Here is a 727,534-nt window from a genome sequence, read left to right as displayed (position 1 = left end):
CATCGGAGGATAAATCTCCTCCATCAAAATTTATTTTAATTTGTCTATTGCTTTCTAGTGATAAGGTGTTTACAATACTCATAAAGGGCTCCTTTGTTGGTATTTATTTTGATTAGACACCTTAATTTTACCACAAATGGATGCTCTTTTTTCATTCACTTGATAGGTGAAAAGCAATATTCAGTTAAAATACAGTAACTATGTGGCTTTCAGCCACATTCGTGGCAAAGTCGTGAATAATTCAGGTTAAATGTACTCTTTTCGCCCGCTGGCGTCTAAAATTCCTTCCTCTTCCCTGTATTTTGCAACGGTTCTCCTGGAGATGGTGATACCCTGGGAAGCCAGTTTTTCGCTTAGAAGGCGGTCGCTGTAGGGCTTTTTGGGGTCTTCTCCGGCTATGATTTTCCTGAGAGCCAGTTTGATGGCTGCGGCATTGATGCCATGAGAGGCGGAGTTTAAACCATTTTCACTGCGGGAAACGGAGCGCGAAAAGAAAAAGCTCAGGGGATATACACCCCAGGAGCACTGGAGATATTTATGGCTGACGGCTCTGCTGACCGTAGACTCATGTATCCCCAGCCGGTCTGCGATATCAGTCATGCGCAGCGGGACAAGGTGATTGGAACCCTTTGAGAAAAATGCTTCCTGATGCTCCAGAATAGCCTTGGACACATCCATCAAGGTGAGGCTTCTCTGTGCGATGCACTGGCGGATCCATTCTGCCTGACGAAGCTTATTTCCCAGATATTCTTTTACCTCCTCAGACTCAGGTTCCTGGCTCATTTTGCGGTAATAGCTGCTGATTTCAATGGCCGGATACATGGCTTCATTTAAGAGGATGTCAAAATGGTCTTTAAATTTGACAATGGTTACATCCGGAATAATATAGCGGAGCTGTTCCCGGCTGGAAAAGGACATTCCGGGTTTGGGATTCAGGGAGCGGATGATCTGGCAGCAGTCTGCGGCTTCCGCAGGGGACAGACGAAGCTTTCTGGCAATGGCTGGTATCTGATTTTTGGCAATCATTTCCAGGCACTGACAGGTTAATGTTTTCATCACAGGTGTAAGGAGGCCGCGGCGTTCCAGCTGAAGATTTAAACACTCTTCCAGATTTCGGGCAAAAACTCCTGCAGGGTCCAGTTTCTGGAGCTGCGCAAGAAGCTTAAGGATATGTGCTTCGTCTGTTTTAAGATCTGCCGCAATATCTCCGGGAGATTCGGTGAGATAGCCTCTGTCATCTAACGATTCCAGCATGTAGTGAATAATCTGTGTATCATCGGCAGAAAGCTCCTCTGAGATCAGCTGGGACCAGAGATAGTCTTCCAGCGTCTCGCCGTCATCCGTATCAATGTTCCAGGAATCCTTAAAATCGTAGTCATCATCGTTGTTCTGCCGCTGGTAGAGGTAATAGTTTTCTTCATTAAAGGAATTAAGCCACTGCTGCTGTTCAATGGATTCCCGATCCGGCCCTCCGGAAGAAGAATCAGATATTTCCATCACGGGATTTTCCAGTGCCGTCTCATTGATATATGTGTTTAATTCCTGGGCAGTCATCTGCAGGATCTCAGCAGATTGTATCATGCGTTGGGATAGGGTCTGAGTCTGTCGGGTCTGAAGCTTCAGATCCATGGGAAGCACCTTCTTTCGTAAGATATGATTGGTTTAAGTATATCACAGATCGTTCTGTTTTTGAATGCAAAAAGAGCGCCCCGCTTAACATAAAGATAAAGGAGGCGCTGGAAATTCCAGATCAGCTTGCCAGAAAGCCTTTTCCTACGATCTCGCTGGAATTGGAGATGAGCATAAAGGCAGTGGGTTCAATTTTTCTTATATAGTTGCGCAGCTTTAAGGCCTGACTGCGTTTCATGGTAGTCATGATCACGGTCTTGTCATTGTGGGAAAATGCTCCCTCCGCGTGGTAGACTGTGGCGCTGCGGTTTAAGGTATGGATGATGTAATCACAGATGGGATCGGGATTGTCGCAGATGATATTAAAACATTTGCAGAGATTGATATTTTCGATCACATCATCGATCACAAGGGATTTAGCTGCAAGGCCGATGGTGGAGAACAGTCCTGTTTCCGCATCAAAGATGAAAAAGGAAGTCAGAACGGATGCCACATCTACCAGCATCAGTACGGTGCCTATATTCATGCTGGTGTGCTTTTTCATGATCATGGCAATGATATCCGTACCGCCGCTGGATGCTCCGATATTGAATAAAATAGCGGTTCCGATGGCAGGCAGGAAAATTGCAAACATCAGTTCCAGAAGCGGCTCTGAGGTCAGAGGCTTTGTCAATGGGCAGATACGCTCCAGGAGGGAAAGACTGACGGACATAACAACGGTGGCATAAACGGTTTTCAGTCCAAAGCTTCTTCCAAGAAAGATAAAGCCAAGAACCAGAAGGGACATATTTGTAATGAATGTAAAATCACTGGCCGACCATTGGGTCATCTCACTGATAACGGTGGAAAAGCCGGTGATCCCGCCAAAGGCAAAGTGGTTTGGGAATTTGAAAAAATAGATTCCTATAACCATGATCCAGATACTGATTGTGATAGTTCCATATTCAGCGGCTGTGCGCCAGAATGGATTTTTGATTTCTTTCATGATGAAAGAATAAACCTCCTTTTTAATACTCTTGTTCATTCAAAATATGCATTTTGATTCAACCATATAATAAGCGTGTTTTACTACAAGCGCAACCACCTTTTTTACTAAAATAGGTACAACGAAAAGGCTGTGATGAATGTCCGCGGTATGTGGACATTTGCAGACGGTATGTTCACTGTTCTGGAAAGGTGGTTTGTAGTAAAGGAAGAATCTGCCAGCGGTCTTGTATTACCGGAAAAGGAAGCCTATAATAGCAGTATTGGAACAAGAATGGGAGGAGGCAGGATATGAAGGTATTTGAAAATGATGCGGACTGGGAGGAGCGGGCCTGGGAGCTGGCAAAAAAGCTGGTGTCCATAGACAGCTCAGATCCGGGCGCTTATGAAGGCGAGATCGGGGAACGGCTTTATGAGTATTTAAGCCGGTGCTGTGAACGGTGTGGCGGTTCTCTGGCAGACCAGATCCAAATCGCACGGGAGGAGGTACTTCCGGGCCGGTTTAATGTGATGGCGCGGATACCGGGAAAGACGAATGGACCGGGACTGATCTATATCTGCCACATGGATACGGTTATGCTGGGAGATGGCTGGGATGAAACGACGCCGCCTCTGGGAGCGGTGGTCCGGGAAACAGAGGAGCAGGGAAAAACGGTGGTGCGCCTGTATGGAAGAGGAGCCTGTGATATGAAGTCGGGGTTAGCCTGTGCCCTTGCTGCCTTTGAGGCTCAGGTACGGGAGACCGGAAAAAGGGGAGAGCTTCCTAACCGGTCATTTTCCATAATCTGTACCGTGGATGAAGAGGATTTTATGCGGGGAGTGGAGCATGCCATCCGTTCCGGCTGGATCACGAAGGAGGACTGGGTTTTGGATACAGAGCCTACAGACGGACAGATTCAGGTGGCTCACAAGGGCCGCACCTGGTTTGAACTGACCGTTACGGGCATCACCGCCCACGCCAGCAATCCATGGAAGGGAGCAGACGCCATTGCAGCTATGGCGGAGGTGATCAGCAGCATACGAAAGGAGATTGCAGCCTGTCCGCCCCACCATGATCTGGGGATTTCTACCGTTACTTTTGGCCAGATCCAGGGAGGCTACAGGCCTTATGTAGTGCCGGACAGCTGTAAAGTATGGATTGATATGCGTCTGGCGCCCCCAGTGGATACGGCGGCTGCCTGCGCGATGGTTGAAGGGGCGATAAAAAAGGCAGAGAAGGAGATCGCAGGAGTTAAGGGAAGCTATGTGCTTACAGGAGACAGACCCTATGTAGAAAAGGACCCGGATTCACCGCTGTTGTCCCGTTTAAAAGAGGCTGTAAAGGCCGTTGTGGGAGAGGAAGCGGCGGTAGGAACCTTTAACGGCTACACAGATACGGCGGTAGCAGCAGGGATGCTGGGAAATCATAACTGTATGTCATATGGCCCCGGCAGCCTGGAGCTGGCTCATAAGCCTAATGAATCCGTACCTTATGAGGATGTGAAACGGGTCCAGGGGGTGCTTACAGAGCTGGCCGGGAATATTTTGTGGAGGAAACCCATGTAGAAGTATCAGGGAAAATACCATTTCCATCAATAAGGATTTTGTAGTATAATAGTGGCACCTTAAAAGGAGGAAACAAGATTATGAAGGAAACAGCATTAGTAATTATGGCGGCTGGAATCGGCAGCCGGTTTGGGGGCGGAATCAAGCAGCTGGCTCCTGTTGGGCCAAATGGAGAGATTATTATGGATTATTCTATCCATGACGCCATTGAGGCCGGATTTAACAAAGTCGTATTTATTATCCGTAAAGATCTGGAAAAGGATTTTAAGGAGATTATCGGAGGCCGCATTGCCAAGCAGATCCCGGTTATTTATGCCTATCAGGAGCTGGACGCTCTTCCAGAGGGCTATTTTGTGCCTGAGGGCCGCAAAAAACCCTGGGGAACCGGTCAGGCTGTTCTGATGATAAAGGGGCTGATTGACTGTCCGTTCCTGGTGATCAATGCAGACGATTACTATGGAAAAGAGGGCTTTAAGCGGATCCACGATTACATGGTAAATGAGATGAAGGATGATGCAGATGTTTATGATATCTGCATGGGCGGATTTGTGCTTGAAAATACCTTAAGCGACAACGGAAGCGTTACCAGAGGCGTGTGTCATGTGGAAAACGGATTCCTTAAAAACGTAACGGAAACCTATGACATCCGCAGAAGCGGGGACGGACTGGCAGCAGCAGATGAGGCGGGAAATCCTGTATCTGTACAGGCAGACCAGCCGGTTTCCATGAATATGTGGGGTCTTCCAGTGCGTTTCTTAGAGGAGCTGGAACATGGGTTCCCGAAGTTTTTAGACGGCTTAAAGCCTGAGGATATTAAGGCAGAATACCTGCTCCCGAAGATTATTGACGATCTGGTACAGGAGGGGAAGGCGAAAGTCCGCGTACTGGATACACCGGATAAATGGTTCGGTGTGACCTATCAGGAGGATAAGCAGGCGGTGGTAGACGCGATCCGGGGACTGATCCGGGACGGCGTGTACAAAGAAAAGCTGTTCGGTTAAAAAGCCATGCATATTTCCCATTTTCAGGGTCTATACTATAAAAAACGGTGAAAATAGTTCAGCCTCCGTGGATAAGGAGACAGTACAGACATGAAATTGTGGAAAACATTCGGTATTTCCAGCCGGGAAGATATATCATACTATGATACAGCGGGAGAGTTTGAGGCAGAACGTTTTGCCGTGAACCTGAACCGTATGATCATGGACGAAATGGAAGAAAAAGGAAAAGAAGGCGTCATGTTCCTCTGTATCGGCACAGACCGCTCTACAGGGGACAGCCTGGGGCCTTTGGTTGGACACAAGCTGAGAAGGCAGCGTTTAAAGGGAGCCGCTGTGATCGGAACTCTGGATAAGCCGGTACATGCCATGAATCTGGAGCTTTATATCCGATATATCCAGGCCCATTATTCCCGGTATGTGGTGGTAGCGATTGACGCTTCGGTAGGCAGCCTGGATCATGTGGGCTATGCTACTTTGGGGCGGGGAGCGCTGCAGCCGGGGCTTGGGGTATCAAAGGAGTTAGAGGCAGTAGGAGATATCTCGATCACCGGGATCGTAGGGGGCGCAGGCAGCCGTGATCCTGTGATGCTTCAAAGTGTCCGGCTGTCCATGGTGATGAAAATGGCGGACTGCATCTGCGAAAGTATTTCCCTTGTCGAACGATTTTGGGAAAATGCAGCCATAATATGACAAACTTTGCGCAAAATACCTGTTATACTGAGACATACCTGGATTTTTCAGGTATGTTTTTTGTTGTGGCGACGAGGAAAATGGCTGTCACGCCTGCGTGTGCAGACATTTGACGGCCGCTGATCAGAGGCGAAACGCGCTTTATAGGTTTCGCATCGGTATAAAGGGGTGAGCAGATGGGAGAATTATATGAACTGTTCCCGAAGCTGCCGAAAAATATACGGCAGATCGGAGAACGTGACCAGGTTTTAAAGCTGTATGTAGAGGATTATGTCAATACATATTTAAAGCAGTTAAGGCCCGCAAAAGGGGCGGATCTGCGGGTGGGGCTTCTTCTGGGAAACAGGGAGATCCATGAGGATGTGCCGTATGTATTTGTAGACGGAGCTTTGGAAATGGAAACGGTTGCAAAGGATGGGGAGAAGGTAGTCTTTACAGAGGATGCATGGCAAAAGGCCTATCAGGAAGTGGAAAACCGGTTTCCCAAACGAACGGTACAGGGGTGGTTTTTATGCGGGAATCCGGGCTGCAGTTTAAATCCATTAAACTACTGGCAGGAACACAGCCATTATTTTACAGGAAAAAATCAGCTGATGTATTTAAACAGCGGCCTGGAGGGTGAGGAAGCGGTCTATATTACGTCCTCAGACGGATTTTATAAACTCAGGGGCTACAGTATTTACTATGAGCGCAATCAGATGATGCAGGATTATATGATTTCCCGAAAGGATATTTCCAGAGTGGAAACAGGGGTAAATGACCGCGCTATCCAGGATTTTCGCCAAAAAATGGAAGAGCACAGAGGAGAAGCAATCCGCCGCCAGAGTACGGTGGGTACGCTTTCGGCTGTGTGCACAGCTTTGGCTGTAACTGTTTTGGCAGGCGGTGTAGCGATGTTTAATAACTATAAAAAGATGCATGAAATGGAAAGTGTGATTGCATCGGTGCTCCCGGAGGGAAGGATCAAGGAAGCAAAAGCAGGGGTCTGGCCTATAGAGGAAAAATTTCCTAAGGTTACGGTGGGGGAAAAGCCTTCTTTTGTGACTCCTGAAACGATGAGAGAAGCTGCGGAGACTGAAACTGCAGTCATTTCCAGTGAAGCTCCGGAGAATGTCCCGGAGGAAACAGCACTCATGGAAACGGAGGAAGCTGATGCTCCTGCTTATAAGGTTTATACCGTTGGGGAGGGCGAAACACTTTATGGCATCTGTTTTAAGGTTTACCAAAATGTAAATAAGCTGGACGAGATCTGCCGGATCAACGAATTGAGGGATCAGAACAGCATCTATGCAGGCCAGAAGCTTCTTATGCCGTGAAAATATTAGTGCGTAACCTCCGAAAATGTTGTATACTTAACAGGTATATCAAACATTCAGGAGTACAAAATGGGCAGCAACCGTTCAATGAGCCGTGAAAATAAAAAAAAGCAGCTGAGAAGCCAGATGGTTTCTCCCTCCGTTTCTTCGCCGGAGGATGAGGACAGCGAAGAGCTGATAAAGAAAGCCCATCAGAAAAGCGTAAAACGCCGGGTCCGCATTGGAGCAGTGATCGGGGTTCTGATTTTGGCCGCTGTGGGCGGATTTATATATTATGACCGATATATGTCATTTGCAGACTATGAGCTTGTCTGGGAGACGGATTTTAATCAGGGAGAGCCGGGCGAAGCTGCTGCCGGAGAAGGGAATTTTTCCGGATTTGCAGATTTTGCCGACGGTGTGATCAAGTATACCAAGGATGGAGCCTCCTATCTGGATTCCAGGGGAAAGGCCGTATGGATTTTAAGCTATGAGATGAAACATCCCATGATTACGGTCAACGGTGATTTTGCCGCCATTGGAGACCGTCAGGGAAATTCCATTTATATCTGTGATAAAAATGGAATTCAGGGTCAGGCGACAACTTCTCTGCCGGTTTTAGAGCTTTCTGTTTCAGCAAAGGGCGTTACTGCGGCTGTGGAGGAGGATTCTAAAGCCAGCTACATTTACCTTTATAAAAAGGACGGAAATCCTCTTGATATCTATGTGAAATCGCTTCTGTCCGGCGACGGTTATCCGGTTGATGTAAGCCTGTCTCCCGGAGGAACCCAGTGGATCACCTCTTTTATGTATTTAGAAGATGGCATGATTAAAAATAAGGTTGTATTTTACAACTTTGGTCTGGGAAAAAATGATCCCAAGCGTGTAGTCGGCGTATTTATGCCCCAGGATCTTTCAGACGCCATGGCAGGCCGGGTGCGGTTTATGGATGACAGCCATGCGGTGATTTTTACGGACAAGGGACTGCAGTTTTTTTCGACCCGTATTGAAACGTCTCCGGAATCCACGGCTCAGATCCTGTTAGACGAAAATATCCGCAGTATCAGTTATACCGATCAGTATGCGGCTGTGGTCACAGATAATTCCGAGGGTTCAGAGCCTTATCGGCTTCATGTGTACCGGGCAGACGGCAGTCAGGTGTTTGAGACTGCATTCTCGTTCCAGTATTCGGGTTTTGATATAGATGAGGATCTGGTTCTGCTTTATAATGACAACTCCTGCCTGGTTTATAATATGGCGGGAACAGAGAAATTTAAAGGAAGTTTTGATTTTCCTGTATCCAAGGTTTCGGCCGGAAATATGCCGGGTACTCTTTTAGTCATGGGACCTCAGAAGATGCAGGAGATCAGGCTGCGGTAACAGCTGCAAAAATCAGACAGAAAGGAAGAAGATACTATGGGGATGAAATGCATCGGTGTAGACGTAGGAGGAACCAGCGTAAAGATGGGAATCTTTGAGACAACCGGAGAATTGCTGGATAAGTGGGAGGTAAAAACAAGAAAGGAAGAAAATGGAAAATATATTCTTCCGGATGTCGCTGCTTCCATCCGTGAAAAAGTATCAGCCATGGGGCTGGATCTGAAAACGGATATTGCAGGAGCCGGACTGGGAGTGCCGGGGCCGGTGATGCCGGACGGAAGCGTAGAGGTCTGCGTAAATCTGGGATGGAAAAATGTAAATCCCCAGAAGGAGCTCAGTGCCCTGCTGGATGGCATTCCTGTAAAGAGTGGAAATGACGCCAATGTAGCTGCCCTTGGCGAGATGTGGCAGGGAGGCGGAAAAGGCTATGATAACCTTGTGATGATTACTCTCGGTACCGGAGTAGGCGGAGGAGTGATCCTGGATCAGAAAATTGTGGCCGGACGTCACGGTCTGGCCGGAGAGATCGGACATATCCATGTAAGGGACGAGGAAAAGGAATACTGTAACTGCGGCGGTCAGGGATGTCTGGAGCAGATCTGCTCCGCTACGGGCATTGCAAGAGAAGCCAGAAGAAAGATGGCTGCCAGCGAGACGGCTTCCGTTCTCCGCCAGTACGGTGACAATGTAAGTGCGAAAAACGTGCTGGATGCGGCCAAGGAGGGAGACGAACTGGCATTGGAGGTTATGGCTGTGGTAAGCCATTATCTGGGTCTGGCGCTGTCCCAGGCTGCTCTGATCGCAGATCCTGATATTTTCGTGATCGGCGGCGGCGTATCAAAAGCAGGCCAGTTCCTTATTGATATGGTCCAGAAGGACTATGATCATTTTATGACGATTTCCAAAAATAAAGCCAGGCTGGGTCTGGCAACTCTGGGAAATGACGCAGGAATCTATGGGGCAGCAAGACTGATTTTGCAGTGAGGGGAAATTTAAGAGGGAAAGATAAATGGCATTTACATGAATAGATGTAGGTGTCATTTTTTTATTTTGATAAAACTGTCCCAATATTGACAAAACTGTCCCAAAATGATATAACAAGGATATATAACGAGGATGGGAGTACGTATCATGAAGAAAAAAAATATAATAAGCCTGATTAAATATTATGTGGAAAAGAATGATGCGGGCTTTCGCAATGAAGCTTATGAAATCGCCAGGGAGTTTGACGCTTCTGGGGATTATCAGCTTTCAGAGTATATTATGTCACTGCTGTCTAATGTAAATACCTTTGTTCCACAGGTATCAGAGAATGTGTCTTCTTTCTTTGAAAAAATTGAAAAAAAGGAAGATATGCTGCTGCTTCCTGAGGAAATTACCGGTGATTTGTTAGGGGTAGTAAATGCAATTGAACATCATATTGGAATTAATAAGTTTTTGTTCCAGGGGGCTCCCGGAACAGGGAAGACGGAAGCTGTTAAACAGCTTGCGCGAATATTGAACAGAGAAATTTTTATGGTGGATTTTTCAGCAGTGATTGACAGTAAATTGGGGCAGACGCAAAAAAATTTGTCTATGCTTTTTAAAGAGATAAACAGCTTTGTCCAGCCTAATAGGGTAATTGTTTTATTTGATGAAATTGATGCTCTGGCTTTGGATCGAACGAATCAGAATGATCTGCGGGAAATGGGGCGGGCAACATCAGCTATGCTGAAGGAATTTGATCGGATGAATGAAGATATTGTTTTAGTGGCGACCACCAATCTTTATCAATATTTTGATAAAGCACTGATCAGACGATTTGATTCCGTAATTGATTTTGACAGATATTCACAGGAAGATCTTCTTTCGATTGCAGAAAAGATGTTAGACCGTTATCTTGATAAGTTAAAGCTGGCAAACAGGGATATACGCCTGTTTCGTAAAATAATGAAATTGATGCCTCAGATACCATATCCTGGTGAATTGAAAAATCTCATTAAGACATCTGTTGCATTCAGTAATCCACATGATGGTATGGATTATTTCAGAAGACTTTATTATGCAGTCTGCAATGAAAAACCGGAAGATTTAAAAAAGCTTCAGAATCAGAAATTTACTGTCAGAGAGATCGAGATATTGGTTGGAAGATCAAAAAGCAGTATTGCAAGAGATCTGAGGGAGATATAATAGATGAATAACATTTTGCAATTAAAAGGGAGATTCGAACAAAGGCCTAATAATTTCAGACAGGGTGCACTGAAGCTTCCGAAAGGTAAATATGTTTCGGCGCTGCATCTTAGAGAATTATCTGAGCAGTTGAAAAGAATTCTGAATTACTGGGAAACTAACAGGGATATCAATGGTGCTTTAGTCAGTGTACATTATAAACATATTGTTGCAAAGAGTAATAGATTGAAGATCTTACTGTCTGAGAACAGTAAATCTCCTGCGGAATCAATCAAAGGAGTTAAGTTTATCTGGGAACCGGATGAGAATGGAAACGAGATCCAGAAACACGTATTCACCCATTATGTTTCTCTTAAAGCGATCGAAAAAGCAATCGAGGTTTTGAACAGGACAAGCTCTGTTATTGAAACGTATTTTAATGGGGTTATTAACAGTGAAGGAACGGAACAGGCGGCTGAGGCCTCAGCGTGTAGTTTCAATGAAATTTCCAAAACCAGCTTTTTAAAAGCAGTAATAGATGGGTTTTATGTTGAAAGCTTTGATATTGATCGTGCGGAAGAAGAGATAACAGAAGAGTCTATTATAACGATTTATCAGACCGGAATTGAAACAAAGAAATTGTTGTCAAAGTTCGGAATTTATATTGTCGATGAGCGTATTATTGATGGAACCACATTGATGCTTAACCCGGATGAAGCAAAGCTGTTATATAACAATGCATCCTATCTGATTGCTATGAGTGTTACTGATTTTTCGCAGCTTACGAGAGATGAGATATTAGACGATCATGAAGAAACTTATTATGGGGAAAGCCTAATTCCCCATCCTGCAAATGAACCTGTAATAGGTGTTATTGATACACAGTTTAATGAGAATGTGTATTTTCATGAATGGGTGGAATATACAAATCTGCTGGATCCCAATATTCCACTGACTGCCAGGGATTATGAGCATGGAACTGAAGTGAGCTATATTATTGTTGATGGACCGAGTGGAAATCCGGCGCTTGACGATGGATGCGGGAGATTTCGGGTACGTCATTTTGGTGTTGCTACACATAGAGGATTCAGTTCCTTTACCGTATTAAAAATGATAAGAAATATTGTTGCTTCAAATAGAGATATTAAGGTCTGGAATTTATCATTGGGTTCTAAACTTGAAATCAAGCCCAACTTTATTTCTCCGGAAGCTGCAGAACTCGACCGTATACAGAGTGAATATGATGTTATTTTTGTAGTTGCAGGGACAAATGTTCCGGATGGTGAAACAAAAAAGAATATGAAAATTGGTTCACCGGCAGATTCGCTTAATTCTCTGGTAGTCAACGCTGTAGATTTCAGAGGGAAGTCGGCATCCTATACAAGAGTTGGCCCTGTATTATCCTTTTTTCATAAGCCGGATATCAGCTATTATGGCGGTGATGGCCCCGGTTATATGGACAAAATGGTTGTATGTCGTGATGATATGGGAGCAGCCTATGTAAGTGGAACTTCATTTGCAGCACCATGGATTTCGAGAAAACTGGCATATCTGATCCACATTATGGGATTAAGCAGAGAAGTTGCAAAAGCATTATTGATTGATTCTGCCGCCGGATGGAACAGGAGAGATGATATTTCACATAGTATTGGCTATGGAGTTGTTCCAAAACATATTGACGATATTATAAAATCACAGAATGATGAGATACGTTTTATTATGACCGGAGCGTCAGAGGAATATGAGACATATACATATAATCTGCCGGTACCTGTCGTAGATCATGCACATCCATTCTATGCAAGGGCAACTTTGGTATATTTTCCGCAATGTGATCGTAATCAGGGGGTTGATTACACAAGTACAGAAATGGATATACATTTTGGCAGGGTTGTTATTGAAAAAGGAAAAGTGAAAATAAGGCCGATTGATAACAATCAGCAGTCGGAAGATAAACTGATTACTCTTTATGAAGAAGATGCAAGAAAAATGTATCGAAAATGGGATAATATCAAACACATTAGTGAAGAGATTAAAGAAAAAAGAATACCGAGAAAGGCATATGAGTCTGGCCTCTGGGGACTTAAGATCAATACGAAGGAACGCCTGAAGAAAAGAAAAGAACCCCTTCCATTTGGAGTTGTTGTAACATTAAAGGAAATGAATGGCGTAAATCGTATTGATGATTTTATCAAGATGTGTATGGCGCGTGGCTGGCTGGTTAATAAGCTGGATATTGAAAATCAGATAGATATTTATGAAAAGGCAGAGGAAGAGATTATATTTAATTAAAACAAGGGGGCTGTCGGTATTAACCGACAGCCCCTTTTCGACTGATTTTGATTATAAAATTGTCTTTTTTGATTTTTCGGCTGGAGAATTATGGAATCCAAACTCCATTTGCATCCACCCAGAAGTTATCCGGCGTATAGCAGTTTGCATACATTGCGCCGGAGGAGGAATCCAGATAGTAGTACAGGCCGTTTACCTGTACCCAGCCGGTTGCCATGTAGCCGTCTGCGTCAAAATAATACCACTGGCCGTTTACATCCTTCCACTGGGATGCAGGATAGGTTCCGTCTGCGTTCTGCCACCACCAGCGCACATGGTCGGCTGCCTGTTTCCAGCCTTCGGAGACAGAATTTCCGGCTGTCTGTTCAGGGGAAGTTTTCCAGCTGCTCTTGGCATTGTTGCTGGCTTTTACAGAACGCACTTTAAATGTGTAGGTTCCATTTTCCGTCATCCAGTCCGTAAAGTCATAGAAGGTATTATATACGGACAAAGTGGAGTTTCCGCCGTCAGGAGGCGTTACGAGGGAGCCATTCCGATATAACTGAACCTGGAAATATTTAGAAGATTCAACGTCATCCCATACAGCGACCTTTGGATTGTCAGAATCCCAGGACAGGTTTCCGGGGGCAGGCGCGTCGCTCATATCGGCGTCTTCGTCAAAAACCAGCTTTACAGTCAGGATGACAGTAGCTCCGCCGTCTGTTTTTCGGGCGTCTACGAATTTGATCTTGTCAAAGCGGGCTTTGATGGAGCTGTCCAGAGTGAGCTTGAAGCTGCTGGAGGAGGTTCCGGAAAAGGCGTATTCTTCCTCGTCCTCCAGACCAAGGGTAATATCTACCTCAGGAGGATTGGATTTGGACCAGTCGTCCCCTTCATCATTGACAACTTCAACGGCATCTACATAGTACAGATCCGTGTTGTCTCCTGTGGGTGTTACATCTACTTCACCGCCACTGCTGCCGGCTCGGATATCGCTGTCGACGGTCAGGCAGATCTTTCCTACCTTTGTTTTGTTGTCAGCCAGGGCTGCGGGAGCAAAGGCAGAAGAGAGAAGGGCTGCGGTCATAAAAAAAGCGGCTGCCTGTTTGATTCGGGTCATAGTCATCCATCCTTTCCTGTCAGAGTTTATGCATTTAAAACTCTGGTATTTACAAATAATGATACCATCAGTATACCATAAAATGGGTGGTCTGGAAAGTCTACAGAACCGTTGACCGGGGCAGTGAGAAGATAAATTCTGTCCCCACGCCTTCGGTGCTGATCACATCAATATTTTCTCCATGGGACTGGAGGATTTCCTTTACGATGGAAAGGCCAAGTCCGGTCCCTTTTTTGTCTTTTCCGCGGGAAAGATCGGTTTTGTAAAAGCGTTCCCATATTTTTTTCAGGCTGTCCTTTGGAATGCCGATACCGGTATCCTTTACGGAAACGAAAACCTTTTCATACTGTCCTACCGCCTGGATATAGATCACAGAATCATTGTGGCTGAACTTGATGGCATTGTCGATCAGGTTGTACATTACCTGCTGTATTTTTTCCATATCAGCATAGACCATCTGGATATTATCGGAAAAAGTCAGATCAAAGCTGATATTTTTTTTGCCGCAGGTACCTTCAAAGGAGGCTGCGGTATCCTTGATGACACGGTTAATATCAAAGTTCGTCCGCGTCAGGTATCCTCTGGCATCCAGTGAATTTAAGGTCAGCATACTTTCCGTCAGCTTGTGAAGCCGTTCTGTCTCGGAAATAACTCTGGAAATATATTTTTCATACAGCTCCGGCGGAATGGTTCCGTCCAGGATTGCTTCCAGATAGCCTTTGATGGAGGTTAAGGGGGAACGGAAATCGTGGGAAACATTTGCGATAAAATTCCTCTGATATTCCTCCATTTTATCCAGTTCATCTGACATATAGTTTAAGGTATCGGACAGGTATCCCATTTCATCATGGGTCTTTACCTGGATCCGGTAATCCAGATGGCCGGCTGCATATTCCTTGGCTCCTACTGTGATTTTTCGCAGGGGAAGATATACGGTCTGGGTAAAGACCAGAAGGATAATGAGGGACAGTCCGAAAATGGCCGCAGAGGTGATGTAGAGAATGTCCAGAATTTCACTCTGGGAATGGGCAATCTGGCTGACCGGCAGATGAAGGATCACATAGCCGTAGGTAGTGTAATTTCCAATCACCGGAGCAGATACGGTGAGAACGTCCTCATTAAAAAGGCCATAATAATTCCCAATGGTGTAGGAGCGGCTTCCTGAGGCAGTGGGGTCGAAATCTGGGATTACAGTCTGTGTCCGGCTGCCGTCCCGGCTGTCCATAAAAATGGCCCCTTGATTGTCCGCCACCCATATTTCTGCGCGCAGATAGGCGCCCAGACTTTTTAACTGGGAGGAAAAGGCAGCCAGATCCGGCCGTTTTCCGTCGTACATCTGACTGCAGGAGGCTGCAATATCATTTGCCTCATCATAAAGAGCCTCCGACCGCTCCCGCATCAGATAATCTCTGGTCATGCGGGAGGAAAAGGTGGCAATGGTGGTGAAGCCCAGAAGGCCGAAGATCAGATAGCCCAGGATAAATTTGGAGTAGAGTGAACGGGTCATGGTATTACCTCTTTACCTCGAATTTGTAGCCGATGCCCCATACCGTGGTAATGGACCAGTTGGCGTGATCCTTGATTTTTTCCCGCAGACGCTTGATATGTACGTCTACGGTCCGGGTATCTCCGATGTATTCGTAGCCCCAGATGTGATCCAGGAGCTGCTCTCTTGTAAAGACCTGATTCGGCGAGGAGGCCAGAAAGTAGAGAAGCTCCAGCTCTTTGGGAGGCATTTCCACCGAATGGCCTTTGTAGAGTACAGAGTAGTTTGTCAGGTTTACGATCAGATCCGGGTACTCCACATATTCTCCCTGCTGCTTTGGTTCTGTAGAAATGGAGGCAGGGGCTGCCTGATAACGGCGGAGAACTGCTTTTACACGGGCGACCAGCTCTTTGGAATCAAAGGGTTTGATCATATAGTCATCTGCTCCCAGCTCCAGCCCCAGAACCTTGTCAAAGATTTCACCCTTGGCTGACAGCATGATGATGGGAACCTGAGATGAGGTGCGCAGCTCCCGGCAGACCTGATAGCCGTCTATGCCCGGAAGCATCAGGTCAAGAAGGATCAGGTTGGGTTTAAATTCGGGGAATACCTTAAGGGCTTCCTCGCCGTCTCCTACGATCATTGTTTCATAACATTCTTTCATTAAATACAGGGAAATAAGTTCTGCAATATTTGCATCATCATCTACGATCAGAATCTTCTGTTTTTCAGCCATTGGTGAAAATCCTCCTTATGTCATTACTTAAAAGTCACGATGGTAACGCCGGTTCCGCCTTCTCCAAACTCACCCAGGCGGAAATCCTTTACATACTTTAATTGACGCAGCCGCTTGTGACAGGCATTTTTCAGCGCTCCCGTACCGCGTCCGTGAACAACCCGCACACTCGGCATATGGGCCAGATATGCATCGTCCAGATATTTTTCCATAGCAGGCACGGCCTCGTCTGTAGTCATGCCGATGAGATTGACCTCTGTTCCCACGGAAAATGATTTAGACATCCGGATCTGGCCACTTCCGCTGCCATTTCCCTTTGCCTGTGAAAATGTTTTCTTTGCCTTGGAGCCTGCCGCCGTGCCGCCGTAGGTGCGTGAGGAACCGTCTCCAAGGGTGGCGCTTATGTCGTCTTCACGGATCAGCTCCAGATCACGGATATTGACTCTGGAACGGAGAATGCCCATCTGGACAAAGAGATCGCCCTTTGCATCCGGCAGGGTGCTGACGGTGCCCTTCAGGTTCATGGAAAGCACCTTTACGCCGTCTCCGATTTTTAGTTTCTTTGGGGAAATGGGCTGGCTGGGGCCTTTGGCCTTTACTGCCAGCTTATCGTCGGTCTTTTTAATCTGCTCCCGCAGTTTGGCTCTCTGAGCCTCCAGTTCTTTTCCTACGCCGGATTCAGAAGCCAGGCGGTTGATCTCGCGGATGGTCTGGTCTGCCGTCTCCTTGGCTTCTCTTAAAATCCTCTGGGCTTCCTCAGAGGCATTGCGGATCAACTTATCCTTGCGCTCGTCCAGACGTTCTTCCTTCTGGGTCAGGCGGGATTTTAGCTGGGCAATCTCCTCCTTATAGGAGCGGATTTCCTCCTGCTCCTTTTCAATGGTGACGCGGCTGGTTTCCAGGCTGGCAAGAAGATCTTCAAAGGATTCGTCCTTGGCTTCCAGATGGCTTTTTGCATCTTCGATAATGAAATCGGGAAGGCCCAGCTTTTTGGAAATGGCAAAGGCGTTACTTTTGCCGGGAATGCCGATTAACAGGCGGTAGGTGGGCTGGAGCGTTTCCACGCTGAATTCGCAGCAGGCATTTTCCACACCGGGAGTGGTGAGGGCAAAGACCTTTAATTCGCTGTAGTGGGTAGTTGCCATGGTGCGGCACTTCATGTTGTGGAGGAAGGACAGCACAGCAATGGCAAGAGCCGCGCCCTCGGTGGGATCTGTTCCTGCGCCAAGCTCGTCAAAGAGGCATAAGGAACGGGAGTCTGCCTGCTGTAAAATAGATACGATATTTGTCATGTGGGCGGAGAAGGTACTGAGGCTCTGCTCAATGCTCTGTTCGTCCCCGATATCTGCAAATACTTCGTCAAAAACAGCCAGCTCCGAGCCTTCCCATGCAGGGATGTGAAGGCCGGCCTGTCCCATCAGGGTAAACAGTCCCACGGTTTTTAAGGAAACGGTCTTGCCTCCGGTATTGGGGCCGGTGACGATCAAAAGATCAAAATCCTTTCCCAGCCAGATGTTGATAGGGACTACTTTCTGGGGATCTAAGAGCGGGTGGCGTCCGTCTTTGATGTGAATGCGGCCTTTGTCATTAAATACAGGCGCACTGCACCGGTACTGGCGGGACAGGGCGGCTTTGGCAAAGATAAAGTCAAGCTGGGCCAAAAGCTCCATATTCAGGCGCAGCTCTTCTATATGGGGAGCCGCTTCATTGCTTAAAGAGGCCAAAACAGCTTCAATTTCCTTCTGCTCCTGGATTTCCAACTCCCGGATCTCATTGTTCAGCTTCACGATAGCCATGGGTTCGATGAAAAGGGTAGAGCCGGTGGCAGACTGATCGTGGACCATACCGGAAACCTGGTTTTTATATTCAGCCTTTACAGGGAGGCAGTAGCGTCCGTCCCTCATGGTGATCACCGCATCCTGAAGATAGGTGCGGTGGGAATTTAAAATGGAATTTAACTGGGTGTGGATCCGGTCCGCCGCAGCCTTGATGGAACGGCGCACCCTGGAAAGACCGGGGCTGGCTTCATCTGCAATTTCATCTTCTGAGAGGATACAGCGTTTGATTTCATTATTTAAAGGGGTTAAAGGCTCGATGGACTGAAATAAGGGATCCAGGGAGTCAGGCACATATTCAGCCACTTCAGCCTGCTTCGGCGGCTTCTGTCCGGGAAAACGGGGGGTGAAAACGGGGAGGTCCTCTGTATCTCTGCGTCCGTAAGCCTTGGCTCTTGAAGCCACGGTAAGAACCGAGCTGATAGAGAGAAGCTCAGGGATGCTAAGAGAGCTTCCGATTTCCAGGCGCTTTAAGGAACCGCCGATTTCCCGAAGGCCGGAAAAGGAAACAGAGCCCTTTAAACGCACACGGTTCACAGCGTCTGTGGTCTGGGCCTGGCGGGTGCGGATCTCTTCCAGATCAGAAGAAGGGGACAGCTCCCGGCAGAGGGCCTTTCCCAAGGGGGAAGCAGCATGGCTTTCCAGCTGGGTGATTATCTTCGTATATTCCAGGGTTTTTAATGCTTTTTGGTTCATTTTCTATCAATAACCTCCTGAGAGTGGTACAAAATATCCTGTTTACACGGACAAGTATACCACATCCCCCGATATTTACGATAGGGGAAAATTCCGAACGAACAAAAACTTGCATATTAAGCGTGAGAACCGTATAATAAGAGGTGAGATTCTTCGTAAGGAGGAGCGAAATGGCGGATAAGCGTGAAGACAAGGGAACGGACGAAGGCCAGGAAAAACAGAAACCGTTTATCAGGGAGAAGATCGTTCGCCAGCCACCTTCCGGGCGGCAGATCATGAGAAAAATTTTGCTGGTAGGAGTCTGCGCAGTTGTGTTCGGAACAGCAGCTGCGGTATGCTTTTCGGCTGTAAAGCCGATCGCAGACAGAGCCTTCGGCCCGGAGGAGACAGAGCAGGAGCCGATCACCATTGCAAAGGATGAGCCGGAAGCGCAGCAGCCTGTACAGACAGAGTGTGCGCCAGTGCCTGAGGAAACAGAGCCGGTGGAGGATATGGTGCGGTCAGAGATGGAGAAGTATCCGTATTCTATGGATGATCTGAACCGTCTCTACGGAAATTTGAATACGCTGGTTGAAGAGAATGAGGGCTGTGTGGCTTCTGTTCACTCGATTCAGAGGGAAACGGACTGGTTTGATAATCCCATTGAAACTACAGGCCAGTATTCAGGCGTGGTGATTTCCTGCACAAGAGGAGAAATCCTTGTTCTGGTGCCGGATGAGGCGGTAGATACGGCGGATTCCATTGAAGTATCATTTTCAGGCGGAACCATTCTTCCGGGTACTGTAAAACAAAAGGATTCTGTGGCAGATATGGCTCTTGTAAGCGTAAATGCCGCAGAGCTGGAGGACAGGCAGTATGAGCGCATAAAAGAGCTTCCGCTGGGAAATTCTTACGGTGTCAGGCAGGGAGATCTGGTGGTTGCCATCGGTTCCCCGGCCGGTGTGACCGGTTCCAGTGGATACGGCGCTATTTCCTATGTAGTGCGCAGCACAAAAGCAGTAGACGGAAGTACCAGGATCTTTTATACGGATACAGCGGCAGATTCCCAGGCGGGAACTTTCCTTATTAATACGGATGGAGAACTGATCGGCTGGGCGGTGGATGATTATGGGCAGGAGGATCATTCTTCCATGACAGCCGTTATGTCCGTATCGGATTATAAGGGGGCCTTGGAACTTATGAGCAACGGTCTTCCTGTGCCTTACTTTGGTATACTGGGACAGGAGATCACGGCAGCCATGGCCCAGAAGGGAATGCCTAAGGGCATCTATATTTCAGAAGCCGTTATGGACAGTCCGGCTTATAATGCAGGCCTTCAGCCGGGGGATATTCTCACAAAGCTGGGAGATATGCCGGTGACAAATCTGAAGGAATTTCAGGGGCAGGTGGAAAAGCTCCAGGCAGGAACGAAGATCATTGTAAACGTACAGCGCAGCAATGGCAAAGACGAATACAGGGAAATCCCCTTTGAGATAACCGTTGGAACCAGATAAGTGCGGTGTGGGAGTCCGAACGAAGCGGACTCCCTTTTCAGTAAAAGAGAGATGAGGTATGAAAATGAGATATATTGAGACATTCCATGAAGGAAATCATATTTCCGATATTTATTTATGCAAGACAAAACAGATTCAGCTTACAAAAACAGGAAAAGAATATGGAAATCTGATCCTTCAGGATAAGACAGGCACCATTGAGGCAAAGATCTGGGATCTTTCTTCTCCGGGAGTAGGGGAATTTGACGCAATGGACTATGTGCACATTGAGGCAGATGTGACGCTGTTTCAGAATGCAAACCAGCTGAATGTGCGCCGGATCCGCACAGCCAGAGAGGGAGAGTATGTGGAGGCGGATTATCTGCCTGTTTCTAAAAAAGAGATTGGAAAGATGTATGAGGAGCTGCTGGGATTTGTGCGCAGTGTGAAGAATCCATGGCTGAATCAGCTTTTGTCAGGGTATTTTGTGGAAGATAAGGAATTTGCCAAGGCGTTCCAGTTCCATTCCGCGGCAAAGACCGTTCATCATGGATTCGTAGGAGGACTCTTAGAGCATACCTTAAGTGTGGTAAAGCTCTGCGACTACTATGCAGGGTATTATAAGACATTAAACAGGGACCTGCTTCTCACCGCAGCCATGTTCCACGATATCGGAAAGATGCAGGAGCTGTCACGTTTCCCTGAAAATGATTATACCGACGACGGCCAGCTTCTGGGCCATATTATGATCGGCACGGAGATGATTTCCGAGCGGATCCGCCAGATTCCGGATTTCCCGCCCAGACTGGCGTCTGAGTTAAAACACTGTATTCTGGCCCATCACGGAGAGCTGGAATATGGTTCACCCAAGAAACCGGCTCTTTTGGAAGCGCTGGCACTGAATTTTGCAGACAATACAGATGCCAAGATGGAGACAATGATCGAGGCTCTGGCAGCAGGCGGAACGAATAAGGGCTGGCTGGGCTATAACAGGCTTTTAGAAACCAACATCAGAAAGACAACGGAGTAAGGAAAGTGGAAAAAAATCAGGAATTTACAGTTACCATTGAAGATATGAGCGAGGACGGCTCCGGTATCGGAAAGCTTGACGGCTACATCTGGTTTATCAAGGATACGGTCATCGGCGACCAGGTGCGGGCGAAAGCCATGAAGATGAAAAAATCCTATGGTTTTGCCCGTCTGATGGAGGTGATCACTTCTTCTGCTTTTCGGACAGAGCCAAGATGCCCTGCGGCCCGTCCCTGCGGGGGCTGCCAGCTCCAGGCCATGAAATATGAGGAGCAGCTGGCATTTAAAGAGCGAAAGATTAAAAATAACCTTATGCGGATCGGCGGTTTTAAAGAGGAAGAAATCCCCATGTTTCCAATTATTGGAATGGAGGAGCCCTGGCGGTACCGCAACAAGGCTCAGTTTCCTTTTGGAATGAATAAAAACGGAGAAATTATAACCGGATTTTATGCGGGCCGCACCCATGATATCATTGAAAATGCGGACTGCCTGCTGGGGGTACAGGAAAACAGGGGAATACTGGAAATTATCAAGGCATTTATGAAGGAATATAGGATCAGGCCCTATGATGAGAAAAGCCATCAGGGTCTGGTTCGCCATGCCCTGATCCGAAAAGGGTTTAAGAGCGGTGAGATCATGGTCTGTCTGGTGATCAACGGAAAGCGCCTGCCCCACGGGGAAGAGCTGGTAAAGCGGCTGTCGGCTGTTTCAGGAATGACCAGCATTTCTTACAGTATCAATGAGGAAAAGACCAATGTGATCATGGGAAAAGAGATTGTAAATCTTTATGGTCCAGGGTATATTACAGATTCCATTTCGGATGTAACATATCAGATCTCCCCCCTGTCTTTTTATCAGGTTAATCCGGTGCAGACAGAAAAGCTGTATGGAACAGCCCTGGAATATGCGGGCCTTACGGGAAAAGAAACGGTATGGGATCTGTACTGCGGCATTGGAACTATTTCCCTGTTCCTGGCCCAGAAGGCGAAAAAGGTATATGGCGTGGAGATTGTCCCCCAGGCCATTGAAGATGCCAGAAGAAATGCCCGGTTGAATGGAATGGAAAATGTGGAGTTCTTTGTAGGAAAGGCAGAGGAGGTGCTGCCGGAGCAGTATGAAAAGAACCAGATCTATGCCGATGTGATCGTGGTAGATCCCCCAAGAAAGGGCTGCGACCAGATGTGCCTGGATACGATCCTGAAAATGCGGCCCGAACGGGTCGTTTATGTCAGCTGCGATTCCGCTACCCTGGCAAGAGATCTGAGATACCTTGTGGATGGGGGGTATGAGGTGAAGAAGGTTAGAGGGTGTGATATGTTTCCGCAGGGGGGACACTGCGAAACGGTTGTAAAATTGGAGCGGGTAAAAAGAAAATAGGAGAATTGTGAGGCGAGAAAATTGGAAAATCGAAATCGGATGGGAAAGAATAAAGAGGGTGTAATTTTCCCTGTTGCTCCAAATCTTTCTGACATGAGTGGTGCCTATTTGGAATTTATAGAAGAAATTAAAAAAGAGATTCAACATCAGCGACTAACTGTTGTATTGAATGCGAATTCAAGTATGATTTGTCTTTATTGGCACATAGGAAAAGAAATTCTGCAAAAACAGGAAAAGGAAGGCTGGGGAGCGAAAATTATAGACCGTATGTCAAAAGATTTGAAAGAAGCATTTCCAGATATGTCCGGTTTTTCGCCAAGAAATATCAAGTATATGAGAAAATTTGCGGCCTGTTGGCCTGATTTTGAAAAGGTGCAGCAGGTTGTTGCACAAATACCATGGCGAACAAATTTAAAATTGCTTGATAAACTGAGTACACAGGAAGAACGAATTTGGTATGCTCATAAGACTATTGAAAACGGTTGGAGCAGTAATGTATTGGATTTTCAGATACAGAACAGATTACTTGAGCGTACTGGGAAAAGTGTGAACAACTTTCCGGCCGCATTACCGCCGGCAGATTCGGATATGGCAAACCAGATTTTCAAAGATCCATATTTATTTGATTTTTTAGGTACCGATATGCCAAGACGTGAAGTTGAAATTGAGCGTCAATTGGTAGAACATATTCAGAAATTTTTATTGGAACTGGGGCAGGGTTTTGCGTTTGTAGGCAGACAGGTACATTTGGAAGTGGGAGGACAGGATTTTTATATTGATTTGCTGTTTTATCATTTGAAACTTCGTTGTTATGTTGTGATTGAATTAAAGGCCTGTGATTTTGAACCAGGATTTATCAGTCAGCTTAATATGTATCAGAATATCGTAAATGATATTTTATGCCATCCAGATGATAAGCCAACGATTGGTTTGTTATTGGTGAAAGGGAAGAATAAGACGGTTGTTGAGTATTCTTTGACAGGATATCAAAATCCGATCGGTGTTGCAGAATGGCAAAATCAAATAGAAAAGGAATTACCGGAAGAATTAAAGAGTAGTTTACCGTCTATTGCAGAAATCGAAAGGGAACTGGCGTAATTGTGCAACAGGTTGTTGCATAATTTGGATGATGTAACTATCCGGAAATTTCGACAGGTTCGAAAAGAATGAAGGGGCATTTGGAGTTTTGAAAAACGATTATGAATTTCAATGATTTTTACTTCGAGGAAAAACCAAGGTAAAACAGGAGATTCTTTTGCTCTGTAGGGGGTATAACATTAATAAACTGCATGCAAAAATCCAAAAAGAACGCACAGAAAGTTAGCTTTTCCCAGTAAAAGAAACAGCCTGAACAGCCAAAAAAATGGAGGCTTTTTTAAAGTACGCCAAAAATCCGGAAGAATTTCCAAATGAAAAGAATTCTTTCCGGATTTTTTCATATATAGAGCGAGGGCATCGCTCAATCATCTAATTTGATGATTTTGCGACACCCTCATAATAAATAGCTTTTAATTATTGAGAAGTTCCTCCCTTTCAATTCAACGGCTCAATCACAGGCATTGTTTTCGAAGCGGGAGCGGATTCTGCCGGTTTGGATTCCTGAGTGGCTTTGGAAGCCTCTGCCGCTTTGGTGGCCTCTGCGGGTTTGGAAGCTTCTGTTGCTTTCGCAGCAGATGTAGCTTTGGAGGTTTCTGTATTTTTGGAAGCTTTTGTCTCAGATTTTGCAGCTTCCGAGCTCTTGGACGTCTGAGCAGTTTTTGAGGTTTCTGTGTTCTTTGCAGCTTTGGTAGATTTTGTGGCCTCTGTACTCTTAGGAGCCTTCGTGGATTTTGTAGCTTCCGTGCTCTTTGCGGCCTTTGCATTCTTAGCGGTTTCCGTACTCTTAGACGCCTTGGTAGACTTAGACGCCTCTGTATTCTTGGAAGTTTTGGAAGACTTTGCGGCTTCCGTGCTCTTGGACGTCTTTTCCTTATCGGAATTGGAGGTTTTCTTGTCCTCCTCCTTTTTACTTCCGTTTGTTCCGTTTTCTCCGTCTTCCGGGAAATCTGTTTCCCGGCTGTCTGTGTCAATGCCGGAGGTGCTTAAGGAAAAAGCGGACTGATTTGCATTTCCGGCCATATCTTCCAGATATACGGTCAGGGAACCTTTCTCCAGATCAAAGGTAATGCGGCCGGTTTCCTTGTCATAGCTGACAGGAGCTGTCCGTTTTCCAGCATCATCCGTAGCATAAACAGCCTCATAATTGATTCCGGAAATATTGTCCTCTGCGATCAGCTCCAGTTTACCGTCTTCCATGACCACAGTTTCTTCATCGATCGAGGGAGCTGTGTCATCTAAGACTGCGATATGCTCGTTTTGACGGGCAGGCATACCGTTCCAGCCCTCCACATAGATTTCCAGAGCGCCGTTATTTGTTAAGGCAGCATGGTAAACGCCGCCTTCTTTTTTGAATTCAATATCCTGGGATTCCAGGGTTGTGGTAAGTTTCCGGATAGGAATCAGTGACTTTACCTTAAGGGAAACATCTACGGTTTTGTAATCAGTGGTGTCCCCTACAGTCAGCTCGATTCGGGGGGAAGCGGTCACCAGAAAGAGCAGAAGAAGATTGAAAACAATAAACGGCAGCACATACCATAAAAGATTGTGAAGGAACCGGTTTTCATTTCCGGAACGGCCGTTATTGCTGGTTTTGGGGCTGCGCCGTGAGCCGCGTGAGGCCGGTGAACGGTCGCTGCGGGGCGCTGTATAGGATGAATGGCGGTCCATTGCCTTTGTCCTCCTTTGAAGTTTGGTCAAAATACCACTATAGCATAGCAGAAATTGTCTGGTCTTACAAGGAAAAATTGCTCTTGTAAGAGTGTTGTAAGAAAGTCTGTGGGGAAAAGGGATGAAAACAGGAGCAGAATATGATATGATGAAAATGATACTACATATGCCAAAATATTCCCGGAACGGGAAGGGCACAGGATGATCCTCAGGGGTCTAGCGAGAAAAGGGGCAGAGCCATGATAGAAGAAGCAGCAGCATTTGCGGCGCAGGCGCACCATGGAACATTCAGAAAAGGGACACAGATCCCGTATATTACACACCCGATGGAGGCAGCTCTGATCGTATCCGGGTTTACGGATGATCCGGAGATGATCGCGGCAGCGCTTTTGCATGATGTGGTTGAGGATACGGGCGTGACAGAAGAGGAGATTAGGGAGCGCTTCGGTTCAAGAGTAGCCTGTCTGGTGGCAAATGAGACAGAGGATAAAACAAAATGCTGGAGGGAACGGAAGGGAGCTACCATACAGCATCTGAAAAGTGCTCCAAGAGAGATTAAGATCCTGGCTCTTGGGGATAAGCTCAGCAATATGCGCTGTACGGCAAAGGATTATCTGGTTCTTGGGGATGAAATCTGGCAGCGGTTTAATGAAAAGGATAAGGCCATGCACGCCTGGTATTACTGGGGGATTGCAGATGCATTGGATGATTTAAAGGAACATCTTTATTACAAAGAATATATTATGCTCTGCCGGACTGTATTCGGAGCGGGGACATGAGGTCAATGAAGCAGGAAGTCCATTGGCTTTAGGCGATGGACGGTCTACTGGAAGCGGCAGACAGTAAGGAGAATGAAAGAATGAGCAATTTAAAACGAAACGGCAGGATTTTGGCGCTGCTTGTCATAATGGGAATCCTGTTTGGAACCCAGGGAATGACGGCACTTGCAGGAACCATGGGAGTAGGGGCGGCGGCAGGTCCGGCCGGCGGGCCGGGCATGGAAGCAGCGGGCCCATCAGATCAGAACGATGAGCAGGAAAAGCCGTCTGAAACAGATGGGGTACAGAGTGCGGAAGGTCAGCTGGCCGGCGGATCCGAAGCCCAGGGGGAATCCGGACAGTCCGCTACCGGATCCGAAATTCAGGATACAGCGGATCATTCAACAGCCTCATCTGACCTCCCTCTTCAGGTAAACTACAGTATTTACTCCCCGGTCCAGGGATGGAGCGGTACGGCTGCGGATAATCAGGCATTGCAGGCTCCTTATGGAAGCTGGGTGGCAGCTATGAGGGCGAATCTGATCAATATTCCGGCAGATGCCCAGGTAGGCATCCGCTATCAGGTAAATTTAAGCGGGACCGGCTGGCTGGATCCGGCAGAGGATGGAGCGGAGGCGGGAAATGCGTCTGCTGAGGCGCCGCTGGAAGCGATCTGCATGGAGCTGTATGGAGCGTCTGCAGCATCATATGATCTGTATTATAAGGTTTATCAGAATGGTACATGGACGGATTGGGCATTAAATGGAGCTGTGGCAGGTACGGAGGGAGCTGGCCTGAGGATCGATGGAATCAGGGCTGCGATCACGGCAAAGGACGCCGGAGCGCCTCAGGCAGCCATGAACGCAGTCGATCCCTCCAGACCTATGATCGCCCTGACCTTTGATGACGGCCCGCGGACTTCGGTTACCAGCCGGATCCTTGACAGCTTGCAGCAGAATGGGGGACGGGCTACATTCTTTATGGTAGGTACCAATGTGGACTCCAATGCCGCAGTGATCCGCCGTATGGCCGAACAGGGCTGTGAGGTCGCAAACCACACCAATGACCATAAATATCTTACAAAAATTGGGGCGGAAGGCATTCGCAGCCAGGTAGGTTCTGTGAATCAGAAGATTGCTTCTGCCTGCGGTGTGTCTCCGGTACTGATGCGTCCGCCAGGAGGATATGTGGACGGCGCATCACTGTCTGTATTAGGCTCTATGGGTATGCCGGCAATTATGTGGTCTATTGATACGAGAGACTGGCAGCACCGTAATGCTCAAAGAACCATTGATACGGTTCTGGATCAGGTAAAGGATGGAGACATCATTTTGATGCATGATATTTATGAGCCAACGGCACAGGCGGCAGAAGTTCTGATTCCTGAACTGACAGCCAGAGGTTATCAGCTGGTAACAGTCAGCGAACTGGCTTCGTTTAGGGGCGGTATCCAGCCCGGACATAAATACAGCCAGTTCCGTTAAAAATACTTGCAATTTGAAGCATACATATTTATAATGTCTTTACCGGGCGGAGTTCCCTCCGTCCGGATCTATTTTCTAAAGTCTTCAGCGTTTTATACATCAGATTCATTCATTTCTTAAATTTCCAAAGGTCTCCCACACCAGGATATTTGATTTGAAAACAAAACCGCACATTGGCAATTAGATAAAAGCAGAATACACTGCAAAAGGCGGAAAGCCAAACAGGTATTTTATGTAAATCAGATAAACCAAAACGGGGGAACAAATATGAACGAATACAAAAACAGAAGGCAGCTTTTATGTCTGGCGGTCACGGTGGGAATGATGTTTACTGCTGTCAATGTATCATCCAAAACGGTCTGGGCCGCTGCAGAGCAGGTGATCGAGTATGATCCGAATCAGGAGGAAAAGACACATCCGGGCTCCATTATTTTAAAACAGAATTTGAAGGAGGAAGACTTACCGTCGTTGAAACAGCCGGAAGCTTCCTATACAGATGAAAATGGGATTCATTACCGCCTGGCGGACTGGGAGGTGCGTGAGCTGCCGCCGGAAGCTTCCCGGAGCCGTATGCTTGAAAAAACGGAAGTGTACCGGGAGGTAGAAGGAGCAGAGACGCTTCCACCCTATGTGGACAGCAGGCAGGAGGAAAATGGCGCAAAGATATCAGGACGGCTGTATATGCAGGAGAGTCGGGTACTGGGGGAGGAGTGGAGAGAGGATTTTCAGGCGCCTGTGACATTTTATTCCTATGGAGCAGATGAATATGAATTGGGTGGAATAAAAATTTCCGGGGAAGATATCCTGGATTCAGCTTTGGCAGAACAGGAGCTTCTTTTAGGAGAAATGGGGCTTTCGTCCGAGGCTTACCATATCACATCTATGGATTGGGATGGGGAAAGCTTTATGGATGAAACGGGCCAGGTCTGCCGCAGGGCGTCGGCAAGGGGAGAGAGGCTGCTGCGTGATTACGAGGCTGTATACAGAGGACAGGTTCAGGTTGTGGAGCCGGTTTCCTATGAGGTGTCCGCTGTGTATGAACCTGCGGAACTGGGGAATATTTCTAATTCAGAAAAAGAGCAGGAAGAGGCATTGGTTTTAGAGCCGGAAGCGACAGAAGAGCCGGATCCATTTTTACGCTGGATCCGAACCGGAGTGACTGTTACGGCTGCATTGGGAGTTTCAGGCATATTGTTGGGGATTGTTCTGTATTTTACAGGGAAAAACAGGCGTAAAAGCCAGGAAGAGGAGCTGAAATATAATTAGGGCTTAATGATTTTTTTATAGAATTCTAAAGAAAATTTCAAAGAAAATACATAGTAAAAACACAGATTGCGTAGTAATATGTATCGTGTATACAGAAATGTATGGAGAGGAGAGTTCATTTATGAAAAGAAAATATTTTATGATCGCAGTGATGGCAGCTGCCCTTGGAATGACTGCCTGTTCATCTCAGAAAACAGAGACTGAGGCAGCAACGGCTACGACAGCCGCGTCTTCGGCAGCAGAGACAACCACGGCAGAGGCTTCTTCCGAGGAAGAGGAGGCAGAGACGGAGAACTTTTACGGTATTGTAAAGACAGTAGAGGATACGGTTATTACAGTAACAGACGATGCCGGAACAGAAGCCGGATTTGACGTGTCCGGAGCAGAGCTTACCGGAGCAGAGGCCATCGGTGAAGGCGATGAGGTAGATGTTTACTACACAGGAGCGCTGGGAGAAACGCCGGCAAAGGCCGTAGAGGTTGATATTGTGATTTCCGCAGCAGAGGAAGCCGAGGAGGAAGCTGCTGAGGAGGATGATCTGACAATCACGGGAACCATTGAAAGCACAGAAGATGGAAGCCTTGTTTTAAAGACGGAGGACGGTTCCTATACCTTAAATACCCTCATTGCCCAGACGGTCACAAAGGACGGCGTCAAGGCCGGAACAGAGGCAGATATTACATATTATGGAGATCTGGAAGATGAGGAAGTTCCCGCAGTCGCCACAAAAATTGTGACTGCAGACGCCAGAGATACAGAGGACGCGGGAATTAAGACCCTTACCGGTACCGTAGCAGAGGCAGAGAGCAATCATGTGGTTCTGGATACAGAGGATCCGGAAAATACCTTCTTTTCATTTGTGGGAGAAGATGGGATGTTTGACGGCTTAAAGACCGGAGATACGGCTACTGTGATCTATGAGGGTACATTAACAGCCAAGACCATTAAAGCATTAGGACTTAAAAAGTAAATAATTTCTTTTGCACCCGCCTGTTGGAATCGTTCCGGCCGACGGGTGTCTGCATATAAAGGATTCTGTAAAAAAATTAGCACTCGACTCTTGACACTGCTAATAATGTGTGTTATAGTACGCATAGAACAAAGAACAGAAACACGATTCCGCAGCAGAAAGGGGAATGGCGTATGAATATCAATAAATTTACACAAAAGTCCATGGAGGCGGTGCAGGGCTGTGAAAAGCTGGCGTATGAGTACGGCAATCAGCAGATCGATCAGCCGCATCTGCTTTATAGTCTCCTGACCTTGGATGACAGCCTGATCATGAAGCTGGTTACGAAAATGGGAATCCAGGGAGATATGTTTAAAAATGAGGCCAAACAGGCCATTGAGAAGCTTACAAAGGTAAGCGGCGGCGGCCAGCTTTACATCAGCAATGATTTAAACAAGGTACTGATTAACGCTGAGGATGAAGCAAAGGCTATGGGAGACGAGTACGTTTCGGTGGAGCATTTGTTTTTAGCACTTTTAAAGCAGCCCGGACGGGAAATGAAGGAGCTGTTTAAGACTTATGGAATCACCAGAGAACGGTTTTTGCAGGCGTTGTCCACCGTCCGGGGCAATCAGAGGGTAGTCAGCGACAACCCGGAGGCGACCTATGATACACTGGAAAAATATGGTTATGACCTGGTAGAGCGGGCCAGAAACCAGAAGCTGGATCCGGTGATCGGCCGCGACAGTGAAATCCGCAACGTAGTCCGTATTCTGTCCAGAAAGACAAAAAATAATCCGGTGCTGATTGGTGAGCCCGGCGTAGGTAAGACAGCCGTTGTAGAAGGTCTGGCTCAGAGAATCGTCCGGGGCGATGTGCCGGAGGGCTTAAAGGATAAAAAGCTCTTTGCCCTTGATATGGGAGCCTTAGTGGCAGGAGCCAAGTATAGAGGCGAATTTGAGGAGCGTTTAAAAGCAGTTCTGGAAGAGGTAAAAAAGAGCGAAGGCCAGATCATCCTCTTTATTGATGAGCTTCATACCATTGTGGGAGCAGGAAAGACAGAGGGATCCATGGATGCGGGCAATATGTTAAAGCCCATGCTGGCAAGAGGCGAGTTGCACTGCATCGGCGCTACTACCTTAAATGAATACCGCCAGTACATTGAAAAGGATGCGGCCTTAGAGCGCCGGTTCCAGCCGGTTATGGTGGCAGAGCCTACGGTTGAGGACACCATTTCCATTCTCAGAGGACTGAAGGAGCGGTATGAGGTTTACCATGGCGTAAAGATCACAGATTCCGCTCTGGTAAGCGCAGCCATGCTGTCCGACCGCTATATTTCCGACCGTTTTCTGCCCGATAAGGCCATTGACCTGGTAGATGAGGCCTGTGCAATGATCAAAACTGAAATGGACAGTATGCCCGCAGAATTAGACGAGCTGTCCCGCAGGCTGATGCAGATGGAAATCGAGGAAGCAGCATTAAAAAAGGAAACAGACCGCTTAAGCCAGGATCGTCTGGCAGATTTACAGAAGGAGCTGGCAGAGCTGCATGATGAATTTACAGCAAAAAAGGCTCAGTGGGAAAATGAAAAATCCAGCGTAGACCGCCTCTCTGCTCTCCGTGAAGAGATTGAGGCTGTAAACCGCCAGATCCAGGATGCCCAGCAGAAATACGATCTGAACAAGGCGGCAGAGCTTCAGTATGGAAAGCTGCCCCAGCTGCAGAAGGAGCTGGAGGCAGAGGAAGAGAAGGTTAAAAAGGAAGATCTGAGCCTGGTTCATGAGAGTGTGACAGAGGATGAGATTGCAAGAATTGTGTCCAAATGGACCGGCATTCCTGTGGCAAAGCTTACAGAGAGCGAGCGCAGCAAGACCCTTCATCTGGATCAGGTGCTCCATAAGAGAGTCGTAGGACAGGACGAGGGCGTTGAGAAGGTCACAGAGGCCATTATCCGGTCAAAGGCAGGAATTAAAGATCCTACGAAGCCCATTGGTTCCTTCCTGTTTTTAGGCCCCACCGGCGTAGGTAAAACAGAGCTTGCCAAGGCTCTTGCAGAGTCACTGTTTGATGATGAATCCAATATGGTGCGCATTGATATGAGCGAATATATGGAGAAGCATTCTGTGGCACGTCTCATTGGAGCGCCTCCAGGATATGTGGGCTATGATGAGGGCGGACAGCTTACAGAGGCTGTGCGCCGCAAGCCCTACAGCGTAGTGCTGTTTGATGAGGTGGAAAAGGCCCATCCGGATGTATTTAATGTGCTGCTGCAGGTACTGGATGACGGACGGATCACAGATTCTCAGGGACGCACGGTGGATTTTAAAAACACCATTATCATTCTTACTTCCAACATCGGCTCCCAGTATCTTTTAGAGGGGATTGATGAGAATGGCTCCATCCGCCCGGAGGCTAAAGAGGCTGTGATGAATGACCTGAGAACTCATTTCCGTCCGGAGTTTTTGAACCGTCTGGATGAAATGATTCTCTTTAAGCCTCTGACAAAGGAAAATATTGGAAGTATTGTGGATTTATGCATTGCGGACTTAAACCGCCGTCTGGCAGACCGGGAGTTAAAGCTGGAGCTTACAGAGACAGCGAAGGCCTTTATCACAGAAAACGGCTATGATCCCGTATATGGCGCCCGTCCTTTAAAGCGGTATCTGCAAAAGAATGTAGAAACCCTGGCAGCAAAGCTGATTTTAGGAGGAGGGCTGCGGGAAGGCGCTGTAATCGTGATCGATGTATCGGAGGATGGAAGCAGGCTTATCGCTTATACGGAATAAAAAGAAAGGAAGGTCATAAGGTGAATAAGATTCCAAAGGATCCCATGATCCTGTTCAGCTTTGTGAATACACAGCTTAGAGACCGTTTCAGTTCATTGGAAGAGATGTGCAGAGAAATGGAGCTGGATCAGTCTTATATAGAAGAAACTCTGGAAGGTGCAGGGTTTTCCTATGATCCCAAACGGAACTGCTTCCGCTGATGGTTGGCAGCAAAAGCCGGCTTTATCTGATGTCTGGTCAGATAGGGCCGGCTTTTTTGAGGTGGTGCGAAAGGGCGAAGGCTGGAAATAAATAACAGGATGTGGTAGACTGGACAAAAGATCATTCACGGAATAGGGATGTATATTGTGATGGGGGATCTGTTAAGCTATAGTAGGAATACCCGATAGAGGATGAACAAAGCAGGAGGAGATATATGGGAGTGATATTCAATGAGGCAGAGGCTGTCTGGGAATGGCTTATGACGCATCTTATCGTAATCAATCTCTTGTTTTCCATTATTATTATTTTTTTCCAGCGCAGAGATCCCAGATCGGTATGGACCTGGCTGTTTGCTCTGAACTTTATTCCGGTGTTCGGAATTATATTTTATCTTCTTTTCGGCCAGGATTTAAAAAAGAGCCGGATGTTTAAGGTAAAGGGAATCAGCGATCGGCTGAATATGCCGGTTAAAAGCCAGGAAGAGATTATCCGCTCAAGCGATATTCCGGAGGAAATGATGGATCCCCTCATAAGGGATTTCCGCAGCCTGATCCTCTATAACCTGGAAACTTCCGGAGCTGTGCTTACGACCGACAATCAGGTGAAGATCTACACAGACGGCCAGGCGAAATTTGAAGGCCTTCGGACCGCTCTGCGCCGTGCCAGCCGATTTATCCACATTCAGTATTATATTATTAAAAATGACGAGGTATTTGATTCGATCGTGCCGATTCTGGAGGATAAGGTGCGTGAAGGCGTAGAGGTGCGGATTCTTTATGACGGCATGGGGGGTCGCTTTATGCCGAAACGCCGGTGGGAGGAACTGCGCCGCGCCGGGATTTTAGTCGGTGTATTTTTCCCTCCTATTTTAGGCTGGCTGAACCTGCGTGTAAATTACAGAAATCATAGAAAAATCGTTGTGATAGACGGGAATGTGGGATTTGTAGGCGGTTTTAATATTGGACGTGAATATATTTCAAAGGATCCCGGATTCGGTTATTGGAGAGATACCCATCTGCGGATCACCGGTGAAGCAGTGATGAGCCTGCAGATCCGCTTTGCACTGGACTGGAATTATGCTACGGGAGAGAATCTCTTTAAAAATGAGGCCTATTTCCGGACAGATCTGAAAAAGAAGACGGACGTCCGAAGGGATAAAGAAAGACCGGCCTGGCCTGATCCTGAACTGGAGGGAAGCCAGGTGGGAATGCAGATCATTGCCAGCGGTCCGGATACCAGAGAACCCCATATCCGAAACAACTATCTGGAACTGTTTCACAAGGCAAAGCACCATATTTATATTCAGACGCCTTATTTTGTGCCGGACGACGCCATTTTTTCGGCGCTTAAGATGGCTGCTTTGTCCGGGGTCGATGTGCGTCTGATGATTCCCTGTAAGCCGGATCATCCGTTTGTGTACCGGGCAACCTGTTCTTATGCAGGAGAACTTTTGGATTATGGTGCAAAGGTCTATATCTATACTAATGGTTTTCTCCATTCCAAGGGGATTATGGTTGACGGCCGGGTCTGCTGCTATGGCACTGCCAATATGGATATCCGGAGCTTTGAACTGAATTTTGAGGTAAACGCTACGATTTATGATGAGGCGGTCACGGCAGAACTGGAGCAGGCATTTATGAATGACCTGCCTCACTGCCGCCAGATAACAAGAGAGGATTATAAAAAAAGAGGCCTTCTGACCAGGATCAGGGAGCAGGGAAGCCGTCTTTTGTCTCCGCTTTTATAGGAAGAATAATTTTCAGTTCTGCTGTCCATACTAGCCCTATGAAGAGACAGTATAATGGAAAATTAAAAGAATCGCTCCGCAATTTCTGCCGCTGCGGGATTGCGGGCTGGTGTCTGGAGGTCATTTTCACTTCATCGGAATCCTGGATGCGGGGAGATATGCGGCTCATGGGGCGCACCTCGCTCTGGATGTTTCCCATCTATGGCATGGGAGTCCTTCTGCCGGGGATCGTAAATACGGCAGACCGTTGGCTCACCGGCCTGTCTGCATTCCCGGAGGCGGGAACCGATCGTATTTCACCACCAGCCAGACTGGTGCGCCACGGACTTATGGATATGGTTCTGATTTTTACGGCAGAGTATGTGACAGGAACGATTTTAAAGTATTTTAATGTGTGCCCATGGGATTATTCCATGTGGCCCGATCATATCGGCGGGGTGATCCGGCTGGCTTTTGGGCCCCTGTGGTTTTGCACCGGGCTTCTCTTTGAGATGCTTCAGACCCCCGGCAGACTTGAAAACTCAAACTAACAAAGAGTTGTATTTCCGATGTTTTCTGGTATATAATGGATACCATCAGCGGGCAGGAGAGCATCCCTTTATCCGCTGATGGCAGTAAATATTTTGAACAGAAGGAGAGTTACATATGATACGCTTATTGCTGGCAGCCATCGCCATTGTGCTGTATTTGGTACTTACTTTTCCGGTTTTGTGTTTTCTGGAGAAAAAGGCAAAAAAGAACCCGGAGGAGGCAGGCTGGAAGAGCTTTTCCATGGTGCGGTGGATTTTTAAAAAAATCAGCCGGATCGCCGGGATCACATACGAGGTGCGGGGGCTGGAAAATATTCCCACCGACCGGGCGGTGCTTTATGTGGGAAACCACAGAAGTTATTTTGATATTGTCATGGGCTATATGACCGTTCCTGGACTGACCGGTTTTATTGCCAAAAAGGAAATGATAAAGATCCCGCTGCTAAACCGCTGGATGGATCGGATGAACTGCTTATTTTTGGATCGTTCGAATATTAAAGAAGGTTTAAAAACTATTTTGGCAGGAATTGAAAAGATCAAGGGAGGAATTTCCATGTGGATTTTCCCCGAAGGAACCAGAAATCCCGGTGAGAATCCGGAAAAACTGATGGAGTTCCATGAGGGAAGTTTAAAGATTGCAGAAAAGAGCGGCTGTCCGGTGATCCCTGTTGCCATGGTGGGGACGGCAGAGGTATTTGAGCGTCATTTCCCATGGATCCGGCCCAGCCATGTGATCATCGAATACGGAAAACCCATTTATTTAAAGGAACTTCCGGCAGAAAACCGCAAGTTCCCCGGAGCCTACACAAGAGAGATCATTTGCTCCATGATAAAAGAGCTGGAGGAACAGAGATGAAGGAACTGAACTTACAGGAGATCCGGCAGCAGCTGGATGTGATTGACGCCAGCCTGACAGAGCTGTTTGAGACACGTATGGAGCTGTGCAGAGAGGTGGCTGAGTATAAGATACAGACCGGAAAGCCTGTTTATGACAGGGAGAGGGAGCAGCAGAAGCTTAAGGCGGTTACAGCTCTGGCTCACAGTGATTTTACGCGCAAAGGTACATATGAACTGTTTTCGCAGATCATGACCATCAGCCGCAGGCTTCAGTATGGTCTTCTGGCTTCCCACGGGCAGGAGATGGACACCGGGTTTTCCATGATCGAGGATTTAAAAAGGGAAAATGTGCGGATCGTATATCAGGGTGTGGAGGGCTCCTATGGACACGGTGCGGCCCGCCGGTATTTCGGCCCGGATGCGGATATGTACCATGTAAAGACCATGGAGGATGCCATGACAGAGGTGGAGGAGGGCCGGGCAGATTATGCGGTGCTCCCTATTGAAAACTCCTCCGCTGGGGCAGTAAGCGACAACTATGATCTCTTAGTAAAGCATAATGTGTACATCGCAGCGGAAACGGAGCTTCCGATTAACCATGCGCTGCTGGGCCGGGAAGATGCGGATATTAAGGATATCCGGACAGTTTATTCCCATCCGCAGGCTCTGATGCAGACCTCCCAGTATCTGAATGCCCACAGGGACTGGAAACAGATCAGCACGGTCAATACGGCGGTAGCGGCTAAAAAAGTGGCAGAGGAAAACGATCGTTCCCAGGCGGCGGTAGCCAGTGAGATTGCGGGAGAGCTTTATGGCTTAAAGGTGCTGGAGCGCTCCATTAACCACAATAAAAATAATGTGACCCGTTTTATTATCCTGTCAAAGGATCCTGTATACAGAAAGGGCGCTAATAAGGTGAGCATCTGTTTTGAGGGCGTCCACAGAAGCGGCTCTCTTTACAATATGCTTGGAAATCTGATTTACAATGACATCAATATGCTGATGATCGAATCGCGCCCCATTCCCGGGAGAAGCTGGGAATACCGTTTTTTTGTAGATGTGGAAGGGTCTTTATCCGATGCAAAGATCCGCAATGCTTTAAAGGGGATTTCTGAGGAAGCCGTATCCTTAAGGATCCTGGGAAACTACTGAGCCGAATCGGTTGGAGCGTGGATTCCCTTATCCGCTGATGGTAAGGGAAATATGGATACAAAGAAGAAACGAGGAAAGAGATATGGATATCAGAGAACTTGTGATCTACCGCAATTTAAAACATCAAACGTTGTTTGAGCAGATGGCAGGACTTATGGGAATGTCAGAAGAAAAGGAGAGTACAGATTCTTTTGCCTGTGCGGGACAGCTGATCGAACTGGCTGCAAAGTACGGCTTTGAAGGAAACCTGTGGCACTGTTTTCTGGCGCTCTGCCTGGCAGATAATGAAAATGCATATACAACTGCCTGTGAGGTCAAAGGGCCTGCAGGCGGTACTTTGGATCTTCTGGCGAAAGAAGACTTTGCCATTTTCAAGGCACTGTTTGATTTTGATCTTTCTTCTCTTGCGCCCTCTTCTTTGTGGAGCCTGCTTGCGGACTACCGCCCGGCACTTCAGGAGAGCCGGGTTTTTAACCGCAGGATCAGGGACAGGATCGTGGAGCTGGCAGAGGCCCTGGAGCAGGCATCTGACCTGGAAGGATTTCAGCAGACTATGGTGGAATTTTACAGGGGATACGGGGCGGGAACTTTTGGACTGAATAAGGCTTTCCGGATTCTGGAAAAAGAGGCCGGAGGGCTGACGGTGATCGATCCCATTGTAAATGTGGAGCATATTTATTTTAAGGATATTGTGGGATATGAGCTTCAGAAGCATAAGCTGATTGAAAATACGGAGGCTTTTGTAAATGGAAAAGAGGCCAATAACGTACTTTTATTCGGTGATGCGGGAACGGGAAAATCCTCCAGCGTAAAGGCGGTTTTGAACGAATATTACAGCAGGGGCCTGCGTATGATTGAGGTATACAAGCACCAGTTTAAGGATCTTTCAGATGTTCTGGAGCAGATCAAGGACCGCAATTACAAGTTTATCATTTACATGGATGATCTGTCCTTTGAGGATTACGAGCTGGAATATAAGTATTTGAAGGCTATTTTGGAAGGAGGACTGGGAAAACGTCCGGATAATGTGTTGATCTATGCGACCTCCAACCGCCGCCATCTCATCCGGGAGAAATTCAGCGACAAGAGGGAGCTGGATGACGATCTTCACAATAATGATACGGTTCAGGAGAAGCTTTCTCTGGCAGCCCGGTTCGGCGTTACGATTTACTACGGTTCACCGGATAAACGGCAGTTTCAGTCCATAGTCAAAGCGCTGGCTAAGAGGCATCAGCTGGATATACCGGAGGAGGAACTGCTTTTGGAAGCCAATAAATGGGAATTGAGCCACGGAGGACTTTCCGGGCGTACGGCTTCCCAGTTCATTACCCATCTGCTGGGATGCGATTTTACATAAAATATACAGAAATTTTACATCATAAGGAAGAAAGAAGATGAGTCCGGGATTATAATAGCAGTCATACAGTCCCGGGCTTAGGCCATACAGGGGATCGGGCAGCGCGCCCCAAAAGGAGGAAGAACGTGGCAGTAAGAATGTTTGCAGCGATAGAGATCGGCTCATTTGCTCTGGAACTGGGAATTTATGAGATTTCTGAAAAGACGGGGATCCGTTGCGTAGATCACATCCGCCATGTGATCGCTCTGGGAAGCGATACCTTCAGCGAAGGAAAAATCAGCTACGGTCTGGCGGATGAGATGTGCTCTGTTCTGGAGGATTTTACGGGGATTATGAAAACCTACCGGGTGCGGGAGTACCGGGCTTACGGAACCACAGCCATGCGCGAGGCGAAAAACAGCCAGATCATCCTGGATCAGATCTGTGTAAGAACCGGACTTAAGGTGCGAATTATCAGCAATTCAGAGCAGCGTTTTATTAGCTATAAGGCAGTGGCGGCAAAGACAGGAGAATTTAACCGGATCATCCAGAAGGGAACGGCGATTGTAGATGTGGGCTTTGGAAGCGCCCAGATTTCTCTGTTTGATAAGGATACTCTGGTAACGACCCAGAGCCTGCCTCTTGGTACTCTGCGGATCCGCAGCCAGCTGGCTAAAATCCCAGCCAGTGTAAGGTCGCATTGTCTTCACATTGAGGAGCTGGTAGATAATGAGCTGATAACCTTTCGGAAAATGTATTTAAAAGACAGAAAGATTGATAATCTGATCGGGATCGGAACCAATATTACCTATCTGATGCGCCAGCTTGGATTAAACACAGCGTCAGACCGTGTGGACGCCAAAGAGATGGAGCTTTTTTATGAGCGCCTTTCTCAGATGACCCTGGATCAGATTGAGGAGCGTTTTAATGTGAACAGTGAGTATGCATCCCTGCTCCTTCCGGCAGCGGTTGTATACCGCAGAGCGATGGAGGTTACGGGAGCGGGACAGTTCTGGATTCCTGATATCGGCCTTTGTGACGGCATTGCGGCAGAATATGCCGATGACTGCCGTCTGTTCCGATTCAGCCACAGCTTTGAGAATGATATTCTGGCAGCGGCCAGAAATATGGCAAAGCGGTATAAATGCCATGCGGGCCATAATCAGATGCTGGAGCAGTATGCGTTATCTATCTTTGACGCTGCGCGGAAATTTCATGGTATGGGAGCAAGGGAGCGGCTCCTGCTCCAGATCGCAGTGACTCTGCATGGCTGCGGCAAGTTTATCAGCATCCGAAATTCCAATGAAAGCAGTTATAACCTGATCATGTCTACGGAGATTATCGGACTGAGCCATCTGGAACGTGAGATTATCGCAAATGTAGTCCGCTACAATATCCGTGATTTTGATTACGATACCATTCAGCTGGAAACGCAGATTGGAGAGGATGGAAGCGGTAATCTAAACCGAAGCGCCATTACCATTCGTATAGCCAAGCTGACGGCAATCCTGCGCCTTGCAAATTCCATGGACAAGACCCACAAGTCCAAGCTGGCAGACTGCCGGATGGCGATTCGGGAGGGAGAGTTAGTCATTACCACAGGATACACGGGAGATCTGGCTCTGGAGCGGGCGTCCTTTGAACAGAAGGCGGATTTTTTTGAGGAAATATTTGGAATAAGGCCGGTGTTAAAGCAGAAAAGGAGGGCATGACATGGCAGAAAAAGAAAAAAATACCACAGATTTTGGAGCAGATCCCTCCAATTTTGTTAATCGGGAACTGAGCTGGCTGGAATTTAATTACCGGGTTCTCAGCGAAGCCAGAGATAAGAGCCTGCCCTTGTTTGAGCGACTGAAATTTTTAAGCATTACAGCCTCCAATCTGGATGAATTTTATATGGTCCGTGTGGCTTCCCTAAAGGATATGGTACACGCGAAATATATGAAGCAGGATATTGCAGGAATGACGGCTCAGGAGCAGTTAGACGCTATCAGCATAAAGACCCATCAGCTGGTGGAGCTGCAGTATTCCACCTATATCCGTTCCCTGGTGCCGTCTTTGCGCCAGAACGGCCTGCGGATCATCATGGAGCATGAGGATCTTACAAAGGAGGAAGCGGCCTGTGCGGACTCCTATTTCCAGACCAATGTATACCCGGTGCTTACCCCCATGGCCTTTGATTCCTCACGGCCCTTCCCGCTGATCCGCAACAAAACCCTGAATATTGCGGCTCTGTTAAAGAAAAAGAACGGGGATGGAGAACTGGAATTTGCCATGGTGCAGGTGCCCTCTGTGCTGCCAAGAATCGTAGAGCTTCCCAGAGAGACAATGGAGGATGGCACAGGGCAGAGGGTGGTGATCCTTTTAGAGGAGATCATTGAGCGGAATATGCCCTCCCTGTTCTTAAATTATGATATTGTGGCCTCTCATCCCTTCCGCATCATGCGGAATGCAGATCTTTCCATTGATGAGGAGGAGGCGGTGGATCTTCTGGAGGAGATCCAGAAGCAGCTGAAAAAGCGCCAGTGGGGCGAGGCAATCCGGCTGGAGATTGAATCCAATGTAGATAAGCGGCTTCTTAAAATCCTGAAAAAGGAGCTTTCCATCAGCAGTCAGGATATCTTCCGCATCCCTGGGCCATTAGATCTGACCTTCCTTATGAAAATGTATGGTCTGGAAGGCTTTGAAGCCTTTAAGGCTCCCAAGTACATCCCGCAGCCGGTACCGGCCCTGATGAATGAGGATGATATTTTCACCAACATCCGAAAGGGCGATATCCTGCTCCATCACCCATATCAGAGCTTTGATCCGGTGGTGGACTTTGTGCGCAGCGCAGCCAGAGATCCGGAGGTTTTAGCCATCAAACAGACCCTTTACCGTGTGAGCGGAAATTCCCCCATCATTGCGGCTTTGGCAGAGGCGGCGGAGAATGGAAAGCAGGTATCCGTACTGGTGGAATTAAAGGCCCGTTTTGATGAGGAAAATAATATCAACTGGGCAAAAATGCTGGAAAAGGCCGGCTGCCATGTGATCTACGGCCTGGTGGGACTTAAGACCCACAGCAAGATCACTCTGGCAGTCCGCATGGAGGAGGACGGAATCCGCCGCTACGTCCATCTGGGTACGGGAAATTACAATGATTCCACTGCAAAGCTTTATACGGACTGCGGCATTTTAACCTGCGATCCCCAGATCGGCGAGGACGCCACGGCAGTCTTTAACATGCTGTCCGGATATTCGGAGCCAAAGGCCTGGAATAAGCTTTCTGTCGCGCCTCTGTGGCTGAGAAACCGGTTTCTGCGAATGATCCGCCGGGAGACAGCCCACGCAAAGGAAGGACGCAGAGGCCATATTATGGCAAAGATGAACTCCCTTTGCGACAAAGAAATCATCAAAGCTCTCTATGAGGCCTCCTGTGCCGGAGTGGAAATTGAGCTTGTGATCCGCGGGATCTGCTGTCTGCGTGCCGGAGTGCCAGGGTTAAGCGAGCATATCCATGTGCGTTCCATTGTGGGAAATTTCCTGGAGCACAGCCGGATTTTTTATTTCCTCAATGACGGAAGTCCTGAGGTTTATATGGGAAGTGCAGACTGGATGCCGCGGAATCTGGACCGCCGGGTGGAGATTCTGTTCCCGGTAGAGGATGAAGCTTTAAAGGAGCAGGTCATCCATATTCTGAAGGTAGAACTGGAAGATAATGTAAAAGCCCACATTTTACAGCCGGACGGCACCTACGAAAAGGAGGATAAGCGGGGAAAGGTCTTAATAAATTCTCAGGAGCAGTTCTGCCTGGAGGCGGTGCAGCGGGTAAAGGAATACAGGGGAGAGGACGACCCGGCAGTGACCCGGATCTTTAAACCCATAGAAAGCGGAAATATATAAATTCAATAAAAAGAGCGGTTCTGCTGATGCAGGGCTGCTTTTTTTATCCGTAACATATTTTCCCATAATTTTTCAAGAAAAAAGTAAGGAAAACCATTGGTTAATATGGTATGATAATCATAAATATACTTTACAAAGAAATGATAACGTATGAGGAGGGGAATCATATGCCCGATATCAACATTCTGGTAGTAGACGATGAAAAGGAGATCGCAGATCTTATAGAGATTTATCTGGTAAGTGATGGATATAAGGTTTTTAAGGCGGAAAATGCCTTAAAGGGCCTTGAGATCCTGGAAAAAGAGGAGATCCATCTGGTGCTCCTTGATATCATGATGCCGGGGATGAACGGCCTTGAGATGTGTAAAAAGATCCGTGAAACCAACAATATCCCGATCATTATGCTCAGCGCCAAGTCAACCGACCTTGACAAGATCCTGGGACTGGGGACCGGAGCGGATGACTATGTGGTAAAGCCCTTTAATCCATTAGAACTGACGGCACGGGTAAAATCCCAGCTTCGCCGCTATACCCAGCTAAATCCCAACAGCATGGCAAAGGAAGCGGTAAGCAGCGAAATCACCATCAAGGGAATGAGCATCAACAAGGACAATCACAAGGTGGTGGTAGACGGCGAGGAGATCAAGCTGACTCCCATTGAATTTGATATCCTGTACCTCTTAGCCTCCAATCCTGGAAAGGTGTTCAGCACAGATGAGATTTTCGAGCGCGTATGGAATGAAAAGGTATATGAGGCCAATAATACGGTCATGGTACATATCAGACGCTTAAGAGGAAAGATGAAGGAAGATACCAGGCAGAGCAAGATTATTACAACTGTGTGGGGAGTAGGCTACAAGATTGAAAAATAGTATGGGAAGCAGTTACCGGTTCCGTGTGCTGACCCATATCGTGTACAGCGCCATTATTACCTGCCTGGTAGAAGTATTTCTCATTACAAATCTTTCCATGGTGGCGCGCTACATACAGCAGAGCGGGAAGGTATCGGCTCTGGTCCATTTTATTTTAGGACAGCATCTGGCAGTGGTCATTTTGTATGTGCTTTTGGGGATCGTGATCTTTTCCGTGACCTTTATGATTTTGGAGGAGCCTGGGATCCGCTATCTGGGAAGGATTTCGGATGCGGTTCAGAGCATTTCCCAGGGCAATTTAAATACGGAAGTGGATGTGACCGGGGACGACGAATTTTCCGCCATGGCGGCAAATTTAAACAAGATGTCCTCAGATATCCGAAAGCTTATGGATAAGGAGAGAGAAGCGGAACGCACGAAAAATGAACTGATTACAAATGTGGCTCACGATTTAAGAACGCCCCTTACCTCCATCATCGGCTATCTGGAGCTTTTGGCCGGGAATACGCAGATCCCCCAGGAAATGCAGCACAAGTACATAGAAATTGCCTACAGCAAATCCAGACGGCTGGAAAAGCTGATTGAAGACCTTTTCGGTTTTACGAAGCTGAATTACGGAAAAATCGCCATGCACATAGGACAGATCGATATTGTAAAGCTTTTAGAGCAGCTCTTAGAGGAAGCCTATCCCAACTTTGAGGAAAAAAATCTGTCCTATGACCTTCAGAGCAATGTGCCTGCAAAGATCATAAGTGCTGACGGAAACCTTCTGGCCCGTCTGTTTGACAATCTGATTGGAAATGCCATTAAGTACGGAGCTGATGGAAAGCGGGTTCTGGTAAAGATCCACGGAGAGGAGGACACGGTTACGGTTTCCGTGACGAATTTTGGCCGTGTGATCCCTGCAGATGAGCTGCCTCTTTTATTTAACAAGTTTTACCGTGTGGAGCAGTCGCGTTCTGCCACAACCGGAGGCACCGGCCTTGGTCTTGCGATTGCAAAGGAAATTGTGGATATGCACGGAGGCACCATCCGGGTTGCCAGCGATTTAAATGGTACAGTATTTACGGTAAAGCTTCAGGTACATTTTGATATTGAGAAAGAACAGTTCGGATCATGACGGTGATCCGGCCATAAAAAGAGAGGAAAATACAGATGTACAGATATACACGGGTGCTGAAAGGCGCCCTTTTTGCCCTTTTGTTTTCTCTTTCCGCCCTGCTCCCTTCCTATGCTGCAATTACGGCAGACGGTCCGGGAAGCGGTGTGGCAGGCCCCAGAGAGACTGTGCCGGAAGAAGGCGCACAGACAGAGGCGCTTTGGCAGGATCCGGCTTCACCCCATCCATTGGAGATGGAAGTGGTGTACGGCTATGATAACACAGCCAGAAGCGGCCGTATCCTTCCGATGACCATCCGGGTTACAAATTCTACAAAGGAGGACTTTACGGGAACGCTTCGGGCTGCAACTCTTGAACCGGAATACAGTCCTTATGGAAATAGTTCTCTTTCAGAGTACGGTACTTACCGGTATGAATACCCCATTGAGGTAAAGGCAGGGGAAACGGTTGAAAAAAAGATTCAGATTTCCCTCAGCATTCAGGTAGATCAGGTACTGCTGTCTTTAGTAGATCAGGAAGGAAAGGAGACAGCCGGACGCCGGATCAGGCTGGATCTGAACCTGGATACAGCGGAGCTGTATGTGGGGGTTTTGAGCGACCATCCGGAACGCCTTTCCTATATGGATCATATGGGGATCAATTACAGTACACTCCGCACCCGTCTTATTGAGCTGGATCAGGATACGATGCCAAAATCCCGGCAGGAGCTGGATCAGCTGGATGTGCTTTTGATCAATGATTTTGATACCGGGTCTCTGGACGGCCGGCAGCTTGAGGCTGTATGGGAGTGGACCCAGAGCGGAGGTACCCTTCTGTTCGGAACAGGGGAGCATGCAAATGAAACGCTGGGAGCCTTTTCCAAGGCGCTCTTAGCCAGCCCACTTCCTCAGGCTGTAGAATTTGAACTGGATATGGAAAGCAGCCAGGAATCCTCAGAATATGGGGACAGCCGGATTGTTCTGAACTGCACAGAGGTGGACTTAAAGGGAAGTACGGAGGTCATGACAAAGGGGCAGATGGAAATTATTTCCAGCACACCGGTGGGCAGAGGAATGGCGGCAGCGGCAATTTATGATTTTGGAGATCTGAAAGAATACGGGACTGATAATCCCTCCTATGTAGACCGCCTGTTTACAGAACTTATAGGAGAAAACCGTCTGAATCTTTTAAGCAGCGGAAACGGAGGCTCCTCCGCAGGCCGTTACTGGGAGGTACAGAGCCTGATCAATACGGGGAATGTAAACCGTCTTCCCAAAGTAGGGCTTTACGTTACGCTGGCAGTTGCCTACGTGGCTCTTGCGGGGCCGGGGCTTTACTTCTTTTTAAAGCAGAGGGAGCTGCGCCAGTATTATCAGCCTGCAGTAGCCATTTTGTCCCTGTGCTGTACCGGTATGGTGCTTTTGATGGGGATACCCACGCGGTTTAACGGCCCGTTTTTTACCTATGCCTCCATTCAGGATGCAGGAGAAGAGGATATATCAGAAACGTTGTTTATCAATATGCGCTCTCCCTATAATCACAGCTATGGGGTATCTCTGGATCCTTCGTACCGTCTGTTCCCTGTCTGCGATTCCTCGTACTACAATCCGGGTACGGTTCCGGCCCTGGTGGATTCTGAGGATCCGGATATGGTGATCCGGTATAAGGAGGATGAAACGTATATTGAAGCGAGAGATACAGGCGCTTTCAATCCCAGTTATTTCCAGATGGAGCGTAACCTGCCAAATGAAACAGGGCAGGGATTTTCCGGGGAGATACGGGCCTTTGAGGGAACGATCACAGGGACGATAACGAATAATTACCCGTGGACCGTAGAAAATGCGGCGCTGCTTTTATATAACCAGATGGTAATGATCGGAACCATAGAGCCTGGACAGACGATTTCCCTGGATGGACGCGAGCTGATATACTGCGCAACGGATTTAGGATATGCTATGGCCGCTCAGATTACCGGAGCTTCACGGTACGGCCAGAAGGTAAATATAGAGGATCCGGATTATGTAAGGGCGCTGGAGCGGACCAATCTCCTTTCCTTCTATGTGGAAAATTATTTTTCCGGATATCATACCCAGGCACGGGTGGTAGCCTTCAGCCAGGAGCAGAAGGAAACGGGATTTTTGAGAAATCCGGGAACAGAAACCTATGGCTGCACGCTTTTAACTTCGGAGTTGGATGTAAATTATGAACAGGATGGCCTTGTAAGCCGTTCGGCGATGCAGAAGCAGCCGCATGTGCTGGCAGGAGAGTACGATGCGGCGCGCAACACCATCTACGGGATAAATCCGGTGGTTCTGGAATATTATCTTGGAAATGAGCTGGAAGTAGATACGCTTCATTTTCATCGTCTCAGCGAAGGGGTGGTTGCAAATTTAAGATATTATTATACCGTACCGTTTGAAGGAAATATGTATTTTTACAACTATAATACAGGCTCTTATGATCGGATGGACAGTGCGGTAAGCCAGTATAACAGGGAGGAACTGGATTCCTATTTGTCACCTGGAAATACGATCACTGTGAAATATGTGTATGATACAGCCGGAGAGTATACATGGAATATCATGCTCCCGGTTCTTACAGTTACAGGAAGGAGACAGCCCTGATGCTTACAGTAAGAAATCTTCACAAAATATATGGAAAATACCATGCCTTAAGCGGCCTGGATATGAATGTAGGCGATGGCGCACTTTACGGCTTTGTAGGACCCAACGGCGCAGGAAAGACAACGACATTAAAAATTATGACAGGGCTTTTGGGCGCAGAAGAAGGAAGTGTGACCATTAATGGAAAGGATGCACTCAGGGATCTGGGGGAATTAAAGGGGATGATCGGTTATGTACCGGATTTCTTTGGGGTATACGATAACCTGACTGTGGCAGAATACATGAGTTTTTTTGCCTCCTGTTATCAGCTTGACGGCCTGATGGCAAGAAAACGGTATACGGCTCTTCTGGAGCAGGTAGGACTGGAGGATAAGCTGGATTTCTATGTGGACGGACTTTCACGCGGAATGAAGCAGCGGCTCTGTCTTGCAAGGGCTCTGATCCACGATCCGGCGATCCTCATCCTGGATGAGCCTACCTCAGGCCTGGATCCGAGAACCAGGTTTGAATTTAAAGAAATACTCAGTGAATTAAGGAGTACGGGAAAAACCATTATTATCAGTTCACATGTACTGTCAGAGCTGTCGGAGATGTGTACGGATATCGGGATCATCGATCAGGGACGGATGGTGCTGGAGGGAAACATAACGGCGATCCTGTCGCGGGTCAACGCCTCAAATCCTCTGGTAATTTCCGTATACAGCAATATGGAGCAAGCCATGGCGGTCCTGCGCCGCCATCCCTGTGTCCAGACTATTTCCATGCGGGAAAAGGATATCTGCGTCCGCTTTGCCGGAGATGGCGCCGATGAGGCGATGCTCCTTCAGCAGCTGATCGATGCTGGCGTCCTGGTAAATGGCTTTGTCCGTGAGAAGGGCAGTCTGGAGTCCGTCTTTATGCAGCTGACAGATCATGAAGAAGAAAGGGTGGTGACGTCTTATGAGGCAGAATCCGGTTTACAGCCGTGAGATGAAGGTCAGCGCCAGAAGTCCCAGATTTCCTTTGATCCTTTCCCTTTTTAACGGGATTCTGTGTCTGGCAGCTCTGATCAATATGTACTCGGTGGTTCTGCGGGTCCGTACCAATGCCACGATTCAGTACAGCAGTTTTATGGATATCTACGAATTTGTCACAGCCATTGAGTTTATCCTTCTGATGTTCATTGTGCCTGCCGTCACGGCAGCCAGCATCAGCGGCGAACGGGAGAGGCAGACATTAGATCTGATGCTTACCACCCAGATGACAGCGGCTCAGATTGTGACAGGTAAGCTGATGGGTGCTTTAAGCTCCTTGTTTGTGCTGATCCTGTCCAGTTTTCCTGCGGTAGCCATGGTTTTTGTCTATGGCGGCATTACCTGGTGGGATGCTCTGTCACTGATCTTCTGCTATGTGGCAGTGGCTTTTATGGCGGGAAGTCTTGGGATCTTCTTTTCATCCGTATTCCGAAGATCCACGGTTTCTACGGCTGTAACATACGGCACTCTGATCGCTTTTGTGGCAGGAACGTATTTTATCAACCGTTTTGCCCTCTCGATGTCTGCTGCGAATCTAGACCAGACCATAGCGGCATATGCGATGGAGGCGCCTGCCATCCGTGCTTCTTCCGGAGGCGCTTTTTATCTCTTTTTGATGAATCCGGCCTTTACCTTTATGGCAGTCATTGGAAATCAGGCCGGGCGCAGCACCTCCTTTGCCAGCGTATGCAGCTATTTTGGAATGGAGAATACAGGCTTTGTGATGGAGCACTGGGTTCTTTTAAGCGTTCTTCTACAGCTTGCCGCAGGAGCGCTTCTTCTCTGGGAGGCAGTGCAGTTTCTGGAGCCTGTGAAGAAGAAAGGAAAAAGAAAAAAATAAGAGGATGAGGCACACATTTTAAAAACAGGCGTATACTGATCGTATAAAGAATGTCTGGCGCATCCAGCTGGTGCTTTATCATAGATACAGACCTTTTTAGGTCCGGGCGGTGACGGCGCGTTTTGCGCAATCGCCGTTTACATAGAAAACGGATGAACCGATATGAATGAGAATTATACCTATATCCTGCGGTGTGCGGACGGAACGTATTACTGTGGCTGGACCAATAACCTGGACAGGCGTTTAAAGGCCCACAATGAAGGGAAGGGTGCCAAATACACACGTTCCCGAAGACCGGTGGCCCTTGTCTATTATGAGGCCTTTTCTACAAAAGAGGAGGCTATGAGACGGGAATATGAAATAAAACAGCTCCCCCGAAAGAAAAAGGAGGAGCTGATTTTTAAGCAACAAACTGATACATCATCATGTAATGGCAGAGACTTCCGCCCATGACAAAGAGATGGAAAATTTCATGGGAACCGAAATATTGGTGTCTCGCATTGAAAATAGGCAGTTTCAGGGCGTAGATGACGCCGCCCAGGGTGTAAATGATGCCTCCGGCCAGAAGCCACAGAAAGCCTGCTTTTGGCAGCGCTGCCAGTATCTTTGAAAAGGCCAGGATGCAGACCCAGCCCATGGCAATGTAGATCATGGAAGAAAACCATTTGGGACAGGTGATCCAGAAGGCGTTGATAAAGATCCCAAGGACAGCGATGATCCAGACCAGTGCCAGAAGAGCCCATCCCGTCTGATCTCCCAGTACGATCAGGCATACGGGCGTGTAGGTTCCTGCAATGAGCACAAAGATCATCATGTGGTCGATCTTTCGCAGCAGCTGGTTGATTTTTGGGGAAATATCCAGCGTGTGGTAGATGGTGCTGGCTCCATAGAGGCCGATCATGCTTAAAATAAAAACAGCCAGAGCCGCCAGATGAAACTGTTCAGGAGACCGGGAACCCTTAATAAGAAGAGGAACTGCTGCGGCTGCTGCCAGAACCATGGCGATAAAATGGGTCATGGCGCTGCCCGGATCCTTTATCTTTCGTAAATTGTGTTTTATTTTCTGTGTCATGAATGATACCTCCTTTAAAAATATGACAAGGCTGATATAACTATGATATATAGTATTCAAAACTACATTATGATGTAATATATACTATACACGGAATGGACGGAATATGCAATACATTTGAAAAAATTATTTGATTATCAAAGTAAATGGGAAGAAAGGGGATAAGATATGCTTTCTGTATTATATGAAGATTCGGATATTCTGGTAGCGGTAAAGCCTGCAGGAGTGGAATCGCAGTCAGCCAGGGGCTTTGCAAAGGATATGGTCAGCGAGATCCGCAGATATCTCACTATTCAGGCCAGAAATCCACAAAATATCCACAAATTAACCACATTATCCTCAAAAGGGCAGGGGAAAAATCAGCCGCCTTATGTGGGAGTTATCCACAGATTGGACCGGCCTGTGTCGGGAATTATGGTGTATGCCAGAAATCAAAAGGCTGCAGCTTCTCTTAGTTCCATGATGCAGCAGGGAAAAATGGAAAAATGGTATAAGGCAGTGGTATGTGGAAAACCTGTGGATAATCATGGTGTATATGTGGATTATCTCAGACAGAATCAGGGAGAGAACCGGTCTGAAATTGTGGATAAATCGGCAGCAGGAAGTAAACGGGCAGAGCTTTCATATACGGCAGAGGCATCGACAGAGCGCTGTGACGCGGGGGAGAGCAGGGAATACAGTCTGGTGAGGGTACGTCTGCTTACAGGCCGCCACCACCAGATCCGGGTACAATTTTCCGGCCATGGAACGCCCCTTTATGGGGATGATAAATACGGAGAAAAGACAGCTCCCGGACAACCTGACCTATTGGCTCTGTGCGCCTTCCGTCTGTCCTTCCCTCATCCTGTAACGGGAAAGCGGATGGAGTTTGAAATGGAGCCGTCCGGAGGCGCTTTTGAGTGGTTTAAGGAAAATCCATCTTAAAAGTGAAGAAAAAATGGTACTTTTGCAGAATGACGTTGCAACTATTTTTTGTTATAATGGTTTGGATCGATCAAAAGGCAGGTAAGGGGAAAATGGAACGGATATCAGAATCAGGGCTTGGACGGCTCCTCCATTATAATATGACTTGTATAGGCGGTTTTATGGGAACCTTTGCAGTCTGCGGGTTTGGAGGGAATTTTGCCTCGGCCCATACGGGAAACATCATGAGTCTTACAAAGGATCTGGCGGGGTGCGATCTCATACAGGCAGGAATCCGGCTGGGGGCTCTGGTCTTATTCAGTCTTTCCATTGCGGCAGCCTATCTGATAAACCGTATGGTAAAGCCTGATATGGAACGGCTCTGTCTGATCGTGGATGTGGGAGGGTTCCTTTTGTGCCTGCTTCTTCCAAAGGGACTTCCCGATCTGGTCCGGCTTTACCCTATTTTTATTGCGTCAAGCTTTCAGTGGGGAACATTTTCCGGAACAGACGGCTATAACAGCTCGACTATCTTTACAACCAATAATTTAAAGCAGTGTGTTTTGAGCTGGACTCAGTATCTCTTAGACCATGAGGAAACCATGCGCCGCCGCGCCTGGTTTTATACCATAACCGTAGGGGCCTTCACCGTGGGGGCGCTCATTGGCTGCATGGCTGTGCTGAGGATGGGTGGTCGCGGCGTTGTGTGGGGACTGGGGCTTATTTTGGCGGCAGGAGTTTTGAGCTTCCTGAAAAAGCGGCAGATTGAAAAAGGCGAGAGTTCCAAAGACAGGACTGCTTCTCCGGCAAAAGATAAAAAGGTTCATGCTCCAGCGGTATAAAACTGTGGGTTCTCAAAAACAAGAAAACAGGCATATCAGCCCTGACAAGGTGCATTTACACCAGGTTGGGGCTGATATGCCTGTTTTTTAACGTGATGTTATGCCGGACGATGTCCCGCCGGCTTTATAATTATGACAGCCGAAGCGCCCAGTCTCTGCAGTCCCAGATATCCGTAGCCAGTCCCTCATAGAACTCCGGTTCATGGCAGATTAAAAGGATGCTTCCTTTGTATTCCTTTAATGCACGTTTCAGCTCCGCCTTTGCATCCACATCCAGATGGTTGGTAGGCTCGTCTAAAAGCAGCACATTGGATTCACGGTTGATCAGTTTGCATAGACGCACCTTGGCCTGCTCGCCTCCGCTTAAAACACGCACCTGGCTTTCGATATGCTTGGTTGTGAGGCCGCATTTTGCCAGGGCAGACCGAACCTGATACTGGGTATAGGAAGGAAATTCCTTCCAGATCTCATCCAGACAGGTGTTGGTATTGCCGGGAGCCATTTCCTGTTCAAAATATCCGATGGACAGGTAATCTCCCAGCTCTACGGAACCGGACAAGGCAGGAGTCAGTCCCAGGATGCTCTTTAAAAGGGTCGTCTTTCCGATGCCGTTGGCCCCTACCAGCACAGCCTTCTGTCCCCGCTCCATCACCAGGTTTAAAGGCCGGGAAAGAGGCTCATCATAGCCGATCACAAGATCCTTTGTCTCAAAAATGTATTTTCCTGCGGTACGGGCTTCCAGGAAATGGAATTCAGGCTTTGGCTTCTCCTTTGCCAGCTCAATGACTTCCATTTTATCCAGCTTCTTCTGCCGGGACATGGCCATATTCCGGGTTGCTACACGGGCCTTGTTGCGGGCCACAAAGTCTTCCAGCTCTGCGATTTCCTGCTGCTGGCGCTTGTAGGCAGCCTCCAGCTGTGCCTTCTTTACCGCATAGACCTCCTGGAATTTGTCGTAATCGCCCACATAACGGTCCAGTCTCTGGTTTTCCATATGGTACACCAGATTGATAACGCTGTTTAAAAACGGGATATCATGGGAAATGAGGATAAATGCATTTTCATAATCCAGAAGATATCGCTTCAGCCATTCGATATGCTGTACATCCAGATAGTTGGTAGGCTCGTCCAAAAGCAGGATATCGGGCTTCTGCAGCAGCAGTTTTCCCAACAGCACCTTGGTTCTCTGGCCTCCGGAAAGCTCTGTTACATCCCGCTCCATGCCGATCTCATCTAAGCCCAGAGCCCGGCCTACCTCGTCTACCTTGGAATCGATGATATAGAAATCATGAGCCATCAGCAGATCCTGTATGGTTCCCAGCTCCTCCATCATCTCATTCATTTCTTCTTCACTTGCTTCGCCCATGCGGTCGCAGATGGCATTCATGTTTGCTTCCATTTCAAAGAGGGGCCCAAAGGCGCTCTTTAAGACTTCCCGGATCGTCATTCCCTTTTCCAATACCGTGTGCTGGTCCAGATAGCCCACATTTACATTTTTCGCCCATTCTACCTTGCCTTCGTCAGGCATCAGCTTTCCGGTGATAATGTTCATAAAGGTGGACTTTCCCTCGCCGTTTGCTCCTACCAGGCCGATATGCTCGCCTTTTAAGAGACGGAAGGATACGTCCTGAAAAATAGCTCTGTCTCCAAAGCCATGGCTTAAATGCTCTACGTTTAAAATACTCATATTTCCTTTAAACTCCTTATATCTGCTTGCTGAGTGTCCTGTATATTCCAGTCGATTGTACATGAGAACCGGGGCTGTGGCAAGAGGTTTGAAGGCTTTCTGTTAAAAATCATCTTGAAAAAATTCTTTAAACTGATTAAACTGGTACTATGGACTTATTATATAGAAAAACACCGGAAGGAATCTGTTTGGAGCGCTGTTATACCCTGGACGGCGCTCCCGTTCTTCCGGAGCGTATGGATGGAATGCCGGTGACAGAACTGGATCGGTATTTTTTTTCGCAGACTGTAAGAGGACGGGAGGTTCCTCCGGAAGAGCTTAATGGAGAGCCTGAGCTTTGCGGATCAGGGCTTGATGAGCTGACTCTTCCGGAGTATCTTAGAAAAATAGGCCCTTATGCCTTTTACAACTGCTTTCATTTGAAAACCCTGTCCTTCTGGAGTACGGTGGAGGACTGGGGAGCCGGTGTATTTACCGGCTGCACAGGGATAAAGCATCTGAAGATCCGGGTGGTACCGGGCAGAAAGTCCTGTTTTAAGGAGGTTCTTTCCGAGCTGCGCCAGGAACTTATGGCTGATTATCTGGACCCGGAGGGAAGGCTTCTTGCCAGACTGGTATTTCCTGAGTTTTTTGAGGAATCGGTGGAAAATACCCCGGCTCGGATCATTATGAGAGAAATGCACGGTTGCGGCCATATGTACCGGTATTGCTTTGAGGATACGCAGTTTCAGTTCCGGGAGTATGACCATCTGTTTCCTAATACCGTGATCCAGGAACGGCCCGGTCTGGCAGCTCAGATGGCAGTGTACCGTCTGTACTGGCCCTGGGGTCTGACCGATGAATTTAAAGACCAATACTGGGGATTTTTAAAGCAGCATCCAAGAGAAACGGCATCAGGGCTGACGGACAGGCGGGAAACAGTGATTTTGAAATGGCTGTCCTGGCAGACAGAGGCAGATCAGGCCTTTCTGGAGGGGCTGTTAAATGGGATTGAAGATCAGAGAGATCCCCAGGCTGCGTCTGTTTTGCTGGATGCGGTACACAGCCGGTTTGGCGGGCAGGTAAAAGAAAAAAAGACCACCCGCATCTTTAAATTGTAGATTAACTTACAGGAGGAATATATAAGATGTCAAAGAAAAATGAAGCACAGAAATTACAGGAGGAGCTGACCTGGTCCGCACTCCATATTGCCAAGGAAGCGCCGGAGCAGAAGGAAAAGGCATTTAAGTACTGCGAGGGCTATAAGGAATTTCTGAACAAAGGAAAGACCGAAAGAGAGTGCGTAAAGGAAGCGGTAAAGATGCTTAAAAAAGCAGGCTATAAGCCCTTTGACCGCAAGGCTTCTTATGTACCCGGCGATAAGGTATACGTTGTAAATCGGGAAAAGGCAGTGATCGCCACAACCTTTGGAAAGAAGCCTTTAAAGGATGGACTGCGCATCAACGGAGCCCATATCGACGCGCCCAGACTGGATTTAAAGCCGAATCCGCTCTATGAAAAGGAAGATATCGCTTATTTTAAGACCCATTACTACGGCGGCATCCGCAAATATCAGTGGGGAACCGTGCCTCTGGCGATCCACGGCGTTGTAGCAAAAAAGAACGGAGAGCTGATCGAGGTCTGCATCGGTGAAAAAGAGGATGAGCCTGCATTCTGCATTACAGATCTTCTGCCTCATCTGGCCGGAAAGCAGAATGAGCGTCCTTTAAGAGAAGGTCTTAAGGGAGAAGAACTGAATGTGATCATTGGATCCATCCCCTACGAGGGCGAGGAGATTAAGGAAGCCGTAAAGCTGATGGTTTTATCTCTTCTCCATGAGAAATACGGCATTAAGGAAAAAGACTTCTTCCGCGCAGAGTTTGAATTGGTTCCTGCCGCAAAGGCAAGAGATATCGGACTGGACAGAAGCCTTGTGGGCGCCTATGGACAGGATGACCGGGTATGCGCTTATACAGCCCTTACCGCAGAGATTGAGACAAAGAAACCGGCCCATACCACAGTAACCATTCTTACAGATAAGGAAGAAATCGGCTCTGAAGGAAATACGGGTCTTAATTCCGACTATGTGCTTCACTATATCGAAGATCTGGCAGAGCTGGAGCATACGCCGGTACGGGATATTTTAAGAGCCTCCCTGTGCCTTTCTTCTGATGTAAATGCCGCTTATGACCCAACCTTTGCAGATGTATTTGAAAGCCGCAATGCAAGCTACATCAACAAAGGCTGTGTTTTGACAAAATATACAGGTGCAAGAGGCAAATCCGCTTCCAATGACGCAAGTGCAGAGACTATGGCAAAAGTGATCGCTACTATGGAGGAGGCAGGCGTATTCTGGCAGGCAGGAGAGTTAGGAGCCGTTGATGTGGGAGGCGGCGGCACCATTGCAAAGTATGTAGCCCATATGGATGTGGATACCGTAGACCTGGGTGTGCCGATCCTTTCCATGCATTCACCCTTTGAGTTGGCTTCCAAGCTGGATGTGTACAATACCTACAAGGCATTTAAGGCATTTTATGCATAAAAGGCTTTTTTTTCAACGTCTTGTATGGTATAACTATGTACAGCGCCTGCCTGAGAGCAGGCCAAAATAGTATGATAGAAAAGGGAAACCATTATGAGAAAAATCGCATTATTTTGTCTGTGCGGCCTTATGGCAGCTTCTATTCTGACTGGCTGCTCCGGCAGTGCAGACGGCAACGTAAATTTGGGAACCGTTACACTTTCCGAGTACAAGGGAGTTACTGTTAATATTGAGGCTCCTGAGGTTACGGATGAGGAAGTGGATACAAAGGTAGAGACTATCCTGGCACAGAACCCCAACGAGGTAGAGGTAGATCGGGCCGCCAAGGAGGGCGATATTGTAAATATCGACTTCAAGGGAACAAAGGACGGAGAAGCCTTTGAAGGCGGTTCTGCAGAGGATCAGGATCTGGAGCTGGGTTCCGGTAAGATGATCGAGGGCTTTGAGAGCGGCCTGATCGGTGCAAAGAAGGGCGAGACAAAGACATTAAATCTTACCTTCCCGGAGGACTACAGAGAGGAATCCCTGGCAGGACAGCCGGTTGTATTTGAGGTAACTGTAAATTCCGTAAAGGAGGAGCAGGAGGCAGAGCTGAACGATGATTTCGTAAAGAGAGTGTCAAAGGAAGAGTATCAGACCGTAGACGCTTATAAGGAAAGCATCCGTGAGGATCTGCTGGATCAGAAGCAGTCCGCAGCAGAGCTGGACATGGAAGAAGGAGCCCTTCAGAGCGTAATCAACAGTTCAGAATTTAAGCTTTCCAGAAACGGCCTTTCTGTCCGCTACAATCAGATGGTAAAAGAATACACCAATCAGGCTAAGATGTACGGAATGAGCTTTTCACAGATGGCTCAGGCCAACGGCATGAACGAGCCGGCCATGAAGGAGTATATCTACGATTCCGTAGAGGAAGCTGCCAAGAGAGAACTGACTGTAGAAGCCATCGCAGCAAACGAGGGAATGGATCAGATCACAGATGAGGACAGAGAACTCTTTGCTCAGGAAAACGGTATGTCAAAGGATACCCTGATCAATATGTACGGACAGGAGCAGGCAGACGAGTATGTGCTTCAGGATAAGGTACTCTACTATCTGGCTTCCAATGCTGTCAATGAGGCAGAAAATCCGGCAAAGGTTTCTGAGCGGGTTCTGGAGGAGACTGAGGCTTCCCCAGAGGCAGAATAAAAAGGAATAAGAGAAGCGTCGGGAGCGTTTCATAGGTTATACCACAGAAAAAGGAGGACTATGCATGCAGATCTTAAAAGACAGGATCCGTAAAGACGGAAAAATCAAGGGCGGTAATGTTCTGAAGGTAGACAGTTTTTTAAATCATCAGATGGATATCAAGCTTTTTGGCGAAATCGGAAAGGAATTTAAGCGCAGATTTGCGGATGCTGAGGTAAATAAGATCCTCACCATCGAGGCATCCGGTATTGGAATTGCATGTATCGTAGCCCAGTATTTTGATGTGCCGGTGGTATTTGCAAAGAAAAACCAGACCAAAAATATCGCAGGAGAGGTTCACACCACCAAGGTAGAGTCTTTTACCCATGGTAGGGTGTACGATATCATTGTGGCAAAGGAATTTTTAGGAAAAGGCGATAAGGTTCTTATTATCGATGATTTCCTGGCAAATGGAAAGGCGCTGGAGGGACTGATCGCACTGGTAAGAGATTCCGGAGCCGAGTTGGTAGGAGCCGGTATTGTAATCGAAAAGGGCTTCCAGGTAGGCGGAGATCTGATCCGTTCCGAGGGGATCCGTCTGGAGTCCCTTGCGATCGTAGACAGCATGGACGAGGAAACAAATACCATTGTATTCAGGGATGATGAATAAAATGAAGGCATTATTTTTTGACATAGACGGAACCCTTCTTTCTGAAAAGACGCGGCAGGTTCCTGAGAGCGCAAAGGAAGCCCTTAAGGAAGCCAGACGCAGAGGCCATCTTGTATTTATCAATACGGGCCGCGTGTACTGCCACCTGTCTCAGATCCGCTCTGAGGTAGAGGCAGACGGCTTTCTCTGCGGCTGCGGCACCTGTGTGGTAGTTCAGGATCAGATTCTCTACCGCCACGCGATTCCCTATGAACGGGGGCTTCAGATGAAGAGCGATATTGATGCGTGCGGCCTGGACGGCATCCTGGAGGGAACAGAAGGGTGCTATATGCATAAAACGCCTTCCCGCATCCCAAGAGTTGAGGAGCTTAAGAATGCGATCCGGGCAGGCGGCTGTGTCATTCCCCATGACTGGGAGGATGAAGGCTATGTGTTTGACAAGATTTATCTTGGATCCGATGAAAACAGCCGTCCCAAAGAACTTTTTGGACGAATGAAGGACATGGAGATCATTGACCGGGGAAATGGCTTTTATGAATGTGTGCCAAGAGGTCATTCAAAGGCAACCGCTATTGACCAGGTGTTAAAGCACTGCGGCATTTCCCTGGAAGACGCCTATGTGTTCGGAGACAGCAGCAATGACCTGTCCATGTTCCGATATGCTTCCAACTGTGTCCTTATGGGCCATCACAGCCCGGTGCTGGAGCCCTATGCTTCCTTTGTTACAAAGACAGTAGAGGAGGACGGGATTGCGTATGCCATGAAGGAGCTGGGGATTATTTAGCCCCGGTTCGGAAATGGAAAGCAGGATATAACGGATGAAACAGAAAACCTGGATCATAAGTGCCCTGATGTGTGCCATGGTTATCATGGTATGCCTCGGGGTACTGCACCTTTTAAAGGAAATGACAGAAAACAATGCACCCTCAGGGACTGTGGCTGAGGAAAGCACAGACCATACAGAACCGGAAACCGATTTTGCAGAGGAAGAGGAAACGAAAGAGGACATAGCAGAGACGGGTCCGGAGGAAGAGGAAAGCGATGTTCCCATAGAGAGGGAAGAAGGATACTATGGATGGAAGCAGGAGCTTCCCCAGATTTTTCCTTCTGTTCCGGAGGAGGTTCCCTATGAGCCGCCCAGGCTGATCCTTGCGACCGATCTTCACTATCAGAGCGCCCAGGCAGATGACGGCGGAGCCGCCTTTCAGCTTTTTGTGGAGCGGGGAGACGGCAAGGTGGTGGAATATCTGCCGGAGCTTTTAGAAGCATTTATGGATCAGGTCATAGAGGAACATCCCTCGGCTCTGGTTTTAAGCGGCGATATCACCATGAATGGGGAAAAGATAAACCATGAGGAGCTGGCCAGAGGGCTTATGCGGGTACGGGACGCCGGGATTCCGGTACTTATTGTTCCCGGAAACCATGATATCAACAATCCCCATGCAGCCGTGTATTTCGGTGAGGAAAAGGCAGAGACAGATCCGGTGACGCCGGAAGAATTTTACAATATTTACCATATGTACGGCTACGACCAGGCTATCAGCCGGGATGATGCTTCTTTGAGCTATGTCTATCAGCTGGATGAGAGAAATCGTCTCCTGATGCTGGATACCTGCCAGTATGAGCCTAAGAATATGGTAGAAGGGCAGCTTAAGGTGGAAACCTTCCAGTGGGCAGATGAACAGCTTAAAAAGGCAAAGAAAGATGGGATAAACGTTCTTCCCATCGGCCACCACAATCTTCTGGCTCAGAGCCGGATGTACACGACCCAGTGTGCCATGAACAACAATGGCGATGTGATCGAGCTGTTCCAGAAGTATGAACTGCCGCTGTACTTAAGCGGCCACCTTCATGTTCAGCGGATCCGCAAGCATAAGGCAGAACCGGGAGCGGCAGATGATTCATACGGAATCATGGAGATTGTCACGGACGCACTCAGCATACCGCCCTGTCAGTATGCACTTCTGGAATGGAAGCGGGACGGCAGTATGGAATACAGTACAAAGGCAGTGGATGTATCGGCCTGGGCGGCGCGTACCGGAAGCCAGAATCCGGATCTTCTGGATTTTGAGGGTTGGTCGGAGCTCTATATCCAGAAGCTGATCATTGACCAGATCCGGGGTGTTGTAAAGAATCTGGGAAATGACGTGGAGCACTCCATGGCAGAGGTGTATGCTTCCGTTTATATTGATTATTATGCCGGACGCCGCATCGATGCAAAGGGTATAAGAAGTTCCAAGGGCTACCGCTGGTGGGAGAGAAATATGCCGGACAGTTATCTGTTAAAGGAGCTGGACGCCATGATCGACGACTCGGACCGCGACAACAATTACATGCTGCTGCCGGAGGTAAATGCCGCGGCAGAGGAATAAGACAACAGGGGAGCCTGTATACAGGCTGAGAGGAAATTGTAATTTCGACCCATAACCTGATTTGGATAATGCCAACGTAGGGAAATACAGAGTATATGAATGCTTTTGGCCTCTGTCCTGCGGGATGGAGGCCTTTTAACATATAAGGAGGATAAGATTGAACATGAAGCAGGTAAGCAGCCGGATGGCTCCGGCAGGTTATATTCTGGTGATTTTACTCCTGTGGGAGCTGGCGGTAAGGCTGTTTCATATCCCTCTCTATATTCTTCCCGCACCTACAGCCATAGCTGCTGCTTTGGGAGAAGAATGGCCGGTTCTGGTTTCCCATGGGGCCGTGACGGTATTGGAGGCACTGGCCGGTATTCTGATCTCTCTGATTTTGGCACTGGCCCTGGGAATCCTTATGGACCGGTTTCCGGCAGTGCAAAGAGGCATATACCCTCTTTTGGTCGTTACTCAGACCGTACCCATGATCGTACTTGCCCCGATTTTGATTATCTACATGGGCTTTGGTCCCGGCCCGAAGATTCTTACCGTGGTTTTGATGTGCTTTTTTCCTGTGGCGGTGAGCTTTTCAGACGGCCTGTCCCGTGTGGATGAGGAATACGTTCACCTGGTACGTTCCTATGGTGCGGGAAAATGGGGAGCGTACCGTCTGGTAAAAATTCCTGCTGCCCTTCCTGCGCTGCTGTCCGGTCTTAAGGTGGCTGCAACTTACAGTATCAGCGGGGCTGTGGTAGGAGAGTGGATCGGTTCCCAGCAGGGACTTGGATATTACCTGCTGCGGGTAAAAAACGGATATATGCTGGACAAGGTTTTTGCCTGTGTGGCTGTGATCATTGGTCTCAGCCTGTGCGTGAATGGGGCTGTGCGCCTGCTTGGGCGGATCTGCCTTCCCTATGAAAGAAAGAGGAGGAAATAAGAGATGGGAAACTATGGAATATTTGTGAGAAAGATAGCGGTAGGGATTTTGGCTGCAGCAGTTGCAGCAGGATTGTCCGGCTGTGCAGACACTGCTTCTGAGAAGGCGGCAGAAGGAGAGAGCCCCGAGAATGTTACGGTAATTCTGGATTATGTTGCCAATACCAACCACACAGGAATGTATGTGGCTCTGGATCAGGGGTATTACAAAGAGGCCGGAATGGATGTGAGTATCGTGGAGCCTACAGAGGGAGCCACAGCTACGCTGATTGCCGTGGGAAAGGGAGATTTCGGCATCAGCTATCAGGAGGATGTGACCATAGCCCGAACCTCGGCCGATCCTCTTCCGGTTAAAGCGGTTGCAGCTTTGATCCAGCACAATACCTCAGGCTTTGTGACCTATGGGGATAAGGATATCCATTCTCCGAAGGATTTTGAGGGAAAAACCTATGCAGGCTGGGGCGGTCCGGGAGAGGAGGCCGTGTTAAAGGCAGTGATGGCAAAGGACGGAGGGAATTTTTCAAAGCTGAATATGGTGATTTCAGACGGCTCCGGCTTTGAGGCGCTGAAGGATAAGGTTGACGTTATGTGGTTTTTTGAGGGATGGGACAATATAAAATGCCGGCTGAATGATTTTCCTATCAACTATATGGAGCTGCGTCAGCTGGACGAGCGTCTGGATTACTATACCCCTGTTATTATCGCCAGTGAGGATACGCTGAAAAATAAGCCGGAAATGACGAAGAAATTCCTGGAGGCTACTGCAAAGGGGTATCGGTATGCAATCGAACATCCGAAGGAAAGCGCAGAGATCCTTCATAAATATGCACCAGATTATTCTCTGGAAATGCTTACCATGTCACAGGAATATCTGGCAGGCAAATACATGGAGGATACAAAACGTTGGGGCGAAATGAAGGATTCTGTATGGGATAATTACACGGATTTTCTGGTGGAATATGGCGTAATTGAAGAGGATATCCCGGCAGATCAGTGTTATACCAATGAATTTCTTCCCCAATAAAAATGCGGCGGATGATAAAACAGGACAGATCATAAAAAGGAGGGGCAGGAGCATTTCCCTGCAGATACAATGAAATTAGAGATTTCCGGTCTTACATTCAGCTATGAAAACAAAAAAATATTTGACAGTCTGGAATTTTCCATCCGGGAAGGAGAGTTTGTAAGCCTTTTAGGGCCCTCCGGCTGCGGCAAATCTACCCTTTTAAAGCTTCTTACCGGGGTGATCGCTCCTGAAAAAGGCCATATCCTGACAGATGGACAGGAAATCCGGGGGATTACGGAGCATTTTGCGTATATGCCCCAGAACGACCTTTTATTTCCATGGAAAACCATTTTGGAAAATGTGTGTCTTTACGGCAGGATCCATGGAGGGCAGGAGCAGGTAAAAAAAGAAGCCCTGTCACAGATGGGAGCCTTTGGTCTGGAAGGCTATGAAAATGAATACCCCTCTGCCCTGTCCGGGGGAATGCGCCAGAGAGCTGCATTTTTAAGAACCCTTTTGTGCCGTGCGGATATCCTGCTTCTGGACGAACCATTTGGGGCGCTGGATGTGATCACCAGAGGAGAGATGCAGGACTGGCTTCTGGGAGTCCGAGCCAGATTAAACCGCACCGTTCTTCTGGTGACTCACGATATGGACGAGGCCATCTATCTATCCGATCGGATCCTGATCTTAGATCCCGGCAGAGGCAGGATCGGAAGCGAGATAGAGATTGCAGAAAAGAACCGGAGCCGGGACTGGCTTTACAGTCAGGGGGAACTGCGCCGCAGGATTTACAGAGAGATTATGGGAGACAGAACGTGAAAATAGGAGAAAACAGCACAGCAGAACAATATGTGGCAGAGGCAGGCAGGTTTTGGGAAGAAGGGGATGGCCTGATCGATGCCCACGCTCATATAGGGACAGAGGAGGAAATCCGGGAACGCATCCGGGATGGAATCCCTTCTGTGATATGTGCGGGAAGCCCAAAAGAGGCGGAGCAATTAAAACGGCTGTTCAATCGTTTTGAGGTGCATCCGGTCATCATTCCCGCCGCAGGGCTTCATCCGTGGAACAGCGATAAGTATCGGGCAGAGGAAATGTTTCCCTTTATGGAAGAATGGCCGGTCATGGGGGAAATCGGTCTGGACTCGTTATGGTGTGACGTACCTCTTAACGTACAGAAAGAAGCGTTTGAATGCCAGCTGGATTTTGCTGTGAAAAAACGCAAACCGGTAGTTCTTCACACCAAAGAGCAGGAGGCTGAGATTGCCGGAATCCTGCGAAGATATCCTAACCGTTATCTGGCTCACTGGTATTCCTGCGGACAGCATTTGGAGGAGTATCTGGATCAGGACTGCTATGTCTCTATCGGGCCGGATGTGGTGTGGAATCCGGCGGTTCAGGAGGCAGCCAGACAGGTGCCTGAGGATCGGCTTCTCATAGAAACAGATGGTCTTGGGGCTGTGAAATGGGCCTGGGAGGAAGGAGAAAAGCATGGTATAATGGAGTCACAGTTCCATACAGCTCTGCCTGAACTTACAGTCCGCAGTTCTCTGGAGCAGACCTTACGGGAAGTATCCCGGCTCCGGGGAGTGGAGATGAATGTGCTTGCAAAAGCAATTAAGCGGAATTTCCGCAGATTTGTATGGGGAGACAATACCGGACAAAAGGAGGAGAACAGATGAAGTACGATTTTACAAGCATTATGGAACGTCATGGAAAAGATGCCATTGCAGTTGACGGACTTGGCACAATGCCGGGGTTCGCACCGGATCCTCCAAAAGAAGGCTTTGATATCATCCCCATGTGGGTAGCGGATATGAATTTTCCTACTGTACCTACAGTCCAGGAGGCTATGGCTGAACGCATCGGACATCCGGCGTTTGGATACTTTTCTCCGTCCGATGATTATTTTAATGCAATTATCCGGTGGCAGGAAAGGAGAAACGGGGTAAGGGATCTGGAAAAGAAGCATATTGGATATGAAAACGGTGTTCTGGGCGGCCTTCTCAGCGCCTTAAATGTATTTTGCTCCAAAGGGGATCATGTGCTTTTAAATTCTCCTACCTATATCGGCTTTACCAAATCTCTTGCCAATAACGGATACCGCGCTGTCCACTCTCCCCTGTATCTGGATGAGGAAAATGTATGGCGCATGGATTATGAGGACATGGAGAAAAAGATTGTGGAATATAAGATCCATGCAGCTGTTTTCTGTTCCCCCTATAATCCGGTCGGACGGGTGTGGACACGGGATGAGATCGAACGTGCTATGGAGATTTTTAAGAGGCACAATGTATTTGTTGTATCAGATGAAATCTGGTCGGATATCATCACTCTGGGCCATAAGCATATCCCCACACAGAGCGTCAGCGAGGATGCCCGCCAGCGGACCGTGGCTCTCTATGCGCCCAGCAAGACTTTTAATCTGGCAGGCCTGGTCGGAAGCTACCATATTATTTACAATGACTGGATCCGCGACCGGGTAGAGAAGGAGTCCTCCCTGTCCCACTACAATGAGATGAATGTGCTGTCCATGCACGCCCTGATCGGTGCTTACAGGCCGGAGGGATATGAGTGGGTGGACGAGCTGTGCGCGACCATTACGGGAAATATTGATTATGCGGCAGATTATATCGAAACTCATTTTGAAGGAGTAAAGGTTTCACGCCCGGAAGGCACCTATATGCTGTTTATTGATGTGGAGGAATGGTGCAGGAAACATGGAAAGACACTAGAGGAAGTGGAAAAAGCCGGCTGGGATGTGGGCGTGGCATGGCAGGACGGAAAGATGTTTTTCGGTCCCTGGAGCATCCGCATGAACCTGGCCCTTCCCTTAAGCCGTGTAAAGGAGGCCTTTGAACGGCTGAGAAGGTATGTATTTCAGGGGTAAGTCCGGGACGGTACATATTTATTAAGGAGAAACCAACATGCTTACATCCCTGTCATTTATTTTTCTGCTGGGGCTGGCTATGGCGGCTGTGTGTCAGCGGCTTAAGCTGCCCCGCATCATCGGTATGCTCTTAACGGGCATCCTTTTGGGGCCTTATGCGCTGAATCTGCTGGATCCTTCCATATTGGCTGTATCGGCAGACCTGCGCCAGATGGCTCTGATCATTATTTTGCTAAAGGCCGGATTGTCGCTTAATTTGGCAGATTTAAAACGGGTGGGCCGTCCGGCCGTTATGATGGCCTGCGTTCCCGCCAGCTTTGAGATTTTGGGATTTCTTATTTTTGCACCCCATATTTTGGGAGTTACAAGGGTAGAAGCCGCTGTCATGGGCGCTGTACTGAGCGCTGTTTCGCCTGCGGTGGTAATCCCAAGGATGGTTCAGCTCATGGAGGAGAGGTACGGTACAGATAAAAGCATCCCTCAGATGATCATGGCAGGAGCATCCTGTGATGATATTTTCGTCATTGTTCTTTTCTCCACCTTTGTCACCATGGCCCAGGGCGGAGCGGTTCATGGAACGGATCTGCTGAATGTGCCTGTTTCGATTATCCTTGGGGTTGCTTTGGGTGTGGGAACCGGGTACGCCTTAAGCCTGTTTTTTGAAAAAGCCTATGTCTGCGGCCGTTATGTGAGAAACAGCACAAAGGTTATTATTCTTCTGGGAGTATCCTTTCTGCTGATGGCAGTGGAAACATGGCTGAAGGAAATCGTATCCATATCCGGTCTTCTGGCTGTAGTAAGTACAGCTTGCGTGCTGAAAATAAGGAGCATTCCAGATGTAGCATCCCGTCTTTCGGAAAAATTTGGAAAACTGTGGATCGCGGCAGAGGTTATTCTTTTTGTTCTGGTTGGAGCCGCTGTAGATATCCGCTATACGCTTGAAGCCGGACTTCCGGCACTGGCCATGATTGCTGCAGCCCTTGTGTTCCGTTCTCTGGGCACCATGTTCTGCCTGTTCGGAACCGCTTTGAATTTGAAGGAGCGCCTGTTCTGCATCATCGCTTATCTGCCTAAGGCCACGGTTCAGGCTGCCATCGGTTCCGTGCCCCTGGCCCTGGGGCTTCCCTGCGGAGCACTGGTGCTGTCCGTAGCAGTTCTGGCGATTGTTATCACAGCTCCTCTGGGAGCATTGGGAATGGATCTTACCTATAAGAAGTTTCTCAAAAAGAACGGTAGTATACCAGCATAAGATCCACCATCCGCCCATAGCTTTTGACCCCGTCGGTCTGGCTGTGGGCTTTTAAATAGGTGTCATTTACTTTCGTGGATACCTCTGCCACCGTTCCTTCAAACTGGTCCCAGAACCGGTTGTTTTCTCCTAAGTCCTCTATTGCTTGAGGATCTAATTGTTCATACAGGCGGCAGTAGCCCTCAAAATCCGCGTTTGCCAGGGCATTTCCCGCATAAACCCATCCGGTCAGATATCCGCTGTATTGAAACGCCTCTGCATCGGATCCGATACAGGCCAGATATCCGATAAAATTTGCCTCATCTTCTCTCATATACCCTTTTAGATGAGAAAGTTCATGGCAGATCGTATGGGGAATATTGTAAAATGGCATCTCGCTGTTGTAATTTGCTTCAATGGTAAAGGGAGAGTAGATTCCTGTAAGCTGTTGTACAGATAGAAGCCGGGGATTCAGTAATGGCTTGGGATAAGGATACCAGCCCCCAAGCTGGGGAAAATTATCCCCTAAATTTGCCATAGCATCCTGTCCCAATTCCCCCATAGAACGGAAAAAGGAAGCATTGCGTTTGGGAGAGTTTTCCCATGGCACAGTTTCATTTACCTGCTTTACCAGATATTCGCAGAGTGAATAAAGCTCCGCAGCCGTACTGCCTTTTTTTAATTCTTCAGAAAATCCGGCCTCTTCGGAAAAGGGCTTTCTGTAATAATTGATTCCGCAGTTTATTGTATAGATAAAAAATAAAAGCGAGGCAAGAAAAAAGGCATTTTTAAAAAGCAGGAGAGGGCGTTTTAAGCTGCAAAATATCCAATACAGGCAGAAAGCCAGAAGAAGGTAAAGTCCTGCCTCAGACAACGAAAATGGAAAAAGAGCGGAAAACCGCGCGATGGTATTTTTAAGACCGGCATAAATGGTTACGGAGTACCACTGGGCAAATACAGGAAATGTTCTGGCACAGCCCAAGAGTAGAACGGATAAAAGGGCCAGAATGAGACTTGATGTCATTTTTTTGTCCGTTTTTTTTATAAAGGAAAATGGGGTTGTATTCCTATCATTTAGTTTCATATACACATTTGTTCTCTTTCGTATTTTTTCCATTATAATTGCTGGGAAAATGGGAGTCAAGGGGAGGGAAAGGCAAAGGGGGAATGAAGCATCTTGACTCAGCTGGCGGTATCCCCTATACTTAGTAGAAAATAAGTCCCCAAAGGTCTGCTCTCTGGGACTGGAATGGGCAGCAAACAATCAGGAGTGAACAACTATGGCATATCAGGATGATTATGTAATGCGTACGATTACCGACCTTGTTCGGGCCATTGCCGGACTGGCACTGGGGAAAAATGAAATTGATTATGACCTTCCTCTCTCAGAGGCGGCTTACACGCCCGTGGATCGGGCTTACCGCCGTTTAAAGGATCTTGCAGATGCAGGAGACATTAACGGGGCTGAGAATGAGCTGTATGAATGTCTGGATACCAGTGACAGGGCGTATTTGGAAATGGCTCTGGCATTTTATATGTATTTAAACCAGCTGGATGATGATGCTCTTTATACCGCCAATTTTTCCAGAGAGGAAATTGCAGAAGGGATTAACAGTGTCAGCGCTCAGTTTGGCATCTCCGGTTTTGAGAATTTCGTAGACACTACTATGGTATAAGCATGTCTGAAAGAGAGCGGTTAATGGAAATAAGAAATGAATGCGCCGTCTGTCTGGCCGACTGCTATAAGGAACTGTTTTTTGGTCCGTCCAACAGACGCTGCCGGGCCATGACAGGGGCAGAGCTGCGAAATCGTCTGTCCCGGTTAAATGATGCGTGTCTGGAAAAAATTATAAAACCAAACGAATTAAGCGATATACACGCCATGCTGGCAAAAGTCTGTGCGTTCCTGATGCATAAAGAGGGACGCATAAAGCCCGGTCCTCAGCTTACCCGGTGGGAGGAGAATTGCCGGTGTATGGAGAAATTCTGTGAGCATCTGGCAAAAAAGGATCTGGAATTTCTGCCGGAACTTACGCAGGAGGAGCTGGAGCACGTATTAAAAATGCAGGGGATCCGCAGATATCTTCTAACGAATTCACTGGAACGGGCTTATCAGCTTTTCTATATCCCCAAAACCATTAAAAAGGGGATCAGGGAGTCGGTCAAGCGCCGTCCGGAGGATGAATACCCGGAGACACGGGCCATGAAGCGCCGTTTTATCCTTCATATCGGCCCTACTAACAGCGGAAAAACACATGACGCACTGGAGCGGTTAAAACAGGCAGAGCACGGAGCCTATTTCGGCCCCCTTCGCCTTTTGGCGCTGGAGGTTTACGACCGTTTAAACAGTGAACATGTACCCTGCTCCATGATTACCGGAGAGGAGACGCTGGAGGTTCCCGGAGCGGTCTGTCAGGCCTGTACGGTGGAAATGTTAAATGATCACGAATACTTTGACGTAGCCGTGGTAGATGAATGTCAGATGGCAGCAGATCCTTACCGGGGCCATAACTGGACCCGTGCTGTGCTGGGGCTGCGTGCGGAGGAGATCCACCTGTGCATGGCTCCTGAGGCAGAAGATATCATGGTGCAGATGATCAAGCGCTGCGGGGATTCCTTTCAGATCGTGCGCCACAAAAGAAGTACGCGCCTTACCCTTGAGAAGAAGCCCTACTCCCTGAAGCGGGATCTGAAAAAGGGAGACGCTCTGATCGTATTTTCAAAGAAGTCCGTTCTGGCTCTGGCCGCCCATCTGGAAAATCAGGGGGTGCGCTGCAGTGTGATCTACGGAAGCCTGCCGCCTGCTACCCGGAGGGAGCAGGTGCGCCGTTTTCTGGAGCGTGAGACGGAGGTGGTGGTAAGCACAGACGCCATTGGGATGGGATTAAATCTTCCCATCCGCCGGATCGTGTTTGTGGAAACAAGAAAATTTGACGGCACGGCCAGACGCAGTCTTCTGCCGGAGGAAATCCGTCAGATCGCAGGACGGGCGGGCCGCTTTGGCCTCTATGACGAGGGCTTTGTGACGGCCATTGACGATATAGAAACCATTGAGGACGGCTTATCCGCCCGCCCTCTTCCCATTATGAAAGCCTATGTGGGTTTTCCTGAGCAGCTTTTGAACCTGCCTGCAGAGATTGACACTTTGGTAAAGATCTGGGCCGGTATGGAGGCGCCTGCCATTTATGAAAAAATGGAGGTGGATGAGCTGTTATCTCTCTACATGAGCTTTGAGCGGATCCACGGAGATCATCTGGAAGAATTTACCAAACAGGAGATCTATAAGCTTATTACCTGCTCGGTAGACATTGATAACCGTCTGGTGATGGATCTGTGGAAGGATTACTGCCGGGAATACAGAGAAGTGGATGAACTGGAATTTCCCTACAGTCCGGGAACGGATCTTTACGATATGGAAAGCTATTATAAAATGCTGGATCTTTATTTTCAGTTTTCACGGAAGACAGGACTTCCTGTCCAGGAAGAAAACCTGTTCCATGAAAGGCGGAGCACAGAGGAGGAGATCAGCCGTATCCTGCGCACAGAATGCGGCAGCTATACCCGGAAATGTTCCATCTGCGGCAGAGAGCTTTCCTGGGATCATCCATTTTCCATCTGTGAGCGCTGCTTTGAGCGGGGCCGTTCATCGCAGAAGCGCTCTCGTTTTCACGATCAGCGGTATAACCATTAAAACCCATACAACAGGCTCTGCCACGATGATTCCCCAGTACTTAAAAATATCCGCCAGAAGGAAGGCGGCAATGATTTTTCCAGCCAGTTCGATCATGCTGGAGCATATGGGAGTCACATGATCGCCCATGCCCTGAAGGCTGTTTCTCAAGATAGAAATAGCAGCTGGAGCAAAATAAAACAGGGTGTTGACCTTCAGATACAGAGCTGCGGTATTGAGAACCGTCTCGTTTTGGGAGCCTGTAACCATAGAAGCCAGCCGGGGAGAAATGGTCCAGCTTAAAAGGATCATTCCTACGGCCCAGATCCAGGTCAGAAGAAGGGACTGGCGGATTCCCGTCCGGATGCGGTCCATGCGGCCGGCTCCCGTATTCTGCCCGCAGTAATTTGCCATGGTTACGCCCATGACGCTGAAGGGAAGCATACAAAATTCCGTAATTTTCCGGGCGGCTGTATGGGCTACGATGATATCCTGGCCAAAGGTATTGATGGCGCACTGGAGCGACAGGGTGCCAAAAAATACAAGGGACATCATGGCAGCCATAGAGAGGCCGGAGGCGTAGAGTTTTTTGACCTGTTCTCCGGATATTTTAAAATCAGCCGGGCAGAAGCGGAAGATCCGGTATCTGCAGAACATATAGATCAGGCTTAAGCAGGCCGCCACCCCCTGGGACAGAACCGTAGCAAAGGCGGCGCCTTCTATGCCCCAGCCAAAGTACATGATAAAAACCAGATCTAAAACCACATTTAGTACAGCTGCAAAAATCAGAAACAGCAGAGGGGCTGTTGTATCGCCTACAGCCCGCAGGACAGAGGCGCAGGCATTGTACAGCATGGTGACAAACAGTCCGGACAGAATGACGCGGATATAGCTGTCTGATTGGATAAGAAGCTCCTGGGGCACGTTTAAAAGTCCGAGGATCCATGGGAGGCCTGCGAGACAGGCCAGTGTGAGGGCCAGGGCAGTCACAGCTCCAAGGAGCAGGCTGCCTGCGGCAAAGCGTTTTACTCCTTCTTCGTTTCCTGCGCCGAATTCTCTGGCGATCAGCAGAGAAAAGCCGTTTGTAAGGCCGGACAGAAAGCCGATAAAAAGAGTGCTGATGGAGGCGGTGGCCCCCACAGCTGCCAGAGCAGTTTCTCCCAGGGCGCTTCCTACTACGCGGGTGTCAGCCAGACTGTAGCACAGCTGAAACATATTTCCAAGGGCTACGGGAACAGCAAAGCTGATCATGATCCGGGCCGGTGTGCCTTTTGTAAGATCCTTCATATGTAAATCCTTTCGTGTTTTAAGTGTTTTTCCGTACCAGAATTTCACGGGTGGTCCGCTGGCGGATCCCAACGACCCGTTTATGAAGACGATATGCCGACAAGCCTGCCGTTTTGCTTTTAAAAATACAGGTTACCGGCTCTCCGAAGCGAAAGCCCAGGCGGCTCAGACGGCGCTCCATGGCAGGTTCGGATATGATCCAGGCTACCTGGGCTGTTTCTCCGGCTTTCAGATCGCATAAGGGAAATACCATGTTTTATCCATCCTTTTGACCCTGATACCATAGTATATGATAACAGGACTTAAGAGAGACTGATTTTTACCTCTCTGCGGATTTTCATGGAAGCTTCCTCTACCTCACAGTCATAGGCCAGAATATGCAGTCCGGCTCTGGCTCCTGCCCGCAGGGCGTCTCCAAAGGCTTTGTGTGTTTCATCATTGGGACGAAATTCCCTTACTCCTTCCATCTGTATGACAAAGAGCACAAAGGCCTCAAAGCCTTCGGCAACAGCTTCGGACAGGCCCTGAAGGTGCTTTACACCCCGCTCTGTGGGAGCATCGGGAAAGCGGACGATTCCATTTTCTTCCAGGGTTACGCCCTTTATCTCCATGAAGGCAGGTTTTAAGGCTCCGGTCTGCTGGTTTTCCAGCATAAATGCCAGATCGAACCGGGAATCTTTGTGAACTACCTCCCGCCGGATCTTACGGGGCAGCCAGATGCTCCCGGATGGATCAAAGGGCTGGAGCATCCGGAGCGCGTTGTCGTTTGGCTCCTTTTGGGAGAGGTTCTCCATCCATTCCAGGGCAGCCCGGTTGGGCGCCTGGGAATCCATATTGATCAGAAGGTTTCCCTTATAGACCGCGATTAGGTCAAATTCTGTTTTCCTTCCCATTTCCCTGGCGTGGGGGTGAAATTCCAGCACCACGGTACAGCCGGAGGTAAGCAGTTCTCTGCAGCGTCCTGTATTTTTTACATGGCAGATAACACGCTGGCCGTTTACATCCACATAGGCGATAAAGCGATTGGGACGTTCCAGAAAACGTCCCTTCACTGTATGTTCATATCTCATGTCAACCTCATTTTTCCGAAAAAAGCCGGTTTTCGTTTCGGCTATCATAATAAGGCAAATTTTGGGTTCACGCAAGTGGTTCCTGCAGCCGTTACCTCCTTTTGCAACAGTAATTTCAAGAAAAATTCCCGTTCCTGCCCCTTAACAGTTGCACCTCTCATTAAAATATGCTAAACTTTCTGCAAATAAGGGTCCGGGGCTGTGCGTTCAGACTGGCAGTCCCTCAAAGTATACATCGCATAAAGAAAGGAAATTGATTATGGCATTATCTTACCAGAGTACCAGAGGCGGACAGGCCGGGGTCACAGCATCCCAGGCCGTCCTTCAGGGTCTGGCTGCCGACGGCGGCCTGTTTATGCCCACTGAAATTCCGAAGCTGGATGTTTCTATTGAAAAGCTGGCCGGAATGACCTATCAGGAGACCGCATATGAGGTGATGAAGCTTTTCCTCACAGATTATACGGAAGAGGAATTGAAGTCCTGTATTGCGAAAGCCTATGACAGCAAATTTGACACAGAGGAGATCGCTCCGTTAGCAAAGGCCGATGGCGCTTATTATCTGGAACTTTACCATGGGAGCACCATTGCGTTTAAGGATATGGCATTATCTATTCTGCCTCATCTGATGACCACTGCGGCAAAGAAGAACCATGCAGATAAGGAAATCGTGATCTTAACGGCTACTTCCGGCGATACCGGAAAGGCAGCTATGGCAGGCTTTGCGGATGTACCCGGCACCCGTATCATCGTATTTTATCCCAAAGGCGGCGTAAGTCCGGTGCAGGAGCGCCAGATGCGCACCCAGAAGGGGGAGAACACGGCAGTTGTCGCCATCCACGGCAATTTTGACGACGCCCAGACCGGAGTAAAGAATCTTTTCAATAACAAGGAGCTGGCAAAGGAGCTGGCAGAGAAGGGATTCCAGTTTTCCTCCGCCAATTCCATTAACATTGGCCGTCTGGTGCCTCAGGTTGTGTACTATGTATACGCCTATGCAAAGCTTCTGGCAAATGAGGAGATCGCTGCCGGGGAGGAGATCAATGTGGTGGTTCCCACAGGCAATTTCGGCAACATTCTCGCAGCCTATTTTGCCAAGAAAATGGGGCTTCCCATCCGTACTCTGATCTGTGCCTCTAATGATAATAAGGTGCTGTACGATTTCTTCACCACAGGCACTTATGACCGCAGAAGGGAGTTTATTCTTACCAATTCTCCGTCCATGGATATTTTGATCTCCAGCAATCTGGAGCGCCTGATCTATTTAAGTACAGGCCCGGATCCGAAAGCAAACGCCGCTCTGATGAAGGAGCTGGCAGAGGATGGCCATTATACCATTACGGATGAGATGCGGGCCTTTATGGCTGATTTTAAGGGCGGTTTTGCCACAGAGGAGGAAAATGAAGCTGCGATACGGACCATTTTCCAGGATACAGGCTATCTCATCGACACACATACAGGCGTGGCAGCGGCCGTATACGGACAGTATAAAAAGGAAACAGGCGATCAGACAAAGACGGTTATTGCGTCCACGGCCAGTCCCTTTAAGTTCTCACGCAGTGTAATGGATGCTGTAAAGGGTAAAGCGGCCACAGAGGGAAAGGATGAGTTTGATGTGGCCGATGAGCTGGCTGCAGCTGCCGGCCTTGTGCTTCCAAAAGCGGTAGAGGAGATACGTACTGCGCCCATCCGCCATGACAGAGAGTGCGCTGTGGATGAGATGGAGGAAACCGTTAAGAATATCCTTGGGATTTCATAAAAGTTCTTCCATTTTTGGATGGTATGGTTTATAATGAATGCGAAACTGTTAAAAACATAACAAAGTAGAACTGCGTTCCAGGGCTGTTATCCGGGTTCCGGGTTCATGCAGCTGGGGGAGCGCCCAAGTATAAGGAGGAAATATTATGTTAGTATCAGCAAAAGATATGCTTGAAAAAGCAAGAGCAGGCAAATATGCAGTAGGTCACTTCAATATCAATAATCTGGAGTGGGCAAAAGCAGTTCTTCTGACTGCAGAAGAGCTTCAGTCCCCGGTTATCCTGGGTGTATCCGAGGGCGCAGGCAAGTACATGACCGGATTTAAGACCGTAGCAGCTATGGTTTCTGCTATGCTTGAGGAATTAAATATTACCGTACCGGTGGCACTTCACTTAGACCACGGCTCCTACGAGGGCTGCTATAAGTGCATTAAGGCCGGATTCTCCTCTATTATGTTTGACGGCTCTCATTATCCGATCGAAGAGAATGTGGAGAAGACAAAAGAGCTGGTTAAGATCGCTCATACAATGGGCCTGTCCTTAGAGGCTGAGGTAGGCTCTATCGGCGGCGAGGAAGACGGCGTGGTAGGCGCAGGCGAGTGTGCAGATCCTGCAGAGTGCAAGGCTATCGCTGATCTGGGTGTTGACTTCCTTGCAGCAGGTATCGGAAATATCCACGGCAAGTATCCGGAGAACTGGCAGGGCTTAAACTTCGACGTACTGGAGAAGGTTAAGGAAGCAACCGGCGATATGCCGTTAGTTCTTCACGGCGGTACAGGTATTCCCGAGGATATGATCAAGAAGGCTATCAGCCTGGGCGTTGCAAAGATCAACGTAAATACAGAGTGCCAGCTTTCCTTCGCAGAGGCTACCAGAAAGTACATCGAGGCAGGAAAGGATCAGCAGGGCAAGGGCTTTGACCCAAGAAAGCTGTTAGCTCCCGGCGCAGAGGCAATCCGCGCAACTGTAAAAGAGAAGATGGAGCTGTTTGGTTCTGTTGGAAAGGCAAATGCATAAGCTCTGTGAATTAAAACTTATTAGAATAAACTGATTCTGTTTTTGGAAAAACCGCTTGCATTTTCACGGGAAATGGTTTATTTTATAACAAAAGAACGAGGGCGTTCTCTTTTTGAAAAAGGAGAGAACGCCTTTTGCTGTACAAAACCGCCTTTTGGGGTGCATTGGGGAAAGGGGACACCATGAAAAGAGAGGATGGAGAATCTATGAGCAAAGTAATAAGTGTTACAGAGATGTTTGGCAAGGATGTGTTTAATGATGCCGTGATGAGAGACCGTCTGCCTAAAAGCGTATATAAGAAGCTGAAAAAGACCATTGAGGATGGCGCAGAGCTGGATCCCAGTATTGCAGATGTGGTAGCTCATGCTATGAAAGACTGGGCGATTGACCATGGTGCAACCCATTTTACTCACTGGTTCCAGCCTCTTACAGGCGTTACGGCTGAGAAGCACGATTCCTTTGTTTCCGCTCCCGTTGAAGGCCGTGTGATCATGGAGTTTTCTGGAAAAGAACTCATAAAGGGTGAACCGGATGCTTCCTCCTTCCCCTCCGGCGGCCTGCGCGCAACCTTTGAGGCCAGAGGCTATACGGTATGGGACTGTACCTCTCCGGCTTTCTTAAAAGAGGACGCTATCGGCGTGACCCTCTGTATTCCTACCTCCTTCTGTTCCTATAAGGGTGAGGCTCTGGATAAAAAGACCCCTCTGCTGCGCTCCATGCAGGCCATCAATGAGCAGTCCCTGCGGATCTTGCGCTTGTTTGGAAACACCACTGCAAAACGGGTCAATCCTTCCGTGGGACCGGAGCAGGAGTATTTCCTGGTTGACCGCCAGAAGTATCTGCAGAGAAAGGATTTAATTTATACCGGCCGCACCTTATTCGGCGCTATGCCGCCAAAGGGGCAGGAGATGGACGACCACTATTTCGGCATCATCAGAGAGCGGATCGGCGCCTATATGAACGATGTAAATAAGGAACTGTGGAAGCTGGGAGTGCCTGCCAAGACCCAGCACAACGAGGCAGCCCCGGCCCAGCATGAGCTGGCTCCCATCTATGAGGGCGTGAACCAGGCCGTAGACCACAATCAGCTGGTGATGGAGACATTAAAAAAGGTAGCCGGACGCCACGGCATGGCCTGCCTTCTCCATGAAAAGCCTTTCTATGGGGTAAATGGCTCCGGTAAGCACAACAACTGGTCCCTGACTGCCGACGACGGCACCAACCTGATGAACCCCGGCGATACGCCCCATGAGAATATCCAGTTCCTTCTGGTTTTAGCCTGCATCATCAAGGCCGTAGACCGCCATGCAGATCTGCTCCGTGAATCTGCCTCTGATGTGGGAAATGATCACAGACTGGGAGCAGACGAGGCTCCGCCGGCAATTATTTCCATTTTCCTTGGAGAGCAGCTGGAGGATGTGATCGACCAGCTCTGCGACACCGGAGAAGCGACCCATTCCAAGAAGGGCGGAACTCTGCGCACCGGCGTAAATATCTTGCCGGATCTGGACAAGGATGCCACCGACCGGAACCGCACCTCACCCTTTGCTTTTACAGGCAATAAATTTGAGTTCCGTATGGTAGGTTCCTCTGATTCCGTAGCATCTGCCAATACGGTGTTAAATACCATTGTGGCAGAAGCCTTTAAGGAAGCGGCTGATCAGTTGGAGCAGGCCGAGGACTTTGATATGGCAGTCCATGACCTCATTAAAGAGCTTCTGGCAGCTCACAGAAGAGTTATCTTCAATGGAAACGGCTATTCTGAGGAGTGGGTAAAGGAAGCCGAACAGAGAGGGCTTCCCAACCTTCGCTCTATGGTAGACGCGATCCCGGCTCTTGTGACAGACAAGGCGGTAAAGCTGTTTGAGGAGTTCGGCGTATTCACTAGAGCCGAGCTGGAGTCCAGAGCCGAGGTAGAGTACGAAAGCTATGCAAAGAGCATTAACATTGAGGCAAAGACCATGATCGATATGGCAGGAAAGCAGATCATTCCTGCAGTGATCCGCTACACCACCCAGCTGGCAGGTTCCATTTCCGCGGTTAGAAATGCCTGCCCGGAGGCAGACGTGAGCACACAGACAGAGCTTTTGCTGGAATCATCAGACCTTCTGGCTGAGACAAAAACAGCCCTGTCTGCCTTGGAAGATGCAACGGCTCGCTGCGCAGCCATGGAAAGCGGAAAGGATCAGGCACTGGCATACCACAGTGAGGTCGTTCCTGCCATGGAGGCCTTAAGGACTCCTGTAGACCGTCTGGAGATGCTGGTGGACAAGGATCTGTGGCCCATGCCAAGCTACGGCGATCTGATTTTTGAAGTGTAATACGACAATTGTTTAACTGGTCATTTTAGAAGACAGAGCCTGCGGCTGCCCGGAAGGGGATAGCTGTAGGCTGTTTTCTTTGGCCGCTTTGCTGTATAATAGGGATATTATCAGTAAGTAAGGGGATGTATATGAAAATTCTGATCATAGAGGATGAGCGGTTGCTGGCCGGTTCTATAAAAGATCTTTTAGAGATCCAGGGTTTTGAGGCCGAGGCTGTATATGACGGAGAAACCGGTTTTACATATGCAGGCACCGGGATTTATGATCTGATCATACTGGATGTGATGATGCCGGGAAAAAGCGGCTATGAGGTGGCAAGGGAGCTTCGGGCCAGCCGTCTGGGAACGCCCATTCTAATGCTTACGGCTCGTTCTGCTCTGGAGGATCGGATCGCAGGACTGGATGCCGGGGCAGATTATTATCTGACAAAGCCCTTTGACGCCAGAGAGCTTACTGCCTGCGTCCGCGCCCTGCTTCGCCGCCAGGGAGGACAGGTGGATGAGGTAGGGATGGGAAAGACCTGTTTGGATCTTTCGACAGCTGTTTTAAGCTGCGGGGACAGACAGATCCGGCTTTCTGCGAAAGAGTTTGATATTATGCGCCTTTTATTTCAGTCCGGTGCAGGAAACCTCTCCAAGGAAATGATCCTGGAAAAGGTGTGGGGCTATGATTCAGATGCAGTGGAAAACCATGTAGAGGTTTATATTGGTTTTTTGAGGAAAAAGCTGTTAAGCATTGGGTCAGATGTACGTATTGAGTCCATCCGGCGAATGGGATATCATCTGGAGGTGGCAGAACATGATTTATAGGCTGAGAGTGAAGTTTGTAGTTATCAACATGACGATAGTGGTTCTGATGATGAGCGTGGTATTCGGCCTGGTGTACCATTTTACAAGAGCAGATCTGGAAGAAAAGAGCATCCGCATGATGGAAAAGATTGCAAACCGACCCTTTCAGATTGAGATGCCCGGAGAACAGAGCGAGCAGATCCGTCTTCCTTTTTTTATCCTGTATCTGGGAACCGGGGGAGAACTGATCGCCAGCAGCGGCGGCTATTTTGATCTGTCTGATCAGGAATTCCTCATGGATCTCATTGTAAGGGCACGTTCCTCCCATCAAAAGGTAGGAGTGATAAAGGAATACAGCTTTCGGTACTATAAGACCAATACGCCCTACAGGTATAGCCTGGTATTTGCGGATATTTCCAGTGAAACGGCGGCGCTAAAGGGGCTGGTGAGAACCTGCGCCCTGATCGCGGGTCTGAGTTTTATCCTATTTTTAGCCATCAGCATCTGGCTTTCCGGCTGGGCGGTGCGGCCGGTGGAAAAGGCCTGGAAACAGCAGCGCCAGTTTGTGGCCGACGCCTCCCACGAGTTAAAAACGCCTTTGACTGTAATTATGACCAATGCGGAGCTTCTGCAGTCCTCCGGCTGTGGGGAAGAAAAGCAGAGACGTTTTTCCGAAGCCATCCTTACCATGTCCCGGCAGATGCGGGGGCTGATCGAACAGATGCTGGATCTGGCCCGTGCAGACAGCGGACAGGCAGAAGCGGCCTTTGAGCAGGTAGATTTAAGCCGGATTGCAGAAGATGGAATCCTTCTCTTTGAACCTCTTTATTTTGAACAGGGATTAACGCTTTATACAGAGATAGAAGAAGGTATTCTGATCTGGGGCTTAAAGGACAGGCTGGGTCAGCTTTTAGACATCCTTTTAGACAATGCCTGCAAATATTCAAGCCAGGGAGGAACCACCTGGGTAAAGCTTAAAAAGCAGGGAAAAAGCCACTGTGTGCTCAGTGTAGAAAACCAGGGCCCGCCGATTGCTCCCGAAGACTTAAACCAGCTTTTCAAACGCTTCTACCGCGCCGATCCCGCCCACAATACTTCCGGAAGCTACGGCCTGGGCCTTTCCATTGCAGAACAGACCGTACAGCTTCACCGAGGAAAAATACACGCTGAAAGCAGGGATGGGATCAACCGGTTCTGGGCAGAGCTGCCCTGTGTTCTGGGGTCTGGTGTGCAGGGCTACGGTTTCCGGCTATAAAGTCGGATGATTCCCTCTTGCATCCATATATTTCCAGTGCTATACTGAAGCCATACTTCAGATTTTTAAAGGAGAGGCCAGATGTTAATTTGATCCATTTATTTTGACGCATGAAGATTTGTCTGTGCAGGCGCAGTACCGTGAAAGCGTCCTGTTATTTCATGCTACCAAAAATGGAGCGGATATCAGGTTCTCTCTTTTTATGCCGTATATTATACCGCACACGCCAGCCGCCCATCTTTCAATGGGCTGCTGGCTGCTGGGCCAGGCCCTATCTAAAAGAGAAGATACTATGCAGAGATCCTTTGGCAGCAGAGGGTCTCTGTTTTTTTATTTCACAGGAAAGTGCGGTCTGACACAGGTGGAAAAGCATATAGCAGCATATATTTTAAGAGGATAATTAGAAATGAAAACAATATTTGAGAAAATGTTCGGCCAGTACAGAGGTATGAGAAGAGAATTATATATTCTTTTCTGGGGAAAGGCAGCAACAAATATGGGAGCTATGATATGGCCCATGCTGACGCTGATTTTAAGCAATAAGCTGGGAATGAATGCACAGGAGATCGCCAAGATCACTATAGCTATGGGAGTGGTACAGTTTCCTGCAAACCTGCTGGGAGGAAAGCTGGCAGACTGCTGCAATAAGAAAAAGCTCATCATTATCTGCGATTTGGTAACGGTCATCTGTTACCTGACAGCAGCGGTTCTTCCTGTATCCATGGCACAGATCCTGCTGTTTTTTTCAGCAGGAATCTTTCAGACAATGGAAAATCCGTCCTATGACGCGCTGGTAGCAGATCTGAGCACCGCCGAAAACAGGGAAAAGGCCTACAGCCTTATGTATCTGGGACTCAATCTGGGGATTATTCTGTCCCCAACCATAGGAGGAATCCTGTTTGAGAACCATCTGGGCCTTGCTTACGCCATTGACGGGCTCACGACCCTGTCGTCCACCATTTTGATCCTTCTTTTTATAAAGGACATCACCCCGGTAAAGGAAAAACAAACCATTTATGAAGAGGCAAAAGAAACCCAGTCCACATGGAAAATCCTCAGGGAGCAGACGGGAGGCGGTGTATTCCATAAATTTTCAGCCCCATTTCAGCATAAATTGTTATAATGCCAGAAAAACAAAAATCCAATCAGGAGGTTAACCATGATACAGGTAGAGCATTTAACAAAATGCTATGGGGATGTGACAGCGGTAGATGATCTGTCCTTTGAGATAGAAGGCGGCCATGTATACGGCTTTTTGGGTCCAAACGGCGCAGGAAAATCCACCACCATGAACATCATGACAGGATGTCTGTCAGCCACAAAGGGAAGCGTAAAGATTGACGGCTTCGACATTTTTGAAGAACCGGCCCAGGCAAAGAAACGGATCGGCTATCTTCCGGAGCAGCCGCCCCTTTATATGAACGAGACACCGGCAGAGTATCTGCGCTTTGTAGGAGAAGCAAAGGGGCTTAAGGGAAAAGAGCTGCACAGCCAGATTGACAGTGTGATCGGGAGGACAGGTCTAGACCATGTGCGAAACCGCAGGATCAGCGCCCTGTCTAAAGGATATAAACAGAGAGTTGGGATCGCTCAGGCCCTTCTGGGGGACCCGAAAGTAATCATACTGGATGAGCCGACAGTAGGACTGGATCCCTTACAGATCATAGAAATCCGCGATTTGATCAAAGATCTGGGAAGAGAGCATACGGTCATTTTCAGCTCCCACATTCTTTCCGAGGTTCAGACTATCTGTGAGAAAATCCTTATTATTGCCAGAGGAAAGCTCATCGCCTTTGACGAGCCGGAAAACCTTGAAAAACGCCTCCTTTCACCGGGAGAGATTACTCTGGTAGCAGAGGCGGACGCCAGGGAAACAGAAGAACTTCTCTCCGGTATGGAGCACATTACAGAACAGACCATAGAAGAAAAGGAGATAGGACGGACCGCAGCTACCCTCCATTCGGACTGCGAGGATATCTATGAGGTGTCAAAAGCCCTGTTTAAGCGTTTTTCAGCCGCCGGCAAACCCCTTCTTGAAATGAATGTGAAAAAGGCGGATCTGGAGGAAATATTTATTGAGCTGACAGAGAGCGCCCAAACAGAAGATATTAAAACCGAGGAATCCGAAGCAGGAGAGGAGGAAATGGCATGACCGCCGTATTAAAGCATGAGCTCCGCAATTATTTCCATACCCTGACCGCCTATGTATTCGGCGCATTTTTGCTGGCCTTTATCGGTCTGGGAGCCACCTTATATAATCTTCAGGCAGCAGTAAGCAATTTTGAGTTTGTATTAAGCTTCGGCAGCCTGGTATTTGTAGTAATTGTACCTATTTTAACCATGCGCGTCATTGCAGAGGAGAAGAAGCAGAGAACAGACCAGCTGTTATACTCCCTTCCCATTACCACCACAGAGGTTGTACTGGGAAAATATCTGGCGCTTCTTGTTGTATATCTGATCCCCTTGGCGGTTGTTTCCGTATATCCGCTGATATTTGCCCGCTATGGAGATGTATACCTTTTAACCTCCTACGGCTCTATCTTTGCCTTTTTTGTTTTGGGCGCAGCCTTGATCGCTCTGGGAGTATTCATTTCCTCCCTGACAGACAATCAGGGCTTTGCGGCAGGAATCGGCATTGCGGTGATCCTGCTCAACTACTACAGCGCCAGTCTGTCCGAGTATGTATCTTCCACTCCAGCAGGTGCCCTGATCGCAGCCTTTGCCCTGGTGATCGTCCTGGGAGTGGTAATACGCCATTTAACAAAAAATGAACATCTGGCTTATGGATTTTATTTCCCGGCCGGCGGCGCAGTGCTTATTTTATATCTGGCAGATTCGGAAGCTTTTTCCGGGCTTTTGCCGTCCGTTATGAAAACGCTTTCCCTGTTTGAACGTTTTTATGTGTTTGTAAACGGAGTTTTTGATCTCACTGCGATTGTATATTTTGTGACCTTTGCCGCATTTTTCCTGTTTTTATCGGTGCAGTCACTGGAAAAAAGGAGGTATAACTGATGAAGCAGAACCGTAATGCATTTCACGGCGGAGCTTATTCCCTGATTCTTTCCGCAGTGGTTCTTACAATCCTTATTGTGGTCAATATACTGGTAAACGCCCTGCCGGAGAATCTGACAAAATACGATATCAGTGCGGCAAAGCTCTATTCCATTACCAGCAATACGAAGGCAGTGGTAAACGGGCTGGATGAGGATATAACCATTTACTGGATCGTACAGGCAGACAAAGAGGATGCGGTTATTGAAAACCTGTTAAATAAATACGACAGCCTTTCAGATCATATCCAGATCGTAAAGAAAAATCCGGATGTATATCCTACCTTTGCAGAGCAGTACACAGATGAAGAGGCCGCCAACAACAGCCTGGTTGTAGAATGCGGCGAACGCAGCCGTTTTATCGGTTATGATGATATTTATGTTCAGGAGGCAGATATCTACTCCTATTCCTACAATACCTCCTTTGACGGAGAGGGAGCCATTACTTCTGCCATTGACTATGTGGTAAATGAAGAGCAGCCCAAAGTATATCTTTTAGAGGGACATGGGGAAAGAGAACTTCCCGCCTCCTTCAAGGAGCAGATTGAAAAGGAAAATATCCAGTTAGAGCAGCTGTCTCTTCTGAATGTAGATTCCATTCCTGAGGATGCAGCCGGAATTATGATCTATGCGCCCTCCAGCGACATTTCCGGAGAAGAACAGACCATGCTTGCAGATTACACCAAAAAGGGAGGAAAGCTTTTTGCGGCAGCAGGGCCTGTAAAGGAAGGAAATCTTGACAACCTTCACGGCCTTTTAGAGGAATACGGCGTTACCGCACAGGACGGAATCGTAGTAGAGGGAGACAGAGAGCGCTATGCTCTTCAGACGCCTTACGCCCTTCTTCCTCAGATGGAGAGCAGCGATATTACAGACGCTCTCATTGAAGAGCACTATTATCCCATTCTTCCCATTGTCCAGGGTTTAAAGGTAGATGAAACGAAAGCCGCAGGCCGGGTGACACCCCTTCTGTCAACCACAGACCAGGCCTTCAGCAAGATGGCAGGCTATGAGCTTTCCACCTATGAACGGGAGGAAGGAGACGTTGATGGCCCCTTTGCGGCAGCTGTGTCGATTTCCTGTGAAAATGAAGGACGGATCCTCTGGTTTGGCTCCTCAGACTTTTTAGAGGATATGTATAATGCCCTTTCCTCTGGTGCAAACGGGGATCTGGGAATGAATGGTCTTTCTTCCATGATCGGAGAGAGCGAGGCTATGGCGATCCGGAGCAAATCCCTAAACTATAATTATCTTACCATCAGCGAATCTGCTTCTGCCATGCTTCAGGCGGTAATGATCGGTGTTTTCCCGCTTGCATACCTGGGAATTGGCATTTGTGTGGTAATGAGAAGGAGGAGAATGCAGAATGAAGCGGGCTAAACGGTTATATATCCTTCTGGGAGTTCTGGCGGTGCTGTCCGTGGCGGCCATCGCGGTGATCCAGAGGGAGGAGCATAAGGAAAAGATCAAAGACAGCGGTGAAACCATCCTTCAGATTCCCTATGAGGGTGTCACGGCCCTTTCGTGGGAAAATGAGTCGGAAAGCCTTTCGTTCCATAAGGGAGAGGACGGAGTCTGGACCTATGACGAGGATGAAAAATTTCCTGTGAGCGAAGAAAAGATAAAAGAACTCTTAGAGCCCTTTGAGGAATTTGCAGCAGCCTTTGTGATCGAAGAGGTAGAGGATTACAGTCAGTACGGTCTGGATGATCCTGTCTGCACCATCCATGTGGAAAATGGAGAACAGGAGCTTGAAATAAAGCTGGGCAATTTCAGCAATATGGATTCCCAGCGCTATGTGTCCATCGGAGACGGAAAAGCTTATCTGGTAAAGGACGATCCCCTGAATTATTTTGACGCGGTGTTAAAGGATATGCTGAAGCAGGATGAGATCCCTGAGCTTGAGACAGTAAGCAGCCTGCGGTTTACAGGGCCGGAGACCTATGAAGCAGTCCGCATAGAGGACAGCGGGGCTTCCTACAGCAGCGAGGATGTTTATTTTAAGAAGGATGAGGAAAACCTGCTTCCCTTAGATCCGGTGCAGGTGAATGAATATATCAGAACCCTCCAGAATTTGGATCTGTCTGACTACGCTTCCTACTATGTTTCAGAGGAAGAGTGGAGCACCTATGGACTGGATGCGCCGGAGCTGTCCTTAGAGGCCGATTATACCTTTGAAAATGAGGACAAAGAGAACGTATCCGGTACGCTTACCGTAAGCGTAAGCCGTGATCCGAAGGAAAAAGAAAAGGCAGAGAAGAAGGAGAACTCTGAGGAAAACAGCGGGGAAGAGGAAGAAATTACCGCATACGCAAGAGTAAATAATTCCCAGATCGCCTATAAGCTGACTGCCGAGGATTACAAAGGCCTGATGGCCATGAAATATGATGACCTGCGCCATAAAGAAGTATTCTGGGGCGATACAGAGGAGATCACAGGAATTGACATTTCCTTAGAGGGAGCTGACTACAGCCTTACTTCCAAAGGCAAAAAGGATGACCGCACCTGGACGTATCAGGAGGAGGAAATAGAGACAGATGAACTGTTCTCTGCTCTGAAAGGCTTAAAAGCAGATTGCTTTACAGAAGAGGAACCGGGACAAAAGGAGGAAATCCACCTGACCCTCCATCTGGATAATGAAGTTTCTCCCCAGGTAACGATCGTCCTTTACCGTTATGACGGAAGCAGCTGTCTGGCAGAGGCAGATGGAAAGACAGTCTCTCTGATTCCCAGATCTCAGGCAGTGGATCTCATCGAGGCAGTAAATACCATTGTTTTGGGAAATACAGAGGATTAGCTCTTGCATTTCCCTGCGTCCGTGCTATAATGTTCATATAAAATAAAAATATAATACAAATGAACAAAAATGTCAGTGGACAGGGGAACAAAGATTCCTCTATCCGCTGACAGTGCATATACAGGATGAAGAATGGAGGATCATATGGACAGATTGGGGTTGATATGCAGAAACATTTTGGAGGAGCCATATATTACTCAGCGGGAGCTGGCAAAGAGAATGGAGCTATCTTTAGGGACCATTAACGGGCTGATAAAAGAATGTGCAGAAAAAGGCTATATCAGAGAAGATGAGGATCAGAGAGGAAAACGGCTTGCTCTTACAGAAACGGGACAGGCTGTTTTAGCGCCCTATAAGGTAGACGGAGCTCTGATCATTGCCGCAGGCTTTGGCTCCCGTTTTGTCCCTCTTACCTTTGAAACGCCCAAGGGGCTTTTAGAGGTATTTGGAGAGCGTATGATCGAACGCCAGATCCGCCAGCTCCATGAGGCCGGAGTATATGATATTACCATTGCAGTCGGGTATCTGAAAGAGAAATTTGAATATCTGATCGACAAATATGATGTAAAGCTTCTCTACAATCCGGAGTATTCCTGCAAAAATACCCTGGCTACGGTTTACAGAGCCAGACATCTGTTAAAGGGCCGCAATATGTACATTTTATCCTCTGATAACTGGCTGCGGGACAATATGTACCACGCCTATGAGTGCGGAGCCTGGTACAGCGCTTCCTTCCAGAAGGGGGATACCAAGGAGTGGTGCTTTACCTTTACTAAAAAGGGAAGGATTACAGATGTAAATGTAGGCGGAAGGGATCAGTGGGTGATGTACGGCCCGGTCTATCTGTCCAGAGAATTTTCAGCCCGGTTCCTTCCGGTATTAGAAGCCTACTATGAAGCTCCGGGAACGGAACAGTTTTACTGGGAGCAGCCCTTTGTAGATATGCTCAAGGGAGAGGCAAAGCGCCGTCTGGAGGCAGAAGGGGGAACGCTTCTTGCCCGCGCAGAAGAGGCTTCCGGCTGGAAGGCGTCTCAGTGGGATCAGATTGAGATGGATGTAAACCGTCAGCCTGAAAACCAGGTGTATGAATTTGAAAATCTGGAGGAGCTGCGCCTGTTTGATGAACGCTATCAGAATCATTCGGATAATGCGGCAATGGATCTGGTATCCAGGGTATTTAAGGTGCCTGAGTCCCATATTACAGATATCCGCTGCCTGAAAGCCGGAATGACAAATAAATCCTTCTTGTTCCGGGTGGATGGCGCTCACTGCATCTGCAGGATTCCGGGGCCGGGGACAGAGCTTTTAATCAACCGCAGGGAGGAAAAAGAGGTTTATGATACCGTAGCCTCTCTGGGGATTACGGAAGAAGTGCTGTACATGAACCCGGATACCGGCTATAAGATTGCACGGTACTATGAAAACGCCCGGAATGCAGCGGCAGATAACTGGAAAGATATGGAAATCTGTATGGGTATTGTAAGAAAGCTTCACCAGTCCGGTCTTACTGTCGGCCATTCCTTTGATATTCGGGAACGGATTGATTTTTATGAAAGGCTCTGCCTGCAGCATGGAGGAATCCCTTTTGAAGATTATGAGAAGGTCAGAGGCTGGATGAATGAGCTGATGGATCATTTGGATCAGATGGATCGTCCACAATGTCTCTGCCATATTGACGCAAATGTGGATAACTTCCTGATGTTTGAAGACGGCAGTGCAAAACTGCTGGATTGGGAATATGCGGGAATGTGCGATCCCATTATGGACATTTCCATGTCGGCGATCTATTCGTACTATGACGCAGAACAGACAGAAAAGCTTCTGGAGATTTATTTAGAGAGAAAGCCTTCGGAAGAAGAATATTATTCCGTATTTGCAAATGCGGCCCTGGGCGGTTTCCTCTGGTGTTTGTGGGCTGTATACAAGGCAGCTTTAGGAGAGGAATTTGGAGAATATACTATCATCATGTACCGGTATGCAAAGGGCTATTATAAAAAATTAAAGGCTCTGTAGCAGGTATGAAAATTTACGGAAATTGTAATAAAATTGTTACCTTCCTTACAGATAATCTGTGCTATAATTAAAAGGATGAAAACCCGAAACAGACAAAGGGGCTTATATACAGAAGAATGAGGAGGAAAAGGCATGAAACGTAAGAAATGTCTGGCGGCTTTGACCGCAGCCGGCGTGATCAGCGCCATGGCCCTGGGAATGGCGGTTACATCCTATGCGGCAGACGGCTGGACCAAGACAAACGATCACTGGACCTATATTAACCAGGGAAAGACCCACACAGGCTGGCTTCAGACCAGCGAGGGTTATTACTATATGGATCTTTCTACCGGCTATATGACCACTGGTTTTAAGCAGATTGATGGAAAATGGTATTTCTTCCGTCCGGGCGGCCTGATGGCAAAGGGCTGGATCAATCCGGAATACGGCAAATGGTACTATATGCTGGAGGACGGCACCATGGTTACGGGCTGGCTGCGTATTGGCGATGATTACTATTTTATGCGCGGCGACGGCAGCATGGGAACCGGCTGGCGTGAGATGGACGGAGCCTGGTATTATTTCCAGGAAAACGGCAAGTGTGTTGTGAACGCATGGGCTCAGATTCAGGACAACTGGTATCTGTTCGGCACAGACGGAAAGATGATGACCGGCTGGGCAAAGGTAGACCAGGATTACTTCTATCTGAATACAGACGGACGTATGCTCATCGGCTGGCTCAGCGATAGCGAGGGCAGCAAGTACTATATGGATATGACAAACGGAAAGATGTCTGTAGGCTGGAAGCAGATCGACGGCAAGTGGTACTACTTCAACAGCAACGGTCACCTGATGACAGGCTGGATCCTGGTCGACAGCAAGTATTATTACTTAAATCCGGCAGACGGCGGCGTGATGACAGCAGGAACTACCTTAAATATCAACGGTACCTCCTACAATTTTGACGCATCCGGCGTATGCCAGAATGCAAACGGCGTATCTGCACAGACGCCGGCTGCAGGAAACCAGTCTTCCGGAGGCGGCGTAACCGGTGAAAACGGCGGCCCCGGCGTATCAAAAACTTCTGGCAGTTCCAGCTCATCTGGTCCAGGTTCCACCAGCTCCAGCGGTCCTTCCAGCAGCGGCTCTCTGGAAGCCGGACGCACAGATGGACCAGGCTGATAAGAGAAATCCGATATGGAAACATGTGACAAGGACAAGTTGATAAAGGGGGATGCTGCGGCGGGACTGGCTGACAGCATCCTCCGTTTTTGCTATCAGTACGATATAAGGAGAGGAAAATGAAAAAGAGACAGGAGATGAGAAAGCGCTGCCAGGCACTTGTCCTGGCTGGAATTCTGGGCGCAGGAACCCTTGGGTCTGCGTATACGGCCTACGCTGCAGGGCCGGGAGAAATGCCGGCGTCTGTTGGAGCGTCTGCTGCAGGAGGCCCGGGAGAAACAGGAGGATCTGGAGGAACCGGCAATGTGCCTTCTGCCTCCAGCACTTCTGAGAATGCAAAAGGAGCAGACCAGACCAATCCAAATGCATGGAAAAAGGTAAACGGCGTCTATCAGATGCCGGACGGAAGTGCCATTCAAAATGTGCTTGCCAGAGGAATTGACGTATCCAGATGGCAGGGGGAGATCAACTGGAGCCAGGTCGCAGCAGATGACGTGTCCTTCGTGATGCTGGGAACCCGTTCCAAGGGAGTGGTAGATCCCTATTTTCACCGGAATATCCAGCAGGCCAGCGCCGCCGGCGTGAAGGTGGGCGTGTATATTTACTCATTGGCGGTAACGGTGGAAATGGCAGAGGCAGAGGCCGATTTTGTGCTGGATCTGATCCATGATTATCCTGTTTCTTATCCTGTAGCTTTCGATATGGAGGATTCTACTCAGGGAAACCTTTCAAAAGAGGAGCTGGCAGCGATCGCAAATGCGTTCTGCAAAAAGATATCCGATTCCGGATATTATCCGATTGTCTATGCAAATGAAAACTGGCTGAAAAATAAGCTGGATATGAGCCTGATGGATTATCCCGTATGGGTAGCCCGTTATTCTGCCCGTCCCAGCTACCAGAACCCTGTTATGTGGCAGGCGACCAGCACCGGTTCTGTAAAGGGAATCAATGGAAATGTGGATATTGATTTCCAATTTAAGGATTTCTCCGGCCAGATTCCGGCCAATACCTGGCGTACCATTAACGGGAAACGGTATTATTACAGCAACTATGCCAAACAGAAAAACGCCTGGGCTCAGGATAGTTCAGACTGGTATTATATGGACAGCGAAGGCCTTGCGTCCACGGGCTGGATCACGGTATCCGGCAGCCGTTATTATCTGGACGAGACCACGGGAAAGATGCAGACTGGCTGGCGTCAGGATCAGGGAAAATGGTACTATCTGGGAAGCTCAGGAGCTGTTAAAAAAGGCTGGATAGAGGACAATGGAGCCTGGTATTATACAGACTCCAACGGTATCATGCAGACCGGCTGGCTGGATGCAGACGGAAAGCGGTATTATATGGAGTCTTCCGGAAAAATGGCGGTTGGATGGACAAACCAAAACGGCAAATGGTACTATCTGGACGCATCAGGTGCCCTGGCAAAGGGCTGGATCCAGGATAATGGCTCCTGGTATTGCTCAGATACAAACGGCGTGATGCAGACCGGCTGGCTGAGTGAAGGCGGAAAGCGGTATTATCTGAAGGGCTCCGGCGTGATGGCGACCGGCTGGCGTGAGATGGATGGAGCCTGGTATTATTTTGACGGAAGCGGAGCGATGACCACGGGCATGATCGAGGTAAACGGTCTCCATTATTATATGGATCCCTCCACAGGACGCATGGCTGCAGGACAGACGCTGGAGATCGGCGGCGCTGTTTATGAGGCAGCAGCAGACGGCCATCTGATTCCTCAGGGGCAGGAGGAAAGCGGTTCCACAAACCAGGAGAGCGCGTCCGACAGTGCAGGAACGGCTTCCGGCAGCTCCGGCACATCCTCTAACCCCATTATTATCCCGTCAAACGGAAGCGGAAACAGCTCTTCCTCCCAAAACGTTCCAGAGCCCTCAGCTCCTGTTACAGGAATCAACGGCGGCCCCGGTGTCAGCTCTGCTCCCTCCCAGGGGCAGGTAGCGGCGGGGGAGAAGCCGGGAGTGTAGAAGGGGCATATGCAAAAAATTTACTCGACCGATCTTATTATACTATGGATTGCGGACTCTTCGGAGTCCGTTTTCTGTTTTTAGGACATAAAAATGGAGCTGCTACTCCAGTAGATTATTTATCTGCTTTTGCAGCAGACAGCCCCTTTTTCTATGTATTTTTTAATAAGATAATGTTATACTTTCTTATAGGAAAAACGGTAGATGTGCATTAGATGCTAATATACACGAAAAAGCAGATGGATTGGAGATAAAAGAATGGCGGTTCAAACAAAAGGATTTTGTAAGTATTGTGGAAAAGAGTATACAAAAAGCGGTATGCTGCGCCATTTGCAGGCGTGCAAAAAGAGAAGCGCAAAGCTTGCTGAAGAAAAAAGAAAAAGAATATGTCAATATTTTCAGGTTGTTATTACTGGAAAATATCAAAAAGATTATTGGTTAATCGTAGAAGCAAGCGAGAATACTACGCTAAAAGAACTGGATGTGTTTATCCGTGACATATGGGTAGAATGCTGCGGACATCTGAGCGCATTCACGATTCATGGAGAACAATATGAAAGCAATCCGGATACGGATCCTTTTTGGGGAAAACCTTCCAGAAATATGAATTATCGATTAAAAGACGTTGTGGATGTCGGCGATAACTTTTTATATGAATATGATTTTGGTTCAACCACAGAATTGGTATTAAGTATACATAGCTGTCGCGATGGAGAAAAAAAGAATAATGAAATTGTAATTTTATCAAGAAATAATCCTCCTAAAATTCTTTGCAGTAACTGCGAACAAAACGAGGCGAAATGGGTTAATCCAGAAGGATATTATGAAGGAGAGCCTTTTTGGTGTGATGAGTGTTTAAAGGCGGAAAGTGATGAAGAGGGAGAATATTATAAACCGGAATTTTTGCTGCCTGTTTGTAATTCTCCTAGGATGAGGGTGTGCGGATATGGGGGAAGTGACAGTTATCCAGATCAATTTGAGCCAGATGAACAATAAAATCTTTGAGATGAGGTGACATAGTGCAGGATATTATTTGTGAATTACAGGATATGAAACATCTGGACTGGGCGGCAAAAAAAATGTCACCGGGAACTCCAGGGTGCTTTTTGAAGGCGTATGAAGAAGTGAATGGGAAAAGATTATATTATAAATTATCGAATTATGATAGTTATCGTGGGGTATTTGGTCATGAGTGTGTCAATGAATTGATTGTAAGCCGGGTGATGGATGTTTTGAGAATTCCGCATGTAAAGTATAAACTGATACATGCAAGGATTGTTATTGATGGTAAAGAACAAGAAACATGGGTTTCTGTTTCAGAAAATTTTCGTAAGGACAATGAAGAAAAGCTGGCGTATGATTTGTATTATGATTTGCAAAAAGAAGGTAATGAATCTCCGTTAGAGTTTGCAATAAGAAACGGTTGGGGATTATATATGTACCAGATGTTCTGTATTGATTATTTGATTGCTAATAGAGATCGGCACGGAAGCAATCTGGAAGTGTTAAGAAATGATGAAGAAGACAGTGTGAGAATGGCACCTTTGTTTGATCAGGGAGTATCGTTATTGTTTTCAACATATGGTGATGAAAAACTTCTGAAAGAAATAGACGTGATGAGAGATTTTCCAGTTAATAATTATATCGGCTCAAAATCTCTAGAGTATAATCTGTTATTGATACCAAAAGAATACGATTTACAGATTTGGAAACTGAAAATAGAAGATCAGGATTATATTTTCAATGGTATAGATCATGTTTTATCAGAGGTTCATAGGAATAAAATCTGGGAAATGATTTGGAAAAGGTGGTGTTTTTTTGAACAGGTACGCAATCAAGAGAAATAATAGAAATAAAATCGTCGGAATATTAAATTATGATGAAAGAACAAAGAAATACACAATAGATATTCCAGAAAATGTTACTCCTAAGGAAACTCCGTTTATGATGTCGCTATTTTTAAAAAAAGGTATCCGGACCATGAATTCAGACTGGAGTATGCGTTGGGTACAGAGTAGAATTATTCCAAGTAGCAGACAGAATATAGGAGAAATACTTCGGGTGAATGGAATGCGTTCCTATGACGAGCATAAATTACTATTAAAAAATGAAGGGAGAAGTTGTCAGGATGAATTTTATATTGAACACATGTAGTTTCGAGGTGTTCTGAGGAGTAATGAGAAGCCAAGCGTTCTCAGTTCAGCAAACGTTAATCTTGTCCCGGCAGTGTCAGCTGTCTGGTGTTATATGGAACGGGGCTGTTGCAAAAGCAGATAAATAATCTACTGGAGCAGCAGCTTCATTTTTATGAAAAAACAGGGCCTCAAATTATTTGAAGCGATCCGTCTATTTCTACATTCTCCCTCATATAAATAAATCAATCTACCAATCTGCCCGGAGGCCTGAATGTGAAGTGGAAACACAGGGTCCATCTGTTGTCGGCTGTTTTGTCCGCCGATTTTATCCTTCTGGCATATCTGATCTGCCTTTTGGCTGCTCCGGTTACGGTCAGGGAGGCATCAGCACCTGAGGGTACGTTTGAGCCGGAAAAATATCTCGCTCTTACTTTTGATGACGGCCCCCATCCCGTCCATACGCCGGTTCTTTTAGATGGTTTAAAGGAACGGGGAGTACCTGCTACCTTTTTTCTCATGGGAAGCTGTATACCGGGAAACGAGGCTCTGGTAAAACGGATGCAGGAAGAAGGCCACCTGATCGGAAATCACAGCTATAATCATGTGCGCCTTACAAAAGCGGGTCCTGCGGCTGTCTGTGAGGCGGTAGACCGCACCAGCGGGATGATCGAGGACATTACGGGCTCCCGACCTCAATATATGCGTCCGCCCTACGGAGACTGGAACGAGGAGCTGGAGTGTCAGTCCGGCATGACGACAGTCCTCTGGTCTGTGGATTCCCTGGACTGGAAGCTCAGAAACCAGAAGCGTATCGTAAAGAAGGTCTTGAAAGAAGCTGAGGATGGGGATATTATATTGATGCATGATATATTTGATACATCTGTGTCAGCGGCTCTGGAGCTGATCGATATCCTCCAGAGAGAAGGATATACCTTTGTTACAGCCGATGAACTGATGATTGACTGAAAGAGAGATAAAGATGAATCTGTTTGATTATATGAGAGAAAATACAATGGAAAAGGAAGCGCCTCTCGCTTCCCGTCTCCGCCCAAGGACGTTGGATGAGGTGGTGGGGCAGCAGCATATCATTGGAAAGGACAAGCTCCTTTACCGCGCCATCAAAGCGGACAAACTTGGATCTCTTATTTTCTACGGCCCGCCAGGGACCGGAAAAACCACGCTGGCAAAGGTTATTGCCAACACCACCAGCGCTGAATTTAAGCAGATCAACGCCACAGTGGCCGGAAAAAAGGATATGGAGGAGATTGTGGCCGCCGCAAAGGACAGCAGGGGAATGTACGGCAAAAGAACCATTTTGTTTGTAGACGAGATCCACCGCTTTAACAAGGGACAGCAGGATTATCTTCTTCCCTTTGTAGAGGACGGCACCTTGATCCTTATCGGCGCTACGACGGAAAATCCTTATTTCGAGGTCAACAGCGCTCTTATCTCCAGATCCCGCATTTTTGAGCTGAAGCCTCTGGAAACGCAGGATATTCTGGAACTGATCCAAAGAGCCATTACGGATGTGGAACGGGGGATGGGTACATATGATGCAGTGATCGAGCCGGATGCAGCCCGGTTCCTGGCAGATGCGGCCAATGGAGATGCCAGAGCTGCCTTAAATGCAGTCGAGCTGGGTGTACTTACTACAGACCGAAGCCCGGACGGGAAGATCCACATTGATCTGGCAGCGGCTCAGGAATGCATCCAAAAGCGGGCTGTGCGCTACGATAAGGACGGAGACAGCCATTATGATACCATTTCCGCTTTTATAAAAAGTATGAGGGGCTCTGATCCGGATGCAGCTGTGTACTATCTGGCGCGGATGATTTATGCAGGTGAAGATATTAAGTTTATTTCCCGCCGGATTATGATCTGCGCTGCAGAAGATGTGGGAAATGCGGATCCCCAGGCATTGACAGTAGCGGTAAGCGCCGCTCAGGCCGCAGAGCGCATCGGTCTGCCGGAGGCTCAGATCATCCTTTCGCAGGCTGTGACCTATGTGGCCTGTGCACCCAAGAGCAATGCGGCCTGCTGCGCTATTCAGGATGCCATGGAGGCGGTAAAGACGGAGCGTGCCATGCCTGTTCCCGTGCATCTTCAGGACAGGCATTATAAGGGCGCAGGAGCCTTAGGACATGGAGACGGCTATCTCTACGCCCATGATTATCCCAAGCATTATGTACGCCAGCAGTATCTGCCTGATGGCATGGAGGGCCGTATCTTTTACAGGCCGTCGGACAATGGATATGAAACACAGATGAAAGCCCATATGGAATGGCTTAAAAATTAAACTTTACAATCACAGGGGAGAGCGTTTATAATGTCTGTATAAGCAATCAGGGCGCTTTCCCCGCATATTCCAGGGGCTTTCTGTCTGAGATATCAGCGCCCGGACTCATTCACGGTCAGAACCGTTCCGGTTTTGTACCATTCCCACTTTTGATTACATTTAGATAATTCAGGATCAATACAACTGTTCGTAAAATTAAGGAGAATCATATGCGAGAAAAATTACAGACCCTTCCTTTAGCGGAGCTCAAGGAATTGGCGAAATCTCAGGGGCTTAAAGGCATCAGCACCCTCAGAAAAGCTGAGATCATAGAACTTTTGTGCCGGGAAAATGAGGCGGCCGCACAGTCTGAAGCTGTTTTGCAGCCGGATTCCGGTTCCAGTGAAGGCCGTGAGGCACAAAGCAGCCGTGAACCCCAAAGCAGCAAAGAAAACGGTGAGCCGCGGGACAGCGAAAAGTCACGGGACAGCGGAAAGCCGCGCGATGGACGCCCACAGCGTGACTCCTCACGTCAAACCCGTTTTGTCAGACAGCCCCGGACTTCATACGGGCAGCAAAATTCCAGAGAAGCTTCCAGGGATTCAGCAGAAAGCAGGGAGCCAAAGGAGAGCCGGGAATCCAGAGACAACAGGGAGTCAAGAGAGAGCCGGGAATCCAGGGAAACAGGAGACATTCGTGACACCAGAGAGACACGGGCAGACGTCCGCGAATCCCGTCCAGAGCCTCGCAGTGACGCTTCCGGCATTGCCGGTCAGGATATGGCAGAGCTTGACAGCGGAATTGAGGCAAACGGTATTCTGGAAGTTATGCCAGATGGCTTTGGCTTTATCCGCTGCGAAAATTTCCTTCCGGGAGAAAATGACGTTTATGTGGCTCCCTCACAGATCCGCCGGTTCAATTTAAAAACAGGTGATATCATTGTAGGAAACAGAAGGATCAAAGCAGTAACGGAGAAATTCGCTGCTCTTCTTTATATCAAAACAGTGAACGGATATCCCTTAAGCGCCACAGAACGCCGTCCGAATTTTGAAGATCTTACTCCCATTTTCCCAAATGAGCGTCTTCATATGGAAACACGGGGAGAGCGTAACTCTGTAGCAATGCGTGTGCTGGATCTTTTATCGCCCATTGGAAAGGGCCAGAGAGGCATGATCGTTTCTCCGCCCAAGGCAGGAAAAACCACCCTTTTAAAGCAGGTCGCCAGAGCAATTACTGTAAATCATCCGGATATGCACCTGATGATCCTTTTGATTGATGAACGGCCAGAGGAGGTAACGGACATCCGAGAGGCGATCGTAGGGCCAAACGTAGAGGTTATCTATTCCACCTTTGACGAGCAGCCGGACCGTCATAAGCGTGTATCAGAAATGGTGATCGAAAGGGCAAAGCGCCTGGTAGAACACGGGAGAGATGTGATTATCCTTTTAGACAGTATTACCCGTCTTGCAAGGGCTTATAACCTTACCGTAGCTCCCAGCGGCCGTACCTTATCAGGAGGCCTTGACCCGGCTGCTCTTTATATGCCGAAGCGTTTCTTCGGAGCCGCCAGAAATATGCGTGAGGGCGGCAGCCTTACCATTCTGGCTACGGCTCTGGTAGATACAGGAAGCCGTATGGATGATGTAGTATATGAGGAATTTAAGGGAACCGGAAACATGGAGCTGGTTTTAGACCGCCGCCTGTCAGAAAAGCGGATTTTCCCGGCCATTGACATTTTAAAATCCGGTACCCGAAGGGATGACCTTCTTCTTAACCGGCAGGAAGCAGAGGCCGTAGACATAGTGCGGAAAGCCACCAATTCCCTGAAGCCCGATGAAGCCGTAGAGCGTATCCTGGATCTTTTCTCCAAGACAAGAAATAACTATGAATTCTGCGAAATGGTAAAGAAGATACGCCTGCTGTAAGGGAAGTTTTACTTGGCATCTACTTCCCTTTTTTTTCCTGGTGTAGTATAATCAAAAGCATAAAAATGCAGGTATTACGATGCATGGGAAATCAGGAGGGAGTATAGAAATGAAAGATTACATGAAGATCTATCAGGAATGGCTGTCCAATCCGTATTTTGATGAAGCCACCAAAGCCGAGTTAAAGGCCATTGAAGGCGATGAGAACGAGATCAAAGAGCGTTTTTATATGGATCTGGAGTTCGGAACCGCAGGCCTTAGGGGGATCATCGGAGCAGGAATCAACCGTATGAATATTTATGTAGTAAGACGGGCCACACAGGGACTGGCAAACTACATTATCAAGCAGGGCGCTGCAGACAAGGGCGTAGCCATTGCCTATGACTCCCGCAATATGTCTCCTGAATTTGCCATGGAGGCGGCTATGACTCTGGCAGCCAACGGAATTAAGGCATACAAGTTTGAATCCCTGCGCCCCACACCGGAGCTGTCCTTTGCTGTCCGCGAGCTGGGCTGCGTGGCAGGCATTAACATCACTGCCAGCCATAATCCGCCGGAGTACAACGGCTACAAGGTATACTGGGAGGACGGCGCACAGTTTACACCGCCTCACGACAAGGGCGTGACAGAGGAGGTTCTTGCCATCGAGGATCTGTCCAGCGTAAAGACCACAGACGAGGCTTCTGCCATCGCAGCGGGCAAGTATGAGGTTATCGGAAAAGAGATCGATGACAAGTACATCGCTCAGGTAAAGGCTCAGGTTGTAAACCAGAAGGCCATTGATGAGATGCAGGATCAGATCCGCATTGTATATACCCCTCTTCACGGCACTGGAAATATTCCTGCCAGAAGAGTGATGAAGGAGATCGGCTTTACTCACGTATATGTAGTTCCCGAGCAGGAGCTTCCGGACGGAAATTTCCCTACTGTAAGCTACCCAAACCCTGAGGCCAAAGAAGCCTTTGAACTGGGCTTAAAGCTGGCTAAGGAAAAGGACGCCGACCTTGTACTTGCCACAGACCCGGATGCCGACCGCCTGGGCGTATATGTAAAGGATGCAAAGTCCGGCGAATACATTCCTCTGACCGGAAATATGTCCGGTTCCCTGCTGTGCGAATATGTATTAAGCCAGAAGCAGGCTGAGGGCAAAATCCCGACAGACGGACAGGTTGTAAAGTCCATCGTATCCACCAATCTGATCGACGCGGTAGCCAAAGCCTACGGTGCAGAGCTGATCGAGGTGCTTACAGGCTTTAAGTGGATCGGAAAGCAGATCCTTAAAAATGAAACCACAGGAACAGGAACCTATCTCTTTGGCATGGAAGAGAGCTATGGCTGCCTGATCGGCACCTATGCCCGTGATAAGGACGCTATTTCCGCTACGGCCGCTCTCTGCGAGGCAGCTGCCTACTATAAGCAGAAGGGAATGACCCTGTGGGATGCCATGGTAGCCATGTATGAGAAATACGGCTATTACAAGGATTCTGTCAAGTCTATCGGTTTATCCGGCATCGAAGGTCTGGCAAAGATCCAGTCCATCATGGAAACTCTGAGAAATAATACCCCTGCAGAGGTAGGCGGTTACAAGGTAGTATCAGCAAGAGACTACAAGCTGGATACGATCAGGGACATGGAGACAGGAGCGGTAAAGCCAACCGGACTTCCGGCCTCCAATGTACTGTACTATGACCTGGAGGACGGCGCATGGATCTGCGTAAGACCTTCCGGTACAGAGCCGAAGATCAAGTTCTACTTTGGCGTAAAGGGAACCTCCTTAGAGGATGCAGACCAGAAGGAAGCAGACCTTGGAGCAGCTGTTATGGCTATGGTAGATAAGATGATGTAATATAAAAGCAGTATAAAGATCAGCCGCCGGGCAGTACGCACTTCCCGGCGGCTGATCGACGTTTATTTGTGAAGCTGTTTTTCTGCAATCTCCCGCAGTTCTTTAAATGCGGTTTCGAACCGTGTGGAACGGGCTCCCGGATTACGCTTCAGGATCCCTCTCTGGTATAAATCTATGTGGAGGGCCATATGCTGTCTCTGATGCGCCAGCTCAGACATCCTCCTGGTAAGAGAGCGGATCTGCTCTTCTTTGGAAGTCCTGTAAAGTGCAGCCTCGGCTTTTGCGGCAGCCAGCTTATGGGAAGCCTCTTCCTGGATATTGGCAAGTTTCTGGTTTGTTTCTGCTTTGAGCAGGGCTAACTGCACCTGTATATCTTCCAGTTCTGCCAGCATATGGGTCATGGAATCCAGTACCTTTGCCAGATTGAGGGCAGCCTGTACTGATTGTATGGTATCAAGGATGAAAAATACGGATATAAACAGAACCCAGAGTAAAAGCAGAGCTTGTGAGGTGTTTACGATCCAGAATTCCACCGGCTTATGGATTACCTCTGTCAGAAGCAGGGTAAGAACCCCCCAGGCAATAGAAGAAGAAAGGCAGATATATCCGTGTAAATTAAAAGCCTGGCTGCTGTAGTCCCAGTAGCGTACCCGGAACAGCTGTTCCATGCACCAGCCGGTTATATATTCAAGAGCAGTAGAAGCGGTCATGCCAGCCAGAAAGACCAAAAGGAGATGCTCTCTCAGAGGGAGGGATACCCACAGCATCATCACAGCTCCCGTACCATACAGAGGGAGCAGAGGCAGCCGCAGAAATCCCCGGTTTACAGGACGCCTTTCTTTTAGAGAAACATAGGATGATTCAAAGATCCACCCTAAAAAACAGTATAGATAGAAAATAAACAGCCATTGATACCAGGTGTATTGATACATATAATTATCCTCCATTAATGGTTGTATTATATTACCAGGTTACTACCCGGTCAATCACCTTTTGCTGTTCCTGTGAGGAACGGGTCAGATAGATGCGCGTGGTTTCGATGCTGTCATGTCCCATAAGGTCTGCCAGCAGGGAAATATCATTGAATTTTTCAAGAAAATTCTTTGCATACCGATGGCGGAAGGAATGGGGATATACCGTTTCAGGCCGGATCCGGTATCGTTTTGCAAGCACTTTAAGCTGTAAGCCGATCCCTCTGGGAGTAATGGGCTTTCCGCAGCGGCTGGTAAATATATATCCGGATGACAGTTCTCTCTGTTTTAGCCACACAGCCATTTCCCTGCAAAGCTGTCTGGGAAAATAAATACGGCGCATTTTTCCCCCTTTCGTGTACAGATCCATACAGCCTACGGCAATGTGTTCTGCCTTGATCTGAACCAATTCGCTTACTCTGGCTCCTGTAGCGCCCAGGAACCGCACTACAAAGTACCAGAATAGATCCTGATCCTTCAAAAGTCCCTTTTTCAGTTTTTCATAATCCCGTTTTGAGATTATATTGTTGAGAAATGGTTTCTGCTGGCACCGCACAGGAGGAAGCCGGAAATCTTCCGGAATTCCACTGTTTTTTTTGGTACTTCACATATTGGTTGATCCCATAGATCCGTGTATTTACTGTTGCAGGCCGGTATTTTTTCAAAAGCTCTCTTTTATAGTCCTGTAATTCGTCTACGGTCAGCTCCTGATGATTTTTATAAAATTCCCGCACAGACGCCGCATATACCCTTACCGTATTTTCCGACGCTCCATTTTCTGAAAGCATGCTTTTAAATTCTTTGATCCGATCCTCCGGGAGCAGGGAGTTTCCATTGTTCACATTCATCCCATATGTCTCCTTTCACCAGTCTACTACCTTATTTACGATCCTGTATTGCTCCGCGCTGCTTCTGCGCAGATAAATCCGCGTAGTTTCAATGCTCTCATGTCCCAAAAGATCTGCCAGCAGAGAAATATCCCCGCAGGCTTCAATAAAGTTTTTGGCGAACCGGTGGCGGAAAGAGTGGGGGTACATTACCTCCGGATCCAATCCATACCGTGCGGCAAAGGTTTTCAACCGCGAGCGTATGCCGGAGGGAGTAATAGGAGCTCCAAAGCGGTTTAAAAACAGGGCTCCATCTGTACGGGCTGTAAAGTCATCCCATTTAAAAAAGGCTTTTCGAAGATTTGAAGGAATATAAATCCTCCTCATCTTATCCCCTTTGGAATACAGATCCTTAAAACCGCAGTGTACATCCCCTACCTGAAAGGTTACAAGCTCGCTGACCCTGACTCCGGTAGCTGCCATAAGACGAACGAGGAAATAATAGACCATTTCCTCATCCTCTAAAAGCCTCTGTTTCAGATATTCATAATCGGCCTGACTGATAATCTTATCCAGCCAGGTTTTCTGCTGGATCCGTATCATGGGGGCAGGAGAAGACCGGAGCTTTTTATCTTCTATAAAACAGTTTATTGCCCTGAGTCTTAAGTTTACAGTCTGGGGCTTATAATGCTCAAGCAGATAAACCTTGTAAAGCTGCAGATTTCTGGAAGTAAGCTGGGGATAAAGCCTGTAAAACTGCTCCACAGCATAGCGGTAAACGCAGATGGTATTATCGGACATATTTTTTTCCTGAAGGTGCTCCAGGAAAACCTCCAATCCCCGGACAGATGATGATTTTGTAATCGCATTCATAATGAATTCTCCTTTTTTCATCCATCCTAGACCGATTTTTTAGAAATTATAAGTGTGGGGGCTGGATAGCTACCAGGTTACGATAGAATCAATGATCTCACGCTGTTCCTGGGAAGATTTTGTCAGATAGATCCGCGTGGTTTCAATACTTTCATGTCCCATCAGATCCGCAAGCAGAGCAATATCATTGCAGCGGGACAGGAAATTTTTAGCGAACCGGTGGCGGAAGGAGTGTGGATATACCGTTTCCTCCGGAATACCATACTGTCTGGCACGAAGCTTAAGCTGGCTGTTGATCCAGCGGGGAGAAACGGCTCCGCCTTTTCGGTTGCGGAATAGAAAACCGGATCCCATGTTCTGCGAGTCCATCCACCCGGAAGCTTCTGAACAGAGATAGTCGGGGAAATAAATCCTGCGCACCTTTCCGCCTTTTGTATACAGATCCATATATCCAAGCTGTATATGCTCCCGTTTGATCTGGATCAGCTCACTGACTCTGGCTCCAGTACAGGCCAGGAACCGCACTGCAAAATACCATTTCATATCCCGGTCTTTTTTCAGATTGTCTCTAAGCTTTTCATAATCCTTTTCTGAAATAATATTATCCAGAAATGGAGGATTCTGGCTGCGGATTACGCCAAGGCGGAAATTTTTTTCCGGAAGTGCCCATTTCCCACTTGTTTCATAAGAGTTTTTACACTCAGAACAGTAAGCCAGAAAGCGGTTTATACCATAGATCCGGCTGTTTACGGTAGAAATTTTATAGTGCTCCATCAGATACCGTCTGAATGCATCCAGATTCTCTGCGCTGATTTCTCCATAGAGCCTGAAAAAGAGCCGGAGAGCAGCCAGACAGCTGTCAACGGTGTGTTCTGATGCCCCATGCTCCTTCAGATACAGGATAAATTCCTCCTCCGGCTCCTTCGGTTTTTTTCGTTGTCCCATGATACATCCTGCCTCCTACCAGTTTACGACCTGATTGAAAATCCGCGCCTGCTCAGTGCTGGTCCGCCGCAGATAAATTCGGGTAGTTTCAATGCTTTCATGTCCAAGAAGATCGGATAAAAAAGAAATATCTCCGCCGCTTTCAATAAAATTTTTGGCAAACCTGTGGCGCAGTGAATGGGGATATACAACTCTTGGGTCAAGTCCATAGCGGCATCCAAGTACCTTTAACTGTTTGCGTACTCCTGAGACAGACATACGGCATCCGCTGTGATTCAAAAAAAGAGACCCCTTTTTTCGGCCTTCATTGGAAAGCCAGTCCTTCAGCCTGATTTGCAGTCCTGACGGAATATATACACGCCTTATTTTATTGCCTTTTGAAATGATGTTCCGGTATCCGTGGGCGACGTCTTCGCAGTTAAATTCCACCAGTTCGCTGACCCGTACGCCTGTGGCTGCGATCAGACGCACGATATAGTAAAAGGTCAATTGTTCATCCTCCAGAAGCCGTTGCTTCAGATACTCATAGTCTCCTTGGCTGATCACATATTCGGTATATTTTTTTTGTTGAATTTTTAAAAGCCGCGTATTCATATTTTCTTTTTGCTGGAATCTGAGAAATGAATTCAGAGCACGTATTCTGGCATTTACAGTCTGCGGACGGTAGTGATCGATAAGATAGGCTTTGTAAAGGCTGATATGTTCCGGGGTGATCTCGCCGTACCGTTCAAGAAAATCCCTGGCTCCGAACATGTAAGAGGAAATTGTATTTGGGGACATATCACGGTTTTGAAGAAAGATTTGAAAGGCGGTCAGCGTTTCCGCCATGGCGTCTTTCCCTGTGACATTAGATGGCAGCTGTTTCATGCTGTGCCTCCTTAAAATAAATTTTGAAAATGATAATATCACAGATACAATTGAAAATGAAATAGTCAAATTGTTAATAAAGTACAAAAAATATATAAAAATAGTATATTTGTCATCTGTTTTATGAAAATTTAACAAAGATAGACAGAAATAAATAAAACTGTCATCTTATGTGCCTGAAAAAAGGCATGAGAACGATTCGCCCATGCCTTTCTATTTTGTCGGTATTTGATTTTGTTTTATTCAGCTGTCTCAGGAGCAGCTGCATCCTGCTGCCATACACCGTTTTCATCTACATAGAAGCCGTCCGGCGTAGTAGTATCCTTTAACATCCAGCCGTCCTCGTTGAGATAATACCATTTTCCGTCCGGATCCTGTTTCCAGCTGTTGGTGAGATAAGAGCCGTCAGACTGCCTGAATTTCCAGCCGATATCGACAGGCTCCCAGCCGGTTGCGACGCCGGGCCCCAGATTTACGGTTTCTTTTACAACCGTAGAAGCATTCCCGTCCCATACGCCGTTTTCATCTACATGATATCCGTCCGGAGTATCTGTATTTACAGCCATCAGGGCCGCCATATTGAAGTAATAGTATTTTCCGTCTGTATCCTGGAACCAGGAGTTTGCCAGATAATAGCCGTTCTTCTGGATGTAGCGCCAGCCGTCCGTATCCTGGAACCAACCTGGCATATAGGACACGCGCTTGCCTTCCGGCGTTACATAATGGCCGTCCGGCGTAACGGTATCCTTAAGCATTACTCCGCGTTCATCCATGTAATACTGCTCATCTTCCAGAGTAAGCCAGCCATTTGTAATATAGGTTCCATCGGGCTTTAAGTATTTTTTCGAGCCGTCTGCTTCTGTCTGCCATCCGGGAGTAACCGTACCATTGTAAGCGCCGGCATCGGAACCGTCTACATTGATGAGGTATTTGCGTACCTCCGGCGGGAGAGAAGAGGTGTCAGTGCCGTTGGGAAGATGGACTACATTGATATAGCGTTTATCCGTATCCAGATTTTTATTATTAGTTTTAAGGATGATCTGGAGCACCGGCTGAGTGCCTTCCGGCAGACTTCCCCAGTTTTCAGGAATCGCCCAGACTCCATCGGTATTTACCAGATCCGGCACAGTACCCCATGGTCTTGCATAGGTCATGGGGTCAAAGGTATAGGCATAATCATAGCCTCTGTTTAAGATCACATTGCTTTCAGTAATGGTATTTCCGCCTACAAGAATTGCAAAATAATTTCCATTTCCGCAGTCAATGGGACGCCATTCAAAGAGATAAGCGCCGCAGTTTTCCATAGATGTACTGGAAAGGGATGTATTTATGGCAGCAAAAGCCGGAAGAGAAGAGGACGCAGCCATCACAGCGGCCAGTCCAAAGCATAATAAACGTTTTCTGATCATGACGAGCCTCCTTTTTGTATCATTTTGAAGGGTATATTGAAATATAAAAAGAAGCGCTACAGCTAACATATCTCTATATCAGCTATAACGCTTCCCCCTTATGTCATATTAAATCTGACTGAATGTTGATCCGAAGATTAGTCCTCAACGTAGATAGCAACAATGCTGTTCTCGCCGTTAGCCTTCTTCTCGGTTACATAGTAGTAATCGCTGCCGTCCTTGTTCTTGCCCTTGCCATCAACGATCTTACCAGAGGTATTTACAAGGATGTACTCTTTCTTGTCGCCCTTAGCGTCCTTATCCTTGTATGTGATGGAGTAAGCCTCAGACAGATCCTCAGCCTTCTTGGTATTGCCATTTCCGATATTTACAGCGTCGTTACCATTCTTGCCGTCTAACTCATCCTTAACCTGTACGCCGTCAGCGTTCATAAATTCTTTAGCGTCATCCAGCTTGCGGTAGGTAGTATACTTAACCTTATCACCCTCATAGTGACTTGTCTTCTCAACAACGATGTACTTGTCATCGGAATCAGCCTTTAACAGCATACCGGACTGGTACAGTTTGTCATCTTCCTCACCGGTTACACCAGCACCCTTGTGGCCGCCGGACTTCTCGAAGTAGAAGTTGTGGTTCTCGCCGTCAATCTCAACGTTGGTCTTGTTGGTTCTCATAGCGCCGTCGTCTCCGTCACCGAAGTAGAAGCACTTGTAGCCGTTTGGCTCGTAGAACTCAGCTGCATGATCAAGGAAGTCATCCTCGTTATCGAAGTTGTAGGTATCATGATCATCAGCGTATACACTCAGGCTCTGATTAGCTTCATCTTCCTTGATGAACTTCAGACCGTTCAGCATACGGCCGTCATCACGGAATGCATACTTCTTGCCCTTGATGGTCTTGAACTCGCCTGCGTACAGGTTGCCGCTGCCATCTGCATAGTACCAGAAGTCCTCGTCATCATTGTACTTATCTTCGTTCAGGTACTCAGCAGGAACTACCTTGAACCAGCCCTTGCTTACGCGGGCACCATCTTCAACACTATTGAAGTACTTCCAGGACTCGGTATACTTGGAATCGAATGCCTTACCGGTAATTACCTCTGCAGAAGAAGCTACATTGGAAGTGAATGCGTTAGGATTGGTACCCAGATCATCCTCATCCAGAGACCACTCAGCTACCATTGCGCCGTACTGGTCGAAAGCGTACTTCTTACCATTGATAGTCTTATCCTTGGTTCTGTCGCCGTCCTCAGCGAAGATCTTCTTACCATTGGATTTGAAGTAGAACCAACGTGTCTGATCCTCATCATCGTTGAATGCAGCAGCGGTGTACTTGTAGTCATCGTTGGTTGCTTCATCGTATGTGATATCCAGCTGTAACCAGCCAGTGGTCATTGCACCGTCATCTTCGCCGCCGAAGTAGTAAACGCCTTCCTTGAAGCCGTCACTGTCTGTATCGTCAACGCGCTCTGCGCTGTCCTCGTCAACCCAGCCGTACAGCATCTTGCCTTCGTCATCGAAAGCGTACTTCTTGCCATTGATGGTCTTTAAGGAAACCTTATCGTTGTCACCATTGGTTAAAGCCTTGCCGTTTGCCTGGAAGTAATACCAGTAGTGCTCTGGCTCGTCATCCTCGCCAGCATCCTCATTCTCAATAGCAACCCACTGGTTGGAAGCCATTACACCGTTGATATCTACGTAGTAGTAGTTATCACCGTCCTCGATGAGCTGGTCTACTGCCATCTCACCGTCGCTGTCTAAGTAATACCAGTTGTTTCCGGACTTCTTCCAGGAATCGGTTGCTCTCTCGCCGTCACGGTTGTAGTATACCCATGTTCCGTCTTCCTCTGCCCAGCCAGTAGCTGCGAAAGAAGTCATGGAAGCGCCGATAGCGAGAAGTGCTGCTGTTGAAAGTACAGCAACTAACTTTGTCTGCTTCTTCATAATGAATGCACTCTCCTTTTTGTTTTTGAAATACTTTTTGAAATTCCTTAATTGCATTACGAGTAGATTATACTTCCGATAAGGAAAAATATAGGGAGTGCACCAAAAAACCGCCCTCCGGTGTTGGCGTACCGGAGGGCGGTTCTGCCTGACAAATGTCATGCAATGGAATGGTAGGTATAATAAAAAAGAAAATGTTAAAAAAGGGGGGACCGGACGGATCGCTCCGTCCGGGTATGAGTATGAAAAAGCTTGTAACTAATTCTTCTATAGTATGCCCTAAAAATGTGATAAAAATATGGACGTTCTATAAAAAAAAGATGAAATTCCTTATAAAATTATTACGGGAAAATTACAACGCAAAACTGCAGTGAAGCACAATATAAAAATCCCGTCCGGACTTGCCGAACGGGATACATTCATAAATAGGGGGATGTTATTTTAGGGGGGCCGGACGGATCACTCCGTCCGGTATGAGTATGAAAAAGCTTTGTGATTTCAAGTAATCACTTGAAACAAAGGCCTGTCCACCTCTCGGTGAACAGTGTTCATCATAAACAATAATTATGTCTAAAAGATGTACACACTATTAAAAAATCATAAATAAAATAAATAAAGAAAAAAAGTCTTTGAAAACTGGACAATATTGTATATAATAGGTACTATCAATTAAAACGTAACTATCCACAGCCTTTTGCACAGATGAAAACTGAGCCGGGCTGTTTTTGCCTGCCCTGCGGAATGCTTCCGCACTGCACCTGGAGATAATGAGGAGGAAATATTCATATGTTTTCAATGATGTCAAATGACATTGGAATCGACTTAGGAACCGCCAGTATCCTTGTATATATCAAGGGTAAGGGCGTTGTATTAAAAGAGCCGTCAGTAGTTGCCATTGACCGGGATACCAATAAGATCATGGCGATCGGCGAGGAAGCCCGTCTTATGATCGGACGTACTCCCGGCAATATTGTAGCAGTCCGTCCTCTGCGTCAGGGCGTTATTTCCGATTACACGATTACGGAAAAGATGATGAAGTATTTCATTAACAAGGCAGTTGGCAAGCGTACCTTAAGGAAGCCCCGCATCAGCGTATGTATTCCCAGCGGCGCGACTGAGGTAGAGAAAAAGGCAGTAGAGGATGCAACCTACCAAGCAGGCGCTCGTGAGGTTGCCATCATTGAGGAACCCGTAGCCGCAGCTATCGGAGCAGGCATTGACATTGGAAAGGCCTGCGGAAATATGATCGTTGACATCGGAGGCGGTACCGCAGATATCGCTGTGATTTCTCTGGGAGGCCCGGTTGTAAGCACCTCCATCAAAATTGCCGGTGATGACTTTGACGAGGCCCTGGTTCGCTATATGAGAAAGAAACACAATCTTCTGATCGGTGAGCGTACTGCTGAGGAGATCAAGATCAATATTGGTGCGGCCTCCCGCCGTCCGGAGGTTCTGACCATGGAGGTCAGAGGCCGGAACCTGGTGACAGGCCTTCCAAAAACCATTGTAGTTTCCTCTGAGGAGACACTGGAAGCGCTCAGAGAGCCGGCTCTTCAGATTGTAGACGCGGTACACAATGTATTAGAGCGTACTCCGCCGGAGCTGGCAGCGGATATTTTCGACCGCGGTATTGTTATGACAGGCGGCGGCTCCCTTTTAAGCGGTCTGGATGCGCTGATTGAAGAAAAGACAGGCATTACCACTGTGATCGCTGAGGATCCTTTGACAGCCGTAGCCATCGGAACCGGTAAATTCATCGAATTTGCTCATGGTATGACTTCTGCTCTGGAGGCTTCCATGGGAATCGGCGGCGGCAAAGAGCGGGATGATTATTAAAGCTTTATAAACCATAGAAGAACCCGGATTTCAGCCGGGTTCTTTTTATCACCGGTTCCCATCCGAGGGAAGAATCCATACAGAAGCAAAAGGCGGTATCCTTACTATGGCAACCATCACAGGATTTATTGAAAAAATAAAATTTCGGAATGAAGAAAACGGTTACACCATTATGACTGTCATCGATCAGAGCGACGGAGACGAAGTTGTGATGGTGGGAACGGTTTCCTATGCCGCAGAAGGCGATATGATCCAGGCCACAGGCCGTATGACAGAGCACCCTGTTTACGGTGAACAGCTTCAGATTGAAAGTTATGAGCTGAAAAACCCCGAAGATGCCGCTTCTATGGAGCGCTATCTGGGTTCCGGAGCCATCAAGGGGGTAGGCGCAGCTCTGGCAGCCCGGATCGTGCGCCGTTTTAAGGCAGATACCTTCCGGATCATGGAGGAAGAACCCGAACGCCTGTCAGAGATTAAGGGCATCAGCGAAAAAATGGCTATGGCTATCGGAGAACAGGTTCAGGAAAAGCGGGATATGCGTCAGGCCATGATGTTTCTTCAAAACTACGGCATCACCCTGAATCTGGCTGCTAAAATTTATCAGGAATATGGCCCGAAGCTGTACAGCATTATCAAGGAAAATCCCTATCGTCTGGCGGACGATATCCCCGGCGTTGGCTTTAAAATGGCAGACGAAATCGCCCGGAAAGTGGGAATTTTCACAGATTCCGATTACCGGATAAAAGCAGGTATCCTGTATGTGCTCCTGCAGGCGTCTGCAAACGGTCATACCTATCTGCCAAAGAGCCGGCTGTTTGAACAGGCGTCGGAGCTTTTAAAGGTGGCGCCCGAAACCATGGACAAGCACCTGATGGATATGCAGATCGACCGGAAACTGGTAGTAAAAATGCCCTTTTGCGAAGAAGGCCAGACCGCTGATCCGCTGATCTACTCCTCCCATTATTACTATCTGGAATTAAATACTGCCCGTATGCTTCACGACTTAAACATCCGGGGCGATATCCCGGAAACAGAGATTAAAACCAACCTTTTGAAAATCCAGAAGCAGGAAAAGATCCACCTGGACGAGCTTCAGGAACAGGCGGTTTACGAGGCAGTGAACAGCGGGCTTTTAGTCATCACCGGCGGTCCCGGTACGGGAAAAACCACCACGATCAACGCGATCATCCGTTATTTTGAGGCTGAGGGCATGGAAATCCTTCTGGGAGCGCCTACCGGCCGCGCAGCCAAGCGCATGACCGAAGCTACCGGCTGGGAGGCCAGAACCATTCACCGCATGCTGGAGCTGGTTCCCATCGGGATAACCGGTTCTGGAAATAACGCATCCTCCGGCAATTCCACAGCGGGTATGCGTTTTGACCGGAATGAAGAAAATCCCCTGGATGCAGACGTGATCATTATCGATGAAATGTCTATGGTGGATATCAGCCTGATGCACTCCCTTTTGAGAGCCGTCAACGTGGGAACCCGGCTGATTCTGGTAGGTGATGTGGATCAGCTTCCCAGTGTGGGCCCCGGAAATGTTTTAAAAGATATCATAGGCTCCGGCTGTTTTAATGTAGTAAAGTTGACGCGTATCTTCCGTCAGGCAGCTCAGAGCGATATCATTGTAAATGCTCACCGCATCAACGAAGGCGAGACGGTAGATCTGTCCAAGCGAAGCCGGGATTTTCTTTTCATCCGCCGCGACAATCCTGATGCTGTCATAAGTGCCGCCATTACTCTGATCCAGAAAAAGCTTCCCGGCTACGTCCAGGCACAGGAAAATGAAATTCAGGTAATGACGCCTATGCGGAAAGGCGCTCTGGGGGTAGAACGGCTGAACCAGATCCTGCAGAACCATTTGAATCCCCCTTCGCCGGAGAAAAAGGAAAAAGAGGCCGGAGGGATTATTTACCGCACCGGAGACAAGGTCATGCAGATCCGCAACAACTATCAGCTGGAGTGGGGAGTCCGCAGCCGTTACGGTATCCCTATTGACAAGGGCTCCGGTGTTTTCAACGGCGATATGGGTGTGATACGGGAAATCAACGAGTATGCAGAGCTCCTTACCGTGGAATTTGACGAAGGGAAACTGGTGGAATACAGCTTTAAGCAGCTGGAGGAGCTGGAATTAGCCTACGCCATTACCATCCACAAATCCCAGGGAAGCGAGTATCCGGCTGTCATTATCCCCATGTATTCCGGCCCTCGGATGCTTATGACCCGAAATCTCCTCTATACCGCCGTCACCAGAGCCCGTTCCTGTGTCTGTCTGGTAGGACGGCCCGATGCATTTTATACCATGGCCTCAAATGCAATGGAACAGGAACGCTGTTCCGGCTTAAAGGCGCGAATCGAAGAAATCTATAAGGAGGAATCATGCCCCCAATAATGCCCCTGTCCCGTCTGTATGCCGGCTTTCTGGATCTTCTCTATCCCCGCCGGTGCCCTGTGTGCTCTGAAATTGTCATGCCGAAAGGAAATCTGATCTGCCCGGACTGTATGGAAAAGCTGGCCTTTGTCCGCCGTCCTGTGTGCAAATGCTGCGGCAAAGAGATTATAAGCCCTGAGGCCGAATACTGCTTTGACTGTACCAGACATCCCCATTCCTTTGATTCAGGGATGGCGTTGATCAATTACAATGATACAGCCAGCCGTTCCATGGCCCTGATCAAATACCACGGACGCAGGGAATATCTGGATTTTTATTCCGAGGCCATGTTCCGGCGCTTTGGCCCGGCGATCCGCCGCCTTTCTCCTGACTGCATTATCCCTGTGCCCGTCCATAAAAGCCGCCTGAAAAAGCGGGGATTTAATCAGGCTCAGGAGCTGGGGATCCGCCTTTCAGCAAAGACCGGGATTCCCATGAGAACTGAATTTCTGAAACGTACAAAAAAGACTCTGCCCCAAAAGGAACTGGATGCGGGAGCACGCCTCAAAAATCTGGAACAGGCCTTTGTATGCGGCAGGCTCCCGTCCGGAATACGCACCGTACTTCTGGTGGATGATATCTACACCACCGGAAGCACCATGGAAGCCTGCTCCAGAGCCTTAAAGAATGCCGGGGCAGAGCGGATTATCCCTGCGGTCATCTGTATCGGCTCAGGCCGTTAAAAACTCTTCATAAAAAAGACCGTCCTTCCTCTTGACGAACGCCGGATTTTTGTGTTATATTATACGGGCGAATGGAAGACAGGTCTTTTTTTTATGCTCAAAATTAAGACCTGAAGCAACTCAATGATTTACGATAAATTAAATGGAGGTGGAAGTCGTGCGCACAAAGATCACACTGGCATGTACAGAATGCAAGCAGCGTAACTACAACATGACGAAGGATAAGAAGACTCATCCGGACCGCATGGAGACCAAGAAGTACTGCAGATTCTGCAAGAGACATACGTTACACAAGGAAACAAAGTAATCCTGTTCAGTAAAGGACGTGAAATTATGGAAGAAAATACAGTGAATACTGCTGTAGAAACCACCGAAAAAGCGGCCAGGGCTGACAAGAAAACGGCTAAGCACGAGAAAAAGCCAAGCTTTTTCAAGGGCCTGAAAAAAGAGTACAAAAAGATCGTCTTTGCTGATAAGGAAACCGTAGCCAAGCAGACAGTTGCAGTGGTGATCATGTCCATTTTCATCGGTGTACTGATCGGCGTACTGGACATGGTTATGAAATTCGGTTTAAGTTTTATTCTTTAATTCAAAGGCGAGGGTGATTGTATGTCAGAAGCACATTGGTATGTAGTCCATACCTACTCAGGTTATGAGAACAAAGTCAAAGTCGATATCGAGAAGACCATTGAAAACAGAAATCTTCAGGATCAGATCCTTGAAGTGTCTGTGCCCATGCTCCCTGTAGTAGAGCTGAAAAACGGCGTGGAGAAGAAAGCCGACAAAAAGATGTTCCCGGGTTATGTACTGATCAACATGGTCATGAATGATGACACATGGTACGTAGTACGCAATACCCGAGGCGTTACAGGCTTTGTTGGTCCGGGCTCCAAACCGGTTCCTCTGACAGAAGAAGAGATGGCAAGTCTGGGCTTCGTAAAGACAGATGTCTTAGTCGATTTTGAAGTGGGAGATATGATAACCGTTATCTCCGGTGCATGGAAGGATACTGTAGGCGCCATTAAGGCTGTCAATGACAGTAAACAGACCATCACCATCAATGTAGAAATGTTCGGCCGCGAGACACCGGTCGAGCTGGGATTTGCTGAAGTCAAGAAGATGTAAGCAGATCTGTGGAACAGACAAAAAGATCAGCTTTTGCGGGTGCGAAGGCTGGTGGGAGGGACATTCCCGACAATACCACATGATTTTAGGAGGTGCCTAAGATGGCAAAGAAAGTAACAGGATATATCAAATTACAGATTCCAGCAGGCAAGGCTACACCAGCTCCGCCAGTTGGTCCGGCTCTTGGTCAGCACGGTGTAAACATCGTACAGTTCACCAAAGAGTTCAACGCTAGAACAGCAGATCAGGGCGACATGATCATCCCTGTAGTTATTACCGTATACGCTGACAGAAGCTTCAGCTTCATCACCAAGACTCCGCCAGCAGCCGTTCTGATCAAGAAGGCATGCAGCATTAAGAGCGGTTCCGGCGTTCCTAACAAGACCAAGGTTGCTGTATTAAAGAAGGCTGATCTGCAGAAGATTGCAGAGACAAAGATGCCAGACTTAAACGCTGCAAGCCTGGAAGCTGCTATGAGCATGGTAGCCGGTACAGCAAGAAGTATGGGCGTTACCATCGAGGAGTAATTAGGAATACCCGTTGTATTTGCAACAGAGAACGTGGGAGGGAGATTCCCCGTCAATACCACTAGGAGGTTATTTTAAATGAAATCAGGAAAAAGATATGCAGAGGCTATGAAGAACGTAGACCGCGCTGCACTTTATGACGTAGCAGACGCTATCTCTATCGTTAAGAAGAACGCTTCTGCAAAATTTGACGAGACTGTAGAGCTTCATATCAGAACAGGATGTGACGGACGTCACGCTGATCAGCAGATCCGCGGCGCTGTTGTACTTCCTCACGGAACCGGTAAGACCGTTCGTATTCTGGTATTCGCAAAGGGACCAAAGGCTGACGAGGCACAGGCAGCAGGAGCTGACTATGTAGGAGCTGAGGAGCTGATCCCGAAGATCCAGAACGAAGGATGGCTGGATTTCGACGTTGTAGTAGCAACTCCTGACATGATGGGCGTTGTTGGTCGTCTGGGCCGTGTACTTGGACCTAAGGGCTTAATGCCAAACCCAAAGGCTGGTACCGTAACCATGGATGTAACCAAGGCTATCAACGATATCAAAGCTGGTAAGATCGAATACAGACTTGACAAGACAAACATTATCCATGTGCCAGTAGGAAAAGCTTCCTTCACTGAGGAGCAGTTAGCGGACAACTTCCAGACGCTTATGGACGCTATCTTAAAGGCAAAGCCAAGCACTGTAAAGGGCGCATACTTAAAGAGCGTAGCTCTTACCTCTACTATGGGCCCCGGCTTAAAGCTGAACGTAGCAAAGCTTTCCAACTAATTTGGAGTCCAGAATATAGAATTACAGCGGGCAGCGCAGTTTTGCGGGTCCGCTGTTTTTGCATATCCGGGGAAATGTCCCCGGCCCAGCCGTTTATATATCCGGGGAAATGTTCCCGGCCGTTTGCCGTAAAAGTGCCGTAAAAGTGCCGGAAAAATCCGGCTCAAAAATTGAAAAAACCAGTTGACATTTCAAGGCAAATGTGCTATCTTAATACAAGTGTTGAATGCCCGAAGACAGCAGGTACCATCTGGTGTAAGTTTTAACGCCTGCCGAGGAACATACAAAACTCTGATTGAGATTTTGCGTCCTCTCTGTCCGTGTGGCAGGGAGGTTTTTTATATCCGTTCCCATGCTATGGTTTTCAATGCACAAATACTATAAGGAGGTAAACCATTCATGGCAAAAGTTGAATTAAAGCAGCCAATCGTTGACGAGATCAAGGCTATGCTGGACGGCGCATGCGGCGCAGTTGTTGTTGACTACCGCGGCCTGACAGTTGAGCAGGATACAAGACTGCGTAAGCAGTTAAGAGAAGCTGGCGTGTCTTACAAGGTATACAAGAATACCCTGATCAAGCGTGCCGCAGAAGGAACAGAGTTCGCAGCTCTGGATCCACATCTGGAAGGACCTACTGCTCTTGCAGTATCCAAGGATGATGCTACTGCACCTGCAAGAATCCTTGCTGAGTTCGCAAAGACAGCTCCAAATCTGGAACTGAAGGGCTCAGTAGTAGAAGGAACCTACTACGATCAGGCTGGTACTCAGGTGATCGCTACAATCCCGTCCAGAGAGGTACTTCTTGGCAAGCTGCTTGGAAGCATCCAGTCCCCAATCACCAATCTGGCACGCGTTCTCAACCAGATCGCAGAAAAGAACGGTGGCGCAGCAGAAGCATAAGCTTCAATGCAAAATTTGGCCGCCCGCAGCCGCTTAGACCGGCATGGGCCGCATAAGATGAAAGACCATATTATCGAAAGTAAATAATAAACAGGAGGAAATTAAAATGGCAAAGTTAACAACCGCTGAGTTTATCGAAGCTATCAAGGAATTATCCGTATTAGAACTGAACGAGTTAGTAAAGGCATGTGAGGAAGAGTTTGGCGTATCTGCAGCAGCAGGCGTTGTAGTTGCAGCAGCAGGTGCTGGCGCAGCAGCAGCTGAGGAGAAGACTGAGTTCGACGTAGAGCTGACTGAGGTTGGTCCTAACAAGGTTAAGGTTATCAAGGTTGTTCGTGAAGCTACCGGTCTTGGCCTGAAGGAAGCTAAGGACGTAGTTGACGGCGCACCAAAGGTATTAAAGCAGGGCGCTTCCAAGGAAGAGGCAGAGGATATCAAGACAAAGTTAGAGGCAGAGGGAGCAAAGGTTACTCTGAAGTAATCAGGCTTTTCGCTGATAACGTCCTGAGATATCATTTCTGTATCAACGGATATAATAAGAACCGCAGATCTGTGAAAATGGATCCTGCGGTTCTTTTTTATACTAAGGAATATATACACCGTTTACATCTACACGGTACTGGCCGACCATGGTATCCTTTGCCATACTGCAGTCGGAATCATTAAAGAAATACCATTTTTCTCCCAGTTCTTTCCATCCTCTGGCAGCAGCGCCGGTTTCTGTGAGATAATACCATTTTCCTGCATAATCCAGCCAGGTGTTGGTCATCATCCGTCCGTCGCCTCCCATATAATACCAGGAGCCGCCGTCCTCAACCCAGATATTGCTGGCCTGAGCACCCTGGGCATTTACCCAGTACCACTGGCCTTCGGTATAGACCCATTTCTGCTTTGACATTTCCCCGTCTTCCTGCATCCAGTAGCGGTTGTTTCCGTCCTGAATCCACTGATTCTTTACCGGATTTCCATTTGCGTCAAAATAATACCAGTGATTCTGCACATCTACCCATCCTGTTTTTCTGGAAGTGGCAACCGGTTTTACAGAAGTGGTTACATCTGCAAGTCCTGTAAAAGCAGAGCCTGCACCCATCACAGCCGCCAACCCCAAAGCAGCCATTGTCTTTGTGAAACGTTTCATAACTCTTCTCCTTTCATACAATCGTCTGAAAACAGACTTTGGATAGTTTTATAGTATATCTATTGGAGGGTTATGTCAAATAGAAAATGCAATAAAAAAGTCCGTCGCCTCTCCATTATATTCGGTTAATCTGGCATGATTCTGTAATTTTTAATTTAAACAGTTTCCTCTGGAATTCATCCGGAGACCGGCTGCACTTTTCGGCTGCCTGCTTTAAGGTCAGAGTCCCGTCAGAAATAAGATCGTAGTAGGTTTTGTATTTGCCGGTTTCAAGGCCTATTTTCTCTCCCATGTCCAACATAAACTGGCTGTAGGTACACATCTTAGCCGCCTCTTCGTTAAATTCTTTGGTTCTGGGAATGCCGTATTCCATCTCAGGCTTTTTTAACCGCTCCTCAGGTCATAGTTTTTTTGGGATATCAATTTCCTTATAAATATCCTGTTTTGTTGCAGCAAATCCTGTAATGGACTGCTGTATATCTTATGGGATAATTTCTTTTAATACAGTTGCCAGAACCCACCGTGATTATAAAACTGTTTTGATTATAGCATCCGGCTATTTGGGAAGCAAGGCGAATGGAAAACGATTTCTTTTCGTTAAAATTGTGCCAGTATACACAGATAAATACTACAACAAAATGTAATAAAAAAGCCCGACAGATGCAGCAGGAAATCGATCCCGCCGAGTCTGCCGAACTTGTTTTAAGCACCTCTCCATCATGCCCGGTTAATCTGGTGTGTTGTCTTATTCGACGATGCTACTGCAACCCATTCCCCCGTCTTACAGGTTGAAAATTCATTCTGTGTCATTATACTGAAAGTGAATGAAACAGTACACTAGCATGATTCTGTAATTTTTAATTCAATCAGCTTCTTCTGGAATTCATCCGGAGACAGGCTGCACTTTTCGGCTGCCTGTTTTAAGGTAAGAGTTCCATCGGAAATGAGATCGTAGTAGGTTTTGTATTTTCCGGTTTCAAGTCCTTTTTTTAGTCCCTCTTTCTCTCCCCTGTCCAACATAAACTGGCTGTAGGTACACATTTTAGCCACCTCCTCGTTAAATTCTTTGGTTCTGGGAATACCGTATTCCATCTCAAGTTTATTCAGCCGCTCCTCAGGCGGTGCATCATCTGTGAAAATGGTCTGCAGCATTCCAATCAGACGTTCATCTGTTTCGCCATGTCCCAGCCGTATGAAAACAGCGCTCATCAGATCATAGTTTTTCTTAGGGACATCTATTTTCCTATAAATATCCTCTTTGGCTATGGTAAACCCTGTAATAGACTGCTGCATATTTTTAGGGATATCATCTCCCATACAGATCCATATGCTGTAGACCTTTTGAATCACATTATAATTGGTATCTCTTGAAACCGTTTGAAGCTGATTTGAAATCATACGGGACATATAATAAATGACTCTCTTTTCAAGCGGATATCCAAGACGACTTTCACGTGCAGCATTCTGGGCTTCCACATCAATATACAAATACACCTGAGTTTTCGTACGGTTTGGCAGCAGTGCCCGCAGCCGGACATCATAGTATACCGTGGTTTGTAAATAAGCAGTATCTTCCTTGTCGAGTCCCTTAATCTGTTCCGGGAAACCATTTACCGGCAGATAAAGTTCTATCTGATCTGGTTCGATATAGGTTTCGGCAATTTCATGGACTGGTGTATCCGCATATTCAGAAATAACACCTTTCAGTATATTTGCCAAAACCCATCGTGACTTCAAAACGGCCTTGCATACATAATCTGTTTTCTGGGCGTCAGGATCCGCCGAAAGAATTGTATTAGCCGTATATGTGTTTTGTAAATTCATGCCGTCCTTTCCCACGCACTCCTGTTTTGATTATAGCATCCGGCTATTTAAGACGCAAGAGCAACGGAAACCGTTTTCTTTTCATTAAATTTACATACATGTACACAGATAAATACAATAATACACTTATTCAATACTTTTGTAATAATTACGTAAGAAAATGCACAGGTAAAAGTTATGGCTTTTTTTCGGAATTTATAATATACTATGTCATGTGATGGAGCTGGTTATTCATCCGGGAAATATCAATATTCCTAAAAATAAGCAGTTTTTGCAAAAAATGCAAAAAAAGTATTGATAATTTTCCTTATCGGAAGTATAATCTACTCGTAATGCAATTAAGGAATTTCAAAAAGTATTTCAAAAACAAAAAGGAGAGTGCATTCATTATGAAGAAGCAGACAAAGTTAGTTGCTGTACTTTCAACAGCAGCACTGCTCGCTATCGGCGCTTCCATGACTTCTTTCGCAGCTACTGGCTGGGCAGAGGAAGACGGAACATGGGTATACTACAACCGTGACGGCGAGAGAGCAACCGATTCCTGGAAGAAGTCCGGAAACAACTGGTATTACTTAGACAGCGACGGTGAGATGGCAGTAGACCAGCTCATCGAGGACGGTGATAACTACTACTACGTAGATATCAACGGTGTAATGGCTTCCAACCAGTGGGTTGCTATTGAGAATGAGGATGCTGGCGACGACAACGAGCCAGAGCACTACTGGTATTACTTCCAGGCTAATGGTAAGGCTCTTACCAATGGCGACAACAGCAATATCGCTCTGAAGACCATCAACGGCAAGAAGTATGCTTTCGACGAGGAAGGTAAGATGCTGTACGGTTGGGTTGCAGAAGACAACGCAGAGCGCATTGACAATACAGACGGTGACGGCTTCAAGGACGGAGATTACTACTTCGGCGGTGAGGACGATGGTGCAATGACCACTGGCTGGCTGCAGATGGATATTACATATGACGAGGCAACAAACGACTACGAGATTGCTCCTGTATTCAACGAGGACGAGGATCAGAGCCGTTGGTTCTACTTCCAGTCTAATGGTAAGAAGGTAAAGGCTAAAGACGGCGATGTTCAGAAGAGCAAGACCATCAACGGCAAGAAGTACGAGTTCGATCAGCACGGTGCTATGACAGCAGAGTGGTCTCTGGATGTAGAGAAGGCTTCCAAGGACGGCGTAAGAAGCGGCAACAGTTCTTCTTCTACCAACAGTGTAGCAGCTCAGTACGCTAAGGAGTGGAGATACTTCAATAGCGTTGAGGACGGTGCTCGCGTAAGCAGAGGATGGTTCAAGGTAGTTGCAGCTGAGTACCTGAACTATGACAAATACAACGATGATGAGGATGCATGGTACTACGCAGATGGTAGCGGCAACCTGTACGCAGGTGAGTTCAAGACCATCAAGGGTAAGAAGTATGCATTCCGTAACGATGGCCGTATGGTTAATGGCCTGAAATTTATCAAGGGCGAGGGTACAGGCAGCTTAACTGTTGTGGCTGATGACGATTTGGATGATCATTTATTTGATGATGAGGATCGTTTCGATCAGAATGCTCCGTGGTTTGAGGCTAATGGATATCATTGCTATTACTTTGGTGACGGCGATGACGGTGCTATGAGAACCAACAAGACTAGCGTAGCTATCGACGGTGACAACTACAACTTCTACTTCGAGAAGTCCGGCGGCAACAAGGGTGCTGGTAAGACTGGTGAGAAGGATGACAAGTACTATCAGTCTGGTAAGCTTGTAAGAGCTGGTTCTGACGAGAAGTATCAAGTAGTTCAGTATGTAAACGTTGCAAATACTGCTGAGGGTTACTTCAAGTTGGATGATGCAGATGATTTCATCGCAGCTCTGCCGTCTTCATATCATGTAGATACAGATATTAAGCAGGCAAATCTGGATGCTCTTGGCATCAACAAGAAGCTTGACGATATTCAGGAGATTGCTGTTATTACCAGAGATGTAAGAAATACCGATGGTACTATCGAAGTTAAGAATGGTACTGATACAGACGAGTTCTTCTTAGTAAACACTTCCGGTAAGGTAATCGACAGCAAGTCCAAGAACAAGGACGGCAATGATTATCAGTTCGTAGTTGCTAAGGGCGGCGCTATCCTTGGTTACTACGTTGAGGACTGATCCTAGATCAGAAGCTGACAATTAAAAATTAAGGGGGAGAGCGTTGTGGCTGATGTTTATTAGTCGCGGCGCTCTTCTTTTATATTCCAGAAGGAGGGATAACTGAATGATCAAAAGAAAACTGAAAGCCATTATGCTGGCGGCAGCCCTTTCCGTTTCAGCTGCATTTACCGCATTTGCAGCCAATACAACTACCATGGAAAACAGCGGCGCCTATCTCTTTGAATGGCGTCCGGTGGACTGCGGAAACGGCCATTCCTTTGCTGTTTTAGTAGGAGGAAACACCATCAATGAAAGTGATGTGATTCTCAGAAGAGGATACGACTATGCTTATACCTTTAATCCAATGGCATATCCCCGTCCCTGGGGACAGGTTCCGGATCTGGTAAATATCGACGGCGTATGGGGAATTCCGGAAAACTGGTCTTCTCTTCCCGAAGGAGCACAGCCTGTCGCACGCATTACCCTCGTAACGAATAACAAAAACCTTAATACCAATGAACGCTATGTAGATGTAGTCCATCTTCCGGGAAATGTGGATTCTTCCACCCTTCCTCCAGAAGTACGCAAATATCTGATCAACGTAGATGGTTCTGATGCGGGAGCATATGAGGGAACCATTACCGGCGGCTGGTTTATCGATGAAACAGGAAAGAAAAAATACCGCAAGCCAGACGGTACGTTTATTACCAATACATGGCTGAATGCGGATGATGAAACCTATTACATGGATGAAAATGGCTATATGCTGACAGATACGATTACGCCAGACGGAAAGTATGTGAATATCAATGGTGAAAAAACCAACTATATCCCCGGCTGGTATCAGGACGCAGGAGGCTGGCATTATATCATGAAAAATGGCCGCTATGCAGGGGCTACATGGATTCAGGATACAGACGGAAAATGGTACTATATTAACATCGGAACCTATATGGAAACAGATGATATTACCCCGGACGGCTACTATGTAGATGCCAACGGCGTATGGGATGGAAATGCAAGCACTGTAAATAATAAAGTAAATCTCGGACCGGGCGTGGCAGACGGTTGGGAGCCAATTGATACAGGCTGGAAATTCAAGCAGGAGGACGGAACCTACCTTACCAATTCATGGAAGCAGAACCCAGACGGCAAGTGGTACTACTTAAATGAGGATGGCTGGATGTTAAAGGACACTACTACTCCTGACGGCTACTACGTAGATGCCAACGGTATCTGGAATGGCTCTGCATCTTCTGAAGAACCTGTACAGTAAATCTTATTACAGCAGTTAATATAAAACAGGGTAAAGTTCTATTTCTTTTATAACAGAAATAGTCTTTACCCTGTTTTTATATGCCGTTATTTACTGTCAATTGGCTGCATTTTCATCCCAGACACCATCTGCGTCTACATAGAATCCATCCGGTGTAGTTGTATCTTTCAGCATCCATCCGTCTTCATTGAGGTAGTACCACTTTCCGTCCTGTCCCTGCTTCCAGCTGTTAGTGAGATAAGTTCCATCTTCCTGCTTGAATTTCCAGCCCGTGTCAACAGGTTCCCAACCTTTGGAAACACCGGGGCCAAGATTTACAGTCTCTTTTATTTGTGTGGAAGCATTTCCATCCCAAACACCGTTCTCATCTACATGATATCCATCAGGTGTATCATCATTTACAGTCATTAAAGCAGCCATATTGAAGTAGTAATATTTTCCGTCCGTATCCTGAAACCAGCTGTTAGCCATATAGTAGCCGTTCTTCTGGATATAACGCCAGCCATCCTTATCCTGGAACCAGCCCGGCATATATGACACTCGCTTTCCTTCTGCGGTTACATAATGTCCATCCGGTGTAATTGTATCCTTAAGCATTACCCCATTCTCATCCATGTAATACTGATCCTCATCCAGAGTAAGCCATCCGGTAATATAGGTTCCGTCCGGTTTTAAATACTTCTGGGTTCCATCAGCCTCAGTCTGCCATCCGGGAGTTACGGTGCCGTTGTAGGCACCTGCATCAGAGGTGTCCACATTGATCAGGTACTTGCGAACTTCGGCCGGAAGAGATGAGGGATCGACATTTCCCGGAAGATGAACAACATTTACATAGCGTTTATCTGTATTCAGATTTTTGTTATTGGTTTTCAGGACAATCTGAAGAACCGGCTGTGTGTTTTCAGGAAGAGACGCCCAGTTTTCCGGAATTGCCCATACACCATCTACATTTACCAGATCCGGCACAGTACCCCATGGCCTTGCGTAGTTCATGGGATCAAAGGTATAAGCATAGTCGTAGCCCCGGTTCAGGATTACATTGCTTTCAGCAATTGTATTTCCGCCTACCAGAATCGCAAAATAATTTCCGTTTCCGCAGTCAATGGGACGCCACTCGAAAAGATAAGCGCCACAGTTTTCCATGGTGGTACTAGTGAGAGAGGAATTAACCGCTGCAAAAGCAGGATAAGAAGAAGCAGTTGCCATTACAGCAGCCAATCCTAAGCATAATAAGTGTTTTTTGAACATAGAAAACCTCCTTATATAATATGGTTTTATTAGTAAAAAAGAAAGAAGCGCTACAGCTAACATATCTCTATATCAGCTATAACGCTTCCCCCTTATGTCATATTAAATAAATTGACGTTGTTTAATAGAAGATTAGTCTTCTACATAGATGTTGGTGATCTTACCACTGTTGTCCGTTACATAATAGTAATCACTGCCATCTTTATTTTTGCCTCTGTTGTCGATAACTTTACCAGAAGTATTTACAAGGAAATACTCATGTGTTGTCATATCGCTGCTTCCATACGCTTTATATCCGATAGTGTAAGCTTCACTTATATCCTCAGCCTTTTTCTTGTTGTTATTGCCAAGATCGATCTTACCATCAGCATCTACTGGTGTATTTGACTCAAGTACATCATCCTGTGCCATAAATTCCTTAGCATCATCCAACTTGTTATAGGTTACATAATCAAGAACCTTCTCACCAGCAGCATTGGTTGTGTACTTTGTAGTCTTATCAACAACAACGTACTTGTCATCGGAGTCAGCCTTTAACAGCATACCTGACTGATACAGCTTGTCATCCTTCTCGCCAGTTACGCCAGCACCCTTCTTGCTTCCGGATTTCTCGAAGTAGAAGTTGTGATTCTCACCATCAATTTCAACAGTGGTCTTATTAGTTCTCATAGCACCATCATCTCCACCGCCGAAGTAGTAGCACTTGTAACCACCTGACTCATAAAAAGCTACGGCATTATCAAGGAAATCGTCCTCATTATCAAAGTTGTATGTACCATCATCATCAGCATATACTGTAAGATTATCGTTATCGTCATCCTCCAAGATGAATTTCAGACCAGTCAGCATACGACCGTCATTACGGAATGCATACTTCTTGCCCTTGATAGTCTTGAACTCACCAGCATACAGATTGCCGCTGCCATCTGCATAGTACCAGAAATCCTCATCGTCATCGTACTTACCCTCATTCAGGTACTCAGCAGGAACTACCTTAAACCAGCCCTTGCTTACACGAGCGCCATCTTCAACGCTGTTGAAGTACTTCCATGCTTTACTATACTGAGCATAGTTGCCCTTACCCTGCCAAGCTTCGCTGACACTTGCTACAGTCTGGTTGGTAGATGCTGCATAATGACCTACATTGTCAGAAGCTTCCTTCTCATCATCAGAATCCAGAGACCACTCAGCTACCATTGCACCATACTGGTCAAATGCATACTTCTTACCGTTGATGGTCTTATCCTTAGTTCTGTCTCCTTCGTCAGATTTAATCATCTTACCATTGGACTTGAAGTAGAACCAACGTGTCTGATCCTCATCATCATTGAATGCAGCAGCAGTATACTTATAGTCATCATTGATAGCTTCATCGTAAGTAATATCAATCTGCAGCCAGCCGGTGGTCATTGCACCGTCATCTTCGCCACCGAAGTAGTAATCGGCATCCTTGAAACCGTCACCATCCGTATTGTCGAGGCGCTCTGCAGAAGTATCCTCAACCCAGCCGTACAGCATCTTACCTTCGTCATCGAAAGCGTACTTCTTGCCGTTGATGGTCTTTAAGGAAACCTTATCGTTGTCACCATTGGTTAAAGCCTTGCCGTTTGCCTGGAAGTAATACCAGTAGTGCTCTGGCTCGTCATCCTCGCCAGCATCCTCATTCTCAATAGCAACCCACTGGTTGGAAGCCATTACACCGTTGATATCTACGTAGTAGTAGTTATCGCCGTCCTCGATGAGCTGATCGATTGCCATCTCACCGTCGCTGTCCAGGTAATACCAGTTGTTTCCGGATTTCTTCCAGGAATCGGTTGCTCTCTCGCCGTCACGGTTGTAGTATACCCATGTTCCGTCTTCCTCTGCCCAGCCTGTAGCTGCGAAAGAAGTCATGGAAGCGCCGATAGCGAGAAGTGCTGCTGTTGAAAGTACAGCAACTAACTTTGTCTGCTTCTTCATAATGAATGCACTCTCCTTTTTCTTTTTGAAATACTTTTTGAAATTCCTTAATTGCATTACGAGTAGATTATACTTCCGATAAGGAAAATTATCGTTACATGGTGGGGGAGGGAGGATAAAAGGCTTTTGGAGTACAGAAAAGCAGAAGAATTACAAGGAGAATCACAAGAAGAAAACACCATATACATTGCGTATTTAAGGGCAAGATGGTATACTGTAGAGCGTGAAAATCAATATACTACATAGAAGTAAAATCGAAAAGAGGTTGAAAATGGATCAAAATCAAAGCTCATATTCCATAGAAGCTCAGATCAGCCAGTTCAGGGATGAATGGCGCGGGACAAACAGCAGGATTGTAGGCGCATTTACCCTTCTGATTTTGGCTGGGCTTCCGCTTGTATATCAGGATTATTATTTTAATATTCTTGTTGCGAAATATTATTATTACTGTGCCATGGTGATCGGAATGGCGGCATCTGCAGCTGCTGCAGCATTTGTTTATGTTTGCAGGGACAGACTTCTTTATGGCGGTGAAGTAATGAAGGCGATGCGCAGTGAGATAAAAATATCATCTCTCACGATTGTAGACTGGGCCATGATTGCGTTTACGCTGTCAGCAGTCATTTCTACCCTGCAGTCAGAATATCTTTACGAGTCTTTTTGGGGAAATGAAGGGCGGTACTGCGGACTATTTTTGATTTTATTATATACAATATGCTACTTTCTTGTAACCCGGTGTCTGGAATTTAAAAGATGGTATATGGATGTATTCTTAGGAGCCGGATTGATCGTTTGCCTTTTGGGAATTCTGCATTTTTTTAATCTGGATCCCCTGGGATTTAAGAAAGAAATATCGCCGGAAGATTATAGTATTTTTGTATCCACGATTGGAAATATTAACACATATACAGCATATCTTGCACTTCCTATGGGGGCAAGTGCCGTTATGTTTGCAGCAGAGAAGGATATAAAGCGCAAAATATGGTATTATATTTGCATGACATTTGCATTTATGGCGCTGATCATGGGAGTCAGTGATAATGCATATTTGACATTGTTTGCATTGTTAGGTTTTCTGCCGCTGTATCTTTTCAGAAGCAGAAAGGGAGTCTATTCATATACAGCAATTCTTGCTACGTTTGTGACGGTTCTCTTAGGGATTGACTGGATTGAGCATACGTTTGGCGAGCGTGTTCAGGAAATCAGCGGTATTTTCAATTTATTTACCCGTATACCTGGTTTATGGGGGATTGCTCTGTTTCTATGGGCGTTGACTGCCGGGGTGTATATCTATAACAGCAGAACAGAGAAGCAGGGACAGAAGAGAGCAGAAAGCCGTATTTTATGGTATTTGTGGCTTGGACTGGTAGTTCTTGGGGCATTGGGGATTGTATTTGTACTGTATGATGCGAACATAGCCGGAAACAGCGAGAGATATGGTTCTATTGCAAATTATGTAGTAATGAATGACTCCTGGGGAACAGAAAGAGGGTATGTATGGAGAATTGCAAGGGAGATTTATCGTGATTTTCCGCTGAGTCATAAATTGTTTGGCCATGGTCCGGATACATTTGGCGTAATTACAGTTCAGAATTTCTGGGATGATATGCTGAATACTACGAGCCAGAAATATGAAAATGTTCATAATGAGTATCTGCAGTATCTTGTGACCATTGGCGCTGTGGGACTGACTGCGTATCTGGCATTCCTTGGAACTTCTTTTGTGAAAATGATTCGGGAAGGTTTCAAAAAGCCTGTTGTAATGGCTATGACCTTTGCGGCAATTTGTTACTGCGTACAGGCAGTTGTTAATATCAGTGTGCCTATTGTAACGCCTATCATGTTCTTGATGATTATGATGGGAATGGCAGTGCTCAGAAAAAAACAGAATCATTAAGAGAATTTAAAGATTGGTACCTTAGCTGAGTTAAAGGTGCCAATCTTATTTTGTTATGGCAATGAGGACAATGGCTGTTGATCAGTGGGAGAATATGGCTCTTTTAATAAAATATTAAAGGTTTTCCAGGGTTTTTCGGTTATTGTAAAGTTGCGAAAAAGGATATTAGATGCTATACTGTACAGAGATTTATTGTCCTTTATTATATAAAAATCTCCTATGTGATATGGGGGAAGAATTGAGTGAATTATGAGAAACAGTAGGATAAGAGAACGATATAAACGTCTGATAAAATTGAGCTTTGCAGTTATCATGCTTTTAGGGTTGTGTCTGCTTTATGCAGTTGTATGGAGCGGCTATTATAATGAAACTATACTTCAGGCTCCATTTTATCGACGTGGTAATTGGATGATGGTACTGATATATGGAATTCTCCTTGCGTTTTTTATGAGTACATATGGTGGTTTTGAAATCGGTTATTTAAAAAACGGAAACCTTATCTATTCACAGGTCATATCCGTTTTGTTTACTAATATTGTAACGTATCTTCAAATTGCAGTAATTGACAGACGTCTGGTAAATCCGATTTATTTGCTTCCAATGACATTGGCTGAAATAGCTTTTATTATAATTTGGACAATGCTTTTTCAAACAGTTTATCGTAATATGTTTCCTCCAAGAAAAATGCTTTTCGTGGAAGGCGATAGGAAAGATTATCACCTCAGGGATAAAATGAATGCCAGAGATGATAAATACCAGATTTGTGAAGTGATTTCCTACAAAAGCAGAATGGAAGATATAAAAAAGAAAATAGACCAATATGATGCAGTTGTGTTGGGGGATATGCCATCTCATGAAAGGAATTTGCTTCTGAAATATTGTTATATGTCAGAAATTCGCACTTATAGTGTTCCCAAAATTTCAGATGTATTATTGAGGAGTTCAGATGAACTAAATATATTTGATACACCTCTTATGCTTTCGAGAAATATAGGATTAAGTATTGAGCAGGAGTGGATAAAACGGGCAGAGGATGTGTTGATTGCATCATTGATGTTCGTTTTGTTCTCGCCTATATTTTTGATTGCGGCAATTGGAATAAAGTGTACAGACAACGGTCCTGTGTTTTACAAACAGGAACGTCTTACAAAAAATGGAAAAAAGTTTATGATTTATAAATTTCGTACAATGATAGTCGATGCAGAGAAAACATCTGGCCCAGTATTGGCAACAGATAAAGATCCTAGAGTTTTACCGATAGGAAAAGTTTTGCGGGCTACTCGACTAGATGAACTTCCCCAAATCGTAAACATCTTAAAGGGAGAGATGTCTGTAGTAGGTCCAAGACCAGAACGTCCAGATATTGCTGCTGAAATTGAGAAGGATGTACCAGAGTTCAGTTATCGTTTAAAAGTAAAGTCCGGATTAACTGGTTACGCACAAGTATACGGAAAATATAATACTACATTTTATGATAAGTTGAAGCTAGATTTGATGTATATCAGAAAATATTCACTTCTTCTAGATCTGAAGTTGATTCTGATGACGCCTAAAATTATGTTTTTGAAGGAGAGTACAGAAGGTGTTGTAGAAGGTAAAAATAGTATTTTATAGAAATTATTATTGAAGTATGGTATAAAAACGTAAGTTGCATATTATCGGCTGTAATGATATACTATACAAAATATTTGAAGCGATTTATTAAATTCTATAAAATTAAATAAGCGTAATTATTATGAATAGAAAATACTCTGTGCTTATGTCAGTTTACTATAAAGATTCTCCGGTATATTTGCGTGCAGCAATAGAAAGTATGTTGCTTCAAACAGAAAAAGCAGATGAAATTATTCTTGTCTGTGATGGTCCTTTAACTGATGAGCAGGATAAAATAATAGAAAAATATATAGATAACATAAAGTTGCTCCGATTAGAGAAAAATCAGGGGCTTGGAGTTGCATTGTCTAAAGGAATTGGTATATGCAAGAATGAATGGATTGCCCGCATGGATAGTGATGATGTTTCGGTATCCACACGATGTGAACTTCAATTAGATTATTTTGAGACACATCCGGATGTGGATGTATTAAGTGGTACTTTGGCTGAGTTTATAGGAGAAGCAACAACAGAAAAAGAAGCGTTGCAATTTGTTACATCTTATAAGCGTTTACCAGAAACCCATACTGAATTGAAAAATTATATACGGAGTAGAAATCCAATTAATCATCCATGCGTTATGTTTCGGAAATCTAAGGCTATGGAAGCTGGAGGATATCAGTCATGTTATTTATTTGAAGATTATGATTTATGGGTTAGAATGTTTCAAAATGGAGCTAAATTTGCTAATATGCCACAGGTACTTTTATATATGAGAAGCAATCATATATATGAGCGACGAGGAGGGGCATTATATGCTTGGGCAATTCTTAAGTTTCTTGAGAAAATATATAAATTGAAAATGATCAATATGTCACAATTTATAATTTTCGGATCTATACGTATATTGATTAGTCTTGTTCCAGCGAAAATTCGTCGATATATATATATGACAAGATTGAGAAACTAATTAGAATATAGTTAAAGGGTTGATTTTAAAATAACAAATAAATGCTGTGAAAGATAAGATTATGGGAAGGAGTCATATTAAGGTGGATGAAAAAACTTTCAAAAAAATATTGACAGTTGTGGTGCCGGCGTATAACGCAGAAAAATATTTGAAAGATAATTTAGAGTCGTTCTGTATCCCAGAATTATTATCTGATTTGGAAGTAATTATTGTTAATGATGGATCAACAGATAATTCAGCTGATATTGCAGAAGAATTTGTAAAGTATTATCCAAATACATTTAAGTTGATTACAAAAGAAAATGGAGGACATGGTTCAGGAATTAATATAGGAATTTTAAATGCATCGGGTAAATATTTTAAGGTAGTGGATGCAGATGATTGGGTAGAAAGGGGGGCTTTTATTAAATTGCTTAACACTTTAAGGAAAAGTGATTCGGACATCATAGCTTCGGGTTTTTATTGGGTTTATGACGAAGGTCAGAGAAATAAAGAGGATTTTGTTCGAAAAGCAGAGATGAAGATTCCTTTTGTAGGGGTAGATTATAATAAAGAATATATATTTGATGAAATTGCAGATCGTATTTATATCAAAATGCATCATATGACGATTAAAACTGAAACTTTGAAAAGAAATAATATTAAGATTGATGAACGGTGTTATTATGTAGATTCTGAATATATTATATACCCTATTCCGTATGTAAGAACTATAAAATTTGTAGACGCATTTGTCTATATGTATCGTTTAGGAAGGCAGGGGCAAAGTGTTAGCATAGAAAAAATGCAAGTAAATGAAAAAAATTATGATAAAGTAATTGAGTCCTTATTGGTATTTTATGATAGATTAAATAAGAATATAATGTGCAGTCAAGAAAAACAGCGGTATATAGAAAAAATTATTGCACGTATCATAGCAGGAAAAATGAAAATAATGCTGAGTTATCCCCCGACAAATACTAAGAAAAAGTCTATACAGGGATTTGAAAAAAGACTACGTCAAAATTATCCAGCAATATATAACAGCAATATTAATAAAGCATTAAAAATTCTTAGATGGACAAATTATTTGTTTTATAGGGAAGCCAGCATGTTAGTAAGGCGTAAATATTGTATGGGAAAATAAAAATAAAGAAAGGGCGTGTTAAAATATGGGGCATATGATTGATAGAGTCAATACATTTAAGCAATACAGACCATTATTGGAACAGTTAGTTTGTAAAGATATAAAGTTAAAATATAGAAGATCGTTTTTGGGATATTTATGGAGCATTTTGAATCCATTGATGATCATGGTTATTATGGTGATCGTTTTTTCTAATATGTTCCGTTTTGATATTGTTAATTATCCGGTATATTTGATAATAGGGCAAACCTTGTTTGGATTTGTTTCGGAAGCTACGAATCAGGCGATGTGGTCTATTACGGGGAATGCAGCTTTGCTGAAAAAAACCTATGTTCCTAAATATATATTTACTTTATCTAAAGTAACCAGTTCTTTTGTTAATATGGTTTTTTCATTGGGAGCCATGTTGATTGTGTTTGTGATATGTAAAGTTCGTCCTAATATAAATATGCTGTTTATTCCAGTGATTCTTTTACAAATGTATATTTTTTGTACTGGATTGGGTATGATACTGGCGCAGGGGACTGTATTTTTTAGGGATATTCAGTATATTTACTCTGCTTTTATTACTGCTTGGATGTATTTGACACCTATTTTTTATCCAATACAGCAATTACCGATTGATCTTCAAAAGTTTATTAATCATTTTAATCCATTATATTCATACATTACTCAATTTAGAATGATAGTTTTAGATGGATGTTTTCCAGACTTAAGGCTTATAGTATATGGTTTTGTTGTTGCTTTTATCATGTTGATCGTTGGTACTTTTATATTCTTTAAAAATCAAGATAAATTTATATTATATATATAAGAGAGGGTTTATGAAAAACGAAGATTATGCGATTCTTATTGACCATGCAACGGTACGGTTTAATATGGCATCTGAGCGAATTGACAATTTAAAGGAATATTTTGTTAAGCTTGTAAAGAAGGAACTAATGTTTAAAGAATTTTTAGCACTGAAAGATATTTCTTTAAAAGTGAGGAAAGGGGAGTCATGGGGGATCGTTGGTACAAACGGTTCGGGGAAATCTACGCTTTTAAAATTGATTTGCGGCATTTTGAAGCCATATAAAGGAGTTATCACAATTAATGGTTCAATCGCCCCGTTGATTGAGTTGGGAGCAGGTTTTGACCCTGACCTTACTGCTAGAGAAAATATTTTTTTGAATGGGGCTGTACTTGGCCATGACAAACATTTTATGCAGGAGCACTTTGAAGAAATTGTTGAGTTTGCGGAATTGCAGAATTTTTTGGATATGCCTATAAAGAATTATAGCTCTGGTATGGCGGCTAGATTAGGATTTGCAGTAGCAACCGTGATTAGACCAGATATCTTAATCTGTGATGAAGTTCTGTCTGTTGGGGACTATGCGTTCCAGCAGAAATGTGAGAGAAGAATGCAGTATATGAGAGAATGTGGAACAACATTATTGTATGTTTCTCATTCCGCAGAATCAGTTAAAACGGTATGCGAAAAAGCTTTATGGTTAAGAAAAGGCGAAAGTGTCATGACAGGTGATGCAGAGACTGTTATGGAGCAGTATATTAAATCTTTGGAGTGATAAATGCAAATTTTGGATCATTTTTTTATTTCTATAAGAAGATTCGTGGAGAACAAACCTTTTTTTAGATGTTGCTTAAAATTTATATACAGATTACCCCAGAAGGAATTCCAAGAGTACATAGCAAGATATGTGCCAACAAAGTATGTTAATGGCGGTTCGATAAGAACTAGAAATATATCTGTAGTAACACTTGGTTCCCAAAACCCCAATAAGACGATTCTTCTAACAGAAAGGGATTCTGGATCGGGAGGATTTTGTGCGGAATGGATCTATTGGTTAAATCGCCTCTATTTTTCTGATCAGATGGGATTTTTACATTGTTTTAATTGGATAGACAGTCAATTTTTTGTGGAGAAATCTATAGAAAATAAGAATATATTTGAATATTATTTTGAACAGCCTTACGGATTAACAGTTCAGGATGTAAAAAAGAGTAAGAACGTGATTATTGATAAGAATAGTATTGATTATGGCTATTATGATGTATTTGCACCTGGACGCAATGATGATTATATAGTAACAGAGGAGGATTTCGATAAGCTGGCTCAAATGCAGAGAAAGTATATACATATCGAATCTGGATTAAAAAAAGAAATAGAGAGAGAGATTGAACAATTACTTGGCGCAGACAAGGTACTTGCGGTTCATGCAAGAGGCGCGGATGCAAAGATCCATTACGCAAATCATCCTATACCCATTGAAATAGATAAATATATTGAGGAGACAGAGAAAAGTTTAAAGATAATAGGCGCTGATAAAGTGTTTTTAGCTACAGACGATAATAACATATTAAAAGCATTTATGAATAAATATCAGGAAAAGCTTATTTATTATAAGGATGTAGAACGCTCAGATGGGGTCAGGATGAGCTGCTATGGGGAGGTAAGGCGTGAACAACATCATTATAGGTTGGGAAAAGAAATTATAAAAGATGTGTATACGCTTGCCGCATGTTCAGGAATTGTATGCAGTGCCTCGTATGTAAGTTATATGGCAAGAATCGTAAAAAAAGCTTCGGGGGAAAATTTTCAAATTGTTAACAGCATTAGTTCTTCTAAAAGAAAAAAGGGAATGAACCTTACAGACCCGCTGGCAATAAAAAAAGTAGAAGCATTGTGGAATCAGGAATTAAAAGACGCCAAAAAAGGAGATAGAAAATGAAAAAAGCATTAATTACAGGAATAACAGGGCAGGATGGAAGTTTTTTAGCAGAATTTTTAATAGAAAAAGGATATGATGTTCACGGAATTATACGTAGAGCTTCTATATCAAACACTGCGCGTATTGATCACTTGATTGAAAGCCAAAGTATTACAGTTCATGAAGGTGATTTGACAGATACCAGCAGTTTAGTTCGTATAATTGGTATTGTCCAACCAGATGAAATATATAATTTGGCAGCTCAGAGTCATGTTCAAAGTAGTTTTGATGTTCCGGAATATTCAGGAGAAGTTGATGCAATGGGGGTTTTGAGGCTTTTAGAGGCTGTGAGGATCCTTGGATTAACAACAAAGTGTAAGATATACCAGGCTTCTACATCAGAACTTTTTGGAAAAGTTGAAGAGATCCCCCAAAAGGAGACAACTCCGTTTCACCCATATAGCCCATATGCAGTGGCAAAACAATATGGTTTTTGGATTGTTAAAGAATATAGAGAAGCATATGGTATGTTTGCAGTGAATGGAATCTTGTTTAATCATGAATCAGAGCGCAGAGGGGAGAATTTTGTTACAAGAAAAATAACCAGAGCTGTAGCAAGGATTGCTTGCGGATTACAAGAAAAATTGTATTTAGGAAATATGGATTCGTTAAGGGACTGGGGATATGCAAAAGATTATGTTGAGTGTATGTGGCTTATGCTTCAGCAGGAAAAACCAGAAGATTTTGTAATTGCAACAGGAGAACAGCATACAGTTAGAGATTTTGTTGAACGGGCGTTTAAGCGGGCAGGAAAAACCATTATATGGGAAGGATATGGGAAAGATGAAAAAGGAAGAGATAGTGAAAACGGTAAAATTTTAGTGGAAGTGTCTCCAAAATGGTTTAGGCCCACAGATGTTGACAATTTATTAGGAGATCCCACAAAAGCTAAAACAGTTCTTGGGTGGGATCCGCAGAAAACATCATATGAAGAACTTGTTAATATAATGGTAGATCATGATATGAAACTGGCAGAACAGGAAAAAGGGAGTAGATAGTTATGGAATTTAAATTATGTGATAACCCATGGGGATATGAGGAGATAGAAGCAATACAGAGGGTAATAAAGTCCAATATGTATACAATGGGGCAGGAAGTCAAAAGATACGAAGATGATTTTGCTGAAAAATTTGGTGTAAAGCACGCTGTAATGGTTAGTTCGGGGTCAACAGCGAATCTCCTTGCAATAGCGGCATTGGTTTACTCTAAGAGATTACCAAGGGGAAGTGAAGTTATTGTTCCAGCAGTTTCATGGAGTACGACATATGCTCCGTTGGAACAATTTGGTATGAAGGTAGTATTTGTTGATATAGATAAAGATACATTAAATATTGATCTGGATGCTTTGAAAAGAAATATAACAGAAAAGACCAAAATGATATTATTGGTTAATTTATTGGGTAATCCCAATGAATTTGAAGCCATAAAAGCAATGTGCGAGGGTAAAGATATTATAATAATGGAAGATAACTGTGAGTCGTTAGGAGCTACTTATAAGGGCAAACAGGCTGGAACATTTGGTGTGGTTGGAACATACTCTTCTTTCTATTCTCACCATATATGTACTATGGAGGGCGGAGTTGTAGTAACAGATGATCAGGAGCTATATGAATACATGCTGGCTGCCAGAGCGCATGGATGGACTAGAAATCTTCCAGATAATAGCAGTATATATGAAAAAAAGTCAGATCCTTTCTATGAAAGTTTTAACTTTATAATCCCTGGCTTCAATTTAAGACCATTAGAAATGGAAGGGGCAATTGGGCAGGAACAGCTTAAGAAGATGGATAGAATGATAAGTCAAAGAAGGAAAAATGCTGAGTATTTTAAAAGCAAAATGCAAAGATTTGAGGATATAAGGATTCAGAAAGAAATAGGAGAATCTTCTTGGTTTGGATTTGCATTGCTGCTTCAAGGAAAACTGAAAGGCCATAGAGATGAAATTGTCCATGCGCTTAGAGAGAATGGAATTGAGACAAGGCCGATCGTGGCAGGAAATTTCACTAGAAATAAAGTAATTGAATATATGGATTACAGCATACCAGAAAAATTAGCCCATGCTGATGATATTCATTTTAATGGATTTTTTATAGGAAATCATAGTTCTGATAATATAAAAGAAATAGATTATTTTATTGCAGTATTGGAGAAGGCAATAAAAGAAAGTGGAATTTATGAATAGACAGGATAGGATATATGTCGCTGGTCATACAGGTTTAGTTGGAAGCGGGATTGTTAACGAACTAAAGAGGCAGGGATATAATAATTTAATATTGTATACACACGATCAATTGGATTTGACTGTTCAGAGTGAAGTAGAGGATTTTTTTGAAAGAGAAAAGCCTGACTATGTGATAGTAGCAGCGGGACTAGTGGGAGGAATCAAAGCCAATAGTGAAAAGCCAGCAGATTTTTATTATGTCAATATGCAGATTGCTAACAATGTAATCTGGGCAAGTTTTAAATCCAAAGTTAAAAAATTATTGTATCTGGGAAGCGCTTGTATGTATCCAAGAGAGTGCGAACAGCCTATGAAAGAAGAAATGATCCTATCAGGTTATCCAGAGATAACAAATGAGGGATATGCCTTAGCTAAAATTGCTGGCTCGAGATTGTGTTCCTATCTTTACAGGCAATATGGTGTGGATTATATATCTGCAATCCCGGCTAATGCGTATGGGATAGGAGATTGTTTTGACCCAGACAAATCGCATGTTATTCCAGCACTTATTATGAAATATCAAAAAGCAAAAGATTGTAATGCGGATAAAGTTGTTTTATGGGGAACAGGAAGCGCAAAAAGAGAATTTATTAATACAAGAGACATAGCTTCAGCAAGCCTTTTTCTTATGAATTATTATTCAGGAGAGGAACCTATCAATATAGGTACAGGGGAAGAAGTTACAATAAAAGAATTATCAGAAACAGTAAGACAGGTGGTAGGATTTGAAGGGAAAATTGAATGTGACCCGAGCAAGCCGGATGGCATGCCCCGCAGAATTTTAGATTCAACAAGAATGCACAATTTGGGCTGGAAGGCATCAATATCACTTCGCGAAGGGCTTGAAGAACTGTATAGAGATTATATGAAGCAAAAGGATGGATGATATGCTAATACCAGAAGTGGGATTTGGAACTGCCGATCTAGCAGAGGAGGCAGAAGAAGCTGTATATATAGCACTGTCACAGGGATATAAACTAATTGATACAGCCAGAGCTTATGGCAGTGAACGCGCAGTGGGAAAGGCGCTTCAAAGAATTTATAGAGAGGGAATCCACAAAAGAGAAGATTATATCATACAGACAAAGCTATTGCCTGGAATTGTCTGTTATGAAGATGTATTAAGGGATTTTGAGCAATCGCTAAATGATCTAGGAACGGACTATGTGGATGTGTATTTTATACATTGGCCAGTGAACCGGGGAAGTGAAAAAACATATCATGATGAAAATGTCGAGATTTGGAAGGCATTTGAGCATTTATATGCATCTGGAAAAGTCAAAAGACTTGGTGTATGTAATTTTTTAGAGCGGCATCTTTCGGATATTTTGGATCATTGCAAAGTAAAGCCAACAGTCCATCAGCTGGAGATTCATCCGGGTTATCAACAGATAGGGTTGGTAGAGTATTCTCAGAAATTAGGTATGGATATAGAGGCATGGTCCCCTATGGGAAGAGGAGAGTTAAAAAACCAGCCATATATTGACATGGCTAAGCGTTATGGATGCAATATTGGACAGCTTGCATTAAAATGGAGCTTACAAAAGGGGTATATCCCATTGTCTCGATCAAAGACAAAAGAGCATATAACAAACAATCGGATATTAGATTTTACAATCTTGAAAGACGATATGGATGAAATTGATAAGCTCAATACGAATACGAATTATTTGGATATATGGAGTTATAAAAGACAGCAGATGTATTAGTGGTATTATGGTAAAAGGAGATATGTAGCATGAGAGTAGCAGATTACCTTGCAGAAAAGTTAAATAATGTTGGGATAGAGGAAGTGTTTATACTTACTGGAGGAGGATTAATGTTCCTGACTGATGGAATAGCATGTAATCAAGGGATCACACCTATACCATGCCTCCATGAGCAGGCAGCTTCTATGTCTGCTATCGCTTATGCACAGATGAGGGAGGGATATGGCTGCTGTTATGTTACTACTGGTTGCGGCGGTACAAATACGATAACCGGAGTTCTACATGCATGGCAGGATCATGTTCCCGTGATTTTTGTATCAGGCCAGTGTAATCGGCATGAAATGATGACGATTGCAAAGTCTAAAGTTAGGCAGATTGGTCTTCAGGAAGCAGATATAATTTCTATAGTGGCTTCTATAACAAAGTATGCGGTAACAATTATGGAGCCGGATGATGCAGTGTATTGTATAGAAAGGGCGTTATATGAAGCAAAGAATGGGAATCCAGGGCCTGTATGGTTGGACATCCCTATGGATGTCCAGGAAGCAGAAATAAATCCAGCTCAACTCCGACATTTTACACCAGATAAAAATCTAAAAACAGGATGTACGTTAGATGAGATAAGTTACGTAAAGAAGGTTCTAGAGGAAGCGGATAGACCTATTGTAATTGTCGGGCAGGGAGTCAGGCTTTCCGGCGCTGTCAAGGAATTAATTGAGTTTATAGATACTTATCAAATTCCTATGGTTGGAACACGTATGGGATGGGATATATATCCAAGAAATAAGGATCTCAATATAGGATTAGTAGATACAAGAGGAACCAGAGCTGGAAATTTTGCAGTACAGAATGCAGATACAGTAATCTGTATAGGAACTAGATTGTCTATGATGACAACAGGATATAATTATGAATTATTTCTAAGAGAAGCTAAAAATGTTGTTGTTGTTGATATAGATGAAGAAGAACATAAAAAAGGGACTGTACATATAGACAAGGTCATTAATGCAGACGCTAAAGATTTTCTTGTTTGTCTGAAAGATATAAAATTAAGAGACATTGGTGAATGGCGTGACAAATGTTTATATTGGAAAAGAAAGTGGCCTATGATCACTAAAGAACATGAAGATGACAGCAAGGGAATTAGCAAGTTTGCTTTTATAGGGGTATTGAATAAGTTTCTTAAGAAAGACAGTGTAGTCACTACTGATGCGGGTGCCACAACCGAGATTCCTATGCAGGCGCTCAACTTTACAGATAAAGGTCAGAGATATTTAGGTAGCGCGTCCCAATGTGAGATGGGATACTCTATTCCGGCAGCTATTGGCGCTTCCATAGGAAATGGAAGAAATGAGGTGTTATGTATAGTAGGAGATGGAAGCTTACAGCTGAATATACAAGAGCTGCAGACAATAGTGACACAGAGGCTGCCAATTAAAATTTTTGTATGGAACAATGGAGGGTATGGTACAATAAGGGGACATCAGAAAACAATATTTAAAGAGAGGTATGTGGGGGTAGATGCTGAGAGTGGTACAGCGTTACCTGACTTGAATAAGATAGCCGATGCTTATGGGATTGAATATAGATCTGCTGCAACATTAAAGGAATTGGATAAAGTAATGCAGGATATAATCGGAAAGGAAAGTGCTGTTATAGTAGATGTAAAGTGCTGGAAGGAAGAAGTTAACCCTATTGCGAAAGCTCAGGTAAGAATGAAAGATGGTAGCCGAGTTGCGATGCCATTAGAAGATATGGCGCCATTTATGAGCCGAGAAGAATTTAAAAAAGAAATGATTATTAAACCGGTTATATGGTGGGAAGAATAATAAATATGGGGATAAGATCATGAATACAAAAAGAAAAATATTAAACTTTATTCGTATATTTAGACCACTGTATGTTCCCATAAGTAATTTTATACGCAGGAAATTTGGAACACAAGGGTATGTTTTTGCAATATGTAAGTTTATAAGAAGACTTCCAAACGCATATTTTAGGGGGTATGTAAATAATTACAGAAACCCAGTTGAACATGATGAAGATAAGAAACCAAAACATACTATTATGAACATGCAAGTGCATGTTTTAGGAAATAAAAATAAGGGAAAAGTAATTATGCTTTTGGAAAATCAATCTCATCATGCTGGCTTTTGTGCTTTATGGGTATACTTTCTAAACCGACTTTCATTTTCAGATAGACATGGTTTTTATCATGTAATAGATTGGAATGAAAGTGAGTTTTATCAGGAAGATCATCCGGTCAATGGCTCTACAAGTATATTTGAGTATTACTTTGAGCAACCATCAGGAATAAGTCTTGAGGATGCTAGAAAAAGTAGTTTTGTGGTATATGATTGGAATAATCCAGAGTTTGGATATAATGATACATTTCATGTAGGAGATACCAACGATTATAAATTTACTGCAAAAGATATAGAACAGTTTGCTAAAATACAGCGAAAATATATACATCTTCATGCTGATATTGAAAAGAGCATAAAAGAGCAGATTCAGAAGCTGTTCCGCGGCAGCAATAATGTACTTGGGGTTCATGCCAGAGGGGCAGATACTAAGATTGGTTATAAGGGGCATCCCACAATTGTAACATCAGAAGACTATATTGACGAGACTCAAAAAATGATGAATAAAGTGAAGGCGGATTTTATATTTTTAGCTACGGATGATCAGGAGATGTTAGATCAGTTTAAAGCCGCCTTTGGAGATAAACTCATATATTATGATGATGTTATAAGGTCAACAGGAACAGTTATGAACTGTTTTATAGAAAAAGAAAGAGAAAATCATCATTATCTTCTTGGCTTAGAAATAATTAGAGATGTATATACACTTGCAGCATGTAATGGATTTGTCTGCGGAATGAGTTATGTTAGTTTTATTGTCCAGATTTTGAAGAGAGCAAATGGGCAGAAATTTACAAGTTTCTACAGAATATTTAAGGGGATTCAGGAAAATGGAGTAGATTTAAAGGATGCTAATGCCAGAAAAAAGATAAGCGAAAAGTGGAAAAGAGAATTGAAAATGGATAATGATGAACCGTTAACTAGTGACATTCATTCTGAGAAAAAATGAAAGGATAAAAATTAATTTATGAATAGGATACATATTTTAGATTGTACACTAAGAGATGGAGGGTACGTAAATAATTGGGAATTTGACCATGAAGTTGCAAACGGTGTTATTGATGGTTTGTATGAGAGTGGGGTACGCGTTATAGAAATAGGAATTATGGGAATTGGGGGAATAGTAGGGAAGAGTACAAAATTTGCTTCTTTTGCAGAAGCAGAGCCTCTTTTGAAAAATAGAAAAAAGGATTGTAAATATGCTATAATGCTGACTCAGGCAGATGCGAGTAAATTTGATATTCCAACAAGAAGTGAAAAAACAGTAGATATGATAAGGATTGCTTATTTCAAACCGGAACTTAAAGATGCAATCATATTTGCTGAATCCCTAAAACAGAAGGGGTACGAGGTCTTTCTGCAGGCAATGGCAACATTTATGTATTCAGATAAAGAGATGGGTGATATGATTGAAGAAATTAATAATATAAAGCCACAGGCATTTTATATTGTTGATAGCTTTAGTAATTTGTATCCTGAAGACATTAGACAAATGTCAGAGCGAGTGTTGGTAAAGTTGGATAAAGACATAGATTTTGGGTTACATGCCCATAATAATATCCAGATGGCATTTGCGAATGCAATAACATTCATGGACGCTGCGGCTGGAAGAGAAATTTATATTGATGGAAGTATATATGGAATGGGAAGAGGAGCGGGCAATGTGCCAGTAGAGCTTCTTATGGATTATCTCAATAAAAAAGGTCAGAAGTACAACTTGGAAATATTGCTTAAAACATATCAGGACTATATCCAGCCGATATTTGAGCAATATTTTTGGGGGTATACACATCCGTACTATCTGACAGCAAGTAAAGATATGAATTCTGTTTATAGTTGGTTTTTTATGAATCGTGGTATTCGTGATATAGTAAAATTGAATGCAGCTTTGGATATGATTCAAGACAATTCTAAGTATACTTTAATGAAGGTGGAAGCGGAGGAAATTGCAGAGAGAATAAAGGGTGAAATGGATGAATAAAGACATTAAGGCTTTAAGAAAATTCATATTAGATATAGCTTATTATGGAAAAGATGCAAATTTACAAAGCATTTTTTCATCAGTTGAAATATTATGGACCCTTTATTATGAGGTTATGAACTATGATATAGACAATATGAATGACCCAAATCGAGATGTATTTATTTTGAGTAAAGGGCAGTCAACGATGGGAGTTTTAGCTATTCTTGCCCAAAAAGGCTTTTTTGATAAAAAAGAGATTGAGAAAGCTTGCCAGTATAACTCTTTTATTAGTATGCAGGCAGATCGGACAAAAGTACCTGGATTTGAAGTTTCTGCCGGAAGTTTGGGACATGGATTCCCCATTGCATCAGGTGTAGCCTATGGAAAAAAAATACAGAGCTATGATGGGCATGTATATATTCTGGCAGGAGATGGTGAGATGAATGAGGGGACTATGTGGGAATCAGCATTATTCTGCGGCAGTGAAAAATTGAATAACCTCACATTGATCATTGATGATAATCATTCGATAGATGCTATGATAGATATAAGGAGTATGGAAGAAAAGCTAAAAGTTTTTGGATTTGAAGTGCTTTCCGTTCATGGACATGATACAAGTGAGCTTAAGAGAGCGCTGTTATATAGGAAAGATCGTCCGATAGCTGTGATCGCTGAAACAATAAGGGGGTATGGATCTTCTACGATCATGACAGATAATACATGGTTTCATAGAGCTCCGCTAGAAGAAGAATTGATTATACTGAAAAAGGAAATTGATGATTTTGAATAGAATAAATTCACCTTATAAAGTTATTAATTCGGAGGTTCACAATATAGGCAGGGTTACGGTAGTTAAGGATACGTTTTTGATTGATGGAAAGGAGTATCCTTATACTTATGTAATCAATAAGGATAGTGTATGTATTATTCCTGTGATAGAGGATCAAGTTGTGGTTATTGAGCAATACAGATATACATTAGACAAATGGCTTTTAGAATTTCCGGCAGGCGCTGTTGATGATGGTGAATCCAGCGAAGAAGCGGCTAAAAGAGAATTGAAAGAGGAAACAGGTTATATTTCAGAAGAACTTATATATTTAGGCGAATATTATATGAATCAAGGTATATCATCAGCAAAATGTGATCTTTTTTTTGCGAGATGTACGCACAAGGAACAGACAGCGCTGGAGAGAACAGAATTTATAAGAACTAAATTAATATCAGCAGAACAATTTGAAAAGCTGGTATACCATAATGATTTTAAATTGTTGATTGGAATTGTAGGTTGGAATAAGGCAAAATATATGGGATTGGTATAAAGGAGAAACGATAAGTGAGAAGATCAATGAAATCATGCGTTTCGGACATGATTGTTAACCATAGCAATACTATGCTTATACTTATTGATATAGGGGCATTTGGTTTTCGCGATTTTATGGAGAAATATCCAGATAGAGTAAAAAATATCGGTATATTTGAGGATGGTATAGTGGGGGTATCGGCTGGCCTGGCATTATCAGGTATGATACCTACTGTATATGGAATTACACCATTTATAGTCCAGCGTTCCTTGGAGCAGCTGAAATTGGATTATATATATCAAAATGTGGGTGGAAATTTTATAACGACAGGGGCAGCATATGATTTTTCAAAGCTGGGATACTCGCACTATTGTCCTGAAGATGTAGAAACCCTAAAGACTTTGCCGGGAATAGAGATACTTATACCTGGGACACCAAAACAATTTGAAGTTCTCTTTCGCCAATGTTGTATGAATGGAAAATTATCTTATTTTAGGATGGTTGACCATTGTAATAAAACTGAGGTGGATATAGAATACGGTAGGGCAGCAATATTGAAAAAAGGAAGTAAGGGGACAGTAATAGCTTTTGCAGATGTATTAGATGCAGCAATTGCTGCATGCAGCGATTTAGATGTTACTTTGCTTTATTATACAACAGCTGAACCATTTGATCTTGGAACTTTAAAGGATAATATTGAAAATAATAGGATCTTTCTGTGCGAACCATTTTATCAGGGAACATTTATGAAAGATATTTTACCCATTTTGTCAGAACGCAGGATTGCAATCGATGGGGTGGGAATTCCCAGACAAGTTATGCGTACTTATGGGACAAAACAGGATAAAGACAGGGAACTTGGATTAACAGCACAGAATATAAGATATAGATTACAGCAATTTTTGGAGAGAGAGATATGAATATAATTCTTCTATCAGGGGGATCGGGAAAGCGTTTGTGGCCACTGTCAAATGATATTAGGTCAAAACAGTTTATAAAATTGTTCAAAGCGGAAGATGGCGTTTATGAGTCAATGATTCAAAGAATTTACAGGCAGGTAAAACATATTGATTCACAAGCCGACATTACAGTGGCAACAGCAAAGTCTCAGGTATCTTCTATTATAAATCAATTAAGAGAGAATATAGGAATATCAGTAGAACCATGTAGAAGGGACACATTTCCGGCAATCGCACTTGCAGGAATGTATCTCTATGATATAAAACATGTAAATGAGAATGAGACAATAATCGTGTGTCCAGTGGATCCCTATGTAGGAGAGGAATATTTTGAATCATTTAAGGAATTGGATCAGATTGTTCAAAACACAGATACAAATCTGGTTTTGATGGGAATGGAGCCAACTTACCCAAGTGAAAAATATGGTTATATTATTCCAAGGTCAAAAGATAAGTTCAGTGATGTTGAAACATTTAAAGAGAAACCGGATGTGAAAACAGCAAAGAGTTATATAAAAAGAGGCGCTCTTTGGAATGGGGGAGTATTTGCCTTCAAACTCAAGTATATTGTAGATAAGGCTCATCAGTTATTAGATTTCAAAGATTATGAGGATCTTTATAAAAGTTATCATAAGCAAGAAAAAATTAGTTTTGATTATGCAGTAGCAGAAAAAGAACACAATATTAAGGTTATGCGGTATTCTGGAACATGGAAGGATTTGGGAACATGGAATACTTTAACAGAGGAAATGTCCGATCAAGTGATCGGAAAAGGTATTCTTAATGAAGAATGTGAGAATACAAATATTATAAACGAACTTAATGTCCCTATTTTATGCATGGGGCTTGACAATATTGTGGTCGCGGCGAGTAATGAGGGAATATTGGTATCAAAAAAAGAACAGTCCAGTTATATAAAACCTTTTGTGGATACAATTGATCAACAGATAATGTTTGCTGAGAAATCATGGGGATACTATAAAGTTATAGACTACACATCAGACAGCATAACTGTTAAAGTGACGTTAAATAAAAATTGTAATATGAATTATCACAGTCATGAGCATAGGGATGAAGTGTGGACTGTTGTTTCCGGCGAGGGAATTGCTGTTATAAATGAAAAAGAAATTGCATTGAAGTCTGGAATGGTAGTGAATCTTCCCTGTTTTTGCAGACATACTGTGATCGCAAAAACAAAATTGGAGATTGTGGAGATTCAAATGGGGCAAGGTATTACTGTACACGATAAAATAAAGTATGACTTTGATTATAAGAATATAACAGATAGGTGGGAGAGATAGGTTATGCATTAACTATTGATAAGCGTTATTGCGCCAGCATATAATTTGGAAGATTGTTTAGGACGTGCATTGGATTCATCAAGAAAAGGATAGTAGGATTATACCAATTCATATGAATCATCGCTCGAAGCCATCAGGAGTAAGAAAACGTAGTGCTTGAGATAGCGCAGGGAAAAGATATTCATTTTTGTGATGGTGATGATGCTGTTCCGGCAAAGTGTTATGAGACAATGCTTGAAATTGCAGAGTAAGCGCAAAATATTGCTACGCTGCCCATGAATCACGCTTGCACCAAAGTAAGCGCAAAATATTGCTACGCTGCCCATGAATCACGCTTGCACCAAAATGATAGATGCAAGCGTTTTGCTCTATGTTTCGTTTTGACAGTTCGCTTTCGCAGTCTCGCTCCATGGGGCAAGCTGTTCCAGCTGCTCATCTGACATTTTAGCGTCTGGTCGCTGTGATAAGAGGTATGTCAGATATTTGTAGGTATTCAGGTCATTCGCTTTTGCCATCTCAACCATTGTATACACAATAGCGCTAGAGGCAGCTCCCTTCGGACTGGCACTGAACAGCCAGTTTTTCCGCCCAACAGTGAATGGTCTGATTGCATTCTCGCTAAGATTATTGGATAAACTGCAATGACCGTCTTCCAGATAGGTCATCAGGGTGTCTTTCCGATTTTGGGCATAGTTCACCGCTTTCGCCAAACGGGTTCCCTTGTTTGGACGCTGTTGATCCAGCCAATTCCAGAATGCCTCCAGTATCGGCTTCTCCTTTTCAAGACGGAACTGTTTTCTCTGCTCCGCAGTATGATTTTTTGCTTTTGAGTACCGCTCACAATCAAACAGCTTGGAGCAGAATTGTACTCCCTGCACCGCCGGAAGGCTGTAATCATACTCCTTCCCTTTCGGTATGGCATCTGTGAAATAACGTCTCACATGTGCCCAGCAAGAGCAGCGTTTGATATCCGGCAGATTGTTATAACCCTGGTATCCGTCGGTCTCCAGATATCCACGGAACCCATTCAGGAAAGATGCTGCATGGAACTTTGCCCTTGTCTCTGTGTAATGATAGAGCAGGATCGGCGGAAGCCCATCTTCTCCACTGCGGAAGAGCCACATCCAGGAATCTGTTTCAGGATTGCGCTCCGGCTCATTCAGTACCTGAACTCGAGTTTCATCTGCCATCAGATATTTACGCATCCGTAACTGACGGTGAAAATAATCATAAACATGACAGAGGTAATTCTCGGCACAGTAAATGATCCAGTTAGCAAGCGTAGCCCGGCTTAATGGGACACCCAGCTGCGTCCATTCCGATTCTTGCCGGTTTAATGGCAGACCATTCTGGTACTTCTGGTGCATTGCCCATCCTACAACAGATTCCGATGCATAACTTTCCGGGATCAATGGGTCCTGAACAGGCGCTTTGACAAATGTCTGCTCATCCGGGTGTTCCTCTGATATGGCACACTCCGGGCATTTATAGGTTTCACGATAGATATTTACTACTTTCCCTTTGGCAGGGGTAAACCGGAATTCATGGCGGACGAATTCTTTCCCAATACATTCCATCTGCGTTCCGCAGGTTGGACAGTTTCGCTCCTCCTCCGGAAGAGAAATGATCTCGTCGCAGGAAGGGATATTTTTAAAGAGATCCGCATGTGTCCGTCGTGCTTTTCGCTTATGTTCCGGAACAGTGATGTCATCAGGAAGTTCCTGTTTCCATGTCGGATCTGCTTCCTGCTCGGCTTCATCAAAAAGATTCAGCTGACCATCGATATCTTTCCGTTTTTCACTGGAAGTACCAAAGAGCTTCTTCGTGAGATATTCAATCTGCTGACGAAGATTTTCTTTTTCCAGACGGCCTGCTTCCAATGTTTTTTGTAAAGACTGGATCAGTTCTGTCTGTGCGGAAATCGTTTTATTCAGTTGGTTGATCATGTCCTTGTACGCAAGGATTTTTGAATCTTTTGAATTACCAGCCATATGTTTTCTGCTCCTTTTTTACTGCTCTTATTATACCATAAAAAGCAATGAAAAAGAAGCAGGACACCCAGTATTTATAAGGGATTGCAGATATGATACAGGGTGTGGAAAGCTCTCCATTTTTGTTGGTTGGCATAGAGATTTTACACGATCATTCCGTAGGTTTGAATGCTTTTGGTTGTTCGATTTCAAGACCGGACATGAGCCAGTCGAATTGCTGCCAGGTCAGTTGCTTTACTTCCAACTGATTTCTGGGCCAGCGGAATCTGCCCTGGACTTCCATACGTTTATACAGCAACACAAATCCGTCCGATTCCCAGAGCAAAGCTTTGATCCTGTCACAACGTTTTCCACAGAAAAGATAAAGGGCGCTTCGCCTTGGCTCCATATGGAGTTGATCCTCTACAATAGCACACAGCCCGTCAATGGATTTCCGCATATCCGTTCTGCCTGTTACGATATAGATTTCATCGGCGGCTGTGATATCCCCTAACATTCCAACTCCTTCACAATGCGAAGTGTTTGAGCCAGAAGCTGAGGATCTGTTCCATTTGGTATTGTTAGATGAAAACTTCCTACAGACAGTTTCATTGGTTCTGTTACGGAAAGGTTATTTCTTTCCGTAGTTACTGGAATCACATTTAATGGCTGTTCATATGGGAGCGGGTCAGTATCATGAAAATCCACTCTGACAACTTCCTGGCTTTCCGGTGCACGATAGCTGCGTCCGGTTGACGCTGGCAAATCCATACAACCTTTCTGACGCAGCCTTTTTACCCAGTTGTAAAAAGTTCCCGGTTTGATGTCGTGTTCCACACACCATTGATGATCTGTCAATCCACTTTGACGGCATTCCATGATGAGACGGTATTGTTTTTCGGCAGGTATTCTTTTGCTTCTCATGAGCACACCTCCATAAATCGGATAGAATAAAATGCTCGCATCTATCATTTCTAGCAAGAGAAGATGAAGTGAAATGCTTGCATTCTCTAATGATTATTATGGGATAATTTTTAGGGCAACACAATCCGTCGAATTATTTTGCGCTTACGTTATTTCTTTCCGTAGTTACTGGAATCACATTTAATGGCTGTTCATATGGGAGCGGGTCAGTATCATGAAAATCCACTCTGACAACTTCCTGGCTTTCCGGTGCACGATAGCTGCGTCCGGTTGACGCTGGCAAATCCATACAACCTTTCTGACGTAAGCGTAGCAATATTTTGCGCTTACGATTCAACGATTTGTTTAATGGATTCAATAGAGATTTTTGAAGCAATACGTCCAAGATGATATGAGGCATCAGCTGGTTCCAAGATGCCATTCATAAAATTACTGTCGAATGCATCCATTGCTTCTTCAATGTCATAACCATTTGCAACATAGAGTTTGGTAAGCATTTCCATGAACTTAATGTGAATAGGGTTGAAAGAAAAGTCTTTTATGCGAATCTGTAATGCGAAATATTCATTTTTGGTAATTCTCTCGTCAAATAAAAAATCGCAGGGAATAATAGTTGTCTGGCATTTATCACCAACGCCTATAGAGATATATGGGATAATTTTATGATTTACAAGTGTATAAATTAAGGTACTTTTTCCAGAGGAAGTTGGACCAACTACAACAATGGATTGGGCAGACTTAAGTCTTTTGCATGCCTCTATCGGCATAAGTGATGCAATTTTCTGATCGTTCATAAAAAAACTCCTTATCAAAATCAGACATGATTTTAACAAGGAGGTAGGAAAAAATTTGTATGCACAAATAAATAATCTCTTGTCAGGTACTGGATAGAGGTAATGTTCCGCTATCTATGTACTGGGAATGACTTTGGCTCAACGTTTTCGTAGTTCGTCTCTTGCATAGCCATATCTGTATTGGACAGTATATACAAGGGGGGATATCTTGTCAAGTCTTTCGTACATTTGTTTTATTTGGTTTAGTCATCCTTTTCCGTGGTGATATATAATATTTGAGAGCAAGATCTTTTTACAGTCTGTTTCAGCAATATTTCAAAATATTTTGTTTTTATTAGGCAATAGTATATATGATTGGAAAAAAATGAATATCCCCCCAATTTCCCGTCCATACTCCCACTATCAACATGAAAGGACGTACACAAACATGAGGCTTCCAAGACATATCGGGATTATTCCCGACGGCAATCGCCGCTGGGCGGTGAGAGAGGGAATGGATAAGGCAGATGGCTACGATCACGGCATCGCTCCGGGAATGGAGCTGTTTCGGATGTGCCGGGAGCTGGGAGTGGAGGAAATGACGTTTTACGGCTTTACCGTGGACAACACAAAACGCCCTTCTGTCCAGCGCCGTGCATTTACAGCTGCCTGTATAGCAGCAGTAGCGGAGCTCTCAAAGGAGGATGCCAGTCTTTTAGTGCTGGGAAATACGAAGTCATCTGTATTTCCCAGAGAATTTCTGCCCTATACAACCCGCCGCAGCTTCGGAAAGGGAGGTATGAAGATCAATTTCCTTGTAAATTACAGCTGGGAATGGGATTTCGGCTTAAAGGACGGGCTGCTGGGAGAGAAGCTGAAAACCGCTGAAGTGTCCCGGATCGACCTGATTATACGCTGGGGCGGCAGGCGGCGGCTGTCAGGCTTTCTCCCTGTGCAGTCCGTGTATTCGGATATCTATGTAGTAGATGACTACTGGCCGGATTTTAAGCCTTCCCATGTGGAGGAGGCCCTTGAGTGGTATAGCAGGCAGGATGTAACGCTGGGAGGATAGGGAAGTTTCTCCGGCAAAGGAAACTAATACACCTCATACTGTGCCCGATTCGGCTGTTTCGTATCCCCGTTTTCATCCCACACGCCGTCTGTTCCGATCCAGTGATAGAGATCGGAGGATTTTGAACGGACGTAGCATTGGGAAACCATATATCCTGCGCCGTCAAAGAAGTACCATTTTCCATCAATCTGCCTCCAGGCCATCTGTGGGAAAGCGCCGTTTGGATACAGAAAGAGGTGTTTTCCATTTTCTTCCTTCCAGATGCCGTCGCTGTGGAACCAGGCTTCCTCTGGGGTGATGACAAGGGGCTCTGCATCGGAACACCAACCGCTGTTTTTCCTGTCTTTTCTGTTATATGCCCGGACACGGAAGGTATAGGAACCTTCATTGTTGATCCAATTTTCAAAGCTGCAGGAGGCAGCAGAGCTGGTAAGGGTGGTAAGAGTGCGTCTGTCCTTAAGAAGTTGTATTTCATACTGGTCTGCCCCATCTACCTCATCCCAGACGGCTGTATGACCGCTCCAGTCCGCTGTAAGGGGAGCAGGAATGGCCCCGTCGATTCTGGGCAGGCGGACATGAAGGATCAGAGTGCTTCCCTCGTCTTCTGTGCGGGCGCTCTGATACTGGACGCCGTCTCCGGAAAGATGGAAAAGGCTTCTGGCGGCAGTAGGGAAATAATACCCTTCATTTGCAGAAAGTTCCACTTCTCCCACAGGCCATTCTCCGTAGCTCCAGGTATCGTCATCCTTCAGATATCCGGAACCTTCCACGGTGAACTGGCTGCTGCTGGAAACGGCGGTCAGTTCTCCGACTTCTTTTCCGCCTTCAGGACTTTGATCGTAACTGAAAATAAGGGAAACATCGGTGATCCGTTCTTCTCCCATGGCAGTAAAGGACAGGCCCAGGGAAATAAGGGCAGCTGTGCAGAGGGTCTGCAGCGTATGTTTCTTCATAAGAATTCTCCTTTCCGGATATGCATTGCCCGGCACACAGGAAGAGCGCACGCTTTCCCCGCTGCCGGGCAATAACCACAGTATGTCATATTCACGAAGAGATCAGTCAAAAATAGAACCTACCAGCATTTTCAGCATGGATTCAGAGGTGCGGATCTTAAGCTGGTTTGCCCCGCAGCACTGGATGGTGGTAGCCATCAGGGTGTCCTTTAATTCCGGTTCACAGATGCTTACCATGTTGGCGCAGGATTCGATGATGGCGGTTAAACGGCCAGCTTTTTCGATAAAGCGGGAAATGTGCTCCTCTGTAAGCCACAGGGAAAATTCGGCAAGGGGTTCGCCGTTTAATTCATTCCACTCCGTTTTGGAAAATCCATAGGTTTCTTTGAGACTGTTCATCAGTTGATTGATATCCATTTCATACTCCTCATTTGTATAAGATCAGTCCCCTTAAGGGGCAGTATACAATAATATATGACATACGATGGGATATTTCAAGTGAAAACGGGCAAAAATTCAATGATTGTAAAGCTGTTTGATGATTTCTACGGTTCGGTCCATGCCCAGACGGCTTACATTTAAGAGCATCTGGTGGGAATCAATGGAACCCCATTTCTGGTGCGTGTAGTTTTCATAATAATGCTTTCTGCGCTTATCCGTGGAATGGATGGCATTTATGGCATCTTTTTCGGAGAAATGATACCGTTCCATGATCCGGTGGATCCGATCCTCCATATTGGCGCAGATAAACAGGTCGGTGACGTCATTTCTGGAGCGCAGGGCATAATTGCCGCAGCGTCCTACGATGACGCAGGGGCCTTTCCGGGCAAGCGTTTCAATGATGATCGTCTGGGTTACATAGGTACTGTCCGGCAGAGAAAGTCCGTATCCGGTGACGGAATTGGGTTCCCGCGGGACATGGTAATCAGCCAGAAATCCCATCAGGGCCGATTCGTCTACTTTTTCTACGCTTACTGATGCATGGCCCATTTTTTCTGCAGCCATTTCAACCAGCTCCCGGTCATAAAAGGGGATATTTAATTCTTTGGCGGTACGCATCGCAGCTTCCCGTCCGCCGCTTCCAAATTGCCGTGCAATGGTTATGATCTTACCGCTCATAGTACCGCTCCTTTCATTTTACTGCATCTGAAAAGTAAAAATGCACAATACAATGTTCTGTAAGTTCATTATACATTACATAACGTACAAAAGGAAGAGGAATTTTTGCGTCTATGTATGGTTACCATGGCCGGCGGGAACTTTGCAGGAAGCGTTTTCCTGTTTCTGCGCCTTCCGCTGTTCCCGCATCATTTCCCAGATGGTGTCATGCATCCATTTTACGGTATCGCTGAGAATTTTGTTTTCCGTATCTAACCGCATGATTTCCATATTCATTTCTGCAATGACTTCACGGCTGTTGTATTTCTTATGGGGAGCTGTTATGCGCTCCATCAGGGAAGGATTTTGCTTTAGAATTTCATTTCCAAGGTAATCATCGCGCTCCTGACAGCTCATATTCATAAACTCTTTGTAATGCATCCGCACCATATTCATAGTATCCTTTGAATTACATCTGGGACACTGGGGATGACGGGATGTCTGATAATATGCATAATATCCGCATTTGGGACAGTAAAAAGCAGCAAGCTCTCTCATTTATATAATCCTCCTACTACAAACTTGATCAGTCTATAATAAATAACGCATGAGAGCGGAAAATATACCGCTGTTTTTTAAAATATTTCAAAAAAAGCAAAATAAACAAAAAAAATGACGAATTTCTGGAAAATCAGACGTTCTGTTGAATAAGTTTAGCATTTATGGGCGAATTTGTAAAGAGGAGCTTAATGTAAAGGCCATATCAGGGACAGTTTGTATAAAAACTGATCTGATATGGCCTTTAAGGAAATATTTTTATTTTCCGCCCGTCACAGGGTGAACGGATGTGGGTGAGAGGCGGTGGGTTACTGGATGATGCCGCTGGTGTTTACGGTCCAGATGGTGTCATTTTCATCCTTGAAATCCTTATAACCTGCTCCAAGCTCAGGTTTTGCGTTGGATTTGGAGGAGGAGCCGGCTTTCTGGATAGCACCGTTGGTATTGATCAGATAGCGAGTACCGTCCAGATCAGCCGGAACCAGACGCAGGTCGGGATCAGCCTCCTGACGGAGTCCGTGAATGTAGAGGGTGTTATCCTTGATGCCGTGATATCCCTGTCCCTTTTTGGAGCCGTCGGTGTGGAAGTACCAGTTCTGGGTTTCGCCCAGGTCTTCGTCATAGATTGTCTGCTTCCCTGTTTTCATAGCGCCGTCTTCGCCGAAATAGAAGTTGGCAGAGGCGCCGTCGCCGATGTTTACAGACTGCTTTCCGGTCTGCATTTCGCCTTTTGTGTTAAAGGCGTACTTCTTGGAGTCGATGGAGAAGAGCTCCAGGCCGGACTGAGCGTGATGGGGAACGCCGTTTTTAAAGTAAAACTTGTAAACCTCGGCTTCCTCGCTGATGCCTTCAGCGCCTTCAATGGTTCTCCAGCCGGAGGCACGCTTTCCGTCCTCATCATAATACTGATAACCGGAAATAGAGGAGGCGTCGGCTTTGACAGCCTCGGAAGCGGTGGCGGCGTTTTCTGCTGCGGGAAGCTTAAACCAGCCGGTCTGCATCTTTCCGTCTACAAAGGTATAGTAATTGCCGTTTATTTTCTTATCAACCGCATGTTCGATGCGCTTTCCGCTGTTATCGAAGTAGTACCAGGATTCAATGATCTCCGGATCGTCTGTTTCATCTTCTAAAAGCACCCAGCCGGTCTTGCGGCTTCCATCTTCGCCCAGATAGTAATTGAAGCCGTCTACCTGAATGGAGCCGGTTTCCATGATGGAATCCTCGTTGAAATAATACCACTGTCCGTTAATGGAGGCCCAGGTGGAGGTTAAGGCTCTTCCGTCTCTTCCATAATAATAGTAGAGAAACTCCGGCTCATCCTGTTCAGACCAGTAATCTTCATTTTCTACGGAAATCCATTTCATAGTAACGCGTTTTCCGTCTTCATCTACATAGTATTCGTCAATCTGGGAGGATGTGGCTCTGATTCCGTCGGAATCCAGATAGTACCAGTCATCGCCGGATTTTTTCCAGGTGTCTGTAAGGGGCTCCCCATAGGAGTCATAGTAGTACCAGTTTCCGTTTTCCTGTGCCCAGCCAGCATTTTTGGCATATGCAGGAAAAGAAAGGGCTGCAGCAAGAGCTGCGGTGGATAATACAGCCAGAAGCTTTGTCTGTTTTTTCATAATAATAATTCTCTCCTTTTGAAATGTGTGTGTCGGCCGAAAATCCGTTGTTGCATTACGAGGCTCATTATAGCGGGTGAGCGGCCGGATTTCCAGTGAGGCTTACTGGAAGGAATGGAAGGACTTTCCCGGCAGCCGGGAACCCCTGCCAGGGAAAATGGTAGTAGGCTTTTTAATGGTTTTGTGATATACTCACCGTATGATGTTGGGGGCAGATGTGCTGTCCCCTTTGATATCGGATTGCGGTACGGCAAAGGAGAAGATATGAGAATAAAGGTTTCAAATTATATTTCGGAAATGCTTGTAAAGGCGGGAATCCGTCAGGCATTTATGGTAACAGGCGGCGGAGCGATGCATCTGGACGATGCCCTGGGCCATCAGGAAGGGCTTTGCTGCATCTATGATCACCATGAGCAGGCCTGCGCTATAGCGGCAGAGGCCTACGCACGGATTCACAATGAGATTGCCGCTTTGTGCGTTACCACAGGTCCCGGCGGCACCAATGCGATTACAGGCGTATTAGGAGGGTGGCTGGATTCCATTCCCATGCTGGTTCTCTCCGGTCAGGTGCGCTACGATACCACAGCCAGATGGTCCGGTCTGGGAATCCGGGCAATGGGAGATCAGGAGTTTGATATCTGTAAGTCCATTGACTGCATGACAAAGTATTCGGAAATGGTGATCGATCCCATGAGAATCCGGTATTGTCTGGAAAAAGCCCTGTATCTGGCAAAGTCCGGCCGTCCCGGACCCTGCTGGCTGGATATTCCGCTGAATGTCCAGGGGGCTTTTGTGGAAACGGAGGATCTGGAGGGCTTTGATCCGGAGGATTATGAAAATGGCGGAACCGGCTGGGGGACAATGGGAAATATCCATGCTATTCCTGAGGATGAGGCCGGAAAGGGCGAGAAGCGTCAGCTGCTTCCGGGCAAGGTGAGCAGGGAAACGGCTGATCTGATCCTTTCAAAGATCCGGGCTGCAAAGCGTCCGGTGATCAATGCGGGAAACGGCATCCGCATCGCCGGAGCCCATGATGTGTTTATGCGGGTGGCAGAGAAGCTTGGTATTCCCGTGATTACAGGCTGGGACAGTGAGGACTGCATCTGGGATGAGCATCCGCTGTATACAGGACGGGCCGGCAATATGGGCGACCGGGCTGGAAACTTTGCCATTCAGAACAGCGATCTGGTGCTGTCTGTGGGAAGCCGTCTGAGTATCCGGCAGGTGGGCTACAATTATAAGACCTGGGCCAGAGCCGCCTTTGTGATCGCAAATGATATTGACAGTGAAGAATTAAAGAAGCCTTCGGTGCATGCAGATCTGGCGGTTCATGCAGATGCGAAGGATCTTCTGGAGCAGCTGGACGGAGCGTTGGATGAAATTCTGGAAAAAGAAGGAAACCAGCTGGCTGAAAGCCTGAGCAAAAAGGGAGAAAAGCAGCTCTTTGACGGCGGAGAAGGTCTTCCGGGCATGAGCTGGAGCGAGACCTGCAGGATGTGGAAGGAAACCTATCCGGTGGTACAGGAAAAACACTGGAATTTCACCGATCAGGAGCCGGCTAATGTCTATGCGGCCATCCAGGCCATCAGCAGCCGCTTAAAGGAAGACCAGATTACGGTAGTGGGAAATGGTTCTGCCTGCGTGGTAGGCGGTCATGCGTATGTGATCAAGAAGGGACAGCGGTTTATCACCAATTCTGCCGTAGCAGCCATGGGCTATGATCTGCCTGCCGCTATTGGCGCCTGGACTGCCTCCAGAGACAGCCGCTGCTACAGCCAGGGAAGGGATCGTTCCGGAGAGGATCTGATCCTTGTAACGGGTGATGGAAGCATCCAGATGAACCTTCAGGAGCTTCAGACCATCATTCACCATAAAATGGGAATTAAAATATTCTTAATCAATAACGGCGGCTATCATTCCATCCGCCAGACCCAGAAGAATTTCTTCGGAGAGCCTTTGATCGGCATCGGAGTGGACAGCGGGGATTTAAGCTTCCCGAATATGGAAAAACTGGCATGTGCCTACGGATATCCTTATATAAAGGCAGAGCACAACAGTGAGCTTGCAAAAGCAGTGGAGCAGACGCTGGCTGCCGAAGGCCCGGTGATCTGCGAGATCTTTGTATCCATGGATCAGAACTTTGAGCCAAAGTCCTCAGCCAAGAGGCTGCCGGACGGAACTCTGGTATCTCCGCCTTTGGAGGATCTGGCTCCCTTCCTTCCTGAGGAGGAGATGGATCGGAATATGATCATTCCTAGAATCAGGGAATAATTCCCGGTTGGGAGAACCGGCAGAACAACAGACAGAAAAGGAGACAGCCATATGGCAGTGATCGTCACAGGAGCTACCAGCTTTATCGGAAGGGCTGTAGTGGAGGAACTTTTAAAACAGGGACAGAAGGTGTATGCTGTGGCACGGCCCGGTTCAGCGGGCCTGTCCTTTTTAAAGGCGCTGCCTCTTAATGGACAGGAAGGCCGGAGAGAGGGGGCTGTGGGAAGCGTAAGGATTCTGGAATGTAATTTAAACGAGATAGAACGCCTGAAGGAGATGGATATCACAGACGCCTCTGCCTGGCTGCATCTTGGCTGGGAGGGAGCGGGAAGCGCCAACCGGCAGGATCCGGCTCTTCAGGCGAAAAACATCGGCTATGCGCTTTCGGCTGTCAGAACAGCAGGAGCCCTTGGCTGCAGCCGGTTCCTTTTTTCAGGCTCTCAGGCGGAGTACGGGATCTGCGATTCTCCCATGAGGGAGGATCAGCCCTGCCATCCGGTATCTGAGTACGGCAAGGATAAGGTGCTGGTCTGCCGACAGGCCGGGGAACTGGCCGGCCAGCTTCACATGGATTATATCCATACCCGTATTTTCAGCGTCTATGGCCCGGGAGATCACCCATGGTCTTTGATTTCCACCTGCATTGACACCTTTTTAAAGGGAGGCCATATGGAAATGGGACCCTGTACCCAGCAGTGGAATTTCCTCTATGTGACCGAGGCCGCAGAGCTGCTGGTAAAACTTCTTCTTGGCAAAGCACCGGCCGGCGTGTATAATGTGGCGGGGGAAGATACCCGCCCGCTGCGGGATTATATAGAAGAGCTGCACCGGCTCTGCGGCAGTCTGGGAAGCTATCATTTCGGAGACAGGCCGCCCAATGCGGAGGGCATGGTATCGCTGATGCCGGAATTGACGAAATTAAAGGCAGCAGTGGGCTTTACCCAGCAGATTCCTTTTTCGGAGGGGATCCGCCGGATGGTACAGGAGAAAAAAGGAGAAATTTAGATGAAACGTTGTATTGCCTGCGGTGCTCCTTTATGGGAGACGCCGCTTCTTACGCTGGACAATATGCCGGCTTCCGCCCAGCATATGCCGGATAAAGATCATGTAGATGAGGATCAGGGGCTTACTCTGGATCTCTGCCAGTGCATGGGCTGCGGCCTGGTGCAGTTTGACTGCGAGCCGGTGGATTATTACCGGGATGTGATCCGCGCCGGAGGATATTCCACCACTATGGCGGAGCTGCGCAGAAAACAGTACAGGCACCTGATCGAAACTTACCATTTAGAAGGAAAGCGGTTTATCGAGGTAGGCTGCGGACAGGGAGAATTTTTAAAGGTATTAGAGGAATTTCCGGTAGAGGGTCACGGGATTGAGCATGATCCGGCGCTGGTTAAGCTTGCCAGGGCTCAGGGCCTTGCAGTGGAGCAGGGATTTACAGAACATGCGGATACGGTGATCCCAGGCGGCTTTTATGATGTATTTTTATCTTTTAATTTTCTGGAGCATCAGCCGGATCCGGCAGGGATGCTGCGCTGTATTTACAATAATCTGGAAGATGACGGGATGGGACTTCTTACCGTTCCAAGCTTTGAGTATATTATGGATCACAGCAGCTATTATGAGCTGATCCGGGATCACATTGCCTACTATACCTTTGATACGCTGACTTCCCTGCTGGATCGTACGGGCTTTGTGGTAGAGGAAGCAGAGGTGATAAACAGGGATACGCTTGCCGTTATTGTGCGCAAGCGTCCCCAGATGGAAACAGGCAATCTGCTGGACTGCTATGTGAATCTGCGCCGGGAGATGGATACCTATATGAAGTATCTGGATGCCTGGAAGAAAAAAGCAGCCATCTGGGGAGCCAGTCATCAGGGCTTTACGCTGGCAGCTACAACCAGCCTTGGAAAGAAGGCAGAGTATATCATTGATTCCGCTCCCTTTAAACAGGGAAAATTTGCTCCGGCCTCCCATCTTCCCATCGTAGCCCCGTCCTATTTTGAGGAGCATCCGGTGGACGCCGTCATTATCACTGCTCCCGGCTATACGGATGAGATTGCGGCCCTGATCCGGGAGAAATTTGGTCCTGAGGTGGAGATCCGGGCCATGCGTTCCAATCATCTGGAAATGCTCTAGGAGGACAGCTTATGAGAATCGTTATCACAGGGGCAACCGGCTTTATCGGCAGTTACCTTGCGGCCCTGTTTTTGAGAGAAGGGGCAGAGGTTTTTGCCCTGTCCCGTCCGGATTCCCCTAATCTTAAGGCGCTTCCGGTTCACGAAAACCTGCACATCGTTCCCTGGTCCATGGACCGGGCCGGAGACTGTGTTTCACAGATTGGTTCTGCAGACGCATTTTTCCATTTTGCCTGGGGCGGTGTAAACCGTCAGGAGATTGATTCTCCGGAAGTTCAGGCCAAAAATGTGGCAGGTTCTCTGGAATGTATCCGGGCTGCAAAGGCTCTTTCCTGCTCTGTTTTTATGGATGCAGGCTCCCGGGTGGAGTATGGACTTACGGACGGAATCATGTCTGAGGACAGGGAATGCGCCCCCATTAACCAGTATGGAAAGGCCAAGTGGGAATTTTACCAGAAGGCGGCTCCTCTGTGCAAAGAGCTGGGGCTTCACTATTTCCATCTGCGGTTTTTCAGCGTCTACGGCCCCGGGGATCACCCCTGGTCGATCATCTCCACTCTGGTGCGGGAGCTGCCCCAGGGAAAGAGCGTTTCCCTAAGCGCCTGCCTTCATCAGTGGAACTTTATGTATATAGAAGACGCAGTTCAGGCAGTATATGAATTGTACCGCCATCTTCCGTCTGAAAAGGACAGCCCGAAAATCAGCGAGATTGTCAATGTTGCCAGCAGGGATACGCGGGTATTGCGCTCCTTTGTGGAGGAGGTCTGGAAAGAGGCGGGAGGAAGAGGAAGTCTGGAATACGGCTCCTTTGTTCAGGCAAAGGAAGGGGCCCTGTCTGTGCGGCCTTCCGTAGAGAAGCTGGCGGCCTTGACCGGAGGCTTTAAGGAAGCGTATTCCTTTTCCCAGGGCATCCGCCAGATGCTCCCATAAACCATTACAAGATTATTTTAGAAAGAGATGTACATCCAAATGAAAAAGATCAGCATATTGATCCCCTGCTACAATGAGGTCGAAAATGTAGGGCCCATCAGCCAGGCGGTAACAGATATCCTGAAAAATGAACTTCCCCAGTATGATTACGAACTGGTCTTTATTGACAATGATTCGACGGACGGAACGAGGGAGGTGCTGCGGACTCTGTGCAGCAGTGATCCGAAGATCAAGGCGATTTTTAATGCCCGCAATTTCGGACAGTTTAACTCCCCCTACTATGGTATGCTCCAGGTGACAGGAGACTGCGTCATTGAAATGGTGGCAGATTTCCAGGATCCGGTGGAAATGATTCCCAAATACGTCCGTGAGTGGGAAAACGGCTACAAGATCGTAATCGGGATCAAGACCAGCAGTCAGGAGAACAAATTTATGTACTGGCTCCGTACCTGCTACTACAAGACCATCAAAAAGCTGTCAGATGTGGAGCAGATCGAGCATTTTACCGGCTCCGGCCTTTATGACAGGGAGTTTATTGAAATCCTGCGCCGTCTGGATGATCCTACGCCCTTTTTGCGGGGGATTGTGGCAGAGCTTGGCTATAAGCGCAAGGAGATTCCCTACGAGCAGCCAAAGAGAAGGGCAGGAAAGACGCATAATAACTTTTACCGCCTTTACGACGCAGCCATGTTAAGCGTTACTTCCTATACAAAAGAGGGGCTGCGCCTTGCTACGATTTTCGGAGGGGTCTGCGCCGCGGTCAGTATGCTGATCGCTCTTGTTTATCTGGTAATGAAGCTGATCTGGTGGGACCGTTTTCCGGCCGGTATGGCTCCCATGCTGATCGGTATGCTGTTTCTGGGCTCTGTCCAGCTCTTTTTCATCGGTTTTCTGGGCGAATACATTATGAGCATCAATCAGAGAGTCATGAAGCGGCCTCTGGTGATTGAAGCGGAGCGCCTGAATTTTGATGAGAAGCCGGAAGAGAAAGAGGAAGGAAAAAAGGATGAAGTATAAGATAGACATTGTGCGGATCCGTGAAAATTCCATTACATTAAACGGATGGGTTTTGGGAAAATCTCCGGAAAGCAGGGCGACCTTCCGGGTAGAGGATGAACGCCATAACCCGGTGAAATATAAGCTGGTTACGACCAGAAGAGATGATGTGAGCCAGATTTATTTCAAAAAGACGTATGACAGGGACTTTGGCTTTGACATCCAGTTCCCCTATGAGAGAGGAAAGACCTACTGGCTTTTGATCCGCTGTGAGGGACGCCAGGCAAAGATCAAGTATAATGAAGAGCTGATCGCAAAGCGTTCCAGCGTGGCTCATAAGCGGATGGAAAAGATTAAGGACCTGATGAACATGGAGACCGTCCGTGTGGCTGCAGATTTCTGGAAGGAAAATGGACTTAAGGCTCTGATAAAGAAGTCCTGTCACAAGCTTCAGGGCCTTGATAATGACTATGACTACAGCGAGTGGTATGAGCTTACAAAGCCCACAGAGGAGGAGTTAAAGGCCCAGAGGGAAGCGCGTTTTGAATATGAGCCCCTTCTTTCTGTGGTTATACCCGTCTACCGCACCCCGGAGCATTATCTTCGGGAAATGATCGATTCCATCATTGATCAGACCTATACCAACTGGGAGCTGTGCATTGCAGACGGCAGTCCCAGAGGACAGAGCGTGGAACGGGTATTAAAGCGCTACGCCCAGAAGGATCCCAGAGTACGCTATGCGGTGCTGGGCGGAAACAGGGGCATTTCCGGCAATACCAATGCGGCTCTTGAAATGGCTTCCGGCGATTTTGTGATCCTGGCTGATCACGACGATACCCTTCCGGAGCACGCCTTTTATGAGGTGGTAAAGGCAGTCAACGAGCATCCGGACTGTGAAGTCCTTTATTCCGATGAGGATAAGCTGGATATGGATGGAAAGGCGCTGTTTGATCCGCATTTCAAGCCTGATTTTAACCCGGATCTTCTTACCAGTGTCAATTATATCTGCCATCTGTTTGTAGTAAAAAAGAGCCTTTTGGATCAGGTGGGAGGCTTTAGGAAGGAGTTTGACGGTGCTCAGGATTATGATTTTATTTTCCGGTGTACGGAAAAAGCCGCCAAAATCGTTCATATTCCAAAGGTGCTCTACCACTGGCGCTGCCATCAGGGGTCCACAGCCAGCAATCCGGAAAGTAAGATGTACGCTTTCGAGGCAGGCTCCAGAGCGGTTATGGCTCACTATGAGCGAGTGGGAATCCCGGCAGAATCCGTGGAAAAGGGTGTGGATTACGGCATTTACCACACGCATTTTAAGATTCAGGGAGAACCCCTTGTGTCTGTGATCATTCCCAATAAAGACCACAGCCAGGATCTGGATACCTGTATCCGTTCTCTGATGGAGCGTTCCACCTATCAGAATCTGGAATTTATCGTTGTGGAGAACAACAGTACCAGTCCGGAGACCTTTGCATATTATAAAAAGCTTCAGGAGGCTCATTCCAATGTTAAGGTAGTGACATGGAAGGAGGGCTTTAACTATTCAGCCATCAATAATTTCGGAGCATCCTTTGCATCCGGCGAGTATCTTCTTTTGTTAAATAATGATACAGAGCTTTTAGAGCCGGACAGCATAAAGGAGATGCTGGGCTTCTGCCAGCGTGAGGATGTGGGAATCGTGGGAGCAAGACTGCTTTATGCAGATGACACCATCCAGCATGCAGGCGTGGTAGTGGGCTTTGGCGGGATTGCGGGCCATACCTTTATCGGCCTTCACAAGGCTGAGAACAGCTACTTCCACCGTGCCATGTGTGCACAGGACTACAGCGCAGTCACTGCAGCCTGTCTGATGACAAAGAAATCCGTCTTTGAGACTGTGGGAGGCTTAAGCACAGAGCTGGCAGTCGCCTTTAATGATATTGATTACTGTATGAAAGTGCGGGCGCTGGGGAAACTGGTAGTATATGCGCCTTATGCCTGCCTTTACCACTATGAATCCAAGTCCAGGGGATTGGAGGACACGCCGGAAAAGGTGGCCCGCTTTAACCGGGAGGTTGCCATGTTCCATAAAAAGTGGCCGGAGATCCTGGAGCAGGGAGATCCTTACTACAACCCCAATCTCACGCTCCGCAAGTCTAATTTTGCCCTTCGTGATCTCTTGAAGGAGAAGATCGGAGAACCCTATGACCTGTCTGTGTACGATGCCTATGGGCCGGAGGAAAAGGAAGGAAAATGAGCAATCGAATCAAGGTCACTGTGATCATACCCAATTATAACGGATTAAAATTCATGGAACCCTGCTTTAAGGCGCTGGAGCTGCAGATTTACCACAAATTTCAGATCCTGGTGGTGGACAACGGCTCCACGGACGGCAGTGTGGAGTGGCTTAAGGAGCATCAGATCTCCACGATTTTTCTGGATACCAATACCGGTTTTTCCGGGGCGGTTAATGTGGGGATCAGGGCGGCAAAGACGCCCTATGTGCTTCTGTTAAACAATGATACAGAGCCGGACTGCCATTTTATCGGTGAAATGGTTAAGGCCATTGAGAGGTCGCCTAAGATTTTTTCTGTCAGCAGCAAGATGATCCAGATGTATCACAAGGATAAGATGGATGATGCAGGAGATATGTACAGCCTCCTTGGCTGGGCGTATCAGAGGGGCGTAGGACGTTCCTCCGGGGGCTACAGCCACCCCTGCAGAGTCTTTTCCGCCTGCGCCGGAGCTGCCATTTACCGCAGGGAGATCTTTGAAAAAATCGGGTATTTTGACGAGATGCATTTTGCTTATTTAGAGGACATTGACGTAGGCTACCGGGCCAGGATTGCAGGCTATGATAATGTTTACTGTCCTCACGCAGTTGTGTACCATGTGGGCAGCGGCACCAGCGGTTCCAAGTATAATTCCTTTAAGGTGCGGCTGGCGGCCCGGAATAATATTTACCTAAATTATAAAAATATGCCTTTCCTGCAGCTGCTTGTCAACGTCCTGCCCATTGGAGCAGGAATGACTGTGAAATATCTGTTTTTTAAAAAGCGCGGCTTTGGAGCGGATTATCTTGCAGGCGTGAAGGAAGGGTTGGCAACAGCAGGGAAATGTAAAAAGGTAGGATACAGACCGGAGCATTTGAAAAACTATCTGGCAATCGAATGGGAATTATTTACAGGTACTCTTCTGTATTTCTACGAATTTTCCTTAAGGCAGCTGGAAAAAAGGAAGTAAAAAGGCGAATTTTATCATATTTTAAGATAAATGTTATAGAATCTTGAGTTTAAATAAGCTATAATAGGAGCACCCGGCAGAGTGCCTGAAGAAAGGGTTCTGCCGGATGAGACTGAATATCAGGTGATTTTCCATGATAAAAGATAATCAAAAGAAGCTGAACCGGATTCATGTCCTTTTGGATGTGGTTATGACGGTTCTGGCATATTTTCTTGCCTGGCTGATCATAGTCAGCGGAAAAGTGATCCCTCTGGAATACAATGTGAAAACTCTGGAACCGCCCGTTTATTTTGCGGCGCTTATATTTATCATACCGGTGTATCTGGTGTTAAATGCCTGTTTTCACCTTTATGTGCCGAAGCGGATCCAGGGACGCAGATCAGAGTTTGCCAACATCTGCAAGGCCAATGTGATCGGCCTTATGTTCTTTACGCTGATCCTGTTTGGCGGAAGAAATATCATTATCCACCTGGGATATTTCTCCACCAGGATGCTTCTTTGCTTTTTCGTTTTAAATATCCTTTTGCTGGAAGCGGAACGTATGGCGATCCGCCTTTTTCTGCGCTCTCTGCGCACCAACGGCTATAATCAGAAGCACATCCTTTTAGTGGGCTACAGCCGGGCAGCGGAAGGATTTATTGACCGGGTGGCTTTAAATCCTGAGTGGGGATATCATATCCAGGGGATCCTGGATGACGGCAGACCGTCAGGATATGCCTATAAAAATGTCAGGATCCTGGGAACCATAAACCAGCTGGAAAGCGTTCTGGCAGCAAATACGCTGGATGAAATTGCCATTACCCTGAGTATCAATGAGTATTCAAATCTGGAATCAATCGTGGCAGTCTGTGAGAAATCCGGCGTTCATACCAAATTCATTCCGGATTACAATAATATTATACCTACGATTCCCTATATGGAGGATCTTCAGGGACTGCCGGTGATCCATATCCGCCATGTGCCTCTGACGAACGTATTTAACGCTACGGTAAAGCGGATTGTGGACATTGGAGGAGCTCTTTTCGGCCTTCTTTTGTTCTCTCCGGTGATGCTCCTTACGGCAGGGCTCATAAAGCTGACCTCTCCGGGCCCCATTTTCTACAGTCAGGAGCGGATCGGCCTCCACAACAGACCCTTTAAGATGTACAAGTTCCGTTCTATGGAGGTTCAGGATCCGGGAAAGGAAAAAACACGCTGGACTACGCCCCATGACCCAAGGGTAACGCCGGTGGGCCGCTTTATACGAAAGACCAGTATTGACGAGATGCCCCAGTTTTACAATATCCTGATCGGGGATATGAGTCTGGTAGGGCCAAGGCCGGAGCGGCCGCTGTTTGTGGAAAAGTTCAAGGAGGAGATTCCCCGCTATATGATCAAGCATCAGGTGCGGCCCGGGCTGACAGGCTGGGCTCAGGTAAACGGCTATCGGGGGGACACTTCCATTACCAAACGGATCGAACACGATCTGTATTACATCGAAAACTGGAGCCTTGGTTTTGATTTTAAGATTATGTTTTTGACAATCTTTAAAGGCTTTATCAATAAAAATGCATACTGATGCAGTGAGGATGAACATATGAATCGCGATGAATTTGAGTTCGGATTTGATCCGGAGGAAGAACAGGAAGCACGCAGGCCAAAGGCAGGGAACACAGGTCATACCTTTGTCCCTGCCTTCCGTCAGGCTGAGACAGAGGGAAAACGTCCCAGACGAAGCACCGCTTTCCGCAGAGAGCAGGAAGAGGATTCCTATATGGATCTGGACAGTGATTTTGACGAAGAAGAGGAAATAGAGTTTGGGGCGGGAAGCCACAGGGAAAGTACCGGCCGGAGAACCGTTCCAGAGCGCGAAAAAAGCACAGGGTACAGAGCGGGACGAAGTACGGATAAAGTCCGCAGCAGACGGGCAGGCGGCAGAGGCAGCGGCGGGCCAAAGCGGTTTTTTGGCGGACTTACCCTCAGGGGGCTTATCCTTCTGATCGCAGCTCAGATTACGGCTTTTGCAGTTATTGGCTGTGTCTGGTGGGGAAAGCGGATGTGGTCCAATATGCAGACGGATACGGAGTTTAATCAGGCAGATATGACAAATCCCTATATTTCTGTGGAAAAAGAGGAGCAGATGAAGGGGTACTGGACTGTGGCTCTTTTCGGCGTGGACAGCCGGAACAACTCTGTAGGCAAGGGGAATATGTCTGATGTTATCATACTCTGTACAGTCAATCAGGAGACGGGCGCCATCAAGCTGGTGAGCGTATTTAGAGATACCTATCTGAACATAGACGAGAAAAATTCCTATAATAAGATCAATTTAGCTTATTCCAGAGGCGGCCCAAAGCAGGCGGTAGAGGCCTTGAACCGGAATCTGGATTTACAGATTGATGATTATGCGACTTTTAACTGGAAGGCTGTGGCAGATTCCATCAACATTCTGGGCGGTGTGGATGTAGAGCTGAGCAAGGCAGAGTTTTACTATATCAATTCTTATATTACAGAAACGGTAGAATCCACTGGAGTTGGTTCCCATCATTTAAAGAAGGCCGGCCCGAACCATCTGGACGGTGTTCAGGCGGTAGCGTATGCCAGACTGCGCAAGATGGATACGGATTATGCCCGTACAGAGCGCCAGAGAAAGGTGATCGAGCTCAGTTTTGATAAGCTGAAGAAAGCGGACTTTGCAGTTGTAAATAATGTAATGGAAGTGGTATTTCCGCAGATCCTTACCAGTATTACCTTAAATGATATGATTCCTATGGCTAAAAACCTTACCAAATACCACATTGCAGCTACAGCAGGATTCCCAGAGGCCAGAAGTGACGGGATTTTGGGCAAAAAGGGCGCCTGCGTCATTCCACAGACATTGGAGAGCAATGTGATCAAGCTTCATCAGTTCTTATTCGATGATGAGAATTATGTACCAAGTGAAATGGTAAAAAAGATCAGCGCCAAAATTTCAGCTGATACTGGTATGTACAAGGAAGGAAAGCCTATCGAGAGCGTGGGAACAGACGGAGGCTATGTGCCGAAGGCTACTACGGCAGCTCAGACAAAGGAAGAAACGAAAGAAAACGGGACTGAAACCTCCGAGGGCAGCAGCGAGAGCACGAAGCATGGGAATGAGGATGTGATTGACGGTGAATATCCGTGGGGACTGGAGCTTGAGACAGACGAGAACGGAAATGTGATCGATCCGCCGGAGAATTACGGTCCTGGGATGCTCCCGTCTGAGTCCTCCGGCAGCACGCATTCAGGCCAGTCAAAGCCGGGAGCATCGACAGAGTCTTCGGGCAGCCTGAAGCCGACAGTACCCAGCGGGACACTGCCTTCTGCCACGATGGAAGCAGTGACAAAGCCCGCTAAGGGTACAGATGCAGGCTCTGAGGGACCCGGTGCAGTTGAATCGGGAGATGCAGACAGCGGGCCTGGAGCAGCGTCTCAGCCTTCTCAGACAAGTCCGGTCAGTTCCGGAGCAGGACAGTCAAAACCGGGACAGACGGAGTCTTCCGCCTCAGGAGTTATACCCGGAGCAGGAAATGTGATTATTGAAGGAAATCCGGAAAACGATGTAATTATCGGTCCGGGAGCCTGAGAATAAGGGATGATACGGCAGACCGCCGGGGAAAAATGACGATTTCCCCGGCGGTTTGTTTATCAATTATTTATTTGATATTTTTTCTGTTTCATTATAAGATAGTCACATAAGTGAAGGAAGGAGATACAGCAAATGTACGAAGAAGATAAGGATCGTAATTGGAATAGAGAGCCTGAAGAAGAGAGACCTAAAAAGGGAGGCATTTTAAAGAAGGCAGCCTGGATCACAGCGGGGGCGCTGCTGTTTGGTACCATTGCAGGAGGTGTGATGGTGGGAGTACAGATCGCGTCCTCCGGCGTTTTTAAGAATCTGTATGCCATTGTTTCAGGGGAACCGGAAGCAGGGGACTGGAAGGCGCCCGAAGGGCAAAAGCCTCCGGCAGATCCGTTCGCCGGGCCCGAAACTGCGACGCCGTCTTATATCGCTGCTCCGGTTACAGATGTGTCTGTCATCGTGGAGGAAGCAATGCCTTCGGTAGTGGCTATCACAAGCACAGCCGTATATCAGAGCCGTGATTTCGGCTATGACTGGTTTTTCGGCGGCGGACTGGGCGGACAGACCTATGAGGTGCCAAGCAGCGGATCGGGCATTATTATCGGGGAAAATGAGACAGAGCTTCTCATTGTAACGAATAATCATGTGGTGGAGGAAGCCACATCCTTAAAGGTTACATTTATTGATGAGGAAACGGTAGATGCTGTGACAAAGGGAACGGATCCGGAAACGGATCTGGCAGTGATTGCCATTCCTTTAGATCAGATTAAAGAAGAAACCAAAGCGCAGATCCATCCGGCAGTTGTGGGAAACTCGGATGAATTAAAGCCGGGACAGGGTGTGATCGCCATTGGAAATGCCCTTGGCTACGGCCAGTCTGTGACAGTCGGCTATATCAGCGCCATAAACCGGGAAGTGCAGACGGAAGAGGGAAATACCCGCGTACTTCTTCAGACAGATGCGGCGATCAATCCTGGAAACAGCGGCGGCGCTCTTTTAAATATGAAGGGTGAGCTAGTTGGGATTAATGCGGCAAAATATGCTTCTACCGAGGTAGAGGGCATTGGTTATGCCATCCCTATTTCAAAATCCCAGGATATTATTGACCAGCTTACAAAGCGCAGATCAAAGGTTGATATTCCTGAGGCGGAAAGGGGATATCTGGGAATCCAGGGAACGAATGTAGATGAAAATGCGGCAAAGACCTTTGGCATGCCGAGAGGCGCTTATGTATATAAGATCCTGGAGTCCGGCGCAGCAGCCTCCTCTGAGCTGTGGGAGAAGGATATTATTACCAAATTAGATGGCCAGACCGTGCGGAACATGGAGGGCCTTCAGGAGATTTTAGCAGGCTACCGGGCCGGAGAGCAGGTAGAACTGACTGTTCAGAGACAGATCGACGGAGTGTACCAGGAGCTGACGGTTACCGTAACACTGGCAGCAATGCCTGCGGAGGAACAGGCAGCGGCATCCGGGCAGCAATAAGTTTATATTGCCCATGAGAGAGGAGATTTACATTGGAAGAGAAAGAGATAGAGAAAAATGACGTTTCCCGGTCCGAAGGAAAGGATCGGGAGGATGAGGGATATGAAAAGGTCTGCTATATGTGCCGCAGGCCGGAGAGTAAAACGGGCCCCATGATTTCCATGCCGGGAGGTATGAACCTGTGCCATGACTGTATGCAGAAGGCTTTTGATTCTGTGATGAAAAACGGGATGGATCTTTCTCAGATTCCCAATATGCCCTATATGAATCTGAACTTTAATGATCTGTCCCAGATGCCTCCAAAGGCTGAGATCCCCAAAAAACAGAAGCTTAAAAAGAGTAAGGAGCCTCAGCCTCAGCTTACCATGAAGGATATACCTGCGCCTCATGTGATTAAGGAAAAGCTGGATGCCTATGTGATCGGACAGGAAAAGGCTAAAAAGGTTATGGCAGTGGCTGTATATAACCATTATAAGAGAGCATTTCTGGGAAAAGAAGGCTCTGACAGTGACGATATTGTGATTGAAAAGTCCAACATTTTGATGATCGGACCGACGGGCAGCGGAAAGACTTATCTGGTAAAGACGCTTGCAAAGCTTTTAGATGTACCGTTAGCGATCGCAGACGCTACCTCTCTGACAGAGGCCGGATATATTGGCGATGACATCGAAAGTGTGGTATCCAAGCTTCTGGCGGCTGCAGGCAATGATGTGGAGCGGGCCCAGAAGGGGATTATCTTTATTGATGAAATTGATAAGATTGCCAAAAAGAAGCAGACCAATACCAGGGATGTAAGCGGTGAATCTGTTCAGCAGGAGCTTTTAAAGCTTTTGGAAGGAAGCACAGTGGAGGTACCTGTAGGCTCCAATCAGAAAAATGCCATGACCCCCATGGCAACGGTAAATACAGACAACATCCTGTTTATCTGCGGAGGCGCGTTCCCTGACCTTGAGGGGATCATTAAGGAGCGTCTTACGAAGAAGTCCGCCATGGGCTTTGGAGCAGTGCTTAAGGATTCCTTTGATCATGATCCTGACATTTTGAGCCATGTAACCAACGAGGATCTGAGAACCTTCGGCATGATTCCGGAGTTTTTGGGCCGTCTTCCCATAACGGTAACGTTAAAGGGACTGGATAAGGATATGATGATCCGTATTCTGCAGGAGCCGAAAAATGCTATTCTCCGCCAGTATGAGAAGCTTCTGGCACTGGATGAGGTGAAGCTGGTCTTTGAGGAGGATGCTCTGGAGTGGATTGCAGAGGAAGCAATCCGGCGCGGCACCGGAGCCAGAGCGCTGCGGGCAATTTTGGAGGAGTTCATGCTGGATATCATGTATGAGATCCCCAAAGATCCCAATATTGGTTCCGTGGTAGTTACCAGGCCGTATCTGGAAAAAAATGGAGGACCTCTGGTGCAGATGAGAGGTTAGCATTTGGCATACAATATTGCCCTCATGCTGCAGGATGGCTATTCCCGCAGACGAAGAAAGGTTTGAAACAGATCCAGCGTTCCATATCCAAACTCACGGTTCGGGTATGTGAGCGCTGGATTTCTTTGTGCTCCCCGTATAAGGTAGCTTTTTACAGATGCCTCGCTCATGGTAGGATAGTTTCCTTCTACAATGCCCCAGCCTAAAAGATTGGCGGCCGCTCCAGCGGTGATTGCCGCCGCTGCCGAGGTTCCGGTGCGTGTTGTCATGGGCGTATCACTTCCTGGCTTTCTGCCGACGGAAGGGCCAAGGATGTTGACGCCCGGAGCGGCCAGCTCCGGTTTGACGATCTGATTGGGAGTAAAGCCGCGGCTGGAGTGGATGTAGATGCCTCCGGTGGACGTATCATAGGCGCCTACGGTAATGGGAAGCCGGGAGTTGCCGGGAACGGTGATGGTGCTGTAGGGATCAGGCCGCAGAAAGACGGTTTCCTCGGAAATCATTCCCTGTACAGGAAGCCACATATGGAAGGTTCCCTTAAAACGCTGCGTATTGTATACACGCACCGTCCAGATACCGGCTGCGGGCGTCTGGAAGCGCATGAAAATCAGCTGGCTGCCGGATTCGGCCTCAATGAGCTGGTAGTTTACAGTGATAGTTGTAGCGTCTAAAAGAAAAGGGATAGAAGTTTCATTATTGGCGATAATAGGGATACGGCTGATCCGTTCTCCGCTGGGAGAGATAAAGCCTACGGTGTAGGTATCAGCGTCCGCAGCCCACAGCTCCAGCACGAAGCCGCGTTCTGCTTCTTCTTTTCCCACTCTGATTTCCACATCTTCATATTCAGTGCCTGCAGGGATTGAAGCGTAAAAATGATGGGCCGCTCCGGTTTCATTTCCGCCTGCAATAACAGTGATGATGCCAAAAAAACCGCTGTAATTCTGAGTGACCTGGCTTAATGGGGAGGTGCCGATATGGCTCCCGGAGTTTGAACCCATAGCCAGCAGGATCACCAGAGGCTTTTTAAGACGGTCTGCCATCATGCGCAGGTATTTGATCCCCATCATAATATCATTTTCCTGAAAGGCGGGAGCATCCGAAGGGATCAGATAGAAGTCGCGGAGATATTTTTTTGCAGGCTTTAATTTTACAACTGCCAGTTCTGCCTCTGGCGCTGCTCCCGTAAAATCCTCCTGAGGTATGGAGCTGCCTGCAGCCAGTCCGGCGAGAAAGGTGCCGTGTCCTATGGTATCCTGTGTGGAAACCAGGGAGAGGGGATCGTCAGAGGCGAGAGCTTTGTTGATCTGTTCTCTGGTGTATTCTGTGCCGTAGGAGGCTCCTCCCATTGGATAGTAATCCGGCACACCGGCTGGCAGTACATCTTCCTCGATGGGAACCGACTGATCCCAGATTCCGGCAATACGGGTTGTGCCGTCGGGATTTTGAAATAGGGGAGAGCGGTAATCAATTCCTGTGTCTACCAGGCCAATGAGAACGCCCTTTCCCTGGTTGTTAAGTGCAGGGGAGTTAAAGGCTGAGAGGATTCCTGATGCCTCCATGGCATTGTAATCCAAAGGGGAAAACAGCGAGGGAATCATATAGTAGGGGTGTACACGCATGGATACGGCATCAGGAGTGAGAGGCATATGGAGAATGATATAATCGCTGCTCACATAGTCTGCACACAGGGAGGATGTGTTGTTCCAGCGTTCAGATTGCAGAGATCCGAAGCGGTAGATCAGATCGGCTATGTTTTCAGCGGCGGGATTAAAAGGGCAGTCGGGCATGGGAAGGACGGCTCCGGAAGAGGGTTTTGATTAGTATATGCGGGGAGTCCGGTTTCTGTCCTGCCTTCTGAGCTCCGGTTTCCGGCTGTAAGAATGTCTAAGAGGCTGAAATTTTTCTAAAAGCAAGAGCCATATCAAAAACTCGCTGCGCTCGGACAGGTTTGATATGGCTCTTAACGAAAAATTTTATCCTCTAAGTCATTCTAACAGCCTGCAAAGTCGCTCAGAAGGCAGGATAGAAACCTCACTTCTGGCTGGGGGAGGTGGGAGGGTTGAGAAATTGGTGGGGAAATGGGTGGATGTTTTTGGGGAAATATTGTAGAATGAGGATAGAGATTAAATTTGACAGAGGAGGGATTGACATGAAGTATCTGATTTGGCTTGTGGGAGGGATTGCGGCTTTGGATCAGGGGATGAAGAGTGAGATCGAGCAGGAAACGGATGGGGAGTTTCCAAGAGATCTGCCGGGAGCGAAAGGACGGATCCGTATTCACAGGAATCATAATTATGGGTTTCCTTTTGGTTTTTTAAAGGAAAAGCCACAGCTGGTAACAGCGGTTCCTCTGGCTGTTTCCTCTGCTGTGGCCGGCGCGCTTTCCATGCTTTTGGTGAGAAAGGGCTGCGGGATTCAGAAGGTGGGGCTTTCTATGGTTTTGGGAGGCGCGTTAAGCAACCTGTATGACCGTTTTAAACGGGGATATGTGGTGGACTATTTTTCATTTTCACTACCAGGGATTAAGAAGGTGGTATTTAATCTTGGGGATCTGTTTGTATTTTTGGGTACAGCTTTGTTTCTTTTAGGCGAAATGGGAGAGGAGTTTAAAAAGAAAGTAGATTGATTTAGGCAGAAAACATTCCGCCAAGCATCCCTCCCAGGGCGCAGACAGCCATTACGGTGACGGAGCGTTCTGTGTCAAGGGCGGACCAGGGGTTCATGGTCCAGGAGACCGCGAAGAGGATGAGAAAGTAAAAAAGTCCTGACAGCAGTCCCCAGAAGAACCTTCTCTGGCGCAGACGTTTTCCTGCTGCTGCTCCGCCTGCCAGACAGGCGGCCAGATAGACGAGATAGACCATGAGATTTACCTGTCCTTCCTTTAAACGCAGCTTATACAGGGCAAAGGCCAGAGCGCCGAGCAGAAGCCCTGAGAGGACGTAGGAGATCAAAAGGGAGCGGAGCATGGGTTTTACAATGCCGTTTTCCATAGGGATCCCTCCTGGTATGATTGATATGGTGTAAATATATCCCATTGAGAAGACAAATATGACAGGCAGGAGCAAAATCCCATTGCAAGCCCCTGAAAGCTGTGTTATAATTCATACGATAACGGTTTCTGGGGCATATCCTCAGGGACAGAAACAAGGAAAAAAGGAGGTACTCTGATATGAAGCACGTTAAGACTTTGAATACCAATACCTTAAAGGATACGATGAAGAAGGGCGGATGCGGCGAGTGCCAGACTTCCTGCCAGTCTGCATGCAAGACTTCCTGTACAGTTGGAAACCAGAGCTGCGAGAACGCTGACCGCTGATCCGGCGTCCGTTTCCTATGCTGCAAAGCCCCTATGGTCACCGGGATTATAGGGGCTTTCCTTTGCTGTAAAAGATATGGGGCAGACAGCCCTTAGAAAGAGAGAGTATAAATTTTGATTCATCAGTATATTAACAATGGTTATCATATTGTTCTGGACGTAAACAGCGGTTCCGTCCATGTGGTAGATCCGGTTGTCTATGACGCCATCAAGGCGGTGGCAGAGCAGATTCCGGAGCTGGAAAAGCCACAGGCTCTTCCGGCAGAAGTGACTGCAAAGGTTCATGAGACACTGGATGCAGTTTACAGTGAAAAAGAAGTGACAGAGGCGTTGGAGGACATCCAGCAGCTCATTGATGCAGAGCAGCTTTTAACTCAGGACATTTACAAGAATTTTGTAATGGACTTTAAGAAGAGAAAGACAGTGGTAAAGGCTCTCTGCCTGCACATTGCCCATGACTGCAATCTGGCCTGCCGCTACTGCTTTGCAGACGAGGGCGAGTATCACGGCCGCCGTGCTCTTATGAGCTTTGAGGTGGGAAAAAAGGCTCTGGATTTCCTGATTGCCAATTCTGGAAACAGACGGAATCTGGAGGTTGATTTCTTCGGCGGCGAGCCCCTTTTAAACTGGAAGGTAGTAAAGCAGCTGGTAGAGTACGGCCGCTCCCAGGAGGAGGCTCACAATAAGCGTTTCCGTTTTACGCTTACTACTAATGGCGTGCTCCTGAATGATGAGATTATGGAGTTCTGCAACCGCGAGATGAGTAATGTGGTTCTCAGCCTGGACGGACGTCCGGAGGTCAATGATAAGATGCGTCCTTTCCGAAACGGTTCAGGAAGCTATGACCTGATCGTACCAAAGTTCCAGAAGTTTGCTGAGAGCAGAGGCCAGATGGATTACTATGTCCGCGGCACCTTTACCAGAAACAACCTGGATTTTTCAAAGGATGTGCTTCACTATGCAGATCTGGGCTTTAAGCAGATGTCCATGGAGCCGGTTGTTGCAGAACCTGAGATGGACTACGCTATCCGTGAGGAAGATATTCCCCAGATCCTTGAGGAGTATGATAAGCTGGCAGTAGAATACATCAAGCGTAAAAAAGAAGGAAGAGGCTTCAATTTCTTCCACTTTATGATTGACTTAAATGCAGGCCCCTGTGTTGCAAAGCGTATGGCTGGCTGTGGTTCAGGTACAGAGTATCTGGCAGTTACTCCATGGGGTGATCTCTACCCCTGCCATCAGTTTGTAGGAAATGAGGAGTTCCTTCTGGGCAACGTAGATACGGGCATTGTAAATGAGGAAATACGCAATGAGTTTAAGCTTTGCAACGTATATGCAAAGGAAAGCTGCAAGGATTGCTTTGCCAGATTCTACTGCAGCGGCGGCTGCAGTGCCAATTCCTACAATTTCAGCGGTTCCATTAACGGCGCATATGAGATCGGCTGCGAGATGCAGAAAAAACGGATCGAGTGCGCGATCATGATCAAAGCAGCTCTGGCTGACGAGGAATAATTTATGAAATATCAGGTAATTACAAAGGATGGGCGGGCTAAGCGTGCGGTGATGGAAACAGTTCACGGTACAATCCAGACTCCGGTGTTTATGAATGTAGGAACAGTAGGCGCGATCAAGGGTGCTGTATCTACAGACGATCTGCGCCAGATCGGCACTCAGGTAGAGCTGTCCAACACATACCATCTCCATGTACGTACTGGAGATAAGCTGATCCGGGAATTTGGAGGACTGCACAGGTTTATGAACTGGGACAAGCCTATTCTTACAGATTCCGGCGGTTTTCAGGTATTTTCTCTGACAGATCTGAGAAAGATAAAGGAAGAGGGCGTATATTTCAGCTCTCATATTGACGGACATAAGATCTTTATGGGCCCTGAGGAGAGTATGCAGATCCAGTCCAATCTGGGTTCTACCATTGCCATGGCCTTTGACGAATGTCCGCCAAGCCATGCAGATTATGACTATATCAGAAAGTCTGTAGACCGTACAACACGCTGGCTGAAGCGGTGTAAAACAGAGATGACTCGTTTAAATTCTCTTCCGGATACGGTAAACCGGGAACAGCTTCTGTTTGGTATTAACCAGGGCGGTGTGATTGATGAGATCCGTATTGACCATGCCAAAACGATCCGTGAGATGGATCTGGACGGCTATGCCATCGGCGGACTTGCCGTAGGCGAGACTCATGAGGAAATGTACCACATTCTGGATGTAACTGTTCCTCATCTGCCGGAGGAAAAACCGGTTTATCTTATGGGAGTAGGTACTCCCGCCAATATTTTAGAGGCTGTAGACAGAGGGGTTGATTTTTTTGACTGTGTTTATCCGTCCAGAAACGGACGTCATGGTCATGTGTATACCAATCATGGCAAACTGAATCTGTTCAACCAGAAATATGAGCTGGATCACCGGCCGATTGAGGAAGGCTGTCAGTGTCCTGCCTGCCGTTCCTACAGCCGTGCATATATACGCCATCTGTTAAAGGCAAAAGAAATGCTGGGAATGAGATTATGTACCTTGCATAATTTGTATTTTTATAATAAAATGATGGAAGAGATCCGGGAAGCCATTGAAGAACACCGCTACAGCGAGTACAAAGCCGCTAAGCTGGCCGGCATGGCAGGTCAGAAGGATTGATAAAAGAAACTGCTGGGGCAATGTAGCAGCAGGTATGAAGGAGGAAACACCATGGCTGGAATGGGAGGAATTATTCTCTATATTATTTTCCTGGGAGCACTTGTTTATTTTATGGCAATTCGTCCCCAGAAAAAAGAGAGACAGAAACAGCAGGAGCTGCTTGCAAGCGTTGCTGTTGGAGATACCATCCTGACAAGCAGCGGATTTTACGGAGTGATCATCGATATGACTGATGACACAGTGATCGTAGAGTTTGGCAGCAACAAAAACTGCCGTATTCCGATGCAGAAGGTTGCTATCGTTCAGGTTGAAAAGCCGGAGACAAAATAAATGTCACTGAGGGGGATGCCGGAAAGCTTACGGGTTTTCGGCATCCCTTTTTACGTAAATAAGGAGAGGAATCATGATCAAAAATATCGTATTTGATATGGGAAAGGTACTGGTGGAATATGAGGGAGACCGGGTCTGCCACCATTTTTCAGAGGACGAGGCTCTGATCCGCAAGGTCAGCACGGCTGTATTTGTATCTCCGGAATGGCTTATGCTGGATATGGGGATTATTTCCGAGGAAGAAGGTTTAAGCCAGATACTGGCGCGGCTGGATACGGAGGAGGAGAAGGAACTGGCGAGAAAAAGCTTTGCCCACTGGCATGAATACAATATGTACCATAAAGAGGGGATGGAAGAACTTGTTAGGGAATTAAAGGAAGAGGGGTACCGCATCTATCTTTGTTCCAATGCATCGGTGCGCCTTTTGACCTGCTATCATCAGGTAATCCCGGCCATTGACTGCTTTGACGGTATTTTCTTTTCCGCAGAAGTAAAATGCATGAAGCCTCAGAAGGAAATGTATGAGCATTTTTTTGAACGTTTTGGTTTAAAGCCTGAGGAATGTTTCTTTATCGATGATCTGGAACGGAATATTCAGGGTGCAAAAGCCTGTGGCATGGATGGATACTGTTTTGCAGACGGTGACAGAGAGCGGCTGAAAATTCGTCTGGCTTCCCTTAAGAAAGGATAATTAAGATTTTCTTAATAATCTATTCAAAGAACATTCAAACATTTTCAGGGATGGCATGATATACTGAGTACATAAGAAATGCACAAAAGTTTAATAACTATCCTTCAACCCTTTTTGAAAATCCTAAATCCTAAGAAAAAAGCTCCGTACCAGGTGTACGGAGCTTTTTTCTGTTTCAGGGAACAGTGCAGGCTGCACATGGAATGTCTCTGTGGAATAGGCTAACAAAAAAGGAGTATTTAAGATGTGAATCGAGCCAGAGTGGATATTCACTGCGACCAGGTTTATTCCATGGGGATCACAGGACGGGGCATAGGCGTAGCTGTCCTGGATACGGGAATCTTTCTCCATGAGGATTTAAAGGATAGAGTAAAGGGATTTGCGGATTTTGTCCGCAGGAAAGACAGACCCTATGATGACAATGGCCATGGAACCCATGTTGCCGCCATGATCGGAGGGAGCGGGGCTTCCATGGAAGGAAAATACCGGGGAGTGGCTCCTGGCTGCTCTATTATCTCCGTAAAGGTATTAGACCATCGGGGAAATGGATATGCTTCAGATGTGCTTTCCGGACTCCGCTGGATCCGCTCCCACAAAGAGTTTTTGGGAATCCGGATTGTAAATATTTCGGTAGGTTCTCTGTCAAAGAGAGATATGACGGAAAATTCTGCCCTTGTTAAAGGGGTAAACGCGGCCTGGGATGATGGCCTGGTGGTCGTTGTGGCAGCCGGAAATCACGGCCCCGGCCCTATGACAGTCACCACGCCGGGAATCAGCCGAAAAGTCATAACGGTAGGCTGTTCAGACGACCATAAGGAAGTAGAGGTGATGGGAAACAGGATGGTAGATTACTCCGGCCGTGGCCCTACTGCCAGCTGCATTTGCAAGCCGGATATCGTAGCGCCGGGATGCGGGATCGTAAGCTGCGGGAACGAGGCGGGAGCATATTTTGCCAAATCAGGCACCAGTATGTCTACGCCTTTGGTATCAGGAGCCATTGCCCTTTTGCTGGAAAAATACCCAGATATGACCAACCGGGATGTAAAACTCCGCCTCAGAGAACGGGCCATAGATCTGGGTCTTCCCAGAAATCAGCAGGGATGGGGGGCGTTGGATGTGCAGAAGCTGCTGCAGTAGGGGCCGCAGAAGCCATCCCCTCCAGGCGCTGGGGCTACGGGGGTAGTGTGCTGTCTCACTCACATTTCGTATAATGACTTGCCTGAATTTCCATCTGCTGCGTTGTTGTCAATCGACGATGCCACCGCATCGCCTCATTCCTCCGCCTTGCAGGCTGAAAATTCATTCTGCGTCATTATACTGAAAGTAAATGGGACAGTACACTAGTCCTGTCTAGGAGGCCGGGAATGGGTTAAAAACAAGGGGAAGGATGGCAAAACTCGCTTTCGCTCAGACAGTTGCCATCCTTCCCCTTAACACCCATCCCCCCCCCAAGACAGACACGCCCCTCCGCAATGCGCCTGGAGAGGATGGCTTCTGCTTGGGAATACCCTTCGGGAGGGATGGTAATTCCCTTGACTTTCTGAAAAACCTATGCCAGAGAGCACCTTATTACTCTATTCAAGGAGCCACCAGCCGGAAGAAACATATCTCTGGTGAAGGCCGTGGAAAGACGCCGGTACTTAGCGAGGTTTTTTCGAGCTTAGTACCGCTGCGTATTTCCCCGAGCGAGAGCGCGCCTGAACGGAGATATGTTTCTTCCGGCGTTTCTCCAGCATTTCTCCAGCATTTCTCTTACTTCTCCCAGCGTCCGGAAGCTCCGCAGGGGAGAGTGAGTCCGTTTTGGGATACGGGCAGTCCTACTTCGTCGGCTTTGACGGTCCCACCGAATTTCGGTACGATTTCTACGCCCATCATATAGGAAAGAACGGAAGGGGCAAGGCCGGTGGTGTAGGAGTTGATGAGGAAGAAAAGGGGATCTTCGGATAAGAGCTGTACGCACAGCTTTACCAGAGGATGGATCGCATCCTCGATTTTCCAGATTTCTCCTTTTGGACCGCGCCCATAGGAGGGCGGATCCATGATGATGGCGTCGTAGTGGTTCCCTCTGCGGATTTCGCGTTCTACGAATTTAACGCAGTCATCTACGATCCAGCGGATGGGGGCGTCTGCAAGGCCGGAGGAATGGGCGTTTTCCTTGGCCCATGTTACCATGCCCTTGGAAGCGTCTACATGAGTGACGCTGGCTCCGGCCTTGGCGGCTGCCAGGGTAGCGCCTCCGGTGTAGGCAAACAGGTTTAATACCTTGACAGGGCGTCCGGTCCTGCGGATCTTTTCACCAAACCAGTCCCAGTTTGCAGCCTGCTCGGGAAACAGGCCGGTGTGCTTAAAACTGAAGGGTTTTAAATTGAAGGTCAGTTCCTTGTAATTAATGGTCCACTGCTGGGGCAGGTCAAAAAATTCCCATTCGCCTCCGCCTTTGCTGCTGCGGTGGTAATGCCCGTTCATTTTTTTCCATCCGCGGTGAGTTTTTGGCGTATCCCAGATTACCTGGGGGTCGGGACGCACTAAGAGATAGTCCCCCCAGCGCTCCAGCTTTTCGCCCTTAGAGCAGTCGATCACTTCATAATCGTTCCATCCATCTGCAAGCCACATAAATTGATAAACCTCATTTCTTTCAGAATTATATAGTGCCCGTGTCGGCGCACGGCGCTGTTTTTGTGATTGATTCCTAATGAGTATAGTCCAAATAATACTGCATCGTCAAGCGCTGTGCTGTGGGTTTCAAAAGATAAAGAAAAGACAATTGAAAGTTTCTGTATGAATTATTAAAAAAGTATAAAATCAGATTGACTTTTTTATAAAATGTTGATATTATGTCAGTAGAAATGGAAAAATCCAGTGAAAGTTATTGATTAAAAAGAAAATTTTTTCAATGTAAAAAGGCCGTATTTGTTGAGGAATTATAAATGAATTGTTAATTCGTGTCCGTCCATCAGACAAAACGGTTTTTTATTTTCACAAATGGATCATCCATTAGGTCAAGTATGGGAGAGTATTCGAAAAGGAAATTTCCCATAAAAGAAAGGAGTACATAGTATGAAGTATTTACAAAAACTGGGTAAGGCCCTGATGCTTCCTGTAGCATGTCTGCCGATCTGTGGTATCCTGATGGGAATCGGATATTATCTCTGCCCGTCTACCATGCAGGGCGGCGAGGTTGAAGGAATCCTTCAGCAGATTGGTTTCCTTCTGGTAAAGGCAGGCGGCGCTCTGATTGACAATATGGCGATCCTGTTTGTAATCGGTGTGGGTGTTGGGTTATCTGAGGATCATGACGGTACAGGCGGACTTGCAGCTCTGGCTTCCTGGCTGATGATCACCTCTCTTTTATCCACAGGCGTAGTGACTACCCTGATGCCGTCGATCGCTGAGGATCAGCAGACGACTCTGGCATTCAGCAAGATCGCAAACCCATTTATCGGTATTCTTTCCGGTATCATCGGTTCTACCTGCTACAACAAGTTTAAGGGAACACAGCTTCCAGACTGGCTGTCCTTCTTCAGCGGCAAGCGCTGCGTAACCATCATTGCAGGCGTAGTGGCAATTATCACCTCTGTTATCCTGCTTTTCGTATGGCCGGTTCTGTTCGGCGGTCTGGTTGCAATCGGAAACGGTATTGCAGGCATGGGCGCGATCGGCGCAGGTATTTATGCATTCTTAAACCGTCTGCTGATCCCAACCGGTCTGCATCACGCATTAAACAATGTATTCTGGTTTGATACCATTGGTCTGGGCGATCTGTCCCATTTCTGGGCAGGCGAGACATCTGCAGATGTTACATGGAGCCTTGGTATGTATATGTCCGGTTTCTTCCCATGTATGATGTTCGGTATCCCAGGCGCTGCTTTGGCTATGGTTCAGACAGCAAAGAGCACAAAGAAAAAAGTTGCGATCGGTCTGGTTGCTTCTGCAGCCCTCAGCGCATTTGTCTGCGGTGTTACAGAACCCTTTGAGTTTGGATTTATGTTCCTGGCTCCCGGCCTGTATGTAGTTTACGCTCTGCTGTACGGAATTTTCACCACAGTTACAACTATTCTTGGATTCCGCGCAGGCTTCAGCTTCTCCGCGGGCGCAACTGACCTGTTCTTCTCCGCATCCCTTCCGGCAGCTCAGAAGACATGGATGATCCTTCCGCTGGGTATCGCAGCATTCCTGGTATTCTATGTGGTATTCCGCTTTGCTATTGTAAAGTTTGATTTAAAGACTCCGGGCCGCGAGGATGATGATGATCTGGAGGCTGAGAAGTCTGCTGTTTTGGCAAACAACAATTATACAGAGGTTGCTTCTGTGATTCTGGAAGGACTTGGCGGCAAGGAAAATGTAAAATCTCTGGAAAACTGCATCACAAGACTGAGACTGGAGATCAAGGATCAGAGTGTGGTAGATGAGAAGAAGATCAAATCCGCAGGCGTAGCTGGTGTGATCCGCCCAGGCAAGAATTCCATTCAGGTAATTGTGGGTACAAAGGTACAGTTCGTTGCAGATGAGATGAAGAAGATGCTGAAATAATCGAATCGTTCATCAAAGTATTTAATAGAAAATGGGCTGGCTTCCGTCTGGGAGTCCGGCCCGTTTCTTTTTTGAGGGGAATATGTTAAAAACGGACCGCGGGGGAGATTAAAATGCCGCAGACGTTTTTCGTAATAGAATTGAAAGGTAATTCCGGTTGAAAGAACGCAGAACCCCTGATACAATAGAAGGCAGATGAGGGCCTTAAAGAAGCATTTCTTTCAAGAAAGAAGGGCATTTAAGGAGAAAGAGGCGTGTATGAAGAGGAAGATGACGGCAATGTGTCTTGCGGCGGTTCTTCTGTCGGCTGGTACAATCAATCTGACAGCGTGGGCAGAAGGCTGGGCGGAAGCAGAGGGAAACTGGGTCTATTATGACAGCAATGGAAATAAAGTCTACAACGATTGGAAAAAGGGAGCGGATGGGCAGTGGCGTTATCTGGACGGAAACGGGACCATGGCGGTCAACTCCTGGGTGGACGGAGAATACTATGTAGACAGCAACGGTATCATGGTTACAGAAAAATGGCTTCATGTGCCTGAGGATGATGGAGAAGACGAATGGTATTATTTCTCGGCTTCCGGAAAGAAGGTAGAGGATACCTGGAAAAAAATTTCGGACAAGTGGTATCATTTTGACAGCAACGGCGCCATGGAGCGGGGGTGGATCCTGGATGACACCTATTATACCGGTGATGACGGCGTGATGCGTACAGGCTGGCAGAAGCTGATTCCTCCGGATGAATATGATGAAGAGATCAACAAGGTAGTTCCCGGATACGATGCGGGAAATGTGGAGTACGGGGAGGACGGCTGCTACTGGTTCTATTTTGGCACCAATGGAAAGAAATATGTTCCCAGTGATGACAATTCCGGAGATGATTACGGTACCCGCAAGATTGACGGAACGTATTACTGCTTTGACGAGGACGGCATTTTGCAGATCGGCTGGAAGGACGTCCGGGATAATGGGGACGGCGGGATTCAGGATTATATGTATTTTGGCTCTGACGGAAAGGCGCGGATCGGCTGGTATTCCATCGAGCCGCCGGAGAATCTGGACGGATATGACGGCGATGTGGAATGGTTTTATTTTTCCAATAACGGAAAGCCAAAGGCGGCAGATTCGGACCGTCTGGATACACAGGATCTGACGCGTATCAATGGAAAGACTTATTTGTTTAATGAAAAAGGAAATCCGGTGTACGGACTGCGAAAGGTTTATACAGGCTCCGGTGAGGATGACTGGACTGCTTATTATTTTGGAAGCAAGAGCGAGAGCTGCGTGCAGAAGGGAAAGATGAGCGTAGAGGAGGATGACGGAACCAAAGCGGATTACTATTTCAGCGATAACGGACGGGGATATACGGGAGTACGGGACGGCCGTCTCTATTATAAAGGAAAGCTTCAAACGGCCGAGGACGGCCAGAAGTATGTCTGCTATCGGGTGGACGGTGGAAATTATGTAGTCAACGGTTCGGGAAAGCTTATGAAGGGAACCACGGTGAAGAATAGCGACGGAGTAAAGTTTAAGACGGCTTCATCGGGAATCTTAAGTACGGCAGATGATGATCCTGATATTGATTCCTATGTGACAGAGCCTCTCGAACCGCTGTGTCTTGAGGATTGATTTTAAAGAGAACGTATTATTATAGAAGAAACTCCTTTTCTGATAGGACAGAAGATCCGGGATGAAGCTGGGATCCTTCAGAAAGGGAGTTTTTTCAGCTGTTTCCCCGTCTGGGGGAAATTTAAAAAAAATTAAAAAAGTACTTGCATTTCCTGTAAACATATGCTATCCTTGAAAAGCTGTGACATGATAGCAAAGAAGCGAGAGGTTGCTGCCCACCATAAGGCAGGTTTTCCGTGGAGCGAATGTCAAGTTAGGAAACTGGCGACAAGTCACTGTACCAATTAAAGAAACTGCAGCAAAGAGAGCAGAATCAGTGTGGGGTTCCGTGAGGACACACACGGAAACGTGTACAGTCACCGCTTGTCGTACTTGGTTTATAAAGTGCGAAAAGGAGGCGACTTTTTTTATGGCAAGTCAAGTAATGAGAATCACATTAAAAGCTTATGATCATCAGTTAGTAGATCAGTCCGCTGGAAAGATCATCGAGACAGTAAAAAAGACAGGATCTCAGGTGAGCGGACCGGTGCCGTTACCAACTAAGAAAGAGGTTGTAACCATTCTGCGTGCGGTTCATAAGTACAAAGATTCCAGAGAGCAGTTTGAGCAGAGAACTCACAAGAGACTCATCGACATCACTGCTCCAAGCCAGAAGACAGTAGATGCACTGTCCAGACTGGAAATGCCCGCTGGCGTATTCATCGACATCAAGATGAAGACCAAATAATCAACCGGAGCGAGCGAATTAAATTAGTTTATATCCTGAAGGGTTTTATATAAAAGCAACACTACATTCCTGTAGGAATCAACATACCGGAAACGGTTCATAGTGTTCCACCTATATCAGACTGTTCTAGGATGAATGCGAAAGCATTCCGCTGTAGATCAAGAAAACAGGAGGTAAGACAATGAAGAAAGCGATTTTAGCAACAAAAGTCGGAATGACCCAGATCTTCAATGAAAATGGTGCATTAGTTCCGGTAACCGTACTTCAGGCTGGCCCTTGTGTAGTAACACAGGTTAAGACAGAAGAGAATGACGGTTACAAAGCAGTACAGGTTGGTTTTGTTGACAAGAGAGAGAAATTAGTCAGCAAGCCAGTAAAGGGCCACTTTGATAAGGCCGGCGTATCTTACAAGAGATATGTAAGAGAGTTCAGATTAGAGAATGCGGAAGAGTATTCCGTAAAGGATGAGATTAAGGCAGACATCTTCGCAGCAGGCGATAAGATCGATGCAACCGCTATTTCCAAGGGTAAAGGCTTCCAGGGCGCGATCAAGAGACATGGACAGCACAGAGGACCTATGGCTCATGGTTCCAAGTTCCATCGTCATCAGGGTTCCAATGGTTCCGCTACCACCCCAGGCCGCGTATTCAAGGGCAAGGGAATGCCTGGACAGATGGGCAACAAGCAGATCACTGTTCAGAATCTTGAGGTAGTTAAGATTGATGCCGAGAACAACCTGATTCTGGTTAAGGGTGCAGTTCCAGGACCAAAGAAGTGCCTGGTTACTGTAAGGGAAGCCGTTAAGGTTGAAAGGTAAGCTTTTATAGGAAAGGAGGAATTCACAGATGGCAAACGTATCTGTTTACAATATGGAAGGTAAGGAAGTTGGCACATTAGAACTGAACGATGCAGTGTTCGGCGTAGAAGTAAACGAGCACCTGGTACATCTTGCAGTTGTTGCACAGCTTGCTAATAAGCGTCAGGGAACACAGAAGGCAAAGACACGTTCTGAGGTTTCCGGCGGCGGAAGAAAGCCCTGGAGACAGAAGGGAACCGGTCATGCAAGACAGGGATCCACAAGAGCTCCCCAGTGGACAGGCGGCGGCGTAGTATTCGCACCGACACCAAGAGATTACACCATCACCCTGAACAAGAAGGAGAAGAGAGCTGCTCTTAAGTCTGCTCTGACAAGCCGTGTTCAGGCTGGCAAGTTCATCGTAGTTGATGAGTTAAAATTTGACGAGATCAAGACAAAGAACTTCAAGAATGTTATGAACAACTTAAATGTTTCCAAGGCTCTGGTAGTTCTGGCTGACAACGATCAGAACACTGTATTATCCGCTAGAAACATTGCTGATGTAAAGACAGCTCAGGTTGGAACCATCAACGTATACGACATTCTGAAGTACAACACTTTAGTTGCTACTAAGGCAGCTGTTGCATCCATCGAGGAGGTGTACGCATAATGGCAGATATCAAGTACTATGACGTCATTTTAAAGCCGGTTATCACCGAGAAGAGCATGAACGCCATGGGTGAGAAGAAGTACACATTCATGGTACACGTAGACGCTAACAAGTCTATGATCAAAGAAGCTGTTGAGAAGATGTTCCCGGGCACCAAGGTTGCTTCCGTAAACACCATGAACAGCGAAGGTAAGACAAAGAGAAGAGGAATGACTTTCGGAAAGACTGCTGCTACCAAGAAGGCTATCGTTAAGCTGACTGAGGACAGCAAGGAGATCGAGATCTTCCAGGGACTGTAATAAAAAGTCCATCAATATCACCCGCCGGGCCTGCCCCGGCCGGAGAACTTATACGGCTGTTAAAACCGTGAAAAGAATTTGAAAAGGAGTACAATGTCATGGGAATTAAGAAGTATAATGCTTATACACCTTCCAGAAGACATATGACCGGTTCTGATTTCAAGGAAATCACAAAGAAGACTCCAGAGAAGTCTCTGGTAGTATCTCTGGACAAGAACGCTGGTCGTAACAATCAGGGTAAAATCACTGTTCGTCACAGAGGCGGCGGCAGCAGAAGAAAATATAGAATCATCGACTTTAAGAGAAACAGCAAGGATGGAATCCCCGCAACTGTTATCGGCATCGAGTACGATCCTAACAGAAGCGCTAACATCGCACTGATCTGCTATGCAGATGGTACAAAGTCCTATATCCTCGCTCCTCAGGGCTTAACTGACGGAATGAAGGTTATGAGCGGCGACCATGCAGAAGCTAAGGTTGGTAACTGCATGCCTCTGTATCACATTCCTGTAGGTACACAGGTACACAATATTGAGTTATATCCTGGCAAGGGCGGCCAGCTGGTTCGTTCCGCAGGAAATTCCGCACAGCTGATGGCTAAGGAAGGCAAGTACGCAACCTTACGTTTACCTTCCGGTGAAATGAGAATGGTTCCGATCATCTGCCGCGCAACAATCGGTGTTGTTGGCAATGGCGAACACTCCCTGATCAACATTGGTAAAGCTGGTAGAAAACGTCACATGGGTATCAGACCTACCGTTCGCGGTTCCGTAATGAACCCCAACGATCATCCACACGGTGGTGGTGAGGGCAAGACCGGTATCGGCCGTCCAGGTCCATGCACACCATGGGGCAAGCCTGCTCTGGGTCTGAAGACCAGAAAGAAGAACAAGCAGTCTAATAAGTTGATCGTAAGAAGACGTGATGGCAAAACCATCAAATAATTAAGGAGGTTAAGAACACATGGCTCGTTCACTGAAAAAAGGACCATTTGCAGATGCGCATCTGTTAAAGAAAGTAGACGCTATGAATGCAGCAGGACAGAAGCAGGTAATCAAGACCTGGTCCCGCCGTTCAACAATCTTCCCGCAGATGGTTGGTCACACAATCGCCGTTCATGACGGAAGAAAGCACGTTCCGGTATACGTTACTGAGGATATGGTAGGACACAAACTGGGTGAGTTCGTAGCAACCAGAACCTACAGAGGCCACGGTAAAGACGAGAAGAAGTCCGGCGTTAGAAAGTAATCCACGGGTAAGATTGAAAGGAGGTTTTTACCAATGGCAAAAGGACATAGATCCCAAATCAAGAGAGAAAGAAATGCTCAGAAGGACAACAGACCCAGCGCAACACTGTCTTACGCTAGAGTATCTGTCCAGAAGGCTTGCTTTGTATTAGATGCCATTAGAGGCAAAGATTTACAGACCGCACTTGGTATTGTAACATATAATCCCAGATATGCTTCCAGCTTAGTTAAGAAGTTACTGGAATCAGCTGCAGCAAACGCTGAGAACAATAACAACATGGATCCCGCAAAACTGTACGTAGAAGAGTGCTACGCAAACCAGGGACCAACTATGAAGAGAGTTAGACCGAGAGCTCAGGGCCGCGCTTACAGAATCGAGAAGAGAATGAGCCACATCACTGTAGTTCTCAATGAAAGATAGGAGGCAAATATGGGACAGAAAGTTAATCCACACGGCTTAAGAGTCGGTGTTATTAAAGACTGGGATTCCAGATGGTATGCAGAAGCTGATTTTGCAGACTGCCTGGTTGAAGACTATGATATCAGAAAGTTCTTAAAGAACAGATTAAAGAATTCCGGTGTTTCCAAGATCGAAATTGAGCGCGCATCTGATCGTGTAAAGGTTATCATCTACACTGCTAAGCCAGGCGTAGTTATCGGTAAGGGCGGTTCTGAGATTGAGAAGCTGAAGGCAGAAGTTCAGAAGATGACTTCTAAGAAGCTGTTTGTAGACATCAAAGAAATCAAGAGACCGGACAGAGATGCTCAGCTGGTTGCAGAGTCTATTGCACAGCAGCTGGAGAACCGTGTTTCCTTCCGTCGTGCTATGAAGTCCACCATGGGCAGAACCATGAAGGCTGGCGTTAAGGGTATTAAGACTGCTGTTGCAGGCCGTCTGGGCGGCGCTGATATGGCACGTACAGAGTTCTACAGCGAGGGTACTATCCCGCTTCAGACATTAAGAGCAGATATTGACTATGGTTTCGCAGAAGCAGATACCACCTACGGCAAGATTGGCGTTAAGGTATGGATCTACAAAGGCGAGGTACTTCCTACTAAAGGAAACAAGGAAGGGAGCGATAAATAATGTTAATGCCTAAGAGAGTAAAGCGTCGTAAACAGTTCCGTGGATCTATGGCCGGTAAGGCATTAAGAGGTAATACGATCTCTAACGGTGAGTACGGTTTAGTCGCTACTGAACCATGTTGGATCAAGTCAAACCAGATCGAGGCAGCCCGAGTTGCCATGACACGTTACATCAAGCGTGGCGGTAAGGTTTGGATCAAGATCTTCCCCGATAAACCTGTAACAGCAAAGCCAGCAGAAACCCGTATGGGTTCCGGTAAGGGCGCTCTGGAGTACTGGGTAGCAGTTGTAAAGCCAGGCCGCGTATTATTTGAGATCGCTGGTGTACCAGAGGAAACAGCCAGAGAAGCACTTCGTCTTGCTATGCACAAGCTGCCATGCAAGTGTAAGATTGTTTCTAAAGCAGATTTAGAAGGCGGTGATAACAGTGAAAACTAATAAATTTGTAGAAGAGTTAAAGAATAAGTCAGCAAATGAGCTGAATGATGAGTTAGTAGCTGCGAAGAAGGAACTGTTCAATTTAAGATTCCAGAATGCGACCAATCAGTTAGACAACACATCCCGGATCAAGGAAGTACGCAAGAATATTGCACGGATCCAGACTGTTATCACTGAGAAGGCTAATGCTTAATGAAAGGAGAACTTACCGTGGAAAGAAATTTAAGAAAAACCCGTACCGGTAAAGTGGTAAGCAACAAGATGGATAAGACCATCGTTGTAGCAATCGAGGACCACGTAAAACACCCACTGATCGGTAAGATCGTTAAGAAAACCGTTAAGCTGAAGGCTCATGACGAGAACAATGAGTGCGGCATCGGTGATACTGTAAAAGTAATGGAAACAAGACCACTGTCCAAGGATAAGAGATGGAGACTTGTTGAGATTATCGAGAAAGCAAGATAATTCAGGAAGGAGTTAACAGGTATGGTTCAGCAGGAAACAAGACTTAAGGTTGCCGACAATACCGGTGCAAAGGAACTTCTCTGCATCCGCGTTATGGGTGGTTCAACCAGAAGATATGCAAATATCGGCGATATCATCGTTGCTTCCGTTAAAGATGCAACACCAGGCGGTGTTGTAAAGAAGGGCGATGTTGTAAAGGCTGTAGTTGTTCGTTCTGTTAAGGGCGCTCGTCGTAAAGACGGTTCCTACATCAAGTTTGATGAGAACGCTGCAGTAATTATTAAGGATGACAAGACTCCAAGAGGAACTCGTATCTTTGGGCCTGTAGCCAGAGAATTAAGAGACAAGCAGTTCATGAAGATTGTCTCCCTGGCTCCAGAAGTATTATAAGGAGGGTGTCCACTGTGCAGAAAATCAAGAAAGACGATTTAGTAGTTGTAATCGCAGGCAAAGATAAAGACAAACAGGGAAAGGTACTCTCTGTTGATACAAAGAAGAACAAGGTTGTAGTTGAAGGCTGCAATATGATCACAAAGCATACAAAGCAGTCTCCGGCCAACCCACAGGGCGGCATCGTAAACCAGGAAGCTCCCATCGATATCTCCAATGTAATGCTGGTAGTTGACGGCAAGGCAACCAGAGTTGGCTTCGAGGTTAGAGACGGAAAGAAAGTCCGCGTAGCTAAGAAGACTGGCAAGGTTGTTGACTAATTCGGGAGAGGAGGAAAAAAACGTTGGCTAGATTAAAAGAACAGTATCAGAACGAATTCGTAGACGCTCTGATGAAGAAATTTGGATATAAGAACGTTATGCAGGTGCCGAAGCTTGATAAGATCGTTATCAACATGGGCGTAGGCGAAGCTAAGGAAAATGCCAAGGTTCTGGATTCCGCAGTTCGGGATCTGGAGATCATCTCCGGTCAGAAGGCTGTAACAACAAAGGCTAAGAAGTCTGTTGCAAACTTCAAGATCCGTGAAGGCATGGCAATCGGCTGCAAGGTTACTCTTCGCGGCGAGAGAATGTATGAATTCCTGGATCGTCTGATCAACCTGGCACTGCCTCGTGTACGTGACTTCAGAGGTGTTAACCCTAACGCATTTGATGGCAGAGGAAACTATGCTCTTGGTATCAAAGAGCAGCTGATCTTCCCTGAGATTGAATACGATAAAGTTGACAAGGTAAGAGGTATGGATATCATCTTCGTTACCACTGCTAAGACAGACGAGGAAGCTCGTGAACTTTTGACATTATTCAATATGCCTTTTGCAAAATAGTTAGGAGGAAACTTTCATGGCTAAGACTTCAATGAAGATCAAACAGCAGCGTCCTGCTAAATTCTCTACCAGAGAGTACAATCGCTGCAGAATCTGCGGCCGTCCACATGCTTACCTGAGAAAGTACGGCATCTGCAGAATTTGCTTCCGCGAACTGGCTTATAAGGGTCAGATTCCTGGTGTTAAGAAGGCAAGCTGGTAAGCTTTAGAGAATTTAGAAAAGGAGGCACACAACAATGACAATGAGCGATCCGATTGCAGATATGCTTACAAGAATCCGTAATGCAAATACTGCAAAGCACGATACAGTAGATGTACCTTCATCCAAGATGAAATTAGCTATTGCTGACATTCTGGTAAATGAAGGATATATTGCAAAGTACGATATGGTAGAGGACGGCGGTTTCCAGACCATCCGCATCACCTTAAAGTACGGCAAAGACAAGAACGAGAAGATCATTTCCGGTATTAAGAGAATCTCCAAGCCTGGTCTGCGTGTATACGCAAACAAGGAGGAGCTTCCAAGAGTACTTGGCGGTCTTGGTATCGCCATCCTCTCCACCAACCAGGGCGTGATTACCGATAAGGAAGCACGCAGACTTGGTGTAGGCGGCGAAGTTCTGGCTTTCGTTTGGTAAGGAAACTTCGACAGCACTAAGCTCGTTAAAAACCTCGCTAAGTGCTGCGAAGTGCTTTCGCACGTAAGCGCCCACATGACAGGTGCTAAGTGCTCAATGCAACTGAAAACAGAGAGACCGCAAAGGTCTCTCCGAGAATTTAAGTAGGAGGTAATAGGCATGTCACGTATCGGTAGAATGCCAGTTGTGATCCCGGCAGGTGTAACTGTTACGATCGCAGAAGGAAACAAAGTGACCGTAAAGGGTCCAAAGGGAACACTTGAGAGAGACCTTGCTCCAGAGATGACCATCGAGGAGAAGGAAGGTCACATTATCGTAAGCAGACCAAACGATTTAAAGAGAATGAAATCCTTACATGGTCTGACCAGAACTCTGATCAACAACATGATCCACGGTGTAACTGAGGGTTATGAGAAGGTTCTGGAAGTAAATGGTGTTGGTTACAGAGCTGCAAAGCAGGGCAAGAAGCTTACTCTGAACCTGGGATATTCTCATCCTGTAGAGATGGAAGATCCTGAAGGCATCGAGACTGTTCTTGAAGGACAGAACAAGATCATCGTTAAAGGTATCAGTAAAGAAAAAGTTGGCCAGTACGCTGCTGAGATCAGAGACAAGAGAAGACCTGAACCTTACAAGGGCAAGGGTATCAAGTACGCTGATGAGGTTATCAGACGTAAAGTTGGTAAGACTGGTAAGAAATAATTAAGGAGAGTGTAAAAATGGTTAACAAACAGTCAAGAAGCGAAATTCGCGTAAAGAAGCACAACAGAATGCGTAACCGTTTTGCTGGCACAGCAGAGAGACCGCGTCTGGCAGTGTTTAGAAGTAATAATCATATGTATGCTCAAATTATCGACGATACGGTTGGTAACACTCTGGTTGCTGCTTCCACAGTTGAGAAAGAAATCAAGGCTGAACTGGAGAAGACAAACGACAAGGCAGCTGCAGCATACGTTGGTACAGTGATCGCAAAGAGAGCCCTTGAAAAAGGTATCACGGAAGTTGTTTTCGATAGAGGCGGCTTTATATATCAGGGCAAAATTCAGGCATTAGCAGATGCAGCTCGTGAAGCTGGTCTGAATTTCTAATAGAGAGGAGAACAAGCATGAAGCGTACAATTATTGATGCCAGTCAGTTGGAGCTGAATGATAGAGTAGTGGCAATCAAGAGAGTATCCAAGACTGTTAAAGGTGGACGTACCATGAGATTTTCCGCTCTGGTAGTAGTTGGTGACGGAAACGGCCATGTAGGCGTTGGCCTTGGCAAGGCAGGAGAGGTTCCGGAAGCAATCCGTAAGGGTAAAGAGGCTGCTGTTAAGAATCTGGTTGAGATCCCAATGGATGAGAACAACAGTATTCCTCATGACTTCATCGGCAAGTTCGGAAGCGCAAACGTTCTGTTAAAGAGAGCTCCTGAAGGTACCGGTATCATCGCAGGCGGCCCTGCTCGTGCCGTTGTAGAGTTAGCAGGTATCAAGAATATCCGTACCAAGTCCTTAGGTTCCAATAACAAGACCAATGTAGTTCTTGCAACGGTTGCAGGTTTAACTTCTTTAAAGACTCCTGAGGAGATTGCAAAGCTGCGCGGCAAATCTGTTGAAGAAATTTTAGGCTAATAGGAGGAAAGAGACATGGCAGAGAGATTAAAGATCACATTAGTCAAGTCCCCTATCGGTGCGATTCCAAAGCAGAGAGCAACGGTTGAGGCACTTGGACTGAACAAGATGCACAAGACAGTTGAGATGCCGGATAACGGCTCTGTCAGAGGCATGATCCAGTGTGTAAGACACTTAGTTAAAGTAGAAGAGATCTAAATTTTAGATAAAGTAAGGAGGTGCAGTCATGGAGTTATCAAATTTACAGCCTGCTGCAGGTTCAAAGCACAGCGACAATTTTAGAAGAGGCCGCGGCCATGGTTCAGGCAATGGTAAGACTGCTGGTAAGGGCCACAAGGGCCAGAAAGCTCGTTCCGGAGCACCAAGACCAGGCTTTGAAGGCGGACAGATGCCATTATACAGACGTCTGCCAAAGCGCGGATTTACAAATATGAATTCCAAGCACATTGTTGGCATTAACGTAAGCGCTCTTGAGAGATTCGATAACGATACCGTAGTTACAGTAGAGACCCTGCTGGAGGCTGGTGTGGTTAAGAACCCAAGAGATGGTGTTAAGATCCTTGGAAATGGAGAATTAACCAAAAAGCTGACCGTTAAGGTGAATGCATTCAGTGAAGGTGCAAAATCTAAAATCGAGGCTTTAGGTGGAACCTGCGAGGTGATCTAATGTTTAAAACGATTAGAAACGCTTTCAAGGTAAAAGAGCTTCGCGAGAAGATCCTTTATACCCTTATGATGCTGGTGGTCATCCGTTTTGGCTGCCAGCTTCCTATCCCGGGAATTGAGACTACGTTCTTTAAGGACTGGTTTGCAAAACAGACAGCAGATGTATTCGGCTTTTTCAATGCGATGACAGGTGATTCATTTTCAAATATGTCCATCTTTGCTCTGAGCATTACGCCGTACATCACTTCTTCCATTATCATTCAGCTTCTTACCATTGCGATTCCAAAGCTGGAAGAGCTGCAGAAGGATGGAGAAGAAGGAAGAAAGAAAATTCAGGAATACACCCGATATACAACCGTTGCGCTGGCTCTTTTAGAATCCAGTGCCATGGCGATCGGCTTTGGACGTCAGGGCCTTCTTCATGATTTTAATGCATGGAATGTGATCATCGCAGTCATCACCATGACAACGGGCAGCGCCCTGCTCATGTGGATCGGCGAGCAGATCACATCAAAGGGTGTAGGAAACGGTATTTCTATCGTGCTTCTGTTTAATATCCTGTCCAGTATTCCCGATGACATCAAAAGCCTTTACTATCGTTTTATATTCGGTCAGTCCATCCCAGTAATGGCCGGTGCAGCGATTCTGATTGCGTTGGTTATTGTGATGATGGTTGTCTTTGTTGTTGTTTTAAATAACGCGGAGAGAAGGATTCCGGTACAATACTCAAAGAAAATGGTAGGACGCAAGATGGTAGGCGGACAGGCCTCCAACATTCCGTTGAAGATCAACACCGCCGGCGTTATGCCCGTTATCTTCGCATCCTCGATCATGTCCTTCCCGGTTGTGATCGCACAGTTTTTCCCGGTGGATTATAACACCATCGGCGGAAAGATCCTGACCATGCTTAATTCCGGTTCCTGGTGCAGACCATCACAGCCGATCTATTCCATCGGTCTTGTGATCTATATCGTACTGTTATTCGTATTCGCCTACTTCTATACGTCGATTACCTTTAATCCTCTTGAGGTGGCAAACAATATGAAGAAGCAGGGCGGCTTTATCCCAGGTATCCGTCCTGGCAAGCCCACCAGCGATTATCTGAATCATATTTTGAATTATATTGTTTTCATCGGCGCCGTAGGCCTTACAGTAGTTGCGGTAGTTCCGATCCTGGCATCTGGCCTTCTTGATGTAGGTCAGATCTCATTCTCCGGAACGTCCCTGATCATTATTGTAGGTGTTGTGCTGGAGACGATCAAAGCAATAGAATCTCAGATGCTTGTGCGTTATTATAAGGGATTTTTGAACGATTAACATAACAGTTTGATCAGTCAATCTGCCTTTGTGGTATTCCACAAGGGCGGATTGATTGCGTTATAGGAAAGAGGAGAGAAATCTCATGAAGATCATCATGTTAGGCGCTCCAGGCGCAGGAAAAGGTACGCAGGCGAAGAAAATCGCTGCGAAGTACAGCATACCTCATATCTCCACCGGAGATATTTTCCGTGCAAATATTAAGAACGGAACAGAGCTGGGCTTAAAGGCCAAGTCCTATATGGATGCCGGAGGTCTGGTTCCGGATGAGATTACCATCGGAATGCTTTTAGACAGAATCCATCAGGCTGACTGCGAAAATGGTTATGTACTGGACGGTTTTCCAAGAACTATTCCTCAGGCAGAAAGTCTTACAGAAGCTCTGAAAAAGAATGGTGAGGCTATTGATTTTGCGGTGAATGTAGATGTTCCAGATGAGAACATTATTAACCGTATGTCCGGACGCCGTGCCTGCTTAAACTGCGGAGCTACCTATCATATCGTATACAATGCTCCAAAGACAGAAAATGTATGCGACACCTGCGGACAGGAACTGGTGCTCAGGGACGACGATAAGCCGGAAACGGTTAAAAAGCGTCTTGACGTATATCATGATCAGACACAGCCTCTGATTGATTATTATAAGAATGAAGGCGTTCTGGCTGAAGTTGACGGAACCCTGGATATGGAAGACGTATTCCAGGCAATCGTAAAGATTTTAGGAGCATAACCATGGTAACGATTAAATCTCAGCGTGAAATTGAACTGATGCGGGAGGCAGGAAAGATTCTTGCAAAGGTCCATGAGGAGCTTGGCAGGATCGTAAAGCCGGGAATTTCCACCAAGGAGATCGACCGCATCTGTGAAGAGATGATCCGCAGCCATGGATGTATCCCTTCCTTCCTGAATTACGAGGGATATCCCGCTTCCGTGTGCATTTCCATCAATGATGAGGTGGTTCACGGAATTCCCAGCAAACACCGTTATCTCAATGAGGGCGACATAGTCAGCCTGGATACAGGTGTGATCTGGAAAGGGTATCAGTCGGATGCGGCAAGGACTCATATGATCGGAGAGGTAACTCCCCAGGCAAGAAAGCTGGTTGAAGTAACCCAGCAGAGCTTCTTTGAAGGAATAAAGTTTGCAAAAGCCGGCAATCATCTCAATGATATTTCAAAGGCCATTCAGGCATATGCAGAAAGCTTCGGCTTCGGCGTAGTAAGAGATCTGGTTGGCCACGGAATCGGCACAGAGATGCATGAGGAGCCTGAGATACCAAACTTTGCCCAGCGCCGCAAAGGAATCCGCCTGGCGGCCGGTATGACACTTGCTATTGAGCCTATGATCACCGCAGGACGTTATGATGTAGCATGGATGGATGACGGCTGGACCGTTGTAACAGAAGACGGTTCTCTGGCCTCTCATTATGAAAACACCATCCTGATTACGGACGGCGAACCAGAGATCCTGTCTCTGTAACAGAGGTGCAGCATGGCGGAAATGAAAACGGCCTGTCTGGTAAAAAGCCTGGCAGGCCATGATAAAAATGAGTTTTATATCATAATCCGCGTTCAGGGCGAATATGCTTATCTGTCAGACGGCAGAAAGCACCCGCTGGACCGGCCAAAGCGCAAGAACATCAAACATCTGCAGCCCCTTAAGGAATATGATAAGGGACTGAGAGAAAAGCTGATCATGGGCAGCCGCGTAGAGGACGAAGAGATTGCCCGGTGGATCCGCAGCCGCATAAGCAGTAGGAGGGAAAGAAAATGTCAAAAGCAGACGTAATCGAAATTGAAGGAACCGTAGTTGAGAAGCTTCCAAACGCCATGTTCCAGGTAGAGCTGGAAAACGGCCATCAGGTTCTGGCACACATCAGCGGAAAGCTCCGCATGAATTATATCCGTATTCTTCCGGGCGATAAAGTAACCCTGGAGATGTCCCCATACGATCTGTCAAAGGGCAGGATCATCTGGAGAGATAAATAAACACTGAGAAAAATCAAAAATTGGGCCTAAAAATGCTTGCATTTCCAAAAAAACTTTGGTATAATGCTTTAGCAACTTTGTGGTCTATAGAAAGGAGAATTACTGTGAAGGTTAGATCATCCGTAAAGCCGATCTGCGAAAAGTGCAAGATCATCAAGAGAAAAGGCAGTATCAGAGTAATTTGCGAAAATCCAAAGCATAAACAGAGACAAGGTTAATTATTTTTAGGAGGTGTACTACACACATGGCTCGTATTTCAGGTGTTGACTTACCAAGAGAAAAACGTGTTGAGATCGGTCTTACTTACATCTACGGAATTGGTAGAGCAAGCTCCAACCGCATCTTAGCAGACGCTGGCGTAAACCCAGACACTCGCGTTAAGGATTTAACCGATGATGAGGTAAAGAAGCTGGCTAACATCATTGCTGAAACTCAGACTGTGGAAGGTGATCTGCGCAGAGAGATCGCTATGAACATCAAGAGACTTCAGGAAATCGGATGCTACAGAGGAATCCGTCACAGAAAGAGCCTGCCGGTTCGCGGACAGAAGACAAAGACCAACGCAAGAACCTGCAAGGGTCCGAGAAAGACAGTAGCAAACAAGAAGAAATAATTTGTAACACCGTAACCGAATTCGGATTTACATGTTTTAAAAACAGGAAGAACGAATTCATAATCAATGAGAAAGTAGGTTAGTTTAAAATGGCTAAAAAAGTGTCCACTACAGCAAAAAAAGTGACAAAAAAGCGTGTAAAGAAAAACGTTGAACGCGGACAGGCACATATCCAGTCATCTTTTAATAACACGATCGTTACATTAACTGATGCGCAGGGTAACGCTTTATCATGGGCAAGTGCCGGTGGTCTGGGATTTAGAGGTTCAAGGAAATCTACTCCTTATGCAGCTCAGATGGCAGCAGAAACTGCTACAAAGGCAGCCCTTGTACATGGCTTAAAGTCAGTAGACGTTATGGTTAAAGGTCCTGGTTCAGGACGTGAGGCAGCGATCCGTGCCCTTCAGGCATGCGGTCTGGAAGTAACCAGCATTAAGGACGTAACTCCGGTTCCACACAATGGATGCCGTCCGCCAAAGCGCAGAAGAGTCTGATGATTTTAATCTAGGAGGTAATTAAAGTGGCAGTAGATAGAGTTCCTGTTCTTAAAAGATGCAGATCCCTCGGACTGGATCCAATCTATTTAGGAATTGATAAAAAGTCTAACAGAGAATCTAAGAGAGCAAACAAGAAGATCAGCGAGTATGGTCTTCAGTTAAGAGAAAAGCAGAAGGCAAAGTTCATTTACGGCGTATTAGAGAAACCTTTCCGTAACTACTATGCAAAGGCTTCCAAGATGAACGGTATGGTTGGTACCAACCTGATGATCCTTCTGGAGTGCAGACTGGATAACGTATTGTTCCGTATGGGTCTTGGACGTACCCGTAAAGAGGCTAGACAGATCGTTGATCACAAGCACGTTTTAGTAAACGGCAAGCTCGTAAATATCCCATCCTACCAGGTTAAGGCTGGCGATGTGATCGAGATCAAAGAGAAGTTCAAGTCTGCTCAGAGATATAAGGATATCCTGGAAGTAACTGCAGGCCGTATGGTTCCTGCATGGATCGAGGCTGATCAGGAGAACCTGCGCGGCACCGTTAAGGAGCTGCCAACCAGAGATGAGATCGACGTTCCCGTTAACGAGATGCTTATCGTCGAGCTGTACTCCAAATAATCCGCTTGTATATAAAGTATTTAAGGTATGCCTGTCTAAATTTTGGACAGGCGTACTTTGCTGGAATGCACCGGTATGCAGGGGGTGCGCTTAAGGTGTTTTCCCCTGCGTTAAACCCTCGATATTTGACATATACCCAAAAAGGAGGGGCTATTAGTGTTCGATTTTGAAAAACCAAATATTGAAATCGCAGAGATTTCAGAAGACAAAAGATACGGCAAGTTTGTAGTTGAACCACTTGAGAGAGGTTACGGTACTACACTGGGCAATTCCTTAAGAAGGATCATGCTTTCTTCTTTACCCGGAGCCGCAGTGAGTCAGGTAAAAATCGATGGCGTTTTACATGAGTTCAGTTCCATCCCCGGAGTTAAGGAAGATGTAGCTGAGATCATTATGAACATCAAAAGCTTAGCAATTAAGAACAACAGCGATACCGATGAGCCCAAAGTTGCATACATTGAATTTGAAGGCGAGGGCGTGATCACAGCAGCTGACATTCAGGCAGATGCTGATATCGAGATCATGAATCCTGAACAGGTAATCGCAACCTTAAGCGGCGGCGCAGACAGCAAGTTCTATATGGAACTTACGATCACAAAGGGCCGTGGCTATGTAAGCGCAGATAAGAATAAAAACGCAGATCTGCCTATCGGCGTGATCGCGGTTGATTCTATTTATACTCCTGTTGAGCGTGTCAATATGGCAGTTGCCAATACCCGTGTGGGCCAGCAGACTGACTATGACAAGCTGACACTGGAGATTTATACCAACGGCACACTGGCTCCCGATGAGGCTGTCAGCCTTGCTGCAAAGGTATTAAGCGAGCATCTGAATCTGTTTATCGATCTTTCTGAAAATGCCAAGACTGCTGAGATCATGGTAGAGAAGGAAGACAACGAGAAAGAGAAAGTGCTTGAGATGAATATTGACGAACTGGAGCTTTCCGTTCGTTCTTACAACTGTCTGAAGAGAGCCGGAATCAACACCGTAGAGGAACTGTGCAACCGCACATCCGAGGATATGATGAAGGTTCGTAACCTGGGCCGTAAGTCCTTAGAGGAAGTGCTTGCCAAGTTAAAGGAGCTGGGCTTACAGTTAAATCCCAGCGACGAAGCATAAGACAGCTTGATAGACCTTAGCCAGTAAGTCCAAAGAAGCATGGCGTGGGTTGCCACTATAAAATAAAAGAGACGGGAGAAAACGCCGGGATCAGTAAGTCCAAGGAAGCATGATGTAGGTGTTCCGTCAGATATGGAGGAAATGAATAATGGCAGGATACAGAAAATTAGGAAGAACATCCGATCAGAGAAAGGCTATGATCAGAAGCCAGGTTACTGCTCTGTTATATCATGGTCACATCAAGACAACTGAGACTCGTGCAAAGGAGATCCGCAAGGTTGCTGAGGGTCTGATTGCAATGGCAGTAAGAGAGAAGGATAACTTCGAAACTGTTAAGGTTACCGCTAAGGTTGCCCGCAAGGACAAAGACGGTAAGCGCGTAAAGGAAGTTGTAGACGGCAAGAAGGTTACTGTTTATGATGAAGTAGAGAAGGAGATCAAGAAGGATATGCCTTCCAGACTTCATGCAAGAAGACAGATGTTAAAGGTTCTTTACGGAGTAACTGAGGTTCCTGCTCAGGCTGCGGGAAAGAAGAAGAACACCAAGTCTGTTGACCTGGTTGCAAAGTTATTTGATGAAGTTGCTCCAAAGTATGTTGACCGTAACGGTGGTTACACCAGAATCGTAAAGATTGGTCAGCGTAAGGGCGACGCTGCTATGGAAGTTCTGCTTGAGTTAGTTTAATCAGAATATAGTTATGCAGGCGGCTGCAGATACGGTCAAAGGTATCTGCAGCCTTTTTTGTTTTTCGGAGCGCGGAAAGACGGTTTGTGACAGTGAGTGTTAGAATTCAGACAGAATAGTCAGAATATCGTAAGTTGACGCTGGTATGCCGATTGAACTATAATGATAATAAGAAAAGAAAAGCGTTTTTATAAGGAGGTTGCGTTGATGAAGGGATTTAAGGGTTTTGTATGTCTGGCATTGACGGCAGCGGCGCTGACTGTGGCGGTGCCGTTTCCGGCTCAGGCATCATCGGATTATAAATATATCACCAGTATTTCGCTTAAAGTCGAAGTTGAACTGGATGCAGGAGATGAGATTAACAGCGGAGACAGTCTGGGTACGTCTAAAGATGATTCCGGCACCAGAGTTTATACCACATCGGACAAATATGATGTTGCTTCCGCTGAGTGGAGTAATGATAAGGATGTGGGGATTGGAGATACGCCCAAGATTACCGTATGGCTGGAGCCAAATTACTCTTCAAACGGCGAGTATGACTATCGTTTCCGAAGCAGCTACAGCTCTGGAAATGTAAATATCAGCGGAGGCGAGTATGTTTCTGCCAAGAAAAGCGGCAGTGATTTAAAGGTAGTCCTGAGAGTTAAGGGCGTAAAGGGTACGTACGAAGCTCCTGAAAATGCTGAATGGGGCAGCGGAAAAGGCAAAGCAACCTGGGAAGAGCCGGATGATACCTCAGGACATTACGATGTAATTCTGTACAGAGGTTCTACCGTAGTAAAGAAGCTGGAAAAATACAGCGGAACCTCCTACAATTTCTATCCCTATATGACGAAAGAAGGTGATTATACCTTTAAGGTCCGCACTGTTCCCAATTCCGACACAGAGGAACGCTATGGAAAGAAAAGCGACTGGACGGAATCAGACAGCAAATATATAGATGAGGATGAGGTATCTGACGGAACGGGACAGGATAATAGTAATGATGTTCCGGGAGGCAGTACCACACCGGGCGGAGGCACTACAGACGTAGGCTGGCGGCAGGATGGAAATACCTGGTATTTTAAGTATCCGGATGGAAATTATATTAAGGATAACTGGCTGAAATGGAATGACAAATGGTATCTGTTTGATAGTTCAGGAAGGATGCTTACCGGCTGGCAGAAGAAAAATAATTACTGGTATTACTTAGGGGAAAACGGTGATATGAAAAAGGGCTGGCTCCAGTCTGGAAATATATGGTACTATTTGAATCCCAATGACGGTGGTCCGGAAGGAGCAATGGTTACCAATAGCTGGCTTACGATTAACGGAAAGACTTATTTTGTGAATGAATCCGGCATAATGGTAGAGGGCTGGTATCAGATTGAGGGAAACTACTATTACTTTTATCCCGGAGATGGTTCTAAGGCAGTCAGTACCTCCATCAGCGGTTTTGTATTGGATGCAAACGGAGTATGGCAGCATTAAGATATTGCTTATATACAGGATTTTTCAAAGGGAGCGGCAAATGAACGGCCGCTCCTTTTGAGGTTCCGGGTATTGACTTATGGTATGATATAAACTAAAATGTAACAAGCTTAGAGGGCAGGAGGAAGCCTATGGGAATCATAAAGACAGTCCATCTGATATATGAATACATCAGACATGATGAAGAGGAGAAAGTTGCGGAAGTAAAGCGTGCCATTGACGGTGTAGACCTGGAAATCGAAGAAGGCTCATTTACAGCCATTCTGGGTCATAATGGCTCAGGAAAATCCACTCTGGCAAAGCATATCAACGGTCTTTTGCTGCCTACAGAGGGAACTGTATGGGTAGGAGAGATAGATACAAAGGAAGAGGATCGTATCTGGGATGTCCGCAAAACAGCCGGAATGGTCTTTCAAAATCCTGATAATCAGATCATTGGAAATATCGTGGAGGAAGACGTGGGCTTTGGTCCTGAAAATATCGGTGTTCCCACAGATGAGATCTGGAAGCGGGTGGATGAGAGCTTAAAGGCTGTCGGGATGACGGCATACAGGAAGCAGTCGCCAAATAAGCTTTCCGGTGGCCAGAAGCAGCGGGTAGCCATCGCCGGAGTCATGGCTATGCGACCCAGGTGCATTATTCTGGATGAGCCTACGGCCATGCTGGATCCAAACGGCAGAAAAGAGGTAATCCGTACCATCCGCCAGTTAAATCAGGCTGAAGGAATCACTGTGCTTTTGATCACCCATTATATGGAAGAAGCCATTGATGCAGACCGTATTATCGTGATGGACGATGGGAAAATCGTGATGGATGGGAAGCCCAAGGAAATATTTTCCAGAGTAAGAGAGTTAAAGACGTATGGGCTGGATGTTCCCCAGGCTACAGAACTAGCATTTGAATTAAAAGAAGCGGGTATGCCGTTATCAGATGGGATACTGAGCCGTGAGGAACTGGTTAAGGAGCTATTACCCCTTTTATAACGAACAGGTGCGCCGGACGGTTTTACGAGCTGTTTGAGCGCTGTCAGATAACGGTTAGGAGAATAGACCATGTCAATAAAAGCAGTTGACTTAAATTATGTATACGGAGGCGGGACTGCCTTTGAGCAGCACGCACTTTTTGATGTAAACTTTGAAATTAAAGATGGGGAATTTGTGGGGATTATCGGTCACACGGGCTCCGGCAAATCAACGTTGATCCAGCATTTAAACGGGTTGATTCGTGCCAGTTCAGGCGCTCTCTATTACAATGGAGAAAATATTTACGAGGACGGCTATGATATGAAGAAGCTGCGTACTCGGGTAGGTCTGGTGTTTCAGTACCCGGAGCATCAACTTTTTGAAATCGACGTGCTGACCGACGTGTGTTTTGGCCCTCAGAATCAGGGACTTACGAAGGAGGAGGCTCTGATCCGGGCAAAGGAGGCTCTGCGCCTGGCAGGACTGGATGAAAGCTACTATAAGCGATCACCCTTTGAACTCTCCGGCGGTCAGAAGCGCCGGGTGGCTATTGCCGGTGTACTTGCCATGGAGCCGGAGGTGCTGATCCTGGACGAGCCCACAGCAGGTCTGGATCCCAGAGGAAGGGATGAGATTCTGGATCAGATTTCCAGACTTCACAGAGAACGCCATATGACAATTATTCTGGTGTCTCACAGTATGGAGGATGTAGCCCGGTATGCGGATCGTCTTCTTGTTATGAACCATGGCAAGAAGGTCTTTGACGGAACGCCCAGAGAAGTATTTTCCCATTATAAGGAGCTGGAAGCAATGGGACTGGCGGCTCCTCAGGTGACTTATCTTGTTCACGATCTGAAAGCGCAGGGAATTGCCATTGACGAGAGCATTACTACCGTGGAGGAGGCCAGAGAAGCCATTTTGACTCTGTGGAGAAATAAAACGAAAGAGGGGACAGGAAAATGCTGAGAGAACTTACACTGGGACAGTATTATCCTGCGGATTCCATTGTCCACAGGCTGGATCCAAGAACAAAGCTGTTTGCTACTATGGTGTTTATCGCTTCCCTTTTTATTGCAGATAATATCTGGGGATATCTGATAGCCACTTTTGTGCTGGCTGCCATAATCCGTCTTACCCAGGTACCAGTCCGCTTTATCCTTAAAGGCCTAAAGGCCATTGTGATCCTGCTGTTGATCAGCGTCAGCTTTAATTTGTTTCTGACACCGGGAGAAGAGATTTTCCGGTTTTGGATTTTCAAGATTACAAAGGAAGGTGTGCGGCTGGCAGCCTTTATGGCAGTGCGTCTGATCTATCTGGTGATCGGTTCGTCTCTGATGACCCTGACGACCACTCCCAATCAGCTTACAGATGGTCTGGAAAAGGGACTGGGCTGTTTAAAGGCCCTTAAGATCCCAGTGCATGAAATTGCCATGATGATGTCCATTGCCCTTCGCTTTATCCCTATTTTGGTGGAGGAAACCGATAAGATCATGAAGGCCCAGATGGCCAGAGGCGCTGATTTTGAAACCGGTAACATAATTCGGAAGGCAAAGGCTATGGTGCCGCTGTTAGTGCCTCTGTTTATATCTGCCTTCCGCAGGGCCACTGATCTGGCCATGGCCATGGAAGCCAGATGTTATCAGGGCGGTGAGGGACGAACCAAGATGAAGCCCTTGCAGTACAGCCAGAGAGATCATGACGCTTACATGATTTTTGCCCTTTATTTTGTGGTAATGATCGCATCACGGGTCTATCTGTAGGAGGAAAATACTATGACGAAGCGTGTCCGCCTTCGGGTGGCATATGACGGAACCGCTTATCACGGCTGGCAGCTGCAGCCGGGAGCCGTTACCATTGAACAAATATTAAATGAAACACTGACAGAGCTTTTGGGCGAACCCATTCAGGTTATCGGAGCCAGCCGGACCGACTCTGGCGTCCATGCCAGAGGAAATGTGGCTGTTTTTGACACAAGCCACAGGATGCCTGCGGATAAGATCTGCTTTGCCTTAAACCAGCGGCTGCCGGAGGATATACGTGTTCAGTCTTCTGAGACGGTAGCGCCAGACTGGCATCCCAGACGATGCAGCTGTGTAAAGACATATGAATATAAGATCTTAAACAGGAAAATAGAGCTTCCAACAGAACGCCTGTATTCCCATTTCTGTTATTTTGATCTGGATCTTGAAAAAATGCAGCAGGCAGCTGTCCTGTTAGTGGGAGAACATGATTTTAAAAGCTTCTGCAATGTAAGAACCCAGGTAAAGGACACTGTCCGGACCATCTATGAGATCAGCCTAAGCCGTACAGAGGATGGAATGATCACTATCCGCATCTGTGGAAACGGTTTCCTTTACAATATGGTACGCATTATTGCGGGAACACTTATCAGTGTGGGAATGGGACAGATTCCGCCAGATCAGATCGAGGATATCCTAAACGCCAGAGACCGGGCTGCGGCAGGTCCGACTGCTCCGGCCAGAGGACTTACATTGATTGGGATGGAATATGAAGAAAACGCAGGAAAAGCCTGAAAACCGCGGAAAACCTGCAAAAAAGCGGTTGACACAAACATTCAGATATTATATAATAAGAAACTGTGACATTGAGGGTAAATGCTCATCCAAAGCCCCGGAGCGGAGCATTTCATTGATAAATACTTCCCATATTTATCACATATAGCAGGGGTACAAGCACCCCATATATAACAGGTTGAGATTAACAGGAGGTTGACCAATGAAGAGTTTTATGGCTAGTCCAGCGACAATTGAGAGAAAATGGTATGTAGTTGACGCTACAGGATATACATTAGGACGTTTATCATCTGAGATTGCTAAGGTTTTAAGAGGAAAGAACAAGCCGATCTTTACTCCACACATGGACTGCGGCGATTACGTAATTGTTGTAAACGCTGACAAGGTAAAGGTTACAGGCAAGAAGTTAGATCAGAAGATCTACTACAATCACTCTGATTATGTAGGCGGCATGAGAGAGACTACTCTTCGCGAGATGATGGCTAAGAAGCCTGAGAAGGTTGTAGAGTTAGCAGTTAAGGGTATGCTTCCAAAGGGACCTCTGGGAAGAAGCATGATCACAAAGCTTCATGTATATGCAGGCCCGAACCACGAGCAGGCAGCACAGAAACCAGAAGTTTTAACATTTTAATGAGGATTGGAGGAAGAAAGTATCATGGCTAGCGCAAAATTTTACGGAACAGGCAGAAGAAAGAAATCCATCGCCAGAGTATATTTAGTACCAGGTACTGGTAAGATCACTATCAACAAGAGAGATATCGATGAGTATCTTGGTCTTGAGACCTTAAAGCTGATCGTTCGTCAGCCATTAGTAGCTACAGAGACTACTGATAAGTTTGACGTATTAGTAAACGTTCGCGGCGGCGGTACAACCGGACAGGCTGGTGCGATCCGTCACGGCATCTCCAGAGCTCTTCTTCAGGCTGACGCTGATTACAGACCTGTTCTGAAGAAAGCAGGCTACTTAACAAGAGACCCAAGAATGAAGGAAAGAAAGAAATACGGCTTAAAGGCTGCACGTCGCGCTCCTCAGTTCAGCAAGCGATAATCTACAACTTAAAAATGCTAAAAAAGCCCGGAAATACGCTATTTTCCGGGCTTTTTCTATGCCTGAAATCACCTGATTCCGATGGTGAAATTTGAGGAAATTTGACTTCAAATTAGCCCATTTTGATGGGTTTACAGAAGGCCATTTTGGAGGGGAAATTAGCCCCATATCCTTGACAGATTTTTGGTAAAAATCCGGCTGAAATGGAATGAAAAACAGTGTCAGGGTCGTTTGGCGAGTTCTGACGAATTCTGCAAAAAAATAATATCAGGTATCCTGTTACATAGAACCTTGGCTCATTCTTTGAAAACGAGAATGGGTCGAGGCTCTAATTTTTTCGCCCGAAAGCCGGCGAGACAAATTTGAGTAGGAGGTAAACAGGTATGACGGATTTCAATCAGAAGACCCATGACACCGATGTGGGCAGTCATGGCGGACTGTCGAGGCAGATGATGGAGGTGTTTGAGAACCAGGAGTTTGGTTCGATCCGCGTGTTGCAGGAGGCGGGCAAGACATTCTTCTGTGCAAGTGACGTGGCAAAAGCGTTGGGGTATGTGAATCCCTACGCCGCAGTGAAACGCCATTGCAGAGGCCCCCTAACGAAACGCGAGGGGGTCGTTCAGAAGGTGCATCAGTCTGGTATCAGTATTCTCACGCTTAAAAGAAGAATCAAACTGGACACTTGCCGATGCCGAGCCGTACATTGAATCACCCATTGCATTTTATCAGGATCATCATCAAACCACGTTCCGCGTAATGGAAGCGTCTGAGGTCAGAAGATTGCAACGGATACCATGCAGGCAGGTGTTGCAGGAAATCTTTGACGGAAAATTTATTGAACTAAAAAATGGTATGCTGCGGTACAAGTAGTAAGAGAAACGAATAGCCAGCGTATTGTGTGGAATGAATCACATGATACGCTGTCCGTTTTTGTTTTAGATGACTTTGGAAACAGGTTAGAGAGCAGCAACAATCATGTGACTCGTTGGGAAACCAACGGGGTATTTTTTTGCCTCAATCCGGCTGTATAGAACACTGAAAAGTCAAAACGAACCGCAGGTAGTCCTGCAAGGACAACCAAAGTGCGCCTACAAGGCCAACACGAAATCGGAGGATTCTTGTTAAACTTACTTTGTAAGGACAAAAGTCCGGATGTCCCTTGAAAACTGAATACTCATTCTTCAGATACATTCCTGTTTGGTCGAGCTTTCGACTGCACGCCATGAAGCCCTTCGGGGCGATAGCGGTTTCGCAGAAGCAAATGCCGGATTGCAACCGGCGGTGGTGTTAAAACCAGACAGGGACAATGATACTTCCGTAATTCGCGGTCCGGCCATAAGGAAGGCGGGATGGTCAAATTCCAATGGAGCAGTGAAGCACACTTGCCGCCTGTGAGAAATTCTACATCTCTGGGGGGATAAGAAAAAGTACAGATAAACCATATTTTCAGAAAGCACTGCTGGGTGCTGTATCAGTATGATACCTGGCAGGCTTTATCCATATCAGTGTATGGAGATTGGAGAAAACAGCAAATAAAAGAAAACTGGTTTTATCGGCGAGGTGACTTATATCTTGCCAATCTCGGTGTTCCGGTTGGATCAAAGCAGGGCGGTGTTCGTCCTGTTGTGGTTCTTCAGAACGATGTCGGCAATTATTATGCGCCGACGATCACGATTGCTCCGCTGACATCGAAAATTGAGAAGAAGCGAAAGCAGCCAACGCATTTCTTCCTCTGTAAAGCAAAGGGACTGGCAAAATCTTCTATGGTATTGGCAGAACAGCTCGACACCTGCGACAAGGTATGCGTGATCCGCTATCTTGGGCGGGTAAGTAAGGGGCAGATGCGTGGGATTGATGAATCCACAATAATGAAAGCATCAAGAGGGACGGCGGGTTTTTCCTTATATGCAAGAACGAGAGAGGAACTGTACCAGAAACCTGTCTGTTCAGCGTTAGTGATAAATTGTTGTGAATACTTCCTTATCAGCGTAAAATCAAGGGATACAGCGATTTTTTTCTTCTAACAACTGTCAAAGACAGGATTATATAATAAAACAAACCGCCAGAAATCAAAATCGATCTCCAGCGGTTCCTGCATTCATATGATTCATTTTAAGCCGATCAGCGCACTCCAAACTTAGTTCCTCTGCGGATGGCACCATTGCTGTTCCACTCGGTATAAACGTATGGGCCGCCGTCAGTTGTGCCGTTTTCAGTAAACTCATGGTTTACGCCGTTGTAATTGCGTACACCTGTCTGCATTTTACAGCTGTTGTTGTCAAAGTAATATACATTTCCATTGATTTTCATGATGCCGCCCTGAAGCTCGCCGGTATCGGCTGCATAATACCAGGTACCGTCTCTCTGGATCCATCCGGTACGCATCAACTGATCGTTGCCGAAAAAGAACCAGTGGTTTTTGTACTGTACCCAGTTATTAGTGCAGTAGGCTCCGTCGCCCCACTGGTATTTTACACCATCTTTTGTTCCTACAAAACCTGCTGCAAAAGATGTCATGGCGCTGCCTGCTGCAAGGGCAAGAGACAGAGTTACAATAGCGAAACGCTTCTTCATAAAATTCATTCCTCCTGTTTCTTATGATTACAATCTCCGATTTCACATCGGGACTGAGGATTAATTCCTTATGCCAAGAGTTTATACCCTGGAGTAACTCCAAGGTCAATGCATGTAAGCCTTTTGTAAGCTTTTGTAAGGAAAATGAAATAGGAGAAAATGTAAGGCTTCTAAATCCAGCCGCCGTCCAAACCGATTACCTGTCCGGTAAGATAGGAGTCTTTATAGCTGAGATGGTACACCAGGTCAGCTACCTCTTCTGCCCGTCCCAGGCGGCCGGCCGGGATTTCTTCTACCAGGGAAATCAGCTCCTCTTCTTCCAGCCACTGGTTCATCTCTGTGTCAATGGCTCCGCAGGCTACGGCATTGACCTGGATACCGCTGGGGGCCAGCTCCTTGGCGAGCGCCTTTGTAAATGCGTTGACTCCACCTTTTGTAGCTGAGTAGGCGGTTTCGCAGGAAGCCCCTGCAAGACCCCATACAGAAGAAATGTTTACTATTTTACCCTGTTTTTGACGGACCATATAAGGAATTGCCAGTTTACAGCAGTTAAAGACAGAGGTCAGATTGACATGGAGCATTTTTTCCCAGTCCTCTGTACTCATATCCTGAAGGAGACCGATATAGGCGATACCGGCATTGTTGATCAGAATGTCTGCTCCTCCAAACTGTTTTTTTACCTGTTCAAACCATTCTTCACAGCATTTCATATCGCCCATATCTCCCATATAGGCCAGACAGGGCACCTGATAGCTCTGGATTTCCTTTTGCGTCTGCAAAAGACGTTCTTTGCTGTGCACACAGCTTATGGCTACATTATATCCCTTTTTTGCAAATTTGACTGCGATTGCTTTCCCGATGCCACGGGATGCTCCGGTGACCAGTACTGTTTTTCTTGCCATACGCAAAACCATCCTTTCCAAATCTTACCCTATTATATCATATTTTGGCAGGGAAAACCATGTATCCCGTTTTAGTTTCCAATGGGATAACGCCATTTTAACATCATCAGATGCGTGTACAGGAATTGTAAGAAATTTTTTCTGTAACAGATTTGTAATTTGTGTTATAATAATAGGTAATATGTAAAAAAATGTCCAACTGTAGACCAATTAATAAGATAAGGAATAGAAAATATGACTCAATTATACGATCTGATCATCATCGGCTCCGGCCCCGCAGGGCTGGCAGCAGCTGTATACGCGCAGAGAGCACGGCTGAACACATTGATTTTGGAAAAAGCCATGGTAAGCGGTGGGCAGGTGCTTACTACCTATGAAGTAGATAATTATCCCGGCCTTCCCGGAATCGGCGGCTACGATCTGGGACTGAAGTTCAGAGAGCATGCAGACCGCCTGGGAGCTCTGTTTAAGGAGGATGAGGTGATTTCCGTAGAGGATGGCCCGGTTAAAAGAGTAGTCTGCTCTGGCGGCATCTATGAGGCAAGGGCAGTGATATTGGCTACAGGAGCCATTCACAGAAAACTTGGGATTCCCGGAGAGGAGGAGCTTGGAGGAGCGGGCGTATCTTACTGCGCAACCTGTGACGGGGCTTTTTTCCGCAATAAGGTAACAGCAGTTATCGGCGGAGGCGATGTGGCAGTAGAGGACGCTATTTTTCTGGCGCGTATGTGCAGCAAGGTGTATCTCATTCACAGAAGAAATGAACTCAGAGCAGCAAAGAGCCTTCAGGAAAGTTTGTTTGCGCAGGAAAATGTAGAGATCCTCTGGGATACAGTAGCCGATTCCATTGAGGGAGAAGGCTCTGTAGAATGTCTGAAGATAACCAATGTAAAGACCGGAGAGAAGAGCGAGCTTGCCCTTCAGGGTGTATTTATTGCTGTGGGTATTTCACCGGAAAGCCGTGCATTTGAAGGTCTGGTGGACATGGATCACGGTTATATTAAGGCGGGAGAGGACGGAGTTACGTCTGTTCCCGGCATTTTCGCAGCAGGAGATGTGAGAACCAAACTGTTAAGGCAGATCGTCACAGCTGCAGCAGACGGAGCAAACGCGGTGACCAGTGCAGAGCGCTATCTTACGGCGCACTAGGAGGATGTATTCAGATGAAAAAATGGAAGAAGGTACTGATCATCAGCAGCCTGTGTACGCTGGCAGGGGTATTTACCGTCCTTGCCGCACCCAATTATGACAATATTGCGGTATCAAAGGTAAGCGGATCGGTAAATATCCGCACAGAGGCCAATACAACCAGCGCTGTCACGGGAAAGATACAAAATGACTGTGCCGCCGAGATTCTGGAAACGGTAGACGGTGAGGGCGGAAAATGGTATAAGATCCGTTCTGGCTCCGTTACCGGTTATATCAAGGCAGAGTATTTTGTTACCGGCGAGGCCGCAGCTGCCAGGGCAAAGGAAGTGGGACATACCTATGGAATTATAAAAGGCGCTGCTACCGTCCGTCTGCGGGCAACACCGGATTTAAATGGAAAGACCTTAACTCTTCTGGGAGAAGGCGCCAGATGCTCTGTTGTGGGACAGGAGGGAAGCTTTGTAAAGGTGGCAGTGGATACGGATCTGGAAGGCTATGTATCCAGCGAGTACATAGAGACAGAGGTGGAATTTAAGGAAGCTGTTTCTTCGGAGGAAGAAAAGGCCCAGGCAGAGGAAAAGGCCCAGGCTCAGAAAGAAGCGGATGCTGCCATTCAGGCGTTGGAGGAAGCGAAAACAGAGCAGAAGTCCGCACAGTTTGCTTCTGCTTCTAAAAATGGTTCCGGGATCCCGATTATTGAGGCGAATCCGGAAAAGGGAACTCAGCAGAATGTGGCGGCGCCTACGATTGCAAAACCTGAGGAGTCTTCCAATAAAGAACCTGACAGTCCGGGAGAAAAGGACAGTTCCAAGGTCGTATCTGCCTCCCGCAACGCAGTAGTTGCCTATGCCAAGCAGTTTCTTGGAAACCCCTATGTTTATGGCGGTACAAGCCTTACAAACGGTGCAGACTGCTCCGGCTTTGTCATGAGTGTATTTTCTCATTTCGGTATCAATACAGGCAGAAGTTCCAGAGAACAGGCTGGCAAGGGAAAGACGATTCCGGTCGATCAGGTGCAGCCGGGAGATCTTTTGTTCTATGCAAGCGGCGATTATATCAATCATGTGGGGATTTATGTGGGAGATGGAAAGATCATCCATTCCAGCAATCCCGCTACAGGTATCTGCTATGCGTCTGCTAACTACAGAACCCCCTGCAAGGCAGTGAGCTTTTTTGACTGATCCATAGATTTTAAAATTAGACAGGAATATCTTGCAGCATAATAAAAGGCCGATCCTCCGCGTTGGAAGAACCGGCTTTTTATTGCATTTAAAACTCTGGTTCAATCAGGCCATATGTACCATTTTTACGTTTGTACACTACGTTTACCTGATCGGTTTCGGAATTTAAGAAAACATAGAAGTTATGTCCCAGCATTTCCATCTGGAGGCAGGCTTCTTCGGGATTGACAGGTTTTACGGCAAATTTCTTTGTTTTAACAATCTGGATCTCATCGTCATATGGAACTTCCTCTTCTTCTTCAATGAAATTCTGAGAGAAGGACAGGGCCGCCTGCTTTTTGTCAATGAGTTTCTTCCTATATCTGCGGATCTGGCGTTCAATGATCTCCTCTACCAGATCGATGGATACATACATATCAGTGCTGGATTCTTCCGCACGGATGGTATTTCCCTTTACAGGGATAGTGACCTCAATTTTCTGAATATCCTTTTGGGCGCTGAGCGCAACGAACACTTCTGTGTCGGGAGTAAAGAAATGTTCCAGCTTGCCGATCTTCTTTTCAACGGCAGCTTTCAAGCCTGGAGTTACCTCGATGTTTCTTCCTGTAATGGTATAACGCATAAAATCAACTCCTTTTTCTGAGATATGTATATTATAACATATTTGTTGTGAAATTACAATCATAATACGATAAATTGACTAATAATTACTATAAATTTTTTATAAAAATTGTTTTTGGGATTCATAAGCAGAATATTGAATTACTAATAGGGCAGGCTTATAAATGTCAAGAGGAAAAGCAGAAAAAATGTAAAAAACATGTAAATTTATCAGATGTGTACAAAAAAACAGGATCTGAAATGGAAAGAAAATTGGTAAAAGCGGGGACTTATAAACTTGTGGATAATGTGGATAAGTCGGTGCATAAGTAAAAAACAACGAAAATAAAAGGAAAATGAGGTGGGGATAACTTTGGGGGAAATGTTTGTGGATAACTGTGGATAATGTGGATAGAAGAAGGAACGAACGTGTGGTTTGTGCATATTGTTAAAAGGGCAGGAATGTACAGGAACGGAGGGAAAAACAGGATGCTTCGCAGTACCGGGGAGGCTGATTGCCGGGAAATGTAAATTTTTTATGAATGAGTTGAATAAATCAGCGTCTGGTGATACAATATATTGGATTATATCATAGCATACTGCGTGCATTTATCAGGGAATAGAGAGTATTTTCAGACAGATTATAAACAGACAGCAGCTTTCCCGGCACGACAGCCGCAGTTTGGGAGAGTATAGACTTTTATATAAGGAAGAAGTTAGGAGAGTAGACCATGAACGTAATTGAGAAACTGTTCGGGACTCATAGTGAAAGAGAACTTAAGATGATCCGGCCGATCGTTGCCAAGATTGAGGGACTGCGTTCTGAGATGATGGCAAAGTCAGACGAAGAGCTGCGCGACCAGACCCGGATTTTTAAAGAAAGACTGGCAAAGGGCGAAACACTGGATGATCTTCTGCCGGAGGCATTTGCTACTGTGCGGGAGGCTGCAAGAAGAACGCTGAATATGGAGCATTTCCCTGTACAGCTCATCGGTGGTATTGTACTTCATCAGGGCCGTATTGCCGAGATGCGTACAGGAGAGGGAAAGACGCTGGTATCCACCTGTCCTGCTTATTTAAATGCGCTGGCCGGAAAAGGTGTACAGATCGTAACCGTTAATGACTATCTGGCAAAGCGAGATGCAGAGTGGATGGGCCAGGTACATCGTTTCCTGGGACTGAGTGTAGGCGTGGTTTTAAATGACATGAACAGCGCCCAGCGCAAGGAGGCATACGCCTGCGACATTACCTATGTGACAAATAACGAGCTGGGATTTGACTACCTTCGTGACAATATGGCCATTTACAAGGAGCAGCTGGTGCTCCGCGATCTGGACTACTGTATTATCGATGAGGTGGACTCTGTGCTGATCGACGAGGCGAGAACCCCTCTGATCATTTCCGGACAGAGCGGAAAATCCACAAAGCTTTATGAGGTCTGCGATGTACTGGCCCGTCAGCTGGAGCGCGGAACGGTTTCCAAGGAATTTTCCAAGATTGATGCCATTATGGGTGAGGAGATTGAGGAGACCGGCGATTTCGTAGTTGATGAGAAGGATAAGGTAGTAAACCTTACGGAGCAGGGTGTGAAAAAGGTAGAGGAATATTTCCACATTGATAACCTTGCAGATCCGGAAAATCTGGAGATCCAGCACAATATCATTCTGGCTCTGCGCGCCAATAACCTGATGTTCAGAGATAAGGATTACGTGGTAAAGGACGATGAGGTACTGATCGTAGATGAGTTTACAGGACGTATCATGCCGGGCCGCCGCTATTCCGACGGACTTCATCAGGCAATCGAGGCAAAGGAGCATGTAAATGTGCGCCGTGAAAGCCGTACACTGGCTACCATCACCTTCCAGAATTTCTTCAACAAGTTCAATAAGAAGGCAGGTATGACCGGTACTGCTCTTACGGAGGAGAAAGAATTCCGCAATACCTATGGCATGGATGCCATTGCTATTCCAACTAACCGTCCCATTCAGCGTAAGGATCTGGATGATGCGGTATACAAGACAAAGAAGGAAAAATACAAAGCAGTTGTAGATGAGGTGGTAAAAGCCCATGAAAAGGGACAGCCTGTATTGGTTGGTACCATTACCATTGAAACTTCTGAGCTTTTAAGCAAGATGCTCACAAAGAGAGGCATTCCTCATAAAGTTCTTAACGCTAAATTCCATGAGCTTGAGGCCGAGATCGTGGCAGATGCAGGTATCCACGGCTCCGTTACCATTGCTACGAATATGGCTGGCCGTGGTACGGATATTAAGCTGGATGACGAGTCAAAGGCTCTGGGCGGCTTAAAGATCATCGGTACCGAGCGCCATGAGTCCCGCCGTATTGATAATCAGCTCCGCGGCCGTTCCGGCCGTCAGGGCGATCCGGGTGAGTCCAGATTCTATCTGTCTCTGGAGGATGACCTGCTGCGTCTCTTCGGTTCAGACCGTCTGATGCATATGTTTGAGGCCATGGGCGTGCCGGAGGGCGAGCAGATTGAGCACAAGATGCTGTCAAATGCCATTGAGAAGGCACAGATGAAGATCGAGGGCAATAACTACGGTATCCGTGAGCAGCTCTTAAAGTTCGATGAGGTGAACAATGAGCAGCGAGAGGTTATTTATCAGGAGCGCCGTAAGGTGCTGGACGGCGACAATATGCGCGATCTGATTCTTAAGATGATCACAGAGATCGTAGAAAATGCCGTGGATATGTCCATTGCAGATGATCAGACTCCGGATAAGTGGGATTTAAAGGAATTAAACAGCCTTCTTCTCCCTGTGATTCCCTTAAAGCCGGTGATGCTTACGGATGAGCAGAAGAAGTCCATGAAGAAAAATGAATTAAAGCACAGCATCAAGGAAGCTGCCATTAAGCTGTATGAAACAAAGGAGGCAGAGTATCCGGATGCCGAGCAGATCCGTGAGATCGAGCGCGTAGTCCTTTTAAAGGTAATTGACAATAAGTGGATGGCTCATCTGGATGACATGGACGCTCTCCGCGAGGGCATCGGCCTTCAGGCATACGGTCAGAGAGATCCGGTGGTTGAATATAAGATGCAGGGCTATGAAATGTATGAAGCTATGATGGCTTCCATTCAGGAGGAGACCGTTCGCATCCTGTTCCATATCCGCGTAGAGCAGAAGGTAGAGCGCGAGCCTGCTGCCAAGGTGACAGGTACCAATAAGGATGCGGTTCCTGTAGCGCCCCAGAAGAGAGCTGAGCAGAAGATCTATCCGAATGATCCCTGTCCCTGCGGCTCCGGCAAGAAGTATAAGCAGTGCTGCGGACGCATTAAATAGTGCGCAGTCATTTATAAATGATCAAAAGTAACTATTCCTCCGATGGGAGAACTGAATAGTTGCCATTAAAATATAAAAAGAAAGCGGGTGAAGCTGTGGTTGAGTTAGATAATTTCAAATATACGTTATCAACGTATGACAAACCATTAGTGGAAGTGAGGGATTCACTTTGACCTGGATAACAAGGTCAGACGAATCAACGAATTAGACCGGTCGATGGAGGAGCCGGGGTTCTGGGATGATCCCGACCGTTCCACCAGACTGGTGAGAGAAGCAAAGAATTTAAAGGATGAGGTGGGAACCTTCCGCGAGCTGGAGCAGGAGTATGAGGATATTCAGGTTATGATCCAGATGGGGTATGAGGAAAATGACCCTTCTGTGATCCCGGATATCCAGGAGATGCTGGATCATTTTACAGAAACTCTGGAAAAAATGCGGATGAAGCTCCTTCTTTCTGGCGAGTATGACAGCTATGACGCGATCCTGCGTCTGAATGCGGGAGCCGGAGGCACAGAGTCTTGTGACTGGTGCAGTATGCTGTACCGTATGTACTGCCGCTGGGCAGAGAAAAAGGGATTTAAGTTAGAAGTTCTGGATTATCTGGACGGCGATGAGGCGGGCATTAAGTCTGTTACCATCCAGATCAGCGGAGACAATGCCTACGGTTATCTGCGTTCCGAGCACGGAGTCCACCGCCTAGTGCGCATTTCTCCCTTCAATGCGGCGGGAAAACGCCAGACATCCTTTGTATCCTGTGATGTGATGCCGGATATCAAAGAAGATATTGATATTGAGATCAATCCCGATGATATCCGTATCGATACCTACCGTTCCAGCGGTGCCGGCGGACAGCATATCAATAAAACATCTTCAGCTATCCGTATTACTCATTATCCCACCGGAATTGTGGTAACCTGTCAGAATGAGCGTTCCCAGTTCCAGAATAAGGATAAGGCTATGCAGATGTTAAAGGCAAAGCTGTATATGCTGCGCCAGGAGGAGCAGGCAGCTAAGGCTGCAGGTATCCGCGGAGACGTAAAGGACAACGGTTGGGGAAGCCAGATCCGTTCCTATGTGCTCCAGCCTTATACCATGGTAAAGGATCTGCGCACCGGAGAGGAAACGGGCAACGTAGACGCCGTGCTGGACGGTGGACTGGATCCCTTTATCAGTGCTTACCTGCGCTGGATGAGTCTGGGATGTCCAGATCGGAATTCACGCACAGAAGATTAAAAACAGAGAATAATACTGGAAAAGCCGGGCAATAGTCCGGCTTTTTTCTGACTTCATTTAAATTCCGGAGAAAAACAGTTGCATTTCTATGGAAAATATGATACCATCTTCCACGTGGGTACATATGTACATCTGATGCGGACACAAAAAAGGAAGGAAGACAAGAGTACATGGAAGACAAAAGCAAGTATTTTGTGGTGAAGCAGAAAGCTGTTCCTGAGGTACTTTTAAAGGTGGTGGAGGCGAAGAAGCTCCTTGAAAGCGAACGCGCGATTACAGTTCAGGAGGCCACAGACAAGGTGGGGATCAGCCGCAGCTCCTTCTACAAGTACAAGGATGATATTTTTCCTTTTTATGATAATACGAAGGGAAAGACCATCACTCTGGTGGTACAGATGGATGATGAACAGGGGCTTTTAAGCGACCTTCTTCATGTAGTTGCTGTTTACCGGGCCAATATTCTGACAATCCATCAGAGTATTCCTGTAAATGGAGTGGCTACGCTGACGCTTAGTGTAGAGATCCGCGAGAATACGGGAAATGTTTCCGGTATGATCGAGGAGCTTGAAAATCTAAATGGAATCCATTATGTAAAAATATTGGCAAGAGAATAGGCCTGTATTTTCAGGGAGAAGTATAAAAAGGCAGGGAGCAGAGGATTATGATTAAGACAGCAGTAATGGGATATGGAACTATTGGCTCCGGTGTGACGGAGATTCTGGCAGAAAATCGGGATGTGATCGCTGCACAGGCAGGGCAGGAGATAGAGCTGAAGTATGTGCTGGATCTGCGGGAGTTTCCCGACAGCCCCATCGCAGATAAGGTGATCCATGAGTTTAAGCTCATTGAAGAGGATCCGGAGATTCAGATCGTGGTGGAAACCATGGGAGGTCTAAATCCGGCGTATCCGTTTGTAAAGGCCTGCCTGATGGCAGGAAAGCATGTTGTTACTTCCAATAAGGCTCTGGTAGCTGCTCACGGCACAGAACTTCTTGCCATTGCGCGAAAAAAGAAGGTAAATTTCTTTTTTGAGGCCAGCGTGGGAGGCGGAATCCCTATTATCCGTCCTCTGTATCATTGTCTGATGGGAGAACGCATTGAGGAGATTACGGGCATTTTAAACGGTACGACCAACTATATTCTTACAAAGATGGATAAAGAGGGAGATACTTTTGAAAATGCTTTAAGAGAGGCTCAAAATCTGGGATATGCGGAGCGCAATCCGGAGGCGGACGTAGAAGGCTATGACACCTGCCGCAAGATTGCCATTCTTACAGCCATGGCTGCAGGCAAAGAGGTGGATTATCAGGATATCTACACAGAAGGAATTACAAAGATCACAGATGTTGATTTTAAATATGCGGAGAAAATGGGCGTTTCCATAAAGCTGTTCGGCACCAGCCGCATCAGAGACGGAAAGGTAAGTGCCTATGTGGCTCCGGTAATGATAAACAGCAGTCATCCTCTATATGGAGTAAGAGACGTATTTAACGGTATTATGGTCCGCGGAAATATGCTTGGCGTGTCTATGTTTTACGGCAGCGGAGCGGGAAAGCTCCCTACAGCCAGCGCAGTGATTGCAGATATCATTGAGGCTGCTCAGAACCTGAAGAAAAATGTTCCTATGGGATGGGGAAATGAAAAGCAGACCATAGAGCCAATGGAGAATATGCGTTTTCGTTACTTTGTTCGTTTGGCAGGTTCCTTCCGCAATAAGGAACAGGATATCAGGCGTATTTTCGGCCATACGGAGGTCATCGAGCTTTACGGAATGGATGAATTTGCCGTTCTCACCCCGGAGATGGAGGAGGGCGCGTTCCGACAGGCTGTAGCGGCCTATGATGCGCTTGCAGAGGCACACTCGGATTTTGGAATCAAACAGACCATCCGGGCTATGATGTAGAGTTGAATACAGATAATAAAAACTTCTGCCAATGTGAAAACGGCAGAAGTTTTTTTAAACATTTTTAAAAATCAGTGTACCGGAGGCTGTGCCTGTTGGAGCTGTTCCATAAGGCGCTGCTGGAACTGGTAGAGGAACTGATTGATCTGTGGACCCTTCACCGGATCGCGCAGCAGATCATAAAACTGGATCAGCTGAGAGAAAAAGAAAAAGGTCAGCATAATAGCAAAACCGCTTAAAAGGATTCCGGCAATGGCCTTGGGCGGAAGGGTTTTGCGGGGGCTGGGATCTGCATTCCGGGCCATAAGGGCCAGGACAATGCCGCCTGCGCCGCAGATCAGGCCTGCAGGATAATTACCGCCGATTAAAAGAGAAACAGGCAGATAAAACAGGCTTAAGACAACGCCGATGATACCGCAGATCAGAGAGCATACGGCAAATTTCTCCGAGGGAGCAGGTGCATTCTTTTGTTTTTTATAGATATTGTTCATGATATTAAATGCAATAGCCTTTCTTTGAGATAGTGATAGTCAACATGGCTTATTCTAACATGAAAAATTCATCCTGTCCAGTGTCACATCCTGGTGAGTCTTGCATAAGAAGGCAGGATGAATTATAATAAAACAGTTACTGAGAGAATAAAGACAGCGAGGAAAATTAATGGATATTATAAAAACACTGGCCGAAGAATTACAGATCGGCCGCCATCAGGCAGAGGCTGCCGTAAAGCTGATCGATGAAGGAAATACCATTCCGTTTATTGCCAGATACCGCAAGGAGGCCACAGGTTCCTTAAATGATGAGATCCTGCGTGCTCTGGATGAACGTTTAAGATATCTGCGGGGACTGGAAGACCGCAAAAACCAGGTAATCGCCACGATTACAGATCAGGGAAAGATGACGCCTGGACTGGAGCAGCAGATCCGCAGTGCAGCTACCCTGGTAGCAGTGGAGGATTTATACCGCCCCTATAAGCCAAAGCGTCGCACAAGAGCGATGATTGCCCGTGAGAAGGGGCTGGAGCCGTTGGCAGACCTGATTTTTTTACAGGAGGCGAAGGAACCTCTTGAAGAGACAGCGGCTTCCTATGTTTCAGAGGAAAAGGGAGTGGAATCGCCGGAAGCTGCCATTCAGGGTGCCATGGATATTCTGGCGGAGCGGATTTCCGATCATCCGGGGTACCGCACCTGGATCCGTAATATAACGATGAATAAGGGACTTCTTCAGTCCAGTGCAAAGGATGAGAAGGTAAAGTCCGTTTATGAGACCTATTATAATTATGAGGAGCCTGTAAAAAAGGCTGCGGGCCATAGAATTCTGGCGTTAAACCGGGGAGAAAGCGAAAAAATCCTTACAGTAAAGGTGATTCCTCCTGTGGATCAGATCATGGGATATCTGGAAAAGCAGGTGATCGTAAAGAATAATCCATATACTACTCCGGTGTTAAAGGCGGTGGTGAAGGACAGCTATGACCGTCTGACAGGGCCTTCCATAGAGCGTGAAATCCGCAGTGAGATCACAGAAAAGGCAGAGGACGGAGCAATCCGTGTTTTTGGAAAGAATTTAGAGCAGCTTCTGATGCAGCCTCCCATTACAGGCCGTGTGGTTTTAGGCTGGGATCCTGCCTTCCGTACAGGCTGCAAGCTGGCAGTTGTAGACAGCACGGGAAAGGTGCTGGATACCATTGTAATCTATCCCACAGCGCCTCAGAATAAGGTAGAGGAATCAAAGAAGATTTTAAAGGAAATGATCCACAAATACAACATTTCCCTGATATCGGTAGGAAATGGTACAGCTTCCAGAGAATCGGAGCAGGTAATAGTGGAACTGTTAAAGGAAATCAAGGAGCCGGTGAAGTATGTGATCGTAAATGAGGCCGGAGCCTCCGTATATTCTGCGAGCAAACTTGCCACAGAGGAATTTCCGGCATTTGATGTGGGCCAGAGAAGTGCAGTGTCCATTGCCCGCCGCCTGCAGGATCCTCTGGCGGAACTGGTAAAGATCGATCCCAAATCCATTGGCGTAGGCCAGTATCAGCATGATATGAATCAGAAAAAGCTGGGAGCTGCCTTAGAAGGTGTGGTAGAAGACTGTGTAAACAGGGTAGGTGTGGACATAAATACCGCATCTGCCTCCCTTTTGGAATACGTTTCAGGCATCAATAAGACGCTGGCAAAAAACATTGTGGCGTACCGTGAGGAAAACGGCGCATTTAAGAGCAGAAAGCAGCTTTTAAAGGTAGCCAAGCTGGGGCCTAAGGCTTTTGAACAGTGCGCAGGATTTATGCGTATTACAGGAGGAGCGGAACCCTTAGACGGTACCAGTGTCCATCCGGAAAGCTATGGCGCAGCTAAGGCCATTTTACAGAGCCTTGGATACAGGGAAGAGGAACTGGCGCGTGGAGGAATTCCCGGTATCAGCCGAAAAATCCGTGACTATAAGAAAATGGCAGAGGAAGTGGGAGTTGGAGAAATCACGCTCAGAGACATTGCGGGCGAGCTGGAAAAACCGGCCAGAGATCCCAGAGATGAGATGCCAAGGCCGGTTCTGCGCAGCGATATTCTGGAAATGAAGGATTTAAAAGCCGGCATGGTATTAAAGGGAACAGTACGCAATGTAATTGATTTTGGAGCCTTTGTGGATATCGGTGTCCATCAGGATGGGTTGGTGCACATTTCACAGATGACAGACCGCTACATCCGTCACCCTATGGACGCAGTGAGCGTAGGAGATGTGGTTGATGTAAAGATTCTGGCAGTGGATCTGGAGAAAAAACGGATTTCTCTCACCATGAAAGGGGTAAAGGATGGTAATTGAAACATTTGATCCAAAGGAAACCTATGATCTTGGCGTGAAAATGGGAGAGCAGGCCCAGGCAGGGCAGGTGATTTGCTTAAACGGTGACCTGGGTGTGGGAAAAACTGTGTTTACTCAGGGGTTTGCAGCCGGTCTTGGCATCACAGAGCCTGTAAACAGCCCTACATTTACCATTGTGCAGCAGTATGAGGATGGGCGTCTGCCGCTGTATCATTTTGACGTATATCGGATCGGTGATATCAGCGAAATGGATGAGATCGGCTATGAAGACTGCTTTTACGGTCAGGGAGTGACATTGATCGAGTGGTCGGAGCTGATCCGGGAAATCCTGCCGGAACATGTGACGGAAGTGACCATAGAAAAGGATATGGAAAAAGGATTCGACTACAGACGAATCCGTGTGGAGGAGAAAGAATGAGAGTGTTAGGAATCGAAAGTTCATCTCTGGTAGCCAGCGTGGCTCTTGTGACGGATGATATTCTTACAGGAGAATATACGGCCAACTTTAAAAAGACCCATTCTCAGACTCTGCTTCCCATGCTGGATGAGCTGGCAAAGCTTCTGGAGCTGGATCTTAATACCGTTGACGCCATTGCTGTGGCAGGAGGGCCGGGTTCATTTACAGGCTTAAGAATTGGTGCGGCCACTGCCAAGGGCCTTGGACTGGCATTAAAAAAGCCTCTGATCCATGTTCCTACCGTCGATGCTCTGGCATATAATATGTGGGGAGCCTCTGGCCTGATCTGCCCGATTATGGATGCCAGACGCCGTCAGGTCTATACGGGTCTGTATCAGATGGAACAGGGGATTCATATTCAGCTGGAACAGCAGCCTATGGATATGGGAGATCTGGCAGAAGAATTAAACCGCAGGGGAGAACGTGTGATTTTTCTGGGAGACGGAGTTCCGGCCTATAGGGAAATGATACAGGAAATGGTAAAGGTTCCCTTTGAATTTGCTCCGGCCCAGATGAACCGCCAGAGGGCAGCCAGTGTGGCAGCGCTTGGAAGCCTTGCTCTGAAGGAAGAGGGCGACGGCTGCGGATACCATAGTGCGTTTTTAGTGTCTGCCGGAGAATTCAATCCCGATTATCTGAGAAAATCACAGGCAGAACGCCAGAGGGAGGCTGAACTGTCGCCAGAGGGCGCTGCCGGAAAGCTTCCGGGAGATTATTAAAAATATCATTTCTGCTGGCAAAGGAGTCGTTATGAATCAGAATTTGAGGGTACGCCGGATGGAAGCCGGAGACCTTTTACGGGCAGCGGCACTGGAGCAGAGCAGTTTTTCTCAGCCCTGGTCTGAAAAGCTGCTTGCAGAGGGCTTAAACAGTCCTCTGGATACATATTTTGTATGTACCTGTGAAAATGAAATCGCGGGCTACTGCGTTCTGCGTGTCCTGGCAGATGAGGGAGAACTGCAGAGGATTGCGGTGTTTTCAGAATACCGCAGGCAGGGAGTCGGCAGGAAACTGATGGAAGCCATGTTAGCAGCCGCAAGGGAAGAGGGCGCATCCTCTGTTTCCCTGGAGGTCAGAGAAAGTAATGTAGGAGCCATGCGTCTTTACGAAGAATACGGTTTCTGTCAGGAGGCAGTCCGCAAAAAGTATTACCAGGAGCCGGAGGAAGATGCAGTGATCATGTGGAACCGCAGTTTGTGACTGGTCTTTTGGAATTGCGGAGGAAAATATACAGCAATTCCCACTTAAAATTACAGAATCCTGTGTATATAATGGAGAGGAATCGAACATTCCTCTCCGTTTTGCGTATTATGGCCGGAAGAAGGAAGCGAGGATCATGAAAGAGAAAGGCGAGGTATATTGATGAAAAAGTACAATAAGAATGGACAGTTAGAGACACTGATCTGTAACGGCTGCGGGAAGAAACTGGCAGTGAGCCAAGGGATTATACGAGAGGGAGCCATATCCATAGACCATGTGTGGGATTATTTTTCCGAAAAGGACGGGCAGGTTCATCATTTTGATCTGTGTGAGGAATGTTATGACCAGATGATAAATAGGTTTCGGATTCCTGTTTCCATAGAGGAACAGATAGAATATCTGTAAAAGGAAGCCGGACGGGTGTTTTTCTCAGGGCTCTTGATTATTGGGCCGCATCTGTGTTATGATTTGAAAAAGCCGGTTTTGCGGAACGGTGAAAATGTTCCGAAACGGTGCGACTTGACATAGAAAATGAGGAAAATAATATGCTTGATATATGTTTGCTGGGAACGGGGGGGATGATGCCCCTGCCCTATCGATGGCTTACATCCATGATGGCCAGATGCGGCGGCAGTAATCTTCTTATTGACTGCGGAGAGGGAACACAGGTTGCGTTAAAAGAAAAGGGCTGGAGCCCTAAACCCATTGATACTATCTGCTTTACACATTACCATGCGGATCATATCAGTGGTCTTCCGGGTCTGCTTTTAACTATGGGTAACGCAGAGCGTACAGAGCCTCTGACCCTGATTGGCCCCAGAGGACTGGAAAGAGTAGTAAATGCACTGCGTATGATAGCTCCAGAGCTTCCTTTTGAGCTTCGGATGATTGAACTGACAGAAAACAGGCAGCAGCTTACAGCCGGCCCTTATATCATTGATGCATATAAGGTTAACCACAATGTTCTCTGCTATGGGTATACGATTCGCATTCCCAGAAAAGGCCGTTTTGATGTAGAACGTGCAAAGGAGCAGCAGATCCCACAGAAATTCTGGAACCGTCTTCAGAAGGGCGAAGAGATTGAGTGCGAAGGTCGCCTGTTTACACCGGATATGGTTCTGGGGCCCGACCGCAGGGGACTCAAGGTAACGTACTGTACGGATACGCGCCCTGTTCCTGTGATTGCAGAGTACGCCGCCGGTTCAGATCTCTTTATCTGTGAGGGCATGTACGGAGAAAAGGAAAAGGCTTCCAAAGCCAGAGAATATAAGCACATGACCTTTTATGAGGCAGCTGCTCTGGCGAAAGAGGCGAAACCGGGACAGCTCTGGCTGACCCATTACAGCCCGTCTCTTACCCGTCCGGATGATTATATGGACGAGGTCCGCAAGATTTTTCCGCGGGCTAAGGCTGCAAGAGACGGGTGGACCATGGAACTGGAATTTGATGAGGAGTGAAAAATGAACGTGAATCATACAGAAGATGTACTGATACTTGCAATTGAGAGTTCCTGCGATGAAACGGCAGCTTCCGTGGTAAAAAACGGGCGTACAGTGCTGTCCAATGTGATTTCCTCTCAGATAGCAACCCATACGGTATATGGGGGTGTGGTGCCGGAGATTGCCTCCAGAGAACATATTAAGGCAATTAATTATGTGATAGAGCGGGCATTGGCAGAGGCAGAAACAACACTGGATGATATTACAGCAATTGGAGTGACATATGGTCCAGGTCTGGTGGGGGCTCTTTTGGTAGGAGTGGCAGAGGCTAAAGCTATTGCTTATGCAGCCCGAAAGCCACTTATAGGTGTTCACCATATTGAAGGCCATGTATCAGCCAATTTTATTGAAAATAAAGATCTGGAACCACCATTTATCTGTCTGATTGTGTCAGGAGGACATACCCATCTTGTAGTTGTAAAGGATTATGGGGAATTTGAAATTATTGGCCATACCAGAGATGATGCTGCTGGGGAAGCTTTTGATAAAGTGGCCCGTGCAGTGGGACTGGGGTATCCTGGTGGTCCAAAGATTGATAAGGCAGCAAAAGAAGGAAATCCCCATGCTATTGAATTCCCAAGGGGTAAAGTGGCAGATTCACCCTATGATTTTAGCTTCAGTGGTTTAAAGTCGGCCGTTTTGAATCACATCAATCATGCAAAAATGACGGGTGAAGAGATTTGTGTACCGGATCTTGTGGCATCTTTCCAGAATTCGGTAGTGGATTCCCTGGTAAGCCGTGCTATTCATGCGGCAAAGGAATACGGATACAGCAAACTTGCTATTGCAGGAGGAGTGGCATCAAATACAGCACTTCGCGCAGCAATGAAAAAGGCCTGTGAAGAGAATGAAATTGCATTTTATCATCCATCTCCTGTTTTTTGTACAGATAATGCGGCTATGATCGGTGCGGCTGCTTATTATGAATATATTCGAGGAAACAGATCTGGCTGGGATCTTAATGCCGTACCCAATTTGAAACTGGGGGAGAGATAGATGAAAAAATTCTGTACAGCAGTTGTACTGGCGGCAGGAAGAGGCAGCCGAATGGGAACTGCACTGGCGAAGCAGTATCTGACATTGGGAGATAAGCCTGTTGTGGTCTATTCGTTAGAAGCCTTTCAGGCATCTCCTGTTATAGATGAGATTATTCTTATTACTGATAAAGACCATATTGAATATTGCTGGGAAAAATTGGTTCATCCATATGGGATTACCAAGGTAACAGCAGTTGCTCCGGGAGGAAAGGAACGCTATGAAAGCGTATGGAAGGCTCTCTGTCTTCTTTGCGGGAAAAATTCGCGGAATGAAGCTGGGGCTTCGGCCGGAGACGGTTATGTTTTCATTCATGACGGGGCCAGGCCTTTTATTACGGAGGATATAATTGAGAGAGTATATAAGGATACAGAAAAATGGGATGCCTGTGTAGTGGGAATGCCGGTTAAGGATACCATTAAGCAGACGGATGAAAATGGTGTGATTCTGGATACTCCGGATCGCAGCAGAATCTGGCAGGCGCAGACACCTCAGGTTTTTTCGGTTCCCCTTATTATGGAGGCATTTCAGCGGCAGCTGTCCCAGGACTGCAGACGTGTTACGGATGACAGTATGATAGTGGAAAACCAGATGGGTGTTAAGGTGCATATGACTGAAGGCAGCTATACCAATATTAAGATTACAACCCCGGAAGACCTGGCTGTTGCAGAGGCTATTTTGACTCAATATAAAAAATGAAAAATAATTGTAAAAAAAGTGTTGACATCTGTCGAATGGCGTGGTATTATAACTGAGCTGTCGCTGATACGGCAGATGCAACACACAAGAGAAAATAAACTTTTGAAAAAAATCAAAAAAACTCTTGACAAAATGCTTTTAACCTTGTAAAATAGAAAAGCACGTTTGGAGAGATATCGAAGTGGTCATAACGAGGCGGTCTTGAAAACCGTTTGTCCGAAAGGGCGCGTGGGTTCGAATCCCACTCTCTCCGCTTGGGACAAACATTGAGATTTGTCTTGAACAGAATAAAGATTAAAAGATCAACCAAGCAGAAGTACCCAAGTGGTTGAAGGGGCTCCCCTGGAAAGGGAGTAGGTCGTTAGTAGCGGCGCGAGGGTTCAAATCCCTCCTTCTGCGTTGGCAACGCAAGTTGCAAGTACCTTGAGAATTAAAGACTGAATAATACACAAACCCTGAAAATTCTAACAATTCAAAAGGTTTGGTTTAGACCTTAGGATTTGAGAAAAATCAGAACAAAAACCAAGTAAAAGATAACATTAGCCAAGCTAAGTAATCTTGAATAAGAATCAACTTTAAACATGAGAGTTTGATCCTGGCTCAGGATGAACGCTGGCGGCGTGCCTAACACATGCAAGTCGAGCGAAGCGGTTTTAAGGAAGTTTTCGGATGGAATTAAAACTGACTGAGCGGCGGACGGGTGAGTAACGCGTGGGTAACCTGCCTCATACAGGGGGATAACAGTTAGAAATGGCTGCTAATACCGCATAAGCACACAGCTTCGCATGGAGCAGTGTGAAAAACTCCGGTGGTATGAGATGGACCCGCGTCTGATTAGCTAGTTGGTAAGGTAACGGCTTACCAAGGCGACGATCAGTAGCCGACCTGAGAGGGTGACCGGCCACATTGGGACTGAGACACGGCCCAAACTCCTACGGGAGGCAGCAGTGGGGAATATTGCACAATGGGGGAAACCCTGATGCAGCGACGCCGCGTGAGTGAAGAAGTATCTCGGTATGTAAAGCTCTATCAGCAGGGAAGAAAATGACGGTACCTGACTAAGAAGCCCCGGCTAACTACGTGCCAGCAGCCGCGGTAATACGTAGGGGGCAAGCGTTATCCGGATTTACTGGGTGTAAAGGGAGCGTAGACGGCGGAGCAAGTCTGAAGTGAAAGCCCGGGGCTCAACCCCGGGACTGCTTTGGAAACTGTTCTGCTAGAGTGCTGGAGAGGTAAGTGGAATTCCTAGTGTAGCGGTGAAATGCGTAGATATTAGGAGGAACACCAGTGGCGAAGGCGGCTTACTGGACAGTAACTGACGTTGAGGCTCGAAAGCGTGGGGAGCAAACAGGATTAGATACCCTGGTAGTCCACGCCGTAAACGATGAATGCTAGGTGTTGGAGGGCAAAGCCCTTCGGTGCCGCCGCAAACGCAATAAGCATTCCACCTGGGGAGTACGTTCGCAAGAATGAAACTCAAAGGAATTGACGGGGACCCGCACAAGCGGTGGAGCATGTGGTTTAATTCGAAGCAACGCGAAGAACCTTACCAAGTCTTGACATCCCCCTGACCGGACAGTAATGTGTCCTTTCCTTCGGGACAGGGGAGACAGGTGGTGCATGGTTGTCGTCAGCTCGTGTCGTGAGATGTTGGGTTAAGTCCCGCAACGAGCGCAACCCTTATCCTTAGTAGCCAGCAGTAAGATGGGCACTCTAGGGAGACTGCCAGGGATAACCTGGAGGAAGGTGGGGATGACGTCAAATCATCATGCCCCTTATGATTTGGGCTACACACGTGCTACAATGGCGTAAACAAAGAGAAGCGAGCCTGCGAGGGGGAGCGAATCTCAAAAATAACGTCCCAGTTCGGACTGTAGTCTGCAACCCGACTACACGAAGCTGGAATCGCTAGTAATCGCGGATCAGAATGCCGCGGTGAATACGTTCCCGGGTCTTGTACACACCGCCCGTCACACCATGGGAGTCAGCAACGCCCGAAGTCAGTGACTCAACCGCAAGGAGAGAGCTGCCGAAGGCGGGGCAGGTAACTGGGGTGAAGTCGTAACAAGGTAGCCGTATCGGAAGGTGCGGCTGGATCACCTCCTTTCTAAGGAAAGAATGAAGTAAGGGTTTTATATACTGTTTAGTGTTCAACAGGGAGACTTGTTAAGAAAACTGCATTTCTGGTGCTGATGCGCTCGGGGGAAACACCCGTACCCATCCCGAACACGATGGTTAAGACCTGAGCGGCCGANAGTAAGGGTTGTGTATTATTGAGTCTTTAAAACAAGGTATACATTTCCGGTGGCGATGCGCTTAGGGGAAACACCCGTACCCATCCCGAACACGATGGTTAAGACTTAAGCGGCCGATGGTACTATGCTGGAGACGGCATGGGAGAGCAGGTGGCTGCCGGATCACAACCGGGCTTATAGCTCAGCCGGTTAGAGCGCACGCCTGATAAGCGTGAGGTCGGTGGTTCGAGTCCACTTAAGCCCACTGGACAAATGTCCATTAAATAGAATATAGGGATTGCCTTGAAAAAAGGGAAGACCCGCATCCGTGGGGGTGTAGCTCAGTTGGGAGAGCACCTGCCTTGCAAGCAGGGGGTCAAGAGTTCGAATCTCTCCATCTCCACTCGCCAAGCATGAGAGTGCGAGGCGCACATGTACCTTGAAAACCGCATATTGAACAAAAAGAATTGAATATTCAATCGAATATCAAGACATCCGAGGCCATGCAAGAGATTGCATGGAAACAAACAACAAATTTGTAAACCTAGAACCAAAGGATGCAACGCTATGCATCTAAAGATAAGTAGCCCGCACCCGCAGGCGAACATCGTTTGGTCAAGCTATAAAGAGCGCAGGGTGGATGCCTTGGCACTAAGAGCCGATGAAAGACGTGATAAGCTGCGAAAAGCTTCGGGGAGGAGCAAATATCCATTGATCCGGAGATATCTGAATGGGGAAACCCGGCTGAGCAACCCTCAGTCACCGTACAGTGAATCCATAGCTGTGCGGAGGGAACCCGGTGAACTGAAACATCTAAGTAGCCGGAGGAAAAGAAAGAAACATCGATTCCGGGAGTAGCGGCGAGCGAAACCGGAGGAGCCTAAACCAGCGTGCGTGCATGCTGGGGTTACGGACTGCATAAGTGAGCTGATTCGTTAATGGAACGGGCTGGGAAGCCCGGCCAGAGAGAGTGAGAGCCTCGTACATGAAAGCGATAGGCAGCGGCAGGATCCAGAGTACCGCGGGACACGAGAAACCCTGCGGGAAGTCGGAGGGACCACCCTCCAAGGCTAAATACTCCTTAGTGACCGATAGCGCATAGTACTGTGAAGGAAAGGTGAAAAGGACCCCGGGAGGGGAGTGAAAGAGAACCTGAAACCCTGTGTTTACAAGCTGTGGGAGCACGTTAAGGTGCGACCGCGTACTTTTTGTAGAACGGTCCGGCGAGTTGCCGGCGCTGGCAAGGTTAAGCGGTAAAGCCGTGGAGCCGAAGGGAAACCAAGTCTCAAATGGGCGTAAAGTCAGCGCAGGCAGACCCGAAACCGGGTGACCTATCCATGTCCAGGTTGAAGCGGAAGTAAAATTCCGTGGAGGACCGGATCCACATCCGTTGAAAAGGGTGGGAATGAGGTGTGGATAGGGGAGAAATTCCAATCGAACCCGGAGATAGCTGGTTCTCCTCGAAATAGCTTTAGGGCTAGCCTCGTATTAGTTTAGCGGAGGTAGAGCACTGAATTCCTAAGGGGGCGTCAAAGCTTACCAAGGGATATCAAACTCCGAATGCCGCATAAATGATGTACGGGAGTCAGACTGCACGAGATAAGTTGGGCAGTCGAAAGGGAAAGAGCCCAGACCTACAGCTAAGGTCCCAAAGTGTGTGTTAAGTGGAAAAGGATGTGGGATTTCAGAGACAACCAGGATGTTGGCTTAGAAGCAGCCACACATTCAAAGAGTGCGTAATAGCTCACTGGTCGAGAGGTCCTGCGCCGAAAATGTCCGGGGCTGAAACACAACACCGAAGCTTAGGAACGAGAGATCGTTGGTAGAGGAGCATTCTTAAAGGGGCGAAGCAGTACCGGCAAGGAGCTGTGGACTTTTAAGAAGAGAGAATGCCGGAATGAGTAGCGAGATGGAGGTGGGAATCCTCCAGGCCGAATATCCAAGGTTTCCAGAGTAAAGCTGATCTGCTCTGGGTAAGTCGGGGCCTAAGGCGAGGCTGAAAAGCGTAGCCGATGGACAACAGGTTGAGATTCCTGTACCGCGTATCATCAGAACTGTGGGGACACAGAAGGACAGCACATCCCGGGAATGGGAAGACCGGGGCAAGCAGGGTAGGAGTCAGGCAGGCAAATCCGTCTGGCAATCCGAAGCTGTGATGCGGAGCGAACAGAAGTAGCGAAGTGTGCGATTCCGGCTGTCAAGAAAAGCCGCTATTGTGTGATACGTGCCCGTACCGTAAACCGACACAGGTAGATGAGGAGAGAATCCTAAGGCCGGCGGGAGAAGCATTGTTAAGGAACTCGGCAAAATGACCCTGTAACTTCGGGAGAAAGGGTGCCTGGGAAACCAGGCCGCAGAGAATAGGCTCAAGCAACTGTTTAGCAAAAACACAGGTCTATGCAAAACCGTAAGGTGAGGTATATGGGCTGACGCCTGCCCGGTGCTGGAAGGTTAAGAGGAGAGGTTAGAGCAATCGAAGCTTTGAATTGAAGCCCCAGTAAACGGCGGCCGTAACTATAACGGTCCTAAGGTAGCGAAATTCCTTGTCGGGTAAGTTCCGACCCGCACGAAAGGCGTAATGATTTGAGCGCTGTCTCAACAATGCACCCGGTGAAATTGAAATACCAGTGAAGATGCTGGTTACCCGCGCCAGGACGGAAAGACCCCATGGAGCTTTACTCCAGCTTGATACTGGGATTCGGTACTGCATGTACAGGATAGGTGGGAGGCTTTGAATCATGGACGCCAGTCTGTGAGGAGCCGCTGTTGGGATACCACCCTTGCGGTATTGGATTTCTAACCTGCAGCCATGACCTGGCTGGGGGACAATGTCAGGCGGGGAGTTTGACTGGGGCGGTCGCCTCCGAAAGGGTATCGGAGGCGCTCAAAGGTTCCCTCATAATGGTTGGAAACCATTAGAAGAGTGCAAAGGCATAAGGGAGCTTGACTGCGACACCGACGGGTGGAGCAGGTACGAAAGTAGGACTTAGTGATCCGGTGGTATGAAAGTGGGATTGCCATCGCTCAACGGATAAAAGCTACCCTGGGGATAACAGGCTTATCACTCCCAAGAGTTCACATCGACGGAGTGGTTTGGCACCTCGATGTCGGCTCATCGCATCCTGGGGCTGTAGCAGGTCCCAAGGGTTGGGCTGTTCGCCCATTAAAGCGGTACGCGAGCTGGGTTCAGAACGTCGTGAGACAGTTCGGTCCCTATCCGGCGCGGGCGTAGGATATTTGAGAGGAGCTGTCCTTAGTACGAGAGGACCGGGATGGACAGACCGCTGGTGTACCTGTTGGCCTACCAAGGCCATGGCAGGGTAGCCAAGTCTGGACGGGATAAACGCTGAAGGCATCTAAGCGTGAAGCCCCCCTCAAGATGAGATATCCCATCGCAAGAGTAAGACCCCTTGAAGACGACGAGGTAGATAGGTCAGAGGTGGAAGTGCAGCAATGCATGGAGCTGACTGATACTAATCGGTCGAGGGCTTGACCAGAAGGTTTAGGGAAAACGGTTGTGGCTTGGTTGTTCAGTATGTGGTTTTGAAGGTATATGTGAAATGTACTAAATGCGCGAGTGGCTCAGTGGTGGAGCACCACCTTGCCAAGGTGGGGGCCGCGGGTTCGAATCCCGTCTCGCGCTTTTTTTATTGGCTGGAATTGCTTGATTTTTCAAGAATTTCAGCCATTTTGCATTCTCTGAAAATTGGTAGACAGTTGTAGACAGGAAGAAAGGAAGATCGACCATGAAGCTGAAGAACATTCTTCTTGCAGTAAAAGATATCGAAAAATCAAGGCAATTTTATCACGAACTCTTTGGCCTTCAGACCGTGCTTAATAGTGAAGGAAATATGATTTTAACGGAAGGCCTTGTGCTTCAGGATGAAAAAATCTGGAGGGAAGCTCTGGGGAAGGAGATTATTCCTGAAAATAATTTCTGCGAGTTGTATTTTGAAGAGCCGGAGATAGAAGCTTTTATCTGTAAATTGGAAACACAATATCCGTCGATTCAGTATGTCAATCGGCTTACAGAGTACAGTTGGGGACAGAAGATGGTGCGCTTCTATGATTTGGACGGCAATCTGATTGAAGTAAGAACACCCATGTACAAAGGAAAGCTATAGGCATTTGGAAAACAGCTGTCGAGTTCTGCAAGATAATTCTTGACAAAAAATAAAAGTTAGTGTATTCTAATCATGCTCATGTGCATCGACTGCGATACTTTAAAAGGTCAGCAGCAGATACACATTTTATTTTATTCAAAAGTTAGATAGAACTAACTAAAAAAAGGAGGTACTACTATTAATAGTCGATTTTTAACGGTGATTCTGGCCCTGGCTCTTTTATGCCTGTCTGCGGCATCTTTGTTCATTGGAGTAATTGATCTTACGCCATCCCATTTGATTACGGGAGGGGCAGAGCAGCTTGAGATTTTACTGATTTCCCGTCTTCCCCGCCTTCTTGCGATTCTCTGCACAGGTGTGGGAATGAGCGTAGCAGGTCTGATGATGCAGCAGCTTTGTATGAATAAATTTGTATCTCCTACCACAGGAGCTACTATTTCATCAGCGCAGTTTGGCATCCTTCTGGCACTTTTGTTTATGCCAGGTTCTACACTTTGGGGACGGGCGCTGTTTGCATTCGGAGCAGCGTTGGCAGGCACCTGGATTTTTGTCTGGTTTATTCAGAGGATACCGTTCAAGGATGCGGTTATGGTTCCGCTGGTGGGAATTATGTTTAACAATGTGATTTCCGGAATGACCAGCTATCTGGCATATAAATATGAAATGACACAGGCATTATCTTCCTGGCTGGTGGGACATTTTTCCATGGTTTTAAGAGGAAGGTATGAAATCGTTTATCTGACAGTCCCGCTGGTAATCCTGGCATTTCTTTTTGCCAATCACTTCAATATTGTGGGAATGGGACGTGATTTTTCGGAAAATCTCGGTGTGCCCTATCACCTGATCCTGTTTCTGGGGCTTACCATTTCAGCTATGATCACAGCCTCTATTGTAGTGGTGGTCGGTTCCATTTCCTATATCGGCCTTATCGTTCCCAATGTGATTTCCATGATAAAGGGGGACAGGATCAGAGGTACGCTGACAGATACCGCACTGTTTGGAGCCGTGTTTGTTCTGGCCTGTGACATGATTGGGCGAAGCGTGATTGCCCCTTATGAACTTCCAATCGAATTGATTGTAGGGATTGTAGGAAGTATCCTTTTCATTGTCATTATATTTTACAGGCTGAAGTACGGAAAAAAATCCGTTGTATTCAAGCTTCCTCAGATAAAAAATATGAGAGTTATGGAAGCAGGGAAAGGGAGGAAAATACAGTGATGCAGAAGAACGCTCATAAAACTCGGGCCGGGCTGCTCCTTATGGCAGTTCTGGCGCTTGGCGCGGCAGCCCTTTATATGCTTGTAAATGTGGATTTTGAAAATGAGAAGCTGTTTGCATATGCCATGCGTATTCGTGCTCCCAAACTGTTTGCCATGATGATCACAGCATTTGCCATTGGCGGGGCATCTCTGGTATTTCAGTCCGTTATCAATAATACCATTGTGACTCCCTGCCTTTTGGGAATGAATTCCCTCTATATGCTGATTCATACGGCAGTTATCTTTGCAGCAGGATCAGGCAGTATACTGGCTGTTAATGCAAAGGCGGCCTTTGGAGTGGATTTATTGATCATGGGAACCGCTGCAACGGTGATTTACAGCACACTGTTTAGGAAAACCGGCCATAATGTGCTCTATGTACTTCTGATCGGTACTGTGCTCAATTCATTTTTCGGTAGTGTGCAGTCTGCGCTTACGCGGATTATGGATCCCAATGAGTATGACAGCCTTCTTGCAGATCTGGTAGCAAGCTTTGCAAATGTAAATTCTGAAATTATGGTCATTGCGGCTTTAGTGCTGGCGCTTGTGGTGTTTGCTCTGAGGAAGGAGTTAGCACTTCTGGATGTGATCACATTGGGAAAGGATCAGGCAGTTAATCTGGGGATAGATTATGACAGATGCATCCGTCGTCTGCTTCTTGGAGTGGCATTATTTATCGCAGTGGCTACGGCCATGGTAGGATCGGTTTCCTTTTTAGGACTGATTCTTGCGAATCTTTCCCGTCAGCTTCTAAAGACTTACCGCCACAGCCAGTTGATTTTAGGCTCCGTATTTTTTGGGATCATCATCCTGGTGGGCGGGCAGCTGATCGTGGAGCAGGTATTTACCTATACAGTACCGGTAAGTGTTTTTATTACATTTTTTGGCGGCATTTATTTTCTATATCTGCTGCTTACTGAAAGGAGGCGTCGCGGCCTGTGAGAATTAGAGAACTGATTAAAAAATATGATGGAAAAACAGTGGTGGATTCGGTCAGCTTTCAGATCCCCAGGGGAAAGGTAACTTCCTTTATCGGCCCGAACGGAGCAGGCAAATCTACGGTTATGGGAATGATTTCCAGACGGCTTGCAATCCTGACCCAGAGCAACCAGATCCAGATGAAACTTACCGTAGAAGAGCTGGTGGCATTTGGGCGTTTTCCCTATTCCGGAGGCCGTTTGACGGATGAGGATAAACGGATAATTGACCGGGCGATTTCCTATATGGAACTGGAGGCCTTCAGGGAGCGGTTCATAGATGAGCTGTCCGGAGGCCAGCGCCAGAGAGCCTATATTGCCATGGTAATTGCTCAGGATACAGAATATATTCTGTTGGACGAACCCACTAACAACCTGGATATTTACCATGCCACGAATCTGATGAAAATGGTGCGCCGTCTCTGTGATGAGCTGGGAAAAACAGTAGTGCTGGTGCTTCATGAGATTAATTATGCGGCCTTTTACTCTGATTATATCTGCGCATTTGCAGATGGAAAAGTAGAAAAATTTGGAAAAGTAGAAGAGGTTATCACAAAAGAGACTTTGTCAAAACTGTACAGGGTAGAGTTTGAGATTATGGAGATTGAGGGAAAACCTCTTTCAATCTGGTATTAAAAAAAGAAAACAGGAGAAATTGAAAATGAAGAAAACAGGATTATTGATACTTGCTGCGGTTATGGTGCTGGGGCTTTCCGCCTGCTCCGGTTCAAATGAGACAAATCAAAGCCAGACGGAGGCTGTTACAAAGGCAGAACCGTCGGTTGTTACCGTTAAAACCTTAAATGGAGATAAGAAGGAGGTGGATTTGGAGGTTCCCTTTGACCCAAAGAGGGTTGCTGTGATGGATATGGCGGCGCTGGACATTTTAGAACAGCTGGGACTGGAAGAACGGGTAGTGGGCGCTTCCGATACTTCCTTAGATTATCTTGAAAAATATATGGAAAAAGAGCAGGTTGCAGCTCTCGGCACGATTAAGGAGGCGGATATGGAGGCAGTGATGGCCAGTGAGCCGGATGTGATTTTTATAGGCGGCAGACTGGCAAAGTCTTATGATGCTTTAAGCGAGATCGCTCCTGTCGTGTATCTGTCCATAGATACCCAGCTTGGAACATTGGAAAGTGTCCGAAAAAATGCCGGGATCATTGCGTCCATATTTGGATTGGAGGAGCAGGCAGACCAGCTGCTTGAGGGATTTGAGGAACGGCTTGCAGCGCTGGCTGGATTTTCAACGGATAAGGCAGCGATTGTGGGGATGGTTACAAGCGGAGGTTTTAATGTTCTTGGGAATGACGGCAGATGCTCCCTGATCAGCCGGGAAGCCGGATTTGAGAATATTGGAGTTGATGCAGAGATTGACACATCAACTCATGGAAATGAAGCATCCTTTGAGTTTGTTGTGGAAAAGGAGCCGGATTATGTGTTTGTACTGGACCGGGATGCTGCAGTGGGAACAGAGGGCGCGAAGCTTGCACAGGAGATTATGGAAAATGAGCTGATAATGGGAACAGAAGCGTATCGGAATGGAAATCTGATTTATCTGTCCAATCCGGCTGTATGGTATACCGCAGAGGGCGGTATCCGTGCTCTGGATCAGATGATCGGGGATCTGGAATTTGCACTGTTAAAATAAAGTTGTAATAGCCGGTTTTTTGTACTATAATAGGCGGGATACTTAATAGTTAGAAAGGACAGAGCAGATGAATTACAAGATGATTCTGGCCTATGACGGTACCCGGTACAATGGCTGGCAGAAGCAGGGAAATACAGACCGGACCATTCAGGGAAAATTAGAGCAGATTCTTACCAGGATGGCAGGCGGACCCATAGAGGTTTTCGGCTCCGGGCGCACGGACAGGGGTGTTCATGCGGAAGGTCAGACAGCAAATTTCCATTTAAAGCAGACAGAAGAATATGAAGACAAAAGTTTACAGATTCTGGAATATATCAACACCTACCTTCCTGAGGATATTGCGGTTCTTTCCTGTGAGGCAGTACCGGAACGCTTTCACAGCCGTTTAAGCGCAGCGAGAAAGACGTACCGTTACCAGATTGAGATGAGCCCTAAAAAGAACGTATTTCAAAGAGATTATTATTATGGTCTTGGTTGCAGGCTGGATCAGAAAAAAATGGAAGAAGCGGCAGCGTTTCTTATCGGAACCCATGATTTTAAGAGTTTTTGCGGCAACAGCCGGATGAAAAAATCAACCGTCCGCCGGATAGACTCCATTGAATTTGAAGCAGCGGGAGAGAGCCGCCTGCATATCCGCTATACAGGAAATGGCTTTTTGCAGCAGATGGTTCGGATTCTTACAGGAACGCTCATCGAAGCAGGGCTGGGAAAGAGAGAGCCTGAGCAGATGAAGGCCGTTCTGGAAGCCCTGAACCGCCAGGCAGCAGGGTTTACGGCTCCGGCTCAGGGGCTTTTTCTGGAAAAGGTTGAATATGGTGAGGGAAAATGACAGAATTTCTGGTAAAACATTTTGTAAAAGGATATGAAAATACGGAAAAAGATGAGGTGCGGACTTCCTACGGCATTTTAGCGAGTATCGTAGGAATCTTCTGCAATCTTCTTCTCTTTGGAGCCAAGCTTTTTATCGGGCTTCTGGTAAACAGCGTTTCTGTTATGGCAGATGCATTTAACAACCTGTCCGATGCGGCCTCCTCCATCATCGGCTTTATCGGCGTGAAGATGGCAGGTAAGCCGGCCGATGCGGATCACCCCTTTGGACACGGAAGAATTGAATATATTTCTGCTTTTATCGTGGCATTTCTGGTCATCCAGGTGGGCTTTTCTCTGTTTAAAACATCTGTGGGAAAGATCCTTCACCCGGAGCCTATGACCTTTAAATGGATTTCGGTAGTGATTCTGATTTTATCAATCTGCGTGAAATTCTGGCTTTCCGCGTTTAACCGGAAGCTGGGAAAGCGGATCAATTCAAAGGTGATGCTTGCCACAGCTGCAGACGCAATGGGAGATGTGGTCACAACGGGAGCAGCAGCCCTGTCTCTTCTGGTATTTGGCCTCTGGAATGTAAATATTGATGGCATTACAGGTCTTATGGTGTCAGCAGCAGTGCTTTTTGCAGGCTACAATATTGCAAAGGATACGCTGGCGCCTTTGATCGGAGAAGCCATTCCTCCTGAGGTCTATGAGGAAATATCCAGCTTTGTAGAAGGGTTTGACGGTATTTTGGGTACCCATGATCTCATTGTTCACAACTACGGTCCATCCAAAAGCATGGCCTCTATTCACGCAGAGGTTTCAGCGGGCGCGGAAATTGCAGAATCCCATGCGATCGTAGACCGGATTGAGAGGGAAGCCGCCCGGAAAATGGGACTTTTGCTGGTAATCCATATGGATCCGGTAGAAACAGATAATGAGCGGTTAAATACATACAGGAAAATGCTGGAAAATGTTTTGGCAGATGTGGATGTACGTCTGTCCTTCCATGATTTCCGCATGGTAGGGAAGGATAAAAATGTCTGTCTGATTTTTGATCTGGTGATTCCAAGAGAATATAAAGATGGTGCAGTGGGAAAACTGAGAACAAGGATCAGCAATGAAATGCGCCGGAGAGATCCGGACTGCCGTTGTGCTATTACAGTAGAAAACAGCTACCGTTCAGAAGAAGGAGTAAAGTAGGGTTTCATAAAAAGCTGATCCCTGAAAGGGGATACCATTGATGAAAGAGGAATGGATACAGAAGATCGCGGAGGGAGACAGGGATACCTTCCGCGATTTTTATAAAGAGGCTGCGGGGCCGGTATACAGCTTTATCCTGTCTCTCACAAGGGATGTCCATGAGGCAGAGGATCTGATGCAGGATACCTTCTTATGCGTATGGGACAGGGCAGAGGACTATGAACCGCAGGGAAAGCCCCTGGCCTGGGTGTTTACCATAGCCAGACATCTGTGCTACATGAGATTCAGACAGCGCAGGAGGGAAACGGAGCTTTCTGAATGGGATAAAGAGGAAGAGGGGGAGGTATACGCGGCATTGGAACAGGCGCCGGAACGTAAGGTTTTGTCTGATGCTCTGGCTGCCTTAAGGGAAGAGGATCGGCAGATCGTGCTTCTTCATGCGGCAGCAGGCTTAAAACACAGGGAAGTGGCTTCAGCTTTGGGCCTTCCTCTGGCTACAGAGCTGTCAAAATACAACCGCTCCATGAAAAAGCTTCAAAAAATCCTGCAAAAATAAAAAAAATACTTGACGTGACTCTATAGCTGCTATATAATATATAGCGTTGTATTGATGGGCTATCGCCAAATGGTAAGGCAACGGACTCTGACTCCGTCATTTTCAAGGTTCGAATCCTTGTAGCCCAGCTAAAGCATTTTTATAAAAAGTGCTTGACGAAATTTGTTATTCTGTGTATAATAATTTTCGCAGCTGCGGATGCGGCAAAGAATAATGGGCTATCGCCAAATGGTAAGGCAACGGACTCTGACTCCGTCATTTTCAAGGTTCGAATCCTTGTAGCCCAGCTGAGAAGCATATGGCGTCTCTACATAATTAAATAGTGGGCTATCGCCAAATGGTAAGGCAACGGACTCTGACTCCGTCATTTTCAAGGTTCGAATCCTTGTAGCCCAGTTGAAAAGCCTTTAGATGCAGATGCATTTGGAGGCTTTTGTTTTGCCTGAAAGTATGATATACTTACAGAATAGGAGATTTGGCCTGAGGGCCCAAAGCAGAGAGAGGCAGCTATGTATCAGTTTAAGAGCAGGATCCGGTACAGTGAAACAGATGAAACAGGACGGCTGAGCGTACCGGGAATTATCAATTATATGCAGGATTGCAGTACCTTTCAGTCAGAGGATGGCAGAATGGGAATAAGCTATCTGAAGGAGCATCATCGCGCATGGCTTCTTTCAGGCTGGCGGATCGTGATTGACCGTTATCCGAAGCTGGGGGAGGAGATTACTGCGGGAACCTGGCACTGCGGCAGCAAAGGGTTTTACGGGTATCGTGATTTTGTGCTGCTGGATCAGGAAAATAATCCTCTGGTCCGGGCAAATTCTCTCTGGTTTTTCTATGATACAGAAAAAAATATGCCGGTGCGTATCCAGCCAGAAGATATCCTTCCTTACGGAATACCGCAGCCGTCTCAGGATCTGGGAGAAGCACCCAGAAAGATTCTCATTCCGGAGAAATACGAAACAGCAGCAGCTGTAGTGATCGGCCGTCATCATCTTGACACCAATCATCATGTAAATAATTCCCAGTATGTGGAGATTGCAAAGGATGCCATCCCTGTGGGGCTTAAGATCCGTGAAATCCGGGCAGACTATAAAAAGGCAGCTCGTCTGGGCGATACGGTGATTCCCAGAATCACGCCGGCAGGCCAGGGCCAGTGGACTGTGGCCCTTGTAAATGAAACGGGAGAGCTTTATGCAGCGGTATGGCTTGGAGGACAGGAGCAGCCGGGACAGTAAAAGAGGAGCAGACATATGATAGAATTAGGAAAAGTACAGGAGCTTGAGATCGTCAGGACAAAGGAATTCGGCGTATACTTAAGCGAAAAAGCAGGAGATGAGGCAGCAGTCCTTCTTCCGAAGAAACAGGTTCCCCAGGGAGCGCAGATCGGAGATAAGGTGGAGGTTTTTGTATACAAGGATTCCTCGGATCGCTTGATCTCTACCACAGCCAGACCGAAGCTTCAGGTGGGGGAATGTGCCATTTTGGAGGTAAAGGATGTAGGAAAGATAGGAGCATTTTTGGATATGGGACTGGAAAAGGATCTGCTTCTTCCCTTTAAAGAGCAGAGCCATCCGGTGCGTCGGGGAGAAAAATGCCTGGTCTGCCTTTATGTGGACAAGAGCAGCCGTCTGGCAGCTACCATGAAGGTATATTCCCATATGAGCAATCAGTCTCCTTATAAGGCAGAGGATTGGGTGGAAGGTACGATCTATGAGATCAACGAACAGATCGGAGCCTTTGTAGCAGTGGACAACCGGTATTATGGTTTGATCCCCAAAATAGAGATGTACGGCCGTTTCAGAGAAGGCGATCAGATAAAAGCCAGAGTCATGAGGGTTCGTGAGGACGGCAAACTGGATCTGTGCGTAAGGGAAAGAGCCTATGTCCAGATGGGAGCAGATGCAGAGCAGGTTTTAAAGGTCATTGACGAATTTGACGGAGTTCTCCCTTTTAATGACAAGGCGCGTCCTGAAACGATTCTCAGGGAGTTTAACATGAGTAAAAATGCCTTTAAGCGTGCCGTGGGCCGCCTTTTAAAGGAAGGAAAGATAGAGATTACAGAAAAGACCATCCGCCGGATCTGATTGATGTGTGTTTACAGGATACCAGGATCAAACGATCACAGGGTGGAGATTACAGGGCAGTTCTAAAAGGGCTGCTCTTTTTTTACAGAAAGTCCGGACAGAAGGAGGTTTGGTTATGACAGAAAAGAAACAGCAGATCCGGGATTATCTTGCAATTACCGTAGGAACGATCCTTATCGCGTTTGCTATTAAAAATATTTTTGATCCTGTGAGCATGGTAACCGGAGGCGTTTCGGGCGCGGCCATTATTTTAAAAGAACTCTGGCAGGTTCCTCTGTGGCTGACTAATACGGTTTTGAATATCCCACTGTTTTTGGCTGCCTTTCGTATGATGGGCTGGCAGTTTATCGGACGCACTTTGTACTCCACGGCCATGCTGTCTGCGGCTTTGTATGTGCTTCCGGAGATGGGACTTGTGAAGGAAGATATGATTTTATCGGCTCTTTTTGGCGGTGTTCTCAGCGGCGTGGGGACAGGGCTTGTATTCCTTGGAGGCTGTACCACAGGCGGAACGGATATGCTGGCCGTGCTGATCCGGGGAAGGCTGCGCCACTATTCATCGGCACAGATCATGCAGGTTTTGGACGGAGGTATTGTAGCAGCCGGCGCTCTTGTGTTCGGGATCAGGCCTTCTTTATATGCGATGATCGCCATTGTCTGCGTATCCAGAGTTACGGATCGCCTGATCGAAGGAATGAAGTTTTCAAAAGAGGCCTGGATCATTTCAAAACAGGACAAAGAGATTGCGGAAGCGGTGATGGAACGCCTGGGAAGAGGAGTTACCAGCATAAAAGCAGTGGGTATGTATTCAAAAGAAGAGAAAAACCTGCTGTTTTGCGTGGTTTCTCCCAAGGAAATTGTAAAAATCAAGTCAATTGTGCGTGAGTTTGATCCGCATGCGTTTTTTGTTGTCAGCGACGCTCGTGAAGTTTTCGGGGAAGGGTTTATCGAGAAGGAAGACAGGATAACATAATAAACAAAATTTTTTCAGAAAATATTGGAATGTGTTGACAGATTGGATATTTTTTTTATTCGATATACAATTTAGCTAAAACACAAAATTGAACTTTGTGGATTTACAATATGGATTAAAAAGGGACTTTCATGTATGATATAGGCAAGTCGCAAATGAGTTTACAAAAACCCAATTCAGGAGGAAATTATAATATGGCAAGCTTATCCCTTAGAAATGTTACCAAGAAGTACCCCAACGGTTTCGTTGCTGTTAAGGACTTTAACCTTGAGATTGCAGATAAGGAATTTATCATCTTCGTAGGTCCGTCCGGCTGCGGTAAGTCCACTACCCTTCGTATGATCGCAGGTCTGGAGGATATTTCCTCTGGTGAGCTGTACATCGACGGCAAGCTGGTAAATGACGTTGAGCCAAAGGACAGAGATATCGCGATGGTATTCCAGAACTACGCTCTGTATCCTCATATGTCCGTATATGACAACATGGCATTCGGCCTGAAGTTAAGAAAGACTCCAAAGGATGAGATCGATAAGAAGGTTCATGATGCAGCCAAGATCCTGGATCTGGAGCATCTGTTAGACCGTAAGCCAAAGGCTCTGTCCGGCGGTCAGAGACAGCGAGTAGCTATGGGTCGTGCGATTGTCCGCAGTCCTAAGGTATTCCTGATGGATGAGCCTCTGTCCAACCTGGATGCAAAGTTAAGAGGACAGATGCGTGTTGAGATTTCCAAGCTGCATCAGAGACTGGAAACAACGATTATCTACGTTACACATGACCAGACCGAGGCTATGACACTGGGTACCAGAATCGTTGTTATGAAGGACGGCGTGGTACAGCAGGTAGACAGCCCTCAGAATCTGTATGACAGACCATGCAACAAGTTCGTTGCAGGTTTCATCGGCGCTCCTCAGATGAACATGATCGATGCTCAGGTTGCAAAGGCTGGTTCTGACATTACCTTATCCTTCGGCGGTCACACAGTAGCGCTTCCTGCTGCAAAGGGCAAGGGCTTAGAAGAGGGCGGCTACATTGGAAAGACCGTTACTCTGGGTATCCGTCCAGAGGATCTGCATGATGAGGAAGCATTCCTTGAGGCAAATCCAAAGAGCATTTTCCAGGCTGAGATCCGTGTATACGAGATGTTAGGTTCTGAGGTTCTTCTGTACTTCGATATCGATGATGCTAACTTTACTGCAAAGGTAAATCCTCGTACAACTGCAAGACCTGGCGATTCCATCAAGGTTGCTATGGATCTGGATAAGGTACATATCTTCGATAAGGAAACAGAGAAGGTAATCATCAACTAATAGGGCAGCAGATTTCATAAATGAAAAAATCTGATTGTAAAAAAAGGCAGGAGAGGTGACAACTCTCTTGCTTTTTTTGTAATTTTGCATTAAAATATGAAAATAGAGAAAGTGGAAACTTTTGAAATACGTCAAAAAGGAGAGTATGGAATGATTTCAAATCAGATACTCCAGACTACACTGGATGGATTAAAAGCAATCACAAGAATTGATTTAGGTATTTGCGACACAGAAGGAAAGGTGCTGGCATCCACCTTTACAGACGCGGAAGAGTCAGAAAGTTCGATCCTGGTATTTGTGGATTCTCCGGCAGACAGCCAGGTGATCCAGGGATACCAGTTCTTTAAGGTATTTGACGAGCATCAGCTTGAGTATATCCTGCTTGCAAAGGGAGCCAGCGATGATGTATATATGGTAGGAAAGCTGGCTGCATTCCAGATCCAGAACCTTCTGGTGGCCTATAAGGAGCGCTTTGATAAGGACAACTTTATCAAGAACCTGCTCCTTGACAATCTGCTGTTAGTAGATATCTATAACCGTGCCAAGAAGCTTCATATTGAAACAGATGTGAAGCGCGTGGTATTTATCATTGAAACACACAATGAAAAGGATGTAAATGCTCTTGAGACCGTGCGCAGCCTTTTTGCATCCAAGACAAAGGACTTCATTACAGCAGTGGATGAGAAGAATATTATCCTTGTAAAAGAGGTTCGTCAGGGAGAGTCTTACGGAGAGCTGGACAAGACTGCCAACACAATTTTGGATATGATGAATACGGAGGCTATGACAAAGGTTCGCGTATCCTATGGTACGGTGATCAATGATATTAAGGAAGTGTCACGTTCCTACAAGGAGGCCAAGATGGCCCTTGATGTAGGCCGCATCTTCTATGCAAACAAAAATGTAATCGCTTACAGCAATCTGGGTATCGGCCGTCTGATCTATCAGCTTCCCATCCCGCTGTGCAAGATGTTTATCCGCGAGGTATTTGACGGCAAGTCACCGGATGAGTTTGACGAGGAGACCCTGGCTACGATCAACAAGTTCTTTGAGAACAGCCTGAACGTATCCGAGACTTCCAGACAGCTGTATATCCACAGAAATACCCTGGTTTACCGTCTGGATAAGCTGCAGAAGAGCACCGGACTGGATCTTCGCGTATTTGAGGATGCCATTACCTTTAAGATCGCGCTTATGGTAGCCAAATACATGAAGTATATGGAAAGCCTGGATTATTAAAATGAGGTCGGGGAAATGATAGAACTCAGTCATGTGAACAAGGTCTACAGCGAGGGAAACCGGGCTGTGAAGGATCTGAGCCTGACCATAGATGACGGAGAATTTGCCTTTATCGTAGGACGAAGCGGCTCCGGAAAGAGTACGCTTTTAAAGCTCCTTTTAAAGGAGCTTGAGCCTACTTCCGGGCGGATTGTGGTCAATGATATGGATCTGGGGAAGATGCCCCGAAGATATGTTCCGAAATACCGGAGAAAATTAGGTGTGGTCTTTCAGGATTTCCGTCTCCTGAAAGACCTTACTGTCTTTGAAAACGTTGCATTTGCTCAGAGAGTCATCGGCGTGCCGGGAAGGGTGATCCGTGACACCGTGCCCGAGATGCTGCGTCTTGTGGGGCTTTCTGCCAAATACAAGGCATATCCGGCTCAGCTTTCCGGAGGAGAGCAGCAGCGCGTGGCCATTGCAAGGGCATTGATCAACCGGCCGGAGGTTCTTCTGGCAGATGAGCCTACAGGCAATTTAGACAGCTTTAACGCCCATGAAATTATGCATCTGCTGGAGGAGATCAATCAGCGTGGAACCACGATGATCGTGGTGACACACAGCCATGAGATGGTGCAGCAGATGAAAAAACGGGTCATTACCATGGAACGCGGGGCAGTGATTCAGGATGAAGGCGGATCCAGATAAGAAAATGAGGCGCTTAAGCGTCCGGACGGGTCTGCCGGAAAGGCATAATGATTAAAAATGAGTACATTCTGGTATTGCCTGAAACAGGGCATTGCTAATATATGCAGAAATATTTTGTTTTCGCTGGCATCCATAGCGACGATTTCTGCATGTATTTTTTTATTCTGCCTTTTTTTCTCACTGGCAGCCAATGTGATCCATGGCGCCAGGACAGCCCAGGAAACGGTGGGAATCTCTGTCTTTTTCGATGAGGGGATGACAGAGGATGAAATTCTGGCAGCGGGAGAAGAAATAAAAGGCTGGAAAGAGGTGCGTCAGGCAGAGTACACCTCAGCCGAGGAAGCCTGGGATACATTTAAGGCTCAGTACTTTGAGGGAGCCGAAGATTTGGCCGAAGGGTTTGAAAACGATAATCCTCTGGCAAATTCTGCTTCCTTTGAGATTTTTTTAAACGATATTTCCGATCAGGAGTCGGTTGCAGACCGCCTGGAGGCCATGGATGGGGTGCGCCGGGTGCGGTATTCCAGTACCCTGGCAGCAGGATTTACAAGCGTTGGAAAGATGATCGGATTGATTTCGGCTCTGATCATCGGCGTGCTTCTTGCGGTAGCTGTTTTTTTGATCAGCAATACTATTTCTGTGGCAGCGGCATTCCGCAGGCGGGAAAATGAGATCATGCGCTATATAGGAGCCACTAACTTTATGATACGGGCGCCCTTTCTGGTAGAAGGCCTGCTTCTGGGACTTCTGGGAGCTCTTGTGCCTCTTGGGGGCATATGGGTTCTCTATGAAAAAGGAATGTTGTATCTGGAAGAAAATTATTCCATGATCACAGGTCTGGTTGAGCCCCTTGCGCTGGGAACCATATTCCCCTATATGACAGGGGGAGCTTTAATGTTAGGCGTCGGAATCGGACTTTTAGTAAGCTTTGTGACGATCCAGCGCCATCTGAGAGTTTAGGCAGGATAAACGAGGGCATATGAGAAAAAAGAAGATAGCGGTTTTGGCAGCAGCGGCCGCCTTGACCTTGGGAACGGTATTTTCCTCCTATGCCACCAGTAAGGCTATAGAGGATGCGAAGAAAAAGGTTTCTTCCATGGAGGAGGAAAAGAAAAAGGTAGAGTCTACTTTAAAGGAGCTGGAGGGAAAGAAGTCAGATACAGCGGCCTATGTAAAGGAGCTGGATCGAAATCTGTCCGCCCTGGCAGGGGAGCTTACAAAGCTGGAGGGAGATATTTCCCAGAAGGAAGAGCAGATAGAGGAAGCGAAAGTGGAGCTGGAAACAGCCAAAATTACGGAGAACCGCCAGTATGAGGACATGAAGCTGCGGATCCAGTATATGTATGAAAATGGTCAGACTGGCCTGTTGGAGTCCATGATGCAGTCAGAGAGCATTGCAGAGCTTTTAAACCGGGCAGAGTATGCCAGCCAGATTACCTCCTATGACAGGAAAATGCTGGAGGAGTACAGAAAAACCAGGCAGGAGGTGGCTTTAAAGGAGGAAGCTCTTAAGACGGAGCATCAGGAGCTTCTTACCCTTCAGGATTCCACGAAGGCAAAGCAGAGCTCGGTAAAGACACTGATGGCTTCCAAGGAGGCAGAGCTGGCTTCCTATGAGACGAAGATCGCTTCTGCACAGGGAGAGATTGACCAGTATAATGCGGATATCAAAGCCCAGGAGGAGCATATGGCCCGTGTGGAGGCGGAGATACGGAGAAAGGAAGAGGAAGCCAGAAAAGCAGAAGAAGCCAAGAAAAATCAGTCTTCTGCCGGTGGGGATAGTACGGTAAAAAAAGGGAACACTAATTTTATATGGCCCTGTCCTGCAAGCGGACGGATTTCATCCGCGTTTGGGGATCGGAGCTCACCGACCGAGGGAGCTTCTACCAATCATAAGGGAATTGACATTCCGGCGCCGTCCGGTTCCTCTATTGTGGCGGCAGCAGATGGCAAGGTAGTGATCTCTACATACAGCTATTCGGCCGGAAATTATATTATGATCGATCATGGCGGCGGGCTTACTACTGTATATATGCACTGCTCTCAGCTTCTCGTGAAGGAAGGGGAGACTGTAAAACAGGGACAGACTATTGCAAAGGTAGGATCGACAGGATATTCCACAGGGCCTCATCTGCATTTTGGCGTCCGGTCCGGCGGAAGCTATGTAAATCCTTCCGGTTATGTAAGTCCATAAAGGGGCATACAGTGTAACAGGACAGAGAGGCCCCTTAAAGGCCAGATAGGAGACAAAAAGTGGAAGATCAAAGATATGACAGACAAAGCGAGAGAGGAAAGGCGGCAGGAAGCCAGAACCGGTTCTGGATGGGAGTTCTTACGGGAGCTCTCGTCATGGCGTTTGTGGGGCTGATCATCGTAGGTATGTCTGCGGGAATCTACCTGTTCGGACGGCGGGTGATCAGCCGTCAGCCTCAGCCCGGCGCTCCCTCTATTACGGAGGAGCCTGCAAAGAGAGTGGACTTTGAGCAGGTGACCTCAAAGATGGAGATGATTCAGCAGATCATAGACCAGGTATTTCTTTATGACGAGGACGCTCAGAATGTAGAGGATTTTATCTACCGCGGTATGATGGCAGGCCTGGATGATCCCTATTCTGTATATTATTCCGAAGAGGATTATAAGCTGATGCAGGAAAGCACCAGCGGCACCTATTCCGGAATCGGGGCTATGATTAGCCAGAACCGCACTACCGGCCTTTGTACGGTGGTAAAGGTATTTGACGGCTCTCCGGCTCTGGAGGCAGGGATGCGGCCGGGGGATGTGGTCTATAAGGTAGAAGATACGTTAGTAGCAGGGGAAAGCCTGGATGTGATCGTGAGCAATTATGTAAAGGGAGAAGAAGGAACTCCGGTGCAGATTACCGTATACCGGGCAGACGAGGACGCCTATGTGGATCTGACTCTTACCAGAAAGAAAATAGAGGTTCCTACTGTGGAGTCCCGGATGCTGGATGAAACAACAGGTTATGTGGCTGTGAGCGAATTTGATCTGATTACAGTAGATCAGTTTAAAACAGCCATTGATGACCTGACGGCAGAGGGAATGAAGCAGCTGGTGATCGATCTGCGGAATAATCCCGGAGGTATATTAGACAGCGCCGTAGCCATGGTGGACTATCTGATCCCGGATGATATGATGGATTTTAAGAAGGGAGAGGGAAAATCGCTCATTGTTTATACGGCTGACCGAAACGGAGAAGGGGAAACCTATACCGCTTCCGATGGCCATGCAGTGGATCTTCCTATCGCCATTCTGGTAAATGGTGATTCTGCAAGCGCTTCGGAGGTGTTTACAGGTGCGATGAAGGATTATGGAAGAGCAGTCGTGGTAGGAACTACCAGCTACGGAAAGGGAATTGTTCAGAATCTCATTCCTCTGGGAGATGGTTCTGCCATTAAGCTTACGACCGCCCACTATTATACGCCGAGCGGTTTTGACCTTCATGAAAAAGGAATTGTGCCGGATGTGGAGGTTCCTTTGGATGAATCCTTAAGAACGCAGGCAGTGATCCGCCCGGAGGATGACAATCAGCTTAAAAAGGCTGTGGAGGTTTTAAATAACGGGCAGTAGGATGAAAATAAAAACGGCAGTGCCGGACGGACTTGAAAGGAAGTCCTACGGTACTGCCTTTTTTATGTTTTTTGGCGGATGGGTTGCTGTACGGTTTATGCATTCTTTGAGAAATACTCCCGCGTCAGCCGAATTACCGTTCCGGACAGCAGGAAGACAGCAATCAGGTTGGGAATGGACATAAGGCCGTTAAAGGTATCGGCAATGCTCCACAAAAGCCCCAGATCCATAGTAGCTCCGGGAATGGATACCAGAGCGTAGATTACCATAAAGGGCTTTATAAAGGCTGCGGAAAGGAGAAATTCCACACATCTTGCGCCGTAAAGCCCCCAGCCTAAAATGGTGGAGAAGGCAAAGCAGCACATGGCGATCGCGGTAAAAATGGACACCCAGTTTCCGTAGGTAGAGGTAAAGCCCAGGATCGTAAGCTCTGCTCCGGCATCCTGTCCATAGGTTATGGGAATACCGCTGCAGAGAATTACCAGAGCAGTAAGGGTACAGATCACAATGGTATCTGCAAATACCTCAAAAATACCAAACATACCCTGATGGACAGGATCATCTGTATCCGCACAGGCGTGGGCAATAGAGCCTGTACCAAGTCCGGCCTCATTGGAGAAGATGCCTCTGGAAACGCCGCGCTTCATACTGGTAAAGAAGCTTCCTACCACTCCGCCGGTGACAGCAGAAGGAGAGAATGCTCCCTGGATGATTGAGGAAAATACGCCGGGAACATTTTCCAGATGGAAAAATACCACGCCAAAAGACAGAAGAATGTAGAGCAGAGCCATGAAAGGAACCAGCTTTTCCGCTACACTTCCGATGCGCTTGATGCCGCCAAGGAGCACCAGAGCGACAGAGGAAGCCAGAAGGATGCCCATAGCCAGATTAAAGGTACCGACAGCAGAGTCAGGCAGGATGCCGTAGCCTGTGAGGGCAGACCGGACAGCCGTTGTGATGGTGTTGACCTGAGTGGCATTTCCGGTTCCGAATACAGTAAGGATACCGAAAATGGAAAAAAGATAGGCGAGCCACATCCATTTTTTCCCAAGCCCATTTTTGATATAGTACATGGGACCTCCGGCCAGATCGCCGTCCGGATTAGTTTCCCGGAAATGAACCGCCAGAGTAACCTCGGAAAATTTGGTGCACATTCCTAAAAATGCGGAAATCCACATCCAGAATACAGCGCCCGGACCGCCGATGGCAATAGCTCCGGCTACACCGGCGATATTTCCCGTACCCACAGTAGCCGCAAGGGCAGTACAGACTGCCTGGAAGGGGGTAATGGCGCCTTCGGAGGCATCTTTTTTGCTGAACATGCGGCCCAGAGTGGTGCGGATGGCATAGGGAAAGCGGCGGATCTGGATAAAACGGGTGCGAAGGCTTAAGAAAAGTCCTACTCCGATGATGCAGATCATGGCCGGTACTCCCCAGATAAAGCTGTTTACAGCTGTGTTTACGGAAGTAATAAATTCGATCATGATTATCCTTTTTAACCCTTTCTTTTGTACTGCATTTCATTATAATGGTAAAGTTTGCTTTATGTCAAACGATATAAAAGAAAAAGGGATATTTATACAACCTTAATACAGGCATTATGGATACTTATGCCGCTTTTATACAGCACAGGGTATAATAAAATAAAAAAGCAGAAGTAAGGGGATGTGAAGAGGATGAAAGAAATTATTCTGCTGGGTGCTTTGGCTGTACTGTATAAAATAGGCGGCCGTCTGTTTGACAGGCTGGATCATTTCTTCGAAGGACTTATGCCGCCTCGGGAGTCTTCGTATGAGCCTGAGGAAAGAAATCTGGAAGACGGTTGGAAAATAGAAAAAATGAAACATGCATAAAGGATGTATAAAGAAAATCGCTCCGCCGGTTGTTGGCGGAGCGATTTCATGTTACACTAAAAAGGCACGGTTTTGGAAAAGATTCCTGGCCGTAGATCTTTGTACAAAAAGGGGAATTTGATTATGCCAGTGTTTGATTTTAACCATACGCCGGAAACGGAAGATACAAAGGGAGCAGAGTGTACATACAGTATTTTTTATTCGGATGCTCCTCAGGCAGCGCCGGAGCAGCCGATTCTGGTATTAGACACAAAAGGACAGCAGTGGGAGCATCACACCTGCGGTCTCTTTACCAATCCTGTAAGGGGAACTGCTTTTGAGTTTAAGGATGGAGGCGAAACGGTCAGTGGAAATATTTTAAAAATAGACGCCCGGTTTGTAAGCCTGATCCGGTGGCTGGGGGAAAACCATATCAATGTGCGTCTGTCCGGAGAGAACAGGGAGGAAGGCTATTCCGTTTACCGCATCCGTGAAACAGCCTTTGGGGGAGGAACCAAGCTTTCAGCAGAGGACGGCTTTTTGCAGTTTATGATTGAGCGTCTGTTTGCCAGCAGTGCGCCTTCTGAGACAGAGGAGGAAGAGGAAACTGAAGAAGGAGATGATATGAAGCTTACCAGTCTCCAGAGCATTACGGATTTTATGACCTGTGCAGGAAAGACCCTTCCGGATCACATCCGTCTCTGGGCAAGAAGAAACCTGGCAGTGGCAAAGTCACATGAGGTATCCCCGGAGGAGCGCCGCCATGCTCAGAGAGCGCTGTCTATTATGATGAACGTGCGGTGGAAGCATGATTATTTTGAAGCCATTGATCCGGTAGAGGCAAGACGGATTTTAGATGAAGAGCTTTACGGCATGGAGCGGGTAAAGCAGAGGATTATAGAAACCATTATCCAGATCAACCGAACTCACACGCTGCCCGCATACGGCCTTTTGCTGGTGGGGCCTGCGGGTACGGGAAAATCCCAGATCGCTTATGCGGTGGCAAGAATCTTAAAGCTGCCGTGGACAACTCTGGATATGAGCTCCATCAATGACCCGGAGCAGCTGACAGGAAGCTCCAGAGTCTATGCCAACGCAAAGCCGGGAATTATCATGGAGGCATTTTCCATGGCAGGAGAGTCCAATCTTGTATTTATCATCAATGAACTGGACAAAGCGGCTTCCGGAAAAGGAAATGGAAATCCGGCAGATGTGCTTTTAACCCTGCTTGACAATCTGGGCTTTACGGATAACTACATGGAATGTATGGTGCCTACCTCAGGCGTATATCCCATTGCCACAGCTAACAATAAGGAGCAGATCAGCGCACCATTAATGTCCCGTTTTGCGGTGATCGATATTCCGGACTATACATTGGAAGAAAAAAAGATCATTTTCTCAAAATTTGCTCTGCCAAAGATCCTGCGCCGCATGAGCCTGCGCAAAGAGGAGTGTATCCTGACCGAAGAGGCTCTTGATACCGTAGTGGAGCTTTATTCAGATACGAGCGGAATCCGTGATCTGGAGCAGGCTGCGGAGCATATCGCTGCCAATGCCCTGTATCAGATCGAGGTGGATCATCTTGAAAAGGTGGTATTTGACGGAAAAATGATCCGGGAGCTTTTGGGATAATAACCTTTAGTCTGCCTCGTCCTTTTCCGGCTCAAGGAGTTTTAAAAGAGTTTCATTCAGAGCCCGGGCCTGTTCGGCCAGCTCCCGTATGCAGGAGATTTCCGGAACCTCAATATCATGGATCAGGGTATTGCGCATTTTTCTAAGAAATGCAATCTGATTCAGGCTGTCTTTGTCAAAAAGCCCGGTCCGTTTCAGGGCGTTGATATTAAAGACGCTTAAGGAACGGGAGCTGCGCTTGGTGGTGCGGTTTAAAAGCGCTTCCAGGGGAACCCATTGACTGAAAAAGGCGCTGATGGCTTTCAGACGTTCCTCATCCTCTTTAGAGCCGGCTGCCTTTAAGGACTGGTAGGCCAGATACCGCTTTTCATTTCCGCTGATGATCTGGTCAATAATCTGCTGGGAAATGTTCCGTTTGTCCTTTTCAAATTTAACTGCCTTTAAAATAGGGCCCATGTACTTTACGTCCAGCAGCTTCAGGCTGGACAAAAGCCGGAAGAGCAGCTCAATATTTCCCATCCGCAGTTCGATATCCTCCGGGCGGAAATTGCTGCTGAGGTAATTGTAAAGATAGGAAGCCAGCTCGTACTGGTTGTTAAAAACAGCATTTTTGCTGCGGATCCGTTCATTTCCTGCAGCCTGCAGGCGCTCCAGGGCGATTTCTCCTGCAAGGACAAGACCGTTTAACTCGTCTAAGATGGCAAGCTCTTCTTTGGAAAGCGTACCCTGAAGGGGTTTGTAGATCAAGTCATGTTCTACCTCAGACCAGGCGTGCATCAGGACGGACGCTACCTGAATTTCGATTCTGGCCCGGCAGTAGCGTTTTTCTGAGGGTTGTACCAATTCTTCTCTCAGATAGACACGGTAGTGGTTGGCCCAGTAGCCGGAAAAACGCTTATGATAAGTAGGAGGCTTTGACTGCTCCGGGAACTGCTTGCTTTCCAGAATGTGGAACTGATCCCGGATCAGCTGGTCTGCCTGAAGGCGGTCTCCGGGGAAATAGAGGGAAACCCGGACACCGCAGAGATCGGCGATGTCCTCATAGATTTCCTTTATATTCCGGTAAGGAACCGGGCGCTTGGCATTGCGGTGGAGAACCTTGCTTTTTAAGCGTCCCGGATTTTTGGCCCGGTAGGTAACCATGGCCCGGATACCGGAGGAGCGCAGCACAGCCTCCAGCTGACCGGCTGCAAGACGGCCTACAGATTCATAGTAGTTAAATTTCTTTTTGTAGTTGTCAATAAACTGGTTGATCAGGTCCATTGATTTCTCCTTTTTGCGGGCTTTATCGGCGGAAATGCTCTGCTTTAATCAGATGGTTTCATCATATCATAGGAGAAATGGGAGTGCAAGCAGACCGGTTTTTGAGTTTTTGCATTTTGCATTTTATCGTGTCAGCTTCTTTTCCACACAGGCAATGGCCTGATATAAAAGCCAGGACAGCAGGCACAGAATCATGATGGAGGTCATAAGCACCGTCATGGTAAAGGTCTGGGCGGAGTAGGTGATCAGATATCCCAGTCCTGCCCGTGCGGAGAGAAATTCACCAATGATGACGCCGACCAGGCACAGGCCGATATTGACCTTCATGTTATTGATCACCATGGGGAGGGAGCCTGGCAGAAGAACCTTAAGGAGTACGTCTGTTCTGGTTCCTCCAAGGGAACGGATCAGGCGTATTTTGTCTTCATCGGTCTGACAGAAACCATTGTACAGAGTAAGGATCGAGCCAAAGAGAGCCACGGAAACGGCCGCTGTGACAATGGTGGTGGTATTATTTCCCAGCCATACGATTAAAAGCGGAGCCAAAGCGGATTTGGGCAGACTGTTTAAAAGAACTAAGAATGGCTCTAAAACGCTGGCAGCAGAGGGACTGGCCCAGAGAAGAAGGGCACAGACCAGACCGGCTGCGGTACAGACAGCAAAGCTTATAAGCGTCTCCATGAGGGTAACGCCTGTGTGGAGAAAGATGGTTCTGTCGGCAGTCATAGAAATCAGGCATTTGAAGATCAGGCTTGGACTGCTGAAAATAAACCGGTCGATGAGACCTAAGCCGGCTGACAGCTCCCATAAAGACAGAATCAGAATCAGAAGAAGGATGCGCCAGATACGGATTATACTCCGTCGGCGCAGCTGGTCGGCCAGGTATTCCTGCTGGGCTAACGAGGGGGAGAGTAAGGGATTATTCATCTGTTTTCAGCTCCTTCCATACAGCGTTGAAATATCCGGAAAATTCAGGACAGTTACGTCTTTTTAAAGGTGTTGCACAGTCAGCCGGGAAATGGATGGGAAGGGTTTTTTTGATCCGTCCGGGCCGGGGTGTGAGTATGATGATCCGGTCTGCGATGCTGATGGCTTCTGAAAGATCGTGGGTCACAAGAACGGCTGTTTTTTTAGTGCTCCGTAAGATAGAACTGATATCGTCACATACAGAAAGCCGTGTCTGGTAATCCAGAGCAGAAAATGGCTCATCTAAAAGAAGAAGGTCCGGTTCCAGCGCCAGAGTACGGATCAGAGCGGCCCGCTGGCGCATTCCTCCGGAAAGCTCAGAGGGCCGGGCGTGTTCAAAGCCTTCAAGGCCGTAGGCTGAGAGCATTTCCTTTAAGCGGGCAGTTGTCTTTGGGGTAAGGCGGTTCTGGATTTCCAGTCCCAGAGATACATTGGATAAAATATCCCTCCACGGAAAAAGATGATCCTTTTGGAGCATATAGCCGGTAGCAGAGGGAGACTGGCGCAGGGGGTGACCGTCTAAAAGGATCTGCCCCGTATCAGGTTTGGACAAACCGCAGAGAAGAGAAAGAAGGGTGGATTTTCCGCAGCCGGACGGGCCGACCACGGCTGCAAATTCACCGGGAGACAGGGAAAATGATATATCAGAAAGAGCCAGCGTTTCTCCTTCCAGCGTATGGTAGGAAAAGCTGACTCCGTTTACATCCAGTTTGGGTGTCATTTTGTAAAATCTCCTTTCACCTAAGTACGTCTTTGATGTAGTATACGCGAAAGGAGACAGGATGGTTCAGATCTGGTTTACTGGGAAGCAGCGCTTTCGGATGGAACTGTTTCCGGTGCTGCCGGGGCAGAGGCATCTGCGGCCGCTTCATTCTGTGTATAGCTCCAAGTCACGGGAGTGGGCCGTGAGGCATCAAAGATCTGAGAAGCGTCAAAGAGATCGGACAGCCGTTTTTTGGATGGATCCGTCTGGATCATGTCCTCGTAAAGACGGTAGCCGTCCAGATTCCGTCTGGCCATCCGCAGATGGTCGCTTCCCTTTTGGATCCAGGCGGGCTTGCTTGCGTCCACATTGCAGAAATACCGGAAGCCCTTGGAATGGAGATATTTAAAACGGTAATTATTCTCTGTATAGGGCCGCCAGTCTGCCACATCATTGCCGTTGGGATAGATATAGATATCGGTTGGCCCGATAAGAGATTCTACCTCTGCTTCCCACTTGTCCGTATCTGTATAGAAGCGCTCGTCGCTGATCTTGAATGTTTCTCCGGGTACGGAGGAAACGCCCATCCACAGATGGCCCCAGCTGTGGCTTGCAAGCTCCCAGCCATTGTCTTTTAAACACTGGGCTACCTTTGCAGCCTGCTCTCTATCCTGTTCATAGTTCGGACTGTCACTGTAGGAAGCAGCAGTGCGGTAGCCTAAAATTCCTTCATAGCCCGTAAAGGCGATGATCGCTCTGGCACCTTTATAGGAAAAATCGGGGTGTTCTTCGATGAAATCTTCTAAAATCGGGATTAGGTCATAAGGGCCGGTGGAAATGGAGCCGTCTTCCATGACCATTTCAGCAGTGGGTTTTCCGTCCTCTCCGATGACGATCCGGCGTGCAAAGCCGTCCTTTTCCATATAAGGATAATAGCATACGTCATCCTGGGACATGACCAGAGGTTTTTTGCCCTCAGGAAGCAGGATTTCTCCCCAGGAGAAAACGGTATTTCCATTTTCATCTGTAGTCTCAGAGGCAATATCCCGGATGCGTACCAGCACATAACCGTCCTCATAGAAAGCATCCAGCATTTTTAAAAACTCATCCTTTGTAGTCATGACGGAATTGTAGCCGGGAGTCCGGCTGTCGCCGTCAAAGGCTTTGTCAGTGTCCATGATAAGAGAATGGAAAAATACATGGGGAACGTTCTGCACATCAGCTGGTAAGAGAGAAGCCTTTGCTTCCTCATAAGATGTGATCGCTTCCAGGGCAGCCGGATCCTCTGCCAGAGAGGAGTCTTCTTTAATAAGAGCAATGGCACGGTCGTAGTCATAGCCCGCAGCGATATATGCGGCCTGAGCAAGTGTGCCGGAGGCCGGGGAAGAGACAGGCTGTGCCGGATCTTCGGAGGCTGTTTTGGCTGTACTGAAGGAGGCGGAAACAGATGATATGGGCTGTCTGTTTAAGACAAAGCGGGTCAGTGCAAAAACGCCTGATGCCAGGGCTGAAAACGCCAGAAACAGTGCAAGTATAATAGGAAGATGTCGGACAAGCTTTCTTCGCTGTCTTTGGGCCTGCCGGCGTCTGAAATCATTTCGGCTCATAAGTTGTAAATCTCCTGTTTGAATGAAAGTAAAATTGTATCAATTTAATTATAACATAAAATTCAGGAAATGAAAGTGATTGAAATTTGATGGAAGCCGTGGTATGTTTAAAATAGAAATTACCCAAAAGCGGCGGCTGATTTTTGACACAGCAGAGCCGGCTATGAAAAGGAGATAAAATTATGGCAGAAATGGTAAAAGATCCAAATTGCGCATACTGTATGCAGGGAGAGCTGGTAGCAAAATTTGCCTATCCGGTCTGCGAGATGAAGACAGGCTTTCTTTATGTATTTAAGGAGCAGAGTAAAAAGGGAAGAGTGATCCTGGCTCACAAAAAGCATGTCAGCGAGCTGATCGACTTAACAGATGAAGAGAGAAATGATTTCTTTGCAGAGGTGGCTCAGGTGGCAAGAGCCGTACACAAGGTATTTCATCCCGATAAGGTAAACTACGGCGCATACGGCGACACAGGCTGCCACCTTCATTTCCATATCGTTCCCAAATATAAGGGCGGAGAAGAGTGGGGCGGTACCTTTGAGATGAACAGCGGAAGAACCATTCTCACAGACGCTGAGTATGAGGAGATGGCAGAGGCCTTAAGACAGGCTTTAAAGGAAGTATAGGAACACATAGTATAAAATAACCTCTGGCAGCGGCAGAAGCCGCAGCCGGGGGTTTTGTCTTTTTTGATGCGACATAAAGCGTTTGTCCGGTTTCATATATTAGGCAGAGAGCAGCAATGTTTGGAGGAATCGTGTATGAAACGGACAAAAGCAGCAGGCTTTTTGCTTGCGCTTCTTATGACGGCAGGGCAGGTGATGGCAGCATTGGCTTCTGAACCGGAGCTTGCGCTTCCGACCGGGGTGCCGGCCAGAGCGGTAAGCAGAGAAACTGCGCAGATACAGGCAGAAGCGGGAGATGCGGCAGCTTCTCAGACGGCAATCCAGATATCAGCGCCTTCAGCCGTTCTCATGGAGGCATCTACGGGGCAGATCATATATGAAAAAGGGGCGGATGATAAAAGAAGTCCTGCCAGCGTTACAAAGGTCATGACGCTGATCCTGATTTTTGATGCCCTGGCAGAAGGGAAGATCCACCTTTCCGATGAGGTAGTTACCAGCGCTCATGCCAAGTCCATGGGCGGTTCCCAGGTATTTTTGGAGGAAGGGGAAACGCAGACGGTGGAAACACTGATTAAATGCATCGTGATCGCATCAGGAAATGATGCTTCTGTAGCCATGGCGGAGTATATTTCCGGTACAGAGGAGGCCTTTGTACAGCAGATGAATGAACGTGCCGAAGGTCTGGGGATGACGAAAACCCATTTTGTGGACTGCTGCGGTCTTACAGAGGATCCCTCCCATGTGACAACTGCCAGAGATATTGCTCTTATGAGCCGGGAGCTGATCGATCAGTATCCTCAGATCCACAATTATTCAACAATCTGGATGGAAAATATTACTCATGTGACAAAACAGGGGACAAAGGAATTTGGTCTTTCCAACACAAATAAACTTTTGCGGATGGCAACGAATTTTAAGGTTACCGGCTTAAAGACAGGCTCCACCTCTCTGGCAAAATACTGTCTGTCAGCCACGGCAGAGAAGGATGGGGTGCGCCTGATCGCTACGATCATGGCTGCTCCTGATTTCAAAGCACGTTTTGCAGACGCACAGACGCTGCTAAACTATGGCTATGCAAACTGTAAGCTTTATGAGGATAAAGAGGGGATCACACTTCCGGAAATTCCGGTAGAAGGAGGAATTAAAAGCGGGGCAGAGTTGGTTTTGAACGGCACATTCAGATATCTCAGCCTTAAGGGAGAAGATTTTTCATCTGTGGAAAAGAAGCTTGTTCTCTCCGAGTCCCTTCCGGCTCCGGTGGAGCCGGGCCAGAAGGCTGGGGTGCTGGAATATCTGTTAAACGGAGAAAAGATCGGAGAGATGGATGTAGTGACCGCAGAGGCGGTGCGGGAGGCGCAGTATGGAGATTATCTGAAATGGATGATAAAAATATGGAGGCTTGAGAAAGCTTTTGACTTTTAATATGTCTCTAATGGAGGAAGCACGTGATCGGGAAGGGGACAGGTATAATGACCGCCGTTTCTTTTAAGAGTCTCTGTCTTGGCGGCGTCAATGATGTCAGGGCGCTCCATGGTGCGGATCGCAGACAGGGCAATCATCTTTCCGGCCGTCAGGAGTCCTTTATGGGCAATGGGGCTGCAGGTTTGGGCCGTCATCTGCCAGGTGTGCCCCACATTGCCCACACAGCAGGCGGCAACCCGCAGATTTAGAGTAGGAACTGCATAGCCCACATCGCCTACGTCGGTGGAGCCTGCAGTCTGGATGATATGGTTAGGATCGAAAGGATGGATCTCACTGTCTAAAGGTTTGGACAGAATTTCCTCAAGCCGGTCTTCTCCATAGATCTGAATGATTTCGTCACGGATCATTTTCCGGGCAGTATCATCATAAGAATCCAAAAACTGTCTGGCCAGCCGGTAGTCCTCCTCGGTCCATTTTGGTGCGCCTACCTCCTGCATACAGGCGTCTGCGATCTGGGCAAGGGCTTTGTTGGGGAGGTATTCCGTAAAGGCCATAGACAGATCATAATTCATGGAAGTGCCGGTCATAAGGGCGGCACCCTTTGCTACATCAACAACACGGCTGAACAGTTCTGTCAGCTGGCGGACATAAGGGGAACGCACTTCATACCGGACGGTGGAGCGGTCCTGTACCACATTGGGGGCAGTGCCGCCGGCGTCAATGTAGGCATAATGGATCCGGGCTTCCGGAATCATGTGTTCCCGCAGATAATTGCAGCCTACGCTCATCAGCTCTGCGGCGTCCAGGGCGCTTCGGCCCAGATAGGGGGCAGAGCCGGCGTGGGAAGTAAGGCCTTTAAAGTGGAAATTGGCTCCCATAATCGCGTTATTGTGGGAGTTGTCCACCTGATTGATGGAGTCCGGGTGCCAGGTATAAACAAAATCCACCTGATCGAACAGCCCGGCTCTGGCCATGAACTGTTTGGAACCGGCCCCCTCCTCTGCCGGACAGCCAAAATAGATGACTGTGCCGCCTTTTTTGAAGGTTTTCAGATATTCCTTGACGGCAATGGCGGCTGCCAGAGCTCCGGCACCCAGGGCACTGTGTCCACATCCGTGGCCAGGTGCTCCCTGGATGATAGGTTGTCTGGACGGGCAGGCAGCCGCCTGGTTTAAACCGGAAAGGGCGTCATATTCTCCCAGAATACCAACGACCGGTTTTCCGCATCCATAGGAATAAGTTCCCTGAAAACAGGTGGGGATACCGGCCAGACCGGTTTCTACCGTAAAACCTTCATCCTTCAGAAATTGGCAGAGCAGCCCGGCAGACTGATATTCATGATATGCCAGTTCGGCAAATTCCCAGATTTGATCGTTGGCCTCGATGATACGGGTTGATTTTTCTTCGATAATCTTTTCGATAAACTCCAAGGTTTTCATAGGTACTCCTTCCATATACTTATAATATTTTTCCCAGAAATTCTCTGGTTCTGGGGTTTTGCGGATTCAGGAACAGTTCCTCCGGACTTCCCTTTTCCTGAACAATGCCGTCTGCAATGAAGAAGATGCGGTCGCTGACCTCCCGTGCAAAGCCCATTTCATGAGTGACGATGAGGATGGTCATGCCGGAGCTGGCAAGATCCCGGATTACGTTCAGCACCTCTTTTACCATTTCCGGATCCAGGGCGGAGGTGGGTTCGTCAAAGAGCATGATCTCCGGCTCCATCGCCAGAGCACGGACGATGGCCAGCCGCTGTTTCTGGCCCCCGGAGAGCCGGTTGGGATATTCGTCTTTTTTGTCCGAGAGACCTACCCGTTCCAGCAGACGGAGAGCGGCGGCTTTTGCCTGCGTCTTTGGAATCTTTTTTTCCAGCACCGGGGCGAGGGTGACATTGTCTATTACCTTCAGATGGGGGAAAATGTTAAAATGCTGGAAGACCATGCCCAGATGCTGACGATATTGGTCTACGTTGACAGAACGATCCGTGATATTGGAGTTTCGGAACAGGATGGTGCCGGAGTCCGGGGTTTCCAGCAGATTCAGGCAGCGGAGAAAGGTGCTTTTTCCGCCGCCGCTGGGACCAATGATAGAGACTACTTCGCCTTCGTAAATAGTTTCAGAAATCCCTTTCAGGACTTCCAGCTTTCCAAAGGATTTTGTCAGATTGTTTACCTGGATGATGGGCCGGGCTTCGGCACAGATTTTGTTTTCAGCGTTCATTTTGTTTCATCCTCCATTCAGCATAAGCCATAATCCGGCCGAGTATTGTGGTCACCAGCAGATAGATGATGCCGGCAATGATAATGGATTCCACCTGCCGGAAGGTAGCGGAGGCTACGGTTTTGTATGAGGTGGTCAGTTCATTGATAAAGAAGACAGACGCCAGGGAAGCCTGTTTAATCATGGTGATAAATTCATTTCCAAGGGCAGGAAGGATATTTTTAACTGCCTGAGGAAGGATAATTTTAGTCATGGTATTCCGGGCGGTCATCCCCAGGCTGCGGGCTGCCTCCGTCTGTCCGATATCTACGGCCTGGATGCCGGCCCGGATGATTTCCGATACGTAAGAGCTGGCATTGACGATCAGGGCGATGATGATGCAGGTGGAGTCAGGAATTTTAATCCCGGTGGCTCTGGGAAGGAAGATCCAGAAAAAATAGAGCTGCAGAAGGATTGGTGTTCCCCTGAGAACCCAGACATAAAACTGTACGAACCACTGGAAGGGTTTGATGCGGGAACGCCGCATGATGGCCAGGAGGGTGCCCAGTACGGTGCCGCACAGTACGGTGATGGCGGCCAGACACAAGGTTCCCGTCAGTCCCTGTATGTATACATAGCTGTATCGATTCCACATTTTGATGATCGTTGCCCACATATCGGAAGTCACCTTTCTTTCATTTTCTTTATTATGTGTATCCCTGCAGGGAGCAGGATGTCATAATCCCAGAGTTTTTGCATATTCTGTGTATTTCTCATACCATTCGTCATATATGCCTGAGGCTGTGACCTCATCAATGATCTCATTGATCTTGTTTAAAAGAGCTGTTTCGCCTTTGGGGATTCCGATCCGCGTTTCGGAAGTGCTCTCGTCAACGACGAAGGAAAAATCGGGAACAATGACCATACTGCTTTCCGCGTTGGCTGCGATAAAAAGCTCTGCTGTCTTTTTTTCAGTCACAACCGCATCTGCTTTTCCTTCCTGAACCATTAAAAAACCGTCGGTGGTAGCAGATACCCGTTTCAGCTCCCTGCAGGCCGGAATCTGCTCTGTAGCAAAGAACTCCTGCAGGGAGCCGCTCTGGCAGACTACGATTTTATCGGTCAGGTCATCAGCGCTTTTGATCGTGTCCAGATCTCCGCTGCGAATCATCAGACCAAAATTGTTGGCGTTATCCTCATCAAAACGGTAGCCTTTTGACATTTCCATAGCCTCTGCGCGGGCCGGGGTATAGGCAAGAGCCGAAATCGCCAGATCGTATTTGCCTTCGGTAACGCCGGTTAAGACTGCGGAGAATTCCAGAGGAACGATCCGGCACTCTACCCCCAGCTTGTCGGCAATATAACGGGCTAGCTCAACGTCGGCTCCAACGTACTGTTCCTCTCCTTGTCTGGAAGGATCGATAAATTCATTGGGAGCAAAATAAGGCTCCATGGCTACCTCAATATATCCGCGGGCCAGGATATCGTTCAGGCGGCTTCCTCCATTGCTGCCGGTGGTTTCTTCAGAGGCGGCTTTGGCAGCTTCAGAGGAAGCGGATATGGTATCAGGGATTGTTTCTGATGGCAGAGTGGGGGCAGAACCTATGGCAGAGCAGCCGCTTATGGCGGTCAGAGCGGCTGCAGAGGCCAGAACGATTAACATCTGAACTGTTTTTTTCATAATAATCCTCCCTTTTAGCGGTTTTGTAAGGCTTTAGCATAAGGATGATGCTAAAACTTTAGCATAGTAATGTGATACAGTGATAATTAGGGGAATTATATATGAATAGAGAGTATTTGTCAAGGGTGTTATTGAGAATTTTTTGCTGCTTTTTTGGAGAAATCCATTGTCACAAGTTCGTTATAGGGGACTTCTGCCTTTAATTCCCCTGCTTCCTCCAAAATACGTTTTAACAGCGTAAAGCTGTTTTCTTCAAAGACCGTATCCTCCTTCCAGGTATCCTGGGATTTGTAGCGATCTACAATCAGGGCCAGCTTATCCACCGGCGTTTCCTTAAAATGCGGGGAAATGACCTTGGCAATTTCTTCAGAGGAATGGCTGTTTACATAGTCCAGACCTTTCTGGATGGCATTGGTAAAGCTTTGGATTACCTCCGGGTGCTGCTTCAGATAGCTTTTTCTGGCGCTGTAGGCCGTATAGGGTACATAGCCGGATTCTGTTCCGAGAGACGCCACCACCGCACCGCTTCCCTCCATTTCAAGGGTTGTGGCGAAAGGTTCGAATTCGATGGTATAATCCGCAGCACTGCTGGTAAATGCCGCCGCGGTGAGGCCAAAGCTGATGCTCTGGTCGATGGTGAGGTCATTAACAGGATCAAGACCGTTCTTTTTTAAGATATATTCAAATACCATCTGGGGCATACCGCCGGCTCTTCCTCCCAGCACCGTTTTACCCCTCAGATCCTGCCATTTAAAATCTTCCTCCGCCTGCCTTCCTACCAGAAAATTCCCGGCTCTCTGGGTCAGCTGGGCAAAGTTGACGGCAGGATCATCCGAACCTTCCTGATAAACATAGATGCTGGCTTCTGAACCCATAAAACCGATCTGGGCGTCTCCGGAGATTAAGGAGGTCATCACCTTGTCAGCGCCTCCGGCATTTACAAGAGTCAGATCAATGCCCTCCTCTTCAAAATAGCCCAGTTCAATGGCAGCGTACTGGGGGGCGTAGAAGATGGAGTGGGCTACTTCGCTGAGGGTGACGGCAGTCTGTCCGTCTGGGGAGAGGGAGGACTGGCAGCCAGAGAGGGACAGCGCAGCAAGGATTCCGGCTGTGAGAAGAGGCCAGAGTTTTCGGGTATGAGTTGCATACATAATGGAATCTCCTTGGATATGGTTTTATACTGTTATTGTATTGCATGTTTTGCATTAGGGTGAATCCGTTTGAGTTTTCGCATTTTGCACTGCACCCTGGGGTCTGGTGTGCAGGGCTCCGGTTTCCGGTCATAAGAAAGCCTAAGAGTCTGAAATTTTTCTAAAAACAAAAGCCATATCAAAAACTCGCTGCGCTCAAACAGGTTTGATATGGATTTTAACAAAAAATTTAATCCTCTAAGGTTTTCTAATGACCTTCAAAGTCGCCCTGCACACCAGACCCCAGGTCACACTGCAAAAAGCGGAAACTCAAGGGTGAATCCGGGCTTTTCTTACAGATGGTTATCTGGTAAAATAAAACGGATACAGCGGTTTCAACCGGCAGTTTAAATGAAAAATCAGGAGAATTTATAAAATGGAATATAAAATGATCGTCCTGGATCTGGACGGAACCCTCACAAACAGGGATAAAATCATTACTCCCAGAACGAAACAGGCTCTTATGGAAGCCCAGAAAATGGGAAAGATCGTGGTTCTGGCTTCCGGGCGGCCCACAGCAGGGATCAAGCCGCTGGCAGAGGAGCTTGAGCTTGCAGCGTACGGAAGCTATATTTTATCCTATAACGGCGGTATGATCACAAACTGCGGCACCGGGGAAGTGGTATTTTCCTCCCTGCTTCCCGTGGATTCAAATGAGAAAATCATCGGTCTGGCAGAGGAGTACGGAGTGGATATCCTGACCTATGAGGGGGAGGAGATCATCACAAACAACAAGGAATGTCCCTATGCTGTCAAGGAATCTAATATCAATCACCTGCCTCTGCGCCAGGTAGAAGACATGAAAGGCTATGTGTCCTTTCCGGTTCCAAAGTTTCTGATGCTGGATGACGGAGATTATCTGGTAACGGTGGAGCCGCGGGTAAAGGCTGCCATGGGCCGGGATTTCAGCGTCTACCGTTCAGAGCCATTTTTCCTGGAGGTTATGCCAAAGGGAATTGACAAGGCCCAGTCTTTGGGGCGGCTTTTAGAGCGGATCGGCATGAAACGGGAAGAGATGATCGCCTGTGGAGACGGCTATAATGACCTGACTATGATCCAGTATGCCGGTCTGGGAGTGGCCATGGAAAATGCGGTTCTTCCTGTGCGCAATGCAGCGGACTATATCACTGCCTCAAACAATGAGGACGGGGTGGGGCTGGTCGTAGAGAAATTTATGCTGGGAGGTTGAAATGAGGCTGCCGCAATCCCACTGGCTTTAGACGGTGGGGTAAGGCAGCGAGGTCTATGAAGCAGGAAGTTCATTGGCTTCAGACAATAGGTAGTTCACAATGCCCGCAATCTATGGTAAAATTAGGTAGAAGAAATGAAGGAGGTTTTATTACATGGAACAGTATAAGCAGGAATTTATTGAATTTATGGTAGAGAGCAATGTACTTAAGTTTGGAGATTTTACATTAAAGAGCGGACGTAAGTCCCCGTTTTTTATGAATGCAGGAGCATATGTGACAGGAACACAGCTGCGTAAGCTGGGCGAATATTATGCAAAGGCCATCCATGACAATTTTGGCCTGGATTTTGACGTGCTGTTTGGACCGGCTTATAAGGGTATCCCCTTAAGCGTGGCAACCACTATGGCGATCAGTGAGCTTTACGGAAAGGATATCCGTTATTGCTCCAACCGTAAGGAGGTAAAAGATCATGGCGATACAGGTATTCTTTTAGGAAGTCCTATTAAGGACGGAGACCGTGTGATGATCATCGAGGATGTAACCACCTCCGGTAAGTCTATCGAGGAGACCTTCCCCATCTTAAAGGCTCAGGGCGATGTGGAGATCAAGGGTCTGATCGTATCTTTAAACCGTATGGAACGTGGCAAGGGAACAAAGAGTGCTTTAGACGAGATCAAGGATCTCTATGGTTTCCCCACAGCAGCCATTGTTACCATGGCAGATGTGACCGAATACCTGTACAATAAGGAATGCGGTGGAAAAATTGTGATCAATGATACATTAAAGGCAGCCATTGACGCATACTATGCAGAGTATGGAGCGCAGGCGTGACCATTCGCTTAGAATGGAACCTGGCTGTACAAACCATGAAAGGCAGTAAAAATATGGAAAGAGTATATAAGACCATGCGCAATACCGGCGCCGGCTGTATTGCTGTGGGTATCATCATTGCAGTGACAGGACTGGCTGTGGGAATTATTTCAATCGTAAACGGTGCGCTGCTTTTAAAGCGCAAATCCGAGATTGAATTTTAACAGGCGGGCTGTGATGATCCGACATACCACCCCGCGCCAGAAGGCAGGATGGGTACTGTTTATACTGTATCTCTGCCTTCTGGCCTACTTTATGTTTTTTTCAGAATCCTTCGGACGAACGGAAACGGATCGGGAATATGCCTACAATCTGGTGCTTTTTAAAGAAATCGGCCGTTATTTCCGTTATTATGAGGTTCTCGGCTTCGGCCTTTTTATGATCAATATTGTAGGTAATATCGCAGCCTTTATCCCTTTTGGTTTCTTTCTGCCCATTATCAGCAAAAGAAGCCGCCTGTGGTATAATACAGTGATGTTCGGCTTTATATGGAGCCTGATGTTAGAAACCCTTCAGCTGATCCTGCGGGTGGGAAGCTTTGATGTGGACGATATGTTTCTGAATACGCTGGGAGCCGGTATTGGCTTTTATATTCATGGGATCGCTCATTATGTGAGGGTTCTCATCCATTACAGGAGGTGGAAGCGTTGAGACAGGTGGGAAATAAAATATCCTATGTGAGAAATCCCTTTGCAAGACAGAGCTTCTTCTGTCTGGGACTGGGAATCCTGGCACTGGGGCTGGGAACTTTCAGCATTTATCTTTCCTTAAAGGGAGCCGGACAGGGAGGATTAAATACAGGAGCCTACGGGTTTTCCAGCATTGTGGCTGCTGCGGCAGGCCTGTGGTATGGTATCCTTTCATTTACGGAGGATAACTGCAACTATATCCTGGCTAAGATCGGAATCGCCCTGGAGGGCATTCTTATTATTATCTGGGCTGTGATTCTTATCATAGGATTTACAGGACGGTAGAGTAGGAGTTTTCTATGGATTACAGAATATTATTACGGGAAGAAAATGAAGCCGTAAGGGAACGCCTGGAGCTTTCTCTGGATCGTATCCGTTCGATTAAGGAGGAGGACGCTCGTCTGCCATACGGCCTTTATTTTAAACGGACCGCCGGATTCTTAGGCATGATCCGTGAGCTTTTAACTGCCAGGGGAATTGGGGAGAAAGAACTGCCGGAGAGCTGGGAGAAGCTTTCCTTAGAGGAGCTTTCAGACTGGAATCACCGCCTTTATGAGGATATTCTCCCTGAAAATTATGGGGAGAGCTTTGCCAATCCTGATTATGCGGCAGACTGTCTGGGGAAGGAATTTGGCCCTCTTTTATCCTTTCTTTATACAGAACTCAGGGGCTGCATTGTGTATGCCTTTGAAATGCGCCTGGAATATATTGCGATTTTGTGCGAGACCTTTTTAGAGGTTTATAACCTTTTTACCCAGGCATGGGAGGAGGAAAATGAGACTCCCAGGGAGCAGGCGGTACGGGATGCGCTGTACTGGTATGTGAGCGATTATGTAGATCTGCATCTGCCATGGCGGATCAGAGAAGGGCTGGATCCTGCTTTAAGCTTTGCAGCAGATATCATTATGGATTCAGACCTGACAGATCTGCGCTATCTGTATCAGTACGGAGAGTATGTTTCTGATTCAGAGCGTAGGCTGGCAGCGTTTATGGCTTCGCTGCCGGAGGAAACCATTGAAAAAATGGCCCATACCTATACAGAAGGCTACCGCCGCGGCTTTGAGGTAATGGGCAGGGATCTTTCAAAGAAAAAGACAGTGGTAGTGGAATACCAGCTGGGATTTGAGCGCATGATCCGCCGTGCAGTGGAGCAGTTTCGCAGCCTGGGGCTGGAACCGGTCTGCTATCGTGCCGCAGTGGAGTCCTTAAACCGCCGTTCAAACGGCAAAAGGGGATATTACGGTACGTCTGCCAACCGCCAGTATGATTATGACCACCGCTATGACAGCGCCCTGTATATGGGAAATGCTTTTAAGGAGCGCAAGCTGTCTATTTTAAAAACCGCTTATGAGGAATATAAAGACCTGGCAGCTATGTGTGCCGGTCCGGCTGTGGTGGAAACCTTTGGGGAAGAGGAATTTGAGCCGGTAAATAAGAAGACTGCGTTTTCTTTAAATGATCACCAGCAGGAGCTGACTCTTTCCTATGCCACTGCATCCAGGCAGATCGTGAACCAGTATATGCCCGGAGATGAGACCAGTTTTACCATCATCGCATTTCCAAGACCGGAGATCGGGCCTGATTTTGAGGAGATTTTTAAGGAAACTATCCGGATCAATACTTTGGATTACGATACCTACCAGAAAATCCAGCAGACGCTTATTGATGCATTGGATCAGGCGGAGTATGTGCGGATCACAGGACGGGAGGGTAATGAAACCGATCTGACTGTTCATCTGCACACTTTAAATGACCCTTCCAGGGAAACAAACTTTGAAAACTGTGTTTCCGATGTAAATATTCCTCTGGGGGAAGTCTTTACTTCTCCGGTATTAGAGGGAACAAAGGGCCTGCTTCATGTGAAGGAGGTCTATGTGAGGGAGTATCTCTTTAAGGATCTTCGTCTGGAGTTTGAGGATGGAAGGGTGACGGAGTTTTCCTGCGGAAATTTCGATTCAGGAAAAGAACTGGTAAAGCAGGTAATCTTAAACGGTCACAGCTGGCTTCCCTTAGGCGAGTTCGCTATTGGAACCAACACCGCAGCTTATGCCATGGCAAAAAAATACAACATCGGTAGCAAGCTTCCTATCCTGATCGCAGAAAAGACAGGGCCTCACTTTGCAGTGGGAGATACCTGCTACAGCTTTGCCGAGGATTCACCCATGTACAATCCTGACGGAAAAGAAGTGATTGCCAGGGACAATGAGATTTCCCTTTTAAGAAAAGAAGATATGTCCAGAGCCTATTTCAGCTGTCATACAGATATTACCATTCCTTATAATGAACTGGGGGATATCACGGCTGTAAAGGCAGACGGAAGTGAAATTCTGCTGATTCAGGCCGGCCAGTTTGTGCTGCCTGGAACAGAGGAATTAAACCGGGCGCTGTAATGCGCCCTTTTTTAAGCTTCTTTTTTAAAAGAATAGTATTGACGTTGCCAGAGTTTCTTAGTATTATAATTATAAGTAACATTAAGATATAAAAAGATACTTATTAGAAAAGCTAATATTTATTATTAGAAAAGGAGATTGAAACATGGCAAAAGTAGGAATTGTAATGGGCAGCGACTCAGATATGCCGGTTATGGCAAAGGCAGCGGAGATCCTGGATCAGCTGGGAATTGATTATGAGATGACGATTATCTCTGCCCACAGAGAGCCGGATATCTTCTTTCAGTGGGCAAAGAGCGCCGAGGAAAAGGGCTTTAAGGTAATTATCGCAGGAGCTGGAAAGGCAGCCCATCTGCCGGGTATGTGTGCAGCTGTATTCCCCCTTCCCGTGATCGGTATTCCTATGAAGACCTCAGACCTGGGCGGCGTAGATTCCCTTTATTCCATCGTACAGATGCCAAGCGGCATTCCCGTTGCCACTGTAGCCATCAACGGAGGAGCCAATGCAGGCATCCTTGCGGCAAAGATCCTTGCTGCTTCTGATTCAGGGCTTCTTGAAAAGCTTAAATTGTATTCCGAGGGCCTTAAAAATGATGTGGTAAAAAAGGCGGAAAAGCTGGAAAAACTGGGTTATAAAGAATACCTTGCACAGATGTAAAGGAGAGGATGAGATGATGATGGATTATAAGAAAGCCGGAGTAGATATAGAGGCGGGTTACAAGTCCGTAGAGCTGATGAAAGAGCACGTAAAGAAAACCATGCGGCCGGAGGTATTAGGCGGTCTGGGCGGATTTTCAGGGGCGTTTTCCCTGTCAAAGATTAAGGACATGGAGGATCCAGTGCTTTTATCCGGTACAGACGGATGCGGTACCAAGGTGAAGCTGGCGATCATCATGGATAAGCATAACACCATCGGTATTGATGCGGTGGCCATGTGCGTAAACGATATTGCCTGCGCCGGAGGCGAGCCTTTATTTTTCCTGGATTACATTGCCTGCGGAAAGAATTATCCTGAAAAGATTGCCGACATCGTAAAGGGAGTGGCTGAAGGGTGCTTACAGTCTGAGGCTGCCTTGATTGGAGGCGAGACGGCAGAGCATCCGGGACTGATGCCTGAGGATGATTACGATCTGGCAGGCTTTGCAGTCGGTGTCTGCGACCGGAAGGAAATGATCACAGGAGAGAGCTTAAAGGCAGGAGACGTGCTCATCGGTATGGCATCCACCGGCGTACATTCTAATGGTTTTTCACTGGTGCGCAAGGTATTTGAGCAGGAGATGACCGCAGAAGGATTAAATACCTATTATGACTGCCTGGGAAAGACTCTTGGAGAAGCCCTTTTGGCGCCTACCCGTATCTATGTAAAAGCATTAAAGAGTATTAAAAAGGCCGGAGTGGCCGTAAAGGCCTGCAGCCACATTACCGGAGGCGGTTTTTATGAAAATGTGCCCCGTATGTTAAAGGACGGCGTCCGTGCAGTGATTAAAAAGGACAGCTATGAGGTTCCGGCAATCTTTAAGCTTTTACAGGAAAAGGGAAATATTGCGGAAGAAATGATGTACAACACCTTCAATATGGGAATCGGTATGATCGTGGCAGTTGACCCGGCAGATGCAGAGAAGGCTATGGAGGCCATCCGGGCGGCCGGAGATACTCCTTATGTGATCGGCTCCATTGAAGAGGGCGAAAAGGGAGTGGCCTTATGTTAAGAACAGGGATAATGGTATCCGGCGGAGGCACTAATCTGCAGGCAATTCTGGACGCCGTTGACAGCGGGAAGATCACAGACACGGAAATCAGTGTAGTGATCAGCAACAATCCCGGCGCTTATGCCTTAGAGCGGGCCAGAACGCACGGCATTGAGGCTGTATGTATATCTCCGAAGGAGTTTGAGAGCAGGGAAGCCTTTAACAGGGCCTTTCTTGAAAAAGTAGATAAATATAAGCTGGATCTTATCGTGCTGGCGGGCTTTTTGGTAAAAATTCCTGAGGCTATGGTGAAAAAATATGAGGGAAGGATCATCAATATCCATCCGTCCCTGATCCCATCCTTCTGCGGTGTAGGCTATTATGGACTGAAGGTTCATGAGGAAGCGCTGAGAAGAGGCGTAAAGGTCACAGGTGCAACGGTACATTATGTGGACGGCGGTATGGATACGGGGCCGATCATTCTGCAGAAGGCAGTAGAGGTGGAAAAGGGAGATACCCCTGAAATCCTGCAGAGACGGGTCATGGAGCAGGCAGAATGGATTATTCTTCCAAAAGCAATCCAGATGATCGCCCATGGGGAAGTATAGGAGAGGAAGAGTTGATATGAAGATTCTGATCATAGGAGGCGGCGGAAGAGAGCATGCCATTGCATGGAAGCTTTCAAAAAGCCCCAGAGTAGAAAAAATTTACTGTGCTCCCGGAAATGCGGGAATCGCAGAGATTGCAGAATGCGTCAATATCGGCGTGATGGAATTTGACCGGCAGGTGGCCTTTGCAAAGGAGCATGGGATTGACTTAACCGTAGTAGCGCCGGATGATCCTCTGGCAGCAGGAGCCGTAGATGCCTTTGAGGCGGCAGGACTGCGTGCCTTCGGCCCCAGAGCAAATGCAGCGATTCTGGAGGGTTCCAAGGCATTTTCAAAGGATCTGATGAAAAAATACAATATACCCACAGCGGCTTACGAAACCTTCACAGACCCGGAGGAGGCCATCAAATACCTGGAAACTGCCAGAATGCCCATCGTATTAAAGGCAGACGGCCTGGCTCTGGGAAAAGGCGTTTTAATCTGCAGTAATCTGGAAGAAGCAAAGGAAGGGGTACGCACCCTGATGCTGGATAAGCAGTTTGGCTCTGCCGGAGACGAGATCGTAATCGAGGAATTTATGACCGGACGGGAGGTTTCCGTCTTATCCTTTGTGGATGGAAAGACCATCAAAATCATGACTTCTGCTCAGGATCACAAGCGGGCAAAGGATGGGGATCAGGGATTAAATACAGGCGGAATGGGCACATTTTCCCCAAGTCCCTTCTATACCTCCGAGGTAGATGCATTCTGCAGGGAAAAGATCTATCAGCCTACGGTGGATGCCATGAGAGCGGAGGGCAGAGAATTTAAGGGGATCATTTTCTTTGGTCTGATGCTCACTGAAGATGGCCCCAAGGTGCTGGAGTACAACGCCCGCTTCGGTGATCCGGAGACCCAGGTGGTGCTCCCAAGGATGAAAAACGATCTGGCAGATCTTTTTGAAGCCTGCATTGACGGCACTCTGGATCAGGTGGAACTGGAATTTGAGGACAATGCAGCCGTATGCGTAGTCCTGGCATCGGACGGATATCCGGAGCACTATGAAAAGGGCTATCCTATTTCCGGCCTGGAGCGTTTTAAGGATGCAGACGGATATTTTGTATTCCATGCAGGCACAAAATTAAACGATCAGGGCCAGATCGTCACAAACGGCGGCCGGGTGCTGGGCGTCACAGCCACAGGAGGCGATCTCAAAGAGGCCCGTGCCAATGCTTACAAGGCAACCGAGTGGGTGGAATTTGGGAATAAATATATGAGAAATGATATCGGTCATGCCATTGATGAGGTTTGAGGTTCGTTTGGGGGATTTGTTAATTCCCATTTCAATCGGAAACAGGGACATTTTTCGGAAACAGGAGATTTGAAAAATAGCAGTTTTAAGAAGAATTTTCCTATTTCAATCGGAAACAATACGGCAAAAAACTTCGAATCGTAATTCCCATTATATCGGAAATAAAGAGCAAAAATACACATGTCATAGCAAACCGGAAAAGACCACGGACAGTCGGAAAACCCTGACTGGCTGTGGTTTTTTCTCTTTTCTGCAGCAAAAATATATTGTGCCGCAGCAGGTACGAAAAATGGGAAAAGTGTTTTCAAACAGCCGCTTGTTTCTTTTCTAATAGGAAAAGCCAAAAATCCGGAAAACGCCTGTTTCCTTTTGAAATGGAACTGCGATTTTTTCAAAAAATGCGTCTTGTTTCCGTTTGAAATGGGAAAAGGACGAAAATTGACATTTTTGAAGAATTTCCCATTGTACCGGAAACAAGGGTGTAAAATTGCAAAATATTTTCCTATTGCAAAGGAAACAAGAGGTCGAAATCGAAAAAACCCAATTCCCATTATACCGGAAACAAAAGGGTAAAATTGCGATTTTGCAATTCCCATTGTATCGGAAACAGGGAGCGCTTTTTGCAATCATATAGTCACTTTCGAAAAATAAAAAATTTTCAACTTTTGAAAACGGAAGTATTTGAAAGACAATTTAGCTGTGCTTGCTGTGCTCCGCAGCTGAGAGTATTCTTTCCTATTAAAATGTGATATACTGACAGAAAACGGAAGAATTGAAAACAATCTATAATAAGAAGGTGATCAAATGCTTACAATTATTTTGGGAGACATTACAAAAGAATCAGTGGATGCCATTGTGAACGCCGCCAACACCAGTCTTCTGGGAGGAGGCGGCGTGGACGGCGCCATTCATCGGGCTGCAGGGCCGGAACTTCTGGCTGAGTGCCGGACACTCCACGGCTGCGAGACAGGACAGGCGAAAATCACAAAGGGGTACCGACTTCCGGCGAAATATGTGATCCATACGCCTGGACCGATTTGGAGGGGCGGTATCATGGGCGAGGAACAGCTTTTGCAGAGCTGCTACGAAAACTGCCTGAGGCTTGCGGCGGAGAACGGATGCCGGAGCGTGGCATTTCCTTCCATCAGCACTGGGATCTACCGCTTCCCCTTGGAAAAGGCTTCTGAAATTTCCGCAAGGACGATTCTTAAGTTTCTGGAAGCCCATCCGGACATGGAAGTGCGGATGGTGTGTTTTGACGGTGAGACACTTGGGTATTATGAGCGTGCTTTGAAGGAGCAGACTGAGATTTTATAATAGGAGGACATTTTACAATGAGAAAGAATTTTGGAGCAAAACCATGGACTTACCCGCAGCCGGTGCTGATGATCGCAACCTACGGGGAGGATGGCACGCCGGATGTGATGAATGCAGCCTGGGGCGGCATCAGTGACGACACGCAGATTTCCATCTGTGTCAGTGCGGATCATAAAACCACAGAGAATATCCTGGCCAGAAAAGCGTTTACCGTCAGTATGGCAGAGTCTTCCTATGTGAAGGAATGCGACTACGTTGGCATCGTGTCCGGAAACGATGTGCCGGACAAGTTTGAAAAAGTAGGCTTTCATGCAGAAAAATCAGAGTTCGTGGACGCTCCGATCATCAAGGAGCTTCGCATGGCGCTGGAATGCAGACTGGTAAGTTACGATCCGGAAAGCTGCCGGCTGGTAGGGGAGATCATCAATGTCAGTGCGGACGAGAGTGTCCTGGATAAAGATGGAAAGATAGATCCGGACAGACTGCAGCCCATTACCTTTGATCCGGTACATCATGAGTACAGGATTCTTGGAGAACGGGTAGGCAGGGCGTTCCGGGACGGATTGAAGCTGAAATAGCAGAATGCGTCGATCCTTTAACGAGGGACCGTTTGGCAGGAGACTGCCGAACAGGTCTCCTGTTTTTTACCAATAAACACAAAAAGATTTTCATAATTAAAACAGATGGATTGTATATGACTTCAGGTAGCGGTAAGCATTTTTTTATAAATAAGAGGCACACAAGTGATTCGAGAGCAGTTGATGCGTGGAAAGTTCTTTTTGCACCTGCTGGTTGCGTGACTTTCAGCTGAATTACTGGTAAAATAAAGATATATTAAGATTGAACTACAGGTTCATAGAAGTAGCAGTATAAATGTTGTAAAATAAAAACATAAGACACGAAAAAAGGAGGCTGGAAGTCATGAAATATTCATCGGCAGAGGCGGCAAAGCTGCTTCGAAAACTGAACGAGGAAGTGGAAAACCTGGAAGATCAGGAAGTAAAACGTCGTGAATTTAATGCAGCGTTGGGCGAGGACGTCGAAACCGTACGGCCGGCATACGATTATGCGGACACTCAGAGGAAGCTGAAGGAACTGCAGGCAAAAATTCGTACGGTTAAACATGCGCTGAATTGTTTCAACTCTACTACGGAAGTGCCGGGATTCGATATGACCATCGATCAGCTTTTGGTTTATATCCCGCAGCTGAGCAGAAGAAAACAAAAACTGGCTATGATGAGCAGCTGTCTCCCGAAAGAACGGGCGAAGGTGTCCGGTTTAGGAAGCCAGATTATTGATTACCGGTATGCCAATTACGATATTGAAGCTGCAAAAGCTGATTATCAAAGAGTATCCGACGAACTGGCAAAAGCTCAGACGGCGCTGGATCTGGTAAACACAACGATGACCATGGAAATCAAGATCGACTGATCTTTTTCCAGACGGGCGGACGATTCGTTGCTAAAAGCAGTTAAGGTTAAATGTGAAGGTTTTCCGTTATTTGCGTTGTTATCCTGTATACGTTAATGTTCAGAGCATTGGATTGCAGAAAATACATTTTAACGAAGATGTTCGTTTTTTCCGTCCGCGAAAGCCATTATCTGGAACTTATGGGTTCCGGACGGCGGCAATGGCATGGTTTCAGGCCGCATTTGAAGAGAAGTATGAAAAGTATCCTCGTCCATGACGGGGATTTTTCTGTATATTGGTGTTGTATCATAAAAGTTGACACCCTATTCTCAAGGATTTTGATATATAATCATAATCAATACGAGAACGGGAGAAAAACCTATGGCACAGAATCAAAAATCTTATGACAATGAATTTAAAGCACAGGCGGTAAAGCTTGCCCAGGAAATCGGCGGTCATAAAGCTGCTCAGGAATTAGGGATTCCAAAGGGTACTATGTACACTTGGATAAAAGCCTTCAAAGAGGGGCGTCTCAGTGCAAATGAAGCAGTTCATACGCCCAAGAATGCTTTATCCCTCAACGATGAGCTTATTGAACTCAGAAAGCGTGTAAAAGAGCAGGATAAGGAAATTCGTCGCTTAAAAGAAGAAAACGAATTCCTTGAGCAAGCAAGTGCTTTTTTCGCAGCCAGCCGTCGGAAGTCAGCAAAAAACAGAGATTAATGTTTATTGCAATCAAAACGGATGACGGCCGGATTAAGGGTAAAATTTCTTTTTATTGCAAAGTGCTTCATGTTTCAAGGCAGGCATTCAACAAATTCCTAAAAGCAAAAGATACCCCTTGGAAATATCAGGCACTGGCAGATGCAATGCTTGATATTTGCAGCGAAGATGAATGCAATGACACTTATGGAAGAATCCGTATGTATCAGGCCTTACAGCTCAAACAGCCTGAGGGAGTACATATTCCCGGTGAGAGAACTGTTTATCGTGTCATGGCAGAAATTGGTCTTAATCATAAACCAAAACGTAAGCCGAATGGTATTACCAAAGCTGATAGAGAAGCCAGTAAATCCGACGATTTAATCAAGCGTGACTTCGCTGCTGAAAAGCCCCTTGAAAAGTGCATGACCGATATGACTGAAATAAAGGCTTCTGACGGGAAGCTCTATGTTTCAGCTATCTTTGACTGCTATGATTTAGCAGTATTGGGACTTGCTATGGATACAAATATGAGAGCTACCCGATGCGAACAAACCTTAGAGAATGCTTGCAAAGCTTACCCGATGCTCCGTGGAGCTATTCTTCACAGTGACAGGGGAACCCAGTATACCAGTGAGCTATATCGTAAAGCTATCAACAGATATGGCATTGTTCAAAGCATGAACAGTGCCGGTGGCAGATGCCATGATAATGCCAGATGCGAAAGCATGTGGGCACGCTTCAAAGAGGAATTACTTTATGGTCGTTACGATCCTACCTCAATGACCGTAGAGCAGTTAAAGACGCTCATCTGGAGATACTTCATCAGCTACTGGAATAATCGGAGGATCTGCTCTGCTAATGGTGGACTACCTCCAATGGTTAAGCGACAACAATACTATGCTTCGCTACAGGAGGCAGCATAAGGTCGAACATTCTTGAGAAAAAAGTGTAAACCAATATTGACAATATCAGTGATTTCAAATCCGTTGTCGTGCTTACTTCATTTTACAAGAGTAGAAAAGAAGTATTGCGGCAACGGATTTTTTATGTTCTGCATCTGCCGGTTGCATGACTTTTAATAAAACCGTTGATAAAATGAAAGGATGGAAAGGAGGGACGATATGGATAAAAGAAATCGGTATCTTGTCCCGCTTGATCTGGTCATGGATTATCCGGTAAACTGGGAATTCTGGCGGATTCTGCGGGATTTGATCCAGAACTTTTACGACAGCATCGGATACGAAAATTTTCATAAGGAGTTTGATTACAATCATACTGTTGATAAAACAGGTAACATCACGCTTACCATGAAAACGAAGAACCATCCCTTTTCCTATGAATGGCTGACTTATTTCGGAGGAAGTACTAAGACCGGACAGGAAGGGTATGTTGGAAACTACGGAGAGGGATTCAAGCTGTGCGCCTTATGCCTTGTACGGATGGGATGTGATTTTATAATGGAATCCCAGAACTGGAAACTGCGGCCTCAGGTTTATACGAAGAAAATAGATGGTCAGAACACCAGGATGTTGGGGTATCAGGTGGAAGAACGGGAGGATGACGGCGAGACCTGTCTGGTAGTAACCGGTATCGATAAAAGCCGTGAAAGAATAATCCAGGAAGGGCTATTGGAATTTTTTTATCAGGGAAATCCGCTGTTTGGCCGCTGCCTGGCGGATACGGAAGATTATGCAGTGTACGAGCGGTCTGAGATGAGGATTCCTTCGGCATGGTGGGAGAAGGACTATGGGCTTTTGTACTACCGTTACCTTGCCAGAGGAACCCTGCCGTTCCGGTTGGTGGTTCTTGCCAAAACGCAGAAATATGATTCCGAAAAACGGGATCGGAACACGATGTACGGGTTTGAGATTCCTTCTCTGATCTATAAAGTAGCCTGCACCATGACACCGACAGATTCCTACGAAATGCTCCGGCACATGAAAAATCATTGGGCGGAAATGCCGGTTATGACATCACGGTGGCCCTTGGATCTGAATACCTGGTACTATGTGGTTTGCCAGCTTGTGAGAAACATGGCAATGGATGATGGGATACGGGAACGGTTCGTCAAAGATTATCCTGCGTTGCTGTATATGGAGAGAACCGGATCCGACCCGGCTCAAAACCGTAAAATCAGACAGGCAAAGGAATGGCATCGGAGTTCCGGAAAGAAGGAGCAACTGGTAAATCCGATCTTCCGCCTTCTGGGTGTGCCATCGCTTCTGGAAACTTACAGGGAACATGTGGAACAAACGGTCTTTTCCGTTCCGGATGCAAAACAGGAAAGAATGGATGCCATATTGGAAGCAGCCTATGAAACCGTTGTGCAGGCAAATCTGGGGCAGGATGAGATGCCGCCCAAAATTGTGATAGGCAACGATGACAGCAGAAATCCTATGGAGTTTTGCAGCAGAGAATATGGTCAGAAGAGAAAACGAGGAAGGATTTCCAGGAAATACAGAGTGGAAAATATCCTCCTTAAGCCGGAAGATTATAGCGAGGACTGCTTTCCAGAGACATTTATAAAATACTGCAAGGGCCGGTTCCGGGCATTCGGGACGGACCGGAGTGAGCGGATGACCGTACTCTTGACCTATCTCGGCAGTTGGATGTATGAAAACCGGAAGGAGTTAAAGAAAGCAGAAAAACGATGGAAGGAGGCTGCGGATGCAACAGATTGAAAAGCTGAATCTGGTCATGTCTTATCCGGTTAAATGGACAGTTTTCGCGGTCATGCGGGATTATGTTCAGAATTTTTATGACGCCGTTGGACCGGATCGGTTCGGGAAGGATTTTTCCTATGCATACAATGAAGAAACAAAATCGCTCAGGATGCAGACTAACAGGGATTTTTCCATGGACTGGCTTACCTGTATAGGAGCGTCGAGCAAACGAAGTACTCCCACTCCCATGCAGGTGGGAAGATTCGGCGAAGGTTTTAAAATCGCTTCCCTGATTGCCTACCGGGATTATGGCTGGGATATCACAATGGAATCAAGGGAATGGAAAATGCATGTGACGGAAGCAGCGGACAGGATCGACGGTACGGAAGTGAAGGTTCTGGCTTACGAAACCGAGGAACGGGAGTTTCTCGCTGGATCTGTGCTTACACTGAAGAATGTATCCAGACAGGATGCAGATCTTTGTGAAAAGGCTGTGGAGGATTACTTTTACAGAGAAAATCCAAACTTTTTGGAATCAATCGCTGAAACAGACTTCTGTGCTGTTTATCTTCCGAGCAAAGGAAGCCGATTTGAGGAAAGAGGTGCATTGTATGCAGGAGGACTGAACCGGATTTCCCTGGGCGTGCCGCTGATCGTGTGCAACCATACCTACCGTCCCGAAAAAGAAGGAAGGGAACGGGATCATTTTTACGAAAACGATATTAAACGCTGCTCGAAAGAGGTATTTGACCAGATATCACCGAAAGCGGCAGGAAGAATCCTTCGTGTGCTTGAACGGGTATGGAGCCGATCCGCAAAAGCCGGTCGTTGGGATTACGATTGGGAGGAAACCGTCAGCCATCTGATTCGTCGTGTGGCGGAGGACAGTAAGGAAGTGGAAAGATTCCGGAAAGAGTATGGAAGCCGCCTGGTTGCCGACTTTCCGGATGAAGAGTATGGAAACCGGAGGAAACTTGCTTTAGCGTGGTTTGGAAAAAGCGTGGAATTCGGAAACCGAAGGATTGTGTTTAGCGATTTTGAAACATTGAGCATTGATTCACTGGACAGTCTGTGCAGGGAGCATGGAGGTTATGAGCAGCTTCGTGAAGCGAATCTCAAGGAGCAAAGATATCTGGATATCCTGGAACGGATTGCCGCAACTGTTTTTAAGGGATATGTCTGCTACAACCAATTCCCACACTGCAGAATCATTACCAACCGAACGGTAAATGCCGGTTCCGCTTTTTCGGTTGATATGACAGGAGGAGAGAAAAATTCTTTTGGACTAAAAGTTCGCCAAGAGATAAGGACGATTCAGCTTCGTGTGGAACTATTCGCACAGGATCGGTTTTCGGAAGCAGTGGCAGTGTATATGCACGAGCTGATGCACCAGTTTGGTGGGGACGGTTCGGAAGCATTTCGAAAAATGATTACGCTCATGGCCCTGCAGATGCTGCGTGAGGCCAAACAGCTGGAAGAATACGAAAAGGAATGGAAGGCGGTGGAAGGCGATGTTTGAGGATAAATACGACCGCAGCTCATGGGACGAGCAGTATGCTTATTGGCATCAGGAAGGGTATGGGATCGGATATGCAGAATCCTACCTTAGATATTTAATACACTGCATCAGAAATAAAGAAGAAACAGAAGAGGAGAGAAAAGAAAAGCTGTGGACCTTCTTTGAAACGAAATGTGCAGATGGCCAGTACAAAGAGTTTTGTGCGCTAGTTGAGAAGTACCCGAATTTAAGTAAAGAAGCGCTGATCAGGAAAGTGCTGATGGAAACGGAATATTGCTATTTTTAATATATGGAGGAACAGAAATGCGACAGTTAATCATAGCGAGAAAAGATTTAGAGATGTCTGCCGGGAAGCTGGCGGCCCAGTGCTGCCATGCCTCCGAAGCTTTTTTAACCAGCCATTTGCGGGACAGAGCGAATGTAACGGAAGTAACAGATGCGACAGGAAAGCTCTGCTACAGGGCGGAATATATTTTCTCAAAAGATGTGTATGAAGACTGGATCTGTGGGATTTTTACCAAAACAGTCTGCGAGGCCAAGAATCGGAACAATCTGCTGAAAGCGAAGGCGATGGCAGAGGAGCTTGGCCTGGAAGAAGGAAAGGATTTCTTTCTCATACGGGACCGTTGTCTCACGGAGCTGGAGCCGGAGGAAGTGGATGAGGACGGAATCGGCTGGACACTGACGGCCATTGGTTTTCAGCCACTGGACGACGAAATTGCTCACAAAATCAGCAAGAAATATCAGCTTTACAAATAAAAGAAAAGGAAAGCTATGAGAAAGATTAAAAGAAATGTAATTCGATGCAATCACTGTGGGGATGTGATCGAATCACGAAGCTGTCACGACTTCGTTACCTGCCACTGCGGGAAGTGTGCTGTGGACGGCGGCCTGGACTATCTGAGAAGGATGGGGGATGACGGGGATTTTGAGGAACTGGCGGAGTATGAGGAAAAAACTGAATAAGAGTTGGATGAGGAGCTGTCATTGATATGAGAGCTCTTTTTTGTTGCTATGAGTTGTATTGAAAAAGTAAATATATGAAGGATATAGGAAAAAAATGACATAAATTCTTCTATTTAGTTATTGTTATGATATAATATTCTTGAATATTTGTGTTAAAACCAATTATCGCCATAACGGAATCATAATTTGCATATAGGAATTACTGATTCTTAAGAAAAAAGCCGTTATAAACGGTTGGAGGAAAAAATGGGTAGAGGAGACAGATAAAATGCGTATGATAGATTTGTGCTGCGGAATCGGCGGAATAAGGAGAGGTTTTGAATTGGCCGGTGAATTTGAAAATGTCCTGTCAGCGGAAAAAGACGAATATGCCTGTCGGACTTATGAGCATTTGTTTGGCGATAATGCAGAAAATGATGTGACATATGATGAATTCAGAAAGACGGTCTGCAGGACGGATTATGATGTACTCCTTGCCGGATTTCCATGCCAGGCTTTCAGTCGGATCGGTTTACGGGAAGGATTTAAGGATACAACAAAAGGAACAATCTTTTTTTACATCGCTAGAATTATAGAACAAACCATGCCGAAAGTGGTTTTTCTGGAAAATGTTGAAAATCTGGTAAGTCATGACGGGGGAAATACGTTTAAAATCATTTTAAACACACTGGAAAATGAATTGAACTACCATGTGGTAGGTGTTACAAGGGGAGAGGACGGAAGTCTGATATACGATAAGTCTTCCTTTATCAGAAATACAAAGAACTTCGGTCTTCCGCAGAACAGACCAAGAGTATACATAGTTGCATTCAGCAGGGACTATTTCGGAGAACACCTGCAGCTTATTCCGGACAGTACGCCGGTAAGAAACAATAGGGTTATTTTTGGCTCAGTAAGGGACATTCTTGATGAATATGTGCCGGACAGCTTTTTTCTTGCTTCCGGTTTTTTGGAGACATTACAAAATCATAAGGCCAGACAGAGAAAAAATGGAAACGGATTCGGATATCGGATTGTCAATGCCGAAGGTGTCGAAAATCCCATTTCCAGCACTTTACTGGCTACGGGAGGTTCGGGTAAGGAGAGAAATCTGATTTACGATCCGGTTAACGGAAGAAGATGTGCCGGCATGATGGTAGGAAGAAAGCAAACGCCGATTAACAATGAATACATCAGAACAATGACGCCGGAAGAATGGGGACGTCTGCAGGGGTTCATCGGTTATGCATTTTTGGATGAGAACGGAAATGAAGGTTTTTCATTTCCAGAGGGAATATCGAATCAGCAGAAATTTAAACAGTTTGGCAATTCCGTATCAATTCCGCTTATAGAAGAAATGGCACTGTTCATAAAGCAGTGTGTAAAGGACATGACGGATGCTTTTTCGGAAAAAGAGAGAAGGAGATACGCCGTTCCGGGGCCGCAACTTAGAATGTTCATAAATCTTGAGAAGGAATTGAAAGAGGAAGTCAAACCGAAGACCATAGAGAAATGCTGTCGGATTGTTTCCGAAGTGGGAATTTCAAATGAGTTCAGGGTGGAAGATATCCGCAACATTCTCGGCGTGTCTCAGGTTTCCGCATATAATTTTCTTCACAGAATGGAAAGGGCAGGCTGTGTGAGGAAAGAAAGAGACGGATATGAACTTGAAAACAAAAAGGGCGAATTTGCAGTAAATGTTTAACGGAGAGGAGAGGTGATGATATGGATACCGAGGGTCTGAACAGGTGCCTTGAGAAGTGCGACATCTGCCTGGATGGCCGGCTCATTTCCAGGGAACTTATTCTCCGCTCCTTTTTGAAATTTCTGTCAAGGGAGGCTGAAAAAACGGAAAACAGCGGAAGTATTGTGCTTCATCTTGGCTCTCCGTGTTTTGATGCCATTGCGATCGTATGGGCAGCTTTTGCAGTGATCATGGGAAGTAATACGAGCGTTGAAGATATAGTACGAACGATCCCGATTGGAGATAAGGTACTTTACGGGAAAGAACGTGGAGAATTCAAAGGAATAGAAGTTGATTCTGACGGTAAGGAATGGGCTGTAATTGGTCAGGGAAAAGAAAAAACGAAAAGAGTCGGAAGAAGAGGCTGGGCTTTGATTGTTCCGTATCAGGGATTGTCTGAGAGATATGATGGGAGAGGAATCCGCTCACAGAACGGTGCCAGAAAAAGATTTCTGTCGGAAATTTTAAACTGCGAAGAAAAGGATATTCCGGGGATTACGGATACTTCTGTTATTTTTGTAATGGATCGGTACAGGGCGGACAGATACATGAAAGGCCTGACAGTCAGGTACGGTGACAGTGAAATCAGCATTCTGGATTTGATAACGGCATCCTATTTTACGGACGGAAATGAGTATCCTTATGGCGGAAATACAGGAAAAAATGAAGCAATGCTGAAATTTACTTCAAAGATTTCCGTCGGACTCGACATGACATGGAATGCAGAAGGAAATGAGCATATGGGAATATTTGTGTGCGGAAATTCCCTGATTGAACAGGGTAATGAAAGCATGGAAATCAACCAGGCAATGAATCGGGAAACACTTGGTTTTTCTTTCGTGTGCGGAGGCATGGATCTTTCCTGTGGGGAAAGCCTGGTAGCTGAACATGAAGAATCGGGTGTTTTTGCCTGCACGAAGGATTTTCTTCTTGAAAATACGCTCCCACCAACAGAAAAAAACAGCCTGACACTGGAACTGGATCGACAGGCAGGCGCTGTTATTGACAGGGAAATCGTTACACAGGTAATTCCGGGGGAAATCAGCTGGCAGGATTACAGGAATTTTAAAACGGCTGTGGGACTGATAAAAAGGGATGAATTGGATGATGAGGAGAAGAACAGTATTATATTTCCGGCATGGTCCCTTATGAAGCTGTTCATGACGGCGCCGTTTTCATTGGATGAGATGGAAAAGGAAATTACAGAAGGAAAGATTCAGGCTGAAGAACCCATGAAAATGTTGGGAGAACTAGAAGAACGGCTGCAAAACCTGCCGGATAATTTGAAGGGCAGCGGAAAGAAAATTGCGGATATACTTACAAAATTGCTTTTTGTCAGATATGACGGTTCTCCGAAAAGGGAACTTGTAAGAGAGTATGTGGAAATGCGACGGAAAAAGAAGATGGCAATTGTTGTTCCGAATGCATATTATGCGGATATTATGTGGGATTTTGTTCTCCATGATTTTAAGCAGAATGCTTCCGGAATAGATATTGTGCCCGTAAAGCGTTTTGACGGAACCCGTATTTATGACGATATTCTGATTGTCGGCAATATTTCCGGCAGGCGTTTTGATGTCTTTCGCTGTATGGCTGCACCCAAAATCACGGTGCTGCTTTATAAGCCAGAGGAAGCAGTGTTCAAGGCAAAAAGCAGGAAGGGATCCGAACGGGATCGATTGTTTAATTCAAGACAGCAGATAATCGGAGAGGAAAATGATTTGCCGGAGGAGGACGAACTTCTGAAGGAAGTGGAGGAAATTAACAGGGTGGATGAAGAAATCGTCCGATATGCGGAAGAGGTTCTTGCCGTGAAATTTGATGCGGTGGTCAGACAGGGCGGAAGTGATGCTTCGGCACCGCTTTCGGATGTGGCAACACTCGTGCATTTTGAGGATGGAGAAGGTGCAATGCTGACGAAGTATTATGAGGCATATGTCCTGAATGAGGAAAAGAGCGAGGTCGAACAGAGGAAAGCGGATGACCTGAAAGTCGGAGACAGCATGGTATTTCTGAACAGGGACAATGAAACCAGGGACATCGTGGATTACATACTGAATGAACTGATCCGTACCGAAAGGATTAACAAAGAATTTTCGGAAAGATATGCCATGTCCCGGCAGTGGAAAAAAGATCTTTCACAGTATATGGAGCGTACCGGAGAAACACCGAAACGGATTGTGAAGAAAATGATTGCGAACGGAGTCAATGTTCAGCCTGCCACCATTAAAAACTGGCTGAATGAAGACACGCGTACAGTAGGTCCGCAAAAAGTGGAATATCTGGAACAGATTTCGCTTTTGACGGAAAATGCTGAAATGTTTGATCATGCCAACGATTATTTTGAGGCATGCCGTGATGTTAAACGTGTCCGCAGAGTCATACTGCAGGAACTTGGCGCGGCAATCATCGGCAGTCTGGAAGGCGAAAAGTCCGTCAGCGGTATTATTCCGGCAGAAATACGGGAAAGACTTGATACAATGGCTGTGGTACTTCGCATTGAGACAATAGTAAAAACGGATCAGTCCGTGCCGGCTTATATGACAAACCGTCCGATTGATCTTGAAGGAGGAGTATAGCTTATGGGGATTAAGAACGAAATAATCGGTGCAAGGGACGAGTTTATTGTCTTAATAAAAAAAGAATTGCTCGGTCCGGGATCCGAAGTTTCGGTACCGGATGCGGAACACGAGCTTATAACGGCTTCTCCCGAAAAAAGGTATTCCATTGGGATACTTTTCCCGCAAGGAAGAAAAATGAAAGCCGATAACGGGGATGTTGACAGCGGGGAGGAGGAAGAAGAAGGAAAAGAAACGGTGGACGACATATCGGTAACGGAAGAGAAAATTGAAAGCTCTGATTATACCGCCAGGGAAATAAAGGAAGAAAAAAAACAGGAAGAAGAAGATGACGATGATCCTGATTCCGAGGATAACCTTGATGAGGAAGTCAGTCTTGCGGCACAGAACATGCCGTCTTCCTTTGGAATTTCCTTTTTTGTTAAGGGAAATACGGACAGGATCCATGTCTCGCTGAAGTACGGAACTTACAGAGGTTCCAGAATTGAAGACTGCCGTATTCCGTTTGTGCCCATGCTACCGGATGATTACCGTGTCCCAGAAGCTGCTTCGGGATATGTAACATATGATGCTTCCGAAAGAACTCTTAAAATGCTTAGAGGATTTAATCGCAAGGATGTCAGACTCCTGAAGGAATCGGACAGGCTGGACACGGATGACGATCATATTATTGACAACATGTATAAACTTGCGGATCAGCTGAAAAGCGGATATGTCAGGGAACCGCATGAGCTGAAAGACATTGTTATTGCATTTGGGGATTCAAATTATGCGGATTCTGCTGAAAATCTTGATTCCGACCTGGTTGGCATTACCGCACTCAGAAGACGGATGGAAAACGGAAACACGTCCCTGACGGTCATGGTAATAAATAAAAAGAGCGGTCATGCTGCGGGGGAAAGCTGCATATTTCAGCCGGAACTGAAGGTTGAATCCGCCAACAATAATTTTGTGTTTGCGGAATATACGGGCAATGCGGATTTTGATATCCTTGATGCCGAGGAACAGTCCCTGGAACTTCAGTATCGGAACAAGCATGTTTATGGGACAGGGCTCGGAACGGCGGTAAACTGGGATATTGATGAAAAAGGAAACGGAAGTATCAGAAATGACTTTTTCCCGGAATTTGAAGTACCTTCCATGGACTTTAATTTGCCTGGGGATTGCGGCGTAAATCCCAGGACACTGTCCATGAAGTATCTTTCTGATCTTGACGATACGGACAGGAAGGAAAAAATCAGCAATTTAGACAGCCTCGTAGGTGCTTATTCAGTCTGGATTGATGAGCTTGCGAATCGTGCGGATACGCTGGACGGTTGTTTTTCCGCCGCAGCGAAGAAAAATCTTAACGGCTGTCGGGCTGCATGCGAAAGGATGCGTGCCGGAATTAAGATTCTTGAAAGCGACGACCAGGCATGGAACGCTTTTCAGCTTGCCAATCGTGCCATGTTTATGCAGAGAGTCCAGCTGGTTGTTCAGAGAAAATGGCCTGCAACCTTTCCGGAGGACAGGGAGTTATCGAATGTTCTCCAAGGGATTGATTACAGAACAGCGGACATGGAATTCCCAGAGGACAGGTATGCATGGAGACCGTTTCAGCTTGCATTTATGCTTCTTGACATTGTATCCGTAACCGATGAGAAATCCGCGGACAGGGAGTTGGTCGATCTGATCTGGTTTCCTACCGGCGGCGGAAAGACGGAAGCTTATCTGGGACTTACGGCCATGACAATATTCTACAGACGATTCCGCTATCCGAATGAGAGTGGGGGGACGACGGTTATCATGAGATATACGCTCCGTCTTCTGGCCGCACAGCAGTTTACCAGGGCATCGACACTGATTTGTGCCTGTGAGGTCATCAGAAGGGACAGCGAATCAAAAAAACATGATTATCCGGCGTATCCTCTTGGTAAAATGCCGATTACCATCGGGCTTTGGATCGGCGGAGATCATACGCCGAACGATAACAAAGGGGCAGCGCAGAATTTAAAGAATCTGAATTCAAAGGCATCATATAATCTGGAATATGCAAAGGAAAAATATAATAAATTTCAGGTTCTGAAGTGTCCGTGGTGTGGAACCAGGCTTGTTCCGGAGAAGGACGGAAAGAAAAACCGTGGCCAATTCGGATATAAAATGCGAGGGAACCGATTTGCACTTTTCTGCACTCGGCAAAGCTGTCAGTTTGGCGGAGGTCTTCCGGTTCAGGTTGTGGATGAGGAACTGTACAGGGAACCGCCCACACTGCTTTTCGGCACGGTGGACAAGTTCGCAATGCTTCCATGGAATGAACAGATCGGAAATTTCTTTGCCCTTGGAAACGGTAACAGGGCACCGGAACTCATTATTCAGGATGAGCTGCATCTGATTTCCGGTCCGCTTGGAACGATGGTGGGACTGTATGAAAGTACGATTGATGCCCTGTGCCGTAAAAAAGGAAACATTACGAAGATCGTGGCTTCAACCGCCACGATACGAAGAGCGGTCGAGCAGTGTGCCGCACTGTACGACAGAGGTGTCAGCCAGTTTCCTCATCCCGCACTTGATGCGGAAGACTCCTTCTTTGCAAGGGAGTCAAAAATTAATTATGAAAACGGTGTGTTTGGACGGAAATATGTCGGACTCATGCCGTCCGGCAAGACAAAGGCTATGATGGAGATCCGTGCAATGGCTGCAATGCTGCAGAAAGCCAAGGACATGGATCTGTCCGATGAAGTCAGGGACAAGCTTTGGACACTGACTGCCTATTTCAACAGTTTGAAGGATCTGGGCAAGGCGGCCACAATGGTGGATGATGACGTAAAAGACTTTATGAAGCGGATGTGCTACCGACTGAAATCCAGTTCGGAGGTCAGAAGCATCGGAACAGCCGATGAACTGACAAGCCGTGTAACCACGACGGAACTGAACCGCACGCTGGACAAACTGGAAAAAGTCCGTTATTCGGCGGAAGGAATGAAAAATCATGTTTATCCGTGCAATGTGCTTCTCGCAACCAATATGATTTCCGTGGGCATTGACGTGGCGAGACTGAATGTCATGCTTCTTGTCGGACAGCCGAAACTCACAAGTGAGTACATCCAGGCATCAAGCCGTGTCGGGCGTGAATATCCCGGTGTCGCGTTTATTATGTATGACGGTGGGAAAAGCCGTGACCGGTCCCATTACGAGCAGTTCAGGCCTTATCACGAGTCATTCTACAGACATGTGGAACCCACGGGGGCAACGCCGTTTTCGATTCCTGCCAGAAGGAGGGCGCTTCATGCCGTAATCATTGCATATCTGAGGCTTTCCGTAAAATCCCTGAGTGCGGAAGACGGTGCCGCGGGATTCCGAAAAAAAGATTATGAGGAATCAGTGAATGAAATTACGGATTTTATGGTTAAGCGCTGTACGGATGTTAACCGCAGAATCAATCCGAACATGGAAGATGATGCGAATGCAATCCGTTCCGAAATAAAGGAGATTATTGATAAATGGGAAGATCTGGCCGAGAATGCCGAAGAAGGTTTCTGGTACGGTAAGAAATTCATGGTCAATGGACCTGACGGACCAGGGGAACGGCTTTTGAAAACATTCGGTACATTCAGGGAGGATCCGGCTTTTGAAACCATGACCTCCATGAGAAATGTGGATGTCATGGTTCCCGGAAGCATTATTGAATGGAAGGAGGAGAGGGGTTTATGAGCATGAAACAGGTTACAAAAATCAGACTGAATGCCACCTCTCACTCAGTGCGTGCGGCGCAGGCGGTACTCCAGTACGGTGTCGGCGCAATGGTGGATTTTCCCTCGCAGACGCTTATGACTGCGGCTCCGGAATATTGGCAGGATCAGGTTGTGCATATCCATGATGAACGCCTTGAGAAGTCTCTGGGAGTAAGATATTTCGGTATGCCAAAGGGCGGAAAAAACGGTGACGGAATCGCGTATGCCCGTTTTCCCGAATGGTATTTCTGTCCGAAATGCAGAAAATTTCAGCCTCTGTCGCGCTGGATTGCCGAATTCAACAGTAAGGCCAAGGAAAACGAAAAGGTAAATAATCAGAACATGAGCAGGGTACTTCGTTGTCCGACGGATCGTGTGGAACTTGTGGTGGCGAGAATCGTGACGGTATGCCAGTACGGACATATTAATGACTTCCCATGGGTAAAGTGGACTCACGCAAAGAGTTTCGGAGGAGCCAGGGAAGTATGCGGGAATCCACAGCTTAAATTTACTACCAGTCCGGTTGCGTCCGAGGGCCTGGAAGGTCTGAGTGTAAAATGTGAATGCGGCGCATCCGCCACACTTTTGGGAGCGTTTAATGACGGAGAGTTTGAAAGACTGGATGAGAAATACCCTGGAAGATATAATTTTACATGTGAAGGAGGACAGCCTTGGAAGGGGGAACGTGAAAAAAACTGTGGTCTCTATCCAAAGGTGCTGCAGCGGGGAAGCTCGTCCGTATATTTTCCGGTGACGGCAAGTTCGCTCGTGATCCCCCCATTTTCGGACATTATCAACAACAGGATTGAAGACAGCAGTCTGTACGACGAATTCCGAAACGCGGTTAAAACCATACGGGGGCTCAAGGGTATGCCCGCTCAGCTTCAGGAAGAGAATATTCTGTCGGTTGTAAATGATTATTCAGAGCGGATTGCTGCAAATATTGGATGTGATCCGAAGCAGGTCAGGGAGATTCTGGAACGAAAGATGCTTTCCAGAAACGAGAAAAATTATGATACCGGAAGCATTGAATACCGTGCAACGGAATATGATGCCCTTTCCGGAAGGTCGTCCGTGGAGAATACGGATGCATACAGCGATTTTAAACGAACTGAGACGGATATATCTAAATACAATATTCCGTATATAAAGGGAGTGTCGCTGATTGAAAAAATCAGGGAAGTTCAGGTCCTTCTCGGATTTTCAAGAATGGAACCGTTTTCGGCCTCCATGATCAGAACGGGGTCAAACAGATTCGTTTCCGTCAAGGCAGAGGAAACGGACTGGTATCCGGGTTACAATGTATATGGGGAAGGAATCTTTATTGAGTTTGACGGCGACGCGATAGATGCATGGAGAAGCGGGAATGATGATCTTGAAAAGCGCGTGCGTACCCTGCAGGAAAATTATAATAATTCATTCCTTGGAAGTCAGAACCCGAGAACGGTTTCGGGTAAATTTCTCCTCCTTCATACAATTTCCCATCTGTTCATAAAGCAGTTGAGTTTTGAATGCGGGTATAACATATCTTCATTGAAGGAACGAATTTATTGCGGAGATGCTGCCGACGGAAAGGAAATGGCGGGTATTCTGATTTATACGGCCAGCGGTGATTCCGAAGGAACGCTCGGAGGACTTGTGCGTCAGGGAAGATACGATGCGTTCCCCAACATATACAGAAGGGCTGTTGAGTCCGCGGTTACCTGTTCAAATGATCCGGTATGTTCTCTGAGCAAGGGACAGGGACGGGATTCATTAAATCTTGCCGCCTGTTATTCCTGCGGCCTTCTTCCGGAAACCTGCTGTGAGGAGTTCAATGTGTTTCTTGACAGAGGCGTGGTTGTCGGTACATATGAAAATAAAAGGCTCGGATTTTTCCATGAGCAGCTGTACGGAAATGTCGGATGGAAAGCATGCGAAAAAAAGGCTCCGGAAACAAATAAGAAAAAAGAGGAATGCGGGACGGGAAACATTGTCATGATGGCAGGAACGGACATGAGAGGAGAAGACTGGACGGCTGTACTGTCCGACATTCTCCAGTTTGCAGAGACGAAAGGCGAACATGAATTTGCCGGACAGCTTATGGATAACGGACTGTTTGACGGCAGGAGAATGCCCGTCATGGATGTAAAATTCGTGACGCCGGCAGACGGAGGGGAACATCACTGCGATTATTACTGGCCTGATCAGGAAATAATGTATTTTTCTTTCGGACAGGAAAAAAGCAGGGATGTTGCGGAAAAAGCAGGAATAAAATGCATTTACGGACCGGACGGATATACGGAAACGGTAGAGAAAATCATTAAGGGGATGAAGTGAAATGGCTGTAATGATTCCCGAAAAACCATGTCAGTTTCCGGAGGGAAGTCTTGAGGATATCATGTTTGAAGCACTTAAAAAACTTCCAGATGAATACATGGTTTTTCATTCCTTCAGGATTACAAAGGTAAAAAACGGAACTGTCCATGAAAGTGAGACGGATTTTGTGATTTTTCACAGAGAAAAGGGGATCCTTTGTCTTGAAGCAAAAGCAGGAGCCGTTTCATACCGTGACGGCGAGTGGCGTTACGGTAACGGTGTCCCCATGCATAACGGCGGACCTTTTAATCAGGCTTCGGCGAATAAATGGAAGCTTATGGGTTTGATAGGGAACAGCAGTCTTGGCTGGCTGGTCGGACGGATAAAATTTCTGCACGGAGTGTGGTTCCCTTCACTTTCGTCAGGGGAACTGGATTCCATCTCCATGCCGCCCGAAGCGGACCGTATCATGGTAATCGGCAGGGAGGCACTCGAAGATCCGCTTCCGTACATTGAAACTCTGTTTTCATTGGATGTGCGTGCCGGAGTCGTAACGGTTCTTTCCGAGAACGAGGTCAACAGACTTATCAGAGAAATACTCTGTCCTGAGTTTAATGTATTTCCGCCGGCCGGGTTTGACACGGATCTGAAACATATGGTTTTTCACAGGATGCTGGATGAACAGGCCGGAATTCTCAATTTCCTCACGGAACAGAAAACAGCCGTTATTAACGGTGCTGCCGGTACAGGGAAGACCCTGATTGCGGTGGAAAAGGCACGGCGTCATGCATCAGACGGAAGCAGGGTTCTTTTTCTCTGTTACAATTCGGAACTGAGGAAATATCTGGTTTCCCGCCATGAAAGCAGTTTTATTGATTTTATGACACTGGACGGTTATGTATGCAGTCTGTGCAAAACGGATATTCCAGATTATGAAAAAGCCGCCAGAAAACTGAGGGACTATGTTGCGTTTGGAAATTTCCCTTATGAACATGTCATAGTCGATGAAGGACAGGATTTTGGCAGGGATGCAATTGAGAAAACCGAAATTCTTCAACTGCTGCGTGATGCGGTTATGGAAACGGAAAATTCTCAGTCATCGTTTTATGTGTTTTACGACCGGCTCCAGACAGTTCAGTCTGACCGACTTCCTGAATTGATAGAAAAAGCGGACTGCAGACTGACGCTGTACCGTAACTGTCGAAACACGGAGAATGTAAGCAGGGCATCCATGAGCCTGCTTCCGGATTTAGGCAATAAGCTGTTTCTGCACGGTATTGCAGGCAGGATTCCCAGAATGCATTTTTGCGAGACGCAGGAACTGCAAATCAAAGCTCTTGACGGGATCATTGATGAACTGAAAGAATCGGGAATCGATGATATCGTGATACTGACTCTTGAAACTGAGGCAAGAAGCTTTATGAAGAACGCAACAGTTGACGGCAGATACAGAGGATGCCGATTCACGACATGCAGAAAATTCAAGGGACTTGAAGCGGATGCGGTAATACTGGTGGATTTTACGGACAGGACGGTTTTGTCCGATCGATTACTTTTTTATGTCGGGGCATCAAGGGCAAGGATTCGATTGGAAGTGGTAACGGATATGGATAATGATTCCTGCAGAAACCTTATGGAGAAAATAGTCGGGAAACGGGATTTCAGAAGACCGACACGTGATCTTGCTGCGATTCTTAACTGCATGGCGGTCCGGGAACGTTGATCGGAGGAGGAAAATCATGTCGGATTCTGTAAGCGTGGAACGCAGTGAAAATATGCGTCGCATCTGTTCCAAGGACACTAAAATAGAACTTGCACTTCGAAAAGCACTTTGGAACAAAGGGTACAGGTACAGGAAAAATTATGCGGCACTGCCCGGAAAGCCGGACATTGCCCTGACCAAATATAAAATAGCCGTTTTTTGCGACAGTGAGTTTTTTCACGGTAAAGACTGGGAAATTCTGAGGCCGCAATTGGAAAGAGGAAATAACGGTGAATTCTGGGTTGAAAAAATATCCAGAAACAGGGAACGCGATGATGAAATCAACAAGGCATTACTTTTTCGTGGATGGACGGTTATTCGGTTCTGGGGGAAGGATATATTGAAAAATACGGATGAATGTGTCAGGGTAATTGAAGAAGCAGTGTTTGAAGCTTTTTTGAGTGACGATGATTGCTAATGCGACCAAAATAAAAGAGAGTTTTAGAATCCAGGTATAAAACAGGCAGACATCAAAACATAAAGCATAGAGTAATACCAGAGAACCGTCGAAAAGAAATTTTCGACGGTTTTTCTTTTATAAAAAGTGAGTTCCAGTGACCAGTTCATGGGGCTATTGACTTACTGTTATTTGCAGTATACAGTAGCTCTATTTTATAGCTAGAAAAGTGTTTGGATTTACTTAAACAGAATAGTGGGAATCCTACCATTACATTAAATAGGAAAAATAGGAAAATAAAAATGGGAAATAAATCCTATTTTATATTGACCGTTATGATTTTTTATGATATTATGGACTTATAGATGAGGAGGTGAAACAAATGCAATATCAAGAATTAAGTGATTTAGTAAAAAAAGCCCAAGGAAAAAGAACGGCAAAAAAGTATGCAGAAGAAGCAGGCGTGGATTCTTCAACATTGTATCGCACGCTTAAAGGAATCCATCGTCCCGGAATAGATGTTTTACAGAAATTAGCAAACCATGCGGATCCTAATAGTGGAGTAACTATTGAAATGTTGGTTGCAGCCAGAGGAAAGAATGGAAATGTAACTGGAAAAGTAGCAGCTATGACTGCGATGACAATGCTAACAACAATTGCAACAGGACTTCCAGGTCTACTTATTCCGGGCACTATAAAATTGTTTGATATTTTGGAAAGAGAAAATGAAAACTCCAAAAACGAACAATCGGAGAAGGAAGAGACGAGTAAACACGAAGTATCAAACAGTATTTCAACGGAACGCATTCATGCATTACAGAAGAAAAATCAGCAGTTTTCAGCAATTGCCTCTGGCGTTGTTTACAGCCAGCTGGCACAAAAAGGCATTCGTTTCCGCCCCGGTAATAAGGAAAGTCTGGATTACCGTCTCAACGAAGAGGATTCCGTGATTTTTGTGGAAGAGGAGGGAATAGAAGAATGGGTGTTTTCCATCGTCTGCATGTCTGACGAGGACAAGGAATTTAATGGATTCATCAAGAAAACGGCTCCGAATACATTCATAAGATTTTTCTTCCTGCCGGAAAACAAAAAAAGGAAGATTTCCATTGTCGTAAATGACGAGGAATTGTACAAAGTTTTTGCCGGATTTAAGGGAAGTAACTGCTACAGAGGCAATGTCTCCGTTATTCTTGTGGACGAGAAGCAGGTTCGTGTTGTGAAGGAAGAATATATTGCATACTACGACACGGAAAATCCGGAATCAAATTTGACGGTTGTTTAATGGAAAAGCGACATTCAGAGGAAAGGGGACGGTATAGTGGAAGAATATAACAAGGAAAATTCCAAAACAGAAGAAAAGAAATCCTGGTTTCAGAGAACCGGGGATACGCTCAGGGAACACTGGAAGGAAATTGCAGTCGGAGCAGTAGCTATTGGTGTATTGGTAGGCTGTGTATTGCTACATGAAGAGACGGAGCCTGAGCTTTCAATACCGGAAAAACCTACCGAAAAGCTTCCGGAGATACTGGAAGATCACGGTTCGGCAGAGGCCGTAACGAGAAAATCACCGGTGGAGCATACCGTGGATATGTACCGAAGAAGATTGCCGGATGGTCAGATGGCATCCCAGAAAAAGAAAGACCTTGCGGAACAGTTGAACATTCCACTAGGGGAGAATGAAACACTGGTTTCTTCTTATGCAAGAGGAAAAAGTGCGGCATAGGAGGAAAAACGGATGAAAGAAACACAGGAGATCCGTACAAGTGAGCAGAATCTGTTACTTTGCAAGCTGAAATCGGATAAGGAAGACACGGCAAACCTGGAAATTAAGAACGGGAAACGGGTAGACAGCTTGCCTTTGGAGGAGTTTATTGCTCAGGTAAACAGATTTCTGATAAGCAAAGGAAAAAAAATTATATATCGAAACAGTGTAAACTTGGACGAGCTGGTCTGTTGATAAACAAGAAGAAGCCGGAGTTGATAGTGCAATCGAATTGCCTGTCAGCCCCGGCTTATTTTTTAGGAGGAAAACGATGAACAGGGAAGAAAGAATCGAAGAAATTTTGAGAAGCATGAAAAGTTTTGTAAAGCAGAAATACCGGAAGGATGAGCTCCTACAGGAATGTTTCCTGTTGCAGGAAGAGATGGGCGGTCTGACCTACAGAGAGGAGCATGCCAGGCAGGGAAACCTTAAATTATGGGATGTAAGGTACCATCTGGAACGACTCAACGAAGAGCGTGGGCATGTGGTGGATGCGGAACTGGCCAGGTTCAAAGTCGGATGCAGGACTGTGAGCAACCTGATCAAGGCGGAAGTTTCCGGAAACAGAGGGGAGAGGAAGGCCTTCCATGCGTTGAAGTACATAAAGAGTCCGCATTGCACTTTACATAACTTGGAGCTGGAGTCGAGCGGAATCCGTACGGAAATCGACGCACTAATTCTGACACCGAAGGCAGCCTTCATCGTGGAAGTAAAGAACACCAGACGGGATATTTTCATTGATGAATCGGGAGATTATTACAGGACAGGGGAGTATCTGAACAGAGATTCCAATATCGCAGAAAAGCTGGATCGGAAGGAGCAGGTGTTCCTGGAAGTGCTGCATGCTGCGGGAATTGAGACAGATGACATGGAAGTAATCAGGATTGTCGTCTTCACGGACAATCGAATTTCCGTAAGGAACTGCTACAAAGGAGCAAAGACCTGTTTTCTCAGCCAGTTATCCTATATCATAGACGGTTATGAAGGACAGGAGGTGTTTACAGAGGGCGAACTGGAAGAAATGGCGGACATAATTGACGGAGCTGAAAAAATGGAAGCGTATCCGATAGAAGCAATCGATATGAATCAGTTTAAACGGGATTTTGCGGAAACCATGGCTGCATTGGAGTCGGAAGAGCAGATACAGGAATGTGCGGAAATCAGATTTGTTGAAAAGACGGAGGAGGAAACAGAAGAAAATACGGATTCCCAGAGTCCGATATGGCCAACAGTAACCGTGGTTGTTACTGCACTGGCCGCAGCGGCAGCCTGGTATTTTTCAAAAAACAGAAATGGAGGATTAAAGAGATGAGTGAACTGGTAAAAGTACTGTGCATGACAACGGTTTTGGCCTATGTTTTTCTGGCGGAAGACGGAAAAAGAGATTTGCTGGATGACATTCTGCTGGCAGCGATGGGGATTGCCCTGAAAAGACAGACCATGCCCTGTGTCGTGGAACGGAGAAACGAAAAAATCATGTAAAGTGAATGAGGAGGAAAATTGCGATGGAAAAATACAAGGTTCAGATGGTAAATAAATACACGGAGGAGGTAGTCGAGGATCTGGTAGATGACCAGGTTTTCGACCGTGAGGAAGATGCTCAGGATCATGCTTCCTATTTAAACGGCTGTGCGGCCCAGGGAGCAGAGATACTTAAACTGAGCAATCCGTTCGATTATGAGGAAGATTACGGCGATGGGGAGAATTTTGAGTACATAGCGGTTGAAATAGAAGAATAGGAGGAAGATTGGAAATGAGAAAGATAAAAATGGTATTGTGTTCTGCTTTGGCTGTATCGGTTGTTCTTTCCGGATGCGGAAATACAGGGGATGTGGAGAAAACCGGCGAAAGCGGCATGCAGGCAGTGGAAACGACAGCAGAAGCTACAGAGATTTCAGAAGTCTTGAAGCCGGAAGAAAAGGAAACGGGAGAAAGCGGGAAGGAGGAAGTGGTCCCACAGGTGCAGACCGATCTGAAGCCGTCAGAAGGGTTAATGTTTGAGCGTAAAGAGGACGGAACCTGCGTGCTTACCGGAATCGGGATTTGTACGGACACGGAACTGGTTATTCCTGCTTACAGTCCGGATGGGGAGAGGGTGGCTCTCGTTGAGGAAAATGTTTTTATGAGCCTGGAAGATGTGAACAGCGTGACTTTTCTGAACTTTGAGGGAAAGATTGACAAGCGTGCGTTTCAGTACGGGGAGATGACAGAAGTAAGATTTATTGGAGGGGCGCCAGTTGTGGGAGAAAGCGTATTTTCTTCCTGTGAGGATCTGGTTGCTGTATCGTTTGAGGACTGCTTGATCCAGATAGATGAGCATTCGTTCCTAAGTGCCGGAAAGGACATGGAAGTTTCGTTTTTACGCTGCTCCGGTCTGTTGGATGACCGTGCATTTCAGTATGCGGATCTCACGAAGCTTTCCGTGGCGGGATCGGAACTGGAGATGGGAGAGAGTGTTTTTTCTTCCTGTGAAGACTTGTTAAATATGGATTTTTCGGACAGCAGCATCGTGGCAGGAGAGCATACTTTCATGGGAAGCGGGGACGAAGCAGTCGTTCAGATGACGGGCTGCTCCGTGAAACTGGACGATCGGGCATTCCAGTACGCCTCACTGTCCAGTTTGTCGGTAAAGGACAGTACCCTGGAGACAGGAGAAAGTACCTTTTCCAGTTGCGAGGACCTGGTCATAGTTGTTTTGGACGGGGATTCCATTATTCTGGGAGAGAATACATTTTTGAGTTGTGAGGATCTGGTGGATGTAAAGATCTGTGAGGGAAGGGACGAGAGCGCCGTGGAGATTGACGACAGGGCATTTCAATACTGCGAGAAATTGGAGAGCGCAGTGATAGGCGGAGACGAGGTCAGAATCGGTGAGTATGCTTTTTGGGAATGTGCGGAGAATCTTTCTGTTACCATACAGGGAAAGGAATACAGGGCGGAAAATCTTGAGAAGGGCTATGAATAGAAAAAAGTCTTTTTAAAACAAATGATTTTGGGTAAAAATAGCTTTTTGTCCCAATTTCTGCTATACTATGTTTGAGCGAAGAAGGTCGTGGTCGTTCGGCTCACGGCTGGAGCTCCCACCGAGAGTTCGGCTCACTCTCCCGAATAGGCGCCATGCCGAAAAGCGAGCAGCCATTACAAAGAGCGACAATGCTTCTGATTTCGGTCAGAAGCATTGTTACTATATTCCTTTAAATTTAAAAGGAGACTGCAACACCTTGATGCTGCTCGCCTCCCTTAATGACTGATTTTTCCGTTGTCCGCCAACCGTCACGCCCAAAGTCGTGCATCGCTTTCGGGTTTTTCCGTTGCCCGCCAACCGTCCGGCCCAGCGTCCGACACCAACTTTCGGATTTTACGTGTCAGCCACACGAGCGGAATGATGTCCACTTCCTTATTTCTATTATAGGAAATTTTTAAAAAAAATGCAAGGCGATAATGATTTACAGGCGAAAAAAAACCACGCTGGACAACTCTTGTCATCCAGCGCTTCTTTTTCTAAAAGCGGTTTTATGCTGGCTGTCAGCCGCGACATCCTTCCGAACATCTGTATAGCCGCCGGAAATTTAAGTCCCCGGCGCGGACTCACCGTATCTCCCTGGCGGGGGCGCGATACCCTTCCGAGTATCTGAAAGTGTTGGTACTTACCCTCCCCAACTGGAGCCCAGCTTTTACGTGCCGCTACACGGTACAGTTGTGGTACATATCCATTATATTCGTAATTTTCGAAAAACACAAGGTGGAAATTTGACATTTTTAAGGGTTTTGCGTATACTTAAAGTGTAAAACAGGCAACAGCGTGTGCCTGTTAAGCGTTGAAGTAAGGTGTTGTGCCAGAAAGCAGTGCCTTACGGAGCTTTATAAGGGTTCTGTATTTACCACACACTGGCTAGGAGGAAGCTTCCGAAAAGAAAATGCTGCGAGGCTCTGCAACTGCAGGGCCTTTCTTCATACAGAAAGAGGTGATACCTATTGGCAAATTACAGGGATTTAAGTAAATTCATCAGCTTGATTTTACGGCATAAGCCGGAAGTAATCGGGATCAGCCTGGACGACCATGGCTGGGCCAATGTAGATGAGCTGCTTGCCGGCATCAGGCGAACCAGGCCGATCGACACGGAAATGCTGGAAGAAATCGTCCGCACGGACGAGAAGCAGCGATACACATTTAACGAGGATCATGCCCGTATCAGGGCAAATCAGGGACATTCAATCCAGGTAGATGTGGAACTGGAAGAAAAGGAGCCGCCAGAGTACCTGTTTCATGGTACTGGGCGCAAATATGTGGAGTCCATTGATCAGACAGGGTTGATTCCTAAGAGTCGGCTGTATGTCCATCTGTCCGGAGATCAAGAGACGGCTATAAAAGTCGGAAAGCGTCATGGGGAGCCGATTGTGTATCAGGTGGCAGCCGGAGCGATGGCAAGAGACGGACACAAATTCTGGAGATCAGCAAATGATGTGTGGTTGACGAAGCGTGTGCCACCGGAATACCTGGAAAAGATGTAGTGAGAAAATCGAAAGAAAAGGAAAAGTACAAGAAGGATGTGCGAAAAAATGCAGTCCTTCTTTTTTTTGTATGCTTTTTGGGTAATGTACCTATTGGTTGCCTGGTTTCTTAAAGCACGAATCCCCTGCGTTATAAAAATACTAAAACATGGGAAATCCGTTCCATAATTGAGATGCAAAAAAATATGACAGGAGGATGTCAAAATGAAAAGAAGCAAAAAGTGGAGATGGCTGACCGGAACGACAGCCGCATGTGTTCTGGTTGGAGCATTGGGGATCGGAGGCACGATTGCTTACATGACCGACAACGAGAGTGTAACCAACACCTTTACAGTGGGAAAAATCGATGTGGATCTAACCGAACCCAGTTATCCGGGAAACGACAGTCCGGATGTAAAGGATCTGGTTCCCAATCAGGAAGTCCAGAAAGATCCGAAGGTAACGAATGTCGGGGTAAATGACGCGATTGTGTTTATGAGCGTGGAAGTTCCGGTCAAAGATGTAACTTTGGTAAAAGCAGATGGTACCAAGGGTGCTAAGGAAAAGACCGAATTATTTTGGCTTAAGGATGCTTCCGATACCCAGGGGACTTACGCAAATCATTTTTCCGATCAATGGATGGAGTTAACTTCCAAAGGCGAGAAGGACCTGACAGCCGGCGACACCAACACCTATGTATTTGCCTACAAAACCGCAGTTGCTAAAGATGCGGCAACGGACAGTCTGTTTGACAAGATCCAGCTTAAAAATGTGATCGAAGGCGAGGTAACTGCAGGAGAGGCACAGAATGTTGTGGTAAACACTTATGCGATCCAGGCTTCCGAGGTATTGGAAGGCAATACGGATCTGACGGATGCTCTGTCGGAAGAGAATCTCAGCAAGATATACGATATCTACTTTAACCAGAATCCGGAAAAGGAGCAGGGTGGCGGTTCTGAGGATAAACCGGAAATCAAACAGGGAACAGCGACTCTGATCGAGGGTCCGTCTTTTAATGAGGCTATGAAAACTCTTTCCGGAAATTTAGACAAAATCCAGAGCATCAAAAACGCAGATTCAGTTCCAGAAGATGCAGAGACGCAGATCATTTCGGACTCTGGAAGTGAAAAGGAAGCCGTTATGTATTTTGATGCAGCTACGGGTACGATTTACATCGCGACAGATGCCGAGAAAATCCGTTTGAACAAGGAATCTAACGATATGTTTAGCGATTGTGATTCCTTAACTGATATCAACGCTTTGTCAGGTTGGGATACCGGAAACGTGACAAACATGCTATGTTCGGTAACTGTGTATCCCTGGCCGATCTTAGCACCCTGTCAGGTTGGAATACCGGAAATGTGACGGATATGGGTGATATGTTTAGACAATGTACCTTCCTGGCTGATCTTAACGCTCTGTCAAGTTGGAATACCGGAAATGTGACGAATATGGGTGATATGTTTAGACAATGTACCTTCCTGGCCGATCTTAGCGCTCTGTCGGGCTGGGATACCGGAAGCGTGACGGATATGGGCGGTATGTTCAGTTACTGCACTTCCCTGATTGATCTTAGTTCTCTGTCAAGCTGGGATACTGGAAATGTGACGGGCATGGATGAGATGTTCTTAAGCTGTTGCTCCTTAACCGATCTTAACGCTCTGTCAGGTTGGAATATCGGAACCGTGATGGGCATGACTTATATGTTCTCCGATTGCACTTCCCTGACTGACCTTAGTGCTTTGTCAGGCTGGGATACTGGAAATGTGACGGGCATGGGTGGGATGTTCTTAAACTGTCGCTCCTTAACCGATCTTAACGCTCTGTCAGGTTGGAATACAAGACATGTGATGGAAATGACTAGAATGTTCTCCAATTGCACTTCCCTGACTGACCTTAGTGCTCTGTCAGGTTGGAATACTGGAAATGTGACGGATATGAGTGAGATGTTCTATCAATGTTATGTTCTTCAAGACGCATCAGGTATTAATGACTGGAATATCTCTAATGTAACCGATTTTACCGAAATGTTCCGTAATTGTTCATCTCATCCAGAATTTACTAAACGCCCAGGCACATGGGATAGCGATGGAACTTTTACTCCAAGTATCTAATCATATACACGGGTCTTTAACACATCTTCTCTCTAAAAACACCCTGTAAGCCTTTATGCGGTTTACAAGCCATTTCGAGAGAAAAAAGGTGTCAAAGACCCGTGAAAAAGCAAGAAAAAGTTTCACAATAAAAACAGTTTATGATATAATTAGAAAACCAAAATACACATATAAGAGAGGTTTTGCCCATGGATCAGTCATGGAAACAGCCCCCAATTGTTTATAATAGATATAAAAAGCGAATAGTGTCTGTAGAAGAAGCCATATCTAATCTTGGATGGGGATTTCCTCTTGCGGTCTTTTTATGCCTTGTACCAAGCTGTTGTTATTTATAATGACGGTGTGGAATGAGGCTTTTTTGTTATATCAAAGAAAAGAAGCATGCTTTGAGATGTTTTCATAAAGGGGGGAGCGAAATGGATCATGAGAAGATAATGACTTTTTTACAAGAGCATTGGTACATTGCTTCGATATTTACGGGTGTGATACTTTTGGCTGGAGCAATCCGTAACTGGAACTGGCTCTGCGATCCTACAGGTACGTCGGATGCTTACCGCCATAGCAGGGGATACCGGCGGGCGATATTCTTCTTGCTGAGTGTCCTATTGATTGTGGTGAGTATCTGGGGATTTGTGTTGAAATTGAAGAAATAGGAGGAGGATAGCTATGATGACCGAGAAATATCCCACTTGGCTGGAAAATCATGTGAAAGAATGGGCAGAGAAGCGTCTGACCACTGTGACACTCTGTTCTATCACTGGCAGTGAACTGCTGGAGGTTTGGTATTACGGAGATTTGCTCACGGTGAAGGGAGAACCCCAATCCTATATTGTAGATAGCGATGAGTCCCCCAGACTGGTGGCAGCCCGCGACCCAGAGAGCGGCGAGGAGTTCGTCATCTTTGACGGTGGGCGGCATGGCTACGACAATATGTTTTGCGATGAACATGATCCAGCCGAACTGAAGGATCGTCCCCTCAAGCGGTATGAGATTCCCGCCTCCAAGCTGGTGCTGGAACTGGGGTACAGCGTGGACTACGAGGACGAAAAAGAGGACTTTGAACCGGATGAAGCGGATACTGTGGAGCTGATCAACGGCGAGCGTATGCCCTGGGAACAGGTCAAGCGGGACGGCATTGACTATATCGCCCTTTACTATTTGAACGAGAAAGGAAAACCCGTCCAGATTTTGGACGCGGAATTGGCATGAGTATGGTAATTCAATCCTTTGACAATCTGCACGACAACCGAGTCCTGCGCTACTGCGCTGACTTTGAAGCCCACACCCTACACATGGATACCCAGACTGAGGCCGGAGAGAAAGTATCCGTTCACTTTACCGGCCTGCTGGCCCACTGGTTTGAGAATGTGATCCAGGAAAATATCCTCTTTGGCATGGATGAGATTACCGTGGACGATTTTTTTGAACAGTACAAAGATCTGCTGGGCGGTACCATCTCTTACGGCTTTCCCGCCTGTTGCGGTATCAAGGAACTAAGGAAGCGCATAGAACAGGAGCACATCCGGGTATTTGTCATTGACTCTTCCCTTGGGCTGTGTGGATTTATACTGGCTCAGGAGGTGGAATTGCAATGTCCTTAACTGCTTATAAAATTGAAGCCGTCGGTCATGACCGAACTGGCGAAGACTATGGCTATGTGAATATCATGTACCGCTATGGCGACAAGCGCCCCTGTCCCTGGCCGGATCAGTGCGAGAAAATGGAGGTTATGTGGGCGGATGAGAGCGTCTACGGGCCACCTGCTCCCGGCAGCAAGGTGGGTGACTTTATACAGACATGGTTAATGAGCTCCTGTAACTGTGGGGTGTTTACTCACAGAGAGATTGCCCAGTGGCTGATGGATACTTTCACTGGCCTGAAAATCAAGGAACTGGCGTGGTTTGAGAACCCCAGGGAAAAGACTCTGAAAAACGGCAAACCGCGTGCGCGTCGGGCCAAGTGGCTGCCGGAGCGGGAGGTGGATCTGGTGTATCTCTACTCCGACTACTATATTGATGCAAGAGAACCTGCTTCTGCTCAAACTGATTTCTTCACCGTCACAAGGATGGACTTTTGGGGTGTGAGCACTTGGTTCATGTGTACCCCACAGGCCGCCAAAAAGCTGCTCGCCATGGATTATGACAATCTGGTCGTCAAGGAAACCACCATTGTGGGATAGGAGGAATGCGGCATGATTGGGACAGATGAAAACCGGGCGGTGCTCCATGTGGAGGTCATCTTCTGGAGCGGCAAGCGAAAGACTCCCCCCAGCCTGGTCAGCGGAAAGTATTGTCCCCATTTTGTGGTCACAGGAACTACGAAATATCTGGGTGTCTGCTTTCTGGACGGAAGCAAGTGTACATTCGATACCCCAGCCTTGGGAAATGCCCAGCCCCTCTATCCAGATACCATTGACTATGCTCCGCTGGAAAACAATGCGGAGTTCTTAATCTATGAGGGAGCCAATGCCGTTGGTAAGGGCCGGGTGCTGGGCCGGACGATACCCTATCAAGTAAAACAACAACGAAAGTAGGTGCCTTATGTACCAAATTGCATATATTGGCCGCTGGGAAACCCTCCCGGAAACGGCTGCCGCCATCTGTGACCATGACACTCCCAAGCTGGAGGCGCTGCTCCAAGGCGGTCTGGATTTAGATGTTCCCATCCAGCTTAGCGAATACATCAAGCTGATGCCATTGGAGATTGCGGTTTTTCGGAATGATGTGCCCATGATTCACTTCCTACTGGAGCATGGAGCTGATCCCGGTCTGGCAGAGGAACAGTCCCTACTGCTCACCGCTGCCCGCTGTTGTGGGTCAGAGGTAGTGGCGCTCTTTGCTGGACAGGCCGCAAAACTCAGCCCGAAGCAGAAAGAGCGGGCCTTCCAGGAAGTGCGCTGGGGCAAGCGCCCGGAGAATATCCAGGTACTGGAGCAAGCCGGGATCACAGTGGACAAGTTTGGCGGCGAAGCATTCCGGGCCGCTGTGTCCGAAGGCAATACCAAACTTGCCCGACTGTTTCTGGAAAAAGGGGCAGACATCAATTACCACAAGCCGGACATGGTGTTTCCGAACGCCTCCACCGCTGTCACTGAAGCTGTCCGACACAAAAATCTCCCCATGGTGCGCTGGCTCATTGAGCAAGGAGCCGACATCACCATTGCTGACAAATACGGCGACCGACCTTACACCATGGCGATGCAGGACAAAAATCAGGAGTTGGCCGACTACTTAAAAGCCCTGGAACCGGAAGAATGGCACAACGAACAAGAAAAGGTCCGGCAGCTCATGCCCTACAAGCTACCCGTCAAGTTGGTGGAATACTTGAAAACCGGTCCCCTGCGGCTGGAGTTCCCGGAGCAGGAGTGGGTGAAGTGGGCGGAGCTCTACTCCTTCATGGATGTGCAGGAGATGACCTGGAAACGGAAAAAGCTGCTCTCCCTTATGGCGGCCATGGACAATTACAGCGACTATCTGCTGCTGTGGAGCCCCAGGGACAAGAAACTGTGGTATCTGGACATCGAGCATGAGGAATTTCACCCTCTGGCCAAATGGGACGACTTCATCGCAGACCCTGGCCGGTATTTGAACGGAATGATCGAGGGCGAGTTTGAGGAATAAGGAGTAAAGCTATGACAGAAGAAAACAGAACTTACATCACCCATCTCAAAGCTGCCTGCATTGAGGGGTAAGGAGGATACCATGATGAAACTGAACTGTAAACGCATTGATTTACCATATACGCCCGGCGAGGAGATCTTCACCTTTCCCGAGGACACTGGACTGCCCTTTCTTTTCGATGTAGAGGAAGAACTGACTGCTGATCCTGCCGCTATGGATGCGGTGGGAGAAATGCTGGATGAGGCGGAAAAACTGGCAGAAAAGGCCAAAGCCACCATCAAAGCGGCGCTGGCGGACGAGGACAGCCGCTACTATAGCGTTGTGACATTTTTCATGGAGTTCCACCGAGACGAGGTAGGCCCTGATATTGCGGCTGATCTTTTTCCGGGAACCGACTCATCCAAGCTGTCCTTTACTGAGATGGTGGACTTTTTGCGGCTCAAGCGGTTTGGCAGCCTGGTGGATAGCGAGATGAACCAGCAAGTTTTCATTCTGGATCTGTCCTTTAACCCGGAGATTACCGACGAACTGATGGTGATCTACTTTGATTTGAAGAAGGAGATTTTCTGTATCACACATGAGAGCTGAGGAACGAAAAAGAGAAAAATATCTTCCCACGCTTCTGATCCAGCAGATCCGCCTGCAATGGTATAAAGACTGTCGGGGCGGAAACGCCGCCGCACAACGAAACCAGTATCCCAGAGCGATGCGGCTGCCTAAAGACTTCTTCTCTTATTATTCCTTTGGCCTACCTACTCACTTTGCATCTATCGTACAGAGGCCCGATGGATTTCGGATCGGTAGGGACTGTCGCAGGCTGATGGAATGGAAGCCGAATGGCACAATGCGGTTTTACCCTTTTGAACTGATTCAGCAGGAGTCCGGAATCCAGGTGCGTTACCGCTATGATTGGCATATTGGTGCGATGCCGGAGCGATATACCTATGATAAGAGCGGGCAAAAACAGCCCCTCAATGAGCTGGCATTGGATTTGATTCCTGGTGATTATGGTCGAGCTGTCTGCAATGGGCGGTTCCGAGACTGGGACACTGGGATCTGGTATTATGTGCTGGACATTTTGAATGTGATGCCGCTTGCAGAACTCACCGACGCATTGACCAGTTTTACGGACAGAGAACCGAATAAGATATATACCCAGATCGACCGGCTGTGGTGACGAAAAACAGGAGGATACTACCATGATCAAAGAACGCATCCCTATCTCTGGCGATCTGGGCAGCAAGGTTAAGCAGCTGATGGAGTACGCCGGATGGTACGAAGGCCGCAGTGTGGATATTTCCATTGCGGAGAAGTATTACGCCGATCATGGCGTCCCGATGATGAAAACCACCCAACGATTTTACCGCAAGTATTTCGGCCTGTGCTGCGAGTGGTACTTGGCGCAGAAAAAGTTGAAATGGGCGGCTGACTTTGAGTTTGCTTTGTTCCCTTACCTGGTCAATGGGATCAAAAACCATTTGGAGGACGCCTATTTCCGGGATATGTCCGGCTGTGAGCTGGCGGAGATCGAGCAGGCTGCTGGTCAGAAGTGCCAGCCCATCGGTCACATCGGCTACTACTACCCGGCAGAGGTTTGGATCTCGGAGTATGGGAAACTGTATGCGAAATATGAGTACCAGGATGAGATTGAGTGCTTTCCAGATGTGTTTGCCCTGATTGAACGGGAACTACGGCAGTGTAAATTTGATTCCGCTGCCATGAAAACTGTGGAGGCACTGGACGGAAAACTATGAAACAGGACTTTACGATTTGGCGCAATCAAATATTGCAGAATCCGTGGGACATTTCACCGCTGAAATTCGGAATGTCACAGGATGAGATCATGGAGGTATTTGGCAAGCCCGATGCCGTTTCCACCATGAGAAGCGACGGGAACCCTTTGATCCTCAAATACTGTGACATTGAACTGCATTTCGATAGAAAGGCTCCTCATGGACTCTGCTTAGTTTACAGCGACGATGAGATCGAGTTGAGCATCACAGCCGAGCACGGAGAAATGCTCCAACCGCTCACCAACACAGAGCCGGTGGACAACGAATTTTTCCTTCGGGATGGAGCGGTCTATTTCTCCGGCCTATATGAAAACGGTCTACTCAAAGGTGTTGCGCCCAAAGACTTCTGCTGCTGGCGTTACTGGGGCAAATCTTCTACGGCCTGCTTTCTCGGCGGGATTCGCCTTCGTGGAGCAGACCCGGCATCGTTTCGGGTGTTAAACTATGCCTATGAGATGGACAAAACAACCGTCTACACCACCAGCGGGAGAATCCCAGATGCAGAGCTGGCAGCCTTCCAGGTGTTGGACAACGGCCAGAACGATTCGGGTGCGCCCCAGGGCTATGCAAAGGACAGCCGGAAGGTCTACTTCCACAACGGGGATGGCAAGGTGAAGATCATCAAGGGCGCGGAAGTTTCCTCTTTCCGCTCGTTGGGCGATACCTATTTTGCCAGGGATGAGAAACAGATCTATGCCTACGGCAAACAGCTTCCCAAAGCAGAGCTGACTTCCTGGGAACTACTTGGGCACTGGTATTCCCGCGATGCCAAGCGGGTGTACTACATCAACCGAGAGATCAAGGGCGCGGATCGGGACAGATTTACAGTCTGCACTCCTGTGGACGCGGCTCTACTTGCCGATCATCTGGCCCGCGATAAAGACCATTTTTACCAAAACGATGAGATGATCGAAGAAACACAGTGGCTGGAACAGCTGCGCAAAATGACCCAAGAACCGTAAACGGAGGGAAAACGACAATGGATTATTTGAAAATACTGCATGAAAACCCTGATTTGGCGGATGAATTTGATTCGCTGTTTGACTTCTTCCTGCTGGATGAGTTATCCCCGCGGAATGACCCAGAAGGCCGATGCACCTTTTCCCTGCCCGGCATGGCCTTTGCCAGAGATGGCTCCGGCGGAGAATACCACCTGTTGGAAGATGGCTCCATTGGATATTACAGCAGCGAAGGGGAGGCAGGCCGTCTCGCCGAGAGCATGGATGATCTCTTTTCCCTGCTTGTGAGCTGTATCTGCTGGCACGACTGCTGTGACACAAAGCAGTATGTAGATTCCAAAACACTGGAGGAGTATGGACAGAGACAGCGCAACTGTAACTTGGAAGATATGGATATGGACAGCTTGCAACGGGTGTCTGATGCCCTCGGCATCCCTGCCGGTGAGCCGCTGGCTCCGGTTCTGGAGCGGTTCCGCAAAGCAACCCAGCGTGAGCCTCTGTATCAGTGTATATTTCACGAGGACGACGGAAGCCTGACCGAATCATACGGTTTGATGTTTGAATGAGAAAGGAGAAATCACGATGAAAGCATTTGACCCCAATTACAAACTGCTGGACGAGATGTATCAGGACAATTACTATCCCACTTTTCTGGTGGACAAGGTAAAGGATGAACTTCAGAAGGTCATCGATCTGCTGGAGAGCGGCGAAACCGACACCGAAGTGGTGCAGGAGACGCTGGACGAGGCGGTCTGCGGCATCAATGATCTCCAGGAGGAGTTTGACGAGCACGACAGCGAGATCGAAACGGTGGCACGGGAATGTATCGCGGCAACTGTGGCCTACATTCTGGAGTGGTTCAATATCCCTATTGACACCGAGGAGGCCATCCGGGAACGGGACTGGTGATCCCTATGGCAGAAAAAGAACTGGTCGTTTGTGATGAGTGCGGCAGCCTGTTTTTCAAAGGCTCCTCACAGATGATGGGGCTATGCCCGGAATGTGCCCATATTCTCTATGGCTACCCGAATTGTGCCCATCATTTTCATGATGGTCGGTGTGTGAACTGCTATTGGGACGGCTCAAAGAGTGTGTACATCAAGAAACAGAATCAACAGGAGGAAACTGATATGCCTACAACTGAATGGCTGAACAAATACGAAGTAATCAAGAACAAACTGACCTGTAAAGATGACTTGGAGGCCCATTTCACAGAGAAAGTGATTGGGAACATGGCGGTGGATGTACTGGACATCGGCGCCGTCCATTTCCCCACCGGGCAGATCTTCGCCTGTGACCCACTGGTGGAGTTGGAGGACACTCTGCCGTTCCTTCAAACGATCCCCGCCGGAACTTATCCCGTGAAAATCTGCGTGGTGCCCAGCGAACAATACGGCGACCGCTACGCCTGCGTCAAGGTGGCGGTTTCTCAGGAAAAACCTGTCCGCTATGAGCTGGGCATGGTGGGCAACGAGGAGTTGGACGCGGCGCTGGGAGATGACGACTACTTCGGTTTCGGCGTAGACGCCGGGATGGGGTGTATTGCGGACATCCAGACCCAGGCGGCCTTCAAGGCATACTGGGCCAAGCGGCTGGAGGAGGCCCCGGACATTGACCCCTACAACGACCTGTTCTGCGACTTGATGGAGGAAAATGCCAAAGCTCACCCTAAATATCAGGGAAGCGACGGAGACTGGCTCAACTGGACAGTGCCGGACACGGACTGCAACCTGCCCATCTTCTCCTCTGGCTGGGGTGACGGTTACTATCCCGTCTACTTCGGCTACGACGCCAAGGGCGAAGTCTGCGCCGTGTATGTGCGGTTCATTGACATTGAAGCCAGTTATAAGGAGCAGGAATAAGGAGGTACATCATGGAATTACCAAAACGGGCGCGGACAGCGGACTGGGAAAACGGCGTTCTGACCTTGGACGGAGAAAAGAAATTTGAAATTCCGGAACTGACTATGGAACTCATGGAGCGGCTGGCCGGTTACACCCTGGTGGGCTTCCATGTGAAAGATTATCCGGCGACGGATGAACTGCTTATACCCTTTGCCGGACATAAAAGTATGGCTAACTTCGGCGTAGAGAACGGCTCCCTCACTGACGCCTGTTTCCCCATCTTTGACCCCATGCCCAAACTTCGCTATCTGCTGTTGGACGGCAATTCTGCCATTCACGGCAGCGGCCTGTCCGCCTTGCACGGCAGCAAGCTGGACCTTTTGACCCTTAATCGGACCGGGCTGGACGACGCCGGTCTGCTCCAGGCGGCCTCCATCCCCAAGCTCTCCCATATCCAGATCGACCATACCGCCGTTACCTATAATGGCCTGCTGGCCATCGCTGGCAACAACCGCATTGAGCCGGTGGCCCATGTGCAATTCACCAAGGAGCAGATGGAACACTTCTCCCAGCTCCAGCGAGAAAAGGCCAAAAAGCCCGTCCATCTGGATGAGCAGGCGGCGGAGGAATGCCGCAGTGTGTTGTCCGCTTTCTTTGCCGAGATGACAGAATGGGAGCGGTATATGGAGCAGGCCGGGTTTGAGGATGCCGAGGCTGTACCCCGCCTGCTGGCGATCTGGGAGAAGTATGTGAGTGAAAAGCCCCGTATGGGCTTCCGGCCCCTGGGCCTTTCGTACAGCGCCCAGGGCACCTACAACGGGGAAGAATTCCTTGACGCAGAGCAGATCACCAAAAACAAGCTCTACATCTACACCAAAGAGAAAACCACCGACTTTGACCGCCGCTTTCTTATGAAGCGCGTGGGCGAAGGCTGGAAGATTGATGCGGTGCAGGAGCGGCTGAACGGCTGGCAGCGCACGGGATTGTGAGGCATCACATGGCTTGGGAATATGAAACCTTTGGCCCAGACGGCCAATGCAAATTGTTCGGCGTAAATATCTTTGACTACCACTGGCAAACCACTGGCAAGCGGGTAAAAGTCCAAGATCCTGCCTATCACCAAAACCATACCTTTGAGGTCTGGAAGGTGGAAATCGATGGGCAGATCCACCGCTTTGCCGCCGGAGAGTTCTCCAACTGCGTGTGGGGATTTTATTTAGAGAAAGACGGATGAAAGGAGCGTGAACCCATGAAAGCCAGCGCCGGAGAGGTCTATACCGTTTACAATCAATATCTGAAACGCTACACTGCCTGCCAGGTGGCCTACGTTGCGCCGCCGGACTCGGTGAGCAAGGAGCCCTGGGCGGTGATCCTCTCTCTGGATTGGGTAGGCGACGCCCCTTTGACTGCGGAGGAACTGCCTCATCTCCGCCCGCTCTACATAGATTTCATGTACTGGTCCCGTGACCTTCATCTGCTGCGGGTGCCGATGGAGGTCACGCCCCAGTACACGCTGGTGGGTACCCTGCCACCCTTCACCGACCAGCCCTGCCGCTCCTACGGCGGCTGGAGTGACGGCTATGATGTGTATCTCCAGATCCGGTGGCAGGCCATCCCGGAGGAGCGGCGGCGGGCCTTCAAGGAGGCCGCGGAGAGCGACGGGGTGACGGAGATCGGCGGTATCCCGGTGAAGGTCAGCAGCCATCGGATCATGGACCAGTACGAGCCATTCGACTCGGCGCTGGAACTGGCGGCGCTGCCCTGCCTCTCCGACCTCAACTGCCAGCGGTGGCACCCGGATCTGCTGGAATTTCTGAGGGGGAATCCCTTTATCAGTGAGCTAACCCTGCTGAACCACGGTCAGAGGACACTTGATCTGCGGGGCACCAGCATCAGAAAGCTAATGCTGGACATGACCGGACTGGAGGAACTGTGGCTGGGTGAGGATACAGAGCAGCTCCTATTTCAGAACAAGGGGCCGGACGATTGTACCATCCATGCCCCCGAAGATGGCAGCGGTTTGACCCTCCAATTTATCGGGGAATACCGCCCGCACACGGAACTGCCAAACCTTTGGGGGCTGCATGGCATCCAGCTGAAGGACTTTGATCTGACCGCCCTTGTTGACGCCCATCCTCACTTAAAGGAGCTGCGGCTCTGGGGTGCGCCGGGAAACCTTGGGAACTTCTCCGCCGTGCAAGAGTTCCGGGAACTGACGAACCTCTCCACCTTTGATCTGTTCGGCTACGGGGCGGACGACATCCCCACCCCGGAGCAGATGCCGGAACTTCGCTGGTTCTGGATGACCAGCCTGTCGGAAGATACGGCAAAAGCGACAAAGCAGCTCTGGAAAGGCAAGCCGGGAATGGACCTGCGGATCACCAAGCCCCGGAAACCAGAGTGGCTGGCGCAAAACCTGGACAATCCCTTCCGAGGCTGGGACGGCGCGGAGCATATCCCTGCCGCCGCCGCAAAAAAGGCAGCCAGTCAATACCGCAAGACCCGTTCCCAGCTGGTGAAGCTGGCTGCCCAGTCGGACGAGGATGCCCAGGCCCAGGCGCTGGATGCCGTGGCCGCCTACACCCAGACTTTCAACAAGATGGGCTTTATCGAAACCGTGGAGCGGGACGAGATCTACATGGCTCTGCGGGATATTCTGGATGCTCTGCCAGACAGCACGCTTCAAAAAGAAGCCCTGATTGAGAAGTTTGAGGAACTTCGGGATTTTTGAGGATATGAGTTTATGAGCCGAATTGTTGATGAACCCTACTTTACATACAGTGCATACGACGCTCTCACCTCCGGCATTCAGGTGAAATGCCCCAAGTGTCATGGCACGGGCGTGGTGACCGCGGATGAGGATAACGCCTATTTCCGCTGCCTGAGCTGCGGCCATCAGGTGGCCCGTGACCGGACGATCTACCGCTATGATGTCCATAACCAGTGCAAAAACTGCGGCAGGTACTACCGGGTGGATATTGAAGATGAGGAAAGGCAGCACTTTTCCGTTCTCCATGTGGCCTGCCCCTATTGTGGGACGATCATGCCGGGAGAAGTCCATAAAACAGCGGAGGCGTTTTCATATATTGGCGAAATCAGGGATGGACGAGAACCTTATTTCGGGTTGGAACTATGGTTTTTGACTTCATTTCAGGGAAAACCTGTATGGGCACTCAACCGAGAACATCTTGCCTATCTGATCGGCTATCTCAGCGCCGACCTGCGGGAAAAGCCGCCGGGAAGAGCGAAAATGACCCAGGCCGACCATCTCCCCACCTTTATGAAAACCGCAAAGAACCGGGAGCGGATCGTGAAGCTGCTGAAGAAGCTGCAAGAGAAATGAGGAAAACAATATGGCACTACAAGATAAGAAAATCATGCCTCCCCCTTGGCTGGCCCACCGGGAGATCGAGCGATACTCCATTGGCTGGCGCATGGGCCATGGGGAGGATTACATATACCGAGACAGGGTGGCATTGGTTCAAATGAGGGAAATGGAATGATCGAGTACATCAAACTCTTTTGGGAGGATGCGCCGGAGGGAGAGCCGTCGGTAATCCTCTATGAAGTTGATACCGAAAATGAGCGGCTGGCCCTCCGCTCCATAGACATCTCTGCGGATGGCCGCACCCGCAACATACCTGACCTTTACGATGGAGCTATTGAAATTACGCCCATCCCCACCGTGGAGGAATTAAACGCCCATATCTGGGGCGAGGAGTTCCACGCCTGCGTCATAGAGAAAGCGGAATTTGAGGCCATCTGGGAAAGCTGATTTTATAGCGGAGCGTTTTGAAAAGCGAGGAATGACAATGGTTGAGATCAATCGCGTCTGGCTCAATGTGGATACAGACACCAACAAAATCACACTATTCGACCGTCCCCGTGTATCCATCCGTGTGGATGAGTACATTTGGAGTTTGATCGAAGAACATATCGTGAAGCCCCATAAGCTCATGCTCAGCGAAAAGCATAGGTATCTGCTGAAAATTTCGTTTCACCGATTTGATCCGGTGCGGCACCGATATTATCCGCTTTCCCCGTACAACGGGCCGCTTCGGGAAGGCGTCAAGTCGGACAGCGCAAACGGATGGTATCCCCGTGAGGATTTTGCAGACGCCGAGGAACGCACCACCTGGTTCTCTCCCGACAAAATCTGGACAAACTGCGGCAACAAGGTTCTGGATGTCAATATTGACGCTGCCAATGTAAGCGAGAGCATCACCCCCAGAGAATACGCAGACTTGCTGTTCGATGGGATTGGAGCAGCATTGGTGTTTAACTTCAAAAGGCTCAAGCGCGAGGAGTTTGATGGGCTGAAACCCAAGATCGACTGGAGCATGGTAGAAAGCTTCCCCTTCCCTGCATCCTTTGAGGAGCAGCAGTACATTGGGGACGAGGGCAAAATTCATGTGTATTCCTGGGATGGCCAACAGGAAACAACCCTTGTAGGTCCTTATTCTGTGCGGGAGTTATATCTGGACCATTTCGGAAAATCGTGAGGTAAGCGTATGGCAAAGGACATCAGGGAGTGCCTGCTGGAGCAGGCAAGAAAATTTCATCAGTGGCAGGAAATCACTTATCCCGGAAAAACCACCGAGGAGATTGGCGGTGAGTGGGAGGTCGATTACCCTGCGTGGAATGATATATTTGATGCCTTTTGCCATGTGTTGACCCAAATGGATGCAGAAATGGCAGACAGCTTTCTGCTGGATGAGATGGTCTATTTAATTGCCAGAGCCAACGAAGCGGAGGGATTTATACAGGAAACCACTTCCCATCCCAAATGGTTTGAGTGCCTCTGCCGCAGGGCCGCAGCCTCCAATGAGAATGAGGCCAAGTGGCAGTTTGCCGCCTATCTGCCGGAATGCTCATGTAGTCAGAAAGTCAGGGATATAATTCTGGATTTCGCAAAGGACCCCAATGAATATGTGAGCCGTCGGGCGCTTTTGGCGATGCCCGCTCTGCGTCCTGACTGTGTGGAACAGTTCGCTCCGCTGTTTTGGGAACGCAACTGTTACTCTCCTGAACTTCAGGAATACCAGCGGATCGCCGTTCTGGTCTCGCTGGATGCCATCCATTCCGACCTGCTTCCACAATACTTGGAACGGGCCAAGCAGGATGGTCGGAGCTATCTGCTGGAACACGCAAAACGAATCGAAGGAGGACTTTCCATGAACGAAAAACTGTCCCGTCCCCAATTCAATCAAATGGATACCACCGAGAAGCAGGCGCTGATGGAAAGCCTGGCTGCTCGTTATACTATGACCTTTCTCGGTCTACATACCTTTGACCACTGGGGCCAGAGCTGCACCACCGGCATCTTCGAGAAAGATGGTCGGGAGTTCGTCTTTGTCCCCGGCGATACCGTCACCCTGGGCTGGGAGCAGTTTGCCGTGGGACTGAATCAGGAGAGCCGGGAGGAATTGGAGTATCTGTTCCAGGAATGGGAAATGGAGCAGGACCCGACAGAACTCATTGGAGAGAGTATGGCTCCCGTTCGGCAGGCGGCCATTGACCCCATGCTGGTGGGCCGGGAACTGGAGGAAATTAACTGGGAGCCAGTCAAAATGGACGATCCCAGGCTGACTGCCCACCCTGACTGGCTGAAGGAATTCCGTGATTTTGCTTGGAGTGACAGCAGCAGTCTTACCTTGCATCAGTCGGCCCGCATAGAACGGACAGAAGATGGATTTCATACCTGGATCTATCACTGCACAGACTACGATGCACTTCTTGCCGGGCTGGAAAAGCAGGGGCTTTCGCTGCCCACAGCGGACGAGTGGGCCTACCTGTGCGGCGGCGGATGTCGGACCCTGTTCCCATGGGGAGATGGGTTAGACTACTCCATGCGTCTACGCTGGTTTGAGGACATGGATGAGGATGAGAACCGGCCCTATGATATGGAGGAACCCAACTTCTTCGGCCTGTCCATCGCCTACGATCCCTATATGCGGGAAGTGGTGCAGTCTGATAGACTTACCACCTGCGGCGGTGACGGCGGGTGCAATATCTGCGGCGGGCTGGGCCCATTTCTCGGTTTCCTACCCTGTTCGCCCCACTGTAAGCCGGAAGTGCAGGAGGACAAGGAACTAAACGGAGATTATGACTTCTACCGGCCCATTATCCGGGTGGAGAACCATGATTGACAATAGAAGCTTGATACGAAATAAAGAAAGAGAGGTGCCGACATGGGAGCATGGGGTATAAAAGCATTAGAGCGTGACGAAGGGCTGGATGTACTGGACATCCTCAAAAATGAATATGTACCGGAGCATCCGGTAATGGATCTGGGCGAGATGATTGAACTGATGAAAGAGGAAGTCATGCTGGGATCTGACTTTTCACAAATCGACTTCCTCTTTGACAATACTGCGATGGCTCTGGCGGAGCTGTATTTCCAATGGAAGGATAACGGCAAGCTGGACTACGATCATGAAGAAGCTATATGGGATAAAGTCACCGGTTTCACAGCATCCAAAGAAGCCATTGCCTTCCTGCTGCGGCAGCTCACCGACATCAAAAACGAGGTGCCGGACGAGGACGGCATCCGTGAGATTGTGGATCTTTGGAAGAACGAGGATAGCGGTGAGATCGCTCCTGCGTGGTTGGAACACTTGAATCAGCTCATTGATCGACTGGATTCAGAACAGGAGGCGTGACAGATGTATATCAAAAAATACTGGGGCAACTTTATTGGCGGCTCGGATGACAGCCTGAACCTTGTGGCATTTTTGGAGGACCAGAAGCAAGAGGAGATCCCCCTCAGCGAGATTTTCGCCAAGATCGGTCTGGACAAGCAGAACTGGGACTTTCACCAAACCGTGGAGTATCTGGAGTTCACCCACTCCAATGGCGTGGAGATGGACTTCCACTTCGCCAGTGATGTGGTCACCGATTTGGCCGCCATTCTGCTGGAGTGCAGCGTCAGCGGCAGTGTAAACCTTCAGGATCTGGACGAGTACAACACCCCCGCCCGCCGTATCCGCATCACTGCTACGCCGGAGGAGTACGACGCCATGAATAAGGCCATGGCGGACTTTGTCCAAGATCCCCTGTCCTATGACATCAGTGAGATGATGGGTAAGGATGAGATCACAGATATGGCTTATCAGGTGGAGATGCTGCGGAAAGAGCTGTACGAATCCCCCGGCCGTAACCGGAACTACCATGTAAAGGCGGAAGATGTGAAACATCTGCTCCCTGACTGGGAGGGCGCCGATGGCTGCATCGCCACCAACCGCATCACGGTAGAGGGCTGCAAGGTGGGCTACTGCTACCGGGAGGAGCCGGACGGCGGCTGGGACAGCGGCTGGCGCTTTACCGCCGGTGACGAGAGCGAGGCGTACATGGACGCCCCCAACAATGCCGGGATTTACAAACTGAATACGATCTGCAACGACGATCCCGACATCATTCCTCTGCTGCATACACTCGCTCCCTGTGCCTTTGAGCGGGATGAGAATGGTGTGTTTCAGCAGATCAAAGACTGGAAACCGGATGAGGACGAGGAGGAGACTGATATGGACATTTTGAAGCAGTGCCAGAAGTGGCATGAGGAGAGCAAACAACATAAAATTATTGATGCGCTGGAGGCCATCCCCGCCGAGGAGCGTACCCCTGAGATGGACAGCGAGTTGGCCCGCGCCTATAACAATCTGGCAGACCCACATAAGCCAACTTGCAAAGAAATGCTCAAAAAGGCCCTCGCTCTGCTAAAGCCCCATGAGGAATACTTCGAGGACGACTATTACTGGAACTTCCGCATGGGTTACTCTTACTTTTATCTGGATCAAGAGGGCCGGGCTCTGCGATACTTTGAAAAGGCATTGGAGGCCCGCCCTGGTGACGAGGACACCATGGAGCTGATCGACTGGTGCAGGAAGGGCATTTCCCTGCCGCAGTTCTCGGAGTGCTTCCGAGAGCGGACAGAGAACTGGTGGGAAACCTTTGCCGAAATGGAAGCAGAATTGCGCCAGATGATGGACGAGGACAAGGATCACATCCGTGGTGCGGAGATCGTGGCCCAAATGGAGGAAACCCTGAATCTGGTTTTTGATGAGATCTCCTTTGAACTGGGCGTGGGCGGCGAAAAGCATGAGCTGATCCTCACCCCGGAGGGCGACAAAGTCAAATTGTTCGAACTGGTCTATTTCCAGAAACACGCTCCCAAGAAGGTGTTGGAGCACTGGAATATCCTGGTGGGCCGTCAGCCCCTCCAGAATATCGGCCTGCGCACAGAGGATGGCTGGGAGATTTCCGGAGAGGATGTGCAGATCTGGCTGGAGGAGCAGGGTGAAAACAGCTTCGCCATCTCCGCCTACTGCGAAAAGCTGCTGCCTATGCTCAGGGAGGAGGAAGGCCGGGCTTGGTGGCTGCTCACCACCCTTACCGACCAGGTGCTGGGTGAGATCCCCCACATGAGATATATAGACAGCTTTGATGTGCTGGTGGAACCCAAGGCGGAGCCGTCCATTCTTATGTCTCAACTTCCTGATGCTCTGAAGGATCGGGGCCTGGAACTCTCCACCGATCCGGCAGCCTATCTGGACAGTTACATTGGCTACAAAATGGAACCCAACAAGGACCCTGATACCGACTGGCGGCTGGATGTAATTGCTGGTTCCACTAACTGTGTGCCGCTCATCAACGGCTATCTGAATGCCGACAATGATTTTATGGACGATCTCCATGCCGACGGCGCGGTGGCGGGCTTTTTCTGCTATCCCCTGGATACCCTGCGAGAGAAGGAAGGCAGTCAGAAAATCTTCGACTTCCGGGACAAGCTGGAGGAATTGTTTACCATCGGGGACGGTTCGGAAGTGCTTACTCTCACCGGCGGGGCCAGCGGCCTCTACTGCGGCTATGTGGACTTCATCGCCTGGGACATCCGAGAGGCACTGAACATGGCAAAAGAGTTCTTTGAAGGCACGGACATCCCATGGGCCATCTTCCATACCTTCCGCCGTGAAGCAGGATCTGTGCCCCTAAAACAACAAGATGATGGGCCAGAAACTGAGAATCAGGATGACGAGTTGGACGAAACGCTGAATGGTATAGACTATATCCCTTACACCCCGCAAAACGAGGAGGCATTCTTTACACAGCTGGAGCAGTGGAACGACGAGGACGAGTACACCCGCTGCATCCAGGCACTGAATGCCATCCCGGAGGACGGTCGGAACTACCGCATTTCCTACGCGCTGGCGAGGGCACTGGAAAACTACGCCATTATCGGCGATCACGATGAGGGAACCCCCAACTACAAAGGGGATAAGGCTCTGCTTCGCGCCATTGAGGTGCTGGAGTCCGTCAGAGAAGAAGGAGAGGACAAGGCGGAGTGGAATATGCGGATGGCCTACGGCTATCAGTATCTCCACGGCCAGGAGCAAAAAGCTATCCACTATGCCCAGCGGTGGGCAGAACTGGACCCAGAGGATGAAAATGCCACAGCGGTAATCCGGGAATGTAAGGCGGAGATTCGGAAATACCAGCACAGCAGGAACAAGAAGGTAAAATTCGTGCCTGGCGATACCCCTTTCGAGGACTTCGACCTTACCAACTTTTGGGATGATAATTGGTATGCACTAAAAGAGTATGTCAGTGATCTGCCTTCCGATGAACTGATCGCCAGCGTGGAGGAGGAACTGGGCTACAAGCTGCCTGCCTCCTACATCTGGCTGATGAAGCAGCACAACGGCGGCATTCCGGTGAATACCTGCTATCCCTGCGATGAGCCGACCAGTTGGGCGGAAGATCATGTGGCCATTACAGGAATTTTGGGTATTGGACGGGAAAAGAGCTATTCCCTGTGTGGGGAATTGGGCAGCCAGTTTATGATCGATGAGTGGGAATATCCCGCTATCGGTGTGGCCATTTGTGACTGTCCCAGCGCCGGACACGATATGATCTTCCTGGACTACCGGACCTGCGGCCCCCAGGGAGAGCCTGCGGTAGTCCATGTGGATCAGGAAAACGACTATAAAATCACCCATCTGGCAGATAGCTTTGAGGAATTTATCCGTGGACTGGAGCATGAATCCCTCTATGATTCGGATGAAGAGGCAGGGGATCTTGACGAAGAGGATGACGCCGACGAGGAGGAAACTGACTGTAAGGGATCCTTTGCCGGGTCTGTGCTCCTGTCCAAAGCGGAGTGGGACAAGGAACAGTTTATCCGGGATCTGAGGGAAGAATGGGGCATTGTGGATGAAGGATCAGATGGGGCAGATGAAGATGATGAGAACAGCAGCGATGCTGTGGTAATGCAAGTTGGCGGCATGATGCTGGTTGCGACACTCTTTCCTGGTCACATCCCGGATAGCGAAGCAGAGATTAACGCCGAAAATAACTATATGTGGCCAGAAGCCGTAGAAGCGGCTAAAGCGCACAAGGCCCATATCATGGTGGCAGTACTTGGCGAGGAGGAAAAACTGCTGGAACGGGGCAAGCTGTTTACTAAGGCAATGGCAGTGTGCTGTAAGCAGAAATATGTTACCGGCGTTTTTACCAGCGGTGTGGTGTTTGAACCCCGATTCTACGAGGGCTTCGCCAATATGATGAAAGAGGACGAACTGCCCATCTTCAACTGGGTCTGGTTCGGCCTGTACCGGAGCGAGGGCGGATTGAACGGCTACACTTACGGCATGGATGTGTTCGGTAAGGAGGAGATGGAGGTGCTGAACACCGACGCCGAGCCGGAGGATCTGCGGGACTTTTTGGCAAGCCTTGCCTCCTATGTGCTGGCGTGTGATGTGACGCTGAAAGATGGTGAGACCATCGGATTTTCGGCAGACGATAAGCATACCATTACCCGCAGTGCCGGTGTTTCTCTGCCAGAGGAGCAGATGACTTTGAAAATCGGATGGGAACCGTTGGATAGCGAGTCAGATGATAGTAGTGATGACGACTATGTGGTGGAAATGGATGATGCCAACGGGCATCTGGAAACCATTGAGGAAAAGGCTCTTCCAGTGGATGAGATCAACGCCTACAACCACATGGCCATTTACCTGCGCTGGTGCATGGAGCATGACCTGATGGATAAGAAATTCCTTGTGGAGTACGGAGAGGTAGTAGAAAAGGTCAAGGCTGATCCTGACAGCGTGGGTCTAAGGGAATTTATCCGAGATGAACTGGATGGTCAGCTGGTCGGCCCGCTATTCAACAAAATTGGCCGAGCATTTGCTTCCTACTACTATGGGGAGCCGGATAGTCCCTATTTCCCAAGTGACATTGACAACTACGCAATCAGCGTCATCGGGCAGGAACGCAATTACTCTGAGGAGATTCAAGACGAAGCCTATCTGTTCATTCCTTTTGACGAGGATTATTATCAGGCTATGGCAGAGGTAATTGGAGAGCGATTTGAAAACTGGAAAGGACAGAACTTTGATGAGGATACCCTGGAGCCTTCCGAGGTGGCCCAGGCTATTATGGAATATTTGGACTGCGAATGTACTTATTTTCCCGCTATGGCAGATGATGACCCCATTATGGCTGCGTATAGCTATGCTAAGCGGGACAGTTTCCATGATGGCTTTGTTCCTATCCTTATTCGAGCGGATGATGAAACATTGTTGGAGTGTCTGGTAATGAACGCTGACCCGGATCATGATGTGGACTGCTATGAATTTGACCTCAAAACGGTAGAGGAGTATCGAAGGAAGATGATAGAAGCGCCTGTAAAGGATGGGAAGGCCGTTCTGGAAGAATTGACTGGTCAGCGTAAGGAAGAAGCTGAGGACGATGACATGGATTGGAAGGAGGAAGTTCTGGGCGAGATGAAGGATGGATATGAAAACTGCCGCTTTTCCAGCTACTGGGATTCAGATTGTCACATGACTTATCCCATTATTCTGGCTAAAATTCCGGTAAAGAACCCTTGGGAGCTCTTCGCCTATCTACCCTTTGGAAACTGGAATGAGTGTCCGGATACGCCGGAGCTGATGGCAGTGGCAAAATACTGGTTTGAGCAGTATGGCGCCATCCCTGCTGCCATGAGCCACGATGAGTTGGAATTCCTACTCCCGACCCCTGTTCCCAAGGAGAAGGCAATGGAAGTTGCTACAGAACAATATGGTTTCTGCCCGGACATCGTGAACCAGGAGCAGGATGCCCCCACTGTGGGCAATCTGGCGGATGTCCTGTGGCAGTCTACTGCCTGGTATTTCTGGTGGGATTGATGGGAGATTGTGAACATGAACGAATACCTGAAGCAATATATTGAACTACAAAAGCAATTTCGGGAGACAGAAGGAAATCCAGACAGTGTCCGCGCTCTCTATGCTTTCAAGGAGAAACTGGAGCAATCGGAAGACAAGCAGGCAAAGGCGGTGCTGGTGGATGTATATGATCTGCTGGACTTTAAGAAGGATGCTTATGAATTGCTCCGCCAAATTGGAAATCGCTCGAATAAAAAAATGCTCAAGCGGTTGGGAGTCTTGAAAGACTATGCGGAAAACTGGGGCAACCACTACGCCATTCCTAAGCAAAAAATGCTGGAGGAAAAGCAGAAAGAGAAGGAGTGGCAGGCCAAACTGGGCCTGCCCACCTTCCGGTATCACCCGAACCCTTTGGAAACTGGCGCTTTTGAGGAGTCCACAACAGGTGTTGTCTGTGATTGCTGTGGCAAGGAGACTCATATTTTTTATACCAATCCGTTTTTTTCCGTGGAAGATATTGAGTATCTGTGCCCAGAATGCATCGCCAACGGCGAAGCGGCCCGGAAATATGATGGTAGTTTTCAAGATGATTTCTCTCTGGATGATGGTGTAGACGATCTGGAAAAACTGGACGAGCTGATCCACCGCACCCCCGGCTACTCCGGCTGGCAGCAGGAATATTGGCGAGCTCACTGCGGCGACTACTGTGCCTTTTGGGGCTATGTGGGTGCCAGAGAACTGCGGGCACTGGGTGTGCTGGAGGAGGTGCTGGACGATCCCATGTGGGACGAGGAGCAGAAAAATATGATCCGGGAATCCGTCAATGGCGGGCACCTGCAATGCTATCTGTTCCAGTGCCTCCAATGCGGAAAGCACCTGGTCTGGATGGATTTTGATTGAGGTGGCAACATGGAGAAGAAGGATTTTCCCAAGGGAACCAAGCACCGCGAGAGCTTCGTCTATACCTGTGAGCGGATCGCGGAGCCTTTGATCTCGCTGGGCTACAAATACCGCAAGAGCAAAAATGACATCTACAAAAAAGACGGCATCTTTGTGTTCTCCTTTTACTTTTCCCCCTCCATCCGCTTTGGCTCCACCACTTTTACTGCCTTCTTCGATGTGAGTTCCCCGGTAATTGCCAAGTGGCGCAGTGAGCAGGAAGGGACGGAGAAAACCTATGATGGTATCGTGGGCACCTCCATCGCCCGGCTGACCCGCCGGTATGATGACTTCCCCCGCTATGAGGTATCTACTCTGCTGGAGCGGGAACGCTCTATCCAGGAGATTTCCGGGCAGATCCAAGACTATGCACTACCGTTCTTTGCCCGGTTTTCGAATCTGCCCAAGTTGCTGGACGATGTGGAACAGGAAGGGTTCTTCCCACATCGGAAGGGGGTCGATGTCCCTAAGCGGAATCGGGAGTTCATCGAATGCTTCCGGGAGTATCTCAAAAAGACATAATAAATTACAGTAAGAAAACAAAACGGAGGAAATCGGTATGGAAGAAATCAGAAAGTTTTTATCGGAACATGAGGAACATCAGGACGAATTTTGGGAAAGCGATGCTCTGATCTGGGTGGACTGGAGAGATTTTGATGAATCTATCATCGAATACTTCAATAAAAAACTGCCTGATGAAGATAAAATTCAGTTTGAATGTGTGGAAACAGAAAAAGAACGCGGTGTTGATATTTTTATGAAAAAGAATGGTGTCAGCGCACCGATCCCCTACGCAGATGATTGTACCGACCGTGACACTACGCTGAGAAGTATTCAGGAGTATCTGTCGCCGCAGTATCAGCTCCGCTGGTATATGGGCTCGCTCGGTAGCGATACCCTTGCTTTCTGTATTTATCCCACTTCAGAATGGGAGCAGATAGAGCAGGAATTTGGCACAGAAAAAGTTTCCTACTACTTTGCACCGGTGCAGGCAAACAGTGTCATGTTCGAAATGGATATGAATGAAGTTTTTGCTTTGCTGGAGCAAAGAGGAGACGCGTAAGATTAACTTTCAGGAGGAATCACCATGTCACAGATTGCATCCTTTTATCTTCTCAAAGACGGTCAGCGGCAGAAACTGTCCAACGGCGATTGCTCCGGCGTGGTCTATATGGCCATCTGGGACTGGGGAGTTTCCCAAACAAAAGGATATTAAGAAATAACCTGTGTTTACCTGCTTGCAAATTATTGTATTTGGATAAACGAGAAAAAACTTTTTATTGACAGATATAATATCAAATATTATAATTGTTCGTAATTGAATAACTATCTTCAGGGCAGGGTGTAATTCCCTACCGGTGGTATAGCCCACGAGCCGAAAGGCATGATTTGGTGAAATTCCAAAGCCGACAGTATAGTCTGGATGAAAGAAGATGAAAGTAAGTTTATGCTTTTTTTGCGTGCTCTGGAATGATTTTATATTGTTTCAGAGCATTTTCTTTAATCGCATAAATCCTCTTTTGTATGTCTTGGATAGATTTTATTCAAGGCATGTATTTTTTGGGAGGTGTAAAAATGAGCGATACAGAATACATGAAATTAGCAATAAAACTGGCAAAAAAAGGTGCTGGCTATGTCAATCCTAATCCTATGGTTGGGGCAGTAATTGTAAAAGATAATCGAATTATAGGACAGGGATACCATGAAATCTTTGGTGGATTGCATGCAGAGAGAAATGCACTAAAAAATTGTAGGGAGTCACCTGTAGGAGCAACACTTTATGTAACACTTGAACCATGCTGTCACTATGGTAAGACACCACCTTGCACAGAAGCAATTATTAAAAGTGGCATTACGAGAGTAGTCGTCGGAACTTTAGACTGTAATCCTATTGTGTCTGGAAAAGGTGTAAAGGTACTTGAGGAAAACAACATTCAAGTTGTGATAGGAATTTTAGAAATGGAGTGTCAACAGTTAATCAAAGTTTTTAGAAAATATGTTACAAGGCATATTCCTTATGTTTTTATGAAATATGCAATGACAATGGACGGGAAAATAGCAACTTATACAAATCAATCAAAATGGATAAGTGGCGAAAAGGCGAGAAAACAAGTACATCAATTCAGGCATAAGGTTACTGCGATCATGGTAGGAGTGAATACCGTTATTCAAGATGACCCTTTACTGACATGCCGATTAGAAAACGGGAAAAATCCTATTCGTATCGTATGTGATACAGATTTAAGAACACCCATTACATCAAAAATTATCAAAACAGCGAATGACATTAAAACATATATCGCTACTTCTTCTATTGATGAAAGTAAGATTGCTCTTTACAGAAAATGTGGTTGTGAAATTATTTATACGAAGAAAAAAGGTAATCATATTGACTTAATGAATTTAATGCAATGTTTAGGAAATATGCAGATAGACAGTCTACTTTTAGAGGGTGGAAGTGCAATGAATTGGAGTGCTCTTGAGCAACAGATTGTTGATGAGGTGCAAATTTATATAGCACCTAAAATATTTGGTGGGAGTGCAAAAAGCCCTGTAAGTGGTCAAGGTGTTGCTTTTCCTAATGACGCCATTATGCTCAAACCATATGCTTTTTCTCAAGTGGGAAATGATTATTTCATAGAAAGCGAAGTGATTTATCCATGTTTACAGGAATAATAGAAGAAATCGGTAAAGTAGAAAGAATACAGAAAGATACTTGTAACTGTAAACTATCCATTAAAGCTTCAAAAATATTAGAGGATATACATTTAGGCGACAGCATAGCAGTCAATGGTATCTGCCTTACAGTTACTTGTTTCACTCGACAATCTTTTACAGTTGATGTGATGAATGAAACATGGAACAGAACGGCTCTTAGCCTGTTAAGACATGGAAACCTTGTGAATTTAGAAAGAGCTATGCCTATGAATGGCAGGTTGGGCGGTCACATTGTTACGGGGCATATTGATGGGACAGGTAGAATATCGTCTGTGCGTAGAGACAAAAATGCGGTGTGGTATCAAATCAATACGCAAAGAGAAATCTTAAATCTAATTGTTGAAAAAGGTTCGATTGCTATTGACGGTATTAGTCTTACTGTCGCAAAAGTATCGAAAGCAGATTTTTCGGTATCCGTTATCCCTCATACTTTGGAGCAAACAATTCTCAAGAATAAACAAGTCGGGGATATGGTAAACCTTGAAAATGATATATTAGGGAAATATGTGCAGAAACTCATAGACAACAGCAATGAAACAGAGTTGTCGAAAGAGTTGTTATGCCGATACGGATTTTAGCAGAAAGGATAAAGGAATTATGAAATATCAAAAAATAAAAGAGGCATTGCAGGCGTTACAAGAGGGAAAACTTGTTTTGGTTATGGACGATAAAGAGAGAGAAAATGAGGGGGATTTAATTTGTTCGGCACAATTTGCGACAACAGAAAATGTTAATTTTATGGCGACTTATGCAAAAGGCTTAATCTGTATGCCTATGAGTGAAAGTCTGGCTAACAGGCTCATGCTTTCCCCTATGGTTGAAGATAATACAGATAACCATGAAACTGCCTTTACAGTTTCTATTGATTATAAGGATACTACAACAGGTATTTCTGCCGAAGAAAGAGGATTAACGGCTCGTATGTGTGTGACTGAGAATGTAAATCCCTTTGACTTTCGTAGACCGGGGCACATGTTTCCTCTGATTGCAAAGAACGGAGGTGTTTTGGAAAGAAATGGACATACAGAAGCAACGGTTGACCTATTGAGGTTGGCTGGCTTAAAAGAATGTGGCTTATGTTGCGAAATTATGAATGAAAACGGGAAAATGATGAGAACACCTGATTTAATTCAGTTTTCTCAAACGCACCATATACCTACCCTCACAATTAAAGAATTACAGGAATACAGAAAAGTATATGATTTGCTTGTAGAATGTGTTTCGGTTGTAGAAATGCCTACAAAATATGGGAATTTCAAAGCACATTGTTATATCAATAAATTGAATGGAGAACATCATGTTGCATTGGTTATGGGAGATTTGAATAATGGAAACGATGTGCTATGTCGTGTCCACTCAGAGTGCTTAACAGGAGATGTCTTTGGTTCTTTACGCTGTGATTGTGGACAGCAGTTAGATAAAGCAATGAAAATGATTGCAGAAAATGGTTCTGGTGTATTGCTTTATATGCGACAAGAGGGACGAGGTATCGGGCTTGTCAATAAACTAAAAGCCTATCATTTACAGGATAACGGTATGGATACACTTGATGCCAACCTTGCATTAGGATTTCAAGGCGATTTAAGAGAATATTATATCGGTGCACAGATTTTAAGAGATTTGGGAATAAAATCATTGCATTTACTTACAAATAATCCTGATAAAGTTTATCAGTTAGAAGATTATGGAATGAAAATTTCAAGCAGAGTACCGATTGAAATAGAAGCAAATCCTTATGATAGTTTTTATCTAAAGACAAAGAAAGACCGAATGGGACACATTTTGAATATGGAGGAAAAATAAATGAACACTTTTGAAGGAAATTTAGTAGCAGAAAATATAAAAATCGGTATTGTTGTAGCAAGATTTAATGAGTTTATAACTTCTAAGCTGTTAGCAGGTGCATTAGATAATTTGAAAAGAGAAAATGTTGGTGAAAAGGACATAGAGGTAGCTTGGGTTCCGGGAGCATTTGAAATACCTTTGATAGCGTCTAAAATGGCAAAAAGTAAAAAATATGATGCGATTATTTGTTTGGGAGCAGTTATTCGAGGTAGTACAAGCCATTATGATTATGTGTGTAGTGAGGTATCAAAAGGAATTGCTCAAATCAGTTTAAATACCGAAACACCAGTTATGTTTGGTGTTCTTACGACAGATACGATTGAACAGGCGATAGAACGAGCTGGTAGCAAAGCAGGAAATAAAGGCTCTGAATGTGCACAGGGAGCTATTGAAATGGTAAATCTAATTCGTGCATTAGAGGTATAATATGATTGGGGATTAAAAGGTAAAGCGAAAAAGCATAATAGGCGGAGTGATCCAGACACGGCGGTGGGAAAATCTCTTAGATTTTTCCACCGTTTTTAGTGGCTGGTTCACTCCGGCAGTTGAGCGAGCTTGCGAGCGAACAGTAAGCCCCCGTTATCTAACAGGGGGGTACTATTACAAAAGACAAGAGAAAAAATAAATATAAAACTGCTGATATGCAACGATTTACAAGGTTATAAGAACTTATTTCGTAAGCGCAAAATAATTCGACGGATTGTGTTGCCCTAAAAATTATTCCATAATAATCATTAGAGAATGCAAGCATTTCACTTCATCTTCTCTTGCTAGAAATGATAGATGCGAGCATTTTATTCTATCCGATTTATGGAGGTGTGCTCATGAGAAGCAAAAGAATACCTGCCGAAAAACAATACCGTCTCATCATGGAATGCCGTCAAAGTGGATTGACAGATCATCAATGGTGTGTGGAACACGACATCAAACCGGGAACTTTTTACAACTGGGTAAAAAGGCTGCGTCAGAAAGGTTGTATGGATGCAGCTATCGTGCACCGGAAAGCCAGGAAGTTGTCAGAGTGGATTTTCATGATACTGACCCGCTCCCATATGAACAGCCATTAAATGTGATTCCAGTAACTACGGAAAGAAATAACCTTTCCGTAACAGAACCAANGTAAGCGCAAAATAATTCGACGGATTGTGTTGCCCTAAAAATTATTCCATAATAATCATTAGAGAATGCAAGCATTTCACTTCATCTTCTCTTGCTAGAAATGATAGATGCGAGCATTTTATTCTATCCGATTTATGGAGGTGTGCTCATGAGAAGCAAAAGAATACCTGCCGAAAAACAATACCGTCTCATCATGGAATGCCGTCAAAGTGGATTGACAGATCATCAATGGTGTGTGGAACACGACATCAAACCGGGAACTTTTTACAACTGGGTAAAAAGGCTGCGTCAGAAAGGTTGTATGGATGCAGCTATCGTGCACCGGAAAGCCAGGAAGTTGTCAGAGTGGATTTTCATGATACTGACCCGCTCCCATATGAACAGCCATTAAATGTGATTCCAGTAACTACGGAAAGAAATAACCTTTCCGTAACAGAACCAATGAAGCTGTCTGTAGGAAGTTTTCATCTAACAATACCAAATGGAACAGATCCTCAGCTTCTGGCTCAAACACTTCGCATTGTGAAGGAGTTGGAATGTTAGGGGATATCACAGCCGCCGATGAAATCTATATCGTAACAGGCAGAACGGATATGCGGAAATCCATTGACGGGCTGTGTGCTATTGTAGAGGATCAACTCCATATGGAGCCAAGGCGAAGCGCCCTTTATCTTTTCTGTGGAAAACGTTGTGACAGGATCAAAGCTTTGCTCTGGGAATCTGACGGATTTGTGTTGCTGTATAAACGTATGGAAGTCCAGGGCAGATTCCGCTGGCCCAGAAATCAGTTGGAAGTAAAGCAACTGACCTGGCAGCAATTCGACTGGCTCATGTCCGGTCTTGAAATCGAACAACCAAAAGCATTCAAACCTACGGAATGATCGTGTAAAATCTCTATGCCAACCAACAAAAATGGAGAGCTTTCCACACCCTGTATCATATCTGCAATCCCTTATAAATACTGGGTGTCCTGCTTCTTTTTCATTGCTTTTTATGGTATAATAAGAGCAGTAAAAAAGGAGCAGAAAACATATGGCTGGTAATTCAAAAGATTCAAAAATCCTTGCGTACAAGGACATGATCAACCAACTGAATAAAACGATTTCCGCACAGACAGAACTGATCCAGTCTTTACAAAAAACATTGGAAGCAGGCCGTCTGGAAAAAGAAAATCTTCGTCAGCAGATTGAATATCTCACGAAGAAGCTCTTTGGTACTTCCAGTGAAAAACGGAAAGATATCGATGGTCAGCTGAATCTTTTTGATGAAGCCGAGCAGGAAGCAGATCCGACATGGAAACAGGAACTTCCTGATGACATCACTGTTCCGGAACATAAGCGAAAAGCACGACGGACACATGCGGATCTCTTTAAAAATATCCCTTCCTGCGACGAGATCATTTCTCTTCCGGAGGAGGAGCGAAACTGTCCAACCTGCGGAACGCAGATGGAATGTATTGGGAAAGAATTCGTCCGCCATGAATTCCGGTTTACCCCTGCCAAAGGGAAAGTAGTAAATATCTATCGTGAAACCTATAAATGCCCGGAGTGTGCCATATCAGAGGAACACCCGGATGAGCAGACATTTGTCAAAGCGCCTGTTCAGGACCCATTGATCCCGGAAAGTTATGCATCGGAATCTGTTGTAGGATGGGCAATGCACCAGAAGTACCAGAATGGTCTGCCATTAAACCGGCAAGAATCGGAATGGACGCAGCTGGGTGTCCCATTAAGCCGGGCTACGCTTGCTAACTGGATCATTTACTGTGCCGAGAATTACCTCTGTCATGTTTATGATTATTTTCACCGTCAGTTACGGATGCGTAAATATCTGATGGCAGATGAAACTCGAGTTCAGGTACTGAATGAGCCGGAGCGCAATCCTGAAACAGATTCCTGGATGTGGCTCTTCCGCAGTGGAGAAGATGGGCTTCCGCCGATCCTGCTCTATCATTACACAGAGACAAGGGCAAAGTTCCATGCAGCATCTTTCCTGAATGGGTTCCGTGGATATCTGGAGACCGACGGATACCAGGGTTATAACAATCTGCCGGATATCAAACGCTGCTCTTGCTGGGCACATGTGAGACGTTATTTCACAGATGCCATACCGAAAGGGAAGGAGTATGATTACAGCCTTCCGGCGGTGCAGGGAGTACAATTCTGCTCCAAGCTGTTTGATTGTGAGCGGTACTCAAAAGCAAAAAATCATACTGCGGAGCAGAGAAAACAGTTCCGTCTTGAAAAGGAGAAGCCGATACTGGAGGCATTCTGGAATTGGCTGGATCAACAGCGTCCAAACAAGGGAACCCGTTTGGCGAAAGCGGTGAACTATGCCCAAAATCGGAAAGACACCCTGATGACCTATCTGGAAGACGGTCATTGCAGTTTATCCAATAATCTTAGCGAGAATGCAATCAGACCATTCACTGTTGGGCGGAAAAACTGGCTGTTCAGTGCCAGTCCGAAGGGAGCTGCCTCTAGCGCTATTGTGTATACAATGGTTGAGATGGCAAAAGCGAATGACCTGAATACCTACAAATATCTGACATACCTCTTATCACAGCGACCAGACGCTAAAATGTCAGATGAACAGCTGGAACAGCTTGCCCCATGGAGCGAGACTGCGAAAGCGAACTGTCAAAACTAAACATAGAGCAAAACGCTTGCATCTATCATTTTGGTGCAAGCGTGATTCATGGGCAGCGTAGCAATATTTTGCGCTTACCTTATTTCACTTCACACCCTATTTTTTCTACCCGACAGGTCTAAAACAGCATATCAATAGCAAATAATGATAAGATACAAGGTGTATGCTTCTATGAGTATATGCCTTTTTTGATTGGAGGAATAAAACATGAATGATATGAAATTTATTGAAACATTAAAGCAAAAGAGAAAAGCCTGTGATTATTCGCAATCACGACTGGCACAGGAATTGCAAATCAGCAGGCAGAACTTAAATGAAATTGAAAACGGAAAAACAAAAGCCAGTAAAGAAATGAAACATATACTTCTACATTATCTTGATTATTGTAATTGTACTCAGCCTTTCACTTTAACGATTGACTACCTGCGTGTTCGTTTTCCTACCATAGACGCATTGGAAATTATAAAAAATGTACTGGCAATGAAGAGCGAATATTTTATCCATGAAGATTACGGAATGTATGGTTATGAAGAACAGTATGTCTATGGGGATATTAGTATAAATGCTTCTAAAGATAGTTCTATGGGTGTTTTATTGGAATTAAGAGGTATGGGGTGTCGGAACTTGGAATATGTTTTACAGGCAAGAGGGATAGACTGGTATTACTTTTTAAGATGTTGTATAGATTATCAAGGTGTTTTTAAACGCATAGATTTAGCGGTCAATGATATGGGCGGACTGCTGGATATAGAAATTCTAAGGGAACGCTATTATGCCAACAAGGTATGGAAACGTTCAAGAACCCATGAAGCAGTAGACAGCGGGAAATTATCGGGTACACATGGAGATACTGCAAAAACCTTTTATATCGGTTCAAAGAATAGTTCTATTTACTTTTGCCTGTATGAAAAAGAAAAGGAACAAAAAAGCAAAGGCATAAAAACAAACATTAAGAACCGCTTTGAAATTCGTTTGAAAAATGAAAAAGCAGAACAAACGATAGAACAATTTGTTTTTACAAGAAATCCCGAACAGACCATAGCAAGCCTTATCCTCACACAGATAGATTTTCCCGATTATATTTTATGGGATATATTTTTAGATAATGTAACGACCTCACTTCCGTTTATTATGACGCCTGTTGCTGTCAATATGGATAAAACAAAACGCTGGTTAGAAAGACAGGTCATGCCCTCTTTATTGATGATAAAAGAGATTGAAAAGAAAACAGGAGCAAATTATCTGGAAGAAATCGACAGACATACAAGACTAACAGAAAAGCAGGAATTAAAAATTAAACAAATGACAACAGACATAGCAGATATGATTGAGAAAGATACCGCTGTTCCACAAGGGAATGACGGTATTTTTTAATTTCTTCAAAAAATCTGCAACAAAACGGTTACTTGCGTACAGATATGGTGCAAGGAAAGGAAATCTGACTTTTTTTGAAAACAGGTCATTAAATCGGTGGTTGCTGTCCCTATATGATGTGAAAGAAGAAACGATTTTCAATTTCAACTTAACAATCCGTAGTTTCCATTCCCTATATGGAGCAAAGAAAATCTTTCATTCCATAGTTGGTAGTAATAGTGTTGCATGGGTAGTTAGGGTGTGAAAAGAAAATCAGATTTTTTCATCACCAACTTAGCAGAATGACACTTTCTTTCCCTATATGGTGCAGGAAAAGAGAAAAGTTTTGAAGATTGGTTACGCTTCTGCTCTTTTCCAACGCGGTATATAGGAAAGACGATTTTCTTCTTTCGTGTTCTTTGACAACTGAATAAAGCAATTTAATACGTTTGACAGACAGCGAGCCGTTGAAACAGATACGCCATGACCTTTTCCCTGCTAAAGTGAGCGAGCCTTATCTGTGTTCCTGTAAGAAACTTGTCCTTTCCTACCGCCATGACCTGTTCTGTCTGATAATGATACTCCCGTACAGCCACAGCTTGAGCGTTCAGAGCGTCGCACGCAATGGGTACGGCTACATAAGAACTATGCAGAGGTGGAACTCCTGTGGGCTATGACAAAAGCCGTTGAATTGCTTAGAAAAGATTTTTACAGAAAGGGGGTATGTGCTATTGCTGATATTGTAAAAACAAGGCAGGAAAAGACAGATAATAAGCGTGGCATTGGCAACAGAGGAAAAACAAAGATTGTTGTAAAAGAGCATTTTTCCGAAAAGGGAAAGACAATGGAAGAACTTCTGACGGATGTTATGCTGGAAAAAGCAAAGCAGACAATCGCATAAAATCGGTGCAGTTGTAAGAAATAGATTGAATGACAAAAAGTACCCGTGTTATACTTTACTTGCAAGCAGGTATTGTAAACACGGGTTAGTTATAAAGGAGGATAACTGACAATGAAACAACAGATTTACAATACTGCACTTTATCTTAGGTTAAGCCGAGATGATGAATTACAGGGCGAAAGTTCCAGCATTACCACACAAAGAAGTATGTTGCGTCTATATGCAAAAGAACATCATTTGAATGTGATTGATGAGTATATTGATGACGGCTGGTCGGGAACAAATTTTGAAAGACCGAGTTTCCAGAGAATGATTGAAGATATAGAGGCAGGAAAAATCAACTGTGTTGTAACGAAAGACCTTTCCCGACTTGGCAGAAATTATATTATGACAGGACAATATACAGAATTGTATTTTCCCAGCCATAATGTCCGTTACATAGCGATTGACGACGGTGTAGACAGCGAAAAAGGCGAAAGTGAGATTGCACCATTTAAGAATATCATCAATGAATGGGTGGCAAGAGATACAAGCCGTAAAGTGAAATCTGCATTTAAGACAAAATTTGCAGAGGGTGCATATTATGGGGCTTATGCTCCGTTAGGATATAAGAAACACCCCGACATCAAAGGAAAACTGCTGGTTGATGAGGAAACAAAATGGATTGTTGAAAAAATCTTCTCCCTAGCCTATCAAGGTTATGGTAGTGCCAAAATCACAAAGGTACTGCGAGAAGAAAAAGTTCCAACAGCGTCTTGGCTGAATTTTACAAGGTACGGTACTTTTGCACATATCTTTGAGGGAAAGCCCGACAGCAAGCGTTATGAGTGGACGATTGCTCATGTCAAGGCAATCTTAAAAAATGAAGTCTATATCGGAAACAGCGTTCATAATCGACAATCAACAGTTTCATTCAAGAGCAAGAAGAAAGTGCGTAAGCCTGAAAGTGAATGGTTTCGAGTAGAAAATACCCATGAGCCGATTATTGATAAGGAAGTGTTTTATCGTGTGAAGGAACAGATAAAATCAAGGCGTAGACAGACAAAGGAAAAAGCAACGCCGATATTTGCAGGGCTTGTCAAGTGTGCGGATTGTGGCTGGTCTATGCGGTTTGCGACAAATAAGGCAAATAAAACGCCATACAGTTATTATGCTTGCAGTTACTACGGGCAGTTTGGAAAAGGTACTTGCTCTATGCACTATATCCGTTATGATGTGTTGTATCAAGCCGTATTGGAACGATTGCAGTATTGGACTAAGGCAGTACAGCAGGACGAAGAAAAGGTGTTGAATAAGATACAAAAGGCTGGCAATGCAGAGCGAATACGGGCAAAGAAGAAAAAGGCAAGTGCTTTGAAGAAAGCCGAGAGCCGACAAAATGAGATTGACCGCTTGTTTGCGAAAATGTATGAAGATAGAGCCTGTGAGAAGATAACGGAACGAAACTTCATCATGCTGTCGGGGAAATATCAAAAAGAACAGATAGAACTGGAACAGCAGATAACCAACCTAAGAGAAGAATTAAGTAAAATGGAACAGGATATGATAGGTGCTGAAAAGTGGATTGAGTTAATCAAGGAGTATTCCGTACCAAAGGAACTGACAGCACCGTTATTAAATGCAATGATAGAAAAAATCCTTATTCACGAAGCAACAACGAATGAGGACAATGAAAGAATACAGGAAATAGAGATATATTACCGATTTATTGGAAAAGTAGACTGATAATGAGGGTTCATATCTTTAACTAAGGGAAACTGGTGAGGGCGAGCTGGATCTGGATGTCCGTTTTCCTGCTCCCCAGACGGAGGACACCCTGGACTGCACTCTGCTGGAGGGCGAGCTGGCGTCTAAACTGCTGGCAGCTCTGCGGGAGCAGGACCTCTTGGAGCTGGCTGCTGAAATTGCCCCAGGCTGGGATCTGCCCGCCAAGGTGGTGCAAAGCGGACTTGAAACGCTGCGCTCCCATCTGGAACTGGTGCGGGGCAATACAGCCCTGCTGTATGAGATGGTGTAGAAAATGATTTAGGGGATGAATAGCTATGGAGCAAAAACGCCCGGCAGATATATTTCAGGAGCTTCTGGACTACCTATGGAACGGCCTGGATCTGGAGGAAAAGGGCTGGAAGCAGCTGAAAAAAGGCGACTTCAAAAAGAAAATGAAAAACGGGCTGACCTATCAGATCTGCTTTGACCGGAGCCGCTACAACTACATAGACTACGAAATCGGCCATGGAAATGTGGAGGTGGGCTTTACCTGTATCATAAAGCAGGGAGATGATTACCTTTACTCTTTCAAAATAGAACCGACAACAGGCGGTTCATTCTTTCGGATGCTGACAGAGGACCTGTGGCTGGACACCAGGCTGCTGAACACCTTCCTGCCCCTGATTAAAGCCCACTACCTCAATTTTATTGACTGCTTTGAAGCAGACCCAGTAGGGGCGCTCCAGTCGGTCTGCGCCCCCTTTACCCAGCCAGAGGATTACAGCTGGCGCATTCATGTGGATGAGCAGATGGTGGAACGGTACGGAACACCGGAGCAGCTGGCGGAGTACCGCCATCAGGCGGAATTGCGCGGAACGCCTGAACACAAGGCAAAGAACTGGATGGGTTCGATGTTGTTCCACCTCTCCCACGCCAACGATGTGGATCAAGCCTGGGCCTCAAGCCGCACCAGAGAGGAGCTGGACCAGGTGGTGGAACCCTTTGTGCAGGCCAAGCGGCAGACAGGACAGTGGACGCAGGAGGATGAGGCGGGCTATCAGCTCTACCGGCAGGAAACAGATTCGAAAAAGCGCACCTTTCGGGTATGGTATCTCATCGCCAACCCCCGCGGCCTGCCGAAAGAGTTTGTCCAGAAAGAGCTGGAGTTTCGGTGGAAGTTGTTCCCAGAAAAGAAGGAGGAAACCAAATGAGCAATAAAGTTTTCCAGCAAAACCTGGACGACAAAAAAGGTTCCCGGCCCGGTGGTCCCTATCTCATTCAGATGCTGTTCAAAGAGCAGGTAGAAATGCCGGATAAAGAAAAAATGACTGCCGTAATGGAGAAGCACATCGGATCGACAGAGTGCTTCTGTTATGATAAGAAAATGGCCGGCTTTGCCGCACAGGAGCATATTGCAGAGTTCAAGGAGGGAAAATGCCCGGTGCAGCTGATGGTGATGAAATGCGACGAGTTCAAGGGCAAAGGCTTTGATGCCTTCCCGATGAGCCAGATGTGGGACTGCCAGGAGAACCGGGAGCGGATCTTCCGGGAGTGTAAATATCAGGTGGTAGCCACCGATATGCTGGCAGCGGCGCTTCCGGCGCTGGAGCGTGCCAATCTGGATGCCGACTTTTTGGAGGCTCTGGCGGAGCTGTACCCCACCTGTGAGGCATTCTATTTTCAGAACTGCGGCAAGCTGTTTCTGGCAGAGGATGTGCGCTCCCATCAGATTGAGGGCACGGATCGGTTCATCCGCTTTGGTGTCAATGTCCGATTCTTCAACATTGAGGGCACGGAAGATATGCTCATCGACACGGTGGGCATGAGCACCCTGTTCCTGCCTGACCTCCAGTACCACTTCCACGACATGAACCCCAACTGGGTGGTAAACCACGCCTACAATGTGGCATCGTACATATTGGAGCATGATAACCCCATTCAGGATGGGGAAACCATAGACGGCGTGGCGGATGGCCAGATGTGCCGGGAGATTCAGTGGAAGTGCCAGTATGAGGACGCCCTGATCCAGCCACCCAGAGAAGTATTAGATATTTGTATGGGAGAATATGCTGCAGGGAGACGGTAAGAGATGAATGGAATTATAATTGTAATGGGCATTTTGCTGATTTCCATGATGATACATCTGCTTTTGAGAAGAAACTGGCTTGGATTACTTGTATTTTTCTTTGTTCTGTTTCTGATATTTGGTACAGGACATCGTACATGATACCAGAAATGAGACTTTGTTTACATGGCCAGTACCCATTTTCGAAATTTATTCAGGAAGTCTACATTTCGTAGGTTGTTCCCTGTAAGCACTGGGGGGGCTGATGACGACAAGTTCTACGGCATTCAGTCTGATTTTTTCTTGAAGCTTTTTTATGAAACAGGACAATTTTTTCCATGTTTTGTTTTTACAGCCACACACCCATCAAAACCGAATCGTTTTACAACCAAATAATGCAGAAGTCTAAAAATGAACAGTGCCCCTCCTGAAAACCAGGAGAGGCGCTATTTTTAAAAGAAAAATGTGATTATTTCAATCAAACATAAAAATGTCCCAAAACCTAAGAGTGGACGGTATTCCAAAGAATACCACCCCAACTCTTGACAAAGAGCCAAAAAATTAGGACGCCGTCGCAACGCCGCCCATATAAAAACCGTAAAACAGTTTTTTTATACTGTCTATAGTATATGCTGTACTCATGAAAAAGTCAATCCAGAAAGAAATCTCGTTTCTGGCAAATTTCTCCCGTTTTCCGTCGTAGTACTAGGAAATTTCCGTCGTTTTCTTTTTGTCATTTTTTCATTTCTTTTCCTGCATCTCGATTTTTCCTTCATTTACAGCAAATTTTCAATGCCCTTTTGGGGCTTTTTTTATTGAAAAAAATTTTTTTGATATATTATAATAATAGTACTCTATAACACTTTGTTCGGAGGTCGGTTATGGCATACTATTTAAGAAAAGAGAAGAAGAAAAAAGGTACCTATTTGCAGATGTATGAATCTCACTGGGATAAAGAAAAGAAACAGCCGCGTTCAAAAAGTGTCATATAAGAACGGGAAAAAGATAACTCCTGTGATAGGAATTGATAAAGAGAAGGTTAATGAGGATCTGAAGTATGCAGGATACAACCTTATGGTCACCTCAGAGTTGGATATGGAACCGCTCCAAATCTATCAGACCTACCACAGCTTATGGAAGATCGAAGAATCCTTCCGGATCACAAAGTCTTATCTGGATGCACGCCCGGTTTACGTGCACAAAAAAGAAACAATCTATGGGCATTTTTTAATCTGCTACCTTAGCTTGTTTCTTTTAAGAGTGCTTGAGATTAAAGTTTTTAAAAATCAGATTAATTCTTATGATCTGATTGATTTCATACGGGACTTCCGGATTGTCAATAAAGGAGATGGCTCTTATATTAATATTTCTCGAAACCAGACAGTAAACGAAAAAGTTAAAAAAGCTACCAGCCTAACGAATCTTGATGCTTTGTTTCTCACTGAAAAAGAAATCAACAATCTTTTTCAGAACTGTATCCTCCTGGACTCCTGAGTACTATGTTTTGAGAGAAACGACGGAAGTCAGGGTATATGATTTATTCTATTCGATTTTGTATACAGGTCAAGTATTTTTGTGATTTTCCCCCTTGACATCATCCGGATTATGAAGTATAAATAGTAAAAAAGCAGGAACCACATTTCAGACAGGTCTGTCTTTTTCTTATGAATTTCTTTGAAATCAAAATTTTTTCTTTATTTTCAAAATTTCCACTATTTTATTCAATTCAAAATTTTCCATTCATAAAAGTATTCTATTTCCAGGGAGGAGTCTAAAATTGAAAAAAATAATAGCCTTTTTGAAAGGAAATCTGGTATTTCTGATTCTTTTGGCTGCCATTTTGTATGGAAATCAGCGTTTTGACCGCTATCTGATCCGTACGGGTTCCATGGAACCAGAGCTGCAGACAGGGGCAATTGTGGCAGCGGATTCTCGAAGAGCGCCTGAAAAAGGGGAGATTGGCGTTTATTTTTCAAATGGAAACGCAGTGATCCATCGTGTGATTGATATTACGGAGGATGGATATTGGTTTCAGGGAGATGCGAACCCGGAGCCGGACACAGTTTGTATTTTGAAAAAGGATGTAAAGGGAACCGTAGTCTTCCGGATGAATGCAGCGGCTCCGATCCTGAGAGAGGTATTCAGGTTGTCCGAAATAGGATGATAACACAGGTGGCTTCCTCCGGCGTTTCAGGATGCGGTCATCGTTGTTATAAAATATAATAGCCCGGTTGGGCGGAAGGAGATTTTTATGGGATTCAGCAAAAAAACGAAAGCAGCAGTTTTGGCAGGAGCAATGACGCTTGGAGCAGTCAGCGGTGCATATGCGTATTTTTCTGGCACGGCAGAAACAAAGTCCAATGTGTTTAATATTGTGGCAGGCCAGTCGGATCAGAAGGATACGGCAGGTACTATTTTGGAGCTGGGTTGGAATCCGGCAAACGCCGTGGATCTGGAGCCGGGGCAGGAGGTAACAAAGGATCCGTCTTTAAAATCAAATGTGGAATATCAATCATGGGCATTTTTACAGGTGGAGATTCCGGCAGTTACTGCACAGAAGAAGGGAGATCTTTCAGATCAGGTGTATGATGCGGTGGTTTTGAATGGGATTGATGGTGCAAAATGGGAGAAAATCAGGGAAGATATTTCCGGAGAGCCGGGGACGGACAGCGTGTATATCTACGGACTGAAAGATCCCCTGGCCCCAGGAGCGGAAACACCTAAGCTTTTTACCAGCTTTACGGTGCAGGATTTTACGAAATTAGAGGCCGTATCAGATTCTGTCAATGTATCGGGAAGCCTGATCCAGACCACAGGACAGCCTACATTGGATGCGGCTGCAGCAACACTGGGGCTAAAGTAGGAATAGGATGAGAAAGAGAAGGTTGTGTACAGTTTTGGCGATCATGTGCCTTACAGGGGCTTTTCCTGTATACGCCTCCGAAACTTCACAGGTAGCCATTGAGCTGGATGCAGAAACAGATGGGGCAGAGGAATATTTTCCCGGATCAACAGCAGGATACAGGCTGACGCTTAAAAATAAGCTGGGTCCATCCTGGGTACGGGTAAAGTTTCGGTTTTCCAGAAAAGGCCTGAATGCCCCTTTTTCAGATAAAAACCTCATGATCCTTAAAGGCTGGGAAAAACACGGGGAATATTACTATTATACAAAAAAAGCAGAAGCCAGGACGGATATCCCTGTGACAGATGGGATTCTGATCCCGGATGTCCACTTAGTCTTAAAAGGAACGCAGGTAGAAGTGGCTGTTGATGCACAGGCTGTACAGTACAGTGCATTTCGCCCGGATTTTTCCGGAAAAAATCCATGGAAAGGGGCGGAGATTATCCATTCTGCATCCATATCCAAAGGACACGGTGGTTTTAAAGGAGGCTCAAAGTTTTATCCATACCCGTCTCCTCAGGAAAAGGCAGAGTGCTCTATGGGAAAATGGGAACTGGCGGATGAGAGAAAGAGGCAGTGGAAATACGGTGACGGCAGGGGAAATTATATAAGAGATGCCTGGGTTTATACGCCCAATCCCTATGCTCCGGTAAAGAATACGTGCAGCTGGTTTCATTTTGGAAAAGACGGGATCATGACGGTTGGCTGGTATCAGGCGTCAGATGCTCTGTGGTACTATACCAGTGAAGTAAGTGATGGGAATTTGGGAATGCTGATCAAGGGATGGCACAAGGACGGGCAGGACGGCAAGTGGTATTTTCTTGACCGCAGGACAGGAATCATGCTGTCAGGCTGGCAGGAAATAGACGGAAAAAGTTATTATTTTGCCGCAGAAGAGGACATTCCCGGACAGACCTGGTTTTGGAAAACGGGACTGGGAAAATGGATCTATGAAAAGCTGGGATATAAATCATACGGCAGTATGTATATGGACGAAAGGACGCCGGATGGCTGTCTGGTAGATAAAAATGGAGTCTGGGATGGCAAAATGGGGATGGAGAAAATGGATGAGAGCAGATAGGCGATATACATTTTTAAAAAAGCTCAGATTTGGGGCAATTACAGCTCTTTTAGCAGTGCTTATGGTATTTCCGGCATATGGACAGTATGGCGGAAGCTCAGAAAAAATAAGAAATGATTTTTCAATCAGGGGCACGGGATCTTCGATTGAATACAGTCTTAATGGAGGAGCATGGAAAAAAGGATATAGTCCTCCGGTGAAATACGAAAGAGGAGAGACTGTGATTCTGCCTGAAAAGTCAGAACTGGTATATGGAGGATATAGCTTTTCAGGATGGTTTCGATCCCCTGATTTCAGTGGAGAGCCGACTGTACAGATCGGGCCGGATGAATCAGGTGATATTTTACTGTATGCCAGATGGGAGTGTGATCATTCCCAGGGAACCGATATGAAATATGATGGTCAGACACACTGGTTTTACTGCAGAGTATGCGGGAAAATCACAGAATACGGAAATCATAGCTTTTCCTCTTTGCTGATTAAGGAGCCCGACTGCATCACGAATGGAATCCACAGATATTCCTGCCGATGTGGATATGAGTATGATGCGCCGGATGTGTCAGCTCTGGGTCATGCATGGAAAAATGGTCTGGATTATAATGAGACGTATCATGTCCGTTTTTGCAGCAGATGTCGGGCTGAGAGAGAAAAGGCAGACCACAGCCTTTTGTGGCAGGAAAATGGTTCTCAGTGCTGGCAGGGATGCAGCGGCTGCGGATATACCCGGAACAGATATAACATTTCTCTTATGTACAATATTGGAGCAATGGCTGCATCGGACTGGTGGAGCCAGAGCAATCAGATTAAAGTGGAAAGCAGGAGCGTATCCATCCGGCCGGGTACGATGCTGTTGGTTTCAGCAGATTACAGGGTGGACAGCAGTCCGTTTCGGTTTAATGTTGATTTCTATCCCGATGAAGCCGGATGTGAAATTCATTTGTCGGGAGAAACTTACAGACAGCACATAAACTGGTGGACCGGAGCTATGCCCGGATATGCAACGCAGTTCAGATTATTTGATAACTTGAATACCTCCTGTAATCCTTCAAACAGGGCGATTTTGGAAAACTGCAGGATTTATAAAGTGAATACGGCAGCAGGAGTATGGATGCCGGCAAAGAAGGGACTGTATCGTATCCCGGAAGGGATGACAGCAACTCCGTCTCAGGCAGGAAAGAAAACGCCGTCTCAGGCCGGTAGAAAAACACCGTCTCAGGCAGCTAAAAAGACTCCTTCTCAAATCAAAATAAAATCCCCGTCACAGCTTTGCCGCTTCTAACATTCACATTTTCAGCAAAAATCGATTCTTCTCATATTCAATGATCCCATCTCTCTGCATTTTAGAAAGCTCATTGCACATGGTACTGCGGTCCACACCCAGATAGTCTGCCAGCTGCTGGCGGTTATAGGGAATTATGAAGGAACTGCTTCCAAACTGTTTGGCACATTCTGAAAAATAGGACATCAGACGCCCGCGGATGGATTTTGAGGTAGTGTGCTTCATTCTTCGGGAAAGCTGAAGGCTTTTGTCAGCGCATACAGTCAGCAGGTTTCTGGCCAGCCTTGCATGAAAGGGGCAGGTATTGGAGCAGGAGGTCAAGACCCGCCCCACATTCATAAACAGCACGGTTGCGGGCTCGGCGGCAGATACAGTGATCAGCAGAGGTTGTCCCGGAATACAGGCATATACTTCGGCAAATACGCAGCCGGGTGCTGCATTGCCCAGAATACTTGTATTTCCCCAGATATCACCGTAGGAGATAAGGACCATACCGGAGAGTACAACACCGATATTTTCCGTGATCATTCCCTCGGAGAGAATGATTTCTCCCTTTTTATAACTGCGTGTCACAGTATTCAGACAGCTTAAAAGAGATGTGATTTCGTGTTCCTCCAGTCCACGGAACAGCTGTGTATTGGATAAGTTCATTTTTTCTCCTTTTGTTGTAATAACAACAGATTTTCATGTTTGATTATATCATAATAAGTACCGAAGAAGATGATTTAAAGCTGTTTTTTGATTAAATGCGTAATGGATACTGGAACTTTAGGATAAGAGCCGTCTTTTGCGGCTCTTTTGTGTTTGTGTGTCACGGGCGTGCCTTAACTGTAAGCAAATGTTGTGAAAAATTTGACAGTTATAATACATACTCCATCTGACAGTCATATGGCTCCTCTTCGACATGCTTCCGGCTGTATATCCTTGCATCCACACATCCAAGAGCGTCCTTCCAATTCCCATTCTCCGCATATCCTCCGATACAAATCTTTTTAAAGTATTCTGATAAAAAGCACCGCAGACAAAGCCATTGGAGCAGAGCAGGGATTTTAAATGGGAGATCAGCTGCCGATAGTCATCTTCTGACCAGTCATCCGTAAAGGGATCATCCCGGATGATCCAGCTTCCATGCTCTCTACGCCAACATTTTACAACGGTTTGATGGCGGATGAAGTGATCAAATAAGTTTTGGTTCATGTCCTTGGTGTGCAAAATTTTATAAGATATCATAGTTTCGTTCCTTGCTGAATGTTTATTGCCAAGCTGGCTGCATGTATTTTTATGATACCGCATCCAGGTTTGTATTTCAAGCGGTCAGAACCCCTGCCCGTTTTCCAGATTGTGGACAGTGGTTTTTATGACGCCTGTTGTTTTTGGAAAAAAGGAAGACAGCTGCGGAGATTTTGGAGAAGTACAGGATACTCTTCAGATTTTCGGAGGTACAATTACTATAGGAGGTGTGCTGCTGTATTCCTGTGTGGAGAAGAGGCGATGAAAAATAAGATTGAAGTTGTAATATAACAGTGCCGGATATTTCTTGCATACGAGAATAGTTTGTATTAGAATAGACTACATCAGTTATAAAACGGAGGAAGTATTTATGGTGCGTTCCCCATCGCTGGTGGATATGACCAGCGGCTCTATTATAAAAAAGGCTCTTATTTTTGCCATTCCTATTTGTGTGGGAAATATCTTGCAGCAGCTTTACAGTACAGTAGATACGCTGGTTATTGGGAATTACTGTGATGCAGCAGCTTTGGCGGCGGTGGCTACAAGTTCTCAGCCGTTGGAAATTCTGCTTTGCATCTTTCTGGGAATCGGATCGGGGATTTCGATTCTGGTTTCCCAGGCCATGGGAAGAAATGACGGAAAGCGGATGGGGAGGCTTACCTCCACGGCAGTATGGTTTTTGTATCTCTGTGCGGTTCCTCTTTCTGTGGTGGGGGTGCTGGCAGGTCCCTGGCTTTTAAAGCTGATGAAGGTGCCGGCAGACGCTATGGAGGGAGCGGTTGAGTATCTCAGGATCACTACGTTGGGCTGTCTGGGAAATATGGGATACAATTTAAACGCCGGGATATTAAGAGGGCTTGGGAACAGCAGTGCAACCCTGCTTCTTTTGATGATTACCTGCCTGGTAAATATTGTGCTGGATCTGGTTTTTGTGGCTGTATTCGGAATGGGAGTGGCAGGGGCAGCTCTGGCGACAGCCATCGCAATGATAATGTCCTGGCTGTTCAGTATACTGTATATCAGGAAGCATTACAAAGAGCTGGCTATGACGTTTCTGCCCCATAGCTATGACAGGGCAATGGTCAGACAGATTCTGAGCGTGGGGCTTCCTCTCGGATTAAACTCAGCTTTATATTCGGTCGGCCATCTGGTGATGCAGACGTTGTTTAATACCCAGGGTTCTGCTTTTGTGGCAGGTTGTTCTGTTGCGGGAAAGGTGAATGCTATTGCTAATATTGCGATAACTTCCTTTTCCTCTGCGGCAACCATTTTTGCAGGTCAGAATCTTGGGGCAGAGGATTACAGAAGGCTTCGCAGAGGAGCTTTAATAATTCCGGTATTTTCAGGAGCTATTACCCTGGCTGCCGGTCTTTTGCTTACAGCCGGCTGCCGTCCGGTGCTCCGTTTTTTTACAAGGGATGAACAGGTTCTTGAGATGGCAGTTCACTATATTCGCGTGGTTCTGCCATTTACCTGGTGCTATGCGGTATTTAATGGGATTATCTGCTTTGTGAATGGAATTGGAGAGATCCGTTATCCTACCATTGTGAATCTGCTGATGCTGTGGGCAGTCCGGATTCCCGCAGCCTGTCTGATCGGATGGCTGGGATATGGAAGAAACGTAATGGCAGGAATCCCCATAAGCTTTGTAGTCGGTCTTCTGGCCATGCTTCTGTATTTCCGAACAGATAAATGGAAAGAATTGTGCAGGAAGGCAGAGAAGCAGGAAAAAAAATAAAAGAAGGTAACAAAATACGCTCTGATAGAAGAGGAAATGTCTGTCGGGGCGTATTTTTATATAAAAGATTGAAAAATATTACTATATAGGTAACAAATAATAAAATATAATACGATATTCACAATAATTAGAAACTATTTACATATCATTATGAATAAAGTATGATGGATTCATCAAAAAAATCTCACAAATCGAAAAAAAGGAGAAGCGATTATGAAAACATTTAATGTATGTATTGTAGGCGGCGGAAGTACATATACATTGGGATTTTTAAAGTCCTTTGTACGCCTGAGAGAAGAATTTCCACTGAAAAAACTGGTATTGTTTGATATAGATGCGGAGCGTCAGGAGCCGATTGGTAAATATGGCGAAATTTTATTTAAAGAACGTTTTCCGGAACTGGAATTTTCCTATACCACAGATGTGAAGGAAGCATATGAAGGAATGGATTTTATCTTTATGCAGATGCGCGCTGGCGGCTTAAAGATGCGCGCCAAGGATGAGCATATTCCTCTCAGTATGGGACTCATTGGTCAGGAAACCTGCGGAGCCGGCGGAATGGCATATGGACTTCGTTCCTGTGTAGATATGATTAAAGCAGTTCACGATATCCGTACCTATGCGCCCAATGCATGGATTTTAAATTACTCCAATCCGGCAGCAATCGTTGCAGAGGCTCTTCGCAGAGAATTCCCCGATGACAAGAGAATTTTAAATATCTGTGACCAGCCGGAAAATGTAGTCCGTTCCGTAAGCCGCCTGTTAGGATGTAAATGGGAAGATCTGGATCCGGTATATTTTGGCCTGAATCATTATGGCTGGTTTACTCATGTATATGATGCACATACAGGCGAAGATCTTTTGCCAAAGGTTCGTGAAATGGTGAAGGAGAAAGGATTTTTGCCCCAGGATGCGGAGCAGAGAGATCAGTCCTGGCTGGATACCTATGGAATGGTTCAGACGATCATGGCAGATTTCCCGGAGTTTCTTCCAAATACATACGATCAGTATTACCTGTATCCCGATTATAAAGTAAGCCATCTGGATCCCAACTTTACCCGTGCAGATGAGGTTATGGCAGGAAGAGAAAAAAGGGTGTTTACCGAATGTGCAGAGGTAATTAAAGAAGGAAAATTGGGAGATAAATTCCATGCAATATCAGATGCTCATGCAGAGATGATGATAAAGGTGGCAGAGGCGATTGCGTACAATAAAAATGACCGCCATATCCTGATCGTGGAAAATAACGGCGCGATTGCAAATATGCAGGATGATGCAATGGTTGAGGTGGTCTGTGAGCTTGGTATTAACGGACCGAGACCTATGCGCGTGGGTAATATTCCGCAGTTTAATTTAGGACTTCTGGTTAATCAGGTTTCCTGCGAAAAGCTGATCGTAGATGCATATTTTGAAAATTCTTATCAGAAGGCACTGGAGGCATTTACTCTGAACCGTCTGATCAATGATGCAAAGAAAGCAAGAAAAGTTCTGGATGCGCTGATTGAAGCGAATAAGGGGATGTGGCCGGAATTGCGGTAATCATACATAATCAGAGAATATATGTAAAATCGGGGGTTTACAATGAATAAGAATGAAGTTATGGACTTTTTTTCAGCCCTTGGACGGAGCTTACTGATGCCGATTGCAGCTTTAGCTGCCTGCGGCATCGTCCTGGGACTGAGTTCTGCACTGATGAAAGCACAGGTTGTAGAGGCGCTGCCATTTTTACAGCTTCCGGTTCTTCAGTTTGTAATTTTAACTTTGAATAAGGTAGCAGGCGTTGTTTTTACCTTGATCCCGGTGCTGTTTTCTATTTCCATTGCCTTTGGTCTTGCAAAGGAAGAAAAGGAAATAGCGGCATTTGCAGGCTTTATTGGCTACTATACCTTTTTGGTGGCATCGTCCTGTATGATAGGATCCGGGTTCATGGATTTTGGCGCATTGAAGATTTCCGCGATTCTTGGTGTGGAAACACTGGACATGGGAGCGGTAGCAGGTATTATTTCCGGTTTGGTTACTGCAAAGATTCATAACAAATATCATAAAGTACAGTTTCCCGTAGCAATTTCCTTTTATGGAGGAAAACGATTCGTAGCGATTGCCGTAATTATGGCAATGGCAGCAGCCGGTCTGATCGCTCCTCTGGTATGGAAGCCGATTTCTGCAGCCATTGACGGGCTGGGCGGCCTTATTTCCGCAACCGGTCTGGCAGGCGTATTTACCTATGGTTTTTTGGAACGCCTTCTGATTCCGACAGGACTTCACCATGTGCTGAACGGTCTTTTCAGAACCACATCTCTTGGGGGTGTTTATGAGGGCGTAGAAGGCTGTCTGAATATTTTCCTGCAGTTTATTGATAAGGTTGATATCAATGAACTGGCTCCGTTTACGGTATTCCTTGGACAGGGTAAAATGCCGATGATGATGTTTGGACTTTCCGGCGCGGCTCTCGCCATTTACCGTACTTCTCCGGAAGAAAAGAAGGGAAAGGTAAAAGCCCTGATGATCGCAGGCGTGGCAGCCAGCGTTGTTTCCGGTATTACTGAGCCTCTGGAATTTTCATTTATGTTTATTGCACCTGCATTGTTTGTATTTCATGCTGTTATGGGCGGTCTTTCGTTCATGCTGATGGCAGCGCTTCATGTGATTATCGGAAATACTGGAGGCGGATTGATCGACTACCTGATCTGGGGTGTGTTCCAGCCCGGATCCAACTGGTACTGGGTACTTGTAGTAGGACCCGTATTCTTTGTTGTCTACTATCGGGTGTTTAAATGGTATCTGACAAAAAAGAAGCTTTCAATTGATGTGGCAGATGAAGAGGAAACAGATGGGAAGCAGGGTGTTTCCATGGATGAGCAGCAGAAAGCAAAAGCGGTAAAGATTATTGAAGGACTTGGCGGCTTTGGCAACATCGGTGTGGTAAATAACTGTCTGACAAGACTTCGTGTGGATATCAAGGATATGGCTCTTGTTGATGAGGATATTCTCAAGAAGACAGGGGCAATGGGATTTGTACGATCGAGTGATACGCATATTCAGGTTATTTACGGCCCGAAGGTAGAGCGGATCGCATCCGATGTGAGGGAAGTATTAAAATATTGATCAATAAAAAGAGAACTTCTGATTTGAAAACTTGGATCAGGAGTTCTCTTTTATTGTACCCTGTGCTGCCAGTTCAATAATCAGCTGGATCAGGGTGATGATGCCGAGACGGGAGTTGATATCTACATGATGACATTCTTCATTCTGATCATTGCTGCACATCCAGATGGTGCTTAAAGAAAGCAGAGGACTGTTTTTTTCACTGGTAAGGAGAATAGTGGTAATTCCTCTTTTTTTGGCACATTCAAAAATCGGAAGATAGCGCTGAGAATCTCCGTGGGCGGAAATCATAAATAAAACAGAATCCGAGGTGATCTCATGGATCAGTCCAGCCAGAAGGCGGTGCCATTCGATAAGAATCGATGGGTGATCCAATGTATTTAAAACGACCTGAAGATATTTTGCCGGGACAGAGCTTAAATTGGAACCATAGATATATACGGGATTGTCGCCGGTAAGATAGTCGGCAATGCGTTTTAATTTGTCTGCATCGACAGCTTCCATATTATCTCTAAACAGAGCCAGGGAATGGGAAATCAGATCATTAGGAGAAAAAACGGGTTCCTTCATCTGTTTTAACTCATGACGGAGCTGGTATTTAAATTCATTATATCCATTTAAGCCCAGTTTTTGACAAAAACGAACGATGGTAGCGTTTGAGGTATAAAGAGCAGAACTCAGGTCATTTAAATGAGTGTGGACAGAGAGGGGAAGGTTTTTTTCAAAATAATCCAGTATGCTCTTTTCTGTTTCCGTAAGCTGCATACGGTACGCTTTTTCAAATAATGGAATCATGGGTATCTCCTAAACGTTTGTATTCCAGATAGCTGCGGATAATCATGTGTATCACATAAAAGACCGGAAGGCGGGATGTGAATTCCGCACCCTGGTTTTCACGTTGGTTTGTAAAAAAACGGAAATTGATGGTTCCCAGATCAGCAAGGGCATTGCTGGTATAGGGAGAAATGGTCAAAATAGGGATATGATTCATACTGCCTATTTTTCCCATTCGAATGGTTGGTTCAAAGTTTCCAGTAGTACTGATCAGGATCAGAAGACACTTATTTTTCTGGTTTTGCAGGATGTGGGCGGACATTTTGGAGGATTCCAGCAAATATACATTTTGCCTACCGATGGAAAGCAGCAGTTTTTCAAAGTAATTGCTGAGGATAGACGTAAGTCCGCCGGGGGCCCATACATAGATCGGGCAGTCACTGTCAAGATAATGAAAGGTTCTGGAAAGCTGTTCTTCTGAGATCAGGCCGGCAGTGCCGTCAATATTAAAGCACATGGAATCCATCAGCCTCTGAATATCAAAGTCCGGCTTTTTTTCGGGAGAGGACGGAATGTCATGGATCATAGTTTGATGGCGCAGCTGATACTTAAATTCTGCAAATCCGGAATATCCCAGTTTCCGGCAAAAACGTAAGATCGTAGCGGAAGAGTAGGATACCTGGGCAGAAAACTCCCGAATATTCATATCCACGATGGCATCACCGTGTTCGTATACATATTTTAAAATATTCAATTCATTATTGCTTAAAGAATTGATCGTAGAATCACTTAGATGAAGGCTGACCATATATTCTCCCTGATTATGTAAAAATAAACTGAAATAATCATATATCAATCGATGTAAAAATGCAAGATACACCTACAGCTTAATCTCGTTCTGAAAAATCCTTTTCCCAGTCAAAGGGGATATAACAGTCTTCAACGATCAGATTCTGGTTATTTTCAATGGCTGTTTTGAATATTTCAGAGATAATGGGCCACAGATGATCGGTCAGTGATTCATCAGCGCTCATGGGCGTCAGATCCGTATTTTACTGCGGCTCAGCACCATTTTCAGATGATCAACGGATAGATATGGATAGCCGTACCGGACTTCAGCAAAACCTGTTAAAGTGTTTTTGAGGAAAATGGGAAAGCTCTGTGGAAAATCACTCTAGGAAAATGGGTGATTTTGAGGTATAATAATCTGTCAGATAATCAAAAAGACCGGAAGGAGGTGCGAAATGACAATTTATAATAATCAGAGGCCAGCGACTGCAGATGAAATTTATAAGGATATGTGTGAGCGGATCACTAATTTTCAGCTTCAGCCGGGGCAGAAGATCAGTGAAAACCAGATGAGCGAAGATTATGGTGTTTCGCGATCCGTGATACGGACGGTTTTTACCCGGCTAAGTGAGAGAAAGCTGGTTGAGGTGTATCCCCAGAGGGGAACCTATATAAGCAAAATGGATCTGGAATTTATTTCAGACCTGCTGCTTTTGCGTACGGCTATAGAAAAGGAAATCTTATATGAGATATTTGAGGATATGGATGATTCTCAGAGAGAAGATCTTATGAAGCAGCTGCGGGAGAATCTGGATCGGCAGAAAAAATACAGTCAGTCAGAGGATTATGAGGTGGATTTTAAATATCTTGATTCTGAATTTCACAGGATTCTGATTGACAGTGTGCATCGTCATAATCTGATGGAGCTTATGGCAGAGCATATGATCCATATTGCCAGATGGAGAAATTTTGATGTGACATTTGCTCACCGTGTACCCGAATTGATTCAGGAGCATGAAGCCATTTATCAGGCGCTTTTGGACAAGCGGCCGGGAAGGACATTAAGAGCCATGTCTGCCCATTTGGAGACTATTTCCAAAATCTCGGATCAGGCAAAAGCGGAGTATCCGGAGTATTTTGTTTAAGATTTCGTTGTTTTGCCTAAAAAAATCTTTAAAATTAAAAAATACCTATTTACATCTTGCCTGATATTTGATAATATATTATCAATAGTGATTGAGTTGTTCATATTTGTATAAATATGAACAGCTTTTTGGAAAAGCTTGTATGCTAGACTGCAAGACTTTATTTTTTTGAAGTAACTTGTATACTAGAATATAAGTCATATTTTTACCTCATCTTGTATACTAGAGTTCAAGATGAAAAATTTTTTACGGTTAATTGTTAAAAAATAAACGAAGAAGGGCGCAGATATGTATACACTTGGAATTGACATTGGTTCCACCACTTCAAAATGTGTTCTTTTAAAGGATGGAACAGAAATTGTGGGGACATCGATCGTGGTTGCAGGAACGGGAACAGACGGACCACATCAGGCATTGGAGGAAGTACTGAAAACCGCAGGAGTGAAGGAAGAGGATGTAGCATATACCATTGCTACCGGATATGGAAGAAAGCGGTTTGAAGGTGCGGACGGTGAGCTCAGCGAATTGAGCTGTCATGCAAGAGGGGTTCATTTTACATTTCCGGATGTTCGCACAGTCATTGATATCGGCGGACAGGATGCCAAGGTGCTTGCGCTCAATGATAAAGGGCGCATGATGAATTTTGTAATGAATGACAAGTGCGCTGCAGGTACGGGCCGCTTTTTGGACGTAATGGCCACAATTTTGAAGCTGGATATTTCGGATCTGGAGGTAGAGGCAGCCAAGGCGGAAAATCCCGCCAGTATTTCCAGCACCTGTACCGTATTTGCTGAGTCGGAGGTTATTTCCCAGCTTGCAGCAGGGACCAATCTTCCGGATCTTGTGGCAGGGATCTGCCAGTCTGTAGCTACAAGGGTAGCGTCTCTGGCCAGAAGAGCCGGAGTGAAGGAAAAAGTATGCATGAGCGGCGGCGTAGCCAGAAATGCCGGGGTCAGAAACGCAATGGCAAAAGAGCTTGGCGTTGAGATTGTATATAGTGACATGGCCCAACTTATGGGAGCGTTAGGGGCAGCCCTGTACGCTTATGAAAATAGAAAATAATGAATCATATAAGGAGGTTTTCATTATGGGTGAAGAAGTAAAGAAAAGCAGACCTGCACCAGATCCGAATTCAGCAAAATTCAAACTGGGACAAATCGCAGCTAAGGCTTACAGCGATGCCATGGAGGCGAAGGCCCGCGGAGAGATGGTAGGCTGGTGCGCCAGCAATTTCCCGGTTGAGATCCCGGAAACACTGGGACTTTATGTATGCTATCCAGAGAACCAGGCAGCAGCGATCGCAGCCAGAGGCGGCGGCGAAAGAATGTGTAATATCAGTGAGGGCGAGGGCTATTCCAATGATATCTGCGCATATGCCAGAGTATCTCTTGCTTATATGAAGGCAAAAGAGGCACCGGAGCAGGATATGCCCCTTCCGGATTTTGTTCTCTGCTGCAACAATATCTGCAACTGTATGATCAAATGGTACGAAAATATTTCAAAAGAGCTGAATATCCCCATGATTATGATCGATATCCCATTCAATCCGGATTATGAGGTATCAGATGCTGAGGTAGAGTATATCAAAGCTCAGTTCTGGGATGCGATCCATCAGCTGGAAGAGTATACAGGCAAAAAGTGGAGTGATGAGCGCTTCAAAGAGGTAATGGAAATCTCCGGACGTTCCAGCCGTGCATGGATCGAGGCTACGGAGCAGGCAAAATATGTTCCATCTCCATTTAATGGTTTTGACCTGTTAAACCACATGGCAGTTATGGTTACCGCCCGCGGAAAGAAGGAAGCGGCAGATGCCATGGAAACGCTGTTAAAGGAATATAAGGAAAATCACGAAAAGGGCGTTTCCACCTTCCGTGCAGAAGAAAAATACAGAATCATGTTCGAGGGAATTGCCTGCTGGCCATGGCTGCGTGCTACCTCTACCGGCTTAAAGAGCAGAGGCATCAACATGGTAACTACCATTTATGCAGATGCTTTCGGATTTATCTATGAAGACTTTGACGGTATGTGCCGTGCTTATGCGAATGTACCCAATGCAATGAATCTGGAGCATGCAAGAGATAAGAGAATCCGTCTCTGCAAGAATAATCATGTAGAGGGACTTTTAGTACATACAAACCGTTCCTGCAAGCTGTGGTCCGGATTTATGCCGGAAATGAGCCGGCAGATCGGAGAAGCCTGCGATATTCCGGTAGCTTCCTTTGACGGCGATCAGGCAGATCCGAGAAACTTCTCTGAAGCTCAGTATGACACCCGTGTTCAGGGCCTGATGGAAATCATGGAAGCCAACAAAGGAGGTAATTAAAATGGCAGTAAACGAATTATTTGCGCAGCTTCATGAAGTTGCAGCAGCTCCTAAAAAACAGCTGGATAAATACCTGGCAGAAGGAAAAAAAGTGGTAGCAGTAGCACCCGTTTACACTCCTCAGGAGATTATCCATTCTATGGGTCTGGTTCCCATGGGCGTCTGGGGCGCTGACATGGAGATCAATGAAGCAAAGAAATACTATCCTGCATTTATCTGCTCTGTCATGCAGACCATCTTAGAGCTGGGAATCAAGGGCGAATATGACGGTGTTTCTGCCATCGTGATCCCGTCTCTGTGCGATTCCTTAAAGACACTTGGACAAAACTGGAAATACGCAGTAAAGGGAATTCCATTTGTTCCCATGACATATCCCCAGAACAGAAAGCCTGCATACGGAGTGAAGTTTACAAGAGACGGATATTTAAGAGTGATCCGCGATCTGGAAGCTGCAACAGGCGCTCATTTCTCCGAGTTTGCTCTTGCAGAGTCCAATAAGATCTACAATGAGCACAATGCAGTGATGAGAGAGTTTGCTGAGATTGCAGCAGATGCCGAGATTACAGCAGCACAGAGAAGCGATGTGTTTAAGAGTGCATGGTTTATGCTTCCTGAGGAGCACACAGCCATTGTAAAGCAGATCAATGAGGAATTAAAGAAGGGACCAAAGGCAGAAGGAAAGGTAAGAGTTCTGGTAAGCGGCATTCTGGCAGATTCCCCAAGCCTGCTGCAGATTTTTGACGAGAACGGCATCAAGGTTGTATTTGATGATGTGGCTCATGAGTCCAGACAGTACCGTACCGATGTTCCGGATATGGCTAATCCGGTTGATGCGCTGGCTCACAAGTTTGCAGATATGGATAACTGTACACTGCTGTATGACAAAGATAAAAAACGTGTGGATTACATCATTGAGCAGGCAAAGAAGCATGACGCCAAGGGCGTGATTGTTCTTATGACCAAGTTCTGTGACCCGGAAGAGTTTGATTATGTTCCGATTAAGAGGGCCTGCGATGCAGCAGGTTTGATGAATCTGAACATTGAAGTAGACCGCCAGATGGTGAACTACGAACAGGCCAACACGATGATTCAGGCATTTAAGGAAATGTTCTGATAAATAAAAAATGAAAAGGGGAAACAATTATGATTAGTAAAGACAAAATGTCGGTTACGATCGGTGTTGCATTCGTGTGGTTTACCACGCAGTTTGGAGGAGGGTTTGCTTCCGGAAACCAGTTAAGACAGTACTTTGTACAGTTTGGCGTATGGGCATTTGCAACCTGTGTTCTGGCACAGTTTATCGGAGCTTTTTACCAGTGGTACGGACTGCGATATGCAAAGAAACATGATTTATATGACTACAGAAGCTTTAACAACCATTTTTATGGAAAATATGCGTCTATTTTTTCAAACCTGTATGAGCTTGTATATCTTGTAACGATCTGTGTTGCTCCGGCGGCTGCTTTCGCTACAGGAGTCAGTACGATGGAAAGTGCGTTTGGAATCAATCACTGGATTGGAACAATATTTGTAGGCATCTTTATTTTCATTGTAGCAGTTTATGGTACCAATGTAGTGCGCAAGGTGGCAGCTACTCTGTCTGTATTGATTGTAGGCGGTCTTCTGATCGTTTATATTCCGAATATCATTGTTCAGTGGGGCGATATTTCTGCAAATATTGCTGCCAGCGCAGCGAATCCGGCACCTGTAGGAAAAGCATTCTGGACGAGTATTGTATATGCAGCATTCCAGCTTGGTTCGATCGGTCTTCTGTTCCAGCATGCAAAACCATTTGCCAGCCCGGATGATGCAAAAACATCCATGGTTTACGGCTTTTTTGTAAATACTGCAATCTGTCTGATGGCAGTTCTTGGTATGATGGCGATTACCAATGATCCTAACTTTGCAACAGAGAGCATTCCGCTGCTGATCCTGGTAAACAGAGGTGTTGCGCCTTCCTTATTAAGACCGATTATTTCTATCCTGATCGTACTCGGTTCCGTTTCTACCGCAGTAAACATGATCGCAGGTATGTCCAACCGCGTATGTTCTTCCATGGATAAGAATTTTGATCCAACTGCAAAACCTGGAAAGAATGTAATTATTGTTACATTTATCTGCACACTGGTTGCTTTCCTGATTGCTCAGCTTGGACTGAATAAGATCGTATCTGTAGGTTACGCATATCTGGGATACTTAAGCATTCCTGTAATTATGATCCCATATGTAGTACATATGATCGCTACGAAGTTTGATACAAAATAAAGACTTTTACAGCAGAAAGGGGCACAGTTCCCCCTTTCTGCATCTGTGGTATAATGGAACATTGTTGAAACAAATAAACTGGTATACAAGTATACAAAAAAACTGCTGGCGGGAGATGAAATCATGAGTCTTGTATCAAAAACAATTGGAACCCTGTTAAGAGAGAGGGCTGCAGAGACTCCGACGCTTCCAGGCATCGGATACCGTGACAACCGGTATACCTGGAGGGAAGTGGATGAGATTTCAGATTTTCTGGCAGTCCGTTATCTGAACCTGGGAATCCGAAAAGGAAACCATGGGGCCATATGGAGTGTAAACAGTCCAAACTGGTTATTCTGTTTTTTTGCACTCAGCAAGATTGGCGCCGTACCGGTATTGATCAATACCTGTTATAAGGAAAGGGAACTGGAAGAGATTCTGAGGGATAATGATGTGGATTATCTGTTTTACGGTATGGGCTGTAAAAATACAGTATATGAAGAGCTGTTAAACAGAATCCCGGATCAGGCGCTTCCCTGTCTGAAAAAGAGGATTCCTCTGGAGACAGACCCGTCTGATAAATGGTACCGGAGAGATTTATTTCCTGAGACGGTTTCAGACGAAGAGAGAGTACTTCTCTCAGAGGCAGAGGCACTGGTAAAGCCGGAGGATACGGCCTGTATTATGTTTACCTCAGGTACCACCAGCCGGCCAAAGGGCGTTATGCTGTCCCATTTCAGCCTGGTAAACAATTCTGGTGAGATTGCCCGCCGGATGCGCTGGAGCAGTGAGGACTGTCTGTGCATTTCTGTTCCGCTGTTTCACTGCTTTGGAATTACAGCCGGGATTCTGGCCTGTCTGCACAGTGGGGCTCAGGCTCATCTGCTGAAGTATTATAAGACGATTGAGGTACTGGAGCAGGTAGAAAAACACAAATGTACCGTTTTAAATGGTGTTCCTACTATGTTTCTGGCGCTGCTTCATAACCAATGCCGTTCTCAGTACGATATTTCCAGTCTGAAGAGTGGAATTATTGCCGGGTCACCGATTCTGCCTGCTGAGTATGAGGAGATCTGCAGGGAACTGAATATGGAGCATCTCCAGGTGTCCTATGGACAGACGGAAGCGTCCCCCTGTATTGCTATTTCCGATTATGAGGATCCGGTAAAGAAAAAGGCAGTAACAGCCGGACGGCTTATTTCAGATGTAGAGCTTAGCTTCCAAAAGGGAGAGATCCTGGTTCGGGGCTATAATGTGATGCAGGGATATTATAAACGTCTGGAGGAGACCAGGAAGGCAGTTGATCCGGATGGATGGCTGCATACAGGTGATATCGGATATATGGATGAAAAGGGATACCTCCATGTAACCGGGAGACTGAAGGAGATGATCATACGGGCAGGAGAAAATATTTCTCCTGCCGAAATAGAGAACTGCATCAGCGAACTGCCGGAGGTGAACGAAGTAAAAGTGGTAGGAATTCCCGCAAAAGTGCTGCAGGAAGAGATTGCCGCGTGTATTATCCCAAAGGAAGGCACTGTGATCGAGGCAGAAGCGGTAAGAGCCTATGTAAAGAGCCGGCTCTCCGATTATAAAGTGCCAAAATATGTGCTCACATTTGAGAGTTTTCCAATCAACGCCAGCGGAAAGGTTGTTTTAAAGGACCTTCGGGTTCAGGCTGGCGAGATGATAAATATAAAATAAGGAGGAGCAAACATGTATTTTACAGAACAGCATGAGTTAGTAAGGAAATTGGCCAGGGAGTTTGCCGAAACAGAACTGACCAAGGAGATCCTTGATGAAGTGGAAGAAAAAGAGGTGTTCCCGGAGGAAATCCTGGATAAAATGGCAAAGGCCGGATTTTTCGGAATTAAGGTTCCAAAGGAGTATGGAGGACAGGGTGCAGATGCCCGTTCCTACGTCATTGTAATGGAAGAGTTTGCAAGAGTCAGCGGTGTGGCAAGTATTTATGTGTCTTCTCCTAACTCTCTGTCCGGCGGTCCGTTCCTTCTTTCAGGAACAGAGGAGCAGAAGAGAAAATATCTGACACCGGTTGTAAAGGGTGAAAAGAAGGTCTGCTTTGCTCTGACAGAGCCGGGAGCAGGTTCTGATGCAGGCGGTATGACAACGACAGCCGTAAAGGATGGAGATTATTATATTTTAAATGGCCGCAAGACTTTTATTACCATGGCACCTCTGGCTGACTGGGCTGTTATTTATGCAAAAACAGATATGACAAAGGGAACCAAGGGCATTTCCGCATTTGTTGTAGATATGAAGCTTCCGGGTGTTTCCTGCGGTAAGCCGGAGAATAAAATGGGCGTGATCGGCTGTGCTACCAGTGATATTATTCTGGACAATGTAAGAGTACATAAAAGCGATCTGTTAGGCGAAGAAGGAAAAGGCTTTATCAATGCCATGAAGACTCTGGATACAGGACGTCTGGGTGTGGCAGCTCAGTCCATCGGTGTGGCTCAGGGCGCTCTGGATGAGGCGATCAAGTACGCAAAAGAGAGAAAACAGTTTGGCAGAAGAATCGCAGATTTCCAGGCGATCAGCTTTATGATTGCTGATATGGCTACAAAACTGGAAGCAGCTAAAAATCTGGTATACAAGACTGCATACTTAATGGATACTCATCAGGATGCATCTATGGCAGCATCCATGGCGAAATATTATGCAGCTGAGGTCTGCAACGAGATTGCAGGAAAGGCAGTACAGATTCATGGCGGATACGGCTTTATCAAGGATTACAAGGTAGAGAGAATGTACCGTGACTGCCGCGTATTTACAATCTATGAAGGTACCAGCCAGGTACAGCAGATGGTAATCGCAGGAAAATTGCTGAAGAAATAGGAGGAGCTGAGAGAATGAAAATTTTAGTATGTGTAAAACAGGTGCCAGATACCAACGAAGTAAAGATCGATCCGGTTAAGGGAACTCTGATTCGTGACGGTGTGCCCAGCATTTTAAATCCCGACGACGCAAACGCTCTGGAGGCAGCTCTTCAGATCAAGGACCAGAATCCTGATGTTACTGTAGCTGTTCTGACCATGGGACCGCCTCAGGCTACCTACATGTTAAGGGAGTGTCTGGCAATGGGAGCCGACGAGGCATATCTGTTAAGCGACCGTGCATTCGGCGGCGCTGATACCTGTGCAACTTCCACAACCATCGCTGCCGGTATCCGCAAAGTGGGCAATGTAGATGTGATTTTTGCAGGCCGTCAGGCAATTGACGGAGATACAGCTCAGGTTGGTCCTCAGGTAGCACAGAGACTGGGACTGCCGGTTGTAACCTATGTTCAGGATATTAAGTTAGAGGATGGAAAAGCAGTTGTACAGAGACAGTTAGAGGATGGATATGAGATTATCGAGGTACAGATGCCCTGTCTTTTAACAGCAGTGAAGGAACTGAATCAGCCCAGATATATGAGTATCGGAGGCATTGTTGATGCTTATAAAAAGGAGATTACAGTCTGGGATCACAATGCAGTAGAGCTGGATCCAAAGGACTGCGGACTGAATGCATCCCCCACCCAGGTGTTCCGTTCCTTTACACCGCCTCAGAAGGGAAAAGGCGAGATGTTAAGCGGAACCGTTCAGGAAATGAGTGCTGCATTAGTTGGAAAACTGAGAGAGAAACACTATATCTAAAGGGAAAGGATGTATAAAAAATGGCAGTAAATGTAATCAGAGAAAAATGTAAAGGCTGTTCCATCTGCGTAAAGAATTGTCCGTTTGAAGCAATTACCATGGAAAATAAGGTGGCTGTGATCGGGCCTTCCTGTACCGGCTGCGGCGTCTGCGTAGAAAAGTGTCCTTTCAAGGCTATTGAGAAAACAGAAGAAGCGCGTGAAGTAAAGGATTTAAGTGCATATAAGGATGTATGGGTATTTGCAGAGCAGAGAGACGGCGTGATCATGCCGGTTGTTTTTGAATTGTTGGGCGAAGGAAAGAAGCTGGCTGCCGAGGTCGGCTGCAAGCTGTGTGCCGTTCTCTGCGGAAAAGATGTAGAGAGGCTGGCAGATCAGCTGTTTGAGTATGGCGCTGACAAGGTATATGTGGCAGATCACGAGGAGCTTGCAACCTACCGTACAGATGCATATACAAAGGTAATTAATGACGCCATCGAAGCATACAAGCCTGAGATCGTTTTACTGGGCGCTACTCACATTGGCCGTGATCTGGGACCATGTCTGGCAGTAAAGGCAAATACAGGTCTGACGGCTGACTGTACAAGGCTGGAAATCGATCCGGAGGATAAGAAGATCAAGCAGACACGTCCTGCATTTGGCGGAAACTTAATGGCAACCATCGTATGCCCCAACCATCGTCCTCAGATGTCTACCGTAAGACCGGGCGTTATGGAGAAGGCAGCATTTGAAGAAGGACGCAAGGGCGAGCTGATCCGCCTGAATGTAGAGTTTAAAGAGGGCGATATCCGCACCAAGGTTCTGGAAATCGTTAAAACCATGAAGGACAGCGTTTCTCTTACCGATGCAGATATTATCGTATCCGGCGGTATGGGACTTGGAAAGGCAGAGGGTTTTGATCTGTTAAAGCAGCTGGCTGATAAGCTGGGCGGTATCGTAGCTGCCTCAAGAGCAGCTGTAGATGCAGGCTGGATCGATCATGCATACCAGGTAGGCCAGACAGGAACTACTGTAAAGCCAAAGATTTACATTGCCTGCGGTATTTCAGGAGCGATCCAGCATGCAGCAGGTATGCAGAATTCCGAGCAGATCATTGCCATCAATACAAATGAGAATGCACCGATTTTTGAAATCGCTGATTATGGTATTGTAGGCGACCTGTATAAGGTAATCCCGGCTATTATTGAGGAGCTGGACAAATAAAGCAAATAATGTAAAGGAGGATATAACTATGAGCAAGAAGTTATTGGAGGGCGTAAAAGTTATTGAGCTGGCAACATTTATTGCTGCTGCTGGAGCAGGTCGTTTTATGGCAGACCTTGGCGCAGATGTTATTAAAATTGAGTCTGCAAAGGGCGATCCTTTAAGACATACCGCTCCTTCTGAGGGCAGACCTCTGGATATGTATGAGAATACAACCTGGGATCTGGAGAACGGAAACAAGAGATGTATCTCCCTGAATATGAAGACTCCGGAAGGAAAAGAAGCATTCTTTAAGCTTTTGGAGGATGCAGATGTGTTGATCACCAACTGGAGAGTACAGGCGCTCCAGAGAGCCGGACTGGATTATGAAACCCTGAAGGTGAAATTCCCCAAGCTGGTTTATGCGATCGTTACCGGTTACGGCGAGTACGGCCCAGATAAGGATCTGCCGGGCTTTGACTTCACCGCATTCTTTGCAAGAGGCGGATACCTGGATTCCCTGCGCCAGAGAGGTACGGTTCCCTTTAACGTAGTTCCCGGTGTAGGCGATCACAACGTAGCCATGAACCTGGCTGCCGGAATTCTGGCTGCCCTGTACCATGCAAAGATGACAGGAGAGGGCGAGAAGGTTGAAACCAGCTTGTTTGAGACCGCTGTATACAACATGGGTATGATGATCCAGGCTGCAAACTATGACGGAATTGCAAAAGAGTACCCAATCAACATTCGTGAGGGAGCAAACCCATTTAACTCCGCATGGAGAACCGCAGATGACAGATATATCCAGACCTGTATGCCTGACTACAATATGTACTATAAGCAGTTCATGAAGGCTCTGGGCAGAGAAGACCTGATCGATGATGAGAGATACTTCCCGATCCAGAACCTGCAGGCAAAGGGACTTGGAACGGAAATGTATGATATCTGTATGGAAGCTATGGGCAAGAAGACAGCTGCTGAGTGGCAGCCGATCTTAAAGGAAGCAGATGTGGCATTCAGCCTTGCACAGTCCTGGACCGAGATCCTGGAGGATGAGCAGGCATGGGCAAACAACTGTCTGTATAAGATGGAGTATGCCAACGGAAACACAAGAACACTGGTAAGACCTCCTGTTAAATTTGAGGAAATGGGTGTTCCGGAATATAAGGGCGGTCCTTTAATCGGTGAGCAGGGACCAGAAATCTTAAAGGATCTGGGCTATACGGACGAGCAGATTAAAGATTATCTGGATAAGGGAATTCTCTTTGTCTGGAACGATGAAAGAAAAAATAAGTAAAGTGAAGCAGGTTGCAGAAGATATCTATGAAGTGAAGCTGCCTCTGAAAGGCTCGTCCTTAAAGGAACTTAGCAGCTATATCATAAAAGGGCAGGACAGAAGCTGCATCATAGATGTAGGGTTTGAGACAGAGGAGTGTACTCAGATTCTTTTGGATGCAGCAGAGGAACTGGGACTGTGCTGCGGGAACACAGATATTCTTCTTACCCATTCACACCGGGATCACTGCGGCAATCTGCCGAATCTGTACAGACGGTTCGGCAGAATCGTCTGCAGTGTCTGGGACGGTATGGAAATTACCTGGCAGGATCCAAAATCCAGGGATGAGTATATGAGAAACAGCTTTTTAAAATGCGGGATTTCTCTGGGGCTTTTAAAGAAAATGCCCCCTCAGATCGATGTTTCTGTACCGATTCCTTCCCAAAAGGTCTGTACAGTGGCGGAACAGGATGTGCTTTCCTATGGAAAATACCGGTTCCGGGTGATTGACCTGAAAGGCCATATGCCGGGAATGATCGGTTTTTATGACGAGGGAAGCGGAATCTTTTTTCCGGGCGATCATGTGTTGAATAAAATAACCCCTAATATCGGTTATTATGAGGAAGGGGATCATTCCCTGGCCAATTATATTAAAAATCTGGAAAAGATCCGGGATCTTCCCGTAAGCCATGTATTTCCCGCTCATCGGGGTGAAGTCCTTTCTTTACAGACAAGAGTGGATGAGATTTTGGAACATCACAGGGAGCGTCTGGATGAAATCACAGGCGTACTGGCAACAAAGCCCATGTGTGCCTTTGAAGTAGCCGGAAAGGTGAAATGGTACTACAAGGAGGGATGTTTTAAAGATTATCCGCTGGTAATGCAGTGGATGGCAACCTCAGAAATTCTTGCCCATCTGCAGTATCTGTGGGAACGGGGAGAGGTGATCCGTTCCGGAGGGCCGGAAGAAACGTATATTTACAGATATGGAAATTAAAGCTTAAAACAGGCTGGCATGCAGCAGAAAGAGAAATGTTCTTTATTTGCTGTATGCCAGCTGTTTTTATTTTTTAAAGCACTTTATTATTGACATATGCCACAAACAGAGCTATACTGCAAATATAAATGGCATATGTCATAAATAAACCGAAAGAGGTGAAGAGAATGCCAAGGCCTAAAAAGTGCCGGAAGGTATGTCAGATGCCGCGGATCAGGGAATTTTATCCTGCGGGCAGAGCGTGCGGCAATCCGGCAGTGGTTCTGACTGTGGATGAGTATGAAGCGATCCGTCTGATCGACAGACAGGGCTTTTCACAGGAGGAGTGCAGCGCTTATATGAGGGTGGCCAGAACGACGGTTCAGCTGATCTACAATTCTGCCAGAAAAAAGCTGGCAGAGGCTTTGGTGGACGGTCTGCCTCTGCGCATTGAAGGCGGGGATTACCAGCTTTGCGACGGAGAGGAAGCGTACTGCGGCTGCGGAGGCTGCAAAAAGCACCGTCCGGACTGCGCACAAAAGGGAATAAAGGAGGAGAACAGAATGAAAATCGCGGTTCCATTGGACGAAAATAAACAGGATGTATGTATTGTCCTGGCCCGTGCGCCTTATTTTCTGTTCCGTGAAAACGGTACGGACACAATCGTGGAAAATCCTTCGGCTGCGGCCCAGGGAGGTGCAGGGATCCAGGCAGCGCAGTTTTTGGCAGACAGCGGGGCAGACGCCCTGATTACCGTGCGCTGCGGAGAGAATGCGGCGGAAGTGTTTAAGGCTGCTGATATAAAAATCTATCAATCCGTACATAAGGCCGCTGCGGATGATCTGGCTGCTTTGGAGTCGGGAACCCTTGAGGAGCTGACCCATTTCCACGGCGGCTACCATGGAATACAATGAAAATCGCCTGTTTAAGCGGCAAAGGCGGTGCAGGAAAAACACTGGCGGCAGTGAATCTGGCAGCAGCGGCAAAAAGAGCGGTGTACATTGACTGCGATGTAGAGGAGCCGAACGGACGCCTGTTTCTGAAGCCACAGGATATAAAAGAAACAATCGTAAGTTCTCTTTTGCCGGAGTTTGATCCTGACCGCTGTACAGGCTGTAAAAAATGTGTGGAATTCTGCCGCTTCCACGCCCTGATGTACATCAGGAAAAAGCCAATGGTATTTTCAGAGGTCTGCCACAGCTGCGGCGGCTGCAGTCTGGTCTGTCCGGAACATGCCGTTACAGAAAAGGAAAAGCCTATAGGAAAGCTGGAGATTGGGAGGGCCGGGGAGATCAAGACCGTGACCGGAATCTTAAATCCGGGCGAGGCTTCCGGGATTCCCATCATCAGAGAGGCGCTAAAACAGACTGAGGGGCTGACGATTCTTGACGGTCCTCCGGGAAGCGCCTGCAGTGTAATGGAAAGTGTGATGGATGCAGATTACTGCGTTCTGGTGGCAGAGCCTACGGCTTTTGGCTTTCACAATTTCCAGATGGTCTATGAGCTTGTGACCCTTTTGGGAAGAAAATGCGGCGTGCTTATAAATAAGGAAGATACTCCCTATGAACCTTTGGAGCGCTTCTGTCTGGAGCGTGACCTTCCGATTCTGGGACGGATTCCTTATGATCCGAAGATCGGGGCTATGGCGGCAAAGGGAGAGCTTGTTTGCGAAAAGATTCCAGAGCTTCAGGCGCTGTTTTTGGACCTGTTAAAGCAGATAGGAGGTGCCGTATGAAGCGTCTTTTGATCCTCAGCGGAAAGGGCGGTACCGGAAAGACCACCACGGCGGCTGCATTTATCCGCTTTTCTCAGGCAAAGGCCATTGCAGACTGCGACGTAGATGCGCCCAATCTCCATCTGGTGATGACGCCGGAGGTTTCGCCTGTGGTCACTGATTTTTTAGGAGGCGAAAAGGCGGTTATTGATCCGGACAGGTGCATTGGCTGCGGGCTCTGTGAGTCTCACTGCCGGTTTGACGCTCTGAAACGGCAGGGGGAAGTGTACAAGGTAAATGAATATGCCTGCGAGGGCTGCGGGGTATGTGCATATGTATGCCCTCAGAAGGCAGTAAGGCTGACGGAGGACGTGGCCGGCAGAAAAGAGCTGTATCTGGATGAGAGTGTCTTTTCTACAGCCATCCTGAAAATGGGCCGGGGAAATTCCGGAAAGCTGGTAACGGATGTGAAAATGGCTATGCTGAAACACGCCCCTGAGACAGAGCTGGCTGTGATTGACGGCTCTCCCGGAATCGGCTGTCCCGTAATTGCATCTGTAAACGGGATGGATTTGGTACTGATCGTGGCAGAGCCCAGCCAGTCGGGAATCAGCGATTTAAAACGGCTGGTAAAAACTGCCAGAACCTTTCAGGCAAGTTTGGCGGTCTGTGTGAATAAATGGGATGTAAGCCCGGAGCACACGGAAAAGATAAAGATATTCTGCGGGGAAGAGAATATTCCATTTGCAGGAATGATCCCTTATGATAAAAACGCAGCTTTGGCAGTGAATGCAGGAAAAAGTATTGCAGATATAGACTGTCCTGCCAGAGAGGCGTTGAAAAATATATATGAAACTGTAAACCGATTGTTAAAGAAAGAAGAAAAGGAGTAAGAAGATTATGAAAATTGCAGTAGCAGCTATGGGCAGCGAGGTTGCCGGACATTTTGGACATTGTGAGAATTTTATCTTTTTTGATACAGAGGACGGCAAGATCACAGCCGAAAATTCCGTCCCCAATCCGGGCCATCGTCCCGGCTTTCTGCCAAATTTCCTGGCTGATAACGGCGCTCAGGTGATCATCTCCGGCGGAATGGGCGGAGGCGCTGTGGATATTTTTAATGAGAGAGGCGTTGAGATCATCGTAGGCGTTCAGGGTGATGCAAGAACCGCAGTAGAGACCTACCTGAAGGGAGAACTGATTTCCACAGGCTCTGTCTGCCACAACCATGAGCATGTTCATGAGTGCGGCGAGCACCACTAACTTCATGATTTTATCCTCCGCCTATTGACATTTACGGACAAATATTGCAAACTATAATATGTAGTTTTTAAAACCAGATTATAGGGCGGAGGAATTGAATGTGGTACAGATTATAACGGATTCTTCTGTGATGTATACAGAAGATGAGGCGAAGGCAGCAGGGTTTGAAGCGATTCCCCTGTGCATACATATTGGAGAGCTGGAAGGCCGGGATCTGCAGATTGATATGGAGGATTTTTACCGGCGGATTGAGGAAGGGCAGGTGCCAAGATCCTCACAGCCTCCTATCGGGGAGGTGCTGGATGCATATGCCAGATATCCTCAGGATGAGATTATCCATATTTCCATTGCAGACGGCCTGTCGGGTACCCATCACGGTGCATGCAGTGCCAGAGAGATGGCAGATAACAAAGAGAGAATTACGGTGTTTAACAGCAGGACTCTGTGCGGTCCCCACCGGTATCTAGTGGAACGGGCCCAGAGGATGAAGGAAGAGGGAAAAAGTGCTTCTGAAATCCTTACGTGGTTAAAAGAGGCTGCGGAAAAGACGGAATCCTTTCTGATCCCGCAGGATTTTTCTTTTTTGAAACGGGGCGGAAGGCTGACTCCTGTGGCTGCTGCCCTTGGTTCTGTGCTTAAATTAAAACCTGTGATGAAGCTTACAAAAGACGGAACCCGGATTGACAAATTTTTTGTCAAGCGCACCATGTCTGCCGCGGTAAACGGAGTGATGGAATATATGAAGCAGAAGGGGATTGGCGAAGGTCATATCCTGTATATTGTTCACGCCGCTGCAATAAAAGAAGCAGAAAGCATCCGTACCATGTTTGAAACAGCATTTACAGGACTGGAGATTCATATTTTGGAACTGAGCCCTGTATTTGTGGCCCAGAGCGGGCCAAAATGTATTGCCATTCAGTATATTGAACGATAACGGAATGATAAAAACTCCCGGCAGACCATGGATGTTTGGTATGCCGGGAGTTTTTTGATTTACAGATCCAGTTTTAAATCGCCTTCTTTGATCCAGCCCATTTTCCGAAGGGCTTCTCCGAAGATAAAGGTAAGAATGGCAGGAAGTACAAAGCAGACAAGAAGGATTCCAAGCCACATATTGGCGCCGCTGCCCATGGCAGTGTAGATGCCGATGGGGCCCACAAGCCCGCAGGTTCCCATACCGGAGCCGGCAGGGATATTTTCCAGCTTAAATACCATGGTGGCAATGGGGCCGGTGATCATGGAAGCCAGTGTGGGCGGGATCCAGATGCGTGGGTTCAATACAATGTTCCCCATCTGCAGCATACTGGTCCCCAGCCCCTGAGCCATAAGGCCGCCGATTTTATTTTCACGGTAGCTCATAACCGCAAAGCCGATCATCTGGGCACAGCAGCCTGCGGTAGCGGCGCCGCCGGCCAGACCGTCCAAAGAAAGGGCGATACAGATAGCGGCGCTGCTGATGGGAAGCGTAAGGGCAATACCGATCAGAGCGGAGACAAGGATGCCCATGATAAAAGGCTGCATTTCTGTGGCTGTCTTTACAAGATTGCCGAACCAGTTCATAAAGCCCGCAACGCCGGGACCCACAAACTGAGCGACCAGTACGCCAAAGATAATGGTGACGCCCGGAGTAACCAGAATATCCAGCCGAGTTTCCTTAGATACGATTTTACCCAGCTCTGCGGCTATAATGGTGGCAACCAGGGCGCCTACAGGGCCTCCGAGGGCATTTCCGGCGATACCTACAGTTGCGGCGGAAAAAAGCACCAGCTGGGGCGCCTTTAACGCGTGAGCAATGGCAATACCCAAGGCTGCTCCGGTGGCGCTTTTGGCATATTCTGCGATTACATTAAAAATTTCGATGTGGAACTGTTCGCCCAGAGTACCGAAAATGGTGCCGATGAGAAGGGAAGCAAAAAGACCGAAAGCCATTGCTCCAAGGGCATCAATGAGGTATGTCTGGACAGTGATGTTTACATTTTTCCGTTTGAGGAAAGCTTTAATACTGGCTGCTGACATGATAGATCCTCCCTTTTTTCTGCCACAACCCAGACACAGAGCCCTTCGGCCGGGCCTGGGTTTGGCAGGATTCGCTAGGGATTTTATCATATATTTATAAAAATGCAAGGTTTTTGAAGGATTTTCAAAGATATCGTTAAGAAAATAACAATAAAATACCTCCCTGGATCACCAACGGAACAAATCTGTGAACCAGGGAGGTATTTGCGTAATTCAGAAATTCAATTATTCTGCTTTTGAGGATTCGATTTCGATTGCTTCTGTAAGTGTTTCGGCAGGAACCTCTGCGGCTTCTTCCTCTGCCTGAGGAAGCACATCTACACGATTTACTTCCATATAGGTTCCGGGCATAGAGCGAGTCATCATCTCTGTATGGCTTACTACGCACAGATCGCCTTCTTTTACTTCCGTGTCTCCTAAGCTGTCCTTATTGATCATAAACTGAGAACCATCCATACGCTCAAAAAGGATACTTTCTTCCTCAACCGTCATTACTGTGCCCACAGAATCACGGTAGGTATCATCTGTGGTGCGGATGGAATATACCTGAGGAAGCTGGCCTGGGAAAGACATAGCCATAACCATGGAATGGCTTACCACATAGGTTTCACCGTCCTTTAATTCCTCAGGCAAAACGGTGAAATCACTGATGTGGCAGATAAAATCTCCCATCGTATCATTGTGGAATACCAGAGTTCCTTCAGTGGCAAATTCGCTGTCCTTTACATAAACAGCCTCTGTGCGGATCACATCCTCTGCCTGTGCTTCTGTTTCGCCTTCGGTTGTCTCAGGTGCTGTGGTTTCAGGTTCTGTTTCGGCAGAAGAGCTTTCAGTTTCTGTCTGGGCAGCAGAGGTGGTATTAGTCTGGGTGCTGCCGCATCCGTTTAATAACATTGCTGCTGTAATGGCTGCCATTGCTGCTGTGGTAATAAATCTCTTTCTCATAATTAAAATCTCCTTTTGAGTTTGCTTTTCTTTTTTCATATATGATTATAACGGATAGATATTACAAAATCGATGACTTTCTTTTGACTATTTTATAATAATTTCTGACATTTTCGTTAAGATATGTGATAGAATAAGGAATGATTTTGCAAAGGAAGGAGCCAGAAGGTCTTATGACGAGAAAGAGAAATGAGATTCCAGAGGAAGCTGCCTGGAGGCTGGAGGACATGATAGAGAACCAGGAGACCTGGGAACGGCTGTATGAAGAAGTATCCAGGGAAGCAGACCGCTATCAGGAGTTTAAGGGAACACTGGGACAGTCGGCACAACGGCTTTTAGAGGGACTGAAATTTGACGATGATATTTCACAGAAGATAGAACGGCTGTATGTATACGCCAGGATGCGTTCCGATGAAGATACGGCCGGACAGCAGTATCAGGATATGGTTTCAAGGGCTCAGAGCCTTTCCGTTCGGGCTGCAGAACTGTCTTCCTATATGGTGCCGGAGATTCTGGCCATTCCGGATGAGCAGATGGATGCGTTTCGAAAATCGGGAAATGGACTTGTACTCTATGACAGGCTGTTAAGCCAGCTGATCAAGAGAAAGGATCATACGCTGTCAGATGAGATGGAAGCTCTTTTAGCTGCTGCTCAGGATGCCACACAGGGAGGCAGTCAGGTCTTTCGTATGTTCAACAATGCAGATGTACGTTTCCCGTCCATTAGAGGAACGGATGGGAGAGAGATTTCTGTAACCCATGGAACCTATATTTCCCTGATGGAGCATCCGGACCGCAGGATCCGCAGGGAAGCATTTCAAAGTCTGTATGGTGTATACAGGCAATATTCCAACACACTGGCAGCCGCCTTTGGGGCGAATGTAAAGCAGGCTGTATTTTATGCAAAAGCCAGAAAATACAGTTCCAGCCGGGAATATTTTCTCAGTGCAAATGAAGTGCCGGAGGCGGTATATGACCGTCTGATCTCATCTGTAAGGAAGGGACTTCCTGTGCTTCACCGCTATATTTCCCTGCGAAAAAAGCTTCTTAAATTAAACGAGCTTCATATGTATGACGTCTATGTTCCGCTGGTGTCCGAGGCAGATAAACATTATACCTTTGAAGAGGCAAAGAAAATGGTAAAAGAGGGGCTGGCTCCCATGGGAAAGGAGTATCTGTCCCTGCTTGAGGAGGGCTTTGGGAACCGCTGGATCGATGTATATGAAAATGAAGGAAAGAGAAGCGGGGCCTATTCCTGGGGGATTTATGGCTGTCATCCCTATGTGCTCTTAAATTTTCACGGCACCTTAAAGGATGTTTTTACCCTGGCTCATGAGATGGGACATGCCATTCACACCTGGTATTCCAATGAAAGCCAGCCCTACATTTATGCTGGATATAAGATTTTTGTGGCAGAGGTGGCATCCACCTGCAATGAGGCTCTTTTGATCCGCCATCTGCTTGAGAAGTGTACGGACAAGAAGGAACGGGCCTATCTTTTAAATCATTTTCTGGAAAGCTTTCGGACCACTCTGTTCCGCCAGACCATGTTTGCGGAGTTTGAACAGAGGGTTCATGAGATGGGAGCATCAGGAGAGAGCCTGAATTCGGAAGCCCTCTGCGGGATTTACGGGAAATTAAATGAGGACTATTTTGGGCCGGATATGGTTTCAGATCCGGAAATCAGCTATGAGTGGGAGCGTATCCCTCATTTCTACACTCCTTTTTACGTTTATCAGTATGCCACTGGTTTTTCAGCTGCCATTGCCATCAGCCGCCGGATCATGGAAGGAGAGCCGGGGATCTTAGAAGGTTATAAACGGTTTTTAAGCGGCGGCTGCAGTATGGAGCCGGTGGAGCTTTTAAAGCTTTGCGGTGTGGATATGTCCCAGAGCAGGCCCATTGAGCAGGCGCTGGAGTTTTTTGAAGAGCTTTTAGATGAGTTTGAGGTATGCATGAAATGACAAAAGAAGGGAAAAGGACAAAAGACCTGACTGCGGGAGCACCGGGGATCCGGCTGTTTTTCTTTGCTGTCCCTCTGATCCTTGGAAATCTGTTTCAGCAGTTTTACAATATGGCGGATTCCATGATCGTTGGAAATTATCTGGGGCAGGAGGCTCTGGCGGCAGTGGGAGCATCCTATGCTCTTACAAACGTATTTATTATGATTGCCATTGGCGGAGGAAACGGAGCATCGGTTCTGACCTCTCAATATCTGGGAGCCAGGGACTATACCCGGCTGAAAACATCTATTTCTACCGCCTTAATTACATTTTTACTTGTCAGTATCATACTTGGGGGAACGGGCTTTCTTTTAAATGATACCTTTCTGAGGGCGCTGCAGACTCCTGAAAATATTATGGAGCAGGCAAAATTGTACCTGGGGATTTATTTTCTGGGGCTCCCCTTTCTTTTTATGTACAATGTACTGGCAGCTATGTTTAATGCTATGGGGGATTCAAAGACGCCGCTGTATCTGCTGATCTTTTCTTCTCTTCTCAATGTGGGACTGGATATTTTTTCCATTACTGTGTTGGGAATGGGGGTAGACGGAGCGGCAGCGGCTACTGTGTTTTCGCAGGGAGTTTCCGCGCTGATCTCTCTGTGGCTTCTGGTGCGCAAATTAAAGGAATATCCGTCGGATGCATTCAGACGGTATGACACAGGAATGCTGGAAAACGGTACGAAAATTGCCCTTCCGTCTATCCTTCAGCAGTCCATTGTATCCATTGGTATGCTGTTAGTCCAGTCTGTTGTCAATGGATTCGGTTCCGGCGCTCTGGCCGGATATTCTGCAGGAGGGCGCATTGAGTCCATCTGCATCGTGCCTATGATCGCCGTTGGAAATGCGGTAGCTACCTTTACAGCACAGAATATCGGCGCGGGCCGGATGGACCGGGTGAAAATGGGATATCGTTCCGGCTATGGGATGATCGCTGCTTTTGCTGTGATCATCGCAGTCATAGTGAATCTGTGGAACGGGCCGATCATTGCAGCGTTTCTGGGAGGCGATATGACCTCAGAGGCCTATGTGACAGGAACGGGATATCTGTCCTTTATTGGCTGGTTTTTCGCACTGATCGGTTTAAAGGCCTGTACGGACGGCGTTCTGCGCGGTGCAGGAGATATGATCGTATTTACCATTGCCAATCTGGTTAATCTAGGGATCCGTGTATCTGCGGCCTTCCTTTTGGCACCTGTCTGGGGTGTGGCTGCAGTATGGTATGCCGTACCCATGGGCTGGGCGGCCAATTACCTGATTTCCTTTGTCTGGTATTTATCAGGAAAATGGATGGGGAGGAAGGTCATTTAACAGACCGGATCAATTTTAAAACAGGAGGGATGAACGATGTTAGGAACCATTGCCAATGCCGGCGCGATCCTCGCAGGAAGCGTGGCAGGAAGCACCTTAAAAAGGGGGATCGGGGAAAAATATAAAACTGTGATGATGGATTCCATGGGGCTGGCAGCCACGGCTCTGGGGATCAATTCCATTGTAGAAGCTATGCCAAAATCAGAGTATCATGTACTGTTTATTGTAAGTCTGGCCATAGGAGGGCTGATGGGAACAAGGCTGGATCTAGCATCCGCCTTTGACCGGGTGGTGGGAAAGCTTTTCGGCGGCTCCAATCTGTCCCAGGGACTTTCCACCGCGATCCTGCTGTTCTGTGCCGGTACTCTTTCGATTCTTGGCCCCATGCAGAGCGCCCTTCTGGGTGACAATACCTTTTTATATACCAATGCCATTTTGGACGGCATCACCTCTACGGTGCTCAGCTCTACCTTTGGTTTCGGCATCGCCATTGCGGCGGCTGTACTGTTTTGCTGGCAGGGGAGCATCTATCTGCTGGCAGGACTCATTGAGCCCTTTATCACAGATGCGCTGATGACGGAGATCAGCCTGATAGGCGGAATCCTGATCCTAAGCAGCGGTCTGGGGATTTTAGGGATCAAGCAGATCCGTACGCTGAATCTGCTCCCGGCTCTTTTGGTGCCGCCGGTGGTGATTGGTTTTTTGACGGTGACGGGATTTTGGATGCGATGATAGGAGGCTGATAAAATATGATCTGGAACTTTTATTTTTCCGGTATTCTTTATGCAAAATTTCGGGAAGAAAAGGAAACTCTGACGGCTCAAGTCCTGAATATGGAAACAGGGCGTCTTGGTGAAGAAAAGCCATTCGGGGAAAAAGAAAATGAGTTTTTGCAGAAGCTGTGCAGCCGCAGCATTGCTTATCTTTTTGAAAAGAAGGCGGCTTATGAGGAGAAAATAGCACAGAAGCAGGAAACCTTTATTCTGAATGGAGCGCGTTTTACAGACCGCCGGGGAGAAGCCTATATCCAGAGAGATAAAAAATTCCCTACGGACCTTTTCTATGAAAATGGAAAAATCTGGGCCGTTTTAATGAGCGGCCGTGATTATACAGCCGTTCTGGTAAGGGAAGGCATGGAAGAGAGGACCATTCTTAAAGCCTGGGAGGAGGTGTATCCCGACAGAAGGTGTTTTGGCGTCCGCTTTCTGGGAACAGATTTTGTAAAGACCAGAGATGGGGAAAGGCTGGCTTCGGATGTGTATCTGCCCTCAGAGGGACAGCGGTTTCCCACTGTTCTCATCCGCACTCCTTACGGAAAAAAACGGGGAGCAGAAGGGTATTTCCGCTTTGTTCAGAGAGGCTATGCGGTGGTAATTCAGGATGTAAGAGGGCGGGAGGACAGCACTGGAGAATGGATGCCTCAGTATTATGAGATCGAGGACGGTGACGATACCTTAAACTGGATCGCTGCACAGCCCTGGAGCGACGGGAAGGTGGGAATGACCGGAGGCTCCTATCTGGGATACGTCCAGTGGGCAGCGGCTGCCAGCGGAAATCCCCATCTGAAGGCCATGCTTTCTAGCGTGTGTGCAGGAAGTGCTTTTATAGACCTTCCCAGACGGGGCGGCTGCTTTGATTCCGGTATGCTGGCCTGGTGTTTTTCCGTGTCGGAGCAGAGGATGCGGCCGGATCTGATGGTGCAGGATAACTGGGATGAGATTCTGGATATCCGGCCCATTGAGGATATTCCGAAAAGGGCTCTGGGCCGGGAACTGCCTTTTTTGACTGAATGGCTGAAGCATAAAGACCAGGACGCTTTTTGGAAAAAGGGGAACTGGCAGCTGAATTATAAAGGCGGACCGGTTCCGGCTCTGATCATGTCCGGCTGGTTTGATGATAATGGAATGGGTACGACTGAGGCTCTGGAGCTGGTAAAGGACTGGCCGGAGGGCACCTGGAAGGCAGTGCTTGGCCCCTGGAAGCACAGCGGAAATGCAGATTATGACCTTCACGGTGTCCATATGGGCCCGGATGCCCTGCGCTATGATATGGATATCCTCTGCATGAAGTGGTTGGAGCATTTTTTAAAGGATGTGGAAAACGGCATTGAAAAGACCTCGGCTCTGGAATACTATACCGTAGGTGAGAACAGATGGAAGACGGGAGAAAGCTGGCCGCCTGCGGATACAGAGCAGATGTTTCTTTATCTGGGGGGAGAGACGGATGGTGCGGCTGGCGGAACTGGAATTGCCTGCGGCCGGGGAGACCTGTATTTTGAGGCTCCTGAAATCAGGGGGAAGGATTCCTATCTCTATGATCCCAAAGATCCTTCCATCCATGTTATCGATATGTCAGAAAATGAACTGGAGGTTCCGGAGGATTATACGGCGGTGGAACAGCGGGAAGATATGCTTTCCTATACCACAAAGCCATTTGAAGAAGCCTTTACCGTTACAGGAGAACTGGCAGTGAAGCTGTATGTTTCCTGCGACTGTCCGGATACGGATTTTATGGTGCGGATTACGGATGTGGATGAAACCGGCCGCTCCATCAAGCTGGCAGACGGCGTTCTGGGAGCAAAATACAGAAATGGCTTTGAAAAAGCCGAGTATCTGGAGCCGGGCCGGATTTATGATATCACCATTCGCACGACAAAGATATCAAATACCTTCCTTCCGGGGCACAGCCTCCGGCTGACCGTTACATCCAGCGGCAAAAATTTTATTTTCCCCAACAGCAATACAGAGGACGGCTTTGACAGCACCTGTGTGAGACGGGCCCATGTTACGGTGCATCGGGGAGGAGAAACTCCGTCTGCAGTGGTGATGATGAGAGAGAAAAAGTAAGCGCCTCTGCATACGGGTTTCGGGGAAAATGGGTACTGTTCAGACGGTAAAAACTGTGATAGAATTATAACATATCACAAGATAAGAGGAGGATATTATGATCCGTCAGTTAATTGAAAAAATACAGAAAACCAAGGCTCCGATCTGCGTAGGCTTAGACCCTATGCTCTCCTATGTTCCGGAGCATATTCAGGCAGCAGCCTTTGAGCAGTACGGCGAGACCTTAGAGGGAGCGGCAGAGGCGATCTGGCAGTTTAATAAGGAAATCGTAGATCATACCTTTGATCTGATCCCGTCTGTAAAGCCGCAGATTGCCATGTACGAGCAGTTCGGTATTGAGGGCTTAAAGGTTTATAAGAGAACCGTAGATTACTGTAAGGAAAAGGGACTGGTTGTAATCGGCGATGCAAAGAGAGGCGATATCGGCTCTACTTCTGCTGCTTATGCCGCCGGTCATATCGGCAGCGTACAGGTGGGTTCCAAGACCTACAGCGCCTTTGATACAGATTTTCTTACCGTAAATCCATATCTTGGAACAGACGGCGTGAAGCCATTTGTAGATGTATGCAATAGCCATGACAGAGGTCTTTTTGTTCTGGTTAAGACCTCCAATCCTTCCAGCGGCGAGTTCCAGGACCGCCTGATCGATGGCCGTCCGCTGTATGAGTGGGTGGCAGAGAAGGTGGTAGAGTGGGGCAATGCTTCCATGGACGGCGAATACAGCAATGTAGGCGCAGTGGTAGGCGCAACCTATCCGGAGATGAGCCGCATTTTAAGAAACCTGATGCCTCATACCTATTTCCTGGTACCGGGATACGGCGCTCAGGGCGGTACGGCTGAGGACTTAAAGCACTGCTTTAACAAGGACGGCTTAGGAGCTATCGTAAATTCCTCCAGGGGCATTATCGCAGCCTATAAGCAGGAGAAGTATAAGAAGTTCGGCGCTGAGAATTTTGCCGAGGCATCCAGACAGGCTGTGATTGATATGGCAGCTGATATCAACAGCGTACTGTAAGATAAATTCCGGCGTTTGAGCGAAAACAGGAAATAGGAGAAAGTTTCATGGCAAAGTTAAAAATGACAGCCGCAGTTGTTTCACAGGAACAGCTGGCTGAAGGCATTTATGATTTAAGGCTGCAGGCTGATGAGATTGCATCCCAGGCGGCAGCAGGACAGTTCGTGTCCGTTTATTCAAAGGACGGTTCCCGTCTGCTTCCAAGACCCATCAGTCTCTGCGGCATCGATAAAGAGTCTGGACAACTGCGTCTGGTATACAGAGTGGCAGGAGCAGGGACAGAGGAGTTTTCCGCTCTGAAGGCGGGAGATACCGTTGATATCCTGGGCCCTCTGGGAAATGGCTTCCCTCTTCTGGAAGGGAAGAAGGCCTTCCTCATCGGCGGCGGCATTGGTATTCCTCCCATGCTGCAGCTTGCAAAGGAGTTAAGCGCCCTGAACGGCTCTGAGATGGTTCAGTCTGTGATCGGCTATCGTGACAGCCAGCAGTTTTTAAAGGATGAATTTGAGGCTTACGGCCCGGTTTACACGGCTACAGAGGACGGAAGCCGCGGTACAAAGGGAAATGTACTGGACGCCATCCGCGAACATGCACTGACCGCAGATGTGATCTATGCCTGCGGCCCAACTCCCATGCTCCGCGCCTTAAAAACATATGCAGCAGAGCATGGCATCCAGTGCTGGATTTCTCTGGAGGAGAAGATGGCCTGCGGCGTGGGCGCTTGTCTGGCCTGTGTCTGCCAGTCAAAGGAAAAGGACGAGCATTCTCAGGTGCACAATAAGCGTATCTGCAAGGACGGCCCTGTATTCCTGGCAGATGAGATTGAACTGTAAAGGAGGACGGCCCTGTGAATATGAGTGTAAATATCGCCGGAGTGGAATTTAAAAATCCGGTGATGGAAGCCTCCGGAACCTTTGGCTCCGGTATGGAATACAGTGAATTTGTAGATTTAAATCGTCTGGGCGCCGTTGTGACCAAGGGTGTGGCAAATGTACCCTGGCCCGGAAATCCCACTCCCAGAATCGCGGAGACCTACGGCGGTATGATCAATGCCATTGGTCTGCAGAATCCGGGAATTGACGTATTTGCAAAGCGTGATATTCCATTTTTGAAGAAATACGATACAAAAATTATTGTGAATGTCTGCGGCCGTTCCACAGAGGACTACATTGAGGTAGTAGAGCGTCTGGGAGAAGAGCCGGTGGATATGCTGGAGATCAACATTTCCTGCCCCAATGTAAAAGAGGGGGGAATTGCTTTCGGTCAGGACCCAAAGGCGGTTGAGGCGATTACAAAGGCAGTAAAGGCTCATGCAAAGCAGCCGATTATTATGAAGCTCAGTCCCAATGTGACAGATATTACCGTGATGGCAAAGGCTGCTGAGGCAGGCGGTGCAGATGCGATTTCCCTGATCAATACCATAACGGGAATGAAAATTGACGTGGAGCGCCGTACCTTTGCCGTAGCCAACAAAACAGGCGGACTTTCCGGCCCTGCTATCAAGCCGGTGGCAGTGCGCATGGTGTATCAGGCAGCTAATGCGGTTAAGCTCCCTATTATTGGAATGGGCGGTATTGCCAATGCAGCGGATGCTCTGGAGTTTATTCTGGCAGGTGCTACGGCTGTAGCCATTGGAACAGCCAATTTCCACAATCCATATGCAACTGTGGAGACCGTAGACGGTATCCGGGCATATATGGAACGCCACGGAATAGAGGATATAAAAGAACTGATCGGCGCTGTGAAATAAGCAGCCGAAGCAGGGATAGAAACGATGACGAAAGCCCGCGGGAGTCAGAATCCGGCGGGCTTTCACTGACAGACGCTTTTACAGGGGGGAAGCAGCACTCGAAAGGAGAAGGGCATGGACAATCAGAGATATAACGTACTTTTTATACAGACAGATCAATGGTCTCAGAATTTTATGGGGTATAGAGGGTGCAGTGAAATTATGACTCCCACCATTGACCAGCTGGCAAGAGACGGGGTGATTTATACAAACTGCTACAGCACCTGTCCGGTATGTATACCGGCCAGACGGAGTCTGATGACAGGTATGAGCCCCAGAAGCCATGGTGACAGGGTATACAGCGACCGGATGAAGATGCCGGAAGCGAAAACACTGGCCCAGGCATTTTCGGATGCCGGATATCAGACTGTGGCAGTGGGAAAGCTTCATGTGTATCCCCAGAGAAACCGTATTGGTTTTAATGAGGTGATTCTTCAGGAAGAGGGACGCTATGAATTTGGCGTTCTGGACGATTATCAGATATGGCTGGCGGAAAACGGAGCGGTAGGGCAGGAGTTTTCTCATGCTATGGGAAATAATACATATTATACGACTCCATGGCCCCTTGAAAGACGGATGCATCCTACCGTGTGGACTACGGCACAGATGGTGCGGCAGATTCAAAGGAGAGATCCTACACGTCCTTCCTTCTTTTATCTGTCCTATCAGTTTCCACATCCGCCGCTGGTTCCGCTGAAGGAATATCTGGATATGTATAAAGACGAGGATATTACTCTGCCGCCAGCAGGAGACTGGGTTGACGACAGCTTTATCATGAAGGAAATGACAGAATCCGGCAGGCATTACAGCGACAGAGAGATAAAGCTGGCAAAGAAAGCCTATTTTGCCCAGTGTACTCTGATTGATCATCAGATTCGTCTGGTACTGGGAGCGCTGAGGGAAAATGGAATACTGGATAATACACTGATTGTGTTTGCCAGCGACCATGGGGAAATGCTGTTCCAGCATAAGATGGCGGGGAAACGCAGTTTTTATGAAAATTCATCCCATATACCGCTGCTCTTTTCAGGAAAGCCTGTAGCTTCCCTGAGGGGAAAGAAGGATACGCGTCTGGCCTGTCTGGAGGATATTATGCCTACCCTTCTGGAATTCTGCAAAATTCCGGTGCCGGATACGTCAGAAGGGGAAAATCTGTTTGGTGAGAGAAAGCGTCAGGTTCTGTTTGGAGAAATAAGCGAGGGGCCAAGAGCTACGCGCATGATCCATGACGGACGCTTTAAACTCATTTATTATCCATGGGGAAACAGGATTCAGCTCTTTGATCTTGAACAGGACCCAATGGAAATGAAAGATCTGTCAGGGAGGTCTGAGGTAAGGCAGATACAGGAAGCGCTGGAAAAGGAACTGATGCAGCAGCTGTACGGAGAAGATGTAAACTGGATTTCGGACGGAAAACTGACAGGCGTAGAGGCGCCGAAATACAGGGAAAAGGCAGATTATGGTTTTTCCAATCAGAGGGGGCTTCACTGGCCGGTGGTTATGCCTGTTTCAAAGGATTCGGCTGGAAGCTGACAGGAATGATAAAATAAAAATGATCCATACTAGTCATAAACAGGAGGAACCCAACATGAAATTCAGTGAAATGCCCTATGAACGGATTGATTTTGATGCCGCCAAAGAGGAGCTTTCCTCTATTATAAAGGCTTTTCAGGAAGCCGGTACGCCTCAGGAACAGATGGAGGTCCACAGACGCTACTATAAGCTGATGGGCCGCATCAAAACCCAGGCTACTCTGGCGGAAATCCGTCACAGTATTGATACCACAGATCCCTTTTATGAGGAAGAGAAAACGTATTATGACCAGGAAATGCCCGCATTTTCCAATCAGGAGGTGCAGTATAAGAAGCTCCTCTTTGCTTCTCCATACCGCAAGGAGCTGGAGCTGGTCATCGGCGGGCCTGCATTTAAAAATATTGAGCTTGCGGCAAAGTCTGTAAGCGAGGCAGTGATCCCTTTGATGCAGGAAGAAAATGCCCTTGTGACAGAGTACGAAAAACTGCTTGCCGGCGCAAAGATTGACTGGAAGGGAAAACTCCTTAATCTTTCCATGATGACGCCATATTTAAACCATGAGGATCGGGAAATCCGGAAAAAGGCGGCTGCAAAGGTGAATGCGTTTTATGAGGGGATTGCAGACCAGCTGGATGAACTGTATGATAAGCTGGTAAAAAACCGTACGGCGCAGGCAAAGAAGCTCGGCTTTGAGACCTATACAGATCTGGGCTACTGTCGTATGAACCGCAACAGCTACGGAAGAAAAGAGGTAGAGCAGTTCCGGGAGCAGATTAAAAAGGACTGGGTGCCCTTTGCGGAAAAAATGTGGGAAAACCGCAGGAAACGTCTGGGTCTTGACACCTTGTACCACATGGACGAGGGCTTAAGCTTTCCGGAGGGAAGTCCCAAACCAACGGGAACCCCGGAGGAAATCTTAAAGAGCGGGCAGAAAATGTATGAGGAATTATCCCCTGAAACCAGAGAATTTTTCGACTTTATGATGGAAGGGGATCTGTTTGATGTATTTGCCCGTCCCCATAAGCAGGTGGGAGGGTATATGACCTATCTGCCTGATTATCATGCTCCTTTTATTTTCGCCAACTTTAACGGAACCGCCGGGGATGTGGATGTAGTGACCCATGAGTGCGGCCATGCATTTCAGGGGTATATTTCAGGAAAAGATCCTATTATGGAGCATTCCGATATTACGATGGAAACGGCAGAAACCCATTCCATGTCTATGGAGTTTTTTACGAATCCGTGGATGGAGCAGTTCTTTGGCAGCAGGGCCGGGGATTTCTTAAAATCCCAGCTGGAGGATGCGGTAGTATTTATCCCCTATGGCAGTATGGTAGATGAATTTCAGCACATTGTATACGATCATCCGGAAATGACTCCGGCAGAGCGAAAGGATATCTGGAAAAAATTAGAAAAGCAGTACAAGCCCCACCTGACCTATGAGGAAGAATCTTCCTTTTATTCAGAAGGCGGCTTCTGGCAGCGCCAGCACCATATTTACAGCTTCCCATTTTATTACATTGATTATGTAATTGCTCAGACGAATGCCTTTCAGTATAAGATCTGGATGCAGAAGGACTACAGAGCAGCCTGGAAAAGCTATCTGGCGTTTTGCGAAGCCAGTGCTTCAGACTTTTTTACCTGTATGTTAAAGGATGCAGGTCTGGATTCCCCCTTTGAGCCGGGAATCATCCGGCGGATTGCGGCAGAGTTGGAAGAAATTTATAATCAGATGGAAACAGATTATTTATAAGCGGAGTGATTTTGGCAGAAGATTCTGTGGCTAGCGGAATCTTCTGCTTTGCTGTATGCTTTTGGCAGAGTGTTTGTTTTGCAGAAAAGGGAAGGAGAAAAGAAGATTTCACATGAAAGAACGCAGAGAGGTATTAGATTATGGAATGACCTTTCAGGATGTGTATATAGATACGCCGTTTCACGATCCGAACTGGGTACTTCTTAGATATAAAAAGAATCGTAAAGCCTTTGCCTGGACGTATGAGAGAAATGGGACTATGTGGGTGAATGTAAAGGTTGATCCTCAATGGAGAGGATTTTGGAGAAAGGCATACCCTTCCATACAGCCGGGATACCATCAAAATAAGGAGCACTGGAATTCAATCCCTTTAGACGGGAGGATTCCGGATGAAATCATAAAGAGGATGATAGGGGAAAGCTATGATCTGATCGGTGGGGGAAAGAAGCAGTAAAATGATTCGATTTATAGTTAGCTTAAACAAAGCGTGCTTGACAAATGATAAAAATTATCATAAACTAACTTCGCAAGAATACAGATGAACGTCGTTTCAGAGTATGAGAAAGGACAAAGAAAAATGACACTGAAGCATTTGGAAATAGGAAAGAGTGCTGTCATAAAGGCAGTTGGCGGGGAAGGCGCTCTGCGCCAGCATTTTTTGGATATGGGGGTGATACCGGGAGCAGAGGTAACGGCTGTGAAGCTGGCGCCCATGGGAGATCCCATGCAGCTGCAGATCCACGGTTATGAGCTGACTCTGCGCCTGGATGATGCGGATCAGATCGAGATTGAACCCATTGACATCCGTACCCGCAGCCATGAGGGGGCAAAAAATATTAACAACAGTGTTCATCCCGGCCTGGGAGAGGATGGAAAATATCATGTGAAGGGAGAGGGAAATCCCCTTCCTGAGGGTGAAATTCTTACATATGCCCTGGTAGGCAACCAGAACTGCGGTAAAACCACTCTGTTTAACCAGCTTACCGGAGCCAATCAGCATGTGGGGAATTTCCCCGGCGTTACGGTAGACCGCAAGGATGGCCCCATCAGGGGGTATGCCAATACGCGGATTACGGATCTTCCGGGTATTTATTCTATGTCTCCCTATACAAATGAGGAGATCGTATCCAGAAACTTTGTGCTGGAGGACAGGCCGAAGGCGATCATCAATATTGTAGACGCTACCAATATTGAACGCAACCTGTATCTTACCATGCAGCTTCTGGAAATGGATGTTCCCATGGTAATTGCCTTAAATATGATGGATGAGATCACAGGAAACGGAGGCACCATTGATGTAAACGGGATTGAAGCCATGCTGGGAGTTCCGGTAGTACCGATTTCTGCGGCAAAAAATCAGGGTGTGGATGAGCTGGTAAAGCATGCAATTCACATTGCCAGATATCAGGAACGTCCGGGGCGTCAGGATTTTTGTGATGAAAATGAATTTGGCGGAGCCGTGCACAGAGGCATCCATGCGGTCTGCCATCTCATTGAGGATCATGCAAAGAGCGCGGGAATCCCGCTGCGATTTGCAGCCTCTAAGCTGATCGAAGGCGATACGCTGATTTTAAAGCAGTTAAAGCTGGATCAGAACGAAGAGGAAACCTTAGAGCACATCATTTTACAGATGGAAAAGGAACGGGGGCTTGACCGCAGCGCAGCCATGGCGGATATGCGTTTTTCCTTTATTGAACGGATCTGCGAAAAAACCGTGGTAAAGCCAAGAGAGAGCAGGGAGCATATCAGAAGCCGGAGAATTGATCAGGTTCTGACTGGAAAGTATACGGCGATCCCCTGTTTTATCGGAATTATGGCTGCGGTCTTTTACCTGACCTTTAATGTGATCGGAGCATGGCTTCGGGGGATTCTGGAAATAGGCATCACGGCTCTGACAGAGTGGGTGGACGGAGCTCTTACAGCAGCTCATGTAAATACGGTTCTTCACGGCCTTGTGATTGACGGTATCTTTTCCGGAGTAGGTTCTGTGCTTTCCTTCCTTCCGATTATTGTAACGCTGTTCTTTTTCCTGTCCATGATGGAAGACAGCGGATATATTGCAAGAGTTGCCTTCTTTATGGATAAGCTGCTGCGAAAGATCGGCCTTTCCGGCCGGAGCATCGTGCCTATGCTCATCGGTTTTGGCTGTACTGTTCCTGCAGTGATGGCGACCCGGACGCTTCCAAGCGAAAGGGACCGTAAGATGACCATTCTCTTAACACCCTTTATGAGCTGTACGGCAAAGCTTCCGATCTATGCCTTTTTTGTCAGCGCCTTTTTTCCGGGACATGGCGGCCTTATTATGACAGGCCTTTATATTCTGGGAATTCTGGTGGGTATTTTAGCGGCAGTCTTATTTAAGAGCACCCTATTTAAAGGGGAGGCGGTTCCTTTTGTAATGGAGCTTCCCAACTACCGTCTGCCGGGGGTTAAAAATGTAAGCCAGCTTTTATGGGAAAAGGCTAAGGATTTTCTGCAGAGGGCTTTTACCGTAATTCTGGTAGCTACGGTGGCTGTGTGGTTTTTGCAGAGCTTTGACTTCCAGTTTAATCTGGTAGAGGATTCATCGGGAAGTATCCTGGCTGTGATTTCCGGCTGGTTGGCTCCGCTGTTTGCGCCTCTGGGACTGGGGGACTGGCGGATCATTACCTCTCTTGTCAGCGGCTTTATGGCAAAAGAGAGCGTGGTATCTACTCTGGAAGTCCTCTTTGCAGGCGGGGTAGAGACAGCCCTTACCACATTGGCAGCAGCATCCCTTCTGGTGTTCTGCCTGCTCTATACGCCTTGTGTGGCAGCGATTGCCGCTGTGAAGCGTGAACTGGGCGGAAAATGGGCGGTTTTAGTTGTACTGTGGCAGTGCGGGATTGCGTGGATTGCGGCTATGATCGTTAAAATCATTGGAAATCTGATGGGAGTGATGTAAATGAATCCGTGGAATCTGGTAACTGGACTTCTGGTATTTGCTTCTCTTGCAGCTGCGTTGAGGAAGCTATGGAAGGATAAGAAAAATGGAACAGGCGGCTGCTCCGGGAACTGTTCCGGCTGCAGCGGCTGCTGTGGACATTGAGAGAACGTATATGTGGGATCTGGGCTTGCCAGATCCCATTTTTAGACAAAAGACAAGACGGGAGATGATACGACATGATGGGAAAAACACATATGATAGCCGGGATCGGGGCCGCTGTGCTGATCTCGCCCCCTGATACTATCGGCGGCTGCCTTCAGGCTCTTTTAGGAGGAGCTCTGGGTGGACTGATCTGCGATCTGGACGTACAGTCCAGCACTTACTGCCGGGATGCGCGGGTCGTGAGAAATACAGCCCTGCTTTTAGGGGCTGTGATCTTATTTTTAGACTGGAAATGGAGCACCGGAATCTGGGATCATATCGGTTCCCATCTGGGGAGCAGGCAGCTTCTTGGACTTGGGATTTTTCTGGTGATAACCATTGCAGGAAAGCTGTCCTCCCACAGAAGCTTTACCCATTCTTTCCTGGCACTGGGGTTTTTGATGGCTGCGTTTTACTTTCTGTATGCTCCGCTGATCCCCTATGTGGCAGCAGGCTTTCTTTCCCACATGTTTTTGGATCTGTTAAATAAAAAGCCGGTAGAAATTTTTTATCCATATAAAAAAGGTGTTTGCCTGCGGCTGTTTTCTGCGGATGGGCTGGCAAACAGGTTGATCTGCACCGGAAGCCTTGTTTTTGTTGTGGTTCAGATGTGGGATATTATGTGGAAGCTGGTTCTGGGCGCGGCAGGCCGTTTTTAAACTCTGGGCTTATCCATGGATGGTATGATTGTATGAGATTACGGATTTTAATGCGTTAGAAAATAAATTTCGTTTAATTTGATGTGTGACAATGATTCATACCTGTGCTACAATGTCATAACTGAAATCTGTAAGAATGGAAAGGAAATCTGCAATGGAACAGGATATGACAAAAGGAAGCCCTTTTCGGGTTCTGATCATGTTTACACTGCCTCTTGCAATTGGAAATATTTTCCAGCAGCTTTACAACATGGCAGATACCATCATTGTGGGGCGCTATGTGGGTGCGGATGCGCTTGCAGCAGTAGGATCAACGGGAACCGTGATGTTTTTATTAAACGGCTTTGCACAGGGCATTACAGCCGGATTTGCCGTGCTGACCTCCCAGCGCTACGGGGCAAAAAAGATGGACGGGGTAAGACAGAGCGTATCGAACGGTATCCTTCTTTCTCTGATCGGCGCCATTGGCTTTACGGCAGCCAGCCTTTTATTTATGCGTCCCTTGCTGCATCTGATGAATACGCCGGAAAACATTTTTGCGCAGGCTTATGAGTATATTTCCCTTATCAGCCTGGGAATGGTGGCCAATGTATTTTATAACCTGTTTTCTTCCTATCTGAGAGCTGTGGGAAACAGCCGTATGCCTCTTGTTTTTCTGGTGCTGTCGGCCTGTTTAAACGTAGTGCTGGATCTGATCCTGATCATCAACTTTAAAATGGGAGTAGCCGGAGCTGCCTGGGCGACTAACCTGTCTCAGGCAATTTCTGCTGTATTATGTGCAGTCTACATCTATAAAAAGGTGCCGGCCCTGATGCCGGAAAAGCGCCACTGGCGATTCCACAAGGGCGATACCCGCTATCAGCTGGCTACGGGGATTCCCATGGCGCTGCAGTTTGCCATTACCTCCTCGGGAACCATGGTGATGCAGTCAGCGATTAATCTGTTTGGCTCTGAGGCGGTGGCCGCCTACACGGCAGCCGGAAAAATCCATGGCCTGCTGACCCAGGGAATGGTAGCTATGGGGCAGACGATGGCTGTATACAGCGGCCAGAATTACGGAAAAGGTGATGCAGGACGAATTCGCCAGGGTGTCCGTGCGGCTTTGATCATTGAGGTAATCTATTCGGTGGCATCTGCAGTGGTCGTATCGGCAGCTCTGGGGCCAAGTCTGGGTCTGTTCTTCTCAGGGGAGGTAGATCTGGCGGCTATGATGCCCTGGGCCAGAACGTATACAACCATCTGTACCCTGTTTTATGTGCCTTTATGTACTATTTTTATCTTCCGAAATACCATGCAGGGCTGCGGATACGGCTTTCTGCCTATGATGGGCGGAGTGGTAGAGCTGGCAGCCCGTCTGATCGTAGCAGTGATCGCTATGGATATTCACAGCTATTGGCTGGCCTGCGCCTGCGATCCTGCCGCCTGGGTGGGAGCCGGTCTGTTTACAGGCATTTCCTATCTGTATGTAATAAAGAAGATTGAGAAAAATCTGGGGAAGGGGACGGCAGTTCATAAATCATAAAAGTAAGATAACTTTAAGAATATCTGCACCTGCAAAAAACGGACGCGGCGGCTGTGATCACATGGCTGCTGCATCCGTTTTCCAGTTTGAGAGGGACATAGATATATTCACCTTGAACATAACGCCGCAGTTCTTTTGCCGGCGCGTTCGGAAGAATAAGCTGTGCATCACATTGCGAAATGTGCAAAATGACCTTCTGCTGTTTTTGAAGACATATAAAAAAGATAAAACTGATAAAAATAAATGTAAAACACAAGGAAATTCAAAAATAGTTTCGACGAAAGCGATAAAAAATATGCATAAAATTTGTGCACCTCTTACAAAGTTACGCAAAACGTATCGTAAAATAGTCGGATAGTTTCGGATGAAAGGTTATGTTATACTTTATATATGACGAGGGAAATGTTTACGAACGGAGTGAAAAGACAGCCGATGAAGTCAAAAAAAATCACAATCAAAGATGTTGCAAAAGAGGCAGGCGTTTCAGTTGCAACTGTATCCAGAGCGCTTAATGGCTTGGGTGGAATTGGGAAGGAAACCAGAGATCATGTATTGGAAATTTGCGAACGCATGGCCTATGTACCCAGTACACTCGCCAGCGGATTGACGATGCGTCATACAAGAACGCTGGGGATTGTGGTGCCGGATATTACCAGTCCGTTTCATGCACAGCTGATGGTGCTTCTTACCAGCGAGGCACAGCAGTATGGTTATCAGGTGCTTCTCTGCAATAGTTTTCGGGATTATGAAACAGAGATGGAATATTTCAAGCTTCTGATCAGTAATCAGGTGGAGGGGATCCTGTTTTATCCTGTGGGAGATATGAGCTCCAAAAATCTGTATCAGTATATGCGGTACGTTCCGATCGTTTCATTAAATGAAATGCCGGATAACAGCCCGATTCCCTATGTGTGCGGTGATGAGCGCAAGGGTGGAAGTCTGGCAGCCGAACGCCTGATTCGGGGAGGATGTAAAAAAATTCTCTGCATTGGTATCAAGGAAGACCGTCTGGTTCATCGTTACCGGGTGGAAGGGATTATGGATGAGGCTAGACAGTGGGGAGCAGAGATTGAGGTCTACGAGAGTGATAAAAACTATAAAAGCAGTTTTGATCGTGGATATGGACAGGCAAGTGAACTGATACGGGAAAGCCTCAGGCCGGGAGGAGAGCCGCTTCCGGATGGCATCATTGCGGCCAGTGATGCAACAGCCAACGGAGTAATCAAGGCATGTATGGAATATGGAATAGCGATTCCTGACCAGATGTCAGTAATAGGTTTTGATGATATCAACGGTGCGGTTCCTGCAGTGGAACTGACGTCAGTGTCGATTTCACACAAGCTTCATGTGAAGCGTGCAATTAATCTTTTGATCCGTATGAAACGGGAACGTACCCTGAAGGAGCAGGAACGGGGGATAAAACTTCGACCGGCTTTGGTAGAACGAAGTTCCTGTCAGGCGGTCAGAGGCAGTGGCATATATAAACAATAGTTTTTTGGGGAACTGCAGACATACATCACAAGGAGGTACGAGTATATGGTTGATCTGAAACAGAAACCATTCTATCTGTCAGATGAAGATATCCGTTGGGTAGAAGAAACGATTGCATCCATGACGGATGAAGAAAAAATTGGGCAGCTGTTTATTATGCTGGATCGAAAAAAAGATTTTGATGAGACGAAAGAGATTTTTGATCGTTTTCATATCGGAGGATGCCGTTACAGCAATGAGCCGGCAGAAAAGATTTATGAACAGAACCGTTTTTATCAGGAACACAGCAAAATTCCGGTTTTAATCGCGTGCAACTGCGACAACGGCGGTGACGGAGCCTGCGGCGGAGGAACGTATGTAGCCACGGCGGCGGCATGTGGAGCTACGGATGATGACAGTACTGCTTACAGCGTAGGATATGTGAGCGGAAGAGAAGCTGCAGCTGTGGGATGCAACTGGGATTTTGGCCCGGTTTGTGATCTTCTTTATAACTGGCGCAATACGATCGTAAATACCAGAGCATATGGCAAGGATCCTGAACTGGTAATAAAAAATGCAAAGGCATATGTGAGAGGTGTCAGGGAAAGCGGACTTGCTGTCTGCTGCAAACATTTCCCAGGCGATGGAATTGAGGAACTGGATCAGCATCTTGTTATGGGTGTAAATACAATGGAGTGTGATGAGTGGGATTCTACTTTCGGTCATGTTTATAAGGAAATGATCGACAGCGGAATTCAGAGCATTATGGCGGGCCACATTGCACTTCCGGAGTACTCCAGAAAGCTTCGTCCGGGTATAAAGGATGAGGATATTATGCCGGCAACACTGGCGCCGGAACTGATCACGGATCTTCTGAGAGGTAAGCTTGGATTTAATGGACTTGTTCTTACGGATGCCTCCCATATGGCTGGAATGACAGCTGCTATGCCAAGAAGTCAGCAGGTGCCCGGAGCAATTGCAGCAGGCTGTGATATGTTCCTCTTCTTTAATGATATCGAAGAAGATTTTGGCTACATGATGGATGGTTATAGAAATGGAATCATCACAGAAGAACGCCTTACAGATGCGCTGCGCCGTATTCTTGGATTAAAGGCTTCTTTAAAGCTTCACGAAAAGAAGAAGAAGGGTACGCTGATACCTGAAAAGGAGGGGCTTTCTGTTGTGGGATGTGCAGAACATCTTGCTATGGCAGCAGAAGCAGCTAAAAAGAGTATCACTCTTGTAAAAGATACTCAGCACAATCTTCCTGTTACACCAAAAACTCATAAGAGAGCATATGCTTTTGTAATCAGCAGTCCACCTATCTCACGTAAAAACCAGCATGATCCTGTAAAGCAGCTGGTAAAGGAGGAGATGGAGAGGTTTGGTTATGAAACCACCATGCATGAAAGCTATTATGATCTAGTATTGGATGATGGCATTACAAAAGAAACTGAGCTGCGTTCCGTGATAATCGGAAAGGTAGAAGAGTTTAAAAAGAAATACGATGTGGTATTTGTATTTATCAATATGAAGGGATATGCTCAAGCCAATAATGTGCGTCTGGAGTGGTCCATCGGTCATTCTACGGAGATTCCGTGGTATGTAAAAGAACTTCCTACCATATTTATTTCTTTAAATTATACCAACCATTTGTTGGATGTGCCTATGGCTAAAACCTTTATTAATGCTTATGCCCCTACCAGAGAAGTAATTCGTCAGACCATTGAAAAGGCAGCTGGTGAGGCGGCGTTTGAAGGAACCTGCAATGATAACGTATTCTGCGGCCGCTGGGATACTAGGCTGTAGAGAGAAAGGGGGAATTAACCTATGAATACAAAAGGATCAAAGAAAGCGCGCAAGGACTTTTTTACAGGTATGGGATTTATTCTTCCCAGTCTTTTGGGATTTTTGATTTTTACCTTTATTCCTGTAGTAATCTCCCTGTGCCTGAGCTTTACAAGCTGGAACTTTATGGAAGGTATAGAGGGAATCAAATTTAATGGTCTTGCAAACTATATCCGTCTCTTCTCAGATGAGTGGTTCCTTAATTCCTACAAGAACAACATTATATTTACTGCAGTAACAGTGCCTGTTCTGATCGCACTGGGACTTGTAATGGCTACTATTATCAACAAGTACATTTATGGCGGCGGTGTAGTGCGTACCATGATCTTCATTCCTTATATCGCCAGTGTTGTTGCTGTATGTACGGTGTGGATGGTTCTTTTACAGCCCAGTTACGGACCAGTGAATGAATTTTTCCGTTCCATCGGAATCGCAAATCCTCCAGGCTGGCTGGCTGACTTTAAGTGGTCTCTTCCATCGATCATGATCATATATGTATGGCAGCAGGTTGGATACTATTCTATCGTATTCCTGGCAGGTTTAAAGGGACTTCCAGAGGATGTGTATGAAGCTGCAAAGGTAGATGGTGCGTCTTCGATCCGTCAGTTCTTTTCATTGACAGTGCCGCTGATTTCCCCTACAACCTTCTTCCTTACAATTATGGGTATCATCGGTTCCTTCAAGGTATTCGATCAGATCAGTGTACTGACCCAGGGCGGTCCTGGAAGCTCCAGCTCCGTTATGGCTTACTATGTATACCGCACTGCTTTCGATTACTTTGAAATGGGTTATGCCAATACCCTGGCATGGGCGCTTTTCGTACTGGTATTCATTGTTACACTGGTTCAGTGGAAGATGCAGGCAAAGTTTTCAAATGAGTAAGGAGGGGCATACAGGTGAAAAAACTCAATATTACAAAAGTAATCCTGACAGCTATTTTCTGGGCAGTGGGTATTTCCATGGTGCTGCCTCTGATCTGGATGATGTCTACTGCCTGTAAGGTAGAGGCGGATGTATTTAACTTCCCTATTCAGTGGATTCCTCCCCGTTGGAATCTGGTGGAAAATATGAAAGAAGTTTGGGGAGGTACCTATAACTTTGGACTGTATTACTTAAATACCATAAAGGTAACACTGGGAGCAACCTTTCTTCAGGTATTTGTTTCTGCTCTGGGCGCTTATGGCTTTTCTAAGGTAAAATTTAAGGGACGTGACAAAATCTTCCTGGCTTACCTTGCAACCATGATGATCCCGCCTCAGGTTACCATCGTTTCACAGTTCATTATCATGCGTGAGATCGGACTTTACAATTCTCATGCAGGTCTGATCCTTATGCTGGCGTTCAGTGTATACGGCGTGTTCCTGCTTCGTCAGGCAATGCTTGCTATTCCTGAATCCCTGTCTGAGTCAGCCATGATTGATGGTGCAGGTCATGTAACTATCTTTTTCAGGATTATTATGCCTATGATCAAGCCATCTCTGGCTACACTGGCAACCCTGAAATTCGTATGGACATGGAATGATTACCAGGCTCCCTTGGTATTCTTAAACAACCGTGCACTTTATACGATCCAGCTTGGTATGAAGCAGTTTGCTTCTGAATCAGGAAGTTATTATTCTCTGATCATGGCTGCGGCAGTTTCCGCAATTTTGCCATTGATCATTGTGTTCCTGTTCTGTCAGCGGTTTGTAGTAGACGGAATTGCTACAGGAGCAGTAAAGGGTTAACAAATGTATTATATATATAATTTAAGGAGGGTTTTTAAAATGAAAAAAAGCAAACGGTTTTTTGCAGCCATGATGGCAGCAGCCATGACAGCAGGAATGCTGACAGGATGCGGCGGCGGAGCTAAAAAGGAATCAGCAGCTCCTGCAGAGAGTGCTCAGGGCGGCAGCACAGAGGCTGCCAAGGAAGGTGAGCAGGTTAATCTGCGCTTTGTTTCCTGGCAGACAGCTAACAAGGAACTGGATAAGAAGGTAGCAGAGGCTTACACAAAAGAGCATCCTAATGTAACCATTACATATGACTACTATGGTGATATGACTGCAGCAGAGTACTACAAAAAGGTAGATATGATGGTAATGGGCGGCGAGGAAATGGATATCCTGATGGCATCTGCATTCCCGGAGCATGCTCAGAGAGCAGCATCCGGCGCATATCTGCCTCTGGAAGAGTTCTTTGAGAAGGAAGGTGTAAAACCTGAGGACGCATATGCTATCGTACAGAAGGTTGACGGAAAGATGTATGGAATTCCTGGAGATCTGAAGTCATGGTTTGTACTGATTAATAAGAACTATCTGGATGAGGCTGGTCTTCCTGTTCCGGAGCTTGACTGGACATGGGCAGATTATCGTGACTATGCCAACAAGATGACACAGGGTGAAGGCGCAAGTAAGCGCTATGGTTCCTATTTCCATTCCTGGGATCATTATAACTACATGGGAATGTGGTCCAACTATCCGGACAACCCAATGTTCAATGCTGATATGACGGCTGTAAACTTTGATCATCCAATGTTTAAAGAGTGGCTGCAGTTCCGTTACGATATGGAAAATGAAGATAAGTGCCAGGTTCCTTATGCAGACGTTAAGTCTATGAACATGAACTACCGTGATAAGTTCTTCAACGGACAGATCGCAATGCTGCCAATCGGAAGCTTCATGATTCCTGAGCTGGATGACCAGGATAAGTATCCTCACGAGTTTGTAACTACCTTTGCACCAATTCCTGCATGGGAAGATGCAGAGCCAGGAACTACCTATACAGAGTCCCATTTCTACAGCATCAGCAAGACATCCAAGCATCCTCAGGAAGCTTATGACTACATCCGTTTCTATACCACAGAGGGTATGCGTATCCGTGGCATCAGTGTTTCTGCAGAAAAGGGAATCGATAAGATGGAATTCGTTAATATGCAGATCGAAGATCCTAAGTATGTAGATGTAGAAGCATTAAAGAACGTAATTAACAATCCGGCTTGGAAGGATAATCTGTATGCAAATGTTCCTTCTTACAATAAGGAGTTAGCAGCTATGATGACAGATGAAAGTGCTAAATTCTTATTAGGAACAGAAAGCCTTGATAACGTAATTGATTCCATGATGAAAAATGGTACTCAGATGATGAAGGATAAGGCAGGCAAGTAATTAAGCAGAATGAATCGGGGGAGGGGTGGTATGCCCCTTCCCCTTTGCTATTCTAATGAAAGAGAGGAATATTTATGCTGTATCCGAAAATGACAGAAAGCAGAATGGTTTTTGATTTAAATGGAGTATGGGATTTTTGTCTCATGGATGGGGAGGCAAAGGGCGAAATTGTGCCGATGCCGGTACCTTCTTCTTACAATGATATCTATACAGGCCGTGGTTTTGCAGATCATGTAGGGAATCTGTATTACAGAAGAACGTTCACAGTAAGTTCCCGGATGCTGGAAAAACGTCTGTTTCTTCGGTTTGGAAGTGTAACTCATAAGGCAGAGGTATGGCTGAATGGAACCTGTCTCGGAAAACACTCTGGCGGTTTTCTTCCGTTTTCCTTTGAAATTACGGAAACAGCCATAGCCGGAGAAAATGAACTGGAAGTAATTGTAAATAATATAGTAGATGAAACAACGCTGCCGGCAGGCCGTATGGTGCATCAGAAGTTTCCGGGGCTGCCGGAAGAGATTCATAACCTTCCTAATTTTGATTTTTACAATTATTCCGGAATTATGCGTCCTGTCTGCCTTTATACTGCTCCTGAATCATACATTGAAGATATCAGTATTTACGGAAAAATGGACGGAAGCTTTTACTGGGATGTAAAGGCAAATGGAGAGGGAACAGTATCTGTACGTCTTTTGGATGCTGCGGGAAATGAAGTTGCAGCGGGCGAGGGCTTTAAAGGAACAGGACGGATTGATCAGGTACAGCTGTGGGAACCCGGACATCCGGTTTTATACAGTCTGGAGGTTACTCTTACAGGAAGTGACGGAGAAAAGGATACATACACTGAAGTGTTCGGATTCAGGGAGGTATCGATTCGTGACTGCCGGATTCATTTAAACGGTAAGCCGGTATATTTAAAGGGATTTGGAAAACATGAAGATTCACCTGTTCACGGACGCGGCTTTGATATGGCATACAATGTAAAGGATATTGGTTTGTTAAAATGGATCGGTGCCAACTCTTTCCGTACCAGTCATTATCCATATTGCGAAGAGATGCTTCAGCTTTGTGACAGAGAAGGAATTTTAGTCATTGATGAGGCTCCTGCGGTAGGACTGAACGCCGGCTTCACGGCTACAGGACTTCTGGGAGGCAATCCCAACGGAACATGGAAGCTTTTTAAGACGGCTGAGCATCACCGTCAGGTCCTGCGTGATATGGTTCAGAGAGATAAAAATCATCCCTGTGTTATTATCTGGAGTGTTGCAAATGAGCCTGCCAGCCAGGAGGACGGAGCAAAGGAATATTTCGAACCATTGTTAAATCTTGTTCGTGAATTGGATGAACAGAAACGTCCGGCTACACTGGTTACATATGAAGGTTCTAACCCTGTCAGCTGTAAGGTGGCTGAAATCTGTGATCTTTTGATCATCAACCGCTATCGCGGCTGGTATGATACGGAGGGAAATCTCAGAGGAGCAGCAGCTCTTTTAAAGGATGAGCTTGAGGGCTTTCATAAGCGGTGTCCCGATAAACCTATTATGCTGGGAGAATACGGAGCAGATACCATTGCCGGTTTCCATGATATAAATGCCCGTATATTCAGCGAAGAGTATCAGGTTGATTTCCTGCGGGCATATGGTGAGGTTTTTGACAGTCTTCCATATATAACAGGTGAACATGTATGGAACTTTGCAGATTTTGCAACAGCAGAGAATATCAAACGCGTTGGGGGTAATAAAAAGGGAGTGTTTACGCGCGACCGTAGTCCTAAAATGGCAGCCCATTTCCTGAAGGAAAGATGGGAAGGAATATCATAAGGACAGTTGGGATAAGAACTGTCAAATAGAGGTGAGTATGTCAAACATAATAGAAAAATATGTGAAAAAAAAAGAATATCTGGTTTGTGTGGATTCTGACGGCTGTGCTATGGATACAATGGATGTGAAACATTTTCGCTGCTTTGGTCCATGTATGATCCGGGAGTGGAAGCTTGAGCAGTGGAAAGAGGAAACAGAGAAGCGTTGGAATGACGTTAATCTGTATACGATGACCAGAGGAATTAACCGCTTTAAGGCGCTGGAGGCGGTACTGCGCTGGGTGGACGGGCATGTATGTAAAATTGAGGGGCTGGAGGATCTGGCAAAGTGGACAGACACTGCAAAGGAACTTTCACCGGCTAATCTGATGGCAGCCATTGAGGCGGGAGGCGGAGATATCTTAAAAAAGGCATTTGACTGGTCGGCTGCTGTAAACCGGGAGATTGATGCCCTGCCGGAAAGTGAAAAACTGCCCTTTGAGGGAGTAAAAGAAACGCTGGCTATGATTCATGAAAAAGCAGATATTGTTGTTGTCTCTTCCGCTAATGCACAGGCTGTGGCAGAGGAGTGGCAGACCCATGGGCTGGCTGGACATACTGACCTGATGCTTTCTCAGGATGCAGGAAGCAAACAGTTTTGTATCAATGAACTGTTAAAAAAGGGCTATCAGACAGATCACGTTCTGATGGTAGGGGATGCGCCGGGAGACCGTTCGGCAGCCAGAAATAACGGAGTCCTCTATTACCCGATCCTGGTTAAAAAAGAGACGTATTCATGGAAGCGCCTTCAGGAAGAAGGAATGAACCGGTTCCTGACAGGTACTTTTAAGGGAGAATATGAACGGCAGCTGGAGCAGGAATTTGAGGATAACCTGACACCGAAAACCGAGCAGTAAGAAAGGAAGCCGTAACAGGATGAATATTCTTGTAATAGATGTTGGAACCTCCAGTATGAGGGGAATCCTGTTTACACAGGATGGAGAAACATTAACACAAAGGCAGCAGCTCTATCAGGTTACTTACGGGGAAAAGGGCTGGGTCTGGCAGGATGCTTCTGACTGGGAAAATGCCTTATATGGTATTATCAGGGAAATCACTGCGGAGACAGAGGAAAAGGGATGGAGGGTGGATGCCATTGCCATTACCTCCCAGCGCTCTTCGGTTATTCCGGTAGATAAGGAATTTAAGCCTCTGTGTCCGGCTGTTATGTGGCAGGATAAGAGAACCGGTGATATCTGCGACAGTCTCAGAGATAAAAACGACAAGGTATTTTCGCTTTGCGGATCCAGGGTGAATCCGGTATTTTCTGCCAGCAAGATGACCTGGATCCGCCGGGAACTGCCAGAGGTATACAGCAAAACAAGGACATTTATGGTAATTCCGGATTATCTCATATTCTGTATGACAGGTGAAGTATGTACAGATTATACGTATGGAAGCCGGTCTCTGCTTATGAATATACGGAAGCGTCAATGGGATCCGGAACTTCTGGAACTGTTTGAAGTAGACGAGGAAAAGCTGTGCCGCCTCATAGAGCCGGGAAGTATCTGTGGTTATACATCCGGAACATTCCGGGAACGCACCGGATGCCCAGAAGGGGTTCCTGTGATCACTGCAGGTGGAGACCAGCAGTGCGGGGCTATCGGACAGGGAGTAGTAAAAGAAGGAATTTTATCAGTTACAGCAGGAACAGGAGGATTTCTTGTTGCAGCATTAAATGAGGTACCATCCAATCTTGAGCAGGATGTAATCTGCAACGTATCATCTGTAAAGGGTCAGTATATTCTGGAATCCAGTGTTTTGACATGCTGTTCTGCATTTGACTGGTTTAAAAGAGAATTTTACGGAAACTGCAGCTATGACGAGCTGAACCGGGATATAGCATCTGTTCCGCCGGGATCCCATGGCTGTCTGTGTCTTCCATATTTCCAGGGACGTTCTACTCCAGACTGGAACAGTCAGGCCAGAGGTGTATTTTCAAACATAACCCTGGGAACTACACGTGCTGATATGCTTCGAGGCCTTCTGGAAGGAATCTGCTATGAAATTGGCAATGGAATTGAAGCCATGAAAAAATATGTGGAACTGTCGGAAATCTGTGTCAACGGAGGACTTACAAACAGCGAACCATTTAATCAGATCCAGAGCGATGTATATGGAACACCAATCGTGCGCCGTGGAAAATCAGATGCAACGGCAAGAGGTGCATTTATGGTAGCGGCAGCAGAAATGGGAGTATACAGATCTGTGGAAGAGGCATTCAGGATGCTTAAGAAAAACAGTGAAGAACGGATATATGTTCCGTCAGAAGCATATACCGGGCTGTACAGGGAAGCCAGAGAGCAGATGAATCAGATGTACAGACAGATTTACAGCAGATAAAACGGATGACACACCCAATATAAAAAGGAGACGATGCGCAATGAGTAAAGTGAATGAAATCACAAGAGAAAGCTGGATTATGAGCACTTTCCCTGAGTGGGGAACCTGGCTGGTAGAGGATATTGAAAATGAGGTTGTCGAGCCCGGAAATGTAGCTATGTGGTGGCTGGGCTGTACCGGAATCTGGTTTAAAACACCGGGCGGAGCTAATATCACAATTGATTTATGGTGCGGAAACGGTAAGAGAACCCATGGAGACGGTAAGATGAAGCCGGGACATCAGATGGCCAATATGTGCGGCGGCCGTGCTATGCAGCCAAATTTAAGAAACGTTCCTTTTGTAATTGATCCATTTGCATTCAAGCAGGTTGATGTAGTTTTAGCAACACACTATCATCAGGATCATATGTCGGCAGAATGGGCTGCTCATGTGATTCAGAGCGGTATGACAACGACAGATGAAAACGGAAAAGAAATTCCGGTTCCGTTTATTGGCCCTCAGAAATCAGTTGATACCTGGATTGGCTGGGGCGTACCTGCAGAACGGTGTCAGGTAGTACATCCGGGAGATGTAATCAAGATTAAGGATATTGAAATTGTATGTCTGGATTCCTTTGATCGTACCTGTATTGTAACAACTGATAAGACTGGACCGGACAGAGAAGAACTGACAGGAGTATGTCCTACTGATATGGATGAGAAGGCAGTTAACTATCTGGTAAAAACTCCCGGAGGAAATATATATCATTCAGGTGATTCACATTTCTCCATTTATTTTGCAAAGCATGGAAAGGATCATGATATTGATGTGGCTTTTGGATCCTTTGGTGAAAATCCAGTGGGCATGCAGGATAAGATGACTTCAACAGATATTCTGCGTATGGCAGAGAATCTTAAGTGTAAGGTAGTAGTTCCTATTCACTGGGATGTCTGGACAAACTTCCAGGCTGACTGTGAGGAGATCCGTCTTCTTTACGATTTTAAGAAAGACAGAAATGAGTATAAATTCCACCCGTTCTTCTGGCAGGTAGGCGGAAAATATGTATATCCGCAGGATAAGGATAAAATGTATTATCACCATCGCCGTGGCTTTGAGGATTGCTTTGAAGCACCTCAGAATATCCCGTTCCGCTCTTGTCTGTAAGACTTCTTCATTGACACAGCAAACATAATCTGATATAGTAATTCACTGTACGAAGCGAGAGGATGAAAAGCCGAGCGTGGCTGGCAACCTCTCGTTTTGTTGCGATATACACTGATAAATGAAAGAGGAAAACAGCAGTTTATGGATATTGTAAAATTTGAAGAGTTACAGTTAGACGAGCGGATCATCCGCGCTATTACGGAGATGGGCTTTGAGGAGGCTTCTCCCATCCAGGCTCAGGCGATCCCGGTTGTGTTAGAGGGCAGAGATATGATCGGCCAGGCTCAGACGGGTACGGGAAAGACGGCAGCTTTTGGCCTCCCCCTTCTTCAGAAGGTTGATCCAAAGGTGAAGAAACTTCAGGCAATTGTGCTTTTGCCTACCAGAGAGCTTGCAATCCAGGTGGCAGAGGAGCTGCGCCGTTTTGCCAAGTTTATGCACGGCGTTAAGGTTCTGCCTATTTATGGAGGACAGGACATTGTGCGCCAGATCCGGGCTTTAAAAGACGGTACCCAGATCGTAGTGGGAACACCGGGCCGCGTGATGGACCATATGCGCCGCAAAACCGTGAAAACAGACCATGTGCATACCGTTGTACTGGATGAGGCGGACGAGATGTTAAATATGGGCTTTTTAGAGGATATGGAGACAATCTTAAGCCAGCTTCCCGAAGAGCGTCAGACGCTGATGTTTTCAGCAACCATGCCCCAGGCGATTGCAGAAATTGCCAGAAAATTCCAGACTGATCCTGTTACCGTGCGTGTGATCAAAAAGGAACTGACCGTTCCCAAGGTGACCCAGTATTATTATGAAGTAAAGCCGAAAAATAAGGTAGAGGTTATGTGCCGTCTTCTGGATCTTTACGATCCGAAGCTTTCTGTGGTATTCTGTAATACCAAGCGCCAGGTGGATGAGCTGGTTCAGGCCCTTCAGGGAAGAGGATACTTTGCAGAGGGCCTTCATGGAGATTTAAAACAGGTGCAGAGAGACCGTGTCATGGAGAGCTTCCGCAAGGGACGCACCGATATTCTGGTGGCAACCGATGTGGCGGCCAGAGGTATTGACGTAGGAAATGTAGAGGCAGTATTTAATTACGATATCCCTCAGGATGACGAGTATTACGTACACCGCATCGGCCGTACAGGAAGAGCGGGAAGAGAAGGAAAGGCCTTCAGCCTGGTTGTGGGCAGAGAGGTTTACAAGCTCAGAGATATCCAGCGCTACTGCAAGACAAAGATCATCCCTCAGGCGATCCCGTCTTTAAATGATATTACGGAAATCAAGGCGGAGAAGATTTTAGATCAGGTTCAGGAGACTTTAAATGACAGCGATCTGGCAAAAGTGGTAAATATCCTGGAGAAAAAGCTCATTGAGGAGGACTATACGTCCCTGGATGTGGCAGCAGCCCTTCTTAAAATGGCCATGGGCGATGATAATGAGGATATCATTGACAATTATCTTCCTGCCAGATCCTTAGATGATCTGGACAGCTTCGGCAGAGGGCGTGGAAGAGAACGCAGCCGGGGTGGCAGAGGAAACCGCAGAGGCGCTACCGACCGCGCTGCAGTAGATTATGTGATCAATGGCGCCGGGGAGCATATGGCCCGTCTGTTTATCAATATTGGAAAGGCCCAGAGGGTAACTCCGGGAGATATCCTGGGAGCCGTGGCAGGCGAATCCGGCATTCCCGGCCGTCTGGTGGGAAGCATTGATATGTATGACGGCTACACCTTTGTGGATGTTCCGGCAGAATATGCGGAGAATGTTTTAAAGGCCATGAGCCATGCAAAGATTCGGGGCAAAAATATCCATGTGGAAAAGGCAAATTCCAGACGGTAACAGAACGTAAAGAGAGAAGGGATCAGCCGTGAAGGCAAAAAAGGCAGAAGAGACAGTAAAGACAAATGTGATGCGTCTTTTAGAGGCAGCAGGCATTTCATTTGAAACGGGAACCTATGAGGTAGATGAAAATGATCTTTCCGGCAGCCATGCAGCCGATCTCATGGGTGTGGACCATGATACGATGTATAAAACACTGGTGTTAAAAGGCGAGAAAAAAGGATATCTGGTGTGCTGCCTGCCTGTAGATGAGGAGCTGGATCTTAAAAAAGCGGCAAAGGCAGCCGGAGAGAAGAAGGTGGAAATGATCCATGTAAAGGATATGCTTTCTGTGACCGGTTATATCCGGGGCGGCTGTTCACCCATTGGCATGAAAAAGAAATTTCCTACTTATATAGAGGAAACAGCCCAGCTTTACGATAAAATTACAGTCAGCGCCGGTCAGAGGGGTGTTCAGGTTACATTATCTCCGGAAACTTTAAGGGGATATACGGACGCTGTTTTTGCGCCTCTGATCTGAAAACTTTGAAAAATCAGCTTGAAAAACACAGCGCTTTGGGGTATAATAATGCCATGATAAATGAGACAGATTTGTGATTCCTGGGGTGTTCGATTTCTTACCAATTTTGAACCTACATTTGACAAAAGGGATTCCAATATTTTTAAGCGGATGTCACGCCTCCGTACGAGTGGAAGGCAGAAGCTTAAGTGAGGTTGCCCACCTAGCATTGCTAGGCGTCAATATGTAAGAGCCGGCACCTTGGGGTCACAGATGATAAAAGCAGCGGGGGTATTCTCGCTGCTTTATTTTATATCAGGAGAATAATGGGATGAATGGTAAAAATAAGATGATTGCCTGGATTGCCGGTATCATTGGCGTCATTATCCTGCTGATTGTGGTGATCGTACGGATAGAACCGGAAAAGGAAGGCATCACACGGGCAGAGGTTTCCAAAGCCCTGGCTTTGGCGCTTGCAGACCGGAAAGAGTGTGAGGCCGAAGCAAAACAGCGGGAAAAATCCTGGTTTTCGGAGCAGGAACAGGATAACTGGTTTGTGAAATATATGGATCTGCTCTATGAGAGAGGATATTTAAACCCGGAGCTGACCCCGGCAGATCTGGAAAGCGCTCAAAAGGAGTTTACCTATCAGGAGGCAGCTTATACAGCGGCAAAGTTTTCAGGCCGTTTAAAGCGGCAGGTGGGTTTAAAGGATAAAAACAGACAGAAGCCATTTCCGGCAGATCAGTGGTGGGAGCTTTACAGAGAGATTTTAAAAGAGGCAGACCCGGATGAAAATGTAAAAGAAATCACTGCCATTTTATATGGAACTCCATCTAATATACAGAGAGCGCCAAGCTGGACTGCATACACCACAGAGGGGGAGTATGGCTTTCAGGGACTGGCCCTGGATGCCTGGCTGGACCATGAGATCCGGTTTATGATTCGGGGAAATGAGATTGCCGCTGTGACGGCGGTAAAAAACGGCAGTGTGGTCTACCGCAATATATGGCTTTCTGAGGTAAAGGACGGCGTGTTTAAGGCTTATATGGGAGCGGCGTCCAGAGAGTTTAAGGCAGAAGGAAAGCTGGCGGAGGAAGCGAAAAAGACAGAAGGCCGTCTGGCTCCCAATCTGGCCGATCTCTATGTGGAGCATGGCCGTCTCAGCCGGGTAACGGTGAAAAAGGAACGGATTCACGGAAAAATCCTTTCGGTTACAGAAGATACGGTAGAGATTGAAGGATACGGGACCATTCCTCTGGATGAAAATTTTTACGTATATAAGCTGTTCGGGGAATTTAGTGTTCTGGGAGCCGCAGACATTCTGGTAGGTTATGATCTTCAGGAGTTTGTGGCAGCAGATGGAAAGCTTTGCGCAGCCCTTTTAGAGAGGCCTTTTGACGCCAGGACCATTCGAGTCCTTTTGATGGATACGGGCTTTAAAAATCTTTTCCATAAAAAGGCAGAGCTTGAGTTAAACTGTGACGCCAGACTGGTCTGCAAAAATGATGACGGAGACAGCAAGGAGAGTACCCTGAAAAAGGGGGAGGTGCTTACCCTCACGGCGGAGGATGAACGGCTGAAACACGGCCGTATGACCATTATCCCGGAAAAGGAAGAGGGAATTACGATCTGCTCCCTGGAGCGGGCACAGGGACAGCCCGTATACAGCGGTTCGCTGGAAATTAAAAAAGAAGAGGAAGGTCTGGTTTTGATCAATGAGCTGTATCTGGAGGATTATCTTAAAAAGGTAGTTCCCAGCGAAATGCCTGCTTCCTATGAAAAGGAAGCCTTAAAGACCCAGGCAGTCTGTGCCAGAACCTATGCTTACCGTCAGATTCAGGGAAATACATACGGAGCGTACGGTGCTCACGTAGATGACAGCACCAGTTTTCAGGTTTACAATAATACCCAGACCAATGAACGTACCGATCAGGCGGTGGATGAAACATATGGACAGCTGCTTACCTTTGATGGAGAACCCATTGACGCCTTTTACTATTCCACCTCCTGCGGTCATGGGGCGGATGGAAGCGTATGGGGGAATACAGGAGAGAATCTTCCTTATCTCAGATCCATGCAGATTAAAAATGGAGCCAGGGAGCTTACGATGGAGGATAACGATACCTTTGATGCGTATATCCGTTCCAGAAATATTACATCCTATGATGCAGAGTATCCAATGTTCCGCTGGCAGACGGAGATCACGGCAGAACAGATCGCAGCCAAAGCGCCTGAGGCAGGAACGATCCAGGATTTGACAGTGTCCGCAAGAGGATTAGGAGGCATTGCTTCTGAGCTCACTGTAAAGGGAGATCAGGATACGGTTCGGATCAAGGGACAGAGTGCCATTCGTACCTTTCTTGGAAATGAAGAAAATGCCATCCGCAGACAGGATGGTTCTAAGATGAACGCAGCGTCTCTGCCAAGTGCATTTATCTCTGTTGATAAAATAACAGAGGAGGACGGGAGCATATTTTTCCGCATCTATGGAGGAGGCTACGGACATGGAGTGGGGATGAGCCAGAACGGCGCTCAGTCTATGGCAAAATCAGGAAAAACTTATAAGGATATTCTGGACTTCTTTTATCACGGAGCAGAGCTTATGGAAAATTAAATAACAGAAAAAACAGCAGGCTCATCTGGGAGTATTTCTCAGATAAGCCTGCTGTTTTTGTGAGTGAGTGGTCTGATATGGGTTATGCTGCTACCAGAAAAACTTCTGTATTCTGAACGCCGTGATGCTTGGATTCGGAATGTGTATCGTAGAAAATATCGATGTGGTGGCCCCGGACTCCGCCACCTTTGTCTTCTGCGGTATATACGACGCCGTTGATCATGATTTTGGAGCCGTAGGGTACCACAGAAGGGTCGACTGCAATGGTATGCCCGGCAGTAGCCACGGCGCCTGTACTGGTATGACGGCCCCAGCCGCCGGAACAGCTTTTGCAGGGACAGTAGCCAGTGGTCTTAAAGATTCCCAGGGAGCGGACAGAAGAGGAGGCTTTAGAATCAGCTTCTTTCTTTACTGCATCCGGATTTCCATAGGTGTAGGTTCTTGTGTTGGAAAAAGTGCGTCCGTCTACCGTAGCCTCGATGATATAGGAGCCGTCGCCGAAGGAGGGCCAGTCCACATTCAGAGTAAAGCCATGATTTCCGTTGCCTTTATCGTCATCGAGCAGCTCCTGGCGGAATTCTTCGGCCTTTACGGATTGATTTAAGACTTCTTTTCCTGTTTCTTCATTTTTGATCGTAATATTTACATTCAGCGCCTCATCCGGCTCATCGCTGTCATAGGCCCAGCCGGTGATGGTGTGCTCAGTCACTTCTTCAAAGCGGCCCTTTGCAGGAGCTGCCAGAGCAGTGAAGGCAGAGGCAGACATAAAGGAAATCATTATTGCCAGTCCGGTGAGTAAATGTCGTATCTTCATTATAAAATAACCTCCATGCGTTCATAATTGCAATCAATGCTTAACACAATAATAATAATATTTAACACTTTTGTAATATATGAGCAACAAATGCCATTTTAGCATAATTTTTTCGTATGTCAAGGAAAAAAATGGTAATTCATTGGAAAAGAGATAAAAAAGATCGGAAAACAAGATTGGAAATAAAAAAAGTAGTTGCAGTTTTTTAAAAAGTATAGTAATATAATAGAGATGCGTCTGTAGCTCAGTGGATAGAGCAGTGGCCTCCGGAGCCGCGTGCGTAGGTTCGATTCCTATCAGACGCATTTTTGATACCTTATTCTGCATTACACAGAGAAACCAGGGGGCGTGTCCTCCTGGTTTTTCTGTTGCAATTTGAATCCCTTTTTGCTAGAATAGAGCGGAGATACGGCCTTTACGGGGCCTGAAACGGAGGTCAGAGGATGAAGCGCAGGGTTAAATGGAAATCAAGCTATAAAGGGCCCGGAGATGATAAAAGCAGATATGTAAAGCTGGGAGCTGCTGCAGCTGCGGTTTTGGCAGTCCTGGCTGCAGGTTCTCTTATGGTATCCCATTTTGCGGGGAAGGACGGCACACACCAGGATGGCGTAATTGAGATTCTGGGCGAGGATGTGAGTCACGGCACAGAGGAGCAGACCTCTGAGGCAGCAGAGGCGGATGAGCCTTCAGAAGCTTCATTGGCAGAAGAAAACGGCTCAGAAGCAGAGACAGTGACGGATTTTTCTGCGTATGATCTGGAAAAGGATGCCTATCCGCAGGTAAACGAAGTAGTAGGAGCCTATTTTCAGGCAAAGATCGATCAGGATCCGGCTGCGCTCTATCAGGTTTTTGGAAAGGCCGATGACGGAAACATGGACTATTATAAAAAGGCCTTGAAGGAAGAAGCCGTATATGTGCAGGATTATCAGGATGTGACCTGTTATACCAGAAAGGGGCTTACAGAGGATTCCTTTGTGGTTTATGTGACCTATGATGTGAAGTTTAACCGGGTTGATACCCTGGCTCCGGGCATCATGTGGTGCTACGTGGCAAAGGATGAGAGCGGAAGCTATAAAATCCGGGAAAATGTCATTGGCGAGGAAGCCGATTATGTGGCAGAGCAGAACCGGACTGAGGGGGTACGGCTCCTCAATCGGCAGGTAAAGGCAGAATTAAAAGAGGCCATAGAGTCCGATACGCTTTTAGCAGGCGTTTATAAGGGCTTAAGCAACGGCGCGATCGTCACAGGGGATGACAGCGCACAGGAAGGCTCTGACAGCCAGGTACAGATTCTGGAGGGAGGAATTTCCACGGACAGTCCGGAATCTCAGGAAGCAGCGGAAGAAGCCGGATCAGGAGAAGCTGAAGCAGAGGCAGATACACAGAGTTCAGGTGAAGAAACAGCACCGGAGCAGACGGTTCAGGAAAGCCAGAGCGAGTCCGAGGCTTCAGTCAGTATAGAATAAAACACAGGCGCATACTGCGCCGTTTGGAGGAAAAACGATCATGGATGTAAAGGATTTTTATTTTGATCTGCCTCAGGAGCTGATCGCTCAGGATCCCTTAGAGGACAGATCTTCATCAAGGCTTCTGGTGCTGGATAAGAACACAGGGGCGATTGAACACAGAGTATTTAAGGATATTGTAAATTATCTCCGTCCCGGAGACTGTCTGGTGATCAATGACACCAAGGTTATTCCTGCCCGATTGTTTGGCGTAAAGAAGGATACGGGGGCAAAAATAGAACTTCTTCTGTTAAAAAGAAGGGAGAATGATATTTGGGAAACTCTGGTAAAACCGGGGAAGAAGGCAAAGCCGGGAACGGTCATTGACTTTGGAGGCGGGCTTCTTACAGGAACGGTTTTGGAGACTGTAGATGACGGAAACCGCCTGATTCAGTTTTCCTATGAGGGCATTTTTGAGGAAATTTTAGACCAGCTGGGACAGATGCCCCTTCCGCCTTATATCACCCATCAGTTAAAGGATAAAAACCGCTATCAGACGGTATATGCAGTTCACGAGGGTTCTGCGGCGGCTCCCACAGCAGGACTCCATTTTACAAAGGAGTTGTTAAAGCAGATTGAGGATATGGGAGTTAAGATTGCTCATGTGACCCTTCATGTGGGCCTTGGCACCTTCCGTCCGGTTAAGGTGGAAAATGTCCTTGATCACCATATGCATTCTGAGTTTTATGTGGTAGAGGAATCAGAGGCTAAAAAGGTGAATGACACTAAAGCAGCGGGAGGAAGAGTGATCTGCGTGGGCACTACCAGCTGCCGTACCGTGGAATCTGCTTCTACCGAGGACGGCATTTTGCAGGCAAAAACAGGCTGGACCGATATTTTCATTTATCCGGGCTACCGTTTTAAAATCCTGGATGCCCTGATCACCAATTTCCATCTGCCGGAATCTACTTTGGTAATGCTGGTCAGCGCTCTGGCCGGAAGAGAGCATATCCTGAATGCTTATGAGGAGGCCATCCGGGAGCGGTATCGTTTCTTCTCCTTTGGGGATGCGATGTTTATTGTGAATGGTCAGGAGTAAGGAAAAAACGGCCGGGATGAAAGAAAGTTAAGCGAAAAAGCGTCAGGATACGTTTGACCGGACGCTTTTTCGCTTATTGCATTTGCGGGTTTTACGCTATACAGATTCCATGTACAGTACGGTTTTGTTCCCCACATGAAGCGCTCCGTTGTGAAAATGCCCCGGCTGAATCCTTGAAAGCTGCTGCAATACCTGTAGAAAATCTGTTCGCCTAATCCATTTACAAGCATTTTTCGTTCAAAACCGGCTAATTGGATCTGCGCCTGTTTTCTCATATCCTTATTTGGCTCTGCCGCAGGCGGCAAATACAGAAGCAAAGGCCTTTTGTTGCCTGAATGTGGAATTGATGATATACTGATGGAACATATGATAGTTGTGAAAGTTTTGATGAAAAGGGAGGGATGCCTGTGGAAGAACGTTTAAATAAATGGCTGAGCCGCATGGGCGTCTGTTCCAGACGGGAAGCAGATCGTCTGATTGAGGAAGGAAAGATCCTGGTGGACGGAAGACCGGCTGTAACAGGCCAGAAGGTGTCTGAGGGCCAGCGTGTGGTCTGCGGCGGCCGGATTGTGGGAAAAGCAGGGGAAAAGGAAAAAACTCCCAGACAGGTGCTTTTAGCGGTAAATAAGCCCAGAGGGATTGTATGCACTACCTCTGATAAAGACAGGGCACAAAACATTGTGGAATTTCTGGCATATCCGGAGCGAATTTATCCCATCGGCCGTCTGGATAAGGATTCCCAGGGACTTCTGCTGATGACCAATCAGGGGGATCTGGTAAATAAAATCATGCGCTGCAGCAATGGGCATGAAAAGGAGTATGAGGTAACCATAGACCGCCCGGTTACGGAGGAGTTTCTGGAAAAAATGGCGTCCGGCCTGTGGCTGGCTGAGCTGGAACGAAAGACACTGCCCTGTAAGGTAAGGAAAACAGGGGATAAAAGTTTTTCTATCATACTGACTCAGGGCTTAAACCGGCAGATCCGGAGAATGTGTGAGGCCTGCGGCTGCCATGTGCGCACTCTGAAACGGGTGCGGATTATGAATATTCGTCTGGGAAACTTAAAGGAAGGTTCTTTCAGGGAAATAACAGGAGAGGAATACAGGACGCTTCTGGCGCAGCTTGAACAGTCAAACAGTTTGTCCGAAAGAGATTTAAGACTTAAAAATAAATAATGCGAAACAGACAGGAGAAGTGAATGGAAACGAAAATCCAGAGAATGAAGGAATTGATTCCCGTCCTTAAGGAAGCCGGAAAGGCTTACTATCAGGAGAGCCGGGAGATTATGAGCAATTTTGAATATGACAGGCTCTATGATGAGCTGACATCACTGGAAGAGGAAACAGGGGTGATTTTGTCGGGAAGCCCTACCCAGCAGGTAGGCTATGAGGTTTTAAGCGAGCTTCCCAAGGAAACACATGAGGCACCTATGCTGTCGCTTGATAAGACAAAAAGCACAGAGGATTTACAGGAGTGGCTTGGCAGCCAGAAAGGCCTTCTTTCCTGGAAAATGGACGGGCTTACCATTGTACTGACCTATGAAAACGGAAGTTTAATCAAGGCAGTAACCAGAGGAAACGGAGAGATCGGGGAGGTGATCACAGCCAATGCAAGGGCATTTTCCAATATCCCTTTAAGTATTGCCTATAAGGGGCAGCTGGTGCTCAGGGGCGAAGCTGTGATCACATATTCGGATTTTGAAAAGATTAACAGCCAGATCGGGGATGCAGACGCCAAATACAAGAACCCCAGAAATCTGTGCAGCGGCTCCGTACGCCAGCTCAACAGTCAGATTACAGCAGAAAGAAATGTACATTTTGAGGCATTTGCACTGGTGCGCGCTGAGGGAGTTGACTTTAAAAATTCCAGAAAATGCCAGTTTGAATGGCTAAAGAGCCAGGGCTTTGAAGTGGTTCACTATGAGGAAGTGACAGCAGAAAATCTCCCTGAGAAGATCGAGTGGTTTGGGAAGGAGACAGAGCACAATGATATCCCTTCAGACGGCCTGGTTCTTCTCTATGATGATATTGCATACGGAGAGTCACTGGGACGCACGGCGAAATTTCCGCGCAATGCCATCGCATTTAAGTGGCAGGATGAGGTTCGGGAAACCACCCTTTCCTATATCGAGTGGAGCGCCTCCAGAACGGGTCTGATCAATCCGGTGGCTGTGTTTGAACCTGTGGAACTGGAGGGAACTACGGTGAGCAGGGCCAGCGTTCACAATATCAGCATTATGGAGAGCCTTGAGCTGGGAGAAGGGGATAGGATTACCGTCTATAAGGCCAATATGATCATTCCACAGATTGCGGATAATTTGACCCGCAGCGGCGTGAAGCATATTCCGGAGCATTGTCCGGTCTGCGGGGGTCCTACAAAGATCCGGCAGATCAATGATGTAAAGAGTCTGTACTGTACCAATCCGGACTGCCAGGCAAAGAAAATCAAAAGCTTTACCCTGTTTGTAAGCAGGGATGCATTAAATATTGACGGACTTTCAGAGGCGACTCTGGAAAAATTTATCAGCATGGGCTTTATCCACGAATATGCGGATATGTTCCATCTGGAGGCTCACAAAGATGCGATCGTAGAGATGGAGGGCTTTGGACAGAAGTCCTATGACAATTTGATTGCTTCCGTGAAGAAAGCTTCTCAAACGACCCTTCCCAGAGTGATCTACGGATTGGGAATCGCAGGAATCGGCCTGGCAAATGCAAAGATGCTCTGCCGTCATTTCCGATATGATTTTAAAGCCATGCGAAACAGCGGTCTGGAGGAGCTGACGGCTGTGGACGGGATCGGAGAGGTGCTGGCCCGGGCGTGGATGGATTATTTTGCAGATAAGAAAAATAATGATATGGTAGACCGGCTGTTAGAGGAGCTGTCCATAGAAGAGGAGCCGGTGCAGGAGGGAGAAAAGCCCTTTGAAGGGCTTACCTTTGTAATTACCGGATCGGTGGAGCATTTTGCCAACCGCAAGGAGCTCCAGGAGCTGATCGAAAGCAAGGGCGGCAAAGCATCCGGCTCCGTAACCTCCAAAACCGCATATCTCATCAATAATGACACCACATCTAATTCGTCAAAAAATAAAAAGGCAAAAGAGCTGGGGATTCCGATTATTTCAGAAAAAGAATTCCTGAACATGCTCTAGGAGGGAGAGGGTTTATATGCCGATCAAAGTACAGAGGGATCTGCCTGCAAAGGCAATCCTGGAATCAGAAAATATATTTATTATGGATGAAGACAGAGCTATGAGGCAGGATATCCGGCCTTTGGAGATCTTGATTTTAAACCTGATGCCCTTAAAGGAAGAAACGGAAACCCAGCTTCTGAGGGCTCTTTCCAATACTCCCCTGCAGGTGGACTGCACCTTTCTCATGCTGTCCACCCACGTTTCAAAAAATACTTCGGCCAGTCATTTAAATAAATTTTATGTTACCTTTGAAAGCATCCGCAGGAAGAAATTTGACGGAATGATCATCACAGGTGCGCCGGTGGAGAATCTGGAATATGAGGAAGTGAATTACTGGGAGGAGCTGTCTGTTATCATGGAGTGGAGCAAGACTCATGTCACCTCCACCCTTCATATCTGCTGGGGGGCTCAGGCTGGGCTTTATTATCACTATGGGATTCCCAAATACAGCAGGGAGAGCAAGCTGTCAGGGATCTACAGCCATAGAGTTCTGGATCGGAAGGTTCCTCTTGTGAGAAGCTTAAATGACACCTTTTTAGCGCCGCACTCCCGGTATACGGAGGTCCGCAGAGAAGACATAAGGAAGCATCCGGAACTGATGATCCTGGCAGAGTCCGATGAGGCCGGCGTATTCCTGGTTATGAGCCGGGATGGCCGGCAGATTTTTGTCCAGGGCCATCCGGAATATGACCGCATGACGCTGAATAATGAATACCACAGGGATTTGAAGAAAGGGCTGGATCCTGCTCTTCCCTGTAATTACTATGAAAATAATGATCCCTTTTCCATTCCGGCGCTGACCTGGAGAAATACGTCCAATACGCTGTATACGAACTGGCTGAACTTTTATGTGTACCAGATTACGCCGTATTTGCTGGATTGTGAGGAGTAGGAAGATAAGTATAAAAAATGGCACTCGCTGCAATGGCGGGTGTCATTTTTTATCCTAACAAAATCTTAATCCTCCGCCATCTGACCCTTTTACCCTCTTAATCCCTCCCATGCTATGATACATACACAGGACAGGAAAACGTCTTCCTGATCCATGACCGGGAAGGAGGCAGGCATTATGAATACAGGAAGAGGAGCATTTGGCAGAATAGAGGCTGCCTTTGACCGCCGGGCCGAGAAATTTACATTTCGTCATCCCTATCTTACCATACTGATCATGTTTATCGCAGTGCCATTTGGGATGCTGGCAGCCGTATCGGCCCTGACTTTTTTAGCGGCTTTTCCGGCAGCGCTGCTGCTTGGACTGGTATAAAAGCATTTATGGAATCTTAACAGAGAGGGTCGGATGCTTAATGCCTATTTTATTATAACTGTGATAATCTTTTGAATACCGAAAGGAGGAAAGACAATGATGGATGTTTTGGTAATGGATGCTTTAATGATAGGAACTCTGCTGGCAGGTTTTGGACTGCTGAGACTTTTTCTCGGATGGTGTATCGACCAGACAGAGGGAACCGGAAAAAAGAACCAGTAAGCGGAATGGTTTGATCAAATGAAAGACAGGAGGAAGAAAAGCGATGCTGCAGATTATGGCGGCTCTTGTGATCTATATGGTTCTGGTGATTCCCATGGGAACGTACCTGTATCACATAACCACAGGCCGGAAAACATTTGCGGATCCTGTATTTGACAGGATCGACAACGGAATTTACAGAATCTGTAAAATTGATAGACAGGGCATGAACTGGAAACAGTATGCCTTAAGTCTGCTGACAACCAATGCGGTAATGATCTTTGCGGGATATTTGATCCTGCGTCTTCAGGGAAGTTTGTTTTTAAATCCCAATGGGACAGGAGCCATGGAACCGACTCTTGCCTTTAATACGATTATCAGCTTTATGACAAATACAAACCTTCAGCACTATGCCGGAGAGTCGGGACTTTCCTATTTAAGCCAGACGCTGGTAATCATTTTTATGATGTTTACCTCGGCGGCCACGGGATATGCGGCCTGCATGGCCTTTATCCGCGGAATAACCGGAACGGGAAAGGATATGGGAAACTTCTATGAGGATATGATCCGTATCATGACCCGTGTGCTGATCCCCGTTTCCATTGTGATCGCACTGATCCTTGTAAGCCAGGGAACACCGGAAAATTATACAGCCAATCTGACGGTGCAGACGTTAGAGGGGAAAAATCAGGATATCGCCATGGGGCCGATGGCAGCGCTGGTTGCCATTAAGCATCTGGGAACCAACGGAGGCGGCTTTTTGGGGGCCAATTCATCGACTCCTCTGGAGAACCCGACCATTCTTTCCAATATGGTAGAAATGTATGCAATGGCAATTCTGCCCGGAGCCTGCGTGATCGTCTTTGGACGTATGTTCCATGATAAGAATAAAGAAGCGCAGGCAGAAAAGAAGGGCACCCGTCCCATGTTTGGCCGTCAGGCAGGCCCTGTATTCGGAGCCATGGCAATTCTGTTTTTAGTGGGGCTTATGATCTGCTTTTTTGCCGAAAAGGCCGGAAATCCGGTTCTGGAGCAGGCCGGTTTAAGTCAGGCCATGGGAAATATGGAAGGCAAAGAGGTACGGTTTGGAATCAGCCAGTCGGCGCTCTTTACCACCGTTACCACCTCCTTTACAACCGGTACGGTCAACAATATGCATGATTCCCTTACACCCTTAGGCGGTATGGTGCCGCTGCTGCACATGATGCTTAACTGCGTATTCGGCGGCAAGGGCGTCGGATTTATGAACATGATTATGTATGCGATTCTGGCAGTTTTCCTCTGCGGACTTATGATCGGCCGTACGCCGGAATATCTGGGAAAGAAGATTGAAGGCAGGGAAATGAAGCTGATCGTGATCGTACTGATCCTTCATCCTCTTTTAATTCTGGGCTTTTCTGCTCTGGCAGTGGTAAATCAGGCGGGACTTGCAGGAATCACCAATCCGGGCTTTCACGGTTTAAGCCAGGTGCTCTATGAATTTGCCTCTTCGGCGGCAAACAACGGCTCCGGCTTTGAGGGGCTGGCGGACAATACGGGATTCTGGAATATGACAACCGGCATTGTAATGTTTTTAGGGCGTTATATTCCCATTATTGCCCAGATCGCCATTGCAGGAAGCCTTCTTGCAAAGCGCCGCATGAATGAAAGCGTGGGTACGCTGCGCACGGACAATGTGCTCTTTATGCTGATTCTTGTGTTTATCGTATATATTTTTGCGGCTCTGACCTTCTTCCCGGCTCTGGCTCTGGGACCAATCGCAGAGCATCTGATCCTGTGGTACCCCATGTAGGCAGGGAAACAGGTAGAAAGGAATTTCTATGGCAAGAGAGAAACATACTGAATTTATTACAAAGGATATTCTGAAAAGCTCCGTTAAAGGAGCCTTTCAGAAGCTGGATCCCAGATATATGATAAAGAATCCGGTGATGTTTGTGGTGGAGGTCGGATTTTTCATTACCCTGCTGTTAAGCATTTTTCCTTCTATGTTTGGAGATGGCGGTGAGCTTCGGATTTACAATACGATCGTAACGCTGATCCTGTTTGTGACAATCCTGTTTGCAAACTTTGCAGAATCGGTTGCAGAGGGCCGTGGAAAAGCTCAGGCAGAGACGTTAAAAAAGACGAAAAAGGATACCACGGCCCGGATTCTGGATAGGGCAGGGAATGAAACGGTGATCCCGGCTTCCCAGTTAAAGAAGGGAGACGTAGTATTAGTAGAAGCAGGAGAGCTGATCCCCAATGACGGAGAGGTGATTGAAGGAATTGCTTCTGTGGATGAATCGGCTATTACCGGTGAATCTGCCCCTGTAACAAGAGAGGCAGGCGGTGATTTTTCTTCTGTCACAGGCGGAACCACGGTGGTATCAGACTGGTTAAAGATCCGGATTACCTCAGAACCAGGCCAGTCCTTCTTAGATAAGATGATTTCACTTGTAGAGGGCGCGTCCAGACAGAAGACGCCCAATGAGATCGCTTTAAATACCCTTCTTGTAAGCTTAACCATTATTTTCCTCATTGTGGTAGTGACGCTGCACTGCTTTGCAGATTATTCTCAGACCCGGATTCCCATTTCAACCCTGATTGCCCTTCTGGTATGTCTGATCCCAACTACCATCGGCGGCCTTCTTTCTGCTATCGGTATTGCGGGAATGGACCGTGTGACCCGGTTTAATGTAATTGCCATGAGCGGTAAGGCCGTAGAGGCCTGCGGAGACGTAGATACCATGATCCTTGATAAGACGGGAACCATTACATATGGAAACCGTCTGGCTGCGGAGTTTTATCCGGTAAAGGGTGTTTTAAAGGAAGACCTGATCGATTATGCGGTGATGACCTCATTAAAGGATACCACTCCGGAAGGAAAATCGGTAGTAGAACTGGGAAATACCATGGGAACCAGGATCGACCCTTCGGCAGCCAGTCAGATGGAATTTGTGGAGTTTACGGCTCAGACCAAGATGAGCGGCGTTAATCTTTCAAACGGTATGGAGGTAAGAAAGGGCGCCTCCGAGGCCATCAAGGCCAGAGTAAGGGAATTAAATGGAACCATCCCTAAAGATCTGGAAGAAATTGTAACAGGAATTTCCAAGCTGGGCGGTACGCCCTTAGTGGTTTGCGCCGGAAATGTAATTTATGGTGTGATTTACTTAAAGGATACGGTAAAGCCCGGACTGACGGAACGCTTTGAGCGTCTGCGTCAGATCGGAATCAAGACGATCATGTGCACCGGCGATAATCCTCTGACGGCAGCTACCATTGCGAAGGAGGCAGGCGTAGACGGCTTTATCGCAGAGTGCAAGCCGGAGGATAAGATCGACGCTATTAAAAAGGAGCAGGCAGAGGGAAAGATCGTGGCAATGACAGGCGACGGAACGAATGACGCTCCGGCTCTGGCTCAGGCGGATGTGGGGCTGGCAATGAATTCCGGTACGGCTGCGGCAAAAGAGGCTGCCAACATGGTTGATCTGGATTCAGACCCTACAAAGATCCTTGAAGTAGTAGAGATCGGAAAGCAGCTTTTAATTACCAGAGGTTCTCTGACTACCTTCAGTATTGCAAATGACGTGGCAAAGTATTTCGCCATTATCCCAGCCATGTTTATGATGGTGATTCCTCAGATGGGCCGGCTTAATATCATGGGGCTTTCAAGCCCATACAGCGCCATTTTATCCGCACTGATTTTTAATGCGCTGATCATTCCCGGACTGATCCCCATTGCAATGCGCGGCGTTAAATATAAGCCTATGAGCTCGGAGCGTATGCTGCTTAAAAATATGGGAATCTACGGAGCAGGCGGAATTGTAGTACCTTTTATCGGAATCAAGATCATTGACCTGATCATTGCTCCCCTGGTTGGACTGATGGGGCTGTAATACAGCCCCCGGTTTCCGGGCGGTTTATGAGGAGGAGAGGAATATGAAGCAATTTTTAAAGACATTAAAGGGAGCGGTTGTCCTGACCGTGCTTATGGCTGTTTTAAGCTCTGTTATATATCCGGCTGTGACGACGGTACTGGCTCAGACGGTGTTTAAGGAAAAGGCAGATGGAAGCCTGATTTACGCAGACGGAAAGGCGGTAGGCTCTGAGGTGGTGGGACAGCAGTGGAGCGATCCCCGCTTTTTCAAAGGAAGACCTTCTTCGGTCAATTATAATGTGTATACAGATGAGGAAAAGGCAGACGGAACCTATACAGGCGTGGCATCGGGAACCTATAACTATGGTCCATCCAATGAGGCATTAAAGGAAAGGGTGGAAACAGCTGTAACAGAGTTTAAGGCAGAATATAAAAAAGCCACAGGAGAAGAACTGACAGAGGAAATCCCGACAGATCTTTTAACTGCTTCCGGTTCCGGACTGGATCCCCATATCAGCCCGGCATCAGCCAAGATCCAGGTTCCCATTGTGGCAGCCAATACAGGCTTTGAGGAGGAGGAGCTTTACCAGATGGTAGAAGCCCACACAGAGCATAAGGCGCTTGGGATTTTTGGAGAGGAACGGGTCAATGTGCTGAAACTGAATCTGGATCTGGCAAGGAAGCTGGGAGTGACAGCATAAGGAGGCTTAGATGGAAGAGAACAGACCGGACCCGGAGCTTCTTTTAAAAAAGCTCCGTAAAGAGGAAGAAAAGCGGGAGAAGGAGCAGAGGGGAAAGCTTAAGATCTTTCTGGGATATGCGGCCGGCGTGGGAAAGACCTATGCCATGCTGGAAGCAGCCCAGACCCTTCGCGACAGAGGGGAAGAGGTGGTAGCCGGATATATTGAGCCCCATGACCGCCCGGCTACTCTGGCTATGGCAGAGGGGCTGGAAACGCTTCCTCCCTTTATGGTTGAATATAAAGGCATCCGTTTAAGGGAATTTGATCTGGACGGAGCTTTAAAGAGAAAACCAAAGCTGATCTTAGTGGATGAGCTGGCACATACAAATGCTCCCGGACTGCGGCACGAAAAGCGGTATCAGGATGTAAAGGAGCTTTTACAGGCCGGGATCAGCGTATATACCACCTTAAATATCCAGCATCTGGAAAGCCTCAATGACCAGATCGGAAGCATTACGGGAATCCGGGTCAGGGAAAGGATACCCGACGGGATTTTTGATCAGGCAGATCAGGTAGAACTGATCGACATTGAGCCTTCGGATCTGCTTCAGAGACTGAAGGAGGGAAAAATCTATCATGCAGTTCAGGCAGAACGGGCGCTGGATCATTTCTTTGCAGAGGAAAAGCTGATTGCCCTGCGTGAGATTGCATTAAGACGTACGGCGGACAGGGTAAACCGTCTGGCAGTGATGGAGCGGGAAAACAGAGGCGGGGCCGATTACTATACAGGTGAGCATGTGCTGACCTGTATTTCGCCGTCTCCGACTTGCGCAAAGGTAATCCGTACGGCGTCCCGTTTGGCCTATGCATTTCGGGGAGAATTTACAGCCCTTTATGTGGAAACGCCTTCGTTACAGCATGCAGATCCGAAAGTCAGGCAGATGGTAGAGGAAAATATCCATCTGGCGAAAGCTCTGGGAGCCAGAATTGCTACGGTTTTTGGAGAGGATATTGCAGGGCAGATCGCAGAGTATGCCAAGCTTAGCAATGTATCAAAAGTAGTTCTTGGAAGAACGAATCACAAGATTTTATTTGGACAGACAAAGGGAACACTGGCAGATCATGTGGCTCAGTATGCGCCCAAACTGGATATTTACATTATTCCGGATATAGAAAACGGAGGGACGAAAAAGAAAAGAGGTTTTTATGCCGGATACGGCAGAGGAAAAAGAAAGAAGCCGGAGACTTTTATGGAAGGGATCGGGGGAGACTGCGTGAAATGTTTTCTGGCTTTGGCAGTATCTACAGGGTTTGGAATGATGTTTCAGCATTTCCAAATGTCTGAATCCAATATTATCATGCTCTATCTTCTGGGGGTTCTTTTAGCGGCTATGACTGTTTCCAGACGGGGGGCAGTAGTCGTATCTTCTCTGCTCAGCGTGCTTTTGTTTAATTTCTTTTTTGTAGAGCCTCTTTACAGTTTTCAGATGGATGGAAAAGAATATCCGGTTACGATCGCCGTAATGCTGGCGGCTTCCCTTATTACTTCCTCTCTTATGAACCGTGTCCGCAGCCATTCCAGAGAAATGGCAAAAAAGGCATACCGGACGGAGATCCTTTTAGATAACAGCAGAAGGCTGCGGAGAATCCGGGATAAAAAGGAAGCGGTAAAGGAGGTGAGCGGACAGATCAAAAAGCTTCTGGGGCTGCCGGTGCTTTTTTATCTGTATTCCGGAGGCGGACTGGAAGGGCCGTTTTTCTTCCCGGCTGACGGAGAGGGCCATATGCAGGAGGAGGAATTTTTAAATCAGAAAGAACGGGCAGTGGCGATGTGGAGCGCCGCACGGGGAAAGAGGGCCGGAGCATGTACCCATACGCTGCCGGATGCCAAAGCGATTTACCTTCCTGTTAAGAGCGGTGATAGAGTATATGGCGTAGCGGGAATTGCTCTGGAGGAGCGAAGGGAGATCCCCCCGTTTGAATACAGCCTTTTAACCGCCATGTTAAATGAAGCCGGACTGGTATTTGAACGTATGGAAATGATGGCGGCTTCAGATGAAATGAAAGAAAGGAAGGGGGAAATTATATGACTCAGGGAGAGCATATTTTAGTTTGTCTGTCCTCTTCTCCGGCCAATGGAACCATTATCCGGGCTGCTGCCCGGATGGCGGAGGCCTTTAAGGGGGAATTTACAGCGCTGTATGTGGAAACTTCCCAATCCCAGAAAATGGACGAGGAGGACAGGAGCCGGCTTCGGGGGCATATCCGTCTGGCAAAGAAGCTGGGAGCCAAGATCGAAACCACCTGCGGGGACGACATTGCGTTTCAGATATCTGAGTTTGCCAGACTTTCCGGCGTGACAAAGATCGTGATCGGAAGAAGCATGGCGGAGCGCAGGCATCTGTTTGGAAAGCCGCCTCTGACGGAAAAGCTCATTACCAATGCTCCCAATATGGATATCTATATTATTCCCTGTCAGATGGCGGAAAACCGCAAGTTCAGCCGCAAAAACTGGCAGAGCGCTCTTGTATTATCTGTTGGAGATATGATAAAGAGTGTTTTGGGACTGGCAGCGGCAAGTTTCATCGGTATCCTGTTTGAACATTTGGGCTTTGATGAGGCTAATATTATTACTGTTTATGTGCTTGCAGTATTGATTATATCTGTGGTGATCCGCAATCAGATCTACAGCCTGATAGCGTCGATTGTCAGTGTTTTAGTATTTAATTTTCTGTTTACAGATCCCAAATATTCGCTGATGGCTTATGACAGAGGCTATCCAGTGACTTTTTTTGTGATGTTTATTGCGGCTTTCCTTACGGGGACGTTAGCTTCCCGGATGAAAAACGGTTCCAGACAGCTGGCCCATGTGGCTTTTCGGACCCGGGTGCTGTTTGAGACGAACCAGCTTTTACAGCAGAAAAAGACCCGGACTGAGATTGTATCTGCCACGGCCCACCAGCTGATGAAGCTTTTAAACCGGGATATCATTTTTTATCTGGCAAAGGACGGGAAGCTGGGAGAAGCTCAGGTATTCCGGATAGAGGGAACGGACATACCGGAGGATTATGTATCGGAAGAGGAAAAAAAGGCCGCCCAGTGGGCGTTTGACAATAACCGCCATGCGGGTGCCACCACCAGAATCCTGTCCCATGCAAGCTGTCTGTATCTGGCGGTGCGGATTAACGACGCGGTATACGGAGTAGTGGGAATTGTCATAAAGAAGGATCCTCTTGCCATGTTTGAAAACAGTATTCTCCTTTCAATTTTAGGTGAATGTGCCCTTGCGCTTGAAAATGAAAAAAATGCATGGGAGAAGCAGGAGGCTGCCGTCCTGGCAAAAAACGAGCAGCTTCGCTCCCAGCTTTTAAGGGCTATTTCCCATGATCTGCGTACCCCGCTGACCTCGATTTCCGGTAATGCGAGCAATCTTTTATCCAACGGCCCCTCCTTTGACGAGGCCACCAGACAGAGCCTGTATCAGGACATTTATGACGACGCCATGTGGCTGATCAATCTGGTGGAAAACCTTCTTTCCGTCACCCGGCTGGAGGAAGGGAGGCTGAACTTAAATATGTCTGCGGAACTGGTGGACGAGGTGATAAAAGAGGCGCTTAATCATGTGGACCGGAAATGCACGGAGCATATTCTTACGGAACGCTGTGAGGATGAGCTCCTTTTGGCAAAAATGGATGCCAAGCTGATCGTTCAGGTGGTGATTAACCTGGTAAATAACGCCATCAAGTATACAGAGCCCGGTTCCCATATTTCAGTTGAAGCAAAACAGGAGGGAAAATGGGCGGTGATTTCCGTGGCCGATGACGGGCCCGGCGTTCCGGATGAAAACAAAGAAAAGCTCTTTGAAATGTTTTACAGCGGGGCCAACCGGATTGTGGACAGCCGCAGAAGCCTGGGGCTGGGGCTTTCCCTGTGCAAATCCATTGTAAATGCCCATGGAGGCACCATTTCTATACACGACAATGATCCTCATGGGGCCGTGTTTACCTTTACTCTTCCAGTAGAAGAGGTACAGCTGACCGGATAAACCGCAAAATGTGTATTTTTGATGATACAAGGCGATTGTATGTTTAAAAAGGCTTGCAATCGCCTTTATCCATGCCTATAATATGTTTGATAAAAAATAGACAAGTGAGGATACAGAATATGAGAGGAGTAGAGACCAGGATCCAGGAGATCCGTCACAGAATTTTCCGTGAGGTTGCCCGCATGGCTTATCACACCGAATGGCCGGTGGACAAGCGGATCGAGGAGCTTCCCTACAAGATCATTCCCGGCGAGGTTGGGAATTTCCGCAATGATGTATTTTTAGAGCGCGCCATTGTAGGAGAACGCCTTCGTCTTGCCATGGGTCTTCCCAGCCGCAGTGCAGCAGAGCATGCGCCTCTTTCCGATAACATAGAAGCAGCTGATAAGGCGGAGACTTATTATACGCCGCCCCTGATCAATGTGATTAAATTTGCCTGCAATGCCTGCAAGGAAAAGCGTGTTATGGTAACAGACGGCTGTCAGGGCTGTCTGGCCCATCCCTGTGTGGAGGTCTGTCCCAAGGATGCCATTCATTTAGACCGTACCAACGGCCGTTCCCATATTGATGAGGACAAGTGCATTAAGTGCGGCAAGTGTGCAACCGTATGTTCCTATAAGGCGATCATCATTCAGGAGCGCCCCTGCGCCGCTGCCTGCGGAATGGACGCCATCCGCAGCGACGCAAACGGCAAGGCGGACATTGATTACGAAAAGTGCGTGTCATGCGGACAGTGCCTTGTAAACTGCCCCTTTGGAGCCATTGCAGATAAGTCCCAGATCTTTCAGGTCATCCGCTCCATCCAGTCCGGAGAAAAGGTGTATGCTGCCGTTGCTCCGGCCTTTGTAGGCCAGTTTGGTCCGAAGGTAACACCGGGAAAGGTTCGTGCGGCGATGAAGGCCCTGGGCTTTACGGATGTATTTGAGGTAGCGATCGGAGCGGATCTGTGTGCGACCCAGGAGGCCATTGACTTTTTGGAGGAGGTACCAGAAAAGCTTCCGTTTATGGCAACTTCCTGCTGTCCGGCCTGGTCTGTGATGGCAAAGAAGCTGTTCCCGGAGTACGCTAACTGCATTTCCATGGCATTGACCCCTATGGTTCTGACCGCCAGACTGATCAAGAGAGAGCACCCGGATGCCAAGATCGTATTTATCGGCCCCTGCGCGGCAAAGAAGCTGGAAGCGATGAGAAAATCTGTCCGCAGCGAGGTGGATTTTGTCCTGACCTTTGAAGAAATGGATGGAATCTTTGATGCAAAGCATGTGGATATTGAGAATATCGAAGAGGATCCAGAGGGCGTAAATGACGCTTCCACAGACGGAAGAAACTTTGCTGTGGCAGGCGGCGTGGCCAAGTCCGTAGCCGATGTGATCCATGCAAAATATCCGGATAAGGAAGTAAAGATCGCCAATGCAGAAGGCTTAAAGGAATGCCGTCAGCTTCTTAAGATGGCAACTCTTGGAAAGTACAACGGTTATCTGTTAGAGGGTATGGCCTGTCCCGGCGGCTGTGTAGCCGGAGCCGGAACCATGCAGCCTGTGAAAAAATCCCAGGCAGCCGTAAATCTCTACGCATCCAAGGCAAAGCATAAAAACTCAAATGAAACAGAGCATGTAAAAGAGCTGGATAAGCTTGTATATTAAAAAGATAAAATCCCCGGACAGCGGCTGGAGACGGCCTTTTGTCCGGGGATTTTTCTGTTTTTGCCCCCAGGCCGTTGCTTAAAAGAAAAAATTTCGATATAATGGACAGATAAAAGAAAAAATCTGCAAATGGAGAGGATGCTGTTTTGGAAACGGAGAAGAAACAGACCGTGCACACGAACGTTAAATGGAAAATTTTAGCTGCCACCGCTGTTTTCCTTACTTTGATCCTGGCGTTTCCTGGCTATTGTCAGGAGAAAAAACGGATCATCCGGGTGGGAGTATTCTCCATGGAAGGCTATCATATGACGGATGCAGATGGAGTGCGCAGCGGTTACGGCTATGACTTTCTTCAGAAGCTGAGCCGTTATGGAAATGTAGTTTATGAATATAAAACTGCAAACGCTGAGAATGGCGGCGTCCTGAAAATGCTGAAAAACGGAGAAGTTGACCTTGTGACATCGGCGGTAAAACGCGGGCAATGGGAAGAGGATTTTGTGTTTTCAAATCAGCCTGTAGGTACCTGCGGCACCATGCTGACGATAAAGGCGGGAAATGAACAGATCATTCCTCAGGACTATTCTACCTATGACGGGATGAGGGTAGGAATGATCCGTCAAAACATCAGAAATGAAAATTTTAAAAAATTTGCCGAAATGAAGGGCTTTTCCTATGAAAGTGTTTATTATCCAGATGCAGCCGCTCTTTATGACGGACTTCAAAGCGGTGAGGTAGATGCAGCAGTTACTACCAGTTTGCGGGCAGTTAAGAATGAATGGATGCTGGATATTTTTTCCCGGGAACCATTTTATGTTATGGTACGCAAAGAAGATACAAAGCTTTTGCAGTGGGTGGATCAGGCCATCGCGGCTATGGATCAGGACGAACCGGGATGGAGAACGCTGCTTTCCAGTCAATATTATGAAGATCAGCTCCATGGATCGCTTCATCTGAGCCAGAATGAAAAGAAATATCTGGATCAGCTGGAAAAAAATGGAAGTGTTTTTACGGTGGCGGTAAATCCGGACCGCTTTCCCTATTCCTACTATGAAGACGGACAGATGAAGGGAATCCTTCCGGAACTTTTTGCGGATATTGCAGAGCGGGTGGGGATACGGTATCAGATTTTGATCTCCAGGACCAGAGAGGAATATAAAACTCTTTTAGATGGAAAAAGGCCGGATTTGTGCATTGACTGTCATGATAGCTTTTCACGGGCAGAGGATCTGGGCTACAAGCTGACGGATTCCTATGTAAGTGCAGGTATGTCCTGGCTTGAATTTAAGGATTCCAAGGGAGAAAAAGAGAAGATCGCTGTGATCGGAAATTCTGTTTTTCCTGAAAGCCTGCCTGAAACTCTGGGAAAGGACTGCCTGGTATACTGTGATTCCTTTGCAGAATGTTTAAAGGCGATGGAGACGGGAAGAGCAGATGCTTCCTATGCGTATACCTATCAGGTGGAAAAAACTGTGTTTGACGATATAAAGGATAAATATAAGACATCGTTTACATCGCATTATCAGTATTTTAATATTGGTATTTCCGAGGATCTTGACAGTATTCTGGTCCGGATCCTGAATAAGGGTATAAAGAGCATGGATTCTGATTTTGTAGATCAGGTTATCAGCAGGAACACCGATTACGGTACCCCGCCTTTTTCCATTGCCAGAGTGGCCTACCAGTATCCCGGACTTATGATCCTTTTATGCGTTATGATCGCAGCGATCATTGCGGGACTTGTATGGGTCTATGTACAGTATAAGTATCACAGCCGTTTGATGACAGCCCTGGAGGAGGCCAAAAGCGCCAGTAGGGCCAAGTCGGAATTCCTCTCTAATATGTCCCACGATATCCGTACGCCGATTAACGGGATTATGGGAATGCTGGAAATTGCCCGGCGCAGTATAGGGAATCCGGAGCGGATGGAGGATTGTCTGAATAAAATCCAGGGAGCTGCGGGTCATCTGATGGCTCTGATCAACGATGTGCTTGATATGGCAAAGCTGGAAAGCGGAAAAGCAGAAAGCAGCATGGAATCTTTTGAGCTGCAGGAGATCCTGGATGACTGTATTTCCATTACAGAGGGACAGCTTACAGGCAGGAGGATAGAATTTATAAAAGAGACGGATTGCGCCAGAGGGGAGCGGGCAGTGGGAAATCCTCTTCATCTGCGCCGGATCCTTTTAAATCTTTTAAGCAATGCAGTTAAGTATACAGAAGACGGCGGAAGGATTCGCTTTTGCGTTCATAAAGAGGCAGAAGATGAAAACAGCATGCTTTTTGTATTTACAGTGGAAGACACCGGGATCGGCATGAGTCCGGAATATATAGATCATTTATTTGAGGCGTTTACCCAGGAGCATCGACAGGCCAGAACTACCTATCGGGGTACCGGCCTGGGAATGGCAATTACCAAAAAACTGGTCGATCAGCTGGGAGGAGTAATTGAGGCAGAAAGCCATCAGGGAGAAGGAAGTTGCTTTACCGTCAGGCTTTCCTTTGAAAAGGGAGAAGCTTCAGATGTGCATGAGGAAAGGAAAATGACATCTTGCCGGGCTGTTCTGAATGGTCTTAAGATCCTGGTGGCTGACGATAATGAATTGAACCGGGAAATTGCCGTATGCCTTTTGGAAGAAGAAGGTGCGCATGTGACGGCTGCAGAGAATGGAAAACAGGCTGCAGAGGTGTTTGAAAATCATCCGCCAGGCTGCTTTGACGCCATTCTTATGGACATTATGATGCCGGAAATGGATGGGCTGGAGGCTGCAAAAAGGATCCGCTCCTGTAAAGGACGGCCGGATGGAGAGACGGTTCCCATTATCGCCATGACAGCCAATGTGTTCGCAGAGGATATCGCAAAAACGCATGGTGCAGGAATGGATGCCCATCTTATAAAACCCATCGACTTGGATCAGGTATGCAGGGCACTGCACAAGTTGGTTAGAAAAGAGAAGAAGGATGAAGAGTACGGAAATAAGAACAAAACAGAGAATTCTGATCGTAGATGATTCGGAAATGAACCGGGCGATCCTTGCGGATATGCTGGGAGAGGGATACGAAATTTTAGAAGCGGAAAATGGTCTTGAGGCGGTAGCGTATTTAAAAAAGCTTACTACCAATATTGACCTGCTCCTGTTGGATATCATGATGCCTCTGATGAACGGATTTGAGGTTCTGGCTGTGATGAATAAATATCATATGATTTCCGACATTCCTGTGATTATGATTTCTGCAGAAAGCGCTTCCTCTTATGTGGAGCGTGCGTATGAAATGGGAGTTACAGACTATATCAGCCGCCCCTTTAATGCGCTTGTGGTTCAAAAGAGGGTGGAAAATACGCTCATGCTTTATGCTAAACAGAAGCGTCTGGTCCACATGGTGGCAGACCAGATTTATGAGAAGGAAAAGAATAACGATATGATGATCAATATTCTGAGCCATATGGTGGAATTCAGAAATGGAGAAAGCGGACTTCATATTCTTCATATCCATACAATGACAGAAATCCTGCTGCGTCAGTTATGCTCCAAAACAGACCGCTACGGCCTGACAAGAGAGGATATTGAGCGTATCAGCACAGCCTCAGCGCTGCATGACGTGGGAAAAATCAGTGTGCCTGATTCAATTTTAAATAAGCCGGGCCGTCTTACAGATGAAGAATTTCAGATCATGAAAAGCCATTCTGTGATAGGAGCCCAGATGCTTTCCCAGCTTCCTGTTTATAAGGATGAGCCCTTTATCCAGACTGCCTATGAAATCTGCCGATGGCATCATGAGCGCTATGACGGAAAAGGGTATCCGGACGGTTTAAAGGGAGACGAGATCCCGATTTCAGCTCAGATCGTATCTTTGGCGGATGTGTATGACGCCCTTACCAGCGAGCGTTGCTATAAAAAGGCATTTTCCCATCAAAAAGCCATGGAAATGATTTTAAACGGAGAGTGCGGCGCCATAAATCCCTTGCTTCTGGAGTGTCTTGAGGAAGTGCAGGAGCTAATCCGCGAAGAACTGCAGGTTTATTCTCCAGGCACCAGGCATAACCGGCAGATCTATGAGACAGTGGAGCGCAAACTGTATAATAAAGAACTTCGGATGGTGGGATACAATGTAGGCCAGATAGAGATCCAGGAGGAGAAAAAACAGTTTTTTCTTTCAAAAATCCCCATAGTCAGCTTTGAGTACAGCGCAGTGACAGGTATTACAGAGATGTCCGGTTATGCGGCAGAGGTTTTTGGAATGGAACCGAATGTGCTGGATATAAGAGATGAATCCTGGATAAATTCGGCAGGTACAGAGGCTGGGAAAATTGTAAAAATGGTTCGCGAAACAACGCCGGAGGATTCTGAGCGGGAGGATGAAATAGAACTCCTGTTTAATAATGTACTCCATAAGTGCCGTGTGACGGTACGCACTCTGTGGTCGAAAGATCAGAAACCTCAGTATCTGGGTGCGGTAGGAGTGGCTGTAAAAATATGAAAAGGCGTAATAGAGGTGGTATTTATGACAATAAAAGAATGCTATGAACAAATAGGAGCCGATTATGAGGATGTGCGTTCCAGACTGCGCAGCGATCTGTTGATCCGTAAGTTCTTTTTAAAATTTCCCGATGATAAGAGCTTTGGACAGTTAAAGGAGGCGTTAAAATCCGAGGATCGTGAGGGAGCCTTTCGAGGGGCCCACACCTTAAAGGGGGTGGCGCAGAATCTGGGATTTGTTCCGCTTTATGAGGCGGCGGACCGTCTTACAGAGGATCTGCGTCCTGAGGGAAAAGGAGCGGCTTTGGAAGAAGTAAACGATGCTTTTGCGGTGGTAAATGAGGCGTATGAGAAAATTATAAAGACGGCAGAGCAGTTTATAAAAGAAGAATAGAAGAATTAAAAGGAGGACGGAAAAATGAAACTGGTCATCATAGAACCTTTGGGTGTAGAAAAGGAACGGCTGCTTTCCATGGCAGAGGAGGCCCTAAAAGGAAGGGCAGAGATTATTTATTATGATACAAGAGTAACGGATACGCAGGAGCTGATCCGAAGGGGGCAGGATGCGGATGTGATCGTGGTGTCGAATCTGCCTTTAAATGGAGAGGTGATCCGGGGCTGCAGAAATCTGAAGCTTTTATCCGTGGCATTTACAGGGGTCGACCACATTGACATGGAGGCCTGTAAAAAACAGGGGGTAACGGTGTGCAATTGCGCCGGCTATTCTACCTGTGCGGTGGCGGATCTCGTCTTTGGCCTGCTTATCGGCCTGTACCGCAATCTGATCTCCTGCGACAGCGTCTGCCGCAGGGAAGGGACGAAGGACGGCTTGGTGGGCTTTGAACTGGAGGGAAAGACTTTTGGCGTCATCGGAACAGGAGCGATCGGCCTGCGGGTGGCAGAGATCGCAAAGGCATTTGGCTGCCGGGTGCTGGCTTACAGCCGTACCGTAAAGGAACTTCCAGGTATAACCTATGTGGATATGGACAGACTCCTGGAGGAAAGTGATATCATCTCCCTCCATGTGCCATTAAATGACAAAACACGAGGCATGATCGGGGCCAAAGAGCTTGGAAAGATGAAAAAAACAGCCGTACTGATCAATACGGCCAGAGGGCCGATCGTAGATTCGAAAGCTCTTGCAGAGGCATTAAAGGAGGGGCGTCTTGCCGGAGCCGGTGTGGATGTATTTGAACAGGAACCTCCGGTGCCGTCGGATCATCCGCTGTTTTCGGCGCCCAATACGATCGTGACGCCTCATGCTGCCTTTGCTACGAAGGAAGCCATGGTAAAGCGGGCTGTGACTGTATTTGAAAATGTGGATTTCTATTTAAAGGGTACACCACGGAATGTGATGTGAGAAAGGGCCATATAATGAGGAAACAGATCCGCAGACATATTTATTTTTCCGGACGGGTTCAGGAGGTGGGATTCCGCTTTACCGCCTGCCTTCTGGCCCGCCGCCTGGGCCTTACCGGCTGGGTGAAAAACCTGTGGGACGGCCGGGTTGAAATGGAGGTTCAGGGAACAGAGGATGAGATCCGCCGTCTGATCCAGGGGCTGCAGGAAGGACCTTATATACGAATTGAGGGGATGGAAGCAGAGAATCTTCCTTTAAAGGAGAAAGAAAGGGAATTTCGTGAGACCTGGTAAAAAATGGATATTGTATGAAGGGAGAGAAGGATGGTAAAATGGATTGCTGTCGGAAGAGAAATTTACCGGAAGTACAAGGAGGATGAGATGACCGTCTATGCGGCTCAGGTCTCTTTTTTTGTGCTCCTGTCCTTCGTACCCTTTATTATGCTGCTTCTTACTGCGGTCCAGATGATACCGGCCATTTCGCAGGCGGAATTTATGGAACTGGTCGTAGCGTTTACGCCGGAGGATTATAAATCTCTGGCGTTTCGCATGGTAAATGATCTTTCCTTAAAGTCTCCGGCTACGATGGTTTCCCTTACAGCGGTGACGGCGTTATGGTCGGCCGGAAGGGGGATGTTCAGCATGGCAAGAGGGCTGGACCGCGTATGGGGAAAGGAGGAGAAATACTGGTACATTATCAGCCGGCTGATCTGCTGCGGCTACACCATTGTTTTTGTGGCTGTGTGCATCCTTTCTCTGATCCTTCTGGTGTTTGGCCAGCTTCTTCGGGGGTTTTTGAACACACATTTTCCCTTTGTGGGAGCCGTGATCGGCCGGCTGATCGATTTCAGATCCCTGTGGTTTTTTCTGGTTCTGTTTTTCTTTTTCTGGGGGATTTATACCTTTGTGCCGGAAAAGCGCTTAAAGGCGGCAAAGCAGATTCCGGGAGCGCTCTTTTCCGCTTTGGTATGGATGGTTTTTTCTCTGGGCTTTTCCATTTACTTTAACCGGATCGGAGGACGGGGATATTCGTATATGTACGGCAGCCTTGCAGCCATTGTGATCCTCCTTTTGTGGCTGTATTTCTGTATGTGCATTCTTTTTATGGGGGCAGAGCTGAACTGGTTTTTTGTGCGGCTGTGCAGTGGAGAATGGAAAAAATTCGATAGAAACAAGGAGAAACGGCAATGAAACGATTGCTCAGTTATATGAAGGCGTACAGGACAGAAAGCATCCTGGGGCCTCTTTTTAAGATGCTTGAGGCCAGCTTTGAGCTGTTTGTGCCTCTGGTGGTGGCAAGTATGATCGACGTTGGAATAGGGGGGAGGGATACGGGCTATGTGTCTCTTATGGGAGGCCTTCTGGTGCTCCTTGGAATGATCGGCCTGGCCTGCTCCCTCACCGCGCAGTATTTTGCAGCCAAGGCAGCCACCGGAGCAGCTACGGCTCTGCGCAATGATCTGTTTACGCATATTTCAGGCCTGTCTTATAAAGAAATCGACCAGGTGGGAGCATCTGCCCTGATTACCCGCATGACCAGCGATATCAATCAGGTACAGAACGGCATCAATATGACTCTGCGCCTGCTTCTGCGGTCTCCGTTTGTAGTGTTTGGAGCCATGGTAATGGCCTTTATGGTAGACCGGAAGGCGGCCATGGTTTTTGCAGTGACGATCCCTCTTTTATGTATCGTAGTATTTGGGATCATGCTCATCAGTATGCCCCTGTATCAGGCGGTACAAAAAAAGCTGGACCGGGTACTGATGACTACGAGAGAAAATCTCATGGGAATCCGGGTGATCCGTGCCTTTAACCGGCAGGAAAGTGAAAAGAAAACGTTTGAGAAGGAAAATGGCAGCCTGGTGCAGATGCAGGTATTTGTGGGAAAAATTTCTGCTCTTTTAAATCCCGTTACCTATGTGATCGTCAATCTGGCTGCTGTGGCTGTGATCTGGGTGGGGGCAGAACGCACCGATGCAGGCATCATTACTCAGGGACAGGTCATTGCGCTTGTAAACTATATGTCTCAGATCCTCACAGAACTGGTTAAAATGGCCAATCTTATTATCCTGATCTCAAAGGCAGTGGCCTGCATGAAGCGGGTGGACGGAGTATTTGAGCTGGAAAGCAGCCTAAGGGACGGCTCCGATTTGAAGCCTGCCGGGGCAGAAAAACAAAGCGGTCCAATGGTGGAATTTAAGCGCGTAAGCTTCTCCTATGGGGAGACTCAGTCGGAAGTCCTTACAGATCTTTCATTCTGCGCCATGAAGGGGCAGACGGTGGGAGTCATAGGAGGCACCGGTTCCGGCAAATCTACGCTTGTAAATCTGATCCCCCGGTTTTATGATGTGGGAAAGGGAATGGTTCTTGTAGACGGCCGTGATGTGAAGGATTATTCTATGAAAGAGCTCCGTTCCATCATCGGAGTGGTGCCTCAGAAGGCGGTGCTTTTTAAGGGGAGCCTTAAAGACAATATGCGCTGGGGAAAGGCGGATGCCTCGGATGAGGAAATCTGGGAGGCATTAGAAATTGCCCAGGCAAAGGAAGTGGCAGAGAAAAAGGGACAGGGATTGGAGTTTATGATCGATCAGGGAGGCCGAAATCTGTCCGGAGGCCAGAAGCAGCGTCTGACCATTGCCAGGGCTCTGGTGCGCAGGCCGCGGATCCTGATCCTGGATGACAGCGCATCAGCCCTTGATTTTGCCACAGATGCCAGGCTGAGAAGAGCGATCCGGGAAAAAACGGGGGATATGACGGTATTTATCGTATCCCAGAGGGTATCAGCTATCCAAAGTGCAGACTGTATTCTGGTACTGGATGACGGGCATCTGGCCGGTATGGGAACCCATAAAGAGCTTCTTTCTTCCTGTGAGGTTTATCGGGAAATCTGTCTGTCGCAGCTTTCAAACGAGGAGGTGGAACGGGATGAGCAGTAAGGGAAAATTAGATAAAACAAAAAGCATACAGACCCTAAAAAGGATCCTGCTCTATATAAAAGATTACCGTGCGGCAGTGCTTTTGTCCCTTTTTCTGGCAGTGACAACGGTGGCTTCAACTCTCTATATCCCGATCCTTACGGGACAGGCTGTGGATCAGATCGTGGGAAGAGGACAGGTGGACTTTCAGCAGCTGATCCAGATACTGAAACGGATTTTGATCGTTATGGCAGTGACAGCAGTAAGCCAGTGGCTGATGAACCACATCAACAATACCATTACCTACCGTGTTTCCATGGATATACGTACCCGGGCATTCGATCATCTGGAGGTTCTTCCTTTAAGTTACGTTGATTCTCATCCGGCGGGAGATATGATCAGCCGTATTATTACAGATATTGACCAGTTTTCAGAAGGCCTGCTGTTAGGCTTTACCCAGTTATTTACTGGTGCTTTAACGATTTTGGGAACTCTTTTATTTATGCTGTCGATCCAGCCATTTATTACTGCTGCGGTGGTGGTGTTGACGCCAGTATCCTTTTTTGTAGCCAGCTTTATTGCAAAAAAGACTTTTGTGATGTTTAAGCAGCAGTCTGAGGCCAGAGGTGAACTCACAACACTCACAGATGAGATGCTGGGAAATATGAAGGTCGTTCAGGCCTTTGGATATGAGAAGGAGGCTGAAAAACGTTTTCAGGAGATTAACAGCCGGTTGGCCGGATGCAGCCTTAAGGCCACCTTCTTTTCTTCCATTACCAATCCGGCCACCCGTTTTGTTAACAGCATGGTCTATGCGGCGGTTGGGATTACCGGAGCCTGGGGAGTGATCCGTGGGCTTTTAACCATCGGGCAGCTGACCAGCTTTTTAAGCTATGCCAATCAGTATACAAAGCCATTTAATGAAATTTCCGGAGTAGTGACAGAGCTGCAGAATGCGTTGGCCTCTGCTGCCAGAGTTTTTGAACTTATGGATGAACCAGCCATCCCGGAGGATAGACCGGAAGCTGTTGTTTTAAAGGATGTGGATGGAAATGTAGCTTTGGAGCATGTGAGCTTTTCCTATCAGCCGGAGCGTCCTTTGATCGAGGATCTGAACCTGAGCGTCAAACCGGGGCAGAGAGTGGCGATCGTTGGGCCGACGGGCTGCGGAAAGACTACCGTGATCAATCTTCTTATGCGTTTTTATGACGTAAAATCAGGAAGCGTACGGGTAGAAGGAAGAGATATCCGGGATATAACGAGACAGAGTTTAAGAGCCAGCTATGGCATGGTTCTTCAGGAAACCTGGCTGAAGGCCGGAACCATCCGGGAAAATATCGCTTACGGAAGGCCGGAAGCTTCAGAGGAAGAGATCATCCGTGCAGCAAAAGAGGCACACGCCCACAGCTTTATCATGCGTATGCCTCAGGGATATGATACGGTCATAAATGAAGATGGAGGGAATCTGTCTCAGGGACAGAAACAGCTTTTATGCATTGCCAGAGTGATGCTCTGCCTACCGTCTATGCTGATCCTGGATGAGGCCACCTCATCCATTGATACCCGCACAGAAATCCGGGTACAGAAGGCATTTTCACGGATGATGGAGGGAAGAACCAGTTTTATTGTGGCCCACCGTCTTTCTACCATCCGGGAAGCGGATGTGATCCTGGTCATGCGTGATGGCCGTATTGTGGAAAAGGGCCGTCACAAAGAGCTGCTGCGTAAAAACGGCTATTATGCAGAAATCTATAATAGCCAGTTTGCCCCTTCCACGGGGGAATGACCGTTTACTCTTTACATGGAGCGAAGAAGGTCCGGTAGCTCGCTAAGAGCTTTGATCGTATGATCGGGGCGGATTTCTCCGGAAGATTCTTTTAAGTCCTTATTAAACCATATGGTGCGGATCCCTGCACGGATTCCGCCTAAGATATCAGAGGTTAGGCTGTCACCGACCATGACAGCCTCCTCTTTTTTAAAATCAGGGATTGTTGCAAAGCAGCGTTCAAAAAATGAGGTTTCCGGCTTGTTGCAGCCCAGTTCCTCGGAGATGAAGATCTGTTCAAAAAACGGTTCGATCTCTGCACTTTTGAGTCTGCTTTTCTGCACAGATGCTGTGCCGTTTGTTGCCAGATAGAGATGAAAGGAGCCATAAAGCGCCTGAAGCATTTCCACAGCCCCGTCCATAAAGTAATGTCCCTGTCCTAAAAGGCCTTCATAAATACGGGCGGCTTCCTCAGGGGACGCATCCGTTTTAAGCTCGTCAAAGAGAAGCCGGTAGCGGCGCACCTTTACCTGTTCCCTTGTAAGCTTTCCCTGCTCCAAAAGCTTCCACTGTGCCAGATTGAGCTGGCTGTAGCGGCGGATCACCTCTGGAGAATGTGGGACAGACAGGGCGGAAAGGGTCTTTTCCAATGCTATAGCCTCGGCTTTATTAAAATCCAGAATGGTATTATCTACATCAAGAAAAATATGAGTGATCATTTTTACCTCCAAGTATGTATCATTGATGTTACTTTAACACAGTTTTAACGCTTCGTAAATAAAACTTTTAGCTGACAAATTCCTCCTTTTTCAGTATAATGTACCTTATACCATCAAAAAGGAGGAATTTTTTATTATGGAATCCGATCCGCAATCGGCCAGTATCATCACACAGCTTCTGATCCTTCTGGTGCTGACTCTTGTCAATGCATTCTTTTCAGGCTCTGAGATGGCTGTGGTCTCTGTCAACAAAAACAAAATCCACCGTCTGGCGGAGCAGGGCAATAAAAACGCTGCTCTGATCGAACGTCTGATGGAGGACTCTACGGTCTTTCTTTCTACGATCCAGGTCGCGATCACTCTGGCAGGCTTCTTTTCCAGTGCGTCTGCGGCTACCGGTATTGCTCAGGTACTGGCAGTAAAAATGAGCCAGTGGAATGTGCCCTACAGCCAGACGGCAGCAGGAGTGCTTGTTACCATTCTTTTGGCCTATTTTAATCTGGTTTTCGGTGAGCTTGTGCCAAAGAGGATTGCTCTTCAGAAGGCAGAGGGCTTTAGCCTGTTCTGCGTAGGCCCGGTATATTTCATTTCCAGGCTCATGAATCCCTTTATCCATCTGCTCACCTTTTCCACCAGCGGTATTTTAAAGCTTATGGGGATGCACAGTGAAACTCTGGAGACAGACGTATCAGAGGAAGAGATCAAATCCCTTCTGGAAACAGGAAGTGAGACAGGGGTATTTAATGAAATTGAAAAGGAAATGATCACATCCATTTTTTCTTTTGATGACAAGAAGGCCAGAGAGGTCATGGTGCCCAGACAGGAGATGGTGGCGATTGATATTGAAGAACCGTTGGAATCCTATCTGGATGAAATTTTACAGTCTATGCATTCCAAGATTCCGGTTTATGAGGGAGATATGGATAATATCATCGGCATCCTGTCCACCAAGCTTTTAGTGATTCAGGCGAGAGAACGCTCCTTTGAAACACTGGATATCCGCTCCATCCTGCTGCCGCCGTATTTTGTGCCGGAAAATCTCCGCACAGACGCCCTGTTTGAACAGATGCAGGCCAGAAAGGAAAAGATGGCTATTCTGGTGGATGAGTATGGTGGGGTTTCCGGTATGGTGACCCTGGAAGATCTGATCGAGGAGATTGTGGGAGATATCCATGAAAAATATGAGGAGGAAGAGCCGGAAATACAGGAGTTAGAGCCTCACCGGGTTTATCGGATCGCAGGCAGTATTTCTCTTTTTGACCTGAAGGAAAAACTCCATCTTCATATGGACAGCACCTGCGATACGCTTTCCGGCTATCTGATGGAGCTGTTAGGCCATATTCCTGAAGAGGGAGAGCTTCCGCTGACCGCTCAGACGGAGGAGGCGTATTTTGAGATCGAATCTGTGGAGGACAGAGTGATCGATAAGGTAAAGCTTACTTTAAGAGATCTGCCGGATGCGATTGAAGAGGAAGAAATATTGCAGAAAATTAGCAGACAAATGTAAAATAATCAGTTATAATAAGAGCGATGTGCGAAACGGCACAAAAATACCGCAGATGTGTATGGAGAAAAAGAGGGTTTTCTATACACGCGCAAAAGGAGGAGAAACGATGAGTTTTCTTTTGGAGGGAATCCTGGCAGTCACCTGGCAGCAGCTGGTCATGTATGTGGTGGGTATTGTGCTCATATGGCTGGCGGTCAAAAAGGAATATGAGCCTTCGCTGCTGCTGCCGTTAGGATTTGGTGCAATTTTGGTGAATCTTCCCTATTCCGGTGTGATCGACCAGATGGTTCAGGGAAAGGTTCCGGCAGCGGGTATCATCCAGTGGCTTTTTGAGACCGGAATTGAAGCATCAGAGGCTATGCCGATCCTGCTGTTTATCGGTATCGGAGCTATGATTGACTTTGGCCCCCTGCTCAGTCAGCCTGTGCTGTTTCTGTTCGGTGCGGCCGCACAGTTTGGTATCTTTGCTGCAATCCTGATCGCCTGTCTGCTGGGCTTTGATCTTAAAGACGCTGCATCCATCGGCATCATTGGAGCTGCGGACGGCCCTACCTCGATCCTTGTATCTCAGGTGCTTGGTTCTAACTATATGGGACCGATTGCAGTGGCAGCCTATTCCTATATGGCTCTGGTTCCTATTATCCAGCCTTTTGCGATCAGGCTCGTAACTACTCACAAAGAACGCTGTATCCATATGGAGTACAATCCCAAGAGTGTCAATAAAACACTGCGGATCGCATTTCCGATTGCAGTTACGATTATTGTAGGCTTTATTTCGCCTCAGTCTGTCGCTTTGGTCGGCTTTCTGATGTTCGGCAATCTGCTGCGTGAATGTGGTGTGCTTAACAGCTTAAGCCAGACAGCGCAGAATGAACTGGCAAATATCATTACCCTTCTTCTGGGCATTACCATTTCCTTCAGTATGAAGGCAGAGCAGTTTGTAAATCCTGCAACACTGATGATCATGGCCTTAGGCCTGGTTGCTTTTGTGTTTGATACCATAGGCGGCGTGCTTTTCGCAAAGCTGGTTAATGTATTCCTTAAAATGGCAGGCAAAAAGCCTGTAAACCCAATGATCGGCGGCTGCGGCATTTCTGCGTTCCCCATGTCTTCCCGTGTCGTTCAAAGACTGGCGGCAGAAGAGGAGCCGGGAAATATCATTCTCATGCAGGCAGCCGGAACCAATGTATCCGGACAGGTGGCCTCTGTGATTGCAGGCGGCCTGGTGATCAGTATTGTGACACAGTATCTGTAAGGAGGAAGGTTTATGAATAACATGGCAATTGCCCTGGAAATCATGGCAAAGGGAATGGGTGGAATTTTTGTTGCTATTTTTGTGATCATGCTGGCAGTGATCGTTTTGGGAAAGATTACTGGTGGCAAGAAGGACGAATAGAAACTGCTTTTAGAAAAATTAGTGTAAAAAGGCGCCGCTGTAGAGAATGCGGCGCCTTTTTTAGTTTTTAGAGCAGATTGCCGTACGTTTACTGGATCACTGCCCGCATGGTTTTTCCGCACATTCCGTTTACATTAAATTCCAGATAAACAGAGCCGTTTTCAGTACGGATCGTGATACCGTCATCTGCTTCGATCAGTTTGCCGGATATGGGAAGCTCCTGAAGCTTCAGGCAGATCGTTCCTGTATTGAGCATGGTGGGGTCGGACAGGGCGATGGTAAAGGCTCCGTTGTTTTCCTGAACCATCACAGATGCCTGGCTGTCGCAGCTGATCCGGTCTGTCTGTCCGCCTGCTTCATCCCAGAAGTTTACAGCCAAAGTGTTGGTGGAATGATCGTTTACAGCCTGCAGCTTCTCAGAGTTTTCAAGTATTTCCACATCAGGAGACTGGCTGTAGGCTTTCGTTTCTTCGCTGGTCATATCCGGAAGGAGAACATAGCTGTAGGTATCATTTTCCAGTGCAGCGCCGTGGTCAAACCAGCATGTGAAATAGGAGCGCTCAGCGGTTTCCTCCTCTGTCTTTAGATCGCCTTTGATCTGGTGATAGCTTCCGGTTCTGGTACTGCCCATGATGTGAACATCCTGTTTTTCAGGGAAGTAGTAGCCAATATCAGAGCCGGTTTCGGTATTTCCTTTTAAATGAAGCCACTGGGGAGAAATGATCTGCTCCTCAGGCATGATCCATTCTCCTGCATCGGAGCTTATCTGATTGGAACCGCCGCTGTTTAATTTCCGGTTTTCCACAGTGGTGATTACCGGAGCGTCTGAACCGCTGTTTTGGATTCCCGCACCCAGACAGACAATCTCATCATCAAACATGAAGTAGGACTTTTCTGCACGGAAGCTGTCTGCATAGACAGTAGAAGAGGCATTGCTTTGATCCCCATTGGATACTGCAGTGCCGTTTACCTTCATTCCGCTGACTCCGGTCGTTCCGATCGAGGTGCCGCCCACCCAGTTTTCAGGAGAGAGAAAATCGCCGCCCTGATGGAATCCGCTGGAATCAGGCTCGCCGTTGTCGACTTCTTCTGCCACGATGGTTGTTCCCGGCAGTCTCAGGGGATCCACGGTATCCCAGAAGTGATCCGTATACTGCTGCTTATCATCATTATAGAGATAGGTCATTCCGAACCCGGTGAACCAGCCTTTCAGGTTCTCGTCGTTCATGATCTCGCAGTTGCTGATGCGGCTGGAATACATACTGATGCCGAACAGATAATCAGTGGTCCGGTGTATGGTGCGGTCCATGTAAGGATATACCTGGTGCATCGCTGCTTCGGCTGAGGAGGTATCGATGGTATCGTCTGCCATGATTTCTTTCAGGCTTGAAAATACGGAGATATCCTTTACTCCGGCCAGGAACTGCTCTTCACCGGACTGGCTTACCCATGTTTTTACAGCGCCGCGGATCTGTGCGGCAGTTTCCGGAGAAACGATATCAATGGTTTGGACGATCATTTCAATGATCTGCTGTCCGGCAGCCCGGTCAGTCAGATCGGGTCTGGAAATGGCTCTGCCACGGAGCATATCCAGCGCAGCGCCCTGATAGATAGAAGGAAGATAGCCCTTGACTACGTAGGATTCCAGCATTTTGGCGTTTTCCGGAGAAAGAGCCCAGGGGCTGTCTGCCAGCAGAGAGCTTAAGCGCACGGAGCCTTTCAGAAAATCAATGCCGTAGGAAGCCGTGTAGGGTACGGTACCGTGGTCAATGTAGGAGCCGTCTTCATAAAATCCATTTGCATAGACATAGTTTCCGTCTTTCAGTTCCGGTTTCTGAAAGCGTTCCAGGGTAGTGGCAGCTGCCTGCTTTGCAAGAGCCAGATATTCGCTGTCTTCACACACCAGGCCAAGGCCGACGGATGTGTAGGCGCAATCCATCAGGTTTGCGCTGGCGGCAGGCGCATAGCCGGAAGGAAGGGTACTGGCAGTACCTAAAACAGCCAGATGAAATGGATCGGGCATGAAGAATTCCACGCCTTTTACAAATTTGCGGCTTTGCTCTTTGGGAATATCATCATAAATATAGAGGACAGCCGGAAGGACGTTCTTTGGCATTCCGATTTCCCAGTTCCACCAGTTGTCGGTTTCGGAGCGGGGATAGTAGCAGTTATCGGTCAGCCAGTCCAAAATATTGACAATATCCGTTAAGAGGGCTTCATTTTTATAGTAGGAACTGGAAGGGGATGCGTAGGCTTTGGCCATAGCCTCTGCCTTCTGATAACTTTTGCGGAATTTTGCGGCGTCATTTTTGTAGTTTTCTTCATCGCCTCCTGCAAGATCCTCCGCCCAGGGAACGCCTGCGCAGCCGCTGCCTTTATAAAGGTAGCTGTTCCATGCATTGTCACAGGCCTGGTCTGTGGCCTGGATCATAGCAGCGGCAGCGGGAGCGGATATATCTATATTTCCTCCGGTCAGATGCTCTACATAGCGGGTACGGAGTGTCTGAAAATCCTCTTTGGATGTTTCGGGAAGCTGATCCTTTGAAAAAATCCGAACTTCCATAGGAAAGATCCGGCGATTGCCGTTTTTGTCCTCCGCTACTGCAAACAGATGATTGCCTTTTTCAAGAGCAGTAATGGTTCCGTCTGGTTCGATTTTTAAAAGATGTTCTGCAGAGGCATAACCGGCTGTGCGTTCCCCGTCCGTTTCTCCGTCGCTTAGCGGATACTTTTTCTGGCTGCCTCCTACGGTTTTCATGCCGTTTGTGACAGTCCAGCGGATTTCGCCCTTAAAATTGGCCGGGAGCGGCAGCCTGGTGGATTCTCCTTTTACAAGAACCACGGGCTCTGTCCAGGATTCTCCTTCTGCGGGTTCTGCGGTCGGAGCTGCGTTTATGTCCGCGGTAGAATCCGGAATGGTGTCTGTTTTTGTGCTGTTCATCTGGCAGCCGGCTGCGCTGACTGTCATGCAGGAAATCAGGGCAGCGATCAGTGCTTTTTTGTACATTGCATTTCCTCCTTTTTTATGAACGGTATTCATGAACGTTTGATGCGAGCAGAACAAGGTGTTCGCGGTATTGTGAGTTTACTTCAGTTTACCAATATATTTACCAAAGTTTACAAGACATATATACCATTATTTTACCAATAAATCAAGATAAACTGAAAAAAGTTTACAAAAAAATGGGAAAACAGACGAAATAATGATTGATCTGAGCAAAAAAGAAGCTTATAGCTGTTTCGGTGGGGATAGAAAGAAAAAAACCGCCTGCTACCAGATGGTATATCAGGCGGTGATGAAGGAGAATCATAAAACAAGATCGATCTCCCTCTGGCAAAATGATTAAATTATACATTAAAACGGAACAGAACCACATCTCCGTCCTTCATGACGTATTCCTTGCCTTCAGAACGCACAAGTCCCTTTTCTTTTGCGGCATTCATGCTTCCGCAGGCCATAAGATCGTCATAGTTTACAACCTCTGCCCGGATAAAGCCGCGTTCAAAATCGCTGTGGATTTTTCCGGCAGCCTGAGGTGCCTTGGTGCCTACTTTAATGGTCCATGCTCTGGACTCCTGAGGACCTGCAGTCAGATAGCTCATAAGTCCCAGAATACGGTAGCTGGCAGCGATGAGCTTCTCAAGTCCGGACTCTGTTAAGCCCAGATCATCAAGGAACATTTTCTTTTCATCTTCCTCAAGCTCTGCAATTTCCTGCTCGATTTCTGCACAGATCACAAATACCTCACAGTCATTTTCTGCTGCAAACTGGCGTACCTCAGATACATACCGGTTGGAAGCGCCGTCATCTGCCAGATCATCCTCGGAAACATTGGCAGCAAAGATAACAGGCTTCCAGGTCAGCAAATCCAGCGTGTTGATAAATGCGCGGTCATCCTCATCTTCGGGTTCAAAGCTGCGGGCCAGCTTTCCATCCTCCAGATGTGCTTTGATCGCCTTTAAAAGAGCGACCTCCTTTGCCAGCTCCTTATTGTTAAATGCGCCTTTGGACTGCTTTGCGATCCGGCGCTCCAGGATTTCGATATCAGAGAAGATCAGTTCCAGATTGATGGTTTCAATGTCGCGGACCGGATCTACGCTTCCGTCTACATGAATCACATTAGGGTCATCAAAGCAGCGCACCACATGGACGATCGCGTCTACCTCCCGGATATTGGAAAGAAACTGATTTCCCAGACCTTCACCTTTGGAAGCTCCCTTTACCAGACCTGCAATATCTACAAATTCAATCACTGCATGGGTGGTTTTTTCGGAGTTATACATGGCGGTCAGCTTGTCCAGCCTCTCATCGGGAACCGGTACAACGCCTACATTGGGATCGATGGTACAGAAGGGATAATTGGCAGACTCGGCGCCTGCCTTTGTGAGAGAATTAAAAAGTGTACTTTTTCCTACATTCGGAAGTCCGACGATACCTAATTTCATTTTTATCTTTACCTGTTCAGAAACCCTTGATTTATGCGGGTTTCTGCCTTTCTCTATATTTCTTTTATTGTATGTTAAAAAAGTCTGATGCAGATATAAAGTATATCACAGGGATTCCGTTTTTTCAATCACTGAAGTGGAAATACGGGGTGTTTCGCAGCAGTTCAGCCCTGCAAAAAAGATGTTTCTTTTTGGTTTATTTCTGGTAAACTATGTTTATAGGCACACGGGCTGTATTTTAGCCGGTGTAAAGCCCGTGGATCCGGCTGTTAACTGCATGATCCTGCCATATGATGTACACGATTTAAGGATACGTTTTGCAGCTTTGTTGTTTATTATGTTCGTTGACAGCCCATAAGGAAAGGAGGTTTTCCATTGTCCCGTCCACAGCAAGACCGCATGTATATAGCCATTGATTTAAAATCCTTTTACGCCTCCGTAGAGTGTGTGGAGCGGGGGCTGGATCCTTTAAAGACCAATCTGGTAGTTGCGGATATAAGCCGTACGGAAAAAACCATCTGTCTGGCAGTGTCCCCCTCCCTTAAGGCCCATGGCATTTCCGGCCGCGCAAGGCTTTTTGAGGTGGTTCAGAGGACAAAGGAGGTAAATGCCCTTCGCAGATTAAACGCACCGGGAAGGAAGCTTACAGGGGAGTCCTGGAAGGATGATGAATTAAAGGCAGACCCGTCTCTGGCTCTTTCTTACATCATTGCTCCGCCCAGAATGGCGGAATATATGAAATGGAGCGCCAGGATTTACAATATTTATCTGAAATACATTGCGCCGGAGGATATTCATGTCTATTCCATTGACGAGGTGTTTATGGATGTAACCCAGTATCTGGAAATTTATGGTATGACTCCCGCACAGCTGGCTGGAAAAATAATCAGGGATGTGCTGGCACAGACCGGGATAACAGCAGCAGGAGGGATTGCACCGAATCTTTACCTGTGTAAAGCTGCCTTGGACATTGTTGCAAAGCATGTGTCCCCGGATGAGGATGGGGTGCGGATCGCCCAGCTAAATGAGATGTCTTACCGCAGGCTCTTATGGGATCACCGGCCTTTGACGGATTTTTGGAGAGTTGGAAAGGGATACGCCCGAAAACTGGAAGAAAATGGAATCTATACCATGGGAGATGTGGCAAGATGTTCCCTGGGAAAGCAGGGAGAGGCCCACAGCGAGGAACTGTTGTACCGGCTGTTTGGGATCAATGCAGAGCTTTTGATCGATCACGCCTGGGGATGGGAACCCTGCACGATTCAGGATATCAAGTCCTATAAGCCTCAGACGAACAGCCTTTGTTCCGGTCAGGTGCTGCGCGGTCCGTCCTCCTGGGATCAGGCCAGACTGGTGGTGAAGGAAATGGCTGATCAGCTTGCGTTAGATTTGGTAGAAAAAGGGCTGGTTACGGATCAGATCGTGCTTACTGTGGGCTATGACAGGGAAAATCTGACCGATCCGTTGCGCAGAGGCGCCTATGGGGGAGAGATCACCTCCGACCGGTATGGCCGTCCTGTTCCAAAGCATGCACACGGTACCTGGAATCTGGATCAGCCCACCTCCTCAGCCAGAAAGCTCAGGGAAGCGGCGGCAGCTCTTTTTGACCGGATCGCGGATCCGGGGCTTCTGGTTCGCAGGCTTTATGTGACAGCCGGACGGGCCGTGCCGGAGGAAAATATAAAAAAAGAAGAGGTTTATGAACAGCTGGATCTGTTTACCGATTATATGGCGTTAGAGCAGCAGAGAAAGAAGGAAAATGAGGCGCTGGAACGGGAAAAGAAAATGCAACAGGCTATGGTGGATATTCGGAAAAAGTTTGGGAAAAACGCTATTTTAAAGGGAATGAATCTGGAGGAAGGCGCTACGGCCAGAGAACGAAACCGTCAGATCGGAGGTCATAAAGCATGATCGGGAAAAATAACAGGCTTTATACAGGCCCGGATGCAGAATGGGAGCGAAGGGTAAGAGAGAGCATGGAGGCAGGAAAAGAATGGGCTTTTAAAGTTCCGTCCCATGCGTATGATGATATCATTCATCTGCCTCACCATGTATCCTCTGTCCATCCTCCCATGTCTCTTCACGACCGGGCGGCTCAGTTTTCGCCCTTTGCTGCCCTGAGTGGCTTTGAAGGGGAAATAAGGGAAACAGAGAGGCTTACAGAGGGGAAAATAGAACTGGATGAGGAAGAAGCGGGCCGGCTGGACGAAAGGCTCAGACAGATCCGGCAGCATCTTTCCGTCTGCCCCCGTGTTTCTCTTACCTGGTTTTTGCCGGATGAGAGAAAGAACGGAGGCTCCTATGAAAGGGCTGCCGGAAGGGTAAAAAAGCTGGATCCGGTCCAGGGGCTTCTTGTCTTCACGGACGGAAGGAAGATCCCGCTGGAGCAAATTGTCTGGATTGAAGAAGAGACGGGGATATCTGATTTTTAAGAACAGTGTCCGTTGCAGCCGTACTGACATCCCGTAGGCGTTACGGCACAGCCGCCCATGGCAGTTTCCCGAAGTTCGCCGGGAAGTTTTTTGCCTACGGTATACATAGCTTCCAGCATTTCATCAAAGGGAATCAGCTGGGGGATTCCAGCCAAAGCCAGTTCTGCAGCGATCATGGCATTTGCTACACCGGAAGCATTTCTCATCTGGCAGGGATATTCAACCAGACCGCCTACCGGATCGCAGACCAGTCCCAGCATATTCATAAGAACTGTGCTTGCAGCATAGAGACACTGGCGAGGTGAGCCTCCCATAAGTTCTACGGCGGCAGAAGCAGCCATGGCAGAAGCAACGCCTACTTCGGCCTGACAGCCGCCTACTGCGCCTGCTACAGTGGCATTGCGCATGGCCAGATATCCGATTGCTCCGGCATTAAACAAAGCATCAACAGCCTGACTGTCAGAAAAATCATGTTCCTCTTTTAAAGAAAGAACTACTCCGGGGACAATACCTGAGGAGCCTGCAGTGGGGGCAGCTACGATCAGACCCATGGAGGCATTGACCTCCAGTACAGCCATGGCATAGGTAATTCCCCGGCTGACTGCTGTACCGCAGATGTTTTTTTCAGCTTTAAAAAGCTGATTCAGCTGTTTTGCTTCTCCTCCGATGAGGCCGCCGATGGATTTTCCGGGGGAGGAAATAGGGGAGAAGGCTGCCTCTTTCATAATATTCCATGCAGTTTCCATTCGTGTGTATATGGAAGATTCTGTTTTTTCTGTCTGGTCACTTTCGCGTAAAAGCATAGCTCTGGAAATGCTTATTTTTTCTTTTTCACAAAATTCCAACAATTCTTTTCCGTTCTTAAAATCAGTATTCATGATCTGGATTCTCCTTTTGTATATGAAACGTATTCGGAAAATGAGTTACAGATGAACCAGCATTACATTTCGCACAGAAGGATTCTGGCAGATTTTTTCGCTGACAGAATCCGGAAGCTCATCATCAGATTCTACGATAGAGTAAGCAGTCTGTCCTTTTTCTTCACGGAAGAGTTTCATAAAGGCAATATTGATGTTTTCTTCTGCCAGACAGCGTGTAATGTGGGCCACAACACCGGGAGTATCCTGATGGATTACAATAGCAGTGCTGTATTCACCGGTAAAGTCTACGTCTACCTGATTGATACGGCTGATGCGGATTTTTCCGCCGCCTAAAGATTCTCCCCGCACTGTAAGTGTCTGACCGTCTTCATTAACCATGGTAATATCTACAGTATTGGGATGATCTACCTCTTCTGTCTCGTTGATATGAAAATGGTATTCAAGTCCTTTTTCTTCAGCAATGGAGAAAGAGTCAGGGATACGTTTGTCATCAGTCGTAAATCCCATAATACCGCCCAGAAGAGCCCGGTCAGTTCCGTGACCACGGTAGGTTTTGGCAAAAGAGCCGTAGAGGGTAAAATCCACTTTTTTTAAAGGGCCGTTTATCATTTTCTGAGCCAAAAAGGCCAGGGAATCAGCACCTGCGGTATGGGAGCTGGAAGGCCCGATCATGTTGGGGCCTATTACATCAAAAACACTGATAAATGCCATAATGCAGTTCCTTTCTGTTTTCTGGTATTGCCATAGATCTGGAGTATAGTTTTATCCTTGACGTTACTATATATAAAGTATATCATGTAGAATAGGAAGAATCAAATTCATGGATTATATAGATTGATTGAAAAAAATTCATAACAGGATTGAAAAGGAGAGAATGAGGTGGAGATACGTCAGATACAGTCTTTTGTAACCATTACTCAGACAGGAAGCTTTTCCGGAGCAGCCCAGTTACTGGGATATTCCCAGTCAGCAATTACGGTTCAGATTCGTCTTCTGGAGGAAGAACTGGGAGTCAGGCTGTTTGACCGTATGGGTAAAAAGATAGGTCTGACTTCCCAGGGAAAGCGTTTTTTACTTTGCGCAGATGAGATACTAAAGCAGGTACAAATGGCAGGAGAGTTGAAAAATACAGGGGAAGAGCTTAAGGATCCTCTTCATATCGGTACCCTGACATCCATCTGCTTTTCAAAGTTTCCTCCGATTCTGCAGTATTTCAGAGAGCACCATCCCAGGGTTCCTATTCGTATTACCACTGCATCTCCGGGAGAACTGATTGACATGATGGAGCATAATCAGCTGGATCTGGTTTACCTGTTGGATCGTTCACGCTACAGTGATCGATGGGAAAAGGTGATGGAGGTACCGGAACCGGTGATGTTTGTGGCTTCTCCACGGTTTCATTTGGCCGGGCAGAAGGAGATTTATCTGGAGCAGCTTCTGAAAGAGCCTTTTCTTTTGACAGAGAGAAACGAAAACTACCGCAGGGAGCTGGATCAGTTTCTGGAATCCAGAGGAGTAACACTGACTCCGTTTTTGGAAATCAGCAGTACGGAATTTATTATACGTATGGTGTGTGAAAACAGAGGAATTACCTATCTGCCGTATTTTGCCGTGGAGAAGAATATAGAAGAAAAAAATCTTATGGTACTTAATGTGCCTGATTTTAAGCTTCAGATGTATCGTCAGATCTTTTATTATAAAAACAAATGGAAAACTCCGGAAATGGAGGAATTTATCCGTTTAGCCCGTGAACTGCGGTAGCGAAACTTTCGCTCCGCAGTTTTTTGTCTATAAAAATAGGTTTAAAAACAGGATAACAATTCATATATTTTTAAATCACAATGAAATAAAAATAAGCCTTCCATTAAAAAATCACAAATAATTTTCCAAAATCCCCAAAGCCTATTATGGGAAAATTATGCATATTTTATTTTCATAATGTGAAAGTTATCAATTTATAACAATTTCCATATTTGAAATGGGAATATCAGGTGGCTATAATAGCGTCGAAATGAAAAAGAAACCGTTTTGGAGGAAAGGATGGTGAGATAAGTTGGATCAGCTGGTTGAATCATTGATGGAAGAATTGAATTGTAACACTGTATTTACAATTCCCATATTTGGAGGAATTCAGGTCTTTGAATCTGTGGTGGTAACCTGGATAATCATGGCAGTTCTGATGGGGGCTTCCCTGATCCTGACCAGACATTTGAAGGTCAGGAATATAAGTACACGTCAGGCAGCGCTGGAAAGTGGCTTTTCATTTGTTTACAGCTTCTTTTCAGATCTGCTGGGAGAAGAGGGAAAAGAATATATTCCCTATCTGATCACAGTAGCGGTTTATATTGCAATTGCAAACATGATCGGCCTTTTGGGATTTAAATCTCCCACAAAGGATCTGAATGTAACTGCATCACTGGCGGTTATGAGTATTATTTTAGTAGAGGCTGCAGGAATCCGCAGTAAAGGCGTAAAGGGCTGGATCAGAAGTTTTGCGGAGCCAATACCCATTGTTGCGCCGATTAATGTGCTGGAGCTTTTTATCCGTCCGCTGTCACTGTGCATGCGTTTGTTTGGAAATGTATTGGGAGCAATTGTGGTCATGGCTTTAATAAAGTATCTTGTGCCTCTGGTGCTTCCCCTTCCGTTCAGCGGATATTTTGATATATTTGATGGAGTGATACAGGCATACGTGTTTGTTTTTCTTACATCATTATATATAAAAGAGGCAATTGAATAAACAAAAACAAATAAAAGGAGATTGAAAAAATGTCAGGAATTATCGCAATTGGAGCAGCAGTAGCAGTTATTACAGGAATTGGAGCAGGAATTGGAATCGGTATGGCAACTTCTAAAGCAGTTGATGCAATCGCAAGACAGCCTGAGGCAGACGGTAAGATCACAAAGGCTCTTCTGCTGGGATGTGCCCTTGCAGAGGCTACTGCAATTTATGGTTTTGTTATCGGCCTTCTGATTATCCTGTTTTTAAAGTAAGTTGGAATAGAAAGGCATTTTGAATATGTTAAGAATAAGCGTTTGGAATATTGCTTTTACGATCATTAATATTCTGGTGCTGTTTTTCTTCATGAGGCACTTCCTGATGAAACCTGTCATGGAAATTCTGGAGGAAAGAAAGAAGCTGGTGGAAAAGGATCTGGATGAGGCAGACAGATCAAAAATCCAGGCAGCAGAACTCAAAGAGAGGTATGAGGCATCTCTTGCGGCTGCTGAAAAAGAGGCCGACTGTATCGTAGCAAAGGCCAGGCAGCAGGCGCAGAGTGAATATGAACGTATGATGGAACAGGCAGATCAGGATGCCAGGAAAAAACTGCAGGCTTCTGAAAAGACCATGGAACTGGAACGGGAAAAGGTATTAAATGAATTGAGAACCTCTGTAACAGGACTTGCCATGACAGCTGCCGCAAGGCTTTTGACAGAGAAGAACAGCCCGGAATGGAATAAACGGCAGTATGATGTATTTCTGGCAGGTGAAGGTGAGAAGAATGACTGAACAGACACGGATGTACGGAAGGGTTCTTTATGAATTGCATCTTCCTGAAAAAATGGTATGTGAGATGGTAAAGGTTATTCGGGAAAATCCACTGTTGGTTCAGATCCTGTCAGATCCGGTGCTGCCGTCATTTAAAAAGGACAGAATAATTGAAAAAGTGTGGCGGGCCTCTGAGTTTACGGAAATAGTACCTTCCTTTCTGAAAAAGGTATGTGCAGCAGGCTGTATTGGCAGTATGGATTCCATACTGTCAGTATGGGAACAGTGCCTGAGGGATGAAAAAGGAATTATTCAGGCAGAACTTTTTTACGTTACACCGCCAGATGAGGAGGAACTTCAGAAAATCCGCAGATTTTTGTGTGGAAAATATGGAAAAAAAGAGGTTCAGTTTATACTGGCGTCTGCCCCGGAACTGATCGGAGGTTTTCTTCTTCGAACAGAAAATGTGGAATATGACTATAGTCTGAAAAGCCGGTTAGAAGAACTTTTTGGTATATAGGAGAATAGGAGTTATCATTATGAGTACAATCAGTTCTCAGGAAGTTATCTCCATCGTAAAGGGCGAGATTGAGGATTACGATGCTCATGCAGGCAGAATTCGTGAAACCGGATCTGTAATCTGGGTGGGAGATGGAATTGCCATTGTATATGGAATCGATCACGCTATGTATGGAGAGATTGTGATATTTGAAAACGGTGTTCGCGGTATGGTTCAGGACATTCGTAAAAATGAGATTGGCTGTATCCTTTTTGGAAAAGATACAGGAATTATGGAAGGTACAAAGGTAACAAGGACAAGAAAACGGGCTGGAGTTCCTGTGGGAAGCGGATTTTTAGGCCGTGTCGTCAATGCGCTCGGTGATACTATAGACGGTCTTGGTCCTGTAAAAGAAGAGGATTATTATCCGGTAGAGCGGGAGGCTCCCGGAATAGTGGAAAGAAAATCTGTAAGTGTTCCAATGGAAACGGGTATTCTTGCTATTGATTCCATGTTCCCTATTGGCCGGGGGCAGCGAGAGCTGATTATCGGTGACCGTCAGACTGGGAAAACATCCATTGCGCTGGATACTATTATCAATCAGAAAGGAAAGGATGTAATCTGTATCTATGTTGCTATAGGACAGAAGGCATCTACAGTTGCAAAGCTGGTTAATACTCTGAAAAATAAGGATGCACTGGATTATACGGTGGTGATGGCGTCTACAGCCAGCGATCCGGCTCCTCTGCAGTATATTGCCCCCTACGCAGGAACTGCAATGGCGGAATATTTTATGCATCAGGGAAAAGATGTGCTGATCGTCTATGACGATCTGTCCAAGCATGCTGTAGCGTACAGAGCGCTGTCTCTGCTTTTGGAACGCTCCCCGGGCCGTGAAGCATATCCGGGAGATGTATTCTATCTTCATTCCAGACTTTTGGAACGGTCCTGCCGGTTAAATGACCAGTTTGGAGGAGGGTCGATCACAGCTCTCCCTGTTATAGAAACACAGGCGGGAGACGTGTCAGCTTATATTCCCACTAATGTTATTTCTATTACAGACGGACAGATTTTCCTGGAAAGCGATCTGTTTTTTGCAGGTATGCGTCCGGCAGTGAATGTGGGACTTTCCGTATCACGTGTGGGAGGAGCTGCTCAGACCAAGGCCATGAAAAAGGCCAGCGGAAGTATACGAATTGATCTGGCCCAGTATCGCGAGATGGAGGTTTTTACTCAGTTCAGTTCAGATTTGGATGAGGCTACAAAGGAGCAGCTGGCTTACGGAAAACGTCTGATGGAGCTGTTAAAGCAGCCTTTGGGCCGTCCCTTATCTCTTCATGAACAGGTGATTACGCTGTGTGCCGTGACACATAAGGTCATGCTTACGGCAGAGGTCAGACAGATCAAGGAATTCCAGATGGGAATGCTGGAGTGGTTTGACCGGAAACATCCGGAACTTGGAAATGAGATTGAGGAAACGAAGGTCTTAAGCGATGAGCTTGCAGACAGGATCGTGGCTGCGGCGAACGAGTTTAAGGAGGCAGTATGGCAAACGCAAGAGAGATCCAGAGCCGTATAAAAAGTATTAAGGATACACGCAAGATCACAAATGCCATGTATTTGATCTCATCAACCAAGCTGAAAAAAAGCAGAAAGCTTCTGGCAGATACAGAACCTTATTTTTATACTCTGCAGGGAGTAATACGACGTATTCTGCGTCATATGGAGGTTACAGAGCATCCGTTTTTTGACATGAGAGAAGAGATTCCCAACGGTCAGCGTTCCAGAGGGTTGGTTGTGATCACAGGCGATAAGGGGCTTGCAGGTGCGTATAACCACAATATTCTGAAATTGGCAGGTGAGTGGATGGAAGAAAGCGGGAATAATCACCTGTATGTGGTTGGAGAACTGGGAAGACAGTATTTTTCTGCCCGGCATATTCCCATAGAAGAGCAGTTCCATTATACGGTTCAGAATCCATCCATGCACCGGGCAAGAATGATTGCCTCCCGTGTCCTTCAGGATTTTATGGATAAACGTCTGGATGAAGTCTGGGTTATTTATACAGAAATGGTAAATTCCATGAAAATGGAGGCACGGACAGAACAGCTCCTGCCTCTGAAAAAAGAAGATTTTGGAAGTCTTGTGATTCCGGCGGATACTCATCAGGAGGAGATCCAGATGGTTCCTTCTCCTGAAGCAGTACTGGATCATGTAGTACCCAATTATGTAACCGGCTTTGTATTTGGCGCCCTGGTGGAGTCTTTCTGCAGTGAACAGAATTCACGAATGATGGCTATGCAGTCTGCAAGTGATAATGGGGCAAAGCTGCTGAATGAGCTGGCTGTTGAATATAATCGTGTGCGTCAGGCTGCCATTACTCAGGAAATCACTGAGGTAATAGGCGGAGCCAGATCACAGAGAAAGAAACGATAGGAGGAGCCATGAATAAAGGAAAGATCGTGCAGGTTATGGGACCTGTAGTAGATGTGGCATTTGAGAATGGCGCTCTTCCCCATATTCAGGATGCCCTTGTGACATACAACGAAGGAAAACGCTGTGTAATGGAGGTGGCTCAGCATATTGGCGGAGATGTAGTCCGCTGCGTAATGCTGGCTTCCAGCGAGGGCCTGTATAAGGATATGGAGGTTGAGGCGACCGGAAGAGGGATCTGTGTGCCGGTAGGAGAGAAAACACTGGGACGGCTCTTTAATGTTCTGGGTGAAACAATTGACGGCGGAGAAAGTCTGGAAAAAGAGGAAAAGTGGGTTATTCACAGAGATCCGCCATCCTTTGAAGACCAGAGTCCCGTAGTTGAAATGCTGGAAACAGGAATCAAGGTGATTGACCTTCTTGCTCCGTATGCAAAAGGAGGAAAAATCGGACTTTTTGGCGGCGCCGGAGTAGGAAAGACAGTGCTGATCCAGGAGCTGATCACCAACATAGCAATGGAACATGGCGGATACTCCATTTTTACCGGAGTCGGTGAACGTTCCAGAGAGGGAAATGATCTTTGGACAGAAATGGGAGAATCCGGAGTGCTTAAAAAAACAGCGCTGGTATTTGGACAGATGAACGAGCCGCCGGGGGCCCGTATGAGAGTAGCGGAAACAGGGCTTACCATGGCAGAATACTTCCGCGATGTACAGCATCAGGATGTGCTGCTGTTTATTGATAATATTTTCCGTTTTGTTCAGGCAGGCTCGGAGGTCTCGGCTCTTTTGGGACGTATGCCCTCTGCTGTAGGATATCAGCCGACGCTGGCAACCGATGTAGGCGCACTTCAGGAGCGGATCGCATCTACAAAAAACGGATCTGTTACCTCGGTACAGGCAGTTTATGTGCCTGCAGATGATTTGACAGATCCGGCGCCCGCCACAACCTTTGCCCACCTGGATGCAACTACAGTCCTTTCCAGAAAAATTGTAGAACAGGGAATTTATCCGGCAGTGGATCCTCTGGAATCCACATCGCGTATTCTGGAAGAGGATGTAGTAGGTAAAGAGCATTATGAGGTGGCAAATAAGGTGCAGCAGATGCTTCAGAAATACAAGGAGCTGCAGGACATTATCGCCATCCTCGGTATGGAGGAGTTGTCTGAGGAGGATAAGCTTACGGTAGGGCGCGCCAGAAAAATACAGAGATTTTTGTCTCAGCCCTTCCATGTAGCTGAGAATTTTACCGGTGTTCCGGGAAAATATGTACCTGTTAAGGAAACGGTCCGGGGCTTTAAGATGATCATTGACGGAGAAATGGATTCTTATCCGGAAGCAGCCTTCTTTAATGTGGGAACCATTGATGAAGTGATCGAAAAAGCCAGGTCCATGGAGGAAAAGGAGCGGTAATATGTCAACATTCTGGCTTAAGGTCATCGCAAGTGACCATACGTTTTATAATGGAAACTGTGAAATGCTGGTCGTTCCTGCCCATGATGGGGAATTTGGAATTCTTCCACATATGGAGGCAATGATCCTGGCGATCCGGGAAGGCGTATTGAAATTCCGCATTCCCGGATCCAAGGAGATAGAAGAGGCTGTAGTGGGAACAGGGATTGTTCAGGTAGCGAACAACAGAGTCACTGTTGTTACTGACACAGCAGAGCGGCCGGAGGATATTGACCGGATCAGGGCTGAGCAGGCTTTGGAAAGAGCCAGGGAGCAGCTGCGCCAGAAACAGAGCATTGCGGAATACAAAATGTCTCAGGCGGCCCTGGCGCGGGCCCTGAACAGGCTGCAGGTTAGCCAGAAAAAGGGAACTTATTATAACGGCCTGTAGGAAGATTTATAAGCGGTCTGCACAACGCTCAGATCCAGCGGGAATTGCGAACCAGAAAGCTGCAGAAATCGTTTAATACAGATTTATCCACACTTTTAGGGGATCGGGTAAGCGTGATCTGACGGCGGCACACCTGTCCTTCTATAGGGAGAAGCCTGACGGGGGAACTGCTCTGGGAATTCCATTCGGAGGGGAGAGGTCCCCATGAATACTGGGGCCAGAAGCCGATTCCCATTCCGGCGGCAATCAGATTGCGTACAGACTCAGTTGTGTCACTTTCAAAAACAATTCTGGGTGTAAAGCCAGCCTCCATAAAATAACTGTTGGTAATCTGGCGGATGGGTCTTGATCCTGCCAGACAGATATATCCGGCATCTTTTGTATCTGTCAGCCGTATGGAAGTGCGGTGACCATATGGAGAATGGGTGGGAACTGCAAGGTAAAGGTCTTCTTCCAGCATTACAATGGGCTGTTCGCCTGTGGGCGAAGGAATATCTGCCCGTCGGGCGGAAACACAGAGATCATAGTCATCAGACTGATCAGAAGTCTGATACAGCTGGAAATTCACATCCGGACGGAGACTGCGAAAGGCAATAATCCTGTTGGTGATTAAAGCAGACGCAGATAAAAGACGAAGCCGTATGGTATGAATAGCCTGTTCTCTTCCCATCTGCAGCTCTGCTGCCAGCTGGTCCAGGCTGCTTATAATAGGAATCAGCCGTTTTTGCAGGAAGCGCCCGGCGTCATTTAATTCAATAGAGCGGCTTTTGCGTTCAAACAGAGGAACGCCAAGTTCCGCTTCCAGACGGTGGATTGCCTGAGAAAGAGCGGGCTGGGCAATCTGAAGATGTTCAGCAGCCTTTGTTATATGCTGGTATTCGGCTGCTGTGAGAAAATATCGCAATTGAAGAAGTTCCATATGTATCACCTCAAAAAAATATTTATGAAATATAGCATGAAGAAGCAGATATGTCAATGCACGGACTGCTTCTTTTTGTATGTGTTTTACAGTTTAGCTCACCTTTTAAAAGGAAAACGCTTGACGGATAAGCCAGGTACGGCTAAGATGAACATGAGTGCTGTCTCTGTTTTGAAACAGGATCAGATACAGTAAAGATAGAAAGGTGTGTGTAAAATGTACGAACTGTTATTTTTGAAACCGATTTTCAAAGAGGCCGTATGGGGCGGAAACCGGCTGAAGGATCAGTTTGGCTATGAAATCCCAAGCGACCATACCGGTGAGTGCTGGGCTATCAGTGCTCATGAAAATGGAGACTGTGAAGTGGCAGAGGGAGAATATAAGGGACAGCGTTTGTCTGTCTTATGGGCAGAGCATCCGGAATTATTTGGCAATGAGGATGGGTGTCTGGGAGATCGATTCCCTCTTCTTATAAAGATTATTGATGCAAAGGATGATTTAAGCATCCAGGTTCATCCGGATGATGCATATGCCGCAGCCAATGAAAATGGTTCTCTGGGAAAGACAGAATGCTGGTACATTCTGGATTGTGAGCCGGATACTTCTATTGTTATAGGGCACCATGCAAAAGATAAGGAAGAGCTGAAGCAGATGGTGGAGCAGGGAAATTATTCTCAGCTGATCCGTCAGATCCCGGTTCATAAGGGAGATTTCTTCCAGATCGATCCGGGCTGTGTTCATGCTATCAAAGGCGGTACTGTGATTCTGGAGACGCAGCAGTCCAGTGATGTAACGTATCGTGTGTACGATTATGACAGAAAGTGGAACGGAGCGCCCAGAATGCTCCATGTAAAGGAAAGCCTGGACGTGATCAAGACCCCCTTTGTACCTGCAAAGGATCAGAGAAAATCGTACCATACAGAGGCGGCGGATCAGGAGCATCTGGAAACCTGCCCATTTTATACCGTAGAGAAATTCGAGGTTCATGGCTGCTGGCAGCATAAGTTTTCAGATCGTTTTGCCAATGTGAGCGTTCTGGAAGGAGAAGGAACGGTAGATGGAATTCCGGTAAAGAAGGGAACGCACTTTATTGTCCCGGCAGGTCATAATGTCTGTGAATTTAAGGGAAATATGACTCTTATCTGCTCCTGGATCCCGGCAGAGGCAAAGGAGACAAAAGAGGATCAGATTTCTATCCGTGTTTCAGACTGGAAGGGTCATACCAAGGCATTTGCACAGGATCCGGAGGAAAGCATACTGGCATTTAAGGATGTATATGAGCCGGGAGATATCATTCAGTTTCATTTTCCTGAAACAGAAGGGTATTATATGGTACGTGTAGATGATACCATGGATGAAGCTCTGGTATATATGACAAAGAAGGATCTTACGTTTGAGGTACCGTTTGATGAAAAGAAATTCTCCTACAATCCCAAGAGTTTTACTGGTGTGCGTCATTATCTGACCTGCCGTAAGGCTGCTTCATGGGAAACCGGTATTTATCGTAATCTGGCTAAAAATGTGCTTGATCAGCACGGGGACAGAGGCTGCTATCCTCATGCTTCTGCAAATGTGGAAACAAGAGGGGAGTCTGTTTTTGCAGCCCGTAATGCAATTGATGGCGTAACCGCTACTCTGAGTCACGGAAAATGGCCATATGAGTCCTGGGGCATCAACCGCAGAGATGATGCGGAACTTTTGCTGGAGTTTGGCCGTCCGGTGGACATCGATCAGGTGCGTTTGTGGACCAGAGCTGATTTTCCGCATGATAACTGGTGGGTCAGCGCAGTTCTTACCTTTTCAGACGGCACCAGAGAGGTGGTAAATATGGAAAAGAGCGAGAAGGCTCATACCTTTGCCATTACAAAGAAGGGGATTACCTGGGTACGCCTGTCTGATCTGATCAAGGCAGACGATCCATCTCCATTCCCGGCTTTAACCCAGATTGAGGTTTATGGAAAAGAAGCTTAGGAAGAGCTGTTTCCATATATTTTTAACAGATCTATATAATCTTTAACATGTTTTGGCATATACCTCCCGGGCCGGCAGGCTGCAATGGTTGTGGTAAGGACAGGTTTTTCTCCTACACAATAGCAGCCTGGCCGATCTGAACGAAGAGATGCCATATAGTTGAAATAACTTTCTGGTGCAAAGGCAGCTCCCATTCCGTCCATAGCAAGTTTGATGGACATCTGGCTGTTGCGTGTATGCAGAAGTACCGGAGGATTAATTTCATGCCGGGCGAAGAGATCCCTGGCGATGCCGCCGGTGTTCTGATCCGGATATAAAAGAATAAAATTTTCCTGAGAGAGCTTTTTTAAATCCAGCCATGGATGAGAAAAGCCCTCTTTTTTTTCGGCCTCTTTTTCAAGAGGATGGCCTTCCGGCAGTATCAGTACGATTTCCTCTGTGCGGATAACCTGATAATCTAATAATTTTGGAAAAGTATGTACATTATAAATTGTAAGGTCAATAGAGGTATTTTTCAGCGTCTGTTCAGCGACAAAGCTGACTTCCTCCATAATGTTAATTGTCACATGAGGATAGCGCCGGTGGAATTCCATCAGAGTAGGCTGCAGTAAAGTGCTTCCGAGCATGATGGGAATGGCAATATTGAGCCGTCCATGGGCTCTTCGGGTAATATCTTCATATTCCTGATCCCATTCCTGGCCAAAGGCTGCGATCTGTTCGGCATAGTATAGATAGCGTTCTCCCATATAAGTAGGGATGTATCCCTGTTCCAGACGGGAAAAGAGGGGGGAGCCAAGCTGCTGTTCCAGATTCTTGAGGTATTTGCTGAGAGAAGGCTGGGAGATAAACAGGGCTTTTGCTGCTTTTCCGATGCTTTTATAGTGTGCAATAGCCAGAATGTAGCGTGCTTCTTTTAAATCCATGGATTAACCTCCTTTTTAATCAGTATATCATAGCTTTACTGCATAAAAAATATAGAAATTATGTATTGGACGGAATGTATATTACTTTTTATAATAAATTCAGAATTAAAAATTAGTATAATTAATGAATATATTCAGAATGGAGGAAGAACATGAAGAAAAGCAGTACATGGATGATGCTGGCTCCCGGGCTGATCATTTTGCTGTTGTGTCTGGGTCTGCCCCTTATAAGTGTGCTGGCCCCTACATTTACAGCAGGACAATATCCTCTCAGTGCGTATGTGGAGTTTTTTCAGGATGAGTACTACAGAAAAATTCTGTTTCGCACCCTGAAAATTGCAGTTATTACCACAGGGATCTGCATGGCAGGAGGGATTCCCACCGCATATTTTATAAGCCGGTGTGATAAAAAATGGAGAGGTCTTCTTCTGGCAGCATCCATTTTTCCAATGATGACAAATTCTGTGATCCGAAGTTTTGCCTGGATCAATATTTTAGGAAGCAACGGTATAATCAACCGCATTCTGCTGGCTCTCAATGTAGCTGATAAGCCCATGAAGCTTCTTTATACAGATTTTGCTATTATTATCGGTTCTGTGTATCTGTTTCTTCCTCTTATGATCGTTACGGTTACAGGTGTAATGGAGAATATAGATGATGATATGATGGAGGCGGCTCAGAGTCTGGGAGCAGGACGATTTGAGGCTTTTATGAAAGTGATTTTCCCTATGAGTCTTCCGGGAATTATAGTAGGAGGTATCCTTGTTTTCACAGGAACCCTCACTGCATATACAACACCTCAGCTACTTGGAGGAAACAGCAATATGGTTCTGGCAACTCTGATTTATCAGAGAGCCATGTCTGTAGGGGATTGGAACGGGGCTTCTGCAGTAGCGCTGATTATGATCGTAATTACTCTTATAGTAATCAGGGGCTTTAATGCTCTGGCAGCAAGATTGGATAAAAGAGGAGGAAAATAATGAAAAAGAACCGTTGGCTGACAGTTTACGCTGTCCTGGTATTTTTGTTTTTGATGATCCCTCTGGTGATTATTACCGTTACGGCTTTTGGAGGAGGAAGTGCGATTACATTTCCAATTGATTCTTTTTCCCTAAAATGGTTTGGAAATGTTTTTGCTTTGAAGTCTTTCCGGCGTTCCTTTCTGACCAGTCTGGAAGTGGCATTCCTTGCAACCTTTATTGCTCTTTTGGTGGGAATTCCTGCAGCATACGCACTGGCACGGTCAGGAATCCGCGGAAAACAGCTTCTGCAATCCGTATTTTTGTCTCCAACCATTGTTCCTGGGATTGTAGTAGGTTTTATCCTGTATCAGTTCCTGATCCTGACTTTCCGCCTTCCGGTTATGGCAAGTCTTCTGGCAGGCCATTTTCTTGTAACTCTGCCTTATGTAATCCGTGTAGTTGGTTCTGCTATGGAGCAGTTTGATTTTTCTATTGAAGAAGCTGCCTGGAGTCTGGGATGTCCTAAGGGAGCAGCATTTTTTAAAGTGGTTCTCCCCAATGTAACCTCCGGTATTTCATCTGCTTTTATGCTGGCTTTTATCAACTCATTTAATAATATTCCTGTATCCATGTTTTTAACGGGTCCCGGTGTCAGCACCTTCCCGGCAACACTGATGAATTATATTGAATACAATTATGACCCTACGGTGTCCGCTGTTTCTGTGCTTTTAATGGCAGCTACTGTACTTATTATGGTGATCGTGGACAGGACCCTGGGAATTGCTTCACTGGCAAAATAGGAGGATAAGAAAATGGCATTTATGACATTAGAGAAAATCGGCGTCAGCTATGATAAGAAAAAACAGATCTTAAAGGGCCTGGATCTGTCTGTGGAAAAAGGCGAGCTGGTATCACTCCTTGGTCCCAGCGGATGCGGAAAGACTACGACTCTTCGGGTAGTGGCCGGCTTTATTGAACCAGGTGAAGGAACCTTTACACTGGACGGAGAAGATATGACAAAGGTTCCGGTACACAAGCGAAATTTTGGAATAGTATTTCAAAGCTATGCCCTTTTTCCGCATCTGACGGTATATGATAATGTGGCTTTTGGACTGCGTACGCGCAAGATGGATAAGGCACAGATTGACAGAAAGGTAAAAGAGATTCTGGAGGTTTGCGGCCTGACAGAGCTGTCTGGCCGTTTTCCGAGAGAAATGTCCGGTGGACAAAGACAGAGAGTTGCTCTTGCGAGAGCACTGGTAATCGAACCTAAGCTTCTTCTTTTAGATGAGCCCCTGAGTAATCTTGATGCAAAACTTCGCATCAGTATGAGAGTCGAAATTAAGCGCCTTCAGAAAAAACTGGGAATTACTACTTTGTTTGTTACTCACGATCAGGAAGAATGTTTCTCTATTTCTGATAAAGTGGCTGTTATGAATGGAGGGATCATCGAACAGTATGACACACCGGAACAGATTTACAGACAGCCTGCCACAGAGTTTGTAGCCCGGTTTATTGGATTTGAAAATTTCCTGAATATGGAAAGATGTGAGGACGGAAGTTATCTTGCAGGCGGTCAGAGCCGTTTCTGTTCTTTTATGGAATGTCCGGAAGGAGGATTTACAGGAACGATCAGACCGGATGATATCCGTATTGCAGAACCGGATCAGCAGGAAAATGTTATTACCGGAAGAATCGGCGTTCGCACCTTTCTTGGAAAGAGCTATCAGTATGAAGTGGAAACAGCTGCTGGTGTTCTGAAGGTTAACATGAATACGGAATGTATCTATGCTGAGGGGGATCAGATTCGTCTGTATCTTCCTGAGGATAAGCTGGTTCTGGTACGGCGGTAAAAAGCAGAAAATTGAAATTATTATAAAAGGAGAAAAAAGATGAAAAAGAGAGTATTAGCAGCAGTCTGCATGGCAGCTATGGCAGTAACAGCCTGTTCCGGTGGAGCAGAAGGAGAAGGTGCACAGGCAGGTGGAAAGCAGAAACTGGTTCTGTCTACGTATGGTTTGAGTGAGGATATTTCAGCAGAGGAGGTTTATGCTCCTTTTGAAGAGCAGTTTAACTGCCAGATTGTGACAGAAACCGGAGGAACCAATGACAGATATACTAAGCTGAAGGCAGACAGTGAAACTACGATTGATGTAATTGAACTGTCTCAGGCTATGGCTGCCAAGGGTGCAGAGGAAGGTTTGTTTGAGACCATTGATTTAAGTAAAATTGAACATGCCTCTGATCTGATCGCGGCAGCAAAGACGCTGGCTGACAATGGTCAGGGTGTTCCTTATACTATTAACAGTATTGGGATTATGTATAATCCGGAAGCAGTAGGGTTTGAGATTACAGGCTTTGATGATCTGTGGAAGCCGGAACTGGCAGGTATGGTATCTATTCCCGAGATTACTACAACCTTCGGACCGGCTATGGTATATATGGCCAGTGATCATGCAGGAGTTGATATTAAAACCGATAACGGAGAGGCTGCTTTTAAGGCACTGGAGGAGTTAAAGCCAAATCTGGTAAAAACATATGCCAAATCCTCAGACCTGATCAACATGTTTACGTCCGGTGAAGTAGCAGCTGCTGTAGTGGGAGACTTTGGTGTTCCGACGATTAAGGCAGCAAATCCTGATCTTGTATACGTAACTCCGGAAGGAACCTATGCGAATTTTAACACCATCAGTATTACGAAGAATTGCCAGAATAAAGAACTGGCTTATGAGTATTTAAATTACCGTTTAAGTGCAGAGCTTCAGTCTAAGACAGGAAAAGCCTTAAATGAGGCTCCAACGAATAAAACAGTTACGTTTACAGAGGAGGAGTCCCAAAATATGACATACGGTCCGGCAGCAGAAAAAGCAAAAGTTCTGGACTATGGCTTTGTTAATCCTCTTTTAAATCAGTGGATCGATCAGTGGAACAGAATTATCAATAACTAAAGGAGCAGGAACTATGTCCCCGGATTATATTATAAGAAATGTCAATATCTACCAGACTTTCCGTCAGTGTTTTGAACTCCGGGATGCAGCTGTAAAGGACGGCCGTTTTTATGCCGTCCTTCCTGTTAATTCGGGTGTTTATCCCGAAGGCGTTCCCGTCTATGATGCGCAGGGGCGTTATATGATCCCGGGGCTGATTGATATTCATATGCATATAGAAAGCTCCATGACCTGTCCGTCCCGTTTCGGACCGCTGGCTCTGTCTCATGGGACTACAACGATAGTGGCAGATGCACATGAGATTGCCAATGTGTTCGGCATGAAAGGGATTGCGGAATTTCAATCTCAGAAAACAGAAATGGATATTTTCTGGGCTATTCCTTCCAGCGTTCCGGCTACAGATACAGCTTTGGAAACATCTGGAGCCACTATTACACCTGAGGATGCAGCAGCTCTTTTGGAGGACAGAAATATCCTTTGTCTGGGAGAAGTGATGAATTTTAAGCAGCTGGCTCCTGAAGATGACAGAGATACGCCGATTCGGCAGATGATTCGTCTGTGTCGGAAGAAAAGAGGAAGGGATATCCGTTTGGAGGGACATTGCCCCAGAATTTCCGGTGCTGACTTAAACCGGTTTATTTATGAAGGAATTGATGCGGATCATACTCAGCAGACTCCCGAGTCTGTTCTGGAAAAGACAGATCTTGGAATGTTTCTGGAACTGCAGAGAAAATCCCTGACGCCCGAGGTGGTAGAAACGCTGAACCATTATAATCTGTACGAAAATACTGCACTTGTAACGGATGATGTTATGCCGGATCAGCTTTTGAAGGGGCATCTGAATCAGATTGTGCGGACAGCTGTTCTGGCAGGAATGCCGGTGGAAAAGGCAATTTACTGTGCCACTTATACACCGGCCAGAAGAATGCATCTGGATGACAGAGGAATGATTGGTCCGGGAAAACTGGCTGATTTTGTGTTCCTTAAAGATCTGGATACCATGGAACCGGAAGCAGTGGTGAAAGAAGGACGCCTTGCCTGGATTGAGGGAGATTCCCGCTGCGGTATGGAAGAAGAAACGAACTTTCCGGAGCATTTTTATCATTCCGTCCACTGCAGGCCGGCTGTACTGGAGGATTTCATCTTGAAAGCACCGGTGAAATTTGGGCATGTTACAGCCAATGTGATGCAGATTAATACATTCGGAACAGCAACCCGACACATAAAGCGTCAGCTTCCGGTAAAGGATGGAATTGTCTGCTGGCAGGAAGCAGGGCTGAGTCTGGCAGTTCTCTATGAGCGCCACGGAAAAAATGGAAATATAGGTTACGGACTTGTGGAAGGAGCATTTGCAAAGAAGGGAGCTGCAGCTACAACCTGGTGTCATGACAGTCATAATCTGCTGGTTTTAGGAACTTCTCCTGAGGATATGGTTTTGGCTCAGAAACGTATTTTAGAGCTTGAGGGAGGATACTGTATTTTTTCAGACGGCTGTTGTCTGGGGCAGGTACAGCTGAATGTGGCAGGAATTATAAATGAAGGTTCTCTTGAAAAACTTTCCTGTGAACTGGGACAGATAAGAAAGAGCATGGCTTCTCTGGGATATAAAAATAATAATGAAATCATGTCCATGTCTACTCTGGCGCTTCCTGTTTCCCCGGCATTAAAGCTTACAGACAGAGGATTGCTGGATGTAAAAACCCAGAAACAAGTAGAGCTTATCGAGGTATAAAGATGAAAACCATAATCACTAACTCTATTATCATTACAATGAATTCTGATATGGAGGTGTTTCCTGACGGCTATGTGAAAATAGAAGGTACGAAGATTCTGGAGACAGGGCCTTCCTGTGATCTGAAGGAGACAACAGAAGAATTAAGAGCTGCTGGCTGGCAGATAAAAGACGGAAAAAGAGGAATTCTTATGCCTGGTATGGTTAATACACACTGCCATCTGGGAATGATTCCATTTCGGGGACTGGGCGATGACTGTAAAGACCGGCTTCGTGTGTTTCTGCTTCCAATGGAGCAGAAGGCTATGAGCCGGAGAATGGCAGCACTTTCCAGCCGCTATGCAATTTGCGAGCTGCTGCTGTCCGGAGTTACTTCCGTAATGGATATGTATTATTTTGAGGCTGCTGTAGCTCAGGTTATGGATCAGACAGGAATCAGGGGAATTGCCGGACAGACATTAATGGATGAAGGCGGATGTGACGCTTCTGATGCAGATCAGTCTCTGAGTATGGCAAAAGAACTGATAGAAACATACAGAATGCATCCACGTATCAGTGGATGTGCTGCACCTCATGCTACTAATACCTGCAGTCCGCAGATTCTGAAAAAAGCCTGGGAACTTGATACTGCCAATCAGGTACCATTTACTCTTCATGCAGCAGAAATGGATTACGAGATGACCTGGCTGGCACAAACACGGGGCTGTACGCCGGTTGGATACCTGGATCAGCTGGGGGTCCTTTCGGATCAAACGGCTGCAGCTCACTGCATCCATCTGACGGATCGTGACATAGAAATTTTAAGGCAGAGAGGAAGCGGAGTGTGTCACTGTATCGGCTCCAATGCCAAGGCGGCGAAGGGAGTAGCACCGGTGCTTAAGCTGTTAAAGGAAGGTGTTTCGGTAGGCCTTGGAACAGATGGACCGGCCAGCGGCAATACTCTGGATCTCTTTACGCAGATGCGTTTGTGCGCCGGATTTCAGAAAAACGACAGCCATGATAGAAGTGCCATGCCTGCAAAAGATATTGTTTCCATGGCGACCCGTCAGGGAGCCAGGGTTCTGGGACTGGAAGAAAAAACAGGTTCTATTGAACCTGGCAAAGAAGCAGACCTGGTACTGGTGGAAACAGATTCTCCCAATATGTTTCCTGTTTACGATCCCTATTCTGCCCTGGTTTACAGTGCCAATGCATCCAATGTGAGAGATGTATATGTGGCAGGTACCTGCCTGGTTCAGGATAAAAAATTGGTTTATGAGGATTTTGAGTCGATCAGAAGAGAACTTTCAGACTGTATGGGAAGAAGTGCCTTTGGCGAGATGCAGGAGCTGCATCGGCTGTAAAAAAATTGACAGAAAAAATGATTTCCATTAAACTGTAAATACTCATTAAAAACACAACAGGAGAATGAACGAATGAATCTGAAAACAGTATCGGAAATCAAGGGTACAAATCAGAATAAAACAGGAGAACGGGAACTGCTGGCAGTCAGTTTTGGAACCAGCTACAAAAACACAAGAGAAAGAACCATTGAAGCCATAGAAAGAGATATGGAGAGCGCTATGCCGGAATATATCCTGCATCGGGCTTTTACAAGTCAGATTATTATTAACCGGGTAAAACAAAAAGAAAATCTGGTTATTGATAATGTAAGAGATGCTTTAAAGCATGCGGTAGAGAATGGTGTAAAAACACTGATCATTCAGCCTACACATATGATGAAGGGATTTGAATACCAGGATCTGGCTGAAGAAGCATCGGAGTACAGGGCATTATTTGAATACATGGCTGTGGGAGAGCCGCTTTTGACATCAGAGGAAGATTTTGAAACAGTGATCCGCGCTATTACCGAAGATACAAAGGAATATGATGATGGTGAGACAGCTGTTTGCTTTATGGGACACGGTACAGAGGCAGAAGCTAATCAGGTATATAAAAAGCTTCAGAGTATTCTCCTGCAAAAGGGGTTTACGAATTATTATATAGGGACTGTAGAAGCGGAGCCGTCTATTGAAGATGTACTCAGGGAAGTGAAAAAAGGATCCTATAAGAAGGTTGTACTTCAGCCGCTTATGATCGTGGCAGGAGACCATGCAAACAATGATATGGCAGGAGACGAAGAAGGATCCTGGAAAAGGAAATTTGAAAGGGCCGGATATGAAGTCAGCTGTGTTTTAAAAGGACTGGGAGAAATTGAACTGATACGGCATCTGTTTGTCAGTCATGCAAAAGCAGCCGGAGAGCTGTTTTTGCCGGAAACAGGAAAAGAGTAACAAAAATTGATGTATTTCATACATAAACCTGATAGTAAATTTTACATTTCCTTTCTATACTTATATTTATCAGGGAATAGCAGGCCTGAAAACTAAAAGAAGAAGGGAAATGTTATGAAAAAGAAGAGAGTTATGGCCGGAATTCTGGTCGGAGCGTTGGCTGTAGGCGGTCATCAGGTGTGGGCTGCGACTGTCCATTACAATGACTCATCCGTAACCGGAGGGAGTGCAGAATGGCAGGCGTGGACCAGACAGTGGGAGCAGATGGCAAATGACTATACTCAGGTATCCCTTACTCCGGGAGCGGCAGCGTCTCAGCTGAATTTTGCATGGTATAGCGAGGGCGAAAATGCAACTCCGGTGGTATATTTTGGAATGGACGCAGATGACTTAATGGCCTGGGAAGGTCAGGCATCTGGTGTGGATACAAACCTTACAGGTGGAAAAGTTTATTCTTACAATTATGTGACTGTAGACGGACTGAAAGAGAACAGTACATATTACTATTCTGTTGAAAAAAACGGCGTCAGGACTCCGGCAGAGGTTTATAAAACGGGCAGCTTCAGCAATGTAAATATTCTTTACGTCGGCGATCCGCAGGTGGGCGCTTCAAAGGGACAGCCCCAGGGAGAGGGTAAGCTGTCAGCGGATCCAGGCGCAGCGAACACTGCGGCCCGTAATGATGGATTTGGCTGGGATCGTACGCTGGATATTGCCCTGGCAGAAAACCCTGATCTTAATTTTGTGATTTCTGCTGGTGATCAGGTGAATAAAACCGGAAAGCCTAAGGAAGAAGAGTATGCTGCATACCTATCCGCAAGCGCGTTAAAGAGCCTTCCGGTAGCCACTACCATCGGAAACCATGACTCTTTAAATAAAGACTACAGCTATCATTTTAATAATCCCAATCCTACCAATTTAGGCATGACTGAGGCCGGCGGGGATTATTACTATACATATGGCCCGGGTTTGTTTATTGTTTTAAATACGAATAATTACAATGTGGCAGAACATGAGCAGGCCATTAAACAGGCGGTAGAGAATTTCCCTGATACAAAGTGGCGTATTGTTACGATCCATCAGGATATTTACGGATCCGGTCTGGATCATTCCGATACAGACGGTATGATCCTCCGTACTCAGCTGACGCCTGTATTTGACAAATATGATGTAGATGTGGTTTTGCAGGGACATGACCATACATACAGCCGTTCTAAGCTGCTTTATGGGGATGGAAAAACGCATGGCGCGTATGAATTCCGTCTGGATGAAACAGGCAGTGACTATGACTGGGATCACGCCTATAATGTAAATACAGATGAGTCTATTGCGCTGTATCCGGAGGATGAGCCGTCGGCAGCCTTAAAGGAAGCCTTTGCCCAGGATAACCATTGTTATACGATCGAAGGTTCCGGTCAGTCCGTTGTAACAAATCCTAAGGGAACGCTGTATATGACGGCTAACTCTGCATCCGGATCCAAATATTATGAGCTTACAAATACCCAGCAGGATTATATTGAGGTAAGAAGCCAGAACTGGCTCCCCAGCTATTCTGTGATCAATCTTACTTATGATGATTTCAAGATTACCAGTTATCAGATTACGGATAATGGAAAGGTAGAGACAATAGACAATACCTTTACCATTCACAAGACAGGCAGCAGATAACAGGGAAATGAAAGATATAGAAAACTTAGCTGTAAAAAAATTACTGATCCTGGCGGCCGTTGTGCTTCTTAGCGCTCTGGCCGTCGTAAATCTGAACCATATTTCAAAAATCAGACTGGTCAATCGGACAGGGCAGAGCTTTGAAACGGGAGTGGTCGTACGTATCCTGGAGGACAACATTCAGGAAGACGGCATGAGAGTGGGACAGCAGACGGTGGTTGTGCGGATGACAAGCGGCGAAAAAAAAGGACAGGAGCTTATCACAACCAGCAGCGCCGGATATTTATTTGGAGCGGCGTGTACAGTAGGGATGCGTGTGGTGGTCATTCAAAGCATAGCAGGCGATTCTGTGATCACAAGCGTATATTCCAGGGACAGGACAGCCGTAATGATTGGTTTTGCAGTCCTGTATCTGGCGATTTTATGTATTGTAGGCGGTAAAAAGGGGCTGCGCGGAGCCTTAGGGCTGGTTTTTACGTTTGGTGCAATTGTGTATGTTTATCTTCCGGCTGTTTATCTGGGAAATTCACCGTTTTGGACGGCTGTTTTTATCTGCGCAGTGACCACGCTGGTTACGATGTATCTGATCGGCGGAGCGGGAGAAAAGACACTGTGCGCTACTGTTGGGACGTTATCGGGAGTAATTATTGCAGGCTTCACAGCTACTGTTTTTTCACAGCTTTCCGGAATTACCGGATGGAATGTATCAGACATAGAAAGCCTGCTTACTTTATACGAAACAAATGGGATTAAAATAGGAGGGCTGCTTTTTTCCGGCCTTCTGATCAGTTCTCTTGGAGCCGTTATGGATGTGGCAATGTCTATTTCCAGCGCGATGAAAGAACTCTGCGACCAGAATCCGTCAATTACCAGACTGGAGCTGATGAAGTCGGGAATGCGGGTAGGACGGGATATGATGGGAACAGATTCCAATACCCTGATTCTGGCATTTGCAGGAAGCAGTGTATCGATGCTTCTTATGGATTATGCCTATGATCTGCCATTTCTTCAGATCATCAACTCAAATAACATAGGAATTGCAGTTATGCAGGGGCTTTCCGGCAGTTTTGGCATTGTTCTCAGTGTTCCGGTTACTGTGATATTTGCTGCGTTTGTGTATTGTAGAAAAAAATAAAGAGTGCTTTATGGCAGCGGAAGGAATGTTATCCGCTGCCTTTTTGTAATAAAAAAGTAAGGGAGTAAAATATAAAAGCATGCTATAATGGAGATGTACCAAACAAATATGATGTATTGCAGGAGGAAATGCATATGAATATGATTGGAGGACTGTTTGGAATCCTTATGGCACTGACCATCTGGGCCGGTATGATCGCGCTGTTTTTTTATATTGCATACCGTGTGATACGGACCGCAGTTAAGCATGGAATTATGGATGCCTATGATGAAATCCATAAATAAAACTGTCGGAAACGGTACAGCTGTTCTTCTGGTCTTTCTGGCAGCATGGATATTTTTTTGCCGGATTCCCTCTTTGGGACTGCCGGATGAAAAGGAGGCAGAACTTTTCTCCGGCCCGGATACCAGACGAGAGAAACAGACTGTATGTATAAGACAGGGAGAGCAGCTTGCTGAGCTTTCGGAGCTTCCCGTATATGGACAAACGTATGACGGAGACGGGATGCAGAGCTTGATAAGCTTCCGGCAGGAGTCTGGTATGTGGCGGCAGAAACGGACCGGAAGGGCCGTTATATAGAAGAGCTGGAGCAGTGGGAGCATTTCGGAAGCCAGTTTGTATTCTGTATGATAAAGGAGGAAGCGGCATGAAACTTATATTTAAGCAGAGACTGTTTTCATGGTTTGACAGCTATGATATCTATTACGAAGACGGAACCACTGCCTATACTGTAAAAGGACAGCTTTCCTGGGGACACTGCCTGAAAATATACGATGGTCAGGGACGTGAGGCCGGTATGGTGAAGGAACGTATTTTTACCATGCTGCCCAGATTTGAGCTGTATCTGGGACAGAAATATGCAGGCTGCATCAGTAAGGAGCTGACCTTTTTTAAGCCGCGCTACAGCATTGACTGCAATGGCTGGCAGATTGAAGGGGATTTTCTGGAATGGGATTATAAGATCCTGGATCGGAACGGAAGGCTGGCAGCAGCGGTTTCAAAGGAAATCTTCCACATGACAGATACGTACGTAATTGATGTAGAAGATCAGTGGGATGCACTCTGCGCCCTGATGGTGGTGCTTGCCATTGATGCGGAAAAATGTTCCCGGAATTAGGAGAGTATATGAAGGTTTTAGTCAGCGCCTGTCTTCTGGGCGAAAACTGTAAGTATAATGGAAAGAATAACAGAAATGAGGCGGTTCTTCGTTTTGTAGAGGATAAGGAGGTTATTTCCATCTGTCCGGAGCTTTTAACCGGACTGGGTGCGCCTCGTACGCCTGTAGAGCTGTCCGGAGGCCGGGTGGTAGACAGGGAAGGAAAGGACAGAGATGCCCTGTACCGAAAGGGCGTGGAAATGGCTCTGGAACAGATAAAGGATATGGATATTGACCTTGCCATTCTTCAGTCGCGTAGTCCTACCTGCGGAGTACGCCAGATTTATGACGGTACCTTTACAGGGAGAAAGATTGATGGGATGGGAATTTTTGCCCGTGAGCTGAAAGAGCGTGGAATCCCTCTTATGGATGCAGAGGAGTGTGAAGGATGAGCCTGTACGCCATAGGTGATCTCCATTTGTCCTTTACGGCCAACAAGCCTATGGATATATTTGGAAAAGAATGGAAGGATCATGTAAAAAAGATCGAAAAGAACTGGAATAAGATGATTTCTTCCGGGGATACAGTGGTTCTCGCAGGGGATCACTCCTGGGGGAGAAATTTAAAGGAAGCAGAGGCTGATCTGGAATTTATTGCGTCCCTTCCCGGACGCAAGATTCTTCTGCGGGGGAATCACGATATGTTCTGGGATGCAGGAAGGACAAAAAGGCTGAATGAAAAATATAATGGCCGTCTTTTCTTTCTCCAGAACAATTTTTATTCTTATGGAAATACGGCATTGGTAGGAACCAAAGGATATTGCTATGAGGGAAAGGACAGCCCGGAGCATTTTGAAAAGCTGGTAAAGCGGGAGCTGGAGCGCCTGCGGCTGTCCTATGAGCTGGCTGTGGCAGCAGGCTATACCTCTTTTATTCAGTTTCTTCACTATCCGCCTACCAGTATTGGAGAAGAGGAAAGCGGTTTTACCCGGATGGCGCTAGAATATGGGGCAGATCAGGTGATTTACGCTCATTGCCATGGGAAAGACCGCTTTCAGGACAGTTTTCTGGGAAATGTAGACGGGGTGAATTACCGTCTGGTGTCCTCTGATTATCTGAAATTTAAACCGGAACGGATTCTTCCTTAATCAGGTGCCTCTTCTGTCTGTTTCAGGCTCTGCATATACTGATGCATGGATTCGGCCACAATTTTACTGTGGGCTACGGCTTCCACCACTGTCCGCGCACCGTTTACCACATCTCCGGAGGCAAAGATGCCGGGACGGGTGGTATGACCGGTTTCATCTGCCACCAAAAGACCTTTGGCATCAGCAGCCAGTCCCTCAGTGGTGTTGACAATCCGGTTCTGTGGACCCTGACTGATGGAAATAATCACGCTGTCAGCGGGGTAAAGGGTTTCGCTTCCGGGAATTTCGGTGAGACGGCCTTCTTCATCCTCGGCCATATCCTTAAAGATTACTCCTTCATCTGTGATTTCCACAGGAGCCTTGTTGTATTCAAACTGAACTCCCTCCAGCTGGGCATAGCTGAATTCATGGTGGCTGGCTGCCACCTTTTTTGTGATGGAAAAGCAGGTCAGATAGCGTACGCCTTTTCGGATGGCGGTTCTTGCCACATCCATAGCGGCATTCCCCGCTCCGATCACAATAACCCGTTCGCCCAGGCAGTAACTGTCAGGATTATTCAGATAATTGATTCCAAAGTGCACATGTCCCAGCGTTTCGCCTTTGATATGAAGGGCATTGGGCTTCCATACACCGGTTCCTACGAAAATAGCTTTATAGCCGTCGCGGAAGAGGTCGTCAATACCGATTGCCCCTCCGATATGGGTGTTTGGCCGGAATTTGATGCCTTTCAGATCCAGATGGCGGTATTTGAAATCGTCCAGAACAGACTTTGGAAGGCGGAATTCAGGAATGCCGTAGCGCAGTACGCCTCCGATCTGGTCCTTACCCTCAAAGATAGTCACATCATAGCCGTACCGTGCCAAAATCACTGCGATGGTCAGGCCGGCAGGGCCGGAGCCGACGATCGCTGCACGGATGCCGTTTGATGGAGCCGGCCCCTTTGTCATTTTGTTGGCATAGGTGGTGGAAATATAGCTTTCAATGGTTGAAAAATGGACCGGAGCACCCTTGCGTCCCAAAACGCAGTGGCCCTCGCACTGATTTTCATGGTTGCAGACCAGACTGCACACAGTGGTCAGCGGATTATTTTCAAAGAGCATCTGCCCGGCCTCATCTAATTTCCCTTCCTTTAAGAGGCGGATCACCTGGGGAATCGGAGTGCTGATGGGGCAGCCCTTTTGACACTGGGGAACTTTGCAGCCAAGGCAGCGGCTGGCTTCATCCATAACATGTAATGCCATATTGATTTCCTTTCTACTTTTTTTCTATCTTATCATAAAAGAAAATCTGTTGCCAGTGCATAATGGCATGTATCTGATTCTGATACGAATGATAAAAAATGCACAATCTTAAAAGCATGACACAAACGTTTGGGTAAAAGTTTCACAAAGTATCCCCGGTCTGTGTTACTATGAAGACAGAAATAAAAATATAAGAACGGGAGAGGTATCATTATGAGCAGACAGTTATTTTACAATGGACGTGTATACAGGGATCATCGGTTTGAAACGCTCTGTGTTCTTTCTGAAAATGGTGTGATCACCGAGATCGGAGAATGGATTTCTGCTCCTGAGGCAGAGCGCATTGATTTAAAGGGACGCCGTCTGGTGCCGGGATTTTTAGATATCCATACCCATGGTGCCGCTGGGGTGGATGTAAACAGCGCAGACCCTGATGGATATGAGAAGATCAGCCGCTTTATGGCATCTCAGGGTACAACTGGCTGGCTGGGTTCTGTGCTCACAGATACGAGGGAGCAGACACTGACCTGTATTGAAGCATATAAACAGTGGAAGGGCATGGAACACAAAGGCGCCGCCATGATGGGGATCCATCTGGAGGGTCCATTTTTAAGCCCAGAGTATAAGGGCGCTATGCCGGAGCATCTGCTGCAGAGTAAAAATATTCCTCTGATCGAGGAATACCAGAAGGCTGCCCAGGGGGAAATACGTTACATTACGGTTTCGCCTGAGGTAGATGGCATGGTAGAGGATATCCCCAAATTAAAGGCTCTTGGCATCCAGGTAGCCATCGGCCATTCTGGGGCAGATTATGATACGGCCAGAGCGGCCGTTGCAAATGGAGCAATGGCGTCGACCCATACAGGAAATGCAATGAAGCTGCTCCACCAGCATTTTCCTGCCATCTGGGGAGCGGTGCTGGAGGATGACCGTGTTTACTGCGAGGTGATCTGCGACGGCCGCCATCTGCATCCGGGAACGGTGCGCTTGATCTTAAAGACAAAGGGGCTTGAGCGGGTAGTAGCTGTGACTGATTCGATCATGGCTGCGGGTCTGCCGGATGGAGAGTATCGCCTGGGCGTTAATGAGGTTGTGGTCATTGACGGGGATGCAAAACTGAAAGAGAATGGTACACGGGCAGGAAGTACCTTGACTTCGGGAAAAGCACTGAAAAATCTGATCGCCTTTACAGGGCGGCCGGCGGAGGAGCTTATTCCGCTTCTCACAGAAAATCCGGCAAAGCTTCTGGGCATGGATGGCCAGAGGGGATTTATCCGCCAGGGACTTTTCGCAGACTTTGTGGTGTTGGATGAGAATGATGGGGTAGAAGAAACTTATGTACAGGGACGGCGTGTTTTTTAAAATTTCCTGACATTTATTATAATTTCGTCAGAAATGTGTAAGTTGGCAATCCGAAACGCCTGTGCTATACTGTAAATGTGCTCAGACAGAAGGTGCACAGCAGAGATAGGTGAGAGGATGATTCGGATGAATACAGGACGAAAATGGTTTATAAAAGCAGCAGCTCTTGCCTGCGCGGCGATGCTTATGACTCCCCTTACAGCCTTTGCAGGCTGGCAGAAAGAGGGAGATACCTATGCGTATTATGAAGAGGATGGCACCCGGGTGGTCAATGACTTCCGTAGATCAGGCAATCAGTGGTTTTACCTGGATGAAAACGGCCATATTTTAAAGAACTGTCAAAGGGAAATCAACGGAAAGCTTTATACATTCAATGAAAGAGGCGCTATGGACTCAAGTCCTTCCCGCAGATCAGGGGAAGGGAGTAAAAGCAGTGTATCAGGCTCTTCTTTTACAGCTATCAGCAGCCGGCAGCAGTATTTAAACAAAACAGCAAATCCCTATATGAACAATCAGACAGTTCAGTGGTTTAATGCTGCCTGTGCGATTCTTACCCGGCACAATGCCGGCAATATCCGTGCCTTTGGCGGTGGCTTAAAGCTTGCGGGAAAGGAAGAGAACGGCGAGGAGATGGATAGGGCGGCAAAAGATCAGAATCGTCAGATGTTAAAGACCAGCTGGGGGATCACAGACCGTTCTTCGGCAGACCGTGTTTTACAGGAGCTTTTATCGTCGGCATCAGCAGAAAATTCTGCCTATGATTACAGCAGGGCCATGTCCAATCTGGGTTTTTATTATCTGGCGGATTATTATACAGAGACAGAAGCTTTGGATCGGGCGTTAGAGGTGGCAAAGGAAATACAGAAGAGCTTTTCTTCCTGGGAGGAATTTGTAGAGGATTATCTGAAGGGCTATGAAGAGCGTTCCGGTGACAGCTCAAAAGAGAGAAGAGAAATTTATGAAAATCTGAAAGCAAGTCAGTGGAATCCTTATGAGGTGGACTGGAATTTAAAGCTTAAAAAGAGCTGGTAAGAGGCTTTATACAGGATAGGAAAGAGGATCACCCCTCAGGGCGGAATGGAAAGACCAGTCTGAGGGGTGATTTTTAAGCATATGATGTTATACAGTTCTGGATTTTGCGATATATACCGGGAAGGTGTCTGAACCCTTTAATTCCTTATCGGCTGTAACCGTCACGTTCTTATCGGTGATCACATATTCAAGATCAGCGCCTTCTTCGATTACAGTATCCTGCATAAGAACGCAGTTTTTTACCCTTGCGCCCTTTGCGATTTTTACACCGCGGAACAGGATAGAGTTTTCTGCTTCTCCCTCGATTACACAACCGTCCGCTGCCATGATATTATTTGCACGGGAGCCGTTGATGTAGCGGGTGGGGGTGTCATCACGGATCTTTGTATATATGGGACTGGGGGAAAACAGAGCATCCAGATTTTCATCATCCAGCAGCTTCATGTTTTCGTCAAAGTAGCTATTCATATCACAGATCCGGGCGGTATAGCCGTCAAAACGGAAGGATCGGATATCCAGTTTGTCAATCTGCGGCGCTAAAATGTCGCGTTCAAAATATACATAGCCGCGGATAAAGGCTGTATTGATGAGATCGATCAAGAGTTCTCTTGACATAATGCAGATATTTAAGTAGAAATTCTGATTTCCGGTCTCCTTGGCGTTGATATAGATTTTGGAAACCTTGTCGCCAGCCAGGCTTAATGTATAGTACAGTGCAGAACTGTTCACAGGTGATCCCAAGAGACCTGCGGGAAGAGGTTCTTCCTTGTAAGCCATGGTTACGTCGGCTTTGCTGGCTTCATGAGCTTCTATGAGAGCGTTGAAATCAAAGTTTAACGCAATATTGGCATCAGCCAGAACTGCGTATTTTTCCTTCTGATCCTTCAGATAATCAATGATGCTTGCAAGTGCCTCAACACGGCCGTTGTAAACCTTTACGGTTTTCTCCGCATAGGGAGGAACGATATTGAGTCCGCCTTTTTTACGCACCAGATCCCACTCACGGCCGGAACCCAGATGATCCATCAGAGAGTGGTAATTATTTCGGACGATCATGGAAATGTTGTCAATGCCGCAGTTTGCCATGCTGGACAGGATAAAATCAACCATACGGTAACGGCCGGCAAAGGGAATGGAGGCCATCAGACGCTCGCCTACCAGTTCGGGAACCAGAGGATCATAGCTGTTTGGGAAAATGATGCCCAGAGCATCAGAGTTGGAGTTTACCATTGTTCTTCACCGCCTTCTATATTTTTTGTCACCATAGCATTTGGATCGATTTTTGCCTCTGCTCCGATAGTGATTCCGGAGCCGATGGTAGCTACACCATTTCCAGAAGCGTCAGGCATAGAGCCTACAACTGCATGTTCGCCAATTTCTACATTTTCAGCTACAATACAGTGGCGCACCACAGCACCGGAACGGATGACAGTTCCGCCCATTACAACAGCATCCTCTACAACGGCGTCTTTTTCTACCCGCACGCCTGCGAAGAGTACGGAGTGGCGTACGGTGCCTGCAATACGGCAGCCGTCGGTGATCATGGAGTTTTCTACAACGCCTCCGTCTGAAATCTTGTGTCCGGTCATACCGCTGTTACGGCTATAAATCTTCCAGTTTTCGTCAAACAGGTTGATGCCGCTGTGCTCCGGATCCAGAACCTCCATATTGGCCTCCCAGAGAGAAGGGATCGTTCCTACATCCTTCCAGTAGCCGTCAAAGTGGTAGGCGTACATCCTGCGTCCGTCCTTTAAGAGATTAGGGATGATATTGTTGCCGAAATCATTTTCAGAATCCGGATCTTCCTCATCTTCAATGAGATATTTTCTTAAAATATCCCAGTTAAAGATATAGATACCCATAGATGCCAGATTGGATTTAGGATTTTTGGGTTTTTCCTGGAATTCGGTGATGCGGTCGTTTTCATCCGCTACCATCAGGCCAAAGCGGGAAGCATCCTCCCAGGGGACTTCCATGACAGCCACGCTGAATTCCGCATTCTTTTCCTTATGGAAGCGGAGAAAATCGCTGTAATCCTGCTTACAGATCTGATCGCCGGAAAGGATGATCACATACTGGGGATCATAGCGTTCAATAAAGGATATATTCTGATAAATTGCATTGGCTGTACCCTTGTACCAGTCCGAGCCGGAGGCTTTCTGATAGGGCGGAAGCACATGAACTCCGCCGTGAAGGCGGTCCAGATCCCAGGGCTGTCCATTTCCGATATATTCATTCAGTACCAGAGGCTGATACTGGGTCAGGATACCTACTGTGTCAATTCCTGAATTTACGCAGTTTGACAGCGGAAAGTCGATAATACGGTATTTTCCGCCAAAAGGAACGGCAGGTTTTGCCTGCTTTTGAGTCAGGGCATAAAGCCGTGAACCCTGGCCGCCGGCAAGCAGCATTGCGATCATTTCTTTTGCCATTTCAAATTCTCCCCTTGTATAGTAGTGACGCCTCGGTCCGCAGAACACATAAGCCACTCTGCTTACCGGGCAGCATTCCCAACGAAAAACATTTCAGGAATGTTCTGTTAGAATTGTAGCACAAATCGGTAAAAACGGACAGTATTTTGTAAAAAAGAACATGAATACAATATTCAAAAGACAAAGTGCAAAATCATGCATAATAGAAGATGCTTTAAACAGGCATCCGGTGAAGCAGTTCCTGGAAAGGGATAATGGGTTCTGCATGGCCGGAATGGGGGCCAAGCTGTTTTTCCATCCAGATCATACTGTACCAGCGGTCGAATTTATAGCCGCAGTTTTTAAACATTCCTGCCAGTTCATAGCCCAGATGGCGGTGGAAATCAGCGCTGTTTCTGGTAAGATATTCATCTTCCTTATCCGGCCATGCGATGCAGGCGTAAAGATTGAGGATATTCTGGGCAGTAAGTGCGTGCTCCAGAGCTTCATAGAGTTTTTTTCCAATCCCTGTGCCGCGGGCATCAGTCCGTATATAAATGGAAACCTCAGCGCACCAGTCATAGGCTGCCCGTTCATGAAAAGGGCCTGCATAAGCATAGCCTAAAAGCTGTCCGTCTTTTTCTGCTGCCAGATAGGGGTAGCGCTTTAAGGTGTGGCGGATCCGGCGGGTAAATTCCTCCGCAGTGGGAACCTCATATTCAAAGGTAATGGCAGTATGCTCCACATAGGGACGGTAAATATCAAGGAGAGCCTGGCTGTCAGCGGTGGAAACGGGGCGGATGGTGATGGGTGGTGTGAGTGACATAATGTGTACCTCCGGATAAAACATATGATTTTTTAGTATAGGACGAAAAAAAGATTGTATCAAGTGAAATTTGGCCGAAGAAATAAACTTGCAAAAACAGTTGACAGCCAGCGTGAAACCAGCTATGATACTACAAAAAGAGTACGGCAATAGAGGTGCGGATACTATCAGTACCTGTTTGGAGGCAGCGAAGCCAGGGAAGAGCAGGGAAAGGAGGAGCCGCCGAAATGTACTGCTTTCGCAGGCAGTATGTTGGGGTGCAGTCGAACAGGCTGCACACTCTCACCAAACGGTGGAGGCGCTATTGTTTCATGGATGGATGATTTATGGAGCAGTGGGATGCAAAAACCGCTGCTCCTTTTTTGCGGGCAGAGCCCAGGTGGAATAGATTGCTGTACATAAACAAAAGAAAAGGGGGATCATAAAAATGATCGAATTTCTCAACTGGTTAGACGGCGTCCTGTGGGGGCTTCCGTTAATCGTACTGATGATTTCTACCGGTATTTATTTCACAGTCCGTTCCGGATTCTTTCAGTTCAGGCGCTTTGGCTGGATTTTAAAGAATACCGGTGGCACGATTTTAAACAAAAAAAGCCAGAAGCAGGAGGATAATGCAAAGGGAATGTTAAGTTCCTTTGAAGCAATTTCCACAGCAATCGGCGGTACGGTAGGCTTTGGAAATATTGCCGGTGTGGCTACGGCAGTTGCGGCAGGAGGCCCTGGCGCTGTGCTGTGGATGTGGCTGTCTGCCTGTCTTGGAATGATCTTGAAGCAGGTAGAGGTAACGCTGGGCTGCTATTACCGCCATACCAATGAAAAGGGTGAATATTACGGCGGCCCTACCTATTATATGGAGCGGGGACTGGGAGAGGAGCGCCGCTGGGGAAAGCTGTGGCTGATACCGGCAGTTATTTTCGGCGCAGGTATTTTCTCTACATTCTTTGTAACCTCCTCTACGCTGACTGCTTCCCAGGTGGTAGCAGGAGCCTTTAAAATGGATACGGTGAATATCGGAGGCTTTCAGATTGAGGGCGTTATTCTGGTGGGAGCGGCTCTTTGCGTTCTGACCTATATTGTAACGGACGGAGGCACCAAAAAGATTGCGTCTTTGTTCAGCAAGCTGGTCCCCTTAATGAGCGTTTTCTACATTTTAATGGGAATTGGCATGATTCTGGCAAATCTTTCCAGAGTGCCCTCTGTGTTTGCTGCCATTGTAACAAATGCGTTCACTGGTACGGCAGCCATCGGCGGCTTTGCCGGCTGTGCAGTCAGTGAGATGATCCGGGTAGGTATGGCACGTTCCGTATACTCCAATGAGGCCGGCTGGGGTACTTCTCCCATGATCCATTCCTCTGCCAGAACACCCCATCCTGTTGCACAGGGACTTTGGGGTTCCTTTGAAGTATTTTTTGATACCTTTGTAGTCTGCTCCATCACATCTGTTTCTGTGCTTTTAAGCGGAAACTGGACCAACGGCACAGACGGCGGAACTCTGGCATTAAGCGCCTTTTCCCAGAGTTTTGGTACTGTAGGAAGCCTGCTTTTAGCTTTGATCATGGTTATTTTTACTGTCACCACCTCCGGCGGCTGGTTTACCTACTATCTGTCAATCCTGGAGCACCTTTGCAAAAAGGAAGGCCCCATGAAAAAAGTGATGCTGAAGCTGTTTTACGCAGTCCGTGCGCTTCCGGGCCTTATCTGGACGATTTATCTGGTAAAGACAAATAATCAGGGCTTTATCTGGACCGTGGTAGACATTACTTCTGCCATTCCTACTTTTGTGAATGTGGCTGTGATCCTGCTGCTGTCAAAGGACTATTTCCGTCTGTTAAAGGATTATAAGGCACGGTATCTTGGAGAGGGAACAGCAGAGCCGGATGCCTGCCTGTTCTATGAAGAAAAGCACTGACGAAAGGAGAATGTGCCATGAAACATATTTATTTTAATGGAAAGGTTTATACAGGCAGTCTTCCGCTGGCTGAGGCCTTTGCGGTAGAAAATGGTAAATTTATCTTTGCCGGTTCCAGCAAATCCGTTCTAAAACTGGCCGGGGAGGGAGATGTGTGTACCGATCTTAAGGGCCGTTTTGTATGCAGCGGTTTTAATGACAGCCATATGCATCTTTTAGGATACGGAAACAGCCTGTGTTCTGCCCGGCTGGCTGCCCGTACAGAGAGCCTGGCGGATATGCTTCAGTGCCTGAAGGAGTTTTACAGGGAGAATCCCTGCGCAGAGGGCGAATGGCTGATGGGCCGGGGATGGAATCAGGATTATTTTACAGATGCAGACCGGATGCCGGACCGTCATGATCTGGATCAGGTATCAGAGGACGTGCCCGTCTGTGCGGTCCGGGCCTGCGGTCACTGTCTGGTCGTAAATACAAAGGCATTACAGCTGCTTGGCATCACAAAGGATACGCCCCAGCCGGAGGGCGGATGTATCGGTATGGATGAGGAGGGGCCGGACGGCCGTTTCTTTGACAATGCCATGGATCTGGTGTACCATGCAATTCCCGTTCCGGATAAGGAAGGGATCAAAAACAGGATCCGTCTGGCCTGCAGGGCTTTAAATTCCTACGGTGTTACCAGCAGCCAGACGGATGACTACTGCATGTACCGGGATGTGCCGTGGCAGACTGTGAATGAGGCCTACAGGGAGCTGGAGGCAGAGGGAGAGCTTACGGTCCGTGTCTATGAACAGTGTAACTTCACAGAGCTTTCAGAGCTTAAGGCTTTTGTAGAGGCGGGAAATGTCACGGGCAGCGGTACAGAGCTTTTTAAGGTCGGGCCTCTTAAGATGCTGGGAGACGGAGCATTGGGAGCCAGAACTGCGTATCTGAGCCGCCCTTATGCGGATGATCCGTCCACCTGCGGGATCCCTGTATTTTCCCAGGAGGTTTTTGACGAAATGATCGGCTATGCAAATGCGCACGGAATGCAGGCAGCCGTCCATGCCATCGGAGATGCCTGTCTGGACCGTGTTTTAGATGCCTATGAAAAGGCATTAAAGGAGCATCCGAGAGAGGATCACCGCCATGGGATTGTTCACTGCCAGATTACCCGTCCGGATCAGCTTGAACGGATTGCCCGCTTAAAGCTTCATGTGTATGCCCAGAGTATTTTTCTGGATTATGATAATCATATTGTAAAAGACAGAGTGGGAGAGGAACTGGCATCGACCAGCTACAGCTGGAAAACCCTTATGAAACAGGGTGTTTCTGTCAGCAACGGTACGGACTGTCCGGTGGAGCTGCCCGACGCTCTGGCTTCTATGGAGTGTGCCGTGACCCGCACTACCATAAAGGATCATGTAGGACCCTATCTTCCAGATGAAGCTTTTACAGTGCAGGAAGCTCTTGACAGCTATACGATCCGTGGGGCAGAAGGAAGCTTTGAGGAGAAGATAAAAGGAAAGATCTGTCCCGGTATGCTGGCAGACTTTGTGATCCTAGAGCAGTCGCCCTTTGAAACGGCTCCGGAACAGCTTCACACGATACCGGTTCATGCTGCGTATCTGGGAGGAAGAAAGGTATTTGGATAAATATGGAAATGACGAAAAAGGAACTGGCCTTAAAGCTGATCGAGCGTCTGAAGAAAGCCTATCCGGAGGCTTCCTGTACCCTGGATTATAATCAGGCGTGGAAGCTTTTGGTAGGCGTCCGTCTGGCGGCCCAGTGTACGGATGAGCGGGTCAACATTGTAACGGAGAAGCTGTACAAAAAGTTTCCGGATGTGGATGCCCTGGCGGCTGCTTCGCCGGAGGAGATTGAGGAGATCGTAAGGCCCTGCGGCCTGGGACGGAGCAAGGCCAGGGATATAAGCGCCTGTATGCGGATCTTAAAAGAGCAATATAGCGGACAGGTGCCTGAAACCTTTGATGATCTGTTGAAGCTTCCGGGTGTGGGACGTAAAAGCGCCAATCTGATCATGGGTGACGTATTTGGAAAGCCTGCCATTGTAACAGATACCCATTGCATCCGTCTGGTGAACCGTATGGGATTGGTAGAGGGCATAAAAGATCCTAAAAAGGTGGAAATGGCTCTCTGGAAGCTGATTCCTCCAAAGGAAGGCAGTGATTTCTGCCACCGTCTGGTATTCCACGGAAGAGCAGTCTGCAGTGCGAGGACAAAGCCGGACTGCGAACACTGCTGCGTATCAGATCTGTGCGCCAGGAATGGGGTCTGAAAGAAAAGAGGGAAAACTTCCTTTCTGCCTGCATATAGTTTTACAAAAAGCAAAGAGGCAGAAACATGCTGGAAGATGAATGGATTTATGTAGTAGAAGAAGGGGATACAGTGGATGAGATAGCCGCAAAAACCGGAAGGCCGGTTGGAGAACTGATCTGGGCCAACCAGCTGGAATATCCCTACCGCCTGGCAGTGGGCCAGTCTCTTTATGTGGGGGCAGAAGGCAGTATAGGGGCCGGAAGTCCCCTTCTTTATTCCTTTGGATATGCCTATCCTTTTATTGATCGGGATACATTGGATGAAACCCTGCCATTTCTTACAGATATTTACATTTTCTCCTATGGTTTTACAGCAGAGGGGAATCTGGTCTCTCCTCATATCGAGGATACGCCGGTCATCCAGTCCGCCCGGACTGCGGGCGTCCGTCCGGTGATGGTACTCACGCCTCTGGGCCCGGACGGGCGGTTTAATAACCGGCTGATCACAGAGCTTCTTTCGAATGACCGGGCCGTGCGCCGGCTGGTCTGGCAGCTGATGGCTGTGATAGAGCAAAAGGAGTATGAGGGACTGGATATTGATTTTGAATATGTGCCGGCCGGTGACAGGGAGCGGTTTGCGGAGTTTGTCCGCCTCTGTGCAGGGGTGTTTAGGGCATTGGGGATTTTTGTCAGCGCTGCCCTGGCGCCAAAGACCTCCGATGACCAGCCGGGGCTTCTCTATGAAGGGATTGATTACCGGGCCATCGGCGAAGCGGCAGACAGGGTGATGCTTATGACCTATGAGTGGGGATATTCCCAGGGGCCGCCTATGGCAGTGGCGCCCATCCATATGGTCCGTCGGGTGGCGGATTATGCATTAAGCAGGATCCCGGCAGAAAAGATCAGCCTTGGCATTCCAAATTATGGATATGACTGGCCCCTTCCTTATGAGCGGGGACGCACACGGGCAGTTACATTAAATACCCGCCAGGCCATACAGCTGGCCATTGACCATGGCTCTGTGATCTATTTTGATGAGCTGGCACAGTCTCCCTATTTTCATTACTGGCAGTATGGCATCCGCCATGAGGTATGGTTTGAGGATGTGCGAAGCTTAAAGGCCAAGTTTGAACTTATAAGGGAGAAAAAACTCACCGGCGCGGGTTTCTGGCAGCTGATGTATTTTTACCGCCCCGGCTGGCTGCTTCTTATGCGAATGTTTGCGCTTGCAAAGGAAAATTTCATATAGTATACTTTTTACAGCGGCCGGAACGGATATCTGCATCCGGCTAAAAGACCCTAAGAGAAAGGAAGACAAAATTATGAGCATCAGAATCGGAATCCTTGGATACGGAAACCTGGGAAGGGGAGTGGAGTGTGCAGTTAAGCACAATCCGGATATGGAACTGAAGGCAGTGTTTACCCGGAGAGACCCATCGTCCCTTTCTCTCCTGACAGAGGGAGTAAAGGTATATTCAGTTAATGACATTCTCACAATGAAAGATGAGATTGATGTAATGATCATCTGCGGAGGCAGCGCTACGGATCTTCCAAAGCAGACACCGGAAATGGCGAAGTATTTTAATGTGATCGACAGTTTTGATACCCACGCAAAGATTCCGGAGCATTTTGAGGCAGTAGACCGGAGCGCTTTTGAGAGCGGCCATGTGGCAGTGATCTCTGTGGGCTGGGATCCCGGTATGTTTTCCTTAAACCGTCTTTATGCGGATGCGGTCCTTCCGGGAGGAAAGGACTATACCTTCTGGGGCAGAGGCGTAAGCCAGGGACATTCTGATGCCATCCGCCGGATCCCTGGTGTAAGAGATGCGAGACAGTATACGATTCCGGTTGAGAGCGCATTGGAGGCAGTGCGCAGCGGAAGCCAGCCGGAGCTTACTACACGGCAGAAGCACACCAGAGAGTGTTTTGTAGTGGCAGAAGAGGGAGCCGATCAGGATGCAATCCGTGAAGCCATCGTTACTATGCCCAATTATTTTGCAGATTATGACACAACGGTGCATTTTATCAGCCAGGAAGAGCTTTTAAGAGATCATGCGGGAATCCCTCACGGCGGCTTTGTGATCCGCACAGGAACTACAGGCATGAAGAATGAGCATTCCCATGTGATCGAGTACAGCTTAAAGCTGGATTCTAATCCGGAGTTTACTGCTTCCGTCCTTGCCGCCTATGCAAGAGCTGCCTACCGTATGAATAAGGAGGGCGCAAAGGGCTGCAAGACCGTATTTGATATTGCTCCGGCCTACTTAAGCCCAAAGGACGGCGCATATCTGAGGAAGCATATGCTGTAGGAGGAATGGAATGACTGATATCCGCAGGACTACCTGCCCCTATGACTGCCCGGCCTCCTGCGGCCTTTTAGCCACCATAGAGAACGGGCGCGTGGCAGGGGTGGCCGGGGATCCGGAGCATCCGGCCTCAAAAGGATTGATCTGTAAAAAAATGCAGCAGTATCAGCTGTCCGTCAACAGCCCGAACCGGATCCTTTTTCCTATGAGACGGACTGGGAATAAGGGGGAAGGGAAGTTTGAACCTATCACCTGGGAAGAGGCGGTAAGGGAGATCGCAGGACATTTTCGGCAGATCATAAGGGAAAATGGCCCGTTGGCGATCCTTCCGTCCTATTATTCCGGCACTATGGGCGTGATCCAGCGAAAGTGCGGGGATGCCTTTTTTAACCGTCTGGGAGCACGCCCACTTATTTTAAGACTCTGCGCCAATGCAAAAGGAATGGGATATGCCTCTGTCATGGGGCAGACCCCCTGCCTGGAGCCGGAGGAATTAAAAAGCAGTGATCTGATCCTGGTGTGGAGCAGCAATGTAAAGGCCACACGCCTCCATGTGATGCCCATTTTAAAGGAAGCAAGGGCTGCCGGGAAAAAAGTGCTCCTTATTGAAGCCTGCGCCAGAGAAATGGACGCCTACTGTGACGAAACGATTCTGATCCGTCCCGGTACAGATGGAGCACTGGCTCTTGCCATGATGCATGTGCTGGAGGAAAAAGGGCTGGCAGATGATGTGTTTTTAAGAGAACGGTGTGAGGGCTATGAGGCCTTTTTGCCGATTGTGAGAAAAAGCACTCCAAAGTGGGCCGAACAGATCACAGGCATACCTGAAAAAAACATCCGCAGGCTGGCTCTTTTCTTCGGACAGGCCAAAGCTCCGGCGATTCTTTTGGGAAGCGGCTTTTCCAGATATGGAAACGGAGGAATGACCTCCCGCCTGATCACGGTTTTATCTGCATTTACAGGCGCCTGGGGAAAGCCGGGCGGCGGTATCTGCGCAGCGGAGCATAACGGCGGTCCCTTCGTGGATGCGAAACGTGTTACAAGACCGGATTTCAGGAAGGTTTCAGGGCCTGGCGTGAACATCAACTGTCTCGGTTCGGCGCTTACGGCAGAAGGAGAGGATGCAGTGAAGGCCTTTTTCGTCTATGGAGGCAATCCTGTGGGCTCTGTGTGTGATCAGAAGGCGATTCTTAAGGGGCTGATGCGGGAGGATTTATTTACAGTGGTACATGAGCGGTTTCTCACCGATACGGCCCGCTATGCAGATATCCTTCTTCCGGCAGTCTTTTCCGTAGAGCAGACTGACTGTTTCAGGGCATATGGCTATCGGACCTTTAGCGTAGCAAAAAAACTGGTTGAGCCTCAGGGAGAGTGCAAAAGCAACTGGGAGCTCTTTGGACTTCTGGCAGAGGCCATGGGCTTTGAAGAGCCGTTTTTTAAGCGTACCGAGGAAGAAATGTTAGAGGAACTTTTAAGCCATCCTGAAGAGGGGCTTTTGGAACTTACAGAAAAACAGTGGAAGTTTCTGCGGGAAAATGGCACAGTACGTCAGCCCTTTGGGGATCATGGCCATTTTAAAACGCCTTCCGGTAAGCTTCGGATTGTCAATCAGGAGGAAAAGGAACCTGTGCCCTGCTATAAGGAACCTTACGGCGGAGCGTATCCGTTAAGCCTGATCAGCATACCTGATTCCCATACCTTAAATTCTATTTTTCTGGAGCGCAGGGATTTAGTACAAAAGCGGGGGCCGGCTGCCCTGATGCTCCATCCCCTGGATGCCGCAGAACGAAAAGTCCGGGAGAGAGATATGGTTACTGCATGGAACGATCTGGCCGAGGTAGACTTTCGGGCGGTGATCACAGACCGGATTGCAAAGGGAACGGCTGCTGTTTCCGGCATTTACAGCAGTTCTCAGACAGGCTCGGTTCTTTTATTTAATGCTCTGAACCATGAGAGGCTTTCCGATATGGAGGCTACGACACTGAATGATAACCGGATTGATGTAAAAAGGAGGATGGCGTGAAACACCACCTGGAACATTTTCATGAAATGAAAACACTGACCCGGAAGGGAAAATTTCTTATTTTATCCCTGTTTCCACTGTATTTTATTGTGATTGGCCTTGTGGTCCAGCCTTTTCCTGATATCCTTAAGGGGCTCATCCGCATTGTCATAGAACCCGATCTTCTGATCACGGATTACTTTGCCGTAGGCGGAATCGGAGCAGCCATGATCAATGCAGGAATCATCACGCTGATCAGTCTGGCGATGATTTATTTCCTGAAAATGGAAATGAGCGGCCATACGATCACGGCAGTGTTTCTCATGTTCGGCTTTTCGCTGTTCGGAAAGAATATTATGAATATCTGGGCTATTCTGGCAGGTGTATTTCTGTATTCCAGATATCATAAGACATCCTTTCACCGATATCTTTATATCGGCCTTTACGGAACCAGCCTTTCGCCTATTATGACGCAGATTATGCAGATTGGTCATCTGCCGGTATATGCCAGAGTTTTGATCTCTCTGGTGGTGGGGATCAGCATTGGTTTTGTGCTCCCGCCTTTAAGTACCCATGTCCACTATGCGCACAATGGATATTCCCTTTATAACGTAGGTTTTGCAGCAGGGATTATCGCTACGGTGGTCGTATCTCTGGAAAAATCCTTTGGGATCCGGATTGAATCAAGGCTGATCTGGTCCAAGGGCAACCAGGAACTCTTTGCAGTGCTTTTGTCCTTGTTTTTCGGAACTATGATCGCAGCAGCAGTTGCTGTGAGAGGAAAGACGCTGTGGGAATCCTACCGCCGGATCCTGGCAGATCCAGGTTTGGCGGGAGCCGACTTTTTTAAGGCTGAGGGCGGGGCAACTACGGTCTTTAATATGGGGATCAATGGCCTGTTTGCCACCTTTTTTGTGCTCATGGTAGGCGGAGATATGAACGGGCCTACGATCTGCGGTATCCTTACGATCGTGGGCTTCAGCTCTACGGGAAAACATATACGGAATATAGCACCGGTTATGTTTGGCGTATATCTTGCAAGCTTTACCAAAAAATGGAATATCAATGATCCGTCTCCCATTCTGGCCCTTCTTCTTTCGACCACGCTGGCGCCGGTTGCGGGAAAATTCGGAGTCGTGGCGGGACTTATTGCAGGGTATCTCCATTCCTCTGTGGCTTTGCAGGTGGGGATCGTCTATGGAGGCGTGAATCTTTACAATAATGGGTTTGCAGGGGGAATTGTGGCAATTTTCCTGGTGCCTGTGATCCAGTCGATCAGTGACCGCAGAGCAAGAGCAAGGGGAGGACTGTCGCTGTAGGGGAGAAAGCTTAAAGCGAAGGTATCTTGCCGATTAAGCAAGAAATCCGTATAATATTGAGAAAAAGGGAGGAAATCATATGGAAGACAGAAGATACGACGATACGGTGGAAAATCCAAAAGACAGAGGCGGTTTTTTGTGGGGCCTTTTGGGATGCTGCATTCCGGTGGTAGGCCTGGTCTTATTTCTGGTATGGAGAGATGAAAAGCCCAAAACGGCGAAAGCGGCAGGCATCGGAGCACTGGTATCCGTGATCCTTACCATACTCATCTATGTAGGTGTATTCGTTATGTCCATTGCTACGGCAGCGCTGATTGGCGGAATGTAAGGAGTAAAAGAGGATGGGGCGTTTCCTACGGATCTTTTTCGGCTGTCATGCCCGTCCGGATCGTTCCTTTTACTGGAACGGAAAACCGTTTCCTATCTGTGCCCGATGTACGGGGGAGCTGGCCGGCATGATCGCCGGGATACCTCTGATCCTTCTATGGGGAGATATGAAGCTGCGGCTGATGATCCTTTTTATGCTTCCTATGACAGCAGACGGTTTTTTACAGCTTCTTACATCCTATGAAAGCAAAAATGGCAGGCGGTTTGCAACGGGGGTTCTGTTTGGCCTGGCCTTTGACAGCCTGCTCATTCATTTCCACAGAGCCTGTGTGATGGCAGCCGGGTGGATCGTAAAGCTGTTTATAGAGGACAGTGGGGCTGTAGAGAGAGCCATGGAACTGTTTTTGTGATACGGATACCAGAGGGATAAAAAACAGGAGAGGAAGTTTATTCCTCTCCTGTGATCGTTACAGCCATTTTATGGGGTTTACATATGATGGTATCGGTGGAAAGCTGTTTTTTTCCCTGCCGGACACAGTTTTTATCGGGACAGTCGGCCTCCTGACACCAGATCTGTCCGTCTTGGATGATCAAAAGATTTGTTCCGCCGTCTGCTCCCGAAACTCTGTATTCCAGATCCTTATTTAAAGGAAAGGAAGCAGCCTCTTTTCCGTCCACAAAAACATGAGCCGTCTGGCCTTTGGGAGCAGGGAAAAGATACTGATATCCCATAAGGACTGCGGCCAGAAGAAGCAGAACGATTATTAAAAAACAGGTTCTCCTTCCGGCTGCCGAAGTGCGGGCCATCAGGCTGCCGCCTGCTTTAAGCACTCATTGATCCCGTTGATAAAGCCGGATACATTGATGCTTACAGAAGCAATGGCATCTTTGGCATAGCCGTTTTCATCTGCCAGCTGGCTTACCGTCTGATGCTCGATCACATAGGCAGCCAGAGCTTCCGACTGGGCTTTCCATGTGGGGCCGTCCTCGGTCATGATGTACAGACCGTCCAGAGAGAGCTGCTGTTTGCCAATGCCGTCCTCGCCGAAGCAGTCCCAGCTGCAGGCAGTGATGATGCCGTTTTCAACGGTCAGCTCCACATGGTTATAAAAACCCTTGGAGTCAAATTCGCTGTCATAGGAATACTGGCCGTCCTTTAAAGGAAATTCCGGCTGGTTTACAGTAACAGGTCCCCGAAGCAGCTGGTAAATAGATCCAGAAGCAGCTATAAATACCAGAGACAGGGCTGCCATAAGGATGAAGCCTGCCAGGTTATGCTTCATGAGGTGGTTTTGCTTCATAGTCAGATACACTCCTTTTTGCGTGGATGTTAGATTCCCGTTTATTTTATCATACAAACAGAACGGTTGTAAAGGAGGAACTTGCTGTATGAATATACGAACCCGCCGGGTGGCGGTTTATGGACTTTTGATTGCTCTTGCCTTTGTATTCGGCTATATTGAACGTCTTCTTCCCATCTATCTGGGAGCGCCGGGGGTGAAGCTGGGACTTGCAAATCTGGTGACGATCCTGTCCCTTTATGTTTTGGGATTGTGGCCGGCAGTATGGATCAGTCTTGCCCGGATCCTTCTTTCCGGCTTTGCCTTTGGGGGAATGTCCTCCATTCTGTTCAGCCTGGCTGGAGCGGCCCTAAGCCTGCTTGTTATGTGGATCTGCCGCCGTTTTTCTCTTTTTGATATGGTGGGAGTGAGCATACTGGGAGGCGTATTTCACAATATAGGCCAGTTTTTGATGGCGGCTTATGTGGTCAAAACCTTTGGCGTGTTTTCTTATCTTCCCGTGCTGCTGTTTGCAGGAACCGCTGCCGGGGCAGCCATAGGGCTTTTAGGCGGTCTGGTGTTAAAACGGATCGGGAATGTGATAAAAAATCTGTAATCTGATCGGCATTGCATTAAATAAGCAAAAATTGACTCATTAAAACCGAAAAATCCATAAAAATTGTAATATGACAGAAAAAAATGACATTGTCATACCGAAGCGCTCCTTTTATAATAGAGGTATAAAGTCAGGACGGTTTTCTAGTAAAAAAAGCCGTCTTTTCAATAAAAAATCACAGGGAGGTTACAGACATGATCAGTAAAGCAGTCAAAGATCTGGTAAGCTATGGGATGAAAACGGGACTTCTGAAGGAGGAGGATGCGGTTTATGCCAGAAACCAGATCCTGGATGTGCTGAGGATAAATGAATATGAAGAGCCGAAGGCAGAGGGAGAAGAACCGGAGCTGGAGGAAATTTTAAAGACTCTTTTGGATTATGCGGCAGAAAAGGGGCTTTTAGGAGGGAACAGCGTTGTATACAAAGATCTTTTTGATACAAAGCTTATGAACTGTCTGATGCCAAGACCCAGCGAGGTGACGGCAGAGTTCTGGAAACACTATGAAAAATCTCCCCAGGCTGCTACGGATTACTATTATAAGCTGAGTCAGGATTCCGATTATATCCGCAGATACCGCATCGCAAAGGATATGAAATGGACGGCACAAACACGCTACGGCACTCTTGATATTACGATCAATCTGTCAAAGCCTGAAAAGGATCCAAAGGCCATTGCAGCAGCAAGAAAGGCAAAACAGAGCGGTTATCCCAAATGCCAGCTGTGCATGGAAAATGTGGGATATGCAGGACGGGCTGACCATCCGGCCCGCAATAACCACCGTGTGATCCCGATCCGGGTCAATGACAGCCAGTGGGGCTTCCAGTATTCTCCTTATGTGTATTACAATGAACACTGCATCGTGTTTAATGGCGAGCACGTTCCCATGAAGATTGAAAAAGCCACCTTTAAGAAGCTGTTTGATTTTATCCGCCAGTTCCCCCATTACTTTCTGGGTTCCAACGCGGATCTTCCCATTGTGGGCGGCTCTATTTTAAGTCATGACCATTTTCAGGGCGGTCACTATACTTTTGCCATGGCAAAGGCGCCCATTGAGCGGCATTTCACCATGGAAGGCTATGAGGATGTAGAGGCGGGAATCGTATTCTGGCCCATGTCTGTGCTGCGTCTACGGTGTATGGACAGCGACAGGCTCATTGAGTTGGGTGACCATGTGCTGAAGATGTGGCGCAGCTATACCGATGAGGCGGCCTTTGTATTCGCAGAAGCAGAGGGAGAGCCTCACAATACCATTACGCCCATTGCCCGCAAAAACGGGAATATGTATGAGCTGGATCTGGTGCTGCGCAATAACATTACCACAGAGGAATTTCCTCTGGGCGTATATCATCCCCATCAGGAGCTGCACCATATTAAAAAGGAAAATATCGGCCTGATCGAGGTTATGGGTCTGGCAGTGCTGCCTTCCCGATTAAAGAGCGAGCTGGCAGAGCTGGGAGAATACATGGCAGAGGGAAAGGATATCCGTTCTAACGATGCCATAAGCAAGCATGCAGACTGGGTAGAGGAATTTCTTCCCAAGTATGAGAGCCGGGGAATCCGGATCACGGCTGATAATGCAGAGGAGATCCTCAAGGAGGAGGTGGGTCTTGTATTTGCCAGAGTTCTGGAGGATGCGGGCGTATACAAATGCACTGAAGAGGGCAGAGAAGCTTTTGGCCGTTTCTTAAAGGCCGCAGGCTTTAAAGAAGCATAAATAATCATAAAGAATCAGGAGGACTTACAGATGTTGGATGAAAGATGGGTATTTCATGAAAATGCAAAGGCAGAGCCTGCCGGAGAAGGCGTAGTGCGCAGAGTGCTGGCTTATAGCAAGGATCTTATGTGTGTGGAAAACACCTTTGAGACAGGGGCAGAGGGAAAACTTCACCACCACCCCCATACTCAGATCACCTATGTTGTAAGCGGTGTGTTTGAGTTTAATATTGACGGCGAGATAAAGACGGTAAAAGCCGGAGATACCATGTTAAAGTTAAACGGCGTGGAGCACGGCTGTGTCTGCAAAGAGAGCGGCATCCTTTTAGATATCTTTAATCCCATGCGGGAAGATTTCGTATAAAAACGTTTATTTTTCCCTGTGGGGCAGACGTCCGCGGAAGAAACGTTTGCGCAGCTCACTCCAGTGGAAGGGGATCAGAGGATAAATATAGCTCTTTCCCGCGATGGTTCTGTTAAATACGATGGCGCAGATGGTAAATACAATGCCTGCCGCATATCCCCAGAGGTTAAACAGGGCTGTGAGGATCAGGATGATCACACGCATGAACTTCATGGCGTATCCTAATTCAAAGCTGGCCTGGGAATAATTGGCAACGGTTACAAAGGCCATATACAGCATGGTTTCACTGTTAAACCACCCCGATTTTACGGCGTATTCGCCCAGCACGATACCGGCGATCACACTGAGCGGGGTGGTCAGCATGCTGGGGGTATTGACAGCTGCCAGCCGCAGGCCGTCAATGGCAAATTCCAGGATCAGAAGCTGCCAGATTAAAGGCACGTTGTAGGGATCGGACAGACGGATAAAGGCCAGCCAGTCGGGAATCAGCTCCGTATTCTGCATAAACATCAGCCAGGTAGGCGTAAGAAAAAGAGATAACGCGGAAATGGTCATCCGGGTAAGCCTGAGGTACGTTCCGGTAATGGGAGGAAAATAGTAGTCGTCCGCCTCCTCGATGATATCAAAGACAGAGGATGGAAGAATCATGGCGGAGGGAGAGGTATCCACCAGGATTACGATATTCCCCTCTAAAAGAGAGGCTGCAGAGGAATCGGGCCGCTCGGAAAATTTGAATTTGGGAAATGGATTGAACCACTTATAGGGAAAGAGGCATTCTGCCAGACTTTCCTGGTTCATGGTCAGAGCATCGACCTCCAGATCCCGGATTCTTTTTTTTATGGTGGAAAGCAGCTTTTGATCCACCCGGTTTTCCATATAGCAGATGGCGATATCCGTATGGGAGCTTTCACCGGCTGTCATGATTTCAATGGAAAGCTTTGGATCGCGGATCCTTCGGCGGATCAGCGCCGTATTAAATACAAGGGTTTCCACAAATCCGTCTCTGGAACCCCGCATTACCTTATCCTTTTCTGGTTCACTGACCCCTCTTGCCGGATAGGTGCGGCAGTCGATGGTAAGACAGGCGTCATAGCCGTCGATAAAGAGACAGGATACGCCAGAGAGAAGCTGGAGGACCATTTCGCTGCTTTCATGGATCAGGCCTATCTCTCCATAGGGAAGGAACTGCTTGGAAAAGCTGTGTGCATCCTTTGGCATCCGGTCTGCCTGGATGGAGGAAAGCGCCTGGAGGAGCTTTAAAAGCGTATCATCCTTTGTAAAGCCGTCGATAAAATAGAGACAGGCATTTTTTCCTCCGATAGTGAGGACGCGGTACACCACATCAAAGTTTCGATCAGTATGAAGCTCGTTGTTCAGATATTTCATTGTTTCCTGTAAATCCTGAGAAAATTTCATAATAAGGATCCTTTCTGTCTTTGCATATAGCAGTAAGACAGGCAATAGTATGACCTGATTTCTGAAAAATATGTCAATACTGTTTTGGGGAACAGAAAAATAAAATTGTTGAAATAGATATAGAATTTCCGTATTATGGAAAAGCATATGTTAAATTGCACAAAAATAGTTGACAGAAATTGACACAGGTGGTATAGTATCCTTCGTAAGCAGTACAGAGATGTGCCTTACGGGTTTTTGTTTGGTATGGGGATGCCAACACAACTTATAGTGTGACGGTTTTTGAACGTGACTGAGAGCTGCCTTCTGTGGGGGAAGGGCAGCTCTTCTTGTATTTCCGGAAAATACTATTGACATTTTTCCTACAGGAATAGTATGATAAGGGCATGAATCAAATATGGGTTTGGGCATACTGCCAGATGCCCAAACCCAAATAAAAAGAAAAGGACTGTTTTTATATGCTTGTATCCACAAAAGGGCGGTATGCGTTAAGAACGATGATCGATCTGGCTCTTCATGGGAGTGGGGAGCCGGTGAAAATAAAAGATATTGCAAGGCGTCAGGATATTTCAGGAAAGTATCTGGAGCAGATCATATCGATCCTGTCCCGGGCCGGCTGTGTGAGAAGTGTCCGTGGAAATCAGGGAGGCTATTATTTGACCCGGCCGGCCAGCGAGTATACCGTAGGGATGATCCTGCGGATCACAGAAGGAAATCTGGCTCCGGTAGACTGTCTGGCCGGTGAGGACAACCCCTGCCAGCGAAGGGATGACTGCGTCACCCTGCGGCTGTGGCAGGAGCTGGATGATGCAATCCGGGGTGTGGTAGACCAGTATACCATTGAGGATCTGGCCCGGTGGCAGGAGGCTGCAAAGTAGGTTTTGTTAGAGGCCGCAGATATTTCTTACAATTTCTCCGGCGATCATAAGGCCTGCTGCGGGAGGCACAAAGGATATGCTTCCGGGGGTGGAGCGGCGGCTGCCTGTATCTTCCTCGGCAGGCGCGGGCGTCAGAGGCTTTTCCGGGGACCAGCAGACTTTCAGGCTTTGAATGCCTCTTGTCTTCAGCTCCTTGCGCATCACACGGCACAGGGGGCAGACCGAAGTGTCTTTTAAATCAGAGATACGAAACAGTTCGGGGTGAAGCTTGTTCCCTGTCCCCATGGATGAGATCAGTGGGATGGAGTGCTCGTCTGCATAAGCAGCAAGTGCAATCTTGGCGGAAACGGTGTCAATGGCATCTAAAATATAGGTAATGGAAGAAGAGCCGGAGGAAGAAATCTGGCTTTTTTTAATATGTTCTTCTTCTAAAAGGGCATTGATCCGGCAAAAAAGCGTCTCCATTGTATCAGGGAGCACAAATTCTTCAAAGGTATCTGTCCTTGTATCAGGGCAGATATCCCGTATCCGGTCTGCCATTACTCTGGTTTTATACTGGCCCACAGTGCTGTGATAAGCAATGCTTTGGCGGTTTATATTTGTCAGGGAAACCGTATCGCTGTCTATAAGGATCAGATGGCCGATACCAGACCTGGCCAGGGCTTCAATGGCATGAGAGCCTACGCCTCCTGCTCCGAAAACAACCACACAGGATCCTTTTAAGGCATTCAGGGCCTTGGGGCCGATCAGCATTTCCGTGCGTGAAAATTCAGTGATCATGGAAAACCTCCTTTTGGTAAAAAAATAAAGCCCTGGCAAGTGTGGTAGTAGTGGTGCAGGGCTTTATAAAACATACAGAACAGGCGTTCTGAACAGCCTAAGTATACAGCAGATTTTATGAATAGTCAAGGGAAGAACAGAGAAAATTCACTCTGGGATTTTATGCGGATCTATGCTATACTACGGTCAGAAAATTTCTATGCATAAGAGCTGGAGGTCAAGATGAAAGACGGATTTTTAAGGACTGCAGCTGCTACTCCTAAAATCAGGGTAGCAGATCCGCAGTATAATGCAAAACAGATCATAGAGCTGATGGAACAGGGAGAGAGCCGGGGAGTAAAGGTGATGGTATTTCCGGAGCTGTGTCTTACAGGCTACACCTGTTCGGATCTTTTTTTGCAGACTTCCCTTTTGGAATCAGTAAAAAGGGAACTGAAACATATCGTAGAAGCATCAAAGAAGCTGCATATGATCACATTTATAGGCCTTCCCTGGGAGCATGAGGGAAAGCTTTACAATGCGGCAGCTGCCATAAGCGGAGGAAGGATCCTGGGACTGGTTCCCAAAAAGAATCTGCCCAACTATTCGGAATTTTATGAGCTGCGTCATTTCTGTTCCGGACAGGAAACGGTACGCTGGATAAAGATTGACGGGGAAAGGGTTCCTTTTGGCATGAACCTTCTGTTTTCCTGTGAGGATATTCCGGGACTTGTGCTGGCAGCGGAAATCTGCGAGGACGTGTGGGTTCCCTGCCCTCCGAGCATTTCTCATGCTATGGCAGGAGCCACGGTGATCGCAAACTGCTCTGCCAGCGATGAAACCACAGGAAAGGATGCTTACCGCAGGAGCCTGATCTGTGGCCAGTCGGCCCGTCTGGTCTGCGGATATATCTATGCCAATGCAGGAGAAGGGGAATCCACCCAGGATCTGGTATTCGGCGGACAGAATATCCTGGCGGAAAATGGAACCTGCCTGATGGAATCGCGGCGCTTTTCCAATGAATGTATCTGTGCGGATATGGATCTGGAACGGATCGCAGCGGAGCGCCGCAGGATGACAACCTTCCCGGCAGCAGATCCGTATCAGGAAAAAGGCGGCTATGTGACTGTGCCGTTTGAGCTGGAGCGGGGAGCGAAAGAAGCGGAGGGCTCCATTCTGCGCTATGTGGATGCGGCTCCCTTTGTGCCTGCGGATCCTGTCCAGAGAGAACTCCGCTGTGAGGAGATTCTGTCCATTCAGGCTATGGGCTTAAAGAAGCGTCTGGAGCATACGGGCTGTAAAAATGCGGTCATCGGCCTTTCCGGCGGTCTGGATTCCACGCTGGCTCTTTTGGTGACGGTTCGGACCTTTGACCTTTTAAATCTTCCCAGAGAACAGATCCACTGCATTACCATGCCCTGCTTCGGCACTACGGACCGTACCTATACCAACGCCTGCGTGATGGCAAAGAAGGTAGGGGCATCCCTTAAGGAAATCAATATCCGCAAGTCCGTTACAAGCCATTTTGAGGATATTGGACAGGACGTAAACTGCCATGATGTAACCTACGAAAACGGACAGGCCAGAGAGCGTACCCAGATCCTGATGGATATTTCCAATCAGGTAGGAGGGCTTGTGATCGGAACCGGAGATATGTCCGAGCTTGCTTTGGGCTGGGCCACTTATAACGGAGACCACATGTCCATGTACGGGGTCAATGCTTCTGTTCCCAAGACACTGGTCCGCCATCTGGTCCGCTATTATGCAGATACCTGCGGGGAAAAAGAGCTTTCAGATGTGCTCGTGGATGTACTTGATACGCCTGTGAGCCCGGAGCTTCTTCCGCCTGAGGATGGGAAAATATCCCAAAAGACCGAGGATCTGGTAGGCCCTTATGAACTTCACGATTTTTATATGTACTATGTACTGCGTTTCGGCTTTCGTCCGGGTAAAATTTACCGTCTGGCTCTTTGCGCGTTTGAAGGACAGTATGATAGGGAGACTATTTTAAAATGGCTTACCACCTTTTACCGAAGATTTTTCAGCCAGCAGTTTAAGCGCTCCTGTCTGCCGGATGGACCGAAGGTGGGCTCTGTGGCCGTATCTCCCAGAGGAGATCTGCGTATGCCAAGCGATGCCGTAAGCCGTCTGTGGCTGGATGAACTTAAGGAGTTGGAACTGTCCGGGACCGGAAACGGGAAAGGAGCCAGAGCAAAATGATCAACAGCACTTCAAATAAGCAGGTAAAGCGGGTTGTAAATCTTCAGGCAAAGGCAAAAGCCAGGCGGGAAGAGGGCGTCTATGTGGCAGAAGGACTGCGGATGTGCCGGGAATTTACACCAAAAGACGTAGAGGCTCTTTACGTTACGCCGTCCTTTGAGAGCCAGAAGGAAAACAGGGAGTGGCTTCACTCCTATTCCTACGAAATTGTCACCGAAGAAGTTATGAAGGCCATGGCGGATACAAAGACGCCTCAGGGTGTGCTGGCGGTGGCAAGACAGAAGAAATACACCCTGGAGGAGCTTTTAAAGCCAGCATCTTCCGGAACTCCCCTTCTTCTCATGCTCCTTGAGAATATTCAGGATCCCGGCAATCTGGGGACGATCCTTCGGGCCGGAGAGGGGGCAGGAGTAACCGGTGTGATCATGAGCCGTGACACCGTAGATATCTACAGCCCCAAGGTGATCCGCTCTACCATGGGTTCCGTGCTGCGAATGCCCTTCCTTTATACGGAGGATTTTACAGCTGTCTGCAAAAGGCTTGGCAGAGAGGGCGTGCGTCTTTTTGCGGCACATTTGAAGGGAATGAATAATTATGACCGCCAGGATTATACTGGAAATGTGGGCTTTCTCATTGGAAATGAGGCAAACGGTCTTACAGAGGCAGCGGCAGAGGCGGCAGACTGCTGTATCCAGATTCCCATGGCAGGAAAGGTTGAGTCCTTAAATGCGGCGGTAGCAGCCTCTGTGCTGATGTTTGAGGCAGCCAGACAGCGCAGAAATATCTGACAGAGACAGTCTGCGGCGTGGCCTGAGCATGGGAGGCCCCTGAAAGGAGAAAATCCATGACAGGGATTGCAGGCTGGTTTTTTGCATATTTATTCTTTATGGCTGTGGAGCTCTTTTTCCGCAGCCTTATTTCGCTCTGGTTTTGTGCAGGGGCTTTAGGAGCCTGGATAGGGGCTCTTATGGGACGGACGGCAGAGGAGCAGCTTTTTGTGTTTCTTCTTGTGTCTGTTTTTTCACTGTGGATCATCGGAGCGGCCGCAAGGAGGAGAAGGTGAAGCTGCAGTTGGATAAAGGCCGCAGGTACGGTATTGTACTGGAGGGCGGAGGAGCCAGAGGAGCGTATCAGATCGGAGCCTGGAAGGCTTTAAAAGAAGCGGGCATACAGATACAGGGGGCAGCAGGAACCTCTGTGGGAGCTTTAAACGGCGCCCTGATCTGTATGGATGATTTCGAAACGGCGGAGAAAATCTGGGAAAATATCCGCTATTCCCAGGTTATGGATGTAGATGACAAAAGAATGGAAGCTTTGAGGGAGTGGAACTTAAAAAACGGTACAGCCGTAAGACTTTCGGATCTTTTAAACGGAGTAAAACGCCTGTTAAAAGAAGGCGGCTTTGATATCACACCTTTGCGGGAGCTGATCCGTGGGGCGATTGATGAGGAGAAAATACGCACCTCTGACAGGGATTTATATACAGTTACCTATTCCCTGACGGAACATCAACCTCTTGTGGTTGATATAAAGGAAGTACCTCCGGGACAGATCTGCGACATGCTTATGGCAAGTGCGTATCTGATCGGCTTTAAACCGGAAAAGCTGGGAGGAAAGTATTACATGGACGGTGCCAGGGTCAATAATGTGCCTGTAGATGTGCTGATCGACCGGGGGTATGAGGATATTATCGTCCTTCGGATCTACGGCTATGGGGTAGATACGGAACGCCGTCTTCAGGTGCCTGACGGCGTTCGCCTTTATCATGTAGCGCCAAGGCAGGAACTGGGAGGCATTCTGGAATTTGACCGGAAAAAGGCCAGAAGGAATATGCTCCTTGGATATTTTGATGCCATGCGTATGCTCTATGGGCTGGAGGGAAGGATCTATTATCTGGATGCTCCTGAAAGCGAGGAGTATTATTTTAACCGTCTGATGGCTGAAGTTTTGGAGCTTATGGACTGGTGCGGGATGGGTGCGGAACATACAGAAAATAAAGAGGGCGGTTCCCTGCGGATTTATATGGAGGAGCTGTTTCCGCGTCTTGCTGCAAAGCTGGGATTAAAGGAAAAATGGGATTACAGGCAGCTTTATTTTTCCCTTCTGGAAGAAGCTGCAAAGAAATATCGGGTCAGCCGGTTTCGGATCTATACGCCGGATCAGCTTTTAACGGTTTTAAGAAGGCGCAGCTGGAGATAAAAATCCTTGACATCGCATTCTCGTGGTGGTATATTATGCATAAAAGATGCATAAATATAAATTTCTGGCCAAATAAGTCTGGAAAAGATCACGGAGGATGCTATGAATTTAAAGGGAAGAAATTTTTTGACATTGAAAGATTATACACAGGAGGAAATCCTGTATCTGCTGGATCTGGCGGCAGAATTAAAGGACAAGAAGAAAAAAGGGATTCTTACGGATACCTTAAAGGGAAAAAATGTGGCGCTGATCTTTGAAAAGACCAGTACCAGAACCCGCTGTGCCTTTGAGGTGGCAGCCCATGATCTGGGAATGGGTTCCACTTATCTGGATCCATCCGGCTCTCAGATCGGAAAAAAGGAGAGTATTGCAGATACAGCCAGAGTTCTGGGCCGGATGTACGACGGTATTGAGTACAGAGGCTTTGGACAGGAGATTGTAGAGGAACTGGCTCATTATGCAGGAGTTCCTGTATGGAACGGACTTACAAATGAGGATCACCCTACCCAGATGCTGGCGGATCTGCTCACTATCAGAGAACATTTGGGCCGGCTTAAGGGAGTTAAGCTTGTGTATATGGGCGATGCGCGCTATAATATGGGTAATTCCCTTATGATCGCCTGTGCCAAGATGGGAATGCATTTTACTGCCTGTGCGCCGAAAAAGTATTTCCCGGATCCGGCACTGGTAAAAGAATGTGAGGCCTTTGCGGCAGAAAGCGGCGGTACGATCACCCTGACAGAGGATGTGGCAGAGGCTGTAAAGGGCGCAGATGTGATCGATACAGACGTTTGGGTATCCATGGGAGAACCAGACGAGGTATGGGAAGAGAGAATCCGGGAATTAAGCCCCTATAAGGTAACAAAGGAAGTAATGGACGGGGCAGGTCCCCAGGCCATTTTCCTTCACTGCCTGCCTTCCTTCCACGATCTTAAGACAAAGATCGGAAAGGAGATGGGCGAGCGCTTCCATGTGTCAGAACTGGAAGTAACAGACGAAGTATTTGAGTCCAGCCAGTCAGTTGTATTTGACGAGGCTGAGAACCGGATGCACACCATTAAGGCCGTAATGCTTGCAACCCTTGGGGAGTAGGTTCTGGGCCCTGTAAGGTCTGCATCCGGAGAAATGGAGAATGCAGATATGCAGGGCCAGAGAGGAAGAAATGAGCGCCGTGCCGGGGTATTTCTCGACATGGCGCACTTGATCCTTGGGATCGCCATTGTCATATTCGCCGTGCTGTCCTTTATAAGCCCCGAAGGGAACAGGATGCTGTTTCCCCTGGTATTTTTGCTGGCGGCGCTGTTAAATGGGATCAAAGGCATATTTGAGCTTAAGACCTGTGCCAGAGATAAGAAGCGGTTCAGGCTGGGAATCTTCCAGCTGCTTCTTGGAGCAGGTCTTGGGCTTCTTGGCGTGTTAAGCGCCGTAAGTCTATGGTTTCACGGATAGATGATGGGAGAGAAGAATGAAAACAGAAATTTTAAAAATGCTGAAGGAAACACCAGATTTTCTGTCGGGCCAGCAGCTGTGCGAGGGCCTGGGGGTTTCCAGAACAGCTGTATGGAAAGCGATACGCCAGCTGGAGGAGGAGGGCTATGCCATTGAGGCGGTGAGAAACAGAGGATACCGTCTCGTGGCTTCTCCGGATGTGATCACAGCCCCGGAACTTAAAACAGTTCTTTCCACCGTGTGGCTGGGGTCTCAGGTGAACTGCTTTTATGAGACAGATTCCACTAACCGTCAGGCCAGAAAACTGGCGGAGGAGGGTGCACCCCATGGAACTCTTGTTGCAGCAGATAGCCAGAGCGCAGGAAAAGGAAGAAGAGGACGGGCCTGGGCCTCTCCTCGCGGTGTGGGAGTCTGGATGAGTTTTATACTTCGCCCTGAGTTGTCTCCGTCAAAAGCCTCTATGCTGACGCTGGTGGCCGGGATGGCAGTGGTGGCCGGGATCCGGCAGATTTCGGGTCTGTCCCCTCAGATCAAGTGGCCAAATGATGCTGTGGTCGATGGGAAAAAGATTTGCGGCATCTTAACGGAGATGAGCACAGAGGAGGATTCCATCCGCTATGTAGTAGTGGGGATCGGTATCAATGTAAATACAGAAAGCTTTCCACCTGAAATTTCAGACACTGCTACCTCTTTAAAGCTGTCTCTGGGCCATGAGCTTAAACGGGCGCCTTTGATCGGAGCGGTGCTTAAGAGCTTTGAGCAGTATTACAGCCGTTTTATGGAATATGGTGATATGACAGGGCTTATGGATGAGTACAATGAAATGCTTGCAAACCGGAAACGACAGGTTCGCGTGTTAGACCCTCACGGTTCCTATGAGGGTATGGCTCTTGGAATTGATAAAGAAGGCTGTCTTTTGGTGAAGAGAGAGGATGATTCTGTATCAGCAGTTATTTCAGGAGAGGTATCTGTGCGGGGGATATACGGCTATGTGTGACGGAAGGCTGCATTTTTATGACAGGCTCCAGATTCTGGAAGAGAAGGATCGGTCTCTTGAGCAGAGGGAGCGGCTTCGGGCGGTAGAAAAGCCGCTCCTTGCCTGGTACGCCTCCAGAGCCAGAAAGCTGCCCTGGAGAGAAGATCCAAAGCCCTACAGGGTATGGATATCGGAAATTATGCTGCAGCAGACCCGGGTAGAGGCAGTAAAGCCGTATTTCGAGCGGTTTATGGAGGCGTTTCCCGAAATTCGTGATCTGGCGCAGGCAGAGGATGACCGCCTGATGAAACTGTGGGAAGGGCTGGGCTATTACAGCCGGGCCAGAAATCTAAAAGCAGCTGCCATTCAGGTGATGGAGCGCTTTAACGGAGCGCTTCCTGCTTCCTATGAAGCGCTTTTGAGCCTTCCCGGAATCGGCAGTTATACGGCGGGAGCCATTGCTTCGATTGCCTACGGTATCCCCGTTCCGGCTGTGGATGGAAATGTGCTTCGGGTCGTTTCCCGTATTCTGGCAGATTCCTCGGACATCCGAAAAGCCTCTGTAAAAACATCCATGGAGGCTCTTTTAAAGGAAGTGATGCCGAAGGACTGCGCGGGAAGCTATAATCAGGCATTGATTGAGACCGGAGCGCTGGTGTGCATCCCCGGCGGAGAACCCAAATGCAGGGAATGCCCAATGGAATCCGTATGCCTTACGGCCCAAAATGGCCTTTGGAAGAAAATCCCGTGGAAGTCCCCGCCCAAGGAGCGGAAGGTGGAAGAAAGGACGGTATTTATTATTGAATATCAGGAGAAGGCCGCCATCCGCAAAAGGCCTCCAAAGGGGCTTTTGGCCTCTCTTTATGAGCTTCCCAACGCAGAGGGAAAGCTGTCGCCAAAAGAGGCGGAGGCGTATCTGGCAGTGTCTGAGGATGATCTGGTATGTTTGAAACCTCTTCCAGATGCCCGTCATGTGTTTTCTCATATTGAGTGGCGTATGAGCGGATACCATGCTGTCCTTAAAGAACCCTGGAGGGAACTGCCGGACGGTGTTTTTATGGCATCCAGAGAGGAGATAGAAAAACAGTATCCCCTTCCCAATGTATTTTCCGCTTACAGAGAGATCCTGTTTAAAAAGGAGGATGGACAGTGAAGCAAATGCTCTTTGTATTTAATCCGCGCTCCGGAAAGGAACAGATCCGGGGAAGCCTTTTGCGGATCCTGGATATTTTTACAAAGGATGGGTATGATATCCATGTTCATGTAACCCAGAGCCAGGGAGATGCCTCCCGTATCGTAAAAGAGCTGGGAGAGGGCATGGATCTTATCCTGTGCAGCGGAGGAGACGGAACCTTAAATGAAACCATCTGCGGGATGCTGGCTCTTAAGGATCAGCCGCCATTGGGGTATATTCCTGCGGGTTCTACCAATGATTTTGCAGTCAGCCTTCAGATCCCGAAGGATATGGAGCGGGCTGCTCTTAATGTTGTAAACGGGGCGCCTTTTGCAGTGGATGTGGGAAGCTTCTGCGGGGATCGGAATTTTGTATATATTGCCGGTTTCGGCGCTTTTACAGAGGTGGCCTATGCTACCTCCCAGGATCGAAAGAATCTGCTGGGCCATCCGGCCTATATGCTGGAGGCCTTAAAAAGTATTTCTTCTATTAAGCCATACCATATGTTAGTGCAGTGGGAAGAGGGGAAATTAGAGGAGGATTTCGTGTTCGGCATGGTGACGAATACAAGGAGTGTGGGCGGCTTTAAAAATCTGGTAAACCAGACTGTTGCCTTAAATGATGGTGCCTTTGAGGTGCTTTTGATCCGTATGCCAAAAACTCCCGGAGATCTGAGCAATATCATTTCCCATCTGTTTTTAAAGGAAGAACCGAATGAATATGTATACCGTTTTAAGACAGTTTCCATCTGTTTTCAGTCGGCAGCTCCGGTGGACTGGGTTCTGGACGGAGAGTATGGCGGAGCCAGAACCCAGGCTCAGATCGGCTGTTTAAGGGAGAAAATAAGGATTCTTGTCGATAGATGTTGAAATCCCGAAACAAATGGTATATAATGATAAGTTGTGAGAGTTTCCACATTTACCTTTAAATGAAAGGACGTTTATCATTGGAAAAGGACGATTTTTTAAAAAAACTGGAAAAGCTGGTGGAGCATGCCAAATCCAAGCACAATACGCTGGATGCAGGCGAGATCAATGACTTTTTCACAGGGGACAACCTGTCTCCCGAGCAGATGGATCAGATTTACAGTTACCTGGAGAACCGTAATATTGACGTAGTTCCCGTACTGGACGAAGCGATGTTGAATGCAGATCCCGCTCTGGATGACATTGGCCTGGATCTTGATCTGGACGATGACAGTTTCATGAAGGATGCAGAGGAAGAAGAAATCGACCTGGATGCAGTGGATCTTCTGGAGGGCATCGGAACCGAAGACCCGGTTCGTATGTACTTAAAGGAGATTGGTACCGTACCCCTTCTTACGGCAGATGAAGAGCTGGAGCTTGCACAGCGCAAGGCAGACGGAGATGAATCTGCAAAGGAGAGACTGATCGAGGCAAACCTGCGTCTTGTGGTCAGCATTGCAAAGCGCTACACGGGAAGAGGCATGAGCTTCCTTGATCTGGTGCAGGAAGGCAATCTGGGGCTGATCAAAGGCGTTGAGAAATTTGATTATACAAAGGGTTATAAGTTAAGTACATATGCGACCTGGTGGATCCGTCAGTCAGTGACAAGAGCTCTGGCTGATCAGGCGAGAACCATCCGTGTGCCGGTGCATATGGTTGAGACGATCAATAAGATGTCAAAGATGCAGCGTAAGCTGACTTTGGAGCTGGGCTATGAGCCTTCTGTCACCGAGCTGGCAGAAGCTCTCGATATGTCTGAGGACAAGGTGATGGAGATCATGCAGATCGCCCGCGAACCGGCTTCCTTAGAGACGCCCATCGGCGAAGAGGATGATTCCAATCTGGGCGATTTCGTAGCGGACAGCAACGTAGTGACCCCTGAGGGAAATGTAGAGTCTGTGATGTTAAGAGAACATATCGATGCCCTCTTAGGCGACTTAAAAGAGAGAGAGCGCCAGGTCATTGTCCTGCGTTTTGGTCTGGAAGACGGCCATCCCAGAACCCTTGAGGAAGTGGGAAAAGAGTTTAATGTTACCAGAGAGCGTATCCGACAGATCGAGGCCAAGGCTCTGCGCAAGCTGCGCAATCCGGTAAGAAGCAAGCGCATCAGGGATTTCCTGTAAATGAAATAAAATAAAAAGGGCTGCTCACAAAAGCAGCCCTTTTGTGCGTGGCGGGATATTGATGCGTTTGTCCCTGCTGTAAAGGAGGAAATTGTTATGGCTGCACAGCAGCAGAAGCAGAATTATCAGAGAATTTTAGAACACACATTGGAAGAAATTGGAAAAAACGGAGCCGTTCCGACTCTTTTGCTCCACAGCTGCTGCGCTCCCTGCAGCAGCTATGTATTGGAATATCTGTCACAGTATTTTGAGATCACTGTTTTTTATTACAATCCCAATATTTACCCGGAAACAGAATACAGGGAACGGGCCAGGGAGCAGGAACGGCTGATCTGTGAGATGAAGACAGAAAATCCTATTCATTTTTTGGAAGGAACATACGATCCATCCGTTTTTTATGCCATGGCAAGGGGACATGAAAAGGACCTGGAGGGAGGAGAACGCTGCTTTCGCTGCTATGAGCTGCGTCTCCGGGAAGGAGCAGCTGTGGCAAAACAGGGCGGTTTTGACTATTTTACCACTACACTCTCTATCAGCCCTTTAAAGAACGCCCAAAAGCTTAATGAGATCGGGATCCGCCTGGGAGAAGAATACGGCGTTCCCTACCTGCAGTCGGACTTTAAAAAGAAGAACGGCTATAAGCGTTCTACCGAGCTTTCTGCCCAGTACGGCCTTTACCGCCAGAACTACTGTGGCTGTGTATTTTCTCAGGAAAAGGAAAATAAAACTTGGGAAACTCAAACTTGACATAGATAGGCAGATGTAATAAAATTCATATAGAGGACAAGGGAGCGGCGGTTCCCTTCCGAATGCAGAATACACCATAAGGAGAGTATAATTATGATCAGCAAGACTTTAACCGTAGTAAATCCATCCGGCTTACACTTAAGACCAGCAGGCGTTCTGTCTCAGACTGCTATGAAGTTTAAGAGCGATATCACCATCGAGTGCGGTGAGAAGAAGATCGTTGCAAAGAGCGTATTAAACGTAATGGCAGCAGGCATTAAGTGCGGTACAGAGATTACTCTGGTCTGTGACGGAGAGGACGAGCAGGCAGCTATGGATACCTTAAGCCAGGCAATCGAGAGCGGTCTGGGCGAGATGTAATTTTTTTTCAGACGTAAAAGGAGCCGTTCCACCGGATGGGTGGGCGGCTCCTTTTTAGTATCAGCATGTTGTGCGGCGTGTTTGTTTACTGTATTTCCACTACCGTATAGTCCTTATCCTCTACGGCCTTTTTAAGCACCTCATCTGTAACAGCCTCGTTTAAGGTCACGACGGCAGTTCCGTTTTCGTGGCTGACAGCCGCCTCGGCTACCTGAGGAAGAGCCTCCAATGCCTTCTTTACAGCTGCCTCACAGTGGCCGCACATCATTCCTTCGATTTTCATTGTCTTTGTCATAGAAGTATTCTCCTTTTCGTTGTTAATAGTTGTATCAGCAGCAACCGCATCTGCGGTTACAGGATGCTTTAGCGGTTTATCCTTTCTGGCGCTTCTTACCGGAAAAAGATTGAGCCTTAAGGCGTTGGAAACCACGCAGAAGCTGGAAAGGCTCATGGCAGCGGCTCCGAACATAGGATTCAGCTTTAAATGAAAGAGCGGGTACAGTGCGCCGACTGCCAGGGGGATCCCGATCACATTGTAGAAAAAGGCCCAGAACAGATTTTCATGGATATTTTTAAGGGTCGCCCGGCTGAGGCGGATGGCCGCAGGAACGTCTAAGAGGCGGCTTTTCATCAGAACTACATCAGCCGCGTCGATGGCTATATCGGTTCCGGCTCCTATGGCAATTCCCATATCAGCCCTTGTAAGAGCGGGAGCATCGTTGATCCCGTCGCCTACCATGCAGGTTTTGCCCTTTTTCTTTAAGGTGCGGATCACACTTTCCTTCCCTTCGGGGAGAACGCCTGCGATTACCTCGTCCACTCCGGCCTGGCGGCCAATGGCTCTGGCTGTCCGCTCATTGTCTCCTGTGAGCATAACCACATGGATTCCCATGTTTTTAAGCTCCTTGATTGCCTGTGGGCTGTCCTCCTTGATGGTGTCTGCCACGGCAATGATACCTGCAGGACGATCATTTTCCGTAAAGAGAAGCGGTGTTTTGCCCTCCTCAGCCAGCGCTTCGGCCTGCTTTTTCATATTTTGTGAAATGGGCGTACGGCTGCTGATAAAGGAAAGGCTTCCTCCGGTAAGTACATGGTGATCTCTGGTGCGGACAGCAGAAAGCCCGTTTCCGGGAAGTGCCTTAAAGTCTGTTACAGCCTCAGGCTCCATCTGGTTTTCTTCGGCCCGCTTTAACACGGCTTTTGCCAGAGGATGTTCGCTTTTGGCCTCCAGGGCGTGAGCCAGGGAAAGAAGAGAGCCGTCTGTATAGCCGTCTGCGGGAACGATATCCGTTACCTTTGGCTGTCCCTCTGTGATGGTGCCTGTCTTATCCAGGGCAATGATCTGCATCTTTCCTGTTTCTTCCAGAGAAACAGCCGTTTTAAAGAGAATTCCGTTTTTGGCGCCCATTCCGTTTCCGACCATAATGGCTACGGGGGTTGCAAGTCCCAGTGCACAGGGGCAGCTGATGACAAGTACAGAGATTCCTCTTGCCAGTGCAAAACCCAGACCTTGGCCTGCAAGGAGCCATACGATCGTGGTAATAATGGAAACAGTGATAACTGCCGGAACAAAAATGCCGGATACCCGGTCTGCTGCCTTGGCAATGGGAGCTTTGGTGGCAGCAGCATCGCTTACCATCTGTATGATCTGGGAGAGGGTGGTATCTTCTCCTACCCGTATGGCCTGGCAGCGTAAAAAGCCAGACTGGTTGGAGGTAGCGGCAGATACCCGGTCACCCTGTGATTTGTCAACAGGGATGCTTTCTCCTGTAAGAGCAGATTCGTTTACTGCGCTGTTTCCTTCTAATACAATACCATCTACGGGTATATTTTCTCCGGGACGTACAACGAAAATATCCCCGATTTGTACCTGGTCGATGGAGACTTCTGTCTCAGCTCCGTTTTTTATAAGCGTGGCCGTCTTGGGAGCCAGTTTCATAAGGCCTTTTAGGGCGTCGGTGGTGCGCCCCTTGGAGCGTGCCTCCAGCATCTTGCCTACGGTGATCAGGGTGACGATCATAGCGGCGGACTCAAAATAAAATTCATGCATATAGATCATGACGCCGTCCATATCGCCCTGAAGCTGTGCTCCGGTCATGGCAAAAAGGGCATAGGTGCTGTAAACAAAAGCGGCTGTGGAGCCTAAGGCTACCAGGGTATCCATGTTGGGAGAGCCGTGAAACAGGCTTTTAAAGCCGTTGATAAAAAATTTCTGGTTGATTACCATTACAATTCCTGTAAGAAGAAGCTGCAAAATCCCTACTGCAACGTGATTATCTGCAAAAAATGGGGGCACCGGCCAGCCCCACATCATATGGCCCATGGAAAAATACATGAGGACAATGAGAAAGCCTGCGGAACAGAGCAGCCTTTTTTTCAGTATGGGAGTTTCATGGTCAGCCAGCATATCTTCGTTTTCAGATGTCCGGGCAGAAGCATGATCCGATATGCCCTTTTCAGATGCGCCGTATCCTGCCTGCTCTACCGCGGCTATGACAACCTTTGGATCTGCGTTTCCTTCTACGCCCATGGAATTTGTCAAAAGGCTCACGGAACAGGAAGTAACGCCGGGGACGTGATTCACGGCTTTTTCCACCCGGGCGCTGCAGGCCGCGCAGCTCATGCCGGTTACGGAATATTGTTTCATAAGCATCAATGCCTCCTTTATTTCATCAGTTTCTGCAGGGTGTTCATCAGTTCGTCGATTACCTGATCGTTTCCTTCCCTGATATCATTTACAACGCAGGTGTGGATATGGCTGGAAAGAAGGGTGCGGCTGAAGCTGTTGAGAGCAGCGGTAACGGCGGCTGTCTGTATCAGTATATCCGGGCAGTAGGCATTTTTTTCAACCATGCTTTTGATGCCGCGCACCTGTCCTTCGATCCGGTTTAAGCGATGTATAAGATCTTTATATTCTTTTTCGGAACGCTCTTTTGTCTTATGGCAGCTGCATGCTGCTGGATTTTTTGCTTCCATATAAGTCCTCCTGTCTGATACGGGATTGGGATGAGAATATACCCTGGTGGGGTATAGTGATATTATATACCCTGATGGGGTATGTTGCAAGAGGAATATTAAAAAAATATAACAAAAGCTGTCGTTCCTCTTACGATTTTCTCAGGGACATTGAGAGGAAAGAAAAAATATGATATGTTGGGATCAGAAAGGAAAGGAGGAGAAGAGCATGAAAAAAAGATTTGTGGGATTATTGGCGGTGGTGCTTGTCCTGTTTGGGTTTACAGCCTGCGGAGGCACTGCTTCCGGTGCAGCTGCGGATAAAATGGAGATAGCTGAAACGATGGCTGTCAGTCCTCCGGCAGCTGCAGGAGGACATATGCCGGAAGCTCCTGCTTTGGAAGAAACAGAACGGGAAACGGGAGAAACGTTAACATCCCGGTCTCAGACACGAAAGCTGATCCGCACGGTAGAACTTCAGATGGAGACAGGAGAATTTGACGCGTTTCTTCAGGCGGTCGGGGAAAAGACAGAGACTTTTGGGGGATATACGGAGCGGTCAGATGTGATGGGAAAACAGGCAGATTCCGAAGGAAATCCCATTTTGCGTACTGCCAGCCTTACAGTCAGGATCCCGACGGGCCGTCTGGATGAATTCATTACAGACCTGGAAGGAAAAGGAAGTATAGTGAATCGTTCGGAAAACACAGAGGACGTTACCCTTCAGTACAGTGATATTGAGAGCAGGAAAAAGACGTTGGAAATGGAGCAGGACAGGATCTGGGCTCTTTTGGAAAAAGCTGATACTCTGGATGCAGTGATCGCCTTGGAAAAACGGCTGTCTGAGATCCGCTATGATCTGGAATCCATGGAATCCCAGCTGCGCTTGTATGATAATCAGGTGGAATACAGTATTCTGCGTTTGGATCTGTCAGAAGTAACAAATTACAGTCCCACAGAGCCTCAGACCATATGGCAGAGGATCCGCACTGGATTTGTGGAAAATGCCCACAGGGCAGCAGGTTTGTTTTCTTCTCTTTTTGTAGGGATCATAATATCGGTTCCGTTTTGGGTTCCTGCGGCGGCGATTCTTTTTATCTTTTACTTTATAGGCCGAAAATATGCGAAAAAACATGGGGAAAAGAAGTGAATTTGCAGTTTGGACCATTTTACGGTATAATGGACTCCTATTTAATTAAAGGAGGACATGTCTGCCCATGGCATCATTTACGAAATTTGCAATCTTGAAAGTGTTCGGGGATCTGGCAGCTTCCAGACCGGTAGATAAAATTACGGTAAAGGATATTACAGATCAATGCGGTATTTCCAGAAATACGTTTTATTACCATTATCAGGATATTTACCAGGTGCTCAAAGCCTATGTCCAGTATTCGGCTGAGCATGTGATCGAGCTGATGGTAGAGGATGAGGGGGAGGATGGTAAGGCAGGCTTAAAGGAAATCCGGTATCTGGAAGCCAACAGAGAGCTTTTATGCAATCTGTATCGCTCTGCTGCCAACGAGGAGGTCAGAAACTGCCTGCAGTCTGCCAGCCAGATTATTTTTGACCGCCTCATTGAAAGCGTATCTCAGGGAATGGAGGTACAGGCAGAGGATAAAAAGATACTCAGTGCGGTGTGCCAGTATACGGTTCGGGGGATCATGACCAGCTGGATGGAAGAGGATGGAATGCTGAACGGGGAAACACTGGAGCAGGTTTTGGTCCGCCTGGACTATTTGTTTAAAGGGGCCATAAGAGAAGCGTTGATGCGGAGCGCGTCCAGAGAACAGGGGCTTCTGCCAGAAAGCAAAATGTTGTAAAGCAAGTCTGCTGTAAATTGTGAAATAAAAGTAAAAAATAGTACACATATGGGTCAAATGCACAAATTTTGTGCATTTGATTTTATTTTGCCTATTGTCAATTAGACAAAAGTCCATATAATGATTAATGGTAAAGGAGATGAAAAAAATGCCCACAGAGAAATTCATGAATCTGGGTGATTACAAGAAACAGGCAATCCTGGATGCAATGCGCGCAGAATTCATGACTACGCCTTACTCGGAGATCCGGATCAGCAGCCTGATCAAGCGGGCAGGCATATCCAGAGCCAGTTTTTATCTGTATTTCCAGGGCAAGGAAGACCTGTTTACCTGTATGATGCATCAACTGAGAGAACGATTGGTGCAGGGGCTTATAGAAGCCTTTCAGGAACAGAAAAGCTCATTTGATATGTCCATGAGTCGGCTGGTAAACCGCATCATGGAGGATGAGATCTACAGAGACTGCTGGGAGTTCTGCAAGCGGGTGATGGAGGATGGAACCTGCAGAGAGGTGGCAGCCTGCGCAGAGCGGGAATATGACAAAGAAAACCTGCGGGAAAAGACAGAAAAGAAATGTTATGAGGCCATGGATCATTCCGGATATCCAGGGCTTGATACGGAAAAGCTGCGGTATGCCATCGGCATGGGGATGCTGGTGATCCTCAGGATATCCATGCTGTATCTGGATCATGCGGCAGATCCGAAAAGGCTGAAGGAGATGGCAGCCAGACAGTTTGCCATACTTGACAGAGGAATCCGGGATTAAAATCGTGCATAAAAGAAAGGAAGGCAGAAAAAATGAAAAAAAGCAGCAAAAGACTGATCGCAGGAGCGGTAGTCCTTTTAGTGGCAGCAGGGTTTGTATTTAAACTGGTGTCCGGCAAAGAGGAGGCGCCGCAGTATGAAACACGTCCTACGGTAGCCATACAGACACCTGTAACAGGCGATATTACACTTTATACGGAGCTTACAGGAACGGTAGAGCCTGTATCCAGAGCCGTTGTCATGCCTAAGATCAGCGGTGAGATATTAGAGGTAAATTTCCAGGCAGGCGATACAGTGCAGGCCGGTCAGGTGCTGTGTAAAATTGATTCCGATGCATTAAGGACCATGGAGCTTCAGATGCAGTCCGCATCCGTAGCCGCAGATACGGCAGCCAGAGAACTGGCACGTCTGCAGCCCTTGTTTGACGGCGGCTTTGTTTCACAGCAGCAGTTCCAGCAGGCTCAGGATTCGGCGACCAGCGCCCGTCTGGCCTATGAAACGGCAAAGACCCAGTATGATCTTCAGTTGGAATATACCACAGTGACCGCTCCTATCAGCGGTGTGATCGAGAGCAGAGGAATCGAGCTCCATGATCACGTAAGTCCGTCTGCGCCCATCTGTGTGATCTCCGGCGGCGGCCAGCTTCAGGTCAATTTCGGAGTAACCGAGAAGGTAATGAAAAATATGAATGTAGGCGATGCCTTGACAATAGAAAAGAACGGAAGCGCCTATGAGGGAAGTCTGACTGAAATAGGAGCCATGGTAAATGCCTCCGGCTTATACGATGCCAAGGCAGCTGTCAGCCAGGGAGCCAGCCTGACAAACGGTGCCAAGGTGAAGCTGACCGTTGTAATGGATCGTGCAGAAGGCGCGATGACGGTTCCTGTAGATGCAGTTAATTATGATGACGGTCAGGCTTTTGTATACTGCTATGAAGACGGCGCTGCTAAAAAGGTAATGGTAGAGGCCGGTATCTATGATTCACAGAATATGGAAATTATTTCCGGACTGGAAGCAGACAGCCAGGTGATCGTAACCTGGAGCAATGAGCTGGTAGACGGTCAGCAGGTGCTTTTAGATGATGGACAGAAAGAAGAGAGCAGCGAAGGAAATGCGGATCAGGAAACACCTGCCGTAGAGTCAGAGAAAGCAGGTGAATAAGGAATGGTTAATATTACTAAATTTGCGGTACGCAAGCCTGTAACCATTATCATGTGCCTGATCACCATTGCATATTTCGGTCTTCAGGCCCTGATGGGGACAAAGGTAGAGCTGACGCCGGAGATGGAGCTTCCGGTTCTGCTGATCAGTACCGTATATGCAGGCGCCACCCCGGAGGATATCAATGACCTGGTAACAACAAAACAGGAAGATGCCATTACCTCATTGGACGGCGTTAAAAATATATACAGCTTTTCACAGGAGAATGTTTCCATCATTATGGTGGAGTATGAGTTCGGAACCAATATTGATACCGCATACATCAACCTGAAAAAAGCCATTGACGGCACCAAGCGGGATATGCCGGAAGATGTGGAAGAGCCCAATATCCTTGAGATGGATATGAATGCGGCTCCTGTTATGACCCTTGCAGTGGGAGGGCAGGTAGATGGAAATCTCTATACATATGTAGAGAACAATGTGCAGCCGGAACTGGAAAAATTAAGCTCAGTCGGTGAAGTTTCTCTTTCCGGCGGACAGAAGGAATACGTAAGCGTTTGTCTGGATCCGGAAAAAATGGCCCAGTATAATTTAAGTCTTTCTACTGTGGGCCAGCTGGTAGGCGCGGCAGATTTTGCCGTTCCTGCAGGCGATGTAAACGTAGGAAAGCAGGAATTAAATGTCAGTGCAGGCAACGATTATGATGATGCGGAAAGTCTGAATAATATTGCAATCCCTCTGGCAGACGGCAGTGTGATCCATCTGTCAGATATTGCGACTGTTTCCCAGACACTGGAAGAAGAAAATTCCATCGGCCGTTATAATGGAAGGGACGTTGTATCCATTGCCATTAAAAAGCAGCAGAGTTCAACGGCCATTGATGTATCAAAGCAGGTAACAAAGCAGATTGAAAAGCTGAAGGCAGCCAATCCGGGACTGGAATTTACGGTTGTAAATGATTCCAGCGATATGATCAACGAATCCATCGTCAACGTATACCAGACCATGTTCATGGCTGTTATCCTGTCCATGTTTATCCTTTGGCTGTTCTACGGAGACCTGCGCGCTTCCGTTATCGTTGGTACCTCTATTCCTATTTCTATCATGCTGACCTTGATCGCCATGAGCTTTATGGGATTCTCGCTGAACGTTATTTCATTGACTTCTCTGGTTCTGGGCGTAGGTATGATGGTAGATAACTCCATCAACGTACTGGACGGATGTTTCCGCGCAAAGGAAAAGATGAATTTCTACGATGCGGCCATCGAGGGAAGCCGTGTTATGATCAATTCCATCATCGGCGGTACAGCGACCACCTGCGTTGTATTTATCCCGCTTTCCCTGTTGAGCGGTATGTCTGGACAGCTATTCAAACAGCTCGGATTTACCATCGTATTCAGTTTGATCGCATCTTTATTCTCTGCCGTGACCATCGTGCCTCTGTGCTATTATCAGTGGCATCCGATAGAGAAAGAGAAGGCTCCTGTAGCGGGCTTTATCCGCGGCTGTCAGGAGTGGTACCGTGCACATATGCCTTCCATCATTCCAAAGACAGGTATGATCATCGGCGGAAGCCTTCTGCTTTTGGTGGCCTCCTTCGGCCTTGCTTCCCAGCTTAGAATGGAGCTGATGGTAGCGGTAGACGAAGGCATTGTGGATATGGAGATCAAGACAAAACCAGGACTTTCCATTGCTGCAGTAAATGAAGCAGTAGCTGAGGTAGAGCAGCTGGTAGCACAGGACGAGGAGGTAGACCATTATCTTCTGACCTACGGAGCCAGTGGTCTGAGCATGGGAGGAAGCGGCGTTTCTCTGAGTGCGTATTTAAAGGATGACCGTAAGCTTTCCACAGATGAAGTGATTGATAAATGGACCAGAGAGATTGAACATTACACGAATGTATCGGTTACTCTGGAACAGGGAAGTACCAGCGGTTCTTCCAGCAGCAGTACGAACGAGATCGAGGTAGACTTACAGAGTACGGATTATGACGCATTAAAACAGGCGTCAAATGAGCTGGTAACAGAGCTTAGAAAACGCGATGATGTTATGCAGGTACATTCATCCATTGAAAATGCGGCGCCTATTATTAAGGTAAAGGTAGACCCGGTTGCTGCTCAGGCAGAAGGTCTTACCCCTGCATCCATTGGTTCCATGCTTTACAGCAACTTAAGCGGTATAGAGGCAGCTACGATGAGAGTCAACGGCGAGGACATTGACGTAATTGTAGAATTTGCTCCGGACCGGTATGATTCTATTGAAAAGCTCCAGGGAATGATGATCCCAACAGCCACAGGAACGGTTCTTCCGTTGGAAGATCTGGCAGACATTGTGTATGAGGACAGCCCGCAGCAGATCGCGCGTAAATCAAAGCAGTATCAGGTGTCTATTACCATGCAGCCCCAGTCCGGACTTAAGGATGAGGCGAAGGCAGCTGTCAATGAGTTTGTGCGTAACTGGGATATGCCAGAGGGAGTGGAAATGGCTGCCAATGCCACAGATGAGAGCATGGTCGAGGAGATGTCCGCTCTGGGAGGTGCGCTGATTACCGGTATTTTCCTGGTATTCGTAGTAATGGCAATCCAGTTTGAGTCGCCAAAGTTCTCACTTATGATCATGACAACGATCCCGTTCGCTCTGATCGGTTCCTTTGGACTGCTGTTCATCGCAGACAGCCCCATCAGTATGGTATCCATGCTGGGCTTCCTGATGTTAGTCGGTACGGTTGTAAATAATGGTATCTTATATGTAGATACGGTCAACCAGCTTCTTCTGGAAATGCCTCTGGATAAGGCTCTGGTAGAGGCGGGAGCGATCCGTATGCGCCCGATCATGATGACAACCGGAACAACGGTTATTTCCATGCTCCCCAATGCGTTTGCTTATGGTAAGTCAGGTGCCATGATGCAGGGTCTTGCCCTTGTAAACGTAGGCGGTCTGATCGCGGCTACGATCCTGACTCTGGTTCTTCTTCCTACCTATTACAGACTGGTTCACAATATGGGCAGAAAGGCCATGGGAGAAGGCGGACTGGAGATTGCAGACTGATCGATCCATCACTGCAGTTTGAAATGAATTAAATAAAGAAATGATAAAATGAAGCAGCCGTTCCTGCGTGTTCCGATTTGATTCGGGGGCGCGGGGGCGGCTGTGTTTTGCTAAAATGGATGTCGTTAGAGTTATTTTGCTCTTGTATTTTCCGGCAGGCAGTGATAAAATAAAAACAAATTATAAGAATTGTTTTTATTTTGAAGGGAGATGCGGTATGCCAAAGGTGGCCTATTCTGAGGAAGACAGAGAACGCATTCGGGCGAAACTGATCGCAGTTGGACTTGAACTGATGGCAGAGCAGGGAATCCAGCATACAACCGTAGAACAAATCTATAAAAAAGTTGGTATCTCGCGTACGTTTTTCTATTCCTTTTTTGCTGCAAAAGAGGATTTGATCGTTGAGACATTATATCTGCAGCAGCCGAAGATCATTGCATATGTGAAACAGTTAATGGCTGATCCTGCTTTGAGCTGGCGTGATGGGGTCAAGCGCTTTCTTTACACCTGCTGTTATGGAGAGAAAAACGGGATCGCTGTTTTAACGATTGAGGAACAGCAGCTTATTTTCAGGCATTTATCAAAGGAAAGCTATCAGACGTTCCGAAAAAAGCAGCTCCGCCTTTTTGGAGAAATATTGGAAAACTTTGGGATAAAGGCGAATGTAGAAAGAATCCATTTGTTTACAAATCTGAGCTTGACCGTGATGGTTATACGCAGAGCCATTCCCGATACACTTCCTTTCTTTGTTCCGGAAGCTGCGGATGAAACGGTTGATTTTCAGCTGAATGCTATTGTGGATGCCCTGGAAAAATTAAAAGAGGAAACGAACATATAAAAGATTCAGGAGGAAAAAGATTATGGGATTTTTTGGAAAACTGTTTAAAGGCCCTGAGGTTGACATGGAAAAGAGCAATGCAAATGCAAAGAAAATGCGTCTGCTGTTTGACCAGGCCGTAGAGGGAGGAAGCGGTTACAGGTTGATTTTTGGATATACCGAAGATGTAAGCCGCTTTAATTATGGATTCGTTCACGGGAGCAAAACAAAGATCGGAAATTTAATTGTGGGCTGGAATGAGGCAAACCAGACAATCGTGGTCGTTCCGACGGTTCCCGATCTTTCCGGCTGCGGCGATCCGACATACTACCGCCGTTCTGAGATTTTAAAAGCATACAGGAATAAGTATCCCACCGATGCCTTTATCATTTACCCGGACAAAAAGGGCTATATCGGCATCAATGCCTATGACTGGCTGGAAGATGAAAAACTGTATGTTTATGTATCGCAGGCCGATGAACTGGCTGCGTTTACAGACTTTTTTATGAACCGTTTTGCAAAAAAGTGAGGACATTAGATAATAAAGCCAGCCGGCTCCTGTGCGGCCCGAAATGATTCGGAAGCGCAGGGCCGGCTGGCTTTGATATTACTGAAAATCAGATAATTCGATCTGTTTACAGCTTTCTCTTTCAACCAGATAATGAGGGACAATGATTTTCGTGGCCAGAAGGTTGGGATTTTCAATATGGTTGATCATCTGGGAGGCGGCTTCTATGCCAAGCTGGCAGGAATTGATGTCAATGGAAGTCAGCTGGGGAGCTGTCAGCCGTGCAAAAAGCGAGTTGTTAAAGGAGATGATAGAAAGATCCTCCGGAATGGAAATCCCTTTTTCGATACATACACGCTCCAATGCAACAGCCAGGATATCATCGCTTACTACAATGGCAGTGGGGCGGTCTTTCAAATCCAACAGCTCCCGGATGGCGGCTGTGTCCTCCGGTGAAAATGCAGATGCCTCAATGCAGTATTCCGGACGCAGGGGAAGGCCGTGGCGGGAGAGGGCCAGCTGATAGCCGGATCTGCGGTCAGCGGAAAACATCAGGGAATTATCCGCGCCAAGGTAAGCAATTTTCCGATGTCCCAGCTGGTAAAGGTATTCCGCTGCTTCCTGACCGGCCAGCAGATTATCATTGTCAATATAAATGGTCTGATTGGCGAACTGATAGGCTTTTCCTATGAGTACATACAGAAGGCCTTCGTTGTAGAGGTAGTCAATCACAGGATCTTTTTGTTTGGAATACAGCACAATAAAGCCGTCAGCCTGACCGCTGCGGGTCATGGAACGGACAGCCTGCAAAACCTCCTCCTCATCCTGCCCGGTTACTACGGTATTGATATACTGCCGCTGGTTGCAGAACTGGCTGATTCCGCGGATGGCTTCCAGATAGAAGGAATTTTCATAAACCTCTCTGGCAGACACAGGCAGAATGATGCCGATGGTCCGTGTGTTCTGGGAAGCCAGGTTGCTGGCTTGAAAATTGGGTTCATATCCCAGCTGGGCCATGGCTTTACGGACCCTCTCCTTTGTCTCCTCGCTGATGGAAGGATTATTTTTACAGGTTCTGGAAACAGTAGATGGGGACACGCCTGCCAGCGCGGCGACCTCTTTGATGGTTACGGCCATGGAAAAACCTCCTTGTTACTCTCAAATACTATAGTATTATTGTAGGCCGGTGAGCATGAAAAGTCAATGCAAAATAGCGTGCAATTCAATGCAAATCAGTGCAAATAGAACGGGAAGGTTACAAGGATATTATTTATGGGAATTTTGCATAAAAACCATAGCTTCTCTTTGTGACAAATGTAGAAACAACGGAAAAAATAAAAACGCTCTTGCAATTTCAATGCAACAGGATTATATTTAATGCAATCGATTGCGTAAAGTTGTGCAAATGTAATACAGCAAGATTTATTGTAGCCGCAATATCAATCAGATGAAAGGAAAGCAAGGGGGAATTACACAATGGGAAGTAAGAACAGTAAACTTACAGGCAGGATCAATTTTGATTTTCTCCAGAAACTGGGAAAGGTGCTGATGACAGTCATTGCCGTTATGCCGGCAGCAGGACTTATGATCAGTCTGGGTAAGCTGGTGCAGATGGCAGGAGGCGACATAGCCGCCGTGATGACCATAGGAAGCACTATGGAGAATATCGGCTGGGCTGTCATCAACAACCTGCATATTTTATTTGCAGCAGCCATCGGTGGTTCATGGGCGAAGGAAAGGGCCGGCGGAGCATTTGCAGCACTGATTTCATTTATCCTGATTAACCAGATTACAGGATCTATCTTCGGCGTTACCTCTGCGATGTTAAATGATCCGGAGGCAGTGACCCATACGCTGTTTGGACAGGAAATTCTGGTAAATGGTTATTTTACCTCTGTCCTGGGCGCGCCTGCTTTAAATATGGGCGTGTTTGTGGGAATTATTTCCGGTTTTGCCGGCGGTATCATTTACAATAAGTATTATAATTATAGAAAGCTTCCGGATGCGCTGGCATTTTTTAACGGAAAGCGGTTTGTTCCTATGGTGTGCATTGCATGGTCTGTGGTTATTTCTCTGGTGCTGGCCCTTGTGTGGCCGGTGGTTCAGTCCGGAATCAATGCCTTTGGTGTGTGGATTGCCAATTCTTCCTCCACCTCTCCGGTGCTGGCTCCCTTTATCTACGGAACACTGGAGCGTCTGCTGCTGCCCTTCGGCCTGCACCATATGCTGACCATTCCCATGAATTACACCTCTTTTGGCGGAACCTATACCATTGCTACAGGTGTAAATGCAGGAGCGCAGGTGTTCGGGCAGGATCCTTTATGGCTTGCCTGGGCGACCGATTTGATTAACTTTAAGGATGCCGGGGATATGGCTTCCTATACAAATCTTTTAAATACCGTTACTCCGGCCCGGTTTAAGGTAGGACAGATGATCGGTGCTACAGGCCTTCTTCTTGGAATTGCACTTGCCATGTACCGCAGGGTTGAGCCTGATAAAAAGCAGAATTACCGTTCCATGTTTTATTCTACCGTACTGGCTGTATTCCTTACAGGCGTTACAGAGCCTCTGGAATTCATGTTCATGTTCTGTGCATTGCCTTTATATGTAGTTTATGCAGTTCTTCAGGGCTGTGCCTTTGCCATGGCAGGCATCATTGACTTAAGGCTTCATTCCTTTGGAAATCTGGAGTTTATCACCCGGATTCCCATGTCCTTAAAAGCAGGTCTGGGCGGGGATCTGATCCATTTTGTGATCTGTGTAGTTGTATTTTTTGTAATCGGCTACTTTGTGGCTTACTATATGATCGGACGGTTTCATTTTGCCACACCGGGACGTCTGGGGAATTATACAGACGAGGGAGCTGAGGAGGACGGTGCTTCTGCCAAAACAGGAGGAAATCCAGCCGGCAGTGCAGGAACAGGTTCTCAGGCAGAGCGTATTATTGCCCTTTTGGGAGGCCGGGAAAATATTATTCTGGTAGATGCCTGCATGACAAGGCTGCGTGTAACTGTAAAAGACCTGGCACAGGTGGCAGAACTTCCGGAATGGAAGACAGAGGGAGCACTGGGACTGATCCGCAAGGATAATGGTATTCAGGCCATTTACGGACCAAGGGCAGATGTACTTAAATCCGATATCAACGACATACTGTAACAGGAAAGAGGGGGAAGCAGGGTGAAATTACTGACGCTTAATACCCACAGTCTGATCGAACCGGATCAGGAGAGAAAAACAGAAGAATTTGCCAGGCTGATTGCCGGAGAAAAACCGGAAATTTTTGCTCTCCAGGAGGTAAATCAGCTGGCAGGAGAGGAGATTCTGCCGGATCAGAGCTTAAAGGGCTTTGTGCGGTGCCCTGATTTTTCGGGGGCTGTGCGCCGGGGAAACTATGCGGCTGTTCTGGCAGACATTCTGAATCAGATGGGGGTATCCTATACCTGGACCTGGATCGGCGTAAAGCTGGGCTACGACCGGTATGATGAGGGACTGGCGCTTTTTAGCCTCAGCCCTGTTGTGGAGACGGATACCTTCTTTATCAGCCGGACACAGGACTATCATAACTGGAAGACCAGAAAGATTCTGGGAATCCGTACGGCAGCCTATAAAAACAGCTGGTTTTATACCGTACATATGGGCTGGTGGGATGATAAGGAAGAGCCCTTTCAGGCTCAGATGAACCGGCTGGGTGAAAGATTAAAAAAAGAAGGAAAGACAGATAAACAGGTATGGCTCTTAGGCGATTTTAACAGTCCTGCAGACCGTATGGATCAGGGCTATGGCTATGTCTGTGAAAATGGATGGCTGGACAGCTACTGTCTGGCAAAGGAAAAGGATAACGGCATCACGGTAGGAGGACGCATTGACGGCTGGAAGGACAGGCTGGAAAAAGTAGATAGTACGCAGAGCCTTCAGGGGATGCGGCTGGATTATCTTTTTTCCAGCCGGGCTGTGCCTGTGGCTTCCAGCCGGGTGATCTGCAATGGAATTAATGGCCCTGTGGTATCGGACCATTGGGGCGTTATGATAGAAATGGAGGAAGATGAAGGATGAAACGATCCGCAGGTATATTGCTGCCGGTAGCCAGTCTGCCGTCTAAGTATGGAATAGGTTGTTTTTCTAAGAGTGCATATGAATTTGTAGACTGGTTAAGGGAGGCCGGACAGAGCTTCTGGCAGATTCTTCCTTTGGGGCCTACCGGCTATGGGGATTCCCCCTATCAGTCCTTCTCCACCTTTGCGGGGAATCCGTACTTTATCAGCCTGGAGGAGCTGGTTGAGGAAGGCGTTCTGACAGAAGAAGAGTGCGAAAAAGCGGACTTTGGAGCCGATCCGTCCAGTGTGGATTACGAAAAAATATACAAAAGCCGCTACGGGCTGCTGCGAAAAGCCTATGAACGCAGCAATGTCAGTGAAAATGAAAGCTACAGGCGTTTTGTGGAGGAGAATAGCTGGTGGCTTTCTGATTACAGTCTTTTTATGGCTGTAAAGGATCGTTTTGGAGGAATTCCATGGACCGGGTGGTCAGAGGATATCCGCCTGCGCTGGAGCAATGCCATGGACTATTACCGCAGAGAACTGTATTTTGAGATTGAATTTCAGCAGTATATGCAGTATAAATTTTATGAACAGTGGATGAAGCTGAAGGCTTATGCAAATGAAAAAGGAATCCGCCTGATCGGAGACATCCCCATCTATGTTGCCATGGACAGCGCTGATACCTGGTCCCATCCGGAGCTTTTCCAGCTGGATCAGGACAACCGTCCCACTGCAGTAGCAGGGTGTCCGCCGGACGGCTTTTCTGCCACCGGACAGCTCTGGGGCAATCCCCTGTACCGCTGGGAGTATCATAAAAATACAGGTTATGACTGGTGGATTTCCCGTCTGAGCTATGTGTTCCGGCTTTATGACGCAGTGCGGATCGATCATTTCAGAGGGTTTGACGAATACTTTTCCATTCCTGCCGATGCTAAAACGGCTGTGTCCGGACATTGGGAAAAGGGACCCGGAATGGAGCTGTTTCAAAGGATGAAGGAGTGCCTTGGAGAAAAGGAGGTCATAGCAGAAGATCTGGGATATGTGACGGATTCTGTCCGCCAGCTGGTAAACGAAAGCGGTTTTCCAGGCATGAAGGTGCTAGAATTTGCCTTTGATTCCAGGGATTCCGGCTGCGCCAATGATTATCTGCCCCATAATTATACGGAAAATTCGGTGGCATATACAGGAACCCATGACAATGAAACTCTGGCCGGATGGTGGAAAAGCATTACCCAGGAGGAACGGCAGCTTGCCAGAGATTACCTCTGCGACCAGACAACTCCTCAGAAATATCTGGGCCAATCCTTTATCAGTCTGATTATGCGCAGCAGGGCGAAGCTGTGCATCATCCCGATCCAGGATTATATGGGCCTTGGAAATGAATGCCGGATCAACTGTCCTTCCACTGTCGGGATTAACTGGAAATGGCGTCTGACCCGGGCAGATTTGACAGAGGAGCTGGCCGGACAGATCCGGGAAATGGTGCTGCGGTATGGGAGGATGAACTGGGGATAGGAATGGATTGACATTTTTGGGGAAATTTGTTACATTTTTTACAGGAAATATAACAGCTGATGCTTTATCACCGGGTAAAGCGAATTTTAAGGCATATAAAAATCGACCGCAGGTACGGCGCCGAATGGCGTTATAAGGTTGGTTTTTATATGCCTTTATTTTTTAAGGAGGAGAGAAATGAAAACACAGATCTACAGCACACTGCCCCAGGAGGCAAGAAGGATTCGGGAGGAGGTCTTTGTAAGGGAGCAGGGCTTTGAGAATGAATTTGATGAAACAGATCAGAGAGCATTCCATCTGGTTTTGTATGATGGCGAAATACCTGTGGCTGTGTGCCGCTTTTTTCCCCGCGGGCTTTGCGGGGATTATGTGGTCGGCCGGATTGCGGTTATAAAAGAATACCGGGGCCGGAAGCTGGGAGCATGCTTGTTAAGGGAGGCTGAAAAGGAAATACAGGCCGCAGGCGGGAAACGGATCCTTCTCCATGCGCAGTGCAGGGCAGCGGGCTTTTATGAAAAGCAGGGGTATGCCAGCCGGGGAGAAATTGATTTTGATGAAGACTGTCCTCATATATGGATGGGGAAGGAGATTGGGGGAGAAAGGGCATAGCGCTCTTTACCCCCGATACTCCCTGCAGCTTTCCCTTCCTGCAATATAAAACGGAAAGTTGATTTTCATCGGCAGGGTATGGCCGCCTTCGATTCGGTCGATGAGTGTTTTTGCGGCCATTTTTCCCATCTCTTCGATGGGGATGTGGACCGTGGTGAGCATGGGGGTCAGATACTGGGCCGTATCAATATCATCGATACTGATAATGGAGATATCCTCCGGTATCTGAAGTCCGTGCTCCTTTACGGCACGCATGGCTCCAATCGCGGTCATATCGTTAGAACAGAACCAGGCTGTGGCATCGCAGTCTCTGTCGAACAGGATATTGGCTCCCTGGTATCCTCCTTCGGAGGAGAGCTTTACATTGCTGATATATCCCTTTAAAATAGGGATTCCTGCATGTTCGAGAGCCCGGCAGTATCCGTTATAGCGCTCTTCTTTATCTGTTTCGCCGATATAGGCGATTTTTTTATGTCCAAGTTCAATGAGACGGCTGACTGCAGCATAAGCGGCCTGACCGCCGTCGCAGATGATCTGGTCATATTTGGCGTCCAGGCTGTTGAGTCCGGCATACACAACATACTTAAAATACTGTTTTAAAAATTTTAACAGCTCTTTATCGCACCGTCCCAGGACCGCTACGCCGTCTGCCTGATTGTCTTCAATGAGGCGGAAGGTGCTGGGATGATGGATATCAAAGGTGGAAAAGGTATATTTTAATATATAGCCGTGGCGGAACGCCTCTTTTTCGATGCTCCTTGCAAGAGGAGTAAAGAAGCTGTCAGCGGCTCCATCCTCTACTCTGGCAAACAGGCAGGCAAGCGAGCGGGATAAGGGTTCTTTCTCAGTGGAAGAGCCTTTTTTTAGTTCCCTGGCTGTATGATTTGGGGTATAGCCGGTGCGCCGGACGATTTCCCAGATTTTGTCCTGAACCTCTTTCCTGGCCGGAGATTTGCTGCTTTTATTGATTACCCGCGATACGGTGGAAATGGATACGCCTGTCTCGGCAGCGATTTCCTTCAGTGTCATGCGATTTCCTCCTTACCCACTGATGCTATGATGTAAGTATACATGATAAAAACACAAAAAAACAGAGCCAAACGCAAAAATGAAAGAAAAAATGAGGGAAAACAAGGCAAACGTTTGGGTAAATAGGCAGTGACTATTTTGTACAACATGATATACTGAAACCATAAGAAACAGAAATGATTTAGCAAAGACGACAAAAATAAGAGCCAAAAATAAAAAAACAGGAGGAAAAATTATGGCTTCTGATGAAAACAGGAAGAAAGATCATGCGCAGCGGGATATCATCAGCCGTATCCCCAACTGGGGCTGGCTGCTTATTTCCTTTCTTGCAGCGATGCTTCTGTGGAAATGGCTGTCTGTGAATCCGACTACGGCCCGCAGCTTTCCCTTTGCGCCGGAGGTGCTGGCGTCCCTGGGTACCATGATCGAGCGAGGCGTACTGTGGCAGGATTTCAGCAGCAGTATGATTTCCGTGGTGATGGGCTTTGTCCTTGGCTTTGTTACATCGGTTCCGGTAGCCTTTCTCATGGCCTGGTACCGGCCGGTGCGCTACATTGTAGAGCCGTGGATCCAGTTCATCCGTAACATCCCGCCTCTGGCCTATGTTCCGCTGGTGGTTATTTCTGCCGGAGTAGGAAGACGGCCTCAGGTCATCGTGATCTGGCTGGCAACCTTCCTTATTATGACCGTGACGATTTATCAGGGTGTGCGCAACGTAGACGAGACCTTGATCAAAGCTGCAAAGGTGCTGGGCGCAAAGGACAGCGATCTGTTTGTAAAGGTTATTTTCCCGGCCACGACTCCATTTATCATTACCGCAGTCCGCCTGGGCGTATCCGTAGCTCTTACAACCCTGATCGCCGCTGAGTCTACAGGCGCGATCGCAGGTATGGGAATGAGGATCCGTTCTTTAAATAACACCTTTGAAGTGGAGCCTATGCTGCTTTATATTATCATGATCGGCATTATCGGGATCACCAGTGAAAAGATCATTAAATATCTGGAAAGGAGGTTCACCGGATGGCAGGAGACGAGAAACGTGTAAAGGTCAAGATTGACCATGTGGAAAAGATCTACGATGGTCGCAAGGGCCGTATGGTTGCTTTAAACGGCGTGGATCTTGATATTATGGAAAATGAATTTATCTGTGTGGTAGGCCCGTCCGGCTGCGGAAAGTCCACGCTGTTAAATATCATTGCAGGCCTCTTGGAGCCTACCTCCGGAGCAGTATATGTAGATGGAAAGAAGGTAGAGGGAACCGGGACCGAGCGGGGCGTGGTATTTCAGCAGTATGCATTATTTCCATGGCTGACCGTTCTTAAAAATGTCATGTTCGGCCTTAAATTAAAGGGGATGAAGGATGACGAGGCAAGAGAGGTTGCCATGAAGTACATAAAGATGGTACAGCTGGAGGATTTTGTGGATGCTTATCCAAAGGAGCTTTCCGGCGGCATGAAGCAGAGGGTAGCTATTGCTAGAGCCTATGCGGTACAGCCGGAGGTGCTTTTGATGGATGAACCCTTCGGAGCCTTAGACGCCCAAACAAGGACGCAGCTTCAGTCAGAGCTGATCAAAACGTGGCAGGAGGAGAAAAAGACCTGTTTCTTTATTACACATGATGTAGAGGAGGCTGTTATCCTTGCAACCAAGGTTATTATTATGAGTGCAAGGCCGGGCCGTATCAAAAAGATCGTAGATATCAACCTTCCGTATCCGAGAACACAGGAAATGAAGATGGAGCTTCCGTTCCTGGATCTTAAGACGTATATCTGGGGTGAAGTATATAAGGAGTATCTGGAAGTAAGAAAGTAATAGGAGCAAAAGGGTAAGTGTTTCAAAACTATATCATTTATCCTGAATTATTCACGACTTTGCCACGAATGTGGCTGAAAGCCACATAGTTACTGTATTTTAACTGAATATTGCTTTTCACCTATCAAGTGAATGAAAAAAGAGCATCCATTTGTGGTAAAATTAAGGTGTCTAATCAAAATAAATACCAACAAAGGAGCCCTTTATGAGTATTGTAAACACCTTATCACTAGAAAGCAATAGACAAATTAAAATAAATTTTGATGGAGGAGATTTATCCTCCGATGCAGGATTGCTTCTCATCAAAGAATTCGTAAGAAAACTTGGTATTGATAATCTTTTAGGCAAAGTTTTCAAGACCAACGATTCTGCATTATTCAGATATCATACAGATCAGAAAAACCTGCTCCAGATGATATATATGATCATTGCAGGCTACTTTGAAGATGATACTTCCGATGAACTTACAAATGATCCTGTATTCAAGTCTGTACTTGAAAAAGACACCCTTGCATCACAGCCTACGGTATCAAGATTCTTTAACCGTATGGATGAAGATACCTTAAACCAGTTACTTATGATTGGCAGAATACTCCGAAAGAGAGTTTATCGTATTCAGATGCCACAGGCTGTTATTCTGGATCTGGATTCCACTCTTCTTGATGCATACGGCAAACAGGAAGGCAGAGCCTTTAACTTTCATTATCAAAGCAATGGATACCATCCACTTGTCTGTTATGATGGAATGACCGGAGATCTGGTAAAAATCCAGCTTCGTGATGGAACCGAGTATTCCTCTACCGGAGTGGTTGACTTCCTGCAGCCGATACTTGATGAATACCTGAATGATTATCCGGCGATCCGTATTCTGCTTCGTGGTGACAGCGGTTTCGCTACACCTGATCTTTATAAGCAGTGTGAGGAAAACGGCACAAGCTATGTGATCCGGCTGAAGGAGAATGGCATTCTCCGTAAAAAAGCATCCTATCTTGTGAATGAGCTTGATGAGATCACCAAAAATAATAAAGTCGATTATGCAGTAGCCTATGGCGAATTCATGTATAGAGCGAGTTCATGGCCTTATGGAAGGCGTGTGGTATGCAAGGTTGAAAAGCCGGAAAACCAAATGGTTTACATGTACACATTTGTTGTCACAAACATGGATTCCTCACCAGAGTATCTCATCAAATTTTACTGCAAGCGAGGGCTGATGGAAAACTTCATTAAAGAAAGCAAATCCGGTTTTGATTTTGCGTCCGTAAGCAGTCATACCAGAATGGTAAATGCCAATAGACTGCAGGTACATGCTCTTGCGTATAACATATTTAATTGGTTTAGAAGATTGGTGCTATCAGCAAATATGAGAAAGCAACGCATTGATACCGTCCGTTTAAAATTGCTGAAGATTGCTGCAAAAGTAGTTCATTCAGCAGGATATATCACATTCAAACTGTGCAGCAGTTGCCCCTATAAGAATGAATTCTATGAGACACTTTCAAATATCGGCAAGCTGAATGTACAGCTGGAATAGCAACTATTAACGAACATTGACAGCTTAACAACTGCTCTGAACTCTGCCACAGGGATTTTATACCCTTTTGACGGGTTAATTGAGTGATGTTATGGCTGCATGGATCAATTTTCAGATTCATGGTACTGTTATCAATTCAGATACTGTTCCGTGAATAATTCAGGTTTATTTTAAGGAGGATACAAATCTATGAAAAAACGTTTTTTAGCAGCAGCAATGGCATTGTCCGTGACAGCCTGCTCCGGCGGAAGTTCTGCTCCTGAGACAAAGGCTCCGGAGTCTGCGGAGGCATCCAAAGCAGAGGAAACGTCCAAGGCTGAAACTGAAAAGGAGACAAAGGCAGAAGAGGAAAAGACAGAGGCAGCGGCAGAGCCCATTACATTAAATATTGCATATATGCCAAACTATGGAAGCCTTTGGTCTGTGGCGGCAGCACAGGCTCAGGGATTCATGGAAGAAGAAGGAATTAAGCTGAATCTGGTATCCTTTGCAGATGGCCCTACCATCATTGCGGCGATGGAGTCCGGCAGTATTGATATCGGCTATATCGGACAGGGCGCACACAAGCTTTGTGTCAACGGCCAGGCCAAGATTTTTGCATTGTCCCATATTTCCAACGGCGACGCTGTGATCGGCGGACCAAGTGTGAAGACCATGGAAGATTTAAAGGGTAAGAAGGTGGCTTATTCCTCCGGTACATCCAGTGAGGATATTTTAAATAATACACTTACAAAGGCCGGTATGACCATGAGCGATATCCAGGCCGTTGATATGGACGCATCCGGTATTGTTACGGCAATGATTTCAGGTGGCGTAGATGCCTGTGCTACCTGGTCTCCAAACAGCTTAAAGATCATGGAAGAGATTCCGGAGGCAACCAAGCTGGCTGATAATATGACCTTTAAGGATACTACCGTTTCTCTGGCAAGCTGGATCGTAACTCCAAAGTATGCAGAGGAGAATCAGGATACCATCCTTCGCTTTACAAAAGCGCTCTTTAAAGGAATGGATTATGCGGCAGACGATCACTATGAGGAGACTGCAAAGGCAGTTGCCGATATTACAAAGACAGATGAAGCAAGCGTATTTGACCAGAGAGGCGATGCAGACTGGCTGACCGGAAAGGAAGTATCAGAAGGTGCAGCAGACGGAACCGTAGAGAATTACTACAAGATCCAGCAGGAGAATTTCATTGCCGGAGGACAGGTGGAAAAGGAAGTTCCTGTAGCAGATTATGTAATGCTTGACAATATGATCGAAGCAGGTAAGTAAAAATCATTGCAGGGAGCGTCCTGGGGGCCGGTTGGGGCGCCGGACGCTCTCTTTATGGCGGAAAAATGGCAGAAGGGCCTGCGTGACAGGGAAAGGAGCAGTTATGAAACACGACTATTACAGCTATACAAAAGAGCAGCTTTTGGAAAATCCAAAAATGAAGCTGTTTTGCTTGGAGGATAATGCTGCTGTATTTAAACAGATGGCAGAGCAGATGGCAGAAGAGATCAAAGCTCATAATGCAGAGGGAAAGCACACCGTCTTTATCTGTCCGGTAGGGCCGGTGGGACAGTATCCGTATTTTGTGGATCTGGTAAATGAGCAGAATATCAGTCTTAAAAATGTATGGTTTATCAATATGGACGAATATCTGGATGATGAGAAGCGCTGGGTGCCAGAGGATCATCCTCTGAGCTTTCGGGGATTTATGAACCGTACCGTATATGACAGGATACGCCCAGAACTTGTGATGCCCAAAGAACAGCGGGTATTTCCGGATCCTTTTGATACGGAACGGGTCCCAAAACTGATTGAAGAGCTGGGAGGCGTGGATATTGCCTTTGGAGGAATCGGCATTAACGGCCATGTGGCTTTTAATGAAGCAGATGCGTCGCTGGCCAATGAGGAATTTCTGGGTCAGAAGACCCGTGTGCTTGCAATTACCCCTGAAACACGGACGGCCAATGCCATCGGAGATTTTAACGGAGCTCTTGAGGATATGCCTCATTACTGCGTAACCATTGGTATTTATGAGATCGCTCATGCGAGAAAAATCCGTCTGGGCTGCTTTAGAAACTGGCATCGGGCAGTGGTGCGGAGGGCCGCATACGGTGAACCGTCCTCGGATTTTCCCGTAAGCCTACTCCAGAGCCACCCGGATCTTACCCTTACCTTTACGGATTATGTGGCAGCTCTGTCTGACTGAGAAGAAAGGCAGGTTGGTTTATGAGGGACAATGTACTGGTTGTTCATGGAGGAGGGCCTACGGCAGTGCTGAATGCATCGCTGTACGGCGTACTTCTTGAAGCAAGGGAAAGCGGCGCAGTGGGCGCAGTTTACGGAGCCATCGGCGGAAGCGAGGGAATTTTAAAGGAACGGTTTTTAAATCTGTCCCGGTTTCCTGAAGAAGAGCTGAAAAAGCTCCTTACCACGCCGGGAACTGCCATTGGCTCTTCCCGATATGCGCTGGAGGAGGAAGATTATAAGGCAATGGAGGCCATTTTCCGTAAGCACCATATCCGATATGTGCTTTTTAATGGGGGAAACGGCACGATGGACGCCTGCGGAAAGCTGGTGAGGGCTTTAGGTCCAGACTCAGATATCCGGGTGGCAGGAATCCCAAAGACCATTGATAATGATATCGGCATTACAGATCATACTCCGGGCTACGGCAGCGCGGCCCGGTATATAGCCAGAACAACGGCTGAGATAGGGGCGGATGTGAAATCTCTTCCCATTCATGTGTGTATTTTAGAGGCCATGGGGCGCAATGCAGGCTGGATTACAGCGGCCTCGGCTCTGGCGAGGAAAAAACACGGGGATGCGCCGCACCTGATCTATCTTCCGGAGCGTCCTTTCAGGGAAGAGGAATTTCTGGCAGATGTGAAGGAGCTGTATGACAGGCTGGGCGGTGTGGTTGTGGTCGCCAGCGAGGGCTTAAAGGATGAAAGCGGAAAACCTGTCGTGCCTCCCATTTTCCAGACAGGCCGTTCCGTCTACTACGGAGACGTGGGAGCTTATCTGGCAGAGCTGGTGATCAAAAAGCTGGGAATTAAGGCCAGAAGCGAAAAGCCGGGGCTTTGCGGCAGAGCTTCCATTTCCCTTCAGTCCCCGGTGGACCGCGAGGAGGCAGTACTTGCGGGAAGAGAGGCTTTAAAAGCTGCCATGGAGGGCTGTACGGGTATTATGATCGGTTTTGAGCGCAGAAAGCAGGAGGAATATGAGATTCGTCCCATCCGTATTCCGGTCGAACAGGTGATGCTTACAGAGCGGACGCTTCCGGCTTCCTATATCAATGACCGGGGAAATGATGTGACGGATGAATTTGTAAGCTGGTGCCGGCCTCTTACCGGGGAGGAAACGCCGGACTATATTGATTTTCAGGAGATATACAGGGAAAGAAGAGAGGACAGAGAATGAAGCATATCTTTTTAAATCTGAAGCGTTTTGATATTCCGAAGGAGTATGGCGGCGTAAACGCTATTGCTGCCGTGAAGGACTGGGGTTCCTATATTGTGGATCAGACCCAGAAGGAGCTTATGGAGTATGAAACAGAGAATGTGGAATTTGCCATGTTTTTCCCGGAGGCTCATGTGCTCACGGCGGCAGGGGCTCTTTGTGAAGGCAGTCCCGTAAAGGTGGGCTGCCAGGGAGTATTCCGCCAGGATACGGCAGTGGGAGGAAACTTTGGAGCCTTTACCACCAGCCGTACCGCTAATGCGGCCAGGGCTTTGGGATGCAGCTGTGTGCTGATCGGCCACTGTGAGGAACGAAAGGATAAGGCGGGGATCCTTGCCGCGGGAGGAGGAGATCCGTCGGCTGTAAACAAAATTTTAAATCAGGAGATCCGGGAGGCGGTACGGGCCGGTCTGAAGGTGCTTTACTGTATCGGAGAGACCTCAGAGGAGCAGCCCAGATGGCAGGAGGTTTTAAGAACGCAGCTGGAGGAAGGCTTAAAGGATGTGGACAAAGGCTGCGTAACCATTGCATATGAGCCCGTATGGGCCATCGGGCCGGGAAAAACCCCGCCGGATAAGGAGTATATCCAGAAAATCGGCGCATTTGTAAAAGAGATTACCGGAGGCATGGACGTGGTTTACGGAGGCGGATTAAAGCAGGACAATGCCGCGATGCTTGCTTCTGTGCCGGATATGGACGGCGGACTGATTGCGCTGACCCGTTTTTCAGGTGAGATCGGATTTTATCCGGAGGAATATCTGGAAATCGTAAAGCTGTACCTGACAGCAGAAAAAGCTTAAAGCATTTGGGAAGGAGAGTTTTTATATGAAAGTATCATTTGAATACGGGCAGGGCATGGTAGATGCCGTTCTGCCGGATTCTACAGACATTTTTATCCCAGGGGATACGGTGCCGGATCCGCCCTGTATTCCGGAAGATAAATTAGAAGAGGAAACCTTAAAATCCATCCGCAACCCTATGGGAATGCCGCCTTTAACAGAGTTAGCCCACAAGGGTTCCAAGGTGGTCATTATTTTCCCGGATATTGTAAAGGGAGGGCTTCAGCCCACGGCTCACCGGAAGATTTCCATTAAGCTGATCCTTCAAGAACTGTACTCTGTGGGGGTAGAAAAAAAGGATATCCTGCTGATCTGCTCCAACGGCCTTCATCCCAGAAGTACGGAAAAGGAGATCCGCGATATCCTGGGGGAGGAGCTGTTCCACGAATTCTGGTATACCCACCAGATCATCAGCCATGACAGCGAGGATTATGAACACATGGTTGATCTGGGAACGACAGACCGGGGAGACCCTGTTCTTATGAATAAGTATGTGTATGACAGTGATGTGGCGATCCTTATCGGCCATACCCAGGGAAATCCTTACGGCGGCTATTCCGGAGGATATAAGCACTGTTCTACAGGAATTACCCACTGGCGCTCCATTGCATCCCATCATGTGCCTCAGGTTATGCACCGGAAGGATTTTACCCCGGTAAACGGCCACTCCCTTATGCGGACCAAGTTTGATGAGATCGGCCAGCACATGGAAAAATGCATGGGAAAGAAGTTTTTCTGCTGCGACGCGGTTTTGGATACGTATTCCAGACAGATTGAGATCAACAGCGGCTATGCAAAGGTGATGCAGCCACACTCCTGGATTACGGCCGACAAGCGGACCTATATCCCCTGGGCTGAAAAGAAGTATGATGTAATGATTTTCGGCCTTCCGCAGAAGTTCCATTACGGCGACGGCATGGGAACCAATCCTGTTATGATGATGCAGGCCATTTCTGCACAGGTAGTGCGCCATAAACGGGTCATGAGCGATCACTGCGTGATTATCTGCGCTTCCATCTGCAACGGCTATTTCCATGATGAGAGATGGCCCTATATGAGAGAGCTTTACGATATGTTCCAGAAGGATTACATGAATATTCTGCCGGATTTAAACCGCTACGGCGAATATTTTGCCACCAATGAGGAATATATCCGCAAGTACCGCTACTGCAATGCCTTCCATCCGTTCCACGGCTTTTCCATGATGAGTTCGGCCCATATTGCAGAAATGAATACGTCGGCAATTTATGTATGCGGTGCCCAGGAACCCGGCTATGCCAGAGGAATGGGTCTTAAGACCAGAGCCACCATTGAGGAGGCTCTGGAGGACGCAAAGAAAAAATTTGTAGGACCAAACCCAAATATATTGGCTCTGCCAAAGACCTTTAAGCTGGGAGCAGTCCATCTGATGATGAAGGAGGGAGATCCATGTCTTTAATTCCCCTGTGGCCTCTTTTGGAGGCTTCCATGAAATACGGCTTCGGCCAGGGAGCATTTAACGTAAATGCGGTTGCTCAGGCAAAGGCAGCCATAGAGGTTCATGAAATGTTCCGCTCTGCAGCTATCCTGCAGGGGGCGGATCTGGCAAATGGCTTTATGGGAGGAAATACGGATTTTATCCACGCTACTCTGGAGGATAAGAAGATCGGAGCCAGAAATATTGCCGGCGCAGTAAAAAAATATGCTCAGACAGCAGCCATTCCTGTGGTGCTCCATCTGGATCACGGCAGAGACTTTGACTCCTGCGTGGCAGCCATAGAGGGAGGCTATACCTCTGTCATGATCGACGGCTCCTCCCTTCCCTTTGATGAAAATGTGGAGCTGACCAGAGAGGTCGTAAAATACGCTCATACCAGAGGCGTCAGCGTAGAAGGAGAGCTGGGAGTTCTGGCCGGTGTGGAGGATCATGTGTTTGCAGCTTCCTCCACCTATACGAATCCATTGTCCGCAGTGGAATTTTTCCAGAAAACAGGGGTAGATGCACTGGCGATTTCCTATGGAACCATGCATGGAGCCTCAAAGGGGAAAAATGTAAAGCTCCGTAAGGAAATCCCGGTGGCAATCCGTGAGTGTATGAACCATCTGGGGATTTTTGGGGCTCTTGTTTCCCATGGCTCCTCTACCGTTCCCGGATACATTGTAGATGAAATCAACGCTCTGGGAGGGGAGCTTGCAGATACCCACGGTATTTCCATTGAGCAGTTAAAGGCAGCGATCCGCTGCGGCATTAATAAGATCAATGTGGATACGGATATCCGTTTGGCTGTGACGCGCAATATGAAGGAGCTGTTTGCAGCCCAGCCAAAGCTTCGCACCAGTCCCTCGGTAGGAGGAATTTATGAACTTCTGGAGAAAAAGAAGGATCAGTTTGATCCAAGGGTATTCCTTCCTCCTATTATGGACACAGTGATGTACGGTGTTGTAGAGGATGAGGATCGAGCAGCCATTGTGGACTGTATCGAACGGGGTGTGAAAGAGGTTGTGGGGACTCTGATCGTAGAGTTTGGCTCCTTTGGAAAAGCGCCTCTTGTGGAGCAGGTATCTCTGGAAGAAATGGCAGAGCGCTATCGGAAAGCGGGAATTTAAAGGTACAGGTTAAAAGAGCTGATGCTGCGGCAGAGAGAAGCGTTTCTCTCTGCCGTATTTTATACAGCTGAGAGAACAGAAGCGGTTTTTGCGACAATTTTTGCGACACTTCCTTTAAACTGATTGACGTTTTTCGGCTAAAAAGGTATAATTAGATAAGATTTGGAAAATTTAGACACAATAGGCCGGACAGGAGAGAACTTATGATCGCATTAAAGGCCGAGGACGTAAAGTCCTTTACATCCCGACTGTTTATAAAGGAGGATTTTGATTCCTTCTGGGTGCGGGAGGTGAATATCGTTACATACAATAGTTTTACCATGGATGGACATATCAGATCCGGGTATTATACAGAAGAGGAGCGGGAGGAGCAAAGGATCGGGGAGTTTTCTTCCTGGAGACAGCTGCGCCCGTTTTGTTTTTCTCTTATCAAAGGAAAAAAGCTGCCTGAAAGCTTTAAGATCGTACTGCAGCTTCCGGCCGGACAGACAGAGCGTTTTGCTTCGAAAAGCGGCACCGGAATAAGCGGGGATCAGATCCAGGGACTGTATCTGAATATCCGGTATGAAGAAGGGGAATTATACTGTATTACGGGAACCGCACTTAAATTTTTTACTCTGGACAAGGCCCTGGAGGTTCAGTGGGATGAGTCTGTGAGGGAGTTTTTCCGTTCCCGTCAGATTCCGTGCACACAGGAAGGGGTAAATTAGCAGAGCGAAAAATCGAAAGCATATGAGGGACAAGCTCTTAAAACAGGGAAGGGAGCAATATGGATAAGACAAAGCTGATGAAGAAACTGGATGAACTGACTGCTTTGGCAGCGGCTCATGACAAACGTCTTGAGATGACCCAGGTGTTAGACTGCTTTGCAGATGAAGCAGTAACGCCGGAGGAAATGGAAGATGTATATGCCAGACTGGAAAAGCGGGGCGTACAGATTCTGGCAGAAGAGGGAACGGATACGTCTGAGGATGAAGGACTTCTTCTGGAAGAAGATGGGGATGATTCTGAGGATACCGTATCAGAACTGATAAACAGCAAATACCGCTGGAACAGGGAGGATTCCGAGACAGATGATGAGGATTTTTCTCCATCTGCGGACAATGATGAGGAAGATGAGGAAAATTCCCACGAACAGCTGTTAGAGGGCGTAGCCAGTACGGATCCGATCCGGGAATATTTAAAGGAAATCGGCTCCATTCCTCTTCTTACCCAGGAGCAGGAGCAGGAATTGGCAAAACGCAAGGCCTTAGGAGACCTGCATGCAGGCCAGAAGCTGGTAGAGGCCAATCTCAGGCTGGTAGTCAGCATTGCAAAGCGCTATACAGGCCGCGGGATGAGCTTTCTGGATCTGGTCCAGGAGGGAAATATCGGCCTGATGAAAGCGGTGGAAAAGTTTGATTATACAAAGGGCTACCGTCTCAGCACCTACGCTACCTGGTGGGTAAAACAGTCTGTAACAAGAGCGCTGGCGGATCAGTCCAGAACTATCCGTCTTCCTGTTCACATGGTAGAAGCTGTAAACCGGGTGCGCAGGGCTCAGAGGATGCTGGCAGTGCGGCTGGGCCGGGAACCTTCCAATGAGGAGATCGGGAAAGAGATAGGAATGTCGGAAAAGAGGGTCACAGAGCTGATGCAGTCTTCCGGCGACACAGTATCTTTAGAGACGCCGGTGGGTGATGAGGACGGTTCCAATCTGGGAGATTTTGTGGCAGACGATGCTAACGCATCCACAGAGGAAAAGGCTGAGAGCGTATTTTTAAGAGAAGAAATCGATCAGATGCTCCAGGGTCTAAACCCCAGAGAGCGGGAGGTCATTATCCTGCGCTTTGGCCTGGAATCGGGCCATCCCATGACACTGGAGGAAGTGGGAAAGCGGTTTAAGGTTACCAGAGAACGTATCCGCCAGATTGAAACGGCGGCTTTAAGAAAACTGAGAAATCCGTCCAGGAGCAGGAAAATAAGGGATTTTCTTCCCTAGAAGCTAAAGGATTTTGCTAGCACTCATTTCGAATGAGTGCTAATTTTTTGTTGACATTTCTCCAAAGTGGTACTACAATGTAATTTGTGAGCAGATAAAATAAAGGGATATTTCCAGAACCACTTTGGAAGTCCCATACCATATGAGTTTCAGAAAAGAAAAATCAAAAGAAAGAGGCGCATATTATGGCAAAGAAAGGCAGTTTATCTATTACAAGCGAGAACATTTTCCCTGTGATCAAAAAGTGGCTTTATTCCGATCACGATATCTTTTACCGCGAGCTGATCAGCAATGGCTGCGACGCGATCACCAAGCTTAAAAAGCTGGAGCTGATGGGCGAGTACGAAAAGCCTGAGGATGTGGAGTATAAGATCCAGGTCAGCGTAAACCCCAATGAAAAGACCATTACCATCAGGGATAATGGCCTTGGCATGACGGAGGAAGAGATTGACAAATATATTAACCAGATCGCATTTTCCGGCGTTCAGGACTTCATGGAGAAGTACAAGGACAAGGCAAATGAAGACCAGATCATCGGACATTTCGGTCTGGGCTTTTATTCCGCATTTATGGTGGCAGATAAGGTTACCATTGATTCCTTATCCTATCAGAAGGATGCAAAGCCGGTGCACTGGGAGTCTGAAGGCGGCATTGACTATGAGATGACAGAGGGAGAAAAGGCAGAGGTTGGTACGACCATTGTTTTATACCTCAACGAGGACAGCACCGAGTTCTCCAACGAGTACCGTGCAAGAGAGGTTATTGAGAAATACTGTGCTTTCATGCCTGTAAGCATTTTCCTGGAGAATGAGACTGCAGAGCCTCAGTATGATACCATCGAAAAGGACGAACTGACCGAAAAGGATACGGTAGTTGAGACTGTTATCGAGCCTGCAAAGACCGAGGAGAAGGAAAAGGAGGACGGTACCAAGGAAACCGTGGAGATCGAGCCGTCCAGAGAAAAATATAAGATTTTAAGACGTCCTGTAGCGTTAAATGACACCAATCCTCTGTGGAATAAGCATCCCAACGAGTGTACAGAGGAGCAGTATAAGGATTTCTACCGCAAGGTATTCAGAGATTACAAGGAGCCATTATTCTGGATCCACCTGAACATGGATTATCCCTTTAACTTAAAGGGTATTCTGTACTTCCCGAAGATCAACATGGAGTACGAGAGCATCGAGGGAACCATTAAGCTGTACAATAACCAGGTATTTATCGCAGATAATATCAAGGAAGTAATCCCTGAGTTCTTAATGCTGTTAAAGGGTGTGATCGACTGTCCGGATCTTCCGTTAAACGTATCCAGAAGCGCTCTGCAGAACGACGGCTTTGTAAAGAAGATTTCCGATTATATTACAAAGAAGGTAGCGGACAAGCTGTCCGGTATGTGCAAGACAGATCGTGAGACCTATGAGAAATACTGGGATGATATTGCTCCCTTCATCAAGTTCGGCTATATCAAGGATGAGAAGTTTGCAGATAAGATGGGCGACTATATCCTGTATAAGAACCTGGAGGGCAAGTATCTGACCTTACAGGACTGCCTGGATGAGAATAAGGAAAAGCATGAAAATACCATTTTCTATGTAACCGACGAAAAGGAGCAGAGCCAGTATATCAACCTCTTTAAGGAGGAAGGGATCGATGCTGTTATCATGCCGGCTGCCATTGACAATCCGTTTATCAGCCATGTGGAGCAGAAGAAAGAGGGCGTGAAGTTCCTGCGTATTGATACGGACTTAAACGCTTCCTTTAAGGAGGAAGTAAAGGAGGATGACGAGGAATTTAAGAAGTCCTCTGAGGAGCTGACCGAGGAATTTAAGAAGGCTTTAAATAATGATAAGCTGGATATCAAGGTTGAAAAGATGAAGAATGCAGGCATTGCATCCATGATCACCGTATCCGAAGAAACAAGAAGAATGCAGGATATGATGAAGATGTACAACATGGGCGGAATGGATATGGGCATGTTCGGCGGAATGGGAGAAACCCTGGTGCTTAATGCCAACCATCCTCTGGTTAAGTATGTGCTTGAAAATAAAGAAGGAGAACATACTGCCGCCATCTGTGAGCAGCTTTACGATCTGGCAAGTCTTTCCCACGGAGCCCTTTCTCCTGAACGAATGACAAAGTTTGTCAGCCGCAGCAATGAGATTATGATGATTATGGCTGGACAGAAGACAGAATAAAGAGTAAAATAAGAATACGGCAGAGGCTGTGAGAAGCTCTGCAGGGGAAGCCGGTGCAGCGGTCTGCATCGGCTTTTTTGGATTTACGGAGAATACGGGAGGAAAGATCATTGATAAAAAAACGTTTTTTGAAGACAATACAGGGCGTCTGCCTGGGAGCAGCGCTCTCACTTTCTGGTGCGTTTGGGGTATTTGCAGAGCCTTTGGGACTCAGCACCATTGATGGGCAGATCATTACCAGCCGTATGGGTGGTTTTCAGGCCCAGGTTCCGGCTTCCTATCAGGTAGACCGCATGGGAGGCGGCTGGGAAATATCCAGGCAGCTGGTAGCCCAGATGAAAACATTGGATCAGATGCAGATTGATTTTGCTGCATCCATGGTAAATGAGACGGATAAGACTTATATTGTAAATATGGGATTTGTGATGCCGGCAGATGATGGAACGGGGATTCCCTTCAGTGTGGAAACCTTAAAAGCAGAGATGATACAGTCCGGTCTGGATGAGACCATGACCCAGAGCGGTATGATTACCCTGGGAACAAAGGAATATGAATATCTGAAGGTGAATTATGGAAAACTCATGGCCGACTCCATGAAGGATTATATGAATACGGCAGAACTCACAGAGGGGCAGAAGGCAACAGTGCAGAACTACATCAGCCAGATGGAAAAGATGCTGGTAAATGATTTCTACATCCGCCAGGAGGGAGACAGGATTTATGTGATCTGCCAGACGTATTCTGCAGACCAGGCAGCAGAGGCAGCCGCATTTCTTGATTGTCTGCAGCCCTACAGCGGGATCGAGGGCTGGGAGTATTCCGAAGACGGAGGCTGGAAGTATCGTCTTGCAGACGGAAGCTTTGCAAAGGACTGCTGGAAGCAGGATGAGTTTGGACTGACCTATCGTCTGGACGGAGAAGGAAAGATCTTGTACAGCAGCTGGATTAAAGAAGCAGATGGCTGGAAATATGTGGATGAGTACGGTCATATGGTTACTTCTGTAACGAAGAGCATTGACGGGGTGGAGTATACCTTTGGCGCAGACGGTTACATGAAAGAGGGGAGTGAACGGGCTGCTGCAGAATTTACACTGGGAACCTTGGAGGGCAATCATTACCGGAATGAATGGGCAGACCTGGAGCTGACCTTCCCTGAGGCGGCGACGGTTTTAAAGGGCGATGGAAGCAGCAGGACATATGCTCTCGTAGGCGGAGAACATGTAGATGTGGATGATCCGGAATTAAGTTATCGCGTGACACTTGATTTTATAGATGCGGAAGCAGAACTTGACCGGTATATGGAGGCGCTGAGGGAATACGAAAGCACAGGAGGGTATCAGGTGGATCGTTTTGAAACCGTGGAGCTGGGAGGCCATACCTGGCGTTCATGCTTAAGTTCCACCCGGTTTTCTGACGGTACTTCCCATCACTCGGACTGGTATGTGCGCCAGATTGAGGGCAGGTTTGTGATCCTTCACTTTGATTATTATGAGGAACTGAAAAGCCAGGCAGACCAGGTATATCAGAGCATCAGGGCTGCGGGGCGTTAAGGGGATCCGCTCATTCCGCCGTTCTGTGTGTCCGGGTATTGCATTTTGCAGAGTATGCTGTTATAATAAGTAGTAATCAAAACTATGTGTTGAGGAAATGACATAGTATGTTTGGAGGATAGGATTATGACGTATAAGATCATTGGAGACAGCTGTCTGGATCTGACAGAGGAATTAAAAAAGGATCCGGGATTTCAGATGATTCCCCTGACCCTTCAGGTGGGGAATGTTCAGGTGATAGATGACGAAACCTTTGATCAGAGCGCATTCATAGAGATGGTAAAGGCCTGCCCGGAGTGTCCCAAGACGGCCTGCCCTTCGCCGGAGAGCTTTAAAAAGGCATATGAGGAGGCAGATGCGGACGCAGTATTTGTGATCACCCTTTCCAACCATCTGAGCGGCAGCTATAATTCTGCCGTGCTGGCAAAGGAGCTGTATGAGGAGGAAAAGAAGGAAGCCGGTGAGCCGGTGACAAAGAAGATTGCTGTGATCGATTCCCTTTCTGCCTCCTCAGGAGAACTGGATCAGGCGCTTTATATCCGGGATCTGTGTGAACAGGGGCTGGATTTTGAGACAGTTGCAGAAATGGCAGAGGCTTACAGCCACAGGATGAAGACCTACTTCGTACTGGAGACTCTGGATACGCTGCGTAAGAACGGCCGTCTGTCCGGGCTTCAGGCTTTTTTTGCTACGGCTCTTAACATTAAGCCTGTGATGGGAGCAGAAGAAGGCGTGATTATCAAGCTGGATCAGGCAAGAGGAATCAATAAGGCGCTGCAGCGTATGTGCGATATTGCAGTCAAGGAGGCGGGGGATACATCTGGAAAACGGGTTGTGATCTGCCATGTAAACCATCAGGAACGCGCTCTGTATGTAAAGGCAGAGCTGGAAAAACGGGCTTCCTTTAAGGAAATCGTGATTACTCAGGCTGCGGGAGTGGCCACCGTTTATGCAAATGACGGCGGTATTATCTTAGCGATGTAGAATAGGATATATGGATGAATAAAAAAAGATGGATTGGGGCTGCTGCGGTATTCTTTGGACTGCTGTTGGCAGCCCTTGGAGTATTTATTTTAGGCTTTACGGATCGGGCAGATGATGAGAGAGAGATGGAGATAAGGCAGGCAGAAACAGCGGCAAAACCGGAGATTTATATTGAACATGATCCTCTGGCAGAAGAGCAGGAGCCGGGAATGGAGGAAACGGAGGCTTCTGAGGAAGACTCCGCTTCCGGAGATGAACCAGTACGGATGGTATTTGCAGGAGATATCCTTCTTTCTGACCATGTATTAAATGCCTATGAAAAATCAGGCAGTCTGTCTGGAGTGCTGGATCCCGGTTTCCAGTCTGTGATCCATGAAAGTGATATTTTTATGGCAAATCAGGAGTTTCCTTTCAGCAATCGGGGGACAGCGGCAGAGGATAAGCAGTTTACCTTCCGGCTTCCGCCTGAGAGGGTGAGGATTTTCCGGGAACTGGGGCTTGACCTTGTGACCCTGGCAAATAACCATGCGCTTGATTTTGGTACGGACGCCCTTCTGGATACCTGCGATACCCTGGATCAGGCCGGGATTTACCATGTGGGAGCCGGAAGGAATCTGGAAGAGGCCTGCGAACCGGTAATTATTACAGAAAAAGGGGAAAACATAGGCTTTTTAGGTGCTTCCCGTGTAATCCCGGTGGGCTCCTGGAATGCCTCTGCTTCTAAGCCTGGGATGCTTACTACCTATGATCCGTCCCTTCTTTTGGAGCAGATTGACCATTTAAAGGAAACTTGCGATTATGTGGTTGTCTATGTGCACTGGGGCCTTGAGAAAAAGGACCGGCCGGAGGAGTACCAGCACTCTCTTGGAAGGCAGTATATTGATGCCGGGGCGGACCTGGTCATCGGAAGCCATCCCCATGTGCTTCAGGGAATCGAATACTATAAGGGAAAGCCCATTGTATATAGTTTGGGGAATTTCATTTTTGGAAGCAGTATCCCAAAAACAGCCCTGCTTGCAGCAGAGTGGGACGGGGAAACCACCCGGCTTTCCCTGATTCCCGGAATTTCCTCGGAAGGCTATACCAGGATGCTTACGGATGAAAAAGGGAAGGCCGAATTTTATGACTACATGACAGGGCTGTCCTTTGGCGCGGCGGTGGATGAAAACGGACGGGTAAGCGAAATACGTCCGGAGGAGCCATTGCAGCAGGATCCGTCACAGCGGCTGGACGAACCGTAACATGGGGACAGGCTGCATTTGCGCCGTCCCTGCCAGGTTCCCCGCTCCTTAAAACGGCGGGAAAGGGTGTTTAACACACGCTTTTTATCGGCGCTCCATAAGGGTGCGATTAAGAGGTTTTTTGGGCCGTCTCCTGTAAGCCGGTGGACGGTAAGCTCTGGTGGAAGCAGCTCCACACAATCGATTACAAAATCAATATATTCTTCCATGGAGAAGACCGGAAAAGGATCAGACTGGTACATAGCTGCCAGATCGGTTCCTTTTAATACATGCAGGAGCTGGAGCTTGATCCCGTCAATGGGGCGGTCTGCCAGCCAGGCGATGGTTTCGGTCATACGTCCCCTGGATTCTCCGGGAAGTCCTAAAATTACATGGACGATCACCGTAAGTCCTGCGGCTTTCAGTTTTTTTAAAGCTTCTTCAAACACAGAAAGCGCATATCCCCGGCGGATCAGCCGAGCGGTATCTTCGTGGATGGTTTGCAGCCCCAGTTCTACCCAGACAGGCTTTATGCGGTTTAAACTGGATAAAAGAGCGATGGTTTCATCCGGCAGGCAGTCGGGCCGGGTGGCGATGGATAGGGCCGCAATTTCCGGATGGGAAATGGCTCTGGAAAATAGCTGGGACAGATAATCAGTGGAGGCATAGGTGTTGGTAAAGGACTGAAAATAGGCAATGTAATCGGCGCTGCCGTCTGCTGGAGGCATTTTCCTGCGGATCCGTTCCTTTGCAGCTTCAATCTGTTTCCAGACATCGCCTCCTAAAGGCGCGGCAAAGTCTCCGGATCCACCCTCGCTGCAGAAAATGCAGCCCCGGCTGCCGCAGGTGCCGTCCCGGTTGGGGCAGGTCATGCCGCCGTCTAAGGAGAGCTTGTAAAGTTTGCGCCCAAAGGTATGTTTTAATTCATAATCCAGAGAGTGGTATGGCTTTCCATTCCAGTCGGGTATTATCATGGGAGTACATCCTTTCTGTAAAAGTTTGTATCATGGTATTATATCAGAAATACGGAGTGTGTCCAGAAAATTGTATAAATACAGGAAAATATTGTATTGAAGGAGGATGCTTTTTTGTGATACACTGTTTTCATAGGGTTCGGAGCCCTCAGGAGATATGTATTTGAATGAAAGAAGGAGAGGTAAAGCAGGGATGAATGTAAAAGATACCATCAGGCTTTTAAAGAGTGAAAAAGCCTCAGCACTCATGGCAGAGCTTTATGGAAGAGAAGGAGCGGCTGAGAATGAGACCCGCTATGAAAAGGTTCTTACAGGCTTTGAACAGACATTTGGCGACAGGGAAAATATTCTTCTGTTCTCATCACCGGGCCGTACGGAAATCAGCGGAAACCATACAGACCATAACCATGGAAAGGTACTTGCAGGCAGCATTAACCTGGACTGCGTAGGTGCGGCTGCTGTTAATTATTCTAATCTGGTCCATATCATCAGCGAAACCTATGATCAGGATATCACCATTGATTTAAACCAGTTGGAGCCAAGCGCAAAAAAAGCAGGAACTACTGATCTGATCAAGGGTCTGTTAAAAGGGTTTAAGGAAGCAGGCTACAGCATCGGCGGTTTTGACGCCTATGTGACCAGCAATGTGATCAGCGCTGCAGGCGTGAGTTCATCCGCTTCCTTTGAGATGCTTTTATGTTCCATGCTGAATACATTTTTCAACGAGGGCCGCATGGACAGCGTAGCTTATGCCCATATCGGAAAATATTCTGAGAATATTTACTGGGATAAGGCATCCGGACTTTTAGATCAGATGGCCTGCGCCGTGGGCGGTCTGATCACCATTGACTTTACAGAACCTGCGGTTCCTGAGGTAGAAAAGATCAACTTTGACTTTGAATCTCAGGATCACAGCCTGATCATTGTGCAGACTGGAAAGGGCCATGCAGATTTAAGCGCAGATTATTCTTCGGTTCCCAACGAGATGAAAAAGGTGGCTCAGTTCTTCGGGAAAGAGGTACTTTCCCAGGTGACGGAGGAACAGGTGATTGAAAAGCTGAGCGAGGTAAGAAGCTTTGCAGGTGACCGTTCTGTGCTCCGCGCTCTCCATTTCTTTGAAGAAAACAAGAGAGTGGAAGAGGAAGTAAAGGCCTTAAAGGAAGGAAACTTTGAGAAGTTCCTTAAAAATATCACCGCTTCCGGCAATTCTTCCTGGAAATGGCTTCAGAACTGCTTTACAAACAATGCTGTTCAGGAGCAGGGAATTACCATTGCGCTGGCTCTTACAGAGCTTTTTATCGCAGAAAAGCAGAGGGGCGCCTGCAGAGTTCATGGAGGCGGTTTTGCCGGCGTCATTATGGCTATGCTGCCAAATGACCTGACAGATGAGTATATCCGCTATATCGAGGGCTGTCTGGGGGAGGGTTGCGCTTACAGAATGAGTATCCGTCCATACGGAGCAGTCTGCATTAATGAACTGCTGAAATAAGATAATATAAAAACCGGCTTTCTGCCCCATATCAGGCGGTACAGACTGATATGGGGGAAAGCCGGTTTTTATTCATATTTCATCATTTTCTGTGATAAGTATCAAGAAGCTGATTTTTCATATGCCACAGTTCATTGGACAGATCCACATGAACCTTGTGGGGATTTACAAGACGCTTGGACTCGTCCCACAGGGTATCCAGTTCCTTTTTGCAGTAAGCCTGGATGTCCATTACCTTTGGAGTTTCGTATACGCAGGTTCCGTTTAGGAAAACAGGGACAAGGAGCTCACGCATGGTATAGGTTCTGGGAGCGAGGAGTGTTTTTTTCCATGTCTCAATGGGATCAAAGAGAAGGAGCGAATTGTTAGTGTCGAATTTCTCATCCACCAGGCAGATGAGATCAGCGATAATCTTTCCGGTTTCTTTTTCGTAAATCCGCTGGATCGTCTTGTTGCCGGGGTTGGTAATTTTTTCCGCATTCTCAGAGAGCTTGATCTTGGGAATAAATTCGCCGGTGGTTTTGTCCTTTACCGCAGCCAGCTTATAAACGCCTCCGAAGGAAGGGCAGTCCTTTGCGGTGATCAGGTTGGTTCCCACTCCCCAGGAATTGATGGCAGCTCCCTGCATCTTTAGGCTGTCAATGAGATATTCGTCAAGGTCATTGGAAGCAGAGATAACCGCATCCGGAAAGCCGGCTTCATCCAGCATTTTTTTCGCTTTTTTGGAAAGATAGGCCAGATCGCCGCTGTCTAAGCGGATGCCGTAAAAGGTAAGGGGGATTCCTTCTTCCCGCATTTCTTTAAATACCCGGATGGCGTTTGGAATACCGGAATTTAAGGTATCGTAGGTGTCTACCAGAAGGATGCAGGCAGACGGATAGAGCTTTGCATAGGTACGGAAGGCGGTAAGTTCATCCGGGAAGCTCATGATCCAGCTGTGCGCATGGGTGCCCTTTACAGGTACGTCAAACATTTTTCCGCAGAGCACATTGGAGGTGCCGATGCAGCCTGCGATCATGGCGGCTCTTGCCCCATAGGTGCCGGCGTCCGGCCCCTGGGCACGGCGCAGTCCAAATTCCATCACGCCGTCGCCCTTGGCGGCATAGACGATGCGCTCTGTTTTAGTGGCGATCAGGCTCTGGTGATTGATGATATTAAGAAGGGCTGTTTCTACCAGCTGTGCCTGCATGATCGGGGCGGTCACCTTTACAAGAGGTTCTCTGGGGAAAACAACCGTACCTTCAGGAATGGCATAGATATCACCCGTAAAACGGAAGTCCCGGAGATATTCCAGAAAGTCTTCTTCAAAGATTCCTACGCTTCTGAGATATGCGATATCGCTTTTATCGAAATGAAGATCCCTGATATATTCAATCACCTGATCCAGTCCGGCGCAGACGGCAAACCCGTTTCCGTGCGGATTGTTCCGGTAAAACATATCGAAAATGACGGTTTCATTGGCGTCTTTTTCTTTAAAATATCCCTGCATCATGGTAAGTTCATACAGGTCTGTCAGCAGTGTAAGATTTCTGTGATCCATAAGGTTTTCCTCCCTGGTATGTCCCCGTCTTCCCTTAAGGGCCGGCGGAAGGCTGTAAGTTAATTGACAGTAGTATAGCATAAATTTTACAAAAGGAAAACGAAATGTTAAAAATATAACGATTCTGTCCGTATGGTGAAATGGCATATTCTGTGGTACAATTCATAAGAGAATGAAAAGAACTGTAAAAAGGAGGCGGCCTATGAGGTATTCCGGATATGAGCTGTTATGGATGTTTGCGGTCTACTCGGTCGCGGGCTGGTGCCTGGAGGTGTGCGCGGCTGCGGCCGAGCAGAAAAAATTTGTCAACAGAGGCTATTTAAACGGACCCTTCTGTCCGGTCTACGGATTGACGTCTGCGGCCTTTGGGATTGTTCTGCCGGAACTTAAGGAGCATTTGATTTTCCTTTTTCTGGGTGGCATGATCATAGCAGCTTTTGCAGAATACATCTGCGGTTTTCTGCTGGAGCGGATTTCCGGCCAGAAATGGTGGGATTATTCCGGACACAGGTTTTCTGCAAGAGGGTATATCTGTCTGCCGGCCTCTCTTTTCTGGGGAATCTGTGCCGTGCTTTGCATCCGGCTGTTTGACCCGCTTCTGGTAAAGCTTATTTATATGCTTCCCCAAAGGGCCGGAAGGCTTATTCTGACAGCTGTATTGATTGCAGCATTTTTAGATGGCCTGGGTTCTTCGGCAGCTGTCCTGCAGATGCACTATTTTCTGGGACGGGCAGCCTTTGAGGTCAGCGGACGGCTTTATGGGCTGTCATCCTTTCTTGAAAATGCCCTCACAGAGCGGATCAGACGCAGGATGGTAAAAGCGTATCCCAGCCTGAAAGAAAGGAAGAGGGCGGAGAATGGGGGCATAGATGAAAAAACAGCCGTTTTTGCCAGAGGCTGCTGTTTTTACAAGCTGGCAATGCTGTTTTTTATCGGTGCTTTTCTGGGGGATATTACAGAAACGATTTTCTGCTATACCAGAACCGGGATCATCATGAGCCGCAGCAGCGTGGTATACGGCCCTTTCAGTATTGTATGGGGTCTGGGCTGTGTGCTCCTCACTGTGTTTCTTTATCCCTACAGAGAGAAAAATGACCGTTATATCTTTCTTGCGGGAACGATCCTTGGAGGAGCTTACGAATACATATGCAGTGTATTTTCAGAGCTTGTGTTCGGTACGGTATTCTGGGATTACAGCGCCATTCCCTTTAATCTGGGAGGCCGTATCAATCTGCTGTATTGTTTTTTCTGGGGGATCGTGGCGGTGGTCTGGCTAAAGATGCTCTATCCGATACTGTCGGGATGGATTGAGAAGCTTCCGGTTAAATGGGGAAAGCTTCTCAGCAATAGTCTGATCCTTTTTATGGTCTTTGATATGGTTCTCTCCGGCCTTGCTCTGGGGCGGTATTCTGCAAGACAGGATGAAAAGACAGCCGTAAGCCAGACGGTTTCCGGGGAAGAAGGCGGGCTGAATGGCTGGCTGGACCGCCATTTTCCGGATGAACGTATGAAATGTATCTATCCGAATGCTAAATTTGTAGATTAGTATTCTGTATTCGCTTTTTTGAGGACTTTTTTAATCTGCCGTTGACATTTTAAAGCCCAGTCATTATAATAAAGACGTTATAAGGTAAAGGCTGTGAAGGAGACAGTAGCTTTCCCCAGAGACCAAAGAGAGCCGGTGGCGGTGGAAATCCGGTGTCAAAAGGGATGTTTGTGAAGATCACTCCGGAGCCGCCGGCTGAACGTTTTTAGTAGGCACGGCCGTTTTTCCTGCGTTAGAGGAACTCATATGACAGTATGCAGTAACAGGTGGTTAAACGAATCCAAGACTTTCGTCCTTTTACAGGGCGGGAGTCTTTTTTTATTTCATAGGAAAGGGATCCCTATGAAATATTCTTTCCTGTGAGGCATCGAACAAATTCAAATGGAGGTAGAAAAAGATGTACAACAAAGTCCCTACTGACTTAAAGTTTGTAGAACGGGAAAAAGAAGTAGAAAAGTTCTGGGCAGATGAACACATTTTTGAAAAGAGCATCAAGATGCGTGAAGGATGCAAGCCTTATGTGTTTTATGACGGACCGCCAACTGCCAACGGAAAACCTCATATCGGCCATGTTGAGACCCGTGTATTTAAGGATATGATCCCCAGATACAGAACCATGAAGGGATATATGGTTCCAAGAAAGGCCGGCTGGGATACCCACGGACTTCCGGTCGAGCTGGAAGTGGAAAAGAAGCTGGGCCTGGACGGAAAGGATCAGATCGAGAAGTACGGTCTGGAGCCTTTTATCAAGGAGTGTAAGGAAAGTGTCTGGAAGTACAAGGGAATGTGGGAGGATTTCTCCAGCACCGTAGGATTCTGGGCCGACATGGATCATCCATACGTTACTTATGACAATAACTTTATCGAGTCTGAGTGGTGGGCCTTAAAGCAGATTTGGGACAAGGGCCTGTTATATAAGGGCTTTAAGGTAGTACCCTACTGTCCACGCTGCGGAACTCCTCTGTCCTCCCATGAGGTAGCTCAGGGCTATAAGGATGTAAAGGAACGCTCCGCCATTGCCCGGTTTAAGGTAAAGGATGAGGATGCTTACATTCTGGCATGGACCACCACTCCCTGGACTCTTCCAAGCAACGTGGCTCTCTGCGTTAACCCAAATGAGGAATATGTAAAGGTAAAGACCGCAGACGGTTATACCTACTATATGGCTCACGCACTGGTAGAGAAGGTGCTGGGCGAGGATGTGGAAGTCCTTGAAACCTATCAGGGCAAGGAGCTGGAATTTAAGGAGTACGAGCCTCTTTACGACTGCTCTAAGCCGTACTGCGAAAAGCAGCACAAAAAGGGCCATTACGTTGTCTGCGATACCTATGTAACGCTGACAGACGGTACTGGAATCGTACACATCGCTCCTGCTTTCGGTGAGGACGACGCTAATGTGGGCCGTAAATATGACCTGCCCTTCGTACAGCTGGTGGACGCAAAGGGCGACATGACAGAGGACACTCCGTTCGGCGGCAGATTTGTAAAGGATGCGGATCCTCTGGTATTAAAGGATCTGGAGGAGAGAGGGCTGTTATTCTCCGCTCCCAGCTTTGAGCACAGCTATCCTCACTGCTGGCGCTGCGGAACACCTCTGATCTACTATGCAAGAGAGTCATGGTTCATCAAGATGACCGCTGTAAAGGATGATCTGATCCGCAATAACAATACTGTAAACTGGGTGCCTGAGTCCATCGGAAAGGGCCGCTTCGGCGACTGGCTGGAGAATATCCAGGACTGGGGCATTTCCAGAAACAGATACTGGGGTACGCCGCTTAATATCTGGGAGTGCGAGGGCTGCGGCCATCAGCATTCCGTAGGAAGCATCGAGGAGTTAAAGAGCCTTTCTGACAACTGCCCCGATGAGATCGAGCTTCACCGTCCTTATATTGACGCAGTGACCATCAAGTGCCCTCACTGCGGCGGCGTGATGAAGAGAGTGCCTGAGGTAATTGACTGCTGGTTCGATTCAGGAGCCATGCCCTTTGCACAGCATCATTATCCGTTTGAGAATAAAGAGCTTTTTGAGTCTCAGTTCCCGGCTCAGTTCATTTCCGAGGCTGTGGATCAGACTAGAGGCTGGTTCTACTCCCTTCTTGCAGAGTCCACCCTGCTCTTTAACAAGGCGCCTTATGAAAATGTAGTTGTTATGGGTCTTGTATTGGACGAGAACGGACAGAAGATGAGCAAGTCCAAGGGAAATGCCGTTGATCCCTTTGAGGCTCTGGCAACACATGGTGCAGACGCAATCCACTGGTTCTTCTATACCTGCAGCGCGCCCTGGCTTCCAAAGAGATACCAGGATAAGGCTGTAACCGAGGGCCAGAGAAAGTTCATGGGAACGCTGTGGAACACCTACGCATTCTGGGTACTGTATGCCAATATTGACCAGTTTGATGCAACCAAATACAGCCTGGAGTATGACAAGCTGCCCGTTATGGACCGCTGGCTCTTATCCAAGATGAACTCTATGGTAAAGGCCGTTGACAACAGCCTGATGAATTACCAGATCCCTGAGGCAGCAAGAGCCCTTCAGGAGTTTGTAGACGATATGAGCAACTGGTATGTGCGCAGAAGCCGTGAGCGTTTCTGGGCAAAGGGCATGGAGCAGGATAAGATCAATGCGTATATGACACTTTATACCGCTCTTGTAACCGTTGCAAAGGCGGCTGCCCCAATGATCCCCTTCATGACAGAGCAGATCTACCAGAATATTGTAAGAAATATTGATAAGAATGCGCCTGAGAGCATCCATCTGTGCGATTATCCTGAGGTAAAGGAAGAGTGGATCGACCTGGCCTTAGAGTCTGATATGGATGAGGTGCTGGATACGGTTGTTATGGGCCGTGCCGCCAGAAATACAGCCAATATCAAGAACCGTCAGCCTATCGCCCAGATGTACGTAAAGGCAGACCATGAGCTGTCCGAGTTCTATGTAAAGATCATTGAGGAAGAGTTAAATGTTAAAAAGGTAACCTTTACAGAGGATGTACGGGCATTTACCTCCTATACCTTTAAGCCTCAGTTAAAGACCGTAGGGCCAAAGTATGGAAAGCTTCTCGGAAGGATCCGACAGGCTCTGACAGAGCTGGACGGCAGCGCTGCCATGGATACCTTAAATGAATCCGGCGCACTGACCTTTGATTTTGACGGCCAGGAGGTTGTTCTTACAAAGGATGACCTGCTGATCGACGTGGCAAAGAAGGACGGCTATGTAACGGAAGAGGACAATTATGTGACCGTTGTCCTGGATACCAATCTGACTCCTGAACTGATTGAGGAGGGCTTTGTCCGCGAGGTGATCAGCAAGATCCAGACCATGCGTAAGGAAGCCGGTTTTGAAGTTATGGATCATATCGCCGTATACCAGGATGGAAATGAGCGCATCGCAGAGCTTGTAAAGGCAAATGCAGATGAGATCAAAACAGAGGTTATGGCAGACCATATCCACTTAGGCCAGATGAAGGGCTTTGTAAAAGAGTGGAACATCAACGGTGAGAGCGTAATGCTTGGCGTTGAAAAGCTGATGTAGGGAGATAAAAGAGTATAAAAGGCCGATCCGCCCTGAAACGGGAGTTTTCGGGCGGATCTGGAAAGTAAGAAGGAGAATCCGATGAATCCTATGGAATTTGACAAGGCCACCTTTAAAAAATCCGTTATGTACAATGTGAAAAACATGTTCCGCCGCACCATCGACGAGGCCACTCCCCAGCAGGTGTTTCAGGCGGTTGCCTTTGCGGTAAAGGATGTAATCATTGACGAATGGATCGCAACGCATAAGGAATACGAGAAAAAGGATGCAAAGACCGTTTATTACCTTTCCATGGAGTTTTTAATGGGAAGAGCGCTTGGAAACAATATTATCAATATCTGTGCCCGTAAGGAGATCGCAGAGGTTCTTGAGGAGCTGGGCTTTGACTTAAATGTGATTGAGGATCAGGAACCGGATGCAGCTCTTGGAAACGGCGGTCTGGGCCGTCTGGCAGCCTGCTTCCTCGATTCCCTGGCGACCCTGGGATATCCGGCCTATGGCTGCGGCATCCGCTATAAATACGGCATGTTCAAGCAGAAGATTGAAAACGGCTATCAGGTAGAGGTTCCGGACAACTGGCTGAAAAACGGCAATCCCTTTGAGATCCGACGTCCGGAGTACGCGGTAGAGGTAAAATTCGGCGGTTATGTGCGGATTGAAAACAGAGACGGCATGAACCACTTTGTACAGGACGGCTATCAGTCCGTAAGAGCCGTTCCCTATGACCTGCCTGTGATCGGCTACGGTAACAATGTAGTCAATACACTGCGGATCTGGGATGCAGAGCCTATCAATACCTTTAATCTGGATTCCTTTGACCGGGGCGACTACCAGAAGGCAGTGGAGCAGGAAAATCTGGCAAAGACCATTGTTGAAGTGCTTTATCCCAATGACAACCACTATGCAGGCAAGGAACTGCGCTTAAAGCAGCAGTATTTCTTCATCTCTGCCAGCGTTCAAAGAGCGGTATTAAAGTATAAGGAGCTTCACGGCACCATCCATGGATTCCAGGATAAGGTGGTATTCCAGTTAAATGATACCCATCCTACGGTTGCGATCCCTGAGCTGATGCGTATCCTTTTGGATGAAGAGGGACTGACCTGGGAGGAAGCATGGGATATTACCACAAAGACCTGTGCCTACACCAATCATACCATTATGTCCGAGGCTCTGGAGAAGTGGCCCATTGACCTGTTCTCCAGGCTGCTCCCCCGTATCTATCAGATCGTGGAGGAGATCAACCGCCGCTTTGTAAATGAGATCCAGGCCCGCTATCCGGGAGATCAGGAGAAGATCCGCCAGATGGCCGTTGTCTATGACGGACAGGTGCGCATGGCCTATATGGCAATTGTGGCAAGCTTTTCTGTCAACGGCGTTGCAAGGCTTCATACAGAGATCTTAAAGCATCAGGAATTAAAGGATTTCTATGAAATGATGCCGGAGAAGTTCAACAATAAGACAAACGGCATTACTCAGAGGCGCTTCCTGCTTCACGGCAACCCGCTTCTGGCAGACTGGGTAACCTCCAAGATCGGAGACCAGTGGATCACAGATCTGCCCCATATTGCAGAGCTTCTTCCCTGTGCAGAGGACAAGGAATGTCAGAAGGAGTTTATGCAGATCAAGTACGAGAATAAGGTCCGTCTTGCAAAGTACATCAAGGAGCACAACGGCATTGATGTAGATCCAAGATCGATCTTCGATGTGCAGGTAAAGCGTCTCCATGAGTACAAGCGCCAGTTGATGAATATTCTCCATGTAATGTATCTGTATAATCAGTTAAAGGATCATCCGGATATGGATATGGTTCCCAGAACCTTTATCTTCGGCGCAAAGGCAGCGGCAGGCTATAAGAGAGCCAAGCTGACCATTAAGTTGATCAACGCGGTTGCGGATGTGGTGAACAACGATAAGTCCATCGGGGGCAGGATCAAGGTGGTATTTATCGAGGACTACCGCGTATCCAATGCAGAGATCATTTTCGCCGCGGCTGATGTGAGCGAGCAGATTTCCACAGCCAGCAAGGAAGCTTCCGGTACAGGCAACATGAAGTTTATGTTAAATGGCGCCCTGACCCTGGGAACAATGGACGGCGCTAACGTGGAGATCGTAGAAGAGGTTGGAAATGAAAATGCCTTCATTTTCGGTATGTCTTCTGACGAAGTAATTGCCCATGAAAAGAACCGCGATTATCAGCCAATGGATATCTTTAATAACGATCCGGAGATCCGCCGGGTACTGATGCAGCTTGTAAACGGCTTTTATTCACCGGAAAATCCGGAGTTATTCAGAGATATTTATGATTCACTATTAAATACAAAGAGCAGCGACCGTGCAGACACATATTTCATCCTGAAGGATTTCCGTTCCTACGCAGAGGCACATAAGAAGATCGATCAGGCCTACAGAAATTCTTCCTGGTGGGCAAAGGCAGCAATCTTAAATGTAGGACACAGCGGAAAGTTTACCTCTGATCGTACCATCGAGGAATATGTAAGAGATATCTGGCATTTAAAGAAGATTACTGTGGAAGTATAATGACTGCAGTCTGAAACAGTAAATGATCCGGCTCCGGCGTCTGTAACAGGGCGTCGGGGTCTTTTTACAACGGTTTTTGGTATGTGATCCGATCCGCTGTATATCAATCACAAGGGAGGCTATGACATGAAAATCCGTGACATCTTAGCAGAGGGAAAACCAACCCTGTCATTTGAAGTATTTCCGCCCAAAACTCAGGATGCATTTGCATCGGTTGAGAAAGCGGCAGAGGAAATCGCAAGGCTGCATCCGGCCTTTATGAGCGTTACCTACGGCGCAGGAGGCGGCACCAGCGATTATACTGTAAAGATCGCGTCTGATCTGCAGGAAAACTGTGGGGTAACTCCGCTGGCTCATCTGACCTGTGTTTCTTCTACCAGAGAAAAGGTCCAGCAGGTATTGAACGAACTGAAGGAGCATAAGATCGAAAATATCCTTGCTTTAAGAGGTGACATTCCTCAGGATGGACAGACGCCTCAGGTATATCACTATGCCTCCGAACTGATCCGGGAGATCCGGGAGGCAGGAGATTTCTGTATCGGAGCCGCCTGCTACCCTGAAGGCCATGTGGAGTCTGCCAACAAGTCTGTGGATATGGATTATTTAAAGCAGAAGGTGGAGGCCGGCTGCGATTTTGTTACCACCCAGATGTTTTTTGACAACAGTATTCTCTACAGCTATCTGTACCGGATCCGGGAAAAGGGGATTACCGTACCTGTGATCGCGGGGATTATGCCTATTACAAATGTAAAGCAGGTAAAGCGCAGCATCCAGATGTCCGGCTGCCATATGCCGGCCCGCTTTATGTCCCTGGTGGATAAGTTCGGAGATGATCCCGCTGCCATGAAGCAGGCAGGAATCGCCTATGCCACGGATCAGATCATTGACCTGATCGCAAACGGCATCCGCGGAATCCATGTATATACCATGAATAAGCCAGATGTAGCGGCAAAGATCCGGGAAAATCTGTCAGATATTGTAAAATAAAAGATTCCATGCAGCAGGAGGCATATAGATGGACATTTCTTCCGTAAGCAGGAGAGAGGTGCTGCGTTATCTGGGATACAGGGGGCAGGCAGAACCGGATAGGGCAGTTGCAGATGAGATAGAAATGTGTCTGGGGCTTTTGGCAGAGAAGGCAGAGCCCAGGCATCGTGTCCGCTCCTTTTTACTGGAGCTGGGCCCGGAGCATGAGATTCGTTTTGACAGGGTTCATACAAGCAGCAGACAGCTTTCTAAAAATCTGGCAGGCTGCGGTGAAATTCTTGTTTTTGCCGCTACATTGGGGCTGGGGACAGATTATCTGATCCAGAGATATAACCGTCTGCAGATGAGCCGGGCAGTGATCCTGCAGGCTGCGGCTGCGGCCATGATCGAGGAATACTGTGACCGGGTCTGCAGGGAGTTAAAGGCAGCATATGAAGCAAAAGGGCTGTATCTTCGGCCAAGATTCAGTCCGGGTTATGGGGATTTTCCTCTGGAATGCCAGCCGTATCTTTTAGAGTGCGTGGATGGGGGAAAGCAGCTGGGAATCCGTCTTACGGGAGGGTATCTGATGATGCCGTCCAAATCTGTGACAGCGGTGATGGGGCTTGGAAGGACACCCTGCGGCTGTGAGGTAAAAGGCTGTGAGGCCTGTGGAAAAAAGGACTGCGCCTATCGGCGGCAAACAGGAAGCGAGGATTAAGGAATGAACATTTTACAGGAAATGAGACAGCGGCGCCTGTTTTTTGACGGCGGTATGGGAAGCCTTTTGCAGGCTAAGGGATTAAAGGCAGGAGAACTGCCGGAGCGGTGGAACCTGACCCATTCGGAGGAAATCTGCGGGATCCATCGGATGTATCTTCAGGCAGGCTCTGATCTTATAACCACGAATACATTTGGAGCCAACCGCTTAAAATACGGCGAAGAATTGGAAAAAATTGTAAGTGAGGCGGTAAGCCATGCAAAAGAGGCCGTTAGGGCAGAAGGACACGGCTATGTGGCCCTGGATCTGGGTCCTACGGGAAAGCTCCTTAAGCCTCTTGGCGATCTGGAGTTTGAAGATGCGGTTGAGATTTATAAGGAAACCGTATCATATGGAGCCAGAGCGGGAGCCGATCTGGTGCTGATCGAAACCATGAGCGATTGCTATGAACTGAAGGCTGCTGTACTTGCAGCAAAGGAAGCGGGATTTTCTCCTGAAACAGGGGAGCGGCTGCCGATCTTTGCAACAGTCATCTTTGATGAAAAGGGAAAGCTTCTGACCGGCGGCGATGTGTCCTCTACCGTAGCTCTTTTGGAGGGGCTGGGAGTGGATGTGCTGGGAATTAACTGCGGTCTGGGCCCGGTACAGATGAAGGGAATCGTAGAAGAGCTTCTTTCTGTGTCATCAACCCCGGTGTTGGTAAATCCCAATGCAGGCCTTCCAAGAAGCGAGAACGGGGAAACGGTCTATGATATTGACGCAGTCCGGTTCGGCGAGGTTATGGAAGAAATTGTAAAAATGGGAGCTGTGATCGTGGGAGGGTGCTGTGGAACCGGGCCGGAGCATATCCGGGAAACGGTAAAGCGGTGTAAGGATCTTCCTGTGATGTGGCCGGAAAAAAAGAACCGGACCGTGGTTTCCTCCTATTCCCAGGCAGTGGTATTTGACAAAAAGACCGTAATTATCGGCGAGCGGATCAATCCTACGGGAAAGTCAAAATTTAAGCAGGCCCTCAGGGATCATAACCTGGAATATATCCTGCGGGAGGGCGTGACCCAGCAGGACAACGGCGCGGACATTTTGGATGTAAATGTAGGGCTGCCGGAGATTGACGAGCCCTCTATGATGGAGGCAGTGGTAAAGGAACTGCAGGCGGTGATCGATCTGCCACTGCAGATTGACACCTCCAATCCACAGGCCATGGAGCGGGCCCTGCGGATCTATAACGGAAAGGCTTTGATCAATTCTGTAAACGGAAAAAAAGAGGTAATGGATCAGATCTTTCCGCTGGTGGCAAAGTACGGCGGAGTGGTTGTGGGACTCTGTCTGGATGAAGACGGCATACCGGAGACGGCAGAGGGAAGGATTGCTGTGGGGAGAAAGATCATCAAGACAGCGGCCTCTTACGGCATCGGACCGGAGGATATTATCCTAGACGGCCTCTGCATGACAGTCAGCTCGGATAACAAAGGGGCGCTGACTACGTTAGAGACTCTGAGACGGATCCGGGACGAGCTGGGAGGCAAGTCTGTTCTGGGCGTATCCAATATCTCCTTTGGCCTGCCTCAGAGAGAAATCATAAACAGCTCATTTTTTACCATGGCCATGGAGTGCGGCTTAAACGGAGCGATCATCAACCCCAATTCCGAGGCTATGATGCGGGCCTATTACAGCTTCAATGCCTTAATGGACCGGGATCCCCAGTGCAGCCGGTATATTGATATTTATGGCAGTGAAACAGGTGGGCTGGGACAGACCCTTTCCCGGACAAAGGATACGGGAAAGGGAAAAGAAGGCGATTCTCTGGGAATACTGATTGAAAAAGGCCTGAAAGAGGCTGCGGCAGAGACGGTGGCAGCTCTTTTGGAGGAAAAGGATGCTCTGGATATTATTAACGGGGAAATGATCCCGGCTCTGGATCGGGTTGGAAAAGGATTTGAAAAGGGCAGTGTGTTCCTTCCCCAGCTTTTAATGAGCGCTGAGGCGGCAAAGGCGGCCTTTGAGGTGATCAAAGCTAAAATGGAAGGCAGCGGACAGGGACAGGAGAAAAAGGGAACGATTATTCTGGCTACGGTAAAGGGAGATATCCACGATATCGGAAAAAATATTGTCAAAGTGCTCCTGGAAAATTACAGCTACGAGGTTATTGATCTGGGAAAGGATGTGCCGCCGGAGAGAATTGTAGAGGAAGCAGTGAAACGCCATGTTCCTCTGGTAGGTTTAAGCGCCCTGATGACAACCACGGTTCCCAGTATGGAGGAAACCATCCGCCGGCTGAGAAAGGAAGCATCCTGGGTAAAGGTAATGGTGGGAGGCGCAGTGCTTACAAAGGAGTATGCGGATACCATTGGAGCAGATGCCTACTGTCGTGATGCCATGGCTTCGGTCCACTATGCGGAAACAGTAATCGGTTGAGAGATATCAGAAAGGAATCGTATGGGACATAACACAAGGGAAAACACAAAAATCCTTTTAAAGGGCGCCTGGGTAGGAGGTACCATGACCGTACCGGGAGTCAGCGGAGGTACTATGGCAATGGTGCTGGGAATCTATGACCGCCTTATTTCCTCGGTGAGCCGTGTGTTTAAGGAGCCGAAACAATCCATTCCCTTTTTACTGTGGTTTGCACTGGGAGGGGCGGGGGGTATCCTGCTCTTTTCCAGAGGCATCAGCCTGCTTTTATCCTCCCGGTGGGAGGTTCCTGCCCGCTTTTTCTTCCTGGGAGCTGTCGGCGGAGGGATTCCCCTGATTTTTAAAGAAGCGGGAATTAAAAGATTTGGCTCCGGGGACGCTGTTTTTGTGGGAATCGGTATCTTAAGCGCTCTGCTGATCGGCCTGATCCCGGAAGGCCTGTTCACGCCGGGAGCAGGAGGGGTATCCGATATTCTCATACAGGCTTTAGGAGGAGTTATCATCGCAGTGGCCCTGGTCCTTCCCGGGATCAGTGCCTCCCAGATGCTCTATATGCTGGGAATCTATGAAAGCACTTTAAAAGCCGTGGGAAATATGGATATTGCCGCCTTGGTTCCTCTGGCGGCAGGCGGGCTTTTGGGCACCTTTTTTTCTGCAAAAGTGTTGGAAGAGCTGTTGGAAAAACATACCCGGCCCACCTTTCTTCTTATTCTTGGCTTTATGTTTGCTTCTCTGCCGGAGCTGTTTCCGGGAATTCCGGCAGGAGCAGAGTCAGTGTACAGCCTGGTGGCTGTGGGAGCGGGATTTATGCTGCTTTATGGGATTGGGAGAATGAATTAGCTATAGCCATCCCCCATTTTCTGTGATATGATATACCCCTGATAAGCCTGTTTCGGGCGGACAATTGAAAAGGAAGGAAGACGGTTATGTATAAATGCTGTATGTTTGATCTGGACGGTACGCTTGTAAATTCCATTTATGCTTTAAAGCGGTCTGTGGACGGAACACTGGCGCATTTTGGCCTGGGGCCGATCACCTTGGAAGATACAAAGACATTTGTAGGAGACGGGTATAAAAAACTGGTGGAACGGGCTTTAAAGGCGTACGGAGATCCGGAACTGGTTCATTTTGAAGAGGCGCTGAACGTGTATAACCGGGTATTTAAGGAATGTTGCCTTTACCGGGTAGAGGCATACGAGGGAATCCCGGAGCTTCTGGCATTTTTAAAGGAAAATCACATTCTCTGTACCGTTTTATCCAATAAGCCTCATGTAAGAACCATAGAGAATATAAACTATGTATTCGGGCCGGATGTTTTTGACAGGGTATATGGGGAACGGGAATCTGCGGGGATCAAAAAAAAACCGTCTCCAGAGGGGGTAGAAGCGCTGCTTGAGGAGCTTGGGATTTCTAAAGAGGAGTGCCTCTATCTGGGAGATACCAATACAGACATGGAAACAGGAAAAAATGCTCAGGTAGATACGGTGGGCGTACTCTGGGGCTTTCGTTCCAGGGATGAGCTTAAAGTGTATGAGCCTGCGCTTTTAGCGGAGCATCCCATGGATGTAGCGGAATTTATAAAGGGCGTGAATCACATTGAATAGACAGAAAAAAAGAAGTGGAGCATGGACGAAAACAGGCCTTCTGAAAACAGGTATCCTGTTTTTCGCCCTGCTTTTGGGCAGCCTTGCATTTACAGGCTGTGCGAAAAGAGAATCTCCGGGAATCCGGGGAGAGCAGGGCGGGGATGACCGCCTTTTTGTAGTCACTACCATTTTCCCCTACTATGATTTTGTGCGGCAGATCGGAGGAGACCGGGTGCGGTTAAATCTGGTCGTACCGGCCGGGATGGACAGCCATTCCTTTGAACCTACGCCCGCAGATATGATTACCATTCAGAAAGCGGATCTGATGATCTGCAATGGAGGAACCATGGAGCAGTGGGTGGATCAGGTCGCTGCATCCCTTGACACCAGCCGTCTGCGCCGTCTGACTATGATGGACTATGTAGATGTGGTAGAAGAAGAGGTTGTGGAAGGAATGGAGAAAGAGGAGCACGGTCATGAACACAGCTGTGAGGAGGAAGAGGCTGGGGAATTTGATGCCCATGACGGGCAGGAGCTTGATATTGAATACGATGAACATATCTGGACTTCTCCTGTGAATTCCATGAAGATTGTGGAGATTATTTCTGATACCCTGGCGGAAATGGATCCTGCAAACGAAGCCTATTACAGGGAAAATGCCGCCTCATATCTGGAAGAACTTTCTGCACTGGATGAGCAGTTCAGGGAGATTGTATCAAATGGCCGCCACCGGATGATGGTGCTGGCGGATAAATTTCCTCTTCGGTATTTTGCGGATACGTATGGTTTGTCCTACCGGGCTGCATTTTCCGGCTGCAGTACCGATACAGAGCCAAGCGCCAGAACCATCGCATATCTTATTGACCGGGTGCGGGAAAATGATCTGAAAGCTGTATACTATCTGGAGCTTTCCAGTCACCGGACAGCAGATATCATCAGTGAAGAAACGGGGACAGAGCCGCTTTTGTTTCATTCCTGCCACAATGTAAGCCGCAGGGAATTTGACGAGGGCGTGACCTATTTACAGCTTATGCGGCAGAATGCAGAGCACTTGAAGAAGGGACTTGAATAGGAAATGATAGAACCATTGATTAAATGTGAGCATGTGGATTTCGGATATGAAAACCAGGATGCGGTGGTAGATGTAAATATGGAGGTATGCCCCGGAGACTATCTCTGTATTGTAGGTGAAAACGGATCGGGAAAAAGTACGCTGATGAAAGGTCTTTTAGGCCTTTTAAAGCCCTCCGCAGGGGTACTTACGGTATCAGAGGAATTAAAGCACACGGGAATCGGCTATCTGCCCCAGCAGACGGCCGCCCAGAAGGATTTCCCGGCTTCCGTACAGGAGGTTGTCTTAAGCGGCTGCTTAAACCGCAGGGGACGCAGGCCCTTTTATTCCCGTACAGAAAAGGCGGTTGCGGCAGAAAATATGGAGCGCCTTGGGATTACGCCTCTGGCAAAGCAGTGCTACCGGGAGCTTTCCGGCGGGCAGCAGCAGAGAGTTCTGATTGCAAGGGCGTTGTGTGCTACCACCCGGCTTTTGATCCTGGACGAGCCTATTACGGGACTGGATCCCATGGCGATCCAGGACTTTTATGCCATGATAAGAAGGTTAAACCGCGAGGATGGGGTGGCGATCCTTATGGTATCCCATGATCTCAGAAATGCAGTGGAGGAGGCCAATAAGATTCTCCATCTGCAAAAGCAGGTGCTTTTTTACGGCCCTGCCCACGATTATATGAACAGTCAGGCTGCGGGCCATTTCTTCCATGAAAAGGAGCAGGGGCAGTGTATCCCTACGGCAGTCTGCCGGAAAGGAGGCTGCTGCCATGAACATACTAAGTGAAATGCTGTCATATCCCTTTCTGGTACGCGCCCTGGTGGGAGGTATGTTGGTTTCTCTGTGCGCGTCCCTTTTAGGCGTAAGCCTTGTATTAAAACGCTATTCCATGATCGGGGACGGACTGTCCCACGTTTCCTTTGGAGCATTGTCCATCGCCCTGGCAATGGGCTGGTCGCCCCTTAAGGTGTCTATCCCGGTTGTAGTGCTGGCGGCCTTTTTCCTTCTTCGGATCACGGAAAACAGCCGGATCAAAAGCGATGCTGCCATCGCCATGATTTCAGCCAGCGCCCTGGCAATCGGTATTATCGTTACCTCCCTTACTACAGGAATGACCACAGATGTAAGCAGCTATATGTTCGGAAGCATTTTAGCCATGACAAAGGAGGATATGGCTCTGGCTGTAGTACTGAGCCTTGTGGTGCTGGGTCTTTTTGTGATCTGCTACAATCAGATGTTTGCAGTGACCTTTGATGAAAATTTTGCAAGGGCTACAGGCGTCAACGTGGGATTTTACAATATGGTGATTTCTGTCCTTACGGCGGTTACTATTGTGCTGGGAATGCGGATGATGGGAGCCATGCTGATTTCCAGCCTGGTGATTTTCCCCTGTCTTACCTCCATGCGCGTATTTAAAAGCTTCGGAGGAGTGATGATCTCTTCCGGGCTTTTATCCCTTGTGTGCTTTCTGTTGGGAATGATGGCATCCTATCAGTTTTCCACACCTGCCGGAGCCAGCGTGGTGGTGGTAAATCTGGCTGCCTTTATGATCTTTGGCGCATGGCAGATGCTGGGGAGGAGAAAATAAGGGTAACAGTTCAGCCATGCGAAGATTCAGGCAGAAAAAGCGTTGAAAGCTTGCTTTCATAAGAACTTTTCTGCCTGAATCTTCATAGGGCGGACGCCCGATGCTTCTTGTCCGCTGTAAGCGGGCAAGAAGATGCAATGCTGAACTGTTACAAAAAGGAAAAATGGCAGCAGCTGTCTTGACATTCCCGGAGGGATGTGCCACAATATTTAGTTGGTAAGACTGTGACTGCAGTAGAAAGAAGGAAGAAATTAAAATGACAAAGATTGATATTATCTCCGGTTTCCTTGGAGCCGGAAAGACTACATTTATTAAGAAGCTTTTGCAGGAAGCCATTTCCGGCGAACAGGTTGTGCTGATCGAAAATGAGTTCGGAGAGATCGGAATCGATGGCGGATTTTTAAAGGATTCTGGCATTGAGATCCGTGAGATGAATTCCGGCTGTATCTGCTGTTCCCTGGTGGGAGATTTTGGAAAATCTCTGGCAGAGGTGCTGACGACCTATAAGCCGGACCGTATCATCATCGAGCCCTCCGGCGTAGGAAAGCTGTCTGATGTTATGAAAGCTGTAATTGACGTATCTGCAGATATGGATGTGGCCTTAAACAGCGCGGTTACCATTGTGGATGCGGCAAAGTGCAAAATGTATATGAAAAACTTCGGTGAATTTTTCAATAATCAGATTGAAAATGCAGGTACCATTGTTTTGAGCCGTACTGATATCACAGACCCGGCCAAGATCCAGAAGGATGTGGAGCAGATTCGTGAGAAAAATCCAAAGGCAGCCGTTGTGACAACTCCTCTGGGAGAGCTGGGCGGAGACCAGTTATTAGAAATTATTGAGAAGCGCGATACCATGCTGGATGATCTGATGGCAGAGGTGAGAGAGCATCACCATCACGACGAGGAATGCGGCTGCCATGACCATCACCATGACCACGAAGGCCATGAGCACCATCATCACCACGGCGAAGACTGCACCTGCGGCTGCCATGAGCACGATCATGAGGAACATGAGCACCACCATGACCACGAGGAGCATGAGCATCATCACGACGAAGAGTGCGGCTGTCACGACCATCACCATGACCACGAGGGCCATGAGCACCATCATGACCATGGCGGGGACTGCACCTGCGGCTGTCACGATCATGAGCATCATCACCATCATCATGCAGATGAAGTATTTACCAGCTGGGGCATGGAAACGATTGTTCCTGTTACCAGAGATCAGCTGGAGGACATTTTAAAGCGTCTGGCAGATACAAAGGAATTTGGCGATGTACTGCGGGCAAAGGGAATGCTTCCTACGGAAAATCCGGGAGAGTGGCTGTACTTTGATCTGGTTCCCCAGCAGTATGAGATCCGCCAGGGCCGTCCCGATTATACCGGTAAGGTATGTGTCATCGGAGCCAGCTTAAAGGAAGAAGAATTGAACAGCCTGTTTGGAAGAGGCTAAAGAGGTTGATATGATGGGAAATGAAATTGAAGATAATGTAATGCCTCTCTTTTTGATCAATGGGTTTCTGGAAGCCGGAAAGACCCAGTTTCTGGAATTTACCATGGAGCAGGACTATTTTCAGACAGAAGGAAAAACGCTGCTGATTGTCTGCGAAGAGGGAGATACGGAGTATGACGAGAAAAAGCTTAAGAAAAATCGGACGGCCGTTGTTTATGTAGACGATTTTTCCAAGCTGACTCCGGAATACCTGAACGAATTAGAGGTGATCTACCGTCCGGAACGGGTGATCATGGAGTGGAACGGCATGTGGAATCAGGATGAGTTAAAGCTTCCTGAGGACTGGTCCATCTACCAGCAGATCACAATTATTGACGGATCCACCTTTGATCTGTATGTTCAGAACATGAAGCCCCTGTTAGGAGCAATGCTTCGCGGTTCCGAGCTTGTAATCATGAACCGCTGTGATGGGATTTCGGATGAAAAGCTTACCTCTTACCGCCGGACCATCCGAGCCATGAGCCGGGACAGCGAGATCGTGCTGGAGGATGCAGAGGGTGAGATCGAACAGGCCACTCTGGAAGAGGATCTTCCCTATGATATCAATGCGGATGTAATTGAAATCAAGCCGGAGGATTACGGAATCTGGTATATTGACTGCATGGATCAGCCGGAGCGGTATCAGGGAAAAACGGTAGAGTTTACAGCTATGGTATTAAAATCTCCCAAGTTCCCGAAGGGACAGTTCGTTCCGGGCCGTATGGCTATGACCTGCTGTGAGGCCGATATGACATTCCTTGGCTTTATGTGCAAATGGAAGGATGCAGAAAAATACCGCACCAAGCAGTGGATAAAGGTTCGGGCCAAGGTGGGAATCGAATATCAGAAGGATTACCACGGCGAAGGCCCGGTCCTCTATGGTGAAAATGTGGAACCGGCTGCAGAGATTAAGGATATTGTGCAGTTTTAAAAGATTTATAAAGATATCATTTGTGAGGATACTGGCTCAGAAAGGCCGGTATCCTCATATTTTATAGATAAGAACGGCTGCAAAAGGGAAAAGAATGGCAGAAAGGATTGTATATGGCCTGGCCCTTTCCGGAGGAGGAGCCAGAGGAGCATCTCATGCGGGTGTTTTAAAAGCACTGGAAGAGGAGGGAATGATCCCTTCCTGGATCAGCGGAACCAGCGCAGGTGCGCTGGCAGCAGGGCTGTATGCCTGTGGACTGGGTGCCTCCGAATTGGAAGCAGTCGTGAGCCACCTGTCCCGCAGGGGAAGATTTTATCTGGATCCTCAGTACGGAGCTTTGGCATCATTGCTCCCAAGGCTTCTTTCAGGACGCAGACTTACCCTTTCAGGCCTTTTAAAAGGAAACCGGCTTCAGGCATATTTTTACAGTCTGACAGAAGGAAAAAACATGGATGAGGCGTGTCTTCCGCTGGTGATTCCGGCCGTTGACTTAAATTCCGGAGATATCATAGCGTTTACCAATGCAGAGCGCCCACAGAAGGCGTCCCATGTGCAGTGGGAATGGGAAGGCCGGATCAGCCAGGCGATGATGGCAAGTGCCAGCTTTCCCGGGGTTTTTGCACCAAGACGGCAGGGAAGCCGGCTGCTGGTAGACGGGGGAGTGGCGGCCAGCCTTCCGGTGGAGCTTTTAAGAAAGGCCGGTGCAGTCTCTGTGGTGGCGGTAGATGTGGGAAGTGTTTATGAACCGCCTTCAGATGTGTCTCTTCCGGAGATTTTGACCCACTCCTTTTCCATTATGAGCCGCCGTTTAAAGGACTGCGGCTCGCGGGGAGAAACGGTTCTTTTAACGCCGCCCCAGCCTCCCGGAGCAGGGCTTCTTACCTTTGAAACGATGGAAGATTCCGTAAAACTGGCATATGAGTATACGAAAAGAAACATGCCTGCCATCCAAAAAGCACTTCAGACGGCAGGTCATGATGTCAGCGGATGGTAATCACATAATCCTTTCCCCGCATTTCTGTGGAGGCTTCTCTGTGATATTCATGAGCCAGCTTTAAAAGATTATCTCTGGTGTGGGCTGCATCCGACAGAACAGCCAGAGGCTCCTTTGGAGCAGCATCCATTTCATCCATTACAATCAGCACCGGCTCCGGGCAGGAAAGCCCTCTTACATCTATTTCTTTCATAAATTTTATCATCTCCTTTTTAAGAATTATTTTTTTGTTCTTCTCATACAGGAAGCAGCCACAGCAAAGAGCACCGCAATACATACGATACACATGATCCGTCCCGCAGGCGTGGTTCCTGTTCCGCTGGAAGCCAGGCCAAAGTTGTGGCACAGGGCTGCACCAACCAGCATGCCAAGCACATTAACAGCGGCATCCGAAGACCCCTGGCCTGCCAGAATCAGCTGGCGCAGAGGACAGCCTCCGGCTAATACGGCTGCAAAGCCTACGGTATAGGTGCCAAGGATATTCCAGAGAGTTTCTGCATGGGCAATAGGCTGGCCCTCAAATCCCGGTTTAAAATTGCCGGATACCAGGTTGTAAACCAGCATTACGCCAAAAAGTCCGGCAATTACACTTAAAAGATCAAAGTTTTTCATCAGGATCACATCGCGGATACCGCCTGCGAAGCAGGCTCTTGCTTTCTGAGCAGCGGCGCCGAAGATCAGACCGGCTGCCAGGGATACGAGGATGGGAGCATGAAGGCTTCCGGGACCTTCTGTACTTGCTGCAAAAAGAGGAGTAGCGATGCTTAAAACCAGAAGACTCAGGAAAATGGCAGGAATTATGTAGCCGTTTTCTTTTTTCGTATCAAAGGATCGTCCCAGACTGAAGCCCTTTTTCAAAAAGATACAGCCGGTGCCTACACCCAGCACAAAACCAATCAGTCCCATATAGGCATTCAGATCTCCGGCGGCCATACGGATGACCATGCGCAATGGACATCCCAGAAAAACCAGAGCGCCGATCATAGTAATAATTCCCAAAAGAAAGCGGATCATGGGAGAGGAGCCGGCGGTAGAGCGGTATTCCCCGGTGGCCATGGAAATAATGAAAGCTCCGGCTATCAGACCTGCGATTTCAGGGCGCATATATTGTACAATGGGTGCCGTGTGCAGCTTGGCTGCGCCTGCAATGTCGCGGATAAAGCAGGCGATACAAAATGCCATATTTCCGGGATTTCCCATAATAGCCAGCCATACAGCCACGGCTCCCAGCAGGCCGCCCCATACAAGCAGCCCCTTTTTTGAATTAAGTGTTTCTTTCATTTCATTCCCTCCAAACGTTATATTTAAAAAAGAATAACGCAGGCAATAAAAAACGGCCTGACCACTCTGGGACGGTGGCCGAGCCGGCTTTTACTGAAACATTTAGGAAGCTCCAACTGCGTATTCCTTTTTCTGATTAAATTGTAGCATTAACAGAAGGGGAGGTCAACTGGTTTTTGTATAATTTTCCAATTCAGGAAAAATGAGTTGAAGAAAAATTCTCAAAAACTGGACATGCCGCCGGTTTTGTGTTAAACTACCATAGTTGTGAGTAAGACAGATGGCCGCTGCTGCGATACCGAAAGGCCGCAGGAGAGGAAAGTCCGGGCTTCACAGGGCAGGGTGCCAGATAACGTCTGGCGGAGGCGACTCCAGGGACAGTGCAACAGAAATATACCGCCAGCCTGCGAAAGCAGGCAGGTAAGGGTGGAAGGGCAGTGTAAGAGACTACCGCCCGGCTGGTAACAGGCGGGGCACATGTAAACCCCACTCGAAGCAAGACCAAACAGGAAGCATATGGCGGCCCGTCAGCTTCCGGGTAGGTTGCTTGAGACTACTGGCGACAGCAGTTCTAGATAGATGGCCATCCAACGACATAACCCGGCTTATCGTTTTGCTCACACATGAAGAGAGATCATCTAAGCAAAGGACGCATACAGCGGCTTTTGGAGGGGTGGTCTTTTTTGTTGCCTGAAAGGATGGAAAGGGTAGATAAAATAGCCTTGACAAGTAAACAATCGTTCACTTCTGGAGGTCTTACTATGACGGACACAAAAGAAAGTATTTTAAAAGCTGCGCTGGGATTATTTGCCGTAAAGGGCTACGAAGCAGTTTCAGTCAGCCAGATTGCAGGGACTCTGGGCATGACAAAAGGCGCATTATATAAGCATTACAAAAATAAAAGAGATATCTTTGATTCTATTTTTACATATGTCTGTGAACTGGATGCAGAACGCTCCAGAAAAAGCGGCGTCCCTGAAAAGGAGTTTTCCGAAATGCCAGATTCCTTTTCAGATGTATCTCCCAAAAGCCTGAAGGAGTATATGCTTTCCCAGTTTCATTATTGGAGTATGGATGAAACTGCCTGCAATTTTCAGGAAATGCTGACCCTCGAACAGTATAAAATCACAGAAGCAGGCACATTGTATGAAAAGGTTTTAACAGACGGTCCGCTAACTTACATAGAAGATATTTTTCGTGAAATGATAATACATGACAAGCTTATAAAAAAAGAGCCCAGACAGCTGGCAGTTGAGTTTTATGCGCCGTTTTATTTGTTACTAAACATGGCCGACAGGACTGGACGTAAGAAAGATAAAGAAGAGATGGAAGCCGTCTACGAGAAGCAGATGGATGATTTTTTTCGCAAATATTTATTGCCTGAGGAGGAAGCAAGAATGCAGGAAATGATCAATATCAGAAATGAAGAGAAAGCAGACTACGCAATCGTTGAGCAGATCACAAGAGAAGCCTTTTACAATATGTATGTTCCCGGATGCGTCGAGCATTATCTGGTGCATATTATGCGGGAACATGAGGATTTTATACCGGAGCTGGACTTTGTCCTGGAGTTAAATGGAACTGTAATAGGAAATATCATGTACACAAAAGCATGGCTTTTGGATGAAGAAGGAAATAAAAAGGAGATTTTGACCTTTGGCCCGGTCTGCATTAAGCCTGGTTATCAGAGAAGGGGCTATGGCAGAAAGCTGATCGAACATTCCTTTGAAAGGGCTGTTAAGCTTGGATATGACACAGTGGTGATATTTGGAAGCCCGGTCAATTATGTGGGGTGCGGCTTTAAGAGCTGCAAAAAATACAATGTAGGTACGGAAAATGGAAAATATCCTTCTGCAATGATGGTAAGGGAACTGATTCCCGGCGCTCTTGACGGACACAAATGGATTTACCAGGACAGCCCGGTGATGGCAATCAGTGAAGAAGAGGCACAGAAATATGATGGTACTCTGGAAAAGATGGAAAAGAAATATCAGCCTAGCCAGGATGAATTTTATATTATGAGCCATTCGTTTATAGAAGAATAGGATCGAAAATGGGAGGCCCCGTCAAAGGGAACCTCCCATTTTGAATATACGTTTAAATTACTCTACCGTCTTTAAATCAAATCCAAAGTAATTTACAGCATTGTTGTAACAGATACCCTTTACGATGGTCTCTAAGGATTTCATATCTGCCGGATACTCGCCGTTGTCTACCCAGCCGCCGATCAGCTCGCACATAATGCGGCGGAAATATTCATGTCTGGTGTAGGAGAGGAAGCTTCTGGAGTCGGTCAGCATACCGATGAAGTTTCCAAGGCAGCCCAGGTTTCCGAGAGAGGTCATCTGCTCGGTCATGCCGGTCTTGTGATCGTTGAACCACCATGCGGAACCCTGCTGGATCTTGCCGGGGAACTTCTCCTGGAAGCAGCCCAGGATGGTGCCGATGGAAGCATTATCATTTGGATTTAAGGAGTAGATGATGGTCTTTGGAATCTCATTGGTAGCGCTTAATGCATTTAAGAAGTCTGCCATCTGTGCGCTTGGAGCGTAGTTGTTGATACAGTCAAAGCCGGTATCAGGACCAAGCTGCTCAAACATATATGCGTTGTTGTCGCGCTTGCAGCCGTAGTGAAGCTGCATGATCCAGCCCATCCGATTGTATTCTCTTGCAACAAACAGCATGAACGCGGTCTTGTACTTTAACTCTTCTTCGCGGGAAACAGCTTCGCTCTTTAAGCCCTTTGCGATGATGGCGTCCACCTCTGCGTCAGAAGCAGGAGCGTACATTACATACTCAAGAGCATGGTCGGATACACAGCACTTCATGGAATTAAAGAATTCCATACGGTTCTTTAAGGCCTCTTTTAAAGAAGCAAAATCCTTGATCTCAACGCCGCTTACCTCAGAGAGCTGTTTAATATAAGCTGCATAGGTTGGCTTTTCAACGTTCATAGCCTTATCAGGTCTCCATGCGGGAAGAACCTGTACCTCAAAGGAAGTATCCTCAGCCAGCTTCTTGTGGTATTCCAGGGTGTCAACCGGATCATCGGTGGTGCAGATTAAGGTAACATTGGACTGGCGGATCAGGTTGCGTACAGTCATGGAATCCTCCTGCAGCTTTGCGTTGCACAGATTCCATACTTCTTCAGCGGTATCGCCGTTTAAGTAGCCCTCGTAGCCGAAGTATCTTCTTAATTCAAGATGGCTCCAGTGGTACAGGGGGTTGCCGATCAGCTTTGGAAGGGTCTCGGCCCAAGCCTGGAATTTCTCCCTGTCCGTAGCGTCGCCGGTGATATATTTTTCATCAACGCCGTTGGAACGCATCTGACGCCATTTGTAGTGGTCGCCTCCCAGCCATACCTGAGTGATATTCTCAAATTTGCGATCCTCACAGATTTCCTGAGGATTGATATGGCAGTGATAGTCCAGGATAGGCATGGTCTCAGCATAGTCGTGATAAAGCTTCTGAGCCATTTCGGTAGATAATAAGAAATCCTTGTCTAAAAACTGTTTCATTTTAGTAGAGCCTCCTTAAATGTTAAAAGTTTGTGGTGTTTCTTTTTATAAGATCAGAGGCGATCGTAGTCCGGCTGGGCACAGATTCGCCGCTGAAAACTCCCATAAGTGTTTTTACTGTAGTCGTACACAGTGTCTCCACCCGGCTGTCGATAGAGGTGATCTCAGGATCTGTACAGCGGGATAAAAGAGAATTATTATAGCCGATGATACTGAGCTGGTCTGGTACGGAAATCCCTTTTGCATGGGCGTATTTAACCGCTCCTACTGCCAGGGAATCATCCGAGGTTACAACTGCATCGAAGTCAAGCCCCTGTTTCGACAGTCTCAGGAGCAGGTCTCTGGCATCCTCAAGATTTTTGGAACACTGATGGATCAGATCCTCCTGCACGGGAAGTCCGCAGGAAGTAAGAGCTGCCTTATATCCATCCATCTTGTTTAACCCGCTGTAAGAATAGCTGGTATACAGATAAAGAATCCGCCTGCTTCCGGAACGGATCAGCCGGGAAACCGCATCATACACAGCAGAATAATCATCGCAGACTGTGCTGTAGATATTTTCCCCCTCCAGATAACCGTTTACAAGCATGACAGGTATATCATGTGCAGCTTTTAAGATATAATCATTATCCTTGGGGCAAAGCTCCACAAATTTTGAACCGGCCAGAATAATGGCGTCTACACGCTTGGAGCGCAGCAGATTAAAATACTTCTGCTTGACCTTCAGATCATAACCCGTACAGCAGAGAATAGAATCATAGTTATGGCTGCGAAGTTCCCGTTCCAGATAGTAGATGGCACCGGCCAGATAGGGATCGGAGGAATCGGAACACATGATCCCTATGGTCTGCATGGTGTCAAGCCCCAGTCCTCTGGCAAATACATTGGGTGTATAGCCAAGTTCATCCATGACGTGCAGAACCTTTTCACGGGTACGCTCGCTGACATTGGGATTGCCGTTTAATACACGGGAAACCGTGGCAATGGATACTCCGGCATGTTTTGATACATCATATATATTCATGTATGGAACAACCTCACATTCTGTAAGCGCTTACAAGCTAACTTCATTATACATTTTTTCGGAAAATATTGCAAGAGTTTTCTATTTTTTTATTGACTTCTTACGGGAAAATGGATAAAATGAATGTAAGCACTTACATAGACCTGACCGGCATCCCCAAAAGACTGTCAGGCCAGAGAGCACCAAGTAAAGAACAGGAGAATGAAGCGATCATGCAGGATATTGTAAAGATCAATCAGAATGACAATGTTGCCGTTGCACTGCGCCCTTTAAATAAGGGAGAGGTACTGCAGGCGGCAGAAACCGCAGTGACCCTTATGGAAGATATCCCCCAGGGCCACAAGTTTGCGCTGAGGGAAATAAAGAGCGGAGAAGAGGTTGTAAAGTACGGCTTCCGCATCGGTTTTGCCAAGGAGGATATCCAGCCGGGACAGTGGGTTCACGTTCATAATGTGAAGACGGCTCTTGGAGATGTTCTTACTTATGATTATGAGCCGGAAGGCCATCAGGATGTAGAACCCACAGAGCACACATATTTTGAAGGCTACCGCAGAACCGACGGGAAGGCAGGAATCCGCAATGAAATCTGGATCATTCCTACCGTAGGCTGTGTGAACTCCATTGCAAAGGCTCTGGAAACGGCTGCTAAGAAATTTGTGGGAGGCAATGTAGAGGACGTGATCGCATTCCAGCATCCATACGGCTGCTCCCAGATGGGAGACGATCAGGAAAATACCCGTAAGGTTCTGGCAGATATGATCCACCATCCAAATGCAGGCGGCGTGCTTGTTCTGGGACTGGGCTGCGAAAACAGCAATATTCCTGTGCTTATGGACTATATCGGAGCGTATGACGAACAGAGAGTGAAGTTCCTCCAGTGCCAGGATGTAGAGGACGAGATGGAGGAGGCCATGAAGCTGATCGGAGAGCTGGCAGCCTATGCAGGAGCATTTTCCAGAGAGAAAATTGATGCCAGCGAGCTGATTATCGGCATGAAATGCGGCGGCTCCGACGGACTTTCCGGAATCACGGCCAATCCGGTAGTAGGAGCATTTTCCGATCTTTTAGTAAGCAAGGGCGGTACAACGATCCTGACTGAGGTGCCTGAGATGTTCGGCGCTGAGACCCTTCTTATGAACCGCTGTGCAACTCCGGAACTTTTTGACAAGACCGTAGACCTGATCAATAATTTTAAAAATTACTTCACAAGCCATAACCAGACCATTTATGAAAATCCATCCCCCGGCAACAAAAAGGGCGGTATTTCCACTCTGGAGGACAAGTCCTTAGGCTGCACCCAGAAGTCCGGAAGCGCTCTTGTAAAGGGAGTGCTGGAGTACGGCGAACCGGTTAAGGTAAAGGGCTTAAATCTTTTAAGTGCTCCCGGCAATGACCTGGTGGCAGCTACGGCTTTGGCTGTGTCCGGCGCCCATATGGTGCTCTTTACAACCGGCCGCGGCACACCCTTTGCATCCCCGGTTCCTACTGTAAAGATTTCCAGTAATTCCAAGCTTGCAGGCCACAAGAATAACTGGATCGATTTTAACGCAGGCCGTATGGTCGAGGATAAGACAAAGGAAGAACTGGCAGAGGAACTGCTTGGCTATGTGCTGGAGGTTGCTTCCGGCCGCAAGGTAAAATCTGAGGAAGCAGGTTTCCATGATATGGCTATCTTTAAACAGGGCGTGACCCTGTAAAATGAACCGGGCAGGTAGTCCGGACTGCATATAATAAGGAGACACGATGAAATTAAACAGGACGGCACTGCGGACGGTGGATATATTAAAACTGGTGTCAAAAAAGCCGGACGGCATTACGCTGGATCAGATCTGTGAGCAGCTTTCCATCCCAAAGACAAGCGCCTATGATATTCTTACAACTCTGGTGCATACGGGGATGATTCATGTGGCCAGAGAGCAGAAGCAGCGTTATACCATAGGGCTTACCGCCTATCGGGTAGGAATCAATTATACCAACAATATGGATTTTATCGGAACCATAGATCCGGTTTTAAAGGCTTTTTCAAAAGAAGTGGGAAAGACCGTATTCTTCGGCGTCCGAGCGGATGACGAGATCGTATATATCTGTAAATATGAGCCGGAAAATCCCATTATCACAACAGCCACGGTAGGCACTAAAAACCCTATTTACTGCACCTCACTTGGAAAAGCAATCCTGGCTTATTCAGAAGAGGAGGAGCGGCTGGCTCTTACGGAGCGGATCCATTTCAGGGCATTTACAGAACGTACCATCCGGGATAAGGCCTGTTTTCTGGATGAACTGGAAAAAGTAAAGGAAAAGGGCTATGCCCTGGACGCCAGAGAACTGGAGGAGCATATGGAATGTGTCGGCGCTCCGGTTTTTGGCCCGGATGGAACGGTTATGGGAGCGATCAGCGTTTCCAGCCTTTATAAGCCAACAGAGGATTATGAAGCGCTGGGACGAAGAGTCTGTGAAAAGGCCGCCATGCTTTCAAGGCTTTTGGGATATATAGGTAAAAGATAATGGGTGGATTGCGTGTAAAAATGTACATTTTTTCGCTGGTTTCCTGTTGACAAATCATGCGGTAACTATTAGAATTTAATTATAAAAAATCGTAAATATGAAGTATATTCGTATTTACGAACAAAGATGAAAGAAGGAGAAGAGAAATGAAAAAAGAACAAGTTCTGGCAAGACTGAAAGAAGACTGTCTGGTAGCTGTGGTTCGTGCAAAGAACCTGGAGCAGGGCGAGAAGGTGATCGATTCTATCGTAGCCGGCGGCATCAACTTCATCGAGATCTGTATGACCGTTGATGAGGGCAGCCCCATTGATCTGATCGCAAATATGGTAGAGAAATATAAGGATAATGATAAGGTAGTAATCGGCGCAGGTACTGTTCTGGATCCTGAGACTGCAAGAATGGCTATCATGGCAGGTGCTAACTATGTAGTAAGCCCAGGCTTAAACCTTGAGACAATCAAGATGTGCAACCGCTACAGAGTACCTATGCTGCCAGGCGTTATGACTCCAACCGAGGCTATTGCAGCTATGGAGGCAGGATGCGACGTAATCAAGATCTTCCCAGGCAATATCGTAGGACCGGCAGCAATCAGCTCCTTCAAGGGTCCCCTTCCTCAGGGTGAGTTCATGCCATCCGGCGGCGTTGATGTTGATAACGTTGACAAGTGGATCAAGGCAGGCGCATACGCAGTTGGAACCGGAAGCAGCTTAACAAAGGGCGCTAAGACCGGTGATTTCGCAGCTGTTACCGCAAAGGCTAAGGAGTTTGTAGACGCAGTAGCTGCAGCAAGAGCTAAATAAGAAATCATTTCGCTGAGACAAAGAAGCCACCGCCCGGCTGATCCGGGCGGCGCAGATAGAGTAAGAGAATAAGGAGATTATAAAAATGGCAAAGATCGTTACCATGGGCGAGATCATGTTAAGATTATCTACCCCGAATAATGAGAAATTTATCCAGGCAGACGAGTTTGATGTTAACTACGGCGGCGGTGAGGCTAACGTAGCAGTATCTCTGGCTAACTATGGCCATGATGTTGAGTTTGTTACAGCAGTACCGGCAAATCCGATTGGTGACTGTGCAGTAGCAGCTTTAAGAAAGTACAATGTAGGTACAAAGCATATCGCAAGAAGCGGCGAGAGACTGGGTATCTACTTCTTAGAGACCGGTTCTGCAATGAGAGCTTCCAATGTAGTTTATGACCGTGCAAACAGTGCGATCGCTACAGCTACAGCAGATGAGTTCAACTTTGATGAGATTTTCAAGGATGCTGACTGGTTCCATTTCACAGGTATTACTCCAGCTGTCAGCGATGCAGCAATCGAGCTGACAGAGGCAGCTTTAAAGGCAGCTAAGGCTCACGGCGTAACTGTTTCCGTAGACTTAAACTTCCGTAAGAAGCTGTGGTCCTCCGAGAAGGCTCAGAAGGTTATGACTAACCTGATGCAGTATGTAGACGTTTGCATTGGCAACGAAGAGGATGCTGAGAAGGTTCTTGGATTCAAGCCAGGCAACACAGATGTTACTTCCGGCGAGCTGGAGCTGGCAGGCTATGTTGATATCTTCAATCAGATGGCTGATAAGTTTGGCTTCAAGTATATCATCAGCTCTCTGCGTGAAAGCCACAGCGCTTCCGATAATGGCTGGTCTGCATGCATCATGGATGGAAAGACCCGTGAGTTCTATCACTCCAGAAAGTACCATATCACTCCAATCGTTGACCGTGTAGGCGGCGGCGACTCCTTCGCAGGCGGTCTGATCTGCGGTCTGGCTGACGGCAAGGATATGAAGGCAGCTCTGGAGTTTGCAGTAGCAGCTTCCGCATTAAAGCACACCATTCCTGGCGACTTCAACCTGGTTACCCGTGCAGATGTTGATAATCTGGCAGGCGGCGACGGATCTGGCCGTGTTCAGAGATAATCACTTTACGAACACAATATATACTCTGTAAACAGCGGAGCCTGTTTGAAAATTGCGTTTCAAAGATGGATTTTCAGACAGGCTCCCTGTCATTTAATGAAAAATATTTAGGAGGATACAAATATGGCAGAATATACGAGTAGAAGCTTTGATCTTCTGACCCTTGGACAGCTTCTTTTAAGGCTTTCTCCGCCGGATAACGACCGCCTTTCAAGAGGTGATACCTTTGTAAAGCAGGTAGGCGGAGCAGAATTAAACGTGGCGGTAGGTGCTTCCTTGCTGGGACTTCGCACTGGTGTTATCTCCAAGCTTCCCTCCCATGATATTGGAAGCTTTATGAAGGGAAAGATCCGTTCCTTTGGCGTCAGCGATGACTTTTTTATGTATGATGATTCTCCCTCTGCCCGCGTTGGCATTTATTACTATGAAAATGGAGCATATCCCAGAAAACCAAAGGTGATCTATGACCGTATGAACAGTTCCTTTTTCAGCCTCAATATTGACGAGATTCCAAAAGAGGTCTATACTGCCTCCAAATGTTTCCACACCACAGGCATCACCCTTGCTTTAAGCCCGCAGATCCGTGAGACAACCATTGAGATGATCAAGCGTTTTAAAGAAGCAGGAACCCTGGTTTCCTTTGACGTAAACTTCCGCGGCAACTTATGGAGCGGAGATGAGGCCAGAGAGTGTATCCTTAAGATCCTTCCGTATGTTGATATCTTTTTCTGTTCTGAGGATACAGCACGCCTTACCTTCTTAAAGACAGGCACAGCAAAAGAGATGATGAAGAGCTTTACGGAGGAGTATCCGATTTCCATTGTGGCATCCACTCAGCGAATTGTACACAGCCCCAAGAGACATACCTTCGGTTCTGTAATCTATGATGCTGCCAGAGATACCTATTATGAGGAGGAGCCATATAGGGATATCGAGGTGGTAGACCGGATCGGAAGCGGAGACGCTTATATTTCTGGTGCGCTTTACGGGCTTTTAAGCAGCGGCGGCGACTGCTCAAAGGCCATTGCCTTCGGAAATGCTACCGCAGCAGTAAAGAATACCATTCCGGGAGATCTTCCGTCCTCTAATCTGGAAGAGATCCAGACCATCATCAAAGCTCATAACCAGTCCGGTCCTCAGAGCGAGATGGCAAGATAGGAGAGAAGACGGTAGTTTAATTCTTACGTCAGAAATGTTAAGAATTACTTTATTGGATTTTTGGGAAAAATAGTATATACTTCAAAATGTAACCGGCGGGAAACCGTGATTAAAGGAGTGATTACATTGAGAAGATACTATTTTTGCGTAGCAGCAATTTGCGCGGCAGCGGTGATCGGGATCAGCGGCTGCGCCATGAATACAAAAGCAGAAAGTGCCCAGACTCAGGCAGATGCATCTCAGCCAGAGTCTGCTGAGGCCGTCACAGTAGTGGAAGCGGTAACGGGCCCCATTGAAAGCATGGAAGAAACTCCAAACGGGGAGCTGCAGCCTGTACGGATTTACGGTTCGGCATCCCATATGGAGGACGGGCGTCTTTCCATTGATAACCGTTCCGGCGTGAGCGCTGAGGGAGAGATCATCCTAAATATCTCTCAGGAATCCACCCTGATCCTGGATGCAGTTTCTGGTACGCCCCTTACATTAGAGGATATCCAGGATGGGGAGACGATCTATGCGTACATTGGTCCGGCTATGACGATGAGCCTTCCGCCCATGACCAATGCTGCTATCATTTTTGCCAATATTCCTGAGGATTTTAAGGTGCCTGATTATGTGGAGGCAGACTCTGTCATTACAGATGCAGGCAGCTCCCAGACGGTGCTTACGGCTTCAGACGGCACAGAGTACATTCTGGCAGAGGACTGTGACATTTTCCCATATCTTACAAGAAATATTGTAACTCTGGATGATCTGACCCAGGGTAAAAAGGTGGTCGTATGGTCGGGAGATGACAATACAGCCACAAAAATCATGGTATTTGCAGAATAATCCCATAAAAAAGAATCAGGCTTTGCCGGAAATGGCCGGCTGCCTGATTCTTTTTTTACTAATTTCCGCACTCTATGCTGATTTCATTAAATTTTTTCAGAATATCATCAATTCTTGTTTCTTCTTTTTCTGTTCCCGCTTTGTCCATAATGGCTTTGCCCTGATGCATCATCAGCAGGCGGTTTCCGTAGTCCACTGCATAGCGCAGATTATGGGTTACCATAATGGTAGTCAGATTCTTTTCCCTTACAATGCGGTCTGTGAGCTCCATGATGGTTTCTGCGGTTTTTGGGTCCAGTGCAGCCGTGTGCTCATCCAGGATCAGAAATTCGATCGGAGTCATGGTGGACATAAGCAGCGCCATGGCCTGGCGCTGGCCGCCGGAGAGAACGCCTACCTTTACATCCATCTTATCTTCCAGTCCCAGACCCAGTGTGCGGAGGCTTTCACGGTAAAAATCGATCCGCTGTTTATTTTTTCCGGGGCGCAGATTAAAAAATTTGCCCTTATTGTCTGCCAATGCCATGTTTTCTGCAATCGTCATAGAGGGGCAGGTGCCCATAGCCGGATTCTGGTAGACACGGCCGATGCGGCGCTGGCGTTTGTATTCTGCCATTTTAGTAATATCCTCATTGCCGATGCGGATCGTCCCTTCATCTAAAGGGATACTGCCGCAGATGATATTTAAAAGGGAAGTCTTTCCTGAACCATTGCTTCCTACAACGGATACAAATTCGTGATCCCGGATTGTCAGGTTAAAGTCTTCAAACAGGCACATTTCGTTGACCGTACCCGTATTGTAGTATTTATGGATGTGTTTCAGCTCAAGCATGGCTCTTTACCTTCTTTCCGCCCGCAGGGCTTAATACAAGGATGATCAAAAACAGTACGGAGGTGATCAGTTTTAAATCAGAAGCAGTAACCGGGACAGACAAGTTCAGGCCGGCAATCTTCAGATCGCCTACAAGAAGAGCAGCAGAGACACAGGCCTTATAGAGGATAGAGCCGATGATAACGGCTGTGGTGGATTTTACAAAGCCAAACCGCTTAAAAAGCTGTGTTCCGATGATTACATTTGCCAGACCGATCACCATGGTTCCTGTGCCGGCAGAGATTTCAAAAAAGCCTTTCTGCTGGCAGTATACGCAGCCGGCCAGGGCTGCAAAGCCATTGGCAATTGCCAGACCGATGATTTTTACCAGCCCCTTGTCCTTAGCAAGCGAAGTGACTAATGTCTCGTTGTCGCCTACCGCCCGGAGCAGATAGCCGGATCTTGTTTTTAAATAGGCGTCCAGCAGCACCTTGCAGAGCACGGCCAGTACCAGAAGAATCAGTGTGGTGGTATAGGGCTTAAAAGCTTCCGGTACGTTTGCGGAGAGAAATTCATTTGAAAAAATAGTTTCCTTGCTGAAAATCGGAAGATTCGCTTTTCCCGTGATCCTCAGATTGATGGAATAGAGGGCTGTCATGACAATAATGCCGGAGAGAAGATCGCGGACCTTAAGCTTCACATGGATCAGGCCGGTGACGCATCCGGCCAGAGCGCCGGCTAAAAAGGATACGAAAAGGGCGGCCACAGGAGAGAGGAAGCCTCCTGCAATGCCTGCGGCTGTGACGGCAGCTCCCAGAGGAAAGGTGCCGTCAACGGAAAGGTCCGGGAAATCCAGGATCTTATAGGTAATGTAAACGCCCAGGGCCATAATGGCGTAAACCAGGCCTTCTTCAAGAATACCCAAGATGATTGTCATGATCGTCCTCCAAATTATTGTGCAATAGTGTCAAACATTTCAGCGGCAGAGCTGGTGAGCGATTCGGGAAGAGTGATTCCCAGGTTTTCCGCTACTTCTGTGTTGCCGTAAAAAGCTGCTTCCTTGATGGTTTCGTAATTCATTTCACTGGCTTTTGCCTCGCCCTTTAATACCTTTGCAGCCATCTGTCCGGTCTGCTTTCCAAGCTCAATATAGTCCAGTCCCATAGCTGCCAGACAGCCGATCTTTACCTGTTCAATCTCACTTCCGAATACAGGGATATTTTTGGCGGAAGCCTTGCTTAAGATAACGGGAAGGGAAGCAACCACCGTATTGTCTGTCAGATTAGTAATACAGTCCACCTTTCCGATAAGTGTATCGGCAGCAAGCGGGATATCAGCAGAGGAAGAGATACCGGAATCTATGATCTCAAAGCCGTATTTTGGCGCCAGTTCCTTATACTCAGCAATGGCTGATTCGGAATTTACCTCGCTGGTGGTGTACATGATTCCGATGTTCTTTGCATCGGGAAGAATTTCACGGATCATCTGAAGCTGCTGTTCAATGGGGAGCTTATCACTGGTTCCGGTGATTTCTCCTACAGGAGTCCCGTCCGCATTTGCCAGCTCTGCTGCAACGGGATCGGTTACTGCGGTGAAGATAACGGGGATATCTGTTTTCATTGCCAGGCTGTACTGTGCCTGTGCCATGGGCGTTGCAATGCCGCACATTAAATCAACATCTTTCCCTGCAAAGGTATTGGCAATCTGGCTGGCTGTACCGCCGTCTGCCTGAGCATTGCTGTAGAGGATGGTAAGATTGGTTCCTTCCTCAATTCCTGCCTCCGCCAGTCCCTGGATAAAGCCCTCTCGGCAGTTATCAAGAGAGCCGTGCTCTGCAAACTGTCCGATGCCGATGGTGTAGGATGCGTCTGCGCCTTCTTCCGGAGCAGCATCTGCATTTTCTTTGGAAGAGGAGCTGCTTTCCGCGGTTGTTTTTTCTGCCGGGGCAGAGGATGAACTCTGGGAAGAGGAGCCGCAGCCTGCCAACAGGGATGCGCTCATAGCTGCTGTTAAAAGGATTGCCATTGATTTTCTCATAATATTTTCCTCCTTGATCATGAAAATAAAAAAACGTCCCAATTACAACCTGGTTGTAATTGAGACGAATCGAATCCGCGGTGCCACTCAAATTGACTGAAATAGTCCACTCTCACATACTATCATATGCGCTGCATGCATAACGGGTGCAGAATCCGTCAGTCCCTACATCGACTGCCGTAACCGGTATGTCTGTATCGTTCAGGACCGCCCTCGAAAGTCCATTCAGCTGCCAGCCTAGTACCGCGATCCCACCACCCGCGGCTCTCTGTGAAAATGCTTTGGAAGCTTACTCCTCTTTCTCAATGGTTTGGCTTGTTGTTTTGTATACTAATACAGGAACCGCCATTTGTCAACTACTTTTTGTGTTTTTATTTTTATATTCCCCAAGATGTAAATTTGTGGTATTATTATAATACAAAATGAAAGTTTACACACAAGATCATCGGGAGGAGCAGAATCGTGAAGAAACTTTTAGTGGTTGTAGATATGCAGAAGGACTTCATAGACGGAGCATTGGGTACATTGGAAGCACAGCAGATTGTTCCGGCTGTAAGGAAACGGATCTGTGAATACAGGGAAGCAGGGAATGAGGTTGTATTTACCCTGGACACCCATGGCCCGGATTACATGGATACCATGGAGGGGAAAAAGCTTCCTGTTCCCCACTGTCTGAAGGGAACAGAAGGCTGGGAGCTGGATGCAGGCCTCAGGGAGTTTGACGGAAAGCGCTTTGAGAAAGTTACCTTTGGAAGCCCCGAACTGGCAGAGTATGCAGCGGCAGGCGGATATGAAAGAATTGAGCTTCTTGGACTGTGTACCGATATCTGTGTGATCTCAAATGCCCTGCTGATCAAGGCAAAGACGCCAGAGGCGGAAATCTGCGTAAAGGCGGACTGCTGTGCCGGCGTAACTCCACAAAGCCACGAAAATGCTTTAAACGCTATGAAAATGTGTCATATTGATGTGATCTAACCGAAAAAGGAGGCATAAATCTATGAGCAGCAAACATTTTGTAATTACGGTAGAACGTCAGTACGGAAGCGGAGGACGCTTAACCAGCGAACGTCTGGCAAAAGAACTGGGAATCCATTTCTATGATGAAGAAATCTTGAAGATGACCTCAGAGACCAGCGCCATCGGGGAGCAGTATTTCCGTCTGGCAGATGAAAAGGCGGGAAATAACCTGCTGTACCGCATTGTGACTAATATAAAGCCGGAGCTGTCAGAACCCGACCAGAACGGCCATAAAATCACTTCTCCGGAAAATCTGTTCCGTTTCCAGTCCTCTGTCATCCGCAAGCTGGCTGCATCAGAAAACTGCATCATTGTGGGACGCTGCGGCAACTATGTGCTTCAGGATCAGTTAGATGATGTGATCCGTATTTTTGTATATGCGGATACCGTTACCAGAGTCCGCCGCATTATGGATGTAGATAAGGTAGACGAGGCAGAGGCCCTGCGCCGGATGAAGCGTATTGACCGTACCCGTACCGAGTACCACCGCTACTTTACCGGCCGCAACTGGATGGATATGGAAAACTATGACCTGCCCATCAATGCCAGCCGCATTGACTATGACCAGATGATCGTCCTGATCAAGGATTATATGAGGCTTCGGGGATTTTTGGAGTAGACAGCATGATATGATAGACATTGGGAGAATCTGCCTGGAGATGGGCAGATTCTTTTCAATTTGACAGAGAGTATTATAAGGCTAGCAAGATAGGATTATGAAACGATTTTTTGCACTCATTATTGATTTAATTATTGCCCAAATTATTTTTTCTTTATTTACGTTCTTTATGACACCATCTCCATCCGTGGTGGGACAGCTTTTATACAGGCTAAGTGCCATGATGGTATTTCTGGTATACAATTATATCACTGACAGGGAGTATAATGGCGTATCTATTGGGAAAAAGATATTGGGAATTAAGACAGTAATTCCGGCAGATAAAAAAGAGATTTATTGCATAACCCATGGTTTGCTCAGGCTATTTTTTTATATTTTTTCCAATTACAATTATTGAGCAAATTGTTTCATCAGAGTCCAGAGAACAACTTGAAAAATGGTTTTACGCTGTATATGGACCGGAGGTATACCATTCTGATTGGGAACTGGAATATTTTAATAGTTCCTTTGGAACATATCAAAAAGAAGCCCAGATACGGTTAGAAACGGAATGGATGATTACAGATAGAAAATCAGCAATAGAAACCATTGGAGAACTGCTGAATGGTAAATTCCGGATACCATTTCAAAAATTGATATGTGAGTACAAAGCGAAAGGATATATGGAACTGAGTTTGGAAAAGCTGGCTGAAAAAACAAAAGATGAAAGGGAAATCTATGATCTCATTGTGGCGTACAAAGAAAACGGGGATGGAACAATAGATGCTTTTGATTATTGCGCAGCCATGCGTCTTGTGAGAGAATCTTATTATGCCGGATATATTACAGAGCGGAATATGCAGTGTTAGATCAGATGCTTGAAATTGGAAAGTTTCTACAAGGAAAATTTAATTCTTGGGATGAATTAATGGAAAGTTTCTGTCGAGGAGCTGAATATGATACCCCCCCATATGCATATGAGGGATGGCTAACCTTATACCAATGTATAAGGGATCAGACAGATGTATATCAGATTGATTAGGATTTAAAACTTGAGAAGAAGTGGTAAGAAAATCTAACAAAATATGCTATCTGCAGAAGCGGAAGACACCCATCATGGGACCTGCCGTTTCTGCCTTTTAATTTATAATTTGTTATTTTACATACAGTGTGTTGTCTTTCGTAAGCATTTATGATGTATGATCCGGCTCTATAGTTATCCAAAATTTGAGTTTTTGCTTTTGGAATTGCAGTAGTCGTAAAGATTCAAAAGATAATCTGGGCTTTCTCTCCAAATGCCGGTGGCATAGTCGAAAAGGGCTTCATATACCTTTGAACTGGTAAAGCGAAGTAGTGCATCTTCATAGGAAATACCATCACGTAAAGAGAGTACTTCAATTGTATCACGCATAAGATTAACAGCACAGCTTTCTTTTTGCGGATCCGTGAAATTATAGTTTGATGTCTCCATAGCGGTCACTCCTTATAAATTCAAGATGCTCAATGGTTATTTTGTCGGCTTCCGGAGTTCCGGGAATACCGAAATCAACACCGCCGATATAACGCTGTAAGGTGCGGGCTGTCTGGTCATCCGCGATTTTTCCGCTAATGATATCAATGGTACCGTATTTTTTTAACAGCTGTGGGAACAGGTTCTTTTTTCGGTTTGCTGATACGAAATGAAGCCATTCAACCGTCGCTCCCTGAAAGCAGTATGCCAGTATATTCGGATCATAGTGAAACTTGTAAACAGATACCTGGCCATCTGCAGGATTGAAATCTTCTGGAACACTGCCGATGCGCATAGCTTTTCTAACGGAAAGTTGAACATTCAAGTCCCTCAAAGCAGCAATTTAGGTCAATCTCCGATATGTCAATGTAGCTGCCGTGGTAGAGAAACATTCCATCTTGTAGTTCTATCATACGGTTACACCTCGATTTTTTAACAATGTCTCTAAATCATGAAGCACGCAGGAATAACTATTTAAATGAAGAATATCGTAACATTCAGAGATGAATCCAAGGATATCGTACGTTTTGAATAGTTCAGCGCAGTCACTGGATGACATGTTCCATTTTGATTGAGCCATACGAAATACCCAGCACTGCATATCAGCGATGTCTAGCTGCCTTTCACTCATAGAGCATACCTCCTACTACAATTTTCAATTTAAGTATAGCGTTTTTTTCGGTTTATAGCAATGACAGAATGTAAGCACTTCTTAATTTAAGGATGAAATCCAGATGACTTACCGACTCAGGATGGGAATGAGGAGGAGAGCGGTCATCCGGTACGGATGGGATATAATTGCATGGGACAGAGGATTTCCATGGAGAAGTTCACCGCGGCCGCACCGTAAGCCGTCTGATATGGCCGTCAGCAGAGAGCTGCTGGAGGTTTGCGATCGCCATCACATAGCAGCCTCCAAAGGAAGCAATGAACTCTGCCTGGCGGTCATTTAAGATGACCGGGCTTAGGATGGAATACTGGCGGAACAGAAACTTATTCTGAAAAAACATAGTGATTGCTTCTTTTCCGTAGAGATGGTATTCGTGCTGGGACGTTCCGTTGGGGCAGTAGTCGCAGTAATGCCCGTCTGAAGTGAATAAATCCCCCAGTGCTTTAAAATCCTTCGTTTCAAGTGCTTCTATATATCGTTCAATGGCAGAATGTTCCGTCATGGTGTCTGATCCTTCTTTCTTTTATATCTGAATTTCTAATAAACCTTTTCCGTATTCAACAGCGCATCTGTGCCACCGTCCACAAACATGACGATTCCATTGACGCCTCTGGCCTCAGGAGAGATGAGAAATGTGATCACAGAAGCAATTTCTTCCGGATCCATCTGCTTTTTTGTGCCGTACTTTGTGGGGATCGGAAGGGCATTTAAGGCCGCTGCCGTATCCTTTGACCCGGTAGCTGTCATAGGGGTGTTTACATTCCCAGGAGCCACGGCATTGATCCGGACACCGTTTGCAGCATAGGAGGCAGAGTGGCGGCGCATCCAGCGGCAGAGTGCATACTTGGAGGCAGTGTAGATCTGATCTCCGGTACTTAAGTCTGCTCCATCCATCCGGCCGATCACCTCAAGGATCCGATATTCATCGTCTCTGTTGTTGTTTAAAAGGTCTACCAGATCGGTTTTCATATCTTCCCTGGAAATGGCGCTGGAGGCAGAGATGACACAGGCGCCGTTTTTCTGCTTCAGAAGATCATAGGCGCCTTTTATAATGGAAATGGTTCCGAAATAGTTGACGGAAAGGATTAGACGCAGGTCTTTTCGGGAGCCGGGGATGCCGGCACAGAGGATCAGGCCGTCCAGTCCCTGAGGGCAGAGGCTGAAAAGCTCGTCAATGGCCTTCTGCCTCCCTTCGGGAAGAGACAGATCTGCTTCAATATCTCCACGCTTCCAGTCTATATTGATGGTTTCATGGCCTTTTTGCTTTAAAATGGAAATGGTTTTTGCTCCGATTCCGTTAGAACCTCCGGTTACTGCATAGACTCCCATACGATTTCCTCCCTTTACAAATGGCATTACCCCTATTATAATCGAAATTGAACTCTATTTAATACCCAGTTTTAATAAAAAAAAGGATACCAGATAAAAATGCTGCATTATGAATTAGTGAAAAAAAGGGGGTGTCCCCTCTATGAATGTCTTTATGAATGTCTGAGGGAGGACATTCTCAGAGGCCGTCTCCTGCCGGGAACAAAGCTGCCTTCCAGAAGAGAGCTTGCCAGAGATAATGGGATCAGTGTGAAAACCGTGGTGAATGCCTATGAACAGCTCCTGGTGGAGGGTTATCTGATCGCAAAGGAGAAAAAGGGCTATTTTGTAGCAGACGTAGAGACCATGGATCAGTATCATCCTGAGAAAGCAGAATATCCCCAGCTGTACCGGGAGGAGAAGTGGTTTGCAGATTTTACGGCTAACAATACCATATATGAAAAATTCCCCTTTTCCATGTGGCGAAAGGTCATGCGGGAGGTGCTTTCCGAGTACGATATGGAGCTGGTGCAGAGAGCCCATTTTCTGGGAGTCAGGCAGCTGAGAGAGGTTATTGCAGACTATTTATACAGGCTGAGAGGGATTGTGGTATCTCCGGAATGTATTGTCATAGGAGCAGGAATTGAATATCTTTATGGAAAGCTTGTAAAGCTGCTTCCCGGAGACTCTGTTTATGGGGTGGAAAATCCGGGATACAAAAAGATTCCCAGGATCTACGAGGAATATGGTCTATCCTGGAGATATACGGAAATGGATGAAAATGGGATCAGTATGGAAAGCTTAAGAGAAAGCGGGGCAGATGTGATCCATGTGTCACCGGAGCATCATTATCCTCTGGGGACAGTCATGTCTGCCGCAAGAAGACAGGAGCTTTTAAATTGGGCCGTAGAAAAGGAAGGCAGATATGTGATCGAGGATGATTATGACTGCGAGTTCCGCTACCGTTCCCGCTCAATCCCTGCCCTAAAGAGCATGGATCGGAATGGGAGGGTGATCTATATGAATACTTTCAGCAAAACTCTGGCTCCTGCGATCCGGATCAGTTACATGGTACTGCCGGAAGCGCTGATCAGCCGGTATATTGATAATGCCAATTTCTATTCCAACACAGCCTCTGCATGTGAGCAGTATGCTCTGGCAAAGTTTATGGAGAAAGGGTATTTTGAGCGTCATCTGAGCCGCCTTAAGAAATATTATCACACAGAGGGGGAACGGCTGATCCGGATCATCCGCCAGTCCTCCCTGCTCCCGGTAGCAGATGTACGGGGCGGAGAGAGCGGAACCCATTTGCTGGTAAAGCTGGATACGTCTCTCACAGACGGACAGATTCGTGAGAAAGCGAAGCAGCAGGGGATTTTAGTAGCCTGTCTGTCCCAGTTTTGTACCAGGGTGCGTCCGGAGTATGAAAGGGTACTGGTGCTCAATTACAGCGATATGGATGAGGGACGGCTTCGTGAAGCGGTCCGAAGACTTGGAAATGTATTTATGCAATGGTAAAGGATGCTAAACTGGCATCCTTTTATTATTTTGTTTTGGCTGTTTTAAAGAGCGCAGATGGGTGGTAGGATGATGGTGTCACGGGGGTAACGGACCGAAACAGGGGTTATGAAACAGGCGGTCTGATGAAGAGCCTGGGAGGCAAAAAGACACTGATCGTTACGGATGCATTCCTGGAGAAACGGGGAATGGCAGCCATGATCCAGGGAATTTTATCCGAAGCTGGAGTAGAGAGCGTAGTATTTGGGGGCGCAGAGCCAAACCCCAAGGATACCAATGTAGAAGCCGGATTAAGGGTATTTAAGGAAAACGGCTGTGATTCCATTATCTCTTTAGGCGGCGGCTCTTCCCATGACTGTGCAAAGGGGATCGGCCTTGTAGCTTCCAACGGAGGAAATATACGGGATTATGAAGGAATCGACCGTTCCACAAAGAATATGTGTCCCATGGTCGCAATCAATACAACCGCAGGAACGGCGTCTGAGATCACACGCTTCTGTATTATTACAGATACCAGCCGCCATGTAAAGATGGCAATCGTTGACTGGAGAGTGACGCCTCAGATCGCAATCAACGATCCGAAGCTTATGGTGGGAATGCCTCCGTCACTGACTGCTGCAACGGGGATGGATGCGTTGACACACGCTATCGAGGCTTATGTATCAACCAATGCTAACCCGCTGACCGATGCGGCGGCTCTGATGGCCATTACCATGATTACCCAGTATCTGCCAAAGGCAGTAGCAAACGGTACCTATATGAAGGCCAGAAATAAGATGGCTTACGGTCAGTATCTGGCAGGTATTGCTTTTAACAATGCGTCACTTGGCTATGTACACGCCATGGCCCATCAGCTGGGCGGCTTTTATAATCTGCCTCACGGCGTCTGCAACGCGATCCTGCTTCCTCATGTAGAAGAATTTAACCTGATCGGAAATATGAACCGTTTCCGCGATATTGCCAAGGCAATGGGCGAAAATATTGAAGGGCTTTCCGCCACAGAGGCTGCAAAGAAAGCGATTCATGCAATCCGCCAGATCAGCGAGCAGGTAGGAATCCCGAAGGATTTAAGAAGTCTGGGCGTAAAGGAAGAAGATTTTGAGATCATGGCAGAGAATGCAATGAAGGATGTATGCCAGTTAACCAATCCGCGCAAGGCAACCAAGGAGCAGGTAATTGGAATTTATAAAGCTGCGTATTAAAAAGGAGGAAATCATTATGAAGAAGGCAGAGCTTCAGAGTAAATATCAGTTATTGATCGGAGGACAGTGGAAGGACGCTTCAGACGGGAAGCTTTTTAAGACCACCTGTCCTGCAGACGGGAGCTTTCTGGCAGAGTGCGCCGAGGCTACAAGAGAGGATGTAGATGAGGCGGTAGCTGCAGCCTGGAAAGCATTTGAAAGCTGGAAGAATACAACCGTGGCAGAGCGGGCCGCTGTCTTAAATAAGATTGCAGATATCATTGACGCCAATAAGGAGCATCTGGCTATGGTAGAGTCTATGGACAACGGAAAGCCCATCCGTGAGACACTGGCCGTTGACGTGCCTATGGCGGCAGATCATTTCCGCTATTTCGCAGGCTGTATCCTGGCGGAAGAGGGAAGCGCCAATATGCTGGGAAATACGACCTTAAGCCTGATCTTAAGAGAACCCATCGGCGTGGTAGGCCAGATTGTCCCATGGAACTTCCCCTTCCTTATGGCTGCCTGGAAGCTGGCTCCTGTGCTGGCAAGCGGCTGCTGCAGTGTATTTAAGCCATCCAGCACCACTTCCTTAAGCGTACTGGAATTTGCAAGACTGGTGCAGGATGTAATCCCGGCAGGCGTATTCAATGTAATTACAGGCTCCGGCTCCCGTTCCGGCCAGTATATGCTGGAGCACAAGGGCTTTAGAAAGCTGGCATTTACCGGTTCTACCGAGGTAGGACGCAGCGTAGCTATGGCAGCGGCTGAAAAACTGATCCCATCCACGCTGGAACTGGGCGGAAAATCTGCCAATATCTTCTTTGAGGACTGTGACTGGGAGATGGCTATGGACGGCCTGCAGATGGGTATCCTGTTCAACCAGGGCCAGGTCTGCTGCGCAGGCTCCCGCGTGTTCGTCCAGGAGAGCATTTACGACCGCTTCGTAGAGGAGGCTGTCAAGCGCTTTAACCAGGTGAAGGTTGGGCTTCCATGGGAAGAGGATACCCAGATGGGCAGCCAGATCGACCGCCGTCAGATGGAGAAGATCTTAAAATATGTGGAAATCGGTAAAGAAGAGGGCGCAAAGCTGCTCTGCGGCGGTGTTCAGGCCAAAGAGGGCGAGCTGGAAAAGGGCTGTTTCCTTCGTCCTACCCTCTTAGGTGATGTTACCAACCACATGAGAGTGGCTCAGGAGGAAATTTTCGGACCGGTGGCCTGCATCCTGAAGTTTAAGACAGAGGAAGAGGTCATTGCCATGGCAAATGACAGTGAGTACGGACTGGGCGGTGCTGTATGGACCAGAGATATCAATCGTGCCCTGCGCGTGGCAAGAGGCGTGGAAACAGGCCGCATGTGGGTAAATACCTATAATGCAATCCCTGAGGGAGCCCCCTTTGGCGGATATAAGCAGTCCGGCATTGGACGTGAAACCCACAAGGTAATCCTGGATCACTATACCCAGATGAAGAATATCATGATCAATCTGGCAGAGGTTCCCACCGGATTTTATCCTGCAAAATAAAATATAAAAAACATCCCCTGTAATCAGGCGGTCAGAATGATACATTCCGGCTGGCCGGTTACAGGGGATTTCTTTTGGTTACAGCGTGATCCAGTACCGCTGCATCACGGTTCCGTCTTCTTTTTCAATTTCATTTTCAAGGATGCCGCCGTTGTTCATAATGCTTTTGGCAGATCCAGTATTTTCCTTTTTGCAGGTCATAAGGACGCGGGTGATACCCAGTTTTTTACATTCCTCAAGTCCCAGGGCAATCATCCGGGTAGCAATTCCCTTCCGGCGTTCAGAAGGACGTACCCCGTCTCCGATGTGGCCGCCGAATTTTAAAAGATGGTCATTTAAATAATGACGGATATTGATGGCTCCCACCAGGATATTTCTCTCTTTATCCAGACAGAAAAAGGTAGAATCGGGCACCAGGCCGGGAACCGCCTCCGTAAGCTCCAGGCTGTCTAAATAGGCTGGGAAATCATGAATGTCTGCCTGATCAATAGCACTTGGGATGATGGCTTCACCGGAGGCCTTCCATTCACGGAGCATATCCTCGGCCATTTCCCGGTATTCAGGCCCCATTTTTACTAACTGTAAATCCATTAACAAACGCCTCCCTTTTGAATCAGTCCCATCAACTCCTCATAGAAGCGGGGATAGGAGATATTGACACAGTCCGCGCCCTGTATGGTTGTGAGTCCTTCCGCACATTGGGCGGTCACAGCAAAGGTCATGGCGATCCGGTGATCTAAGTGGCTGTTGATCACAGCTCCATGGAGGGGCTTTCCGCCGCGGATGATCATGCCGTCCTCTGTTTCAGTCACATCAGCGCCCATGGCAGTGAGGTTTTCAACCATGACGGCAATGCGGTTGGATTCCTTGACTTTTAATTCCCCTGCATCACAGATCCTTGTTTCCCCTTCTGCCGCAGCCGCCATGGCAGCGATCATGGGAAGCTCGTCAATGAGGGTAGGAATGATGGCACCGCCGACGGTGGTTCCGTGAAGGGCGCTGTGGCGGACCAGGATATCTGCCGTTGGTTCTCCCTCCTGGCCCCGTACATTTAAAAGGGTCAGATCGGCTCCCATGGCGCGGCATACATGGAGAAGCCCGTCTCTGGTAGGGTTGATGCCTACATTTTTGATCAGGATTTCAGAGCCGGGAACCATCAGGCCGGCTGCAATAAAGTAGGCGGCAGAGGAAATATCTCCCGGTACCATGACCTTTTGACCGTAGAGCTGGGAAGCAGGGGAGATGGAGGCGGTTGTCTTTTCGGTGGAAACAGAGGCTCCAAATAGCTTTAGCATCCGTTCGGAATGATTTCTCGATACAAAGGGCTCTGTGACCTGGGTCATGCCGTCTGCATAAAGGCCAGCCAGCAGAATGGCGGATTTTACCTGGGCAGAGGCTACCTTTGAGGTGTAATGAATCCCATGAAGCTTTGTGCCACGGATCAGGAGTGGAGCACAGTCATTTCCCAGGATGCTTGTGATATCGGCTCCCATCCGGGAAAGGGGCTCCATAATCCGCTTCATGGGCCGTTTCTGGATAGAAGCATCTCCTGTGAGAGTAACGTCAAAATCCTGTGCGCTGAGGATGCCTGAGATCAGGCGGGTGGTGGTGCCGCTGTTTCCGCAGTCCAATATAGTTTCCGGTTTTTTTAGGCCGTGAAGGCCGTTTCCATGTACCAGAACCACATCCCCTTTATTTTCAATGGAAACGCCCATTTTTTCAAAACAGGAGATGGTAGAAAGACAGTCGGCGCCCTGAAGAAAGCCGTGGATTTCCGTGGTTCCCTTTGCAAGAGAGCCGAACATAACCGCCCGGTGGGAAATGGATTTATCACCGGGAACTGTGATTTCGCCCCGGAGGGGACCCCATTTTTTCAGTTCCATAAAATATGATTCCTTTCTGTTTTACAGCCGCACCAGCTCAAACTTGTATTTTTCAAGCCGTTCCCAGGCCTCCTTCATGGAAGCCTCGTCATAAAAGGCAATTTTTAAAGCGCCTTCGCCGTGTTCTCTGTTGTTGTTGATGCCGATATTTTTAATACTGATGCCCTTTGCGGCTAAAATAACGGCAATAGTAGAAATGGATCCCACCTCGTCCACCACATCAACTGAAAATTCATAGGAGGGTTCGATAGGGCCTTTTGCCCGGTCTGTAATGGAATCTCGGTAGGTGCGTGATTTTTCAAACAGCCGGTAAATCTCTTTGTCCTTGTGTCCGCGGATCTGATCCAGAATATCCTGAAGGGAGCCGATATACTGCTCCAGCATATCTCCGATGGGCCCGGCGTTTGTCATGCAGATCTGCTCCCACATTTCAGGAGAGCAGGAGGCGATGCGGGTAATGTCCTTAAAGCCGCCTGCTGCGACCCTGCGCATGATGCCTTCCGGGGAATCGCTGTCCTTTACCAGGTTTACCAGGCTGGAGGCCACCAGATGGGGCAGATGGCTGATGGCAGCCGTTACCCGGTCATGCTCCCTGTAATCCAGCACCAGAGGGATTGCTCCCACAGCCTGAGCCACTGCCAGCAGACGGCAGACGTTGTCCGAATAGGATGCAGAGGGCTCTGTCAGGCCTTCTGGCGGGGTCACAATATAATAGGCATTTTCCAAAAGATGATCTGTAGAATGTTCATAGCCTGTTTTTTCGGATCCGGCCATGGGATGGCCTCCCACAAAACAGTGGGAAAGGCCCTGGCGCAGGATTTCTTTATGGATATCTGTTTTGGTGCTCCCTACATCTGTGATCAATGCTCCCGGTTTTAAATAGGGGCGGATGGCAGAGAGATACTGGGCATTATACTCCACAGGAGTACATAGGAAAATGATATCACATTCCAGGAGCTCTTCCCCGATCCCATTTAAGATCACGTCTATAATACCGTCTTTTTTGGCCTGCTCTAATTTGGAGCGGGTCCGCATATAGGCCATAATGCGGATATCTGGACGGGCCCGCTTGAGCCCCCTTGCAAGGGAACCGCCGATCAGTCCCAGACCGATAAAGGCTATAGTGGAGTCCTTGATTGTAAATTGTTCCATAAGATGCAGCCCCCTTTATCTTAAGATTTCCCTTTTACCGTGTGACCGTTCTGCCTGCCAGATCACAGTATGGCTTTAAGTCGGCCATGAGCTTTTCAAAGGCGTCAAAGGTCAGAGACTGGGGGCCGTCAGACAGGGCGCAGGCCGGATTTGGGTGAACCTCGATCATCAATCCGTCTGCTCCTACGGCGATCGCAGCCTTTGCCAGAGGCTCTACATAGGCTCTTACACCGGTGGCATGGCTGGGGTCTACGATAATAGGGAGATGGCTCTTCTGGCGGATCACAGGCACGGCGCTGATGTCCAGAGTGTTGCGGGTAGAGGTCTCATAGGTGCGGATACCGCGCTCGCAGAGTACGATATTTGGATTCCCCTCAGAAATGATGTACTCTGCTGCATTGAGCCATTCATCAATGGTAGCGCACAGGCCTCTCTTTAAGAGAACGGGCATACCGGATTTTCCTGCCTCCTTTAAAAGCTCAAAATTCTGCATATTTCTGGCGCCGATCTGGAGCATATCCACATACTTGGAGGCAGCCTCGATGGCGTGGGCGCTGGTGACCTCGCAGATCACATTTAAACCGGTGGCTTCTCTGGCTTCCTTCATATATTTTAAGCCCTCTTCCTCTAAGCCCTGGAAGGAGTAGGGAGAAGTACGGGGCTTGTAAGCGCCGCCCCGGAGGAAGGTAGCTCCGGCTTTCTTTACTGCAAAGGCGGTTTCCATTAACTGTTCTCTTGACTCAATGGCACAGGGGCCGGCCATAACGGTGAGCGTGCCAGGGCCGATATGGGTATTGCCTACCGAGATCACAGAATCATCCGGATGGAATTTCTTATTTACAAGCTTATAGGATTCAGTGACGGAAACAACCTTGTCTACGCCTTCGCTCATTTCGATGTTGCTTCCCATCAGCTTTGTCTTATCGCCTACCACGCCTACGATGGTTACCTGGGAGCCCTCGGAAAGATGGGGCTGAAGTCCTTTTGCTTCAATCAGATCGGTTACTTTTTTTACAGCCTCTTTGGAGGCGTCTGGCTTCATGATAATGATCATTTGTCTTCTCCTTTTCGTAGGGACACTGCTGTCTGCCCTAACCTCTTTTTTCTGATATCCTTCAGTTTAAAGCCTGTGTCTGAAAATGTCAACACTTTATTACTTTAAAGTTTCACACTTTTATGTACAAAATCATCATGCGGCGCAAAGGTGTGTAAGCAAAAAATGTCAAAGAATTGGAAAAGCCAGTTTAGTTTTATGATCTTTCACGGACATTAAAATAAAAATAAAAATTTCATTGTGCAAATAAGTCAAAAAGCTTGAAAAATTCTGAAAAATTTAGTAGAATAGACACATGGCTTAAATAAATATGCACAGGAGGGAAGTTTATGAACGTATATGGTACTGAACAAATCCGCAACGTTGTATTACTTGGACACGGAGGCGCCGGTAAGACGACCGTTGCGGAGGCTCTGGCATTTATTACAGGTGTAACAAAGCGTATGGGTAAGGTGCCCGACGGCAACACCATCAGTGATTATGACAAAGAAGAGATCAAGAGGCAGTTCTCCATTTCCACCACCCTCATTCCTCTGGAATATGAAGGCGAAAACGGGCCTGTTAAGATCAATCTCCTGGATACTCCCGGATTTTTTGATTTCGTGGGAGAAGCAGAGGAAGCTATCAGCGTAGCAGACGCTGCCATTATCGTTGTAAACTGCAAGGCCGGCATTGAACCCGGCACAGAGAGAGCATGGGAGATGTGCGAAAAGTACAATCTGCCCAGACTGATTTTCGTCACCAATATGGATGATGATCATGCCAGCTATCGTGAGCTGGTGGTAAAGCTGGAAAAGAAGTTCGGACGTAAGATCGCTCCGTTCCAGCTGCCTATTCGTGAAAATGAAAAATTCGTGGGCTTTGTCAACGTGGTTAAGATGGCAGGACGCCGTTTTACTACTTTAAGCGATTATGAGGAGTGCGAGATTCCCGACTATGTTCGGAAGAACCTGACCATCGCAAGGGACGCTCTCATCGAGGCCGTTGCAGAGACCAGTGAGGAATATATGGAACGCTACTTCCTGGGCGAAGAGTTTACGCAGGAAGAAATTTCACAGGCACTCAGAACTCATGTAATCGAGGGCGATATCGTTCCTGTTATGATGGGTTCCGGCATTAACTGCCAGGGATTTAAGGTGCTTTTGCAGGCCATGGACAAATACTTCCCGTCACCGGATCATTTTGAGTGTATTGGAGTAGACGTATCCACAGGCGAACGCTTTACTGCAAAGTACAATGATGATGTATCCCTGTCTGCAAGAGTATTTAAGACCATTGTAGATCCATTTATTGGAAAATATTCTCTGATGAAGATCTGTACCGGTACGTTAAAGGGAGACACAACGGTATATAATGTAAATAAGGATGCTGAGGAGAAGATCGGAAAGCTTTATGTGCTCCGCGGTAAGGACGTGATCGAGGTTTCCGAGTTAAAGGCCGGTGATATCGGAGCAGTGGCAAAGCTTACAGTGACTCAGACTGGAGACACCATGGCAGTGCGCACCGCACCGATCGTATACCACAAGCCTCAGATTTCCACTCCATATACATATATGGCCTACAAGGCAGTAAATAAGGGCGAGGATGACAAGGTATCCACCGCTCTGGCACGTATGATGGAAGAGGATCTGACCCTGATCGTTAAAAATGACGCAGAAAACCGCCAGTCTCTGATCTATGGAATCGGCGACCAGCAGCTGGATGTAGTGGTAAGCAAGCTGCAGTCTCGTTATAAGGTGGCAGTTGAGCTTTCCAAGCCGAAATTTGCCTTCCGCGAGACCTTGCGAAAGAAGGTAAAGGTACAGGGCAAGCACAAAAAGCAGTCCGGCGGCCATGGACAGTACGGCGATGTTATCATGGAGTTTGAGCCCTCCGGCGATCTGGAGACACCGTATGTATTTGAGGAGAAGGTATTCGGCGGTTCCGTACCGAAGAATTACTTCCCCGCAGTTGAGAAGGGTCTTCAGGAGTGCGTACAGAAGGGGCCTCTGGCCGGTTATCCGGTAGTCGGCTTAAAGGCGACTCTGTTAGACGGTTCCTACCATCCGGTAGATTCCTCTGAGATGGCATTTAAGATGGCTACTATTCTGGCTTTTAAGCAGGGCTTCGTGGATGCCAATCCGGTTCTTCTGGAGCCGATTGCTTCTCTGAAGGTAACCGTTCCGGATCGTTTCACCGGTGATGTTATGGGTGACTTAAACCGCAGAAGAGGCCGTGTTCTTGGCATGGAATCCGATCACCATGGCAAACAGGTCATTGAGGCAGATATCCCAATGTCTGAGCTGTTTGGTTACAATACCGATCTTCGTTCCATGACCGGTGGTCTGGGAGACTACTCCTATGAATTCAGTCGTTATGAGCAGGCTCCCGGCGATGTTCAGAAGCGTGAAATCGAAGCAAGAGCCGCAGCAAAAGAAGAATAAATAAAATGATAAATGTTGCATATATCACAGAAAACAGCAGATACTTGTGGTAAGATAACTCTAGATTTACGAAAGGAGATTTTAAATTATGAAGAAATATGTATGTGATCCATGTGGATATATTTATGACCCTGAGTTAGGAGATCCGGACAGCGGTATTGCTCCCGGTACAGCGTTTGAGGATATTCCTGAGGATTGGGTATGCCCGATCTGCGGAGTTGGCAAGGATCTGTTTTCTGTAGTAGAAGAATAGGATTGTTTTGATCTCTGAATAAAAAGACAGCGTCTGAGGAAATTTTCCCAGGCGCTGTCTTTCGTTGTGCCCGTAAAATACCTATACCAGCAGCCGGATTGATTTCCGGTCAATTTCCACCAGTTTTTCATCCTTCATCTTTTTCAGTTCCCGCGTCATGGCGCTGCGGTCAATAGAAAGATAATCAGCCAGATCTACCATGGTAAAGGGAAGCTGGAAGGCAGAAGAGCCAAAATGGACAGCCTGTTGGGAAAAAAAGCACATGAGCTTGTCACGGATAGTACGCTGGGAAAGAACCTCTACCCTGCGGCTTAGATCTCTGACCCGGCAGGAGATCAGATCCATAAGGTTTCTTGTAAGCTGGTGGTGAAAGGCGCAGGCATTTGTGCAGGAAGCACAGATGCGGTCGTATTTAATAAAAAGGACATCACATTCCGTATCGCAGATGACACTCACGCCGGTCTGGTCGCTGCTTTCGTAGGAGAGCATGGAGCCGAAGATGCTCTGGGGAACCAGTTGTTCCAAAATGGTCCTGGCCCCGTTGTATTCGAAACGTACTACAGAAGCTCTTCCCCGGCCTATAATGCCGATTTCCTGAGAGCCTGAGTCATAGCAGCAGATGGTTTCATCCGGCCGGAAGGTTTTTATCCGCCCCTCCATGCAGGAGATCAGATGTTTGTACTCATCTAATGAGATGTTTTTAAATAGGTTTTTCTGAAAAAAGTCTGTCATATGGGAATCCCTTCTTTTAGTAGTTTAGATGTAAACTGTTGTTATTATAAAACATATCTGTTGCATTTGCAACATAAAGCGGGGGTCTGTAAAGAGATTGTAAAGAAAAATCCCTTTGCTTTTATGCATATTTCCTGTATCTTATAATTATAGAAATGAGTGATAAAGGAGAACTATACAATGAAAGAGGAATGTCTGATCTGCCGTCAGCCATTAGAATATCTGGAGGAGGATGTTTTGATGGAATGTGCGGTCTGCCATAAAAAAGAAAGCAGTAAAACACGCTGTATTCAGGGGCATTATGTGTGCAGTGAGTGTCATACCCAGGGGATGGACAGTATAATCGGGCTGTGTCTGCATGAACACAGCAAAAATCCTATTAAGATAATTGACAAAATGATGGCGATGCCTTTTTGCCATATGCATGGACCGGAGCACCATGTAATGGTCGGAGCTGCGCTGCTTACTGCCTATCATAATGCAGGGGGAAAGGTGGAGCTTGGGAAGGCCCTGCCGGAGATGTACCGCCGCGGAAAGGAGGTTCCCGGAGGAGCCTGTGGTTTCTGGGGAGCCTGCGGAGCAGGGATCAGTACGGGGATGTATCTGTCGATTGTTACAAAATCCACTCCTCTGGCAGAAACAGAATGGGGACTGTCCAATCAGATGACAGCAAGGGCGCTTCAAAAGATTGGTGAAGCGGGAGGCCCTCGCTGCTGTAAACGGGATTCCTACCTGTCGATCATAGAGGCGGTAAGGTTCACTGAGGAAAAGCTTGGAGTCCATATGGAAATAAAAGAGTTTTCCTGTACGCGTTCCGACCGGAACAACCAATGTATTCAGAAAGCTTGTCCATTTTATAAGGCCGGGAGATAATTTTTTTAAAGAGGTGGGGGTGTGCTTTTATGGAAAAATTAAAAAAATACGGAAACAGTATCTGGAGAGTTCCGCTGATCGCGGTAATTGCAGACTTTCTCTATGCCCCGATTTATACAAGAATCGTGCTTGGTTTTGGCATAATCCAACCAGGGGTGATTGACAAAAGGGTATCGCTGTTTGCGGACGCGGGAATTACTATGGCAGTTTTGATATTGGGCGGAATGCTTCTCCTCCGGGGACTGTCAAAAAAGGAGATATTTATTTCTGCATTTGTGCTTTCTGCCTATGGAATACTTCTGCTTCTGGTTCAATCACTTCTTGGTGCGGTAACGGGACCTGGAGCTATTGTGTTTATGTACCTGTGGAAGCCGCTGGAATGGACGGGCTTTTTCGTGGATTTTTCTTTCTATTTGAGGGAACGCTTTGGTTTTTCCCTCCCGTTGATCGGTTGGCTGAGATGCTTGGTCCCGTTTCTGTTTGTGCTATTCGGGCGTACGACACATAAATCCGAAAAAATATGAAACGCTGGCAGAAGGGAGTGCTTTTATGGATCATACGGTACAGGACGCCAGACCGTTTTTTGATTCCTGCCCGGATACATATCCGCTGTATGAATGTTTTGTTCAAATGCTGGTTTCACGTTTTCCGGAAACCAGAATAAAGGTGCAGAAATCACAGATTTCTTTTTATAACAGACACCTCTACGACTGTGTGTCATTTCTGAGAGTGAAAAAGAAGGCAGAGCTTCCAGAAAGCTATTTTGTACTGACTCTGGGACTGGCAGAGCCTTTAAATTCGGATCGTGTGGCTGTAAAGACAGAGCCATATCCGGGCAGATGGACCACTCATTTTGTGATCAGTAAGCCCTCTGATCTGGATGAGGAGCTGTTTGGCTGGATTACTCAGGCGTATGATTTTGCGCAGTTAAAATGAGGAGGGTCTGTGAATAAATCATTATCATAAATGACATTAAATGAATTGTGGGAATTGTTTCCGGTTATTCTTTCTGAGCATAAGACGGATTGGAGCGATTGGTATGCACAGGAGAAAAGACGGATCGAAACATTTCTGCAGATGCCCGAGGTGCGGATCAGTCATGTGGGAAGCACCGCGGTTTCTGGTATCTGGGCAAAGCCCATTATTGATATTCTGGTGGAAATACCGAAGACAGCTTCTATGGAATATGTAAAAGAGGTGTTAACCTGCCATGGATATATCTGTATGTCGGAAAGGGATAACAGAAAATCATTCAATAAGGGCTATACAGAGAATGGATTTGCGGAAAAGGTATTTCATTTGCATTTGCGGTATTATGGGGATCATGATGAGCTGTATTTTCGCGATTATTTGAAGGGAAACCCTGCTGCCGCTAAAGAGTACGAGGCGTTAAAGCTGTCATTGTGGAAGAAATACGAACACAACAGGGAGGCTTATACCGACGCCAAGAGCGAATTTGTTAAGGAGTGCACGGAAAAAGCAAAATTGGATCACAGGGGATGTGGACAGGATAAATGATAAAGGTATTATTTGGAGAGAGTGAAGCGGCTTCCATGAAAGCCGCAAAGAACAGGGAGGTAATCTGTCTTGGTTTTATGCTGGATATCGGTTTATGCCATAAAGCTTCCGGAGCATGCGGTAAGAAAAAGAAGCGTCATTTCCTATAGAAACTGGGGCGAGGTTTCGACGGAGGAGTTTGCCGGTTTTCTCTCTCAGGAGAGAAGATTGACGAAGGAGGAGAAGATTGAAAATGAAATTAAACAAATTAACGAACAGAATTTATTTTTTAGAACATGACCCTGAAGCAGACCGGCCTATGTTAGCTTATCTTAAAGGGGATAAATTATCTCTGGCGGTTGACGCCGGGTATTCCGCTGCTCATGTTCAGGATTTTTATGAGGCTGTCGAATCAGAGCATTTTAGAAAACCTGATTTTACTGTAATTACACACTGGCATTATGACCATACGTTTGGTATGCATGCCATCAGCGGAATAAGCATTGCCCATGACAAAACAAATGAGTTTCTCAAAGATCAGCAGGAACAGGCGAGGGACTCCGGGTATATGGAAGATCTGAAAAAAGAAGATGAACATTTTAGAAAAGAGTATTACGGACAGGAGAAATTAAATATTGTGCTGTCAGATATAGCATTTTCAGATAAAATGACGCTGGATTTAGGAGGGCTTACGGCCCGAATCTTTCATACAGTTTCACCGCATTCAGAGGATACGGTCTGTGTTTATGTGCCGGAAGAAGGAGTATTGTTTTTAGGAGATTCCACAAGTGAGGATTTTTTTAATGACGGATATATGGATAAGAATAAGCTGCATTCTTTGATACAGACAATTCAGTCGGTTGATTGTGAATACTGTATATTAAGCCACTGTGAGCCGCTTGGTAAGGAAGAACTGCTTGCGTATTTGTATTCATTAGAAGCATAAGCGTTCAACGGAGGAAATTATGGCTGGATTAAAAAAGAACATTATTTTTTACATTTTATTGTTTATAGATTTTTATATCATTCCCCGGTTTATAAAAGATACAGGAAGTGCAGTGATTGTGATGTTAATGATTATTCCTCTGATATGTTTAATAACATCTGTTTTTTATGGAATCAGGAATGGCTTTGATTTTTGGTATATTTTGATTGCAGCAATTATGTTTACCCCATCTATATTTATGTTTTATAACTCAAGTGCATGGGTATATGTAGTTGGATACGCAGTTATCGCACTATTGGGGAATTTAATAGCATTACCATTAAGAAAAAATAAATCGGTAATCTAAGGAAGTCTGGCTTAATAGGGAGGTGCCGGCAGATGAACTGTCCTAAGTGTGGAAAAGAAATGGGCTCCGGTTTTTTGCAAACTGGAAATATTATTGCTTTTAATAAAACTTTTATAAACATAATGTTCAGTTTGCCAAGATGGAAAGGGTTATATAAAAATTAATTGGTTCGACCAATTTTACTAAAGAGATACCATTGGAAAAGGGAAAATGGCAGTATAATTGCTCAGATATATTTCAAAACGGAGGAAACATAAAGATTGTAGGAACAATCAAATTTGCGGAGGTGAAATAATATGAAGTGCCCATATTGTGGTGAAGAAATGAAAAAAGGATTTTTAATGAGTTCTAGAGATATTACGTTTGCAATTGACAACCCGGATGGTAATATTTTCCGAATTAAAAAACATGGTGATCTGGAATTAAGCAAAGGCTCAGGGGGGATACCTCATTGCGAAGCTTATCAGTGCAGCAGCTGTAAAAAAATTATGATTGATTATGCAAATAGATAAAATCCAAGGTTTACAGTTCACTTTATGGAGGAAGCCGGATGGATATAGAAGCAATTTGGACAGCCATCGGAAAGGATGGGGGAGGAAAATATGGGCCATATTTGACCGATCAGGATGGTAATCCATTGATTCCGGAAATCCGGAACGGTTACTATCGGTTAATCGACAGGCAGATAAAAATGGGTGAAGCATCCGGAGCGGATATTCTTCATAGAAATTCTTTTAATTTTGATCTGGGGTTATATGATGCGGATACCAATACGCTGTATTTCTGCCGGATGGATACGTGAGGAGCAGCGGCTATACTGATTTCCGGCCTTATCCGGCAGAGGATATGTATTGCATAAACAGGAACGGTTGTACTGGGGGTGATTTTAAATGAAGCAAGGTACAAAAATGGTTGTTTGGGGCTTGGGGCTGGGGTTGTCATTGCTGGTTATGAAAATAGGATTTTGTATCCCGAATCATTTTTTCGGAGTTGCAATTATCCTGATGATTTGCGCCGGAGCTTCTGAAATGTCAATGGCTCAGTGGGCATCAGCTTTTGCAGAATCTGCATTAGGATTAACAAAATCCGTTGGCGATTTGGCGGGGCCGTGTTTGTTTGCGATCACAATGGGAATTGCCCGTGTGCTGTACGGCAAATTTGGTGATAAGATAGATTTGACAAAGTTCATGCAGGTATCGGGAGTTCTTTGTGTATTGAGCTATCTTTTTGTTGGTCTGTCTGCAATGCCGATTTTGGGGTTGATTGGATGTATCATATGTGGCTTCTCAGTTGGTATTATGTGGCCCGGAAGTATCAGCATTACTGTTCCGAGGATTCCAAAAGGAGGTACAGCCTTGTTTGCACTGCTGGCTGTAGCCGGAGATATGGGTGGTGCTTTGGGTCCGAGTATGGTGGGATATTTTTCGCAGCAGGCAGGAGATAATCTTCAGACAGGTTTATTGATGGGATGCATATTTCCTTTGATCATGTTGGCCGCTTTGATTGCAATGCGAAAAATGGCAAGAAAGGATAAATACTGCGGTTGCGCTAATGCAATATCACCGCAGGTAAGTTATACAAAGCAGTCTTTATAACCTTATTCGCAAATATTATAGAAGAAACGATACAATTCTATTATGAAAAGCTCAAAGATACATATAAGAATCCGGCTGAACGTCCTCAATACATCCCCAAATTTACAGATGGATCCACCTTTTTCATATTCCGGCATGAGGATAACAGCCGCCGCATACACTGTCAAAAAGCAAAAACAGATATTTTAACGGTGTGAAGTGATAGTAAATAACAGTGATGAGTACAGGAGATTCGGTTTTGCCACAACTAAAAAGCTGTATCAATTACAACTTTTCAACTGGACAAATAAGCATCTGTGTTTTATAGTATAAAAAACAACGAATTCACAGATTTGGAAACAGACAGGAGAATCCGGGAGGTAGAGAGCATGGTATCATTATATGAAGGCGGCGTTTATCTGGTAAATGGAACAGAGCTGGTTCCGGAAAAGGAAGCAGGAAAGGTAGAGGCACTAACTGGAAAAGCGGCAGACCGTGAGACTGCCAAAAAGGGTACGATTGCCTATTCTATTTTAAAGGCGCACAACACAACGGAGGACATGGAGCACTTAAAACTTCGCTTTGACAGTATGGCTTCCCATGATATTACCTTTGTGGGGATCGTTCAGACAGCCAAAGCCTCTGGGATGGAGCAGTTTCCTATTCCCTATGTATTGACGAACTGTCACAACACGCTCTGCGCAGTAGGCGGCACCATCAATGAGGATGATCATATGTTTGGGCTTTCTGCGGCAAAGAAATACGGCGGTATCTATGTACCTCCGCACATTGCGGTGATCCATCAGTACATGAGAGAGCGGATGGCAGGCTGCGGAAAGATGATTTTAGGCTCCGACAGCCATACCCGCTATGGCGCTCTCGGCACCATGGCAGTAGGAGAGGGCGGCGGAGAGCTGGTAAAGCAGCTTCTTAAGGATACCTATGATGTGTCTTATCCCGGCGTAGTTGCCGTATATCTGGACGGAGCGCCAAGACCGGGAACCGGGCCTCAGGATATTGCCCTTGCGATTATCGGGGCTGTATTTAAAAATGGATACGTGAAAAATAAGGTGATGGAATTTGTAGGCCCCGGCGTTTCTTCCATGACAACGGATTTCAGAAACGGCGTAGATGTGATGACCACAGAAACCACCTGTTTAAGCTCCATCTGGCGCACCGATGAGGACACCAGGGACTATCTGGCAAAGCATCACAGAGAAGAGGATTACAGACAGCTGGATCCCGCTGATGTGGCTTACTATGACGGCTGTGTGTATGTGGATCTCTCTACGGTAAAGCCCATGATCGCTCTGCCGTTCCATCCCAGCAATACATATGAGATTGACGAGCTGAAGGAAAATCTGACGGATATTTTGGCTCTGGTGGAAAAGGAAGCTGCAAGGATTTCAGGCGGCCGTGCATCCTTTACCCTGCTTGATAAGGTACAGGGAAAAGATTTGATGGTACAGCAGGCAGTGATTGCAGGCTGCGCCGGCGGAAATTATACAAATGTAATGGAAGCGGCTCAGGCCCTTCGGGGAAGAAACTGCGGCTGCGGCGAGTTCTCCCTGGCAGTCTATCCTTCTTCTCAGCCTGTATTTGCAGATCTGGTAAAGAAGGGAGCTGTTTCGGATCTGATGAACGCGGGAGCCATTGTCCGCACCGCCTTCTGCGGCCCCTGCTTTGGCGCAGGTGATACGCCCTGCAATAATGGCTTAAGTATCCGCCACACTACCAGGAATTTCCCTAACCGGGAAGGCTCCAAGCCTGGAAACGGACAGATGGCAGCAGTAGCGCTGATGGATGCCCGTTCCATTGCGGCAACAGCGGCAAACGGGGGCAGACTGACTTCTGCCTGGGAGATGGACGGCTGGGATCAGGTGCCTGAGTATGAATATGACGATACTTCTTATCGAAACCGGGTATACACAGGCTTTGGAGCAGGTGATGCGTCTGCAGATCTGGTATACGGGCCGAATATCAAAGACTGGCCGGAGATGAGCCCGCTGACAGACAATATTTTATTAAAGGTATGTTCAAAGATTCTGGATCCTGTGACGACTACGGATGAGCTGATCCCCTCCGGCGAGACCTCATCCTACCGCTCCAATCCTCTGGGGCTGGCAGAGTTTACTTTATCCAGAAGGGATCCGGAGTATGTGGGCCGCGCCAAGGAGGCGGGAGTTCTGGAAACAGCCAGAAGAACCAGGGGCACCGGAGCGCAGTTGGAAGCAGAACCGGCTCTTGAAGGTATCTTTGCAGCCATCCGTACCATTTCCGGAAATGAAATGGTAAAAATGGATGATACAGAGCTTGGAAGCATGGTTTATGCTGTAAAACCAGGCGACGGATCTGCCAGAGAGCAGGCGGCCAGCTGCCAGAGAGTGCTGGGCGGTCTTGCAAATATCTGTAAGGAGTATGCGACCAAGCGCTACCGCTCCAATGTAATTAACTGGGGTATGCTTCCCTTCCAGATGGAGGAGGAGCCGGATTTTGAAGTGGGTGATTACATTTATGTACCCGGAATAAAAGCTGCCCTGGAAGGAGATTTAAAGGAAATCCCGGCGTATGTTCTGGGAAAAGACGGAACTGCACCGATAAAAGAAATCAGGCTTTATATGGCAGACATGACGGCTGAAGAACGGCAGATCGTAAAGGCCGGATGTCTGATCAACTATAACAGAAACCGTCATTAAAATCAGAAAGGAGAACCGCCATGACAAGAGAAAGCTATCTTGCACAGTTTTATGGAAAGTCTCAGAATTATACAGATATTCCTAATAAATGGTATAAGGAATACAATGTAAAGAAAGGTCTGAGAAATGAGGATGGCACAGGTGTCCGTGTTGGGCTTACACGGGTTGCAGATGTTGTAGGATACAGTGAGGGAGCGGACGGACAGATCGTGGCGATTCCCGGAGAGCTTTATTACAGAGGCTACAATGTGGTCGATCTGGTAAAGGGAAAGCTGAACAGCCATTTCGGCTATGAGGAGGTATGCTTCCTTCTGCTTTTTGGGTATCTTCCAAAAAGAAAGGAGCTGGATCAGTTCTGTGCAATCTTAAGAGATTGTTATGAGATACCAGATGAATTTGTGGAAATGAACCTGCTGCGGATGCCGGGAAAGAACCTGATGAACAAGCTGCAGGATGCGGTTCTTACCCTGTATAATTATGATGACGATCCAGACAATACAGATGTATATGAAACGCTGGTAAAAGGAATCAACCTGGTGGCAAAGCTGCCGTCCATTGCCTGCTATGCCTATCAGAGTAAGGTTCATTATTATAACAGAGACAGCCTCTTTATCCATTATGCCAATCCGGAATATTCCATTGCAGAAAATTTCCTGAGTGTTCTGAGAAAAGATCAGAAGTTTACGGATAAGGAAGCCAGCCTCTTAGATACGATCCTGATGCTTCATGCGGATCATGGCGGCGGAAATAACTCTACTTTTACCAACGTGGTAATTTCCTCTACAGGGACAGATATTTATTCGACCGTATCTGCCAGCATCGGTTCTTTAAAAGGCCCCAGACACGGAGGCGCCAATATCAAGGTGGCAGAAATGATGGATGCAGTTTTGGATGAAGTCGGAGGCTATACGGCAGATGATAAAAAGCTGCGGGCTGCAGTCCATAAGCTGATGGATGGAAAGCTGTATGACGGTTCTGGTCTGGTATACGGTTTCGGCCATGCGGTTTATACGGTTTCCGATCCCCGTGCAGATATGCTCAGAGCCTGCTGTGCAGAGGTGGCTAAGGAGAAAAAGCAGATGACGGAATTTGACTTCCGCCAGAGGTTTGAAAATGCTGCCCTGGAGGTTATGAAGGAGAGAAAGGGTGTGGCTCTGCCTACCAATGTAGACTATTACAGTGGTTTTGCTTATGGAATGTTAAATATTCCCAGAGACCTGTATACACCATTATTTATGTGCAGCCGTATGGTAGGCTGGGTGGCCCACAATATCGAAAACAAGCTGTATGACGGACGGATCATGCGTCCTGCTACCAAGTATGTAGGGGACAATAAGGGCTATATGCCAATGGAGGAGAGATAAGTCATGGAAACGAATACAATCACAGTATTTAAGGGAGACGGCATTGGACCGGAGATTACAGATGCAGTGCTTGCAATCCTGGATGCGGCAGGTGCAGATCTGGATTATGAGATTTTCCGTGTAGGAGCGGCAGAGTATGAGGAAAATGGTGCTCTGATACCGGAAGCAGGCTTTGCTTCCTTTGAAAAGACCCATGTGCTTTTAAAATCTCCGATCACGACTCCATTAGGAACCGGCTTCCGTTCGCTGAATGTAACGTTGCGCAAAAAATACGATCTTTACGCCAATATGCGCCCTGCAAAGTCTAACGCTGCAGTTAAGACGCCCTTTGAACATGTGGATATTGTAATGTTCAGAGAAAACACAGAGGATCTCTATGCTGGCGTGGAAGAAAAGATTGATGAGAATACGGCCCATTCCATTAAAATCATTACCAGAAAATGCAGTGAGCGCATTGTCCGATCCGCCTTTGACTATGCGGTAAAGAACAAAAGAAAAAAAGTAACCTGCGTCCATAAGGCTAATATCATGAAGCTTTCCGACGGCCTGTTCCGTGATGTTTTTTACGAGATCAGCCGGGAATATCCTGGAATTGAAGCAGAGGATAAGATCGTTGATAATGTAGCCATGCAGCTGGTAATGCATCCGGAAACCTTTGACGTAATAGTGACAGAAAATCTGTATGGAGATATTCTGTCGGATCTTACCAGCGGGCTCATCGGCGGACTGGGTCTTCTGCCCTCCAGCAATATGGGAACGGACTTTGCCATGTTTGAGGCAGTTCACGGCAGCGCCCCCGATATCGCAGGAAAGGGAATTGCCAATCCCACTGCATTTTTGTGGTCCGCCTGCATGATGTTAGAGCATCTGGGAAAGCAGGAGATTTCTGCAAAAATCCGAAGAGCAGTGGATGAGGTATTAAAGGATGGAACGATTCTAACGCCGGATCTGGGCGGATGCGCTGGAACGGAAGCATATACAAAGGCAATTATCGAACGCCTGTAAGTTTTTGGCGGTATAAACAGCCACGGCTTTTTTTGACAGTATATTGACAGCCATTGTCAAATGTGTTAAATTAAGATTCAGTATAAATGCATTGACAGGAAGTAGTACGTATTTATTTTGTCTCACAGAGAGCCGGTAGAGGCTGAGAGCCGGCGGCAGGAGGATACTGAACTGGTCCTGGAGCAGCCTTTCTGAAGGGCATTTGCCAGTCTGAGTAGGAAAAGCCGGAGTGCCCACCGTTACAGGGGCAGATGAGTGCGCATGGGCTTACCATGCGAATCAGAGTGGTACCGCGTGGAACTATGACCGCGTCTCTTGAAGCAATTTAAGAGATGTGGTTTTTTGTTTTACAGGAAAGTGTGTCCAGCTCTGAGCACTAATATTAACGGAGGAATGAATTATGGCATCACAGTACAATCACAGCGCCATTGAAAAGAAGTGGCGTGAGAACTGGGAAAAAAATCCGATCAATGTAAATGACGGAACGAAAGAAAAATACTACTGCCTGGATATGTTCCCGTATCCATCTGGAAGCGGCCTTCATGTAGGTCACTGGAGAGGCTATGTAATCTCTGATGTATGGAGCCGGTATCAGCTGTTAAGAGGCAAATATGTGATCCATCCTATGGGATGGGATGCATTTGGACTTCCGGCAGAAAACTATGCCATCAAGATGGGCGTTCATCCTGCAAAGTCCACAGAGGCCAACATTACCAATATCAAGCGCCAGATCAAGCAGATTGCTGCAATCTATGACTGGGATATGGAAGTAAATACCACAGATCCTGAGTTTTACAAGTGGACGCAATGGATTTTTGTGCAGATGTTTAAAAAGGGACTTGCCTATGAGAAGGAATCCCCTATCAACTGGTGCCCTTCCTGTAAGACCGGCCTTGCAAACGAAGAGGTGGTAAACGGCTGCTGCGAGCGATGCGGAACCCCTGTTACAAAGAAGAACCTCCGTCAGTGGATGTTAAAGATCACGGCCTACGCAGAGCGCCTGTTAAATGATCTTGACAAATTAGACTGGCCGGAAAAGGTTAAGAAGATGCAGGCAGACTGGATCGGCAAATCCTATGGCGCCGAGGTGGAATTCCCCATTGACGGCAGAGAGGAAAAGATTACCGTTTATACTACAAGACCTGATACCCTTCACGGCGCAACCTTTATGGTGCTGGCTCCGGAGCACAAGCTGGCAAAGAGCCTGGCTACCGATGAGACAAGAGAAGCCGTTGAAAAATATATTTTCGATTCCTCCATGCGTTCTAACGTAGACCGTATGCAGGCAAAGGAAAAGACTGGCGTTTTTACAGGCAGCTATGCCATCAACCCCTTAAATGGAGCAAAGACGCCAATCTGGCTGTCCGATTATGTACTGGCTGATTACGGCACAGGTGCCATCATGTGTGTACCTGCCCATGATGACAGAGACTTTGAATTTGCTAAGAAATTCGGCCTTCCTATCGTTCAGGTAATCGCAAAGGACGGCAAGGAAATTGAAAATATGACTGAAGCCTATACAGAGGCAAGTGGAACCATGATCAATTCCGGCGAATGGAACGGCATGGAGTCCTCTGTTCTGAAAAAAGAAGCTCCTCAGATGATCGAAGAAAAGGGCTTTGGACGCAAGACAGTCAACTACAAGCTGCGCGACTGGGTATTCTCCCGTCAGAGATACTGGGGCGAGCCCATTCCGATCATCCACTGTCCAAAGTGCGGCTGCGTGCCTGTTCCGGAGGATCAGCTTCCGCTGCGTCTGCCTGAGGTAGAGAGCTATCAGCCTACCGGTACCGGTGAATCTCCTCTGGCTGCCATTGACGAGTGGGTCAATACTACCTGTCCAGTCTGCGGAGCTGCTGCAAAGAGAGAGACCAATACCATGCCTCAGTGGGCCGGTTCCTCCTGGTACTTCCTGCGCTATGTGGACAGCCACAACAGTGAGGCCCTTGTTTCCAGAGAAAAGGCAGATAAATACCTTCCTGTAGATATGTATATCGGCGGCGTAGAGCATGCGGTGCTTCACCTTCTGTATTCCCGTTTCTACACCAAATTCCTTTGCGATATCGGTGTTGTCGATTTTGATGAGCCCTTTAAGAAGCTCTTTAACCAGGGTATGATCACCGGAAAGAACGGCATCAAGATGAGCAAGTCCAAGGGAAATGTCGTTTCCCCGGATGACCTGGTAAGAGATTACGGCTGTGATTCCCTGCGTCTGTACGAGCTGTTCGTAGGACCGCCGGAGCTGGATGCAGAGTGGGATGACCGAGGGATCGAGGGCGTTTCCCGTTTCTTAAATCGCTTCTGGAACCTGGTCATGGACAGCAAGGATAAGGATATCCAGCCGACAAAGGAAATGATCAAGCTCCGCCATAAGCTGGTATATGATATTGAGCAGAGATTCAACCAGTTCAGCTTAAATACCGTTATTTCCGGCTTTATGGAGTACAACAACAAGTTTATCGAGCTTGCAAAGAAGGAAGGCGGAATCGATAAAGAAACCTTAAAGACCTTCGTTACTCTCCTTGCTCCATTTGCACCTCATATCGGCGAAGAGCTGTGGAGCCAGCTGGGCGGCACAGACAGCGTATTCCATTCCCAGTGGCCGGAGTGCGATGAGGAAGCCATGAAGGACGACGAGATTGAGATCGCTGTTCAGGTAAACGGCAAGACCCGCGCAGTCATCAACGTACCTGCTGATATTGCAAAGGATGATGTGATCGCTCAGGGAAGAGAAGCGGTAAAGGACAAGCTGGCAGGAAATATCGTAAAAGAGATTTACGTTCCTGGAAGAATTGTAAATATTGTCTGCAAATAATTTGAGAAAAAGAGAGGAGATTTTCGTATGTTGCGAAATGTCTCCTCTTTTTTAGGCATATTTCGCCGCACACGGCATATATAGTCTATAAGGAGGCGAAATTATGGATCAGATTCATGTAAAAAAGAGAGATACTGGAATAAAGGCAAAGCGGTTGAGACAGTTGGGGATGGTTCCGGGTAATATTATTGGAAAGTCCCTTCCTGAGTCCATTTCTATTCAGATGGAGGAGGCAGAGGCCCGCAGGCTGGTGCGGCAGTTAAGAGAGGGAAGTAAGATTGCCATTGACTTGGAGGGACAGGCTATTCCGGCGCAGATTAAGGAAAAAAGCCTGAACACGCTGAATAACGAAATCCTTCACCTCAGCTTTCAGGCGCTGGTTGCAGATGAGAAGGTAAACAGTGTAATCCACATTCTGCTTGAGAATGAAGAAAAGGCTGGGAACCAGCTGGAGAAGATGATGATGGAGATCCCATATGCATCTCTCCCGGCGGACATGATCGATACGATTACCATTGACCTGGATGGAATGGCGGTAGGCACAGTGGTAATGGTGAAGGATATTCCTGAGCTTATGAGTGATACGATTGAACTGCGGGTGGATCCGGAGGAAATTGTTCTGCGTATCAGTGATAAAACATATCAGGATTCTCAGGCAGATACAGATGGATCAGAAGAAACATAGAAAACAGAAACAGATCGTCAAAACAGAGGCATACATTCAGGAAACTGTAAGAGATTTTCGGATCAATCTATGGTAGAATGAAATCATCAGAGAGGAGTGTGTGCTTCTATGTTTGGTTTTTCAAAGAAAGAAATATTTATGAATACGGATCCGGAGCTTTTCTTTCGGATAACAGCAGCGCTTAAGGAACATGGAATAAGATATGAAACAAAACATGTAAACGGTACTACTGTAAATTGGATGACTGGTACTGCGGCTTCTGTGGGAGAAACTCTCAGACGCCAGACCTCGTACTATGCCTATGTGGATAAAAAGGATGCGGAAGAAGCTGCCTATATTGTGAAAAAGGCGCTGGAGCGGAGGTAGGAGATATGTACAAAAGAAAAAGGATGGGCACTGCTGTTGGAGTATGCATCTGTGCAGCATTGATGTTTGGGACGGCAACGGCTTTTGCAGCAGGACAGGCTGAGACAGGGGCAATGAGCGGCGGACCCGGTGAGATAAAAACTCATGACGAGAAAAAAACGCAGGATCAGTTTCAGAATACAGATCAGTTGCTCCTTGTTAAAGGAACAGTCGGCTGTGAGGCTGATATTTCCTACTATGTTCATATGCAGAATGGCTGGCAGCATATGTGGACAGAGCCGGGCTATGTGGGAAGCAAAGGGATCACAGAAGATAAAAAGGAAGGAGATAAGGCCACACCGGCTGGAGTTTACAGCTTTGATCTGGCATTCGGCCTTTTGGAGGATCCGGGAAGTGTGCTGCCTTATCACCAGATTGTCCAGGGAGATACCTGGGTGGATGATCCTGCCAGTGCATATTATAACCGCCTTGTAAATACATCTTCTGTATCAAAGGACTGGGTTTCGGGCGAAAACCTCATTCAGGCCTCGCCCTATTATAATTATGCTCTGAATCTGACCTACAATGCAGATTGTGTGCCGGGAGAGGGTTCTGCTATCTTTCTTCACTGTTTTATGGATTCCTCCTATAAAGGTTCTTCAGGCTGCATTTGTCTGCCTCAGGAACGGATGGAGGAGCTGATAAAGAACGTAACATCGGATACGAAGATTGTTATTGTCGGCAGTGACGGATGACGAGTCCGCCTCTGCTGACAAAATATCTGTGTGATTTGGGGCTATTTTCCAGCCATAAGTTTTTGAGAGATCATTTTTAAGAGATCGACCTTCTTTTTTTCCTTGGGCGTCATATGGGCGCTGAGGATATTTATAAGGAGAGCGGTCTCTTTGTCATTAAAATGGATTCCCTGTTTTTGGGATTCTAAGTGAATCGCCATAAGGGTCTGGGGAAGCTCTTCCTTTTTGGATCGGCCTGCCTGTTCGGCAAAGCGGGTCAGAAGCTCCAGTTTTTCTTTGTCCATAGTCTTAAGACGGGGATCATTTTTCCAGCTGTCGTCCATAATTATGTAATCCTTTCCGGGATCTGCATGTACGATTCCCTTTTAGAATGAATGTTTGTACGAAGCACTATGCCATGGCCTGGAAAGCCGTGACCATCATTTGAAGTGTTTCAAAACGGGCCTGCTGTTCCGGAGACAGGAGACGGCACAGCTGTTCCATGGGGGTCTGCCCTTCGATAAAGGCTTTTGCCAGATCGATTAGATCCTGTTCCTGTGGGGTTCCATAAGGCCGTATCGCCTTTAAAAGCTCTTTGACAGAGCCGCGGGACTGAGGTTCTTCCAGAGAACAGATTCCCATGGAAGCTATTTCTTCTGTTTCAAAAAGCTCCAATGTATTTTTTAATTCCTGAGCTTTTACAAATACAGATACAGCTTTTTGTTCCGGTACTTCTAAAAAAGGCAGGGCAGCCTTGATCATCTGAAGGTGGTGGTCACCAATGAGATAGTCCAGATCGGTGAGTTTATAATCACTGCTTTCCCCTGAAGGGTTCGCCATACTGCTTCACCAGCTTTCATGCTTTGGTCTAAACATATGCTGTTTTTGGGAATCTCATGCATATATATAAAATAAGGGAAGGATTGATATTCCCCATTTTCAAAAACGCAAAGTATGGAAAAAGAGGTTAATGTATATGTATGGAAAGCTTGTTATAGATGGAAATGCTGTATATGAAATAGATGAAGCCTGTCTTTTGAGAAAAAGGGACGAAAAAATGGGCGGTCAAAACGGCTGCCAGGGAATGGGATGTCCATTGAAATCTTCTCCGGAAGCAGTTCACAAACCGGGCGAACGGGGATAAGATGGACGGATTGAGAAAGGGCGGCTGAGGGCCGCTTTTTCTTCGGCTTATTTTTTAAAGGACAGGGCCGCAGCCCTTCGGACGCTGTCTGCGCCTGTCGGTCTGCGGCCCTGTGAGGAAGATAAGGGGGTTAAAGCGTTAAGTCTGTGCGCAGGGGAATCAGCAGAAGCTGTTTCCGCCGCAGCAGCACAGGATCAGAAGGATCCAGATGATATCGCATCCGCATCCGAATCCGCCGCCGTGGTTATGTTCACAGCATCCGCCGCCGAAGCTGCCTCCGCCGCAGCAGCACAGGATCAGGATCAGCCAGATGATATTAAAGCCGCCTCCTGACTGGCATCCGCACCCGCAGTCACATCCGCATCCGCAATTTGTTGCTGCTACATCACTCATTTTTGTTCCTCCAGAACTGTTTGATTACAATGTATCATATGAAGGGAAGCTTGCTCATGTTTCTGAAAATACGAAAAAATTTTAGAAAAATTAAATGGAAGAGCCTGACAAAATGTAGTATAATCTGTTACAGTCCTGTCCGTGTATAAAACGGACAGCAGATTATGCGTATGGGACCGGAGGAGAAAAAATGGATCAGAATCGTTTATATTACGGAACACCTTATGTAAAAAGCTTTATGTGTACCGTTTTGTCATGTACACCATCAAAAAAAGGAACATGGGAGGCTGTCTTTGATCAGACCGGCTTTTATCCTGAGGGCGGCGGACAGCCCTATGATACAGGAACAATCAACGGGATTTCTGTATTAAGCGTCCATGAGAGAGCGGGGGAGATTGTTCATGAGCTGGCAGAGCCCATTGAAGCAGGAATCCGGGCCGAGGGAATCATAGACTGGAACAGACGGTATGACCTGATGCAGCAGCATACCGGAGAACACATTTTATCCGGACTGGTGCACCGCCATTTCGGCTATGACAATGTGGGCTTTCACATGGGAGCGGATGAAGTAACGATTGATTTTAACGGTGTTCTCACCCAGGAACAGCTTGAGATGCTGGAGGATGAGGCAAATGAAATTGTATATGCCAATGTGCCGGTAAAGGTGCTTTATCCATCAGATGAGGAATTAAAAAATCTGGAATACAGGAGTAAAAAAGAGCTTACCGGGCAGGTGCGTATTGTGGAAATCCCCGGCGCGGATGTGTGCGCCTGCTGCGGAACCCATGTAGAACGTACGGGAGAAGTGGGTATAATCAAAACAAGGACGATGATCCATTATAAGGGCGGAGTGCGTATTTCCATGCTTTGCGGCCGTCTGGCTCTTTTGGATTACAGAAACCGTTTAAAGGATGAAATCCGCATTTCCAATTTTCTTTCCGCCAAAGTAGCTCAGGTTCCTGAGGCAGTAGAAAAGCTTAAGCAGGAAAGCCAGCAAAAAGACGGGCATATCGGGGAAATGTGGCGTCAGATCTTTCAGTTGAAGCTTGCAGTATGTCCTGAAAGCCATGGACCGGAAGAATTTTTTGAGGAAGGCATGGAGCCGCTTCAGCTCCGCCAGTTTGCTACCCTGCTTTATGAACAGAACAAGGGAAGGATTACAGGTGTATTTTCCGGAAATGATGAAGCTGGTCTGTATCAGTATGCTCTTGGCAGCAGCCAGGCAGATATGAGGACTTTAAGCAAGGCCATGAATGATCGCCTTGAGGGAAGAGGCGGCGGAAGTACGATGATGGCTCAGGGAACCCTTAAGGGAACCAGGGAAGAAATCCGGCTTGTATTTTTAGAAGAAGCAGGAAAATTGTAAAGAAAAGGAAATGAAAATGGAACTGAATCGCGATACCATCAATAAAATAAGGGGCTTGATTCTCTTTACCGTGATTACGGTCATTGTAGGCATCAATTATATAAAGGTGCTGGGACTGCTGGCGGCAGCTGTTAATATGGCTGCCCCATTTATCCTGGGAGCAGCCATCGCTTTTGTACTAAATGTACCTATGCGCAGGATCGAGAGCAGCTTAAGCCACGTGCTGAAAAAGGGCAGCCGTCTGCTGCGCCCTGTGAGTATGGCACTGTCCATCCTCCTGGTGGCAGGTGTGCTGTTTCTTGTTATGTTTGTAGTGGCTCCCCAGCTGGTGCGCACACTATTAGGCCTTCAAAGCAGTATCCCCGTATTTTTCGGAGAAGTCCGTCAGTGGCTTGAGCAGCTGTTTGCAGAAAATCCCCAGATTCTTACCAATATGGAACAGATCCAGATTGACTGGCAGCAGCTTTTCAATGACTCTTTGAAATTTTTGAAAAATGGAGCTGGCTCCATGCTGGATACGACCTTCTCTGCGGCTATATCCATTGTGAATGGAATGTCTACTTTCCTGATCGGCTTTATTTTTTCAATTTATATTCTTCTTCAGAAAGAAAATCTTATCAGGCAGATAAAAAAGCTTCTGGCGGCTTTTCTTCCGGAGAGAACCGTTGAAGGGATTGTGAGGATCGCAGCGCTTACTTCAAGGACATTTTCTAATTTCTTTACCGGCCAGTGTATGGAAGCTGTAATCCTGGGCTCTATGTTTTTTATTGTGCTTGTGGTGCTGCGTCTGCCCTATGCGCTGCTCATCGGTGTTCTGATCGCATTTACAGCGCTGATTCCCGTATTTGGGGCCTTTATCGGCTGGGCGGTAGGAGCTTTTCTCATGCTGATCATTTCCCCTATGGATGCGCTGCTGTTCAGTGTGGTATTTTTCACTCTCCAGCAGATTGAGGGGAATATGATCTATCCCCATGTGGTAGGCAATTCTGTGGGCCTACCGTCTATCTGGGTTTTGGTCGCTGTAACTCTGGGTGGCAGTATGATGGGCGTGGTAGGAATGCTGATTTTTATTCCGTTGTGCTCCGTGCTGTATACACTTTTGCGGGATACGGTGAATGAACGGTTAAAAAGGAGAAAGTTGAGCGTAAAGCCAGATGATTTAAAAAGAGACAGTGCTGAAAATTAAAAAGTATTGTAAAAAGACATTCTGCTACAGCATAAACACTGATACAGAATGTCTTTTTTTGTAAATATAGTGCATTATAATTAAAAAAGTGATATTTGTATTGGAATAAGTCATCAAAATATATAGTTTTAAATGGTAAAATCAGGATAACAAGTTAAAAGTAACAAAGGAGGTTATTATGAGAAGGAGAAAATGGGTGAGTCTGATGTTGGCAGGGACAATGGCAGCATCATTAGCAGGATGTTCAGGCAGCAGTGATGCTGCCAAGGATCAGGAGCCGGCAAAGACAGAAAAGAGTGCAGAGGCTGGGTCCGAAAAAAAGGAGGAGGCAGCAGACTCCGGAGAAAAGACAGTTGTCACAGTATGGACACAGGATCGACATGATTCTGAGTATGTGGAGTCAAAAATCGAGGAATTTAATAATACGAATGATAAGGGAATCGAAATTGCATTAAATGTAATTACAGATGATTATGCAAATATGATGTCATTAGCGTATTCCTCAGGGACCGCGCCGGATATTGCAGGTGTGGGAGCAGCAACCAGTGGATTTGATCTGAAGACATTTGCTGAAGCTGGTATACTGGAGCCCTTAAATGAGTACATAAAGGATACTGAATATGAAAAGGTTACAGAAGCCAGCAAGCTGCAGTTTGAGGGAATAAATGTAATTGATGGTAATGTATACTGGATTCCGACAGGAATGAGAAGCGGTACTAGAATCGAATATAATAAAGAACTGGTGGAAAAAGCAGGATATACGGAATTTCCTGACACACTGGAAGGTGTAGTGGAACTGGCTGACAAGATCACACAGCAGGGAGAAGGAACCACTTATGGCGTAGGTTTTACCCAGTCTGTACCGTTTGAACGATGGCTGGAAGGAGTCGCTGAGACAAGCGGTATTTACCGTTATGACTTTAAAGAAGGAAAGTTTAATTTTGGCGGATATAAACCTTTGATTGAAACAGCATCCAAATTCTTTACAAATAACAGTGTATTCCCGGGATCCATGTCTCAGGGAGTAGATGCGATGAGAGCACAGTTTGTAGAGGGCACGTTTGGTATCTGGGGAAATGCTTCTCAGGAGGCGGGAGTATTTACTTCTCAGTTCCCCATTGATAAGTTTGAGTGGGGCGTTGCAGAGGTACCGTCTTTAGACGGAACCAGAAAGGGAGCCCAGGCAATTAAACCTCAGAAGGGATATATGATGTTTTCCTCCTGTCCTCATAAGGATAAAGCTTGGGAAGTAATCAAATTTTTCAGCAGTGAAGAATTCTTAAAGGGTTATCTGGAGGCTGGATTATATCTTCCGATTTCCGATTATATGGATGGCATTATAGATAAATCTAAGACAGGACGTCTTGCAGATTTCGCGCTGACTGATTATGAAAGCGTATATCCGGCAGTTCCTTCTGTAACGCTGGAAGGAGATCCTTATGGAACTGTAATCTGGAGAGCAATTATGGGTGATATCAGTGCAGATGAAGCCATTGCGGATTTGAATAAGCGCTACAATGAGGCTTTGGAAAATGATATCAAGATAGGAAAAACAAAACGTATTGTCATCAAAGATTTTGATCCCCTGCATCCGGGTGAGGGAACGGTAGAATATACAGAATAGGTGCTGGGTGTAACGATCGGATATGGTTAATGCAGGAGGTGCTGTAAGGTGACTGTCACAGGTCTTGCAGCACCTTCTTACTGTTTTATAACACTTTAATAAAAGAAAAAGGAGGCTGGCTATGAAAAGCAGTAATAAATTATCGTTTCGGGATCGAATTGCTAGGGCTAACTCCAGGGGAGATTTTGCAGCTGTATTCATGATGCTTCCGGCTGTAATCCTGTTAGTGGTAATGTCGATTTATCCGTTCTTCTGGCTGTTTCGATATATTTGTTATGACTATAATGGATTTAATGCTTATTTTACAGGGGCAAGAAATTTCATGCGTATGCTGGAGGATGAAACCTTCTGGCGGAGCGTACTCCATACCTTTGAGTATGCAGGACTGAAGCTTTTATTTGTAATTCCGCTATCCCTTCTTCTGGCAGTGCTTTTAAACCAGAAGCTGACAGGATCCTCGATATACAGGGGAATTTATTTTATGCCTACTGTTATCAGCTCTGCAATCTACAGTTTGATTTTTGGATTTATTTTTGCGGTGTATAATGGTGTTTTAAATGCATCCCTGCAGAAAATGGGGCTCATCCAGGCTCCTATTGACTGGTTGGGGGATCCTTCTATTGTTATGCTTTCGATTGTGATTGTAGCAGTATGGGGTGGTTTTGGCAATTACATGATTTATTTTATATCTGGTATGAGCAGTATTCCGGAGGAAATTTATGAGAGCAGCCGAATTGACGGAGCCAACGGAGTACAGACCTTTTTCCATATTACACTGCCTATGCTGAGCTCGGTTCTGAAGGTTATTTTAATGCTGGCGATCACCACTGCATTTAAGGACTATCAGTCAATTCTGGTACTTACAGACGGAGGTCCAAACAATCGTTCTCATGTTATGTTTTCTTATATTTATAAGCTTATATTCAGTTCCAGTACAACGCCTCAAATTGGATACGCTACAATGTTAAGTGTTGTTGCTGCCCTTATTATAGGTATTGTCACTGCGATTTATATGTTTGTGGCAAGAAAACTGGATGATGTAGTTTAAGAAAGGAGAGGAACATGGAAAAGAATCATAGTGTGTACTCTACAAAAACAAAATGTATCCGTCTGATTTTGACGATATTTCTCATTATTGTAGCAGGATTTACGCTGTATCCATTGATCTATATTGTCTTTGGTTCCTTTAAAGAAAACGCAGAGCTTCTTCGGGGAGGAACAAAGCTTCTTCCTGAAAAATTTGTCCTGGATAATTATAAGGAAGCCTGGGAAAAGGCAAATTTTGCACGCTATACATTAAACAGTGTAATTATAAGTTTGGGCGTCATGCTGGTAACCCTGTTTGCAACCAGTATGTCCGGTTATGTATTTGCCAGGAAAAATTTCCGTGGAAAAGAACTTCTGTACAGTTTGTTTGTAGCATTTATGTTTGTAAATGTAGGAAGCGTTACACTGCGTCCACTGTTTGAATTGGCGGTAAAATTAAAGATGAATCAGTCACTTTTAAGTGTTATACTGATTGCGGCGGGAACTGCGCAGACAACCTATATTTTTCTGGTAAGAGGCTTTGTAAATACAATTCCAAAGGAATTAGATGAAGCGGCCATGATTGACGGATGTACATTTTTCCAGATCTACCATATGGTAATTCTGCCTCTGTTAAAACCTATTTTAGCTACCATAGCACTTTTGTCATTCAGAGGAGGCTGGAATGAATATATTATGCCGCTGGTATTTACGATGTCTAATGAAAAAATGCGTCCCCTGACAGTAGGCGTTACCATGCTCAAAAACAGCGGAGACGGAACGGCTGCCTGGAATCTGATGTTTGCAGGAGCTACTATTTCCATTGTGCCGATTGTGGTAATTTATATTTTTTCCAGTAAACATTTTATGAGCGGAATGACAGCGGGAGCTGTAAAAGGATAAGCAAAAGAGAGGAGAAAATCAGGATGGAAAACAGACTGAATGAGGAAGGTTTTATTATGCAGTATCTGATATCGGGACTGCGGGAAGAGCCGTTTATTGACCATACAGCAGATGAAAATCAACTTCGTTATGAAAAATACCTTCGATCGATTCTTACCAGACCTCAGACAAAGGAGCCGCAGGATCGGGTTAAACTGAATGAAACGGGAAGCCTGGGTCTTCCGTGGAGATATTACTATAACTATGGAAACTGGTTTGTAGACCTAAGCACATTTTATTCTGTACTTACCCGGGTGGAGATGGATGCCTGCACGCAGCTTGAAGCAGAGGAGGATATGCAGGTGAGAGCTGTGGTCTGGTCTTATGCATCGGTTGATCTTTGGTGCAATGGTGAGCATGTCTGCGCTATGGCTCCTCCGGTTTACAAACCCATTCAGAAGCAGAATGTTATGTTTAACCTGAAAAAGGGAATAAACAGATTGTATATTCGTTTGCAGACCCTGGGCGTCAGGGATACGCGTACACTTTTTGGAATTCAGGTTATTGATCATAAAGATGAAATTCGTGTGGTTTTACCGGACGAGGAGCATACAAACTGCGTTTTAAACTGCGCTAAATGGCTGGATCAGCTGATCATACAGGACGGAAAACTTTTCTGCCACACCCCTGCTCCAAAGGGAACAACGTTGGGATATGATTCCATGAGTCCTGATTTTGCTAAGGCAGAGACAAAGGTAGAACGCCATGATATCGGTGGGGCAACAGAGGCGGTTCTTGAAGCTGGCAGACCGTATATTGTTGTAGAATGTACGGCAGAGGGCCAGAAGCTTGCAAGACGGATGGAAGATACGGCGATGATTGTGCCGTCATTCCTGAAAGTAATGGACTATGAGAAAAATAAAGAAGCGATATATCATAGGATTTCCGATGTAGAGTCCTTAAGCCGGGGAGGAAAATTCGGATTTTCCATTTCTAACATTCTGGCACGAAAGGCAACAGGAAGAATTACAGCAAAAGACAGAGAGCTGTTTTTGGAAACTCTTTCGCAGATTGAAAAACGGTTTGACTGTTCCGATTTTCTGGTCTGCGGTCTGGTAAGGTATCTTAAAAATTATGAGTTAGATGATGAATTAAAGAATAGGGTAAAGGAGGTACTACTTAATTACAGATATTGGATGGATCAGGAAGGATCAGATGCCATGTGTTTCTGGAGTGAAAATCACTCCCTGATGTTCTATGTATCTGCAATGAATGCAGGAGAATTTTATCCGGAAGAGTATTTTACCCGTGCGCACATGACAGGCCGTCAGCTGTGGGAAGCAGGAAAAAAAAGAGTAGAACAATGGCTGGATGATGTAGAGGAGAGAGGGTTTGAAGAATTCCTCAGCACAGTATATATGTGTGTGACATTTGCCGGGCTCTTAAATGTGATTGACTATACCCCGAAGGAAATTTCAGACAGAGCAGTCAAAGTTACAGACCGTCTGCTTGAAATGCTGGCTCTTCATACCTATAAAGGTTCCGTGATTGCGCCTATGGGACGTGTGTATCGTCAGGTTATTTATCCGTTCCTTCAGGGAGCGCAGGCTCTGATGAATCTGATTGATCCGGATGTTCCATACTCTTATGGGGAAGGATGGCTGGCCTTTTACGCTACCAGCCGTTACGAAATTCCGGAAGGCCTCAAAAAACTTATGAGAGATCCTGTTCTGACAGAGTATAATACGGGAAATGCGGTGATTCGGCTGGAGAAGAATGAGGCATACTGTATCACATCTGTTCAGTCTCCAAGAAAAGATACAGATTATGACCGATGGGTTAATTTGACACTTTTGGAAGAAAGACAGAATGTAGATAAAACCTCCCACGCTTACACAAAGTCCTTGAATGAGCGGTTCCATGGGACAACCTGTTTTGAACCTGGGGTTTATGGGTATCAGCAGCATATGTGGAGCTGTGCTTTGGACAGTGAAACACAGATTTTTGCCAATCATCCAGGCGGCACCTGTGATTCTAGCCAGATGCGGCCGGGATACTGGTATGGAAATGGTGTAATGCCGGCTGTGCGTCAGGAAAAGGGAATACTGGGAGCTGTGTATCAGATTCCAAAAGAGCATCCGATTCACTTCACTCATGTATACTGGCCTGGTGTAAAGTTTGATCAGAACAAGGTGGAAGATCACTGGTTGTTTGGAAAAAAGGGAAATGGTTATATAGGAATGTGGTGCAGCAAAAAACTGAAGCTCTATCAGGATCAGGTCTTTAACTGTGAATACCGCAGTTATGGAGATGAGATTGCGTACTGTGTTTTCTGTGGGGATCAGAAGGAATATAATACAATGGAAGCCTTTATTGAGAACTGCAAAAAGAGAACTCCGGTTTATGCAGATGGAGAACTGAGAACAGGGGCATTTGAAGTAATGTATAAAAAATACAGGGACGAAACACAGTATATTTAAAAATTAACAGTAAAATGCCGCCGCAGGCTTGATTGCTTCGGCGGCATTTTTTGTGCAGACAATTATTCGAAAAATATGGGGCTTACAAATGCCCACTGCTGATTGGTTTGAGCCACTTCCGTATGATAGAATGCAGGTTCCTCCCATTCGTCAGTAAAAGAGTTTTCCGCAGTATACTGGGAGCAGGAAACGGCAGTATGAACTTTGTATGCCTGTGAATGATATGGCTTCATATGTTCACTGTATCCATATCTGCATAATTCACCGATTGATGTCCGGCGGCAGTGGCCGTTAACTTCGATTTCTACCACAGTATCTCTGCTGCCCTGTATTTCGGCGATTACAGCGCATGTCTGGGGCTGAACGGGAGATGGATTTTTGACTGTAAAGCACTGCCAGGAAACAGAATCATCGCTGATGGACAGGATACGATTATCAATTTCATTTATATTATCCTGGGATACGTCCTGGGAAGCACTGGGAGCCAGAACGCTTCTGCCGCGGAAACAGGGCTCTGCTTCTAAAATTTGTCCGTCGGATACTCTGATCCTTCCCTTCCATGGGAAAAGTTCCTGCTCATTATTTCCCCATCCCATTTCAATCCGAATTTTATAACGGTTATCTTCTGATTTTGGCATCATGGTTAAACCTTCTGCAATATGAATGGGATTTAGATTACGGTAAATGACAATTTTATCTATATTAGCACAGCCTTCTACCCGATAGGAAATTTGATGACGGGGTGAGGTCAGTGGAACAATACTGCCCATCAGATGTCCGTCCACTGAAAAATCGCATTTAATCCGGTCACCTGTTACTGCATAGGTTCTTCTGTTTTTCAGTCCATCCCAGATTGCAGATCTGGTCTTTGATTCTGCCAGAACAGCCAATTTTCCATCGCCATAAGATCCGGGATAGCCGGCGTGATGATCGGTAGAACCTACAAAACCAAAATGAAATCCTCTCTTCAAACCCTCGTATACGGTGCAGCGGCTGTCTCGGGGGCCCATATTGTGATAATACGGATAGGGGGCTGTTTCACTCATACCGCAGCCATGTTTGGAACAAACTTCGATTAAAGGCGTTACTGCAGGATCGTAAAGATCCCAGTTGATTCCGCGATAGCCGGGCGTATAACCAATATGATGTGCAACCGTAATACCGTCACAGCCGCTGTCATGCAGCAGCTGCGCAGGAGAGTCACGGTAAATCAGAGGAAGGCTGTCGTCAGGAGTGACAATATGATGGTCCCCGTACAGAGAGGAATGCATTTCATAAGCCTGAAAGGTGATAAAGTCCTCTGTATTAGCCTCTGCGATGGTGTGCCGTACTTCTTCCCAGTGGTCATACAATTTTTGGAAGCCTCTGCGGTGAAAGTCCACCACAAAAGCGGTTTCTTCATTTCGCTCCGGTATATCCGGCCACATGGCATGTCCGGTGACAGCGCAGAAATCAAGATGGCTTTTCGCACGGTCTAAGGCGTGTTTTAGAGAACCGTAGCCATAAGTGATGCCGCAGTGGTTGTGAAGGTCTCCCCAATATCTGTTCATAGTGTTTTTATCTCCTTTTGATTATTTTTGGCAATTTTATAAGGAATGGTAATGCGGACGACATTCCTGAAATAAGGAATGGTTTCAAAGTGAATTTGAGCAGTTCCGTAGCAGGCTTTTAAGCGGGCGTAGACGTTATTCAGGCCTACATGCTTAGAACAGGGCTGACGCCCATCTCGAGACAGGGCTTCATTTGCCCGTGAAATATCAATACCATGACCGTTATCGATCACCTCAATTGTGAGGATTCCGTTATTTTCAAAAACATTTACAGAAATTTCCGGCATGGGAACCGGAATACAGCCAGATTCATCCAGACTGAATCCGTGCCGTATGGAATTTTCGGCCAGAGGCTGCAGAATGGATTTTAAGATCAGACAGTCTGTAAGCTCTGGAGGAATGGTACTGATCAATTCAATTTTCTGACTGAAACGATAATTCATAATATCTATATATGATTTGACATGGAGCAGTTCTCTGGATAAAGGAATCAGTTCATTTCCGTAATTCAGTCCGATGCGCATAAAATCTCCCAGGCTTGTAATCATGGCAGAGGCTGTTTGTTTTCGGTCGCTCAGGATTTCCATGTTGATGCATTCCAGAGTATTATACAGAAAATGGGGGCTGATCTGGGCAGATAAAAGCTGTATTTCTGCCTGATATTTATCTCTTTCATTTTCGCGTATCTGCTGTATCTGTTCTTGTATCGTTTTGTACATGGAATTGATAGCCATATTCAACTGGCCTATTTCATCCTTATATTTCATCTGGTCAGGAGTATCATAGGTGTTATTTTCTATTCTGTGTACGTTTTGGATCAGCCGGGCCAGAGGCCGGGTGAGAAAACGGGAAAGAATCAGAGAAAGAAAAGCGGTCAGCATCAATCCTGCTAATGATATAAGGAGGAGAAAGGTGCTCATGCGGGCAAGTCTGGTGTGAAGCGATGTTTTTGGCACGATGCTGACAAGGTTAAGACCGCAGAAATCTAACGGAATGGAATAAAGGCTGTACTGGTTTTCATCCAGAACCTGTTTGAAACCTTCTGATTTTGTACAGGAACGGAGACTGTTTTGTACACATTCATCAGAAACCGTCTCATACCAGGAGGAATTCGGAGAAAGACTTAAAGGAGTTCCGAAAGCATCAGCTATGTAAAGGGTACGTTCTGAGTGGGAGGATGCAGCTAAAGCCAAACGTTCTTCTATTTTTTTGGAATCAAGCAAAAGGACAATGTAAATATCCGTATTCTCTGGATTTCGGCAGATATGGAGATAGTGCGTAGAGGGAACCAGAGAAATGGGAAGAACTACAGGGATGATCTGATTGTTTTTTATAAAAGGGCTGGAACGGATGGGGAGCCAGGTAATATCATTTATGGAAAAAAAGTTCCAGTTAAAAGCGTCCCATGGAGTATATCCCTTTTTTAAGGTGTTGGTATACAGGGAATAATATTCTCCGTTTTTGCCAAGGATAGCCAGACTGTCCAGGATGGGGATGGAATCAGTTAAATTGCTCAGAGGTGCCTGCAAGGCTGCTTTGTGCATGACATCCTTTTCATGACGATTCATATGTACATCCCGTACTAAAGCAGAAAAATCTGCAGTAGAAGCAGTATCGATCACATTTTTTAAAAGAAGATTATAAGAGTCCGTCAGTGACTGAGCTCCGATATGGAGAGAATCAGCGGCCTGATTGTAGGCATCTTCCCGATACAGCTGGGAGAAATAGTGGCTGCTGAAAGAAATAAGGAAGGCAGACAGTGTGAGTGAAATGGTAATCATACATAACCATATTTTATGCGAAATATTCAGGTTGGCAATCAAAGTAAGGATTTTTTTCATCAGTGAACAGAATCTCCTCCCCGGCATTTTGTCTGATATTCAGATGGAGTCTGGCCGGTATAATTTTTAAAAGCGCGGTAAAATGAGCGGTAATCGTCATAGCCTACAGCGCAGGATATTTCGCTGATATTAGCGTCAGCGGCCATCAGCAGGTGTTTGGCCTGTTCCATTTTGCGGCTTAACAGGTAATCCCGGAAATTGATTCCTGTTTTGGATTTAAAATAAATGGTAAAATATGAAGGGCTTAAATTTACGGCCTCCGCTATAAGTTCTGCAGAAATCTTACGATTTATATTGTTTTCTATGAAGCGTTTAGCTTTTGCAATGATGCGGTCTTTTCCAAATGATTTATATTCAGAAAGAACCTTCCCATATTGAAGAAACTGGGAAAGACACCAGTCTTTAATCTGTCGGAAAAAAGAAAATTCATTGATTCGGATGTAGGGAGGTTCAAAAACCAGTTCAGGCCAGTCTTCTGTTTGCTTTTTCAGTGTATTTTGGATATCCGTTACCAGATAAATGCACATTCCTCTGATAAAGCTGGGAGACGGCATGGGAACATAAAACAGCGTTCGGATATATTCTGAATACCAGAAAACAATAGCATCTGTGTCGTTGTTCCAAATGGCATCTAAAAGAGGAGCCGGATCAATGTGATTGGCAGAGACAGATGGTGGTATGGTACAGATAACAGAAGGATCAAAGATAAGGTGTTCTGTTTCATACATCTGATAGGATAGGGCTGTGACAGCCATAGCATAGGAGTGCCCTGCCTGGAGCAGGGATTTTTCCGGTGTTCCGATACCGATGGTCAGACGCATACCATGCTCTGAGGTCCAGATTTCTATAATTTTATGCGCAAGAACATGAATTGCCGACAAATTTTCTGAAAGTGCTGGGAAAATAAGCGCTGTTAGCTGGAAGGTTTCGTTATCCCATACTTGAGCATAAAAGCCGGTCATATGGCGTTCAATTGTATGCTTCAGAGCAATAAGGGACTGAGGATCAATGGGAGATCCTGTTCCCAGAGAAAAGATAAGAACCTGACAGAAGCCGGAAGGAAAAGAGAGACCGGATTCTTTTACAGCTGTTTCCAGATCATGTTCATAATGGAATTCATTATGGATCAGTTGATTTAAAAACAACTTTCTGGATAGAGCGGTCATGGTCTCTTCGCTGGGTGCGGCAGAAGAGGAAGAAAGACCACGCTTTTGACGGATTTCATCCAATAGTATCTTAAGCTCTTCTTTTAATTCTTCATTTTTAAAAGGTTTTAAAAGATAGGATTTGGCACCATAGCGGATTGCTGATTGGGCGTAAGTAAAGTCATCAAATCCGCTGAGAATGACAAAGTCAATGTGAAAGCGGGCTTCTTTACATTTTTTCATCAGGTTCAGCCCATCACAGAGAGGCATACGTATATCCGTGATTATAATATCCGGCATATAGGTCTGGATTAGATTCCAAGCTTCCAGCCCGTTTCTGGCAGTTCCAAGAACGCGTATATTCAGATTCATGGATTCCACAGCAGATCGGAGTCCGTTGCGGATTGAAGCTTCATCATCAGCGATGATAACAGAAACAGGGAAATTGGCAGTCATGAAAATGGCTCCTTTCAATCGATTCAAATATCTTTCAATTCTAAAAAATTATACCATAGGCTATATGGGGATTCAATGGAGTTGGACGAATGTGATAAGAAGTGTGATATATTTATTGGAATATGACAACAATATATATAAAAACAGGGCCGGAAATCATGCCGTAAGAGCATGGCTTCTGAACCCTGAAATATGTGGATTAAATATTTTTATTCCCCCTGATACATAAACCGTATCAGCCGTTCAATATCCTCCTTCTCATGGGCCATCAGATCCAGTTCCCGGATATAGCCGTTTGCGAAGATAGAGGCAATGGACACATACTGGGCCAGCTTGGACTTTAAATTGATACGGTCGCCGTCAGGGGATACCAGCTCTACCGTTCCTTTACATTCATCAATCACCTTAAAAAATTTGTCTACATCTGTGACATTCTGGATTTTCATATTCAACATCCTCCTTTTATTTGTTGACAGATTCAGGTTTCCTTTTGGGATTTGGGGCAGACACAGCGCCGGATATCCTCTAAAAGAAGCTCTGATACCCTCAGTCCGCCCCGGCCTGTGCCGATTGAAATATCCGGCTTGCATGAGCCGTGGAAATCAGAGCCTCCTGTAGGAAGAAGCTTAAGGCCGGCAGCCATTTTCTGTAGCTTGCGGCTTTCCAGAGGGTAATTAGAAGAATGGTAGACCTCTAATCCCTGCATTCCGGCCTCAGCCAGCCGGGTAATGAGGGCTTTCGTCTGTTTGTCTCCGAGCTTGTATAAAAAGGGATGGGCCAAAGCTGCAAAAGCCCCGTTTTTAAGCAGGATTTTTACAATGGATTCCGGCTCGGTCTCCTCCTTGGGCGGGCAGTAGCGGCCACCGTATTCCAGATATTTTTTAAAGGCCTGATTCGCAGAAGAACAGAACCCCTTCTGAACCATGGCACGGGCCACATGGGCTCTTGTGATAACGGTCTGGGGATTGGAACCGAACAGCTCTTCATCTGTAAATGAGATTCCGTCTGCTGCCAGACGGCGGAACATCTCCTCATTGCGCCGGTTCCGGCGGCTTCTCATGTCTTTGAGAAATGCTTTAAGCTCCGGATCGTCCGGATTGATAAAAAGTCCTAAAATATGGATTTCATGGCCTTCGTAATTACCGGATACTTCAATGCCGGGGATAACCTCTACTCCCAGCTCTTTTCCGGCATCAACGGCATCGACAATCCCGGCAGTTGTATCATGGTCGGTAAGGGCGATGGCGCAAAGACCGGCCTCCTTTGCCAGATGCACAAGCTGGGCCGGAGTGAAGCTGCCGTCTGATGCATCAGAGTGTGTATGCAGATCAACAAAACCCATGGATATTCACTTCCTTTTTTTGTATATATAGTAGCACAGCAGACGGAATTTTGCTATACTGATATATATTTTCCTGATATAAAGGAGGACATACAGATGACGGAGCAGCAGTGGATTAAACCGCCGGTGGAAATCCGGTATGTAGAGGAACTAAAGGCATTAAAAGAAAATGATACAGGCCCCAGACCCCTAAACTGGCAGCTTTCACCAAAGGCTGTGCGCACCTTTATTCTGGGAAGTTCAAAGGAGATTCCCTATTCGGGCGGCGCGTGCCGGATCCGGAAGAAATATTTTGGAAATGATGCCCTGGTGGAGCGCAGCATCGTTACGCTGGCGGGAAACAGGGGGCTGATGCTGGTGGGAGAGCCGGGAACGGCCAAAACCATGCTGTCGGAGCTTCTCTCTGCGGCTATCAGCGGCGTCAGCACCAATACGATCCAGGGAACAGCCGGAACCACAGAAGATATGATCAAGTATTCATGGAATTATGCGCTGCTGCTGGCAAAGGGGCCGGTGCGCGAGGCTCTGGTGCCGTCGCCTTTGTATACGGGCATGGAAAAGGGAATCCTTACCCGCTTTGAGGAGATCACCCGTACTCCGGCAGAGATTCAGGACAGCCTGATCAGCGTTTTGAGCGATAAGCTTTTAAATATTCCGGAGCTGGGCGATGAGGGTTTTCTCTTTGCCGCTCCCGGATTTAATGTAATCGGAACGGCCAATACACGGGATAAGGGCGTAAATGAGATGAGCAGCGCCTTAAAACGCCGTTTTAACTTTGAAACGGTTCAGCCGGTGCGTGAGGTTTCCATGGAAAAGCAGATCATTCTAAATGAGGTGGAAAGCCTGGCAAAAGAAAGCCATATGGAAATGGAGCTGGATGAGAGTGCGGCAGAGCTGCTGGCTTCTACCTACCATGAACTGCGGGAGGGAGTATCTTCCCTGGGACACCGGATTGACCGGCCGGGAGCGGTTATGAGTACGGCAGAGGCTGTATCTGTGTACTATCAGACCATGATTTCAGGTTATTACTATGGAAATAAAACCATGGATATTGACTGCCTGGTACAAAATCTTACCGGAGCAATTTCAAAGGAAAACAGGGATGATCTGGAAAAGGTAAAGGCCTATTTCGGAACAGTGATCCGTGACAAGAGCAGCAGAGAGGGCGGAATATGGAGCAGATACTACGACGCAAGGAAATGGCTGAAATAATCCTTCTTCCCGTGCGCCATCACAGCCCGGCCTGCGCCTGGCATATTGTGCGGATGATAGAAAAATTAAAGCCTGATGCGGTTCTGATCGAAGGGCCTGAAAACGCAGGCTCCCTGATCTCGGCCATGATCCATGAGGAGACCAAGGCGCCCTTTGCCGTATATTATTCCTATCAGGATCAGGCAGGAGAGATTGGCGGCGGTGAAGAATACTATAAGTGTTATTATCCCTTTCTGGATTATTCGCCGGAGCTGGCAGCCCTGAGGACGTGCAGAGATCTGGGAATCCCAGGTAATTTTATGGATCTGCCTTACAGGGAGATTCTGGCTGCCTGTGAAAAGAGCCGCAGCGAAGGCCTTACAGGGGACCGGCTGCTGTCGGACGGCCGTTTTTTTCAGAAGCTCTGCCAGAAAACCGGTCTGCGCTCCTTTGATGAATTTTGGGAGAAGTACTTTGAAATCCAGGGCCTGTGCATGGAGAGCGAAACCTGGTTTGAAATGCTTCTTGGCTACTGCCGGATGATCCGGGAGGATACCCCGTCGGAGCAGATCTGTTCAGAGGGCTGCGAGGCCAGAGAGCAGTTTATGGCAGGAAGGCTTAAGAAAAAGGCGGCCGAGGTGGGAGAAGAAGGGCTGGTGCTTGGAATCACAGGCGGATTTCATACTCCGGCGCTGGCAGAGTATCTCAGGGAACAGACAAAGCTTAAAGAATGGAAGGAACAGGCAAAAAAGGGGGAGGAGGGCATTTTCCTGATGCCCTATTCCATGGAGGAGACAGACGCCTGGGGCGGTTATGCCAGCGGTATGCCTTTTCCCGGCTTTTACCAGAGAATATGGGAAAAACTGGAAGAAAATAAAGAGAAGGAACAGCCGCAGAAGGGAGTGTATGAAGGAGCAGTCCTTGATTTCCTGATTGAGACCGGAAGGGACGGGAGAAAAAAGGACGGCGTTCCCACCACCTATGATGAGATCTGTGCTCTGGATCAGGCAAGAGGGCTTGCATCCCTTCGGGATAAGAGAGAGCCCGGAGCCTGGGAATTAAAGGATGCGGTGCTTTCCTCCTTTATTAAGGGTGAGTGCTCCTTATCATCGGATAAGCCACTTCGGATTCTCAAAAAGCATATGACAGGAACCCGGTTGGGAAAGCTCTGCAAGCAGGCTGAGGTACCGCCTCTGATTCAGGATTTTGAAAGGCAGTGCGCCAGGTTCGGCATCCGAAGCCGGTCTGCTATGGAGATCAAGCGGGTACTCACCCCATTTTCCAACGAAAAACACAGGGAAGAGAGCAAATTTTTAAACAGGATGGTATTTCTTCAGACAGAGTTTGCCAGAAAGACAAAGGGACCGGATCTGCGTCTGGGAAGAGACCGGAATATGATGCGGGAAACCTGGATCTGCCGCTTCAGACCCTCCGTAGCAGCAGCCCTTATGGACGTATCGGTCCGGGGGGCAGTGATTGAGGAGGCAGTGACAAGCCTTGTAAGAGAGGAACTTAAGACGGAAAGTGATGCCGGGAAAGCCGCCCTTTTGCTTACCTCTGTGTTTGAAATGGGACTGGATCAGGAGATGGAGCCTGTTTATGAAGCGGTCAGCCGGATCATTCTGGAGGATACCCGGTTTTTTGCAGTGGCAGAGGCATTGTCACGCCTGCGGATGCTGAAAGAGCTTCAGGGGCTTTACCGGGTAAATCTTCCTTTTGAATGGCTGATCGCAGGCTGTTATGAAAAGCTGGTGATCCTTCTTCCCTCCATGGCCCGGATTAAGGATGAGGATCTGGAAAGCGCCATGAAGGCCATGAAGCTTCTCTATCAGACCGGAGGGCAGACAGGCTGCAGCAGGGAGGCGTATTTTGAGGCTTTAGAGCGGATGCGGGAGGATGGAAAGCTCCATCCGGGCCTGGAGGGATGTATTCACGGGATCCTGTTTGGCTGCGGCAGGGAAGAGGCGTATGAAGCGGAGGCTGCGGGCCGGGGATACATTACCGGAACCAGAGAGCAGCTTCTTAAAACGGCTGTTTTTCTCAGAGGCCTTTTTTTCACAGCTAGAGATCTCATTTTTATGGGGCAGGGCATGATTCCCATGCTGGATGCGTTTTTCTCCCAGGTGGAGGATGGGGAATTTTTAGAACTTCTGCCCCAGCTTCGTCTGGCCTTTGGCGCATTTACTCCGGGAGAGTTAAAGAGGGTTGGAAATCTGGCGGCCGGGCTTCACCGGGAAAAAAGTCTGGAAAAAGAAACGTCGCCAGTGTTTCCGGGTGTGTTTGCCTATGGGAAAGAACTGGAAAACTTTGTAAAACTATCCATGGAGGGAGAGCCGGATGAGAGATGAAAAAGAGATACTGAACCGCTGGCGTCTGGCTCTGGGCCGGTATGCCGAAGGACCCGTGTATTTTTCAGAGGGCAGTCTGCCCTATGGTGAAATGGATCAGGTGCTGGAGTTCCTTTATTCCAGAGAGTATGGGGAAGAACAGGAGATCCGAAAGGACCGCGGGGGAAGCGGCGATCCCTCCAGCCTTACCGTACCCTCCTGGATTGAGAAACTGCGCCGCCTGTTTCCCAAGTCAACCGCAGAGATCATGGAGCGCCATGCTCTGGAAAAGTACAATATGACGGAGCTTTTAACGGATCCTGAGGTATTAAAGCGCATGGAGCCCAACAGGGAGCTGTTAAAAATGGTGCTGGAACTGAAATCCATGATGAAGGGGCCGGTTCTTGAAATGGCCCGTGAGGTGGTAAAAAAGGTCGCAGAAGAGCTTACAAAGGAGCTGGAGCAGGAGATACGGCCTGCGCTTATAGGCCGCATGGACCGTTTTTCGGGCAGTCCGGTGCGCTCTATGCGGAATCTGGATATAAAGAAGACCATTCGGATGAATTTAAAGCATTATGATGTGGAAAAGAGGCAGCTTCTGCTGGATCAGGTCTATTTTTACGGCAGGCTGAAACGCCACAGCCCATGGAATGTAATCATCTGTGTTGATGAAAGCGGCTCCATGATGGACAGCGTGATCCACAGTGCCGTGATGGCGGGGATTTTTGCCAGGCTTCCGGTGATGGATGTGAAGCTGGTTATTTTTGATACCAGTGTGGTGGATTTAAGCGGATATGTGGAAGACCCGGTCGAAACGCTTATGAGTATCCAGCTGGGCGGCGGCACGGACATCGGAGGAGCTTTAAGGTATTGTGAAACCCTGATCGAAGCTCCGGCCAGAACCATTGTGGTGCTGGTATCCGATCTTTATGAGGGTGTAAGCCAGGCAAATATGTACGGCGCTGTGAAGGATATTGTGGAAAGCGGGGCCAGACTGGTAGCTCTTACAGCTCTGGATCGTCAGGCAGATCCGGTATATGACAGAAATGCAGCAGAAAAGATGGCGCGGCTGGGGGCTCATGTAGGGGCTATGACTCCGGAGCAGCTGGCAGAATGGATGGGGAAAATCATAGCATGACAGATTGGAAAACCATACTGGCCGGTGCGGATGACGAATATCTGGCCGGTCTCAGCAATAAGGGTACGGTAAAGCGGGCCCATAAGGACAGAGAAACTACTCCCTGTGAGATTTTGGATACAGGGGATCGGGGCATAAATGTAAAGCTTGGAGAGGAAGAGCTTCTGATCGCTCCGGTGCTGGCGGAAAGCCGGTGCAGCTGTCCGTCCAGATCCATATGCAGGCATATTGTGCAGGCTATTTTGGTTCTTAAGGATATGTATGAAGCGGGAGAAGGCGGGATAAAAGAGGAGAAGAAAGAAAAATCCGAAGCTCTGCCCTCAGAGGAGCTTTGGCAGGCCGTTCTGGAGATTGGGAACCAGAAGATCATACGGGCATTAGGGATGAAGAAGCTTGGGGAGGTACTGGGGCAGATCCGGGCGGGGAAAAGGGCAGATATCGCTCGTTCCAGCACGGTTTTGGTGGAGCTTCCGGATTCAGAGTTGCAGGTAAAATTTCTGCTTCCGCTGGAATATTCCTCCTGTACCTGCAAAAAGAAGGAATTTTGCGCTCACAGGGCTGCTGCGGCTTTGTGGTGCCGTATGGAGGCGGGAACTCTGCGTTTGGAGGAATTTGAAAAGGAAGAGGAAGAACCGAAAGCGGATCTGAACCGGATACGGGAAAAGGCCGGTGAGATGAAGGCTGCATTAGAGGATATATTAGCTTCCGGCCTTTCGCGCACTGCCAGTCAGAGTGCCGATACCTTAGAACGGCTGGCAGTGATCAGCCACAATGAAGGACTGGCCTCCTTTGAAGATGCGTTCCGGAGCCTTCAAAATGGATATGAAGCGTATTTTAGCCGTTCATCCTCTGTAAATGCCGCAGGGCTGATGGATGAAAGCGCCCGCCTTTATGAACAGATCTGCCGTTTGAGCCGGGTGAAAACAGACGGGGAGCTTAGGAACCTGGGAGGAGTCTTTCACATGGACTATGAACCGGCAGGAGATATGGAACTGATCGGCATTACGGCGGAGGCCTTTCAGAGCAGAAACGGTTATCAGGGAGAAACGGTATATTTTCTGGAAAAGAATACAAAGAAATGGTATACATATACCAGCGCCCGTCCGGTGTACTATGACAGCCGGGGAAGACGGGGGCGGATGGAAAAGGCAGCCGCTCCCTGGGGATTAAATGTATCCTTAGAGGAACTGGCCGGAACAGAGGTCTGCTTAAAACAGGCAAAAGCCGGAAAAACAGGCCGTCTATCATCCAGTCAGGATACAAAAGGCATGATAACAGGAAAACACAGCTTCTGCCCGGAGGACGCGGGAAAATGGCTTTATAAAGACTTTGGAGCGCTTTTTAAAGAACAGTATTTTTTGAAAAACAGCTGGTTGAAACGGGAGGAGGAGACGCTACGGATCGTGTGCGTTCAGGCTGCAGCCTGGGATGCGGCCCGTTTTTCTCAGGCAGAGCAGAAATTTTCCATGGCTGTTTTTGATTCCAATGGGAAAGAACTTTTGACAGAGATGGCATACAGCAGGCGGGAGGACGCGAATATCCGCTATCTGGAGCGGATTGCAGATCAGGTGGAAAAGGGAGAAATTCCCATTCCTGCCATTGCAGGCAAGCTGTACTTAAAAGATGGGAAAATGATCCTTCATCCTCTGGAGATTTTTCAGTGGGGGCAGGAAGCCAGCAAACGGGAAGCGTTTGCAGATGAATGGGTTTCAGATTCACCGCAGGAACGGGAACGGGTACTTAAAATCAATGCCATGGAGCAGATGTACCGCCTTCTGGAAGAGGTCAGCCAGCAGATCGAGGATCTGTACCAGAGCGGGTTTGACGCCGTTCATGACAGCACCCTTGGGATGCTTCGGCAATGGGCGGAACGTGCAGGAGAGAGCGGGCTTGCCTTTCTTGGCATACAGCTTGGGAAGCTGTGCCGGGAGATTGAAGGCTGCCGTCACAGCCTGCATCCCGTTCATGGGGCAGAACTGGAAATTTATGTAAATATAGCGGAATACCTGTGGCTGGCCAGACGAAAGACGGAGTTTGATCTGGCAGAAGCCTACTATACACAGTGATAGACGATACAGCAAAAATCCGGTAAAAAGGAGGAGAAGGCGTATGATACAGCCAAAGAGAACATATGGGGATAAAATAATGGAAACTCTGGAGAAAATCGGTCTGTCTGAACAGGAACGGGAGAAGATTTTTTCCTATGTATCAGGCGAACGGGGAGAGGAAGCCTTACAGGGTTTAACGGCAAGGGACTTTTACCAGCTTGCCGAGACGCAGCTGGAGGCTGCGGCAGCGCTGTTTAGCCATTTCTGCGACCGGCATCCAGAGGAAGCAAAAAAAATGCTCCGGGTGCTTTTTGCACTGGGACAGTCAACCTGCGGCGCGCTGGAACGGGGGAATTATGCATGGCGTTACAGCTTTATGAGAGAGGGGAAGGACTTCTGGGGACTGAAGCCGGAAGAGTGGCTTTCGGTTGTGGCAGAGATCGCGGGCAGAAACAATGATACACGTTTCAGCTATCTGATGGATCAGATGATAAAACAGACTAAGACTCCGGAATACCTGCTGTCAGCCATGAAGTATTGCATCGGGGATATGGCTAATGGCAGGCTGATCCTTCTTTCCCTCTATTTTCTCCGGAAATACCCGGATAAAAAGCTGGAAGAACCCAAAGAGGGGGCTGCGGGTGCAAAGGGTATTTTGAACCGGCTTGTTTCAGCGTTTGGAAATGGAAACGGGCTTTCCGGTGAAGACGCGGAGCTTATGAGGCAATATGAAACGATTGTATGCAACACCATTGAAGACGCGCTGCCGTCCTCTGTTTCCAAGGCGAGCCGGTTTCAGATCGCCCGTGCGCTAAAGGAAGGATCCATGACGGATGAGATCCGTTCTCTGGCAGGTCCTCTGGCCCAGAATAATCTTATTACATGGCTCATATGCGGAACCGCTTTTATGAATATGGCCCTGTCCCCCTGTCTGATGCGCACAGTGGATCTGTATCTGGCTTCTGATATGAACTGCTGCCTTCCTATTATGGAGCAGCTGGATTTCCGCAGGGATCTTCACGAACGGGGAGGAAGCTTTGATGAGCTGTTCCATCTGGACAGCAAGTCCTACATTTCCTGGGCAGCCATCAGAAAGCAGGGGAAGATTCTTTGCAGCCAGCTTAAAAAGAATAAGGAGCTGTATCTGGAATGCCTAAAGGAGGAAGATCTGGAGCAGATGAATTACATGATGAATGTGGTTCGCAGCGCAGATCCTAAGCTTTATAAAACCCTTCAGTCCTCTGCCGGCATGCGCAGAAGAGATGCGGTTATAAAGGTACTGACAGAGGAAAAAGGCCCGGAAACCCAGACGTTAATTGATTACCTGTATGGACGGGTTCCTTTCAGCGCTCTGTATCCATATGAGGAACAGATGGCAAAAAACAGTCATTTTTACAGGGGCTATAGACTGCGTAATCTGCTGGACGGCTTTCCTGCTAAGGATGAGGACCGGGAATTTTTTAACCGTTGCCAGGCCTGTACCTTTCTTCGGCAGGAGGGGTACTTTATGTCCTCGGGAAAAAATCCGTTCTACCAGCCGAAGGAAGAAGCCTTTGCAGGATTTTTTAAAGACATGGAAGAAGCGGGAATGGATGAGGCGCATCTGTTAAAGACCTTTATCCTGAATGTAAAATCCTTATACCTTGATTCGGATAAGGAACGCTGCTTTGAGCTGGCAGCCAGAAGAGTATTTCTGTATAAGCTCAGAGCCAATCCGGAAGCAGTGATGGAAGTATTTCGTGAGTCTGAGGCAGAAGGCCGCCGTCTGGGGCTTATGACCATGGCTCTGATGGCAAAAGAGTACAAAAAAGAAATTCTTTCCTATGCAAAGGATACGGCTAAATCCGTCCGGGAGGAGCTTTTAAAAATTTTAGAGGAGCAGAAGGACTGGAAGGATGATATACTTGTTCTTTTAAGCGATAAAAAGGCAGGCCCCAGGGAAGCTGCGGTATATGTTTTGGCTGCATGGAATGACGTTTCCGACCGCCCGGCTCTTGAGGCAGCTCTTGAAAAGGAAAAAAATGCCAAGGTGCGCCGGCTTTTAACCCAGGTGCTGGGGGTAAAGGAGGAAGAAAATGAAAGCCCCTCCGGCGTTTTAAAGAGGGAGGATCTGGTAAAAGCCCTTCATAAAGGAGGAAAGAGCCGCACGCTGTCCTGGGCCTTTCAGACTCCTTTCCCGGCGGTTCATTTTGAAAACGGGGAGGAGGCGTCCGTTGAATACCTTCAGGCCATTCTCCTGTGCTATGCCGGAGCAGGAACCAGTCCGGGCGTAAATAAGGACGCTGAATTTCTGGCCGGAGACCTTAAGAAAGAGGAGTTTTCTCTTTATGTAAATGAACTTTTTGACCGTTTTATGGAGCAGGGCGCAGAAGCAAAGAAGAAATGGGTTCTTTATGCAGCGTCCATCCACGGAGGCGATCTGATGGTTAAAAAGCTGTACCGTCAGATCCAGGAATGGCCGGCAAATGCCAGAGGCGCCATGGCCTGTGAGGCGGTCAACGCACTGGCCTTAAGCCCTGTTTCAGAGGCGCTTTTAAAGGTAGACGGCATTGCGTCAAAATTCAAGTTCCGTCAGGTGAAGGCTGCGGCTGCCAAAGCGCTGGAATTTGCCGCCGGACAGCTTGGGATTACTAGAGAGGAGCTTTCAGACCGGATTGTGCCGGATCTCGGTTTTAATGAGCGGATGGAGCGTGTTTTTGACTATGGAGCAAGATCCTTTACCGTGTCCATTACCCCGGAGCTTGAAATTCAGGTTCGGGACCAGGAGGGCAGAAAGCTTAAAAATATGCCTGCTCCGGGCAAGCGGGATGAGGAAGATAAGGCGGCAAGGGCTTACGAGGAGTTTAAGGCTATGAAAAAGCAGTTAAAAACCGTGGCTGCCAGCCAGAAGCAGAGGCTGGAGCTGGCCCTGTCATCCGGACGTATGTGGAAGAAGGAGGACTGGGTGGAGCTGTTTACGAAAAAGCCGGTGATGCACCCCTTTGCCATTGGCCTGATCTGGGGTATATATAAGGAAGAAACACTTACAGGCAGCTTCCGGTATATGGAGGACGGCTCCTTTAATACGGTGGATGAAGAGGAGCTGGAGCTGCCTGAGGATGCAGTAATCGGCCTGATCCATCCCATTGAGCTTTCAAAGGAAGAGAGGGACGCATGGAAGGAGCAGCTGGAGGATTATGAAATCATTCAGCCTGTGGAACAGCTGGACCGCACTGCGTACCTCATTTCCGAAGAAGAAGTGGGGCAGAAGGCAGTGGAGCGCTTTGAAGGAGTAATCCTTAACGATCTGTCTCTCATCGGAAAAATGCAGTCTCTTGGCTGGTATACGGGTTCTGTTCAGGATGCGGGCTGTTTTTATACCTTTTACCGGGAAGACGGGAAGCTGGGAGCGGAGCTTCATTTTTCAGGAACCTATATCGGAGGACAGAACGAGGAGGTAACAATAGAAGACGTCCGTTTCTATCCGGCCGGAACCATAGAGAGGGGAAGCTATGTCTATGATGAGGCAGATGATAAAAAGGCGCTTCTTCTGGAGCAGGTTCCGCCCAGATATTTCAGCGAGATCATTTTGCAGCTTTCAAAGGTCACAGCCTCTAAAAAAGAGCAGTGAAATACTTTGGTAATACTTCCATAATATTTCATTTATAATAAGTAACAGTAAATTCACAAATAGAAAAAATCAAAGGAAAAAAATATAAAAAGCGGTTCCATTTTAAATAAAGTATGCTATACTACAAGCTGTAATTAATGCAAAAGTATTTTGAACAAGGTGTGAGAAAAATGAATCAGTTAGAAAACAACAGCAGGAACCGCAGCGCTTCGCCGGGCAGAAGCCGGGCAAAGGGCGCAGACAGAGGACGTAGTGCTTCCGGGAGAGCATCATCCAGAGGTACCTCTTCCAGAAATACAGGACACGGCGGCTCACGCAGCAGTTCCTCTTACCGCTCCGGCCAGGCAGGAAGGATGAACGCCATGCAGAATGTAAGGCGGAACAGCCGCCGCCACAGAAGAAAGGGGCCGGATTATAAATGGATTGCCATTGGAGGCGTGATCCTGATCGTAGTGATTACCTGCATTGCTATGGCGTTAAATGGAAAGAACTCTGATGAGACGGGAGTGCAGGCAACAACAGAGGCAGTGACAGAAACCGAGATGAAAAAAGAGGTGTCCGTAGACGGCATTTCCATCACCGGCCTTTCCAAATCTCAGGCCAGAGAGGTGCTGTTAAAAGAATTTCCATGGAGCATGACCGTTTCTTATGATTCTGAAGTTTATGAGGTAAATGACCTGATGGCCGGAAAAATCGATTCTCTTTTAAATGAGATCTACAGCGGAGAGCCTCAGGAAAGCTACACGCTGGATACGGCCGGATTAGAAGAGCAGATTAAAGCGGAGGCAGCAGCCTGCGCGGCGAAGTGGGATAAGAAGGCAAAAAATGGTTCCATCGACAGCTTTAATGCAGAAACAGGGAAGTTCGTTTTCGCGGGAGAGGAGAATGGCTTTGCCATTGATCAGGAAAAGCTGATCGATGATATCACACAGGCTCTGGCTGCAAAGGACTTTGATGCCAAAATTGAGGCATCCGGCAGCACGGTGGCACCTGAGATTACGGCGGCCAGCGCAAAGGAGCAGTATAAGACCATTGGTTCCTTTACTACAAATACCACATCCAATAAAAACAGAAATACGAATGTCCGTCTGGCGGCAGAAGCTATTAACGGCACCGTTATCAAGCCGGGCCATGAGTTCTCCTTTAACGGAACTGTAGGCCAGCGTACAGAGGCTAAGGGTTATAAGGGTGCGGCTGCCTATAATAACGGTGAGGTTGTTCAGGAAATCGGCGGAGGCGTATGCCAGGTTTCAACTACTCTGTACAATGCAGTATTTAAAGCGGGCTTAAAGATCAGCTATCGCCGTTCCCATACCTTTGAGCCAAATTATGTAACTCCGGGACGAGATGCTACTGTAAGTTATGAGCAGCCTGATTTTAAATTCATCAATACCTCAAGCACAGCGATCGGCCTGCGGGCAAGCTATGCGGATCAGAAGATGACGGTATCTGTATATGGTATCCCGATTCTGGAGGACGGCATCACCTGGGATCTTGAGTCTAAAAAGGTAGAAGACCTTGGTGTGCCGGAACCGGAATATGTAGAAGATCAGACTCTGGATCCGGGAGTGGAAAAGACCACAAGCAAGGGAAGCTCCGGAAGCCGCTGGGAAACCTATAAGGTTGTCTATAAGGACGGCAAGGAGATTTCCAGAGAACTGGATCATAAAACAACGTATAAGGGCCACAAGCCGGTAGTCCACCGCAATACCAGCGGTGTGGTATTAAATCCGGAGGAAACCACCACGCAGGCAACAACGGTTACGCCGACAGTGGACGGAATGCCGGAGGGATATACCGGCCCTGCTGAGACGACCCAGTCCCAGCCTGGGTCAGGTACGGCTTCCTCTGCTCCGGCAGAAGGGCCGGGATCAGCTTCTACAGAGCCGTCTTCCGTACCTGTGGCCCCTGCTCCGTCAGAGGACGCGCCTTCCGGTTCACAGGGCGGGCCGGGAGCCGGAGCCGTGGTTGTTCCCGTAAAGCCGGAATAGCGGTTTGAATTTTTAAAAATTTTAAGAAAGAAGCAGTGCGTAAAATCCCCAAATGGAAATTTTACGGCTGCTTCTTTTTCGCTATTTCTGGCTGTCAGAGGATTTATGCATAAATTATACTGTATACATTGTATTTTTTGCAGTAATAGCAATTAAGCATTTGCAATTTGTTAAAGAATTGTTTATAATAATATACAGGTCAGTCCGCTAAAGGCTATGTGCCGTCGGGCGGACTTACATGTATACTATCATATACATATTTCACTAATTGCAGGAGGAAATCAAAATGGCAAGAAAAATGAAAACCATGGATGGTAACCATGCAGCAGCTCATGCTTCCTATGCATTTACTGATGTAGCGGCTATTTATCCGATTACCCCATCCTCACCTATGGCAGAAGCTACAGATGAATGGGCAACAGACGGAAGAACCAACATCTTCGGTCATGAAGTTCAGATTACAGAGATGCAGTCTGAGGCTGGTGCAGCAGGTGCTGTACACGGTTCTCTGGCAGCAGGTGCGCTGACCACCACCTATACTGCTTCCCAGGGTCTGTTACTGATGATCCCTAACCTTTACAAGATCGCAGGCGAGCAGCTGCCAGGCGTATTTAACGTATCTGCCCGTGCACTGGCAAGCCATGCATTATCTATTTTCGGTGACCATTCCGACGTTTATGCCTGCCGTCAGACAGGATGCGCTATGCTGTGTGAGTCCAGCGTACAGGAAGTTATGGACTTAACTCCAGTTGCTCATCTGGCAGCAATCAAGGGCAAAGTTCCTTTCATCAACTTCTTTGACGGTTTCCGTACATCTCACGAGATCCAGAAGATCGAGACCTGGGATTACGAGGATCTGAAGGATATGGCTGATATGGATGCGATTGCAGCATTCCGTAAGAACGCTCTGAATCCAAATCATCCATGCCAGAGAGGTTCTGCTCAGAACCCTGATATTTTCTTCCAGGCAAGAGAGGCATGTAACCCCTACTACGATGCACTTCCTGCAATTGTTCAGGAGTACATGGACAAGGTTAACGCTAAGATCGGTACAGATTACAAGCTGTTCAACTACTACGGCGCTGCTGATGCAGAGCATGTGATCGTTGCTATGGGTTCTGTAAATGATACCATCGAGGAGACCATTGATTACCTGGTTGCACAGGGCAAGAAGGTTGGTGTTGTTAAAGTTCGTCTGTACAGACCATTCTGCGCACAGGCACTGATCGATACCATTCCTGAGTCTGTAAAGACCATCACTGTATTAGACAGAACAAAAGAGCCAGGCGCTATGGGCGAGCCTCTGTATCTGGATGTTGTTGCAGCTCTTAAGGGTAGCAAGTTTGACCAGATCAAGATCCAGACCGGACGTTACGGCTTAGGTTCCAAGGATACCACACCTGCTCAGATCGTAGCAGTATTTGAGAATGAGACAAAGAGCCCATTCACGATCGGTATCGTGGATGACGTTACAAATCTGTCTCTGGAGATTGGCGCTCCTTTAGTTACTACTCCAGAGGGAACAACCAACTGTAAGTTCTGGGGTCTTGGCGCTGACGGTACGGTAGGTGCTAACAAGAACTCCATCAAGATCATCGGTGATAACACTGATATGTACGCTCAGGCATACTTTGATTACGACTCCAAGAAGTCCGGCGGTGTTACCATGTCTCATCTGCGTTTCGGACACAGCCGCATCAAGTCTACCTACCTGATCCGTCAGGCTAACTTCGTTGCCTGCCACAATCCTTCTTATGTACGCAAGTACAACATGGTTCAGGAGCTGGTTGACGGCGGTACCTTCCTGTTAAACTGCCCATGGGATATGGAAGGTCTTGAGAAGCATCTGCCAGGACAGGTTAAGAAGTTCATCGCTGATCATAAGATCAACTTCTACACCATCGACGGTGTTAAGATCGGTATCGAGACCGGCATGGGCCCGACCCGTATCAATACTATCCTTCAGTCCGCATTCTTCGAGCTGACAGGCATCATTCCTGCTGAGAAGGCAAATGAACTGATGAAGGCAGCTGCAAAGGCAACCTACGGCCGCAAGGGCGAGGACGTTGTTATGAAGAACTGGGCAGCAATCGATGCCGGCGCTAAGGGCGTTCACAAGGTAGAGGTTCCTGCAAGCTGGTCTCAGTGCGAGGACGAAGGCCTTGATTATAAGGTAGTTACCGAGGGCCGCAAGGAAGTTGTTGACTTCGTAAACAACATTCAGACCAAGGTAAGCGCTCAGGAAGGAAACTCCCTGCCTGTATCTGCATTCAAGGATTACGTAGACGGTACTACACCATCTGGTTCTTCCGCATACGAGAAGCGTGGTATTGCAGTAAATGTTCCTGTATGGAATGTTGACAACTGTATCCAGTGTAACTTCTGTTCCTATGTATGTCCTCACGCTGTTATCCGTCCGGTAGCTATGACAGCTGATGAAGCTGCTAACGCTCCTGCAGATATGAAGATGAAGGATATGACCGGTATGCCAGGCTACAAGTTTGCCATGACCATCTCTGCACTTGACTGTACAGGATGTGGCTCCTGTGCAAATGTCTGCCCAGGCATGAAGGGCAACAAGGCTCTGGAGATGAAGCCTCTGGAAGAGAGCCTCAGCGAGCAGGCTATCTTTGACTTTGGCCAGACTGTATCCATCAAGGATGAGGTTGTTGCAAAGTTCAAAGAGAACACTGTTAAGGGAAGCCAGTTCAAGCAGCCTCTGCTTGAGTTCTCCGGCGCATGTGCAGGCTGTGGCGAGACTCCTTACGCTAAGCTGATCACCCAGCTGTTTGGTGATAGAATGTACATTGCAAACGCAACAGGATGTTCCTCTATCTGGGGCAACTCCTCACCTTCTACACCATACACCATGAACGCTAAGGGACAGGGTCCTGCATGGGATAACTCCCTGTTTGAGGACAATGCTGAGTTCGGTTATGGTATGTTACTGGCTCAGAACGCAATCAGAGACGGCTTAAAGGCTAAGGTTGAGAGCGTTATGACAAATGAGAACGCAACTGACGATATCAAGGCAGCCTGCAAGGAGTGGTTAGATACCTATGGCATCGGCGCTCTGAACGGTTCTGCAACCGATCGTCTGGTTGCTGCATTATCCGGCGTTGACTGCCCGGTTTGCAAGGACATCGTAGCTAACAAGGATTTCCTGGCTAAGAAGTCTCAGTGGATCTTCGGCGGTGACGGATGGGCTTACGATATCGGCTTCGGCGGCGTAGACCACGTTCTGGCTTCCGGTAAGGATATTAACATCATGGTATACGATACCGAGGTTTACTCCAATACAGGCGGACAGGCTTCCAAGGCTACCAAGACCGGTGCAGTTGCTCAGTTCGCAGCTGGCGGTAAGGAGACCAAGAAGAAGGATCTGGCTGGCATCGCTATGAGCTACGGCTATGTATACGTTGCACAGATCTGTATGGGCGGCGACATGCAGCAGACCGTTAAGGCACTGGCTGAGGCTGAGGCATATCCGGGACCATCTCTGATCATTGCATATGCTCCATGTATCAACCATGGTATCAAGAAGGGCATGAACAAGGCTCAGACTGAGGAGAAGCTGGCATTAGAGTGTGGCTACTGGAATAACTTCCGTTACAATCCTGCAGCAGAGAAGAAGTTCACTCTGGATTCCAAGGCTCCTAAGATGGAAGGCTATCAGGACTTCTTAAAGGGCGAGGTTCGTTACCTGTCTCTGACCATGAAGAATCCTGAGAGAGCAGCAGAGCTGTTCGCACGCAACGAGCAGGAGGCTAAGGAGCGCTTTGAGCACTTATCCAAGCTGGTTGCTCTGTATGGAAATGAATAATTTCTACAGTGAAAATGTATATTAAATGATAGAAGCTCCCCGGAAGGCGAAAACCTTTCGGGGAGCTTGTGTCTTGGAAACCTTTTGAGAAAAGTTTGGAAAATACTTGATTTATTCTGCCGGATATGGTATTATCAACGAGTCGACGCCAGTTGATATAAATATGTTCCAATGGGGGTATAGCTCAGTTGGGAGAGCGCTTGCATGGCATGCAAGAGGTCATGGGTTCGAATCCCACTATCTCCATTAAAAAAAGTCCTGTAATACAGGACTTTTTTTAATGCGTGCTGCATTTCGTGCTGCATACTCCATTCGGAAAATCGTCTACCACGCCAGTATTTCATATCCATCCTCTGTGATCAGCACCTGGATTTCCCATTGGGCGGAGGGCAGTCCGTCATCCGTATATACCGTCCAGTCGTTGTCCGCATCCACAAATACATCCGGCCGTCCCATATTTACCATGGGTTCAATGGTAAAGCACATTCCGGGAACCATGAGCATTTCTGTACCTTTTTTGGACACATAGCTTACCCAGGGTTCTTCATGGAATTCCAGTCCCACGCCGTGACCGCCGATTTCACGGACAATGCTGCAGCCGTTTTCTTTGGCAAAATTATGGATTGCCTGCCCCATATCACCTAAAAATCCCCAGGGACGTACTTCTGTCAAACCAATCTCCAGACATTGTTTTGCTGTATCTACCAATCGTTTTTTCTCCGGAGAAACCGCTCCGATGCAGAACATACGGGAGGAATCAGAAAAATAACCATTATAGATAGTAGAGACGTCTATGTTTATAATATCGCCTTCTTTCAGAATGTCATTTTCGGATGGAATGCCGTGGCATACCTGGTCATTGACAGAGGTGCAGACGCTTCTGGGAAAGCCGTTATAGCCCAGAGGCGCGGGAATGCCTCCTAAACGGGTGGTCTGTTCATAGACCCACAGATCGATCTGGGCAGTAGTGATGCCGGGGCCGATATGTGCAGCTACATAATCAAGAACTGCTACATTGATCCGGGCACTCTCTTTTATGCCGTGGATCTGTTCGGATGTTTTTAATAAGGCTCTGGTGGGGACGATGGCGCCCTGACGACGGAACTGGGTCAGCTTTTCTTCCAGCTCCATGTGACAGTCTTTGTATTTTTTACCGCTGCCGCACCAGCAGGGATCATTTCTTCCAATCTTCTGCATTACAAAGAAACCTCCTTATACGTTAAGCTTCTTAAAGTATAGCACAGGAAAAAACAGAAGGCTATTGTAAAATGTTCAGAGTTTAACCGTTTAATGTGGTTTATCTTCAGGAGGTATGTACGCGGCAATTTCACCCACCTGGCAGTTCAGAATATGGCACAGATCGTCAATGGTGATTGTGCTTAAGGGTTTATCCTTTCGCAGACGGTCAATGGTAGCACTGGAAATTTGATGTTTATGGATTAGGGTATAGGTGGTTTCGGGTGACTTTTTCAGGGTTTCCCAGAATGGCTTATAAGTAATCATAAATATTCCTCCTTATCAGAAGTATAAAATTAACAGCCTCTACTATATAAAACGGATGAAGAAGAGAAATTCCCCGTCTGTCAGAAAAAAATTTAAAACTTGCATTTTTGCGGAAAAACGGTATAATGTGAGTCGGATCCAGATGTGGTCCTTAGGAGGAAAAGAGGATTATGAAACTGAAAAAAGGATTGGAATGCTTTGCCTGGGTGATTCTGGCAGCAGTGCTGATTCTTGTAAATGCGGCAGCGGCGAATGCAGATGAATTTTCCGGTCAGGAATATTTAGCTGCAGGAAAAGACGCAGCAGCTTCTTTACAGTAAGGAATGCAGAAGCATACCTTTTCAGACCCAGGTGTACGCCCCGCAGCTTTGCAGACAGCATAGCAGCGGGGCGTTTTTATCTGTCCGGACAAAATTCCGTTGATTCTAAAATGAGATATGGTATACTAAAAAGATAAACACAGAGTTCGGCATAGGCCGGGCGGAAATGAGGTAGATGCATTTTGCAGCAGAGAGAGTGTATGCCTGTGCCGGGAGCATTTTACAGGCATTTTAAAAATAAACTGTATCAGGTCATAGCAGTGGCTGTTCATTCAGAAACAGGAGAGCCTATGGTGGTGTATCAGGCACTGTATGGAACATTTGGTATGTATGTCCGCCCTCTGGAGATGTTTATGAGTCCGGTAGACCGGGAAAAATATCCGGATGCGGATCAGGAATACCGTTTTGAGCGTGTATGGCCGGAGAATGATCCTGTAAGAACTGCCTGGCAGGAAAGGGAACAGGGGGAGACGGATAAGGAAGAGGAACTTCCAGGCCCCTGGCTGGAGCGTTTTTTGGATGCGCTGCGCCCTGAGGATAAGTTAGCTGTTTTGAAACAGATGGAAGGAAAGGCAACCAAACGGGAGCTGGATTGTATGTTTATGGCTATGGATTTAAAACCGGAGCCGGAAATGCCTGTGGAGGAGCAGATTCAGGCGCTCCGCCGCTATGTACAGCTTCTGCGCCGCTATGACGGCACACGGCTGCGCTGAACAGGAGGGTTTTGATGTTTGATCTGGAAGAGGAATTAAAAAAACTCCCTGCCAGTCCGGGCGTTTATCTGATGCACAATGACAGGGATGAAATCATCTATGTGGGAAAGGCAGTCAGCTTAAAAAACCGGGTGCGCCAGTATTTTCAGAGCAGCCGGAATAAGACTGCCAAGATCGAACAGATGGTTTCCCATATTGCCTGGTTTGAGTACATTCTAACCGATTCAGAGCTGGAAGCGCTGGTATTGGAATGCAATCTGATCAAGGAGCATCGCCCCAGATACAATACCATGTTAAAGGATGATAAGACATATCCTTACATCAAGGCTACGGTGGGTGAGGATTTCCCAAGACTTTTATTTTCAAGGGATATGAAAAAGGATGGGCGCAGCCGGTATTTTGGCCCATATACCAGCGCCGGGGCAGTCAAGGATACGCTGGATTTGATCCATAAGCTGTACCGGATCCGCACCTGCAGCCGGAATCTGCCGAAGGATACGGGAAAGGAGAGACCCTGCTTAAATTACCACATCAAGCAGTGTGATGCTCCCTGTCAGGGGTATATTTCAAAGGAGGATTATCAGAAGTCCTTTGGACAGGCGCTTGATTTTTTAGGAGGCCATTACGAGCCTCTTCTGCGTTCCCTGAAGGAGAAAATGGAGCAGGCGTCGGAGCAAATGGAGTTTGAAAAGGCCATTGAATACCGGGAGCTGTTAAACAGTGTAAAGCAGGTGGCACAGAAGCAGAAAATTACCAGCAGCAGCATGGAGGACCGTGATATTGTGGCTCTGGCAAGAGACGAAAGGGACGCTGTGGTACAGGTATTTTTTATCAGGGAAGGAAAGCTGATCGGAAGGGATCATTTTCATTTGTCAGCGGGAGCGGCAGAGAGCGAGGAGGAGATTCTGGACGGCTTTGTAAAGCAGTTTTATGCAGGAACGCCGTTTATCCCAAGGGAGCTTTGGCTTCAGTATCCCATTATAGACAGCGAGGTTATCAGCCAGTGGCTGACCGCGAAAAGGGGACAGAAGGTAAGGCTGGTGGTGCCCCAGAAGGGGGAGAAGGAAAGGCTGGTGGAGCTGGCGGCAAGAAATGCGGCTCTGGTTCTGTCTCAGGATAAGGAACGGATCAAAAAGGAAGAACTGCGTACCATAGGAGCCATGAACCAGATTGGAGCGCTCATTGGGATCGGTGCAGTGCGCCGGGTGGAGGCCTTTGACATTTCCAATACAAGCGGCGTGGAGTCGGTAGGTTCTATGGTAGTTTATGAGGACGGAAAGCCAAAGCGCAGTGACTACAGGAAATTTAAGATCCGCACCGTCCAGGGGCCAAATGACTATGCCTCCATGGAAGAGGTTTTAACCAGGCGGTTTTCTCATGGAATGGAGGAGGCAAAGAACCTCAGAGCGGAGGGAAAGGAACTTTCTTTTGGAAGCTTTACCCGTTTTCCGGATCTGATCATGATGGACGGCGGAAGAGGACAGGTCAATATTGCCCTTGGGGTTCTTGAACAGATGGGCCTTTCCATTCCGGTATGCGGCATGGTAAAGGATGATTTTCACCGCACCAGAGGCCTGTATTTCAACAATAAAGAGGTGCCTATTGACCGGCACAGCGAGGGCTTCCGGCTTATTACGCGGATTCAGGATGAAGCCCACCGGTTTGCCATTGAATATCACCGAAGCCTTCGGGGAAAAGGGCAGGTAAGATCGGTACTGGATGAGATCCCGGGCATCGGCCCTGCCAGACGGAAGGCGCTGATGCGCCAGTTTAAGGATATCGAGGCCATAAGAAATGCAGGCATCCAGGAGCTGGCCCAGACGCCTCAGATGAATCAGAAGGCCGCAGAGGCCGTTTACCATTTTTTTCGTAAAACAGGGGGTCATTCGTTCTGCGGCGGAATGTGCGCGGATGTAAAAACACATGACAATCAGTGAAACTTGTGATAGTATATATGTTAACCAGATAGCCTTTCCGCGTCCATGTGCGGAGAGCAGACACAAGGGGGTAATTATACCATGCATGGAGTAACCATCAGTGAGCTTATTGAGAAAATGAAACTGCGCAACACCACACCGGAGATTGATACGGATAAGATCGTACTGACCCATCCAGATGTAAACCGTCCTGCGCTGCAGCTTACCGGATTTTTCGATCACTTTGACAGAGAGCGCGTACAGATCATAGGATACGTGGAGCAGGCATATATCAATACCATGGACAGAGAAGTGAAGCGTCAGATGTATGATAAGCTGACCTCCAGCCAGATTCCCTGCCTTGTATTCAGCCGGGGACAGAATCCTGATGATGATCTGCTGGAATACTGCAATTATTACGGTGTTCCCTGTCTTGTATCAGATAAGACAACTTCCTCTCTGATGGCAGAGGTCATCCGCTGGCTCAATGTGAAGCTGGCTCCCTGCATCAGCATCCACGGAGTGCTTCTTGACGTATTCGGTGAAGGTGTGCTGATCATGGGAGAGAGCGGGATCGGAAAGAGTGAGGCGGCGCTGGAGCTGTTAAAGAGGGGACACCGCCTTGTGACGGATGATGTGGTGGAGATCCGCCGTGTCAGCGACGATACCCTGATCGGAAGCGCGCCGGATATTACCCGGCATTTTATTGAGCTTCGTGGTATCGGGATCATTGATGTAAAGACTCTGTACGGTGTTGAGAGTGTAAAGGATACACAGTCGATCGATATGGTGATCAAGCTAGAGGACTGGAACCGGGATAAGGAGTATGACCGCCTGGGCCTGGAAGATCAGTATACGGAATTTTTGGGCAATCAGGTTGTGTGCCACACCATTCCCATCCGTCCCGGACGAAATCTTGCCATAATCGTAGAGTCGGCGGCTGTAAACCACCGCCAGAAGAAGATGGGCTACAATGCGGCTCAGGAGCTGTATAACCGTGTACAGGCAAATTTAAAAAACGGGATGAATGACTGATATTCAGACCGGAGAAAGGAAACAGATGGAGCTTAAAGAAAAACTGCAGGCTCTTTTGGAGCTGGAGGACTTTCCGTGCCGTTTTATGGAGCCTATGAGCAGCCACACCACTTTTCGGATCGGAGGTCCCGCAGCGGCTTATGTATGTCCGTCCGGAGAGACAGAGCTTAAAACGGTCCTCTCTTTCTGCAGAAGGGAGAAGCTTCCGTTTTTCATTCTGGGAAATGGAAGCAACCTACTGGTCAGTGATGCAGGATATGAGGGAGTGGTTATTTCCACGACAGAGGGGCTGACGCGTCTTGAGGCAGAAGGAGAGAGGATTTTTGCATCATCCGGACAGCTTTTAAGCCGAACGGCGAAAAGAGCTTTAAAGGAGGGGCTTACAGGTCTTGAATTTGCGGCCGGGATTCCGGGAACCATAGGAGGCGCTCTGGTGATGAATGCCGGGGCCTATGGGTCAGAGATAAAGGATGTACTGGAGTATGCCAGAGTTATGACGCCGGAGGGAGAGATTCTTACTCTTGGGCCAAAGGAGCTTAAGATGGATTACCGCACCAGCTGTATCCCTGCTATGGGTTATACCGTGCTGGATGCCTGCTTTCGCCTGAAAAAGGGAAATCGGGATGAGATTGAGGCGTATATGAATGAACTGTCTTTAAAACGCAGGGAAAAGCAGCCTCTTCAGTATCCGAGTGCGGGCAGTACCTTTAAACGGCCAAAAGGGCATTTTGCGGCCAGACTCATTGAGGATGCCGGATTAAAAGGCTTTACCGTCGGCGGCGCGCAGGTATCCCAAAAGCACAGCGGCTTTGTGATTAACAGGGGCGATGCCACAGCGGCAGATGTGATGGAACTCTGCCGTCAGATTCGGGAGCGGGTAAAGACACAGTTTGATGTGGAGCTGGAAATGGAAGTAAAGACACTGGGGAAATTTTAAGGTGGATTACGATAAAGAGTACGAGGTGAACTGACAGATGAAGCTTGTAATTGTCACCGGAATGTCTGGGGCCGGAAAAACCATTGCTTTAAAAATGCTGGAGGATCTGGGGTTTTACTGTGTGGACAATCTGCCTATCTCCCTGGCAGATAAATTCGTGCAGCTGGTATCGGACGGAGGAACTGTGCAGAAGGCGGCTCTGGGGATCGATATCCGCAGCGGGGAGGGTCTAAAAGATCTGGAAGGCGTTATCGAAAAGTGGCGCAGAGAACAGATGGATGTACAGATCCTTTTTCTGGATGCAAGCAATACCGCTTTGATCAAACGCTATAAGGAAACAAGACGTTCCCATCCTCTGGCCGGAAAGGGACGGCTGGAAACAGGCATTGAAAAGGAACGGGCCAGAGTGGCGTTTTTAAAGAAGGGATCGGATTTTATTATTGATACCAGCATGCTTTTGACAAAGGAACTGCGTCAGGAGCTGGAAAAGATATTTTTAAAGGAAGAAAGCTTTAAAAATATGTTTGTTACCGTTATGTCCTTTGGCTTTAAGTATGGTATTCCTGAGGATGCAGATCTGGTCTTTGATGTGCGTTTCCTCCCGAACCCTTATTATGTGGAGGAGCTGCGTCCCCTGACCGGAGAAAACCAGTCTGTGAGGGATTATGTGATGCAGGGGAATACAGCAGAGACGTTTATAGAGAAGCTGAATGACATGATGGATTTCCTTCTTCCCAATTATATCAATGAAGGGAAAAATCAGCTGGTTATCGCTGTCGGATGCACCGGGGGAAAGCACCGGTCTGTCACCATTGCAAAGGCTCTGTATGACCATTTGAAGAGCCACGGAGAATATGGGATCCGCATGGATCACAGAGATATTGATAAGGATAGTAAACGATAACAGGGAAAGTTAAGAGGGAGCAATGTCATTTTCTTCCAAAGTAAAGGAGGAACTGTCCAGACAGTGGTCTCCGGCAAGGCACTGCCAGATCGCAGAAACAGCGGCTGTTTTAAGCCTCTGCGGCCGGGTAAAGATATCGGCCTCCGATCACTATGCCATTGAGATCCATACAGAAAATCTGGCAGTTGCAAGAAAATACTTTACATTATTGAAAAAAACATTTAATATAAATACGGATGTTTTAATCCGCCGGGGTCAGATGCCGGGGCGGAGCCGAACATATATGGTAGCAGTGAGAGAGCATGAGGATGCGCTCCGGGTTCTTCAGGCGTCCAAACTTTTGGATTCTTATGGAGAAATTGCGGAGGATCTGTCGCTGATACATAACGTTGTGGTGCAGAATGTCTGCTGTAAGCGGGCATTTATCCGCGGGGCCTTCCTTTCGGCGGGTTCCATCAGTGATCCGGAAAAGTTCTACCATTTTGAGATCACCTGTGCATCCATGCGGAAGGCAAAGCAGCTTCAGGGGCTGATGGCTTCATTTGATATTGAGGCCAGGATCGTTCTGCGCAAACGCTATTTTGTAGTGTATGTAAAGGAGGGAAGCCAGATCGCAGAGCTGCTTCAGATCATGGAGGCGCCGGTGGCGCTTATGGAGCTGGAAAATATCCGGATCGTAAAGGAGATGCGAAACAGCGTAAACCGTCAGGTAAACTGCGAGACTGCCAATATCAATAAAACGGTTTCGGCAGCCGTAAAGCAAATGGAGGATATCCGGTATATTCAGGATACCATAGGACTTGAGTCCCTTCCGGAGAACCTTCAGGAAATGGCAAGAGTGAGGCTGGAACGGCCGGAGGCGACACTTAAGGAGCTGGGGGAAGCTCTGGAGCCGCCGGTGGGAAAGTCAGGAGTCAATCACCGGCTGAGAAAACTCAGCCTTATGGCGGAGGATTTAAGGGAAAAGTTCCCGGAGCAGTAAGGAAACGCTCCATCCGCAGATATGAGGAGGATAATCATGAAGAAAAAAATAATTACCGTTGAACTGCCCGATGGATTAGAAGCAAGACCGGCCGCTATGCTGGTGCAGGTTGCCAGCCAGTACGACAGCAGAATCTATCTGGAGTCCGGTTCCAAGCGTGTAAATGCAAAGAGTATTATGGGAATGATGACCCTTGGGCTGATTGCCGGCCAGTCCATCACAGTAGAGGCTGACGGTGCGGATGAGGATCAGGCAGTGTCTGAGATTGAGAAGTATCTCATCAATGCATAAGTGTTTCAGAGAGATTAAAAGGATAGTTGGAAACCAGGCAGTGCAGAAGGCTGCCTGGTTTTTTTCATAACAGACAGGAACAGGACGTTGTTCCGGGAAAGGAGAATCAGTATATATGGCGTTTACACATTTGCACGTCCATACAGAATACAGTCTTTTAGACGGCTCATCCAAGATAAAAGAGCTGACCGCCAGGGCAAAGGAGCTGGGAATGGACAGCCTGGCGATCACGGATCATGGCGTAATGTATGGAGTGATTGATTTTTACCGGGCGGCAAAGGAAGTGGGAATTAAACCGATCCTGGGCTGCGAGGTATATGTGGCTCCTGGATCCAGGTTTGACCGGGAAAATACGGGAGGAGAGGATCGGTATTACCATCTGGTTCTTCTGGCAGAAAATGATCAGGGTTATAAAAACCTGATGAAGATCGTATCCAAGGGCTTTGTGGAAGGCTTTTACTATAAGCCCCGTGTAGACTATGAGGTTCTGGAAACGTATCACGAAGGAGTCATTGCCCTCAGCGCCTGTCTGGCCGGAGAAGTGCAGAAATATCTGGCCAGAGGAATGTATGAGGAGGCCATGCGTTCTGCACAGCGGTATGAGGGGATATTTGGGAAAAATAATTTCTTTCTGGAGCTTCAGGATCATGGGCTTCCAGAACAGAAGATGGTAAATCAGGGACTTCTCAGGCTGAGCAGGGACACGGGGATTGAACTGGTCGCCACCAATGATATCCATTATACCTTTGCAGAGGATGAAAAGGCTCACGATATCCTGCTGTGCATCCAGACCGGCAAAAAAGTAGCGGATGAAGACCGGATGCGCTATGCAGGCGGCCAGTATTACTGTAAATCCGAGGAGGAGATGCAGGCCCTTTTCCCATACGCCAGAGAAGCCCTTGAAAATACACATAAAATTGCAGAGCGCTGCAATGTGGAGATTGAATTCGGCGTCACCAAGCTGCCAAAGTATGAGGTGCCGGAGGGCTTTGACTCCTGGACGTATCTGAATCATCTCTGCCGGGAGGGCTTTAAGACCCGATATCCAAAGGATGACGGCACGTTAAGCCGGCGCCTGGACTATGAGCTGGATGTAATCCGTACCATGGGGTATGTGGATTATTTCCTGATCGTATGGGATTTTATCAACTATGCCCGCTCAAAGGATATTATGGTGGGACCGGGACGTGGTTCTGCCGCGGGAAGCATTGTTTCCTATACTCTGGGCATTACCAATATTGACCCGGTGCGCTATAACCTGCTTTTTGAGCGCTTTTTAAACCCGGAGCGAGTTTCCATGCCTGATATTGACGTGGATTTCTGCTACGAGCGCCGCCAGGAGGTCATTGATTATGTGGTGGAGAAATACGGCAAAGACCAGGTGGTTCAGATCGTTACTTTCGGTACTCTGGCAGCCAAGGGTGTGGTCCGTGATGTAGGCCGTGTGCTGGATCTGCCCTACGCCATGTGTGATTCCATTGCAAAGATGATCCCAAATGATCTTGGAATGACACTGGACAAGGCCATAGCGGCAAATCCGGATTTAAGAAAGCTTTATAATGAGGACCCGCAGGTAAAATACCTGATCGATATGTCAAAGCGTCTGGAGGGCCTTCCAAGACATACCTCCATGCACGCGGCGGGAGTGGTGATCGGCAGCCGCTCCATTGACGAATTTGTACCGCTTTCCAAGGCGGCAGACGGCACCATTACCACCCAGTTTACCATGACGACCATTGAGGAGCTGGGGCTTCTTAAAATGGATTTTCTGGGCCTGCGTACACTGACTGTGATCCAGAATGCCGTGCATCTGGCTGAGAAGGATTACGGCATTTCCATTGATATTGACCATATTGATTTTGATGATAAAAGGGTACTTGAATCCATCGGGACTGGAAGAACCGAGGGCGTGTTCCAGCTGGAAAGCGGCGGGATGAAGAGCTTTATGAAGGAGCTTAAGCCGGAGAATCTGGAGGATATTATTGCGGGAATTTCCCTTTACCGTCCCGGCCCCATGGACTTTATTCCCAGATATTTAAAAGGAAAGAATGATAAAAGCTCCATTACCTATGAATGCCCTCAGCTGGAGTCGATTCTGAGCCCGACTTACGGGTGTATTGTATACCAGGAGCAGGTAATGCAGATCGTCCGCGACCTGGCCGGATATACCATGGGACGAAGCGACCTGGTGCGCCGTGCCATGAGTAAGAAAAAGACTGCTGTGATGGAAAAAGAGCGTCAGAATTTCGTTTACGGAAATGAAGCCGAGGGAGTAAAGGGCTGTATTGCAAACGGTATTGATGAAAAGACGGCCAATCATATTTACGATGAAATGATCGACTTTGCAAAGTATGCCTTTAATAAGTCCCACGCGGCAGCTTATGCCGTGGTTTCCTACCAGACCGCTTATCTGAAATACTACTATCCAAAGGAGTTTATGGCGGCCCTTATGTCTTCTGTGATGGAAAATGTGAGCAAGTTTTCCGAATATATTTTAAACTGCCGCCGCATGATGAATATCGCAGTTCTTCCTCCTGATATCAATGAGGGAGAGAGCGGATTTTCCGTGTCCGGCGGAGGAATCCGCTATGGCCTTTCTGCGATTAAAAGCGTGGGAAAGCCGGTGGTAGACGCGATTCTGGAGGAACGGGCGAAGAATGGAAAATTCCGTACCATGGAGGATTTTATCAACCGTATGACCCAGAGAGAGGTAAACCGCCGTACGCTGGAAAATTTCATCAAATCAGGCGCACTGGATTCCCTTCCCGGCACAAGACGGCAGAAGATGGCTGTGGGGCCAGCACTTCTTGAGAATAAGGCCAGAGAGCGGAAGAATGCCTTTGAGGGACAGCTGAGCCTTTTTGATATAGCCGGAGAAGAGGAAAAAAAGGAGTTTGAGGTTGTATTTCCTGATGTGGGGGAATATGCAAAAGAAGAGCTGCTTGCCTTTGAAAAGGATATTTTAGGCGTATACATCAGCGGTCATCCGCTGGATGATTATGAGGCATTGTGGCGGAAAAATATCACTGCTACAGCAGCTGATTTTATCGTGGATGAGGAGACGGAGGAGGCCGTGGTAAAGGACGGCATAAAGGCTGTCATAGGCGGATTGGTAACGGGAAAAACGGTCAAGACTACCCGCACAGGCCAGCTGATGGCCTTTATCACGCTGGAGGATCTGATGGGATCAGTGGAAGTGATCGTATTTCCAAGAGACTATGAAAATAACAGGGATCTTCTAACAGAGGATGAAAAGCTCTTTATCCGGGGACGTGTTTCACTGGGAGATGAACCGGTAGGAAAACTGGTCTGCGAGCAGGTGATCCCCTTTGATGCTGTGTCCCGTCAGCTGTGGCTGCAGTTTGAAGATATGGCCGGGTATCAGGCAGCGGAGGCAGAGCTTATGGAGCTTCTAAAATCCAGTGAGGGAAATGATCAGGTAATCATCTATTTAAAAAAGGAACGGGCGAAAAAAATGCTCCCTCCCAACTGGAACGTAATGGCGGATGCAGGACTTTTAAATCGCCTGTACTGTAAAGTTGGTGAAAAAAATGTCAAAGTCGTAGAAATGACTCTTGATAAATCATGGAAAATGAATTAGAATAGCGTTGTGTGTAAAATAGAAAGAAGAAAACAACAGGCATAGATGGATATGCTTAATATAAGGAGGTAAATTGCTATGGCAAAGGCAGTGAAGACCATTGGAGTATTAACCAGCGGCGGTGACGCACCAGGCATGAACGCAGCAATCCGCGCAGTTGTGCGCGTTGCGATCAATAAAGGACTGAAGGTAAAGGGTATTATGAGAGGCTATGCCGGTCTTCTGGAAGAGGAGATCGTGGACATGGAGTCCACCAGTGTTTCAGACACCATTAACCGCGGCGGAACCATTCTTTATACAGCAAGATGCAAGGAATTTACCACTCCTGAGGGTCAGCAGAGAGGTGCTGAGATCTGCCGCAAGCACGGAATTGACGGCATGGTGGTAATCGGCGGCGACGGTTCCTTTAAGGGAGCAGGAAAGCTGTCCGCCCTGGGGATCAATACCATTGGCCTTCCGGGAACCATTGACCTGGATATTGCATGTACCGATTACACCATCGGCTTTGATACGGCAGTCAATACGGCAATGGAGGCCATTGATAAGATCCGCGATACATCCACTTCCCATGAGCGTTGCAGCATTGTAGAGGTAATGGGACGCAATGCGGGATATATTGCTTTATGGTGCGGTATTGCAAACGGTGCAGAGGATATTCTGCTTCCGGAGCGTTACGACGGAGATGAGCAGGCACTGATCAACCGGATCATTGAGAACCGTAAGAGGGGAAAGAAGCACAACATTATCATCAATGCAGAGGGAATCGGTCATTCCAGCTCTATGGCAAAGCGTATTGAGGCTGCCACAGGCATTGAGACAAGAGCTACCATTCTGGGCCACATGCAGCGCGGCGGAACGCCTACCTGCAAGGACCGTGTGTATGCGTCCATTATGGGAGCCAGAGCGGCAGAGCTTTTGGTAGAAGGAAAGAGCAACCGTCTGGTGGCATACAGAAAGGGCGAATTTGTGGATTTCGATATCCAGGAAGCATTAAATATGAAGAAGGATATCTCAGAAGAACAGTTTAATATTGCAAAGATGCTGGTAAGATAAGAATTGCAGAAAAGAGGTCCGCTGTCTGTATGGGCAGCGGACCTTTGCGGAGATAAGAAGATGATGGATAAAGTGGTGCTCTGTGGAGCCAGCTCCTATGAGCAGAAATATTATTTTAATGAAGAATTTAAGAGCCTTCCCCAGTCGGTACAGGATGAGCTGCATATTATGTGCGTCCTTTTTACAGAGGATGTGGGCGGAGTCCTGACACTGGAATTTGACGACAGGGGACGTCTGGAATTTAAGGTAGTCTCTGAGGAAGGCGACTACCTGTTTGACGAAATTGGAAGTGTCCTTAAGATCAAACAGTATCAGGAAGAGAAAAAGGATCTTCTGGAGGCGCTGGAATTATACTACAGAACCTTCTTTTTAGGGGAGGATGTAGACTGGGAAGAGAGCGGGAGAGATGAGGATGAAGCTTAGGCTGGGAGATAGGGAGCTTAACAGCAATATCATACTGGCCCCCATGGCGGGAGTAACCGATCTGCCTTTCAGGCTTTTGTGCCATGAGCAGGGAGCGGGAATGGCGGTGACGGAAATGGTCAGCGCCAAAGCCATTTTATATAAAAATAAGAATACAAAAGAGCTGATGGCGGTGGACCCGGCAGAGGGGCCTGTGGCAGTGCAGCTTTTTGGCTCGGATCCGGAGATCATGGCTGAGATCGCAGCTCAGATCGAGGACGGTCCTTTTGCGGCTATTGATGTAAATATGGGCTGTCCTGTGCCGAAGATTGTGAATAACGGTGAAGGCTCTGCACTTATGAAGGATATAAAGCTGGCAGAAAAGATATTGACTTCTATGGTAAAGGCAGTGAAGAAGCCTGTGACTGTAAAATTCAGAAAGGGCTTTAACGACCAGTGCCTCAATGCAGTTGAATTTGCGAAAATGGCAGAAAGCAGCGGGGCAGCCTGGGTGGCCGTTCATGGAAGGACCAGGGAGCAGTATTATTCCGGCACGGCAGACTGGGAAGTGATCCGTCAGGTAAAAGAGGCAGTGAAGATACCGGTGATCGGAAACGGCGATATCTTTCATGCTCAGGATGCGGCCCGGATGATGCAGGAAACAGGCTGTGACGGCGTTATGGTTGCAAGAGGCGCCAAGGGAAATCCATGGATCTTCCGGGAGATCCGGCAGTATCTGGAAACAGGGGAGATTCCTCCAAGGCCATCTACGGAGGAAATCCGGGAAATGATCCTGCGCCATGGACGGATGCTTTCAGAATATAAGGGAGAAAATGTGGCTATGCGGGAAATGCGCAGCCATATGGCCTGGTACACCAAAGGGATGAAGCATTCAGCCTCCCTTCGGTGTGAGATCAACCAGGTGGAGACTCTTGAAGGGCTGGCAGCACTTTTGGACGGACGTATGGTTTAGTTTTTGGGCAGGCGCCGGGATAGCTTCCCATACTTGACAATGGGTGCTTTTTCTTATATAATACACAGAATGTCGGGGTATCTTTTTTATACAGACAGAAACAAAAAATACATCATAGATGAGACGTTTTTAAATATCCGGGCAGGACTTTAAGTCTGTCCGGAAATGTGCTGTCTTTAAGGCAATTTAGAATGAAAAAGGAAGGAAGCAGGAGACATGGCAGACAAGAAACACATTTTGACCTATGCCGGATTAAAACAGTATGAGGATGAGCTTCAGAATCTGAAGGTTGTAAAGAGAAAAGAAGTAGCTCAGAAGATCAAAGAGGCCAGAGAGCAGGGCGACTTATCCGAGAATGCAGAGTATGATGCAGCAAAGGATGAGCAGAGAGATATTGAGCTGCGGATTGAAGAACTGGAAAAGCTGTTAAAGAACGCAGAGGTAGTAGTAGAGGACGAGATCGATGTTGATAAGATCAATATTGGATGCAAGGTAAAGCTTCTGGATGTAGAGTATGATGAGGAGATGGAATTTTTCATCGTAGGCTCCACAGAGGCCAACAGCCTTCAGAACAAGATCTCCAATGAGGCTCCCGTAGGCCATGCCCTGATGGGAAAATCCGTAGGAGATGTGGTTGACGTAGAGACACAGGCAGGCGTGATCCAGTACAAGGTGCTGGAGATCCAGAGAGTATCATAAGAAACATTTTACAGTTAAATATTTCACAAAGGAGCAGAAGAAACGTGGGAGAGCAGAAGTCAAATCAGACAGAGCAGGATTTAAATCATGTACTGAAGGCCCGTAGAGATAAGCTGGCAGAGCTTCAGGCAGCAGGAAAGGATCCATTTCAGATCACAAAATATGATGTAACTGCCCACAGCATGGAGATCAAGGATCATTATGATCAGTGGGAGGAGAAGGAAGTAAGCATTGCAGGACGTATGATGTTTAAGCGCGTCATGGGCAAGGCTTCTTTCTGCAACCTTCAGGATCTGCAGGGACGCATTCAGGTATATGTGGCCCGAGACAGTGTGGGGGAAGATGCCTATAAGGAATTTAAAAAGCTGGATATCGGTGATATTGTAGGCGTAAAAGGAACAGTCTTTACTACAAAGACAGGAGAAATTTCCGTACACGCAAGTGAGTTTACCCTTCTTTCCAAGAGCCTTCAGGTTCTTCCTGAGAAGTTCCACGGCCTTACAGATACAGATCTGCGCTACCGCCAGAGATATGTGGATCTGATTATGAATGAGGATGTTAAGGATACATTTATTAAGCGTTCTAAAATCCTTGCTGCTATCCGTAAGTATCTGGGTGGAGAAGGCTTTATGGAGGTAGAAACTCCTATGCTGGTATCCAATGCAGGCGGTGCGGCTGCCCGCCCCTTTGAAACCCATTTCAATGCACTGGATGAGGATCTGAAGCTTCGTATTTCCCTGGAGCTTTACTTAAAGCGTTTGATCGTAGGCGGTCTTGAGAGAGTTTATGAGATTGGCCGTGTATTCCGCAACGAGGGCCTGGATACAAGACACAATCCTGAGTTTACCCTGATGGAGCTGTATCAGGCATATACCGATTACCACGGTATGATGGATCTGACCGAGAACCTGTACCGTTTTGTGGCTCAGGAGGTTCTTGGCACTACAAAGATCGTCTACAACGGCGTGGAAATGGATCTTGGAAAGCCATTTGAGCGCATTACCATGTTAGATGCGGTTAAGAAATACTCCGGTGTGGACTTTAATGAAATCCATACATTGGAAGAAGCAAGAGCTGCTGCAAAGGAAAAGCATGTAGAGTTTGAGGAGCGCCATAAGAAGGGCGATATCTTAAACCTGTTCTTTGAGGCCTTTGTAGAAGAGCATCTGATTCAGCCTACCTTTGTTATGGATCATCCGGTAGAGATTTCTCCGCTGACCAAGAAAAAGCCGGAGAATCCGGAATATACCGAGCGTTTCGAGTTCTTTATGAATGGCTGGGAGATGGCAAACGCCTACTCCGAGCTCAATGACCCGATCGACCAGAGAGAGCGCTTCAAGGCTCAGGAAGAGCAGTTTGCAGCCGGCGATGAGGAAGCAAACCATACAGACGAGGATTTCTTAAATGCACTTGAAATCGGTATGCCGCCTACAGGAGGAATCGGCTTCGGTATCGACAGAATGTGTATGCTGCTGACAGACTCTGCGGCAATCAGAGATGTGCTGCTGTTCCCGACGATGAAGTCGTTAGATAAATAAATCCAGTAAAATCAAGGGTTTCAGCGATTACAAGTTGTGATTTACTACAAATTTACTACAAATTTGCTACGCATAATACGGAATAATACTTAATAATACGTTTTGTGCGACATTCAATTTTATATTTTGTACTTCAAGGACACTTTCCAAGTGAAAATTTGGGAGTGTCCTTTTTGCGTGTTGCAATGAGCCAAGTGCCATGCTTGCATGAGCATTTGGCGAATGCCGCAACAACGAGCAGCTATGCTGCTGGTGTGGTTATGGTCAAAAATAAAGAATTGGAGGAATTAAGCATGAATAGTACAGCGTTAGGAGCAGAAAACACAAAGAAAGAGAGCATTATTTTTATCAGTGAAGCACATGAGAAATTCTACTACGAGAAATTGAAAGAAGTAAGGTATCAGGACGTGTACCACAAGGCACTTTGCTATTGCCTTGGCATTAACGATGATACCAGAAGAAATGCGAACCGCATTTATGATTTTAAAACAGGTTGTGTAAAAACAGAATGTTTGCATGAAGGCTGGCAGACCAGCGGAAGCGTGAAAGTAGTCAGAATGGCATTTAATCTATATTGCAATGCCGCACCAAGCGTGGATGATTACACGGACGCAGAGGAGCAAATTAACGAGTGCAGACAGTACACAGTGGAGGAATTATTCTGCTGTGCCTATGCACCATATTTTTGGCAGGCAATACAAATCCGGTATCCGGAATATGCAACCTATAACCGGAAACTGTATGCCCTGTTTGGAGGAGCAGATTGATGTTAAAGGTTCGATTGATGGGAACAAAGAATGATATTAAATGGTTTGGGAAGATTTTGCAAAGAAATTCCAAAATCGAAGTGACAGAGTTTTCAGATTTATACCCGAATAAAGGGACAAAGAAGTTTTACAGAGCGTATGTAGAAGTGAAAAAGACTAATGTAGCAGAAAGTTAGCAGAGAGTAAAGGAGAATGTATCATGTGTAAAATAATAGCAATCGCAAATCAGAAAGGTGGAGTTGGAAAGACCACCACAACAAGTAATTTGGGAATAGGATTAGCAAAGCAGGGAAAGAGAGTTCTGCTGATAGATGCCGATGCACAGGGCAGTTTGACTGCAAGTTTGGGATTTACAGAGCCGGACAAGCTGGAGGAAACACTTGCGACTGTGATGGCAAATATCATCAATGATGTGGAAATGGAAGATGATTACGGTATTTTAAGGCATGAGGAAGGAATTGACCTTATGCCGGGCAATATCGAATTATCCGGTCTGGAGGTATCCTTGGTAAATGTCATGAGCAGAGAGCTTGTGATGCGTTCCTACATAGAGCAGGTGAAAGAAAGATATGATTATATCCTGATTGACTGTATGCCGTCACTTGGCATGATAACCATAAATGCATTTGCCTGTGCAGACAGTATCTTAATTCCGGTACAGGCGGCATATCTGCCAGTGAAAGGTCTGGAACAGCTTATTAAGACGATTGGTAAGGTGAAGCGTCAGATAAATCCGAAGCTGTCCATTGAGGGTATTTTGCTGACCATGGTTGACTGCAGGACAAATTATGCAAAGGACATCAGTGCATTACTGATTGAGAATTATGGCAGCAAAGTAAGGATATTTGAGAATAGCATTCCGATTTCCGTAAGAGCTGCCGAGATTTCGGCAGAGGGCGTCAGCATCTATCAGCATGACCCAAAGGGAAAAGTAGCAAGTGCCTATCAATCTTTGACGGAGGAGGTGCTTGGCAATGAATAAGGCAGGAAGTGCAGCAAAGGTAAAGCTAAACAGTTTTGATGATTTATTCGGTGCTTCTGATATGTCAGCGGGCACCGATCAGGTGCAGGAGATACCTCTTTCAGAGCTTTATGAGTTCAAAGGACACCCTTTTAAGGTGTTGGATGATGAAAAGATGCAGGAAACAGTGGAGAGCATCCGAAACTATGGTGTGCTTATGCCCGGTATTGCAAGACCAAGAGAAGAGGGCGGTTATGAGATAATCGCCGGACACCGCAGAAAACATGGCTGTGAGCTTGCAGGTCTTTCCTCCATGCCTATGTTTATCAGAGATTACAATGATGATGAAGCTACGGTGATTATGGTAGATACTAATATCCAGAGGGAAGATATTCTCCCAAGTGAAAAGGCTAGAGCCTATTCCATGAAGTATGAAGCCATGAAGCATCAGGGCAAAAAGGGAAATGGAAGCAGTCTTGATGAAGTGGGAGAAGCAGCCGGAGAGAGTGGCAAGACGGTTCAGCGTTATATATGGCTTGCACGGCTGTCAGATGAATTGCTGGATATGGTTGATAAGAAAAAAATCGGTCTGGTACAGGGGGTTGACATATCTTTTCTGACAGAGCAGGCACAGGAATGGGTGCAGTTCATTCTTGAAGAAACGGGTGCAGCTATCTCGACTACCCAATCATCAAAGTTAAAGGAATATGGGAAAAACGGCGAGTTGACTCTGCCAATGGTAAGACTGATATTGACGGAGGAAAAGCCAAAGGAAAGAAAAGTTACAATTAAGGCTGATAAAATCAGCAGATATTTTACGGAGGATTATTCCAGTGAAGATATAGAAAATATTATCTATCAGCTATTGGAAGAATGGAACACCGGAAAGGCGTCGAATAAGCAGTAAAGGAGGCACGGTAAAGTGGGCGATACAATAAACTTTGATTATTACTACGGAATTGAAGCAGAGCAGTTCTCTTTTTATCGTGTTCCCCGACTTTTGATTAAAGACGAGAGATTTAAGGGGCTTAGCAGTGATGCTAAGCTCCTCTATGGGCTGATGCTTGACAGAATGTCATTATCCATGAAAAACGGCTGGTTGGATGATGAAAACAGGGCTTACATCATTTATACGGTGGATGCCATTATGGAAGATTTGGGATGTGCAAAGGCAACCTGCGTTAAGATTATGAAAGAGCTTGATACCGAAAACGGAATCGGTCTGATTGAAAAGAAACGCCGTGGACTTGGAAAGCCGGACATAATTTATGTGAAGAATTTTTCTACAATTACTGATGCACAGACAGAAGAAAAGTCCGATAATGCTGATAAAACCACAGAAGTTCAAAAACTGAACCTCAAGAAGTCTAATATGCATACTTCCAGAAGTTCAGAAATTGAACTTCAAGAGGTTCAGGATTTAGAACACCAGAAGTTCACAATGCAGACTTCAAGAGGTTCAGAAAGTGAACTTGCAGAAGTTCATAAAGCAGACCCTATTTATACTAACTATAATCAAACTAATCAGAGTTATACTGATATAAGTTATACCAATCCTATCAATCAATCTGGTAATGAGAGTAGGTCAGAAAAAAAGATTGATGTGATGGATGATGTTAATGCATACATAGAACTGATTAAGGATAACATCGAATATGAGCATCACATGAAGTATGATGACTGGCAGAACAAGGCTTTGTATGAGGAACTTTTTGAGGTTATCTGTGAGGTTGTATGTGTAAAACGTACAACAATCCGGATTGCAGGAGAGGATTATCCCTATGAGCTTGTAAAATCTAAATTCCTGAAGCTGAACAGTGGACATCTGGAGTATGTGATTGGCTGTATGCATGATACAAATACGAAAATAACCAATATCAAGGCATATATGGTTACTGCTCTTTATAATGCACCCTCAACGATGAATCATTATTATCAGCAGGAAGTGCAGCACGATATGTACGGAGGTGGCTGGCATGAAAAAGGCATTGTTTAAAATAATTATTCAGGTATGTGTTCTTGTTCTGTGGATGATTACCTGTTATCCAGTTTGCAATAAAGCAGATGGGTTTGATTATTTCCTTTATTGGATTTTGGTAGGATGCCCCTACGGTATCAGAAAAATGTGTATGTTTCTTGTGCCGAAGAATTTTGGAATTGCAGGAAGTATGGGAATACTAGCACTGAATTGTATCGTTGGAGGTCTGATTGGTGGTATTATTGTTGTTGTGAGGATTATCGTTATATTTACGGAGATAATAAAAGTAATAGCAGGACACTTCTGGACACAATGTCCAAAGGTGTAAAAGAAAAAAGAGCAACAAAAAAGGCATTGTCAATCAATCATGAACAATGCCTCTACTTGTCATCTGGAACATATTCCATAATATCTTCAATCCGGCAGTCAAGTATCTGACATAGCCTGTTCAGAATAATGGTCTTTACCACCATATTTTGCCGGAGCCGCTGAAGCTGTGCTTTGTCAATGCCATAGTCCTTAATGAGCTGGTACTGACTGATGTTTTTAGCCCTAAGCGTTTGCCAAAGGGGATCGTATTTAATCATACTGGCAACTCCTTTCCTACCTTGTATTTTAATGGCAGGGAACTTATAATAATATGGTGCGTGTATGCACCATAAAGTATGTAAATGGTAAAGACAATAATGGTTTATTTCTGGAGATTGAGGATATAGATGCAGGTAGTGTGGTTTTGAAACAGGAGGATGGTTAATTGTGAAAGAAATATACATTACAGACAGTGAAAGGGAAAAATGCAGAAAGGTTGCAGATGCTTTTGCAGAGCTGTATGAGATTGAGAATATACTTGTCGTGGATGCGGGAAGATACGGTTTTGTTAAATTACAGTATTATAGACCGCCACAGGGTTTTGAAGATGCAATAACCTTTACGGACAGCCGGAGCATGTTTGAGAACTTGTGGGAGGAATGGTTTGACACGCAGCTTTTTCTTCTGGCAAAAGGAACACCGATGGCAGGAATGGGATATCATGAGATATTCCGGTGTCTGCCAAAGGAGAAACAAGAGGAACTTATGAATAGAAAAGCCGGATTTGCAAAAACGGCAGGAATAGAATAATCAGGTAACAGCGTTAGGGCAGTTATGAGTGAAATACTTATAGCTGCTTTTTTTGTGCTTTTGGACACGATGTCCAGAAGCGGGAAGGAGATATATAGATGGAATCAATGAGAGATATTAACAGGGTCATGGAGCGTGAGATAGCGAAGGGGAGCTGCCCTTTGAAGCTGGATCATATTGAATTTGGGGATTATTCGTATCAGGAGATAACATCAAAGGAGAAATTGCTGGAGGTGCTATCCTATTTGTTAAGGATAGGTGATTTCAAGCAGTATGCCGGAAAGACTATCTTAAATAATGTTTATATGGACTTGCGTGGGAAAAAGCCTGTATTTAAGCGAACAAAGACAGCCGTAGAGAGAAATAATATATTTGCAACAATCAGAAGATATGCAAAGAAGCTAAAGCCGCAGTATAATGGAGATGTATATCTGGAAACTGTCAGATGTTATTTCGATATACCGCAAGAAAATCTGGAAAAGTGCCGATATACATATCAGGGGAATGAAACATACGCCTTCCTTATGTCGGATAAATATATCATGGCATTATATACGCATTGTCTGGTGGCGAGGAAAGAGGCTGCTTTGCAGGATATGCAAGTTGAAGGGCTTACAGAAAAAGAGTATGGGATGGTCAAGCTGAAGAATGTGGGTGATGTTCTGTTTCAAGCATTGTTATTTGATGATGTAAGAACTGATGATAAAAATATTTATGCTGATTTTTATAGTATATATGTGGGCTGAATAGATGCCAAAAGGAGAGCAGTTATGTATATAGATACTCATACTAAAAAAGCAATGGAAGAATCTATTTATAAATATCTTGGAATAGATGAAAAGGTACTATGTAATATATTTGATAAAGCATATAACTCTGATTATGATTCTTTGGAGACAATATTCTCAGATTTTATTTACAAGTATATTAAAAAAAATAGTGTGGATGAGATTTTATTTTTTCATTTTTCGCGTAGGTTAAATTCAGAAAATGACGACTTTCGTGGATATAATTTATATGACTTACTACTTAATGATACAGTTGTTTCAAGTTTTTTGAAGAAATATGATATTATTTTCAAAAAGGGTGAAAAGCATTTGGAATTATTTCATAGAGGAAAGTTGGAAACTTTTGAAAATGTCCATGGTGGAAATGAGAGTAATGTAAAGTGGCGGATGGGCTATTATGAAGGAAGAGAAGATTATTGCTTTAATGGATTTGCATTTAAGGACTTATTATATAAAAATTCTTATGCTAGAAGTTTGTATTGGGGACCTGAGTTTTTAAATCAAATGTTGCAAGTTATTGGAAGAGAAGATGTATTGGAGGAATACATAAAGAACAGTAAATATTATTGTTTGGGATATAAAATACCCATTGAGAAAGTGATTTTCGATAGATATGATACTTTATCCTTAGAGGGGAAAAAAAATCGTATTGTATTAGAGGTTTTGAGAAGATTATATGATTATTATGTGACTAATATAAGTTATATGTATGATGAAGAGAACCCTTGCTTGAGGTTGCAGGATGATGATACAATGGATAATAAATATTTGGTTTTCAAAGAGGAAATTTTACCAGAAATGTTAAGATAAATGAAGAGGTGAAATGTGAGATGAGTTACATAAAATCTGAAAACACCAATTTTGCTATATACCGTATTATACTTCAAGAAGCTATAGATGATATAAAACAAAAAATTGGAATAAATGATGATGAGATAGAGTGGGTTATATTTGATGAAAAGGATTATATTGAAAATAGATTTAATGGCAAAATGTTGATGCCTTCATTTGTATATCAAGCTCAGTATAAATATGGATTTTGTTATATTAATACAAAACAAATTTATATCTCTACAGCAGCTATTATGACTAGCAACGTGGGTGATTTTAAAAGAAAGATACCACAGATTGCTCATATACATGAAGGAAAAAGTGTATTTTTGATAAATGTAATATTGGATGAGTTAGCACACATAAAGACCGGAAAAGATCATGGGAATAAAGAGTATGATACTACATTAGAAAAGTATTATAAGGCATATTATAAGAAATCAGATTTATTTTAGATATTGTAAAATATTACAACAGCGTCAGGGCAGTTATAAGTCGAGAGATTTGTAGCTGCCTTTTTTTTATTGCTTTTGGACACGATGTCCAGAAGCGGAAAGGAGAGTTATGAGGTATTTATTACATCGGCTGTATGTTCCACCTTAGCGGAGCATACGCACATGGAAATGCAGATCGGAGGTACTTATGCAAGAGGAAGTAACGCAGAAAACAATCGCTCTTGTAATTAAGACCGCTAAACTGGATGCCAACGTCTTGAAGGCTGCAATGCGGATGTATCTGAACCACCGCAGGCAGAAAGCACAGAAAATGCATGGTAAAACTTCTGTGAAAAAGCTGGTTGGCGAAGGCGTGGGGGTTTCGTCTATCGAAGTGACGGATGGCAATATCAAATCTTTTGAGCGGGTAGCTCGTAAATATAATGTTGATTTCGCCGTCAAGAAAGACAAGACAACAGACCCGCCGAAATATGTGGTATTTTTCAAGGGCAGGGATGCCGATGCGGTAGCACAGGCATTCAAGGAATTTGTTTATGGTAATGAGAAACGAAAGGGCAGGACTTCCGTAAGGGAGAAACTGAAACGCTTCAGGGATGCAGTATCACAGAATAAGAACAGAGAACGGAGCCGGGAAAAGAATAAGGACAGGGGGCAGAGCCTTTGAGTAACATCATTGAAGGCATAACCAAAGACCTGAAAGCTATCCCGAAAAATCTGAAAGCAAAAGCAGGTGGTATGGATACCAAGAAGCTGGTGTTTTTGAATCTGCCCTATATCTTTGCTGGATATTTCTGTGATAAGGTTGCATGGCTGTGGAGAGTATCAGAAGGTACAAATGCTTCTGATAAGATGATGGCAGTCATGAACCGTTTTGATAAGCTGTTTGCCAACCCTTTGCCCAGCTTCCACCCAAGAGATTTACTGATTGGTGTGGCAGGTGGTATAGCACTCCGACTTGTGGTGTATTACAAAGCCAAGAATGCCAAGAAGTTCCGGCAGGGTGTAGAATACGGTTCTGCAAGGTGGGGAAATGCCAAGGACATAGAGCCATATATGGACTCTGTGTTTGAAAATAATGTCCTTCTGACACAGACAGAACGGCTGATGATGTCCGGCAGACCGAAAGAGCCGAAGTATGCAAGAAATAAAAATATTCTTGTTATCGGTGGTTCTGGTTCCGGCAAGACTCGCTTTTTTGTGAAGCCAAACCTGATGCAGATGCACAGCTCCTACGTTGTCACTGATCCGAAAGGAACAGTACTGGTGGAGTGCGGAAAAATGTTAAAAAGGGGCAAGTACAAGATAAAAGTTTTGAATACCATAAACTTTGCTAAATCCATGCATTACAATCCTTTCGCCTACATTCGGAGCGAAAAGGATATTTTGAAACTTGTAAACACGATTATAGTCAACACCAAAGGAGAGGGACAGCAATCCGGTGAGGACTTCTGGGTAAAGGCTGAAAAGCTCTATTATACGGCACTTATCGCTTATATCTGGTATGAAGCTCCGGAAGAGGAGCAGAATTTCGCAATGCTGATTGATATGATTGATGCCAGCGAAGCCAGAGAGGACGATGAGAATTTCAAAAATGCCGTAGATTTATTGTTTGAGGAGCTGGAAGCGGATAAACCCAATCATTTTGCAGTAAGACAGTACAAAAAGTATAAACTTGCTGCCGGAAAGACAGCGAAATCAATCTTGATTAGCTGTGGTGCGAGGTTAGCACCATTTGATATTAAGGAGCTGCGTGACCTTATGGAATATGACGAGCTGGAGCTTGATACTCTGGGAGAGGAAAAGACAGCATTATTCGTTATTATTTCCGATACCGATGCCACATTTAATTTTGTGGTATCAATCATGTATTCACAGCTCTTTAACCTGCTTTGTGATAAAGCAGATGATGTTTATAACGGAAGGCTCCCGGTTCATGTGCGCATGCTCCTTGATGAGTTTGCGAACATTGGGCAGATTCCACAGTTTGAGAAGCTGATCGCTACAATCCGTAGCCGTGAAATATCAGCTTCTATTATTTTGCAGTCAAAATCCCAGCTCAAGGCGATTTACAAGGACAATGCAGATACCATAGAGGGCAATTGTGATACCACATTATTCCTTGGAGGAAAGGAAAAGACCACGTTAAAAGAGTTGGCGGAAGTATTGGGTAAAGAAACGATTGACCTTTATAATACCTCGGATACAAGAGGTACGAGCCAGTCCTATGGTCTGAATTATCAAAAGACCGGAAAAGAGCTTATGAGTCAGGATGAGATAGCGGTCATGGATGGCGGAAAATGTATCATGCAGCTTAGAGGCGTGAGACCTTTCTTCTCAGATAAGTTTGATATAACAAAGCATAGGCGATACAAAGAGCTGTCCGATTTTGACCCGAAAAATGCCTTTGACATTGAGGACTATGTGAAGCATCTGCATCGCATGAAAGTTACGCCAGACACAGAGGTGGATGATGCCTTTGATTGTGGAGAAGTTGAGGGCGATACAACGAAATAGCGACTTTTGGACAGAATGTCTAAAGGTGCAGAACTGACAACTGAATATGGAACCATTAACCTCTGGACATTGTGTCCAGAAGAAAAAAGAGTTTTGTTGTGTATGCTGATACATCTCAAAACTCTTTCTTTTTGAAAAAATTAAGAGAAAGAACGAGGTAGATTAAAATGTCATTTTTTACAACAGCAGTAACAGGATTAAAGACGGTAGTAACCGCAATCGGAGCAGGTGTAGGCGTGTGGGGAGTTATCAATCTTCTGGAGGGCTATGGTAATGATAATCCCGGTGCAAAGTCGCAGGGTATCAAACAGTTCATGGCTAATTAAAGGGAACAAAAAGAAAGGAAAAACCAATCCAGACGGTATCAGCGGCAGGATACAAGAATAAATTGTGATTACACAAGATTGATGTTATAATAAGAGAAAAGTTCCTGCCGGGGCAGCCGCCCCGGCGGTATGGATAGAAAGGCAGGAAAGCAATATGCACATCAGCTATAAACCACTCTGGCACACACTGTTAGAGCGTGATATGAGAAAAGAAGATTTAAGGCTTGCCGCTGGTATGACAACGAATATGATTGCCAACATGAGCAAAGAGGGAAAGCACATCAGCATGGACACATTAGCCCGTATCTGCGAAACGCTGAATTGTGAGATTACCGATGTGATTGAGTTAGTACCAGACGAGCCTGCTTCCACAGGAGGTAAGGAACATGAGCGAATTGAAACCAAGAATAACAGAAAACGGAATTGATTATATCCTTGTCGGAGATTACTACATCCCAGATTTGAAATTGCCGGAGGAACACCGCCCTATCGGAAAGTACGGACGGATGCACCGGGAATATTTAAGGGAAGTCCACCCAGCCAGATTGAATACATTGATACTGACCGGAGAATTGTGGACATATCTTGCAGACCTGAACGAACAGGCACAGGAACGGTTAGACACTATCATGGAGCAGATGAAAGCCACCGAGGGCGTGACAGAGGAATTGAAGCGAACTCAACAAATGGAATGGGTGCAGCGTTGTAATAACATTCACAACCGGGCAGAAGAAATTGTTTTGCATGATATAATTTATTCATACGGGAGTAATTAAATCGGAGGTATATAAGATGATTGAAATTGTATTTGGTGAAAGTGCCTGTGGAAGTTTGAAAATTGCCCAAACTTACGGTAAGGGAAAGTATAGAGGAAGTGCAGTTTCGGTCTTTATGAGGCACGAAGATGGGAGTGTTCCATCTTCAGATGAAATGAAAGAAGCACAAATTCAAGCACAGGAACAAGAACATATTGCTTGGGAGAATGCTATTCCATTGGGAGGCAAGAGCAGTGATGTTTATTGTTTTGATATGGCTCTTAGTGTGGGAGATATTTCTGATAATGGAATTGGCGAACAGCGGAAAAATGTTCTCAAGAAAATGCTGTCTGTCTGGTTTGTAGAGGATTTAGACTATCAGGTTGAAGAAAAAATACAGAAAATTAAAACTACATTGTCTTCGGTTATTGAACGATATGTAGCTGGGGAAGAAGTTCGTATTTGGTATAGCTATAATCCGGATGAACTTTGCGGTATGTACTGGCTTATGAAACAACTTCGACCATTAAACTGTCAGACAACAATTTATTTGGTTAAGTTACCTGCCTGGGAATATGGAAAAGAAAATACTATGACATCCAAAATAGCATGGGGTGAGGTTTCTCCTGGCGAATGGGGAAAATATATAACTCTACAAGAAAAAGCTAAGCCTGTATTTCTTTCAGCTTGTGCTATGAAATGGAATCAACTTCAAAATGAAAATGCACCTTTGCGTGCAATGCTAAATGGTAAATTGCAAAGTGTTTCAGAAGATATATATGATAGTTTCATTCTTCGTGAAATTGCGGAACAGCCAGAGCAATTCAAAATGGCTATTGTTATAGGTAATGTTTTAGGAAAATATCAACTTGGAATTAGTGATGTATGGATTTCTAATCGCATTGATAAAATGCTTGAAGATGGTGTGTTGGAAATTATACAGGACGCACCAAAGGGAGAAACAAATTATCGCCGGATATTAAGAAAACGAATGAAATAATAACCACAGCAAGAACCGCTGCTACATGGAAGGCACCCCAACCATGCAACAGCGGTTTTTTTTACCGTTTTTTCCTCTGGCTGATAGGCGTTCCCATTTTCTTTGATTTTTTGAGAATCCGAATCAGCCAGCGAAATTCTTCGTCTGACAGATTTTTATAGTTGATACCGAGCTGCTTGCAGTAAAGGACAACCAGCTTTTCATCCCGGCTGCCCTTGAAATTTTCGACTGCTTCGAGATTTTCTTTCAATTCATCGGCAACGGTGGTCTGGGGCGCACTCTCACTGTCCTTTTTGTGGGCTTCCCGAATATCCCGGATAATCAGGTTGAGGTCATCCAGAACCATGTGACTGAAATACTCATCATCACTGATATGGGCGGCTTGCAGCACTTTCAAATGCGGGTCATCTTCGCCTGGGCGATACCGTTCAATGATTTCATGCCGGACGGTATCGACAAGTGCATTGAGGTTTTGAATCTGCATGGTAGCAATCCCGTCCACATAAATCTCAATGTCTGCAAGAAACTTGATAAAATCTTTATGTGTAGCAAGCTCACAGAGCAGACGGTTGTTAATCCGACCGCTTTTCAGCAGTGCCACCATCTCATCATTCAAATGCAACTCCGTCAATGGTGTGTTGATCTGCTCCCTGTTCTCTATCCGGCACAGTAGATAATCAACAGAGACCCCATAGAAGTCTGCCAGCGTGATAAGGTTGCCATGATTGATTTCCTTAAAATCCTCTTTTTCATAACTTCCAAGAGCTGATTTGGAAATGCCTGTCAGCTTTGATAGTTCTTCCAGATTTAAGCCTTTGTCCTTGCGGAGTTCCCAAAGGCGTTCCTGTATGCTTGTTGCTCCTTTCATGGGCGCACGCTCCTTTCCAATGGTTTCATTGCTGCCGCTTATCTGGATTATATCACACTTTCCGCAATCGTGGAAATTTCTGATTTTTACCCCTAATTCCTACTTTGTGGACATACGGCACAGGGCACAAAAATGTTCTATGATACAGGTAGTTCATCGATGGATTATTCCAATCGAATGACCAGCCTGTGTGGGATATGCTTCCCCGGCGATGTAGCGCCATGACTTTTGGCAGGGATGTGGAGGAACCCTGACCGAAACGAGCGTACCAAAGGGAGCGATACGCCGCTGTGAGATTCAGGGGAGGAACGACACCGGGGAGAACTGGCGAACTGACACCGAAATGATACCGAAACACGACAATCTGATAGGGGGATAGTCTACCCTATCGCTGATACTTCGGGAGATTTTAATCGGCTCTATGACCGTAATTTTGCCGAAAATCGCCCCGAAACCATACACTAAAACGGGAGGAAATACAATATGCCGAGAATGAGCAAAAAGAGGAAGCATGAGCTTTCCTTTTACCTCAATGACCGGGGGCGTGTCACTTACAACGAATTATGCCGGAAATGCCAGCATGGGTGCAAGCAGAGCTTCCGGGCGGTTGTGATTGACTGCCCCCGTTATTTATCCAAACGATCAAAGAAAAAGGAGGAACACACCGAATGAATTTTGAATTTATGACGATAGACACACCATTGCCGCCCTGTATGCCATTTCCCAGAGCGTTGACAGGATTTCCAGTCAGCAGCACCGCAAAGGTCATGTACTGCCGGATGCTGGACGCTATGCTATCCAAAGGGCAGGAGGACGAGAACGGAATCCTGTTTGTCTGCTTCCCTGTCACAGCCATTGCCGCAGTCCTGTCCCGCAGTCCTATGACGGTCAAGCGTTCTTTGAATGAACTGGAAAACGCAGGACTTATCATGCGGGTGCGTCAGGGCGTTGGAGAGCCGAACAGGATTTATGTGCTGATACCGGGAAAGGAGGACGCTGCCATTGCCTGATACCTCAAAGCTGGAAAAACTCAATCGGGAGTTGGAGAAAAGCGAAAAGAAACTGCGGAAAGCCATCAATGATGAAAAGGCATTGCAGCACCAGTTAAAGCAGCTTACCCGAAAGGAACGGACGCACCGGCTCTGTACTCGTGGCGGTATGCTGGAAAGTTTTCTGCAAGAGCCGGAACGCCTGACAGATGATGATGTCATGCTGTTGTTGAAACTCATTTTTCACAGGCAGGACACGCAGGAACTATTGAAAAAACTGCTGGAACGGGAGAAGCCGGAAACCCCTTAGTTTACTAAGGGCGCAATTATACACCACCCAGAGGTTGGTGCATTGCGTTCTCCGAAGGCTCCTCGCCGGAGGGCTGTGATTTTCCGCAGTCATGGTCTGCTTCAAATCAAACAGGGGACGCTACGCTTCCCCTGCGCTGGCTGCCGCCAGCTACCCTTTTGTGGACTTGCCATCTGGGGACACCTTGCATTGCAAGCTGTTCCCAGCCGACAAGTTTCATAAAATATGCTATCTTTTCGATAGCCAATGAAGTATAATGAAGATGACAACAAATCGGTAGTTGGAGGAAAAATAATGGACTACAAAATAGATGATAAAAACCTTGATGTATCAATGTTTATTTCTTTTGTCAATCAAGTATGGCAAGGTAATTATGATGTGGAACAAACAAGGATGGCATTATCTAAAACATTAAATATGGAAGAAGTTTTAATTGATGATAATATGGTTTTTGATATTGATAATTTAAAAGGATTTCTTAATGATACCAGTTCATTTGGGTTTATAGCTAAAGAAAATAATAAAATTATAGGATTTGCATATTGCTATACACTTTTAAGACCTGATGGAAAAACAATGTTTTATTTACACTCAATAGGAATGTTACCTAACTATCAAGACAAAGGTTATGGTTCAAAATTATTATCTTTTATCAAGGAATATTCTAAAGAGATTGGTTGTTCTGAAATGTTTTTAATAACTGATAAAGGTAATCCTAGAGCTTGCCATGTATATGAAAAATTAGGTGGTAAAAATGATTATAAAGATGAAATAGTATATGTATATGATTATGAAAAAGGTGATAAATAAATGAATATAGTTGAAAATGAAATATGTATAAGAACTTTAATAGATGATGATTTTCCTTTGATGTTAAAATGGTTAACTGATGAAAGAGTATTAGAATTTTATGGTGGTAGAGATAAAAAATATACATTAGAATCATTAAAAAAACATTATACAGAGCCTTGGGAAGATGAAGTTTTTAGAGTAATTATTGAATATAACAATGTTCCTATTGGATATGGACAAATATATAAAATGTATGATGAGTTATATACTGATTATCATTATCCAAAAACTGATGAGATAGTCTATGGTATGGATCAATTTATAGGAGAGCCAAATTATTGGAGTAAAGGAATTGGTACAAGATATATTAAATTGATTTTTGAATTTTTGAAAAAAGAAAGAAATGCTAATGCAGTTATTTTAGACCCTCATAAAAATAATCCAAGAGCAATAAGGGCATACCAAAAATCTGGTTTTAGAATTATTGAAGATTTGCCAGAACATGAATTACACGAGGGCAAAAAAGAAGATTGTTATTTAATGGAATATAGATATGATGATAATGCCACAAATGTTAAGGCAATGAAATATTTAATTGAGCATTACTTTGATAATTTCAAAGTAGATAGTATTGAAATAATCGGTAGTGGTTATGATAGTGTGGCATATTTAGTTAATAATGAATACATTTTTAAAACAAAATTTAGTACTAATAAGAAAAAAGGTTATGCAAAAGAAAAAGCAATATATAATTTTTTAAATACAAATTTAGAAACTAATGTAAAAATTCCTAATATTGAATATTCGTATATTAGTGATGAATTATCTATACTAGGTTATAAAGAAATTAAAGGAACTTTTTTAACACCAGAAATTTATTCTACTATGTCAGAAGAAGAACAAAATTTGTTAAAACGAGATATTGCCAGTTTTTTAAGACAAATGCACGGTTTAGATTATACAGATATTAGTGAATGTACTATTGATAATAAACAAAATGTATTAGAAGAGTATATATTGTTGCGTGAAACTATTTATAATGATTTAACTGATATAGAAAAAGATTATATAGAAAGTTTTATGGAAAGACTAAATGCAACAACAGTTTTTGAGGGTAAAAAGTGTTTATGCCATAATGATTTTAGTTGTAATCATCTATTGTTAGATGGCAATAATAGATTAACTGGAATAATTGATTTTGGAGATTCTGGAATTATAGATGAATATTGTGATTTTATATACTTACTTGAAGATAGTGAAGAAGAAATAGGAACAAATTTTGGAGAAGATATATTAAGAATGTATGGAAATATAGATATTGAGAAAGCAAAAGAATATCAAGATATAGTTGAAGAATATTATCCTATTGAAACTATTGTTTATGGAATTAAAAATATTAAACAGGAATTTATCGAAAATGGTAGAAAAGAAATTTATAAAAGGACTTATAAAGATTGATTATATAATATATGAAAAGCTATTATAAAAGACATTAGTATTAAATAGTTTAAAAAAATGAAAAATAATAAATAAATATAACAGCCTATGACAATAAAAAGCTAGTAGGATGCTTGCGTATTCTTTCCGATGGTTACTATTTTGGAACAATTACAGAGTTACTGGTTCTTCCTCAATATCAAAAACAGGGGATTGGAAGCAAACTTCTTCAACTTGCAAAAGATAATACACCTACAATGTTATATTTCGGCTCTCAACCAGAAGCAGAAAAATTTTATGAAAAGAATGGTTGTCAAAAAAGTTTACAATCTTACATGATAAATAGAAAAGAGTAAGGGACAATTTGAAGTTATAAGTGGATTTTTGCGAAGCTGTATGATACTATTATTTTATAACGATTTGAAAATTCGTGGATTACTTAACAAATTAGAAGGAGGTATTTTATATGTTTAAAAAAGCTTTTTGGGTTCCTTATGAGGATAGTGCCAATTACCCAACTCTTGCAAAAACTATGGAAGCAATTTCAAAGTATTGTGAAGAAAATGGTGAGTCTTATACATTTATTAACGATGACGAAGTGGAGATAAATGGAAAAAGATATGAAATATATAGGGGCTACGAAAATGGTAGTAGGGGAAATTACGGCATAAAATGTAAAGAAAAATAAATCCAATTTGTTATTCTACACACATCGGGTCAACTTGCCCCGAACTTTTACAATTAAATACCCGCCGCCCACATAGCGGCACACCGAGCAGGAAATCTGAAAAAGGTCTCCTGCTTTTTTTCTGCCCAAAATGAGGTGGTAAAACGCCACCCCGTCCACCAATTAGCGAAAGGAGGAACACGAAATGCCCTGTCCACACAACGAAATCACGATTGTTCAGCGCAGCCAGCGGCAGTCTGCGGTTGCCGCCGCTGCTTACCAGAGTGGCGAAAAGCTGTTCTGTGAATACGACCAGCAAGTGAAGCACTACCCGGAAAAGCGTGGTATCGTCCACAATGAAATCCTGCTCCCGGCAAATGCTCCGCCGGAGTATGCAGACCGCAATACCCTATGGAACGCCGCCGAAGCTGTGGAAAAACAATGGAACTCCCAGCTTGCAAGGAGGTGGGTGCTTACCATTCCCAGAGAGATACCGCCTGACCAGTACGCTGTCCTTGTACGGGAGTTTTGTGAGCAGCAGTTTGTTTCCAAAGGCATGATTGCTGATTTTGCAATCCATGACCCCCATCCGCCGGGACACAATCCCCACGCCCATGTCCTGCTCACTATGAGGGCAATGGACGAACATGGGAAATGGCTTCCCAAGAGCCGCAAGGTTTATGACCTTGACGAGAATGGGGAACGGATCAAACTTCCGTCCGGCAGATGGAAAAGCCACAAGGAGGATACGGTTGACTGGAACGACCAGAAGTATTGTGAAATCTGGCGGCATGAATGGGAGGTCATCCAGAACCGCTATCTGGAAGCCAATGACCGCCCGGAGCGTGTGGACTTGCGTTCCTATGCCAGACAGGGGCTTGATATAGTCCCTACTGTCCATGAGGGAGCTGCTGTCCGGCAGATGGAAAAGCGGGGTATCCAGACGAATATCGGAAACCTGAACCGGGAAATCAGAGCTGCCAACAATCTGATGAAGTCCATCCGGCAGCTTATCCAAAACCTCAAAGGCTGGATTACCGAGCTGGGCGAAAAACGGAAAGAGCTGCTTGCACAAAAGGCGGCGGAGGAAGCGACACTTCTTCCCAATCTGCTGATGAAGTATATGGCGATACGAAAGGAAGAACGGAAGGACTGGACAAGGGCTGGACAGAACCGGGGGACTTCACAGGACTTAAAGGCAGTCAGCGAAGCCCTGTCCTATCTCCGGCAAAAGGGGCTTTCCACTGTGGAGGACTTAGAAGCATTTCTGGAATCCTCCGGGAAATCAGCCGCAGATTACCGCAATCAGATGAAGCCAAAGGAAGCCCGAAGCAAAGTGATTGACGGGATTCTTGCCAGCCGGACAGACTGCAAAGAATGTAAGGCTGTCTATGAGAAGTACCAGAAGATATTTTTTAAGAAAACAAAGGAAAAATTCAAACAGGAACACCCGGAGGTTGCCCGGTATGCGAAAGCCACCGCCTACCTTGCCAAGCACCCGGACGATAAGGACAGTACCCAAAAGGAGCTGCAAGAGGAGCAGGAAACGCTTCTCAGCGAAATCGCAGAACTGAAAGTACCGCTGACCGAGGTACAGGAGGATTTGAAGAAGCTGCGGGACATCCGCTACTGGGTACGGAAAGCCACACCCGGCACAGAAGAAAGCAAAGAGCCGCCCAAGAAGCAGCCCCTCAAAGAAGTCTTGCAGGATAAGGCGGACGAGAAAAAAGCACAAAGAACTGCCCCGGTGCAGACAAAACACAAACAACAGGATATGGAACTTTAACAGGCACTTGCCATTTTCAGATTGAGAATGTCAGGTGCTTTTCTTTTTTTCAAGGAGGGATAGATTTGAATGTATTTGAAGCTGTGAAGCAGTCCGTCACAACCAGACAGGCTGCGGAGCATTATGGAATCCATGCAGGGCGGAACGGGATGGCTTGCTGCCCGTTCCATCACGATAAAACCCCAAGCATGAAGCTGGATCGGCGTTACCACTGCTTCGGCTGCGGTGCGGATGGGGATGTGATTGATTTTGCCGCCGCCCTGTATGGGCTGGGAAAGAAAGAAGCCGCCGTACAGCTGGCACAGGACTTCGGGCTTTCCTATGAGGACTGGAAACCGCCGGGAAAGGCAAAAAAGCCCAAGCCCCGGCAGAAATCCCAGGAGGAACAGTTTCAGGAAGCAAAGAGCCGCTGCTTCCGTATTCTTGCCGATTATCTTCACTTGCTTCGGGCATGAAGAAAGGATTATGCCCCGCACTCCCCGGAGGAAGCCTTTCATCCACGGTTTGTGGAAGCCTTACAGAAGCAAGACCAAGTGGAATATCTGCTGGATGTGCTGCTCTTTGGGGAGACAGAGGAAAAAGCAGCTTTGATTACGGACTACGGAAAGGATGTGATACAGCTTGAAAAGCGAATGGCAGAGCTTGCCGCCGCAAACGCAGCAAGAACTAAAAAACACCATGAACGCCATGCAGCCGCCCCAGAGCATTGAGGAAATCAAGGCGGGGCTGGAAACTACCGAGAAAGGCGGTGTCCGTCAGAGCATACGGAACTGCCTGACCGTATTCCAGCGTGACCCGCTGCTTTCCGGGGCTATCGCATACAACATTCTGACCGACCGCAAGGACATCATAAAGCCCATCGGTTTTCACAGGGAAAGCACCGCCCTGAACGATACGGACATGAAGTATCTGCTTCTTTATCTGGAAGAAACCTATGGGCTTACCAATGAGAAAAAGATTGATAACGCCATCGGGATTGTGGCGAATGAAAACAAGTACCATCCCATCCGGGACTATCTCAATACCCTTGTGTGGGACGGGACAGAACGAATCCGTTTCTGTCTGCGGCACTTTCTGGGGGCTGACGCAGATGATTACACCTATGAAGCGTTGAAGCTGTTCCTGCTGGGTGCAATCTCACGAGCCTTTCAGCCAGGGTGCAAATTTGAAATCATGCTCTGTCTGGTAGGCGGTCAGGGGGCTGGCAAGTCCACCTTCTTCCGTCTGCTGGCAGTCCGGGACGAGTGGTTCTCCGATGATTTGCGGAAGCTGGACGATGACAATGTGTACCGCAAGCTGCAAGGTCACTGGATTATCGAAATGTCGGAAATGATGGCAACCGCCAACGCCAAGAGCATTGAGGAAATCAAGTCATTTTTAAGTCGGCAGAAAGAGGTTTACAAGATACCCTATGAAACCCACCCGGCAGACCGCCCCCGTCAGTGCGTATTTGGCGGCACTTCCAATGCCCTTGACTTCCTGCCCCTTGACCGTTCCGGCAACCGCCGCTTTATCCCCGTCATGGTGTACCCGGAGCAAGCCGAGGTTCACATTTTGGAGGACGAAGCTGCTTCCAGAGCCTATATCGAGCAGATGTGGGCGGAAGCGATGGAGATTTACCGAAGCGGCAGGTTCAAGCTGGCTTTCAGCCCCGCCATGCAGCGGTATCTCAAAGAACACCAACGGGATTTTATGCCAGAGGACACCAAAGCCGGGATGATACAGGCGTATCTTGATAAGTACACCGGGAGTATGGTCTGCTCCAAGCAGCTCTACAAGGAAGCCTTGAACCATGCCTTTGACGAGCCGAAGCAATGGGAAATCCGGGAAATCAACGAGATTATGAACCAGTGCATTGACCGCTGGCGGTACTTCCCGAACCCAAGAATGTTTTCCGAGTATGGCAGACAAAAGGGCTGGGAGCGTGAAAACCCGGCAACGGACTCCGGCAACCCGTCTGAAAAAAAGATGGACGGTTTTGTGGAGGTCACAGAACAGATGGAGCTTCCATTCTGAAAATGACAGCCCGTTGCACCCCCTGTTGCTATCCCGTTGCCGAGCCGGTTGCCGGGGAAAATCCCGAAACTATCGGCTTTTCTCCCCTATGACAACCAAAACAACAGAAAAATAAAAGAAAAGTATAAATAGTAACCATCGCCAGATTGAGATTGTTTGCAAGGTCTTTTGAAGCCCGTTGCCGGACTTCGTTGCCGACACCCTCTGTCTGGCTATTTTCATGTATGGAGGATAACTGCCTATGGCAAAAAACAAAACAGAGATTCATGTTACAACGGTGTTTGACGGGGAACTGGACGCAACCGATGTGTTCGTCAGCCTGATTTCCCAGAAATACGGAAAGACAAATACAAAAGAACATCTTGCTAAAAAGAAAGATATAAGCTATAATGAAGATGAGGTTCAAAAGAGCCAGATACCGTCTGGATTGTGTGGGTAAATGGCTATGATGAACGAAATGGAATACAGAACAATCGGAAAGGCACTTGCCGGGGGCTATCGTGCAGCGGTCTATTGCAGGCTGTCAAAGGACGATGACCTGCAAGGCGAAAGTGCCAGTATCGCAAACCAGCGTGATATGCTGGAAAAATACTGCGAAAAGCAGGGATGGGAGGTTGTGGCAGTCTATCAGGACGATGGCTTCACAGGTCTTAACATGGAGCGTCCTGATTTACAGAGAATGTTGAGAGCCATTGAGCGCAGGCAGATCAACCTTGTCATCACGAAAGACCTCAGCCGACTGGGGCGTAACTATCTGCAAACCGGGCATTTGATTGAGGACTTTTTCCCAAGGAACGGTGTCCGCTATATCGCCATGAATGACGGTATCGACACCCTGCGTGATAACAACGATATTGCCCCGTTCAAGAATATCCTGAACGAGATGTACAGCAAGGATATTTCCAAGAAAGTCCATTCCTCTTATCTTCTGAAAGCGCAGAAAGGACAGTTTACCGGGTGTCTTGCCCCGTTTGGGTATCGGAAAGACCCGGAGGACAAAAACCATCTGCTCATTGACGAGGAAACCGCCCCGATTGTGCGGCTGATTTTCGGATATGCCCTAAACGGTCATGGTCCGAACTATATCCGCAGACGGCTGGAGGAAGAAAAAATCCCCTGCCCCACATGGTGGAACCGGGAACGGGGGCTTCGCAATACCCGCACCAAATGGGAAAAGAAAGACCCGGAAAACGGGCGGTATATGTGGGACTTCTCCGTTATCAAAGACCTTTTGATGAATCCCGTCTACACCGGGGCGATTGCTTCCCAGAAAAAGGACTACCGTTTCAAAATCGGCACGATTGGGGAAAAGAAGCCGGAGGACTGGATTGTGGTGGAGGGACAGCATGAACCGCTGATTGACCGCATGAGCTTTGACATTGTGCAGAACAAGCTGAAATCCCGCCAGCGTCCGGGGCAGACCAATGAAATCAGCCTGTTTGCCGGACTGATAAAATGCGGTGAGTGTGGGAAGTCACTGACGATACGCTACACAAACGCAAAACATCCCCAGCAGATTTACTCCTGCAAAACCTACAATGCCTTTGGAAAGAACCACTGCACCCAGCACCGGATTGATTATGACACCCTTTACAGCCATGTGCTGCGGAAAATCCGGGAATGTGCCAGAGCCGCTCTGATGGACGGGGAAGCGGTTGCCGACCGCTTGACCAATACCTGTGAAGCCGAGCAGCGGGAACAGCGGGAAGCAATGGAACGCTCCCTCACAAGGGACGAGGAACGGATTGAGGTTCTGGACAAAATGGTAATGCGGCTTTATGAGGATATGATTGCAGGGCGTATCAGTGAACAGAATTTCAACACCATGCTGGAAAAGACACAGACCGAGCAAGCGGAGCTTAAAGCAAAAGTGTCCGAGGGCAGAAAGCGGCTGTCCGATGAAGTCCAGCTTGCCAATGACGCAAAACAATGGGTGGAAGCCATTCAGGAATACGCCAATATCACAGAGCTGGACGCAGCCACCCTCAACCGCTTAATCAAAGAAATCGTCGTGCATGAGCGCATTGACGAAGATAAAACAAGACACATTTCTATCGAAATTCATTTTAATCTCAAACCCATCCCAGAGGTGGAACAGGTCACTGCCTGACCTGTTCCGCCGGGACGGTTCTCTTAAAAACACCATATAGATTTTTTGTACGCCGCCGCCCGCCATCGAGCAGAGTTTTACACCTAATTGGGTATAAAACAGCTTATGTCCGGAGGCGGTATCATTATCGTAGCACAGACGGTGATCCCACAGCTTTCAACGCTGTTCTCATAATTCATGGGGTCAATCATTGAGAAAATCACTGAATTTATAAAGGAAATGCTGCAAGGATGGGTGCTGGACAATCTTGAAACGATGTTTACTGACGTGAATACGAAAGTAGGAACAATTGCCGGAGAGGTTGGGCAGACACCCAGCTCTTGGAACGCAGGTATTTTTTCCATGATAGACAACCTGTCAGATACAGTCATGGTGCCCATAGCAGGGATGATCATTAGTGCGATTCTCTGCTATGAGCTGATTACCATGGTAATGGATAAGAATAACATGCATGAGATGGGGAGTGAGTTTTTCTTCCGTTATCTTGTGAAAGCATGTATTGCAGTATTGCTTGTCAGCTATACCTCTGACATTACCATGGCAATTTTTGATGTGGGAAACCATATCGTTACAAGTGCGGCAGGAGTTATTACAGGCTCCACGACACTGGATGTGACGAGTACGTTACAGTCCATGTTTAACAGCCAGCTCTCCACCATGGGGATAGGCGAACTGATAGGACTTGGAATAGAGACCATGATTGTCAGCTTATGTATGAAAATCATTTCCCTGCTAATCACCGTCATGCTATATGGGCGAATGATTGAAATATACCTTTATGTTTCAGTGGCTCCGGTTCCGTTTGCGACACTCAGCAACCGGGAATGGGGCGGCATCGGAAGTAATTATATCAAGGGACTTTGTGCTTTGGCATTTCAGGGATTTTTCATCATGGTATGTGTGGCAATCTATGCGGTGCTGGTATCCAGCGTTGCGGTTGCGAGCAATCTACATACGGCTTTGTGGTCAGTGGCAGCATATACCGTTATCCTGTGCTTCAGCTTATTTAAGACAGGTTCCCTTAGCAAATCTATTTTTAATGCACATTAAAGCAGCGTTATATCAGGAAGGAGGCTGTTTATGGCAATATCAGTCGCAGTGCCGAAGAATTTAAGCGGTATCAAGACAAAGGTGGCAATGAATCTGACAAAACGTCAGCTTATCTGTTTTGGTGCGGCAGGTGCGGTTGGAATTCCTTTTTATATCTTTACCAAAGATATCATCGGGACACAGGCATCCGCACTGATCATGGTGGCTGTCATGCTGCCGTTTTTCTTTCTGGCAATGTATGAAAAGGACGGTTTTCCGGCAGAAAAGATTCTGTACTTTGTGATAAGGCAGAAATTCCTGACACCGGGAATACGCCCCTATAAATCAGAAAATCTCTACAATCGGTTAGAGGAACAGGAAAAAATGAAGAAGGAGGTGCGTTACCTTGAAGCAAAAGCCAAAGGCAAGATTACAGGGTAGTCAGAAGAAAACTGCTAAGCCTAAAGCGGGCTTGAGTTTTTCTGAAAAGAAAAGGTTAAAAGAGCTTCAGCGTACTCTTGCAGGAAACCATAAGGAACAGGAGAAACCTACCACGGCACAGAATACCATTACTTTCAAAAAGATGTTCCGTGATGGTATCTGTCAGGTGACATCTGATTTCTACACAAAAATGGTGGAATTTTATGATATAAATTATGACCTTCTGGAAATAGAGGACCAGGGGGAGATTTTAGAGGAGTACAGCAAGCTCATCAATTATTTTGACCCGTCTATCCGGTTTGAACTGTTTTTATTTAACAGGCAGGTCAACGAACAGACGCTGATAGACCAGTTTGACATTCCTTTGCAGGGAGATGATTTTGACGATATCCGTGAGGAATACACGGAAATGTTAAAGAAGCAGGCTGCAAAGGGCAATAACGGTATCATTAAATCAAAATATCTTATTTTTGGTACGGAGTGTAAGGGATATAAGGAAGCGAAATCAAAACTGAATAACATTGAAAAGGATGTTATCAAAAACTTATTAAACCTTGGAACCCACGCCAAAAGCCTTGACGGAAAGGAACGTCTGCGTATCCTGCATGAGTATTTTAATCAGGATACCATGGAGCCTTTCCGTTTTTCATTTAAGGAGCTGGCAGAGTCCGGTAAGAGTGTAAAGGACTACATTGCACCGCCGGGCTTTGACTTCCGTTATCCAAGCCGATTTAAGGCAGGAAAGATGTATGGCAGTGTCCATTATCTGGATATTATTGCACCACGTTTTAATGATGAGTTGTTAAAGAAGCTCCTTGATATTGATGATAACCTGACTATTACCATGCATATGCAGACGATGGACCCGGTGAAGGCAATCAAGATGTTAAAGGGTGCTTTGACCAATATTCAGAAGATGAAGATTGAGGAGCAGAAAAAGGCAGTCCGCAGTGGGTATGACATGGATATTCTTCCTACGGATATTATCACTTATGAAAAGGATACGCTGGAGCTGCTTGACGATCTGAACACCAGTAACCAGAAGATTATTAAAATGACTTTCCTTATTACCTGTTACGGCAGGAGCAAAAGGGAGCTTGAAAATATTACGCAGAGGGTGTCCGGCATTATCCAGCAGGCAAACTGTAACTTAAGATGTTTGCAGTATTTACAGGAACAGGGGCTTATGGCTTCCGCACCGATTGGATGCAATGATACGGGAATTGAGCGTGTGCTTACCACAAAGAGTACCGCTATTCTTGTGCCGTTCTGTACGCAGGAATTATTTATGCCTGCACCGGCAATCTACTATGGTTTAAATGCCCTGTCAAACAACATGATCATGGCAGACAGAAAGCGGCTTCGTACACCAAACGGAGTAATTTTAGGAACACCGGGCAGTGGTAAGTCCTTTAGTGCAAAGAGGGAGATTTTATCCTGCTTTCTTATGACAAGGGATGATGTGATTATCTGTGACCCGGAGGGCGAGTATTTTGCCCTTGTGGGAGCTTTGCATGGGCAGGTGGTAAAGCTGGCAACCAATTCCAAAGATTATCTGAATCCGATGGATATTCAGTTAAGCCATAAGGGAGATAAGGAAGCTCTGAAACTAAAGAGTGATTTTATCATTACCCTGTGTGATTTGATTGCCGGAGGGAAGGACGGTCTGGAGAATGATGAGAAGGGTATCATTGATGAATGTATCCGTCATATCTATGATGCCTATTTTGAAAATCCGGTACCGGAGAATATGCCTATCCTTGAGGATTTGTATAATGCCCTTTTAGATCATAAGAATGCGAAAGCAGAGCGTATTGCCAATTCCCTTGTGTTGTATGTGCATGGTTCGCAGAATTATTTTAATCATCGCACTAACGTGGACAGTAAGAACCGTATCATGTGCTTTGATATCAGGGATTTGGGAAATCAGTTGAAAGAGCTGGGTATGCTCATCGTACAGGATGCCGTATGGAACAGGGTGTCGCAGAACAGGGAGAGAAAAATCGCTACCCGTTATTACTGTGATGAGTTCCACCTTCTTCTAAAGGAGAGGCAGACTGCCATTTATTCGGTGGAAATCTGGAAGCGTTTCAGAAAATGGGGCGGTATTCCGACAGGTCTGACACAGAATGTGGGTGATTTTTTAAAGTCGGAGGAAATCGAGGGTATTCTTGGTAACTCCGATTTTGTTTATCTCTTGAACCAGAATGCAAAGGATCAGGCGATACTTGCAGATAAGCTGGGGCTTTCGGAAAAGCAGCTTTCCCATGTGACCAATTCAGAGCCGGGCTCCGGTCTGATTCTGTTTGATAACGTGGTCATTCCGTTTGTGGATAAATATCCGACAGACACAAAGACCTATGCGATTATGAATACCAAACCAGAAGAAAGTGTGAAACAGGAGGATGTTGATTAGTGGCAGAAAAGAAAAAAGATAAATCAAAAAAACATCAGCCAAGAGATGCGGATAACACCTTTGGACAGAATGTCCAGAAGTCAGGGCTGTCAACAAAACGCAGAAATAAAAAGCAGTATCAGAAGCAGGACACTTTTGGACACAGTGAAAATCCTTCCGCAGAGCAGAAGAATTTGAAGTCTGAGAATACGGATGCGGACAGTAAGAGGAAAAGCGATTTTTCGCAGGAAAACAATACTTTTACGGAGGATGGTGACAGGGAGCAGGAGGAACATCAGCAAAAGGATGATTACCACCGCAGGGATACCTACCACCAATCCGAGAAAAAAGGAAAATACCACAGACGGGAGTATCAGAACAGGGAACGTACAAAACAATCTGATTTTGAACGTGATTTCCAGACGAAGGACAAAACCTTTACGGAAGGGATGGAACCGGAGTTTCATGGAAGCAAAAAATTAGACAGACTGCAAAATAAGGCAGAGAAAGCCGGGAAAAAGACCGAAGCTGCAAGAAAGAAGATACCTAAGAAAAAGGAGTATTCCTTTGAGCGTGTCTTTGATGAAAAGACAGGAAAAGCAAAGTATGTGCTGACTGCTGTGGAAAAAGAAAAGCAATTCAAACCGGATAGTCCGGTAAAAGTGGTTGCAGGCAGGGTAGGTGCAGAATATTCCAATTTTACCCATGGCAAGGTTGCCGAAGTGGAGAAAGAAAATTCTGCCGTGGAAGGAGCACATAAGACGGAGCAGACAGCAGAGGATGTCTATCATTTTGTGAAACGCAACCATAAAAGCGGATTGCAAAGGAAGAAAGAGAAAGTCGCAAAGCTGGAGAAAAAGCAGTTTAAGAAAGAGGTCAATTTCCGGTATCAGAAGTTTTTGGAAGAAAATCCGGATATGCAGGAAAAGACCCTGAAAAAGCAGATGCAGAAACGATTGCAGAAACAGCGGATCAAGCGGGAGTATGCAAAGGCAAGGCGGGCAGGACAGGCAGCAAAGAATACAAAGGAAGCGGCTGCAAAATCAGCCAGTTTTGTTACCAAGGTTGCCAAGAAAATGCAGGAGATAGCCAGCAGGAATGTTTCGCTTCTGGTAACAATCGGTATCTTTGCACTGATTCTGATTATGATCATGACAGCCATATCGTCCTGTGGGGCGATGTTCTCAGATGGTATGAGTACCACACTGGCAGGAAGCTATATGAGTGTTCCGGCGGAGATTGATGCTGCGGACCTGGCGTTTTCCGAGCTGGAAATGGAATTGCAGAAAGAAATCAATAACATAGAAACGGACTATCTGGATTATGACGAATACCGCTACAATCTGGATGCCATAGGGCATGACCCGTTTGTTTTAATCAGTTACCTGTCGGCAGTACATACGGAATTTACGGCAAGTGAAGTGCAAAGTGAGATAGAAAGCCTTTTTGAAGAAATGTATGAGCTGACCTTAAATCCTACGACGGAAACAAGGACAAGGACTGTAACAGATCCGGAAACGGGTGAGGAGACGGAGGAAGAATACACTGTAACCATACTTGAAGTAACACTGACAGCCACCGACCTAGGTGTGGTGGTAGCCGGACACATGAATGAGGAGCAGAAAGAAATCTATGCTCTTTACAATGAAACCCATGGACTGACACAGCAGTTTTATACACCGCTCAATCTGTATTGGTATAGCTATGTGTCGAGTTATTACGGCTACCGTATCAATCCGGTCACAGGGCAGGAACAGTTTCACCGTGGTGTGGATATAGCGGTGCCCACAGGGACAACCGTGCTGGCAGCGATGGATGGAACGGTTACAACAGCAACCTATGATGCTTCTTATGGTAATTATGTTGTGATAGAGGACAGCAATGGTTACTGCACCAAGTATGCACACATGGATACATTAAGTGTCAGTGCCGGACAGACTGTTACACACGGAACAACCATAGGAACAACGGGAAATACGGGAAGCAGTACCGGAAGCCACCTTCATATCGAGTGTTTGTATAACGGGGAGTATTATAACCCGTTATTTTACTTTGATGTGGGTGAGGGAACTCTTTATGGAGAAAGTCCGGGCGGTGGCGGTTCGCCGGGAAATGTCATACCACCTGATTCCTATGATGATGCAACAGTACAGGCACTAATGGAGGAAGCAGCAAGATATCTTGGCTATCCGTATGTTTGGGGCGGTTCTTCTCCGTCCACAAGTTTTGACTGTTCCGGCTTTGTATGCTGGGTATTTACCAACAGCGGCGTACATAACCTGTCAAGAACCACGGCACAGGGCATATATGACCAGTGTACTCCGGTGTCAGCGGCAGATGCCAAGGCTGGGGACATTATATTTTTTACAGGTACTTACAATTCGCCGGGACCTGTCAGCCATGTGGGTATCTATTGCGGAAACGGTGTGATGATACACTGCGGTGACCCAATCAAATATGCTTCTATCAATACACCATACTGGCAGAGCCATTTCTACAGTTTTGGAAGATTAAATTAAAAGCAGGAAGTGAGGATAAATGACAAAGGAAAGAATTGAAAAAGAGCTTCTGAAAGTCCGGGAGCAGCTTGCAGGATTGCAGGCAAGGCAGAAGGACTTAGAGGAGCAGTTACAGATGGCAGAGGATGCGGAGAAGATGAAGTTCATTGAGAAAAATAAAATCTCTCTGGAACGGCTGATTTTACTGAACAAAGTCAGTGAGGAAGAAATTCTGCATCTGTTAAAGAAAAAGGAACAGGAAGAACAGACACAACAATCAGAAAAGGAGGCAGTAAGCCATGAAAAAAATGAAACTATCATCTAAGGCAGTGTTATCGCTTGTTTTATCAGCGGTTTTATTCTGTATGCCCGCTTTGGGATTTGCCATGAACGGGAATTATGCAGTGAGTGTTCATGCGGAGGATACAGAGCCGGAAAGTAGTTCTGAGGAAAACAGAACCGAGAATGATACAGAGCAGGAAACAGAAAGCGGTTCTGAAGAAAACAGCACGGAAGAGCATACGGTATCCGGTGGTGATGTAAAAGAACCGGAGTGTACCTGTGAGGATAAATGTGGTGCGTATGAATACGACCATAATTGCGAAGTATGCGTGAAAGATTATAAGCTCTGTGCATATAAAAAGCCGAATGTCACAATCCAGATCAATCAGCCGGATGGGTGGCATAATGACAAAGCAACCGTGACATTTACGGTTGAGGATGTGGCACACACAGGAAATTTTGAAATTGCCAAGATTCAGGCGAAGGTAGGACAGAATGGAAGCTGGACGGATGTGACAGAGGACAGAAAGCTGGAGGTTTCTGAAAACTGTACGGTGTATGTGCAGGTCACTGACCAGAAGGATCATACCTATGAGAGAAGCCGTGCAATCAAATGTTTTGACACCACAAAGCCTACGCTTAATGCTGCGGTCAGTGACGGACTTTTGAGTGTACAGGTACATGATACGGATTCCGGAGCGAAAGCAGTCTATGTCAACGGATATGAATTTACAGACCTTACAAACGGAACTTTGAATATCCGCCTGCAGCAATTTGATGCGGGGTATGAGTATTTTACCATTTCTGCAATGGACAATGCCGGAAATATGTCGGAGGTCTACAAGACGAAAAATCCATACTACAAAGACCCGGCAGATGAGAGTGATGAAAATCCGGCAGAACAGCTTCCGGTCAATGCAGAAGCTACTAAGCCGGGAAGTGCCACGGGAACCGTAACAGAGCATACAAAGACAGACAGTGATGGAAATACCACTTCACAGACAAGTCCTGCGGAGCAGAAAAAGCAGGCAATGGCGGAAGCGGATGCTTCGGAGAAAGGAGAGAATGAGGATAAGGAGAGTAAGCAGTCCGGGCAGGGCAAGGAATTTTATACCATTCAGACGGCATCGGACAAGGTGTTTTATCTGATTATCGACAGGGATGGTGAGGAAGAAATGGCCTATTTCCTGACAGAGATTACGGAAAATGACTTGCTGAATACCACATCTGATAACAGCGAGACCTTACCGAAAAACTCTGCCGCATTAGAGTCTGCAATCCCGACTTCTGAAAGTACATTGCCGAATAATAATGCAGAACAGGAAAATAAGCAGGAGGAAGCTGCGGAAGATACAGAGGGAACAGAAGAAGATACAGAAAGCACTGAGGAATCGGAAGAAACAGAGGTTAAAGAGCAGGCAAATCCTATGATTTCCTATATCCTGATGGGAGGTCTTGCAGTGGCAGTAATCGGAGGTGCGTATTATTTCAAGGTAGTACGCAAAAAGAAAGAGGACTTCATCGAGGACGAAGATGAGGACGAGGAAGATAACGAAGAATATGAGAACGAAGATGAGGAATCAGAGGGAAGTTCGGATGATGATTTCTTTGAGGAACAGGAGGAAGAATAATGCAGTTAGTGATAGCGGAAAAGCCAAGTGTGGCACAGTCAATTGCCAAGGTGCTTGGTGCAGATGAAAGAAAAGACGGATACATGGAGGGAAACGGTTCTATTGTTTCATGGTGCGTAGGGCATCTGGTTGAGTTGGCACAGCCGGATGCCTATTCTGATGCATGGAAAAAGTGGACATACGACAGCCTGCCTATGATACCGGAGAATTGGAAGCATGAGGTCAAGAAAGACACGGTTGCTCAGTACAGGGTATTAAAGGAGCTGATGCATGATACAAGAGTAGACAGCGTGGTATGTGCCACGGATGCAGGACGGGAAGGAGAGCTTATCTTCCGTCTGGTGTATGAACAGGCGGGATGCAGTAAACCGATGAAACGCTTATGGATTTCATCTATGGAGGAAAGTGCCATAAGGGAAGGCTTTGAGAACTTAAAGCCGGGAAGTGACTATGATCATTTATACCATTCCGCACTTTGCAGACAGGAAGCGGACTGGCTTGTGGGTATCAACGGTACAAGGCTTTTTACCGTTTTATATGGCGGCAAGGTGCTAAAGGTGGGCAGGGTACAGACACCTACCCTTGCAATGCTTGTGGAACGTGAAGCAAAGATTATGAATTTCAAGAAAGAGCAGTATTTTATGGCTCATATCCTTTGCGGCGGCGTGGATGCGGTCACAGAGAGGATTGACAGTAAAACAGAAGCAGAAAATGTTGCAGGAGCTTGTCTGAACGGACAGGCTCTTGTTACGTCTGTGACAAAGGAAGAAAAGACGGTGGCACCGCCGAAGCTCTATGACCTTACCACGCTTCAGAGGGATGCCAACCGCTTATTCGGGTTTACTGCAAAACAGACTTTGGAGTACACCCAGAGTCTTTATGAAAAGAAGCTGTGTACCTATCCGAGAACGGACAGTCAGTATTTGTCTGATGATATGGAGCAGACAGCCGGAAATGTGATTGAAGCAATTTTTGGTTCCATATTGTTTGAGGAAAATAGGATGTTCAATCCGGATATTAAGCGTGTGTTAAACAGCAAAAAGGTCACAGACCACCATGCGATTATCCCTACCATGGAGATTGCAAAAGCTGACCTTGCAGCTCTGCCGGAAACGGAGCGAAAGATTTTATCCCTTGTGGCCAACAGGTTGCTGTGTGCTACAGGGGAGAAACATCTGTATGAAACGGTCAAGGCAGATCTTTCCTGTGGCGGTTACACCTTTACAACTTCCGGCAAGTCGGTCTTAAAAAACGGGTGGAAAGATTTTGAAGATGCCTTTAAGCGTTCTTTTAAGACCACGGAAGAGAAAGAGCAGGAGGATAAGAAGCTTCCAGAGCTTTCCGAGGGGCAGACCTTTGACGGGGTACAGACGAAAATTAGCGAGCATTACACCACACCGCCGAAGCACTTTACGGAAGATTCTCTTTTATCTGCAATGGAGCGAGCCGGAAGTGAAGATATGGGAGATGATGTGGAGCGTAAAGGACTCGGCACACCTGCCACCAGAGCGGACATTATCGAGAAGTTAGTCAAGGATGGTTTTGTGAAGCGTGAGAAAAAGCAGATGATCCCCACAGAGGACGGAATGAAGCTGATTACGGTGCTTCCCGATGTGGTGAAGTCCCCAAAACTTACCGCTGATTGGGAAAATGCCCTTACCCTTGTAGCAAAGGGCGAGTATTCCATGCAGGAATTTATGGATGGAATTGCGGATATGGTAAAGAACCTTGTGCAGACTTATCACAGCATTAGTGACGAACAGAAATCCATGTTTGGAGGAAATCAGAGCGCACAGGAAGCCCTTGGAAAATGCCCGAAATGTGGCGGGGATGTGGTAAAGGGAAAATATGGAGCTTACTGCAAAAGTAAGTGTGGTATGAATGTCGGCAAGGCTATGGGGACTGTACTTTCCGATACGCAGATTAAGAGTATGCTGGAGGGGAAAAAGACTTTCGTCAAGGGTTTAAAGGGAAAGAAAGGCACTTACGATGCTTACCTGATTCCAGAAGGAATTGAGGATTATTCCTATACCAAAGATGGCAAGGAAATCAAAGGCTCACAGTATAAGGTCAAGCTGGAGTTTGCAAAAAGAAGTAAGTAACAGCACAGAAAATGGAGGATACGAACATGAATGAAGTAAATGAAAATGTAACTGTAAACGGAGCCGGAACACAGGATGAGGAGCCTGCGGCAAAGAATAATGAAACCAAAGCGGAGAAGTTCATCCGTCTTGGAGAATACCGCATGAACAAAGCGATTGATGCGATTGGAAGATTGGAACACCTTGCCAACAGGTCCGCCTATGAATATACAGCGGAGCAGGTAGAGGCTATGTTTGGTGCTTTAGAAAATAAGGTAGCAGATGTAAAAGCAAAATTCAGTACAAAGAAACAGGATAATACATCTTTTTCTTTTGGAACACATGCAGAGTAAGGAGGAAACCAGGAATGAAACAGTTAGAAAAAGAAATTGCGGAAGCAAGCAAGCAGAGCATGATGAAGCGTTATCAGTTGTATGGAACGAAAGCATCAAAGCTTGCAGACAAATCACAGAAGAATACCGGGAAGGGAGAGAGAAAGTAATGGAATATAAGGATTTTGTAGAACAGGTAAAAGAGCAGATACAGGACTTTTTACCGGAGAAATTTGCAGATGCAACGGTTTCTGTTCATCAGGTAGTAAAGAATAATGATTGTGTTTTGGATGGTCTGACAATCCGGACGGAAGAAAGCAATATTTCTCCAACCGTATATCTGAATCCGTATTTTGAGCAGATACAGGATGGAGCTGAGATGGATGATGTGCTTGGGCAGATTGCAGCCACATATCAGGCACATTATATTGACCATGATATGGATGTATCTGCGGTTACTGATTTTGATAACGTAAAAGACAAGATTGTGTGCAAGCTCATCAATGAGGAAGCCAACAGGCAGTTCCTTGAGGATAAACCATACACCAAGGTGGAAGATCTGGCGGTTGTGTATCAGATTTTAATGGACAAAAATGCGGAAGGTACTGCAACCATAACGATTACAGATAATCTGATGGACAGATATGGGATTACCCTTGAGAAGTTGCACGAACAGGCTCTTTTGAACATGGATGTTTTGCAACCATACAGCTTCAAGGGAATGAGCGAGACCATTATAGAAATGATGGCTGGGGACATTGCCAGGGATAATGATATGGATATATCAGAGGCAAGAGAAATGGCATCCCAGATGATACCGGATGTTCCTGATACAATGTTTGTCCTGACAAATGACACGAAGGTAAATGGAGCTGCCACTATATTAAATGATGATACCAGACAGGAAATTGCAGACAAGGTTGGAGACTTCTATGTACTGCCCTCATCTGTGCATGAAACGCTGATTATCCCGAAAGATGCCGGAATGGAGTTAAGAGACCTTGAACAGATGGTGCAGGAAGTGAACCAGACACAGGTAGCACCAGAGGAACGACTTTCAGATCATGTGTATGAATATGATGCAAAAGAACATGAGCTGTTTCGCAGTGACCGTGCAGAGGAACGTGCAAAACAGAAAGAGGAAAAGCGTGATGAGAAAAAAGAACGTCCTTCACTAAAAGAGAGACTTACAGAAAAGAAAAATGATGTGATGAAGATGGATGCTGACAGGAAACAACCGACAGCAGATAAAAAGAAAGAAGCGGTGATTTAGCCACTTCATACATAATACACAGGAAGGCAGCCACTTTGGGCTGCTTTTCTGTTATTAGGAGAAATTGAATCGAAAGGAGTATCTATGGCAGGAAAATATCATTATATATCTGCACTGGCAGAAATGACAGCAGGAGATATTGTTAAAAACGAAAATGAATGGACCAGATTTCTGACCACGGCTGCAAGACTGTATAAATATCCCTTTAACGAGCAGATGTTAATATACGCCCAAAGACCGGATGCTACAGCCTGTGCTTCGCTGGAAACGTGGAATGAAAAGATGAATTGCTGGGTCAACCGTGGAGCGAAAGGAATTGCCCTGATTGATACGGACAGCGAACGTCCGAGATTAAAATATGTCTTTGATGTATCAGATGTGCATAAGGCAAGAAGAATCGGGCGTGACCCAAATCTGTGGGAACTTAAGGAGGAACATAAGGCTCCTGTGCTTGCACAGCTTGAAAAGACTTATGGTGGAACCGATGTAAATATGCCTTTTGAAGAGAGGATTATGGAGATAGCTGACAGGATTGCCCAGGATTATTATGAGGAACTTTTACCGGAGCTGAACTATGTGAAAGAGGGCAGTTTCCTTGATGATCTGGATGAACTGAATCTCGGAATCAGGTTGAGGGAAACGCTGGCTTCCAGTATTTCCTTTACCCTGCTATCCCGATGCGGTGCCGATATGGATTTGTGGAAAGATGACATGAATTTTGAATATATCCACGAATTTAATAATACAAAGTCATTAGCTGTCATTGGAAATGCAACTACGGAAATGTGTAAGCCCCTGCTTATGGAAATTGGAAGGACAATAGGGGCATACGAACGCCAGATTGCAAGGCAGAATGCCTCAAATAAGGCAAGAGAAAAAGTGGCTGGGGAGCATATTGGAAGCCATGAAGAAAATGTTGAAAAAGGACTTGCAAATGCACCAGAAGCAGACTATAATGCTTTAAAGCGTGAAAGTAAAACGACAATAGAAAAACCAAAGGAAACTGAAAATCATACAGAAATGGAGGGCATTGCCAATGAAACTGACATACGAAAAGAACGGGGATTATCTGATTCCGAACCTGACAGCGAACGAGGAGCCGGAACAGGCACTGACCAAGTACGGACTGATGAGGAAGAACTTTCTGAAGCAGCACAGGAGAGGGATTTATCAGGGAATGATACTGACAGGGGAACTGAAAGCACATTGTCTGCAGGTACAGGAGCAGGCAGAGCAGAGAATGGAAATGCTGACCGGACAGATGGCGAAGTCGGAGGGAGTGAACGAGGAACTGAAAGCAGCCGATCAGATGCGCTGGGTAGCGAAGATGAACAACATCAGACACTCAGCGGAGGAAATCGTGCTGACAGAACTGATCTACATTTAAGCAGTGAGGAACAAGCGAATATTACCATGCAGGAGCCGGATAGTGACAGCAATTCATTATCCGGTTCTTTTTCGGATAAAACCGAAGATTTCACGGAGCTTCAGAAAGGAATTTTATGTTTTGATAATTACCTTATCCATAAAAGACCGGAGATTGCGGGATATTTCCAGTCAGAGCAGGATGCGGTTTTACAGACGGAGTATCTGAAAAATTCTTTCCGGATGGAGGAATTTACAGAGCTGTATATTGGGGATGTAAGAGCCGGGTATCGAGCTGATGAGGACGGGCTTACCATGTGGAAAGGCAATTATCTGACCCGTGAAGCAGAGAGCAGGTTGTCATGGGAAGATGCAAGATACTGGGTCAATTCTTATATCGAGGATGGTGTCTATTTACTTCCGGGGGAAGTGGCAGAGCAGATTGATACAGACGGGATGTTCAAACAGCTTGATCTTTTTACCATGTTTTCGGAGCAGGTCGGCAACATTGCCATGAAGCAGGCAGAAGAAAAAAGTGTTATGCCGACAGGCTTTGTACTGCTGGAGCAACAGATTGATGATATTTTAAGAAGCGGCGGAGGCAGGGATGACAGCCGCAAGCGTATTTATGCCAAGTACCAGCAGAGAAAGACACCGGAGGAAATGACTGTCTTTCTGAAAAAAGAGTATGGAACCACCGGAAAAGGTTTTGAGTTTGACGGAAAGGAGATAGCCGTATGGTTTGATGAAGGTGGCATGCGTGTTGGATACGGTACATCAGCAACGGAGCATCCGATACTTACGATGGAATGGAAAGATATTGAGCAGAATATCCGCAGGCAGGTAGAGAATGGCACATATATGGGTGCAAATGAAGCTTATCTTGTGGATGAGGTAGAGCGTGGCAGGATTGCAAACCATTTATTTTTCTTTTTCCGTGACGGTATGGGAGAAATGCCGGAAGAACTGGAGCTAAAGGCAGGCAATTACCCGGATGCCCATGCAAGACTGGTGGAACTTCTTTCTACACCGGAAGAGGTGGAGAGGATAGCTGCCCACATGGATCATGCTCTGCATCAGCTTGAAACCGGAGAAAAAAGCCTGCGTTTCCGTTCTGTTATGCCCAAAGAGGAGCTTCGTGCCGAACTCGACAATCTTCTGGTAGACAAGCTGACATTTCCAGCTGCTGAACATGTGGAAATTAAGCACGAGGATTTTATCACGCAGGAGGAGATTGACCATAGGCTTGGCAGGGGGAGCGGTTTTTCACATGGGTCTTTCCGCATTTATGATTATTTTAAGGAAGGGCATGACAGCAAAGAAGCAGCAAATTTCTTAAAGAATGAGTATGGAACAGGCGGTAGTACTCATGCACTTGCCGGAGCTGACCACAGCTATGAGGATCACGATGCAAAAGGAATAAAACTGCAAAAGGGAAATATCGGAAAACCATACGCAGAGGTGCTTTTGTCTTGGAAGGTTGTGGAGAAACGTATCCGAAAGCTCATTGAAGAAGATAAGTATTTATCTCCGGAAGGAAAAGAAGCCTATGCACAGTACAGAGTGGAGCAGGAGCAGAAGGCTTTGGAGCAGGCACAGGCAAAGATGGAGCATGAAACCAAGGTAGCCTGTAAGAATGCCATTGAAAAGGCAATTGCTGAAAAGTTTGACGGGTATCGTCTGCCAAAGGATACAGCGGAGGGAGTCATTCAGGAATATGGCTCGGAACGAGTAAGCTATGTGCTTGCCAATTCTGTCATGCACAAAAGACAGGATGGACGGTTTTCTCCGGAGAATAAGGAGTGGGCAAAAGCCATTGAGCCTTATGCCATGGTGAAAAATGAGGATATGGTTGTGGATTCCCACCCTGCTGTATTAAATGGATTTATCAACCAGACACGACGGTATATCGAGCAGGAGAAAGAGCTTGCAGCACAGGCGGCTGAGAAAATCACGATTGATGGACAGGAGTGCATCAAAGTCGATGAATGGGGGACTGAGGAAGAAACCTATGTGCTTGGAAATTCCGTAACAGATAATCAATTTTTTTATGCAGAGGTAAATGGTGTTGCCTTTGAGTACGATTATCAGCCACAGCGGGGAGAAGTCGAGGAAGATTATCTCAACGAGATGACGAAAAGGGATATAGACCATCACGAAACAGAGGTGTTTACACAGATTGAAGGAAGTGAAGATTATCCTGAAGGTGTTGAGAAACCACCATTAACGGCAGAGGATGTGCAAAATCTGGTTCTGATTAACAGGGAGTATTCTGCAGGAACCAGAACCACGGTTTATGATTTTGAATGTGATATTCGTGGGGAACATGACACTTTGCAATATACCTTAGAGCATCACGATGACGGGGAAGGTTTTACCATTCATACGCAGAAGGATGATATTTGGGAACGGATGTCTGAGCCGGAACTTGAGCGTCTTGAGGATATTATCAGCCGTGAAGCCTTGTATTTTAAATACCATGATAAAATAGCAGGGGCAAAGAGCATAGAGGATATGGAGGAGATTCAGTTCAGTATTATGGAAGATGAGTCTCCTTATTTTTTGGCAGTTTCAGATAGGGTATGGAAAGAATTTAGCCAGAAAGAAAATGAGCTGTCTGGAGAAAATAGGGAAACTTCCGGACAGGATGTCCAAAAGCCGGAGGAAGTGTCAGATACTCCATTAGAGCCGGATATCGAAGTACCCGTGAAGCAGGCAGAACCGCAGATTGATAAGACCGGAGCTGTCAATTTCCGTATCACGGATGATGCTTTAGGAATTGGTACTGCAAAGGAAAAATTCCGCAGAAATGTGGAAGCCATACGCACACTGGAGAAAATAGAAAGTAAGAACCGTATCACAACACCGGAGGAACAGGAGATTTTATCTCAGTATGTTGGCTGGGGTGGGCTTGCGGATGCCTTTGATGAAAGCAAGAGTGCCTGGGCAAATGAATATCAGGAATTAAAGGGACTGTTATCGGAACAGGAGTATGCTTCAGCAAGGGAGAGTACCCTAAATGCCCATTATACAAGTCCTGCCATAATCCGCAGTATCTATGATGCCTTGGATAAAATGGGATTTGAAAAAGGAAATGTGCTGGAGCCGGCAATGGGTATCGGAAATTTCTTCGGAATGCTGCCGGAGAAGATGCAGGAGAGCAGACTTTACGGCGTGGAGCTTGACGGCGTTACGGGAAGGATTGCAAAGCAGCTATATCCGAATGCCGACATTAAAATCACAGGCTTTGAAAAGACAGATTATCCGAACGATTTCTTTGATGTGGCAATCGGAAATGTGCCATTCGGACAGTATAAGGTGGCGGATAAACAGTATGACAAGCAGAATTTTTTAATCCATGACTATTTCTTTGCAAAGACCTTGGATAAGGTTCGCCCCGGCGGTGTAGTTGCCTTTGTTACCAGCAAGGGAACAATGGACAAGAAAAGTCCGGAAGTCAGAAAATACCTTGCCCAGAGAGCAGAGCTTCTGGGTGCGGTCAGACTGCCTAACACGGCATTTAAGGAAAATGCTGGAACAGAGGTTACTTCTGATATTTTGTTCTTAAAGAAGCGTGACCGTGTGATGGATTTGGAGCCGGACTGGGTGCATCTGTCAGAGGATGAGAACGGCATTGCCATGAACAGCTATTTTGCCGAACATCCGGAGATGATTGTGGGAAAAATGGAAATGGTCAGCGGACCGTATGGTATGGAAAGTACCTGTATGCCCGATACCACAAGACCATTTGCACAGCAGCTACAGGAAGCGGTCAGCCATATTGATGGAGAGATAGAAGCGGTGGAGCTGGATGAACTGGCAGATGAGCTTGCGGATACCACCATTCCGGCGGACCCGGATGTTAAGAATTACAGCTACACTCTTGTGGACGATAGGGTGTATTACCGTGAAAATTCCATTATGAAGCCTGTGGATATGTCCGATTCCATGCAGGAACGTATCAAGGGCATGGTGGGTATCCGAAATTGTACGCAGGAGCTTATCAATCTGCAATTAGAAGAATATCCGGATACGGTAATCAAGGAAAAGCAGGCGGAGTTAAACAGTTTATATGATGCTTTTTCCAAGAAACACGGTTTGATCAACTCGCAGACCAACAAAAGAGCATTTAATCAGGACAGCAGCTATTGTCTGTTGTGTTCTCTGGAAAAATTGGACGATGAGGGCAATTTCAAGGGCAAAGCGGATATGTTCACGAAGCGTACCATTAAAAAGGCAGAGGTTGTCACAAGTGTGGATACGGCAAGTGAAGCATTGGCAGTATCCTTGTCGGAAAAAGCAAGGGTTGACCTCGATTACATGGCAGAGCTGACCGGAAAAGATGTGGATACGGTAAAGGAAGAGCTGACAGGAATTATATTCCAGAACCCATTGACGGATCAATGGGAAACAGCGGATGAGTATCTGAGTGGAAATGTCCGTGACAAGCTGGAAACAGCAAAGGTCTATGCAGAGAGCCACCCGGAATACGCCGTGAATGTGCAGGCACTTACACAGGTACAGCCGAAGGAACTGGATGCCAGCGAGATTGAGGTGCGTATCGGTGCCACATGGATTGACCCGAAGTATATTGAGGATTTTATGAGGGAGACCTTTGAAACGCCGCAGCATTTGTTAGACAGGAATGTCGTAGGAGTCCAGTATTCCGATGTGACAGGACAGTGGAACATAAAGGGCAAAAATGCGGACTATGGAAATTCCCTTGTAAATATGACCTATGGTACAAGCCGGAGAAATGCCTATACCATTCTGGAGGATTCCCTTAATTTAAAGGACAGCCGTGTTTACGATACCATAGAGGAGGACGGCAAGGAAAAGAGAGTCCTGAATAAGAAAGAAACCACCATTGCATCACAGAAGCAGGAAGCCATAAGGGAAGCATTTAAGGACTGGGTGTTCCATGATCCGGAACGCAGACAGGTACTTGTGGCAAAATACAACCAGCTTTTCAATTCCACAAGACCAAGGGAATATGACGGTTCACATCTGAAATTCCCCGGCATGACACCGGATATTGAGTTAAAGCCCCACCAGAAAAATGCAGTGGCTCATGTACTTTATGGAGATAATACCCTGCTTGCCCATTGTGTGGGAGCTGGAAAGACTTTTGAAATGACAGCGGCAGCCATGGAGAGCAAACGCCTTGGATTATGTCAAAAGAGCCTGTTTGTGGTTCCGAACCATTTGACGGAGCAATGGGCAAGTGATTTTCTGCGGTTATATCCCGGAGCAAATATCCTTGCTGCAACAAAGAAAGACTTTGAGCCTGCCAACCGTAAGAAATTCTGTTCCAGAATAGCTACGGGAGATTATGATGCGGTTATTATCGGACATAGTCAGTTTGAGAAAATTCCACTTTCGCAGGAAAGACAGGTAGCCATTATTGAAAGGCAGATTGATGAGATAGAGCTTGCCATTGCACAGGCAAAAGCCGACAACGGGGAACGTTACACCATTAAGCAGATGGAGAAATCAAGAAAATCACTTCTTACAAGGCTTGAAAAGCTGAATGATGCATCAAGGAAAGATAATGTAGTGACCTTTGAGCAGCTTGGCGTGGACAGGCTTTTCGTGGATGAGAGCCATAATTACAAAAATCGTGCGAAACGTTGTGCATAAGTCGTAGCAGACAGCTATGACGAAAAGCACCATGCGATAGCACTTGATATATCAAGAAAATATCGTAGAGAACTCAAATCTCAAATTCAGAGGCGAAATTCCTCTGCCGTACAGAATCAATGCCGGAAAGGAGAAATCCCACAGCGGTCTGTCAAACCGCAGGCAGTACGAGAGCCAATACTCCACTGTGCGTTGTCTATCTGTAAATAGACAGGGTACAAAGCGTGGTGAAGTCGTAACCTGAAAACCTAAACCGAAAGGCATGGATAATAATGGTGCGGGCTTCCGAAACCTATGGCTATCCAGTAGTGAAAGCTATGCAGCATCGTAAGAGTGCTTGGCATCCGAAAGGATGAAGATTGGAGAAAGCAGATACGGCTGGTTTTTCCGTATATGCCCCATGAAATGAAATATTCATGCGGAACCACACAACAACTGTGATTCAAAGTGTGGTTAGGTTCTCCCGGTGTAAGGTAGCGGCCTAAGGGTTTCAACGGTCTATTGACCACAAGGATAGAGATTTGGGAACGTTTGAGAGCCTGTATTTGGAGTGTTACAGCACAATGAAGAATACAGGAAGTCAGCCGTGCCATAGTAGTCTGCAATTGGGTAATGCCAATTACACGGGGCTGAAATGCCCCACGGCGAAGGGCACGAGTCAGATTGATTTGTAAATTTCACGAAAGAAAATCCAATAACTCCCTGAAAGACGGGTGACGAACTGCGAGGTGAAAACCTTGTGCATTTAAGCGTCAGATTTTCAACAGAAAAAGAATTGAAACAGTTTCAAGACCTGCTCTATGAAAAATCGGGGCAAGGCGTTTCATTCACGGGACTGTTGGAAGCAATGGTCAGCGAAGTGACTATTGTAACCGCTGTTCATAACATCAAGTCCAACAAGGGCAGCAAAACTGCCGGTGTGGACAGGATGAAAATGGACAAGTATCTGCAAATGCCAAAAGAAGAACTATTTCAGTTGATTCAATCAAATATCTCCAATTACAAGCCGAAGCCAGCCAAACGGAAGTATATCGAAAAGGCAAACGGCAAAAAGCGACCTCTGGGTATTCCCACTGTATTGGATAGGATTATACAGGAATGTATGCGACTGATTCTGGAACCGATATGCGAAGCGAGATTCTATCCGCACAGCTATGGTTTCCGTCCTTACCGGGCGCAGAAGCACGCTATCCGGGATATTGTCAATGTCATCAATGCAAGTGTGAAATCCAAAGACCAGCCGGTATGGGCAGTCGAGGGAGATATAAAGGGCTGTTTTGACAACATCAATCATAGATTGTTGCTGAAAAAGCTATGGCGAATCGGAATCCACGATAAGAGGGTTCTGAAAATCATCAGCCAAATGCTAAAAGCCGGATATATCGATCAGGACTTATACCATGCAACAGAAATGGGAACACCACAGGGCGGTATATTATCTCCGTTGCTGTCCAATGTGTATCTCAATGACTTTGACTGGTATGTGGGGCGCTGCTATATGGAGCCGCACCGTCAATGCAAGCACAAATGCAACGATACCCGAAGGCTGAAATGGTCTGGAATCACCCCGAAATACAATTTTCGCTATGCGGATGATTGGGTGATCCTGACCTCTACGGAACAGGAAGCGTTCCGTATGAAGCATGAACTGACAAAGTATTTTAAGCATCGCATGAAGTTGGAACTGTCACAGGAAAAGACCTATGTAACCGATTTGAGAAAGAATGGTATTCATTTCCTCGGTTACATAGTCAAGGCAGAACGAAAGAGGAAAACACCAGACCCAGCCACATGGTCAGATAATCTGGTAGGAAAGCCATTCCCTGATATGGAACGATTGACGAAGAAAATCCATACCTTGCAAAAAGAAGTTAGGAAAATTGGATTATACACGCAATCCAACACGCAGGCGGCTCAAATCCAGTATGTGAACTCCGTGATTATGGGACTGGCACAGTATTTGCAACCCTCTATCTGTTCTCATGCCTACCATGCCATTGACCGTAGAGTGAATAATACGGCGTTGGCAGTATGGAAAAACCTGTTTCCCAAGCAGTACAACCAAATGCAGGTGCCGTTAAAGGAATTAAGTAATCTGCCACATCGGCACGAAGGTTATGACAGTAAAACCTTCGCAATTCAAATTGATGGGAAATGGTTCGGAATAACCTATGCGTTTATTACACACAGTCGTTATGAAAGCAAACCATTTGACCAGAAAATGACCCCTTATACGGAGGATGGACGCAGGCGGTATGTAAATTATCGTACCAAGCATAAACCGTTGCCCTGTGACCGCCCCTCCATCAATACACCCGAAGATATAGCCTTATCCATCTACGCTAGCGGCAAGGGATGGAAAGCCAATTTCGAGTATTTTATGAATCGGGAATATGCCTACAACCGAGATAAGGGAAAATGCAAATGCTGTGGTAGATATTTCTCTGAACTGATTCCGAAACATTGTCATCATGTAAATCCACGACTTCCGATTGAAAGAATCAACAAAGTTCCAAATTTAGCATGGCTATGTATACCGTGTCACCGCATGGTACACAACAGTCCTATACCGCCAGAGTTGGATGCCAAGGCGGTACGCAAAATCAAGAAATATCGTGAAAAACTCAAAAAGTGAAATTTACAAGTGCGCTGTATTCGTGAGGGTACAGATGCAATGAAATCAGTAGAAAGTAAGTCAATCTGATGGTAGGCCGGGTGCGCTGAAAGGTGCACGCCCGGCGTGAGACGGGGGAAAATCCGGAGGAAACGAATGTGCGGCTTCGCCGCACATCACGTTCAAAGGATTACCTATCGTCATTGTTTCTTTATACCAAGATGCGTAATGTGGCGGGAATCGCACAGTCGGAGGCACAGAAGTCCTCTGATATGTTTGCAAAGTGTCAGTATTTAGATGAGTTGACGGGCGGTAAGGGCGTGACCTTTGCGACAGGTACACCGATTTCGAACAGTATGACGGAGCTTTACACCAATATGCGTTACCTTCAGTATGGTACGCTTCAAAAGCTGGGGTTGGGACATTTTGACAGTTGGGCATCCTCTTTCGGAGAAACGCAGACAGCCATAGAGCTTGCACCTGAGGGAACCGGATACCGGGCAAAGACGAGGTTTGCAAAGTTTTTTAATCTCCCGGAACTGATTGCACTCTTTAAAGAGAGTGCGGACATTCAGACACCGGATATGCTAAATCTTCCTGTGCCGGAAGCAGAGTATGAAAATGTGGTGCTAAAGCCAAGTGAATACCAGCAGGACATGGTGGCATCTTTGGCAGAAAGGGCAGAAGCCGTGCGTGACAGACAGGTACAGCCTTATGAGGACAATATGCTAAAGATTACCAATGACGGAAGAAAGCTGGCATTAGACCAGAGGCTTATCAATGATATGCTGCCGGATGATGAAAATTCAAAGGCAAGCACCTGTGTGGAAAAGGCATTTGAAATATGGGAGCAGACAAAGGAGCAGAAATCAACGCAGCTTATTTTCTGTGACCTGTCAACACCGAAAGGAGATGGTACATTTAATGTTTATGAGGACATCCGAAACAAGCTGATAGAAAAAGGTGTCCCACCGGAAGAAATCGCATTTATACATGAAGCAAATACGGAGCTTAGGAAAGCGGAGCTGTTCGGAAAAGTAAGAAGCGGACAGGTCCGTTTTTTGCTTGGTTCCACACAGAAGATGGGAGCCGGAACCAATGTGCAGGACAGACTTATCGCACTGCACCACCTTGATGTGCCTTGGCGTCCTTCTGACATTGAACAGCAGGAGGGGCGTATTTTACGACAGGGCAATCTTAATCCCAAGGTAAAGATTTTCCGCTATGTGACAGAAGGAACCTTTGACAGTTATTCGTGGCAGCTCATTGAGAACAAGCAGAAATTCATCGGTCAGATCATGACAAGTAAATCACCGGTACGTTCCTGTGAGGATGTGGATGAGGCGGCACTTACTTATGCGGAGGTCAAGGCTCTGGCAACAGGAAATCCTTACATTAAGGAAAAGATGGACCTCGATATTCAGGTTTCAAAACTGAAACTTATGAAAGCAAACCATACCAGTCAGAAATACCGACTGGAGGACAACATTGCAAAGCATTATCCTCAGCAGATCACGATTTTAAAGGAGCGTATCAGCGGGATGCAGGCGGACATTCAGACTGCAAAAGCAAATCTTCCGGTGGACAAAGAGCAGTTTTCCATGAAAGTGGGGGATAAGCTCTATACGGATAAGAAAGAAGCCGGAACAGCCCTTGTGGAGATGTGCAAAGAAATAAAAACAGTCAATGCCCCTGCGGTCATTGGCGAATATGCAGGTTTTAAGATGGCAGTATCCTTTGATGCATTCAACCACAAATTTGTGATGAACCTGAAAGGTCAGCTTTCACACAATCTGGAAGTCGGTTCAGACCCACTCGGCAATATCTCCCGTATCAACCATGCACTGGAGTCCATGCCAAAGCAACTCATGGAAGCACAGACAAAACTTGAAACGGTGGAGCATCAGCTTGAAACCGCAAAGGTGGAAGTAACCAAGCCTTTTGCACAGGAAGCGGAGCTTGCGGAGAAGTTAGAGCGTCTGTCGGCATTAAATGCCCTGCTTAACATGGATGAAAAGGGCAATGATGGGATTGATATGGATGATGAGCCGGAAGCTCCAAAGAGTGAAAAAGAGGTTGCAGACCGTCCGGCGAAGAATATTCCGATTGCAGAGAAAGCAGTGGGTACAGAGCAGGATAAGGGCATCAGGCAGTATGCAGATGCACCTGCAGAAAGAGTGTCTCTGAAGGCGAAGTTGGAGGTGATGAAAGCAAAGGTTGCAGGAGCTGAAAAGCCGGGCAAACAGATGGACAAAGGAAAAGAGGTGACTATATAACTGAAAAGCATACTACAAAAAATTCACAAAAATTTTGTTGCAAAAGCTGGGATAACATCATAAAATATAGTTGAAGAAGTATGAATAAGAGAAGATAAGCCACACTAATAAAGGAGGTGTTTTTATGGCAACTTCAAGTATCACTAAGAATTTTATCATATCCGGTCAGAAACAGGTGGAGATGTTTGCCGATGCGATTGAAGCATCTGCCAACGACAGAACACCTCGTGTACCAATCAATGTTACCTACTTACAGGGAGCAGATGATATCATAAAATTCATGGAGAAAAGGAAGAAAACGGATGCAGCCAGCAAATAATTTTATTGTGCTGAACATTCGTGAGTATTTAGCTAGTGAAGACAAAAGGCTCGGAGAGGACAAATTAGTACAGCTCCTTTCCGAGTTTTCATGTCCATTGAATCCGGATGTTGAGCGTTTCCTAAAGCAACAGGCAATCGAATTTGCAAAGAAACATCAGGCAGTTACATATCTGGTATTATCATTGGAAGATGCAGAGTTATTGGGTTATTTTTCTATTACAATCAAGCCACTTGTTGTAAAGGCTGAGCCTTTCAGCAATACAGTTAAGAGAAAACTTGCAAGGTTTAGTGAGATAGATAAAAATGAGCAGACTTATAATTTAGCTGCTTATCTGATTGCCCAGCTTGGAAAGAATTTTAATGACAAGGTAAAGGAAAGAATAACAGGGCAGGAGTTATTAGAAGCTGCTATCAGACAGACACAGATTTTGCAATATCAGGCTGGAGGTATGGTGGCATTTGTGGAAGCAGATAACAAGGAAAAACTGCTTTCTTTTTATGAAAACTATGGTTTTAAGCGTTTTGATACAAGACAGACAATATCAGATGTAGCAGAGCCACATGAACTTATTCAGTTATTGCGATTACTTTAATATCAATTTTTTGGTAACAATTTAATAGTAACCGGAAAGGTGTATGGAAAAAGAGAAATCAAGTCCATACACCTTTTTTATTTTGGGATACCGTCTTGTGAATTTGCAGGGCGGTATTTTTGCGTTTGAAAAGGAGAAAAATTATGGCAGACGAAAGAACAGAAAAACAAAAAGTACAGGAAATTACAGACAAGCTGGAGGAAGGATTAAAGGAACTTTTTGAGAGTGAAAAGTACAAGACTTATCTTTCCACCATGTCAAAATTTCATAATTACAGCTTTAACAACACTTTACTTATCGCCATGCAAAAGCCGGAAGCAACACTTGTAGCCGGATATAAGGCATGGCAGAAGAATTTTGAAAGACACGTTAACAAAGGAGAAAAGGCAATCCGTATTCTTGCCCCTGCACCTTACAAAATTAAAGAGGAACGGGATAAATTAGACCCTGTCACAGGAGAAATGATGTTTGATGAAAACGGTATGCCTCAAAAGGAACAGGTAGAGGTCACGATTCCAGCATTTCGTGCCGTGTCTGTATTTGATGTATCGCAGACAGACGGAAAGCCAATTCCGGAACTGGAAGCACAGGAACTTTTATCAACAGTGGAGGGATATGAGGACTTTGTGCAGGCACTTATGAATGTTGCCCCGGTTCCTATTGGTTTTGAGGATATTCCCAGCGATTCCAAAGGATATTTCCATACCGAGGAAAAGCGGATTGCAGTGCAGGAGAATATGAGTGAGAGCCAGACATTAAAGACAATGGTGCATGAAGTAGCTCATTCCATGCTGCATAATAAGGAAATCAATCGGGATGATTTGATAGAAGAACCTGCAAAGGACAGAAATACAAAAGAAGTAGAAGCAGAAAGCGTTGCCTATACGGTATGCCAGCATTTTGGCATAGATACCTCGGATTATTCCTTTGGTTATATTGCAGGGTGGAGTAGTGGTAAGGATATGAAGGAACTGAAATCTTCCCTAGATACTATACGAAAGACGGCATCGGAACTTATTACAGGAATTGAGGGAGCATTAAGGGAATTGCAACTAAATCGTGAGATGGAACAGGAACAGAGTAAAGAGTGTATCCTGCTGATACAGAATGAAGATCTGACGGAGTTCAGCCTTGTCAATGTTCGTGGAATGGATAAGCAGGAACTTGTGGCTACTTTATCTAACATGAGTGAGGATGATAAACTCAGCATACAGGCATACTTGGAAAGTAAAGGTGCATGGACTACAGAGCTTGGCAATGAGAAATCAAGAGAATTTGAGGAGTATCATCTTGATGTTCGTTACAATCTTGATACAGATGAGATTATTGATGTGAAAGCAAAAATTGCAGAGCAGATTGACAGTAATCTTTCGGTTATGGAACAGGCAGAGCAGCTTATCAATCAGTTGGAAGCGGAGAAAACCATATTTACATCAGATGAGCGTAACTTGATTGTAAATTATGCTTATAAGCTCGATGATATGAATAAGACAAGGGATCTTGCAGAAAAACTGGCATATCAGCTTGAGTATGCACAGCAGGATGTGGGTCTGACTATCATAGATGCACAGACAGAGATTGAATCACTTCCAGACTTGATGATTGGTTTGTCTGAAATGCGTGAGTACGGTTATACATGGAATGAAATGCTGCCACTGACGCAGGAGAAAGCATTGGAATTATTTGTTCACGATTTGCCCGTGTATCTGTTACACAATGATGGTTCGGAAACCACGGTAGAAGATAGAAAACAGATTACGGAGCATGATGGAATTTTTGGCATTGAAAAAGGTGATTGGGAAAATGAAAGAAAACTTCGTTCCATGCAGGCTGAACTTTCGGACAATCAAATAAATAAAGAAGCACAGCTTTTGTACGGCAGCTCTGACAAGTACGGTATTTATCAATTGAAGCATAATCCGGAGTTGAATCATCTGCGATTTGAGGGTACAGAGTCTTTAAAGCGTATGGGTATTACGAAGGACAATTTTGATGCAATCAAACCGGAAAACTATGAATTAATTTATGTAGGAGAGCTGTCTGAACTGCAAGAGCAGACACAGGGCGAAACACTGGAAGTAATCTATGAGAAATTCAATATAGATCACCCGGAAGATTACAGAGGGCATTCCCTGTCTGTCAGTGATATTGTGATCCTGCATCAGAATGGGGGAAAGAGTGCCCATTTTGTGGATTCCTTTGGATTTACCCGACTTCCTGATTTTATGCAGACTTTGGAGGGAGTAAAAGAGCAGGAAGAGAAGATAGACACCTCTGGACACGATGTCCAGAAGTCAGAGCCAGAGAAACAGGAGAAGGAAACTTCGGACAACACGTTGGAAGATGGGGATGAAATCATTGACCTTGGTGATGAAAAGGAACAGGTGCTTGCAGATATGAAAAAGTCCTTGGAGATTGGGGAAGAAACCGAACTTGCCTTTCAGATTGCAGACCGCTATATCAGTATCCAAGAGGTGGATGGAGGCTATGATTATTCCATTATGGGAGCTGATTATAAGGAGATTGACGGTGGAGTTTATGACAATCCGGATGTGACAATCAGGGAAGCACTGACTGACATCATAAATGATTTGAAAGCTGCTCCAGACCATAACGGGGCAAAAGGGAATATTAAGAACGATGATGAATTGATACCCATTGATTATGATGGATTGATGGAAAAGGTTGAGGAAGCCAATGAAGTTGTACAAAAAAATCAAGAGAGCAACATCATAACGGATTTTAGAGCAAAGACCAATGAACTGTTTCATGACATTAGTGAAATGAATCCGGCAGAAATTGAGGAAACCGTAAAATGCCATGTGCAGGCAAAGATTGATGAGTATGGTATAGATGCCACAATTGTTGATGCTGTTATCATAGGAAGCAGATGCCGAGGTTTGGAACGAGACAGCTCTGATCTTGATGTTGTGGTGGAGTTTTCCACGAATGAAAAAGAGGATGATTTATACAATGCCTTTAATGAGGATGGATTACATATTGGTGATGTAAAAGTTGATATCAACCCGATTACTGCCCAACATACCGGAAAATTGGAGAACTATCTGCCACAGGCTGAGTCGTATCTGGAAAGCATCCGGCAGGAAAGAGAGCAGGAATTGAGTCAACAGATGCGGGCTCATGTTGAAGCAGAAAAAGATGAAGTAGAAGTAACGTTAATGGTATCTGAGTGTAGCGAATTTCACAATATGGGTGAGTTTTATGAGAATATTCCCACAGTAGAAGAAGCAATCGCCATCTGGAAGCAGATACCACCGGAGCGGATGCATGGCATTCATGCAATCGGTATCAATGTTCACAGACCGGGCGAAGAAAGCTATATGGATGATGAAGTTGACCTGTTATCAGGCAACCGGATTGATTTGGAGATATTAGAGCATATTCCAAGCATAACCTGTGAACCGAAGGCTATGGAAGTCATTGCAGAACTTGTGGCAAAACTGCCTGAAATGGATATAGATGGAGTTATGTCTGAAGATATGGAAGCAATGGTGTGGGAGAAGCGTATGCCGGATTTAGAACCTGCAGAACAGCTTGCTGTGGAAATTGACCGTTTCAGCCATGATTATGATATTTATTCCTACCGCAACAACAACCCAAATATGACGGAAAGCGTGTCAGAGATTTCCAAGATGATAGTTCAAGGGAATACGGAGCCTATTACAGACTGGTTGAACGAGGTTATTTCCGAGGGAGCTTTGCCGGACGAAATGCAAAGGGCAAAAGTATTGCTGGAAAAATTGGCTGAATACAAGCCTCTTGCCAAGATTGAAGAAATGGAAGAACAAAATTATAACATGATTGACAATGTGCTGAATAATGGTGCAGAGAAAGCACAGAGGGAAGCAAACAAAAAGGATCAGGAACAACCTGCGGTAAAAGTTTCCTTAAAAGCTCGATTGGCTGAGAAAAAAGCACAGATAGCTGGTTCTGGACAGGAACATGAAGTACAGGAAAATACAAAGAAAAATCAGAGGGAGATATAAGCGATGAATGATAAATTTACAGTAGAAGAAGTCAATTTAATCTGCATTTTTGAGTGTAAAAGCAGGACAAAGGTTATAAGTGATATTAAAAAAGCAATTAAGCATTTGGATGATAGTGAAATGGTAGAATTGTCAAATCGGGTAGTTGCCAAGTTGAATAATATGACAGATAAAGAATTCGCAGTGATGGAGTTTGTAGTAACGGAATAGAAATAGTTTTGCTGGCAGAGCATGGAAATGCATGTGTTTTGCCAGCATAAATTATATTAGCTTGACACAAAAATATTACGGGTGTAATATTTAACACGAGAGAATTTTTTTTAGTTTAAAATCTTACAAGTGTAATATTAAAGGCGAGTAGGAAATATATTTTGTAAAGAACGGAGGTTAGACAAAGGTGAAGCGTAGAGTAAGAAGGAAAAAGAAACAAAGAACGACAATTTGTTTGACGGTATTTGTGTTGGGAATAACGTTTATTGGAGCTATTGTATGTATTGGCATTTTGTATAGAAAGCAAAATACATTGGTTTCTCCAGAAGAACTTTTAGTTGAATATATGAATCATATTCCAAAGCAGGAGTATGAAGAAATGTATGCGATGTTAAATATTGAAGCATCAAGAAATATAAGTCAGGATGTTTTTGTAAAGCGAAATTCGGCTATTTATGAAGGTATTGAAGTGGACAATATGGAGATTGAAGTTACAGCATATGATGAGGAACGAAAAGCAGTAACTTATCAAACTTCTTTTGATACGGTAGCAGGTAATATCAGTTTTGAGAATGAGGCAATTTTTCTGAAGGGGGAAGATGGATATGAGTTGGTATGGGACGATTCACTGATCTTTCCAGAATTAGGTTCAACAGACAAGGTAAAGATTTCTACCACGCAGGCAAATCGAGGGGATATTTTGGATAGAAATGGGCGGGTTCTTGCCGGAAAAGGCGTTGCATCTTCGGTTGGAATTGTACCGGGAAAATTGGAAGATAGAGATGAAGCTATTCAGCAAATAGCAGAGTTGTTGGAAATTGAACCAGAAGTGATTGAAAAGAAACTGTCTGCAAAGTGGGTAAAAGAAGATTCCTTTGTACCAATTAAAACGATTCCTAAAGTGGCAGAAATTGAGTTAATGAAAATCGAGCCGGATGAAGAGGTGTTGAAAGAGAATGAAAGACAAAAAAAATTGCTTGAAATTCCGGGAGTGATGATATCTGACACTGAGGTGCGAGAGTATCCATTAGGTGAGGCAGCTGCGCATTTAGTAGGTTATGTACAGAGTGTTACCGCAGAAGATTTAGAGAACCATGCGGGAGAGGGATATACAGCCAATAGCGTAATGGGTAAAAGCGGAATGGAAGGTTTATTTGAAAAAGAACTGAAAGGACAAAACGGCTGCGACATTTATATTGTAGATTCTGATGGGAACAAGAAAGCGGAACTTGCGAGCATATTTGTACAGGATGGAAAGGACATACAACTAACTATAGATGCTGAACTTCAGAGGTCATTATATGAGCAGTTTAAAGAAGATAAAAGTTGTTCTGTAGCAATGAACCCGTATACAGGAGAAGTTTTGGCTTTGGTCAGTACACCGTCCTATGATAATAATGATTTCATCATGGGGTTATCTAATGAACAGTGGACTGCACTGAACGAGGACGAGAATAAGCCGATGTATAATCGCTTTCGACAGGTATGGTGTCCTGGATCGACTTTCAAACCGATAATTGCAGCAATTGGGTTGGAATCAGAAGCAATTGATCCGATGGAGGACTATGGAAATGAGGGGTTAAGTTGGCAAAAAGATTCTTCATGGGGTTCTTATTGTGTGACTACACTTCATACATATGAACCTGTCATTTTAGAGAATGCATTAATTTATTCAGATAATATTTATTTTGCAAAAGCTGCATTAAAAATTGGTACAGAAGAGATGGAAAGCTCATTGACGGAACTGGGATTTAATGAAGAGATTCCATTTGATATTAAGATGGCAAAATCACAATACTCTAATACAGAAAACATTGAAACGGAAATACAATTAGCAGACAGTGGTTATGGACAAGGACAGGTTTTGGTAAATCCTTTACATATGGCATGTATCTATTCTGCTTTCTGTAATGAGGGAAATATTATAAAACCTTATCTGGTATATCAGGCTGAAGCGACTGTTACGTTTTGGATGCCGAGAGCATTTTCTAAGGAAACAGCAAACCAAGTATTAGAAGGCACAAAAAAAGTTGTGAATGATTCTCATGGAACCGGATATGCAGCTCATCGTGATGATGTTGTTTTGGCAGGAAAAACTGGTACCGCAGAGATTAAGGCATCGAAGGATGATACTTCAGGTACGGAACTGGGATGGTTTGCTATCTATTCGACGGAGGAAACAGTGGAACATCCTATATTGATTATCAGCATGGTTGAAGATGTAAAAGGAAGAGGAGGAAGCGGCTATGTCGTTAAAAAGGACAGTGCAGTATTGGAGGATTGGTTTCATAGCAATTAGTATTATGATGTTGCTTAGCGTTTCTGGGTGTAGTGATACACATTTGGAAGATGAGCAAGTAGTAGAAAGTGAAATTGCAGTACAAGATCAACAACAAAATGTGAAGGACAATGAAGATGAGATTATAGAAATATGTTCGCAGCTGTATAAAAAAGCTTCAGAGGAGAATAAAATAGCAGATTTAGAAACGGTTCGTATTATTGTAAATCAGTTTGGAGAAAATGGGTATCCGGCTGTTGACAGCAGAAATCAGATTGATATGACTGAGGCAGAGCAGGTAGAACGGTTCTGTGAAATGGTGGATACGCAGGAAGAGGCTGAAATAACAATTATTGAGGTCAGTTACTTGGGCGGATTTGTAAAATATGATTTGGAAACAAAAGACGGAAATGTGGATGTGGTCAGAAGCTATTATAAGTACGAAAACGGAAACATGAAACGAGAGGTGACAGGAAGTTATCAGGCGGAGTATTGGAATTATACAGAAGACGGTTATCTTATGTTTTCAGGAGTTTGGTTTTCGGAAGAATTATATGTACTGACATTGAGCGGAGCGGAGGAGCATACCGCATTACGGGTACAGCCTTTGGATGAAACATACAGAGAGTTGAGTCGGAAGTATCTTCTTCCAATCGGCTTTGAACAGAATAATATGTTCATTGTAGATTGGAGTGAGGATGATTTTGGGGATTTGAATTTCTATGATATGTATGATCTTCTTTATCCAAAAGTAAATGGGACATACACCCCTTATGTTGCAGATGATAATTTAGGAGTTGGTGCTGTTTATCGAATTCCCAAGGATGACTTTGAAAGCGTTATCATGGCATATTTCAATATCGATAGTGAAACATTACAGTCCAAAACTATCTATTATGCAGAGGATGAAACCTATGAATATAAACCGAGAGGATTTGAGGAAGTAGAGTATCCGGAATACCCATATTCAGAGGTAGTTGGATTTACAGAAAACAGCGATGGAACACTTACATTGACAGCCAACGTGGTGTTCCCTTATGCGGATAATTCCAAAGTATTTGCCCACGAGGTTGTAGTTCGTCCTTTAGAGAATGGAGGAGTACAGTATGTGTCTAACCGAATTATACCATCCGAGGATAATTGTGAGGAAACATGGCATACACCTCGCCTGACAGCGAAGGAATGGGATGAAATATATGGAGGTAAATGATGGAAGATGTGAAATGGATGTTTAGAAAGTGCGAATTTCCAATTTTGATATTCTTGTTTGTTGTTATAGTTGGTACGGTCTGTTGGGAAAAATTGAAAACGGAGAAACCTCAAAGTGTAGCAGAGGAAGTATGGGAACCTCCTGTAGAAATCGAGAACAGCGAAGAGGTATCGGTAGAGGAAACAGATACGGAATCTTCTATGGAGTCTGTATATTGGTTCGTGCCTCAATCTGAGGAGTGCTTAGTTACAGATGAGGAAAAGAAAGAATTACAAAGTATGGTATTATCAGCAGCCGAATCAGTCAGTGAAATATATGTGGATATAGTAATTTCAGATGCACCAAACTATTCTTCTGGTATTAGTGACTTCACTAGCGAACAGCGAAAAGTTGTTGTAGAACACTTGGGCAGTAAAGGATTGGTGAGTGTAGAAGAAGATACCAATATGCAGAATTATGAAAAAATAGAGACATTCTATGCTGAATATTTGGATGGTCATGATTCAATGGTAACAGTATTTGATGTACATAGAGATGGGTTGTTGGGTGCAGTAACTTTTATCTATCGTAAAAATAAATTGCAGACTTATTACATAGGAGTGCGATGGAAAGAAGGTGGGGTGCCGGAGATACAGGGTACTTCCGTTAGTGATGTGGCGGAGATCAAACTGACAGAAAAGGGTTATTTTATCTATGCGTATGAAGAAGTAATGGCTCATGCAGGTTTACGGGAGTATTGGAGAATAAAACCACTTTCAGATAAATGCAGAGAACTTACGAAAAAGTACATATCAGGATTAAGCTATGTGAATTATAATATGCTTGTTGTAAACTGGGATAGCAGCAATGTGGAAGACATATTGATGCCCTGCATGTTTGAAGATATCTATCGTATTTATACGGGCGAAAATTTGAAAACGCAAGACTGGAGAATTCCGGCAGAAGAATATGAGAAGATTATGACCACCTATTTCCCAGTGTCCGTAGAACAGCTAAGAGAGCATTGTGGATATGATGAGGGAAGCAACAGTTACGAATATGAAATGATTTATGCCAGTCCATATCCACCATTTGGAGAAGTTATTGATTATACAGAAAACTCTGATGGGACGATTACACTGATCGTAGACGGAGTATGGGCGGATTATAATTCAGATTGTGCGTTTACGAATCAAATAGTAGTCCAGCCATTTGAGGATGGAACTTTCAGGTATCTATCCAATTCTATTGAACAAAAGGAATTGGATTTGCCACCAATAGCAAGGACATATCCATGATGTGCCCTAAACGAAAGGATGATGTTCATGAAAAAATGTAGTTTGTTAATTATGATACTGCTGATTGGTTGCTTATTGTGTGCTTGCGAAAAGCATGATGTGGCATCAGATAGACAATTTGCAGAAGGTAAAGAAGAAGTTGCTTCTGCGGAAGAGGCAAAGAGTGAGAAGCAAGAAGCCGCAGAACAGTGGGAAAAGGGCTATGACCTTCCAGTAGATGAGCAGGAAAGGGAAGAAGCTGAGAGTGACTGTAAAAAAGTGATGGGGCTTATTTCTGATATTTATCATCGTGCAGATAAGGGAGATGCCTCCAATGTTGTTCTAAATGACGAAACGATTCATGAGATGCAGGACAGGATAAAAGAAAAAGGATATCCGGTTACAGCAATGGAAACGTATTCAAATATGGAAAATTACGAAAAAGTTGATAATTTTCTTAAGGAGTGTCTGAAAGGAAAAAGTGGATCAGTAGTAGTTTACGAACTTCATTCCGATGGTGGTATTGGGAGAGATAAATTTATTTTTGATGGGGAAAATATGTATCTAATGGGTGCAAGTGCTACATGGAATATGAAAGATGCTCCTGGACTGTCCTATATTTCCTATACCAGAATAAAAGAGTGGAAATATACGGATAAAGGATGGTTTTGTTATGAATTATGTGTTCCAGAACCACCGGAAGTTACGGAGATTGTTGATGGAAGTTGTTTGGTAAGAATAAAACCATTGACTAAGGAACAAAGGGAAATGTCAGAAAAATGCGTACAAGGTCTGGGGTATCAGGGAAATAATCTTTTATGCTCGAATTGGGATACCGACCATATGGAAAAACTGGACTATAATGGAATATATGAATATCTGTATGCCATGAAACATCAGAAAGCGTTTGATGCCGAGGATTATCCAAATGGAATACCAAAAGAAGAATTTGAGAGTTTGATCATGGAATATCTTCCGGTAACAGCAGAGCAAATTCAGGAATATGCGGTATTTGATGAAAAAAATCAGACTTATGTATGGGTACGACTAGGCTGCCTTAACTATGCACCAACTTTTTTTGGAACTTCGTTGCCGGAGGTTATTGATATCAAAGAAAATGAGGATGGAACAGTGACATTAACGGTGGATGCGGTGTGTGATATGGTCATTTGTGATGATGCAGTCATAACCCATGAACTTACAGTAAAGTTTGCTGATGATGGTAGCTTTCAATATTTGGGGAATAAAATCCTTGATGATGGAATTAAGGAGATACCAGCCTATCAGTACCGAATTAAAGAATGATTGATAATATTGGTGGAGTGAGGTGTTTTTATGAGAAAGTTTGTTAGAACGTATTCTCCATTTTTAGTGAGCCTATGAAACTTTTTCTGTAAAATAACCTAAGTAAGGTCCTTCTATGATACAATAAATATCATTAGGAGGGCCTTTTACTATGGCAAAACAAAAGAAACCAGTTCACAGAGTTGAAATGACTGAAGGAAAAAGGAACATCATCCGCCAGCTTCTCGAAGAATACGATATCGAGACCGCAGAAGATATCCAGGATGCACTCAAAGATCTTCTGGGCGGCACCATTAAAGAAATGATGGAGGCTGAAATGGATGACCATCTTGGATATGAGAAATCCCAGCGTTCTGACAATGACGATTATCGTAACGGTTATAAACGCAAGCAGGTAAACAGTCGATATGGCTCTATGGAAATCGAGGTCCCACAGGATCGGAAATCGACCTTTGAACCACAGGTGGTGAAAAAGCGTCAGAAAGATATTTCTGATATTGATCAGAAGATCATCTCTATGTATGCCAAAGGAATGACCACTCGCCAGATCTCGGAAACGATTGAAGATATCTATGGTTTTGAAACATCAGAAAGTTTCATATCCGATGTGACGGATAAGATACTTCCTCAGATTGAAGATTGGCAGAACCGCCCATTGGATGAGGTATATCCAATCCTTTACATCGATGCGATCCACTATTCTGTGCGGGATAATGGAGTCATTCGTAAGCTTGCAGCCTATGTTATTCTTGGCATTAATGCGGAGGGGAAAAAGGAAGTCCTGACGATTACGATTGGTGACAATGAAAGTGCGAAATACTGGCTGTCAGTCCTGAACGAACTGAAAAATCGCGGAGTAAAAGATATCCTGATCATCTGTGCCGATGGCCTTACAGGCATTAAAGAAGCGATTTCAGCTGCGTTTCCCAAAACAGAATACCAGAGGTGTATTGTCCATCAGGTAAGAAACACCCTGAAATACGTTCCGGACAAGGACAGAAAAGCCTTTGCTGCAGATTTAAAAACCATCTATCAGGCCGCTGATGAGCAGAAGGCTCTGGCTACCTTGGAACGTGTAACTGAAAAATGGACTCCGAAATACCCGAATTCCATGAAACGCTGGAAAGACAACTGGGATGCTGTTTCTCCAATTTTTAAATTTTCAACCACTGTCCGGAAGGTCATTTATACAACCAATGCGATCGAATCACTGAACTCCACATACCGGAAGCTGAACCGTCAGAGAAGCGTATTTCCAAGCGATACCGCCCTGTTAAAGGCCTTGTATCTGGCTACTTTTGAGGCTACGAAAAAATGGACTACCACCATCCGTGATTGGGCTCAGGTTTATGGAGAACTGAGCATTATGTACGAGGGACGCTTACCCGAGTAAGCAAAAGAAGGGTTAAGAAGACAGGCGGGAAACCGCCTGCTCTTGACATGCCCGTAAGCAACTGTTATATATAAAACAAGAACGACAAGCCTGATTCACAAGCTTATCGCTCTTAATTATCATAGAAGAATCTTATTTACAGAGATTTTCTCATACTCTCAAAGCACAGTATTATTTCTAGCAGTAGTGCAAATTTATTGCATTGCCATTGGTGTGCAATTTTGGCATAAACTCGTGTAGACACTATCTAGTTAACTATATTTCATTTTGTATTTATTGTAATGTTATTTGAACCAAATCGATTGCTATTTCTTTTGCCAATGTGCTGGATACATTCATACCATCAGTTCTTCCAAGACGCACACAAAAATACACATCTCCTGTTTTACTTTCCGCAACCCCTGTAAACCAAGCGTCAACAACAATACCATCGACTTTTCCCATTCCGGTTTTTCCATATATAGAAATGTCAGTACTATCAACCTCTGATAAAAGCATAACTTGCTTTAATGTATTCTGTGTTTCTTCTGAATAATTCGATTCTTTTCCAAAGATATGCTCCATTACTTCCACTTGTTCTTTGGGTGAAATCATTAAAGAAGATTCAATCCAAAAGCCCGTCAAAGCTCTATTACTATTATTTGTATTTAATCGTCCCTCCCAATCAGAAATATCACAATTACCATATTGGAGCTTATCTAATTCCTTCTGCATTAAATCTTCTCCAATATCATCAATGACCTGTCTGAAATACCATACACAAGAAGTACGAAAAGCTTCTTGAAAATCAATATCTTTATTCCAATCTTCATTCCAAAATATTTCACCACTCCATGTTTTAGTAGAGTTTTCCGTTTCAATAATTCCGTTTTCTAAGGCAATCAAAGAAGAAATAATTTTAAATGTCGAACATGGTGAACTTCTTGTAATTGCAAGATCACGATTATAAATTGTATATTTTTTATTGGATGCATCATATATAACTGCTGTTCCATTCAATCCATTAAAATACTCTGACCAGTCTACCTCTACTATTTCTGGTATTTTCTCTGTGCTTTCATCGGAAAATTCCATACTTTTTTCCATAGAAGTTCTGTTTACTCCATTTTCCAGTGTTTCTTGATTTTCTTTTTGGTTTTCAACCAAGCTTTTTTCCTCTACAGTATACTTACTACCACAGCCAGTTAAAATAATTGCACATATACATGCTGTAAATATCATTTTCAAATAAAATTTATTCTTTGTTATCATTATTATCTTTTCTCCTGTCTTTATATTTTTTTATTTATACCACAAACGTAACATCAACATCACCGTTATTGCAAAGTACTTTTAGTGTTTTTTTACCAATATCTTTATGTTTTGGCAAACTGCTATCACCTTTTTTGACTTCTGATTGAATGACGAAATCCTCATACCTGCCTCCAATCATGCCAGAAATATCCCCATTTTTAACGGTCAAAGTCAAGGTATTTCCTACATCTAAGCTCTCAAAAGTGATGTTTCCGTCGTTAGTCGAAATATCAATGCTTCCCGTAACAGCCAATACTGGAAGTGATATATCTTCATTTGTCGTAGATAGCGTAACAGTATCCAGAAGTGTAGTCGGCATTTGTAATACGATTTTCCGATCTTTGGTAGAGGGTTTTCCCCCGATATAATCCGTCCATTCTTTGTTGTTGGCATTTACCATAGTCAGCACATTTCCATCGGAAACAGAAATATCATAATACTCTTTGCTGTTTTCAGAATATTGGATATGCACCTGTTCGTCGTCAGATAGTGTTACTTCAATTTCTCTGTCCCTCACATCAAGATTTATTTCGTTGACCTTTGTATCCGGCGTAAAACTTTTTTTCTCAAAAGGTTCGCTTTTCCCGAGCAGCCCGCCAAAACAAAGCTACTCATTACAAAACAAAAAGCAAGTGCAAATATTTTTTTCATAGTCATTCCTCCATATTTGATAGATTAGATTTATATTTCTAATTTGTAGTAATATCCAGCTTTATCAATTTCTCCGGTTGAATAAAAAACATAAAAAACGAAAGAAAGATAAAGTTTTTTTGCATTTTAATTGGTGTTATCTATTATCACTATCACTTTTTTAACGACTTGAATTTTTAGACCTCTTAAAATGTGTTTAAAGGCTTTTTCATCAAACCTATTATGCCGAAATCTGTCGTCAAACAAGGTGGAATATTTGAATGCGACCTATAGAAAGCTAAATAAGCAAAGGAGTGTACTTCAAATCAATACTGCCTTGCTAAAGATACTATATTGCTTTACTTTCGAAGCAAGCAAAAGGTAAACTAATACCATTCGGAACTGAGCGCAGAACTATGATAAACTGAGTATTATATATGAAATAGGATTTCAGAGTAAATCAATATCTTGGTTAAAATGTTTGAAAAGCCGCCTGTTATCGATACCCGTTAGATAGATAGTATTTATAACATAAGGTTCAAATCTCTAATTTTAAGTATTCCAAATTGTTATAGAAGCATCCTTATTTATAGACTTTTCTACATATCCTTACAAAAAAGGTGAAATGCTTGAATTCAAGTATTTCACCTATATCGTCATAGAAGAATCTTATCTATGGTTCTTTTTGAGAGTTTCTAAGATAAAACTTTTGTAATTGTATTTTGGTATATTAATTTATTTTTGAGTGAATCAATTTTTATGATATTAAATCAAAGATGATTTTTGTGGCATCTGCTATCAGTTTATTGTCATATTCTGCATCTTGTTCTGCTTTTTTTGAAAGTACAGCTACAAATATAGGTTTTTTATTTGGGGGTGTTACAATAGCGATATCATTTCGTGTTCCGTAAGAACCAGCACCACTTTTATCTGCCACAATCCAATCACTTGGTACACCAGCGCGAATTAATTCATCACCAGTTGCATTATTTGACATCCAATCTATAAAAATCTCTTTTTTATCATCTGACAATATATCTCCAGTTGCATATTCTTTTAAATTTAAAGCCAATTGTTTAGGAGTACTAGTATCTCTTATATCGCCAGGTACAGCATCATTCAATTCAGTTTCTATTCTAGAAGGCTCACTTACAGTATCACCAATTTTACTTAATGATTGTTTAAAACCATTAGGTCCATCAAGAAGAGTAAATTGTAGATTTCCAGCAGTATTATCGCTTTGTCTAACTGCAGCATCACATATTTCTCTAATAGTCATTCCAGTATCTACTTTATCTTTTGCAACTGGTGCATAAGATAAAACATCTTCTTCTTCAAAATATATTACATTATCAAGTTCTTCAATAGAGTATTTTTCTAAAATGGCACCGGCAGCTAAAGCTTTATATGTTGAACAGTATGCAAATCTTTCATCTGCATTATAAGAAATTTCTTTATTAGTTTCTGTATCAAGTGCATAAATTCCTAATGTAGCATCATATTTTTCTTCCAGTTCTTGAAATAGAAAATCATAATCTGCATTAACATTTTCATTGCCATCAGAAATGTTTTCTTGATTATTACTACATCCAACAGATAATAATATGACAAAGATCATTAAAATACTTATGGTAATTTTGTTGTGTTTCATAACTTTATCCTCCTAAAATATAGATTATACATAGAATTTTGAATTTTTGAAGCATTTATATCATTTCATATAGCTAACTTATGCATTTGTAATATATTATCTCCACCTTTCAAGTTTTTCATTGCAAATCCATAATAAAATAGTAGTATTTACATTTTAAAGGATATGAGAGTTGTATTTGTCACAATATATAATTCTTTATTTAGGTTAAATTTAGTAAACCATTCATTTTAGTTGTGCTTACGAACTATAATCCAACATAGTTTATCTTTTCTCAACATATTTGTATTAAGATTTTGAAAATGTTTTGTCACCTCTCTTTATAAATAAAATGAATTCTATATGTATTTGTCAATATAAAATTTTAGTTGAGAAAATATAGCAATAAGTCTATTGTGTGAAGCACGCTTTAAATATTACAATAGTAATATTTAAAAGTCAAGCAAAATTTAAAATAATTTTTCCTATTGTATCTGAGCATAAAAAGTGAACTGAACCAATAAAAACGGACAATGACAAAAAGCCCCCTTATTTAAAATAATAGAATCACATAAGGAGCCTGTGGTTTCAACAAAAAACACTTGATTATATGAGCAGGTTTTGTTATAGCAAAAAGTAAATACACGCATATCAAATAATTGAACCAAAGCTGATTGCTATGTGTAAAGTAGGAAAAACCAATCCGTAAGCTTGTAAAATACTTTTAATTAGAGATTCGACAAATTGAAAACTGAATCAATTACTATAATCGGGAATAGACTCGTCTTATTGCTGGGCTTCTGCTAAAATACAGAGGACGTCCTAAAAAACAGACAGAACCAGCTAGTATCAGAGAATATCAGTAAGAAATTGAGTGCCTGAAGATGAAAAATGAACTTTTACGGAATTTTCTGCGATTAGAAGAACGGATGTGAGAGTACAGGTGCAATATGAGGTTATATACAGACACAGAGTATGCGATACATTATCAATGATGTATCATTTCTTTTAGGTATCTTGCTGTGGATATTATGATTTTCGAAAACAATCATGCAATTTATGAAGAAATATGGATAGAAAGTTGCTGACACAGAAAATGGGTAATAGATATTTCTTATATGTATATATAACAGGATATTTTATATCTGTTAGTCATTTTTTATAACCATAAGTATGTCCAGTTAAAAACAGGAGTGGCATTGCCACTCCTGTTTTTAACTCAAATATTATTATCTTAACAAGAATGTTTTTTATATGCTGTCCACACAATATGGGTAGTTTATCTTTTTGTGTACCATCCTTTTATCAATTTAAAGAATTGTGTTGAACTAAACTGATTGAGTTATGTTGTTTTTTCCTATCTATATGATTGTTACTTTTATAATTTATAAATATTCATATCAGATAATATAGAAAGTGTAATTTCAGATGCAATACTGCCAGTTGCATTATCTATAGCTTGAATATTTGTTGCAAAAAAATATGTATGATTTTTAGATTCCACGAAACCTATAAACCAACCGTTTACATTTTTTTCTTCAATACATCCAGTACCAGTTTTACCATAAATTGTGCAATTAACATCTGAAAATAGCTGGATACTTTCTTTTGTAGTTTGAATGTTTTCTGGCGTAAATCCAAAATCATTAAAGTATAATGACGTTAAAAGTTCTACCTGTTCTATAGGAGAGATTTTTAAGGAGGATTCCATCCAATATGAAGAAAGTTCTCCATTTATGTTTTGATTTCCATATCCAATTTGTTCAATATAAGATTGCAAATTAGATTTACCTAACTTTGCATCCAAAGCTTGAAAATACCAAGTAACAGAAGAATTCATTGCAGAAAACAGAGTTTGGTCTTCATTCCATGATTCAAATGGATAATTCTGTTGAGGACAGGAAATAAAAGAATTTTCTGAAGTAATAATATTTTCTTCTAAAGCAAATAGAGCATCATATATTTTATAAGTAGAGTTGGGAGATATTCGTATAGTTGCCTGTTCTATATCGTATATATTCCAATTATCTTTCTGTAAATCGTAAAGCACAAAACTTCCTTTGTACCCATCAAAATATGATGAGAGATCTACAAGCGTAATCTTTTTTGAGGAAGTATCCCAAGTATAGCATTCCTCCGATGCATATGTGGACAACATAGGAGAGCAACCAAAAAGTAAAATAGCTGTCATTAAAAAAGCAATCAATCCTTTTATTCGTTTCCAATAGGTAGGATTTTCATAAGAAGCAATGTTAAGAATACGGCGTTTAATTTGCTTCATATTTCCGCCAAGTCCAGCTACAAATGGAAATGGAGTGGTAGAAATTTTTTCAGCAAAATTAATCAATGTATTTCCATAGTTAATATAGTCCTTATATTCAAGCATTTTTAATACAGAACTATCACAAGCAATTTCCCTATCATGACACATTTCTTTTAGCGCAACCAATACAATAGGATTAAACCAATAAATAATTCTAATAAGAATCATAAAATAGTTAGTAATATTATCCCTATATTTGTAATGTTGTAACTCGTGTAGCAACATATATCGTAAATCAGAAGTATTATAATCAGAAATCAAATGTATCGGCAAATAAATGCATGGTTTCCAAATACCAACGATGATGGGAGATTTTAAAAAAGCAGTACTGTAAATGGGGATATCCTTTTTTAAATTCATCTCATCTAAACAACTATAATAAATTTTTCGTACTTCAACATTTTGCAAAGATAGAGCGGATTTTTTTAACATATGTAAGCGTAAAACTGATTTTGTAACCAAAATAATCATTGTTAGTACACCTATAATCCAAACAGCTCCTAAAATCAATCCAAATATTGATGATGTATCTTGAGTGATAGAAAGTGTAAAGTCATTCATCCAATTCATATTATTTTCAAAAATTGTTTCATTGGTTGTATGTGATACAATATCATTATTTGGTAATTCTGATTGTGGAATGTTACTAAATAACGCAAATATGGAAAAAAATTTTGTTGGCTTTGATGGTACAAAAGGGATTAACAACAATATAAATAATAAGAACCATAAATTATATTGCATACGGCTAGTTAAAATTTTTTTGAATAATTTTTTAACTACTAAAAGGATTCCAATGATACAGCTAATCCATAAATTACAAATGAGAAAGCGTATCATAAAATCACTCATATTACTTTCCTCCTTTTTGTGACATTTTTGTGAGAATGGAACGGAGTTCCTCTATTTCTGTTGTAGGTAATGCATCATCTTCGAGATAAGAGGATATCATAGCTGTTATTTTACCATTATAATAACGATTTAAAAAAGAATGACGTTTTTGTTGAATATATTCTTTTTAGTATATTTTGTATGTGTGGCTTTGGCTTATTTTCTTTGTTTTTATTTATTTCCCAAATATAATGCGGCCTTAGCCTATTTGGGTTTTTTAATTATATATACATATATTGATATTGGGGTTTTTATTTTAGGTTTTTTTATGGGAAAAATCATTGTCAAACGCAGCATTGACATTAGCTTTTTGCTGTGCCTAATATATGCACTAATTTCTTTCGGGTTGATGCTCTTGATAGGTACTCTGAAATACGTTTTTTATGATTATATGTATAGTAACTTTACGTTTACATTTTCAATCTTCATTGAATCATTAGGTGATAGAGATAGTTTGTTTGTTTCAATTGGGACATTGATATCTTTTTTTATTGGAGAAATTGTAGAATACATCAATAATAAATCTAATTCTTGACGTATAGAACTGGATAGTTGAAACGCTTTTATGCATAAAGTGAAAATAAAAAAAACGGGCAAAGGATTATAACTATGACCTTTACCCGATATTTTTATTTCCAGATATTCATGTCTGACAAGATAGACATGGTTATTTCAGTTGCGTTGCCTCCGGTAGCATCGCTGTCTGCACCAATGTTGGTAGCAAAAAAGTATGTATTATCTGCAGTTTCGATATAGCCTATAAACCAACCGTTCACATCTTGTCCGTTTACTCGTCCGGTTCCGGTCTTTCCGTAGAATGTTCCGGCATCGGAAGAGGAAAGGCAGATGGCATCTTTTACTGCATTGATATTTTCAGGGGCGAAGCCAAGGCTGTTATTCTGCAGCCTGGTTAGAAGTTCGACCTGCTCTATTGGGGAAATCTTCAAGGAAGATTCCATCCAATAAGTGGAGAAATCACCGCTCATGTTCTTATTTCCATATCCGATTTCCTTGATATAATCGTAAACGGAAGTAGTACCAAGTTGTTCGTCCACTGATTGGAAGTACCAGTTCACAGATGAAGCCATAGCAGACTGCAAGGTCTGATCAGCGTTCCATGCTTCAAACGGGTAGTTTTCTCCATTCCATGCAATAAAAGAATCCTGTGGTGTAATGACACCTTCTTCCAATCCAAATAAAGCATCATATATCTTGTAAGTGGAATCCGGTGCAACTCGTAGCGTAGCATGTTCTATATCATGTATGCTCCAGACATCATTTCTAAGATCGTATAAAACAAAGCTTCCTTCGTATTTTCCAAAGTATTTAGAAAAATCTACATATGAAATATTTTCTGAGGAAGATTCCCATTGGTAGCGACTTTCGTCCGCTGCATATGTAGAAATAAAAGGTGTAAGTCCCATTATTAGAACTGTGGTCAGTATAAAAGCAGTCATGCCTTTTAATTTCTTGCAAAACGTTGGTTTCTCATAAGAGGCAATGTTGATAATGCGACGCTTCATTTGTTTCATGTTTCCGCTAAGGTTGGCGGCAAAAGGAAAAGGAGAAAAGGAGACCTTTTCTATAAAGTTAATCAGCGTATTTCCGTAATTCTCATAATCGTCCTCTTCAAGCATTTTTAGAACAGAAGTGTCACAGGCAACTTCTCTGTCGTTACGCATTTCTCTTAGTGCAAACCAGACAAAGGGGTTAAACCAATAAAGCACTCCGGCAAAGTTCATAAGATAATTGGCAATGGCATCCTTATGTCTGTAGTGTTGTAGTTCATGCAATAGCATATATCTCATATCAGATTCATGATAATCTGAGATTAAATGAATTGGCAGATAAATACATGGCTTCAAAAATCCTACGATAATAGGGGATTTCAAAAAAGCGGTACTGTACACAGGAATATTCCTTATTATTTTCATCTCATTCAAGCATCTGTTATACAGTCTGCGAACTTTCGGATTCTGAAGGGGAAGTGCAGATCTCTTTATAGTGCGTAAACGAAGAGAAGATTTGATTACCAATATCATCATCATAAGCATTCCCACAATCCATATACTCAATAAAATGTACCCGGTAACGGATGATGTGTCATGGTTTACAGAAAGGGCAAAGTCATTCATCCAATTTGTAGTACCGGATAAATCGGTATTCATAACATTATTTGTACCAACATCTGCATGAGAAGTGGTGGAGTTTTGTACGCTACTGAGCCATGAGAAAATTTGCGGGAAACAAACTGGACGGAAGGGTATAAAAGGT

Annotated in this window: 660 protein-coding genes, 10 tRNA genes, 3 rRNA genes, 2 other RNA genes, 6 pseudogenes, 3 riboswitches and 3 other annotated features (1 of these 687 running past the window's edge); of the genes and pseudogenes, 566 read left to right on the top strand and 115 right to left on the bottom strand. The window is 46.5% G+C overall.

What is annotated here, in order from left to right; all coding sequences use genetic code 11:
* Nucleotides 1-246 precede the first annotated feature (246 nt).
* Together rpoN and BN3656_RS16370 are read right to left on the bottom strand one after the other, a co-directional pair.
* Complete coding sequence (rpoN, locus tag BN3656_RS16375; RefSeq protein ID WP_066550598.1) at nucleotides 247-1,629, bottom strand: RNA polymerase factor sigma-54; 1,383 nt, start codon at nucleotides 1,627-1,629, stop codon at nucleotides 247-249.
* A 121-nt stretch (nucleotides 1,630-1,750) separates the two neighbouring features.
* The gene (locus tag BN3656_RS16370; protein WP_066550588.1) at nucleotides 1,751-2,614 is read right to left on the bottom strand and encodes a YitT family protein; all 864 of its coding nucleotides are present in this window, start codon (nucleotides 2,612-2,614) and stop codon (nucleotides 1,751-1,753) included.
* 290 nt (nucleotides 2,615-2,904) lie between these two features.
* Between BN3656_RS16370 and BN3656_RS16365 the strand changes: the two genes are divergently transcribed.
* From BN3656_RS16365 to BN3656_RS16330, 8 genes are all read left to right on the top strand, one after another.
* The gene (locus BN3656_RS16365; RefSeq protein ID WP_066550585.1) at nucleotides 2,905-4,158 is read left to right on the top strand and encodes a M20 family metallopeptidase; all 1,254 of its coding nucleotides are present in this window, start codon (nucleotides 2,905-2,907) and stop codon (nucleotides 4,156-4,158) included.
* Nucleotides 4,159-4,238: 80 nt separating this feature from the next.
* Nucleotides 4,239-5,159, top strand: coding sequence for a sugar phosphate nucleotidyltransferase (locus BN3656_RS16360; protein ID WP_066550581.1), 921 nt, complete (start codon nucleotides 4,239-4,241; stop codon nucleotides 5,157-5,159).
* 90 nt (nucleotides 5,160-5,249) lie between these two features.
* Nucleotides 5,250-5,849 carry a spore protease YyaC gene (gene yyaC / locus BN3656_RS16355; protein WP_066550576.1) on the top strand — a complete coding sequence of 200 codons (600 nt, stop codon included), beginning with the start codon at nucleotides 5,250-5,252 and terminating at the stop codon, nucleotides 5,847-5,849.
* 176 nt (nucleotides 5,850-6,025) lie between these two features.
* The gene (locus BN3656_RS16350) at nucleotides 6,026-7,165 is read left to right on the top strand and encodes a LysM peptidoglycan-binding domain-containing protein (protein WP_066550572.1); all 1,140 of its coding nucleotides are present in this window, start codon (nucleotides 6,026-6,028) and stop codon (nucleotides 7,163-7,165) included.
* Nucleotides 7,166-7,234: 69 nt separating this feature from the next.
* A complete protein-coding gene (locus tag BN3656_RS16345) occupies nucleotides 7,235-8,524 on the top strand; it encodes a DUF5711 family protein (RefSeq protein ID WP_066550568.1) in 1,290 nt (429 codons plus the stop codon).
* A gap of 36 nt (nucleotides 8,525-8,560) precedes the next feature.
* Nucleotides 8,561-9,508, top strand: coding sequence for an ROK family glucokinase (locus tag BN3656_RS16340; RefSeq protein ID WP_066550565.1), 948 nt, complete (start codon nucleotides 8,561-8,563; stop codon nucleotides 9,506-9,508).
* A 147-nt stretch (nucleotides 9,509-9,655) separates the two neighbouring features.
* Nucleotides 9,656-10,693: an ATP-binding protein gene (locus BN3656_RS16335; protein ID WP_066551001.1), complete on the top strand. Its 1,038-nt coding sequence runs from the start codon at nucleotides 9,656-9,658 to the stop codon at nucleotides 10,691-10,693.
* Between the two features lie 3 nt (nucleotides 10,694-10,696).
* Nucleotides 10,697-12,964, top strand: a complete 2,268-nt coding sequence (locus tag BN3656_RS16330; RefSeq protein WP_066550562.1) for a S8 family peptidase — start codon at nucleotides 10,697-10,699, stop codon at nucleotides 12,962-12,964.
* An 88-nt stretch (nucleotides 12,965-13,052) separates the two neighbouring features.
* Here the strand turns inward: BN3656_RS16330 and BN3656_RS16325 are convergent, their stop codons facing one another.
* From BN3656_RS16325 to BN3656_RS16310, 4 genes are all read right to left on the bottom strand, one after another.
* Nucleotides 13,053-14,063, bottom strand: coding sequence for a hypothetical protein (locus BN3656_RS16325; RefSeq protein ID WP_066550560.1), 1,011 nt, complete (start codon nucleotides 14,061-14,063; stop codon nucleotides 13,053-13,055).
* Between the two features lie 100 nt (nucleotides 14,064-14,163).
* Nucleotides 14,164-15,570, bottom strand: a complete 1,407-nt coding sequence (locus tag BN3656_RS16320) for a HAMP domain-containing sensor histidine kinase (protein WP_066550557.1) — start codon at nucleotides 15,568-15,570, stop codon at nucleotides 14,164-14,166.
* Between the two features lie 4 nt (nucleotides 15,571-15,574).
* Complete coding sequence (locus BN3656_RS16315; protein ID WP_066550553.1) at nucleotides 15,575-16,285, bottom strand: response regulator transcription factor; 711 nt, start codon at nucleotides 16,283-16,285, stop codon at nucleotides 15,575-15,577.
* A gap of 23 nt (nucleotides 16,286-16,308) precedes the next feature.
* Complete coding sequence (locus tag BN3656_RS16310; RefSeq protein ID WP_066550552.1) at nucleotides 16,309-18,816, bottom strand: endonuclease MutS2; 2,508 nt, start codon at nucleotides 18,814-18,816, stop codon at nucleotides 16,309-16,311.
* Nucleotides 18,817-18,986: 170 nt separating this feature from the next.
* Between BN3656_RS16310 and BN3656_RS16305 the strand changes: the two genes are divergently transcribed.
* The 4 genes from BN3656_RS16305 (at nucleotide 18,987) to BN3656_RS16290 (ending at nucleotide 23,792) form a co-directional block, all read left to right on the top strand.
* Nucleotides 18,987-20,309 carry a trypsin-like peptidase domain-containing protein gene (locus BN3656_RS16305; RefSeq protein ID WP_066550550.1) on the top strand — a complete coding sequence of 441 codons (1,323 nt, stop codon included), beginning with the start codon at nucleotides 18,987-18,989 and terminating at the stop codon, nucleotides 20,307-20,309.
* A 64-nt stretch (nucleotides 20,310-20,373) separates the two neighbouring features.
* A complete protein-coding gene (locus BN3656_RS16300) occupies nucleotides 20,374-21,318 on the top strand; it encodes an HD domain-containing protein (RefSeq protein ID WP_066550998.1) in 945 nt (314 codons plus the stop codon).
* A gap of 5 nt (nucleotides 21,319-21,323) precedes the next feature.
* Nucleotides 21,324-22,694, top strand: coding sequence for a 23S rRNA (uracil(1939)-C(5))-methyltransferase RlmD (gene rlmD / locus BN3656_RS16295; protein ID WP_066550547.1), 1,371 nt, complete (start codon nucleotides 21,324-21,326; stop codon nucleotides 22,692-22,694).
* Nucleotides 22,695-22,733: 39 nt separating this feature from the next.
* Nucleotides 22,734-23,792 carry a PDDEXK nuclease domain-containing protein gene (locus tag BN3656_RS16290; protein WP_066550544.1) on the top strand — a complete coding sequence of 353 codons (1,059 nt, stop codon included), beginning with the start codon at nucleotides 22,734-22,736 and terminating at the stop codon, nucleotides 23,790-23,792.
* A gap of 435 nt (nucleotides 23,793-24,227) precedes the next feature.
* Here BN3656_RS16290 and BN3656_RS16280 read toward each other — a convergent pair whose 3' ends face one another.
* The gene (locus BN3656_RS16280; RefSeq protein WP_066550540.1) at nucleotides 24,228-25,460 is read right to left on the bottom strand and encodes a hypothetical protein; all 1,233 of its coding nucleotides are present in this window, start codon (nucleotides 25,458-25,460) and stop codon (nucleotides 24,228-24,230) included.
* 239 nt (nucleotides 25,461-25,699) lie between these two features.
* Here BN3656_RS16280 and BN3656_RS16275 point away from each other — a divergent pair, with 239 nt between their 5' ends.
* The 19 genes from BN3656_RS16275 to BN3656_RS16185 all read left to right on the top strand — a co-directional run bounded on the left by BN3656_RS16275 (nucleotide 25,700) and on the right by BN3656_RS16185 (nucleotide 49,290).
* Complete coding sequence (locus BN3656_RS16275) at nucleotides 25,700-26,239, top strand: HD domain-containing protein (protein ID WP_066550535.1); 540 nt, start codon at nucleotides 25,700-25,702, stop codon at nucleotides 26,237-26,239.
* Nucleotides 26,240-26,319: 80 nt separating this feature from the next.
* Complete coding sequence (locus BN3656_RS16270; protein WP_066550532.1) at nucleotides 26,320-27,702, top strand: polysaccharide deacetylase family protein; 1,383 nt, start codon at nucleotides 26,320-26,322, stop codon at nucleotides 27,700-27,702.
* Nucleotides 27,703-27,969: 267 nt separating this feature from the next.
* The gene (locus tag BN3656_RS16265) at nucleotides 27,970-28,968 is read left to right on the top strand and encodes a hypothetical protein (RefSeq protein ID WP_066550529.1); all 999 of its coding nucleotides are present in this window, start codon (nucleotides 27,970-27,972) and stop codon (nucleotides 28,966-28,968) included.
* A 121-nt stretch (nucleotides 28,969-29,089) separates the two neighbouring features.
* Nucleotides 29,090-29,938: a hypothetical protein gene (locus BN3656_RS16260; RefSeq protein ID WP_066550526.1), complete on the top strand. Its 849-nt coding sequence runs from the start codon at nucleotides 29,090-29,092 to the stop codon at nucleotides 29,936-29,938.
* Between the two features lie 173 nt (nucleotides 29,939-30,111).
* A complete protein-coding gene (clpB, locus tag BN3656_RS16255; RefSeq protein WP_066550519.1) occupies nucleotides 30,112-32,703 on the top strand; it encodes an ATP-dependent chaperone ClpB in 2,592 nt (863 codons plus the stop codon).
* 20 nt (nucleotides 32,704-32,723) lie between these two features.
* A complete protein-coding gene (locus BN3656_RS16250; RefSeq protein ID WP_066550516.1) occupies nucleotides 32,724-32,903 on the top strand; it encodes a DUF4250 domain-containing protein in 180 nt (59 codons plus the stop codon).
* A 215-nt stretch (nucleotides 32,904-33,118) separates the two neighbouring features.
* A complete protein-coding gene (gene cls, locus BN3656_RS16245; protein ID WP_066550513.1) occupies nucleotides 33,119-34,651 on the top strand; it encodes a cardiolipin synthase in 1,533 nt (510 codons plus the stop codon).
* A 38-nt stretch (nucleotides 34,652-34,689) separates the two neighbouring features.
* Nucleotides 34,690-35,181 (top strand): hypothetical protein, encoded by a 492-nt coding sequence (locus BN3656_RS16240; protein ID WP_066550510.1) that lies wholly within the window; start codon nucleotides 34,690-34,692, stop codon nucleotides 35,179-35,181.
* Between the two features lie 115 nt (nucleotides 35,182-35,296).
* The gene (locus tag BN3656_RS16235) at nucleotides 35,297-36,037 is read left to right on the top strand and encodes a lysophospholipid acyltransferase family protein (protein WP_066550507.1); all 741 of its coding nucleotides are present in this window, start codon (nucleotides 35,297-35,299) and stop codon (nucleotides 36,035-36,037) included.
* A complete protein-coding gene (gene pheA / locus BN3656_RS16230; protein ID WP_066550504.1) occupies nucleotides 36,034-37,170 on the top strand; it encodes a prephenate dehydratase in 1,137 nt (378 codons plus the stop codon). The genes BN3656_RS16235 and pheA overlap by 4 nt, the downstream gene beginning before the upstream one ends.
* An 82-nt stretch (nucleotides 37,171-37,252) precedes the next feature.
* Nucleotides 37,253-38,527 (top strand): ATP-binding protein, encoded by a 1,275-nt coding sequence (locus BN3656_RS16225; protein WP_066550501.1) that lies wholly within the window; start codon nucleotides 37,253-37,255, stop codon nucleotides 38,525-38,527.
* Between the two features lie 125 nt (nucleotides 38,528-38,652).
* Nucleotides 38,653-40,218 (top strand): exopolyphosphatase, encoded by a 1,566-nt coding sequence (locus BN3656_RS16220; protein ID WP_066550498.1) that lies wholly within the window; start codon nucleotides 38,653-38,655, stop codon nucleotides 40,216-40,218.
* A 1-nt stretch (nucleotide 40,219) separates the two neighbouring features.
* Nucleotides 40,220-42,388: an RNA degradosome polyphosphate kinase gene (locus BN3656_RS16215; protein ID WP_066550496.1), complete on the top strand. Its 2,169-nt coding sequence runs from the start codon at nucleotides 40,220-40,222 to the stop codon at nucleotides 42,386-42,388.
* A gap of 167 nt (nucleotides 42,389-42,555) precedes the next feature.
* Nucleotides 42,556-43,260, top strand: coding sequence for a response regulator transcription factor (locus BN3656_RS16210; protein WP_066550494.1), 705 nt, complete (start codon nucleotides 42,556-42,558; stop codon nucleotides 43,258-43,260).
* Nucleotides 43,250-44,380 (top strand): HAMP domain-containing sensor histidine kinase, encoded by a 1,131-nt coding sequence (locus BN3656_RS16205; RefSeq protein WP_081422995.1) that lies wholly within the window; start codon nucleotides 43,250-43,252, stop codon nucleotides 44,378-44,380. Before BN3656_RS16210 ends, BN3656_RS16205 begins: the two co-directional genes overlap by 11 nt.
* A 35-nt stretch (nucleotides 44,381-44,415) precedes the next feature.
* Nucleotides 44,416-46,983, top strand: coding sequence for a hypothetical protein (locus tag BN3656_RS16200; protein ID WP_066550490.1), 2,568 nt, complete (start codon nucleotides 44,416-44,418; stop codon nucleotides 46,981-46,983).
* A complete protein-coding gene (locus BN3656_RS16195) occupies nucleotides 46,983-47,951 on the top strand; it encodes an ABC transporter ATP-binding protein (RefSeq protein ID WP_066550488.1) in 969 nt (322 codons plus the stop codon). The genes BN3656_RS16200 and BN3656_RS16195 overlap by 1 nt, the downstream gene beginning before the upstream one ends.
* Nucleotides 47,923-48,837, top strand: coding sequence for an ABC transporter permease subunit (locus BN3656_RS16190; protein WP_066550485.1), 915 nt, complete (start codon nucleotides 47,923-47,925; stop codon nucleotides 48,835-48,837). The genes BN3656_RS16195 and BN3656_RS16190 overlap by 29 nt, the downstream gene beginning before the upstream one ends.
* A 162-nt stretch (nucleotides 48,838-48,999) precedes the next feature.
* Nucleotides 49,000-49,290: a GIY-YIG nuclease family protein gene (locus tag BN3656_RS16185; RefSeq protein WP_081422994.1), complete on the top strand. Its 291-nt coding sequence runs from the start codon at nucleotides 49,000-49,002 to the stop codon at nucleotides 49,288-49,290.
* On the opposite strand, the gene BN3656_RS16180 is transcribed toward BN3656_RS16185, so the two are convergent.
* Complete coding sequence (locus tag BN3656_RS16180; protein WP_066550482.1) at nucleotides 49,238-49,909, bottom strand: hemolysin III family protein; 672 nt, start codon at nucleotides 49,907-49,909, stop codon at nucleotides 49,238-49,240. The genes BN3656_RS16185 and BN3656_RS16180 overlap by 53 nt on opposite strands.
* 168 nt (nucleotides 49,910-50,077) lie before the next feature.
* Here BN3656_RS16180 and BN3656_RS16175 point away from each other — a divergent pair, with 168 nt between their 5' ends.
* Together BN3656_RS16175 and BN3656_RS16170 are read left to right on the top strand one after the other, a co-directional pair.
* Nucleotides 50,078-50,833, top strand: coding sequence for an RluA family pseudouridine synthase (locus BN3656_RS16175; RefSeq protein WP_066550479.1), 756 nt, complete (start codon nucleotides 50,078-50,080; stop codon nucleotides 50,831-50,833).
* A 92-nt stretch (nucleotides 50,834-50,925) separates the two neighbouring features.
* Nucleotides 50,926-51,654: a YoaK family protein gene (locus BN3656_RS16170; protein ID WP_167544892.1), complete on the top strand. Its 729-nt coding sequence runs from the start codon at nucleotides 50,926-50,928 to the stop codon at nucleotides 51,652-51,654.
* A 130-nt stretch (nucleotides 51,655-51,784) separates the two neighbouring features.
* On the opposite strand, the gene BN3656_RS16165 is transcribed toward BN3656_RS16170, so the two are convergent.
* Entirely contained in the window at nucleotides 51,785-53,341 is a 1,557-nt protein-coding gene (locus tag BN3656_RS16165) for an ABC-F family ATP-binding cassette domain-containing protein (RefSeq protein ID WP_066550475.1), read from the bottom strand.
* 188 nt (nucleotides 53,342-53,529) lie between these two features.
* Here BN3656_RS16165 and BN3656_RS16160 point away from each other — a divergent pair, with 188 nt between their 5' ends.
* The 12 genes from BN3656_RS16160 to BN3656_RS16105 all read left to right on the top strand — a co-directional run bounded on the left by BN3656_RS16160 (nucleotide 53,530) and on the right by BN3656_RS16105 (nucleotide 66,137).
* The gene (locus BN3656_RS16160; protein WP_242963028.1) at nucleotides 53,530-54,441 is read left to right on the top strand and encodes a leucine-rich repeat protein; all 912 of its coding nucleotides are present in this window, start codon (nucleotides 53,530-53,532) and stop codon (nucleotides 54,439-54,441) included.
* Between the two features lie 26 nt (nucleotides 54,442-54,467).
* The gene (locus tag BN3656_RS16155; protein WP_066550470.1) at nucleotides 54,468-55,862 is read left to right on the top strand and encodes an aminopeptidase; all 1,395 of its coding nucleotides are present in this window, start codon (nucleotides 54,468-54,470) and stop codon (nucleotides 55,860-55,862) included.
* A 93-nt stretch (nucleotides 55,863-55,955) separates the two neighbouring features.
* Nucleotides 55,956-57,047 (top strand): trigger factor, encoded by a 1,092-nt coding sequence (gene tig / locus BN3656_RS16150; RefSeq protein ID WP_066550465.1) that lies wholly within the window; start codon nucleotides 55,956-55,958, stop codon nucleotides 57,045-57,047.
* A 64-nt stretch (nucleotides 57,048-57,111) separates the two neighbouring features.
* Nucleotides 57,112-57,696, top strand: a complete 585-nt coding sequence (locus tag BN3656_RS16145; protein ID WP_066550462.1) for a xanthine phosphoribosyltransferase — start codon at nucleotides 57,112-57,114, stop codon at nucleotides 57,694-57,696.
* Nucleotides 57,689-58,480, top strand: coding sequence for an HAD family hydrolase (locus BN3656_RS16140; RefSeq protein WP_347461187.1), 792 nt, complete (start codon nucleotides 57,689-57,691; stop codon nucleotides 58,478-58,480). The genes BN3656_RS16145 and BN3656_RS16140 overlap by 8 nt, the downstream gene beginning before the upstream one ends.
* Nucleotides 58,481-58,514: 34 nt before the next feature.
* The gene (locus BN3656_RS16135) at nucleotides 58,515-60,068 is read left to right on the top strand and encodes a metallophosphoesterase (protein ID WP_066550452.1); all 1,554 of its coding nucleotides are present in this window, start codon (nucleotides 58,515-58,517) and stop codon (nucleotides 60,066-60,068) included.
* A riboswitch (TPP riboswitch) is annotated at nucleotides 60,065-60,168 on the top strand. It overlaps the preceding gene by 4 nt.
* A gap of 63 nt (nucleotides 60,169-60,231) precedes the next feature.
* A complete protein-coding gene (locus tag BN3656_RS16130) occupies nucleotides 60,232-60,990 on the top strand; it encodes an ABC transporter permease (RefSeq protein WP_066550449.1) in 759 nt (252 codons plus the stop codon).
* Nucleotides 60,991-60,993: 3 nt separating this feature from the next.
* The gene (locus BN3656_RS16125) at nucleotides 60,994-62,013 is read left to right on the top strand and encodes an ABC transporter substrate-binding protein (RefSeq protein WP_081422991.1); all 1,020 of its coding nucleotides are present in this window, start codon (nucleotides 60,994-60,996) and stop codon (nucleotides 62,011-62,013) included.
* 69 nt (nucleotides 62,014-62,082) lie between these two features.
* A complete protein-coding gene (locus BN3656_RS16120; RefSeq protein WP_066550444.1) occupies nucleotides 62,083-62,817 on the top strand; it encodes an ABC transporter ATP-binding protein in 735 nt (244 codons plus the stop codon).
* Nucleotides 62,814-63,680, top strand: coding sequence for a TatD family hydrolase (locus tag BN3656_RS16115; RefSeq protein WP_066550440.1), 867 nt, complete (start codon nucleotides 62,814-62,816; stop codon nucleotides 63,678-63,680). The genes BN3656_RS16120 and BN3656_RS16115 overlap by 4 nt, the downstream gene beginning before the upstream one ends.
* Nucleotides 63,677-64,888 (top strand): aminotransferase class I/II-fold pyridoxal phosphate-dependent enzyme, encoded by a 1,212-nt coding sequence (locus BN3656_RS16110; protein WP_066550435.1) that lies wholly within the window; start codon nucleotides 63,677-63,679, stop codon nucleotides 64,886-64,888. The genes BN3656_RS16115 and BN3656_RS16110 overlap by 4 nt, the downstream gene beginning before the upstream one ends.
* A 37-nt stretch (nucleotides 64,889-64,925) precedes the next feature.
* The gene (locus BN3656_RS16105; RefSeq protein ID WP_066550433.1) at nucleotides 64,926-66,137 is read left to right on the top strand and encodes a cation:proton antiporter; all 1,212 of its coding nucleotides are present in this window, start codon (nucleotides 64,926-64,928) and stop codon (nucleotides 66,135-66,137) included.
* On the opposite strand, the gene BN3656_RS16100 is transcribed toward BN3656_RS16105, so the two are convergent.
* Nucleotides 66,109-67,140, bottom strand: a complete 1,032-nt coding sequence (locus BN3656_RS16100; protein WP_066550993.1) for a DUF3810 domain-containing protein — start codon at nucleotides 67,138-67,140, stop codon at nucleotides 66,109-66,111. The genes BN3656_RS16105 and BN3656_RS16100 overlap by 29 nt on opposite strands.
* A gap of 256 nt (nucleotides 67,141-67,396) precedes the next feature.
* Here BN3656_RS16100 and BN3656_RS16095 point away from each other — a divergent pair, with 256 nt between their 5' ends.
* Entirely contained in the window at nucleotides 67,397-67,792 is a 396-nt protein-coding gene (locus BN3656_RS16095; protein ID WP_066550426.1) for a DUF6483 family protein, read from the top strand.
* Between the two features lie 23 nt (nucleotides 67,793-67,815).
* The gene (locus tag BN3656_RS16090) at nucleotides 67,816-69,807 is read left to right on the top strand and encodes a helicase-related protein (protein ID WP_066550424.1); all 1,992 of its coding nucleotides are present in this window, start codon (nucleotides 67,816-67,818) and stop codon (nucleotides 69,805-69,807) included.
* On the opposite strand, the gene BN3656_RS16085 is transcribed toward BN3656_RS16090, so the two are convergent.
* The 3 genes from BN3656_RS16085 to sfsA are packed head-to-tail and all read right to left on the bottom strand — an operon-like array spanning nucleotide 69,760 to nucleotide 72,143.
* On the bottom strand, nucleotides 69,760-71,073 hold the full coding sequence (locus BN3656_RS16085; protein WP_066550421.1) for an MATE family efflux transporter: 1,314 nt from the start codon (nucleotides 71,071-71,073) through the stop codon (nucleotides 69,760-69,762). The genes BN3656_RS16090 and BN3656_RS16085 overlap by 48 nt on opposite strands.
* 19 nt (nucleotides 71,074-71,092) lie before the next feature.
* Complete coding sequence (locus BN3656_RS16080) at nucleotides 71,093-71,326, bottom strand: FeoA family protein (protein WP_066550418.1); 234 nt, start codon at nucleotides 71,324-71,326, stop codon at nucleotides 71,093-71,095.
* Between the two features lie 49 nt (nucleotides 71,327-71,375).
* Nucleotides 71,376-72,143: a DNA/RNA nuclease SfsA gene (gene sfsA / locus BN3656_RS16075; RefSeq protein WP_066550991.1), complete on the bottom strand. Its 768-nt coding sequence runs from the start codon at nucleotides 72,141-72,143 to the stop codon at nucleotides 71,376-71,378.
* A 259-nt stretch (nucleotides 72,144-72,402) separates the two neighbouring features.
* Here sfsA and thrC point away from each other — a divergent pair, with 259 nt between their 5' ends.
* The 20 genes from thrC to BN3656_RS15970 all read left to right on the top strand — a co-directional run bounded on the left by thrC (nucleotide 72,403) and on the right by BN3656_RS15970 (nucleotide 98,465).
* Nucleotides 72,403-73,899 (top strand): threonine synthase, encoded by a 1,497-nt coding sequence (thrC, locus tag BN3656_RS16070; RefSeq protein ID WP_066550416.1) that lies wholly within the window; start codon nucleotides 72,403-72,405, stop codon nucleotides 73,897-73,899.
* Nucleotides 73,900-74,044: 145 nt separating this feature from the next.
* Nucleotides 74,045-74,914, top strand: a complete 870-nt coding sequence (fba, locus tag BN3656_RS16065; protein WP_066550414.1) for a class II fructose-1,6-bisphosphate aldolase — start codon at nucleotides 74,045-74,047, stop codon at nucleotides 74,912-74,914.
* A 206-nt stretch (nucleotides 74,915-75,120) separates the two neighbouring features.
* Complete coding sequence (locus BN3656_RS16060) at nucleotides 75,121-77,235, top strand: glutamine synthetase III (RefSeq protein ID WP_066550989.1); 2,115 nt, start codon at nucleotides 75,121-75,123, stop codon at nucleotides 77,233-77,235.
* Nucleotides 77,236-77,366: 131 nt separating this feature from the next.
* Nucleotides 77,367-78,047 (top strand): response regulator transcription factor, encoded by a 681-nt coding sequence (locus BN3656_RS16055; RefSeq protein WP_066550410.1) that lies wholly within the window; start codon nucleotides 77,367-77,369, stop codon nucleotides 78,045-78,047.
* Complete coding sequence (locus BN3656_RS16050; protein ID WP_066550407.1) at nucleotides 78,037-79,281, top strand: HAMP domain-containing sensor histidine kinase; 1,245 nt, start codon at nucleotides 78,037-78,039, stop codon at nucleotides 79,279-79,281. Before BN3656_RS16055 ends, BN3656_RS16050 begins: the two co-directional genes overlap by 11 nt.
* 406 nt (nucleotides 79,282-79,687) lie before the next feature.
* The gene (locus BN3656_RS16040) at nucleotides 79,688-80,404 is read left to right on the top strand and encodes an MFS transporter (protein WP_066550401.1); all 717 of its coding nucleotides are present in this window, start codon (nucleotides 79,688-79,690) and stop codon (nucleotides 80,402-80,404) included.
* A gap of 36 nt (nucleotides 80,405-80,440) precedes the next feature.
* A complete protein-coding gene (locus tag BN3656_RS16035) occupies nucleotides 80,441-81,433 on the top strand; it encodes an ABC transporter ATP-binding protein (RefSeq protein ID WP_066550396.1) in 993 nt (330 codons plus the stop codon).
* Nucleotides 81,430-82,293, top strand: a complete 864-nt coding sequence (locus BN3656_RS16030) for an ABC transporter permease subunit (protein ID WP_066550393.1) — start codon at nucleotides 81,430-81,432, stop codon at nucleotides 82,291-82,293. Before BN3656_RS16035 ends, BN3656_RS16030 begins: the two co-directional genes overlap by 4 nt.
* Nucleotides 82,293-83,711 carry a GldG family protein gene (locus BN3656_RS16025; protein WP_066550384.1) on the top strand — a complete coding sequence of 473 codons (1,419 nt, stop codon included), beginning with the start codon at nucleotides 82,293-82,295 and terminating at the stop codon, nucleotides 83,709-83,711. The genes BN3656_RS16030 and BN3656_RS16025 overlap by 1 nt, the downstream gene beginning before the upstream one ends.
* Complete coding sequence (locus tag BN3656_RS16020; protein ID WP_066550376.1) at nucleotides 83,698-85,128, top strand: DUF4340 domain-containing protein; 1,431 nt, start codon at nucleotides 83,698-83,700, stop codon at nucleotides 85,126-85,128. Before BN3656_RS16025 ends, BN3656_RS16020 begins: the two co-directional genes overlap by 14 nt.
* Nucleotides 85,129-85,272: 144 nt before the next feature.
* Nucleotides 85,273-87,141, top strand: a complete 1,869-nt coding sequence (locus tag BN3656_RS16015) for a phosphotransferase (protein WP_066550986.1) — start codon at nucleotides 85,273-85,275, stop codon at nucleotides 87,139-87,141.
* Nucleotides 87,142-87,273: 132 nt separating this feature from the next.
* Nucleotides 87,274-88,302 carry a cell wall-binding protein gene (locus tag BN3656_RS16010; RefSeq protein ID WP_066550371.1) on the top strand — a complete coding sequence of 343 codons (1,029 nt, stop codon included), beginning with the start codon at nucleotides 87,274-87,276 and terminating at the stop codon, nucleotides 88,300-88,302.
* Between the two features lie 119 nt (nucleotides 88,303-88,421).
* Nucleotides 88,422-90,284, top strand: a complete 1,863-nt coding sequence (locus tag BN3656_RS16005; protein WP_066550368.1) for a GH25 family lysozyme — start codon at nucleotides 88,422-88,424, stop codon at nucleotides 90,282-90,284.
* Between the two features lie 258 nt (nucleotides 90,285-90,542).
* Nucleotides 90,543-91,280: a hypothetical protein gene (locus tag BN3656_RS16000; RefSeq protein WP_066550360.1), complete on the top strand. Its 738-nt coding sequence runs from the start codon at nucleotides 90,543-90,545 to the stop codon at nucleotides 91,278-91,280.
* Between the two features lie 23 nt (nucleotides 91,281-91,303).
* Nucleotides 91,304-92,131: a hypothetical protein gene (locus BN3656_RS15995; RefSeq protein WP_066550357.1), complete on the top strand. Its 828-nt coding sequence runs from the start codon at nucleotides 91,304-91,306 to the stop codon at nucleotides 92,129-92,131.
* Nucleotides 92,103-92,438: a hypothetical protein gene (locus tag BN3656_RS15990; protein ID WP_066550355.1), complete on the top strand. Its 336-nt coding sequence runs from the start codon at nucleotides 92,103-92,105 to the stop codon at nucleotides 92,436-92,438. The genes BN3656_RS15995 and BN3656_RS15990 overlap by 29 nt, the downstream gene beginning before the upstream one ends.
* Nucleotides 92,439-92,692: 254 nt before the next feature.
* Nucleotides 92,693-93,385 (top strand): polysaccharide deacetylase family protein, encoded by a 693-nt coding sequence (locus tag BN3656_RS15985; RefSeq protein ID WP_066550353.1) that lies wholly within the window; start codon nucleotides 92,693-92,695, stop codon nucleotides 93,383-93,385.
* A gap of 13 nt (nucleotides 93,386-93,398) precedes the next feature.
* Entirely contained in the window at nucleotides 93,399-94,715 is a 1,317-nt protein-coding gene (locus BN3656_RS15980) for a replication-associated recombination protein A (RefSeq protein WP_066550351.1), read from the top strand.
* A gap of 209 nt (nucleotides 94,716-94,924) precedes the next feature.
* The gene (gene rho, locus BN3656_RS15975; RefSeq protein WP_066550349.1) at nucleotides 94,925-96,619 is read left to right on the top strand and encodes a transcription termination factor Rho; all 1,695 of its coding nucleotides are present in this window, start codon (nucleotides 94,925-94,927) and stop codon (nucleotides 96,617-96,619) included.
* 109 nt (nucleotides 96,620-96,728) lie between these two features.
* A complete protein-coding gene (locus tag BN3656_RS15970; protein WP_066550347.1) occupies nucleotides 96,729-98,465 on the top strand; it encodes a phospho-sugar mutase in 1,737 nt (578 codons plus the stop codon).
* 62 nt (nucleotides 98,466-98,527) lie between these two features.
* Here the strand turns inward: BN3656_RS15970 and BN3656_RS15965 are convergent, their stop codons facing one another.
* The 8 genes from BN3656_RS15965 to BN3656_RS15935 all read right to left on the bottom strand — a co-directional run bounded on the left by BN3656_RS15965 (nucleotide 98,528) and on the right by BN3656_RS15935 (nucleotide 106,300).
* Nucleotides 98,528-99,397: a putative ABC transporter permease gene (locus BN3656_RS15965; RefSeq protein ID WP_066550344.1), complete on the bottom strand. Its 870-nt coding sequence runs from the start codon at nucleotides 99,395-99,397 to the stop codon at nucleotides 98,528-98,530.
* Nucleotides 99,398-99,428: 31 nt separating this feature from the next.
* Entirely contained in the window at nucleotides 99,429-99,917 is a 489-nt protein-coding gene (locus BN3656_RS17165; RefSeq protein WP_347461171.1) for a tyrosine-type recombinase/integrase, read from the bottom strand.
* Between the two features lie 19 nt (nucleotides 99,918-99,936).
* Nucleotides 99,937-100,284 (bottom strand): site-specific integrase, encoded by a 348-nt coding sequence (locus BN3656_RS17160; RefSeq protein WP_347461170.1) that lies wholly within the window; start codon nucleotides 100,282-100,284, stop codon nucleotides 99,937-99,939.
* Nucleotides 100,285-100,299: 15 nt separating this feature from the next.
* Nucleotides 100,300-101,064: a tyrosine-type recombinase/integrase gene (locus BN3656_RS15955; protein WP_242963042.1), complete on the bottom strand. Its 765-nt coding sequence runs from the start codon at nucleotides 101,062-101,064 to the stop codon at nucleotides 100,300-100,302.
* A gap of 141 nt (nucleotides 101,065-101,205) precedes the next feature.
* Nucleotides 101,206-102,081, bottom strand: a complete 876-nt coding sequence (locus BN3656_RS15950) for a tyrosine-type recombinase/integrase (RefSeq protein ID WP_066550332.1) — start codon at nucleotides 102,079-102,081, stop codon at nucleotides 101,206-101,208.
* Between the two features lie 15 nt (nucleotides 102,082-102,096).
* The gene (locus BN3656_RS15945; protein WP_081422988.1) at nucleotides 102,097-102,948 is read right to left on the bottom strand and encodes a tyrosine-type recombinase/integrase; all 852 of its coding nucleotides are present in this window, start codon (nucleotides 102,946-102,948) and stop codon (nucleotides 102,097-102,099) included.
* A 239-nt stretch (nucleotides 102,949-103,187) separates the two neighbouring features.
* The gene (locus BN3656_RS15940) at nucleotides 103,188-104,357 is read right to left on the bottom strand and encodes a choline-binding protein (protein WP_066550330.1); all 1,170 of its coding nucleotides are present in this window, start codon (nucleotides 104,355-104,357) and stop codon (nucleotides 103,188-103,190) included.
* Nucleotides 104,358-104,494: 137 nt separating this feature from the next.
* Nucleotides 104,495-106,300: an argininosuccinate lyase gene (locus BN3656_RS15935; protein WP_066550327.1), complete on the bottom strand. Its 1,806-nt coding sequence runs from the start codon at nucleotides 106,298-106,300 to the stop codon at nucleotides 104,495-104,497.
* A 795-nt stretch (nucleotides 106,301-107,095) separates the two neighbouring features.
* On the opposite strand from BN3656_RS15935, the gene mreB reads away from it, so the two are divergent.
* From mreB to rplL, 10 genes are all read left to right on the top strand, one after another.
* Nucleotides 107,096-108,136: a rod shape-determining protein MreB gene (gene mreB / locus BN3656_RS15925; protein WP_347461186.1), complete on the top strand. Its 1,041-nt coding sequence runs from the start codon at nucleotides 107,096-107,098 to the stop codon at nucleotides 108,134-108,136.
* 106 nt (nucleotides 108,137-108,242) lie between these two features.
* Nucleotides 108,243-110,531, top strand: a complete 2,289-nt coding sequence (locus BN3656_RS15920) for an ATP-dependent RecD-like DNA helicase (RefSeq protein WP_066550319.1) — start codon at nucleotides 108,243-108,245, stop codon at nucleotides 110,529-110,531.
* Nucleotides 110,519-111,253: a ComF family protein gene (locus tag BN3656_RS15915; RefSeq protein ID WP_242963027.1), complete on the top strand. Its 735-nt coding sequence runs from the start codon at nucleotides 110,519-110,521 to the stop codon at nucleotides 111,251-111,253. The genes BN3656_RS15920 and BN3656_RS15915 overlap by 13 nt, the downstream gene beginning before the upstream one ends.
* Before the next feature lie 142 nt (nucleotides 111,254-111,395).
* Entirely contained in the window at nucleotides 111,396-111,560 is a 165-nt protein-coding gene (gene rpmG, locus BN3656_RS15910) for a 50S ribosomal protein L33 (RefSeq protein WP_278284752.1), read from the top strand.
* Nucleotides 111,561-111,586: 26 nt separating this feature from the next.
* Complete coding sequence (gene secE / locus BN3656_RS15905; RefSeq protein ID WP_066550307.1) at nucleotides 111,587-111,841, top strand: preprotein translocase subunit SecE; 255 nt, start codon at nucleotides 111,587-111,589, stop codon at nucleotides 111,839-111,841.
* A 21-nt stretch (nucleotides 111,842-111,862) separates the two neighbouring features.
* Nucleotides 111,863-112,378 carry a transcription termination/antitermination protein NusG gene (gene nusG, locus BN3656_RS15900; protein ID WP_066550304.1) on the top strand — a complete coding sequence of 172 codons (516 nt, stop codon included), beginning with the start codon at nucleotides 111,863-111,865 and terminating at the stop codon, nucleotides 112,376-112,378.
* Nucleotides 112,379-112,479: 101 nt separating this feature from the next.
* Nucleotides 112,480-112,905, top strand: a complete 426-nt coding sequence (gene rplK / locus BN3656_RS15895; RefSeq protein ID WP_066550301.1) for a 50S ribosomal protein L11 — start codon at nucleotides 112,480-112,482, stop codon at nucleotides 112,903-112,905.
* Nucleotides 112,906-112,983: 78 nt separating this feature from the next.
* Nucleotides 112,984-113,679: a 50S ribosomal protein L1 gene (gene rplA / locus BN3656_RS15890; RefSeq protein ID WP_066550298.1), complete on the top strand. Its 696-nt coding sequence runs from the start codon at nucleotides 112,984-112,986 to the stop codon at nucleotides 113,677-113,679.
* A 212-nt stretch (nucleotides 113,680-113,891) separates the two neighbouring features.
* Nucleotides 113,892-114,029: a sequence feature (ribosomal protein L10 leader region), on the top strand.
* A 49-nt stretch (nucleotides 114,030-114,078) separates the two neighbouring features.
* Nucleotides 114,079-114,579: a 50S ribosomal protein L10 gene (rplJ, locus tag BN3656_RS15885; RefSeq protein ID WP_066550294.1), complete on the top strand. Its 501-nt coding sequence runs from the start codon at nucleotides 114,079-114,081 to the stop codon at nucleotides 114,577-114,579.
* A 106-nt stretch (nucleotides 114,580-114,685) separates the two neighbouring features.
* The gene (rplL, locus tag BN3656_RS15880) at nucleotides 114,686-115,060 is read left to right on the top strand and encodes a 50S ribosomal protein L7/L12 (protein ID WP_066550292.1); all 375 of its coding nucleotides are present in this window, start codon (nucleotides 114,686-114,688) and stop codon (nucleotides 115,058-115,060) included.
* A 102-nt stretch (nucleotides 115,061-115,162) separates the two neighbouring features.
* On the opposite strand, the gene BN3656_RS15875 is transcribed toward rplL, so the two are convergent.
* The 3 genes from BN3656_RS15875 to BN3656_RS15865 all read right to left on the bottom strand — a co-directional run bounded on the left by BN3656_RS15875 (nucleotide 115,163) and on the right by BN3656_RS15865 (nucleotide 117,541).
* Nucleotides 115,163-115,717 (bottom strand): hypothetical protein, encoded by a 555-nt coding sequence (locus BN3656_RS15875; protein WP_066550289.1) that lies wholly within the window; start codon nucleotides 115,715-115,717, stop codon nucleotides 115,163-115,165.
* Between the two features lie 115 nt (nucleotides 115,718-115,832).
* Nucleotides 115,833-116,090 carry a hypothetical protein gene (locus BN3656_RS15870; protein WP_066550286.1) on the bottom strand — a complete coding sequence of 86 codons (258 nt, stop codon included), beginning with the start codon at nucleotides 116,088-116,090 and terminating at the stop codon, nucleotides 115,833-115,835.
* Nucleotides 116,091-116,554: 464 nt separating this feature from the next.
* A complete protein-coding gene (locus BN3656_RS15865) occupies nucleotides 116,555-117,541 on the bottom strand; it encodes a hypothetical protein (protein ID WP_143331359.1) in 987 nt (328 codons plus the stop codon).
* Between the two features lie 389 nt (nucleotides 117,542-117,930).
* On the opposite strand from BN3656_RS15865, the gene BN3656_RS15860 reads away from it, so the two are divergent.
* Nucleotides 117,931-119,700, top strand: coding sequence for an argininosuccinate lyase (locus BN3656_RS15860; RefSeq protein ID WP_066550281.1), 1,770 nt, complete (start codon nucleotides 117,931-117,933; stop codon nucleotides 119,698-119,700).
* A gap of 106 nt (nucleotides 119,701-119,806) precedes the next feature.
* Nucleotides 119,807-120,958, top strand: a complete 1,152-nt coding sequence (locus BN3656_RS15855; protein ID WP_066550278.1) for a choline-binding protein — start codon at nucleotides 119,807-119,809, stop codon at nucleotides 120,956-120,958.
* A 96-nt stretch (nucleotides 120,959-121,054) separates the two neighbouring features.
* On the opposite strand, the gene BN3656_RS15850 is transcribed toward BN3656_RS15855, so the two are convergent.
* Complete coding sequence (locus BN3656_RS15850; RefSeq protein ID WP_066550275.1) at nucleotides 121,055-122,206, bottom strand: choline-binding protein; 1,152 nt, start codon at nucleotides 122,204-122,206, stop codon at nucleotides 121,055-121,057.
* Between the two features lie 132 nt (nucleotides 122,207-122,338).
* The gene (locus BN3656_RS15845) at nucleotides 122,339-124,165 is read right to left on the bottom strand and encodes an argininosuccinate lyase (RefSeq protein ID WP_066550270.1); all 1,827 of its coding nucleotides are present in this window, start codon (nucleotides 124,163-124,165) and stop codon (nucleotides 122,339-122,341) included.
* A gap of 271 nt (nucleotides 124,166-124,436) precedes the next feature.
* Here BN3656_RS15845 and BN3656_RS15840 point away from each other — a divergent pair, with 271 nt between their 5' ends.
* The 18 genes from BN3656_RS15840 to BN3656_RS15755 all read left to right on the top strand — a co-directional run bounded on the left by BN3656_RS15840 (nucleotide 124,437) and on the right by BN3656_RS15755 (nucleotide 144,120).
* Nucleotides 124,437-126,062, top strand: a complete 1,626-nt coding sequence (locus tag BN3656_RS15840) for an O-antigen ligase family protein (protein WP_066550268.1) — start codon at nucleotides 124,437-124,439, stop codon at nucleotides 126,060-126,062.
* Between the two features lie 249 nt (nucleotides 126,063-126,311).
* Nucleotides 126,312-127,676: an exopolysaccharide biosynthesis polyprenyl glycosylphosphotransferase gene (locus BN3656_RS15835; RefSeq protein ID WP_066550266.1), complete on the top strand. Its 1,365-nt coding sequence runs from the start codon at nucleotides 126,312-126,314 to the stop codon at nucleotides 127,674-127,676.
* A 121-nt stretch (nucleotides 127,677-127,797) separates the two neighbouring features.
* A complete protein-coding gene (locus BN3656_RS15830; protein ID WP_066550264.1) occupies nucleotides 127,798-128,625 on the top strand; it encodes a glycosyltransferase in 828 nt (275 codons plus the stop codon).
* 82 nt (nucleotides 128,626-128,707) lie between these two features.
* The gene (locus BN3656_RS15825) at nucleotides 128,708-129,751 is read left to right on the top strand and encodes a glycosyltransferase (protein ID WP_242963026.1); all 1,044 of its coding nucleotides are present in this window, start codon (nucleotides 128,708-128,710) and stop codon (nucleotides 129,749-129,751) included.
* 25 nt (nucleotides 129,752-129,776) lie between these two features.
* The gene (locus BN3656_RS15820; protein ID WP_066550251.1) at nucleotides 129,777-130,565 is read left to right on the top strand and encodes an ABC transporter permease; all 789 of its coding nucleotides are present in this window, start codon (nucleotides 129,777-129,779) and stop codon (nucleotides 130,563-130,565) included.
* Nucleotides 130,566-130,575: 10 nt separating this feature from the next.
* Nucleotides 130,576-131,319 carry an ABC transporter ATP-binding protein gene (locus BN3656_RS15815; protein ID WP_066550248.1) on the top strand — a complete coding sequence of 248 codons (744 nt, stop codon included), beginning with the start codon at nucleotides 130,576-130,578 and terminating at the stop codon, nucleotides 131,317-131,319.
* A gap of 3 nt (nucleotides 131,320-131,322) precedes the next feature.
* The gene (locus tag BN3656_RS15810) at nucleotides 131,323-132,483 is read left to right on the top strand and encodes a hypothetical protein (RefSeq protein ID WP_066550245.1); all 1,161 of its coding nucleotides are present in this window, start codon (nucleotides 131,323-131,325) and stop codon (nucleotides 132,481-132,483) included.
* Complete coding sequence (gmd, locus tag BN3656_RS15805; RefSeq protein ID WP_066550236.1) at nucleotides 132,480-133,520, top strand: GDP-mannose 4,6-dehydratase; 1,041 nt, start codon at nucleotides 132,480-132,482, stop codon at nucleotides 133,518-133,520. The genes BN3656_RS15810 and gmd overlap by 4 nt, the downstream gene beginning before the upstream one ends.
* Nucleotides 133,521-133,522: 2 nt before the next feature.
* Complete coding sequence (locus BN3656_RS15800) at nucleotides 133,523-134,704, top strand: DegT/DnrJ/EryC1/StrS family aminotransferase (protein WP_066550234.1); 1,182 nt, start codon at nucleotides 133,523-133,525, stop codon at nucleotides 134,702-134,704.
* Nucleotides 134,697-135,629 (top strand): GDP-L-fucose synthase, encoded by a 933-nt coding sequence (locus tag BN3656_RS15795; RefSeq protein WP_066550232.1) that lies wholly within the window; start codon nucleotides 134,697-134,699, stop codon nucleotides 135,627-135,629. The genes BN3656_RS15800 and BN3656_RS15795 overlap by 8 nt, the downstream gene beginning before the upstream one ends.
* A 1-nt stretch (nucleotide 135,630) precedes the next feature.
* Nucleotides 135,631-136,452, top strand: a complete 822-nt coding sequence (locus BN3656_RS15790; RefSeq protein WP_066550228.1) for an aldo/keto reductase — start codon at nucleotides 135,631-135,633, stop codon at nucleotides 136,450-136,452.
* 29 nt (nucleotides 136,453-136,481) lie between these two features.
* Nucleotides 136,482-138,281: a thiamine pyrophosphate-binding protein gene (locus tag BN3656_RS15785; RefSeq protein WP_066550227.1), complete on the top strand. Its 1,800-nt coding sequence runs from the start codon at nucleotides 136,482-136,484 to the stop codon at nucleotides 138,279-138,281.
* Between the two features lie 19 nt (nucleotides 138,282-138,300).
* Nucleotides 138,301-139,545 (top strand): O-fucosyltransferase family protein, encoded by a 1,245-nt coding sequence (locus BN3656_RS15780; RefSeq protein WP_066550226.1) that lies wholly within the window; start codon nucleotides 138,301-138,303, stop codon nucleotides 139,543-139,545.
* Between the two features lie 18 nt (nucleotides 139,546-139,563).
* Nucleotides 139,564-140,577 carry an aldolase catalytic domain-containing protein gene (locus BN3656_RS15775; RefSeq protein ID WP_066550223.1) on the top strand — a complete coding sequence of 338 codons (1,014 nt, stop codon included), beginning with the start codon at nucleotides 139,564-139,566 and terminating at the stop codon, nucleotides 140,575-140,577.
* A complete protein-coding gene (locus BN3656_RS15770) occupies nucleotides 140,570-141,349 on the top strand; it encodes a hypothetical protein (protein WP_066550219.1) in 780 nt (259 codons plus the stop codon). The genes BN3656_RS15775 and BN3656_RS15770 overlap by 8 nt, the downstream gene beginning before the upstream one ends.
* A complete protein-coding gene (locus BN3656_RS15765; RefSeq protein ID WP_167544891.1) occupies nucleotides 141,342-141,878 on the top strand; it encodes an NUDIX hydrolase in 537 nt (178 codons plus the stop codon). Before BN3656_RS15770 ends, BN3656_RS15765 begins: the two co-directional genes overlap by 8 nt.
* A 14-nt stretch (nucleotides 141,879-141,892) precedes the next feature.
* Nucleotides 141,893-142,780 (top strand): alpha-ketoacid dehydrogenase subunit beta, encoded by an 888-nt coding sequence (locus BN3656_RS15760; RefSeq protein ID WP_242963025.1) that lies wholly within the window; start codon nucleotides 141,893-141,895, stop codon nucleotides 142,778-142,780.
* On the top strand, nucleotides 142,777-144,120 hold the full coding sequence (locus BN3656_RS15755) for a sugar phosphate nucleotidyltransferase (RefSeq protein WP_066550213.1): 1,344 nt from the start codon (nucleotides 142,777-142,779) through the stop codon (nucleotides 144,118-144,120). The genes BN3656_RS15760 and BN3656_RS15755 overlap by 4 nt, the downstream gene beginning before the upstream one ends.
* Nucleotides 144,121-144,488: 368 nt before the next feature.
* Here the strand turns inward: BN3656_RS15755 and BN3656_RS15750 are convergent, their stop codons facing one another.
* The 4 genes from BN3656_RS15750 to BN3656_RS15730 form a co-directional block, all read right to left on the bottom strand.
* A complete protein-coding gene (locus tag BN3656_RS15750; protein WP_066550211.1) occupies nucleotides 144,489-146,111 on the bottom strand; it encodes an IS66-like element ISRgn2 family transposase in 1,623 nt (540 codons plus the stop codon).
* A gap of 151 nt (nucleotides 146,112-146,262) precedes the next feature.
* Nucleotides 146,263-146,607: an IS66 family insertion sequence element accessory protein TnpB gene (tnpB, locus tag BN3656_RS15745; protein WP_066546197.1), complete on the bottom strand. Its 345-nt coding sequence runs from the start codon at nucleotides 146,605-146,607 to the stop codon at nucleotides 146,263-146,265.
* Nucleotides 146,601-147,014 (bottom strand): transposase, encoded by a 414-nt coding sequence (locus BN3656_RS15740; RefSeq protein ID WP_179297095.1) that lies wholly within the window; start codon nucleotides 147,012-147,014, stop codon nucleotides 146,601-146,603. Before BN3656_RS15740 ends, tnpB (BN3656_RS15745) begins: the two co-directional genes overlap by 7 nt.
* A 326-nt stretch (nucleotides 147,015-147,340) precedes the next feature.
* Nucleotides 147,341-147,808, bottom strand: a complete 468-nt coding sequence (locus BN3656_RS15730; protein ID WP_066550201.1) for a hypothetical protein — start codon at nucleotides 147,806-147,808, stop codon at nucleotides 147,341-147,343.
* 427 nt (nucleotides 147,809-148,235) lie between these two features.
* On the opposite strand from BN3656_RS15730, the gene BN3656_RS15725 reads away from it, so the two are divergent.
* Nucleotides 148,236-148,859 carry an undecaprenyl diphosphate synthase family protein gene (locus BN3656_RS15725; RefSeq protein ID WP_066550196.1) on the top strand — a complete coding sequence of 208 codons (624 nt, stop codon included), beginning with the start codon at nucleotides 148,236-148,238 and terminating at the stop codon, nucleotides 148,857-148,859.
* A gap of 23 nt (nucleotides 148,860-148,882) precedes the next feature.
* Here BN3656_RS15725 and BN3656_RS15720 read toward each other — a convergent pair whose 3' ends face one another.
* From BN3656_RS15720 to BN3656_RS15700, 5 genes are all read right to left on the bottom strand, one after another.
* Nucleotides 148,883-149,812 (bottom strand): hypothetical protein, encoded by a 930-nt coding sequence (locus tag BN3656_RS15720; RefSeq protein ID WP_066550194.1) that lies wholly within the window; start codon nucleotides 149,810-149,812, stop codon nucleotides 148,883-148,885.
* A gap of 102 nt (nucleotides 149,813-149,914) precedes the next feature.
* Nucleotides 149,915-150,229 carry a hypothetical protein gene (locus BN3656_RS15715; RefSeq protein ID WP_066550191.1) on the bottom strand — a complete coding sequence of 105 codons (315 nt, stop codon included), beginning with the start codon at nucleotides 150,227-150,229 and terminating at the stop codon, nucleotides 149,915-149,917.
* A gap of 99 nt (nucleotides 150,230-150,328) precedes the next feature.
* Complete coding sequence (locus tag BN3656_RS15710; RefSeq protein ID WP_066550188.1) at nucleotides 150,329-150,931, bottom strand: cytidylate kinase-like family protein; 603 nt, start codon at nucleotides 150,929-150,931, stop codon at nucleotides 150,329-150,331.
* A gap of 111 nt (nucleotides 150,932-151,042) precedes the next feature.
* Nucleotides 151,043-151,468: a hypothetical protein gene (locus BN3656_RS15705; RefSeq protein WP_066550185.1), complete on the bottom strand. Its 426-nt coding sequence runs from the start codon at nucleotides 151,466-151,468 to the stop codon at nucleotides 151,043-151,045.
* A 308-nt stretch (nucleotides 151,469-151,776) separates the two neighbouring features.
* Nucleotides 151,777-153,093, bottom strand: a complete 1,317-nt coding sequence (locus BN3656_RS15700) for a cell wall-binding protein (protein ID WP_066550182.1) — start codon at nucleotides 153,091-153,093, stop codon at nucleotides 151,777-151,779.
* A 264-nt stretch (nucleotides 153,094-153,357) separates the two neighbouring features.
* Between BN3656_RS15700 and BN3656_RS15695 the strand changes: the two genes are divergently transcribed.
* The 11 genes from BN3656_RS15695 (at nucleotide 153,358) to clpX (ending at nucleotide 169,145) form a co-directional block, all read left to right on the top strand.
* Nucleotides 153,358-155,364, top strand: a complete 2,007-nt coding sequence (locus tag BN3656_RS15695) for a thiamine pyrophosphate-binding protein (protein ID WP_066550179.1) — start codon at nucleotides 153,358-153,360, stop codon at nucleotides 155,362-155,364.
* Nucleotides 155,365-155,415: 51 nt separating this feature from the next.
* Nucleotides 155,416-156,369 (top strand): NAD(P)-dependent oxidoreductase, encoded by a 954-nt coding sequence (locus BN3656_RS15690; RefSeq protein ID WP_066550177.1) that lies wholly within the window; start codon nucleotides 155,416-155,418, stop codon nucleotides 156,367-156,369.
* A complete protein-coding gene (locus BN3656_RS15685) occupies nucleotides 156,370-157,503 on the top strand; it encodes a class I SAM-dependent methyltransferase (RefSeq protein ID WP_066550174.1) in 1,134 nt (377 codons plus the stop codon).
* 11 nt (nucleotides 157,504-157,514) lie between these two features.
* Nucleotides 157,515-158,432 (top strand): NAD(P)-dependent oxidoreductase, encoded by a 918-nt coding sequence (locus BN3656_RS15680; protein WP_066550171.1) that lies wholly within the window; start codon nucleotides 157,515-157,517, stop codon nucleotides 158,430-158,432.
* Between the two features lie 39 nt (nucleotides 158,433-158,471).
* Complete coding sequence (locus BN3656_RS15675) at nucleotides 158,472-159,449, top strand: glycosyltransferase family 2 protein (RefSeq protein ID WP_066550168.1); 978 nt, start codon at nucleotides 158,472-158,474, stop codon at nucleotides 159,447-159,449.
* Complete coding sequence (locus BN3656_RS15670; protein ID WP_066550166.1) at nucleotides 159,439-161,661, top strand: glycosyltransferase family 2 protein; 2,223 nt, start codon at nucleotides 159,439-159,441, stop codon at nucleotides 161,659-161,661. The genes BN3656_RS15675 and BN3656_RS15670 overlap by 11 nt, the downstream gene beginning before the upstream one ends.
* A complete protein-coding gene (locus tag BN3656_RS15665) occupies nucleotides 161,658-162,647 on the top strand; it encodes a glycosyltransferase family 2 protein (protein ID WP_066550164.1) in 990 nt (329 codons plus the stop codon). The genes BN3656_RS15670 and BN3656_RS15665 overlap by 4 nt, the downstream gene beginning before the upstream one ends.
* A 133-nt stretch (nucleotides 162,648-162,780) precedes the next feature.
* Complete coding sequence (locus BN3656_RS15660; protein ID WP_066550163.1) at nucleotides 162,781-164,205, top strand: undecaprenyl-phosphate glucose phosphotransferase; 1,425 nt, start codon at nucleotides 162,781-162,783, stop codon at nucleotides 164,203-164,205.
* 18 nt (nucleotides 164,206-164,223) lie between these two features.
* The gene (locus tag BN3656_RS15655; RefSeq protein ID WP_081422986.1) at nucleotides 164,224-166,233 is read left to right on the top strand and encodes an LCP family protein; all 2,010 of its coding nucleotides are present in this window, start codon (nucleotides 164,224-164,226) and stop codon (nucleotides 166,231-166,233) included.
* A gap of 135 nt (nucleotides 166,234-166,368) precedes the next feature.
* A complete protein-coding gene (locus BN3656_RS15650) occupies nucleotides 166,369-167,715 on the top strand; it encodes a trypsin-like peptidase domain-containing protein (RefSeq protein ID WP_081422985.1) in 1,347 nt (448 codons plus the stop codon).
* A gap of 32 nt (nucleotides 167,716-167,747) precedes the next feature.
* Complete coding sequence (gene clpX / locus BN3656_RS15645) at nucleotides 167,748-169,145, top strand: ATP-dependent Clp protease ATP-binding subunit ClpX (RefSeq protein WP_066550160.1); 1,398 nt, start codon at nucleotides 167,748-167,750, stop codon at nucleotides 169,143-169,145.
* Nucleotides 169,146-169,183: 38 nt separating this feature from the next.
* Here the strand turns inward: clpX and BN3656_RS15640 are convergent, their stop codons facing one another.
* A complete protein-coding gene (locus tag BN3656_RS15640) occupies nucleotides 169,184-170,932 on the bottom strand; it encodes a S8 family peptidase (RefSeq protein WP_066550157.1) in 1,749 nt (582 codons plus the stop codon).
* Between the two features lie 362 nt (nucleotides 170,933-171,294).
* Between BN3656_RS15640 and BN3656_RS15635 the strand changes: the two genes are divergently transcribed.
* Nucleotides 171,295-171,771: a signal peptidase II gene (locus BN3656_RS15635; RefSeq protein WP_066550154.1), complete on the top strand. Its 477-nt coding sequence runs from the start codon at nucleotides 171,295-171,297 to the stop codon at nucleotides 171,769-171,771.
* Nucleotide 171,772: 1 nt separating this feature from the next.
* On the opposite strand, the gene BN3656_RS15630 is transcribed toward BN3656_RS15635, so the two are convergent.
* On the bottom strand, nucleotides 171,773-172,135 hold the full coding sequence (locus BN3656_RS15630; protein WP_066550152.1) for a TIGR04086 family membrane protein: 363 nt from the start codon (nucleotides 172,133-172,135) through the stop codon (nucleotides 171,773-171,775).
* A 179-nt stretch (nucleotides 172,136-172,314) separates the two neighbouring features.
* Here BN3656_RS15630 and scfA point away from each other — a divergent pair, with 179 nt between their 5' ends.
* From scfA to BN3656_RS15600, 6 genes are all read left to right on the top strand, one after another.
* The gene (gene scfA, locus BN3656_RS15625) at nucleotides 172,315-172,461 is read left to right on the top strand and encodes a six-cysteine ranthipeptide SCIFF (protein WP_066550148.1); all 147 of its coding nucleotides are present in this window, start codon (nucleotides 172,315-172,317) and stop codon (nucleotides 172,459-172,461) included.
* A gap of 114 nt (nucleotides 172,462-172,575) precedes the next feature.
* Nucleotides 172,576-173,973, top strand: coding sequence for a thioether cross-link-forming SCIFF peptide maturase (gene scfB, locus BN3656_RS15620; RefSeq protein ID WP_066550145.1), 1,398 nt, complete (start codon nucleotides 172,576-172,578; stop codon nucleotides 173,971-173,973).
* A 3-nt stretch (nucleotides 173,974-173,976) separates the two neighbouring features.
* Complete coding sequence (gene tgt, locus BN3656_RS15615) at nucleotides 173,977-175,113, top strand: tRNA guanosine(34) transglycosylase Tgt (RefSeq protein ID WP_066550142.1); 1,137 nt, start codon at nucleotides 173,977-173,979, stop codon at nucleotides 175,111-175,113.
* Nucleotides 175,114-175,164: 51 nt separating this feature from the next.
* Nucleotides 175,165-175,443, top strand: coding sequence for a preprotein translocase subunit YajC (yajC, locus tag BN3656_RS15610; RefSeq protein WP_066550140.1), 279 nt, complete (start codon nucleotides 175,165-175,167; stop codon nucleotides 175,441-175,443).
* A gap of 73 nt (nucleotides 175,444-175,516) precedes the next feature.
* The gene (locus BN3656_RS15605; protein WP_066550138.1) at nucleotides 175,517-176,134 is read left to right on the top strand and encodes an HAD family phosphatase; all 618 of its coding nucleotides are present in this window, start codon (nucleotides 175,517-175,519) and stop codon (nucleotides 176,132-176,134) included.
* Nucleotides 176,135-176,380: 246 nt separating this feature from the next.
* The gene (locus tag BN3656_RS15600; protein ID WP_066550135.1) at nucleotides 176,381-177,271 is read left to right on the top strand and encodes a S8 family peptidase; all 891 of its coding nucleotides are present in this window, start codon (nucleotides 176,381-176,383) and stop codon (nucleotides 177,269-177,271) included.
* Between the two features lie 615 nt (nucleotides 177,272-177,886).
* On the opposite strand, the gene BN3656_RS15595 is transcribed toward BN3656_RS15600, so the two are convergent.
* Nucleotides 177,887-178,747, bottom strand: a complete 861-nt coding sequence (locus BN3656_RS15595; RefSeq protein WP_066550133.1) for a class I SAM-dependent methyltransferase — start codon at nucleotides 178,745-178,747, stop codon at nucleotides 177,887-177,889.
* 444 nt (nucleotides 178,748-179,191) lie between these two features.
* Here BN3656_RS15595 and BN3656_RS15590 point away from each other — a divergent pair, with 444 nt between their 5' ends.
* The 43 genes from BN3656_RS15590 to BN3656_RS16940 all read left to right on the top strand — a co-directional run bounded on the left by BN3656_RS15590 (nucleotide 179,192) and on the right by BN3656_RS16940 (nucleotide 207,087).
* Complete coding sequence (locus BN3656_RS15590; RefSeq protein WP_066550127.1) at nucleotides 179,192-180,664, top strand: PTS transporter subunit EIIC; 1,473 nt, start codon at nucleotides 179,192-179,194, stop codon at nucleotides 180,662-180,664.
* Between the two features lie 258 nt (nucleotides 180,665-180,922).
* Nucleotides 180,923-182,293, top strand: a complete 1,371-nt coding sequence (locus BN3656_RS15585; RefSeq protein WP_066550125.1) for a cell wall-binding protein — start codon at nucleotides 180,923-180,925, stop codon at nucleotides 182,291-182,293.
* 409 nt (nucleotides 182,294-182,702) lie between these two features.
* Nucleotides 182,703-183,020, top strand: a complete 318-nt coding sequence (gene rpsJ, locus BN3656_RS15580; protein WP_066550119.1) for a 30S ribosomal protein S10 — start codon at nucleotides 182,703-182,705, stop codon at nucleotides 183,018-183,020.
* A 181-nt stretch (nucleotides 183,021-183,201) separates the two neighbouring features.
* Nucleotides 183,202-183,837, top strand: a complete 636-nt coding sequence (rplC, locus tag BN3656_RS15575) for a 50S ribosomal protein L3 (RefSeq protein ID WP_066550115.1) — start codon at nucleotides 183,202-183,204, stop codon at nucleotides 183,835-183,837.
* Nucleotides 183,838-183,865: 28 nt separating this feature from the next.
* Nucleotides 183,866-184,486: a 50S ribosomal protein L4 gene (gene rplD / locus BN3656_RS15570; RefSeq protein WP_066550111.1), complete on the top strand. Its 621-nt coding sequence runs from the start codon at nucleotides 183,866-183,868 to the stop codon at nucleotides 184,484-184,486.
* On the top strand, nucleotides 184,486-184,785 hold the full coding sequence (rplW, locus tag BN3656_RS15565; RefSeq protein WP_066550109.1) for a 50S ribosomal protein L23: 300 nt from the start codon (nucleotides 184,486-184,488) through the stop codon (nucleotides 184,783-184,785). Before rplD ends, rplW begins: the two co-directional genes overlap by 1 nt.
* 98 nt (nucleotides 184,786-184,883) lie before the next feature.
* On the top strand, nucleotides 184,884-185,729 hold the full coding sequence (rplB, locus tag BN3656_RS15560) for a 50S ribosomal protein L2 (protein WP_066550106.1): 846 nt from the start codon (nucleotides 184,884-184,886) through the stop codon (nucleotides 185,727-185,729).
* A 19-nt stretch (nucleotides 185,730-185,748) separates the two neighbouring features.
* Nucleotides 185,749-186,033: a 30S ribosomal protein S19 gene (rpsS, locus tag BN3656_RS15555; protein WP_002566510.1), complete on the top strand. Its 285-nt coding sequence runs from the start codon at nucleotides 185,749-185,751 to the stop codon at nucleotides 186,031-186,033.
* Nucleotides 186,034-186,066: 33 nt separating this feature from the next.
* Nucleotides 186,067-186,453, top strand: a complete 387-nt coding sequence (rplV, locus tag BN3656_RS15550) for a 50S ribosomal protein L22 (protein ID WP_066550103.1) — start codon at nucleotides 186,067-186,069, stop codon at nucleotides 186,451-186,453.
* 9 nt (nucleotides 186,454-186,462) lie between these two features.
* On the top strand, nucleotides 186,463-187,119 hold the full coding sequence (rpsC, locus tag BN3656_RS15545; protein WP_066550100.1) for a 30S ribosomal protein S3: 657 nt from the start codon (nucleotides 186,463-186,465) through the stop codon (nucleotides 187,117-187,119).
* Nucleotides 187,119-187,556 (top strand): 50S ribosomal protein L16, encoded by a 438-nt coding sequence (gene rplP, locus BN3656_RS15540; protein ID WP_066550097.1) that lies wholly within the window; start codon nucleotides 187,119-187,121, stop codon nucleotides 187,554-187,556. The genes rpsC and rplP overlap by 1 nt, the downstream gene beginning before the upstream one ends.
* Complete coding sequence (gene rpmC, locus BN3656_RS15535) at nucleotides 187,546-187,749, top strand: 50S ribosomal protein L29 (protein ID WP_066550094.1); 204 nt, start codon at nucleotides 187,546-187,548, stop codon at nucleotides 187,747-187,749. Before rplP ends, rpmC begins: the two co-directional genes overlap by 11 nt.
* Entirely contained in the window at nucleotides 187,749-188,021 is a 273-nt protein-coding gene (gene rpsQ / locus BN3656_RS15530; protein WP_066550091.1) for a 30S ribosomal protein S17, read from the top strand. The genes rpmC and rpsQ overlap by 1 nt, the downstream gene beginning before the upstream one ends.
* 21 nt (nucleotides 188,022-188,042) lie before the next feature.
* The gene (gene rplN, locus BN3656_RS15525) at nucleotides 188,043-188,411 is read left to right on the top strand and encodes a 50S ribosomal protein L14 (RefSeq protein ID WP_066550084.1); all 369 of its coding nucleotides are present in this window, start codon (nucleotides 188,043-188,045) and stop codon (nucleotides 188,409-188,411) included.
* Nucleotides 188,412-188,425: 14 nt separating this feature from the next.
* Nucleotides 188,426-188,731, top strand: coding sequence for a 50S ribosomal protein L24 (gene rplX, locus BN3656_RS15520; RefSeq protein WP_066550081.1), 306 nt, complete (start codon nucleotides 188,426-188,428; stop codon nucleotides 188,729-188,731).
* Between the two features lie 23 nt (nucleotides 188,732-188,754).
* Entirely contained in the window at nucleotides 188,755-189,294 is a 540-nt protein-coding gene (gene rplE / locus BN3656_RS15515) for a 50S ribosomal protein L5 (RefSeq protein WP_066550080.1), read from the top strand.
* Nucleotides 189,295-189,310: 16 nt separating this feature from the next.
* Nucleotides 189,311-189,496: a type Z 30S ribosomal protein S14 gene (locus tag BN3656_RS15510; RefSeq protein ID WP_002566501.1), complete on the top strand. Its 186-nt coding sequence runs from the start codon at nucleotides 189,311-189,313 to the stop codon at nucleotides 189,494-189,496.
* Nucleotides 189,497-189,530: 34 nt separating this feature from the next.
* Nucleotides 189,531-189,932, top strand: a complete 402-nt coding sequence (rpsH, locus tag BN3656_RS15505; protein WP_066550073.1) for a 30S ribosomal protein S8 — start codon at nucleotides 189,531-189,533, stop codon at nucleotides 189,930-189,932.
* Nucleotides 189,933-190,091: 159 nt separating this feature from the next.
* The gene (gene rplF / locus BN3656_RS15500; RefSeq protein ID WP_066550070.1) at nucleotides 190,092-190,634 is read left to right on the top strand and encodes a 50S ribosomal protein L6; all 543 of its coding nucleotides are present in this window, start codon (nucleotides 190,092-190,094) and stop codon (nucleotides 190,632-190,634) included.
* 17 nt (nucleotides 190,635-190,651) lie between these two features.
* Nucleotides 190,652-191,020, top strand: a complete 369-nt coding sequence (gene rplR, locus BN3656_RS15495) for a 50S ribosomal protein L18 (RefSeq protein ID WP_066550067.1) — start codon at nucleotides 190,652-190,654, stop codon at nucleotides 191,018-191,020.
* A 17-nt stretch (nucleotides 191,021-191,037) separates the two neighbouring features.
* Nucleotides 191,038-191,547: a 30S ribosomal protein S5 gene (rpsE, locus tag BN3656_RS15490; protein ID WP_066550060.1), complete on the top strand. Its 510-nt coding sequence runs from the start codon at nucleotides 191,038-191,040 to the stop codon at nucleotides 191,545-191,547.
* Between the two features lie 15 nt (nucleotides 191,548-191,562).
* Nucleotides 191,563-191,745 carry a 50S ribosomal protein L30 gene (gene rpmD, locus BN3656_RS15485; RefSeq protein ID WP_066550057.1) on the top strand — a complete coding sequence of 61 codons (183 nt, stop codon included), beginning with the start codon at nucleotides 191,563-191,565 and terminating at the stop codon, nucleotides 191,743-191,745.
* Between the two features lie 28 nt (nucleotides 191,746-191,773).
* A complete protein-coding gene (gene rplO, locus BN3656_RS15480; RefSeq protein WP_066550054.1) occupies nucleotides 191,774-192,214 on the top strand; it encodes a 50S ribosomal protein L15 in 441 nt (146 codons plus the stop codon).
* A complete protein-coding gene (gene secY, locus BN3656_RS15475; RefSeq protein ID WP_066550051.1) occupies nucleotides 192,214-193,530 on the top strand; it encodes a preprotein translocase subunit SecY in 1,317 nt (438 codons plus the stop codon). The genes rplO and secY overlap by 1 nt, the downstream gene beginning before the upstream one ends.
* A gap of 85 nt (nucleotides 193,531-193,615) precedes the next feature.
* Entirely contained in the window at nucleotides 193,616-194,260 is a 645-nt protein-coding gene (locus tag BN3656_RS15470; RefSeq protein ID WP_066550048.1) for an adenylate kinase, read from the top strand.
* A 2-nt stretch (nucleotides 194,261-194,262) separates the two neighbouring features.
* Entirely contained in the window at nucleotides 194,263-195,009 is a 747-nt protein-coding gene (map, locus tag BN3656_RS15465; RefSeq protein ID WP_066550045.1) for a type I methionyl aminopeptidase, read from the top strand.
* 12 nt (nucleotides 195,010-195,021) lie between these two features.
* Nucleotides 195,022-195,318 carry a KOW domain-containing RNA-binding protein gene (locus BN3656_RS15460; protein ID WP_066550042.1) on the top strand — a complete coding sequence of 99 codons (297 nt, stop codon included), beginning with the start codon at nucleotides 195,022-195,024 and terminating at the stop codon, nucleotides 195,316-195,318.
* Nucleotides 195,300-195,518, top strand: coding sequence for a translation initiation factor IF-1 (gene infA / locus BN3656_RS15455; RefSeq protein WP_021869270.1), 219 nt, complete (start codon nucleotides 195,300-195,302; stop codon nucleotides 195,516-195,518). Before BN3656_RS15460 ends, infA begins: the two co-directional genes overlap by 19 nt.
* 104 nt (nucleotides 195,519-195,622) lie before the next feature.
* Complete coding sequence (rpmJ, locus tag BN3656_RS15450; protein ID WP_003497809.1) at nucleotides 195,623-195,736, top strand: 50S ribosomal protein L36; 114 nt, start codon at nucleotides 195,623-195,625, stop codon at nucleotides 195,734-195,736.
* A gap of 26 nt (nucleotides 195,737-195,762) precedes the next feature.
* Complete coding sequence (gene rpsM, locus BN3656_RS15445; protein ID WP_066550040.1) at nucleotides 195,763-196,131, top strand: 30S ribosomal protein S13; 369 nt, start codon at nucleotides 195,763-195,765, stop codon at nucleotides 196,129-196,131.
* Nucleotides 196,132-196,220: 89 nt separating this feature from the next.
* On the top strand, nucleotides 196,221-196,625 hold the full coding sequence (rpsK, locus tag BN3656_RS15440; protein ID WP_002566488.1) for a 30S ribosomal protein S11: 405 nt from the start codon (nucleotides 196,221-196,223) through the stop codon (nucleotides 196,623-196,625).
* A 26-nt stretch (nucleotides 196,626-196,651) separates the two neighbouring features.
* Nucleotides 196,652-197,245 (top strand): 30S ribosomal protein S4, encoded by a 594-nt coding sequence (gene rpsD, locus BN3656_RS15435; RefSeq protein ID WP_066550037.1) that lies wholly within the window; start codon nucleotides 196,652-196,654, stop codon nucleotides 197,243-197,245.
* Nucleotides 197,246-197,401: 156 nt separating this feature from the next.
* Nucleotides 197,402-198,364 (top strand): DNA-directed RNA polymerase subunit alpha, encoded by a 963-nt coding sequence (locus BN3656_RS15430; protein ID WP_066550034.1) that lies wholly within the window; start codon nucleotides 197,402-197,404, stop codon nucleotides 198,362-198,364.
* A 148-nt stretch (nucleotides 198,365-198,512) separates the two neighbouring features.
* Nucleotides 198,513-199,049: a L17 family ribosomal protein gene (locus BN3656_RS15425; protein ID WP_066550032.1), complete on the top strand. Its 537-nt coding sequence runs from the start codon at nucleotides 198,513-198,515 to the stop codon at nucleotides 199,047-199,049.
* A gap of 207 nt (nucleotides 199,050-199,256) precedes the next feature.
* A complete protein-coding gene (locus BN3656_RS15420) occupies nucleotides 199,257-200,519 on the top strand; it encodes an N-acetylmuramoyl-L-alanine amidase family protein (RefSeq protein ID WP_066550030.1) in 1,263 nt (420 codons plus the stop codon).
* A gap of 131 nt (nucleotides 200,520-200,650) precedes the next feature.
* On the top strand, nucleotides 200,651-201,502 hold the full coding sequence (locus BN3656_RS16950; RefSeq protein ID WP_066550028.1) for an energy-coupling factor transporter ATPase: 852 nt from the start codon (nucleotides 200,651-200,653) through the stop codon (nucleotides 201,500-201,502).
* Nucleotides 201,503-201,571: 69 nt separating this feature from the next.
* Nucleotides 201,572-202,447, top strand: a complete 876-nt coding sequence (locus BN3656_RS16945; protein ID WP_066550026.1) for an energy-coupling factor transporter ATPase — start codon at nucleotides 201,572-201,574, stop codon at nucleotides 202,445-202,447.
* Complete coding sequence (locus BN3656_RS15410) at nucleotides 202,441-203,241, top strand: energy-coupling factor transporter transmembrane component T (RefSeq protein WP_066550024.1); 801 nt, start codon at nucleotides 202,441-202,443, stop codon at nucleotides 203,239-203,241. Before BN3656_RS16945 ends, BN3656_RS15410 begins: the two co-directional genes overlap by 7 nt.
* Before the next feature lie 12 nt (nucleotides 203,242-203,253).
* Nucleotides 203,254-204,015 carry a tRNA pseudouridine(38-40) synthase TruA gene (truA, locus tag BN3656_RS15405; protein ID WP_066550021.1) on the top strand — a complete coding sequence of 254 codons (762 nt, stop codon included), beginning with the start codon at nucleotides 203,254-203,256 and terminating at the stop codon, nucleotides 204,013-204,015.
* 202 nt (nucleotides 204,016-204,217) lie between these two features.
* A complete protein-coding gene (rplM, locus tag BN3656_RS15400; RefSeq protein WP_066550019.1) occupies nucleotides 204,218-204,646 on the top strand; it encodes a 50S ribosomal protein L13 in 429 nt (142 codons plus the stop codon).
* Between the two features lie 24 nt (nucleotides 204,647-204,670).
* Nucleotides 204,671-205,063: a 30S ribosomal protein S9 gene (rpsI, locus tag BN3656_RS15395; RefSeq protein ID WP_066550017.1), complete on the top strand. Its 393-nt coding sequence runs from the start codon at nucleotides 204,671-204,673 to the stop codon at nucleotides 205,061-205,063.
* A gap of 383 nt (nucleotides 205,064-205,446) precedes the next feature.
* Nucleotides 205,447-205,770, top strand: a complete 324-nt coding sequence (locus BN3656_RS15390; protein WP_066550014.1) for a BRO family protein — start codon at nucleotides 205,447-205,449, stop codon at nucleotides 205,768-205,770.
* 756 nt (nucleotides 205,771-206,526) lie between these two features.
* Nucleotides 206,527-207,087 (top strand): type II toxin-antitoxin system PemK/MazF family toxin, encoded by a 561-nt coding sequence (locus tag BN3656_RS16940; RefSeq protein WP_242963024.1) that lies wholly within the window; start codon nucleotides 206,527-206,529, stop codon nucleotides 207,085-207,087.
* A gap of 97 nt (nucleotides 207,088-207,184) precedes the next feature.
* Here BN3656_RS16940 and BN3656_RS15375 read toward each other — a convergent pair whose 3' ends face one another.
* Entirely contained in the window at nucleotides 207,185-207,637 is a 453-nt protein-coding gene (locus tag BN3656_RS15375) for a hypothetical protein (RefSeq protein WP_066550012.1), read from the bottom strand.
* A 170-nt stretch (nucleotides 207,638-207,807) separates the two neighbouring features.
* Complete coding sequence (locus BN3656_RS15370; RefSeq protein WP_066550009.1) at nucleotides 207,808-208,539, bottom strand: SDR family oxidoreductase; 732 nt, start codon at nucleotides 208,537-208,539, stop codon at nucleotides 207,808-207,810.
* Between the two features lie 234 nt (nucleotides 208,540-208,773).
* Between BN3656_RS15370 and trxB the strand changes: the two genes are divergently transcribed.
* Both trxB and BN3656_RS15360 read left to right on the top strand, forming a co-directional pair.
* Complete coding sequence (trxB, locus tag BN3656_RS15365; RefSeq protein WP_066550005.1) at nucleotides 208,774-209,688, top strand: thioredoxin-disulfide reductase; 915 nt, start codon at nucleotides 208,774-208,776, stop codon at nucleotides 209,686-209,688.
* Nucleotides 209,689-209,702: 14 nt separating this feature from the next.
* Nucleotides 209,703-210,869, top strand: coding sequence for an NlpC/P60 family protein (locus BN3656_RS15360; protein WP_066549999.1), 1,167 nt, complete (start codon nucleotides 209,703-209,705; stop codon nucleotides 210,867-210,869).
* Nucleotides 210,870-210,957: 88 nt separating this feature from the next.
* On the opposite strand, the gene raiA is transcribed toward BN3656_RS15360, so the two are convergent.
* Entirely contained in the window at nucleotides 210,958-211,491 is a 534-nt protein-coding gene (gene raiA, locus BN3656_RS15355) for a ribosome-associated translation inhibitor RaiA (protein ID WP_066549996.1), read from the bottom strand.
* A 709-nt stretch (nucleotides 211,492-212,200) separates the two neighbouring features.
* Between raiA and secA the strand changes: the two genes are divergently transcribed.
* The 4 genes from secA (at nucleotide 212,201) to BN3656_RS15335 (ending at nucleotide 217,907) form a co-directional block, all read left to right on the top strand.
* Nucleotides 212,201-214,771 (top strand): preprotein translocase subunit SecA, encoded by a 2,571-nt coding sequence (gene secA, locus BN3656_RS15350; protein WP_066549993.1) that lies wholly within the window; start codon nucleotides 212,201-212,203, stop codon nucleotides 214,769-214,771.
* A gap of 95 nt (nucleotides 214,772-214,866) precedes the next feature.
* Nucleotides 214,867-216,004 (top strand): peptide chain release factor 2 gene (prfB, locus tag BN3656_RS15345; protein ID WP_096807437.1). Its coding sequence is split into 2 segments (ribosomal slippage): nucleotides 214,867-214,941 and nucleotides 214,943-216,004, totalling 1,137 coding nucleotides; the frame shifts between segments, so codons are not numbered across the junction.
* A gap of 170 nt (nucleotides 216,005-216,174) precedes the next feature.
* A complete protein-coding gene (locus BN3656_RS15340) occupies nucleotides 216,175-216,618 on the top strand; it encodes an ACT domain-containing protein (RefSeq protein WP_066549988.1) in 444 nt (147 codons plus the stop codon).
* 47 nt (nucleotides 216,619-216,665) lie between these two features.
* Nucleotides 216,666-217,907, top strand: coding sequence for a homoserine dehydrogenase (locus tag BN3656_RS15335; protein WP_066549985.1), 1,242 nt, complete (start codon nucleotides 216,666-216,668; stop codon nucleotides 217,905-217,907).
* Nucleotides 217,908-217,978: 71 nt separating this feature from the next.
* Here the strand turns inward: BN3656_RS15335 and BN3656_RS15330 are convergent, their stop codons facing one another.
* On the bottom strand, nucleotides 217,979-218,398 hold the full coding sequence (locus tag BN3656_RS15330; RefSeq protein ID WP_066549977.1) for a hypothetical protein: 420 nt from the start codon (nucleotides 218,396-218,398) through the stop codon (nucleotides 217,979-217,981).
* A gap of 169 nt (nucleotides 218,399-218,567) precedes the next feature.
* Here BN3656_RS15330 and BN3656_RS15325 point away from each other — a divergent pair, with 169 nt between their 5' ends.
* The 36 genes from BN3656_RS15325 to BN3656_RS15150 all read left to right on the top strand — a co-directional run bounded on the left by BN3656_RS15325 (nucleotide 218,568) and on the right by BN3656_RS15150 (nucleotide 248,309).
* Nucleotides 218,568-220,724 (top strand): Tex family protein, encoded by a 2,157-nt coding sequence (locus BN3656_RS15325; protein WP_066549973.1) that lies wholly within the window; start codon nucleotides 218,568-218,570, stop codon nucleotides 220,722-220,724.
* Complete coding sequence (tsaE, locus tag BN3656_RS15320) at nucleotides 220,714-221,142, top strand: tRNA (adenosine(37)-N6)-threonylcarbamoyltransferase complex ATPase subunit type 1 TsaE (protein WP_066549970.1); 429 nt, start codon at nucleotides 220,714-220,716, stop codon at nucleotides 221,140-221,142. Before BN3656_RS15325 ends, tsaE begins: the two co-directional genes overlap by 11 nt.
* Nucleotides 221,139-221,900, top strand: a complete 762-nt coding sequence (tsaB, locus tag BN3656_RS15315; RefSeq protein WP_066549968.1) for a tRNA (adenosine(37)-N6)-threonylcarbamoyltransferase complex dimerization subunit type 1 TsaB — start codon at nucleotides 221,139-221,141, stop codon at nucleotides 221,898-221,900. Before tsaE ends, tsaB begins: the two co-directional genes overlap by 4 nt.
* Nucleotides 221,901-221,931: 31 nt before the next feature.
* Nucleotides 221,932-222,381, top strand: coding sequence for a ribosomal protein S18-alanine N-acetyltransferase (gene rimI, locus BN3656_RS15310; RefSeq protein ID WP_066549965.1), 450 nt, complete (start codon nucleotides 221,932-221,934; stop codon nucleotides 222,379-222,381).
* Between the two features lie 162 nt (nucleotides 222,382-222,543).
* Nucleotides 222,544-222,786, top strand: coding sequence for a hypothetical protein (locus tag BN3656_RS15305; protein ID WP_066549962.1), 243 nt, complete (start codon nucleotides 222,544-222,546; stop codon nucleotides 222,784-222,786).
* Between the two features lie 140 nt (nucleotides 222,787-222,926).
* Nucleotides 222,927-223,838, top strand: coding sequence for a ribonuclease Z (locus tag BN3656_RS15300; RefSeq protein WP_066549958.1), 912 nt, complete (start codon nucleotides 222,927-222,929; stop codon nucleotides 223,836-223,838).
* 3 nt (nucleotides 223,839-223,841) lie between these two features.
* Nucleotides 223,842-224,876 (top strand): tRNA (adenosine(37)-N6)-threonylcarbamoyltransferase complex transferase subunit TsaD, encoded by a 1,035-nt coding sequence (tsaD, locus tag BN3656_RS15295; RefSeq protein WP_066549955.1) that lies wholly within the window; start codon nucleotides 223,842-223,844, stop codon nucleotides 224,874-224,876.
* Nucleotides 224,877-225,614, top strand: a complete 738-nt coding sequence (ispD, locus tag BN3656_RS15290; RefSeq protein WP_066549953.1) for a 2-C-methyl-D-erythritol 4-phosphate cytidylyltransferase — start codon at nucleotides 224,877-224,879, stop codon at nucleotides 225,612-225,614.
* Nucleotides 225,615-225,781: 167 nt separating this feature from the next.
* Nucleotides 225,782-225,867, top strand: a tRNA-Ser gene (locus BN3656_RS15285).
* Nucleotides 225,868-225,924: 57 nt separating this feature from the next.
* A tRNA-Ser gene (locus BN3656_RS15280) sits at nucleotides 225,925-226,013 on the top strand.
* Between the two features lie 178 nt (nucleotides 226,014-226,191).
* A 16S ribosomal RNA gene (locus BN3656_RS15275) occupies nucleotides 226,192-227,721 on the top strand.
* Nucleotides 227,722-227,914: 193 nt separating this feature from the next.
* A 5S ribosomal RNA gene (rrf, locus tag BN3656_RS15270) occupies nucleotides 227,915-228,032 on the top strand.
* Nucleotides 228,033-228,039: 7 nt separating this feature from the next.
* Nucleotides 228,040-228,113 (top strand) — tRNA-Ile (locus BN3656_RS15265).
* A gap of 65 nt (nucleotides 228,114-228,178) precedes the next feature.
* Nucleotides 228,179-228,251: transfer RNA gene (locus BN3656_RS15260), tRNA-Ala, on the top strand.
* A gap of 210 nt (nucleotides 228,252-228,461) precedes the next feature.
* A 23S ribosomal RNA gene (locus tag BN3656_RS15255) occupies nucleotides 228,462-231,345 on the top strand.
* The 16S, 23S and 5S rRNA genes sit together here with 5 tRNA genes alongside, the layout of an rRNA operon.
* Nucleotides 231,346-231,419: 74 nt before the next feature.
* A tRNA-Gly gene (locus BN3656_RS15250) sits at nucleotides 231,420-231,491 on the top strand.
* 103 nt (nucleotides 231,492-231,594) lie between these two features.
* Entirely contained in the window at nucleotides 231,595-231,972 is a 378-nt protein-coding gene (locus tag BN3656_RS15245) for a VOC family protein (RefSeq protein WP_066549950.1), read from the top strand.
* A 198-nt stretch (nucleotides 231,973-232,170) separates the two neighbouring features.
* Nucleotides 232,171-233,190 carry an iron chelate uptake ABC transporter family permease subunit gene (locus tag BN3656_RS15240; RefSeq protein WP_242963023.1) on the top strand — a complete coding sequence of 340 codons (1,020 nt, stop codon included), beginning with the start codon at nucleotides 232,171-232,173 and terminating at the stop codon, nucleotides 233,188-233,190.
* Nucleotides 233,190-234,173, top strand: coding sequence for an iron chelate uptake ABC transporter family permease subunit (locus BN3656_RS15235; RefSeq protein ID WP_066549947.1), 984 nt, complete (start codon nucleotides 233,190-233,192; stop codon nucleotides 234,171-234,173). Before BN3656_RS15240 ends, BN3656_RS15235 begins: the two co-directional genes overlap by 1 nt.
* Nucleotides 234,170-234,844 (top strand): ATP-binding cassette domain-containing protein, encoded by a 675-nt coding sequence (locus tag BN3656_RS15230; RefSeq protein WP_066549944.1) that lies wholly within the window; start codon nucleotides 234,170-234,172, stop codon nucleotides 234,842-234,844. The genes BN3656_RS15235 and BN3656_RS15230 overlap by 4 nt, the downstream gene beginning before the upstream one ends.
* A gap of 25 nt (nucleotides 234,845-234,869) precedes the next feature.
* Complete coding sequence (locus BN3656_RS15225) at nucleotides 234,870-235,859, top strand: ABC transporter substrate-binding protein (protein ID WP_066549936.1); 990 nt, start codon at nucleotides 234,870-234,872, stop codon at nucleotides 235,857-235,859.
* Between the two features lie 67 nt (nucleotides 235,860-235,926).
* Entirely contained in the window at nucleotides 235,927-236,688 is a 762-nt protein-coding gene (truA, locus tag BN3656_RS15220) for a tRNA pseudouridine(38-40) synthase TruA (RefSeq protein ID WP_066549929.1), read from the top strand.
* Nucleotides 236,685-237,872, top strand: coding sequence for a cation diffusion facilitator family transporter (locus BN3656_RS15215; protein ID WP_066549926.1), 1,188 nt, complete (start codon nucleotides 236,685-236,687; stop codon nucleotides 237,870-237,872). Before truA (BN3656_RS15220) ends, BN3656_RS15215 begins: the two co-directional genes overlap by 4 nt.
* 40 nt (nucleotides 237,873-237,912) lie before the next feature.
* Nucleotides 237,913-238,428: an RNA polymerase sigma factor gene (locus BN3656_RS15210; RefSeq protein ID WP_066549923.1), complete on the top strand. Its 516-nt coding sequence runs from the start codon at nucleotides 237,913-237,915 to the stop codon at nucleotides 238,426-238,428.
* A gap of 55 nt (nucleotides 238,429-238,483) precedes the next feature.
* Nucleotides 238,484-238,556, top strand: a tRNA-Gln gene (locus BN3656_RS15205).
* A gap of 86 nt (nucleotides 238,557-238,642) precedes the next feature.
* Nucleotides 238,643-238,715, top strand: a tRNA-Gln gene (locus tag BN3656_RS15200).
* 36 nt (nucleotides 238,716-238,751) lie between these two features.
* A tRNA-Gln gene (locus tag BN3656_RS15195) sits at nucleotides 238,752-238,824 on the top strand.
* A 113-nt stretch (nucleotides 238,825-238,937) separates the two neighbouring features.
* Nucleotides 238,938-239,666, top strand: coding sequence for an acyl-ACP thioesterase domain-containing protein (locus BN3656_RS15190; protein WP_066549920.1), 729 nt, complete (start codon nucleotides 238,938-238,940; stop codon nucleotides 239,664-239,666).
* 15 nt (nucleotides 239,667-239,681) lie between these two features.
* Complete coding sequence (locus BN3656_RS15185; RefSeq protein WP_066549914.1) at nucleotides 239,682-240,515, top strand: S1-like domain-containing RNA-binding protein; 834 nt, start codon at nucleotides 239,682-239,684, stop codon at nucleotides 240,513-240,515.
* Between the two features lie 115 nt (nucleotides 240,516-240,630).
* Nucleotides 240,631-241,488 carry a YitT family protein gene (locus BN3656_RS15180; RefSeq protein WP_066549907.1) on the top strand — a complete coding sequence of 286 codons (858 nt, stop codon included), beginning with the start codon at nucleotides 240,631-240,633 and terminating at the stop codon, nucleotides 241,486-241,488.
* 194 nt (nucleotides 241,489-241,682) lie between these two features.
* Complete coding sequence (gene ugpC / locus BN3656_RS15175) at nucleotides 241,683-242,795, top strand: sn-glycerol-3-phosphate ABC transporter ATP-binding protein UgpC (protein ID WP_066549900.1); 1,113 nt, start codon at nucleotides 241,683-241,685, stop codon at nucleotides 242,793-242,795.
* Between the two features lie 150 nt (nucleotides 242,796-242,945).
* Nucleotides 242,946-244,034 (top strand): helix-turn-helix domain-containing protein, encoded by a 1,089-nt coding sequence (locus BN3656_RS15170; RefSeq protein WP_066549897.1) that lies wholly within the window; start codon nucleotides 242,946-242,948, stop codon nucleotides 244,032-244,034.
* Between the two features lie 15 nt (nucleotides 244,035-244,049).
* The gene (gene ftsE / locus BN3656_RS15165) at nucleotides 244,050-244,721 is read left to right on the top strand and encodes a cell division ATP-binding protein FtsE (protein ID WP_066549895.1); all 672 of its coding nucleotides are present in this window, start codon (nucleotides 244,050-244,052) and stop codon (nucleotides 244,719-244,721) included.
* A gap of 57 nt (nucleotides 244,722-244,778) precedes the next feature.
* Nucleotides 244,779-245,681, top strand: a complete 903-nt coding sequence (locus tag BN3656_RS15160) for a permease-like cell division protein FtsX (RefSeq protein ID WP_066549893.1) — start codon at nucleotides 244,779-244,781, stop codon at nucleotides 245,679-245,681.
* A gap of 19 nt (nucleotides 245,682-245,700) precedes the next feature.
* Complete coding sequence (locus tag BN3656_RS15155) at nucleotides 245,701-246,915, top strand: M23 family metallopeptidase (protein ID WP_066549888.1); 1,215 nt, start codon at nucleotides 245,701-245,703, stop codon at nucleotides 246,913-246,915.
* 59 nt (nucleotides 246,916-246,974) lie between these two features.
* Nucleotides 246,975-248,309 carry a S41 family peptidase gene (locus tag BN3656_RS15150; RefSeq protein ID WP_066549885.1) on the top strand — a complete coding sequence of 445 codons (1,335 nt, stop codon included), beginning with the start codon at nucleotides 246,975-246,977 and terminating at the stop codon, nucleotides 248,307-248,309.
* Nucleotides 248,310-248,404: 95 nt separating this feature from the next.
* Here BN3656_RS15150 and BN3656_RS15145 read toward each other — a convergent pair whose 3' ends face one another.
* Nucleotides 248,405-249,793 carry a sodium:alanine symporter family protein gene (locus BN3656_RS15145; protein ID WP_066549884.1) on the bottom strand — a complete coding sequence of 463 codons (1,389 nt, stop codon included), beginning with the start codon at nucleotides 249,791-249,793 and terminating at the stop codon, nucleotides 248,405-248,407.
* 192 nt (nucleotides 249,794-249,985) lie between these two features.
* Between BN3656_RS15145 and BN3656_RS16755 the strand changes: the two genes are divergently transcribed.
* Together BN3656_RS16755 and BN3656_RS15140 are read left to right on the top strand one after the other, a co-directional pair.
* Nucleotides 249,986-250,162: a hypothetical protein gene (locus BN3656_RS16755; protein ID WP_167544890.1), complete on the top strand. Its 177-nt coding sequence runs from the start codon at nucleotides 249,986-249,988 to the stop codon at nucleotides 250,160-250,162.
* Between the two features lie 123 nt (nucleotides 250,163-250,285).
* Nucleotides 250,286-251,773 (top strand): AAA family ATPase, encoded by a 1,488-nt coding sequence (locus BN3656_RS15140; RefSeq protein WP_066549881.1) that lies wholly within the window; start codon nucleotides 250,286-250,288, stop codon nucleotides 251,771-251,773.
* Nucleotides 251,774-251,779: 6 nt separating this feature from the next.
* Here BN3656_RS15140 and BN3656_RS15135 read toward each other — a convergent pair whose 3' ends face one another.
* The 4 genes from BN3656_RS15135 to BN3656_RS15120 all read right to left on the bottom strand — a co-directional run bounded on the left by BN3656_RS15135 (nucleotide 251,780) and on the right by BN3656_RS15120 (nucleotide 256,312).
* Nucleotides 251,780-253,036, bottom strand: coding sequence for a RelA/SpoT domain-containing protein (locus tag BN3656_RS15135; RefSeq protein ID WP_066549879.1), 1,257 nt, complete (start codon nucleotides 253,034-253,036; stop codon nucleotides 251,780-251,782).
* A 123-nt stretch (nucleotides 253,037-253,159) separates the two neighbouring features.
* Complete coding sequence (locus tag BN3656_RS15130) at nucleotides 253,160-253,963, bottom strand: ABC transporter permease (protein WP_066549877.1); 804 nt, start codon at nucleotides 253,961-253,963, stop codon at nucleotides 253,160-253,162.
* A complete protein-coding gene (locus tag BN3656_RS15125) occupies nucleotides 253,956-254,723 on the bottom strand; it encodes an ABC transporter ATP-binding protein (protein WP_066549875.1) in 768 nt (255 codons plus the stop codon). Before BN3656_RS15125 ends, BN3656_RS15130 begins: the two co-directional genes overlap by 8 nt.
* A gap of 77 nt (nucleotides 254,724-254,800) precedes the next feature.
* On the bottom strand, nucleotides 254,801-256,312 hold the full coding sequence (locus tag BN3656_RS15120; protein WP_242963022.1) for a polysaccharide deacetylase: 1,512 nt from the start codon (nucleotides 256,310-256,312) through the stop codon (nucleotides 254,801-254,803).
* Nucleotides 256,313-256,494: 182 nt separating this feature from the next.
* On the opposite strand from BN3656_RS15120, the gene BN3656_RS15115 reads away from it, so the two are divergent.
* Together BN3656_RS15115 and BN3656_RS15110 are read left to right on the top strand one after the other, a co-directional pair.
* Nucleotides 256,495-256,935: an HIT family protein gene (locus tag BN3656_RS15115; protein WP_066549871.1), complete on the top strand. Its 441-nt coding sequence runs from the start codon at nucleotides 256,495-256,497 to the stop codon at nucleotides 256,933-256,935.
* A gap of 135 nt (nucleotides 256,936-257,070) precedes the next feature.
* Nucleotides 257,071-258,357 (top strand): D-alanyl-D-alanine carboxypeptidase family protein, encoded by a 1,287-nt coding sequence (locus BN3656_RS15110; RefSeq protein WP_066549869.1) that lies wholly within the window; start codon nucleotides 257,071-257,073, stop codon nucleotides 258,355-258,357.
* Here the strand turns inward: BN3656_RS15110 and BN3656_RS15105 are convergent.
* The 5 genes from BN3656_RS15105 to BN3656_RS15085 all read right to left on the bottom strand — a co-directional run bounded on the left by BN3656_RS15105 (nucleotide 258,354) and on the right by BN3656_RS15085 (nucleotide 263,388).
* Entirely contained in the window at nucleotides 258,354-259,796 is a 1,443-nt protein-coding gene (locus tag BN3656_RS15105; protein ID WP_066549866.1) for an amidohydrolase, read from the bottom strand. The two genes, BN3656_RS15110 and BN3656_RS15105, sit on opposite strands and share 4 nt — an antisense overlap.
* A 19-nt stretch (nucleotides 259,797-259,815) precedes the next feature.
* The gene (locus BN3656_RS15100; protein ID WP_066550957.1) at nucleotides 259,816-260,538 is read right to left on the bottom strand and encodes an amino acid ABC transporter ATP-binding protein; all 723 of its coding nucleotides are present in this window, start codon (nucleotides 260,536-260,538) and stop codon (nucleotides 259,816-259,818) included.
* 28 nt (nucleotides 260,539-260,566) lie between these two features.
* Nucleotides 260,567-261,232: an amino acid ABC transporter permease gene (locus tag BN3656_RS15095; RefSeq protein ID WP_066549861.1), complete on the bottom strand. Its 666-nt coding sequence runs from the start codon at nucleotides 261,230-261,232 to the stop codon at nucleotides 260,567-260,569.
* Between the two features lie 60 nt (nucleotides 261,233-261,292).
* The gene (locus BN3656_RS15090; protein ID WP_066549858.1) at nucleotides 261,293-262,237 is read right to left on the bottom strand and encodes a transporter substrate-binding domain-containing protein; all 945 of its coding nucleotides are present in this window, start codon (nucleotides 262,235-262,237) and stop codon (nucleotides 261,293-261,295) included.
* Nucleotides 262,238-262,365: 128 nt separating this feature from the next.
* Nucleotides 262,366-263,388 (bottom strand): ABC transporter substrate-binding protein, encoded by a 1,023-nt coding sequence (locus BN3656_RS15085; RefSeq protein WP_066549856.1) that lies wholly within the window; start codon nucleotides 263,386-263,388, stop codon nucleotides 262,366-262,368.
* Nucleotides 263,389-263,803: 415 nt separating this feature from the next.
* Here BN3656_RS15085 and BN3656_RS15080 point away from each other — a divergent pair, with 415 nt between their 5' ends.
* The 10 genes from BN3656_RS15080 (at nucleotide 263,804) to purD (ending at nucleotide 272,153) form a co-directional block, all read left to right on the top strand.
* Nucleotides 263,804-264,616 carry a Cof-type HAD-IIB family hydrolase gene (locus BN3656_RS15080; RefSeq protein WP_066549853.1) on the top strand — a complete coding sequence of 271 codons (813 nt, stop codon included), beginning with the start codon at nucleotides 263,804-263,806 and terminating at the stop codon, nucleotides 264,614-264,616.
* Nucleotides 264,617-264,770: 154 nt separating this feature from the next.
* A complete protein-coding gene (gene pyrE / locus BN3656_RS15075) occupies nucleotides 264,771-265,448 on the top strand; it encodes an orotate phosphoribosyltransferase (RefSeq protein ID WP_066549850.1) in 678 nt (225 codons plus the stop codon).
* A gap of 53 nt (nucleotides 265,449-265,501) precedes the next feature.
* A complete protein-coding gene (locus tag BN3656_RS16750) occupies nucleotides 265,502-265,651 on the top strand; it encodes a cytochrome C biosynthesis protein (protein ID WP_066550955.1) in 150 nt (49 codons plus the stop codon).
* Between the two features lie 13 nt (nucleotides 265,652-265,664).
* Nucleotides 265,665-266,138, top strand: a complete 474-nt coding sequence (locus BN3656_RS15065; protein ID WP_066549846.1) for a VanZ family protein — start codon at nucleotides 265,665-265,667, stop codon at nucleotides 266,136-266,138.
* Complete coding sequence (locus BN3656_RS15060) at nucleotides 266,126-266,461, top strand: DUF6142 family protein (protein ID WP_242963021.1); 336 nt, start codon at nucleotides 266,126-266,128, stop codon at nucleotides 266,459-266,461. The genes BN3656_RS15065 and BN3656_RS15060 overlap by 13 nt, the downstream gene beginning before the upstream one ends.
* A gap of 14 nt (nucleotides 266,462-266,475) precedes the next feature.
* Nucleotides 266,476-268,566 carry an aminopeptidase gene (locus BN3656_RS15055; RefSeq protein ID WP_066549833.1) on the top strand — a complete coding sequence of 697 codons (2,091 nt, stop codon included), beginning with the start codon at nucleotides 266,476-266,478 and terminating at the stop codon, nucleotides 268,564-268,566.
* Between the two features lie 145 nt (nucleotides 268,567-268,711).
* Entirely contained in the window at nucleotides 268,712-269,224 is a 513-nt protein-coding gene (purE, locus tag BN3656_RS15050) for a 5-(carboxyamino)imidazole ribonucleotide mutase (RefSeq protein ID WP_066549830.1), read from the top strand.
* A 19-nt stretch (nucleotides 269,225-269,243) separates the two neighbouring features.
* Nucleotides 269,244-270,275: a phosphoribosylformylglycinamidine cyclo-ligase gene (purM, locus tag BN3656_RS15045; RefSeq protein ID WP_066550953.1), complete on the top strand. Its 1,032-nt coding sequence runs from the start codon at nucleotides 269,244-269,246 to the stop codon at nucleotides 270,273-270,275.
* Nucleotides 270,269-270,862 carry a phosphoribosylglycinamide formyltransferase gene (purN, locus tag BN3656_RS15040; protein WP_066549827.1) on the top strand — a complete coding sequence of 198 codons (594 nt, stop codon included), beginning with the start codon at nucleotides 270,269-270,271 and terminating at the stop codon, nucleotides 270,860-270,862. The genes purM and purN overlap by 7 nt, the downstream gene beginning before the upstream one ends.
* A gap of 16 nt (nucleotides 270,863-270,878) precedes the next feature.
* Nucleotides 270,879-272,153: a phosphoribosylamine--glycine ligase gene (gene purD / locus BN3656_RS15035; protein ID WP_066549824.1), complete on the top strand. Its 1,275-nt coding sequence runs from the start codon at nucleotides 270,879-270,881 to the stop codon at nucleotides 272,151-272,153.
* Here the strand turns inward: purD and BN3656_RS15030 are convergent.
* Nucleotides 272,132-272,779 carry a hypothetical protein gene (locus BN3656_RS15030; protein ID WP_066549822.1) on the bottom strand — a complete coding sequence of 216 codons (648 nt, stop codon included), beginning with the start codon at nucleotides 272,777-272,779 and terminating at the stop codon, nucleotides 272,132-272,134. The genes purD and BN3656_RS15030 overlap by 22 nt on opposite strands.
* A 178-nt stretch (nucleotides 272,780-272,957) precedes the next feature.
* Here BN3656_RS15030 and BN3656_RS15025 point away from each other — a divergent pair, with 178 nt between their 5' ends.
* The 72 genes and pseudogenes from BN3656_RS15025 (at nucleotide 272,958) to BN3656_RS14670 (ending at nucleotide 342,507) form a co-directional block, all read left to right on the top strand.
* The gene (locus tag BN3656_RS15025; protein ID WP_066549820.1) at nucleotides 272,958-273,470 is read left to right on the top strand and encodes an O-acetyl-ADP-ribose deacetylase; all 513 of its coding nucleotides are present in this window, start codon (nucleotides 272,958-272,960) and stop codon (nucleotides 273,468-273,470) included.
* Between the two features lie 17 nt (nucleotides 273,471-273,487).
* Complete coding sequence (locus tag BN3656_RS15020) at nucleotides 273,488-274,048, top strand: flavin reductase family protein (protein WP_066549819.1); 561 nt, start codon at nucleotides 273,488-273,490, stop codon at nucleotides 274,046-274,048.
* Nucleotides 274,049-274,391: 343 nt separating this feature from the next.
* Complete coding sequence (locus BN3656_RS15015) at nucleotides 274,392-274,901, top strand: hypothetical protein (RefSeq protein WP_066549818.1); 510 nt, start codon at nucleotides 274,392-274,394, stop codon at nucleotides 274,899-274,901.
* A gap of 360 nt (nucleotides 274,902-275,261) precedes the next feature.
* Entirely contained in the window at nucleotides 275,262-275,603 is a 342-nt protein-coding gene (locus BN3656_RS15010; protein ID WP_066545712.1) for a transposase, read from the top strand.
* Nucleotides 275,603-276,508 (top strand): IS3 family transposase, encoded by a 906-nt coding sequence (locus tag BN3656_RS15005; protein ID WP_066549815.1) that lies wholly within the window; start codon nucleotides 275,603-275,605, stop codon nucleotides 276,506-276,508. Before BN3656_RS15010 ends, BN3656_RS15005 begins: the two co-directional genes overlap by 1 nt.
* A gap of 198 nt (nucleotides 276,509-276,706) precedes the next feature.
* Complete coding sequence (locus tag BN3656_RS15000; protein WP_066549810.1) at nucleotides 276,707-278,266, top strand: hypothetical protein; 1,560 nt, start codon at nucleotides 276,707-276,709, stop codon at nucleotides 278,264-278,266.
* Nucleotides 278,253-279,767: a hypothetical protein gene (locus tag BN3656_RS14995; protein ID WP_066549807.1), complete on the top strand. Its 1,515-nt coding sequence runs from the start codon at nucleotides 278,253-278,255 to the stop codon at nucleotides 279,765-279,767. The genes BN3656_RS15000 and BN3656_RS14995 overlap by 14 nt, the downstream gene beginning before the upstream one ends.
* Nucleotides 279,760-280,053, top strand: coding sequence for a hypothetical protein (locus BN3656_RS14990; protein WP_066549804.1), 294 nt, complete (start codon nucleotides 279,760-279,762; stop codon nucleotides 280,051-280,053). The genes BN3656_RS14995 and BN3656_RS14990 overlap by 8 nt, the downstream gene beginning before the upstream one ends.
* A gap of 17 nt (nucleotides 280,054-280,070) precedes the next feature.
* On the top strand, nucleotides 280,071-280,526 hold the full coding sequence (locus BN3656_RS14985) for an aminoacyl-tRNA hydrolase (protein WP_066549801.1): 456 nt from the start codon (nucleotides 280,071-280,073) through the stop codon (nucleotides 280,524-280,526).
* A 15-nt stretch (nucleotides 280,527-280,541) separates the two neighbouring features.
* Nucleotides 280,542-280,733 (top strand): hypothetical protein, encoded by a 192-nt coding sequence (locus BN3656_RS14980; RefSeq protein WP_081422982.1) that lies wholly within the window; start codon nucleotides 280,542-280,544, stop codon nucleotides 280,731-280,733.
* Between the two features lie 268 nt (nucleotides 280,734-281,001).
* Entirely contained in the window at nucleotides 281,002-282,417 is a 1,416-nt protein-coding gene (gene dcm / locus BN3656_RS14975; RefSeq protein ID WP_066549798.1) for a DNA (cytosine-5-)-methyltransferase, read from the top strand.
* Nucleotides 282,418-282,437: 20 nt separating this feature from the next.
* Nucleotides 282,438-285,035, top strand: coding sequence for a DrmE family protein (locus BN3656_RS14970; RefSeq protein WP_066549796.1), 2,598 nt, complete (start codon nucleotides 282,438-282,440; stop codon nucleotides 285,033-285,035).
* A 177-nt stretch (nucleotides 285,036-285,212) separates the two neighbouring features.
* Nucleotides 285,213-288,725: a helicase-related protein gene (locus BN3656_RS14965; RefSeq protein ID WP_242963020.1), complete on the top strand. Its 3,513-nt coding sequence runs from the start codon at nucleotides 285,213-285,215 to the stop codon at nucleotides 288,723-288,725.
* Nucleotides 288,722-291,064 carry a DUF1998 domain-containing protein gene (locus BN3656_RS14960; protein ID WP_066549789.1) on the top strand — a complete coding sequence of 781 codons (2,343 nt, stop codon included), beginning with the start codon at nucleotides 288,722-288,724 and terminating at the stop codon, nucleotides 291,062-291,064. Before BN3656_RS14965 ends, BN3656_RS14960 begins: the two co-directional genes overlap by 4 nt.
* A gap of 1 nt (nucleotide 291,065) precedes the next feature.
* Nucleotides 291,066-292,766 carry an ATP-binding domain-containing protein gene (locus BN3656_RS14955; protein ID WP_066549786.1) on the top strand — a complete coding sequence of 567 codons (1,701 nt, stop codon included), beginning with the start codon at nucleotides 291,066-291,068 and terminating at the stop codon, nucleotides 292,764-292,766.
* A gap of 16 nt (nucleotides 292,767-292,782) precedes the next feature.
* Nucleotides 292,783-293,223, top strand: coding sequence for a very short patch repair endonuclease (locus tag BN3656_RS14950; protein WP_066549783.1), 441 nt, complete (start codon nucleotides 292,783-292,785; stop codon nucleotides 293,221-293,223).
* A 361-nt stretch (nucleotides 293,224-293,584) separates the two neighbouring features.
* On the top strand, nucleotides 293,585-294,484 hold the full coding sequence (locus BN3656_RS14945) for a helix-turn-helix domain-containing protein (protein WP_066549780.1): 900 nt from the start codon (nucleotides 293,585-293,587) through the stop codon (nucleotides 294,482-294,484).
* Nucleotides 294,485-294,520: 36 nt separating this feature from the next.
* A complete protein-coding gene (locus BN3656_RS14940) occupies nucleotides 294,521-294,925 on the top strand; it encodes a hypothetical protein (RefSeq protein ID WP_066549778.1) in 405 nt (134 codons plus the stop codon).
* A 12-nt stretch (nucleotides 294,926-294,937) separates the two neighbouring features.
* On the top strand, nucleotides 294,938-295,159 hold the full coding sequence (locus tag BN3656_RS14935; RefSeq protein WP_066549773.1) for a hypothetical protein: 222 nt from the start codon (nucleotides 294,938-294,940) through the stop codon (nucleotides 295,157-295,159).
* Between the two features lie 76 nt (nucleotides 295,160-295,235).
* Complete coding sequence (locus BN3656_RS14930) at nucleotides 295,236-296,276, top strand: nuclease-related domain-containing protein (protein WP_066549770.1); 1,041 nt, start codon at nucleotides 295,236-295,238, stop codon at nucleotides 296,274-296,276.
* On the top strand, nucleotides 296,273-296,446 hold the full coding sequence (locus tag BN3656_RS16745; protein ID WP_167544889.1) for a hypothetical protein: 174 nt from the start codon (nucleotides 296,273-296,275) through the stop codon (nucleotides 296,444-296,446). The genes BN3656_RS14930 and BN3656_RS16745 overlap by 4 nt, the downstream gene beginning before the upstream one ends.
* Before the next feature lie 23 nt (nucleotides 296,447-296,469).
* Nucleotides 296,470-296,703: a hypothetical protein gene (locus tag BN3656_RS14925; RefSeq protein WP_066549767.1), complete on the top strand. Its 234-nt coding sequence runs from the start codon at nucleotides 296,470-296,472 to the stop codon at nucleotides 296,701-296,703.
* A gap of 14 nt (nucleotides 296,704-296,717) precedes the next feature.
* Nucleotides 296,718-297,929, top strand: a complete 1,212-nt coding sequence (locus BN3656_RS14920) for a leucine-rich repeat domain-containing protein (RefSeq protein ID WP_066549764.1) — start codon at nucleotides 296,718-296,720, stop codon at nucleotides 297,927-297,929.
* A 1,010-nt stretch (nucleotides 297,930-298,939) separates the two neighbouring features.
* A complete protein-coding gene (locus BN3656_RS14910; protein WP_066549756.1) occupies nucleotides 298,940-299,476 on the top strand; it encodes an RNA 2'-phosphotransferase in 537 nt (178 codons plus the stop codon).
* 204 nt (nucleotides 299,477-299,680) lie between these two features.
* A complete protein-coding gene (locus tag BN3656_RS14905; RefSeq protein ID WP_066549754.1) occupies nucleotides 299,681-300,820 on the top strand; it encodes a TasA family protein in 1,140 nt (379 codons plus the stop codon).
* Complete coding sequence (locus tag BN3656_RS14900) at nucleotides 300,754-301,569, top strand: BspA family leucine-rich repeat surface protein (RefSeq protein WP_081422981.1); 816 nt, start codon at nucleotides 300,754-300,756, stop codon at nucleotides 301,567-301,569. Before BN3656_RS14905 ends, BN3656_RS14900 begins: the two co-directional genes overlap by 67 nt.
* A gap of 416 nt (nucleotides 301,570-301,985) precedes the next feature.
* Nucleotides 301,986-302,222, top strand: a complete 237-nt coding sequence (locus BN3656_RS14895; protein WP_066549750.1) for an immunity 17 family protein — start codon at nucleotides 301,986-301,988, stop codon at nucleotides 302,220-302,222.
* Between the two features lie 13 nt (nucleotides 302,223-302,235).
* On the top strand, nucleotides 302,236-302,778 hold the full coding sequence (locus tag BN3656_RS14890; protein ID WP_066549747.1) for a hypothetical protein: 543 nt from the start codon (nucleotides 302,236-302,238) through the stop codon (nucleotides 302,776-302,778).
* Nucleotides 302,775-303,170, top strand: coding sequence for a hypothetical protein (locus BN3656_RS14885; protein WP_066549745.1), 396 nt, complete (start codon nucleotides 302,775-302,777; stop codon nucleotides 303,168-303,170). Before BN3656_RS14890 ends, BN3656_RS14885 begins: the two co-directional genes overlap by 4 nt.
* Nucleotides 303,161-303,748, top strand: coding sequence for a hypothetical protein (locus tag BN3656_RS14880; protein WP_066549742.1), 588 nt, complete (start codon nucleotides 303,161-303,163; stop codon nucleotides 303,746-303,748). Before BN3656_RS14885 ends, BN3656_RS14880 begins: the two co-directional genes overlap by 10 nt.
* Nucleotides 303,749-303,760: 12 nt before the next feature.
* Entirely contained in the window at nucleotides 303,761-304,102 is a 342-nt protein-coding gene (locus BN3656_RS14875; protein WP_066549739.1) for a hypothetical protein, read from the top strand.
* Nucleotides 304,103-304,109: 7 nt separating this feature from the next.
* Nucleotides 304,110-305,189, top strand: coding sequence for an ankyrin repeat domain-containing protein (locus tag BN3656_RS14870; protein ID WP_066549737.1), 1,080 nt, complete (start codon nucleotides 304,110-304,112; stop codon nucleotides 305,187-305,189).
* 84 nt (nucleotides 305,190-305,273) lie between these two features.
* Nucleotides 305,274-305,777: a DUF2004 domain-containing protein gene (locus tag BN3656_RS14865; RefSeq protein ID WP_066549734.1), complete on the top strand. Its 504-nt coding sequence runs from the start codon at nucleotides 305,274-305,276 to the stop codon at nucleotides 305,775-305,777.
* A complete protein-coding gene (locus BN3656_RS14860; RefSeq protein ID WP_066549732.1) occupies nucleotides 305,767-306,366 on the top strand; it encodes a hypothetical protein in 600 nt (199 codons plus the stop codon). The genes BN3656_RS14865 and BN3656_RS14860 overlap by 11 nt, the downstream gene beginning before the upstream one ends.
* 22 nt (nucleotides 306,367-306,388) lie before the next feature.
* Entirely contained in the window at nucleotides 306,389-306,943 is a 555-nt protein-coding gene (locus BN3656_RS14855; RefSeq protein WP_066549729.1) for an SUKH-3 domain-containing protein, read from the top strand.
* 32 nt (nucleotides 306,944-306,975) lie between these two features.
* The gene (locus BN3656_RS14850) at nucleotides 306,976-307,944 is read left to right on the top strand and encodes a DKNYY domain-containing protein (RefSeq protein ID WP_242963019.1); all 969 of its coding nucleotides are present in this window, start codon (nucleotides 306,976-306,978) and stop codon (nucleotides 307,942-307,944) included.
* 17 nt (nucleotides 307,945-307,961) lie between these two features.
* The gene (locus tag BN3656_RS14845; RefSeq protein ID WP_066549724.1) at nucleotides 307,962-308,507 is read left to right on the top strand and encodes a hypothetical protein; all 546 of its coding nucleotides are present in this window, start codon (nucleotides 307,962-307,964) and stop codon (nucleotides 308,505-308,507) included.
* 16 nt (nucleotides 308,508-308,523) lie between these two features.
* Nucleotides 308,524-308,850 (top strand): DUF5713 family protein, encoded by a 327-nt coding sequence (locus BN3656_RS14840; RefSeq protein ID WP_066549722.1) that lies wholly within the window; start codon nucleotides 308,524-308,526, stop codon nucleotides 308,848-308,850.
* Between the two features lie 5 nt (nucleotides 308,851-308,855).
* The gene (locus BN3656_RS14835; protein ID WP_066549720.1) at nucleotides 308,856-309,803 is read left to right on the top strand and encodes a DUF4241 domain-containing protein; all 948 of its coding nucleotides are present in this window, start codon (nucleotides 308,856-308,858) and stop codon (nucleotides 309,801-309,803) included.
* Between the two features lie 11 nt (nucleotides 309,804-309,814).
* On the top strand, nucleotides 309,815-310,774 hold the full coding sequence (locus BN3656_RS14830) for an NTF2 fold immunity protein (RefSeq protein WP_066549717.1): 960 nt from the start codon (nucleotides 309,815-309,817) through the stop codon (nucleotides 310,772-310,774).
* 8 nt (nucleotides 310,775-310,782) lie between these two features.
* Entirely contained in the window at nucleotides 310,783-311,019 is a 237-nt protein-coding gene (locus tag BN3656_RS14825) for a hypothetical protein (RefSeq protein WP_066549712.1), read from the top strand.
* Nucleotides 311,020-311,034: 15 nt separating this feature from the next.
* A complete protein-coding gene (locus BN3656_RS14820) occupies nucleotides 311,035-312,516 on the top strand; it encodes a hypothetical protein (protein WP_066549709.1) in 1,482 nt (493 codons plus the stop codon).
* Between the two features lie 12 nt (nucleotides 312,517-312,528).
* Nucleotides 312,529-313,128: a hypothetical protein gene (locus BN3656_RS14815; protein WP_066549707.1), complete on the top strand. Its 600-nt coding sequence runs from the start codon at nucleotides 312,529-312,531 to the stop codon at nucleotides 313,126-313,128.
* A gap of 10 nt (nucleotides 313,129-313,138) precedes the next feature.
* Nucleotides 313,139-313,288 (top strand): hypothetical protein, encoded by a 150-nt coding sequence (locus BN3656_RS16515; protein ID WP_242963018.1) that lies wholly within the window; start codon nucleotides 313,139-313,141, stop codon nucleotides 313,286-313,288.
* Nucleotides 313,285-313,560: a hypothetical protein gene (locus BN3656_RS14810; RefSeq protein ID WP_066549704.1), complete on the top strand. Its 276-nt coding sequence runs from the start codon at nucleotides 313,285-313,287 to the stop codon at nucleotides 313,558-313,560. Before BN3656_RS16515 ends, BN3656_RS14810 begins: the two co-directional genes overlap by 4 nt.
* Nucleotides 313,561-313,597: 37 nt before the next feature.
* The gene (locus BN3656_RS14805; RefSeq protein WP_066549702.1) at nucleotides 313,598-314,287 is read left to right on the top strand and encodes a hypothetical protein; all 690 of its coding nucleotides are present in this window, start codon (nucleotides 313,598-313,600) and stop codon (nucleotides 314,285-314,287) included.
* 9 nt (nucleotides 314,288-314,296) lie between these two features.
* Nucleotides 314,297-315,934 (top strand): hypothetical protein, encoded by a 1,638-nt coding sequence (locus BN3656_RS16740; protein WP_179297094.1) that lies wholly within the window; start codon nucleotides 314,297-314,299, stop codon nucleotides 315,932-315,934.
* 42 nt (nucleotides 315,935-315,976) lie between these two features.
* Complete coding sequence (locus BN3656_RS16935; RefSeq protein WP_066549700.1) at nucleotides 315,977-316,447, top strand: DUF4259 domain-containing protein; 471 nt, start codon at nucleotides 315,977-315,979, stop codon at nucleotides 316,445-316,447.
* Nucleotides 316,448-316,450: 3 nt separating this feature from the next.
* Entirely contained in the window at nucleotides 316,451-321,970 is a 5,520-nt protein-coding gene (locus BN3656_RS14790; protein WP_066549696.1) for a DUF2185 domain-containing protein, read from the top strand.
* Between the two features lie 15 nt (nucleotides 321,971-321,985).
* Nucleotides 321,986-322,849, top strand: coding sequence for a CbrC family protein (locus tag BN3656_RS14785; protein ID WP_066549693.1), 864 nt, complete (start codon nucleotides 321,986-321,988; stop codon nucleotides 322,847-322,849).
* Between the two features lie 9 nt (nucleotides 322,850-322,858).
* Entirely contained in the window at nucleotides 322,859-323,410 is a 552-nt protein-coding gene (locus BN3656_RS14780; RefSeq protein WP_066549691.1) for a DUF4304 domain-containing protein, read from the top strand.
* A 37-nt stretch (nucleotides 323,411-323,447) separates the two neighbouring features.
* Nucleotides 323,448-323,951 (top strand): glutathione reductase, encoded by a 504-nt coding sequence (locus BN3656_RS14775; RefSeq protein ID WP_066549685.1) that lies wholly within the window; start codon nucleotides 323,448-323,450, stop codon nucleotides 323,949-323,951.
* Between the two features lie 24 nt (nucleotides 323,952-323,975).
* The gene (locus tag BN3656_RS17030; RefSeq protein WP_278284615.1) at nucleotides 323,976-324,104 is read left to right on the top strand and encodes a hypothetical protein; all 129 of its coding nucleotides are present in this window, start codon (nucleotides 323,976-323,978) and stop codon (nucleotides 324,102-324,104) included.
* A 108-nt stretch (nucleotides 324,105-324,212) separates the two neighbouring features.
* A riboswitch (FMN riboswitch) is annotated at nucleotides 324,213-324,327 on the top strand.
* A gap of 136 nt (nucleotides 324,328-324,463) precedes the next feature.
* On the top strand, nucleotides 324,464-325,564 hold the full coding sequence (gene ribD, locus BN3656_RS14770; protein WP_066549682.1) for a bifunctional diaminohydroxyphosphoribosylaminopyrimidine deaminase/5-amino-6-(5-phosphoribosylamino)uracil reductase RibD: 1,101 nt from the start codon (nucleotides 324,464-324,466) through the stop codon (nucleotides 325,562-325,564).
* Nucleotides 325,549-326,184 carry a riboflavin synthase gene (gene ribE / locus BN3656_RS14765; RefSeq protein ID WP_066549676.1) on the top strand — a complete coding sequence of 212 codons (636 nt, stop codon included), beginning with the start codon at nucleotides 325,549-325,551 and terminating at the stop codon, nucleotides 326,182-326,184. Before ribD ends, ribE (BN3656_RS14765) begins: the two co-directional genes overlap by 16 nt.
* A gap of 19 nt (nucleotides 326,185-326,203) precedes the next feature.
* Nucleotides 326,204-327,409, top strand: coding sequence for a bifunctional 3,4-dihydroxy-2-butanone-4-phosphate synthase/GTP cyclohydrolase II (locus BN3656_RS14760; protein ID WP_066549670.1), 1,206 nt, complete (start codon nucleotides 326,204-326,206; stop codon nucleotides 327,407-327,409).
* Nucleotides 327,410-327,877 (top strand): 6,7-dimethyl-8-ribityllumazine synthase, encoded by a 468-nt coding sequence (gene ribE / locus BN3656_RS14755; RefSeq protein ID WP_008394619.1) that lies wholly within the window; start codon nucleotides 327,410-327,412, stop codon nucleotides 327,875-327,877.
* Between the two features lie 398 nt (nucleotides 327,878-328,275).
* Entirely contained in the window at nucleotides 328,276-328,518 is a 243-nt protein-coding gene (locus BN3656_RS14750; protein ID WP_347460928.1) for a transposase, read from the top strand.
* Nucleotides 328,519-328,718: 200 nt separating this feature from the next.
* Nucleotides 328,719-328,961: a transposase gene (locus BN3656_RS17155; protein ID WP_347460928.1), complete on the top strand. Its 243-nt coding sequence runs from the start codon at nucleotides 328,719-328,721 to the stop codon at nucleotides 328,959-328,961.
* A gap of 145 nt (nucleotides 328,962-329,106) precedes the next feature.
* Complete coding sequence (gene tnpB, locus BN3656_RS14740; protein ID WP_066546197.1) at nucleotides 329,107-329,451, top strand: IS66 family insertion sequence element accessory protein TnpB; 345 nt, start codon at nucleotides 329,107-329,109, stop codon at nucleotides 329,449-329,451.
* A 151-nt stretch (nucleotides 329,452-329,602) separates the two neighbouring features.
* Complete coding sequence (locus BN3656_RS14735) at nucleotides 329,603-331,219, top strand: IS66-like element ISRgn2 family transposase (protein WP_066547293.1); 1,617 nt, start codon at nucleotides 329,603-329,605, stop codon at nucleotides 331,217-331,219.
* Between the two features lie 207 nt (nucleotides 331,220-331,426).
* A complete protein-coding gene (locus tag BN3656_RS14730; protein ID WP_066549667.1) occupies nucleotides 331,427-332,593 on the top strand; it encodes an XRE family transcriptional regulator in 1,167 nt (388 codons plus the stop codon).
* A 665-nt stretch (nucleotides 332,594-333,258) separates the two neighbouring features.
* Nucleotides 333,259-333,473 (top strand): annotated as a pseudogene (locus BN3656_RS14715) (tRNA wybutosine-synthesizing protein 3-like protein).
* Between the two features lie 111 nt (nucleotides 333,474-333,584).
* Entirely contained in the window at nucleotides 333,585-335,198 is a 1,614-nt protein-coding gene (locus BN3656_RS14710) for a recombinase family protein (RefSeq protein ID WP_066549660.1), read from the top strand.
* Between the two features lie 7 nt (nucleotides 335,199-335,205).
* Nucleotides 335,206-335,490 (top strand): annotated as a pseudogene (locus BN3656_RS17150) (hypothetical protein); the annotation flags it as partial.
* Between the two features lie 25 nt (nucleotides 335,491-335,515).
* Nucleotides 335,516-336,391, top strand: coding sequence for a spondin (locus BN3656_RS14700; protein WP_066549657.1), 876 nt, complete (start codon nucleotides 335,516-335,518; stop codon nucleotides 336,389-336,391).
* A complete protein-coding gene (locus BN3656_RS14695; RefSeq protein WP_066549655.1) occupies nucleotides 336,388-337,266 on the top strand; it encodes a DUF4261 domain-containing protein in 879 nt (292 codons plus the stop codon). Before BN3656_RS14700 ends, BN3656_RS14695 begins: the two co-directional genes overlap by 4 nt.
* Before the next feature lie 993 nt (nucleotides 337,267-338,259).
* The gene (locus BN3656_RS14690) at nucleotides 338,260-338,739 is read left to right on the top strand and encodes a transposase (protein WP_066549653.1); all 480 of its coding nucleotides are present in this window, start codon (nucleotides 338,260-338,262) and stop codon (nucleotides 338,737-338,739) included.
* A 283-nt stretch (nucleotides 338,740-339,022) separates the two neighbouring features.
* A complete protein-coding gene (locus BN3656_RS14685) occupies nucleotides 339,023-339,409 on the top strand; it encodes a signal peptidase I (RefSeq protein ID WP_066549651.1) in 387 nt (128 codons plus the stop codon).
* An 87-nt stretch (nucleotides 339,410-339,496) separates the two neighbouring features.
* Entirely contained in the window at nucleotides 339,497-340,108 is a 612-nt protein-coding gene (locus tag BN3656_RS14680; RefSeq protein WP_066549648.1) for a hypothetical protein, read from the top strand.
* A gap of 7 nt (nucleotides 340,109-340,115) precedes the next feature.
* Nucleotides 340,116-341,228 (top strand): hypothetical protein, encoded by a 1,113-nt coding sequence (locus tag BN3656_RS14675; protein ID WP_143331357.1) that lies wholly within the window; start codon nucleotides 340,116-340,118, stop codon nucleotides 341,226-341,228.
* Nucleotides 341,215-342,507: an InlB B-repeat-containing protein gene (locus tag BN3656_RS14670; protein WP_066549644.1), complete on the top strand. Its 1,293-nt coding sequence runs from the start codon at nucleotides 341,215-341,217 to the stop codon at nucleotides 342,505-342,507. Before BN3656_RS14675 ends, BN3656_RS14670 begins: the two co-directional genes overlap by 14 nt.
* 3 nt (nucleotides 342,508-342,510) lie before the next feature.
* On the opposite strand, the gene BN3656_RS14665 is transcribed toward BN3656_RS14670, so the two are convergent.
* On the bottom strand, nucleotides 342,511-343,158 hold the full coding sequence (locus tag BN3656_RS14665) for a Crp/Fnr family transcriptional regulator (protein WP_066549642.1): 648 nt from the start codon (nucleotides 343,156-343,158) through the stop codon (nucleotides 342,511-342,513).
* 949 nt (nucleotides 343,159-344,107) lie between these two features.
* On the opposite strand from BN3656_RS14665, the gene BN3656_RS14655 reads away from it, so the two are divergent.
* The 3 genes from BN3656_RS14655 to BN3656_RS14645 all read left to right on the top strand — a co-directional run bounded on the left by BN3656_RS14655 (nucleotide 344,108) and on the right by BN3656_RS14645 (nucleotide 348,580).
* On the top strand, nucleotides 344,108-345,475 hold the full coding sequence (locus BN3656_RS14655) for an MATE family efflux transporter (RefSeq protein ID WP_347461169.1): 1,368 nt from the start codon (nucleotides 344,108-344,110) through the stop codon (nucleotides 345,473-345,475).
* A 213-nt stretch (nucleotides 345,476-345,688) separates the two neighbouring features.
* Nucleotides 345,689-347,014, top strand: coding sequence for a 6-phospho-alpha-glucosidase (locus tag BN3656_RS14650; protein ID WP_066549632.1), 1,326 nt, complete (start codon nucleotides 345,689-345,691; stop codon nucleotides 347,012-347,014).
* 42 nt (nucleotides 347,015-347,056) lie between these two features.
* Entirely contained in the window at nucleotides 347,057-348,580 is a 1,524-nt protein-coding gene (locus BN3656_RS14645; protein ID WP_066549628.1) for a PTS transporter subunit EIIC, read from the top strand.
* Nucleotides 348,581-348,616: 36 nt separating this feature from the next.
* On the opposite strand, the gene BN3656_RS14640 is transcribed toward BN3656_RS14645, so the two are convergent.
* The 3 genes from BN3656_RS14640 to BN3656_RS17145 all read right to left on the bottom strand — a co-directional run bounded on the left by BN3656_RS14640 (nucleotide 348,617) and on the right by BN3656_RS17145 (nucleotide 350,388).
* Nucleotides 348,617-349,375, bottom strand: coding sequence for a MurR/RpiR family transcriptional regulator (locus BN3656_RS14640; RefSeq protein WP_066549627.1), 759 nt, complete (start codon nucleotides 349,373-349,375; stop codon nucleotides 348,617-348,619).
* Nucleotides 349,359-350,162, bottom strand: coding sequence for a MurR/RpiR family transcriptional regulator (locus BN3656_RS14635; protein WP_066549626.1), 804 nt, complete (start codon nucleotides 350,160-350,162; stop codon nucleotides 349,359-349,361). Before BN3656_RS14635 ends, BN3656_RS14640 begins: the two co-directional genes overlap by 17 nt.
* A 79-nt stretch (nucleotides 350,163-350,241) precedes the next feature.
* A complete protein-coding gene (locus tag BN3656_RS17145; RefSeq protein ID WP_347461168.1) occupies nucleotides 350,242-350,388 on the bottom strand; it encodes a hypothetical protein in 147 nt (48 codons plus the stop codon).
* A 210-nt stretch (nucleotides 350,389-350,598) separates the two neighbouring features.
* Here BN3656_RS17145 and BN3656_RS14625 point away from each other — a divergent pair, with 210 nt between their 5' ends.
* The 16 genes from BN3656_RS14625 (at nucleotide 350,599) to BN3656_RS14550 (ending at nucleotide 366,855) form a co-directional block, all read left to right on the top strand.
* Nucleotides 350,599-351,288, top strand: a complete 690-nt coding sequence (locus BN3656_RS14625; protein WP_242963017.1) for a GntR family transcriptional regulator — start codon at nucleotides 350,599-350,601, stop codon at nucleotides 351,286-351,288.
* A gap of 288 nt (nucleotides 351,289-351,576) precedes the next feature.
* Nucleotides 351,577-352,350 (top strand): acyl-CoA dehydratase activase, encoded by a 774-nt coding sequence (locus tag BN3656_RS14620; RefSeq protein WP_066549625.1) that lies wholly within the window; start codon nucleotides 351,577-351,579, stop codon nucleotides 352,348-352,350.
* 25 nt (nucleotides 352,351-352,375) lie between these two features.
* Nucleotides 352,376-353,611: a 2-hydroxyacyl-CoA dehydratase family protein gene (locus tag BN3656_RS14615; protein WP_066549622.1), complete on the top strand. Its 1,236-nt coding sequence runs from the start codon at nucleotides 352,376-352,378 to the stop codon at nucleotides 353,609-353,611.
* A gap of 1 nt (nucleotide 353,612) precedes the next feature.
* Complete coding sequence (locus tag BN3656_RS14610) at nucleotides 353,613-354,725, top strand: 2-hydroxyacyl-CoA dehydratase family protein (RefSeq protein ID WP_066549620.1); 1,113 nt, start codon at nucleotides 353,613-353,615, stop codon at nucleotides 354,723-354,725.
* Nucleotides 354,726-354,754: 29 nt separating this feature from the next.
* Complete coding sequence (locus tag BN3656_RS14605; RefSeq protein WP_066549619.1) at nucleotides 354,755-355,876, top strand: hypothetical protein; 1,122 nt, start codon at nucleotides 354,755-354,757, stop codon at nucleotides 355,874-355,876.
* 123 nt (nucleotides 355,877-355,999) lie between these two features.
* Nucleotides 356,000-357,559: an AMP-binding protein gene (locus BN3656_RS14600; protein ID WP_066549618.1), complete on the top strand. Its 1,560-nt coding sequence runs from the start codon at nucleotides 356,000-356,002 to the stop codon at nucleotides 357,557-357,559.
* Between the two features lie 12 nt (nucleotides 357,560-357,571).
* The gene (locus BN3656_RS14595) at nucleotides 357,572-358,711 is read left to right on the top strand and encodes an acyl-CoA dehydrogenase family protein (RefSeq protein ID WP_066549614.1); all 1,140 of its coding nucleotides are present in this window, start codon (nucleotides 357,572-357,574) and stop codon (nucleotides 358,709-358,711) included.
* 14 nt (nucleotides 358,712-358,725) lie between these two features.
* A complete protein-coding gene (etfB, locus tag BN3656_RS14590) occupies nucleotides 358,726-359,511 on the top strand; it encodes an electron transfer flavoprotein subunit beta (protein WP_066549612.1) in 786 nt (261 codons plus the stop codon).
* 20 nt (nucleotides 359,512-359,531) lie between these two features.
* Entirely contained in the window at nucleotides 359,532-360,713 is a 1,182-nt protein-coding gene (locus tag BN3656_RS14585; RefSeq protein ID WP_066549611.1) for an electron transfer flavoprotein subunit alpha/FixB family protein, read from the top strand.
* A 28-nt stretch (nucleotides 360,714-360,741) separates the two neighbouring features.
* On the top strand, nucleotides 360,742-361,989 hold the full coding sequence (locus BN3656_RS14580; RefSeq protein WP_066549608.1) for a CaiB/BaiF CoA-transferase family protein: 1,248 nt from the start codon (nucleotides 360,742-360,744) through the stop codon (nucleotides 361,987-361,989).
* Between the two features lies 1 nt (nucleotide 361,990).
* On the top strand, nucleotides 361,991-362,965 hold the full coding sequence (locus BN3656_RS14575) for an MBL fold metallo-hydrolase (protein ID WP_167544888.1): 975 nt from the start codon (nucleotides 361,991-361,993) through the stop codon (nucleotides 362,963-362,965).
* Between the two features lie 167 nt (nucleotides 362,966-363,132).
* On the top strand, nucleotides 363,133-363,858 hold the full coding sequence (locus BN3656_RS14570) for a DUF134 domain-containing protein (protein WP_081422976.1): 726 nt from the start codon (nucleotides 363,133-363,135) through the stop codon (nucleotides 363,856-363,858).
* Nucleotides 363,855-364,679: a 4Fe-4S binding protein gene (locus BN3656_RS14565; RefSeq protein WP_066549600.1), complete on the top strand. Its 825-nt coding sequence runs from the start codon at nucleotides 363,855-363,857 to the stop codon at nucleotides 364,677-364,679. The genes BN3656_RS14570 and BN3656_RS14565 overlap by 4 nt, the downstream gene beginning before the upstream one ends.
* Entirely contained in the window at nucleotides 364,676-365,551 is an 876-nt protein-coding gene (locus BN3656_RS14560; protein WP_066549596.1) for a 4Fe-4S binding protein, read from the top strand. The genes BN3656_RS14565 and BN3656_RS14560 overlap by 4 nt, the downstream gene beginning before the upstream one ends.
* A gap of 4 nt (nucleotides 365,552-365,555) precedes the next feature.
* Entirely contained in the window at nucleotides 365,556-365,921 is a 366-nt protein-coding gene (locus BN3656_RS14555) for a NifB/NifX family molybdenum-iron cluster-binding protein (RefSeq protein WP_066549594.1), read from the top strand.
* Between the two features lie 100 nt (nucleotides 365,922-366,021).
* Nucleotides 366,022-366,855 carry a DegV family protein gene (locus BN3656_RS14550; protein WP_066549592.1) on the top strand — a complete coding sequence of 278 codons (834 nt, stop codon included), beginning with the start codon at nucleotides 366,022-366,024 and terminating at the stop codon, nucleotides 366,853-366,855.
* A gap of 59 nt (nucleotides 366,856-366,914) precedes the next feature.
* Here BN3656_RS14550 and BN3656_RS14545 read toward each other — a convergent pair whose 3' ends face one another.
* On the bottom strand, nucleotides 366,915-367,937 hold the full coding sequence (locus BN3656_RS14545; RefSeq protein WP_066549588.1) for a PTS sugar transporter subunit IIC: 1,023 nt from the start codon (nucleotides 367,935-367,937) through the stop codon (nucleotides 366,915-366,917).
* Between the two features lie 225 nt (nucleotides 367,938-368,162).
* Nucleotides 368,163-368,882 (bottom strand): hypothetical protein, encoded by a 720-nt coding sequence (locus BN3656_RS14540; protein WP_066549586.1) that lies wholly within the window; start codon nucleotides 368,880-368,882, stop codon nucleotides 368,163-368,165.
* A gap of 173 nt (nucleotides 368,883-369,055) precedes the next feature.
* Here BN3656_RS14540 and pepF point away from each other — a divergent pair, with 173 nt between their 5' ends.
* From pepF to BN3656_RS14400, 27 genes are all read left to right on the top strand, one after another.
* Nucleotides 369,056-370,846 carry an oligoendopeptidase F gene (gene pepF, locus BN3656_RS14535; RefSeq protein ID WP_066549585.1) on the top strand — a complete coding sequence of 597 codons (1,791 nt, stop codon included), beginning with the start codon at nucleotides 369,056-369,058 and terminating at the stop codon, nucleotides 370,844-370,846.
* Nucleotides 370,834-372,195: an MATE family efflux transporter gene (locus BN3656_RS14530; protein WP_066549584.1), complete on the top strand. Its 1,362-nt coding sequence runs from the start codon at nucleotides 370,834-370,836 to the stop codon at nucleotides 372,193-372,195. The genes pepF and BN3656_RS14530 overlap by 13 nt, the downstream gene beginning before the upstream one ends.
* Before the next feature lie 36 nt (nucleotides 372,196-372,231).
* Nucleotides 372,232-372,927, top strand: coding sequence for a DUF554 domain-containing protein (locus BN3656_RS14525; protein WP_066549583.1), 696 nt, complete (start codon nucleotides 372,232-372,234; stop codon nucleotides 372,925-372,927).
* 17 nt (nucleotides 372,928-372,944) lie between these two features.
* Entirely contained in the window at nucleotides 372,945-375,041 is a 2,097-nt protein-coding gene (locus tag BN3656_RS14520) for a CocE/NonD family hydrolase (protein ID WP_066549580.1), read from the top strand.
* Nucleotides 375,042-375,138: 97 nt separating this feature from the next.
* Nucleotides 375,139-376,056 carry an orotidine-5'-phosphate decarboxylase gene (pyrF, locus tag BN3656_RS14515; protein WP_066549579.1) on the top strand — a complete coding sequence of 306 codons (918 nt, stop codon included), beginning with the start codon at nucleotides 375,139-375,141 and terminating at the stop codon, nucleotides 376,054-376,056.
* A 47-nt stretch (nucleotides 376,057-376,103) separates the two neighbouring features.
* Nucleotides 376,104-376,889 (top strand): dihydroorotate dehydrogenase electron transfer subunit, encoded by a 786-nt coding sequence (locus BN3656_RS14510; RefSeq protein ID WP_066549575.1) that lies wholly within the window; start codon nucleotides 376,104-376,106, stop codon nucleotides 376,887-376,889.
* 14 nt (nucleotides 376,890-376,903) lie between these two features.
* Nucleotides 376,904-377,806 carry a dihydroorotate dehydrogenase gene (locus tag BN3656_RS14505; RefSeq protein ID WP_066549573.1) on the top strand — a complete coding sequence of 301 codons (903 nt, stop codon included), beginning with the start codon at nucleotides 376,904-376,906 and terminating at the stop codon, nucleotides 377,804-377,806.
* A gap of 114 nt (nucleotides 377,807-377,920) precedes the next feature.
* The gene (locus BN3656_RS14500; protein ID WP_066549572.1) at nucleotides 377,921-379,378 is read left to right on the top strand and encodes a sulfatase-like hydrolase/transferase; all 1,458 of its coding nucleotides are present in this window, start codon (nucleotides 377,921-377,923) and stop codon (nucleotides 379,376-379,378) included.
* 55 nt (nucleotides 379,379-379,433) lie between these two features.
* Nucleotides 379,434-381,131, top strand: coding sequence for a M3 family oligoendopeptidase (locus BN3656_RS14495; protein ID WP_066549569.1), 1,698 nt, complete (start codon nucleotides 379,434-379,436; stop codon nucleotides 381,129-381,131).
* A gap of 112 nt (nucleotides 381,132-381,243) precedes the next feature.
* The gene (locus BN3656_RS14490) at nucleotides 381,244-381,585 is read left to right on the top strand and encodes an MmcQ/YjbR family DNA-binding protein (RefSeq protein ID WP_066549567.1); all 342 of its coding nucleotides are present in this window, start codon (nucleotides 381,244-381,246) and stop codon (nucleotides 381,583-381,585) included.
* A gap of 123 nt (nucleotides 381,586-381,708) precedes the next feature.
* On the top strand, nucleotides 381,709-384,054 hold the full coding sequence (gene feoB, locus BN3656_RS14485) for a ferrous iron transport protein B (protein WP_066549565.1): 2,346 nt from the start codon (nucleotides 381,709-381,711) through the stop codon (nucleotides 384,052-384,054).
* Nucleotides 384,055-384,198, top strand: a complete 144-nt coding sequence (locus BN3656_RS14480; protein WP_081422975.1) for a FeoB-associated Cys-rich membrane protein — start codon at nucleotides 384,055-384,057, stop codon at nucleotides 384,196-384,198.
* 74 nt (nucleotides 384,199-384,272) lie between these two features.
* A complete protein-coding gene (locus tag BN3656_RS14475; RefSeq protein WP_066549561.1) occupies nucleotides 384,273-384,896 on the top strand; it encodes a metal-dependent hydrolase in 624 nt (207 codons plus the stop codon).
* A gap of 154 nt (nucleotides 384,897-385,050) precedes the next feature.
* On the top strand, nucleotides 385,051-386,418 hold the full coding sequence (locus BN3656_RS14470) for an MATE family efflux transporter (protein ID WP_066549554.1): 1,368 nt from the start codon (nucleotides 385,051-385,053) through the stop codon (nucleotides 386,416-386,418).
* Nucleotides 386,419-386,850: 432 nt separating this feature from the next.
* On the top strand, nucleotides 386,851-387,909 hold the full coding sequence (locus tag BN3656_RS14460; RefSeq protein WP_167544887.1) for a LacI family DNA-binding transcriptional regulator: 1,059 nt from the start codon (nucleotides 386,851-386,853) through the stop codon (nucleotides 387,907-387,909).
* A gap of 45 nt (nucleotides 387,910-387,954) precedes the next feature.
* Nucleotides 387,955-389,697, top strand: a complete 1,743-nt coding sequence (locus tag BN3656_RS14455; RefSeq protein ID WP_066549549.1) for a glycoside hydrolase family 3 N-terminal domain-containing protein — start codon at nucleotides 387,955-387,957, stop codon at nucleotides 389,695-389,697.
* Nucleotides 389,698-389,718: 21 nt separating this feature from the next.
* Nucleotides 389,719-390,618: a sugar ABC transporter permease gene (locus BN3656_RS14450; protein WP_066549547.1), complete on the top strand. Its 900-nt coding sequence runs from the start codon at nucleotides 389,719-389,721 to the stop codon at nucleotides 390,616-390,618.
* A gap of 14 nt (nucleotides 390,619-390,632) precedes the next feature.
* Nucleotides 390,633-391,463 (top strand): carbohydrate ABC transporter permease, encoded by an 831-nt coding sequence (locus BN3656_RS14445; protein ID WP_242963016.1) that lies wholly within the window; start codon nucleotides 390,633-390,635, stop codon nucleotides 391,461-391,463.
* A 39-nt stretch (nucleotides 391,464-391,502) separates the two neighbouring features.
* Nucleotides 391,503-392,882, top strand: a complete 1,380-nt coding sequence (locus BN3656_RS14440) for an extracellular solute-binding protein (RefSeq protein WP_066549543.1) — start codon at nucleotides 391,503-391,505, stop codon at nucleotides 392,880-392,882.
* A 74-nt stretch (nucleotides 392,883-392,956) separates the two neighbouring features.
* Complete coding sequence (gene uidA / locus BN3656_RS14435; protein ID WP_066549542.1) at nucleotides 392,957-394,702, top strand: beta-glucuronidase; 1,746 nt, start codon at nucleotides 392,957-392,959, stop codon at nucleotides 394,700-394,702.
* A gap of 37 nt (nucleotides 394,703-394,739) precedes the next feature.
* Complete coding sequence (locus BN3656_RS14430; protein WP_066549540.1) at nucleotides 394,740-395,597, top strand: HAD hydrolase-like protein; 858 nt, start codon at nucleotides 394,740-394,742, stop codon at nucleotides 395,595-395,597.
* A 19-nt stretch (nucleotides 395,598-395,616) separates the two neighbouring features.
* Nucleotides 395,617-397,083 (top strand): FGGY-family carbohydrate kinase, encoded by a 1,467-nt coding sequence (locus BN3656_RS14425; protein ID WP_066549538.1) that lies wholly within the window; start codon nucleotides 395,617-395,619, stop codon nucleotides 397,081-397,083.
* 40 nt (nucleotides 397,084-397,123) lie between these two features.
* Nucleotides 397,124-398,227: an L-ascorbate 6-phosphate lactonase gene (ulaG, locus tag BN3656_RS14420; RefSeq protein ID WP_066549536.1), complete on the top strand. Its 1,104-nt coding sequence runs from the start codon at nucleotides 397,124-397,126 to the stop codon at nucleotides 398,225-398,227.
* Nucleotides 398,228-398,368: 141 nt separating this feature from the next.
* The gene (locus tag BN3656_RS14415) at nucleotides 398,369-400,066 is read left to right on the top strand and encodes a DEAD/DEAH box helicase (protein ID WP_066549535.1); all 1,698 of its coding nucleotides are present in this window, start codon (nucleotides 398,369-398,371) and stop codon (nucleotides 400,064-400,066) included.
* A 70-nt stretch (nucleotides 400,067-400,136) separates the two neighbouring features.
* The gene (gene ybaK / locus BN3656_RS14410; protein WP_066550943.1) at nucleotides 400,137-400,586 is read left to right on the top strand and encodes a Cys-tRNA(Pro) deacylase; all 450 of its coding nucleotides are present in this window, start codon (nucleotides 400,137-400,139) and stop codon (nucleotides 400,584-400,586) included.
* Between the two features lie 74 nt (nucleotides 400,587-400,660).
* Nucleotides 400,661-400,836, top strand: a non-coding RNA gene (ssrS, locus tag BN3656_RS14405) — 6S RNA.
* Between the two features lie 60 nt (nucleotides 400,837-400,896).
* Entirely contained in the window at nucleotides 400,897-403,182 is a 2,286-nt protein-coding gene (locus tag BN3656_RS14400; RefSeq protein WP_066549533.1) for a SpoIID/LytB domain-containing protein, read from the top strand.
* 82 nt (nucleotides 403,183-403,264) lie between these two features.
* Here BN3656_RS14400 and BN3656_RS14395 read toward each other — a convergent pair whose 3' ends face one another.
* Nucleotides 403,265-403,996, bottom strand: coding sequence for a 3D domain-containing protein (locus BN3656_RS14395; RefSeq protein ID WP_066549532.1), 732 nt, complete (start codon nucleotides 403,994-403,996; stop codon nucleotides 403,265-403,267).
* A 233-nt stretch (nucleotides 403,997-404,229) separates the two neighbouring features.
* Between BN3656_RS14395 and BN3656_RS14390 the strand changes: the two genes are divergently transcribed.
* The 22 genes from BN3656_RS14390 (at nucleotide 404,230) to BN3656_RS14285 (ending at nucleotide 431,959) form a co-directional block, all read left to right on the top strand.
* A tRNA-Arg gene (locus tag BN3656_RS14390) sits at nucleotides 404,230-404,301 on the top strand.
* Between the two features lie 138 nt (nucleotides 404,302-404,439).
* Nucleotides 404,440-405,462 (top strand): hypothetical protein, encoded by a 1,023-nt coding sequence (locus BN3656_RS14385; RefSeq protein WP_066549531.1) that lies wholly within the window; start codon nucleotides 404,440-404,442, stop codon nucleotides 405,460-405,462.
* A 40-nt stretch (nucleotides 405,463-405,502) separates the two neighbouring features.
* Entirely contained in the window at nucleotides 405,503-406,540 is a 1,038-nt protein-coding gene (gene queA, locus BN3656_RS14380; RefSeq protein ID WP_066549529.1) for a tRNA preQ1(34) S-adenosylmethionine ribosyltransferase-isomerase QueA, read from the top strand.
* 407 nt (nucleotides 406,541-406,947) lie between these two features.
* The gene (locus BN3656_RS14370; protein WP_347461167.1) at nucleotides 406,948-407,715 is read left to right on the top strand and encodes a pseudouridine synthase; all 768 of its coding nucleotides are present in this window, start codon (nucleotides 406,948-406,950) and stop codon (nucleotides 407,713-407,715) included.
* Nucleotides 407,716-407,738: 23 nt separating this feature from the next.
* A complete protein-coding gene (gene ligA / locus BN3656_RS14365) occupies nucleotides 407,739-409,691 on the top strand; it encodes an NAD-dependent DNA ligase LigA (protein WP_066549524.1) in 1,953 nt (650 codons plus the stop codon).
* Between the two features lie 16 nt (nucleotides 409,692-409,707).
* The gene (gene metA, locus BN3656_RS14360) at nucleotides 409,708-410,625 is read left to right on the top strand and encodes a homoserine O-succinyltransferase (protein WP_066549522.1); all 918 of its coding nucleotides are present in this window, start codon (nucleotides 409,708-409,710) and stop codon (nucleotides 410,623-410,625) included.
* A 177-nt stretch (nucleotides 410,626-410,802) separates the two neighbouring features.
* The gene (locus tag BN3656_RS14355) at nucleotides 410,803-410,997 is read left to right on the top strand and encodes a hypothetical protein (RefSeq protein WP_066549520.1); all 195 of its coding nucleotides are present in this window, start codon (nucleotides 410,803-410,805) and stop codon (nucleotides 410,995-410,997) included.
* A 96-nt stretch (nucleotides 410,998-411,093) separates the two neighbouring features.
* Complete coding sequence (locus BN3656_RS17020; protein ID WP_278284591.1) at nucleotides 411,094-411,219, top strand: hypothetical protein; 126 nt, start codon at nucleotides 411,094-411,096, stop codon at nucleotides 411,217-411,219.
* A 43-nt stretch (nucleotides 411,220-411,262) separates the two neighbouring features.
* Nucleotides 411,263-412,990 (top strand): potassium-transporting ATPase subunit KdpA, encoded by a 1,728-nt coding sequence (gene kdpA, locus BN3656_RS14350; RefSeq protein WP_066549518.1) that lies wholly within the window; start codon nucleotides 411,263-411,265, stop codon nucleotides 412,988-412,990.
* A 28-nt stretch (nucleotides 412,991-413,018) separates the two neighbouring features.
* Nucleotides 413,019-415,073, top strand: a complete 2,055-nt coding sequence (gene kdpB, locus BN3656_RS14345; RefSeq protein ID WP_066549516.1) for a potassium-transporting ATPase subunit KdpB — start codon at nucleotides 413,019-413,021, stop codon at nucleotides 415,071-415,073.
* 43 nt (nucleotides 415,074-415,116) lie between these two features.
* Nucleotides 415,117-415,755 carry a potassium-transporting ATPase subunit KdpC gene (gene kdpC, locus BN3656_RS14340; protein WP_066549515.1) on the top strand — a complete coding sequence of 213 codons (639 nt, stop codon included), beginning with the start codon at nucleotides 415,117-415,119 and terminating at the stop codon, nucleotides 415,753-415,755.
* A 10-nt stretch (nucleotides 415,756-415,765) separates the two neighbouring features.
* Nucleotides 415,766-417,826, top strand: a complete 2,061-nt coding sequence (locus BN3656_RS14335; protein ID WP_066549512.1) for a DUF4118 domain-containing protein — start codon at nucleotides 415,766-415,768, stop codon at nucleotides 417,824-417,826.
* Nucleotides 417,823-419,781, top strand: a complete 1,959-nt coding sequence (locus BN3656_RS14330) for an ATP-binding protein (RefSeq protein ID WP_066549510.1) — start codon at nucleotides 417,823-417,825, stop codon at nucleotides 419,779-419,781. Before BN3656_RS14335 ends, BN3656_RS14330 begins: the two co-directional genes overlap by 4 nt.
* A gap of 119 nt (nucleotides 419,782-419,900) precedes the next feature.
* Nucleotides 419,901-421,424: a 4Fe-4S dicluster domain-containing protein gene (locus BN3656_RS14325; protein ID WP_066549508.1), complete on the top strand. Its 1,524-nt coding sequence runs from the start codon at nucleotides 419,901-419,903 to the stop codon at nucleotides 421,422-421,424.
* A gap of 146 nt (nucleotides 421,425-421,570) precedes the next feature.
* A complete protein-coding gene (locus tag BN3656_RS14320) occupies nucleotides 421,571-424,432 on the top strand; it encodes a transporter substrate-binding domain-containing protein (protein ID WP_066549505.1) in 2,862 nt (953 codons plus the stop codon).
* On the top strand, nucleotides 424,383-425,900 hold the full coding sequence (locus tag BN3656_RS14315) for an HD domain-containing phosphohydrolase (RefSeq protein WP_066549503.1): 1,518 nt from the start codon (nucleotides 424,383-424,385) through the stop codon (nucleotides 425,898-425,900). The genes BN3656_RS14320 and BN3656_RS14315 overlap by 50 nt, the downstream gene beginning before the upstream one ends.
* Nucleotides 425,901-425,924: 24 nt before the next feature.
* Complete coding sequence (locus BN3656_RS14310) at nucleotides 425,925-426,293, top strand: Hpt domain-containing protein (protein WP_066549501.1); 369 nt, start codon at nucleotides 425,925-425,927, stop codon at nucleotides 426,291-426,293.
* 24 nt (nucleotides 426,294-426,317) lie between these two features.
* A complete protein-coding gene (locus BN3656_RS14305; protein WP_066549500.1) occupies nucleotides 426,318-427,259 on the top strand; it encodes a 2-hydroxyacid dehydrogenase in 942 nt (313 codons plus the stop codon).
* A 14-nt stretch (nucleotides 427,260-427,273) separates the two neighbouring features.
* Entirely contained in the window at nucleotides 427,274-427,552 is a 279-nt protein-coding gene (locus BN3656_RS14300; RefSeq protein ID WP_066549499.1) for an acylphosphatase, read from the top strand.
* Nucleotides 427,553-427,582: 30 nt separating this feature from the next.
* Nucleotides 427,583-428,449: a YihY/virulence factor BrkB family protein gene (locus BN3656_RS14295; RefSeq protein WP_066549498.1), complete on the top strand. Its 867-nt coding sequence runs from the start codon at nucleotides 427,583-427,585 to the stop codon at nucleotides 428,447-428,449.
* Nucleotides 428,446-430,194 (top strand): ABC transporter ATP-binding protein, encoded by a 1,749-nt coding sequence (locus tag BN3656_RS14290; RefSeq protein WP_066549497.1) that lies wholly within the window; start codon nucleotides 428,446-428,448, stop codon nucleotides 430,192-430,194. The genes BN3656_RS14295 and BN3656_RS14290 overlap by 4 nt, the downstream gene beginning before the upstream one ends.
* Nucleotides 430,184-431,959, top strand: a complete 1,776-nt coding sequence (locus tag BN3656_RS14285) for an ABC transporter ATP-binding protein (RefSeq protein ID WP_066549495.1) — start codon at nucleotides 430,184-430,186, stop codon at nucleotides 431,957-431,959. The genes BN3656_RS14290 and BN3656_RS14285 overlap by 11 nt, the downstream gene beginning before the upstream one ends.
* Before the next feature lie 11 nt (nucleotides 431,960-431,970).
* Here the strand turns inward: BN3656_RS14285 and BN3656_RS14280 are convergent, their stop codons facing one another.
* A complete protein-coding gene (locus tag BN3656_RS14280; RefSeq protein WP_066549487.1) occupies nucleotides 431,971-432,657 on the bottom strand; it encodes a YjjG family noncanonical pyrimidine nucleotidase in 687 nt (228 codons plus the stop codon).
* Between the two features lie 136 nt (nucleotides 432,658-432,793).
* On the opposite strand from BN3656_RS14280, the gene BN3656_RS14275 reads away from it, so the two are divergent.
* The 3 genes from BN3656_RS14275 (at nucleotide 432,794) to BN3656_RS17015 (ending at nucleotide 435,560) form a co-directional block, all read left to right on the top strand.
* Nucleotides 432,794-434,164 (top strand): hemolysin family protein, encoded by a 1,371-nt coding sequence (locus tag BN3656_RS14275; protein WP_066549485.1) that lies wholly within the window; start codon nucleotides 432,794-432,796, stop codon nucleotides 434,162-434,164.
* A gap of 106 nt (nucleotides 434,165-434,270) precedes the next feature.
* Nucleotides 434,271-435,419: a sodium ion-translocating decarboxylase subunit beta gene (locus tag BN3656_RS14270; protein ID WP_066549483.1), complete on the top strand. Its 1,149-nt coding sequence runs from the start codon at nucleotides 434,271-434,273 to the stop codon at nucleotides 435,417-435,419.
* A gap of 12 nt (nucleotides 435,420-435,431) precedes the next feature.
* The gene (locus BN3656_RS17015) at nucleotides 435,432-435,560 is read left to right on the top strand and encodes an OadG-related small transporter subunit (RefSeq protein WP_278284588.1); all 129 of its coding nucleotides are present in this window, start codon (nucleotides 435,432-435,434) and stop codon (nucleotides 435,558-435,560) included.
* Nucleotides 435,561-435,648: 88 nt separating this feature from the next.
* Here the strand turns inward: BN3656_RS17015 and BN3656_RS14265 are convergent, their stop codons facing one another.
* Both BN3656_RS14265 and ychF read right to left on the bottom strand, forming a co-directional pair.
* The gene (locus BN3656_RS14265) at nucleotides 435,649-438,567 is read right to left on the bottom strand and encodes a polysaccharide lyase 8 family protein (protein ID WP_066549481.1); all 2,919 of its coding nucleotides are present in this window, start codon (nucleotides 438,565-438,567) and stop codon (nucleotides 435,649-435,651) included.
* A gap of 341 nt (nucleotides 438,568-438,908) precedes the next feature.
* Nucleotides 438,909-440,006 carry a redox-regulated ATPase YchF gene (gene ychF / locus BN3656_RS14260; RefSeq protein ID WP_066549480.1) on the bottom strand — a complete coding sequence of 366 codons (1,098 nt, stop codon included), beginning with the start codon at nucleotides 440,004-440,006 and terminating at the stop codon, nucleotides 438,909-438,911.
* Nucleotides 440,007-440,405: 399 nt separating this feature from the next.
* Here ychF and BN3656_RS14255 point away from each other — a divergent pair, with 399 nt between their 5' ends.
* Together BN3656_RS14255 and BN3656_RS14250 are read left to right on the top strand one after the other, a co-directional pair.
* Nucleotides 440,406-441,917, top strand: a complete 1,512-nt coding sequence (locus BN3656_RS14255) for a DNA methylase (protein WP_066549479.1) — start codon at nucleotides 440,406-440,408, stop codon at nucleotides 441,915-441,917.
* Nucleotides 441,914-442,438 (top strand): YolD-like family protein, encoded by a 525-nt coding sequence (locus tag BN3656_RS14250; RefSeq protein WP_242963015.1) that lies wholly within the window; start codon nucleotides 441,914-441,916, stop codon nucleotides 442,436-442,438. The genes BN3656_RS14255 and BN3656_RS14250 overlap by 4 nt, the downstream gene beginning before the upstream one ends.
* On the opposite strand, the gene sdaAA is transcribed toward BN3656_RS14250, so the two are convergent.
* Together sdaAA and sdaAB are read right to left on the bottom strand one after the other, a co-directional pair.
* Nucleotides 442,435-443,316: an L-serine ammonia-lyase, iron-sulfur-dependent, subunit alpha gene (sdaAA, locus tag BN3656_RS14245; RefSeq protein WP_066549477.1), complete on the bottom strand. Its 882-nt coding sequence runs from the start codon at nucleotides 443,314-443,316 to the stop codon at nucleotides 442,435-442,437. The two genes, BN3656_RS14250 and sdaAA, sit on opposite strands and share 4 nt — an antisense overlap.
* 45 nt (nucleotides 443,317-443,361) lie before the next feature.
* A complete protein-coding gene (gene sdaAB, locus BN3656_RS14240; protein WP_066549475.1) occupies nucleotides 443,362-444,030 on the bottom strand; it encodes an L-serine ammonia-lyase, iron-sulfur-dependent subunit beta in 669 nt (222 codons plus the stop codon).
* Between the two features lie 168 nt (nucleotides 444,031-444,198).
* On the opposite strand from sdaAB, the gene BN3656_RS14235 reads away from it, so the two are divergent.
* From BN3656_RS14235 to atpC, 9 genes are all read left to right on the top strand, one after another.
* A complete protein-coding gene (locus BN3656_RS14235; RefSeq protein WP_066549468.1) occupies nucleotides 444,199-445,080 on the top strand; it encodes a LysR family transcriptional regulator in 882 nt (293 codons plus the stop codon).
* 316 nt (nucleotides 445,081-445,396) lie between these two features.
* Nucleotides 445,397-446,059, top strand: coding sequence for a F0F1 ATP synthase subunit A (locus tag BN3656_RS14230; RefSeq protein WP_347461185.1), 663 nt, complete (start codon nucleotides 445,397-445,399; stop codon nucleotides 446,057-446,059).
* A 29-nt stretch (nucleotides 446,060-446,088) separates the two neighbouring features.
* The gene (atpE, locus tag BN3656_RS14225) at nucleotides 446,089-446,313 is read left to right on the top strand and encodes an ATP synthase F0 subunit C (RefSeq protein WP_066549462.1); all 225 of its coding nucleotides are present in this window, start codon (nucleotides 446,089-446,091) and stop codon (nucleotides 446,311-446,313) included.
* A 25-nt stretch (nucleotides 446,314-446,338) separates the two neighbouring features.
* Nucleotides 446,339-446,830, top strand: a complete 492-nt coding sequence (gene atpF, locus BN3656_RS14220; RefSeq protein ID WP_066549460.1) for a F0F1 ATP synthase subunit B — start codon at nucleotides 446,339-446,341, stop codon at nucleotides 446,828-446,830.
* Complete coding sequence (locus BN3656_RS14215) at nucleotides 446,823-447,329, top strand: F0F1 ATP synthase subunit delta (RefSeq protein WP_066549458.1); 507 nt, start codon at nucleotides 446,823-446,825, stop codon at nucleotides 447,327-447,329. Before atpF ends, BN3656_RS14215 begins: the two co-directional genes overlap by 8 nt.
* A 19-nt stretch (nucleotides 447,330-447,348) precedes the next feature.
* Nucleotides 447,349-448,887: a F0F1 ATP synthase subunit alpha gene (gene atpA / locus BN3656_RS14210; RefSeq protein WP_066549456.1), complete on the top strand. Its 1,539-nt coding sequence runs from the start codon at nucleotides 447,349-447,351 to the stop codon at nucleotides 448,885-448,887.
* The gene (gene atpG, locus BN3656_RS14205; protein WP_066549452.1) at nucleotides 448,854-449,744 is read left to right on the top strand and encodes an ATP synthase F1 subunit gamma; all 891 of its coding nucleotides are present in this window, start codon (nucleotides 448,854-448,856) and stop codon (nucleotides 449,742-449,744) included. The genes atpA and atpG overlap by 34 nt, the downstream gene beginning before the upstream one ends.
* Before the next feature lie 8 nt (nucleotides 449,745-449,752).
* Entirely contained in the window at nucleotides 449,753-451,153 is a 1,401-nt protein-coding gene (gene atpD / locus BN3656_RS14200; RefSeq protein ID WP_066549451.1) for a F0F1 ATP synthase subunit beta, read from the top strand.
* 1 nt (nucleotide 451,154) lies between these two features.
* Entirely contained in the window at nucleotides 451,155-451,583 is a 429-nt protein-coding gene (gene atpC / locus BN3656_RS14195; protein WP_066549450.1) for an ATP synthase F1 subunit epsilon, read from the top strand.
* A gap of 28 nt (nucleotides 451,584-451,611) precedes the next feature.
* Here atpC and BN3656_RS14190 read toward each other — a convergent pair whose 3' ends face one another.
* Nucleotides 451,612-452,502, bottom strand: coding sequence for a LysR family transcriptional regulator (locus BN3656_RS14190; protein WP_066549448.1), 891 nt, complete (start codon nucleotides 452,500-452,502; stop codon nucleotides 451,612-451,614).
* Nucleotides 452,503-452,718: 216 nt separating this feature from the next.
* Here BN3656_RS14190 and BN3656_RS17140 point away from each other — a divergent pair, with 216 nt between their 5' ends.
* Complete coding sequence (locus tag BN3656_RS17140; protein WP_331467916.1) at nucleotides 452,719-454,473, top strand: type I phosphomannose isomerase catalytic subunit; 1,755 nt, start codon at nucleotides 452,719-452,721, stop codon at nucleotides 454,471-454,473.
* Here BN3656_RS17140 and BN3656_RS14170 read toward each other — a convergent pair.
* Nucleotides 454,470-455,396: a LysR family transcriptional regulator gene (locus BN3656_RS14170; RefSeq protein WP_066549441.1), complete on the bottom strand. Its 927-nt coding sequence runs from the start codon at nucleotides 455,394-455,396 to the stop codon at nucleotides 454,470-454,472. The genes BN3656_RS17140 and BN3656_RS14170 overlap by 4 nt on opposite strands.
* 152 nt (nucleotides 455,397-455,548) lie before the next feature.
* Here BN3656_RS14170 and BN3656_RS14165 point away from each other — a divergent pair, with 152 nt between their 5' ends.
* From BN3656_RS14165 to BN3656_RS14105, 13 genes are all read left to right on the top strand, one after another.
* On the top strand, nucleotides 455,549-456,376 hold the full coding sequence (locus BN3656_RS14165) for an ABC transporter permease (RefSeq protein ID WP_066549439.1): 828 nt from the start codon (nucleotides 455,549-455,551) through the stop codon (nucleotides 456,374-456,376).
* Complete coding sequence (locus BN3656_RS14160) at nucleotides 456,376-457,158, top strand: ABC transporter permease (RefSeq protein ID WP_066549438.1); 783 nt, start codon at nucleotides 456,376-456,378, stop codon at nucleotides 457,156-457,158. The genes BN3656_RS14165 and BN3656_RS14160 overlap by 1 nt, the downstream gene beginning before the upstream one ends.
* A 12-nt stretch (nucleotides 457,159-457,170) precedes the next feature.
* Nucleotides 457,171-458,211 (top strand): ABC transporter ATP-binding protein, encoded by a 1,041-nt coding sequence (locus tag BN3656_RS14155; RefSeq protein WP_066549437.1) that lies wholly within the window; start codon nucleotides 457,171-457,173, stop codon nucleotides 458,209-458,211.
* Nucleotides 458,212-458,250: 39 nt separating this feature from the next.
* On the top strand, nucleotides 458,251-459,306 hold the full coding sequence (locus BN3656_RS14150) for an ABC transporter substrate-binding protein (RefSeq protein ID WP_066549430.1): 1,056 nt from the start codon (nucleotides 458,251-458,253) through the stop codon (nucleotides 459,304-459,306).
* 13 nt (nucleotides 459,307-459,319) lie between these two features.
* A complete protein-coding gene (locus tag BN3656_RS14145) occupies nucleotides 459,320-461,038 on the top strand; it encodes an adenine deaminase C-terminal domain-containing protein (protein ID WP_066549427.1) in 1,719 nt (572 codons plus the stop codon).
* A gap of 2 nt (nucleotides 461,039-461,040) precedes the next feature.
* On the top strand, nucleotides 461,041-462,381 hold the full coding sequence (locus tag BN3656_RS14140) for an amidohydrolase (RefSeq protein ID WP_066549425.1): 1,341 nt from the start codon (nucleotides 461,041-461,043) through the stop codon (nucleotides 462,379-462,381).
* 72 nt (nucleotides 462,382-462,453) lie between these two features.
* Entirely contained in the window at nucleotides 462,454-463,311 is an 858-nt protein-coding gene (locus tag BN3656_RS14135; protein ID WP_066549423.1) for a sirohydrochlorin cobaltochelatase, read from the top strand.
* 114 nt (nucleotides 463,312-463,425) lie between these two features.
* Complete coding sequence (locus BN3656_RS14130; protein ID WP_066549421.1) at nucleotides 463,426-464,979, top strand: metallophosphoesterase family protein; 1,554 nt, start codon at nucleotides 463,426-463,428, stop codon at nucleotides 464,977-464,979.
* A 7-nt stretch (nucleotides 464,980-464,986) separates the two neighbouring features.
* Nucleotides 464,987-466,114: a YibE/F family protein gene (locus tag BN3656_RS14125; RefSeq protein WP_066549419.1), complete on the top strand. Its 1,128-nt coding sequence runs from the start codon at nucleotides 464,987-464,989 to the stop codon at nucleotides 466,112-466,114.
* A 134-nt stretch (nucleotides 466,115-466,248) separates the two neighbouring features.
* Nucleotides 466,249-466,398 carry a hypothetical protein gene (locus tag BN3656_RS16735; RefSeq protein WP_167544867.1) on the top strand — a complete coding sequence of 50 codons (150 nt, stop codon included), beginning with the start codon at nucleotides 466,249-466,251 and terminating at the stop codon, nucleotides 466,396-466,398.
* 362 nt (nucleotides 466,399-466,760) lie between these two features.
* Complete coding sequence (locus BN3656_RS14115) at nucleotides 466,761-467,231, top strand: LURP-one-related family protein (RefSeq protein WP_066549414.1); 471 nt, start codon at nucleotides 466,761-466,763, stop codon at nucleotides 467,229-467,231.
* Nucleotides 467,232-467,239: 8 nt separating this feature from the next.
* Complete coding sequence (locus tag BN3656_RS14110; protein WP_066549412.1) at nucleotides 467,240-467,662, top strand: DUF523 domain-containing protein; 423 nt, start codon at nucleotides 467,240-467,242, stop codon at nucleotides 467,660-467,662.
* Nucleotides 467,659-468,357 (top strand): metallophosphoesterase, encoded by a 699-nt coding sequence (locus tag BN3656_RS14105; protein ID WP_066549411.1) that lies wholly within the window; start codon nucleotides 467,659-467,661, stop codon nucleotides 468,355-468,357. The genes BN3656_RS14110 and BN3656_RS14105 overlap by 4 nt, the downstream gene beginning before the upstream one ends.
* Here the strand turns inward: BN3656_RS14105 and BN3656_RS14100 are convergent.
* Nucleotides 468,354-469,598, bottom strand: coding sequence for an NAD(P)-dependent oxidoreductase (locus BN3656_RS14100; protein ID WP_066549410.1), 1,245 nt, complete (start codon nucleotides 469,596-469,598; stop codon nucleotides 468,354-468,356). The genes BN3656_RS14105 and BN3656_RS14100 overlap by 4 nt on opposite strands.
* Before the next feature lie 213 nt (nucleotides 469,599-469,811).
* Here BN3656_RS14100 and nagA point away from each other — a divergent pair, with 213 nt between their 5' ends.
* Complete coding sequence (gene nagA / locus BN3656_RS14095) at nucleotides 469,812-470,960, top strand: N-acetylglucosamine-6-phosphate deacetylase (protein ID WP_066549409.1); 1,149 nt, start codon at nucleotides 469,812-469,814, stop codon at nucleotides 470,958-470,960.
* A gap of 126 nt (nucleotides 470,961-471,086) precedes the next feature.
* Entirely contained in the window at nucleotides 471,087-471,992 is a 906-nt protein-coding gene (locus tag BN3656_RS14090) for a DUF1266 domain-containing protein (RefSeq protein ID WP_066549407.1), read from the top strand.
* 87 nt (nucleotides 471,993-472,079) lie between these two features.
* Here the strand turns inward: BN3656_RS14090 and glgD are convergent, their stop codons facing one another.
* The 3 genes from glgD to BN3656_RS14075 form a co-directional block, all read right to left on the bottom strand.
* The gene (glgD, locus tag BN3656_RS14085) at nucleotides 472,080-473,222 is read right to left on the bottom strand and encodes a glucose-1-phosphate adenylyltransferase subunit GlgD (RefSeq protein ID WP_066549405.1); all 1,143 of its coding nucleotides are present in this window, start codon (nucleotides 473,220-473,222) and stop codon (nucleotides 472,080-472,082) included.
* Nucleotides 473,216-474,424 (bottom strand): glucose-1-phosphate adenylyltransferase, encoded by a 1,209-nt coding sequence (locus tag BN3656_RS14080; RefSeq protein ID WP_066549400.1) that lies wholly within the window; start codon nucleotides 474,422-474,424, stop codon nucleotides 473,216-473,218. Before BN3656_RS14080 ends, glgD begins: the two co-directional genes overlap by 7 nt.
* Nucleotides 474,425-474,638: 214 nt before the next feature.
* On the bottom strand, nucleotides 474,639-475,229 hold the full coding sequence (locus BN3656_RS14075; protein ID WP_066549398.1) for a GNAT family N-acetyltransferase: 591 nt from the start codon (nucleotides 475,227-475,229) through the stop codon (nucleotides 474,639-474,641).
* 142 nt (nucleotides 475,230-475,371) lie between these two features.
* Nucleotides 475,372-475,541, top strand: a riboswitch (Lysine riboswitch).
* Between the two features lie 115 nt (nucleotides 475,542-475,656).
* Between BN3656_RS14075 and BN3656_RS14070 the strand changes: the two genes are divergently transcribed.
* From BN3656_RS14070 to BN3656_RS14030, 9 genes are all read left to right on the top strand, one after another.
* Nucleotides 475,657-477,138, top strand: coding sequence for an amino acid carrier protein (locus BN3656_RS14070; RefSeq protein WP_066549396.1), 1,482 nt, complete (start codon nucleotides 475,657-475,659; stop codon nucleotides 477,136-477,138).
* Nucleotides 477,139-477,155: 17 nt separating this feature from the next.
* Nucleotides 477,156-478,769, top strand: a complete 1,614-nt coding sequence (locus tag BN3656_RS14065; protein WP_066549395.1) for an amidohydrolase — start codon at nucleotides 477,156-477,158, stop codon at nucleotides 478,767-478,769.
* Nucleotides 478,770-478,777: 8 nt separating this feature from the next.
* Nucleotides 478,778-479,413, top strand: coding sequence for an endonuclease III (gene nth / locus BN3656_RS14060; RefSeq protein WP_066550922.1), 636 nt, complete (start codon nucleotides 478,778-478,780; stop codon nucleotides 479,411-479,413).
* Nucleotides 479,414-479,478: 65 nt separating this feature from the next.
* Nucleotides 479,479-480,642 carry a glycosyl hydrolase family 18 protein gene (locus tag BN3656_RS14055; protein ID WP_066549390.1) on the top strand — a complete coding sequence of 388 codons (1,164 nt, stop codon included), beginning with the start codon at nucleotides 479,479-479,481 and terminating at the stop codon, nucleotides 480,640-480,642.
* Nucleotides 480,643-480,715: 73 nt separating this feature from the next.
* The gene (locus tag BN3656_RS14050) at nucleotides 480,716-481,702 is read left to right on the top strand and encodes a diaminopimelate dehydrogenase (RefSeq protein WP_066549388.1); all 987 of its coding nucleotides are present in this window, start codon (nucleotides 480,716-480,718) and stop codon (nucleotides 481,700-481,702) included.
* A 10-nt stretch (nucleotides 481,703-481,712) separates the two neighbouring features.
* On the top strand, nucleotides 481,713-483,722 hold the full coding sequence (locus BN3656_RS14045; protein ID WP_066549387.1) for a molybdopterin-dependent oxidoreductase: 2,010 nt from the start codon (nucleotides 481,713-481,715) through the stop codon (nucleotides 483,720-483,722).
* Nucleotides 483,719-485,020 carry a DUF1576 domain-containing protein gene (locus BN3656_RS14040; RefSeq protein WP_331467944.1) on the top strand — a complete coding sequence of 434 codons (1,302 nt, stop codon included), beginning with the start codon at nucleotides 483,719-483,721 and terminating at the stop codon, nucleotides 485,018-485,020. The genes BN3656_RS14045 and BN3656_RS14040 overlap by 4 nt, the downstream gene beginning before the upstream one ends.
* A gap of 79 nt (nucleotides 485,021-485,099) precedes the next feature.
* Nucleotides 485,100-485,348, top strand: coding sequence for a hypothetical protein (locus BN3656_RS14035; RefSeq protein ID WP_066549386.1), 249 nt, complete (start codon nucleotides 485,100-485,102; stop codon nucleotides 485,346-485,348).
* A gap of 13 nt (nucleotides 485,349-485,361) precedes the next feature.
* A complete protein-coding gene (locus BN3656_RS14030; protein ID WP_066549385.1) occupies nucleotides 485,362-485,757 on the top strand; it encodes a DUF2085 domain-containing protein in 396 nt (131 codons plus the stop codon).
* A gap of 37 nt (nucleotides 485,758-485,794) precedes the next feature.
* On the opposite strand, the gene BN3656_RS14025 is transcribed toward BN3656_RS14030, so the two are convergent.
* Together BN3656_RS14025 and BN3656_RS14020 are read right to left on the bottom strand one after the other, a co-directional pair.
* Nucleotides 485,795-486,154: a NusG domain II-containing protein gene (locus tag BN3656_RS14025; protein WP_066549384.1), complete on the bottom strand. Its 360-nt coding sequence runs from the start codon at nucleotides 486,152-486,154 to the stop codon at nucleotides 485,795-485,797.
* A complete protein-coding gene (locus tag BN3656_RS14020; protein WP_066549380.1) occupies nucleotides 486,154-486,648 on the bottom strand; it encodes a hypothetical protein in 495 nt (164 codons plus the stop codon). The genes BN3656_RS14025 and BN3656_RS14020 overlap by 1 nt, the downstream gene beginning before the upstream one ends.
* 88 nt (nucleotides 486,649-486,736) lie before the next feature.
* Here BN3656_RS14020 and BN3656_RS14015 point away from each other — a divergent pair, with 88 nt between their 5' ends.
* From BN3656_RS14015 to BN3656_RS14005, 3 genes are all read left to right on the top strand, one after another.
* A complete protein-coding gene (locus BN3656_RS14015) occupies nucleotides 486,737-487,243 on the top strand; it encodes a Gx transporter family protein (protein ID WP_066549379.1) in 507 nt (168 codons plus the stop codon).
* A gap of 194 nt (nucleotides 487,244-487,437) precedes the next feature.
* Nucleotides 487,438-488,958 (top strand): UDP-glucose--hexose-1-phosphate uridylyltransferase, encoded by a 1,521-nt coding sequence (galT, locus tag BN3656_RS14010; RefSeq protein WP_066549377.1) that lies wholly within the window; start codon nucleotides 487,438-487,440, stop codon nucleotides 488,956-488,958.
* Between the two features lie 30 nt (nucleotides 488,959-488,988).
* Nucleotides 488,989-489,321: a cupin domain-containing protein gene (locus BN3656_RS14005; RefSeq protein ID WP_066549375.1), complete on the top strand. Its 333-nt coding sequence runs from the start codon at nucleotides 488,989-488,991 to the stop codon at nucleotides 489,319-489,321.
* A gap of 6 nt (nucleotides 489,322-489,327) precedes the next feature.
* Here the strand turns inward: BN3656_RS14005 and BN3656_RS14000 are convergent, their stop codons facing one another.
* Entirely contained in the window at nucleotides 489,328-490,737 is a 1,410-nt protein-coding gene (locus BN3656_RS14000; RefSeq protein WP_066549373.1) for a spore germination protein, read from the bottom strand.
* 458 nt (nucleotides 490,738-491,195) lie between these two features.
* Here BN3656_RS14000 and BN3656_RS13995 point away from each other — a divergent pair, with 458 nt between their 5' ends.
* The gene (locus BN3656_RS13995) at nucleotides 491,196-491,615 is read left to right on the top strand and encodes an Rrf2 family transcriptional regulator (RefSeq protein ID WP_066549371.1); all 420 of its coding nucleotides are present in this window, start codon (nucleotides 491,196-491,198) and stop codon (nucleotides 491,613-491,615) included.
* 6 nt (nucleotides 491,616-491,621) lie between these two features.
* Here BN3656_RS13995 and BN3656_RS13990 read toward each other — a convergent pair whose 3' ends face one another.
* Nucleotides 491,622-492,395: a tRNA threonylcarbamoyladenosine dehydratase gene (locus BN3656_RS13990; protein ID WP_066549369.1), complete on the bottom strand. Its 774-nt coding sequence runs from the start codon at nucleotides 492,393-492,395 to the stop codon at nucleotides 491,622-491,624.
* A 222-nt stretch (nucleotides 492,396-492,617) separates the two neighbouring features.
* Here BN3656_RS13990 and BN3656_RS13985 point away from each other — a divergent pair, with 222 nt between their 5' ends.
* From BN3656_RS13985 to BN3656_RS13935, 12 genes are all read left to right on the top strand, one after another.
* Entirely contained in the window at nucleotides 492,618-494,594 is a 1,977-nt protein-coding gene (locus BN3656_RS13985; protein WP_066549367.1) for an NAD(+) synthase, read from the top strand.
* On the top strand, nucleotides 494,591-495,382 hold the full coding sequence (locus BN3656_RS13980; protein ID WP_066549366.1) for an RNA methyltransferase: 792 nt from the start codon (nucleotides 494,591-494,593) through the stop codon (nucleotides 495,380-495,382). Before BN3656_RS13985 ends, BN3656_RS13980 begins: the two co-directional genes overlap by 4 nt.
* A gap of 56 nt (nucleotides 495,383-495,438) precedes the next feature.
* A complete protein-coding gene (locus tag BN3656_RS13975; RefSeq protein WP_066549364.1) occupies nucleotides 495,439-495,657 on the top strand; it encodes a hypothetical protein in 219 nt (72 codons plus the stop codon).
* A complete protein-coding gene (locus tag BN3656_RS16930) occupies nucleotides 495,654-496,793 on the top strand; it encodes a patatin-like phospholipase family protein (protein WP_066549361.1) in 1,140 nt (379 codons plus the stop codon). Before BN3656_RS13975 ends, BN3656_RS16930 begins: the two co-directional genes overlap by 4 nt.
* A gap of 102 nt (nucleotides 496,794-496,895) precedes the next feature.
* On the top strand, nucleotides 496,896-497,885 hold the full coding sequence (argF, locus tag BN3656_RS16925) for an ornithine carbamoyltransferase (protein ID WP_066549360.1): 990 nt from the start codon (nucleotides 496,896-496,898) through the stop codon (nucleotides 497,883-497,885).
* A 48-nt stretch (nucleotides 497,886-497,933) separates the two neighbouring features.
* On the top strand, nucleotides 497,934-498,242 hold the full coding sequence (locus BN3656_RS13965; RefSeq protein ID WP_066550916.1) for a DUF6637 family protein: 309 nt from the start codon (nucleotides 497,934-497,936) through the stop codon (nucleotides 498,240-498,242).
* Between the two features lie 16 nt (nucleotides 498,243-498,258).
* On the top strand, nucleotides 498,259-499,239 hold the full coding sequence (locus BN3656_RS13960) for a biotin--[acetyl-CoA-carboxylase] ligase (RefSeq protein ID WP_066549357.1): 981 nt from the start codon (nucleotides 498,259-498,261) through the stop codon (nucleotides 499,237-499,239).
* Complete coding sequence (gene mutY, locus BN3656_RS13955; protein WP_331467943.1) at nucleotides 499,175-500,371, top strand: A/G-specific adenine glycosylase; 1,197 nt, start codon at nucleotides 499,175-499,177, stop codon at nucleotides 500,369-500,371. The genes BN3656_RS13960 and mutY overlap by 65 nt, the downstream gene beginning before the upstream one ends.
* Before the next feature lie 5 nt (nucleotides 500,372-500,376).
* Nucleotides 500,377-501,261 carry a diacylglycerol kinase family protein gene (locus BN3656_RS13950; protein WP_331467945.1) on the top strand — a complete coding sequence of 295 codons (885 nt, stop codon included), beginning with the start codon at nucleotides 500,377-500,379 and terminating at the stop codon, nucleotides 501,259-501,261.
* A gap of 77 nt (nucleotides 501,262-501,338) precedes the next feature.
* On the top strand, nucleotides 501,339-502,481 hold the full coding sequence (gene rpoD, locus BN3656_RS13945; protein WP_066549352.1) for an RNA polymerase sigma factor RpoD: 1,143 nt from the start codon (nucleotides 501,339-501,341) through the stop codon (nucleotides 502,479-502,481).
* A 96-nt stretch (nucleotides 502,482-502,577) separates the two neighbouring features.
* Nucleotides 502,578-503,228 (top strand): epoxyqueuosine reductase QueH, encoded by a 651-nt coding sequence (locus BN3656_RS13940; protein ID WP_066549349.1) that lies wholly within the window; start codon nucleotides 502,578-502,580, stop codon nucleotides 503,226-503,228.
* A 93-nt stretch (nucleotides 503,229-503,321) separates the two neighbouring features.
* The gene (locus BN3656_RS13935) at nucleotides 503,322-503,588 is read left to right on the top strand and encodes an HPr family phosphocarrier protein (protein ID WP_066549348.1); all 267 of its coding nucleotides are present in this window, start codon (nucleotides 503,322-503,324) and stop codon (nucleotides 503,586-503,588) included.
* 85 nt (nucleotides 503,589-503,673) lie between these two features.
* Here the strand turns inward: BN3656_RS13935 and BN3656_RS13930 are convergent, their stop codons facing one another.
* Together BN3656_RS13930 and BN3656_RS13925 are read right to left on the bottom strand one after the other, a co-directional pair.
* Complete coding sequence (locus BN3656_RS13930; protein WP_066550913.1) at nucleotides 503,674-506,235, bottom strand: heavy metal translocating P-type ATPase; 2,562 nt, start codon at nucleotides 506,233-506,235, stop codon at nucleotides 503,674-503,676.
* 17 nt (nucleotides 506,236-506,252) lie between these two features.
* Complete coding sequence (locus tag BN3656_RS13925) at nucleotides 506,253-506,564, bottom strand: metal-sensing transcriptional repressor (protein ID WP_066549347.1); 312 nt, start codon at nucleotides 506,562-506,564, stop codon at nucleotides 506,253-506,255.
* Between the two features lie 208 nt (nucleotides 506,565-506,772).
* Here BN3656_RS13925 and BN3656_RS13920 point away from each other — a divergent pair, with 208 nt between their 5' ends.
* The 7 genes from BN3656_RS13920 (at nucleotide 506,773) to BN3656_RS13890 (ending at nucleotide 514,683) form a co-directional block, all read left to right on the top strand.
* Complete coding sequence (locus BN3656_RS13920) at nucleotides 506,773-507,693, top strand: DUF4349 domain-containing protein (protein WP_167544886.1); 921 nt, start codon at nucleotides 506,773-506,775, stop codon at nucleotides 507,691-507,693.
* A 67-nt stretch (nucleotides 507,694-507,760) separates the two neighbouring features.
* Nucleotides 507,761-508,363 carry a TetR/AcrR family transcriptional regulator gene (locus BN3656_RS13915; RefSeq protein WP_066549341.1) on the top strand — a complete coding sequence of 201 codons (603 nt, stop codon included), beginning with the start codon at nucleotides 507,761-507,763 and terminating at the stop codon, nucleotides 508,361-508,363.
* 148 nt (nucleotides 508,364-508,511) lie between these two features.
* Entirely contained in the window at nucleotides 508,512-509,129 is a 618-nt protein-coding gene (locus BN3656_RS13910) for a TetR/AcrR family transcriptional regulator (RefSeq protein ID WP_066549338.1), read from the top strand.
* Nucleotides 509,130-509,161: 32 nt separating this feature from the next.
* Nucleotides 509,162-510,289: an efflux RND transporter periplasmic adaptor subunit gene (locus BN3656_RS13905; protein WP_066549334.1), complete on the top strand. Its 1,128-nt coding sequence runs from the start codon at nucleotides 509,162-509,164 to the stop codon at nucleotides 510,287-510,289.
* A 3-nt stretch (nucleotides 510,290-510,292) separates the two neighbouring features.
* Nucleotides 510,293-513,337 carry an efflux RND transporter permease subunit gene (locus BN3656_RS13900; protein WP_066549332.1) on the top strand — a complete coding sequence of 1,015 codons (3,045 nt, stop codon included), beginning with the start codon at nucleotides 510,293-510,295 and terminating at the stop codon, nucleotides 513,335-513,337.
* Nucleotides 513,338-513,554: 217 nt separating this feature from the next.
* The gene (locus tag BN3656_RS13895) at nucleotides 513,555-514,175 is read left to right on the top strand and encodes a TetR/AcrR family transcriptional regulator (RefSeq protein ID WP_066549330.1); all 621 of its coding nucleotides are present in this window, start codon (nucleotides 513,555-513,557) and stop codon (nucleotides 514,173-514,175) included.
* 22 nt (nucleotides 514,176-514,197) lie between these two features.
* Nucleotides 514,198-514,683, top strand: coding sequence for a hypothetical protein (locus BN3656_RS13890; RefSeq protein ID WP_066549327.1), 486 nt, complete (start codon nucleotides 514,198-514,200; stop codon nucleotides 514,681-514,683).
* 78 nt (nucleotides 514,684-514,761) lie between these two features.
* Here the strand turns inward: BN3656_RS13890 and BN3656_RS13885 are convergent, their stop codons facing one another.
* Nucleotides 514,762-515,799: a LacI family DNA-binding transcriptional regulator gene (locus tag BN3656_RS13885; protein ID WP_066549326.1), complete on the bottom strand. Its 1,038-nt coding sequence runs from the start codon at nucleotides 515,797-515,799 to the stop codon at nucleotides 514,762-514,764.
* A 339-nt stretch (nucleotides 515,800-516,138) separates the two neighbouring features.
* On the opposite strand from BN3656_RS13885, the gene BN3656_RS13880 reads away from it, so the two are divergent.
* From BN3656_RS13880 to BN3656_RS13865, 4 genes are all read left to right on the top strand, one after another.
* On the top strand, nucleotides 516,139-517,818 hold the full coding sequence (locus BN3656_RS13880; RefSeq protein ID WP_066549324.1) for a PTS transporter subunit IIBC: 1,680 nt from the start codon (nucleotides 516,139-516,141) through the stop codon (nucleotides 517,816-517,818).
* Between the two features lie 21 nt (nucleotides 517,819-517,839).
* A complete protein-coding gene (locus tag BN3656_RS13875; RefSeq protein WP_066549322.1) occupies nucleotides 517,840-518,715 on the top strand; it encodes an endonuclease/exonuclease/phosphatase family protein in 876 nt (291 codons plus the stop codon).
* Nucleotides 518,712-520,214, top strand: a complete 1,503-nt coding sequence (gene malQ, locus BN3656_RS13870) for a 4-alpha-glucanotransferase (protein ID WP_066549321.1) — start codon at nucleotides 518,712-518,714, stop codon at nucleotides 520,212-520,214. The genes BN3656_RS13875 and malQ overlap by 4 nt, the downstream gene beginning before the upstream one ends.
* A 177-nt stretch (nucleotides 520,215-520,391) precedes the next feature.
* Nucleotides 520,392-520,823: a GNAT family N-acetyltransferase gene (locus BN3656_RS13865; RefSeq protein ID WP_066549320.1), complete on the top strand. Its 432-nt coding sequence runs from the start codon at nucleotides 520,392-520,394 to the stop codon at nucleotides 520,821-520,823.
* A 6-nt stretch (nucleotides 520,824-520,829) separates the two neighbouring features.
* On the opposite strand, the gene BN3656_RS13860 is transcribed toward BN3656_RS13865, so the two are convergent.
* Entirely contained in the window at nucleotides 520,830-521,852 is a 1,023-nt protein-coding gene (locus BN3656_RS13860) for a LacI family DNA-binding transcriptional regulator (protein WP_066549318.1), read from the bottom strand.
* 235 nt (nucleotides 521,853-522,087) lie between these two features.
* Between BN3656_RS13860 and BN3656_RS13855 the strand changes: the two genes are divergently transcribed.
* The 15 genes from BN3656_RS13855 (at nucleotide 522,088) to BN3656_RS13785 (ending at nucleotide 540,021) form a co-directional block, all read left to right on the top strand.
* Complete coding sequence (locus BN3656_RS13855; protein WP_066549230.1) at nucleotides 522,088-522,897, top strand: ABC transporter permease; 810 nt, start codon at nucleotides 522,088-522,090, stop codon at nucleotides 522,895-522,897.
* Nucleotides 522,873-523,664 (top strand): ABC transporter ATP-binding protein, encoded by a 792-nt coding sequence (locus tag BN3656_RS13850; RefSeq protein ID WP_066549225.1) that lies wholly within the window; start codon nucleotides 522,873-522,875, stop codon nucleotides 523,662-523,664. The genes BN3656_RS13855 and BN3656_RS13850 overlap by 25 nt, the downstream gene beginning before the upstream one ends.
* A gap of 205 nt (nucleotides 523,665-523,869) precedes the next feature.
* Nucleotides 523,870-525,195, top strand: a complete 1,326-nt coding sequence (locus tag BN3656_RS13845; RefSeq protein ID WP_066546866.1) for an IS1380 family transposase — start codon at nucleotides 523,870-523,872, stop codon at nucleotides 525,193-525,195.
* Between the two features lie 189 nt (nucleotides 525,196-525,384).
* Nucleotides 525,385-526,467 (top strand): ABC transporter substrate-binding protein, encoded by a 1,083-nt coding sequence (locus BN3656_RS13840; protein WP_066549223.1) that lies wholly within the window; start codon nucleotides 525,385-525,387, stop codon nucleotides 526,465-526,467.
* 103 nt (nucleotides 526,468-526,570) lie between these two features.
* The gene (locus BN3656_RS13835) at nucleotides 526,571-527,392 is read left to right on the top strand and encodes a 6-phosphogluconolactonase (protein ID WP_066549221.1); all 822 of its coding nucleotides are present in this window, start codon (nucleotides 526,571-526,573) and stop codon (nucleotides 527,390-527,392) included.
* Between the two features lie 20 nt (nucleotides 527,393-527,412).
* Nucleotides 527,413-528,606 carry a diphosphate--fructose-6-phosphate 1-phosphotransferase gene (locus tag BN3656_RS13830; protein WP_066549219.1) on the top strand — a complete coding sequence of 398 codons (1,194 nt, stop codon included), beginning with the start codon at nucleotides 527,413-527,415 and terminating at the stop codon, nucleotides 528,604-528,606.
* Nucleotides 528,603-529,445 (top strand): triose-phosphate isomerase family protein, encoded by an 843-nt coding sequence (locus BN3656_RS13825; RefSeq protein WP_066549217.1) that lies wholly within the window; start codon nucleotides 528,603-528,605, stop codon nucleotides 529,443-529,445. The genes BN3656_RS13830 and BN3656_RS13825 overlap by 4 nt, the downstream gene beginning before the upstream one ends.
* A gap of 25 nt (nucleotides 529,446-529,470) precedes the next feature.
* Nucleotides 529,471-530,922, top strand: coding sequence for a lactate racemase domain-containing protein (locus BN3656_RS13820; RefSeq protein WP_066549215.1), 1,452 nt, complete (start codon nucleotides 529,471-529,473; stop codon nucleotides 530,920-530,922).
* Nucleotides 530,913-532,070 carry a class II fructose-bisphosphate aldolase gene (locus BN3656_RS13815; protein ID WP_066549211.1) on the top strand — a complete coding sequence of 386 codons (1,158 nt, stop codon included), beginning with the start codon at nucleotides 530,913-530,915 and terminating at the stop codon, nucleotides 532,068-532,070. The genes BN3656_RS13820 and BN3656_RS13815 overlap by 10 nt, the downstream gene beginning before the upstream one ends.
* Nucleotides 532,071-532,273: 203 nt before the next feature.
* A complete protein-coding gene (locus tag BN3656_RS13810) occupies nucleotides 532,274-532,780 on the top strand; it encodes a DUF5721 family protein (protein ID WP_066549209.1) in 507 nt (168 codons plus the stop codon).
* A 59-nt stretch (nucleotides 532,781-532,839) separates the two neighbouring features.
* Complete coding sequence (locus BN3656_RS13805; protein WP_066549208.1) at nucleotides 532,840-534,051, top strand: sigma-70 family RNA polymerase sigma factor; 1,212 nt, start codon at nucleotides 532,840-532,842, stop codon at nucleotides 534,049-534,051.
* A 185-nt stretch (nucleotides 534,052-534,236) separates the two neighbouring features.
* Entirely contained in the window at nucleotides 534,237-536,246 is a 2,010-nt protein-coding gene (htpG, locus tag BN3656_RS13800) for a molecular chaperone HtpG (RefSeq protein ID WP_066549207.1), read from the top strand.
* A 110-nt stretch (nucleotides 536,247-536,356) separates the two neighbouring features.
* A complete protein-coding gene (locus BN3656_RS13795) occupies nucleotides 536,357-537,796 on the top strand; it encodes a hypothetical protein (RefSeq protein WP_066549206.1) in 1,440 nt (479 codons plus the stop codon).
* Nucleotides 537,797-537,922: 126 nt separating this feature from the next.
* Nucleotides 537,923-538,780 carry a DegV family protein gene (locus tag BN3656_RS13790; protein WP_066549204.1) on the top strand — a complete coding sequence of 286 codons (858 nt, stop codon included), beginning with the start codon at nucleotides 537,923-537,925 and terminating at the stop codon, nucleotides 538,778-538,780.
* Between the two features lie 14 nt (nucleotides 538,781-538,794).
* Nucleotides 538,795-540,021 carry a CapA family protein gene (locus BN3656_RS13785; protein WP_066549203.1) on the top strand — a complete coding sequence of 409 codons (1,227 nt, stop codon included), beginning with the start codon at nucleotides 538,795-538,797 and terminating at the stop codon, nucleotides 540,019-540,021.
* Here the strand turns inward: BN3656_RS13785 and BN3656_RS13780 are convergent.
* Entirely contained in the window at nucleotides 539,907-540,974 is a 1,068-nt protein-coding gene (locus tag BN3656_RS13780) for a TIGR01212 family radical SAM protein (protein ID WP_081422968.1), read from the bottom strand. The two genes, BN3656_RS13785 and BN3656_RS13780, sit on opposite strands and share 115 nt — an antisense overlap.
* A gap of 163 nt (nucleotides 540,975-541,137) precedes the next feature.
* On the opposite strand from BN3656_RS13780, the gene BN3656_RS13775 reads away from it, so the two are divergent.
* Nucleotides 541,138-542,463, top strand: coding sequence for a galactokinase family protein (locus BN3656_RS13775; RefSeq protein ID WP_331467935.1), 1,326 nt, complete (start codon nucleotides 541,138-541,140; stop codon nucleotides 542,461-542,463).
* Between the two features lie 82 nt (nucleotides 542,464-542,545).
* Here BN3656_RS13775 and BN3656_RS13770 read toward each other — a convergent pair whose 3' ends face one another.
* Complete coding sequence (locus BN3656_RS13770; RefSeq protein ID WP_066549201.1) at nucleotides 542,546-544,003, bottom strand: nicotinate phosphoribosyltransferase; 1,458 nt, start codon at nucleotides 544,001-544,003, stop codon at nucleotides 542,546-542,548.
* A gap of 202 nt (nucleotides 544,004-544,205) precedes the next feature.
* Between BN3656_RS13770 and BN3656_RS13765 the strand changes: the two genes are divergently transcribed.
* The 14 genes from BN3656_RS13765 to BN3656_RS13700 all read left to right on the top strand — a co-directional run bounded on the left by BN3656_RS13765 (nucleotide 544,206) and on the right by BN3656_RS13700 (nucleotide 563,378).
* Nucleotides 544,206-545,549, top strand: coding sequence for a putative ABC transporter permease (locus BN3656_RS13765; protein ID WP_066549199.1), 1,344 nt, complete (start codon nucleotides 544,206-544,208; stop codon nucleotides 545,547-545,549).
* Between the two features lie 397 nt (nucleotides 545,550-545,946).
* Entirely contained in the window at nucleotides 545,947-549,081 is a 3,135-nt protein-coding gene (gene ileS, locus BN3656_RS13760) for an isoleucine--tRNA ligase (RefSeq protein ID WP_066549197.1), read from the top strand.
* Between the two features lie 90 nt (nucleotides 549,082-549,171).
* Entirely contained in the window at nucleotides 549,172-551,619 is a 2,448-nt protein-coding gene (locus tag BN3656_RS13755; RefSeq protein ID WP_096807434.1) for a glycogen/starch/alpha-glucan phosphorylase, read from the top strand.
* 126 nt (nucleotides 551,620-551,745) lie between these two features.
* Nucleotides 551,746-552,606: a methylenetetrahydrofolate reductase [NAD(P)H] gene (metF, locus tag BN3656_RS13750; protein WP_066549193.1), complete on the top strand. Its 861-nt coding sequence runs from the start codon at nucleotides 551,746-551,748 to the stop codon at nucleotides 552,604-552,606.
* A gap of 28 nt (nucleotides 552,607-552,634) precedes the next feature.
* Nucleotides 552,635-553,306 carry a Vitamin B12 dependent methionine synthase activation subunit gene (locus tag BN3656_RS13745; RefSeq protein WP_066549190.1) on the top strand — a complete coding sequence of 224 codons (672 nt, stop codon included), beginning with the start codon at nucleotides 552,635-552,637 and terminating at the stop codon, nucleotides 553,304-553,306.
* 3 nt (nucleotides 553,307-553,309) lie between these two features.
* Nucleotides 553,310-555,721, top strand: a complete 2,412-nt coding sequence (locus BN3656_RS13740) for a homocysteine S-methyltransferase family protein (protein ID WP_066549188.1) — start codon at nucleotides 553,310-553,312, stop codon at nucleotides 555,719-555,721.
* Nucleotides 555,722-555,742: 21 nt separating this feature from the next.
* A complete protein-coding gene (locus tag BN3656_RS13735) occupies nucleotides 555,743-556,558 on the top strand; it encodes a DUF368 domain-containing protein (protein ID WP_242963013.1) in 816 nt (271 codons plus the stop codon).
* An 86-nt stretch (nucleotides 556,559-556,644) separates the two neighbouring features.
* Nucleotides 556,645-557,322 (top strand): HAD family hydrolase, encoded by a 678-nt coding sequence (locus BN3656_RS13730; RefSeq protein ID WP_066549186.1) that lies wholly within the window; start codon nucleotides 556,645-556,647, stop codon nucleotides 557,320-557,322.
* Nucleotides 557,315-558,376, top strand: coding sequence for a metal ABC transporter substrate-binding protein (locus BN3656_RS13725; RefSeq protein WP_066549184.1), 1,062 nt, complete (start codon nucleotides 557,315-557,317; stop codon nucleotides 558,374-558,376). The genes BN3656_RS13730 and BN3656_RS13725 overlap by 8 nt, the downstream gene beginning before the upstream one ends.
* Nucleotides 558,377-558,382: 6 nt before the next feature.
* A complete protein-coding gene (locus BN3656_RS13720) occupies nucleotides 558,383-559,153 on the top strand; it encodes a metal ABC transporter ATP-binding protein (RefSeq protein WP_066550901.1) in 771 nt (256 codons plus the stop codon).
* Nucleotides 559,137-559,955, top strand: coding sequence for a metal ABC transporter permease (locus tag BN3656_RS13715; RefSeq protein WP_066549182.1), 819 nt, complete (start codon nucleotides 559,137-559,139; stop codon nucleotides 559,953-559,955). The genes BN3656_RS13720 and BN3656_RS13715 overlap by 17 nt, the downstream gene beginning before the upstream one ends.
* 256 nt (nucleotides 559,956-560,211) lie before the next feature.
* Complete coding sequence (locus tag BN3656_RS13710; RefSeq protein ID WP_066549178.1) at nucleotides 560,212-561,414, top strand: CobW family GTP-binding protein; 1,203 nt, start codon at nucleotides 560,212-560,214, stop codon at nucleotides 561,412-561,414.
* A gap of 10 nt (nucleotides 561,415-561,424) precedes the next feature.
* Entirely contained in the window at nucleotides 561,425-562,384 is a 960-nt protein-coding gene (locus tag BN3656_RS13705) for a GTP-binding protein (protein WP_331467932.1), read from the top strand.
* A 94-nt stretch (nucleotides 562,385-562,478) separates the two neighbouring features.
* Nucleotides 562,479-563,378, top strand: coding sequence for a patatin-like phospholipase family protein (locus tag BN3656_RS13700; protein WP_242963012.1), 900 nt, complete (start codon nucleotides 562,479-562,481; stop codon nucleotides 563,376-563,378).
* Here BN3656_RS13700 and BN3656_RS13695 read toward each other — a convergent pair.
* Both BN3656_RS13695 and yedE read right to left on the bottom strand, forming a co-directional pair.
* Nucleotides 563,365-563,571 carry a sulfurtransferase TusA family protein gene (locus BN3656_RS13695; protein WP_066549176.1) on the bottom strand — a complete coding sequence of 69 codons (207 nt, stop codon included), beginning with the start codon at nucleotides 563,569-563,571 and terminating at the stop codon, nucleotides 563,365-563,367. The two genes, BN3656_RS13700 and BN3656_RS13695, sit on opposite strands and share 14 nt — an antisense overlap.
* Before the next feature lie 26 nt (nucleotides 563,572-563,597).
* Nucleotides 563,598-564,659, bottom strand: coding sequence for a YedE family putative selenium transporter (gene yedE / locus BN3656_RS13690; RefSeq protein WP_066549174.1), 1,062 nt, complete (start codon nucleotides 564,657-564,659; stop codon nucleotides 563,598-563,600).
* A gap of 268 nt (nucleotides 564,660-564,927) precedes the next feature.
* Here yedE and rnpB point away from each other — a divergent pair.
* From rnpB to BN3656_RS13675, 3 genes and pseudogenes are all read left to right on the top strand, one after another.
* Nucleotides 564,928-565,283, top strand: an RNA gene (rnpB, locus tag BN3656_RS13685) — RNase P RNA component class A.
* A pseudogene (locus tag BN3656_RS17135) lies at nucleotides 565,283-565,567 on the top strand (helix-turn-helix domain-containing protein); the annotation flags it as partial. The gene rnpB and the pseudogene BN3656_RS17135, both read left to right, overlap by 1 nt.
* A 489-nt stretch (nucleotides 565,568-566,056) precedes the next feature.
* Nucleotides 566,057-566,704 (top strand): N-acetyltransferase, encoded by a 648-nt coding sequence (locus BN3656_RS13675; RefSeq protein WP_066550891.1) that lies wholly within the window; start codon nucleotides 566,057-566,059, stop codon nucleotides 566,702-566,704.
* A gap of 57 nt (nucleotides 566,705-566,761) precedes the next feature.
* Here BN3656_RS13675 and uxaC read toward each other — a convergent pair whose 3' ends face one another.
* Entirely contained in the window at nucleotides 566,762-568,177 is a 1,416-nt protein-coding gene (gene uxaC, locus BN3656_RS13670; protein ID WP_066549172.1) for a glucuronate isomerase, read from the bottom strand.
* A gap of 22 nt (nucleotides 568,178-568,199) precedes the next feature.
* Nucleotides 568,200-569,201, bottom strand: coding sequence for a LacI family DNA-binding transcriptional regulator (locus tag BN3656_RS13665; RefSeq protein ID WP_066549170.1), 1,002 nt, complete (start codon nucleotides 569,199-569,201; stop codon nucleotides 568,200-568,202).
* Nucleotides 569,202-569,413: 212 nt separating this feature from the next.
* On the opposite strand from BN3656_RS13665, the gene BN3656_RS13660 reads away from it, so the two are divergent.
* From BN3656_RS13660 to BN3656_RS13635, 6 genes are all read left to right on the top strand, one after another.
* Nucleotides 569,414-570,898, top strand: coding sequence for an altronate dehydratase family protein (locus BN3656_RS13660; RefSeq protein ID WP_066550888.1), 1,485 nt, complete (start codon nucleotides 569,414-569,416; stop codon nucleotides 570,896-570,898).
* A gap of 46 nt (nucleotides 570,899-570,944) precedes the next feature.
* Nucleotides 570,945-571,706: an IclR family transcriptional regulator gene (locus BN3656_RS13655; RefSeq protein WP_066549168.1), complete on the top strand. Its 762-nt coding sequence runs from the start codon at nucleotides 570,945-570,947 to the stop codon at nucleotides 571,704-571,706.
* 146 nt (nucleotides 571,707-571,852) lie between these two features.
* Complete coding sequence (locus tag BN3656_RS13650) at nucleotides 571,853-572,506, top strand: bifunctional 2-keto-4-hydroxyglutarate aldolase/2-keto-3-deoxy-6-phosphogluconate aldolase (protein ID WP_066549166.1); 654 nt, start codon at nucleotides 571,853-571,855, stop codon at nucleotides 572,504-572,506.
* Between the two features lie 85 nt (nucleotides 572,507-572,591).
* Nucleotides 572,592-573,623: a sugar kinase gene (locus tag BN3656_RS13645; RefSeq protein WP_066549164.1), complete on the top strand. Its 1,032-nt coding sequence runs from the start codon at nucleotides 572,592-572,594 to the stop codon at nucleotides 573,621-573,623.
* Nucleotides 573,624-573,746: 123 nt separating this feature from the next.
* Complete coding sequence (locus tag BN3656_RS13640) at nucleotides 573,747-574,781, top strand: sugar kinase (RefSeq protein ID WP_066549162.1); 1,035 nt, start codon at nucleotides 573,747-573,749, stop codon at nucleotides 574,779-574,781.
* Nucleotides 574,782-574,907: 126 nt separating this feature from the next.
* Nucleotides 574,908-575,612, top strand: coding sequence for a hypothetical protein (locus BN3656_RS13635; RefSeq protein ID WP_066549159.1), 705 nt, complete (start codon nucleotides 574,908-574,910; stop codon nucleotides 575,610-575,612).
* A 58-nt stretch (nucleotides 575,613-575,670) separates the two neighbouring features.
* On the opposite strand, the gene BN3656_RS13630 is transcribed toward BN3656_RS13635, so the two are convergent.
* The 3 genes from BN3656_RS13630 to BN3656_RS13620 are packed head-to-tail and all read right to left on the bottom strand — an operon-like array spanning nucleotide 575,671 to nucleotide 578,460.
* Complete coding sequence (locus BN3656_RS13630) at nucleotides 575,671-576,444, bottom strand: ATP-binding cassette domain-containing protein (RefSeq protein ID WP_066549157.1); 774 nt, start codon at nucleotides 576,442-576,444, stop codon at nucleotides 575,671-575,673.
* Nucleotides 576,437-577,360, bottom strand: a complete 924-nt coding sequence (locus BN3656_RS13625; protein WP_066549155.1) for an ABC transporter — start codon at nucleotides 577,358-577,360, stop codon at nucleotides 576,437-576,439. Before BN3656_RS13625 ends, BN3656_RS13630 begins: the two co-directional genes overlap by 8 nt.
* Before the next feature lie 14 nt (nucleotides 577,361-577,374).
* Nucleotides 577,375-578,460 carry an ABC transporter substrate-binding protein gene (locus tag BN3656_RS13620; protein WP_066549153.1) on the bottom strand — a complete coding sequence of 362 codons (1,086 nt, stop codon included), beginning with the start codon at nucleotides 578,458-578,460 and terminating at the stop codon, nucleotides 577,375-577,377.
* Between the two features lie 57 nt (nucleotides 578,461-578,517).
* Nucleotides 578,518-578,775, bottom strand: a binding site (T-box leader).
* Between the two features lie 147 nt (nucleotides 578,776-578,922).
* Between BN3656_RS13620 and BN3656_RS13610 the strand changes: the two genes are divergently transcribed.
* The 4 genes from BN3656_RS13610 to BN3656_RS17010 all read left to right on the top strand — a co-directional run bounded on the left by BN3656_RS13610 (nucleotide 578,923) and on the right by BN3656_RS17010 (nucleotide 580,944).
* Entirely contained in the window at nucleotides 578,923-579,435 is a 513-nt protein-coding gene (locus tag BN3656_RS13610) for an isochorismatase family cysteine hydrolase (RefSeq protein ID WP_066549150.1), read from the top strand.
* Nucleotides 579,436-579,457: 22 nt separating this feature from the next.
* Nucleotides 579,458-580,096, top strand: coding sequence for a cytidylate kinase-like family protein (locus BN3656_RS13605; protein ID WP_066549146.1), 639 nt, complete (start codon nucleotides 579,458-579,460; stop codon nucleotides 580,094-580,096).
* A gap of 97 nt (nucleotides 580,097-580,193) precedes the next feature.
* Nucleotides 580,194-580,493 (top strand): RDD family protein, encoded by a 300-nt coding sequence (locus BN3656_RS13600; protein ID WP_081422965.1) that lies wholly within the window; start codon nucleotides 580,194-580,196, stop codon nucleotides 580,491-580,493.
* Nucleotides 580,444-580,944 (top strand): DUF1266 domain-containing protein, encoded by a 501-nt coding sequence (locus BN3656_RS17010; RefSeq protein WP_066549145.1) that lies wholly within the window; start codon nucleotides 580,444-580,446, stop codon nucleotides 580,942-580,944. The genes BN3656_RS13600 and BN3656_RS17010 overlap by 50 nt, the downstream gene beginning before the upstream one ends.
* A gap of 347 nt (nucleotides 580,945-581,291) precedes the next feature.
* Here BN3656_RS17010 and BN3656_RS13590 read toward each other — a convergent pair whose 3' ends face one another.
* The 4 genes from BN3656_RS13590 to BN3656_RS13570 all read right to left on the bottom strand — a co-directional run bounded on the left by BN3656_RS13590 (nucleotide 581,292) and on the right by BN3656_RS13570 (nucleotide 583,584).
* Nucleotides 581,292-581,546 carry a hypothetical protein gene (locus BN3656_RS13590; RefSeq protein WP_066549144.1) on the bottom strand — a complete coding sequence of 85 codons (255 nt, stop codon included), beginning with the start codon at nucleotides 581,544-581,546 and terminating at the stop codon, nucleotides 581,292-581,294.
* Complete coding sequence (locus tag BN3656_RS13585; protein WP_167544884.1) at nucleotides 581,527-581,910, bottom strand: DUF3990 domain-containing protein; 384 nt, start codon at nucleotides 581,908-581,910, stop codon at nucleotides 581,527-581,529. The genes BN3656_RS13590 and BN3656_RS13585 overlap by 20 nt, the downstream gene beginning before the upstream one ends.
* A 505-nt stretch (nucleotides 581,911-582,415) precedes the next feature.
* Nucleotides 582,416-582,757, bottom strand: a complete 342-nt coding sequence (locus tag BN3656_RS13575; protein WP_066549137.1) for a nuclear transport factor 2 family protein — start codon at nucleotides 582,755-582,757, stop codon at nucleotides 582,416-582,418.
* 35 nt (nucleotides 582,758-582,792) lie between these two features.
* Nucleotides 582,793-583,584, bottom strand: a complete 792-nt coding sequence (locus BN3656_RS13570; RefSeq protein WP_066549135.1) for an SDR family oxidoreductase — start codon at nucleotides 583,582-583,584, stop codon at nucleotides 582,793-582,795.
* A 99-nt stretch (nucleotides 583,585-583,683) separates the two neighbouring features.
* On the opposite strand from BN3656_RS13570, the gene BN3656_RS13565 reads away from it, so the two are divergent.
* From BN3656_RS13565 to BN3656_RS13555, 3 genes and pseudogenes are all read left to right on the top strand, one after another.
* The gene (locus BN3656_RS13565) at nucleotides 583,684-585,081 is read left to right on the top strand and encodes a PLP-dependent aminotransferase family protein (protein WP_066549131.1); all 1,398 of its coding nucleotides are present in this window, start codon (nucleotides 583,684-583,686) and stop codon (nucleotides 585,079-585,081) included.
* 110 nt (nucleotides 585,082-585,191) lie between these two features.
* Nucleotides 585,192-586,283 (top strand): annotated as a pseudogene (locus tag BN3656_RS13560) (iron-containing alcohol dehydrogenase); the annotation flags it as partial.
* A gap of 16 nt (nucleotides 586,284-586,299) precedes the next feature.
* Nucleotides 586,300-587,787: an aldehyde dehydrogenase family protein gene (locus BN3656_RS13555; protein ID WP_066550879.1), complete on the top strand. Its 1,488-nt coding sequence runs from the start codon at nucleotides 586,300-586,302 to the stop codon at nucleotides 587,785-587,787.
* Nucleotides 587,788-587,865: 78 nt separating this feature from the next.
* Here BN3656_RS13555 and BN3656_RS13550 read toward each other — a convergent pair whose 3' ends face one another.
* From BN3656_RS13550 to aroF, 4 genes are read right to left on the bottom strand one after another with little or no spacing between them, the layout of a single operon-like run.
* A complete protein-coding gene (locus BN3656_RS13550) occupies nucleotides 587,866-588,378 on the bottom strand; it encodes a GNAT family N-acetyltransferase (RefSeq protein ID WP_066549130.1) in 513 nt (170 codons plus the stop codon).
* On the bottom strand, nucleotides 588,378-589,670 hold the full coding sequence (gene aroA, locus BN3656_RS13545) for a 3-phosphoshikimate 1-carboxyvinyltransferase (RefSeq protein WP_066549126.1): 1,293 nt from the start codon (nucleotides 589,668-589,670) through the stop codon (nucleotides 588,378-588,380). Before aroA ends, BN3656_RS13550 begins: the two co-directional genes overlap by 1 nt.
* A gap of 21 nt (nucleotides 589,671-589,691) precedes the next feature.
* Nucleotides 589,692-590,822, bottom strand: a complete 1,131-nt coding sequence (locus tag BN3656_RS13540; RefSeq protein WP_066549122.1) for a prephenate dehydrogenase — start codon at nucleotides 590,820-590,822, stop codon at nucleotides 589,692-589,694.
* 34 nt (nucleotides 590,823-590,856) lie between these two features.
* Nucleotides 590,857-591,876, bottom strand: coding sequence for a 3-deoxy-7-phosphoheptulonate synthase (gene aroF / locus BN3656_RS13535; protein ID WP_066549117.1), 1,020 nt, complete (start codon nucleotides 591,874-591,876; stop codon nucleotides 590,857-590,859).
* 329 nt (nucleotides 591,877-592,205) lie between these two features.
* On the opposite strand from aroF, the gene BN3656_RS13530 reads away from it, so the two are divergent.
* Nucleotides 592,206-594,299 carry an elongation factor G gene (locus tag BN3656_RS13530; protein WP_066549114.1) on the top strand — a complete coding sequence of 698 codons (2,094 nt, stop codon included), beginning with the start codon at nucleotides 592,206-592,208 and terminating at the stop codon, nucleotides 594,297-594,299.
* Between the two features lie 88 nt (nucleotides 594,300-594,387).
* Nucleotides 594,388-594,552 carry a rubredoxin gene (rd, locus tag BN3656_RS13525; protein ID WP_066549112.1) on the top strand — a complete coding sequence of 55 codons (165 nt, stop codon included), beginning with the start codon at nucleotides 594,388-594,390 and terminating at the stop codon, nucleotides 594,550-594,552.
* Nucleotides 594,553-594,633: 81 nt separating this feature from the next.
* On the opposite strand, the gene BN3656_RS13520 is transcribed toward rd, so the two are convergent.
* Entirely contained in the window at nucleotides 594,634-595,284 is a 651-nt protein-coding gene (locus BN3656_RS13520) for a Crp/Fnr family transcriptional regulator (RefSeq protein ID WP_066549109.1), read from the bottom strand.
* A gap of 180 nt (nucleotides 595,285-595,464) precedes the next feature.
* On the opposite strand from BN3656_RS13520, the gene BN3656_RS13515 reads away from it, so the two are divergent.
* The 17 genes from BN3656_RS13515 to BN3656_RS13440 all read left to right on the top strand — a co-directional run bounded on the left by BN3656_RS13515 (nucleotide 595,465) and on the right by BN3656_RS13440 (nucleotide 610,185).
* The gene (locus BN3656_RS13515; protein ID WP_066549108.1) at nucleotides 595,465-596,157 is read left to right on the top strand and encodes a DUF5714 domain-containing protein; all 693 of its coding nucleotides are present in this window, start codon (nucleotides 595,465-595,467) and stop codon (nucleotides 596,155-596,157) included.
* Between the two features lie 29 nt (nucleotides 596,158-596,186).
* Nucleotides 596,187-596,681, top strand: a complete 495-nt coding sequence (locus BN3656_RS13510) for a hypothetical protein (RefSeq protein WP_066549104.1) — start codon at nucleotides 596,187-596,189, stop codon at nucleotides 596,679-596,681.
* A 25-nt stretch (nucleotides 596,682-596,706) separates the two neighbouring features.
* Nucleotides 596,707-597,093, top strand: a complete 387-nt coding sequence (locus BN3656_RS13505; protein ID WP_066549103.1) for a DUF5655 domain-containing protein — start codon at nucleotides 596,707-596,709, stop codon at nucleotides 597,091-597,093.
* Between the two features lie 30 nt (nucleotides 597,094-597,123).
* Complete coding sequence (locus tag BN3656_RS13500; RefSeq protein WP_207653718.1) at nucleotides 597,124-597,675, top strand: GrpB family protein; 552 nt, start codon at nucleotides 597,124-597,126, stop codon at nucleotides 597,673-597,675.
* The gene (locus BN3656_RS16725) at nucleotides 597,672-597,824 is read left to right on the top strand and encodes a hypothetical protein (RefSeq protein WP_167544883.1); all 153 of its coding nucleotides are present in this window, start codon (nucleotides 597,672-597,674) and stop codon (nucleotides 597,822-597,824) included. The genes BN3656_RS13500 and BN3656_RS16725 overlap by 4 nt, the downstream gene beginning before the upstream one ends.
* A gap of 83 nt (nucleotides 597,825-597,907) precedes the next feature.
* Complete coding sequence (locus BN3656_RS13495; RefSeq protein ID WP_066549102.1) at nucleotides 597,908-598,600, top strand: MBL fold metallo-hydrolase; 693 nt, start codon at nucleotides 597,908-597,910, stop codon at nucleotides 598,598-598,600.
* A gap of 19 nt (nucleotides 598,601-598,619) precedes the next feature.
* On the top strand, nucleotides 598,620-598,946 hold the full coding sequence (locus BN3656_RS13490; protein ID WP_066549100.1) for a hypothetical protein: 327 nt from the start codon (nucleotides 598,620-598,622) through the stop codon (nucleotides 598,944-598,946).
* A 296-nt stretch (nucleotides 598,947-599,242) separates the two neighbouring features.
* Nucleotides 599,243-599,458, top strand: coding sequence for a PF20097 family protein (locus BN3656_RS13485; RefSeq protein WP_066549095.1), 216 nt, complete (start codon nucleotides 599,243-599,245; stop codon nucleotides 599,456-599,458).
* 38 nt (nucleotides 599,459-599,496) lie between these two features.
* Nucleotides 599,497-599,748 (top strand): hypothetical protein, encoded by a 252-nt coding sequence (locus tag BN3656_RS13480; RefSeq protein WP_066549085.1) that lies wholly within the window; start codon nucleotides 599,497-599,499, stop codon nucleotides 599,746-599,748.
* 88 nt (nucleotides 599,749-599,836) lie between these two features.
* The gene (locus BN3656_RS13475; protein ID WP_066549083.1) at nucleotides 599,837-600,541 is read left to right on the top strand and encodes a hypothetical protein; all 705 of its coding nucleotides are present in this window, start codon (nucleotides 599,837-599,839) and stop codon (nucleotides 600,539-600,541) included.
* Nucleotides 600,542-600,909: 368 nt separating this feature from the next.
* Complete coding sequence (locus BN3656_RS13470) at nucleotides 600,910-603,216, top strand: hydratase (RefSeq protein ID WP_066549081.1); 2,307 nt, start codon at nucleotides 600,910-600,912, stop codon at nucleotides 603,214-603,216.
* Between the two features lie 20 nt (nucleotides 603,217-603,236).
* Nucleotides 603,237-604,580 (top strand): citrate synthase, encoded by a 1,344-nt coding sequence (locus BN3656_RS13465; protein ID WP_066549079.1) that lies wholly within the window; start codon nucleotides 603,237-603,239, stop codon nucleotides 604,578-604,580.
* A gap of 3 nt (nucleotides 604,581-604,583) precedes the next feature.
* Nucleotides 604,584-605,585, top strand: coding sequence for an isocitrate/isopropylmalate dehydrogenase family protein (locus BN3656_RS13460; protein ID WP_066549078.1), 1,002 nt, complete (start codon nucleotides 604,584-604,586; stop codon nucleotides 605,583-605,585).
* Nucleotides 605,586-605,667: 82 nt separating this feature from the next.
* Nucleotides 605,668-605,904 (top strand) — a binding site (T-box leader).
* Nucleotides 605,905-605,985: 81 nt separating this feature from the next.
* Entirely contained in the window at nucleotides 605,986-608,400 is a 2,415-nt protein-coding gene (gene leuS, locus BN3656_RS13455) for a leucine--tRNA ligase (RefSeq protein ID WP_066549076.1), read from the top strand.
* Between the two features lie 103 nt (nucleotides 608,401-608,503).
* Nucleotides 608,504-609,085 carry a 5S rRNA E-loop-binding protein gene (locus BN3656_RS13450; RefSeq protein WP_066549074.1) on the top strand — a complete coding sequence of 194 codons (582 nt, stop codon included), beginning with the start codon at nucleotides 608,504-608,506 and terminating at the stop codon, nucleotides 609,083-609,085.
* A gap of 108 nt (nucleotides 609,086-609,193) precedes the next feature.
* The gene (locus BN3656_RS13445; protein ID WP_066549072.1) at nucleotides 609,194-609,451 is read left to right on the top strand and encodes a hypothetical protein; all 258 of its coding nucleotides are present in this window, start codon (nucleotides 609,194-609,196) and stop codon (nucleotides 609,449-609,451) included.
* 5 nt (nucleotides 609,452-609,456) lie between these two features.
* The gene (locus BN3656_RS13440) at nucleotides 609,457-610,185 is read left to right on the top strand and encodes a L,D-transpeptidase family protein (protein ID WP_081422962.1); all 729 of its coding nucleotides are present in this window, start codon (nucleotides 609,457-609,459) and stop codon (nucleotides 610,183-610,185) included.
* A 41-nt stretch (nucleotides 610,186-610,226) separates the two neighbouring features.
* Here the strand turns inward: BN3656_RS13440 and BN3656_RS13435 are convergent, their stop codons facing one another.
* Together BN3656_RS13435 and BN3656_RS13430 are read right to left on the bottom strand one after the other, a co-directional pair.
* Complete coding sequence (locus BN3656_RS13435) at nucleotides 610,227-610,508, bottom strand: hypothetical protein (protein WP_066549070.1); 282 nt, start codon at nucleotides 610,506-610,508, stop codon at nucleotides 610,227-610,229.
* A gap of 67 nt (nucleotides 610,509-610,575) precedes the next feature.
* Nucleotides 610,576-611,004: a hypothetical protein gene (locus tag BN3656_RS13430; RefSeq protein ID WP_066549068.1), complete on the bottom strand. Its 429-nt coding sequence runs from the start codon at nucleotides 611,002-611,004 to the stop codon at nucleotides 610,576-610,578.
* Between the two features lie 136 nt (nucleotides 611,005-611,140).
* Between BN3656_RS13430 and BN3656_RS16720 the strand changes: the two genes are divergently transcribed.
* Nucleotides 611,141-611,308, top strand: coding sequence for a hypothetical protein (locus tag BN3656_RS16720; RefSeq protein WP_167544866.1), 168 nt, complete (start codon nucleotides 611,141-611,143; stop codon nucleotides 611,306-611,308).
* Between the two features lie 159 nt (nucleotides 611,309-611,467).
* Here BN3656_RS16720 and BN3656_RS13425 read toward each other — a convergent pair whose 3' ends face one another.
* A complete protein-coding gene (locus BN3656_RS13425; protein WP_066549066.1) occupies nucleotides 611,468-611,701 on the bottom strand; it encodes a hypothetical protein in 234 nt (77 codons plus the stop codon).
* A gap of 190 nt (nucleotides 611,702-611,891) precedes the next feature.
* On the opposite strand from BN3656_RS13425, the gene BN3656_RS13420 reads away from it, so the two are divergent.
* The 6 genes from BN3656_RS13420 to BN3656_RS13395 all read left to right on the top strand — a co-directional run bounded on the left by BN3656_RS13420 (nucleotide 611,892) and on the right by BN3656_RS13395 (nucleotide 620,265).
* Nucleotides 611,892-613,067, top strand: a complete 1,176-nt coding sequence (locus BN3656_RS13420; protein ID WP_066549064.1) for an alanyl-tRNA editing protein — start codon at nucleotides 611,892-611,894, stop codon at nucleotides 613,065-613,067.
* A 16-nt stretch (nucleotides 613,068-613,083) separates the two neighbouring features.
* Nucleotides 613,084-614,253 (top strand): AI-2E family transporter, encoded by a 1,170-nt coding sequence (locus BN3656_RS13415; protein WP_066549062.1) that lies wholly within the window; start codon nucleotides 613,084-613,086, stop codon nucleotides 614,251-614,253.
* 178 nt (nucleotides 614,254-614,431) lie between these two features.
* Entirely contained in the window at nucleotides 614,432-615,877 is a 1,446-nt protein-coding gene (locus BN3656_RS13410; protein WP_066549059.1) for an extracellular solute-binding protein, read from the top strand.
* A gap of 121 nt (nucleotides 615,878-615,998) precedes the next feature.
* Nucleotides 615,999-616,925: a sugar ABC transporter permease gene (locus BN3656_RS13405; protein WP_066549057.1), complete on the top strand. Its 927-nt coding sequence runs from the start codon at nucleotides 615,999-616,001 to the stop codon at nucleotides 616,923-616,925.
* 14 nt (nucleotides 616,926-616,939) lie between these two features.
* Nucleotides 616,940-617,806, top strand: coding sequence for a carbohydrate ABC transporter permease (locus tag BN3656_RS13400; RefSeq protein WP_066549054.1), 867 nt, complete (start codon nucleotides 616,940-616,942; stop codon nucleotides 617,804-617,806).
* Between the two features lie 23 nt (nucleotides 617,807-617,829).
* The gene (locus BN3656_RS13395) at nucleotides 617,830-620,265 is read left to right on the top strand and encodes a hypothetical protein (RefSeq protein ID WP_066549047.1); all 2,436 of its coding nucleotides are present in this window, start codon (nucleotides 617,830-617,832) and stop codon (nucleotides 620,263-620,265) included.
* Between the two features lie 62 nt (nucleotides 620,266-620,327).
* Here the strand turns inward: BN3656_RS13395 and BN3656_RS13390 are convergent, their stop codons facing one another.
* The 5 genes from BN3656_RS13390 to BN3656_RS13365 form a co-directional block, all read right to left on the bottom strand.
* Nucleotides 620,328-621,815, bottom strand: coding sequence for a DUF3604 domain-containing protein (locus tag BN3656_RS13390; protein ID WP_066549045.1), 1,488 nt, complete (start codon nucleotides 621,813-621,815; stop codon nucleotides 620,328-620,330).
* The gene (locus BN3656_RS13385; RefSeq protein ID WP_066549043.1) at nucleotides 621,812-623,656 is read right to left on the bottom strand and encodes a sensor histidine kinase; all 1,845 of its coding nucleotides are present in this window, start codon (nucleotides 623,654-623,656) and stop codon (nucleotides 621,812-621,814) included. The genes BN3656_RS13390 and BN3656_RS13385 overlap by 4 nt, the downstream gene beginning before the upstream one ends.
* On the bottom strand, nucleotides 623,656-625,257 hold the full coding sequence (locus BN3656_RS13380) for a response regulator (RefSeq protein WP_066549042.1): 1,602 nt from the start codon (nucleotides 625,255-625,257) through the stop codon (nucleotides 623,656-623,658). The genes BN3656_RS13385 and BN3656_RS13380 overlap by 1 nt, the downstream gene beginning before the upstream one ends.
* A 209-nt stretch (nucleotides 625,258-625,466) precedes the next feature.
* Entirely contained in the window at nucleotides 625,467-625,703 is a 237-nt protein-coding gene (locus BN3656_RS13370; RefSeq protein ID WP_066549039.1) for a polya polymerase, read from the bottom strand.
* 32 nt (nucleotides 625,704-625,735) lie between these two features.
* Complete coding sequence (locus BN3656_RS13365) at nucleotides 625,736-626,599, bottom strand: PHP domain-containing protein (RefSeq protein ID WP_066549037.1); 864 nt, start codon at nucleotides 626,597-626,599, stop codon at nucleotides 625,736-625,738.
* A gap of 96 nt (nucleotides 626,600-626,695) precedes the next feature.
* Between BN3656_RS13365 and BN3656_RS13360 the strand changes: the two genes are divergently transcribed.
* The 8 genes from BN3656_RS13360 to BN3656_RS13325 all read left to right on the top strand — a co-directional run bounded on the left by BN3656_RS13360 (nucleotide 626,696) and on the right by BN3656_RS13325 (nucleotide 642,973).
* Nucleotides 626,696-627,811: an AAA family ATPase gene (locus BN3656_RS13360; RefSeq protein ID WP_066550873.1), complete on the top strand. Its 1,116-nt coding sequence runs from the start codon at nucleotides 626,696-626,698 to the stop codon at nucleotides 627,809-627,811.
* Nucleotides 627,772-630,138, top strand: coding sequence for a DUF5682 family protein (locus BN3656_RS13355; RefSeq protein WP_207653717.1), 2,367 nt, complete (start codon nucleotides 627,772-627,774; stop codon nucleotides 630,136-630,138). Before BN3656_RS13360 ends, BN3656_RS13355 begins: the two co-directional genes overlap by 40 nt.
* On the top strand, nucleotides 630,128-631,255 hold the full coding sequence (locus BN3656_RS13350; RefSeq protein WP_066549032.1) for a VWA domain-containing protein: 1,128 nt from the start codon (nucleotides 630,128-630,130) through the stop codon (nucleotides 631,253-631,255). Before BN3656_RS13355 ends, BN3656_RS13350 begins: the two co-directional genes overlap by 11 nt.
* Nucleotides 631,252-633,321 (top strand): SWIM zinc finger family protein, encoded by a 2,070-nt coding sequence (locus tag BN3656_RS13345; RefSeq protein WP_066549030.1) that lies wholly within the window; start codon nucleotides 631,252-631,254, stop codon nucleotides 633,319-633,321. The genes BN3656_RS13350 and BN3656_RS13345 overlap by 4 nt, the downstream gene beginning before the upstream one ends.
* A 43-nt stretch (nucleotides 633,322-633,364) precedes the next feature.
* Nucleotides 633,365-636,913: a DUF4132 domain-containing protein gene (locus tag BN3656_RS13340; protein ID WP_066549028.1), complete on the top strand. Its 3,549-nt coding sequence runs from the start codon at nucleotides 633,365-633,367 to the stop codon at nucleotides 636,911-636,913.
* A gap of 170 nt (nucleotides 636,914-637,083) precedes the next feature.
* A complete protein-coding gene (locus BN3656_RS13335) occupies nucleotides 637,084-638,904 on the top strand; it encodes a VanW family protein (protein ID WP_066549027.1) in 1,821 nt (606 codons plus the stop codon).
* A 286-nt stretch (nucleotides 638,905-639,190) separates the two neighbouring features.
* Nucleotides 639,191-642,727, top strand: coding sequence for a pyruvate:ferredoxin (flavodoxin) oxidoreductase (nifJ, locus tag BN3656_RS13330; RefSeq protein WP_066549025.1), 3,537 nt, complete (start codon nucleotides 639,191-639,193; stop codon nucleotides 642,725-642,727).
* A gap of 173 nt (nucleotides 642,728-642,900) precedes the next feature.
* Nucleotides 642,901-642,973, top strand: a tRNA-Ala gene (locus BN3656_RS13325).
* Nucleotides 642,974-643,051: 78 nt separating this feature from the next.
* Here BN3656_RS13325 and BN3656_RS13320 read toward each other — a convergent pair.
* Together BN3656_RS13320 and BN3656_RS13315 are read right to left on the bottom strand one after the other, a co-directional pair.
* Nucleotides 643,052-643,924 carry a methionyl aminopeptidase gene (locus BN3656_RS13320; RefSeq protein WP_066549024.1) on the bottom strand — a complete coding sequence of 291 codons (873 nt, stop codon included), beginning with the start codon at nucleotides 643,922-643,924 and terminating at the stop codon, nucleotides 643,052-643,054.
* Between the two features lie 90 nt (nucleotides 643,925-644,014).
* Nucleotides 644,015-644,230: a helix-turn-helix transcriptional regulator gene (locus BN3656_RS13315; RefSeq protein WP_066549023.1), complete on the bottom strand. Its 216-nt coding sequence runs from the start codon at nucleotides 644,228-644,230 to the stop codon at nucleotides 644,015-644,017.
* A 170-nt stretch (nucleotides 644,231-644,400) separates the two neighbouring features.
* On the opposite strand from BN3656_RS13315, the gene BN3656_RS16715 reads away from it, so the two are divergent.
* From BN3656_RS16715 to BN3656_RS13225, 19 genes are all read left to right on the top strand, one after another.
* Nucleotides 644,401-644,550 carry a hypothetical protein gene (locus BN3656_RS16715; RefSeq protein WP_167544882.1) on the top strand — a complete coding sequence of 50 codons (150 nt, stop codon included), beginning with the start codon at nucleotides 644,401-644,403 and terminating at the stop codon, nucleotides 644,548-644,550.
* A gap of 182 nt (nucleotides 644,551-644,732) precedes the next feature.
* A complete protein-coding gene (locus BN3656_RS13310) occupies nucleotides 644,733-645,263 on the top strand; it encodes a DUF1653 domain-containing protein (RefSeq protein ID WP_242963011.1) in 531 nt (176 codons plus the stop codon).
* 14 nt (nucleotides 645,264-645,277) lie between these two features.
* Nucleotides 645,278-647,200 (top strand): excinuclease ABC subunit UvrC, encoded by a 1,923-nt coding sequence (gene uvrC / locus BN3656_RS13305; protein ID WP_081422960.1) that lies wholly within the window; start codon nucleotides 645,278-645,280, stop codon nucleotides 647,198-647,200.
* Nucleotides 647,201-647,281: 81 nt separating this feature from the next.
* The gene (gene hprK / locus BN3656_RS13300) at nucleotides 647,282-648,214 is read left to right on the top strand and encodes an HPr(Ser) kinase/phosphatase (protein WP_066549018.1); all 933 of its coding nucleotides are present in this window, start codon (nucleotides 647,282-647,284) and stop codon (nucleotides 648,212-648,214) included.
* 25 nt (nucleotides 648,215-648,239) lie between these two features.
* Complete coding sequence (gene murB, locus BN3656_RS13295; protein WP_066550868.1) at nucleotides 648,240-649,151, top strand: UDP-N-acetylmuramate dehydrogenase; 912 nt, start codon at nucleotides 648,240-648,242, stop codon at nucleotides 649,149-649,151.
* A gap of 37 nt (nucleotides 649,152-649,188) precedes the next feature.
* Nucleotides 649,189-650,055, top strand: coding sequence for an RNase adapter RapZ (gene rapZ / locus BN3656_RS13290; RefSeq protein ID WP_066549017.1), 867 nt, complete (start codon nucleotides 649,189-649,191; stop codon nucleotides 650,053-650,055).
* 22 nt (nucleotides 650,056-650,077) lie between these two features.
* Nucleotides 650,078-651,037 carry a DNA-binding protein WhiA gene (gene whiA, locus BN3656_RS13285; RefSeq protein ID WP_066549015.1) on the top strand — a complete coding sequence of 320 codons (960 nt, stop codon included), beginning with the start codon at nucleotides 650,078-650,080 and terminating at the stop codon, nucleotides 651,035-651,037.
* A gap of 36 nt (nucleotides 651,038-651,073) precedes the next feature.
* A complete protein-coding gene (locus tag BN3656_RS13280) occupies nucleotides 651,074-651,328 on the top strand; it encodes an HPr family phosphocarrier protein (protein ID WP_066549013.1) in 255 nt (84 codons plus the stop codon).
* Nucleotides 651,329-651,443: 115 nt separating this feature from the next.
* The gene (locus tag BN3656_RS13275; protein WP_066549007.1) at nucleotides 651,444-654,929 is read left to right on the top strand and encodes a DNA polymerase III subunit alpha; all 3,486 of its coding nucleotides are present in this window, start codon (nucleotides 651,444-651,446) and stop codon (nucleotides 654,927-654,929) included.
* 78 nt (nucleotides 654,930-655,007) lie between these two features.
* Nucleotides 655,008-655,982 (top strand): 6-phosphofructokinase, encoded by a 975-nt coding sequence (pfkA, locus tag BN3656_RS13270; RefSeq protein WP_066549005.1) that lies wholly within the window; start codon nucleotides 655,008-655,010, stop codon nucleotides 655,980-655,982.
* Nucleotides 655,983-656,042: 60 nt separating this feature from the next.
* Nucleotides 656,043-656,405 (top strand): DUF6145 family protein, encoded by a 363-nt coding sequence (locus BN3656_RS13265; protein ID WP_066549003.1) that lies wholly within the window; start codon nucleotides 656,043-656,045, stop codon nucleotides 656,403-656,405.
* Nucleotides 656,395-657,357: a tRNA dihydrouridine synthase DusB gene (dusB, locus tag BN3656_RS13260; RefSeq protein WP_066549001.1), complete on the top strand. Its 963-nt coding sequence runs from the start codon at nucleotides 656,395-656,397 to the stop codon at nucleotides 657,355-657,357. The genes BN3656_RS13265 and dusB overlap by 11 nt, the downstream gene beginning before the upstream one ends.
* A 216-nt stretch (nucleotides 657,358-657,573) precedes the next feature.
* On the top strand, nucleotides 657,574-658,056 hold the full coding sequence (gene greA, locus BN3656_RS13255) for a transcription elongation factor GreA (protein ID WP_066548999.1): 483 nt from the start codon (nucleotides 657,574-657,576) through the stop codon (nucleotides 658,054-658,056).
* A gap of 44 nt (nucleotides 658,057-658,100) precedes the next feature.
* A complete protein-coding gene (gene lysS / locus BN3656_RS13250) occupies nucleotides 658,101-659,594 on the top strand; it encodes a lysine--tRNA ligase (RefSeq protein WP_066548997.1) in 1,494 nt (497 codons plus the stop codon).
* 293 nt (nucleotides 659,595-659,887) lie between these two features.
* Nucleotides 659,888-660,361: a DUF6075 family protein gene (locus tag BN3656_RS13245; protein ID WP_066548995.1), complete on the top strand. Its 474-nt coding sequence runs from the start codon at nucleotides 659,888-659,890 to the stop codon at nucleotides 660,359-660,361.
* A gap of 199 nt (nucleotides 660,362-660,560) precedes the next feature.
* Nucleotides 660,561-661,343, top strand: a complete 783-nt coding sequence (locus BN3656_RS13240) for an AAA family ATPase (RefSeq protein ID WP_066548993.1) — start codon at nucleotides 660,561-660,563, stop codon at nucleotides 661,341-661,343.
* On the top strand, nucleotides 661,336-662,229 hold the full coding sequence (locus BN3656_RS13235; protein ID WP_066548991.1) for a ParB/RepB/Spo0J family partition protein: 894 nt from the start codon (nucleotides 661,336-661,338) through the stop codon (nucleotides 662,227-662,229). Before BN3656_RS13240 ends, BN3656_RS13235 begins: the two co-directional genes overlap by 8 nt.
* A 15-nt stretch (nucleotides 662,230-662,244) precedes the next feature.
* Entirely contained in the window at nucleotides 662,245-663,318 is a 1,074-nt protein-coding gene (locus BN3656_RS13230; RefSeq protein ID WP_066548989.1) for a DUF6017 domain-containing protein, read from the top strand.
* Nucleotides 663,299-663,628 carry a DUF6050 family protein gene (locus tag BN3656_RS13225; protein WP_143331353.1) on the top strand — a complete coding sequence of 110 codons (330 nt, stop codon included), beginning with the start codon at nucleotides 663,299-663,301 and terminating at the stop codon, nucleotides 663,626-663,628. The genes BN3656_RS13230 and BN3656_RS13225 overlap by 20 nt, the downstream gene beginning before the upstream one ends.
* A gap of 52 nt (nucleotides 663,629-663,680) precedes the next feature.
* On the opposite strand, the gene BN3656_RS13220 is transcribed toward BN3656_RS13225, so the two are convergent.
* Nucleotides 663,681-663,887: a helix-turn-helix transcriptional regulator gene (locus BN3656_RS13220; RefSeq protein ID WP_021865095.1), complete on the bottom strand. Its 207-nt coding sequence runs from the start codon at nucleotides 663,885-663,887 to the stop codon at nucleotides 663,681-663,683.
* A gap of 169 nt (nucleotides 663,888-664,056) precedes the next feature.
* Here BN3656_RS13220 and BN3656_RS13215 point away from each other — a divergent pair, with 169 nt between their 5' ends.
* From BN3656_RS13215 to BN3656_RS13170, 10 genes and pseudogenes are all read left to right on the top strand, one after another.
* The gene (locus BN3656_RS13215) at nucleotides 664,057-664,419 is read left to right on the top strand and encodes a hypothetical protein (RefSeq protein WP_347461150.1); all 363 of its coding nucleotides are present in this window, start codon (nucleotides 664,057-664,059) and stop codon (nucleotides 664,417-664,419) included.
* 98 nt (nucleotides 664,420-664,517) lie between these two features.
* Complete coding sequence (locus tag BN3656_RS13210; protein WP_066548981.1) at nucleotides 664,518-665,165, top strand: hypothetical protein; 648 nt, start codon at nucleotides 664,518-664,520, stop codon at nucleotides 665,163-665,165.
* Nucleotides 665,166-665,189: 24 nt separating this feature from the next.
* The gene (locus BN3656_RS13205; protein WP_066548978.1) at nucleotides 665,190-666,017 is read left to right on the top strand and encodes a hypothetical protein; all 828 of its coding nucleotides are present in this window, start codon (nucleotides 665,190-665,192) and stop codon (nucleotides 666,015-666,017) included.
* Between the two features lie 20 nt (nucleotides 666,018-666,037).
* On the top strand, nucleotides 666,038-666,493 hold the full coding sequence (locus tag BN3656_RS13200) for a hypothetical protein (RefSeq protein WP_066548976.1): 456 nt from the start codon (nucleotides 666,038-666,040) through the stop codon (nucleotides 666,491-666,493).
* A 187-nt stretch (nucleotides 666,494-666,680) separates the two neighbouring features.
* Nucleotides 666,681-667,157, top strand: a complete 477-nt coding sequence (locus tag BN3656_RS13195) for a PcfB family protein (RefSeq protein ID WP_066548973.1) — start codon at nucleotides 666,681-666,683, stop codon at nucleotides 667,155-667,157.
* 5 nt (nucleotides 667,158-667,162) lie between these two features.
* Complete coding sequence (locus BN3656_RS13190; protein WP_081423015.1) at nucleotides 667,163-669,007, top strand: VirD4-like conjugal transfer protein, CD1115 family; 1,845 nt, start codon at nucleotides 667,163-667,165, stop codon at nucleotides 669,005-669,007.
* 167 nt (nucleotides 669,008-669,174) lie between these two features.
* Nucleotides 669,175-669,327, top strand: a pseudogene (locus tag BN3656_RS13185) (Maff2 family protein); the annotation flags it as partial.
* A gap of 160 nt (nucleotides 669,328-669,487) precedes the next feature.
* Entirely contained in the window at nucleotides 669,488-669,760 is a 273-nt protein-coding gene (locus BN3656_RS13180) for a helix-turn-helix domain-containing protein (RefSeq protein WP_002592127.1), read from the top strand.
* Nucleotides 669,720-670,109 (top strand): TnpV protein, encoded by a 390-nt coding sequence (locus BN3656_RS13175; protein WP_066548966.1) that lies wholly within the window; start codon nucleotides 669,720-669,722, stop codon nucleotides 670,107-670,109. Before BN3656_RS13180 ends, BN3656_RS13175 begins: the two co-directional genes overlap by 41 nt.
* Before the next feature lie 16 nt (nucleotides 670,110-670,125).
* The gene (locus BN3656_RS13170; protein WP_014078537.1) at nucleotides 670,126-671,088 is read left to right on the top strand and encodes a DUF3658 domain-containing protein; all 963 of its coding nucleotides are present in this window, start codon (nucleotides 670,126-670,128) and stop codon (nucleotides 671,086-671,088) included.
* A gap of 61 nt (nucleotides 671,089-671,149) precedes the next feature.
* Here the strand turns inward: BN3656_RS13170 and BN3656_RS13165 are convergent, their stop codons facing one another.
* Nucleotides 671,150-671,956, bottom strand: a complete 807-nt coding sequence (locus tag BN3656_RS13165) for a helix-turn-helix domain-containing protein (protein WP_006873172.1) — start codon at nucleotides 671,954-671,956, stop codon at nucleotides 671,150-671,152.
* Between the two features lie 483 nt (nucleotides 671,957-672,439).
* Between BN3656_RS13165 and BN3656_RS13155 the strand changes: the two genes are divergently transcribed.
* From BN3656_RS13155 to BN3656_RS12985, 36 genes and pseudogenes are all read left to right on the top strand, one after another.
* Nucleotides 672,440-672,628: a hypothetical protein gene (locus BN3656_RS13155; protein ID WP_054328105.1), complete on the top strand. Its 189-nt coding sequence runs from the start codon at nucleotides 672,440-672,442 to the stop codon at nucleotides 672,626-672,628.
* Complete coding sequence (locus BN3656_RS13150; protein ID WP_066548965.1) at nucleotides 672,625-672,966, top strand: DeoR family transcriptional regulator; 342 nt, start codon at nucleotides 672,625-672,627, stop codon at nucleotides 672,964-672,966. Before BN3656_RS13155 ends, BN3656_RS13150 begins: the two co-directional genes overlap by 4 nt.
* A complete protein-coding gene (locus BN3656_RS13145; RefSeq protein WP_002594808.1) occupies nucleotides 672,959-673,255 on the top strand; it encodes a DUF3847 domain-containing protein in 297 nt (98 codons plus the stop codon). The genes BN3656_RS13150 and BN3656_RS13145 overlap by 8 nt, the downstream gene beginning before the upstream one ends.
* A 417-nt stretch (nucleotides 673,256-673,672) precedes the next feature.
* Nucleotides 673,673-674,065 carry a GNAT family N-acetyltransferase gene (locus BN3656_RS13140; RefSeq protein ID WP_000393259.1) on the top strand — a complete coding sequence of 131 codons (393 nt, stop codon included), beginning with the start codon at nucleotides 673,673-673,675 and terminating at the stop codon, nucleotides 674,063-674,065.
* Nucleotides 674,066-675,505 (top strand): aminoglycoside O-phosphotransferase APH(2'')-Ia, encoded by a 1,440-nt coding sequence (aph(2'')-Ia, locus tag BN3656_RS13135; RefSeq protein ID WP_001028144.1) that lies wholly within the window; start codon nucleotides 674,066-674,068, stop codon nucleotides 675,503-675,505.
* A gap of 113 nt (nucleotides 675,506-675,618) precedes the next feature.
* The gene (locus tag BN3656_RS13130; RefSeq protein ID WP_330424665.1) at nucleotides 675,619-675,840 is read left to right on the top strand and encodes a GNAT family N-acetyltransferase; all 222 of its coding nucleotides are present in this window, start codon (nucleotides 675,619-675,621) and stop codon (nucleotides 675,838-675,840) included.
* A gap of 110 nt (nucleotides 675,841-675,950) precedes the next feature.
* A complete protein-coding gene (locus tag BN3656_RS13125; protein ID WP_004612768.1) occupies nucleotides 675,951-676,172 on the top strand; it encodes a DUF4318 domain-containing protein in 222 nt (73 codons plus the stop codon).
* A gap of 184 nt (nucleotides 676,173-676,356) precedes the next feature.
* The gene (gene mobQ, locus BN3656_RS13120) at nucleotides 676,357-677,937 is read left to right on the top strand and encodes a MobQ family relaxase (protein ID WP_066548961.1); all 1,581 of its coding nucleotides are present in this window, start codon (nucleotides 676,357-676,359) and stop codon (nucleotides 677,935-677,937) included.
* A gap of 65 nt (nucleotides 677,938-678,002) precedes the next feature.
* Nucleotides 678,003-678,647: pseudogene (locus tag BN3656_RS13115) on the top strand (CHC2 zinc finger domain-containing protein).
* The gene (locus BN3656_RS13110) at nucleotides 678,616-679,953 is read left to right on the top strand and encodes a virulence-associated E family protein (protein ID WP_066548960.1); all 1,338 of its coding nucleotides are present in this window, start codon (nucleotides 678,616-678,618) and stop codon (nucleotides 679,951-679,953) included. Before BN3656_RS13115 ends, BN3656_RS13110 begins: the two are co-directional and overlap by 32 nt.
* 241 nt (nucleotides 679,954-680,194) lie before the next feature.
* Nucleotides 680,195-680,392, top strand: coding sequence for a succinate dehydrogenase (locus BN3656_RS13100; RefSeq protein WP_066548958.1), 198 nt, complete (start codon nucleotides 680,195-680,197; stop codon nucleotides 680,390-680,392).
* Nucleotides 680,393-682,063: a recombinase family protein gene (locus tag BN3656_RS13095; protein WP_066548956.1), complete on the top strand. Its 1,671-nt coding sequence runs from the start codon at nucleotides 680,393-680,395 to the stop codon at nucleotides 682,061-682,063. It begins immediately after the preceding gene.
* A gap of 105 nt (nucleotides 682,064-682,168) precedes the next feature.
* Nucleotides 682,169-682,237: a hypothetical protein gene (locus tag BN3656_RS13090; RefSeq protein WP_242963040.1), complete on the top strand. Its 69-nt coding sequence runs from the start codon at nucleotides 682,169-682,171 to the stop codon at nucleotides 682,235-682,237.
* Nucleotides 682,238-682,240: 3 nt separating this feature from the next.
* A complete protein-coding gene (locus BN3656_RS13085) occupies nucleotides 682,241-683,113 on the top strand; it encodes a VirB6/TrbL-like conjugal transfer protein, CD1112 family (RefSeq protein WP_066548951.1) in 873 nt (290 codons plus the stop codon).
* A 30-nt stretch (nucleotides 683,114-683,143) separates the two neighbouring features.
* Entirely contained in the window at nucleotides 683,144-683,533 is a 390-nt protein-coding gene (locus BN3656_RS13080; RefSeq protein ID WP_066548948.1) for a PrgI family protein, read from the top strand.
* The gene (locus BN3656_RS13075) at nucleotides 683,499-685,949 is read left to right on the top strand and encodes a VirB4-like conjugal transfer ATPase, CD1110 family (protein ID WP_066548946.1); all 2,451 of its coding nucleotides are present in this window, start codon (nucleotides 683,499-683,501) and stop codon (nucleotides 685,947-685,949) included. Before BN3656_RS13080 ends, BN3656_RS13075 begins: the two co-directional genes overlap by 35 nt.
* Nucleotides 685,949-688,447: a CD1108 family mobile element protein gene (locus BN3656_RS13070; RefSeq protein ID WP_242963010.1), complete on the top strand. Its 2,499-nt coding sequence runs from the start codon at nucleotides 685,949-685,951 to the stop codon at nucleotides 688,445-688,447. Before BN3656_RS13075 ends, BN3656_RS13070 begins: the two co-directional genes overlap by 1 nt.
* A gap of 19 nt (nucleotides 688,448-688,466) precedes the next feature.
* Complete coding sequence (locus tag BN3656_RS13065) at nucleotides 688,467-688,751, top strand: cell envelope biogenesis protein TolA (RefSeq protein ID WP_066548945.1); 285 nt, start codon at nucleotides 688,467-688,469, stop codon at nucleotides 688,749-688,751.
* Nucleotides 688,726-690,339 (top strand): CD1107 family mobile element protein, encoded by a 1,614-nt coding sequence (locus tag BN3656_RS13060; RefSeq protein ID WP_066548944.1) that lies wholly within the window; start codon nucleotides 688,726-688,728, stop codon nucleotides 690,337-690,339. Before BN3656_RS13065 ends, BN3656_RS13060 begins: the two co-directional genes overlap by 26 nt.
* The gene (locus tag BN3656_RS13055) at nucleotides 690,339-692,441 is read left to right on the top strand and encodes a type IA DNA topoisomerase (RefSeq protein WP_066548943.1); all 2,103 of its coding nucleotides are present in this window, start codon (nucleotides 690,339-690,341) and stop codon (nucleotides 692,439-692,441) included. Before BN3656_RS13060 ends, BN3656_RS13055 begins: the two co-directional genes overlap by 1 nt.
* A gap of 26 nt (nucleotides 692,442-692,467) precedes the next feature.
* Nucleotides 692,468-692,773 carry a hypothetical protein gene (locus BN3656_RS13050; RefSeq protein ID WP_066548941.1) on the top strand — a complete coding sequence of 102 codons (306 nt, stop codon included), beginning with the start codon at nucleotides 692,468-692,470 and terminating at the stop codon, nucleotides 692,771-692,773.
* Between the two features lie 14 nt (nucleotides 692,774-692,787).
* The gene (locus BN3656_RS17005) at nucleotides 692,788-692,922 is read left to right on the top strand and encodes a hypothetical protein (protein WP_278284413.1); all 135 of its coding nucleotides are present in this window, start codon (nucleotides 692,788-692,790) and stop codon (nucleotides 692,920-692,922) included.
* Nucleotides 692,922-694,025 (top strand): DUF5688 family protein, encoded by a 1,104-nt coding sequence (locus tag BN3656_RS13045; protein WP_066548940.1) that lies wholly within the window; start codon nucleotides 692,922-692,924, stop codon nucleotides 694,023-694,025. The genes BN3656_RS17005 and BN3656_RS13045 overlap by 1 nt, the downstream gene beginning before the upstream one ends.
* A gap of 1,036 nt (nucleotides 694,026-695,061) precedes the next feature.
* Nucleotides 695,062-695,412 (top strand): TnpV protein, encoded by a 351-nt coding sequence (locus BN3656_RS16915; RefSeq protein WP_347461143.1) that lies wholly within the window; start codon nucleotides 695,062-695,064, stop codon nucleotides 695,410-695,412.
* Nucleotides 695,413-695,438: 26 nt separating this feature from the next.
* Nucleotides 695,439-701,030 (top strand): DUF3849 domain-containing protein, encoded by a 5,592-nt coding sequence (locus BN3656_RS13040; protein WP_347461141.1) that lies wholly within the window; start codon nucleotides 695,439-695,441, stop codon nucleotides 701,028-701,030.
* Nucleotides 701,031-701,769: 739 nt separating this feature from the next.
* Entirely contained in the window at nucleotides 701,770-703,665 is a 1,896-nt protein-coding gene (ltrA, locus tag BN3656_RS13035; protein ID WP_040917410.1) for a group II intron reverse transcriptase/maturase, read from the top strand.
* 209 nt (nucleotides 703,666-703,874) lie between these two features.
* Nucleotides 703,875-705,920 (top strand): helicase, encoded by a 2,046-nt coding sequence (locus BN3656_RS13030; RefSeq protein WP_347461139.1) that lies wholly within the window; start codon nucleotides 703,875-703,877, stop codon nucleotides 705,918-705,920.
* Nucleotides 705,921-706,044: 124 nt separating this feature from the next.
* Entirely contained in the window at nucleotides 706,045-706,239 is a 195-nt protein-coding gene (locus tag BN3656_RS13025; RefSeq protein ID WP_066548939.1) for a hypothetical protein, read from the top strand.
* Nucleotides 706,223-706,834 (top strand): GNAT family acetyltransferase, encoded by a 612-nt coding sequence (locus tag BN3656_RS13020; protein WP_066548935.1) that lies wholly within the window; start codon nucleotides 706,223-706,225, stop codon nucleotides 706,832-706,834. The genes BN3656_RS13025 and BN3656_RS13020 overlap by 17 nt, the downstream gene beginning before the upstream one ends.
* Before the next feature lie 143 nt (nucleotides 706,835-706,977).
* The gene (locus BN3656_RS13015) at nucleotides 706,978-710,841 is read left to right on the top strand and encodes a YodL domain-containing protein (protein WP_066548933.1); all 3,864 of its coding nucleotides are present in this window, start codon (nucleotides 706,978-706,980) and stop codon (nucleotides 710,839-710,841) included.
* A gap of 3 nt (nucleotides 710,842-710,844) precedes the next feature.
* Nucleotides 710,845-711,051 (top strand): transposon-transfer assisting family protein, encoded by a 207-nt coding sequence (locus tag BN3656_RS13010; RefSeq protein ID WP_066548932.1) that lies wholly within the window; start codon nucleotides 710,845-710,847, stop codon nucleotides 711,049-711,051.
* Nucleotides 711,052-711,238: 187 nt separating this feature from the next.
* Nucleotides 711,239-713,350, top strand: a complete 2,112-nt coding sequence (locus tag BN3656_RS13005; protein ID WP_066548927.1) for a penicillin-binding transpeptidase domain-containing protein — start codon at nucleotides 711,239-711,241, stop codon at nucleotides 713,348-713,350.
* A complete protein-coding gene (locus tag BN3656_RS13000) occupies nucleotides 713,298-714,539 on the top strand; it encodes a DUF6070 family protein (RefSeq protein WP_066548926.1) in 1,242 nt (413 codons plus the stop codon). Before BN3656_RS13005 ends, BN3656_RS13000 begins: the two co-directional genes overlap by 53 nt.
* A complete protein-coding gene (locus tag BN3656_RS12995; RefSeq protein ID WP_066548925.1) occupies nucleotides 714,539-715,816 on the top strand; it encodes a DUF6070 family protein in 1,278 nt (425 codons plus the stop codon). Before BN3656_RS13000 ends, BN3656_RS12995 begins: the two co-directional genes overlap by 1 nt.
* An 18-nt stretch (nucleotides 715,817-715,834) precedes the next feature.
* A complete protein-coding gene (locus BN3656_RS12990; RefSeq protein WP_066548924.1) occupies nucleotides 715,835-717,100 on the top strand; it encodes a DUF6070 family protein in 1,266 nt (421 codons plus the stop codon).
* 151 nt (nucleotides 717,101-717,251) lie between these two features.
* Nucleotides 717,252-718,493: an IS256 family transposase gene (locus BN3656_RS12985; RefSeq protein ID WP_066548922.1), complete on the top strand. Its 1,242-nt coding sequence runs from the start codon at nucleotides 717,252-717,254 to the stop codon at nucleotides 718,491-718,493.
* Between the two features lie 273 nt (nucleotides 718,494-718,766).
* Here the strand turns inward: BN3656_RS12985 and BN3656_RS12980 are convergent, their stop codons facing one another.
* From BN3656_RS12980 to BN3656_RS12955, 6 genes are all read right to left on the bottom strand, one after another.
* Entirely contained in the window at nucleotides 718,767-719,744 is a 978-nt protein-coding gene (locus BN3656_RS12980; RefSeq protein ID WP_002593573.1) for a penicillin-binding transpeptidase domain-containing protein, read from the bottom strand.
* A 34-nt stretch (nucleotides 719,745-719,778) separates the two neighbouring features.
* On the bottom strand, nucleotides 719,779-720,315 hold the full coding sequence (locus BN3656_RS12975) for a DUF4097 family beta strand repeat-containing protein (RefSeq protein ID WP_278245874.1): 537 nt from the start codon (nucleotides 720,313-720,315) through the stop codon (nucleotides 719,779-719,781).
* A gap of 858 nt (nucleotides 720,316-721,173) precedes the next feature.
* Nucleotides 721,174-722,067, bottom strand: a complete 894-nt coding sequence (gene bla / locus BN3656_RS12970) for a class A beta-lactamase (RefSeq protein ID WP_002575559.1) — start codon at nucleotides 722,065-722,067, stop codon at nucleotides 721,174-721,176.
* Nucleotides 722,068-723,424: 1,357 nt separating this feature from the next.
* Nucleotides 723,425-725,221, bottom strand: coding sequence for a BlaR1 family beta-lactam sensor/signal transducer (locus BN3656_RS12965; RefSeq protein ID WP_002575561.1), 1,797 nt, complete (start codon nucleotides 725,219-725,221; stop codon nucleotides 723,425-723,427).
* A gap of 1 nt (nucleotide 725,222) precedes the next feature.
* Nucleotides 725,223-725,378, bottom strand: coding sequence for a BlaI/MecI/CopY family transcriptional regulator (locus BN3656_RS16475; RefSeq protein ID WP_143331362.1), 156 nt, complete (start codon nucleotides 725,376-725,378; stop codon nucleotides 725,223-725,225).
* Between the two features lie 511 nt (nucleotides 725,379-725,889).
* Nucleotides 725,890-727,534 carry the 3' portion of a BlaR1 family beta-lactam sensor/signal transducer gene (locus tag BN3656_RS12955; RefSeq protein ID WP_066548918.1) on the bottom strand. The gene runs 152 nt beyond the window's last position, so 1,645 of the gene's 1,797 nt are visible here — the last part of the coding sequence; its start codon lies off the right edge, out of view; the stop codon is at nucleotides 725,890-725,892.

It is taken from the genome of Clostridium sp. AT4 (assembly GCF_001517625.2).
Lineage (GTDB): Bacteria > Bacillota > Clostridia > Lachnospirales > Lachnospiraceae > Enterocloster.
This window is presented reverse-complemented; position numbering and strand designations above follow the sequence as displayed.

Coding starts and splice junctions, on each gene's coding strand:
- kdpC (WP_066549515.1), top strand. CDS start 415,117: ATGAAGCAATTTTTAAAGACATTAAAGGGAGCGGTTGTCCTGACCGTG.
- rplB (WP_066550106.1), top strand. CDS start 184,884: ATGGGAATTAAGAAGTATAATGCTTATACACCTTCCAGAAGACATATG.
- BN3656_RS13065 (WP_066548945.1), top strand. CDS start 688,467: ATGACAAAGGAAAGAATTGAAAAAGAGCTTCTGAAAGTCCGGGAGCAG.
- BN3656_RS13095 (WP_066548956.1), top strand. CDS start 680,393: ATGGCTATGATGAACGAAATGGAATACAGAACAATCGGAAAGGCACTT.
- BN3656_RS15795 (WP_066550232.1), top strand. CDS start 134,697: ATGAATAGACAGGATAGGATATATGTCGCTGGTCATACAGGTTTAGTT.
- BN3656_RS15245 (WP_066549950.1), top strand. CDS start 231,595: ATGAAGCTGAAGAACATTCTTCTTGCAGTAAAAGATATCGAAAAATCA.
- BN3656_RS15635 (WP_066550154.1), top strand. CDS start 171,295: ATGAAGTATCTGATTTGGCTTGTGGGAGGGATTGCGGCTTTGGATCAG.
- BN3656_RS16185 (WP_081422994.1), top strand. CDS start 49,000: ATGAATGAGAATTATACCTATATCCTGCGGTGTGCGGACGGAACGTAT.
- BN3656_RS16015 (WP_066550986.1), top strand. CDS start 85,273: ATGGACAGATTGGGGTTGATATGCAGAAACATTTTGGAGGAGCCATAT.
- BN3656_RS14265 (WP_066549481.1), bottom strand. CDS start 438,567: ATGTACAAAAAAGCACTGATCGCTGCCCTGATTTCCTGCATGACAGTC.
- BN3656_RS15420 (WP_066550030.1), top strand. CDS start 199,257: ATGAAGGGATTTAAGGGTTTTGTATGTCTGGCATTGACGGCAGCGGCG.
- BN3656_RS13050 (WP_066548941.1), top strand. CDS start 692,468: ATGAATGAAGTAAATGAAAATGTAACTGTAAACGGAGCCGGAACACAG.
- BN3656_RS14735 (WP_066547293.1), top strand. CDS start 329,603: ATGGCTGGTAATTCAAAAGATTCAAAAATCCTTGCGTACAAGGACATG.
- BN3656_RS16365 (WP_066550585.1), top strand. CDS start 2,905: ATGAAGGTATTTGAAAATGATGCGGACTGGGAGGAGCGGGCCTGGGAG.
- BN3656_RS14135 (WP_066549423.1), top strand. CDS start 462,454: ATGAATCTGAAAACAGTATCGGAAATCAAGGGTACAAATCAGAATAAA.
- BN3656_RS14000 (WP_066549373.1), bottom strand. CDS start 490,737: ATGAAATTTTCTCAGGATTTACAGGAAACAATGAAATATCTGAACAAC.
- rplD (WP_066550111.1), top strand. CDS start 183,866: ATGGCAAACGTATCTGTTTACAATATGGAAGGTAAGGAAGTTGGCACA.
- BN3656_RS13170 (WP_014078537.1), top strand. CDS start 670,126: ATGATTGAAATTGTATTTGGTGAAAGTGCCTGTGGAAGTTTGAAAATT.
- BN3656_RS14845 (WP_066549724.1), top strand. CDS start 307,962: ATGGATTATTTGAAAATACTGCATGAAAACCCTGATTTGGCGGATGAA.
- BN3656_RS16035 (WP_066550396.1), top strand. CDS start 80,441: ATGATACAGGTAGAGCATTTAACAAAATGCTATGGGGATGTGACAGCG.
- BN3656_RS15025 (WP_066549820.1), top strand. CDS start 272,958: ATGCTTACAATTATTTTGGGAGACATTACAAAAGAATCAGTGGATGCC.
- BN3656_RS13410 (WP_066549059.1), top strand. CDS start 614,432: ATGAGAAGGAGAAAATGGGTGAGTCTGATGTTGGCAGGGACAATGGCA.
- BN3656_RS14415 (WP_066549535.1), top strand. CDS start 398,369: ATGGATATTGTAAAATTTGAAGAGTTACAGTTAGACGAGCGGATCATC.
- BN3656_RS15775 (WP_066550223.1), top strand. CDS start 139,564: ATGAATAGGATACATATTTTAGATTGTACACTAAGAGATGGAGGGTAC.
- BN3656_RS13500 (WP_207653718.1), top strand. CDS start 597,124: ATGACATTAAATGAATTGTGGGAATTGTTTCCGGTTATTCTTTCTGAG.
- BN3656_RS15675 (WP_066550168.1), top strand. CDS start 158,472: ATGAAAAAGATCAGCATATTGATCCCCTGCTACAATGAGGTCGAAAAT.
- BN3656_RS14960 (WP_066549789.1), top strand. CDS start 288,722: ATGAGCATGAAACAGGTTACAAAAATCAGACTGAATGCCACCTCTCAC.
- BN3656_RS14490 (WP_066549567.1), top strand. CDS start 381,244: ATGAAAGAACGCAGAGAGGTATTAGATTATGGAATGACCTTTCAGGAT.
- BN3656_RS13540 (WP_066549122.1), bottom strand. CDS start 590,822: ATGGAACAATTTACAATCAAGGACTCCACTATAGCCTTTATCGGTCTG.
- BN3656_RS15105 (WP_066549866.1), bottom strand. CDS start 259,796: ATGAAAACCTTGGAGTTTATCGAAAAGATTATCGAAGAAAAATCAACC.
- BN3656_RS14970 (WP_066549796.1), top strand. CDS start 282,438: ATGGATACCGAGGGTCTGAACAGGTGCCTTGAGAAGTGCGACATCTGC.
- BN3656_RS14335 (WP_066549512.1), top strand. CDS start 415,766: ATGGAAGAGAACAGACCGGACCCGGAGCTTCTTTTAAAAAAGCTCCGT.
- htpG (WP_066549207.1), top strand. CDS start 534,237: ATGGCAAAGAAAGGCAGTTTATCTATTACAAGCGAGAACATTTTCCCT.
- BN3656_RS14840 (WP_066549722.1), top strand. CDS start 308,524: ATGAAAGCATTTGACCCCAATTACAAACTGCTGGACGAGATGTATCAG.
- yajC (WP_066550140.1), top strand. CDS start 175,165: ATGGCTGGAATGGGAGGAATTATTCTCTATATTATTTTCCTGGGAGCA.
- BN3656_RS13785 (WP_066549203.1), top strand. CDS start 538,795: ATGAATAAAAAAAGATGGATTGGGGCTGCTGCGGTATTCTTTGGACTG.
- rplA (WP_066550298.1), top strand. CDS start 112,984: ATGAAATCAGGAAAAAGATATGCAGAGGCTATGAAGAACGTAGACCGC.
- rplL (WP_066550292.1), top strand. CDS start 114,686: ATGGCAAAGTTAACAACCGCTGAGTTTATCGAAGCTATCAAGGAATTA.
- BN3656_RS14820 (WP_066549709.1), top strand. CDS start 311,035: ATGAAAGCCAGCGCCGGAGAGGTCTATACCGTTTACAATCAATATCTG.
- BN3656_RS15180 (WP_066549907.1), top strand. CDS start 240,631: ATGACAGAAAAGAAACAGCAGATCCGGGATTATCTTGCAATTACCGTA.
- BN3656_RS15020 (WP_066549819.1), top strand. CDS start 273,488: ATGAGAAAGAATTTTGGAGCAAAACCATGGACTTACCCGCAGCCGGTG.
- BN3656_RS14385 (WP_066549531.1), top strand. CDS start 404,440: ATGAAGCGCAGGGTTAAATGGAAATCAAGCTATAAAGGGCCCGGAGAT.
- BN3656_RS14935 (WP_066549773.1), top strand. CDS start 294,938: ATGAAAGAAACACAGGAGATCCGTACAAGTGAGCAGAATCTGTTACTT.
- BN3656_RS13000 (WP_066548926.1), top strand. CDS start 713,298: ATGTCGTTAAAAAGGACAGTGCAGTATTGGAGGATTGGTTTCATAGCA.
- BN3656_RS16000 (WP_066550360.1), top strand. CDS start 90,543: ATGGCGGTTCAAACAAAAGGATTTTGTAAGTATTGTGGAAAAGAGTAT.
- BN3656_RS16915 (WP_347461143.1), top strand. CDS start 695,062: ATGAAACTGACATACGAAAAGAACGGGGATTATCTGATTCCGAACCTG.
- BN3656_RS13195 (WP_066548973.1), top strand. CDS start 666,681: ATGCAAGAGGAAGTAACGCAGAAAACAATCGCTCTTGTAATTAAGACC.
- BN3656_RS16310 (WP_066550552.1), bottom strand. CDS start 18,816: ATGAACCAAAAAGCATTAAAAACCCTGGAATATACGAAGATAATCACC.
- BN3656_RS15945 (WP_081422988.1), bottom strand. CDS start 102,948: ATGAAACAGCTGCCATCTAATGTCACAGGGAAAGACGCCATGGCGGAA.
- tsaB (WP_066549968.1), top strand. CDS start 221,139: ATGAGAGTGTTAGGAATCGAAAGTTCATCTCTGGTAGCCAGCGTGGCT.
- BN3656_RS15690 (WP_066550177.1), top strand. CDS start 155,416: ATGGCAGTGATCGTCACAGGAGCTACCAGCTTTATCGGAAGGGCTGTA.
- BN3656_RS16010 (WP_066550371.1), top strand. CDS start 87,274: ATGAAACGTAAGAAATGTCTGGCGGCTTTGACCGCAGCCGGCGTGATC.
- BN3656_RS12985 (WP_066548922.1), top strand. CDS start 717,252: ATGGCAAAACAAAAGAAACCAGTTCACAGAGTTGAAATGACTGAAGGA.
- rplF (WP_066550070.1), top strand. CDS start 190,092: ATGTCACGTATCGGTAGAATGCCAGTTGTGATCCCGGCAGGTGTAACT.
- BN3656_RS14665 (WP_066549642.1), bottom strand. CDS start 343,158: ATGAACTTATCCAATACACAGCTGTTCCGTGGACTGGAGGAACACGAA.
- purD (WP_066549824.1), top strand. CDS start 270,879: ATGAAGATTCTGATCATAGGAGGCGGCGGAAGAGAGCATGCCATTGCA.
- BN3656_RS13365 (WP_066549037.1), bottom strand. CDS start 626,599: ATGGGTTTTGTTGATCTGCATACACACTCTGATGCATCAGACGGCAGC.
- BN3656_RS13020 (WP_066548935.1), top strand. CDS start 706,223: ATGCAGCCAGCAAATAATTTTATTGTGCTGAACATTCGTGAGTATTTA.
- BN3656_RS16260 (WP_066550526.1), top strand. CDS start 29,090: ATGAAAAGAAAATATTTTATGATCGCAGTGATGGCAGCTGCCCTTGGA.
- pfkA (WP_066549005.1), top strand. CDS start 655,008: ATGGCAAAGGCAGTGAAGACCATTGGAGTATTAACCAGCGGCGGTGAC.
- BN3656_RS13755 (WP_096807434.1), top strand. CDS start 549,172: ATGGAATTTGACAAGGCCACCTTTAAAAAATCCGTTATGTACAATGTG.
- pyrF (WP_066549579.1), top strand. CDS start 375,139: ATGATCCGTCAGTTAATTGAAAAAATACAGAAAACCAAGGCTCCGATC.
- BN3656_RS15410 (WP_066550024.1), top strand. CDS start 202,441: ATGCTGAGAGAACTTACACTGGGACAGTATTATCCTGCGGATTCCATT.
- BN3656_RS14895 (WP_066549750.1), top strand. CDS start 301,986: ATGGATCATGAGAAGATAATGACTTTTTTACAAGAGCATTGGTACATT.
- BN3656_RS13245 (WP_066548995.1), top strand. CDS start 659,888: ATGAATAGTACAGCGTTAGGAGCAGAAAACACAAAGAAAGAGAGCATT.
- BN3656_RS13900 (WP_066549332.1), top strand. CDS start 510,293: ATGGTTAATATTACTAAATTTGCGGTACGCAAGCCTGTAACCATTATC.
- BN3656_RS13475 (WP_066549083.1), top strand. CDS start 599,837: ATGAAGCAAGGTACAAAAATGGTTGTTTGGGGCTTGGGGCTGGGGTTG.
- BN3656_RS13550 (WP_066549130.1), bottom strand. CDS start 588,378: ATGGATTTACAGTTAGTAAAAATGGGGCCTGAATACCGGGAAATGGCC.
- rimI (WP_066549965.1), top strand. CDS start 221,932: ATGAATCAGAATTTGAGGGTACGCCGGATGGAAGCCGGAGACCTTTTA.
- rplO (WP_066550054.1), top strand. CDS start 191,774: ATGGAGTTATCAAATTTACAGCCTGCTGCAGGTTCAAAGCACAGCGAC.
- rplK (WP_066550301.1), top strand. CDS start 112,480: ATGGCAAAGAAAGTAACAGGATATATCAAATTACAGATTCCAGCAGGC.
- BN3656_RS12995 (WP_066548925.1), top strand. CDS start 714,539: ATGGAAGATGTGAAATGGATGTTTAGAAAGTGCGAATTTCCAATTTTG.
- BN3656_RS14475 (WP_066549561.1), top strand. CDS start 384,273: ATGATGGGAAAAACACATATGATAGCCGGGATCGGGGCCGCTGTGCTG.
- BN3656_RS13275 (WP_066549007.1), top strand. CDS start 651,444: ATGGCGTTTACACATTTGCACGTCCATACAGAATACAGTCTTTTAGAC.
- yedE (WP_066549174.1), bottom strand. CDS start 564,659: ATGAAAGAAACACTTAATTCAAAAAAGGGGCTGCTTGTATGGGGCGGC.
- BN3656_RS13045 (WP_066548940.1), top strand. CDS start 692,922: ATGGAATATAAGGATTTTGTAGAACAGGTAAAAGAGCAGATACAGGAC.
- BN3656_RS13650 (WP_066549166.1), top strand. CDS start 571,853: ATGAAAAAAGAACAAGTTCTGGCAAGACTGAAAGAAGACTGTCTGGTA.
- BN3656_RS13620 (WP_066549153.1), bottom strand. CDS start 578,460: ATGAGAAAATCAATGGCAATCCTTTTAACAGCAGCTATGAGCGCATCC.
- BN3656_RS14730 (WP_066549667.1), top strand. CDS start 331,427: ATGAATGATATGAAATTTATTGAAACATTAAAGCAAAAGAGAAAAGCC.
- dcm (WP_066549798.1), top strand. CDS start 281,002: ATGCGTATGATAGATTTGTGCTGCGGAATCGGCGGAATAAGGAGAGGT.
- secY (WP_066550051.1), top strand. CDS start 192,214: ATGTTTAAAACGATTAGAAACGCTTTCAAGGTAAAAGAGCTTCGCGAG.
- BN3656_RS13495 (WP_066549102.1), top strand. CDS start 597,908: ATGAAATTAAACAAATTAACGAACAGAATTTATTTTTTAGAACATGAC.
- rpsQ (WP_066550091.1), top strand. CDS start 187,749: ATGAAAGGAGAACTTACCGTGGAAAGAAATTTAAGAAAAACCCGTACC.
- BN3656_RS14110 (WP_066549412.1), top strand. CDS start 467,240: ATGAAGGTTTTAGTCAGCGCCTGTCTTCTGGGCGAAAACTGTAAGTAT.
- BN3656_RS14285 (WP_066549495.1), top strand. CDS start 430,184: ATGAGCAGTAAGGGAAAATTAGATAAAACAAAAAGCATACAGACCCTA.
- BN3656_RS16040 (WP_066550401.1), top strand. CDS start 79,688: ATGAAAACAATATTTGAGAAAATGTTCGGCCAGTACAGAGGTATGAGA.
- BN3656_RS14140 (WP_066549425.1), top strand. CDS start 461,041: ATGAAAACCATAATCACTAACTCTATTATCATTACAATGAATTCTGAT.
- hprK (WP_066549018.1), top strand. CDS start 647,282: ATGCATGGAGTAACCATCAGTGAGCTTATTGAGAAAATGAAACTGCGC.
- BN3656_RS16100 (WP_066550993.1), bottom strand. CDS start 67,140: ATGACATCAAGTCTCATTCTGGCCCTTTTATCCGTTCTACTCTTGGGC.
- BN3656_RS16335 (WP_066551001.1), top strand. CDS start 9,656: ATGAAGAAAAAAAATATAATAAGCCTGATTAAATATTATGTGGAAAAG.
- BN3656_RS13790 (WP_066549204.1), top strand. CDS start 537,923: ATGACGTATAAGATCATTGGAGACAGCTGTCTGGATCTGACAGAGGAA.
- sdaAB (WP_066549475.1), bottom strand. CDS start 444,030: ATGGCATTTATCAGTGTTTTTGATGTAATAGGCCCCAACATGATCGGG.
- gmd (WP_066550236.1), top strand. CDS start 132,480: ATGAAAAAAGCATTAATTACAGGAATAACAGGGCAGGATGGAAGTTTT.
- raiA (WP_066549996.1), bottom strand. CDS start 211,491: ATGCGTTATACCATTACAGGAAGAAACATCGAGGTAACTCCAGGCTTG.
- BN3656_RS16030 (WP_066550393.1), top strand. CDS start 81,430: ATGACCGCCGTATTAAAGCATGAGCTCCGCAATTATTTCCATACCCTG.
- sfsA (WP_066550991.1), bottom strand. CDS start 72,143: ATGAGATATGAACATACAGTGAAGGGACGTTTTCTGGAACGTCCCAAT.
- BN3656_RS14810 (WP_066549704.1), top strand. CDS start 313,285: ATGATCGAGTACATCAAACTCTTTTGGGAGGATGCGCCGGAGGGAGAG.
- BN3656_RS16750 (WP_066550955.1), top strand. CDS start 265,502: ATGGAAAGAGTATATAAGACCATGCGCAATACCGGCGCCGGCTGTATT.
- BN3656_RS17145 (WP_347461168.1), bottom strand. CDS start 350,388: ATGAGCGCTGATGAATCACTGACCGATCATCTGTGGCCCATTATCTCT.
- BN3656_RS14585 (WP_066549611.1), top strand. CDS start 359,532: ATGGCAGTAAATGTAATCAGAGAAAAATGTAAAGGCTGTTCCATCTGC.
- BN3656_RS13705 (WP_331467932.1), top strand. CDS start 561,425: ATGATGGGAAATGAAATTGAAGATAATGTAATGCCTCTCTTTTTGATC.
- BN3656_RS14005 (WP_066549375.1), top strand. CDS start 488,989: ATGTTGGATGAAAGATGGGTATTTCATGAAAATGCAAAGGCAGAGCCT.
- BN3656_RS13355 (WP_207653717.1), top strand. CDS start 627,772: ATGGAGCAGATACTACGACGCAAGGAAATGGCTGAAATAATCCTTCTT.
- atpD (WP_066549451.1), top strand. CDS start 449,753: ATGAATAAAGGAAAGATCGTGCAGGTTATGGGACCTGTAGTAGATGTG.
- BN3656_RS16195 (WP_066550488.1), top strand. CDS start 46,983: ATGCTTACAGTAAGAAATCTTCACAAAATATATGGAAAATACCATGCC.
- BN3656_RS15915 (WP_242963027.1), top strand. CDS start 110,519: ATGCCCCCAATAATGCCCCTGTCCCGTCTGTATGCCGGCTTTCTGGAT.
- BN3656_RS14760 (WP_066549670.1), top strand. CDS start 326,204: ATGAAATATCAAAAAATAAAAGAGGCATTGCAGGCGTTACAAGAGGGA.
- purE (WP_066549830.1), top strand. CDS start 268,712: ATGGCAAAAGTAGGAATTGTAATGGGCAGCGACTCAGATATGCCGGTT.
- ybaK (WP_066550943.1), top strand. CDS start 400,137: ATGCGTCTTTTAGAGGCAGCAGGCATTTCATTTGAAACGGGAACCTAT.
- BN3656_RS14090 (WP_066549407.1), top strand. CDS start 471,087: ATGAATACAGGACGAAAATGGTTTATAAAAGCAGCAGCTCTTGCCTGC.
- BN3656_RS13485 (WP_066549095.1), top strand. CDS start 599,243: ATGAAGTGCCCATATTGTGGTGAAGAAATGAAAAAAGGATTTTTAATG.
- BN3656_RS13080 (WP_066548948.1), top strand. CDS start 683,144: ATGGCAATATCAGTCGCAGTGCCGAAGAATTTAAGCGGTATCAAGACA.
- BN3656_RS14995 (WP_066549807.1), top strand. CDS start 278,253: ATGCAACAGATTGAAAAGCTGAATCTGGTCATGTCTTATCCGGTTAAA.
- BN3656_RS13530 (WP_066549114.1), top strand. CDS start 592,206: ATGAACGTATATGGTACTGAACAAATCCGCAACGTTGTATTACTTGGA.
- BN3656_RS14525 (WP_066549583.1), top strand. CDS start 372,232: ATGTTAGGAACCATTGCCAATGCCGGCGCGATCCTCGCAGGAAGCGTG.
- BN3656_RS17015 (WP_278284588.1), top strand. CDS start 435,432: ATGAATAACATGGCAATTGCCCTGGAAATCATGGCAAAGGGAATGGGT.
- BN3656_RS16275 (WP_066550535.1), top strand. CDS start 25,700: ATGATAGAAGAAGCAGCAGCATTTGCGGCGCAGGCGCACCATGGAACA.
- BN3656_RS14610 (WP_066549620.1), top strand. CDS start 353,613: ATGGCAGTAAACGAATTATTTGCGCAGCTTCATGAAGTTGCAGCAGCT.
- BN3656_RS13700 (WP_242963012.1), top strand. CDS start 562,479: ATGGCAGAAAGGATTGTATATGGCCTGGCCCTTTCCGGAGGAGGAGCC.
- thrC (WP_066550416.1), top strand. CDS start 72,403: ATGGCATTATCTTACCAGAGTACCAGAGGCGGACAGGCCGGGGTCACA.
- BN3656_RS13745 (WP_066549190.1), top strand. CDS start 552,635: ATGGACATTTCTTCCGTAAGCAGGAGAGAGGTGCTGCGTTATCTGGGA.
- rpsI (WP_066550017.1), top strand. CDS start 204,671: ATGGCTAGCGCAAAATTTTACGGAACAGGCAGAAGAAAGAAATCCATC.
- BN3656_RS13950 (WP_331467945.1), top strand. CDS start 500,377: ATGCTCTTTGTATTTAATCCGCGCTCCGGAAAGGAACAGATCCGGGGA.
- BN3656_RS16225 (WP_066550501.1), top strand. CDS start 37,253: ATGGATATCAGAGAACTTGTGATCTACCGCAATTTAAAACATCAAACG.
- BN3656_RS13505 (WP_066549103.1), top strand. CDS start 596,707: ATGGATCATACGGTACAGGACGCCAGACCGTTTTTTGATTCCTGCCCG.
- BN3656_RS13740 (WP_066549188.1), top strand. CDS start 553,310: ATGAACATTTTACAGGAAATGAGACAGCGGCGCCTGTTTTTTGACGGC.
- BN3656_RS14015 (WP_066549379.1), top strand. CDS start 486,737: ATGAATATACGAACCCGCCGGGTGGCGGTTTATGGACTTTTGATTGCT.
- BN3656_RS17030 (WP_278284615.1), top strand. CDS start 323,976: ATGTCACAGATTGCATCCTTTTATCTTCTCAAAGACGGTCAGCGGCAG.
- BN3656_RS15325 (WP_066549973.1), top strand. CDS start 218,568: ATGGATATTATAAAAACACTGGCCGAAGAATTACAGATCGGCCGCCAT.
- aroA (WP_066549126.1), bottom strand. CDS start 589,670: ATGGAACTGAAAAAATGGGGTCCCCTCCGGGGCGAAATCACAGTTCCC.
- BN3656_RS15065 (WP_066549846.1), top strand. CDS start 265,665: ATGATCCGACATACCACCCCGCGCCAGAAGGCAGGATGGGTACTGTTT.
- BN3656_RS14870 (WP_066549737.1), top strand. CDS start 304,110: ATGTACCAAATTGCATATATTGGCCGCTGGGAAACCCTCCCGGAAACG.
- ispD (WP_066549953.1), top strand. CDS start 224,877: ATGAAAAAATTCTGTACAGCAGTTGTACTGGCGGCAGGAAGAGGCAGC.
- BN3656_RS13280 (WP_066549013.1), top strand. CDS start 651,074: ATGAAGAAAAAAATAATTACCGTTGAACTGCCCGATGGATTAGAAGCA.
- BN3656_RS12990 (WP_066548924.1), top strand. CDS start 715,835: ATGATGTTCATGAAAAAATGTAGTTTGTTAATTATGATACTGCTGATT.
- BN3656_RS15110 (WP_066549869.1), top strand. CDS start 257,071: ATGAAACGGACAAAAGCAGCAGGCTTTTTGCTTGCGCTTCTTATGACG.
- BN3656_RS13995 (WP_066549371.1), top strand. CDS start 491,196: ATGCTTGTATCCACAAAAGGGCGGTATGCGTTAAGAACGATGATCGAT.
- BN3656_RS14780 (WP_066549691.1), top strand. CDS start 322,859: ATGGAGAAGAAGGATTTTCCCAAGGGAACCAAGCACCGCGAGAGCTTC.
- BN3656_RS13510 (WP_066549104.1), top strand. CDS start 596,187: ATGGAAAAATTAAAAAAATACGGAAACAGTATCTGGAGAGTTCCGCTG.
- BN3656_RS15865 (WP_143331359.1), bottom strand. CDS start 117,541: ATGAATTTACAAAACACATATACGGCTAATACAATTCTTTCGGCGGAT.
- mobQ (WP_066548961.1), top strand. CDS start 676,357: ATGCCCTGTCCACACAACGAAATCACGATTGTTCAGCGCAGCCAGCGG.
- BN3656_RS13770 (WP_066549201.1), bottom strand. CDS start 544,003: ATGGATCACAGAAATCTTACACTGCTGACAGACCTGTATGAACTTACC.
- malQ (WP_066549321.1), top strand. CDS start 518,712: ATGAAACGATCCGCAGGTATATTGCTGCCGGTAGCCAGTCTGCCGTCT.
- rpsS (WP_002566510.1), top strand. CDS start 185,749: ATGGCTCGTTCACTGAAAAAAGGACCATTTGCAGATGCGCATCTGTTA.
- BN3656_RS15955 (WP_242963042.1), bottom strand. CDS start 101,064: ATGTCCGATAATACCATCTGCGTTTACCGCTATGCTGTGGAGCAGTTT.
- rd (WP_066549112.1), top strand. CDS start 594,388: ATGAAGAAATATGTATGTGATCCATGTGGATATATTTATGACCCTGAG.
- BN3656_RS15860 (WP_066550281.1), top strand. CDS start 117,931: ATGAAGAAGCAGACAAAGTTAGTTGCTGTACTTTCAACAGCAGCACTG.
- BN3656_RS14980 (WP_081422982.1), top strand. CDS start 280,542: ATGAGAAAGATTAAAAGAAATGTAATTCGATGCAATCACTGTGGGGAT.
- BN3656_RS15585 (WP_066550125.1), top strand. CDS start 180,923: ATGAAGAGGAAGATGACGGCAATGTGTCTTGCGGCGGTTCTTCTGTCG.
- rplW (WP_066550109.1), top strand. CDS start 184,486: ATGGCAGATATCAAGTACTATGACGTCATTTTAAAGCCGGTTATCACC.
- BN3656_RS13940 (WP_066549349.1), top strand. CDS start 502,578: ATGGCTGCACAGCAGCAGAAGCAGAATTATCAGAGAATTTTAGAACAC.
- ribE (WP_066549676.1), top strand. CDS start 325,549: ATGTTTACAGGAATAATAGAAGAAATCGGTAAAGTAGAAAGAATACAG.
- feoB (WP_066549565.1), top strand. CDS start 381,709: ATGACACTGAAGCATTTGGAAATAGGAAAGAGTGCTGTCATAAAGGCA.
- BN3656_RS15130 (WP_066549877.1), bottom strand. CDS start 253,963: ATGAATAATCCCTTACTCTCCCCCTCGTTAGCCCAGCAGGAATACCTG.
- BN3656_RS15730 (WP_066550201.1), bottom strand. CDS start 147,808: ATGAACGATCAGAAAATTGCATCACTTATGCCGATAGAGGCATGCAAA.
- BN3656_RS14540 (WP_066549586.1), bottom strand. CDS start 368,882: ATGAGAAAGAGATTTATTACCACAGCAGCAATGGCAGCCATTACAGCA.
- BN3656_RS14230 (WP_347461185.1), top strand. CDS start 445,397: ATGGAAGAATTGAATTGTAACACTGTATTTACAATTCCCATATTTGGA.
- pheA (WP_066550504.1), top strand. CDS start 36,034: ATGAAGGAACTGAACTTACAGGAGATCCGGCAGCAGCTGGATGTGATT.
- BN3656_RS16155 (WP_066550470.1), top strand. CDS start 54,468: ATGTCAAAGAAAAATGAAGCACAGAAATTACAGGAGGAGCTGACCTGG.
- BN3656_RS15680 (WP_066550171.1), top strand. CDS start 157,515: ATGAGAATCGTTATCACAGGGGCAACCGGCTTTATCGGCAGTTACCTT.
- BN3656_RS13825 (WP_066549217.1), top strand. CDS start 528,603: ATGAAGCATATCTTTTTAAATCTGAAGCGTTTTGATATTCCGAAGGAG.
- truA (WP_066549929.1), top strand. CDS start 235,927: ATGAATTACAAGATGATTCTGGCCTATGACGGTACCCGGTACAATGGC.
- BN3656_RS14030 (WP_066549385.1), top strand. CDS start 485,362: ATGGGGCGTTTCCTACGGATCTTTTTCGGCTGTCATGCCCGTCCGGAT.
- BN3656_RS13640 (WP_066549162.1), top strand. CDS start 573,747: ATGGCAGAATATACGAGTAGAAGCTTTGATCTTCTGACCCTTGGACAG.
- BN3656_RS13175 (WP_066548966.1), top strand. CDS start 669,720: ATGAGCGAATTGAAACCAAGAATAACAGAAAACGGAATTGATTATATC.
- BN3656_RS15770 (WP_066550219.1), top strand. CDS start 140,570: ATGAATAAAGACATTAAGGCTTTAAGAAAATTCATATTAGATATAGCT.
- BN3656_RS14790 (WP_066549696.1), top strand. CDS start 316,451: ATGTATATCAAAAAATACTGGGGCAACTTTATTGGCGGCTCGGATGAC.
- BN3656_RS13600 (WP_081422965.1), top strand. CDS start 580,194: ATGAAACGATTTTTTGCACTCATTATTGATTTAATTATTGCCCAAATT.
- BN3656_RS14825 (WP_066549712.1), top strand. CDS start 310,783: ATGGCTTGGGAATATGAAACCTTTGGCCCAGACGGCCAATGCAAATTG.
- BN3656_RS13890 (WP_066549327.1), top strand. CDS start 514,198: ATGGGATTTTTTGGAAAACTGTTTAAAGGCCCTGAGGTTGACATGGAA.
- BN3656_RS15970 (WP_066550347.1), top strand. CDS start 96,729: ATGAAAGATTACATGAAGATCTATCAGGAATGGCTGTCCAATCCGTAT.
- BN3656_RS14900 (WP_081422981.1), top strand. CDS start 300,754: ATGTTCGGTAACTGTGTATCCCTGGCCGATCTTAGCACCCTGTCAGGT.
- BN3656_RS13490 (WP_066549100.1), top strand. CDS start 598,620: ATGGCTGGATTAAAAAAGAACATTATTTTTTACATTTTATTGTTTATA.
- BN3656_RS14440 (WP_066549543.1), top strand. CDS start 391,503: ATGAAAAAAAGCAAACGGTTTTTTGCAGCCATGATGGCAGCAGCCATG.
- purN (WP_066549827.1), top strand. CDS start 270,269: ATGTTAAGAACAGGGATAATGGTATCCGGCGGAGGCACTAATCTGCAG.
- BN3656_RS15935 (WP_066550327.1), bottom strand. CDS start 106,300: ATGAAGAAGCAGACAAAGTTAGTTGCTGTACTTTCAACAGCAGCACTT.
- BN3656_RS13315 (WP_066549023.1), bottom strand. CDS start 644,230: ATGATTACTTATAAGCCATTCTGGGAAACCCTGAAAAAGTCACCCGAA.
- rapZ (WP_066549017.1), top strand. CDS start 649,189: ATGAAGCTTGTAATTGTCACCGGAATGTCTGGGGCCGGAAAAACCATT.
- BN3656_RS14955 (WP_066549786.1), top strand. CDS start 291,066: ATGGCTGTAATGATTCCCGAAAAACCATGTCAGTTTCCGGAGGGAAGT.
- pepF (WP_066549585.1), top strand. CDS start 369,056: ATGACGAGAAAGAGAAATGAGATTCCAGAGGAAGCTGCCTGGAGGCTG.
- BN3656_RS16350 (WP_066550572.1), top strand. CDS start 6,026: ATGGGAGAATTATATGAACTGTTCCCGAAGCTGCCGAAAAATATACGG.
- BN3656_RS14925 (WP_066549767.1), top strand. CDS start 296,470: ATGGAAAAATACAAGGTTCAGATGGTAAATAAATACACGGAGGAGGTA.
- BN3656_RS15215 (WP_066549926.1), top strand. CDS start 236,685: ATGACAGAATTTCTGGTAAAACATTTTGTAAAAGGATATGAAAATACG.
- BN3656_RS15835 (WP_066550266.1), top strand. CDS start 126,312: ATGAGAAACAGTAGGATAAGAGAACGATATAAACGTCTGATAAAATTG.
- galT (WP_066549377.1), top strand. CDS start 487,438: ATGATCAGTAAAGCAGTCAAAGATCTGGTAAGCTATGGGATGAAAACG.
- BN3656_RS13895 (WP_066549330.1), top strand. CDS start 513,555: ATGCCAAAGGTGGCCTATTCTGAGGAAGACAGAGAACGCATTCGGGCG.
- BN3656_RS13165 (WP_006873172.1), bottom strand. CDS start 671,956: ATGAAAGGAGCAACAAGCATACAGGAACGCCTTTGGGAACTCCGCAAG.
- rplP (WP_066550097.1), top strand. CDS start 187,119: ATGTTAATGCCTAAGAGAGTAAAGCGTCGTAAACAGTTCCGTGGATCT.
- BN3656_RS14020 (WP_066549380.1), bottom strand. CDS start 486,648: ATGAAGCAAAACCACCTCATGAAGCATAACCTGGCAGGCTTCATCCTT.
- BN3656_RS15115 (WP_066549871.1), top strand. CDS start 256,495: ATGGCAGAAATGGTAAAAGATCCAAATTGCGCATACTGTATGCAGGGA.
- rho (WP_066550349.1), top strand. CDS start 94,925: ATGCGAGAAAAATTACAGACCCTTCCTTTAGCGGAGCTCAAGGAATTG.
- BN3656_RS16090 (WP_066550424.1), top strand. CDS start 67,816: ATGGAAATAAGAAATGAATGCGCCGTCTGTCTGGCCGACTGCTATAAG.
- BN3656_RS15425 (WP_066550032.1), top strand. CDS start 198,513: ATGGCAGGATACAGAAAATTAGGAAGAACATCCGATCAGAGAAAGGCT.
- atpA (WP_066549456.1), top strand. CDS start 447,349: ATGAGTACAATCAGTTCTCAGGAAGTTATCTCCATCGTAAAGGGCGAG.
- BN3656_RS14075 (WP_066549398.1), bottom strand. CDS start 475,229: ATGTCACTCACACCACCCATCACCATCCGCCCCGTTTCCACCGCTGAC.
- BN3656_RS14035 (WP_066549386.1), top strand. CDS start 485,100: ATGGAAGACAGAAGATACGACGATACGGTGGAAAATCCAAAAGACAGA.
- BN3656_RS17010 (WP_066549145.1), top strand. CDS start 580,444: ATGGTTTGCTCAGGCTATTTTTTTATATTTTTTCCAATTACAATTATT.
- BN3656_RS14065 (WP_066549395.1), top strand. CDS start 477,156: ATGAAACATATTTATTTTAATGGAAAGGTTTATACAGGCAGTCTTCCG.
- BN3656_RS14460 (WP_167544887.1), top strand. CDS start 386,851: ATGAAGTCAAAAAAAATCACAATCAAAGATGTTGCAAAAGAGGCAGGC.
- BN3656_RS14495 (WP_066549569.1), top strand. CDS start 379,434: ATGAAATTCAGTGAAATGCCCTATGAACGGATTGATTTTGATGCCGCC.
- BN3656_RS13370 (WP_066549039.1), bottom strand. CDS start 625,703: ATGAAAATCCAGAATGTCACAGATGTAGACAAATTTTTTAAGGTGATT.
- BN3656_RS14100 (WP_066549410.1), bottom strand. CDS start 469,598: ATGGCATTACATGTTATGGATGAAGCCAGCCGCTGCCTTGGCTGCAAA.
- BN3656_RS14920 (WP_066549764.1), top strand. CDS start 296,718: ATGAGAAAGATAAAAATGGTATTGTGTTCTGCTTTGGCTGTATCGGTT.
- BN3656_RS14775 (WP_066549685.1), top strand. CDS start 323,448: ATGGAAGAAATCAGAAAGTTTTTATCGGAACATGAGGAACATCAGGAC.
- BN3656_RS14990 (WP_066549804.1), top strand. CDS start 279,760: ATGTTTGAGGATAAATACGACCGCAGCTCATGGGACGAGCAGTATGCT.
- BN3656_RS13405 (WP_066549057.1), top strand. CDS start 615,999: ATGAAAAGCAGTAATAAATTATCGTTTCGGGATCGAATTGCTAGGGCT.
- BN3656_RS13565 (WP_066549131.1), top strand. CDS start 583,684: ATGCTGCATTATGAATTAGTGAAAAAAAGGGGGTGTCCCCTCTATGAA.
- nth (WP_066550922.1), top strand. CDS start 478,778: ATGACGAAAAAGGAACTGGCCTTAAAGCTGATCGAGCGTCTGAAGAAA.
- kdpA (WP_066549518.1), top strand. CDS start 411,263: ATGCTGCAGATTATGGCGGCTCTTGTGATCTATATGGTTCTGGTGATT.
- BN3656_RS15810 (WP_066550245.1), top strand. CDS start 131,323: ATGCAAATTTTGGATCATTTTTTTATTTCTATAAGAAGATTCGTGGAG.
- BN3656_RS13465 (WP_066549079.1), top strand. CDS start 603,237: ATGACAAGAGAAAGCTATCTTGCACAGTTTTATGGAAAGTCTCAGAAT.
- BN3656_RS13855 (WP_066549230.1), top strand. CDS start 522,088: ATGGCTTCTGATGAAAACAGGAAGAAAGATCATGCGCAGCGGGATATC.
- BN3656_RS15595 (WP_066550133.1), bottom strand. CDS start 178,747: ATGTGGCTTGCAGATGGATGGAACGATTATGAAGTGATCGACTGCTCT.
- BN3656_RS14130 (WP_066549421.1), top strand. CDS start 463,426: ATGAAAAAGAAGAGAGTTATGGCCGGAATTCTGGTCGGAGCGTTGGCT.
- BN3656_RS13040 (WP_347461141.1), top strand. CDS start 695,439: ATGCAGGAGCCGGATAGTGACAGCAATTCATTATCCGGTTCTTTTTCG.
- BN3656_RS15780 (WP_066550226.1), top strand. CDS start 138,301: ATGAATACAAAAAGAAAAATATTAAACTTTATTCGTATATTTAGACCA.
- BN3656_RS13320 (WP_066549024.1), bottom strand. CDS start 643,924: ATGCAGAAGATTGGAAGAAATGATCCCTGCTGGTGCGGCAGCGGTAAA.
- BN3656_RS14695 (WP_066549655.1), top strand. CDS start 336,388: ATGAGCAATAAAGTTTTCCAGCAAAACCTGGACGACAAAAAAGGTTCC.
- BN3656_RS13100 (WP_066548958.1), top strand. CDS start 680,195: ATGGCAAAAAACAAAACAGAGATTCATGTTACAACGGTGTTTGACGGG.
- BN3656_RS14985 (WP_066549801.1), top strand. CDS start 280,071: ATGCGACAGTTAATCATAGCGAGAAAAGATTTAGAGATGTCTGCCGGG.
- BN3656_RS15845 (WP_066550270.1), bottom strand. CDS start 124,165: ATGAAGAAGCAGACAAAGTTAGTTGCTGTACTTTCAACAGCAGCACTT.
- BN3656_RS13220 (WP_021865095.1), bottom strand. CDS start 663,887: ATGATTAAATACGATCCCCTTTGGCAAACGCTTAGGGCTAAAAACATC.
- BN3656_RS16325 (WP_066550560.1), bottom strand. CDS start 14,063: ATGACCCGAATCAAACAGGCAGCCGCTTTTTTTATGACCGCAGCCCTT.
- BN3656_RS14865 (WP_066549734.1), top strand. CDS start 305,274: ATGAAACTGAACTGTAAACGCATTGATTTACCATATACGCCCGGCGAG.
- BN3656_RS15360 (WP_066549999.1), top strand. CDS start 209,703: ATGAAAAAATGGAAGAAGGTACTGATCATCAGCAGCCTGTGTACGCTG.
- ugpC (WP_066549900.1), top strand. CDS start 241,683: ATGGCAAGCTTATCCCTTAGAAATGTTACCAAGAAGTACCCCAACGGT.
- BN3656_RS13880 (WP_066549324.1), top strand. CDS start 516,139: ATGGGAAGTAAGAACAGTAAACTTACAGGCAGGATCAATTTTGATTTT.
- leuS (WP_066549076.1), top strand. CDS start 605,986: ATGGCATCACAGTACAATCACAGCGCCATTGAAAAGAAGTGGCGTGAG.
- BN3656_RS13695 (WP_066549176.1), bottom strand. CDS start 563,571: ATGAAAGAAATAGATGTAAGAGGGCTTTCCTGCCCGGAGCCGGTGCTG.
- BN3656_RS15650 (WP_081422985.1), top strand. CDS start 166,369: ATGTACGAAGAAGATAAGGATCGTAATTGGAATAGAGAGCCTGAAGAA.
- BN3656_RS13805 (WP_066549208.1), top strand. CDS start 532,840: ATGGATAAGACAAAGCTGATGAAGAAACTGGATGAACTGACTGCTTTG.
- ulaG (WP_066549536.1), top strand. CDS start 397,124: ATGAGTAAAGTGAATGAAATCACAAGAGAAAGCTGGATTATGAGCACT.
- BN3656_RS14680 (WP_066549648.1), top strand. CDS start 339,497: ATGGGATTCAGCAAAAAAACGAAAGCAGCAGTTTTGGCAGGAGCAATG.
- BN3656_RS13835 (WP_066549221.1), top strand. CDS start 526,571: ATGAAACACGACTATTACAGCTATACAAAAGAGCAGCTTTTGGAAAAT.
- BN3656_RS14580 (WP_066549608.1), top strand. CDS start 360,742: ATGAGCAAGAAGTTATTGGAGGGCGTAAAAGTTATTGAGCTGGCAACA.
- BN3656_RS16180 (WP_066550482.1), bottom strand. CDS start 49,909: ATGACACAGAAAATAAAACACAATTTACGAAAGATAAAGGATCCGGGC.
- BN3656_RS16740 (WP_179297094.1), top strand. CDS start 314,297: ATGGCAAAGGACATCAGGGAGTGCCTGCTGGAGCAGGCAAGAAAATTT.
- BN3656_RS15015 (WP_066549818.1), top strand. CDS start 274,392: ATGAAATATTCATCGGCAGAGGCGGCAAAGCTGCTTCGAAAACTGAAC.
- rpsC (WP_066550100.1), top strand. CDS start 186,463: ATGGGACAGAAAGTTAATCCACACGGCTTAAGAGTCGGTGTTATTAAA.
- BN3656_RS14295 (WP_066549498.1), top strand. CDS start 427,583: ATGGTAAAATGGATTGCTGTCGGAAGAGAAATTTACCGGAAGTACAAG.
- rplN (WP_066550084.1), top strand. CDS start 188,043: ATGGTTCAGCAGGAAACAAGACTTAAGGTTGCCGACAATACCGGTGCA.
- BN3656_RS16300 (WP_066550998.1), top strand. CDS start 20,374: ATGAGATATATTGAGACATTCCATGAAGGAAATCATATTTCCGATATT.
- BN3656_RS15370 (WP_066550009.1), bottom strand. CDS start 208,539: ATGGCAAGAAAAACAGTACTGGTCACCGGAGCATCCCGTGGCATCGGG.
- BN3656_RS15145 (WP_066549884.1), bottom strand. CDS start 249,793: ATGATCGAATTTATTACTTCCGTAAACACAGCTGTAAACAGCTTTATC.
- BN3656_RS13990 (WP_066549369.1), bottom strand. CDS start 492,395: ATGATCACTGAATTTTCACGCACGGAAATGCTGATCGGCCCCAAGGCC.
- BN3656_RS15210 (WP_066549923.1), top strand. CDS start 237,913: ATGAAAGAGGAATGGATACAGAAGATCGCGGAGGGAGACAGGGATACC.
- BN3656_RS15140 (WP_066549881.1), top strand. CDS start 250,286: ATGCCAGTGTTTGATTTTAACCATACGCCGGAAACGGAAGATACAAAG.
- BN3656_RS16235 (WP_066550507.1), top strand. CDS start 35,297: ATGATACGCTTATTGCTGGCAGCCATCGCCATTGTGCTGTATTTGGTA.
- BN3656_RS13860 (WP_066549318.1), bottom strand. CDS start 521,852: ATGACACTGAAGGAAATCGCTGCCGAGACAGGCGTATCCATTTCCACC.
- BN3656_RS14625 (WP_242963017.1), top strand. CDS start 350,599: ATGACAATTTATAATAATCAGAGGCCAGCGACTGCAGATGAAATTTAT.
- BN3656_RS13780 (WP_081422968.1), bottom strand. CDS start 540,974: ATGATAATACCCGACTGGAATGGAAAGCCATACCACTCTCTGGATTAT.
- BN3656_RS13060 (WP_066548944.1), top strand. CDS start 688,726: ATGAAAAAAATGAAACTATCATCTAAGGCAGTGTTATCGCTTGTTTTA.
- rpsE (WP_066550060.1), top strand. CDS start 191,038: ATGAAGCGTACAATTATTGATGCCAGTCAGTTGGAGCTGAATGATAGA.
- BN3656_RS13335 (WP_066549027.1), top strand. CDS start 637,084: ATGAATCAGTTAGAAAACAACAGCAGGAACCGCAGCGCTTCGCCGGGC.
- BN3656_RS14290 (WP_066549497.1), top strand. CDS start 428,446: ATGAAACGATTGCTCAGTTATATGAAGGCGTACAGGACAGAAAGCATC.
- BN3656_RS13850 (WP_066549225.1), top strand. CDS start 522,873: ATGGCAGGAGACGAGAAACGTGTAAAGGTCAAGATTGACCATGTGGAA.
- BN3656_RS15755 (WP_066550213.1), top strand. CDS start 142,777: ATGAATATAATTCTTCTATCAGGGGGATCGGGAAAGCGTTTGTGGCCA.
- BN3656_RS14480 (WP_081422975.1), top strand. CDS start 384,055: ATGAATCCGTGGAATCTGGTAACTGGACTTCTGGTATTTGCTTCTCTT.
- BN3656_RS16270 (WP_066550532.1), top strand. CDS start 26,320: ATGAGCAATTTAAAACGAAACGGCAGGATTTTGGCGCTGCTTGTCATA.
- BN3656_RS16130 (WP_066550449.1), top strand. CDS start 60,232: ATGAAGCAGGTAAGCAGCCGGATGGCTCCGGCAGGTTATATTCTGGTG.
- BN3656_RS13440 (WP_081422962.1), top strand. CDS start 609,457: ATGTACAAAAGAAAAAGGATGGGCACTGCTGTTGGAGTATGCATCTGT.
- BN3656_RS13350 (WP_066549032.1), top strand. CDS start 630,128: ATGAGAGATGAAAAAGAGATACTGAACCGCTGGCGTCTGGCTCTGGGC.
- BN3656_RS15080 (WP_066549853.1), top strand. CDS start 263,804: ATGGAATATAAAATGATCGTCCTGGATCTGGACGGAACCCTCACAAAC.
- BN3656_RS13625 (WP_066549155.1), bottom strand. CDS start 577,360: ATGACAATCATCTTGGGTATTCTTGAAGAAGGCCTGGTTTACGCCATT.
- BN3656_RS15695 (WP_066550179.1), top strand. CDS start 153,358: ATGAGAATAAAGGTTTCAAATTATATTTCGGAAATGCTTGTAAAGGCG.
- BN3656_RS13265 (WP_066549003.1), top strand. CDS start 656,043: ATGATGGATAAAGTGGTGCTCTGTGGAGCCAGCTCCTATGAGCAGAAA.
- BN3656_RS14965 (WP_242963020.1), top strand. CDS start 285,213: ATGAAAGCCGATAACGGGGATGTTGACAGCGGGGAGGAGGAAGAAGAA.
- uidA (WP_066549542.1), top strand. CDS start 392,957: ATGCTGTATCCGAAAATGACAGAAAGCAGAATGGTTTTTGATTTAAAT.
- BN3656_RS13810 (WP_066549209.1), top strand. CDS start 532,274: ATGATCGCATTAAAGGCCGAGGACGTAAAGTCCTTTACATCCCGACTG.
- BN3656_RS13920 (WP_167544886.1), top strand. CDS start 506,773: ATGAAAAAAAGATTTGTGGGATTATTGGCGGTGGTGCTTGTCCTGTTT.
- BN3656_RS13345 (WP_066549030.1), top strand. CDS start 631,252: ATGACAGATTGGAAAACCATACTGGCCGGTGCGGATGACGAATATCTG.
- BN3656_RS14565 (WP_066549600.1), top strand. CDS start 363,855: ATGAAAATCGCCTGTTTAAGCGGCAAAGGCGGTGCAGGAAAAACACTG.
- BN3656_RS16020 (WP_066550376.1), top strand. CDS start 83,698: ATGAAGCGGGCTAAACGGTTATATATCCTTCTGGGAGTTCTGGCGGTG.
- BN3656_RS13980 (WP_066549366.1), top strand. CDS start 494,591: ATGATCAACAGCACTTCAAATAAGCAGGTAAAGCGGGTTGTAAATCTT.
- whiA (WP_066549015.1), top strand. CDS start 650,078: ATGTCATTTTCTTCCAAAGTAAAGGAGGAACTGTCCAGACAGTGGTCT.
- atpF (WP_066549460.1), top strand. CDS start 446,339: ATGTTAAGAATAAGCGTTTGGAATATTGCTTTTACGATCATTAATATT.
- BN3656_RS14315 (WP_066549503.1), top strand. CDS start 424,383: ATGAAGAGTACGGAAATAAGAACAAAACAGAGAATTCTGATCGTAGAT.
- BN3656_RS15705 (WP_066550185.1), bottom strand. CDS start 151,468: ATGAGAGAGCTTGCTGCTTTTTACTGTCCCAAATGCGGATATTATGCA.
- BN3656_RS16330 (WP_066550562.1), top strand. CDS start 10,697: ATGAATAACATTTTGCAATTAAAAGGGAGATTCGAACAAAGGCCTAAT.
- BN3656_RS15225 (WP_066549936.1), top strand. CDS start 234,870: ATGAAGAAAACAGGATTATTGATACTTGCTGCGGTTATGGTGCTGGGG.
- BN3656_RS14025 (WP_066549384.1), bottom strand. CDS start 486,154: ATGGCCCGCACTTCGGCAGCCGGAAGGAGAACCTGTTTTTTAATAATC.
- BN3656_RS15820 (WP_066550251.1), top strand. CDS start 129,777: ATGGGGCATATGATTGATAGAGTCAATACATTTAAGCAATACAGACCA.
- BN3656_RS16745 (WP_167544889.1), top strand. CDS start 296,273: ATGAGTGAACTGGTAAAAGTACTGTGCATGACAACGGTTTTGGCCTAT.
- BN3656_RS13605 (WP_066549146.1), top strand. CDS start 579,458: ATGAGCAGCAAACATTTTGTAATTACGGTAGAACGTCAGTACGGAAGC.
- uxaC (WP_066549172.1), bottom strand. CDS start 568,177: ATGAAACAGTTTTTAGACAAGGATTTCTTATTATCTACCGAAATGGCT.
- BN3656_RS15660 (WP_066550163.1), top strand. CDS start 162,781: ATGATAAAAGATAATCAAAAGAAGCTGAACCGGATTCATGTCCTTTTG.
- BN3656_RS14890 (WP_066549747.1), top strand. CDS start 302,236: ATGATGACCGAGAAATATCCCACTTGGCTGGAAAATCATGTGAAAGAA.
- BN3656_RS16340 (WP_066550565.1), top strand. CDS start 8,561: ATGGGGATGAAATGCATCGGTGTAGACGTAGGAGGAACCAGCGTAAAG.
- scfA (WP_066550148.1), top strand. CDS start 172,315: ATGAAGCACGTTAAGACTTTGAATACCAATACCTTAAAGGATACGATG.
- BN3656_RS13935 (WP_066549348.1), top strand. CDS start 503,322: ATGATCAGCAAGACTTTAACCGTAGTAAATCCATCCGGCTTACACTTA.
- BN3656_RS17155 (WP_347460928.1), top strand. CDS start 328,719: ATGAGAAGCAAAAGAATACCTGCCGAAAAACAATACCGTCTCATCATG.
- tsaD (WP_066549955.1), top strand. CDS start 223,842: ATGAACGTGAATCATACAGAAGATGTACTGATACTTGCAATTGAGAGT.
- BN3656_RS13380 (WP_066549042.1), bottom strand. CDS start 625,257: ATGACTGCCAATTTCCCTGTTTCTGTTATCATCGCTGATGATGAAGCT.
- BN3656_RS13630 (WP_066549157.1), bottom strand. CDS start 576,444: ATGCTTGAGCTGAAACACATCCATAAATACTACAATACGGGTACGGTC.
- BN3656_RS14080 (WP_066549400.1), bottom strand. CDS start 474,424: ATGGCAAAAGAAATGATCGCAATGCTGCTTGCCGGCGGCCAGGGTTCA.
- BN3656_RS13200 (WP_066548976.1), top strand. CDS start 666,038: ATGAGTTACATAAAATCTGAAAACACCAATTTTGCTATATACCGTATT.
- BN3656_RS15700 (WP_066550182.1), bottom strand. CDS start 153,093: ATGAAAAAACAGACAAAGCTTCTGGCTGTATTATCCACCGCAGCTCTT.
- BN3656_RS16210 (WP_066550494.1), top strand. CDS start 42,556: ATGCCCGATATCAACATTCTGGTAGTAGACGATGAAAAGGAGATCGCA.
- BN3656_RS13710 (WP_066549178.1), top strand. CDS start 560,212: ATGACAAAGATTGATATTATCTCCGGTTTCCTTGGAGCCGGAAAGACT.
- BN3656_RS15750 (WP_066550211.1), bottom strand. CDS start 146,111: ATGGCTGGTAATTCAAAAGATTCAAAAATCCTTGCGTACAAGGACATG.
- BN3656_RS13675 (WP_066550891.1), top strand. CDS start 566,057: ATGCAGGAAATGATCAATATCAGAAATGAAGAGAAAGCAGACTACGCA.
- BN3656_RS14905 (WP_066549754.1), top strand. CDS start 299,681: ATGAAAAGAAGCAAAAAGTGGAGATGGCTGACCGGAACGACAGCCGCA.
- tsaE (WP_066549970.1), top strand. CDS start 220,714: ATGGTAATTGAAACATTTGATCCAAAGGAAACCTATGATCTTGGCGTG.
- BN3656_RS13590 (WP_066549144.1), bottom strand. CDS start 581,546: ATGGAGACATCAAACTATAATTTCACGGATCCGCAAAAAGAAAGCTGT.
- glgD (WP_066549405.1), bottom strand. CDS start 473,222: ATGGTAAACTCCAACTCTGATGCTCTGGGCATCATTTTCCCAAACAGC.
- BN3656_RS13840 (WP_066549223.1), top strand. CDS start 525,385: ATGAAAAAACGTTTTTTAGCAGCAGCAATGGCATTGTCCGTGACAGCC.
- BN3656_RS13155 (WP_054328105.1), top strand. CDS start 672,440: ATGCCGAGAATGAGCAAAAAGAGGAAGCATGAGCTTTCCTTTTACCTC.
- BN3656_RS14425 (WP_066549538.1), top strand. CDS start 395,617: ATGAATATTCTTGTAATAGATGTTGGAACCTCCAGTATGAGGGGAATC.
- BN3656_RS14860 (WP_066549732.1), top strand. CDS start 305,767: ATGAGAGCTGAGGAACGAAAAAGAGAAAAATATCTTCCCACGCTTCTG.
- greA (WP_066548999.1), top strand. CDS start 657,574: ATGGCAGACAAGAAACACATTTTGACCTATGCCGGATTAAAACAGTAT.
- BN3656_RS15055 (WP_066549833.1), top strand. CDS start 266,476: ATGGATTACAGAATATTATTACGGGAAGAAAATGAAGCCGTAAGGGAA.
- BN3656_RS13360 (WP_066550873.1), top strand. CDS start 626,696: ATGACGGAGCAGCAGTGGATTAAACCGCCGGTGGAAATCCGGTATGTA.
- BN3656_RS16170 (WP_167544892.1), top strand. CDS start 50,926: ATGGAACGGATATCAGAATCAGGGCTTGGACGGCTCCTCCATTATAAT.
- BN3656_RS13570 (WP_066549135.1), bottom strand. CDS start 583,584: ATGGGAGTCTATGCAGTAACCGGAGGTTCTAACGGAATCGGAGCAAAA.
- tig (WP_066550465.1), top strand. CDS start 55,956: ATGAGAAAAATCGCATTATTTTGTCTGTGCGGCCTTATGGCAGCTTCT.
- bla (WP_002575559.1), bottom strand. CDS start 722,067: ATGAAACACAACAAAATTACCATAAGTATTTTAATGATCTTTGTCATA.
- ychF (WP_066549480.1), bottom strand. CDS start 440,006: ATGAAATTAGGTATCGTCGGACTTCCGAATGTAGGAAAAAGTACACTT.
- BN3656_RS16105 (WP_066550433.1), top strand. CDS start 64,926: ATGCTTACATCCCTGTCATTTATTTTTCTGCTGGGGCTGGCTATGGCG.
- BN3656_RS16280 (WP_066550540.1), bottom strand. CDS start 25,460: ATGGACCGCCATTCATCCTATACAGCGCCCCGCAGCGACCGTTCACCG.
- ileS (WP_066549197.1), top strand. CDS start 545,947: ATGTACAACAAAGTCCCTACTGACTTAAAGTTTGTAGAACGGGAAAAA.
- BN3656_RS15120 (WP_242963022.1), bottom strand. CDS start 256,312: ATGAGCCGAAATGATTTCAGACGCCGGCAGGCCCAAAGACAGCGAAGA.
- BN3656_RS14170 (WP_066549441.1), bottom strand. CDS start 455,396: ATGGATTTAAAAGAAGCACGCTACATTCTGGCTATTGCACACTATAAA.
- ribD (WP_066549682.1), top strand. CDS start 324,464: ATGAGCGATACAGAATACATGAAATTAGCAATAAAACTGGCAAAAAAA.
- BN3656_RS15870 (WP_066550286.1), bottom strand. CDS start 116,090: ATGGAATACGGCATTCCCAGAACCAAAGAATTTAACGAAGAGGCGGCT.
- BN3656_RS16005 (WP_066550368.1), top strand. CDS start 88,422: ATGAAAAAGAGACAGGAGATGAGAAAGCGCTGCCAGGCACTTGTCCTG.
- BN3656_RS14530 (WP_066549584.1), top strand. CDS start 370,834: ATGCATGAAATGACAAAAGAAGGGAAAAGGACAAAAGACCTGACTGCG.
- BN3656_RS16240 (WP_066550510.1), top strand. CDS start 34,690: ATGAAGAGACAGTATAATGGAAAATTAAAAGAATCGCTCCGCAATTTC.
- BN3656_RS14785 (WP_066549693.1), top strand. CDS start 321,986: ATGAACGAATACCTGAAGCAATATATTGAACTACAAAAGCAATTTCGG.
- BN3656_RS13210 (WP_066548981.1), top strand. CDS start 664,518: ATGGAATCAATGAGAGATATTAACAGGGTCATGGAGCGTGAGATAGCG.
- BN3656_RS15785 (WP_066550227.1), top strand. CDS start 136,482: ATGAGAGTAGCAGATTACCTTGCAGAAAAGTTAAATAATGTTGGGATA.
- cls (WP_066550513.1), top strand. CDS start 33,119: ATGGGAGTGATATTCAATGAGGCAGAGGCTGTCTGGGAATGGCTTATG.
- BN3656_RS14400 (WP_066549533.1), top strand. CDS start 400,897: ATGAATGGTAAAAATAAGATGATTGCCTGGATTGCCGGTATCATTGGC.
- yyaC (WP_066550576.1), top strand. CDS start 5,250: ATGAAATTGTGGAAAACATTCGGTATTTCCAGCCGGGAAGATATATCA.
- BN3656_RS13930 (WP_066550913.1), bottom strand. CDS start 506,235: ATGAAACAATATTCCGTAACCGGCATGAGCTGCGCGGCCTGCAGCGCC.
- BN3656_RS12965 (WP_002575561.1), bottom strand. CDS start 725,221: ATGAGTGATTTTATGATACGCTTTCTCATTTGTAATTTATGGATTAGC.
- BN3656_RS13975 (WP_066549364.1), top strand. CDS start 495,439: ATGACAGGGATTGCAGGCTGGTTTTTTGCATATTTATTCTTTATGGCT.
- BN3656_RS14270 (WP_066549483.1), top strand. CDS start 434,271: ATGAGTTTTCTTTTGGAGGGAATCCTGGCAGTCACCTGGCAGCAGCTG.
- BN3656_RS16085 (WP_066550421.1), bottom strand. CDS start 71,073: ATGAAGGATCTTACAAAAGGCACACCGGCCCGGATCATGATCAGCTTT.
- BN3656_RS13730 (WP_066549186.1), top strand. CDS start 556,645: ATGTATAAATGCTGTATGTTTGATCTGGACGGTACGCTTGTAAATTCC.
- BN3656_RS13025 (WP_066548939.1), top strand. CDS start 706,045: ATGGCAACTTCAAGTATCACTAAGAATTTTATCATATCCGGTCAGAAA.
- BN3656_RS14750 (WP_347460928.1), top strand. CDS start 328,276: ATGAGAAGCAAAAGAATACCTGCCGAAAAACAATACCGTCTCATCATG.
- BN3656_RS16080 (WP_066550418.1), bottom strand. CDS start 71,326: ATGGTATTTCCCTTATGCGATCTGAAAGCCGGAGAAACAGCCCAGGTA.
- truA (WP_066550021.1), top strand. CDS start 203,254: ATGACGAAGCGTGTCCGCCTTCGGGTGGCATATGACGGAACCGCTTAT.
- BN3656_RS14875 (WP_066549739.1), top strand. CDS start 303,761: ATGATTGGGACAGATGAAAACCGGGCGGTGCTCCATGTGGAGGTCATC.
- BN3656_RS16755 (WP_167544890.1), top strand. CDS start 249,986: ATGAAAGAAATTATTCTGCTGGGTGCTTTGGCTGTACTGTATAAAATA.
- BN3656_RS14115 (WP_066549414.1), top strand. CDS start 466,761: ATGAAACTTATATTTAAGCAGAGACTGTTTTCATGGTTTGACAGCTAT.
- aroF (WP_066549117.1), bottom strand. CDS start 591,876: ATGATCATTATCATGAAGCCAGACGCCTCCAAAGAGGCTGTAAAAAAA.
- BN3656_RS13015 (WP_066548933.1), top strand. CDS start 706,978: ATGGCAGACGAAAGAACAGAAAAACAAAAAGTACAGGAAATTACAGAC.
- BN3656_RS14500 (WP_066549572.1), top strand. CDS start 377,921: ATGGACAATCAGAGATATAACGTACTTTTTATACAGACAGATCAATGG.
- BN3656_RS13085 (WP_066548951.1), top strand. CDS start 682,241: ATGGGGTCAATCATTGAGAAAATCACTGAATTTATAAAGGAAATGCTG.
- BN3656_RS14250 (WP_242963015.1), top strand. CDS start 441,914: ATGATCGGGAAAAATAACAGGCTTTATACAGGCCCGGATGCAGAATGG.
- BN3656_RS13225 (WP_143331353.1), top strand. CDS start 663,299: ATGAAAAAGGCATTGTTTAAAATAATTATTCAGGTATGTGTTCTTGTT.
- BN3656_RS14155 (WP_066549437.1), top strand. CDS start 457,171: ATGGCATTTATGACATTAGAGAAAATCGGCGTCAGCTATGATAAGAAA.
- BN3656_RS15300 (WP_066549958.1), top strand. CDS start 222,927: ATGCTTGATATATGTTTGCTGGGAACGGGGGGGATGATGCCCCTGCCC.
- BN3656_RS16125 (WP_081422991.1), top strand. CDS start 60,994: ATGGGAAACTATGGAATATTTGTGAGAAAGATAGCGGTAGGGATTTTG.
- rpsM (WP_066550040.1), top strand. CDS start 195,763: ATGGCTCGTATTTCAGGTGTTGACTTACCAAGAGAAAAACGTGTTGAG.
- BN3656_RS13515 (WP_066549108.1), top strand. CDS start 595,465: ATGAAAGAGGAATGTCTGATCTGCCGTCAGCCATTAGAATATCTGGAG.
- BN3656_RS14330 (WP_066549510.1), top strand. CDS start 417,823: ATGACTCAGGGAGAGCATATTTTAGTTTGTCTGTCCTCTTCTCCGGCC.
- BN3656_RS15185 (WP_066549914.1), top strand. CDS start 239,682: ATGATAGAATTAGGAAAAGTACAGGAGCTTGAGATCGTCAGGACAAAG.
- BN3656_RS16320 (WP_066550557.1), bottom strand. CDS start 15,570: ATGACCCGTTCACTCTACTCCAAATTTATCCTGGGCTATCTGATCTTC.
- BN3656_RS13450 (WP_066549074.1), top strand. CDS start 608,504: ATGGATCAGATTCATGTAAAAAAGAGAGATACTGGAATAAAGGCAAAG.
- rpsJ (WP_066550119.1), top strand. CDS start 182,703: ATGGCAAGTCAAGTAATGAGAATCACATTAAAAGCTTATGATCATCAG.
- atpE (WP_066549462.1), top strand. CDS start 446,089: ATGTCAGGAATTATCGCAATTGGAGCAGCAGTAGCAGTTATTACAGGA.
- BN3656_RS15010 (WP_066545712.1), top strand. CDS start 275,262: ATGGCACAGAATCAAAAATCTTATGACAATGAATTTAAAGCACAGGCG.
- BN3656_RS13815 (WP_066549211.1), top strand. CDS start 530,913: ATGTCTTTAATTCCCCTGTGGCCTCTTTTGGAGGCTTCCATGAAATAC.
- fba (WP_066550414.1), top strand. CDS start 74,045: ATGTTAGTATCAGCAAAAGATATGCTTGAAAAAGCAAGAGCAGGCAAA.
- BN3656_RS15855 (WP_066550278.1), top strand. CDS start 119,807: ATGATCAAAAGAAAACTGAAAGCCATTATGCTGGCGGCAGCCCTTTCC.
- BN3656_RS17020 (WP_278284591.1), top strand. CDS start 411,094: ATGATGGATGTTTTGGTAATGGATGCTTTAATGATAGGAACTCTGCTG.
- BN3656_RS15340 (WP_066549988.1), top strand. CDS start 216,175: ATGGAAGACAAAAGCAAGTATTTTGTGGTGAAGCAGAAAGCTGTTCCT.
- BN3656_RS14430 (WP_066549540.1), top strand. CDS start 394,740: ATGTCAAACATAATAGAAAAATATGTGAAAAAAAAAGAATATCTGGTT.
- BN3656_RS14300 (WP_066549499.1), top strand. CDS start 427,274: ATGAGGAAACAGATCCGCAGACATATTTATTTTTCCGGACGGGTTCAG.
- BN3656_RS13480 (WP_066549085.1), top strand. CDS start 599,497: ATGGATATAGAAGCAATTTGGACAGCCATCGGAAAGGATGGGGGAGGA.
- BN3656_RS16315 (WP_066550553.1), bottom strand. CDS start 16,285: ATGGCTGAAAAACAGAAGATTCTGATCGTAGATGATGATGCAAATATT.
- BN3656_RS15235 (WP_066549947.1), top strand. CDS start 233,190: ATGCAGAAGAACGCTCATAAAACTCGGGCCGGGCTGCTCCTTATGGCA.
- BN3656_RS15470 (WP_066550048.1), top strand. CDS start 193,616: ATGAAGATCATCATGTTAGGCGCTCCAGGCGCAGGAAAAGGTACGCAG.
- BN3656_RS16360 (WP_066550581.1), top strand. CDS start 4,239: ATGAAGGAAACAGCATTAGTAATTATGGCGGCTGGAATCGGCAGCCGG.
- queA (WP_066549529.1), top strand. CDS start 405,503: ATGGATGTAAAGGATTTTTATTTTGATCTGCCTCAGGAGCTGATCGCT.
- BN3656_RS15375 (WP_066550012.1), bottom strand. CDS start 207,637: ATGAAGAAGCGTTTCGCTATTGTAACTCTGTCTCTTGCCCTTGCAGCA.
- BN3656_RS17005 (WP_278284413.1), top strand. CDS start 692,788: ATGAAACAGTTAGAAAAAGAAATTGCGGAAGCAAGCAAGCAGAGCATG.
- BN3656_RS13055 (WP_066548943.1), top strand. CDS start 690,339: ATGCAGTTAGTGATAGCGGAAAAGCCAAGTGTGGCACAGTCAATTGCC.
- ftsE (WP_066549895.1), top strand. CDS start 244,050: ATGATAGAACTCAGTCATGTGAACAAGGTCTACAGCGAGGGAAACCGG.
- BN3656_RS15670 (WP_066550166.1), top strand. CDS start 159,439: ATGAAGTATAAGATAGACATTGTGCGGATCCGTGAAAATTCCATTACA.
- BN3656_RS14560 (WP_066549596.1), top strand. CDS start 364,676: ATGAAGCGTCTTTTGATCCTCAGCGGAAAGGGCGGTACCGGAAAGACC.
- BN3656_RS15940 (WP_066550330.1), bottom strand. CDS start 104,357: ATGATCAGAAAACGTTTATTATGCTTTGGACTGGCCGCTGTGATGGCT.
- kdpB (WP_066549516.1), top strand. CDS start 413,019: ATGGCAAGAGAGAAACATACTGAATTTATTACAAAGGATATTCTGAAA.
- BN3656_RS16060 (WP_066550989.1), top strand. CDS start 75,121: ATGAGCAAAGTAATAAGTGTTACAGAGATGTTTGGCAAGGATGTGTTT.
- etfB (WP_066549612.1), top strand. CDS start 358,726: ATGAAAATTTTAGTATGTGTAAAACAGGTGCCAGATACCAACGAAGTA.
- BN3656_RS14305 (WP_066549500.1), top strand. CDS start 426,318: ATGAAACTGGTCATCATAGAACCTTTGGGTGTAGAAAAGGAACGGCTG.
- BN3656_RS13470 (WP_066549081.1), top strand. CDS start 600,910: ATGGTATCATTATATGAAGGCGGCGTTTATCTGGTAAATGGAACAGAG.
- BN3656_RS16720 (WP_167544866.1), top strand. CDS start 611,141: ATGTATGGAAAGCTTGTTATAGATGGAAATGCTGTATATGAAATAGAT.
- BN3656_RS15590 (WP_066550127.1), top strand. CDS start 179,192: ATGAAGTATTTACAAAAACTGGGTAAGGCCCTGATGCTTCCTGTAGCA.
- BN3656_RS15710 (WP_066550188.1), bottom strand. CDS start 150,931: ATGAGCGGTAAGATCATAACCATTGCACGGCAATTTGGAAGCGGCGGA.
- BN3656_RS17160 (WP_347461170.1), bottom strand. CDS start 100,284: ATGAATGTGAACAATGGAAACTCCCTGCTCCCGGAGGATCGGATCAAA.
- rpoN (WP_066550598.1), bottom strand. CDS start 1,629: ATGGATCTGAAGCTTCAGACCCGACAGACTCAGACCCTATCCCAACGC.
- BN3656_RS13460 (WP_066549078.1), top strand. CDS start 604,584: ATGGAAACGAATACAATCACAGTATTTAAGGGAGACGGCATTGGACCG.
- BN3656_RS16725 (WP_167544883.1), top strand. CDS start 597,672: ATGATAAAGGTATTATTTGGAGAGAGTGAAGCGGCTTCCATGAAAGCC.
- BN3656_RS14640 (WP_066549627.1), bottom strand. CDS start 349,375: ATGATTCCATTATTTGAAAAAGCGTACCGTATGCAGCTTACGGAAACA.
- BN3656_RS16370 (WP_066550588.1), bottom strand. CDS start 2,614: ATGAAAGAAATCAAAAATCCATTCTGGCGCACAGCCGCTGAATATGGA.
- BN3656_RS14275 (WP_066549485.1), top strand. CDS start 432,794: ATGGAATCCGATCCGCAATCGGCCAGTATCATCACACAGCTTCTGATC.
- rplC (WP_066550115.1), top strand. CDS start 183,202: ATGAAGAAAGCGATTTTAGCAACAAAAGTCGGAATGACCCAGATCTTC.
- BN3656_RS14650 (WP_066549632.1), top strand. CDS start 345,689: ATGAAAACATTTAATGTATGTATTGTAGGCGGCGGAAGTACATATACA.
- BN3656_RS13910 (WP_066549338.1), top strand. CDS start 508,512: ATGCCCACAGAGAAATTCATGAATCTGGGTGATTACAAGAAACAGGCA.
- BN3656_RS13905 (WP_066549334.1), top strand. CDS start 509,162: ATGAAAAAAAGCAGCAAAAGACTGATCGCAGGAGCGGTAGTCCTTTTA.
- tnpB (WP_066546197.1), bottom strand. CDS start 146,607: ATGTTAGGGGATATCACAGCCGCCGATGAAATCTATATCGTAACAGGC.
- BN3656_RS13205 (WP_066548978.1), top strand. CDS start 665,190: ATGTATATAGATACTCATACTAAAAAAGCAATGGAAGAATCTATTTAT.
- nagA (WP_066549409.1), top strand. CDS start 469,812: ATGAGCAGACAGTTATTTTACAATGGACGTGTATACAGGGATCATCGG.
- BN3656_RS13430 (WP_066549068.1), bottom strand. CDS start 611,004: ATGGCGAACCCTTCAGGGGAAAGCAGTGATTATAAACTCACCGATCTG.
- secE (WP_066550307.1), top strand. CDS start 111,587: ATGGAAGAAAATACAGTGAATACTGCTGTAGAAACCACCGAAAAAGCG.
- BN3656_RS16305 (WP_066550550.1), top strand. CDS start 18,987: ATGGCGGATAAGCGTGAAGACAAGGGAACGGACGAAGGCCAGGAAAAA.
- BN3656_RS13885 (WP_066549326.1), bottom strand. CDS start 515,799: ATGGCCGTAACCATCAAAGAGGTCGCCGCGCTGGCAGGCGTGTCCCCA.
- BN3656_RS15630 (WP_066550152.1), bottom strand. CDS start 172,135: ATGGAAAACGGCATTGTAAAACCCATGCTCCGCTCCCTTTTGATCTCC.
- BN3656_RS13395 (WP_066549047.1), top strand. CDS start 617,830: ATGGAAAACAGACTGAATGAGGAAGGTTTTATTATGCAGTATCTGATA.
- uvrC (WP_081422960.1), top strand. CDS start 645,278: ATGTTTGATCTGGAAGAGGAATTAAAAAAACTCCCTGCCAGTCCGGGC.
- BN3656_RS15665 (WP_066550164.1), top strand. CDS start 161,658: ATGAGCAATCGAATCAAGGTCACTGTGATCATACCCAATTATAACGGA.
- BN3656_RS15850 (WP_066550275.1), bottom strand. CDS start 122,206: ATGTTCAAAAAACACTTATTATGCTTAGGATTGGCTGCTGTAATGGCA.
- BN3656_RS13865 (WP_066549320.1), top strand. CDS start 520,392: ATGAAAACACAGATCTACAGCACACTGCCCCAGGAGGCAAGAAGGATT.
- rpmG (WP_278284752.1), top strand. CDS start 111,396: ATGGAGGTGGAAGTCGTGCGCACAAAGATCACACTGGCATGTACAGAA.
- BN3656_RS13665 (WP_066549170.1), bottom strand. CDS start 569,201: ATGAATATATATGATGTATCAAAACATGCCGGAGTATCCATTGCCACG.
- BN3656_RS14635 (WP_066549626.1), bottom strand. CDS start 350,162: ATGGTCAGCCTTCATCTAAGTGATTCTACGATCAATTCTTTAAGCAAT.
- BN3656_RS14835 (WP_066549720.1), top strand. CDS start 308,856: ATGGCAGAAAAAGAACTGGTCGTTTGTGATGAGTGCGGCAGCCTGTTT.
- BN3656_RS16165 (WP_066550475.1), bottom strand. CDS start 53,341: ATGAGTATTTTAAACGTAGAGCATTTAAGCCATGGCTTTGGAGACAGA.
- BN3656_RS15790 (WP_066550228.1), top strand. CDS start 135,631: ATGCTAATACCAGAAGTGGGATTTGGAACTGCCGATCTAGCAGAGGAG.
- BN3656_RS14595 (WP_066549614.1), top strand. CDS start 357,572: ATGTATTTTACAGAACAGCATGAGTTAGTAAGGAAATTGGCCAGGGAG.
- BN3656_RS13240 (WP_066548993.1), top strand. CDS start 660,561: ATGTGTAAAATAATAGCAATCGCAAATCAGAAAGGTGGAGTTGGAAAG.
- BN3656_RS13655 (WP_066549168.1), top strand. CDS start 570,945: ATGAAATTAAACAGGACGGCACTGCGGACGGTGGATATATTAAAACTG.
- metF (WP_066549193.1), top strand. CDS start 551,746: ATGAAAATCCGTGACATCTTAGCAGAGGGAAAACCAACCCTGTCATTT.
- BN3656_RS15135 (WP_066549879.1), bottom strand. CDS start 253,036: ATGGACCTGATCAACCAGTTTATTGACAACTACAAAAAGAAATTTAAC.
- BN3656_RS15155 (WP_066549888.1), top strand. CDS start 245,701: ATGAGAAAAAAGAAGATAGCGGTTTTGGCAGCAGCGGCCGCCTTGACC.
- BN3656_RS13555 (WP_066550879.1), top strand. CDS start 586,300: ATGAAGAAGGCAGAGCTTCAGAGTAAATATCAGTTATTGATCGGAGGA.
- BN3656_RS17140 (WP_331467916.1), top strand. CDS start 452,719: ATGTACGAACTGTTATTTTTGAAACCGATTTTCAAAGAGGCCGTATGG.
- BN3656_RS16345 (WP_066550568.1), top strand. CDS start 7,235: ATGGGCAGCAACCGTTCAATGAGCCGTGAAAATAAAAAAAAGCAGCTG.
- BN3656_RS16515 (WP_242963018.1), top strand. CDS start 313,139: ATGGCACTACAAGATAAGAAAATCATGCCTCCCCCTTGGCTGGCCCAC.
- murB (WP_066550868.1), top strand. CDS start 648,240: ATGGAGCTTAAAGAAAAACTGCAGGCTCTTTTGGAGCTGGAGGACTTT.
- BN3656_RS15920 (WP_066550319.1), top strand. CDS start 108,243: ATGGCAACCATCACAGGATTTATTGAAAAAATAAAATTTCGGAATGAA.
- BN3656_RS15830 (WP_066550264.1), top strand. CDS start 127,798: ATGAATAGAAAATACTCTGTGCTTATGTCAGTTTACTATAAAGATTCT.
- BN3656_RS14605 (WP_066549619.1), top strand. CDS start 354,755: ATGATTAGTAAAGACAAAATGTCGGTTACGATCGGTGTTGCATTCGTG.
- argF (WP_066549360.1), top strand. CDS start 496,896: ATGAATTTAAAGGGAAGAAATTTTTTGACATTGAAAGATTATACACAG.
- BN3656_RS16290 (WP_066550544.1), top strand. CDS start 22,734: ATGGGAAAGAATAAAGAGGGTGTAATTTTCCCTGTTGCTCCAAATCTT.
- tnpB (WP_066546197.1), top strand. CDS start 329,107: ATGTTAGGGGATATCACAGCCGCCGATGAAATCTATATCGTAACAGGC.
- BN3656_RS16050 (WP_066550407.1), top strand. CDS start 78,037: ATGATTTATAGGCTGAGAGTGAAGTTTGTAGTTATCAACATGACGATA.
- BN3656_RS13180 (WP_002592127.1), top strand. CDS start 669,488: ATGCACATCAGCTATAAACCACTCTGGCACACACTGTTAGAGCGTGAT.
- BN3656_RS14815 (WP_066549707.1), top strand. CDS start 312,529: ATGAGCCGAATTGTTGATGAACCCTACTTTACATACAGTGCATACGAC.
- BN3656_RS15335 (WP_066549985.1), top strand. CDS start 216,666: ATGATTAAGACAGCAGTAATGGGATATGGAACTATTGGCTCCGGTGTG.
- BN3656_RS13415 (WP_066549062.1), top strand. CDS start 613,084: ATGGAACTGAATCGCGATACCATCAATAAAATAAGGGGCTTGATTCTC.
- BN3656_RS15085 (WP_066549856.1), bottom strand. CDS start 263,388: ATGTATGCAACTCATACCCGAAAACTCTGGCCTCTTCTCACAGCCGGA.
- BN3656_RS12980 (WP_002593573.1), bottom strand. CDS start 719,744: ATGATAACAAAGAATAAATTTTATTTGAAAATGATATTTACAGCATGT.
- BN3656_RS14255 (WP_066549479.1), top strand. CDS start 440,406: ATGTATATAGCCATTGATTTAAAATCCTTTTACGCCTCCGTAGAGTGT.
- BN3656_RS14805 (WP_066549702.1), top strand. CDS start 313,598: ATGGTTGAGATCAATCGCGTCTGGCTCAATGTGGATACAGACACCAAC.
- tgt (WP_066550142.1), top strand. CDS start 173,977: ATGAAATATCAGGTAATTACAAAGGATGGGCGGGCTAAGCGTGCGGTG.
- BN3656_RS14570 (WP_081422976.1), top strand. CDS start 363,133: ATGCCAAGGCCTAAAAAGTGCCGGAAGGTATGTCAGATGCCGCGGATC.
- BN3656_RS14070 (WP_066549396.1), top strand. CDS start 475,657: ATGATCGAATTTCTCAACTGGTTAGACGGCGTCCTGTGGGGGCTTCCG.
- BN3656_RS16735 (WP_167544867.1), top strand. CDS start 466,249: ATGAATATGATTGGAGGACTGTTTGGAATCCTTATGGCACTGACCATC.
- BN3656_RS14855 (WP_066549729.1), top strand. CDS start 306,389: ATGATCAAAGAACGCATCCCTATCTCTGGCGATCTGGGCAGCAAGGTT.
- BN3656_RS13765 (WP_066549199.1), top strand. CDS start 544,206: ATGAGGTATTCCGGATATGAGCTGTTATGGATGTTTGCGGTCTACTCG.
- BN3656_RS14880 (WP_066549742.1), top strand. CDS start 303,161: ATGTCCTTAACTGCTTATAAAATTGAAGCCGTCGGTCATGACCGAACT.
- BN3656_RS16945 (WP_066550026.1), top strand. CDS start 201,572: ATGTCAATAAAAGCAGTTGACTTAAATTATGTATACGGAGGCGGGACT.
- BN3656_RS15095 (WP_066549861.1), bottom strand. CDS start 261,232: ATGTGGGCAACGATCATCAAAATGTGGAATCGATACAGCTATGTATAC.
- BN3656_RS14395 (WP_066549532.1), bottom strand. CDS start 403,996: ATGAAGATACGACATTTACTCACCGGACTGGCAATAATGATTTCCTTT.
- BN3656_RS16265 (WP_066550529.1), top strand. CDS start 27,970: ATGAACGAATACAAAAACAGAAGGCAGCTTTTATGTCTGGCGGTCACG.
- BN3656_RS14600 (WP_066549618.1), top strand. CDS start 356,000: ATGAGTCTTGTATCAAAAACAATTGGAACCCTGTTAAGAGAGAGGGCT.
- BN3656_RS14950 (WP_066549783.1), top strand. CDS start 292,783: ATGTCGGATTCTGTAAGCGTGGAACGCAGTGAAAATATGCGTCGCATC.
- BN3656_RS15510 (WP_002566501.1), top strand. CDS start 189,311: ATGGCTAAGACTTCAATGAAGATCAAACAGCAGCGTCCTGCTAAATTC.
- BN3656_RS16935 (WP_066549700.1), top strand. CDS start 315,977: ATGGGAGCATGGGGTATAAAAGCATTAGAGCGTGACGAAGGGCTGGAT.
- BN3656_RS14450 (WP_066549547.1), top strand. CDS start 389,719: ATGAATACAAAAGGATCAAAGAAAGCGCGCAAGGACTTTTTTACAGGT.
- BN3656_RS14930 (WP_066549770.1), top strand. CDS start 295,236: ATGAACAGGGAAGAAAGAATCGAAGAAATTTTGAGAAGCATGAAAAGT.
- BN3656_RS15160 (WP_066549893.1), top strand. CDS start 244,779: ATGAGTACATTCTGGTATTGCCTGAAACAGGGCATTGCTAATATATGC.
- BN3656_RS16715 (WP_167544882.1), top strand. CDS start 644,401: ATGAAACTGAAAAAAGGATTGGAATGCTTTGCCTGGGTGATTCTGGCA.
- rpsH (WP_066550073.1), top strand. CDS start 189,531: ATGACAATGAGCGATCCGATTGCAGATATGCTTACAAGAATCCGTAAT.
- BN3656_RS14710 (WP_066549660.1), top strand. CDS start 333,585: ATGAAACAACAGATTTACAATACTGCACTTTATCTTAGGTTAAGCCGA.
- BN3656_RS14615 (WP_066549622.1), top strand. CDS start 352,376: ATGGGTGAAGAAGTAAAGAAAAGCAGACCTGCACCAGATCCGAATTCA.
- BN3656_RS16025 (WP_066550384.1), top strand. CDS start 82,293: ATGAAGCAGAACCGTAATGCATTTCACGGCGGAGCTTATTCCCTGATT.
- infA (WP_021869270.1), top strand. CDS start 195,300: ATGTCAAAAGCAGACGTAATCGAAATTGAAGGAACCGTAGTTGAGAAG.
- BN3656_RS14510 (WP_066549575.1), top strand. CDS start 376,104: ATGGCAAAGTTAAAAATGACAGCCGCAGTTGTTTCACAGGAACAGCTG.
- rplR (WP_066550067.1), top strand. CDS start 190,652: ATGGTTAACAAACAGTCAAGAAGCGAAATTCGCGTAAAGAAGCACAAC.
- BN3656_RS13645 (WP_066549164.1), top strand. CDS start 572,592: ATGGCAAAGATCGTTACCATGGGCGAGATCATGTTAAGATTATCTACC.
- BN3656_RS15715 (WP_066550191.1), bottom strand. CDS start 150,229: ATGGATATCAATCAACTGATGAACAGTCTCAAAGAAACCTATGGATTT.
- BN3656_RS14215 (WP_066549458.1), top strand. CDS start 446,823: ATGACTGAACAGACACGGATGTACGGAAGGGTTCTTTATGAATTGCAT.
- BN3656_RS15330 (WP_066549977.1), bottom strand. CDS start 218,398: ATGAACAATATCTATAAAAAACAAAAGAATGCACCTGCTCCCTCGGAG.
- BN3656_RS13960 (WP_066549357.1), top strand. CDS start 498,259: ATGAAAACAGAAATTTTAAAAATGCTGAAGGAAACACCAGATTTTCTG.
- BN3656_RS14190 (WP_066549448.1), bottom strand. CDS start 452,502: ATGGAACTTCTTCAATTGCGATATTTTCTCACAGCAGCCGAATACCAG.
- BN3656_RS14105 (WP_066549411.1), top strand. CDS start 467,659: ATGAGCCTGTACGCCATAGGTGATCTCCATTTGTCCTTTACGGCCAAC.
- BN3656_RS15005 (WP_066549815.1), top strand. CDS start 275,603: ATGTTTATTGCAATCAAAACGGATGACGGCCGGATTAAGGGTAAAATT.
- BN3656_RS15875 (WP_066550289.1), bottom strand. CDS start 115,717: ATGAAACGTTTCACAAAGACAATGGCTGCTTTGGGGTTGGCGGCTGTG.
- BN3656_RS14145 (WP_066549427.1), top strand. CDS start 459,320: ATGTCCCCGGATTATATTATAAGAAATGTCAATATCTACCAGACTTTC.
- BN3656_RS13010 (WP_066548932.1), top strand. CDS start 710,845: ATGAATGATAAATTTACAGTAGAAGAAGTCAATTTAATCTGCATTTTT.
- BN3656_RS15460 (WP_066550042.1), top strand. CDS start 195,022: ATGGCGGAAATGAAAACGGCCTGTCTGGTAAAAAGCCTGGCAGGCCAT.
- ligA (WP_066549524.1), top strand. CDS start 407,739: ATGGAAACGAAAATCCAGAGAATGAAGGAATTGATTCCCGTCCTTAAG.
- BN3656_RS14675 (WP_143331357.1), top strand. CDS start 340,116: ATGAGAAAGAGAAGGTTGTGTACAGTTTTGGCGATCATGTGCCTTACA.
- ribE (WP_008394619.1), top strand. CDS start 327,410: ATGAACACTTTTGAAGGAAATTTAGTAGCAGAAAATATAAAAATCGGT.
- atpG (WP_066549452.1), top strand. CDS start 448,854: ATGGCAAACGCAAGAGAGATCCAGAGCCGTATAAAAAGTATTAAGGAT.
- BN3656_RS16140 (WP_347461187.1), top strand. CDS start 57,689: ATGAATAAAATGAAGGCATTATTTTTTGACATAGACGGAACCCTTCTT.
- mreB (WP_347461186.1), top strand. CDS start 107,096: ATGATGTCAAATGACATTGGAATCGACTTAGGAACCGCCAGTATCCTT.
- rpsK (WP_002566488.1), top strand. CDS start 196,221: ATGGCTAAAAAAGTGTCCACTACAGCAAAAAAAGTGACAAAAAAGCGT.
- atpC (WP_066549450.1), top strand. CDS start 451,155: ATGTCAACATTCTGGCTTAAGGTCATCGCAAGTGACCATACGTTTTAT.
- BN3656_RS13575 (WP_066549137.1), bottom strand. CDS start 582,757: ATGACGGAACATTCTGCCATTGAACGATATATAGAAGCACTTGAAACG.
- BN3656_RS14310 (WP_066549501.1), top strand. CDS start 425,925: ATGACAATAAAAGAATGCTATGAACAAATAGGAGCCGATTATGAGGAT.
- BN3656_RS13715 (WP_066549182.1), top strand. CDS start 559,137: ATGAACATACTAAGTGAAATGCTGTCATATCCCTTTCTGGTACGCGCC.
- BN3656_RS15840 (WP_066550268.1), top strand. CDS start 124,437: ATGGATCAAAATCAAAGCTCATATTCCATAGAAGCTCAGATCAGCCAG.
- BN3656_RS15800 (WP_066550234.1), top strand. CDS start 133,523: ATGGAATTTAAATTATGTGATAACCCATGGGGATATGAGGAGATAGAA.
- pyrE (WP_066549850.1), top strand. CDS start 264,771: ATGGAACAGTATAAGCAGGAATTTATTGAATTTATGGTAGAGAGCAAT.
- BN3656_RS15605 (WP_066550138.1), top strand. CDS start 175,517: ATGATCAAAAATATCGTATTTGATATGGGAAAGGTACTGGTGGAATAT.
- BN3656_RS13915 (WP_066549341.1), top strand. CDS start 507,761: ATGGCATCATTTACGAAATTTGCAATCTTGAAAGTGTTCGGGGATCTG.
- BN3656_RS13390 (WP_066549045.1), bottom strand. CDS start 621,815: ATGAACAGATATTGGGGAGACCTTCACAACCACTGCGGCATCACTTAT.
- BN3656_RS15740 (WP_179297095.1), bottom strand. CDS start 147,014: ATGAGAAGCAAAAGAATACCTGCCGAAAAACAATACCGTCTCATCATG.
- BN3656_RS15090 (WP_066549858.1), bottom strand. CDS start 262,237: ATGAAAAAAACAGTTCAGATGTTAATCGTTCTGGCCTCTGCAGCCGCT.
- BN3656_RS16095 (WP_066550426.1), top strand. CDS start 67,397: ATGGCATATCAGGATGATTATGTAATGCGTACGATTACCGACCTTGTT.
- BN3656_RS13150 (WP_066548965.1), top strand. CDS start 672,625: ATGAATTTTGAATTTATGACGATAGACACACCATTGCCGCCCTGTATG.
- BN3656_RS13520 (WP_066549109.1), bottom strand. CDS start 595,284: ATGACAGACTTTTTTCAGAAAAACCTATTTAAAAACATCTCATTAGAT.
- BN3656_RS15685 (WP_066550174.1), top strand. CDS start 156,370: ATGAAACGTTGTATTGCCTGCGGTGCTCCTTTATGGGAGACGCCGCTT.
- BN3656_RS15725 (WP_066550196.1), top strand. CDS start 148,236: ATGAGGCTTCCAAGACATATCGGGATTATTCCCGACGGCAATCGCCGC.
- mutY (WP_331467943.1), top strand. CDS start 499,175: ATGATTCTGTATCAGCAGTTATTTCAGGAGAGGTATCTGTGCGGGGGA.
- BN3656_RS14885 (WP_066549745.1), top strand. CDS start 302,775: ATGAGTATGGTAATTCAATCCTTTGACAATCTGCACGACAACCGAGTC.
- BN3656_RS16190 (WP_066550485.1), top strand. CDS start 47,923: ATGAGGCAGAATCCGGTTTACAGCCGTGAGATGAAGGTCAGCGCCAGA.
- nifJ (WP_066549025.1), top strand. CDS start 639,191: ATGGCAAGAAAAATGAAAACCATGGATGGTAACCATGCAGCAGCTCAT.
- BN3656_RS14945 (WP_066549780.1), top strand. CDS start 293,585: ATGCAATATCAAGAATTAAGTGATTTAGTAAAAAAAGCCCAAGGAAAA.
- BN3656_RS13425 (WP_066549066.1), bottom strand. CDS start 611,701: ATGAGTGATGTAGCAGCAACAAATTGCGGATGCGGATGTGACTGCGGG.
- purM (WP_066550953.1), top strand. CDS start 269,244: ATGGATTATAAGAAAGCCGGAGTAGATATAGAGGCGGGTTACAAGTCC.
- BN3656_RS13845 (WP_066546866.1), top strand. CDS start 523,870: ATGAGTATTGTAAACACCTTATCACTAGAAAGCAATAGACAAATTAAA.
- BN3656_RS14700 (WP_066549657.1), top strand. CDS start 335,516: ATGGAGCAAAAACGCCCGGCAGATATATTTCAGGAGCTTCTGGACTAC.
- BN3656_RS13140 (WP_000393259.1), top strand. CDS start 673,673: ATGGAAGAAGTTTTAATTGATGATAATATGGTTTTTGATATTGATAAT.
- BN3656_RS13660 (WP_066550888.1), top strand. CDS start 569,414: ATGCAGGATATTGTAAAGATCAATCAGAATGACAATGTTGCCGTTGCA.
- map (WP_066550045.1), top strand. CDS start 194,263: ATGGTAACGATTAAATCTCAGCGTGAAATTGAACTGATGCGGGAGGCA.
- BN3656_RS13820 (WP_066549215.1), top strand. CDS start 529,471: ATGAAAGTATCATTTGAATACGGGCAGGGCATGGTAGATGCCGTTCTG.
- BN3656_RS14670 (WP_066549644.1), top strand. CDS start 341,215: ATGAGAGCAGATAGGCGATATACATTTTTAAAAAAGCTCAGATTTGGG.
- BN3656_RS15305 (WP_066549962.1), top strand. CDS start 222,544: ATGAAAAAGTACAATAAGAATGGACAGTTAGAGACACTGATCTGTAAC.
- BN3656_RS13125 (WP_004612768.1), top strand. CDS start 675,951: ATGTTTAAAAAAGCTTTTTGGGTTCCTTATGAGGATAGTGCCAATTAC.
- BN3656_RS15655 (WP_081422986.1), top strand. CDS start 164,224: ATGAATCGCGATGAATTTGAGTTCGGATTTGATCCGGAGGAAGAACAG.
- BN3656_RS15720 (WP_066550194.1), bottom strand. CDS start 149,812: ATGAAGAAACATACGCTGCAGACCCTCTGCACAGCTGCCCTTATTTCC.
- BN3656_RS15125 (WP_066549875.1), bottom strand. CDS start 254,723: ATGACACCCAAACTGGATGTAAACGGAGTCAGCTTTTCCTACCATACG.
- BN3656_RS13925 (WP_066549347.1), bottom strand. CDS start 506,564: ATGGAAGCAAAAAATCCAGCAGCATGCAGCTGCCATAAGACAAAAGAG.
- BN3656_RS13965 (WP_066550916.1), top strand. CDS start 497,934: ATGCAGGGCCAGAGAGGAAGAAATGAGCGCCGTGCCGGGGTATTTCTC.
- sdaAA (WP_066549477.1), bottom strand. CDS start 443,316: ATGAATACTGATTTTAAGAACGGAAAAGAATTGTTGGAATTTTGTGAA.
- metA (WP_066549522.1), top strand. CDS start 409,708: ATGCCGATCAAAGTACAGAGGGATCTGCCTGCAAAGGCAATCCTGGAA.
- BN3656_RS13830 (WP_066549219.1), top strand. CDS start 527,413: ATGAGGGACAATGTACTGGTTGTTCATGGAGGAGGGCCTACGGCAGTG.
- BN3656_RS13385 (WP_066549043.1), bottom strand. CDS start 623,656: ATGAAAAAAATCCTTACTTTGATTGCCAACCTGAATATTTCGCATAAA.
- BN3656_RS14125 (WP_066549419.1), top strand. CDS start 464,987: ATGAAAGATATAGAAAACTTAGCTGTAAAAAAATTACTGATCCTGGCG.
- BN3656_RS14055 (WP_066549390.1), top strand. CDS start 479,479: ATGCTGGAAGATGAATGGATTTATGTAGTAGAAGAAGGGGATACAGTG.
- BN3656_RS14655 (WP_347461169.1), top strand. CDS start 344,108: ATGGTGCGTTCCCCATCGCTGGTGGATATGACCAGCGGCTCTATTATA.
- rplM (WP_066550019.1), top strand. CDS start 204,218: ATGAAGAGTTTTATGGCTAGTCCAGCGACAATTGAGAGAAAATGGTAT.
- BN3656_RS14545 (WP_066549588.1), bottom strand. CDS start 367,937: ATGTCAGCAGCCAGTATTAAAGCTTTCCTCAAACGGAAAAATGTAAAC.
- rplJ (WP_066550294.1), top strand. CDS start 114,079: ATGGCAAAAGTTGAATTAAAGCAGCCAATCGTTGACGAGATCAAGGCT.
- BN3656_RS16145 (WP_066550462.1), top strand. CDS start 57,112: ATGCAGATCTTAAAAGACAGGATCCGTAAAGACGGAAAAATCAAGGGC.
- rpmD (WP_066550057.1), top strand. CDS start 191,563: ATGGCAGAGAGATTAAAGATCACATTAGTCAAGTCCCCTATCGGTGCG.
- BN3656_RS16175 (WP_066550479.1), top strand. CDS start 50,078: ATGCTTTCTGTATTATATGAAGATTCGGATATTCTGGTAGCGGTAAAG.
- BN3656_RS14455 (WP_066549549.1), top strand. CDS start 387,955: ATGGTTGATCTGAAACAGAAACCATTCTATCTGTCAGATGAAGATATC.
- BN3656_RS13340 (WP_066549028.1), top strand. CDS start 633,365: ATGATACAGCCAAAGAGAACATATGGGGATAAAATAATGGAAACTCTG.
- BN3656_RS15190 (WP_066549920.1), top strand. CDS start 238,938: ATGTATCAGTTTAAGAGCAGGATCCGGTACAGTGAAACAGATGAAACA.
- BN3656_RS13735 (WP_242963013.1), top strand. CDS start 555,743: ATGGGACATAACACAAGGGAAAACACAAAAATCCTTTTAAAGGGCGCC.
- BN3656_RS13435 (WP_066549070.1), bottom strand. CDS start 610,508: ATGGACGACAGCTGGAAAAATGATCCCCGTCTTAAGACTATGGACAAA.
- BN3656_RS15980 (WP_066550351.1), top strand. CDS start 93,399: ATGAATCTGTTTGATTATATGAGAGAAAATACAATGGAAAAGGAAGCG.
- BN3656_RS15815 (WP_066550248.1), top strand. CDS start 130,576: ATGAAAAACGAAGATTATGCGATTCTTATTGACCATGCAACGGTACGG.
- BN3656_RS14045 (WP_066549387.1), top strand. CDS start 481,713: ATGACTGATATCCGCAGGACTACCTGCCCCTATGACTGCCCGGCCTCC.
- BN3656_RS14620 (WP_066549625.1), top strand. CDS start 351,577: ATGTATACACTTGGAATTGACATTGGTTCCACCACTTCAAAATGTGTT.
- BN3656_RS15390 (WP_066550014.1), top strand. CDS start 205,447: ATGACGGATTTCAATCAGAAGACCCATGACACCGATGTGGGCAGTCAT.
- BN3656_RS16215 (WP_066550496.1), top strand. CDS start 40,220: ATGGCAGAAAAAGAAAAAAATACCACAGATTTTGGAGCAGATCCCTCC.
- secA (WP_066549993.1), top strand. CDS start 212,201: ATGAACGTAATTGAGAAACTGTTCGGGACTCATAGTGAAAGAGAACTT.
- BN3656_RS14325 (WP_066549508.1), top strand. CDS start 419,901: ATGAGAGGAGTAGAGACCAGGATCCAGGAGATCCGTCACAGAATTTTC.
- BN3656_RS13235 (WP_066548991.1), top strand. CDS start 661,336: ATGAATAAGGCAGGAAGTGCAGCAAAGGTAAAGCTAAACAGTTTTGAT.
- BN3656_RS14520 (WP_066549580.1), top strand. CDS start 372,945: ATGATCTGGAACTTTTATTTTTCCGGTATTCTTTATGCAAAATTTCGG.
- BN3656_RS16200 (WP_066550490.1), top strand. CDS start 44,416: ATGTACAGATATACACGGGTGCTGAAAGGCGCCCTTTTTGCCCTTTTG.
- rplV (WP_066550103.1), top strand. CDS start 186,067: ATGGCAAAAGGACATAGATCCCAAATCAAGAGAGAAAGAAATGCTCAG.
- BN3656_RS16110 (WP_066550435.1), top strand. CDS start 63,677: ATGAAGTACGATTTTACAAGCATTATGGAACGTCATGGAAAAGATGCC.
- BN3656_RS13400 (WP_066549054.1), top strand. CDS start 616,940: ATGGAAAAGAATCATAGTGTGTACTCTACAAAAACAAAATGTATCCGT.
- BN3656_RS16055 (WP_066550410.1), top strand. CDS start 77,367: ATGAAAATTCTGATCATAGAGGATGAGCGGTTGCTGGCCGGTTCTATA.
- clpB (WP_066550519.1), top strand. CDS start 30,112: ATGAATATCAATAAATTTACACAAAAGTCCATGGAGGCGGTGCAGGGC.
- nusG (WP_066550304.1), top strand. CDS start 111,863: ATGTCAGAAGCACATTGGTATGTAGTCCATACCTACTCAGGTTATGAG.
- BN3656_RS15000 (WP_066549810.1), top strand. CDS start 276,707: ATGGATAAAAGAAATCGGTATCTTGTCCCGCTTGATCTGGTCATGGAT.
- BN3656_RS16950 (WP_066550028.1), top strand. CDS start 200,651: ATGGGAATCATAAAGACAGTCCATCTGATATATGAATACATCAGACAT.
- trxB (WP_066550005.1), top strand. CDS start 208,774: ATGACTCAATTATACGATCTGATCATCATCGGCTCCGGCCCCGCAGGG.
- BN3656_RS15640 (WP_066550157.1), bottom strand. CDS start 170,932: ATGCCCGACTGCCCTTTTAATCCCGCCGCTGAAAACATAGCCGATCTG.
- BN3656_RS13420 (WP_066549064.1), top strand. CDS start 611,892: ATGGATCAGAATCGTTTATATTACGGAACACCTTATGTAAAAAGCTTT.
- BN3656_RS14050 (WP_066549388.1), top strand. CDS start 480,716: ATGAGCATCAGAATCGGAATCCTTGGATACGGAAACCTGGGAAGGGGA.
- BN3656_RS15950 (WP_066550332.1), bottom strand. CDS start 102,081: ATGGGACAACGAAAAAAACCGAAGGAGCCGGAGGAGGAATTTATCCTG.
- BN3656_RS14280 (WP_066549487.1), bottom strand. CDS start 432,657: ATGATCACTCATATTTTTCTTGATGTAGATAATACCATTCTGGATTTT.
- BN3656_RS14645 (WP_066549628.1), top strand. CDS start 347,057: ATGAATAAGAATGAAGTTATGGACTTTTTTTCAGCCCTTGGACGGAGC.
- BN3656_RS15965 (WP_066550344.1), bottom strand. CDS start 99,397: ATGTATCAATACACCTGGTATCAATGGCTGTTTATTTTCTATCTATAC.
- BN3656_RS14165 (WP_066549439.1), top strand. CDS start 455,549: ATGAAGAAAAGCAGTACATGGATGATGCTGGCTCCCGGGCTGATCATT.
- BN3656_RS15170 (WP_066549897.1), top strand. CDS start 242,946: ATGATTTCAAATCAGATACTCCAGACTACACTGGATGGATTAAAAGCA.
- BN3656_RS16120 (WP_066550444.1), top strand. CDS start 62,083: ATGAAATTAGAGATTTCCGGTCTTACATTCAGCTATGAAAACAAAAAA.
- BN3656_RS13445 (WP_066549072.1), top strand. CDS start 609,194: ATGTTTGGTTTTTCAAAGAAAGAAATATTTATGAATACGGATCCGGAG.
- BN3656_RS14470 (WP_066549554.1), top strand. CDS start 385,051: ATGGAACAGGATATGACAAAAGGAAGCCCTTTTCGGGTTCTGATCATG.
- dusB (WP_066549001.1), top strand. CDS start 656,395: ATGAAGCTTAGGCTGGGAGATAGGGAGCTTAACAGCAATATCATACTG.
- BN3656_RS13985 (WP_066549367.1), top strand. CDS start 492,618: ATGAAAGACGGATTTTTAAGGACTGCAGCTGCTACTCCTAAAATCAGG.
- BN3656_RS14355 (WP_066549520.1), top strand. CDS start 410,803: ATGAATACAGGAAGAGGAGCATTTGGCAGAATAGAGGCTGCCTTTGAC.
- BN3656_RS14160 (WP_066549438.1), top strand. CDS start 456,376: ATGAAAAAGAACCGTTGGCTGACAGTTTACGCTGTCCTGGTATTTTTG.
- BN3656_RS16135 (WP_066550452.1), top strand. CDS start 58,515: ATGAAACAGAAAACCTGGATCATAAGTGCCCTGATGTGTGCCATGGTT.
- BN3656_RS13110 (WP_066548960.1), top strand. CDS start 678,616: ATGAACGCCATGCAGCCGCCCCAGAGCATTGAGGAAATCAAGGCGGGG.
- BN3656_RS14150 (WP_066549430.1), top strand. CDS start 458,251: ATGAAAAAGAGAGTATTAGCAGCAGTCTGCATGGCAGCTATGGCAGTA.
- BN3656_RS14830 (WP_066549717.1), top strand. CDS start 309,815: ATGGAATTACCAAAACGGGCGCGGACAGCGGACTGGGAAAACGGCGTT.